The following is a 912,485-nucleotide window of genomic DNA, read 5'->3' on the forward strand; positions in this document are numbered from 1 at the left end:
GAGCCGCGCGTGCAAGCGCTGGTCGAGCTGGCGACCCAGAATAAAGTTGCCATCGGCCAGGCCGAGCGTCGTGAAATGGACGTGTGGGTAGAAGGCGTTCACCAGGGTGTGGTGGCGGATGTCAGTCCGAGCCAGGTTTGGGGCGAGGCGATGCTCGACGAGCTGCTCGACCGTACCGAAGGTGCGCCGCTGCTGCTGGTACTGGACGGCGTGACCGACCCGCACAACCTCGGCGCCTGCCTGCGTTCGGCGGATGCTGCCGGCGCGCTGGCAGTGATCGTGCCTAAAGACAAGTCGGCCACCCTGACGCCAGTTGTGCGTAAAGTGGCCTGCGGCGCGGCGGAAGTGATTCCGCTGGTGGCCGTGACCAACCTGGCGCGCACCCTGGAGAAACTCCAGCAGCGTGGCCTGTGGGTCGTGGGCACGGCAGGCGAGGCTGAGGTCAGCATTTACGACCAGGACCTCACCGGCCCGACCATCCTGATCATGGGTGCCGAAGGCAAAGGCATGCGTCGCCTGACCCGTGAGCATTGCGACTACCTGGTGCACTTGCCGATGGCCGGTAGCGTCAGCAGCCTCAACGTTTCAGTCGCAACGGGCGTCTGCCTGTTCGAAGCCCAGCGCCAGCGCGGCGCGAAGGCCAAAGCCAAGAAATAAGGCTTAAGAGCGACGCAAGACCCTGTGGGAGCCGGGCTTGCCCGCGATGGCGGTGTGTCAGTCAGCAGAGAGGTTGACTGTGCCATTGTCATCGCAGGCAAGCCAGCTCCCACTTTTGTTTTGGTGTATTGGAGATTGTTCAAATAATCACCAATCACCTTGCGCCGTTTCTCCCCCTTCTCTACAATTGCGCCCCTTGCCTTCCTGGCAGGCATTTATGTGCCTCCCTGCGGCAAGATCCATAAGTGTCATTCACTCCTTGTCTGACCGTTTTTGAGCGGCAGGCTACAACCCGTAAGGAGCATTCATGCGTCATTACGAAATCATCTTTTTGGTCCACCCGGATCAAAGCGAGCAAGTCGGCGGCATGGTTGAGCGTTACACCAAGCTGATCGAAGAAGACGGCGGCAAAATCCACCGTCTGGAAGATTGGGGCCGTCGTCAACTGGCCTACGCAATCAACAATGTTCACAAGGCTCACTACGTGATGCTGAACGTTGAGTGCACTGGCAAGGCCCTGGCCGAGCTGGAAGACAACTTCCGCTACAACGATGCAGTGATCCGTAACCTGGTCATCCGTCGCGAAGAAGCCGTTACCGGCCAATCCGAGATGCTCAAGGCTGAAGAAAACCGCAGTGAGCGCCGTGAGCGTCGCGACCGTCCTGAGCACGAAGGCGCCGAAAGCGCTGATAGTGATGACAGCGACAACAGCGATAACGCTGACGAGTAATCCACGGACCTTTTAAGGAGCCTATCAAATGGCACGTTTCTTCCGTCGTCGTAAATTCTGCCGCTTCACCGCTGAAGACGTGAAAGAGATCGATTACAAAGATCTCAACACTCTGAAAGCTTACGTATCCGAGACCGGCAAAATCGTTCCAAGCCGCATCACCGGTACCAAAGCACGTTATCAGCGTCAGCTGGCCACCGCTATCAAGCGCGCCCGCTTCCTGGCCCTGCTGGCCTACACCGACAGCCACGGCCGCTGAGACCGGGCAGTCGACAAGTAGTAAGGGATTGAATGCATGCGCGCCTTAGCTGAGTTCATCATGCGCGGTCGCGTGCAGGCCACTCTGGTAGTGGCTGGATGTGCGGCATTGCCGTTGCTTTATTGGTTGGGTGCTGCCGCAGGTTGCCTTGTGCTGCTGCGGCGCGGTTTGAAGGACGCCCTTGGCGTTCTTGCCCTGGGTTTGTTGCCGGCCTTGATCTGGTGGCTGCAAATGGGTGATCCACGGGTACTTCTGGTACTGCTGGGGTCATCGAGCCTTGCGTTGGTTTTACGCGCAAGTGAGTCCTGGGTCCGCACGCTGCTGGTCAGCGTGGCATTGGGGTTGGTGTACTCAGTGATGCTTGGCGCGGCTTTCCGCCCGCAAATCGAGGCGCTGTCGCAGGAAATCGTCAAGATCCTGCCGTTGGCCCTCGGGGATCTCTACCAGCATTTGTCGGTAGATGAGCGAGCGCGGTTTGTGTCACTGATTGCTCCGGTCTTGACCGGCCTGATTGCGGCATTGTTGCAGGTCGTCAGCGTGCTGAGCCTGATTCTTGGGCGTTATTGGCAGGCGTTGTTGTACAACCCGGGTGGTTTTGGTCGCGAGTTTCGCAGTATCAGAATTCCCGCGGGGCCGGCGATGTTGCTGCTGGCGTGCATGGTTGTCGGACCGAACTTCGGTCCACAGATGGCCTTGCTGGCGCCGATTTGCAGCGTACCGCTGGTGTTTGCCGGACTGGCCCTGATTCATGGGCTGGTTGCGCGAAAGCGCCTGGCCAAGTTTTGGCTGGTGGGGTTGTACGTGACGCTGTTGCTGTTCATGCAGCTGATCTATCCGTTACTCGTGGTTTTGGCCATTGTCGACGGCCTGATTGATTTTCGCGGTCGTCTGGCGTCGAAAGACGCTGATAACGCGAACGGTGAAGGTTAAAAGTTAGAGGATTTTCACATGCAACTGATCCTTCTGGAAAAAGTCGCCAACCTGGGCAACCTGGGCGACAAAGTGAACGTTAAGGCCGGCTACGGTCGTAACTACCTGCTGCCATACGGCAAAGCCACCGCTGCAACCGCTGCCAACCTGGCTGCGTTTGAAGAGCGTCGTGCTGAGCTGGAAAAAGCAGCAGCAGACAAAAAAGCTTCGGCCGAAACTCGCGCTGCCCAACTGGCTGAGCTGGAAGTGACTATCACTGCCACCGCCGGTGACGAAGGCAAGCTGTTCGGTTCGATCGGCACCCACGACATCGCTGATGCACTGACCGCCTCCGGCGTTGAAGTGCAGAAGAGCGAAGTTCGTCTGCCGAACGGCACCATCCGCAACGTAGGCGAATTCGACGTAGCCGTGCACCTGCACGCCGAAGTTGAAGCCACCGTACGCGTTGTCGTGGTAGCAGCTTAAAGCAAGCTAACTGACTGGCACCCCGTGTGCCAGGCGGTTAACATCGGGCACGATCCTGTTTACAGGTCGTGCCTTTTGTTTTTCTACAATCCCCTAATTCCAAGTGGCCATGAACGATATTTCAGCTCCTGAGCAATACGATCTGCAAACCGCTGCCCTGAAGGTGCCGCCGCATTCCATCGAGGCCGAACAGGCCGTGCTCGGTGGCTTGATGCTGGACAACAACGCCTGGGAACGCGTGCTGGATCAAGTCTCGGACGGTGATTTCTATCGCCATGACCACCGGCTGATCTTCCGCGCCATCGCCAAGCTGGCCGACCAGAACTCACCGATCGACGTGGTGACCCTGGCCGAGCAGTTGGACAAGGAAGGCCAGACCTCCCAAGTCGGCGGCCTGGGTTACCTGGGCGAACTGGCGAAAAACACGCCGTCCGTCGCCAACATCAAGGCGTATGCCCAGATCGTTCGCGAGCGCGCCACCCTGCGCCAGTTGATCGGCATCAGCACTGAAATCGCCGACAGCGCCTTCAACCCCGAAGGCCGCACCGCCGCCGAGATCCTCGACGAAGCCGAACGCCAGATCTTCCAGATCGCCGAGGCGCGGCCTAAAACCGGCGGCCCGGTCAGCGTCAACGACCTGCTGACCAAGGCCATCGACCGGATCGACACGCTGTTCAACACCGACAACGCCATCACCGGTATTTCCACCGGTTACACCGACCTCGACGAGAAGACCAGCGGCCTGCAGCCGTCCGACTTGATCATCGTCGCCGGCCGTCCATCCATGGGTAAAACCACCTTTGCGATGAACCTGGTGGAAAACGCCGTGTTGCGCAGCGACAAGACCGTGCTGGTGTACTCCCTCGAGATGCCAGGCGAATCGCTGATCATGCGTATGCTTTCCTCGCTCGGGCGGATCGACCAGACCAAAGTCCGTGCCGGTCGCCTGGAAGACGATGATTGGCCGCGCCTGACCTCGGCGGTCAACCTGCTCAATGACCGCAAGCTGTTCATCGATGACACTGCCGGCATCAGCCCCTCGGAGATGCGTGCGCGTACTCGCCGCCTGGTGCGTGAACACGGTGACATCGCCCTGATCATGATCGACTACCTGCAGTTGATGCAGATTCCGGGTTCCAGTGGCGACAACCGGACCAACGAGATTTCCGAAATCTCCCGGTCCCTCAAAGCCCTGGCCAAGGAATTCAACTGCCCGGTGGTGGCGCTGTCGCAGCTCAACCGTTCCTTGGAACAACGTCCCAACAAGCGCCCGGTGAACTCCGACTTGCGCGAATCCGGAGCGATCGAGCAGGATGCTGACGTGATCATGTTTGTGTATCGGGACGAGGTGTACCACCCCGAGACCGAGCACAAAGGCATTGCCGAGATCATCATCGGCAAGCAGCGGAACGGGCCGATCGGCTTTATCCGCCTGGCATTCATCGGTAAGTACACGCGCTTCGAGAACCTCGCGCCGGGCAGTTACAACTTCGACGACGACGAATAATTCTCCAGCGCCTGTAGAGGCCTCATCGCGGGCAAGCCCGCTCTCACACTTGAACGGTGAACACCTTCAAAAGGGGGAGCGGGCTTGCCCGCGGTAGCGTCACCACAATTCCGACCATTACCGTCGGAATTGGTCAAATTTTGTGCTATATTCCGCGCCCGCGATTTTTCATCTCAACACCGGTCACCGTCATGCAAACAGCCAAGCCGTTATTTGACTATCCCAAGTACTGGGCCGAATGTTTCGGTCCTGCGCCATTCCTGCCGATGAGCAGGGAGGAGATGGATCAGCTTGGCTGGGATTCCTGCGACATCATCATCGTCACCGGTGATGCGTACGTGGATCACCCGTCGTTCGGCATGGCCATCATCGGCCGGCTGCTGGAGTCCCAGGGCTTTCGCGTCGGGATCATCGCCCAGCCGAACTGGCAGTCCAAAGACGACTTCATGAAGCTCGGCGAGCCGAACCTGTTCTTCGGCGTCGCGGCCGGCAACATGGACTCGATGATCAACCGCTACACCGCCGACAAGAAAATCCGTTCCGACGACGCCTACACCCCAGGCGGCATGGCCGGCAAACGCCCGGACCGCGCAAGCCTGGTGTACAGCCAGCGCTGTAAGGAAGCCTACAAGAACGTGCCGATCGTGCTCGGCGGCATCGAGGCTTCCCTGCGCCGCATCGCCCACTACGACTACTGGCAGGACCGTGTGCGCAACTCGATCCTGATCGACGCCACTGCCGATATCCTGCTGTACGGCAACGCCGAGCGGGCCATCGTTGAAGTCGCCCAGCGGCTGTCGTGGGGCCACAAGATCGAAGACATCACCGACGTGCGCGGCACTGCGTTCATTCGCCGTGACACGCCGGCGGGCTGGTACGAAGTGGACTCCACGCGTATCGACCGTCCGGGCAAGATCGACAAGATCATCAACCCGTACGTGAACACCCAGGACACCCAGGCCTGCGCCATCGAGCAAGAGAAAGGCCCGGTGGATGACCCGGAAGAAGCCAAGGTCGTGCAGATCCTGGCCAGCCCGAAGATGACCCGCGACAAGACCGTCATCCGCCTGCCATCGGTGGAAAAAGTCCGCGGCGACGCGGTGCTCTATGCGCACGCCAACCGCGTGTTGCATCTGGAAACCAACCCAGGCAACGCCCGCGCCCTGGTGCAGAAGCACGGTGAAGTGGACGTGTGGTTCAACCCGCCGCCCATTCCGATGACCACCGAAGAAATGGACTACGTGTTTGGCATGCCTTACGCACGTGTTCCGCACCCTGTGTACGGCAAGGAAAAGATCCCGGCCTACGACATGATCCGCTTCTCGGTGAACATCATGCGTGGCTGCTTCGGCGGCTGCACCTTCTGCTCGATCACCGAGCACGAAGGCCGCATCATCCAGAACCGTTCCGAAGAGTCGATCATTCGCGAGATCGAAGAGATCCGCGACAAAGTGCCAGGCTTCACCGGGGTGATTTCCGACCTCGGCGGCCCGACCGCGAACATGTACCGCATCGCCTGCAAGAGCCCGGAAATCGAATCCGCGTGCCGCAAGCCGTCGTGCGTGTTCCCAGGCATCTGCCCGAACCTGAACACCGACCACTCGTCGTTGATCCAGCTGTACCGCAGCGCCCGTGCGTTGCCGGGTGTGAAGAAGATTCTGATTGCTTCCGGCCTGCGCTACGACCTCGCCGTCGAGTCGCCGGAATACGTCAAAGAGCTGGTGACCCACCACGTCGGTGGTTACCTGAAGATCGCCCCGGAACACACTGAGGAAGGTCCGCTCAACCAGATGATGAAACCGGGCATTGGCAGCTATGACAAGTTCAAGCGCATGTTCGAGAAGTACACCAAGGAAGCGGGCAAGGAGCAGTACCTGATTCCTTACTTCATCGCCGCCCACCCGGGCACCACCGATGAAGACATGATGAACCTGGCGCTGTGGCTCAAGGGCAACGGCTTCCGCGCCGACCAGGTGCAGGCGTTCTACCCGTCGCCAATGGCCACCGCCACCGCGATGTACCACTCGGGCAAGAACCCGCTACGCAAGGTCACCTACAAGAGCGACGCGGTGACCATCGTCAAGAGCGAGGAGCAGCGCCGTCTGCACAAGGCCTTCTTGCGCTACCATGACCCGAAAGGCTGGCCGATGCTGCGTGAAGCATTGACCCGCATGGGCCGTGCCGACCTGATCGGGCCGGGCAAGGACCAGTTGATTCCACTGCACCAGCCGGCCACCGACAGCTACCAGAGCGCGCGTCGCAAGAACTCGACGCCGGCCGGCAGCCACAAGGTCGCCAAGGAAACCACCACCAGGATCCTCACCCAGCACACCGGTTTGCCACCGCGTGGCAGCGACGGCAGCAACCCGTGGGACAAGCGCGAACAAGCCAAGGCTGCGGCCATGGCGCGCAACAAGCAGGCGGCCAAGGAACGCGCCGACGCGGCCAAGGGCAAGGGCGGCAAGCCTGCGCGCAAGCCGGTCGTGCCGCGTTGATCGCAGCCTGAATATGCAAAACGCCAGCCTCGTGCTGGCGTTTTGCTTTCTAGTCGGTGGGTAGTCTGTTTGTTAAGGTGGCGCGCATTGAATCGCCTTCGCGAGCAAGCCTGCTCCCACATTTGAACGCGCTCTCCATTTGGAATGCGGTCAAATGTGGGAGCCGGGCTTGCCCGCGAAAGCGCCAGTTCAGTCACCACCTATATCAAGGAAGATCACCCCATGAGCAACCCCTTGCTCAACATCGGCATGGACTCCAGCCGCTCCCAGTTCATGGCTCGCCAGCGCATCGAAAGCCAGATCAACCTGCCACGGCTGTTTGCGGCCATCGATGCAGACCCCGGCATTGTCGGCGCGGGCGTCGTGTACATCGACGCCGACTTCAATGTCGTCACACTGCGCGAATTCAAGCCCATCTGCGGCATCAAGCCCAAGCGCATCATTTTGCGTGAGGCGCAGAAGTACATCGCCCCCGCGCAGTTTGCCGATCAGGTGACCAACAATCCGCGTGAGTCTCGGCTCGTGGGGGAGGCCGTCAATACGACGTTGTCTTGTGCCGGCGCAATTCTGGGTTGGATTGTGGTGTTCAGCGGCACTGTCGCGGTACCGCTCACAGGTGGCGCGAGCCTGGTGGTGGCGGGCCTGGGCGCCACTGCGGCGGCGGCCAGTACCGCGCAGTGCGTGGTGGGAGGCATGAGAACGTTCAACGAACTCAACGACCCGACCGCCAACGACGATATGGACAACGAGGAATGGTATCGCTATGCAATGCCGGTCTTGGACGCGGCCTCGCTGTTGGGCGCCGGCGCCTCTACCCTGACGACTGTTCGACTGCTGCAGGCTCGAAAAGCAACGACCGGTAGAAGCTGGTACGAGTTGTCCAAGGGTTTGACCCGCCAGCAACGTAAGGCACTCACCAAAGAGTTGCTAAGCCTGAAAGACCCAAGCCTGAGCAATAAGCTGCTGAAGTTGCGCCAGCGCTCCGGTGAATTGGTGAAGCGCTATTCGGCGACCGAGATCAATCACGCTACCGTTACGCAGATCAGGGATTCCCTCGGTGCCGCCATTGGTTTCACCGGGAGTGCCTTGTCCGGCAACATTCGAACCATTGCAGTGGGGTTGTACGAGGAGCTTGAGTGATGGTGCGCCAAGTCTCGTTAAAAGCTTTTTTGGCTGAGTATTTCCCTGCGTTTATTTGTGCATTTTTCCTTGCCTGTTTTTCCCTGTCCGCTGCCATTTCATTGGCATCCAGTACCTTTTTTCGCGGTGAACCAGAGCGAGCGCGTTACTCCTTTGTAGCGGCGGTTGTCCTGGGGCTGCTCTTGGCAGTCAGCCACTTTGTCATGATCAGGGGCAGAACCTGGGGCGTTTGGGCCATCGTCGCCTTCTACGTGGTGTGCTTTTTGATCGTATTACCAACCTATGGCTATCGGCCCCATATGGCTGCCTATGCCATTGGGTTGCTGTTTCCAATGCTGGGACTGCTGTTGCTCAACAGTAAGCGTCATCGGGAAATGCGCCGTCAGCTCCTGGAAATCCGCCACCAGCGCGAAGCCATGAGCGCAAAGCACAAGGCCCGCTGACTGGGTAGGTGCGCCACCCAGCCTCGCACGCTCGCCATCAATTATGTGCAGCGCGTGCACCATTGGACTGACGACGGCGCCGTTTGGGACTCGACGCCGGCCCGCCGCCACGTGGCCGCGACGGCAGCAACCCGGTCGTGCCGCGTTGATCGCAGCCTGAATATGCAAAATGCCAGCCTCGTGCTGGCGTTTTGCTTTCTAGTCGGTGGGTAGTCTGTTTGTTAAGGTGGCGCGCATTGAATCGCCTTCGCGAGCAAGCCCGCTCCCACATTCGACCGCATTCTCATGCTGGAACTCGGAAAAATGTGGGAGCGGGCTTGCTCGCGAAGGCGTCAATTCAGTCATCACCCATTTCAAGGAAGATCACCCCCATGGGCAACCCCCTGGCCGGTATCGGCATGGACTCCAACCGCTCCCAATTCATGGCGCGCCAGCGCATCGAAAGCGAACTCAACCTGCCGCGGATATTTGCCGCCATCGACGCCGACCCCAACATCGTTGGTGCTGGCGTGGTGTATATCGACGCCGACTTCAATGTTGTCACCCTGCGTGAGTTCAAGCCCATCTGCAGCATTCAGCCCAAGCGCATCATTGTGCGTGAGGCGCAGAAATACGTCGCGCCAGCGCAGTTTGCTGACCAAGTGATGAATAACGCGCGCGAGTCGCGGTTGATCAGCGAAGCCTTCAACACCACCTTGTCCTGCGGCGGCGCGGTGCTGGGTTGGCTGGTGATGTTAAGTGGCACCATCGCGGTGCCGTTCAGCGGTGGCGCCAGCTCGGTCATCACCGTCATTGGCTACACCAGCGCAACCGCCAGTACGGCGTCCTGTTTGATGGGGGCCTTTCGCACCCGCAATGAGATCGTCAACCCTGGCATGAATGATTATCTGGATAACGAGGAGTGGTACCAGACCGCTACCAAGATCATGGATGGCGCCGCCTTGGTGGGCGTGGGCGCGTCTGCGCTGACCACGGTCAAATTGGTCAATGTGGCCCGTGCATCCACCGGCAAAACCCTGCGCCAAGTGCTCAAAGGCCTGAACGGTCAGGAGCGGGAAAAGCTGACAAAAGAGCTGCTGAAAATCGCCGACCCACAGATGTCGACCAAGATGCGCAAGCTGCTGCAATTGCGCGGCGATTTGCCCAAGCGCTTTACCCACACTCAGCTCAAGCACGCCACCATCGTCCAGCTCGGCGACGCTTTCAGTGCAGGGCTGAGCGTTTGGGGGCTGGTGCGCTCGGACAACCCCAAACAGCTCAAAACCTTGGCGATAGGGTTGTACGAGGAGCTTGAATAATGAATGGCGTCCCGTCATTGAAACCCTTTTTGCTAGAACATTTTCCCTCGTTCATCGGCGTGATTCTCGCCGGTTGCCTTGGCGGTTCCGGCGCAATTTCCCTGGCGGCCGCCACCTATTTTGCCGACGTGCCCATGGCCACCAATGCCACCGTGTCGTGGTTCGTGGTGATCTTCGCGGCCTTGTTTGTGGTCAACAGCAACTTCCTGGTCGTGCGCGGGCACGCTTGGGCGGTGCGGGGCATGGTCGGCTTTTTTGTGGTGTGCTTGCTGGTGGTGCTTCCGACGCTGCAGTTTCACCCTCACTGGTTTATCTACAGCGAAAGCCTGTTCTGGCCATTGCTCGGTTTGTTGCTGATCAACAGCAAGGGCTATCGGTCGATGGTCAGGAAATTGGTTGAGGTACGGCGCCTGCGCAACGCGTCCAAGGCTGCTTGACTGGGTAGATTCACCACCCCAACCGCGCACACACGCCACAAATATGTGCAGCACATGCACCAATGCACTGACGACGGCGCCGTTTTGGTGCTGTACTGCAGCGGGTCTTACGATAAAGCGCAATGACTGCCGCTCTGGCATAAGTCTTGCGCGCGTTGTGTCCATGCCCTGGCTCGCAGGAGGCCGCCGTGTCGATTCATGTCGCGTTGCACCACGTTACGCATTACCGCTACGACCGCGCTGTCGAACTCGGCCCACAGATCGTGCGTTTACGCCCGGCTGCCCATAGCCGCACGCGGATTTTGTCCTACGCACTCAAAGTGCTGCCCGAGCAGCACTTCATCAACTGGCAGCAGGACCCGCAGGGCAATTACCTGGCGCGCCTGGTGTTCCCGGAAAAGACTGACCAGCTGCGCATCGAAGTCGACCTGGTCGCCGAGATGGCGGTATTCAATCCGTTCGACTTTTTCCTTGAGCCCTACGCCGAAAAGATCCCTTTCAGCTACGCTGCCGATGAGCAGCGCGAGCTGGCGCCGTACCTGGAAACCCTGCCGCTGACGCCAAAGTTTGCCGCCTACCTGGCCGGCATCGACCGCACGCCCTTGCCGGCCGTGGACTTTCTGGTCGGCCTCAACCAACGCCTGGCGGCTGATATCGGCTACCTGATCCGCATGGAACCGGGTGTGCAAACCCCGGAGTTCACCCTGGAAAACGCTTCAGGCTCCTGCCGCGATTCGGCCTGGCTGTTGGTGCAGTTGCTGCGCAATTTGGGCCTGGCGGCGCGTTTTGTGTCGGGCTACCTGATCCAACTGACCGCCGACGTCAAAGCCCTCGACGGCCCGTCCGGCACCGACGTCGACTTCACCGACCTGCACGCCTGGTGCGAAGTGTATTTGCCCGGCGCTGGCTGGATCGGCCTGGATGCGACCTCCGGGCTGTTCGCCGGTGAAGGTCATATCCCGTTGGCCTGTAGTCCCGATCCATCGTCCGCCGCGCCGATCAGTGGGCTGGTGGAGCCTTGCGAGTGCGAATTTACCCACGAGATGTCGGTTGAACGCATCTGGGAAGCGCCTCGGGTTACCAAGCCCTACACCGAAGAGCAGTGGCTGGCGATCCAGGCACTGGGCCGGCAGATCGACGGCGACCTGCTCAAGGACGATGTACGCCTGACCATGGGCGGCGAGCCGACCTTCGTCTCGATCGACGACCCCGATGGCGCCGAGTGGAACACCGCTGCGCTGGGGCCGGACAAGCGTCGCCTGTCTGCCGAGTTGTTCCAGCGCATGCGCAAACACTACGCGCCCACGGGGCTGGTGCACTTCGGCCAGGGCAAGTGGTACCCCGGCGAGCAACTGCCGCGCTGGTCGCTCAATTGTTACTGGCGCCGCGACGGTGTGCCGATCTGGCACAACAGCGCGCTGATCGCCGATGAACAGGAAGATTACGGCGCCGACGGCGTGATGGCCGGGCGCTTCCTGGCCTGCGTCGCCGAGCGCCTGAAGTTGCCCGCGCGCTTTGTGTTTCCAGCCTTCGAAGACAACTTCTACTACCTGTGGCGCGAAGGTGCGTTGCCACAAAACGTCACCGCCCAGGACCCGCGTCTGAGCGACGACCTGGAGCGTGAACGCCTGCGCAAAGTCTTCAGCCAGGGCCTTGATAAGGTCATCGGCCAAGTGCTGCCGCTGGCGCGCACGGCCGCCAATGACCGCTGGCAGAGTGGGCGCTGGTACCTGCGCGACAACCACTGCCGCCTGGTGCCGGGCGATTCGCCGCTGGGTTATCGCCTGCCGTTGGCCTCGCAGCCTTGGGTGACCGCCGCGGAATACCCGTTCGTGCATCCGACCGACCCGAACCAGGATCAGCCGGCGCTGCCGACCACCGCGCAGTTGCAAAGCCACGGTGAACCCGCGACGAGCGATGAGCGCGTGCCGAAAGTCGACGAATCCGCCGACTGGCTGACCCGCACCGCCTTGTGCGCCGAAGCGCGGGAAGGGCGCCTCTACCTGTTCATGCCGCCGCTGGAGCGCGTCGAGGACTATCTTGAACTGGTGGCCGCCATTGAAGCCACCGCCGAAGAACTGCACTGCCCGGTGTTGCTGGAAGGCTACGAGCCGCCGTTCGACACGCGCTTGAGCAACTTCCGGGTCACGCCGGACCCAGGTGTGATCGAGGTCAACGTGCAGCCGTCCGCCACGTGGGACGAGTTGGTCGAGCGCACCGAATTTCTCTACGAAGAGGCGCGGCAAACCCGCCTCACCACCGAAAAATTCATGATCGACGGCCGCCACACCGGCACCGGCGGTGGGAACCACTTTGTGCTCGGCGGCGCGACGCCCAAGGATTCGCCGTTCCTGCGCCGCCCGGACTTGCTGCGCAGTTTGATCAGCTACTGGCACAACCACCCGTCGCTGTCGTACCTGTTTTCCGGGCTGTTTATCGGCCCGACCTCCCAGGCACCCCGGGTGGATGAGGCACGTAACGACGCGCTGTACGAGCTGGAAATCGCCTTCGCGCAGATGCCCGAGCCCGGCGAAGAATGCCCACCGTGGTTGGTCGACCGCCTGCTGCGCAACCTGCTGATCGACGTGACGGGCAACACCCACCGCGCCGAATTCTGCATCGACAAGCTCTACTCACCGGACGGCGCCACCGGCCGCCTGGGTTTGCTGGAACTGCGCGCGTTTGAAATGCCACCGCATGCGCGCATGAGCCTGACCCAGCAATTGCTGCTGCGCGCCTTGGTCGCGCGCTTCTGGCGTGAGCCGTACGCGCCGCCGAAACTGGCGCGCTGGGGCACCGAGCTGCATGACCGCTTCCTGTTGCCGCACTTCATCGAGCAGGATTTCGCCGACGTGATCGTCGAACTGAACGCCGTCGGTTACCCGCTGCGCGCCGAATGGTTTGCTGCGCACCTGGAATTCCGTTTCCCCAAGGTTGGCGACTACGCCGTCAGCGGCATCGAACTGGAGCTGCGCCAGGCTCTGGAGCCTTGGCACGTACTGGGCGAGGAGGGCGCGGTGGGCGGCACGGTGCGTTATGTGGATTCGTCGCTTGAGCGCTTGCAGGTGAAGCTGAGCGGGCTGCCACCACAACGCTATTTGCTGACGTGCAATGGCATTCCGGTGCCCCTGCAGCCCACCGGGCGTGTGGGTGAGTTTGTCGCCGGCGTGCGCTACCGCGCCTGGCAACCGGCCAACTGCCTGCAGCCGACCATCGCGGTGCACGCGCCGCTGGTGTTCGACCTGCTCGACACCTGGATGCAACGTTCGCTGGGCGGCTGCCAGTACCACGTCGCCCACCCGGGAGGGCGCAATTACGACAGCTTGCCGGTGAACGCCAATGAGGCAGAGAGCCGGCGCATGGCGCGGTTTTTCCGCTTGGGGCATAGCCCAGGCAAGTTGCCCGTGCCTCCTTTGGTTATCAATGATGAACTACCGATGACTTTGGATTTGCGGCGTTTCCCCAATAAAAATGACTGAATGCTGTTCAAATGTGGGAGCGGGCTTGCTCGCGAAAGCGGTGAATCAGCCGATATATGAGTTGATTGACCCGCCGTATTCGCGAGCAAGCCCGCTCCCACATTAGACTGTGGTGACTTTGACTTCCCTTGCCCCTGCCGAGCGTTCCATGTCCGACTTGCTCGACCGTTACCCGCTGACTGCGGGCACTTACCACGAACTGCTGGACGACAGCGGCGCGGTGCGTGCCCATTGGCAGCGCTTGCTTGATCACCTGCAACGCAGCGCGCCCGCGCAATTGGCCCAGCGCCAGGCGCTGCTGACCCGGCAGATCCAGGAAAACGGCGTGACCTACAACGTCTACGCTGACCCCAAGGGCGCCGATCGCCCGTGGGAGCTGGATTTACTCCCGCATGTGCTGGCCGCCGATGAGTGGCGGCACCTGTCGGCCGGTATCGCCCAGCGTGCGCGCCTGCTCAATGCCGTGTTGGCCGACCTGTATGGCCCGCAGCTTCTGATCAAAGAAGGCCTGCTGCCGGCTGAGCTGGTGTTCGGGCATAACAACTTCCTCTGGCCGTGCCAGGGCATCCAGCCGCCGGACGGTACGTTTCTGCACCTGTACGCCGTGGACCTGGCGCGCACCCCGGATGGTCGCTGGTGGGTCACCGCCGACCGTACCCAGGCGCCTTCGGGCGCGGGTTATGCGCTGGAAAACCGCACCATCGTGTCCCGCGCCTTTCCGGATTTGTACCGCGACCTGCAGGTTCAGCACCTCACCGGTTTCTTCCGCACGCTGCAGGAAACCCTGGCCCGCCAGGCTTCCTGCGACGACCAGTCGCCGCTGATCGTGTTGCTGACGCCGGGGCGTTTCAACGAGAGCTATTTCGAACACCTGTACCTGGCGCGACAGCTCGGCTACCCGTTGGTGGAAGGCGGCGACCTCACCGTGCGCGACAGCACCGTGTTCCTGAAAACCCTCAGCGGCCTGCGCCGGGTGCACGCGATCATGCGTCGCCTGGACGACGACTTCTGCGACCCGCTGGAACTGCGCACCGACTCTGCGCTGGGCGTGCCCGGCCTGCTGGATGCCGTGCGCCAAGGCAATGTGTTGGTGGCCAATGCCCTGGGCAGTGGCGTGCTGGAGTCGCCGGGCTTGCTCGGCTTTTTGCCGAAGATCAACCAGTTCCTGTTTGGTGAAGAATTGATCCTGCCGTCGATCGCCACCTGGTGGTGCGGTGAGGCGCCGGTGCTCGCCGAGGCCCTGGAGAAACTGCCCGAGCTGCTGATCAAACCGGCGTTTCCATCGCAAAGTTTCGCCCCGGTATTTGGCCGCGACTTGAGCGACGAACAACGCCAGGCGCTGGCCGAACGCATGCGTGCGCGGCCTTATGCGTATGTCGCCCAGGAGTTGGCGCAACTGTCCCAGGCGCCGGTGTGGCATACCGTGGATGACCATTTGCAACACCGCGCCATCGGCATGCGCGTGTACGCGGTGGCCAGCGACGAGGGCTACCGCGTGCTGCCCGGTGGCCTGACCCGTGTGGCGGCCGAGGCCGACGCCGATGTGGTATCGATGCAACGCGGCGGCGCGAGCAAAGACACGTGGGTGCTGGGCGAGCGTACGGCGGGTGGCGAACAGTGGCGCGCGCAGCGGCCAATTGGCGCCCACGATCTGGTGCGCCGCGACCCCTACCTGCCGTCACGCGTGGTGGAAAACCTGTTTTGGTTTGGCCGTTACTGCGAACGCTGTGATGACAGTGCGCGCTGGCTGCGGATTGTGCTGGCGCGGTATGTGGACGGTGACGACCCGCTGGCCTTGCAGGCGGCGGTCGAGCTGGGCGAGACCTTGCGCCTGCTGCCCGAAGAAGGGGAATTGCCCGAGCGGCTGCTTGCCGCCTTGCTTGGCGATGACTGGCCATCGAGCCTGCGCGCCAACCTGCAGCGTCTGCAGTGGGCGGCGTCCCAGGTGCGCGGCAAGCTGTCGCGGGAAAACTGGCAGGCCTTGGTCGAGCTGCAGCGCGAAGCCCTGGAGCTGGAAAGCGAGACCCCGGACTTCGGCGAACTGCTGGATTTCCTCAACCGCCTGGTGATGTCCCTGGCGGCGCTGTCCGGCTTTGCCCTGGATGACATGACCCGTGATGAAGGCTGGCGCTTCTTGATGATGGGCCGGCGCATCGAGCGTCTGCAGTTTCTGAGCAGCAGCCTGGCAGCGTTCCTGCGTGGCGTGGCGGTGTTTGATCAGGCCGGGCTTGAGTGGCTGCTGGAGTTGGGTAACAGCAGCATCACCTATCGCTCGCGCTACCTGGCGGTGCCGCAGTTGATCCCGGTACTTGACCTGTTGTTGCTGGATGAGCAGAACCCGCATGCGGTGCTGTTCCAGCTGAAACTGGTCAGCCGCACGTTACGTCGTCTCAACGATGACTTCGGTGTGCCTCGGGAAACCGGGCTGGCGCCGCTGGTGGAGCGCCTGGCACGTTTCGACCTCGGTTGCCTGGAGAACCCGCTGTTCGGCGAGTCCAGCGTGCGTGCCGCGTTGGGCGGCCTGGCTGACCTGCTGCAAGCGGTGGCCGATGAGAGTGGGCAAGTGTCGGATCGCCTGGCGTTGCGCCATTTTGCCCATGTGGATGATGTCAGCCAGCAGACGGTGTCGGTGTGATGAGTGCGCGCTACCAGATTTTTCACGATACCCACTATCACTACGACAGCCCGGTGTCGCTGGCGCAGCAGCTGGCGCACTTGTGGCCACGGCCGTGTGCGTGGCAGCGTTGCAGTTCGCAGCAACTGGAAATCAGCCCGGAGCCGACGGCGCGTCGCGATGAGCTGGACGTGTTCGGCAACCCGATCACTCGGCTGGCGTTCGAACGGCCCCATGATGAGTTGCTGGTGAATGCAGGGCTGACCGTCGAAGTGCTGGCGCGGCCTGCGCTGGATTTTCAGCAGTCGCCGGCCTGGGATCAAACCCGCGACAGCCTGACTTACAGCAGCCAGCCGCTGTCAGCCGAACTGATCGAAGCCTGCCGCTATCGCTTCGAATCGCCCTACGTGCACCTGAAAAAAACCTTTGTCGAGTTTTCCGAAAGCTGTTTTCCGCCCGGCGAGCCGTTGCTGCTCGGCGTGCGGGCGTTGATGGAGAAGATTTTCAGCGAGTTCACCTTCGATGCCGAAGCCACCCAGGTCGCCACGCCGCTGGTGGAAGTGCTGGAACGCCGACGCGGGGTGTGCCAGGACTTCGCGCACCTGATGCTCGCCTGCCTGCGCTCGCGTGGCCTGGCGGCGCGGTATATCAGTGGCTATCTGCTGACGCAGCCACCGCCCGGCCAGCCACGGCTGATCGGCGCCGATGCATCGCACGCGTGGGTTTCGGTGTATTGCCCGGTGTCGGGCTGGGTAGATTTTGATCCGACCAACAATGTTCAGCCGGCACTGGAGCACATCACCTTGGCCTGGGGCCGGGATTTCTCGGATGTGTCGCCGTTGCGGGGGGTGATTCTGGGAGGAGGGAACCATGACCCGGAGGTGCGGGTGACGGTGATGCCGCTGCAATAGCAGTGGATTGAGGCGAGCAGGGAAGGCCTGCTCACCTCAACAGAATTTATTCAGCCGGGTCTTTCGGTGTCTCGGTTTCGTCGGTTGCCACTTCACCTTCGGCATCCGGGTTCAGTGCACTTGCTTCTTCATCTGCAGCGGCTTTCTTGCGTTGCAGCTTTTCCTCTTTCTTCTGCTCCTTGGCCAAGTCTCTCTGACGTTTGGCGAAGGAGTAATTAGGTTTGGCCATGGGCGATCCTCTAGGGTCGAAGGTGAGGGTGGCGGCGCGCAGCTGCCTTGGGTCGCTATGGTAGCAGCTTAGCGGCGCGGTTGGCCTTCACTTACCGCAGGCATACGCGGCCAGCAGGCCGTTGAACAGTTGATTCAGATGCATGGCGCGGGCTCCAGGGGGATGAGCCGATCATAGGCAGGTGTTCGAACTTTGGCTGGTAGATTGTGTTGATCAGTCTGATAGCCTAAAGTTGTATACAATCTGTTGATTCAGATCATAAGAATTCAGGCCTGCTTGAGGCACCCTTGTCGCAATACGCGTTTTTTAAACCCTGCCATGGAGATTCACATGTTTGCCAAAATCGTTGCTGTTTCCCTGCTGACACTGGCGAGCGGCCAGTTGCTTGCTGCAGAGTGCGCGGTCACTGTTGATTCCACCGACCAGATGTCCTTCAACACCAAAGAAATCACCATCGACAAGAGCTGCAAGACGTTCACCGTAAACCTGGAACACTCCGGCAGCTTGCCGAAGAACGTCATGGGCCATAACTGGGTGCTGAGCTCCGCCGCCGACATGCCTGGCATCGCCAGCGACGGTATGGCTGCCGGCATCGAAAAGAATTACCTCAAAGACGGCGACACGCGCATCATCGCCCACACCAAGATCATTGGTGCTGGCGAGAAAGATGCCGTGACCTTCGATGTGTCGAAACTGGCCGCTGGTACGGATTACGCGTTCTTCTGCTCGTTCCCAGGCCACATCTCGATGATGAAAGGCACTGTGACCGTCAAGTAAGCCGACCCTGGTCGAAAAAAAGCGCCTTGCGGGGCGCTTTTTTGTGGGCGTTGAATACCTTGTGGCGAGCGGGCTTGCCCCGCGTTGGGCTGCGCAGCGGCCGCAAATACCTGCAACTCAGTGTCACTGAATTACCGCGGTTGGCTTACTGGGGCTGCTGCGCAGCCCAACGCGGGGCAAGCCCGCTCGCCACAACAAGCCCGCTCGCCACAACAGGCCTGCTCGCCAAAAAAAGCACTTATCACGGCGCGAAGGGCATGACCCGCTTGTGCTCGGTTTTGCGATACGTGTCGCAAATGATCTTGAACGCTTCTTCACGCACTGGCTCGCCGTGCAGGAAGGCATCAATCTCGGCGTACGTCACGCCGTGGGATGCTTCGTCCGGCTTGCCTGGCGACAAGTCTTCGAGGTCGGCCGTCGGGACCTTCTCCACCAGCGATTCCGGCGCGCCAAAGTGTCGAGCAATCGCACGTACCTGGTTTTTCACCAGCCCGCTCAGCGGCGCCAAATCGCAGGCACCATCACCAAACTTGGTGAAAAAACCCATGACCGCTTCCGCCGCATGGTCGGTGCCGATCACCAGGCCACCGGCCGCGCCAGCGATGGTGTACTGCGCCACCATGCGCATGCGCGCCTTGGTGTTGCCCAGTACAAAATCACGCGACACCGCCGCCTTGCCTTCAAAGGCCGCCACTTCATTGGCCAGGGATTTGACCGCCGGGCCGATGTTCACAGTGTGGCGCTCGTCCGGTTCGATGAAGTCCACCGAAGCCTGAGCGTCGATTTCGTCGAACTGGGTTTCGTAAGGCAGGCGCACGGCGATGAAACGGTAGGCCGCGTCGCCGCTGCTGGCACGCAGTTCGTGCATCGCACGTTGGGCCAGCAGGCCTGCGGTCAGGGAGTCGACGCCACCGCTGATGCCCAGCACCAAGGTCTTGAGCCCGGAATTGCGCAGGCAATCCTGGATAAAGGTCACGCGGCGGGCAACTTCGGCCTCCAGGGCGGCCTGGTCCTTGAACGGGGCTTGGACCTTGAGCTGCTGCGCAATCTCACGCTGTACGGCTTGCATGATTCACTCCTTGCTGGAAAGGGCAGGTACTTTGAAAACGTGACGCAAATAGGCGACGAAATTCGGATCGGTGCAGTGGGTCTTGCCCGCTTCATCAGAGATTTTCGCGACGGGCTGGCCATTGCAGGCCGTCATTTTAAGCACGATGCTCATCGGCTCAACCCCTGGAATGTCACAGGTCAGGTTGGTGCCGATGCCGAAGCTGACATTAATGCGACCGCGCAACGCGCGGAAAATCTCCAGGGCCTTGGGCAGCGACAGGCTGTCAGAGAACACCAGCGTCTTGCTCATCGGCTCGATGCCGAGCTTGTGGTAGTGGGCGATGGCCTTTTCTGCCCACTGCACCGGGTCACCGGAGTCGTGGCGCAGGCCGTCGAACAGCTTGGCGAAGTACAAGTCGAAGTCGCCGAGGAAGGCATCGGTGGTGATGCAATCGGTCAGCGCGATGCCCAGCAGGCCTCGGTATTCGCGGACCCAGCAGTCGAGCGCGGCGATCTGGCTGTCGATCAGGCGCGGGCCGAGTTGCTGGTGGGCCATGATCCATTCATGGGCCATGGTGCCGAGCGGCTTCATGTCGAATTCGCGGGCCAGGTGCACGTTGCTGGTGCCGACGAAGCGGCCTGGGAAGTCGTGCTTGAGCACGCTGACCACTTCTTCCTGCACCCGGTACGAGAAGCGCCGGCGCGTGCCGAAGTCGGCCACCTGCAGCTCCGACAGCTCGTCGCTGCTGGCGTTGGCGGTCAACCAGTCGAATTTGCGGTACAGCTGCTCGCGGGCCTGTTCGAGGATCACGGTCTGGTAGCGGTAGCGGTTACGCACTTCGCTGACGATGGCCAGCATCGGCACTTCAAACAGGATCACATGCAGCCACGGCCCGCGCAGGCGAATGAATAGCTCGCCGTTTTCGATGCCGGTTTGTACATAGCGCAGGTTGAAGCGGAACAGCCCCAGGAAGCGCAAAAAGTCCGGCTTCATGAAGCTGATGCGCTCCAGAAAGCCCAATTGATCCGGGCTCAGGCTCAGCTCGGCGAGGCGCTCGATCTGGTAGCGGATTTCCGCCAGGTATGGACGCAGGTCTTCGCTGTTGCGGCAACGGAACTCCCATTCAACTTCCACATTCGGGTAGTTGTGCAGCACCGCCTGCATCATGGTCAGCTTGTAGAAGTCGGTGTCGAGCAAGTTCTGCACGATGCGATCGGCAAACACACTCTCGCTCATAACGGGAATCTCCAGACGGGTCGACGATGGGCGCCGACCTTTACGCACTATTAAGGAATGGCGCTAGTGGCGCATAGACCCGTGGGGTTTTGCCAGTGATTTTTTCGGAATGGCCACTGGCCCTATCGCAGGCAAGCCAGCTCCCACACTTGAAATGCATTCCAAATGTGGGAGCTGGCTTGCCTGCGATGGCGGTGGTGCAGCCAAAAAAGCTCTAAACCTGTTCCATCATCCACTTCACAAAATCGCGCACCTTGGGCACCTCCGCCGAATGCTCCGGATACGCCAGGTAATACGCATCCTGGCTGGGCAACGCATGCTGCCAGGGAATCACCAGCTTGCCCTCGGCCAATTCTTCTTCCACCAGAAAGCGCGGCAGCAAGGCCACGCCGCAGCCCACTTGCGCCGCGCGAATGCACATATAGAAGGTGTCGAAGCGCGGGCCGTGGTAGCTGTGTTCGGTGTGGAAACCCTGGCTGGCGAACCAGTCATGCCAGCCTTGGGGCCGCGAGGCGTTCTGCAGCAGCACCAGGTCGCTGAGTTGCGTGGGGTCGGTGAACGGCTGCGCAGGGAGGCTTTCCGGCGCGCACACCGGTACCAGTTCTTCGCTGAACAATTTCAGGCTCTCGGTGCCGGGCCGTGAGCCCTGGCCGAAGTAGAAGGCCATGTCGGCCTTGCCTTGCAGCAATTCGTCCGGTTCCTGCTCGTTGCACAGGTCCAAATGGATGTGCGGATGGCGCAAACGCCAGCCCTTGAGGCGCGGCACCAGCCAGCGCGCGCCGAAGGTGTAGGGCGTGGACACCCGCAGCACTTCGGTCTCGCCGCCGTAGGAGCGCAGGTAATGGGTGGACATCTCCACCTGTGTGAGGATTTTTCGCACTTCCACCAAGTACAAATCGCCCGCCGGGGTCATCTGCAAGCGGCGGCGCACCCGGCGAAACAGCAGGTGTTGCAGCAACTCTTCCAACTGCGCGACCTGTTTGCTCACCGCGCTTTGCGTGAGGTTCAGTTCCTCGGCGGCGCGGGTGAAGCTCAGGTGGCGGGTGGCGGCTTCGAAACACTGCAGGGCGGTGATCGAGGGCAAATGTCTTTTGTTCAGCACGGCACGCCTCTTTTTATTCTTTGCATGAATAAACGGAATGATATCTCGCCTAATCGTCGTTTGTTGGCAAGTCTTGGGCCAGCTACAAATAAGGCCTGGATCGCCGTGTCTGTGGCGGCGCGAATTTTCTGTTTGAAATTGAAGGAGTGACCCATGGTTGCCGCATTGCTTGATCGTCTCGGGGTGAGCCCGGCGCTATACCAGTCGGGTAAACAACCCGTGCATTCGCCGATCGACGGCAGCCGTATCGGCAGCGTGCACTGGGAAGGCGCCGCCGAGGTGGAGCAACAGGTCAGTCGCGCCGAGCATGCATTCGAGGCTTGGCGCAAGGTGCCGGCACCGCGTCGTGGCGAGCTGGTGCGCCAGTTCGGCGACGTATTGCGCGAATACAAGGCAGACCTGGGCGAGCTGGTGTCCTGGGAAGCCGGCAAGATCACCCAGGAAGGCCTGGGTGAAGTGCAGGAAATGATCGACATCTGTGACTTCGCCGTCGGCCTGTCCCGCCAGTTGTACGGCTTGACCATCGCCTCCGAGCGCCCGGGCCACCACATGCGTGAAACCTGGCACCCGCTGGGCGTGGTCGGCGTGATCAGCGCCTTCAACTTCCCGGTGGCCGTGTGGGCGTGGAACACCACGCTGGCGCTGGTGTGCGGTAACGCCGTGATCTGGAAACCGTCGGAAAAGACCCCGCTCACCGCGCTGGCGTGCCAGGCGCTGTTCGAGCGTGTGCTGAAAACATTCACCGATGCGCCCGAGTACCTGAGCCAGGTGATCATCGGTGGCCGCGACGCTGGCGCCGCGCTGGTCGATGACCCGCGCGTGGCATTGATCAGCGCCACCGGCAGCACCCGCATGGGCCGCGAAGTGGCGCCCAAGGTCGCCGCGCGTTTTGCCCGCAGTATTCTCGAACTGGGCGGCAACAACGCAATGATCCTCGGCCCAAGCGCCGACCTGGACATGGCCGTACGCGCCATCCTGTTCAGCGCCGTCGGCACCGCCGGCCAGCGTTGCACCAGCCTGCGCCGCCTGATCGCGCATGAATCGGTCAAAGAAGAAATCGTCACCCGCCTCAAGGCGGCCTATTCCAAGGTGCGCATCGGCCACCCGCTGGAAGGCAACCTGATCGGTCCGCTGATCGACAAACACGGCTTCGAAAACATGCAGGACGCCCTGGAGCAGGCCTTGAGCGAAGGCGGCAAGGTGTTCGGCGGCAAGCGACAGCTGGAAGATAAATTCCCGAATGCCTACTACGTGTCGCCCGCGATTGTGGAAATGCCTGAGCAAAGCGACGTGGTGTGCACCGAAACCTTCGCACCGATTCTGTATGTGATCGGCTACAGCGACTTTGCCGAAGCCCTGCGTTTGAACAACGCCGTGCCGCAAGGCCTGTCGTCGTGCATCTTCACTACCGATGTGCGTGAAGCCGAACAGTTCATGTCGGCGGTGGGCAGCGACTGCGGCATCGCCAACGTCAACATCGGCCCCAGCGGTGCGGAGATTGGTGGCGCGTTTGGCGGTGAGAAAGAGACTGGCGGCGGGCGCGAGTCCGGTTCGGATGCGTGGCGCGGCTACATGCGTCGCCAGACCAATACCGTGAATTACTCGCTGGAGTTGCCGCTGGCGCAGGGCATTACCTTCGACTAAATCCCTGTCGAAACGCGGTTAAAAATGTGGGAGCGGGCTTGCTCGCGAATGCGGTGGATCAGCTGTATATCTGTTGACTGACACACCGCTTTCGCGAGCAAGCCCGCTCCCACATTTGACCTCATTTGCAGTTCGGAAAAGTGGTTTGTTAGGCCTCATCGGAGTCTGGCAATGGCATTACGCGAAGCATGTTTGTGGGAACACCTTACCCCTGGCCGCCCGGACCGGGCCGCGCTCAAGGGCGAGGTCAAGGTCGATGTGTGCGTGATCGGCGCCGGGATCACCGGGTTGTCGGCAGCCGTGCATTTGCTGGAGCAAGGTAAAAGCGTTGCCGTGCTGGAGGCCCATCGCACCGGCCATGGCGGTTCGGGGCGTAACGTCGGGCTGGTGAATGCCGGTATGTGGATTCCCCCGGACGAGATCGAAGCCGGTTTCGGCGAGGCGGTGGGCAGCCAGCTCAACCGCATGTTGGGCGCAGCACCGTCACTGGTGTTCAGCCTGATCGACAAGTACGGCATCGATTGCCAACTGCGCCGCGAGGGCACCTTGCACATGGCGCACAACGCCCGTGGCGAGGCGGATTTACGCAGTCGTGAAGCACAATGGAAGCGCCGTGGCGCGTCGGTTGAATTGCTGACCGGGCAAGCCTGCGAACACGCCACCGGCACCAAAAAGATCGCCGCCGCACTGCTGGATCGGCGTGCGGGCACCTTGAACCCGATGGCCTACACCAGTGGTTTGGCGAATGCGGCGGTTGGCCTGGGCGGGCAGCTTTTCGACCATTCCCCGGTCACCCGGCTGGAGCGCCAGGGCGCAACCTGGTCGGTGCAAGCCGCGCAGGGCTCGGTGCAGGCTGCACAAGTGGTGATCGCCTCCAATGCCTACACCGAAGGCGAATGGACTGAGCTGCGGCGCAATTTCTTCCCAGGCTATTACTACCAGGTCGCCTCGGCGCCGCTGACGGACGACGCTGCCCAACAGATCCTGCCTGGCGGGCAGGGCTCGTGGGACACACGCCAGGTGTTGAGCAGCATCCGCCGCGATGCGGACGGCCGCCTGTTGCTCGGCAGCCTGGGCAACGGGAATCAGAAACCCGCCTGGTTCCTCAAGGCGTGGGCCGATCGGGTGCAGCAGCATTACTTCCCGTACCTCAAATCGGTGCAGTGGGAATACACCTGGACCGGCTGCATCGCCTTCACCCCGGACCACCTGATGCGTCTGTTCGAACCCGCGCCGGGCCTGGTGGCGGTGACCGGCTATAACGGGCGCGGCGTGACCACCGGCAGCGTGGTGGGCAAGGCCTTTGCCGACTATTTGTGTCACCAGAATGCCCAAGCCTTGCCGATTCCCTTCGCACCGATGCAACCGCTGGCCGGGGTGGGCTTGCGCAGTTGCCTGTATGAAGCCGGATTTTCGCTGTATCACGCGGGCCAATGCCTGCGGATCGTGATCTGATCAGCGAAATACCTGTCAGAAGCCTGCATTTTCTTAGCAGGCTACTAATCTGTATTGGTGCAAGTCGTAGCAAACACGCACTGTAAATGTGCAGTTCCGTTACGCACATTGTTACAGGCGTAGGAACTGTCGTTTATCCGTCTGGTTGCAGGTGCGACCTGCCAGGGTTGTACTTTTTTGCTCCGTCGGTTGCACCTCTCGGTGCTAGACGGTTGCACGTGCTGGCAAAAGGAGTCGAAACGCCTGTAATAACAATGACACCGTGTCTTTTTGAAGAATAAAAAAGTAATGGCACGCGGCTTGCTCTGGGCTTTCCCTGAAAGTTTCAGTTGAAGGTTCGCAGTGAAATCGTAGTGCCAATAAACAAAAACCTCGGAGCACCACTCATGTCCCAGACGTTTTACAAGAAAGGTTTTCTGGCCCTCGCCGTTGCAGCGGCGCTGGGTGTTTCTGCGTTTGTTCAAGCTGATGTGAAGATTGGCGTAGCGGGGCCGATGACGGGCGCCAACGCAGCTTTCGGTGAGCAGTACATGAAGGGTGCCCAAGCGGCAGCCGATGTGATCAACAAGGCCGGCGGGATCAACGGCGAGCAACTCAAGCTGGTGGCCGGCGATGACGCCTGCGAGCCGAAGCAGGCGGTGGCCGTCGCCAACCGTCTGGCAGACCAGGACAAAGTGATCGGCGTGGTCGGGCACTTCTGCTCCTCCAACACCATCCCGGCCTCCGAGGTGTACGACGAAGCCGGCATCATCATGATCACCCCGGGTTCCACCAACCCACAGGTGACCGAACGTGGCCTGGGCGCGGTGTTCCGTATGTGCGGGCGTGACGACCAGCAAGGCATCGTCGCCGGCGACTACATTGTCGATGTGCTCAAGGGCAAGAAAGTCGCGGTGATCAACGACAAAGACACCTACGGCAAAGGTCTGGCTGACGCCACCGCTCAGCAGTTGACCAAACGTGGCGTCAAGCCGGTGCTGGAAGAAGGCCTGACCCGTGGCGAGAAAGACTTCAGCGCCCTGGTCACCAAAATCCGCTCCACAGGTGCTGATGTGGTGTACTTCGGCGGCCTGCACCCTGAAGCCGGTCCATTGGTGCGCCAGATCCGTGAAGCGGGCCTCAAGGACGTCAAGTTCATGTCCGATGACGGCATCGTGACCGACGAACTGGTCGCCACCGCGGGCGGCGCGCAATACGTAGACGGCGTTTACATGACCTTCGGCGCCGACCCGCGCCTGCTGCCAGACAGCAAGACCGTCGTGGAAGAGTTCCGCAAAAACGGCACCGAGCCTGAAGGCTACACCCTGTACGCCTATGCCTCGATCCAGGCCCTGGCCGCCGGTTTCAACGGCGCCAAGTCCAATAAAGGCGAAGACGCGGCCAAGTGGCTGAAATCGCACCCGGTCAAAACCGTGATGGGCGAGAAAAACTGGGACGCCAAGGGCGACCTGAAGATCTCCGACTACGTGGTTTACCAGTGGGATAAAGACGGCAAATACCACCAGCTGGAAAAGCAGAAGTAAGGCTGAGCACCACAGATCCAATGTGGGAGCGGGCTTGCTCGCGAAAGCGGTCTGTCAGTAGCAGGTGTGTGTACTGACCCAGCGCATTCGCGAGCAAGCCCGCTCCCACAGGGGAATGGTGTTGTGATGGACGTCTGTTTTTTCCTCCAAGAAGAGCCGCACACCGGCAACTGGCGGGTGTGCAGTCTCTCACCGCGTGAGATTGCGTTATGGATGGTATTTTCCTGCAGCAACTGGTCAATGGCCTGACCCTCGGGTCGGTCTATGGCCTGATCGCCATCGGCTACACAATGGTCTACGGCATCATTGGCATGATCAACTTCGCCCACGGCGAGGTTTATATGATTTCCGCTTACCTCGCGGCGATCAGTCTGGCACTGCTGGCTTACTTCGGCATCGAATCCTTCCCGCTGCTCATTCTCGGCACCCTGATATTCACCGTGGTCGTCACCGGCGTTTACGGTTGGGTCATCGAGCGTGTCGCCTACAAACCGCTGCGCAACTCCACCCGACTGGCACCGCTGATCAGCGCCATCGGCATCTCCCTGATCCTGCAAAACTATGCGCAGATCGCTCAGGGCGCGAAACAACAAGGCATTCCAACCCTGCTGGCCGGCGCCTGGCGCGTCGATATCGGCAGTGGGTTCGTGCAGTTGACCTACACCAAGGTGTTCATCCTGGTGGCCGCGTTTCTGGGCATGGGGCTGCTGACCTACATCATCAAATACACCAAGCTCGGCCGCATGTGCCGCGCGACTCAGCAAGACCGCAAGATGGCCTCGATCCTGGGCATCAACACCGACCGGGTGATTTCCTACGTATTCGTGATTGGTGCAGCGATGGCGGCCCTGGCCGGCGTGCTGATTACCCTCAACTACGGCACGTTCGACTTCTACGCCGGCTTCATCATCGGCATCAAGGCGTTTACCGCAGCGGTACTCGGCGGTATCGGCTCCCTGCCTGGGGCCATGCTCGGCGGGATCATCCTGGGCATCTCCGAGTCGCTGTTCTCGGGGTTGATCAACTCTGACTACAAAGACGTGTTCAGTTTCTCCCTGCTGGTGGTGATTCTGATTTTCCGTCCTCAGGGCCTGCTTGGTCGTCCGCTCGTGGCGAAGGTGTAAACATGTCTGCTGCCAAATCGATTGATATCAAAAAAAGTGTGGTCGATACGGTCCTCGCCGGGCTGATTTCGTTGATCGTGTTCGGTCCGATCGTCGGCGTGGTCCTCGACGGCTACAGCTTCAACCTGCAACCGGCGCGCGTGGCCGTATTGGTCGCCATTGTGATGGCCGGGCGTTTTGCCTTGAGCCTGTTCCTGCAAACCCCCAAGGGCCTGAAGATTCTGCAGGGTTTCGAGAGCAGTGGTTCTGGCGTGCACGTACTGCCGCCGGACTACAAGTCGCGGCTGCGCTGGATCATCCCGGCACTGATCGTGATCGCCATCGTGTTCCCGATCTTCGCCAACAAGTACCTGCTCACGGTGGTCATCCTCGGGTTGATCTATGTTTTGCTCGGCCTGGGCCTGAACATCGTGGTGGGCCTGGCCGGTCTGCTCGACCTGGGTTACGTGGCGTTCTACGCCATCGGTGCCTACGGCCTGGCGCTGGGTTATCAATACCTGGGCCTCGGCTTCTGGACGGTGCTGCCCTTGGCGGCCATCTGTGCGGCGCTGGCGGGGTGCATACTCGGGTTCCCGGTGCTGCGAATGCACGGTGACTACTTGGCCATCGTGACCTTGGGCTTCGGTGAAATCATTCGCCTGGTGCTCAATAACTGGCTGTCGTTCACTGGCGGCCCGAACGGCATGCCGGTGCCTTCGCCGACCTTCCTCGGCCTGGAATTCGGGCGCAAGGCGAAGGACGGTGGGATTCCGTTCCACGAGTTCTTTGGCATCGATTACAACCCCAACATCAAGTTCATGTTCATCTACATCGTGCTGTTCCTGGTGGTGCTGGCCGTGCTGTACATCAAGCATCGCCTGACCCGCATGCCGGTCGGCCGCGCCTGGGAAGCCTTGCGCGAAGATGAAATCGCCTGCCGCTCCATGGGCCTGAACCACGTGCTGGTCAAGCTCTCGGCGTTCACCATCGGCGCGTCCACGGCCGGTCTGGCCGGGGTGTTTTTCGCCAGCTACCAGGGCTTCGTCAACCCATCGTCGTTCACCTTCTTCGAGTCGGCACTGATCCTGGCCATCGTGGTGTTGGGCGGCATGGGCTCGACGGTCGGCGTGGTGATTGCGGCGTTCGTATTGACCGTCGCGCCCGAGTTGCTGCGCAGCTTCTCGGAGTACCGCGTGCTGCTGTTTGGCGTGTTGATGGTGGTGATGATGATCTGGCGGCCGCGCGGCCTGATTCGCATCAGCCGTACCGGTGTGACCCCACGTAAAGGAGTGGCGCCATGAGCAAGGAAGTCGTCCTGTCCGTGGAACATTTGATGATGCACTTCGGTGGCATCAAGGCCTTGAGCGATGTGAGCCTCAAGGTCGAACGCAACTCGATCTTCGCCCTGATCGGCCCCAACGGCGCCGGCAAGACCACGGTGTTCAACTGCCTGACCGGTTTTTACAAGGCCAGTGGCGGCAAGATCCAACTCAACATCCGCGGCAAGCAGACCAACGTGATCCAATTGTTGGGCGAGCGCTTCAAGGTCACCGACTTTGTGTCGCCGAAAAGCTTTTTCAGCCGCGTTTACTACAAGATGTTTGGCGGCACTCACCTGGTCAACCGTGCCGGGCTGGCGCGCACCTTCCAGAACATTCGCCTGTTCAAGGAAATGTCGGTGCTGGAGAACTTGCTGGTGGCTCAGCACATGTGGGTCAACCGCAACATGCTCGCCGGCATCCTCAACACCAAGGGCTACCGCAAGGCCGAAAGCGATGCGCTCGACCACGCCTTCTACTGGCTGGAAGTGGTCGACCTGGTGGACTGCGCCAACCGCCTGGCCGGCGAGCTTTCCTACGGCCAGCAGCGCCGCCTGGAAATCGCCCGTGCCATGTGCACCCGGCCGCAGATCATCTGCCTGGACGAACCGGCAGCCGGCCTTAACCCGCAGGAAACCGAAGCGCTCAGCGCGATGATTCGCCTGCTGCGCGACGAACACGACATCACGGTGGTGCTGATCGAACACGACATGGGCATGGTGATGAGTATTTCCGACCACATCGTGGTGCTCGACCACGGCAACGTGATCGCCGAAGGCGGCCCGGACGCGATCCGCAACGACCCGAAAGTGATTGCCGCCTACCTGGGCGCCGACGAAGAGGAGCTGGTATGAGTGCACCTATCCTCGAAATGAAGGAGCTGGACGTGTTTTACGGCCCGATCCAGGCCCTGAAAAAAGTCTCGCTGCACATCAACGAAGGCGAAACCGTCAGCCTGATCGGTTCCAACGGCGCGGGTAAATCCACGCTGCTGATGTCGATTTTCGGCCAACCGCGCGCCGAGTCCGGGCAGATCCTCTACAACGGCGTCGACATTACCCACAAGTCGTCCCACTACATCGCCTCCAACGGCATTGCGCAGTCGCCGGAAGGGCGGCGGGTGTTCCCCGACATGACCGTCGAGGAAAACCTGCTGATGGGCACCATCCCGATTGGCGACAAATACGCGCAGGAAGACATGCAGCGCATGTTCGAGTTGTTCCCGCGGCTCAAGGAGCGCCGCACCCAGCGCGCCATGACCATGTCCGGCGGCGAGCAGCAAATGCTCGCCATCGCCCGCGCGCTGATGAGCCGGCCCAAGCTGTTGCTGCTCGACGAACCGAGCCTGGGCCTGGCGCCGATTGTGGTGAAGCAGATCTTCGCGACCTTGCGTGAACTGGCGGCGACCGGGATGACCATCTTCCTGGTGGAGCAGAACGCCAACCATGCGTTGCGCTTGTCGGACCGGGCGTATGTGATGGTCAACGGCGAGATTCGCCTGACCGGCACTGGGAAGGAGTTGCTGGTGAACGAGGAAGTGCGCAACGCCTACCTCGGCGGGCACTGATCTGAAGGCTTGATGCAATCACCCATGTGGGAAGCGGCTTGAATGTGGGAGCTGGCTTGCCTGCGATACGAACACCTCGGTCTGTCAGGCAAACCGAGGTGATGTTATCGCGGGCAAGCCCGGCTCCTACATAAAGGCGGTTCCCACATTTGTTTTTGGGGGGCCACAGGCTTCCCGCCAAATTGTGGAAAACAAATCCAGCCACCCTCCAAAGCGCGACATATAGCCGCCGCAAATCCCTGTTTTGTCACAGTTTTGACTTGTCCCCATCCGCTGTGGAACCGGCTGTGGGTAACGTGGGAGTACCTGGCTGAACGCCTTTAAAACCGTGGCTTGCAGCGCGGTGGTTGTTTATTGATCAGCGGTTTTTTCGGGCCCTGTCGAGCGCTTTGTCAACCTGTTTAAAGACACAGGTATATGACCGATTTATGTTGCCTGGGCCTGTGGATAAGTCTGTGACTAAACTCTGGAAAGACGGCCGCAGAGGCCGGAATGACTGGCCTGGAGCCATCGTTCGAATTTGCATCTGTCAACCGGGCCTACATACGGCCCGTCCAAGGTCAAGCAAAAAACTTTCTAAAACTGCCTGCAGGCCTTGTACACAGCGGCTTTTGGCTTTTTGCACTTGCCCCCAAAGACTGTGGGCGCAGTTGTGGATAACCTGCGCGCATATGGCTGCAGACCACGGTTTATAAGGCCTCGCTCGAGATGGTTAAAAATTGACCAGCTGTACATGAAGGTGTGTGCACAGCGGTTGCCGCAATCGCGGCGTAAGGGCATTCTGCTGGCAACTTTTTTCCCAGATGCCCGCAAGGAGAACACCATGTCCGACACGCTGTTTATTACTGGCGCAACCTCAGGTTTCGGCGAAGCCTGCGCCCGCCGTTTTGCCGACGCCGGTTGGAAACTGGTGCTCACCGGCCGTCGTGCCGACCGTTTGAATGCACTGGTCGAAGAGCTTTCCAAGCAGACTGAAGTGCACGGGCTGGTCGTGGACGTACGTGACCGCAAGGGCATGGAAGACGCCATCGCCAACCTGCCGCCTTCGTTCGCCAAGCTGCGCGGGCTGATCAACAACGCCGGCCTGGCCGTGGGCACTGACCCTGCGCCCAAGTGCAGCCTCGACGATTGGGAAACCATGGTCGACACCAACATCAAAGGCTTGCTGACCACCACCAGCCTGCTGCTGCCGCGCCTGATCGCTCACGGCCGTGGCGCCGGGATCATCAACCTGGGCTCCATCGCCGGCAGCTACCCGTACCCGGGCAGCCACGTGTATGGCGGCTCCAAGGCGTTCGTGAAGCAGTTCTCGCTGAACCTGCGTTGCGACCTGCAAGGCACCGGCGTGCGCGTGACCAACATCGAACCAGGCCTGTGCGAGAGTGAATTCTCGCTGGTGCGCTTTGGCGGCGACCAGGCGCGTTACGACGCGACCTACGCCGGTGCTGAGCCGATCCAGCCGCAGGACATTGCCGACACCATCTTCTGGGTGCTGAACACCCCGGCGCACGTGAATATCAACCGCTTGGAGCTGATGCCGGTGAGCCAGACCTGGGCTGGGTTTGCGATTGAGCGTGGGGCCAAGTAAGGCTTAAGACCGAGTCGCTGCCATCGGGGGCAAGCCCCCTCCCACACTCAACCGAGTTTCAACTTTGAAATGCGGTCAAATGTGGGAGGGGGCTTGCCCCCGATGGCGTCAAATCGGCCAAAACACGGCATAAGGTACACTCCACCCCTGAAAACCCCTCCGCACTGTGCGGTTTAAAGGTTTTGACGGGAGGAAATGTGAGTAACCGAGGTGAGCAGGCACTGCTCAAACAATCGACCATCCTGATGTTCGCGGTAGCGATCGCCGGGATTGTCACGGGTGTGATATCTGGCGCCCAATCCATTCTGTTCGACGGCTTTTTCTCGCTGATCGCCACCGCCATCAAGGTGTTGATGCTGATCACGGCCAAGCTGATCGCCAAGAAAAGCAACGAGCGTTTCCAGTTCGGCTATTGGCACCTGGAGCCAATGGTATTGCTGATCGAAGGCAGCTTTTTGCTGCTGATCGCCATCTACGCGTTTCTCAACGGCGTGTTCGGCATTATCAATGGCGGGCGCGAGATCGAGTTGGGGCTGGTGATCGTTTATGCGGCGGTGTTTACCGTCGTCGAATTCGCCTACTTCTTCTACGTGCGCTACCGCAATCGCAAACTGAAATCTTCGCTGATCCAGTTCGACAACATCAGTTGGCTGGTGGACGCGATGCTCTCGGTGGGTTTGCTGATCAGCTTTCTCGCCGCGCTGTTGCTCAAGTCTCAGGGGTATGACGAGTGGGCGGTGTATGTGGACCCGCTGATCTTGATCCTGTTGGCCCTGAGCATGCTGGCGCCGGCGTTCAAGATCCTGCGTCCGGCCTTGCGCGAAGTGCTGGGGATTGCCCCGGATCACTTGGACGACAAGGTGCGCGAAGTGATGGAGGCGGCGCAAGCCAAGCATGGTTTCGACGACTACGAGTCCTACGTGCAAAAGCACGGGCGGGCGCGGTTTATCGAGATTCATGTGGTGCTGCCGGCGGATTACCCGGTGGGCAACGTCGCGACCCTCGACGCGCTGCGCGAAGAGATATCCACAGCGCTGGGCACGCCGGATGCGGCGCGCTGGCTGACAATCAGTTTTACCGGGGATCGCAAGTGGATTGCCTAACAGGCAGATAGACCGAGGTGAGGCATTCGCGAGCAAGCCCGCTCCCACATTTGACCGCGGCCAACCCTTGGAATGCGGCCGAATGTGGGAGCGGGCTTGCTCGCGAAGAGGCCCTGAAAGTCAGCCTAGATACTGGATCAAACCCTGATAGCAGGTCGCCAAGTGATACGGCGTGGTCGACGGCATGTCCCGTCGGCTCACTACGCCCTGGGCATCCAGACATTCATGCCAGCCCTTGTCATGCAAAAAGTGCTGTTGCAGCGCCAGCAATTGGCGTTGCAGCACTGCCTCGCTGGCGGGCCGCAAGGTCAGCGCGCGCAGGTATTCAGCCTGGGCCCAGATCCGTTGAGTGCCATCGCGCACCGTGCCGTCCAGAGCGAGCATGCCGCTGACCGCGCCGCTCGATTTATCCACACCCTTGAGCTCGGCGTAGGCAAACGCTCGCGTCAGCGAGGCGTGCAGTGGCGTGCCGCGCAACACGTCTGAGGACTCCAGCAAATAGAACCACTCGAACTGATGGCCGGGCTCAAACCAGTTATCCACAGCGCCCAGTGGTTTCTCCATCATTACGCCGTGCTCGCGGTCGATGAAGCGCTTCTGCATGGCCGTGGCAAGGTCCAGCAGTGCGTCCTGCGTGACGGCGTCTTCACGCACGGCCAGGGTGGCGAGAAAGCCTTCGGCCAAGTGCATCAGCGGGTTTTGCAGGGGGCCGGACTTGAGGGATGACCAGTTGCGTTCCAATACCGCTTCGTACAGGCCGTCGCCTGTGGCGAAGCGTTCGGCGACCACGGCCAGCGCCGCATTGAGCACCGATTCCACCAATGGCTCACGCACTTTGGCCCAGTAGTGGGCACAGGCAAAGATGATGAAGGCGTGGGTGTAGAGGTCTTTGCGCTTATCCAGCGGCTTGCCGTGCGCGTCGATGCTGTAGAACCAGCCGCCGTGCTCGGCGTCGTGAAAGTGCCGTTGCAGGGAGCGAAACAGCGCCGCCGCGCGCTCTTCGGCAAACGCCGCCCGCGGCTCGCCGATCAGGCTGGCGAACAGGTACAGCTGCCGCGCGCAGGCCATGGCCCGGTAGCGTTGCGGGGGCAAAGGCTGATGATTGGCGTCCAGCGCCTCATAGGGCAACGCCAGCTCGGCATTCCAGCCCGGGCCCTGCCACAGCGGCACGATCAGGTCATGGAAGTGCGTGAGCACGGCATTCAACGAAGGCTGGGAGGCGGAACTTGGAGCGGTGGGCATCGGCTGGCGTCGTCACGGCAGGGGTGTAGGCGCGCATGGTAGCAGGCTTGGGATGGATGGTGGTTTTGAGACCGCTTTCGCGGGCAAGCCCGCTCCCACATTTAACCGCGTCCTGGCGTTGGAATGCGGTCGAATGTGGGAGCGGGCCTGCTCGCGAAGAGGCCTTCAGCAGCGCCGCAAATCAGCCCGCCAGCAACCAAACCCCCGTGGCCGCCGAAGCCGCCCCGGCCACCCGCACCAACGGCGCAGCCGCCGCCGGCAGGAAACGCACCACCGCGTACCCGGCCGCGTGCAACACCGCCGTCGCGCCGACAAAACCGGCGGCATACGCCCAAGGGCTGGACATGTCCGGCAGCTCCAAGCCATGCGCCACGCCATGGAACAGTGCAAACAACGCCGTTGCAGCCACCGCGACGAACAGTGGCGGCCGCACCGCCAGCGCCACGGCCAGGCCCAGCGCCAGCACCGAAGCCGCGATCCCGCTTTCCAGCGCCGGCAGCTCCAGGCCTTCAAAGCCCAACAGGCCGCCAATCAACATGGTGCCGACGAAGGCGCAAGGCAGCGCCCAGCGTGCGTTGCCTTTTTGCTGCGCCGCCCATAGGCCGACGGCGACCATGGCCAGTAAGTGATCGATGCCGCCCAGTGGGTGGCTGATGCCGGCGACCAGCCCATTACCGCCATGCCCGGGGTGAGCGAAGGCGAGGGCCGGGGTGAGCAGCAAGGCTGCGGTGGCGAGAAGTTTGTTGAGACCCATGAACAGGCTCCTTTTCAGGGTGGTATCAGGCTGCGGTCAGCAAGCCCTGACGTTCGATAAAGGCGACGATTTCATCCAGGCCGACGCCGGTTTTCTGGTTGCTGAACACAAAGGGCTTACCGTTGCGCATACGTTGAGTGTCACTGTTCATCAATTCCAGCGAGGCGCCGACCAGCGGGGCCAGGTCGATCTTGTTGATCACCAGCAAGTCGGATTTGCAAATACCGGGCCCGCCTTTGCGTGGCAGCTTGTCGCCGGCCGACACATCGATCACGTAGATGGTCAGGTCTGACAGTTCAGGGCTGAAGGTGGCCGACAGGTTGTCGCCGCCGGACTCCACCAGAATCAGGTCCAGGCCGGGGAAGCGGCGGTTGAGCTGGTCCACCGCTTCGAGGTTGATCGAGGCGTCTTCACGAATCGCCGTGTGCGGGCAGCCGCCGGTTTCCACGCCGATGATGCGCTCCGGCGCCAGGGCCTGGTTGCGCACCAGGAAGTCGGCGTCTTCGCGGGTGTAGATGTCGTTGGTCACCACGGCCAGGTTGTAGCGATCGCGCAGCGCAAGGCACAGCGCGAGGGTCAGGGCCGTCTTGCCGGAGCCCACCGGGCCGCCGATGCCGACGCGCAAAGGTTGTGTGTTCATGTGCTTCTCCACAGAAGTAAAAGGGCTTAGGAACGGAACAGGCGGCTGTACTGGCGCTCGTGGGCCATGCACGCCAGAGACAGGCCGAACGCGGCGCTGCCAAAAGAGTTGAAGTCCAGGCGGCCGGCGTCCTGTTGGGCTTGCTGCAGCAACGGCAGCAGCTCACTGGTCAGGCGCTGGGCGGCCTGCTGGCCCAACGGCAACGTTTTCATCAGCACGGCGAGCTGGTTTTCCAGCCAGCTCCACAGCCAGGCGGCGAGGGCGTCATTCGGGCTGATCTGCCACGCGCGGGCCGCCAACGCCCAGCCCAGGGCCAGGTGCGGTTCGGCGCAGCTTTCTACAAATGCGCGTGCGGAGGCGTCCAGTTCCGGCAAACCATTGAGCAGTTGCTGCAGGGAGTAGCCCATTTGCCGGCTCTCCTGGTACAGCTCGCGGGTTTCGCGGCTGGCGCGGTGTTCTTCGCACAACTGTGTCAGGCGCGGCCAGTCCTGGTCCGCCGCCGCGCGGCAATGGGCGAGCAGCAAGGGCGCTTCGAAGCGCGCCAGGTTGAGCAGCAACTGGTCGCTAATCCAGCGCCGGGCACTGGCGGCATCATTGACGCGGCCATTTTCCACGGCCATTTCCAGGCCTTGGGAATAGCTGTAGCCGCCAATCGGCAATTGCGGACTGGCCAGACGCAACAGCGCCCAGGCTGGGTTCATGGACGTACGCCGAACTGGTGCAGCTTGGGCGGGTAGTTGAAGTCTTCGTCGCCATGGCGCGAATGGTGATGGCCGCCGCCGTAGGCGCCGTGTTCCGGTTGGAACGGCGCTTCGAGGGTTTCGGTCTGCGCGCCGAGCTGTTCGAGCATGGCCTTGAGCACGTAGTCATCCAGCAGGCGTAGCCAGCCGTCGCCGACTTGCAGGGCGACGTGGCGGTTGCCGAGGTGGTAAGCGGCGCGGGTCAATTCAAACGCACTGCTGCAGGTGACGTGCAGCAGTTGTTCAGGGCGCGCGACGACGCGTACGACGCGTCCGTCTTCAGCCTGTAGGCACTCACCATCATGCAACGGCGGCTGACCGCGCTCCAGAAACAGGCCGACGTCTTCGCCGTCGGCACTGAAACAGCGCAGCCGGCTTTTGCTGCGTGCTTCGAAATTCAGCAGCAGCTCAGCGGCCCAGAGAGGTTGAGGTGCGATTCGGCGGTGGATCACCAGCATCAGGAGGCTTCCAGCTATGAGCGATAAGAGTGCTAGAGCAAGGTGCTTGCCAATCACGCACGCGCGTGGGAAATCCTTGTAGGCAAGCACCGGCGTGCCACCGAATAGGGCGTCAGTCGATTCTGATAGTGCTTCTTGTTGGTGCGTGACAGGATTTATAGCACCGGATGTGGGCGTTTTGCGTTGAGATCCGCAGCGCGCCGCGTGAAATTTCCTTCATCTGATTCGCGCTGTATTTTTCCAGGAATTGACCTACACGAACGCCGGATAGGGCGTTCAAGAAGCTCGGCGCTGTTTCATTAGGATATTCGCCGTCCTTAATCCACCGCGGCGTCGATCATGTTCAAAGGCTTTACGTGTCTGGTCATTCTCGGTCTGTGGTGCGCCGCAGACACGGTTGCGGCCAATGCCCTGCCTGACGCGTCGATCACGCGTGTTATTGACCGCGCCCATGCGTTGCTCGGTACACCCTATAACGGCAGCGGCACCAGCGTCGGCCAGGGGTTCGATTGCAGCGGCTTGCTGGTCTATTTGTTCAAGACCCAGGCCAATATCCGCCTGTCGCGCACGACAACGCAGATGCACCGATCAAGCGCCGCGACGGTTCAGAGAGCCGCGCTCAAGCCGGGCGATGCGGTGTTTTTCAAGGGCAATGGCAGCGGGCAGGTCAGCCATGTCGGCCTGTATGTGGGCAAAGGCAAATTTATCCATTCGCCCAGCAGCGGCAAACGCGTGCGCATCGATTCGTTGAGCAGCTTCTATTGGAAAAAGCACTACACCACCGCCAAACGCTTTCACGCGGCGGGCTGATCGGCTTACTCGGTGCTGCCCAGGCCTTGCCAATGCTTGAGGCCGATGAAGATAAAGCGCAATTGCTGGGTGATTTTCGCCTGGGGCGTGAGGTGGGCGGGCAGGGCATGGGCCGGCGGGTCGATGATGTCGGGCAGGGTGGCGAATACACTTTTGACGATCAGGTCGGCCATCACGTGCAGGCCTTCGGCGTCCAGGTGCTGGAGCTTGGGCATCAGCGTGAGGTCAGCCGCCAGGTCACTGGTGATGTCTTCGCGCAAGGCGGCGATGGCTTGGCGCACGGCCAGACAGCCCCCGTATTGCTCGCGGGCCAGGAACAGGAATTGCGATCGGTTGGCCGACACCACATCCAGAAAAATCCGCACGGACGCGTCGATGATGCCGCCCATCACGAACTCGTTGTGGCGTACCAGGCGAATCGTGGCGCGGAAGGTTTGGCCGACTTCACTTACCAGCACCAGGCCCAGCTGATCCATGTCGTCAAAATGGCGATAGAAGCCGGTTGGCACAATGCCGGCGGTCTTGGCCACTTCGCGCAGGCTCAGGCTGCCGAACCCGCGGCCACACTCCATCAGATGGCGGGCTGCGTCCATCAAGGCGAGGCGGGTCTGTTGCTTCTGTTCAGCGCGGGGCAGCATCGGCGGGCGGACTTTGTCGGCAAGTACAGCGACGCACTCTAGCAAAACAGCTTCGTCGGCGTCGAACTTGGCGGGAGTGAGGTGTGAGGCAGTCTATAAAAAAGCAAAAGCCCGATCGGCTGATCGGGCTTTTTTCTCGGCCACCACGGGCTTAGCTCTGTGCTTGATGCAGTTCTTGCAGACGATCAGCACCGCCTTCGGCAACGCCATCGGTGTAGGCGCGTTTGTTGGCTTGTTCAGCACCGCCTTCTACCAGACCTTTCTGTTCAAGGCGATCACGGCCACCTTCAGCAACGCCTTCGGTGTAAGCACGTTTGTTGGCGTGTTCCGAACCATTTTCTGCAACGGCGCCTTTGGCGTAGTCACGGTTTTCGTCTTCTTGCGAACCGCTGCGAGCCAGGGTTTGGCTGGATTGAACGGCTTGAGCTTTGTTCTGTGGGGTTGCTTGTTCAGTGGCGGGCAGGGCAAAGGCGCTGGAAGCCAGGACAGACAGCAGAACGGTAGCGAGTATTTGACGTTTCATGAGGGTTGCTCCTTGGGAGGGCGATAAAGTGGGTACAGGGCTAATGCTACTCTCGATAAGTCGATATAAAAGTTCATAAACACAATGGTAATAATCAACAGAATTGATTGTTCCCATCAGAGGCTCTAGAACGCGCCTCTCAAGCCCGCGGTTTTGCACCATGGTGGGTATTTTCGACCCGTTCATGGGTAACACCGGTGCATTGTTGATGGTTTGGTCGATTCGAGCTGTAGGAGGAGTCGCTTTTTTTGCTAGGAATTCGTACTTGGGCTAAACCCCCACGCCATTTGTCAGTCGTAGCCTTATAAGCTGTAGTCAAAAGGTGCGTGGCAACGCGCACCCTCAGTCGTAACCAGGAGTCCTGTGCAATGACGCGCACTCGTAAAATCGTCGCTTGGAGCTGCGCCAGCTTCGTTCTGTTAATCGCCGTGGTGGTCTTGGTGCTGGTGTTCTTTGACTGGAACCGTCTAAAACCGCCGATCAATGCCAAGGTCTCCGAAGAGCTGCATCGCCCCTTTGCCATCAATGGCAACCTGGCGGTGGTGTGGGCGCGTGAGCCCGATGAAGGCGGCTGGCGAGCCTGGGTTCCATGGCCGCACGTGATTGCCGAAGACCTGACGTTGGGTAACCCGGACTGGTCGAAAAAGCCGCAGATGGTCACGCTCAAACGCGTGGAACTGCGCATTTCACCGCTGGCGCTGCTGGCGCAGCGTGTGGTGATTCCACGTATCGACCTCACCGAGCCGAGTGCAGACTTGCAGCGCCTGGCCGACGGTCGCGCCAACTGGACCTTCAAGTTCGATCCCAAAGACCCCAACGCCGAGCCGTCCAGCTGGGTGGTGGACATTGGTGCCATCGGCTTCGACAAGGGCCACGTGACCCTGGACGACCAGACACTCAAGAGTCAGTTGGACGTGATCATTGACCCGCTGGGCAAACCGATTCCCTTCGGCGAGATCGTCGGCGACGCCGATGCCAAGAAGGCCCTGGAAAAAGGCTCGGCGCCACAGGACTACGCGTTCGGCCTCAAGGTCAAAGGCCAGTACCACGGCCAGAAACTCGAGGGCACTGGCAAGATCGGCGGCCTGCTCGCCTTGCAGGACGCGGCCAAGCCGTTCCCGCTGCAGGCCCAGGTGAAAATCGCCGACACCAGCATTGCGCTGGCCGGCACCCTGACCGACCCGCTGAACCTTGGCGCCCTGGACCTGCGCCTGAAACTCGCCGGCAGCAGCCTGGGCAACCTGTACCCACTGACCGGCGTGACGCTGCCAGACTCGCCGGCTTATTCCACTGACGGCCACCTGATCGCCAAACTGCATGAAGCCAGCGGCGCGTCATTCCGCTACGAAAACTTCAACGGCAAGATCGGCGACAGCGACATCCATGGCAACCTGGCCTACGTCGCCAGCCAGCCACGGCCCAAGCTCAGTGGCGCGTTGGTTTCCAACCAATTGCTGATGGCGGACCTTGCGCCCTTGATCGGCGCCGACTCCAACGCCAAGCAAAAAGCCCGCGGTGGTGAAAGCAAGCAACCGGCCACCAAAGTGCTGCCGGTGGAAGAATTCCGCACCGAGCGCTGGCGCGAGATGGACGCTGACGTGGAGTTCACCGGCAAGCGCATCGTGCACAGCGCCGAATTGCCGTTCACCGATCTCTACACCCACTTGGTGCTCAATGACGGCGAACTCAGCCTGGAACCCCTGCGTTTCGGCGTCGCCGGCGGCAAGCTGGATGCGCAGATTCGCTTGAACGGCCGCACCGTGCCGATGGAAGGTCGCGCCAAACTCACCGCGCGTAACTTCAAGCTCAAGCAGTTGTTCCCAACCTTCGAACCGATGAAAACCAGCTTCGGTGAACTCAACGGCGACGCGGACATTTCCGGGCGCGGCAATTCCGTGGCGGCGCTGCTGGGCACGTCCAACGGCGACCTGAAAATGCTCATTAACGATGGCGCGATCAGCCGTGGGCTGATGGAAATTGCCGGGCTTAACGTGGGCAACTACGTGGTGGGCCGCCTGTTTGGCGACAAGGAAGTGAAGATCAATTGCGCGGCCGCAGACTTCGGCATCAAGACTGGCCTGGCCACGACTCGCTTGTTTGTATTCGATACTGAAAACGCGATCATCTACATCGACGGCACCGCGAACATGGCGACCGAGCAGCTGGATCTCACCATCACACCGGAGTCGAAGGGCTTTCGCCTGTTCTCCCTGCGTTCGCCGCTTTACGTCAACGGGCCGTTCATCAAGCCCAATGCGGGCGTGAAAGCCATTCCTCTGGCCCTGCGCGGCGCCGGCATGGTCGCACTGGGCGTCATCGCCGGCCCAGCCGCAGGGTTGCTGGCATTGGTAGCACCGAGCGGCGATGAGCCGAACCAGTGCGCACCGCTGCTGCAGCAGATGAAGGAAGGCAAAGCACCGAAAACCGTGAAGTAGCTGAGGAAACCCAAATGTGGGAGCGGGGTTGCAGGCGATGGCGATGGTTGAGTCGATATCTTTGTTGACTGGTCCACCGCTTTCGCGGGCAAGCCCGCTCCCACAGGGGTTCGGCGGTGTGGCGGGTTACAGGGCTGGCAAAAAACCGCCCAGCCTGGCGCCGAGGACACTGAAAAAGTAACTGCCAAAACCCAAAGCCAAATATGGGAGCTGGCTTGCCTGCGATAGCGGTGGCTCAGTCGACATCTTCATTGACTGATCCACCGCTATCGCGGGCAAGCCCGCTCCCACAGGTGGGCGGCGGTGTGGCGGGTTACAGGGCTGACAAAAAACCGCCCTGCCAGGCGCTGCAAACACTGAAAAAGTAACTGCCAAAACCCAAAACCAAATGTGGGAGCTGGCTTGCCTGCGATAGCGGTGCATCAGTCGATATCTTCATCAACTGACACAGCGCTTTCGCGGGCAAGCCCGCTCCCACAGGGGTTCGGCGGTGTGGCGGGTTACAGCGCTGACAAAAATCCGCCCCGTCAGGCGCTGAAAACAGTGAAAAAGTAACTGCCAAAACCCAAAACCAAATGTGGGAGCTGGCTCGCCTGCGGTAGCGGTAAGTCAGTCGACATCTTCATCAACTGACACAGCACTATCGCAAGCAAGCCCGCTCCCACAAGGGTTTAGCGGTATGGCGGGTTACAGGTCCTGCAGAATATCCGCCATGTCGTCGGCGTGTTCTTCTTCCTGGGCCAGGATTTCTTCAAAGATGCGACGCGTAGTCGGGTCTTTGTCGCCGATGTACTGGATGATTTCGCGGTAGCTATCCACCGCAATGCGCTCGGCTACCAGGTCTTCGTAAACCATTTCCTTCAGATTGTTGCCGGCCACGTATTGAGCGTGGGAGTTTTTCGACAGCAGGTCGGGGTTGAATTCCGGTTCGCCGCCCAGTTGCACGATGCGCTCGGCCAGTTTGTCGGCGTGCTCGGCTTCCTGGGTGGCGTGCTCCAGGAACTCATCGGCCGCGACGCTGGCTTTCAGGCCGGTGGCCATGAAGTAGTGGCGTTTGTAGCGCAGCACGCACACCAGCTCGGTGGCCAGCGACGCGTTGAGCAGGCGAATGATTTCTTCGCGGTCAGCGTCGTAGCCTTCGGTGACGGCGCCGTTTTCGACGTTCTGGCGGGCGCGTGAGCGCAGGGTCGCAACGTCAGTCAAATGTGCTTCAGTCATCTCAATCTCCTGGTGCTAATCCGGTTTTACGCCACGCTCTGCCGGCGTGATCGCTCCAAGTTGTGAGTGCTGCGCGACGCAAAAAGTTTTATCGGATTTTAAAGTGCCTGGCCGGACAGCTTCGCTTGCGCCTGCACCCACTGGAAAAACGCGCGCACCGGCGGATGCCGCTCACGGCCCGGCACGCAGAGCGCACTGTAACCGGCCCCTTGCACGCTGATCAGCGTCGGCACGTCGGCGCTGGCCCGCGCGACCACGTCAGGCGCGCCATACACCGCAAAGCACTCATCGAGCAGACACTGGCCGTAAAGGTCCGGGTAGTCGCCGAGGCTGTAGCGAATCACCAGATCGATACCCGCCGCGGCGGCAATGGGTTTGGCCCCGGTAGCGAAAACGAGGCGATGAACCATGCCGACCCGCACTTGCGCACGGCCTTGGGTTACATCGGCATCGATGACATTCGGGTGATCGCCGCCGAAGGTGAAGAGTCGGACAAAAGCGTGTTCCTGCGTGCTTGTGAGGAAGCCGAGCGCCAGCTGCGCGACCTGGCGGGGCATTTCTAAAGCGCCAGCGGTCATGGGGCGGTCATCTCGTGTGGTCTAGGATGACCGTATCGCCTCTCCGATCAGGATATCCGCTGCATGGACGAATCCCTCGCCACGCGTTACCCGCTTGTGTTGGTGCCCGGCATGCTGGGCTTTGTGCGCCTGGGGCTGTTCCCTTACTGGTATGGCATTGTTCCGGCGCTGCGGGCGGGCGGCGCGCAGGTGTTCCCGGTGCAGGTGGCGCCGCTGAACGCCAGTGAGGTGCGCGGTGAGCAATTGCTGGCCCAGATCGAGCGCATTCGCCGGGAAACAGGTGCCGAAAAGGTCAACCTGATCGGGCACAGCCAGGGCTCGCTGACGGCACGTTACGCGGCGGCCAGGCGCCCGGAATGGGTGGCGTCGGTGACATCGGTGGCCGGGCCTAACCATGGCTCGGAATTGGCAGACCACTTTCAGGTTCATTACCGCGCAGACCATTGGAAGGGCCGGCTCGTGAGCGCGGTGCTGCATGTGGCTGCCTGGGTGATGGGCGTGCTTGAAACCGGCTATCGCGGGCCGCGTTTCAAGGTGGATGTGCAGGCCTCGCACCAGTCCCTGACCTGCGAAGGTGTGGCGCTGTTCAACCGTCAGTTCCCCCAGGGTTTGCCGTCAACATGGGGCGGGCAGGGCGCCGAGGTGGTCAACGGCGTGCGTTATTACTCGTGGTCCGGCACCTTGCAGCCGGGCAAGACCGATCGCGGACGTAACCTGCTGGACGGCACGAACCGCAGTTGTCGGTTGTTTGCGCGCAGTTTTGTGCGCGAAAAGGGCCAGTGCGACGGCATGGTCGGGCGCTACAGCTCACACCTGGGGCTGGTGATTGGCGATGACTACCCGCTGGACCACTTTGACATCGTCAACCAGTCGATGGGGCTGGTGGGCAAGGGGGCGGAGCCGATTCGTTTGTTTGTGGAGCATGCGCAGCGGCTGAAGGCGGCGGGGGTTTAGCAGGCGGACAGCGTTATCGTTCATCGCAGGCAAGCCAGCTCCCACATTCGATCACATTCCAAATGTGCAACTCGGTCAACGGTGGGAGCCGGGCTTGCCCGCGATAGCGGTCTATCAGGCGACGCTGACCTCTTGGCGCACCGGCGTGGTCCAGCGCTCCGACAAAATCACCCCGCCCAACGTCAGCAATCCACCCACCACGTGGTACATCGCCAACTTTTCCTTGAGCACCACCGCCGCAATCAGCGCGGTAATCAACGGCAACAGGTTGAAAAACAGCGTGGTGCGGCTTGGCCCCAAGGTCTTCACCGAATGCATCCACGCCAACGGCGCGAGCATCGAGGCGAGCAGGCAGGCATACAGCACCAGCGGAATATTCGCCCAGCCCAGGCCAGCCTTGTTCGAGAACAGGAACAATGGAAACAGCACCACCACCGCCACCAGCACCTGCAAATACAGCAATACCAGGGGCGGCAGGCGCAACTGCCATTTTTTCAGCAGCGTGCTGTAGACCGCATAGGCCAGGGTGGCGATCAGCATCATCGCGTCGCCCAGGTTGAGCCCGTGTTGCAGCAACGCGTCCAGACTGCCGGCCGACACCACCACCACCACGCCGGCAAACGACAGGACCGCACCGGTCAGCGCGCCAAAGGTCAGGCGCTGGCCGAGACTGATAATGGCGGCGGTCAATGCCATCAACGGCATCAGCGAGAGGATGATGCCCATGTTGGTCGCCGAGGTCAGGGTCGCTGCGTAATAGGCCAGGCTTTGATACACCGCCATGCCCAACACGCCGAGGATGAAGATCTTGCCCAGGTTCGGGCGGATCAGCGCCCAGTTGGCGATCACCGGCTTGAGCATGAACGGGGTAAACAGCAGCGCCGCCAGCAACCAGCGGTAAAAGCCGATTTCTGCCGGAAAGAGGGTGCCCACGGCCAGTTTGTTGACCACGGTATTACCGGCCCAGATAAAGATGGCCAGCAGGGGATACGCGTATTGCATTGAAGGAAACCAGGTGTGTTGATGAGGCGGGATTATCCCCTGTCTGGATCGAAGCCTATACTGCGATCCAGACAACCGACCTTTGTATCCAGACAATATGCCCAGACACACCGTACGCCTGGCCGATTTCCCCAGCCTGCCAAGCCCCGTCTACTTCCGTTACTCCGATTTCGCCCCCGACACCGAGTGCACGCCGCACCGGCATGGCTGGGGGTCGCTGGACTATTCGGCGAGTGGTGTCATGCGCATGGAAGTGGCGGGCAGCCGTTTTATGTCGCCGCCGCAATACGCAGTATGGATCCCGCCAAATACCGAGCACAGTTCCTACAACGCCCAGGCGATTGTCTATCGCTCGGTGGGCCTGGCCCCGCAGCTGTGCGAGCAACTGCCGCAGGCGCCGTGCACCCTGGCGATCAGCGAGATTCTCAAGGCGATTCTCAGCGACTTTGCCCGGCGCGACGTCAATATTGCGCAGACCGAAGCGGATGTGCGCCTGGCGCAGGTGCTGGTGGACCAGCTCAAGCAAGCGCCGATTCACGATTGTTTCCTGCCCTATGCGCGCCACCCCGGCCTGCTCGGTGTGCTTGAGGGCATGCAGGCCGAACCCGGGGACAATCGCCCGTTGGCGCACTGGGCCGAGCACGTGCATGTGAGCGAACGCACCCTGGCGCGGCAATTTGTGCGGGAGTTGGGCATGAGCTTTGGCGAATGGCGCCAGCGCCTGCGCTACCTCGCTGCCATCGAAGCCCTCGACAGCCAGCGCAGCGTGCAACACGTGGCGTTTGACCTCGGTTACAGCACCGCCTCGGCGTTCATCGCGATGTTCCAGCGCCACGCCGGCTGTACGCCGGAGCAGTATCGTCGAACTAATATCCGTGGCCGATGAAGATGTAACGGGCTTTGACTACACTGCTGCGTAGGCCGTGCCCCCCGGCACGGCAACAGGGAGAAAACTCCATGAAGATGCTGCGTATTCCGCTGTTGATGATGGGCCTGCTGTTGTGTTCCCAAGGGTTTGCCGCCACCGCCGCACAGACCGCCCAGCAACAAAAAATGACCACCTGCAACGCCGAAGCCAAAGGCAAGACCGGCGACGAGCGCAAAACATTCATGAGCACTTGCCTCAAGGCCGCTCCCGCAGCCAACGACGCCAAGGCCCTGACGCCGCAGCAGCAGAAGATGAAAGACTGCAATGCCACGGCGAAAACCAAGGCGTTGACCGGCGATGCACGCAAGACCTTTATGAGCACTTGCCTCAAAGGCTGATCACGATTTCGCCAACGCTGGAGCTCAATGTGGGAGCTGGCTTGCCTGCGATAGCATCACCTCGGTAAGTTTGCTGCACCGAGGCGCCTGCATCGCGGGCAAGCCCGGCTCCCACAGTTGATCGCATTCACACCCTGGCCTCTCGCTTGATTCCCTCAAGGCTGGCAGACTGCCCATCCTTTAACGCCGTTCGTTTTGAGGCTGTATGCCAACGTTTTCTCAGCGTCACGTGTTGTTGCTGGTCAGTTGCATCATCATTTTCGGTGGATTATTGCTGGTCCTGCCGCTCAAGCTGCTGCCCAGCCTGCTGGCCGGCCTGTTGGTTTATGAACTGGTCAACATGCTCACCCCACAGTTGCAGCGGCTGATCGAAGGTCGGCGCGCGCGCTGGCTCGCTGTGGCGTTGCTCGGCACCTTGATCGTCAGCGTGCTGGCCCTGATCTTCGCCGGCGCCATCAGTTTCCTGCTCCACGAAGCGGAAAATCCCGGGGCCTCCCTCGACAAATTCATGGGCGTGGTCGATCGCGCGCGCGGCCAGCTGCCGCCGTTCCTCGACGCCTACCTGCCCGCCAGCGCCGCCGAGTTTCGCGTGGCCATCGGCGACTGGCTGAGCAAGCACCTGAGCGAACTGCAACTGGTCGGCAAAGACGCTGCCCACATGTTCGTCACCCTGCTCATCGGCATGGTGCTGGGCGCGATCATCGCCCTGCAGCGCGTGCCCGACCTGACCAAACGCAAACCCCTGGCCGCCGCCCTGTTCGACCGCCTGCACCTGCTGGTCCAGGCGTTTCGCAATATCGTCTTCGCCCAGATCAAGATCGCCGCGCTCAACACCGTGTTCACTGCGATCTTCCTCGGGATCGTGCTGCCGCTGTGCGGGATTCACCTGCCGCTGACCAAGACGCTGATCGTGCTGACCTTCCTGGTCGGCCTGCTGCCGGTGATCGGCAACCTGATCTCCAATACGCTGATCACCATCGTCGCGCTGTCGCTGTCGATTTGGGTCGCCGTGGCGGCGCTGGGGTACTTGATCGTGATCCACAAGGTCGAGTACTTCCTCAACGCGCGCATCGTTGGCGGGCAGATCAGTGCCAAGTCGTGGGAATTGTTGCTGGCGATGCTGGTGTTCGAAGCCGCGTTCGGCCTGCCGGGTGTGGTGGCGGGGCCGATCTACTATGCGTATTTGAAGAGTGAGCTGAAGCTGGCGGGCATGGTCTAGCGCTTGAGGGTGCCTGGGCTGGCCCTTCGCGAGCCCGCCCGCTGCCACATTCAAAGGTATCCCAAAGGAAAAACACGCATGAATGTGGGAGCCGGGCTTGCCCGCGATGGGCGCGACGCGGCGCGGGCAGAAACTCAGCTGCCGTAACGCTTGCTGGCCTCGATCGCCAAACCGCTGCCGATACTGCCGAAGATGTTGCCTTCCACGTGCCGTGCATTCGGCAACATCGCCGAAATGCTGTGGCGCAGTGCCGGAATGCCGCTGGAACCTCCGGTAAAGAACACCGTGTCCACCTGCGCGACACTGACCGACGCATCGGTCAGCAGCTGCGTGACGCTGTTGCGCACGCGCTCCAGCAAGCCATCGATGGCCGACTCGAACAGCGCGCGGCTCAGCTCCACGCTCAGGCCCGGCTCAACCCGGTCGAGCAGCACGTGGCGGCTGTCCTCGTGGGTCAGCTGGATCTTGGTTTCTTCCACTTCCATGGCCAGCCAGTGCCCGGCGCGCTGTTCGATCAGCTTGAACAGGCGGTCGATGCCGCCGGTGTCTTCGATGTCGTAGCGCATGCTGCCCAGGGCCAGTTGGGATTTTTGCGAGTACACCGAGTTGATGGTGTGCCAGGTGGCCAGGTTCATGTGGTGGCTGGTGGGCATGTAGGCGCCGCTTTTCATGCGGCTGCCATAGCCGAACAGCGGCATCATGCCTTGCAGGCTGAGCTGTTTGTCGAAGTCGGTACCGCCGATGTGCACGCCGCCGGTAGCAAGGATGTCGTCGTGACGGTTGTCATTGTGACGGCGATCCGGTGACAGGCGCACCAGCGAGAAGTCGGACGTACCACCGCCGATGTCGACGATCAGTACCAACTCTTCCTTCTCAATGGTGGACTCATAGTCGAACGCCGCTGCAATCGGTTCGTACTGGAAGGAGATATCCTTGAAACCGATTTTGCGGGCCACATCGACCAGGGTGTTTTCCGCTTCCTGGTCGGCCATCGGGTCGTCATCGACGAAGAACACCGGGCGGCCCAGGACCACTTCTTCGAATTCACGGCCGGCGTTGGCTTCGGCGCGGCTCTTGAGCTGGCCGATAAACAGCGCCAGCAGGTCGGTGAACGGCATCGCCGTGCCGAGTACGCTGGTGTCGTGCTTGATCAGCTTGGAACCCAGCAGGCTCTTGAGCGAGCGCATCAGCCGGCCTTCGTAGTTTTCCAGGTACTCGTGCAGGGCCAGGCGACCGTACACCGGGCGACGCTCCTCGAAGTTGAAGAACACCACCGACGGCAACGTGATCTTGTCGTCCTCCAGCGCAATAAGCGTTTCCATGCCGGGGCGGATCCAGCCGACGGTGGAGTTGGACGTGCCGAAGTCGATACCGCAGGCACGGGCTGGGGATGGGTTTTTCATGTCTATCGGGTTCCGGTTGAAAAACGGCCGCGCAGTGTATGCCAGTCGGGCACGGATGCGTAGGCCGACCATCCGTTAAATCGTGCTTGAAAGTGCGGGATTTGCCCCCACATCTGTTGCATACGGCTAGCGCCGATAACACTTTGACGCACCCCCAGGCCACATCACTCAACAGGTGCAATGCAGCGCACGTTGTGCCCCGGGCTGTGCGATCTCGATTAAGGATGGTGAACCGCCGATGGATTTCAAAGACTACTACAAGATTCTGGGTGTCGAGCCGAGCGCCGATGACAAGGAAATCAAGGCCGCCTATCGCAAGCTCGCACGCAAATATCACCCGGACGTGAGCAAGGAAAAAGACGCCGAAGAGAAATTCAAGGACGCGTCCGAAGCCTATGAGGCGCTTAAAAGCGCCGATAAGCGCGCGGAATACGACGAACTGCGCAAATACGGCCAACATGGCCAGCCGTTCCAGGGGCCACCGGGCTGGCAGAGCCGTGGCGGCTTTGGTGGCGGCCAGGACGCGGGCGACTTTTCGGACTTCTTCAGTTCGATCTTCGGCTCGCGCGGTGATGCGTTTGGCGGCGGTCAGCGCCGTCCAACCGGGCGCAAGGGCCAGGACGTGGAAATGCAGCTGTCGGTGTTCCTTGAAGAGACGCTGTCCACCGAGTCCAAGCAGATCAGCTTCCAGGTGCCGCAATACGACGCCTCGGGTCGTCACGTCAGCAACACCACCAAGAGCCTGAACGTGAAGATCCCCGCCGGCGTGGCCGACGGCGAGCGCATCCGCCTCAAGGGCCAGGGTGCGCCGGGCATTGGCGGCGGTGCCAATGGCGATCTGTACCTGATCATCAAGTTTGCGCCGCACCCACGCTTTGAAGTGGACGGCGAAAACCTGATCATCAACTTGCCCCTGGCGCCGTGGGAATTGGCGTTGGGCACGGAAGTGGCCGTGCCGACCCTCACCGGCAAGATCAACCTCAAGGTGCCGGCCGGCAGCCAGAACGGCCAACGCATGCGCGCCAAGGGCCATGGCCTGCTGAACAAGGCCGGGCAGCGCGGTTACCTGTTCGTGCAGCTCAAGGCAGTGATGCCGAAAACCAGCGACGATGAGGTCAAGGCGTTGTGGCAGGAGCTGGCGAAAAAGGCCGCGTTCGATCCGCGAGAAAACTGGAACAGCTGACGCCGGGCCGCTCGCGTTCAGGCGCCGAGCACTGCATGGCAGCACTGTATAGATAGGTCCGGCCAATGGCGGGTGGTGAAAAGCTCCAGCGCTTTATCACCGCCCAAGGGAACCCGCCATGGGCCTTCACATCACCCTGCTCCCCCGGCGCTCGCGCTGCCGGGGGGGGAAGGTGCAGCATTACGCGTTTCTGTCCTCTGTCATCCCGCCGTCTCTGGCAGACGTCCACGCAGAACCCCATGACTAGGCCGCCGAGGCGTCAGAACAGGAAGTAACGCTGCGCCATTGGCAGCACGTCGGCGGGCTCGCACCACAGCAGTACGCCGTCGGCCTTGACCTGATAGGTCTGTGGGTCCACTTCGATATCCGGCAGGTAGTCGTTGTGGATCAAGTCGGTTTTCTGCACGTCGCGACACCCCTTGACCACCGCAATCTGCTTTTTCAGGCCCAGGGCTTCGGGCAATCCGGCTGCCTGCGCGGCCTGGCTGATAAAGGTCAGGCTGGTGGCATGCAATGAACTGCCGAAGCTGGCGAACATGGGGCGGTAGTGCACCGGCTGCGGCGTGGGAATTGACGCATTGGCGTCGCCCATCAGGCTTGAGGCAATCGCGCCGCCTTTGAGAATCAGGGTCGGTTTGATGCCAAAAAATGCGGGGCGCCACAGCACCAGGTCGGCCCACTTGCCGACTTCGATAGAGCCGACAATATGGCTGATGCCGTGGGTGATCGCCGGGTTGATGGTGTACTTGGCGATGTAGCGCTTGGCGCGGAAGTTGTCGTTGCCTTCGCCGTCACCCGGCAACGGGCCGCGCTGTTTTTTCATTTTGTCGGCGGTCTGCCAGGTGCGCGTGATGACTTCACCGACGCGGCCCATGGCCTGGCTGTCCGAGCTGATCATCGAGAACGCGCCGAGGTCGTGCAGGATGTCTTCGGCGGCAATGGTCTCGCGGCGGATGCGGCTTTCGGCGAAGGCCACGTCTTCGGCAATGCTGGGGTCCAGGTGATGGCAGACCATCAGCATGTCCAGGTGCTCGTCGATGGTATTGCGGGTGAACGGCCGGGTCGGGTTGGTGGAACTGGGCAGCACATTCGGGAAGCCGCAGGCCTTGATGATGTCTGGCGCGTGGCCGCCTCCGGCCCCTTCGGTGTGGTAGGTGTGAATGGTGCGGCCCTTGAGCGCGGCGAGCGTGGTTTCGACGAAGCCGGATTCATTGAGCGTGTCGCTGTGGATGGCGACCTGCACGTCATACTCGTCGGCCACGCTCAGGCAGTTATCGATGCTCGCAGGCGTGGTGCCCCAGTCTTCGTGCAGCTTCAAACCGATAGCGCCGGCCTTGACCTGTTCGATCAAGGGCTGCGGCAAACTGGCGTTGCCCTTGCCGGTGAAACCAATGTTCATCGGGAACGAGTCGCTGGCCTGAAGCATGCGCGCCAGGTGCCACGGCCCTGACGTACAGGTGGTGGCGTTGGTGCCGGTGGCCGGGCCGGTGCCGCCGCCAATCATGGTGGTGACGCCGCTGGTCAGTGCTTCTTCGATCTGCTGCGGGCAGATGAAATGCACGTGGGAGTCGATGCCGCCGGCGGTGAGGATCATGCCTTCACCGGCGATCACTTCGGTGCTGGCGCCGATGGCCATGGTCACGCCCGGCTGGATATCCGGGTTGCCGGCTTTGCCGATCGCGTGGATGCGGCCATTCTTCAGGCCAACGTCGGCCTTGACGATGCCCCAGTGGTCGATGATCAGCGCGTTGGTGATCAGCGTGTCCACGACCTCATGGGCGAGCAACTGGCTCTGGCCCTGGCCGTCGCGGATGACTTTTCCGCCGCCGAACTTCACTTCCTCGCCATAAACAGTGAAGTCTTTTTCGACTTCGACGAACAGCTCGGTGTCCGCCAGGCGGACCTTGTCACCGACGGTGGGGCCGTACATGTCGGCGTAGGCTTGGCGGCTGATTTTCATGTGTGTGCCCTGAAATATTTGTGTTGAATGTGAAATTACTATCGGGGCAAGCCCCCTCCCACCCTTGATGCGTGAACGCATTCAAATGTGGGAGGGGGCTTGCCCCGATGAGGCCCTAAAGGTCGCCCATGATCCGTCCGGCAAACCCAAACACCCGCCGCCCGCCGCTCAAATCAACCAACTCGATGTCGCGACTCTGCCCGGCTCAAACCGCACCGCCGTCCCGGCCGGAATATTCAGACGCATGCCACGGCTCGCCGCGCGGTCAAACGTCAGCGCGTCATTGGTCTCGAAAAAATGGTAGTGCGAGCCGACCTGGATCGGCCGGTCGCCGCTGTTGGCCACGCTGAGGGTGACGGTACGCCGGCCGACATTCAGTTCGATATCGCCAGGCTGGATCTGATATTCACCAGGAATCATGCAGGTTGCCCCAGGGTCTTGAAGTAGATGGCGGTCGGGCTATAGCGCCCGTCCGGGCTTTGGCAGTAGTCGGGCAATTCACCGATTTTGGTGTAACGCAGCGACTGGTAGAAGGCTTCGGCACCGGAGCCGGCTTCGGTGTCCAGGTACAGCAGGCCGCGCTTGTGCTGGCGCGCGGCGAGTTCCAGGGTGTTCATCAATTGCTGGCCCAGGCCATGGCGGCGGGCGCTGCTGTGTACCAACAGTTTTTGCACTTCGGCGCGGTTGAGGCCATTGGCTTTCTGGCACAGCGCCAATTGCACGCTGGCGATCACCTGTTCATCGCGCACCACCACCCACAGCAGCAGGCTGGCGTCTTCGATACTGGCCTGTACGCCCTTCAGATAGTCGCGGGCCTGGGCTTCGTCGAAGTCCGCCATGAAGCCGACCGACGCACCATGCTTCACCGCGTCCAGCAACAGCTCGATCAAGCCCAGGCGGTAATGGGCAAAACTTTCAGCATTCACTCGACGCAGTTGAGCCGTGTTCATCGATCTCACTCCTTGGGCGGTTCGGCGCCCGGATTCAATGTCAGTTGCATAAAGGTCAGGTCCAGCCAGCGGCCGAACTTGATGCCCACTTGCGGCATTTGCCCAGTGATGATGAAACCCTGGCGCTCATGCAGGCGAACAGACGCCTGGTTGCCGCTTTCGATGGCCGCGACCATCACGTGTTTGCCAGCGCTGCGGGCACGCTCGATCAGCGCTTGCATCAGGCGCTGGCCGAGGCCTTTGCCGCGCTGGTCATTGCGCACATACACCGAGTGCTCGACGCTGTAGCGAAAGCCTTCGAAGGGTCGCCAGTCGCCGAACGAGGCGTAGCCGGTGACTTCATCGTTTTCTACCGCCACCAGAATCGGGTACGCCTGGGCCTGACGCGCCGTGAACCAGGCCTGACGGTTGGCCAGGTCGACGGGTTGTTCGTTCCAGATCGCGGTGGTGTTGAGCACCGCGTCGTTGTAGATGGCTCGAATGGCCGGCAGGTCTTGCTCGGTTGCATCACGAATCATGATCGGCCTCACGCGATAGGCTGGTGGACGGTGACCAGCTTGGTGCCGTCGGGAAAGGTGGCTTCCACCTGGATATCCGGGATCATTTCCGGGATGCCTTCCATCACTTGCTCACGGCTGAGCAGGGTGGTGCCGTAGTGCATCAAATCGGCGACGGTGCGGCCATCGCGTGCACCTTCCATCAAGGCGGCGGAAATGTAGGCGATGGTCTCCGGGTAGTTAAGCTTCACGCCACGTGCCAGGCGGCGTTCGGCGACCAGGCCTGCGGTGAAGATCAGCAGTTTGTCTTTTTCCCGTGGGGTCAAATCCATGGTTCAAGGTCCTTCATAAACAACATTCTTAAAAACACTGAAGATCAATGTGGGAAAGGGCTTGTGTGGGAGCTGGTTCCACTTCAGATCTTCATGTGCTCCAGATTCTCGGTGAAACAGCTTCTCGCCCCAGTACCGCCGGGCGCAACAGACGCCATAAATCAATCAACCAGCCCCGTGCCAGCAGCGCTTCACTGGCCAGGCAGCGGGCCACCAGCAGCCCGGGCAGTTGGGTCAGGTCGCCGCGCACCGCATGGGGCAGGGCGCGGCAGCTTTCCAGTAACTCAGGCTCGATATCGCCAGTGAGCAACAGCGTGGCGAACACCGGTTGCCCGTCCAGCCCGATGGGCGAGTCGAGCAACCCATCGGCGCCTACAATGCGCTGGCGCTCATGCCAGAGCAACTGACCGTCGCGGCGGATATCCAGGTGCGATTGAAAGTGCCCGAGGTCGAAGCGCTCGCCACTGGCGGGGCGGCCGAGGGCAACTACATCCCAGTAGAACAGCCGGGCATCGCCTTGCAGGTCAATGCGGGTGGTGAGTTCGGCCTGGGCGGCGCTGAACACGATGGTTTCCTGGGGCAGCCATTCCAGCGTGGCGCCCGCTTCCACGGTCAATTCAAGCTGTTGAAAGGCCGGGCCGCTGGCGCGGTACCACTTGGCTGCGCCGGGGCTGGTCAATTGCGCCCAGGCACCGGCGCCAACATGGGCGCGGATGTCCAGGCGATCACCGCCGGCAATCCCGCTGGGCGGGTGCACGATGATGTGCTGGCACACCTGGGGGCCTTCGGCGTACAGGTGCTTTTGCACGCGCAGCGGGCCGAGGTGGCGGCGCATCACCGGGCGCGTGGTGTCGCCGAAACGCGCGTAGCCGAGGTCCAGCTCGGCATGCCAGCTGGGGGTGAACAGGGCGGGGGAAACGGGCAGGTTCATGGTTGAGTGCTTATCGTCAGGACGCTACAGATTAGATGGTAACCAGCCCGCGTACACCTTCACTTTCCATATTTTCACCGCGGCCTTGCTGGACGATTTCGCCGCGTGACATCACCAGGTACTGATCCGCCAGCTCGGCGGCGAAGTCATAGAACTGCTCCACCAGCAGGATCGCCATATCGCCGCGGGCGGCGAGCTTCTTGATCACCATGCCGATTTCCTTGATCACCGACGGCTGGATGCCTTCGGTGGGTTCATCGAGGATCAACAAGCGTGGCCGGCTGGCCAGGGCGCGGCCGATTGCCAGCTGTTGCTGCTGGCCACCGGACAAATCGCCGCCACGCCGATGTTTCATTTGCAGCAAGACCGGGAACAATTCGTAGATAAATGCCGGCACCTCCTTGGCCTCGGAGCCGGGGAATCGCGACAGCCCCATCAGGAGGTTTTCTTCCACGGTGAGCCGCCCGAAAATCTCGCGGCCCTGAGGCACATAGGCGATACCTGCGTGCACGCGTTGGTGTGGCTTGAACCCGGTGATGGCCTTGCCTTCCCAGTTCACCGCGCCCTCTTTGGCCGGCAGCAAGCCCATCAGGCACTTGAGCAGCGTGGTCTTGCCCACACCGTTACGGCCGAGCAGGCAGGTGACTTCGCCGATCTTCACGTCAAAGGACAGCCCGCGCAGGATGTGGCTACCGCCGTAGTACTGATGCAGCGTGTCGACTTGCAGCATGTTCAAATTCTCCTCAATTCCCTTGTAGGCACCGGATCAACTGTGGGAGCTGGCTTGCCTGCGATGCAGGCAACTCGGTATGCCTGATGGACCCAGGTGATGCCATCGCAGGCAAGCCAGCTCCCACATTGATTCGGTTCCCACAGTAAGCGCTCTGTCTGGCTCAGCGACCGAGGTAAACCTCGATCACCCGCTCGTTTTCCTGCACCTGTGCCAGCGAGCCTTCAGCCAGCACGCTGCCCTGGTGCAGCACGGTGACGTGGTCGGCAATCGAGCCGACAAAGCCCATGTCGTGCTCCACCACCATCAGCGAATGTTTGCCCGCCAGGCGCTTGAACAGTTCGGCGGTGAATTCGGTTTCGGCATCGGTCATGCCCGCCACGGGTTCATCCAGCAGCAACAGCTGCGGGTCTTGCATGAGCAGCATGCCGATTTCCAGAAACTGCTTTTGCCCGTGTGACAGCAAGCCCGCCGGGCGCTGCGCCGAGGCGCTCAGGCGGAGGGTGTCGAGCACTTCATCGATGCGGTCTTTTTGCTCGCCGCTCAAGCGGGCGCGCAGGCTGGCCCACACCGATTTGTCGGTTTTCTGCGCCAGCTCCAGGTTTTCGAACACGCTGAGGGCTTCGAACACCGTGGGTTTCTGGAACTTGCGGCCGATGCCGGCCTGGGCGATCTGTACTTCGCTCATGCCTGTCAGGTCGAGGGTTTCGCCGAACCAGGCCTTGCCGTGGCTGGGGCGGGTCTTGCCGGTGATCACGTCCATCAGCGTGGTCTTGCCCGCGCCGTTGGGGCCGATGATGCAGCGCAATTCGCCGACGCCGATGTAGAGGTTCAAGTCGTTGAGCGCCTTGAAACCGTCGAAGCTGACGCTGATGTCTTCCAGGGTCAGGATGGTGCCGTGGCGGGTGTTCAGGCCCTTGCCGGCGGCCTGGCCGAGGCCGATTGCATCGCGGCTGCTGCCCGCGTCTTTGTTTGGCTCAAGAATGGGTTCGAGCATAAATTCCGCCGTCGCTGTGACTCTCATTGTTCACCCCGTTTCTTCAACAGGCCGATCACGCCCTTGGGCAAATACAAGGTGACGAGGATGAACAGCGCCCCCAGAAAGAACAGCCAGTATTCCGGAAAGGCCACCGTGAACCAGCTCTTCATGCCGTTCACCACACCGGCGCCGAGCAATGGCCCGATCAGCGTGCCGCGCCCACCCAAGGCCACCCACACGGCGGCTTCGATGGAGTTGGTCGGCGACATTTCACTGGGATTGATGATGCCCACTTGCGGCACATACAACGCGCCCGCCAGGCCGCACAACACCGCACTCAACACCCATACAAACAGCTTGAAGCCACGTGGGTCATAGCCGCAGAACATCAGGCGATTTTCGGCATCGCGCAGGGCGGTCAGCACCCGGCCAAACTTGCTCTGCGCCAAGCGCCAGCCGGTGTACAGGCTCGCGACCAGCAACACGACCGTGGCCAAAAATAGCACCGCCCGTGTGCCGGGCTCGGTAATCCCGAAGCCCAGAATGCTGCGGAAATTGGTGAAGCCGTTATTGCCACCAAACCCGGTCTCGTTGCGGAAAAACAGCAGCATCCCGGCGAAGGTCAGGGCCTGGGTCATGATCGAGAAATACACGCCCTTGATCCGCGAGCGGAAGGCGAAAAAGCCGAACACCAGCGCCAGCAACCCCGGCGCCAGCACCACCAGGCACATGGCCCAGAGGAAATGCTCGGTGCCGACCCAATACCAGGGCAGTTCGGTCCACGACAAAAAGGTCATGAACGCCGGCAGCTCATCGCCGGACGCCTGGCGCATCAGGTACATGCCCATCGCATAACCGCCGAGGGCAAAGAACAAACCGTGGCCGAGGGACAGCATGCCCGCATAGCCCCACACCAGGTCCAGGGCCAGGGCGACGATGGCGTAGCAGAGGATTTTGCCCACCAGCGTGAGGGTGTAGGCCGACACGTGCAGCGGGTTTTCCGGCGCCAGCAGCGAACACAAAGGCAACGCCAGCAGCAGGATCAGGATCACCGCGCCGACGGCTATCGTCAGCGTGGGGCCGGCCTTTTGCGTGGCCGTAAGCATCAATGGCTGGTTCATCAGTCGATCACCCGTCCTTTCAGTGCGAAGAGTCCTTGCGGGCGTTTCTGGATAAACAGAATGATCAGCGCGAGGATCAGGATCTTGCCGAGCACGGCGCCGATCTGCGGTTCGAGAATCTTGTTGGCGATGCCCAGCCCGAAAGCGGCCATCACGCTACCGGCCAATTGGCCGACACCGCCGAGCACCACCACCAGGAACGAGTCGATGATGTAGCTCTGGCCTAGGTCCGGGCCGACGTTGCCGATCTGGCTCAGGGCCACGCCACCCAGGCCGGCGATGCCGGAACCCAGGCCAAAGGCGAGCATGTCCACACGCCCGGTGGGCACGCCGCAGCAGGCGGCCATGTTGCGGTTCTGGGTGACGGCGCGCACGTTGAGGCCCAGGCGCGTCTTGTTCAGCAGCAGCCATGTCAGCACCACCACGCACAGCGCGAAGGCGATGATCACGATGCGGTTGTACGGCAGCACCAGGTTGGGCAGCACTTGAATGCCGCCCGACAGCCACTGCGGGTTGGAGACTTCGACGTTCTGCGCACCGAACACCAGGCGCACCAACTGGATCAGCATCAGGCTGATGCCCCAGGTGGCGAGCAGGGTTTCCAGCGGGCGGCCGTAGAGGTGACGAATCACTGTGCGTTCCAGGGCCATGCCGATGGCGGCGGTGACAAAAAACGCCACCGGCAGCGCGATCAACGGGTAGAACTCGATGGCCGCAGGCACGTAGCGCTGCATCATCAGTTGCACTACGTAAGTCGAATAGGCGCCGAGCATCAGCATTTCGCCGTGGGCCATGTTGATCACGCCGAGCAGGCCGAAGGTGATCGCCAGGCCCAGGGCCGCGAGCAGCAGGATCGAGCCCAGGGACATGCCGCTGAAGGCCTGGCCGAGGATCTCGCCGACCATCAATTTGCGTTTGACCTGCGCCAGGCTGGTCTCGGCGGCGGTGTGCACGGCGGCGTCGGTTTCGACGCCGGGCGCGAGCAGGGCTTCAAGGCGCGTGCGGGCCAACGGGTCGCCGGTGCTGCCGAGCAGACGCACGGCAGCAAGGCGCACCACGGGGTCGGTATCAACCAATTGCAGGTTGGCCAGGGCCAGGCTGAGGGCGGTGTGCACGTCCTCATTGGTTTCGGCGGCCACTTGCTGGTCGAGGAATTTGAGCTGCGCAGGCTGCGCGGTTTTTTGCAGGGTTTGCGCGGCGCCCAGGCGTACCTTGGGGTCGGCGGCGAGCAACTGCTGACTGGCCTGCACGTTGTCGAGCAGGCCGCGCAGGCGGTTGTTCAGGCGCACGGTTTTGGTTTCGCCGTTGAGCGTGAGTTGACCGTGTTGCAGGGCGTCCACCAGCTCGATGCGCGCCGGGTCAGGCTGGGCGGCCCAGTCCTGCAGCAGCTTGGCTTGTTGCATCGGGTTGGCGTTGAGGAAGTCTTCGGCGTCGCTGGCGTGTGCGGCAAAAGGCAGCAACAGCAGCAAGGCCAGGAAATAGCGGTAGAGGGCAGTGGGCATAAACAAATGTCCTGATCATGCATGGACAGTGTGGGCGCGGGCTTTGTGTGGGAGCTGGCTTGCCTGCGATGGCATCGCTGCGGTGTAACGGGTACACCGAGTTGTTGGCATCGCAGGCAAGCCAGCTCCCACACTGACCGCGCCCGACAGCTAATCTGTGGTGCGGCTTAGTTGCTCTTCACCGCGTAGTCCGGCTTCTTGTCATTGCCAGGGATGTACGGGCTCCACGGCTGCGCCCGAATCGGCTCTTCGGTCTGCCACACCACCGAGAACTGCCCGTCAGACTGAATCTCGCCGATCATCACCGGCTTGTGCAGGTGGTGGTTGGTTTTATCCATGGTCAGGGTGAAGCCCGACGGCGCGGCGAAGGTCTGGCCGGCCATGGCTTCGCGCACCTTGTCGACGTCGGTGGACTTGGCTTTCTCAACCGCCTGCGCCCACATATGGATACCGACGTAAGTGGCCTCCATCGGGTCGTTGGTCACCGCTTTATCCGCGCCCGGCAGGTTGTGGGCCTTGGCGTAAGCCTTCCAGTCCGCGACGAATTTCTTGTTCACCGGGTTCTCCACCGACTGGAAGTAGTTCCAGGCGGCGAGGTTGCCCACCAGTGGCTTGGTGTCGATGCCGCGCAGTTCTTCTTCACCCACGGAGAAGGCCACCACCGGTACGTCGGTGGCTTTCAAACCCTGGTTGGCCAGCTCTTTGTAGAACGGCACGTTGGAATCGCCATTCACGGTTGAGACCACCGCGGTCTTGCCGCCGGCGGAGAACTTCTTGATGTTGGCCACGATGGTCTGGTAATCGGCGTGGCCGAACGGGGTGTAGACCTCTTCGATATCTTTGTCGGCGACGCCTTTGGAATGCAGGAACGAGCGCAGGATTTTGTTGGTGGTGCGCGGGTACACGTAGTCGGTGCCGAGCAGGAAGAAGCGCTTGGCGCCGCCGCCTTCTTCGCTCATCAGGTATTCCACCGCCGGGATCGCCTGTTGGTTGGGCGCCGCACCGGTATAGAACACGTTCGGCGACATCTCTTCGCCTTCGTACTGCACGGGGTAGAACAGCAAACCGTTGAGTTCTTCGAACACCGGCAGCACGGATTTGCGCGACACCGAGGTCCAGCAGCCGAACACCACGGCGACTTTGTCCTGGGTCAGCAGCTGACGGCCTTTTTCAGCGAACAGCGGCCAGTTCGACGCAGGGTCGACCACCACCGGCTCGAGCATCTTGCCGTTCACACCGCCCTTGGCGTTGATCTCGTCAATGGTCATCAACGCCATGTCTTTTAGCGAGGTCTCGGAGATTGCCATGGTCCCGGACAGCGAGTGCAGGATGCCGACCTTGATGGTCTCGGCGGCCTGCACGGTCCAGGTCAGCCCCATGGCGGCAATGGAGGCGGACAGGGTGAAAGCCTTGATCAAGCTGCGACGCTTCATGGTGCGATCTCCAGGAACTCAAGTTGTTATGAGGGCATTGCACAGGCTTTTGCAAAGGCTGTGCCGAGGTGCATGCGGGCGCTTGTTTGTGCGGCAGACGGACGCTGCCGGGCCGGTCGTGCGCACCAGATCGGCGCGCTGGCGGGGTGTGGGTGCACGGGGTGCGCTGAAGTGGTGCTGTGGTCGACAACTATCTAGCGCCGCCTGGAATCTCGTTGATGCAACAGTGAGCGCTCCTCACTTTCCAAGGACTGAATGTATGCCACGTATCCCCCGAGTCGCTGCGCCGCAGCCGACCCTGCCGGTCTTGAGCCCGCCGTTTATCAGCGCGGACGATGCCGCGCGTTGGGCCTACGAACAGACCGATTACGCATCGGCCGACAAGGAGTTCGGTGGCGCGATCCTCAAGCAGGGCCACCACTGGTTTGCCACAACGCCCATGGCCGACCAGCACGTCACCTTCGATCATCGGATCGTGCTGGCCACCGACGCCGACGATAATTTCATCGCCCCTGAGGGCTATACCTGCGAGGCGCTCTATCACTCCCACCCGCCGGACATGGCGCAGGTCAAGCTGCACAACCCCGGCATGAGCGATGAGCAGGCCTCGGTGTTCGTCAGTTTTTTCTCGCCTGCCGATCTGCGTTTTATCATCGAACACCGGCGTTCAGTGGCGGCGCACTATCTGTGCGGCCCCGAAGGCTCATTGCTCAAATACGTGAGCAGTGGCTCGGCGGCCGAAGTGCTATTGAGAAAGCGCATTGTCGGTGAGGAGCCATTCGCGCCCTCTGCGGACTTCGAGTCGTTGATCTGGCAAGCCGCGCAAGCCGGCGATCTGCGCGTGGTGGTGGCCAATGCTCACTGGGGAGGCGTGCGCGGACGGGTCAAGCACGGCTGGCGGATCAACACGGCCGTCACCCAGGTGACAGAGGAACAGCCGTTCTGCACGCCGGTCTTCGAGCGCGCAGAACTGGCGCTGATGGCCGCGCGCGCGTTGTTCCCTGAAGGCTCAGCCCAGGGCTTTGTGCTTAAGCACACGCGCGGCGAAGCGTATGTTGCCACTTACCCCGAGGAACTTGGCACGCCGTTGTTCTCTCCTGCTGCACGGTTCCCGTTGCGCGCCGATGGCCAGTTACGCCTGCCCTCCAACTTTCGACTGGAGGCTATCTACTACCGCGCCACGCCTTTGGCCGCTGACATTCCCGCACGTGAACCCTGGCTGTATTCCACTTTCTTTACCCCGGCCGAAGTGGCTGCCGCCATCACCCAGTCACACGCGACCCTGGCGCTGCAGGACAAGACGCGTGGGCTGCATCTGTATCAGCAGGCGTCGGATGGCGCGCTGCTCAAGCTGCAAGTGCCCGGTTCTGCGACCGACTTGGCTGGCGCCGATGGTGACGACAACGGCGCCCAGGCCGCGCTGCTGGCCGGCACGCTGAGCCCGCGTGGCTATGTGCGCCGGGTGATTGCCTCAACGACGGTGTCGGTAGTGGCGGCGGGTTTGCTTTGGCGAACCCTCGGCCCGGTGGACAACCGGTCGGCGGTGCTGGACGGTTCATATCGGGCCGTGTTGAGCCGCGCCTTTATTTCGGCTCACGATGCAGCGGTGTATGCGCACGAGCAGATAGGGCGGCGACGCGAGCGTGCCTATGGCGGCTACGTGCTCAAAGACGATAAGGGACGTTTCTTTATCACCGAGCCTGAGGCAAGTGATGCCAACCCGTTTGCCCAGCTGCTGTTTTTTCCTGCGGATGGGCAAGGCCCGTTGATTGCGCCTGAGCCCTATCAGGTTTTTGGGCGTTACGGCTCGCACCCCGCGCTGTCGATGGTCGACCCCGGTTGGGTGGCGCAGCGGCGCTGGAGCCGTGAAGACGCGCTGATCAACCTGCAGGTTTTTTCCGCCGATGAGATCCACGATGTGATCAGTCACGGGCAGCCGGCCTATCTGTCGGCCGCCGAGGATTGTTTACTGGCGTACACGCCCAGTTCTTCCAGCGCCGAGCAACGGCTGCTGACCCATACTGCGCCGCAACCGGGTGGCAGTTCCGCTCAGCAACGGCTGGACAGCGGGCAGGTCAAGCCTGCGCAATGGGTCATCGTGCTGGCCGAAGCCGGTGATTTGCGGGTGATCCTGGGCAACGCGTTGTGGGGCCCGCGCTCACCGGTCTATGACGACTGGACGGCGTATTTTGACTATGCGCCAAGAGTCGGCGCGCCTGACTACGCGACCTACGGCGCGCTGTTTGACAGCGCTGATGCGGCCGCTCGCAACCTTCACGCACGGGTTCATGGGCGCAACCTCGCCGAGCAGGCCTACTTCGGTTTTATTCTCAAGCACAAGGACACCGAGCAGTACCTGGCGAGCGAGGTTGCAGGTGTCGGCGACCAGAGTGCCCTGTTCAAGCTCAACCGTGTGTTTACCCCGATCGCGGGCGGCGATTTCCAGTTTCCGGACGGGTTCGTTCTGTGCGCATTGTTTCGTTCGCAGCAGTGGCAACCGGCGGGCGTGCCGGCCTCGACAGCCTGGCTGACCCGCTACTTCGTGATGCCCAAGGTGCTGTACGTCGCCCTCTATGACACCAAGCGTGCAGGCGAGAAATACAACAATGGCACCACCCTGCCGGTGTACTTCTCGACCCAGGAGGGCGCCTTGCTGCGGTACGTGTCGCTGCCGTTCAACGTGGGAAGTGGCGGCCCGGTGGACAGGCTCCTTGAAGATGACGAACGCTTGTTGGCCTCGGGCCAGAAAACGACGCAAGCCTTTGTCCGGGACTGGGCCGACCGAGGTGAACTCAAGGTGATTCATACCAGCCAGTGCTGGGACACTCCGGGAGTGGTATCGCGTACCTGGGCCGGCTACGAGCACCTGGCTCGACGCCGATTGAGCCCGGCCTTCGCCGACGCGGATGATGCGGCGCGTTATGCCGCCGACATTATCGGCGAGGGACGCCGCCGCACCTATGGCGGAGTGCTGCTGCGGCAGGCAGATGGCATGTACGTGGCGACCGACCCATTGGCCGTGCCGCCCCAGGGTTTTGCGCTGAACTGGGTATACCCCGATGTCGCCGTCACTGGCGGGCTTTACCCCCATGGCAGCACCATCGTTGCGCGCTACCGCTCGGTGCTTGGCGAGGAGACGCAAATGCTGGTGGCCGCCGACCAAAAGGCTATCTACCAGAGCATGCTGCCCACCGCAGTGCTGTCGAACCTGTTGCACCGTGATCCTCGAATACAGCGCGAATACCTGTTCGGGCCCCAAGGCACGATCCTGCGTTACCAGTTGACCGGCTCGGTGGACGAAGCGGCGCTCAAAGCGCGTCTGGTGCCACTGAACCCACTGAACGGCAACCAAGTAGACACCGAGGTCGAACGCCAACTGCGGGCCGGTACCCTGCTGCCGGGTGACTTCGTCGGCCAGGTCGCCAAGGCCAGCGACCTGCGCGTCGTCAAGGGCAATGCGTTGTGGGGGTTTGCCCGGCGCTTGAGCGCGCCTTTCGTGGCGAATCTGGCGACACTGCCGGCCCTGGAGATCAAGCAGGTATTCGCCGATGCACCGTGCAGCCCGATCTTTGCCCGCGCCGACGACGCCGTACGTTATGCACAACGATTGGCATCGCCCCGGCCAGAGGTACAGTTCGGTTACGTGCTCAAGTCCGTCAATAAAAATGCCTACATGACTACTCTGCCGCTGGTACGCGGGAATTACACGCGGCTAGAACAGGTTTTTGCCGACGGCTTGCTGCCCCAGGGCTATGGCTTGGATGGCCTGTATTTGTGCTCCTCTACCGCTGCGATTGCGCCGTCCAGCGATGCCATGGCCACCAGTTTCTTCACTCCCCAGGCGTTGGCCGGTGGCGTCGGCTTCCTCGGCAGTCTGTCCAGAAGCCGAGGCTTGCCGCTTTACCTGCTGTGTGCCGACGGTGCGCTGCTCAGCTATGTGGTCGATAAAAACGGCCGGCAGTTGGCCTACGCAATGCTCAGCCAAGCGGGCGCCATCGGCCGGCGTCTGCTTGAGGGCGGCTCGACCGTCGCAAGTTTTGTCAAAGAACTGGCTGCCAAGGGCGCGCTGGAGGTGCGAGTGCGCAGCACCGTGTGGGGCAAGGAGCAGACCGTGACGGCGCAGTGGGAGCCCAATGCCGAACCCTGGCCGTTCGAACACAACCCTCACTTGCTGTCGTTTTGCGGGCCGCTGTTCAGCCATGCCGATGACGCGGCGCGCTGGGCTCGCAAACAGGTGGGCCCATTCAAGGGCGTCGAATACCTGGGCGCGGTGCTGACCTGTCCCGGGATTACCGGGTTTGTGCCACTTGAACCCGTAGAGGACCGCCACGCCTGGCTGCAGGACACGATTGTGAAACTGTTCCGGTTCGAGCGCGCCGGGCTTGAGGTCACGGTCGCGCACCCTCTGTTCGGCTACGCCGTTAACGCCGTGCAGGCCTTCTACAAAGGCATGGCTGCTGTGCCGGACCTGCAAGCTCAGGAAGTGAAGCTGCTGAACAATTTTGTCTCCGGCAACGAGCTGAGGTCGTACCTGGATATCGTCAAGATCAACCGCCCGGTCGCCGAGAGTGTGTACCTGACGTGCCGGGGCGGCGCACTGCTCAAGTATGTGCCCGGTTTCACGGCGGCCGAGACGCAATTGCTGAGTGCCGGTGCGTCGGTTTTGCCCAGCGCGCTGGTCAGCGGTTTGTGGGCGGCCGGCCAGCTGGCGGTGCTGGAAACCGACGCCTTCTGGACCCGCGCAGGGGTGTTGGGCAAGGCGTGGCAAGCCAACCTGCAGGCTGAACCTGATCCGCTGGACGTCGAGTACGGCCGGGACAAGGACGAACTCTGAGGTGTTATCAGCGCTTGCGCATCAGCCCGATAAAAAACAGCCCGCCAATCGCCGCCGTGGCCACGCAGATCGGCAAGTCCTCGGGGGCGATCAGCGTGCGTGCGGCCACGTCGACCCACACCAGGAACACACTGCCCAGCAGCACGCACACCGGCAATAGACGCCGATGCTCGGCGCCGACCAGACGCCGGGCAATGTGCGGCACCATCAGCCCGACAAAGCCGATGGAGCCGCTGATCGACACCAGCACTGCGGTCATCAACGAGGCGACCAGGAACACCTTCAACCGCACAGTGCGTGCGTTGAGGCCGAGGGTCACGGCGGTCTGTTCGCCGGCCATCAAGGCGTTGAGCGGGCGCGCCATGCTCAGCAGCAACAACAGCCCTTTGCACCTGGGCAACTTGCGCTTGCATCTGCGCGATCAACGCGTTGGTGCGTCCTGCACGTCGAAGATCCTGCCCAGGTTGCGCAGGTCGTTGTAGGTGTCGTCCAGGGTGGCGCATCTCGCCTGCCTCATGCAGAACCTGAGGTGGATTCACGTTGGTTGAAAACGCGCGCCAACACCAGCCGATCCAAGGCCCACACCGCGATCAATGAAGCGCCGACCAAGGGGAAAATGATCGCCAGCGCGAGCATGATCACCATCGCGGTTTTCCACTTCGGCACGTCATGGCGCAGCGGCGGCACACCCAGGCCACCGGCAGGCCGGCGTTTCCACCAGATCACCACGCCACTCACCGCGCTGAGCAAAATCATCAGGCAGATCAGCAGCACGATGAGTTGGTTGACCCAACCGAACATCTTGCCTTCGTGCAGCATCACACCCGTTTCGGTGGCGCGCGCCAGCGTGTTGTAGTGTTCCCAGCGCACATCGGCGAGCACCTTGCCGGTGTATTGGTCCACGTGCAGGGTGGCGTCGTTGCGTGGGTCGTTGGCGAACACCGCGACGGTGAACACGCCGTCGGCGGTGCTTGGAAAGGTGATGCTGTAACCGGGCTCAACCTTGCGTGAATTGGCCAGATCGACCACCTGCTGCAAGCGCACGGTCGGCGCGGCCGGGCCCGACTGCATGGCACCGTGGTTCATGTGTTCGGCGTGGTCGCCGGACATCGGCATCGGCGTGTTTTCCATCGCCCACGGCACGGTTTGCTGGCTGGCGGTATTGAGGCTGCGCGCCTGCTGATCCGACTGCGGCACGTTGTTCCACATTGCCGCCGGAAAGCGATTCCACAACGCGGCGTATTGCTTGCCCCAGAAGCCGGTCCAGGTCATGCCGCTGAGCAGCATCACCAGTAAAAACGCCGCCCCCCAGAAACCGGCGACGGCGTGCATGTCGCGCCAGAACACGCGCCCACGCGCGTTGAACCGTGGCCACAACACCCCGGCCGACGACTTGCCGCGCGGCCACCACAGGTACAGGCCGGACACCACCAGCATCACGCCCCAACCGGCGGCGAGTTCCACCAGGCGGTCACCGACGGTGCCGATCATCAGCTCACCGTGGAGTGCGCGGGCGATGGCTTGCAGGTTGTAGTTGGCATCCTGTTCGCCAAGCACAGTGCCGCGGTACGGGTCCACGAATACGGTCACTTCGCGGCCGTTGTCATGCATCACGAACTGGGCGCTGCTGGTGGCGTCGGCCGGTGGCAGGTATTTACTGATTTTGCCTTGGGGAAAGGCTGCCTGCGCTCGCTGTAATTGCTCGTCGGCACTCAGGGCGTGTTCGGCGCTTTGCACGGTGAGCAGCTCGCCGTACATCAGCGGGTCGAGCTGGGGTTTGAACAGGTAGATGATGCCGGTGAGGGCCAGCAGCACCATGAATGGCGCGACGAAAAGCCCGGCGTAAAAGTGCCAGCGCCAGGCCAGGTTGTAGAAGGAAATCTTTTGAGTGGTCATCGGGTGCTCCGCAAAGGCTTTAAAAATTTTTGTCGGTTATGCCGCCTTCGCGAGCAAGCCCGCTCCCACATTTGAAATGCATTCCAAGTGTGGGAGCGGGCTTGCTCGCGAAGCTCTTAGAAGCTCATGTCCACCTTGGTCCAGAGCGTGCGCCCCGGTTCCTTGATGGCTTGCGGGTCGCTGGCCGGGTAGCCGAACCCGGCGTTGCCGGCCAGGTTCAAGTGCTCGGCGTAGGCCTTGCCGAACAGGTTGTCGACGCCGGTGCTGACCTTGAAGTGCTTATTGATGCGGTACGCCGCGTTCAGCGAGAACACGCCAAAGCCGCCGCTTTTATCGAAGTCCTTGCCGACCACGTTGCCCTTGTTTTGGTCGATGCGGTTTTGCGCTGCAACCACGCGCCACAAGGCACCGGCGCTCCAGTCGTCTTGGCTGTAGGTCAGGCCGAAACGCGCGTCCAGCGGCGGCATTTGCGGCAGGGCCTTGCCGTCGCTGGTGTTCTTGCCCCAGGCATAGGCGAGGCTGGCATCGGCTTTCCAGTGGCGGGTCAACTTGTAGGCCGCGCCGAGTTCGCCGCCCATGATCCGTGCATCGACGTTACGCGCCTGGGAGGTGGTGCCCATCATGCCGGGCTTGTAGTCGAACAGGATGAAGTCGCGCACCTGGCCGACATAAGCCGAGGCCCAGGCTTCTACGTCAGCGGTTTTATACTGCGCACCGAAGTCGAGTTGGGTGGTCTTTTCCGGCTTCACACCCTCGAAGGCATTCACTGAACCGACCGCGCCGGTCTTAGGGGAAAACAGCTCCCAGTAATCCGGGAAACGTTCCGAATGGCCCAGCCCGGCGTAGACGGTGGTGGGGCTGTCGGCCAAGTCGTGCTCATAGCGCACAAAGCCCGACGGCAGCGTATCGGCGCGTGTGTCGTCGGCGGTCGGGTTGGGGCGGGACATCATTCCTGAACCGGTCCTCTGGCGAAAATCCTTGGCCGAGGCGCGGTCCAGGCGCGCGCCGGTGATCAGGCGATCACGGTCGGCGGCGTACCAGGTCAGTTCGCCGAACACGCCATAGTTGTGGAAGTTGGCGTCCTTGTTGCGCGGCAGATCCTTGTAGGTGTCGATGCCCATGCTGCTGCGCTGGCGGTGTTCGTTGGTTTGCGCGTCCAGGCCGCTGATCAGTTGCACGTCGGCCCAACGCCAGGTGGCCTTGATCCGCGCGCCGAGGGTGCGGCGGTCGACGTTGGAGGCCATGGGCCCGGCCATCATGCCGGTGCCGGACGGCGTGCGCAGGCTGTAGTTGTCCATCACATGATCGGCGTAGTTGTAGTAGACCTGGGCTTCGACCTTATCCAGCACCTCGCCGATGTTGGATTTTTCGAAGCGCAGGCCCAGGCTTTCGCGCAGGAACTGCGAGCCGTCCATGCCGCGCCCGGCGTAACGCGCTTCGCCATCGCCACGGCCGGCGGTAAGTTCCAGCAGGGTGTCGGCGTCGGGGGTAAAACCGACGGCGACGTCGCCGTTCCACTTGTCGTAGCGCGAGGCAACCGTGTCGTTGTTGCCGTCCTTGTAGTCATCGGCGTGTGCCTGGTTGCCGATCACGCGCACGTAGCCCAGCGGCCCGCCGGCGGCGGCATCGATGACTTTGTCGAAGCGCCCGTTGGAGCCGGCCAGCACGCTGGCGTTGACCCGCGTGCCCAGCTCGCCGAACTGCTCCGGCTCACGCTCGAACAGAATGGTGCCGGCCGAGGCGCCCGGGCCCCAGAGCACGGTTTGCGGGCCTTTGATCACGGTGAGCTTGTCGTAGGTTTCCGGCGAAATGTAGGAGGTCGGTGCGTCCATCCGGCCTGGGCAGGCGCCGAGCATCATGCCGCCGTTGGTGAGGATATTCAGGCGCGAACCGAACATGCCGCGCAGCACCGGGTCGCCGTTGGTGCCGCCGTTGCGCACCAGGGCGAAGCCTGGGATGGTCTTGAGGTAGTCGCCGCCATCGCTGGCCGGCACCGGCTGGCGTGGGTCTTTGGGGTTGGTGATCACCGTCAGCGGCGAGCTGGGAGCAATCGCGGTGATCACCGTGGGGCTCAACTCATGATCATCGGCGTGTACCTGTGGCACCAACAGTGCGCCACACAGAACAGCGAAAACGGGGGTACATCCCATACGGGTGTCAGCAGAAAACCTGGACATGAAAAATTCCATCAAACATTCGTAAACAACACGGCCAGCAGCCTGCGGCTGTCTGTCTAAAGTCGGCCGGTGTGAAGTAACGCGGTGAAATGCTTACGCGGTGATGGGGGGCGCGCGGCTGCGGGCGCCGGGGAAAATGCTCTGCCGGGCATGGCCCAGGCGTGGGGCGGGGGTGAGGGCGTTGGCGGGTGGCGCGGTGCCGAGGGTGATATAGGACACGCTGCCGGGCAGGGCCGGGCAACTGAAGAGCAGGCTGCAATAGCCGCACTTTTCCCAGAGCACGTGGTGCTTGTCAGGCGCTTTGCTGTGTTGCGGTGCATCGCCATGGCAGCTGGGCATGTCCATGGACATGTCCATCGACATACCGGCGTGATGATCCATCGGCATCGCTTGGGAAATCAGCGGACCGATAAAGATCATCAGCATGGCGAACAGGCTGATCCAGCTGGCGCGCATCAAACCCGGGGCTTATGGCGTTGCGCGGATAACCTGGCGCGAGGGGCGCCCATCGAGGTTGGCCTATTGCGCGTGCATAGACTCGTGGCCAGCCGCTGGCGGCGTTTTCTGCACCGAAACTTCCACTTCAACCTTGCCGGCTTTTTCGAACGTCAGGGTCAGTGGGAATTGCTTGCCGTCGGCCAGCCGGCTGCGGTCTTTGAGGCCCAGCAGCATCACGTGATAGGCCATTGGCGCGAAGGTCAGATCCCCTTTGGCCGGCACGGCAACGCTGGGCACTTGTTGCATCTTCATCAGGTCGCCCTGCATCACATGCTCGTGCAGCTCGGCCTTATCCGCTACCGGCGTCTCGACGCCAAGCAAGCGGTCCGGCGTTTCGCCGGTGTTATGAATCACGAAATACGCAGCGACGGTCGGCGCATTCGGTGGCAGCTCCTGTGACCAGGGATCGCTGACCAGCAGGTCGCCGGCCTTGTAGTCATCGGCATTCGCAGCAACACACACCGGCAGCAACAACGCAGCCAGAAGCAGGGAAGATTTGAGCATGGCAGTTCTCCAGAACGGTTCTAAACGCAGTTCACTTGCGAAGAAATCAGACCGTTGGAGACGCGCGCGGGTTGAGGCTCGGCCATTGCTGGCGCGGGGTAGGGGCTTGCAATGAAGGCGGCGGCAGGCTCTGCGCCGCCGCAAAACGCGTGAGATACAACTGCGGCACATGCCCCGGCAAGGCCACCAAAGGCGGTGAGCCCGAGCAACACCAGCAGTGCTGCATGGTGGAGTGGTCGTCCTGCTGCGGCGCCGGAATGTCCAGCTTGCCCAGGGCAATGGTCTTCAGGCTGGCGCCATTGGAGGAGCAAAAACTGCCCCACAGCAATTGCTGAACAGGGTCGCTGGACTGTTGCATCGCACTCGCCATCGGCATGGCAAAGGCGTTGAACAGCACTGCAAAGCAGGCGATCCACACAATTGCAAAGCGTTGACGGGCCATGGCGGACAATCCGTAGGGTTAAGCGATCAGGTGCGTATTTAGCCTGATCGGTGGGGATAAGTAAAAAAGGGCGGTGTGGTTTGGTGTCGCAGTGGTTGCCTTCATGATAGTCGGGAACCACAGATTGCCAATCTTAACCCTGTGGGAGCTGGCTTGCCTGCGATGGCATCACCTTGGCGTGGCTGGAAGACCGAGTCGCCCGCATCGCAGGCGAGCCAGCTCCCACACTTATTTGTGCCTGACCAAAATTTTGCGCCCGCCACAAACCAAATGTGGGAGCGGGCTTGCTCGCGAAGGCGGTGTATCAGTAACGGCCAGGCTCACTGACCCACCGCCATCGCAGGCAAGCCAGCTCCCACACTTATTTGTGCCTGACCAACATTTTGCGCCCGCCACACTCCAACTGTGGGAGCCGGGCTTGCCCGCGATAACGGTGGGTCAGCCAATGAATTATTGACTGACCCACCGCCTTCGCGAGCAAGCCCGCTCCCACATTGGAAAGGGGGTGTTTAGAGCGTGTTGACTGCCTGTAGCACCGCGGCCACGGTGGTGAATTCTCGATCTACCTCAGCCAACACGGGGCGCTTCAAGACAAGCACCGGTAGTCCCAGCTCCCGCGCCACTTCCAGCTTCGGCTCAGTGGCCGCACTGCCACTGTTCTTGCTGATCAACACATCAATCCCACGCCGCTCAAACAACGCACGCTCGTCCTCAATCAGAAACGGCCCACGTGCACCGATGACTTCACAGCGTGCATTGCCGGGATACGCATCCAGGGCGCGCAGCGTCCAGAACTGATCGGCGGGGATTTCATCGAGGTGCTGCAACGGCTCGCGCCCCAGCGTAAACAACGGGCGCTTGAAGGGTTTCAACGCTTCAATCAGCTCGGCCCAATCACTGACCTCACGCCAGTCATCCCCGGCTTGCGGCTGCCACGCGGGTCGCCGCAAGGCCCAGCAAGGAATGTCGCACAACTGCGCAGCCAGGGCGGCGTTGCCACTGATCTGAGCCGCATAGGGATGCGTGGCGTCGAGGAGCAAGCTGATATTTTCATCGCGAACAAACTGCGCCAGCCCTTCAGCCCCGCCATACCCACCGACGCGCACGCGGCAGGGGAGATCGGTAGGCACACGGCCCACACCGGCCAAACTGTAGATATGCTGAGGCCCCAGCGTGCGGGCGATGGCCAGCGCTTCGGTCACGCCACCCAACAACAGGATGCGTTTCATAGCGGCTTGACCACTTCCAACAGGGTTATCGGCAGCGCCTGGCGCCAGGTGTCGAACTCGCCCAGCGGCTGGGCCTGGGCCACGTGAATGCGGGTCAGCTCGCCGCCGTGCTCTGCGCGCCAGGCCATCAGGGTCATTTCGCTTTGCAGGGTCACGGCATTGGCGACCAAACGGCCGCCGGGGCGCAGGTGCTGCCAGCACATGTCGAGCACGCCATCACGGGTGACGCCGCCACCGATGAAGATCGCGTCCGGTGCTTCCAGTCCGTGCAGCACGTCCGGTGCCTTTCCACGAATCAATTGCAAACCGGGCACGCCAAGGGCGTCGCGGTTATGTTCGATCAGGCCTTGGCGGCCTGCGTCGGCTTCAATCGCCAGCGCGCGGCAGCTGGGATGGGCACGCATCCATTCGATGCCGATGGAGCCACTGCCCGCGCCTACGTCCCAGAGCAACTCGCCGGGCATCGGTGCGAGGCGGGCGAGCGTCATGGCGCGCACGTCACGCTTGGTCAGTTGGCCGTCGTGTTTGAAGGCTGAGTCCGGCAGGCCGGCGAGGCGCGACAGGCGCGGCGTGTTGGCGTCGGCCACGCAGTCAATGGCGACGAGATTCAAATCCGCAACCGAGGCGTGTGGCCAATCAACCGCCAGCCCGTCGATGCGCTGTTCATCCGCGCCGCCCACGTGTTCAAACACACTGACACGGCTGGCCCCAAACCCGGACTCAACCAACAGCGAAGCAATCGCCGCAGGGCTGCGGCCATCGTTGCTCAACACCAGCAACCGCACGCCGCTGGCCAGCTGCGCATGCAGCGCCGCCAGCGGCCGCGCAACCACTGACAACGTCACCACGTCCTGCAATGGCCAGCCCAACCGCGCCGCCGCCAGCGACACCGACGACGGCGCCGGTAAAATCAGCAACTCTTCAGCCGCCACCTGCCGCGCCAGACTGGCGCCCACGCCATAGAACATCGGGTCGCCGCTGGCCAGCACGCACACAGGCTCGCCGCGTCGCGCCAACACGGGCGCCAGGGAAAACGGGCTTGGCCACAACTGCCGCTCACCACGAATACACACCGGCAACAGGTCCAACTGACGCTGGCCGCCTATAATCCGGGAGGCGCGCAACAGGGCGTGCCGGGCGTTTCTGCCCAGCCCCTTGAAGCCGTCTTCACCGATGCCTACTACCGTCAGCCAGGGCGACATATCAATTCCTTGAACGACATCCGACGGGCAGGCTTTTCATGCCGCCGGACAAAGCAGGCATAATACCGCGCCTTTACCTGTCAACCGGTAGCCCCGTGAACCCAACACCTGTTCTGAACACCTTGCGCCCCTCGGCTTGTCCGGGGTTGCTGCGTATTGTCCAGGCGTTGGATGGCGGCATTTGTCGGATCAAACTGGCCGGTGGCGCCATCACTGCCGCCCAAGCGATGGCCGTGGCGGACGCGGCCCAGGCCTACGCCGGTGGAGTGATCGAGGCCACCAACCGCGCCAATCTGCAGATTCGCGGGATCGGTGCCGAGCAGCAGACCTTGATCGCCGCGCTGCTGGCCGCAGGCCTTGGCCCGAACAACGCGGCTGGCGATGATGTGCGCAACCTGATGCTCAGCCCCAGCGCCGGTATCGACACGCAGATGTTGTTCGACACCCGACCATTGGCCGGGCAGATCCTCGCCACCTTGCAAAACCATCCACGTTTCCATGAGTTGTCGGCCAAGTTCGCCGTGCAGCTCGATGGCGGTGAAGCCCTGGCGATGCTCGAGCATCACCACGACCTGTGGTTGTCGGCGTTTGAGCGCGATGGCGAAACATTATTGGCCTTCGGCCTGGCCGGTTGCCCTGGGTTGGATGCGCCATTGGCGGCCGTGCCCCTGGAGCAAGGTCATGCTCTGGTCGTTGCAGTGCTGGAGCTGTTTCTCGACGTGGCGACACCCACGCAAACCCGTATGCGTCATCTGGCTGTGGATAACTTACTGGCCCGTCTGAGCCTGCCGCTGCTGCCGGTGGAGGGCTTCAAGCGCCCGGCCAGTGGGGCTTTACTGCACTTGGGCAGTTATCCACAGCGGCAAAAAGATCAGTTCTACGTCGCCGCCGTTGCACCGCTGGGTCGCCTGGATTCATGCATGCTCAAAGGCGCCGCGCAGTTGGCCTTGGAGTTCGGCGACGGCACTTTACGTTTCACGCCATGGCAGGGCGTGCTGCTGCCCAACATTAAAAGCCACGGCGCAGTGACTGAACGTCTGGCGCACCTGGGTTTTCTCTGCTCAGTCGACCAACCCCTGGCGCGCCTGATTGCCTGCACCGGCTCAAGCGGTTGTGGCAAAGGCCTGGCCGAAACCAAGGCCGACGCCCTGCAATTGGCCGCGCTGCAACCTGGCGTTGAGGTGCACCTGTCCGGTTGCCCACGCTCCTGCGCGGCTGCGCACACCGCGCCGGTCACGTTGCTGGCAGTGAGCCCCGGCCACTACGACGTCTATTTTCGCGATGCAGCCCAGCCAGGTTTCGGCCGGCTGCACGCGCGCACTCTTTCCATTGAAGCGGCGGGCGCCCTGTTACGCGCACGCTCACGGAGCAACACCGATGATTGATTACATCCGCGACGGTCAGGAGATCTATCGCAACTCCTTCGCCATTATTCGCGCGGAAGCCAAGTTGGACCGCATCCCGGCTGATTTGGAAAAACTCGCGGTGCGGGTGATTCATGCCTGCGGCATGGTCGAGGCCATCGATGGCCTGCAGTTCTCCGAAGGCGCAGGCAAGGCCGGGCGCGATGCGCTGGCCGCCGGTGCGCCGATTCTGTGCGATGCGCGGATGGTCTCTGAAGGCGTAACCCGTGCGCGCCTGCCGGCCAACAATGAGGTGATCTGCACCCTGCGCGACGACAGCGTGCCGGACCTGGCGCGCGCGTTGGGCAACACCCGTTCCGCTGCCGCGCTGGAGCTGTGGCGCCCGCACCTGGAAGGCAGCGTGGTGGTGATCGGCAATGCGCCGACCGCGCTGTTCTACCTGCTGGAGATGCTCGATGCCGGCGCGCCAAAACCTGCATTGATCCTGGGCTTTCCGGTCGGGTTTGTCGGCGCTGCCGAGTCCAAGGCCATGCTGGCGGCCGACAGCCGTGGCGTGCCGTTCGTGATCATGCAAGGGCGTCTGGGCGGCAGTGCGATGGCGGCCGCTGCGGTCAACGCCTTGGCCACGGAGGTCGAGTAATGCAGGCACGTGGACGTTTGATCGGCCTGGGCGTGGGCCCCGGCGACCCGGAACTGATCACCCTCAAGGCCCTGCGCCTGCTGCGTGAATCGCCGGTGGTGGCGTACTTCGTGGCCAAGGGCAAGAAGGGCAATGCGTTCGGCATCATCGAAGACCACCTGGTTGCGCAGCAGACCTTGATGCCGCTGGTGTACCCGGTAACCACCGAAGTGCTGCCGGCGCCGCTGTCCTACGAGCAAGTCATCAGCGACTTCTACGACACGGCCAGCCTCGACGTGGCCGCGCACCTGGACGCCGGCCGCGACGTGGCGGTGATCTGCGAAGGTGATCCGTTCTTCTACGGGTCCTACATGTACCTGCATGATCGCCTGGCCGAGCGCTATGACGCCCAGGTGATTCCCGGCGTGTGTTCGATGCTCGGCGGCGCCTCGGTACTCGGCGCGCCGCTGGTGTATCGCAATCAGAGCCTGTCGGTGCTCTCGGGCGTGCTGCCCCATGACGACCTCAAGCGTCGCCTGGCGGATGCCGACGCGGCGGTGATCATGAAGCTGGGGCGTAACTTCCCCAAGGTGCGTCAGGTGCTGGAAGAACTCGGCCTGGCCGAGCGCGCGCTGTACGTAGAGCGCGCGACCATGGCCAACCAGAAAATCGTGCCACTGGATCAGGTCGACCCGGCGTCTTCGCCGTACTTCTCGCTGATCATCGTGCCCGGCGAAAGGTGGCAAGGTTGATGCGCCCGGCGATTGTCATTCTGGGCCAGGGCAGCCTGGCCACGGCGCGCAGGATTGCGCAGGTTTACCCCGGCGCGCTGATCCACGGCTTGGCCGGGCGCGTTGAAGGCGCCGACCAGACCTACAGCGAGTTCGGCGCGACCCTGCGCCAGCTGTATCAACAGGGCACGCCGCTGATTGCGCTGTGCGCTGCCGGCATCGTGATCCGCACCCTGGCGCCGCTGCTGCTGGAAAAGGGCGAGGAACCCGCCGTGCTGGCCGTGGCGGAAGACGGCAGCGCCGTGGTGCCGTTGCTCGGCGGTCTCGGTGGCGTGAACGTGATGGCGCGCGACATTGCCGCCGCGTTGGACGTGCCTGCCGCGATCACCACCAGTGGCGAGTTGCGGTTCGGCACCTGCCTGCTCAACCCGCCGGCCGGTTATCAGCTGGCGGATCTGGAGCTGGGCAAGCGTTTTGTCTCGGACCTGCTGGCCGGCGAAAGCGTGCGCATCGAAGGCGCGGCGCCCTGGCTGGCTCAGGCCAATCTGCCGCAGGATCAGCAGGCGCGCCTGGCGATTCATGTGGGCAGCGCCGAGCGCGTGCCTGCCGCCAACGAGTTGCTGATTTATCCACAGAACGTGTGCGTCACCTGCAAGCCCGGCGCGCACTTGGCTGAGCGTGTGCGGGCGGCATTGCACGACGCGGGTCTTGCCGTTCAATCCCTGGCCTGCGTGTTGGCCAGCGATACACAGATGGCCGAACCTTCGCTGCACGAGGCTGCGCTGGCGTTGAATGTGCCGCTGCTGTTTTCCAGCGTCACGCAAGAGGCGGAGATTGTCATCAGCGTCGCTGAGCAGCCCCTGGACCTGGCGCAAGTCGGGCGCCCGCGCGGCCGTCTGGCGGTGATTGGCCTGGGCCCAGGCGCCGCCGAGTTGATGGTGCCGGCGGTCAAGGCTGAACTGGCGCGCTGCACCGATGTGCTCGGTTACGAAACCTATGTGCGCATGGCCGGGCCATTTCGTGACGACCAAGTGCAGCACTGCACCGATAACCGCGAAGAAATGCAGCGTGCGCGCCATGCCTTCGAGCTGGCCGCGCAAGGGCGTTCAGTTGTGGTGGTATCGTCCGGAGACCCCGGCGTGTTCGCCATGGCGGCGGCCGTGATCGAGGCCTTGCATGAGTCGAGTGACCCGGCCTGGCATCAGGTTGACCTGCAGATTCTGCCAGGCGTCTCGGCGTCGCTTGCCACCGCTGCGCAGGCGGGTGCGCCGCTGGGGCATGACTTTTGTGTGATGTCGCTGTCGGACAACCTCAAGCCCTGGTCGATCATCGAAAAGCGCCTGGACCTCGCGTCCCAGGCCGACTTGGCGCTGGCGTTCTACAACCCGATCTCGCGTTCGCGGCCATGGCAATTGGGGCGCGCGCTGGAAATCGTTGCGCTGCACCGCACGCCTGAAACGCCGGTGGTGCTGGGGCGCGATATCGGTCGTCCAGGCCAGACACTGCGTGTCACCACGCTTGGGCAACTGAGGCCTGAACAGGTCGATATGCGCACCATGGTGCTGATCGGCTCGTCCACCACGTGCGTATTCCCGCGCGCCGGTGGCGGTGCGTGGGTGTACACGCCGCGCTGGTATGGCGAAAAACCCGCCTCCTGAAAACGGCCTGTCGCACGCCGGAAAGCTCCGAGTAACGCTGGGTTAACGCCCGCCGTTATTCGGGGTTTTTTCTTTTTTTATCGACGAAATCCGGAAGGGCCCAAGGGCCGCCCAGCAATCGTTGGGTGGCGTAGCTCGCCGCATGCCGGCAAGTGATGTTTGTGGTCTGGAAAGCGCGCTCGCGGCTGGACTAGTGTGAACACACGCCCCATGTGGGGTGCCTGTGGAGAACTGAAAATGGAGCGACAGCACCGAAGGATCAACAGCGTAAAGAGGCGCAAGTTGATTGCCGCCTACAAGTTGCCGGGAGCGCCGGGTGTACAGACCTCTGCGCCGATGGGCACGGACGATGACAGCAACGCGGCGGTGGTGAACAACGGCGTGATCTCGTTTATCGAGGGGATGTCCGCCCCGAATCGCGAATACGTTCGCAAGAGCTATTTGCTTGCGAGCAGCTACGTCAGCGATGTGTTGAAGGTTCAACGCGGCACCGAAGCCTGGTACGACGAATTTATCAAGGTGATGGTCAGTCTGGGCTGGCTGCCGGTGCGCAGCCGCTTCGAGCGGGTCACGCGCTCGGGCAAAGGCCTGACCGTGCAACTGGCGGCACTGAACATCATTGCGGCGATGCTGGCCTCGACGTCGCTGGCAGGACCTTTGCTCACCGCACTGCCCAAGCTGGCGGCGGATGCGTTAGAGGCGTTGAAGCAGCAACCCGCGACGTTCGACCTGTTCAAACGCAATAGCACGGTGCATCAGGGCGGTGATTTCGGCCTGGCCTCCTGCGCCGAAACCGAGGGAGAAGTGATGATGGTGCTGGTGACCTACAGCAGTCACGGCGTGAGCAAGCAGGTCGGCTTGCCCTTTCTGGAATGGGACAGCGCCTCGTTCGAGGCCTTCAGCGGGCAAACCTGCCTGGTGCTCAATACCGCGGTGGTCAACGAAACGACGCTCCAGCTGATGCGTGAGAGCGCCGGTGACAAGGTCCAGCTGGCCATCGCCAAGTACCGTATCTAGGGCACCAGATAACCGCGTACGCCGGTAAAGATGATCTGCGCGGCGAGGGCGCACACGAACAACCCCATCAACCGGCTGACAATCTGCAAGCCCTGGTCGCCCAGAATGCGTTCGATGCGGTTGGACAGGTACAGCACCACGCCCACTGTGAGGCTGGCCAGGGCAATGCTGAGGATGGCCATGATCTTGTCATCCCAGTGCGGCTGGCTCACGCCCATCACCAGCAGCGCACCGATGGTGCCCGGGCCGACGGTGAGCGGGATGGTCAGCGGCACAATGGTCACGTCCTGCTGCACGTTGTCGGTCTGTACCGCCGACTTGCCCTGGGCCATGCCCAGCGCCGAGATGAACAGCACGCTGCCGGCGCCGATGCGAAAAGCGTCCACGGTGATGCCGAACACGCTGAAAATCACCCGCCCGAACAGGTACAGCAACACGCTCGACACCAGCGTTGCCAGCGCTACTTTCCAGGCCAGTCGCCGCCGCTCCTTGCTGGAGTAACCACGGGTCAGGCTGATAAAACAGGACAGCACGAAGAACGGGCTGTAGAGCACCAGCATCTTCAGGTAAACGCTGAATAACACGTGGAGCATGAGGGCGGCTCGCGGGCGGGGAAAGTGGGCAGAGTCTATCAGGCGACACAGGTCAAATGTGGGAGCTGGCTTGCCGGCGATAGCGGTGGATCAGACAAAAAGTGTGTGATTGACACACCGCCATCGCCGGCAAGCCAGCTCCCACAGGAGACTGCATTTCACGGTCAGGACGGCGCGTGTTCAGGTCGTTGCTGACGCTGCGCCACCCAGAACTCCACCAGCTCGCGCAACTGCGACAACTCCACCGGTTTGGCCATATGCCCATCCATCCCGGCCTGGCGCGCGCGCTCTTTATGTTCCGAAAGGATATGCGCGGTCAGTGCGACCACCGGCGTTCGAATGCGTTGGTGGCTGACTTCCCACGCGCGCAATTGCTGGGTGGCGGAAAAACCATCGAGGATCGGCATTTCACAGTCCATCAGCACCAGGTCGTAACGCTGAGCCTTCATCGCCTCGAGGGCTTCTTCGCCATTGCTGGCGGTGTCCGGGTTGAGGTTGAGCTTGCCGAGCATGCCGCGGATCACTTTGGTGGAGATGCTGTTGTCTTCGGCCACCAGGATGCGGAAGTCGGCCGGCACGGTCACCGCTGCCGGCGCGCTGATGGCCGCGCGCGGCTGCACCACGCCTTTGCTGCGCTGAGTCAGTTCATCGGCCAGCGTGGTCTTGAGCGTGTAGCCGGCCACCGGCTTGGCGAGGATGCGCTTGATCCCGCAGTTGCGCGCGATGATCTTGCTCGGCGCGTTGCTGATACCGGTGAGCATGATCAGCAGGATGTCGTGGTTCAGGCTCGGGTCTTCCTTGATCTTGGCGGCCAGTTGCATACCGGTCATGCCGGGCATGTTCTGGTCCAGCAGGACCACGTCGAAGTAGTCGCGCAGGTGCGCCTTGGTGCGCAGCAACGCCAGGGCTTCTTTGCCGGACGGCACGGCGCTGACGTTCAAGCCCCAGGCCGTGCATTGCTGCACCAGCACTTTGCGGCAGGTGTCGTTGTCGTCGACCACCAGCACCCGTGCGCCTTTGAGCGGGCCGTCGAGGTCGGAGGTCGGGTGTTCCAGGCGTTCCGGGTCCAGCGGCAGGGTCAACCACAAGGTGCTGCCCTGATGGCTGCCGCTCTTGATGCCGAACTCGCCATTCATCAACAGGATCAGTTGTCGCGCGATCACCAGGCCCAGGTGGCCGCTCAAGCGCGTGGCCGAGAGGAAGTTCTTGCTGTGCAGTTCGCTGTGCAGCAACGCGTCGCGCTCGGCGGCTTCCATCGGCAGGCCGCTGTCTTGCACGGCAATGCGCAGGCGCGGCTTGGTGCTGCGTTCGTCGAGGGCAACGACGATCAGCACTTCACCTTCGTCGGTCTTTTGCAGGGCATTTTCCAGCAGGCTCAACAACGCCTGGCGCAGACGCGTCGGGTCACCGCTGATCACGCGTGGCACCTGAGGCTGGATAAAGCTGATCAGTTCGACGTTCTGTTGCTCGGCCTTGGCGCGGAAGATACTCAGGCAGTCTTCGATCAATGCGTTGAGGTCGAACTGCACGTCGTCCAGCTCGATCTGCCCGGACTCCAGCTTGGAGATGTCGAGGATCTCGTTGATCAACGTCAGCAGTTCGTTCCCGGCGCTGTGGATGGTCTGCACGTAGTCACGCTGCTTGACCGACAGCGGCGTGCCCAGCAGCAGCTCGGTCATGCCCAGCACGCCGTTCATGGGGGTGCGGATTTCGTGGCTGATCTTCGCCAGGAACTCGGCTTTGGCGGCGATCTCGGCATTGCTGGCCGCCAGGTCGCGGCTGAGGCTGAAGCGCGCTTCGACAATTGCGCGCTGGCGTTCGCCCAGGGCCAGGCTCATCAGCAGGCCGCTGAGGCAGATAAAACCGAGCAGCGTGACGATCAAGCCTTGCGGTGCCACCAGCGTCAGGCCGAGCAGGGCAGGCAGGATGATCAGTGTGCCGATGTTGAACACCACCATGCCCGCCACGAACAAACGTGCCGGCCGGTAGCCTTTCTGCCAGTGGTAGGCCGAGACAAATAGCATGCTCAGACCGGCCAGGGCCACCAGGGCGTAAGTGATGATGTTCAGCGGTAAGGTGTTGACGAACAACAGCAGCAGGCCGCACAGCACGATCAGCAGGATGTCGGCCATCAACAGTTTGTTCAGCAGGTGCGGGCCCAGCGGCATGAAGAACCGATAGGCGAACATCAGCCCGCACGGCGCGGTCAGCAGCAGGGCGAGGTAGGCGCCCGGGGTCTGGACAGCGTGCCAGTTCGGCAGCCACGGCCCCACCAGGTTGAGCAACAGTGCCAGGCTCAACATCAAGAGCAACTCGCAGGCCGCCAGCCACAGGCTGCTGCGCGAGCGGTGGTAGGCGAAGCGTGTGAGGTTGTGCAGGATCAGCATCAGCAGGCAGCCGAACAACAGGCCGTAGATCAGCGTCTGGTTCTGGTCGGCGGCAGCCAGTACGGCCGGTTCCAGGGTGATGTAGGGGCGCAGTTCGTGTTCCGACACCAGACGCAGGTACACCTCGAGGGGTTTCTGGCTCTGGGGCATCGGCAGCATGAAATCACTGCTGGGCAGCGGGCGTTCCGCCTGCGGCTGGCGGGTGCCGGTACTTTGTTGTTCCACCAGGGTGTCGCCGTCCAGTACATAGAGGCTCAGGTGGGACAGGTCGGGGGCAAATACCCGCAGCACTTGCTCGTGCTTGCCAGGTTGCAGCTTGAAACGTACCCACAACGCACCGTCCGGCTCGGCGGCGGTAATCCGGTCCAGTTCGATGGGGCTAAATTGATTGGTGTAACGGGCGGAGCGGATATCGCTCAGTTGCAGGTCGGCCTGTTCATCAAGCAATACTGCCCATCCACTGCCTTGCGCGGCGGCCTGGGCCGGGAACAAGCAGAGCAGGGTCAGCAGACTGACTGTGAAACCTATGGCGATCCTGAGCCAGCGCACGGCGAAATCCCTTCGTAGGTTGATTGCACGGGTTAACTATGCGCGGGGCGACGTGGGTACGGCAAGGGCCAAAGGCCCTTGCCTAACCGAACGGATAGCGACTGGAGGGCAGCTGCTTATTGGTTCTCGCCACGTTCACGGGCAATGGCGCGGTAGCCGATGTCCGTGCGGTAGAAGCAACCTTTCCAGTCGATTTTCGCGGCCAGCTTGTACGCCTGTTGCTGCGCGGCGTCGACACTGGCACCCATTGCGGTGGCGCACAATACACGGCCACCTGCGGTTACAACCTTGCCGTCCTTGAGCGCGGTGCCCGCATGGAACACCTTGCCTTCCAGCGTAGCAGCTGCGTCGAGGCCTTCAATCACGTCGCCCTTGGTGTAGTCGCCAGGGTAACCACCGGCCGCCAGCACAATGCCAACGCTCGGACGCGGATCCCATTGCGCTTCAACCTTGTCCAGCGCCTGGGCCAGGGCCGCTTCCACCAGCAGCACCAGGCTCGACTGCAGACGCAGCATCACCGGTTGGGTTTCCGGATCACCAAAGCGGCAGTTGAACTCGATGACTTTCGGGTTACCGGCTTTGTCGATCATCAGGCCGGCGTACAGGAAGCCGGTGTACACATTGCCTTCGTCGGCCATGCCGCGCACGGTCGGCCAGATCACCAGGTCCATCACGCGCTTGTGTACCTCGGCGGTGACCACTGGGGCAGGGGAGTAAGCACCCATGCCGCCGGTGTTCGGGCCGCTATCGCCGTCGCCGACGCGTTTGTGGTCCTGGCTGGTGGCCATCGGCAGTACGTTCTTGCCGTCGACCATCACGATAAAGCTGGCTTCTTCGCCGTCGAGGAACTCCTCGATGACCACGCGCGAACCGGCGTCACCAAATGCGTTGCCGGCGAGCATGTCGCGCACTGCATCTTCGGCTTCTTGCAGGGTCATCGCCACGATCACGCCTTTACCGGCGGCCAGGCCGTCGGCCTTGATGACGATCGGTGCACCTTTTTCACGCAGGTAAGCCAGGGCCGGCTCGATCTCGGTGAAGTTCTGGTAGTCGGCAGTCGGAATCTTGTGGCGTGCCAAAAAGTCCTTGGTGAAGGCTTTCGAGCCTTCCAGTTGGGCTGCGCCGGCGGTCGGGCCGAAGCAGTCCAGGCCGCGGCTGCGGAACAGGTCGACGACGCCGGCCACCAATGGCACTTCCGGACCGACGATGGTCAGGGACACGTTCTTCTCGGCGAAATCAGCCAGCTGCTCAAGGGCCAACACGTCGATGGCGACGTTTTCGCACTTGGCTTCAATGGCGGTGCCGGCGTTGCCGGGTGCGACGAATACTTTCTGGACGCGCGGGTCCTGGGCAACTTTCCAGGCCAGGGCGTGTTCACGGCCACCGCTGCCAATGATCAAAACATTCATTTCAAAACCTCAAATTCTGTAGGCGCTGCACGAGCGCTTAAATGTGTAGCCGAGCTGATGTGGCGAGCGGGCTTGTCCCGCGTTGGGCTGCAAAGCGGCCCCAAAACCAAACACCGCAGATTGCCTGATGCACCGTGTTCTTCTTGATGGGGCTGCTGCGCAGCCCAACGCGGGGCAAGCCCGCTCACCACAAAAGGCCCGCTCCCACATTTCGATCGAGTTGGATCAGTGGCGGAAGTGGCGCATGCCGGTGAAGACCATGGCGATGCCAGCCTCATCAGCGGCGGCGATCACTTCGGCGTCACGCATCGAGCCGCCCGGTTGGATCACCGCGGTAACGCCAGCCTTGGCCGCATTGTCCAGGCCGTCACGGAACGGGAAGAACGCGTCGGAAGCCATCACCGAACCGGCTACCTGCAAGCCGGCGTGCTCAGCCTTGATCGCAGCGATACGCGCCGAGTTCACGCGGCTCATCTGGCCGGCGCCGACACCGATGGTCTGGCGGTTCTTGGCGTAGACAATGGCGTTGGATTTAACGTACTTCGCGACTTTCCAGGCAAAGATCAGGTCGTTGATTTCCTGCTCGGTCGGGGCGCGCTTGGTCACCACTTTGAGGTCTTCGCTGCCGATCATGCCGATGTCGCGGCTCTGTACCAGCAAGCCGCCGTTGACGCGTTTGTAGTCCCAGGCCGCGGCGCGGTCAGCCGACCACTCGCCACAGGCCAGCAGGCGCACGTTGGCCTTGGCGGCAACGATGGCGCGGGCTTCTTCGCTCACGGACGGGGCAATGATCACTTCAACGAACTGACGCTCGACGATGGCTTTTGCGGTTTCAGCATCCAGCTCGCGGTTGAAGGCGATGATGCCGCCGAAGGCGGATTCGGTGTCGGTGGCGTAGGCCAGTTCGTACGCCTGGCGGATACCGCCTTCAGCGTCCGGGCTTACGGCCACGCCGCACGGGTTGGCGTGCTTGACGATCACGCAGGCCGGCTTGACGAAGCTCTTCACGCATTCCAGCGCGGCGTCGGTGTCGGCCACGTTGTTGTAGGACAGCTCTTTGCCTTGCAGTTGGGTCGCGGTGGCGATGCCGACTTCAGCAGGTTTGGCCTCAACGTAGAACGCCGCGCTCTGGTGCGGGTTCTCGCCGTAGCGCATTTCCTGGGCCTTGATGAACTGGCTGTTGAAGGTGCGCGGGAACTGGCTGCGGCCCTCTGTGCTCAGGGTCTCGGCGGCCTGGTTCACAGTGCCCATGTAGTTGGCGATCATGCCGTCGTAGGCGGCGGTGTGTTCGAACGCCTTGAGCATCAGGTCGAAACGCTGGGCGTAAGTCAGGCCGCCGGCTTTGAGGCTTTCCAGCACGTTGGCGTAGTCGCTGGCGTTAACCACGATGGCCACGTCTTTGTGGTTCTTGGCTGCCGAGCGAACCATGGTCGGGCCGCCGATATCGATGTTTTCGATGGCGGTCGGCAGGTCGCAACCTGGCTTGTTGATGGTGGCTTCGAACGGATAAAGGTTAACGGCCACCAGGTCGATCGGCTTGATGCCGTGCTCGGTCATGATGGCGTCGTCGATACCGCGACGACCGAGGATCCCGCCGTGGATTTTCGGGTGCAGGGTCTTGACCCGACCGTCCATCATTTCTGCGAAACCGGTGTAGTCCGCGACTTCTACTGCGGCCACGCCGTTGTCCTGCAGCAGTTTGAAGGTCCCGCCCGTGGAGAGGATTTCCACACCCAGGGCTTCCAGCTCCCGGGCAAATTCGAGGATCCCGGTCTTGTCGGAAACACTGATCAAGGCGCGGCGGATCGGCAGGCGGGTAGTCTGGTCGGTCATTTCAATTTCCATCAAAAGCAAAGGAGTCAGCAAAAAAGGCGACCGGTTTTACGCGGGCGCCTTTCTGGTTTGATTGAATGCTTACAGCAAATCGTACTGCTTGAGCTTTTTGCGCAAGGTGCCACGGTTGAGGCCCAGCAGCTCACTGGCTTTGGTCTGGTTGCCCTTGACGTAGTTCATCACGCTTTCGAGCAAGGGCGCCTCGACTTCGGAGAGCACCAGGTTGTACACGTCCGTGACGGAAGCGCCCTCTAGGTGGGCGAAATAATTGTGCAGCGCCTTCTCGACACTCCCGCGAAGGGTCTGGCCTTCTTCGCTCGGCGTGTTGAGGTGCTGTTTCAAATTGACGTTGTCGCTCACGGGTGTTGTTCCACTCACTAAAGTCTCGGTCATCATCGTCATGCGGCCACCCCCTCTCCGTCCCCTGTCCCCAGGCTCTTGTAACGCTCGCTGAAGAACTCACGAACGTTGGCGCACTGTGCTTCCGTATCATCCAAACGATTGAAGTGGGCGCGAAACTCCCTGGCGCCCGGCAAGGTTGCGAGATACCAGCCGACATGCTTGCGAGCAATGCGTACTCCCATCACGTCTCCATAGAAGGCGTGCAGGGCGGCCAGATGCTCTAGCAGAATACGTTCCACCTCGATCAGCTCCGGTGCCGGCATGACTTCGCCAGTACGCAGAAAGTGCTCGATCTCACGAAAAATCCATGGCCGCCCCTGGGCGGCCCGGCCAATCAACAAGCCATCGGCACCGGTTGCGTGCAGCACGCGCCGGGCTTTCTCGGCTGAGTCGATGTCGCCATTGGCAAAGACCGGGATCGACACCGCCTGCTTGATCGCGGCAATGGTGTCGTACTCGGCTTCACCGGTGTAAAGGTCGGCGCGGGTGCGGCCATGCACCGCCAGCGCTGTAATGCCTGCCTGTTCGGCGATCTTCGCCACCGTCAGGCCGTTCTTGTTGTCCCGGTCCCAGCCGGTACGAATCTTCAGGGTGACCGGCACATCCACTGCGGCGACAACGGCCTGCAGGATCTCGGCTACCAATTGCTCATCTTTCAACAGCGCGGAACCGGCGGCCTTGTTGCAGACCTTCTTGGCCGGGCAGCCCATGTTGATGTCGATGATCTGTGCGCCCAACTCCACGTTGGCCCGGGCCGCGTCCGCGAGCATCTGTGCATCGCCACCGGCGATCTGTACCGAGCGCGGCTCGGGATCACCTTCGTGGATCATGCGCATCCGCGATTTGCGGGTGTTCCACAAGCTCATGTCGCTGGTGACCATTTCAGAGACTACTAGACCCGCGCCCAAACGCTTGCACAGCTGACGAAAGGGCTGGTCGGTGACGCCCGCCATCGGGGCGAGGATCAAGCCGTTTTGCAATGTGTATGGGCCGATGCGTACCGCCGACATAGGACTTCCCTGTTGTGGGGCCGGATCATTAGAGTTCGAAAAAGGGTTGGCATGATACCCGCTCTCGATGACTGGATAAAGGCTGAATTGGATAAAATCTGAACAGTTATTTCTTTATCGCGGTCGGTTTGGTTGCGCAGCGCCCAGTCAATTATCTGCCGTCAAACCTCGGCGTGCGCGGCGCCTCACTCGGGCGAGTGGAAACTCAGGCTGTAATTCACGGCTTTATTGCCTGGATCGAGGATATCCAGGGAAATATGGATGGGTGTCTGCGAAGGCATTTCGCTCACCCCGGCCAGCTCACCACTGAGGTATTCAGCCGGTTTGAAGCGACGACTGGCAATCAGGCCGCCGTTCAAATCGGCAAAGCGCAGTTCCAGCAGCGGGAAGGGCTGCGAGAACGTGGCGCGGTTATAGATGATTGCGTCCACCACCAGCGCCCCGGCGAACTCGGGATTGCTGCGCACCACCAGGTTGCTGCTCTTGATGTGGGCAATATCGACCCGTGATGGCACGGTGCAACCGAGGGTTGGACACAGTTGCTGGAACCACGGGCGATAGGCGTCCTGGCGAGCCAGGTCGTCGAATTGATAGGCGATGTACTGGCCCGCCAGGCCCGCGGCGGCCAGCAGCACCAGGAGTATCCAGATGAGGCGACGGCCCCAGCTCGTCGGACGTTTCTGCGCATACAGGTGCAGCGGGTCGTCTTCCAGGTCCTGAAGTACATCGTCGTGAACGCTGGTTTCCGTGCGCGCACGCTTGCGCCGCGGTTGCGGGCGGTCTTCGGGTTCCGGCGCGTCCGCTGCCGCCGTCAGAGGCGTGAACGGCGGGTCGAGGTCGTCATCGTCGTCGTCAGGCGGAGAACGCAGCGGGGGCTCATCGTCGATATCGTCGATGTTGAACGACATCGATGGCTCGGTGCGCTGCTTGGTCGCAGGCGTCCTGGCCGGTTCAGGCGCGTCTTCGCTTGGTTGGGTGCGCTCTTCGGGCGGCTCGCTGAACAGGCTGGCGGCCCATTTTTCTTCTTCGGCCTTGACGGTGTCGCGACTGGCGCTGAGGGCATCTTCCTTTTGCCGGCGCTCGCTGCTCGCCTGGCGACGCTCCGCGCCGGGCGGTTGCGTGTGTTGAATCTCGCGGCGTTCAAGCTTGGCCAGTTCTTCGTCCAAGTCCAGGTTGTCCAGGTCCAGCTCTTCGGCGGTCCACTGTTTCTGGCTGATGGCCCGCGGTGCCTGGGGCACTGGCTCAACGGCGTGTTCGGCGACGCCTGGCTGCTCGGGTTCCGGCGCCGAGGTGCTGGCGCGCTGCTCCAGCAATTGGCGCGCGGCATTGAACACTTGCAGGCACGAGCCGCAGCGAACCACGCCACGGGCCACACTCAATTGAGCGTGGCTGACGCGAAAGCGCGCTTGGCAATGCGGGCACTGGGTGACGAAACTGTCGGTCATGCGGCCATCCGATTCAGGCAAGCGCTCATTCTAGCGCCGACGACCGCTGATGCGTACCCAGCCATCACGGTTGGCGATCGGATCCAGATCGAAATCCGCGGCATAGGCCGCAGCCACGTCTTCACCTTGTTCGGCAAGAATGCCCGACAGCGCCAGGCGCCCCCCTGGCTTGACCAGGCTCGACAGTTGCGGAGCCAGGGAAACCAAAGGGCCGGCGAGGATATTCGCCACCAGCACATCGGCCTGCACCTGGGGCAATTGCTCCGGCAGGTAGAGGGGGAATTTGCCTTCAGGGATGTTGTTGCGCCCGGCGTTATCGCGGGAGGCTTCCAGGGCTTGTACGTCGATGTCGGTGCCGACGGCTTCCTTGGCGCCCAGCAGCAGGGCGGCAATTGCCAGGATCCCCGAGCCGCAGCCGAAGTCCAGCACGTTGCAGTCGGTCAGGTCCTGGCCGTCCAGCCATTCCAGGCACAGGGCGGTGGTCGGGTGGGTGCCGGTGCCGAACGCCAGGCCCGGGTCGAGCAGCAGGTTGACGGCATCCGGCTCAGGTGCGGCGTGCCAGCTCGGTACGATCCACAGGCGTTGGCCAAAGCGCATCGGCTGGAAGTTGTCCATCCAGCTGCGTTCCCAGTCCTGGTCTTCGATCACTTCGCTGTGGTGCTCAGGCAGCGGGCTGCCGGTGAGCAACTCCATATGGGCCAGCACGGCGGCGGCATCGGTGCCGTCTTCGAACAGGGCCAGCAAGTGGGTGTGCGACCACAGCGGCGTGGTGTTGAGTTCGGGCTCGAAGATCGGTTGGTCTTCGGCGTCCATGAACGTCACCGAGACGGCGCCGACTTCAAGAAAAGCGTCTTCGTAGGTTTCGGCTTGTTCTGGGCTGATGGCGAGACGGACTTGCAGCCAAGGCATGGCGGGCACCTTTGAAAAAAATGAGTGTGCGACGGCGGGGTCGCGAAAGCGCGCAAGTTTACGCGAGCGAACAGCAGAAGACGACTGTGCTGAATGAGCACGGACCGAATGTGGGAGGGGGCTTGCCCCCGATTGCGGCGTGTCAGTCTCAGTATCTGTAACTGATCCACCGCTATCGGGGGCAAGCCCCCTCCCACATTTGAACGATGGACATCTTCAGAATAGAGGGCTCAGAAACAACAAAGCCGCCCGAAGGCGGCTTTGTTGGGTGGAGCACTTACTGGTTGGCCAGTTTGTGTTCCAGGTAGTGAATGTTCACACCACCTTCGCAGAAGCCTTCATCACGCACCAGGTCCCGATGCAGCGGGATGTTGGTCTTGATGCCGTCTACCACGATTTCGTCCAGGGCGTTACGCATGCGGGCCATGGCCTCGTCGCGAGTAGCGCCCCAGGTGATCAGCTTGCCGATCAGCGAGTCGTAGTTGGACGGAACCTTGTAGCCGCTGTACAGGTGCGAATCGACGCGAACGCCGTTGCCGCCCGGAGCATGGAAATGCTTGACCAGGCCTGGACTTGGGATAAAGGTTTTCGGGTCTTCGGCATTGATCCGGCACTCCAGGGAGTGGCCGTGGATCTTCACGTCGTCCTGGGTAAACGACAGCGTGTTGCCAGCGGCGATGCTCAGCATTTCCTTGACGATGTCGATACCGGTGACCATCTCCGACACTGGGTGCTCTACCTGCACACGAGTGTTCATCTCGATGAAGTAGAAGCGGCCGTTCTCGTAGAGGAACTCGAACGTACCGGCGCCACGGTAGTTGATGTCGATGCACGCCTTGACGCAACGAGCCAGTACTTCCTGGCGCGCGGTTTCATCCAGGCCGGGTGCCGGCGCTTCTTCCAGTACCTTCTGGTGACGGCGCTGCAGCGAGCAATCGCGGTCGCCCAGGTGGATGGCGTGGCCCTGGCCGTCGGACAGTACCTGCACTTCCACGTGACGTGGGTTGGTCAGGTACTTCTCCAGGTAGACCATCGGGTTGCCGAACCAGGCAGCCGCTTCGGAGCGGGTCTGCTTGGCGGCTTCGATCAGGTCTTCTTCCTTGTGCACCACGCGCATGCCGCGACCACCACCGCCACCGGCGGCCTTGATGATCACCGGGTAACCGACTTCGCGACCAATGCGCAGCGCGGTTGCCTCGTCTTCAGGCAGTGGGCCATCGGAGCCTGGAACGGTTGGCACGCCGGCAGCGATCATGGCGTCCTTGGCCGATACCTTGTCGCCCATCAGGCGAATGGTTTCGGCTTTCGGGCCAATGAAGGCAAACCCGGATTTTTCCACTTGTTCGGCGAAGTCGGCGTTTTCCGCAAGGAAGCCGTAGCCTGGGTGGATGCCATCAGCGCCGGTCACTTCAGCGGCCGCGATGATGTTGGAGACCTTCAGGTACGAGTTGGTCGCCAGTGGCGGGCCGATGCAGATGCTCTCGTCCGCCAGTTTCACGTGCATCAATTCGGTATCGGCCGTCGAGTAAACAGCGACGGTCTTGATGCCCTCTTCCTTACAGGCGCGCAGGATACGCAGCGCGATCTCGCCGCGGTTGGCGATCAGGACTTTTTGCAGTTTCTTCGCAGGTTTCAACATCGAAGGCGCTCCGCGGTTCAAACGATGGTGAACAGCGGCTGGTCGTACTCAACCGGCTGACCGTTTTCTACCAGGATGGATTCGATGACGCCGGCTTTTTCAGCGGTGATGTGGTTCATCATCTTCATCGCTTCAACGATGCAGATGGTGTCGCCCACTTTCACGGTTGCGCCGACTTCAACGAAGGCTGGCGAGGTCGGTGCCGGGGTGCGGTAGAACGTACCGACCATTGGCGACTTGACCACGAAGCCGTTCAGTACAGGCGCGGCAGGTGCGGCTGGAGCAGCGGCAGCAGGTGCGGCGGCTGGCGCAGCAGCGGCCGGAGCCGGTGCTTGCATCTGAGGTGCGTAGAACTGTTGAGCCGGGGTCTTGCTGTGACGGCTGATCCGTACGGACTCTTCGCCTTCCTTGATTTCCAGCTCGTCGATACCGGATTCTTCCAGCAGTTCGATCAGTTTCTTAACTTTACGGATATCCATGAATCATCAACTCCCAAGGGTCGGTCAGGGGCGCTTGGCCGGTTGTTCAATGTGTTCCAGGGCGGCCTCCAGGGCCAGTCGGTAACCGCTGGCGCCAAGGCCGCAGATCACGCCTACCGCTACGTCGGAGAAGTAGGAGTGATGGCGGAAAGCTTCGCGTTTGTGCACGTTGGACAAATGCACTTCGATGAATGGGATGCTCACCGCCAGCAGCGCGTCACGTAATGCAACACTCGTGTGCGTAAAAGCGGCGGGATTGATCAGGATAAAGTCCACGCCTTCGCCGCGCGCGGCATGGATGCGATCAATCAATTCGTACTCGGCATTGCTTTGCAGGTAGAGCAAATGGTGGCCGGCCTCACGCGCCCGTCGTTCAAGATCGAGGTTGATCTGATCGAGGGTGACTGCCCCGTAGACGCCCGGTTCGCGGGTGCCGAGCAGGTTCAGGTTGGGTCCGTGAAGAACCAGTAAGGTCGCCATCGGCTGTTCCTTGTTATTGATGTGGGTACGTCAGAACCCGGCGACTATGCCGCAAAGCCTTTGTGACTGTCCAGTTCTATGCAGTAGGCAGCACGATTAGCGATGATTGCGCAAAATTTGTGACTGGGGTGCAGTATCCAGTCATTGGCAACACTGTCTTGAATACTGTGGATGTCAAATGTGGGAGGGGGCTTGCCCCCGATGCGCTGCATCAGGCAACACATGCAGTGAGTGACACACTGTCATCGGGGGCAGCCCCCTCCCACTTTTTGCTCTCCATATGGCAGGAGATGGGCTCAAACCCGGAACGCCTGAACCGCCGTATTGAGCTGCCCACCCAGCACCAGCAGGTGTTCGCCCTGGCGGCGGCCCTGGCCGATGCGCAGCAAATTATCCTCACCCAACTGGTGAATCCGCTCGCTGTTGTCGCGAATCTCACTGACGGCGCCACTCTGCTGCGCGGTCACATCGGCGATGCGCACCGACGTGTCGGAAATGGTCTGGATTGCCCCGACGATTTCATCCAGCGCGCCATCCGCTGCCTGGGCTTGCTGGGCGGTGGCCTCGGCGTGCTCGACCTGAGTGCGCATGCCTTGCACCGATTGGTGGGCGGCGGTTTGCAGGCCGGCGATCAGGCTCTGGATTTCGGCCGTGGCGCCGGCGGTGCGTTGCGCCAGCGAGCGCACCTCATCGGCAACCACGGCAAACCCGCGTCCAGCCTCACCGGCCCGTGCAGCCTCGATGGCGGCATTGAGCGCGAGCAAGTTGGTCTGGTCGGCAATCGCGCGAATCACCGTCAGCACGCCGCCGATGGTGGCAGACTCTTCGGCGAGTTTTTCGATCATCTGCGCGTTTTGCTGCACCTCGCCCACCAGGGCATGCAGCCCGGTCAGGCTCAGGCCGATCACCCGCTGGCCCTGTTCCACGGCCTGGCCTGCACTGCGGCTGGCGCCGGCCGCCTGGCTGGCATCGCCGGCGACTTGCTGGATGGTCGCCTCCAGTTCACCCAGCGAATCACGGATCTGCGCCGTATCGCCGGCCTGGCGCTCGGCGCCGTCGTGCAGCCCGCTGCTCAGTTCGGCGAGGGCGCGGCTGCTGCCGGCGACTTCTTCGGCATTGCCGCGAATGGTGCCCACCAAGTCCACCAGGTAAGCGCGCAAGCGGTTAAGCGAGGCCTCGATGTCGTGCAGTTCGCGGTTGGTCTTGCCCAAGGCGATCGACTGGCTGAAGTCGCCTTCGGCCCAAGTGGACAAGGCCGGTGCGAGGTTGGTCAGTACCCTTGCCAGCCGTCGTTGCAGCGTGTCGATCAGCAGTGCGATGAGCAAAATCAGCCCGATCATCACACCTTGCATCAGGCGCACTTCGCCCTGGATTCTGGCGTGTTGCGCGCGAACAACAGGTTCCAGGCCGGCGATGGCTTGCTGCACGGCAGCAATTTTCAGATGCGTGCTGTCGGCCAGTGCAGTGCGCAGATGGATCTGATCGCGAGTGCGTTTGAGCTCGGCAGGGTAGCGGGTCAGCAGGCTGTTGAGTTCACGTTTGAGGTCCACGCCGGTGTCTTGCGCTTCGGCTTTTTCGCTGTTTTCCAGGCCCAGCATGGCGGAGAAATCATCCGCGCTGGAAGCGGCGCTGGCCTTTACGCCCAGCAGCGGTAACTGCGCCAACAGGTCGGCCTGCGTGCGGATGCTGGCAACTTCGCGCTCCACCTCATCGGCCAGCTCTGCGCGCCCGCTGCTCACCAGCTTGTCGCGGGCCAGAGACAGTTTGCCCAGGTGCTGGGACGCGGCCAGCAGCGGCGGCAAGTAGCGTGCAGCGTCGGGTGAAGTGACGCCCGTGGCGTACTGGCTCAATTGCTCCAGGTTCGCGCCCAGCTCACGTTCGGCTTGCAGCAGCAGGGCTTGCGGGTCGCCGGCCAGTTTGCCGGCAGCCAGCAGGTCGGTTTTGCTGAAGGTGTCCAGCTCGACCAGGCTGGGGCGCAGGTTCTGCGCGAGGTCCGCTGGCAGTTCGTCGAGGTGCTGCAGGAGGTTTTCCAGGCTCTGGCCGGCACTGCTCAAACGCAACGCGTCGCCGCTGGCCAGGTAGTCGTCGATATTGCGCGCGGCCTGATTCTGAAATGTCTGCGACAGGCCAAGGTAGCGCTCCATCAGCAAATAAGGCTGTTCCAGTGCCCGTTGCGACCACCATAGCGTCGCGCCAAGGGCCAGGCACACGGCCACCAGCAGAAGGGTATTCAAATTGGTCAGCAGCTTCAGGCGCATGCGTAGTTTCAACCGACAGCAAAAGATAAGTGCCTGAAGTTATTGCGTTTCTATTACAGAGTTATGACGGAATCGGTGGATTCCGGTGAAAAGATGGCACTTTGCTTTGATGTGCGCGCAGCGTGTACGCGGTTGCGTCCGGTGTCCTTGGCGCGGTACAGCGCCTCGTCTGCCTGAGCGGCCATCATCAAGCTGTCGGAACCGTCGCACAGCTCCACCAGCCCGGCGCTGAAGGTGCACCACAAATCCTGCGGCTGGGCCGGGTAGTGAATTTCGGCAAACCGCCCACGGATTTCATCCAGCACTTTGCGGGCCGATTCCAGGTCGGTGTCGGGCATCACGATGGCAAATTCTTCACCGCCGTAGCGGCCGATGTAGTCGGTCTTGCGCAAGCGCTGCTTGAGAAACAGCGCCAGGCTCTTGATCACGCGGTCGCCCATCGGGTGGCCGTGGCTGTCGTTGACCCGCTTGAAGTGGTCAATGTCGAGCATGGCAAAGCTCAGCGGCTTGTTCTCGCGGCGCGCGCGGAAGCTGCAGTCTTCCAGCAGTTGCAGAATATGGGTGTGGTTGTACAGCCCGGTCAGGCTGTCGCGCACCATCCGCGCCTTGAGGTTGCGCGCGCGGGCGGCGCGGTTGCGCACGGTGGTGATCAGGTGGCGCGGCTTGATCGGCTTGGTGAGGAAGTCGTCGCCGCCTTCGCTCATGGCGTCCAGTTGCTTGTCCAGGTCGTCTTCGGCCGACAGGTAGATGATCGGCACGCTGACGTAACGGTCATTGTGGCGGATCACCTTGGCCAGTTCGGTACCGGTACAGGCGGGCATGTACATGTCGAGGATGATCAAATCCGGCTGGAAGTCTGCCAGTTCGGCCATCGCCTGGATCGGCTCGATCAAGGTGCGCGTGACGATGCCGGCGCTGTTGAGCAGGCGCTCGGTGTGCAGCGCCTGAGCGCGTGAGTCGTCGATGATCAGCACCTTATAGGGCTCGTACTGCGCAACGCAGGTCAGCACCTCGATCTTTTCCAAAAGGCTTGAGGCCTCAAGCGTGCCAGTGAGAAATTCCTGGCCGCCGGCGCGCACGGCGGCCAGGCGCGTCGGGGTGTCGGTTTCGTGCAGGCTGAAAAACAGCAGCGGCAGCTTTTGCTCCAGGCCTTCCTGGGCTTCGGCGGCGAGCTTGAGGCCCAGGCCTGCGCCGCAGAAATCCACATCCATCACGATGGCCGACGGCAGGCGCTCGGCCAGCGACGCGCGAAAGGCTGCCACGCTGTCCAGCGACTGGGCGCTCATGCCAAAGAATTCAAGCTGCTTGGCCAGGCGCTCGGCGCGGTCGTGATCGGCCAGCATCACGTAGATCGGCTTGCGCATGGGGGGCAGGAAGGTTTGTTCCAGTTGGTCGCCCTGGCGCAGGCCGGTGCGGGACAGGCGCTGCATCAGGCGGTTGAGTTCGGTGATCACCTGGCTGCTCAGGCGGCCGCGATTTTCATCCACCGCCTTGAGGGACTCGCCAATGTGCCGCGCCAGCTGGCCATGTTCCGGCTGCTCGAAACGCTCGGCAAAGCGCAGCAGGCGCAGGTTGGCTTCGCTGAGTTCGGATAAATCGGTGTTCGACCATTCGCTGCGTTGCAGGCGTTGCCAGATCTCAAGAATTTGACGTGCCTGATGAATTACCCGCTGGGCAAAATGGTGCTTGAGACGCTCACGGCTGGGGTCTTCTGGCTCGGTCATATCCTGACTACTAGTTAGGGTGCATGCTGAGGTCGACTGATGGCTCTATGCTAGCACCTCTTTTCTCTCACATGAGTGTCTTGCGTCAATTAAGTAGCGGTCTGGGCCATTCAGTTTTTGACCTGATGGTCGCGCTGCGTAAAAAGCGTGCTTCATTTATAGTCGAACATCCCCTGCGCGCCACTTTCGGTTAAAAGCCCCGCGCCGATGGGCACGATGGGGTAGGGTTGTGGTCGGAGTGTTTGAACGCACCCGGACAAATGACGTGCATGAACTCAAGTGATTGAAAGGATATCGCCATGCTGGACTGGAAAAACCGCGCAGGCAGTGCCAAAGGCCCCGCCCCTGAGCCCAAGTCGGCCAACCGTAGTTACTTTCGCAACCTGCTGATGAGCAAAGCCTTGCTCAGCGTGCTGGGTTTGTACCTGTTGGTGACCGGCGCCCTGGGTTGGTACTGGAGCGAAGAGCCGGCGCTGTTCCCGGTCCAGCAAAATGCCCAGCTTGCCGCCGAGAAGGAAGGCAAGCAGATGGTGGTGGGCTACACCACCGTCGAAACCCTCAAGACCGTGGTCGGCACCTTGCTGAACAAGCCCGGTGGCTACATTTCCAACGACCGTTTCCCGCCGGGCCTGTGGATGGACAACATGCCGAGCTGGGAATATGGCGTGCTGGTGCAAGTGCGTGACCTGACCCGTGCCCTGCGTAAAGACTTCGCCCGCTCCCAGTCGCAGTCGGCCGAAGACGCTGACTTGGCCAAGGCCGAGCCGCGTTTCAACTTCGATAACAAGAGCTGGGTGCTGCCCTCCAGCGAGTCGGAGTACCAGGAAGGCATCAACTCCCTGAGCCGCTATGAAGCGCGCCTGTCGGACCCGAACCAGCGCGGCGCGCTGTTCTATGCGCGTGCCGACAACCTGAACAACTGGCTGGGTGACGTCGCGACCCGCTTGGGTTCGCTGTCGCAACGCCTGTCGGCCAGTGTTGGCCGGGTGAAACTGAACACCGCTCTGAAAACCGAAGCCCTTGCGCCGGGTGAAGTGCCGCAGGTCGACGAAGAAGTGGTGGAAACCCCATGGATGCAGATCGACAACGTGTTCTACGAGGCCCGCGGCCAGGCCTGGGCCTTGTCCCACCTGCTACGCGCCATTGAAGTCGACTTTGCCGACGTATTGGCCAAGAAAAACGCCACCGTCAGCGTGCGCCAGATCATTCGTGAGCTGGAGGCCTCGCAGGAGCCGGTGTGGAGCCCTATGATTCTGAACGGCAGTGGCTTTGGCGTCCTCGCCAACCACTCGCTGGTCATGGCCAACTATATTTCCCGGGCAAACGCTGCAGTTATAGATTTGCGTCAGCTCCTCAACCAGGGGTGATGATGGACGCTTCTCAAAAGGAGGCCGCGCATCGCGCGGCCTCCGACGCTGAACTGATCGACTGGGTCGACGAGCAGGACAACCTGCTCGGTACCCTGGTGCGATCCGACCTGCGCCAACGTGGCCTGATCGGCCGTTGCACCTTTATCTTCCTGTTCAATGCTGCCGGTGAGTTGTGTGTGCATCGGCGCACCCTGAGCAAAGCCATGTACCCGGGTTTCTGGGACACCGCGGCGGGCGGCATGGTGGCGGCCGGCGAGAGCTACGCCGATTCGGCGGCCCGAGAGCTGGAAGAAGAGCTTGGCGTTGCGGGCGTGGAGCTGGTCGAGCATGACCATTTCTACTTTGAAGATGGCGACAGCCGGCTGTGGTGCAAATCCTACTCCGCTGTCTGGGATGGCCCGTTGCGCCTGCAGCCGGAAGAGGTGATGGAAGCACGGTTTTTGCCCATTGAAATTGTCCTGCAGGAAGCCGAACAAAAGCCTTACTGCCCGGACGCTCAAGAGGGCTTGCGGCGCTATCTGGCCTTGCGTCGCTAAAGTTGCATAAATTGGCGCTATTTGGCTCTTAGCAAGTCGGCTTTTTGCCGTTACACTGCGCGACTTTTCACCCGAACCACCTTTGCGGTTCGGTAGCGCTGCCCCTGCCTGAGTGGGGCTTCGCGGTCGGTAATGCTCCTGGGGAGCGCCGATCAGTCTTTGTCCTCCCAAGAGGATTGCCGGTGGCCAAAAAAGCCGCATCCTTCGCCGCCCTTGGTGGCCTGGTATTTTCCACCGACGCAGGTCGACACTGCCCGGACTGTCGTCAGCCCGTGGATTCGTGCACCTGCAAACAGACCCTGATCCCTGAAGGCGACGGTATTGCGCGCGTGCGACGCGAGAGCAAAGGCCGTGGCGGCAAGACGGTGACCACCATCACCGGCGTGCCGCTGGCCGAAGATGCCCTGAAGGAACTGGCTACCACGCTGAAAAAGCGCTGTGGAACCGGTGGCGCGTTGAAAGACGGCGTTATCGAGATCCAGGGCGATCACGTCGAGTTGCTGTTGGCCGAGCTGATCAAGCTGGGTTACAAGGCGAAGAAGTCCGGCGGCTAGCAGCCTCTGTGAAACCCACCCCGATCGCCGGTTTGCTGAACGCGAACTGTCGTCTCCATGGTTTTCACAGAGCCTGTTCCTGACCGGTGTCTAAACTCTGTCCTGCGAGTGGGGTCTACCTTCCTTACAGGCAAATCGTCATTTTCATTCTTTAGACTTCGCCAGCCTTACAAGAAGGGTGTGGTGATCTTCGACTTTATATAGGGGACTTCGATGTCCGTACGACGCACACGCAAAGACGATGGCAGCCAATGGACAGTTGCGGACAGCCGCAGTGTTTACGGGATTCGCCATTGGGGGGCCGGGTATTTCGCGATCAATGAAGCCGGTCGCGTTGAAGTCCGTCCGAACGGCCCGAACAGCACGCCTGTCGATCTGTACGAACAAGTTGACGAGCTGCGCAAAAGCGGCCTGTCCTTGCCGCTGCTGGTGCGCTTCCCCGACATCCTGCAAGACCGCGTGCGCCAGCTGACCGGAGCGTTCGACGCGAACATCGAGCGCCTGGAATACCAGAGCAAGTACACCGCGCTGTACCCGATCAAGGTGAACCAGCAGGAAGCGGTGATCGAGAACATCATCGCCACCCAGAACGTTTCCATCGGCCTGGAAGCCGGCTCCAAGCCTGAGCTGCTGGCCGTGCTGGCCCTGGCACCGAAAGGCGGCACCATCGTCTGCAACGGTTACAAAGACCGTGAGTTCATCCGCCTCGCGCTGATGGGCCAGAAGCTGGGCCACAACGTGTTCATCGTGATCGAGAAAGAATCCGAAGTGGCGCTGGTGATCGAAGAGGCGGCCAACCTCAAGGTCAAGCCTCAGGTTGGCCTGCGCGTGCGGTTGTCGTCCCTGGCGTCGAGCAAATGGGCAGACACCGGTGGCGAAAAGTCCAAGTTCGGTTTGTCGGCCGCGCAATTGCTGTCGGTGGTCGAGCGCTTCCGCGCTGCCGGCCTGGATCAGGGCATCCGCCTGCTGCACTTTCACATGGGTTCGCAGATCGCCAACCTGGCCGACTACCAGCACGGGTTCAAGGAAGCCATTCGTTACTACGGCGAACTGCGCAACCTCGGTTTGCCGGTGGACCACATCGACGTCGGCGGCGGCCTGGGCGTGGACTACGACGGTACGCACTCGCGTAACGCCAGCTCGATCAACTACGACATGGACGACTACGCCGGCGTGGTCGTGGGCATGCTCAAGGAATTCTGCGACGCGCAGAGCCTGCCGCACCCGCATATCTTCTCCGAAAGCGGCCGTTCCCTGACTGCGCACCACGCCATGCTGGTGGTGCAGGTCACTGACGTTGAGAAACACAACGACGAAATCCCGCTGATCGAGAACAAGGAAAACCTGCCGGAAACCGTGCAGTGGCTGGTGGACCTGCTGGGCCCGACCGACATTGAGATGGTCACCGAAACTTACTGGCGCGCTACGCACTACATGAGCGACGTGGCCACCCAGTACGCCGACGGCAAACTGACCCTGGCCGAAAAAGCCCTGGCCGAGCAGTGCTACTTCGCCGTGTGCCGTCGCCTGCACAACTCTTTGAAAGCCCGCCAGCGCTCGCACCGCCAGGTGCTCGACGAACTCAACGACAAGCTCGCCGACAAGTACATCTGCAACTTCTCGGTGTTCCAGAGCCTGCCGGACACCTGGGCGATCGGCCAGGTCCTGCCGATTCTGCCGCTGCACCGTCTCGACGAAGAGCCGCTGCGCCGCGCCGTGCTGCAAGACCTGACCTGCGACTCCGACGGCAAGATCAAGCAATACGTCGACGAGCAGAGCATCGAAACCAGCCTGCCGGTGCACGCCTTGAACGAAGGTGAAGACTACTTGCTGGGCATTTTCCTGGTGGGCGCTTACCAGGAAATCCTGGGCGACATGCACAACCTGTTCGGCGACACCGACTCGGTGAACATCTACCAGCGTGAGGACGGTTCGGTGTACAGCGCCGGGATCGAGACCCACGACACCATCGAAGACATGCTGCGCTATGTGCACTTGTCGCCCGAGGAGTTGATGACGCACTACCGTGACAAGTGCGCGAGCGCGAAGATCAGTGCGTCGGAGCGTACGCAATTCCTCGACGCGTTGCGTCTTGGTTTGACGCGTTCTTCGTACCTGTCGTCGTGATCTAAGCTGATAGCAATCTAATGTGGGAGCGGGCTTGCTCGCGAAGGCGGTACATCAGTCACACATGTGTTAACTGACCCACCGCTTTCGCGAGCAAGCTGCTCCCACATTTGGATCTTCATTTGGCAGTGCCTTCCGTGTGGGGTCTGAACGATGTCGAGCAAATGGCTGCAAGCCTTCACCCTGGCATTCGCCGCATTCCTGGCGGCCTGCTCGCCGATCAAAGTGCTCAACGCACTCACGCCCTCCAGCACCTTCACCAAAACCTCCTCCATTGCCTACGGCGATGACCCGCGCCAAACACTCGATGTCTACCGTCCGATCAAGGCATTGCCCAATACCCCGGTCGTGGTGTTTTTCTATGGCGGCAGCTGGAAAAGCGGCGCCAAGGATGACTACGGTTTTGTGGGCGAAGCCCTGGCTTCGCGCGGCATCGTGGTGGTGATCGCCGACTACCGGCTCTACCCGCAAGTGCGCTACCCCTCGTTTTTGCAGGACAACGCCCAGGCCGTCGCCTGGACCTATCAACACATTGCCGACTACGGCGCCGACCCAAGGCAGCTGTACCTGATGGGGCACAGCTCCGGCGCCTACAACGCGTCGATGCTGGCGCTGGATCCGCGCTGGCTTAAAGAAGTGAACCTGTCGCCCACAATGCTGAAGGGCTGGATCGGCCTGGCCGGGCCGTACGACTTCCTGCCGATTGAAAACCCTGACGTGAAGCCGGTGTTTTTCTTTCCTGACTCGCCGCCGGATTCCCAGCCGATCAACCATGTCAGCCACGCTGCGCCGCCGAGTCTGTTGATCGCGTCGGTGAGCGACACGCTGGTCAACCCCACGCGCAATACCGGTGGGTTGGCGAAAAAACTGCGCGCAGCGGACGTACCGGTTGAAGCGTTTTACTTCACCAAGACCAGCCACGCGACACTGGTGGCGTCTATCGCTCGGCCCTTACGCTGGCTGGCGCCGGTACTGGACCGCGTCACGGCCTTTATCCAAGCCACTGATTCTGCCGATTCAAGCGCCAGGCAATCGCCCACAAAGTAAGGCTGCGCAGGGCCATGAACAGCAGGAAAGTAAGCCACAGGCCGTGGTTGCCGTACGGCTGCAGTGCCCAGGCGAAGGGCAGCAGCATCGCCACGGTGAGCAGCATGCCGTTGCGCATTTCCCGCGCGCGGGTGGCGCCGATAAACAGGCCGTCGAGCAAGTAGCTCCACACCGCAATCAACGGCAGCACCGCCAGATACGGCAAGTAGATGTCGGCGGTTTCGCGCACGCTGGGGATGTCGGTTTGCATGGCGATAAACAGATGGCCGGCAAAGGTGAACAGCAGCGCGAACCCGACACTGGCGATCAGTGACCAGCCGCAGGCAACCACCAGCGAACGGCGCAGCGCCTGCCGATCATGGGCGCCGATGGCATGCCCGCACAGGGCTTCGACCGCATGGGCCAGGCCGTCCAGGGCATGCGCCGTCAGCAGCAGGCCATTGAGCAGCAGCGCGTTGGCTGCCACGGTGGCGTCGCCCAATCGTGCGCCTTGCACCGTGATCATGAAAAACACCGATTGCAGGGCGAGGCTGCGGATGAAAATGTCGCGGTTCACCGCCAGCAACGGGCGCCAGCTTTGCCAGACCTTGAGCGCGGCCCAGGCGATATGCCCGGGATAGGCGCGCAAGGCGTTTTGCGTCAGGGCCAGGCCGAGCAGGGCGCCGGTCCATTCGGCGATGACCGAGGCACGTGCGGAGCCGACCACGCCCCACTCCAGGCCAAGGACGAACCACAGGTTCAAGGCGATGTTGACCAGGTTGGTGGTCAACAGAATCGCCAGCGGCGCGCGGGCGTTTTGCGTGCCCAGGAACCAGCCGACCAAGGCGTAGCTGGCCAGGGCGGCGGGCAGGCCGAACAGGCGCGTGTGGAAAAACTCGCGGGTCAGTTGATTGAGTTCGGGAGAGGGTTGCATCCACTCCAACGCCAAGTGGCTCAGCGGAATGCCGACGGTGCCCAGCAACATCGCCAACCCCAATGCCAGCAGCAGGCCTTGCAGCAGGATTTGCCGCAGCGCCGCGCCGTCATTGCGCCCGGCGGCTTGGGCGGCGAACCCGGTGGAGCCCATGCGCAGAAAACCCATGGCCCAGGCGAGGAAGGTGTACAGGCTGGCACCGACGGCCACGGCGCCTAACTGGTGGGCGTGGGGCAGGTGGCCGATGACCATGCTGTCGACCAGGGCCACCAGCGGCACCGAAATATTCGACAGGATCATCGGCGCGGCCAGAGCCCAGACGCGACGGTGGGTGGGGCGGTGGCGCCAGTCGGTGAGCAGGGAAGTCATGGAGGCTCCTTTGGGGGGACGGCATTGTAACTGGCCCCCAGCCGCACCATAGAACAATGTGGGAGCTGGCTTGCCAGCGATGGCGGACTGTCAGTCAAAATAGTGCTGGCTGACACACCGCTATCGCAGGCAAGCCAGCTCCCACATTTTGATCTCCAGTAGCTGTGGGATTTGGCTGGGATAAGCGAGGATCAAGAACCAAAGCACCCTCCGTCGGTCAATGTGACCAGCACCTCATCGGCCCCTCGCAGGCTGATATATAGTTCACCCCTCGGACCCCTCTCACGACGAGTGCCCCATGCTTAACAAAGGACTGTTCCTGGCCTGCGCGCTGGCCCTGCTGAGCGCCTGCGATTCCTCCGATAAACCGGCTGCCCCGACCGCTCCTGCGGCGGCGACGGTTGCACCCAAACCGGCGAAAGCGGCGGTGGATGTGGCAGCGCTGAAACAGCGCTATGCCGGCCGTGAGTTGAGCGTGGTGGATGTGTCCGAAGTCCAGTTGGACGGGGCCAGCACGCTGTCAGTGAGCTTTTCCATCCCGTTGGACCCCGAGCAGAAATTCGCCGACAAAGTCCACTTGGTGGACAGCAAGTCTGGCAAGGTCGATGGCGCCTGGGAGCTGTCCGACAACCTGATGGAACTGCGCCTGCGCCACCTCGAGCCGCAGCGCAAACTGGTGCTGACGGTTGACGCTGGCGTGAAGGCGGTCAACGACAACAAGCTCGCTGCCGAGTACAGCGCGCGCCTGGAAACCCGTGATCTGCAAGCCACGGTCGGCTTTGCCAGCCGCGGCACGTTGTTGCCGACGCGCTTGGCCGAAGGCCTGCCGGTGATTGCGCTGAACGTTGACAAGGTCGACGTCGAATTTTTCCGTATCAAGCCCGAATCGTTGCCCTCGTTCCTCGCGCAGTGGGGGCGTAACACCAGCCTGCAGAGTTATGAATCGCGCGAACTGCTGCCGATGGCCGACCTGGTCTACGGCGGCCGCTTCGACCTGAACCCGGCGCGCAATACGCGCGAAACCCTGTTGCTGCCGATCGCCGGCCTCAAGCAATTGCAGCAGCCGGGCGTGTACCTGGCGGTGATGCGCGCCTCGGGCACCTACAATTATTCGCAACCGGCCACGCTGTTCACCTTGAGTGATATCGGCCTGTCGGTGCACCGCTATGCCAATCGCCTGGATGTGTTTACCCAGGCGCTCGAAGGTGGCAAGGCGCTGGAGGGCGTGGACCTCGAAGTGCTGGATGCCGAAGGCCGTGTGCTGGGCCAGGGCAAGACCGAAAAGGGTGGCCATGCCGAGTTGCCGTTGCCGAAAAAAGCCCAGGTGTTGCTGGCCAAGCTTGGCGAACAAACCAGCCTGCTGCGCCTGGACAGCGCCGCGCTGGACCTGGCCGAGTTCGATATCGGCGGCCAGCCAGCGCATCCGCTGCAGTTTTTTGTGTTCGGCCCACGTGACCTGTATCGCCCCGGTGAAACCGTGCTGCTCAACGCCTTGTTGCGCGACAAGGATGGCAATGCCGTCAAGCCGCAACCGGTGAGCGTGGAGGTGCGCCGGCCGGATGAGCAGGTCAGCCGCAAGTTCGTGTGGGATGCCGATGCGTCGGGCCTCTATCAGTACCAGCTGCAATTGGCCGGTGAAGCGCCGACCGGGCGCTGGCAACTGGTGTTCGACCTCGGCGACGGCAAGCCGCAGCTGTATGAGTTTCTTGTCGAAGACTTCTTGCCCGAGCGCCTGGCGCTGGAACTCAAGGGCAGTGACACAGCCTTGAGCCCGGCGGATAACCCGGTGATTCACGTCAATGGTCGCTACCTCTACGGCGCACCGGCATCGGGCAACCGCGTCAGCGGGCAAGTGTATGTGCGCCCGTTGCGCGAGGCGGTCAAATCGCTGCCGGGCTACCAGTTCGGCTCGGTCACCGAAGAAGAACTGAGTCAGGATTTCGAGCTGGACGAAAGCGTGCTCGACGCCAAGGGTCAGGAAGACCTGACGCTGGAAAGCAAATGGGCCGAGGCCAAATCACCCCTGCAATTGATCGTGCAGGCCAGCCTGCAAGAGTCGGGTGGGCGCCCGATCACTCGGCGCCTGGTACAGCCGATCTGGCCGGCCGAGCAACTGCCGGGCCTGCGTGGCTTGTTCGACGGCAAGGAAACCAACGGCGATGGCCCAGCAGAATTCGAAGTGCTGCTGGCCAACCAGGACGGGCAGAAACTCGCCGCGCAAAACCTCAAGGTGCGCCTGGTGCGTGAGCGCCGCGACTACTACTGGAACTACTCGGAAAGCGACGGCTGGAGTTACCACTTCAACGAGAAATTCCTCAACCTCGACGAGCAGACCCTGAACATCAAGGCGGGCGACACCGCCAAAGTCAGCTTCCAGGTCGAGTGGGGCCCGTACCGTGTCGAGGTCGAAGACCCGCAAACCGGGCTGGTCAGCAGCCTGCGTTTTTGGGCCGGCTACCAGGCCCAGGACAACACCGAAGGCGGCGCCGTGCGCCCGGACCAAGTCAAATTGGCGCTGGATAAACCGGCGTATGGCGATGGCGATACCGCCAATGTCACCGTCACGCCACCGGCGGCCGGTAAAGGCTACCTGCTGGTGGAATCCAGTGAAGGGCCGCTGTGGTGGCAGGAAATCGATGTGCCGGCCGAAGGCAAAAGCTTCGCCGTGAAGCTTGACCCGAAATGGTCGCGCCATGACCTGTACGTCAGCGCGCTGGTAATTCGACCGGGTGAGCGCAAAGCCAATATCACGCCTAAACGGGCCGTGGGTTTGTTGCACCTGCCATTGGATCGCACCCAGCGCAAACTCGGCCTGACCCTTACCGCGCCGGAAAAAATGCGCCCCAAACAACCGCTGACGGTGAAGATCGCCGCCAAGAACGCCGACGGCAGCGTGCCCAAACAGGTGCATGTGCTGCTGGCGGCCGTGGACGTGGGTATCCTCAATATCACCGAATACCCGACGCCGGACCCGTACTCCAGCCTGTTTGGTCGCAAGGCTTATGGCGTGGACCAGTTCGACATCTACGGCCAGTTGATCGAGGCCGGTCAGGGTCGTTTGGCCAGCCTGGCGTTCGGTGGTGATGCGGCGCTGGCCAAGGGCGGCAAACGCCCGGACACCAGCGTGACCATTGTGGCGTTGCAGAGCGCGCCGGTGACCTTGAATGAACAGGGCGAGGGCGAAGTCAGCGTCAATATCCCCGACTTCAATGGCGAATTGCGCCTGATGGCCCAAGCCTGGAGCGATGATCGGTATGGCATGGCCGAAGGCAAGACGGTGATTGCCGCGCCGCTGATTGCCGAACTGTCGGCGCCGCGCTTTCTCGCCGGTGGTGACCAGACCACGTTAGCGCTGGACCTGTCCAACCTGTCGGGCAGCGCGCAGAAACTCGATGTGCAATTGAGCACCGAAGGCCAGCTGGAGTTGGTCAACAGCGGCGCGCAGTCTGTTGAACTCAAGCAAGGCCAGCGCACCACCTTGCGCATCCCGGTCAAAGCCTGGGGCGGGTTAGGGCAGGGCAAGGTCAAGGTCACGGTAAATGGCCTGGACCTGCCGGGGGAAAACCTGCCGCCGTTCAGCCGCGAGTGGACCCTGGGTGTGCGCCCGGCCTACCCGGCGCTGCTCAAGCATTACCGCGCAGTGCTCAAGGATCAGCCGTGGAGCTTGCCGGTCGGCAGTCTGGATCAGTTCGATGCCTCGGGGCGCGAAGCGCTGCTGAGCCTGTCGAGCCGGCCGCCGCTGAACCTCGGCGCGCAGATCAGTGCGCTCAAGGCGTACCCTTATGGCTGCCTGGAGCAGACCGCCAGCGGCCTGTATCCGTCGCTGTATGCCGACGCTGCCCTGCTCAAGCGCCTGGGCATCAAGGGCGAGTCGGACAGCGAACGCAAACGCAAGATCGAGCTCGGCATCGAGCGCCTGCTGGGCATGCAGCGCTACAACGGCAGCTTTGGTTTGTGGGGCGCCGATGGCGAAGAGGAATATTGGCTGACTGCTTACGTCACCGACTTCCTGCTGCGCGCCCGCGACCAGGGCTTTGCCGTGCCGCCTGAAGCGCTGAAGAAAGCCAGCGAGCGCCTGCTGCGTTATGTGCAGGAACGCAACCTGATCGAAGTGGATTACAGCGACAACGCCGACCACACCCGCTTTGCCGTGCAGGCCTACGCTGGCATGGTGCTGGCACGCAGTCAGCAAGCGCCGTTGGGCGCGTTGCGCAGTATCTTCGAGCGCCGCAGCGAGGCGCGCTCCGGGTTGCCGTTGGTGCAGTTGTCCATTGCCCTGCAAAAAATGGGCGACCAGCCACGTGCCGATCAAGCCTTGCTTGCCGGCCTGGCGGCGCAACGCAATGCCAACGAGTGGCTGGCCGACTACGGCAGCCCGCTGCGTGACCAGGCGATGATCCTGGCTTTGCTTGAAGAAAACGACTTGGCCAAGGGCAAACGCGAGGAGCGTTTGTTTACGCTCTCGGACCAGTTGGCCGCCAGCCCTTATCTCTCGACCCAGGAACGTAATGCACTGTTCCTGGCCGGGCGCCTCGGGTTCTCACAGCCTGAGTCGAACTGGCAGGTGTCGCTGACCGGCAGTGGCGGTGTGCAAACGTTGAACAACCAACAGTCGACGCTGGCGCTGGATGGCAAGCAGCTGTCCAGCGACCTGACCCTGAGCAATCAGGGCGAGGCGCCGGTTTACCAGCAACTGACGATCTCCGGTTACCCCCAAGTGCCACCGGCACCGGGCGGCGACAACCTGAGTATCCGTCGCGAATACCTGGGCATGAATGGCCAGCCGTTGAACCTGCATAACGTCAACAGTGGCGACCTGGTGCTGGTGCATGTGGCGGTCAGCGCCAAGCAGCGGGTGCCGGACGCGTTGGTGGTTGACCTGTTGCCGGCTGGGCTGGAGCTGGAAAACCAGAACCTGGCACAAAGTGCAGCCAGCCTGGAAAACGCCAGCAGCCAGGTGAAGGAGTGGCGCGAGTCGATGCAGAACGCGTCGCTTAAGCACCAGGAGTTCCGCGATGACCGCTATGTGGCGGCGATGAACCTGGAGGGTTATGGCGCCACCACGCACTTGTTGTACCTGGCGCGGGCGGTGACGCCGGGGACTTATCGTGTGCCGCCGCCGCAGGTGGAGTCGATGTATCGGCCGAACTGGCAGGCGGTGGGGGAGACGCCGGCGGATTTGGTGATCAAGGGGCGCTGATACCTGGCGGTAGGAATGGGGTTCAAATGTGGGGGCTGGCTTGCCTGCGATGGCGGTGGGTCAGCCGGCACGTTTGGTGGCTGATAGATCGCTATCGCAGGCAAGCCAGCTCCCACAGGGGAGTGGGGGGCCGTGGGGTTAGTGGACGACCCAGCTGAGTAGCCAGAGGCCGAGCATTAGCCAGATGACGCCCAGGATGATCGAGGCGCGCATGAAGGCGCGAACGGCCGAATACAGGAAGAGCAGGCCGATGATCAGGGTGATGATGCTGATGATCGAGGTGTCCATGCCCAGTGCGCGGGACATGCCATTGACGAAGTCGCCACCGGCATGGGTGAGCATATTGAACAGCCCACTGAAGAATTCGACGATGTAGTGGATGATCAGGCCAATCGTGTTACCCAACCATCCGAAAAAGTCTGCTTGCATAGGTGTGTCTCGATGAATAAGTGGACGAAATTGCCAGCACTGGGCCTTTGGTCGCGAAGGGTCGCGGCTAGTTCCGTGAAGCATAGAGGTTTGCGCGGTTGAATTTGCGATTTGTTGTGGGTGGGGTGGGGCCGTTGTGAGTGAGTTGACTGACAAATCGCTTTCGCGAGCAAGCCCGCTCCCACATTTACTGGGCTGGGCATTTGGATGTGTGTTGGCAGTCATTGCCCTGTTGTGGCTGGCGGATCGTATTTGGCCGTTGCCGCTGCCCAAGGATGATTTGGCGCGGGTGGTGCTGGCCGAGGATGGCACGCCGTTGTGGCGCTTTGCCGATGCCAATGGCGTGTGGCGGTATCCGGTGCAGACCCGTGAGGTGTCGCCGTATTACCTGGACGCGCTGCTCACCTACGAAGATCGCTGGTTTTACGAGCACCCCGGCGTGAACCCGCTGGCGCTGGTGCGGGCGACGTGGCAGAACCTGACCGGCGCGCGGGTGGTGTCGGGCGGCAGCACCTTGTCGATGCAGGTGGCGCGGTTGCTCGACCCGCATTCGCGCACTTTGCACGGCAAGCTGCGTCAGCTGTGGCGCACTGCGCAGTTGGAATGGCATTTGTCCAAGGACGAGATCCTCAATCTGTACCTGAACCGCGCGCCCTTTGGCGGTACGTTGCAGGGCGTGGCGGCGGCCAGTTGGGCGTATTTGGGCAAGTCCCCGGCGCAGCTGACCCATGCTGAAGCCGCGTTGCTCGCCGTATTGCCTCAGGCGCCGAGCCGTCTGCGCCCGGATCGCCACCCGCAACGCGCCCAGCAGGCCCGCGACAAAGTGCTGCGCCGCCTTGCCGAATTCCAGGTATGGCCGCAATCGGCCGTTGATGAAGCCCTGGAAGAGCCGCTGTTGCTCGCCCCTCGGCTCGAACCCAGCCTCGCGCCGTTGCTGGCCCGCCGCCTCAACCGTCCGGACAGCCCGCCGCTGATCCGCACCACCCTGGACGCCACGCTGCAACGCCGCCTCGAAGACCTGCTGCTGGGTTGGCGCGCGCGGCTGCCGGAACACACCTCCGCCGCCATTCTGGTGGTGGAAGAAGAAACCATGGCCGTGCGCGCCTACCTCGGTTCGGTGGATATCAATGACGCCAAGCGCTTTGGCCATGTGGACATGATCAGCGCGCTGCGCTCGCCCGGCTCCACCTTGAAACCCTTTCTGTATGGCATGGCACTGGACGAGGGGTTGATCCACTCCGAATCGCTGCTGCAGGACGTGCCCCGGCGCTATGGCGATTACCGGCCAGGCAACTTCTCCATGGGTTTCAGCGGCGCAGTGCCGGCGAGTACGGCGCTGTCCAGTTCATTGAATTTGCCAGCGGTGCAGCTGCTGGAGGCCTATGGGCCGAAACGGTTTGCTGCGCAGATGCGCATCGGCGGCGTGCCGCTGGCATTGCCGGCGTTGGCCGAACCGAACCTGGCGCTGATTCTGGGCGGGGCGGGCAGCCGTCTGGAAGACTTGGTCAGCGGTTACAGCGCCTTTGCCCGCGACGGCAGGAGTGCTGCTATCCGATTACAGCCGGACGATACGCTTAAAGAACGGCCTTTATTGTCGCCAGGGGCCGCCTGGATTGTGCGGCGCATCCTCAGCGGCCAGGCGCGGCCCGACCGAGACCCGCGTGCCGAGCTGGTGCAGCGCCCGGTGTTGGCCTGGAAAACCGGCACCAGCTATGGCTTTCGCGATGCCTGGGCGTTGGGTGTGGGGCCGCGCTACTTGATCGGCGTGTGGATCGGCCGACCTGACGGCACGCCCGTACCTGGGCAGTTTGGGCTGGCCTCGGCGGCGCCGTTGATGTTGCAGGTGCATGACGTGCTGACCAACCGCGACAGCCAGCGCGGGATCAGCGCGCCCGCCAAGCCGGTGCCTGCCAATGTTGGCGTGGCCGCGATCTGTTGGCCGCTGGGCCAGCCCATGAGCCGCCGCGACCCCAATTGCCGCCGCCAGCGCTTTGCCTGGACGCTGGACAACACCACGCCGCCGACTTTGCAGGCGTTGGACCAGCCGTTGAGCATGGGATTGATGGAAAGCGTGTGGGTCAATGCCAAAGGCTTGCGGGTGGACGCGCATTGCCCTGGCGCAGTGTCAAAAAATATCGCCTTGTGGCCGGCACCGCTGGAGCCTTGGCTGCCTAGGATGGAGCGCCGCGAGGCGCGCATCCCGGCCGCCGACCCCGACTGCCCGCCGCCAGCGCTGGCCCCCTCGTCGCCGCTGTCCATCGTCGGCGTACGCGAAGGCGACCAACTGCGCCTGCCTGCCGCCAGCCAGCAGGCCCTGCACTTGAAAATCTCTGCCCTGGGCGGCAGTGGCCGGCGCTGGTGGTTCCTCAACGGCGCGCCACTGGGCGACAGCGCCAACCAGGACAGCATCAACGCCAGCTTCGAACAACTGGGCCGCTACCAGCTCAGCGTCCTCGACGAAGCCGGCCAAACCGCCCGCCTCGAATTCAGCGTCGTCGATTAGCCATCCCCGCCCAACCCACCCCAACCCATTGTGGCGAGCGGGCTTGCCCCGCGTTGGGGCGCGAAGCGGCCCTGAAAATCTGACGACGCGATACATTTCTGGGGCTGCTGCGCAGCCCAACGCGGGGCAAGCCCGCTCACCACAACAAGCCGCTCGCCACAACAAGCCCGCGAACACCTATCAAATGCAGGCGCTGGCTTGCCTGCGATGGCGCCCTCAAGCACACCGCCGGGATTCACTTGCCTTCATCCCTGATCCCCCCGAAGCTATACACCTTCAGGAGCCCCCGCATGAACCTCGAACACCTCACCGAACGCCTGCACCGCATCCGCGATAACAACGACTGGAAGCAGTTCCACAGCCCGAAAAACCTGGCCATGGCCGCCAGTGTGGAAATGGCCGAGCTGGTGGAAATCTTCCAATGGCTGAGCGAAGACCAATCGCGCCAGCTACCCGCCGACACACTCGCCCACGCCGGGCAGGAAGTCGGCGATATCGTGCTGTACCTGCTGTTGCTGTGCAGCGAGTTGGGCCTGGACATGAACGAGGTGGTGCGCGCTAAACTGGCCGACAGCGAACGGCGGTTTGCCCATGAGTGATCGTCATTTCGACCAATTGGCCACGCGCTTTGCCGAGAAAATCTACGGCGGTGCCAAAGGCGCGATTCGCCTGGCGGTGCTCCAGGCCGACCTGATCGAAGCGCTGCCGGACCGTCCATTGCGTGTGCTGGATATCGGCGCGGGCCTTGGGCACATGTCGCTGTGGCTGGCCGAGCGCGGCCACCAAGTGACCTTGGCCGAGCCCGCCGAGCCGATGCTCGAAGGCGCACGCCAACGCTTTGCCGACGCCGGCCAGAGCGCAACCTTTATCCACGCGCCCTGGCAGGAACTGCTCGGCCAACTCACCCAACCTTACGACCTGGTGCTGTGCCACGCCGTGCTGGAATGGCTGGCCGAACCCCATGCGATCCTGCCGGTGCTGCACCAGCTCACCGTGCCGGGCGGCTGGCTGTCGCTGGCGTTCTATAACCGCGATGCGCTGATTTACCGCAACCTGCTCAAAGGTCACTTTCGCAAAATGCGCAAGAACGACATGGCCGGCGAGAAACAGAGCCTCACCCCGCAACAGCCGCTCGACCCACGTGAGTTGGCGGCGCAACTCGAGGGGCTCTGGCAGGTCGAAAGCCAAAGTGGCGTGCGGGTGTTCCACGACTATATGCCGGTGGAATTCCAGGCCCGCGCCGATTTACAGGATTTGTTGGAGATGGAACTCGCTCACCGTCGTCACCCAAGCTTTGCCGGACTTGGGCGTTATTTGCACTGGATGTGCCGTCCGGTTTAAGCGGCCCAGTCTGCGGAGGTCGAAATGCGTCGTCTCTGTTTGATCCTGTTGTCGGTAGGCTTGAGCGCCTGCTCCAGCCCCAATCCCTACGTGGCCGCTTCGGCGCCGATGCCGCCGGCACCGGCCCAGGCGGCTAACACCTTTGATGCCAGCGCCTACCCGGCGCCAGTGCGCGACTATGGCGCCTACCGCAGCTGGGGCTGGCTCAACGGCCAACTGCCGGCGGGCACGGCCTGGGCCGACTCGGCGCAGATTGCCGAGGCGGTCAGCGGCGCCCTCGACCAGCGTGGCCTGCGCCCCTTGCATGACAACCGTGCGCCCGACCTGCTGGTGAGCGCCGATGTGCGTCTGGAAAAACGCCTGCGCCAGGTCCAGGACGACTATGGCTACGGTTACGGCGGCTATAACCGCTATGGCAATGGCTACGGCATGTACAACACCGTACCGGTGGTGCGCACTTATGAAGTGACGGTCGCCGTGGCGCGCATCAGCCTGTTCGATGCCCGCACTCGCCAGCCGGTGTGGAGCACCAGCGCCGAAACCGCCAGCCAGGGCAGCCTGAGCCAACGGGCCGATGCCTTGCGTGAAGCGATGCAGAAGGCAATGAGCGCCTATCCACCCAGTTAGCAGCTATTCTCATTTCAGGCTGAAGCGTCTTTTGGAGATAAACCATGTTTCGTCGCATTGCTGCACTTGCTGTTGTCGTGGTGCTGGGCGGTTGCCAGTCCAACCAGGTCAACCACGACTTTGACGCCAGCCGCGACTTCGGCGCCTACCGCAACTGGGCCTGGAAAGACCCGGCGCTGCAATATCGCCCGGATGATCCGCGGATCAAGAGCGACCTCACCGAGCAGCGCATCCGCCAGGCCGTCGGCGAACAACTTGACCAACGCGGCCTGCGTCCCGCCGCAGCCGGCACCAAGGCCGACCTGAACGTGCAGGCTTACCTGATCGTCGAAGACCGCCAGCAGCAAGTCACCACCAATTACGGCGGCGCCTGGGGTGGCCCATGGAATGGCTATTGGGGCGCGCCGATGTACAACGAAACGCGCAGCATCACCTACAAAGTCGCGACCATCCAGATCGACTTGCTGGACGGCAAGGACGGCAAGCTGGTGTGGCGCGGCAGTGACGAGCAGATGATGGCCAGCAGTCCAAATCCACAGGATCGCAACAACGCCATCCGCACCACCGTCAGCAAAATCCTCTCCAACTACCCACCCCACTAAACCTTTCCCCATTTCCCTGTGGGAGGGGGCTTGCCCCCGATAGCGGAGTGTCAGCCAATAAAGCTGTGACTGACCCACCACTATCGCGGGCAAGCCCGCTCCCACATCGGATCTCCTGCAGCCTTGAGTCAGCGCAGCCCTCAGCCCTTGTCTACACTCAAAGACACCCCAGGAGAGTAAGCGCTCGGCGACTCGCCGGCACAGGAGTGCTCGATGTCTCCCCGATTTCATGGCAAGCAGCGCGGCGCCATTGGCTTGATGGCCGCCGGCGTATTGGCGGTGGTGTTGGCGTTTACCCTGCTGGTGATAGACAGCGGCCGTTTGTACCTGGAAAAGCGCAAGTTGCAAGGCGTGGCGGACACCGCAGCGCTGGAAGCCGTCAGCCGCAACGGCACCTGCCTGGCGGGGTTGAGTGCGGCGGCCTACGCCGGGCAAAGCGTGGCGCGCAATTATTTCGTGGTGGGCAACGGCAACACCCTGGTGACCAGCTGTGGCTCCGTCACCACTGGCGCCTCGGGCCAGCGCACGTTCAGCGCAAACCCCGCGTTGGCGTCAGCGATCCAGGTAGTGGCCAGCAAAACCGTCACGACCAGCGTGGCCGGCGGCGTGTGGGCACTGTTTTCCGGCAACCCGGTCAGCCTCAACACGGTCTTGTCGGCCACGGCGGTGGCGGCCAAGCCCACGCCATCCCTGGCCCAACTGACCATCAACAGCACGTTGGCCAGCGTCAATAGCGCCAGCGCAAGCCTGTTGAACCCCTTGTTCAGCGGCTTGCTCGGCGGCAACCTCAACCTGACGCTCGCCGGCTGGAATGGCTTGCTCAACACCAATATCAGCCTGCTCAGTTACCTCGACCAACTGGCGATCAACCTGGGCGTGACCGCAGGTAACTACACCCAACTGCTCAACACCAACGTCACCGCCTCGCAATTGATCCAGGCCGCGATCACGGTGCTCACCGCCAACGGCGCGACGGCGGATGTATTGACGGCCCTGGGCAGCTTGAAAATCGCCGCCATCAACCAGGCCCCGCTGACCCTCGGGCAGATCCTGCAGTTGCAGACGGGCATCACCGCCGCCGCGCTGAATGCCAACCTGCAGGTGTTCCAGCTGATTCAGGGCGTGGTGCAGTTGTCCAACAGCCAGAGTGCGGCTGCCGCGATCTTGCCCGTCAGCCTGCTGGGGCTGGCCAACATCACCACCCAGGTCAAAGTGATCGAGCCGCCGCAACTCTCGGCGATGGGTGACCCGGCGCTGGCCGCGGCCAATCCCCAGGGGCCGAATGCGATTTATGTGCGTACCGCCCAGGTGCGCACCGAGGTGACGGTCAGCCTGCCGGTGCTGAGCAGTTTGTCGGGGCTCACCACGGCCGTGAATAACCTGGTGGGGCCGCTGACGCCGGTGGTCAACAGCCTGTTGAGCCTGAACCTGGTGAGCACGATCAACTCGGCGCTGTGTTTGCTTGGGGCCGGCTGCCAACAACTGGACCTGCTGGCGTTGCCGGGCAACTTGCCGCTCAATATCGTGCTGGATGCCGGCGGCGCCAGCAGCTATGTCACCGCCTACAGTTGCCCGACAGGCAGCGCTGGCACCAAGAGCCTGACGGCTTACACCACCACCTCGCAGGCGTCGCTGAATGTGGGCGCCATCACCAATGCGTTTTCCAGCACGTTACCGATGACCGTGGCGCCTTTGGCACTGATCGACATCGGCACCAAGACCTGCCATGAAATCCTCGGAGTCGGCACCTGCGGGACGCGTGTACCGTTCGCCGCCGGTGGCGTCGCGATCAAGGTACTAAGCCCGATTGCGGCGAGCAATCAGACGCTGGTGTTCTCCAGTACTGCGCCATTCGCCACGCCGCCTAACGTGGGCCTCACCCCGACCTATCAGGCGGCCGCGCCGGCGACCAATGTGGTCAGCAGCCTGTCGACCACGCTTAATGGCGTAGGCATTACGGCGTACCAGCCGGTCGGCAGTAACCCGCTGGGCGCACTGGCGGCAAGCGTCGTGTCGCTGCTCGGTGGCGTCAGCGCCATCGTCACCCCGGTGGTGGATAGCCTGCTGGGCCCGCTGCTCAACCCGATCCTCAACAACCTGTTGAACATGTTGGGCATCAGCCTGACGAATGTGAACGTGGGCGCCAACCTCACCTGCGGCCAGACCGGTGAGGCCTACCTGGTGATCTAAGCGTCGGTGGCCCTGGGCAGTTCCACACAAAACCGTGCGCCCTGTTCGCCATTGCTGACGCTGAGGCGTCCGCCCATGTTCTCGACGATGCCGTAGCTCACCGACAGGCCCAGCCCGGTGCCCACGCCAATGGGCTTGGTGGTGAAGAACGGTTCGAAGATCCGCTCCAGCAAGCGTGGGTCAATGCCCCCGCCATTGTCCTCGACCCAGATGCGCACGTGACGGCTATCGTGTTCGGTGTGCACGGCGATCCACGGGCGCAACTCAGGGTTTTTTTCGCGCTGGCCCAGCAGGGCATCGCGGGCGTTGACCATCAGGTTGATCAGCACCTGTTCAAGCTGGTCGACGTAACCTTTGACCTGTACGGGAACGTCCGCCTGGGTCAGGCGGACTTCCACGCCTTTGCCGCGCAGGCCTTCGCTGAGCAACGACAGCGTGCCCTCAACTGCCTGCGCCGGGTCGAACGGTTGTTGCTCGACTTCCGAGCGGCGGCCGAACACGCGCATATGGTCCACCACCCGGGCTGCGCGTTGAACCTGGGCGTCGATGCGCTGGAGTTTTTCGGTGAGGTAGTCGACCTGCACGTTGCCACTGCCCAGGCGCTTGAGCACATTGACGATGGCCATGCGCATCACGTTCAGCGGCTGGTTGATCTCATGGGCAAGGCCCGTGGCCATTTCGCCGAGGGTGGCCATTTTTGCGCTTTGCGTCAGTTGCTGCTGCGAGCGACGCACTTCGGTGTTGTCGCGGCCCACGGCCTGCACCTCGACCAGGGCGCCGTGCTCATCGAACACGCCGCGGTCCGACCAGACCCACCAGGCGTGTTCGCGCCCAGGCAGTTGCAGGCTGATTTCGGCGGTGCTGACCGGGAACTCCGGAGTCAACTGCCGGATGCGCTGCACAAACGCCTCGCGCTGTTCGGCTGAGAGCCAGTCGCCCAGGTTCAGCCCGCGCAATTGTGCGGGACGGCATTCGAGGTAGTTGGCCAATGGCGTGTTGCCGAAGGTCAGGGTCAGGTCCGGGCGGTAGCGGCAGATCATCGCCGGGGAGTCTTCCACCAGAATTCGGTAACGCTCCTCGCTCGCTTTGACCTGTTGCGCAGCCACGGTCGCGTCGGTGACGTCCAGCCACAGGCCAATCGCTTCCACCGGCAGGCCCAGGTCGTCGCGCAGCAATTTGGCTTCGTCGAGCAGCCAGTGGTAATTGCCCTGTTTGTCCTGCACACGGTAACGACTGCGTACGCTGCCTTCGCGCAGCAGTTGGCGCGTGCGCTGGAAGTACAGGTCGCGGTCGTCGGGATGCACCCACTGCACCAGGCTGTCGTGGCTGCACTCGGCGAGGGTACGGCCCAGCAACGGCAGCAGGCTGTCACTGAAAAACACCGGCAGCAGCGCGCCGTTCACGTAGCGTTGCACGTAGATCACCGCCGGTGAGCTGGCAATCAGGTTATCCAGGCGAGCATGGGCGGCGTCGGCGTGCACCTGCTGGTTCTTGATGTCGCTGATGTCGAGCATGAACCCGACCCAGCGGCGTTGCTCACCCACGCCCAGCACTTGGCCCTGCAACCGATACCAGGTCGGCGGTTGGGCGCTGTCGCCACGGTTGAGGCGTACGCTGGCGAGCAAAGGCTTGCCCAGGGCTTGCAGGTCGCGCAGGCGGCTGTGCAGTTCCTCTCGGTCGGCGGGGTGGATGAGCGCCAGCCAGGTGTCGAGGGCTTGCCGGGTCGCGGCTTGCTCTGAGTCGATGTTGCGCATCAATTGCGGCGCAAGTTGGATCTCGGCGCTGGCGGGCAGCAACTCGAACCACCCGGTGCCCAACAGGCCTTGCAGGGCTTCGAGGCGCTCCAATTGTTGGTGGTGGCGTTGCTCGCGCAGGCGGCTGAGCAGCGGCGCGGCGATGGCGGCGGCGAGGTTCAGCCAGTCGCGGTCGCGCATGTGCAGCTGGCCGTTGTAGGCCCCGCACAGCAACCACGCGGCCACGCCCTGGCCATCGCGATACGGCACCAGAAACCCGTCGGCATTGCCGAATACGCTGTGCAAACGCGGGTGTTCTCCGCGTCCATAAGGCGCCTGCAAACTCAGTGGAGCAGTGCCGTTGAGGCTGTCCAGGCAGGTGCCGAGGCGCTGCCCGTTGTGCCAGAACAGCGGCGCATCATGGTTGGCGTACTGGCTGTAGATCACCCAGTCCTGGTCCTCCTGATCGAGCAGCGCGAGGGCCACACACGGGATGCGCCAGCGCTGCGCGACGCTGGCCAACTGTTCGTTGAACACGTCGGGCAGCCGGCTGAGGCTGCACACACGCAGGTGTTCACTCACAAGGCTGGCCAATTGCTGATCCTGTTCGCGCTGCTCGGCCAGGTGCCGGCCGTTGAGCAAATCGCCGATGTCCACGGCATGCAGCAGCCAGCCGTTATCCTGGGCTTCAATCGTGCCTCGCGTGTGCAGCACAAGCCCGGCGGCGCCACGGAAATCCAGGTCGAGGCTATGGCGCTGCCAATCGGCAGGCACGCCTTCAACCGCCATCGCGCTGTGGGCACACAGCAGGTCCTGGAGGGGCGGTGAGTCAGTGTATTGCGCCAGGTGTGAGCGCAGTGCACCGCTGATTTCGAGCACGCGGCCGTGCGCGTCCAACCACAGGTGCAGCCCGGCGACAGGCGACGCAGGCGTGTCCAGGGCCAACGCGCTGCTTCGGCCGAGCAGGCGCCCGAAGAGTTTTTCCCCCGAGGTCAAAACTGCAGGCTCGAGGTGGCCTGCAGCGTCGTCGGCAGCTGCGGTACGGTGCCGATGCCGGGCAGGACAATAAAGGGCATTACCGCCTGCAGATTGGCCGTGGGGTAGTTGATCTTCACTAACAACAAGCCGCTGTTGAAGGTGGTGGTGACTTGCGTGGCAGCGTCGAATTTGTAGGCGGGCGGGATCCACAGCAAACGGTTGGCGACTGCGGTTTTGGCGGTGCTTTGCACGGCGGCGGCGTAGCCCTGCATGTTGGGGTCCAGCGCCACGCTCAGACGCACGGCTTCTGCCGTCGCCTGGTTGAACGACTGCAACAACAGCAGCGGCAGGCTATAGCTGACCATGCCGTAGAACACGGCGAAAAAAATCACGAACACAGCAATGAATTCGATTGCTGCCGCGCCTTTTTGCTTATCCGGGAGGCTTGTTTTCATCACCGCGTCTACCCTGACGGCTACTACTTGATATCAGCATAGAATCAATCGGCAAAAAGGGATGTTTTTTACGTGATCCATGGCGCAGTGGTGATGGTGTGGTTGGTGCTGTGTGCAGTGCAGGATGCTCGGCAGCGGTTGCTCGCCAATCGTCTGACGCTGGGCGTTGCCTTGTTGGCGTTGATCTATCTGCTCTGGACGGGCACCACCTGGCTGGGGGCGTCGACCGGGCAGGGGCTGTTGGCGTTTTTTCTGGCGCTGCTGCTGACCTTGCCTGGCTACGCCTTCGGTCGTCTGGGGGCGGGCGACGTGAAGCTGCTCGCAGCGTTGGCGCTGGTGTCGGATGCGGAGTACTTGCTGTGGTCGTTTGTAGGGGCGGCAGTCGCCAATTTGCTCTGGCTGATCATTGCGCCAACGCTTTGGCCGCATATGAATCAATATCTTAAAAAGCATATGGGTTATCTCGCGCCCGGTGCGTCAAAAAAGCAGCCATTCGCCCCGTTTTTACTGGTGGGTTTTGCCGTTGCGTGGTTTTGGATCCATTAGTCGTCAGCGGGTATTAACGCTATGTACATAGTCAGAAAGTGCGTCTACGTTTAATGAGGAGATGTACCGGATATGTGTCGTAAAGGGATGGTCAATCTTTTGGCTTGAAATGCATGGAGTAGCGCGTGAACAAGCTTACCTCTGCGGTAAAAGTGCTCGTTGTCGACGATCAGCCGCTGATCGTGGAAGAACTCTGTGAATTTCTTGAAAGCAGCGGTTACCGCTGCGTCCCCTGTGAATCCAGCCAACAGGCTCTGAAGCGTTTCAGCGAAGATGCCGAGATCGGCCTGGTGCTGTGCGACCTGCATATGCCGGAAATGGATGGGATCGAGTTGGTGCAGGCCCTGCAAAAAATCGCCGGTAAGCAGCGCGCGTTCGAAGCCATTATGTTGACCGGTCGCGCCGACAAGCAGGACGTGATCAAGGCCCTGCGTGCCGGCATCGCGGACTACTACCAGAAGCCCATCAACCTGCACGAGTTGCTCGAAGGCTTGCAGCGCCAGGACGCCGCGCTGCAAGAGCGCAAAAAGGACCTGCAACTGGGTAACTTGAATCAAAAATTGCAGTTTCTTTCCGAGTCCATCAACGACCTGTATCAGGACCTCGATAAAGTGCGCAGCAGTGGGCCTGGACGGGAAAGCGACGAGGCTTCGGCCGAGGATGCCGGGCCAGTGGAAATCCCGGCGATCTTCAACCAGTTGTCGCCACGCCAATTGGATGTCGCACGGCTGGTGGGCAAGGGGCAGACCAACTATCAGATCGCCTGTGAGTTGGGCATCACTGAAAATACGGTGAAGCTGTACGTGTCCCAAGTGCTGCGCCTGACGCACATGCACAACCGCACGCAATTGGCATTGGCGTTATCGCCAAATAATTCATCGCTGCGCCAGCGAGTGACGGCGCACTGATCGGCCTGGTTGGATGCAGTCAAAAATGTGGGAGCGGGCTTGCTCGCGAATGCAGTGTGCCAGTCACCCATAGGTTGGCTGATACACCGCATTCGCGAGCAAGCCCGCTCCCACATTAGAACTGCTGTGTGTCAGTGATAGATCAATTGCTGCCTCCGGTTTTCCCCCTACCTTCTGCTCGAAATACTCCGGAATCGGATACTTGTAGCTGTCCAGCAAGCGCTGGTGCGCCTTGTCACGTTCGGCCGCCGAGGCCTTCTGAGGTGTTTGCGACGCGGCGCTGCCCGTGACCTGCAGCGTCAGCCATTGCTCGGTCAAGGCCTGCTGGGGCGACGAGGGGCCGGGCTCGATGGCCATGGCGCTGAAGGGCAACACGAGCATGGCCAGGCTGGCGAGATAAGGTGTTTTCATCATCAATTCCTCGGGGTGCTTGCGGCATCACTGACAGCGGCGACTTGATCTTTGGCTTTGGCGACGGGTGTGCTTGAGCCTTTGAGTTTCTCGGCGCGGGCCTGGGCTTCAGTGACTTGCTCGGGGCTCAGGCCCATCTGGCTGACCAGTTGCGCGGCCTGCTTCCAGTTGTCCTGATAAATCAACAGCGTCACCAGGTTGACCGCCGCCAGCGGGTCGCTCTGCTTGAGTTCCATGGCGGTCATGAATTCAAAGCGCGCGTCTTCCAGGCGCAGTTGGTTGAGGTACACCACGCCCAGGTCGTTGCGGATTTTTTCGTCGGTGGGCGCCAGCCGAGCGGCGCGTTGCAAGTGGGCCATCGCTTGCCCGTTATCACCCTTGGCCGAGGCGACCTGCCCCAGGCCGTGTTCGCCTTCGGCGGCCATGCAGGTGCCGATCAGGCTGCGGTACAACGGCTCGGCTTCGCTGCGCCCGAGCAGGCGATAGGCCTTGGCCTGGCGCAGGCGCACCTGGGGCAGATTGGCCGGCAAGCCTTGCAGGTTGGCGAGGCTGGCGTGCAGCTTGCCGTCGCCGGCCATTTCATCGGCCAGGTTCAGCGACAGCTCCTGATCGGAACTGGGCTTGGGGCAACTGCCGGTGCCGGTAAACGCGCCCCACGGGGTTTGGCCATTGGTGGCGCAGCCACTTAGCAGCAACAGGCTCAAACCGGCTATCAAGGCTTTCATCGGGCGCTCCTCATAAGTTACTCAAGGCCCGGGTGATGCCGATAAAGGCGGGTCCCCCGAGCACGATCAGCAAGGCGGGAAACAAAAACACCATCATCACCACGGACATTTTTGCCGACATCTTCGAGACGAATTCCTGGATCCGCGTGAGGCGTCGGTCGTCGAGCAATTGCTTGAGCGACAGCAGCGATTTCATCGCGCCGCCGCCTTGCTGAACCAGCTGCTGGAGGATGGTGCAGGTGTCGGTGAATTCATCCACGGCCAGCAGCCGAGCGGTCTTGCCCAGCTCCTCGCTCAGCTCAAGGCCCGAGTCGACCCGTGTCAGGATCAAGCGCAACTCATGGGTCAGCGCCGGCAACAGGCGTTGCGCTTCAATGCTCAGCACGCGCAGCGCTTGCTCAACCGCCATGCCGGATTCGAACAGAATGCGCAGCAGCGGAATGAAGGTCGATACCTCGCGGGAGATGCGCTGCTGGCGCGCCTTGGCGGCCCTGGCCAGGATGCGCTTGGGCAACAGATAACCGATGCCCAGGGCCAGCAACGGCGCCAGCCACGGCGAGCCGGTCGCGGGGTACATCACTTGCTGAACCACCAGGGTCATGATCAACAGCAGCAACGGCGTACCGACCTGGAAGGCGGCGAACATCGAGCGCTGGTTGGCTTTGCGCCAACCGACACGGTTGAGCAGGATCTGGGTTTCGTTGTCCAGGCTCACCGAGCGTTGCGCGAGCGGGCTGCTGCCCAGCTGGCGCATCAGTGTGCCGAACCTGTGTTCGCGCGCCATCTGGCCCTGCAACCGTTGGGCAACCAGGCGCTGGCCGCGCCGGTGTTTTATCAGGTTGGCCAGCACCAGCCCTAGGGCGGCAATAAACAGTACAGCGCTGATCAGCAGTGCAATCGCCATCTCATACGCTCCGCAACATGCGCCACAGGGTGAAGCAGCCCAACAACTGCATCACCAGCGCCACGAACAACAGAATGCGCCCGGTGCCGTCATTCCACATGGTCATCAGGTACGCGGGGTTCACCGCCAGGAAGTAGCCGATCATCGAGATCGGCAGGGCGGTGAGCACATAGGCCGTGACGCGCGTTTCGCCGGTCAAGGCGCGCAGCTGGCGGGCGGCTTGCTCACGTTCGCGGATCATCTTGATCAGGTTTTCCAACAGCTCGCTGGCGTTGCCGCCATAGCGGTGGTTGACCTTCAAACCCAGCGCGAACAGGCGAAACTCATCGCGCTCGTAAAATTCGGCAAAGTCGTGGGCAGATTCCGGCAGGCTCACGCCCAGCTGCACGTTGCGCCGGATACGGCCCATGGCGTGTTGCAGCGGGTCTTCGGTAATCTCGATGCCGCCCAGCACCGCGTCGGCCAGTGTACGCCCGGCCTTGAGGCTGCGCACGGTGTGGTCGAGCAATTGCGGCAGTTGTTCGATCATGCGCTTGATCCGCCGTTGATAGCGCCAGGCGATGTACAGGCGCAGTACCAGCAGCGGCAACACCACCATCACCAACAGACCGATCCAGCCGGCAACCAGCAGGCCCAGGACTGCGCCCAGCGCCCAGATCGCCAGCCACAGGCCGAGGTTGTCACTGGGTTTGCCCAGGCCTGCGCGCAGGAACATGCGCTCCACGCCGCTCCACTGGCCGTTCTCTTCAACGAGCTGCGGCTGGCCTTCGGCAAGGCGGCCGAGCACGCGCTCGGTCTGGGCGCGACGCAAACCGATCTGGAAGGAGCGAATCGACAGGCCGATCAGAATCAGGCAGATGAGCAGCAGGATGGCCCCGGTCATGCTTGCGTCCCCTTCAAGGCAGTAACGGTTCGCGGCGCAGTTTTTCACCGGCCGGGTTGACCGCCTCGCGCAGAAAGCCGAAGCCGGTGCGCCGGTCATGGCGGAACAGGGTGTTGGTCACGTACACGTCTTCACGGATGCCGACCACCTCGACCACTTCGCTGACGCAACGACGGCCGTCCGGCAGGCGGGTCAGTTGAATCACCACATCCAGCGCCGCACAGATCATTTGTCGCAGGGTTTTCTCCGCCACCACCCGGCCGGTCAAACCCACCAGAGTTTCCAGGCGCAGCAAGGCATCGGCCGCGTTGTTGGCGTGCACGGTACTCATGGAACCGTCGTGGCCGGTGTTCATGGCGGTCAGTACATCAAGCACTTCCACGCCGCGAATCTCACCCAGAATGATGCGGTCGGGGCGCATCCGCAGCGCGTTGCGGATCAGGTCGCTGGCTTTCACCTCACCATGGCCCTCGGCGTTCGGCGGGCGGGTTTCCAGGCGCACGACGTGAGGGTGACCCAGTTGCAGTTCGGCCACGTCTTCGATGGTGACGAGCCGCTCATGCGGGTTGATCAGCTGACTGAGAATATTCAGCAGCGTGGTTTTACCGGTGCCGGTGCCGCCGCTGATCAGGATGTTGCAGCGCTTGCCCACCGCCTCCTGGAAGAAGTCGAAGATGTTCTGGTCGATGGTCTGCATGGCCACCAAATCGCTGCTCTTGAGCATGTCCTTGCGAAACTTTCGAATCGACAGGCACGGCCCGTCCAGGGCAATCGGCGGGATGATCGCGTTGACCCGGCTGCCATCGGGCAGGCGCGCATCCACCATGGGCGACGACTCGTCCAGACGCCGGCCCAGAGGCGCGAGGATGCGCTGCATGACGCGCTCCACGTGGTGCGCGTCGATAAAGCGCAGGTCACTTTGATGCAGCACACCGTCACGCTCGATAAACACCCGGTGCGGGCCGTTGACCAGGATTTCCGTCACCGACGGGTCGCGCAGCAGCACTTCCAGTGGGCCGAAACCGGTCAGCTCATCGACGATTTCTTCGGCCAGGCGCTCCATTTCATAGCGCGAGATCGCCAGGTGCATGCGGTTGATGTATTCGGCCACTTTGTCGATGACAAATTGCGCCAGCAGCGGGCGTGAGCCTTCAAGCAGATTTTTGCCCGACTCTTCGATGGCATCGATGATGTACCGATGCAGCACCAGCTTGAGCCCATCGTGGTCGGTGTTGCCACCGATGCCGCGAGCGGGGGCGCCGAAGAGTTTTTCGCCGTTCATTTGCCGGTGCCCAGCAGGCGGTCAAGCCAGTTGTGAGAAGGTTTTTTCATGCCTTCCGAGCGTTTTGCCAGGCGTTCGCCCAGGGTTTTCAGGCCAAGGGTCAGCGGTTCTCGCGGGGCCAGGGCGAACAAGGTTTGCCCCTGGTTTTTTGCATTCAGGCGTACTTCAGGGCTCAGTGGCAACACGGCAATTACCTCCAGCCCAAAGCTCTTTCCCAGCGCCTCGGAATCGGGTGCGCAACTTTTGATATAGCGATCGACCAGCAGCTTGGCGTGCTCCAGTTTCATGCCTTTTTCGCGCCACTGGTTGAGTATCGCGAGGTTGCGACGGCAGTCGAGCACGCTTTGATCGGTGCACCACAACAGCTTGTCGCAGTGGCTGACAAAGGTGCGCAGCGCTTCGCTGTCCTGCTGGCCGGCGAGGTTGACCACGATGTGCTGGAAGTGCTGGCGCAGGGCGCTGAGCAGCATGTACAGCTCGGCGGCGCTGGTCTGTTCCAGCGGCTCATCGTTGGGGGCGTAGGCGAGGATGCGCAGGCCGTCCTCGGCAGAGGTGAAAGCGCTGTTGATCAAGGTCGCGTCCAGCCGCCGCAGGTGGCGCAGGGCATCGCCAAAATTGAACGAGCTTTCCAGCCCCAGCAGCGCCAGGCTGTCACCGCGTGGCAGGCCCAGGTCCAGCAGCAGGGTTTGCTGGCCACTCTTTTGTACAACCAGCGCCAAGTGACCTGCGAGCAGGGCGCCGTCGGCATTGCTTTGAGTGCCGTACAGCACCGTGAGGCCGCCCAGTTGGGTGTTGGTGGTCACGGGCGGCAGGCGTTTGCTCAGGCGGCGCACCAGCCCGGCCACTTCGCTTGAGCGTGAACCGTAGGCGACAAAATCCCGCGCCCCGGCGCGCATCGCATTGAGCACCAACTGGTTGTCCATGCCGTCACCGAGGGCGACGATGGCCAGCATCGGCTTGGCTTCCAGCGCGCCTTCGATCAGCGCGCTCTGGGCCACCACATGCTCGCGGTCGAGGCCGATAAACACCAGGTTGGCGAAGGTCACATCGACCAGCGCCAGTAACTCGTCCAGCGTGCCGCTGCCGGCACTGACCACTTGGCCAAGCGGTGCCAGCGCGCCCTGCAGCCACTCAAGGTCAGTGGTGTTGCGGGTGATTGCCAGGAAGGTCTGGCTCAGGCTATCGCTCATTGTGATAACCCATTGTTGCGGTCGAAATTGCCGTTTTCCAGGAAGTACAGGCGGTACCAGTTCGGGTCGTAGTTGCGCAGGTTCTCGCCAGGCAACGACGGCAGTTGGGCGTTGGCGGCCAGCGGCTGAACCAGGTGCGGCGTGACGATCATCAGCAGCTCTTTGTCCTGGCGGTTGACCGAGGAATCGCGAAAGAACGCGCCCAGGATCGGGATGTCACCCAGGCCCGGAAACTTGCTGATGTTGGTGGTGTTGTTGCTGCTGATCAGGCCGCTGATCACGAAACTCTCACCATCGGCCAGGGACACGCTGGTGTCGGTGCGGCGGATGGTCAGCGCCGGTACCTGGATGTTTTGAATGACCACGGCGTTGGTGTAGTCCAGCTCGCTGACTTCCGGTGCCACCTTGAGGGAAATCCGGTTGCGGTCGATGACGGTGGGGGTCAGGGTCAGGCGAATGCCGAACTCTTTGTACTCGATGGAGATGGTGTCACTGCCGCTGCTGGGCACCGGGATCGGGATCTCGCCACCGGCGAGGAAGGTCGCGCTTTGCCCGCTCATGGCCACCAGGCTTGGGCGTGCCAGGGTGTAGGCAAAGCCGCTGCTTTCCAGGGCGTTGATCATCGCCGAGACACGCCCGCCGCCAAAGCCGATGTTGAACTGGTCAGCGCTCACCGGCAGCTTGAAGGTGCTGGACGTGGGAAATAACAGGTTGGGGCTGCCGAGGAAAAAGTTTTTGCCCATGCCCAGGATCTTGGTGCTGGCTTCCTTGAGTTTGGTGCGGCTGACCTCGACAAAGCGGATGTCGGTCTGCACTTGGCTGGGCAGCGCGGGGTCGTCCGCTGGCGCCAGTGACAGGCTGGTCAGCGCCGCTGTGGCCTTGCCTTTGACAAACACCATGCTCTGGCGCGGCGTGTTGGAACAGGCGGTCCAGACCATCAGGCTGGTGGTGCCGGAGGCGATGCCGGTCAGCAGGAAGCCGCGATCGCCGTTGAGGTGCACGTCGGCGATTTTCGGGTCGCCGATGGCCAGACGCGTGATCGCCACCGGTGATTGCAGCTCCTGTTGCAGTCCTTCGCCCACCGAAAGGGCTGCGGGTAATTGGCCCAAGCTACTGCAGTTGCCGGTGGCGGCCACGGCCCCGCCCACCGACAGGTTCGACAGCAGCAGGGCACAGGCAATTTTCAGCGTGAACACCGGTGCGAAACGTCGGCTCATGCACAGCATCCTTGTTCAATCAGGCGTTTGTTGGGTGGCTTGGTTGCCGCGGATCACCTCCACACCTGTGCGGTGCGGAGCGCTCTGGGCGACTTTTTTCGGGGCTTGGGCAAAGGCCAGTTGCGTGAACTGGTAAAGGTCGCGATTAGCACTTTGCAGCTTGCCCGGTGCGTCGCTTTCGCCGGCCCAGTACTGGCTCAGCAAGCGTTCGTCGGCACTGCGCACGGCCAGGCGCAAAGTGCCGGCCTGGGAGGCAAGCATCAACCGGCTCAGCAGTTGCTCGGGCACCGCCAGCACAACCGTGCGCGAGGGTGCACGACGTTGGGCTTTTTCTTCGGCGGTCATCGCCGGCGGGGAGGCGGGAGTGCCGTCGTTGGTCAGGCCCATTTGGTCGCCGACGCTGAGCAAGCGCATGGCGGGGACGACTACTTGGGCCGATTGTTCGAGGTTGGCGGTGTCCTGGCGCAGGTAGAGCAACACGTCCACGTAGTCGCCGGGACTCAATTGGCCGGCTGCGCCGATCACTTCATCCACGGCCACCGCCAGGGCGCGTTCGTCAGGGCGGATCATGCGCGCCAGCGGCCCGCCGGGCGTGAAGCTTTCTTCGTTGAGCCAAGTGCCGGCCTGCAATGCGCGCCAGGGCGTGCGGCCAATGGCCTGGTCGACACTGGTCATGCTGCCAGCCGGCACGGTGCGCAGTTTTTCTACACTGAGGTCGGCGGCATTCAGGGCGACAAAGGGCGGTACATCGTGGGCCAGTACGACCACTGGCTGGCGGGTCTGGTCTTCCACCACGGCGACGGCTTTTTCGACCGGCGCGGTCTGTGGCGGCGGTGGCGGCGCCGGGGCAGGTTCACGACTGAGCACTAATCCCCAATAACCGGCAAACAGTGCACCGACCAAAAGCACGCCGGCCAGTATCATACTCAGACGTGTGTTCACGACGGCTCTCCCTTTCCTGTTGCACCACAGCCCGTCTATCCGAACAGGCTAATCACGCAACCGGCTGCTATGAACAGCGGACTAACTATTTCGCTATTTGAAGGTAGTTCAGCTAGGACGAAATGCCATTACTGACAGAAAGATTTCTTCGCCCCGCCATAACTAGCCTTTTAAATCACGGATTTAAGGCGTCAGTAAGGCGACCTCTACTTTGTAATTAATCAGTTCTTACAGTTGTGAGCGCGTGGTTTGTTGACAATGCTCAGGTGGCACATCGCAATTACTGTGCAGGACACCGTGATAGGGCGCCTGGTCGCCAAAGGAGCAGTACAAATGATCCTTGATCTGTTGATTAAACTTCACGTTCAACTCCAGCTGCTTTTTCATCGCAAGGAAGGCGCCACGGCGATTGAATACCTCATTCTCGTGGCAATTGTGGCGTTGGTGATACTGGCAGCCGGTACTACGCTAGGACCGAAGATCACGACGTTCTTTGGCAAAATCCAGACCGCCATTACCACAACGTAAATAATGATTGTGCAAACCCTTGATAGGGCGTTAAGTCGCCAGAGGAGAAGTACGATGGTCCTTGATCTGTTGATGAAACTGCATGTTCAGCTTCAGCTGCTCTTGCGCAATAAAGAGGGGGCGACGGCGATTGAATACCTCATCCTCGTGGCTATTGTGGCGTTGGTGGTACTCGCCGCAGGCACGACACTGGGGCCTCAGATCACGACCTTCTTCGGTAAAATTCAGAGCGCCATTACCACGACGTAAGTCGCAGGCAGCATCTTGTGAGTACGCTCGTTATTGATCGGCTATGCCAGGTAGTGCCCATGAATGCTGCATCTGGACCTTTACGCCAACAGATCCTGTTGGTGGATGACGAAGAAGATGCCCTCGTAGAACTGGCGGAGTCGCTGGAGAACGAGGGCTTCGTTTGTTTTACCGCCACCTCCGTGACCTTCGCGCTGCAGGAGCTGACCCTCAACCCTGACATCGCGCTGGTCATCACCGACCTGCGCATGCCTGAAGAAAGCGGGATCTCGCTGATCAGGCGCCTGCGCGAACATACCGATCGCCAACACCTGCCGGTCATCGTGATGTCGGGCCATGCCGAAATGGATGACGTCAGCGACATGCTGCGCCTGCAGGTGCTGGACCTGTTTCGCAAACCCATCTATCTGGTGCGGTTGATCGATACCCTCAACAGCCTGTTTCCGCTGATCAAACACAAGCTGTAGGCGCGGGCTTGCTGCGGCGAGAGGCCTGCCTGTGGCGAGCGTGCTTGTCTGTGGCGAGCGGGCTTGCCCCGCGTTGCGCTGCGAAGCAGCGCCAAAACCTGCCAACGCGGTTTTGACTGGGAAAATGCGGCGTCTGGGTCAGGGCCGCTTCGCGACCCAACGCGGGGCAAGCCCGCTCGCCACGGATAAGCCCCTGGCGACAGATCAGCCCACTGGCTAAGGACAAGCCACTGACTACAGATCAGTTCACTGGCCAAAGACAAGTCCATTGGCCAGGAACACGCGGGCTACCGCAAACACTCAAAGTTGATAGCTGAAACTCAGCGTATACCGCGGCCGCCGGTTGAAGCTGTCCAGGGCGATGTCCGACATCGGCTTGGCGGCTTCAAGGGCGATGTTGTAGTACTTGTTGTCGCCAAAGCGCAGTCCCACAGCCGCCGACGACATGTCGTTACCTTTGACCGGCAGCTCGTTGAACCAGGTTTTGGCGCGGTCGAGCACCACGTAGGGTTGCAGGACCTTTACCCAATCGCCGGCACGGTTGAAGCTGTAGTTGACCTCATAGGCCACGCCCCAACCCTTGTCGCCCGAGGCTTGGTCGTCGGGATAGCCGCGGCCGAAATTCTGCCCGCCGAAGGTGGCGCGTTCACTGTCGGGCAGGGTGTCGTCGCTCCAGTAGAACGCCCCCGACAGCACGCCTTGCCAGTTATCGAAAAACTTGTCGCTTTGCACGCCGGACAGGCGCAGGCGGAAGAAGTCCAGGTCAGGCTTGGTGACTTCCAGGTCGCTGCGGGTAGTGGCCCCCAGACCATTGATGCCTTGGTACAGGCCGGCGCTGAGGATGCGTAATTGGCGAGTGTCGGCTTTGCGCCAGTCGGCCTCGAACGCCAGCGCGCGCAGATTGGTTTCGATGTCGAATCGGTTGGGGTAGCCCACCAGTTGATAGCGCGTGGTCTGGTCAACGGCATACAGGCGTGTACCCAGGGTCAAGGATTCGGTGGGTGAAGCAATCAGCGGATGGCTGAGGCCAATGGTGTAGCGATCGATCGCCTGATGCGGCTTGAGTTCGAAGCCGCCGTCCAGCTGTATGTTGCTTTTGGGGTCGGCGCGGTAGCGCTCGGCGCCCAAGACCAACTGGCTGCCCTCGGCATTGATGAACTGGCTGTAGCCCACGCGGTAGTAATGTTCTTTATCGTCGCCCGGTGGGAACAGGCCGCTGACGTTGAGCTGTTCGCCCATGGACGTCTGGGAATTGCTGGTGGCGGTGAGCAGGGCTTGAGTGCCGCCACGGTTTTCGTCGACCAGGCTCATGCTGGTAGTAAACGGCTTGCGTGTGGCTTCGATTTTCATGTGCGTGGCGCCATCCGTGGTGCCCGGCGGTGGCACTTGCGCTTGCAGGGTTACGCCGGGGATACGGCCCATCAGGGTGGTATAGCGCTCGAACGTCTTGCGCGTGAGCGGCCGTTCAGCCAACAGTTTCTCTGTCAGCTTATCGACGTAGGCCGACACCGAGCCGATGTCGCCGCTTTGCTGATAATCCTTGATGTAACCCTCCACCAATACCACGCGCACCAGGCCGTTTTCGAAGGACTGTTGCGGCAGGAACGCGTAGGACAACAGGTAGCCGTCGTCCTGATAGCGACGGGTGATGCTGCGGGTGGCTTCGATCAGTTGCGCAAGGTTGGTCTCATGGCCAATCAGCGATGCGTAGGCCTTGGCCGTGTCCGTCAGCGGGTAGATCGTACCGCCCTCGATCTGCAGCTTGCGGATGGTGACTTTGGTGTCCATCTGCAACGGCTGGTTCTGGGTCGCAGGCGCTTGCGGCACCTGGGTTTGTGGTGTGACCGGTCGATAGGCATCGGCGGGAAGGTTGGGCACCGGCAGGGTGCGAATGGTGTCGTTGCTGTTAAGAAAGCTGGGAAGGGTCTCGGCCTGGACGTAGGCACTGAGGGTTAGCAATAACAACGGCGTCAACACGCGCATAGGACACTCCATGGTCAAACTGCAGCAGCGTTTCGGGCCCGCCGGTTTCTTGGACGCGGTGCGGGAGGGCGCGGCAGTCGTTAACGCCAGCCCATAAAAAAGACGAGAGACTGATAAGGGTCTCTCGTCTCAACCAAGCGTAGGCGCTGTAGGGGAGGCCGTCTAATCGGCCAGGTGCAATTCTATTTTTTGCCGGTCAGGCCGTTGAGCAAACCTCCCAGACCGCCGCTTGTGCCAGTGCTTGCACTGCCATTGGCCGAAGTGCTGGCGCCAGCGCCTACAGTCAGCCCACCGAGCAGACCGCCACCACTGCCACTTGCGCCACTGGTGCCACCGGTGACCAGGCCGCCCACTGCGCCTACGGTGTTGCCGACGGCCGTTACGGTGGTGCCTACAGCGTTAGTGATCGGGTTGGCATTGGCAGCGGTCAGGTTGGTGCCGATACCGCTGACTGCGCCGCCGACTTGAGTCACCAGGCCGTTGACGGGAGCGCCGACACCTGTGGTGGTGCCGATGTTTTGCGTCAAGGTGCTAACCCCGGTCGTCACAGGATTGAGCGCCGCGCCGACGTTAGTGGCCAAGCCAGCCACCGGTGCGGTGGCGGCGGTGTTGGCGACGCCGGTGCCGCCCAGCACGGTGCCGAGCGAGGCGACCGTGTTGCCCACTGCGCCACCGGTTACACCCGCTGCACTCACTGTGCCGTTGGTGTTGCCGGCATTCAGACCATTACCCACGTTGGCCACCAGGCCACCGACAAACTCCGGCAAGCCAGGCGCCGCAGCGCCACTGGCTGGGGCGACATAACCACCCGACTTGTCGAGCACGCCACCGACGCCGGTCAGCGCACCGCCGACGATCGTGGTGACCGGGTTGCCGGTGCCGCCGGCGCTGGCAACCTGGCCGCCCAGGCCGGTGACCGTGGCGCCAACTTTATCCAGCACACCATTGACCGGGTTGCCCAGGCCCGTTGCCTTGCCGAGGTTGCCGGTGGTGTTTTCCACCAGGGACACCACCGGCACCAGTACTTTGCCGCCAACGGTGTTAGTCAGCGAACCCAATGGGCCTGTGGTACTGGACGTGCTGAGGGTGTCGCCGAGCATCGTGACCGCTTGACCGACGTTATTCACCAGCCCCCCCGCCGCAGTGCCCACACCACCGGTCAGGCCGCCGACAACAGGGATGCCACCCAGTGTGGTGCCCAGGGATTTGCCAGCGCCTGAAACACCGGTGCCCAGGTCGGCAACGCCGTTGGCAACACCGGCAACCGTTTTGCCCAGGGAGTTGCTGTCAGTGCCCAATGAGCCCAGACCGGTCGTTACACCGCTGCCGATGCTGGTCACCGCAGTACCGGCGGAGGTCACCAGGCCGCCAGCGGTGACGCCGACGATAGGAACGCCGTTCAGGGTCGAGCCAATTTCACCGACCGCTGTACCGACATTGCCCACCGTGGTGCCCAAGGTGCCAGCAATCTGGCCTGTTACCAGTGGAGTTGTAATCGAGCCGGTGCCGCCACCAGTGCCACCGCCGGTGCCGCCGCCAGTACCACCACCCGTGCCACCGCCGGTGCCGCCACCAGTGCCACCGCCAGTTCCGCCGCCGGTGCCGCCACCAGTGCCACCGCCGGTTCCGCCATCAGTGCCACCGCCAGTTCCGCCGCCGGTGCCTCCACCAGTGCCTCCACCAGTGCCTCCACCAGTGCCTCCACCAGTGCCACCGCCGGTGCCGCCATCTGTGCCGCCACCAGTACCGCCGCCGGTGCCTCCACCAGTGCCACCATCAGTACCGCCGCCAGTTCCACCGCCAGTGCCGCCACCGGAGCCACCGCCTGTACCGCCTCCGGTACCTGTGCCGGCGCCTGCGTCAGGCGACGACGCGGCCACGCTGCTGTGATGTCCACCGCCACCGCTGCTGCAGCCACCGAGGCTCATTGCCATGATCAGGGCCAGCGCGGTACTTGCTTTCCATAGCACTACTTGAGTTTGAGTTTTCATGATTGAGTTCCCTTGCACCTGTACAACCGTGGTTGTTTCAAACGCTCGTTACTTCTAGGGATAGCGATACGTTTGTCCGTGGTGTTATCACAGACCCGGGCACTCTTTCTCGCAACGCTCAACTTGGTATTAACGATTTATATACGGGTCGCCCGACAGTGCTTAGCGACTAATGCCAAAGGTATAGAGAAGGGAGGTATATCGTTTATAAAACAAAGGCTTGAATAAAAAAGCGGACCTTTAAAGGTCCGCTATAACTTAAGGTGTATATATACAATTAATCAGCGTTATTCAGGCAATCGGTTGCCACTTTCCTACCATGTGTTCAATGTTACCCGCGCCGGTTAACAGCAACTCACCGCTGGAACCTGGCGCACTGGCCAGCAACGTTACTTCACTGGGCAGGCGGACCGGTTTCTTGAACTCGACCACGATTTCAATATTGGCCGCAGGCAAGTGTTCACCCAGTGCCGAGAGGGTGCGTGCCGTGTTCCATAGCCCATGCGCGATAGCCTGGGGAAAGCCGAATAACTTGGCGGTCAGGGCGCTCAAGTGGATCGGGTTGTAATCGCCTGACACCCGGGCATAGCGGCGGCCGATATCGGCGGGAGCTTTCCAGCGAGCCAGTTCGGTGACCTGCGTGGGGCTGGGCAACACGTCATTCACCGACTCGCCTTCGAGCTTCACGCCCCGGCAGAGCATCTGGCTTTCGGCTTCCCACAGCAGGCCAAGGGCGTCCTCGACGGTGGTGACCACTTCAAAGGTGGCACCCTTGGCGTGCGGCTTGAGGTTTTGCGCGTGCACGGCCACCGTCAGCTCGCTGACCGCGCCCAATGGGCGATGGATGCGAATACGGTTGCTCAGGTGAATCAACCCCAGCAAAGGGAACGGAAAGTTGTTTGCGGTGAGCAATTGCATCTGCAAACCGAACGCCAGGATGTGCGGGTAAGTGGCCGGCAGAATGGGGCTGTCGGCAAAGCCGCAGACCTTGCGATAGGCCGCCACGGCCTTGGGATTGACGCTTACCCGGCAGCGCAGCCCCTGTTCGGGCAAGGTGCTGCCGGTGATCTTGCGCTTGAGCGCTGCACGCCAGTACAGCGGCGGCAGAAACGGGGTGGTGCCTAGGGTCTGCCAATCCATGCTTATGCTCCCAGCAGGCTTTGCCCACACACCCGCAGCGCTTGGCCGCTGACCGCCCCGGAACCCGGTTGGCCGAGCCAGGCCACTGCCTCGGCCACGTCCTGCGGCAAGCCGCCCTGGCCCAGTGAACTCATGCGCCGCCCGGCTTCGCGCAGGGCGAAGGGAATGTGCGCGGTCATCTGGGTTTCGATGAAGCCAGGCGCCACGGCATTGATGCTGATCCCGCGTTCGCTCAACAAGGGTGCCCAGGCCTGGGCCAGGCCGATCAGCCCGGCCTTGCTCGCGGCGTAGTTGGTTTGCCCGCGGTTGCCGGCGATGCCGCTGATGGACGCCAGTAGCACCACGCGCCCGTTGTCGTGCAGGGTGCCGCTGTCGAGCAGGGCCTTGGTCAGCACCTGCGGCGCGTTGAGGTTGACCGCCAGCACCGCGTCCCAGTATTCCGGGGTCATATTGGCCAGGGTTTTGTCGCGGGTGATGCCGGCGTTATGCACCACGATGTCGATGCCGTCCGGCAGGTGTTCGATTAATTGCGTTGCCGCGTCTTCGGCGCAAATATCCAGCACCACGGTGCGGGCGCCCAGGCGTGCAGCGAGGGCGTCGAGATCGGCCTTGGCCTGCGGCACATCAAGCACGATCACCTCGGCGCCATCGCGCGCCAGGGTTTCGGCGATCGAGGCGCCAATCCCACGCGCGGCACCGGTGACCAGCGCCTTGCGCCCGGCCAACGGGCGAGTCCAATCCTCGACCGGCGTGGCGCAGGCTTGCAGGCGGATCACCTGGCCAGAGATGTAGGCGCTTTTGGGCGACAGGAAAAACCGCAACGCGCCTTCCAACTGGTCCTCGGCACCTTCGCCCACATACAACAATTGCAACACGCCGCCGCTGCGCAGTTCCTTGGCCAGCGAACGGCTGAAACCCTCCAGGGCACGCTGTGCACTGGCGGCAAACGGATCGCTGAGGCTTTCCGGCGCTCGGCCAAGAATCACCAGGTGCGCGCTGTGGTCGAGATTTTTCAGCAGCGGCTGAAAGAATTCGCGCAGTTGCTTGAGCTGATCGGTGTGCTGCAGGTCGCTGGCGTCGAACACCACGGCCTTGAGCTTGGGGCCGTGTCCGGGAATCCAGGCTGGCGCGGACAGCGGTGCGGCACCGTAACTGTAAATAGCGTCCGTGAGTTTATTGGCAAACGGCAGCACCTTGGCCGCCAGTGCGCCGCCGCCCAGCAGCAGCGCGCCTTCCACCGGACGCAGGCGCCCGGCCTGCCAGCGTTCCAGGCGTACCGGTGACGGCAGGCCAATGGCGGCGACCAGGCGATGGCCGAGGCTTGAGTTGGCGAAGTCGATATAACGGTCAGACATGGAACGCTCTCCGAAGACTGGGGTTCAAAGGGTTGACCACCCCGGTGCGGCAGTCGTTCGATCAGCCTAGGCTAGGCTGGATGATTCCACCCACAACCTTTAGGGAGCTTTCCATGACTCAATTGCGCCGTGTGGCGATCATTGGCGGTAATCGCATCCCCTTCGCCCGGTCCAACGGCCCGTATGCCACGGCGAGTAACCAGGCGATGTTGACCGCAGCCCTGGAAGGCCTGATCGAACGCTACAACCTGCACGGCCTGCGCATTGGCGAAGTGGCCGCGGGTGCGGTGCTCAAGCATTCCCGCGACTTCAACCTCACGCGCGAATGCGTGCTGGGTTCGCGCCTCTCGCCGCAAACCCCGGCCTACGATATTCAACAGGCCTGCGGCACCGGGCTTGAGGCGGCGTTGCTGGTGGCCAACAAGATCGCCCTGGGGCAGATAGAGTGCGGGATCGCTGGTGGCGTCGACACCACGTCCGACGCGCCGATCGGTGTCAATGAAGGCCTGCGCAAGATCCTGCTGCAGGCCAACCGCAGCAAGTCCATGGCGGACAAATTAAAAGTCTTGTTACAACTTCGTCCCCATCACCTCAAGCCGGAACTGCCGCGCAACGGCGAACCGCGCACGGGGCTGTCCATGGGCCAACACTGCGAGTTGATGGCGCAGACCTGGCAGATTCCCCGCGCCGAACAAGACCAGTTGGCCCTTGAAAGCCATCAGAAAATGGCCGCGTCCTACGCCGAAGGCTGGCACAACGATTTGCTCACGCCCTTTCTCGGTCTGACCCGCGACAACAACCTGCGCCCGGACCTGACCCTGGAAAAACTCGCCAGCCTCAAACCGGTGTTCGAGCGCAGCGAGAAGGGCACGCTCACGGCCGGCAATTCCACGCCGCTGACCGATGGCGCCTCGTTGGTGCTGCTGGGCAGTGAAGCCTGGGCCAGGGAGCGCGGCTTGCCGATCCTGGCGTACCTGCGCGATGGCGAAGCGGCGGCCGTGGATTTTGTCAACGGCGCCGAAGGCCTGCTGATGGCGCCGGTGTACGCCGTGCCCCGTTTGCTGGCGAGAAATGGCCTGACGCTGCAGGACTTTGATTACTACGAGATTCACGAAGCGTTCGCTGCCCAAGTGTTGTGCACGCTCAAAGCCTGGGAAGACCCGGAATATTGCAAAACCCGCCTGGGGCTGGACGCACCGCTGGGTGCCATCGACCGCAGCCGGCTCAACGTCAAGGGCAGTTCATTGGCTGCCGGGCACCCGTTTGCAGCCACCGGCGGGCGCATTGTCGCCAACCTGGCCAAGCTGCTGGACGCGGCGGGCAAGGGCCGTGGGCTGATTTCGATCTGCGCCGCGGGCGGGCAGGGCGTGACCGCGATTATCGAGCGCTGAATTGCGCAGAAAAATTGGCATATTGGATGCATTCTTAAGTGTCAAAGGTCGCTAGCCTCTCCCCGAGGCGAGCCGATTGCCGTATAACGAGTGCCATACGCGTGTTTGGTAATAAAGGACCCACAATAAAAGCTGATGAAGACTCCTAAACGCATTGAACCCCTGATCGAAGACGGTCTGGTCGACGAAGTGCTGCGCCCACTCATGAGTGGTAAAGAAGCAGCTGTTTATGTGGTGCGCTGCGGCAACGAATTGCGTTGCGCCAAGGTTTACAAGGAGGCGAACAAACGAAGTTTTCGTCAGGCGTCCGAATACCAGGAAGGCCGTAAGGTCCGTAACAGCCGCCAGGCCCGAGCCATGGCCAAAGGCTCCAAGTTCGGCAAGAAAGAAACCGAAGATGCCTGGCAGAACGCCGAAGTCGCGGCGCTGTTCCGCCTCGCCGGCGCGGGCGTTCGGGTGCCCAAGCCGTACGACTTCCTTGAAGGCGTGCTGTTGATGGAACTGGTGGCCGACGAGTACGGCGATGCGGCGCCACGTCTGAATGACGTGACGCTGGAGCCGGACCAGGCGCGCGAATACCACGCCTTCCTGATTTCCCAGATCGTGCTGATGCTGTGTACCGGTCTGGTGCACGGCGACTTGTCCGAGTTCAACGTGCTGCTCACGCCGACCGGCCCGGTGATCATCGACCTGCCTCAAGCGGTGGATGCGGCGGGCAACAACCACGCGTTCAACATGCTGGAGCGGGATGTGGGCAACATGGCTTCCTACTTCGGGCGCTTTGCCCCGGAGTTGAAGAAGACCAAGTACGCCAAGGAAATGTGGGCGTTGTACGAAGCCGGCACCTTGCACCCCGCCAGCGCATTGACCGGCGAGTTCGACGAACCGGAAGAGCTGGCGGACGTGGGCGGTGTGATTCGCGAGATTGAAGCGGCGCGGTTGGATGAAGAGCGCAAGCAAGCGATTCGCGCGGCGGATGATGCGCCACCGACCAAGACGACAGAAGAACCGCCGCCGCCTTGGATGCAGTGATTCGTTAACTCGAAACCGGCGCGATCCCCTGTGGGAGCTGGCTTGCCTGCGATAGCATCACTTCAGTGTTATTGATACACCGAGGTGTCTGCATCGCAGGCAAGCCAGCTCCCACAGTCGTTTTATGCAGGTCTTAGCCGGCGCAACAGCTACCCGACGCCAACTCCTTGAGAATCGGGCAATCGGGCCGGTGATCGCCCTGGCAGTGCTCCACCAGGTCCTGCAACGTATCGCGCAGTTGCCCAAGCTCCAGAATCTTCTGGTTCAGCGCCTCGATATGCTCGCGCGCCAAGGCTTTCACATCGGCGCTGGCGCGCTGCCGGTCTTGCCACAAGGTCAGCAGCTTGCCGACTTCCTCCAACGAAAACCCCAGGTCCCGCGAGCGTTTGATAAACGCCAGTGTGTGCAAGTCATCGCTGCCGTACACGCGGTAACCGCTGTCGGTGCGGTGGGCGGCTTTGAGCAGGCCGATGGATTCGTAGTAACGAATCATCTTTGCGCTCAGCCCGCTCTGACGGGCGGCTTGGCCGATGTTCATGGGCGTTGATCCTCCAAATCCTTGGGCTTCCAGGTTTTTAACAGTAACGCATTGCTCACCACACTGACGCTGGACAGGGCCATGGCCGCGCCCGCCAACACCGGGTTGAGCAAACCGAATGCCGCCAGTGGGATGCCGATCAAGTTATACACAAAGGCCCAGAACAGGTTCTGGCGGATTTTTGCGTAGGTCTTGCGGCTGATCTCCAGCGCGGCGGGCACCAGGCGCGGGTCGCCGCGCATCAAGGTAATGCCCGCCGCGTGCATCGCCACGTCGGTGCCGCCGCCCATGGCGATGCCGATATCGGCGGCCGCCAGGGCCGGGGCGTCGTTGATGCCGTCGCCGACCATCGCCACTGCGCCGGTTTTTTTCAGCTGCGCGACGATGGCGGCTTTGTCGGCCGGGAGTACTTCGGCGTGTACATCGTCGATGCCCAGTGCCTCGGCCACCACACGGGCGCTGCCGCGGTTGTCGCCGGTGAGCAAGTGGCTGCTGATGTGCTGGGCCCTGAGGTGTTCCACGGCCTCCAGTGCGCCGGGCTTGAGCGTATCGCCAAAGGCGAACAGGCCCAGTACGCGCGGTTGCGCGCCTTGTTCGATCAACCAGGACAACGTGCGCCCTTGGGCTTCCCACGCGCTGGCGGACGCTGCAAGGTCACCCGCGCTCAAGCCGTTTTCTTCCAGCATCCGGCGATTGCCCAACGCCAGTTGTCGGCCATCGAGAGTGCCCGCAATACCGCGCCCGCTCAGCGCCTGGCTGGCAGTCACATCTGGCACGTTCAAGCCTTGTGCGTTGCAGGCATCCAGCACGGCTTTGGCCAGCGGGTGCTCGCTGCCGCGCTGCAGTGCGCCGGCGTGTTGCAGCAGCAGCGACTCATTGCCATCCACCGCCGCCAAATGTGCAATTTTCGGCGCGCCGGAGGTGAGGGTGCCGGTCTTGTCAAACACCACGGCGCTGACTGCATGGGCGCGTTCCAGGGCCTCGGCGTCTTTGATCAGGATGCCATAGCGCGCGGCGACGCCGGTGCCGGCCATGATCGCGGTCGGCGTGGCCAGGCCCAGCGCACACGGGCACGCAATCACCAGCACCGCTACGGCATTGATGATCGCGGTTTCCAGCGGCGCGCCGTAGAGCCACCAGCCCACCAGGGTGATCAGCGCCAGTACCAGCACGGCGGGCACAAACACCTGGCTGACCTTATCCACCAGTTTCTGGATCGGTGCCTTCGCCGCCTGGGCGTCTTCCACCAGACGAATGATGCGTGCCAGCACGCTTTCGGCACCCAGCGCCTGGGTACGCACCAGCAACCGACCTTCACCGTTGATGGCGCCGCCGGTGACCTTATCGCCGGGCTGTTTCGGCACCGGCAGGCTCTCGCCGCTGATCAAGGCCTCGTCGGCATGGCTCTGGCCCTCCATCACTTCACCGTCCACCGGGAAGCGCTCGCCGGGTTTGACCAGCACCCGGTCGCCGAGCTTCAACGCGCTGATGGCGACGTCTTCTTCGCGGCCGTCCAGCACGCGAATCGCCCGCTCCGGGCGCAAGGCTTCGAGGGCGCGGATGGCGCTGGCGGTCTGGCGCTTGGCGCGGCTTTCCAGGTATTTACCGAGCAGCACCAGCGCGATTACCACGGCCGAGGCTTCGAAATACAGGTGCGGCATGTTGCCGGCGGGCGTGGTGAGCCATTCATAGATGCTCAGGCCATAGCCGGCGCTGGTGCCGATGGCCACCAGCAGGTCCATGTTGCCGGCGCCAGCACGCACGGCTTTCCATGCGGCGCTGTAGAAGCGCGCCCCCAAGATGAATTGCACCGGCGTAGCCAGGGCGAACTGCACCCAGGCGGGCAGCATCCAGTGCAGGCCGAAGGGCTGCACCAGCATCGGCAGCACCAGCGGCAGGGCCAGCACGATCGCCAACAGCAGCGACCAACGCTCGCGATGCAGGCGTTGGGCTTGATTGGCGTCGGTGGCGGTTTCGCTTTGCGCCAGGGTGGCGGTGTAGCCGGCCTTGTCGACGGCGGCGATCAGTACGCCGGGGGCCATTTGGCCCAGCACTTCGACGTGGGCGCGTTCGTTGGCCAGGTTGACGCTGACACGTTGCACGCCCGGCACCTTGCCCAGCGCGCGCTCGACACGGCCGGCACAGCTGGCACAGGTCATGCCGCTGATGGGCAGGTCAAACGTGGTGGATCCATTCATGGGGCAGTCCTCCAGAAGACGATGCCCCTAGGATCAACCTTGACCTGTGGGGAAGGTCAAGGGGCTATTTGCCTCAGGCGGTTGGCTGGCCGGCGATGACGGCCGCCATTCAGGCGCGCACGCAAGGACCTGAGGCCGGCAAGGCAGGTGTTCAGTATTCGAGGGCGGCGGGTTTCAGGTACATGCCGTCCGGGCCTTGGGCAATACGCAACTTGCGCACATCACCGGCCTTCAGCGTGATGTTCTGCGCGGGCGGCGCGAGCATGCCCGGCAAGCAGCCAGGGGCTTGGCCCGGCAGCAGTTTCAAGCGCAGCGACACGTTACCCGCCGGCAAGTTGAACGACGTGGCCTGTTCCTGAAACAGGCGCCCGGCCAACTGGTCCTGGATATACAGGCCGATCTCGCAGCTGGTCGGCACTTCCAGGCGCTCGCGGGAGATGATCAGCACCGCATAGTCTTCGTCGGCGAAGGCCATGGGCGCAGCGGCAGACAAGCTCAACAGGCCGATAAGGGCCAAAAACGACCAGCGCATGGCGAATGCTCCGTGGTTCAAATCCAAGATGGATGAAGCTTGGCCGAGGCGGCGGCTGAATACCAGCCCGGCGGATGTTTTTGAAACTTGACCTTGCCATCGTGGCAAGGTCGAGACTGGCGTCAACCTCATCAAAGGAGTCATGTCATGCAAGTATTCAACGTGGAAGGAATGACCTGCGGCCATTGCGTTCGGGCGGTGACCCAGGCGGTGCAGAGCCAGGATCCTGCGGCGAGCGTCAACGTCAACCTGGCGGCGAAGGAAGTCGGTGTGGAAAGTCGCTTGTCCGCCGAGCAGGTTATCGAGCTGATCACCGAAGAAGGCTACAGCGCCAAGCTCGCGTAATTTTTCTGATAGTTAGCGAGCTAACGTAATGTTCATGGCACCCAAGCGCGGCTAGACTGTCGGGCTGCCGACTCACTTGGGTGTCTGATGAACCTCCGCATAATCCTGATTCTGGGCGCCTTGAGCGCCTTCGCGCCGTTGGCGATCGACTTTTACTTGCCGGGCTTTCCGGCAATGGCCACGGCGTTCGCCACCGACGAAAAACATATCCAGCTGACGTTGGCGGTGTATTTCGCCGGTCTGGCCATCGGCCAATTGATCTACGGCCCTCTGGCCGACCGCTTTGGCCGGCGCGTGCCGCTGCTCAGTGGCGTGACGCTGTTTACCATCGCTTCCTTTGCCTGCGCGTATGCGCCGTCCCTGGACTGGCTGATCGGCGCACGCTTCGTGCAAGCCCTCGGCGGGTGTGCGGGCATGGTGATTTCCCGTGCGGTGGTCAGCGACAAATGTGATGCAGTGGGCTCAGCCAAGGTTTATTCGCAACTGATGCTGGTCACCGGCCTGGCGCCGATCCTTGCGCCGTTGGCGGGTGGCTTGATGGTCGGGTTGTGGGGCTGGCAGTCGATTTTCCTGGCGCTGTCGATATTCAGCGTGATGGCAGCCATCGCCGTGGCAGTCGGCTTGCCGGAAACCTTCCCGGCCCATCAGCCGCGCCAGCCGCTGTCCGGTTCGCTGCGCCGCTATGGCGCGCTGCTGTCGGACCGCGTGTACCTGGGCTACGCCCTGACCGGCGGCATCTCGATTGCCGGGATGTTTGCCTACATCGCCGGCTCACCCTTCGTGTTCATCAAACTCTACGGCGTGCCTGCCGAGCATTACGGTTGGCTGTTCGGCTCCAACGCGGCCGGCTTTATCCTGGTGGCGCAGCTCAATGCGCGGTTGCTGGCCAAGCGCGGCCCGGCGTTTTTGTTGTCGCGCACGGTATGGGTGTATGTGGCAGCGGCGTTGTCGCTGTTGGGCATTGCCGCCTTGCGCACCGAAGCGTTGTGGCCGTTGCTGGTGCCGCTGTTTATCTGCATCGCCAGCCTTGGCTGCATTTTGCCCAACACCTCGGCCTGCGCCATGAGCGGGCAGGGCGCACGGGCCGGCAGCGCGTCGGCGTTGCTGGGCTGCATTCAGTTTGGTGTGGCGGCGGGCGCGGCGTCGCTGGTCGGCGTGTTGCACGACGGCACGGCGATGCCGATGGCGATGGTCATCAGCTTGTGCGGTGTATTGGCCGTAACGATTGCAATGTCGACCCAGCGCCTGCAACGGGCGAGGGCCGCGCAAGCGCAGGTCTGAGGTGCGGATCAGCCAGCGGCGGAGCGTTGCTGGCTGAGGGGAATGCGGTGCGGCGCCTGGATGCGCGCTTGCAGGGTGTCGGCGAAGGCCCGGGCCTCGGCCTCACTGCGGAAGGTGAACGCGTCGCCGTCGAGGCTGACCTGCCATTTGTTACCTGGGGATTTTGCTAACGCTCTTATCAGGATCTTCATTGCTGACTTCCTCACGTAAAAGAATCGTGGCAAAGGCGGCCAATATAAACCCGAATGCGCTTACAAATATGACAAAGGTCAACTCTCTGACTAGCGGCGTCGTCCATTACTCACAGGAATAAAGGACGACGCTGACAGACCGTTTTAAAACCCTTCCAACACGATCTTGCCCTTGGCCTTCCCGCTTTCCAGCAGCGTGTGCGCACGGCGCAGGTTCTGGGCATTGATCACACCGAAGTGCTCGCCCACCGTGGTTTTCAAGGTGCCGGCGTCGATCAGTTCAGCCACGCGGTTGAGCAGGTTGTGCTGTTCGATCATGTCTGGCGTCTCGAACATCGAGCGCGTGTACATGAACTCCCAATGCAGCGACAGGCTCTTGCGCTTGAGCTTGCTGACATCCAGCGACTTCGGATCGTCGATCAACGCCAACTTGCCTTGTGGCTCCAGCGCTTCTACCAACTGGTCGAGGTGATGATCGGTCTGGGTCAGGCTGGCGACGTGGGTCACCTGTGGGTGGCCGGCGTTTTTCAGCGCTTCGCTCAGCGGTTGGCTGTGATCGATCACCAGGTCGGCGCCGAGCGCCTTGGCCCATTCCTGGGTTTGCGGACGCGAGGCGGTGCCGATGACTTTCAGTGCGGTGAGCTGGCTGGCCAACTGGGTCAGAATCGAACCCACACCCCCGGCGGCGCCGACGATCAGCAGGCTCTGGCCTTCATCTTCCTTGCCTTCACGCACTTGCAGGCGTTCGAACAGCAACTCCCAGGCCGTGATGGCGGTCAGCGGCAGCGCGGCGGCGTCGGCAAACCCCAGGCTCTTGGGCATATGACCGACGATGCGCTCATCCACGGTGTGCAGTTCGCTGTTGCCGCCCGGGCGTACCAGCGAGCCGGCGTAGAACACTTTGTCTCCGGCTTTGAACAGGGTTACTTCGCTGCCAACGGCCTTGACCACACCCGCCACGTCCCAGCCCAGCACCTTGGCGGCACCGTTTTCCGGGGCGACGTTCTGGCGCACCTTGGTGTCCACCGGGTTGACCGAGATGGCTTTGACTTCCACCAGCAGGTCGCGCGGGCCGGCAACCGGCTCCGGCAGCTCGATGTCTTGCAGGGAGTTTGGATCGGTGATTGGCAGTGCAGCGTAGTAGGCAATGGCTTTCATGGGGACTCCGGAAAAAGGGCAGTGATCAGGCAAGAAATTTCAGGCGCTTGAGTTCGAAGTGTTCGATCACGTCAGCGGCCTTGGCGCGGAAGTTCTGGATGTGCGCGCTCTGGTCGTGGTCGGCCAGTGCTGCGTCATCGCTCCAGCGTTCGAGCATGTAGAAGGTCTCGGGATGTTGCAGGTCCTGGTGCAGGTCGTATTGCTCGCAACCGGCTTCCAGGCGGGTCGGTTCCAGCAGACCGCGCAGCAGGGTTTCCAGGGTTGCCTGTTGGCCGGGTTTGGCGATCAGCGTGGCGATGACGTTAAAGGCAGTGGACATATTCAACTCCTGGCACGTGGTGAACGGGATGGGCAGATGATTGGCTATTTCCCGTGAAGATAAAACCCGCTAAAACAGCAGTCTGTTTCAATAGAATTTTGATAATTGGCGGTAATGCATGCTGCGTTTTGATGATTTGCAGTTGTTTGTACGCGCGGCCGACCTGGGCAGTCTGTCGGCTGCCGCGCGGGTCATGGACCTGTCGCCGGCCGTGGCCAGCGCGGCGCTCAAACGCATCGAACAGCAACTGGGCGCGCGGTTGCTGGCGCGCTCCACCCGCAGCCTGCGGTTGACCGCCGAAGGTGAAGGCTTTTTGGAATATGCCCGCGCAGCCTTGAGTTCGCTGGACGAAGGGCGGCGCTTGTTGGCCAGCGGCCAGGACCATGTCAGCGGCGTGCTGCAGCTGTCGGCGCCGTCGGATTTCGGGCGCAACCAACTGTTGCCATGGCTCGATGAGTTCCAGCGCGACTACCCGCAACTCACCGTGCGCCTGCTGTTGGGCGACCGGATCGCCGACCTGTTCCGCCAGCCGGTGGATATCGCCCTGCGTTACGGCGAGCCCGAAGACTCCAGCCTGATCGCGCTGCCCATCGCCCCGGACAACAGGCGTGTGCTGTGTGCCGCGCCCAGCTACCTCGCCCGCCATGGCGAGCCGCGGCATCTGGAGCAATTGGCGCAACACAATTGCCTGCTGTACATGCTCGGCAGCCGCGTACACGACCACTGGGGTTTTCACGACGGCAAGCGTGAAGTCAGCCTGACGGTGAGCGGCGACCGCTTCAGTGATGACGCCGATGTGGTGCGGCGCTGGGCGGTGGCGGGTGTCGGTATCGCCTACAAGTCGTGGCTGGATGTGAGCAGCGACGTGTTGGCCGGGCGTTTGCGCGTGATCCTGCCGGAGCTGCGCGGTGAGCGCACGCCGCTCAACCTGCTGTGCGCGCATCGCGCGCAATTGAGCAAGCCCATCAACCTGTTGCGGGAAATGCTCGTGGCCCGCTGTGCGACATTGACTGCGCAATGGCCGGAGCGATTGAGCACCGAGCAATAGCCTCCATCAAAGCAAGAAATTTCACTCAGATCCTGTCCCTATCCGCGCTGTCAGACGCCGCGGAACGGGCGGTTTGCGCCCCTATACTTTGGTTCCAACCGCAGCAGACAAATGGTTTAACAAGGAGTGAATACATGGAAGAAGCACCCTGCATCAGTCACATCGCCAGCTTGCTCTGCGAGCCCAAGCGCACCGCCATGCTCTGGGCCTTGATGGACGGATCGGCGAAATCGTCAGAGGAACTGGCGAGGCTTGCCGGGCTGTCGTCGGCTTCGGCGATCGCGCATTTGTCGCGCCTGACTGGAAGCGGTTTGCTGCGGGTTGAAGCCCAGCGTGGCAAGCGCGTGTTTCGTGTCGCCGCCGTCGACGTCAGCGTTGCCATCGACGCGTTGGCCAGTACCACCATGGCCAGCGCCGTGCGCAGTGCGCCGCAGGGTCTGCCGCCGACGCTGGTGGCGCCGGCGTCGTTGCGGCGAGCCCGGTTATGCCATGGCCACCTGGGCGGAGAACTGGGCGCGGGGCTTTACCAACGCATGTTTCAGGCCGGTTGGATCGACCGTCATGAACAGCGTACCGAGGTCACCATCAAGGGCGCGCAGTGCCTGGCAGGCCTGGGCATTTTTACCCACGCGTTGGCCTCGCCCCTGGCGTGCGATTGTTTTGACTGGAGTCAGCAGCAACCGCACTTGGGGGGCGCATTGGGGGCGGGGCTGTTGCAGCTGTTTTTGCAATCGGGCTGGGTCAGCGTGGTCAACGAGTCCCACGCCCTGCAGTTCTCCGACATAGGGCTTGGGGAAATCAACCGCCTGGCCGCGCCTCAGGAGGGCAATGGTCGCTCAGAGTTTCAGTCAGGTCGCATCCAGCAATAACCAGGCAAAACGATACCGCACACTCGCGTTGGGGATTTTTCATACAGGGGGTGCGGCATGGGCATGCAAGGCTATAGCGCAGCGGAACGGCTGGAACGGTTGCCCATCAGCGGCTACCACCGAATCATCTTCATCATCATCGCGCTGGCGTTTTTCTTCGACTCCATGGACCTGGCGATGATGACTTTCCTGTTGGGTTCGATCAAAACCGAGTTCGGCCTCAGTACGGCCCAGGCCGGGTTGCTGGCCAGTTCGAGTTTTTTCGGCATGGTGGTCGGTGCATCTTTATCGGGAATGTTGGCGGACCGGTTTGGACGCAAACCGGTGTTCCAGTGGAGCATCGTGTTGTGGGGCGTCGCCAGCTACCTGTGCTCCACGGCGCAGACGGTGGAAACGCTGACGCTGTTTCGCATTTTGCTGGGGATCGGCATGGGCATGGAGTTCCCGATTGCGCAGTCGATGCTTTCTGAGCTGATTCCTGCCAAGGGGCGCGGGCGCTACATCGCCCTGATGGATGGCTTCTGGCCCTTGGGTTTTGTGGCGGCGGGCGTGCTGTCTTATTTCTTGCTGCCGGTGATTGGTTGGCGTGACATTTTTTTGGTGTTGGCGGTGCCAGCGGTGTTTGTGCTGGCGATCCGGTTTTTTATCCCGGAGTCGCCGCGCTGGCTTGAGCAGGCCGGTCGGCACGCGGCGGCGGATAAGGTGTTGCAGGGTATCGAGCAAAAAGTGCGCGATTCGCTGGGGCGCGCCGACTTGCCGGCGCCGATTGCCCTGCCACGGGTTGAGAGCGTACCGGGGACGTTTTTCTCGGCGTTTCAGCAGCTGTGGTCGCCGCAGTATCGGCAACGCACGATGATGATCTGGAGCGTGTGGTTCTTTGCGTTGCTCGGCTTCTACGGGCTCACCTCCTGGTTGAGCGCGTTGTTGCAGCAGTCGGGGTTTGCGGTCACTCAGTCGGTGTACTACACGGTGATCATTTCCCTGGGCGGGATTCCCGGGTTTCTGATGGCCGCCTGGCTGGTGGAGCGCTGGGGGCGCAAGCCGGTGTGTGTCGTGACTTTGCTGGGCGGTGGCGTGATGGCGTTTGTGTATGGGCAAAGCGCAGTGTTTGGCGGCAACGTGGGGCTGCTGATTACGTCGGGTCTGTTGATGCAGTTCTTCCTGTTTGGCATGTGGGCGGTGCTGTACACCTACACGCCAGAGCTGTATCCCACTTCGGCGCGGGCAACCGGTTCCGGGTTTGCCTCGGCGATTGGTCGGGTGGGCTCGTTGCTCGGGCCGTTGGTAACGGGGCTGGTGTTTCCGATCACGGGGCAGGGCGGGGTGTTTGCCTTGGGCGCGCTGTGTTTTGCCGTGGCGGCGCTGGTGGTGTGGGTATTTGGGATGGAGACGAAGGGCAAGACGCTGGAAGAATTGACCGAAGTCTAAACGCCAGTGAGGTCAATGTGGGAGCGGGCTTGCCCGCGAAGACGGTGTTTCAGTCGACACAGGTAGTGACTGACACATCGCCTTCGCGGGCAAGCCCGCTCCCACCGTTAGTCCGTGTTCCTTCAGTGAGCGCGGATTATGGCTTCACGAGCCGCGCATCCAGGCTGTTCTGCGCCAGGCGTTTGGCCTGGTCCTGGGTCATGCCCAGCGAGGTATACAGCGCGTGGAAGTTCTCGGTGACATAGCCGCCGAAGTACGCCGGGTCATCCGAGTTCACTGTGACTTTCACGCCACGCTCGAGCATGTCGAGGATGTTGTGCTGGGCCATGTCGTCGAACACGCACAGCTTGGTATTGGACAGCGGGCACACGGTCAATGGGATTTGCTCGTCGATGATCCGCTGCATCAAACGTTCGTCTTCGATGGCGCGCACGCCATGGTCGATACGCTGGATTTTCAGCAGGTCGATGGCTTCCCAGATGTACTCGGGCGGGCCTTCTTCGCCGGCGTGGGCTACGGTGAGGAAGCCTTCGTGCCGGGCGCGGTCGAACACGCGCTGGAACTTGCTCGGCGGGTGGCCCATTTCCGAGCTGTCCAGGCCCACGGCCACAAATGCGTCGCGAAATGGCAGCGCCTGGTCGAGGGTTTTTTCAGCTTCGGCTTCACTCAGGTGGCGCAGGAAGCTGAGGATCAAACCGCTGGTGATGCCCAGTTGCTGCTCGCCATCTTTGAGCGCAGCGGCAATGCCGTTGAGCACGACTTCGAACGGTACGCCACGGTCGGTGTGGGTTTGCGGGTCGAAGAAGGGTTCGGTGTGGATCACGTTCTGTTCTTTGCAGCGCAGCAGGTAGGCCCAGGTCAGGTCGTAGAAATCCTGGGAGGTGCGCAGCACATCGGCGCCCTGGTAATACAGGTCGAGAAACTCTTGCAGATTGTTGAAGGCGTAAGCCTTGCGCAGGGTTTCGACGTCGTTCCAAGGCAGTGCAATCTTGTTGCGTTCGGCCAGTGCGAACAGCAATTCAGGCTCCAGCGAGCCTTCCAGGTGCAGGTGCAATTCAGCCTTGGGCAGGGCGTTGAGCCAATCGTACATTTTCTAAATTCTCATCAGGTGCAATGGCGGCATTCTACAGGCCATGGCCGAAATAATCGGCAAAACCTGACCAGCAGGAGAGTATTGGTTTTTTTCACGCAAGGGCCACGTGAACTAAGGTGTAACGAAACGTTAGCGGCGTGGTGCAGTCTGTACCCCATCAATGACTGATTTGCTGCATGAAAAGGCCCGGAATGCTCACATCCCTCAAGCAAGAAAAATACATGTTACTGGCGCTGATTGCCGCCATCGTCGCCTACCCGTTGGAGCACTGGATGCTGCACAGCGGGCAGATGGTGGCGTTACTCAGTGGCGTGGCGCTGATCGTCTTCATCGTCGTGGCTTCGATGCGCGTTGCCCACCACGCTGAACAACTGGCGGAAAAGGTCGGTGACCCTTACGGCACCATGATTCTGACCCTCGCCGCGGTGTTGGTGGAGGTGGTGATCCTGGCGATCATGATGAGCAACGAACCCTCACCGACGCTGGTGCGCGACACGATTTATTCGGCAGTGATGCTCGATATCAACGGCATCCTCGGCCTGGCTGCGCTGATGGGCGGCATCAAACATGGCGAACAGTCCTACAACGATGACTCGGCACGCAGCTACAGCGTGATGATCCTCACGGCCATGGGCGTGTCGATGGTGGTGCCGGAATTTATCCCCCAGGCTGACTGGAAAATTTACTCGGCGTTCACCATCGGCGCGATGGTGCTGCTTTACACCCTGTTTTTGCGCATGCAGGTGGGGCCACACAGTTATTTCTTCAGCTACAGCTACCCGGAAAAACGCCGCAAGAAACAGCCGGAAGAACAGCAGGAGCCGCCGATCAGTTTGGCTTTCTCCATTGGCACCTTGGTGTTTGGCGTGATTGTGATCGGCGCACTGGCCGAGGTGATGTCCAAGACCCTCGACCTGGGCCTGGAAGGCACGGGTGCACCGCCGGTGATCACGGCGATTGTGGTTGCGGCTATTTCGGCGGCGCCGGAAATTCTGACGGCCTTGCGCGCAGCCTTGGCCAACCGCATGCAGTCAGTGGTCAACATCGCACTCGGTGCGTCGTTGTCGACGGTGATTTTGACAGTGCCGGTGATGGAGGCCATGGCGCTCTACACCGGCCAGCCGTTCCAGATGGCGATGACGCCGGTGCAAACCGTGATGGTGTTGATCACGCTGGTTGTCAGTGCGATCAACCTCAACGATGGCGAAACGAATGCCATCGAAGGGATGACCCATTTTGTGTTGTTTGCGACGTTTATCATGCTGTCGTTGCTGGGGTTGTAACCAAACCAATGTGGGAGGGGGCTTGCCCCCTCCCACATTTTGGTCTGCGCCTGACTTAGGTTCCGGCGATCAACTGTCGCGCCGCCTGGCTGTGATCGGCAATCAAACCTTTCAGATCCAGCCCTTCAACCTGCCCGTCAATCACTCGCCATTTGCCCCCGATCATCACCCGATCCGCCCGGTCGGCGCCGCACAGCAGCAGCGCCGAAATCGGATCGTGGCTGCCGGAAAAACGCAGCTCATCGAGCTTGAACAGTGCCAGGTCAGCCTGTTTGCCCACGGCCAGTTCACCGATATCCGTACGCCCCAGTAATTGCGCCGATCCTTTGGTCGCCCAGCCCAGCACGCCTTCGGGGGTGATCTTTTCTGCGCCGTAACGCAGGCGCTGGATGTACAGGGCCTGGCGCGCTTCAAGGATCATGTTCGAGGCATCGTTGGACGCCGAGCCGTCCACGCCCAGGCCAATCGGCGCACCGGCGGCGAGCAGGTCCAGGGTCGGACAGATGCCGGAGGCCAGGCGCATGTTCGAGCTTGGGCAATGGCAGATACCGGTGCCGGCGGCGCCCAGGCGTGCGATTTCATCCGGGTTGAAGTGAATGCCATGGGCTAGCCAGGTGCGTGGGCCGAGCCAGCCGACGCTGTCGAGATAATCCACGGTGCGCAGGCCGAAGCGCTGCAGGCAGAAGTCTTCTTCGTCGAGGGTTTCCGCCAGGTGCGTGTGCAGGCGCACATCGAGGCTGTTGGCCAGTTCGGCGCTGGCTTGCATGATTTGCGGGGTGACCGAAAACGGCGAGCAGGGCGCCAGGGCAATCTGGATCTGTGCGCCGTCGCCGCGCTCATGGTATTCGCGGATCAGGCGTTGGCTGTCGTCGAGGATCACTTGGCCTTGTTGTACGGTCTGCTGCGGCGGCAGGCCGCCGTCGGCTTCGCCCAGGCTCATGGAACCGCGAGTGAGCATGGCGCGCATGCCCAGTTCGCGCACGCTTTGCACTTGCACGTCGATGGCGTTTTCCAGGCCGTCAGGGAACAGGTAGTGGTGATCGGCCGCGGTGGTGCAGCCCGAGAGCAGCAATTCCGCCAAGGCGACTTTGGACGCCAAAGCGAGTTTTTCCGGGGTCAGCCGGGCCCACACAGGGTAGAGGGTTTTGAGCCACGGGAACAACGGCTGGTTGACCACCGGTGCCCAGGCGCGGGTCAGGGTCTGATAGAAGTGATGGTGGGTGTTGATCAGCCCCGGCAGGATCACATGTTCGCGCGCGTCGAACACCTGTGCGCAGGGCACGGCAGGCTCTTGTCCCCAGCCCAGCAGTTCGGTGATCACACCGTCTTGCAGCACCAGGCCGCCACGGGCATCGAGGCCATTGGCAGTGAAAATCGCGAGGGGGTTTTTTAACCAGATACGGGTCGCAGGCATTGGCCGGCTCCTCTGAATGATGGGTTCAGGTTTGCCAGCTCAGTGTTGCCCTGTCTGCTGATCCAGGGTCGCCGGTTGAGGCGAGGTCGGTAGATTACGTGGAGTTCTGGATCCGGTCCAGCTGTAGGCGCGAGGTGCTCTTGAGTCACCAGTGCCGTTCAGTTAAGCGGGCCCCTGTGGGAGCGGGCTTGCCCGCGATAGCGGTGTGCCAGTCAACATTAAGGTTGGCTGGGCCGACGTCTTCGCGGGCAAGCCCGCTCCCACATTTTGATCCGTGGTATTACCAGGCGATGGTGTCGCCTTTGTAGTCCACGAAGTGATGGCCGCCCTTGCCCGTGTAGGCATTTACCTGATCGATCAGGCCGCGCACGCTGGTGTCGACATCAATGAGCGCGTTTTCACCGCCCATATCGGTCTTCACCCAGCCCGGGTGCAGCGACAGCACGGTGAGCTTTTGGTCACCGAGTTGGGTGATAAAGCTGTTGGTCATGGAGTTGAGTGCAGCCTTGCTGGCCTTGTACAGCGCCAGGTCCGCACCGTCGGGAATGGTCACGCTGCCGAGCACCGAGCTCATGAAGGCCAGCACGCCGCTGTCTTTGCGAATCTTCCCGACAAAACGCTGGGCCAGATTGATCGGTGCCACGGCGTTGGTGAAGAACAGCTGGCCGACTTCCGCCAGGGTGGCGTGGCCAGGCTCTTGATTGGCGGGGCCTTTGACGCCGGCGTTGACGAACAGCAGGTCGAAGGTGCGGTCCTTGAGGCGCTGGCTCAGGGCGATCACGGCTTGCTGATCATCCATGTCCAGCTTTTCGACGTGTACCGGGCCTGCGGCTTTGAGCGCATCGGCCTTGTTCGGATCGCGCACGGTGGCGGTCACATCCCAACCGTCCTGAAGCAATTGCTTGACCAGGCCAAGGCCCAGCCCGCGCGAGGCACCGATGATCAGTGCGGTTTTTGGCGTAGACATGCAAGGCTTCCTTTGGAATGAAGGTTCACGGATTCAGTGGACAACGTTGCCCCAGCCTTTGCTGCAACTCCTGGCGCAGGTGGCCGAGTTCGCTGATACGGGTTTCGATCAGGTTGAGCTTGTCTTGCAGCAATTGCGTGACAGCGCTGTCGGGGTCGGGCGCCTGCCACAGGGCGGCGACGCTGCTACCGATCTCGCCCAGGCTGAAGCCCAGGCGTTGCGCGGTCTTGATGTAGAGCACCAGTTGCACCATGTCTGGCGGGTAGTCGCGGTAACCGTTGGCGCTGCGTTGTGCTGCGATCAACCCGCGCTGCTCGTAGAAACGCAGGGTGTCGCGGCTGACCTGGCTGGCCTGGGCTAGTTCACCGATACGCATGGGCGGGCTCGAAAGGGCTTGACCCTGGAGCATACTCCAGGCTTTAGCCTGCTGGCTTCTTAATTCAAGGAGCTTGCCGATATGTGGACCGCTGCCCAATACCGAACACTGGTGCGCGCCAGCGCCTGGTATGACTTGATCGTGACCGCGGCGTTTGTCACACCGTGGAGCTTTGTGTTGGTGCACAGCGTGTTGCAGGGTTTGAACCTGCCGGGGACGTTGCCGGCGTTTGCACCGGCGCATGTGTTGATGGCCAATTTGCTTGGCTCGATTGTGTGCGTGTGGGCAGTGCTGCGAATTCGCGACCCGCAGCGCCAGTTTGGCCTCTATGACGCGGCCGGCCGCGCACTGTTCGCGACCTGGCAGCTCTACGCGCTGATGCAGGGCGCGACGGCGGTGCTGTGGGTCACTTTGCTGTTTGAGGGGGCGTGGGGCATCGCGCAGATGGTCCCCGTGGAGACTGATCAAAAAATGACCGGCGCCCGTAAGCCCTTATGACAGAAGGGTTACAGGCGGATGTGCTCAGGTTATCCACAGGCAGGTGCACAGTAGATGTGGGCAGTTTCAGCGCGCCAGCAGGATGCGCCCACGGCTCAGGTCGGCAAGTTGGGTTTGCAGCGTGTCGATAGCCGCCTCGCCCAGTGCCAGCTGCAGCTCCACGCCATTGGCGGTGAAGGTTTCCTCCAGCACCAGCCCGCCCAGTTCGGCGACCCGCAGTTTCACCAGGTTCAGCTCGGAAAAGCCGCAGGCGCAGCTCAGTGGCACGCGGCTGATCAGCTCGATGCGCTCGGCATTTTGCAGGCATTTGTTCGCGCCGCCGCCGTAGGCACGGGCGAGGCCACCGGTGCCCAGTTGTATGCCGCCGTACCAGCGAATCACCAGCACGGCGACCTGATCAAAGCCTTGGGCCTCGATGGCGGCCAGAATCGGCCGTCCCGCGGTACCGCCGGGTTCGCCGTCGTCGTTGCTGCGGTACTGGTCGGCGAGTTTCCAGGCCCAGCAGTTGTGCGTGGCGTTGAGGTCGCTGTATTGCTCGAAAAACGCTTGGGCGTCTTGCGCGCTGGTGATCGGCGCCGCGAGGGTAATAAAGCGGCTTTTGCGTATTTCTTCACGAAATTCGCAAAGGCCGGTAAGCGTGAAAGGCATAAGTCGCTTCGTTTAGAGGGCGGGCTGGATGCCACAGCCTTTGAGAATGATGTGGATCAGGTTGCTGCCGGCGTCTTCCATGTCTTGTTTGGTCAGCTTGGTGCGGCCGGTGACGCGGCAGATCTGGGTGGCAAAGTCGGCGTAGTGCTGGGTGCTGCCCCACAGCAGGAAGATCAGGTGCACGGGGTCGATGGGGTCCATCTTGCCGGCGTCGATCCAGGCCTGGAACACGGCGGCGCGACCACTGAACCAGGCGCGGTAATCCTGGCTGAAATATTCGGTGAGGCATTCGCCGCCACTGATGATTTCCATGGCGAAGATCCGCGAGGCCTGTGGGTGACGCCGGGAAAACTCCATCTTGGTGCGGATGTAGCGGGTGAGCGCCACGGCCGGGTCGTCCTCGGCGGTCAGCGCGTTGAAGGTGCTGTCCCACAGTTCGAGGATATTGCTGAGCACCGCGATATACAGGCCGAGCTTGTTGGTGAAGTAGTAATGCAGGTTGGCCTTGGGCAGCCCGGCACTCGAGGCAATGGTATTCATGCTGGTGCCTTTGTAGCCATGGCGCGCGAACTCGTCTTCAGCAGCCTGCAGAATCGCTTGTTCGTTCTTTTGCCGAATGCGGCTGGCGGGTTTACCGGCGTGGTTGCTGTGGGCAGGAACTTCGAGGCTCATGGAGGTTTCCGTGCTGATCGATAGAGACGACGTGTGCACAGATAACCCACCCTCAAGCCTCAGACAAGTCCCGATGCAATAAAACCGTCAAAGCGGTTCCAGCGTGTCGCTTTCCGGCGCGTGGTTTGCGCCAACGCAGGTCGCTTTGGTTTCCGGTAACAACAGGCACAACACGATGGCGGTCAGGCCGCCGCTGGTGATGGCTGAGTCGAACAGGTTTCGCACCAGGGACGGCATCAAGTGCAACAGGTCCGGTTGGGCGGCAATGCCCAGGCCGACGCCGAACGAGGTGGCGATGATCAGCATGCTGCGCCGGTCCAGTGGCGCCTGGGCAAGGATGCGCACACCGGCAGCGGCCACGCTGCCGAACATCACCAGGGTGGCGCCGCCCAATACCGGCTTGGGAATTTGCTGCAGCACGGCACCAATCAACGGAAACAAGCCGAGACAGAACAGCAGCACGCCGATGTACAAACCGACGTAACGGCTGGCGACGCCGGTGAGTTGGATCACGCCGTTGTTCTGCGCGAAGGTGGTGTTGGGAAAGGCGCTGAAGGTAGCGGCGATCATGCAACTCACACCATCGCCCAATACGCCGCCTTTGAGTCGGCTTATATAAGAAGGGCCGCTGATGGGTTGGCGCGCAATCATGCAATTGGCGGTGAGGTCACCGACGGTTTCGATGCTGCTGATCAGATAAATCAGCGCGATGGGCAAAAAAGCGCTCCAGTCAAAGTTGAAACCAAAGCGAAAGGGCATTGGCACGCTGATCAAGGGCAAGTCGGGCAGGGCTTGGGGCACCAGTTTGCCGCTGAACCAGGCGGCCAGGCTGCCCAGGGCCAAGCCGATGATGATCGCCGAAAGGCGTACCCACGGAGTGTTGGAGCGGTTGAGCAGAATGATGGTCAGCACCACGAACACGCCCAACGCCAGGTTCACCGGAGCGCCGAAGTCGGGCGCGTTAAAGCCGCCGCCGAGGTCGGTGATGCCCACCTTGATCAGGCTGATGCCGATCAGCGTAATCACAATCCCGGTGACCAGGGGCGTGATCACTCGGCGCAGTTGGCCGATAAAGCGGCTCAGCACGATCTGTACCGCCGCGCCGAAAAAGCACACGCCGAAGACCATCGCCATGATGTCTTCCGGGCTGCCACCGCGTTGCTTGACCAGAAAGCCTGCCGACAATACTGCGCCGAGAAACGCAAAGCTGGTGCCTTGCAGGCAGATCATCCCGGCACCGATGCCAAATGGCCTGCGTGCCTGAATGAAGGTGCCGACGCCGGAGACCATCAACGCCATGCTGATCAGGTAGGGCAAATGGGCGGTGAGGCCCAGCGTGGAGCCAATAATCAAAGGCGGCGTGATAATGCCGACGAACGCCGCCAGCACGTGTTGCGCGGCGGCCAGTATTGCCGGGATGGGTTTTGGGCGGTCGTTGAGGCCGTAGATCAGGTCGCTGGGGCTGGAGGTTTCTGGTGGCATGGCGGGCAAACTCAGGGCGGACGGTTCAAGGTCCTTGTGCCTTGCAAAAAGCTGTCCAGTTGCTCAGCTTTTGCCAAAAGGCCCGAGCTAGCGCGTTGCCGCAAGGCTCTCGAGAAAGCTTTCCAGCACCAAATGAGGGCGACGGCCCTTGCGCGTGACCGATGCGAGGCTCAAATCGTAAAAACGTGTAGTCGGTTTCAGCGCACGCAGTCGGCCTTGTTGCACCCACAGGCTGGCGTAGTGGTCAGGCAGGTAACCAATGTAGCGACCCGTGAGGATCAGGAACGCCATGCCTTCGCGGTCCGAGGCACTGGCGGTGCAGTTGAGTGCCTGGTAATGGGCCTGGATCTCGGCGGGCAAGCGGAAGGTGGGGGCGATGGCGTCCTGGCTGTCGAGGCGGGTGTCGTCCAGTTGTTTGTCGTCGGCATAAAACAGCGGGTGGCCCACCGCGCAATAGAGCAGCGAACGTTCGCTGTACAGCGGCTGGTATTCCAGGCCCGACAGCGCGCTGGCCTGGGGGACAACGCCGACATGCAGGCGGCCGTCGAGTACGCCTTGCTCGACTTCATTGGGGGCGATCATGCGGATTTGTATCTGCACGTCCGGGCCGCGTTCCTTCAACTGTGCCAACGCGTGAGTGATGCGCATGTGGGGCAGGGTGACGAGGTTGTCGGTGAGGCCGATGATCAGCTCGCCACGCAAATGCTGGTGCAGGCCGTTGACCTCAGTGCGAAAGCTTTCCAGGGCACTTAATAGCTGCAGGGCCGATTGGTAGACCTCGCGGCCTTCTTCGGTGAGTGAGAAACCGGCACGCCCGCGTTGGCACAGGCGCAATCCCAGGCGCTGTTCGAGGTCGCTCATCTGCTGGCTGATGGCCGAGCGGCCAATGCCGAGCACGGTTTCTGCTGCTGAGAAGCCGCCGCACTCCACCACGCTGCGAAAGATGCGCAACAGGCGGATATCGAAGTCACTGACTTGGGCCAGGGGGTCGGGTCGACGGCTGCTCATAGTTTAGTGAAGGCCTGACTGAAGGTTAGAAAAGTTGAATTTCACCGACTTTATCCCCGTGGCAATTTAGCTGCAAGAACGCTTTTCAATCCCGACGCTGCCTTTTGCCCTGCGAGGTTTTGCTGATGAACATGCCCGAAAACGCCCCTACGTCCCTGGCCAGCCAATTGAAGTTGGATGCGCACTGGATGCCCTACACCGCCAACCGTAACTTCCAGCGTGACCCGCGCCTGATCGTGGCCGCCGAAGGCAGCTGGTTGACCGATGACAAGGGCCGCAAGGTGTACGACTCGTTGTCGGGCCTGTGGACCTGCGGCGCCGGGCACACCCGCAAGGAAATCCAGGAAGCGGTCGCCAAGCAACTGGGCACCCTGGACTACTCCCCGGGCTTCCAATACGGCCATCCGCTGTCGTTCCAGCTGGCAGAAAAGATTACCGACCTGACGCCGGGCAATCTGAACCACGTGTTTTTCACGGACTCCGGCTCCGAGTGCGCCGATACCGCGGTGAAGATGGTGCGCGCCTACTGGCGCCTTAAGGGCCAGGCGACCAAGACCAAAATGATCGGCCGCGCCCGTGGCTATCACGGTGTCAACATCGCCGGCACCAGCCTTGGCGGCGTCAACGGTAACCGGAAGCTGTTTGGTCAGGGCTTGATGGATGTGGATCACCTGCCTCACACCTTGCTGGCGAGCAATGCGTTTTCTCGTGGCATGCCGGAGCAGGGCGGTATCGCCTTGGCCGATGAGCTGCTCAAGTTGATCGAACTGCACGACGCGTCGAACATCGCCGCCGTGTTTGTTGAGCCGATGGCCGGCTCCGCTGGCGTGCTGGTGCCGCCACAGGGTTACCTCAAGCGTCTGCGTGAGATATGCGATCAGCACAACATCCTGCTGGTGTTCGACGAGGTGATCACCGGTTTCGGCCGTACCGGCTCAATGTTCGGCGCCGACAGCTTCGGCGTGACCCCGGACCTGATGTGCATCGCCAAGCAAGTCACCAACGGCGCGATCCCGATGGGCGCGGTGATTGCCAGCAGCGAGATCTATCAGACCTTCATGAACCAGGCGACGCCGGAGTACGCCGTGGAATTCCCCCACGGCTATACCTACTCGGCGCACCCGGTGGCGTGCGCGGCTGGCCTGGCGGCATTGGACCTGCTGCAGAAGGAAAACCTGGTGCAGAGCGTGGCCGAAGTCGCGCCACACTTTGAGAATGCGCTGCACGGTTTGAAGGGCAGCAAGAACGTGATCGACATTCGTAACTACGGCCTGGCCGGCGCGATCCAGATTGCTCCGCGTGACGGTGATGCCATCGTGCGTCCATTCGAGGTCGGCATGGCCTTGTGGAAAGCCGGCTTCTACGTGCGCTTTGGCGGCGACACGCTGCAGTTTGGGCCAACCTTCAACAGCAAGCCGCAGGACCTGGATCGTCTGTTTGACGCGGTCGGCGAAGTGCTGAACAAGATCGACTGATTTCTCCTTCTATATAGAACACCTTTTCAGGAGCCCTGCATGAGCCTTATCCAGCATTTGATCAACGGTGAGTTGGTCAATGACAGCGGCCGGAGTGCCGACGTGTACAACCCCTCTACCGGCCAAGTGATTCACCAGGTGCCGCTGGCCAGTCGTGAAACCATTCAACAGGCGATCGACTCGGCCAAGGCCGCGTTCCCGGCCTGGCGCAATACCCCGCCGGCCAAACGTGCCCAGGTGATGTTTCGTTTCAAGCAATTGCTGGAGCAAAACGAAGCACGCATCTCGCAGTTGATCAGCGAAGAGCACGGCAAGACGCTGGAAGACGCGGCGGGTGAATTGAAGCGCGGGATCGAGAACGTCGAGTACGCGTGCTCGGCGCCGGAGATTCTCAAGGGCGAGTACAGCCGTAACGTGGGACCGAACATTGATGCCTGGTCGGATTTCCAGCCGTTGGGCGTGGTGGCTGGTATTACGCCGTTCAACTTCCCGGCGATGGTGCCGTTGTGGATGTACCCGCTGGCCATTGTCTGCGGCAACTGTTTCATCCTGAAGCCGTCGGAGCGTGATCCAAGTTCTACGCTGCTGATCGCGCAGTTGCTGCAGGAAGCCGGCTTGCCTAAAGGCGTGTTGAGCGTGGTACACGGTGACAAGGGCGCGGTGGATGCGCTGATCGAGGCGCCGGAAGTCAAGGCGCTGAGCTTTGTGGGTTCGACGCCCATTGCCGAATACATTTATTCCGAAGCGACCAAGCGCGGCAAGCGTGTGCAAGCGCTGGGCGGGGCGAAGAACCACGCGGTGCTGATGCCGGATGCGGACCTGGATAACGCCGTGAGTGCCTTGATGGGCGCGGCGTATGGTTCGTGCGGTGAGCGTTGCATGGCGATCTCGGTGGCGGTGTGTGTGGGTGATCAGGTGGCGGATGCGTTGATCGCCAAGCTGGTGCCGCAGGTCAAGGCGCTGAAGATTGGTGCGGGCACGTCCTGCGGCCTGGATATGGGGCCGTTGGTGACGGGCCAGGCGCGCGACAAGGTCAGCGGCTATATAGAAGACGGCGTGTCGGCGGGTGCCAAGCTGGTGGTCGACGGTCGTGGTTTGAGCGTTGCCGGGCATGAGGAAGGTTTCTTCCTGGGCGGCAGCCTGTTTGATCGTGTGACCCCTGAGATGCGCATCTATAAAGAAGAGATCTTCGGGCCGGTGCTGTGTGTGGTTCGGGTGGATAGCCTGGAAGCGGCGATGCAGCTGATCAATGATCACGAGTACGGTAATGGCACTTGCATCTTTACTCGTGACGGTGAGGCGGCGCGCCTGTTCTGTGACGAGATTGAAGTGGGCATGGTCGGGGTGAACGTCCCGCTGCCGGTGCCGGTGGCTTATCACAGCTTCGGCGGCTGGAAGCGCTCGCTGTTTGGCGACTTGCATGCCTATGGGCCGGATGGGGTGCGTTTCTATACCCGTCGCAAGGCGATCACCCAGCGTTGGCCGCAACGGGCCAGCCATGAAGCGTCGCAGTTTGCCTTTCCTAGCCTGTAAGGCGGAATAAAAGCCGGCCCCTTGGGGCCGGCTTTGTCGTTTTTGGGGCTTTATTGACCGATATGACAGAAATGTGAAAAAAGGTGTTGACGGCAGATTCTGGAAGTCTATAATTCGCCCCACTTCCGACGCAGTCGAAACGGAAAACTCCTTGGTAAACAAAGAGTTACGCGAGATTCGACAGCGAGTTGCTTCAGTTCATCGAAGCCCAGAAGGAGTTGGTAGAGCGGTGTTGTTTGGCTCTATTAACGTTTCGATCTTCTCGGTCGAAAGCGGAGAAAAAGAGGTGTTGACAGCAGCGTGTAACGCTGTAGAATTCGCCTCCCGCTAACGAGAGATCGGAAGCGCAAGTGGTTGAAGTTGTTGAAGAAATCTTCGAAAACTTCTGAAAATAATCACTTGACAGCAAATGAGGCTGCTGTAGAATGCGCGCCTCGGTTGAGACGAAAGATCTTAACCAACCGCTCTTTAACAACTGAATCAAGCAATTCGTGTGGGTGCTTGTGGAGTCAGACTGATAGTCAACAAGATTATCAGCATCACAAGTTACTCCGCGAGAAATCAAAGATGTAACCAACGATTGCTGAGCCAAGTTTAGGGTTTCTTAAAAACCCAAAGATGTTTGAACTGAAGAGTTTGATCATGGCTCAGATTGAACGCTGGCGGCAGGCCTAACACATGCAAGTCGAGCGGTAGAGAGAAGCTTGCTTCTCTTGAGAGCGGCGGACGGGTGAGTAATGCCTAGGAATCTGCCTGGTAGTGGGGGATAACGTTCGGAAACGGACGCTAATACCGCATACGTCCTACGGGAGAAAGCAGGGGACCTTCGGGCCTTGCGCTATCAGATGAGCCTAGGTCGGATTAGCTAGTTGGTGAGGTAATGGCTCACCAAGGCGACGATCCGTAACTGGTCTGAGAGGATGATCAGTCACACTGGAACTGAGACACGGTCCAGACTCCTACGGGAGGCAGCAGTGGGGAATATTGGACAATGGGCGAAAGCCTGATCCAGCCATGCCGCGTGTGTGAAGAAGGTCTTCGGATTGTAAAGCACTTTAAGTTGGGAGGAAGGGCATTAACCTAATACGTTAGTGTTTTGACGTTACCGACAGAATAAGCACCGGCTAACTCTGTGCCAGCAGCCGCGGTAATACAGAGGGTGCAAGCGTTAATCGGAATTACTGGGCGTAAAGCGCGCGTAGGTGGTTTGTTAAGTTGGATGTGAAATCCCCGGGCTCAACCTGGGAACTGCATTCAAAACTGACTGACTAGAGTATGGTAGAGGGTGGTGGAATTTCCTGTGTAGCGGTGAAATGCGTAGATATAGGAAGGAACACCAGTGGCGAAGGCGACCACCTGGACTAATACTGACACTGAGGTGCGAAAGCGTGGGGAGCAAACAGGATTAGATACCCTGGTAGTCCACGCCGTAAACGATGTCAACTAGCCGTTGGAAGCCTTGAGCTTTTAGTGGCGCAGCTAACGCATTAAGTTGACCGCCTGGGGAGTACGGCCGCAAGGTTAAAACTCAAATGAATTGACGGGGGCCCGCACAAGCGGTGGAGCATGTGGTTTAATTCGAAGCAACGCGAAGAACCTTACCAGGCCTTGACATCCAATGAACTTTCTAGAGATAGATTGGTGCCTTCGGGAACATTGAGACAGGTGCTGCATGGCTGTCGTCAGCTCGTGTCGTGAGATGTTGGGTTAAGTCCCGTAACGAGCGCAACCCTTGTCCTTAGTTACCAGCACGTAATGGTGGGCACTCTAAGGAGACTGCCGGTGACAAACCGGAGGAAGGTGGGGATGACGTCAAGTCATCATGGCCCTTACGGCCTGGGCTACACACGTGCTACAATGGTCGGTACAGAGGGTTGCCAAGCCGCGAGGTGGAGCTAATCCCATAAAACCGATCGTAGTCCGGATCGCAGTCTGCAACTCGACTGCGTGAAGTCGGAATCGCTAGTAATCGCGAATCAGAATGTCGCGGTGAATACGTTCCCGGGCCTTGTACACACCGCCCGTCACACCATGGGAGTGGGTTGCACCAGAAGTAGCTAGTCTAACCTTCGGGAGGACGGTTACCACGGTGTGATTCATGACTGGGGTGAAGTCGTAACAAGGTAGCCGTAGGGGAACCTGCGGCTGGATCACCTCCTTAATCGACGACATCAGCTGCTCCATAAGTTCCCACACGAATTGCTTGATTCATTGAAGAAGACGATAAGAAGCAGCCCGAAATTGGGTCTGTAGCTCAGTTGGTTAGAGCGCACCCCTGATAAGGGTGAGGTCGGCAGTTCGAATCTGCCCAGACCCACCAATTTTGTGTGGGAAACGCCTGTAGAAATACGGGGCCATAGCTCAGCTGGGAGAGCGCCTGCCTTGCACGCAGGAGGTCAACGGTTCGATCCCGTTTGGCTCCACCACTACTGCTTCTGAAAGTTTTGAAAGCTTAGAAATGAGCATTCCATCCAGGTGATGGTGAATGTTGATTTCTAGTCTTTGATTAGATCGTTCTTTAAAAATTTGGGTATGTGATAGAAAGATAGACTGAACGTTACTTTCACTGGTAACGGATCAGGCTAAGGTAAAATTTGTGAGTTACTCGTAATTGAGTATTATCGAATTTTCGGCGAATGTTGTCTTCACAGTATAACCAGATTGCTTGGGGTTATATGGTCAAGTGAAGAAGCGCATACGGTGGATGCCTTGGCAGTCAGAGGCGATGAAAGACGTGGTAGCCTGCGAAAAGCTTCGGGGAGTCGGCAAACAGACTTTGATCCGGAGATGTCTGAATGGGGGAACCCAGCCATCATAAGATGGTTACCTTACACTGAATACATAGGTGTAAGGGGCGAACCAGGGGAACTGAAACATCTAAGTACCCTGAGGAAAAGAAATCAACCGAGATTCCCTTAGTAGTGGCGAGCGAACGGGGACTAGCCCTTAAGTGGCTTTGAGATTAGCGGAACGCTCTGGAAAGTGCGGCCATAGTGGGTGATAGCCCTGTACGCGAAAATCTCTTAGTCATGAAATCGAGTAGGACGGAGCACGAGAAACTTTGTCTGAATATGGGGGGACCATCCTCCAAGGCTAAATACTACTGACTGACCGATAGTGAACTAGTACCGTGAGGGAAAGGCGAAAAGAACCCCGGAGAGGGGAGTGAAATAGATCCTGAAACCGTATGCGTACAAGCAGTGGGAGCAGACTTTGTTCTGTGACTGCGTACCTTTTGTATAATGGGTCAGCGACTTATTTTCAGTGGCGAGCTTAACCGAATAGGGGAGGCGTAGCGAAAGCGAGTCTTAATAGGGCGTCTAGTCGCTGGGAATAGACCCGAAACCGGGCGATCTATCCATGGGCAGGTTGAAGGTTGGGTAACACTAACTGGAGGACCGAACCGACTACCGTTGAAAAGTTAGCGGATGACCTGTGGATCGGAGTGAAAGGCTAATCAAGCTCGGAGATAGCTGGTTCTCCTCGAAAGCTATTTAGGTAGCGCCTCATGTATCACTGTAGGGGGTAGAGCACTGTTTCGGCTAGGGGGTCATCCCGACTTACCAAACCGATGCAAACTCCGAATACCTACAAGTGCCGAGCATGGGAGACACACGGCGGGTGCTAACGTCCGTCGTGAAAAGGGAAACAACCCAGACCGTCAGCTAAGGTCCCAAAGTTATGGTTAAGTGGGAAACGATGTGGGAAGGCTTAGACAGCTAGGAGGTTGGCTTAGAAGCAGCCACCCTTTAAAGAAAGCGTAATAGCTCACTAGTCGAGTCGGCCTGCGCGGAAGATGTAACGGGGCTCAAACCATACACCGAAGCTACGGGTATCACGTAAGTGATGCGGTAGAGGAGCGTTCTGTAAGCCTGTGAAGGTGAGTTGAGAAGCTTGCTGGAGGTATCAGAAGTGCGAATGCTGACATGAGTAACGACAATGGGTGTGAAAAACACCCACGCCGAAAGACCAAGGTTTCCTGCGCAACGTTAATCGACGCAGGGTTAGTCGGTCCCTAAGGCGAGGCTGAAAAGCGTAGTCGATGGAAAACAGGTTAATATTCCTGTACTTCTGGTTATTGCGATGGAGGGACGGAGAAGGCTAGGCCAGCTTGGCGTTGGTTGTCCAAGTTTAAGGTGGTAGGCTGAGATCTTAGGTAAATCCGGGATCTTAAGGCCGAGAGCTGATGACGAGTTAACTTTTAGTTAACGAAGTGGTTGATGCCATGCTTCCAAGAAAAGCTTCTAAGCTTCAGGTAACCAGGAACCGTACCCCAAACCGACACAGGTGGTTGGGTAGAGAATACCAAGGCGCTTGAGAGAACTCGGGTGAAGGAACTAGGCAAAATGGCACCGTAACTTCGGGAGAAGGTGCGCCGGTGAGGGTGAAGGACTTGCTCCGTAAGCTCATGCCGGTCGAAGATACCAGGCCGCTGCGACTGTTTATTAAAAACACAGCACTCTGCAAACACGAAAGTGGACGTATAGGGTGTGACGCCTGCCCGGTGCCGGAAGGTTAATTGATGGGGTTAGCTAACGCGAAGCTCTTGATCGAAGCCCGGTAAACGGCGGCCGTAACTATAACGGTCCTAAGGTAGCGAAATTCCTTGTCGGGTAAGTTCCGACCTGCACGAATGGCGTAACGATGGCGGCGCTGTCTCCACCCGAGACTCAGTGAAATTGAAATCGCTGTGAAGATGCAGTGTATCCGCGGCTAGACGGAAAGACCCCGTGAACCTTTACTATAGCTTTGCACTGGACTTTGAATTTGCTTGTGTAGGATAGGTGGGAGGCTTTGAAGCGTGGACGCCAGTCTGCGTGGAGCCAACCTTGAAATACCACCCTGGCAACTTTGAGGTTCTAACTCAGGTCCGTTATCCGGATCGAGGACAGTGTATGGTGGGTAGTTTGACTGGGGCGGTCTCCTCCTAAAGAGTAACGGAGGAGTACGAAGGTGCGCTCAGACCGGTCGGAAATCGGTCGTAGAGTATAAAGGCAAAAGCGCGCTTGACTGCGAGACAGACACGTCGAGCAGGTACGAAAGTAGGTCTTAGTGATCCGGTGGTTCTGTATGGAAGGGCCATCGCTCAACGGATAAAAGGTACTCCGGGGATAACAGGCTGATACCGCCCAAGAGTTCATATCGACGGCGGTGTTTGGCACCTCGATGTCGGCTCATCACATCCTGGGGCTGAAGCCGGTCCCAAGGGTATGGCTGTTCGCCATTTAAAGTGGTACGCGAGCTGGGTTTAGAACGTCGTGAGACAGTTCGGTCCCTATCTGCCGTGGACGTTTGAGATTTGAGAGGGGCTGCTCCTAGTACGAGAGGACCGGAGTGGACGAACCTCTGGTGTTCCGGTTGTCACGCCAGTGGCATTGCCGGGTAGCTATGTTCGGAATAGATAACCGCTGAAAGCATCTAAGCGGGAAACTAGCCTCAAGATGAGATCTCACTGGAACCTTGAGTTCCCTGAAGGGCCGTCGAAGACTACGACGTTGATAGGTTGGGTGTGTAAGCGCTGTGAGGCGTTGAGCTAACCAATACTAATTGCCCGTGAGGCTTGACCATATAACACCCAAGCAATTTGCTTGCTTCAAGCTGAAAAGCGAAAGAGCACCAGATTGCGGTGTGTGAAGACGAAATGAACCGAAAGTTCGAACCTCACAAAACACCGAAAGCTGTCACATACCCAATTTGCTGAAGCGAGACCGCATGGTCACGACTCAGTACCCGAATTTCTTGACGACCATAGAGCATTGGAACCACCTGATCCCATCCCGAACTCAGCAGTGAAACGATGCATCGCCGATGGTAGTGTGGGGTTTCCCCATGTGAGAGTAGGTCATCGTCAAGATTAAATTCCAAAGCCCCTGTTTGCTAACGCAAACAGGGGCTTTGTTTTGGGCGGTCGAAAAGCGCAGGTGCAAGCGTGCTGGCAACGAACGCCAGCAAAACGCGCATTCTCCGAATAACGCGAACGTTCTGATATCGAGCGAAAGCCCAACCTTCTCCCCGAGATCGCCAATATCAGCGGACGCTCCGTCATCCCATTATTCGCGCCGCTTGCCGCGACCGCCCCCTCGACCAGCGACTCAATCCCGGCCGACAAATTTGCACAGTTATTTCTGAACCAGACCATTAGAATAGGCACCTAACCTTTTTTAGAGTTCGAGCCCTAACTATGCCCGATCCGGTTGATACCCCAGCGGTGTCGGATTTACCCCTGGACGATCTGGTGGCATGCCATGAGTGCGACTTGCTGATGCGCAAGCCCACGCTCGCTCGAGGCGAAAAGGCTCAATGCCCACGCTGCGGTTACGAGCTCTATGCTCACCGCTACAATGTCGTTGAGCGAAGCCTCGCCTTGGTAATTGCCGCGTTATTGCTGTACATCCCCGCGAACTTTTTACCCATCATGCAGCTCAATCTACTCGGGCAGTCCTCAGAGGACACCGTTTGGAGCGGCGTTGTAGGTCTGTTCGATACCGGCATGCAAGGCGTCGCCGCAGTGGTGTTTCTGTGCAGCATGGGCATTCCATTGCTCAAATTGCTCTGCCAGTTGGCTGTGCTGCTGAGCATTCGCTGGAAGATCGGCCGCAGCTATGGGTTATTGCTCTACCGCATTTACCATCACTTGAAAGACTGGGGAATGTTGGAGGTCTACCTGATGGGCGTGCTGGTGGCGATCGTCAAACTCGCCGATATGGCCTCCATCACGGTCGGCCTGGGGCTTATCTGTTTCGTCAGTCTATTAATGGTTCAGGTGCTGCTTGAGGTGGTGATGTCGCCCCACCAGATCTGGCAAGCGTTGTCAGGAGAGGATGATCATGCGGGCGATTGATGCAGGCATTCTGATTTGTACCGAATGCCACGAGCTGAACAAGCAAGAGGCCGACACCGATGAGCAGCTCTGCACCCGTTGCGGTGCGCTGATCCACGCCCGTCGTCCCAACAGCCTTACGCGTACCTGGGCGTTACTGGTCACGGCGGCGATCCTGTATATCCCCGCCAACCTGTTACCAATCATGACCGTTAACTCCCTTGGCCAGGGCGATCCAAGTACCATCATGGCCGGCGTGATCCAGCTGGTGCAGCACGGCATGTTCCCCATTGCTGCTGTGGTGTTTATTGCCAGTATTCTTGTACCGACATTCAAGCTGGTGGGCATTGGCCTGCTGTTGTTCTCGGTGCAGCGTCGCCAGCCGCTGTCCGCACAACAACGGATTATCATGTACCGCTTTATCGAATTCATTGGCCGCTGGTCCATGCTGGATATCTTCGTGATCGCCATCCTGGTAGCGGTTGTTAACTTTGGGCGACTTGCCAGTGTCGAGGCTAATCTCGGTGCTGCAGCGTTCGCCAGTGTGGTGATCTTGACGATGCTTGCCGCAGTAACTTTTGATCCCCGACTGATTTGGGACAACACGGAGTCGGACGACGACCATGAGTGATTTGCCAAAAGCTAAAACCCGCCCGGCCTCCAACTGGTCGGCCATTTGGGTGTTGCCCCTGATAGCCCTGATCATCGGTGGTTGGCTGGGATGGCGTGCCTATTCCCAACAAGGCATCGAGATTCAGGTGCGCTTTGAAAGTGGCGAAGGCATCCAGGCCAACAAGACCGAAGTGGTCTACAAAGGCATGCCCGTGGGCAAGGTCAAGACCCTGGCCCTGGACGATGAGGGCAACAATCGCGGGGTGATCGCCACCATCGAGATGAACAAGGATGTGGAGCAATACCTCAAGACCAACACCCGTTTCTGGCTGGTCAAACCCAGTGTCAGCCTCGCCGGTATCACCGGCCTGGAAACCCTCGTCTCGGGTAACTACATTGCGGCCAGCCCTGGCGACGGCGAGCCGTCCCGCAAGTTCAAGGCCCTTTCCGAAGAGCCGCCTTTATCCGACGCCAAGCCCGGCTTGCACCTGACCATCAAGGCTGATCGCCTGGGCTCGCTCAACCGTGGCAGCCCGGTGTTCTACAAGCAGATTCAGGTTGGCCAGGTCAAAAGCTACTTGTTGTCCGAAGACCAGAGTACGGTCGAGATCAAGGTCTACATCGAGCCCACTTACGCCAGCCTGGTGCGCAAACATACGCGCTTTTGGAACGCCAGCGGCATCAGCATCGACGCCAACCTCTCCGGCGTGAAGGTGCGCAGCGAGTCTCTCTCGAGCATCGTTGCCGGCGGCATCGCTTTCGCCACACCCGAGAACCGCAAGGACAGCCCTCCCACCGATCCAAGCCTGCCGTTTCGCTTATACGAAGACTTCGACGCAGCGGCGGCCGGTCTCAAGGTCAAGGTCAAACTCACCGACTTCGAAGGTCTGCAGGCCGGGCGCACACCGGTCATGTACAAAGGTATTCAGGTCGGTAGCCTGAAAACCCTGAAGATTGACCCCGACCTGTCCAGCGCCAATGCCGAGCTCACCCTCGACCCGCTTGCCGAAGACTACCTGGTGCAAGACACCCAGTTCTGGGTGGTCAAACCGTCCATCTCGCTTGCCGGTATCACCGGCCTGGAAGCGCTGGTCAAAGGTAACTACATCGCTATTCGCCCTGGCGACAAAGGCAGTGCGCCGCAGCGCGAATTCGTCGCTCGGGCCAAGGCACCACCGTTGGACCTGCGTTCCCCCGGCCTGCACATGGTGTTGTTCACCGACAGCCTCGGCTCGCTGGATGTCGGCAGCCCGATCCTCTACAAACAGGTCAAGGTGGGTTCGGTACAGAGCTACCAGTTCTCGCGCAAGAACAAGCAATTGGTAATCGGTGTTCACATCGAAAAGGAATACGAAAACCTGGTTAACGGTTCGACGCGCTTCTGGAATGCCAGCGGCGTCACGCTGACGGGCGGGCTCACCGGTGGCATCCAGGTCAAAAGTGAATCCCTGGCCAGCTTGATGGCCGGCGGTATTGCCTTCGAGACCCCGGAACCGAACGTGCCGCTGAAAAAACGTATCCCGCGCTTCCGTCTGTTTGCCGATCGCGAAGCCGCCAATCAACACGGCACGCTGGTGACCATCAAGGTCGATCGCGCCGACGGCCTGCGCCCCGGCACCGCGGTACGCTTTAAAGGCCTGGACGTGGGCAAGATCGAGAGCGTCGACCTCAGTGCCGATATGCAGTCGGTGTTGCTCAGCGCGCGCATCACCCAAGTGGCCGATCGGATCGCCCGCGCCGGCAGCCAGTTCTGGGTGGTCAAACCTGAATTGGGCCTGATGAAAACCTCGAACCTGGAAACCCTGGTCACGGGCCAGTACATCGAGGTGCAGCCATCCGCGAAAAACGCCGGCCCACAAAAGAGTTTCGTCGCGTTGGACAAGCCACCGGAGGCGGCCCGTCAGGCGGAAGGCCTGAGCCTGGTACTCAGCGCGGCACGCCGTGGCTCGTTGAAGGAAGGCGTTCCGGTCACCTACCGTGAGGTCACCGTCGGCAAAGTCACCGGCTACGAGCTGGGGCAGACCGCCGACCGCGTGCTGATCCATATCTTGATCGAGCCCAAGTACGCGCCACTGGTGCGCAGCGGCAGCCGCTTCTGGAACACCAGCGGTTTCGGTCTCGACTTCGGCCTGTTCAAAGGCGCGACGGTGCGCACTGAATCCCTGGAGACGCTGGTCGCCGGCGGTATCGCTTTCGCCACGCCAGACGGCGAGCGTATGGGCAATGCTGCCCGGCCGCAGCAGACCTTCCCGCTGTTCGACAAGTTTGAAGATGAATGGCTGACCTGGGCGCCTAAGATTTCGCTCGGCAAATAAACCGAGGCGCGGCCATCGCGGGCAAGCCCGGCTCCCACATTCAAGCGCATTTATCCTGTAGAAATGCGTTCACCTGTGGGAGCGGGCTTGCCCGCGAAGAGGCCATCACAGGCGAAAAAAAGGCCCCTGGGTGCTCACCCAGGGGCCTTTTTGCATTTCAGCTCAGTGGATCAAACCTCATCCAGCTCCGGCTCATCCGCCTGCACATTCACGGTCGCCTTCACCGCATCGTGACGACGGATGTACTTCCAGTCCGCCTCGTCAATGTAGATGCCGTTCGGCCCACTGCCACCTTCCAGGTCGATCGCCACCTGGGCGGACACCTGCGGCTTCACACTGGCCAGAATCGGCACAAAACCCAGCTGCAAACTGGTTTCCAGCAGCGCCGCCTGGTTCTTCTCATCGATGTCCGCTGCCTCATCGAGGTAATACGGCAAACGCACACGCCCGGCCTGATCACGGTCCATCAAGTGCAGCAACAAGTACATGTTGGTCAGCGCCTTGATGGTCATGGTGGTGCCGTTGGATGCCGCGCCGTCGATGTCGGTGTGAATCACCGGCTGGCCATGCACCTTGGTGATCTCGAACGCCAGCTCGAACAGGTCCTTGAGGCCCAACTGGTTATGGTTGGCGGCTACCAGGCGCGCCAGGTACTCCTTGGCTTCCTCGTTCTTGTTGTCTTGCTCGGCGCTCTGGCTGAGGTCAAACACCGACAACGTCTCGCCTTCTTCATACTGACCGGCACTGTGGATGATCTGGTCGATATGCTTGAGGGCTTCCTTGTTCGGCGCCAGCACAATGCGGAAGCTTTGCAGGTTGGAAACCTGACGCTTGTTGATCTCGCGGTTGAACAAGGCCAACTGGTGTTCCAGGCTGTCGTAGTCGCTGCGGATATTGCGCAGGGTGCGCGCAATATCGGTGACGGCTGCACGGCGCGCCTTGCCCAAGGTCAGGGCTTCGTCAGTGCGGTGCGCATACGCGTTGATCAGCAGTTGCAGGCGACGTTCGACGTCATCCTCGCTGTCAAACTTGGCCACGCCTTTAAGGCGAACCTGCGCATACAAGGCTTCGATCTGGCCATCGGCGCGCAGTAAACCCTGCCAGCTGTCCTGATAGTCATTGAGCAGCGGCAGCAGGTTATCCATGGAGTCATCGACCGGGTCCATGAACGGCGTGCCGAACGGCAGGTCTGCCGGTAGCAGCTGGCGACGGCGCAACGCGTCATCCAGCGTGCGTTGCTTGGCCTCCATGTCGCCAATCTGGCGCCCAACCAGTTGCAGCTTGGCCGACAGTTGCTGCACACGTTCGGTGAAGGCGTCGCTGGAGCGCTTCAACTCATCCTGGGCGGCTTCCATTTGCGCCAGGTTTTCCAGCTTCTCGCCTTCTTCAGCGCTCAGGGTCTGGGCGCGACGGAAGTCTTCCAGTGCCTTCTGCGCATCCAGCACTTGCTGGTACAGCGCCTCAGTCTGGGTCTTGCTCGCTGCGCGGTCGGAGGCCACGGCTTGCTGGGTCTTGAGTTGCTTGAGTTCTTTTTCCAGGCGCTCTTTCTGGTCGCGCAATGCCGCGCGGTCCGCCAGGGCCTGCAACGCCGGTGGCTCGATGTGCGAGATGTCGATGGACAGCCCTGGCACTTCGAAGCGCTCGCCTTTGAAGCCGTCGAGGATCTGCTCCAGGGATTTGACCCACTGGCCGTCCTCATCCAGCGTAATGCCGTGCTCGCCCAATGGCAGGCTGAACAACGAGCTGTTGAACAGGCGCATCAGACGCTCGACATCCTGCTGCGAAAACTCTTCGCGCAGTTTGGCGTAGCTATTGTTGTCCGCGTGGTCGAGCTGCTGCTTGACCGACTTCAGCCGTTTTTCCAGATCGCGCAAGCGCTCGTCCAAATCCTCGGCGCTGAACTGCCGCGACTGCGCCAGGGCGCCCGCCAATTCATCGTGGGCATCCTTGGCCGCCAGCAGTTGCTGCTCCAGCACCTTGACGTCATCCACCAGGGCGAAGCGATGCTTGAGCACCGACAGCTCGCCCAGCCAACGCTGGATGCCGCTGATTTCGCGCTCCAGGCGCATCAGCTCCTGGGTGCCACCGCGCTGATCGTTTTGCAGCGCGTCCTGCTCATTGCGGTAATGCTCGGCCTGGATCGTCAGCTCTTCCTTGCGCGCACTGGCGTAGTCCGACCAGGTGCCCAGCAACGAATCCAGCAAGGGCGACAGGCGATGCAGTTTGCCGCGCAGAACATCGCGCTGCCGAACGCCATTGGCCAACGCCTCAACCAATGGGCCGGCCGCCACCAGCGAGTTGTAATCCTGCTCCATGCGTCGTACATCGCGGAAGGCTTCTTCGCACGCCGCGATGTAGTCCACGCTGCCGGAACGCAGGCTGTGTTCGAAGGCATCCAGGAACAATTGCTTGAGCTTGGCGGCGGTGATTTCGCGCATGTGCAGCAGGTTGATAAACAGTGCGCGGAAGGTCTTCAGGCTCTGCTCGCTGGTAGAGCGCAGTGGAATCAGGGTCAGGTCCAGCGGGATCGACGTGTGGCCGCCCACCAGCAAGCGGCGCAGTTCGTCCGGCTTGAGCTCGTAGGCTTTCAGGCCTTCGCGCTCGAGGTTGGTGAACAGCTCTTTCTGACGCAGGCAGGTGTCGTTTTTCTGGTAATGCGCCAGGTCCAGCTTGCCGGCATAGGCAAAGAACTGGTGCCCGAAACCACCGCCGGGGCCACGCCCGACCACGCCGATCACGTGCGGGCCGTGGGGCAGCGAGACTTCCACGAGGATGTAGCTGGTGTCGGTGGCAAAGTAGAAGCGCCGCGATTGCTCCAGGGTGTACTTGCCGAAACTCATGTCCGACATGCGCGCCAGAATCGGGAACTGCAGGGCGTTGATCGAGGCGGATTTACCCAGGTTGTTCGCGCCGTACACCGACAGCGGTTCTTCCAGCGGGAACAGGCCCAAACTGTAACCGGCGGTGTTCAATAGGGCGAAGCGGCGGATGCCGTAGCGTTCCTTGCTCATGCGTCGGTCTCCTGTTCTTCGGCAATGGCCCGGGCCAGGGCGTCTTCTTCGCTTTCTTCGTCAAAGTCGCTCAAGTCCAGCGGGTCGTCGGTCTTGAGCAGTTTTTCATCGCTGTCTTCGTCGATGATCACCGGCACCGGCAAAGGCAGCACGCTGTGCACACTGGCGGCGAGGTCGCGGTCCTGCTGCACCGACAGGCACACGTCGAGGAAACGGTGCATCGGCGGCAGGAAGCGATACACGCCGTTGTCTTCGCTGGCAAAACCCAATTGGGTCATACGGCGCATGATTTTTTCTTCAAGTTCTTCCTGGGTCTGCACTTCGGCCTGGATAAACAGGTCGCGGTACTTCTCCAGCAACGACGGCAATTCGTCACGACCCAGGCTGCCGCCGTCGAGCACGGCGATCGGGTCGCGGCCCTGGTCGGCCAGGTGCTCGACAAGGATGAAGGTGAACAGCGCCAGGCGTTGGGCGGTCTTGTTCACTTGCGCGCTGGCAATCGCCGAGTCCGGCACAAAGTAATAGAAGCCGCGTGTATCGCACACCAGTTCAAAACCCAGCGCCTTGAACAGCGTGCGGTACTGGTCCTGGAAGTTCGACAGTTGCGCGTACAGCTCCGGGTCGCGGCGACTGACGTGGTAACCCTTGAACAGCTCGCGAAAGATCGGCGCCAGCTGGGACAGTTCGGATAGATCAAGATGCATGAGGTGTACTCGCAGAATTCTCGGCCATATCAGCGCCGGCCGGGAGCAGGGCGAATGAGCGCAGGCTGACCTGGTGCTCGTGTGTGTGGTAGTCGCGGCGTTCCAGGCGTTCGCGCTTGAAGCGTTTTTCACGGGACAGGCGTGAGAACCAGTACAACAATTCGTCGGTGGCGCCGTCCGGTTCCTGCTCCAGCAGCCAGGTCATCAGGTCTGGCATCGGCAGCGCATCTTCGCAGCGCTCGAGCATTTCCTTGACCGTGCGCGGTGCACGCTGGGCGTCGCCCTTGTGGGATTTGTGCGCCTTGGGGAAACGCGCCGGTTTCGGCTCGAAATTCGCCAGCGCGTACACATACGCCTCGACCTGGCTGGCACTGCCGAGAAAGGTGCTTTGCGGCCGAGTGAACATCGGTATCGCCGCTTGCGGCACGGCGTCCAGGCCTTTACGGCGGATGGCCGACAAGGCCAGCGCGGCGCCACGGGTCACGGCGTTGTGCCGGCGCGCTTCTTCACGCAGCGGCAGCAGCAATTCGCGCGCATGACGCAAGGTCAGTTGGGCGCTGGTCTGCATTTCGAGGATGCGCGCGTGGGTGCGCAGCAGCATGTCGTCATCGACCAGGTGGCCGAGGCGTTGTTGCTCGGTGAGCATGCGCAACAGCACGTTTTCGACCTTGCGCACGCCTTGCTCGAAGGCGCCGTCGGCGTTCACCAGCTGGATCATCGGCTCGACGTATTCGTCCCAGGTCGCCAGCACTTCGGCGTAACGCTGGCGCAACGGGATCTGCCGGTCGCTGGTCTTGGCGCGGTCGGCCACGGCCGCGAGGGCTTGCTCATCGTTGGCGAGTTTTTTCAATACATCGCGTACGCGCATGTCCAGCAGGCGCAGCTGGCGGGCCAGGTCGTGGCCATCGCGGATGTCGAAAGCGTCCTGAATGTAGCCGGCCAGGCGCTCGAGGTGGCGCAGGTAGGCTTCGATTTCCAGGCACAGGCCAAGCCGGTGCTCCTTGCGAAGATAGGCCAGGAAGTCGTGGATCTGTGCGTTGAGCTCGAAACGGTTCGGGCTTTTGGCGACAGGCACCAGGATATCCAGGCGAATCCACACGTCCAGCAGGCTGGTGATGTCCTGGGGCGTGCTGTCCAGTTGTTGGGCGGCCAGTTGCGCGCGCAGTTCGCCAAGGCTCAAGGTGCCTTGGTCGAAGTGTTCGCACAGTGGCTCAAGTAAGGCCCAGTGTTCGGCGAGGGCGCGCAGGACGCGCTTGGGTTCGATCATGGGAATGGCCGGCTGGTTGGCGATTAAAAGTCGCGATTGTACTGCATCAGGCGCGGGATTTATCCACAGCCGGTCAGTGCGCAGTGGGCGATTGTTACCGAACAGCGGTAGAATCCCCGCTCTTTAGTTATCCACAAGTGGCCGAGCTGTGCTTATCGAGTCCCGACGTCGCGCTTACTTGACCGCCATGCAGGTGGTCAACTGGCTGCCCCGCACCGAACTGCCGTTTGCCGCCCCGTCGCGGCCCGAGCTGCTGCAGGCGCTTGAGCCTTATGAGGCGTTCGACGTGTCGGGGGAAGAGGCGGCTGCGCCGGTGGCCGTGGTCAAGCCAACGCCCGAACCGCGCCCTGTCGTCGAGCGGGCGAAGGTCGAAGTGCCGCGCCCGGCGCCAATGGCCAAGCCAGTGGTGGCCGAAACGGTTGCGCCGGTAGCCAAGGCGCCCGTGGTGCCGCCGCCGCGCTTTGCCCTGCAATTGCTGCGCGCCGGGCGTTGCCTGCTATTGGTGGAGTTACCCACAGGCGAGCGCTTCCAGACGCGCGACCCGGCCTACATGTTGCTCAAAGACATGCTGCGCGCTGCCGGCTTGCCCGACAGCCCGCAAATCGTCGGCGACCCGGTGCGCTGGCCGCTGCTGGTGCGTGGCAACATGGACCAGGGCCCGGAAGCCGCGCGGGATTTTGTGCAAGGTTTTGTTTCGGCGCGCCTCGAAGACGAGCCGTGCGTGTGCCTGTGGCTGATCGGCCTGCCCGCCGTGCGGTTTGCCGGCGAGGCGAATGCCGAGGCCTGGTACCGTGAACTGCAGGTCGAGGGCCTTGGGTCGGTGTGGGCCCTGCCGGGCCTGGAATTATTAATGGAAGAGCCACAGCGTAAGGCTGATGTATGGCAAGCCATGCGCCGGCTGATGGCGCGCTGGAAAAGTACCGATGAGTGAAGCCTTATCTTTCCGCCCAATGACCGAGGCGGACCTCGACGCTGTACTGAAGATTGAATATGCGGCGTTCAGCCATCCGTGGACCCGCGGGATTTTTCTCGACGGCTTGGGCAAGTACCAGATCTGGTTGATGTTTGAAGGTGAGCAGCAGGTAGGCCACGGTGTGGTACAGATCATCCTCGATGAAGCGCATCTGCTGAACATTACCGTCAAGCCGGAAAACCAGGGCCGTGGCTTGGGCCTGGCGTTGCTGGAACACTTGATGTCCCGCGCCTATGCCGCCAATGCCCGCGAGTGCTTCCTGGAAGTGCGTGACAGCAATACGGGGGCGTTCCGCCTGTATGAGCGTTACGGCTTCAATGAGATCGGCCGTCGGCGCGATTACTACCCTGCGGTAGGTGGCCGCGAAGATGCGGTCGTGATGGCCTGCACGTTAGTGGACTGAATACAGAAGCCAATGTGGGAGCGGGCTTGCTCGCGAATACGGTGTATCAGTCAAAGATTTACTGACTGAACGATCGCATTCGCGAGCAAGCCCGCTCCCACATTTTGAACCGCGCTGTATCAGCGGTTACCGTCGACCGGATCGATATCGGCTAACTCGGCTTCATCCAGCCCATTGCCACCGCCAATCTCATCTTCATCGACGATGCTCAGATCGTAATCCGCCGGATTATCCTCGCCTTCTTCCCGCGCATCCCGCGCACCGTCCTCATGGATAAGGGTTTCCGGGCTCATATCATCATCAGTCGGCTCATGGTCCGCCGTCGATGCGCCAGTCATGCCCGCTTCGCGTACCCGTTCGTCGGGCATCAATTGCTCGCGCTCTCCCGGCGGAATCTCATCGCCGATTTCCGCGGTCGGCTCTTCCTCGTCAAAATCCAGCTCGCGCATCGAGCCCATGCGGTCTTCGTTGTCGTCAATCGGTTCCGGCTGCGTAGCGCCGTAGGGACGTCGTGATTCAGTCATGGCTAATCCTCATACTGTGGGGCTTATAGTGTGTGGACAGGCACGGCGCCCTAAAGATTCAAGCTAATTACGGCTTGGCGTGACCCGGACGAGCGGTTGTCTGTCACACAGCTGCGCATCATTCCTGAGGCTTTCCCTGATGAACGAACTACAAGACCTGCTTGATAACAACGAACGCTGGGCGGACGCGATCAAACAGGAAGATCCCGAATTCTTCGCCAAGCTTGCCCGCCAGCAAACCCCGGAATACCTGTGGATCGGTTGCTCCGATGCCCGCGTACCGGCCAACGAGATCGTCGGCATGTTGCCGGGTGATCTGTTCGTGCACCGCAACGTCGCCAACGTGGTGCTGCACACCGACCTCAATTGCCTGTCGGTGATCCAGTACGCAGTCGACGTGCTCAAGGTCAAACACATCCTCGTCACCGGCCACTATGGCTGCGGCGGTGTGCGCGCGTCGATGCAGGACCGCCAGTTCGGCCTGATCGACGGCTGGCTGCGCACTATTCGTGATCTCTATTACGAAAACCGTGACCTGCTAGCGCAGCTGCCGACCGAAGAAGAGCGCGTCGATCGCCTTTGCGAGCTGAACGTGATTCAGCAAGTGGCCAACGTCGGCCACACCAGCATTGTGCAAAACGCCTGGCACCGTGGGCAGAGCCTGTCGATTCATGGCTGCATCTATGGCATCAAGGATGGCCGCTGGAAGAGCTTGAACACCACCATCAGTGGTTTTGAGCAGTTGCCGCCGCAATACCGCCTGCGCCCGTTGGGCGAAGCCTAAGGTCTTTTGCGTTCACGCCATCGGGCCATGAACGCCTGACCTTCGCTGTTTAACGGCTCCTGGCTGCCGGTGATCCAGCCCCGGCAGTTCAGCTCGCCGCACAGGCAAGCGAACTGCTGGGGCAGCGCGTCCTCGGTACTGGCGTAATCCAGCGTCAGCAAGGTGCCGGCGGCGATGGGCTGTACGGTCCAGAGCTCCAGGTCTGTGGTGTCGAAAAACACATTCGGGTCGCAGGAGTGCAACAACAGGCCGCAGAACCAGCAGTCATACAAGTGGATACGGGGCGACAGCTGCAGCGTATGCGGGCGCCGCTCACCCACGGCATAGCCGGAAACCTTGGCGATGCGCACACGGCTGTCAAAGGCGATGCGCGCCTTGACCCCGGCGGGTAATCCGTTAGCGTCCTGAATGGGCTGGAATTGCTCGGTCGACGGATAGCCCGGTTCAAAAAGCAGGGTTTTGAAGGGGTAAAGGCAGTCCTTTGTGCTGGTTTTAGCCTTATCCATGGCTTGAGTTTTCATAACTCTCCTGGCCTAGGCTGCATCGACCTACTGAGTTGTCTGACTGCCAGTCTTGCAGCGAATGTGTGCGGCCCCAGACTCGCCCAAGTTGAATTCGATTTCTACTGTCAAATCTGACAGTAGAAACCGTTCTGTTTGTGCGCTTTATAGCGCTGGCGCGGTAAGAGATGCTGCCGGCACGACGCCCTTCAACTGTTTCAACTGGGCCTTGATCGCAGGCGTGGCGCATTTGGCGTTGGCCTGTTCCGGGGTCAGGTTGCGTACCGAGGTGTAGAACAACTCACAGGTCTGCTCCTTGCGCGTGACCTGCCAGGTGTTCATGCACGCCTTTAGCAACACATTCGGATCGCTGGCGGGCTTCTGTCCCATGCCGGCTTGCCAGCAGGCAGCGCTCAAATCCTGGCCCATCACCTTCAAACCGGCTTCGTCGGCTTTTTGTTCATTGCCGTCGTAGGTGGCAGGGTCTGCCGCATACCAGATGTAGCTGGGGTGGTTGGCGCCCAGCACCGACACGGGTTTGCCCTCGGTGGGGCTGATCTGCGCCAGGCCCAACACCGCCACCGTCTGACCGTATTGTTGTTTGATCCAGCTGCGCACCGGCGCACCGAACGCCACCATCGGTAATGAGCCGTTGGCGTGCAGGCTCAGTTCCTTGACCATGCGGGTCTGATAGTCGGTGAAATAGCTGTAAACCGTTTCCAGGTCCTTGCCCGCGTTGGACGGCGCGGCGATGGGGGCGATATCGATGATGGTCTGGTAGGCCGGGGTTTCGGTGGCCGGGATGCCGTTGTCGGTGAGCAACGTGGCCCAGCGATCCGTGGTGGCCGATTCAAGGTAATCCTGGGCCTGGGTCAGCGAGTAATCCGGCGGGAAGTGCAGCAGCTCGATGCTTTTGCGGTTTTCCAGCGCCATGCCCAGCGGCAGGAACAGGTACCAGTTGTAGGCCCATTTGCCGTCGCTGTTGAGTTTGCTGGCGCCTTGGTAGGCCAGGTCAGCGGTGTTGAGCAGCGTGGTGAGGGGCTGGCCGTAGTGGTCGGGTACGCCGCTGAAGGTCGCCACGACCTCGCCGTCATGGGTTTTCACGCTGACCTTGGCGCGGCTGTACCCGTCGCGCTGCAAGCTCTGGTTCAGGTAGTGCTCGGCGGTCTGCTCCAGCGTCCATGGCCGAAAGCAGATCACGTTGCAGTTATTGGGAAACGCGAACACTTGGGTGACGCGTTGCGTGCTGCCCAGTGGTACTTCGATATCGGCGTGTACGAGCGCACTGGCCAGCAGTGCGACCAAGGTGAAGGACAGCCTGGTCGGTTTGAACATAGTTGGTTCCTTGTCAGCGAAAGCCCACCTGCACACAGTAGCGGCTGACCAGGAAAACCGCGTGCTAAATCGCCAGGCGTGTCGTTATTGGATAAGAAAACCTACAGTTTGAATTGCAATGCATTGCTCAAATCGCCCATGGGCGTCTGGCCGCGGGAAATCATCGCGTCATCGCGCTGCTTGAGGCCGTCCAGTTTCTCCAGCTGGAACACCCTGGTGATCAAACGCAGGATCGATGCCGTGTCGTAAACCGTGTGGTCCACGGTGCCTTTGCGCGCAAACGGCGACACCACCAGCGCCGGAACCCGCGTGCCCGGGCCCCAGCGGTCGCCCTTGGGCGGTGCCACGTGGTCCCACCAGCCGCCGTTCTCGTCGACGGTCACCACCACCACCATGTTTTTCCACTGAGGGCTTTCCTGCAGCACTTTCAAGGCGCGAACGATGTGGCGATCGCCCGAGGCTACGTCGGCGTAACCGGCGTGCATGTTCAGGTTGCCCTGAGGCTTGTAGAAGCTCACGGCCGGCAGCTTGCCGGCCTGGGCGTCGGCGAAGAATTTATTGGTGCTCGCCTCATCACCCAAGCCGCCATCGCGCAGGCGTTTATCACGCTCGGCACGGTTTTCTGGCCCTTGTTGCTTGAAGTAGTTGAACGGCTGGTGGTGATACTGAAAGTTGGGGATTTTCGGAATGCCGCCCGAATCCTTGAATTGGTCGAGGGTGGCTTGCCACGCACCGGCGTACCAGGCCCAGTCGATGTTCTTTTTCGACAGCTTGTCGCCGATGTGTTCGTGGGTCTGCGGCACCAGCACGTTGGGCAGGTCGGGTTTGGAGTAATCCGGGTTGTCCGGGTCGCGAATCCAGGTCGGCCAGTACGGCGGGGCGAGGGTGTTCACGCCGTAGCCGTCCGGTGTCAGTGCGCTGGGGCCAAACTGCGGTGGGCCGGTCATGGCGCTGGCGGGTGACTTGTCCAGCGGCTTGAGACGCGGGTCGGCTGGGTCATCGCTTTGCAGCGTGGCAATCTGCGCTTTGGCCACTGATTGTGCGGCGTTCGGATAAAACGGCGCCGTGGCGCTGATCAGGTATTGGTGGTTAAGAAACGAGCCACCAAATGCACCCTGAAAGAAGTTGTCGCACAGCACAAACTCCTTGGCCACATCCCACAGGCGCAAGGAATAACGGCTCTGGGCGTAATGGCCCATCACCAGGCCACCGGAGTCGCCCCAGGCCACAAAGTTGTCGTTCTTGCCGCCGTTGATCTGCATCTGGTTCTGGTAGAACACGTGCCACAAATCGCGCGTGACCAGGCTCAAAGGCAGGTCTTCGGCGTTCGGGCCTTTGAGGGCGAACGGTGCGTTGGGCAGGTTTTCCTGGAATTGCACTTCGCTGGGGTAGGTCACCCCGTCGACACTTTGCGGGCCGACTTGCAACACACCGCCCCAGGTTGGCGGCAGGCTGGTCAGCAGGCTGCCGTCGCGGTCGCGTTGCTGGGCATCGGCGCCGGAGAGCGCCGACAGTGGTTTTTCCACGCCAGGGAAATCAGCAAACAAATTGTTGAAGCTGCGGTTTTCGGCATAGATCACCACCACGGTTTTCACCTGGTCGTGCAAGGCCTTGTCCAGCTCTTGAGGTGTGAGCGGTCGCGTCACCGGCGCGGTCGGTGTTTCACCGGTGTTGCCGCAGGCACTCAAGGTCGCGCCGACCCCCAGCACTGCCGCGCCCCCCAGGAAACGCCGGCGGCTGGTGTCTACCGGCGGTTGGGCGATGGAATCGGGAGAAGGGCGGTCTTCGTGCTCGTCACTCATTGCTGGGAGTCCCTGCGCGGTGGTTGTTTCAAGATATTTCGCAGGACGGTAGCAATGCAATGTGACGAAAAGAAGACAGCCGGGTTAAAGCCGCAGATCGAAATAGGGCAGCGGGCTTGCTCGCGAAAGCGCTGTGTCAGTCAACCGTTTCCGTCACTGACCCGCGCGCATTTTCGCGAGCAAGCCCGCTTCCACCCTGACCGTGTTAGGGCATGACGGGCGGCAAATACTTCAACGTCGTCCCCAGCGCCCACAACAGGAACAACACCAGCGGCGTGTGCACCAGCAACTGCACAAACGAAAAGCCGATCAAATCCCGCGCCTTGAGCCCCAATACGCCCAGCAGCGGCAGCATATAAAACGGGTTGATCAGGTTCGGCAGCGCCTCGGCTGCGTTGTAGATCTGCACTGCCCAGCCCAGGTGGTATTGCAGGTCGTTGGCCACTTGCATCACGTAAGGCGCCTCGATGATCCACTTGCCGCCGCCCGACGGAATAAAGAAGCCCAGCACCGCCGAGTACACACCCATCAACAGCGCGTAGGTGTCGTGTGAAGCAATAGAGGTGAAAAAGGTTGAGATATGGTGCGCCAGGGTTTGGCCGTCGCCGCCCTTGACCACCGTCATCAGCGCCGCGATGGAGCCATACAGCGGAAACTGGATCAGCACGCCGGTGGTGGTCGGTACGGCGCGCGCCACCGCATCAAGGAAGCTGCGCGGGCGCCAGTGCAGCAGTGCGCCGACCATGATGAACAGGAAGTTGTAGGTGTTCAGCCCCGAAATCGCACTGATCGCCGGCTTGGTCGAAAACTCATGGAACAGCCAACCCGCCGCCAACAACGCCAGCAGAATAGTCAGCAGCGGGCTATGTTCCAGCCATTCGCCCGGGCGAGTGGGCGCTTGAAGCTTGGGCAGGTTGAACGCCGGGTCGACGCCACAGGCCTTTGCATCACGGGCGCTGTTCGGGCCGGGCGCGGTGGCGTAGGCGATGATCAGCGAGACCACGATCAGCGCCAGCAACATCACCCCGGATTGCCACAGGAAAATCGTGTCGGTGAACGGGATCACCCCCGTAATCGACAGGATCGATGGGGGCAAGCTGGCCGGGTTGGCCTGCAACTGCGCGGCCGACGACGACAGCCCCAGCGCCCATACCGCGCCCAGCCCCAGGTAGGCCGCAGCACCGGCTGCGCGGTAATCCATGCGTAAATCCGTGCGGCGGGCCAGTGCGCGCACCAGCAACCCGCCGAACACCAGCGACAAGCCCCAGTTGAGCAGGGACGCGACCATGGAAATCAATGCGACCCAGGCCACCGCCGAACGGCCGTTTTTGGGGATACGTGCCAGGCGGTCAATCAATCTCACCGCCGGTGGCGAACTGGCCACCACGTAACCGCCGATCACCACGAAGGCCATCTGCATGGTGAACGGGATCAGGCTCCAGAACCCGTCACCAAAGGCTTTGGCGGCTTCGGTGGGTGCGGCGCCCATGCCCAGGGTCGCCACGGCGACGATGATCACCGCGAGGGCGGCAAACACCCAGGAATCTGGAAACCAGCGCTCGGCGAAATTGGAGCAGCGCAGGGCAAATCGGGCATAGCGGCTTTCTTCGATAGCATCGGCCACGAGTCATTCCTCTTGTATTTATTATGGTGTTGGCAGTTTTACGGCATGTTCCGCTACGGCCATTGATATGGGAATGCAGTTATCTTCATCGATCCATGAGTAAAACAAATATATCTGCCGTGATTGCCATCACCGGACTCAACTCATAACCTGCACGCCATTTTGTTTGTCTGCCGAGCTTGCACATGACTGCCACCTTTTCCCCACGGGCGCAGCGTTTTTCCCGCTCCGACTACAAAACCCTGGGCCTGGCCGCCCTCGGCGGCGCCCTGGAAATCTACGATTTCATCATCTTCGTATTCTTTGCGCTGACCCTCAGCCAACTGTTTTTCCCGCCCGAAATGCCCGAGTGGCTGCGCCTGCTGCAAAGCTTCGGCATCTTCGTGACCGGCTACCTGGCGCGCCCGCTCGGCGGCATCCTGATGGCGCACTTCGCCGATCACCTGGGTCGCAAACGCGTGTTCAGCCTGAGCATCCTGATGATGGCGCTGCCGTGCCTGCTGATCGGGATCATGCCGACCTACGCGCAAATCGGCTATTTCGCGCCGCTGATCCTGCTGGTGCTGCGCGTGCTGCAAGGCGCCGCAGTGGGCGGCGAAGTGCCCAGCGCCTGGACCTTCGTCGCCGAGCACGCACCGCGTCATCACCGCGGTTACGCCCTGGGTTTCCTGCAAGCCGGTCTGACCTTCGGCTACCTGCTGGGCGCACTCACTGCCACGCTGCTGGCGCAAGTCTTCACCCCAGCCGAAATCCTCGATTACGCCTGGCGCTTCCCCTTCCTGCTCGGTGGAGTATTCGGCGTGATCGGCGTGTGGCTGCGCCGCTGGCTCAGTGAAACCCCGGTGTTCCTCGACATGCAGGCCCGCCGCCAGGCGGCCGCCGAACTGCCGCTGCGCACCGTGCTGCGCGACCATCGCGCCGTGTTGCTGCCGGCGATGATCCTCACCTGCGTACTCACCTCGGCCGTGGTGGTGCTGGTCGTCATCACCCCGACCCTGATGCAAAAAACCTTCGGCATGAGCCCCAGCCGCACCTTCGCCTTGAGCGCGCTGGGCATCGTCTTTCTGAATATCGGCTGCGTACTCGCCGGCCTGCTGGTGGACCGTATCGGCGCCTGGCGCGCGGTGCTGGTCTACAGCCTGTTGCTGCCAGTGGGGATTGCGCTGCTGTACGCGAGCCTTATCAACGGCGGCCTCTGGCTGGGCGCGGCGTACGCCGTGGCGGGCTTGAGTTGCGGCGTGGTGGGCGCGGTGCCGTCGGTGATGGTCGGCCTGTTTCCAGCGCACGTGCGAGTGTCGGGGATTTCCTTCACCTACAACATTGCCTACGCGTTGTGGGCGAGTACTACGCCATTACTGCTGATCGCGCTGATGCCCACGCGCCCGTGGATTTGCGTGGGCTATTGCGTGGTGATGGGCGCGGTGGGGGTGGCGAGTGTGGCGCTGTTTGGCAAGCGCCACCCAGTAAACGCTGTTACAAATGGCACTTAGGGCCATTAATTGACGGTTAGGAAGGTCGCTCCTATAGTCACGCCCAATCTTGACGAGCACACTTACCTCTATGTCTCAGGTCGCCTATGTCAACCCTGCAATCCTGTCCTGGTCTCGCCAGCGAGCAGGGCTATCTGAAGCGCAGGTTGCCAAAGGTCTCATGGTCAAATTGGACCGGCTGAAGGAGTGGGAAGGCGGCCAGAGTCTTCCTACCTTCAACCAGGCGCAAAAGTGGGCTGCGATTGTGCACGTGCCTTTCGGCTATCTCTTTCTCAGGGCTCCTCCACTAGAGCATTTGCCTCTTCCAGACCTGCGTACTGTGGGTGGCGTTTTTCCAGACGAGCCCAGCTTGAACCTGATGGACACAGTGAGAGACGTGCTCCGTAAGCAAGACTGGTACTTGGAGTACTTGCAGGATCACGAACGAGCCCCGTTGCCCTTTGTTGGACATTTCAATAGCCACTCGCCGATCAAAGACGTTGTTGCAGATATTCGTCGCGTACTTGGCGTGACGGATGCATTTGCTCGAATGGGTTACGAAGACTATGTGAGGGCTTTGGTGAGTGGTGCGGAAGAGGCCGGAATTCTCGTCATGCGAAGTGGTGTTGCCTTGGGCAACACCCACAGGAAACTCGATGTCAGTGAGTTTCGAGGTTTTGCGATCAGCAATCCGATGGCCCCGGTGGTTTTCATCAACAGTGCGGACGCGCCCACGGCGCGGCTTTTTACATTGATGCATGAACTGGCGCATATATGGATTGGTAGCACGGGCGTGTCTGATGGCAGCAGTCAAAGTGCCCGTCAGGAAGAGGCCTTCTGCAATGCGGTGGCGGGAGAGTTTCTAGCGCCGGAACTCATTTTTCGAGCGCATTGGGTTGCCGATGTTCACTGGGAAGAAAACCTGGGGCCTTTGGCCGGACGCTTTCGTGTCAGCGCATTGGTGATTGCACGGCGCGCCCGTGATCTTGGCTACATCAGTAATGATCAATACGGCGCTTACTACCGCCGGATCTTGCAGGAGTATCGAGATAAAGACGGCAGTGGAGGCGACTACTACCGCACAGCAGCTATCAGGAACAGCACTCGGTTTAGCAAGGCCGTTCTCGCAGAAGCACAGAGCGGGCGAATTTTGTTGCGGGACGCAGGAAAATTGCTGGGTGTGCAGCCAGCTAAGCTGAAGACTTATGGAATGAAACTATCGGCATGAAGCATCTATTGGATTCGAATACATTAATCGAGGCCAAGAACCGTTATTACGGGATGACGATCTGCCCAGGCTATTGGGCATGGATACTTCAGCAGCATCAGGCCTTGGAAATTGCCAGTATTGTTCCAGTCAGAGACGAACTAGCCAAAGGCAACGATGAATTGACGCTGTGGGTAAAGGGTAATGCTGGACTGTTTGAAGACTCGAGTGATCAACAGACCCAAGTGGCCTTTGGGAATATTGTCTCAAGAATTGCCGAGCAAGTACCGGTGATGAAGGCCGGAGCACTGGAAGAGTTTCTTGAAGGGGCAGATGCTTGGCTAATCGCCAAGGCGATGACGACGGGGGCCGTGGTTGTCACACATGAAGTCTACAACCCTGACATCAAGCGCAAATACACCATTCCCAACGTGTGTGCTTTGTTTGGCGTTCCGTATATGAACACCTTCGAGTTGCTCAGTAAGCTCGACGCTCGTTTCGTTTTACATCACTGACAAAGTGAAGGGGAGCGCGCCCCCCCCGTTACAAGATCTTCAGGTCAGAAAGTGCCAGAGCAACAGCGTACCGACCAGGCCGACCACGGAAACGATAGTTTGCAGCACCGACCACACCCAGATCGTCTGCTTCAACTGCAAGCCAAAGTACTCGCGCACCATCCAGAACCCGGCGTCGTTGACGTGGCAGAAGAACACCGAGCCAGCGCCAATCGCCAGCGCCACCAGTGAACTCTGCGTCGCCGCCAAACCCGCCATCATTGGCGCGAGAATGCCCGCCGTAGTTGTCGTGGCGACGGTCGCCGAACCGGTGGCCTGGCGCAGGGCCACGGCAATCAACCAGGCCAGCAGCAGATACGGCATGTGCGCGCCTTCGGCGACTTTACTGATGGTCTGGCTGACGCCGGCGTCCAGCAATGTTTGCTTGAGGCCGCCGCCGGCGCCGATGGTCAACAGCAACACGGCGATGGGCGCGAGGGCTTTGCGCAGCGTGTTGCCGACCTCGGCGCGTGGAATGCCGGCGGCCCAGCCCAGGCAGATCACGGCGGCGATGACAGCCAGGCCGAGGGCAATCAGCGGTTCACCGAGGAACTTCAAGGTCAGTGCCAGCGGGTTTTCCGGCGCCATCGCGACTTTGGCCAGGGTACTGCCGAGCATCAAAATCACCGGCAACAAAATGATCAGCAACGACACCCCGAAACTCGGCTGGCGCGGTGCCTTGGGCGGTGCGCTGAACAGCGCGTCGATGTCGGCCGGCTCATCCACCTGCATACGCTTGGACAGCCAGTTGCCATACAGCGGCCCCGCGAGAATCACCGCTGGCACCGCCAGGCAGAAGCCCAGCAACATGGTCAGGCCCAAGTCGGCGTGCAATGCGCTCACCGCAATCAGCGGCCCCGGGTGCGGTGGCATCAGCGCGTGCAGGGTAGTCATGCCCGCCAGCGCCGGAATGGCGATTTTCAGCAGCGGCTGATTCGAACGTTTGGCCATTACAAAGATGATCGGCACCATCATCACCAGCCCGACTTCAAAGAACAGCGGCAGGCCGATCACCATCGCCACCAGTGCCATCACCCAAGGCAACGACTTGCCTTTGCCCAGCCCGAGCAAGGTGGTGGCGATACGGTCGGCGGCGCCGGATTCGGCCATTAACGCACCGAGCATCGAGCCCAGAGCAATGATGATCCCGGCCTCACCGAGGATCGCCCCGGCGCCTTTGCTGAAGGCCTTGGCGACTTCTTCCGGCGGCAGCCCCGCGCCGACGCCGGCGATAAACGTACCGATCAGAATCGATAAAAATGGCGGCAGCTTGGTCGCGCTGATCAACACAATGATGCTAGCGATGGCCAGCAGAACGCAGAACATGAGACGGGTGTCGTGAACCATCCACGCGGCAGTCGATAACTCCAAAACGGAACTCCTTATCGAACAGGTTGGCTAATTTGTTTCTTTTTGTTTCCTGCTCGAAAAGCATACCTGATAGAACTGTTGCAGCGCGTCCATGGGCGATTTTGGTGCGCGCGATATAACGGCGAGCTGTCGCGCGGATGACAAATTTGCAACCCCTGCGCGGGGATCTGGCCTATAGCTCTATGATCAACGAACCCCACCTATTGAGGAGTTTTCATGAGCGCAGGACATAATCACGGTCAGGTACGCGCCGGTCACGAGCGTCTTCTATGGATCGCCCTGGGGCTGACCAGCAGCTTCATGATTGCTGAGGTGATCGGCGCGTTTATCACCGGCAGCCTGGCGCTGTTGTCCGATGCCGCGCACATGATGACCGACGCCCTGGCGCTGGCGATTTCTCTGGTGGCCATCCAGGTCGCCAAGCGCGCGGCCGACCGCAAACGCACCTTTGGCTACGCGCGTTTCGAGATCCTCGCGGCGGCGTTCAATGCGCTGCTGTTGTTTGGCGTGGCGTTTTACATTCTGTATGAGGCCTATCAACGGCTGCAGGCACCGGCTGAGATCCAGTCCACCGGCATGCTGGTGATTGCGTTTTTGGGGCTGATCGTCAACCTGATCTCGATGAAACTGCTCAGTGCCGCCAGCGGTGAAAGCCTGAATGTGAAGGGCGCTTATCTGGAGGTGTGGAGCGACATGCTCGGTTCCATCGGCGTGATGATCGCGGCGGTGGTGATCATGTTCACCGGGTGGGGCTGGGTCGATTCGGTGGTGGCGGCGGCGATTGGTTTCTGGGTGTTGCCGCGCACCTGGACCCTGCTCAAGGAAAGCATGAACGTGCTGCTGCAAGGCGTGCCGGACGGCATCGATATCGACCAGGTCGAGCAGGCCATTCGGGGTGTGCCGGGGGTCAAGGACGTGCACGACCTGCATATCTGGGCCCTGACCAGTGGCAAAAATGTGCTGAGCACGCACTTGGTGGCGGATGCTGCGCTGAACACGGAACAAAAAATCCTTAGCCAGGTGACGGAATTGCTGCACGAACAATTCGATATTTCCCACGCCACGATTCAGGTGGAAGGCGAGGGGTTTGTGCACGACGAACATGACGAGGTGCATGCCTGAGCCCGGCTAACGGATTTGTAATGTTGCGCCCACGGCCCTGATAAGTACCGAAAGCTACATTGCCCCCCGCTGGGAAATCTCAGCGACTTCATGGGCGTGGAACTTTCGTTATGGCACTTTCCGTTAGAACACTTTTGGGGGCAGCAGCGTTGTGGGTGGCCGCAGGTGCTGCCCAGGCGCAGACCCTCTCTCTGGATGCAGCCCTGCAAGCCGCCTTCGCCAACAACCCTGACCTGGCTGCTGCGCAATGGGACATCGACATTGCCCAGGGCGGTCGCCAGCAGGCCGGCTTGATCCCCAACCCGGTGGCGTCCTGGGATGCCGAAGACACCCGCCGCAACACGCGCACTACTACCCTAAAACTCAGCCAGACCCTGGAACTGGGCGGCAAACGTGGTGCACGCATTGACGTCGCGACGCGCGCCCAGGACGCCGCCGCGCTGACCCTGGAGCAGCGTCGCAATGGCCTGCGCGCCGACGTAATCGACAGTTACTACAGTGCTTTGCGTGCCCAGCAGCGCCTCGACTTGGCGCAACGCTCGATGGCCCTGGCCGAGCGTGGCCTGGTGGTCGCCAAAGGTCGCGTCACCGCCGGCAAGTCATCGCCGGTGGAAACCACGCGCGCGCAGGTGCAGGTGTCGCAGATCCGCCTGGAATTGAACCGCGCGCAAATCGGCCTCAGCGATGCCTATCGGCGCCTTGCCGCCAGCACCGGCAGCGCCACGCCTGACTTTGAGGACGTGGCCGCGCAAAGCCAATCCGCACCGCCTTTGCCGGCCGCCGCGCAATTGCTTGCGCGGCTTGAGCAAACCACCGAACTGCGCCTGGCCGACCTGCACATTATTCAAAGCGAAGCTGCCGTGGGCCTGGAAAAGGCCCAGCGGATTCCCGACCTCGATGTGTCCATCGGCAGCCAGTACGACGCCAGCGTGCGTGAACGCGTGAACCTGGTGGGCGTGTCGATGCCGATCCCGCTGTTCAACCGCAATCAGGGCAATGTGCTCGCCGCCAGCCGCCGTGCCGATCAGGCCCGCGACTTGCGCAACGCGGTCGAACTGCGCCTGCGCACCGAAACTCGCCAGGCCCTGGACGTGTGGCAAACCGCCGATACCGAAGTGCGCGCGTTCAACCAACACATCCTGCCCGCCGCCCAGAGCGCGGTGGACAGCGCCACCCGTGGCTTCGAGATGGGCAAGTTCAACTTCCTCGACGTGCTCGATGCCCAGCGCACCTTGATCGCAGCCCGCACCCAATACCTGGTGGCGACCGCCCAGGCGACCGACGCCTGGGTGCGCATCGAACGGATTTACGGCGACCTTGCCCGGTTTTGATTTTTTTCTGGAGTCTTTTATGAAGCATAAACACGGTGTGGCGCTCGCCGTCGCCCTGGGCCTGATGCTGTCTGGTTTTGCACGGGCCGAAGAGGAAGAAGAAGGCAAACTCGAACTCACCGAGCAGCAGATCCAGGCGGCCGGTATTCAGCTCGCCCAAGCCCAACCGCGCGCGATCAGCACGCTGCTGACGCTGCCGGGAGAAGTGCGTTTCGACGAGGACCGGACCTCACACATCGTGCCGCGTGCGGGCGGAGTGGTGGAGGCGGTGAAGGTCAACCTTGGCCAGTCGGTGAAAAAGGGCGAGTTGTTGGCCGTGATCGCCAGCCAGCAGATTTCCGACCAGCGCAGCGAGTTGGCCGCCAGCGAGCGACGCGTCGAGTTGGCGCGCACCACCTTTGAGCGCGAGCGCCAGCTGTGGAAGGACGAAATCTCCGCCGAGCAGGACTACCTGCTGGCGCGCCAGACCTTGCAGGAAGCGGAGATCGCGCTGACCAACGCGCGTCAGAAGATGACGGCACTCAGCGGCAGCGCCGTACTGTCCGGCGGTAATCGCTACGAGCTGCGCGCGCCATTCGCCGGTGTGGTGGTGGAAAAACACTTGGGCGTGGGCGAAGTGGTCGGCGAAACCAGCAACGCCTTCACGCTCTCGGATTTGTCCCAGGTGTGGGTCACCTTCGGCGTGTTTCCCAAGGACCTGAACAAGGTGCGCGTCGGTAAACCGGTGAAGGTCAGCTCCTCGGAAATGGGCACTGAAGTTCAAGGCACGGTGGCCTATGTCGGCAACCTGCTCGGCGAGCAGACGCGCACCGCTACCGTGCGCGTGACCGTGCCCAACCCCGACGATGCCTGGCGCCCAGGGTTGTTTGTGACTGTGCAACTGGCCACCGACACCTACCAGGCCAAGGTCACCGTGCCGCAAACCGCCATCCAGACCGTCGAGGACAAACCCTCGGTATTCGTGCGCACGGCGGACGGTTTCATCACCCGCCACCTCGAACTGGGCGTGAGTGAAAACGGCTACGTCGAAGTGCGCCAGGGCCTTGAAGCCGGGGCGCAAGTGGCCACCGAAGGCAGCTTCATCCTCAAGTCCGAACTGGGTAAAGGCTCGGCCGAGCACGCCCATTGATCCTGCGAGTGATTCCCCATGTTTGAGCGCCTTATCCAATTCGCCATCGAGCAGCGCATCATCGTGTTGCTGGCGGTGCTGTTGATGGCCGGTGTCGGCATCGCCAGTTATCAGAAGTTGCCCATCGACGCGGTGCCCGACATCACCAATGTGCAGGTGCAGATCAACTCGGCGGCGGCCGGCTTTTCGCCGTTGGAAACCGAGCAGCGCATTACCTTTCCCATCGAAACCGCCATGGCCGGCCTGCCGGGTTTGCAGCAGACGCGTTCGTTGTCGCGCTCCGGCCTGTCCCAGGTCACGGTGATCTTCAAAGACGGCACTGACCTGTTCTTCGCCCGCCAATTGGTCAACGAGCGCCTGCAGGTGGCCCGCGAGCAATTGCCCACTGGCATCGAAACCGCGATGGGGCCGATTTCCACTGGCCTCGGGGAAATTTTCCTGTGGACCGTCGAAGCCGAAGACGGCGCGCTCAAGGAAGACGGCACGCCTTACTCGCCGACCGACCTGCGCGTGATCCAGGACTGGATCATCAAGCCACAGCTGCGCAACGTGCCGGGCGTGGCCGAGATCAACACCATCGGCGGCTTTGCCAAGGAATACCAGATCGCCCCGGACCCAAAACGCTTGGCGGCCTACAACCTGACGCTGACCGATTTGGTCACCGCGCTTGAGCGCAACAACGCCAACGTCGGCGCCGGTTACATCGAGCGCAGCGGCGAGCAGCTGTTGATTCGCGCACCGGGGCAAGTGGCGTCGATCGATGACATTGCCAACATCGTGATCACCACGTCGGGCGGCACGCCGATCCGCGTGCGCAATGTGGCGCAAGTCGACATTGGCCGTGAGCTGCGCACTGGTGCCGCCACCGAAAATGGCCGTGAAGTGGTGCTGGGCACGGTGTTCATGCTGATCGGTGAAAACAGCCGCACCGTGTCCCAGGCGGTGGCGAAAAAACTCGAAGAGATCAACCGTTCGCTGCCCCAGGGCGTGGTTGCCGTTACCGTTTATGACCGCACCAACCTGGTCGAAAAAGCCATCGCCACCGTGAAGAAAAACCTCTTCGAGGGCGCGCTGCTGGTGGTCGCGGTGCTGTTTCTGTTCCTGGGTAATATTCGCGCGGCGTTGATCACCGCGATGGTGATTCCGCTGGCGATGCTGTTCACCTTTACCGGCATGTTTACCAACAAAGTCAGTGCCAACCTGATGAGCCTTGGCGCGCTGGACTTCGGGATTATTGTCGACGGCGCGGTGGTGATCGTCGAAAACGCCATTCGCCGTCTGGCCCATGCGCAGCAGCGCCATGGCCGCTTGCTCACCCGCAGCGAGCGCCTGCATGAGGTGTTCGCTGCGGCCAAGCAAGCGCGGCGCGCACTGATCTTCGGGCAACTGATCATCATGGTGGTGTACCTGCCGATCTTCGCCCTCACCGGAGTGGCCGGGAAGATGTTCCACCCCATGGCGTTCACCGTGGTCATCGCTTTGCTCGGCGCGATGATTCTGTCGGTGACCTTTGTGCCGGCCGCGATTGCGCTGTTTGTCACCGGCAAGGTCAAGGAAGAGGAAAACCTGGTGATGCGCACGGCGCGTCGGGCCTATGCGCCGGTGCTGGATTGGGTCATGACGCGCCGCCCGCTGGTGTTCGGCCTGGCGGTGCTGACCATCGTCGCTTCGGGCGTGGTGGCCAGCCGCATGGGCAGCGAATTTATCCCCAGCCTCAGTGAGGGCGACTTCGCTCAACAGGCTCTGCGTGTGCCTGGTACCAGCCTGACGCAATCGGTGCAGATGCAGCAGCAGCTGGAGAAAACCTTGATGGCCCAGGTGCCGGAAATCGAGCGAGTCTTTGCGCGCACCGGTACCGCGGAAATCGCTTCCGACCCGATGCCACCGAATATTTCCGACAGCTATGTGATGCTCAAGCCCAAGGACCAGTGGCCTGATCCAGCGAAATCCCGCGAGGCGCTGATCGAAGATATCCAGCGCGCCAGTGCGATTGTGCCGGGCAGTGCGTATGAACTGTCGCAGCCGATCCAGCTGCGCTTCAACGAGTTGATTTCCGGGGTGCGCAGTGACGTGGCGGTGAAGGTATTTGGCGACGACATGGCAGTGCTCAACAAGACCGCCGCAGAGATCGCCGAGACCTTGCAAACGCTTGATGGCGCCTCGGAAGTGAAGGTGGAGCAGACCTCTGGCCTGCCGGTGCTGACCATCAATATTGATCGCGACAAGGCCGCGCGGTTTGGCCTGAACGTGGGCGACGTGCAGGACACCATCGCCGTCGCCGTGGGTGGACGCCAAGCCGGCACGCTGTACGAAGGTGACCGCCGCTTCGACATGGTCGTGCGTTTATCCGATGCGCTGCGCACCGATATCGAGGGCTTGTCGCGGCTGTTGATCCCGGTGCCGGCGCTGGCCAGCAACGCCTCGGGCCAGTTGGGTTTTATTGCTTTGTCCCAGGTCGCCAGCCTGGACCTGGTACTGGGCCCGAACCAGATCAGCCGCGAGAACGGCAAGCGCCTGGTGATTGTCAGCGCCAACGTGCGCGGGCGTGATATCGGTTCGTTCGTCGAACAGGCCGAGTCTGCCATCAGCACTCAGGTGAAGGTCCCGGCGGGTTACTGGACCACCTGGGGCGGCCAGTTCGAACAGCTGAAGGAGGCCTCCGAGCGCTTGCGTATCGTGGTGCCGGTGGCGTTGCTGCTGGTGTTCGGGCTGTTGTTCATGATGTTCAACAACCTCAAGGATGGCTTGCTGGTGTTTACCGGGATTCCGTTCGCGTTGACCGGTGGGATCATGGCGCTGTGGCTGCGCGATATTCCGTTGTCGATCTCTGCGGGGGTGGGGTTTATTGCGTTGTCCGGTGTGGCAGTGCTTAACGGACTGGTGATGATTGCTTTCATCCGCAACCTGCGCGAGGAGGGGCGTTCACTGTCGGTGGCGATCCACGAAGGGGCGCTCACACGTTTACGCCCGGTGTTGATGACCGCGCTGGTGGCGTCCCTGGGGTTTATCCCCATGGCCTTGGCCACCGGCACCGGCGCCGAAGTACAGCGCCCGTTGGCGACGGTGGTGATCGGCGGGATTATTTCCTCTACGTTGCTGACCTTGCTGGTGCTGCCGGCGTTGTATCAGTGGGCGCACCGCAAGGAGGAATGACGCGGGTGGGGTGAGCAGGCTGTCTATGGCGAGCCCGCTTACTGTGGCGAGCGGGCTTGCCCCGCGTTGGGTGGCGAAGCCGCCCCAAATCTTTCGCCACGGTATATCGGGGATACCGAGGTGGCCTTGATGGGGCTGCTGCGCAGCCCAACGCGGGGCAAGCCCGCTCGCCACAACAGGCCCGCTGCCACAACAACGCCGCTGCCGCAACAAGTGCGCTTGGCACAACAAGCAGGCTCACCCTCAATGGGCTTACACCTGAGGAAACACCAGGCGAAACACGGTGAAAGCGCCGGGCGAACTGCGCACGTCGGTTTGCCCCTGGTGCAGGGTCATGATCGATCGCACGATGGCCAGTCCCAGGCCGGTGCCGCCCTCGGTGCGCGCGCGGCTGCTGTCGACACGGTAGAACCGCTCGAACAGGTGTGGCAGGTGGTGCACTTCAATCCCCGGGCCTGGGTTGCTGACAGACAACGACACGCTGTTGCCGTAAGCCTCCACCCGCAACGCGATATGCGCGCCCGCCGGGCTATGGCGGATTGCATTGGACAGCAGGTTGGAGAGGGCGCGTTGAATCATCAGGCGATCGCCCTGCACCTGGGCCTCGCCACTGAGGGTCAGGGTCAGTTGTTTGTCTTCGGCACTCAGGGCGAATAAATCCATGACCCGATGAGCTTCGTCCGCCAGCGATACTGCGGCAAACGAAGCTCGCGCTGCCGGGTGGCTGACCTGGGCCAGAAACAACATGTCGGAAACGATGCGTGCCAGGCGCTCCAGCTCTTCGGTGTTGGATTCCAGCACTGCTTTGTATTCGTCCGGTGGGCGTTGGCGCGACAATGTGAGCTGGGCTTTGCCCATCAGGTTGGTCAGCGGTGCACGCAATTCGTGAGCAAGGTCGTCAGAGAATTGCGAGAGTTGCTGCACCCCGGCGTCCAGGCGGTTGAGCATCACATTGAAGCCTTGCGCCAACTCGCCCAGCTCCTTGGGCAGGTTGTTGACGGACAGGCGATGAGTCAGGTCCTGAGTGGTGACTTTGGCCGCCACATGGCTGAACTGCTTAAGCGGCGCCAGCCCGCGCTGCACCAGCCACCAGGCCCCCATGCCGATCAGTATCAACAACATGGGCAAGGCGATCACGGTGGCGCGCAGGTAGGCACTGAGCAGCGCCTGATCGTCCCTGCGGTCCAGCGACAACAGCACGCGTACGCGCTCGCCACTGGCCAGACGCATCAGGCTGGAGGCGCTGAGCACCTGGTTGCCATTGCTGTCGGCCCAATTGAGGTAGCCGAGCGTTTCTCGCGGTGTGAAGTTTGTCAGCAGCGGCTCCTGAGGCTTGGCACCGATGCTCAGCAGCACCGTTTCATCGGGCGCGGTGCCGACGATAGTGAGGTAAAAATTGTCATGGCCGATCACCAGGTCCATCAGCGAATGCGGACGTGCCCGGATGGCGTGGGCGTCGAGGCCTTGAGACAGGCTGTGCTGGATCTGTTCCATCTTGCTTTCCAGGCCTTTGCGCGCCAGTTTTTCCAGTTCGTGGGTCAGGGCCAGGTACGCCAACGTCGCCAGCAATAGCACCAGGCCGGCGCCCATGAGGCTGACCGTCAACCCCAGACGCATCGACAGGCTGCCGGTTTTCATGGCCGTGCTTCCAGCACGTAACCCACGCCGCGAATGGTGTGGATCAGCTTGACCTCGCTCTGATCGTCCACCTTGGCCCGCAGGCGGCTGATGGAAACTTCCACGACGTTGGTGTCACAGTCGAAATTCATGTCCCACACCAGCGAAATGATCTGCGTGCGGGTCAGCACTTCACCGGTCTGGCGCATCAGCACCTGCAGCAGTGCGAACTCCTTGGTGGTCAAGTCAATGCGCCGTGTGCCGCGGTACGCGCGATGGCGGCGCGGGTCCAGTTCCAGGTCCGACACGCTGAACACTTCCGGCTGTGGGATGTGCTCGCTGCGCCGCAACAGGGTGCGCACCCGCGCCAGCAATTCGGGAAACTCGAAGGGTTTGACCAGGTAATCATCGGCGCCCATGTCCAGGCCCTTGATCTTGTCGGCCAGCCGGCCGCGGGCGGTCAGCATCATCACGCGCTGGGTGCCGTTGCGACGCAATTGCTCCAGCACTTCCCAGCCATCCTTGCCCGGCAGGTTGACGTCAAGAATCACCAACTCATAGGCGTGCTGCTCAGCCAGGTGCAGGCCATCAATGCCATTGGACGCGCAGTCCACGACGTAGCCACTTTCATTCAGGCCTTGCTGCAGGTAGTCAGCGGTTTTTTGCTCGTCCTCAACCACAAGGATACGCATGGGGATTTACCTTTTACTGAAAGAGAAGGGTTCCATTTCCCTATGGAATCAGGTGTGTTGTGAGTAGGAAAATTCTGAAGTGTGAAGCAGCTTCAGGGTCAACTGCGGCAATGGGTCGCGACTAAGCCTGCGCCCAAAAAAAACGCCCCAGAGGGGCGTTAAAAAAATCATCTCTTTCCAAAGGAGCTAAAAAAAGCTTCAGAGACGAATGTTGCTCGGTGCTGACAAGTTGAAGCGAGTATAGGAAGTTCAACTTAACGGGAAGCTGGGGCCAATGTTACAGTTTTGATAGATAGCAATTTGTGAGCAGATGTTAGTCAAGCGCGAACGAATGTAAGCACTCAACTGGGCAATTGTTCAAAGTGCGACCAATGGGTATTCCGCAATCAGGCGAACTTCTTCCAGGTCCGACTCAAACGCACTGGAGCGCACGGTGGCCTGGCGCAAGCGCAATGACAAATCCTTCAGGCTGCCACTTTGCACCACGTACTTGGCCTCGACATCCCGCTCCCAGCGGCGTTGATCGGTCAGCGGGTTGCCGGTTGCATCGCGGCGCATGTACACCGCGTTGGCGTGGCTGTAATCGGCGCCGGTGCCCTTGGCATAACGGGTCATGAACGACAGGCCAGGTATTCCGAACGCCTGCATGTCGAGGTCGTAACGGGCCATCCACGAACGCTCCTTGGGCGAATTGAAGTCGCTGTACTGGATCGAGTTATTGAGGAAAATCGAGTCCGATTGGCGCAGGTAATCGAAGTCGTCATCGCCGTTGTTGCGCTGGTGCGAGAGGGCCACGCTGTGGGCCCCGACCTTTACCCCGAGCCTGGCACTCCAGATGTTGTTGTCGAATTTGCCCAGCAGCTTTTTGCCTTCGTCCACGGCCTTGTAATAGTTGAAATCGCCGAATAACGACACGTCGTCGGTCAGTGGGTAACTGGCGGCACTGCCGACGTAGTACTGGTCCCAGGCGTCCTTCAGGCGGCTGCTGTAGAGGCTCACGTTCAGGTGTTTGTTGACGGCGTACTCTGCGCCGAAATAGCCGATCCAGGGTGAGTCGACCTTGCCCGCGTAAAAGGTCGCAAAGCCCTTGTTCATCCCGCTTTCGCTTGGCTGGCTCATGCCGCTCAGGCGTCCGCCTTGCAGGCTCAAGCCCTCAAGGCTGGTGTTCTGCGCGGTGACGCCGCGAAAGCTTTCCGGCAACAACCGCGAATCGCCGTAGGCCACCACCGGCGTGAGCGGGAACACATCGCCGGCCTTGATAACCGTGTCCAGCACGCGCAATTTCGCCGCGCCACCGACTTTGCTGTAGCTGCCTTCGGGGTGATTGTCGCTGTCCACCGGCAGCACGCCGAACGAACCCTTGCCGCCGCTGCGACCGCTGCCCGAGTCGAGTTTCAGGCCGTACATGGCAAACGCATCCAGGCCAAAGCCTACGGTGCCTTGAGTAAAACCGGATTCGAATTTGCCGATCAAACCCTGCGCCCAGGCTTCGGAATACCCATTGCCGGTCGGGCTGGACTGGCCCTTGCGGTCATCGCGATTGAAGTAAAAGTTGCGCGCCAGCACGGTTACGTTGCTGCCTTGGATAAAACCTTCGGGCGTGTCTTCCACCGCCACGGCTGCCAGAGGCAGTGCGGCAATCAATGAAAAGGGAAGGGTGTAGTAAGTAATGTTCATGTTTCGCTCCTGGGTGTTGGCAGTTTTCAGCTTCTTATAGGTAGGGGCGTTTTTATTGATCTGGCCCGGGCTGATAGTTGCAAACAGTGGATAACGGTCAGGTGGCGCGAACATTACAATTCTGGAAGCTCAAGGCGATCTAACAGATAAGTAATCTTTTGGTGAACATGGCGACAGGGTTGGTTGATTAGTCTCGTGACTGAACTTATCAACCGAGGAACCTGTAATGACATTTTATAAAATTGGCTTGGGTGTATTAGCTGCAGTCCTGTCACTGGGGGCGATGGCCGAAGGCGGAGGCGACCGCACGTTTGCGTTGATGATGGAACGTAATCAAAAAGCCATGGCGGCTTACGCGGAAAAAAACGGCCAGCCAGCACCCCAGGTACAGGCGTATCGCTATGGCATGGCGCTGGATATTGCCAAGGTCGTCAACGTTACGCCGCCGATCAGTTCGTGCAATGCCGTGCCTTCACGCATGACCTATGAAGACTCCAGCGGCAAGCTCAATACGGTGGAATACAAGGTGATGGGTGTTTGCCGAAACAACGGCAGTTAATGGATCCAAAAAACAGTTGGGCACGCCACAAAAAAGCGCTTCAGAAAACCTCGCCAGCGCCGATGCAGGTCAGATCCATCTCCCCCAAATGACCATCGGTGCCCCATGTTCAACACCCGTTTGAAGCAGGAGCTGTCGGCTCTTCGCGAAGAGTTGTCCAGCTTGCAACAGGTCAGGGAGAGCCTGGAAAGCGAAATGCTGTGCCTGACGCTGGACGCCAAAGGCCGGGTGGAGTGGGCGAATGCCAACTTCCTGCAAGAGCTGTCGTACCAGGCCTCCAACATCGTGGGGCGGCACATGGAAGAACTGGTGCCTGCGCACCTGCGCCAGGACGAATTCCAGCAGCGTTTTCACAATGCCCTGGTGCGCGGCGAACACTTCGCCGGCACCGTGCGCCTGATGCGTGGCAATGGCAAAGAGGCATGGTTGCGCTCGATCCTGCAGCCTGTGCGCAGTTCTGACGGGCGCATCAAGCATTTTTCGATTTACTCCAGCGACCTCACCCGCACCATCGAGGGGTCACGCGAGCATGAGAACCTGATCACCGCGCTGGTGCGTTCCACTGCGGTGATCGAGTTCGACCTCGGCGGCCATGTGCTGACCGCGAACGACCGGTTCCTCGGTGGCATGGGCTACAGCCTGGCGCAGATCCAGGGCAAACATCACCGTATGTTCTGCGAGCCGGAGGAATACAACAGCGCCGAGTACCAGCATTTCTGGAAACGTTTGAACGCCGGCGAGTTTGTTGCGGCGCGCTTCAAACGTGTCGACAGCCATGGCCGTGTGGTGTGGCTGGAGGCGACCTACAACCCGGTGCTGGACGCCAATGACCGCCTGTACAAAGTGGTCAAATTCGCCACGGTGATCACCGACCAGGTTAACCAGGAGCAGGCCGTGGCGGAGGCCGCAAACATTGCCTACAGCACCTCGCTGCAAACCGACCACAGTGCCCAGCGCGGCACCACTGTCGTGACGCAGGCGGTGGATGTCATGCGTGATCTGGCCAGGCACATGCAGCAGGCCGGTGATGGCATCGAGGCGCTGAACGCCCAGTCCCAAGTGATCGGCACCATCGTCAAGACCATCAGCGGCATCGCCGAGCAAACCAACTTGCTGGCGCTCAACGCGGCTATCGAAGCGGCGCGGGCCGGCGAGCAGGGCCGTGGCTTTGCGGTGGTGGCTGATGAAGTGCGGCAATTGGCCTCGCGTACCAGCAAGGCCACCGATGAAATTGTCGGCGTGGTGCGTCAGAACCAGGACATGGCCCGCGATGCGGTGTCCGTGATGAACGAGGGCCGTTTGCAGGCCGAGCAAGGCTTGGCCCTGGCGGCCGAGGCGGGCACGGTGATTGTGGAAATCCAGGACGGTGCACAAAAGGTGGTGAGCGCGGTCGGGCAGTTTGCCAATCAGCTGTCGAGCTGACCCGCAGGGCTTGTGCTTGAGGTATCGTAGGTTTTTTCTTGCTTGAAGAGCCGTTCCTCCATGAGCCCTACCCACCGTCGCCCCGTACCGTTGTCCAAGGCCTACCGTTTGCTCAATCACGGGCCGACCGTATTGGTGAGCGCGGCCCACGCTGGCAAGCGCAATATCATGGCCGCTGCCTGGGCCATGCCGCTTGATTTCGAACCGCCGAAGGTCGCCGTGGTGCTCGACAAGGCCACCTGGACCCGCCAACTGCTGGAAGCCGCCGGCACCTTTGTGCTGCAGGTGCCTTGTGTGGCCCAGGCCGATCTGGTGCAGACGGTCGGCAACACCACGGGCGCAGACACCGACAAATTCGCCACCTATGGCTTGCAGACATTCAACGGTGAACACACCGAAGCGCCGCTGCTGGACGGTTGCGTAGCGTGGCTGGAATGCCGCCTGTTGCCCGAGCCCCACAACCAACAGACCTACGATTTATTCCTCGGCGAAGTCGTCGCGGCCTATGCCGACGCGCGCGTGTTCAGCGATGGGCACTGGCACTTCGAAGGCCATGACGAATTGCGCACCTTGCACCATATCGCGGGTGGGAATTTCCTGAGCATCGGCGAGCCGGTGGTCGGGCGCCAGCTGTAGGCCTTACCAGCGGGCGTTTGCCAGTGCATCGGCAAACGCCATCAGCTTGGGCGAATACTGCCGGGACGGCGGATAGACCAGTGAGATCGCGCGACTGCGCCCGGCAACGTCTTCCAGCAACGGCACCAGGCGCCCGGCGGCCACGTCGTCGCGCACCGCAAAATCCATCACCTGGGCGATGCCGAAACCACCCACCGCGCCGTCTACCAGCGCATCGCCAATGTCGAAAATAAGCCGCCCTTCGACGCTCACGTCCTGCACTTTGCCCTCCTTCATGAATTGCCAATCGACCATGCGCCCGCTGCGCAAGTTACGCACAGTGAGGCAGCTGTGGTCCTTGAGTTCGTCCACCGTTTGCGGCGTGCCCCAACGCGCCAGATAAGCGGGCGAGGCCACCGTGACCCAGCGCAACGGCGGCAGGGCACGGGCGATCAGGCGTTGATCCTGGATTTCGCCCGTGCGCAGCAATGCGTCGAAACCTTCGTCGACGATATCCACCAGGCGGTCAGTCATCACCGCTTCGATGCGCAATTGGGGATAGCGCAATGTCAGTTCGCCGATCACCGGCATCACCACCTTGCGACCGAACAACGACGGTGTGCTGATTTTCAACAGGCCGGACGGGCTGCTGCGCCGGTCGAGCATCAGCTTTTCGGTTTCAGCCAGTTCTGCCAGTAACGGCGCGCTGCGCTCGTACAGCATCTGACCGTCGGGCGTGAGGCTCACGCTGCGCGTGTTGCGTTGCAGCAGGCGCACGCCCAGCTGGCTTTCCAGGCGCGAGATTGCGCGGGACAGCCCGGACTGCGTCAGCCCCAATTCACCGGCCGCGCGGGTAAAACTGCGCGTTTCGGCCACGCGGACCAAGAGTCGAACGGCGTTAAGATCCATGATTAAAGTCATTACTGAAAGAGTGATAGCGCTATTTATCATCTGTCAGGCATGAAAGAAACTGGCACCTCTTATTTTCGGACTGGACGCTGTGATGTCTTCCTCTCGACCCTCTGGCTGGATGCTTCTATTGCTGGCCACCGCACAACTGATCATCGCCCTGGATGCCACCATTGTGTTTGTCGCGCTGCCGCAGATTGGCGCGCACCTGGATTTTTCCGCGCAGCAATTGCAATGGGTGGTGAGCGCCTACAGCGTGGCGTTTGGTGGCTTTCTGTTACTGGGCGGCAGGGCGACGGACTTGCTTGGCAAGCGCCGTTTTTACCGGCTGGGCCAGTCGCTGTATGCGCTGGCTTCCCTGGCGGCGGTGCTCGGCGGCAGCGCGGTGTTGCTGGTGCTGGCGCGGGCGATACAAGGCGTGGGCGGGGCGTTGTTGTTCCCGGCCACGTTAGCGTTGATCAACACACACTATGCCGAAGGGCCTGCACGCAATCGAGCATTTGCGGTGTGGAGCGCAGCCTCGGCAGCGGGGTTGGCACTTGGCGCATTATTGGGCGGCGTGCTGACTCAGGTGTGGGGGTGGGAGGCGGTGTTTTTGGTGAATGTGCCGTTGGCGGGCGGCTGCGCGTGGGCGGCGCGTTACTGGATTCCAGCCGATGGCGAGCGTGTGCGTGGGCGCAAATTCGACATCGGCGGCGCTTTGACTGTGACCGTCGGCGGCACGCTGCTGGTGTTCGCGCTGGTGCAAGGCCCCGAGTGGGGCTGGTCGGCGCCGCAGACACTGGGCTGCATCGCCTCGGCGCTGGCGCTGCTTGGGGTGTTCGCCTGGATCGAGCATCGCGGCAGCGATCCACTGATGCCGCTGCGCTTGTTCGCCTACCGCGAACTGCGCATGGCGATGGTGCTCACGGCGGTGTTCATGAGCAGCTTTGGCGTGCAGTACTACTTCCTGGCGCTGTATTACCAGCAGGTCTATGGCTACAGCGTATTACAAGCCGGCTTGGCGTTTTTACCGGCGACCCTGGTGTGCACGTTTGGCATCTGGTTGGCAGAGCGTTCGCTGGCCAGGCTGGGGTTGCGCAACACCTTGGTTAGCGGGCAACTGGCGGGCGCGCTGGGCATTGCACTGGTGTGTTGGGCATTGCCGACGGGCGTGGGGTTTTGGTCGCTGTTGCCGGGAATCTTCATTTTGAGCATCGGACAGGGCATGACCTGGACAGCGATGTGGGTGGCGGCGGGGCTGGGTATTCGGCCTGGGGAGCAGGGCGTGGCGGCGGGGATGGCGTCTACCAGCCAGCAGATCGGTGGCGCGTTGGGCCTGGCGGTGCTGGTGTCGGTGGCGAATGCGGGCGGGATCGAGCTGGCGCTGTGGTGGAGCGCGGCAATTGCCTTGGTGGGCGCGGTGGTGGCGCTGCGGCTCAAAACGCAAGCGCCCGAGCCGAATGCGATAGTGGAAACAACATAGAACCAATGTGGGAGCGGGCTTGCTCGCGAAGGCGGTGGATCAGTCACTCATAAGTCGACTGACACTGCGCTTTCGCGAGCAAGCCCGCTCCCACATTTTGATTGCGTTTCACATCAGCGCCCGAGCATCTTCACCCAGCGCGATGGCGGCATGCCGTAGGTGCTGCGAAATTGCCGGGTCATATGGCTCTGGTCGGTGAAACCGGCGGTCAGCGCCGCGTCCACCAGCGATTGGCCCTGGGCCAGCAAGCCGCGCACCAGGTCCAACCGTCGCATGGTCAGGTACCGATAGGGACTGGTGCCGAACAACAAGCGAAAATCCCGCGACAGCGCCCACCGATCACGACCGCAATGGTCGGCCATTTCATCCAGGGTAATGCTGCGGCCCAAGGCGCTGTGGATAAATTCCCGCGCGCGCTCGGCGGCGACGTAATCGAAGGATTTACGGCTGATGATCACCCCCGAGGCAGCGCTCAGTGCTTGCGCCAGGTCGTACAGCGCGTCCTGTTCCTGCATCGGGTCAATCGGGCAGTCCAGGCTTTGCAGCAACACTTCGCTGGCGCGGAACAGCCGCGGGTCAGTCGACAGGCCGTTGTGGATAAACGGCAACGGCCGGCCGCCGAGAATCTGCTGGATCAGCGCCGGCTCCACATAAATCATGCGGTACTTGAAGCCTTCCACACTGCTGGCGCGGCCGTCATGGGATTCGTCAGGGTGAATCACCATGGTCGTACCCGGCAGGCTGTGCGTCATGCAGCCACGGTAGTGGTAGCTCTGCACGCCAAACAAGGTGCGCCCGATGGCGTAGGTGTCATGGCGATGCGGGTCGAATGCAAAGCCGGCGAAATACGCTTCGATGCGGTCCAGCCCGCTGGCGTGCGGGGCGCGGTGCAACCAATCGAGGGTGGAAGTGGGTTGGCCCATGGTGACTTGTCACAAATAGAGGTGGGAAACACGTTAACCCAGTCTGGCATGTCGTGTCTGTCGAGGTCTTGAACGATTGTGCGTGCTCGGACGAAGGCTTTCAGTAGCGTAAATGTTGAATTAGGTTAATAAATGATTGTTTTACGATAATTAATCTATTATTTTTGCGGCCTCACTTACTGATCGAGGTTACTTATGAATACCCAACGTCTGGCTCAGCTCAGCCAGCGCATGTCGCTGCTTACGCTCCTGCTGATGGTCGTCATGCTGGTGCTCAACACCGGCGTCTGGCTGTTTCCGGTGCTGGGTTCTTCCGCCGATGGCCTGGGCCTGAGCTTTTCCTTGAGTAACCGGATCCAGGACAGCGGCGTGCAAATTGCGCTGCTCCCTTGGTGGCAAAAACTCGGCGGGATCATTTTTTCCAGCATCCCGCTGGTGGCCTTGGTGTCGGGCTTGAACCATCTGCGTCAGCTGTTTCGCAACTACGCGCGGGGCGAGTATTTCTCCAGCGCGGCGGCGCAGCATCTGGGCAAAGTCGGCCGAGCTGTTGCATTGTGGGTACTGCTGGACTTTTTATGCGAGCCGTTGCTCGGCCTCTGGGTCTCGATGAACCAGCCGCTGGGCCAGCGATTTTTCACCTTGAGTCTGACCCCGCCGAGCTTCGTCGCGTTGTTTCTCGCTGCGTGCATTGCGGTAATCGCGCGTATCCTGTGGCAGGCCAGCGAAGTGGACTCTGAAAACCGCACTTTTGTTTGAGATCGAAATGCCCATTGTGATTGAACTGGACGTTATGCTTGCCCGGCGCAAGGTCAAATCCAAAGACCTGGCAGCCGCCATCGGGATTACCGAACAGAACCTGTCGTTGCTCAAGCAAGGCAAGGTCAAGGGCATACGGCTGGGTACGCTGGATGCGATCTGTACCTACCTGGACTGCCAGCCTGGCGACCTGTTGGTGCACACCCCTGAACCTGCGGGCGAATAGGTTTAACCACTTAAGAACAAGAGGGATCGTCCAATGCTGTTCTCCGACTTGCCGTACGTTGCGCCGCTGCTGTCGCTGGGGCTGCTTTGGACCGTCGCGGTGGTGACGCCGGGCCCGAACTTCTTCAATACCGCCCAACTGGCGGCAAGCTGTTCGCGTCGGCATGGCGTGGTGGCGTCTGCCGGAGTAGCCACGGGCACGGTGATCTGGGGGCTGGCGGGCGGTTTGGGCATCAAGTCGCTGTTCACTGCGGCGCCCATGCTCTATCTGGCATTCAAGATCATCGGTGGCTGCTACCTGATCTACCTGGGGCTGAAACTGTTCAAGCGTTCGGCGCCAACCGCGAGCCAGACCGTGTTGCCCGACGAACCCAAGCGCTCGCTGTTCTCCGCCTGGCGCTTCGGTCTGCTGGGCAACTTGTCCAACCCCAAGGCCGCGCTGTTCGTCGCCACGGCCTTCGCGTCGACCATGCCGCCTTCACCGTCGCCGACATTGCTGGCCCTGGCGGTGATTACCATGGCCACCTTGTCGTTCAGTTGGTACACGAGTGTGGCCCTGGTGTTTTCCAGTGAGCGCATGGCCAACCTCTACAGCCGTTCACGCAAGTGGCTCGATCGGTTTGCCGGTGGGTGCTACCTGTTGTTCGGCGCACATCTGGTAGCGAATCGCTGACCGCTCATGGTAAGAAGCCTTACTTTCAACAGTGAGGCCGAGTCATGAGCAAGGTGCGGGTAGGTATTATTTTTGGTGGCCGTTCGGCCGAGCACGAGGTCTCGCTGCAGTCGGCGCGCAACATCGTCGATGCACTGGACCGCTCGCGCTTCGAGCCGGTTCTGATCGGCATCGACAAGGCCGGCCACTGGCACCTGAACGAAACCTCGAACTTCCTGATCAACCAGGAAAACCCGGCCCTGATCGCCCTCAACCAGTCCAACCGCGAACTGGCGGTGGTGCCGGGCAAGGCCAGCCAGCAAGTGGTGGAAACCTCCGGGCAGAGCCTGCTGGAACACATCGATGTGATCTTCCCTATCGTCCATGGCACCCTTGGCGAAGACGGCTGCCTGCAAGGCCTGCTGCGCATGGCGGACCTGCCTTTCGTAGGCTCCGACGTGCTCGGCTCGGCGGTGTGCATGGACAAGGACATCAGCAAACGCCTGCTGCGCGATGCCGGTATTGCCGTTACCCCGTTCATCACCCTGACGCGTCGCAACGCGGCGCGCAGCGGTTTTGATACAGCAGTGAACAAGCTTGGCTTGCCGATGTTCGTCAAACCCGCCAACCAGGGTTCTTCGGTGGGTGTGAGTAAAGTCAGCAACGAGGCCGAGTACCATGCCGCGGTCGAACTGGCCTTGGGCTTTGATGAAAAAGTGCTGGTGGAGTCCGCTGTCCAGGGGCGTGAAATTGAATGCGCCGTGTTGGGCAACGATGACCCTGTCGCCAGCGGCTGCGGCGAGATCGTGGTGGGCAGCGGTTTCTATTCCTACGACAGCAAATACATCGACGCCCAGGCCGCTCAAGTGGTGGTGCCGGCTGATATCAGCCTTGAGGCCAGTGAGCGTATTCGCCAACTCGCCATTGAAGCGTTTGAGGTTTTGGGCTGCGCCGGGTTGGCGCGAGTCGACGTGTTCCTCACCGACGACGGCGAAGTGCTGATCAACGAAATCAACTCACTGCCCGGCTTCACCCGCATCAGCATGTACCCCAAGCTGTGGCAGGCGGCGGGCATGAGTTACAGCGAATTGGTAAGCCGCTTGATTGAGCTGGCGCTGGAGCGACATGCGGGGCGCAAGGGGCTGAAGATCAGCCGCTGATTGTTGTGGGGAGCTATCTTTTGTGGCGAGCGGGCTTGCCCCGCGTTGGGCTGCGAAGCAGCCCCGTCAGGCTCACCGCATTGTGTCAGACAGAAATGAGTTGGGTGGTTTTGGGGCTGCTGCGCAGCCCAACGCGGGGCAAGCCCGCTCGCCACGACAAGCTTGCTCCTCAGGTTTTGCGGGCGATCCACGAATAGATCAGCGTCTTTGGCTCTTCAGGGTGGTGGGTTCTTCTGCGGTAGCTGGCGAAGGTCGGTGATGTGCAATACGTGCACACCTCGCTGACGTCGATCTGCTCGCGCTTAAGGCCCGCCGCTTGCAACAGCATCACCCCGTAACCACTCAAGTCGAACCACGCACTTCCCGCTTGCCGCGCGTGGGGCGGTGCAATCTGCGGTGACAGCTGTGGCGTCGGTTGCTCGAAGTGCCATGGCGCCTGAGCGTCACGCCATACGTGCCCCTGGTCCGCCTGAAATTGCGCGATAAATTTGGCGCTCACTTCATAACAACACGGCTTGATCGACGGCCCGATAGCCACTCGCAACTGGTCAACGGCAATGCCCTCGGCAGCCAATTGTTTCACCGCATTGGCGATGATTCCCCCTTGCAGACCCTTCCAGCCGCCATGCACGGCGGCCACCCGTTCACCACTGTGTGCGGCGATCAGAATGGGCAGGCAGTCAGCGGTGATCACGGCGATTGGCTGAGGCGCGCGCGTGAACACGCCGTCTGCCTCAATGGTGTTGCTCACCTGCTGCGCCTGCCATTCAATCACCGAAGCACTGTGCACCTGCTTGCAGATGAACACCTCGTGCGGCCGCAATGGATCATTGATCGAACAAAAACCGTGGTCGACGCCGGGGATGGCGCCGAGATTGTTTGCCTGTTGCAAGGGGCTCTCTCCGCTCAATAAAGTCAGTCGCCGACCGCTTCGCCTTCGCGCCGAGGGTCGGCGCCGCCGCTCAGCGACGCTTTACCCTGGGCGTCTCGCGTGCGCACGATGGCCTGGATGCCGCTGGTCATATCAATCTCGCTCAGTGCATGGCCTTTGTCCCTCAGCGCCTGCTTCAACTCGGGGCTGAACATCCCAGCCTCAAGCTCGGTGGCGCCGTTACGGCTACCAAAGTTGGGCAAGCTGATGGCCGCTTGCGGGTCGAGGTTCCAGTCGAGCATCGCCACCAGGGATTTGCTCACGTACTCGATGATCTGCGAACCGCCTGGCGATCCGACGGTGGCCAGCAACTCGCCGCTCTTGCGGTCGAACACCAGTGTCGGCGCCATGGCCGAACGCGGGCGTTTGCCCGGCTCGACGCGGTTGGCCACCGGCTGGCCGTTTTCGGCGGGGATGAACGAGAAGTCAGTCATCTGGTTGTTCAGCAAAAAGCCCTGAACCATCACGTGCGAACCAAACGCCGCTTCCACTGTGGTGGTCATCGACACGGCGCCGCCCAGGTCATCTACCGCCACCACCTGCGAGGTCGAAATGCGCAACGGCGAGCGGTCCGGCGCGTACGCCACCTGGATGCCCGCAGGCGTGCCCGGCTTGGCGATGCCCATGCTGCGGTCGCCGATCAGTGTGGCGCGTTTGGCCAGGTAGTCCGGGGCGACCAGGCCTGCGGTCGGCACCGGCACGAAGTCGGCGTCGGCCACGTACAAACCACGGTCGGCGAAGGCCAGGCGACCGGCTTCGGCGAGCAGGTGCACGGCTTCAGGTGTGGGCTCAAGGCCGGCAGGCGATGTGCTTTTCACCGGCTTCATCGGGGCGATGGCCAAGCGCGGGTCGTGGGTTTCCAACGCCTGCAACGTACCGAGGATCTGCGCGACAGCAATCCCGCCCGATGACGGCGGTGGCATGCCGCACACCTTATAGCGCTTGTAGTCGGTGCACAGTGGCGTGCGCTCCTTGGCGGTGTAGCCCTTGAGGTCCGCCTGCGACAGGCTGCCCGCGTTGCGGTTGCCCTGGACCTTGCGCGCGATCTCATCGGCAATCGGCCCCTGGTACAACGCGTCCGGCCCTTCCTTGGCGATGCGCTTGAACACGCTGGCCAGCGCCGGGTTTTTCAACAGCGTGCCGGCAGCTTTAGGTGTGCCGTCGGCATTCAGAAAATACGCCGCCATCTCGGGCGATTGCGCGATGTAACGGTCGGCAGCGATCAGCGCGTGCAGGCGCGGGGAAATCGCGAAGCCTTGCTCGGACAGCCGAATCGCCGGTTCAAACAGCTTGGCCCATTGCAGGTGGCCGGTCTTTTTGTGTGCCATCTCCAGCGCGCGCAACACACCTGGCGTGCCAACCGAACGCCCACCAATCTGCGCCTCGGCAAAGGCCATCGGCGTGCCGTCCGCTTTAAGGAACAAGCGTTCGGTGGCGCCCGCGGGCGCCGTTTCTCGGCCGTCATATGCGTGCACGTTTTTGCCATCCCACAGCATGATGAACGCGCCGCCGCCGATGCCGGATGATTGCGGCTCCACCAGGGTCAACACCGCCTGCATCGCAATCGCGGCGTCAATGGCCGAGCCGCCCTGGCGCAGCATCTCGCGCCCGGCTTCGGCAGCCAGCGGGTTGGCGGCGGCGGCCATATGGCGCTCGGCGTGGCGGGTGGTGAGGTCGGTGCGATAACCCGAACCCAGCTCCGGCGCGGGCGGTTGTTCATTGACGGCGGTATGGCAGCCAGCCAGGGCGAGGGCGGCGGCAATCATTGACAGTTGACGGCGGGAAATCGAAAACACGCGCTGAACTCCGTTCATTTTGAGAATGATCTGTTGTCCTTGGGTTACGGCTTTTTACAGGTATATCGTGCCTTGCAGGTAAAGCACCGCGTGGCCGGAGATAATCACGCGGTCGTCCTTGAGCTCGCAACGCAGTTGCCCACGGCGCTTGCCGCCCTGTTCAGCAGTCAACTGCGACTTACCCAAACGCTCGGCCCAGAAGGGCGCCAGCGAGGTGTGTGCGGAACCGGTGACCGGGTCTTCATTGACGCCCACGTTGGGGCCGAACCAACGGGATACAAAATCAAACCGCGTGCTTTTGGCCGTCACCGCAATCCCGCGTTTGGGCAGGCCCTTGAGGCGCGCGAAGTCCGGCGTCAGGGCGGCGACTTGAGCTTCGTCGTCGACCAGCACGAGGTAGTCGTCGGTGGCAAACACCTGGGCATGCTCAATCCCCAATGCGCTCAACATGCCGCTTGGCGGCTCGCAGCGTTGGGGCTGTTTGGCCGGGAAATCCATCGCCAGTTCGTCGCCATTGCGCGTCACGCGAAGCTCGCCGCTGCGGGTGGCAAAACGCAATACGTCGGGTGCATCCGCCAATTGGTGAATCAACACCCAGGCTGCGGCCAGCGTGGCATGGCCACACAGGTCCACTTCGACCTCCGGGGTGAACCAGCGCAACTCGTAGAAATCGCCACGGGGTACGAAGTAGGCGGTTTCGGAGAGGTTGTTTTCAGCCGCGATGTTCTGCAGTTGTTCGTCGGGCAGCCACTCGGTGAGCGGACAGACTGCCGCCGGGTTGCCGCCAAAGGGGTGTTGGCTGAAAGCATCGACTTGATAGATATCCAGTTTCATCGAGGGCACTCCGAGTAGGGAGGCTGGACACTAACAGTGGGTCTTTAAGGCGTCAAAATACAGATACGGAGTTTTTTTGAGCGCATGCTTCTTGCTCATCCCAGGCGCAGCACCATCGCCCCGGCGGCAATCACACACGCGGCCACGATGCGCACGCGCGTCAGACGCTCTTTGAGCACCCAGGCCGAGATCACCACGCCAAACAGGATCGACGTTTCGCGCAGGGCCGAAACGGTCGCGATGGGGGCTGCGGTCATGGCCCACAGCGCCAGGCCATACGAGGCGATCGTGCCCACGCCGCCGACGACGCCCAAGCGCCAGTTACGCGCGAGGTAATCACAGAACAGCGTGCGCCGGGAAGCTAACGCCCACGTCGCCAGCGGGACGCCGGTCAGCAGGAAAATCCACAGCGTGTAGGCCACTGGCGCGCCGGATTTACGCACGCCCAGGCCATCGATAAGGGTGTAGCCGGCGATCACGCCGGCGTTGATCAGGGCCAGAATCAGGCCTTTTCTTTGCCCTGAAGAAGGCGCCAGGGCCATGCTCAAAATGCCCAGTGAGATCACCGCAATGCCAAGCCAGGCGGATGTCGACAGTGGCTCGGCCAACACAAACACGCTCACCGTCGCGACCAGCAGCGGCGCTGTGCCGCGCATGATCGGGTAGGTCTGGCTCATGTCGGCAATGCGGTAGGTCGAGGCCACCAGCACGAAATACAGCACTTGGAGAATCACCGACGCGCCGATGAACGGCCAGCTCTCTCTTGCCGGCAGCACCAGAAACGGGGTGGCGGCCAACGCGATCAACGAGGCGACGGAGGCGATCATGCAGGTGGTCAACAGCTTGTCGGCGCCGCCTTTGACCACGGCGTTCCAGGTGGCGTGGAGCGTGGCGCCCAAGAGGATGATAGCGAATACGCTGAGGCTCATCAGTTGCTCTGCGCATGGTTGATCAGCGACATCAGCACGTGGTCCGCCCACACGCCGTTAATCTTGAGATAAGCCCGCGCTTGACCCTCGCGCTCAAACCCCAGCCGTTCCAGCAGACGTGCACTGCGTGCATTTTCGGGGCGGTAGTTGGCCATGATTCGATGCAGTTTCATGGCATCGAACACATAGGCAATCGCAGCCTTCAGCGCTTCGTGCATCAGCCCCTGGCCCTGAGCCGATTCGTCCAGCGCGTAGCCCAGGTGGCAGGCTTGAAATGCACCGCGCACGATGTGGGTGAAATTGCACGCGCCGATGATCTGACCGTCGCGCCGTATCAGCAGGTGCAGCGCTTCGCCGCTGGCGGTTTTCTCGGCCATGGTTTCGAGGCGTTGGGTGATGGCATCGAGTGCAAAGAAGTCATCGTCGCGCGTGGGCTCCCAGGGTCGCAGGTAAGCGCGGTTTTGCAGCAGATAGGTGTGCAGGGCCTGAGCGTGAGACGGCTGGGCGGCTTGCAGTATCAGCCGTTCGGTGGCAATGCCGTGGGTGGGGAAGTGCGGGTTCACGAATCGCCTCCTTGTGGTTGGGGGCGAGTATGCCTGAGGGCTTTTATTCAGGCATAAAAAAACGGCCTACCTTTCGGTAAGCCGTTTTTAGTACTTGGTACACAGTCATTTGAACCTGATGTCTAATTAATTGATTATAAAGAGTTTTATTGTTTGTTTTTTTCTAGGCATACAGGCAGGCATACAAGCGTGCTGTTGCTGTGGTCGTTACTCTTGTGCACCTTGGATTTACTCCCAGTATTGCTTTGACATAAATTCACTAAATGTAGGAACTCTTCCTTTCGCTGACTGGGGACTGCGTTTTGACAATGGATGAAAAAGACGATCGTTCTGAAAGGTCTCGGCACGCGACCACACTAGACAGGGCAGACACGTTATCTGGAACCATGCCTGTGCTCGATTACCTGTCGGCATCAGAAAAAATGTTAGCGCCTATGCGCGAACTTCAGGAGAAGATTGATCGGATAATGGCTCCGTCCCGAAAGTATCAGGAGGCGATGGACGCAATGCTCTCGCCGTCGCGTAAGCTCCAGGCGGCGATGGAAGCCATGGACAAAATGCTAGCCCCCACGCGCAAGTATCAATCCACAATGGAGGCGATGGAAAAGTTGCTAGCTCCTTCGCGTAAGTTTCAGGCGACGATGGAGGCGATGGATAAGCTGCTTATCCCTACGCGTAAATACCAGATGGCGATGGATTCAATTGGTAAAGCGCTAGCCCCAACGCGTGAGTATCAGGCCGTGATGGAAGCGCTGGAGAAAAGATTAACAATTGCGCGGAGCCACGAAGTTTGGAATGGGGCACTGGGTGCAAGCCAAGCTCTGTCAAATACCTTTATGGCTTTGTCGTCCGTTGCGAATTTCAATCAAGCATCTCCGTCCTTAAAGTCAATATTGGCGGGATATGAGTCGCTTCAGTCGTCTCCGATTTTCAAGTTACTGGTATCGACAGAGCCTGAAAAAGTTGAGTCGTTGATTGGTACGATCGAGCGTACTCCTGTTGATCCTGAGCTGCGTATTACTGACGCTCACCCAAGTACCCAGGCCGTCGAGGACGAAATTGTCCAATCATTGCAGAGCGGCAACCGTGAGCAAACTCTCAGCCTGCCCGCGATTGCCTTCCTCATATTTTTCTTGAGCGCATTACACGCGTTCTATTCCGAAGTAGCAAAATGGAATGACTTCCGTGAGTCAGTTTGTGACATTGAGAGGCGCCTTCAGGGATTTGACTCACTCGCTCAGGCGCGAAAGCTGGTGCGTGTCGCGTTATGTGATGTGCCTACAGGTGTTAAGAAAAGTTACCGCCTGACGAAGTCCGAGGGTGTGAACATTCGCGTGGGGCCCGGAATCAAATCTGAGGTCATTATGACGCTTCCAAAATTTGCTGTTCTTGAAGTGATCGACTCGGAAGATCGAGATTGGCTACAGGTCACATACAAACACCAGGGGATAGAAATCGAAGGCTGGGTTTCAAGAAAGTTCGTCGGCCCGATCTCACGATCCTGATGCGCCCCGCCATAGAAGCGAGGGGCCTCTGGAAATTTACGCTCAACACGGGGCATGAAACCCGCGGGATCGTGGTAGCGGCAACCACACCAGCTTACTGAAATTTCAATGTTGAAATTGAAAAAGGATCTTGAAGAAAAAACGGCATCGTTACCGTATTGGTAACGGTACTCGCAGATGGCTGAAAGGGTAGGGTATATGCACTGGTGAACTGGAGTTCACCAGGTTCACCTGTTCACTAAGCTGGGTGCCCTTCCGCTAACACGATCCGGCGGGTTTCATGCCCCGTGCTGAGAGTAAATCTCCGGGGGCTCCGCGATGTTTTTCGTCATGGAAGCGACCGCGTTTTCTCGCTGGAGGAAAAGCCGTTGAGGGGCTAGGGGCGGACCTCGTCAAAAGCCATGTTACTGGTGTTACGCTTGTTACTGTTTATGTTAACTATTTGTTTTTAAATGATATTTTTTAGTTGCACGGCTTTGATCCGTTAGGCGGTAGACGTGCTACCCGCCTCGTGGTATCGCAAGGCTGCTGAGCAAGGTAACGCAAGGTGCCAGTTCAACCTGGGGCTGCTGTATGTGAAAGGTGGAGGTGTCGAAAAGGATTATTCCGCCGCTGCTAAATGGTTTCGTCTGTCTGCTGAGCAGGGCCAGGATGGAGGACAGGCAAGTTTGGGAAATCTTTACTTCATGGGTGAAGGAGTACGTAAAGATCGAGCCCAAGCCCTTTTCTGGTGGAAAAAGGCAGCGGATCAGGGGAACAAGGAGGCTCAGGCTAGCCTTGAAAGGTTTTGATGGGTAAGTGATGCGCCAGGCGACTCCGTGACGGAGAACCCGGTGGCAGATGGTAACCAATCGGGGTGATTGCTTTTGGTGGTTACTGGAGTGGTTACAACCTTGGTACCCGACCAGGAACAGCCTTATCGGTGGATACCAAGGTGTATACCATCAGCTAAACCACTTTTCTGGAATAGGCAGCGTCTGGGCACATCCAGCGGATGTTAATCGTCTAGGTTGCCCATAGCCGTCGTATTGAAGCCTCCGTCGACGTACATGATTTCCCCGCTTATTCCCGATGCCAAATCGGAGCAAAGGAAGGCGCCAGCGTTGCCGACTTCCTCGATTGTCACATTGCGACGTAGCGGAGTTTGTGCCTCGTTGGCTGCCAGCATCTTGCGGAAGTTCTTGATGCCGGAAGCGGCGAGGGTGCGAATTGGGCCTGCCGATACCGCATTCACTCGGGTGCCTTCTGGGCCAAGGCTGCCAGCCAGGTAACGCACACCAGCTTCCAGGCTAGCCTTGGCCATACCCATGACGTTGTAGTTCGGCATCGTACGCTCGGCGCCTAGATATGAGAGGGTCAGCAGGCTACCGTTACGACCTTTCATCATGGGGCGACCAGCTTTTGCCAAGGCGACGAAACTGTAGGCGCTGATGTCGTGGGCAATGCGGAAACCGTCACGGGTGGTGGCTTCAGTGAAGTCGCCGTCCAATTGGTCGCCTGGCGCGAAGCCCACAGAATGAACGATGCAATCTAGCGCGTCCCATTGCTGCCCCAGTTTTTCGAACACCAGACTGATGTCCTCATCGCTGGCCACGTCGCAGGGGAAGCACAGAGCTGGGCTGGAGCCCCATTCGGCCGCGAATTCTTCCACGCGTCCTCTGAGCTTTTCGTTTTGGTAGGTAAAGGCCAGTTCTGCGCCTTCGCGATGCATTGCCGCAGCAATACCCGAGGCTATCGATAGCTTACTGGCGACACCGACGATCAGAACGCGCTTACCTGTGAGAAATCCCATGTGCTGCTCCTTGATATCTGACAATCCATAACCGAGTCACGCGCCTCCTGAAAGGTCATTAACAGCGGCATATTTTCGAAAACGTGAAATCAGACCTATGTTTGCCTGTTAATTTCAGAAGGAGGAAAACCTGCTTCAACTTTGCTAAATCGACCTTCTGATGGGCCGAACACTCATGAGTGGCAATGCCTCAACGGTGATGTGACGCGGTAAATTCTCGCCAAGGTACACGCGCACGTCCTCAAACACTCTGAGGGGAGAGATTTGTTGGTAGTTCTTGTAGCCGATATCTACTGTTTGGTCAGCGCCGGCGACCTGTAAAAACCTGTCATCAAGCGCGCACCAGAACCTGACAAAACCTGACATTGGATCGAGTGCGAGGCCAGGCGCGATGTTGAAAAATGATGACATCAGGCCGGCCTGGAGCCGATGGCAACGCTCGCGTCCTGTTAGCAAAAGTTAGTCCCGTGAGGGGGGCGGAAATTTGGCGACTCTGTGACGGAGATCCCTTTGATGGTTGGTAACCAGGCGGCTATCGGAAGCATTGAGTCATGAATTGAACGGTGATACACCCTTTACACTCCATTCATCTAGCAATGCGGGCAACAATATCGCTGCGGATGAGGCCTTCCGCGGCCAAGCCCTGGAGCTTTTTCACCAACACTCCTCGCTCAATTCTCGACGTTACCGGGTCGACAATTTGATATTGACGATCGCACCACAGCTCAACTTGACGAAGCCAGAAGGCCTTCACAACGGGTTCTGTGTCCAGCCGCTCCAACAGATATGCCACCTGTTGCCATCCCGGCTTTAATTGAAGTATCGCTTGGCGGCGGGCTGTCGACAGTTCATGCCAGTCCAGATCTAACTTTTTGTCTAATCCCGCGCGCACGGAGTTCCATGGTTGTTTGTCTAGCGCCGTCACCGCAGCGCGAAACACTTTGTCCGACGGATCATCAAGCGCCTCAAACAGTTCGGGCAATTGGTCATCCCCGAGCAGGCGCACAGCCGCATGGCGTACGGTGGAATAACTAGAACGTAGCGCTTCTGTCAGCCATCGCTCATCGAGTTCGGCGTTAAGCTCTGCTGCCAGGCCAAGAACACCGAGCCAATCACGTTTCCCTTTGGGCACATCTTGGTTCACCCGTTCTGATAGCACCGCTAGTGTGTCGACGTTATTACGTGGTGCCTCAAAGCGTGCCAGGCTACGGATCGAGGGCGATGCATCCAGCAAGGCCTGGCGTAAAAGCTGCCTTGGATTGTCGAGCAATGGGAGCAGCGCTCGTAGTACGCAGACCCGCACTTTGGCTCCCGACTGTGACAGCGCTTCAAGCAGCAATGGCGAAGCTTGCGCAACTGGCAGCTCTTGGCATGCAGACACGGCTGCTAGCCTTACGGTCAGCTCACGATGAGCCAGGGCGCTACGGAGAAGGGTTTCTGGGGCGGTATTTTTTTCCAGCAAAAGCGCAAACAGATAGCGCGCAGCTTTTCCTTGCCGAGTAAGGAAATTTGCGTAGACCTCATCTTGGATTTCGGGCGACTGGAGTACATCGCATACGGATATTAACGTGGGGCCATGATCGGCTCTCTGCCGCGCAGCCAGCGCCATAAGAGGCTCCAGCGCAAATAACAACGCTTGAGTCTGCGAGGTCGACAGATAGTGATTCATGCCTACTAACGCCAAATCGCGAATCTGTGGAACCCAATCATTCAGCCGATTTATCAAAGCCACTAACGCTTCTGGGGAAGGGTGGCTGCACAATTCCCTGACTGCGACTTCTCGAATGAAACCGTTGTAGTGGGTGCTGAGTTCTACCCAGGTCTCTTTACTCTTGGCATTTTTGAGTAGTTCTAAGGCTTCGTTGCGTCGATGCTCAGACCATGAGGAAGCAGGTACTTGTTTGTTCCTAAGTCTATCTAGCCACTTCTCTATGGAGGTCATGCTTCAACCCTTTCTATACGCTTGTGCGGGCGTTTTGATAAATGCTAACCATACGAGGTGGTTACTTTTGGTGGTTACCAGCGGCACGGCAAAGCGGCCAGCGAGACAGACAATTTGGTCTGAGTGAGACCATATCGTCTGTTTCGATCAGTCAGTTAAATGGAGCTTGGGCGTATATCCGTTCCATTCTGAGTACCCGAAATCCTGAATTTTTGGGTTCCTCCTGAGCTGATCTCGGCTGCCGTTGCCTTCGTCATCGCCGGCAATGCCAAGCGCTATTGTGTGCGTGAACATCCCGCCAGTAGTGCGAAGGTGACGGTGGCGAGCAAAATCTTGGGGATATTTCTACCTCTGGGGTTGATGGGGGCAATTTACACCAGCACCCCCTACATCTGGTCTTTGGCGTAAATGGCAGAACTAATGATTGCTCCGCCTACCTGCCGGTTGCCGTGACAGAGAGGCACCGGGTTGCCAATGGCGGTGGTGTTCTAAAGGCTTACACAGGGAGTGTTCTCGAGCGCGGCGTTAGACTTCAAACCCTGGACTTGCGGGCTCAACGTCTGAATTACGCCGCCCGGGGGCCAAGGCGATACCCGGCGCAAGATTTGCCCCATTTGCGAGAGGCTCATAACCATCAGTACAGCCCCTATGATTGTCTGCAAGATAACCGCTAAGTCCAACTCATGACCACTTGCTGTATGGATTCTTGTATCGAAGCTGCCAGGACTTTTGGCCGTTCGGCTTCACGCGGAAATTAGGCCGCTCCCGTCCAGCTCGCGATACTCGTTGACATCAGGCTCCAGGCCGGCCAATGCCGTATCGGAAAGGGGGCGGCGTTTTATCTCGGCGCGCTTCATTTGGGCTTGTATCCCGGTTCAACTAGTTATCGAGGATATTCGGAGGGAAGGTATAACGGGATACGAGGAGAGATAGCCAGAAACAAGAAAGCCCGCACTAGGCGGGCTTCTTGAGGTGATTCATAGACTGCTGTAGACATCTATGGATCGGTACTTGGTGGCTACACAGGGACTTGAACCCCGGACCCCAGCATTATGAATGCTATGCTCTAACCAACTGAGCTATGTAGCCAAGTGGCGCGCATTATTCGCGTAGAACGGGAATGCGTCAAGCACTTTTATCGAAATTTTTTCTACGCTTTCAATTGTTTAACCGGAATCGTCAGTTCTGACGACGAGTGGCTTGTCATTCGTCCGCCTGTCGGGCCGTGTGTGGGAGCAGGCTTTCAATTAAGCGATCAATCACGGTCGTGGTGATTTTCTGCAGATGCCATCCGGCGTTGATCGTGACGCTGCAAGAGGGCGCCGCAGTCGAGAACGGTAGCGCAAGCGCTGAGCATCAGGTGGGAAAGGCAGGGCTGGGCGTCTTCGCCGCTGAGGTGGTTATTGGCGCTGAGGCAGTCGGTAGGGTATGGGGTGTTCGGGCGGTTGGTGAACGCGTCGCGGTGAATGAAAGGAGCAAAATTCGGTTGGGCAGATATCCCTGCCGCCCAACGATTACCCGCTAGAGGACCTTACGGTTGCGACGGGTTATGCGTGACGCGCTTGAGGTGTTCGCGCGCGCGTGACAAGCGCGAGCGAACGGTGCCGATGGGTATGTCCAACACGTCGGCGGTGTCCTGGTAGCTGCCGTCGGTCTCCAGTGAGGCGTACAACGTCTTGCGCATTTCTGTGGGCAGGTGGTCGATGGCGGTCAGGGTTTTCTCCAGTCGGCGGTTGATCTCGAACTGCCAATCCAGGTTCTTGGTTTCCTCCTGCCCATGCCACAGCGATTCATCGAATTCGCAGTGCACAGGCTTGGCGTACAGGCGGCGGAAGTGGTTGCGTACCAGGTTCTGAGCAATCCCGCACATCCAGGTACTGAGGCTCGCCTGACCACTGAAGCGCTCCCTGTTGCGCCAGGCTTCCAGGTAAGTCAGTTGCAGTATGTCGTCCGCATCTTCGGGGTTGAGTACGCGTTTATGAATAAAACGCCGGAGTTTTTTCTGTTGGTCGTCCGTCAGTTGGAGCATGAATTGAGGCGAGCTGCCAACCAGGTGCGCTAAAGCTTCAATTGGGATATTCACGTTTTTTTCCTCAGGGTAGACGCTATCGAAATAAGTTCGATGGAAACCCCTTTAGCACTGGGTGTGCCAAATGGAAAAGTCGCGTAACTAGCTGATTATTAAAGGTAAATATCTTGAAATGGAGAGGTATTGCGCAGTAGTTTGCAAAAAGCGCCGAGGCTTTGTGCCGGTCTTGTCAAACGTCTCGATAGTCGCGTTCTGATGGAACCGTATCGGCAGGCATTGCCACATAGGGACACACTCTTCCCGTCTTGGCATGCTTATGAAAGTCGAATCCCCTAAAGATGCGCCCTCTGCCCAGCGCCTGGATCAATCTGCCGTTGCGCCTGTTTCCACGCCCGCACCCGCGAAGGTTGATGAGCTTGCTTCGCTCTTCGACCAGGAAGTGATTGCCCAACAACCGCGCTCAGCGCTCGGTGTCGATTCGCGTGCCCCCCACCGAACAGCTTGCGCAACTTTATGAGCAGTTGGGCCATCCTGCTCAGGAGTCCCTGGCGACTATTTCGCGGCGGTTCAGGCAGCAATTGCAGCAGCATCCCAGTGTCGACAAGCTGGTAGAGCTTGCCGAGGGCGACCCCGCACGTGCCTACGTGGTGCTCAAACATCTGGAAGCCCAGGCGGACAATGATGTGCGCCCCACCGAAGCCGCCTTGGCGCGGGATGCTATTGGCATGCTGGCGGTGGGCTTTAAAGGGGAGATCCAGGCGGGCCTCAAATTCGCCACGGCGTTGATGGAGGCCGGTGGTGATCCGCAGGAGCGCCAGGCGTTGCGCGCGCTTTATTACGCCAGCGTGGCCACGCGCCAATCCCTGGCGACGATGATGCAGGCGCTGTTGGGCGTATACGGCGGCGATACGTTTTCCGTCAGGCTCATCAGCATGCGCAAAGCCTTGGCTGACGACATCGCGGTCCTGGTTTCGTCAATGACCACGCCGCGATTGCGCACGTTGTTGCTGGCCCTGCAAAGCTGTGGGCAACTGAGCACCGTGTTGGCCGGTTGCCACGCGTTGATCCAGCGCCTGGGCATCGGCTACGACGCCGTCAGTCTTTTGCAGCGCCTGCTGGGGTATGCCGGCAGCGGCATCGACGCGGGCGAAATCCTGCGACTTGGGCATGATCTGGGCAGTGGCCCGAGCCCCCGGCAAGTGATTGTTCTCAACGCGCTTTACCCTCTGGTCCGGCAGTTGCCTTTGGCCTTGTGGCCCGACAGTCGAACCCGCCAGGGCGCGCTGGACAGCTTTTTGGCCGTGATGGGGGAACTGGAGCGGATCGAGCGCGGCCCGATCAAGTTTGCCGGCGACCTGGGGGCGTCGGCGTGACTGCACTGTCAGCCATCAACGCTGTACTGCTCAAAATGGCACAACGTGCCGAAGTCCTGGGCGCAGTGGTGATCCTGGGCATCGTGTTTATTTTTATCGTGCCGTTGCCCACCTGGCTGGTGGACATTCTGATCGCACTCAACATTTGCATATCGTGTCTGTTGATCGTGCTCGCGCTGTATTTGCCAGGCCCCTTGGCGTTCTCGTCGTTTCCATCGATTTTGCTGCTGACCACCATGTTCCGTCTGGCGCTGTCGATCGCCACGACGCGCTTGATTCTGCTGGAACAGGACGCCGGCGACATCGTCGAGGCCTTCGGCAATTTCGTCGTGGGCGGCAATCTGGCGGTGGGGATGGTGATCTTTCTGATCCTGACCCTGGTCAACTTCCTGGTCATCACCAAGGGTTCGGAGCGGGTCGCCGAGGTGGCGGCGCGGTTCAGCCTGGATGCGATGCCGGGTAAACAGATGTCCATCGACAGTGACCTGCGTGCCGGGCTGATCGACGGCACGCAAGCGCGGGACAAACGTGAGCAACTGTCCCGCGAGAGCCAGTTGTTCGGTGCCATGGACGGTGCGATGAAATTCGTCAAGGGCGATGCCGTCGCCGGTTTGATCATCGTTGTGGTCAACCTGTTGGGTGGTTTCACCACGGGCATGTTTCAACACGACTTGAGCGCCGCCGAGTCGATACGGCTGTATTCGGTGCTGACCATCGGCGACGGCCTGATTGCACAGATTCCGGCGCTGCTGATTTCCCTGACCGCCGGCATGATCATCACCCGCGTGGCTCCGGATGGGCGCAAGGGGATCAGTAACATGGGCGCCGAAATTGCCCGGCAAATGACCAGCGAACCCAAGAGCTGGATGATTGCGTCGGTGGGGATGCTCGCGTTTGCAGCGGTGCCTGGCATGCCCACTCTGGTGTTTATCCTGATTTCGATGGTCACCGGCGGCCTGGGTTATTACTTGATGCGCCAGCGTCAACGACAAGAACAGCCGGCCGCCGAAGCCGCGGACGCCGTGCGCCCGGAGCAAAACGGTGATGAAGACTTGCGCGGATTTGATCCGTCGCGACCTTACTTGCTGCAGTTTTCCCCGGTTCTGCGCGGAACCCCCGAGGTCACCGAGCTTATCCACGGGATACGCCAGGCCCGAAACACACTGGTGGCCAATATCGGTTTGACCTTGCCGCCGTTTGAAGTCGAACTGGATGACGCCCTGGCCGCCGATGAAATGCGCTTTTGTGTGCATGAAGTGCCGATGGTCAAGGCCTCGGTCGTTAACCATTTGGCCGTGGACCGCAAGGCGCTGGCGGTTGAACCCGAGCACGCAATACCCGGCAAGGCCGACCGCGATGAACAGGATTGGGTGTGGTTGGCGCCTGATGATCCGCTGCTCGATGACCCGCAGCTGGAACGCTTTACCGCGACGAGCCTGATCATTGAGCGCATGAGGCAGGCGATGATGCTCAGCGGGCCGCAGTTCCTGGGGATCCAGGAGAGTAAATCGATCCTCAGTTGGCTTGAGCACAACCAGCCGGAACTGGTGCAGGAACTGCAACGCATCATGCCGCTCTCGCGGTTTTCGGCGGTCCTGCAACGCCTGGCCAGCGAAGGCGTTCCACTGCGTGCCGTGCGGCTGATTGTCGAGTCGCTGATCGAGTACGGCCAGCATGAGCGCGAGCCCGAAGCGCTGGCTGACTACGCGCGCATTGCCCTCAAGGCGCAGATTTTCCACCAGTACAGCGAGGAAGACGGCCTGCACGCCTGGCTGTTGTCGCCCCATACCGAAAACATCCTGCGCGAGGCGTTGCGTCAGACGCAGACCGGGGTTTTCTTTGCGCTTGATAACGAAAGCAGCGCCGCGTTGATCAACCTCCTCAACCAGGCCTTCACCTTACGCGCCAAAAGCAAAAGTGTGATGTTGGTGGCACAAGACCTGCGCAGTCCCTTGCGCACCCTGCTTCTGGAAGAGTTCAACCATGTGCCGGTGTTGTCCTTTGCCGAGTTGGGAAGCACCTCCAAGGTGAAAGTGCTGGGGCGTTTTGACCTGACCCAGGATGAGCTGGCGCGCGGTGCGCTGGCATGAATCGCCAGTCAGCTTCAACGCGCCGGAGCGCTCCATAATGTTTGAGTTACGGGTGCTCAATGGGCTGCGCCAGGGCGCTGCGTTGCCGCTTTTTGGCGAGCAGTGGAGCATCGGCGCTCACCCTGACGCTGACCTGATGCTGAACGATCCTGGCATCGCCCAGCAGCACGCGCGGTTGCGGCTGATCAACGCAAACTGGTCAGTGCAGGCCGAAGCCGGGCTGCTGCACGGTGATGAAGGGCAGGTGCTGGCCCAGATTGCGAGCCTGGCGCTGAACGTACCGTTTTCGGTTGGGGCTGTGCGGCTGTGTGTCACCTGGGCCGATCAGCCATGGCCCGAGGCGCCCGCCCCAGCGGCCCCGGCCCCTGAAGCGCCGCGGGCGCTGCAACTTTCGTCCATCTCGCACGCGCAGCGAAAGCGTCTGATCAGCGTGGCGCTGGTGGTTGCGATCATCGTCGTGGTGGTGGGCATCGCGTCCACGGGTGAGCGTGAGGCCCAGGCCTCATTGATGCCTGCTGTGGTGGTCAAACACGAGCTGGCCACGCCGTTTGAAGTGCGCCAGCAGTTGCTGAAGATGCTCAATGAACGCGAATTGAGCCAACGGGTCAGCCTGCAAGTGATCAATGGCCAGGTCGCGCTCAACGGCGACGTGTCGCAGGACGATGTGGAGCTGGTGTCGCGCATGCTCAGCCGTTTTGTCGAGCTGTTCGACAGCGCGGTGCCGGTGATCAGCCGTGTGCGTGTCAGCGACGGCGCGCTGCCATTCAAGATCGTGCAGATCGTCGGCGGCCCCAATGGCCATGTCGTCCTGGAAGAGGGTAGCCGGGTGTTTGTCGGCGATGAAGTGGACGGCCTGCGCCTGGTGCTGATCGACAACAGCAAAGTGGTGTTCGATGGCGCGCGGCGTTATGAGGTGCGCTGGTGAACGAAGAACTGAACGCACGTCTGGATGCCTGGCAGCAGCGTCAGGCCCAGGCGCTGGCCAACCTGATGCCGGTGACCCTGCGCGGTCGGGTTCAGCGCGTCAACGGCATGTTGTTGCAATGCCGGTTGCCGAGCGCGCGTATTGGCGACTTGTGCCAGGTCGAGAAATCTGCCGACGACTACATGCTGGCGGAAATCATCGGCTTCGATCAGCAGGATGCCGTGCTCAGTGCCTTGGGCAACCTTGAAGGGGTGCGCGTGGGCGCCAGTGTGCAGCGTCTGGGTGTCTCGCACCGAGTGCGCGTCAGTGATGCGTTGCTCGGCCAGGTGCTGGATGGGTTCGGCCGGCCGATTACGGGCGTTGGCCCCAATGCCTTCGCCGAGACCGACAGCCCGGATGCGAGCATGGTGCTGTGTGAGGCGCCGTTGCCGACCGAACGGCCGAGGATCCACCGGGCCCTGGCGACCGGGGTGCGCTCGATCGATGGTCTGTTGACGCTTGGCGAAGGCCAGCGCGTGGGCCTGTTTGCCGGTGCCGGCTGTGGCAAGACCACGTTGCTGGCTGAGATTGCCCGTAACGTCGAGTGCGATGTGATTGTGTTCGGCCTGATCGGTGAGCGCGGCCGGGAACTGCGCGAATTTCTCGACCATGAACTGGATGATCAGTTGCGCGCCAAGGCCGTGCTGGTGTGCGCGACATCCGACCGCTCAAGCATGGAGCGCGCCCGCGCAGCGTTCACCGCAACGGCGCTGGCTGAGGGCTATCGACGCCAAGGCAAGCGGGTGTTGCTGCTGATCGACTCCTTGACGCGTTTCGCCCGCGCGCAGCGAGAAATCGGCCTGGCCGCCGGCGAGCCCTTGGGGCGCGGGGGCTTGCCGCCTTCGGTGTACAGCTTGCTGCCGCGTTTGGTGGAACGCGCCGGGTTGACCCGCGACGGCGTCATCACCGCAATCTACACCGTGCTGATCGAACAGGACTCCATGAGTGACCCCGTGGCCGACGAGGTTCGCTCGCTGCTGGACGGCCATATTGTGCTGTCGCGCAAGCTGGCCGAGCGCGGTCACTACCCGGCGGTCGATGTGCTGGCCAGCCTGTCGCGAATTCTGAGCAATGTCGCCACGCCTGAGCACATCCAGGCGGGGACCGGGCTGCGCCGTTTGTTGTCGGCGTATCAGCAGATCGAACTGATGCTCAAGCTGGGTGAATACCAGGCCGGCAATGATGCCCTGACCGACCTGGCGGTGGACAGCCGTGCCGCGGTGGATGGCTTTTTGCGCCAGGACTTGCGTGAGCCTTCACCGATGGCGGCGACCCTGGATCAGCTGACGGAGCTGACCGCCTATGTTCCTTTCTGAATTGGAAACCCTGAGGCGTCTGCGCAAACACCGCGCGGACCGGGCCGAGCGCGCATTGGGTGAGGCTAAAAGGCATCAGCGTGCACTGCAGTTGCACGTTGAGCAGGCGCAGCAGCGCCTTGAGGACACTCGCCTGCAGGAGGCCGAGGAAGCGGCGCAGCTATTGAGTAAGCATCAAGGGCACGTGCTCTCGTTTCAGGAGCTCAAGTCGTGGAATACCCAGGAGCGCTCATTGTCCGCCAGTACGCAGCGTGAAGAGGCGCAGTTACAGGCGTTACAGGGGCAGCAGGCGCAGCAAGTGATGCATATCGACAGCATGCAAAAGCAGGCCAGCCAGTATTTGCGCGAGGTCGAAAAACTCTCGGAATTATCCCAGTTACTGGTGCAGGAGCGTCATGAAACGATTACCTGTGAGCAGGTCTGAGCGGCCGCGCATTCGCGAGCCCAGGGAAGACCGTGAGAGAGGCGTTGAGGCCGTGGTGCCGTGGGTTCATGTGCAGGTATTCGCGCAACTGTTTGCCAAGGACGATGGCCAGGGCGGTTACGTTTCCAGCCTGCCTGCGCAAAGTGTGGCGACGGATAAATTGATGATAGAGGCATTGGCGGGGCAGTTGGCGCTTCGCGTTCAAGGCGCCACGCAATGGCCGTTGCTGGCGGTGCTTTACCTGCCACGGCTGGGGCGAATCAACGCCAGTGTGCAGCGGCAGTCGGGCGCGTGGAACATCGAGTTGGACGCCGAAGAACCGCGCACGGCGCATTGGCTCGCCACGGTGCAAAAACGCTATCAGAACAGGCTGACCGAGGCGTTGGACCAGCCTGTCGATATCCACATCAACAGCACGGGGTCCGCATGATCATGTTGGCGGTGACACCGCCCCTGGTTGAGGCGGCAAGGGTTGCGGCGTTGCAGCGGCTGGGGCGCGGATTACGCATGCCGTTTCAGGTTGGTGATCAGCAGGGCGCGTTTGTGCTCGAGCCCGGCCGCGCGCCTGAAGGGCGAAGCCCGGTGTGTTTCGAGAGTGCCGTCGGTGTGCTGGGGTTCTCGGAACCCGAGGCGATGTTCAGCCTGATGGGCGAATGCCCGGTCACCCTGGCAGAAGCCGGCAATGACTCGACGTCGTGGTTCTGGGAATTGTTCCAGCATCACCTCAGCCCCCAAGTGGTGGCGTTGTTCGGTTATCTGCGCTTGCTGCCGTCACCCAAAACGCCGGGCTTTGGTTGCCGCTTCACCGTGCTGTTGGGGGCCTCCAAGGTCGATGGTTACCTGTGGCTGGCCCCGCAGAGCTTGCTGGAGATGTGTGCGGCGGGCGCTTGGCGGTCGACGGCCAGCTCATTACCCGCATCGTTTCCCTTGGCAATCGCCGTGACCGTGGGCCGTTTTAGCTTGCCTGTCGGGCAGTTGCGCAGCGTGCGTGCGGGTGACGTGCTGATGGTTGAACACGCCTTTTTTGATGTGCAGGGCCGTGGCCACTTGTCGATCGGGCGTCGCCGTCTGCAAGGGCGTATTGACGATGAATCCGGGCCGTTGTGCCTGAACCTTATTGCGATTGAGGAAGCGTCCATGGACGAGAACTTTGTAATAGAAGAATACCCGGGGCCTGAACAGGATCAGCCGGTGGAGGATATCTTTGGCCGTGAGCCCTTTGATGAATTGAGTATGGCGCTGACGGTGCGCTGTGGTGTCCTGAGCCTGACCCTGGGCGAACTGCGCAATCTTGCTCCCGGAGCGGTGCTGGGCATTACCGGGTACGCCCCGGGCATGGCCGGCCTGTATTACGGCGAGCGGCCCATTGGCCAGGGGCAACTGGTGGAAGTGGATGGGCGACTCGGCTTGCAAGTGTCTCGCGTGGTGTTTTCGCGATGATATTCCAGGGCGTCGACCCGGTTGTCCTGGCGCTGTTTTTCGGGGCGTTGTCGTTGCTGCCGATGCTGCTGATCATCTGCACCGCGTTCTTGAAGATCGTCATTGTGCTGATGATTACCCGCAACGCTATCGGCGTGCAGCAGGTGCCCCCGAGCATGGCGATCAATGGCATCGCGTTGGCCGCTACGCTGTTTATCATGGCCCCCGTGGGTTACCAGGTCGCCGAAAATCTCAAGGGCGCGCCCCTGGACATGAGCACGGTGCAGACCCTTCAACAGACGGGGCTTGTGGCCATACAGCCGCTGCGCGCGTTTATGAAACGCAACACCGATCCGGATGTGTTGACCCACATGCACGAAAACACCGCGCGCATGTGGCCGCCTGAAATGGCGCAAAGCACCCAGCGCGATGACCTGATCCTGTTGGTCCCCTCCTTTGTGCTGTCGCAGTTGCAGGCCGGGTTCGAGATCGGCTTCCTCATCTACATTCCGTTCATCGTCATCGATCTGATTGTGTCCAACCTGCTGTTGGCGCTGGGGATGCAGATGGTCTCGCCCATGACCATTTCCCTGCCGCTCAAACTGCTGTTGTTCGTCATGGTCTCCGGATGGTCGCGATTGCTCGACAGTCTTTTCCTTTCCTACCTTTGAGTGCCCCATGGAACCGATCGTACTGTTCAAGCAGGGCATGCTGCTGGTGGTGGTGTTGTCGGCACCGCCGTTGATTGTGGCGGTGATCGTCGGCGTGCTGACGTCGTTGGTGCAAGCGCTGATGCAGATACAGGATCAGACCCTGCCCTTTGGCATCAAGCTGGTTGCGGTGGGCATCACGCTGATATTGACGGGGCGCTGGATTGGCGTGGAGCTGATTCAACTGATCAACCTGATGTTCGACATGATCGCTCGCTCGGCACTGAACTGAGGGCATGCACGTGCTGCTTTATCTTGAATATCTACCCAGCCTGCTGGTGGCCATGGCGCGTATTTATCCGTGCGCGATCCTGGTGCCGGCGTTCTGTTTCCAGCATCTGCGCGGCATGCCCCGGCATGTGATCGTGATGGTCATGGCGTTCATTCCGGCTCCCGGCATCCATGCGGTACTGGCGGGCCAGGACTATTCGGCGCTGATGATCATCGGGCTGATGCTCAAGGAGGTCACCCTGGGCATTTTGCTCGGGGTTTTGCTGGCCATGCCTTTCTGGATGTTCGAGTCGGTTGGCGCGCTGCTGGATAACCAGCGTGGCGCCCTGGCAGGTGGCCAGCTCAACCCGTCATTGGGGCCGGATGCAACGCCCGTGGGGCATCTGTTCAAACAGCTGGTGATTTACTTGCTGATCGCCGTCCTGGGCTTGAGCGTGCTTACCCAAGTGATCTGGGACAGTTATCTGCTATGGCCGGCCACCGCTTGGGTGCCGCTGCCGGCAGTCAATGGTTTCAGTATTTTCCTGGGCCTGGTCGGCGATACCTTTACCCACATGATGCTCTACGCTGCGCCGTTCATTGCGGTGTTGATGTTTCTGGAGTTCGGCATCGCGCTGTTGGGGGTCTACAGCCAGCAGTTGCAGGTGAGCACGCTGGCGCCGCCGGTCAAATGCCTGGCGGGTATCGGGATTCTGTTGCTGTACTTTGCGTTGCTGCAGGACCTGATCGTCGGACGATTGAATGTGCTCGGCGATCTTAAACACTCGCTCGGGCTGATGTTTCAGGTCTCGACGCCATGAGTGACTCCGGTGAAAAGAAGCACCCGGCCTCAGCCAAGAAACTGCGCGATCAGCGCAAGAAGGGCCAGGTTTCCCAAAGCCAGGATGTCAGCAAGCTGCTGGCGCTGACGGCCATCAGCGAGGTGGCGTTATTCACCGCAGAAACCAGTTTGCAGCGCTTTCAGCAACTGATGGTGTTGCCAATGTCGAGTATGGCTCAGCCGTTCACGCGGGCGCTGGAGACGGTGCTGTTTGAAGGCGCGATGATGTTTTTCGCGTTCGCCCTGTTGATGGCCGGATTGGCCATTGCCGCGAAGCTGATCAGCAGTTGGATGCAGTTCGGGTTTCTGTTTGCTCCCGAGACCTTGAAGCTCGATTTCAATCGGCTCAACCCCCTCAAGCAGCTCAAACAGATGTTTTCGGCGCAATCGGTCATGAATCTGTTGATGAGCATCACCAAGGCAGTGCTACTGGGCGTGATTTTGTACGTGGTGATCAAGCCGTCTTTGGGCACGCTGATTAACCTGGCCAGCAGTGACCTGCAAACGTACATCCTGGCGCTGATCATGCTGTTCCGTCACTTGTTGCATGCCTGCCTGGGGCTGTTGCTGGTGCTGGCGCTGATCGACCTGGCGTTGCAAAAACACTTCTTCGCCAAGCGCATGCGCATGACCCAGGTCGAGGTCGTCAAAGAGTACAAAGACATGGAGGGTGACCCGCATGTGAAGGGGCAGCGCCGTTCGCTGGCCCAGCAGCTGGCCCAGGAGGAACCGAAGGTCAAGCTGCCCAAGCTGGAAGAGGCCGATATGCTGGTGGTCAACCCGACGCATTTTGCCGTGGCGCTGTATTACCGCCCGGGTGAGACGCCGCTGCCCATGCTGGTGTGCAAAGGCACGGATGACGCGGCGCGCGACTTGATCCAACAGGCCAAGGCCGCTGAGGTGCCGGTGATTCAGTGCGTGTGGCTGGCGCGCACGCTCTACACGAACAAACTGGGCGCGAGCATCCCCCGCGACACCCTGCAGGCCGTGGCGCTGATCTATCGCACGTTGCGTGAGCTGGATGATGAGGCCAAGCGCGAAACCCTGGAGTTGCCGGCGCTGGAGGTGCGCTGATCAGCGCACCGAACCTCCGCGAAGCCAGGGCCAGGTGAGCCGCCGCGCTGCTCACCTGACGGCCCGACAACAGCCGGCGTTGATCGCGGAACACTCAGCGTTCCAGCGAAATTGTCTGGTAATCCGCGCGCTCTCCGGAAGGGCCGGGCTCGACGCGCATCTGCGGTGGCCACCAGATTACCAAGGTGTCTTTGGTCGATTGCGGGCGTGAGCAGGAGTCGCCTTTGCACGTGGGAGCGCAGCCGGCGATGAGCAGCACGGTGCCGATCAGGGTGATGCACAACAGGTGGCGTTTCATGGGGCAACCTTCTTCTGAGTGGGCGTGATCAAGGAAGGGCGGGGCACGCCGATGTGTTCATCCTTCACCACCGGGCGCATGGCGATAAAGACCTCGGCTTCTTCACCCGGTTTGAGCCAGGCACGTGGCCATACCGTGACGGCCAGGGTCTGCGAATTGCTGCACTCCTTTTCGTCGATGCGCACATTGCGCTTGATCTGATTGCGCACCACCACCACCGCCACATTGAACTGCGGGCCGGCATACCACTGGCTGCGCTCGGTGTTCATGGCCAGTAGATCGCGGGTGTTGCACAGGGTGTCCAGGCCCAATGGCATCGGTGCTGCCTTGAAGGCCAGGGGCACTTGCCCGGTCACCAGATTGGCCAGAGTGCTGGTGATGTCACTGCGCTTGATGACCGGCGGGTGTTCGGCGTAACGCCTGGCCAGAGGCTTGAGCGCGGCCTGCAACTCCACTTGATCTTCCTGCGGCAAATACCGTGAAGGGTCCGCCTGATCGCCGATGACGCGTGGCGTCAGGATGAACAAGCGTTCGCGGCGATTATTCTGGCGTTCGCTGGAGGAAAACAGCGCCTTGCCCAGCAGCGGTATGTCGCCCAGCAGGGGAACCTTGTTGCGCTTGTCGGTGCTTTCGGTGACATGAAAACCACCGACCACCAGCGAGCGTTTTTCCGCCATCACCGCCTGGGTGCTGACATTGCCCCGGCGCACGTCGGGACCGATGCGATCCGGGTTGGATTCATCGAAGTTGCCGTCCTCGATATCCACCATGAGGTGCACCTGATGAGTGCCACGGGTGGTAATCACCCTGGGGATCACTTGCAGGCTGGTACCTACGGTAATCGGCAGGATCGTCGCGACCTCCGTGCCTGCGGTCAGGTATTGGGTGCGGTTGAAGTCAATCACCGAGGGCTGGTTTTCCAGGGTAAGCACCGAGGGGTTGGACACCATGGTTGCCAGGCCGCGCTGCTCCAGGGCGCGTATCTTGGCAAAGAAGCGATCACGGTTCTCGATCGACAGCTGCGATGAACTCCCAGGCGCCATTCTCATGTCGCTGCTGAAATGGCTGTTGCCCCAGTTGACCCCGAATTCGCGCAGTTGGGAGCGCTCTATGTCGAGGATGATTGCGTCGATCTCCACCATTTTGCGCGCCACATCGAGCTGGGTAATCAGCTCTCGGTACATGGCCTGCCGTTCCGGGAGGTCGTAGATCAGCACGGCGTTGTTGCGCACGTCGGCCTCTACGCGGATTTTGCCTGCCGACACCGGCGCGCGCGGGGTGAGCGTGGCGCCAGAGGCCAACTGGCCTGGGTCCGCTGTCTGGCCGAACATTTGCCCGAGCATGGGATTGCTCAACCGGGGAACGTTCGGCGTGATGGGCGAGGGCTGCGAGGAGGGGCGCGGGGAAAGCGTCGACAGGGATGACGTCGCCCGAGGCTCCAATAAGCCCCGCAGCATGCTGGCAACGCCAGGGATGACTATTTTTTCGCCGCGGTAGTCGATCTGGCGATCTCCCGCGTTGGCGAATTTCAGCGGGTAGCTGAGCACGCTTTGTTTTTCGTCGGGTGACTTACGCTGGCTGCTGAATTGCTTGATCTGTTCGATGTAGCGCTTGGGGCCAGAGACCAGCACCACGCCGTCATCGGGCAGCTCACCCCAGCCGAAACGACTGTCGAGCAAGCCGATATCGGTCAAGGCCCGTTTGAGGTCGGCGACGGTCTCGGAAGAAACCTCCAGGCGCGCGGACTCTTGCAGGTCCAGGGTGCTGATATAGAGGGTGTTGTTGTACAAGTACCATTGAAAACGGTGTTCAACGCCCAGCCTATCGAGTAACGACTGCGGGGTATTGGCGCGTATCTTGCCATTTACGATGCCCTCCAGCAGACCGTCGACTTGCAGTTGCGTGCCAAACGTTTGAGCAAAGTCCTCCAGCACATCCCGCAGGGGCTTATGCTCGGCTTCATAGGCGTAGGCGGTGTTTTTCCATTCGGAGGGAATGGCGGCGAGGGGGCTGTGCAACGGCGCCAACAACAAGGGCAGCGCAAGCAAACAACGCCAGTGGGCGCGTTTTGCCAGAGCCGCGGGCGAGTTTAAACGCAAGCCGGTGTGCTTGTTGATCTTGCTATACATGACAGGTTCTCTGTTTCAGTGCGAAAGCGTCGTAATGAAGTGGGCCGGATTTGCGCCCAGCCGTTGTCAGGCGCGCCGTTGCGCCGCGCCAGGTGTCACGTTGGTTGAGAGGGACTTCAAGGGTTTGCAATCAAGTGGCAGGCATTGCACCCACCAGAGATGGCGCGTGGCGCGAACCTGGGCAAGTGCTGACTTGCGGTTCGAGCCGCCTATTCTGTTCACGACCGCCCAAGCCAACAGTCAGCGTTTGCTGCCAGCCACTAAACGACATTGATGGCCGATTTAACCGTCTCATGTTTGTAGCTGAGGTAGGTCGAACTCACGGCAAAGTTGTTAACCAGGGCGGACTTTTCCTCAATGAGTTGTTCGAAGATCCGCGCGCTGTCTTCGCTTGCTTCGCTGTACGGAATGTCGGCGCTGATCTGGTCGAGGTTCTTTTCGGCTTGGGATTGCTGCCTGTAGAGACTGCTGAGTACGCGTGAGTCAGTATTCATGGCGTTATCTCCAGTGGGTGTGTATCCCTGTGTGGCGGCAGATTGCTCACCAGTTCCAACAACAGGCCTTGTGGTTAAAAAGAACAGCGTTTACCCAGCAAAGGTGTCACTTGATTTGGCCAAGGGTGGAATCGCCACCAGGTTGTCCAGGGCATGCGCCCAGTTGATATGAAACCCGCCATCTTCTGTCTCAAGCAGCAGCGACTGGGCGGCGATCCCGTCTTCGACCCGAAGCGTCCAGGGCACGCTGCTGTGAAGGTTTAGCCATAGCTCGACGTGTTCACGGTCCTGCGGGTTGCACACCAGGTGCGCCTCAACGGTGGGCAGTTGCGCCTCCAGCAGTTTGTTGAGCAGTGTCGTGAGGCGTTGAACGGGCACAGTCTCCTCCAGCAGGGTTTGAATGGCCGCGTTGATGACTGAGCTTGCGACCTGCTCCAGACTCGCCAGCATTGCCTGGCGCTCTGACTCCCAGCGGTGGAGCTGGGCATTGGCGCGTTGCCAGAACTCATCGCTGGCACGTTCGAGTATCTTTTCGCATTGGGCCTGGGCCTGGCTGATGCGCGTCTGCGCTTGAGTTTCTGCGTGTTCCAACAGCTGACGGGCCTGGGTGTAGTCAGACAGCATTTCCCTGGGGATCAGGGCCGTGGGCAGTGCGTGGGCGGGGGTGTTCAGCTCAATCGTGTGGGCGCAAAACATAGTCGGGTTTCTCGCGAGGGGCGGGCGGCGCGTCATCGACAGCGGTGGAGGTTGCGCGCCAGATCGTGGCTTTCCACAGGGTATCCAGCCGGCCGTGCGTGTCCGCCAGGCGAGGATGCTGCTCCAACGCCAGCACCCTTGGGCGGGCAAAATTCAGGCGTAGCCGCTGCCAGACATTGGGAGCGACCCACGCGCGCAGGTAGTGCAATGGGTCGTCGACGTTCACCGGTGCTGAGCCCGTGGGCAGTGCCTTGGCCAGGCGCTGGCACCACAGCAGCTGCTCTTGATTCAACCGGTTGTCGTGGGGCGCGTTGTACACCTCATTCACCAGTGTCAGTGCGAGGTCGCGTTGTTGTGCGCTGCTCAACACCCATTGCAGGAGGGCTGGAGACGCGGGAGGCGCGAGCTCGGGCGCGATGTCGAACAGGCTGCTCACGCGGCGATGATAGGCGCGTGAAAGCGCTGCGGTTTCCACAAAACCCGTTTGCGTGAGCCAGTCGATGTGGGCGTTTTTCCATGGGAAAGCCCACCATTTTACCCAGCTGAGGTCGTCACTCATGGGCGTGTGCCGGCGTGCTTTCGGGTGTGAGTGTGGAGACTTTCCTGCGGCGCCAGAACAGCCAGGCGATGCCTCCTGACAGAGCGATGATCAGCGGCGCAATCAGGCTGGCGCGCCAGAAACCAAGGTCTTGCTCGGGCACCAGAAAAGGGCCGAGGTAGGTCAGCTGTTGCTGCTCGGTGTAGGCGGTGGCCGGTACAAAAATGACGGTCAGTTTTGTCGTGTTGTCTATGGCCGAGGCCATGCCCGGGATGCTGCTGGCCACCAGTCTGCGCACGCGCGGATTGATATTGTCCGGGTCCAGCCGCGGGTCGTGCTTGATGAAGACCGAGGCGGAGGCTGGCTGTACCGGCTCGCCTGGCGCGACGCGCTCAGGCAGTACCACATGCACACGCGCGACGATCACCCCGTCTATGTTGGACAAGGTCGATTCCAGCTCCTGGGACAACGCGTAGATGTAGCGTGCGCGCTCTTCCAGCGGGGTGGAGATGACGCCTTCCTTGCGAAAGATATCCCCCAGCGTCGACCGGGCCGTTTTGGGCAGCCCCGCCGCGTCCAGGGTACGCACAGCTCGGCTGATGTCACTGGCCTTGACCCGAACAGCGACACCGTCTTTGCCTGGCACCTTCTGGGCCCGGATTTGCTTGTCTGCCAGCTCCGCGATGACTTCGTTGGCTTCCTGCTCAGAAATATTGCGATGCAGCTCTACGCTGTCACCACAACCGGACAGCATCAACGCTAATGACAACAAGAATGGGGCGGTTAGACGGCGGTACATGCAGCTATCCCATGCTTGAAATTTTGTCGACGCCTTTCGCGACGGCGCCGATGACCTTGACGCGTGACATCACGTCGATATGCGCTTCGGCGAGCGACTGGGGGAACTCGTTCGCGTCCTTGGTCTTTTTGTTCAGGCTCGCGTCACGAAAGCCTTTGGATACGCGTCTGGATAAAGCGTCCGACGCTGTCGCGCTCCACGCCTGAACGGGGGACGCCACCGCAGGCACGATGCCTTTCACGGGCGACTCGGTCTGGCTGAGTTGGGCGTTGAAAAAGTTGATGTCAGACGCCCGGTTGATCGCGCCAGGCGCCTCGGCTTGAGAGAGGATGCTGCTGTTTTCCGGTTGCCCTGGGGTGGTGATGTACATGTGAACCTCCATCGAACGTATCGAGTGTTACGTGCCTCGTGACGATGAAAAACCTCCTCGACCGGGGCAGAGGAGGTCGGTCTGACTTACGCGAATCGCAAAGACTTAATGCGGCCCGCTTTCGCGGTAGTCAGTTCTTGTTCAGCAGTCTTCTTGGCCTCTTCGACGACTTTCCTTTCTTTATCTGCGTTGATTGCGTCCAGTTGCGCCTGGTTACCCGCGCTGGAACCACCAATACCTGAGATTGAGGACATAGATCACCTTCTTGATTTCAAATGAAGTCTGATAGCGAGTGTTAGCTACCGTCACGTGTTGAGTGGCTGTGAAGTCACCCACTTATAAGTGGTGGAGGGAAATAAATCGTTCCAGTATTTATATGTTTAAAATTATTTCTAGTGCGGTTTTTTGTGAAGTCATTGTTGTAATGCTTAATTGTGCGCATGCGCTAAAGTGCCCAGGCGGGTGCGAATGGCTAAGTTCTGCCACAATGCGCCGAACTACACCATTCGGTTATAGGTCGAGTTGTTTAATTCGGTGGTAGAGCGTGCGTTTGGCGACGCCTAATTCAATTGCGGTGATATCCACGCAATGATCATTGCGGCGCAACGACTCTTCAATCAGTGCTTTTTCGATTTGTTGCAGGCGTTCCTTCAGGCTCAGTTCGCCATCGTGCGGGTTGCTCATGGGCGTGGAGAACGGTGGCAGGCCCAGCACGAACCGCTTGGCGGACGAACGTAATTCGCGAATATTGCCCAGCCAGGCGTGGCACAGCAGTTGTTGCAACAGCGGGCCGGGAACCGTCGGAGCGGGGCATTTGAAGTGCTCGGCTTCTTCCCGGACCATCTTCATGAACAGCGGAATGATGCGTTCCCGCTGGTGCCGCAAGGCCGGAAGTTCGAGGCTGACGACATTCAGGCGAAAGTACAGGTCACGCCTGAAGGTGCCTGATTCGACCATGTGGTGCAGTGACTGCTGGGCCGAGGCAATGACGCGCATGTCCACCGGGATGAAGCGGGTTGAACCCAGCCGCTCCACGCCCCGCGACTCCAGCACCCGCAGCAGTTTGGCCTGCAAGCTCAATGGCATGCTGTCGACCTCATCGAGGTACAAGGTGCCCAGGTGAGCCGCCTCGACAAAGCCGGCCCGCGATTGCATGGCCCCGGTAAAGGCGCCACTGTTGACCCCGAACAATTGGCTCTCCGCGAGGCTTTCCGGAATAGCGGCACAGTTCACGGCAATGAAGTTACCGCGCCGCCCCGACAAGCGATGGACCCGTTGGGCCAAGGTGTCTTTCCCTGTGCCGGTTTCCCCTAATAGCAGAATGTCGATATTGAGTGACGCTGTGCTGTTAAGGGTGTTTTCGATACCTGAGGTGTCACTGATTGAGATGTCTGTTTCAACTTCCCTATGGTAGGCATCCGACATCAAGTAAGTGCTCCATTATCACTGTGCATCATTCAGGCAACGGTCGACAGGCAAAGGCCAGCAGGGCGCAAATTATAGTTTTTTTATTGTTGTTCTGAAGTAGGAACTTACGCGCAAGGCGTAGGAGAAATGAGATAGGTTTGGGGGTTATTTTGCTTGGAGGTGCAGTCAGTAAAATATTGAGGGTTAATAGGAGGAATCTTAAGTTGCGGAATGTTCGGATGAACGTCGATAAGTAGTCGCCCACAAAAAAGCCGATGCGGTGCATCGGCTTTTTGTTTGCGGCAATGACCGCAAGGTTTACTTATACGTTGAAACGGAAGTGCATGACGTCGCCATCTTTGACGATGTATTCCTTGCCTTCAAGGCGCCACTTACCGGCTTCCTTGGTGCCGGCTTCACCCTTGTACTGGATGAAGTCGTTGTAGGCGATGACTTCGGCGCGGATGAAGCCTTTTTCGAAGTCGGTGTGGATCACGCCGGCAGCCTGTGGCGCGGTGGCGCCGACTTTGACGGTCCAGGCGCGGACTTCTTCGACACCGGCGGTGAAGTACGTCTGCAGGTGCAGCATTTCGTAGCCGGCGCGGATCACACGGTTCAAGCCAGGCTCTTCCAGGCCCAGCGCCTCGAGGAACATGTCTTTTTCTTCGCCGTCATCCAGCTCGGCGATTTCGGCTTCGATCTTGTTGCACACCGGCACCACGATCGCGCCTTCTTCCTCGGCGATGGCCTTGACCACGTCGAGCAACGGGTTGTTCTCAAAGCCGTCTTCAGCGACGTTGGCGATGTACATCACCGGCTTGGTGGTCAGCAGGTGGAAGCCTTTGATCACTGCTTTTTCATCGGCATTCATGCTCTTCATCAGGCTGCGCGCTGGCTTGCCCAGGGTGAAGTGAGCGATCAATTGCTCCAGCAGGCCTTTCTGGACCACGGCATCCTTGTCGCCGCCCTTGGCGTTACGCGCGACTTTCTGCAGTTGTTTCTCGCAGCTGTCGAGGTCGGCGAAGATCAGTTCCAGGTCGATGATCTCGATGTCGCGCTTCGGGTCGACGCTGTTGGAGACGTGAATCACGTTCTCGTCTTCAAAGCAGCGGACCACGTGGGCGATGGCATCGGTTTCACGGATGTTGGCCAAGAACTTGTTGCCCAGGCCTTCACCTTTCGACGCGCCGGCCACCAGGCCTGCGATGTCGACGAATTCCATGGTGGTCGGCAGGATGCGCTTTGGATTGACGATAGCCGCCAGCTCCTGCAAGCGCGGGTCCGGCATGGCCACGATACCGCTATTGGGTTCGATGGTGCAGAAGGGGAAGTTCTCCGCCGCAATACCGGACTTGGTCAAGGCGTTGAACAGGGTGGATTTGCCGACGTTGGGCAGGCCGACGATGCCGCAATTGAATCCCATGGTGTTTCCCCTCGGTAAGAGTCAGGCCTTCTGGCTGTGCAGGTTTTTCATCGCACGGTTCCATTCACCGGCGAAGATATCCGGCAGCACGCCGAGGGCAAAGTCGATGCTGGCATCGAGTTTTTCCTGTTCGGCGCGTGGCGCACGACCCAGGACGAAATTTGAAACCATACTGGCAACGCCTGGGTGGCCAATGCCGAGCCGCAGACGGTAAAAATTATTCTGATTGCCCAGCTGCGCGATGATGTCGCGCAGGCCATTGTGCCCGCCATGCCCGCCGCCCAACTTGAGTTTGGCAACGCCGGGTGGCAGGTCCAGTTCGTCATGGGCCACCAGGATTTCTTCGGGTTTGATCCGGAAGAAGCCCGCAAGCGCCGCGACGGCTTGGCCGCTGCGGTTCATGTAGGTGGTGGGAATCAGCAGACGAACATCCTGACCTTGATGCGAAAAGCGTCCGGTCAGGCCAAAATATTTGCGATCGGCCACAAGGTTTACGCCTTGGGCGTGGGCGATACGCTCAACAAAAAGGGCCCCCGCGTTATGCCGGGTCTGTTCGTATTCGGCGCCTGGATTTCCCAGGCCAACGATCAGTTTAATGGCAGTCACGACAGGGGCCCTTCCTTTGGAGTTGTGGATAACATCGCCGCAACCTGCGTGCGGCGAAAGTGGACGACAAGAGATCATTTACTCAAGAGTAAACGCCGCGTTATCGCCCGCTTTCTCGCTACGTTTCGGTCCGCGATGTTTCCTCAAGCTCCGGCAATACAGAGTGAATTACTCTGCAGCGCCTTCTTCTTCAGCTTCTGGAGCAACGCGTGGAGCGTGAACGTTGGCAACAGCTTTGTCATCACCGTGAGCCAGTGCGACAAACTCAACGCCTTTAGGGGCCTTGAGGTCGGACAGGTGAACGATGGCGCCGATTTCCAGAGCCGACAGGTCGACTTCGATGAACTCAGGCAGGTCTTTCGGCAGGCAGGTCACTTCGATTTCGTTCAGGACGTGCGAGATCTCGCCGCCTTTCTTGACCGGAGCTTCTTCGCCAACGAAGTGCACTGGAACGATAGCGGTCAGTTTCTGACCGGCTACAACGCGTACAAAGTCAGCGTGCAGCACGTGGCCTTTGGCCGGGTGACGTTGCAGAGCTTTGATGATCACGTTTTGCTTGGTGCCGCCAACGTTCAGTTCGATAACGTGGCTGTAAGCAGCATCGTTTTCGAGCAGTTTGGCGATTTCTTTAGCCAGCATGCTGATGGATTCAGGGGCTTTTTCGCCACCGTAAACTACAGCTGGAACCAGGCTTGCGAGACGACGCAGGCGGCGGCTCGCACCTTTCCCCAGGTCGGAACGCAGTTCAGCATTCAAAGTAAAATCGTTCATGTTGTATCTCCAAAATAACCACATTCGCCCCAGCGTTTGCGACCAGCGCTAAAGGCGATATGGGCAAAAAAGCCCCGCCCCAACAGTATGCTGGGGCGGGGCGCTTTTCGTCAGGTTGATGTCGCTAAGGTGTGAACCTTAACGGAACATCGCGCTGATCGATTCTTCGTTGCTGATGCGGCGAACCGCCTCGGCAACTACCGGTGCGATATCCAGTTGACGGATACGCGAACAGGCTTGAGCTGCTGCGGACAACGGGATGGTGTTAGTCACCACCAGTTCGTCCAGCATGGAGTTCTCGATGTTCTCGATCGCTCGGCCCGACAGCACAGGGTGTGTGCAGTAGGCGAAGACTTTTGCGGCACCGTGCTCTTTCAGGGCTTTCGCCGCGTGGCACAGTGTGCCGGCGGTGTCGACCATATCATCAACCAGAATACAGGTACGCCCTTCGACATCACCGATGATATGCATCACTTCAGAGTGATTGGCTTTTTCACGGCGTTTGTCGATGATCCCGAGGTCAACGCCCAGGGATTTGGCAACGGCCCGTGCACGCACGACGCCACCAATGTCCGGGGACACGATCATCAGGTTTTCAAAGCGCTGGTCTTCGATGTCATCCACCAATACTGGGGAGCCGTAGATGTTATCTACCGGGATATCGAAGAACCCCTGAATTTGGTCAGCGTGCAGGTCAACCGTGAGAACACGGTCGATGCCTACCACGGTCAGCATGTCAGCAACGACTTTCGCGCTGATAGCCACACGTGCGGAACGCGGACGGCGATCCTGACGGGCATAACCAAAGTAAGGGATTACAGCTGTGATTCGAGTCGCTGAGGAGCGGCGGAAGGCATCAGCCATCACGACGAGTTCCATCAGGTTATCGTTGGTCGGAGCGCAGGTCGGCTGAATAATGAAGACATCTTTACCGCGGACGTTTTCATTGATCTCGGCTGTAATTTCGCCGTCGGAGAACTTACCGACAGAGATGTCACCGAGAGGGATATGCAGCTGACGTACGACACGTCGAGCCAGATCGGGGTTGGCATTCCCCGTAAAGACCATCATCTTGGACACGCGCAGTACCTAGAGGCTGAGGGTAACCTGGATGAGTATTAGAAAATGGCAGGGGCGGCTGGATTCGAACCAACGCATGGCAGGATCAAAACCTGCTGCCTTACCGCTTGGCGACGCCCCTGTATCTGTTGCAACGAGTACCCAGTACTCGGTTCCTTTAGAGCAGACTTTGCAGCTTGCGATGCAACATCGAAACGTTGCTTCCCTTTGCTACAAACCCTGTAAGGGTCTCTGTAAGAAGGGCCGAGACTTTATCAGCTTCAGCTTTGCTTGGGAAGCCCCCAAACACACAACTTCCAGTTCCGGTTAATTTTGCTTCGGTAAATTTACCTAGCAAATTCAAAGCGTTACGTACCTCTGGATAACGCCTTGCTACAACCGGTAAGCAGTCATTTCGACTGTTTCCCTTGGGAACGGGGCGCACTTTAATGGGAGGAGAGTTACGTGTCAACAGTGGATCTGAAAAAATTTCTGCTGTACTTACAGATACTTGCGGAACAAGCACGACATACCACGGCTCTTCGGGGTATTCCGGGGTGAGTTTCTCCCCCACGCCCTCGGCAAAAGCGGCGTGCCCATGCACGAAAACCGGGACGTCAGCGCCCAGCGTCAGGCCCAGCGTAGCCAGGCGATCATGGTCCCAGCCCAGTTGCCACAAGTGATTGAGGCCGAGCAACGTCGTCGCAGCATTTGAGCTGCCACCACCAATGCCACCGCCCATAGGCAAAATTTTATCGATCCAGATGTCGATGCCCAGGGGGCAACCGGATTGTTCCTGAAGTTTTTTTGCGGCCTTCACAATCAGGTTGCTGTCGTGGGGCACGCCTTCGAATTCGGTGTGCAACTGAATCACGCCATCATCGCGCACGGCGAAGGTCAGTTCGTCGCCGTAGTCCAGAAATTGAAACAGCGTCTGCAGCTCGTGGTAGCCGTCTTCACGGCGACCCAGAATGTGCAGCATCAAATTGAGTTTGGCGGGGGAGGGCAGCGTCAGCGTTGTAACAGTCACGTTTATTGCCCCAGCTTGCGCGGTTGCCAGTCCTTGATCACCAGCGTGACGTCAAGGTCGGTGCCATGCAGCTTGATGCGCTCGGGCAGCCAGTAACCGCTTTGTTGCACGTAGCTGAGGTACTCCACCTGCCAGCCATCCTGTTCCAGCGTGGCCAGCCGACTGTCGCCATTGAGGCTCAGGCGACTTTTGCTGTCCGGCGCGGGCAAACCGCGAACCCACCACACCAGGTGCGAAACGGGCAGCTTCCAGCCCATTTGCTGCTCCAGCAATTCTTCTGGCGACGCCGCTTCATAGCGTCCCTGGTTGGCCACTTCCAGGCTGACTTGCCCCGGGCGTCCCGTCAGACGAGCCGCGCCGCGGCCCAGTGGGCCGGACAGGCGAATGTCGTAATAGTCCTGGCGCTGCAGCCAGAACAACGTGCCGCTGCCGGAATCTTTTGGCGCGCGAACCCCGACCTTGCCTTCGATCTGCCAGCCATCAATGCTGCTGAGCTGATCCTTGTGTTGTTTCCATTGCGCCGGGTTGCCCTGGCCTTCAACGGATTCGCGGGCGCCGAAACCCGCGCAACCGGCGAGCAGGGCGATGAAGCTGAAAACAATGACGTGGCGCAAGAACATAAGCTTAAAGGGTCTCGGATCCGGTCAGGCGCTTGATGGTGCCGCGCAGGATAGGGCTTTCGGGTTGTTCCTTGAGGAATTTTTCCCAGATTTGTCGCGCTTCGCGCTGCTTGCCATTGGCCCACAGCACTTCGCCTAGGTGGGCGGCCACTTCCTGGTCGGGGAAGCGTTCCAGTGCCTGACGCAGCAAGCGTTCGGCTTCGTCCAGGTTGCCCAGGCGGTAATTGACCCAGCCCAGGCTGTCGAGCACGGCCGGGTCTTCCGGGTTGAGCTTGTGGGCTTGCTCGATCAGCACCTTGGCTTCGGCGTAGCGCGTCGTACGGTCGGACAAGGTGTAACCCAGGGCGTTCAGCGCCATGGCGTTGTCCGGGTCACGCTTGATGATCAGGCGCAGGTCTTTTTCCATCTGCGCCAAGTCATTGCGTTTTTCCGCCTGCATGGCGCGGGTGTACAGCAGATTCAAATCGTCGGGGTATTGCAACAAGGCTTGTTGCAGCAATTTCCAGGCGCGTTCGCCCTGCTTGTTGGCCGACAAGGTTTCGGCCTGGATCAGGTACAGCTGGATCGCGTAGTCCGGTTCGGCATCGCGCGCTGCGGCCAGGCGTTTTTCCGCCTCGTCGGTGCGGCCGTTGCTCATCAGGATGTCAGCTTGGCGCAATTGGGCCGGCAGGTAGTCGTTGCCAGGGCCGACCTGAGCGTACTCGAGCAGGGCCGCCTGCGGGTCGTTGCGCTCTTCAGCGATACGGCCGAGGTTCAGGTGCGCCGAGTCCACATGGCTTTCGCGTTGGATCAGCTCTTCCAGATAGCCCTTGGCCTCGTCCCATGCCTTGGCTTCCAGGCATACCAGGGCCAGGGAGTAGCGCAATTCATCGTCGTCCGGGTATTGCTGGACCAGATTGGCGAACTGCACCTTGGCGTCTTCCATACGGTCCTGCTCAACCAGCGTGCGCGCATAGGTCAGGCGCAGGCGCTTGTCGTCCGGATACTTCTTGATGCTCTTTTCCAGCAGAGGAATCGCTTCCTTGCCGCGATTGAGGTTCTGCAGCAGGCGCGCACGCAGCAAAATCGGTGCGATCTCGCCGTCTTCCGGCGGGTTCTGCTCCAGCAGCTTGAGTGCGGCGTCGGCTTCATCATCCTGTTGCAGCAGTAACGCCTTGCCGAAAATCAGCTGGCTGTTCTTTGGGTGTTTTTGCAGCAGGCGGTCGAAACTCTTCATCAGGCCATTACGCGTGTCCTGGTCGGTGTCGGCAGCCGACAGCGCGAGGAAGTCGAAATGCGTGTCGCCCTTGCCCAGCAGGACTTTCTCCATATAGACCATGGAGTCGTCATAGCGCCCCGCGCGCGCCAGTTGAATGGCCGCGGCCCGCTGCGCTTCCAGGTCGTCCGGTGCGTTTCTCGCCCAGATCAGCGAGGTGTCCAGCGCAGCCTGGTCAGCGCCCAGGTATTCGGCGATGCGAAACGCGCGCTCCGAAATCCCCGGATCCTGGGTGTTGATGGCCTGGGTCACGTAGTTATCCAGGGCAATATCGAAACGATTGCGCTGGCCGGCGAGTTCCGCGGTCAGCAGGCTGTAGATCGTTTCTTCATTGAACGAGGAATAAACCTTGGGCTTTTCAGGGGCGGGGGTGCTGTCTTCAACCGGCGGCGTACCGTCCGGCGACACGGGTGCCAAGGCTTGGCAGCCGCTGAGGAAGACAAAAGCAAGGAGCAACGCGGAAGATCTATTCATATAGGAAGAGGACGACTAACCTGCGGTCGGATCATCATGACACAAGCCTTCGGCCAAACATAACCGAGTCTCAGTTGGCGCCTTTATAGGCATAAGCTACTAGGACAATAGACGACGGTGGTTGTTCTGGATCTTTCGAAGTAGGACAATTGTCGGCTTCCCGACATCATCAGCGATATTGAATGGCCTTCCTCGCACTCGGTATTAACCACAAGACTGCTTCCGTAGACGTGCGCGAGCGCGTGGCGTTTACGCCAGAGCAGTTGGTTGAGGCCTTGCAGCAGCTCTGCCGGCTCACCGACAGCCGCGAAGCTGCGATCCTTTCGACCTGCAATCGCAGTGAGCTTTATATAGAGCAGGAACATCTTTCAGCGGATGGGGTGCTGCGCTGGCTGGCCGATTATCACCATTTGAGCCTCGATGACCTGCGCGCCAGTGCGTATGTGCACGAAGAGGATGCGGCAGTTCGTCACATGATGCGCGTCGCCTCAGGGCTCGACTCGCTGGTGTTGGGCGAACCGCAGATCCTTGGCCAGATGAAATCCGCCTATGCCGTGGCCCGCGAGGCCGGCACCGTGGGGCCACTGCTGGGGCGGCTGTTCCAGGCCACTTTCAACTCGGCCAAGCAGGTGCGCACCGACACTGCCATCGGTGAAAACCCGGTGTCCGTAGCGTTTGCCGCCGTCAGCCTGGCCAAACAGATTTTCAGCGACTTGCAGCGCAGCCAGGCCTTGCTGATCGGCGCCGGTGAAACCATCACCCTGGTGGCACGCCATCTGCACGACCTGGGTGTGAAGCGCATTGTGGTCGCCAACCGAACCCTGGAACGCGCGAGCATTCTTGCCGAGCAGTTTGGCGCCCACGCCGTGCTGCTGTCGGATATCCCGGCTGAACTGGTGCGCAGCGATATCGTCATCAGCTCCACCGCCAGCCAGTTGCCGATTCTTGGCAAAGGCGCGGTCGAGAGCGCGCTGAAGCTGCGCAAGCACAAACCGATCTTCATGGTGGATATCGCCGTTCCCCGCGACATCGAGCCAGAAGTCGGCGAGTTGGACGACGTTTACCTCTACAGCGTCGACGATCTGCACGAAGTGGTTGCCGAAAACCTCAAGAGTCGCCAGGGCGCCGCCCAGGCCGCCGAGGAAATGGTCAGCACCGGCGCCGAAGACTTCATGGTGCGCCTGCGCGAACTGGCGGCGGTCGACGTGCTCAAGGCGTATCGTCAGCAGGGCGAACGCCTGCGTGACGAGGAATTGATCAAGGCCCAGCGTCTGCTGGCCAACGGCAGCAGCGCCGAAGAGGTGCTGATGCAACTGGCGCGTGGCCTGACCAACAAGTTGCTTCACGCCCCCAGCGTCCAGTTGAAAAAGCTTACTGCCGAAGGCCGCCTTGATGCGCTGGCCATGGCCCAGGAACTCTTTGCCCTCGGTGAGGGCGCGTCAGATAGCTCTTCGGATAAAAAACCGCAATGAAAGCGTCACTGCTCAATAAACTGGACGTGCTCCAGGACCGTTTCGAAGAACTGACCGCCTTGCTCGGCGATGGCGAGGTCATCTCCGATCAGACCAAGTTCCGCGCCTATTCCAAGGAATACGCCGAAGTTGAGCCGATTGTGGCCACCTACAAACACCTGATGAAAGTGCAGGCCGACCTCGAAGGCGCCCAGGCGCTGCTCAAGGACAGCGACCCGGACATGCGCGAAATGGCCGTGGAAGAAGTTCGCGAGGCCAAGGAAAAACTGGCCGAGCTGGAAGGCGACCTGCAGCGCATGCTGCTGCCCAAAGACCCCAACGACGGGCGCAACGTGTTCCTCGAAATCCGTGCCGGCACCGGTGGCGACGAGGCGGCGATCTTCTCTGGCGACCTGTTCCGCATGTACTCGCGCTACGCCGAGCGTCGTGGCTGGCGCGTCGAGATTCTGTCCGAGAACGAAGGCGAACACGGCGGCTATAAAGAAGTCATCGCCCGGGTTGAAGGCGACAACGTCTACGGCAAACTGAAATTCGAATCCGGCGCACACCGCGTGCAGCGGGTGCCGGCGACAGAATCCCAGGGCCGTATCCACACCTCGGCGTGCACCGTGGCCGTGTTGCCAGAGCCCGACGAGCAGGAAGCCATCGAGATCAATCCGGCGGACTTGCGTGTCGACACCTACCGCTCATCGGGCGCCGGTGGTCAGCACGTCAACAAGACCGACTCAGCGATCCGCATCACGCACTTGCCGTCGGGCATCGTGGTGGAGTGCCAGGAAGAACGCTCCCAGCACAAGAACCGTGCGCGGGCCATGTCCTGGCTGTCGGCCAAGCTCAACGACCAGCAGACCAGCGCCGCCGCTAACGCGATTGCCAGCGAGCGCAAGTTGCTGGTGGGTTCGGGCGACCGCTCCGAGCGCATCCGTACCTACAACTTTGCCCAGGGCCGGGTCACCGACCACCGGGTCAACCTCACGCTTTACTCCCTCGACGAGATTCTTGCCGGCGGTGTGGATGCAGTGATCGAACCGTTGCTCGCCGAATACCAGGCCGACCAATTGGCGGCGATAGGTGAATAAATGACCATCATTGCCAGCCTGCTGCGCGCCGCAGACCTGCCCGACTCGCCCACTGCGCGTCTGGATGTGGAGTTGTTGCTGGCCGCGGCCTTGGGTAAATCGCGCAGCTACCTGCACACCTGGCCGGAAAAAATCGTCAGCAGCGAACATGCGCTGACCTTTGCCGACTATTTGCAACGTCGTCGTGGCGGTGAGCCGGTGGCGTATATCCTCGGCCAGCAAGGCTTCTGGAAGCTGGACCTGGAGGTCGCGCCTCACACGCTGATCCCACGTCCGGAAACCGAGCTATTGGTGGAAGCCGCGCTGGAACTGTTGCCCGCCACGCCTGCCAAGGTTCTGGACCTGGGCACCGGCAGCGGCGCCATCGCCCTGGCCCTGGCCAGCGAACGTCCGGCCTGGCAGGTCACGGCGGTTGACCGCGTGCTCGAAGCCGTGGCCCTGGCTGAACGCAATCGCCAGCGCCTGCACCTGAAAAACGCCACGGTGTTGAACAGTCATTGGTTCAGCGCCCTGCAAGATCAAACCTTCGACCTGATCATCAGCAACCCGCCGTACATTGCCGATAACGATCCCCATCTGGTGGTCGGCGACGTGCGTTTTGAACCGGCCAGCGCGCTGGTGGCGGGGCATGATGGCCTGGATGACTTGCGGTTGATCATCGCCGAATCTCCCGCCCACTTGAATGCGGCTGGCTGGCTGTTACTCGAACATGGCTACGATCAGGCGGCGGCCGTGCGTGACCTGCTGCTTGGCGCAGGCTTTGAAGAGGTGCACAGCCGCCTTGACCTCGGTGGACACGAACGCATCACCCTGGGGCGCCGGCCGTGCTGACCGACCAGGAGCTGTTGCGCTATAGCCGACAGATTCTGTTGCAACATGTCGACATCGACGGCCAATTGCGCCTGAAAAACGCCCGCGCGTTGATCGTCGGCCTGGGCGGGCTGGGCGCGCCGGTGGCGCTGTACCTGGCGGCAGCCGGTGTAGGCGAGCTGCACCTGGCGGACTTTGACACCGTTGACCTGACCAACCTGCAACGCCAGATCATCCACGACACCGAGAGTGTCGGGCAGACCAAGGTCGATTCGGCCCTGCGTCGTCTCGCGGCGATCAACCCTGAAGTCAAACTGCTTGCTCACCGCGCAGCGCTGGATGCCGATTCACTGGCCGCGGCAGTAGCGGCGGTGGACGTGGTGCTCGATTGCAGCGACAACTTTTCCACCCGTGAAGCGGTGAACGCCGCCTGTGTTGCCGCCGCCAAGCCATTGATCAGCGGCGCGGCGATTCGCCTGGAAGGGCAATTGTCGGTGTTCGACCCACGTCGCGCCGACAGCCCGTGTTACCACTGTTTATATGGGCACGGCAGCGACACCGAACTGACCTGCAGCGAAGCCGGCGTCGTCGGTCCGTTGGTTGGCGTGGTCGGCAGCCTGCAAGCACTGGAAGCCCTGAAATTGCTGGCCGGTTTCGGTGAGCCGCTGGTAGGCCGCTTGTTGCTGATTGATGCGTTGACCACACGTTTTCGCGAACTGCGCGTCAAGCGCGACCCCGGTTGCAGCGTGTGCGGGACGCAGCATGGTTAAGAGCGCGCCCATCGGTGTGTTCGATTCCGGCATCGGCGGCTTGACCGTGCTGGACGAAATTCAGCAGTTATTGCCCCATGAGTCGCTGCTGTACGTGGCTGATTGCGGGCATATCCCCTACGGCGAGAAAACCCCGGCATTCATTCTTGAGCGCTCCCGGCGTGTCGCCGAATTTTTCCGCGAGCAAGGCGCCAAGGCGTTTGTGATTGCCTGCAACACGGCGACCGTCGCCGCCGTTGCCGATTTGCGCCAGGACTATCCCGATTGGCCCCTGGTAGGCATGGAGCCCGCCGTCAAACCCGCCGCCGCCGCCACTCGCAGCGGCGTGGTCGGTGTACTCGCCACCACTGGCACCCTGCAAAGCGCCAAGTTCGCTGCTTTGCTCGATCGCTTCGCCACCGACGTGCGTGTGATCACCCAGCCATGCCCGGGCCTGGTGGAGTTGATTGAAAGCGGCGACCTCGACAGCCCCGAACTGCGCCAGATGTTGCGCGGCTATGTCGAACCGCTGCTCAGCGCCGGCTGCGACACGATTATTCTCGGCTGCACCCACTATCCCTTCCTCAAGCCGCTTCTGGCGCAGATGCTTGCCCCGAGCATCATCCTGATCGATACCGGCGCTGCCGTGGCACGCCAGCTCAAGCGTTTGCTGGGCGAGCGTGACCTGCTGGCCAGCGGCAACCCTGAGCCGGCCCGGTTCTGGACGAGCGGTAACGTCGATCATTTAAGAAATATCCTACCTACACTATGGAAACATTCCGGAGTTGTGCGAAGCTTCGACGCGTGAAAAATTCGTGAAATACCGGGGTTAGACGCTGAACTTCTGGCTATGCGCGCGCTTCTATAGCGAGTTAGCTTGTACCAAACCATACAACTTCGTTCTCAAGGACTGTTTCTTATGAAGCGCTTGTTCTGTTTGGCTGCGATTGCGGCCGCCGTGGTAGGACACTCTGTTTCGGCCCAGGCCGCTGGCCTGGAATTTGGTGTGGGGAGCACCAGCGATTCGACCATGACCTATCGGTTGGGGCTGACATCGGATTGGGATAAAAGCTGGTGGCAGAGCGATACCGGCCGGTTGACCGGCTACTGGAGCGGCGCGTACACCTACTGGGAAGGCGACAAACGTGCGGGCGCCAGCAGCCTGTCGTTCTCGCCGGTATTTGTGTATGAGTTTGCCGGGGCATCGGTAAAACCTTACATCGAGGCCGGCATCGGCGTGGCCGCGTTCTCGCGCACACGCCTGGAAGACAACAACATCGGCCAGTCCTTCCAGTTTGAGGACCGCCTGGGCTTTGGTTTGCGTTTCACAGGTGGGCATGAGGTGGGCATTCGTGCCACGCACTATTCCAACGCGGGCATCAGCAGCAATAACGATGGGGTAGAGAGCTACTCGTTGCACTACACCTTGCCGTTGTAAATCATCAGGCACTTGCTGACTAATGTGGGAGCTGGCTTGCCTGCGATGCAGACACCTCGGTCTATCAGTTACACCGAAGTGATGCTATCGCAGGCAAGCCAGCTCCCACATTTTGATTTTCATCTACCTCAGGATCAGCGATACGCCGTCGCAATCCCTTCACGCTCGGTGAGGCATTCCGGCGCACCCATCTCGAACTCCCGGCAGATCAGCGGCCGTCGCTCGTAAATCGTGCACATCATCGTGTCCCGGTCCAGCGCCGCACACCAGCCATCATCCAGGCGCAGCATCACTTCGCCGCCCCAATCGTCCGTATCGATATAGCGCTCCGGCACGCCGGTGTCGGTGATCAGCATCACTTCCAATTGGCAACAGCAGGCCGCGCACGTCGAGCAAGTGACGGCGGGTTCGGTGATTTGAGTGTGGGGAATGTTGGTCATAGGCGCGCAGTGTAAGGCAAGCGTGTCAGGTAGGTGTGAAAGCTCTGACGGACGTCAGTGCCCCAGTTGTCGGGCGATCCAGTGCAGCATCGGGAACACCAGCGCCCAAAGCAGCGCCAGGCCAATCAGGGTTGGCGCCGTGCCGTAACCGAAACCCACGCCGGCCAATTGGCTGCCCGCGTAATAAGACAACGGCCCGCCGACCGCGCCCAACACGCTGGCGCGCCACCAGGGCTGGGCACTCCAGGCCAGGCAATGGCGTAGCGTGGTGGCGAGCAACGCCCACAGCAACACCAGCCAAAACGGGATCAGTGGCCCCGGAAAACTGAAATGAAAGACGCCAAAGGTGCGCAATGCGGTATCCACCACAGTGCCAAACAACGTGACGGCGAGGATCACCTGGCCTTCCCGCGACCATGAACTTATCCACAGCAGGTGGATGGCCAGTACTGCACCGACCACCAGCAACCATTCGCTGTCGCCCCCCAGCACACAGGCAAACCAGCCGCACTGGAACAGTACGGCGTTCGCCAGCGATTTAAGCACTGAAGCGCCCAAGCAAGGGTGGGTTGATTGCCGCCGGTTTGGCCAGCAGCAACTGCGCGGTGCCTATCGTTCGTTCCAAGAACCCACCTTCGCAGTAGCACAAATAGAATTCCCACAAGCGCAGGAAGTATTCGTCGTAGCCCAACTCGGCAAGGCGGCCATGGGCGCGGCGGAAGTTCTCATGCCACAGGCGCAGGGTTTTTGCGTAGTGCAGGCCGAAGTCTTCCATGTGCAGCAGGTTCATGTCGGTGTCGCGGCTGACGATGTGCAGCATGTTCTGCACGCAGGGCAGGGCGCCGCCGGGGAAAATATAGCGCTGGATGAAATCGACGCTGTTCTTGGCCTGCTCAAAACGCTGCTCGCGAATGGTGATGGCTTGCAGCAGCATCAGGCCGTCGCTCTTGAGCAAATGCGCGCACTGCTTGAAGTAGGTCGGCAGGAAGCGATGGCCCACCGCCTCGATCATCTCGATGGACACCAGCTTGTCGTATTGACCGGTCAGGTCGCGGTAGTCCTGCAACAGCAGGGTCACCTGGCCCTGCAGTCCCAGGGCATCGATGCGCTTTTGGGTGTAGGCAAACTGCTCTTTGGACAAGGTCGTGGTGGTGACTTTGCAGCCGTAATGCTGCGCTGCGTACAGCGCCATGCTGCCCCAGCCGGTGCCGATTTCGAGCAGATGGTCGGTGGGCTTGAGTGCGAGCTTTTGGCAGATGCGTTCCAGCTTGTTCAATTGCGCCTGTTCCAGGGTGTCATCGGGCGTCAGAAATTGCGCCGCCGAGTACATCATGGTCGGGTCGAGGAATTCTTCGAACAGGTCGTTGCCAAGGTCATAGTGGGCGGCGATGTTTTTCTGCGAGCCCTTGCGCGTATTGCGGTTGAGCCAGTGCAGGCCTTGAGTGAAGGGGCGTGCCAGGCGCGCCAGGCCACCTTCCATGGCGTCGAGCACCTCCAGGTTGCTGACCATCACGCGCACCACGGCGGTCAAGTCCGGGCTGGTCCAATAACCGTGGATAAACGCCTCGCCGGCGCCGATCGATCCGTTGGCCGCCACCAGGCCCCACACCGCCGAGTCGAGGATCTGGATTTCCCCCAGCAGGTGCGCTTCGCGGGCACCGAACACTTGGCGTTCGCCGTCCTCGATCACCACCAGCTGGCCGTGGCGCAGTTGGCTGAGTTGGCGCAGCACGGCCTTGCGCAGCAATGCGCTGGTCATGCCGTTGACGTTCAGGCGATTGGTCTTGACCGATAAGCTAGGGGATTTCATGGCGGCGATCCTTGGTATACCCGACTGCGGTGCGAGAGGCGCCATCGGCGGCCTGATGGGAAAAAATCGGTGTGCGTTTGAGCAACAGGCGCATGGCCTGCCAGTAAATGGCCAGGCACGTCTTGGCGGTCATCCACGGGAAGCGCCACAAGTAGCGATGCAGGCTGGCGCGGTTCAACGCTTCCTTGTGCAGGCTCAGCGTGGCGTCGAAAACCTTCAACTCACCTTGCCAGTCGGCCATGTGCACGCCGAGCTTGGCGGCGGGCGGGCTGAAACTCATGCGGTATTCCAGGTCGCGTGGCAAAAACGGCGACACATGGAAGGCCTTGGCCACGGCGAAGTGCTGATGCTCATCGGCGCCGAGCGCCTGGGCCGGCAGCACGTAGTGATAGCGCTCGCGCCATGGGGTGTTAGTCACTTCACACAGGATCGCGGCCAGTTGCCCATCGGCCTCGAAGCAGTAGAAGAAACTCACCGGGTTAAAAGCCAGGCCCCAACTGCGAGCCTGGGTCAGCAGGCAGATAACGCCCTGGGGCTCGCGTCCCAGCGCCTTGCCAACTTCCTGGCGCACGGCATCGCTCAAGCTCATGCCGTGGCGCGTGAATTCACGCAGGTAATCCTGCTGGCGAAAGCCAAAGGGCGCCAGGCGACCAGCGCCGGCCAGGGGCGACAGCCCGAGCACTTCGTCTTGTTCGCTCAAATCCAGGTACAGCAGGCCGATGCGGTAGCGAAAGGCGTGAGCCTTGGGCGCAAACCGGCGATGGGCGATCCAGCCGCTGTACAGGGCGCTGTTCACAGGGTTTCTCCAAAGGCTTGAGCCACGCGCAAAGCGCTGACCACGCCGTCTTCGTGGAAACCATTGGCCCAGTAGGCGCCGCAAAAAAAGGTGTTGCGCGTGCCTGCCAATTCTTCCCAGCGCGCTTGGGCAGCGACCGCCGCGAGGCTGTATTGCGGGTGCGCGTAGGTGTAGCGCGCGAGGATCTTCAGCGGGTTGATCATCGGCGTCTGGTTGAGGCTGACGCAAAAGGTGGTGGCGCTGTCGATGCCTTGCAGAATGTTCATGTCGTAAGTGACGGCGGCCTGGGTTTGGGTATCGCCGGTCAGCCGATAATTCCAGCTGGCCCAGGCGAGCTTGCGGTCCGGCAGCAGGCGCGTGTCGGTGTGCAGCACCACATCGTTGTCGGCGTAAGGCAGCGCGCCGAGGATTTCCTGTTCCGCCGTGCTGGGGTCGGCCAGCAAGGCCAGGGCCTGGTCGCTGTGGCAGGCCAACACGACCCGGTCAAACGTCTCGCTGCCGGCGGCGCTGTGGATCACAACGCCCTCGTCGGTACGCTCGACGTTATGCACCGGGCAATTGAGGCGCACCTGTTCGCGAAAGCTGCGCGTCAGCGGCTCGATGTAGCTGCTCGACCCGCCCTCGATCACGCACCACTGCGGCCGGTTGTTCACCGAGAGCAAACCGTGGTTCTTGAAAAAGCGCACAAAGAACTGCAACGGAAAGCCGAGCATGTCGGCCAGGGACATCGACCAGATCGCCGCGCCCATCGGCACGATGTAATGCCGGATAAAGCGTGGGCCGTAGCCGCCGGCTTCGAGGTAATCGCCCAGGGTCATCTCGGCGCTGATGCGTTGTTCCTGCAGGTCCAGCGGCGCCTGGCGATTGAAGCGCAGAATGTCGCGCAACATGCCCCAGAACCCAGGCGACAGGATATTGCGGCGTTGGGCAAACAGGCTGTTGAGGTTGTTGCCGTTGTACTCGAATCCGGCGCTTTGATCGCACACCGAAAAACTCATTTCGGTGGGTTTGAAGCTGACGCCAATTTGCCCCAGCAAGCGAATGAAGTTGGGGTAGGTCCAGTCGTTGAACACGATAAACCCGGTGTCCACCGCGTAGCTTTTGCCCTCAACCGTGACGTCGACCGTGTGGGTATGCCCGCCAATGCGCTCGCCCGCTTCGAACACAGTGATGTCGTGGCGACGGCTGAGCAGGTAAGCGCTGGTCAGCCCGGCGATGCCGCTGCCGATAATGGCGATCTTCACAGGTCGTCCTTCTTCGGTGGCGGGCTGCGCAACATGCGTTTGCCGATGATCAGTTGCGCACGGTTGGGCAGCTTCGACAGCGGCCACAAGGTGGCGATAAACATGGCGGGAAAGGCGATTTCCAGCGGACGTTTTGCCAGCTTGGCGAAGATATGCCGCGCGGCCTTGTCGGCGGACCAGCTCAGGGGCATCGGGAAGTCGTTGCGTTCGGTCAGCGGGGTGTCGACAAAGCCCGGGCTGATCACGGTGACGTCAATATTTTCGGGCGACAGGCTGATGCGCAGGGATTCGAACAGGTAGCGCAGCCCGGCCTTGGACGCACCATAGGCTTCGGCGCGGGGCATGGGCAGGTAGGTGACGGCGCTGGCTACGCCGACCAGGTGCGGGGAATGCCCGGCGCGCAACAGCGGCAGCGCAGCTTCGATGCAATAGCTGCTGGCCAACAAGTTGGTGCGCACCACGTACTCGACAATCGATGCATCAAATTGCTTGGCATCGACATATTCACAGGTGCCGGCGTTGAGAATGACCGTATCGACGGAGCCCCAGACCACGCCGATATGCTCGCCGATCTCACGCACGGTCTGGCTGTTGGTCAGGTCGCCGGCCACCACCAGCACTTGGCCCGGATAACGTTGGGCGAGGGCTTCCAGCGGGCCTTTCGTGCGTGAGCTGAGCGCCACGTGGGCGCCGCTGTTGAGCAGCTCCACGGCCAGCGACGCGCCGATGCCACTGCTGGCGCCGGTCAGCCAATATCGGCGGGGCGGTGTAAAGCTCATCCCATTCTCCTTTTCAGCCAACTGATGACGCGGCCGAGTACTGGCACGTGTTCGTAGAGCAGAGCGCCTGCATCGAAATAATCCCGGTGCCGGTACACCTTGTCGCGCCACATCAGGTGTGAGCAGCCTTCAACCCGGATCACCTTGCCGCTGTTCAGGCGCGGGTGGCAAAAACTCATCTTCCAGCGCAGGTAGCCTTCGCCTTCGGCCACCTGGTCGAAGCCGTGAAAGTCAAAACGCAGCTGGCTCACATTGCCATACAGCTCGGTGAAATAGCGGTGCAGCGCCGTCAGCCCGTGCACTTCATGCAGCGGGTCGGTGAAGGCGATGTCCTTGCTGTACAGGCTGTCGAGCAGGTGCAGGTTGTGCTTGTCCAGCGTCGCAAAGGCTTGGGCGAACCGGTGCAGGAAGTCACTCATGTTCGGCAACCCCCTGGCGCGAGGGCAGGCTGCGGAAGGCGGCCAGGGCGCGCGCGCGGGACTTTTTCAAGTCGACGATAGCGCGTGGGTAATCGGCCACGCCAAACAGGCCGCCAACCGCCTCGGGGTTGTGCACTTCCTTCTTGTTCAGCGCCGCCAGTTCCGGCAGCCAGTGCTTGATGAACACGCCTTCGCTGTCGAATTTTTCCGACTGGCTCAGCGGGCTGAAAATCCGGAAATACGGCGCCGAGTCGGTGCCGGTGGAGGAGCTCCACTGCCAGCCGCCGTTGTTGGCGGCCAGGTCGCCGTCGATCAGGTGGCGCATGAAGAAGCGCTCGCCTTCGCGCCAGTCGATCAGCAGGTTCTTGGTCAGGAACATCGCGACCACCATGCGCAGGCGATTGTGCATCCAGCCGGTTTCGAGCAACTGGCGCATGGCGGCGTCGATGATCGGCAAGCCGGTGCGCGCTTGCTGCCAGGCGGCGAGGTCCTTGGGCGCATCGCGCCAGGCCACTGCTTCGGTCTCGGGACGAAACGCACGGTGGCGCGACACCCGTGGATAGCCGACCAGAATGTGCTTGTAGAACTCGCGCCAGAGCAGTTCGTTGATCCACGTGATCGCGCCGATGTCGCCACTTTCAAACTCGCCCTGGTTGGTTTGCAAGGCGGCATGCAGGCACTGGCGGGGCGAAACTACGCCGGCGGCAAGGTAGGCGGACAGTTGGCTGGTGCCGGGTTTGGCCGGGAAGTCGCGCTCATCTTTGTAGTAGCTGATTTGTTGATCGGCGAAGGCGTCGAGACGGCGGCGTGCTTCGTCTTCACCGGCCGGCCAGAGCGCGCGCAAGGCTTCGCTGGGCGGCTCGAACCCGTCGACCTGTGCAGGTATCGGATCGCTTTTGAGCTTGATCGGCACCTGGACTTTAGGTGTTGCCACCAAACGGGGAAGGGCGCTGTGCAGGCGGCTGTAGCAGACCTTGCGGAACTGGCTGAAGACCTGGAAGTACGTGCCGCTTTTGGTCAGCACGCTACCGGGCTGGAAGAACAATTGGTCCAGGTAGCTGTGGAACGTCACGCCCTGGGCTTCCAGAGCCTGAGCCACGGCGGCATCGCGGCGGGTTTCGTGGATGCCGTATTCCTCGTTGACGTGGACCGACTCGACCGACAGCTCCCGACACAGCGTGCCGAGCACGGCGGGCGCCTGGTCCCAGGTCGCGGTGGTGCGGATCAGCAGGGGAATGTTCAGCTTGCCGAGCGCCTGGTTCAAGTGCTGCAGGTTGCGCAGCCAGAAGTCGACTTTGCACGGTGCGTCATCGTGGGCCAGCCACTGTTCGGGAGTGATCAGGTACACGGCCGCAACCGGGCCTCGCTGGCAGGCGGCGGCCAGGGCGGTGTTGTCGTGTAGGCGCAGGTCGGTGCGCAGCCAGATCAAATGCATTTAAAGAAGTCCACGCTGGATCAGAATCAAGTGGGCCGACAACGGGTCTTCGGCCACGAACAATTCAGGGGTTTCACGGGTTAATACGGCCAACTCGGCCTGGTGGATGCATACCGTTGGTCCGGCAATCAGCGTCGGGCAACCGACTCCGCCCAGCAGCTTGGTGAGTGTCGACACCTGCAGGGCCTTGCTCGAATACAGCAGCACGGCCCGCGGTTGCAGGTGCTCCACCGCTAACGCCAGCTCACCGACCGGCAACGGCCAATCGAAGACTTCCACTGGGCAATCGGCGCTGCTGGCCAGCCAGGCGCTGAGCCACAGATGCGGCTCCAGCGGCAGGTCCGAGTGGTTGACCAGCAGCAGCGGGGCGCCTTGCAGCTGGCGATTGTTGTGATAGATGCGTGCGCCGAACTTGCTGCGCAGCCAGGACAGGAAAAATACCCGCTCCATCTGCGCGCCGAACTGGCCTTGCCAGCGCTGCTCGAGTTCCTGGAGCAGCGGCAGCAGCAACTGTTCGCACAGGGTACGTGGCGGGTACAACGCCATGGCTTGGTTGAACGCGTCGTCGACCCGGCGTTCGGCCAACGCGCTGATGGCGCCCACCAGGTTCTGGCGCAGGGCGTGCCATTCGTTTTCGACGGTGTCGGGGCTGACCTGGGCAGAGTCGATCAAGCCTTTGACCTGACTGACCGGCACACCGCGGTTGAGCCAGGTCAGGATGGTGTGGATGCGTTGCACGTGTTCGGCGCTGAACAGCCGGTGGCCCTTGGGCGTGCGCTGGGGCACGATCAGGCCGTAGCGGCGTTCCCAGGCGCGCAGGGTCACGGCGTTGACGCCGGTCTGGCGCGCCACTTCGCGAATCGGCAGCCAGCCGTCTTGGAGGGCTTGGGCGATGTCTTCGCCGGGTTCGTCTTGCAGGGCAGCTTTCATAATGTACTTTTCATGGGTCAGATCGCATTACGCAGGCTGAGGTTTTCCGGGTGCGGTTGCAGGTAAGCCTGCTGCGCGATGTAACGGTCCGGGTGTTGGCGGAAGTGGTGTTTGAGCAGGGTCAGCGGCACCACCAGCGGCACGATGCCGGTGCGGTACTGGCCGATGACGGTTTGCATTTCCTGCTTGTCGTCGGCGCTGATCGCCTGCTTGAGGTAGCCGCTGATGTGTTGCAGCACATTGGTGTGAGTGCCGCGGGTGGCGCATTTTTTCAGGCCGGTCATCAGCTCGCTGAAATAGCCGGCGGCCAGTGCGTCGAGAGAGGTGTCCTTGCTCATGCTGCCCAGCAGGTGGCCGAGGCTTTTGTAATGCACCGGGCTGTGGGCCATCAGCAGGTATTTGTAGCGCGAGTGAAACGCCAGCAGGCGGTGGCGGGTCAGGCCCTCGGCCAGCAGTTGCTGCCAGCTGGCGTACACAAAGACGCGGGTCAGGAAGTTTTCCCGCAACACCGGGTCATTCAGCCGGCCGTCTTCTTCCACCGGCAGGTTGGGGTGGCCCGCGCAGAACGCCTGCGCGTAGATGCCGCGCCCGCCGCCGTCCACCGGTGTGCCGTTCTCACGGTAGACCTTGACCCGTTCCAGGCCACACGACGGGGACTTTTGCATGAAGATGTAGCCGCACAGATCGGTGTGTTCCAGGGCCATCTGCTGGCCGTATTCGTCCAGTGGCTGCGTAACGTTGAGTTCACGGCGCACCGTGCCGACGGCCTGCGGCTGGGCAGGGTCGCCCACCAGGCGGATCGGTTCGCGGGGGATGCCCAGGCCGATGGCGACTTCGGGGCACAGCGGCACGAAGTCGAAGTAGTCAGCGAGCGTCTGGCTGCACAGCAGGGATTGTTTGTGTCCGCCATTGAAGCGCACGTTCTCGCCTAACAGGCAGGCGCTGATAGCGATCTTCGGTTTTCCAGTGCTGGACATGTTCAAACCTCTCCGAGATTCCTGTACAAACTCTTAAGTCTGTACAACTAAATCTCATCATAGGTTTGATGCTGTACAAGTCAAATATTTTGTACAAGTATTTTCGGGCAACCTACTTCCAGCCGATTCGCCAGTCTTCGGCGTTCTGCAGGGTTTGCCAGGCCAGGCGTTCAGCACGGCGAGTCATGACGGCTTGCAGCTCGATTTCCAGCACAGTGCCTTCCTCGTCACGAAACAATTCGGTGACCAAGAAGTGTTTCTCCTTGTTGCGAGGACGCGCTGCTGTCCACTTCGACAGCAGCAGTTTGGCGGGATTGATGCGGTTCATTGCAGGTGCTCGATCAGGCGTCGCGCCGCTTCCTGGCCGCTGAGCCATGCGCCTTCGACCCGACCGGACAGGCACCAGTCGCCGCACACATACAAGCCCAGGTCAGCATCGGCCAGTACCCCGAATTCATGCGCGCTGGAGGGTCGCGCGTACAGCCAGCGATGCGCCAGGCTGAAAGAAGGCGCGGGCATGGCGCTGTGCAGCAGTTCTGCGAAGGCGCCGTGCAGGTGTTCGATGACGGCTTCTTTGGGCAAGTCCAGGTGCGCCTTGCTCCACGCGCTCGTGGCGTGCAGCACCCACGTGTCGAGGGTGGTATCGCGCCCGGGTTTGCTGCGGTTGCGTGCCAGCCAGTCAAGCGGGCTGTCCTGGACGAAACAGCCTTCCATCGGTGTATCCAAAGGTTTGTCGAAAGCCAGCGCGATGGCCCAGGTCGGGTCCATTTTCACCCCAGCAGCGGCACCCGCCAGCTTGGGCGCGGCGGCGAGCAGCGCGGTGGCCTGGGGCGCCGGCGTGGCAATCACGACGTGGCTGAACGGGCCGTGATTGCCGCCGTCGGCGTCCAGCAGGTTCCAATGCTGTTTGCCCTGGAACACTTCGGTGATGCGGCAACCGAATTCCACCGGCAAATCGTCCAGCAGCGCACGGGTGATAGCACTCATGCGCGGCGTACCGACCCAGCGAATTTGCTCGTCGGGAGAGGGCGTGAGCTGACCGGACTTGAAGTTGTACAGCTGGGGTTTCCACTGCTCGGCCCAGCCGTTGCTTTGCCAGCGTTGCACCTCGTTGACGAAGCGCCGGTCGCGGGCGGTGAAGTATTGCGCACCCATGTCCAACGCGCCGGCGTCGCTGCGCTTGCTGGACATGCGGCCGCCGCTGCCGCGGCTTTTATCGAAGAGTTGTACAGCGTGCCCCGCGTCTCGTAACGCTCGGGCGGCGGAGAGACCGGCGATGCCGGTGCCGATGATCGCGATGGGAACAGTCATGGGAGGCCTCGTTTTACCGTTGGGTACAGACTACGCCGACACCAATAGCTGTACAATATTGTTTTTTGGTATAAGTTTTGGCGTACCTGTTCTTACGGCGTGGCCTATGGTTAAAGCTGAGGCTTAACCAACAGCCGCGCCCGATTGCAATTGATCCCTGCTTATAAAATAGACCAGTGATCGGCGGCGAACGTTACATGAGGAGTGTCCCATGCATATTTTGCTGACCGGCGGTACCGGCTTGATCGGTCGCCAGCTTTGCCAACGCTGGCTTGCCCAAGGGCATCGCTTGACCGTCTGGAGCCGTGAACCGGACACCGTTGCCAAGTGGTGCGGTGCGCAAGTGTTGGGCGTTGGCCGCTTGCAAGACGTGATCGGCAGCGTGGATGCGGTGGTCAATCTGGCTGGCGCGCCCATTGCTGATCGGCCCTGGACCAAAAGGCGCAAGGCCCTGTTGTGGAGCAGCCGCATCAGCCTCACCGAAACGCTGTTGGCGTGGATGGAAGGCCAGGCGCAAAAACCGCAGGTGCTGATTTCCGGTTCGGCGGTCGGTTGGTACGGCGACGGCGGCGAGCGCGAATTGACCGAGGCCAGCGGCCCGGTGCAGGACGACTTCCCGAGCCAGCTGTGTATCGCCTGGGAAGAAACGGCCCTGCGCGCCGAAGCCATGGGCATCCGCGTGGTGCTGGTGCGCACCGGCCTTGTGCTGGCGGCGAAAGGCGGCTTTTTGTCGCGGTTGTTATTGCCGTTCAAGCTGGCGCTGGGCGGGCCGATCGGCGATGGTCGGCAGTGGATGCCGTGGGTTCATATCAAAGATCAAATCGCCCTGATTGATTTTCTTCTGCACAAGGCGGACGCCAGCGGTCCTTATAATGCCTGCGCGCCACACCCGGTGCGCAACCGCGAATTCGCCAAGACCCTGGGCCAGGTGCTGCACCGTCCCGCGTTCATGCCGATGCCGGCGTTTGCATTGAAGGTCGGGCTGGGTGAGTTGTCCGGGTTGTTGCTCGGCGGGCAAAAAGCCGTGCCCGAACGGCTGTCGGCGGCCGGTTTCACTTTTCAGTTCACTGAGTTGCACGCGGCCCTGGAAGACTTGTCCAGCCGCCTCTAGCCATAGGATGTTGCATGACGGATCACGCGTTGTTACTGGTCAACCTGGGTTCACCGGCCTCCACTTCGGTGGCCGATGTGCGCAGCTACCTCAATCAGTTCCTGATGGACCCTTACGTGATCGACCTGCCGTGGCCGGTGCGGCGGTTGCTGGTGTCGCTGATCCTGATCAAGCGCCCCGAGCAGTCGGCGCATGCCTACGCGTCGATCTGGTGGGACGAGGGTTCACCGCTTGTAGTCTTGAGTCGTCGTTTGCAGCAGCAAATGACCGCGCAGTGGACGCAGGGCCCGGTTGAGCTGGCGATGCGTTATGGCGAACCGTCGCTTGAAACGACGCTGACGCGCCTGGCCGCCCAGGGGATTAAGAAAGTCACCCTGGCGCCGTTGTACCCGCAGTTTGCCGACAGCACCGTGACCACCGTGATTGAAGAAGCCAAGCGTGTGGTGCGCGACAAAAAGCTCAACGTGCAATTTTCGATCCTGCAGCCCTTTTACGATCAGCCGGAATATCTCGAGGCACTGGTTGCGAGCGCCCGGCCGTATGTCGAGCAGGATTACGATCATTTACTCCTGAGTTTTCACGGCCTGCCCGAGCGTCATCTGAAAAAGCTCGACCCCACCGGCGGGCATTGTTTCAAGGATGCGAACTGCTGCCAGAACGCGTCGCCCGAGGTGCTTGCCACCTGCTATCGCGCGCAATGCTTCAGCGTTGCACGGGAATTTGCCGCGCGCATGGGCCTGCCGGATGGCAAGTGGTCGGTGGCATTCCAGTCGCGCCTGGGCCGGGCGAAATGGATCGAACCCTACACCGAAGCCCGCCTGGAAGCCCTGGCCCAGCAAGGCGTGAAAAAGCTGTTGGTGATGTGCCCGGCGTTTGTTGCCGATTGCATTGAGACGCTGGAAGAGATTGGTGATCGTGGGTTGGAGCAGTTCCGCGAAGCAGGGGGCGAGGAGTTGGTGTTGGTGCCGTGCCTCAATGATGATCCGCAGTGGGCTGCGGCGCTGAACACGTTGTGTGAAAGAGCGCCGCTGGCACTCTAGGCAGATTGTCGAAACGATAGAGCTCAACTGTGGGAGCGGGCTTGCCCGCGAATGCGAGGTGTCAGTCAACGAATGTATTGACTGATGCAGCGCCTTCGCGAGCAAGCCCGCTCCCACAGTGTTTTGTAGGGTTTATTCGTGATGCGGTTCACCCAGGAACGTCAGCGAACTGAACAGCCCGCGCGTCGCCACATCGGCATTGTCCTTGAGCGGGATCTCCACCTGCGCCGCGATCACATTCAACCCTTCGTTACGCACCAGCACCTGGGCGCGACCGTCTTTGTCGGTCTCGGTGCTCAAGGTGTTTGGTGCATTGCGATAGTCGCCCACCAGCTTGATCCCCGCCGCAGGCTTGCCATCCAATAGCACACGCACCGGCAGTGACCGGCCAGGTCCTACGGTCAGCGGATCCACTTCAGGCAGGATCAGCAGCTTGATCTGATCCAGCTTCGGCAACTTCGCCCCCGGCTGATAAATCGCCAGGCTGTACTTGAAGGTCTGGGTCGATGCAATCGCCCCCGGCACATGGCGGCGGCCCTGGTTGATCCACTTCTTGTCCGGCGTCTGCGACCACATGCCGTTATCCAGGGCGACCGCTAAAACGGCGGGCGATTTGAGCGGCTTGAGGCGTGCGTGGTCGGCAAGGCGTTCTACGCTGACCGGGATCATCCTGGCGCTGGCGTCATACGCCCAGGCGCCACTGATTTTCTCGGCCTTGAAGGCGTTGTCCTCGGCGCCGTGGCCGTAGATCACTTCGATATTGCCGCGCCGCTGTTCGGTCCACAGGCCGTGGGCAGAAACTTGGCTGGCAAACAGCAGGCCGAGCACGGCCAGGGATTTCAAGGCTTGCATGGGAGCGTCCTTTTACAGGTTGAGGGTCAGGCTGACGGTGACGTTGCGCGGCTCACCGGGCGTGACCCAGTAGTTGCTGTAGGAGCGCTCGTAGTACTTTTCGTCGAATACGTTGTTGAGATTCAGGCCCACGGTGACGTTGTCGCTGGCTTTGTAATGCGCCAGCAGGTCGACGGTGTGGTAGGCGGGCAGTTCGAAACGACTGCCGGCCTCGCCGGAGCGGTCACCGACGTAGGTGAACGCTGCGCCCAGGTCCGAGCCGCGCAACACGCCATTCTGGAATTCATACACGCTCAGCATGCTGGCGCTGCGCTTGGCCACGCCGAGAATTCGGCTGCCGGTGGGGATGGCTTTGTCGCCCTTGGTCACTTCGGCGTCGATGTAGGCGAAGGCGCCGATGACGCGTACGGCGTCGGTCACTTGCCCGCTCAGTTGCAGGTCTACACCCTGGCTGCGCGCCTTGCCCATGGCGCGCTGGGTGTCGGTGGCGGGATCGAGGGCGAGGACATTTTTCTTTTCGATGTGGAAGGCGGCGAGGGTGGTGCTCAGGCGATCGTCGAACAGCTCGCTCTTGAGCCCTATTTCATAACCGACGCCTTCTTCTGGCTCGAAGGATTTACCGCCGGCATCCAGGCCGTTGTTCGGTTTAAACGACGTTGACGCGTTGGCGAACACGCCGACCTGCGGCGTGAGCTGGTAGAGCAAGCCGGCGCGTTGGGTCAGGGCATCGTGGGTTTGCCGGCCCTTGGCGTGGTTGCGGGTGAAGTCATCGGTGCTTTGTTCGACGTGCTCGAAGCGCGCACCGAGCATGCCGCGCAGGCGGTCGGTGAAAACGATCTGGTCCTGCAGGTTCAGTGCCTGGCTCTTCACCTGTTCGAAAACGTCGGTGCCGGAGCGCGCGCCGTTGGGTTTGGTCTGGCCATAGATCGGTTTATAGATGTCGATGGGGTAGAGGCTGCCGGCAATCGCCGTCACGCGTTCTTTTTTGCGGTAGTCCTCGTACTCGCTGCCGATCAGCAGTTCATGCTGCCAACTGCCGATATCGAACAGGCCGCGCAGTTCGAGCTGGGTAATGCTGTCATGCCAGCCGGTGGAGCGTTGGCGGTAGCGGCGGTTGACGGTGTGGCCGTCGGCATTCAGCGCGCGGCTTTCCGAGGCGTCGCCCCACAGGCTGCCCTGTTTATAGTGGCTGGCGAGGCGCAGTTGCCAGGCGTCGTTGAGGTGGTGTTCCACGGCGGCCTGGAGGCGGTTGTTGTGGTTGCGGATGTTGCCGTCGTTGGGCTCGCCGAGGAAGGTGGAGCGGGACATGCCGTGCGGCGCGACGATGCCACGGTCGAAGGTTGAGCTGTGGCGCACGAACTCGCTTTCCACAAGCAGGTGGGTGTCCGGGTCCAATTGCCAGCTGAAAGACGGCGCGACGAATACGCGCTTGGCGTCAACGTGATCGCGAAAGCTGTGATTGTCTTCCACCGCCAGGTTCACGCGCGACAGCATGCGGCCGTCGCTGTCCAGTGGCGTGTTCACATCAAGGGCTGTGCGGTAGCGGTCCCAGCTGCCGGCACTGGTTTGCACGGTGGTGAAGGCTTGCGGCTGGGGTTTTTTGCTGACGATATTGACGGTGCCGCCGGGATCGCCACGCCCGTAGAGGCTGGCGGCGGGGCCTTTGAGCACTTCAATGCGCTCGATATTGGCCGCATCTGGCGTGCTCGGGTAGCCACGGTTGGCGCTGAAACCATCCTGGTAGAACTGCGAAGTGGTGAAGCCGCGCACGCTGTACTCATAAAGCGTCAGGCCGCCGAAGTTGTTTTGCTTGGACACGCCGCCGGCGAATTCCAGGGCGCGCTCGACATTGGTGCTGCCCAAGTCGTTGAGCACCGTGGCGGGAATCACGCTGATCGATTGTGGGATGTCACGCAGGGCCGTGTCAGTTTTGGTCGCGCTGGCAGAGCGGGTGGCGCGATAGCCTTTGACGGGGCCCGTGGCAGATTCATAGGTGTCGCCGGTGACGCTGATGGTGTCCAGTTCGACAGTGTTGTCTTTGGCGTAGCTGTTTTCGGCGTAGGCGGGGTCGAGCAACAATCCCAAGGCCAGACCAGCCAGTGGGGTAAATCTACGAGGCGGCATGATAGAGCGTTCCAATGTCTATATTGAAACAATATAACATGCCTAATGAGAATGGATTTCTTTTGAAATATTAGGTTACAGGAGCCCGCGAACGGGCTCCCAACCCCGTTATTCCTCTTCTTTCACCGGCGCCGGCGGTGGGCGCAGGCCGATTTCTGCCAGCAGTTTGAGCTCTTTGCCGTTGCGCATTACCTGGATTGCCACCTTATCGGTCGGCTTGATCCGCGCGACCTGGTTCATCGACTTACGGCCATCACCGGCCGGTTCACCATCGATGCTGAGGATCACATCGCCCAGTTGCAGGCCGGCTTTCTGCGCCGGGCCGTCGCGGAAGATCCCGGCGACCACGATGCCCGGGCGTCCGGTCAAACCGAACGACTCAGCCAATTCCTTGGTCAGCGGCTGTACTTCGATGCCCAGCCAGCCGCGAATTACCTGGCCGTGCTCGATGATCGACTTCATCACTTCCATGGCCAGCTTCACCGGGATCGCAAAACCGATGCCCTGGGAGCCGCCGGATTTGGAGAAAATCGCCGTATTGATACCGGTCAGGTTGCCATTGGCATCCACCAACGCGCCGCCGGAGTTGCCCGGGTTGATCGCCGCGTCGGTCTGGATAAAGTCTTCGTAGCTGTTGAGCCCCAGCTGATTACGCCCGGTGGCGCTGATGATGCCCATGGTCACCGTCTGGCCGACGCCAAACGGGTTGCCGATCGCCAGTGCCACGTCACCGACGCGCAGCCCTTCGGAGCGCCCGATGGTGATCGAGGGCAGGCTTTTCAAATCGATCTTCAACACCGCGAGGTCGGTTTCCGGGTCGCTGCCAACCACGCGGGCCAGGGTTTCGCGGCCGTCGCGCAGGGCCACGACAATCTGGTCGGCACCCGTGGTCACGTGGTTGTTGGTGAGGATGTAGCCTTCGGGGCTCATGATCACGCCGGAACCCAGGCTGGATTCCATGCGGCGCTGCTTGGGGCCGTTGTCGCCGAAATAGCGGCGAAATTGCGGGTCTTCAAACAGCGGATGCGCCGGTTTGTTGATGACCTTGGTGGTGTACAGGTTGACCACGGCGGGTGCGGCGATGACCACGGCGTCCGCATAAGTCACCGGACCTTGCACCACCGAACTGGTTTGCGGTGCCTGTTGCAGGTTCACATCAAGGCTGGGTAAGCCCACCCACTGGGGATAACGCTGAATAATCAGCATCGCGATCAGCACGCCAGCCAACAATGGCCATCCAAAAAAACGCAGTGCCTTAAGCATCAAGTAAGTCCTGACAGGTTGCAGGGGGCGGGAGAGCGCCCATAATGTCGCGCATTATACGAGGCTGCGAGCGCCTCGGAACGGGATATTTAGGAGTCTTTTATGGCCGTCCCCCTTACCACCCTCGTCGAGGAAGCGGACCGCTACCTTGGCAGCGCAAAAATTGCCGATTATTGCCCCAATGGCCTCCAGGTCGAGGGCCGTCCGCAGGTGATGCGCATCGTCAGCGGCGTGACCGCAAGCCAGGCGCTGCTGGATGCCGCGGTCGAAGCCCAGGCCGACCTGGTGCTGGTGCACCACGGTTATTTCTGGAAGGGCGAAAACCCGTGCATCACCGGCATGAAACAGCGCCGCCTGAAAACCCTGCTCAAGCACGACATCAGTCTGCTCGCCTACCACCTGCCGCTGGACCTGCACGCGGACGTGGGCAATAACGTGCAACTCGCCCGGCAGCTGGACATTACCGTCGAAGGCCCGCTGGACCCGAGCAACCCCAAAATCGTCGGCCTGGTCGGTTCCCTCGCCGAGCCCCTGTCGCCCCGCGACTTTGCCCGCCGTGTGCAGGACGTGATGGGCCGTGAGCCGCTGCTGATCGAAGGCAGCGAAATGATCCGCCGCGTTGGTTGGTGCACCGGCGGCGGTCAGGGTTACATCGACGACGCGATTGCGGCAGGCGTCGACTTGTACCTGAGCGGCGAAGCTTCCGAGCAAACCTTTCACAGCGCGCGGGAAAACGACATCAGCTTTATTGCCGCCGGGCACCACGCCACCGAGCGTTATGGCGTGCAGGCGTTGGGCGAGTACCTGGCGCGGCGTTTCGCGCTGGAGCATCTGTTCATCGATTGCCCGAACCCGATCTAAGCCTCGCCGCAGGCCCAATGTGGGAGCGGGCTTGCCTGCGATAGCATCACCTCAATTTACCTGACTGACCGAGGTGCCTGTATCGCAGGCAAGCCAGCTCCCACAAAAGCCAGCTCCCGCAGTTGACCGGGTTTCACGCCAAACCAGGTGGCATATTCATATACCGTTTCGATCTAGCCAGCTCCCTGAATAGAAGAAGGTGCTGTGCTAGCATGCCCCGCTCGAACACGGCCCGCTGGCCGTCCATAAGATCGTTTTTCCGTGAGTAGCCATGGTCGACAAACTGACGCATCTGAAACAGCTGGAGGCGGAAAGCATCCACATCATCCGCGAGGTCGCCGCCGAGTTCGACAACCCGGTGATGCTCTACTCGATCGGTAAAGACTCCGCCGTGATGCTTCACCTGGCGCGCAAGGCGTTCTTCCCGGGCAAGCTGCCGTTCCCGGTGATGCACGTCGACACCCGCTGGAAATTCCAGGAGATGTACAAGTTTCGCGACAAAATGGTCGAAGAGCTTGGCCTGGACCTGATCACCCACGTCAACCCGGACGGCGTGGCGCAGGGCATCAACCCGTTCACCCACGGCAGCGCCAAGCACACCGACATCATGAAAACCGAAGGCCTCAAGCAGGCATTGGACAAGCATGGTTTCGACGCAGCCTTCGGCGGTGCCCGTCGCGATGAGGAGAAATCCCGCGCCAAAGAGCGCGTGTACTCGTTCCGCGACAGCAAGCACCGTTGGGACCCGAAAAACCAGCGCCCGGAGCTGTGGAACGTCTACAACGGCAACGTCAACAAGGGCGAGTCGATCCGTGTGTTCCCGCTGTCCAACTGGACTGAGCTGGACATCTGGCAGTACATCTACCTGGAAGGCATTCCAATTGTGCCGCTGTACTTCGCCGCCGAACGCGACGTGATCGAGAAGAACGGCACGTTGATCATGATCGACGACGACCGCATCCTCGAGCACTTGTCCGACGAAGACAAAGCCCGAATCGTCAAAAAGAAAGTACGTTTCCGTACCCTGGGCTGCTACCCGTTGACGGGCGCGGTGGAGTCCGAAGCCGAGACGCTGACGGACATCATTCAGGAAATGCTCCTGACGCGAACTTCCGAGCGCCAGGGCCGTGTCATCGACCACGATGGCGCAGGCTCGATGGAAGATAAAAAACGTCAGGGTTATTTCTAAGGGGCTGTCACCAATGTCGCATCAATCTGATTTGATCAGCGAGGACATCCTCGCCTACCTGGGCCAGCACGAGCGCAAGGAAATGTTGCGCTTCCTGACCTGCGGCAACGTCGACGACGGCAAGAGCACCCTGATCGGGCGCCTGCTGCACGACTCCAAGATGATCTACGAAGATCACCTGGAAGCCATCACCCGCGATTCGAAGAAATCCGGCACCACCGGCGATGACATCGACCTGGCCTTGCTGGTCGACGGCCTGCAGGCCGAGCGCGAGCAGGGCATCACCATCGATGTGGCCTACCGCTACTTCTCCACCGCCAAGCGCAAATTCATCATTGCCGACACCCCCGGCCATGAGCAGTACACCCGCAACATGGCCACCGGCGCCTCCACCTGTGACCTGGCGATCATTCTGATCGACGCGCGTTATGGCGTGCAGACCCAGACCCGTCGCCACAGCTTTATCGCCTCGTTGCTGGGCATCAAACATATCGTGGTGGCCATCAACAAGATGGACATCAACGGCTTTGACCAAAGCGTATTCGAGCAGATCAAGGCCGATTACCTGAAGTTTGCCGACGGTATCGCGTTCAAGCCAAGCACCCTGGCCTTCGTGCCGATGTCGGCGCTCAAGGGCGACAACGTGGTGAACAAGAGCGAGCGTTCGCCCTGGTACACCGGCCAGTCGCTGATGGAAATTCTCGAAACCGTCGAGATCGCCAACGACCGCAACTACACCGACCTGCGTTTCCCGGTGCAGTACGTCAACCGTCCGAACCTGAACTTCCGTGGTTTCGCCGGCACCCTGGCCAGCGGCATTGTGCACAAGGGCGACGAAGTCGTGGTGCTGCCGTCGGGCAAGAGCAGCCGCGTCAAATCCATCGTCACCTTCGAAGGTGAGCTGGAGCACGCAGGCCCTGGCCAGGCCGTGACCCTGACCATGGAAGACGAGATCGACATCTCCCGTGGCGACCTGTTGGTGCATGCCGATAACGTGCCGCAAGTGACCGACGCCTTCGACGCCATGCTGGTGTGGATGGCCGAAGAGCCCATGCTGCCGGGCAAGAAATACGACATCAAACGCGCGACCAGCTACGTGCCGGGTTCCATCACCAGCATCGTGCACCGCGTGGACGTGAACACCCTGGCCGAAGGCCCGGCGAGTTCGCTGCAGTTGAACGAGATCGGCCGGGTCAAGGTCAGCCTCGACGCCGCCATCGCGCTGGACGGTTACGACAGTAACCGCACCACCGGTGCGTTTATCGTCATCGACCGTTTGACCAACGGCACGGTGGCCGCGGGCATGATCATCGCGCCGCCGGTCCAACATGGTGGTTCAGCACAACACGGCAGCCTTGCTCATGTCGCCACTGAAGAACGCGCTCTGCGCTTCGGCCAGCAGCCGGCCACCGTGTTGTTCAGCGGCCTGTCGGGCGCGGGCAAGAGCACCTTGGCCTACGCGGTTGAGCGCAAGCTGTTCGACATGGGCCGTGCGGTGTTCGTACTGGATGGCCAGAACCTGCGTCACGACCTGAACAAAGGGTTGCCGCAGGATCGAAGCGGCCGCACTGAAAACTGGCGTCGCGCTGCTCACGTGGCGCGCCAGTTCAACGAAGCCGGCCTGCTGACCCTGGCCGCGTTCGTTGCCCCGGACGCCGAGGGCCGCGAACAGGCCAAGGCGCTGATTGGCGCCGACCGCCTGCTCACCGTCTATGTGCAAGCGTCGCCGCTGGTGTGCGCCGAGCGTGATCCGCAAGGCCTGTACGCGGCGGGTGGGGATAACATCCCTGGCGAGTCTTTCCCGTACGACGTGCCGTTGAATGCCGACTTGGTGATCGACACCCAGGCCACGTCGCTGGAAGACAGCGTCAAGCAAGTGCTGGAGCTGTTGCGTCAGCGCGGCGCGATCTAAACCTCGCCGCCACAAAAAAAGCCCGCCACCGATGACTCGGTGGCGGGCTTTTTCATGGAGTCTTGAAGACAACTCGGCCAACTGTGGGAGGGGGGCAAGCCCCCTCCCACAGTTGATTATTGTTTGCCTGGGAAATCGGTGTGCAGCTTGTCCAGCAACGCATCCTTGTCTTCCCACAGCTGGTTGATCCAGCCCTGAAACGCCAACCGGTACTCGCCGTCCTGCTCATAATTCTTGCCGATAAACCCGGCCGGAATCTGCACTTCTTCAAAGTGCACCACCACATCCTTCACATTCCCACACAGCAAGTCCCAGTACCCAGGGCGCCCGGCAGGGTAGTGAATAGTCACGTTGACCAGGGACTTCAACTGCTCACCCATGGCGTCCAGCACAAACGCAATGCCGCCGGCTTTAGGTTTGAGCAAGTAGCGAAATGGGGATTTCTGCTGCGCATGCTTGCCCGGCGTAAAGCGTGTGCCTTCGGCAAAGTTGAAAATGCCCACCGGGTTGTCACGAAACTTCGCACAGGTCTTGCGGGTGGTTTCCAGGTCTTTGCCTTTCTTTTCCGGGTGTTTCTCGAGGTACGCCTTGGTGTAGCGCTTCATGAACGGGAAGCCCAGCGCCCACCACGCCAGGCCAATCACCGGCACCCAGATCAGCTCCTGCTTGAGGAAGAACTTCAGCGGGCGAATCCGTCGATTGAGCACGTACTGCAACACCATGATGTCCACCCAGCTCTGGTGGTTACTGGTCACCAGGTACGAGTGCTCGTAGTCCAGCCCTTCAAGGCCGGTCAGGTGCCAGCGCGTGCGCCGTACCAGGTTCATCCAGCCCTTGTTATTGGTGACCCAGGCTTCGTGGGTGTGGTTCATCAGCCATTCGCTGAAGCGCTTGGCAAATGGCAGCGCCTTGAACAGCGCGACGATAAACAGAAACGAGCACAACACAATCGTGTTCAGCGCCAACAACAAGGACGCGATCACCCCGCGCACGGCGGCAGGTAGAAAATCCAGCATTTAAATATCCATAGGTCGGTTGGCGGCTTGAATCGCAGTCAGGGCGATGGTGTACACGATGTCGTCGACCTGAGCGCCGCGCGGCAGGTCGTTCACCGGTTTGCGCAGGCCTTGCAGCATCGGCCCCAGGCTTACGCAATCGGCGCTGCGCTGCACGGCCTTGTGCGTGGTGTTGCCGGTGTTCAGGTCTGGGAACACAAACACCGTGGCTTTGCCGGCGACCAGGCTGTTGGGCGCCAGTTGCCGGGCCACGGTTTCGTTGGCGGCGGCGTCGTATTGCAACGGCCCGTCGATCAGCAGCGAGCTTTGCTGTTCGTGGGCGAGCAGGGTGGCTTCGCGGACTTTTTCCACTTCCTCGCCACTGGCCGAATCGCCGCTGGAATAGCTGATCATCGCCACGCGCGGGGTGATGCCGAACGCGGCGGCCGAGTCGGCGCTTTGCAGGGCGATTTCCGCCAGTTCCGCCGCGCTCGGGTGCGGGTTCATCACACAATCGCCGTAGACCAGCACCTGCTCCGGGAACAGCATGAAGAACACTGACGACACCAGGGTGCAGCCCGGCGCCGTTTTAATCAGCTGCAGGGCAGGGCGGATGGTGTTGGCGGTGGAGTGGATGACGCCGGAGACCAGGCCATCCACTTCATCCAGCGCGAGCATCATGGTGGCGATCACCACGGTGTCTTCCAGTTGCTGCTCGGCCATCGGTGCGTTGAGGCTCTTGCTCTTGCGCAGCGCGACCATCGGTTCGACATAACGCTGGCGAATCAGGTCCGGGTCGAGAATCTCCAGGCCTTCGGGCAGCTCGATGCCGTGGGCGCGGGCCACCGCTTCCACATCCGCCGGTTTGGCCAGCAACACGCAACGGGCAATGCCGCGCGCCTGGCAGATGGCGGCAGCTTGCACGGTCAACGGCTCGCTGCCTTCGGGCAACACGATGCGTTTGTTGGCGGCCTGGGCGCGTTGGATCAACTGGTAGCGGAACACGGCCGGCGACAGGCGCATCTCCCGTGGCGTGCCGCAACGTTGGTGCAGCCAGCGTGCGTCGAGGTGGCTGGCGACGAAATCGGTGATGATTTCTGCGCGCTCGCGGTCATCAATCGGGATTTCTTTGTTAAGGCTGTTGAGCTGGTTGGCGGTGTCGTAGGAGCCGGTGCTCACCGACAACACCGGCAGCCCGGCCTGGAACGCGCCCCGGCACAGATCCATGATGCGCGGGTCGGGCAGGGTGTCGCTGGTCAGCAGCAGGCCGGCCAGCGGCACGCCGTTGATCGCGGCCAGGCTGACGGCGAGGATGATGTCGTCGCGATCGCCAGGGGTAACCACCAGCACGCCGGGCTTGAGCAGCTCCACAGTGTTACGCATGGTGCGCGCGCAGATGATGATTTTGGTCATGCGCCGGGTTTCGTAGTCGCCGGCATTGAGGATCTGTGCGCCCATCAGGTCGGCCACGTCGCGGGTGCGCGGCGCGTTGAGTTCGGGCTGGTACGGGATGCAGCCAAGCAGGCGGAAGTCACCGCTGCGCAACAGTGGCGAATGCTCTTTGAGGCGCGCCGAGAACGCTTCCATGCTTTCGTCGGTGCGCACTTTGTTGAGAATCACGCCCAGCACTTTCGGGTCTTTGGGGCCGCCGAACAGTTGCGCCTGCAATTCCACGCGGCCAGAGAGCTCGGTGAGCACCTCGTTTTCCGGCGCCGAGACCAGGATCACTTCCGCATCCAGGCTCTTGGCCAGGTGCAGGTTGACCCGCGCCGCATAACTGGCGCTGCGGGTTGGCACCATGCCTTCGACGATCAGCACGTCCTTGCCCACGGCGGCTTGCTGGTAAAGGGTGATGATTTCTTCCAGCAGCTCGTCCAGCTGGCCGTCGCCGAGCATGCGCTCTACATGGGCCAGGCCCAAAGGCTGGGGCGGTTTCAGGCCGTGGGTGCGGGCCACCAGCTCGGTGGAGCGCTCGGGGCCGGTGTCGCCCGGGTGCGGCTGGGCAATGGGTTTGAAGAAACCGACTTTCAGCCCGGCCCGTTCAAGGGTACGCACCAGCCCAAGGCTGATGGAGGTCAGACCCACACCAAAATCGGTGGGCGCGATAAAAAAAGTCTGCATGCGAATTCTCTGGAGGTGCATGGCTTCGGTGGCGCTCTATGGTTGAGCGCCTACCGGGAATCAGACGCCAAGGTTATCGTTATTCGAGCGCTTGCGCACACCAGCCACACGCAAAGGGTTGGCCTATTTTTTCAAGGCGTTGCGCGGGGTCCAGTACCCAGGCGCGCGACTGCCATGGCGGTTGGTGGCGCAGGTGCTGGGTGTGGCCGCAGGACAGCTCGGCGACCCAGTGCCGGTCGTCATCCTGGTGGAATCCGAGGATGAAGGATGCCGTTGATCGGTCCCGTCTGTCCGGGTTGTGTTCGCTTTCGGGCAAATCCTTGTTTAGACTTGTCCGTTCTTCATTCTTATGCAAAAGGTCTCGCCCCATGACGATCGCCGCTAACAAGGCTGTCTCCATCGACTATACCCTGACCAACGACGCTGGTGAGGTCATCGACAGCTCCGCCGGCGGCGCGCCGCTGGTCTACCTGCAAGGCGCAGGTAACATCATCCCGGGCCTGGAAAAGGCTCTGGAAGGCAAGAGCGTCGGTGACGAACTGACCGTCGCCGTAGAACCTGAAGACGCTTACGGCGAATACTCCGCCGAACTGGTCAGCACCTTGAGCCGCAGCATGTTCGAAGGCGTTGACGAGCTGGAAGTGGGCATGCAGTTCCACGCTTCCGCGCCGGACGGCCAAATGCAGATCGTCACCATCCGCGATCTGGACGGCGATGACGTGACCGTTGACGGTAACCACCCTCTGGCTGGCCAGCGCCTGAACTTCCAAGTGAAGATCGTTGCCATCCGCGACGCTTCCCAGGAAGAAGTGGCCCACGGCCACGTTCACGGTGAAGGCGGTCATCACCATTGATTGTGGTTTGATCAATAGGTAGCAAAAACGCCCCGACTGGTTCGGGGCGTTTTTTTGTGCATTGAAAATGTCCCCCAGTCCAAATGTGGGAGCGGGCTTGCTCGCGATAGCGGTGTATCAGCCAAGTATTCGGTGACTGACACGCTGTAATCGCGGGCAAGCCCGCTCCCACATTGCACTGCGCACGCCCTATATGCGGCACAAACAAAAATGCCCCGCACCTTTCGGTGCGGGGCATTTCTTAACTGTTACGCGGCCTGGGCTACGTGGCAGTTTTTACCACTTAGGCTGCTGCAGCGACGTTCAGAGCCTTGATGTGGCCATTCAGGCGGCTCTTATGACGAGCGGCCTTGTTCTTGTGGATGATGCCTTTATCGGCCATACGGTCGATAACTGGCACGGCCAGAACGTAAGCAGCTTGGGCTTTTTCAGCGTCTTTGGTGTCGATGGCTTTAACTACATTCTTGATGTAGGTACGAACCATGGAACGCAGGCTGGCGTTGTGGCTGCGACGCTTCTCAGCCTGTTTTGCACGTTTTTTGGCGGAAGGTGTGTTGGCCACCGTCGAGCTCCTCGAAAGACTTTTTAGGAAATAGCAAACAAAATAGGCCGCGAATCATGCCGATGACTTGATGGGTTGTCAAGGGCGGCTGATGCGAACTGCTGAGTGGTCGATCTGAAGAGGCGGGTGATTTATTTCCGGCGCTTGACCTGTAAACTCGCGAGCTTTGGCTCTGTGCTGTTGCAGGCGCGCAGTATCGCATAAGTGGGCGCTTTGTTCGCCTGCTCTTTATCTATAGGCGCAAACTCTTTCAATGAATCTGCTCAAATCGTTGGCTGCCGTCAGCTCTATCACGATGATCTCCCGGGTTTTGGGGTTCGTGCGCGACACCCTGCTGGCGCGCATTTTTGGCGCCAGCATGGCCACGGATGCGTTCTTTATTGCCTTTAAACTGCCCAACCTGCTGCGACGCATCTTTGCCGAGGGGGCATTTTCCCAGGCCTTCGTGCCAATTCTGGCCGAGTACAAAAACCAGCAGGGCGAAGAAGCCACCCGCACCTTTATCGCGTACGTTTCGGGCCTGCTGACGCTGGTGCTGATGCTGATCACCATCGCCGGCATGCTCGCCGCGCCCTGGGTGATCTGGGCCACGGCGCCGGGTTTTGCCAATACCCCGGAAAAATTCGCGCTGACCACTGATCTGCTGCGCGTGACCTTTCCTTATATATTGCTGATTTCCCTGTCGTCCCTGGCTGGGGCGATCCTCAACACCTGGAACCGCTTCTCGGTGCCAGCCTTCGTGCCGACGCTGCTGAACGTCAGCATGATTATTTTTGCGCTGTTCCTCACGCCGTACTTCGATCCGCCGGTGATGGCCCTGGGTTGGGCGGTGCTGGCGGGTGGCCTGGCGCAATTGCTGTACCAGCTGCCGCACCTGAAAAAGATCGGCATGCTCGTGCTGCCGCGCCTGAACCTCAAGGACACTGGCGTCTGGCGCGTGATGCGCAATATGTTGCCGGCGATCCTCGGGGTCTCCGTCAGTCAAATTTCGCTGATCATCAACACCGCGTTCGCCTCGTTGCTGGTTTCAGGCTCAGTGTCCTGGATGTACTACGCCGACCGTCTGATGGAGCTGCCATCCGGCGTGCTCGGGGTGGCCCTGGGCACCATTTTGCTGCCAACCTTATCGCGCACTTATGCGAGCAAGGACCGCCAGGAGTATTCGCGGATCCTCGATTGGGGCCTGCGCCTGTGCTTTATGTTGGTACTGCCGTGTTCTCTGGCCTTGGGCATCCTGGCCGAACCGCTGACCGTGTCGCTGTTTCAATACGGCCAATTCAGCGCGTTTGACGCCTCGATGACCCAGCGTGCGCTGGTCGCCTACTCCGTCGGGCTGCTCGGCATTATTGTGATCAAGGTGCTGGCGCCGGGGTTTTACGCCCAGCAAAACATCCGCACACCGGTCAAGATCGCAATCTTCACTTTGATCGTCACTCAACTGCTTAACCTGGTGTTCATCGGTCCGCTGGCTCACGCCGGCCTGGCCCTGGCCATCAGCGCTGGTGCCTGCATCAATGCCGGCCTGTTGTTTTACCAACTGCGTAAACAACAGATGTATCAGCCGCAGCCGGGCTGGGGCATGTTCGCCCTCAAGCTGCTCGTGGCGGTGGCGACCATGTCGGCCGTGTTGCTGGGCCTGATGCACTTTATGCCCGCCTGGGACCAAGGCCATATGCTGGAGCGCTTCATGCGCCTGGGCATTTTGGTGGTTGCCGGCGTGGTGGTGTACTTCGGGATGTTGCTGCTGCAAGGCTTTCGTCTGCGTGATTTCAATCGCAAGTCCCTGGGATAGAGAGTTTGCCGCGATAAAACGATGGTTTTATCGATTCGATCCATTTGGCCTGCGCTGTTGCCTGTCGTCCGGGGCCGGGTGTGGTTATAATCGACCACTTTATGAGCAAGAAGCGCGTTATGCAGCTGGTTCGAGGTCTCCACAACCTGCGCCCCGAGCATCGGGGCTGCGTCGCCACTATTGGCAACTTTGACGGTGTTCACCGTGGCCACCAGGCTATCCTGGGCCGGCTGCGTGAACGTGCGGTCGAGTTGGGCGTGCCCAGCTGCGTGGTGATTTTTGAGCCGCAGCCACGGGAATTCTTTACCCCTGAAACGGCACCGGCACGGTTGGCACGTTTGCGCGACAAGCTGCAGCTGCTGGCCGAAGAGGGCGTGGACCGTGTTCTTTGCCTGGCCTTCAACCAGCGTCTGCAAAGCCTCAGCGCCGCCGAGTTCGTCGACCGTATTCTGGTAGATGGCCTGGGCGTACAGCACCTGGAGGTCGGCGACGACTTCCGTTTCGGTTGCGACCGCGTCGGGGATTTCGACTTCCTGCAACACGCCGGTGTGAATCAAGGTTTTACCGTCGAAGCCGCGCAAACCGTCGAACTGGACGGCCTGCGCGTGAGCAGTACCCAGGTGCGTAACGCCCTGGCCGCTGCCGACTTCGCCTTGGCCGAGCGTTTGCTCGGTCGCCCGTTCCGCATTGCCGGGCGGGTACTGCACGGCCAGAAGCTGGCGCGCCAACTGGGCACGCCAACCGCCAACGTGCAACTCAAGCGCCGTCGTGTGCCACTCACCGGGGTTTACCTGGTGAGCGTCGACATCGACGGCCAATCGTGGCCGGGAGTCGCCAACATAGGCGTCAGGCCCACGGTTGCAGGTGATGGCAAGGCCCACCTGGAAGTTCACCTTTTGGATTTTGCCGGTGATTTGTATGACCGGCGTTTGACGGTGGTTTTCCACCAGAAGCTGCGTGAAGAGCAGCGTTTCGCCTCGCTTGAGGCGTTGAAAACGGCGATCAATGCGGATGTCGCCGCCGCCCGTGCACTAGCCGCACCTAGCGCCCATCGCTAACCGAAGAGCCTTAAATGACCGACTATAAAGCCACGCTAAACCTTCCGGACACCGCCTTCCCAATGAAGGCCGGCCTGCCACAGCGCGAACCGCAGATCCTGCAGCGCTGGGACAGTATTGGCCTGTACGGAAAGTTGCGCGAAATTGGCAAGGATCGTCCGAAATTCGTCCTGCACGACGGCCCTCCTTATGCCAACGGCACGATTCACATCGGTCATGCGCTGAACAAAATTCTCAAGGACATGATCCTGCGCTCGAAAACCCTTTCGGGTTTCGACGCGCCTTATGTTCCGGGCTGGGACTGCCACGGCCTGCCGATCGAACACAAAGTCGAAGTGACCTACGGCAAAAATCTGGGCGCGGATAAAACCCGCGAACTGTGCCGTGCCTACGCCACCGAGCAGATCGAAGGGCAGAAGTCCGAATTCATCCGCCTGGGCGTGTTGGGCGAGTGGGACAACCCGTACAAAACCATGAACTTCAAGAACGAGGCAGGGGAAATCCGTGCCTTGGCTGAAATCGTCAAAGGCGGTTTCGTGTTCAAGGGCCTCAAGCCCGTGAACTGGTGCTTCGACTGCGGTTCGGCCCTGGCCGAGGCGGAAGTCGAGTACGAAGACAAGAAGTCCTCGACCATCGACGTGGCCTTCCCGATCGCCGACGACGCCAAGCTGGCCGAGGCCTTTGGCCTGGCAAGCCTGAGCAAACCGGCTGCCATCGTGATCTGGACCACCACCCCGTGGACCATTCCGGCCAACCAGGCGCTCAACGTGCACCCGGAATTCACCTACGCCCTGGTGGACGTCGGTGATCGCCTGCTGGTGCTCGCTGAAGAAATGGTCGAAGCCTGCCTGGCGCGTTACGAGCTGCAAGGTTCGGTGATCGCCACGACGACCGGTACCGCGCTGGAACTGATCAACTTCCGCCACCCGTTCTATGATCGTCTGTCGCCGGTGTACCTGGCTGACTACGTTGAGCTGGGTTCGGGCACGGGTGTGGTTCACTCCGCACCGGCCTACGGCGTTGACGACTTTGTGACCTGCAAAGCCTACGGCATGGTCAACGACGACATCCTCAACCCGGTGCAGAGCAATGGCGTTTACGCGCCGTCGCTGGAGTTCTTCGGCGGCCAGTTCATCTTCAAGGCTAACGAGCCAATCATCGATAAGCTGCGTGAAGTCGGTTCGCTGCTGCACACCGAAACCATCAAGCACAGCTACATGCACTGCTGGCGCCACAAGACCCCGTTGATCTACCGCGCCACTGCGCAGTGGTTTATCGGCATGGACAAAGAGCCGACCAGCGGCGACACCCTGCGTGTGCGCTCGCTCAAAGCCATCGAAGACACCAAGTTCGTCCCGGCCTGGGGCCAGGCGCGCCTGCACTCGATGATCGCCAACCGCCCGGATTGGTGCATCTCCCGTCAGCGTAACTGGGGCGTGCCAATCCCGTTCTTCCTCAACAAGGAAAGCGGCGAGCTGCACCCACGTACCGTCGAACTGATGGAAGAAGTCGCCCTGCGTGTTGAGCAGGAAGGCATCGAAGCCTGGTTCAAGCTGGACGCCGCCGAGCTGCTGGGCGACGAAGCGCCGCTGTACGACAAGATCAGCGACACCCTCGACGTGTGGTTCGACTCCGGCACCACTCACTGGCACGTGCTGCGCGGTTCGCACCCGATGGGCCACGAGACCGGCCCGCGTGCCGACCTGTACCTGGAAGGTTCGGACCAACACCGCGGCTGGTTCCATTCCTCCTTGCTGACCGGCTGCGCCATCGACAACCACGCGCCATACCGCGAACTGCTGACCCACGGTTTTACCGTCGACGAGACGGGCCGCAAGATGTCCAAGTCGCTGAAAAACGTGATCGAGCCGAAGAAGATCAATGAAACCCTGGGCGCCGACATCATGCGTCTGTGGGTAGCCTCGACCGATTATTCGGGCGAAATCGCCGTGTCGGACCAGATCCTGGCCCGTAGCGCTGATGCCTACCGCCGTATCCGTAATACCGCACGCTTCCTGCTGTCGAACCTGACCGGTTTCAACCCGGCCACCGACCTGCTGCCGGCCGAGGACATGCTCGCCCTCGACCGTTGGGCAGTGGACCGTACCCTGTTGCTGCAGCGCGAGTTGCAGGAACACTACGGCGAATACCGCTTCTGGAACGTGTACTCCAAGATCCACAACTTCTGCGTGCAGGAGCTGGGTGGTTTCTACCTCGACATCATCAAGGACCGCCAGTACACCACCGGCGCCAACAGCAAGGCACGCCGTTCGGCGCAGACCGCGCTGTACCACATCTCTGAAGCGCTGGTGCGCTGGATCGCTCCGATCCTGGCCTTCACCGCCGACGAGCTGTGGGAATACCTGCCGGGCGAGCGTAACGAATCGGTGATGCTCAACACTTGGTACGAAGGCCTGACCGAACTGCCGGCCGACTTCGAACTGGGCCGCGAGTACTGGGAAGGCGTGATGGCCGTCAAAGTGGCGGTGAACAAGGAGCTGGAAGTGCAGCGTGCGGCCAAGGCCGTCGGTGGCAACCTGCAAGCCGAAGTCACCCTGTTTGCCGAGGAAGGCCTGAGCGCCGACCTGGCCAAGCTGAGCAACGAACTGCGCTTCGTGCTGATCACCTCGACCGCCAGCCTGGCACCGTTTGCCCAGGCACCTGCGGACGCGGTGGCTACCGAAGTGCCGGGCCTCAAGCTTCAAGTGGTCAAGTCGGCCTTCCCTAAGTGCGCCCGTTGCTGGCACTGCCGTGAAGACGTTGGCGTGAACCCCGAGCATCCGGAAATCTGCGGTCGTTGCGTCGACAACATCAGCGGTGCTGGCGAGGTTCGCCACTATGCCTAACACCAGCCGTTTCGGACGTCTGGGCTGGCTCGTACTGAGCGTGCTGGTGCTGGTCATTGACCAGCTCAGCAAGGCTCACTTCGAAGGCGCCTTGCAGATGTACCAGCAGATCGTGGTCATCCCTGACTACTTCAGCTGGACCCTGGCCTACAACACCGGCGCTGCCTTCAGCTTCCTCGCTGATAGCTCCGGCTGGCAGCGCTGGCTGTTCGCGTTGATCGCGGTCGTGGTCAGTGCAGTCCTGGTGGTCTGGCTTAAGCGCCTGGGTCGCGATGACACCTGGCTCGCGATCGCCCTGGCCCTGGTGTTGGGCGGCGCGCTGGGCAACCTCTACGACCGCATTGCCCTGGGCCATGTGATCGACTTTATCCTGGTGCATTGGCAGAACCGCTGGTACTTCCCGGCGTTCAACTTTGCCGACAGCGCCATCACCGTCGGTGCAATCATGCTGGCGTTGGACATGTTTAAAAGCAAGAAAACCGGAGAGACCGTCAATGACTGATCAGGTATTGGCTGAGCAACGCATCGGCCAGAACACGGAAGTCACTTTGCATTTCGCACTGCGCCTGGAGAACGGCGACACGGTCGACAGCACGTTCGACAAAGCCCCGGCGACCTTCACGGTCGGCGACGGCAACCTGCTGCCGGGTTTTGAAGCGGCGCTGTTCGGTTTCAAGGCCGGCGACAAGCGTACCCTGCAGATCCTGCCGGAAAACGCCTTTGGCCAGCCCAACCCGCAAAACGTGCAGATCATCCCGCGTTCGCAGTTCCAGGACATGGACCTGTCGGAAGGCCTGTTGGTGATCTTCAATGATGCGGCGAATACCGAGCTGCCTGGTGTGGTGAAAACCTTCGATGACGCGCAAGTGACCATCGACTTCAACCACCCGTTGGCCGGTAAAACCTTGACGTTTGACGTTGAAATCATCGACGTTAAAGCGCTCTGATCAACGACGCTGGCTCCTGTGGGGGCTGGTTTATGTGGGAGCTGGCTTGCCTGCGATAGCATCACCTCGGTGTACCTGATACACCCAGTCGTCTGCATCGCGGGCAAGCCCAGCGCCCACTTGGGCTCACTCCTGTAGAGTTGAGTTGATCCAATTTCTTGCCCTGCAAGACACGAGGCACAGCATGCAAATCAAACTCGCCAACCCCCGTGGCTTCTGCGCCGGTGTGGACCGGGCGATCGAAATCGTCAATCGCGCCCTGGAAGTCTTCGGGCCGCCGATTTACGTGCGTCATGAAGTCGTCCACAACAAATTTGTGGTCGAAGACCTGCGCGCACGCGGTGCCATCTTTGTCGAAGAGCTCGATCAGGTGCCGGACGACGTTATCGTCATCTTCAGCGCGCACGGTGTTTCCCAGGCCGTGCGTACCGAGGCTGCCGGCCGCGGCCTCAAGGTATTCGACGCCACCTGCCCCCTGGTGACCAAGGTGCACATCGAAGTCGCGCGCTACAGCCGTGACGGCCGTGAATGCATCCTGATCGGCCATGCCGGCCACCCGGAAGTCGAAGGCACCATGGGCCAGTACGACGCCAGCAATGGCGGCGCGATTTACCTGGTGGAAGACGAAAAAGACGTTGCCAACTTGCAGGTGCAAAACCCCGAACGGCTGGCCTTTGTCACGCAGACCACCTTGTCGATGGACGATACCAGCCGTGTAATCGATGCCTTGCGCACGCGATTCCCGGCCATTGGTGGCCCGCGCAAAGACGACATCTGCTATGCCACACAAAACCGTCAAGACGCGGTCAAGCAATTGGCCGATGAGTGCGATGTCGTGCTGGTGGTCGGCAGCCCCAACAGCTCCAACTCCAACCGCTTACGCGAACTGGCCGAGCGCATGGCCACGCCGGCCTACCTGATCGACGGCGCTGAAGACATGCAGCGCAGCTGGTTCGACGGTGTCGAGCGTATCGGCATTACGGCGGGCGCGTCGGCGCCGGAAGTGCTGGTGCGCGGTGTGATCCAGCAGCTGCAGGCATGGGGTGCCACCGGTGCCGATGAATTGGCTGGCCGTGAAGAGAACATCACGTTCTCCATGCCCAAGGAACTGCGGGTTCGCTCGCTGCTCTGAGTGCCAAGGTGCCGGCGTCATTCCGGCATAACGCCTGCTCAGTGGTGTCACTGCGCAGGCTGATGCGCCCGCTGGGGGCAAGTACCACTTGAAACAGGCTTTGTGCCTGATCCGCGTCGCACACGTGCACAGTGCCTGCACGGAACCCTCCCGCTGAAAAAATCGGCTCGCCCAATCCGCTGAAGCGTACCTCGCTCTTAACGGGCCCATTGCCTACGATCGGTACCTGCCCGCTGTCCTGTCGTTCCAGCAGCACCGGATTGTTCTCGTCCAGGTGGCCGCGTCCGCTTTCGTCCAGTATCACTCGCCATCCTTGGCTCCAGTTTTCATCCCGCGCGTGAATGACCACCGCACGATTGCGCGCAATGGCCTCGGTGCGCGCATAGCGCATGCCGCTGGCCAAGGCCTGCGCAGCTGTTTGTCGTTGCTGTGACTCGAGCAAGCCTTTGAAACCGGGTACTGCGAGATTTGCCAGGATGCCGCTTAGCAACAGGGTCAGCAGAAGCTCGACCAGGGTGAATCCGCGTTGCTTCATGTGTCGTCCCTCCATGGACGGGTTCACTGTTTCAGGTGACAGGCATAGGTATAGCCGCCAGTTCCTAGCGTGGAGTGATGGCCTTTATGTCCAAAGTATTTCCCTTTGTTCCGGCAGCAGCGTCAGCCGAAAACCGGCGCTAGTCTTGGGCCGCACAGCAGGTTTTTCCTGCTTTTCTCCGGCCTTCGACAGGGATGACGACGGTGATGCTTGTTTGTCCGAACCTAAAATTTGCCTGCGTCTTACCTCGCCACCAATCCGGCATGACGCTGATCGAGGTGCTGGTGGCCGTGCTGATTCTTGCGGTCGGGTTGCTGGGCGCGGCGGTGATCCAGCTCAACGCACTCAAATACACCGACAGCTCAAGGATGATCAGCCAGGCCAGTTTCATTGCCTACGACATGCTGGACCGGGTTCGCGCCAACTCGAGCGTCGACTATTCATGGAGCCGAACCGAAGGCGCGCCGCTCGGTACGGCCAGCGACAGCGTGCGTGACCTGGACCTGCACGACTTCGAAGCAAATATCGTCGGGTTTGCCGGAGCGAGTGCAAAAGGCTCCGTCGTGGTCAGTGGCAGCGAGGTGACCGTCAGTATCAGCTGGGACGACGCCAGGGGCGCGAACCGCAGCGGCGCACGGGAAACCTTCACCCTCGCCAGTCGCATTGCCAGCGAGCCTGGGGTGGCGAAATGAATCGCTTTGCACGGGGATTCAGCCTGGTGGAGCTGTTGCTGGCGCTGTCTGTCGGGTTGGTGCTGATCCTCGGGGTCAGCCAAGTCGTCATCAGCGTTCGAGCCACCCACGCCAGCCAGCAGGCAGCCATGTTGCTGCAGGATGATGCGCGGTTTGTGCTGGGCAAGATGATTCAGGACATTCGCCAGGCGGGTGTGTTTGGCTGCCTGGCGACGGCCTCTATCGATAATGCGCCGGCGGCCTTTGATCGACCGGTCGGCTGGAGCACCTCGGGCAGCTCGAGGTCACTGACATTAGTCACCGCGGATGCAAGTGGAGAGGGTGGCAGGCCCGACTGGACGGTACTTTCCGACTGCGTGACCACGGCCCAGGCCTATGCGGGCAACTCGCCGACGCCCGCGCCTGGCCAGAGCCGGTTTGCGATACGCCAGCTCACCTACACCTTTGAAGCGGGCCAACTGAAAGTCAGTACACCGGCTGCGCCGGCCAAGGCGGTTCTGGTGGATAACGTACAGGCGTTCGACCTCAGTTTCGGTGTGGCAGCCAAGCCCGGCTCGGCTCGCGTTGCGCGCTATGACCCCACCCCGGCCGACGAATCACTGATACGCAGCGTGCGTATCCGAATGACGCTGCGAGACCCGACGGGGCGCGTTCAGGATCAGGCCTACAGCGTCGTGGCAGCGCTGCGCAACCGGTTGGAGTAGAGCGATCATGCGCAACTTTGACGGCTTCCATCCACGGCAGACGGGCATGGTCCTCTTGATCAGCCTGGTGTTTTTGCTGGTGTTGTCACTGATTGGCCTGGCCTCGATGCAAGGGGCCGTGTCCCAGCAAAGGATTGCCAGCGGCGTCTGGCATCGCAATCAATCATTTCAAAGTGCCGAAAGCGGCCTGAGGTTGGGGGAATCAATGGTCCGGCGCGCGGGGTCGGTGTTGCCGTTATGCCAGTCGATCAGCGCCTGCGCACCGTCACCGGAATCGTTTTCTGTGGTTGGCACCGGGCAGCGTTCTGTTTCAGCGGTCAGTTGGGTTGCCTTCAAGGGCGGCCTGTACGGCATTCAGGCGCTGGGGCAGGGCACAGGGCTGACGGGTTTACCTCTGCACACATCTGCCAGGTTATACCGCGTGACGGCGGTGGGCTTCAGCGGCCAATCGCGCACCGTTCTGGAGACGGTCTATGCGCAGGTCAACGAAGCAGCAGGGGCGAGATTTCGTCGGACTTTATGGCGGCAACTTCAATAAGGAGCGTATCAGTGGGCAAGGATTGCCGGGGTTTTACCTTGATCGAGTTATTGATCGCTGTCGCGATCATCGTGTTTCTGGCCGGGATCGCTTACCCGGCGTATACCGGGCATGTAAAAAAGGTCTATCGCGCAGAAATCGTTGCGTTGTTGTCCGAGCAAGTCCATTACCTGGAGCGCTTTTACACGCGCAACGGCACTTTTATTGATGCAAGCGGCGTCAGTGCGGGCAATGAACGCTATAGAATCGGCGCTGCATTGAACCCTCAGGACTTCACCCTGGTGGCCACGCCTGCCGTCGGCTCAGTCATGGCAGGCGACCCATGCGCTGAATTCAGCCTGAGCAGCTCCGGCGTGCGCAGCAACCCGGGCGCGGCACCTGGAATGTCGCGCAAGGCGTGCTGGGGGCAATGATGAGAGTGCTGGATGAGTGGGCGCCCGGTGCGCTTTTCCCTTTTTATCGGCTGGATCAAATGATGGCTAAGCAACAGCAAGTGGTGATTGTCGGTGGCGGAGTAATCGGGTTGTTGACGGCGTACAACCTGGCCACCCAAGGGCAGGCCGTCATACTGCTGGAGCGCTCCGGGCTTGGCCAGGAGTCCTCCTGGGCCGGCGGCGGGATCGTGTCGCCGCTGTACCCGTGGCGCTATAGCCCGGCGGTCACCGCGCTGGCGCATTGGTCCCAGGATTTTTATCCGCAATTGGCCGAACGTCTGTTCGCGGCCACGGGTGTTGATCCAGAGGTTCATACCACGGGCCTTTACTGGTTGGACCTGGAAGATGAGGCCCAGGCGTTGGCCTGGGCTGCCCGCGAGGGACGGCCGCTGAGCAAAGTGGATGTGTCGGCTGCGCACGATGCGGTGCCGGTACTGGGCGGCGGGTATTCCCAGGCGATTTACATGGCGGACGTGGCCAATGTGCGCAACCCGCGCCTGGTCAAATCCCTCAAGGCGGCGCTGTTGGCGCTGCCTGGTGTGACCCTTCATGAGCAGTGCGAAGTACAGGGTTTTGTACTTGAAGGCGAAGACGTAGTGGGCGTGAATACCGCTGCGGGACCGATTCTTGGCGACCAGATAGTGTTGGCTGCGGGTGCCTGGAGCGGTGAGTTACTTGGCAAGTTGGGCTTGGCGCTGCCGGTGGAACCGGTCAAAGGCCAAATGATTTTGTACAAATGCGCCTCGGATTTCCTCTCGAGCATGGTCCTGGCCAAGGGGCGTTATGCGATCCCACGGCGTGATGGGCACATTCTGATCGGCAGCACGCTTGAACACGAAGGGTTCGACAAGACCCCGACCGACTCAGCGCTGGAAAGCCTCAAGGCTTCGGCTGTGGAGTTGATTCCTGCCTTGGCGGACGCCGAGGTCGTGGGGCATTGGGCCGGTTTGCGGCCCGGCTCACCGGAAGGTATCCCTTATATCGGGGAAGTCCCGGGCTTCAAAGGGTTGTGGCTCAATTGCGGGCATTACCGCAATGGCTTGGTGCTTGCGCCGGCATCCTGCCAGTTGTTTGCCGACTTGTTGCTGGGGCGTACGCCGATCATTGACCCGGCGCGTTATGCGCCCGCAGGTCGAATCAACGCTGGATAGACTTCGGCCCCTGTTCCAGGTGTGCCTGAGTGCAATACCACTCCTGGCGTGAGCTCAGCGCGCGATCCTGCGGCAAGTGCACGCCGCAGTGGGCGCAGCGCACCATCATGGCTGCGTCAGGCTCGCTGGCGCGTTGCTGCCGGGCGGCCGGGCTTTTGAATTTGCGCCAGAACCATACCGCGGCAGCAATGACGGCAATCCAGAACAGTAGACGAAGCATGATGGGCAGTTTCTCGACAAGGAATGCGCCAGTTTAGCCAAGGTCGTGGCAGGCGCACAGCGCAATAACGCCGGGCAATAAAAAAGGAGCCTCGAAAGGCTCCTTCTTGATGACGCTGGGTGCAATCAGTCGAATACGCCGAACGTCATGTAGCTGAACCACGAACGATCTTCGTTGTTGCCAAGGGCCTGCGGCTCTTGCTCTTCGATCACATCGCCATTCTCGTCATGCGGCTTGAGCTCCGACGGAATTGCTTCCTTGGCGTCCTGGAACTGTTTGATCACGTCCTGGTTGGCGCGGGTTTCGCCCGGCGGCAAGGGTGGACGGGAACTGATCAGGCCCAGGGTGTACTTGCTCAGCCACGAACGGTTGTCTGTTTCGGCAACCCGAGGCACAAACTGGCCGTCTTTCAAGCTTGGCGAGTCTGGGTAGTTGAGCTTCAGGGTTTCCAGGCTGGTGGCTGCCAATGCATCCAGGTGCAACGCCTGGTAAGCCTCGGTCATCACCGCCAGGCCGTCACCCACGGAAGGGGTTTCCTGGAAGTTCTCCACTACATAGCGCCCACGGTTGGCGGCAGCCACGTATGCCTGACGGGTCAGGTAGTAGTCAGCCACATGAATCTCGTAGGAAGCCAGCAGGTTGCGCAGGTAGATCATGCGCTGCTTGGCGTCCGGCGCGTAGCGGCTGTTGGGGTAGCGGCTGGTCAGCTGGGCGAACTCGTTGTAGGAGTCGCGGGCAGCGCCGGGGTCACGCTTGGTCATGTCCAGCGGCAGGAAGCGCGCCAGTAGGCCCACGTCCTGGTCGAACGAGGTCAGGCCCTTCATGTAGTAGGCGTAGTCCACGTTCGGGTGCTGCGGGTGCAGGCGGATAAAACGCTCGGCGGCGGATTTGGCAGCTTCCGGCTCGGCGTTCTTGTAGTTGGCGTAGATCAGCTCGAGCTGTGCCTGGTCGGCGTAGCGACCGAACGGATAGCGTGACTCCAGGGCCTTCAGCTTGGCTGTGGCACTGGTGTAGCTATTATTGTCCAAGTCTTTTTGAGCTAATTGATACAGCTCGACTTCGCTCAGGTTTTCGTCGACGACTTCCTTTGTTGACGAGCAAGCAGCAGTCATGGCGAGGATGGCGATCAGCAGCAGGTGTTTCACTTGCATGGCGGCTTGCGTCCCTATGACGGCCGCTGTCTTGGGCGGGGCCGTCCTGTTATGATGAGCGCCCCGTTGAAAGCCTCGGGGCAAAAGACGCCGTATTTAACCACAAGCGCGCAGCCGAAACCAAAGGCTGTGCCACGCCTAGTCTGAGCATGTCCGATAAAATTGAACTTCGCGCAGAGGTGCCGTCCGAATTGGGCGGCCAACGCCTCGATCAAGTCGCCGCACAATTATTCGCTGAGCACTCGCGCTCGCGCCTTTCCGCCTGGATCAAAGACGGCCGCCTGACTGTGGATGGAGCGGTTATCCGCCCGCGAGACATAGTCCATGGCGGTGCGATTCTTGAGCTGACTGCCGAGCAGGAAGCCCAGGGAGAATGGGTCGCCCAGGACATCGAGCTGGACATCGTCTATGAAGACGATGACATCCTAGTCATCAATAAACCCGCAGGCCTGGTGGTTCACCCGGCCGCCGGGCACGCTGATGGCACCTTGCTCAATGCCTTGCTGCACCACGTGCCGGACATCATCAATGTCCCGCGCTGCGGCATCGTGCACCGCCTGGACAAGGACACCACCGGCTTGATGGTGGTGGCCAAGACCATCCAGGCCCAGACGCAACTGGTCACACAGTTGCAGAGCCGTAGCGTCAGCCGCATCTACGAGTGCATCGTGATCGGCGTGGTGGTGGCGGGTGGCAAGATCAACGCCCCTATCGGTCGCCACGGCCAGCAGCGTCAGCGTATGGCGGTGATGGAAGGCGGCAAGCAGGCCGTCAGCCACTACCGTGTGCTGGAGCGTTTCCGGTCCCACACTCACGTGCGGGTCAAGCTGGAAACCGGCCGTACGCACCAGATCCGCGTGCACATGGCGCACATTAACTTCCCGTTGGTCGGAGATCCGGCCTACGGCGGTCGCTTCCGTATTCCGCCGGCGGCGAGTCAGACCATGGTTGAATCGCTGAAATCTTTCCCGCGTCAGGCACTGCATGCACGTTTCCTGGAGCTGGATCATCCGACGAGCGGTAAGCGGATGAGCTGGGAATCGCCTCTTCCAGACGATCTGGTCTGGTTGCTGTCGCTGCTCAAGCAGGATCGCGAGGCGTTTATCGGATGAATGACTGGCTGATTCCTGACTGGCCTGCGCCGGCTCAGGTTAAAGCCTGCGTCACCACCCGTGCGGGCGGCGTCAGTCTGGCGCCGTTCGACAGCCTCAACCTGGGCGATCATGTTGAGGACAGCCTTGAAGCCGTCCTTGAGAATCGCCGTCGCCTGACCGATACCTTTGATATTCAGCCCGCGTGGCTGCGCCAAGTTCACGGGGTGACCGTGGTCGAGGCTGACCCCTCGCGCATCGCCGAAGCCGATGGCAGCTGGACCAGCACGCCTGGTATTGCCTGCACATCCATGACTGCCGATTGCCTGCCCGCGTTGTTCTGCAACCGCGCCGGTACTCGCGTGGCGGCAGCCCATGCCGGTTGGCGTGGGCTGGCAGCGGGTGTGCTCGAAGCGGCTTTCGAAAGCCTGGGCTGCGAACCTGCCGATGTATTGGTCTGGCTGGGCCCTGCCATTGGCCCGCAAGCCTTTGAAGTCGGCCCGGAGGTGCGTGAAGCTTTCATGCAGCAGCTGCCGACGACCGCCGAAGCCTTCGTGCCAAGCCACAATCCCGGCAAGTACATGGCCGACATCTACCAGTTGGCGCGCCTGCGGCTCGCCGCACGTGGAATCACCGCTGTCTATGGTGGCGGTTATTGCACCGTGACTGACCCGCGCTTCTTTTCTTACCGTCGCAGCCCTCGCACGGGTCGATTTGCCTCCCTTATCTGGCTTGAGCGCTAGACTCTCTTGACTTGGGTCAACGCTGATCCACATCCACGATAGCCCGCTTGAATCTTGCAGAATCCACCCCATCTATAGGGGTATCTGGCAGGTTTCTTCATTCAGGATGCGTTTTTCGCGAGCAAGCTCGCTCGCACATAGCTCCGGCCTGCTCAAAAGGAAGGTGACTAATGCGTATTGATCGTTTAACCAGCAAATTGCAGTTAGCTCTATCGGACTCCCAATCCCTGGCGGTCGGCCTCGACCATCCGGCCATTGAGCCTGCGCACTTGATGCAGGCGCTTCTGGAACAGCAAGGTGGTTCTATCAAGCCCTTGCTGATGCAGGTGGGCTTTGACGTCAACAGCCTGCGCAAAGAGTTGAGCAAAGAGCTCGACCAACTGCCAAAAATCCAAAACCCTACCGGCGACGTGAACATGTCGCAGGACCTGGCGCGCCTGCTTAACCAGGCAGATCGCCTGGCTCAGCAAAAAGGTGATCAGTTCATCTCCAGCGAACTGGTACTGCTCGCCGCGATGGACGACAACAGCAAGCTTGGCAAATTGCTGCTGGGCCAGGGCGTGAGCAAAAAGGCCCTGGAAAACGCCATCAACAACCTGCGTGGCGGCGAGGCGGTGAATGACCCCAACCACGAGGAGTCGCGCCAGGCCCTGGACAAATACACGGTCGACCTGACCAAGCGCGCCGAAGAGGGCAAGCTTGACCCGGTGATTGGCCGTGATGACGAAATTCGTCGCACCATCCAGGTGCTGCAACGCCGCACCAAGAACAACCCGGTGCTGATCGGTGAACCTGGCGTGGGTAAAACCGCGATTGCCGAAGGCCTGGCCCAGCGCATCATTAATGGTGAAGTGCCGGACGGTCTTAAAGGCAAGCGTCTGCTGTCTTTGGACATGGGCTCGCTGATCGCCGGCGCCAAGTTCCGTGGCGAGTTCGAAGAGCGCCTGAAATCCCTGCTTAATGAACTGTCGAAGCAGGAAGGGCAGATCATTCTGTTCATCGACGAACTGCACACCATGGTCGGCGCCGGTAAAGGCGAGGGCTCGATGGATGCCGGCAACATGCTCAAGCCAGCACTGGCGCGCGGTGAGCTGCATTGCGTTGGCGCCACCACGCTGAACGAGTATCGCCAGTACATCGAAAAAGACGCAGCCCTTGAGCGTCGTTTCCAGAAAGTGCTGGTGGAAGAACCCAGCGAAGAAGACACCATCGCGATCCTGCGTGGCCTGAAAGAACGCTATGAGGTCCACCACAAGGTGGCGATCACTGACGGCGCGATTATTGCGGCGGCCAAATTGAGCCATCGCTACATTACTGACCGCCAGTTGCCGGACAAGGCCATCGACCTGATCGACGAAGCGGCCAGCCGTATTCGCATGGAGATCGACTCCAAGCCGGAAGTGCTCGACCGTCTGGATCGACGCCTGATTCAACTGAAGGTTGAATCCCAGGCCTTGAAGAAAGAAGAAGACGAGGCCGCGAAGAAACGCCTGGAAAAACTCCAGGAAGAAATCGTGCGTCTGGAGCGTGAATATTCAGACCTCGAGGAAATCTGGACTTCGGAAAAAGCCGAGGTGCAGGGTTCTGCGCAGATCCAGCAAAAGATCGAGCAGTCCCGTCAGGAGCTGGAAGCCGCGCGCCGTAAAGGTGACCTGAACCGCATGGCCGAGTTGCAGTACGGGGTGATCCCGGACCTGGAGCGCAGCCTGCAAATGGTCGACCAGCATGGTAAGCCCGAGAACCAGTTGCTGCGCAGCAAGGTGACCGAGGAAGAAATCGCCGAAGTCGTTTCGAAGTGGACCGGTATTCCCGTGTCGAAAATGCTCGAAGGCGAGCGCGACAAGTTGCTGAAGATGGAAAGCCTGTTGCACCAGCGCGTCATTGGCCAGGAAGAGGCCGTGGTGGCTGTGTCCAACGCGGTACGGCGTTCCCGGGCCGGCTTGTCCGACCCGAACCGTCCGAGCGGCTCGTTCATGTTCCTCGGCCCAACCGGCGTGGGTAAGACCGAGCTGTGCAAGGCTTTGGCCGAGTTCCTGTTTGATACCGAAGAGGCCATGGTGCGGATCGATATGTCCGAATTCATGGAGAAACACTCGGTGGCTCGCTTGATCGGCGCCCCACCAGGCTACGTGGGCTACGAAGAGGGTGGTTACCTGACCGAAGCCGTGCGTCGCAAGCCTTACTCGGTGATCCTGCTGGACGAGGTCGAGAAGGCCCACCCGGATGTGTTCAACATCTTGCTGCAGGTGCTGGAAGATGGCCGTCTGACGGACAGCCACGGGCGTACCGTGGATTTCCGTAATACGGTGATCGTGATGACCTCCAACCTGGGCTCGGCCCAGATTCAGGAGTTGGTGGGGGATCGCGAGGGCCAGCGCGCTGCGGTAATGGATGCACTGACCACTCATTTCCGTCCGGAATTTATCAACCGGGTCGATGAAGTGGTGATCTTCGAGCCTCTGGCGCGGGATCAGATTGCGGGCATCACCGAGATCCAGTTGGGGCGCCTGCGCGGCCGCTTGGCCGAGCGCGAGCTCGACCTGGAGCTGAGCAGCGAGGCGTTGGACAAGCTGATCGCGGTGGGTTACGACCCGGTGTATGGCGCACGGCCACTGAAACGTGCGATCCAGCGCTGGATCGAGAACCCATTGGCGCAGTTGATCCTGTCGGGCAGCTTCATGCCGGGCACCAGCGTCACGGCGACTGTGGAAAACGACGAAATCGTCTTCCACTGAGTCCAGCCTGTATGGCTATAAGAGGAGGCCTCGCATTGCGGGGCCTTTTTTTTCGATAGGGCGTTGAACTGTAAGGCAAAGGCTTGTAAAGTGCGCCCCGCAGCAACGTCAGCCCACGGGTTTCTTCTCCCCAAGAAGAAATCAGAAAGAAGCGCAAATCATTGTCTTAAAAGCAATTTAAAGGGTTGACAGGGGTTTTTAAGATTGTAGAATAGCGCGCCTCAGAGACATGAACGTAGCGATACGGACAAGCCGAAGAGAACGTTTCAACGCAGTAAAGTTACACATTTGAAATATGCAGTTCCGTGATAGCTCAGTCGGTAGAGCAAATGACTGTTAATCATTGGGTCCCAGGTTCGAGTCCTGGTCACGGAGCCAATTTCAAAACCGGGGTATAGCGCAGTCCGGTAGCGCGCCTGCTTTGGGAGCAGGATGTCAGGAGTTCGAATCCCCTTACCCCGACCATTTTTGGGTCGTTAGCTCAGTTGGTAGAGCAGTTGGCTTTTAACCAATTGGTCGTAGGTTCGAATCCCACACGACCCACCATTTTTGAGACCAGTTAACGCTGGAATCAGATCTTAAGATCAGAGGTCAAAAGCCCTGGTCGCAGAAGGCGACTGAAAGGTCGCCTTTTTTTTACCGGGGTATAGCGCAGTCCGGTAGCGCGCCTGCTTTGGGAGCAGGATGTCAGGAGTTCGAATCCCCTTACCCCGACCATATTAAAAATCCTCGTATCGAAAGATACGGGGATTTTTTTTGCCTGTTGTTTGGCCTCACTTGTGCGAATTCCAAACAGATATTGTGCTGATGGGTGCGTTGGTGCACTGGTCGCGGCCTCCTAGACTGGGCCTCGTCCATTCACTCGCCTCAAGGAATCTGCATGATGACCCTCACCCCAGCCGCTCACCCTGTCCGTTCGCTATCTGCCGTACTCAAGTCCACGCTTGTTGGCTTCGGTATGATGGTGGGCCTCGGCCATTACGCTGTCGCCGCCGAAACAGCCACACACCCGCAGCCGACCATTCGCGCGATGTTGGGGGCGAAGCCGACCGACCGTCTTGACCCGAAAACCACCGCGTTGGTGGTCATCGACTTCCAGAATGAATACTTCACCGGCCGCATGCCGATCCCTGACGGCATGAAAGCCCTGGAAAACACCCAGCGTCTGATCAAGTTTGCCGACAAGGAAAACATCCGGGTCATTCACGTGCAGCACATCGCCCCGGACGACGCGGCGGTCTTCGCCAAGAATGGCAAAACCGTCGATTTTCACCCGCTGATGAAGCCACGTGCACAAGACACGCTTGTGCAGAAGACCACGGTCAGCGTGTTTGCCAGCACCGACCTGGATGCGCAATTGAAGAAGACCGGCGTCAAAACTCTGATTATCAGTGGCCTGATGACTCACGCCTGTGTCGCTGGTGCCGCCCGTGACGCCGCGCCGTTGGGCTATGACGTTGTGGTAGCATCCGATGCCAGTGCCACACGGGCTATTACCCGCGCCGATGGCCGTTCGGTAACCAAGGATGAGTTGCACAACTCGGCACTGGCTGAAATCGAAGACACCTTTGGTTCGGTGCTGACCACCTCGCAAATTATCGCTTTGCCGGTTAACTGATTCCCCTGACCACCTTGGGATCGCCTGCTTCATGAACCAGTTATCTGCCATGCGCGCCTTTCGGTGCATCGTCGAAGCCAAGGGTTTTTCTGCAGCCGCAGAGCGCCTGGAGACCACGCATTCGACGATATCCCGGCAATTGCAGCAATTGGAGATTGGGCTGGGCGCCCAACTGATCAACCGCAACACGCGACGCTTCAGCCTGACGGGTGCCGGGGAGCAGTACTACGCAGCGTGCGTGGATATCCTTGATCGTCTCGACGCCGCATCCCAGGCCATCGCCCACGGGCACCAACGCCCCGAAGGCCTGCTGAGAGTCAGTGTGCCGCTGGTGGTGGGCACACTGGATCTGCCGCACTGGCTACCGGGTTTTCAACGATGCTATCCGGATATTGAGCTGCAGCTGTGCTGTGATGATCAGTTCGTCGACCTGGTGGCCGACGGGTTTGATGTCGCGATACGCATTGCCAGCGCCCTGGCGGATACGTCATTGATTGCCCGCACGTTGACGATTTCCAGCCAGGTTCTGGTCGCGTCGCCGAGCTACATCGGCCGCCATGGGTTGCCCCGTTCGGCGCAGGAGCTCGACAACCATCACTTGCTGACTTTCATTGGTGCGTCGTCGGATTGGCAACTGAGCGCGGCGCGTGGCGCGGTGGTTACGGTCACCCCATCGGGGCGGTTCAGCACCAACACCATCAGCGCGTTGCACGCGGCCACGTTGGCGGGGGCGGGCATTGCGTGTTTCACCCAGGCCACAGTGCACAGCGACTTGGCGCACGGTCAGCTTGTGCGAATTCTGCCCAATTATTCATTGGGCGAGCGGCACTATTACGCCCTTTATCCACAGTCCCGGCACCTGGCGCCGAAGGTGCGGGCGTTTGTCGACTATATGGCTGAGTTCTACCAGCAGCTCTAGCCCAATAAAAAATCCCCCTATCGTGAGATAGGGGGATTTTTTTTTGCTGCCGTTCAGTCAATCAGTGCAGCTTGAGCCTCGGCTCGGTCCCGCGCCCGATCTTGCTGCCGAGCATCAGCATGGCCGTGCGGAAGAAACCGTACAACGCCATCTGGTGCATGCGGTACAGCGATACATAGAACATCCGCGCCAGCCAGCCTTCCAGCATCACGCTGCCGGTCAGGTTACCCATCAAGTTACCCACCGCCGAGAAACGTGACAGCGAGATCAGCGAGCCGTAGTCGGTGTACTTGTAGGACGGCAGGTCCTTGCCTTCAATCCGCAGTTTCAGCGACTTGGCCAGCAACGAAGCCTGCTGGTGAGCGGCCTGTGCGCGGGGCGGTACGTTGCGGTCGGTGCCTGGTTGCGGGCAGGCGGCGCAGTCGCCAAAGGCGAAGATATTTTCGTCGCGGGTAGTCTGCAGCGTCGGCAACACCTGCAATTGGTTGATGCGGTTGGTTTCCAGGCCATCGATGTCCTTGAGGAAGCCTGGCGCGCGAATCCCGGCGGCCCACACCTTCAAGCTGGCCGGAATGACCTGGCCGCTGCTGGTGATCAGGGCGTCGGCCGTCACTTCGCTGACCGCCGAATTGGTCAGCACCGTGACCCCGAGTTTCTCCAGGGTTTTATGCACCGGCCCGCCAATTCGTTCCGGCAGCGCAGGCAATACCCGTGGGCCGGCTTCGATAAGGGTGATGTGCATGTTTTCCGGTTTGATCTTGTCCAGGCCGTACGCTGCCAGCTCGTGGGCGGCGTTATGCAGCTCGGCGGCCAGCTCAACGCCGGTGGCGCCGGCGCCGACGATAGCGACGCTGATCTGTTCAATGGTATCGGTCTGTCCGGCATGGGCGCGCAGGTAGTGGTTGAGCAACTGCTGGTGGAAACGCTCGGCCTGTTTGCGTGTGTCGAGGAACAGGCAGTGTTGCGCTGCGCCCTCGGTGCCGAAGTCATTGGTGGTACTGCCGACTGCGATCACCAGGCTGTCATAGCCCAGCACGCGCGCAGGCACCAGTTCGCGGCCTTCTTCGTCAAGGGTGGCGGCCAGCTGAATCTTTTTCTGTTCACGGTCAAGCCCGCTCATGCGCCCCAGCTGAAACTCGAAGTGGTTCCATTTGGCTTGGGCGACGTAGTTGAGTTCGTCTTCCGAAGAGTTCAGCGAGCCGGCAGCCACTTCGTGCAGCAGTGGCTTCCAGATATGGGTCAGGTTGGTGTCCACCAGCGTGATGTTGGCGGTGCCGCGCTTGCCCAGAGTCTTACCCAGGCGGGTAGCCAACTCCAGGCCGCCGGCGCCGCCGCCGACGATAATAATACGATGGGTCATGGGGATATCTCGCAAGGCTAAAAGAAATCGGAGCAGTTACCCTCGCGAGCGCCAGGCAGCTCATAGCGTCAGGTAACTCAAAAGGCGGCTCAGCAGACCGAGCCCGATCACCGCCACCAGCACCACACCAAGGAGCAGCCACGGCCGGAAAGGCTTGCGCTCGACTCGGTTCTGGGAGAGTTGCAGGTACTCTTCGACATGCTGTTGGTCATCGGGGTTCAGGCGGCTGGTCATAAAGGCCTCGTCAGGTAGACGTTGCAAAAGGGCGCCACGTTACAGTCGGGAGATTGGCGGTATCGCCACAAGCGTAGCCTGTGCCTGCGTCACAGGCTGATGCCCACGTCGAATACTATGCTGCGGCCCAAGTTGTTGCGCAAGAAATCCGGGGCATCAGGATGGGCGAACAGCACGCGGGCAAAGGTCGGCCCGACCAGCGACAGCGAGCGCCAACCCTGGCGCAGGTATTCGGTGGGCGGCGGGAAATGGCTGTTGAGGTCCAGCACTTCGCGCTTGAGACTGGCGAAGCCGATGAGGTCCAGCTCACCCAGGTCAATGCCACGTTCTTTGTAGTTGTGCGCTTTTTTGCGCAGCGTCGGCGCCAGGCGCAACAGGAACTCATGGGCGGGGATACGCCGCGGCTTGGCTTCGCGCCGGACCAACTGGCTCAGGGAAAATGCGCTGCGTCGGCGCAGCAACTCATCGCGCCATTCGTCGTTCAGGCGTCGGCCTTCATCCAGTACAAAAAACACCTCGAAACTGGCGTCGCGAAACAACACATCCGGCGGTTCTTGACCGGCGGCATGAAACTCCTCGGCCCGGTAGGGCACATTCAAGCCTTGCAGCAGGCGCTGGCAGACCCAACGCTCACGCTCCCATTTGCGGGCATTGGACAGGAACGCATTGGCTTGTTCGGCCGCTACGGTGAGCAGGCGCAAGTAATCTGAGTCATCCATATTTGCAGCTTAGCGTCCAAATGATGACCGCAGGAAGTCTTGCTTTAAACGGCCGGTGTAGACTGGCTACTCGACCCTCATCCGAATCAAGGAGTCTGCGGTGAAGTTTTTCGTGGTGCTGTTGCTGAGCCTTTTACCGTTGTGGGCCCAAGCTGTTGAGGTGGGTGAGCGCGTGGCGCCATGGACCCTGCTCGACCAGTTCGACCAGGCCTACACCCTGGATGACCAGGCGCAGATTCTGCTGGTCGCCCGCAGCATGGACGCCGCCAAGCGGGTAGATGCCGCGCAGCAAGGCCAGCCCAAGGGCTACCTCGAAGCGCGCCACGCGGTGTTCATCGCCGATATCCAGCGCATGCCCCGGCTCATCGCCAAGCTGTTCGCCGTGCCGGCGATGCAGGCCTACAACTACCGGGTCATGCTGGACCGTGATGCGCGTATCGCCCCGCGTTACCCAGGGGCTGTGGATAAAGTGCTGTGGCTGCAACTCGATAGCGGCAAGGTGATTGCGCAGCACGAATACAGCTCCGCTGACGAGCTGCGCCAGGCACTGGAGCAGGTGAAGCCGTGATCAGTGCCGCCGTGCTGGCGCCGCAAACCCTCAGCATCGGCTGGCTGTTGTATGCGCCCGTGGTGATGTGGGCAATCCTGCGCTCGCCATGGGTCGAGCTGTTTGCCGACCGGCGGCGTCAGCATCTGCTGTTTGGTACGGTGTTCGCGCTGTTCATGTTGTGGCTGGTGCGGCGCGATTTCGATACTGGCGTTTCCTACCACTTTATCGGCATGACCGCCGTGACCCTGCTGCTCGACTGGCCTCTGGCAATCGTCGGCGGGTTGGCGGCGCAGTTCGGGTTGGTGCTGCTGGGGCGTCAGGACCTGGCCGCTGTCGGGGTCAATGGCCTGCTGCTGATTGTGTTGCCGGTACTGATCACGGAAGGCTGTGCAGTGCTGGTAGAGCGCGCCCAACCCCGCAATCCCTTTGTGTATATCTTCTGCTCGGGCTTCTTTGCCGCCGCGCTGTCGGCGCTGCTCTGCTTGCTGGCTGCGCTGGGGTTGCTGTGGTTAGACGGCCGTTTCGCGATGCCGGAGTGGCTGGAAGACTTCATCGGCTACCTGTGGCTGATCATCTTCCCAGAAGCCTTTATCAACGGCATGGTCATCAGCGCTCTGGTGGTGTTTTGCCCGGAGTGGCTTGAGACCTTCAACCGTACGCGCTACCTCTCTGCGCCATGGAAGGACGACGATTCGCGGCGTTGACCCAGATCAAATCCCGGCCGGTCACACAGGCCCATGCTCTGCGAAATTTATGAAGGAGCGTGGGGCATGAGTGTGTACGAATGGGCACGGCAGGAGTTGCGCAGAAGTCAGGACGCCGCACAGGAAATCGGTTTCGACCCGGGCTTGACCTTGCGCGCCATGCTCAGCGCCGTGGTGCAGCAGAGTAAAGGCGTACGCAGTTTCGAAGACCTGGCCGACGAGCTGCAATACCTTGCAGAGAACCTCGACGACCAGCAGGAATACGCCTTTATGCGGCCTTAGTGCTTAGGCTGAAAGTCTTCGGAGAACAGCTCGTCTTCGGCATCCGGGCTGACCGGAATCTTGTGCTCTTCCGACGCCCAGGCGCCCAGGTCGATGAGTTTGCAACGGTCCGAGCAAAACGGCCGATTGAGGTTGTCTGTTTTCCATTCCACGGGTGCACCGCAGGTTGGGCAGTCGACGGTCATAGGTTGGCTCATGATCGGCCTCCACGCAAAGTAAGGTAAAAGTGGTGCAGTCGCTCGACCTCGCTGTGCAGCCAGGCGAGGTCCTGGTCATTGACCAGTACGTCATCGGCATGGTTCAGGCGGTCTTCACGGCTGGACTGGGCCTTCAGAATCGCCTGCACTTGCTGTTCGCTGATGCCGTCGCGCTGCAGGGTACGCTGAATCTGCAGTGATTGCGGCACGTCAATCACCAGGATGCGCTGGGTCATGCTGTACTGGCCGGACTCGATCAGCAGCGGTGACACCAGGATTGCGTAAGGCGACCGCGCGCGCGCCAGATGGCTGCGAATCTCCTCGCCGATCAGCGGGTGCAGCAAGGCTTCCAGCCAGCGGCGTTCTTGCGGGACCTCAAAGATCAGTTTGCGCAATGCGGCGCGGTCCAGTTGGCCGTCGGGTAACAGCACGCCTGCACCGAAGTGCTCGGCGATTTGCGCCAGTGCCGGGCGGCCGGGCTCAACCACCCAGCGAGCGGCATGGTCGGCGTCGACCAGGTCGATGCCCAAATCCATGAAGTGCTGGGCGGCCGCGCTTTTGCCGCTGCCGATGCCGCCGGTGAGGCCAAGAATCCAGGGTGTTGCAACAGAAGTGGTCATTTGAAACCGACAGACTGCAAATAGAAGTCGGTTATTTGACCACCCCAGAGCAATGCAATCCAGCCGGCAATCGCCAAACACGGGCCAAACGGCATTGGGGCCGACGCCTGGGGCTTGCGCAAGCGCAGCAGGATCAGCCCGGCAAGCACCCCGAGCAACGAAGACATCAGCAGTGTCATCGGCAGAATCTGCCAGCCACCCCAGGCGCCGAGCAAGGCCAATAACTTGAAGTCGCCATAGCCCATGCCGTCCTTGCCGGTGATCACCTTGAACAGCCAGAACACCGTCCACAGGCTCATGTACCCAATGACCGCACCCCAGAGCGCATCCGGCAGCGTCACCAGCAAGCCAACACTGTTGAGGATCAGCCCCAGCCATAACAGCGGCAGCACCAGAACGTCGGGCAGCAGCTGATGATCCACATCGATCAGGCTCATCGCCAGCAACCCCCAGCTCAGCAGCATCACCGCGCCGGCTTGCCAGCCGAAGCCGAAATGCCAGGCCACCGCCGCCGAGACCAGCGCGCCGGCAAGTTCGGTGAACGGGTAGCGGGCACTGATAGGTTCTCGACAATGGGCACAACGGCCCTTGAGCAGCAGGTAGCTGAGCAGAGGAATATTTTCCCACGCGCGAATCGGATGATTGCATCCGGGGCAGCAGGAATGGGGGCGCATCAGGTTGTAAGCCGGGCCCGCAGGGTCAGCAGGCAAACCGAGCACCTCCTGGGCCTGGGCGCGCCATTCGCGCTCGAGCATTTTCGGCAGGCGCCACACCAGCACATTGAGGAAACTGCCGACAATCAGGCCCAGCACCAGCGCCATCCCGACAAAGAGCCACGGTTGTTCATTCAGCAACGGGTTCAAAATGCCGACCCCAGCTGGAAAACTGGCAGGTACATGGCGATCACCAGTGCGCCGACGATGCCGCCCAATACCACCATGATCAGGGGCTCCATCAGGCTGGTGAGGTTATCGACCAGGTTTTGCACATCGGCCTCGTAGTGATTGGCGACTTTTTCCAGCATGCGATCCAGGGTTCCCGATTCTTCCCCGATGGCCGTCATCTGGATTGCCATACTGGGAAACAGGCGGCTGTTGGCCATGGATTGGTGCAACTGCATGCCAGTGGATACATCGTGACGCATATGCTCTATCGCCTGTTTGAACAACCCATTTCCGACCGCCCCCGCCACGCAATCCAGCGCCTGCACCAACGGCACGCCCGCGGCGAAGGTCGTTGAGAGTGTGCGGGCGTAGCGGGCAACCGCGGTTTTTTTCAGCAGTGTGCCTGCCAGGGGCGCGTTCAACAAACCGAGGTCCAGCCAACGGCGAAAACCGGAAGATGCCCGATAGGCGTGGCGCAGCCCGATAATTGTCGCGGCCAAACCCAGTGCCACCATCCACCAGGCACGCTGCAGGAACTCGGACAAGGCAATGACACTCAGGGTGAAGCCCGGCAGTTTGCCATCGACGCCGGCGAACAGGTTCTGGAACTGCGGCACCACGTGGATCAGCAAGACCGTGCTGACCAGGCCTGCAACCACGATGACGGCGATGGGGTAGGTCATGGCTTTCTTGATGCGCGCCTTGAGCTGCTGGCTTTTCTCCAGATGGATGGCAACGCGCTCCAGCAGTGTTTCCAGGGCACCGGCGTGCTCGCCGGCGGCAATCAGGTGGCAATACAGGTCATCGAAATAGCGCGGTTGTTTTTTCAGCGCTGCCGCCAGGTTGTTGCCGGCAGCGATTTCCTGTTTCAAGTCCTTTATCAGCTCGCGCATCAGGCGGTTGTCGAAGCCTTCGCCAATAATGTCGAACGCTTGCAACAGCGGTATGCCAGCCTTCAGTAATGTCGCCAGCTGGCGGGTGAACAGGGCAATATCGGCGGGTTTTATCGGCGGGGCGAAGCTTGGCAGGCGTGGGGTTTTCTTGCGGATTCGGCCGGGGCAAATCCCTTGCTCACGCAGTTGTGCCTTGATCAGCGCCAGGTTCTGGCCTGTGGTTTGCCCGCAGACTCTGCGTCCTTTGCGGTTGATGCCTTCCCAGGCGTAGATCGTTGCAGCGTCATTCATGTCACGTTTCCGCACACAGGTCGTTGAAGATTTATAGCTTAGTCAGGTGAGGGATTCGGACAGGCTGGCGAGGAAGGATAAAATGTCAGATTGTGCGTCTTGCAGGCGATTGGTCGTGCGTGGATGAGTACACTGGCGCCGTTGCACAATGCGGGGCGCAGGACGCGCCTTGTGAGGGTTTCTATTCTGGAGAGTGAATGTGATGCGTCAGAAAGGCTTTACCTTGATCGAGCTGTTGATCGTCGTGGCAATCATCGGCATTTTGGCCACTATCGGTTTGCCCATGTATACCAAGCACCAGGCCAAGGCCAAGTTCACCGCGGGGTTGGCTGAAGTCTCCGCGCTGAAGGCAGGTTTCGAGGACACCCTCAACCAGGGCACCGTACCGACCCTGGCCTTGATCGGTGGCACCAGTCCCACCGCCAATTGCAAGATCGACGTGGCAGGCGACGTGGCCACCGGCGCGGGCTCCATCAGCTGTGAAATTCTTGATGCGCCTGCGCCCGTGCTGGGCAAGACCATCACGTTGACGCGCAGCGCCACCACGGGCTGGAAGTGCGCGACCACGGCTGAAGCGCAATACGTTGCCAAAGGCTGCGGCGCCGACGGGGCCTGACGGCCGTCGGGCGGTAGGCGAGTTAGTTGCCGCCTGCCCAATGCGGTGCTAGCTTTAGCCCACCGCCCGTGTAGCTCAGCCGGTAGAGCAGCGCACTCGTAACGCGAAGGTCGCAGGTTCGATTCCTGTCTCGGGCACAAGGCAACACTGTTGAAAAAACGCAACACTGTTTTAAAAGGCAGCACTGTTTTCAGATGATCCCAGAATGGTTCTGAAGGCCAGACGAGCCGGCATTCATGCTTGCTCTTTCGTATCTGCGCAACCTTGATGACCCAGATGCATCCCCCTTCCTCGATCTAAGAGAACAACATGACCACACCAGAAATGACCCAGGAAGCGCGGCACGAAGCAGCCCTCAAAAAGTACGTTGCGGAGTCGCCGGAACTGCTGGATGAGATCAAGGACCTGAGCGCCGATGATCAAAGGGACCAGATCCAATGGTCATTTGAGGATGAGGCCGAGGCCCAGGGCCTGCAGCCATGGGAATTGACCCTCAAGTACACGTCGACGCCGGAAGAGTTCGAGGCCGCACGTCTGGCCTTGCACAAGGAGGCTGCTGAGGTGCTGGGTGTCGACTGGAACGAGTATTGCGGGATGAACAACCTCGCGATCTGAAACACTGTGCAGGCGCCGGCTTGCCGGCGCTTACATTAAAACCTCAGATGCTCAGCCGCATCGACAAGTCCACCGCCTTCACATCCTTGGTCATCGCGCCGATGGAGATGTAGTCCACTCCGGTTTGGGCGATGGGCAGCAGCGTGGTTTCATTGATCCCGCCGCTGGCCTCCAGCTTGGCCTTGCCCGCATTCAGGCGCACGGCCTCGCGCATGTCATCCAGGCTCAATTCGTCGAGCATGATGATATCGGCGCCCGCCGCCAGCGCTTCGCGCAGTTCCTCCAGGCTTTCCACTTCGATTTCCACGGGCTTGCCCGGCGCGATCTTGTGCGCGGCGGTAATCGCCTGCGCAATCCCGCCGCACGCCGCGATATGGTTTTCCTTGATCAGGAAGGCGTCATACAACCCGATGCGGTGGTTATGACAACCGCCGCAGGTCACGGCGTATTTCTGCGCCAGGCGCAGGCCCGGCAGGGTTTTGCGGGTGTCCAGCAGCTTGACCTCGGTCGTGGCGACGAAATCCGCCAGGTACTGAGCGCGCGTGGCGACGCCTGACAGCATCTGCAGAAAATTCAGCGCGCAGCGTTCGCCGCTGAGCAGTGAGCGGGCAGGGCCCTCAAGGTGGAACAGCGCCTGGTTGGGGCTGACACACTCACCGTCGGCAACCTGCCAATGCACCGCGACCCGCGGATCGAGCTGGCGGAACACCGCATCGACCCAGGCCGTACCGGCGATGACGGCCGCATCGCGGGTGATGATCGTCGCCTTGGCCAGCCGTTCGGCCGGAATCAATTGCGCAGTGATGTCGCCGCTGCCGATGTCTTCCAGCAGTGCACGGCGCACGTTGGCTTCGATTTCGGCGGTGAGGTCGGCAAGACGGAGATTCGGCATAACAGGCTCCACAAACAAAGTGCCACGGATTATAGGGGCAGCGCGCCTGTGAACCCAGACTCAACACTCATTTACAGAGCAATGGCAGAGTTCACTGGCGCAACTACCCTTATTTGCAAGATAATCCTGCGCCTTGCAATTGGCGTCATAGCTTTGACGTCCTGGTGACAACCGGTTTTCGCAGCCCCCATCGGACCTGTAGCTGATCGCTCCCCACCCCAACACCGCCGTTTCAGGAGGCCAGGATGCACAATGACGGAAAGGTGGTGCCAATCAACAAGGCGCACCCCACGCCATCGCCGCTTGCGCGCCTGCCGGTGGTGTTGCTGCAGGTTCGCGACAAGGCTGCCCAACAGTTGCAGCAAGGTCTGCAGGAACTGTTCGATAACGCCGATGACACGCTGTTCGAAATGGCCGACAAGGCCCGCAGCAATGTTGACCATCACATCTTCTTTGAAGCGATGCGTGACTTGCGCCTCAAGCGCAAAAATTTTGAGCGCGTGTTCATGGCGCAGTTGTTCGCCGCTTTCGCCAGTCTGGGCCATGCAGAGCCAGGCGAGGCGCATTTGGTGCCGGTGGTGTCGTATGAGGCGGCGCCCGGCACGTCCAGCGACGAACTGGAAAAGGCCGTTGCGCTGGAGGCCATGCTCGGACGGGTGCGACATCGCGATGGTCTGGCGCTGGACCAACTGACCGCGCGCTTGAGTGCATTGCTTGGCAAGCCTCTGAGCGAGTGCGCCAACCCGTTGGGTCCGGCGCTGCTTTGCGAGTTCTTTTTGCGCGCGGGGCGCAGCCTGGGCGTAGAGATTCGCGTCAAGCTGATCATGCTCAAACTGTTTGAAAAGTACGTGCTCAGTGACGCCGACCAATTGTTCGGCGAAGCCAATCAGTTGCTGGTCGCCACCGGGGTTTTGCCCGAACTCAAGGCCGTGCCCTCGCGTCGCCCTGGCGGGCGTGCCGCCCGTGACCAGCAGCGAGAAGGCAACCCGCCAGCCATCGACCCGCCCCTGGATGAGAACGGCCAGCAAGCCTTCGCCGCCTTGCAGGTGTTGTTGGCGGCGGTGCGTGGCAGCGTGGCGCCGACCCTGGAAGCCTGCGCCGAACCGCAACCCATTGCCTCGCGCGACCTGCTGCGCCTGCTCTCGCACCTGCAACAATATGTGCCTGAACCTGAGGCCGAAGACGACTTCGACCTGCGTAACCAGCTTGAACAACTGTTGACCCGCGTCAGCGTCAAGAGCGGCAAGTCGCGTGTGGTGGAAGGCGCCGATGAAGACGTGATCAATCTGGTCGCCTTGCTGTTCGAGTTCATCCTCAATGATCGCACCGTGCCTGATGCGTTCAAGGGCTTGATCGCGCGCTTGCAGATTCCGATGTTGAAAGTGGCGGTGCTGGACAAGAGCCTCTTCAGCCGCGCCTGCCACCCGGCGCGTCGACTGCTCAATGAAATCGCCTCGGCTGCCATGGGCTGGAGCCCGCACGAGGGCTATCAGCGCGACAGCCTGTACCTGCATATTGAGCAAGTGGTGCAGTGTTTGTTGAATGATTTCGTCGAAGACCTGACGATTTTTTCCCAACTGCTGGCGCAGTTCACTGCGTTCACCTCGGATGAACAACGCCGTAGCGCGTTGCTTGAACAACACACCCGTGAGGCCGAAGAAGGGCGCATACGCACGCAAGCCGCACGTGACCGTGTGGCCGATCTGCTCAATCGGCGCTTGCTCGGCAAGGTCTTGCCGCAATCGGTGGTGCGGTTTCTTCAGCAGGCCTGGAGCCAGGTGCTGTTGTTGGCCTGCCTCAAGCACGGCGAACAGTCGGTGCAGTGGCAGGCGGGTGTGCGCACCATGGACGAGTTGATCTGGAGTGTGGGCCTGCAGACAGACACCGAGGCCGGCCGGCACCTGCTGGAGCAACTGCCCGGGCTGCTCACGGCTTTGCGCAACGGCTTGACCAGCGCAGCGTTCGACCCTTTCAGCACCCGTGAGTTTTTTGTTCAATTGCAGGCCATGCATGTTCAGTCGGCCGAAGGCGAGTGCATCGACGCGCTGATCAAGGTGCGTGAGCCGTTTTCGTTCAGTGTCGGGTTGCCTGATTCAATACAGCACTTGCCGAGCGATGACCCGGACCTGCTCAAGGCTCACCAGCTGCGTGTCGGTGGCTGGTTTGAGTTCCAGCAAGACGAAAACACAGCGTTGCGCTGTAAGTTGACGGCGATCATGGCCCCGGCCAATAGCTACATTTTTGTCAGCCGTACCGGCCTCAAAGTCCTTGAAAAAAGTGCCGACCAGCTGGCCATGGCATTCAAGCGCGGGGCCTTGCGTACCTTGGACGACGGGCTGCTGTTCGACCGCGCACTGGCGTGCGTGGTGGGCAACCTGCGTCAACTCAATCGCGGCAAGTGATCGCAACCGCAGGCCTGAACGCGGCATACTGGTAACACCTCGTCTCATTCAAGGAACCCGTATGCAGTTGGACCCCACCAGCGGTTGGTGCCAGGGCATTCGCCATTGCCCTTCGCCCAACTTCAACGAGCGCCCCGCCGGCGAGATCTCCCTGTTGGTGGTGCATAACATCAGCCTGCCACCGGCACAGTTTGCCACCGGCAAGGTGCATGAGTTTTTCCAGAATCGCCTGGATGTCACGCAACATCCTTACTTTGAAGGCATTGCCGACTTACGGGTGTCTGCGCATTTTCTGATTGAGCGCGACGGCAGCGTGACGCAATTTGTGTCGTGCCTGGACCGCGCCTGGCATGCCGGGGTATCGAGCTTCGAGGGGCGCGAGGTGTGTAATGACTTTTCTCTGGGAATCGAGCTGGAAGGAACGGACGAGCTACCGTTTACCGAGGCTCAATATGTTTCGCTGATTGACCTCACGCGACAGCTGCTGGCGGCTTATCCAGACATCACCCGACAGCGTATTTGTGGTCACAGTGATATCGCACCGGGTCGCAAGACCGACCCGGGCCCGGCTTTTGATTGGACGCGCTTTCGCAGCGCCCTGCAGGATGGAGGACACGCACGATGAGTTTCCTGGTGTTGGTGTTGGCGGTCTGGATCGAGAAATTCTCGGCCTTGCGTCAGCGGTTACAACGCGACGGTGGATGGCTGCGTGAGCTGGCCAAGCTGGAATCCAGCCCGCGCATGGGGAAGCGGCCCTGGCTGATTCTTGTCCTGTTGGTGTTACTGCCGGTGGCCTTGCTGGCGCTGTTGCTGTTGGTGCTGGAACCGGTGGCTTATGGCCTGCTGGCGCTGCCGGTGCATCTGCTGGTGGTGATTTACAGCCTCGGGCGCGGCGATCTGCTGGCTGGGCTTGGGCCGTTTCGCGATGCATGGCGACGCGGTGACCTGCAGGCCGCCGAGCATGTGGCCGAACGAGACCTGAAGGTGGTGGCTGACAATGGCGAGCAACTGCTGGAGCGCGTTCAAGGCCATTTGCTGTGGCAGGCCTATCAGAGCTTTTTTGCAGTGATTTTCTGGTACTTCCTGTTGGGGCCGGTGGCGGCGTTGGCATATCGCCTATTGGCATTGGCCAGCGAATACAGCCAGAACCCGCAGGTCGCCGAGCGTGCCGGACAATTGCGTCACGCGTTTGACTGGGTGCCGGTGCGCCTTCTGGCGGCAAGTTTTGCCTTGGTGGGTAACTTTGTCGCGGTTGGGCGGGTGATGTTGCATGAGTTGTTGAGCTGGGACATCAGCGCTGCACAACTGGTAGAAAAAGTCGGCCTGGCGGCGGCTGAAATCCCATCGCCCGTGGTGGGGCCCGAGGGTATCAACAGCCTGGATCGGCTGTGGGAACTGCTGCTGCGCGCGGCGGTGCTGTGGTATGCCGGGTTTGCGATCTGGACCGTACTGCCCTAGCTAGCCAGACGAGCGGGTTTTTGTGGCGAGGGACTTTGCGCCCCCGCCACAAAAAACCGCTCAGCGCAGGTCGTTAACCTTACGTTACAAAACTCCCTTTCAAATTGAGCTATACAGACAGAGCGCCAAATAGTGGCTATCTGCCGCTTCCCCCTGCGCCTCAATAAAAATAATAGAAAGGGAGTACACCTTTGAAGAGCTTGCTCTATCCCGCCATCGCGCTGATGAACCGTCTGAGTTTCGGCATGAAATTCAGCCTGATCAGCGTGCTGTTCCTGCTGCCGATGCTGGCCACCAATTATTTCCTGGTGCGTGATTCCTGGTCGCAATTGCAGGGCACTCGCATCGAACTGCAAAGCCTCGATCTGCTCGGCAGCAGCCTGGCGCTGCGCCGTGACCTGGAAACCCTGAATAACCAGGTGCAGATCAACGCGGTGCTGGGGCAGTCCGGCAAGGCCGGTGATCTGGAGGGCAAGATCAGTGCGTTGGAACAGAGCGTGTTGAGCCGCCTGCAAGGCCTCAACGCGATGACCGGCGACCCTGAACACACCCGTGTTTTTGATGGCAAGCGCGACGAAATGGTCGCCGCATTCAAGGCTCAGCAACAGGAAACCTCGCTGCTGAGCAAAAGCGCGCTGATTGGCAAATTGCTCAACAAGGCCCAGATGCTCAGCCAGATCATCGCCAGCCAGTCCGGCTTGAGCCGTGACCCTCAGGGCGATTTGCGCCAACTCAGCGAGCTGGTCACCAGCGTCACCCCGCAAGTCACCCAAACCCTGGGTGAAGGGCGGGCCATGGGCGCTTACTCCTTGGGCCAGGGTTTTCTCAATTCATCCTCCAGTACGCGCTTTGAGGAACTGCTGCAGCAATTGGAAAAACTCCAGGCCGAGTACGCCCTGAAGTTGCAGGACGCACTGGGCGCCAGCACCGCCGCGCATGCGGCGCTCGACCCTCTGGCCACGGCCAGCAGTGCGAGCCTCAAGCACGGCAGCGAGTTGTTTGAAGAGCAGGTGGTGATGGCCGAAACCCTCGATGCGCCGTGGCAGGGTTTTTATGAAAGCGTCAGCCAGTTGATGGCCCAAACCTACCAACTCAATGAAGCGACCCTGACGTTTCTTGAACAGCAACTTGAGCAGCGCCTGGCCCAAAAACGCACGCACATGATGGTGCTGGTCTCGGCGCTGGTGGCGGTGTTTGTGCTGATCTTTTATCTGTATGCCGGTTTCTACGCGTCGACCCGCACCACGTTGCGTCGCCTGGGGGCGATGATGAACCAGGTCGCGGGCGGCGACATGACCGTCAGCTTTGTTGCCCACAGCCGCGACGAACTCGGGGAGTTGGGCCAGGTATTCAACGGCACGGTGGCCAGGATTCATGACTTGATCGAGCGCGTCGGTCACACCGTCAGCCAGGTCGAGTTGCAAGCCGGGCAAGTGCAAGCCGTGTCGGCCCACAGCAACCAGACGGTTTCCGGGCAGCGCAGCCAGATCGAGCAGGTGGCGACGGCCATGAACCAGATGTCGTCCACCGCCCAGGAAGTGGCGCGCAGTGCGGCGGCGGCGGTCAGCAGTGCCCACAGCGTCAACGACGAAACCGTCAGCGGCCGAGGCCTGGTGCAATCCCAGCAGGGCAGCATCGCGAGCCTGGCGTCGGAGATAGAGGCGTCAGTGCAGGTCATCAACCAATTGGCCACCGACAGCCAGTCGATCAGTGGCGTGCTCGAGGTGATCAAGAGCATCGCCGAACAAACCAACCTGTTGGCGCTGAATGCCGCGATTGAGGCGGCGCGCGCCGGCGAGCAGGGCCGCGGTTTTGCTGTGGTGGCCGACGAGGTGCGCACCCTGGCCCGACGCACCCAGCAGTCCACTGAAGAAATCGAACAGATGATCAGCCGACTGCACAGCGGCGTCGGCGCGGCCGTGAAGGTCATGGGCACCAGCCATGCCATGGCCAATGGCACCGTGGGGCAGTCGGAAAAGGTCCAGCAAGCCCTGGAAAATATCCTGGGCGCCGTCGGAATGATCGTCGATCAAAACCAGCAGATTGCCGCGGCCGTGGAGCAGCAAACCGCCGTGGCCCACGATATCGACCAGAACATCGTTGCCATCAATCGTGCGGGCGAGCATGCCGCCGAGGGCGCGCATCAGACCGAAACGGCCAGTCGGCTGCTGTCGGTGCAAGTCGTCGAGTTGAAGCAATTGATCGGCGCGTTTCGTGTGTAGGGCCGGCGCGTAGGACTTGGTCTTCGTGGGCCGTGGTGCCCGTCCTGATTTCGCTGTGTGGCTTTTTTGAATGCCTGAATGGGTGAGAATTTGTTTCAACCCGTCACGGTTCAAGGGAGGCACAGCGATGGCCACTGCCATGGGGATCAAAGGGCATTGCGCCCATTGCGACATCACGTTTGAACTCAAGCCCTGGCAAGTGAATGCGATTGCCATCCACGAGCCCTTTGAATGCCCCTATTGCCAGCGCACCCTGCAGTTGATATGCCCCAGGCAGTTGCGCCAGTTCAAGGCGCTGGACCACTGGGCCATGGTGGCCCCGAGCATGGTGGTATTGACCTGCTCGGTGCTGATTGTGGCGCTGGTGGCGGAGTGGGTCGGGTTGCTCAGCGTGGTCGGGCAACTCAACGTTTCGCTGGTGGCGGTGCTGATGCACTTTCTAGTGCTGCGTTACGCCCGTCATCGGCAACGGCTGACGTTGAACTTGCAGGCGGTCAAACCGCTACCAGTTGAACAGCTCGCGCGCATTGCGTGTGCTCGTCTCGGCCAGCAATAAAGGGCTGATCGCCATGCGTTCGGCCAAGTCGGTGCAGATGTCCGGCAGGTGTTGCGGGCTGTTGCGCTGGCCCGGGTACATGGCGGGCGCCATGTCCGGTGAATCGGTTTCCAGCACCACCGCGTCAAGGGGCAGTCGCGCGAGTACTTTGTGCATGCGCAGCGCCTGCGGCCATGTGGCGGCGCCGCCCAGGCCGAGTTTGAAACCCAGCTTGATGTACTCGCGGGCTTCCTCAAAACTGCCGGCAAACGCATGGATGATGCCGCCGCGTGGCAGGCGAATGCGCTTGAGGGTGGCGATCACTGCTGCGTGGCTGCGGCGCACGTGCAGTAGGGCCGGGAGCTGGAAGTCCGCTGCCAGTTTCAGTTGCGCTTCAAACAGGCGCTGCTGGCGCTCGCGGTCCAGCTGTTCGAGAAAGTAATCCAGGCCGATTTCACCGACGGCGCACAGTTGCCGGTGGCCCTTCAAGCGCGTCAGCCAGTCGCCCAGCTCCGTCAGGTCGGCGGGGCGATGCTCATCGAGGTACACCGGGTGCAGGCCGAAGGCGGCGAACAAGCTTTCGTCTTCCTGCACCATATCCCACAGCCGTTGCCAGTTTTGCTGATACACGCCCAACACCACCATGCGCTGCACGCCGAGTTGGCGGCTGTGGGCGAGGACTTGCCGGCGATCAGGGTCGAAGTCCGGGAAGTCCAGGTGGGTATGGGTGTCGATCAGCTCCACGCTCAAGCCTCGTGAATACGCTGCTTGAAGGTCCGGCCGATGGCGTGCACGCCCGGTTGGTACTGTTCTTCTTCGATGGCGGCCAACGCCAGGCGCAGGGCGGTGTCGGCAATCAATTGGTGTTGCTGGGCCATGGCGTTGACCGGCAGCGGCAGGAAGTCCAGCAACTGGGTGTCACCAAAGGTGCCCAGGCGCAGCGGCCGGGATTTGAGCGGGAAGTCGTGCAGCGCGTCGAACACACCTTGCAGCAGTACGTACGAAGTGGTCACCAGCGCGTCAGGCAAATGCCCCAGTTGTTGCAGAAGTTGCTCCATCAGCTGTCGGCCGCAGTCTCGGCTGAAGGCTTCGCCCTGTTCGACGATGACCTCACCCGTGAAGCCTTTCAGCGCTTCATGAAAGCCGGCAGCGCGCTCCTGGCTGATGCCCAGCTCGGGACGCGCACCGATCAGCGCGATCTGCTTGGGCAACGGTTGCAGCAGGCTGCTGGTCAACTGCTGGCAGGCCTGGCGGTCATCGCTGACCACCGAGCAAAACTGCTCAGTTTCCATCACCCGGTCGATCGCAATCACTGGCAGGCCTTTGGCTTGCAGTTCGCGGTAGCTGTCATCGCTGGCCGGCAGGCAACTGGCCACAAACAGCGCATCGCAGCGCCGCGCGCGAAACAGCTGCAGTAATTGGCGCTCGCTGTCGGCCTCATCGTCGGAGCTGGCAATCAGCAACTGATAGCCGCGCGCCCGTGCGCCTTGTTCCAACAACTTGGCGATCCGTGCGTAACTGGGGTTTTCCAGGTCCGGCAGGATAAAGCCCAAGGTGCGCGTGTGCCGACTGCGCAGCCCGGCCGCCTGAGGGTTTGGGGTAAAGCCATGGGCTTCAACCACCGCGCGCACCCGCTCGACGGTTGCGCTGCTGATGCGTTGTTGCGCGGCCTTGCCATTGATGACGTAGCTTGCGGTGGTCACGGACACACCGGCCAGACGTGCGATATCACTGAGTTTCAAACCGGGATTTCCTTGTTTTTTAGAGCTTGCCCCGACATTTTGTCCAATCGTAACCGATTACTGCACACGACTATTGGCTGAGCTCAAGCGCCGAGTGGCGCTTCAAGCTTGCATAATTAGCGCGTAATCTGCCATAAATTCTAGATTAAACGTTTCAGCCAGCGTATTTTTACGACGTTCGCGACTGACTGGCTACTGCCAATTGACCACTCAGTCAGCTATTTTTGAACGCAGCCACGCTGATTTATTCAAAACAATACCTAGTGCGCCCACCGCACTAACTAGGAGAACGGCATGCTTGAGCTCACTGTAGAGCAGATATCCATGGGCCAGGTGGCTGTGGATAAATCTGCTGCCTTGCACCTGCTCGCTGACAAACTGGTGGCCGACGGCCTGGTCGCCGAGGGTTACCTCAGTGGCTTGCAAGCGCGTGAAGCCCAAGGTTCGACCTTTCTCGGCCAAGGCATTGCCATCCCTCACGGCACCCCGGAAACCCGCGACCAGGTTTTTTCCACCGGCGTACGCCTGCTGCAGTTCCCCGAAGGGGTGGACTGGGGCGATGGCCAGATCGTCTACCTGGCCATTGGCATTGCCGCCAAATCCGATGAACACCTGCGCCTGCTGCAATTGCTGACCCGCGCCCTCGGTGAAACCGATCTGGGCGAGGCGCTGCGCCGTGCCGGTTCGGCCGACGCCTTGCTGAAGCTGCTGCAAGGCGCGCCGCAGGAACTGGCGCTGGACGCGCAGATGATCAGCCTTGGCGTGTCCGCCGATGACTTCGAAGAGCTTGTCTGGCGAGGCGCACGCCTGTTGCGTCAGGCTGATTGCGTGAGCAATGGTTTTGCTGCCGTGTTGCAGCAAGTCGACGCGTTGCCGCTGGGCGATGGCCTGTGGTGGTTGCACAGCGAGCAGACAGTCAAGCGGCCGGGCCTTGCGTTCGTCACGCCGGACAAACCCATGCGCTACCTCGGCCAGCCGCTCAACGGTTTGTTTTGCCTGGCCAGCCTCGGCGAAGCGCACCAGAGTTTGCTCGAACGCCTGTGTGCGTTGCTCATTGAAGGACGCGGCCAGGAACTCGGCCGCGCCACCAGCAGCCGCGCGGTGCTCGAAGTGCTCGGCGGCGAACTGCCGCCTGACTGGCCCAGCGTGCGCGTCACCCTGGCCAACGCCCATGGTTTGCATGCGCGGCCGGCGAAGATCCTCGCGCAATTGGCGAAAAGTTTTGATGGCGATATCCGCGTGCGCCTGGTCGATGGCCCGGTGGGCGCCGTGTCGGTGAAAAGTTTGAGCAAGTTGCTGAGCCTTGGCGCCCGTCGCGGTCAGGTGTTGGAGTTTGTCGCTGAACCGACAATTGCCGGCGATGCATTGCCCGCGTTGCTCGCGGCGGTAGAAGAAGGTCTGGGCGAAGAAATCGAGCCGCTGCCGACCGTAAGTGCCCAGCCTGCCAGCGTCGAGATCGAACCGGCCATCAGCGCACCCGCAGCCGGCAGCCAGATCCAGGCCATCGCTGCCGCGCCGGGCATTGCCATCGGGCCTGCACATATCCAGGTGCAGCAAGTCTTCGATTACCCCCTTCGCGGCGAGTCCTCGGCCATTGAGCGCCAGCGCTTGCAGAGCGCCCTGGCCGATGTGCGCCGCGATATCCAGGGCCTGATCGAACGCAGCCAGGCCAAAGCCATCCGCGAGATCTTCATCACCCATCAGGAGATGCTCGACGACCCGGAACTGACCGACGAAGTCGACACCCGCCTCAAGCAGGGCGAGAGCGCCGAAGCGGCGTGGATGAGCGTGATCGAGGCCGCCGCCAAGCAGCAGGAGGCGCTGCAGGACGCCTTGCTCGCCGAGCGCGCCGCCGACCTGCGCGACATCGGCCGTCGGGTGCTGGCGCAATTGTGCGGCGTCGAAACCGCCCAGGAGCCGAGCGAACCCTACATTTTAGTGATGGACGAAGTCGGTCCCTCCGACGTCGCGCGTCTGGACCCGGCCCGTGTCGCCGGCATTCTCACCGCGCGTGGCGGCGCCACGGCGCACAGCGCCATCGTCGCGCGCGCCCTGGGCATTCCCGCCTTGGTAGGCGCAGGCGCGGCGGTGTTGCTGCTCGCGTCCGGCACGCCGTTGTTGCTCGATGGCCAGCGCGGTCGCCTGCATGTCGACCCCGACGCCACCACCTTGCAACGCGCCAGCGTCGAGCGCGACACCCGCGAACAGCGCCTGCAAGCGGCTTCGGCACAGCGCCACGAACCGGCGTTGACCCGTGACGGTCACGCCGTGGAAGTGTTCGCCAATATCGGCGAGAGCGCCGGTGTTGCCGGCGCGGTGGAGCAGGGCGCCGAAGGCATCGGCCTGCTGCGCACCGAGCTGATTTTCATGGCTCACCCACAAGCGCCGGATGAAGCCACTCAGGAAGCCGAATACCGCCGCGTACTCGACGGCCTTGGCGGTCGCCCGCTGGTGGTGCGCACCCTCGATGTGGGGGGTGATAAACCGCTGCCGTACTGGCCGATCGCCGAGGAAGAAAACCCCTTCCTCGGTGTGCGCGGTATTCGCCTGACCTTGCAACGCCCGCAGATCATGGAAGCGCAATTGCGTGCGCTGCTGCGCTCGGCGGACAACCGACCGCTGCGCATCATGTTTCCCATGGTCGGCAGCGTCGATGAATGGCGCGCGGCCCGGGACATGACCGAGCGACTGCGCCTGGAAATCCCGGTCGCCGACTTGCAGCTGGGCATCATGATCGAAGTGCCGTCTGCCGCCCTGCTCGCGCCGGTACTCGCCAAGGAGGTCGACTTTTTCAGCGTCGGCACCAACGACCTGACCCAGTACACCCTGGCCATCGACCGTGGCCACCCAACCTTGTCGGCCCAGGCCGACGGCCTGCACCCGGCGGTGCTGCAACTGATCGACATCACCGTGCGCGCTGCCCACGCCCATGGCAAGTGGGTGGGCGTGTGCGGCGAATTGGCGGCGGACCCGCTGGCGGTACCGGTGCTGATCGGGCTGGGGGTGGACGAGTTGAGCGTGTCGGCCCGCAGCATTCCCGAAGTGAAGGCGCGGGTACGCGAATTCAGTCTGAGCGAGGCCCAGGGCCTGGCGCAAAAAGCCCTTGCGGTGGGTTCGCCCGCGCAAGTGCGAGCCCTAGTGGAGGCCGTGTAAATGGCGAAGATTCTGACCCTGACGCTGAACCCGGCGTTGGACCTCACGGTACGCCTGGCACGCCTGGAGCCGGGTGCCGTCAACCGCAGCGAAACCCTGCTGACCCACGCTGCCGGCAAAGGTGTGAATGTCGCCCAAGTGTTGGCGGACCTTGGTCATCACGTCACCGTCGGCGGCTTTCTGGGTGAAGACAATCCGCAAGCCTTCGAGGCGTTGATTGCCCGGCGTGGTTTTGCCGATGCGTTTATTCGCGTACCGGGCGAAACCCGCAGCAACATCAAGATCGCCGAGCAGGACGGCCGGGTCACCGACGTTAATGCGCCGGGACCGCAGGTCAGTGAGCAGGCCCAGCAGGCGTTGCTCGATCAACTGACGCGGATTGCGCCAGGGCACGACGCGGTGGTGGTTGCCGGCAGTTTGCCGCGCGGCATCAGCGCACAGTGGTTCCAGGGCTTGCTGGAACACCTGAAAAGTCTCGGTTTGAAAGTCGCCCTCGACACCAGCGGCGAAGCCTTGCGCGCCGGTTTGCAGGCGGGCCCGTGGCTGATCAAACCCAATACTGAAGAGTTGGCCGAGGCCTTGGATTGCCCCACGGACTCCATCGCGCAACAGGCCCAGGCCGCCGAGCGTCTGCACGCCCAAGGCGTGGAACATGTGGTGGTGTCCCACGGTGCCGACGGCGTGAACTGGTTCAGCCCGGGCACCGCGCTGCACGCCACGCCGCCCAAGGTCAGCGTCGCCAGCACGGTGGGCGCCGGCGATTCGCTGCTGGCCGGGATGCTTCACGGTTTGCTCAAGGTTGACCTGCCGCAAACCACCTTGCGGCGCGCCACGGCAATTGCCGCGATGGCCGTCACACAGATCGGGTTTGGCATCAGCGATGACGCGCAGTTGGCGCGTCTCGAAAGCGGCGTCCATGTGCGCGCGCTGACAGAACAATAAGAGGGTTTGTGATGAAGTTAGCCATTGTTACCGCCTGCCCGAACGGCATGGTCACCAGTGTGCTGTGCGCCCGCTTGTTGGACGCCGCCGCGCAGCGCCAGGGCTTGCACACCAGCGTCGAAGTGGTGGACGTGCAGCACCCGGAACGCCAGTTGTCCCAGGCCACGCTCGATGACGCCGATTGGGTGTTGCTGGTCAGCAGCACGCCGGTGGAGATGCAGCGCTTTGTCGGCAAGCGCGTGTTCCAGAGCACGCCGGCCCAGGCGTTGGCGGATGTGGACGCAGTATTGCGTCGCGGCGCCGAAGAGGCTGAGGTCTATGTGGCGACGCAGCAGGCAGCCAAAACCGCGCCGCGTATCGTCGCGGTCACGGCCTGCCCAACCGGCGTAGCGCACACCTTTATGGCGGCTGAAGCCTTGCAGCAAACCGCCAAGCGCCTGGGCTACGACTTGCAGGTCGAGACCCAGGGCTCGGTGGGCGCGCGCACGCCTTTGAGCCCGGAGGCCATCGCCAATGCCGACGTGGTGTTGCTGGCGGCCGACATTGAAGTGGCCACCGAGCGCTTCGCCGGCAAGAAGATTTACCGCTGTGGCACCGGCATTGCCCTCAAGCAATCCGAAGCCACGCTCAACAAAGCCTTGGCCGAAGGCGCGGTGGAAAGCGCGGCCGGCAGCGCGGTGGCGAAAAAATCGGAAAAGACCGGCGTGTACAAACACCTGCTCACCGGTGTGTCGTTCATGTTGCCGATGGTGGTGGCCGGCGGGTTGCTGATCGCCTTGTCGTTTGTGTTCGGCATTCATGCCTTTGAAGAAAAGGGCACCTTGGCGGCGGCACTCAAAACCGTCGGCGACCAGGCCTTTATGCTGATGGTGCCGCTGCTGGCGGGCTATATCGCCTACTCGATTGCCGACCGCCCCGGCCTCGCGCCGGGCATGATTGGCGGCCTGCTCGCGGGCACGTTGGGCGCAGGGTTTATCGGCGGGATTTTCGCCGGTTTCCTCGCCGGTTATTGCGTCAAGTTGATCACCCGCGCGGTGAAGTTGCCGCAGAGCCTGGAGGCGCTCAAGCCGATCCTGATCATTCCATTGCTGGCGAGTTTGTTCACCGGCCTTGCGATGATTTATCTGGTCGGCCCGCCGGTTGCGCGGCTGCTCACCAGCCTGACCGACTTTCTCAGCACCATGGGCACCACCAACGCGGTGCTGCTGGGCATCCTCTTGGGCGGCATGATGTGCGTCGATTTGGGTGGGCCGATCAACAAGGCGGCGTATGCGTTTTCCGTCGGCTTGTTGGCCGCTTCCAGCGGCGCGCCGATGGCCGCGACCATGGCCGCTGGCATGGTGCCGCCGATTGGCATGGGCATCGCCACGTTCCTGGCGCGGCGCAAGTTCGCCCAGACCGAGCGCGAAGCCGGCAAGGCCGCGATGATTCTGGGCCTGTGCTTTATCTCCGAAGGCGCGATTCCGTTTGCGGCCAAAGACCCACTGCGCGTGATCCCGGCCAGCATCGCCGGTGGCGCCTTGACCGGCGCGCTGTCGATGTATTTCGGCTGCAAACTGGCGGCGCCTCATGGTGGCCTGTTTGTGCTGATCATTCCCAATGCGATGAACCATGCCCTGCTGTACTTGCTGGCGATTGTTGCCGGCAGCCTGTTGACGGGGTTGGTGTATGCGCTGATCAAGCGCCCTGAGGCGCTGGAACTCACAGTAGCTCCGGGAAAGGCCTGACACCGGCCAAAAATTTGGGAGCGGGCTTGCTCGCGAACGCAGTGTGCCAGTCAATGTATTCGTTGATTGACACTGCGCTTTCGCGGGCAAGTCCGCTCCCACATTTGGGGCTCCAGGGTTGCCGAGTCGGGTGTCACATCCGCTTCATCCCCGCGTGCTTTAGTTGACCTTTTGATACTCAAGAGGGCACCTGCATGAGCCACTTCGATCTCGGCCGTCGCCGCGTGATGCAAGCCGTCGGCGCCGGCCTGCTGCTGCCGGGCCTGGCGCCGGCGGTGATCGCGTCGGTCAAGGACCGGCCGCAACTCACCGATGGCGTGCAGTCCGGCGACCTGCTGGGCGACCGCGCGATGATCTGGAGCCGCAGCGACCGCCCGGCCAAGATGGTGGTGGAATGGGACACCCGCAGCGTGTTCAGCAACCCGCGAAAATTCATCTCGCCACTGGCCGACAGCCGCACCGACTTTACTGCCCGCGTCGAACTCACGGGGTTACCGGTCGACCAGGCGGTCTTTTACCGCGTGCATTTTCAAGACGCCCAGACCGGCGTCGCCAGCGAGCCGTGGTTCGGCCACCTGCGCAGCGTGCCGCAACAACGCCGTGACATCCGTTTTGTGTGGAGCGGCGACACCGTCGGCCAGGGCTTTGGTATCAACCCGGACATTGGCGGCATGCGCATCTACGAAGCGATGCGCTTGCGCCTGCCGGACTTTTTTATCCACAGCGGCGACACCATCTACGCCGACGGCCCGGTGCCGGCGCAACTGAGCGTTGAAGACGGACGCATCTGGCGCAACATCACCACCGAAGCCAAGAGCAAAGTCGCCGAAACCCTGGATGAATACCGCGGCAATTACCGCTACAACCTGCTCGACGAAAACGTGCGCCGCTTCAACGCCGAGGTGCCGCAGATCTGGCAGTGGGACGATCACGAGGTGGTGAATAACTGGTCGCCGAGCAAGCAACTCGATGAGCGCTATCAGACCAAGGACATCAACATGTTGGTCGGCCGCGCACGTCAGGCCTGGCTGGAGTATTCACCGATGCGTCGGCAAAGCGCCGATGGCGGCGGGCGGATTTATCGCAAGCTCAGCTACGGCCCGCTGCTGGATGTGTTCGTACTGGACATGCGCAGTTACCGCGGCCCCAACGACGACAACCTGGGTGGCGAAAAACCGTTCATGGGCCGTGAGCAACTGGACTGGCTCAAGCGCGAACTCAAGGCCTCAAAAGCGCAATGGAAGGTCATCGCCGCCGACATGCCCATCGGCCTTGGCGTACCGGATGGCGAGGTCAGCCCCGGCGTGCCGCGTTGGGAAGCGATTGCCAATGGCGACCCTGGCCCGGCCCAGGGCCGTGAGCTGGAGATTGCCGAACTGTTGGGGTTTTTGCGTGCCCAGCAGGTGCGTAACCACGTGTGGCTGACGGCGGATGTGCACTACTGCGCGGCGCACCATTACCACCCCGACCGGGCGGCGTTTCAGGATTTCGAACCGTTCTGGGAGTTTGTGGCCGGGCCTTTGAATGCAGGGAGTTTTGGGCCCAACCCGTTGGATAAAACCTTTGGCCCACAGGTGGTGTTCGAGAAGGCGCCGCCTGCGCAGAACACTTCGCCGCTGGCTGGGTTTCAGTTTTTTGGTGAGGTGCAGATTGACGGGCAAACGGCGGAGTTGACGGTGATCTTGCGCGACTTGGATGGGGTCTCGGTGTTCGAGCAAAAGCTGCAGCCTGCCTGACCTGCAATGCACTTAAACACTGTGGGAGCTGGCTTGCCTGCGATTGCATCACCCTGGTGTCACTGATACACCGAGGTGCCTGCATCGCAGGCAAGCCGGCTCCCACATTTGATCCTCGGTGTTTATGAGGGCTTAGTACACATCCCGGCGATAGCGCCCTTGCTCGATCAGGCGCTCGACTGCTTCGCTGCCCAGCACCTCATGCAGCACCTGGTCCACGCCCGTCGCCATGCCCTGCAAACTGCCGCAGACATAAATGGCCGCGCCGTCCGCCAGCCATCGACGCAGCACGTCCGCCGACTCGCGCAGGCGATCCTGTACGTAGATTTTTTCTTGCTGATCGCGGGAAAACGCCAGGTCCAGCAGGGCCAGATCGCCGCTGGCCAGCCAGCCTTGCAGCTCGTCCTGGCACAGGTAGTCGTGGGCGATATTGCGCTCGCCAAACAGCAGCCAGTTGCGCTGCTGGCCAGCGGCAATGCGCGCCTTGAGCAAGCTGCGCAGGCCGGCAAGGCCAGTGCCGTTGCCCAAAAGGATCAGCGGCACTGGCGCCTCAGGCAGATGGAAACCACTGTTGCGACGCAGGCGCAGGCTGATGCTTGAGCCGAGGGCGGCGTGTTCGGTGAGCCAGCCGGAACCCAGGCCCAGGCTGCCGTCGGGGTGACGTTCCTGGCGCACGATCAGCTCCAGCACGCCGTCGCTGGCAATCGAGGCGATGGAGTATTCGCGCATGCCCAGGGGCACCAGGGCGTTCACCAGTGCCTGGGCATGCAGGCCGACCAAGTGCGCGCGGTTGTCCGGCAGTTGGCGGGTTGCCAGGGCTTGGTTGAGGGTTTGCGCAAGGCCCTCGATCAACACGCCGTCGCTGCCGGCCAGGCCCAGGCCGGCGAGGAAGTGTTCAATGGCCCACGGGCAATTGCGCGGCAGTATTTCCACCAGATCGCCGGCCAGCCAAGTGTGTGGCGCAGGCGGTGTGAGGCCGAGCAAGTAGATGTCCGAGCCGACACTGTCGCGGTTGAGCAGGGTGCGTCGGGTCAGGGTCCAGTTTTCGTACTGGGCGGTTTGCCAGGCGGATGCCGGCGCATGGCCGGTGAGCTGGCCCAGTTGCTGTTGCCAGGTCAGCAGCGCGTCGGTGTCGCCGCTGTCGACTTCCACAGGCGCGAACAACGGGTTGCCGCCTTGATGGGTCAGCCAGAAATGCAGGCGCCGGGCAAAGCCGCAGAAGTGTTGGTACTGGCGGTCACCCAGGGCCAGCACCGAGTAGTTGAGGCCTTTGAGCGACAGGTCCTGGCCGAGCACGCTGCGTTCGAAACCGCGGGCGCTGTCGGGCGCTTCGCCGTCGCCGAAGGTGCTGACCACAAACAGTGCATGTTCTGACTCACACAGGTCTTGCTGGCTGACACTGCCCAACGGCTGCACCTTCACCGGCAGGCCGGCGGCCTGTAATTGCCCGGCCGTCTGCCACGCAAGCTGTTCGGCAAAGCCGCTCTGGCTGGCAAAGCCGATCAGCCACGCCGGGGTGTCGCTGTGGTTGGCGCCGAGGCCTTTGCGGGCATCGCGTACCTGGCGCTTTTTGCGGCGGCGGTCGAGGTACAGCAGCCAGCCGGTAATAAAGAACAGCGGCATGCACAGCGCACTGACGGTCAGGATGATGCGGCCTACCAGGCCGAAGTAGCTGCCGGTGTGCAGCGCGTAGACACTGGTGAGCAATTGCGACTTGAAGGTCTTGCTCGCGTAGCGGTCATGGGACTTGACCTCGCCGGTGGCCGGGTCGAGGTTGATCTGGTTCAGCGCGCGGTCATGCGGCGATGTGTTGAGCAGGTAATACACAATGGCCGGCTGCCCGGCGACGGCCGGCATGCGGATGTTGTAGGCGCTCAAGCCGGGGCCGGCGTTTGCGTAGATGCTGCTCCAGATCGCGTCGTAGTCGGCCACTGGCGCCGGGCCTTCGGGCGGCGGGCCGCGCTTGCGCATGCGTTCATTTTGCGGGGCGTCGGAGAGCAGTTTGGTCACGCCCTGGTTGTACCAGTCATACGACCAATACAGGCCGGTGAGCGCGGCCAATAGATAAAACAGCAGGCACCAGGTGCCGAACACCGAGTGCAGGTCCCAGTTGAAACTGCGGCCCTTTTTGCGCCAGTCCAGCGTCAGCCAGGCGCGCCAGCTTGCCACCTGGCGCGGCCAGCGCAGGTACAGGCCCGACAGGCAGAAGAACACCAGGATCAGCGTGCAGGCGCCAGTGATTTGCCGGCCGGTATCGCCAGCCGCCAGGAAGCGGTGCAGTTGCAAGATGAAACCGAACACGTCCTGGCCGACGGCGTCGCCCAGGTAGTTGCCGGTGTACGGGTCGAAGTAGCGCATCTGGCCACGCCGCTCGCCCGGCGGTGCGGTGAAGAACACGCGCGCAGCGTTGGCGCTGTCGCTTTCCACCCACAGCATCGACACGGTCTTGCCTTCGGTGGCCTCCAGCTTGTGCACCAGTTCGGCAGGCGGCAGCACGCCGGCTTCGCGTTTTTCGACGCTCAATACGGTCGGATTGAGCGCGCGCAGAATTTCATCCTGAAACGAGACCGCAGCCCCGGTAATCCCCATCAATGCCAGCACCAGCCCGGCGGTAATGCCGAAGAACCAGTGCAACTGGAACAGGGTTTTCTTCAACACGTCGGACCGCCTCGCTCATCTGGATATATAAGTCACGGCGCGCATTATGCCGTGGGCTAACGAGAAATCTTCTGTTTTACACGCAAAAGCCCCACGCATCCGATGCGTGGGGCTTTGGGCCTGAAGTTTGCCGCGTTTAGAAGTGGAAACTGGTGGTCAACAACGCCGTACGACCGGCCGCCTGGTTGGCGAAGTGCGCCGCGTAAGCTTTGTCGTAGTAGGTCTTGTCGGTCAGGTTTTGCACGTTCAATTGCAGGTCGACGTTCTTGGTCAGCTTGTAGCTGGCCATGGCGTCGTAGCGCGTGTAGGACGGCACGTAAACCGTGTTGGCCGCATCACCGTAAACCTGGTCGACGTAGAACGCGCCGCCGCCGATGGTCAGCTTTGGCGTGATGTCATAGGTGGTCCACAGGCTGAAGGTGTTTTTCGGCGTGTTGGGCATTTGGTTGCCCTGGTTGGAACCGGCAGTGACGACACCCTGGCGGTTGCCGTTTTTGCCGGGGTCAACCAGCTCGCTTTTCAGGTAGCTGTAGCCGGCGAACACTTGCCATTGTTCGGTGAGCTTGCCGCTGGCGGACAGTTCGATGCCGTCCACTCGCGATTCGCCCGCGGTCTCGTAGGTGTTGGAGTCCACCAGAATGCGCGTGTTTTTCTTCTCGGTACGGAAGATCGCGCCGGTCAGGGACAGGCGGTTGTGGAACAGGTCCCACTTGGTGCCCAGTTCGTAGTTGACGGTTTCTTCGGGTTTCAGGTCGCTGGTGTTGATGCCGGTGACGAAGCCGTTGGTTTCCTGGCCTTCACCGACCATGCCGCCGGCAGGCGATGCCGAGGTGGCGTAGGAGGTGTAGATGCTGCCGTTCTCCAGCGGCTTCCAGACCAGGCCCGCCTGCCAGTTGAAGAACTGGCTGTCGTCCTTGATTTTGCTGCGCCCCGCGGCGGCGTTGGTGTTGGCTTCGGTGTCGAAGGTGTCGTAGCGCAGGCCCAGGTTCAACAGCCATTTCGGGTCCAGCTCAATGGTATCGAACGCGTAGGCGGCGCGGCTGGTGGCCTTGGTGTTGGTGCCGTAGTAGTTGCGCGCGACGCTGCCGGTCCAGGCGTCGTCTGGCGTCGGGTTGCTCAGTGAGGTGCACTGCCCGCCCAGGCTGCCTTTGGCCACGGTGCAGGTCGGGTTGGCGTTCGGGCTGACCGTGTAGCCACTGACGCGGGTTTCTTCGCCGGTGAATTCCAGGCCGGTGGAGTACGAGTGCTTCATGCCCGCCAGCTGGAAATTGCCGAACAGGTCGGTCTGGTTGGTGGTGGTGTCGGTGGTCGACACTCGCGTGTTGGCACGGCGCCACACGGTGCCGAAACGGCTGACGTTGCGCTGGCTGTCGTCCGGTTGAGTGAGCACGTAGTCCTGGCCGGTGCTGCCATGGCGAAGGGTGTTTTTCAGCGTCATGTTGTCGTTCAGGTCGTGCTCGATGGAGAACGTGCTGATATCGGCGCGGGTCTTGCGGAAGTCGCGGTCTTTCAAACCATAGAAGTTGTTGCTGTCGCCGCCATCGGTGGGTTTGTCGTGCCCGTGGGCAGTGGCGGTCGGCGAGCTGTAGCCGTAGGGAATGCCCGAGTCCGGCAGGTCGTTGCTTTCCATGTGGTAGTAGCTGAAGTTGACGCGCGTCGGCGTGCCCAGGCCGAAGGTCAGCGACGGCGCAACACCCCAGCGGTCATAGTCGATGACATCGCGGCCAGCCACGTTCTGCTCGTGGCTCATCAGGTTCAAGCGAAACGCGGCGTTGTCGAGGAACTGGCGGTTCACGTCGAGCACGTAGCGGCGGGTCTGGTCGGAGCCGTAGGTGAAACCGCCGTTGGTGAAGTCGCGCGCCTGTGGCGTTTTGCTCACCAGGTTGATGCTGCCGCCCGCCGAGCCGCGACCGCCGAACGAGGAGTTCGGGCCTTTGCTGACTTCAATCGATTCGATGTCGAAGATCTCGCGGCTCTGGCCGCCAGTGTCGCGCACGCCGTCCAGATAAGTGTCGCCCTGGGCATCAAAGCCGCGAATGAACGGACGGTCGCCCTGAGGGTTACCGCCTTCACCGGCACCGAAAGTAATGCCCGGTACAGTGCGCAAGGCGTCCTGCAACGAGGTGGCGGCGGTGTCCTTGAGCACTTGTTGCGGCACCACGGTCACCGAGCGCGGGGTGTCTACCAATGGCGCGGTGTACTTTTGCGAAGCGGCTTTTTCCACCTGGTAGGACGTGTTGTCCTGCTCCTGGCCGGTAATGCTGGTGGCGCCCAGGGAGATGCTGTTGCGCTCGCCTTTCTGTTCGGTGCTCTCGGCCGCTTGTGCCAATTGGGCGGCAGAGCTGGCGCTGAGTGCGACGCCGATGGCCGAAGCCAGCATGCGTGGTGAACTGGCTGGTGTTTTTAGCAGTGTGCGCGACATTGACGTGTCCCTTCCCCAAGGTTGTAAGGCCGCGGAATATAGGGTCAACAAGAGTTTCTATCAATTGCGATACATTACTATTCGCACTGAATTTACATTCTTTACACTTTTTGCTTACGGTTTTTACCAACTCGTTCGTCACCCGCGTTTTACAGGGCGGATAAGAATCAATACCATTGGCGCCTCTCTGCCTTCAGGTACTGCCCCATGCTGCTGCACATTCCCGGCCTGTTCTCTCGCGAGGAGGTGCTGCGCATTCGCCAAGCCTTGGAAAGCACCGAGTGGGCCGACGGTAAAATCACCGCCGGGCATCAGTCCGCCAAAGCCAAACACAACCTGCAATTGCCCGAAGGCCACCCGCTGGCCAAGGAAATTGGCGCGGCGATGCTCGAGCGTTTGTGGAAAAACCCGCTGTTTATGTCAGCGGCGTTACCGCACAAGGTCTTCCCGCCTTTGCTCAATTGCTACACGGCCGGTGGCAGTTTCGACTTCCATATCGACAACGCCGTGCGCCAGGCGCGGGGCAGCCATGAACGGGTGCGCACGGACCTGTCGTCCACGCTGTTTTTCAGCGACCCCGAGGAATACGACGGCGGCGAGCTGGAGATCCAGGACACCTTCGGCCTGCAGCGGGTCAAACTGCCGGCCGGCGACATGGTGCTGTACCCGGGTTCGAGCCTGCACAAGGTCAACGCCGTAACCCGTGGCGCGCGTTACGCCTCGTTCTTCTGGACCCAAAGCCTGGTGCGTGAAGACAGCCAGCGCACCTTGCTGTTCGAGATGGACGGCGCCATCCAGCAACTGACCCGCGATGTTCCTGACCATCCAGCGCTGATCCAGCTCACCGGCACGTACCACAACCTGTTGCGCCGCTGGGTCGAGGTCTGACATGGGCTTTTTACTGCACCGTGAAGAAGTGCTCAACGTCGAGCAACTGCAAAGCATGCTCGACGATTCCCCGGTGCGCGCCGCCCAGGCGATTTTGATGGCCGCCAAGGAGGGCGTGGTAGACGCCCAGGCCTTGCTGGGGCAAATCCTGCTGGAAGGGCGCGGCATTGCGCGCGATGAAGCGCTGGCGCTGCGCTGGTTCCAGATCGCCGCCAACGGCGGGCAGTTGATGGCACGCAATATGGCCGGGCGTTGCCTGGAACATGGCTGGGGCTGCGCCGTCGATGAAGCGGCAGCTGCGCGGGAGTATCGCCTGGCGGCAGAGGCCGGGTTGGATTGGGGCCAGTACAACTATGCCAACCTGCTGGCCACCGGTCGTGGTGTCGACGAAGACCGACCGCAAGCGCTGGGGTTTTATCGGCTGGCTGCAGAGCAGGGCCATGCCAAGTCGATGAACCTGCTGGGGCGTTATTTGGAAGACGGCCACTCTTGCCCGAGGGATTTTGAGGCGGCTGTCGAGTGGTATCGGCGTTCAGCCGAAGGCGGGGATTTTCGCGGGCAGTTCAGCTATGCCGCGATATTGGCTGACCGAGGCCGAATAGACGAGGCATTGGCGTGGCTGCGCAAGGCGCTGGCGGGCGGCAATCTGAAGTTTTTGCGAACGGCTCACACCGCGTTGGCCGCAGCCAGTGACCCGCAGGTCCGGGCGATGGCCGAGGCCTACCAACAGCGCGCCGCGAGCCTGTCCTGACCAAAAAAAACCCATGACATGTCATGGGTTTTTTGTGTGCGAATTGCTTACACGTAGTAAGACTTCAACGGCGGGAAGCCATTGAATTCCACAGCGCTGTAGCTGGTGGTGTACGCACCGGTCGACAGCCAGTACAAACGGTCACCAATCGCCAGGTTCAGCGGCAGGCCGTACTTGTAGTTTTCGTACATGATGTCGGCGCTGTCGCAGGTAGGGCCGGCGATGACCACTTCTTCCATCTCGCCTTTTTTCTCGGTCCAGATCGGGAACTTGATGGCTTCGTCCATGGTTTCGATCAGGCCGGAGAATTTGCCCACGTCGGTGTACACCCAACGCTCGACGGCGGTGCGGGATTTACGCGCAACCAACACCACTTCGCTGACCAGGATGCCGGCGTTGGCGATCAACGAACGGCCTGGTTCCAGGATGATTTCCGGCAGGTCGTCGCCGAAATCTTCCTTGAGGAAACGGATGATTTCTTCGGCGTAGGTTTCCAGGCTGTTGGTGCGGGTGATGTAGTTGGCCGGGAAGCCACCGCCCATGTTGATCAGCTTCAGATGAATGCCGTCTTCTTCTTTCAGGCGTTCGAAGATCACTTTGACCTTGGCGATCGCCGCGTCCCACACGCTGATGTCGCGCTGCTGCGAGCCGACGTGGAAGGAGATGCCGTATGGCACCAGGCCCAGGTCACGGGCGAGGATCAGCAGGTCCATGGCCATGTCGGTCTGGCAGCCGAATTTGCGCGACAGCGGCCAGTCAGCCGTGGTCGAGCCTTCGGTGAGGATACGCACATAGACTTTCGAGCCCGGCGCGGCCTTGGCGATGTTGCGCAGGTCGGCTTCGGAGTCGGTGGAGAACAGACGCACGCCCTTCTCGTAGAAGTAGCGGATGTCCTTGGATTTTTTGATGGTGTTGCCGTAGCTGATACGGTCGGGGCTCACGCCACGGTCCATGACCTTGTCCAGCTCGTAGATCGAGGCGATGTCGAAGCTCGAACCCTTGTCTTTCAACAGGTCGATGATCTCGACGGCAGGGTTGGCCTTGACCGCGTAATAGACTTTGGCGAATTCGAAACCGGCGCGCAGGTCATCGTAGGCCTGGCTGATCATCGCGGTGTCGATCACCACGAACGGGGTTTCTTGCTTGTCGGCGAACGACTTCATTTTGTCAAACGTGGCGCGCGCGAAATAATCTTCGACGTTGATCGACATGCTGGGAACTCCTAAGGGCAAACTAATTTGATCAATGGGTGCAAATGAACGTCCTCCGTATCCCCACTTTGGTTCGCCTACTTCCCAAGGCATGTCGCCGAAAGCAAAAAGGCCATGGGATCACTTGCGTCCCTTGGCCTTGCTGTCTCGTCGTCAGTACTTGAGCCGGATGGATCGTTTCCAGCATGGACGTTCGGCGCGAACTTTAGGACGTGAGGGGCCATAGATCAACTAAAAATGTCGCGTTTTTGCACGCGTTCGTCGCAGGACCTCGTGCAGCTACTTATGTAACCGACAGGTGTGACGGATTGATGTTCCCCGGATGGGCTAAATCGGCGGGATTTCAGCGAGCAAATGTGGGAGGGGGCTTGCCCCCGATAGGGGTGGATCAGTGACTGATGAAGTGACTGACACACCGTCATCGGGGGCAAGCCCCCTCCCACAGGTTGACCTGGGTTGTTTCAGATCAGGCCAGGGCGGTCTCGGCAGGGGAGACAATACTGGTCTTGCCGCCACGCGACTTACCGGAACTCAGGTACTCGGCAATCGATTCCTGAGTCACTTCACCCAGGAACACACGCTCCGCGTCCATCACCGGCAACCACGAGCGGTTGAACTCGTACATGCGCGACAACAGGATGCGCAAGTGCTCGTCATACGCCGCCGTGGCGTTGAACTCGCGCAAGTACTGGCCGCAGGTACCGGTCTGACGGTGCAGATCGCGACGTCGTACATAACCCAGCGCCTTGTTCTCGGCACAGGTGACCACCACGTAGCGACGGTCCGTTTCGTCCATCAGCTCCAGGGCCTCGGCCACCGGGGTTTCGGGGCTCACCGACGGGGCGTTGTCCGCCGCGTCTTCGGCTTTCACCAGCAGCAGGCGCTTGAGGGTGCTGTCCTGGCCGACGAAATTGCTCACAAATTCATCCGCCGGATGCGCCAGCAGCGTGTCCGGGTGGTCAATCTGCAGCAGTTTGCCGGCACGGAAGATGGCGATTTTGTCGCCCAGCTTGATCGCTTCGTCGATGTCGTGGCTGACCATGATCACGGTCTTGTTCAGCGCGCGCTGCATCTCGAAGAATTCGTTCTGGATCATCTCGCGGTTGATCGGGTCAACCGCGCCGAACGGCTCGTCCATCAGCAGCAGCGGCGCATCGGCCGCCAATGCACGGATCACGCCGATGCGCTGTTGCTGGCCGCCCGACAGTTCACGCGGGTAGCGATGCAGATACTGCTTGGGCTCCAGCTTGATCATGCTCATCAACTCGCGGGCGCGGTCGTGGCATTTCTGCTTGTCCCAGCCGAGCAGCTTGGGCACGACCACGATGTTTTCCTCGATGGTCATGTTCGGGAACAGGCCGATCTGCTGGATCACATAACCGATGTTGCGACGCAGGGTCACCTCATCGAGGTCGGTGGTGTCTTCGCCGTTGATCAGAATCTTGCCCGAGGTGGGCTTGATCAGGCGGTTGATCATTTTCAGCGTGGTGCTTTTGCCGCAACCCGATGGGCCGAGGAACACGCAAATCTCGCCTTCATTGACGGTCAGGCTTACGTCGTTCACGGCAGATACGGTTTTGCCGTTGCTTTGAAAAGTCTTGGTCAGGTTTTGAAGTTCGATCATTTGAGCAGTCCTTTTGGAGTCAGCGAGCGTTGCAGCCATTGCAGAAGCAGGTCGGCGAAGATGGCCAGAAGACTGACCAGCACGGCGCCAACGATCAGCATCGACATGTCGCTGCGGCTGATGGAAGCCAGAATAAGTACACCCAGGCCACCGGCACCGATGGTGGCGGCGATGGTCATTACACCAATGTTCATCACCACGGCGGTGCGCACACCGGCAAGGATCACGGGCACGGCGATGGGCAGTTCAACCATGCGCAGGCGCTGGCCGAAGGTCATGCCGATGCCTTTGGCGGCTTCGCGGATGCCCGGTTCCACGCCCGTCAGGGCCAGGTAGGTGTTACGCATGATCGGCAGCAGCGAGTAGAGGAACACCGCGGTGATCGCCGGCATCGGCCCCAGGCCCTGGCCGAACTTGGAGTAGAACGGAAGCAGCAGGCCGAACAGCGCGATCGACGGCACGGTCAGCAGCACGGTGGCGCTGGCTTGCAGCGGGCCGGCCAGGGTCGGGAAGCGCGTCATCAGCACGCCCAGCGGCACGCCCACGACGATTGCCAGAATAACGGCGATGCCGACCAGGGTGATGTGCTGCCAGGTCAGGTGCAGGACCTGGGCCCAATCAAGATGGGAAAAGGCGTTCAGAAATTCCATGTCTTCTCCTCTTATTGGCTGATGGGATGTTGGCGCAGGAAGTCTGCGGCCACGGCGGAGGGGCTTTCATGGTCAACGTCGACCCGTGCGTTCAGCTGGCGCATGGTGGCGTCGTCGAACAGCGCGGCCAGCGGTTTCAGGTCGGCGGCCAATTGCGGGTGAGCGTCGAGATAAACCTGACGCACCACCGGCGCAGCGGTGTAGTCCGGGAAGTAGTGTTTGTCGTCTTCCAGCAGCTTCAATTTGAAGGCATTCAGGCGACCGTCGGTGGTGTAGACCAACCCGGCAAACACCTGGCCATTACGCAGCGCGGTGTAGACCAGGCCGGCGTCCATCTGCCGGGTGTTTTTGCGGGTCAGGTTCATGTCATACAGCTTGACCATGCCGGCCATGCCGTCGGAACGGTTGGCGAACTCGGTGTCCAGGGCCACCAGGCGCGTGCCTTTGGTTTTCTCGGCCAGGGCTTGGGTCAGGTCGCTGATGCTGTTGATCTGCGGGAACTCCTTGGCCACGTTTTCCGGCAACGCCAAGGCGTAGGTGTTGCTGAACTTCGACGGGGAGAGCCAGACCAGGCCTTTTTTCGCATCGAGTTCTTTGACTCGGGCGTAGGACTGTTCGCTGTCGAGCTTCTCGTCCACATGGTTGTAGGCCACCAGCGACACGCCGGTGTATTCCCAGATCAGGTCCAGTTGCCCGCTTTCCTGGGCACTGCGCGCCAGGTTGCTGCCCAGGCCGCCGGTCACGCGGGTGTCGTAACCCTTGGTGCGCAGGTACTGGGAGGTGATTTCGGCGAGCAGCGTCTGTTCGGTGAACACCCGTGCGCCGATGCGGATGACGGGTTTTTCAGCGGCTTGCGCAAAACCTGCGAACAGCAGGACGCAGCTCAATATCAATGTCAGTTTTTTCATGTGAATTCCTTTGCCAAGCCTTAAGACGGACGCAACCCGCGTTCCAGCCAGAGGCGGCTGGCCATGGTCACCAGACCGTCAAGCAGCAATGCCAGCAGCGCGGTGCACGCGGCGCCGAGCAGCAGTTGCGGCTGATTGTTCAGGGCGATGCCGGGGAAGATCAGGCTGCCCAGGCTGTTGGCACCAATCAGGAACGCCAGCGGTGCGGTGCCGACGTTGATCGCCAGGGCTACGCGCACACCGCCGATGATGATCGGCACGGCGTTGGGCAATTCCACGCGAAACAGCACCTGACGCGGCGTCATGCCGATGCCGGTGGCGGCTTCTTTCAGCGAGCCTTGAACGTTTTTGAGGCCTTCGTAGGTGTTGCGCACAATGGGCAGCAACGAGGCGAGGAACAACGCGAAGATGGCCGGGCCACTGCCGATGCCGAGGACGCCGAGGGCGATGGCCAGTACGGCCAGGGGAGGGACGGTGTTGCCGATGTTGAAGATCTGCATGAAACGTTCTGCACGCCCGACCATGTTCGGTCGGCTGAGCAGGATACCGGCGGGGATGCCTACAACGAGGGCAGCCAGCATGGAGACAAGAACGAGGATCAGGTGTGCTTGCAGGTAAAACAACAAATCGTCGCGGTACAGTTCGATCGTGTTGATGCCGATCCAGTGGACCAGCAGGGCCAGGAGAGCGACGACAACCGCTCCTCCTATCAGCCCTTTGCCATAGCGAATAGCCACAGGCGGACTCCTTTTTTTCTTTTGTCGGCGAACACATTTCCGAGCGGCAATGCCATTCCTGGCTGTCGGCGAATGAGTTCGCGAAAAGCAGCTCGCCGATACCGGCAACGCGGTATGCGATCAAGCCATGAGCGCAGCCTCGTCAGGCTAACTTGCTGATTTTTCAGCCCCTGGTACGAGTGCGGTAGCAGGGGAGTGGACGTCTCTACCTTTTAAAAGGTTCCACACTTGGCAGCATTTAGCCACCCCCAATCGGGTGAACGGTGGTCTGGCTCCCTGGGTTTGCGCTATACTCGCCGCCCTTTTTTGACTCACCTGCCAGGCGATTTCCCATGACCCACCAGGCCGCCGAAGTCGCGAAACGCCGCACTTTCGCCATTATTTCCCACCCCGATGCCGGTAAAACCACCATCACCGAGAAGCTCCTGCTGATGGGCAAGGCAATCGCAGTGGCCGGCACGGTGAAATCCCGCAAATCCGACCGCCATGCCACCTCCGACTGGATGGAAATGGAAAAACAACGGGGTATTTCCATTACCACGTCGGTCATGCAGTTCCCGTATCGCGACCACATGGTCAACCTGCTCGACACCCCGGGCCACGAAGACTTCTCCGAAGACACCTACCGCACCCTGACCGCGGTGGACTCGGCCTTGATGGTCCTCGACGGCGGTAAGGGCGTTGAGCCACGTACCATTGCGCTGATGGACGTGTGCCGCCTGCGTGACACGCCAATCGTCAGCTTCATCAACAAACTCGACCGCGATATTCGCGACCCGATCGAGTTGCTCGATGAAATCGAAGCGGTCCTGAAGATCAAGGCTGCGCCGATCACCTGGCCGATTGGTTGCTACCGCGACTTCAAGGGCGTGTACCACCTGGCCGACGACTACATCATCGTTTACACCGCTGGCCACGGCCACGAGCGCACCGATGTGAAAATCATCGAAAAGCTCGACTCCGACGAAGCCCGCGCCCACCTGGGTGACGAGTACGACCGCTTTGTCGATCAGTTGGAGCTGGTGCAGGGCGCCTGCCATGAGTTCAACCAGCAGGAATTCCTCGACGGCCAGCTGACCCCGGTGTTCTTCGGTACTGCGTTGGGCAACTTCGGTGTCGACCACGTACTCGACGCCGTCGTGAACTGGGCGCCGAAGCCTCTGGCCCGGGTTGCCAATGAGCGCACCGTAGAACCGGTCGAAGAGAAATTCACCGGCTTTGTGTTCAAGATCCAGGCGAACATGGACCCCAAGCACCGCGACCGTATCGCCTTCATGCGTATCTGCTCCGGCAAATACGAAAAAGGTATGAAGATGCGCCACGTGCGCACCGGCAAGGACCTGCGCATCGGCGATGCCCTGACGTTCTTCTCCTCCGAGCGTGAGCAGCTCGAAGAAGCCTACGCCGGCGACATCATCGGCTTGCACAACCACGGCACCATCCAGATCGGTGACACCTTCACCGAGGGCGAAGTGCTGGGCTTCACCGGTATCCCGCACTTCGCCCCGGAACTGTTCCGCCGCGTACGCCTGCGCGACCCGCTCAAATCCAAGCAACTGCGCCAGGGCCTGCAGCAATTGGCGGAAGAGGGCGCCACCCAGGTGTTCTTCCCCGAGCGCAGCAACGACATCATCCTCGGCGCCGTCGGCGTGCTGCAGTTCGATGTGGTCGCCAGCCGCCTCAAAGAGGAATACAAGGTCGAGTGCTCCTACGAGCCAATCACCGTGTACTCCGCGCGCTGGATCGATTGCAGCGATAAGAAGAAGCTGGAAGAGTTCTCCAACAAAGCCGTGGAAAACCTGGCAGTGGACGGCGGTGGTCACCTGACCTACCTGGCCCCGACCCGCGTGAACCTGGCATTGATGGAAGAGCGCTGGCCGGATGTGAAATTCCGCGCGACGCGTGAGCACCATTAAGGTCTGAGCGGTAAAAAAAGGGCGAAGCTGTCATGGCTTCGCCCTTTTTTGTGGGCGCGCCGCTGACTCAATGTGGCAAGCCAGCTCCCACATTTGATCCTCATCTGTCAGCGGCATTGGCGAGAAGTCCGCATCCGGTCTAGCGTTTCAAATAATTCACCCAATCAGCGACGGATCAGGAGGCGACCTTGCGTATAACTCAACGCGCCATTCATGTGGTGCTGCTGGGCGCCTTGGGGCTGTCCACTGCTTTGGCTCACACCGCGGCGCTGGCGGATGCCGGAACCCCCCAGTGGAAGGACACCGGCCCCGTCAGCAAAAAAAAGCAAAAGGAGGTCAACTCCGGCAGTTGGCAACCCCAAGCCCAACCCGCGCCGAAGGAAGACGCAGAAAACCCTTATAACGAAGGCGAGGACAGCGACACCTACGACGATGGCGACACCTGAAGCCTGGCGCAAACCCGGCATTGGGACTAGCTTCTAACCTGGCGACGGTAAAACGCTGTCGTGCAGGATTCATCTACTGACTGGACGGAAATCGACCATGAGTATTTTTCAACGTGTAGTGCTGTTGATAAAAGTGCTGGTGCTGTTGTCGTTGGGGATGTCGACGGCCTGGGCGCATAACCCGGTGCAGGGCAGTCAGACGGGCTTTTCGGCGGTGCAGACAGCGCAGGGCAAGGGCCTGCAGCTGGCCAAGTCGGAAGCCGAACCAGGCGATGAGGACCAAGGCGGTTCCAAGGATGATGACGACCAGCAAGCCCCGGATGACGATGATAGCGATCAAGGTGACAGCGATACCTGATTCGGCCTGAAGCACGGCCCCTCCCGTCAGGTATGCACCGCCTGACGGGAGGGCTGTATCCCCCTAAACCAGCTCCCTTTGAATCACGCGATATCGTTGAAGTATTCGCTGTCCACTATCTTGTCTATTGAAAGTCCCTGTCCTGGCAGGTAATCGGTGCCGCTCGCGGCGGTGAATTTAATATCGCTGCTGCCCTTGGTAATGCTGCGCTCACCTGCAGTCGACGTGCGGGTGGTGTAAACCGTATTACGCATCGCCACGTACCCGCTCAAATCATTATTCATTTTTGTAAGACGGTCATTTATCTGGCCGGGCGTGAGGTTGAGTTTCTTTTCCAGGCGCACACCCCATCGCGTCAGGCAAGTTTCTGCAAAGTGGCGAACAATCTCGCCGGGTTCGGCATACACCTTGGCACCCTGGTTTCCGTCGGGGCAGCATTACCCACCAAGGTCGCGTGGCGCCCGGGCATTGGATAGATATGAACATGGGTACTTTTATCAAAGGTGGGCACGACACATGCGAAGCCGGAAGATCGCTCGTCCCTTGCGTAAAAACCGACGTACTCTTTGACGTTGCTGCCGAGCGTTACTCGACTGCTCTGGAAGTTCAAGAGTCCCGGAACCGGGTCGACAGCGAAGATATTGACCGGCACATTCTTCAAGACGCTGTCGTTGAGCATGGCGTTGGCCAGCATGTGGCAGCTGATCCCGCCGCGGCTCCAGCCGACCAGGTTGACGCGCGTGGGAATGATGCCGTCTTTTCGGAAGGTCTTGATAATCTGCTCTTGCAACTGCTGCTGCGTTACTTTGCGCGTACCGTAATCGTAAGTGCGCCAATACCAACTACCGGTGACTTTGACGTCTTCAATCGGAATGCCAGCTTTCTGCAGTTGGGTGTAGTTTTCCTCCGTCAGTTTTTCGCGCTGCCAGCTAAACGTGCCCTTCATGATGTTAACCGCGTGAGCCACATTTTCTTCCCAGCCGGAGCCCAGGGCGGTGCCCTTTAACTGAAGATAATTGCCAGACTCGGAGAACATCTCATCGGCCTGCAAGTTGCCGCTGCCGGGGCCGTCGATAACAATCCATTCGGCAAACTCCTTACTGACGCTTTGAGTGTTTTGCGCCAGCGTGGAAATCAACTCACCGTTCCAATAACTTGCGTGAGTATCGTCAAACTTGGTTGAGCCAGTGCCGCAGAAAAAAACAGTGAAGGTTGTCATGAGCGATTACCCGTCCATTGGATAAAGGGGGTGAACTCATAACAATGCAAAAGGCCGTGGCTGGCTACTGTGAGAACTGACAGGCAGTTAGATTGGTTTCGAATACTGAAAGGGATTTGGTCATCAAAAGCGGGTGGTGATCAGCCAAAAAAAGCCCCTCCCAACAGGCTGATGCGCAACCTGATGGGAAGGGCTTGTAGAACACCTGTCATGCCCTGGCGCTATCGCCAGGGCATTTTTTGTTGCAGCAGGCTCAGGCCACGAACTGCTCCGCGTAGTGGCAAGCCACCTGGCGGTTGTCCAGCGGCCGCAACAACGGCTCCTCGCTGCTGCAACGCGCTGTCGCATACGGGCAGCGCTTGTGGAACGCGCAGCCAGATGGCGGGTTCAGCGGGTTGGGCAGTTCGCCGACGATCTTGATCTTCGGCTTGTTCGGGTCTGGGTGGATGGTCGGGGTGGCCGACAGCAGCGCCTGGGTGTACGGGTGCAGCGGACGGGCGTAGATGTCTTCCTTGGGGCCCACTTCCACCGGGCGGCCGAGGTACATCACCATCACGTCATCCGCGACGTGTTGCACCACTGCCAAGTTGTGGGAAATGAACACGTAGGCGGTGTTGAATTCCTGCTGCAGGTCCATGAACAGGTTAAGCACCTGGGCCTGGATCGACACGTCGAGTGCCGAGGTCGGTTCGTCCGCCACCAGCACTTTGGGTTGCAGCATCATCGCGCGGGCCAGTGCAATACGCTGGCGCTGACCGCCGGAAAACATGTGCGGGTAGCGCTGATAATGCTCAGGGCGCAGGCCCACTTGCTTCATCATCGCCTGCACTTTCTCGCGGCGCTCGGCGGCGGACAGGTTGGTGTTGATCAACAGCGGCTCGCCGAGTTGATCACCGACTTTCTGGCGTGGGTTCAGCGAGGCATACGGGCTCTGGAACACCATCTGCACGTCTTTGCGCAGTTGCTTGCGCTGGGCCTTGTCGGCACCGGCGACTTCCTGGCCGGCGATTTTCAACGAGCCCGACGACGGCTCTTCAATCAGCGTCAGCGCGCGGGCCAGGGTGGATTTGCCGCAACCCGACTCACCCACCACGGCGAGGGTCTTGCCGGCTTCCAGTTCAAACGACACACCATTAAGCGCGCGTACCAGCGCGTGGCCCTTGAACAAGCCACGGGAGACTTCGTAGTGACGGGTCAGGTCGCGGGCGGTAAGAACGACGGCCATTACGCCACCTCCTGGTTCAAGGGGTAGAAGCAGCGCGCGAGGCTGTTGGTTTTCGGGTCAAGGCCAGGCCGCTGGGCACGGCAGGATTCCTGCACATACGGGCAGCGTGGCGACAGCAGGCAACCCTGCGGGCGGTCATAACGACCGGGCACGATGCCCGGCAGCGTGGCCAGGCGCGTGGCGCCCAGGCTGTGCTCGGGGATCGCCTTGAGCAGCGCTTCGCTGTACGGGTGCGCCGGGATGTCGAACAGTTGCGGCACCTGGCCGACTTCCACGGCTTGGCCGGCGTACATCACGCACACGCGCTGGGCGGTTTCGGCCACCACGGCCAGGTCGTGGGTGATCAGCACCAGGCCCATGTTCTGCTCTTTCTGCAGGGCCAGCAGCAGCTCCATGATCTGCGCCTGAATGGTTACGTCCAAGGCCGTGGTCGGCTCATCCGCGATCAGCAGTTTCGGTTCGCCGGCAATCGCCATGGCGATTGCGACACGCTGGCTCATACCGCCGGACAGTTGGTGCGGGTAAGCATCCATACGGCTGGCGGCGCCCGGGATTTCCACTTTTTCGAGCAGTTCGATCGCACGTTTGCGCGCTTGCTTGCCGGACATTTTCAGGTGCAGGCGCAGCACTTCTTCGATCTGGAAACCCACGGTGTAGCTGGGGTTCAGCGCGGTCATCGGGTCCTGGAACACCATCGCCAGGTCTTTGCCGACGATTTGGCGGCGCTGACGGTTGCTCAGCTTGAGCATGTCCTTGCCATCGAAGTTCAGGGCGTCGGCGGTGACGATGCCGGGGTGCTCGATCAGGCCCATCAGCGCCATCATGGTCACGGATTTACCCGAGCCCGACTCGCCAACGATCGCCAGTACTTCGCCTTTGTCGACGGAAATGTCGAGGCCATCGACCACCGGCACGGCGGTCGCGTCGCCGAAGCGTACGTTGAGATTCTTGATTTCTAACAGTGACATGGGAATCTCCTCAGGCGGCGTTCTTGAGTTTCGGGTCCAGCGCATCGCGCAGGCCGTCACCCATCAAGTTGATTGCCAGCACGCTGAGCAAAATGGTCAAACCCGGCAAGCTCACGACCCACCAGGCGCGTTCGATGTAGTCACGGGCCGAAGCCAGCATGGTGCCCCACTCTGGGGTTGGCGGTTGTACGCCAAGGCCAAGGAAGCCCAGGGCCGCGGCATCGAGAATCGCCGAAGAGAAGCTCAAGGTGGCCTGTACGATCAGCGGCGCCATGCAGTTGGGCAGCACGGTGATGAACATCAGGCGTGGCAGGCCGGCGCCGGCGAGGCGGGCGGCCGTCACGTAGTCGCGGTTCAGTTCGCCCATCACCGCAGCACGGGTCAGACGCACATACGAGGGCAGCGACACGATCGCAATGGCGATCACGGTGTTGATCAGGCCAGGGCCGAGGATCGCGACAATGGCCACCGCCAGCAGCAGCGACGGCAGGGCCAGCATGATGTCCATCAAACGCATGATGGTTGGGCCAAGCAGGCGCGGGAAGAACCCGGCGAACAGGCCCAGCAGGATGCCCGGGATCAGCGACATCACGACCGACGACAAGCCGATCAGCAAGGACAGGCGCGAACCCTGGATCAGGCGCGAGAGCAGGTCACGGCCCAGTTCGTCGGTGCCGAGCAGGAACTGCATCTGCCCGCCTTCCAGCCAGGCTGGAGGGGTGAGCAGGAAGTCACGGTATTGCTCGCTCGGGTTATGCGGCGCAACCCAAGGGGCGAAGATCGCGCAAAACACCACCAGCAACATGAACAGCAGGCCGGCGACGGCGCCTTTGTTCTTGGAAAAGGCTTGCCAGAATTCTTTGTACGGGGACGGGTACAGCAGGCTTTGATCGACTGCTACCGCGGAAGTAGGTGTGGTCATGGTCATGATCTCAGCGCTGGTGACGGATGCGTGGGTTGGCGAAGCCGTAGAGGATATCCACCACGAAGTTCACCAGAATCACCAGGCAGGCGATTAACAGGATGCCGTTTTGCACCACGGGATAGTCCCGTGCGCCAATGGCTTCGATCAGCCATTTGCCGATGCCGGGCCACGAGAAGATGGTTTCGGTCAGAACCGCACCGGCCAGCAGAGTGCCCACTTGCAGGCCGACCACGGTGAGTACCGGGATCAGCGCGTTACGCAGGCCGTGGACGAATACCACGCGCGCCGGCGACAGGCCTTTGGCCTTGGCGGTACGGATATAGTCTTCGCGCAGGACTTCGAGCATCGACGAACGGGTCATCCGCGCGATAACCGCCAGCGGGATGGTGCCGAGCACGATGGCCGGCAGGATCAAGTGGTGCAGGGCGTCGAAGAACGCGTCCGGCTCGTCAGCCAGCAGCGTGTCGATCAGCATGAAGCCGGTGCGCGGCTCGATGTCGTAGAGCAGGTCGATACGCCCGGAAACCGGGGTCCAGCCCAGGCTTACCGAGAAGAACATGATCAGGATCAGGCCCCACCAGAAGATCGGCATCGAATATCCCGCCAGGGAGATGCCCATCACCCCATGGTCGAACAGGGATCCTCGTTTCAAGGCCGCGATCACCCCGGCCAACAGGCCCAGGATACCGGCGAACAACAGGGCGGCCATGGACAGTTCCAGGGTCGCAGGGAAGAGGGCGGTGAATTCGGTCCACACGCTGGTGCGCGTGCGCAGGGACTCACCGAGGTCGCCGTGGGCGAGTTTGCCTACGTAGTCCAGGTATTGCGCGTACAGCGGCTTGTTAAGGCCGAGGCGTTCCATTGCCTGTGCGTGCATCTCGGGGTCGACTCGTCGTTCGCCCATCATGACTTCGACAGGGTCGCCGGGGATCATGCGAATCAACGCAAACGTCAGCAACGTGATGCCGAAAAACGTGGGGATCAATAACCCCAATCGGCGGGCAATAAAACTAAACATCTTGTTGTGTACCTCAATCAGCCGGTTAGGCAGGTTCGGCACCGTCAATGGCGACGGTGCCGAGCGTCTTCTCTTATTACTTCACCTGGGTGGTGGCGAAGTTATTGGTCGTCAGAGGGCTTTGGGTATAACCCTCGACGTTTTTGCGCATGGCGGTGAACATTTTCGGGTAAGCCATGGGAATCCATGGTTGGTCCTTCTCGAAAACGTCCAGTGCTTGTTCATAGAGTGCAGCGCGCTGGGCCGGTTCAGCGATAGCGCGTGCCTTGTCGATCAAGTCTTGAAACTCTTTGTTACACCAGCGGGCGTAGTTTTCGCCGTTTTTGGCTGCATCGCAACTCAGGTTTGGTGTGAGGAAGTTATCCGGGTCCCCGTTATCCCCCGCCCAACCGGCGGACACCATGTCGTGCTCACCGTTTTTGGCACGCTTGAGCATTTCGCCCCATTCCATGACCTTGATGTTCACTTTCAGGCCGATCTGCGCCAGATCCGCCTGCATGCGCTGGGCGCCGAGCATCGGGTTGGGATTGGTCGGGCCGCCGCCGTTACGGGTGAACAGGGTGAACTCGGTGCCTTCCGGTACGCCGGCTTCCTTGAGCAGGGCGCGGGCCTTGTCCAGGTCACGCGGTGGGTTTTTGAGCTTGTCGCTAAAGCCCAGCAGGGTTGGCGGGTACGGGCCGGTGGCGTCGATTGCGTTGCCTTTGCCGTACAGGGACTCGTTGTAGCCTTTTTTGTCGAACGCGATGTTGATCGCGTGGCGCACGCGCGCGTCGCTCATGTACTTGTGGGTGGTGTTCAAGGCGGTGTAGCTGGTGGTCATCGCCGCCAGTTCCGCGACTTTCAGGTTGGGATCAGCCTTGGCGCTCGGCACATCATCGGGCTTGGGATACAGCGCGATCTGGCATTCGTTGGCCTTGAGCTTTTGCAGGCGCACGTTGCTGTCGGTAGTGATGGCCAGGATCAACGGGTCAGCCGGCGGCTTGCCACGGAAGTAGTCCGGGTTGGCCTTGAAGCGCACTTGGGCGTCTTTGGCGTAACGGTTGAAGATGAACGGGCCGGTGCCGATGGGCTTGGCGTTCAGGTCATCGGTCTTGCCGGACTTGAGCAACTGGTCGGCGTATTCGGCGGAGTGAATCGAGGAAAACGCCATGGCCAGATCGGACAGGAACGGTGCTTCAGGACGGGTCAGGGTGAAGACCACGGTGTGGTCGTCGGTCTTCTCTACGCTCTTGAGCAGTTCCTTGAAACCCATGCTTTCAAAGTACGGGTAGCCCACGTTGGACTTGTTGTGCCACGGGTGATTCGGGTCCAGCTGGCGCTGGAAGCTCCAAAGCACGTCGTCGGCATTCATGTTGCGCGTGGGTTTGAAGTAATCGGTGGTGTGGAACTTGATGTCGTCACGCAGGTGGAACGTGTAGGTCAGGCCATCGGCGCTGATTTCCGGCAGGTCTTTGGCCAGGGCAGGCACGACTTCGGTGGTGCCGGGCTTGAAGTCCACCAGGCGGTTGAACATGGTTTCTGCCGCGGCGTCAGCGGTGACGGCGGTGGTGTACAGGACCGGGTCAAAACCTTCCGGGCTGGCTTCGGTGCAGACCACCAACGGTTTGGCCGAAACGCCGATCGCAACGCTCAATAGCGCAGCGGCAATGGCAGCTTGTAACGGGAGCATTTTCATTCAGAGCCCTCTGCAATCGAGTGAACCAGACAAGCGTAGACCGCGGGCTCGTCCTGAGCCCGCCGTCTACCTGGCGCTAATTAAAGAATGTTGAACGGGATGGTGGTGACCAGGCGGAACTCACGCAGGTTGCCGTCAGCCTGGTTGGCGCTGGCACGGTGAGTCACGTAGGTACCACGAATGGTGGTGGCCTTGAGTGCGCCGCTTTGAATCGCGTAGGAAGTACCCACGCCGTATTCCTGGTGTTTCTCGCCGTCCTGGGTCTGGATACCGTTGTAAGCAAAGCCGGCACGGCCGCCGTCGCCGGTGTAGTGAGTGCCGTCGATGCCCAGCCGCGAGCCGAGTAGATGTTGAACTTCAGGCCTGGCACGCCGTATTCGGCCATGTTGATGCCGTAAGCGATCTGGAACGATTTCTCGTTCGGACCGTTGAAGTCGGACGTCAGGGAGTTGGCCAGGTAGATACCGTTGGTTTCGTGCAGGTAGTCGAAGTACTCGTTACCGTTCACTTCCTGGTACGAGAAGGTCAGGCTGTGAGCCTGGTGAGTCAGGCCGAGCGACAGCGAGTAAGTGTCGTTGTCGATCTTGCCCATCAACTTTTTGCCTTCGTCGACGGTTTTGTAGTAGTTCAGGCCGGTGGTCAGGCTCAGTTGCTGGCTGTCACCCAGTTCATGGGTTGCGCCGAAGTAGTACTGGTTCCAGAAGTCTTTGACTTGAGCGCCGAAGAAGCTGGTTTTCAGGCTCTTGAACGGCTGGTAGTTCACACCCGCGGTGTAGACGTGATCCGCTTCCTGGCCATTGCCGTATTCGCTGCGGAATTTCGACAGGCTCTGTTCGGTACGTGGCGACACGCGGTCGAAGTAAGCGCCCTGGAACGACAGGTTGCTGAACTCTTCGCTGTTGAGGGCAAAACCTTCAAAGCTCGACGGCAGTGCACGGTTGCCGATGGTGTCGACGATGCCGCTGCTGAAGTTCTGGCGACCGGCGGTCAAGGTGGTGTTGGACACACGGAACTTGACGTTGGCCAGACCCAGTTTGCTCCACTGGCCTACTGCATCGCCGTCGGAGTCGGCCAGGGTACGGTTGGAACCGCCCTTGATGTCACGCTTGCTCTGGTCGAGCGCGATGACGTTGTAACCCGCTACTTCGGTTGCTACCCCAACAGTGCCTTGGGTGAAGCCCGAGGAGTAGTTAAGGATGGTGCCTTGCAGCCAGTTGGTACGGTAGGCGTCGGTGCGAGCCTCGCCGTGCTTCTGGTAAGTGAACTTGCTACCACGGAAACGCTGCTCGTTGGAAAACCAGTTACGGGTGGTACCGCCCAGGCTTTGACCGTCGATAAAGCCTTTGGCCTCGCTTTGGGCGCTGGTGCCGGCCAACGTGGTAGGGACGAAGTCCTGGCTTTGGGTTTCAGCGAAGGCGGTTGCCGTGATGCTGCTGATGGCCAGGGCCAGAAGCGCTTTGCTGCTCAGTTTCATGGGTGAAGCTCCTTTGGTTCTCTTTTTAATGCCGGTCTTTTTAGGTGAACCGGCTATTGGGTGTGTAACTCGTTCAAGCCTTTGCAAACGTTTGCTGTAGGAAATTTCGCAACAAAAGGCTGCACGTTTGCCAGGGAGCCAACGTCGCTCCCTGCAATCCGGTTATTTTTTTATGGGTTGATACTGACGCCCGAGAACACGTTGCGGCCGAAGGGGCTGACTTTGAAACCTTCGACTTTGGCGCTTAACGGCTGGTTGACCGTCGAGTGGGCGACGGGCGTGATCGGCACCTGTGCTTTAAGCAGTTGCTGCGCCTGTTTGTACAGAACAGTCCTTTGTTCGCGGTCGGTGACGACCTTGGCTTGCTTGATCAGCTTGTCGTACGCCGGGTCACACCACATGGAGTAGTTGTTCCCGCCGATGGCGTCGCAGCTGTAAAGAGTGCCCAGCCAGTTGTCCGGGTCACCGTTGTCGCCGGTCCAGCCGATCAGGCTGACGTCGTGCTCACCGTTCTTGGTGCGCTTGATGTACTCGCCCCATTCGTAGCTGACGATCTTGACCTTGAGGCCGATCTTGGCCCAATCGCTTTGCAGCATTTCGGCCATCAGCTTGGCATTGGGGTTGTACGGACGTTGCACCGGCATCGCCCACAGGGTGATCTCGGTGCCTTCCTTGACACCGGCGGCCTTGAGCAATTCCTTGGCTTTTTCCGGGTTGTAGGCAGCGTCCTTGATGGTGTCGTCGTAGGACCACTGGGTCGGCGGCATGGCGTTGACCGCCAGTTGGCCGGCGCCCTGGTACACGGCGTTGAGGATGCTTTGCTTGTTCACCGCCATGTCCAGCGCCTGACGCACTTCGAGCTGGTCGAAGGGTTTGTGGCGCACGTTGTAGGCGATGTAACCCAGGTTGAAGCCGGGTTTGGTCAGCAGTTGCAGGTTCGGGTCGGCCTTGAGGGCGTCGACGTCGGCCGGGCGCGGGTGCAGCGTGATCTGGCATTCGCCGGCCTTGAGCTTCTGTACCCGTACCGACGCATCGGTGTTGATGGCGAAGATCAGTTGGTCCAGCTTGACCCGGCTTGGGTCCCAGTACTGTTTGTTAGCCACGTAACGGATCTGCGAGTCTTTCTGATAACGCTGGAACACAAACGGGCCAGTGCCGATCGGCTTCTGGTTGATGTCGCTGGGCTTGCCTTCCTTGAGCAACTGCTCGGCGTACTCGGCCGACAGAATCGAGGCAAAGCTCATGGCGATGTTTTGAACGAACGCGGCGTCAACCGTATTCAAGGTCATCACCACGGTGTGCGGGTCGGTTTTCTCGACCTTGGCAATGTTCTTGTTCAGGCTCATCCCGTTGAAGTATGGAAACTCGGTGGGGTAGGCCTTGCGAAACGGGTGGTCGGGGTCAAGCATGCGGTTGAAGGTGAACAGCACGTCGTCGGCGTTGAAGTCGCGCGTCGGCTTGAATTCCTTGTTGCTGTGGAATTTCACCCCTTCACGCAAATGAAAGGTGTAGGTCAGGCCGTCTTCGGAAATATCCCACTTGGTTGCCAACCCAGGTACCACATTGGTCGCGCCTTTTTCGAACTCAACCAAGCGGTTGTACAGCGGCTCGGCCGCATCGTTGTCGGTGGCGGTGGTGTACTGCGCGGTGTCAAACCCGGCCGGGCTGCCTTCAGAGCAGAACACCAGGCTCTTCTTGTCGGCGGCTTGGCCCATCGTGGCCACAGCCAGCAGGCTGGTGCCAAAAATTGCGGATAGAACAGTGGTATGGCGCATGACGATCCCGATCCTTGTTTGTAGTTGTCATCAGCGAGCAATCACCCAGGCTCGAAGCCTGGGAGACATCACTGATCCCACACACGGCAGGTGCCTTTCCGATATTGGTGCCTCTGCTGTCGTACGACGGTATGGGCCGTGGACTTCGCAGTAAATGCGCCAAAACGGATTGACCTTGTAGGCAACAGACGCACCTATCGCAGTTCGTTGCCGTAGGACGGTAACGGTTGCAAAGGTGGTCTGATTCCTACGGTCCAGGCGGATGCAATAACGGCGACGTTATGAAACGTCGCCGTTATTAATCCTTACTTGCCGCTTACGCTTACGCCGTAGAAAGAGTTCAAGCCAAACGGGCTGATCTTGAAGTCCTGCACGGTGTTGCGCATGGGTTGATACACCGTCGAGTGCGCGATAGGTGTGTAAGGCAATTCATGTTTCAGGAGTTGTTGCGCCTGCTTGTACAGTTCGGTGCGCTTGGCCACATCAGTGGTCGACTTGGCCTGACTGATCAGGTCGTCGTACTGCTTGTTGGTGAACTTGGAGAAGTTGTTACCGTTCAAGGCCGAGGAGGCAAAGAGGGTACCCAACCAGTTGTCCGGGTCACCATTGTCACCGCTCCAGCCGATGATCATCGCCTGGTTCTCGCCGCCTTTGGAGCGCTTGATGTACTCGCCCCATTCGTAGCTGACGATGTTGACCTTCAGGCCGATCTGTTTCCAGTCGCTCTGCAGCATCTCAGCCATCAGCTTGGCGTTCGGGTTGTACGGACGCTGAACCGGCATGGCCCACAAGGTGATCTCGGTGCCTTCCTTGATACCGGCTTCCTTGAGCAGTTCCTTGGCTTTGGCCGGGTCGTACTTGGCGTCTTTGATGGTGGTGTCATACGACCATTGGGTCGGCGGCATGGCGTTGACGGCCAGTTGGCCTGCGCCCTGATACACGGAGTCGATGATCTGCTGCTTGTTGACCGACATGTCCAGCGCCTGGCGAACCCGCAGGTCTGCCAATGGGTTTGGCGTGGTCTGGCCCTTAAGCACAGGCATGACGTTGTAAGCGATATAACCCAGGTTGAAGCCCGCCTGGTGCGGCATCTTCATGTCCTTGTCCGCTTCCAGTGGCTTGATGTCCGCTGGGCGAGGATAGGCCGTGATCTGGCACTCGTTCTTCTTGAGTTTTTGAATGCGTACCGAGGCGTCAGTGGAGATCGAGAAGATCAGGTTATCAACCTTGACGTCTTCAGGCTTCCAGTAGTCCTTGTTGCCGGTAAAGCGGATGTTGGAGTCTTTCTGGTAGCTCTTGAAGACGAACGGCCCGGTGCCGATTGGCTTCTGGTTGATGTCGCTGGCTTTGCCTTCCTTCAACAGCTGGGCAGCGTATTCGGCCGACTGGATCGACGCGAAACTCATTGCCAGGTTCTGGATGAAAGCCGCGTCCACGGTGCCAAGGGTGAACTTGACGGTATGGTCATCAACTTTTTCGATGTTCTTGATGTTCTTGTCCATCTCCATGTCCGAGAAGTACGGGAACTCGGTTGGATAGGCTTTGCGGAACGGATCGTCCTTGTTGATCATGCGATTGAACGTGAACAGCACGTCATCGGCATTGAATTCACGAGTCGGCTTGAAATACGGGGTGGTGTGGAACTTGACGCCTTCGCGAAGGTGGAAGGTATACGTCAGGCCATCCGGGGAAACGTCCCAACTGGTGGCCAGGCCTGGAACAACGGCGGTGCCGCCACGTTCAAATTGGCTCAGGCGGTTGAACACGGTTTCGGCCGAGGCATCGAAGTCTGTTCCGGTGGTGTACTGGCCTGGGTCAAAACCGGCCGGGCTCCCTTCGGAGCAGAACACCAGGTTAGTCGCCGCTTGGGCGAAAGGGGCTGCGGCCATAAGGCCAGCGCTAACTAAAAGCGGAAGGACTGCGTGTTTAAGCATGTTGGCCTCATGATTTGTTGTCATTTTTGGTGTTGAGGGCGACCTCGTGAGTCGGCCTGCGGATACTTATGCAGGGGCCATACCCATTGCAAGATGCTGAACCGTCGTGGAGGCCAAACAGTGGTACGAACGTACAGGAATGTCGCATTTATGAAAGTTTGTACATAAATGCATATATATAGAGGGTTTTTTCGGTGCATTTGACGCACCAAAAAAGCCCAACCGAGGCGTCTGGCGCACTCGGTTGGGGCGCGGCTGTTACTTATCTAGACTGACACCATAAAACGGCGTCAGGCCAAAAGGACTGATCTTGAAGTCCTGCACTTCTTTTCGAATAGGCTGGAAAACCGTCGAGTTTGCGATAGGCGTTATAGGTACTTGTTCCTTAAGGATTTTTTGTGCCTGCTGATACCACTTGATGCGCTGGTCGCGGTCATTGCTGACTTTGGCTTGCTGCACCAGCTTGTCGTAGGCCGGGTTACACCATTTGGCGTAGTTGCTGCCTTTGACCGCGGCACAACTGTAGAGCACGCCGAGCCAGTTATCCGGGTCGCCGTTGTCGCCGGTCCAGCCGTAAATCATCGCGTCATGTTCGCCATTTTTGGCGCGTTTGATGTATTCGCCCCATTCGTAGCTGACTATGTTGGCTTTGATACCCACCTTTTCCCAATCCTGCTGAATCATCTGCGCCGACATTCGCGCGTTGGGATTGGAGGCGCGCTGCACGGTCATCGCCCAAAGATTGATGGTGGTACCTGGTGCAACCCCTGCTTCTTTTAGTAGCGCCCGCGCCTTGGTCGGGTCGTAGGGCGCGTCCTTGATGGTGGGGTCATAAGACCACTGGGCAGGTGGCAATGCGTTCTGCGCCAATTGCCCGGCGCTCTGGTACACAGCCTTGATGATTGCCGGCTTGTCGATGGCCATATCCAGGGCCTGACGCACTTTGAGTTGGTCGAGCGGCGGGTGAGTCACGTTGTAAGCAAGAAAGCCCAGGTTGAAACCGGCCTGTTGCAGCACGCGCAGGTTTGGGTCCTGTTTCATCACCTCGATATCGGCCGGGCGTGGGTAACCGCTGACCTGGCATTCGCCGGCCTTGAGCTTCTGCAAGCGCGAAGCGGCGTCCGGAGTGATGGCAAACACCAGGTTGTCGAGCTTCACATCCTCGGGTTTCCAATACTGTTTATTGGCGACGTAACGGATCTGCGAGTCTTTCTGGTAGCGCTTGAACACAAACGGCCCGGTGCCGACGGGTTTCTGGTTAATGTCTTCAGCCTTGCCCTCTTTCAACAGCTGGGCGGCGTATTCGGCCGATTGCACCGAGGCAAAACTCATGGCCAGGTTTTGCACGAACGAGGCATCGACATTGTTCAGGTTGAAACGCACGGTGTGATCGTCGAGTTTTTCGACGTTTTTGATCGTGGTGTTCAACCCCATGTCGGTGAAGTACGGCGACTCGGACGGGTAAGCCTTGCGAAATGGGCTGTCGGCATCCAGCAGGCGGTTGAAGGTAAACAGCACGTCATCCGCGTTGAAGTTGCGGGTAGGGGTGAAGTAGTCGGTGGTGTGGAACTTGACGCCATCGCGCAGATGGAAGGTGTAGCTCAGGCCGTCATTGGATACCTCCCAGCTCGTGGCCAGGCCGGGTTCGACTTCGGTGCCGCCACGCTTGAACTGGGTCAAGCGGTTGAACACGGTTTCGGCGGAGGCATCAAAATCGGTGCCGCTGGTGTACTGACTGGGGTCGAAGCCGGCAGGGCTGGCTTCGGAGCAGTAGACCAGGGTGCTGGCCGCCTGGGCCATCGGCATGAACGCCAGCAGGCTTGCAGCCAGGAGTAGCGGTTTGAAAGCGGTTCTTTCCATGGAAACTCCTGAAGTGGCAGGCCTATACAGCCGCCCAAACAAAAACGGCGGCAACCGAGGTTACCGCCGTTCAGGTTTGTCAGGTAGAGGTCACTGCATCTGTACTTCGATCACGCCGTCGGCGCTCATGTTGACCTGGCTGGTACCCGCTTCTACTTCAGGCGTCGGTGCCGAATCCGCCATCGCCGCTTTCATCATCATGCCGGCGCCGCGCGCGTAAGGCATCGGGTAGCCATTGGTGTTGAAGTTCAGGTTGACGATCTTGTAGCCCTTGCCGCCCAGCGCATCGGTGGCCAGCTGCGCGCGCGCCTTGAAAGCGGCGACCGCGTCTTTAAGCAGGGCATCTTCGCTGGATTTGCGCGTGGCGTCGGCGATGGCGAAGTCCATGTTTTCCATTTTCAGGGTGTTCAGCAGATCGCCGGTGAGCTTGGACAGCGCCGGGAAATCCGCGCTTTCCAGGCGCAGTTCGGCACGCTCGCGCCAGCCGGTGATCTTCTGGTTCTTGTTGTCGTAGATCGGGTAGCTGTTACGGCTGCCCTGGCGCAGGGTCACGCCTTTGACTTCGCGCGCTTCGCCCAGGGCCTTGTTCAGGGTGGTGGTGATTTCGGCGGCGAGCTTGGCCGGGTCGGTGTTTTGTGACTCGGTATAAAGGGTGACGATCATCTTGTCGCGAGCCACTTCCTGGCTGACTTCGGCACGCAGGGAGATCTGGTTGTAATGCAGTTCATCGGCGGCCATGGCCGGCAGGCTGGCCAGGGCGCTGGCGCTGAGAGTGAGGACAGCTGCACTGCGAGTGAAACGAGACATGGAAGCTCCTTGGGATGGTCGTGTTGGTATAACCGTGTTCGGTAAGACTGTAGACGGTGCTATCGGGTTCTTCGGGTTTACACATTCGCTACAAGTGGCGCGGTGCCGACGAACGGTCATCTGCCCGGCCTGCGTCAAAGAGCCACACGCGCCGTGCCAGCGGGTCTGCTTCGTTTATACTCCTGCCGATCCGCCTGCAGCGCTCACCGGGAGAGCTCATGCTCGCCGCCGTAAAACTGACTTCCGCCACCCGCCAGAACCTCTGGCGCCTGACGTTCATTCGTACCTTGGTACTGGCCGCACAGGCCGGCTCCGTCGGGCTCGCGTATTGGTTCGACCTGCTGCCGCTGCCGTGGCTGCAGCTGGCCGTGACCCTCGGCTTTTCCATCGTGCTGTGTGTGTTCACCGCCATTCGGCTGCGCACCACGTGGCCGGTGACCGAGCTGGAATACGCGCTGCAATTGGCCTGCGACCTGTTTATCCACAGTGTGTTGCTTTATTTCTCCGGTGGTTCCACCAACCCGTTCGTGTCTTATTACCTGGTGCCGCTGACCATTGCCGCCGTGACGTTGCCATGGCGCTATTCGGTGGTGCTGTCGGGCATCGCGCTGACGCTGTACACCTTGCTGCTGGCGCAGTTTTACCCCCTGAAGACCTTCCCTATCGCCCGGGAAAATCTGCAGATCTACGGGATGTGGCTGAGCTTTGCGCTGTCTGCTGCGGTTATCACGTTTTTCGCCGCGCGCATGGCCGAAGAGCTGCGCCGCCAGGAAGAATTGCGCGCCATTCGCCGTGAAGAGGGCCTGCGTGACCAGCAGTTGCTCGCCGTCGCCACCCAGGCCGCCGGCGCCGCCCATGAACTGGGCACACCGCTGGCAACCATGAGCGTACTGCTCAAGGAAATGACCCAGGACCATCACGACCCGGCGCTGCAAGATGACCTGAGCGTGTTGCAGGAACAGGTCAAGCAGTGCAAGCAGACCTTGCAGCAACTGGTACGCGCCGCCGAGGCCAATCGCCGCCTGGCGGTGGAGATGCAGGACGTGACCCAGTGGCTCGACGAAGCCCTGAACCGCTGGCACCTGATGCGCCCCGAAGCCAGTTACCGTTTCAACCTGCTGGGCCAGGGCAGCGTGCCGCGCATGGCGCCACCACCAGACCTGACGCAGGCGTTGCTCAACCTGCTGAACAACGCCGCCGATGCCTGCCCTGAAGGGTTGGGCGTGCAGCTGGACTGGGACGCGGAAAACGTGACCATCAGCATTCGTGACCACGGCGCGGGCGTGCCGCTGGCCATTGCCGAGCAGATCGGCAAACCCTTCTTTACCACCAAGGGCAAAGGCTTCGGCCTCGGCCTGTTTTTGAGCAAGGCCAGCGTGACCCGCGCGGGCGGCTCAGTGAAGCTCTATAGTCATGAGGAAGGTGGCACGCTCACCGAGCTGCGCCTGCCCCGTGTCGCACGAGGAGATATCGATGAGTGACGAGATCCAAGTCGAAGGCGAAGAACTGCCGCACCTGCTGCTGGTAGATGACGACGCCACCTTTACCCGCGTGATGGCGCGCGCCATGAGCCGCCGTGGTTTTCGCGTGAGCACCGCAGGCTCGGCCGAAGAAGGCCTGACCATCGCCCAGGCCGATTTGCCGGACTACGCCGCGCTCGACCTGAAAATGGACGGCGACTCCGGCCTGGTGCTGCTGCCCAAGTTGCTGGAACTCGACCCCGAAATGCGCGTGGTGATCCTCACCGGTTACTCGAGCATCGCCACCGCCGTCGAGGCCATCAAGCGCGGCGCCTGCAATTATTTGTGCAAGCCGGCGGACGCCGACGACGTGCTGGCCGCGCTGCTCTCCGAGCATGCCGACCTCGACACCCTGGTGCCGGAAAACCCGATGTCGGTGGACCGTCTGCAGTGGGAGCATATTCAGCGCGTGTTGACTGAACACGAAGGCAATATCTCCGCTACCGCCCGTGCCCTGGGCATGCACCGGCGTACCCTGCAACGCAAGCTGCAGAAGCGTCCGGTACGGCGCTGAACAAAGTCTGAACAATCTGCTTCAGGCTGCACGGAGCCCTGAACCGATCGTCTATGATCGGTTCAAACGCCTGTCACTTTTTCCTACCGAGCCTGAACGATGAATCAGAACGCTGAGTACTCCGCGGTCAACGATGCGGTGCGTGGGCACTTCTTTCGCCGAACCTGGGCGATGATCACGCCCTATTGGCGCAGCGAAGAGAAGGGCAAGGCCTGGTTGTTGCTGGCTGCAGTGATTGGCCTGTCGCTGTTCAGCGTGGCGATCTCCGTGTGGATCAACCACTGGTATAAAGACTTTTACAACGCGCTGGAGAAGAAGGACACCGCCGCCTTCTGGCAGCTGATCGGCTATTTCGGCGGGATCGCCGCCGTAGCGATTCTCGGCGCGGTCTACCGCCTCTACCTGACTCAGATGCTGACGATCCGCTGGCGTGCCTGGCTCACCGAAAAGCATTTTGCACGTTGGCTTGCCCACAAGAATTACTACCAGCTGGAGCAGGGCGGTTACACCGATAACCCGGACCAGCGGATTTCCGAAGACCTCAACAACTTCACCTCCAGCACCTTGAGCCTTGGCCTGGGCCTGCTGCGTAACGTGGTCAGCCTGGTGTCGTTCTCGATCATCCTGTGGGGTGTGTCGGGCAGTATCGAAGTGTTTGGTTTCACCATCCCCGGTTATATGTTCTGGTGCGCATTGGTGTACGCGGGCGTCGGTAGCTGGCTGACCCACCTGATCGGCCGCCGTTTGATCGGCCTGAGCAACCAACAACAACGCTTTGAAGCAGACCTGCGTTTCTCCATGGTGCGTGTGCGTGAGAACGCCGAGAGCATCGCCTTGTACAACGGCGAGCCGAATGAAAACCAGCGCCTGAGCGCACGCTTTGGCAAGGTCTGGCACAACTTCTGGGACATCATGAAAGTGTCCAAGCGCCTGACCTTTTTCACCGCTGGCTACAGCCAGATTGCGATCATCTTCCCCTTCATTGTCGCCGCGCCACGCTACTTCACCGGCAAGATCGAGCTGGGCGAGCTGATGCAAATCAACTCGGCGTTCGGCAACGTGCAAGAGAACTTCAGCTGGTTTATCAACGCGTATTCGGAGCTGGCTTCATGGCGCGCGACCAGTGATCGTCTGCTCAGCTTCCATCAGGCCATGAGTGACAACGAGCAGCGTGTGCCCGCCATCGATGTGCACCCCGAGGGCGAGCGCCTGGTGGTGAAAAACCTGGGCATGGATTTGGCTGACGGTCGTCACTTGCTGACCGACGCCGACATGACCGTAGAGCCGGGCCAGCGCGTGATGCTCAGCGGGCGCTCAGGCAGCGGCAAGAGTACGCTGCTGCGCGCAATGGGCCACCTCTGGCCAGCGGGCCACGGCAGCATTCGTCTGCCGGCTGCGCGTTACCTGTTTCTGCCGCAAAAGCCTTACTTGCCCATTGGCACGCTGAAGGCTGTGTTGAGTTATCCACAAGACGACAGCGCGTACTCGGCCGAACGTTATGCACAGGTCCTGGAAACGTGCCGCCTGCCGCATCTGGTTGCGCGCCTGGACGAAGCCAATCACTGGCAACGCATGCTCTCGCCGGGTGAGCAGCAGCGGCTGGCTTTTGCTCGCGCGTTGTTGTTCGCGCCGCAATGGCTGTACATGGATGAAGCCACCTCGGCGATGGATGAGGAAGACGAGGCCACGTTGTATCAAGCATTGATTGACGAGCTGCCGGGACTGAGCATCGTCAGCGTCGGCCATCGCAGCAGCCTCAAGCGCTTCCATGGGCGGCATGTACGGATTGACGGTGGGTTGTTGCAGGAGCAGCAACCGGCTTAAGGTCGTATGCGGTCAATGTGGGGGCGGGCTTGCTCGCGAATACGGTCTGTCAGTTAGCGATGTGCTGACTGACCCAACGCGTTCGCGGGCAAGCCTGCTCCCACAGTGGATCTCCAGTGTTATGGAAAGTGAAGCCCAATAAAAAGCCCGGCTGATCATCGATCAGCCGGGCTTTTTGTTGCTTGCAGAAGACTTACTTCTTCAAGCCGTAATGCTCATCCAGCATGCCTGGGGCGTCCGGCGTTTTTGGCGCGTAGTCCCGTGGTGGCTCCTGGTTTTCCCGCGGAGGCGTCAGGCGCTCCCGTGGCGCGTGCGGTGCATCGGAATGCAGCGCGGCCAGCAGACGCTGGCGGGTGATGTCGTCGAGGGCCAGGCGGTTAGCGCCATCGGCGAGGTGATCCTGTACGTCCTGGTAGCTCTGGGTAAGCTTCTTGACCAGGGTCGCGGTGCTGTTGAAGTGGGTAACAACCTCGTTCTGATAACTGTCAAAACGTTCCTGAATGTCATCCAGCTGACGCTGCGTGCGGTTAGGCGCGGCATTTGGCAGCAGGCGGGCAACCAGGAATCCAATGGCGACACCGGCAACCAAGGCGAGAGTCGGCAACAACCAAACTAAGAGCGAGTGTTCCACGAGTCCTTCCTCTATAAACGGCTTTGCTTTACGTTAACGGCTCGGACCTGCGCTGTATACCGCGATTAAGCTCGCAATGATGCCATGCACAGACTTTTAGCTAGACGAGTCGACCCTTTGTGAGGTCACGGAGTTCATTCCTTGCTCATGCGTGAAACCCCCGTTTTGATCGATGGCCCGGTTGGCCAATTGGAAGCCCTGTACCTGGATCACCCCGAGCCACGTGGCCTGGCGCTGATCTGCCACCCTAATCCGGTGCAGGGCGGGACCATGCTCAATAAAGTTGTCTCGACCCTGCAACGCACCGCTCGCGATGCCGGTTTGATTACTTTACGTTTCAATTACCGTGGCGTCGGTGCCAGCGCCGGTACCCACGACATGGCCACCGGCGAAGTGGACGATGCCGAAGCGGCCGCCACCTGGCTGCGGGAAAAACACCCCGACCTGCCGATCACCCTGCTCGGGTTTTCCTTTGGTGGTTACGTGGCCGCCAGCCTCGGCGGCCGTCTGGAAGCCAAGGGTGAAAAGCTCGCGCACCTGTTCATGGTGGCCGCCGCCGTGATGCGCCTGCGTGATACCGACGTGCTGCCCCAAGGCTGCCCATTGACTTTGATCCAGCCGGAAACCGACGAAGTGGTCGACCCGCAGGTGGTCTACGATTGGTCCGCTGCCTTGAAACGCCCCCATGAGCTGCTGAAAGTGGCAGAATGCGGGCACTTTTTTCATGGCAAGCTCACCGATCTCAAGGATCTGGTGCTGCCGCGCCTCTCGAATTGATAGCAGTCTGATAAGCGATTACCCATGACGACTCGTACCCGTATTCTCACCGGCATCACCACCACCGGCACGCCGCACCTGGGCAACTACGCCGGTGCGATCCGCCCGGCGATCCTCGCCAGCCAGGACGCGAATGCCGACTCCTTCTACTTCCTGGCCGACTACCACGCCCTGATCAAATGCGATGACCCGCAGCGCATCCAGCGCTCGCGTATGGAAATTGCCGCGACCTGGCTGGCCGGTGGCCTGGATGTGAACCGGGTGACGTTCTATCGCCAGTCCGACATCCCGGAAATTCCTGAACTGACCTGGCTGCTGACCTGTGTTGCCGCCAAGGGCCTGCTCAACCGCGCCCACGCCTACAAGGCCTCGGTGGATAAAAACCTGGAAACCGGCGAAGACCCGGACGCGGGCATCACCATGGGCTTGTACAGCTACCCGGTGCTGATGGCGGCGGACATCCTGATGTTCAACGCGCACAAGGTGCCGGTCGGTCGCGACCAGATCCAGCACGTGGAAATGGCCCGCGACATTGGCCAGCGTTTCAACCACCTGTTTGGCAACGGTAAAGAATTCTTCACCATGCCTGAGGCGTTGATCGAAGAAAGCGTCGCCACCTTGCCGGGCCTGGATGGCCGCAAGATGTCCAAGAGCTACGACAACACCATCCCGTTGTTCACAAGCGCCAAGGACATGAAGGAGGCGATCTCGCGGATCGTCACCGACTCGCGTGCCCCAGGCGAAGCCAAAGACCCGGACAACTCCCACCTGTTCACCCTGTTCCAGGCGTTTGCAACCAAGGCCCAGGAAGAAGAATTCCGTGCCGAGCTGCTGCAAGGCCTGGGCTGGGGCGAGGCAAAGAGCCGTCTGTTCCAACTGCTCGACGGCCAACTGGGGGAGGCGCGCGAGCGTTATCACCAACTGATGTCGCGCCCCTCGGACATGGAAGACCTGTTGCTGATCGGTGCCCAGAAAGCCCGCGCCGTGGCGGCGCCGTTCCTGGCTGAGCTGCGTGAAGCGGTGGGCCTGCGCTCGTTCGTCAATCAGGCCGCCGCGCCGGTGGCAGCCAAGAAGAAAGCCGCCAAAGCTGCGCGCTTTGTGAGCTTTCGCGAAGACGACGGCAGCTTCCGCTTCCGCCTGCTGTCGGCCGACGGCGAGCAACTGCTGCTGTCGCGCAATTTCGCCGACGGCAAAGCGGCCGGTGCGGTGACCAAGCAACTGCAAAACGGCGACGCGCTGGATGTACGCACTGAGGCCCTGAGTTTCAGCGTATGGCTCGATGGCGCGGTGGTTGCCGACAGTGCTGCGTTCGCCGACGAAACGTCGCGCGATGCCGCCATCGCCGCGCTGCGCGTTGCGTTGACCCCAACCGAGGATTAACCCGACCAAGGGTTGATTGCCATTATCCAGGGCCGTCGTTACAGTGACGGCCCGTTTTTGTTGCCTTGCTAACGAAATTATGACGCCCCTAGAACGATATCAAGCTGATCTGAAGCGCCCTGAATTCTTCCATGACGCCGCGCAGGAAAATGCGGTGCGTCATTTGCAGCGCCTGTACGACGACCTGGTCGCGGCCTCGCAAAACAAGCCAGGGATGTTCAGCAAGCTGTTTGGCAAGAAAGACCATACGCCGGTCAAAGGCCTGTACTTCTGGGGTGGCGTGGGCCGCGGCAAGACTTACCTGGTCGACACCTTCTTCGAAGCGCTGCCGTTCAAGGAAAAGGTGCGTACGCACTTTCACCGCTTCATGAAGCGCGTGCACGAAGAAATGAAGACGCTGCCGGGCGAGAAAAACCCGCTGACCATCATTGCCAAGCGTTTCTCCGACGAGGCGCGGGTGATTTGTTTCGACGAATTCTTCGTCTCCGACATCACCGATGCCATGATCCTCGGCACCCTGATGGAAGAGCTGTTCAAGAACGGCGTGACCCTGGTTGCGACCTCGAACATCGTGCCCGATGGCTTGTACAAGGACGGCCTGCAACGCGCGCGCTTCCTGCCGGCCATCGCGCTGATCAAGCAGAACACCGAGATCGTCAACGTCGACAGCGGCGTCGACTATCGCCTGCGTCACCTTGAGCAAGCGGAGCTTTACCACTACCCGCTGAACGAGGCCGCGCTGGACAGCCTGAAAAAAAGCTTCCGCGCGCTCACGCCGGAATGCACCAAGGCGGTCGAAAACGACAAGCTGATGATCGAGAACCGCGAAATCATCGCGCTGCGCACCTGCGATGACGTGGCCTGGTTCGAGTTCCGCCAGCTGTGCGATGGCCCGCGCAGCCAGAACGACTACATCGAACTGGGCAAGATCTTCCACGCGGTGATCCTGAGCGGCGTGGAACAGATGAGCGTCACCACTGACGACATTGCGCGCCGGTTTATCAACATGGTGGACGAGTTCTACGACCGCAACGTCAAGCTGATCATCTCGGCGGAAGTCGAACTCAAGGACCTCTACACCGGCGGTCGCTTGAACTTCGAATTCCAGCGCACGCTGAGCCGCTTGCTGGAAATGCAGTCCCACGAGTTCCTGTCGCGCGGGCACAAACCCTAACAGCGACACGCATAAATGGTGGGAGGGGGCTTGCCCCGATAGCGGTGTGTCAGGCCAGGTGTACTGACTGACCGACTGCTATCGGGGGCAAGCCCCCTCCCACATTTTTTACGGTGTTTGACCCTGCTTAAGCGGCTTGCTGGAACTGCTGCCGGTATTGATTCGGCGACAGCTCGGTGTGCTGGCGGAACAGCCGCGCAAAGAAGCTCGCATCGTCGTAACCCACCTCATAGCTGATGGTCTTGATGCTTTTGCGGCTGCCCGAGAGCAAGCCTTTGGCGGTCTCGATGCGCAGGCGTTGCAGGTAGTGCAGCGGCTTGTCGCCGGTGGCGGTCTGGAAACGGCGCATGAAGTTGCGGATGCTCATGCCGTGTTCGCGGGCGACGTCTTCGAAGCGAAACTTGTCGGCAAAGTGCTCTTCGAGCCAGTGCTGGATCTGCAGGATGATCACGTCCTGGTGCAGCTTCTGCCCACCAAAACCAATGCGCCCCGGTGCGTAGCTGCGTTGCACTTCGTAGAGGATGTCGCGGGCCACGGCCTGGGCGATGTTGGCGCCGCAGAAGCGTTCGATCAGGTAGATATAAAGGTCGCACGCCGAGGTGGTGCCGCCGGCGCAATACAGGTTGTCGGCGTCGGTCAGGTGCTTGTCCTGGTTGAGCTGCACCTTGGGGAAGCGTTCGCTGAAAGCATTGAAGAAACGCCAGTAGGTGGTCGCCTCCTTGCCATCGAGCAATCCGGCCTCGGCCAGCCAGAACACCCCGGTGGCCTCGCCGCAGAGTACAGCGCCGCGTGCGTGTTGCTGGCGCAGCCAGGGCAGCACTTGCGGGTAGCGTGTGCATAACGCGTCGAAGTCGTCCCAGAAGGCCGGTAGCACGATGATGTCGGCGTCTTCCAGGCCGCCGTCCACCGGCATGATCACATCACTGAAGCTGCGCACCGATTGCCCGTCGGGGCTGACCAGACGCGTTTCAAACGCCGGGGTCAGGCCCAGGCCTTGTTGTTTGCCATAACGCAGACTGGCCAGATGGAAGAAATCCTTGGCTTGCATGAGGGTGGAAGCGAATACCCGATCAATGGCCAAAATGCTGACGCGCCGCAAGGGCGTGGAGATTTGGTTAGACATAATTTCATTTATTCTTATAGGGGAAAGTGGTCACCAGACGGCTGGATCGTCTTATTTTTTGTCGCATGTGTCCAGTGTCCCGTGACGGCTTCGCGGCATAGGCTCTGTGGTCTGGCCTTTGTCCGACAATCCACGCAGGTGACCCATGATCCCCAGAACCTTGTTCAGCTCGGAGCACGAACTCTTTCGCGAGAGCGTGCGCACCTTCCTTGAAAAACACGCCGCGCCGTTCCATGGGCAATGGGAGAAACAGGGCTATATCGACCGTGCGTTGTGGAGCAAGGCGGGGGAGGCGGGGATGCTTTGCTCCCACTTGCCGGAAGAGTATGGCGGCCTGGGCGCCGACTTTCTCTACAGCGCGGTGGTGATCGAAGAGGTCAGTCGCCTGGGTTTGACAGGCATCGGTTTCTCGCTGCATTCGGACATCGTCGCGCCGTACATCCTGCATTACGGCAGCGAGGCGCTGAAGCAGAAGTACCTGCCCAAATTGATTTCCGGTGAAATGGTGACGGCCATCGCCATGACCGAGCCAGGGGCGGGTTCCGACTTGCAGGGCGTGAAGACCACCGCGGTGCTGGACGGCGATGAGTACGTGATCAACGGCTCAAAAACCTTCATCACCAATGGCTTTCTCGCCGAGCTGGTGATCGTCGTGGCCAAGACCGATCCCAAGGCCGGCGCCAAGGGCACCAGCCTGTTTCTGGTGGAAGCCGACACGCCGGGCTTCGACAAGGGCAAGCGCCTGGAGAAGGTGGGCATGAAGGCCCAGGACACCTCGGAGCTGTTTTTCCAGGACGTGCGTGTGCCCAAGGGCAACCTGCTGGGGCAGGCGGGCATGGGCTTCGCCTATTTGATGCAGGAGTTGCCGCAGGAGCGTTTGACCGTGGCGATTGGTGCGCTCGCATCGGCGGAGGCGGCGCTGCAGTGGACCTTGGAATACACCCGTGAGCGCAGGGCGTTCGGCAAGGCGATTGCCGATTTCCAGAACACCCGGTTCAAGCTGGCGGAGATGGCCACGGAGATTCAGATCGGTCGCGTATTTGTCGACCAGTGCATGGCGTTGCACCTGGAAGGCAAGCTCGACGTGCCTACTGCCGCGATGGCCAAGTACTGGGCCACGGACCTGCAATGCAAGGTGCTCGACGAGTGTGTGCAGCTGCACGGCGGTTACGGTTTTATGTGGGAATACCCGATCGCGCGGGCCTGGGCGGATGCGCGGGTGCAGCGGATTTATGCGGGGACCAACGAAATCATGAAGGAGATTATTGCGCGAGCGCTTTGACTTTCGGTGGTGCTCAGGGCCTCATCGGGGGCAAGCCCACTCCCACATTTTGATGTGTGAATACAGTCAAATGTGGGAGCTGGCTTGCCTGCGATAACGCTTTGGGGATCAATCAAGGCGCTGGATTCGGATGATCCTTCTGAATCGCTTCAATCCCTTCCAGTACCTCTTTCGACAGCTTCAAGTCAGCGCTGGCGATGTTGCTATCCAGTTGCTCCAAAGACGTCGCACCAATGATGTTGCTGGTCACAAACGGCTGTTGCGTCACAAACGCCAAGGCCATCTGCGCCGGGTCCAGGCCGTGTTCACGCGCCAGCGCCACATAGCGGCTGCACGCCGCTTCGGACTGCGGGTTGAAATAGCGGCTGAAACGGCTGTATTCGGTCAGGCGTGCCTTGGCCGGGCGTGCGCCGTTCTCGTACTTGCCGCTGAGCATGCCGAACGCCAGGGGCGAATACGCCAGCAGGCCGCACTGTTCACGAATCGCCACTTCCGCCAGGCCCACCTCAAAGCTGCGGTTGAGCAGGTTGTAGGGGTTCTGGATCGACACCGCGCGGGGCCAGCCACGGGCTTCGGCCAGGGCGAGGAATTTCATGGTGCCCCACGGGGTTTCGTTGGACAGGCCGATGTGGCGGATCTTGCCGGCTTTTACCTGCTCGTCCAGCGCTTCGAGGGTTTCTTCCAGCGGGGTGAGGTCGTCTTCGTCCTTGTGCTTGTAGCTCAGTTGGCCGAAGAAGTTGGTGCTGCGTTCCGGCCAGTGCAACTGGTAGAGGTCGATCCAGTCGGTTTGCAGGCGCTCGAGGCTGGCATCCAGTGCTTCGACGATGTGCTTGCGGTTGTGGCGCAGGTGGCCGTCGCGGATGTAGTCGATGGTGTTGCCGGGGCCGGCGATCTTGCTGGCGAGGATCCAGTCGGCACGGTCGCCGCGGCTTTTGAAGTAATTACCGATGTAACGCTCGGTAGTGGCATAGGTATCGGCCTTGGGCGGCACCGGGTACATTTCCGCCGTGTCGAGGAAGTTGATCCCCGCGGCCTTGGCCCGTTCGATCTGCGCGAAGGCCTCTGCCTCGCTGTTCTGCTCACCCCAGGTCATGGTGCCCAAGGCTATCGCGCTTACGTTCAGATCGGTTCGGCCCAGCTGTCGATAATCCATCGGGTACTCCTTCAGGGAAAACAATCATAAAAGCAGGTTGAATTTTTTTTCGCAATCTGCATAATTGCCCACCTCTTTCTGCAGTGGAAGTGATGCGCCGCCTGCCGAAGAATCTTGCCGTTGAACGGACGCGCCGACCCGAGCCCCCGATAGCGTCTGTATCCGGCTGCCTTTGACTTGTCAAAGTACGCACTATTCAGTAAGATCCGCCGTCTAATTTACAGGGCGGCCCCTGAGGCTATTAAAGAATGACAACTTTTACTGCAAAACCGGAAACAGTTCAGCGCGACTGGTTTGTCGTCGACGCCGCTGGTCAGACCCTGGGTCGTCTGGCCACTGAAGTCGCCAGCCGTCTGCGTGGCAAGCACAAGCCTGAGTACACCCCTCACGTTGACACCGGTGACTACATCGTGATCATCAACGCTGAGCAGGTACGTGTTACCGGCAACAAAGCGCAAGACAAAATGTACTACCGTCACTCCGGTTTCCCAGGCGGTATCAAGTCTTCGAACTTTGAAGGCCTGATTTCCAAGAAGCCTGAAGCCCCGATCGAAATCGCGGTCAAAGGCATGCTGCCGAAGGGCCCACTGGGTCGCGATATGTTTCGCAAGCTGAAAGTCTATGCGGGCGCTGTACACCCTCATGCTGCTCAGCAGCCCCAAGAACTGAAGTTTTAACGGAATAGTTCATTATGTCGGCGACTCAAAATTACGGCACTGGCCGTCGCAAAACCGCAACCGCACGCGTTTTCCTGCGTCCGGGCACTGGTAACATCTCGATCAACAACCGCACTCTGGACAACTTCTTCGGTCGCGAAACTGCCCGCATGGTAGTTCGTCAGCCGCTGGAACTGACCGAGACTGTTGAAAAGTTCGACATCTACGTCACCGTTATCGGTGGCGGTGTAAGTGGTCAAGCTGGCGCAATCCGCCACGGTATCACTCGCGCTCTGATGCAGTACGACGAAACCCTGCGTGGCGCACTGCGCAAAGCTGGCTTCGTAACTCGCGATGCTCGTGAAGTTGAACGTAAGAAAGTCGGTCTGCGTAAAGCGCGTAAGCGTCCGCAGTACTCGAAGCGTTAATTCGCTTTACGTTCCACAAAAACGCCCAACTCCTCACGGAGCTGGGCGTTTTTTATTGCCTGCGATTTATGCACAAATTTCGCCGTGACAACTTGCCACATCCGTAGACCCCCTATACTACAAGGCCTGGAGAGGGAGCCCCGGGCAATTCCCTTGTCATACGTGGGGCTTTTCATTACCATTCGGCAAAATTTTTATAAGTAAAGATTCAACACTTAGTAGACGCCTGATTTAACAGGCCAAAAAGCTGATGGGAGAGGACTGAATGAGCAATGACGGCGTGAATGCAGGCCGGCGTCGCTTCTTGGTAGCAGCCACATCCGTGGTGGGTGCTGCAGGAGCGGTGGGGGCTGCGGTCCCGTTCGTGGGGTCATGGTTTCCCAGTGCCAAGGCGAAAGCCGCAGGTGCACCGGTGAAGGTGAATGTCAGCAAGATCGACCCAGGCCAGCAGATGATTGCTGAGTGGCGCGGTCAGCCGGTCTTCATCGTTCGTCGTACTGAGGAAATCCTGGGGAATCTGAAAAAAATCGAAGGTCAGCTGTCTGATCCCGACTCGAAGAATTCCGACCAACCCGCCTACGTCGATAAGGAAATCCGTTCGATCAAGCCAGAGATTCTGCTGCTGATCGGTATCTGCACCCACCTCGGCTGCTCGCCTACCTTCCGCCCTGAAGTTGCTCCTGCCGACCTGGGCAAAGACTGGGTGGGTGGTTACTTCTGCCCTTGCCATGGCTCTCATTACGACCTGGCCGGCCGCGTCTACAAGTCACAACCCGCACCACTGAACCTGCCAGTTCCGCCACATCACTACGAGACTGACAGTGTCATTGTCATTGGCGTCGACGAGGGGGAGAAAGCCTGATGAGCAAGTTCATGGATTGGGTGGATGCGCGCTTCCCCGCTACCAAAATGTGGGAAGACCATCTCAGCAAGTATTACGCACCAAAAAACTTCAACTTCTTCTACTTCTTCGGCTCCCTGGCGCTGTTGGTGCTGGTCAACCAACTCGTCACCGGCGTCTGGCTGACGATGAGCTACACACCTTCGGCTGAAGAGGCCTTTGCGTCCGTTGAAGGGATCATGCGCGACGTCGAGTACGGCTCGATTCTGCGTTTGCTTCACTCCACCGGCGCCTCGGCGTTCTTCATCGTGGTCTACATGCACATGTTCCGTGGCTTGCTCTACGGCTCATACCAAAAACCCCGCGAGCTGGTGTGGGTGTTTGGCATGCTGATCTATCTGGCGCTGATGGCAGAGGCCTTCATGGGTTACCTGCTGCCGTGGGGGCAGATGTCGTACTGGGGCGCTCAGGTGATCATCTCGCTGTTCGGCGCGATTCCGGTCATCGGCAACGACCTGACCCAATGGATTCGTGGTGACTACCTGATTTCCGGCATCACCTTGAACCGCTTCTTCGCCTTGCACGTTGTGGCCCTGCCGATCGTGATTCTCGGCCTGGTGGTGCTGCACATCCTGGCGCTGCACGAAGTGGGTTCGAACAACCCCGATGGCGTCGACATCAAGAAGCACAAAGACGAAAACGGCATCCCTCTGGACGGCATTCCGTTCCACCCGTACTACACCGTGAAAGACATTGTCGGCGTGGTGGTGTTCTTGTTCATCTTCTGCTCGATCGTGTTCTTTTTCCCGGAGATGGGCGGGTATTTCCTCGAGAAGCCTAACTTCGAACAGGCCAACGCCTTCAAAACGCCTGAGCACATTGCACCGGTCTGGTACTTCACGCCGTTCTACGCGATCTTGCGGGCGATTCCAGACAAGCTCATGGGCGTTGTTGCCATGGGCGCCTCGATTGCGCTGTTGTTTGTCCTGCCGTGGCTTGACCGCAGCCCGGTCAAATCGATGCGCTACAAGGGATGGTTGAGCCGAATCTGGCTGGTCGTGTTCTGCATCGCGTTCATGCTGCTGGGCTGGACCGGCGTCCAGGCACCGAAGCCTGCGCTGACGTTGCTGTCGCAGGTCTGCACCTTCCTGTACTTCGCCTACTTCATTCTGATGCCGTTCTACACCCGGCTCGAGAAGACCAAACCGGTTCCGGAAAGGGTGACTGGCTGATGAAAAAGTTATTCGTTGCTTTGATGCTTGCGGCACTGCCGCTACTGTCCTTCGCGGCCGAGCAGGGCCCGGAACTGGAAAAAGTCGATATCGACGTCTCTGACAAAGCTGCAATGCAAGATGGCGCGCGTACCTTCGCCAACTACTGCATGGGCTGCCACAGCGCCAAGTTCCAGCGCTATGAGCGGGTTGCCGATGACCTCGGTATCCCTCATGAGCTGATGCTGGAGAAACTGGTGTTCACCGGCGCCAAGATTGGCGACCACATGAACATCGGCATGCAGCCTGCCGACGCCAAAGCCTGGTTCGGTGCTGCCCCGCCTGACCTGACTCTGGTGGCGCGCGTGCGGGGTACCGACTGGCTGTATGGCTACCTTAAATCCTTCTACGAAGACCCGACGCGCCCTTGGGGTGTGAACAACAAAGTCTTCCCGAACGTCGGTATGCCTAACGTTCTGGTCGGCCTGCAGGGTCGCCAAGTGGTAGGATGCAAGCAGGTTCAGGTCGTTGAAGACGGCAAGAAGCAATATGATCCGTTGACCGGCACGCCTCTGACGCATGAAGCGTGTGATCAACTGACCATAGTGCCCAAGACCGGTACGCTGAACGAAGAGCAGTTCGACGAGAAGGTCAAGAATCTGGTGACCTTCCTGGCCTACTCGGCCAACCCGGTCAAACTGCAACATCAGCGCATCGGTACCTATGTATTGCTGTACCTGGCCTTCTTCTTCGTATTCGCCTATCTGCTCAAACGCGAATACTGGAAGGATGTGCATTGATCCAACCGTAAGCAATTGCTGTTAATCTTGCGCGCCCAGCGGCATCTCTGAACACGTAGCGGTCTGGTTGAACCAGGCACTGCAGAGATGCTCTCTGGGCGCGCTCGTTTTTGAGCTTTCGATAATTTCAACAAGCGAGGAGGACCGCCATGGGCGTGACCAATCGGTTGGCCTGTTACTCCGACCCCGCCGACCACTATTCCCACCGAGTACGCATCGTGCTCGCAGAGAAGGGTGTCAGCGCCGAGATCATCAGTGTGGAGGTGGGACGTCATCCGCCGAAACTGATCGAAGTGAACCCTTACGGCAGCTTGCCCACCCTGGTCGATCGTGACCTGGCGTTGTGGGAGTCAACCGTGGTGATGGAATACCTGGATGAGCGTTACCCGCATCCGCCTTTGTTGCCGGTGTACCCGGTGGCGCGTGCCAACAGCCGCCTGCTGATCCATCGGATCCAGCGTGACTGGTGCGGGCTGGTGGATGTGATTCTGGATTCACGCAGTAAAGAAGCCGTTCGGGTGCAGGCGCGCAAGGAATTGCGTGAGAGCCTGACCGGTGTTTCGCCGCTGTTCGCCGACAAACCTTTTTTCCTCAGCGAGGAACAAAGCTTGGTGGATTGCTGCCTATTACCCATACTCTGGCGCTTGCCGATCCTGGGCATTGAACTGCCACGGCCGGCCAAGCCGTTGCTTGATTACATGGAGCGCCAGTTTGCGCGTGAGGCTTTCCAGGCGAGTCTGTCTGGTGTCGAACGCGATATGCGCTAAGGCTTAAGGAGCCGCTGATGAACTCCAGTCGACCCTATTTGGTCCGCGCGCTCTATGAGTGGATTGTGGACAACGATTGCACCCCGCACATGCTGGTCAACTCCGAATTTCCCAAGGTTGACGTGCCTCAAGGCTTTGCCAGTGACGGGCAGATTGTGCTGAACGTATCACCCAGTGCCGTGCGCCACCTGCACATGGACAACGAGGCTGTCAGCTTCGAAGGGCGTTTCGGCGGCGTGCCCCATACGCTGTTCGTGCCGATTGGCGCGATTCTCGGGATCTATGCTCGCGAGAATGGCCAAGGCATGGTGTTCGATCTGGAGTCGCCTTTCGAGGACGACGAATCGATTGAAGGCGAAGACGGTGATGATGTACCACCACCGGAATCCGAGCCACCGCGTCCAAGCGGCCGGCCGAGCCTGAAAGTGGTGAAGTAAGCGGCTTTCACCCTCGGGTGAGCCTGAAAAATGCCTCGACATGCGTCGGGGCATTTTTTTGCGCGAAGGATGTGGATGAAAGTCGCGACACAACAGTGATCGTACAACCGCCATGGGCTATGATGCGGGCTCAAGTTCGCCGAGAAAGATGGTTCATCATGGAAAACGCCAACACCGCCCCTCGTCTTCCCCGCAAGCGCCGCAGCCTTGCCCAGGAATTGGTCACGGTGTTGTCTGAGCAGATCCGCGACGGTCAACTCAAACGTGGCGATAAGTTGCCCACCGAGTCGGCCATCATGGAAGCCCATGGCGTCAGCCGCACGGTCGTGCGTGAGGCCATCTCGCGCTTGCAGGCGGCGGGGCAGGTCGAAACCCGTCACGGCATCGGCACCTTTGTGTTGGACACGCCAAGCCCGAGCGGTTTCCGGATTGATCCGGCCACGGTGGTTACGCTGCGCGATGTGCTGGCGATTCTGGAGCTGCGGATCAGCCTGGAAGTGGAGTCCGCCGGCCTTGCCGCGCTACGTCGCAGCGACGAGCAACTGGCCGCCATGCGTGCGGCGCTCGATGCCCTGAATGAAAGCGCGGCCCACGCCGGCGATGCGGTGGCGTCAGACTTCGCGTTCCACCTGGAAATTGCGCTGTCCACCGGCAACCGCTACTTCACCGACATCATGACCCACCTGGGCACCAGCATCATTCCGCGTACGCGCCTGAATTCAGCACGCCTGGCTCACGACGATCAGCAGCACTACATGGGCCGCCTGAGCCGCGAGCACGAAGAGATTTATGAGGCAATTGCCCGCCAGGATTCGGACGCTGCACGCGCCGCCATGCGCTTGCATTTGACCAACAGCCGAGAGCGACTGCGCCATGCCCACGAAGAGGCAGAAGCGCAGCGCGTTTAACCGGGCAACCGAGTGGTGTCGGGAGTAAATCGATCCAAGTGTGGGAGCGGGCTTGCCCGCGAATGCGGTGTGTCAGTCTGCACATGCATCAACTGAAAAACGCCTTCGCGAGCAAGCCCGCTCCCACATTTTGATCTCCTTGGCCTGGAGTTTTGCGTCTACTTAATTAGCCGGCTGATTGGGCTTGTAGTCCTTGAGCAGCAGATACGTACTCCAACCCCACCAATCATTGGTCCAGTGTTTGTCGTTCAAGTCATTCACGTCCTTGCGGCGCAGCACCTTGTCGCCTTCCATCTTGAACAGCGGCGAAAAGTTATTCGCCGGGTTCTGCGCTGCGTTCAAATCCGGCACATACAGCGGCGCCTTGAAGTTGGCCGGGGAGGGCGCCACGCCGCTGATAAAGGTCTCGAAGACCTCATCGGCCGAGGCCTGTACCGCCCGTTTGACCATCGCCCGATTGTCCGCGTCGATGGCATCGAAGTAGCGTTTATCCCCATAGGCATGCCATTGATCGCCCTTGGCGTTGCGCACCTTGAGCCCGAACTTGCTGTCCTCATCGTGCATGAAGCGGCTGATCAGCGAGCCCAGTTCGCCAGGCGTCACCACCGCCGCCAATTGCTTGCGCGGCACGCGCAAGTGGCCGGCGGAAAACAGGTCGGTCAAAAAGTGATCAGCAAAGCTGTTCATGGCGTAGGCCAATTCCAGTGCCTGATCGGTGCCGGTTTGATGGGCCGCGACCGCCTGTTGCAGTGCCGCCGTATGGCCAGCCAGATACGCTGACAGCGCCCATTCGCCGAAGTGGTCAGCGTTATCTGCGGCCAATTTCAGGTAGCGCCCCAGCGGAATCAATGCCGAAACGGCACTGCCGCCGCCGGTGATGCGGTTCCATTCCTCGGACAACGTATCACCCAGCGCGTCATAGGCTTCGTGCGGTTGTTTGCCGTCCTTGATCGCCTGGTTCACGGCGTTGATCTCCTTTTGCATCACCGCGAGGATTTTCCCGGCCTCTTCCCGCGAGGCTGGCAGCACCGCCAGCGAATTGAACGCTGCAGTAAAGCGCTGCACGCGATCGGCGGCGGACGCGCCGTCGCTGATCGGCTGGCCAGGAATGCCATAGAAGTCGCCGCCCAGCGCGATCACCTGACCATAGGTGAGCGCCAGCCCGTTGGGCAGGTGCAACTCGACTTGGTGGGCGGGAATCGCCGGGGCGTCTTTGACGAAACGCAACAGCGTGTCATCACCGATGGCGGTGTGCTCACCGCCTTCGAAGCGCAGGGTGGGTGGGTTTTTCTCGGGTGCTGCGAGTTTAAGACCTGACATGTTAGCTCCTTGCTATGTCGTAGGAATCTTCCGCAATAACTGTATGTATATACAGTTAAGCGGAGCATAGAGGATTAATTTCCTACGTCAAGAAAGCGCGTTTAAACACAGGGCTGGATGAAGCCCGATGAATTGCAGTTGACGAATCTTTTTATAGTTGTACGATGACGTACGACATCAACAAACCAACAACAACCTTTCGACAGAAAGTCTTCGCCCAGGGTGTTCGAATAATGAATCCACAAGAACTGAAGTCCATCCTCTCCCACGGTCTGCTGTCTTTCCCCGTGACCGATTTCAATGCGCAGGGTGACTTCCACCAGGCCGGCTACATCAAGCGTCTGGAATGGCTCGCCCCCTACGGCGCCACCGCCTTGTTCGCCGCCGGTGGCACTGGTGAGTTTTTCTCCCTGGCTGCCAGCGAATATTCCCAAGTGGTGAAGACCGCTGTTGATACCTGCGCCACCAGCGTGCCGATTCTCGCCGGTGTGGGTGGTTCGACCCGCCAGGCCATCGAGTACGCCCAAGAGGCTGAACGCCTCGGTGCCAAAGGCTTGCTGTTGCTGCCGCACTACCTGACCGAAGCCAGCCAGGACGGCGTCGCCGCCCACGTGGAAGCGGTGTGCAAGTCGGTCAAAATCGGCGTGGTGGTCTACAACCGCAACGTTTGCCGCCTGACTGCGCCTCTGCTGGAACGCCTGGCCGAGCGCTGCCCGAACCTGATCGGCTACAAAGACGGCCTGGGTGACATCGAGTTGATGGTGTCGATCCGCCGTCGCCTGGGTGACCGTTTCAGCTACCTCGGCGGCCTGCCGACTGCAGAGGTTTACGCCGCTGCCTACAAGGCCCTGGGCGTGCCGGTGTACTCCTCGGCGGTATTCAACTTCATCCCGAAAACTGCGATGGACTTCTACCACGCGATTGCCAAGGACGATCACGCCACCGTCGGCAAGATCATCGACAACTTCTTCCTGCCTTACCTCGACATCCGCAACCGTAAGGCGGGCTATGCCGTGAGCATCGTCAAGGCCGGGGCAAAAATCGCCGGCTATGACGCAGGCCCTGTGCGCACGCCGCTGACCGACCTGCTGCCGGAAGAATACGAAGCCCTGGCCGCGCTGATCGACAAGCAAGGTCCGCAGTAACTTATCAACAAGGCCGCTGAGAGATCAGCGGCCTTTTGCGTCAGGAGAAGATTTGTGTCCCAAGCCAAACGTTTTGAGAACTACATCAACGGCGAGTGGGTGGCCGGTGCCGATTACTGCAACAACATCAATCCGTCGGAGTTGTCCGATGTCATCGGCGAATATGCCAAGGCTGACGTAGCTCAAGTCAACGCCGCCATCGATGCCGCGCGTGCCGCCTTCCCGGCCTGGTCCACCTCCGGCATCCAGGCTCGCCACGATGCGCTGGACAAAGTCGGCAGTGAAATCCTCGCCCGCCGTGAAGAACTCGGCACCCTGCTGGCCCGTGAAGAGGGCAAGACCCTGCCCGAAGCCATCGGCGAAGTGACCCGCGCCGGTAACATTTTCAAGTTCTTCGCCGGTGAATGCCTGCGCCTGTCCGGTGACTACGTGCCGTCCGTGCGCCCGGGCGTCAATGTGGAAGTCACCCGTGAAGCCCTGGGTGTGGTCGGCTTGATCACCCCGTGGAACTTCCCGATTGCGATCCCCGCCTGGAAAATTGCCCCGGCCCTGGCCTACGGCAACTGCGTGGTGATCAAACCCGCCGAACTGGTGCCGGGCTGCGCCTGGGCCCTGGCCGAGATCATCTCCCGCGCCGGCTTCCCCGCCGGTGTGTTCAACCTGGTGATGGGCAGCGGCCGCGTGGTTGGCGACGTATTGGTCAATAGCCCGAAAGTCGATGGCATCAGCTTTACCGGTTCGGTCGGCGTGGGCCGTCAGATCGCCGTCAGCTGTGTGTCGCGCCAGGCCAAAGTGCAGTTGGAAATGGGCGGCAAGAACCCGCAGATCATCCTCGACGACGCCGACCTCAAGCAGGCCGTCGAGCTGTCGGTACAGAGCGCGTTCTACTCCACCGGCCAGCGTTGCACCGCCTCCAGCCGCTTGATCGTCACCGCCGGTATCCACGACCAGTTCGTTGCGGCCATGGCTGAGCGCATGAAGTCGATCAAAGTCGGCCACGCGCTGAAAAGCGGCACCGACATCGGCCCGGTCGTTTCCCAGGCCCAGCTGGACCAGGACATGAAGTACATCGACATCGGCCAAAGCGAAGGTGCGCGGCTGGTCAGCGGTGGCGGCCTGGTGACCTGCGACACCGAAGGCTACTACCTGGCGCCGACGCTGTTTGCCGACAGCGAAGCCGCCATGCGCATCAGCCGTGAAGAGATCTTCGGCCCCGTGGCCAACGTGGTGCGCGTAGCGGATTACGAGGCGGCGCTGGCCATGGCCAACGACACCGAATTCGGCCTGTCGGCGGGCATTGCCACCACCTCGCTCAAGTACGCCAACCACTTCAAGCGCCACTCCCAGGCCGGGATGGTGATGGTCAACCTGCCGACTGCCGGTGTGGATTACCACGTGCCGTTCGGTGGCCGTAAGGGCTCCTCGTATGGTTCGCGCGAGCAAGGTCGCTACGCGCAAGAGTTCTACACCGTGGTGAAGACCAGCTACATCGGTTCGTAACTCGTAACACCCGTGGGAACCGGCTTGTGTGGGAGCTGGCTTGCCTGCGATAGCGTTGATACACCGCTATCGCAGGCAAGTCAGCTCCCACAGAAAGCGGTTCCTGCACTTAAAACAGAAATGCTTACCCGCAAAAAAAATAATTAGTGGGAGTACATCTTCATGCAAGCGACCAAGCCGACCCACGTCCGCTATTTGATCCTGCTCATGCTGTTTCTGGTGACCACGATCAACTACGCCGACCGGGCCACTATCGCCATCGCCGGCTCCAGCCTGCAAAAAGACCTCGGTATCAGCGCGGTCACCCTCGGTTATATCTTCTCCGCATTCGGTTGGGCCTACGTGGCCGGGCAAATCCCCGGTGGCTGGTTGCTGGACCGGTTCGGCTCGAAAAAAGTCTATGCCCTGAGCATCTTCACCTGGTCGCTGTTCACCATTCTGCAAGGCTATGTCGGCGAGTTTGGCGTTTCCACCGCGATCGTCGCGCTGTTTATGCTGCGCTTTCTGGTGGGCTTGGCGGAAGCGCCGTCGTTCCCCGGTAATGCGCGCATTGTGGCCGGCTGGTTCCCCACCGCCGAACGCGGTACGGCTTCGGCGATCTTCAACTCGGCGCAATACTTCGCCACGGTACTGTTCGCGCCGCTGATGGGCTGGATCGTCTACACCTTCGGCTGGCAGCACGTGTTTATCGTGATGGGCGGGATTGGCGTGCTGTTCTCGCTGATCTGGCTGAAAATTATCCACAGCCCGCGCCAGCACCCGATGATCAACGAGGCCGAACTCAAGTACATCTGCGAGAACGGTGCAATGGTCGACATGGATCAGGAGAAGACCAAGGGCCAGAAACCCGACGGTCCGAAGTGGGACTACATCCGCCAGCTGCTGACCAACCGCATGATGCTCGGTGTGTACCTGGGCCAGTACTGCATCAATGGCATCACCTATTTCTTCCTGACCTGGTTCCCGGTGTACCTGGTGCAGGAGCGTGGCATGACCATCCTCAAGGCGGGGTTCATTGCTTCTCTGCCGGCCATCTGCGGGTTTGTCGGCGGGGTGTTGGGTGGTTTGATTTCCGATTACCTGCTGCGCAAAGGCCATTCCCTGACGTTTGCGCGCAAGGCGCCGATCATTGGCGGGTTGCTGGTGTCGTGCAGCATCGTGGCGTGCAACTACGTGGATATCGAATGGATGGTGGTGGGCTTCATGGCGCTGGCCTTCTTCGGTAAAGGCGTTGGCGCACTGGGTTGGGCGGTGGTGTCTGACACCTCGCCGAAACAAATCGCCGGCCTCAGTGGCGGTCTGTTCAATATGTTTGGCAACCTGGCCTCCATCAGCACACCGATTGTGATCGGCTACATCATCGCCACCACCGGCTCGTTCAAGTGGGCCCTGGTGTTCGTCGGCGCCAACGCCTTGCTGGCGGTGTTCAGCTACTTGGTGATCGTCGGCCCGATCAAGCGTGTGGTGCTCAAAGAGCCGCCCAGCAGCAAAGGGCCTGAGCTGACCCAATTTATCCAAGCGCATTCCTGAGGGGCGATGTAATGCAGTTGATTGAACATGCCGACTCGCCGCGCTCGATCCGTTTGCACGAGCGCGACAACGTAGTGATCGTGGTCAACGATCAAGGCGTACCGGCCGGGACCGAGTTCCCGGACGGCCTGGTGACTGTGGACTTCATCCCGCAGAGCCACAAGGTGACCCTGGAAGATATCCCTGAAGGCGGTCAGATTATTCGCTACGGGCAGACCATTGGTTACGCCCTGGCGCCGATTCCACGTGGCAGTTGGGTGCAGGAAGACCAACTGCGCATGCCCACCGCACCACCGCTGGACAGCCTGCCGCTGTCTACCGAAGTGCCTGAAACCCAGGCGCCGCTGGAAGGTTTTACGTTTGAGGGTTACCGCAACGCCGACGGCACCGTGGGCACGCGCAATATTCTGGGCATCACCACCACGGTGCAGTGCGTCACCGGTGTGCTGGACCATGCGGTCAAGCGCATCAAGGATGAGTTGCTGCCCAAATACCCGAACGTCGATGACGTGGTGGCGCTGACCCACAGCTACGGCTGTGGCGTGGCGATCACGGCAACAGACGCGTACATCCCGATCCGCACCGTGCGCAACCTGGCGCGCAACCCGAACCTGGGTGGCGAAGCGCTGGTGATCAGCCTGGGCTGCGAGAAGCTGCAGGCCGGGCAGGTGATGCACGACAACGACAGTTCTGTCGACCTCAGCGAGCCGTGGCTGTATCGGCTGCAGGATTCCAGCCATGGGTTTACCGAGATGATCGAACAGATCATGGGCCTGGCCGAAATCCGCTTGAAAAAACTCGACCAGCGCCGTCGCGAAACCGTGCCGGCATCGGAGCTGATTCTGGGCATGCAGTGCGGCGGCAGTGATGCGTTTTCCGGCATTACCGCCAACCCGGCGCTGGGGTTTGCCTCGGATCTGCTGTTGCGGGCCGGGGCGACGGTGATGTTTTCCGAAGTGACTGAAGTGCGTGACGCCATTTACCTGCTGACCGCTCGTGCCCAGAGCAAAGACGTGGCCCAAGCGCTGGTCAGGGAAATGGACTGGTACGACCGCTACCTGGCCAAAGGCGAGGCGGACCGCAGCGCCAATACCACGCCGGGCAACAAGAAGGGTGGGTTGTCGAATATCGTCGAGAAGTCCCTGGGCTCCATCGTCAAGTCGGGCAGCAGCGCGATCACTGGCGTGCTTGGCCCGGGCGAGCGTTTCACGGGCAAAGGCCTGATCTTTTGCGCCACGCCAGCCAGTGATTTTGTCTGCGGCACCTTGCAACTGGCGGCCGGGATGAACCTGCATGTGTTCACCACCGGGCGTGGCACGCCGTATGGGCTGGCGATGGCGCCGGTGGTGAAGGTCTCGACGCGTACGGAATTGGCGCAGCGCTGGCCGGACCTGATCGATATCGACGCCGGACGCATCGCCACCGGGCGTGCGAGCATTGAGGAACTGGGCTGGGAGTTGTTCCACTTCTACTTGGATGTGGCCAGCGGCAAGAAGCAGACGTGGGCGGAGCAGCATAAGCTGCACAACGACATTACGTTGTTCAACCCGGCGCCCATCACCTGAGACCGACGCGGCCCCTGTGGGAGCAGGCAAGCCAGCTCCCACATTTGATTTGTGAATACCTTCAAATGTGGGAGGGGGCTTGCCCCCGAAGGCGGCCTACCAGACGCCGCACAGCCGCATGGCTTATCATTAGCCACCTGACGACACCCACCAAGGTTCTCCCCGGCATGCTGGCTATCTTCCTCACCACCCTCACCATCACCGCGCCGGTGTTTGCCATGCTGTTTCTGGGTGTGCTGCTCAAGCGCATCAACTGGATCAACGACAACTTTATCCACACCGCCTCCTCCCTTGTTTTCAACGTGACCATGCCGGCGCTGCTGTTCCTGGGCATCCTGCACGCCGACCTGCACGCGGCGCTCAAGCCGGGTCTGCTGATCTACTTTGCTGTCGCCACCTTGCTGAGCTTTGCATTGGCGTGGGGCTGGGCGATCTATCGTTGCCCGCGCGTAGACCGCGGTATCTACACTCAGGGTGCGTTTCGCGGTAACAACGGCGTGATCGGCCTGGCGCTGGCGGCCAGCATGTATGGCGACTACGGCATTTCCCTGGGCGCGATCCTCGCGGCGCTGGTGATTCTGTTCTACAACACCCTGTCGACCATCGTGCTGGCGGTGTACAGCCCGGTGATCAAGTCCGATCCGTGGAGCATCTTCAAAAGCGTGGTGGCCAACCCGCTGATCATCAGCGTGATTGCGGCCGCACCGTTCGCGATTTTCAAGATCGGCCTGCCGGGATGGCTGGAGTCGTCCGGGCAATACCTGGCGGACATGACCTTGCCGCTGGCATTGATCTGCATCGGCGGCACCTTGTCGCTGGCGGCCTTGCGCAAAAGCGGAAGCATGGCCCTGAGTGCCAGCCTGGTGAAGATGATCGGTTTGCCGCTAGTTGCGACGCTGGGCGCATGGCTGCTGGGCTTCAGGGGCCCGGAGCTGGGGATTCTGTTTTTGTACTTTGGCGCACCGACCGCGGCGGCGAGTTTTGTCATGGCCAGGGCGGCCGAGGGCAATCATGAGCTGGCGGCGGCGATTATTGTGATTACGACCTTGATGGCGGCGGTGACCACCAATATCGGGATATTTGTGTTGCAGGCGGGTGGCTGGATCTGAAGGTTGTGGTGGGGTTGAGGGCCAATCGCAGGCAAGCCAGCTCCCACCGTTTGATCTGTGAATACAGTCATAAGTGGGAGCTGGCTTGCCTGCGATGACTATCCAGCCGTCACGGCTTATCCGCCTGATACGCCTCAATCACTTCCTGCGCCGCCCGAAACGCATCAATCGCTGCCGGCACGCCGGCATACACCGCGCAATGCAGCAGTGCTTCGCGAATCTCTTCCACTGTGCAGCCATTGTTCAGCGCGCCGCGCACGTGGCCCTTGAGTTCCTGCGGGCACTTGAGGGCGGTGAGGGCGGCCAGTGTGATCAGGCTGCGCGTCTTCAACGGCAGGCCTTCGCGGTTCCACACGCTGCCCCATGCATGCTCATTGACGAAATCCTGCAGCGGTTGGGTGAACTCGGTGGCATTGCCCAGGGCGCGGTCGACGAACACATCGCCCATGACCTGGCGACGCATTTCAACCCCGGACTTTTTCTGTTCGGTCATTGCGATTCCCTCTTGTGTTGGCGGCGCCAGGCTTGCAGCGAGGTGAACAACACAAACGCGACCAGCGCTGGCAGGACGTAATACAGCATCAATTGTTCAAGCCGGGTGGCCAGCGGCATGCCGAAGGTGAACGACACCACATGCAGCCCGTACGCCAGATACAACCCCAGAAACACCAGGCCTTCAGCGCGCGTGACACGGTAGCCGCTGTAGAACACCGGCAGGCATAACACCACCACGCCGAGCATCACCGGCAAGTCGAAATCCAGTGCGTTGGGCGACACCGACAAAGGTGAGGGCGCCACCAGCGCGGTGAACCCCAGCACGCCGAGCAGGTTGAACAGGTTGCTGCCGATCACGTTGCCCACGGCAATTTCGCGCTCGCCGCGCAATGCGGCAATCAGCGAGGTAGCCAGGCACGGCAGCGAGGTGCCGACACCGATCAGCGTCAGGCCGATGATGCGTTCGGACAGGCCCAGGTCGCTTGCCACATCCACCGCTGCGCCCAGCAGCAAATGCCCGGCCAGCACCAGAATCAACAACCCGCCCAGCATCAACAACGCGCTGCTCAGCCAGGGCGCGCGGGCCACCGTGTCCAGCGTGCGCGGACGGCGAGAATGGCGGGTCTGGTAGTGCAACACACCGAGGTAGGCTATCAGCGCAACCACTAAAAAGAGGCCGTCGAGCGGTGTCAGTTCTTCATTGGCGGCCAGGGTAAACACCAAGAGGCCGGCGAAGATCATCACCGGAATGTCCAGACGCACCAGCTGCCGAGAGACGCGCAGCGGAATGATCAACGCCGCCAGGCCCAGGGTGACGAGGGTGTTGAAGATACTGCTGCCGATGACGCTGCCCACGGCGATATCGGTATTGCCGGCCAGGGTGGCCTGCAGGCTGACGGTCATCTGCGGCGCACTGCTGCCGAAAGCGACGATGCTCAAGCCGATAATCAGTGGCCGCACCTTGAGGCTGGCTGCCAGGCGCACGGCGGCACGCACCAGGATTTCGGCGCCGACGATCAGCAACACCAGGCCGCTGATCAGTTCGATCAGGCTCCAGGGCGAGAGGGCGGTTAATCCGAAAATGGCCAGGGCTCCTTTATCAGTTGCTCAGCGCCTGCACGCGAACCCGTGCAGTGCCGCTGCCCAGCATACCGAGTTGTTCGGCAGCCTTGCGTGAAACGTCGATCAGGCGCCCACGGGTATGCGGGCCGCGATCATTGATGCGCACGACCACGGATCTGTTGTTGTTGAGATTGGTCACCTTGACCTGAGTGCCGAAGGGCAGACGCCGATGGGCGGCGGTCAGGGTGTTCTGGTTGAAGGGTTCACCGCTGGCAGTCTTGTTGCCATGGTGCTTGGCGCCGTAATAGGAGGCGGTGCCGGTTTCGTCGTAGCCGTTGGGGTCGATGAGGCCGCTGGCGCAACCGGCCAGCGCAGAGAACAGGGCCAGGAGGCCGAGTAGACGCTTCACTTTAAGTAAGTCCCCATTATAAATGTGGGAGCTGGCTTGCCTGCGATGCAGGTACCTCGGTGTTTCAGTTGCACCGAGGCGATACTATCGCAGGCAAGCCAGCGCCCACATGGGTCCGAGTTGGGTAGGAAATCCCGCCCGGACCCTTTCACCGCGAATCAGCCTTCGAGCTTGCTTTTCAGCAATTCGTTCACCTGTTGCGGGTTGGCCTTGCCTTTGGAGGCTTTCATCGCCTGGCCGACAAAGAAGCCGAACATTTTGCCGCGCTTGGCTTCGTCTGCGGCGCGGTATTGCTCGACCTGTTCGGCGTTGGCCGCCAGCATTTCATCGAGCACGGCCGAGATCGCGCCGCTGTCGGTGACTTGCTTGAGGCCGCGCTTCTCGATGATCTCATCGGCGCTGCCTTCGCCTGCGGCCATGGCTTCAAACACGGTCTTGGCGATTTTGCCGGAGATGGTGTTGTCCTTGATGCGCAGCAGCATGCCGCCCAGTTGCTCGGCGGTGACAGGGGCTTCGTCGATTTCCAGGCCCTGTTTGTTCAACAGGCTGCCCAGCTCAACCATCACCCAGTTGGCCGCCAACTTGGCGTCGCCGGCAATGCTCACGACTTTTTCGAAGTAGTTGGCTTGCTCGCGGCTGGAGGCCAGCACGCTGGCGTCGTAGACCGACAGGCCGAACTGCGCCTGGAAGCGCTCGCGTTTGTGCTGCGGCAATTCCGGCAGGGTGGCGCGGATGTCATTGAGGAACGAATCCTCAAGCACCACCGGCAACAGGTCCGGATCGGGGAAGTAACGGTAGTCGTTGGCTTCCTCTTTGCTGCGCATGGCGCGGGTTTCGTCTTTGTTCGGGTCGTACAGGCGGGTTTGCTGGATGACCTTGCCGCCGTCTTCGATCAGGTCGATCTGGCGACGCACTTCGCTGTTGATCGCCTTTTCGATGAAGCGGAACGAGTTGACGTTCTTGATCTCGCAGCGGGTGCCGAACTCGACCTGGCCCTTGGGGCGGATCGACACGTTGCAGTCGCAACGCAGCGAGCCTTCGGCCATGTTGCCGTCGCAGATGCCCAGGTAACGCACCAGCGCGTGGATCGTCTTGACGTAGGCCACGGCTTCCTTGGCGCTGCGCATGTCCGGCTCGGACACGATTTCCAGCAACGGCGTGCCGGCACGGTTCAAGTCGATGCCGGTAGCGCCCGGGAATTCTTCATGCAGGCTCTTGCCGGCGTCTTCTTCCAAGTGCGCGCGGGTCACGCCGACACGTTTGATGGTGCCGTCTTCCAGTGGGATGTCCAGGTAGCCCTTGCCGACAATCGGCAGTTCCATCTGGCTGATCTGGTAGCCCTTGGGCAGGTCCGGGTAGAAGTAGTTCTTGCGCGCGAACACGTTGTGCTGGCCGATCTCGGCATCAATCGCCAGGCCAAACATCACCGCCATGCGCACCGCTTCCTGGTTCAGCACCGGCAGCACGCCGGGCATGCCCAGGTCTACCAGGCTGGCCTGGGTGTTGGGCCCTGCGCCGAACGTGGTGGCGCTACCGGAGAAAATCTTCGATTGGGTGGCGAGCTGGGTATGAATCTCCAGCCCGATCACAACTTCCCATTGCATAGTGTTCTCCTCAGAAGCCGGTAGGGGTGCGAGTGTGCCAGTCGGTGTTCAACTGGTACTGGTGCGCCACATTGAGCAGGCGGCCTTCCTGGAAATACGGGGCGAGCAATTGCACACCGACCGGCAGGCCATCGACGAAACCGGCGGGCATGGACAAGCCCGGCAAGCCCGCGAGGTTGGCGGTGATGGTGTACAGGTCTTCCAGGTACTCGGCGATCGGGTCGCCGGTCTTGGCGCCGATCTTCCAGGCCGGGTTCGGCGTGGTTGGGCCGAGGATCACGTCGACTTCTTCGAAGGCGGCCATGAAGTCGTTCTTGACCAGGCGACGGATTTTCTGCGCCTTGAGGTAGTACGCGTCGTAGTAGCCGGCGGACAGGGCGTAGGCACCGACCATGATCCGACGTTGGACTTCGGCGCCGAAGCCTTCGCCGCGCGAGCGTTTGTACAGGTCTTCGAGGCCTTTCGGGTTTTCACAGCGATAGCCGAAGCGCACGCCGTCGAAACGCGACAGGTTGGAAGAGGCTTCTGCCGGTGCGATCACGTAGTAGGCAGGAATCGCGTGCTGGTTGTTCGGCAGGCTGATTTCCTTGATCACGGCGCCGAGCTGTTCCAGCGTCTTGACGCTGTTGTGCACCAGTTCGGCAATACGCGGGTCGAGGCCGGCGCTGAAATACTCTTTCGGCACGCCGATACGCAGGCCTTTGAGCGAGGTATTGAGGCTGGCGCTGTAGTCCGGCACCGGTTCGTCAATGCTGGTGGAGTCCTGCTTATCAAACCCGGCCATACCTTGTAACAAAATTGCGCAGTCTTCAGCGGTGCGTGCCAGCGGGCCGCCCTGATCCAGGCTGGAGGCGTAGGCGATCATGCCCCAACGCGAAACACGACCGTAGGTCGGCTTCAAACCGGTGAGGTTGGTGAACGCGGCGGGCTGACGGATCGAGCCGCCGGTGTCGGTAGCGGTAGCCGCCGGCAGGAAGCGCGCGGCAACGGCGGCAGCCGAACCACCGGACGAACCGCCTGGCACGTGATCCAGGTTCCACGGGTTTTTCACGGCGCCGTAGTAGCTCGATTCGTTGGCAGAACCCATGGCGAATTCGTCCATGTTGGTCTTGCCCAGGGTCACTGCGCCCGCGGCGGCCAGCTTGGATACCACGGTGGCATCGTAGGGCGCTTTGAAGTTGTCGAGCATCTTCGAGCCGCAGCTGGTGCGAATGCCCTGGGTGCAGAACAGGTCTTTGTGGGCGATTGGTGCGCCCAGCAGTGCGCCATTCTCACCGTTGGCGCGACGTACGTCGGCGGCCTTGGCCTGGCTCAGGGCCAGCTCTTGGGTGAGGCTGATGAAGCTGTTGACCTTCGGATCAAGCTCGGCGATGCGCGCAAGCAGGGTCTTGGTCAGCTCTTCGGAAGAAAACTTTTTGTCGGCGAGACCGCGGGCGATCTCGGCCAGAGTCATGTGATGCATGAAAGGCTCTTTCCCTTTAGTCGATGACTTTCGGAACCAGGTACAGGCCGTTTTCGACCGCTGGCGCGATGGACTGGTAGGCCTCGCGATTATTTCGCTCGGTCACAACGTCTGCGCGCAGGCGCTGGCTGGCTTCCAGCGGGTGAGCCAGGGGCTCGATGCCGTCGGTATTGACGGCCTGCATTTGGTCAACCAGCCCGAGAATGCTGTTCAGGGCTGCGGTGGTCTGTGGAAGATCGGCTTCATTCAGGCCAAGCGAGGCCAGATGAGCGATTTTTTCCACGTCGGAGCGTTCAAGCGCCATGGGATTCTCCAGTGGAAAACAGAACGGAGGGCGTCCGTGTGTTAGATTGTCGGAACACTACCGCATTTCTACGGTCATATGGCCGCGATTGTGGGGGTTGGTGCACAGAAAGTCGGCCAATTTAGCACATTGGCGCCTTGCCCAAAATCCCTGTCGTTGTTAGAGTTTGCCGCACTTTTTTACCCACGCGTTGCCTAGGGTCCTTTCCCCATGTTCAAGAAACTGCGTGGCATGTTTTCCAGCGATCTTTCCATTGACCTGGGCACTGCCAACACCCTTATTTACGTGCGCGAGCGCGGTATCGTTCTGAATGAGCCATCGGTTGTGGCCATTCGGACCCATGGTAATCAGAAAAGTGTCGTTGCCGTTGGCACCGAGGCCAAGCGCATGCTCGGCCGAACACCAGGCAACATCGCTGCCATTCGTCCGATGAAGGACGGCGTGATCGCCGACTTCAGCGTCTGCGAGAAGATGCTGCAGTACTTCATCAACAAGGTTCACGAAAACAGTTTCCTGCAGCCCAGCCCTCGTGTGCTGATCTGCGTTCCGTGCAAGTCCACCCAGGTTGAGCGTCGTGCCATCCGTGAATCGGCCCTTGGCGCCGGTGCCCGCGAAGTATTCCTGATCGAAGAGCCTATGGCTGCCGCTATCGGCGCCGGCCTGCCGGTCGAAGAAGCGCGTGGTTCGATGGTGGTGGATATCGGTGGTGGTACCACTGAAATCGCCCTGATTTCCCTGAACGGTGTGGTGTACGCCGAATCCGTGCGCGTAGGCGGCGACCGTTTCGATGAAGCGATCATTACCTATGTGCGTCGTAACTACGGCAGCTTGATCGGCGAATCCACCGCCGAGCGCATCAAGCAAGAAATCGGCACCGCTTACCCGGGCGGCGAAGTTCGCGAAGTTGATGTTCGCGGTCGCAACCTGGCCGAAGGCGTTCCACGTGCTTTCACCCTGAACTCCAATGAAGTGCTGGAAGCTCTGCAAGAGTCCCTGGCCACCATCGTTCAGGCAGTGAAGAGCGCTCTGGAACAATCGCCTCCGGAGCTGGCTTCCGACATCGCCGAGCGTGGCCTGGTGCTGACCGGTGGTGGCGCCTTGCTGCGCGACCTCGACAAGCTGCTGGCCCAGGAAACAGGCCTGCCGGTGATCGTCGCCGAAGACCCGCTGACCTGCGTCGCCCGTGGTGGTGGCCGTGCACTGGAAATGATGGATAAACACACCATGGACCTGCTTTCCAGCGAATAAGATTGCCGGAATGGTTCATGCTTCGCCCGCAGGCAGCACTTTGCAGTGCTGCCTGTTGGCGTTTATCTTCTTCAATCTGCATCCAGGCCGGTTTGATGCCGTATGAATAAAGAGAACATTTGCCCGGGAGGAGCGGCTTATTAAACCGCTTTTCGCCAAAGGCCCCTCATTGGGCGTGCGCTTATTGGTGCTGGTCGTGCTTTCGGTCGCGCTGATGGTGGTCGATGCCCGCTTTGCACTGCTCAAGCCCGTGCGTAGCCAGATGTCGCTGGTGTTGATGCAGACTTACTGGATCACCGACCTGCCGCAACGGCTCTATCAGGGCGTGGCCAGCCAATTCGGCAGCCGCACCGAGCTTGTCGCCGAGAACGAAAAACTCAAGACTGAAAACCTGCTGTTGCAGGGGCGCATGCAAAAGCTGGCGGCCCTCACCGAGCAGAACGTTCGGCTGCGCGAGTTGCTTAACTCTTCGGCATTGGTCAACGAGAAGGTCGAAGTGGCCGAGTTGATCGGCATGGACCCCAACCCCTTTACCCATCGCATCATCATCAACAAGGGTGAGCGCGACGGTGTGGTCCTGGGTCAACCGGTGCTCGACGCCCGTGGCCTGATGGGCCAGGTGGTCGAGTTGATGCCCTACACTTCGCGCGTATTACTGCTGACGGACACCACCCACAGCATTCCGGTGCAGGTCAACCGCAACGGCTTGCGCGCGATTGCCAGCGGTACCGGTAACCCGGAGCGTCTTGAGTTGCGCCATGTGGCCGACACTGCCGACATCAAGGAAGGCGACCTGTTGGTCAGTTCCGGCCTGGGTCAGCGGTTCCCCGCGGGTTACCCGGTAGCGACGGTCAAGGAAGTCATCCACGATTCCGGCCAGCCGTTCGCCATTGTGCGTGCGGTACCGACGGCGGCCTTGAACCGTAGCCGTTACCTGTTGCTGGTGTTCAGCGACAACCGTACGCCGGAAGAGCGTGCCAACGACGCTGCCCAGGCGCAGGAAGCAGAAGACAAGCAGAACGGCACCGCGCCGGTCATTCCTGCTACGGTGCCAAAACCAGCTTTCGTGGGGCCGCCTGCACCTGCGGCGACCTCGGTCGCGCCAGTGGCGACGCCCGTCAAACCTGCGGCCCACAGCGCTCGCCCGGCCAAACCGGCTGCGGCCAAGCCATCGGTCACCACGCCGGCCGCCACCGCGCCAGCGGCTAAACCGCCTGCCACGTCGGCAACCCGACCAGCGGCCGCAGCGCCGGCAACCACGCGGCAGAGGGAGGAATAATGGCCGGTACGCATTCGCGCAATGGCTGGATCGTCTGGCTGACCTTCGCCATCGGCTTGCTGCTCAGCGTTTCGCCGTTGCCGCAGTTCATGGAAATCCTGCGACCGCTCTGGCTCGCCTTGCTCCTGGCGTTCTGGTCGCTGACCTTGCCGCACAAGGTAGGCATGGTCACGGCGATGTGCCTGGGCTTGGCGGAAGACGTGCTCTATGGCACCTTGCTGGGCCAGAACGCGCTGATCCTGACCCTGATTACTTTCCTGGTGCTGTCATTGCAGCAGCGGTTGCGCATGTTCCCGATGTGGCAGCAGTGCCTGGTGATCCTGGTGATCTTCGGCCTGGCGCAGTTGGTGCAACTGTGGCTCAGCGCCTTGACTGGTAACCGCCAGCCGACCCTGGCCCTGGTGTTGCCGGCCCTGGTCAGTGCGTTGCTGTGGCCTTGGGTCAGCTTCGGCCTGCGTGGTTTACGTCGCCGCTATAAAATCAATTGAATGGATTGCGAGGCTCTGCCTGGTTATCGAACCCTACAGGGAGAGTCTGCAATGAATTCGCTTTATCTGGCCTCGGGCTCCCCAAGGCGGCGTGAACTGCTGACGCAGATCGGTGTGCCTTTCACCGTGGTCAGCGCCGCCATTGATGAAACTCCTCTTACAAACGAATCCGCCGTTGCCTACGTCGAGCGCCTTGCGCACGGCAAGGCCACGGCGGGTTTTGCTGTGCTTGAAAAGACTGCCGGCGCCTGCGTGCTGGGCGCCGACACGGCCGTGATCGTTGATGGTCAGATCCTTGGCAAACCGGTTGACCAGGCCGACGCCCTGGCGATGTTGATGGCCCTGTCGGGACGCGAGCATGAAGTTCTCACCGCCATTGCCGTCACCGACGGCGAGCGCAGCGAAACTCGATGTGTGAGCAGCCGGGTACGTTTTCGCGCTATTTCTGTCGAGGAGGCTACAACCTACTGGCGCAGCGGCGAACCTCAGGACAAGGCGGGCGGCTATGCTATCCAGGGGCTTGGATCAGTGTTTGTCGCCGGGCTCAATGGCAGCTATTCCGCCGTGGTAGGCCTGCCTGTGTGCGAAACCGCGCAACTGCTTGGTCAATTCGGCATACCCTGTTGGCAAAACCTTACCGCGCGCTGAACGCCGTATTCCAGCGCCAAGCCTTAAGCGATCGGTCACTATTGTGAAAACGCCTGAACGAGACCCAGCCATGAGTGAAGAGATTCTGATCAATATCACGCCGATGGAATCGCGCGTGGCGGTGGTAGAGAACGGTGTTCTGCAAGAAGTGCACGTCGAGCGCACCCAGAAGCGCGGCATTGTCGGCAATATCTATAAAGGCAAAGTGGTGCGCGTGTTGCCGGGCATGCAGGCGGCATTCGTCGACATCGGCCTGGACCGCGCCGCGTTTATCCATGCATCGGAAATCTCCCTGCGCGAAGGCCCTGCGGTTGAAAGCATCAGCGCGCTGGTACACGAAGGGCAGAGCCTGGTGGTGCAAGTCACCAAGGACCCGATCGGTTCCAAGGGCGCGCGGCTGACCACTCAACTGTCGATTCCTTCGCGTTACCTCGTGTACATGCCGCGCACTGCGCATGTCGGTATTTCTTTGAAAATCGAAGACGAAGCCGAGCGTGAGCGCCTGAAAAAGGTGGTCAGCGACTGCGTGGCTGCCGAGGGCATTAAGGAAGCGGGTGGTTTTATCCTGCGCACGGCCGCAGAAGGCGCCGGCGCCGATGAAATCCTCATGGACATCAGGTACCTGCGGCGCTTGTGGGACCAGATCGGCGCACAGATCAAAACCATTGGCGCGCCGAGCGTGATCTATGAAGACCTTGGCCTCGCGCTGCGTACGTTGCGCGATTTGGTCAGCCCGAAAATCGAGAAAATTCGCATCGACTCGCGGGAAACCTTCCAGCGCACCACACAATTTGTCGCCGAATTGATGCCGGAAATAGCCGACCGCCTCGAGCATTACCCCGGCGAGCGGCCGATCTTCGATCTTTATGGCGTCGAAGACGAAATCCAGAAAGCCCTGGAGCGTAAAGTGCCGCTCAAATCCGGCGGCTATCTGGTCGTGGACCCGGCAGAGGCCATGACCACCATTGACGTCAATACCGGCGCGTTTGTCGGCCACCGCAATCTCGAAGAGACCATCTTCAAGACCAACCTCGAAGCCGCCACCGCGATTGCCCGCCAACTGCGCCTGCGCAACCTGGGTGGCATCATCATCATTGACTTCATCGACATGGAAGACGAAGAGCACCAGCGCCAGGTGCTGCGTACCCTCGAGAAGCAACTGGAGCGCGATCACGCCAAAACCAACATCATCGGCATCACCGAGCTGGGCCTGGTGCAGATGACCCGCAAGCGTACCCGCGAAAGCCTTGAGCAAGTGCTCTGCGAACCCTGCAGCAGCTGCCAGGGGCGCGGCAAGCTGAAGACCCCGGAAACGGTTTGCTACGAGATTTTCCGCGAAATCTTACGGGAGGCACGCGCCTATCAAGCCGAAGGTTATAGAGTGCTCGCCAACCAGAAAGTCGTCGATCGGTTACTGGATGAAGAGTCTGGTAACGTCGCTGAACTGGAGGGTTTTATCGGGCGCACGATTCGCTTCCAGGTCGAAACCATGTATTCCCAGGAACAATATGACGTGGTGCTGCTCTGATCCCCAATCGCTTAATTTCTTCGAGAACGGCAGACCTTGATCTGCCGTCCGTCCACTGCTTTGAGGGTCGCCTGACATGGAGCGTCTGATACGCTTTTTTGCCGCTTTGACCCGTTGGGGCCTGGGCTTGTGTGCCTTGCTGCTGGTGTTGGCTGCGGTGTACGTGAGCCTGGGTCGTGAATTGACCCCGCTGGTGGCTGAATACCGCGCCGAAATCGAAGCCAAGGCTCAGGCTGCGGTGGACATGCCCGTGCAAATCGGCAGCCTTGAAGGCCGCTGGAGTGGTTTCGCTCCTGTGTTGCTGGCCCACGACGTGATGGTCGGCGAGGGCAGCAGTGCCTTGCGCCTGGACCAGGTTGAAGTGGTGCCGGATATCTGGGCCAGCCTGATGGCCCGCGAAGTGCGCATAGCCCACCTGGAAGTCAGCGGGCTACAGTTGAGCGTCAAGGAAGACAAGGACGGCCACTGGGCGCTCCAAGGCCTGCCGGTGCAAGATGATCAGCCGTTGGACCCTGAGCAGTTGCTGACGCGCATGCAGATGGTCAAGCGCGTGTCCTTGCTCGATAGCCAGGTCACGCTGCAACCGTTCGGCCAGGCGCCGCTGACCCTGACTTACGTGGGCCTGAGCCTGCACACCGGCGCCAATCGCCAGCGCCTCGATGCGCGCCTGACCCTGCCGGATGGCCAGCCACTGGCTGTAAACCTGCGTACCCGTATTCGCGCCAGCGCTTGGAAAGACGGTGAAGTCCAGGCTTACCTGAGCCTGCCGCAAAGCGACTGGGCCAAATGGATACCCGGCAGGCTGACCCAGCAATGGAATGTCACGCAGTTCAAGGCCGGCGGCGAATTCTGGCTGACCTGGGCCAAAGGCACCGTGCAAAGTGCGGTGGCGCGTCTGAACTCACCCCAGCTCAAAGGCAGCTACGCCGACCGCAAGCCGGTCCATATCGAAAACCTTGCCCTTACGGCTTACCTGCAACGCAGTGAAAGCGGCCTCAACGTGCTGTTTGACTCGCTGGCGATGAACATTGGTGAAACGCGCTGGGAGTCGCGCCTGCAATTGCAGCAAAGCCTGGCTACCGACAAGGATCTGGAAGTCTGGAAACTGCAGGCCGACCGCCTTGACCTGACGCCGATCACGCCGCTGCTGAATGCCTTGGCGCCCCTGCCGGAAGGCTTTGCCAAAACCGTCGAACACCTCAAGGCCACTGGCATGCTACGCAACGTGCTGGTGGATTTCCGTCCCCAGGATACGAGCGATCAGAAGGTCAGTTTTGCCGCCAACCTCGAGCGCATCGGGTTTGATGCCTACTTCGGCGCACCGGCTGCGCGCAACGTATCCGGCAGTATCCGCGGCGACTTGGGGCACGGTGAGTTGCGCATGGACAGCAAGGACTTCTCCTTGCACCTGTACCCGATCTTTGCCAAACCGTGGCAGTACATCCAGGCCAATGCACGCCTGACCTGGAAGCTGGATAAAGAAGGTTTCACCCTGATCGCCCCCTACATCAAGGTGCTCGGCGAAGAAGGCAAGGTTGCGGCAGACTTCCTGATTCGTCTGCATTTCGACCATAGCCAGGAAGACTATATGGACCTGCGGGTCGGCATGGTCGATGGCGATGGCCGTTTTACACCCAAGTATTTGCCGGCGGTATTGAGCCCATCGCTGGATGAGTGGTTGCGCACAGCGATTCTCAAAGGCGCGGTTGACCAAGGTTTCTTCCAGTACCAAGGTTCGCTGAACCATGACGCGCTGCCGGCTGCACGCAATATCAGCCTGTTCTTCAAGGTGCACGATGCCGAACTGGCGTTCCAGCCAGGCTGGCCGCATGTGAGCAAGGTCAATGGTGAAGTGTTTGTCGAGGAGAGCGGCGTGCGCATCCTGGCGAGCAAGGGCCAATTGCTCGACACCAAGGTCAAGGACGTTTACGTCAATATTCCTCACGCGCCAGCCGGTAAAGACAGTCATCTGCTGATCACCGGTGGATTCGCAGGTGGCCTGGGGGATGGCTTGAAGATCCTTCAGGACGCGCCGATCGGCACTGGCTCGACGTTTGCCGGCTGGAAAGGCGAGGGCGACCTGCAAGGCAAGCTGGACCTGGATATTCCGCTGGTCAAAGGCACCGAACCCAAGATCGTGGTGGACTTCCAGACCGACAAGTCCCGCCTGCAATTGGCCGAGCCGACTCTGGACTTGAGCCAGCTCAAGGGCGATTTTCGCTTCGACAGCACCAAGGGGCTGAGTGGCCAGAACATCTCCGCCCAGGCGTTTGATCGTCCGATCACGGCGCAGATCGTTGCCGATGGCAAACCGGGCACTATCAGCACGCGTATCACCGCCAAGGGGCAGGTCACGGTCAAGCGCCTGACGGACTGGTTGAAAATTAGCCAGCCGCTGCCGGTGTCCGGCGATATCCCCTACCAATTGCAAGTGACACTGGACGGCGCCGACAGCCAACTGATGGTCAGTTCCAACATGAAAGGCGTAGCGGTCGATCTGCCCGCACCGTTTGGCATGCCCGCCAGCCAGGGGCGCGACAGCGTGTTCCGCATGACCTTGCAGGGGGCCGAGCGCCGCTACTGGTTCGATTATGGCGAGCTGGCGAGCTTCACCTTTGCGTCGCCTCCGGACAAATTCAATGAGGGTCGCGGGGAGTTGTTCCTGGGGGACGGTGATGCCGTGCTGCCAGCTGCCAAAGGCTTGCGCATTCGTGGCGTGCTGTCGGAGCTGGATATAGACCCGTGGAAAAAACTGGTCGACCGTTACGCCGGCAATGACCCGGGCGGCAATGCCAAGCAACTGCTCAGCGGTGCTGATTTCAAGGTGGGCAAGTTGAGCGGTTTTGGTACCCAATTTGACCAGGTCAACCTGCAACTTGACCGCAAACCGGCCGCATGGGGGTTGCAGTTCGACAGTCAGCAAGCCAAAGGTGCTGTGAACCTTCCGGATGCCAAGGGCGCGCCTATTGCAATCAACCTGCAGTACGTGAAATTGCCGGCGGTGGATCCGAAGGCACAGGCCGACGAAAACGCGCCAGACCCGTTGGCGGATGTCGACCCCAAGGACATTCCAGCACTGGATATCTCTATCAATCAACTGTTCCAGGGGCCGGACTTGGTGGGCGCCTGGTCACTGAAAGTACGGCCGACGGCCAAAGGCCTGGCCTTCAACAATCTGGACCTTGGCCTCAAAGGCATGCAGCTCAACGGCGCTGGTGGTTGGGAAGGCGCGCCGGGTGACAGCAGCAGTTGGTACAAAGGACGCCTGGATGGCAAGAACATCGCCGATGTGCTCAAAGGCTGGGGGTTCGCGCCGACGGTAACCAGTGAAGACTTCCATCTGGATGTGGACGGTCGCTGGCCGGGCTCGCCGGCTTGGGTCGGTCCCAAGCGTTTCTCCGGTAGCCTGGATGCAGCGTTCCGCAAAGGCCAGTTCGTTGAGGTCGAAGGTGGCGCGCAGGCTCTGCGGGTATTTGGCTTGCTGAATTTCAACTCCATCGGGCGCCGTTTGCGTCTGGACTTCTCGGACTTGCTTGGTAAAGGCTTGAGCTATGACCGGGTCAAAGGCTTGCTCGCGGCCAGCAATGGCGTGTTCGTGACGCGTGAACCCATCACCATGACCGGGCCTTCCACCAACCTGGAGCTCAACGGCACGCTGGACCTGGTAGCCGACCGCGTCGACGCCAAGCTGCTGGTCACGTTGCCGGTGACCAATAACCTGCCGATTGCCGCTTTGATTGTCGGTGCACCGGCCATTGGTGGCGCGCTATTTTTGATCGACAAGTTGATTGGCGATCGTGTTTCGCGTTTCGCCAGCGTGCAGTACAAGGTGCAAGGGCCATGGAAGGATCCAAAAATCACCTTCGACAAGCCATTTGAAAAACCAAACTGAGAGGCTGTGGAGTAGCATGGCCGCATGCCCTTTTCGGAGTGTCGGCCTATGTCCTTTGCGGTAATTCAGATGGTCAGCCAGAGCGATGTTCTGGCCAACCTGGCCCAGGCCAGGCGCTTGCTGGAGCAAGCGGCGGCGGGCGGCGCGAAGCTGGTGGTACTGCCGGAGAACTTCGCCGCCATGGGCCGTCGTGACGTAGCCGATCTCGGCCGCGCCGAAGCTTTGGGCGAAGGCCCGATCCTGCCGTGGTTGAAACAGACCGCTCGCGACCTCACCTTATGGATAGTGGCCGGTACTTTGCCGTTGCCGCCCAAGGACCAACCCAATGCCAAGTCCAACGCTTGCTCGCTGCTGATCGATGATCAGGGCGAAATCGTCGCCCGTTACGACAAGCTGCACTTGTTCGATGTGGATGTAGCGGATGCGCGGGGTCGTTATCGCGAATCTGACGACTATGCTTTCGGGAGCAATGTGGTGGTAGCGGACACGCCGGTGGGGCGATTGGGCCTGACGGTGTGCTACGACCTGCGGTTCCCCGAGCTGTACAGCGAATTGCGCGCGGCCGGGGCTGAATTGATTGCCGCGCCCTCGGCCTTTACCGCGGTGACGGGCGCTGCACATTGGGACGTACTGATTCGGGCGCGAGCCATTGAAACCCAGTGTTACTTGCTGGCAGCTGCCCAAGGCGGCGTACACCCAGGCCCACGGGAAACCTTTGGCCACGCAGCGATTGTCGACCCTTGGGGGCGCGTGCTGACACAACAGGATCAGGGCGAAGCGGTGTTGTTGGCCGAACGCGATAGCAATGAACAAGCGTCGATACGGGCGCGCATGCCGGTGGTCAACCATCGGCGCTTTTTCTCGCAGGGCGCGCAGCGGCCTGCTTCGGAACGATGAATTTAAGGCCAAACCTATGAGCGAGTTGTTGTCCTCAGTCAGTGAACACCTCCTGGCACCCGGTGGCGTGACCATCGAAAGCTTGCAAACCGTGCTCGGCGACCTAGCCGGGCCAGGCATCGACGCGGCGGACCTGTATTTCCAGGGGCAGATTTCCGAGTCATGGGCCCTCGAAGACGGCATCGTCAAGGAAGGCAGTTTCAACCTTGACCAGGGCGTGGGCGTGCGTGCGCAATCCGGTGAAAAGACCGGGTTTGCCTACAGTAATGCCATCACTCTTGAAGCGCTGGGTCTAGCGGCCCGCGCAGCGCGCTCGATTTCCCGCGCTGGCCAGAACGGCACGGTGCAGGCGTTCAGTACCCAGGATGTGGCGCAGTTGTACGCGCCGGATAACCCTCTGGAAGTGATCAGCCGTGCGGAAAAGGTCGATTTGCTCAAGCGTATCGACGCCGCTACCCGTGCCCTCGACCCACGCATACAGCAAGTGACCGTGAGCATGGCCGGTGTGTGGGAACGCATTCTGGTAGCGTCCACCGACGGCGGGCTGGCGGCGGATGTACGGCCGTTGGTACGGTTTAATGTCAGCGTGATCGTTGAGCAGAATGGTCGCCGCGAGCGCGGTGGCCATGGCGGCGGCGGGCGTACCGACTACCGATATTTCCTTTCTGACGACCGCGCCATGGGCTATGCCCGCGAGGCGCTGCGCCAGGCGCTGGTTAACCTGGAAGCCATCCCTGCACCCGCCGGTACCTTGCCGGTGGTGTTGGGTTCGGGCTGGTCGGGGGTTTTGCTGCACGAAGCGGTGGGCCACGGCCTGGAAGGCGACTTCAATCGCAAGGGCAGTTCGGCCTACAGCGGGCGCATGGGCGAGATGGTCGCGTCCAAACTGTGCACCATTGTCGACGACGGCACCTTGGCGGGTCGCCGTGGTTCGTTGAGCGTTGATGACGAAGGCACGCCGACCGAGTGCACCACGCTGATTGAAAACGGTGTGCTCAAGGGCTACATGCAAGACAAACTCAATGCTCGCCTGATGGGCGTGGCGCGCACCGGTAACGGCCGTCGTGAGTCCTACGCGCACTTGCCGATGCCACGTATGACCAATACCTACATGCTCGGTGGCCAAAGCGATCCGGCGGAAATCATCGCCTCGGTCAAACGCGGGATCTACTGCGCCAACCTCGGCGGCGGCCAGGTGGATATCACCAGCGGCAAGTTTGTGTTCTCCACCAGCGAGGCGTACCTGATCGAAGACGGCAAGATTACCGCGCCGGTCAAAGGGGCGACGTTGATTGGTAACGGGCCGGAAGCCATGAGCAAGGTGTCGATGGTCGGTAACGACCTGTCGCTGGACAGCGGCGTGGGCACATGCGGCAAGGATGGGCAGTCGGTGCCGGTCGGCGTTGGCCAGCCAACCTTGAAGATTGATGCGATCACCGTGGGTGGCACGGGGTCGTAAGCGGTGGAGCTTCGGGTGGCCCAGAACGCCACCCGGGGAAGAGGATCAGCGCAGGCCGCGTTGAGTCTCGTCCAGCTCACGGATGTACTTGAAAATTTTACGGCTGGTGGCCGGAGCCTTGTTTTGCGCCAGTTCGTGCTGGGCCTGACGGATCAGGGAGCGCAGTTGCTGGCGGTCCGCGTCCGGGTAGTCCACCACGAATTTCTCCAGTACAGCGTCATCGCCCGAAATCAGGCGGTCACGCCAACGTTCCAGGTTATGGAAACGTTCGTTGTACTGGCGAGTGGAGGCATCGAGTTGATCGAGCAACGTCAGAATGGCGTCAGTGTCCTGATCGCGCATCAATTTGCCGATAAACATGATGTGCCGTTTACGCGCGATATTCGCGGTGTGCTTGGGCGCATCCGCCAGGGCCCGGCGCATTTCGTCGGTCAGTGGCAGTTTTGCAACCAAATCCGGCTTGAGCGTTGTAAGGCGCTCGCCAAGGTCAACCAGAGCATGCAGCTCGCGTTTGACCTGGGTTTTGCTTTTCTCCCCATCGAGGGAGTCGTCGTAAGAATCAACCATGGTGGCAGTCCGCAAAGAAACGCCGCCATGATAACCAGTCGGGGGCCGCTTGTCCGGCCCGGTCGCTCGATGGCCTTAACCGAAAGCAGAATTTGAGTGGAGAAAACCATGAGTGCAGCCCAAAGCGTCGGTCCGCAAGCGTTACCGGCACTGCAGGAACAAGTCGAGCAGATCCTTGCCGAGGCCAAGCGTCAGGGTGCAAGTGCCTGTGAAGTGGCCGTATCGCTGGAGCAGGGGCTGTCGACGTCGGTGCGCCAGCGGGAAGTGGAAACTGTCGAATTCAATCGCGATCAGGGTTTTGGCATCACCTTGTATTCGGGGCAGCGCAAAGGCTCGGCGAGTACGTCGGCCAGCGGTCCGGAAGCGATTCGCGAAACTGTCGCTGCTGCATTGGCCATTGCCAAGCACACGTCCGAAGATGAAAGCTCGGGCTTGGCCGACAAAGCGCTTATGGCCAAGGACTTGAAGGATTTCGACCTCTTTCACGCCTGGGACATCACGCCTGAGCAGGCTATCGAGCAGGCGCTGATCTGCGAAGCTGCGGCGTTTGATGCCGATCCCCGCATCAAGAATGCTGATGGCACCACCTTGAGCACCCATCAGGGTTGCCGTGTTTACGGCAACAGTCACGGTTTTATCGGCGGTTACGCTTCTACTCGCCATAGCTTGAGCTGCGTGATGATCGCCGAAGCCGATGGCCAGATGCAGCGTGATTATTGGTATGACGTAAGCCGCCAGGGTGAATTGCTGGCGAACCCGGTCAGTATTGGTCAGCGCGCTGCGCAGCGCGCGGCGAGCCGTTTGGGCGCGCGTCCGGTGCCGACGTGTGAAGTGCCGGTGCTGTTCTCGGCCGAACTTGCCGGAGGCCTGTTTGGCAGCTTCCTGGGGGCGATTTCCGGTGGGAATCTGTACCGCAAGTCCTCGTTCCTTGAGGGCGCAATCGGCCAGAAGTTGTTCCCTGAGTGGCTGACCATTGATGAGCGTCCTCATCTGATGCGTGCCATGGGCAGTTCCGCCTTCGACGGTGATGGCCTGGCGACCTATGCCAAGCCGTTCGTCGAGAAGGGCGAGCTGGTCTCCTACGTGTTGGGCACTTACGCCGGTCGCAAGCTGGGGCTGCCGAGCACGGCCAACTCCGGTGGCGTGCATAACCTGTTCGTGACCCATGGCGACGAGGACCAGGCTGCGCTGCTGCGTCGCATGGGCCGCGGCCTGCTGGTGACCGAATTGATGGGCAGTGGCCTGAATATGGTCACGGGTGACTATTCCCGCGGCGCCGCCGGTTTCTGGGTGGAAAACGGCGAGATTCAGTTCGCCGTCCAGGAAGTGACTATCGCCGGCAACATGCGCGACATGTTCAAGCAAATCGTTGCCGTCGGTAACGATCTTGAGCTGCGCAGCAATATTCGCACGGGGTCGGTGTTGATCGAGCGAATGACCGTCGCCGGCAGCTAAACACTCAACGTCTCAAAAAGGCGCGCCATCTACAGATGGCGCGCCTTTTTTATGCCCGCGTCACGGGTGGATTCACGTGCCGCCCTTGTTTTGATTCTCAATATCATTTAATAATAAATATCATTACCGAATGAGTGTGGATCATGAGTTCTGTCCTGCATGAGGATCCGTACCTGGAAAGCTGGCGCTGGATGAGTCGTCAGATTCGCTGCGGCCTCGATCCCAATGAACCTCGCCTGATCGAACATTACCTCAATGAGGGTCGATACCTGGCGTGCTGCACCGCGACCCATCCGTGGACGATCGCTGAAACATCATTCCGTTTGTTGATCGACACCGCCAGCGATGTCGCCTTGCCCTGGCATTGGCGATCCATATGCCTGGACCAGGCGTGGCGCCCGCTGCGTGACCTGGAAAAACTCTCTCACTGTGCCTGCCGCCTCAAGCGCTGGCAGACCTTTGCCTGGCAATTGGCGACCTGCGAATTGCTGCCCTCCATTTCCGTTTCTGACCTGGTGCAAGGATCTTCCGATGAGTAACACCCGTATCGAACGCGACAGCATGGGCGAACTGCAAGTGCCTGCCGGGGCCTTGTATGGCGCGCAAACTCAGCGCGCGGTGAACAATTTCCCAATCAGCAACCAGCGTATGCCGGCGCAATTCATTCGCGCCCTGATTTTGGCCAAGGCCGCCGCCGCCAAGGTCAACGTCGACCTCAAGCAGATCAGCGAAGCGCAAGGCAAAGCCATTGTCGACGCCGCTCAGGGTTTGCTGGAAGGTGATTACATGCCGCACTTTCCGGTGGATATCTTCCAGACCGGTTCCGGCACCAGCTCCAACATGAACGCCAACGAAGTGATTGCGACCCTCGCCAGCCGTTTGTTGGGCGAAGCGGTCAACCCCAACGACCACGTGAACTGCGGCCAAAGCAGCAACGACATTATCCCGACCACCATTCACGTCAGCGCCGCATTGGTGTTGCACGAGCAAACGCTGCCGGCCTTGCTGCACCTGGTGCAGGTGATCGAACACAAGGCCGAGGAGGTCCATCCGTTTATCAAAACCGGCCGCACCCACTTGATGGACGCCATGCCGGTGCGCATGAGCCAAGTGCTCAACGGCTGGGCGCAACAACTCAAAGCCAATATCGGTCACTTGCAGGACTTGCTGCCGAGCTTGCAAGCCCTGGCCCAGGGCGGCACGGCGGTCGGCACCGGGATCAACGCACACCCGGAATTCGCCGCGCGTTTCAGCCAGCAACTGAGCACCCTGACCGGCGTGAAATTCACACCGGGCAAGAACCTGTTCGCGTTGATTGGCTCCCAGGACACCGCTGTGGCCGTCTCCGGCCAGCTGAAAGCCACCGCCGTCTCGCTGATGAAAATTGCCAACGATTTGCGCTGGATGAACTCCGGACCGCTCGCGGGCCTGGGTGAAATTGAACTGGAGGGCTTGCAGCCGGGCTCTTCGATCATGCCTGGCAAGGTCAATCCGGTGATCCCCGAAGCGACTGCGATGGTTGCTGCGCAAGTCATTGGCAATGACACCGTGATCACTGTTGCGGGTCAGTCCGGCAACTTTGAACTCAACGTGATGCTGCCGATCATTGCCCAAAACCTGCTCAGCAGCCTCGAACTGCTGGCTAATTCCAGCCGATTGCTGGCGGACAAGGCTATCGCCAGCTTCAAAGTCAACGAGGCCAAGCTCAAGGAAGCGCTGTCGCGCAACCCGATTCTGGTCACGGCCCTCAACCCGATCATTGGTTACCAAAAAGCCGCTGAAATTGCCAAGAAGGCCTACCAGCAAGGCCGTCCGGTAATTGATGTCGCCCTCGAGCACACCGACTTGTCACGTAGCCAACTCGAGATCCTGCTGGATCCGGAAAAGCTCACGGCCGGCGGCGTGTAATCACCGACTCTGCTTTGGAGGCTCACCATGGAGCACTGGAAACGCACGATCGAACGAGCCAATCGCTGTTTTATGCAGGGCGAATTGGTTGACGCTCGCGAGGCCTATTTGCAAGCCCTGGCCCTGGCTCAAGTGTTATTCGAGCGCTGGGCGGATGCCGACGAAGCAGTGGCGGCTTGCGTCATCTCCCATCACAACCTGGCGGACTTGCACCTGCGCCTGAACCAGCCTGAGGAAAGTGCGGAATACCTGTGCGCTATCCATCAACGCCTGTTGCAGACCATGCAGGACCCGCGCCTGAGCCCGCAATTGCGCGAGGCGGCGCTGCGCCAGAGCAGCAAGACCTACGTCGAACTGTTGAACTTCATCAGTGATCACGGCGAGTACCCGCGGACCCATCGCTTGCTGGGTGGCACTGCGGCGCAACCGCAAGCGTCGACCCGCAACAGTCCCTATTACGGAGCACATTGATATGTCCTACACCTTGCCTGCCTTGCCCTACGCCTATGATGCCCTGGAGCCGCATATCGATGCGCAGACCATGGAAATCCACTACACCAAGCATCACCAGACCTACATCAACAATCTGAATGCGGCGGTCGAGGGCACCGAGTTTGCGGGCTGGCCGGTTGAAAAGCTGGTCTCCAGCGTCCAACAACTGCCGGAAAAACTACGCGCAGCGGTGATTAACCAAGGTGGCGGTCACGCTAACCATTCGTTGTTCTGGGCGGTGATGTCTCCCAAAGGCGGTGGCAAACCTGAGGGCGCGCTAGGCACAGCGATCGAGACGCAACTGGGCGGTTTCGACAGTTTCAAGGACGCTTTCACCAAGGCGGCCTTGACCCGATTCGGCAGCGGCTGGGCCTGGTTGAGCGTCACGCCGCAAAAAACTCTGGTGGTCGAAAGCAGCGGCAACCAGGACAGCCCACTGATGAACGGCAACACGCCGATCCTCGGTCTGGACGTCTGGGAGCACGCTTACTACCTGCTCTACCAGAACCGCCGCCCGGAATACATCAACGCCTTCTACAGCGTCATCAACTGGCCGGAAGTCGCCGCACGCTACCAGGCCGCCGTGGCCTGATATTCATCCAATAACAAGATCTAAGGCCGACTATGGGCACTGAAACACTGGCGATCAGCAGCGGACGAATGTTTCGTTATGCGTTTGGTTCGCTGCTGCTATTGGCAGGTACTGCATTGCTGGTGGCCCACGGGCTGGCCTGGCTGGATCTTGAACCGCGCATCCTGCGCGCCTTACAGGGCGGGGCGATCTGCGCGCTTGGCACGGCACTGGGCGCAGTCCCGGTGCTGGTGATTCGCCGGATGCCGGTAGCGCTCAGCGATACCTTGCTGGGATTTGGCGCCGGTGTGATGTTGGCGGCGACGGCCTTTTCGCTGATCGTGCCTGGTATTGCGGCCGCTGAAGGCCTTGGGCTATCGCCTTGGGGAGCCAGTGGTTTGATCAGCTTCGGCATCATGCTCGGTGCGTTCGGGTTGTACCTGGTTGACCGCAAGGTGTCCGGCGCCAGCCCGGAAATGCTAGTGGGCACGCCGGACAAACCGGTGATTCCACCGCGCATTTGGTTGTTCGTGTTTGCCATCATTGCCCACAACATTCCGGAGGGCATGGCCGTAGGTGTCTCGGCGGGTGGCGGCATGCCGGATGCCGACAGCCTGGCCATGGGCATCGCCCTGCAGGATGTTCCGGAAGGTTTAGTGATTGCGCTGGTCTTGGCCGGGGCAGGGATGTCGCGGATCAAAGCGTTCCTGATCGGCGCTGCGTCAGGGTTGGTCGAACCCATATTTGCGGTGCTATGTGCCTGGCTGGTGAGCCTTGCGGAAATTTTGTTGCCGCTGGGGCTCGCACTCGCAGCTGGGGCGATGTTGCTGGTGGTGACGCACGAAGTGATTCCCGAATCGCGCCGCAATGGTCACGAAAAGCTTGCCAGCCTGGGACTGTGCATCGGGTTCTGCTTGATGATGGTGATGGATACTGCTCTGGGATAAACCTCGGCCCATTATTACAAGCCAGGCTTGGCAACGGTGGCGTCCGCCCGGTGACGGCAAGACTTGAGGGCGTCCCGCCAGCGAGCCGATGCCTGGACGTGGTTATTCGCCTTCGTCAAAGAAGTTATTGATCAGCTTTACCAGCGCGTCCATCGCTTCCTGTTCTTGCTCGCCTTCAGTCTTCAAGTGAATCTTGGTGCCCTTGCCGGCAGCCAGCATCATCATGGCCATGATGCTCTTGCCGTCGACCATGGATTCAGGAGTGCGCCCGGCCCGGATCTGGCAAGGGAACTGCCCGGCCACACCGACGAATTTGGCGGAAGCGCGAGCGTGCAGGCCCAGCTTGTTGATGATTTCAATTTCCAGAGCGGGCATCGAACAGGTGTTCCTTTCAGCTAAGGTCGCGGTGGCGAACCTGGACGTTCTTGAGGGTTTGTTGCAGCACCTGGCCCAGGCGTTCAGTCAGGTAGACAGAACGGTGATGGCCGCCGGTGCAGCCGATGGCGATGGTGACATAGGCACGATTACTCGCGGCAAAACGTGGTAACCATTTGAGCAGGTAGCTGGAAATGTCCTGGAACATCTCTTCGACATCCGGTTGCGCAGCCAGGTACTCGGCCACCGGCTGATCCAGCCCCGACTGATCACGCAGCTCCGGCTTCCAGTAAGGGTTGGGCAGGCAGCGAACATCGAACACCAGGTCGGCATCGACCGGCATGCCTCGTTTAAAGCCAAACGACTCGACGAGAAATGCCGTGCCAGGCTCTGGTTGATTCAGCAGGCGTAGTTTGATGGCGTCGCGCAACTGATACAAGTTCAGGCCGGTGGTGTTGATCTTGAGATCGGCGAGGTCGATGATCGGCCCCAGCAGCGTGGTCTCGTCCTCAATGGCCTCGGCCAGCGAGCGGTGAGGGCTGCTCAGAGGGTGACGTCGACGGGTTTCAGAGAAGCGCTTGAGCAGCGTCTCTTCGTCGGCATCCAGGTACAGCACGTCGCAATGGATGTGCTTGGCCCGCACTTCTTCGAGCAATTCAGGAAATCGCGAGAGGTGGCTGGGGAGATTACGTGCATCAATTGAAACGGCAACCAGCGGCTGCGCCAACTCAGTGTGAATCAGCGCACGCTCGGCCAGCTCCGGCAGCAGGCCGGCGGGCAGGTTGTCGATGCAATAGAAGCCATTGTCTTCAAGGACATTGAGTGCGGTGCTTTTACCCGAGCCGGAACGGCCGCTGACGATGATCAAACGCATGATTACTGCCTGTTTTGTTCATCCAGGACAACCTGATAGAGCGCCTCGTTGCTGCTGGCACTGCGCAGTTTGTCGCGTACTTCCTTGCGGTCGAGCATGCTGGCGATCTGCCGGAGCAATTCCAGGTGTGCATCGGTAGCAGCTTGTGGGACCAGCAGAACGAACAGCAGGTCGACCGGGGCGCCGTCGATGGCATCAAAATCGATTTTTTCTTGCAGGTGTAAAAGTGCACTTACGGGAGAAGTACAGCCTTCAAGGCGGCAGTGAGGAATGGCGATGCCGTTACCAAAACCGGTCGAACCCAGCTTTTCACGGTCAATCAGGGCCTTGAACACAACTTGCTCATCCAGCTCAGGCACTTCACGGCTGATCAGGTTGGCGATGTGTTCGAGGGCTTTCTTCTTGCTGCCGCCCGGCGCGTTCACGAGTGAACGGCCGGGGGTCAGGATGGTTTCAAGTTGGATCATGGGGGAGAGTTAACGACCTGTACCTTGCATCAGGTGCAGATACTTTTCCTTATGCTTTATGAGTTGGCGGTCCAGCTTGTCGTAGAGCGAGTCAATCGCTGCGTACATGTCTTCATGCTCCGCATTGGCGACGAGCTTCGCATTCGGTACGTGCAGGGTGGCCTCGATTTTTTGCTTGAGCTTGTCGACCTCCATGATGACCTGCACGTTGGTGATCTTGTCAAAATGCCCCGCAAGCTTGTTCAGCTTGCTCTCGGTGTACTCACGCAGGGGCTTGGTAACTTCCAGTTGGTGTCCACTGATGTTGACTTGCATACAGCTTCTCCTTCGTTGCCAGTGCATAAAGCGGCAGGCAAAACGCCTGCCACTGGAACGCTATGGCCCGCCCGTCACATCAAACGCTTACGCTCGCTGGAAGGCGCGATCCCGAGGGACTCGCGGTACTTGGCGACGGTTCGACGGGCGACCTGAATGCCTTGTGCCTCCAGTAAACCAGCGATCTTGCTGTCACTCAACGGCTTTTTCTGATTTTCCGCAGCAACCAGTTTTTTGATGATCGCGCGGATCGCCGTGGACGAGCATTCGCCGCCTTCGGAGGTGCTGACATGGCTGGAGAAAAAGTATTTCAACTCATAAATACCCCGTGGGGTATGCATGAACTTCTGCGTGGTCACCCGGGAGATCGTTGATTCGTGCATGCCCACCGCCTCGGCGATGTCATGCAGCACCAACGGTTTCATTGCCTCGTCGCCATATTCCAGGAAGCCGCGCTGGTGCTCGACGATTTGGGTGGCCACTTTCATCAGGGTTTCATTGCGGCTTTGCAGGCTCTTGATGAACCAGCGCGCTTCCTGCAACTGGTTGCGCATGAAAGTGTTATCGGCACTGGTGTCGGCGCGGCGCACAAAGCCTGCGTATTGCGGGTTGACGCGCAAGCGTGGCACTGATTCCTGGTTAAGCTCCACCAGCCAGCGCTCGTTGTCCTTGCGCACGATCACGTCGGGAACGACGTATTCGGCTTCGCTGGACTCGATTTGCGAGCCGGGGCGCGGATTGAGGCTCTGTACCAGCTCGATGACCTGGCGCAGGTCGTCTTCCTTGAGCTTCATGCGGCGCATCAGTTGGCTGTAGTCGCGGCTGCCCAGCAGGTCGATGTAGTCGGTGACCAGGCGCTGGGCCTCTGCGAGCCAAAGCGTCTTGGCGGGCAGTTGACGCAATTGCAGCAGCAGGCACTCGCTGAGGGTGCGAGCGCCGATGCCGGCGGGCTCAAACTGTTGAATGCGGTGAAGGACGGCTTCGATTTCGTCCAGCTCGATGTCCAGCTCCGGGTCGAAGGCCTCGAGGATTTCATCAAGGGTTTCGTCCAGGTAGCCCTGGTTATTGATGCAGTCGATCAGAGTGACAGCGATCAGGCGATCGGTGTCGGACATCGGCGCGAGGTTAAGTTGCCACAACAAATGGCTTTGCAGGCTTTCGCCAGCGGACGTGCGGGTGGTGAAATCCCATTCGTCATCATCATTGCTGGGCAGGCTGCTGGCGCTGGTCTGGTAAACGTCTTCCCACGCGGTATCCACGGGAAGATCGTTGGGGATGCGTTCGTTCCATTCGCCTTCCTCAAGGTTATCCACCGTTGGGGCGGTTTCCTGGTAGGAGGGTTCCTGCACGTCGGAGTTGGGTTTTTGCTCGATGTTGTCGGCCAGCGGGTCTGCATTATCGAAGTCGTCGCCTTCTTCCTGGCGTTCGAGCATCGGATTGGACTCCAGGGCCTCCTGGATTTCCTGTTGCAGGTCCAGGGTCGACAATTGGAGCAGGCGGATGGCCTGTTGCAGCTGAGGTGTCATCGTCAGCTGCTGGCCCATTCTCAGGACTAGCGATGGTTTCATGGCAGGGGCTTAACACCTTATTCGCCGGCGCAATGCGCCATCCACGACAGGGCGCGTGAGCGCCAAACATAAGCAAATTATATGCCTGATGTCGGGGGCTTTGCCTAGAGCGCGGTAACAATAAAAAAAAGAGGTTTTTATTGACTCCCGCGCGCCTTGGCGAACAGCCGTGACACCACGGTGCTTACAGGCGGAACTCGTGGCCCAGATACACTTCCTTGACCAGTTCGTTAGCCAGGATTGTGGCTGAATCGCCCTCGGCGATCAGCTGGCCATCGTTGACGATATAAGCCGTTTCACAGATATCGAGGGTTTCACGGACGTTGTGGTCAGTGATCAACACGCCGATTCCCTTGGCTTTGAGGTGGTGGATGATCTGTTTGATGTCGCCGACCGAGATCGGGTCAACGCCGGCAAACGGTTCGTCCAGCAGGATGAACTTCGGTGCGGTTGCCAGTGCACGTGCGATTTCCACGCGACGGCGCTCACCACCGGACAGGCTCATGCCGAGGTTGTCGCGAATGTGGTTGATGTGGAATTCCTGAAGCAGGCTTTCCAGCTCCTTGCGGCGGCCGTCACGGTCGAGTTCCTTGCGGGTCTCGAGGATCGCCATGATGTTGTCCGACACCGACAGTTTGCGAAAGATCGACGCTTCCTGTGGGAGATAGCCGATACCTGCGCGTGCGCGGCCATGCATCGGCTGGTGGCTCACGTCGAGGTCGTCGATCAATACACGGCCCTGATCCGCCTGGACCAGTCCGACGATCATATAGAAACACGTGGTTTTGCCGGCACCGTTAGGGCCGAGCAGGCCGACGATCTGGCCACTGTCGATCGACAGGCTGACGTCGCGCACGACCTGACGGCTTTTGTAAGCCTTGGCCAGATGCTGGGCTTTGAGGGTTGCCATTAGTTCGCCTTCTTCGCAGCGGGTTTAGGCGCAGGCTGAGCGGCAGCGTCTTTCTGCTTGGGCTGGATAACCATGTCGATACGCGGCTTCGGCGTGCCGATCTTCGCGCCGGTGGCGCGACCCGCCTGAGCGATCTGCTTCACGGTGTCATAGGTGATTTTCTCACCGTCCGTGGTGTTGCCATCGCTGCTCACAACCCTGGCCTGATCGATCAGGATGATACGGTTTTGCTGGGCGTGATACTGGATGGTCTTGCCGTAGCCCTTCATCGGAGCAGGGTCTGCAGCAGCCTGCTTCTGTTCGAAATAGGCCAGGTTACCCACCGAAGTCACCACGTCGATGTCACCCGCAGGCGTACGCGTGAGCGTCACCGTGTTGCCGGTAATTTTCATCGAACCTTGGGTGATGATCACGGCACCGGTATAGGTTGCAACGCCTTGCTTGTCATCCAGCTGCGCATCGTCAGCCTGAATGTGGATCGGTTGCTGGCTATCGTTCGGCAGAGCCCAGGCGCTCACGCTTCCCAGTGCTGCGCCCAGACCGAGCAAAATAGGGAGGGTTTTAACGAGCCTCATACTGTCCTCTTACGTTCGATAGCAGGTGTATCCTGCTTTCTTTCAAATACGCTTTCATTCCCTTGCCAGTCGATACACCGCCAGCGCCGTCGATTCTAACGTCTTGCTCGGTCTGCGCATATTGCTGTTGTGGGAAAACGGTCATGCGACTGCTGGTAATAATAGTGTCGCGGTTCTTATCGTCAGTACGTGCAACACGTACCGAGTCGATCAGTTCTACCTGAGTGCCGTCCGGGTTGACCTCGCCGTGCTTGCTGGTGACATGCCAAGGAAACTCAGTGCCGCGGTACAGGTTCATGTCCGGGTTGGTCAGCAACGTGACTTCGGACGACTTCAAGTGCTCGACTTTGTCCGAGTTCATCTCGTACTGAAGCTTGCCATCCGGCAGGAACTGCACGCTGTAGGCATTGATGGCGTAATAGTCGATAGCACCTTCGTCAACCTGCGCGCCAGATCTGTCGAGAAAGCGTTCGGGGCTGATATTCCAGTAGCCTACCGCCAGAAACAGTGCGGCGATGACCCCGAACAGCAGGAAATTGCGAATCTTTTTGCTCAGCATAAAACGCTCTATAAGTAGGCGGCGTGTGCCGCTTCAAGGCTGCCCTGGGCACGCAGGATCAATTCGCAGAACTCGCGGGCGGCACCTTCGCCGCCACGGGCTGTGGTGATGCCATGGGCGTGCTCGCGAACAAAAGTCGCCGCATTGGCGACGGCCATACCCAGGCCTACGCGGCGGATAACCGGGAGGTCAGGCAGGTCATCGCCCAAATAGGCGACCTGCTCATAGCTTAGGTTGAGTTGGCCAAGAAGCTCGTCCAGAACCACCAGTTTATCCTCACGGCCCTGATACAGGTGAGGAATACCCAGGTTTTGTGCACGGCGTTCCACAACCGGTGTTTTTCGACCGCTGATAATCGCAGTTTGCACGCCCGCGGCCATCAACATTTTGATGCCTTGGCCATCGAGGGTGTTGAACGTCTTGAATTCACTGCCATCTTCGAGGAAGTACAGGCGGCCGTCGGTCAGCACGCCATCGACGTCGAAAATTGCCAGTTTGATGTTTTTACCGCGTTGCAGCAGGTCGCTGGTCATTTACATCACTCCCGCACGCAGCAAGTCGTGCATGTTCAGGGCGCCAACCGGGTGATCGTCGCCGTCGACGACTACCAGCGCAAGAATCTTGTGGTCTTCCATGATCTTCAACGCTTCGGCCGCGAGCATTTCCGGGCGTGCGGTCTTGCCGTGAGGGGTCATGACTTCATCGATCGTAGCCGTTTGAATGTCGAGATTGCGGTCCAGCGTGCGGCGCAGGTCACCGTCAGTGAAAACGCCGGCCAGACGCCCGTCGGACTCCAGAATGACAGTCATGCCCAGGCGCTTGAGGGTCATTTCCATCAGCGCGTCCTTTAAAAGGGTGCCGCGCTGGACGTGGGGCAGTTCATCCCCCGAATGCATGACATTTTCCACTTTCAGCAGCAGGCGACGGCCGAGAGCGCCGCCTGGATGCGAAAACGCGAAATCTTCAGCTGTAAAACCGCGAGCTTCCAAGAGCGCCACGGCCAAGGCATCGCCCATGACCAGTGCGGCGGTGGTCGAGGAAGTCGGCGCCAGGTTCAGCGGGCAGGCTTCGTGGGCTACGTGAACATTCAAGTTCACTTCCGCGGCCTTGGCCAGCGTCGAATCCGGGTTGCCGGTAATGCTGACCATCTTGATGCCCAGGCGCTTGATCAGCGGCAGCAGGGTCACGATTTCGTTGGTGGTGCCGGAGTTCGACAAGGCCAGGATGATGTCATCCTTGGTGATCATGCCCATGTCGCCGTGGCTGGCTTCGGCCGGGTGTACGAAAAAAGCCGTGGTTCCGGTGCTGGCCAACGTGGCGGCAATCTTGTTACCAACGTGGCCTGACTTGCCCATGCCAACCACGACAACGCGGCCTTTGCTGGCCAGAATCATCTCGCAGGCACGTACGAAATCCGCGTCGATATGGGCCAGCAAGCCCTCTACGGCTTCTAGCTCGAGGCGGATGGTGCGTTGTGCGGATTGAATAAGGTCGCTGGATTGGCTCATGTCTGAAATCGTATAGCCTGACGAAAAGTCGGCGATTATAGCGGTAATGATCAATTCCCTCACGCAAGTTCGTCAGGGTTTATTCTGCTAGTGCACGAGAATCATGCCCAGCAAGGTTTTTTGCCTGTCCCGAATCTGAACGAGCGCTGTTCCGGCCTTGGGGGCTCTGTACCACCAGTGATATAGTTCGCCGCCAGTTCGGTCCGCCCAACCCATGTGACTAATGAATGCGCACCTGTTGCAAACTATTGCGCACCCATTGCAAACGAATGTCGCAAACATGGTGTCTGAGTGAAAGGCTGCATCCCAAGGAGATTAGATGAGTGCCGATAACGCCTACGCGGTCGAGCTGAAGGGCCTTACCTTCAAGCGCGGGACGCGCAGCATCTTCAATAACATCGATATTCGCATTCCCCGCGGTAAAGTCACGGGCATCATGGGGCCTTCCGGTTGCGGCAAGACCACCCTGTTGCGCCTGATGGGCATGCAATTGCGCCCTAGCGCCGGCGAAGTGTGGGTCAACGGCCAGAACCTGCCGACACTGTCGCGCAGCGATCTGTTCGATGCCCGCAAGCATATGGGCGTGCTGTTCCAGAGCGGCGCCTTGTTCACCGACCTCGATGTTTTCGAAAACGTGGCGTTTCCGCTGCGGGTGCATACCCAGCTGTCCGATGAAATGATTCGTGACATCGTGTTGCTGAAACTGCAGGCCGTGGGCCTTCGCGGTGCCATCGACCTGATGCCTGACGAATTGTCCGGCGGCATGAAGCGCCGTGTCGCGTTGGCGCGTGCCATTGCTCTCGATCCGCAGATCCTCATGTATGACGAGCCCTTCGTCGGTCAGGACCCCATTGCCATGGGTGTGCTGGTGCGGCTGATCCGCCTGCTCAACGATGCGCTCGGCATCACCAGTATCGTGGTGTCCCACGACCTGGCTGAAACCGCGAGCATCGCCGACTACCTCTATGTGGTAGGCGATGGCCAGGTGTTGGGGCAGGGCACGCCTGAAGAGCTGATGAATGCTGACAACCCGCGCATTCGCCAATTCATGACCGGCGATCCCGATGGCCCGGTGCCTTTTCATTTTCCGGCAGCGGACTACCGCTCAGATCTTCTGGGGAAGCGCTGATGCGCAAGACATCTCTCATCGAAAAGGTTCGCCTTTTCGGTCGCTCGGGCATCGACATGGTCGAAGTGCTTGGGCGTTCGACGATTTTCCTGTTTCACGCGTTGCTCGGTCGCGGCGGCATAGGGGGCGGCTTTGGCCTGCTGCTAAAGCAACTGCACTCAGTAGGCGTGATGTCCCTGGTGATCATCGTGGTTTCCGGGATTTTCATCGGCATGGTGCTGGCGTTGCAGGGGTTCAATATCCTCTCCAGCTACGGCTCGGAGCAGGCAGTGGGGCAGATGGTCGCCCTGACGCTGTTGCGTGAGCTGGGCCCGGTGGTCACCGCCTTGCTGTTTGCCGGGCGCGCAGGTTCTGCGCTGACTGCCGAGATCGGCAACATGAAGTCCACCGAGCAGTTGTCCAGCCTGGAAATGATCGGCGTGGACCCACTCAAGTACATTGTTGCCCCGCGCCTGTGGGCCGGCTTCATTTCCCTGCCACTGCTGGCGATGATTTTCAGCGTGGTGGGCATCTGGGGCGGTTCGTGGGTGGCGGTCGACTGGTTGGGCGTCTATGACGGCTCGTACTGGGGCAACATGCAAAACAGCGTGACCTTCAGCGGCGACGTGCTCAATGGCATCATCAAAAGCATCGTTTTCGCCTTTGTAGTGACCTGGATCGCCGTATTCCAAGGCTATGACTGTGAGCCCACTTCAGAAGGGATCAGTCGCGCCACCACCAAGACCGTTGTGTACGCCTCGCTGGCGGTACTGGGCCTTGACTTCATTTTGACCGCCTTGATGTTTGGAGATTTCTGATGCAAAACCGCACTGTGGAAATCGGTGTCGGCCTTTTCTTGCTGGCTGGCATCCTGGCTTTACTGTTGCTGGCCCTGCGAGTCAGTGGCCTTTCGGCCAGCCCGACCGCCGATACTTATAAACTTTACGCTTACTTCGACAATATCGCCGGTTTGACTGTCAGAGCTAAAGTGACCATGGCCGGTGTAACCATCGGCAAGGTCACGGCAATCGATCTGGATCGCGACAGCTTCACCGGGCGAGTGACCATGCAGGTAGACAAGAAGGTAGATAATCTGCCGACTGACTCCACTGCATCTATTCTCACTGCGGGTCTGCTGGGCGAGAAGTACATCGGCGTCAGCGTGGGCGGGGAAACAGCCCTGCTCAAGGATGGTTCGACAATCCACGACACACAGTCGTCGCTGGTGCTTGAAGACTTGATCGGTAAATTCCTGCTCAATACGGTCAATAAAGACGCCAAATGAGGAATCTGTTCATGATCTCTACCTTGCGACGTGGCCTGCTGGTGCTGCTTGCAGCGCTGCCCCTGATGGCCAACGCGGCGGGTTCTGCGCACGATCTGGTGCAGGACACGACCAACAAAATGTTGGCTGACCTGACCGCCAACAAAGAGCAGTACAAGCAAGACCCAAGCAAGTTCTACGATGCGCTCAACACCATTGTTGGGCCAGTGGTTGATGCCGAAGGCATTTCCCGCAGCATCATGACGGTCAAGTATTCGCGCAAGGCAACGCCTGCGCAGATGCAGACCTTCCAGGAAAACTTCAAAAAGGGCCTGTTCCAGTTCTACGGTAATGCCCTGCTGGAATACAACAACCAGGGGATCACCGTTGCTCCGGCCGGGGATGAGTCAGGTGATCGCACCAGCGTCAACATGACCGTCAAGGGCACCAACGGCGCCGTCTACCCTGTGCAGTACACGCTGGAGAAGGTCAAAGGCGAGTGGAAACTGCGCAACGTGATCATCAATGGCATCAACATTGGCAAGCTGTTCCGCGATCAGTTCGCTGACGCCATGCAGCGCAATGGCAACGACCTGGATAAGACCATCAATGGTTGGGCCGGTGAAGTCGCCAAGGCCAAGGAAGAAACCGACAAACAAGCTGCCGGGAAGCCTGCGCAATGACCGAGTCGGCTGTTCGGCTTGGTGACGCCGGCGAATTATTCCTGAGCGGCGTGCTTGATTACCGCTCCGGGCCTGACCTGCGCAAGCAGGGCCAGGCGCTGATCAACAGCAGCAACGCGCCTGCGCTGGTGCTGGATTGCTCGGCAGTGACCAAGTCCAGCAGCGTCGGTTTGTCATTGTTGCTGTGCTTCATGAGGGATGCCGAGGCGGTCAAGAAACCGGTCAGCATCCGTGCGTTGCCTGAGGATATGCGCGAAATTGCCGAGGTTTCCGGTCTGACCGAGCTTCTGGCGCATCCTTAATAGCCAATATCAAGGAAGCCCCCCGTCAGAGTCCTGCTATGCGGGGTTCGCAGGCGCGGGGCTTTTTTGTATGATGTGCGACCCGTGCGCACTGGGCGCCGATAGAGGTTGAGCATGCAGGCCCTAGAAGTTAAAAGCTTCCTTGAAGGAAAGCTGCCCGAAACGAACGTAGAAGTTGAAGGCGAAGGCTGCAATTTCCAGCTGAACGTGATTAGCGATGAACTGGCGGCACTGAGCCCGGTCAAGCGTCAACAGCAGATCTATGCCCATTTAAACCCGTGGATCACCGATGGCAGCATCCACGCGGTCACTATGAAATTTTTCAGCCGCGCGGCCTGGGCCGAGCGCACCTGAGCCCCCAAGGCGTCGAGATTCTTATGGATAAATTGATTATTACCGGCGGTGCCCGCCTTGATGGCGAGATCCGCATTTCCGGTGCGAAAAACTCCGCCTTGCCGATTCTGGCAGCGACCCTGCTGTGCGATGGCCCGGTAACTGTGGCCAACCTGCCGCACTTGCACGACATCACCACCATGATCGAACTGTTCGGTCGCATGGGCATTGAGCCTGTGATCGACGAAAAACTGTCCGTCGAAATCGACCCGCGCACCATCAAGACCCTGATCGCTCCGTACGAGCTGGTGAAAACCATGCGCGCGTCGATCCTGGTGCTGGGCCCGATGGTTGCCCGTTTCGGTGAGGCCGAAGTGGCACTGCCTGGCGGTTGCGCCATCGGTTCGCGTCCGGTCGATTTGCACATCCGTGGCCTTGAAGCCATGGGCGCAACCATCGACGTCGAAGGCGGCTACATCAAGGCCAAGGCGCCGGAAGGCGGCCTGCGTGGTGCCAACTTCTTCTTTGATACCGTCAGCGTGACCGGTACCGAGAACATCATGATGGCCGCCGCTCTGGCCAACGGTCGCAGCGTCCTGCAAAACGCCGCGCGCGAGCCGGAAGTCGTCGACCTGGCCAACTTCCTGATCGCCATGGGTGCCAACATCACCGGCGCCGGCACTGACACCATCACCATCGACGGTGTTAAGCGTCTGCACTCGGCCACTTACAAAGTGATGCCGGACCGTATCGAGACCGGCACCTACCTGGTGGCTGCTGCCGTTACGGGTGGCCGCGTCAAGGTCAAGGATACCGATCCGACCATCCTTGAAGCCGTCCTGGAAAAACTCAAGGAAGCCGGTGCTGAAATCACCACCGGTGCCGACTGGATCGAGCTGAACATGCACGGTAAGCGGCCTAAAGCCGTCAACGTGCGGACCGCTCCTTACCCGGCGTTCCCGACCGACATGCAAGCGCAGTTCATTTCCTTGAACGCGATTGCCGAAGGCACCGGTGCCGTGATCGAAACCATCTTCGAAAACCGCTTCATGCACGTGTATGAACTGCACCGCATGGGCGCCAAGATCCAGGTCGAAGGCAACACGGCCATCGTCACCGGTATCGACAAGCTCAAGGGCGCGCCAGTGATGGCCACCGACCTGCGTGCGTCGGCCAGCCTGGTCATCTCGGCGCTGTGCGCTGACGGCGACACTTTGATCGACCGCATCTACCACATAGACCGTGGTTACGAGTGCATCGAAGAAAAACTGCAGATGCTCGGCGCCAAGATCCGCCGCGTACCGGGCTAGGTCCAGTAGCTGTAAACACCGTCACTGTGGCGGGCGGGCTTGTCGAGTCGTCGTACCGCCCGCGTAGCGACCCCCAAAACGGGACGCTATGCAGTCCAGCGCTGGGCAAGCCCGCTCGCCACGGGATGGTGTTTTGCTGTTAACTGAGCGTGTCCCTGCTGAACTTGTTTCAAATCGAGGCTGTAATGGCCTCGATCTGTGTCTGGCGCCGTTTGCGACCGGACAGCAATAGCCTGATGAAGGACTGACGTTTCCCATGTTGACCATCGCACTGTCCAAGGGCCGCATCCTTGACGACACTTTGCCGCTTCTGGCTGAAGCGGGCATCGTGCCGACCGAGAATCCGGACAAGAGCCGCAAGCTGATCATCCCCACGACCCAGGACGACGTTCGCCTGCTGATCGTGCGTGCCACTGACGTGCCGACTTACGTTGAACATGGCGCGGCCGACCTCGGTGTCGCGGGCAAAGACGTGTTGATGGAATACGGCGGCCAGGGCCTGTACGAGCCGCTGGACCTGCGCATCGCCCTGTGCAAGCTGATGACCGCCGGCCGTGTCGGTGACGTCGAGCCCAAAGGCCGCCTGCGCGTGGCGACCAAGTTCGTCAACGTTGCCAAGCGTTACTATGCCGAGCAAGGTCGCCAGGTCGACATCATCAAGCTTTACGGCTCGATGGAGCTGGCACCGCTGATCGGCCTGGCCGACAAGATCATCGACGTAGTCGACACCGGCAACACGCTGCGTGCCAACGGTCTTGAGCCTCAGGATTTCATTGCCGACATCAGCTCGCGACTGATCGTCAACAAAGCTTCGATGAAAATGCAACACGCCCGAATCCAGGCGTTGATCGACACCCTGCGCAAGGCAGTGGAGTCTCGACACCGCGGTTGACTCACCTGCGCGGCCGTAGGTCGCGCCCGTCTATCCGCCTCATAGCCAGAATTCTCAGGTGCCCAAGCGGAAACGACTGCTAGTTTAGGGCGCCTGAGTTTTTGCCAATTCTATTGAGGCCCTCGCTATGACCACGTCCACTGCAATTGCCCGACTCAACGCTGCCGACCCGGATTTCGCCCATCATCTGGATCATCTGCTGAGCTGGGAAAGCGTGTCCGACGACTCGGTCAACCAGCGGGTGCTCGACATCATCAAGGCGGTGCGCGAGCGCGGTGATGCGGCGCTGGTGGACTTCACCCGCCAGTTCGACGGCCTCGACGTCGCGTCGATGTCCGATCTGATCCTGCCGCGCGAACGCCTTGAGCTGGCGCTGACGCGCATCACCGCGCCGCAGCGTGAAGCCCTGGAAGTCGCAGCGGCACGCGTACGCAGCTACCACGAAAAACAGAAACAGGATTCCTGGAGCTACACCGAGGCCGACGGCACCGTGCTGGGCCAGAAGGTCACGCCGCTGGACCGCGCTGGGCTGTACGTGCCGGGCGGTAAAGCCTCGTACCCGTCGTCGGTGTTGATGAACGCTATCCCGGCCAAAGTGGCGGGCGTGACCGAAGTGGTCATGGTCGTGCCAACGCCGCGCGGCGAAATCAACGAGCTGGTGCTGGCTGCCGCGTGCATCGCCGGGGTTGACCGCGTGTTCACCATCGGCGGCGCTCAAGCTGTCGCGGCCCTGGCCTATGGCACCGAAAGCGTGCCGAAGGTCGACAAAGTGGTCGGCCCAGGCAACATCTATGTCGCCACTGCCAAGCGGCACGTGTTCGGCCAGGTCGGTATCGACATGATTGCCGGCCCTTCGGAAATCCTGGTGGTGTGTGACGGCCAGACCGACCCGGACTGGATCGCCATGGACCTGTTCTCCCAGGCCGAGCATGACGAGGACGCCCAGGCGATCCTCGTCAGCCCCGATGCCGAGTTCCTCGACAAGGTCGCCGCCAGCATCGACAAGCTGCTGCCCACCATGGAGCGCGCCGAGATCATCGAGAAGTCGATCAATGGCCGTGGCGCGCTGATCCTCGTACGCGACATGGAGCAGGCCATTGAGGTGGCCAACCGCATCGCGCCGGAGCACCTGGAGTTGTCCGTGGCCGACCCACAAGCCTGGCTGCCGTCGATTCGCCACGCTGGCGCGATCTTCATGGGCCGCCACACCAGTGAAGCCCTGGGCGACTACTGCGCCGGCCCGAACCACGTGCTGCCGACCTCCGGCACCGCGCGTTTCTCGTCGCCGCTCGGCGTGTATGACTTCCAGAAGCGCTCCTCGATCATCTTCTGCTCGCCACAAGGCGCTTCCGAGCTGGGCAAGACCGCCTCGGTACTGGCCCGCGGTGAATCGCTGAGCGCGCACGCTCGCAGCGCCGAATATCGCATCCTTGAAGACAAGAAGGGGAACTGAGACATGAGCAAATTCTGGAGCCCCTTCGTCAAGAACCTGGTGCCGTACGTGCCCGGCGAGCAACCCAAGCTGACCAAGCTGGTCAAGCTCAACACCAACGAGAACCCCTACGGCCCATCGTCCAAGGCGCTCGCCGCGATGCAGGCCGAGTTGAACGACAACTTGCGCCTGTACCCGGACCCCAACAGCGACCTGCTCAAGCAGGCGGTGGCCAGGTATTACGGAATCGACGCCGGCAAGGTCTTTCTCGGCAACGGTTCCGATGAAGTCCTGGCGCACATCTTCCACGGCCTGTTCCAGCACGATTTGCCGCTGCTGTTTCCGGACATCAGCTACAGCTTCTATCCGGTTTACTGTGGCCTGTATGGCATCAAGTCCGACCCGCTGCCGCTGGACGAGCAGTTCCAGATTCGTGTGGCCGACTACGCCAAGCCCAACGGCGGGATCATCTTCCCCAACCCGAACGCGCCCACCGGCTGCGTACTGGCGCTGGACGCGGTGGAGCAAATCGTCAAGGCCAGCCCGGATTCGGTAGTGGTCGTCGATGAAGCCTATATCGACTTTGGCGGCGAAACCGCTATCAGCCTGGTGGACCGTTACCCGAACCTGCTGGTGACTCAGACCCTGTCCAAGTCGCGCTCACTGGCCGGTTTGCGTGTGGGCCTGGCCGTGGGCCACCCGGACCTGATCGAGGCGCTGGAGCGGGTCAAGAACAGCTTCAACTCCTACCCGCTGGATCGCCTGGCGATTGTCGGCGCGGCGGCGGCGTTCGACGACCGTGAATATTTCGAGAAAACCTGCAAACAGGTGATCGACAGCCGCGACAAGGTGGTCGCGCAGTTGCAAGCCAAGGGCTTTGAAGTGTTGCCATCGGCGGCCAACTTCATCTTTGCTCGTCACCCACGGCACGACGCTGCCGGCCTGGCAGCCAAGTTGCGTGAGCAAGGGGTGATTGTGCGGCACTTCAAACAGGAGCGGATTGCCCAGTTCCTGCGGATCAGCATCGGTACGCCAGAGCAGAACCAGGCGCTGATTGATGGGCTCGGCGAGCTCTAAGCCACACTGAAGATAAAAAAATGTGGGAGCTGGCTTGCCTGCGATAGCGGTGTAGCAGTCGACATATCCGTCGTTTGATACACCGCCATCGCAGGCAAGCCAGCTCCCACACTGCTTTGCGTTGGGTCAGTTAGAGCAACGGCTCATCCGGCTTCTTGTTCTTCCAGCCATCATTGCCCGGCAGCAGCAGGTTCAAACTAATCGCTACCACCGCGCACAGGGCAATGCCCTTGAGGCCGAAATCATCCGGACCGGTGCCGGTGCCGACCAGCACACCGCCAATCCCGAACACCAGGGTCACCGACACAATCACCAGATTGCGCGCCTCGCCGAGGTCGATCTTGTGGCGGATCAGCGTGTTCATGCCCACCGCCGCAATCGAGCCGAACAGCAGGCACAGAATGCCGCCCATCACCGGCACCGGGATGCTCTGCAGCAGTGCGCCGAACTTACCGATAAACGCCAGGCTGATGGCAAATACCGCCGCCCAGGTCATGATTTTCGGGTTGTAGTTCTTGGTCAGCATCACCGCGCCGGTCACTTCGGCGTAGGTGGTGTTCGGCGGGCCGCCAAACAGGCCGGCGGCCGTGGTGGCAATGCCGTCACCCAACAGCGTGCGATGCAGGCCAGGTTTCTTCAGGTAGTCGCGACCGGTCACGCTGCCCACCGCGATCACACCGCCGATATGCTCGATCGCCGGGGCCAGGGCCACCGGGACAATGAACAGAATCGCCTGCCAGTTGAACTCCGGCGCGGTGAAGTGGGGCAGGGCGAACCAGGGTGCAGCGGCGATCTTCGCCGTGTCGACCACACCAAAGTAGAACGACATGGCAAAGCCCACCAGCACACCGGAAATGATCGGCACCAGGCGGAATATGCCTTTGCCGAACACCGCCACGATCAACGTGGTCAGCAGCGCTGGCATCGAGATCAGCATCGCCGTCTGGTAATGGATCAGCTCGCTGCCATCCCCGGCTTTGCCCATCGCCATGTTGGCGGCAATCGGCGCCATGGCTAGGCCGATGGAAATGATCACCGGGCCGATGACCACGGGCGGCAGCAGCCGGTCGATAAAGCCGGTGCCTTTGACCTTCACCGCCAGGCCGAGGAAGGTATAAACGAAACCGGCCGCCATCACCCCACCCATGGTCGCCGCGAGGCCGAACTGGCCCTTGGCGAGAATGATCGGGGTGATAAACGCAAAACTCGATGCCAGGAATACCGGCACCTGCCGCCCTGTCACCACCTGGAACAGCAACGTGCCCAGGCCAGCGGTAAACAGTGCGACGTTTGGATCAAGACCTGTGATCAGCGGCATCAACACCAACGCGCCAAATGCTACGAAGAGCATCTGTGCGCCAGACAGGATCTGGCGCCAAAGCGGGTCGTTGAAATCATCCTGCATGCTCACGCGTCCTTCTGCTTGGTGCCGAAGATCTTGTCACCGGCATCGCCCAGGCCTGGAATGATGTAGCCGTGTTCGTTCAGGCGCTCATCGATGGACGCGGTGTAGATCTGCACGTCCGGATGGGCCTTCTCGACGGCAGCAATGCCTTCGGGCGCAGCCACCAGCACCATGGCGCGGATGTCTTTGCAGCCGGCTTTTTTCAGCAGGTCGATGGTGGCGACCATGGAACTGCCGGTGGCGAGCATCGGGTCGATGATCATCGCCAGGCGCTCGTTGATTTCCGGAACGAGTTTTTCCAGGTAGGTGTGGGCCTGCAAGGTTTCCTCATTGCGGGCCACGCCAACGGCGCTGACTTTGGCGCCCGGGATCAGGCTGAGGACGCCTTCAAGCATGCCGATACCGGCGCGCAGGATCGGCACCACGGTGATTTTCTTACCGGCGATTTTCTCGACCTGGACGGGGCCGGCCCAACCAGGAATCTCGTAGGTTTCCAGGGGCAAATCTTTGGTTGCTTCGTAAGTGAGCAGCGCTCCGACTTCCTGAGCAAGCTCACGGAAGTTCTTCGTGCTAATGTCGGCACGGCGCATAAGGCCGAGTTTGTGTCTGATCAGCGGGTGGCGGATCTCGCGAGTGGGCATGGGAAAAGCTCCGGCGGCGGGCAAAAAAACCGGCCTAGATTAATCTATCCGAGGGTGTTGTCCTATAGACATCTAGTACGTTAGTCCATTAAGGCTTGAACGTTGCGCCTCACATGCGTACCTTTGCCCGCTTTTCTTGCCACAGCACCCCCTTGGAGAGCGACATGTCCGCTGATCTCGAGCATATCCGTCAAATCATGCGCGAGGCTGACTGCCTGTACACCGAAGCGCAAGTCGAAGAGGCGATCGCCAAGGTCGGCGCGCACATCACCCGCGAAATGGCTGACACCAACCCGGTGGTCTTCTGCGTGATGAACGGTGGCCTGATCTTCGCCGGCAAATTGCTGACTCACCTGCAATTCCCGCTGGAAGCCTCCTACCTGCACGCCACCCGTTATCGCAACGAAACCAGCGGCGGCGACCTGTTCTGGAAAGCCAAGCCGGAAGTCTCGTTCATCGACCGGGACGTGCTGATCATCGACGACATCCTCGATGAAGGGCACACCCTGGGCGCGATCATCGACTTCTGCAAACACGCCGGCGCGCGCAAAGTGCACACCGCCGTGCTGATCGACAAAGACCATGACCGCAAGGCACGCCCGGACCTGAAAGCCGATTACGTCGGTCTGCCATGCATCGACCGCTACATTTTCGGTTACGGCATGGACTACAAAGGCTACTGGCGTAATGCCAATGGGATCTTCGCCGTCAAAGGGATGTAAGCCATGGTCCGCTTTCTTGATCAAACACTGTTCACCGAACTGGCCGAGAAAGCGGCCGCCAGCCCCCGTGGCCGGCACCATCATAACTTTCATCAGATGGAAGAGCCTTGCCATCGCCTGGCCGTTGGCATGCAACCCGACACCTATGTGCCGCCGCATCGGCACCTGAGTGCGGACAAGGCAGAGACCCTGATGGTGCTCAAGGGCACCCTGGGCCTGCTGGTTTTCAGCGAAACCGGTGAGGTGATCGCCAAGCGCGTCCTGCAGGCGGGCGGCGAGTGTGCCGGTGTCGACCTGCCGCCCGGTGTATTTCACGGCCTGGTGGTGCTGGAGCCCGACAGCGTGTTGTTTGAATGCAAGGCCGGGCCGTATCGACCCGTAGGTGAGGGCGAGTTGGCTGACTGGGCGCCACACGAAGGCGATGCCGGCGTTGCCGAGTATCGACGCTGGATGCTCGCCCAGTTCGATTGAGCTACAGTGCTCGGCCATCTCTCTCGGAGCGGCCCATGAGCCTGTTGAAACGCACCTGCGCCGCCTTGGCGTTGACCCTCAGCTTGCCGCTGGCTGCGGCGCCTGCGCCGATGCACAGCCAGTTCCTGCCACCCGACGACCTCACCTTGCGTGCCGCCACGCCCGACCAGCAGCAACTGCTGCAAATCACCGAGTATGCGGTGGTGGTCGGCAATCAGCGTCAATCGACCCAGCAGCCGATCCCGGTGACGTCGCCGCTGATGATTCGCCTCAAGGGCAAACCCTTGAACAAAGGCGCGACCATCGCCCAGGTGGTGCTCAATTTTGATGCCGAAAGCAAAAGCCTGAAAAAGCCGGTATTCGATGAAAGCAGTAAGACCCTGACCTTGTCTTACCCGGTGGCCCAGTACCGCGTGATCGTTGACCTGCTGCGCAACGACACGGTGTATGTGCAGTTCCTCAGCTATGCCAACGGGCACATTTGGGCGGACCTGCACACCGGCGCCGTTCGCGCTAAATAGTGAGACCGCAGGTATCTACACAACTGCTGGCGAACACAAAATCTGTAGCAGGCGAGCTTTTGTGGTGAGTGGGGCAAGCCCGCTTACCACAGGGGATGTGGCGGCCTTTTATGCTGCGATGGTGGCGGGTCAGTGGGCCCAACTGTCACTGATGCACCGCCATCGCAGGCAAGCCAGCTCCCACATAGGTTCTTGGTCGCTTCCGAAGCGTGTGTGCCGCAGGTAAACTGCGTTTCCCGTGTAAATGTCTGCAGGCTGGAGTCGGTAATGCGTAAAGATAAGAAACAGGTGATTGGTGACGAGATTGGCGACGACCAGATCAAGTTGTTCCTGGACTTCGAGCCGGTTGACGCGACTTCACCGTCCCTGCACAAACTGATCAAAGCCTACCGTGGCTTGCGTATCGACGACTTCGCGCGGTTCCTGGGCTTTTTCAAGGAAGCCGGCCTGGATCTGGATGGCAAGGACGAGCATGGCCAGACCTTCGTTGACCTGATCAAGGATCAGCGCAACGCCGATGAGTACATTGAGTTGATCAACGCTGCCCGCAACTGAGTGCCCGAGACCTAAAAAAACGCCCCGTTCTCATGCCGAGAGCGGGGCGTTTTTATTGCGTCAAAGCCTTATGCGTAGCTTTCGGCTTCGTTGCTTTGCTCAACCAGTTCCAGGCTGATGTTGTTCTGCGTATTGATCTTGCGATACAGCTCGGCATCGGTCTCCAGGACTTTCTCGCGCGCCGGGAAGATCTCGTGCAGTTTGGCCGCCCACTCGCCCGCAGCCTTTTGCGGGAAGCAGCGCTCGATCAGTTCCAGCATGATCGACACGGTCACCGAAGCACCTGGAGACGCGCCCAGCAGGGCGGCCAGCGAGCCGTCTTTGGCCGCAACCAGCTCGGTGCCAAATTGCAGCACGCCGCCTTTTTTCGGGTCTTTCTTGATGATCTGCACCCGCTGGCCGGCGACTTCCAGGCGCCAGTCTTCGGCTTTCGCCTCAGGGTAGAAGCGGCGCAGGGATTCCAGGCGTTGCTCCATGGATTGGCGCACTTCGCTGACCAGGTACTTGGTCAGGTCCATGTTGTCGCGAGCCACGGCCAGCATCGGGCCGATGTTGCCGGCGCGAATCGACATTGGCAGGTCCAGGAACGAGCCGTGCTTGAGGAACTTGGTGGTAAAGCCGGCGTAGGGCCCGAACAGCAGGGATTTCTTGCCATCGACCACACGGGTGTCCAGGTGCGGCACGGACATCGGCGGCGAACCCACGGCGGCCTGGCTGTAGACCTTGGCCTGGTGGTGCTTGACCACCTCCGGGTTGTCGCAACGCAGCCACTGGCCGCTGACCGGGAAGCCGCCGAAGCCTTTGCTTTCTTCGATGCCCGAGGCTTGCAGCAGCGGCAGGGCCGCGCCACCGGCGCCGAGGAACACGAACTTGGCGTCGACTTCGCGGCTGTTGCCGCTGTTGACGTCCTTGATGCTCACGGTCCAGCCCGCGCCGTTGCGCTTGAGGCCAGTGACGCGCTTGCAGTACTTGACCTGAGCATCCGGTGCGCTGGTCAGGTGCGACAGCAGTTGATTGGTCAGGGCGCCGAAGTTGACGTCGGTGCCATTCATTACGCGGGTGGCAGCGATTTTTTCGTCGAGCGGGCGGCCCGGCATCATCAGCGGCATCCACTCGGCCATCTCGCTGCGGTCTTCGGTGTAGTGCATGTCCGAGAACGCGTGGTGCTGGCTGAGGGTTTCAAAGCGCTTTTTGAGGAAGGACACGCCTTTGTCGCCCTGCACGAAGCTCAGGTGTGGCACCGGGCTGATAAAGGATTTGGACGAGCCAAAGGTGCCTTTTTTGGTCAGGTACGCCCAGAACTGCTTCGACACCTCGAACTGGGTGTTGATGTGCACGGCTTTCTTGATGTCGATGGAGCCATCGGCGGCCTGCGGCGTGTAGTTCAGCTCACACAGCCCGGCGTGACCGGTACCGGCGTTGTTCCACGGGTTGGAACTTTCCGCGGCACCCGAATCCATCAGCTCAACGACTTCCAGCTTGAGGCCGGGGTCGAGCTCTTTGAGCAGTACGGCCAGGGTGGCACTCATGATGCCGGCCCCTACCAGTACTACGTCGACTGCTTCGTTATGCGCCATTTAACGCGTCTCCAAAATCTGCAGCACCAAATTGACGGCATGGCTGCCAGGAGTGACGGGGCGGTTCACGTGTTGCCCCAGGTTACCCATGGCCAGGATCGCCATGTCCGATTCGCAATTCTTTGCAACTTCAGCACACGCTTCCTGCCGGGCTAATCTGCCTATGAACGCATTCATAGGCGCCTGTGGCAATTCGACTTATGGTCAAAGCGTGCGATTTGTGCAACCAATCCGTAGCGGACAGGCTCAAGCTCCGGTGTTTGAGGAGTGCTCGGTCCTGTGTGGTTGGGCTGTTCCAGACGCTGATGGTGCTTGTACAAACGCCAAACTATTCATTTGCTCGCCACACTCTTGTGAAGTTGTGAAAACCCGTTTTTTCACGCTCTTTTGAAGACGTGAACCTCAAAAAAGGGCTGCCCCAGCCTGGCACCTGGCCCGCAAACCTCTGCCGACACGCGGCAAAACGGGCAAACAACTCAAGTGGCCGAGCGCAATGGCAGCTCTGGCAGATTCGGTAAGGCGGGTGGGTTGCAAAGAAAACAGCAAGCGCGCCAGCTTCACTCGATCTGTGTGGGCGGCTCTCTGTGGGCGATTGTTGGGTTAATACCGAGGCATTAACGATGCTGCGAGGCCCGATCAGGAGACGTCCTTATAATCGGGGGGAGATTGTAGCGAAGAACGCCGGGGAAATGGGCGTGTTTTATGACTTTTATTCGTGTCTTGGTCAGGAGGCCAACGCATGCCGCGGTTGTGCGTGCGTAACCTTCGGGCTGACCCGCGCGCTTGCCGGCAGCGGGCGGTGCATCCAGCCCAGGTGAGTCTCCGACACTTCTACCCAACCTTCGCCGACAGGCGGCAGGCTGCACTGCTTGAACGCCAGGCAATGGCCGTGCGCATCAAGCAGCGCATAGTGGCGATGACGGGCGTGTTGCATGAACAATGACTTGAGAAGGCGCATGGCTTTGTACCTGTTGCGTTACATGCTTGAAGGTTGCCAGTGTGGCATGACATTGGAATGACGGATTTATGCGAAATTGTAATTTGAGCATGCCTTCAGCTGCCGTTCAGGATGGCTGGTGAGTGGCGCGCATGCACCGTTATACTGGCGCCCTGTTTGCATCTAGTCCTGGAGAAATGAGTATGTTGCAACGCCTGTTGTTCGGTTTGATCACTGTGACCAGTTTGACCCTGGTTGGCTGCGCCAACAGCCCGCAACAACTCAGCCCGCAACCTAAAGTCACCGCGCAGCTGGCGCCTGTCGGTCACGGCCAGCCGGTATCGGTGCGTGTGGTGGACGGTCGTCCGTCGCCGACGCTGGGTTCGCGTGGCGGGCTGTACCCTGAGACCGCGCTTATCTCGGTCACCGGTCAAGACGTGCTGCCCAAGCTGCAGGCCCAGGCCGAAGCCGCCGTGCGCCTGTTGGGCTTCACACCTGCCAACTCGCCGGGCGCGCCTCAGCTGACCATCACCCTGGCCGAACTGAAATACCAGTCGCCCAAAGAAGGCTTGTACGTGACTGAAGCTTCCATTGGCGCGACGTTCAAGTCCGACGTCAGTGCTGGCACCCGTCGCTACAGTGGCCGCTACGGCGCATCGCTGAATCAGCGTTTCGGCATGTCGCCCAACCAGGAGACCAACACGAAGCTGGTCAGCGACGTCCTCAGCGACGCCCTGACTCGCCTGTTCAAAGACCCAAGCATCGGCCAGCTGCTCAGCGCGCAGTAACCCTGCATAAAAAAACCGGGCTCAGCGATGAGCCCGGTTTTTTTACGCCTGTCGCTTTCACGCCGCGGTTTCGACATAAAAGTCCAGCACACTCACACCGGTGAGCAGGTCCAGCTCCGGCAGGTCGGCGTGCTGGTGCCCGCCCAGCGCGCAATACACCAGCCAGTGGCGATCCTGGACATTGAAGGCCAGTGCGCCAACCAGCGCCTCTTGCTCATCGTTTGGGGCGATCAAATACAGCCGATCCTGGTTTTGCGCATGCAGCATGACAAGCTCCCGGGTGTTCGAAGGGCAACAGAGTGGCTTGTTAAGGTGACGTTCAGGTGACGCTGTAAATTAATGGATACATTAATCGTACTTGGGGGACGGAACGTTTCAGCGGCAGGAGGCCGATATCACTCAGGTTTGTATCTGAATTGATACCAGCACACTGTACGACTGAGGTTTGCGATGGCGCTGCCTGCACTGCTGATCAATGTTGTGGCTCTACTGGTGGCCTGCCCGGGCGCAGCGCTGCTGTTCATTACCCGTTTGCGCGAGCAGCGCGCACTGGCCGATCTGACCGCGCAAAGCGAAGATCGCGCGATTGACCAGCCGATGTTGTTTCTGGATGTGCGCACCGAACGGGCGCATCGTCTGGCTTACCGCGTCGGGTTTGCCTGCCTTGGGCTGGCGCTGGCCACGTCCTGGCTCAGTACTCACCTCTAAAAAACACCACAAAACAAATGTGGGAGCGGGCTTGCCCGCGAATGCAGGGGCTCAGTCGATACATCCTTGACTGAACCACCGCTTTCGCGAGCAAGCCCGCTCCCACATTTTGCTTCGGTGTTTACAGTGGAATCCCGGCTTTAACCCGATATTGATTCCTCACCGGCGTCGCGTACTGCACCACCAGGTACGGTCGATGCTCGGCCGGGCACTCACTCAAGCGCCGCTCCCACTCCGCTTGCGCCTTGGCCAGCTCATCGGCCGGGAACACCTCGGCCGCCGTCGGCACCTGCAATTGCGGGTCGGCGTCGCTCCACTGCGCGTACGCCAGGTAATGCACCGGGAACAGGCGATAGCCGCCGAGAATCTGCCGGTCCATTTCCACCGCCAGCAGCTTGGTGTCCTCGAAACGCTCGGTGATCGGCGGCGCAAAGTTCACATGCACACGGCCCTTGTAGCCGGTGATGCCCAGAGCGATGCTCACATCATCCTCGCCCGGCGCTTTGCTGTAGGTGCCAGTGGTGGCGCGGATATACAGTTCACGGGCCTTGGCCGTGTCGCAGGGGTCGTATTCGTAGCTGATCGACACCGGCGTCAGGTTCAGCGACTGGATCACCTCGGCAAACGGCTCATCCTTGCGGCTGACGTGAAACATCTTGAGGATCGCCGATTCGGTGCGATCATCGCCATCCTTGGCCCGGCCTTCGGCCTGGGCGATCCAGATCGACTGACAGTCGTTGCGGATCGAATGGTTGATGTAGGCCGACAGCAGGTTATACGCCGCCATCTTTTCCTTTCGCCCGGTGATCGAGCGGTGCACGATGAAGCTCTTGTTCAGGCGCATCAGGTCGCTGACAAACGGCTTTTGCAGCAGGTTGTCGCCAATGGCAATGCGCGGCGTCGGCAGGCCGGCGTGGTACACGGCGTAGTTGACGAAGGCGGGGTCCATCACGATGTCGCGGTGGTTGGCCAGAAACAGGTAGGCAGTGCCCGACTTAAGCTGTTCGACGCCGGTATAGGTAACGCCATCGGTTGCGCGGTCAATGGTGTGGTCGACGTAATATTCGACTTTGTCCTGCAGCGTGGCCACGGTGGTGACACCGGCGAACTCGCGGCGCAGCTTGCGGGCGATCATCGGCTTGAGCAGCCAGCCCAGGGCGCCGGCAAAGCGCGGGAAGCGGAAGTGGGTCAGGATGTCCAGAAAGGCCTTGTCACTGAACAGACGCGCCAGCACTGCCGGGACTTCGCTGTCGTTGTAAGGTCGGATGGTATCGAATTCGCCCATCATGCTCTCTTGTTAGAAACGGCTAGTGTAAGTAAAGGAAATATCAGGGTGCGGCCGCAATATTGGCTCTGCCGTGAATAGCCCTGTAAATAGACCGGCGATTATACGCACAAGTCACCTGGGAGACCGCGATGCTGGAAACCGAGTCGTACGATTGTCCTTATTGTGGTGAGCCGGCTGAGGCCGTGCTGGACCTTTCCGGCGGCGATCAGTCATACATTGAAGACTGCCCGGTGTGTTGCCGGCCGATAATCTTTGATCTGCAGGTACACGGTGACGAATGGATGCTCACGGTCCGCAGCGAAAACGAGTAACAGGTACGCCCATGCAGCGAATCTATGAACCGGAAAACCTGATGGAAGGCGAGTTGCTGCAACAAATGCTCGCCAGCGAGGGCATCGAGGCGCACCTGGTGGGGCGCCATTTACTCGGTGGTACCGGCGAATTGCCGATTTTCGGCCTGCTGGGCCTGGAGGTAGACAACGACCAGGCCGTTTACGCCCGTGAGCTGATTACGGCCTACATCGGCGCGCAACCGCTGCCCGGCGATGAACCAGACAGCTTTCCCGACGTATTGGTCTGTTAGGCTGTCGGTCGGTTTACCCAAGAGTCGTGTTGCCCCATGTGTGGACGTTATGCCCTGTTTCGCTGGAACCCTACGTTTGCTGCCTTGCCGGGCTTCCCGGCCGACCAGCAGGCGCAGTGGAACATCTCCCCGAATGATTCGGTGCTGATTCAGCGCTTGAGCGAAGGCCAGCACACCCTGGCGCGCGCGCGCTGGGGCCTGACGCCGCCCTGGCTGACTGACCTTTCCCGCACCCCCGCCCACGCCCGCGCCGAAACCCTGGCCGAACAACCGATGTTCCGTGAAGCCTTCCGCCAGCGCCGCTGCCTGCTGCCCGCCAACGGGTTTTACGAATGGCGCGGCACCCAGCGCAAGCGCCCGTACTGGCTGACGCCGGGCGAGGGCTCGACCCTGTTTTTTGCGGCGATCTGGGAAGCGTATCCGGTGCAGGAGCAGGTGTGGCTGAGCACCGCGGTGGTGACGCAGGCGGCGCAGAGTCAGCGGCGGCCGTTGATTCTGGATGCGGCGGGGCAGGAGGCGTGGCTGGATCCACAAACGCCGTTGCCTGTGTTGCAGGGTTTGCTGGCCAGTGAGCCGGCTGCGTTGCGCGAGCGGGTCTTGGCCAATATGGTCAATGACCCAAAACTGAATGGGCCGGAGTGCCTGACCCCTGGCTGAGGTTGGAGCCACTGGCCCCTTCGCAGGCAAGCCAGCTCCCACATTTGACGGTATTCACCCATCCAAATGTGGGAGCTGGCTTGCCTGCGATGGCGGCCTCAAACCCGCCACAAATCCCTAAACCTTGAACTGATTGATCAACCGCCGCTGCTGCTCCGCCAGCTTGGTCAGCTCCGCACTGGCTGCGCTCGATTCATCCGCGCCGCCCGCCACTTCATTGGCCACCTGGCCGATATTGATCACATTGCGATTGATGTCCTCGGCCACCGCGCTCTGCTCCTCGGCGGCGCTGGCGATCTGGGTGTTCATGTCGTTGATCACCGACACCGCCTGAGTAATTGTCTCCAGCGCCTCGGCCGCCTTCGCCGCATGCTGCACGCTTTCATCGGTGCGGTTCTGGCTGTCTTCCATCACCTTAACCACATCGCGCGTGCCTTGTTGCAACTGCTGGATCATGGTCTGGATTTCTTCGGTGGCCTTCTGCGTCTTCTGCGCCAGGTTACGCACTTCATCGGCCACCACCGCGAAACCACGGCCTTGCTCGCCGGCCCGCGCTGCCTCGATGGCGGCGTTGAGGGCCAGCAGGTTGGTCTGCTCGGCAATCCCGCGAATGGCTGTGAGGATCGCGTTGATGTTCTCACTGTCCTTGGCCAGGGTTTGCACCACGCCCACCGCTTTACCGATTTCCTGCGCCAATGCGCCGATAGACGTAGAGGTGTCGCGCACGATGAGCATGCCCTGGCTTGCGGCCTGGTCAGCGTGGCTGGCGGCTTGCGCGGCCTGGGTGGCGTTGCGCGCCACGTCCTGGGCGGTGGCCGTCATCTCATGCACGGCGGTGGCCACCTGGTCGATCTCGACCATCTGTTTGTGCACGCCCTGGTTGGTGCGAATGGCGATGTCGGCGGTGTGCTCCGACGAATCGCTGACCTTCTGCACCGAACTCACCACTTGGGTGATCATGCCCTGCAGCTTGATCAGGAAAGTGTTGAAACCGGTGGCAATCGCGCCCAGTTCATCGGCGCGGTCACTGGTCAGGCGGCGCGTCAGGTCGCCTTCGCCCTGAGCGATGTCATTAAGCATGGCCACCATTTGCTTGAGTGGGCGGGCGATGCCGTGGCCCACCAGCCAGATCACCAGCAAGCCGATGCCGGCAATCAACAGGCCCACCATGGCCATGCCGAAGGTGTCGGTCTTGCGCTGGGCTTGCAGGTCGCTTTGCAGTTTTTGCGAATCGGCCATCACCGCGCTCAGTGGCAGCTGCATCATCAAGGTCCAGCGTGCTTCGGCCTGGCCGATGTTGAAGGGCAGGAACAGCTCGATGTGCCCGTGTTCCTTGTCGATGTCGTAGCGCACTTCGCCGACTTTCAACTGGCCGAGATTGGCCAGCTCGTTGCTGTCGAGCAAGTCAGTGGCTTTTTCGCCCAGCTTGCTCGCGTCCTTGGTGTAGGCCACCAGGCGACCATTGTTGGAAATCAGCGCCAGTTCGCCAGCGCCGTTGTAGAGGTTCTGGTCGGCGCGGGTGAGCATGTCCTGGATGAAGTTCACCGACAGATCGGCGCCGACGATGCCCTGGAAGGTGCCGTCGATCATGATCGGTTCGATAAACGAGGCCAGCATCACCATCGCATTGCCGACCTTGTAAGGCGCAGGGTCGATGGCGCAGGGCTTTTTGCTTTCTTTGGAGCACAGGTAGTACTCACTGGCGCGCACGCCGGTGGCGAGGATGTTCTGGTCGTTGACGTCGGCGAGTTTATCCAGGCCCAGGCTGCCATCGGCGTTGCGGTACCACCACGGCAGGAAGCGCCCGTCGGCGGCCATGCCGACGATCGGCGTGTTCACGTAGGCGGCGTCATTGTGGTCGATCGCATTGGGCTCCCAGCCGATATAGGCGCCGAGGATTTTCGGGTTGCGCACCACGGTTTCGTGCAGCAGGTTGATCAGTTGTTCGCGGCCCACCTGCAAGGCCGGTTCGCCCTTGGCGTCTTTCATGCCGAGCAGGGCGTTGGCTGTGGCCAGGCCTTTGGCGGTCACCAATGGCGCTTCCAATTCACGCTGGATCAACGTGGCCTGGGTTTGCGCCAGGGCGGTGAGCCGTTGCTCGATGATCTGCTCGAACTGCGCCTGGGTGCGTTGCTGCACCAGTTCCTGGGTGCGCGCGCCGGCGAACACCGCGTAGAGCACCAGGACAGCGACCACACTCAGCACAATGGCGCCGGTCAGTGCTGCGACAGAAAACTGAATCGACTTGAATTTCATGAACGCTCCGGGCGCAAGGGCAGGTGGGCTGCCTTTGTGTATCGGCCACGGGCTCGGGAGGCTTAAGGCTTGGCGGGCGAAATAGTGCCGAATGTCGCAAATGGACTGGTGGCCGCCGCTGTGGGCATGTGGGATGTATCTGAAAGTTAGCGGTTACACGTCTGTTGTATCTGGCGCCGATACACATGAGCGCCTAGGATACGCGCCATGTTTTCAGGGAGCGTGTTCATGAAGAAGTCATTGGCGGTAAGTGGTTTGTTTGCGGCAATGCTGCTGGCGGGTTGCCAGTCGGTAAACACCACCAGCGGCGGCGCCGTCGGGGTAGAGCGCAAGCAGTACATGTTCAGCATGTTGTCGAGTCAGGAAGTCGACCAGATGTATGCCCAGTCCTACCAGCAGACGCTGGGTGAGGCGAGCGGCAAAGGCATGCTCGACAAGACCAGTGCCAACGCCAAGCGCGTGCAGGCCATTGCCAATCGACTGATCGCCCAGGCGCCGACCTTTCGCCCGGATGCGGCGCAGTGGAAGTGGGAAGTGAACCTGATCAAAAGCGATGAGATGAACGCCAACTGCGGGCCTGGCGGCAAGATCTTCGTGTACAGCGCGTTGATCGACAACCTCAAGCTCACCGATGACGAACTGGCCGCGGTGATGGGCCATGAAATCGCTCACGCCTTGCGCGAACACGGCCGTGAAGCCATGTCCAAGGCCTACGGCATCGAGATGGCCAAGCAGGGCGCCGGTGCCTTGTTCGGTCTGGGCCAGGACAGCCTGGCGCTGGCCGATACGGTGGCCAACTACGGCATGACGCTGCCCAACAGCCGCGCCAATGAAAACGAAGCCGACCTGATCGGCCTGGAGCTCTCGGCCCGGGCCGGCTACAACCCGAACGCGGCCATCACGTTGTGGAACAAGATGGCCAAGGCTTCGGAAGGTGCGCCGCCGGAGTTCATGAGCACACACCCGGCCTCCGACAGCCGAATCGCCTCGTTGCAGGCGGCGATTCCGAAAGTAATGCCGCTTTACCAGCAGGCCAAAAAATCCTGAGTTAACGCGGACCCATGTGGGAGCTGGCTTGCCCGCGATGCAGACGACTCGGTCCTTCAGACATACCGAGTTGATGCTATCGCAGGCAAGTCAGCGCTCACATCGGATTGGGGTTACAGGTCTAGATCCAGCCGCTGCTTTGCATGGCCTTGTACACCGCCACCACCGCCAGAACGAAGAACGCCGTAGCCGCCAGTCGACGAATCAGGGTCAATGGCAGTTTCTCCGCCGCAAAATTCCCCGCCAGAACCACCGGCACGTTGGCAATCAGCATGCCCAGGGTGGTGCCGATAATCACCAGCCACAGCTCAGGGTATTGCGCGGCCAGCATCACCGTGGCGATCTGCGTCTTGTCACCGATTTCGGCGAGGAAGAACGCAATCAGCGTGGTCAGGAACGGCCCGAATTTGCGCGTGGTACTGGCTTCGTCGTCGTCAAGTTTGTCCGGCACCAGGGTCCACAGCGCCGTGGCGCAGAAGCTCGCCGCGAGGATCCAGTGCAACACCGCATCCGAGAAGAAGCTGCCGAACCAGGCCCCCACGGCACCGGCGGCTGCATGGTTGGCCAGGGTCGCGGCGACGATGCCGGCGATGATGGGCCAGGGCTTGCGGAAGCGAGCAGCAAGGATGAGCGCGAGCAGTTGCGTCTTGTCGCCGATTTCGGCCAGGGCAACGATTGCGGTAGGAACGAGTAATGAATCCAGCATCAGGTAAGTTTCCAGGGGCGGGTCGACACGGCTATGACACGTACAGCCTTCCCGCCCCGGGTAAGGTGTGCGTGTCATAGGTCTTGTCAAACCCCGGTCCGTCTGTGCGGACTCCTGGGTCGCATACGCCATGGTCTGCTGACCAAGTATGTTGACGTATGCCGGACGAGCATGGCGCTCGTGGGAGACTACTCCCCTAGGACGGAGCGGATTCTGCCTAGGCAAAACCCATTCGGCAAGCCTTCTTTTTCAAAAAGCCATCAGCCGCGTTTGGCACGATAAATGCGAAAACCATTGCCTTCGGCCTTGATTGCACACACGCCCAAGTGCTCTTCGATCAGCGGTTGGTACTTGAGGAAACTGTTGGCCACCAAGCGCAGTTCGCCGCCTTTTGCCAGGTGTTTCGCCGCTTTTCGCAGCAAGTTTTCCGTGGCGAAATAGTCGGTGTGCACGCCGACATGGAACGGCGGGTTGCTCAAAATCGCGTTCAAACCCATCGGCGCAGCGTCGATGCCGTCACCGGTCAACACCTCGGCTTCCAGGCCATTGGCCGCCAAGGTCAGGCTGCTGCTGGCGGCGGCGAACGCATCCACGTCAAGCATCGTCACCGTGTTGTGCGGGTAGCGACGCTTGACCGCAGCGCCCAGCACGCCGGCGCCGCAGCCAAAGTCGAGCAAGTGCCCGCTGGGCAACTTGTCCAGGTGTGCAAGCAACAGCTCGGTGCCGCGATCCAGGCGACCGTGGCTGAACACGCCCGGCAGGCTCACAACCTTGAGCGGCCCTTCGGCCAGCGGCACGTCAAACACCTGCGCCAGGCTTTCCAGTTCGACTGCTTGCGGGGCATTGGCCACGGTGACCTGCCACAGCTGGCAGTGCCGCGCGTTGTCGAGCTTGCGGGGCTTGCCGAACGGAATCATCTGCTTGGCGGCGCTTTCGATACCGCCTTTTTTCTCGCCCACCAGAAACAGCTCAGCGCCGGGCAGGCGTGCGGCCACGGCGTTGAGCAGGTAGTCGGTGAGGTCCTTGGACTTGGGCAGGAAAATCACCGCCGCATCAAAATCGCGCTCGGGCGCGTTCACGCCGAAATGGCTGCGCTCGGGGAAGCGCGCATCGAGCGCCGCCTGGTCGCCGGCATGCCAGCTCCAGCCGTGGGCATTGGGCAGGCGGCCGAGCAAATCGTCGGCGGGCAAACCTACCAGCAGCAGGTTGCCTTGAAAAAGTTCGGCCTGACGAAGCAGTACTTCACTGCGCGGATCCATGGTCTGCTCCTTGAAAAGGGGCGCAGTTTATCAACTGACGACGCGCAGCGGGGTGCCGTTGAAAAAGCCGCGGGCGTTTTCCGCCAGTTGACCAACGATGCGCTGCCGCGCTTCGCGACTGCCCCAGGCGTTGTGGGGCGTCACGATCAAGCGAGGAATATCGCCGGCCAGCAGCGGGTTGCCATTGACCGGTGGCTCCACGCTCAGCACATCGGTGGCCGCACCGCCCAGATGGCCGCTGCGCAACGCGTCTGCCAGGGCTTGTTCGTTGATCAAGCCACCGCGCGCGGTGTTGACGATAAACGCGCCGGGCTTGAGCAGTGCCAATTCGCGGGCGCCGATAAAGTCGCGGGTGTGTTCATTGAGCGGGCAGTGCAGGGTCAGCGCGTCGACTTGCGCGAGCAGTTCATCCAGGGGCACGCGGTCAGCGCGGGCAGGGCGGCCCGGAATCGCGCCGAGCACCACGCGCATGCCGAAGGCTTCGGCCAGGCGCGCGACGGCGCTGCCCAGTTCGCCATGGCCGAGCAGGCCGAGGGTTTTGCCCTCCAGCTCGACAATCGGGTAGTCCAGCAGGCAGAACTGCTTGGCTTGTTGCCATTTGCCCGCGCTGACGTCGCGTTGGTAGTCGTTCAGGCGTGTCGCCAGATTCAGCAACAGCATGATCGTGTGCTGCGCCACCGACGGCGTACCGTAGCCCTGGCAGTTGCTCACCGTAATGCCATGGGCACGGGCGGCGGCGAGGTCGACGTTGTTGGTGCCGGTGGCCGAGACCAGGATCAGCTTGAGTTCGGGGCAGGCTTGCAGCGTTTCGGTATTCAGCGCGATTTTGTTGCTGATGACCACTTGGGCGCCTTGCAGGCGTTCGACCACATTCTGCGGCGTGGTGTGCGCGTAAAGTTGCAGGTCGCTGAAGCTGTTGCGCAATTCGCTGAGGTCCAGGTCCCCAAGGTCCAGGGACGGGTGATCAAGGAAGACGGCGCGGCGATTGTTCGTCATCAACTGTACCTTTTGCGACAGGGTTCGAAGGCGTAATCTGCCGAGCCTATCAGATGAAATAATCAGTTACTTAATGGAGTGAGTATGTACGCCGCCGAGTTTTTGACCGTAGCCCTGATTCACTTATTGGCGGTGGCCAGCCCCGGCCCGGATTTCGCTGTTGTGGTGCGCGAGAGTGTGACCCATGGGCGTCGCGCCGGCACCTGGACCGCGCTGGGGGTGGGCTCGGCGATTTTCCTGCACGTGGGCTACTCGCTGCTGGGGATTGGTTTGATCGTGTCGCAGTCCATCGTGCTGTTTAACGCGCTGAAGTGGGCGGCGGCGGCGTACTTGTTGTACATCGGTTTCAAAGCGTTGCGCGCGCAGCCGGCCAAGCCGGTTGCCGAGGGTGAGTTGCAGCCTGAAGTGGGTGAGCGCACTCCGCGCGCGGCATTTACCGCGGGGTTTGTGACCAATGGTTTGAACCCCAAGGCCACGCTGTTTTTTCTGTCGCTGTTTACGGTGGTGATCAACCCGCACACGCCGCTGGCGATCCAGGCTGGATACGGTGTGTACCTGGCGGTGGCGACGGCGTTGTGGTTTTGCCTGGTGGCTATGTTGTTCAGTCAGCAGCGGGTACGCGCGGGATTTGCGAGGATGGGGCATTGGTTTGATCGGACCATGGGGGCGGTTTTGATTGCGATTGGTGTGAAGCTTGCGTTTACGAGTATGAAGTGAGGGGTGGGGTTTGGTTTGTGCTGTGGGAGGGGGGGACATATCCGTTGCTGCGGTAACGGCGGCTGGTGGTTCCGCTCTTACAGCGGGTCACTTTTGGCAAACGCCCCAAAAGTAACCAAAAGGTCTTTGCCCCACCACTCGGCACCTCGCCTAGGCTCGGCATTCCCTCACTCCGGCTTGAATCCGTGGGCCGCCGCGACGGGCCTTCCATGGCCCAACGCGGCTAACCCGGCGTCCTGCCGGGTTACCCACGGATTCAAGCCTGCGTTCGGCCAGCGTGGTTGACGGGGCCTGTCAGATCACAAGCAAGATCAAAAGCAAAAGCACGGCGGCCTGGTAGCCGACCTGAGTGGTAGAAGCAAAAGCGGATCAAAAGCACAGCAACACATTTCTATCTGAAGCACAGAGATCCAAATGTGGGAGCGGGCTTGCCCGCGAATGCGGTGTGTCAGTCAGCTCATGTATAACTGACCCACCGCCTTCGCGAGCAAGCCCGCTCCCACAATTTCACCGAGTTCAGCCTCCACCACCGCACTGCTTTGCTTTTCTGTGGGAGCTGGCTTGCCTGCGATGCAGACACCTCGGTGTGTCAGGCATAACCAGTTGATGCCATCGCAGGCAAGCCAGCTCCCACATTTGATTGAGTTCAGGTTCCAGAATCAGGTCGGCTGTCAGGCCGCCTCGCTTTTGCTTTTGATCTAACCACTCAGGTCGGCTACTAGGCCGCCGTGCTCTGCTTTTGATCTTGATCTGCTTTTGACTTTGATCTTAGGCGCCCCGTTAAACCACGCTGGCCGAACGCAGGTTTTGGAGCGTGGGTAAACCGGCAGGACGCCGGTTTAGCCGTGTTGGGCCATGGATGGCCCGTCGCGGCGGCCCACGCTTCAAAGCCTGCGTGAGGGCACACCGAAGCGTGAGCGAGGTGCCGAGTGGTGGGGCAAGAGCCTTTTGGTAACTTTTGGGCTCTTTTCAAAAGTGACCCGCCGTAAGGGCGGAACCCCAAGCGGCCATCACCCAAATAACGGATATGCCCCCAGCCGGCAGCACCTGGATGATGGCGCAAAGCTAGTATTCATCGGCCTCTGCAAATCATTCCTTTGGCTGATTTAGCTGACACATAAGCTCTCTAAAGTGCAGGTCTTCAAGCCAAGACCGTGCAGTCAGATAAGGGATTCGTATGTTGCAGACCCGTGTTATCCCACCCGCCGAAGGCGCTTACCAATACCCACTGTTGATCAAACGCCTGCTGATGTCCGGGACCCGCTACGAAAAAACCCGGGAAATCATCTACCGCGACAAACTGCGTTACACCTACCCCACCCTCATCGAGCGCGTCGCGCGCCTGGCCAACGTGCTGACCGAGGCCGGGGTCAAGGCCGGTGACACCGTCGCCGTGATGGACTGGGACAGCCACCGTTACCTCGAATGCATGTTCGCCATCCCGATGATCGGCGCGGTAATCCACACCATCAACGTGCGCCTGTCGCCCGAACAAATTCTCTACACCATGAACCACGCCGAGGACCGCTTCGTGCTGGTCAACAGCGAGTTCGTGGGGCTTTACCAGGCCATCGCCGGCCACCTGACCACGGTCGACAAAACGCTGCTGCTCACCGACGGCGACGAAAAAACTGCCGAGCTGCCCAACCTGGTCGGCGAGTACGAAACACTGCTGGCGGCCGCCAGCTCCACGTACGACTTCCAGGACTTCGACGAAAACTCCGTCGCCACCACTTTCTACACCACCGGCACCACCGGCAACCCCAAAGGCGTGTACTTCACCCACCGCCAACTGGTGCTGCACACCATGGGCGTTGCGACGATCATGGGCAGCGTCGACAGCGTGCGCCTGCTGGGCACCAACGACGTGTACATGCCGATCACGCCGATGTTCCACGTGCACGCCTGGGGCTTGCCGTACGTGGCAACCATGCTTGGTTTGAAGCAGGTCTATCCGGGCCGCTACGACCCGGAATACCTGGTGGAGTTGTGGCGCAAGGAAAAGGTCACCTTCTCCCACTGCGTGCCGACCATCCTGCAAATGGTGCTCAACGCCAAGGCGGCGCAAGGCGTGGATTTTGGCGGCTGGAAAATCGTCATCGGCGGCAGCGCGCTTAATCGCACGCTGTATGAAGCCGCCAAGGCGCGCGGTATTCAACTGACTGCCGCGTACGGCATGTCCGAGACCGGGCCGCTGGTGTCGTGTGCCCACCTCAACGAAGAACTGATGGCCGGCACCGAGGACGAGCGCACCACCTACCGCATCAAGGCCGGCGTGCCCGGGCCGTTGGTGGAAGCGGCGATTGTCGACAGCGAAGGCAACTTCTTGCCCGCTGACGGCGAGTCCCAGGGTGAGCTGGTGCTGCGCGCACCGTGGCTGACCGAGGGCTATTACAACGAGCCGCAAAAGGGCGCCGAGCTGTGGGAGGGCGGTTGGATGCACACCGGCGATGTGGCCACGCTGGACGCATTTGGCGTGATCGACATTCGCGACCGCATCAAGGATGTGATCAAGACCGGCGGCGAGTGGATCTCCTCCCTGGCCCTCGAAGACCTGGTCAGCCGTCACCCGGCGGTACGCGAAGTAGCGGTGGTGGGCATCGCCGACCCGCAGTGGGGCGAGCGCCCGTTTGCGTTGCTGGTGGTCCGTGATGGCCATGTGATAGGTGCTCGCGAGCTCAAGGAACACCTCAAGCCTTTTGTCGAACTGGGCCATTTGAGCAAGTGGGCGATTCCAAGCCAGATTGCCGTTGTTACGGAAATTCCCAAGACCAGTGTCGGCAAGCTCGACAAAAAACGTATCCGTATCGACATCATTGAATGGCAGGCCAATAACAGCACGTTCCTGTCCACCCTCTGATGCCCCTCGCCGCGCCCGATCGGGCGCGGCAATGCTCTATCTCAAGCCTTCACTTGTGATTTGCCAATTTTCAGCCATCCTTGCCGCGCCGGCCTTCGTCGGCGTGGCGAAAGGACTGTGGCAGACGGGTTGGTGATGCAAATCACACTTTAGAGGGATCAAGCGGTACCCCCTGCTGGCTATAGTCCATCTCAGAGTTTTTCAAGGATGTTGCGCTTCGGGCCATGGGGGCTCGGTTGCCGTTCGGCATTGGAATCGTTGTATTCCGGCCGTTACACGCATCCAGAAGAAAGAACTCACTGCCATAACAATAATGCACATGGAGTAGCGTCGATGACCTCAGTAAACCAGTTCTGGCGCCGGGCAAGACTGCCCCTGGCCGTCAGTCTCGCTTCTACGCTCGCCGGGCCCGCATTCGGCGTCAGTTTCAACATCGGTGAAATCGAAGGCAGCTTTGACTCATCCCTGTCGGTGGGGGCGAGCTGGTCGACTGCGGGTCGCAATAAAGACCTGATTGGTGTCAACAACGGCGGCAAGGGGCTTTCACAGACCTCCGATGACGGCCACCTGAACTTCAACAAGGGTGATTCCTTCTCGAAGATCTTCAAGGGTATCCATGACCTTGAATTGAAATACGGCGACACCGGCATCTTTGTACGTGGCAAGTACTGGTACGACTTCGCGCTGCAAAACGAAGACCTAGACTTCAAGAACGTCAGCAACAACAACCGCAAAGAGGGCGCCAAGTCCTCGGGCGGGCAGATTCTCGATGCGTTCATTTATCACAACTACACCGTTGCCGATGAGCCAGGCAGCGTGCGCTTCGGCAAGCAGGTAGTGAGCTGGGGCGAAAGTACGTTCATTGGTGGCGGTATCAACTCGATCAACCCGATCGACGTGTCTGCATTCCGTCGTCCGGGCGCCGAGATCAAGGAAGGCTTGATTCCGGTCAATATGTTCTACGTGTCCCAGACCCTCACCGACAACCTTTCCGCAGAGGCGTTCTACCAGTTGGAGTGGGACCAGACCGTGGTGGATAACTGCGGCACGTTCTTCTCCCAGCCAGACGTGATTGCCGACGGTTGCAGCAATAACCTGCGGGTCTTGAACAAGCGTTCCACCATCCCTGGCGCGGCCTTGCCGACATTGAACGCGCTGGGTGTGGACGTGAACAATGAGGGCGTGCTGGTAAAACGTGGCGGTGACCGTGATGCACGGGACAGCGGCCAGTTCGGCGTGGCCATGCACTACAACTTCGAGCCACTGGACACGGAGTTCGGTGCGTACTTCATGAACTACCACAGCCGTGCGCCAATCTTCAGCGCCACCGGCGCGCCAAACTCGGCCTACACCCGTCCGCTGGGGCAACTGGCGGCTTTGCGTCCGTTGATCGTGGCCGGCAGTTCCCAGTACTTTGTCGAGTACCCGGAAGATATCCGCCTCTACGGCCTGAGCTTCTCCACCACGCTGCCTACCGGCACCGCCTGGAGTGGTGAATTGAGCTACCGGCCAAACGCGCCGGTACAACTGAGCACCACCGATATTCTGTATGCGGGCGTTACGCCGATTCGGGGCTATGAAAATGCATCGGTGCTCAAGGGCACACCGGGCCAAGACCTGCACGGCTACAACCGCAAGGAAGTGACCCAGTTCCAGACCACCTTCACGCACTTCTTCGACCAGGTGATGGGCGCGACCCGCCTGACCACCGTGGGCGAAATCGGCGTAACCCATGTGGGCGGCTTGGAAAGCAAAAACACTGCGCGTTATGGCCGTGATCCAGTGTTCGGCCCTGGCACGCTGCCGGGTGGTTTCTGCAACGCGCTGAACAATTCGACCGCTCAAGGTGCGGGCCTGCCGAATGCATCCGGCTTGAACACCAACTGCAACAACGACGGCTACACCACCGCGACGTCCTGGGGTTATCGCGCCCGGGCGATCTGGGAATATCCGGATGTGTTTGCCGGTGTGAACCTCAAGCCCAACGTGGCCTGGTCTCATGACGTCAAAGGGTATTCGCCAGGCCCTGGCGGCAACTTTGAAGAGGGTCGCAAGGCCGTCAGCCTGGGCGTCGATGCCGAGTACCAGAACACCTACACCGTCGGCCTGAACTACACCAACTTCTTTGGTGGCCGGTTCACCACGGTGGACGATCGCGACTTTATCGCCTTGAGCGCCGGCGTGAACTTCTAAGACTTTCTTTTTCAGATGCATGCATTTCAGGAAGAGCCAGAACATGAAAATAACTAAAAGTCTGTTGCACGTGGGTGTGCTTGGGCTGTCGATCATGGCGGGTAGCGTCATGGCGGCAGTCTCGGCCGATGAAGCCGCCAAGTTGGGCACGACCCTAACCCCGATGGGCGCCGAAATGGCGGGCAACGCGGCCGGCACCATCCCCAAATGGTCGCCGCTGCCCACCAATGCCGGCGCCGTGGATGCCCGTGGTTTCCTCGCCAACCCGTATGCCAGCGAGCAGCCGCAATTCACGATCACCGCGCAGAACGTCGAGCAGTACAAAGACAAGCTGGCGCCGGGGCAGTACGCGATGTTCAAGCGTTACCCGGACACCTTCAAGATGCCGGTTTACCCGACCCATCGCGGCGCCACCGTGCCGGCTGATGTGTTCGCGGCCATCAAGAAGAACGCCACCAACACCAACCTCGTGTCTGGCGGCAACGGCCTGGAGAATTTCGAAACCGCGGTGCCGTTTCCGATCCCGAAAAGCGGCGTGGAAGTGATCTGGAACCACATCACCCGCTATCGCGGCGGCAGCGTGACGCGTCTGGTCACCCAGGCCACGCCGCAAACCAACGGTTCGTTCAGCCTGGTGTACTTTCGCGATCAGTTTGTGTTCCGCGACAAGATGAAGGACTACGACCCAAAAAACCCGGGCAACGTGCTGTTCTACTTCAAGCAGCAAGTGACCGCTCCGGCACGTCTGGCCGGTGGTGTGCTGCTGGTGCACGAAACTCTCGACCAGGTGAAGGAGCCGCGTTCGGCGTGGGTCTACAACGCCGGCCAACGCCGTGTTCGCCGGGCGCCGCAAGTGTCCTATGACGGGCCGGGCACCGCTGCCGATGGCCTGCGTACCTCCGACAACCTCGACATGTACAACGGCGCACCGGACCGCTACGACTGGAAGCTGGAAGGCAAAAAAGAAATCTACATCGCCTCCAACAGCTACAAGATCGACGACCCGAAGCTCAAGTACGTCGACATCATCAAGGCCGGCCACATCAACCAGGACCTGGCACGTTATGAGCTGCGCCGCGTCTGGCACGTGGTCGCAACCTTGAAGGAAGGCCAGCGCCACATCTATGCCAAGCGTGACTTCTTCATCGACGAAGACACCTGGCAAGCCGCGGTGATCGACCATTACGACGGCCGTGGCCAACTGTGGCGCGTGGCTGAAGCTCACGCCGAGAACTACTACGACAAACAAGTGCCGTGGTATGCCCTCGAAACCCTCTACGACCTGCAGTCCGGCCGCTACCTGGCCCTGGGCATGAAGAACGAAGAGAAGCAGGCGTATGACTTCGGCTTCACCGCCACCACCAGCGACTTCACCCCGGCGGCCCTGCGCCAGGATGGTGTGCGCTAAGCAACACTCACTCGACAATGTGGGAGCTGGCTTGTGTAAAGCTGGCTTGTGTGGGAGTCGGGCTTGCCCGCGATGCAGGCGCCTCGGTCTATCAGTTACACCGAGTTGATGCTATCGCAGGCAAGCCAGTCCCACACAAGCCAGCCTTGCACTAGGCAGCTCCCACATTTTTTGTCGTAGTTCTTTTTCAGGTAAATGTTGCAAAGATCTACAAACCCGCCGCTTTTACCGCTAGTCTGCGGACATCTGCAATGCCGACAACAGCCTTCTACAAGAGCCCGGCGATGACTGATCTGTCCCGAATCCAAGGGCCTGCAAGCGCAGTAATTCCGACGCTGGAAGCGCGCTTCTACAGGCCACCTTTGCCTGACGGCTATGTGCTGCGCCCGCGCCTGTGCGAGCGGCTGAGTGCTGGTCTGGAGGGGCGACTGCTACTGGTCAGCGCTCCGGCGGGGTTCGGCAAGAGTTCGCTGGCGGTGGAGTTCTGCCAGGGGTTGCCGGCGCATTGGCAAAGCCTGTGGCTGGGCCTGAGCCCACGCGATAACGACCCGGGCCGTTTCCTCGAGCGCCTGCTCGACGGTTTGCAACAGTACTTCCCGCAACTCGGCGCCCAATCCCTGGGCCTGCTGAAGATGCGCCAGCGTCACCAACCCTTTGCCTTTGAAGAATGGCTCGACGGCCTGCTCGATGAGCTGACGTTGCACTTGTCCACGCGCGCGCCCTTGTTGCTGGTACTGGATGACTACCATCTGGCCCAGGGCCCGGTGCTGGATCGCTGCCTGCAGTTTTTCCTGAATCATTTACCCGATGGGCTGGTGGTCATGGTCACCAGCCGCCAACGTCCCGACTGGCACCTGGCGCGCCTGCGGCTGTCCCGGCACCTGCTGGAGCTGCATGAACAAGACCTGCGCCTGACCCACGACGAATCGCTGGCCGTGCTGGCTCGGCACAGCAGCTCGTTGCGCGGCGAGGCGCTGGACAACCTGATCCGGCGCAGTGAAGGGTGGGTCGCCGGCCTGCGTTTCTGGCTGTTGGCCATCGCCGAAGCGGGCAATGAAAGCGCGTTGCCGCACAGCTTGCACGGTGGCGAAGGGCTGATTCGCGATTACCTGCTCGAAGAGGTCATCGACTGCCTGCCGGTTGAAGTGCAGGCGTTCCTGTACGACACGGCGCCTCAGGATCGTTTCTGCAGCGAGCTGTGCGACGCCGTGCGCGAGGCCCATGACAGCGCGGAAATCCTGCGCTATCTGCAGGCCCATCAGGTGTTTTTGGTGCCGCTGGACGAACAGGGCCATTGGTACCGTTACCACCATTTGTTTTCCGATTTGCTGCGCACGCGCCGCGCGAGCAATGCCACCTTGCCGATTGCCAGCCTGCACTTGCGGGCCTGTCGTTGGTTCAACGCCCAGGGTTTTATCGACGAAGCCGTGGAGCAGGCGTTGCGCGCCGGCCACCTCGATGTGGCGGCAAACCTGGTGCAGAACCTGTCAGAGGAGCAACTGCTGGCCGAGCAGAATGTGGGCATGCTGCTGCGCTGGAAGATGGACTTGCCCGACAGCCTGCTGATCAGCACGCCGCGCTTGATCGTGCTCTACAGTTGGGCGCTGGGGTTGGCGTGCCAGTTGGATGCGGCGGAAGAATTGTCAGGCTACCTCAGTCGCTTCCTGCCGGCGCCGTCGGCCACTGCGCAAAAGTCGATGCTGGCCCAATGGCTGGCGCTGAGCGGGATCATCGCCCGCGGGCGAGGGGATCGTGAGTTGACCCAGCGTTACTGCAGCGAGGCGTTGGAAAGCCTGCCGCACAAACGCTATGGCCAGCGCCTGATGTGCCTGTCGACCCTGTCCAATTTGGCTATTGTGGATGCCGACCTGTGGCGCGCGCGTGGCCTGAATCGCGAATCCCTGGAGCTGGCGCAGCGCGTCGGCAACCCGCTGTTCGAGGCCCTGGCCCATTACGACCGCGCGCGCGTATTGCAGGCGCGCGGCGAAATTCTGCGTTCTCTGGACGAAGTGCGCCAGGGGTTGCAACGCCTGCAAGGCCTTGCGCCCCAACGGCTGTACGCCGTACGCGCGCGGTTATCGCTCTACGAAGGTTATTTGCTGCTGGTGCGTTATCAGTCTGACGCTGGCCTTGCCCGTTTGCGTGCCGGCCTGAGCGAAGCCCGTGCCTGCCGCGATATCAGCGTACTCATCGGGCATTGTGTGATTGCCAATTTCGAAGGGCGGCGCGGTGATTTCGCCAAGGCCTTCGCCGAACTCGCCGAAGCCGAGCGCCTGATGCATATCTGGGACGTGCCGCCGATCTATTACCTGGCGATGATCACCCTGATCAAATGCGAATTATGGCTGGCCCAAGGCCGCACCGACCTTGCCGACGCCTGGCTGACCCGCCTGGGGCAGACCTATAACGGTGAGCACGCCGCCGCCGCACCGGAGTTTCATCCACACCTGGCGCAACACATCGGGCTGCAGCAGGCCGCACTCGATGCGATCCGCCATCAACCGGCTGCGGCCCTGCAGCGCCTCGAAGAGCTGGCACAGCAGGCGCAAAGCAGCGGGCGCCAGATGATTGCCCTGATGGCCCTGACCCAGCAGGCGCATGTATTGCTGGAGTGCGGCCAGGAAGCCAAGGCGCGGCCAATCGTGGCCCAGGCGCTTGAGACGGGCGCTGGTGGCGCACTGCAACCGTTCCAGCGGCTGCTGGAGCGTTACCCTGACTGGATGCGCGAACAACTCGGCAAGACCCCGCATGCGTTATTGAACCAAAACCTGTTGGCGCTGCTGCCGGTGGTTGCCGCCGCCGAGGCCTTGCCCACCCACGAAACCCTCAGCACCCGCGAACTGGCAGTGCTGCAACTGATCGCCCAAGGCTGCTCAAACCAGGAGATCAGCAACCAGTTGTTTATCTCTCTGCACACGGTGAAAACCCACGCCAGCCATATCAACAGCAAGCTGGGCGTGGAGCGCCGAACCCAGGCGGTAGCACGGGCGCAGGAGATGGGGTTGTTGGGGTAGGGAGCAACGCATTTGTGCCAAAATCGCTGACTTACAAATGATCGAGTTCGCTCTGATGTCTCAGCTACCAGCCCTGATTCGCGAAACCTTCCCCGTCGGCCCGTTGCAGTGCAACTGCACCATCATCGGTGACCCGATCACCAAAAACGCCATCGTGGTCGACCCCGGCGGCAATCATGAGCTGATCCTGGCTCGCCTGGAGGCGTTGGGCCTCAAGGTGGTGAGCATCATCCATACCCATGCGCACCTCGATCACTTCCTGGCCTCCGGCCAATTGAAAGAGAAAACCGGCGCCACCTTGCATCTGCACAAGGACGATAAATTCCTGTGGGATAACCTGGAAATGCAATGCCAGATGTTTCGCGTGCCTTATACGCCGGTGCCGTCACCGGATCGCTGGCTGGAAGATGATGAGGCGTTGGCCTGCGGTTGCGGCGTGGCCTTGCACACGCCAGGGCATACACCGGGTTCGATGAGCTTCTGGTTTGCCGATGCCAAGTTGTTGATTGCCGGCGACACATTGTTCAAGCGCGGCGTGGGGCGCACCGACCTGTGGGGCGGGGACCAGGCGACCATCGTGCGTTCGATCAAGCAGCGTTTGTACACCCTGGATGAGGGCGCAACGGTGGTTACCGGGCACGGGCCGGACACCCGGTTGGGCGATGAGATGCGTGAGAATCCGTTTGTGCGGGCGTAGGGAATAACCACGGGGCTGGGGCTGTTCTATACAAAGAATCGTCGTCGCAGCTTGCGTTCAGCCTGGGTCTGCTACGGTTTGCTTAGCGGTGAAACTGGCCCGCCTTTGTCACAGCAGGGGCGATGGCCACGGAATTTTTACCGTTTGTCGCGTTCAAAACCCGGCACAGGTCCATTGCCAATGTCCTTTGCACCACAGAATGCAAAAGTAGGAGCTCCCTTCATGTTTACTCCGCGTCGTCTTCTTGTTGTTGCCACCGCCGTAGCCCTGTTGTCCGGTTGCGCCTCGCCTAATCCTTACGACGGCAGCCAGGGGCAGGCAAATGATGGTTCGCAAGGCGGTATCAGCAAAACCGCCAAGTACGGCGGCCTGGGTGCGCTGGCTGGCGCATTGGCCGGTGCTGCCATCGACCATAACAACCGTGGCAAGGGTGCACTGATCGGTGGTGCAATCGCCGGTATCGGCGCCGCCGGTTACGGTTATTACGCCGACCAGCAGGAAAAGAAACTGCGTGAAAGCATGGCCAACACCGGTGTTGAAGTGCAGCGCCAGGGCGACCAGATCAAGCTGATCATGCCGGGTAACATTACCTTTGCCACCAACTCGGACGCGATCGCCAGCAGCTTCTATACGCCGCTGAACAACCTGGCGAACTCGCTGAAGCAGTTCAACCAGAACACCATCCAGATTGTTGGGTACACCGACAGTACCGGCAGCCGCCAGTTGAACATGGACTTGTCTCAGCGTCGTGCGCAGAGCGTAGCCAACTACCTGACCTCCCAAGGCGTGAGCCCGACCAACCTGAGTGCACGCGGTGCCGGCCCGGATAACCCGATTGCCAGCAACGCCGACGTGAATGGCCGTGCCCAGAACCGTCGCGTAGAGGTCAACCTCGGCCCGATCCCTGGCCAGCAATACGGCCAGCCGGGTCAGCAGCAACAACAGCAACAGGCGCCGCAGCAGAACAACCAGTTCCAGGGCAACCCGTACCAGCAGTACCAATAAACGCAGGCCACTAAAAAGGGCGCCGTGCAGTCAATGCACGGCGCCCTTTTTTGTGGCTGCGAATGACATCAGTCGATGTATTCGAACACCTTTACGATCTTCTGTACGCCGGACACACCCTGAACCAGGTTGGACGCGCGGGTGGCTTCCGCCTGGGTCAGCAGGCCCATCAGGTAAACGATGCCGTTATCGGTGACGACTTTGATGCGCGAGCCCGGTACGGCGCTGTCGGTAAGCATCTGCGCCTTGATTTTGGTGGTCAGCAACGCATCGTTACTGATGGCCAGCAGGGTAATAGGGTCCATGACCTGCAGTTCATTGTGGACCTTCTTGACCCGCTGAACCGACGAGGCGGCTTGTTCTGCCTGGGCCTTGAGCTCCGCACGCGGCGTCTGGCCGGCCAGCAGTACCACGCCGTTGAAGCTGGTTACCACAATGCGCGAGGCGCCATTGCCCAAGTCTGTAGCGGCCTTGGCGACGTTGACCTTGACCTTGGTTTCGATGAGCGAGTCATCGATTGTGCTGCCGAAAGTACGCGTGCCCCGGTCATCCTGAATGGGTGTGTCACGTGTCGCGGTGATTGCCGTGCTGCAGCCGCTGATGGCAAGGCACAGCGTGATGGCCAAAAGGCTGAGGCGGTTAACGGTCATTCTTCACTCCCGAACAGTTGGCTGTCGATCAGATCGCACAGGCAGTGGATCGCCAGCAGGTGGACTTCTTGAATGCGTGCAGTGACATTGGCCGGGACGCGAATTTCAACGTCCTCCGGCAACAGCAGCGAGGCCATGCCGCCGCCGTCACGGCCGGTCAATGCTACGACAATCATTTCGCGATCATGTGCGGCCTGGATCGCTTGAATAATGTTCGCCGAGTTGCCGCTGGTGGAGATCGCCAGCAGCACGTCGCCGGGTTGGCCCAGGGCGCGAATCTGTTTGGAGAAGATTTCGTTGTAGCTGTAGTCGTTGGCGATCGAGGTGATCGTCGACGTGTCGGTGGTCAAGGCAATGGCCGGCAGGCTCGGGCGTTCGCGCTCGAAGCGGTTGAGCAGCTCGGAGGAAAAGTGCTGGGCATCACCGGCCGAACCGCCGTTGCCGCACGAAAGCATTTTGCCCTCGTTGAGCAAGGCATTGACCATGACCTGACTGGCTTGCTCGATGTGCGGTGCAAGTACGTCCATCGCCTGTTGCTTGGTGTCGATGCTGGCCTGGAAAAGCTGGCGAATTCGGGATTGCATGTCCATCTGTGTGACCTTAAGTAGCGCGGCTGTTTGGCACAGGAATGTGCAGCCCGCAAAGCAAAGAGCAAAAGTGTGTGGTGAAGATGTCCGGTGAATCAGCTGTCGAAGGCATTTTTAAGCCAATTCAGATCAGCGGGGCCAGACGGTGTGCTTTCTATGGCAACCACATCGAAACGGCAGGGGGAGTCAGCCCAGCGATGCTCTTTTTGCAGGAAAAACTGCGCGGCGAGTATCAGCTTCTGACGCTTGCGCCCGTCGATACTGGCGAGCGCGCCACCCCATTGTGCGTGTTTTCTGTAGCGGACTTCGACGAATACTACTGTATCGCCGTCAAGCATGACCAGATCAAGCTCACCGCGTTTACACAACCAGTTCTGCGCCAGAAGGCGCAGACCCTGTTGTTGCAGATACTGGAGGGCTTGAAGTTCGGCATCCTTGCCGCTTTGTGCGCTGGACCGCTCGGGCATCAGCGCGAGGTGTCCGGCAGGCGCTGGATGTCGCCGCCAACGAATTTCGCCCACGGCATCTGGCGGTCAACACGTTGGTTGGCGCTGATGCCCAAGCTGCCGGAGAGACCGTCAACGCGCGTATCCGGCAGCGCCTTGAGCTGGCCCAGGCGCGGAGCCAGACGGTAGGCGTCGGCGCCCATCGCGTACAGGCGGCCCAGGCTGCCATTGGCTTGTGGCCATTGCGCGGCAACCTGGTTGCGCAGCGGGTCGGTGGTGTTGAGCAGCCAAGGGGTTTCACAGAACATGACGTTGGTCATGTCCAGGTACTGGTTTTTGTCGCCGCTGGCGCTGAACACGTGGGACGTCGCATACACAGGCACGTCGCCGGCGTACTGGAAGTTCAGGGTTGGCTTGATCTGCTGGGCCAATTGTGGCGTCACAGCCAGGAAGATGAACTCGATGTCCTGGCGTCGCGACGGTTGTGCAGCTACATCAGTGCCAACGGCGCTTTGCAGGCTCTTGGCGCGACCTTCGCTTTTGCGCAGCTGGAACAGGTCGGCAATCTGCTGGGCGAGGGCGACCGGCTGGTCAACGTACTCGACGCCGACGACGGTGCCGCCATTGGCTTCCCAATCCTGGCGGAAGGCTTTGTAGACACGCTCACCCCATTCGCCACGCGGCACCATGGCGGCGGCGCGGTGCAGGCCGTCGGCGCGGGCACGGCGCGAGACTTCGCGGGCTTCGTCTTCAGCGGCCAGGCCGAACTGGAACAGTTGCGGCGGGTTTTCATTCAGTTCGCTGTAGTTCAGCGCCAGCGTCGTGATCGGCAGTTGCGGGCGAGCAGCGAGTTGTTTGACCAGCGGTTTTTCCAGCGGGCCGACAACCAGTTGTACGCCGGCGGCCTGGGCCTTGGCATAGAAGTCGTCGAGGGAGGTCAGGCGCGAGCTGTCATAAAACTCGATGACCGGCGGTTTCTGCCCGGCTTGTTCGGCCTGGTAGTGAGCCGCCATGAAGCCTTCGCGCAGTGCCTTGCCGACCGCAGCCAGCGGACCGTCCTGCGGCAGTAGCAGGGCGATCTTGTTCAGCGGCTGGCTGGCCAGTTCCTTAAGCTTGGTCAGCGGCGTCGGCAGTTGCACTGCGGCCGGGTGCCCAGGGTTCTGCGCGCGCCAGGTGTCGATCGCGGCTTGTTGTTGCTCCAGAGTGCCGGCGCCTTTGACGGCTTTGGCCAGGCTGATCCAGCCATCAAGCGTCGGGTTGCCGCTGGCTTGCAACTGGTCAGCCGGCAGCGCGGCAATCAGCGCCCAGATGGCTTCGTGGTTGCTGTTGGCAGCGTCGCCCGTCAGCAGCGGAGCCATGGCGACACGCTCACGCGCGGCGGCCAGGGTCTGGCCATCGGCTTCATAGGCGCGGGCATGCACGGTGCCGGTACGGATCTGCTGGTCTGTCGGCAGCTCCTTCAGGCTTTGCAGGCTAGGATGGTTCAGGGCTGCCAATGCAGCCTTGGGCTGATTGCGCGCCATGGCCAGTTCGGCGGCCAGGGTGCTGGCAAAAACTTGCGCGGCCGGCTTCAGGACATCCAGGGGCACCTGCGCGAGAATCTGCGACGAACGCCCAGGGTTGTTCTGGTGGTAGGCCAGGTCAGCCGCACTCAGGCGCAGCATTGCGGCCTTTTCTGGCGTGTTGGCGGAGGTAGCCTGTTCGAGCAGTTGCTCGATACTGGCATCCGGGGTCCGGGGGAGGTCGCCAAGGCTGGACGAGGGCGAGCTGGCACAGGCAGCCAATAAGGCAGCGAGGCAGAGGGCGGAGAGCAGCCGCAGGCAAGCGATCATGTAAGTGTTCCTGATACCGATCAAATTAGCGTGGAAGTGTACCCAAGCACTGGCCCAGGCGCGATGTTACTGGCGTGAAACCGTCGATTTAGGTCGTGCAAATGCTGCCAACAGCCATCGACGGCCGACCTTGAGGGCATATTATCGAGGCGCCTACGCGCTACAATGCGACTTTTCCCAACCATCGAGGTGTGCGTTTTGACTGCTCCAGGTCCTTTGAATTCCACTGCAGGCTCGCTTTTTGTCGTGGCGACGCCCATTGGCAACCTGGACGACATCAGTGCCCGGGCGCTGAAAGTGTTGCGCGACGTAAAATTGATCGCGGCGGAAGACACGCGGCATTCCCAGCGGTTGATGCAGCATTTTGGTATCAGCACGCCCCTGGCCGCTTGCCACGAACATAACGAACGCGAAGAAGGCAGCCGTTTTATCACGCGCCTGCTGGCCGGTGACGATGTGGCGCTGATCTCCGATGCCGGTACGCCGTTGATTTCCGATCCCGGCTACCACTTGGTCCGCCAGGCGCGAGCCGCTGGTATCAATGTAGTGCCTGTTCCGGGAGCGTGCGCGCTGATTGCTGCATTATCGGCTGCCGGGTTGCCGTCGGATCGTTTTATCTTTGAGGGCTTCCTGCCAGCCAAGACCGTTGGGCGCCGCGCGCGTCTTCAGGCGCTCAAGGAAGAACCGCGTACGTTGATCTTCTATGAAGCCCCGCACCGCATCCTTGAATGCCTGCAAGACATGGAGCTGGTGTTTGGCGGCGAGCGCCTCGCGCTGCTGGCGCGCGAGCTGACCAAGACGTTCGAAACCCTCAAGGGCCTGCCGTTGGAAGCGTTGCGTGCCTTCGTCGAAGGCGACAGCAATCAACAGCGTGGCGAGTGTGTGGTGCTGGTGGCCGGTTGGGCAGCGCCGGAGGATGAGGATGCTGTGGGCAGCGAGGCCATGCGCGTACTCGATCTGCTGCTCAAGGAAATGCCCCTCAAGCGGGCTGCGGCGCTGGCCGCCGAAATTACCGGCGTGCGCAAGAATGTGCTGTATCAGGTTGCGCTGGATAAACAGAAAGCCGAATAGTTCCGGGGGCGAACCGGCATTCCGTCCGAACGTGATGGCATTGCTGCACTTTTAATACTTGTCCTCAGCCCGCCGTGCCGTTAACCTGCGCGGCGGAGAGTCGATTGGACAGTCGCTGCCTTCTATGAAAATTAGGGGGGGAGGAAAGTCCGGGCTCCATAGGGCGAAGTGCCAGGTAATGCCTGGGAGGCGTGAGCCTACGGAAAGTGCCACAGAAAATAACCGCCTAAGCACTTCGGTGCCGGTAAGGGTGAAAAGGTGCGGTAAGAGCGCACCGCACGACTGGCAACAGTTCGTGGCTAGGTAAACCCCACTTGGAGCAAGACCAAATAGGGTCCCAAGGCGTGGCCCGCGCTGGGACCGGGTAGGTTGCTAAAGATGTCCAGTGATGGCCATCGTAGACGAATGACTGTTCAAGACAGAACCCGGCTTACAGATCGACTCTCCACCTTTTTTCCTTCTGTCCGAATCTCGTGCAGAAACCCGGTAGTAACGCAAGAATCCCTCCCTGCCAAATCATTGGCAGATGCATCTTCGTAATACCAAAAAAATCTTACTCTTAATAAATCACTTTAACTTTAAGCCATAGCTCCATGAGCTATTTGCGGTTGTTGAGTCAAAAACATCGCCGAACTCGCGTTTCTCCTCCTTTTACACTCCTAAATCTCCGTTCTGTAAGGCTTTTCCTTGAATCCGCGCCTTGACGGTGTGGTGGGCGCATTCCTATAGTGTGCGCAAGTGGCGGAAAGTGGCACAAAGTGGGTTTTTTGAACGTAAAACGCTAAAATTTGGAGAAACGCATCTGTGTTTCGCGGAGCTAACGCTATCAGTCTCGATGCAAAAGGCCGTCTCGCCATGCCGAGCCGGTATCGTGACGAGCTCATTTCGCGAAGTTCAGGCCAATTAATCATCACGATTGATGCCGTTGACCCTTGTTTGTGTGTTTACCCGCTCGATGAGTGGGAGTTGATCGAAACCAAGTTGCGCGCTCTGCCTTCATTGCGTGAAGAAAACCGCCGCCTGCAGCGTTTGCTGATTGGTAATGCCGTCGACCTTGAACTCGATGGCAGTGGGCGTTTTCTGGTGCCGCCGCGTTTGCGCGAGTACGCCAAGCTGGATAAGCGCGCAATGCTGGTGGGCCAACTGAACAAGTTCCAATTGTGGGACGAAGATGCCTGGGATGCTGTTTCTGCAGCGGACCTGGCTGCTATTCAACAACCGGGCGCGATGCCTGATGAACTGCGTGATTTGATCCTGTGACTATTGATAGCGGCTTTAACCACATCACCGTACTGCTTGACGAAGCCGTTGAGGCTCTCGCCGTACGCGCGGATGGCTGCTATTTGGATGGCACCTTCGGCCGGGGCGGGCACAGTCGGTTGATACTCAGCCAGCTCGGGTCCGACGGTAAGCTCCTCGGGTTCGACAAAGACCCTCAAGCGATTGCCACCGGGCAAGCGCTAGCGGCCGAAGACGGCCGCTTTGTCGTTGTACAGCGCAGCTTTGCCGAGCTGGGTGCCGAAGTCGCCGAGCGCGGCATGGCAGGCAAGGTGGCCGGGGTTTTGCTCGATCTGGGCGTGTCCTCGCCGCAGCTCGATGACCCGGAACGTGGCTTCAGTTTCATGAACGACGGCCCGCTCGACATGCGCATGGACCCTACCCGTGGTGTCAGTGCCGCACAGTTCATCGCCACCGCGCCGGTGGAAGAAATTGCCCGCGTGTTCAAGGAATACGGTGAAGAACGCTTCGCCGGCCGCATGGCCCGTGCCGTGGTCGAACGCCGTGAAATCCAGCCGTTCGAACGCACCGCTGACCTGGCCGAAGTGCTGAAAGTCGCCAACCCTGCCTGGGAAAAGGGCAAGAACCCTGCGACCCGTGCGTTCCAGGGCCTGCGCATTCACGTCAACAACGAATTGGGCGATCTGGAAGCCGGCCTCGAAGCCGCACTGGAAGCCCTGGAAGTGGGCGGTCGCCTGGTGGTGATCAGCTTCCACTCCCTGGAAGACCGCATCGTCAAACTGTTCATGCGTCGTCTGGTCAAGGGCGAGTCCGATAACCTGCCGCGCAACCTGCCGGTGCGTTTCGAAGCCTTTGTGCCGAAAATCAAAATCCATGGCAAAGCGCAGTTCGCTTCCGAAGCCGAACTCAAGGCCAACCCACGTTCCCGTAGCGCCGTCATGCGCGTTGCGGAGAAGTTGCGGTGAGCAAGCTTTTCGCCAAGCCCCTTCCGGGCGGCAGCTTCTTTATGTTGCTGCTCTTTATCGGCGTGCTGGTGTCCGCGATTGCGGTGTCCTACAGCGCCCACTACAACCGCCAATTGCTCAATACCCTGTACGGGGAATTGAGCGTGCGTGATAAAGCGCAGGCGGAGTGGGGCCGGTTGATCCTCGAGCAAAGCACCTGGACCGCCCATAGCCGCATCGAAGTGCTGGCGACCGAGCAGTTGAAGATGCACATTCCGGGCGCGGCCGAAGTTCGGATGGTGGCGCCATGATGAAACTTGAAGGCGCACTCTACCCTTGGCGTTTCCGCCTGATGCTGGGTTTGCTGGCATTGATGGTGGGCGCGATTGCCTGGCGGATCATCGACCTGCAAGTGGTTGACCGTGACTTCCTGATCGGCCAGGGCGACGCCCGGAGCCTGCGGCATATCCCGATTCCTGCGCACCGCGGTCTGATCACCGACCGTAATGGCGAGCCTCTGGCCGTCAGTACCCCGGTAACCACACTGTGGGCCAACGCCAAGGAATTGCAGGTTGCCAAGGACAAGTGGCCGGAACTGGCCGCCGCCCTGGGCCAGGACCCAAAAGCCTTGTCCGAGCGCCTGGAAGCCCAGGCCAATAAAGAATTCATCTACCTGGTTCGCGGCCTGACTCCTGAACAGGGCCAGCAGGTGCTCGACCTTAAAGTCCCCGGTGTCTATGGCATCGAGGAGTTTCGTCGTTTCTACCCGGCCGGTGAAACCACCGCGCACATGGTTGGCTTTACCGACATCGATGACCACGGCCGTGAAGGTGTGGAACTGGCCTACGACGAATGGCTGGCCGGGGTTCCCGGCAAACGGCAGGTCATCAAGGATCGACGCGGCAGACTGATCAAGGATGTCCAGGTCACCAAAAACGCCAAGGCCGGTAAGCCCTTGGCGTTGTCGATTGACCTGCGCCTGCAATACCTGGCCAACCGCGAGCTGCGTAACGCGATCATCGAGAACGGCGCCAAGGCTGGCAGCCTGGTAATCATGGACGTGAAGACCGGCGAGATCCTCGCCATGGTCAACCAGCCGACCTACAACCCGAACAACCGTCGCAACCTGCAACCGGCGATGATGCGTAACCGCGCAATGATCGACGTGTTCGAGCCGGGTTCGACCATGAAAGCCATCTCCATGAGTGCGGCCCTGGAAACCGGGCGCTGGAAGCCGAGCGACAAAGTCGAGGTTTACCCAGGCACCTTGCAGCTGGGCAAATACACCATTCGTGACGTGTCCCGCACTGAAGGTCCGGTGCTGGATTTGACAGGTATTCTGATCAACTCCAGTAACGTCGGCATGAGTAAAGTGGCCTTCGATATCGGCGGCGAAACCATCTATCACCTGGCGCAAAAAATCGGCTTGGGTCAACCCACCGGCCTGGACTTCCCAGGCGAGCGCGTGGGCAACCTGCCGAACTACCGCGACTGGAAAAAGGCCGAGACGGCGACACTTTCCTATGGCTACGGCCTGTCGGTGACCGCGATCCAGCTGGCTCACGCTTTCTCTGTATTGGCCAACAATGGTCGCATGGTTCCACTGAGCCTGATCCACGTCGACGAAGCACCGAAAGCCACCCAGGTGATCCCGGAAAACGTCGCCAAGACCATGCAAGGCATGCTGCAACAAGTGATCGAAGCGCCGCGTGGCGTGTTCCGTGCCCAGGTGCCGGCGTATCACGTGGCAGGCAAGTCCGGTACTGCACGTAAAACGTCGGTCGGCACCAAAGGCTACGCCGAGAACTCGTACCGCTCGCTGTTCGCCGGCTTCGGCCCGATGAGTGATCCGCGCTACGCCATCGTTGTTGTGATCGATGAGCCAAGCAAGGCCGGCTACTTTGGTGGCCTGGTATCGGCACCGGTGTTCAGCAAAGTGATGTCCGGCACCCTGCGCCTGATGAACATTACGCCGGACAACCTGCCGCCGACTCAACAAGCGAACGCCGGTCCACCGGCCGCTGCTGCCAAAGCCAATGGAGGGCGCGGCTGATGTCTCTTAGCTTGAACAAGATTTTTGCCCACGCCGGACGCGATCTGCTGATCCGCGAGTTGAGCCTGGACAGCCGTAACGTACGCGCCGGTGACCTGTTCCTGGCCGTGCCTGGCGGCAAGTTCGATGGTCGTGCGCACATCGCCGATGCCCTGCAACGTGGTGCGGCAGCCGTGGCGTACGAAGTGGACGGTGCCACGGTGCTGCCGATCACCGACGTGCCATTGATTCCGGTCAAAGGCCTGGCTGCGCAGCTCTCGGACATCGCCGGGCGCTTTTATGGCGACCCAAGCCGTCAACTGAACCTGATCGGCGTGACCGGCACCAACGGCAAGACCAGCGTGACCCAGTTGGTCGCCCAGGCGCTTGACCTGCTGGGTCAGCACTGCGGCATTGTAGGCACGTTGGGCACCGGTTTTTATGGCGCGCTGCAAAGCGGCCTGCACACCACGCCAAACCCGATTGCCGTACAAGCGACCCTGGCTGACCTGAAAAAGGCCGGTGCCAAGGCGGTTGCCATGGAAGTCTCCTCACACGGTCTGGACCAGGGCCGTGTTACCGCGCTGGCCTTCGACGTGGCGGTGATGACCAACCTGTCCCGCGATCACCTTGATTACCACGGCACCATGGAGGCGTACGCCGCCGCCAAGGCCAAGCTGTTCGCCTGGAATGACCTGAAATGCCGGGTGGTGAATCTCGATGACGCTTTTGGCCGCCAGCTGGCTGCCGAGGACAGCGAATCGCGCCTGATCACCTACAGCCTGGAAGACTCCAGCGCCTACCTGTATTGCCGCGAAGCCCAATTCAATGACGAAGGCGTGCTCGCCACGTTGGTCACGCCGCAGGGCGAGCACCACTTGCGCAGCACCTTGCTCGGCCGTTTCAACCTGAGCAACGTGCTGGCTGCCATCGGCGCGCTGCTTGGCCTGGATTACGCGCTGGATGAAATCCTGCGCGTGCTGCCCAAACTCGAAGGCCCGGCCGGTCGCATGCAGCGTTTGGGCGGTGGCTCGCAGCCGCTGGTGGTGGTCGATTACGCCCACACCCCGGACGCTTTGGAAAAAGTCCTCGAAGCCCTGCGCCCACATGCCAAGGGCAAGTTGCTGTGCCTGTTCGGCTGCGGCGGTGACCGTGACCGCGGCAAACGTCCGTTGATGGCCGAGATCGTCGAGCGTCTGGCCGACGGCGTGCTGGTTACCGACGACAACCCGCGCAGCGAAGACCCAAGCCAGATTTTCGACGACATCCGTGTCGGCTTTAAAGACGCGTCCAAGGCTACTTTCGTGGCCGGTCGCGGCGCCGCCATTGCCCAATTGATTGCCAGCGCCAGTGCTGACGACGTGGTGGTGTTGGCCGGCAAAGGCCACGAGGACTACCAGGAAATCAACGGCGAGCGCCATGCCTTCTCCGATCTGGTCGAGGCCGACCATGCCTTGACCGCCTGGGAGGTTGCCCATGCTTAAAGCGATGACGTTCAGCGAACTGACCCAGGCCCTGTCGGCCCGCGTAGTGTCGAGCGATTGCAGCTTCGACGGCGTCAGTATCGACAGCCGTAACATCAAGCCTGGGCAATTGTTTGTGGCCTTGGCCGGCCCGCGTTTTGATGGTCACGACTACCTGAACGACGTCGTTGCCAAAGGTGCCGTGGGTGCATTGGTGCAGCGTGAAGTGACCGATTCCACCTTGGCGCAACTGCTGGTTGCAGATACCCGTTTGGCCTTGGGCCAGTTGGGTGCATTGAACCGCGCCGCCTTCGATAAGCCGGTTGCAGCCATCACCGGCTCCAGCGGCAAAACCACGGTCAAGGAATTGCTCGCCGGTGTCCTGCGTACGCGCGGGCCGGTGCTCGCCACCCGTGGCAACTTGAATAATGATTTCGGCGCGCCGCTGACCCTGCTCGAGCTGGCCCCGGAACACACGGCGGCGGTGATCGAGCTGGGTGCTTCGCGCATCGGCGAAATCGCCTACACCGTGGCGCTGACCAAGCCTCACGTGGCGATTATCAACAACGCCGGCACCGCCCATGTTGGCGAGTTCGGTGGCCCGGAAAAAATCGTCGAAGCCAAGGGCGAAATCCTTGAAGGCCTCGATGCATCCGGCACCGCTGTATTGAACCTCGATGACAAGGCCTTCGAGACCTGGCGTGTACGTGCCGCCGGACGCAAGGTGCTGACGTTTGCCGTGGCCAATGCCGCCGCTGATTTTCACGCCTCCAACATCACCGTTGACGCCCGAGGCTGCCCGTCCTTCACCTTGCACACCCCGCAAGGCGACGAGCACGTGCAATTGAATCTGCTCGGCAACCACAACGTTGCCAACGCCTTGGCCGCCGCCGCCGCCGCGCATGCCCTGGGTGTGTCGCTGTTCGGTATCGCTACCGGCCTGGGCGCAGTGCAGTCGGTCAAGGGCCGTACCGTCGCGCAGCTGGCGACCAACGGCATGCGCGTGATCGACGACACCTACAACGCCAACCCGTCCTCCATTAATGCCGCTGTTGACCTGTTGAAGGGCTTTGCCGGGCGCAAGGTTCTGGTGCTGGGTGATATCGGCGAATTGGGCGACTGGGCAGAGCAAGGTCACCGCGAAGTCGGTGCCTACGCCAGCGGAAAAGTCGACGCGCTCTACGCCGTCGGCCCAAACATGGCGCACGCCGTCGATGCCTTCGGCCTCGGCGCGCGGCATTTCGCAACCCAGGCCGAGCTGATCCAGGCGCTGGGCGTGGCTGAACAAGACAAACACACAACCATTTTGATCAAGGGATCGCGCAGCGCGGTGATGGAAAACGTCGTCGCGGCCTTGTGTGGCTCAAGTACGGAGAAACATTAATGCTGCTGCTGCTGGCTGAGTATCTGCAACAGTTCCACAAAGGCTTCGCGGTCTTTCAGTACCTGACCCTGCGCGGGATTCTGGGTGTGCTGACCGCGCTGTCTCTGTCGCTGTTCCTGGGGCCGTGGATGATCCGCACCCTGCAGAACCTGCAAATTGGTCAATCGGTTCGCAATGACGGCCCGCAGTCGCACCTGTCCAAATCCGGCACCCCGACCATGGGCGGTGCGCTGATCCTCTCGTCCATCGGCATCAGCACCTTGCTCTGGGCCGACCTGCATAACCGCTACGTGTGGGTGGTGCTGTTGGTGACCCTGTTGTTCGGCGCCATCGGCTGGGTCGATGACTACCGCAAAGTGATCGAGAAAAACTCCAAGGGGCTGCCAAGCCGCTGGAAGTATTTCTGGCAGTCGGTATTCGGTCTTGCCGCCGCGATCTTCCTGTACACCACTGCGCCAAGCGCAGTTGAAACCACCTTGATCATTCCGATGCTCAAGGACGCCAGCATTCCACTGGGCATCGGCTTCGTGGTGCTGACCTACTTTGTGATCGTCGGCTCCAGCAACGCGGTGAACCTGACCGACGGCCTCGACGGCCTGGCGATCATGCCGACGGTGATGGTCGGCGGTGCGCTCGGCATCTTCTGCTACCTGTCGGGTAACGTGAAATTCGCTGAATACCTGCTGATCCCGTATGTACCGGGCGCGGGCGAACTGATTGTGTTCTGCGGTGCGCTGATCGGCGCCGGCCTGGGCTTCTTGTGGTTCAACACCTATCCCGCACAAGTCTTCATGGGCGACGTCGGCGCACTGGCGCTGGGCGCAGCTCTGGGCACCATCGCGGTGATCGTTCGCCAGGAAATCGTGCTGTTCATCATGGGCGGTGTGTTCGTGATGGAAACCCTGTCGGTGGTCATCCAGGTGGCTTCCTTCAAATTGACCGGGCGCCGCGTGTTCCGCATGGCGCCGATTCACCACCACTTTGAACTCAAGGGCTGGCCCGAGCCACGCGTGATTGTCCGTTTCTGGATCATCACCGTGATTCTGGTACTGGTCGGCCTTGCCACCCTGAAACTGAGGTAGAAACGAGTGTCCCTGATCGCTTCAGACCACTTCCGCATCGTTGTCGGCCTCGGCAAGAGCGGCATGTCCCTGGTTCGCTTCCTGGCGAACCGGGGCACGTCGTTTGCCGTCGCCGATACGCGGGAAAATCCACCGGAGCTGGTCACGCTGCGCCGTGACTACCCGCACGTGGAAGTGCGTTGTGGCGAGTTGGATGTCGAGTTTCTGTGCCGCGCCGATGAGCTCTACGTGAGCCCCGGCCTGGCCCTGGCGACACCGGCTTTGCAAGCCGCCGCCGCACGTGGCGTGAAGCTCTCCGGCGATATCGACCTGTTCGCGCGTAACGCGAAAGCGCCGATTGTGGCCATCAGCGGCTCCAACGCGAAAAGCACCGTGACCACCCTGGTCGGCGAGATGGCGGTTGCGGCCGGCAAGCGCGTGGCCGTGGGCGGTAACCTCGGCACGCCGGCGTTGGACCTGCTCAGCGACGACGTCGAGCTGTACGTGATGGAACTGTCGAGCTTCCAGCTCGAAACCACCCACGACCTCGGCGCAGAAGTCGCCACCGTGTTGAATGTGAGCGAAGACCACATGGACCGTTACAGCGGCCTGCCGGCCTATCACCTGGCCAAGCACCGGATTTTCCGCGGTGCCCGGCAAGTGGTGGTCAACCGCCAGGACGCCCTGAGCCGTCCGCTGATGGGCGAAGGCCTGCCGTGCTGGACCTTCGGCCTCGGCAAGCCCGACTTCAAAGCCTTCGGCATCCGCGAAGAGAACGGCGAGAAATACCTGGCCTTCGAATTCCAGAACCTGATGCCGGTGCGCGAGTTGAAAATCCGTGGCGCGCATAACCAGTCCAATGCCCTGGCGGCGCTGGCACTCGGTCACGCTGTTGGCCTGCCGTTCGATGCCATGCTCGCAAGCCTGCGCACATTCGCCGGGCTTGAGCACCGCTGCCAGTGGGTCCGCGACCTCAACGGCGTCAGCTATTACAACGATTCCAAGGCCACCAACGTCGGTGCCGCCTTGGCTGCCATCGAAGGCCTTGGCGACGATATCGAAGGCAAGCTGGTGCTGATCGCCGGTGGCGATGGCAAAGGCGCCGACTTCAAGGACCTTAAAGGCCCGGTGGCTGCCCATTGCCGCGCCGTGGTGCTGATGGGCCGTGATGCTGATTTGATCGCCACTGCCCTCGGTGACGCCGTGCCGCAAGTGCGCGCGACGTCCCTGGACGACGCCATCGCTCAGTGCAAAGCCTTGGCCCAGCCGGGTGATGCCGTGCTGCTGTCGCCAGCGTGCGCCAGTTTCGACATGTTCAAGAACTACGAAGAGCGCGGCCAGCTGTTCGCTCGCGCCGTGGAGGCCTTGGCATGAATTTCAGAAATATCATCAAACCTTACCCGTCGCCGATCATTACCGGGCGTGGCGTCGACCTTGATTTCCCGATGCTCGCCGGTTGCCTGGCGCTGCTGGGCCTGGGCCTGGTGATGATCACCTCGGCGTCCTCCGAAGTGGCCGCCGTGCAGTCGGGCAACACTCTTTACATGATGATTCGTCACTTGGTGTACCTGGTAATCGGCCTTGGTGCGTGCATCGTCACCATGATGATCCCGATCGCCACCTGGCAGCGCCTGGGCTGGATGATGCTGATCGGTGCGTTCGGCTTGCTGATCATGGTGATCCTGCCCGGCATCGGCCGCGAAGTGAACGGTTCGATGCGCTGGATCGGCTTCGGTGCGTTCAACGTGCAGCCGTCGGAAATCGCCAAGGTGTTCGTGGTGATCTACCTGGCCGGTTACTTGGTACGCCGTCAGAAGGAAGTGCGCGAAAGCTGGATGGGCTTCTTCAAGCCATTCATCGTGCTGCTGCCAATGGCCGGCCTGTTGCTGATGGAGCCCGACTTCGGTGCCACCGTCGTGATGATGGGCGCGGCCGCCGCGATGCTGTTCCTCGGTGGCGTCGGCCTGTTCCGCTTCACCTTGATGGTGGTGCTGGCCGTGGCCGCCGTGACGGTGCTGGTGCAGGCGCAACCCTACCGGATGGCCCGTCTGATTACCTTTACCGACCCGTGGTCCGACCAGTTCGGTTCCGGCTACCAGCTGACCCAGGCGTTGATCGCCTTTGGTCGCGGCGAGTGGCTGGGCGTGGGCCTGGGCAACAGCGTGCAGAAGCAGTTCTACCTGCCCGAAGCGCACACCGACTTCGTGTTCTCGGTACTTGCCGAAGAGCTTGGCGTGGTGGGTTCGCTGTGCACCGTCGCGCTGTTCGTGTTCGTGTGTGTACGCGGCATGTACATCGGCTTGTGGGCCGAGAAGGCCAAACAGTATTTCGCCGCGTATGTGGCGTACGGCTTGTCGTTCCTGTGGATCGGCCAGTTCCTGATCAACATCGGTGTGAACGTCGGCCTGCTGCCGACCAAGGGCTTGACCTTGCCGTTCCTCAGTTACGGCGGCAGTTCGTTGGTGATTTGCTGCGCGTGCCTGGGGTTGCTGCTGCGCATCGAGTGGGAGAGTCGAACCCACTTGGGCAGCGAAGAGATGGAATTCAGCGAAAGCGATTTTGCCGAGGAGCCGAACCATGGGCGCTAACGTGCTGATCATGGCGGGCGGCACCGGGGGCCACGTGTTCCCGGCCCTGGCGTGCGCGCGTGAATTCCAGAACCGCGGCTACACCGTGCATTGGCTCGGCACGCCGCGCGGCATCGAAAATGAATTGGTCCCGAACGCTGGCTTGCCACTGCATTTGATCAACGTCGCCGGCTTGCGCGGCAAGAGCAAGTTGTCCCTGCTCAAGGCGCCGTTCGTGTTGCTCAAGGCAGTGTGGCAGGCGCGCAAAGTCATGCGTGCAGTGAAGCCGGTATGCGTGCTGGGTTTTGGCGGTTATGTGACCGGCCCTGGCGGCGTTGCCGCCAAGCTGGCTGGTGTACCGGTGATCGTGCACGAGCAGAACGCCGTCGCCGGTACCGCGAACCGCTTGCTGGTGCCGTTGGCCTCGCGTGTGTGTGAAGCGTTCCCGAAAACCTTTGCGGCCTCGGACAAGTTGCGCACCACCGGCAACCCGGTGCGCACCGAACTGTTCATGGCCATTGCCCGTGAGGCATTGGCCGGGCGCAAGGCGCATCTGCTGATCCTGGGCGGAAGCCTGGGTGCCGAGCCACTGAACAAATTGCTGCCCGAAGCGTTGGCTCAACTCCCCGTGGAGTTGCGCCCGGAGATCTTCCATCAGGCCGGCAAGAATCACGATGAAATCACCGCTGCCCGCTACCGCGAGGCCGGTGTCGAGGCGAATGTGCAGCCATTCATCAAAGACATGGCCCACGCCTATGGCTGGGCCGACCTGGTGGTTTGTCGCGCTGGTGCGCTGACCGTCAGTGAACTGGCCGCCGCCGGTCTGCCGTCCTTGCTGGTGCCTTTGCCCCACGCGATTGACGATCACCAGACCCGCAACGCCGAATATTTGGCCGGGGAGGGCGCTGCCTTCCTGCTGCCGCAAAGAACGACTGGCGCCGCCGATTTGGCCGCACGCCTGACCGAGGTTTTGATGCAACCGGAACGACTCAACAGCATGGCGAGCACCGCAAGCCGCCTGGCCAAACCTGACGCAACCCGCACCGTGGTCGACATCTGCCTGGAGGTGGCCCATGGTTGAGAATCAGAAAGCCATGCCACAACCCGAGATGCGCCGCATCCGTCGCATCCACTTCGTCGGCATCGGCGGCGTGGGCATGTGCGGGATTGCCGAAGTGCTGCTGAACCTGGGCTACCAAGTGTCCGGCTCTGACTTGAAAGAGTCGCCGGTCACCGAGCGCCTGAAGTCGTTCGGTGCGCAGATCTTTATCGGCCACCGCGCCGAAAACGCTGCCGAGGCTGACGTACTGGTGGTTTCCAGTGCCGTGAACACCTCCAACCCGGAAGTGGCCACCGCCCTTGAGCGCCGTATTCCGGTGGTGCCGCGCGCCGAGATGCTCGCCGAACTGATGCGCTACCGCCACGGCATTGCCGTTGCCGGTACGCACGGCAAAACCACCACCACCAGCCTGATCGCTTCGGTGTTCGCGGCCGGTGGCCTGGACCCGACGTTCGTGATCGGTGGCCGTTTGAATGCAGCTGGCACCAATGCCCAGCTCGGCACCAGCCGCTACCTGATCGCCGAAGCCGATGAAAGTGACGCGAGCTTCCTGCACCTGCAGCCGCTGGTCGCGGTGGTTACCAACATCGACGAAGACCACATGGCAACCTACGACGGTGACTTCAACAAGTTGAAGAAAACCTTCGTCGAGTTCCTGCACAACCTGCCGTTCTACGGTCTGGCGGTGGTGTGCCTGGACGATCCGGTGGTGCGTGAAATCCTGCCGCAGGTCAAGCGTCCGACCGTGACCTACGGCTTCAGCGAAGACGCTGACGTGCGCGCGATCAATGTGCGCCAGGAAGGCATGCAAACTTTCTTCACCGTGCTGCGCCCTGACCGCGAGCCGCTGGATGTCTCGGTGAACATGCCGGGCAACCATAACGTGCTCAACTCCCTGGCGACCATCTGCATCGCCTCCGACGAGGGCGTCAGCGATGAAGCCATCGTTGAAGGCCTGTCGCGTTTTGCCGGTGTTGGTCGTCGCTTCCAGGTCTACGGCCAACTGCCGGTAGACGGCGGCGACGTGATGTTGGTCGACGACTACGGTCACCACCCGACCGAAGTGGCCGCCGTGATCAAGGCCGTGCGCGGTGGCTGGCCGGAGCGCCGCCTGGTGATGGTGTACCAGCCGCACCGCTACAGCCGTACCCGCGATCTGTACGACGATTTCGTCAATGTATTGGCCGATGCCAACGTGCTGCTGCTGATGGAAGTCTACCCGGCCGGTGAAGAGCCGATCCCCGGCGCCGACAGCCGCAAGCTGTGCAACAGCATCCGCCAGCGTGGCCAGTTGGACCCGATCTACATCGAGCGCGGTGTGGACCTGGCGCCCATCGTCAAGCCGCTGCTGCGTGCCGGCGACATCCTGCTGTGCCAGGGCGCCGGTGATATCGGTGGCCTCGCGCCTAAATTGCTCGCGAGCCCCTTGTTTGCAGCCGTGCAGGGGAAGTCGAAATGACCACGAACTACGACGCCCTGTTTTCCACGATCACGCCTGCCGACTTCGGACGCGTAGCGGTGCTGTTTGGCGGCAAGAGTGCAGAGCGTGAAGTCTCGCTCAAGTCCGGCAATGCCGTGCTTGAGGCACTGCAAAGCGCCGGCGTGAATGCGTTCGGTATCGACGTGGGCGATGATTTCCTCGCCCGCCTGCAGGCCGAGAAGATCGACCGTGCCTTTATCATCCTGCACGGTCGCGGCGGTGAAGACGGCAGCATGCAAGGCTTGCTCGAGTGCGCTGGCATCCCTTACACCGGCAGCGGCATTCTTGCCTCGGCACTGGCGATGGACAAGTTGCGCACCAAGCAGGTGTGGCACAGCCTGGGTATTCCAACCCCACGTCACAGCGTGCTGTGCAGCGAAGACGATTGTATTTCTGCAGCCAAGGAACTGGGCCTGCCTTTGATCGTCAAACCAGCCCATGAAGGCTCCAGTATCGGCATGGCCAAAGTGAACTCGGCCGCCGAATTGATCGACGCATGGAAAGCGGCAAGTACCTACGATTCGCAAGTGTTGGTGGAACAGTGGATTTCCGGTCCCGAGTACACCATCGCCACCCTGCGTGGCCAGGTATTGCCGCCTATCGCATTGGGCACGCCCCACACCTTTTACGATTACGACGCCAAGTACGTGGCTTCCGATACTCAGTACCGGATCCCGTGTGGCCTTGACGCAACCAAGGAACAGGAATTGATGGACCTCACGGCGAAAGCCTGTGAGGCGCTGGGTATCGCCGGTTGGGCGCGGGCAGACGTGATGCAGGATGACCAGGGGAATTTCTGGTTCCTTGAAGTCAACACTGCGCCGGGTATGACCGATCACAGCCTGGTACCTATGGCAGCCCGTGCAGCCGGTCTGGATTTCCAGCAGTTGGTGCTGGCGATCCTCGCTGACAGCATTGAGCCAAGAGGCTAAACACATGAACGGCGCATCGCTTCGTCATCAGCCCCCACCAGCACCCGGCCGCAAGCCGGTGCCACGGGGTGCCAGCCGGATGGTGGCTAAAGAGCCGATGTCGGCGCGCCTGCCGAAAGCCAACTTTGGTTTCCTCAAGGCGCTGTTCTGGCCGGTGCTGCTGGTGGCGTTGGGCTTCGGCACATACGAGGGTGCGCAGCGCCTGTTGCCGTATGCCGACCGGCCGATCACCAAGATCAGTGTGCAGGGCGACTTGAGCTACATCAGCCAGCAAGCGGTACAGCAGCGCATCGGCCCGTACCTGGCGGCGAGCTTCTTTACCATCGACCTGGCCGGAATGCGCTCGGAGCTGGAGCAGATGCCGTGGATCGCCCATGCCGAAGTGCGCCGCGTGTGGCCGGACCAGGTGACGATCCGCCTGGAAGAACAACTGCCCGTGGCCCGTTGGGGCGATGAAGCGCTGTTGAACAACCAGGGCCAGGCGTTCACCCCGCGTGAGCTGGCCAACTACGAGCACCTGCCGCAGCTGTTCGGGCCGCAGCGGGCGCAACAGCAAGTGATGCAGCAGTACCAGGCCTTGAGCCAGATGCTGCGGCCACTGGGCTTCTCCATCGCACGCCTGGAATTGCGTGAGCGGGGCAGCTGGTTTTTGACCACCGGGGCAGGCAGTTCCGGCCCGGGCATCGAGTTGTTGCTGGGACGCGACCGCTTGGTGGAAAAGATGCGCCGCTTTATTGCCATCTATGACAAGACCTTGAAAGAACAGATTACGAACATTGCGAGCGTCGACCTGCGTTACGCCAACGGCCTGGCCGTCGGCTGGCGTGAACCAGCTGCGCCGACGACAGCCAAACCCGCTGTCGCGAAGAATTAAGAAGAGGCAGGACCCATGGCAAACGTGCAAAGCGGAAAAATGATCGTCGGTCTCGATATCGGCACCTCCAAGGTGGTGGCGCTGGTCGGCGAGGTCGGGGAAGACGGTGTTATCGAAATCGTCGGTATCGGCACGCATCCGTCCCGGGGCCTGAAGAAGGGCGTGGTGGTGAACATCGAGTCCACCGTGCAATCGATCCAGCGCGCCATTGAAGAAGCGCAGCTGATGGCCGGCTGCCGGATTCACTCGGCGTTTGTCGGCGTGGCCGGCAACCATATCCGCAGCCTGAATTCCCACGGCATCGTGGCCATCCGCGACCGTGAAGTCAGCTCGGCGGACCTTGAGCGTGTACTCGACGCGGCCCAGGCCGTGGCGATCCCGGCTGACCAGCGCGTGCTGCACACCCTGCCGCAGGACTATGTGATCGACAACCAGGAAGGCGTTCGCGAGCCGCTGGGCATGTCGGGCGTACGTCTGGAAGCCAAGGTTCACGTGGTGACCTGCGCCGTCAACGCTGCACAGAACATTGAAAAATGCGTGCGCCGCTGCGGTCTGGAAATCGACGACATCATTCTCGAGCAGCTGGCTTCGGCCTATTCGGTACTGACCGACGACGAAAAAGAGCTGGGCGTGTGCCTGGTCGACATCGGCGGCGGCACCACCGACATCGCGATCTTCACCGAGGGTGCGATCCGTCACACCGCCGTGATCCCGATTGCTGGCGACCAGGTCACCAACGACATCGCCATGGCGCTGCGTACACCGACCCAGTACGCCGAAGAAATCAAGATTCGCTATGCCTGCGCCCTGGCCAAACTGGCCGGTGCCGGTGAAACCATCAAGGTGCCAAGTGTCGGCGACCGCCCACCGCGTGAGCTGTCGCGCCAGGCCCTGGCCGAAGTAGTCGAGCCACGCTACGACGAGCTGTTCACCCTGATCCAGGCTGAGCTGCGCCGCAGCGGTTACGAAGATTTGATCCCGGCCGGCATCGTGCTGACCGGTGGCACCTCGAAGATGGAAGGCGCGGTCGAACTGGCCGAGGAAATCTTCCACATGCCCGTCCGCCTGGGCGTGCCCCATGGCGTCAAAGGCCTGGGCGACGTAGTGCGCAACCCGATTTATTCCACCGGTGTGGGCTTGCTGTTGTACGGGCTGCAAAAGCAGACCGACGGCATTTCCCTGTCGGGCCCAAGCATCCGTGACAGCTACCGCGGTGGCGACGACGAAGCCAAAGCGCCGTTGTTCGAGCGCTTGCAGGCTTGGGTGAAAGGCAATTTCTAAAGATTTACCGCAACACCGTAATAAGCAGTAGGCGAAAAAACTAGAGAAAACGAAAGGAGAGGGAACATGTTCGAACTCGTAGACAACATCCCCGCAAGCCCGGTTATCAAAGTAATCGGTGTCGGCGGTGGCGGCGGCAACGCTGTCAACCACATGGTCAAGAGCAACATTGAAGGCGTTGAATTCATCTGCGCCAACACTGATGCCCAGGCGCTGAAAAGCATCGGCGCGCGGACCATCCTGCAATTGGGCACAGCTGTGACCAAGGGCCTCGGCGCTGGCGCCAACCCGGAAGTCGGCCGTCAAGCCGCGCTGGAAGACCGCGAGCGTATTGCTGAAGTGCTGCAAGGCACCAACATGGTGTTCATCACCACCGGCATGGGCGGCGGTACCGGTACCGGTGCGGCCCCGATCATTGCCGAAGTGGCCAAGGAAATGGGGATTCTGACCGTTGCTGTCGTAACGCGTCCGTTCCCGTTCGAAGGTCGCAAGCGCATGCAGATCGCCGACGAAGGTATCCGTCTGCTGTCTGAAAGCGTTGACTCGTTGATCACCATTCCCAACGAGAAGCTGCTGACCATCCTGGGCAAGGACGCAAGCCTGCTGTCCGCATTTGCCAAGGCTGACGATGTTCTGGCCGGTGCCGTTCGCGGTATCTCCGACATCATCAAGCGCCCAGGCATGATCAACGTCGACTTTGCCGACGTACGTACCGTGATGAGCGAAATGGGCATGGCGATGATGGGCACTGGCTGCGCCAGCGGTCCGAACCGTGCACGTGAAGCTACTGAAGCGGCGATCCGCAACCCATTGCTCGAAGACGTGAACCTGCAAGGCGCACGCGGCATCCTGGTGAACATCACCGCCGGTCCTGACCTGTCCCTGGGTGAGTACTCCGACGTGGGTAGCATCATCGAAGCCTTCGCTTCCGAGCACGCGATGGTCAAAGTCGGTACCGTTATCGATCCGGACATGCGTGATGAACTGCACGTGACCGTGGTTGCTACCGGCCTGGGCGCAAAAATCGAGAAGCCTGTAAAGGTCATCGACAATACCGTTCACACCGGCCACAACAGTCACGCCAGCCAGCAAGCTGCCGCTCCAGCGCCTGCGCGCCAGGAACTGCCGTCGGTGAACTACCGTGATCTGGACCGTCCGACCGTGATGCGCAACCAGGCTCAGGCCGGTGCTGCGGCGTCCCGTAGCCCGAATCCGCAAGATGATCTGGACTACCTGGACATCCCGGCATTCCTGCGTCGTCAGGCCGATTAATGGAATGTATCAGGGCTATGAAGGTGATTGGTGTTCAGCAAAGGTCTGGTCTGTTATTATCGCCAGCCTTTGTTGATACCAGTTCGCAATTTGCGCTGAAGCGGTCCAAGCCATGATTAAACAACGCACCCTGAAGAATATTATCCGTGCCACAGGTGTAGGTCTGCACTCCGGGGAGAAGGTATACCTGACCCTCAAGCCCGCACCTGTCGACACCGGCATCGTGTTTGTTCGTGCCGACCTGGACCCTGTGGTGCAGATTCCTGCTCGCGCGGAAAACGTTGGCGAAACCACTATGTCGACCACACTGGTCAACGGTGACGTCAAAGTGGACACGGTGGAGCACTTGCTCTCGGCCATGGCTGGCCTGGGCATCGATAACGCCTACGTCGAGCTCTCCGCGTCCGAAGTCCCTATCATGGATGGCAGCGCTGGACCCTTCGTATTCTTGATTCAATCTGCCGGCCTGGAAGAACAGGACGCAGCCAAGAAGTTCATACGCATTCTGCGGGAAGTGACAGTAGAAGACGGCGACAAGCGCGCCACCTTCGTCCCGTTCGAAGGCTTTAAAGTGAGCTTTGAGATCGATTTCGATCACCCGGTATTCCGTGACCGCACACAAAGTGCAAGCGTGGATTTTTCCAGCACTTCGTTCGTAAAAGAAGTCAGCCGCGCCCGTACCTTTGGTTTCATGAGTGACATCGAGTACCTGCGCAAGCACAACCTCGCACTCGGCGGCAGCGTTGAAAACGCCATCGTGGTCGACGCGGATGGTGTACTGAACGAAGACGGCCTTCGCTATGAAGACGAATTCGTGAAGCACAAGATCCTCGATGCAATCGGTGACCTCTACCTGCTGGGCAATAGCCTGATAGGCGAGTTCAAAGGCTTCAAGTCGGGCCACGCCCTTAACAACCAGCTTCTGCGCAAGTTGATTGCACAGACAGACGCTTGGGAAGTCGTGACCTTCGAAGATGCCAGCACCGCACCGATCTCTTACATGCGTCCCGTTGCGGCGGTGTAAGTAACAACTCTCTTCTTTAGTTTTGAAAGGCCACCTTCGGGTGGCCTTTTTTTATGCTTAAAAAATAGCAAGTTGCGCGGTAATGACATTGTCGTGAAACGTGTTGCAACTTTCGACGGTGTTTTTGTAGGAACTGATACTTTTTCGTGTACCACACAGTCTTCGTGAGGCCGTTGAATAAAGTACCAATAGCTAAACGAGTTTTGAATTAACGCGAGATCAGTGAATACATACCTATTACTGTTGAAGGAATACCGATCATGAACGCTATCGCTCCAGCCGCTGTATATCGCAGCCCTGACCCTCAGCAACAAAACGTCAACAATAACCCACCCGAGCGCTCTTTTGCCGCGCCCTATACCGCGAATGTGTTCGGCGGTGAAGCGAAGTTTCAGCCGATCCCCACGGTGTCTTTTTTTCCGCGAACCTATGCCACCATCGCCGCCAGGGTCACCCCGATAGCTGGCGGCCCGAGCGCGGGCGTGAGCGCAACGGCACGGTTTGATCCCGTCATCAGCTTACGGCCCAATGACAGCGGCGGCCTCACCGTCAGCTTCGCACCCAAGATGCAGCTGGAAGTCGGCGGCAGTCTGAGGGCCGGCATTCCCAATATTTTAGGCACGGGCGTGGGTTTTAATGTGGGGGGCAGCCTTTCACAGCGATTTACGTTTGGCGCACCGGAATTCAGCGCCACTGTCCATCCAAGTGGAGAGTTCAACTTTAACGCTAATTTGAAGCCTTCAATTGTCAGCCAGCAATCACTGAGTGTGAATGGCGGTCTTGAGGGCAGCCTTGCCAGTTCTGGCGTTAGTGTGGGCGGTGGCGTGAACCAAAGTGTTACGCATATGACCGGGCAACATATAAACGTCGGCGGGGCGGGTCTTCAATTCACACTGTCTCCCACTGGTAAACCGACTATCACGCAAAACGCCGACAACACATTATCCATCGCCAATAGTTATACCTTTTTCCCCCGGACAAGTATTAACGCGAATATTCGAGCAGGGCAGGTGGGCGCCAATGGCGGAGCAGGCGTGTCACCGTCATTTACCCTTCAACACAAAGTTACTTTCAGTACCGACCTGACCAGCAAGTCCCCGCCAAAACACGAGTTTTCCGCAACATCGGGCGTTTCGGTCGATGGCTCCTTCGGTTTAAGCGTGTCTCTATTGCCACCGCAGTTTCCATTGAGTGTTACAGCGCAAGTGGGCGCTGACCCGAGAGTCTCGGTGTCAGGAGGTGGCAGCTACACGCTGTAAAGGCCGCCCCTGTGAAAAATGTACTGACTCACTGTCATCAGCAGGAGGCACCGTCAGCGTCGGGATCAAACCCAAGCTGACGGTGCGGCGAGCGGTGACTGAGTGGCCCAGGTGGCAGACTCTTCAGGGAAGGGCTGCGGCATCCACGATGCGGTTGCGCCCGCTGTGTTTGGCCTCATACAGCGCCTGATCCGCGCTCAGCAACAATGCCTCCAGCGATACGCGGCTGCGTTTGTCCCAGGTACTCATGCCGATACTCACCGTAATCGGCCGTTCGGCGCCGGCATACCGTGGCAAGTGCTCGACGCTGCTGCGGATATGCTCGGCGATCACCCAGGCGCCCTTGGCGTCGGTGTGCGGCAGCACCACGGCAAACTCCTCCCCGCCATAACGCGCCGCCAGATCAGCCGGGCGGCGGATGTTGTCTTCGATGACCCTGGCCACCGTGCGCAGAGCCTCGTCACCGCCGTGGTGACCATGGCGGTCGTTGAAGGCCTTGAAGTGATCCACGTCGATCATCAGCAGCGTCAGCGGTTCGGTTGAGCGTTGCGCGCGTTCCCATTCCAGGCGCAGGCGCTGATCGAGGATGCGACGGTTTGCCAAGCCGGTCAGCGCATCGGTGGCTGCCAGTTCTGACAGCACTTGCTCGGCGCGGTGGCGGCGACGCAGCTCGTTGCTGAGCATCCAACTCAGCCACAGCAGACCGATGCACAGCACGCCCGTCGCCAGGCTGATCAGCAAGGCTGCGCGTTTCCATTGGGCAAATACCTCATCGGTGGACAGTGCCACCGCGACGATCAGCGGCAAACTGCCGACCGTTGAAAAGCTGTAGAGCCGCTCTCGGTGGTCAACACTGGAGACGCCGCGAAAGCTGCCATCGCGCTCCTTGAGCATGCGCCCGACATTTGGCTGCTGGCTCAGGTCCTTGTCGATCATGTCCAGTTCGAGCATGGGATGCTGCGCCAGCAGAATGCCCTGCTGGTTGATCAGGTTGATGGTGCTGTTGCTGCCGATATTCAGGCTGCTGAACAGCTGGTGAAAATAAGACAAGCGCATGGAGGCCACCGCCACCCCCTGAAAGCGCCCGTCCGGCCCGGAAACGCGGCGGCTGAACGCAATGCGCCATTGGTCGTCGCACACGCAGCGCGCCATGAACGGGCGGCTGATGTACAGCCCGATGTCGGGGTCTTTGCGCTGGACCTGGAAATAATCGCGATCAGCGAAGTTGCCGGACTTGGGCGTGAGTAAGGACGAGTCGGCGATCACCTCGCCATTGGCGTCCAGCAGCAGGATGTCGCCCTTGTAGGGCGCGGCCGCGGAGCGGTCGAACTGCACCAGATGGCGGATATCGGCGGAGACGCTTTGCAGGTCGTTGCGCTCGGTGGCGGCGATCAGGCCCTTGAGGGCCATGTCATAGAGCTCGACGTTGCGCAGTACATCGGCGTCAATCAGTTGGGTGATGTTGTTCGCGGTGCGCGTGGCGGTCTGCAGGGTATTGGCGTGTTCGCGAATCAGCAGCACCGCCACGATCGCCACGATCAGCAGGGCCGTGAGGACACTGCCAAGGATCAGCAGGCGTTCCGGGCGACGTGTAGAGCGAGAAAGGCTCGGGCTCATCGGGCGTACTTTTGCGTCGAGGATGCCATTAGCGTAGTCCGTGTACGGCGTTGCAGCAGGTCAGGGCCCGGTGGCCTCCACAATCCGGTTTCGCCCAGTGTGCTTGGCCTCATACAGTGCCTGATCCGCGTGCAACAGCAGCGTCTCGAGTGACAGGTGACTGCGTTTATCCCAGGTACTCATGCCGATACTCACGGTGATCGGCTGTTCAGCGCCGGCGACGCGCGGCAGGTGCTCGACGCCGCTGCGGATATGCTCGGCGATCACCCAGGCGCCCTTGGCGTCGGTGTCCGGCAGCACCACCGCAAACTCTTCCCCGCCATACCGCGCAGCCAGGTCCGCGGGACGACGGATGTTGTTGGCGATCACCTGGGCGACCGTGCGCAGTGCCTCATCACCGCCGTGGTGGCCGTGGCGGTCGTTGAAAGCCTTGAAGTGGTCCACGTCGATCATCAACAGCGTCAGCGGCTCGGTGGAGCGCTGCGCGCGGTCCCATTCCAGGCGCAGGCGCTGGTCCAGGGTGCGACGGTTGGCCAGGCCGGTCAGGTCATCGGTGGCGGCCAGCTCCGACAGCACTTGCTCGGCGCGATAGCGACGGCGCAGTTCGCGGCGCAGCATCCAGGTCAGCCATAACAGGCCAATGCAGAGCACGCCGGTGGCGCCGCTGGTGAGCAGCGCGGCGCGTTTCCACGGGGCGAACACGTCTTCGCTGGCCAGCGCCACCACCACAATCAGCGGTAATTCACCGACATTGGTGAAGGTGTACAAACGCTCGGTGCCAGTGATGGCCGAGATCGCCCGAAAGCTGCCTTCGCCTTCGCGCAGTATGCGTTTGAAGTTGGGCCGATCGCTGAGGTCCTTGTCGATCATGTCGCGCTCCAGCAACGGCTGCTGGGCGAGAAGAATCCCCTGGTTGTTCAGCAGGTTCACCGAACTGCCATTGCCGATGGTGAGGCGGTTGAACAATTGATCGAAATACGCCAGGCGCATCGTTGCCACGGCGACACCGGCAAACTCGCCGTCCGGCCCCGTGACGCGACGACTGAATGCGATGCGCCAGACTTGATCGCAGTTGCAGCGAATCCTGAATGGGCGGCTGATAAACAGGCCGGCCTGGGCATTCTGTCGATGCGCCTGGAAGTAATCGCGGTTAGCGAAATTGCGTGGCGTTGGCCACAGCGTCGAGGAGTCGGCAATCACTGCACCTTTGGCATCCAGCAACAGCACTTCGCCTTTGAAGGGCGCCGCGGTGGACTGGTCAAACTGCACCATGTGCCGGATGTCCGGTGACGCCTGCGCCAGGTCCTTGCGGGTGGTGGCCTTGATCAGACCCTCCAGCGCCAGGTCATAGAGCTCGACGTTACGCAGCACATCGGCATTGATCAGTTGGGTGATGTTGGTGGTCGCGCGCTGGGCGGCCTGGACGGTGCTGGCGTGTTCGCGGTTCAGCAGCGCCGCGACGATAATCACAATCAGGGTGACGGTCAGGCTACTGCCCAGAATCAGCAAAAGCTCCGAGCGTGCAGGTAAAGAAGGAGGGCGGAGTTGACTCATCGCGCAGACTTCAACAGATAAGATACTGGCAGTTTAGTTCTACGCGATGAAAATTAGGGCATGGGCTAAAAAAGAAAGATTGGCGGGTTAGAACACATTGATCGGGTAGTCCACGATCACCCGGTATTCGTCCACATCCCGATCCACTGCCGCGTAGCCATTTCCGCCGCGGTTGGTCGCCCATTGCAGGCGCACGGCCAGGTCCTTGGCTTTGCCGCCTTGCACCACGTACTTCAAATCGATGTCGCGCTCCCAGTGTTTGGCGTCCTTGCCATCGGCGCTGTACCAGGCGCTGTAGCCACGGCTGTTGGGGTCGACCTTGGTCAGGTCGGTCTTGCCGCTGATGTAGGAAACGGCAGACGTCAGCCCTGGCATGCCCAGGCCTGCGAAGTCGTAGGCGTACTTGAGTTTCCACGAGCGTTCGTTGGGGCCGTTGAAGTCCGAGTATTGCTGGGAGTTGTCCAGGTAGACGCTGTCGCCCTGGCTGATGTAGTCGAACGGCGTGTTGCCGTTGACCCGCTGGTAGGCGGCGGTGAGGCTGTGGTTGCCCACGCTTACGGTGAAATGCAGGCTGTAGGTGTTGTTGTCGATGCTGCCCAGCAACGACCGGCCGGTGTCCTGGGTGTGGTAGTAGTGCAGGCCGGGGTTGAGGCTGACCAGGTCGTTCAGCGCGTAGGTGTAATCCAGGTCGTAGTAGTACTGGTGCCACACGTCCTTGAGTTCGGAAGCGTACAGGTTGCTGGTGACGCCCGGGATGGCGCTGAACGACACACCGGCCCAGTTCAGGTGCTGGCTGTCGGCGTGGTCTGGCAGCGCGCCGTAGCTGGTGCCGATGCGCCGGTGGCCGCTCTGGTTGTAGAGCTTGGTGAAGCTGGCCTGGCCGCCTTCAAGCATCCAGCCGTCGAAGCTGTGGTTGGTCAGGCTTACGCCGCGGAAATCCTGCGGCAGCATGCGGGTCATGCCGCCGGCGATTACCGGGTTGTTGAGGAACAGGTCGCCGGCTTTCAGCTCGGTGTCGAAGGCGCGCATTTTCAAGGTGCCGCCTGCGGTGGAGAACGAGCCGGGCGCTTTGCCGTTGCCGCTGCCATACGGCAGGATACTGGAGCCGTCGGTGCCGCCACCGCCGTCGAGCTTGAGGCCGAGCATGGCGTTAAGGTCCAGGCCGAAGCCGACGGTGCCTTGGGTGTAGCCGGATTCGAAGGTGCCGATGAAGCCTTGGCCCCATTCCTTGCTGTCATCGGTGTGGATGTCGCGACGGTCGCGGTTCATGTAGTAATTGCGGGTGTTGATCTTGAGGCTTGCGCCGTCGACGAAACCGTCGGCGGGGGTGGTATCTGCCGCTTGGGCCAGGGGGGCGATCGTTGTTGCAATCGCTAGGAATAGCGGGGTGAACGTCAGCGAGTTCTTCACCGGTGGAGCTCCTTTGGTCAATCGTAAGCGGCCAATGTCGTGGGGGTGTGCCTGGCCTTTTTTTACCGCAAAAAAAAGCCGCTGAAGTCAGCGGCTTTGAACAGATTCCCAGTGTAGAGCCCTGGAAATAAGTCGAGGGAAATTTGGGTGAGCGGGAAGCTGTGTTGGCCGTCGCGCTCATCGGTGCGTCAAATTAGCGCAGGTGAGCGGTGCGGTACAGAGTGTAACAAGATAATGACTGTTGCCCAAATTGCAACAGTCGCGGGGGGCTTTTGTAGGGGGAGTGAGTACATATCCGTTGCTGCGGTAACGGCGGCTGGCGGTTCCGCTCTTACAGCGGGTCACTTTTGGCAAACGCCCCAAAAGTAACCAAAAGGTCTTTGCCCCACCACTCGGTGCCTCGCTTAGGCTCGGCATGCCCTCACTCCGGCTTGAATCCGTGGGCCGCCGCGACGGGCCATCCATGGCCCAACACGGCTAACCCGGCGTCCTGCCGGGTTACCCACGGATTCAAGCCTGCGTTCGGCCAGCGTGGTTGACGGGGCCTGTCAGATCAAAAGCAGAGCACGGCGGCCTAGTAGCCGACCTGAGTGGTAGAAGCAAAAGCAGGGCAACAGCAGATCAACACACCTCTATCTGATGTACTGAGCTCCAAATGTGGGAGCGAGTGCAGTCGCCACCACCGCACTGCTTTGCTTTTCTGTGGGAGCTGGCTTGCCTGCGATGCAGACAACTCGGTGTGTCAGGCATAACCAGTTGATGCCATCGCAGGCAAGCCAGCTCCCACCTTTGATTGAGTTCAGCTTCCAAAATCAGGTCGGCTGTCAGGCCGCCTCGGTTTTGCTTCTACCACTCAGGTCGGCTACTAGGCCGCCGTGCTCTGCTTTTGATCTTGATCTGCTTTTGACTTTGATCTTAGGCGCCCCGTTAAACCACGCTGGCCGAACGCAGGTTTTGGAGCGTGGGTAAACCGGCAGGACGCCGGTTTAGCCGTGTTGGGCCATGGATGGCCCATCGCGGCGGCCCACGCTCCAAAGCCTGCGTGAGGGCACACCGAGCCTAGGCGAGGTGCCGAGTGGTGGGGCAAGAGCCTTTTGGTTACTTTTGGGCTCTTTTCAAAAGTGACCCGCCGTAAGGGCGGAACCCCAAAGCGGCCATCACCCAAATAACGGATATACCCCCCAGCAAACCACCCCCTACACCGGCAGGGTTATGCCAAACGTATTCCCCCCACCCTCACTGCGCACAAACACATCCCCGCCGTGCATCAAAGCGATCGCCTTCACAATCGCCAACCCCAGCCCATGATTCGCCCCGCTGTTGCTGCGCGACGCATCCACCCGATAAAACCGCTCGAACAGCCGTGGCAAATGCTCACTGGCAATCGCATCCCCAGGGTTGGTCACCCCAATCGCCACCTGATGCTCCTGCACCTGAATATCCACCTCGATAACCTGCCCCGCCGCGGTGTGCTGCACGGCATTACTGAGCAGATTAATCAACGCGCGGCGCAAGTGAGCTTTCTCGATCTGCACCAACGCATCGCCACGCACCCGCACTTGAACCTGGGCGTCTTCGAGGATGAAATCCAGGTAGTCGAGCGTGGTCGCCACCTCATCCGCCAGGGAGCTTTCGATCAGCCTGGTGGCCTTGCTGCCCTGGTCAGCACTGGCGAGAAACAGCATGTCATTGATGATCGAACGCAGCCGCTCCAACTCTTCAAGATTGGATTGCAGCACCTCGAAATAATGCTCGGCCGAACGCCCGCGCGTCAGTGCCACCTGCGTTTGGCCGATCAGGTTGGTCAGCGGCGAGCGCAGCTCATGGGCCACATCGGCATTAAACGATTCCAGGCGCGAATAAGCCTGTTCCACCCGATCCAGCGTGGAGTTGAATGAATTGACGAACTGGCTCAGCTCCGGCGGCAACGGCGACAGTTGCAAGCGCCCGAGAGCTTGGGCGGCGCAAGCTTCTGCGCTTCATCCGAGAGTTTGCCCAACGGCTTGAGGCCGATGCGCGACACCCAGAACCCCAACAGCGCCGCCAGCACCACGCCGACAAACGCCAGGCCGATCAACGCCACCAGCAACTGGTGCTGAGTCGCGCGGAAGTTTTCAGTGTCGATGGCGATCATAAAGCGCAGCGGCGGGCGCTGTTCTTTCGCCGCGAACTGGCTCACCAACACCTTGAACGGGTACTCGCGCCCCGGCAGGCGCAAGTCGCGCTTACCGGTCGGCCCTGCGGCGAACGCGCGGATCTGCGCATCCGGGTTGCCGTACTCGTAGTTCGGATCGCTGCTCACCACCCAGAAGCGGATGCGCTTGTCTTCCTCGCCGAGCAATTTCAGTTTGGCGGTGATTTTCGCCCAGTGGTCCGGCGTGCCAAAGCGGTTCACCGAGGATTCGAGCACGCTGTAGCGCGCATCCAGCTCGGCGCCCGGCAACAACCCAAGGCCGTGGTCCACTTGCTGGTACAGCGCGCCGCCGATCAACACGAAGATCAGCAGCGCCACCAGCGTGAACATGCCGCTCAGGCGCAAGGCGATGGAGTTAGCCGACACTGCGGTTCTCCAGCACATACCCCATGCCACGAATGGTGTGCAGCAGTTTGTGCTCGAACGGCCCGTCGAGCTTGGCGCGCAGGCGCTTGATCGCCACTTCGACAACGTTGGCATCGCTGTCGAAATTGATGTCCCAGACCATCTCGGCAATTGCCGTTTTCGAGAGGATTTCACCCTGGCGCCGCGCCAATACGCTGAGCAGCGAGAACTCCTTGGCGGTCAAGTCCAGGCGCAGGCCGTTGCGGCTGGCCTTGCGGCTGATCAAATCGATCCACAAGTCAGCGACGGTGACCTGCACCGGCTCATGCCCGCCGCTGCGGCGGGTCAGCGCCTGCAGGCGCGCCACCAGTTCGAGGAACGAAAACGGCTTGCCCAAGTAATCGTCGGCGCCTTCGCGCAAGCCGCGAATGCGGTCTTCCACGCGCTCGCGTGCGGTGAGCATGATCACCGGTGTTTGCTTGCGCGCCCGCAGCGCGCGCAACACGCCGAAGCCGTCGAGGCCGGGCAGCATCACGTCGAGCACGATCACCGCGTAATCGTTTTCCAGCGCCAGGTGCAAGCCCTCGACACCTTCACGCGCCACATCGACGGTGTAGCCTTGTTCCGTCAGGCCGCGGTGCAAGTAGTCCGCCGTTTTTTCTTCATCTTCAATAATCAGGACGCGCATGACCCCGCCTTCAGTGTGTGGTCGCCAGCGCCAGCGCTGGTTTGGGCCTGTGGAAAAACTTCTCAAGGTACAAGTATATGACCGGCGTGGTGAACAGCGTCAGCGCCTGGCTCACCAGCAAGCCGCCGACCACCGCAATCCCCAGCGGCTGGCGCAACTCCGCGCCCGGGCCGGAGCCGAGCATCAGCGGCACCGCGCCGAGCAAGGCGGCGAGGGTGGTCATGATGATCGGCCGGAACCGCGTGACGCAGGCTTCATAAATCGCCTCCTCGGGCGGCAGCCCGCGCACGCGCTGGGCGTCCAGGGCAAAGTCGATCATCAGGATGCCATTCTTCTTCACGATACCGATCAGCAACACCAGGCCGATCAGGGCCATGATCGAAAAGTCCTGGCCCAGCAGCCACAGCATGATCAGCGCGCCCAAGCCCGCTGAAGGCAAGGTCGAGATGATCGTCAGCGGGTGCACGAAACTCTCGTACAACACACCCAGAATAATGTAGACCGCCACCAGCGCCGCGAGGATCAGCCAGGGCTGGCTGGCCAGCGAACTCTGGAACGCCTGGGCCGCGCCCTGGAATGTGCCGATCATGGTGGACGGCATGCCGATTTCGTTCTTGGCCTGGTTAAGCATGATCACCGCATCGCCCAACGCCACGCCTGGCGCGAGGTTGAACGACAGGTTGGCGGCCGGGAACATGCCGTCATGGCTGATCGACAAGGGCCCCACGGTGGGCGGGTCGACCTTGGCCAGCGCTGACAGAGGCACCATCTCGTTGGTCAGCGGCGAGCGCAGGTAGAAGTAGTTCAGGCTCTCGGCCTTGCCGCGTTGCTGGGTGTCGAGTTCCAGCACCACCTGGTACTGGTTGATTTCGGTCTGGAACTCGTTGATCTGGCGCTGACCGAAGGCGTCATACAGCGCCTGGTCGACATCGGTGGCGGTCAGGCCGAAGCGCGCGGCGGCCTGGCGGTCGATGCTGATGTGGGTGATGCTGCCGCCCAGTTGCAGGTCGTTGGACAGGTCGCGAAAGGCCGGGTTGGCGCGCAGTTTTTCAGTCAGGCGCTGGGTCCAGGTGTTCAGCGTCGGGCCGTCGTTGCTCTTGAGCACGTATTGGTACTGGGCGCGGCTCGGGCCGGAGCTTAAGTTGATGTCCTGACCGGCGCGCAGGTACAGCACAATGCCCGGCACCTTGGCCAGTTTGGGGCGGATGCGGTCGATGAACTGGCTGGCGGACACATCGCGGTCACCGCGGTCTTTCAAGGCGATCCAGAAGCGGCCGTTGGCGATGGTCTGGTTGCTGCCGGTCACGCCCACCGAGTGGGAAAACGCTTCCACCGCCGGGTCGGCCTTGACGATCTCGGCCAGGGCTTTGTGCTTGGCGACCATGTCCGGGTACGACACGTCGGCCGCGGCCTCGCTGGTGCCGAGCACGAAGCCGGTGTCCTGCACCGGGAAGAAACCCTTGGGGATAAAGATGTAGCCGACCACGGCCAGGGCCAGGGTCACCATGAAGATCGCCGCCATCGTGCGTTGATGGGCCAACGCGCGACGCAGGTTGCGCGCGTAGCCGGCCAGCAGGCGTTCGCTGAAACCGGGTTTGTCGTGGGCGTGATGAGTGGGCGCGCGCATGAACAGCGCGGCCAGCGTCGGCGCCAGCGTCAGTGACACCACCACCGAAATCAGGATGGTCGAGGTGGCCGTCAGCGCAAACTCCTTGAACAGCCGTCCGACCACGCCGCCCATGAACAGCAGCGGAATAAACGCCGCCACCAGCGAGAAGCTGATGGACACCACCGTAAAGCCAATCTCGCCGGAACCCTTGATCGCCGCTTCGCGTTTATCGAGGCCCGCCTCCAGGTGGCGGTGAATGTTCTCCACCACCACGATGGCGTCGTCCACCACAAAGCCCACGGCGATTACGATCGCCACCAGCGTGAGGTTGTTCAGGCTGAAACCCAGTACATACATCAGCGCAAAACTGGCGATCAGCGACACGCCGAGCACGCTGGACACAATCATCGTCGCCGACAATTGACGCAGGAACAGCGCCATCACCGCCACCACCAGCAAGATGGCAATCAGCAACGTCACTTCCACTTCATGCAACGAGGCGCGAATCGTCTTGGTGCGGTCGGTCAACACGCTGACCTGCACCGAGGCCGGCAACATGCCTTCCAGGCGCGGCAGCTCGGCTTGAATGCGGTCCACGGTTTCGACAATGTTGGCGCCGGGCTGGCGCGAAATCACCAGGTTCACGCCGGGCGTGTCGCCCGACCAGGCCTGTACGTAGGCGTTTTCCGAACCGTTGATGACTTTGGCGATATCACGCAGTTGAACCGGTGCGCCGTTCTTGTAGGAAACAATCAACTGGCCGTATTCATCCGGGTGAAACAGCTGGTCGTTGGTCGACAGGGTCGACACGCTGTTCTCCCCGTAAATCGCGCCCTTGGCCAGGTTCAAACTCGATTGCTGAATGGCCAGACGCACGTCGGCGAGGGTCAGGCCAATCGCCGCGAGTTTGTCGGGCGAAGCCTGTACGCGAATCGCCGGGCGCTGCTGGCCGGTGATGTTGATCTGGCCGACGCCGTCGATCTGGCTGATCTGACGGGCCAGCAAGGTCTCTACGTAATCGCTGAGTTCGGTGCTGGGCATGCTGTCGGAACTGACGCTGAGGATCAGCACGGGGCTGTCCGCCGGGTTGACCTTCTTCCAGGTCGGCAGGCTAGGCATATCGCTGGGCAGCTTGCCGGAGGCGGTGTTGATCGCCGCTTGCACTTCCTGCGCAGCGGTATCGATGCTTTTGTTCAGGGTGAATTGCAGCGTCAGCAGGCTGGAGCCCAAGGCGCTGCTGGAGGTCATTTGCGTCATGCCGGGGATGGCGCTGAATTGCACCTCCAGCGGGGTGGCCACCGACGATGCCATGGTGTCCGGGCTGGCGCCGGGCAGCTGCGCGGTGACCTGGATCGTCGGAAATTCCGCTTCTGGCAGTGGGGCGACGGCCAAGCGCGGGAAGGCAATTAACCCCAGCAGCACCAAGGCGAAGGTCAGCAGCAGGGTGGCGACCGGGTGGTCGACGCACCAGGCCGACGGCGAACGGCTGCCGCTCATGGCTGCACCTTGGCGTCTACCGTCTGGATGGCTTGTGGCGGCTCTTTGAGCACCTCGACCTGGGCGCCGGCCTTGAGCCGCGACTGGCCGTCGCTGACCAATACATCCCCGGCCTGCACGCCCTTGATGATGTTCACGTCGCTGTCCTGATAGGCGATTTGCACCGGCACAATCTCGACCTTGTCACCGTTGACCCGGTACACGAAATGCGCATCCAGGCCGCGCTGCACCACGGTCGGCGGTACCACCAGGGCGTTCTTGTCGAGGGCGGTCTGGATCTTGATGGTCACCAGTTGCCCCGGCCACAGGCGCTGCGAAGCATTCTTGAACTCGGCCTTGGCGCGCAGCGTGCCGGTGGTGGAACTGATCTGGTTGTCGATCAGGCTCAGGTGGCCTTCACCGAGCAAGTCGCCGGTCTGGCCGTCGGTGTCGGCGCCCATGTAGGCATCGACGCTGGCTTGAGTCGGCGATGCGATCAGGCCTTGCAGGGTCGGCAGCATTTGTTGCGGCAGTGAGAACTCCACCGCAATCGGGTCGATTTGCGTCACGGAGAACAAGCCCTGGGTATCGCTCATGCGCAGGAAGTTGCCTTCATCCACCGTGCGAATGCCGACGCGACCTGTCACCGGAGAGCGAATCTGGGTGTAGGAAAGCTGTACCTGAGCGGAGTCGATGGCAGCCTGGTTGCCTTGCGCCGTGGCTTTGAGCTGGTTGACCAAGGCTTGTTGCTGGTCGTAGGTCTGCTTCGACACGCCGTCGTCGATGCTCAGTTCCTTGTAGCGCTTGAGGTTGACCAATGCCACTTGCAGTTGCGCCTGACTTTCCCCCAGTTGCGCCTTGGCCTGGTCGAGGCTCGCGCGGATCGAGCGGTCATCGATGGTGGCGAGCAGGTCGCCGGTTTTGACCAGTTGGCCTTCCTTGACCAGCAACTTGGTGAGGATGCCGTCGATTTGCGGGCGGATCACCACGCTGTGCAACGAAAGCACCGAGCCGATGCCGCTGACAAAACGGGGAATGTCCTGTTGCACGACGCTCACCACCCGCACCGGGATTGCGCTCGGCGCCGCCAGTTTGGTCTTGGCGGGCCGGGTCACGGCCCAGGCTGCAATCGCCACTACCACGAGGACACCCACGGTCAGGGCGGTTTTTCGTTGAATGTGCATGGGGTGAGGCGCCGGGGCAAAGGGGTGGGAAAATTAAGATGCTTTCTTTATAGCCCGCCGACCCGGTCAGCACGGTGACTGCTAACTGACAGCGCTGTCAGTAAAGGCAGACCATTCGTACAGGCGGTGGTTAAAGATCCGGGGCGCGCAGGTATACTGCGCGCCAGCGCGGCCCGCAAGCCGGCCGCCGCCTCATTTTCTGCATGCCCCGGAGCTTCCATGACTTCCCCGACACAATCCCCTGTTGAAGCGACCGATCTCGTCGATCCGGCCAGCGCTGAAAGCGTTGAAAAAGCCGAGATCCCGGCGTTCAAGTTTCCGTTCAAGCCGGGTGAACTGGCCGGGGCCAAGAATGCGGCCCAGCCTTGGTACAAAAATGGCGCCAAAAACGGCCATACCAAGTCGCCAGGTATGGCACCGCCGGGCACTCGTCGTTCGATGGGTAAACGCTGAGAGTAATCGGTCACGTATTTGTCGGCATTGCCTTACATCGCTCGCTGACGTTTCTGATTGCAGGTGCACGACCGTTTCTTGAAAGCTTGCACAGCATTTGCTTCGCCCAGGTGGATGGCGCCGGGGCGTGGTGAGGCTGGACTTTCCGGAAAAGGACGCACCTTGTGGTTTCGATACGTGTCTGTGTTGCGCCTGCCTTATCCCTGCTGGTCGCTGTTTTCTGCACACCTGCAACAGCTGACGAACCACGGCGCGAGATCCGTTTCGCGGTCGCCGCGCAATTCCCGCCGTTCCAAAGCCGCAACCAGCACGACCAACTGGTGGGGCTCAATATCGACCTGGGAAACGCGTTGTGCCAGCAACTCGGTGTGCGTTGTACCTGGGTTGATCAGGTGCTGATGGAGAGTTTTCCTGCGCTTGAGGGCCGACGGTTCGACGCGATCATGGGCATGGCGCCCACCTCCAGGCGGCGCCAATGGGTGAACTTCACGGATACGCTGTACCCGTTCACCACCCGGCTGGTAGGACGCAAGACCTCCGGCCTGATGCCGACGCTGCAGTCGCTCAGGGGCAAGCGGGTCGGCGTGCTGCTGGGGAGCAACCGCGAAGCCTTTGCTCGAATCAAGTGGGCGCCAGCGGGCGTCATCATCAAGAGTTTCTGGCTCAATGACGAATTGACGCGCAGCCTGGTGGCCGGCCATATCGATGCGACGCTGCAAGGCACGGTGGAAATCCGCACGGCACTGCTCGACACCGCGCAGGGGCAGGATTTCGACTTCCTGGGTCCCGTTGTGTCGGCCGAACTGCTGGGTGACGGCGCGGCCATCGCGGTGCGCAAACCGGACACCGCCTTGCGCCAGGACCTCAACCGTGCGCTTGAACAACTGCGCCAGAGCGGTGAATACCAGCGCATCGTGCAGCCCTACAATCTGAGCGAGCCGCCTTCCGACCAGTGATGGCTAATTAATTGCGCGGAACATGAGCGGGATCAGTGTTCGCCCCATGGGCGCGCTTAGCGTCGACGACCTGCCGACTCCTCCAATAATTACGAGCGCGCTTATGCCACGCCGGTGACCCGGGAAGGGGCGACGGTGGAGTATCAGTCACTGCGCACCAAGCCGGACCCGCGCGCGATTGATCGCTGACACAGCGCACCCAGCAATCGACCAATGAAATCCAGCGCATGATCAACACCCTGCAAGGCGCAGCCCGCGATGCGGTGCAAGCCATGGCACACAGCAGAGCCAGTGCAGCTCAGGCGACGTGGCGGCGCTGGCGCAAGATTTACGTCTGCTTGCGCAGGCGTTCTGGGGCCAACGGCGCTGACGTCAAAAAGCGTCTAGGCTGAATTTGGGAATTCTCCTATGAAACAAACAGGCGTGTCGTAGTTAAAGACCAGTCAGTGCTTGTTAGAACGTCGGGTGCGTTCGGGCCGTGAGTGATAGAGCACGGACGTCTCACACCACTTTTGAACAGGACAGGTCTATGACTACGGCAAAAAGAATATTGGCGCTGGCGCTGATAATGTTGGCCGGGAGCGGATGCGCGGTGGCTCCCCCTCCCGTAAACCCGTGGAGCGAAATTCGCTTCGGGGTCGAGGCGGATGTACCGCCGTTTGAATATCGCAATGAGCAAGGCGAACTCGTCGGATTGGATATCGAGCTGGGCAACGCCTTGTGTGCTGAACTCAACGCGCGCTGCGTGTGGGTCGATCAGCCTTATGCAACCAACCTTGCGGCGCTCCAGGCCGGGCGTTTTGACGCCATCATGCCGATGACCGCGACGCCGCCACGGCGCGAAACAGTCGACTTCACCCATCCGCTCTATGCCCTTGAAAGCCGATTGGTCGCGCCCACAGGTTCCAGCCTTTTGCCAACCCCCGGTTCGCTCAGAGGCAAACGCGTGGGCGTACTGACGGGCACCAGTCGAGCCGCTTTTGCGCTGGCACGGTGGGCGCCTCAAGGCGTGCAGGTACGTCAATTCAACCTCAATGCCGAGCTGATCAAGGCCTTGAAGGCCGGTGAGTTGGACGCGACCTTGCAAGACACGGTTGAAATCACCCAGGCGTTGCTGAACACCCCTCAAGGCAAAGGGTTTGCCTTCGCGGGGCCGGTGATCAATGACGAGTTGTTGGGCAGCGGCCCGGCCATAGCGGTGCGCAAAACCGACCCGCAATTGACTGCGGCGCTGAACACGGCGCTGCAGCGCTTGAAGGACAGTGGCAAATACGCGGCCATTACCCAGCCTTATCTGGCACCGGCTCCGGCTGAATCCGCAGCGGCCCGGATGATTTACACACCGGCGCAAGGTGGTTTTCCTTACTCGGAGGTGGTGCAGGTTGGGCACACTCTGTATCTCGCCGGCGTGTTGGGCCTGGATGAAAAGGGCAAGCTGGTGCGCGGAGGCATTCGCGCAGAAACCGCCCAGGCCCTGGAAAACTTGCGTGGCACGCTCAAGACAAAAGGCTTGGCGATGGACAGGGTAGCCAAATGCACGGTGATTCTTGCCGATGTCAAAGATTTCGCGGCAATGAACGAGGTGTACGCCAGTTATTTCCCCGCAGGCCGGCTTCCTGCCCGAACCACCTTTGCGGCCGGCAAGCTGCTGTTGAATGCGCGGATCGAAATCGAGTGTATCGCCAGCCTGTAAGCCCTCGCAGGCTGCGGGCCCAAGACGCCCGCAAGGAAATAAACGCGTAGTTGGCCGGCACCTGGGTGGCGATCCTGGTGCCGGCATCCAGTAGATGTTGCAGCGGTTGTCTTCGTCAAGGTTCCGGCAGCGCCCGGCGTCGTAGGCGGCAAAGGTGATCGCCACAAACGCTTCGGTATTGCCTCTATGCACTGTTCTGGCTCTGCGAAGCAAGTCATGCGCCAGTGCCTGTCAGTCCTCGGGTACCCGGTCGCGCAGCACAAAAACCATGCCCGCGCTTTCATACAGTTGTCGGGCACGCAGGTTGCTTTCGCGCACCTTGAGGTCGACGTAGGGTTCGCCGCGTTGCTTGAACACCTGAAAGCTGTGCAGCAATAACGCGCGGCCCAGCCCCTGGCCTTGGGCGCAGGGATGCACGGAAAGGTTCTTGATAAACGCGCTGGTCCAGCACTGGGCTACACCAAGGATGCCCTCGGCGTTACTGGCGACCAGGCACAGCGTCGGGTCGAACTCGGCATCGGTGACGAACTGCTGGCGCCATTGCTCCAGACCGGCGACGCGGCCGCCGCCCTGGTCCTGGGTCATGCGCAGCACCGCATGAATCGCCGGGGCCAGTTCATCACGGTAATGGCCCAGCCGAGTATCGGCCGGCCACTGCGGGGCGGGCAGGCTGCCGGTCAGGTCGCGGCGCAACAGGTGGAAGTATTGCGTCACCGGTTACAAGCCCTTTTGCGCCACGGTCTGGGCGGCAACCACCAGGCACTTGGTCAGTTCGGGCGAAGAGAACTTGGTCAGCACCGCGTCGGCACCGGCCAGGCGGGCCTTTTCGCTGTTCATCGCGCTGTCCAAAGAAGTGTGCAGCAGCACGTAAAGCTCCTGGAAATCCGGGGTTTCGCGCAGCGTACGGGTGAGGGCGTAGCCGTCCATTTCGGACATTTCGATGTCCGAGACCACCACGTTGATCTGCTCGGCCGTGCCTTGCAGCTCCAGCAGCACGTCGATGGCCTCCTTGGCGCTGCGTGCGGTGTGGCAGGTCAACCCGAGATTGCGCAGGGTGTGCACCGATTGCTGCAGGGCGACCTGGCTGTCGTCCACCACCAGAATCCGCGCATTGCCGAGTACTTCGGCCTCTTCCATGGTCAGGTCGGTGGGCGCCGCTTCAACCGGTGCCGGGGCGATGCCGTGGATGACCTTTTCGATATCCAGCACCTGCACCAGCCCGCCTTCGACCTGGGTGACCCCGGTGATAAACGAGCGGTTGCCACCGGAGCCATACGGCGGCGGACGAATGTCGGTGGTCAGGCAATGCACGATCTTGCTCACCGCCTGCACATGCAAGCCCTGCTTGGAACGGCTGACGTCAGTGACGATCAGGCAGCCGCCGTTCGGGTCTTGCAGGGGCATTTCGCCCAGCGCGCGGCTCAGGTCGATCACCGACAGCGACGCACCGCGCAGCGTGGCGATGCCTTTGACGTGAGGGTGAGACTCCGGCAGCTTGGTCAGCGGCGGGCAGGGGATGATTTCGCTGACTTTCAGCAGGTTGATCGCCATCAGCTTGCCGCTGCGCAAGGTAAAGAGCAGAAGCGAGAGTGAATCTGCGCGGGCTTTGGTGGTGGACATAAAAACCTTCTGTGGATCAGGAATGACGATCTATAGAGGGTTATCGACTCGGGCGCGCCAGGCTTTAACCGGATTTATGCAGGGCTGGCGTGTGTGGGAGCGAGCAAGCCCGCTCCCACAGGGGGGGATGTGTCAGCCCTTCCAGACCTGTGGGTTCACCAGGTCCTGTGGGCGCTGGCCCAGCAGGGCGCTGCGCAGGTTGTCCAGGGCGCGGTTGGCCATGGCTTCGCGGGTTTCGTGGGTGGCCGAGCCGATGTGCGGCAGGGTTACGGCGTTGCTCAGTTGGAACAGCGGCGACTCGGCCAGCGGCTCCTGCTCATACACATCCAGGCCGGCACCCCGAATCTTCTGGGTTTGCAGGGCGTCGATCAGCGCCGGCTCGTCGACCACCGGGCCACGGGAAATATTGATCAGGATCGCGCTGGATTTCATCAGGCCCAACTCGCGGGTGCTGATCAGGTGGCGGGTCTTGTCGCTCAATGGCACCACCAGGCAGACGAAGTCCGACTCGGCCAGCAATTGGTCGAGGCTGCGGAACTGGGCGCCCAATTCCTGTTCCAGCGCGGTCTTGCGGCTGTTGCCGCTGTACAGGATCGGCATATTGAAGCCCAGGCGTCCACGCCGGGCCACGGCGGCGCCGATGTTGCCCATGCCGACGATGCCGAGGGTTTTGCCGTGTACATCGCAACCGAACAGTGGCGCGCCGACGCTGGCTTTCCACTGGCCGGCCTTGGTCCAGGCGTCCAGTTCGGCCACGCGGCGTGCGCTGCTCATCAGCAGGGCGAAGGCCAGGTCGGCGGTGCTTTCGGTGAGTACGTCGGGGGTGTTGGTGAGCATGATTCCGCGCTCGTTGAAGTAGGGCACGTCGTAGTTGTCGTAGCCTACTGACACGCTGGAGACCACCTCCAGTTTGCTTGCGCCTTCGAGCTGTGCGCGGCCGAGCTTGCGGCCTACGCCGACCAAACCGTGGGCGTGGGGCAGGGCCTCGTTGAATTGAGCGTTGATGTCGCCCAGCTTGGGGTTGGGGGCGATGACCTCGAAATCCTGTTGCAGGCGTTCGATCATTTCCGGGGTGACACGGCTGAAGGCGAGGACGGTCTTTTTCATTGCAGGCGGGCTCATCGACTACGGAAGAATGCCAAGCACGCTAACATTCTTGGGGGGGATTGGGGGGAGCTTTTTGGTGTTGTTTGGTGGGTGAGTGAGTACATATCCGTTGCTACGGTAACGGCGGCTGGCGGTTCCGCTCTTACAGCGGGTCACTTTTGGCAAACGCCCGGAATGCCGGCCCAGCCAAAAGTAACCAAAAGGTCTTTGCCCCACCACTAGGTGCCTCGCTTAGGCTCGGCATGCCCTCACTTCGGCCAGCGTGGTTGACGGGGCCTGTCAGATCAAAATCAAGATCAAAAGCAGAGCACGGCGGCCTGGTAGCCGACCTGAGTGGTAGAAGCAAAAGCGGATCAAAAGCACAGCAACACATTTCTATCTGATGCACAGAGATCCAAATGTGGGAGCGGGCTTGCTCGCGAAGGCGGTGGTTCAGTCAGCTCATGTGTCACTGGCCCACCGCCTTCGCGAGCAAGCCCGCTCCCACAAGTTGACCGAGTTCAGCTGCCAGCACCGCAGTGCTTTGCTTTTCTGTGGGAGCTGGCTTGCCTGCGATGCAGGCACCTCGGTCTATCAGTGACACCCAGTTGATGCCATCGCAGGCAAGCCAGCTCCCACCTTTGATTGAGTTCAGGTTCCAGAATCAGGTCGGCTGTCAGGCCGCCTCGGTTTTGCTTCTACCACTCAGGTCGGCTACTAGGCCGCCGTGCTCTGCTTTTGATCTTGATCTGCTTTTGATTTTGATCTTAGGCGCCCCGTTAAACCACGCTGGCCGAACGCAGGCTTGAATCCGTGGGTAACCCGGCAGGACGCCGGGTTAGCCGTGTTGGGCCATGGATGGCCCGTCACGGCGGCCCACGGATTCAAGCCGGAGTGAGGGCACACCGAGCCTAAGCGAGGTGCCGAGTGGTGGGGCAAGAGCCTTTTGGTTACTTTTGGGCTCTTTTCAAAAGTGACCCGCTGTAAGAGCGGAACCCATACCCGCCATCACCCAAATAACGGATATGCCCCCAAAGCCCAAAGCCCAACCCCAAAGCCCAGTCAGTTAGCCAACCGCGCCCCGCTAAGGCTCCCACTCAACTCATACGCCACCAATTCCGCCTGATGCGCCGCCAGAATCTCGGGCAACGACCCGCGCAGATATTCAACCCACGTCTTGATCTTCGCATCCAGGTACTGGCGCGACGGATAGATGGCATACAAGTTCAGCTCTTGCGAACGGTAGTTAGGCATCACCCGCACCAGCGTGCCGTTACGCAACCCCTCAATAGCCGCATACACCGGCAACAGACCCACGCCCATGCCACTGGTGATCGCCGTTTTCATCGCATCCGCCGAATTGACCAGAAACGGCGACGTATTGATCGCCACACTTTCCTGGCCTTCCGGCCCGTTGAAGGTCCATTTATCCAGCTGGATCACCGGGCTCACCAACCGCAGGCACGCATGGTTGAGCAAATCCTGCGGCCGTTGCGCGCAGCCCTTGGTCTTGACGTAATCCGGCGACGCACACGCGATGCTGTAGGTAATGCCCAGCCGCTGGGACACAAACCCCGAATCCGGCAATTCACTGGCCAGCACGATCGACACGTCGTAACCCTCATCGAGCAAGTCCGGCACGCGGTTGGCCAGGGTCAGGTCGAAGGTCACGTCGGGATGCGTACGGCGGTAGCGGGCAATCGCGTCAATCACGAAATGCTGGCCGATACCGGTCATGGTGTGCACTTTCAACTGCCCGGCCGGCCGCGCGTGCGCGTCGCTGGCTTCGGCTTCGGCTTCTTCCACGTAGGCGAGGATCTGCTCGCAACGCAGCAAATAGCGTTTACCGGCTTCGGTCAGTGCGATGCGGCGGGTGGTGCGGTTGAGCAAGCGGGTTTGCAGATGGGCTTCCAGGTTGGAGACCGCGCGCGAGACGTTGGCCGTGGTGGTGTCCAGTTGCACGGCGGCGGCGGTGAAGCTGCCAGCTTCGGCCACGCAACTGAACGCGCGCATGTTTTGCAAAGTGTCCATGGAGTGTTCTCAGGGGAGATAGCAAATTGTGACAGAAAGTTACGCCGTCCAGTGATCCCTACCAACGGATTATCGCTTGAACGGTAACAAAGATTCACAGGAATGCCAGCTTATCGTTCCCCATGGCGCCCCCTAGAATTGCGCCACCTCTTGCGCAACACCACCTCAGGAATACGCTTGCCGTGCCGCGTCGCATCATCAGAGAGCTGAAGACTCTCAGTGTTTGGGCCTTATCGTTAGCAATCAGCGGCTGCATCGGAACCGGAGGAATCGCCCCCCAAGGCCAGGCCCTCAACGCCAATAACCTGGCGACCGACGAAGCCATCCAGAGCGCCGCCCACGACGCTCACTGGCCCACCACGCAATGGTGGCAAGCCTATGGCGATCCGCAACTCAATCAGTGGGTGCAACTTGCCACGCAAAACAGCCCGAGCCTGGCTATGGCCGCCGCGCGGGTGCATGAGGCGCGGGCCATGGCCGGCATCGCCGAGTCGGCTGAGTCGTTGCAGATCAACAGTGACACCACCCTCAAACGCCACAACTGGCCGAAGGATCAGTTCTACGGCCCCGGCGAGTTGAGTGGAACAACCACCTGGGACAACAATTCGTCCCTGGGCCTGAGCTATGCCCTCGACCTGTGGGGCCGCGAAAGCAACGCCAGCGAACGCGCTGTCGACCTGGCGCATATGAGCGCCGCCGAAGCGCGCCAGGCCCAGCTCGAATTGCAGAACAACGTGGTGCGCGCCTACATCCAGTTGTCGTTGCAGTACGCCAACCGCGACATCGTCGCCGCCACCCTGGCCCAGCAGCAGCAGATTCTCGACTTGGCCAATAAACGCCTGAACGCCGGGATCGGCACGCACTTGGACGTCAGCCAGGCCGAAACGCCGTTGCCGGAGACCCATCGCCAGCTCGACGTGCTCGACGAGGACATCGCCCTGAGCCGCAACCAACTGGCTGCTTTAGCGGGCAAAGGTCCGGGCGAGGGTGCACAACTGCAACGCCCGAGTTTGTCCCTCGCCGCGCCGCTGAAATTGCCGTCGAGCCTGCCGGCGCAATTGCTTGGCCAGCGCCCGGACGTGGTCGCCGGGCGGTGGCAGGTCGCCGCGCAAGCTCGTGGCATTGACGTCGCGCACGCCGGCTTCTACCCCAACGTTGACCTGGTCGGCAGCCTCGGCTACATGGCCACCGGCGGCGGCCTGCTGGAGTTTCTGGCGGGCAAGAAATTCAACTACAGCGTCGGCCCGGCGATCACCTTGCCGATCTTCGACGGCGGTCGTTTGCGTGGGCAACTGGGCGAAGCCAGCGCCGGTTATGACCTGGCCGTGGCCAAGTACAACCAGACGCTGGTCAACGCGCTCAAGGGCATCAGCGACCAGTTGATCCGCCGCGAATCGATGGACAAGCAGGCGTCCTTCGCCGCGCAGTCCGTGGCCTCTGCGCAGAAAACCTACGACATCGCGATGATCGCCTACCAGCGCGGCCTCACCGATTACCTCAACGTGCTGAACGCCCAGACCTTGCTGTTCCACCAGCAGCAAATCGAACAACAGGTGCAAGCCGCACGCCTGAGTGCCCACGCCGAACTGGTCACCGCCCTGGGCGGCGGGCTCGGCGCCGGCAACGATGCGCCGCCAGACACCAAGACCCTTCCGAGCAAGACCCCGGCGGCGCTTGCCGTGTTTGATCACTGAGTAGGATTTGATGACGCCCTTGCCTGCACCGCTGCGCTGGTTGCACTCCCTGGAGTGGCGCCGTGGTTTTTTCGACTGGGCACGCAGCGATGGCGTGACCTGGGTCTATATCTTCAAGGTGCTGATCGCCGCGTTCCTCACGCTGTGGCTGGCGATGCGCCTGGAACTGCCGCAACCGCGCACCGCGATGATCACCGTGTTTATCGTGATGCAACCGCAGAGCGGTCAGGTCTTCGCCAAGAGTTTTTACCGCTTCCTCGGCACCCTGACGGGGTCGGCGGTGATGGTCTTGTTGATCGCCTTGTTTGCGCAGAACACCGAATTGTTCCTCGGCGCGTTGGCGATCTGGGTGGGCATTTGCACGGCCGGTGCGACGCGTAATCGCAACTTTCGCGCCTATGGGTTTGTGCTGGCAGGCTACACCGCGGCGATGGTGGGTTTGCCCGCGCTGGCCCACCCGGACGGGGCCTTTATGGCGGCGGTGTGGCGGGTGCTGGAAATCTCTTTGGGGATACTGTGCTCGACGTTGGTCAGCGCCGCGATCCTGCCGCAAACCAGCAGCGCCGCGATGCGCAACGCCTTGTACCAGCGCTTTGGCGTGTTCGCGCTGTTTGTCACCGACGGCCTGCGTGGGCGCAGTCAGCGTGAAGGGTTCGAGGCTAGCAATGTGCGCTTTATCGCCGAGGCCGTGGGCCTGGAAGGGCTGCGCAGCGTCACCGTATTTGAAGACCCGCACATGCGGCGGCGCAATGGCCGGCTGAGTCGCCTCAACAGCGAATTCATGAGCATCACCACGCGCTTCAACGCCTTGCACCAGTTGCTTGAGCGGCTGCGCACGGATGCAGCCGACCACGTCGCCGCGGCAATCAAGCCCGGCCTGCAAGACCTGGCCGAAGTCCTTGACGGTTTCTCCGGCCGTGCGCTCACCAGTCCCGACGCGGCGCGCCTGGTCAATCAATTGAGCGCCTACAAGGATGGACTGCCCGCCAAGGTGCGCAGCCTGCGTGCGAATTTTCAGCAAGGCAATCCGAGTGAAGCCGAGCAGCTGGATTTTCATACCGCCTACGAGCTGCTATACCGCTTTGTCGATGACCTGCACAACTACGCGCAGACCCACGCATCACTGGCCGATCACAGCCATGAGCGCGAGCAGTGGAGCGAAGCCTACACGCCGAAAACCAACTGGCTGGCCTGCGCCGCTTCGGGGATTCGCGCGTCCTTTATCCTAGTCGTGCTGGGCAGTTACTGGGTGGCCACCGCCTGGCCCAGCGGCGCGACCATGACCCTGATCGCCGCCGCCACCGTCGGCCTGTCCGCCGCCACGCCCAACCCGAAACGCATGGCCTTTCAGATGGCTTGCGGCACCTTGATCGGCGCGTTGGTGGGCTTCGTCGAAATGTTCTTTGTGTTCCCGTGGATCGACGGCTTCCCACTGCTGTGCGAGATGCTTGCGCCGGTGATTATCTTTGGCTCGTTCCTCGCCTCCCGCCCGCGATACGCCGGCGTCGGCGTGGGCTTGCTGATCTTTTTCAGCACCGGCTCGGTGCCGGACAACCTGACGGTCTACAACCCTTACAGCTTTATCAATGACTACATCGCCATGGTCATTGGCATGCTGGTGTGCGCGGCGGCTGGCGCGATTATCCTGCCGCCGAACAGCCGCTGGTTGTGGCGCCGTCTGGAGCAGGACCTGCGCGAGCAGGTGGTGTACGCGATCAGCGGCAAGCTCAAGGGCCTGGCGTCGAGTTTTGAAAGCCGCACCCGCGACCTGCTGCACCAGGCCTACGGCCTCGCCGTCGGCCAGCCGCACGTGCAACGCGACTTGCTGCGCTGGATGTTCGTGGTGCTGGAAGTCGGCCACGCGATCATCGAGTTGCGCAAGGAGCAGGCGATATTGCCGGTGCACCCGGCGTATGCCGAGTCGCAACCCTGGCGCCAGGCGATCCGCGTGATGGGCCGCTCGCTGGTGCGGCTGTTCCTGCAACCGAGCGCCAGCAACCTGGAGCGCGGGTTGATTGCCGTCGACCATGCGATCAGCCGCGTGCAGGCCACCGATGAACCCTTCGCCCCGCACTTCGACACCTCGGCGTTGCGCCGGGTGAAAAGCTACCTGCACTTTATCCGCACGTCGTTGCTGGACCCGCAATCGCCCCTGGCTGCCCTCAAAGGATCCCCGAATGCCTCGTGAAATCGCATTCCACGGCGTCTATATGCCGACCATGACCCTGATGTTTTTTATCGCCGCAGGGCTGGCCTGGGCCTTGGACCGCTTCCTGGCCGGGTTCGACCTGTACCGTTTTTTCTGGCACCCGGCGTTGCTGCGCCTGAGCCTGTTCGTTTGCTTGTTCGGCGCCCTGGCGCTGACCGTCTACCGTTGAGAATGCCCCGATGAAAAAGTTTTTCAGCCTGCTCGCGACCTTGCTGGTACTGGCTTTGGCGATCTGGATTGGCCGCACGTTGTGGGTGCACTACATGGAGACACCGTGGACCCGCGATGGCCGCGTGCGCGCCGACATCATCAACGTGGCGGCCGACGTCACCGGCGAAGTGGTAGACGTACCGGTGCGTGACAACCAGTTGGTGAAAAAGGGCGACCTGCTGATGCAGATCGACCCCGAGCACTACCGCATCGCGGTCAAGCAGGCACAATCGCTGGTGGCTTCGCGCAAGGCCACTTGGGAGATGCGCAAGGTCAACGCCCACCGCCGCGCCGACCTCGACGCCCTGGTGATCTCCAAGGAAAACCGCGACGACGCGAGCAACATCGCCGACTCGGCGTTGGCCGATTACCAACACGCGCTGGCGCAGTTGGAAGCGGCTGAGCTGAATTTGAAACGCACTCAAGTGGTGGCGGCGGTGGACGGTTACGTCACCAACCTCAACGTGCACCGGGGCGACTACGCGCGCATCGGCGAGGCAAAAATGGCGGTGGTCGATATGAATTCGTTCTGGGTGTATGGCTTCTTTGAAGAAACCAAGCTGCCCCACGTCAAAGTCGGTGACGAGGCCGATATGCAATTGATGAGTGGCGAGACGCTCAAGGGCCATGTGGAAAGCATCTCGCGCGGCATCTACGACCGTGACAACCCCGAGAGCCGCGAACTGATCGCCGATGTGAACCCGACCTTCAACTGGGTGCGCCTGGCCCAGCGCGTGCCGGTGCGCATTCACATTGATGAAGTGCCGGAGGGCGTGTTGTTGGCGGCGGGCATTACTTGCACGGTGATCGTCAACCCAACACAACACTAAACTGTGGCAACTGGCTTGTGTGGGAGCTGGCTTGCCTGCGATGCCGTACTGTCAGTTGAAGTATGTATGGCTGACCCACCGCTATCGCAGGCAAGCCAGCGCCCACAGTTTGGACGGTGTTAAGCCTTGATAAAGGTTTCGTGCAGATGGCGCCACAGCAACGCCCCGCTGGCCTGCTTCTCGAACACCACGGTGGCGCGTCGATCAGTCTGTGTGCCGCTGTCATCAACCTGATGTTCGCGGTAAGTCACCGTGGCGCCGCGTGCATGGCGGTCGATCCCGGTCATCTCGCTCAAGGTGATTTTCAAGCCCGGGCGCATACCGCCAAGGCGCGTGAACAGTGCTTTCACCCCGGCCGCATTTACCCGCGTGCCGGTGGCGGGTGCGACCATGCTGAACTCGGGTGAGAAGCGCGCCAGCAAGGTTTCCAGTGTGCCTTCAGGCGCAACGCCGGCAAACCATTGCTCGATCTCGACGTGGGTCTGGATCACTTCCTCAAAAAAATCGCTGTAATCAATCATGGCTGGGCTCGTTGGCTGGGTGAAGCAGTGTCCGTACTCTGGAAGCGTCCAGGCGCAGCACTGCAAAAAGGGGCAGCAGTGTCAGGGCTGCCGCTATCGTGAAGGTTATGGCGAAGGAATCCAAGGCCGACAACAACGCACTGAGTGCCGCCGCGCCGAGGCAAAAACTCACTTGTCGATTGATATTCCACAACGCGCTGGCGTCGCCCATGTGCTCGGCGGGAATGTCGAGAAACGCCAGGGTCTGCGCGGTGCTGCTGCACAGGCTGCCGCCCAGGCCCATCAAAGCGTAGGCAAGAATTACTGAGGCCGGCTGGTTCAGCAGCAGGATGCCGATGCATTGCAGGGCCATGCCCGCCAGCAACAGCGGTTTTGGGCCGCAACGGTTAAACAGTTTTTTGCTGAGGTAAATCGCCATTGCTGATGCCAGTGCCCACGGCAACATCAATGCGCCGGTGCGTGTGGCGTCGTAGCCCAGGCCGCGCAAGTAAAGGATGGCGATCAGGCTGGTGCCGATAAAGACGCCGGGGATGAACAGATAGACCAACATCGCCAGGCGCAGCATCGGGCTACGGATCTGCGTGAAGATGCTGCCCACGTCCAGGGCCGGGCGCACCGTGGCAGGCGCGTCAGGTTTTATCCACAGCAGTGCCAGCAGCAACGTGAGCAACGCCAGCGGCAGGTTGGCATAGAAGATCCAGCGCCACGACAGGCTGTCGACGATCAACCCGCCCAGGGCCGGCGACAGCGCCGGCACCAGCAGCGCCACCGACATCACCCGCGCCGTCAACTGGCTGCGTTCTGCCGCTGGAAAATACCGGTAGGCCATGGCCTGGCCCACGGGAATCAGCAGTCCGCCGCCCAAGCCTTGCAGCGCCCGCCAGCCAATCAGGGTTTCGATAGAACTCGCCTGGCCGACCATCAGCGAAGCCCCCGCAAATAACAGCAGGCTCGCCGCGATCAGCGTTCGCTCGCCCATCAGTGCCGCCAGCCACACGCTCAGGGGAATGATCACGGTCAGCCCAAGCATGTAGGCATTGCTGATCCAGGCCAATTGTGTGACCGAGGCGTGCAACTCGCGGGCGATGTCCGGGTAAGCGACCGTGGCGACAAACATGTTCACCAGGTCCAGGGCAAAGCCGAATAAAAAGATCCAGGCGACTTTCGAGCGGTAGGTCATGGACGCGATCCTGCGAATGAAGCGCGCAGGGTAGGCCGCCAGCAGGGTTTGGGCTACGCCGGTTTGCCTGTTAGTTTGTCAAAAATATTTTGACAAAGGAGGGCGCGGCCGATGGTCAGCCTGGACCGATTCGACACCTTCAAGGCTGTGGTAGAAGCCGGTTCGCTTACCGCAGCGGCTGATTTGCTGGGCCAGACCCGCGCCGTGGTCAGCTTCAACCTCAAGCGCCTGGAAGCAGAGCTGGGCGTAACCCTGCTGACGCGCAACACCCGCCAACTGGCGCTGACCGATGCCGGCGAGCGTTTTTACCTGCGCTGCACACGCATGCTTGAAGAAGCGCGCCTGGCGGTGGAAGAGGCGCGCTCCGAACATGCCCAGCTCAAAGGCACGTTGCGCATCACCACCACGGTGGAATACGCGCTGGCGGTGGTTGCTCCTGCAATCGAGGCCTTTCGGCGCTTGCACCCGGACCTGAACATTCACTTATCCACCTCCTCGACCCACGCCGATTTGATCTCGGAACGCTTTGATGTGGCGATTCGACTGGGACGTCTGCTCGACTCCAATCACCGTGCGGTGCAGTTGTCGACCTTCGAGGTGTTTGCAGTGGCAGCACCCGAGTTTGCCGAGGTTCAAACGCTGGATGCGTTGGAACAGGTGCCCAAGCTGGGCCATGGCCGTTTGACGGAACTGAGCCTGACCGACCCGGCCGGTGGTGAGCATCAATACCGTGCCGGCCCGACTGCGCTGGTGGCCGACAGTGCGGCCGTGCTTCAGGCGTTTGCCGTGCGCGGCCTCGGCGTGGCGGTGCTGCCGCAATGGTTGGTGCAGGATGACCTGGCGGCGGGGCGCTTGGTGCGCTTGTTGGCGGACCATCGTTTTGCGCCACAGGGGATTTATGCGATGTACCCGGACACGCGGCATTTGCCGCTGAAGGTGCGCGCGTTTATTGATTTCATGAAAGGCTAGAGCGAGCCCGACAGGCCGAAGCGCTTCTTCAAGACTTTTTCCAACAGGGCCTTGGGCACCAAGGCCGCCATCAGTGGCAGCGCCCGGCAGCCATTGCCCGCGCGCAGCAGCCGTGGCGGCGTTGGCTGTTGCACCGCCTTTAACACCTGCGCCGCGAATTGCTCGGCTGAGGTCGGGTTGTTCTGCGAGGCCTGGGAGCGCGCACGAATGCCTTCGCGCAACGGCCACCACGGTGACTTTTCGTTGATCAACAGCTCGGCTTGGGCGCCGGCGTTTTTCGCAAAATGCGTGTCGATAGCGCCTGGCTGCACTTCCATCACGCGCACACCAAATGGCGCCAGCTCCATGCGCAGTGCGTCGCTCAACGCGTGCACTGCCGCTTTCGAGGCGCAGTAGGCGCCGGCAAACGGTGTCACCAATACGCCGGAGACGCTGCCGATGTTCACCACCAGGCCTTTGGCTCGACGCAGGGCAGGAAACAGCGCCTGGGTCACGCCGACGATGGAAAACACATTGGTTTCGAACTGGCGTTGCATGGCCTCGGTGCCGCCGTCGAGCAGCGGGCCCATGGCGCCATAACCGGCATTGTTGATCAGCACGTCCAGCCCGCCGATCTGTTCGGCGAGCGCCTTGAGCGCCATGGCGTCGTTGACGTCCAGTTGCACGGCCTTGAAACCGGCGGCAGCCAGGGCGCTCACATCATCAGGCTGGCGGGCGCTGGCCCACACTTCATGGCCTGCGGTTTTGAAGGCATCGGCCAGGGCGCGGCCGATGCCGCTGGAGCAGCCGGTGATCAGTACAGTGGGCATGAATCAATCCTTTGTCAGTCCGAGAAACTGCCTTGCAGGTGCTCGGCGCGAAATTCCAGGGTTTGCGGGCGGTAGCCGGGGCGCAGCGGTGGTGTGGGGAGGCAGTCGTCCCAGGTGGCGCCGGCCTGCAACTCGCCGGGGCCGCGATAGCGTGGAGCGGCGTAGACATTGTCGGCCAGGTTGACGGAGTCGCCCGGTGCATAAGCTGCAACGCGCCAGCGCAGTTCGGTCAGCGGTACGTCGTTGCCGTTGCTCAGGACCAGTTTCAGCGGCCGGTCTGGCGGGCATTCCTGCGGCGCATAGCTGATGCGCAGTTCCAGGCGCGACAGTTGCGAGGCTTCGCGGCTGTCCAGCCACACCACCCAAATCGCCACGCAGCCCAGGCCGACAGCGGCGGCCAGCGACACCGGCAACGCCTTGGCCGGGTAGCGCAGCAGCAGGATCAGCCAGGTGATGATCAGGAGAACGCCGAAGAACATGGAGACCACCTCGAATAGGGAACGAGCATCCTAACTTAAGCGTAGGTGGGATTGGCGAGCTTGAGATAAGTGTTGATTGGGCGGCCGCCATCGCAGGCAAGCCAGCTCCCACCTTCGACGGCATTCACAAGTCAAAAGGTGGGAGGGGGCTTGCCCCCCGATGACTGACTTACTGAGCAGAAGAATCCGCCTGCAACCCTCCGATGCAAGCCTCTCGACCAAGACCAAACTGGTCTCGGCCCATTGCAGGCAAGCCAGCTCCCACAGTTGACCGGGTACGTCCGTTGGAATGCGGTCAACTGTGGGAGCTGGCTTGCCTGCGAAGAGGCCTTCAGCAACACCCCAAGGCCCCACAAAAAAAGCCCCCACCCAACCCACTGCGGATAGGGGACGCAATGGGCTGGGTGAGGGCTTCTTTCTACGACTGTATTACTGCGCGATAGTTTTCACCGACACGCCACGTTCAACCGGCGTGGAGCGTCCGTAGATATCTTCGAAACGCTCGATATCGTCTTCGCCCAGGTAGCTGCCCGATTGCACTTCGATGATTTCCAACGGGATCTTGCCCGGGTTGCGCAGGCGGTGCACCGAGGCGATCGGGATGTAGGTGGACTGGTTCTCGCAGAGCAGGAACACGTTCTCGTCACAGGTGACTTCGGCCGTGCCGCTGACCACGATCCAGTGCTCGGCGCGGTGGTGGTGCATTTGCAGGGACAGGCACGCGCCCGGCTTGACCGAGATGTGCTTGACCTGGAAGCGACCGCCCATGTCCACCGAGTCGTAAGAGCCCCACGGACGATAGACTTCGCAGTGGTTCTGGGTTTCGCTGCGGCCCTGGTCGTTGAGGGTGCTGACCATCTGCTTGACGCCCTGGACCTTGTCCTTGTGGGCAATCATCATCGCGTCCTTGGTTTCCACCACCACGATGTTGTCCAGGCCGATCACCGACACCAGCTTGCCGTTGCCGTGAATCATGCAGTTGCGGCTGTCCTGGATCACCACGTCGCCTTTGCTGACGTTACCGTGGATGTCTTTGTCGTTGACCGCCCACAGCGAGGCCCAGCAACCCACGTCGCTCCAGCCGGCACTCAGCGGTACCACGCAGGCGCGCTGGGTTTTTTCCATCACGGCGTAGTCGATGGAATTGTCCGGGCAGCAGGCGAAGGTGGCTTCGTCGAAGGTCACGGTGTCGGCGGTCTGCTCGCTGCGTTCCAGGGTCAACAGGCAGGTGTCGTAGATGTCCGGATCGTGTTTTTTCAGCTCTTCGAGGAAGCGGCTGGCGCGGAACAGGAACATGCCGCTGTTCCAGAAGTAACCGCCGCTTTTGACGAACTCGACGGCGCGTTTTTCATTGGGTTTTTCGACGAACTGTTCAACGCGGCTTACGCCTTCGGGCAGCAGCGAATCGTTGGTGGACTTGATGTAGCCATAACCGGTTTCCGGACGGGTGGCCGGTACGCCGAACAGCACCATCTCGCCACGCTCGGCCGCCACGGTGGCCAGGGCCAGGGCGCGTTGCAGGGCTTTCTGGTCGTCGATCACGTGGTCGGCGGGTAGCACCAGCATCAGCTCGTCGCGGCCTTCATTGACCAGCATCATCGCTGTCAGGGCCACAGCCGGCGCAGTGTTGCGACCGAACGGCTCCATCAGGATGCGCTGGCATTCGAGTTTACGCGTGCTCAGTTGCTCGTTGACGATGAAACGGTGGTCTTTGTTGCAGACCACGATCGGTGAGTCCATGCCTTCGAACACCAGACGCTCCAGGGTTTGCTGGAACAGCGTGTGCTCGCCGGTCAGGGCCAGGAATTGTTTCGGGAACTGTTTACGGGAAAGCGGCCAAAGACGTGAGCCGCTACCACCGGAAAGGATTACTGGGATCATGTGTTTCTCCTTGAATCAATTTGGGTCAGAGCTACGAAGGTTTGTCGTTTCACTCTTGTTTTTGTCTCGGTCTGAACTGACACCCTGGTCCTTGTGGGAGCTGGCTTGCCTGCGATGCAGACGACTCGGTGTTTCAGTTACACCGCAGTGATGCCATCGCGGGCAAGCCCGGCTCCCACAGGGAGCATGGGTCAGTTCAAGAATCTAATCAGCGGGTCGATACCGGGCGTTTTACCCAGACTGGCGAGAGGCTCGAACCGGAACCGGTCACATACAGCACCGCCGCTTCACCGCGCTCCAGGGCCACTGGCTTCACGTCGCCGACCTTTTTGTCGCCGTCATACAGGGCCAGGCTTACCTTCACCGGGTTGATTTCACGCTCGCCACGGCCTTTGGCGGCCACCGACTTGACCACGTCGGTCTTGCCGTCGGCGGTTTTCAGGGTCAGGGCCTTGTCGCTGAGGTTCTGCACGCGCACCAGGGATTTCTGCTTGTTCTTGAACGGCGGTTCTTCGATCAGCTGAGGCTGGCCGCTGCCGCTGTTGACCAGGGTGTAGTAGTGGTCGGCGGCGAGTTTGACCGGCACGGTCTGGCTGCCGACTTTAGCGCTGTAGTCGCCGCCCGGCATGAAGCTGAAGTCACTGCTGGCCAGTGGCGCAACGTCGCTCAGGTTGGTGGCGCCGACGGTGGCGCTGACTTCCTGGTTGCTGGCGTTGTACACACGTACAAAGCTTGAGCCTTTCGGCGCGGTTGGGCCGTAAAGGGCGGCGTCGCCCCCGGCGAAGGCGGACATCGATACGAAGCTCAAGCCGGCAGCAATGGCCAGGGTCTTGGCGAGACGACGCGGAGTAGTAGTGAAAGTCATGTGAGTTACCTCTCTTTCAGTTTTGCGCCCGGTCGGGCGTCTCGGATTTTTGGGTTTTAGCTGGGGTGTTCAGTGCCATGTTCTGTTGGCGCGAACCGGCTTGTTTAAGCTGCGCAACCCACTGCGGGTCGGCATCACCGATTTCGTTGTTGACGGGCAGATAACGTTCAGGGAACTCCCAGATCAGCACCTGTGGCGGGCTGTTCTTGAAGTCGTCGCTTTTGAGGTAGCTGAGCATCGGCAGAATCGGGCCGTGGCCGTCTTCGGAGTAGTTGATGACGTCGCTGTGCAAGGCTTGCTTGAGGGCGCCGACGAAGTTCCAGTTCGGGTTGGCGCTGTAGCTGGTGCCGACCAGTGCCACTGGGGTTTCGCTGTCGCTGAACAGGCCGTCGTCACCTTTGTTTTCAGCCAGGTGCGTGACGCGTTTTTGCAGCGGCTCTTTGGGCGGCATCAGGTTTTCGAACAGCGGGTCCAGCGGCAGGAACAGACGCAGGTCGCCTTTATGCGGCTCGGTTTTTTCCGCTTCGGTGACAAAGCGCTGCGGCTCACCGCTGAGCGGGGCCTTTTCGCTGATCACCTTGGCCAGTTGCTTGGCGGCAATTTCGGCGCCGTCCGGGGTCCAGTGGGTGTCGGTGCGCAGGAACACTTGCGTGCCGCCCAGCTTGGCCTGTTGCAGCGGGCCTAGCAGGTCGGGCGCGATGATCTTGTCGGCGGCGACACGGGCGTGGAAGTCCTGATACAGGTTGGCGTGGATGCTCGCCGGTTTCACTTCGCCCAGGTGTTCCGGGTACAGGCGCACCTTGGCCGGCACAATCGCCATGACCAATTGAATGCCCTGAGCCTTGAGCTTCTGGCGCACGCCTTCGACCAGCGCGTAGTTGCCCTCAAGGTTCTGGTCTTCGTTGACGATGGGGTTGAACTCCTCGTCGCTGTACAACCAGTGATCACGGCCCAGCACCACGCCAGGGCGGCCTTCGTTGAACAGCTTGTAGTCCAGCGCGGCCCATAGGTTGGTGCCGATGCGCTTGATCGGGAACTGGTCGTCGTAGTGCGTTTCGACGGCCTTGGTCCAGCGACCGTTGAGCACGGTCGCGTCGGCGTTGGTGCTGAAGCCGAAGAAGCTGCGCATCGACCAGGCGCCCAGGGCCAGCAGCACCAGCAGGAACAGCGCGATGTAGAGGACGCGAAATGAACGGGTCATGGTCGGCTCCCCTCAGAATTGGAAGTAAAGGAACGGCGAGAAACTCTGCGCCGACAGTTTCAGGATTGACGCCACGAACAGCAGCAGTACAGCGCCGCGCATGGCGTAGCGTGGCCAGTCAGCGGTCCAGTAGGCCGGCTGCACGGCGGCGTCCTGGCCGACGGTGAAACCTGGCTGGTGGATGCTGCCCGGGTTGTCGCCCGGCACGGCCTTGATCAGGCTCGGGTCGGCCGGCTTGGCTTTCTCGGCAGGGCGGTTGGTGTAGAAATCGCGCAGGCCGAAGAACGCCAACGTTGCGTACGCCACCACCAGGGTTGCCACTTGCAGGCCGGTGAGGCTGGCGCGGTTGAGTTCCGACAGCGACCATTCGCCAAAGCTGAACATTGCGCCGTACATACGGCCGGCGACGTGCAGGTTCTCTGAGCGGAAGATCACCCAGCCCATCACCACCAGCAGGAAGGTGAAGGCCCAGCGCACCACGTTGAAGCTGCGCGGCGCGGTGTTGAGGCCGATGGCTTTTTCAATCGCCAGCCACATGCCGTGCCAGGCACCCCACACGATGTAGGTGATGTTCGCGCCGTGCCACAGACCACCGAGCAGCATGGTCAGGAACAGGTTGCGGTAGGTGATCAGCGTGCCTTTACGGTTGCCGCCCAGGGTGATGTACAGGTAGTCACGCAGCCAGGTGGACAGGCTGATGTGCCAGCGACGCCAGAACTCGGTGATCGACTGGCTGATGTACGGCTGCTTGAAGTTTTCCATGAAGCGAAAACCCATCATCAAGCCCAGGCCGATGGCCATGTCGCTGTAGCCGGAGAAGTCGAAGTACAGCTGCGCGGTGTACGCCAGCGCACCCAGCCAGGCGTCGCCCGTGGTGGGGTTTTGCAGGGCGAAGCAATGGTCGGCGACCACCGCCAGGGTGTCAGCGATAAAGACCTTCTTGATGAAACCCTGCATGAACCGCGTGCAGCCCTCGGAGAACTTGTCGAGGGTGTGCGTGCGGTTGTTGAACTGGTCGGCCAGGTCGCGAAAGCGCAACACCGGGCCGGCAATCAGGTGCGGGAAGATCGCCACGAACGCCGCAAAGTCGATGAGGTTGCGGGTGGCCGGGGTGTCGCCGCGGTACACGTCGATGATGTAGCTGATGGACTCGAAGATGTAGAACGAGATGCCGATCGGCAACAACACGTGGGTAAGGATGAACGGCTCCAGACCCACCGACTTCATCATCACGTTGATGCTGTCGACACCGAAGTTGGCGTACTTGAAGTAGCCGAGGATGCACAGGTCGACCGCCACGCCCAACAGCAGCCAGCGCTGGGCCGGCTTGGTGCGTACGCCTGCCGCACCGACCTTGAGGCCGATCCAGTAATTCCACAGCGTTACAGCGGCGAACAGCGCCAGGAAGTCCACTCGCCACCAGGCGTAGAACACGTAGCTGGCAATCAGCAGCAGCAGGTTGCGATAGCGTTGCCCGCTCAAGTAGTACAAGCCGAGAAAGATCGGCAAGAACAGAAACAGGAACACATTGGACGAGAAAACCATCCCGATCTCTCCATGTTTAACAGACAGTCAAGGGCCAGAGCCCCCCAAACCCCCCCCACGATTTCGGGGGGAGGCCGTACAACATTCCTACTGATGAAACCGGCTCAAACTGTGGGAGGGGGCTTGCCCCTCCCACCTTTCCAACCGCGTTGCGTCAGATTCCTTTGTTGCCCTTTTCATGCGTCGGGTCGTAGACCTTGGTCAGGTCACCGCCGAGCCGGAAGGTCTTGAACGGCTGCATGCCATGCTTGCGTTCGAGCACATCCGGCGCGCAGGTGTAGAGGGTGCAGAAAGGTTCAAGCCAGGCAAATTTCATGTCTTCCTTGAGGTCCTTCATGTCCTGCTCTTTGCCGTTCTTCTTCTCGAAGATCTCCGGGTCTTTGACCCCGGCCAGCACTTTGTCGCCCAGGCGTTTGAGCGCGCCGTTGTTTTCCTGGCGCAGATCCACGCCGTTGACCAGGGCAAAGCTGGCGATCATCGACAGCGGCGGCAACGCGTAGTTGTGGTACGACAGAGCCCGCTGCTGACGCTTCAATTCGTTGGGCAAAAAGCCCTGGTCATCGACCTGGTTGGCGCCGACTTTGTATTCCTTCACGGCCCAATCAAACAGGTCGCGGCGGTTGGTGGCGACGGAGGTTGCCATCACCGACCAGGCGGCCCAGTAGGAGTGGTTGTTAGTTTTTTCCAGCGGCAGGTTGTCCCAATCGCTCACCACCTGATCGGCCAGCTTGTTGAACCAGGCTTCGATCACCTGCGACTCCTGCTGGTGGTTGGCCAACGGGTGGGAGTCGGAGAACTTCAGGCGCACATAGGCCGAGGCCATGCTGCCCAGCGCCCATTTGCGCATGGACTTGCCGGTGTGGTTGAAGTCCTTGGACATCAACGCATCCGCCTTGGCCCAGCTGGTCAGCCAATTGAGCGTGCATTCGAGCTGCTGCGGACGGCCGTCGCGCATGAACTGCATCACGCGCTTGCTGGTGTCTTTTTCCAGCTTGGTGATGTCGGCCGTGCTGTCGCGAAAGGCTTTTTCGGATTGCACATTCAGGGTGGAACGGGCTTTGTCCGAACCTTCGTACTTGCTACGAAATTGCAGCGAGCCGGTGTACGGCGCCGGCATGGCGTCGCAGTCATTCTTGAAGTCGCCGGTCTTGAACGCTTCCACCGGGGCGAAATAGCCCTGAGGTGGACGCAGTGGCGCGGCGGCGTTGACTGAACCGGCGAACATCGCCAGGCCAAGCAGCGTTGGAATCAATAACTTCTGCATAGGTAACCTCATTGCCCGGCCAAAGCAGTCTGTTGACCACCGGCGGGGAATACGTTGCGTGTGCAAATTTTCGCTTCGACTTTCTGCGCAGCAGCGCCCGCTTCGGGACCCTGCACTTCCACGGCCAGCAAGTTCTGCGAGGCCCAGTCTTCGTCGGTGCGCAGTTCAAAGGCGAAACGCCCGTCTGTATCGGATGTTTCGGGTTTCTCGATCTTGATGTCCTCGTGGCGCCCGTTCATGTACCAGAGGGTGGCTTGCAGGGTTTTCACCGACGGGTCGGCGAAGCGGATGTCGACCTGGTGACTGCTGTTACGCAGGTCTTTGTTCGAACTGTTGACCAGCAATTCGTTCTTGCCGGGTTTGAGCGTGGTGCTGGCGCTCATCTGCGCGGTCTTGCCTTCACAGCCGTTGTCGAGCAGCGACATCATCTGGCGGTAGATGGTCTCCTGGTCGAGGCGGTACAGCGGCGAGAATTCCCAGATCAGAATTTTCGGCGGGGTTTTCTGGAATTCATCGCTGCCCAGGTACTGGATCATCGAGCCTTCGAGGCCACCGCCGGGGAAGGCGACGTTGAGGATGTCGGCGCCGATTTCCTGCTCGAGGAAGCCGGCGAAGTTGTAGTTCTTGCCGCTGTGGCTGGTACCGACCAGAGTGATCTGCGGGTTGCCCGAATCGCCGAACAGGTCGCCGTCACCGGCTTCGCCTTTGGGCTCGGTGGTGAACTGGTCCATGTACTGGATCGCGTAGCTGGTGCCGCACAGTTGCCCGGCCATGTTGTGCAGGGTGCCGGTCTTGCCCATGCGCCCGGAGCGCTTGGTTTCGAATTCGCGCTTGGGAATATCCGCAAACTCAGGCATCGCACGCACTTTGGCACCGACGATTTTCGCGGTGCGCTGGGCGCCGTATGGGGTCCAGTGTTGGTCGCCGCGAAAGTAGAAATCGTGGGCCGGCAGTTCATCCGGCAGTTGCTCGTTGGTCAGCGGCGACAAGTCCGGCACCACGTAGCCCATCTTGGCAAAACGGCCGAGCATGGTTTTGTAGTTGCCCAGTGCCTTGTCGAAATCGAACTTGGCTTTCTCTTCGGGGTTGAGCTTGTTGCGGTTCACCAGGCCACGGGTCGGCTGGTAGACCACCACCAACTCCACACCCTTGGCCTTGAACGCATCGTGCAGCTGTTGCATGCGTTTGTAGCCGGCGGGGCTGGTGTCAAATTCGGTGCGCAGGTCTTCCTGGGTACGGAACAGCCAGTCGCCCTGGGCTTGTACCAGGGTGGTGAAATTCTGCTGATAACGCGTGGTGTAGTTCTTCGCGTCATGGGCCGCGGGGCACAGGCTGCAGCACGGTTCGGCGGTAAAGGTCGGCGCCTTGACGTCATCGGCGCGTACGCCTTGGCTGGCCGCCAGCAGGCCGAGGGTCAGACCCGAGAGGCTCAGCAGTTTGATCATGTGTGGGTGCATAAGGGTCATCCTCAGTCCTGCATTTCGGTCTGGCGTTCGACAGGGTCGATCAGCACGGCTTTCTGTTGGCGCACCAACAGGTCGAGAATTTCTTCCTGCCGATCACCCAGCACGCCGTTGAAGCTGATGCCGCTGGATTTGGTCGGCGCCAGCATCGACACGCGGTACAGCTCGACACTCAAGGGCGAGTCAATGGACAGCGGCCCGCTGCCGTTACCCGCCAGTTCACCGCCGACCACGATCAGCGAGACCTTGGCGTCGAACGGGTCGAGGGCGATGTCGCGGTCGGTGTCGGTCAAATCCTTGATGTGGCCGTACACGCCGGTCAGGCCGTTGGCCATCGAGGTGTTCTCGTACAGGCGGATGTTCACGCTGTTACGGATGCGAATGCCGTGGCGACGGTTGCTGATCACCTTGTTGCCCCACAGCAGGTTGTCAGCGCTCTCATAGAGCGTGATGCCGTCGGTGTGGTTGCGGTAGATCTCGTTGTCGGCGATCAGGTTGTTGACGCTGTTACGGTCGATCACCAGGCCCGACAGCTTGTTGTCGTAGCTGCGGTTGTTGAAGATGAAGCTGTCGTTCACTTCCCGGGAAATGATGATGCCGTGCTTCTTCTTGGTGCCGTAGACGGTGTTGTCCGCAATGATCAGGCCGTGGGAACGGTCGTGCGGGTCAATGCCGTAGACGATGTTGTCTTTGTAGGTATTGCCCTTGAGCACAAAGCCGGTGGTTTCGTAGCAGTAGAAGCCGTACCACATGTCCGAGAACTCGGAATCGACGATCCAGCCGGTCGGCTCAGGGCGCTTGAGCACCTTGGCCATGTTCGGCGTGTACTGGGAAATACTCACCCCGTACGACTTACTGTTGGCGTAGCCGAAGCTGGCCATCTTGCTGTTGGCGACGTAAGTCTCGGTGCCGCCCCAGGCCAGCAGGAACGGGCGGAACTCCTTGGGCGACTGAAACAGCGCCGGGCCATTGGTCTTTTCATTCCAGCCGGTGATCTTTGTGTCACGCACAAACAACTGACCGTCGTTGATCAGGAACGAACCGGCTTGTTGGGACAGGCGCAGCTCCTGGGTCTTCTTGTCGATTTCCAGAATGCCCTTGCGCCCGACCACTATTGGCAGCTTGGCCAAAAACACGCCCGGCGAGGTTTCGCTCAGGTACTGCTTGGGCACTTTGCCGAGCAGGTCCTTGAGGTTCAGGTAGCCGTCGTCGACAAAGATCGCCTGGGGAATGCCGTGCTGGCGCACCACCCATTCGGCCATCTTGTTATCGCCGCCGATAAAGTCCTTGAGCGCGTCTTCCTGCATCATGCGGCGGATGCTGATTTTGCCGGGCTTGCTTCTGACGATCTTCTTTTCCATCGCCGCGGCGGTGTAGCCCGACAGGTCCGGCAGGGCAGGCTTGGCCATTTCCAGCGGCGCGGTCGGCGGGCTGGAGATGGTGTAGGTCTTGGCCTGTTGCAGTTCTTTGGCGATGGTCGGCGCCTTGCCCTGCTGCGGGGTGTCGGCGAAGGCTGTGGCACTGGCCATCAGCATCGCGGCAACCAGCAATTTTTGAGGAATCATTGCGCAGGCTCCCATCAGAACTTCCAGATCACGTCGACAAAGGCGCGATGCATGTACGAGTCGACCTGGCTGCCATAGGCATCACCCGGCTTGAACACGCCGGCACGCAAGCGCACCAGCGCCGACGGTTCGTCGATCGACTGGCTGAGCGCGGCCGGCAGCAGGCCTTTCTTGAAGTACTTGGTGACCACCAGGTCCATCTCCTGGCCCAGGTCTTTCTTGCCGTCTTCAAGCGGCAGGGAAGTGCTGGACAGGATCGCGCCGGTCACGTCATCGGTGTTGTTCTGCACGGCATCGATGCCGTTGCTGCCCACCGGCTTGTTACCGTCCACGCGCCAGAATTTGTGATAGACCAGGCTGGCGTCATAGTCCTCGCGCAGCTGCCAGGAACCGAACAGGCTCATGGACTGCATGTTGTTCATCTCGCCACGAAACGCTTCGCCGAAGCGGTGCACGCGGGACTGGGTGCCGGTCCAGTTCGAACGGTTGCTTTGCAGGCCGTTCTGTTCGTAGTTGGCACTCGCGCGGGAGTAGGCCGCGCCGACTTGCCATTGCGGGTCCAGACGCAGGCGCACACCCAGGTCGGTGGCCCAGCCACTCACGTCATCGCTGCGCTTGGCTTCGGTTGGGCGGGTGCCGTCTTTGTTCAGGGCGTTGACCGTGTCGCGGTCGCCTTTCATGCCGGTGACGCTGGCCCAGTAGTTGACGGTGTTGGTGTTGCGCCAGTTGTAGGCGTCGCTGTTGGCTTCGATGCCGAGCCAGGTCAGGTCGCCATTCTCGCGTTTGTCCAACGGGTCGGTGGCCACGCCCGGTTCGGCGTAGTCGAGCTTGCCGTCGTCATGGGTGTGGTGACCGCGCAGGCCGATCCACTGCCCCGGCGTCCACTGGTAGGCGGCGTCAGCGTAGAAGTGCTGGCGGTCCTTGTCCTTGGGCGACAGTTCCTTGAGGTCGGTGCGGTATTCGCTGAAGCGTTCGGCAGCGCCGACGTTGGCCTTGAGCAACGTGGTGTCGAAGGTCCAGTTCAGCGCTTCGATGTTGGTGTCGCGCCATTGGCCGTCGTCATTGCGCAGGCGCTGGCGGCCGAACTTGAGGATCTCGCCAGGGTAGGGCGTAAAGCCGCTGTAGCCGACCCAGAACTCGCGCAGGGCCAGGTAGTTCTTCTTGGCTTTGCGGTCGTCGTTGCTCGATTGTTCGGTCGTGTCATCGGAGGACTGTTGCAGCGTGTCGGTCTCGATGATGTCGCTCGACACGACGGCTTGGCCCATGGCGTAGGCGCTCCACGCGCCGCTTTCGCCGTAGATCCACGGGCGCAGGTCAAGGCCGATGCCATTGACGTCGCCGCCTTTCTGCGTGCCGAGGTCGCGGTCATCTTCCGATTGCGCGGTGGCTTTGACTTCCAGGCCGAAGTTCTTGGCTTCGGTCAGCGCGGCCAGGGTCGGGCAAGACCACAGCAGGGCGAAGGTCAGACCGATGCCGGCCTTGACGAATGGGTTGAGCTTCATAGGGATTCCTCGCCGTCTTCTTCTTGCAGGGCGTGCAGTTGCAGCGTGCTCTGGGCCAGGGTGCCGCGCGCGGCCAGTTCCTGTTGCACCAGGCGTTGGCCTTCGGCGCGTTGCTCTGGCGTGAGCGGGGCTTCGAGCTGCGTGGCCAAGTCATTGGCCTCTGGCGTGTCCTGGGCTTTAGCCAACTGGCTGAAGACGTAGGCGTTCAATGGGTCGGGCTTGGTGCCCTTGCCTTGGGAAAACAATTGCGCGATGGCGAAGTCGGCGCTGTTCTGGCCGTTGCGCGCAGCCGTCAGCAAATGGTCGAGGGCTTTTTGCGAATAGACCTTGCCCAGGTAGCCACGGCGGTAGATCTGGCCGAGGTAGTAATCGGCGGCCACTTCCTTGCCCACGGCTTTTTCGAAATGCGCTTCGGCGGCCTTGGCATCTGCCGGGACCCACTTGCCTTCGTAATAGAGCTTGCCCAGCAACAGCTCGGCGCGCGGCTGGTCGGCGGCGCGGCCGTTGTCCAGGTACTTCATCATCTGATCGACGTCGCCCAGTTCGGGGAAGTCGTAGAGCAGTTGCGCCAGGCTGACCCAGGACGCCGGGTAGCCGGGGGCGATTTTTTCCAGCAGGGCCTGCGCGGTTTTCTCGTCGGTCTTGCCCAGGGTCGCATCGCCCAGCACGCGGGCCACGCTGTCGACACGCTGCGCGGTGACGGTGCCACGGCTGTAGCCGGCTTCCATCTGCTTGAGCAGTTCGGCCTGTTTTTCCGGCTCGGCTTTTTTCTGGTAGACCGTGGCCAGCTCGACGTAGCAGATGTCGGTGGTATTCAGCGCGGCTTTGCAGATGCGCTCCACGTCATCCAGATGCTGGTCGTAGGTGTCCTGGGTGCGATACAGCAGCACTTGGGCCAGACCTGCTTCCGGGTAACCCGCGGCCTGCCATTTGCTGATCTGCTGTTGGGCATTCACGTTGGGGAAACTGTGCGGGTACTGCAGGTACAGCATCGCCAGCGGAATCAGGGTATTGCCTTCGCCATTGGCAAAGGCTTTTTTCAGCAGGCCTTCGGCCTCGTGTTGCTCGGCCTCTGTGGCACCGGGCTTGGCCACCAGCAGGCGACCCAGGCGGGCCTGGGCGCGTGGCGAGGTATCGGCCGCCGCGCGGTAGGTGGCTTCGGCCTGGCGGATTTGCTCGGGGTCACGGGTGGTCACCTGGATATCGGCCAGGCCCACTTGGGCCTCGCTGTAACCCAGGTCTGCCAGCTGCTGATAGTTCTGCTGGGCGGTCACCGTGTCGCCACGTTTCAAGGCTTCGTTGGCCAGGCGCTGGTCGGGCAGGCCGGCGCAACCGGCCAGGCTCACCGCCAATGCCAGCGCGCAGAACGCAGAGGCTGAGTGAAATCGGCTCTGTGTGGGAGCTGGCTTGCCTGCGATGGCGTCGCCTCGGTGCATCTGAAAAACCGAGTCGCCTGCATCGCGGGCAAGCCCGGCTCCCACATGGGTCAATGCTGTTTTTGAAATAGGGTTCACAGGCATGTCCTCGCTTACAGACCGTGAGCCATGGCTTTGTCGATCAGCCAGTTCAGCGATGGGCCACGGTCGCTGGTCACTTCTACCGGGCGACCGGCGTAGGTGCTGTCCAGCGGCGCATCCGGCTTGATCTGCACGCGGATGTCGGAGGACAAGTCGGCGCTGTTCAGGCTGGTGCTGCTGACGATGGTGCCGGTGCGGATCTGTTCTTCGTCGGCAACCTGGAAGCTTACTGGTGTGCCTGGGCGAACGTCGGCGAACTGGCGGTAGGTGAAGCGCGCTTCCACATTGGCCAGGCTGCCGCGTGGCACCAGTTGGAAGATCACATCGCCTTTGCTGGCGTACTGACCGTCGGCGACCAGTTGCTGGGCCACCACGCAATCGCAAGGCGAGGTCAGGGTGCCGGTCATTTGCTTGCCGAACAGCTCTTCGACCTTGGCCGGTTGCAGTTGGTCTTCGTCCAGATGGCCCTTGAGCACATCGAGCATGCTGGTGCTGAAGGTCGCCAGTGGCGCGCCTTTGGCGGCAACCGCGTCACCTTTGAGCAGGCTTTGCACGGTGCCGTCGCGCGGCATGGTCACGTTCATGCCTGGCACGCTGACGAGGCCAGCCTGAGCGTGGCTGACGAAGTACATGCCGTAAATGGATTTGAGGACGAAACCGAACGCTGCCAGGCCGACGATGAAGATACCTGCGCTGAACACCACGGCGCGCAGGCGGCCCGCGGCGCTCATGTTGCTGCCGCCGTCCTTGACCTTGCGCGCCTTGGTGAAGTTGTCGCGCTGCAGGGTCGCCAGCACGTCGCCCATGGTCACGATGTCGCCGGACAAGTGCGAGGTGATCAGGTGGCGCAGGGTGGAAATATCCTGGGCGTCCAGGTTCTGGAACTGGCAACCGGTGCGGCCGGTCTGGCGGTCGTAGGAGCGAATCTGCAGCTCTACGTCCATCGCCAGGCCGAGGTTATCGATGACAAATTGCAGGCGGCCCTTGTGCACTTCACCGACGGTCAAAGGCTGGGTAGCGGTGAACGCCAGGCCGCCGGCGGACAGGTCGATCACCCGTGCTTCGGTCTGGGTGCGGTCGGTGTTGAAGAAGCGCAGCTTGGCCGGGATTTTCACCCGGGCATGTTGGCGCTGGGCTTCGGATTCGTGGACAACGTTGGCGTTTACTTGGCTATTCATGGTGTGTAGTTCCTAGTTAATTCAGGCTTGGCAGGGTCAGACCATCATCAGCAACACGGCGACGAAAATGCTGCCGGCGGAGAAGGTCATGGTCCGAGACGACCAGGTGTTGAACCAACGTTGAAAGCTGGCCAAATCGCGGGTCAGTTTGGTGTCCTGGCGGGTCCAGGACTGTTGATCAAGGCGGAAGAACACGTAGATCTTCACCAGCGCGCCCATGATCTGGTTGTAATAGAGAATCACCGGGTAGGCCGGGCCGATCTTGTGGCCGGAGCACGACAGCAGCAGGGTCAGAATCAGGCGGGTGATACCGATCCACAGCAGGTACGCGAGGATGAATGCGCCGCCGTACTTGAAGGTGGCGATGATTGCCACGGTCAGGCCGAGCAGGGAGGTCCACATCGACACACGCTGGTCGAACAGCACCACGCTGGTGAACAGGCCGAGCCGGCGTACGCCCAGGCCCAGGGCACGCGAGTTCTGGCGCAGGTTGTTGCCGTACCAGCGGAACATCAGTTTGCGGCTGGCTTTGATAAAGCTCTTTTCCGGCGGGTGTTCCACGGTGTTGATCGCAGCGTCCGGCACGTAGAACGTGTCGTAGCCCAGGCGCATCAGGCTGAACCAGCTGGATTTGTCATCGCCGGTCAAAAACTTGAAGCGGCCCAGGCGCCAGTGTTGCAGCGAGTCGCTTTCCACGTCGGCGATAAAGCCCGGGTCGGTGACCACGCTGGCACGGAACACCGACATGCGCCCGGTCATGGTCAGCACGCGCTTGGACAGGGCCATGGAGCACATGTTGATGTGGCGTTGGGCGAAGCGCAGCTTGTGCCATTCGCTCATGATGTAGCCGCCGCGCACTTCGCAGAACTCGTTGGTGGTCAGGCCGCCGACATTGCCGAACAGCTGGAACCACGGCACGGTCTTGCGAACCACGCCTTCGGCGAGCACGGTGTCGCCATCGATCACCGCAACCACGGCACGGTCATCCGGCAGGTGGCGGGAGATGGCGCGAAAGCCGAAGGCCAGACCGTCGCGCTTGCCGGTGCCGGCGATGCGCACAAAATCAAGCTTCACATGGTCCGGCGGGTTCATGCGTTCCCACAGGCTTTTCACCAGCAGCTCATCACTCATTTCCACCAGCGAGCAGACCACGGTGGTCGGGAAGCCGCATTCGATGGCCTCGCGAATCACCGAGCTGTACACCTGGGCGGTGGTCAGCGCGTCGATACGAAAGCTTGTGACCATCAGGAATACATGGGATGGGTCGGCGGCTTTGCCCAGCTTGCGCACTTTGCGGCGCAGGTGTGGGTAGACCACGTACAGGAACAGCATGCCGCGAAAGAAATGCGTAGCACCCATCGAGTAGCGCCAGATACCGACGGCGCCAATCAGGAAAATAAAATTCTTCGACTCGGAGTCGAACGTACTCGCCGGTAACAGCAGGGCGAGTCCCATCAGCAGGCTCAAAAACAACAGCCAGCCGGCGGATTGGAGCAGTACGTGTTTTAACTTGGACATAAGCGTCATCCGAAGGTGAAGAAGGCTCCAGGCTGCAAGCGCTGGGGATTGGTACGCTTGCAGTCCGGAACTTGCTGTTGCTGTTACCAGCAAATGCCTTCGGTGCGGCCGCTCACGCTGGTGGCCTTGGACATGAAGCCCACCAGGTCGACCACTTGCTTGCCGTGTGGTGCGTTATGCGCCAGGGCACGGAATTTCTCGTCACGGTTGCCGAGGATGATCACGTCGGAGTTGTTGATCACCGCGTCGAAGTCCGAGTTGAGCAGGGACGACACGTGCGGGATCTTGCCTTCGATGTAGTCTTTGTTCGCACCGTGAACACGGGCGTATTCGACGTTGCTGTCGTAGATGCTCAGGTCGTAGCCCTTGCCGATCAGCATTTCCGCCAGTTCCACCAGCGGGCTTTCACGCAGGTCATCGGTGCCGGCCTTGAAGCTCAGGCCCAGCAGGGCGACCTTGCGCTTGTCGTGGCTTTCGACGATGTCAAAGGCGTTCTGCACTTGGGATTCGTTGCTGCGCATCAGCGAGTTGAGCAGCGGCGCTTCCACGTCCAGGGAGCCTGCGCGGTAGGTCAGGGCGCGCACGTCTTTGGGCAGGCACGAACCGCCGAAGGCGAAGCCTGGGCGCATGTAGTACTGGGACAGGTTGAGGGTTTTGTCCTGGCAGACCACTTCCATCACTTCGCGACCATCGACGCCGACCGCTTTGGCGATGTTGCCGATTTCGTTGGCGAAGGTGACTTTGGTGGCGTGCCACACGTTGCAGGTGTACTTGATCATTTCGGCAACGGCGATGTCCTTGCGGATGATCGGCGCGTCGAGTTCTTCGTACAGCGACTGCAGGACATCGCCGGAGGCTTTGTCGAACTCGCCGATGACGGTCATCGGTGGCAGGTCGTAGTCGGCGATGGCGGTGGATTCACGCAGGAATTCCGGGTTGACCGCGACACCGAAGTCGACGCCGGCCTTCTTGCCGGAGCAGTCTTCGAGGATCGGGATCACCACATTGGCCACGGTGCCCGGCAATACGGTGCTGCGTACCACGATGGTGTGGCGGGTGGTTTTGTCACGCAGGACAAAACCGATCTCGCGGCATACCGATTCGATGTAGTTGAGTTCCAGGTCGCCGTTTTTCTTGCTGGGCGTGCCCACGCAGATCATCGACAAGTCGGTATCGCGGATGGCCTCGGCGAAATTGGTCGTGCCGCGCAGCCGCCCGGTCTCGATACCCTGGCTCAGCAGTTCGCCCAGACCCGGTTCAACGATTGGCGATTTGCCCGCATTGATCAGGTCAATCTTTTCCTTGGAGATGTCCACGCCGACCACTTCGTGGCCACGGGCAGACAGGCAACCGGCACACACTGCGCCAACGTAACCCAAACCAAATATGCTGATGCGCATCGCATTTACCTCTTTGTCATTGAAGACGATATTAATCATGCCAATTAGATGGCCGGAGTTCATGTTTGCAAGCGTCACTGATGCCGCGAAAGTTAGGCGAATAGACGCCGACTTGCCGCGTGCAGGCATGTTGAATAACGAGTGACTAACTATTGCACTCAAGTTGTGCGAAACGTGGCCTTGTTATTGGTGCTTGCCCTGTAATGCAGCCGGCCTTCCTGGGAGAAGGGCCTGGCGCCAGTGCCGCAGAGCCTTGATAGAGGCTTTAAGCCTTTAAATATCAATGCCTTGGGTTATCTCACTGACCCATTAAGGGAAGCTGAGCCTTGGCCTTATAGTGGGTGGCAATGCATCCTTATCGCCGCTCTCAACTAATCGGTTTGTAATATGACCCCTGAGTCAAAGTTAAATGTGACAACTTTGCTACTTCCGTTGGTCGCCATGTAAGTCATCTCTTACAGCAACAGAGAATTTCGTTACCGGTGGTATGAGCGGTGCTTTAGGGTGAAGTTCCTGGCCACTCATCCTGTTTTCGGAAATTTCTTGAAATATTAGAAAAGATGGCACTGGTACTATATTGATAGCACTTGCTATTTGGGCCAGTAGTTACAGGTAGTTGGCGCGAAGGGATAGTTTTGTGCCACTAGTGTTTTAAAAAAGTGGTGCCACTACGAAAAAAATTCAGAAATGTCGAGTGAAAGATTCGTTAGGAATGCGACAGGATGTTTTTTGGCGCCAGATTAATGACGATCGTCAGCCTCAAATGCGCACAAAAAATGTGGGAGCGGGCTTGCTCGCGAAGGCGGTCTGTCAGTAACAGATGGTCTGACTCAAACACCGCCTTCGCGAGCAAGCCCGCTCCCACAGTTGGATTTCAGTGTTTTTTAGACCGGGTACGGCCTTATTCCGGTGCGTGATCGCGCAGGAACACCAGGTTGTCCGGCTTGGACTGCTCTGCATTGAAGCGATAGCCCTGCAGATCGAACTGCTTGAGCTTGGCCGGATCGTTGATGCGCTCTTGGATCACAAAGCGGCTCATCAGGCCCCGGGCTTTTTTGGCATAGAAGCTGATGATCTTGTACTGGCCGTTTTTCAGGTCCTTGAACTCGGTGTTGATGATCCGCGCGTTCAGGGCCGTGCGCTTGACCGCCGAGAAGTACTCGTTAGAGGCGAGGTTGAGCAGCACGTCATCGCCTTGTTCGGCAAGGGCTTCGTTGAGCCACTCGCTGATGCGGGTGCCCCAGAAGGCGTAGAGGTCCTTGCCGCGGGCGTTGGCCAGTTTGGTGCCCATCTCGAGGCGGTACGGCATCATCAGGTCCAGCGGGCGCAGCAGGCCATACAGGCCCGAGAGCATGCGCAGGTGGTCCTGGGCGTAGCTGAAGTCGGCGTCGCTGAAGGTTTCGGCGTTGAGGCCGGTGTAAACGTCGCCCTTGAAGGCCAGCAGGGCCTGCTTGGCGTTTTCCGGCGTGAAGGCTGGGGTCCAGCTGCCGAAGCGCGCGGCGTTGAGGCCGCCGATCTTGTCGGAGACGTGCATCAGGTCGCTGATTTGGGCAGGGCTCAGTTCACGCAGTTGTTCGATCAGCGCCTGGGAGTGGTCCAGGTATTGCGGCTGGGTGAAGCGTGGGGTGACCGGCTTGGACTCGAAGTCGAGGGTTTTGGCGGGGGAAATCACCATCAGCATGAAGTTGGCTCCTGTAATCGTGGGGGGATTCTAGGGGGTCGCGGGGTTTGACTCCACCTATGATGGTGATAGAGGGCTGCTGTGGGTGTGTATCCGTTGCTGCGGTAACGGCGGCTGGCGGTTGCGCTCTTACAGCGGGACACTTTTGGCAATCGCCCGGAATGCCGGCTCAGCCAAAAGTAACCAAAAGGTCTGTGCCCCACCACTCGGCACCTCGGCCAGCAGATCTACACACCTCTGACTGATGCACAGAGATCCAAATGTGGGAGCGGGCTTGCCCGTGAAGGCGGTGGTTCAGTCAGCTCATGTGTCACTGACCCACCGCCTTCGCGAGCAAGCCAGCCCCCACATTTGATTGAGTTCAGCTTCCATCTCAGCCATCACTCAAATAATGGATATCCCCACCAACCCGATAACCCAGCCCGGACGATCGGCTATAGTGCCCGACAACTCTGGAAAGGGAGACCCCGTGTGCGAATTGCGTTTTTACTGTCAGCTTGTTTGCTGTGCCTGGGCGCCCAGGCGGCGCCGGTTGACGTAGCCAGCCTGGACCGCACCACCTGGCCCGAAAAACTCAGCAGCCCCGCGCTGTTCGATGTCGCCTCACGCGCCGAAATCCTGATGTTCGCCCACAGCTTAATCGCCAGCGAAGCCCAGGACGAAGCCGCGCTCAAACAACGCCTGGGCCTGAAGATCATCAACCTGGCCGCCATCGACGACCTGCGCCGCCAGCTCTGGCAGCGCCTGCTGGAAAACTACACCTTCGCCCAACAAAGCTGCGAAGAAGACGCCTCATTCTGCTACCTGGTCGAAAGCATGGACGACCTGCGCGAGCAAGCCGGCAAATTCCAGGTCAGCGACAACTCCTTCTATATAGGCTGGGCCAACCCCAGCCACAATTTCCACGAACGCTACCTCGACGAACTGTTGCGCAAAGCCGCACTGTTCCCACAAATCAGCAGTGAAGTCCTGCGTTTCGGCGACCACGAACGCAATGGCGATGAACTCAACGACCGCCTGTTCCTGCTGACCTTCGACGGCGGCCCTGCGCCGGTCAGCGGCAATACCGACTGGCTCACCGACTACCTGCGCAAGCAAAAGATGAACGCCACCTTCTTCGCCCTCGGCAGTAGCCTGCAAACCCGCGTGGAGCGCAGTTCCGCCGCCGATGTGCAGGCGCTGTACCAAGGCCAGTGCGTAGGTACTCAGGGTTGGCAGTACCGGTCCCACAGCCATTGGGTCGACTGGCAAAGCTCGATCACCCGCAGTGCCGCGTTGGCGCAGAACCTGATGCCGGAAAACTACGTGCCGCTGTTTCGCCCGCCCTATGGCCAGCGTCGCGCCGACAGCCAGGGCTTCTTCCAGGCGCAAGGTTTACAGGTGGCGTTGTGGGACATCGATTCCCAGGACGAACCGGGCAAGCTCAAGGCTGACGAGTCCGCGCAGCGAGTGCTGACATTGATGTTGCTGTGGCGCAAAGGCGTGATTGTGTTTCATGACACCCAGGACAAGGCACGGGTCGCCTTGCCGATGTTGCTGCAGGCAACGGCGCAAAGTGGGCTGGGTTGGCAGGACTGCCGGGAGGCGTTTCGCTGAAAAAGCGCAAGTGCCCGGCCCTGTTGGGGATGAGGCATTTTTGGGGTGATTTTGTGCGACATTTCGATGCAGGCGGACTTCCGACTTTAACGGGGTGGCTGGCACTCGGCTAGTGCTATTCGTCATCCTGAAAAATAAACTTCAAAAAAGCGTCAAAGTGCTTTTTCCTGTCATCGTTTTTGCGGTATTACGAAGTCAGATCGCCGAAACCTGCAACACAGGTGGCGTCTTCCAAGACTCCTCATGTGGGCACTGCACTTGACGTCACTGCGGTGCAGTCGGTGGTCGAATCGAGGCGCAGCACTGTTGTGGTATTGCGTCGACTGGCTCCCACAAAGGTGACCGAGTATGGATGATCATGGACGTAACCCTTCTTCCGACCAGCCAATCCTTTATGTGCTTGATACCAACGTATTGATTCACGATCCAAACGCACTGCTCAACTTCGAAGAACACCACGTCGCCATTCCCATGATCGTGCTTGAGGAGCTCGACAAACTCAAAAGTGGCCACCACAGCGTTGCCGCTGAATGCCGCCAGGCCATTCGCCTGATCGACAAAACCCTGGGTGAAGCCTCGCCTGAGGACGTTGAAGTCGGCGTGCCGATCCAGCGTGGCAAAAGCGGGCCCAAGGGCTTGTTGTCGATTCTGATGAACAAGCGCAGCGAGCCCAACAGCCTGCTGCCGGAAAACCTGAACGACAATAAAATCATCAACCAATTGATCGACCTGCATGCGCGTGACAAGGACTTGCGCCTGGTGCTGGTGACCAAAGACATCAATATGCGCCTCAAGGCACGAGCGTGTGGGATCGCTGCCGAGGACTACAGTACCGACCAGCTCGTCGACGACGTGTCGATGCTGTCGCGCGGTTATCACACCATGACCGGCTCGTTCTGGGACCGCGTCAGCAAGGTTGAAACCCGTCAGGACCACGGCCGCACCTGGCACCAGGTACAGCTGACCGATAACCTGCCGGCCGTGCATATCAATGAATTCATCATCGACGAACAGGGGTTTGTGGGCTGGATCAAAGAAATCCAGGTCGACAAACTGCTGATCCTCGACCTGCATCAGGAACCCCTGTTGCACCAGGAAGCCTGGGGCCTGAAACCGCGTGACATCTACCAGAGCCTGGCGCTGTATGCGCTGCTCGACCCGGACATCCACCTGGTCAACCTGACCGGCGCCGCAGGTTCGGGGAAAACCATCCTCGCCCTGGCCGCCGCCATCGAGCAGACCATGGTGACCAAGCGCTATCGCCGTATCATCGCCACCCGCAGTGTGCAGGGCCTGGACCAGGAAATTGGCTTCCTGCCCGGCACCGAAGCAGAAAAAATGGAGCCGTGGCTGGGCGCGATCACCGACAACCTCGAAGCCTTGCACATGGATGACGAAAACACCCATGGCAGCGTCGATTACATCCTCAGCAAAGTGCCGTTGCAGTTCAAATCCCTCAACTACATCCGAGGTCGCAGCTTCCAGCAAAGCCTGATTTTGATCGATGAATGCCAGAACCTCACGCCGCACCAGATGAAAACCATCATCACCCGTGCCGGCGCCGGTTCCAAAGTGGTGTGCCTGGGCAACCTGGCACAGATCGACACCCCTTACCTGTCCGCGACCAGCTCCGGGCTGACTTACCTGACGGAACGCTTCAAGGACTTCCCGAACGGCGTGCATATCGCGCTGCAAGGGGTGCCTCGTTCGATCCTGGCCGAGTACGCCGAGTCCCACCTGTAAAAACATAACCCTGTCGTAGTTGGTGGCTAAATGCCACGAACCACCCCGGATTTCTCACGAAGTCCGGGGTTTTTGTTATGTGCGACATTTGCCTGCGATTTAGCGCCGTGGGTGCTTGTGGACTTTGTAATTATTTTGTTACATTTTTTCTCGCCGCAAAAACCATAAGAACACTGCGTGACCCCCGTCGGAAATCCACCTCATTGATTCGACGACGTTTTGAAGACCCGTGTGGGTTTTCTGCGTGACCCTGCCTATTACAAAAAGCCCGATACATCGCTCATTGACGACGCACATATCCAAAGGGAAAGGAACATGGAAGTAGCAGGTAATGGCTCCACTTTGTCTCAACGTAAACGCGCCTCAGGTTTCAGGTCGATACCTCTCACGCCCATCGCACTCGGCCTGGCCTTATGGCTGGGTCAGGGTCCAATGGCCTGGGCAGATGACAGCAACCCTTACACCGCCCAGGTGTTGGAGTCGGCCTTCAGGAAAGCCGTGGCATCGTTTGGCCCCAACACCGATGTCTACAAGAACCTGCGCTTTGCTTACGCCGACATCGTCGATCTGGCCGCCAAGGACTTCGCCGCACAGTCCGGCAAGTTCGATTCAGCCCTCAAGCAAAACTACGAACTGCAACCCGAAAACCTGACCATTGGCGCCATGCTCGGCGACACCAAGCGCCCGCTGGATTACGCCTCGCGGTTGGATTACTACCGCAGCCGGCTCTTCAGCAACAGCGGACGTTACACCACCAATATTCTCGATTTTTCCAGGGCCATCCTCGCCAACCTGCCGGCTGCCAAGCCCTACACCTACGTAGAGCCGGGCGTCAGCAGCAACCTCAACGCGCAACTGAACGCCGGCCAGTCCTGGGCCGCCGCTACCCGTGACTGGAGCGCCAACGCGCAAACCTGGAAAACCCCCGAAGCCCAGGTCAACTCCGGCCTGGACCGCACCAACGCGTACTACGCCTATGCCTTGGGCATGACCGGCAAAGGCGTGAATGTGGGCGTGCTGGACTCGGGCATTCTCACCGAGCACTTCGAGTTCCAGGGCAAGAATGCCCAGGGCCAGGATCGCGTGCAGGCGGTGACGTCCACCGGCGAGTACTACGCCACGCACCCGCGCTACCTCCACGACACCCCGGACGGCGAGTTTCAAAAAGGCGAACACTTCAGTATTTCCGGTGAGTACGACCCGACCATCAACGACGGCCACGGTACGGAAATGTCCGGTGTACTCGGCGCCAGCCGCAATGGCACCGGCATGCATGGCATCGCGTTTGACGCGAACATTTTTGTCGCCAATACCGGCGGCACCGACGACAACCGCTTCCAGGGCTCCAACGATCTGGACTACAACGCGTTCATGGCCAGCTACAACGCGCTGGCCGCGAAGAATGTGTCGATCGTCAACCAGAGCTGGGGGCAAAACTCGCGCAACGACGTTGAAAACCACTTCGGCAATGTCGGCGACAGTGCGGCGGACAACTTGCGCGACATGAAGGCGGCCTATCGCCCGTTCTGGGACAAGGCCCTCGCCGGGCAGAAAACCTGGATGGACGCCATGGCCGACGCGGCGCGGCAAAACACCTTTATCCAGATCATCTCGGCAGGTAACGACAGCCACGGCGCCAACCCGGACACCAACGCCAATCTGCCGTTTTTCAAGCCGGACATCGAAGGCAAATTCCTCTCGATCACCGGTTACGACGAGACCAGCGCGCAGGTCTACAACCGTTGCGGCACCTCCAAGTGGTGGTGCGTGATGGGCGTCTCGGGGATTCCGTCCACCGGGCCAGAAGGGGAAATCATCCCGAATGCCAACGGCACCTCGGCCGCTGCGCCGAGCGTGTCCGGGGCCTTGGCGTTGGTGATTCAGCGCTTTCCCTACATGACCGCCAGCCAGGCCCGCGATGTGCTGCTGACCACCTCCAGCCTGCAAGCGCCGGACGGCCCGGACACCCCGGTGGGTGACCTGACGGGTGGCCGCACCTACGACAACCTGCAACCGGTGCACGATGCCGCGCCAGGCACCCCGCAAGTACCGGGCGTAGTCAGCGGTTGGGGCTTGCCCAACCTGCAAAAGGCCATGCAAGGGCCGGGGCAGTTCCTTGGTTCGGTGGCGGTGGCATTGCCCACCGGTACTCGCGACATCTGGGCCAACCCGATTTCCGATGAAGCCATTCGTGCCCGCCGTGTGGAAGACGCCACCGAGCAGGCGACCTGGGCGGCCACCCAGCAACAAAAGGGTTGGCTCAACGGTCTGCCGGCGAATGCCTCTGACGATGATCAGTTTGAATACGAAATCGGCCATGCGCGCGAACAGGCAACGCTGGCACGCGGCAAAGACTTGCTCACCGGCAATACCTATGTCGGCAGTCTGGCCAAGTCCGGCGATGGCGAACTGGTGCTGGAAGGCCAGAACACCTACTCCGGCAGCACTTGGGTGCGCGGCGGCAAGCTGTCGGTGGACGGCGCGTTGACCTCGGCCGTGACGGTGGATGGTAGCGCCGTGGGCACAGTCAACGCCGATAACGGCGTGATGACCACGCTTGGCGGCACACTGGCCGGCAACGGCACGGTGGGTGCCTTGACCGTCAACAGCGGTGGCCGTGTGGCACCGGGTCACTCGATTGGCACGCTGCACACGGGCGACGTAACCTTCAACCCGGGCTCGGTGTATGCCGTCGAAGTCGGCCCTAACGGGCGAAGCGACCAGATCCAGAGCAGCGGCGTCGCCACCCTCAATGGCGGTGTGGTGACCGTGTCTCTGGAGAACAGCCCTAACCTGTTGTCCGCCACCGAGGCGCGCAGCCTGTTGGGCCAGCCGTTCAACATCCTCACCGCCACCCAGGGTATCAACGGACAGTTTGCGGCGATCTCGCCTAATTATCTGTTCATCGGGACTCAGCTGAATTACCAGCCTAACGCGCTGACCCTGGCCGTAGACCGCAACCAGACGACCTTTGCCAGCGTTGCGCAAACCCGTAACGAGCGCGCCGTGGCGACGGCGGCCGAGGCATTGGGCGCGGGTAGCCCAGTGTATGAAAGCCTGCTCGCTTCAGACTCGGCCGCCCAGGCGCAGGCTGCGTTCAAGCAACTGTCGGGGCAACTGCACTCGGATGTGGCGGCAGCGCACATGGCTGACAGCCGCTACCTTCGTGAGGCGGTCAACGGCCGTCTGCAACAGGCTCAGTCACTCGACTCCAGCGCGCAGATCGACGCCCGCGACAACGGCGGCTGGGTGCAACTGCTGGGCGGTCGCAATAACGTCAGCGGCGACAACAATGCCAGTGGCTACTCTTCGTCCACCAGCGGCGTGCTGCTTGGGCTGGACACCGAGGCCGGCGACGGCTGGCGTGTGGGCGCAGCGACCGGCTACACCCAGAGCCACCTCAATGGCGAGTCGGCTTCGGCGGACAGCGACAACTATCACCTGTCGGTGTACGGCGGCAAACGCTTCGACGCGATAGCGTTACGCTTGGGCGGCGCCACCACCTGGCATCGTCTGGACACTTCGCGCCGCGTGGCTTACGCCAACCAGTCGGACTACGACAAGGCCGACTACAACGCGCGGACCGACCAGGTGTTTGCCGAGATCGGCTACACCCAATGGAACCTGTTCGAACCCTTCGCCAACCTGACGTACCTGAACTACCAGAGTGATTCGTTCAAGGAGAAGGGCGGCGCCGCCGCTTTGCATGCCAGCAAGCAAAGCCAGGACGCCACGCTGTCCACCCTGGGCCTGCGCGCGCATACCCAATTGCCGATCAGCTCGACCTCGGCCGTCACCTTGCGCGGCGAGCTGGGTTGGGAGCATCAGTTTGGCGATACCGATCGTGACGCCTCGCTGAAGTTTGCCGGCAGCGACACCGCCTTCGCCGTCAACAGCGTGCCCGTGGCGCGTGATGGCGCGGTGATCAAGGCCAGCGCGGAAATGGCCTTGACCAAGGACACGCTGGTGTCCTTGAACTACAGCGGTTTGCTGTCCAACCGCGGTAACAACAACGGGATCAATGCCGGATTCACCTTCCGCTTCTAACCTGGTGTTGTCATGCATAGAGGGGCGCACTGCGCCCCTTTATTCATGGGATAAACAGCCCTGCGCAAATTTGACTCACGGGTTTACAATTGCCGCTCCTGATCAGGAGTATCCCTGTGCTGACTCATCTCGATTCCCAAGGTCGCGCCCATATGGTCGACGTCACCGACAAAGCCGTGACGTTCCGCGAGGCCGTGGCCGAAGCGCGGGTGCGCATGCTGCCCGACACCCTGAAAATGATTGTCGACGGCGCCCACCCCAAGGGCGACGTGTTTGCCGTGGCCCGTATTGCCGGGATCCAGGCGGCGAAAAAAACCAGTGATCTGATTCCGCTGTGCCACCCGCTGATGCTGACCGGTGTAAAGGTTGAGCTGCGCGCCGACGGCGTGGACGCCGTGCATATCCTTGCGCGCTGCAAGCTCAGCGGCCAGACCGGCGTAGAGATGGAGGCGCTGACCGCCGCCAGCGTCGCGGCGCTGACGATCTACGACATGTGCAAGGCAGTGGACCGCGGCATGACCATCGAAAGTATTCGCCTGCTGGAAAAGCTTGGCGGCAAAAGCGGGCATTTCAAGGCGGACCAGGCATGAGCATCAACGTATTGTTTTTTGCCCGCTACGCCGAGGTGGTGGGCTTTGATTCGCTGGAGATGGAGGGCGATTTCGCCACCGTCGATGCCGTGCGCCTCGCGTTGGCCAATGACCCGGCGTTTGCCGTGCTCAATGAGTCCAGCCTGATGTGTGCGCGTAACGAAGAGCTGTGTTCGCTGGATGAGCCGCTCGTCGAGGGTGACGAAGTGGCGTTTTTCCCGCCCGTGACCGGAGGCTGAGCATGGCCATTCGCGTACAGGCCGAGCCGTTTGATCCGGGCTTGGAAGTCAATGCGATGCACGCGGCCAATGTCGGCGTCGGCGCGGTGGTGAGTTTTGTCGGCTATGTGCGCGACTTCAATGAGGGTCGCGAGGTGTCGGGGATGTTCCTTGAGCACTATCCGGGCATGACCGAAAAAGCCTTGGCCAAGATCGCGGTCGAAGCCGAACAGCGCTGGCCGTTGCTCAAACTTGAGATATTGCACCGGATTGGCGCACTTGAACCGGGCGAGCCGATTGTGTTCGTGGCAGCCGCCAGCGCGCATCGCCAGGCCGCGTTTGATGCCTGTGCGTTTGTGATGGACTACCTGAAGACCCGAGCGCCGTTCTGGAAGAAGGAAAACACGCCCGAAGGGCCGCGCTGGGTGGAAGGGCGGGGCAGCGATCACGCGGCGGCGGATCGCTGGAAGTAAGGTTGATGCAAAACCCAATGTGGGAGCGGGCTTGTGTGGGAGCTGGCTTGCCTGCGAAAGCATCACCGCGGTGGGACTGACTCACCGAGGTGTCTGCATCGCAGGCAAGCCAGCTCCCACATTGCCCGCGCCCACATTTTTTATCGCATTCGGCTTATGGGCGTTTGCGTTCTACAGCGCGCAGCAAATGCGTCGGCGGCGTCTCGCAGCTGATCTTGCGGCCCAGCAACGTCTCGATCGAAGGCAGCTGATACGAGTCATCCTCGCCCGCAAAACTGATCGACACACCCGCAGCGCCGGCACGCCCGGTACGGCCGATACGGTGCACGTAGTCGTCCGGCACTTCCGGCAGGGTGAAGTTGATCACATGGCTGATGCCGTCGATGTGAATCCCGCGCCCGGCCACGTCGGTGGCCACCAGCACGCGAATCTTGCCTTCGCGAAAGCCTTCCAGGGTCTTGATGCGCTTGTGCTGCGGCACGTCGCCCGACAGTTGCGCGGCGTTGACGCCATCGCGTACCAGGCGTTCTTCGATGCGGCGCACTTCGTCCTTGCGGTTGGCAAACACCATCACGCGCTCCCAACCGTTGTCATTGATCAGGTTGTAAAGCAGTTTGTACTTGTCGGCGCCGGCCACGGCGTAGATGTGCTGTTCGACGTTTTCGCTGGCAACGTTCAGCGCCTCGATCTCGACGATGGACGGATCGGTGGTCCACTGCTTGGCGAGGTTCATCACGTCTTCGGTGAAGGTCGCGGAGAACAGCAGCGTCTGGCGCTCGTTTTTCGGCGGGGTCTGACGAATGATCTGACGCACTTGCGGGATGAAGCCCATGTCGAGCATGCGGTCGGCTTCGTCCAGCACCATCACTTCGACCATGTCCAGGTGCACATCGCCACGCTGGTTGAAGTCGAGCAGGCGGCCCGGGGTGGCAACCAGGATGTCGCAATGGCGGGCTTCGAGGTGCTTGAGCTGCTTGTCGAAGTCCATGCCGCCCACGAACGTCATGACGTTGAGGCCGGTGTACTTGGTCAGGTCGGCGGCGTCCTTGGCGATCTGTACCACCAGCTCGCGGGTCGGCGCGATGATGAGTGCGCGCGGTTCACCCATGTAGCGCTCTTTGGGCGGCGGCGTCTGCAGCAGCTGGGTGATGATCGAGATCAGGAACGCGGCGGTCTTGCCGGTGCCGGTCTGTGCACGGCCGATGGCGTCTTTGCCGGCGAGGGTGAAACCCAGCACTTGGGCCTGGATCGGCGTGCAGTACGGGAAACCCAGGTCCTGGATGGCGTGCATCAGTTCCGGAGCCAGTTTGAAATCGTGGAAGCGGGTTTTGCCTTCCTGCGGCTCGACGACGAAGTCTTCAAGTTTCCACGGGATCACGGGCGCTTTGGGCGCGCGTTCGCGGCGGGGTGCCTTGGGCGCAGGTGCAGGCTTGGCCTCGGCGGATTTTGCCGGTTCAGGCGCGATCACCGGGGGCTTCTTCGGTGAGGCAACAGGTGCGGTCCGGTCTGGCTGTTTACCGTCATTGCGGCTGCCGGATGAGGGGACAGGAGCACTGGGAACAGGCGCGAGCGGCTCAGCCTCGCTTTTGCCGAACATCTTCTTAAGTGCTTTGAGCACGGTCATCTCATTAATTGGTTAAGGAATGTACGCCGGCCAGTGTAATGCAAGAATCGGGCGCGGCGTAGTGCGTTGGTCACACGGCTACATAATGTGCAGTTTTCAGCCCAGGCGAGCGGTCAGCCAGGTTCCGATGTCGTGTATCTCCTGGGGTAACACTTCGTGCCCCATTGGGTATTCCTGCCATGTCACGGTGACACCACGGCTCTTCAGATGCTCGTAGGCGCTGCGGCCCATGGCGTTCTGCACCACATCATCGTACTGGCCGTGCAGGCACAGCGCGGGAATGCGTTGTTGGCTGGCGGATAATTGCAGCTCATCGCCAAAGGTGGGGGCGTAAGTGGAGAGGGCAATGACGCCGCCCAGCGGGCCCTGCCATCTAAGGAAGGCGGTGTGGAATACCACGGCGCCACCCTGGGAAAACCCGGCAAGGAAAATACGCGAGGCGTCTATTCCGGTTCTCTTCTGCTCCTCGATCAGGTCCGTGACCATGGTGGTGGATGCTTCCAGCTCTTGCAGACTGATCGAACGGGCCGGGCTCATGGCCTTGATGTCGTACCAACTGGGCATCTCGTAGCCGCCATTGATGGTCACCGCACGCGTCGGCGCCTGAGGCAATACAAAGCGCGTGGTCAACAATGTTTCCTGCAGCGCCTCGGCCACCGGCAGGAAGTCGTAGCGATCGGCACCCAGGCCATGCAACCAGATTACGCAGGCGTCTGCGGGCTTGGCGGGCTGAAGAATCAAGGGTTCGGTCATGTCTGCTCCATTAATGTGCGTGCGCTCCGATTGGGTGCGTCGGAACGGTGCGTGATGGGTTGATCTGTTAAGAGAATGTCGCAAGGTTGAATCTTTTCCTATTGACCATGGGCTGAAACGACTCAGCCATCACTCTGGTACGGGCCTTGCTATGTGTAGGTCGATGTCAGGACTAACTCACGACGGTAACACTATCAGTGACTGCCGCTTGTGGGATAGCAACTGGAATTACTGCGACAACTTCATGCCGCTTGACCCTAAAAAAAGCCAACACGGGTCGATATCGCCTCATAAGGGTGCGCTGAGGTTCGAGCTCCGACACAACAAGAGCAAAACTGGAGGTTTGAATGAAGGTATTGAAATCCACCCTGGCCATCGTGTGCGCGGCCGCCGTATTGGGTGTCAGTGGTTTCGCCCAAGCCGGCGCAACCCTGGACGCTGTGCAGAAGAAAGGCTTCGTGCAATGTGGCGTGAGTGACGGCCTGCCGGGTTTCTCGGTGCCGGATGCCAGCGGCAAGATCCTGGGGATCGACGCTGACGTGTGCCGCGCTGTGGCAGCTGCCGTTTTCGGTGATGCGACCAAGGTCAAATTCAGCCAGTTGAACGCCAAGGAGCGTTTCACCGCGCTTCAATCCGGCGAAGTCGACATCCTGTCGCGCAACACCACCATGACCAGCTCTCGCGATGCCGGCATGGGCCTGAAATTCCCGGGCTTCATCACCTACTACGACGGTGTTGGCTTCCTGGTTAACAACAAGCTCGGCGTGAAAAGTGCCAAGGAACTGGACGGTGCAACCATCTGCATCCAGGCCGGTACCACCACTGAGCTGAACGTGTCCGACTACTTCCGCGCCAACAACCTCAAATACACCCCGATCACCTTCGACACCTCCGATGAAAGCGCCAAGTCGCTGGAATCCGGTCGTTGCGACGTGCTGACCTCCGACAAATCCCAGCTCTACGCACAGCGCAGCAAGCTGGCTTCGCCGAAAGACTACGTGGTGCTGCCGGAAACCATTTCCAAAGAACCACTGGGCCCGGTCGTACGTAACGGCGACGACGAGTGGCTGGCCATCGTGCGCTGGGTTGGCTACGCCATGCTCAACGCTGAAGAAGCCGGTATCACCTCGAAAAACGTCGAAGCTGAAGCCAAGTCCACCAAGAACCCGGACGTTGCCCGTCTGCTGGGTGCTGACGGCGAATACGGCAAAGACCTGAAAGTGAAGAAAGATTGGGTTGTACAGATCGTCAAGCAAGTCGGTAACTACGGTGAAGTGTTCGAGAAAAACCTCGGCAAAAGCACACCACTGGAAATCGACCGTGGCTTGAACGCACTGTGGACCAACGGTGGCATTCAATACGCACCCCCTGTGCGCTGATCGTTGATGGTTCTATCACCCGGTGGGCCAACCACCGGGTGATGTTCTGTTCCATTATTTGCGGGGCACTTCATGCAAAATCAAATCGGCGCACCCAAGCAGAAGCTCAGCTTCAGCGACCCTAAAGTGCGTGCGTGGCTCTTCCAGATCATCACGATTGTGGCGGTCGTCGCGCTGGGCTGGTACCTCTTCAACAATACGCAGACCAACCTTCAACACCGGGGCATTACCTCGGGGTTCGACTTTCTTGAGCGCAGTGCCGGCTTCGGCATCGCTCAGCACTTGATCGACTACACCGAATCGGACAGCTATGCCCGCGTCTTTGTGATCGGCCTGCTCAACACCTTGCTGGTGACCGTGATCGGTGTGGTCCTGGCGACCCTGCTCGGCTTTATCATCGGCGTGGCGCGTTTGTCGCCCAACTGGATGATCAACAAACTGGCGACGGTGTATGTGGAAGTATTCCGCAACATCCCACCGCTGCTGCAGATCCTGTTCTGGTACTTCGCGGTGTTCCTGACCATGCCGGGGCCGCGCAACAGCCATAACTTTGGTGACACGTTCTTTGTCAGCAGCCGTGGCCTGAACATGCCGGCAGCGATTGCCGCCGACGGTTTCTGGCCGTTTGTGGTCAGCGTCGTTGTCGCCATTGTGGCAATCGTGCTGATGGCTCGCTGGGCCAACAAGCGCTTTGAAGCCACCGGCGTACCCTTCCATAAGTTCTGGGCGGGTCTGGCGTTGTTCATTCTGATCCCGACGCTGTGCGCCCTGATCTTCGGCGCGCCACTGCACTGGGAAATGCCCACGCTGCAAGGCTTCAACTTCGTGGGCGGCTGGGTACTGATCCCCGAACTGCTGGCATTGACCCTGGCGCTTACCGTCTACACGGCCGCGTTTATTGCCGAGATCGTGCGTTCGGGCATCAAGTCCGTCAGCCACGGCCAGACCGAAGCCGCGCGCTCCCTGGGCCTGCGCCCTGGGCCGACGCTGCGCAAGGTCATCATCCCGCAAGCCCTGCGGGTGATCATTCCGCCGCTGACCAGCCAATACCTGAACCTGGCGAAAAACTCGTCGTTGGCCGCCGGTATCGGCTACCCGGAAATGGTGTCGCTGTTTGCCGGTACGGTGCTCAACCAGACCGGCCAGGCCATCGAGGTTATTGCCATCACCATGAGCGTGTACCTGGCGATCAGCATCAGCATTTCCTTGCTGATGAACTGGTACAACAAGCGCATTGCGCTGATCGAGCGGTGAGGAAACGCACATGACTTCGCATACTTTCAAACCTGATATGCCGCCGCCGAACAAAGTCTTCGGGCCGATGGCATGGATGCGCGCCAACCTGTTTTCCAGCTGGCTGAACACCTTGCTGACCTTGTTGGCGTTTTACCTGATCTACCTGATCGTGCCGCCGATCCTGCACTGGGCCATTCTTGACGCGAACTGGGTCGGGACCACGCGCGCAGACTGCACCAAAGAGGGCGCCTGCTGGGTGTTTATCCAACAGCGCTTCGGGCAGTTCATGTACGGCTACTACCCCGGCGACCTGCGCTGGCGCGTGGACCTGACCGTGTGGCTGGCCATCGTTGGCGTGGCGCCGTTGTTCATCTCGCGTTTTCAACGCAAGGCGGTCTACGGCCTGAGCTTTCTGGTGCTGTACCCGATCATTGCGTACTTCCTGCTGCACGGCGGCGTCTTCGGCCTGACCAACGTAGCCACCAGCCAGTGGGGCGGCCTGATGCTGACCCTGGTCATCGCCACGGTCGGTATTGCCGGCGCCTTGCCGCTGGGCATTGTGCTGGCGTTGGGGCGGCGTTCGAACATGCCGGCGATTCGAGTGGTCTGCGTGACCTTCATCGAGTTCTGGCGCGGCGTGCCGTTGATCACCGTGCTGTTCATGTCCTCGGTGATGCTGCCGTTGTTCCTGCCCGAAGGCATGGGCATCGACAAACTGCTGCGGGCGCTGATCGGCGTGATCCTGTTCCAGTCGGCCTACGTGGCGGAAGTGGTGCGGGGTGGTTTGCAGGCGATTCCCAAGGGGCAGTACGAAGCCGCTGCGGCGATGGGCCTGGGTTACTGGCGCAGCATGGGCCTGGTGATTTTGCCGCAGGCCTTGAAGCTGGTGATTCCCGGCATCGTCAACACGTTTATTGCGCTGTTCAAGGACACCAGCCTTGTGATCATCATCGGCCTGTTCGACCTGCTCAACAGCGTCAAGCAAGCTGCCGCCGACCCGAAATGGTTGGGCATGGCCACTGAAGGCTACGTGTTCGCCGCCCTGGTGTTCTGGATTTTCTGTTTTGGTATGTCGCGCTATTCCATTCATTTGGAACACAAGCTCGACACAGGCCACAAGCGTTAGGAGTTGTTGTTATGAGCGAAGCGATCAAACAGCCTGTGAGCCCTGAAGGCATTATCCAGATGCAGGGCGTCAACAAGTGGTACGGCCAGTTCCATGTGTTGAAAGACATCAACCTCAACGTCAAGCAGGGCGAGCGTATCGTGCTGTGCGGCCCGTCGGGTTCGGGCAAGTCCACCACCATCCGCTGCCTCAACCGTCTGGAAGAGCATCAGCAAGGGCGCATCGTGGTCGATGGCGTGGAACTGACCAACGACCTCAAGCAGATCGAAGCGATCCGCCGCGAAGTCGGCATGGTGTTCCAGCACTTCAACCTGTTCCCGCACCTGACCATCCTGCAGAACTGCACGCTGGCGCCGATGTGGGTGCGCAAGATGCCCAAGCGCAAGGCCGAAGAAATTGCCATGCACTACCTGGAGCGCGTGCGCATTCCGGAGCAGGCCCACAAGTTTCCGGGGCAACTGTCCGGCGGCCAGCAACAGCGCGTGGCGATTGCCCGTGCGCTGTGCATGAAGCCGAAAATCATGCTGTTCGATGAGCCAACGTCGGCACTCGATCCGGAAATGGTGAAAGAGGTGCTGGACACCATGATCGGCCTGGCCGAAGACGGCATGACCATGTTGTGCGTGACCCACGAAATGGGTTTTGCGCGCACCGTGGCCAATCGCGTGATCTTCATGGACAAGGGCGAGATCGTCGAACAGGCGGCGCCGAATGACTTCTTCGACAACCCGCAGAATGATCGGACCAAGTTGTTCTTGAGCCAGATTTTGCATTGATCGATGTTTGAAACGATAAACCCGGCCTGGTGCCGGGTTTATTTTTGCCTGTCTAGGAGGCCTTGAGGGCTTGCCGCGTTTCGTTGTTGAGGCTGTAAGTGAAGGCGTTGCGCAGGTCTGCGCCTTCGGCCAGTTCGGTGGCGTCGGTGAGCAAGTGGGGGTAACGATCCAGCAGGCGCATCAGCACCATCAACGGTTTTGGCGGCGTAATTTCGCCGCGTTCGTAGCGTGAGAGTGCGTTGTGCCCGCCACCGGAAAGCACCGCTACGGTTTGTTTTTGCGTGAGGTGCAGCTTGCGGCGGATACGCTTCAATTCGGCGCCCATCATGCGCCGGGCGGCGTGGAGCAGATCATCACCGGCCTTGGCATGGCGTTCGCAGCTATCGGGGTCGTACATGCCGTCTTCGCACACCTGGCATTCCCAGCCCGAGAGATCATCAATGCGCCGCTCCATACCTTTTACGCACAGGGTTTCGCTGCGGCCTTCAAAGCGTGTCATGGCGTCGGGGGCGCCACAGATATAGCAATGTTGGGTGTTCATGGGTTCATCCCTTTGAAGGAGATCACCGGTGGGTTACTGCCGGAGCAGTAAGTGACCTTGATGTAAATCTCCAGACCATGTGAATGGATGTGGTAGACGTCATGCCAGACGCGGTGATCGGCATAGGTGGTCATCGATTTGTACAACATCCTGTTGTGCAGTTTGAAAACGATCGCTTGCATCTCAGTGAGATCAAGGTCGAGAGCCTCTGCGGTTCTCTTTGCCGCCCGTGTGAAAGCCTTGGCACCAAGCCGCCTCACATCCGCCTTTATCACCGCCAGATCGTAATGAGGTGTGTACTTTTCCATAAGACACCTGAGTCCAATAATTACCCTATAAGGGTAATTTTACTAATCGAAAATTCAGTTCTTTTTGCCGCCTACGAACCCTAGTGCGTTGCCTTTGTAGGCAAGTCTGAATAGGCTGTAGGAAAATTCATCCTATGATTGGACGAAAGCGCAAAATCCATGACAGACATCGCCCCTCTGATCAAACGTTCCCTGGTTGACCAAGCCCTGGAGCAACTGCGTCGACGTATCACTGAAGGCAAATGGGCCATCGGCGAGCGCCTGCCCACCGAGCCTGAGCTTTCCGCCGAGCTGGGCATCAGCCGCAATACCGTGCGCGAGGCCATGCGTGTATTGGCGTTTTGCGGCTTGATCGAAATTCGCCAGGGCGACGGCAGTTATTTGCGCTCGATGACCGACCCGCTGGGCGCAATGCGGGCGTTGTCCCATTGCACCCTGGAGCAGGCGCAGGAGACCCGGCAGATTCTCGAAGTGGAGGCCATCGGGCTTGCGGCGTTGCGCCGTACTGAGGCCGATCTGAGTGTGTTGCGCGACGCACTCAAGGCCAGCGCCGAGCTGTACCACGGCGACCTGGAGGCTTATATCAGCGCCGACCTGGTGTTCCATAAACACTTGGTGGACGCGGCGCACAACCCGGCATTGAGCGAGCTGTACCAGTACTTCTCTGCCATCGTCGCCGCCCAGTTGCGCCAGACCCTGAACATCTCACCGCGTCGCCAGGCCGTGTTTGACCTGCATATCGCCTTGCTCGACGCCGTGGAACAGCAAGATCCGGAACGCGCCAAATCCCTCTGCCGGCAGTTGATCAATGAACCTTGAAACCAAACGCCCGACTGAACTCGAAGAATTATTAATCGACGCCGAAGCCGATGACGACGTGGTGCAGCACACCCCGCCGGTCGTCGCGCGGCCGTGGCTGTTACTGCTGGGCCTGATTCTGGTGGCACTGAACCTGCGCCCGGCATTGTCGAGCATGTCGCCGCTGCTGGCTGAAGTCTCCCGGAGCCTGGGGTTGTCGGCAGCCAAGGCGGGTTTGCTGACCACCTTGCCGGTGCTGTGCCTGGGCCTGTTCGCACCAATGGCGCCGATCCTGGCGCGGCGCTTCGGTGCTGAGCGCGTGGTGCTGGGGATTCTGTTGACGTTGGCTGCCGGGATCATTTTGCGCAGTGCCTTCGGCGAGGTCGGGCTGTTCGCCGGTAGCCTGATTGCCGGTGCAAGTATTGGCATCATCGGCGTGCTGCTGCCGGGCATCGTCAAGCGTGATTTCGCCAAACAGGCCGGCACCATGACCGGCGTGTACACCATGGCGCTGTGCCTGGGCGCCGCGTTGGCTGCCGGCTCGACGGTGCCGCTGAGCAAGCATTTCGGTGACAGCTGGAGCATCGGCCTGGGCTTCTGGATTCTGCCAGCGTTGGTGGCGGCGGCGTTCTGGTTGCCACAGGTCGGGCAAAAACACGGTGCCCATCAAGTTGCGTATCGCGTGAAGGGGCTGCTGCGTGATCCGCTGGCCTGGCAGGTAACGGTGTACATGGGCCTGCAATCGTCGCTGGCCTATATCGTGTTCGGTTGGTTGCCATCGATTCTGATCGGCCGCGGCCTTAGCGCGACCCAGGCGGGCCTGGTGCTGTCCGGCTCGGTCATCGTGCAGTTGGCCAGTTCCCTCGCCGCACCTTGGCTGGCCACCCGCGGCAAGGACCAGCGGCTGGCGATTGTGGTGGTGATGCTGTTGACCCTCGGCGGCTTGTTCGGCTGCCTGTACGCGCCCCTTGATGGCCTGTGGGGCTGGGCGATCCTGTTGGGCCTCGGCCAGGGAGGCACTTTCAGCCTGGCGTTGACCTTGATCGTGCTGCGCTCGCGCGACTCACATGTCGCGGCCAACCTGTCGAGCATGGCCCAGGGTTTTGGCTACACCCTGGCATCCCTCGGGCCGTTCGCGGTCGGGCTGGTGCATGACTGGACGGGCGGCTGGACGGCCGTAGGCTGGATCTTTGCCGTGATCGGCGTGGGCGCCATCGTCGCCGGGTTGGGCGCGGGCCGTGCGGTGTACGTGGGCGTGCGCAGCGAGAAGGTATAGCGAGATAGCCTGTGAGGAGCAGTAAACCTGCTCCCGTGCCAGGCAAGCTTGGGCGCTACCCCAAGCGCTGCGCTTTTCAGGCGTTACAGGTACCGCATTTCCAGGGTGGCCGAACCGTCGATGGGCGCTTCGTTACTCAGGTCCATCCCGTCGGTGCGGTTGATGAGGGTTTGCACCTCCAGGTCGGCGACCAGGTCTTTGGTCGGCAGCGGTTGGCTGGCGTCGTTCATGGCGGCGATGGACATGTACAGGCCCGGATCGAGGAACCTTTCCTTGTTCCACGAACTTCCCTGGTCAGTGGAGCCAATGGTCTGCACCGGCACATTGTCGGCGAGCGGGTTACTCAGCATCAAAATGTAATGCCCAAGCTTCTGATCGCCATTGATCAAGCCCAGGCCGTAGTCGCTGGGGTTGTCGGTTGAGCCGACGCGGTTATCCACGCCATACAGGGCGAACGCCGTTGCGGCCTCACAGGTGACGGTCAGGCTCAGCGTATGGTTGCCGATGATGGTGTATTTGGCCGGGTTCAGGTCCTTGGCGGAAATCTTGCCGTGGTCGATCACCCCACCATTGGACAGGCTCGGCGTGCACGCGCTGGGCGTGATCAGGCCCTTGACGGTCAGCTCGGCAGTGGATGCCGCCGAAGCGCCTGTGGAAGTGGCCAGTAATAGCGCAGTGGTCAAGACAGGGAAAAGCTTGTTCATTTAGCGGGTACTCCTAGGGTTGGAAAAGGTGGTGTTACAGATAAGTCACTTCCAGGGTGGCGGAGCCATCCATGGGAATGTCGGTGCTCAAGTCCAGGTTCTGCTTGGCGTTGATCACTGCTTCCAGGGTCAGTGTGCTGTTCAGGGTCTGGATGCCGGAGGGGCCTGCGGTGCTGCCTTCCAGATCGGTAAAACCCAGCAGGCTTTTGGCGCCGATGTCGATTGGGTTGCGGTTGGAGGTGCGCCAGGCCACGCCGCCGGTGGTGGACTCGGTGCCGTAGATGTACGGCACGGCATCGGCCACGGTCTGCTTGGGGTCGAACTTGAGCGAGTACACACCGACCTTGTTGCCGCTGCCGTCCAGGCCCAACCCGTAGTAAATCTCGCTGTTGACGTGCGCCGTGCCGTCGCGGTTGTCGCGCATGCGCAAGGCGTAGCGGGCGGCGCCGTTGCACGTGACGGTCAGGTTCAGGGACTTGAGCGGCAGCCGTGTGCCGGTTGTGAGGTTAAGGTCTTGCTGGGAGATTTTGCCGAAGTCGACCAACCCTGCGGCTGACAGGGTTGGCGTGCAGGCCATCGGCGTAATCAGCCCATCGACCCTCAGTTCTACGCTGGAGGCGGCGAGGCTCAGCGGGTTGAAGAAGATGAAGGGCGCGAGAATCAGATATCGAAGGGTCATGAGGGCTCCGGGAGCGCTTACAGGTAGGTGATTTCGAGCGTGGCCGAACCGTCGAGCCGAACCTCAGTGCTCAGGTCCAGGCTGTCGAGTGGTGCAACAAATGCCTGCAGGCTCAGTAAAGCGCTCAGGTTTTGCAGGGCCTCGGGGCCCTGAGTGCTGCCGGCCGCCGGGGTAAACCCCAGAAGGCTGCGTGCGCCAACGTCGATGGGACTGCTGTTGGCAATGCTCCAGGCCGAGCCGCCCGTGGTGGAGTCGGTGCGATACACCTGGGAGAAGCTGTCGGCGCTGACCTGGGCAGGGTCGACCGTCAGGTAGTAGCGCCCGATTTTCTGCCCGCGTGTATCCACGCCCAAGCCATAGGCGGTTTCATCCAGGCCGCCGGTGGCGGAGCCGTCGCGGTTGTCTTTCATGACCAGGGCAAACGGGGTCGGCCCGTCACAGGCCACCGTGAGCGTCAGCGGCCGGGCCGGCAGGCGTGTGTCCTGATCGTGGCTCAAGTCGTTGATCGACAGCTTGCCAAAGCTCACCGTCCCCCCGTTGGACAGCCCGGGCGTGCAGGCCGCCGGCGCAAAGTGCGCTTGCAGGCGCAGCGCCCGCGAGCGCCCGGAGCCGGTAGCCTCAATCCGCCCGGTGGTGTCCCAGGTGACGGCATCGCGCACAGGCGTCGCACGCTCCTCGGCATAGGCACTGACTGCCAGTTGCAGGGAGAAACTGCGGCCATGCGCGGGCAGGCCGTTGAGCATTGGTACGATGCCATGCTCGGGGCGCCAGTCCAGGGACTGGGCGCTGGCAATCGGCGGCTGGCCGCTGGCCGCCAGCAAACCCAGCGCTACAGCGCGGCCGTCCAGCAGGCCACCGTGTACGTGCACGCGGTAGCTGCCGCCCTGGGTGAAGCGCAAACGCTCGGCGCTGGCGGCCAGGCCGCGGTAGAACACGCTGAGGTCGCTGGTCTGCGGGCAGTCCAGGGTCATGCTCAGGCGCCGTTCACCCAGCAGTCGTTCTGGGCCGTGTGCCGGGTCAATGGTGCGACGAATCGAGCCAAAATCCAGCAGCGACTCACTCACGTCCAGTCGGCAATCGTTCTGGGCCTGGGCGGTGCCCGTCAGTAGCAGGGTGGCGAGGCAGTAATGACGTTTCAAGAGAGTCCTCACAGGGGCAGGCAGCGGGCGGTGGCGGTTTCGAAATACACGTCGGGGTCGGCCTTTTGCGGCAGCTCAAAACGCAGGGCGCAACGCGGCTGCCCAGGGCCCTTGATCCATAGCGGCCGAGGGTCGAGCACATTGGGCAGGAATACCTGGTTGCCCTCCTGCACCAGCGTGACGAACTCGCCGCCGTCGGTGGTGACCGTCGCGCCACGCGGCACCGGCCGGTCAAGGGTCAGCAAGGCCCGACGTGTGAGGGCGACGCCGAACTCAAGCCGGTCGACGGCGCCGCGCCCTGCCGACACCACGGCCAGGCCATTGCTGATGTCGGCATTGCGCGGCAACGAGCGCGTCTGCACTTCCACCGGGCTACGGTCATAGGCGCTGATCTGCGGCACCACGGCCTGGCCTTGCCAGTCGGTCCACACCGGGCCGCTAGGCGTACTGACTTTGACGCCGGACATCTGGCCCACCGACAGCAGCGCAAACGTGTCGCGCACCGGGTAGGGCGACAAGGTCACGCCGTCGCCATGCACCACCACACCGCCGCGCGCGCCGCCCTGGTAGCTGGAACGCGCGTCGCTGGAGCGGCTGTAGTTGAAGTCCAGCTGACTGTAGAACGGCAGGGCGGAAACCCCGAGGGACGACTCGACCTCGCGGTCGCGGCTGTCATGTTCAACGCCCACCCGATAGGCCAGTTGGTCGTTGAGCGGTTCGTTGAGGCCGACGCCGATGCGGTGCTCGCCCCCGGAGTTACGCACCCAGGTGCGGCCTCGACGGTTCTCGCCCAGGGGCAGGCTGAGGTTCAGGTACAGGCTGTCATCGTTGTAACGGCGGCCGCCCATCTGCCATTCGGCGGTGGCGGACAGCGATACGCCGCCCACTTGCGTGCCCCACGACGCCAGTGCCCGGCTGCTGCTGTCGCCGGCAAACGAGGCGGCGCGCGACACGCCGAGGCTGAATGCTCCCAGCCATGGATGCGCCCAGGAGACCGTGGCGCTTTGCTGATCGCGGTAGCGTGAGCGCTGCTGCTCGCGGGTATGGGCGGCGTAGGTCGATTCGCTGAGGTCGCGATAGCCCTCGCTGCGCCAGGCATTGGCGGCGCTGATGGCCCAGCGTTCACCCACTTGCTGAGACCACGAGAGGTCCACCTGCACGCCGCGCGCTTGCGTCTGGCGAGTTGCCTCGGCGACCACCACAGCCCCTTGCAACTGGCTGTTCTGCCAGGGCAGCACACCCAGGTTGGCCCCGGCCGAGCGATAGTTTTCGGCCGCCAGCAGGCCGCTGCCCAGAGTGATCAGTGGGTGGACCGCAGCCGTCCACCCGGCGCTGACCACCCAGGGTTCGGCGCCATTGCTGTCGCCGAGGTTGCGCACCGTGCCTGCGGCCACGGCGTAACCCGGTGCCGGCAGACCCAGTCCCAGCATCGCCGCCGGCACGCTGAAGCGCCGTTCTTCGCCGGAGGCTTCCTTGACCGTCACTTCCACATCGGAGCGCCCGTTCAGGCGCGGCACATGGCTCAGGGAAAACGGCCCCGCGGGAACCACTGTGGAGTGAACCAACGCACCGTTTTGCCGCACCTCTACCTGGGCCGGGCCGTTGGCGATGCCATCGATCGTCGCGCCCTGATCCTGGTCTTGCAGCGCCTGCTCGGTGAGCACTTGCACGCCGGTGATCGGGGCTCCCGCCAGCACCGGGTTGTAGAGGTTGATCTGCCCGGCCTGCAACACCGCCTGCTGGCGGGCAAAGGTCCGCTGGGCGTAGGCGTCCAAGTGGTTGCTGCGCGAGGCGCCATCCTGCCAGGTCTGTACCTGGCGGCTGCGCACGATCCAGTCGCCGGCGTTAAAGCCGACTTCGGTGTTGGCCGAGCCGAACCGGCTGCTGCTGTCGCCGAACTCGTTGTGCAGGCCGGTCACATCGTAGTTGAGCAAGGCTGCGAAACCGCCGGTGCTGTAGCCGGAAACGTCCTGTGGCGCAACGCGCAACGCCTGCGTGGGCACTACCAGCGACAGAGCCAGGCTGGCCGGGTCGGATTCGATCACCGTCTGGGGGTAGTGCTCGACAAAGGCGTGGCAGGCGTCAACGCGGCGTGGCGGCGCGACCAACTGACCGGCTTGCAACAAGGCGGCGTCAAAGCACAATGCGCCGTGGTCATCGAAGCTGACGTCGACCCGACCGCGCCGTTGGCCGTTGACCTGCAGGTTGACGGCGTGGCGGCCGCGGGTAAAGCGCGGCGTGTCCAGCAGCAGGCTGGCCAGTTGCGGGTCGATGCCACGCTGGTGCAGGGTCTGGTGGTCGAACGAACCGGTTGACGGCGCGTCGTCTGCCCAGGCCTGTTCGGCCAGCAGCAGATGGCTGAGCGCCCATGCGATGCCGCCCAGTTGCACGAGTGACGGGCGCGGCATAACGCCGGACAGGGCTTCGCCGTCACGGTAATTCATGACTGTGTTCACACAATTACACTCGTTTGATGGAAGCCCGAGGCGAGGGTTTCGGACGCGCCAGGCGGTCTTCCCGGTGACCTTCGCAGGAGGTCACTTCGTTTTATAGAGGCGTCGCCGCGGGTCGACGCGGTGGGATCAAGGCGTGATGGGGGCCTCGTAGGGCGCGACAGCAAAGCCATACACCGTGGCCGGCTGCAGGCGTACTGACGTCGCCCCCGTACCCTGGGCCGCGACCGTCAGGGTTTCTCCCGGCAGCACGTACGTGCGCGGCAGCAAGGTCGAGCCGTTGCCGGGCAACAGCCGCACCGCCTGCGCAAGGCGCACCACGTACGGTGTGGGGTTGCGCACGCTGAGTCGGTCGCCGTCCAGGTGCCAGGTCAGGCCCAGCCACGGCTCACGGTTGGGTGCCAGCCCCTTGGGATGCAGGATCACCGGCAGGTTCTGGCGCACCGTGACGCCCACTTGGGCGCGCGCGGCCTCGGCGCCGGCACGTTGCTGGGGCATGCCTTCGAACACCACCCGTTTGAGCCGTTGGGTTTTAAGCGGCTCGTCCGCTTGCAGGATGAACCGCACCAGCTGACGCTTGCCGGGCTCCACCCGCGACAGCGGCGGAGTGACGAACAGCAAGGTGGCCTGGTCTTCGGGGATGTCTTCGAGGGTCACGTGCAACAGGGCCAGTTTGCTGTCGGTATTGGTCACGGACACGGCCGCTTCGCCGTCCGCCTCGTGCACGATGACCACCGAGGTGTCCGGCACCATACCGTCGGCCAGCGCCGCGGCAGAGCACCATAAAGCGAGGCCGGCACAACCGGCGCGTATCCAGGAAACATGCATCGTCATCTGAGGACTCATTCACTAAGGGTTACAGGTACTTGAGGTCCAGGGTGATCGAACCTTGCAAAGGCACTTCTTGCTTCAGCGTCAGGCTATTGGCCGGGCTGATGGCGGTGTCCACCCGCAGGCTGGCGACCAGTTGCCTGATGGGGATGGGCACCAGCGTGTCGAAGTGGGCAAAACCCATGGCGTGCCTGGGATGTGCATTGGGCTCGGGGTACCAGGTGCTCCCGCCGTCCGCGGAGCTGATCACCTGCAGGGCGCCGCCGTCGCCCACCGGCCCGCGCAATGACAAACCCACCGACCCCAGGCGTTCGCTCGGCGCATGAACGTTCATGCCCAAGCCGTACAGAACGTCGGGCTTCACAGAGGAGTCCGGCTGATTGTCGATACCCACCAGTGCAAACAGCGTCGGCCCTTCACAGTTGATGCTCAGGCCCATTTGCCGGCTGGGCAGTGAGGTGAATTCACTCGGTCTCAAGGTGCGCGCCGGGATCTTGCCGTAATCGATCAGGCCGCTGTCGGACAGCGACACGGTGCAGGCCTGGGGTGTGATCCGGCCGGTAACGCTCAGGTCCACGGTTGAGGCGGCGAAGGCCGGCGTCAGGTGCAAGGCGAACAGCGTGAGCGCCCGGGTGATGATCGATGGGTTCATTGCGTCGTTATCACAGTGGGGGGTGGGTGCCGCCAGTTACAGGTACAGCACTTCAACGGTGGCATCGCCATCGATGGCCACTTCGTGGGTAACGTCATCCTGCTGGTGTGGGCGATGACGCCGCCCACGCAAGGGCGGGCTTACCAGTACTTCACTTGCAGCGTGGCATGACCATCGATGGGCATTTCATCCACCAGGTTCAGGTCGGTGCCTTTTACCAGGGTGGTGAAGGCGCTGAGTCGGGCGGTCAACACCTTCACGGCGATCGGGGCGTTGAGGTTGTCGGCGGCGGCGAAAGCGGTCAGCCCGGCATGGCCCAGGTACGTCGAAGGACGCCAGTCGGCACCGCCGTTGCTGGATAAGAGGGTGCGCACCGGCACGTTGTCGGCGACCGCATCCAGTACGCTGAACGCCACGCTGCCCAGCATCTGGTCGTCATTGACGCTGCCCAGGCCATGGCTCGCCGGGTGGATGGCCGATGTGCCGGAGCGGTTGTCGACGGTGGTCAGGGTGAACAGGGTTTCTGCCTCGCAGGTGACCTCCAATTGCAGGTTGACGGTCTCCAGGCGGGTAGGCAGTTGGGGATCGAGGTCCTTCACCGTCAACCTGCCATGATCGACGACGCCACCACTGGACAGGTTGGGCAAGCAGGCGCTGGGCGTGATCAGGCCGGTGATCCTAAGGTCAGTGGCGCTGGAGGCAAATGCCTGGGGAATGACGGCCATCAGCGCCGTGAACACTGGGGCGAGGGTGCGATGGTTCATGTAAAACCTCCAAGTAGGGCGATGCGCGCGAGGCTGATCCGATGCGTCATGGCATCGGGTCAGCGAGCCTTGTTTACAGGTACTTCACTTCGATCGTGGCGGAGCCGTCGAGGGGCACTTCATTGCTAAGGTTCAGGTCTTGCGCAGGCACAATCTGGGTCATGACGGCCAAGTCAGTGATCAGGTCCTGAATAGGCACGGGGACATACAGGCCACCGGAAACACCGCCGAAACCGGCCAGGTTGCCGCTGTACCAATATTCACCATCAATCGCGCTCCAGGTTTGCCCGCCGTTGTTGGACTCAAGGGGTATGACGCCGACGTTGTCCGCAACCGGGTTCACCAGCTCAAGGTGGTAGGTGCCGATTTTCTGCGTGTTATCGATCAAGCCCAGCCCATAGCCCGTCGCAACGACGGCTGAGGACGCTCGGTTGTCGTTGCCGTTCAAGCCAAACAAGGTCTGTGCATCGCAGTTCACACGCATCTGCAAGGTCACGGCTGGCAGATCAGTGGGGGTGCCTTGATTGAGGTCCTTGGCGGAAATCTTGCCGTGATCGACGATGCCGTTGGCGGACAAGGTTGGTGTGCAGGCACTCGGGGTGATCAGGCCTTTGACGATCAACTCCACCGAGCTTGCGGCAACAGCCGGGCCTTGATGAGCGGCCACTAAAAAGAGGGCGAGTGCTGCTAGGGACTTATTCATGTCGTGAGGTTCCGGTGCAAGGATTGCTGACTGTGCCTCAGGGCAAACAGCCATGTGTGTTGCGACCGTGGGGAGGACAGGCCGCGCCCCTTGTTGGGGTGCGGCGAATTTATAGAGGGGGGCGAGGCGGGGAAATACAACAAATACGAGAGTAGGCGGATAGCGCAAAGGCGCATTCGCTTATGTCAGAACCGGCTGTTGTTTACGTAGGAATTGTGAAGTTTCGTAGTTTTTGTATCGTCCAGGCGCAGTCATTCGAATACGTTTTGCGCCGCTGAGCCGTCATAAAAAAATCAAAAAGATGGTTCAGAATGCCGCGCCCGATCGGCCAGAGCGCGGCCGTTTCCTGCACGCATGGCGTGCCATCATCGTCCGTCGATACGGTAAGTTGAGGTAGTCATGTCATCAGGCATTCCCCCAGGCAGCAGGGGTGGGGATGACTCGCGGGCGTTGACCACCGCGCCTGCCTGTTGGCAACGGCTCAAGGTGTTGGTTGTTGACGACCATCCAGCCTACTGCCTGCTGATGAGCGGAACCCTTGACCGCCTCGGCCTGGGTCACCAAGCGTGCAGGGACGGGCGAGCTGCGCTGGCCGCCCTGGACGTGCAGCACTTTGATCTGATTCTGACCGACTGCCAGATGCCGCTCATGGACGGCTATGCCATGACGCGCGAAATCCGCCGCCGCGAACGTGAGGCGCTGTCGACGCGACTGCCCATCATCGGCCTGACCTCAAACCTGGGCCCTGACGAAGTCCGCCTGTGCCTGGAAGCCGGCATGGACGCGTGGCTGATCAAACCGCTGACTTTTTTGCAGCTGCACCACGTCTTGGTCTATTGGCTGGACCAAGCCCACGTGGGCGCATTCGAGCAGGGCACAAAGGCACAGGCATTGGTCGGGCAAAAAGGCTGGCCAACCCGTACGACGCTGGTGCAAATGTTTGGCCGCAGCGAAGTGGTGGACAGCATGCTTGGCAGCCTGATCCATGAAGCTCGCCAAGACCTGCGCGCGCTGTCGGGCGCGGTGATGCGCCTTGATGGCGCCGAAACCGTTCAACACCTGCACCGCTTGATTGGCAGCGTGGCCTTTCTGGGCGTCACCTCGCTGGAAAAACGCGGCCTGCAACTGATGACGCGGGTAAGTGGCGACGGTGTGGCCACGCATGCCCGCGACTTGATCCGGTTGCGCCAGGACCTGGTGCGTTACCTGGCGTACTTGTCCGCGCTTTGATGACGCAGGCTTTCATCGGGTGTGAAGGAAGATTTCGCCCTGAGCTGTAGCTTCTTTCTGACGGCCTGCTCTGTTTGTTTTGTAGGTATAACTCTCGACAGCCACGAATGCTGCACGGGCTGCCCTGGCTGGTTTTCTTGGCGGTTGTTGCCGGCCACATCCGGCGCTATTTTGCGTAGGTCAAGTTGCCATCATGGTGGGTCTCATGCTTCGCGTAATAATTGCTGACGATCATCCGATTGTGCGTATCGGCCAAAAAGTCGTGATCGAGGCCAGTGGAAAGTGCAAGGTGGTCGGCGAGGCCGACGGCCCCGATCAACTGCTGGCGGTGCTCGACAGCACGCCTTGTGACCTGCTGGTGACCGACTTTGCCATGCCGGGCAATCAGCAGGCTGATGGGTACGGCCTGTTGAGCCTGATGCAACGCCAATACCCGCGATTGCCAGTGATTCTGGTGACCATGTTCGCCAACATCGCCACGCTGCGCGCTTCCTTCGCACAAGGCGCGCGGGCCATCGTGGCCAAGAGTGCCTCAGCCAGGGAGTTGCCGCAGGCCATCAAGGCCGTGAGCGAAGGCCATACCTTCGTCAGCGAAAGCCTGCGGGTGCAGTTGGTGGAAGCTGGCACCGGCGACCAGCAAGCCGTGCCGCAGTTGTCCGGCAAAGAGCGTGAAGTGGTGCGCATGCTCGCCAGCGGTATGACCGTCAGCCAGATTGCCGCCCGGGTCAATCGCAGCATCTCGACCATCAGCAAGCAAAAAAGCACGGCCATGAGCCGGTTGTGCATCTCCACCGACGTGGATTTGTTCGCCTACGCTCGCAGCAGTGGCATGGTGCCGTAAGCGTGGTCATTTGCGCGGCGAATGTCGGTAGCCTTACCGGCGCTGGCGGCTTATCGTGCGCCTACCTTTTCGATGCCTGCGGAGCCTGCCCATGAGTGATGCCCACAACGCCCTGATCACCGAGTTCTACAGTGCCTTCCAGCGCCTGGATGCCGAAGCCATGGCCGCCTGCTACACCGACGATGTGGTGTTCAGCGACCCCGCGTTCGGCGAGCTGCGTGGCCGTGACGCAGGTGACATGTGGCGCATGCTCACCACCCGCGCCAAGGATTTTTCCCTGACCTTCGACCACGTGCGCAGCGATGAGGCCACCGGCAGCGCGCATTGGGTGGCGACGTACCTGTTCAGCGCCACCGGCAACACGGTGGTCAACGATATCGGCGCGCGGTTTGTGTTTCGCGATGGCAAGATCTGCGAGCACCACGATCACTTCGACCTGTGGCGCTGGTCGCGCCAGGCACTGGGCCTCAAGGGGTTGTTGCTGGGTTGGTCGCCTGCGTTGAAAAACGCCGTGCGCGCCCAGGCGCTTAAAGGCCTGAAGGCATTTCAGGCCGGTCGTTGATAAGATTGGCGCTCCTCTGGTTTGCCGAAACGACCTGTGACTGATCTTCCTGAACCCAAACCCTGGTTTGTCTACCTGGTGCGCGCGGCCAATGGCTCGCTGTATTGCGGCATCAGCAATGACCCGGTGCGCCGCTTTGCTTCTCACCAAAGCGGCAAGGGCGCGCGGTTCTTTTTGTCCAGCCCCGCGGTGGCATTGGTGTACACCGAGCAATGCGCGAGCAAGGGCGAGGCGCTGCGCCAGGAGCGGCTGATCAAAAAGCTCAAGAAGAGCGCCAAGGAGTGCCTGGCGGCGAGCGGTTCATTGATTTGACTGATGGGTTCCCATCGCCCGCATGTGGGGCGTTGCAGGCTAAGCTAGCGGCTCACTTACTTGAGCTGAGCCTGGCATGTCTGAGTTGATCCTGCACCACTACCCGCAATCCCCCTTTGCTGAAAAAGCCCGCCTGATGCTGGGCTTCAAGGGCTTGTCCTGGCGCTCGGTGTTTATCTCGCCGGTGATGCCCAAGCCTGACCTCACGGCCCTCACCGGCGGTTATCGCAAGACGCCGGTGCTGCAAGTCGGCGCCGATATCTACTGCGACACCGCCTTGATCGCCCACCGCCTCGAGCAGGAAAAGTCCGCGCCAGCGCTGTTTCCCCAAGGCCTGGAGCTGGTCACGCAAAGCTTCGCCGCGTGGGCCGATTCGTTGGTGTTCTCGCATGCCGTTGCGCTGGTGTTCCAGCCCGAATCCCTGGCCGTCAAGTTCGCCAAGGTGCCGCCGCAGATGCTTGACGTGCTGGTGGCGGACCGCGCCAAACTGTTCAGCGGCGGCACTGCCACCCGCGTGCAATTGGACCGGGCCAAGCACCAATGGCCGACGATCATCAGCCGCATCGATCAGCAATTGCAGCACCAGGCAGGTGACTTCCTGTTCGGCGAGCCGTCGATTGCCGACTTTGCCCTGGCGCATCCGTTGTGGTTCCTCAAAGGCTCGTCAGTGACGGCGCCGCTGGTGGATGCCTATCCCGCTGTCGCTGCCTGGCTGGACCGTGTGTTGAGCTTCGGCCATGGCACTGCCAGTGAGATGAGCGCCGAACAGGCCTTGGAAGTGGCGCGTAACGCGACGCCTGCGGCCTTGCCGGATGAACTGTTCGAGGACTTGAACGGCTTCAAGCCGGGCCAGCAGGTGAGCATTTGCGCTACCGACTACGGCACCGATCTGGTGGCCGGCGAGTTGCTGTTCGCCGGGCGTGAGGAGTTGATCCTGCGGCGTACCGATGAACGCGGCGGCACCGTGCATGTGCATTTCCCACGGTTGGGGTTCCGCATTCAGGCGCAGTAAATAAAATTATTTTCAAAACAATGTGAGGTAAATCCACCGCCCATCCGTGTAGTGCTTGAAACTGCGATCTATTCGCATTAACAGCGTTTTCTACACGGGTTCTCACAGCATGAAATCGACGGCGGGCGGTTGGGTAAAACAGTGGCTGGGAGCCTCGGTACTGGCGGTGTCGGGGCTGGCGTTGCTGCCCCTGGCCGTGGCGCAGGCGCAGGAGCAGCAAAGCGCCCAGTTCAACTTTGCGCTGGCAGCCAAGCCGCTGCCCCAGGCCCTGAGTGATTTCAGCCGCGTCACCGGGATCAGCGTGATCTATACCGATGAAGCGCCCTACGGTCTCAGTGCTCCTGCCGTCAGCGGGCAAATGAGCGCGACCCAGGCCCTGCAACGCCTGCTCGGCCATTCAGGCTTTACCTTCCGCCAGATCGACGCCCACACCTTGGCCCTTGAACCTGTGCCCACCGACGGCGCGGTCAACCTCGGCGCCACCACCATCAGCGGCACCGGCCAGGCCCAGGACAGCACCAGTTACCAGCCACCGCCCACCAGCTCGGTGATGCGCTCCCATGGCCTGTTGCTGGAAACCCCGCAAACCGTCAACGTGGTGCCCGCCCAAGTGCTGCGCGACCAGACCCCGCGTAACCTGGATGACGCCCTCGCCAATATCAGCGGCATCACCCAGGCCAACACCTTGGCCAGTACCCAGGATGCGGTGATGCTGCGCGGGTTTGGCGATAACCGTAATGGCTCGATCATGCAAGACGGCATGCCCGTGGTGCAGGGGCGTGCGTTGAACTCCACCGCCGAGCGCGTTGAAGTGCTCAAGGGCCCGTCGTCATTGTTGTACGGTATTCAAGACCCGGGTGGCGTGGTCAATATCGTCAGCAAAAAGCCGGAACTGACCCAATCCACCTCCCTGACCGCACGTGGCTCGACCTTCGGCGATGGCAAGAACGGCAGTGGCGGTAACCTCGATACCACCGGCCCGATTGGCGACAGCGGCCTGGCGTACCGGCTGATCGTCGACCATGAAGACGAAGATTACTGGCGCAATTTCGGCACCCACCGCGAGACGCTGGTGGCGCCGTCCCTGGCCTGGTACGGCGACACCACCAAAGTGGTCTTCGCTTACGAGCACCGCGAATTCCTCTCGCCGTTCGACCGTGGCACCGCCATCGACCCCAAGACCAATCACCCGCTGAACATCCCCGCGACCCGGCGCCTGGATGAGCCGTTCAACAACATGGAAGGCCGCTCCGACCTGTATCGCCTGGAAGTCGACCACGACTTGAACGACGATTGGAAGGCGCACTTGGGCTACAGCTGGAACCGCGAGACCTATGATGCCAGCCAGGTGCGCACGGTTTCGGTCAATTCCAACGGCACCCTGACCCGCAGCATGGACGGCACGCGGGGTGCGCTGACCACCGATCGTTTTGCCACGATGAGCCTGGAAGGCAGCGTCAACGTCGGTGGCATGCAGCATGACCTGGTGTTTGGCCTGGACGATGAGTACCGCAAGATCTACCGCGCCGACTTGATCCGCCAGGCGCAACGCAGCGCCTTCAGCTACCTCGATCCGGTCTATGGCAGGGACGTGCAAGGCACCACCGTCAGTGCCAAGGACAGCGCCCAGACGGACCTGCTGCGCAGCGACTCACTGTTTTTCCAGGACGCCATTCACCTGACCGATCAGTGGATCCTGGTGGGCGGTGTGCGCTATCAGATGTATGACCAGTACGCCGGCAAGGGTGTGCCGTTCACGGCCAACACCAACGGCAATGGCCAGGCGTGGGTGCCGCGCGCCGGCCTGGTGTACCGCTACACGGATGAGTTGTCGTTCTACGGCAGCTACACCGAATCGTTCAAACCCAACTCCACCATCGCCGCCTTGGCTGACGGCAGCACCTTGACCGGCGACCTCACGCCTGAGGAGTCCAAGTCGTGGGAGCTGGGCGCCAAGCTCGACATCCCGGGGCGTATTACCGCCAGCGCGGCGTTGTTCAATATCGATAAGCGCAACGTGCTGGTCTCGGTGGGATCAGGGGCCAACACCGTTTACAGCATTGCCGGCCAGGTGCGCTCCCGTGGCCTGGAACTGGACGCCACCGGCCAGTTGACCGACCAATGGAGCGTGATCGGCAGCTACGCCTACACCGATGCGCTCGACACCAAGGACAAAGACCCGACGCTTGAGGGCAACCGCCTGCAAAACGTGGCCAAGCACACGGGCTCGCTGTCGGCGGTCTATGATTTCGGCACTATTTTCGGTGGCGACCAACTGCGGTTGGGCGCAGGCGCCCGTTATGTGGGCGAGCGCGCAGGCGATGCCGCCAACGATTTCAACCTGCCGGGCTACACCGTCGCCGACGCGTTTGCCACCTATGACACCAAGATCGAAGGGCAGAAGGTCAAGTTCCAGCTCAACGTGAAGAACCTGTTCGACCGCACGTACTACACCTCGGCCGCGAGCCGGGTGTTTGTGTCGCTGGGCGATGCGCGGCAGGTGTCGGTGTCCAGTACGCTTCAGTTTTAATCTGTCAGACGGGCTGCTGTGGTGGCGAGCCCGCTCGCCACAACGGCATTGAGCTGGTAGCGTTGCCGCCACTGAAGACTTCGCGGGAAAACGCTACTGATGCACTTGGGCAGATGGATACACACCAGCGCGATGCTGGTCGGCTTGAGCTTTTTACTGGGCGGCTGCGCGAGTGTTTCGCAGACTTCCAACTCCCTTGATCAACTGCTGGCCGACCCGACGCTGCACGGCGCCACGGTTTCGCTGACGGTGCGTGACGCGCGCAGTGGCGCCACGCTTTATCAGCACAATCCGCGCACGCGTCTGGTCCCCGCGTCCAATCTCAAGCTGCTGACCACGGCAGCGGCGATGGACGTGCTGGGCCCGCAATACCGGTTCTCCACGCAACTGCTGAGCAATGGCATACGCCAGGGCGATCGCCTGACTGGCAACTTGTACCTGCGAGGCCTCGGCGACCCGACGATTCAGTTCGCCGACTACCAGGCGCTGGCCGCGCAACTGGCCAGCCAGGGCGTGCGCCAAGTGCAGGGCGACATCGTGTTCGACGACACCTGGTTTGACGCCGAGCGGCTCGGTGTCGATTGGTCCCACGATGATGAAACCACCTACTATGGCGCGCAGGTTTCGGCGCTGACCGTGTCACCCAATGCGGATTTTGATGCGGGCAGCGTGCTGGTCACGGCCAAGGCCCCAGCGCGTGTCGGCCAGCCAGTGAGCGTCGAGATCTTCCCGCCCACCGATTACCTGCAATTGAGCAACCGCGCGGTCAGTGGGCCGGGCAACACCTACGGGATCAACCGCCGCCATGGCACCAACCTGTTGCAGCTCAGCGGTGCGGTGGCGCCGGGCAGGCAGAGCCCGCAACTGATCAGCGTGTGGGAGCCGACGCAACTGGTGGCCAATCTGTTTGAACAGGCCCTCAAACAGCAGGGCATTACCGTGCTTGGGCGTCGAGTGGTGGGGGCTGCAACCCCTGCCGGCGTGACCGTGCTGGCCGAGCATCAATCGGCGCCGTTGCAGGAGTTGATCACGCCGCTGCTCAAACTTTCGAACAACAACATGTCTGAAGCCTTGCTCAAGGCCATGGGCCGTCAGACCGCCAATAGCGGCACGGCGGCGGCGGGTGTGGTGGCAGTCGCCGATTTCCTCAAGCGTCAGGGCCTGGATACCGCGGCGCTGCACCAAGTCGACGGCTCCGGGCTGTCGCGGCAGAACCTGGTGTCGTCGCAAACCCTCACCGACCTGCTGCTGGCCGCGCGCAAACAGCCGTGGTTCAACGCCTGGTACAACGCGCTGCCGATTGCCGGCAACACTGACCGCATGACCGGCGGCAGCCTGAGCTATCGCTTGCGCGGCACGCCGGCTGAAAACAACCTGCATGCCAAAACCGGCTCCATGGGCGGCGTCTCGTCATTAAGCGGCTACATCACCGACGCCCATGGGCGCACGTTGGTGTTCTCGATGTTGAGCAATAACTACGTGGTGGCCGGCGCGCAGGTCAAGGCGCTGGAGAACCGCGTGGCCGTGGCCCTGTCACGCTGGGACGATTGATTCAGGGCTGATAGCCCATCCGCCAACTCACGGCCCGGGTCGCCGCCAGCAAGCGCTGCGCCGCCGGGCCATCTTCATCGGCGTGGAACAGTGAGGTCGGGCCGACCACGGTCATCACGGCCGCCACCTGGCCGACCGCGTTGAATACCGGCGCCGACAACGCGTCGACGCCGGGCATCAGCAAGCCGTGCACAAAGTGCAGGCCACGGCTGCGGATCTGCTCGCAGGCGGTGGCGTAAGCCTGATCGTCCGCCAAGGCATGGGCGACACCGGCCTGAATCTCGCGCTCGCGCAATTCCACGGTTTCCCGCGACGGCAGGTAAGCGCTGAACACCAGCCCGGTGGACGAGCTGAGCAGCGGCAACACCGAACCCAGCTGCGTCACCACCGTGATCGCGCGCACTGCCGGCTCGATGTGCACCACGGTCGCGCCCTGGTTGCCCCACACCGCCAGAAAGCAGGTTTCATTCAACTCATCGCGCAGTTCCGCCAGGGGCAGGGCGCCGACTTTCAGCACATCCATGCTGCCCAGCGCGGCCAGCCCCACGCGCAACGCCTCGCGACCCAGGCCGTAGTGGTTGGTGGCGGTGTTCTGTTCAGCAAAGCCCGAGGCGATCAACGCCTGTAAATAGCGGTGGACCTTGCTCGCCGGCATCTGCACATGCTCGGCCAGTCGCGACAGCGACGTGGCCGGCGACAGTTCGGCGAGGGCCTTGAGAATATCGGTGCCCACTTCGGCCGAGCGGACTTTCTGTTTACCGGTGTCGCGGGGCTTTTCCATGGAGGAGCGAGAATCCGAAAGGGGGAATGGGCGTCTTTATAGCTTGACGGTCGACAGTGATCAAATTACGTTATGCGTAACTGGATTACGATAAAAACAACTTCCGCTCAGAGGATGCTCCATGAACCTCGAATACCAATCGGGCTTTGGCAATCAATTCGCCAGTGAAGCCCTGCCTGGCGCGCTGCCCGTCGGCCAGAACTCCCCGCAAAAAGCCCCGTACGGCCTGTACACCGAACTGTTCTCCGGCACAGCCTTTACCATGGCGCGCAGCGAAGCCCGTCGCACCTGGCTGTACCGCATTCAGCCGTCGGCCAATCACCCGGCGTTCGTCAAGCTTGAGCGACAACTGGCCGGTGGGCCGTTGGGCGCAGTGACGCCCAACCGCTTGCGCTGGAACCCTCTGGATATTCCGAGTGAGCCCACCGATTTCATCGACGGCCTGGTGGGCATGGTTGCCAACGCCGGGTCGCAACAGCCGTCTGGCATCAGCATCTACACCTACCGCGCCAATCGCTCGATGGAGCGCGTGTTCTTCAACGCCGACGGTGAACTGTTGATCGTCCCCGAGCAGGGACGCCTGCGCATCGCCAGCGAATTGGGCGTGCTGGACGTGGAGCCGCTGGAAATTGTCGTACTGCCGCGTGGCCTGAAATTTCGCGTCGAACTGCTGGACGCGCACGCACGCGGCTACATCGCAGAAAACCACGGCGCGCCGCTGCGCCTGCCGGACCTTGGCCCGATCGGCAGCAACGGCCTGGCCAACCCGCGTGACTTCCTCGCGCCGGTTGCCCACTACGAAGACCTCAAAAAGCCGACAACGCTGGTGCAGAAATTTCTCGGCGAACTGTGGGCCTGCGAACTCGATCACTCACCGCTCAACGTGGTCGCCTGGCACGGCAATAACGTGCCGTACAAATACGACCTGCGCCGTTTCAACACCATGGGTACCGTGAGCTTCGATCATCCGGACCCGTCGATTTTCACCGTATTGACCTCGCCCACCAGCGTGCACGGCCTGGCCAACCTCGACTTCGTTATCTTCCCGCCGCGCTGGATGGTGGCCGAGAACACCTTCCGGCCGCCGTGGTTCCACCGCAACCTGATGAACGAATACATGGGCCTGATCCAGGGCGCCTACGACGCCAAGGCCGAAGGCTTCCTGCCCGGCGGTGCCTCGCTGCACAGCTGCATGAGCGCCCACGGCCCGGACGGTGAAACCTGCACCAGGGCGATCAATGTCGAGCTGGCGCCGCACAAGATCGATAACACCATGGCCTTCATGTTCGAGACCAGCCAAGTGCTGCGCCCCACACAGTTCGCCCTGGAATGCTCGCAACTGCAACCCGCTTACGACGCGTGCTGGGCCTCACTGCCTGCCACCTTCAACCCGAACCGGAGATAACCCATGACTCAACCAACGCTAGCCCGCAGCTGGGTGGCCTCCGCCAACGGTCACCAGGACTTTCCCCTGCAGAACCTGCCGCTGGGCGTGTTCAGTATCAACGGCTCGGCACCGCGCAGCGGCGTGGCGATTGGCGACTGCATTCTCGACCTGCACGCGGCCCTGGATGAGTTTGACGGCGAAGCCCGCCGCGCGGTGGAGGCGACTGTCGGCGGCCAGTTGAATGCGTTTTTCGAGCTTGGCCGTGGCCCGCGTTTGGCCTTGCGCGAACGCCTGCTGGAACTGCTTGCCGAAGGCAGCAAACTGCAAACCCGTGAGGCGCAAGTGCTGCACTTGGCCGCTGATTGCCAGATGCACTTGCCGGCAAAAATCAGTGACTACACCGACTTCTACGTCGGCATCGAACACGCGCAGAACGTCGGCAAGCTGTTCCGTCCCGACAATCCTCTGCTGCCCAACTACAAATACGTGCCGATCGGTTATCACGGCCGTGCCTCGACCATTCGCCCGTCCGGCACCGAGGTGCGCCGCCCTAAAGGCCAGACGCTGCCGGCCGGCCAGACCGAGCCAACGTTTGGCCCTTGCGCGCGCCTGGATTACGAACTGGAACTGGGCATCTGGATCGGCCAGGGCAATGCCATGGGCGACGCGATCGCGATTGGCGATGCGGCCGAGCATATCGCCGGTTTCTGCCTGCTCAATGACTGGTCGGCGCGCGACATCCAGGCCTGGGAATACCAGCCACTGGGCCCGTTCCTGTCGAAAAGTTTCATCACCAGCATTTCGCCCTGGGTGGTGACGGCCGAAGCATTGGAGCCGTTCCGCAAAGCCCAGCCGGCACGCCCCGAGGGCGATCCGCAACCGCTGCCGTACCTGCTGGATAAGCGTGACCAGGCCGCAGGCGGTTTCGACATTGAGTTGGAAGTGCTGCTGACCACCGCCGCGATGCGCGAGCAAAACCTGCCGGCCCATCGCCTGACCCTGAGCAACACCCAGCACATGTACTGGACCGTGGCGCAGATGGTTGCGCACCACAGCGTCAACGGTTGCCAATTGCAGGCCGGTGATCTGTTTGGTTCGGGCACCTTGTCTGGCCCGCAGCCGGGGCAGTTCGGCAGCCTGCTGGAGATTACCGAAGGCGGTAAAAAGCCGATTGAACTGGCCTCGGGCGAGGTCCGTAAGTTCCTCGAAGACGGCGACGAAATCATCCTGCGCGCGCGTTGCAGCCGCGAAGGGTTTGCCTCCATCGGGTTCGGCGAATGCCGTGGCACCGTCGTCGCGGCGCGTTAAGAGGGCAGGGCGATGGAACTCTACACTTACTACCGCTCCACCTCGTCATACCGCGTGCGTATCGCCCTGGCGCTCAAGGGGCTGGACGTCACCGCGGTGCCGGTCAACTTGCTGGTACCGCCGGGCGGTGCCAATCGCCAGCCGGACTACCTGGCGATCAACCCGCAGGGCCGCGTGCCGGCGTTGCGTACGGACGAAGGTGATCTGTTGATTCAGTCGCCGGCAATCATCGAGTACCTGGAGGAGCGTTATCCACAGGCGCCGCTGCTTTCCAAAGACCTGGCCACGCGCGCCCATGAGCGCGCAGTGGCGTCCATCATCGGCTGCGATATTCACCCGCTGCACAACTCCAGTACCCAGAACCTGTTGCGCAAGTGGGGGCACGACGAGGCGCAATTGCTGGAGTGGATCGGGCATTGGATCAGCCAGGGCCTGGGCGCGGTGGAGCAGCTGATTGGCGATAAAGGCTTTTGCTTTGGCGAACAGCCGGGGATGGCGGATGCGTTTCTGATTCCGCAGTTGTATGCGGCGGAGCGTTTCAAAGTGCCGCTGGCGGCGTACCCGCGCATTGCGCGCGTGGCGGCGTTGGCGGCGCAGCATCCGGCATTTGTGCAGGCGCACCCGGCTAACCAACCCGACACCCCGGACACACCCTAAATCAATGTGGGAGCGGGCTTGCCTGCGATAGCGCAGTGTCAGCCAGTGATGGCGCACATGACAGGCCGTCATCGCAGGCAAGCCAGCTCCCACAGTTGATCAGCGTTACCCTTATAAAAATAATAGGTACCTTGCGATGCACAATCAGATTGCCAGCTTTCGTGCGGCACTCGACGCCCGTCCGGTGTCGCGCTATCAGTGGTTGATCCTCGTGTTGCTGGCGTTGCTGCTGGTCACCGATGGCTACGATGCCCAGGTACTGGGTTATGTGGTGCCGGCATTGGCCAAGGATTGGGGCCTGGAAAAAGCCGCGTTCGGCCCGGTGTTCAGCGCCAACCTGCTGGGCCTGACGCTCGGCTCGCTGTTGGTGACGCCATTGGCCGACCGCTTCGGCGTGCGCCGCATCCTGCTCGGCTGTGTGCTGATCTACGCCAGTCTCACGGTGCTGATGGTGTTTGCCAATTCCCTGACCACGTTGATGGCCGCGCGGTTTATCTGCGGCATCGGCATGGGCGGCGCGATGCCGAGTGCCATGGCGCTGATGTCGGACTATTCGCCCCCGCGTATGCGCACCTTGATGGTGACGCTGGCCGCGTGTGGCTTTTCGTTTGGCGGCGCAGCCGGTGGTTTTGTCGCCGCCGGGTTTATCGAAGGCTACGGCTGGCAGGCGGTGTTCCTGGCGGGCGGCGTGACGCCGTTGCTGCTGTTTCCTTTCCTGATGTGGCTGTTGCCGGAATCCCTGCCGCGTCTGTTACGCGATGCACCGCCGTATGCGCGCTTGCGTAAAGTCACCGCGCGCATGCTGCCGGGGTGGCAACCGCCGCTGGCGAGTGAAGCGCAGAACCTTCAGGATCAGGGCAGCAAGCTGACGGTGGTGGAGCTGTTTCGCAACGGTTACGCGCGCCCGACGGTGCTGATCTGGGCAACCTTTTTCGTCAGCCTGATCCTGCTGTATTTCATGATCAGCTGGTTGCCGTCGTTGCTGCTGGAAAGCGGCCTGCAATTGAAGCAAGCCAATCTGGTGACCTCGATGTTCCTGTTTGCCGGCACCTTGGGCGCCATCGGCATGGCTTGGTTTGCCGATCGCTTGAAGAGCAAAGTGCGGCTGTTGTCCGGCGTGTTGGCCGCCGCTGCGGTGTGCACCATCCTGCTCGGCCTGAATCACGATAACCCGCGTTATCTGGTGGCCTGTGTGTTTGCGGCCGGGTTCTGCATCATCGGTGGGCAACTGACCCTCAATGCCTTCGCCAGCAATTTCTACCCGGCACACGTGCGCGCCACGGGCACCGGCTGGGCATTGGGCGTGGGGCGATTCGGGTCAATTCTGGGGCCGCTGTTTGGCAGCATGCTGTTGGCCATGCATATTCCGGTGCAGCAGATTTTCTTCTTCTGCGCGATTCCGGCGGTGATTGCAGCGCTGTTGATCATTCAGGTGCGTTCGCCTGGATCAGCTGCGGCGAAGGGGCCACTCCACAGCGATATTCTCAAAGCACCGGCCAAGCACTGATGGTGTTGGCTTGGCAGACTTTGTAGCGAGCTGGCGTGTTGTGCCGAGCGGGTTTGGCGTGGCGAGCGGGCTTGCCCCGCGTTGGGCTGCGAAGCGGCCCCAAAAACCTGCCACTGCGGTTTGTCTGGAGAAATGCGGTGACTGTATTGGGGCTGCTGCGCAGCCCAACGCGGGGCAAGCCCGCTCGCCACGATAAGCCATACAGCCCGGAATAACCCGTTCAATGCACCACTGAATTGGGCGGCAAGTGCCCCAGCCGCTCTGTCAGGCGCAGGCGCTGGATCGGGTCTTCGCTGAGCAACAACGCGTGCTCCAGGTCGAAGCGTTCGGCGCTGGGGCAATCCAGGCGCTGGTACAGGCTGGCCCGGGCCAGGTAATCGGCGGCACTGGCATTGCCCAATTCCAGCACGCGCTCGGCGTCGATCAACGCGGCCAGCGGGTTGTCGTTGGAGAGATGCAGTTGGCGCAGGTTGCGTGACAGCCGTTGCAGGATCGAGCGCGGCTCGGCGGTGAGCAAGTGGTCGGCCTGTAACTTGAGGTTCGGGCCGTACTGGCGGTGCAGCAACTCACGGCAATCATTGGGGTACAGACGCCGCCCGCCGCATGGGTCCAGCAGGTGATCGGCACCGGGCACGCGCAGCAGGAAATGCCCCGGGAAATTCACACCGACCATCGGAATGTCCAGGCGCCGAGCCATCTCCAGTGCGATCAAGCCCATCGCCAACGGCTGCCCGCGTTTACGCTGCAGCACCTTGTCGAGAAGGGCCGCGGCGGGGCGCAGTGGGGTGAAGTCATCCTGAGCGAAGCCCAGGTCATTCATGCGCCGCAGCAGCGGCTGGCCGAGTTCATCCGCCGGCAACAAGGGCATGCCCACGCTGACCTGTTGTTGCAGCAGCATCAGCGCTTGCAGGATCAGCAGCGGCTGTACGGCCGGGTCGTGTTCGGCAGCAATCCACAGCGCGGCTTCAAACAGCGCTGGGGGTGAACGGTCCAGGCAGGCGAAAAAGGCTGTGCGGGGATTCATTGCGTTCTCCGGCGGATGCCCCCGTTTTAGCCTTGCTGCGAATTTTCGTCCAGTGACTTAAGAAATATCCGGCCTGCTTATGTCGCGGGATCTGTGAATTGAGTCGGCTTATTCCAGCGCACTTCGGCAGTTTCCTACCGTCAGCCTATACTTGGGCCTCTACCAGAAGTGATCCGGGAGCTTGACGATGTTTGCTCTCATGCACAGCACCCGCCTTGAATCGCTGCACCTGAGCGTCGATCCGGTGACCGGGCTGAAGGCGATCATAGCCATTCACAACAGCCGCCTGGGCCCTGCCTTGGGCGGTTGTCGCTACCTGTCTTACCCCGACGATGAAAGTGCCGTGGCCGATGCCGCGCGCTTGGCCCAAGGCATGAGCTACAAGGCCGCCCTGGCCGGTTTGCCGGTGGGCGGCGGCACGGCAGTCATCATCCGCCCCGTACATGTGGAAAGCCGCGCAGCGTTGTTCGAAGCGTTTGGCCGCTGCATCGAAAAGCTCGACGGCCGCTTCATCACCTCCATCGACAGCGGCACTTCGGTGGCGGACATGGATTGCATCGCCCAGCACACCCGCTTCGTCACCAGCACCACTGCCGCGGGCGACCCGGCGCCGCATGCGGCCATGGGCGTGTTCACCGGCATCCGCGCCGCCGCCATGGCCCGGCTGGGCAGCGACAACCTGGAAGGTTTGCGCGTGGCCGTCCAGGGCCTGGGCAATGTCGGTTACGCCCTGGCCGAGCAACTGCACGCGGCCGGCGCCGAACTGCTGGTCAGCGATATCGATAACGGCAAGGTGCAACTGGCGATGGAGCAGCTCGGCGCGCACCCCATCGCCAATGACGCCTTGCTCAGCACGCCGTGCGACATTCTCGCGCCTTGCGGCGTCGGCGCCGTGTTCAATCGACACAGCGTCGGCCAGCTTCGCTGCGCCGCCGTGGCGGGTTCGGCCAGCGCGCAGCTGACCACCTTGGACATCGCCGATCAGTTGGAAGGGCGCGGCATCCTATACGCGCCGGACTACGTGATCAATTCCGGCGGCCTGATCTATGTTGCCCTCAAACATAGTGGTGCCGAGTTGCCGGGCATCACCGCGCACCTGGCGAACATCGGCACGCGCCTGACGGAAATCTTCGCCCACGCCCAAGCCGAAAAACGCTCGCCTGCCCGGGTGGCAGATGAGCTGGCCGAACGCTTGCTGTACCCATAATCGGGCATTAAAAAGGCCCTGAATCAATGATTCAGGGCCTGTTCAATTCGGGCTTTATTCTGCCGTTGGGTTCAGCAACTCGGACAATGCGTCCGGTTGGCTCTTGAACGCCTTGGCAAATACATCGCGGTTCTTCGCCATGTAGATCCCGGCTTCTTCCACCTGCTGCTCGCTCAGGGACGGCACGGCTTTTTGCAACACTTCTGCCAGCAACTCAGCGAGTTCAAGCATTTTGTCATGACGGTCAGCTTCGGCTTTATCCATGAACAAACGCTCCAGATCTCGGCTGCTGCGGTATACCACTTCGACGGCCATTCACCACCTCACATGCCTTCACGATAGTTGTCTTTTGCGACTACTGTATTTATATACAGCGAAAAGGGTAAGCCAAACCGCGGGGTTTGGGTAGCAGTTTTTTAATGTAGTCGGGAAATAGGCATTGAGCACTGCAGGAAGGCGCACGGATTTGAGGTTAGCGACTTACCTGTGACGACCTTGTGCCTCATATCACGCGGCCACCATCTCAACCCTTAGTGTCTGGCCTTTTTTCTGCATGCAGAACAACCGTCACGTCCAACCCGCATTATCCGGTCGAGCCGACCTAAGGAAGCATCATCGTGAAAATCAACTGGGCCGAAAAACTGCGCCAGAACGTCCATGGGCTGGCTGAGTCGTTGGGTAATTTGTTTGTCGAGACATTCCACTACCTGGCGCTGTTCGCCATTGGTGCGGTGACCGCGTGGGCGGCGGTGATGGAATTTCTGGGGATGCTGGAAACCGGGCACATCAAGATCGATGACATTTTGCTGCTGTTCATCTACCTGGAATTGGGTGCGATGGTCGGGATTTATTTCAAGACCAACCACATGCCGGTGCGCTTTTTGATCTACGTGGCAATCACCGCGCTGACGCGCCTGCTGATCTCCAACGTCTCCCACCACAACCCGCCGGACATCGGCATCATCTACCTGTGCGGCGGGATTCTGCTGCTGGCGTTCTCGATCCTGGTGGTGCGCTACGCCTCGTCGGCGTTTCCTTCGGTGAAGGTTGAAGGCCCGCGTCGCAAAGGCGAGGCGAGCCTGGAAACCGAGAAGGGCGAGCTTTAAAGCCCGACGCTGAAGGGCAGGGCGCGAGCGGGCGGTTGCTGCAGTACTTTATGGTCGCCGTCCGTCATCACCGTCAGAATCTCCATGGCGCTGTGGCCCTGCTCGATGGCGATGCCGAACTGAATGCTTTGCACCAGCCGTTTGAGCCGTTGCGGGTCGTTGCGCTGTTCGGCGCTGATCATGCGTTTGGCGACCACGCCATCCTCGTTCGAGAGGGTGAGCATGATGCTGCCATCCAGCCGTTGGATGCTCAGGTTGACGCGGTATTTGGGCGTAAAGGTGTCGGTGATGATCTGAAAAGGATTGTCCATGGTGCGTTACCGCCTGATAAGAACATGCAGTCATTGACGACCGGCGTCTGGATTAGTTCGCGTTGCCTGACTACCGGCCACTCCGTCGCTGAGGTTTTCACAAGGTCCGTTTTCCTCAAGAGCTGTACAGCAAGGGGCGTGCCGTACAGCGATCTTCGCGCCAGTGAAGTCTGAATGTGCGAGCGGGCTTGCTCGCGAAAGCGGTGTATCAGCCAATAGATACTCGGCTGAAAGACTGCATTCGCGGGCAAGCCCGCTCCCACATTTGTTTTGTGCTGTGCTTGAGGTCAGTGGGCTATTTCAGGGCAATACCGAGAAAACGATCGCAGACAGCGCAATCAGACCGATCACCACCACAAACACATTCGACAGCTGGCCCGAATACTGGCGCAGAGACGGCACGCGTCGGATCGCGTACATCGGCATCAGGAACAGCAGGCACGCGATGATTGGCCCGCCCAGGGTTTCGATCATGCCCAAAATGCTTGGGTTGAACGTGGCCACGGCCAGCAGGTGAGCACCATGAACAGCGCGGTGCAGCGTTCCAGCCCTTTGGACGACATCGCGCGGTTACGCCCGCGCAGGGATTTGACGATCAAGCCCTGGAAACCTTCGCTGGCACCGATGTAATGGCCCAGGAAAGATTTGGTAATAGCCACCAACGCGATCAACGGCGCGGCGTAGGCGATTACCGGGGTCTGGAAGTGGTTGGCCAGGTACGACAGGATCGAAATGTTCTGCGCCTTGGCAGCCGCCAAGTCAGCCGGCGACAGGGCCAGCACGCAACTGAAGCAGAAGAACATTACGGTCAGCACCATCATGCCGTGCGCAGTGGCGAGTATGCCGCTGCTCTTGCGCTCGGCCTGGGCGCCGTACACGCGCTTTTGGTCGACGGCGAACGCGGAGATGATCGGCGAGTGGTTGAAGGAAAACACCATCACCGGGATTGCCAGCCACAGCGTTTTGAAGAAAACCGGCAGCGGCATGCCTTCGCTGGCGGAGGCGAAGAACGCGCCGTTCCAGTTGGGGATCAGGCTCACGGCCAGCAACAGCAGGGCAGCGACGAAGGGGTACACCAGCACGCTCATGGCCTTGACGATCACGCCCTGGCCGCAGCGCACGATGGCCATCAGGCCGAGGATCAGCACCAGCGAGAGGATCGCCCGAGGCGGCGGGGCCATGTGCAGTTGGTGTTCCATGAAGCTGCTCAGGGTGTTGGTCAGCGCCACGCTGTACACCAGCAAAATCGGGAAGATGGCGAAGAAGTAAAGCAAGGTGATCAGCTTGCCGGCACCGACGCCGAAGTGTTCTTCGACCACGTCAGTGATGTCGCCGGATTTGCCTGACAGCACAAAGCGCGTCAGCCCACGGTGAGCGAAGAAGGTCATCGGAAAAGCCAGCAGCGCCAGCACGATCAGCGGCCAGAAGCCGCCGACGCCTGCATTGATCGGCAGAAACAAGGTGCCCGCGCCGATGGCCGTGCCGTAGAGGCCGAGCATCCAGGTGGTGTCGTGTTTGGTCCAGCCGGTGGTCACGGTTTTTTCTGAAACAGGGTTTTCAGCAGCAGGTGTACGTACATCGGTCATCGATATTGCCTCGTTATTATTTTTGCGCGGGCTCACGTTCAGGACGGGTTGCAGTGCTCCGGTCAGCACTCCACCCAGCTGACCGCCAGGCCGCCCCGTGAAGTTTCTTTGTATTTGTCATGCATGTCGGCGCCGGTGTCGCGCATGGTGCGGATCACCCGGTCGAGGGAAATGAAGTGTTTGCCGTCACCGCGCAGGGCCATTTGCGTGGCGTTGATCGCCTTGACCGCGGCGATGGCATTGCGCTCGATGCACGGCACTTGCACCAGGCCGCCGACCGGGTCGCAGGTCAGGCCGAGGTTGTGTTCCAGGCCGATTTCGGCGGCGTTTTCCAACTGCTCCGGGGTGGCGCCGAGGATATCGGCCAGGCCTGCAGCGGCCATTGCGCAGGCGGAACCCACTTCGCCCTGGCAGCCGACTTCGGCACCGGAGATCGAGGCGTTTTTCTTGCAGAGGATGCCGACGGCAGCGGCAGCCAGGAAGAAATTGACTACATCGTCATCAGACGCGTCGGCGTTGAACTTCATGTAGTAATGCAGCACCGCCGGGATGATCCCCGCCGCGCCATTGGTTGGCGCAGTGACCATGCGCCCGCCGGCGGCGTTTTCTTCGTTGACGGCGAGGGCAAACAGGTTGACCCATTCCATCGCCGACAATGTTGAGGTGATGACATTCGGCTTGCCGATTTCCAGCAGGCTGCGGTGCAATTTCGCCGCGCGGCGTGGCACGTCCAGGCCACCCGGCAAGATGCCTTCATCGCGCAGGCCTTGCTCCACGCATTCGCGCATGACTGACCAGATGTGCAGCAGGCCGCTGCGGATGTCTTCATCGCTGCGCCACGCGCGTTCGTTGGCCATCATCAGCTCGGAAACCCGCAGACCGTGCTTGTTGCACAAGGCCAGTAGTTCGACGGCGCTGGAAAAGTCGTAGGGCAATTCAACATTGCTGGTCGGCGCTATGCCGGAAGCGGCTTCGGCCGCTTCGATGATGAAACCACCGCCGACCGAGTAATAGGTCTGTTCGCTCAGTAGGCCGTTGTCGCCATAGGCGTGCAGGGACATGGCATTGGGGTGGTAGGGCAGGCTTTCGTCCAGGAGCAGGAGGTCGGTGTGCCAGTTGAAGGCAATTTCCTGCGTGCCTGCGAGCAACAGTTGGCCGCTTTCGCGCAATTGCTGGATACGCGCGTTGATCGACGTCGGGTCGACTTTGTCTGGCCATTCGCCCATCAAGCCCATCACGCAGGCGCGGTCGGTGGCGTGGCCGACACCGGTGGCAGACAGCGAACCATACAGGCGCACCTCGACACGGCGCGTTTCGCTCAGCAATTGTTGGTCGGTGAGGGTCTGGGCAAAGGTCGCCGCCGCCCGCATCGGGCCCACGGTATGGGAGCTGGAAGGGCCGATGCCCACCTTGAATAGATCGAAAACGCTGATAGCCATGCTAAAGCCTTACAAGTAATGGAGTAGGAATCGCTGCCATGTTTTGTAGGACAAGCGGAATTGGCGCGATACTGAGCCTCTGGAACGGCAGTGACCAACGAATTATCCTAAGACACCCTTTAGCAGGACTAAACCCTATGACCCGGCCCCTTCATGGCCAGACCTATGTCTGGTTGCACGTTTTTTCCTGTGCTGCGCGGCATTTGTCGTTCACCCGTTGCGCCGAAGAACTGCACATCACACCGGGGGCGGTGAGTCAGCAAATCCGCCAGCTGGAGGAGCGTTTGGGGTTTCGCCTGTTTCATCGACGCGCGCGCGGCGTAGAACTGAGCGCCGAGGGGCAGCGGCTGGCGGCGACGGTGGGCGAGGCCTACGGCAGCATCGATGCCGAGTTGCAGCGGCTGGACGCGGGAATGATCAGCGGCACCTTGCGCTTGCGCTCCATTCCGTCCTTTCTCGGTAAGTGGCTGACCCCGCGTTTGCCGCGTCTGCAGCAACGGTTTCCGGATATTCAGCTGCGCTTGGTCGCGGAAGACAGCAGCGTCGCCCTGCATGAGGGCGATTTCGACTTGGCCATCGACTTGAACGACGGCAGCTATCCCGGGCTGTTATCCACAGCCTTGCTCGATGAGCAGATTTTCCCGGTGTGCGCACCCAGCTTGTTGCGCGGGCGTCCGCCGTTGCATGGCCCGGCCGACCTTGTGCATTTTCCGCTGTTGCACGACATCACCGCCTGGCGTGGGAGTTATGAATACGCTGAGTGGGAGTTTTACCTGAATGCCATCGGCTACCACCACGCCGACGTACGGCGCGGGCACACCTTCAACCGCAATCACCTGACCATCGAGGCCGCCATTGCCGGCATGGGCGTGGCGATTGCGCGGCGCACCTTGCTCAACGACGAGCTGGAACGTGGCACCTTGATCGTGCCGTTCGGTCTCGCGGTGCCGAACCACAAACGCTACGTGCTGCTGTATGCGCCGGGCGCGCTGAGCCATCCGGGCGTACGCGCGGTGCATGACTGGCTGGTGGAGGAAGCGGGGATTTTTCGCGGATTGCACCCGTTGGGAGAGGGGCAATTGTAGGGTTGGCTAAGCGTAAGAAGATGTAACTAACTTCCCACCCTAACAGCGTTTTTGCTTGTCGTCAGGCTTAATTTGTAATGTGGAATTTATCTTTGCAAAGGGGTTGAATTGTTCTTCTGAGTGCTCAATTGTGTAAACAAGAGGTCATGGTTTCACCACCCCGGTGTTGCAGTTTGTGACCTCCTGCGAGCTAGCTGAAATAAGGGAAGAACTATGCAAATCCAAGTCAATAGCGATAACCATATTGAAAGCAGCATCCGACTGGAGGAGTGGGTACGTACTACCATTGAGAGCACGCTCGAACGTTACGAAGAAGACCTGACCCGCGTCGAGGTCTACCTCAAAGACGAAAATGGCGACAAGCCCGGTCCCCACGATTTGAGTTGCCGCCTGGAAGCACGGCCAAAGGGCCATCAACCACTGTCGGTATTGCACAAGGCCGACACCCTGGAACAGGCAATCGATGGCGCAGCTACCAAGCTTGAGCACGCGCTGGAGCATCTGTACGGAAAATTACGCGGCAAACCACGCGCCGCCGGGCAAGCTCTGCCTGATACCAAGGCCGATGAGGCCGAACTCGAAGAGGAATTTCTGGAAAACGAACAGGCTGCGCTTAACGGCTGATAGCTGAGTGTTTTTTCAATCCAATCAAACGGGCCTGCATCTGCAGGCCCGTTTTCGTTTAGCTGCCGCGTCGAAAGAAATACCTGCTTAGCATTGCCAACCCGCCAGCGCCAAGGCCTGCAAAGAGCATCGCCCAACCGGCGCCGTGGCGCAGGGCCGCCTGGGCATCTGCGGGTGCGAGCATCGGCGTGTCCAACTTGCCTGCGGCGATGTTCTGGCTGATCGCGGGCCAATCCAGGACCGTGGTATCGGGCAACAGGCCAGAGAGGTGATGACCGATGCCGAGCAACAGCACCAGGCCCATCAGTGCGATGTTAAGTGCCAGCGTGATCAGTCGCGCGCTCAGGTCAATGCCCGAGGCCATGCCCGCGCGGTCGGCCGAGACGGAGCCGGTGGTGGTGTTGGTGGTTGGTGAGTTGGTCAGTGCCAGCCCCATGCCGGCCGTCACGCAGCTGAAAAGCACGAGTACGACGCTCGGATGTTCGGCTCCATTGGCCGCCGCCATCCCCATAAAGCCTGCACCCATCAGGCCCAGGCCCAACGGAATGATGCGGTCGGCGCCATAGCGCAGGGCCAGGCGTTCAGCCAGCGGCGGCACCAGCAAGGTGGGCAAGGTGTAGGCGAGCAGGGCGCCGCCGGTGGTCATGGTGTCGTAGCCCAGGCCCGCCTGGAAGTAGAGCGGCAGGTAGATCATGAACGGCCAGAAGCTGAAGTTCATGCCAATCGAACCCATCAAGGCGCCGTTGAAACGCTGAATACGAAACACCGAGAAATCGAACATCGGGTGAGCGCTGCGGCGCTCGACAGCGATGAACAGCAGCAGCGCCATCAGCGACAAGCCCGCCCAGCCCAGCATGGCCGCTGAGCCGAAGCCGTGCTCGCTGCCCTGAGTGATGAAGTAGACCAGGGCGAACACCGACAGTGTCAGGGTCAGCATGCCCGCAATATCCAGACGATGGCCGGCCGGGTCGCGCGACTCCTGCACGCTGATGCGCAGCAGCACCAAGGTCAACAAGGTCAGTGGCGCATGGACCAGGAACACCCAGCGCCAGTCCGCGACTGCCAGAATCAACGCCCCCACCATCGGCCCGAAGCCAAGGCCCACGCCCGCGATCACGCCCCAAATCGCGAAGGCACGCGCCCGCGTCGTTGGTTCACGGAACTGGTGCGAAAGAATCGCGAACTGGCAGATCATCATCGCGCCCGCGCCCACGCCCTGAACAAAACGCGCTGCGATCAGCGTAGGCGCATCGTTCGCCAGGCCACATGCCAGCGAGGCCAAGCCAAACAGCCATAAGCACAGCACCAGCATGCGCCGCCGGCCAAAGCGATCAGCCAGTGTGCCGGCTGCCATCAACACGCTGGTACAGGCCAGGGTGTAAGCATTCATGATCCACTGGGCATCCTGAAAACCTGTGCCCAGCTGCTGTTCCAGGGTCGGGAGGATCACCGGCACGCTGGAGATTTCCAGGCCGAACATCAGGGCGACGAGGCAGACGGCGGTGAGGGCAAGGCTATCTCTGGCGGTGCGCGGGGCGCTGACGGCCGATACAGCGGCGGCGGGCGGCATGGGGTGTTCCTTACGGTTGAGTGGAAACGCTATTCTCGCGGGAACAGATTTCCTTATTCGTGATAATTTTTCCTTTGATAAGGGAATCAAGAGCGACAATAGAATCATGGCCACTCCGCGTTTTGATGGCGTTGAACTCTTTCTGCAAATCGTCGAAAGCGGCAACCTGACCGAGGCCGCCGAGCGGCTCAACCTCACGCGCTCTGCGGTGGGTAAAGGTTTGGCGCGACTGGAAGCTCGCCTGGGCACCTGCCTGTTGCAGCGTTCCACCCGCCGCCAGCGTCTGACCGAGGACGGGCAGGCGTACTACGAGCATTGCTTGCGCGCACTGGCCGAATTGGAGGCCGCCGAGTCGGTGTTGGAGAGTGGCCGGCAGCAGCCGCGCGGGCGGTTAAGGGCGAGCCTGCCGCTGGCGTTCGGTCACCACTACGCGGCGCCTGCTTTGTGGGGCTTGATGGACCGTTATCCGCAATTGGAGATCGAGATCTCCTTCTCTGACCGGCTGATAGACTTGGCACAGGAAGGCTTCGACGTGGCCGTGCGCATTGGCCCGCTGCCGGACACCGACCGCCTGAGCGCACGCCGTTTGGGCGAGCAGTCCGTGGGGTTGGCCGCGTCACCTGCGTACTTGCAACGTGTCGGGCCAATTGAGTGTATTGATGACCTCGCCAGCCACCGAGGCATTGCCTACCGTTGCAACAATTCGTATCGCTCGGGGATGACCTCGCCTTTGGTGCTGGACGACCTCCAGGCCGTGGCCGATGCCGCCATTGCGGGCGTGGGCCTGGCGTGGTTGCCGAGCTGGTTGATTGCGCACTATGTGCTGCGCGGCCAACTGGAAGCGGTACTGCCGAGCTACCGCGACCAGCCTGCGCCGATCCATGTGATTTGGCCCACGGCCGCACACATGCCGGCCAAGACACGCTGCGCAATCGATGCCTTGGTCGCCGGCACCCCAAGTTGCCTGGCGGGTAGCTGACCCTGACCAACAAAGCCGATCCCCCTGTGGGAGCTGTCGAGCTTCAGCGAGGCTGCGAAAGCGGCAGGTCAGGCAACTTGGACAGCGCCTGTGCCGCCGCCTTCGCAGCCTCGCCGGGGCTCGACAGCTCCCACAGTTGATCTTCATAGCGGGTGAGATTTGTGCATCGTCGCGATGCTTTTGCGAGCCGCGATCTGACCGAGAAAAGCCGATCCCCTGTGGGAGCTGTCGAGCTTTAGCGAGGCTGCGAAAGCGGTGGGTCAGGCACCTTGGATAGCGCCTGTGCCGCCGCCTTCGCAGCCTCGCTGGGGCTCGACAGCTCCCACAGTTGATCTTCATAGCGGGTGAGATTTGTGCTCGTCCCGATGCTTTTGCGAACCGTGATCTGACTGACAAACCCGATCCCTTGTAGGAGCTGTCGAGCTTTAGCGAGGCTGCGAAAGCGGTGGGCCAGGCAACTTGGACAGCGCCTGTGCCGCCGCCTCCGCCTTCGCAGCCTCGCCGGGGCTCGACAGCTCCCACAGGGTTTTGCATCGTTTGTAAGACCCCAGTTCTTGGCTGGAGCTTTTATGACTCAGGCAATCAGAACGCGATGGACGTCTGCACATACACCGTGCGTGGCTCACCGACGTATTTGCCTTTGTTGTTATCGTCGAACGAGCGGGTGTAGTACTGCTTGTTGAGGATATTTTTCACACCGACTGCCACGTTCAAATCCGACAGTTGTGGGCCGAAGTCATACGCCGCGCGGCTGCTGAACAGCATGTAGCCTGGGATGCGTCCGGTACTGCCGTCGACACTTTCCGCCTGGGTGTTGGCGTTGTCGGCGAACTGGCTGCTCTGGTAGCTGCTGTCCAGGTTGAGCTTCCAGCGGCCTTCGGTGTAACCGACGCCCACGGTGCCTTTGTGCTTGGAGGAGAAGGGCACGCGATTACCCTTGTTCGGGCCGTCTTCGCGGATGGTCGCGTCGACGTAGGCGTAGGTGGCGTACACATCAAAACCGGCCAGCGCCGGGCTCAGCCCGTCGAGGGCGTAGTTGAGGCTCGACTCGATGCCTTGATGGCGCGTTTCGCCGCGGGCGATCACCGAGTCGTTGGTCTGGTTGCTGTCGTACTGGTTGTCGAAATTGATCAGGAACGCGCCGATTTCCGCACGCAAGGTGCCGTTGTCATACCGCGTGCCGAGTTCCCAGGTGCGGGCTTTTTCCGGCTTCACTTCGCCGCTGGTCACGCGGTTGGGCATCTGGCTGTACTGCACGCTGCCGAACGAGCCTTCGGTGTTGGCGTAAAGATTCCAGTCTTCGGTCAGGTGGTAAAGCACGTTCAACGCCGGCAGCGCGGTGTTGTAGTCGCCCTTGTATTTGACGTTGGTCAGGTTGTTGGTCTGCTGGGACTCGATCATCTCGTAGCGGATCCCTGGGGTGATGGTCCACTTGCCGATATCGATGCGGTCATCGACAAAAAACGCGTTGGCCTCGGTGGCGCCACGCGTGTCGCGGTCGTTGCGGCTGTTGGTGTCGGGCAGTTGCTGGTTGGCGCTGATCGGCGTGCGGTAGCGCAACTCGTGCCCGGCTTCGTTGATGTAGCGGTAGCCGACGCCCACTTCGTGGCTGGTGGGGCCAAGGTCGAAGCCCTGGGCGAAGCGGGTTTCGAGGCCGCGTACCCAATACTCGCGCGGCGACAGCGAAAGGAAGTTGCCCTGATCCAGGTAGCCATTACGCAACGTGGTGGTGAAGAAGGTGTTGGCGGTGAATTCGCGGCGGTCTTCCTGGTAGCGGTAACCGGCGTTGAACATCGTACGGCGACCCCAGAATTTGTCGTAGGGGCGGGTGGACTGATACGGATCAGCCTTGTAGTCCTTGACGTTCAAGCCACCGGGCATATCGGCCTGACCTTCGTAGTACTGCGCCATGGCGTTGAAGCTGTTGGCGTCGTCCAACTGGTATTTGCCTTTGAGGATCAAGTCGTCAATGCGCGTGTTGCTGTTTTCGCGCCAGTCGCCGCCACGGGTTCCGGAGTACAAGATTGCGCCGCCCAGGCCGTTATCGGCCGTGCCGCCCGCCAACAGGTTGCCGGTGGTCTTGAAGCCGTCATGGCTGGAGGACGGGCTGGTCTCGGTCTGCAAGCCGCCTTTGACGGTGGGGGCGTCCGGGATTGCGCGGGTCACGAAGTTGACGATGCCACCGACGTTTTGCGGGCCGTAACGCACCGCGCCGCCGCCGCGTACCACGTCCACGGCGTCCATGTTGCCCATGCTGATCGGGGCGAAGGACAGCTGCGGTTGGCCATACGGCGCGAAGGGCACCGGGATGCCATCCATCAAGACGGTGGAGCGCGAGGCGAGGCGTGGGTTGAGCCCACGAATGCCGAAGTTCAGCGCCATGTCGTGGCTGCCGGTGCCGTTGTTTTCCGGGGCGTTGACGCCGGGAATGCGGTTGAGCACGTCACGCGCCTGGGTCGCGCCCTGGCGCTCGAACTCGTCGCGGCGGATCACATCACGCGCGCCGGGGTGTTCGAACACATTGGTTTGCGCCGCGTCGCCGAGCCAGTCGCCGACCACGTTTGACGTTTGCAATTGGAGAGTGGCCGGGGCGCTGGCCGGTTGCAGGCTGTAGGCGTTATCGCCCTCGGCGCGGGCTTGCAGGCCAGTGCCTTCCAGGAGTTTTTGCAAGCCTTCGTCGGCGCTGTAGTTGCCCGACAAACCCCGACTCTGCATACCCGCTGTGACCTCGGAGCCGAACGAAATCAGCACGCCGGCCTCGCGACCAAATTGGTTCAGCGCGGCTTCCAAGGTGGCCGGGGCGATGTGATAGGGCTTGGCGTCTGCCGCCAACACATGCGGGAGCACGGTAAGACTCAGGCTGGCGCCCAGTAGGAATTGGCGCAAGGTGCGGGCAAGTAGCGTCGGTTGCTGGGGCATGAAGGGCGGTCCTGAGAAGGTAGGATCAAGGTGGCTTTCCTTCTCTGTCACGCGAGGTGTGGAAAACGGCTCATGTTTTTTAAAAATAATTTACGCGCGTGCCTGGACGGTCACCCAGTAGCGGGTAAAACGCCGCACTTTCACCGGCAGGCTGACTTCCAACAGGTCGAGAATGCGTTCGCTGTCGTCCAGCGGGTAGCTGCCGGACAGCAGCAGGTTGGCCACTTGCGGGTCGCAATTGACCTGGCCTCGGCGATAGCGGCCCAACTCGGCGAGGAAATCGCCCAGGCGCATGTGGGCGGCCACCAGCATGCCGTCGGCCCAGGCGCCGCTGTTGGCGTCGGTCGGGCGCGGGGTGTCCCAGCCTTTGCGGGTGAAATTGACTTGGCGCGAGGCCTCGACGGTCAGCGGCAGGCCGCTGTAGTGGTTGGGCATTACCTCGACATGGCCATCGAAAACTGCCAGTTGCGTGTGGTCGTTGAACTGACGCACGTTCAGCCGCGCCGCCTGGCTGCTGAGCAGGCCTTGGCCGGTCAGCACGTGCAGCGGCGTATCGCCGGGGCGGGCAGTCAGCAAGATCTCGCCTTCGAACAAGCGGACCAAGCGTTGGCTGCCGTCAAAGTGCACATCCACTGCGCTGCCGGTGTTGAGCTGCAACTGGCTGCCATCGACCAGCTGCACCTTGCGTCGTTGGCCCACGGGGCTGCGGTAGTCGGCGCTCAGCGGCGGCAGAATATGTTGCTGGCGCAGGCTCCAGGCCGCGGCCGAACCGGCGCCGAGAATCAGCAGTAGCTTGAGGGCCTGGCGCCGGCTGCTGGATTTGGGCGCGTTCAAGGCGGCGTGCGCCAAGGGCGAGGGCATGCCGCGCAGGCGTTGGTTGACGCGCTGGATATGGTCCCACGCGCGCTGATGTTCGCTGTGGGCGTCCAGCCATTGCTGCCAGGCCGCTTGCTGGCGCGGGTTGAGTGCGCCTTGCTGCATTTCCATCAGCCAGTGCACGGCTTGTTCGGCGACTTGCGTGGAGAAGTTCATAGGGCGAAGTAGCAGCGCATGGCGGCTTTATTCAAATGGCGTTTGACGGTGGCGATGGAGATACCCAGCTCGGCGCCGATTTGCGCGTAGGTCAGGCCGTCGAGCTGGGCCAGCAGGAAGGCGCGTTTGACCTGAACGGGCAGGCCGTCGAGCAGTTGGTCGAGCTCCAGCAAGGTCTGCAGGATGATTGCGCGTTCTTCTTCCGACGGCGCCACGTGTTCGGGCATTTGCGCCAGTGCGTCGAGGTAGGCGCGCTCCAGGTCCTGACGACGGTAGAAGTTGAACAGCACGCGCTTGGCCACGGTGGTGAGGAAGGCGCGGGGTTCGATCAGCGTTGGCGCTTCCCGCGCGGTGAGCACACGGATGAAGGTGTCCTGGGCCAGGTCGGCCGCGCTCTCCGGGCAGCCGAGCTTGCGTCGCAACCAGCCGGTGAGCCAGTGGTGATGGTCGTTGTACAGAACTTCAACGGTGGTGGACGGCTGCAACGCGATCACTCCATAAGCATCGGCATGCTTTAGAGAACAAGAATTGTTCGCATTGTAGGGCGCGTGACGGGGTTCGGCAATCCGCCAGGACCGGTGATTCATCCGTTCTCTTTTGCTTATGAGAATATTTATCATTAATATTGCGCGCTGATGACCCTGGCGCCTCCCGTATGAAAAGCAAACCCTCACTCCCCGTTGCCTATCGCCTCGCCGTAACCTCGCGCGTGCTGGCTGCCGTGGTCGGCGGTTACCTGATGGCGTCCCTGGCGGCCGTCTGCCTGGCGTTGTGGATGCCCGTGTCCCGGGCCGACGCGGTGATCACCGGGATGATGAGTTCGTTTGTGTTCTACCTGTTGGCGGTAATCTGGTGCTTTGCCTGCCGCACGGCAGGGCGAGCCTGGTTTGGCGTGATGCTGCCGAGTGCGATGTTTGCCACGCTGGCGGGCATCGGTTTGTGGATGACGCGCACATGAAAGAGGGCTTTCGCCAGGCGATGGCCTGGTTGCACACCTGGGCTGGACTGATCTTTGGCTGGCTGCTGTTTGCGATTTTCCTGACAGGGACCTTGTCCTATTTCAAGGACGAAATCACCCACTGGATGCAGCCCGAAGTGCAGGCTTATCCATTGGATGACGCGCGTAGCCTCGCCGCCGCCCAAACCTATCTGCAGCAACAGGCGCCCAACGCCGCGCGCTGGTTTATCACCCTGCCGGACAGCCGCGATCCCGGCCTGTCGGTGATGTGGCAAGACAAAGTCGACCCCGGCAAACGCGGCAACTTCATCCAGAAAGTCCTCGATCCCGTCACCCGCCAGCCCGTGCAGGCGCGTGAAAGCATGGGCGGCGAGTTCTTCTATCGCTTCCACTTTCAGCTGCAGATGCCTTACCCGTGGGGGCGCTGGCTGTCGACCATCGCCGCGATGGTGATGTTTGTGGCACTGATCACCGGCATCATCACCCACAAGAAAATCTTCAAGGACTTCTTCACCTTCCGCCCACGCAAAGGCCAGCGCTCCTGGCTCGACGGGCATAACGCGGTGGGCGTGCTGGTGCTGCCGTTTCACTTGATGATCACCTACAGCAGTCTGGTGATCTTCATGAGCATGGTGATGCCCGCGCCGATCGTGGCTTCCTACGGCGACGACAGCCGTGCGTTTTTCAATGAAGTGTTCCCCAATACCAATAACGCGCCGGCGCTCGGCCAGCCGGGTGCATTGCTGCCGTTAGGGCCGATGTACGAGCAAGCGCGCCAGCAATGGGCGGGTGGGCATGTTGGCCGTCTGGTGGTCAACAACCCTGGCGATGTGAACGCCTCGGTCAATGTGGTCCGCGCAGGTGCCGACCGCGTGGTGCACGATTTCGGCAGCAGTGTGTCGTTCAACGGCACCACCGGCGAGTTGTTGCGGGTCAGCGGTGAACAGTCGTTGCCGGCGGCGATTGGCGGCAGTTTCTACGGCTTGCACATGGGCCATTTCGCCGGCCCGGTGCTGCGGTGGTTGTACTTTATCTGCGGCCTGGCGGGCACGGCGATGATCGGCACGGGCCTTGTGATTTGGCTCGGCAAGCGCCAGCTCAAGCACGCCAAAACCGCTGTGATGCCGTTTGAATTGCGGCTGGTTGAAGTGCTGAACATGGCCAGTATGGCCGGGCTGATGATCGCCATCGCGGCGTTTTTCTGGGCCAACCGGTTGTTGCCGGTGAGCTTCGCCGAGCGGTCCGACTGGGAAGTGCAGGCCTTCTTCATTGCCTGGGGCCTGAGCCTGTTGCATGCCGTGCTGCGTCGAGGCCGCCAGGGCTGGGTTGAGCAACTGAGCCTCGGCGCCTTGCTGTTTGTGGCCATTCCACTGCTCAACGCATTGACTACCTCGCAGCACTTGGGCGTGTCACTGGCCAGCGGTGATTGGGCCATGGCCGGTTTTGATCTGACGTGCCTGGCCAGCGGCCTGTTCCTGACCTGGGCGGCCTGGAAGATGCAGCGCCGCGCGGCGCCGCAGCCCAAGTCCGAACGCGCACGTGGACTGACGCTCAAGCAGGAGGCGAACTGAATGCTGCTCGCCCTGTTGATGTGCTACGCCGGGTTTACCGCGCTGTGCCTTTCCACCGACCGCCATCACGGTGAACTGCTGCACAGCAAACCCTCACCACCGCGACGCCTCACATTGCGTGTGGTCGGTTGGCTGCTGCTGGTGCTGTCGATATGGCCGGCCGTGGCGGCCTCGAATTGGGCGCAGGGGTTGGTGGAGTGGTGCGCCGTATTGATGCTCAGCGCACTGCTGCTGGTGTTGCTGTTGCCGTATCGGCCAAGGCTGGCCTTGATTCTGGCGGGCGTCGGCCTGCTGGCCAGCCCTGTTGCGGCGTTCGCCTTACTCTGAGCTTCCCATGATGATCAGCACCCCACCCGAACCCCAGGACAGCCAGCACGCCGATGCGGCCGGTGGGCGTGCGCATTTCCTGCAGGTGTTTTTGTCGCAGCGCTCGCAGATGGAAGCGCTGGTCAGCCGACGCGTAGGCTGCCGGGCGACGGCGGCCGACCTGGTGCAGGACCTGTTCCTGCGCTTCTGGCGGCGGCCGCTGGTGCAGGTCGAAGAACTCAGCACCTACTTGTTGCGCTGCGCCGGCAATATCGCCATTGATCACTTGCGCAGCGAAGGCGCCCGGGTGCGCAGCAGTGAGGGCTGGTTGCCGGAGCAGCAAGACAACCAGGGTTCCGAGCCCCAGGCGGCGTTTGAAGCAGGCAATGACCTGCGCCATGTCGAAGCCGCCCTGCGTAGCCTGCCGGAGCGCACTCGGCAGATTTTCCTGCTCAACCGCATCCACGGCCGCAAATATGCGCAAATTGCCCAGGCCATGGGGCTGTCCCAAAGTGCCGTGGAAAAACATATGATGCGTGCCCTCGAAGCCTGCAAAGCCAGCCTTCGTGAACCCTCGTCCCCACGCACGCCAGGGAAAGCACCGTGAACGTCACCCCCACGCCCGCCCAGGAGCAGGCCGCACTCGAATGGTTGAGCTTGTTGCATGACCAGCCCAGCAGCGGTGACCAGGCCACGTTCAGCCGTTGGTTGCGTGCCGACCCCGCGCACGTCGAGGCCTATGCTCAGGCCCAGGTGTTGTGGGAATTGAGTGAGGTGCCGGCACGCAAACTGGCGGACGAAGACGCCTTGGCCTTGCAGGGCTACCTCAACGCGATGAGTACCTCGAAGCGCTCGCGTGCGGTGCGTTGGTCCGGCGCCCTGGCCGTGGCCGCGTGCCTGCTGGTGATGGTGTCGATGGGCGCCGGCTGGCAGCCATCGCGCTGGGTCGATGACTTCGGTGCTGATTACGTGACGGCGCCGGGGCAGGTGCAGACCGTGACCCTGGCCGATCAATCCCAAGTCACGCTGGATGCCGACAGCGCCATTGCCGTGGACTTCAGCCACGGCGAGCGCCACATTCAGTTGCGCCGCGGGGCGGGGTTTTTCAGCGTGACCCACACCGGCCAGCCCTTTGTGGTGGAGGCTGGCAGTGGCGAAGCGCGAGTGCTCGGCACGCAGTTTGAAGTGCGCCTGCAACCGGCCGGCGCTCAGGTGACGGTGCTGTCCGGCCGCGTGGGTGTCACGCCGTCACGCCAGGGCCAACAGCAAATTCTTACGGCAGGCCAGCAAGTGGCCTACGCCGACGGTGTGGCCGACACCCTGCACGCGGTCGACAGCGAATCACGTCTGGCATGGCGCGATGGCTGGCTCAACTACTACAAGGTGCCGTTAGCGGATGTGGTCAAGGACCTTGGCCGTTACTACCCGGGCCGGATCTTGCTGATCAACGACGAGATGGGCGCCAAGCGCGTCAGTGGCAGTTTTCCAAGCAAGGATCCCTTGGCAGTTTTGAGCGCCTTGCAGGCCGTTCTGGGTTTTGAACAACATGCTGTGCTGGGTCGCATGATTGTATTGCGCTAGACACGAATGCTTCGATCGCTACCCTCCGCGTGGCGACTTTTTCAAAAAAATCCCCTTGCCGGTTTTTTACATGGCGCTATAGGCCAGGTATCCCGGTGCCTGTAGAGCGTTCATTTAACCTTCATCCCAATTGCCAAAACCTGTCACCAAACCGTTACACGGGCCAAGGATGATCCCCGGATTCCTGAGCAGGTGGTCAGGAAGATTGGCGTCGCCGTTCACCCGGTTCTGACAGCCAGTACCTCCCTCCATAACAACAGATAGATGCACGTAAGGGATCTACTTGTGAAGATCAACACACTCTCTGCCCTGCTTTTAGCATCGGGCCTAGGTAGCTTTGCGCCGCTGGTTTTGGCAGACACCACCCAGGATGTCGGTTCGGTGAATGTTGCCGGCAAACAAACCCTGGGCAATGGGCACATGATTCGCGAAGAAAGTGCCAAGGCGCGGTCGACGGTAACCAAGGAAGCCATGGACGAAATGTCCGCGACCGCCAACGCCATCGACAAGCTTAAATACACGCCGGGCATCAACGTATCCAGCGACGACGCCAGCGGCACCAGCGGCACCAACTTCACCATGCGGGGCATGAGTTCGGACCAGGTCGGGGTGTCTGTCGACGGCGTGCCGATCAACGACTCGGGCAACTACAGCGTGTATTCAAACCAGCTCGGCGACCCGGAAAACCTCGCCGAAGTGTTTGCCACCCAGGGCTCCTCCGAGGCGGACGGCCCGCATATCGGTTCCAGTGGCGGCAACATCGGCATGATCACGATTCGCCCGACCAAAGAGTCCGGGCTGTTCGCCAAACAGATCGTCGGCGCCAATGACCTGCGCAAGACGTTCGTGCGGGTGAACACGGGCGATTTTGGCGGCCTCAAGAGCTGGGTGTCGGCCTCTCACCTTGAGGGTGACAAATGGCGCGGCAAAGGCACGCTGCGCAGTGACAAAGTCGAGTGGAGCAGCCTGTTCGAAGACGGCAATGGCAACTCGACCCTGGCGACAGTGAAATACAACAACCAGGAAAACTACAACTACAACACCCTGAGCAAGTCGCAGTTCGAGACCGAGGGGCGCCGCAAGGACTACTCGGAAACGCCGGTGTACAAGTCGGGTTTGCTGTCGTCGTCCTACAAGCTCAATCGCAACCCGTTCGAAAGCGTCAACGCCACGCTCACCCAGCGCTGGCAGTTGCAGGACAACCTGGCGCTGACGGTCACGCCCTATTACTACTGGGCCAACGGTGGCAGCTTCAGCGGCCAGACCGCATCGAACCTGGGGCCAAAGTCTGATAAAGCCGGCAACTACAACCTGAGCAACCTGCAATCGGCCAACTATTACCGGCCATCATGGACCGAGACCTGGCGCCCTGGCGTCACCGCGAAAATGAAATGGGACATCAACGAAGAACACAGCCTGGACTACGGCTACTGGTATGAACGCGCGCGCCAGCGCCAGACCCAGCCGTTTATCGGCATCAACGGCGAAGGCGCGCCCGATGATGTGTGGGGCGATTACAACAGCGGCGGGCAGGTCGTCGACAAGAACGGCGCGACTGTCCAGGGCCGCCACTACTACACCGTTACCCCGTCGCAGAAACTCTGGGTGCAGGACAGCTGGCAGGCCACACCGGACCTGAGTTTTGTCGGCGGCGTGGCGTACCAATACGTCGAGCGTGACGGCAACAACCTGGGCAGCCTGTACGACAAACCAGAAAAACGTAACACCCGTTATCACCAGTTCCTGCCGAGTTTCAGCGCCAAGTACCAGGTCGACGAAAGCAACCAGACCTTCTACAACGTCACACGTAACATGCGCACGCCGCCCAACTATGTGCTGTATAACAAGGGCGACTCGGTCAGCCTGAAGTCTGAGTTGAGCTGGAACCAGGAGCTGGGCTGGCGCTACACCGAAGACGACATGGCGTTGAGCGCGACCCTGTTCTACATCAGCTTCAAGGATCGCCAGGTGTCGACCACCGACGCTGCCGGCGACTACATGGTGCTCAACGTCGGCAGCGTGGATAACAAGGGCCTGGAACTGGAGTGGAGCGGTTTGTTGCCGCATCACTTCAACTACTACGCCTCGTACACCTACACAAAGTCCGAGCAGCAAGACGATTTGCTCAGCAAGAATGTGCTGTTGCCGACGGCGGGCAAGCAACTGGCCAACGTGCCGGAAAACATGTTCAACCTGGTGTTCGGGTATGACGACGCGCGTTTCTACGGCAACATCGCGGGCAAGTACGTCGGCAGCTTCTATGGCGATTTGACCAACAAGGAAAAAATCGAAGGCCGCACGGTGTTCGACCTGAACGCTGGTATTTACTTGCCGGTGGACAAGAAAGTCATCAAATCGGCGACCCTGCGGTTTTCGATGCTCAACGTATTCGACAAGGAATACCTGAGCTCGGCGCGCACTGTGGCGTTCAACTCGGCACCGGTGAATGGCCTGGCGCCGAGTACGGCGTATTACAACGTGGGGGAAGAGCGCACGGCGATGGTGTCGTTGGAAGCCAACTTCTAACTAAGGCTGGCGCAGAGCAAAATGTGGGAGCGGGCTTGCTGGCGAAGGCGGTGGATCAGTCAATACCTGTAGCAACTGACACTGCGCTTTCGCGAGCAAGCCCGCCCCCACATTAGTTCTGCAGTGTTTTGCAGATTAGCTATTTCAACGCGGCCATGATCGCATCCGGGTTGAACTCGCGAATCAGCGTGCCGTTCACGTCCACAAACGGAATCCCGCCGCCGCCCAATGCCTCATAGGCTTTGCGCGCCTGGGCATCCTTCTCAATGTCCAGCGCCTGGTACGGAATGCCTTTCTGGTCCAGAAAACGTCGGATCTGCTTGCAGTAGCCACACCACTCGGTGGCATAGAGCACCACACGCGCCGATGTGCGTATCTGCTCCGAAACCACCTGCGAGGGGTTGAACAGCCGCTCGATCTTGCCCCAGTTCTGGATCACCACCACGACCAGCAACACCAACAGGACTTTCTTGAAGACCCCGCCGAGCATCAGTTGCGGCGCTTGAGCTGGTCAGTCAGTTGGGTCGGCAGGCCTTTGATGATCAAAGTGCCGGCGGCTTCGTCGTATTCGATCTTGTCGCCCAACAGGTGCGCTTCAAAACTGATGGACAAGCCTTCGGCGCGACCGGTGAAGCGGCGGAACTGGTTGAGGGTGCGTTTGTCGGCCGGGATTTCCGGCGACAGGCCGTAATCCTTGTTGCGGATATGGTCGTAGAACGCTTTTGGCCGGTCTTCATCGATCAACCCCGACAACTCCTCCAGGCCCATGGGCTCGCCGAGTTTGGCCTGGCTGCTGGCGTAGTCCACCAGGGTTTTGGTTTTTTCGCGGGCAGATTCGTCGGGCAGGTCTTCGCTCTCGACAAAGTCGCTGAACGCCTTGAGCAGGGTACGGGTTTCGCCCGGGCCGTCGACGCCTTCCTGGCAGCCGATAAAGTCGCGGAAGTATTCCGAGACCTTCTTGCCGTTCTTGCCTTTGATAAACGAGATGTACTGCTTGGATTGCTTGTTGTTCTGCCACTCGGACACGTTGATCCGCGCCGCCAGGTGCAGTTGGCCCAGGTCCAGATGGCGCGAGGGCGTCACGTCCAGCTCATCGGTCACTGCCACGCCTTCGCTGTGGTGCAGCAGGGCGATCGCCAGGTAGTCGGTCATGCCTTGCTGGTAGTGGGCAAACAACACGTGGCCGCCGGTGGACAGGTTGGACTCCTCCATCAGCTTTTGCAGGTGCTCGACCGCCGTGCGGCTGAAGCGGGTGAAATCCTGACTGCCGTCGAAATATTCCTTCAACCAGCCGCTGAACGGGTGCGCGCCGGACTCGGCGTGGAAGAAACCCCAGGCCTTGCCTTGTTTGGCGTTGTAGCTCTCGTTGAGGTCGGCAAGCATGTTCTCGATGGCGGCCGACTCGGCAAGCTCCGAATCGCGGGCATGTAGAACTGCGGGTGTGCCGTCGGGTTTTTTGTCGATCAGGTGGACGATGCAGTGACGGATCGGCATAGGCTTCTCGGCTGGTTGAAGGGGAGTGGTAAGCCTCCCCAAAAAGTCGCCAGTGTACCGCACCCATTGGCCATGACGCGCTTGGAAGGCTGTTTTGGGCGACCTCCCACGGGCTATATGCCTTTTTTTCACGGTTTAGAGCGATAAAGCTGACCAAATGGGTATGTTGAGGCGGATATTTCCCCGTCTCTGTGCTAGTTTTGCCCCGTCTTACGCCAAGACTCGGCGTTAAGCGTGCATTCAGCATCTGTCAGGTCGAACCAATCCCCGTTTCAAGCATCTATAACCCCGATCCCGTGGTTATGGCCGGGGGTGCCAGGCCTTGACGGTCAGGCTCGACGGCTGACACTGCACTCTGCAATCCATATGAATTTGATAGGGAAGGAACACCACAATGGCTATTACTAAAGACCAACTGATCGCTGACCTGGCTGAAGCAGTAGACGCACCGAAAACTACCGTGCGCGCTCTGCTGGACCAACTGAGCCAAGTTGTTGCTGATCAGCTGGAAAACGGCGGCGAAATCACTCTGCCAGGCGTTGGCAAACTGAAAGTGACTGAGCGTCCAGCCCGTACTGGCCGTAACCCTTCGACTGGCGCTGCCATCGAAATCGCTGCCAAGAAAGTTATCAAGCTGGTTGTGGCCAAAGGCCTGACCGACGCTGTTAACAAGTAAGACGCAGCAAAAAAAACCGTGCTCCGGAGCAATCCGGGCACGGTTTTTTGTTGCCTGCGATTTGACTGCAGTGGCGGCTCAACCGTGGCGAGGGAGCAAACGCCCTCGCCACCGTTTCAGTCGCGCACCCAGCGCTGACGCCAGATCTGCTGCTCGTTCTTGGTCTGGAAGGTCCAGGCCACGAAGCGGCTTTGCTTCTGCCCTTGGGACATTTCCACCACCTGGCTCTCAAGTACGCCGGCTTTTTTGAGGGCTGTCTGGATCGCGGGCAAGTTCGACGCTTTTGACACCAGGGTGCTGAACCACAGCACCTTGTGGGCAAAGTGCGCACTCTCGGCGATAAGCTGCGTGACGAAGCGCGCTTCACCACCCTCACACCACAGCTCCGCCGACTGGCCACCGAAGTTCAGGACCGGCAACTTGCGCTTGGGATCGGCCTTGCCCAGGGCGCGCCACTTACGCTCGCTGCCCTTGGTGGCTTCTTCCATGGACGCGTGGAACGGCGGGTTGCACATGGTCAGGTCAAAGCGTTCGCCCGGCTCCAGCAGGCCCAGCAGGATCTGCTTGGGGTTGGGTTGCTGACGCAGTTGGATAACTTTGCTCAGGTCGTTGGACTGTACGATGGCCTTGGCGGCGGACACCGCGATAGGGTCGACCTCCGAGCCGAGGAAGTTCCAGCGGTACTCCATGTAGCCAATCAGCGGGTAGACGCAGTTGGCGCCCATGCCGATGTCCAGCACCTTGACGATTGAACCGCGCGGGATCTTGCCGTCGTTGACGCTGGCCAGCAGGTCGGCAAGAAAATGCACGTAATCGGCACGCCCCGGCACTGGCGGGCACAGGTAGTCCGCCGGAATGTCCCAATGCTGGATGCCATAGAACGCCTTCAACAGCGCCCGGTTGAACACCCGCACTGCGTCCGGGCTGGCAAAGTCGATGCTCTCTTTGCCGTACGGGTTGATGATCACAAATTGCGCCAGTTCCGGCGTGGTCTTGATCAGCGCCGGGAAGTCGTAACGGCCTGTGTGGCGGTTGCGCGGGTGCAGGGTTGCCTCTTTGCGCGGTGCCACGGGCTTGGCCGGGGCGGCGGATTTAGGCTTCTTGCGCGGAGGTTTAGGTGTGCTGGGGGCGGTCATGTTGATTCTGGTGTTGGCTCAAAGTGGTGGGCATTGTCACACATCCTGAGACCCTCTCGGGCAAATGTGGGAGGGGGCTTGCCCCCGATTGCGGTGTGAGAGGTAAAAATATTCAGACTGATACACCGCCATCGGGGGCAAGCCCCCTCCCACATTGACTGGATTGCCAGCAAGGATTGGAAAATTCCAGGGCAAAAAAAAGAGGCCCGAAGGCCTCTTTCTTACACGGGGGTCACCTTACAGACTGGAAATCCGTGCATGTTGCTCCGCCAGCTTGCCCAAGGCCTGTTCAGCCTCGGCCAGCTTGGCGCGTTCTTTGTCGATCACCTCAGCCGGCGCCTTGTCGACGAATGCCGCGTTGGACAGCTTGCCGCCCACTCGCTGCACTTCGCCTTGCAGGCGGGCAATTTCCTTGTCGAGACGGGCCAGTTCCGCGCCCTTGTCGATCAGGCCAGCCATCGGCACCAGCACTTCCATGTCGCCGACCAACGCAGTCGCGGACAGCGGTGCTTCGGCGCCGTCAGCCAACACGGTGATCGACTCCAGTTTTGCCAGCTTCTTGAGCAGGGCGTCGTTCTCGGTGAGGCGACGCTGATCTTCGGCGCTGGCATTCTTCACGAACACCGCCAATGGCTTGCCCGGCCCGATGTTCATTTCGGCGCGGATGTTGCGCGTGCCGAGCATCAAGGTCTTGAGCCATTCGATATCGCTTTCGGCTGCTTCATCAATGCGCGCTTCGTTGGCCACCGGCCAAGGCTGCAGCATGATGGTCTTGCCTTCGATACCGGCCAGCGGCGCGAGGCGCTGCCAGATTTCTTCGGTGATGAACGGCATGAACGGGTGCGCCAGGCGCAGGGCCACTTCCAGCACGCGCACCAGGGTGCGACGGGTGCCACGCTGACGTTCGACCGGCGCGTTTTCGTCCCACAGCACAGGCTTGGACAGTTCCAGGTACCAGTCGCAATACTGGTTCCAGATGAACTCGTACAAGGCTTGTGCGGCCAGGTCGAAACGGAACTGGTCGAGTTGGCGGGTCACTTCGGCTTCAGTGCGCTGCAGCTGCGAGATGATCCAGCGATCAGCCAGGCTCAGCTCATAGGCTTCGCCGTTCTGGCCGCAGTCTTCGCCTTTATCCAGCACGTAGCGCGCAGCGTTCCAGATCTTGTTGCAGAAGTTGCGATAGCCTTCGACGCGGCCCATGTCGAACTTGATGTCGCGACCGGTGGACGCCAGCGAGCAGAAGGTGAAACGCAGGGCGTCAGTGCCATAGCTGGCAATGCCGTCGGCGAACTCGTCGCGGGTCTGCTTCTCGATCTTCTTCGCGAGTTTCGGCTGCATCAGGCCCGAGGTGCGTTTTTGCACCAGGGTTTCCAGGTCGATGCCGTCGATGATATCCAGCGGGTCCAGGACGTTGCCCTTGGACTTGGACATTTTCTGGCCCTGGCCATCACGCACCAGGCCGTGCACGTACACGGTCTTGAACGGCACTTGCGGCGTTCCGTCTTCGTTCTTCACCAAATGCATGGTGAGCATGATCATCCGGGCAACCCAGAAGAAAATGATGTCGAAGCCGGTGACCAGCACGTCGGTGGAGTGGAATTTTTTCAGGAACTCGGTCTGTTGCGGCCAGCCGAGCGTGGAGAATGTCCACAGGCCCGAGCTGAACCAGGTGTCCAGTACGTCGTTGTCCTGTTGCAGCGCCACGTCCGGGCCGAGGTTGTGCTTGGCGCGTACTTCGGCTTCATCGCGGCCAACGTAGACTTTGCCCGACTCGTCGTACCAGGCCGGAATCCGGTGGCCCCACCACAGCTGACGGCTGATGCACCAATCCTGGATGTCACGCATCCACGAGAAGTACATGTTTTCGTACTGCTTTGGCACGAACTGGATACGGCCGTCTTCCACGGCGGCAATCGCAGGTTCAGCCAACGGCTTGGTGGACACGTACCACTGGTCGGTCAGCCACGGCTCGATGACGGTGCCGGAGCGGTCGCCTTTCGGCACTTTCAGTGCGTGGTCGTCAACGCTCACCAGCAAACCGGCAGCGTCGAACGCCGCCACGATCTGCTTGCGCGCTTCAAAACGGTCGAGACCGGCGTATTCGGCCGGGATCTTGCCGTCGATGCTTTCGTTCAGCGTACCGTCGAGGTTGAACACCTGGCACGCCGGCAGCACGGCGGCGTTCTTGTCGAAGATGTTCAGCAGCGGCAGATTGTGGCGCTTGCCGACTTCGTAGTCGTTGAAATCGTGAGCCGGGGTGATTTTCACGCAGCCGGTGCCGAATTCAGGGTCGCAGTAGTCGTCAGCGATGATCGGAATACGACGGCCAACCAGCGGCAGCTCAACGAACTTGCCGATCAGCGCCTGGTAGCGTTCATCGTTCGGGTTAACGGCCACGGCGGCATCGCCGAGCATGGTTTCCGGACGTGTCGTGGCGACGATCAGGTAGTCGTTGCCCTCGGCGGTCTTGGCGCCGTCGGCCAGCGGGTACTTGAGGTTCCACAGGAAGCCTTTCTCGTCGTGGTTTTCCACTTCGAGGTCGGAAATCGCCGTGTGCAGCTTGGTATCCCAGTTGACCAGACGCTTGCCGCGGTAGATCAGGCCGTCTTCGTGCAGGCGCACGAAGGCTTCTTTCACGGCTTCCGACAGGCCGTCGTCCATGGTGAAGCGCTCACGGCTCCAGTCTACGGACGAGCCCAGGCGACGGATCTGACGGCTGATGTTGCCGCCGGACTGGTCTTTCCATTCCCAGATCTTCTCCAGGAATTTCTCGCGACCCAGGTCATGACGGTTCTGGCCGGTGGCTTCGAGTTGGCGTTCCACCAGCATCTGGGTGGCGATACCGGCGTGGTCGGTGCCCGGTTGCCACAGGGTGTTGCGGCCCTGCATGCGGCGGAAACGGATCAACGCATCCATGATCGCATTGTTGAAGCCATGGCCCATGTGCAGGCTGCCAGTGACGTTCGGTGGCGGAATCATGATGGTGTAGGCATCACCCGCGCCTTGCGGAGCGAAATAATTCTCGGACTCCCAGGTCTCGTACCAGGAAGTTTCAATAGCGTGCGGCTGGTAGGTCTTATCCATGCGCGGCGGGACCCTAGTTGGCATTAATTCAGGAAAGCCGGCAAGTATAACGGGGGATAGGGCGCAGGGCGAGGCGAAGACAGGCTAGAGACGTACGCAGTGCAAATGTGGGAGGGGGCTTGCCCCCGATAGCAGTAGGTCAGTGACTGATAAGCTGGCTGACCCAGCGCTATCGGGGGCAAGCCCCCTCCCACAGTAGATCCAGGTGTGGCTCAGGACTGATATTGGCTGAGCAACCGCTCCATGCGCGCATCCATTCGCCGTTTGATTTCGGCTTCGATATGCGGAGCAAAGTCGTCGATCACATCCTGCATGATCAACTGCGCAGCGGCGCGCAACTCATTGTCCAGATGCAGCAGCAGGGCGTCGGGCGCTTTTTCTGCGGCGGGTGCGGGTTGTGCCACGGGAGCGGCAGCGACAGGCTCGGGTGCAACAGGCTTGCCACTGACCATGTCGAACAGCAGCGGAATCTGTACCTCGGCGTCGACCGTTTCGGTCAGCAGCGGCGGTTGCAAGCCATCATCACCGAGCAACTGACGGATCGACTCGAGGTCCTCCAGCAGGTGGTCGTCTTTTTTTATAGGGTTTGGCGTGTCCATCATGTACTCAAAGTCGTTGTAGCCGGTGATCCTGCAGAGAATAGCCCTGTTCGCGGTAGAAACGGAAACTCTCCCGCGCGGCCTGACGAATAGCCGGATCTTCCACCACCACTTCTGCCACACGGGCAAATGCCTTGGCGAAGGCGGGTACTTTCAGGTCCAGGTTGACCAACAGGTCGTTGTGATCGCCGCAGCTGTCACCCAGGCCCAGCACAACCAGGCCTTCGGGTTCGGACTCGGCAGGGCCGTGCGGCACGAAGCTTTCGCCCTTGAAGCGCCATAAGCGCGCGTTGAGGTCATCACGTTGGGCAGCATCGCTGCAATGCAGGTAGATGCGGTGGCCCATGCGCCAGGCTTTTTCGGTGAGCTTGCAGGCAAAGTCCAGGCGCGCGGAAGGATCGGCGCTGGGCAATATATAGAAGTCGACTTGGGTCATTGCGGTTCCTGAGACCAGGGCGGCAAGAGGGCCGCCCCGGAATCTTCAGTTTCAGGCTTTGGCGCGATCCAGCAGGTACTGGGTCAGCAGTGGCACCGGACGGCCAGTGGCGCCCTTGTCCTTGCCGCCGCTGGTCCAGGCCGTGCCGGCGATGTCCAGGTGAGCCCAGTTGAGGTTCTTGGCAAAGCGCGACAGGAAGCAGGCTGCGGTAATGGTGCCGGCTTTCGGGCCGCCGATATTGGCGATGTCGGCGAACGGGCTGTCCAGCTGCTCTTGATATTCATCGAACAGCGGCAGTTGCCAGGCGCGGTCGTCGGCAGCCTTGCCGGCGCTGAGCAGTTGCTCGATCAACTCGTCGTTGTTGCCCAGCAGGCCCGACGTGTGGGCGCCCAGGGCAACCACACAGGCACCGGTCAGGGTGGCGATGTCGATCACGGCCTGTGGCTTGAAGCGTTCGGCGTAGGTCAGCGCATCGCACAGCACCAGACGGCCTTCGGCGTCGGTGTTGAGGATTTCGACGGTCTGGCCGCTCAGGGTAGTGACGATATCGCCCGGACGGGTCGCGCCGCCGCTCGGCATGTTCTCGGCACACGCCAGGATGCACACCAGGTTGATCGGCAGCTTGAGTTCCAGCACGGCACGCAGGGTGCCGAACACGCTGGCGGCGCCGCCCATGTCGTACTTCATCTCATCCATGCCTGCGCCCGGCTTGAGGCTGATGCCGCCGGTGTCGAAGGTGATGCCTTTGCCGACCAGCGCGTAAGGCTTCTCGGACTTCTTGCCGCCGTTGTATTGCATCACGATCAGGCGTGGCGGCTGGTCGCTGCCCTGGCCCACGGCATAGAAGGAGCCCATGCCCAGGTCCTTGATCTTTTTCTCGTCCAGCACCTCAACCTTCAGGCCCTTGAATTCTTTGCCCAGCGCCTTGGCTTGTTCGCCCAGGTAAGTCGGGTGGCAGATGTTCGGCGGCAGGTTGCCCAGGTCGCGGGTGAACGACATGCCGGCGGCGATGGCCTGGGCGTGGGTCACGGCGCGCTCGACTTCAGCCTGGGCGGCCTTGATGGTCAGCAGGGTGATTTTTTTCAGGGCGCGCGGTTCGGCTTTCTGGCTCTTGAACTGGTCGAAGACGTAGGTGCCATCCACCAGGCTTTCGGCCAGCAGGCGGGTCTTGCCGTAGCTGTCACGGCCTTTTACGACGATTTCATCCAGGGCCAGTGCTGCATCGCTGCCGCCCAGGCCCTTGAGGGTGTTGAGAATGCCGCTGATGATCTTGCGGAACGGACGGTCGCCCAGTTCGGCGTCCTTGCCCACGCCCACCAGCAATACGCGGTCGGCTTTAAGGTTGGGCAGGCTCTGCAGCAGCAGGCTTTGGCCGACTTTGCCGGCCAGGTCGCCGCGCTTGAGCACGGCGCTGATGGCACCACCGCTGAGTTCATCCAGTTGCTTGGCGGCGACGCCGAGCTTGCGGCCTTCGCCGACAGCGACCACGAGGGTGGCGGTTTTCAACGTTTCGGGGCTAACGCTTTTTACAACCAATTCCATTTTCGGGTCCCTTATAAAGGTCTGTGAGCCTGAGTCTGTACCCAGGCTTTAAAGCGTGGCAGCTCTGTAAACCGCCAGCGACAAAGGCCGCAGTTTGAACCTCGCCAGCGGAGCCTGACAACCCTTGCCGCGTGCTTTGTGCACGCGTATGAGCAAGCACCGTGACAGGCGCGGTCAATCACAGGATAATGCGCCATCTTTTTAGCCGGCCCGTGCAAACGGGTCGACTCGGTATGCTTGCTTGTTTGGCCGCCTTAGCCTGACAACCCTGGAGTGTCTGGTTTGATCGTCTTCCGTTATCTGTCCCGCGAAGTCCTGTTGACCCTGAGTGCCGTGAGTGCGGTATTGCTGGTCATCACCATGAGTGGTCGTTTCGTCAAATTCCTGGCTCAGGCCGCTTCGGGCGCTCTGGATCCGGGCTCGCTGTTCCTGATCATGGGCTTTCGCCTGCCAGGCTTTTTGCAACTGATCCTGCCACTTGGCCTGTTTCTCGGCATTTTGCTGGCCTATGGCCGGCTGTACCTCGAAAGTGAAATGACCGTGCTGTCGGCCACCGGCATGAGCCAGCAGCGTCTGCTGGCCATGACCATGGTGCCGGCCACCGGCGTTGCCCTGGTGGTGGCATGGCTGAGCATGAGCCTGGCGCCTCAGGGCGCCATGCAGTTCCAGCTGCTGCTGAACAAGCAGGATGCGATGACTGAGTTCGACACCCTTGAGCCTGGGCGCTTTCAAGCGCTGAACGATGGCACGCGGGTGACTTACACCGAGACCATGACGGATGACCGTGCCAACCTGGGCGGCGTGTTTATTTCGCAGAAAAATCTCGGGCAGAACCAGAAAGACCGTGGCATCTCGATTCTGGTGGCCAACAGTGGTCGCCAGGAAGTGCGTCCGGATGGCAGCCGTTACCTGATCCTGGAAAATGGCTACCGTTACGACGGCAGCCCTGGCCTCGCCGATTATCGGGCGATCAAGTACGACACTTATGGCGTAATGCTGGCCAAGCCGGACATCAGCGAAGAGGTCACTGACCGCGATGCGCTGCCGACATCGTCGCTGTTCAACAATAAGGAACTGCGCTCCGTCGCCGAGCTGCAATGGCGGCTGTCGCTGCCGCTGCTGGTATTTATCGTGACGTTGATGGCCGTGCCGCTGTCGCGCGTCAACCCGCGTCAGGGTCGCTTCCTCAAGCTGTTGCCGGCAATTCTGTTGTACATGGCCTACCTGACCCTGCTGATTTCCGCCCGTGGTTCCATGGAGAAAGGCAAGTTGTCGCCGGTCCTCGGCCTGTGGGGCGTGCACGGGATCTTCCTGTTGATCGGCCTGGGGCTGCTCTACTGGGAACCTATCCGTTTGAAAATGAAGAGCCGTCGTGGCCTGAAGGAGTTGGCTCGTGGCTAAGCTCGATCGCTACATTGGTAGCAGCGTACTGATCGCCATTCTGGCGGTATTGGGCATTATTCTCGGCCTGGCCTCGTTGTTCGCCTTTATTGACGAAGTGGGCAACGTCACCGACACCTACACCGTCATGGATGTGTTGAGTTACGTGGCGCTGACCGCACCGCGCCGGCTCTACGACATGATGCCGATGGCCGCGCTGATCGGTTGCCTGATCGGGCTGGGCAGCCTGGCCAGCAGCAGCGAACTGACCATCATGCGCGCCGCCGGTGTATCCATCGGGCGCATTGTCTGGGCGGTAATGAAACCCATGCTCCTGCTGATGGCCTGCAGCGTGCTGATTGGCGAGTACGTGGCGCCACCGGCCGAGGCCACCGCTCAGGCCAATCGCGCCCTGGCCCAGGGCTCGGGGGATGCACAAAGCGCCAAGCACGGCCTGTGGCACCGTCAGGGTGATGAGTTCATCCACATCAACGCCGTGCAGCCGGGCGGTTTGTTGGTGGGTGTGACGCGTTATACGTTCGACAAGGAACGGCATATGCTGACCTCCAGTTTCGCCAGGCGCGCGCAATACGATGCCGAGAAATGGACGCTGAGTGACGTCACCACTACGTACTTCCGCAATGTCGGGCAGGGCACCAAGGCCAGCACCGAAGTGATCAATGTGCCGAGCGAGCAATGGGATATCGCCCTGAAGCCGGAACTGCTCAACACGGTGGTGATGATCCCGGAGAGCCTGCCGATTACCGGTTTGTGGAGCTATATCCACTACCTCAAGGATCAGGGCCTGAATAATGGCCGCTACTGGCTGGCGTTCTGGGTCAAGGTGCTGCAGCCGGTGGTCACCGCCGCGCTGGTATTGATGGCGATCTCGTTCATCTTCGGCCCGTTGCGTTCCGTGACCCTCGGTCAGCGGGTGTTCACCGGCGTACTGGTGGGCTTTACCTTCCGTATCGCCCAGGACTTGCTCGGTCCGTCGAGCCTGGTGTTCGGTTTCTCGCCGCTGTTTGCGGTGCTGGTGCCGACAGCTATCTGCGCCCTGGCCGGGTTCTGGCTGTTGCGCCGCGCGGGTTGATACTGCGCTTATGAACAAAAAATGCCCCGTTCGAGAGATCGGGGTATTTTTGTTCTGGTCAGCAAAGATGACGTCTGGCCTGAGCATCAGGTACAATTCCCGGCTATTTTTCAGCGGGCAATCTGCCTGCAGCCTTTTTGAGTGTTGATCCGTGAGTGATTTGAGTCATATCCGCAATTTCTCCATCATCGCCCACATTGACCATGGTAAGTCGACGCTGGCCGATCGATTCATCCAGATGTGCGGCGGCCTTGCCGAGCGTGAAATGGAGGCCCAGGTACTGGACTCCATGGACCTCGAGCGCGAGCGCGGGATCACCATCAAGGCCCACAGCGTTACCCTGTACTACACCGCCAAAGACGGTATCAAGTACCAGCTCAACTTCATTGACACCCCGGGCCACGTTGACTTCACCTATGAAGTCAGCCGTTCCCTGGCGGCCTGTGAAGGTGCGTTGCTGGTCGTGGACGCGGGCCAGGGCGTCGAAGCCCAGTCCGTGGCCAACTGCTATACCGCCATCGAGCAAGGCCTTGAGGTCATGCCGGTGCTGAACAAGATCGACCTGCCTCAGGCCGATCCGGACCGTGTCAAAGAAGAGATCGAGAAGATCATCGGCATTGACGCCACCGACGCCGTCGAGTGCAGCGCCAAGACCGGCCTGGGCGTCGACGAAGTGCTCGAGCGCCTGGTCAAGACCATCCCCGCACCTACCGGCAACTACGAAGATCCGCTGCAAGCGTTGATCATCGACTCCTGGTTCGACAACTACCTGGGCGTTGTTTCCCTGGTACGTGTACGCCACGGCCGTGTGAAGAAGGGCGACAAGATCCTGGTCAAGTCCACCGGCAAGATCCACCTGGTGGACAGCGTCGGCGTGTTCAACCCGAAACACACCGCCACCACCGACCTGAAAGCCGGTGAAGTGGGCTTCATCATCGCCGGCATCAAAGACATTCACGGTGCACCGGTCGGTGACACCCTGACCTTGAGCTCCACCCCTGATGTAGACGTGCTGCCGGGTTTCAAACGCATCCAGCCGCAGGTTTACGCCGGCCTGTTCCCGGTCAGCTCCGACGACTTCGAAGACTTCCGCGAAGCCTTGCAGAAGCTGACCCTCAACGACTCGTCGTTGCAGTACACCCCGGAAAGCTCCGACGCGCTGGGCTTCGGCTTCCGCTGCGGGTTCCTGGGCATGCTGCACATGGAGATCATCCAGGAGCGCCTTGAGCGCGAATACGACCTGGACCTGATCACCACCGCGCCAACGGTTATTTTTGAGCTGGCGCTGAAAACCGGTGAAACGATTTACGTCGACAACCCGTCCAAGCTTCCGGATCTGTCCTCCATCGAGGACATGCGCGAGCCGATCGTGCGGGCCAATATTCTTGTGCCGCAGGAACACCTGGGCAACGTCATTACCCTGTGTATCGAAAAACGTGGCGTACAACACGACATGCTGTTCCTTGGTACCCAGGTGCAAGTGACCTACGATTTGCCGATGAACGAAGTGGTCCTGGACTTCTTCGACCGTCTCAAATCCACCAGCCGCGGCTATGCTTCGCTGGATTACCATTTCGATCGTTACCAATCGGCTAATCTGGTGAAACTGGATGTGCTGATCAACGGCGACAAGGTAGATGCACTGGCGCTGATCGTGCACAAGGACAACGCGCACTACAAAGGTCGGCAGTTGACCGAAAAGATGAAAGAACTGATTCCGCGTCAGATGTTCGACGTCGCGATCCAGGCCGCCATTGGCGGGCAGATCATTGCACGGACCTCCGTCAAGGCTCTCAGAAAGAACGTACTGGCCAAATGCTACGGCGGTGACGTAAGCCGTAAGCGCAAGCTGCTTGAGAAGCAAAAGGCCGGTAAAAAACGCATGAAGCAAGTGGGCAACGTGGAAATTCCACAAGAAGCCTTCCTTGCGGTGCTCAGGTTGGATAGTTAGGTCCTATGTCACTAAATTTCCCGCTGTTGCTGGTCATCGCCGTTGCCGTTTGCGGTCTCCTGGCGTTGCTCGATCTGGTGTTCTTCGCCCCGCGTCGGCGGGCGGCTATCGCTTCCTATCAGGGCAGCGTCAGCCAGCCCGATGCGGTGGTGGTCGAGAAGCTGAACAAAGAGCCTCTGCTGGTTGAATACGGCAAGTCGTTCTTCCCGGTGTTGTTCATCGTGCTGGTGCTGCGTTCGTTCCTGGTGGAGCCGTTTCAGATCCCTTCGGGGTCGATGAAACCGACCCTGGACGTGGGCGACTTCATCCTGGTGAACAAGTTTTCCTACGGGATCCGCCTGCCGGTGCTCGACAAGAAAGTCATCCCGGTCGGTGACCCGCAGCGCGGCGATGTGATGGTGTTTCGCTACCCAAGCGACCCGAACGTCAACTACATCAAGCGCGTAGTCGGGCTGCCGGGCGACGTGATTCGCTACACCAGCGACAAGCGTCTGTTCATCAATGGTGAGTCGGTGGCCGAGAAACTGATCGGCGCCGAACCGAACACCTTGGGCAGCGCCGAGCTGTACCAGGAAAAACTCGGCGCGGTAGAGCACGAAATCCGTAAGGAAATGAGCCGCTACCGTGCGATGCCTGATGGCGAGTGGAAAGTGCCTGCCGGGCACTACTTCATGATGGGCGACAACCGCGACAACTCCAACGACAGCCGTTACTGGGATGACCCCAATATTCCCAAGGACCTGCTGGGCATGGTTCCCGACGAGAACATTGTCGGCAAGGCCTTTGCGGTCTGGATGAGTTGGCCGGAACCCAAACTCAGCCACCTGCCGAACTTCTCGCGGGTCGGGCTGATCAAGTAATACAGGCGGCGCTGTGAACACAGCGCCGAATGCTTTTCTGGGGTTCGGACAATGCGTCGTCCGGCCTCATGCGGCACCAACCAGGATTTGAATTTGAACACTGCGTCAATCGTCGATGGCCGCCGGTGCCACCAACTAGATATGGATAAACCGTGACCGTTTCTCTAAGTCGTCTCGAGCGTCAGCTCGGCTACACCTTCAAGGACCAGGAATTGATGGTCCTTGCACTCACACACCGCAGTTTTGCAGGGCGTAATAACGAACGCCTGGAATTTCTCGGTGACGCCATCCTCAACTTTGCCGCCGGTGAGGCGCTGTTCGAGCGTTTCCCGCAAGCGCGCGAAGGCCAGCTGTCACGCCTGCGTGCACGGCTGGTGAAAGGCGAGACCCTGGCCGTGCTGGCCCGCGGTTTCGGCCTGGGCGAATACTTGCGCCTGGGGTCCGGTGAACTGAAAAGCGGTGGCTTTCGTCGTGAGTCGATCCTGGCTGATGCCCTCGAAGCGTTGATCGGTGCGATCTACCTGGATGCAGGCATGGAGACGGCCAAGGAGCGCGTGGTGGCCTGGCTGGCTTCGGAGATCGAGAGCCTGACGCTGGTCGACACCAACAAAGATCCCAAGACCCGCTTGCAGGAATTCCTGCAGTCGCGCGGTTGTGAACTGCCACGCTACGAAGTGGTGGATATCCAGGGTGAGCCGCATTGCCGCGTGTTCTTCGTGGAATGTGAAATCACCTTATTGAATGAAAAAAGCCGAGGTCAGGGTGTGAGCCGTCGTATTGCCGAACAGGTAGCGGCCGCTGCAGCACTGATTGCCCTGGGCGTGGAGAATGGCCATGACTGATTCAACCGCAACACGCTGTGGCTATGTTGCCATCGTCGGCCGCCCGAACGTGGGCAAGTCCACGCTGCTCAACCACATCCTGGGCCAGAAGCTCGCGATCACCTCGCGCAAGCCGCAGACCACCCGCCACAACATGCTGGGCATCAAGACCGAAGGCAGCGTCCAAGCCGTCTACGTCGACACCCCGGGCATGCACAAAGGTGGCGAAAAGGCACTTAACCGCTACATGAACAAAACCGCTTCGGCGGCGTTGAAAGACGTCGACGTGGTGATCTTCGTGGTTGACCGCACCAAGTGGACCGACGAAGACCAGATGGTTCTCGAGCGCGTGCAGTACGTCACCGGCCCGTTGATCGTCGCGCTGAACAAGACCGATCGCATCGAAGACAAAGCCGAGCTGATGCCGCACCTGACCTGGCTGCAGGAGCAACTGCCGAACGCCCAGATCATGCCGATCTCGGCCCAGCACGGTCACAACCTTGAGGCCCTGGAGCGCGTGATCGCGGGTTACTTGCCCGAGAACGAGCACTTCTTCCCGGAAGATCAGATCACCGACCGCAGCAGCCGCTTCCTCGCCGCTGAACTGGTGCGCGAGAAAATCATGCGCCAGATGGGCGCCGAGCTGCCCTACCAGATCACCGTCGAAATCGAAGAGTTCAAGCAGCAGGGCAAAACCCTGCATATTCATGCGCTGATCCTCGTCGAGCGTGACGGCCAGAAGAAAATCATCATTGGCGACAAGGGCGAGCGCATCAAGCGCATCGGCACCGAAGCGCGCAAGGACATGGAATTGCTGTTTGATTCCAAGATCATGCTCAACCTGTGGGTGAAGGTTAAGGGTGGTTGGTCCGATGACGAGCGCGCACTGCGCTCCCTGGGCTACGGCGACCTGTAGGGTCTTGAATACACCACAGGGCTGAAAATGTGGAAGGGGGCTCGCCCCCGATAGCGGTGGGTCAGTTAACAGATAAGTGACTGACACACTGCCATCGGGGGCCAGCCCCCTCCCACGTTAGATTTGTGCAGTTTTCAAAAATGCATTCCAGCAGTGAGCATCCATGTCCCAACCCACCAGCCAACTCGCCTACGTCCTGCACAGCCGCGCTTACCGCGAGACCAGCGCCCTGGTGGACTTCCTCACGCCCCAAGGCCGCCTGCGCGCAGTCTTGCGCAGCGCCCGAGGCAAGGCCGGCACGCTGGCCCGGCCGTTCGTGGCCCTGGACGTGGAGTTTCGTGGCAAGGGCGAGCTGAAAAACGTCGGCCGTCTGGAAAGCGTCGGCAATTCCGCCTGGCTCAACGGTGAAGCCCTGTTCAGCGGCCTGTACCTCAACGAGCTGCTGATCCGCCTGCTGCCTGCCGAAGACCCGCACCCTGCGGTCTTCGATCACTACGCCGCGACGCTCATTGCACTGGCCGAAGGCCGCCCGCTGGAACCGCTGCTGCGCGCCTTTGAATGGCGACTGCTCGACGACCTGGGCTACGGCTTCGAACTGAGCAACGACCTGCACGGCGACCCTATCGCCGCAGACGGCATGTACCGCCTGCAAGTCGACGCCGGCCTGGAACGCGTTTACCTGCTGCAACCCGGCCTGTTCCAGGGCACCGAGTTGCTGGCCATGAGCGAAGCCGACTGGACTGCCCCAGGCGCCTTGTCCGCGGCCAAGCGCTTGATGCGCCAGGCGCTCGCCGTGCACTTGGGCGGGCGGCCGCTGGTCAGTCGCGAGTTGTTTCGAAAGCCCTGACAACCCCGTGTATGCTGTGCGGCGTTTCTTTCCCTTTTCAGGAGCGCTTCCGTGAGCACCAGCAATCGCATTCTTCTTGGCGTCAACATCGACCACGTCGCTACCCTGCGCCAGGCCCGGGGCACCCGTTACCCTGATCCGGTCAAGGCCGCGCTGGACGCCGAAGAAGCGGGCGCCGACGGCATCACCGTGCACCTGCGCGAAGACCGCCGCCACATCCAGGAGCGCGACGTGTTGCTGCTCAAGGACGTGCTGCAAACCCGCATGAACTTCGAAATGGGCGTCACCGAAGAAATGATGGCGTTCGCCGAACGCATTCGCCCGGCGCACATCTGCCTGGTGCCGGAAACGCGCCAGGAGCTCACCACCGAAGGCGGCCTCGATGTTGCTGGCCAGGAAGCGCGGATCAAAGCCGCGGTGGAACGCCTGTCGAAGATCGGCAGTGAAGTCTCACTGTTCATCGACGCCGACGAGCGTCAGATCGAAGCCTCGCGCCGTGTTGGCGCGCCGGCCATCGAACTGCACACTGGCCGCTATGCCGATGCCACCACGCCCACCGAAGTCGCTGACGAACTGCAGCGTATTATCGACGGCGTACAGTGCGGCCTCAGTGAAGGCCTGATCGTCAACGCCGGCCATGGTTTGCACTACCACAACGTCGAAGCCGTGGCTGCGATCAAGGGCATCAACGAACTCAACATCGGCCACGCGCTGGTGGCGCACGCGCTGTTCGTCGGTTTCAAAGGCGCAGTGGCCGAGATGAAAGCCCTGATCCTGGCGGCTGCCAGCTCCAAGTGAGCACAGTCTAAAAATCACTGAAGATCAAAATGTGGGAGGGGGTTTGCCCCCGATAGCGGTGTGTCAGTCAGCCTATCTGTAGCTGACCCACTGCAATCGGGGGCAAGCCCCCTCCCACAGTGATTTTCGGTGTATCCAGAGTTGTAGTTACCCAGCCAAACCCATTGAATTGAGCCATGCGGCAATGCGAAGCCTTACTGTTTAGCCGGGTCAGGTGTATCGTATCTGCCCTTTGCGGGCCTCTGGCCTGTGGCAGATACGTGAGGTTGTTGTGTCCCGATCCTTTTCCCGTCGACAAATCCTGGGGGGTCTCGCAGGCCTGGCCGTAGTGGGCGTCGGTGCCGGTGGCGGCTATCGCTACTGGCTGGGGAAAGTTGCCGAGGCTGAAGCCGGGCACGATTACCAACTGATCGCCGCGCCGCTGGACGTGGAACTGGTGCCGGGCCACAAAACCGAAGCCTGGGCATTTGGCCCCTCGGCGCCGGGCACCGAGTTGCGTGTGCGCCAGGGTGAGTGGCTGCGGGTGCGCTTTATCAACCACTTGCCGGTCGCCACCACCATTCATTGGCACGGCATCCGCCTGCCGCTGGAAATGGACGGCGTCCCTTACGTCTCGCAGTTGCCGGTATTGCCCGGCGAATACTTCGATTACAAATTCCGCGTGCCGGACGCCGGCAGCTACTGGTATCACCCGCACGTGAACAGCAGCGAAGAACTCGGCCGTGGCCTGGTGGGCCCGCTGATCATCGAAGAGCGCGAGCCCACCGGTTTCAAACACGAGCGCACCCTGAGCCTGAAAAGCTGGCACGTGGACGAAGAGGGCGCCTTCGTGGCCTTCAGCGTACCCCGTGAAGCCGCGCGTGGCGGCACGGCCGGGCGGTTGTCGACGATCAATGGCGTGTCCCAGGCGGTGATCGATTTGCCCGCCGGGCAAATCACCCGCGTGCGCTTGCTGAACCTCGACAACACGCTGACCTATCGCATCAACATCCCCGACGTCGACGCGCAAATCTACGCGCTGGACGGCAACCCCGTGGAGCCGCGCCCCTTGGGCAAGGAATACTGGCTGGGCCCGGGCATGCGTATTTGTCTGGCGATCAAGGCACCGCCTGCCGGTGAAGAACTCTCCATCCGCAACGGTCCGGTGCGCCTGGGCACCTTCCGTTCCGTCGCCAATACCGATGCGCCCACCGAATGGCCACCGGCGCTGCCCGCCAACCCGATCGCCGAGCCGGACCTGGCGAATGCCGAGAAACTCAACTTCAATTTCGAATGGGTCGGTACCGTGTCGGTCGATGACGGCAAACCGCCGAGCCTGTGGCAAATCAACGGCAAGGCCTGGGACATCACCGACAAGACCTGTGCTGACCGCCCGATTGCCAAGCTTGAGAAAGGCAAAAGCTACATTTTCGAATTGAAGAACATGACCCAGTACCAGCACCCTATCCACCTGCACGGCATGAGTTTCAAGGTGATCGCCTCGAACCGCCACAAGGTGATCCCGTACTTCACCGACACTTACTTGCTGGGCAAGAACGAGCGCGCGCGCGTGGCGTTGGTGGCGGATAACCCGGGGGTGTGGATGTTCCATTGCCACGTGATCGATCACATGGAAACCGGCCTGATGGCCGCCATCGAGGTGGCGTGATGCGCCAGATTCGCCCCACGGCGATTATCGACCGCAGCCGCGACCAGGACTTCATGCGTGAAGCCCTGGCCCTCGCCGCCCAAGGCGCCGCCCTTGGCGAAGTGCCCGTTGGCGCGGTGCTGGTGCAGGACGGTGAAATCATCGGTCGGGGTTTCAATTGCCCGATCAGCGGCAACGACCCCAGCGCCCATGCCGAAATGGTCGCCATCCGCGCCGCCGCGCAGGCGATCAGCAACTATCGCCTGGTCGGCAGCACGCTGTATGTAACGCTGGAACCGTGCAGCATGTGCGCGGGCCTGATTGTGCATTCGCGCATCGCGCGGGTGGTGTACGGCGCGCTGGAGCCCAAGGCGGGGATCGTGCAAAGCCAGGGGCAGTTTTTTACCCAAGGGTTTCTCAACCATCGGGTGCTGTTTGAAGGCGGGGTGTTGGCTGAGGAATGCGGGACAGTGTTGAGTGAGTTCTTTAAGGCCAGAAGAGCCAAGCCCACACTCTAAAGAACACTGAAAACCAATGTGGGAGCTGGCTTGCCTGCGATAGCGGTGCATCAGTCACTGATCAATTGACTGACAGATCGCTATCGCAGGCAAGCCAGCTCCCACAGTTTGATCTCCATTTATTCAGGGAGATTGCAGGTTATTTCTTGGCGATGATCACCGCGCGCATCGGCGCCGGCAGCCCTTCAACGGTCTTGCTGTGATCATCCGGGTCCAGGAAGTCGCTCAGCGACTGGTACTTCATCCACTCCGTGCCGCGCTGTTCCTCGACCGTGGTCACGCTCACATCCACGCAGCGCACGTCGCTGAACCCGGCGCGCCGTAGCCACAGCATCAAGGCCGGTACCGAAGGCAGGAACCACACATTGCGCATCTGCGCATAGCGGTCTTCCGGCACTAGCACTTGCTGCTGATCGCCTTCGACCACCAGCGTTTCCAGCACCAACTCGCCGCCTTTGACCAGGCAGTCTTTCAGTGCCAGCAAGTGCTCGATCGGCGAACGGCGGTGATAGAACACGCCCATGGAAAACACCGTGTCGAAGCCTTCCAGGTTCGGCGGCAGGTCTTCAAACGGGAACGGCAAGTGCCAGGCCTTCGGCTCGTTCAGGTAGCGCTGTACGGCCTGAAACTGGCAGAAAAACAGCCAGTTCGGGTCCACGCCAATCACGCTGTCGGCACCCGCGCCGAGCATGCGCCACATGTAGTAGCCGTTGCCGCAACCCACGTCGAGGATGCGCTTGCCGTTCAAATTCAGGTGCGGGGCAACGCGTGACCACTTCCAGTCCGAACGCCATTCGGTGTCCACATGCACGCCAAACAGGTTGAACGGGCCTTTGCGCCACGGGCTCAGGCCCATCAGCGCGGTGCGCATCTGTGCGCGGGTGGCGTCGTCGCAATCGGTATCAAGGGTCAGGCCATTGAGCAAATCGACTTCGCTGGGCTGGATCTGCGGCAGCGCATCCAGCGCACTCTGCCAACGCTCCAGGTCGCCATGACCCTTTTCCATCTTGCTGTCGAGTTGCGCTTGCAGGCCTTGGGCCCATACGGCCAACGGAGTACCGACCAAGTGGCGGGCGAGGGGAGAGAGATCAATCATGGCAAGGCAATCAACGAGGCAAAGTTAAGACACTGGAACCACGGCACGACTTTCGAGAACCCGGCCGCCAACAGGCGTTCGCGGTGTTCTTCGAGGCTGTCGGGCTTCATGACGTTTTCGATGGCGCTGCGCTTCTGGGCGATTTCCAGTTCGCTGTAGCCGTTGGCGCGTTTGAACGCGATGTGCAGGTCGGTGAGCAATGCGTGTTCTTCAGGGTCGTTGAACCGCAGCTTTTCCGAGAGGATCAACGCGCCGCCCGGCAGCAGCGACTGGCGGATACGCGCGAGCAATGCCAGGCGTTGATCGGGGGCGATAAATTGCAGGGTGAAATTCAGCGCCACCACCGAGGCCGGTTGGAACTGCAGCGCGAGGATATCGCCCTCGATCACCTCAACCGGCAGTGCGAGTCCTGGCCATTGAGGTATTCGCGGCAGCGCTCGACCATCGCCGCCGAGTTATCCACGGCGATTACCCGGCATCCGTCGGTGCGCACATGGCGGCGCAGCGCCTGGGTGACCGCGCCGAGGGACGAGCCCAGGTCGTAGAGCACGCTGTTGGGTTGCGCAAACTGCGCGGCCAGCACGCCGAGGTTCTCGACGATGGTCGGGTAACCGGGCACCGAGCGCTTGATCATGTCCGGGAACACCCGCACCACGTCCTCGTTAAAGGCGAAGTCCGGCACCTGGGGCAGGGGCTGGGCGAATAGGCGATCGGGTTCTTTGCTCACGGTTGTTCCGGCGACGAGGGGGGAAAGGCCGGCATTTTAGCCAAATTGGCCCTCGTGTGCGCGGGTAGTCTGATGGAAAGCCGAGGCGGTGATGCCCCACTGACCCAGCCAATACGTGCTGATCAATAAATACGGCGCCGCCTCAAAGGCGACCACGAACCGATTGATACCAATCAGCGTGTCGGAAAACACAAACGACACCGCGCCCGCCGCCGCCAGCAGGGCCGAGCGCTTGGGCACCTCACTGCCCAGTCGCGCCAATGCACGCCAGAGCATGGCGCTGATCACCAGCGCATACACCACCACCGGAATCAGCAACTCGCCCAGGCCATGGGCAATCAGAATGCTCAGCAGAATCGCGCCCACGCCCAGTGCCAATACCAGCGGCAACAACGCCAGGCGCCGGCAATCGCTGAAATAGGCTTTCAGATACGCCAAATGCGCAAACAGGAAGGCGCCCAGGCCGAAGATAAACAGGTCGCCTGGCCACGCGAGCAAGACGTCGCCCACTAGGGAAAAAATCAGCCCCAGGCTGATCCAGCGTCGATAGTCGGTGGGCGGCGCGTCATGCAGCCAGCCCAGCAACGCCAGCACCGGCAACGGTTTGACCAACAGGCACAGTAACGCCGCGTGGGTGCTCAAACCGTAGACAAAGGTGCCGGCGCCCATCAACGCAAGAATCAGCCAAGGCATATCAGTTCACCGTGATGGCGCAGTCGAAGGTTTCGGCAGGCTCGGCTTCCGGTTCCCAAGGTTGCTGGGAGGTCAGGCGCAAACGGCCCTGGCCGGCCGCGAAGGCCTGGAAGCGCCAAGTGGATTGGCCGCCACCGCCGATCACACCGGACTCGGTGCTGCTGTAAACCTCAGGGCTGAGTGCACGCAGCACGCCGCCGGCAGAATCCTGGATGGCCCAGCGATAGCCGGTGGTGGGGTTGCTCGGCAAGGTGAGGATCAGGTTTTGCCCTGTTTTAAGCTGGAGCGGGCAGGCGCTCTGGTTTTCCACGGTGACGTTTTGCTTGGGGGCACTGGCGCAGGCGGCCAGCAGGGCAAGGCTCAAGGGGAGAAGCAGGCGGGCAGCGGTCATGGGGGCTCCGTTGTTTGACGACGAAGGGCGAGCATAACCGAAGATGAGACAAGGTGTGACAAGGCGGGCTTTTGTGTTGGCAGGTCTGGCCTGATCGGGGGCAAGCCCCCTCCTACAGTTGACCGAGTACATCCTTTGGAATGCAGTCAAATGGTGGGAGGGGGCCTGCCCCGATGAGGCCAGTTCAGGCACTACACAATGGTCAGAACAGCACCTTCGCCACATCGGCAAAGCGCTTGGCAAAGTGCACCGTCATGCCTTCTTTCAGGTACTCCGGCAGCTCTTCAAAGCTGCCACGGTTGGGCTCTGGCAAAATCAGCTCATGAATCTTCTGGCGCCGCGCCGCAATCACTTTCTCACGCACCCCGCCAATCGGCAGTACATGCCCGGTCAGCGTCAGCTCGCCGGTCATCGCCACGCCTTTTTTCGGTGGCTGGTTGCGCGCCAGCGACAGCAACGCACTGGCCATGGTCACGCCGGCACTCGGGCCATCTTTGGGCGTAGCACCTTCCGGCACGTGCAAGTGCACGAAGGCTTCGTCGAAGAACTTCGGATCGCCGCCAAATGACTTGAGATTAGAGCTGATGTAGCTGTAGGCAATCTCGGCGGACTCTTTCATCACCTCACCCAACTGCCCGGTGAGCTTGAAGCCACGATTGAGCGTGTGGATGCGCGTCGCCTCGATTGGCAGGGTCGCGCCGCCCATGCTGGTCCAGGCCAGGCCTGTGATCACGCCGGTACCGGACAGCACTTGCTCATTGCGAAACACCGGCATGCCCAAGGAGCTTTCCAAATCCTTGTTGCCGATCTTGATCACCGAGTCCGGCTCGTCCAGCAGCTTGACCACGGCCTTGCGCACCAGTTTGCCCAGCTGTTTTTCTAACTGGCGCACCCCGGCTTCGCGTGCGTAGCCGTCGATCAGCGCGCGCAGGGCGCCGTCACTGATGGTCAGGGTGTTTTTCGACACACCGGCCTTTTCCAACTGTTTTGGCCACAGGTGGCGCTTGGCGATGGCAACCTTTTCTTCGGTGATATAGCCCGACAGGCGAATCACTTCCATCCGGTCCAGCAATGGGCCCGGGATCGAATCAAGCGTGTTCGCCGTGCAGACGAACAACACCTTGGACAGGTCCAGGCGCAGGTCCAGGTAGTGATCGAGGAATTCGACGTTCTGTTCCGGGTCGAGGGTTTCCAGCAAGGCCGACGCCGGGTCGCCCTGGAAGCTCTGGCCCATCTTGTCGATCTCATCGAGCATGATCACCGGGTTCATCACCTCCACATCTTTGAGCGCCTGCACCAGCTTGCCCGGCAGGGCGCCGATGTAGGTACGGCGATGGCCCTTGATCTCGGCCTCGTCGCGCATGCCGCCGACACTGAAGCGATAGAACGGCCGGCCCAGGGACTCGGCGATGGATTTACCCACGCTGGTCTTGCCCACGCCCGGCGGGCCGACCAGCAGCACGATGGAACCGGCGACTTCACCTTTATAGGCGCCCACCGCGAGAAACTCGAGGATGCGGCTCTTGATGTCATCCAGGCCCGCATGGTGCTTGTCCAGCACCTTGCGGGCGTGTTTCAGGTCGAGCTTGTCTTCGCCGTACACGCCCCACGGCACTGAGGTGGCCCAGTCCAGGTAATTGCGCGTAACGGCGTATTCCGGCGAACCCGTTTCCAGGATCGACAGTTTGTTCATTTCTTCGCTGATGCGTTTTTGCGCCTGGGTCGGCAGTACTTTGCCCACCAGGCGTTGTTCGAACTGCTCGACATCCGCGCTGCGGTCGTCCTTGGTCAGACCCAGCTCCTGCTGGATGACCTTGAGCTGTTCCTTGAGGAAGAACTCACGCTGGTGCTCGCCGATCTTGCGGTTCACCTCGGCGGAGATTTCCTTTTGCAGGCGCGCGACTTCAACTTCCTTGCGCAGCATCGGCAGGACTTTTTCCATGCGCTTGAGCATGGGCACACAGTCCAGCACTTCCTGCAGCTCGTTGCCGGTGGCCGAGGTCAACGCAGCGGCGAAGTCGGTGAGCGGCGACGGGTCGTTGGGGCTGAAGCGGTTGAGGTAGTTCTTCAACTCTTCGCTGTACAGCGGGTTGAGCGGCAGCAGTTCCTTGATCGCATTGATCAGCGCCATGCCGTAGGCCTTAACCTCGTCGGTCGGCTCGGTCGGCTGGTGCGGGTATTCGACTTCCACCAGGTACGGCGGGCGGTGGTGCTTGAGCCAGGTTTTGATGCGCACGCGGGTCAGGCCCTGGGCGACAAATTGCAGCTTGCCGTTTTCGCGGCTGGCGTGGTGCACCTTCACCAGCGTGCCGTACAGCGGCAGGCTAGAGGTATCGAAATGGCGCGGATCTTCTGGCGGGGTGTCCATGAAAAACAGCGCAAGGGAGTGGTGGTCGGATTTGCTCACCAGCTCCAGTGTCTCGGCCCACGGTTCTTCATTGACGATGACCGGCAGCACTTGCGCCGGGAAGAACGGCCGATTGTGGATCGGGATGATGTAGACCTTGTCCGGCAGGTTTTGCCCAGGCAGGGCCAGGCCGGTGTTGGACGAAGCTTGGTGTTCAGCGTTTTCGGGGTCGGCGTAATCGTTCAGGTCGATGTCCGGGAATTCTTGCTGGTCGCTCATGGGGCACCTGCATAAGGAAGTATGCAGCTTAGATGGGGCGGGGCAGCGGTGGTTTCAATGGCGGGGCGCAGTTAGCAACAAATTGCATAATATTTTCGAAACACCGCTTTCCCCCTGTGGGAGCAGGCAAGCCAGCATTGTGTACCGAGCGCCGTCAGCTGATTTTGTGAAGATAAGCCGGCAATGGCTGTTCTGGCAGCACCGACAACACCTTCAAGCGCTGCAGCATTCGCTGGCGTGCCCGCTGCAAATGCTCACGCAAATTCAGCGCCGCCGCGTCATATGCACCGTGCAGCAGCAGCTCCAGAATCAAGCGGTGTTCGGCGAGCATGGCGGGATCGGCGCCGATCCCCAGTAAACGGTAGAAAATCCGGCTGATGATCATCGGGCTCTGGCCCTGGCGAATCAGCGCGGCGATCTTGCGGTTTTGCAGGCCGGCGAGGCAGCGCTGGTGCAAGTCCTCTTCGATCTGCTCAATGGCTTGCAGGCTGCACTGTGGGCTTTCTTGAGCCGCCAGCACGCGCTGCAACATGGCTTCGAGCATGTCGCGGTCGAGGTTCGGCGCGCTCTGGCGCAGGGCTTCTGGTTCCAGGCAGGCCCGCAGTTCGTAGTCTTCGGTCACCTCGCGCGCGGTCAGCGGCCCGGCCAGCCATTGGGAGTAGGGCTCTTTTTCCACCAGGCCACGGTCGCGCAAGCGCATCAGTGCTTCACGCACCACGGCGCGGCTGACGCCGTAATGGTCGGCGGCGGCTTGCTCATCCAGGCGGTAATGGCCGAAGGCAATGCAGGTGGACAACGCCGCGCCGATTTCCTCGACGATCCGTTCGCCGAGCGGCCGGGTGTCTACCAACTCGTCATCGCCGTTGAGGCCCAGGTGCGCAGGGCTCAAGGGCAGGCGCAGCGGCTCCATGGCCAGGCCTTCGGGGTTGATCAGGTACCCGCGGCCATTGAAGCGGCAGATCAGGCCTTCGTCGTGCAGCAGGTCCAGCGCCTTGCGCACCGGCACGCGGCTGGTGCCGAACAACTCGGCCAGCGGCGCTTCCAGCAAGACCAGCCCATGGCGGGCGGTGCCGTTGACGATCGCATCACGCAACAGCGTGTGAATCATCGCGTAACGGGAGGCCGAGGCGGACACTGCTTTCATCTGCTTCTCTAGGTAAAGAGTTGAAGGGCTTGTAGGAAAGTGGTCGGGGATTCTCTCATAGTTACCCTGTCACTCTGCGCCACGCTGCTGGCACTTTTTTGGGGCCTTGGCCGTCACCCTGTTACTTTTCTGCACCAAAATGTACTTATTAATAAAAGATACATTATTTCATTCAAGGCCCGTGCCCACGCCTTTGCCAATCTTTTTGTTTCCTAAAAAACCATCTAGCCCGTAGCTCAAGGGCAGAAACGCGCTCGTGCAAAAATGGCGATACCAGAGACTGGCACGAAAGCTGCCTTTGTAAAATGTACATTTTATTAATATGTACGTTTTATGAGGTGCATCTTGATGTCAGACGCCACATCAATGGCCGAAGCGTTCGCCAGCGGTCGCAGCGACCCGGTGCAAGTCCTCGAACAGGCGCTGCTGCACGCGAGCATGGCGCCCACCGTGTTTATTTCCCTGACGGCCGAGCGCGCCCGTCGCGAAGCCGAAGCCGCCGCAGCCCGTTGGCGTGCCGGGCAACCGTTGAGCGTGTTCGATGGTGTGCCGCTAGCCTGGAAGGACCTGTTTGATGTCGCCGGCAGCATCACGACCGCCGGCGCCGCTTACCGTCGCGAGGCGCCAGCGGCGTTGCTCGATGCGCCTAGCGTGGGCCTGTTGTGTCGCGCCGGGATGGTCAGTCTCGGCAAGACCAACCTCAGCGAACTGGCTTATTCCGGCTTGGGCCTGAACCCGCATTTCGGCACGCCGTATAACCCGAACGGCAGCGATCAACCGCGTATTCCCGGTGGCTCGTCATCCGGCTCGGCCGTCGCCGTGGCCGGCGGCATTGTGCCAATCGCCATGGGCACCGACACCGCCGGCTCGATCCGCATTCCGGCCGCGCTCAACGGTGTGGTGGGCTACCGCAGCAGCAGCCGACGCTACAGCCGCGACGGGGTATTCCCGCTGGCGCACACCCTCGACAGCCTCGGCCCGCTGACCCGCAGCGTGCGCGATGCCCTGGTGATCGACGACCTGCTCAATGGCCGCACGCAAACCCATGTTGCCCGCAGCCTCAAGGGGCAACGCTTTGTGCTCGAGCAAGGCGCGCTGGAAGACATCGAACCGGCCGTACGCAATAACCTGCTACGCGCCATGGACCTCATCAAGGCCGCAGGCGCGCTGATCGAGGTGCGCCCGTCTGCCACCTTCCAGGCCACGCTCAACCTGATCAAGCAGGACGGCTGGCTCGGCTCATTCGAAGCCTTCGCGCTGCACGAGGCCTTGCTCGACAGCCGCGACGCCGACCTGCTCGACCCGCGCGTACGCCGCCGCCTGGAAGCTGCACGTTCGTTGCCCGCCAGTCAGTTGCTGCACCTGATCGACGAACGCCGTCGCCTGCAGTGCCAACTGGTCGACGAGCTCGACGGCGCCGTGCTGATTACCCCAACCGTTGCCCATGTCGCACCCCCGTTGGCCCCGCTGGAAGCCGACGACGAGCTGTTCGTGAAAACCAACCTCGCCACCCTGCGCCTGACCATGCCCGGCAGTCTGCTCGACATGCCAGGCGTCAGCCTGCCCAGCGGCCGCGATGCCCTAGGCCTGCCCACCGGGCTGCTGCTCAGCGCCCCGTCGGGGGAAGACGCACGCCTGTTGCGCGTGGCGTTGTCCGTCGAATCCGTAATGACTATTTAAGGAGACACATCATGGCTAAAGACATTCTCTGTGCATTTGGCGTCGACGTTGACGCCGTCGCCGGCTGGCTCGGCTCCTACGGCGGTGAAGACTCGCCGGACGACATCTCGCGCGGCCTGTTCGCCGGTGAAATCGGCGCGCCGCGCTTGCTCAAATTGTTCGAACGCTATGGCCTGCGCACCACCTGGTTTATTCCCGGCCACTCGATGGAAACCTTCCCCGAGCAGATGAAGGCGGTGGCCGACGCCGGTCACGAAATTGGCGTGCACGGCTACAGCCATGAAAACCCGATTGCGATGACGGCCGAACAGGAAGAAATCGTCCTGGATAAATCCATCGAGCTGATCACCCAGGTCACCGGAAAACGTCCGACCGGCTACGTCGCGCCGTGGTGGGAATTCAGCAAGGTCACCAACGAGCTGCTGCTGAAAAAAGGCATCAAGTATGACCACAGCCTGATGCACAACGACTTCCACCCCTACTACGTGCGCAAGGGCGACAGCTGGACCAAGATCGACTACAGCCAGCACCCCGACACCTGGATGAAACCGCTGGTGCGCGGCGAAGAAACCGACCTGGTGGAGATCCCGGCCAACTGGTACCTCGACGACCTGCCGCCAATGATGTTCATCAAAAAAGCCCCCAACAGCCACGGCTTCGTCAACCCGCGCCACCTGGAAGAAATGTGGCGCGATCAGTTCGACTGGGTTTACCGCGAACACGAACACGCGGTGTTCACCATGACCATTCACCCCGACGTGTCCGGTCGCCCGCAAGTGCTGCTGATGCTTGAGCGCCTGATCGAACACATCCAGAGCCATGCGGGCGTGCGCTTCGTCACCTTCGACGAAATCGCCGACGACTTTATCCGCCGCCAACCGCGTTCCTGACCCTTAGCCCACCCCCCCGAGGCGCGATTTATGTCCATCTACAACAAGCTTGACCTGACTGGCTGGAAACCCCGGCAACTGACGTCCCAGGAAGTGCGCTTCGCCACCTGGATCGCGTTTTTCGCCTGGGTGTTTGCGGTGTATGACTTCATCCTCTTTGGCACCTTGCTGCCGGAGATCGGCCGGCACTTTGGCTGGGGAGAAGTGGAGCAAGCTGAAATCGCGACCTGGGTGGCGGTGGGCACGGCAGTGGTTGCCTTTGCCATTGGCCCGGTCGTGGATAAGTTGGGGCGGCGCAAAGGCATTATTTTTACCGTGGCCGGCTCCGCGCTGTGCTCGGCACTCACCGCGATTGGCGGGGCGTGGGGCAAGTCGCCGCTGATTCTGATCCGCTCGTTGGGTGGCCTGGGCTATGCCGAGGAAACCGTCAACGCCACGTATCTGAGCGAGCTGTATGGCGCCTCTGAAGACCCGCGCCTGACCAAGCGGCGCGGGTTTATCTACAGCCTGGTGCAGGGCGGCTGGCCGGTCGGTGCGTTGATCGCCGCCGGGTTGACCGCGCTGCTGTTGCCGGTCATCGGCTGGCAGGGTTGCTTCATCTTTGCCGCGATCCCGGCCATCGTGATTGCGATCATGGCGCGCAAGCTCAAGGAGAGCCCGCAGTTCCAGATTCACCAGCGCATCAGCGAACTGCGTAAAAGTGGCGCGGTGAAAGAGGCGCAGAACGTCGCTGTGACCTACGGCGTCGACTATGACGAACACAGCAAGGCCGGCCTCAAAGCCGCCTTCCGTGGCCCTGCCCGCCGCGCCACGCTGGTGATCGGCGCCGCGCTGTTGCTCAACTGGGCGGCCATCCAGGTGTTCAGCGTGCTGGGGACTTCGGTGATCGTCAGCGTGCACCATATCTCGTTCGAGAATTCGCTGATCATCCTCGTGCTGTCGAACCTGGTGGGGTACTGCGGTTACCTGACTCATGGCTGGATGGGCGACAAAATCGGCCGTCGCAATGTCATCGGTCTGGGCTGGATGCTCGGCGGCCTGGCGTTTGCCGGGATGCTGTTTGGGCCAAGCAATATGGCGATGGTGGTGGGGCTCTACAGCCTGGGCCTGTTCTTCCTGATCGGGCCGTACTCGGCGGCGCTGTTTTTTATCAGCGAGAGTTTCCCCACCAGCATCCGCGCCACCGGTGGCGCGATCATTCATGCCATGGGCCCGATTGGGGCGGTGGTGGCCGGTTTTGGCGCCACCCAAGTGTTGTCCGCCGGCAGCGACTGGCAGACCGCCGCGCTGTGGTTCGGCGCGCTGCCATGCTTTTTATCCGGTGCGCTGATGTTTGCCGCTCGCCATGTGCGCCCGGAAACCGTTCAGTGAGGAGTGTGAGATGAGCCGTAAAGTTGCCCTGATTACCGGTGCCGCCAGCGGCATCGGCCAAGCCCTGGCCGTGGCCTATGCGCGCAATGGCGTGGCGGTGGTGGGCGGGTATTACCCGGCCGATCCGCACGACCCGCACACCACCGTGGCGCTGGTGGAAGAAGCCGGTGGTGAGTGCCTGATGCTACCGCTGGACGTGGGCGACACCGCCTCGGTGGACGCGCTGGCCGCGCAGGCCGTGCAGCATTTCGGCCGCCTGGATTACGCAGTAGCCAATGCCGGTTTGCTGCGTCGCGCACCGTTGTTGGACATGACCGATGCGTTGTGGAACGAGATGCTCAATGTCGACCTGACGGGGGTGATGCGCACCTTCCGCGCGGCCACCCGGCATATGGGCGAGGGCGGCGCGCTGGTAGCGATTTCGTCGATTGCCGGCGGCGTGTATGGCTGGCAGGAGCACAGCCATTACGCGGCGGCCAAGGCCGGCGTGCCGGGGTTGTGCCGGTCGCTGGCGGTGGAGTTGGCGCCCTTGGGCATCCGTTGCAACGCAGTGATTCCGGGCTTGATCGAGACGCCGCAGTCGCTGGATGCGAAGAACTCGTTGGGGCCTGAAGGGTTGGCGAAGGCGGCGCGGGCGATTCCGCTGGGCCGGGTAGGGCGGGCGGATGAGGTGGCCTCGTTGGTGCAGTTTTTGACCAGTGAGGCATCCAGTTATCTGACTGGGCAGAGCATCGTCATCGACGGCGGCTTGACCGTGCGCTGGCCTGACTGACCGCACGCGGTGCAAAAAATGGGGACCGTGTTTGTTTAAGGAGATTTTGTATGCCTCAACTGAATAACCGCCGCGCCGTCATCACCGGCGCTGGCAGCGGCATCGGTGCCGCCATTGCCCGCGCCTACGCCGCCGAGGGCGCTCGGCTGCTGCTGGCCGACCGTAACGCCGCCAGCCTTGCCGAAACCGCCATCACCTGCCGCAACCTCGGCGCCGAAGTGTTTGAATGCCTGGCTGACGTCGGCACTGTCGAAGGTGCCCAGGCCAGCGTCGACCGCTGCGTCGAGCACTTCGGCGGCATCGACATTCTGGTCAACAATGCCGGCATGCTCACCCAGGCCCGCTGCGTCGACCTCTCCATCGACATGTGGAACGACATGTTGCGCGTCGACCTCACCAGCGTGTTTGTCGCCAGCCAGCGCGCCTTGCCGCACATGCTGGCGCAGCGTTGGGGGCGCATCATCAATGTGGCCTCGCAATTGGGCATCAAGGGCGGCGCCGAGCTGACCCATTACGCCGCCGCCAAGGCTGGCGTGATCGGTTTCACCAAATCCCTGGCGCTGGAAGTGGCCAAGGACAATGTGCTGGTCAACGCTATCGCGCCGGGCCCTATCGAAACGCCGCTGGTGGGCGGCATCAGCGACGACTGGAAGCGCGCCAAGGCCGCCGAATTGCCCCTGGGCCGTTTCGGCCTGGCCGATGAAGTCGCGCCCACCGCCGTGCTGCTGGCCAGTGAGCCGGGTGGCAACCTGTTTGTCGGCCAGACGCTGGGCCCGAACTCCGGCGATGTCATGCCATGAGTGAGGTGTAACCATGTGCGGACTCTGCGGATTACTCGGCGAAGACCTGCACTGGAGCGACCCCTTGGGCGATGAACTGCCCCGGCGCCGCGAACGCCTGCGCCGGATCGCCGCGATCAACCAGGTGCTGGCGGTGTTCCGGCTCAAGGTCGAAGACTTCCAGGGCGCGTCCTACCTGTTGTTGGGCGCCACCGGCAAGCAGGCATTGGCCAGTGGCCTGGATCAACTCTGGCAAGCGGCTGAAAACATGCTCGGTCGCCCGCTGGATCCGCTGGACCCCCGCTTGCTTGATCACCTGGAGTCATCATGAGCATTGCCCTCAACGTCATCACCGGTTTCCTCGGCAGCGGCAAGACCACCTTGCTCAAGCGCCTGCTGCAAGGTGAAAGCCTGGGTGACACGGCGTTGCTGATCAATGAGTTCGGCGATGTCGGCATCGATCATCTGCTGGTCGAAGAAGTTGCGCCGGACACCGTGCTGCTGCCCAGCGGTTGCGTGTGCTGTTCGATTCGCGGCGAGCTCAAGGAGGCGTTGCTCGGCCTGTTGCAACGGCGCGAGCGCGGTGAAGTTCCGGCGTTCAAACGGGTGATCCTGGAGACCACCGGGTTGGCCGATCCGGCGCCGATCCTGGCCACGCTGAACAACGATGTGCAACTGCGCGGGCGTTTTCATATCGGCCTGGTGATCACGCTGGTCGATGCCAGTCACGCCACGTTGCAAGAGCGCCTGCACCCGGAATGGCTGGCCCAGGTTGCGGCGGCCGACCGCTTGCTGCTGAGCAAGACCGACTTGGCCGGCGACTGTGAAGCGTTGCGCGCGCACTTGCGGGCACTCAATGCGGGGACGCCGATTCTCGATACCCATGAGGTTCACAGCGGCGATCAGTTGCTGCTTGGCGAAGGCTTGCGCAGCGCCGAACCGGCTGTTGAAGTCAGCCGCTGGCAACTGCATCAGACCACCACTGCGACCCACGGCGCCGCGCAAGTGTGCTGCCTGAGCTTCGACCAACCGCTGGACTGGGTCGGCTTCGGGGTCTGGTTGTCGATGCTGTTAAGATGCCACGGCGAACGAATCCTTCGCGTCAAAGGACTGCTCAACGTGAACGCAAGCTCGGCCCCCATCGTCATTCATGGCGTGCAGCACTGCCTGCACGCCCCGGTGCATTTGCCCGCGTGGCCCGGCACCGACCGCCAGTCGCGCCTGGTGTTTATCCTGCGCGGCCTCGACCCGGCGCTGTTGCGGCGCTCCTTCGAGGTGTTCTCACGGCGCTTCGCAGCATGATCACATTACGTGTGCTCGGTACGTCCGTGACCCTGCTGGAATGCTTGCGCGTTCGCGCCGAAAAAGAGCTGGGTATTCGCCTGGTCTATCAGGTGCACGACGTGGCGCAGGCCCAGCGCATCGCCGTGATGCAGCCCGACAGCTACGACCTCTACGACCAATGGTTTCACAACGTTGATTTCGTCTGGCCGGCGCGGGCGATCCAGCCCATCGACACACGGCGCATCGCCTTGTGGCACGAGATCAATGATTTGCCCAAGCGTGGTCGCTTATCGGCCAACGACCGGTTGGGTGGCGGCAGCGTGCCCAGTGAGCGGCTGTTCGTGCAGCACGACGGCAGCCTTGGCAGCAGCGTCACCGAGCGCATTAGCATGCTGCCGTTGACCCATAACGCCGACAGTTTTGCCTACCGCCCGGAGCGTTTGCCCGAAGGCTTCAGCCACGGCAATGAAAGCTGGGGCTGGCTGCTCGACCCGGCCTGGAGCGCGCGCACTGCGCTGCAAAGCGATGCCGCGATAGGTGCGCTGGATGCCGCGTTGGCGGTGCAGGGCGCGGGGCTGGCGCAGTTCAAAGACATCGGCAATATGAGCATCGAAGAGATCGATGTACTGGCTGACATTCTGGTGCGCAAGCAGAAGGAGGGGCACTTTGCGGCGTTCTGGTCGGATGATGAAGAGGCCGCGCAGTTGATGCTGAGCCCCAGCATCGATATCCAGAGTCTGTGGTCGCCGACCCTGATGCGCTTGCACCGGGCAGGCGTGAAGTATCGGCTGGCGGTGCCCCGTGAAGGGTACCGCGGATGGTTTGGTGGGTTGTCGCTGTCGCGCCATGCCCAGGGGCCGGTGCTGGATGCGGCTTATGCTTATCTGAATTGGTGGTTATCCGGCTGGCCGGGGGCGGTGATGGCGCGTCAGGGCTATTACATCGGTAACCCGGCGCGCACCCGCGATCATTTGAGCAGCGCCGAGTGGGATTACTGGTATGCCGGCAAACCCGCCCGTGAAGAGCTGCTCGGCAGTGATGGCTTGCCGTTGATCGACGTCGGCGAGGTGCGTGATGGTGGCTCCTATGAGCAGCGCATGGGCCACATTGCGGTGTGGAACTCGGTGATGGATGAGCACAATTACCTGGTGCGGCGGTGGGGGGATTTCATGCGCGCGCGCGTGTGATTGCGTACGTCCCCGTTACCCAGCTTGGGGCTATGCCCCACCAGCCCTCCGAGCCAAGCGTTTGCCGCCAATAAACTGACAGACACATCCCCGTCCCTATTGGGTGTACATATTCCAGCCCCCAGCTAATCTGGTTGAACCAACCATTCGTTAAAAACGAATGTTTTTTTGACGCCAGGTCAGCAGCCGCCAGGAATGCGTATGACAGAGGGACGGATCGGCACAGAGAGGCGCGTGCTGCCAGAGGCCACGGCAATGAAGTGGCGCCACACATTTCAGACCCGCATTGCCGGGGTGTTGGCGCTATTGCTGCTGGTGGTGGTGGCTGCGACTTACTTCGCCGTCAAGGCCGCCACCACCCGCGCCGTGGAGAAACAGGCCCAGGTTCAGCTCAGCACCGGCAGCCAAGTGTTCGAACGTTTGCTCGACCTGCGCGGGCGTCGGCTGCAATACGGGTTGGATTGGCTCACCGCCGACGGCCCCTTCAAACAGGCGGTGGCCGAGGGCAACCCCGAAACGGTAATGGCCGCGCTGCGACGGCATGGCACCGGCCTGCGTTCCAGTGAAGTGTTCGTGCTGGGCCTGGATGGCAAGGTGATGGTCAGTACCTTGCCGGTACTGACACACGGCCAGCCCTTCCCGTACGACGAGGCCTTGCGGCATGCGCGACGCAGCGGGCTGCAGATGCTTATCGTCGCGATGGACAGCCTGCCCTATCTGCTTGTGCAGGATGTCGTCCTCGACCCGCAGCCCATTGCCCGCGTGGTGATGGGCTTCCCCATGGACAGGCAGTTCGCCAACGAACTGCGTTCCATGAGCAACCTTGAAGTGTCGTTCCTCAGCGTGCAGAACGGCCAGGTCGGCGAGTTGTTCAGCACCCAGCCTGAGGCCTACCGGGCCACCATCATCGATACGCTGCACCAGGCGCAACTCAACCCTGATGCGCAGATCAACCTGTTCTACGGGCAACGCGTGCTCAGCCAGGTGCTGCCGCTGGCCAACACCGGCGAGGGTAATGAAGTGCGCGTGTTGCTGCAAAGCCCGCTGGACCATGCGCTTGAGTCTTTTGCGCCGCTGGACCGGCAGTTTCTCGGGATCGCCCTGGCGGTGTTGTTGGTGTCGCTGGCCGCCGCGTTGTTGCTGGCGCGCCGCGTGTCACGCCCACTCAACGCCCTGGTGGAGGCGGCCGAGCGGATCGGGGCCGGTGATTATCGAACCCCGGTGCGGGTGCGCAGCCACGATGAATTCGGCTTGCTGGCCCAGGCCTTTAATGCAATGCAAAGCGGCATCGCCGTGCGCGAGCGGCAGTTGGCCCATAACGCGTTGCATGATCCGCTCACCGGCTTGCCCAATCGCGCGTTGGCCATGGAACGCCTGGGCAGTGCGATCAGTGCGCAGCGCCCGGTGGTGTTGCTGTACCTGGGGATCGAAAACTACCGGGTGATCAACGAAGGCTTCGGGCCACAGGGCGTCGAAGAAATGTTGCGTGAAGCCAGCCGGTGCCTGTCCATGTGCCTGTTGGCCAGTGACACCGCTGCGCGTATCGCCGGCAGCGAGTTTTTGCTGTTGCTGGAAAACACCGAGATCGACCGCGCGGTAGCCCGCGCCGACCGCCTGTATGGGCTGCTCACCGAGCCCCAGCGCATTGGCAACGACGAAGTGCGGCATGAAGTCAGCATCGGCATTGCCGCCTACCCGGCCGACGGCCAGCAGGTCGAAGAACTGATCAGCCGCGCCGCCATCGCCCGGCATGATGCGGCGAGCCTGCCCGGGCACCTGCAGATCTACCAGCAAGACCGCGACCTGGCGCACCAGCGCCAGATCACGTTGATCCGCGACCTGCGCCGCGCGGTCGTCGAAGGCGAATTGTTCCTGTGCTACCAGCCCAAACTCGACCTCATGCATGGTCACGTACGCCAGGCGGAAGCCTTGCTGCGCTGGCAGCATCCGACGCTGGGCCAGGTGTCGCCCGCCGAATTCATTCCCTTGGCCGAACGCACCGGCAGCATGCGCAGCATGACGTTGTGGGTGATCGAGGAGGCGATCCGGCAGATCGCCGAGTGGGCAGGGCGCGGTTTGCACATTCAACTGTCGGTCAACATTTCGGTGGACGACCTGGCCGATGACGACCTGGCCATTCGCGTCACCGCCTTGCTGATGCAATACGCTGTCGCGGCGCAGCAACTGACCTTCGAGATCACCGAGAGCGCGATCATGCACAACCCGCAACAGGCGCTCAGCGTGCTGGAGCAATTGCGCGGCTGTGGCATCAGCCTGTCGGTGGACGACTTCGGCACCGGCTATTCATCCCTGGCGCAGTTGCAGCGTTTGCCGGTACAGGAATTGAAGATCGACCAGTCGTTCATCCGCAACCTCGACAGCGCCAGTGGAGACGGCGTGATTGTGCGTTCGACCATCGAAATGAGCCACAACCTGGGGCTCAAGGTGGTGGCTGAGGGTGTGGAGTTCGAGCCCAGCCTGAAGTTGCTCAGGCAATGGAAGTGCGACACGGCGCAGGGTCACCTGATCAGCCGGCCGTTGAACGCCATGGCGTTTGAGATGTGGATGCGCCGCGCGCGGGTTGCCCTGTAAATCCACTCGCCTGAACACCGCTAAACCCTGTGGGAGCGGGCTTGCCCGCGATGGCCGTGTGGCCGTCAAAGAATCTGTTTCTGTTGCACCGCCCTCGCAGGCAAGCCAGCTCCCACATTGAGTGAACACGGGCACAAAAAAGGCGGCTACCCATCAGGTAGCCGCCTTTGTTTTACCGCCGGTTAACACTTAGTCCGGCAGTTTGAACGCCATCACATAGTCACCCTGCTTGGTGCCCAGCGAGCCGTGACCGCCAGCCATGACCAGCACGTACTGCTTGCCGTCCTTGCCGGTGTAGGTCATCGGTGTGGTTTGCGCGCCTGCTGGCAGGCGGCCTTCCCACAGCTGCTTGCCGTTTTTCACGTCATAGGCACGCAGGTACTGGTCGAGGGTGCCGCTGAGGAAGGACACGCCACCGGCGGTGGTGAATGTCCCGCCCAGGCTAGGTACGCCCATGGTCAGCGGGACCGGAACGGGCGAGCTGTCGCGCACGGTGCCGTTCTTGTGCATCCAGATGGTCTGGTGGTTGGTCAGGTCGACCGCCGCCACATAACCCCACGCCGGCGCCTGGCACGGCAGGCCCAGAGGCGACAGCAGCGCTTCGAGGATCACGCCGTACGGCGCGCCTTTGTTCGGCTGTACGCCTTCAGTTTCGCTGACGCGCGGACCTTGCTTGGCAATGTCGGCCGCCGGGATCAGTTTCGATTTGAACGCCATGTAGCTCGGGTTCACGAAGGCAATCTGGCGAACCGGGTCGACGGAAATGCCACCCCAGTCGAACACGCCGAAGTTACCTGGGTAAACGATCGAACCTTGCAGCGATGGCGGGGTGAACGGGCCGTCGTAGCGCATGGATTTGAAATCGATCCGGCACAGCATCTGGTCAAACGGTGTCACGCCCCACATGTCGCGTTCTTTCAACGGCGGCGGCATGAAGTTCAGGTCGGATTTGGGTTGGGTCGGGGAGGTGTGATCACCGGCCACTGCGCCTTGCGGTACAGGGATTTCGTTGATCGGCACCACAGGCTGACCGTTGGTGCGGTCCAGCACGTAGATGCTGCCTTGCTTGGTCGAAGCCATCACCGCTTGCTTGACGCCCTGTGCGGTCTTGATGTCGATCAGGCTAGGCTGGCCGCCCACGTCCATGTCCCACAGGTCGTGGTGAGTGAACTGGAAGGTCCACTTCACGTGGCCGCTGTCGATGTCCAGAGCAGTCAGGCCGGCGCTGTATTTTTCCGAATCTTCGGTACGGTCGCCGCCGTATTGGTCAGGCATCTGGTTGCCCATCGGCAGGTAGAGCATGCCGAGTTTTTCATCGACGCTGAACATGGACCACATGTTCGGCGAGTTGCGGGTGTAGGTCTTGCCCTCGGCCAACGGGGTGGTGTCGTCCGGGTTGCCGCTGTCCCAGTTCCATACCAGCTTGCCGGTGTGCACGTCGAACGCGCGGATCACGCCGCTAGGCTCGTCGGTGGAAACGTTGTCGGTCACGTGACCGCCGATCACGACCAGGTTCTTGGTCACGGCCGGTGGCGAGGTGGAGTAGTAACCGCCTGGGGCGAAGCTGCCGATATTGGCACGCAGGTCGACCTGGCCTTTGTCACCGAAGTCTTCACACATTTTGCCGGTGTCGGCATCCAGGGCGATCAGACGGGTGTCGGCAGTCGGCACGAAAATGCGTTTCGGGCAGACGGCGCTGACCGGAGCAGCGCTGGCGCTGCCGGTAGGGCTTTGTTCGGAAGCGTATACGGCGTCATCGTGATACGACACGCCACGGCAGGTCATGTGCGCCCAACCTTTGAAGTTCGCCGCACCTTCGGTGCTGATCTTCGGGTCGAAACGCCAGATTTCCTTGCCGGTGTCCGGGTCCAGGGCAATTACTTGGCTGTGCGGGGTGCACACGTAGAGCATGCCGTTGACTTTCAGCGGGGTATTTTCCGCGGTGGTTTCACCGGGATCGCCTGGGCCAGGAATGTCGCCGGTGCGGAACGTCCACGCCGGCACCAGCTTGTGGGCGTTTTCCGGAGTGATCTGCGCCAGTGGCGAGTAACGATCACCGAAGGCCGAACGACCGTAGGAGTTCCAGTCGCCATCGGCCTGGGCCGGTGCAGCGCTGGCCATGCCAGGCACGGCGTCGCGGTCGAGCTGACCGGTCTTGACCATTTCACCTGGGTTGGTGAATTGGCTGGCCAGGGCGGCAGCGCCCGCCAGCACCACGGCCACGCTCAGCGCGCCAGTGCCCAGCGGCGCAGGCTGGCCGCGCAATAACGGACGGCGAAACCACGGCAGCAGCAAGACGATGCCCAAGGCGAACAGCAGGGCCAGGCGCGGCACCAGCTGCCACCAATCCAGGCCGACTTCCCACAGTGCCCACACGGTGCTGGCGAACAGCACCAGTGCGTACAGACCCAGCGCGGCGCGGCGGGTGGCCAGCAGCAAAACGCCGGTGAGGGCGATGCCAATACCGGCCAGCAGGTAGTACAGCGACCCGCCGAGCATGCTCAGCTTGACGCCGCCGGCCAGCAAGGCCAGCCCCATGATCAGCAGCAAGATCCCCAGCAACCTGGGCAGCAGGCGGCTTGGGCTTGAAGCACCATCAGTGCTCATAGTGTGTTTCTCCGTGACGTTGGAATTATGTAACCCCGTGCTTCACTGTAGATGACGATTCGGCGCGGGCTTGGTTCAGCGTTAATTCGGTTTTTCTGGGGATAAGAGGGTTATCCACAGGCGGGCGATTTACTCCCGTGCGCAGGTCGGTAGAAGACAGCGCTGTCTCTGAAGAGGGGTAAGTTTGGCAAGGTGGGATCGACCGCAGGCATGAAACGTTTCAGTTTGTTGCGGCAAGGATAAAGCGCCTGCTCGTATTGAGAAAGACTAAATCGAGAGATGCATCATTTCAGTTCTGGTAACAGTGACAGAACGTCGCTGCAAAAATGTCTGTGGAAACCCAATTCCAGGTTGGATTGAGGGTGTGGTGGCGAGCTGGTTTGTTGAGGTGAGCGGGCTTGCCCCGCGTTGGGGCGCGAAGCGGCCCTGATCAATGAGAAATGCGGTGTATCAGGTACAGCTCATTGACTGATTTCAGGGCCGCTTCGCGGCCCAACGCGGGGCAAGCCCGCTCGCCACAGGAAGTACTTTTGCTACAAAAAACTGATTCCAAAGGCGGGCGTTAGAAAGTGGTACGCACACCCAATTGCACACTGCGCCCCGGCGCCGGCGCAATATCGCGCAGGATCGAGCTGGCATACCGCACGGTCTGGTTGGTCAGGTTTTCGCCATTGACGAACGCCAGCCACTGGCTGGCGCCAACGTTGAAGTGATAACCCGCACTCGCGCCCAGGGTGGTGTAGCCATCGGTGCCGCTCTCGTTACTCGGCACACGCCCCTGGCCCGCCGCATGTTCGACGTCGATCCGCGCCTGCCAGCGGTCCAGTTCCCACAGCAAACCGCTGTTCACGCGCAGCGGTGCGATGCGCGGCAAGGCCTCGCCGGTGTCCAGGTTGGTTGCGCGGGTGTAATCGCCCGACAGCTCCAGCGCAAACTTGCCGTAGGCACCTTCGCCGAGTTTCCAGTGATCCTGGGCTTCGAAGCCGGCGAAACGTGCACGCACGCCCGAGTACCTGTACTCAGGGATGCCGCCCGCGTCCTCTTCGCCGTCATCGTTCAGCGTATGCCCGGTGTCCAGCAGCCCGATGTAATTGGAGAAGCGGCTGTAGAACACCCCGAAGCTGCCCTTGTGGGTGCCATTGTCGAAACGCAGCGCCAAGTCGCTGGACACGGCTTTTTCTTTTTTCAGGTTGGCATCGCCCAACTCATAAGTGCCGGTGGCGACGTGGGCACCGTTGGCGTACAGCTCGTAGAAGGTCGGCGCGCGCTCGGTGTAGCCCAAGGTCGCGGCCAGGGACCAGACCGGCGTGAGGCTGTACACCGCGCCGGACGAAAGGCTGCCGGCGGTGAAGTCATTGGTTTGGTCGGCATTGGCGAAGCGCGCATTGCCCTTGGCGTCCGGGTCGACGCTGGTGTGTTCCAGGCGAGCGCCGAGGCTGAGTTTGAGGCGCTCGGTGGCCTGCATTTCTTCGAGGATAAACAGGGCGCCGGCGTTGGTGTCGGTCTGCGGCACGAAGGCTTCTTCGCCCAGGGCCGAGAATTCGTTGCGGGTCACCTGCGCGCCGACCACGCCATCGAATGGGCCAATCGGCTGATGGCGAGCTTCTACGCGCGCCTCGTAACCCTTGTTCTTGAACACCGTGCCGGTTTCGCCGCCTTCGATTTCGCGGTGTTGGTAGTCGGTGTAGCCCGCGTCGAGTTTTACCGAGGTGAACGGGCCCTGCAGGTTGCGGATCTCGGAGGCAAAGGCGTAGTGATCCTGCTTCATGCGGATGCGCACGTCCTGCTCGGCAGGTGAGCCGTAGTTTGCATCGTAGTTGCTGTAGGACAGGCCGGCGTAACCATCGTCCCAGGTGTAGGAGCCGCCCACCGCGCCGCCGTCCTGGCGCCCGTCGCTGTTGCCCAGGCGGCCGTTTTTGCCGGGGCCATCTTCGGTGTCCGGGGCGTGGCGGCTGCGCGCAAAACCGGGGATTTTCAGGTCGTTGAACTCCCGCGCGTTCGCGTCCAGGTGCAAGGCGAAGGTGCCGTTGCCGGCCTCCAGTTTGCCGGCGCTGCTGCGGGTGGTGTCGGCGCCGCCGTAGCGCAATTCACCGGCACCGTGGATGCCTTCGATGGCTTCGGTGGGGATGCGGTTGTCGAAGGTGTTGACCACGCCGCCAATGGCGCTGCCGCCGTACAGCAAGGCGGCCGGGCCGCGTACGATTTCAATGCGCTCGACGTTGACCGGGTCCAGCGGCACGGCGTGGTCGTAGGACAGTGACGAGGCATCCAGCGCGCCCACGCCGTTGCGCAGGAGGCGAATGCGGTCGCCATCCTGGCCACGAATGATCGGCCGGCTCGCACCCGGACCGAAGTAGGACGAGGACACGCCCGGCTGCTTGTTCAGGGTTTCGCCGAGGCTGCCTTTTTGTTGCAGGGTCAGATCATCACCTTCCAGCACGGTGGTCGGTGAGGCGAGCTGTTCGCTGCCCAGTGGATTGCCGGTGATGACTTGGGGTTGCAGTTCCAGGGCGTGGGCTTCGGAGCAGATCAGCAAAGCGGCGGCAAGCGGGGTCAAGCGCCAGAGAGAAGAGAGGGACATCGAACATTCCTTGGCAAAACGGCACAAAAAAGAGAAGGCTGAAACGGTATCGGGTCAGTTACTTTTGATATTTATCGTTACAATATAACATCTCTTTTTTCGCTGAAAAGGGGAACTTTTCTCCGACGTCTATATTCAATGCAGTGCTTCCACCTGTACGCCCCGTCGGCTAAGGTGCGCGGCTGTGTTTCCTCTTATTGCAAAAGGCCCGGCATGACCGCGACAAGCAACGACCCGCTCCACGGTGTGACCCTGCAACACGTCCTCACCACCCTGGTGGAACACTACGAATGGGCAGGCCTGGCCGAACGCATTGATGTGCGCTGCTTCAAGAGCGATCCGAGCATCAAGTCGAGTCTGACGTTCCTGCGCAAAACCCCATGGGCGCGGGAAAAAGTCGAAGGGTTGTACGTGAAACTGATGCGTACCAAACGCCCACTGGACTGAGCCCATGAAGCGTTTCATCGCGGCTGCGGCACTGGCCGGCTGGGCAGGGTTGGCGATTCAGCAATACCTGATTTTCGATTCGCGCTGGACGGCGGGCGCCAGCCTGCTGGGCGGGTTGATCAACTTTTTCAGTTTCTTCACGGTGCTGACCAACACGTTGGTGGTGGTGGTGCTCAGCTACGCGCTGGTCAGTCGGGATTCAGCCGCCAAGCGGTTTTTCCTGGCGCCCAGGGTCAGTAGCGCGATCGCTGCGAGCATCGTCGTGGTGAGCCTGGCGTACAACCTGCTGTTGCGGCATTTGTGGAGCCCCACAGGCTTTCAGTTCGTCGCCGATGAATTGCTGCACGACGTCATGCCGGTGCTGTTTGTGATTTATTGGTGGCGGTGTGTGCCCAAGGGCACGTTGCGTTTCAACCACATCGGCGCCTGGGTGATCTACCCGTTGGTGTACTTCGGCTATGTGCTGCTGCGCGGGCATTTGCTCGGGCAGTATCAGTACCCGTTCATTGATGTGGACACGCTCGGTTATCCACAAGTGTTTGTGAATGCCGGGGGAATTCTGGCGGGGTTTATCGGGATTGCGTTGGCAGTGGTGGGCCTGGATAAGTGCTTAAAGCCACCGCGAAACTAAATGTGGCAGCGGCGAGCCCGCTGCCACATTGTCGACCTCGATCGGCTTACTCTTCTTCGCTGCCTTCTGCACGCCAGTAACCCACAGCCTTGAGGAACGCTTCATTGACCTGATGGGTGTCCAGCAGCACGCGGCGCACTTGGCGCGACAGCTTGGTTTCTGTCGCCACGAAGCAGTACAGCGAGCCGCTCGGCAGCGTCAGTGTGCGAACAGTCTCAAGCAGGTCGTCCTGGCCGCGTATCACCCAGATCACCTGCACATCCGCGGCACTGTTCAGCGTCTGCTGTTCTGCGGCATTGGCGATTTCAATCACCGCCAGCACCTTGCGACCCGCCGGTAATTCTTCCAGGCGCCGGCCAATGGCGGGCAGGGCGGTTTCATCGCCGATCAGCAGGTAACTGTCGAACATATCCGGCACGATCATCGAACCGCGTGGCCCACCGATATACAGGTGCTGGCCGACCTGCACCTGCTCGGCCCACGTGGAGGCAGGGCCATCGCCGTGCAGCACGAAGTCGATGTCCAGTTCACCGGTGTTCAGGTCGAACCGCCGTGGCGTGTAGTCGCGCATGGCCGGCTGTGGGCCCTCGCCCTTGATGCTGAAGTTCGGGCTTTCCAGCGCGGCCTGTTCGGCGGCGTTCTGCGGGAACAGCAGCTTGATGTGGTCGTCGCTGCCCAGGCTGATAAAACCTGCCAGCTCGGGCCCACCCAGGGTGATGCGGCGCATGCGCGGGGTGATGTCGGTCACGCGCAGCACTTCCAGGCGGCGGCGCTTGATCTCGTGGGTGACGCGGTGGATGGCTTGCGTATTCATTGAGCTTTCCCCTGGACTGGTAGAACGGCCGGGCCGTCGACAATGGCTTGGGCGGTGCTGTTGAGCAGGGCCGCGACACGCGCGATTTCTTCCGGGCTCCAGCGCCCGTGGTGCAGCTGCAAGGCATGGCGCAGGTTGTGCACCGCCTCATGGATTTCGGGCGGGCGATCATGGCCGCGCAGCGAGCGTTTGCTGACGTCGATGCGCATGCGCACGCCTTCCAGGGCAATCGCCTGCTCGCTTAAGGAAAGACGACCGGCGTCGGTGATTGTGTAGCGTTTTTTTCCGCCTTCGGTATCGCCGGTCACCAGTTCGCTTTCTTCCAGAAAGGTCAGGGTCGGGTAGATCACCCCGGGGCTGGGGCTGTAGGCGCCGTCGAACAGGCCTTCGATCTGGCGGATAAGGTCGTAGCCGTGGCAGGGCTGTTCGCCGATCAACGCCAGCAGCAGTAATTTCAGGTCGCCGGGGGCAAACACGCGTGGACCACGGCCGCCGCGTTCACGGCCGGGGCGTTTTTCAAAACCATCACGGCCATCACCGTGGTTGCGTTGGTGGGGATGCTCTCTCATTTTCGCTTTCTCCGTTTGGGTTAAGATAGAACTTAAGATATATCTTTAGACGGCGAAAGGCCGAGGCGACCAACGGTCGGTGAACAGCCGTTTGGTCTTTTCAAGAAAGCGTTCAGATGTGTGAATTATATTTAGAGTTGATGCTCAACTTTTTTTGCGCCGATGTTTATCCGGAAAGTTACTGTTGTGGTACTGTTCTGACGGACTTTATTCCACAGCAAAGTTTCGAATGTAGATGTGTAGTCCTGTTCTTACAGATCAATTAAAAGTTTTGGCAATGTGCCATCTTTTTCCCTCAAGCCATACTAATTAAAGCCACAGCTCTATAAGAAATAGCGGGCATCCTGGTTATTTGAATTGCTTGATCATTACCGTGCTTTTCAAACATTGATGAGCGCGTAATGCCCTTCGCACGTTGTGCAGTGTCTTGTGTTCAACGTTCAGCGATATAACTCAATGCAAATAACAGGTGTCGACTATGTTCAAGAAGTTCGCAATTGCTGCCCCTTTGGCTGCCATGGCGCTGTCCTCCATGGCGTTCGCGGCCGGTGAGGCCAATCACACTGTCAATATCAAGGCGAGCATCCCGACCACCGTGTTCCACGTGCAGCCGCGCGACCCTAACTGGGGCCGTGACGAGGCCATGTCGTATAACCTGGCCAATGGTGAGTTGGCGTCGTTGTCCGCGGTCTACGACATGCGCAACACCAACGGGTCTATTCACGCCTATATCGACGGCGGCCCGGCAGTGCTGTTCAACGGTGATGCCACGCAAAACATTCCGCTGACCGCCACCTTGAATGGTGTAGTGCTCAGTGGCACGCCTCAGGAAGTTGTCAACGAAGCTGATTCCACACCGGGCCTGGGCGCCGTACTGCGTATCGACGCCGCCAAACCTTCGGCGAATCAGCGTGGCAATTACACCAGCGTTATGCCGCTGGTATTTGACGCGGTGCTGCCAGCTCTTTGACGTCAATGAGTGCCCCTTGAGCCTCGCGCTCGTGGGCATCGCGTCAGCAGGCCGGCCGGTTGTTCAGGGGCCGCCGGCCTGATTTTCATTCTTGTCATTTGGCATTCAGAGTATGTGTTCATGTTCCCGATGACTCCCATCGCGGCGGCGCTTGCGCTTTTTTTTTGTATGGGTGCCCTGGCGGCGCCGAATTCCGGTGTTGAAAATCCTGGCAGTCTGATCGCTCAGGCCCAAGGCTTGCCCACCGGGTTCAGTGATCACTTCTTCGATGTACCGCTGGCCGTGCGGGTCGACCTTGACCAGCAGTTACTCGGCGAGGCGTTAATCGTGTTGTCCCGGGATGACCGCGTAACCCTGCTCGAATTTACCGACGTGGGTGATAGCAAAGTCCCACTGGCGACCCGCGACACCTGGCAGGCCATCCTTGAAAAGGGTGTGGCGCTGGGCGCGTGCAGCCAGGCGTGCCCCGCGCAGATGCTGTCTACCCACTACAGCCTCGAGAGCTCGCAGCTTTCGATCATCACGCAAAACGTCGAACGCGCCGATGACGCCCCGCGCTACTACGCGCAGCCGGAAGGCGGCAGCCGTGGCTTGATCGTCAACAATCAACTGAACCTCAACGGCGGCCAGGACGAAGACCTGGGCGGGCGTTACGGTTTGCAGGCGAGCGCCAGCCTGGGCAATTGGAGCCAGGTGTTCAACCTGCAGCTGGCCCGCCAGAGCGGCGACGAAGAGCACCTGCGCCACGCGATCCACGAGCTGTATACCCAGCGCGAGCTTGAAGGGCGTTTTCTGCGCCTGGGCCATTTCACGCCCAACTCCGATGGCCTGACCCGACAGCTGCGCAGTTTTGGCGCCAGCCCCGACACGGCCCTGGGCGTGATGTACGGCAGCTCCGACACGTTGGCGATCAACAACGCCAAGGCCAGCGTCTATCCGATCTACGTCACGGCCAACCGTCAGGCGTCCGTGGAGATCTACCGCAATGGCTTGCTGCTCAATAGCCAGTCAGTGGCGGCCGGCCTGCAGACGCTCGACACCCGCCCACTGCCCGGCGGTATCTATGAGGTGGAAGTGCGCCTGGTGGAAGACGGCGTGACGGTCAGTACCTCCCAGGAGCTGGTGTACAAACCGAGCAACTGGCGCAATGCCGACGACCGCTGGCGCTACAACGTGTTTGCCGGCAGGGAAACCAAATTATTCAGCAACTGGGACGACCAGGCCTCAGGCGCCATCACCACCGGCGCTTCCGTCAACTACCTGTTGCACCCGCGGGTGATTCTCGGGTTGTCGGCACGTGAAGTGCGTGAGCAATTGCAATACGGCGGTTCGGTGGACTGGACCGTCGCCAACAACACCAGCGTCTACGCCAACGTGTATGAGACCCAGGAACACGGCACCGGGATGGACCTGCAGGCGCTTTATACGCTGGGCACCACCAACCTGGTGTTCAGCCACAACCGCAGCTGGCTCGACACCCGCGACACCTATGACACGCTGCCCGACGGCACGCGGTTGCGGCGCAATACCTTTGTCGGCGAAACCAGCAACACCGCGTTGTCGGTCAACCACCGTGTCGATGCGCTCAACTCCTGGAACGTGCGCCTGTCCCACAGCCAGGGCAATGTCGTGGGCGCCGGCCTGGACCTGGGCTGGAACCGGCGCAGTACCTTGATGGGCAGCGACGCCAACTGGCGCTTCTCGGCGTTCGACCGGCCGGGCACCAACGGCACTGACGATCAGCGCAACCGTGGCATCGACGTCACCTTGAGCCTGGCGCTGGGCACCGACGGCCGCCAAGTGTCCGGCAGTGTCGGCACTCGCACGGCGCGTGATGGCGGCCGTGACAACAATGCCTCGGTCACCTTTCGCCAGGACCTCACCGACCACCTGCTGCAAAGCGTTTCGGCCACTGCCATCACCGACACTTATGGCGTTGGCCTGTCGAGCACGGCCAGCTTCAGTACCGACACGGTCAGCGGCGACGGCTTCCTGCAGCGCAGCTCGTTCAACAACAAATTCACTGGCGGCCTGAACCTCAACAGCACGTTCGTGGCCGGCGCCGACAAGGCGTTGCTCACCAGCCAGTACCACGGCACGGGCGCGGGCATGATCATCGATGTCGAGACTGACCTCGAGGCCATCACCCTGCGCGCCGATGACTTCAGTGGCGGTGGCGCGGTCTTGCGCCCCGGTCGCAATTTTGTGCCGCTGGCCGCCTACAAAAGCAGCAGCGTCAACTTCGATTTCGACGGCAATCACCCGCCCGCCGCCAACATCCAGCCGGCGCGCACTACCTATCACTTGAACAAGGGCGGGGTGGACTACCGCAAGGTCACCGTGCTGAAAACCGTGTCGGTGCTGGGGCGTCTGCTCGATGCCCAGGGTCGGCCGCTCAAGGGGCATCACGTGATCAACCACGCCAGCCGTGGGGTCAGCGAGGTAGACGGGTTCTTCTCGATGGAAATGAGCGCCAGCTCACCCACCCTGCAAGTGCGCTACCAGAACCAGTTGCTTTGCCAGTTCCGCCTCGACCCGGCCAACGCCCCGAATGAAAACGACGTGCTGATGATCGGCGACCTGCGTTGCACCCCCGACACGCTGGCCGAAGCCAACTTCAACGTGGAAACCGCCGGCTGATGGCTGCCCGCACTTTTGAACCGGAGAATGTATGAAGTCAGTCGCTGCAACCAGAAGCGCCTTGGGGCCGTGCCGTGCGCTGGCCCTGATCATGGGTTTGTTCAGCACACCGGCGCAGGCGTTTGTCGAGGAAATTACCGCCGTGTTCCGTCCCGACCCGGGCAACCCGATGGTCAACAAATTCGAGAACACCACGCCGGAAAGCGGGATTTGCCCCGGGCATATTCCCGCGCGGTGCAAGGAGATGAATATTTTCACCATTCGCAGGCCCTTCTCGGCGGCGTCAAGCGGGCCCGTCCTGGCTTATGCCGAGCCGCGCAAAGGCGCTTATTTCAAAGTGCCCTCGGCCTGGCGAGACCTGCAGGTCACCCACCAGGCGACTGGTGAAACCGAGACGGTCCAGATGCGTATTGCCGGTGTGGGCGCGCGCTGGGATGTCACCTACCCACCGGGAGTCAGTGGCTGGGCGACGACAGACATGCCTCAGTGGTCTTACTACTGGCAGCATGCGCCAGCGCCTTGCCAGGGCGTAAATTACCTGGCGGCCTCGCCGTCCTTTGCGTTGTTTTTCTGGATCGTTCCCGAGAATGCCGGTGCCTGCAGTGTGACGGCCGGCACTGACATACCCTGGATGTACTACAGCAATTTTGAATACGCCTACGAGCTCAGGACCCCGAACCCGCTCAACATGAGGTCCGGTGATTACGCCGGCAGCCTCACCTACACCTTCGGGCCAGGCGGGGATTTCGACATCGGCGATGTGATGCAAACCAGCGAAACCGTCGCCACCTTCAATTTTCGGCTGAGCGTGGAACACGCGCTCAAGGTCGATATCCCGCCCGGTGGCAACCGTGTCGAATTGATCCCCCAGGGCGGCTGGCAAGCCTGGCTCAACCAGGGGCGGGCGCCGGCGCGTTTGTACCGCGACCAGACGTTCCGCATCGCCAGCAGCTCGCGTTTCAAGATGCAGCTCGAATGCTCGATCGTCATGGGCAACACCTGCGGGCTGCGCAATGCCGAGGGTGATGAAGTGCCGCTGCAGGTCGCGGTGACCTTGCCCAGCGGCCTGGTCGATCAGTACGCCCAAACCGTGAACAAACTCGCGCTGCGCCTGGATGGCGTGGGCAGCGAGCTGTTTCAGCCGTTGCATTACATCAATGACCGGCCCGGCACCCTGCACTTCGAAGTGCAGCGAGACGACATGAGCGAAATGCTCAAACGGCCCGGGAGTACCTATTCGGGCGTGGTAACCGTGGTCTGGGATTCGCAGGTCTAGACGGCCATCCGCATTCCCGGCTCGTGGGTATCGCGCGGGCCGTGTTCAATTAACGAGGCGTAATCAAACATGAAACAGGCAGTGTTATCGATCGGGTTGTTGCTTTGTGCTCTCGGCGCCCAGGCGGCCCCGGCGATCAACGTCGGGGTGGTGTATGACTACCTCGAGCAGGATCGCAGTTCCTATCTCAAGCGCGTGTCCAACACCGGCACGAGCACGGCGTTCATCCGCGTCGATGTGCTGGAGATCGTCTACAACGCCGATGGCACCCATCGCGAGGTGCCGGTTGCATCGCTCACCGACAGCGATGGCAATACCACCCGGCGCGACGGCCTGATGGCGAGCCCGGCGCGGCTGATCGTGCCGGCCAACGGGCGCCAGGGCACGCGCCTGTTGTACATGGGGCCGAGGGACAAGGAGCGTTATTTCCGCGTGCGCTTTATTCCCGTAGTGCCGGAGAAGGACGATAACTTCGCGATCACCGACGAAGAACGGGCCGACTACAAGGACAGCCTCGCGGCCGGAATCAACGTCATGGCGGGTTACGGCACGGTGTTTTTCGTGCGGCCCAAGGCCACGCGTTTCGATACGCAGATCAACCAGACAGGCAACCAATACCAGCTGCGTAACAACGGCAACAGCGTGGTGGTGCTGGATGAGTTTCGTGACTGTTCGCTCACCGCAAAAAGCGACTGCCTGCCGACCACCAAGCATCACATCCTGCCCGGGCGCCAGTTGGTGTTCGAGAAAAAAACCGACCGCACCTACGGCTTTCAGCTGATTGAAGGGCAGAACAAAAAACCGGTCACGGTCAACAGCAACGGGTGATGACGATGTTCAAGCAACTCACAAGGCTGACGCTGTTTGCAGTGCTGCTATTGGTGGCCGCCCAGGCCTGGGCGATTGAGTCCCGTCACGCGTTCGATGTCTCGGTGACGATTCCTGTGCACGAGGCCTACGTGCTGCCTTCCGAGCCCGATTGGATGGGGCATGATCAAGTGCTTGCCTGGAACCTGGTGACCTCTGAGCTGAGCCGCCTGCGCAAGAATTTTGATGTTAAAAACCTCACCGGCGCGGTTGCCGCGCGGCTGGGGGCCGAGCCCTATCTGCAAAGCGGCCACCAGCGGATTGATCTGCAGGTGCTGTTCAACCAGGTGCCGCTGACCCTTGAGAGTACCGAAGTCGTCAACGCCGCCGAGGCGCGCGTGGGCCGGCGCGCGGAGTTGGAAATCGCCGCGATAAAGCCCGTCGGCGGTTACGTGGCCGGGGAGTATTACGGCACGGTGCACATCGTGTTCGACTTCCTTGCACCTTGAGTTGACCTTGCACCGGTAACGGTTGACCGCCACTTGCCCAGAGGCACGCATTCGCTGGCTGGTTTTATCGAGTCACCGACCCGTTTCAAGCGTCGAGACGGTGGACGGAAAAACCTCCCCGCGCCACCGTCACCTTCTTCAACGGGAACGGTTGCTGCGCCCCGTCGCGTCGTTGAGCGCCCGGCGGGTCAGACGGCGCATCCATTCCTGTTCGTTGTAGCCCAGGTCATTGAGCAACCGGTTGTACTGCGCGTCGTCCATCGGCTCGGCGGTGAACACCACGCTTTCGGGCACTTGCACCGCCTCGGCCAAGTGCTTGAGCGCTGCGCGAAGGCGCTCGCGTTCGGGCTCCGGCAACGCCTGGGCATTGGCCCATTGCGCCTGCGCCGTTTGCAGATCATCCAGCGCCAGGAAGCGCTCGCCGAACTCACGCTCGTTGTCACGGTACTGGCTGTCGTAAGTGTCACGCAGGTGCTGTTCCCACCAGGGTTCGAGCAGTATCTGGTTGACCAGGCCGTCGCCCTCATCCAGCTCCAGCACCACGCTGTAGGCTTGCTCGATCTGGGCAGCGCTGACAGCCGCGTTGACCCGGTAAAGCATGTGATCACTCAGCCAGGGCAGGTCGAGACGGCGGGCGAGCGCGGTTTGATAGGCCAGGTGAATATCCACCTCATCAACCTCGCCGGGCACCCCGTCGCGCACTTGCGATCTGAAGCGCTGCCCAAGGCCCCCTTCGGCCACCGGGCGCAGGCGCCGGGCGATTTCCTGGCCCACGGCCTTCGCCAGTTGTTTGAGGTGGGCGCTGCCTTTGGCCAGCGTGACGAGGCGGCTTTCCAGCTCAGCAGCGGTTGCGGTATCACGGCGGATCTCGCTGACCATGACCTCGATCCCCATTTCATTGAAAATCTGCGCCCCGGCATCCGGGCACAGGCCGGGAAAGCTCGCCATCTTGAACAGGCGCTCACGCAGTTCGGTGTCTTCATGGGCTGCCCACAGCAGGCGCCATACCTGCTGGGTCAGCAGTGGGCGGTTGACGGCGTAGCGTTGGCGGTCGGCGTCAGTCTCAAAAACGCCCTCAATCTCCAGCGCTTCAATGACTTCGAAAAAGCCCTGGGAACCCTGTTCCTGCTCCACTGCCTGCCACAGGGCTTGAGCGTCCTGAAGATCGGCGTCTTGCAGGCCCTGCGTCCAGAATGCGTTGTGACCGAGCGGCTCATACGTGCGGTTGGGATCAAGGCCTGCGGCCACGCGCAAAGCTTCATAGCGCAGGCGTTGCTCGTCCGGCAGGGTGCGCCGATCCAGGCGTGCGCGGGCCACCACTCTGCCTTGCGCGGAACCGGCTGCGACCTCGGGCAGGCGGTTGATCCGGGTGCCGCGCAGGTCGAGCACAAAGGCGTCATTGCGCGGGTGTGCGAACAACCCTTGGGGCCAGGTAGCCAGGCGCGTGCCGCTGAGGTAAAGCAGGTGCAACCCACGCATATGGCTGATGTCGGGCGCCAGGGTCAAAGGGTTGTTGCTCAGGTCTAGGCTCTTCAGGCGCCGCAGTTTTTTTAACCGCGTCACGTCCTCCGCCGTCAGTGCAAGTCTGTTGCCTGCCAGTTTCAACGCCTTGAGAAAACGCATCTGTTCCAGCGCCTTGGGCACCTGCGTGAGGCGATTGTCAGCCAGGTTGAGGCCGCGCAAGGAGGGGAAGTGCTTGAGGAAATCACTGTGGCGTTCGCCGAAGCCGCACTGGCTGGCGTCCAGAAATGTCACGTGCTCGAAACTGGCGCTCAGCGTAGGGAGCCTGGGCGGCAGGCGCAGGCCTTTGAAGTTGAGTGTGGCACCTTGCTGGACGGCACCGCGGCCGTCCGTGAATTCAGCAAACCGGTCACCCCAGCAACGCATGATCCGATGGGCCAGGTGCTTTCTGGACACCCTCGCTTCGTAGTCATCGGCGGCGTCCGCGACGCCGAGGATGAGCGAGTTCTGCCAGTTCATCAGGTCCACATGCAGTTGCTGTTTTTCCACCACCAGCGTGTTCAGGGTATGGCGCAGTTGTGCCTGGGGAATGTCCTCCAGAAATCGGTTCAAGCGTGCTTCGCTCAAGTGCGGAAACAACAGTTGCAGGGTTTGCCGGGCGTGCTCGGTATGGGTTTGGGCGGGTAACGCCGAGCAGCGGCTGGCCGCCGGGCCACCCAGCAGGCGGCTGGTTTCGCGGCCTTGGACCATCGGCACGGGCGGTTGCGCGAGGACTTTGCGGCGCTCGGCCAGGGACGCCATGCGCTGTTTGAGCCATTGCTTGAGCGCTTGACCTTCGCCCGTTTGCATACCCAATGCGTCGCGCCGGTCAGCGGGCAGGGCTTGCAGGATCGCCTCGTAAAGGTCGATGAGCGCTGACGGCCGTGAAGTCAAAGGGTCGAGCACTTCATAGCCGCGCGCCTTGCGAATCAGCACGCGTGTGGTGTCGGCAGTCGCCGGCCCGGCTTCACACAGCACGCGACCTGTCACCGCCTGTTCGCGGATTTCAATGCGCAACCGAGCAAAGGTGTCGCTGTGAAACTTTAAGGTGTTGAGCACCAGTCTTTCGGTCGGGGTCGGCAACGGCGAAGGCCAGTCAAACCCCTGGAAGGCCAGCACCGACTGGTTGGCAAAGCCCAATTCACGCGCCTGGTTATGCAGGCGCAGCGGCAGTTGTCGTTGCGCGAGCGCCTGGCGTTCCTCGCTGGTGGCGCTGCCGAGCAAGGCAAGGGCTGCGTTGGAGTCCAAGTACTCGAAGGGCTTGCGCAGGGTCGCAAGGCTGGGCTTGTCGGTGATTTCGCGGGTTTTGTAGACCTTGTCGGCAATCTCGGGGGCGTAGCTGAGCACCCGGTCGGCCAATTGATCGCGCAGGGCGGTGAGCCGAAGGTCCTTGGGGACATCGCCGTTGAGCAAGTTGCGTATTGCGGCGTCGTCGAGAAAAGCCAGTACTCGTTCAGGCAGGGTCCCGGACAACGTCTGAGACAGGCTGAGGGTCAGGGTGCCGGCCTGGGTTGCGTTGACGTTGCCGAAGGTGAGGGCCGGTCCCGACAGATCATCATTGAGGCAGACCTTCAGGGCGTTGTCCTGCGGCCAGCCGGGCAACTCGGTGATGAGCTGCGGGAACCAATCCGATGATGGTCCGTTTGGCAGTGGCGTGCCGGCACGAACCTTGCGGCTGATGGCTTCGGGATAGCGCTGGGCTTCAAGGCGGCCAAGGCTGGCGGCGAGCAAGGGGGGCAGGGGCTCGTTGTAGAGGTGCATCGCGCGCAGCACGCCTTCATCGGTGCCACTGGCAATGCGCAAGTCGGCCAGTTGCTGGTCGCTGAAGTCTTTTACACGCGGGCCAATACGGCGCATCAGGGTCTGGCTGTCCCAGCGTTGCGGCTGTTCGCCTTCGTGCAAAAACGCGCCGTCGGCATTGAACCTTACCCAGGGCTGATACGCCTGTTCACGTGTCGGGTGCACCACGCGATGCTCGTCGGCCTGGGCATCGTGGCGCACGTGATAGTGCCGGTCCTTCAGCGGCAACAGGGTTTTGTCCGTGGGCCCCTGCGGGCTGGATTGAGCGTAGGGCGCAAGGTCCGGGTTCCACAATTTGAGCGTGCCGTCGGCCTGTTGCACCGGATGCAGGTCTTCGACAAACGCCGACAGTTTAAGGCGCGCGACCTCGCCGATTTTTCCCGCACCGGCAAACAAGGCGAGCTGAATCAGGTTTTCAGCTACGCCCAATACATGCTCGCCAGCTTCCTGCACATTGCCCTGGGCCCAATCGAGGAGGCCTTCGAAAACGTCGTCGCACAGTTGATAGGCGCTGTAGGCCAGCATCAATTGGCCCACCACCGGCACGAACGGTGTGACCACCAGCAAGGCCGCATTGAGGACGTCCGAGAGTATCTGCTCGAGGTTGTCCCACCAGGCCCAGCGTGCCAGCCGGTCGACGTAGGCAGTGGATACCGCCAGCTCCCGGGCGTCGTTGACGACCTTGTTGAGCTTGACCCGGTGCAGGTAGTTCCACGGGTCGTCTCGCGCCGGGTTAGCGGCGCGGTTGGGGTGATCCCGGTCAATGTCCACCAGGCGCAATGGCAGATGTGCACGCGACTGCAACCGCGAGAAAAACACGCCGCGCTCGGCGTGCGCCACAAATTGACTGAAAAACGCCTGATACGCCGGGCCGCTGTGCAACTGACGCGTCAGCTCCTCCACGAAGGCAATCGGCGACGGGTACTGCTTGAGCGGATGCTCGGGGTCCTGGGGCACCCAGGCAATCAGCCGCCCACGGGCGGAGCCGTGCTCTGCAGGCGTGGCGAACAGCATAATCCCGCTCAGTTCGCACTCAGCCAGGCTCAGCGTATGACACCTCAGGGTGTGGCCATCGAGTGACAGGCCCAGTGGTGTGTCGATGAACTTCAGCAACGCGTGATGGGCGTCGTTTGCCAGATGACCGCTGTGCAGGCCCAGGTGCGCACTGCTGCGCAAATCCGCCTTGAGCTGGCTGACCACTTCGTCGCGCACGGTGCGGGCCAGCGCCGGCTGATCGAACCCCAGCGCGCTTTGGAGCCGGGCCTGGTAAAGGCCGCCGATGTCCAGGGATCGACACACGGCCTTGAAGCGCTGCGCCGTCAGTATCGGCCCACCGGGCCGGCCACGTATCGTCAGGCTGTCGCGCTGACCACGGGCGTCTTCCGGGCCCAGGAAGGCGTGGTCGACGAAAGTGTCGCCGGCGGCGAAGTTATGCAGGGCCATGTCCAGCAACGACAGGGTTTTGCTTTGTACGCCTCGTTTGACGTTGATCACCCACCAGGCATTGGACGCGTCTACGTACACCCGCAGCCAGGTGTTGCGTACATCGACCTCGCCGTAGTGCGTGAACAGCGCTCGCTTGAGCAGCGGCTCGGCAAAGGCGCGCAAGTCGTTGAGCGGGCCGAGGCGTTTGTCCAGCGGTGCCTGGGCGTGCCAATGGTCAGCGACGGCGCGCTTGAGTGACACGTGCTGCGCCGGCGAGGTCTCGAGGTAAGGCGCCGCAGATGGAAGACCCTGGCGTTTGAGCGCGCCAATTCGCGCTGCTGTGGTGCCCTTTACCCAGTCGGGCAACGCGTTCTGGATCAACTCGAAATGACGGCCCTGGAACGGCAGGGCGGAGGAATCGGTAGGCATGGTGTGAACCTGAACAGAGAGTGGAGACTCCCTGAGTCTATTCACGCGTCGAGGCTAAAATAAGCTTTAAAAATAGCGGCTTACGCGGGGTTTAAAGCGCGTAACAGTCAACAATTCGAGGGTGAAAAATACATAACTGACACCCTGGATTCAGCGCGCCACACACAGCGTCTGCGTGCCCGGCTGCAGGTACGGCGTCAGGATCGGCGCCATGCCTTTGAGCACTTGCACCGGCAATGCCGACGTGAAGGTGAAATGCTCGGCCGAGGCCCGGGGACGAAGGCGGTCAGCGTGCCGAAGTGATGCTCGCCGATGTAGAACACAAACGTTGCAGTACGGTTGATCGATTTGGAACTGAGGATGCGCCCACCCGCGCCCATGGCTTCGATGCGGTTGTCGCCGGTGCCGGTCTTGCCGCCCATGGCCAGCGGCGCGCCATCGGCCAGTTTGAAACTGCCGGCCACGCGTTTCGCCGTGCCTGCGTCCACTACCTGCGACAGCGCACCGCGCAGCGCCGTGGCGACTTCGCTGGGCATCACGCGCTTGCCACGGTTGGGGTCGTTGATCACGAGCGTTTCATACGGCGTGCCGGCGGCAAAATGCAGGCTGTCGATGCGCAGCACCGGAATGCGCACGCCATCGTTGAGGATGATCCCCATCAGTTCGGCGAGGGCGGCGGGGCGGTCGCCGGAGCTGCCGATGGCGGTCGCCAGCGACGGTACCAGGTGGTCGAACGGGTAGCCGACAGCCTGCCAGCGTTGATGGATTTCCAGGAACGCTTCGATCTCCAGCATGGTGCGGATACGGCTGTCGCGCGCGCTCTGGTGCCGGCTCTTGAACAGCCAGCTGTAGACTTCCTGGCGTTCGAATTCGCTGGCCTTGACGATCTCGCCGAAGGTCGCGTCGGGGTGGTTGAGCAGATAGCCCAGCAGCCACAGGTCGAGTGGGTGCACCTTGGCGATGTAGCCTTGGTCCGGCAGGTCGTAGGCGCCGGGGCCGTAGCTTTGGTAGAGCTTTTCGAGGCGCTCGTCCGTGAGCTTTTCGGGGGTCCTGGGGGTCTTCAGATGCGAGCGCACAAAACGGTTGAAGCTCTCCTGGCTGGCCTGGGGCAGCAGGTAGCGGTGCACGGCAGCCAGGCGAATCGCGGTGGGGTGCAGGCCGTCCATGAAGGTGTCGAGGCGTGTCTGAGTGTCTTTGTTGCGGTACTTTTTCCAGAACTTGAGCAGGAACGCAGTGCCTTCGTGGTCGGCGAACTTGGCCAGGTATTCCTGACGGCGCGGATCGTTGTCATCTTTGAGCAAGCGCGCGCTGTTGTCTTCGCCGGAGTAGGTGGTGTAGCGCACCAGGTCGCGCATCAGGCGAATGAACGGCAGGTTGATCGACTCGCGCAGCGCATCGCGCAGGGTCGGGCTGCGGCCATTGTCTTCATTGCGAAAATTGTGGAAGTGATGCAAGCCGCCGCCGGTGAAAAACGCTTCGCCGGGGCTGGCCGAATAGGTGCGGTTGAGGGCCGCGTCGAGCATCTTCGACAGGTCGCGGTCGGGGGTCTGGATCAGGTAATCCAGCGCCCAGCGTGACAGTGGGTCCTGTTCGGGGACCTCGACTTTTTTCAACTCGGCGGGTGTTTGCGCGCGGTAGCGATCATGCAACTCGGTGATGATTTGCAGGTAGGTGGTCAGCACCCGCAACTTGGCGGTGGAGCCCAGTTCCAGCTTGCTGCCTTCGTTGATATCAAAAGGTTGGTCGGTGTTGTCGGTTTGCACCCGTACCCGTGCGCCATCCGGCGTCAGTTCGAACAGGGTAAAGCTGTAACGCACTTGAGGTGTGCTTTGCGGGGTGAGCAAGCGCGGGCCGAGCAGGCCCATTTGCCCTGCGAAGGCGGGGTCGGCCAGGTGCTTGAGATACTCGGTGGCCTGGGTTTGCAGGTCGTATTGCAGCGTGCTCGTGGCTGACAGGTCGAGGCGATCAAGGTCATACAGCGGGCGATTGAGCAGGCTGGCAAGGCGACTGCGCGCAACGTTGATCGCCTTGTTGGTTTCCACCGGCTGGAGCGTCGGTTGTTGCTGCCAGTCGCGGTAGGTGACATGGCTGGCGAGGGCGGCCTTGGCCAGCGCCGGATCGATCACGTTGTTCTGTGCCAGCAGGCGGATATGGCTGTCGGTCAATTGCGCCAGCTCATCGCGGCCCTTGGTCAGGTAATGCGAAGGGCGGCGCTGGGCGATCATCAGCGACAGCACTTCGCGCAGCGCCAGGCCTTTTGCTGGAAGGTCCTTGGGCGTGTTGCCGCTCAACAGCGCATTGCTCTGGTTGAAGTCGGCGCCGTACCACACGCGTAAACCTTCGGCCATGCCGTGCACTTCACCATGGCCCGGTACCGCCGACAGCGGCACGCTGTTGAGGTAGTCGCGCACGATGTTCTGCCGGCTGTCCAGGGTCTGCGGTCCCGGTTGGTAGGCGCGGACGCTGGCAGACATCATCTGGCGGATTTTTTCGCCACCGGACAGCGTCAGGCCGTCGGGCGAATGGCGATACTTTTCAAGCTGGGTGGCCAGGGTGCTGCCGCCGGCGGTTTGCCCTGGCAGATGCAGCAGTTTGGCCACCTGCGACCAGGCGGCCTTGGCAAAGCGCGGCCAATCCACTGCCGGGTTGGCCATTGGACGCTTGGGGTCCAGCAGGTCGCGGTCTTCAATAAACAACAGACTGTGTACCACCAACGGTGGAATGGCAGCAAAGCTTGCATAGAGTTGCTGTGGGTAACTGAAAGCGTACAGCGGCGCCGCGCGGCAGTCGGTGATGGTCAGGCCGGCCTGGACTTTCTCGGCGTAGGGCACGAACAGGCCGTGCTCGGCGTAGCTCATCAGCGCCGGGGAAAACCGCGACTGTGCCTGGATCACGTAATTGCGTTTGAGCAGGCGTGGCAAAAATTCATTCAGCGCGCTGTAGCCCAGGCGCCGGTCAAAAGGACCCTCGCCGGGATACACCATCGCATCACTCGCGCCAGGTTCCACCCGGTAGCTCAGTGACGCGGCAAAAGGGCTCAGGTGTTCAGCCTGCAGGCGCGAGGTGCGTATCTCCCGGCTGGCGGCCCACCCCAGGGCCACCAACGCGAGCACCAGCACCAGCCCGATCAGCCGCCACCACAGGCGTCGAGAGCGGGGGCTTTGTGGCAATGGCGGTGGATCCGCACTGTCGGTCTGGACCACAGCGGGTTTCGAATCGGTCTGCCATAAAGCGCCCATAGTCGATTGATCCATTCACGCAGATTGATCGGACTTGGTTCAAGCTTAGTCGCTGGTGATGCGCCGTGAAGATTTTGTGTGCGGGCTTGCTAGCTCCATGAAAGTTTCAGGCCGCGGTTCCAGTCCGCCAGCCAGCTGGAGTTTTCGATTCGCTCCCACTGGCCCTTGTAGTAAACCGACATGTGCTGGCCGGACCAGTCACGCACCCGTTCGTTGAACGCGTTCGGGTACTGATTGGCCGGGCAGGCAATTCGGGCCCAGGGGTCGCAGATCCACAGGCCTTGCCAGTCGTCCTCCTTGAAGTCCTGGGTCTCGACCAGGCTTGACGGCGTTTTGCCGACCACCACAAAGGCATGGGTAGGCGGACGCGAGCCCCATATCTGCGAGACACCGCCGTTGGTGCGGATCAGTTCATGGGCAACATGGGCCATCTGGTCGCAATTGCCGGCGCCGGTCTTGAGGATGATCTCGGTGTAGTCGGGCTGCCCGACCAGGGAGTATTGCCACAGCACCACGGGGGCCGCGATCCGCAACCGCGCCAGGTCGTCAACGGCATCGGTAACGAGGTTGGCGGCGCCGACTCCGGTTCTTTCGACCAGTGCCAGCGTGCTGGCGTGGGCTTTCTGCGCGAGGTACTCGTTGATCTGCGCGGCGCTGGGGCCGCCGGCTACTAGCGGGCGTGGCGGCCATATATCCAGCTGCAAGGGTTTGGCGGCGACATGCACATCCAGACGCTGTCCCTGGCTGGACGCGTTCAACAATAATTCCCGTTGTTTAAGGGGGGTCAGGGTACTGGCGGTATGGCGCAACCTTGCCAAGGTGCCGTCAGAAAAACCGCGGGCCGCCAGTTGCCGGTACAGCACCTCCAGCGTCGGCAGCGCCACCAGTGGTTGCGTGGGCATGAGTTCGGCGATGTCCAGGTAATCGCGCTTGTAATCGCAGAAGGCGTGGATCAGCCGCGCGTGCTCGCCGCCCTGGCTGAAGTCCAGGTAATCGAAGACCAGTTCTGGCGGGTTGGCGGTCTGGATCACTTCATAGAACACACCGGTGTCGGCCTCGACAACCCAGCGTGGGCCGGGGATCGGTCCAGGTCGGGAGAGTTCGAACACCATGGCCCGCAGGATGCGCGTGTCATCAATGCCTTCGGCGATGCCTTGCAGTTCCACCACCCGGGTTTCATGGCCCAGCAGGTTGTCCAGTTGGTCGTCGGGCAGCCCGAATTGCGGTTCATCGACAAGCGTGCCCAGCGTGCGGCGGCGATAGATCAACGGCGGTGCCGCGACCTGGGTCAGCTCAAAGGCGACGTCGTCACGGCTGACTTCGTAAACGGTGTGGTGATACGCCAGTCGCTGTTTTGCACCGCCCTGGCCGGGCGCGGGAATGATCCGGATATGTTCCAGCGCTTGCACGCGGCGTTGATGAATGGAGTTGGCAAACGCAGACAGCCGTTTGGTGAAGCATATGAAGGGGGGCGCATTGCGTTTTCTTCGGGTGGGCGTGCAGCGGGTGTCGAAATGGTGCTCTACGCGAAAATGGGCGGGCGATGCCAGGTCGTCCAAGTGGGTCGGGGCACTGTGTTCAAGGCGCATGACCTTGCCGTCAACCAGTAAATCCGTGGCGGTGGCGCGGGGAATCAGCAATGGCGGAGTGTCAAACAGGCGCTCGGTGACGCGCGCCTGGTAACCGTTGACGCAGTGCACCGGTGTCACGCTCAGGGCGCTGTCCAGACGAAAGCTCGCCAGCGGTGGCCCATAGGGCCTCGCGCTGAAAGGGTCGAAGGCGTACCACTGCTTTTCGCGCATCACCGCGACAATGCGCGAAAAATCGCTCCCGCCCAGCACGGCACCGATGCCGATGTCGGCCCTGGACAGCCAGCGCACGTACTCGCGCAGCGACGTGTTGGCGGTCCAGCGTTGGGTTTGCTCGATGGCTTGCCTCAGGGTGTGCCACGCGTCCATGCCCAGCCTGACCAGGCCGCTGCGGGCCACTCTGGCAAGTCGGGGAATGTGGTCGAGGGGGTTGAGGGTTGCGTGCAGCAGGTGCGTACTCGCTTTGCCCAGTTGCAGCAGTTTTATTGGCAGCGGGGCAGTGCTTTTCAATACCGCCAGGCCGGCCGACGAGTAGGCGCGGGCGGGCATCAGCAGGCTGAACAGGTCGAGCAGGCACTGGTAGCTGCCATAGGTCATGCGGTGTGGATCGCCCGAAGCGATGTCCTGGCCGCACGACCACAACGGCACGAGGATTTTGAGACGCTGCGTCAACGCTTCGTGGTGGCGTTCAAACTCCTCTTCGGCGGACGCGCCATGCGCCTGTTGTCGTGCGGCTTCGACGTCGAGAAAAAAATGCCGCTCGACAATGGCCTGGGTGATGCTGCGCAGGACCGCCGAACCGAACCGCGGGGCGCCGCTTTCATCGGGTGTGGGGCCCTGCTGCCATAGCTGCTCGACGACCACGGTGGAGAACACGTTCGGCCGCGGTGCGCTGCCGGTTTCGTAGGCTTGCCAGTCGACGGCCAGTTGATTGCCGGTGTGCAAGCGGCTGACGGGTTGAACCGAGCCTGGTCGGCCGGTGGTGACCGACAGGGGCTTGCCGCCCAGGTCAAACACCAGGGCGGGCCCGCTGCGTTTATGCAGGCGGTTGAGCAGTGGGAACAACTCGTAATCGTGGGTCGCGTGGGGCAGGGTGCAGCGCAGCAGGATGCCGAAGCGCCCGACGCGGGCACTTTTTTCCTCGCGGGTTTCCAGGGCTTCTGGCTTGGTGGCCGCCTTGCTCAGCACCAGCAGTTGCAGCTCGCCGATGGGCAGCCGGGCACGCTCGGCCAGCGGTAATTGTGCCAACAGGTCCTGGAGGGTGGTGGCATACGCCTGTTTAAGGCGACCAATGTGGGCGTCGAAGGCGGCCTCGAACAGCGTATTCACATGCCCCAGACGGCTGAACGCGCTGCGCATCAGGTTCAGGTTCAGGTGTGGGTGAACCGATGCCCAGTGGCGCGAAAAAGGCTGCAGCCAGCCCTGGCTGTGCAAGTCCACCAGGGAGTGCTCGCTGAGGTAAGGCACGTTATGCCAACGGGGTGGGCCGTTGGACGCCAGGCCGAGGTTCAGTTGCAAGCGCGACCCCAACGCCCAGCGCAGGTCGGGCGTATTGATGCGGGGGTGGCCCGGGAAGACTTTTCGCAGGTCGTCGAGCGCCACCGACCGGCGCGTCGGAAGGTCGCTGGCGAACGTCATGAACGCGCTTTTCAGTGCCTCCAGGCGCGCTTGCAGTCGGGCTTTCGCCGCGTCGATCTCGCTGATCGGGTAGCGGCCGTCGGCCTGTTGCGTCAGCTCACCCTGGGCGACAGCCCAATCGAGCAGGCCTTGGGTTGCGGTGTATTCGCGCCATTGTTGCTGCTCGGGCGAGGTGTCCTCCCGTGACGCCAGGGCGATGACATCGTTGTAGCTCAGCTGCTGCGGTGAGCCCGGCGCGACCCTGTGCGCCATCGCCACGCCTTGGCTGAACACCAGCCAGTGGGTGGAGGTCATGAAGCGCAACGTGGCCGGCAGTTCCCGCACCAAAAACTCCGGCGCAGCCCCCGCGAGCAGCAGGTGGGCGGCCAGCGGCGTGGCCTCAGCCGAGACGGCGCCGCTGCGTATCAGGTGCAGTTCCAGGTCTTCACGCAGGGCCGCATGGGAGCGGCCCCATTGGCTGCTTTCGGCGAGGTCGAACCCCGCGACGACGTAACGCTGTTCATCCTGCCGCGGGTCGAGTTCGATCATCAGCGCGGCCAGCACCAGGTTTTCAAGGCTGGCGCTATTGGTGTGTTCGTGCGGATGTTGACCGTACCCGCCCAGTGCTTCCAGCAACCGTCGGCCCAGTTGCCGGGCAGGAGGGCGCCTGAGCATGAGCTTGAGCAACCGGTCGGCCTGGGTGCGAATCGCGCTTCGCGACAGCTCGGCCAACAAGGGCCCCGCCAGATATTCCAACAGCCTGCTGCTCGTGCGCGGCAGCCAGGCGTTGACCGCATTTCGCACGGTCTCGCGCTGGCCTGGCGTTAAGGGCAGGCCCTGTCGATAGTCAGCGTGTTCAGTGCTGCGCGGCAGGGTCATTTCGAGGATTTGCAGCGTACCGAGGGCGTCGCCAGCGGTACGTGGAACGGCAAGACCGTGCCCTTGCAGAAGCTGGGCGAGGCTGCGCGCTTCGGTGCGCGGCGCAGGTGCGAGTGCCGGATGCAAATGGGCGTCGCCGGCCGAGGCCTGCAGCAATGGCGCGTGCGTGGCAATCACGGCGTCAGCGGCTTTGCCCTCGAGCAGCGTGCGCAAAGCCGCCGCGGCATGGTCGCGGTCATGGTCCAGGCGCTGCCAGTGCCGTTGCTGCATCAGCGCAATATCGGCACCGGCGAAGTCGCAGACAGGCAGCACGTGCAGGGACTGCGACGCGCGCAGGCGCAGGCTCAGCGCCCTGGCCGCGTCTGGCGTGGCGGGCACTGCCAGGTTATGGCACTGCAGCAACTGCGCCACGCTGAACTGGCCGCTCTGGTGAATAGAGGTGCCGAGCTGTTGCGCCACACTGACCAGTTGTTCGAGACGGCCTGCCAGTGGCAGCGGCAACAGCCATTCGATGCCGAGTGCTACCTGTGTGCCATTGGCGCGCTGGCCGGTGAGCTGGCGGGTATCGGGATCGAATGTGTAATGGCCGGGCTGCAGGCCGTGAACCGGCTCCAGCGCCAGGAAGTCCTGATGACGGGTGATGTAATCCAGCAGCGCTGCGCCGGTTTGTTGGGCGTTGGCTGCAAAAGAGCCGGAGTCGAGGGTCAGCCTGTGGCGGTGAGCGGTTTGCGGGTTGAAACCCGCCTCGCTCGCAGCAGCCTCCAGGCTGTCGGCCAGCTGCAGCAGGTCTTGGTTCAGCCGCTCGAAATCATCCGCCAGCGTTGGGCTGGCGCTGGCGAAAGGGTTGAGCTGATCGAGGGCCTGGATGACGATCATTCGCTGCCCCCGGGTCTGCGGCTGAGGGTAACCGTAGAACCGCAGCACCTGGCTGGCGGGCAATTGCAGCGTGTTCTCGCCGGCAGTCATCGGCCCGTACGGCAGGCCGGTGGCCGCGGGGTCGAGTATGTCGGCGATGGTCAGCAGGGGAAGGGCCAGGGCGCGCCCTGGCGCGTCGTCCCACAGGGTCCAGGTGTGTCGCGTCCGGTCTGTCAGGGTGCCATTGGCCAGGGTCAGGCTGGCGAGGTCGATGTTCCGTTGCCGGGCCCAGGCGATGAAGCGCGGGCGGTTAATGGCCTGGCGCCAGAGTTGCAGCCAGCAACCTGGCGACGAATGGGGCGGTATCAGCAGCGGCTCGGCGCTGGTGGAATTCAAATGATTGATCAGGATAGTGACCATGTGCTGGTCACCCTCCTGGCGTCGGGTGCGGCCCTGCTCGAGGCGCTCGGTAGGCGTGTCCATTGATTTTCCCTGTGCATGGATGCAATTGCATCATCCTGAGGGAGTGCCGTTGGCGGGGGGATCATGACGTTTCCGATTTGCCTGTGGCCGAGCTCGAAGCCTTGGGCCAGAGCCTTCGTTGATGGCCAGACGGCGTCGGCCCAGGCATGACGCTGCACCATCACTGTGCAATACTCGCGGCCCTCGCGATGACCTGATAAATGCGTAAAGGCAGGTAATGCTTCCTTGTAAAAGGCGTATTTACCAAGATTTATCGCTGAATTTAGTCATTTTTAGAGTGAAAGACCCTAGTGTCGGCTTTTTATACTGCACCCCCGCCGATCCCGCAGGCTGTGCGCTGCCGGACGTGCCTGTCCACGAAACAGGCCTGGTTGAAGTTCGCCCCCGGCTTACCGGCCTGGCGTGCGCAACGCTCGGTGGTTCATATCCAATAACAAGACGAGGTTGTACCCCTATGCCAGTTGGCAATCAGCTGCCCCATGGCGAGACCGCTCAGGGCGGCCCGCTGAAACGTGAACTGGGCGAACGGCATATTCGCCTGATGGCCCTCGGCGCCTGTATCGGTGTCGGCCTGTTCCTGGGTTCCGCCAAGGCCATCGAAATGGCCGGCCCGGCGATCATGCTCTCCTACATCATTGGCGGCCTGGCGATCCTGGTGATCATGCGCGCGCTCGGCGAAATGGCGGTGCATAACCCCGTCGCCGGTTCGTTCAGCCGTTATGCCCAGGACTACCTCGGCCCGCTGGCGGGCTTTCTGACCGGCTGGAACTACTGGTTCCTGTGGCTGGTGACCTGCGTGGCAGAAATCACCGCCGTTGCCGTCTACATGGGCGTCTGGTTTCCCGATGTGCCGCGCTGGATCTGGGCGCTGGCGGCGCTGGTCAGCATGGGCACGATCAACCTGATTGCGGTCAAGGCATTCGGTGAGTTCGAGTTCTGGTTCGCGCTGATCAAGATCGTCACGATCATTGCCATGGTGATCGGCGGCGTCGGCATCATCGCGTTCGGCTTCGGCAACGACGGTGTGGCGCTGGGGATTTCCAACCTGTGGGCCCACGGCGGCTTTATGCCCAATGGTGTGACCGGTGTGTTGATGTCCCTGCAAATGGTGATGTTCGCGTACCTGGGCGTCGAGATGATCGGCCTTACTGCCGGTGAAGCGAAGAACCCGCAGAAGACTATCCCGAGCGCCATCGGCTCGGTGTTCTGGCGCATCCTGCTGTTCTACGTGGGGGCGTTGTTCGTGATTCTGTCGATCTACCCATGGAATGAAATCGGCACCCAGGGCAGCCCGTTCGTGATGACCTTCGAGCGACTGGGCATCAAGACCGCCGCCGGCATCATCAACTTTGTGGTGATCACGGCTGCGTTGTCCTCCTGCAACGGCGGCATCTTCAGCACCGGCCGTATGCTCTACAGCCTGGCGCAGAACGGTCAGGCCCCGGCCGCCTTCGGCACCACCTCAAGCAACGGCGTACCGCGCAAGGCGTTGCTGCTGTCGATTTTCGTGCTGCTGCTGGGCGTGTTGCTCAACTACATGGTCCCCGAGAAAGTCTTCGTCTGGGTGACGTCCATCGCCACCTTCGGCGCGATCTGGACCTGGCTGATGATTCTGCTGGCTCAGCTTAAATTCCGCAAAAGCCTGAGCCCGGCCGAGGCAGCCGGCCTCAAGTACCGCATGTGGCTGTACCCGGTCAGTTCGTACCTGGCGCTGGCGTTCCTGGTGCTGGTGGTTGGGCTGATGGCGTACTTCCCGGACACGCGCGTGGCGCTGTATGTCGGCCCGGTGTTCCTGGTGCTGCTGACCGTGCTGTTCTACGTGTTCAAGTTGCAGCCCATCAATGCTGCGGCGCGTGCTCAAGCCTGACGTTCAGGCGCACAACAAAAAGCCCCGGGATCGGGGCTTTTTGTTGTTCAGGCGGTGGCCACGCGCTGCGATTGGCTCAGGCGTTGGTTGAATTCCAGCCAGGCCCCCAGCGCGGCCATCAGGGCGGCGCCAACCAGTGCGGTGACGATTTGCATAGTGAAGGCATCGCCAGCCAGGGCGTTGAGCATATCCGCCAGCGGCGCCAGTAAGACGCCCAGGCAAAATACTTCCAACGAATAACGCCCCATCCGGCAGGTCTGTTGGGCCAGCCAATTTTGTGTCCAGGCACGCCCGGGCAACAGTTTGGCGGTGACGTAGGCCAGCGCCAGGAAGTGCAGCAGTCGCACCGGTGACAGGTCGGTCTTGCTGATTGGGTAGAGCAGTTCGCTCAAGGCCGCTGGTATCAACGCGTCGTGCACCTCAGGCCAACGCCAGGCGAGGGTGAGCACACCCGCCGCCAGTGCGTAGACCGCCGCCGTGACGAACAACGGCTGGCGCAGCAGTGGCCGATTATCCTGCGCGCGGGGTTGTTGCCCGTGAATGGCCGCTGCGCCACCCAGGATAAACAGAAACTGCCAGGTGACCGGGTTGAAATACCACACGCCGTCAGCGATGGCGGCCAGGTTCCAGCCCAGGTGCGGCGCCAGCAGGTACACCGCCATCGACACCGCGACCACCGCCCAGGTCTTGCGCAGCAGCAGCGGCAGTACCAGCGGCAAGCCCGCCAGCAGCACGATATACAGGGGCAACGGGTCCATCAGGTTCGGCTTGAAGCGCAACAGCAATTCATCCACCAGCGCTTGCTGCGGGTGGGTAACGAAATGCGTCAGGCCCATCTCTTCGACCAGGTCGCGGGTTTCCACATGGCTGTTGGCGAAAAACACGATGCCCATCAGCATTGCCAGCAGGAAGATGTGCACCACGTACAACACCCAGGTACGCCGCAGGATCTTCAAGCAGGCCATCCAGTAGCCTTCGCGCTGCAGGACCTTGCCGTAGGCCAGCACCGAGGCGTAGCCGGCAAGGAACACGAAGACTTCAGCCGCGTCGCTGAACCCGATATTGCGCAGGGTGATCTGGCCGAGGGGGTTGTGGGGGACGTGATCCCAGAAAATGAAGATCAACGCCAGGCCCCGAAAAAAATCGATGCGCGGGTCGCGTCCGTTCAGCATGGCAGCGGGCTCTTGAACAAATAGTTTAGTAATGACAGGTGCACGGCGGCGTTGTCGCACGCCGCACGTCGGGCGGGCGCAGGTTGGCGGTATTTGTAAGCAATTGCAAAGGCTGGGTATTACTGAATGTCTCTAGACATCAATGATCACCAAGGTGCCTTGGCTACCGGCAAGGACGGCGTGGGCGATACCGGCTTCGACGAGGTACATCTGGCCGGCTTGCACGCGGATTTCCTCGTCGCCGATGCTCAGGCGCAACTGGCCGCTGATCACCAGCAGGCCTTCGTTGTAAGCGTGGGTTTCTTCTTCGTAGGCCTGCTCATCCATGCGCAACACCTTGATCCGCGCCGGGCCTACCTGGCCCAGGCGCGTGGATTTCCAGCTGTCGGGCAGTTTCCCGGCGAGGGCGGCGAAGTCGAGTAACGGCATGTGAATCTCCTGGTTTCAACGATGCCGTCGGTGGTCCGGTTCAGCAGCAATAAGGAATTTAGAACGCATCCATCAACACGAACCGGCAGGGCTTGGCCTGATGTGCATTGATCTGCGGCACCAGCCGGGTGAAGTGTTCGGTCTGGCAGTGAGCATCCAGCGCGGCCTGATCGGGCCATAGCTCGATGAACACGAAGTGCCCGGGGTCTTTCTGATCGACAAACAGCTCGTAGGCAATACACAGCGGTTCCAGGCGGGTTTTTTCCACCAGTTCGGCATACCACGGGCGCACGGTTTCCACGTGTTCGGGCTTGATGAAATCTTCAGCGATGACTTTGAGCATGGCCGGTCTCCTCACGCAGCTTCGACGTCATTCGGCTCAAAACTGTCCGCGCGTGCCATCTGCCACATGCGCGAATAGAACTGGCCATTTACTTCACCGGTGAGCAATTCACCGGGCTTGAGGAACACATGCAGTTGCGAGAACAGTTTGATTTCAGTCGCCGACATGCGTCGTACCAGGTGCTTGGCCGACAGCTGCGAGGGATGATCCAGACCGGCTGCGGCGAGCATTTCCGCCAGGGCCTTGAGGGTGTTGCGGTGAAAGTTGAACACGCGCTGGGCTTTGTCCGGGACCACCAGCGCACGTTGGCGCAGCGGGTCCTGGGTGGCGACGCCGGTCGGGCACTTGTTGGTGTGGCAGCTCTGCGACTGGATGCAGCCGATGGCAAACATGAAGCCGCGCGCGGCGTTGGCCCAGTCGGCGCCGATGGCCAGGACGCTGGCGATATCGAACGCGCTGACGATCTTGCCGCTGGCGCCGAGCTTGATCTTGTCACGCAGGTTCAGGCCCACCAGCGTGTTGTGCACAAACAGCAGACCTTCACGCAACGGCACACCGATGTGGTCGGTGAACTCCACCGGCGCGGCGCCGGTGCCGCCTTCCTTGCCGTCGACCACGATAAAGTCCGGGAGGATGCCGGTTTCGAGCATGGCCTTGGCAATGCCCATGAACTCCCACGGGTGGCCCAGGCAAAACTTGAAGCCCACCGGTTTGCCGCCGGACAGTTCGCGCAGTTGGGCGATGAACTGCATCATTTCAATCGGCGTGGAAAACGCGCTGTGGCGCGACGGCGAGATGCAGTCTTCGCCCATCATGATGCCGCGGGTCTCGGCAATTTCCTGGGTGACCTTGTGCTTGGGCAGGATCCCGCCATGGCCGGGTTTTGCGCCCTGGCTCATCTTGATTTCGATCATGCGCACTTGCGGGTTCTGCGCCTGCGCGGCGAAGCGTTCCGGGTCGAAGCGGCCATCGCTGGTGCGGCAGCCGAAGTAGCCGCTGCCCAGTTCCCAGGTCAGGTCGCCGCCGTTTTCGCGGTGGTACGGGCTGATGCTGCCTTCGCCGGTGTCGTGGGCAAAGTTGCCGAGCTTGGCGCCCTGGTTCAACGCGCGAATGGCGTTGGCGCTCAACGAGCCGAAACTCATGGCCGAGATATTGAACACCGACGCCGAGTACGGCTGCTTGCACTGCGGGCCGCCGACCATCACGCGGAACGCGCTCGGGTCACTCAACGGCGCTGGGCGCATGGAGTGGCTGATGAATTCGAAGCCGGATTGATACACGTCGATCAGGGTGCCGAAGGGTTTGTCGGCGGTTTCGTTCTTGGCGCGCGAATAAACCAGTGAGCGTTGTGCGCGTGAGAAGGGCAGCGCATCGCTGTCGGATTCAAGCAGGTACTGGCGGATTTCCGGGCGGATGGCCTCCACCAGGTAACGGATATTGCCCAGTATCGGGTAGTTGCGGCGCACCGCGTGGGGGCTTTGCAGCAGGTCGAGCAGACCGATCAGGCTGAGCACGCCGGTGACCACGGTGATCGGCCACAGCCATTCATGTTCGATAAAGGGGAGGCTGGCGAGGGTGAAAATGACGCACACGGCAAAGAAGGCGTAACGGCTTAGTAACGACAGGCTCATACGGTTTTCCTTGGGTTCACTCATCGGCTAGGCGTTTTGCGCCTGTAGAAAGATCGAGAACAGCTCCGACTGGGATTTGATCCCTAGCTTGCTGTACATGTGTTTCTTATGGACTTTCACGGTTTCAACAGAGATTTCCAGCTTACGAGCGATTTCCTTGCTGGAGCAACCGCTGAGCATCAAGCGGCCCACATCCAGCTCGCGGGCGGTGAGTTGCGCGCCCCAGTCATCCGTTTGCACCGGCGGCTGCGGGGCGCTGACCTGATTGAGTTCATAGGGCAGGCGCTGGCGCAGCAAACTCAAGACCCAGGGCTGGATCAGCGACAGCAGGGCGATCTGCTGCGGGTCAAACCGCTGTTTGGAGCCCAGGGACAGGCACAGGGTACGCCCATCCGGCAGGTGGCAATTGAATTGGATTTCATCGGCCACCACGTTCAGGCGGAAGTAGCGCTGGTAGTACTCGGTGAGTTCAAAGTGCTCCGGCGCGACTTCGGCCAGGCGAAACAGCCCGGTGCGTGAGTGTTCGCGGCTGGCGATGTAGAAGGGGTCGAGCAGGTACAGGCCGTTGAGGTAGTCCTGGAACAACTGGTCCGGCGTGCCGTCGGCGCCCGGGCATTCGGCGAATACCAGCGGGCGGTGCGCGTTGCTGAACAGCAATACCACCCAGCTGTCGAACGGCACGTAGTTGTCCAGCAAGCGCACGAGCTGGGTCCAGAAGTTGGCCTGGTCGAGGGCGTCTATCATTTGCCCCACCGAACGGTGCCAGGCGATGTCTTGCAGCGAGACTGTCATTCGTCTACCCCCATAGGGTTACCCCGGCGGCGTGATTTCCCCGACGGGTGTGGCTGCGCATACTGCGCCACAGATAAAACAACAGGACTTCCCATGAAGGTCGAATTTGCCCAGTTGGCAGGTCGTGATAACGGCACAGCTTACAACCTTGAGCGCGCCTTGGCGGCAATTGCTGCCTGCGCCGCCGACACGCAACTGATCGTATTTCCGGAAACCCACCTGATGGGCTTCCCGTCAGCCGAGACCGTCGCCGACATCGCCGAGCCGGTGGATGGCCTGACCGTGCAGGCCGTTATCGAGGCGGCCCGCGCACGTAATATCGCCGTGGTGATCGGCATGGCCGAGAGCGACGCCGGCCAATTCTATAACACCACGTTGCTGATCACCCCCGAAGGCATTGCCCTGCGGTATCGCAAGACCCACCTGTGGGCCTCGGATCGCGGCGTGTTCACGCCGGGTGACCGCTATGCCACTTGCCTGTGGAACGGCGTGCGCGTCGGCCTGTTGATCTGCTACGACATCGAGTTCCCGGAAACCGCCCGCGCCAACGCGCAACTGGGCGCCGAACTGCTGATTGTCACCAACGGCAACATGGACCCCTACGGCCCCACGCATCGCACCGCAATCATGGCGCGCGCCCAGGAAAACCAGGCGTTTGCGCTGATGGTCAATCGGGTGGAAGAGGGTGATGGCGGCCTGTTGTTCGCCGGCGGCAGTGCCCTGGTCGATCCGATTGGCACGCTGTTGTTCGAAGCCGGGCGCGAGGAAGGGCAATTTACCGTCGAGCTGGATCTTGACCAACTGGTGGCGGCTCGCAAGGACTACCGCTACCTCGACGACCAGCGCTTGAAATTGCCGGGTGAGGTGATCGAGCGCACGGACGGGACGCGTGAACTGCTGATTCCACACAATTAAGGCTGACCCTTTTTGTGGCGAGCGGGCTTGCCCCGCGTTGGGGCGCGAAGCGGCCCTAAAACCTGCAACCGCGGTTTGCCTGGAGAAATGCAGTGAATGTAATGGGGCCGCTTCGCAGCCCAACGCGGGGCAAGCCCGCTCGCCACATCAAGCCCGCTTGATCATAAGAAAAATGACATCTGCTTCACCGACTTCAGTTCTGCCATAAATCTAATAAATCAGCGGAGAATCGCTCATGGCTCGTTTGCAACGCACCCTGTCGTTAGGGTCGGTGGTGCTGTTTGGCATCGCCTATATGACGCCGATCATTGTGCTCGGCACCTTCGGCATCCTCGCGCAATCCACCGGCGGCATGGTACCGGCCGCTTACCTGGCCGCCCTGGTGGCGATGTTCTTTACCGCCATGAGTTACGGGCGCATGGCATCAGCCTTTCCGGTGGCCGGTTCCGCCTACAGCTATGTGCGCAAGGCCATCAGCCCGAAACTGGGCTTTATCGCCGGTTGGGCGGTGTTGCTCGACTACCTGTTCTTGCCCATGGCCATCTGGTTGATCGGGGCGGCGTACCTGCATTCGGCATTCCCTGCGGTGCCGCAATGGATCTGGGTGCTGGCGTTTATCGGCGTCACCACGGCGATCAATATCATCGGTCTGAAACTGGCCAATGGCATTAATGCGCTGCTGATGTTGGTGCAGTTCCTGGTGCTGATCGCGTTTGTCGCGCTGTGCATCCATTACATCGGGGGCGATGCGAGCAAGCCGCTGTGGACCGTCGCGCCGTTCTTCAACGGCCAGATGCACATGCCGCTGATCATGAGCGGGGCGGCGATTGCCTGCTATTCGTTCCTGGGCTTTGACGCGGTCAGCACGCTGACCGAAGAAACCCGCGACCCACGCCGTACCATTCCACGTGCGATCATGCTGATCACCTTGATCGGCGGGTTGATCTTTGTTGGCGTGTCGTATTTCGTGCAGATCGCGCATCCGTCGTTCGAGTTTGCCGATGTGGATTCGGCGGCCTATGAAATTGCGCGCAATGTTGGCGGTGACCTGTTTGTGTCGATCTTCCTGATTGGCTTGATCGTCGGCCAGTTCGCCTCGGGGCTGTCGGCCCAGGCCAGTGGTTCGCGTTTGTTGTTCGCGATGGGGCGCGACGGCGTGTTGCCCAAGTCGTTTTTTGGCACCTTGCATGCGCGCTTCGGCACGCCGGTCAACAGCATCCTGTTGTGTGGGGTTGTGGCGTTACTGGCATTGAAGCTGGATGTGACCACCTCCACCTCATTCATCAACTTTGGGGCGTTCCTGGCGTTCAGCCTGGTGAACCTGTCGGTGATCTTTCACTACTGGATCGGCGCGAAAGCGCGTGGCGTGCGTGAGTTGATGCTGTTCCTGCTGTTCCCGGCCATCGGCCTCGCGGCGGACTTGTGGCTGATGGTCAGCCTCGATCATCTGGCGATTTACCTGGGCGTGGTGTGGTTGGCGATCGGCCTGGTTTACCTGGGTTTCCTGACGCGCGGCTTCTCGCAACAGCCGCCGGAAATGGACTTCCAGGAAGCTGCATAGAAGCGACAGGTCTATTCTTATTGCAATCGGTTCTCGTTTGGGTGCATGATTTTGTGTTACTGTGTAACACATTAATTGCACTCAAACGCCCCGGAGGCACTATGAAAACTGGTATCCATCCCGACTACCGCACCGTGCTGTTCCACGACACCGCCGCCGACGTGTTCTTCCTGATCGGCTCCACGGCCGACAGTGAGCGCACCCACACACACAGCGACGGCAACACGTACCCTTACATCCCGCTGGACGTCTCCAGCGCCTCGCACCCGATCTACACCGGCCAGCAGCGCAAGACTCAGGCCGAAGGCCGGATTGCCGGGTTCAACAAGCGTTTTGCTTCGTTTGGCACCAGCCCGAAAAACGCCGAGGCGTGAGGGATTCACGTTTCACCTCAAAGGCCGCTCCAGCATTGGGAGCGGCTTTTTTTATGCGTTGATATCGCAAGGCCATCACCTTGTAAAAACCAACTAAACTACCTGGTAATCGCCAGGAGGCATTGTCCCAGACCGTAAGGAACGCAGATCGACGATCCGAGGTGTCCCATGGGAGAGTCAGTGACCTTTATCGATGCCAACCGTCCAGTGCTGCTGTTGATCGACGCCCACCCGGATGTTTTGCACAGCCTCAAGCGATTGCTCAGCCTGGAGCCCTTCGAACTGCACAGCGCCACCTGCGCCGCTGATGCCCTGGGCATTCTCGCCACTCAACCCATTGACCTGGTGATGAGCGCCGCGCGTCTGCCGGACATGGATGGTGCCTCGTTGCTGGCGCACATCCACCAACACCACCCGCACACGGTGCGCATCCTGCTGACCGGCGAGACCGACCTGACGCTGATCGTCAAAGCCATTAACGAAGGCCAGATCTATCGTTACCTGAGCAAACCCTGGAACGATGAAGAGCTGCTGCTGGCCCTGCGTCAATCCTTGGCCCATCAGCATTCGGAGCGCGAACGTGGGCGCCTGGAGCTGCTGATCCAGGCGCAGAACGATGAACTCAAGCAGCTCAACGCCACCCTGGAAAAACGTGTTGCCTCTCGCACCAGTGAATTGCAGCAAACCGCCGATATGCTCGACCTGGCCTACGAAGAGCTCAAACACAGCTATGCCACGGGCACTGAGGTGTTCTCGTTGCTGGCCAACCTGCGCTTACCGCGGGCCAAGCAAACCAACCGGCAAATCATCGAATTGGTGCGCACCTGGTGTGTGGCCCATGGCGTAGATGAGGCCAGTAACCGCGACCTGACCATGGCTGCCGCGCTCTACAACATTGGCAAGTTGAGCTGGAGCGACAGCATGATGGCCTCGCCTTCAGACCTGTTGCACAGCAGCGACCGTGAGCGTTATCGCGCTTACGCCACCCAGAGCGAATCGTTGCTGATGACCCTGGAACCGATGAAAGACGCAGCGCGGCTTATCCGCCATCATCAGGAACGCTGGGACGGCAGCGGTTTTCCCGATCACCTCAAGGGTGACGCGATTCCCGCAGGTTCGCGCCTGTTGAAACTGGCGGTGGACTTTATCGAGCTGCAAAAAGGCCTGATCCTTGAACGCCAGATGAACAGCGACGAAGCGCTGCTCTACATCCGCAAATACGCCGGTCGCCTTTACGACCCTGACATGGTCGAAGATTTTGTTTCAGTCTGCGCCACGTACCTCAATGATGTGACCCTGGGCGACCCCAGCGTCAGGGTGCTGGGCACCCGCGAGCTGGAGGAGGGCATGGTGCTGGCGCGCAACCTCAACGCCGATAACGGCATGCTGTTGCTCAACGCCGGCAAGGTGCTGAACCTGCCGCTGGTGGACAAGTTGATTGCCTTTGAGACGATGGAAGGCGCCAGGTACAGCGTGTTTATCAAAGCAGGGCATGAAGGATTGCTTTGCGAATAACGCGCTTTCTGTGATCCTTGCACCTTTGCATTCAAGGCGGTTTTTACATGACATCCACTATCCGCATCGCCGCCGCGCTGTTGATTGGCAGCGACGGCCAAACCCTGCTGGTGCGCAAGCGCGGCACCCAGGCGTTCATGCAACCGGGCGGCAAGATTGACGCCGGCGAACAACCGGCCCAAGCCTTGGCCCGTGAGCTGTTTGAGGAACTCAACCTGCGCATCGAGCCAAGCCAAGCCGTCTACCTTGGTCACTTCTCGGCCCCTGCCGCCAATGAGCCTGGGTTCACCGTGAACGCCGAGCTGTTCCAGGTGCACATCGATGTAGCGGTGACGCCCGCGGCCGAAATCGAAGAAGTGCGCTGGATCGACCCAGCCGGTGACGGCGGTTTGCAACTGGCGCCGTTGACGCGCGACGTGATCCTGCCGTTTTACCGCGCGTCGCTGACCTGCGACGCATGATGGTACGCACGCTTGGCGCCAACGACGCCGAGGCTTATCGGGCGTTGATGCTTGAGGCGTATGGCGCTTATCCGCAGGCGTTCACCTCCAGCGTGGCGGAGCGCGCGCTGATGCCCTTGAGCTGGTGGGAAAAGCGCGTCGACAGCCCGCTGGATCGGCTGCTCGGGGCTTTTGAGGGGGACGCATTGGTCGGCATTGTCGGCCTGGCGTTCGAGCCCCGTGAGAAAGCGCGGCACAAGGTGACCTTGTTCGGCATGTACGTGAACGAGGCTTATCAGCAGAAGGGCGTGGGCCGCCAGCTGGTAGAAGCAGCGCTCAGCGAGGCGCGCCGCCACTCACGCCTCAAGTTGATTCAGCTGACGGTGACCGCTGGCAACGACGCCGCCTTCGCGTTGTACCAGCGCTGCGGCTTCATCCAGTACGGCCTGGAGCCACTGGCGGTGCGCGTGGGCGAGGATTATTTCGACAAGATCCACATGTGGCGTGAACTGAACGACGGATGATGGCCAATGTGGGAGCGGGCTTGCCCGCGAAGGCGGCGGACCCGTTAAAGATAAGTTGACTGACACACCGCTTTCGCGGGCAAGCCCGCTCCCACATTTTTAATCTGTGTCGGCTAGCGCACTGCGCTGACGCCATCGAGGGTGGAAAACGACGTGTCCTTGGCCGTCAGCAAAAAGTCGCGCATGTACGGCGCGTCCAGCATGTCTGCACGAATTCCCGCATACAACGTCGCAAACAAACCTTTCTCGCCCAACCGCTTGGCCTTCACGTAACCGCGCGAGCTGTACTCATGCAGCGCCCAATGCGGCATGCCGCACACACCACGGCCGCTGGCCACCAGCTGCATCATCATGACGGTGAGTTCCGAGGTGCGCACCTGGGCCGGTTCCACGTCGGCCGGCTCTAAAAAGCGCGTGAAGATGTCCAGCCGATCACGTTCCACCGGGTAGGTGATCAAGGTCTCGGTGAGCAAATCTTCGGGCACGATGTACGATTTGTTCGCCAGTGCGTGCTGGTTGGCCACGGCCAGCATGGCTTCGTAAGTGAACAGCGGCACGTAGGTGATGCCCGGCAATTCCAGCGGGTCGGAAGTCACCACCAGGTCCAGGTCGCCCCGCGCCAGCGCCGGCAGTGGCGCGAAGGCGAAGCCGGACGCCAGGTCCAGCTCGACTTCTGGCCAGGCATCGCGGAACTGGTCGATAGTCGGCATCAGCCACTGGAAGCAGCTGTGGCACTCGATGGCCATGTGCAAACGCCCGGCGGTGCCGCCGGCGAGCCGCGCAATATCGCGCTCGGCGCCGCGCAGCAAGGGCAGGGTGGCGTCGGCCAGTTGCAGCAGGCGCAGGCCGGCGCTGGTAAAGCGCAGTGGCTTGGTCTTGCGCACGAACAGCTGCATGCCCAGGCGCTCTTCCAGCTCCTTGAACTGATGGGACAGCGCCGACTGCGTCAGGTGCAGGCGCTCGGCGGCTTCGACCAGGCTGTCGGCTTCGCGCAAGGCGTGCAGGGTCTTGAGGTGACGGATTTCGAGCACGGGCTCTCCATGAAGACGATTTGTGAAAAACAGCAATGGCGTGAGTTTGTCTCATGTTGCAAGGCGTGTCGATCATGACCGCTGGGCGCCGTTCATCAAACTGTCACGCAACTGTGGCAGCGCGCTTGAACAAACTTCATCAGACTCGCGCTCTACTGGGGTTCTGTGTTTCGGTGTTTTTCATGCGCGTGTTGTGTTTACTGGCCGCTCTATTGTTCGGCCTGCCGTCTTTTGCGGCTTCTCGATGTGACGTCAACGTCCCGACGCAAACGGTCGACCTGGCTCAGGTGAGCATCGCCTACCAGAGCATCGGCCGTGCGTCCGACCCTGCATTGCTGCTGGTGATGGGCCTGGGCGGGCAGTTGATCCACTGGCCGGACGAAGTCGTCGTGGCGCTGTGCGAACAAGGGTTTCGGGTGATTCGCTACGACAACCGTGACGTCGGCCTGTCCACGTGGCGCCAGGCGCCGGCCAGTGCCAACCTGACCTTCGAAGTGCTGCGCTACAAACTCGGCCTGCCGGTGGCGGCGCCCTACACCCTGACCGACATGGCCGACGACGCCCTGGGCTTGATGGACGCTTTGCAGATCCGCCAATTCCACGTGCTGGGTGCGAGCATGGGCGGCATGATCGCCCAGCACCTGGCGGGCATGGCGCCGCAACGGGTCGAGAGCCTGACGCTGATCATGACCAGCTCCGGCGCCGAAGGCCTGCCGGCGCCGAGTGCGGCGTTGGTGCAGTTGCTGTCGCGGCGCAGCGCGCCCAACCGTGAAGTGGCGCTGGAGCAACAGGCCGACTTGCTGGCGGCGTTGGGCAGCCCGCTGGTGAAGGACGATCGCCAGGTGTTGCTGCATCAGGCCGCGCTGTCCTACGACCGCGCCTTCAACCCGGACGGGGTCAAGCGCCAGATCATGGCGATCCTCGCCGAGCCCAGTCGTGTGCCGCTGCTCAATCAATTGCGTGTGCCAACGCTGGTGGTGCATGGCACTGCCGACCCGTTGCTGCCGGTGATGCACGGTGTGCATTTGGCCGCGCATATCCAGGGCAGCCAATTGAAGTTGATTCCCGGCCTGGCGCATCGTTTTCAGGAGGCGTTCAAGGCGCCGTTGCTGGCGGCGGTGTTGCCGTACCTGCAAGCCCATCGCGAAGATGCCGCGCATTGGGCGCAGATTGATGTGGGGCAGCCTTCGAAGGTGTTGTGAAGTTGGTGTATCGTGCAACGTTTACGGCGCATCAATGCCAGCGAGGTTGCCCACCATGAGTACTCCCCTGAAAATCGATTTCGTCAGCGACGTGTCTTGCCCCTGGTGCATTATCGGCCTGCGCGGGCTGACTGAGGCGTTGGACCAGCTGGGCGCTGAGGTGCAGGCCGAGATTCATTTTCAGCCGTTTGAGCTGAACCCGAATATGCCGGCTATCGGGCAGAACATCGTTGAGCACATCACTGAAAAATACGGCTCCACCGCAGAGGAATCGCAGGCTAACCGTGCGCGTATTCGTGACTTGGGTGCGGCGTTGGGCTTTGCGTTTCGCACTGACGGGCAGAGTCGTATCTACAACACGTTTGATGCGCATCGCTTGCTGCATTGGGCCGGGTTGGAAGGGTTGCAGTACAACCTGAAGGAAGCGCTGTTCAAGGCTTATTTCAGCGATGGGCAAGACCCGTCCGACCCTGCGACCTTGGCGATTATTGCTGAAAGTGTTGGGTTGGATGTCACCCGTGCTGCGCAGATTCTGGCCTCCGATGAGTACGCCGCAGAGGTGCGCGAGCAAGAGCAGCTGTGGATTTCCCGAGGGGTGACTTCGGTGCCGACGATCGTGTTCAACGATCAGTATGCGGTCAGTGGGGGGCAGCCGGCTGAGGCCTTTGTTGGGGCGATTCGTCAGATCATCAGTGAGGCCAAGGGCTGATGGGGCTTCGGGGCCTTGTGTACCTGTCCTGAGTGATTGAAGCAAAAGCAGATCTGCTTTTCTGTAGGAGCTGGCTTGCCTGCGATAGCATCAACTCGGTGTGCCTGATGTACCGAGGTGCCTGCATCGCAGGCAAGCCAGCTCCCACATTTGACCGAGTACACCTGATGCACTGAGCTTCAAGTGTGGGAGCGGGCCTGCTCGCGAAGGCGGTGGGCCGGCCGCCAGCCACCCACATCCAGCCCATCACTCAAACTTGTAACTGATCGCCGTCTGCACCTGCCCCTGGTTCACATCACCCGTCTGCTTGACGATGGTGCTGTTGGCCGCCGACCCCACCAGGTGCGTCCAACTGGCGCTGGTCAACAATGACCAGTGCGTATCCAGCGGGAATTCAAAACTCTGGGTCAACGTCAGGTTCTGGAAACCCGCACTGGCGTTATAGGCCCGAATGCCCGAAGCCGCAGACTCCTTGTCATCCACACCAAAAAAGGTCTGCGTCTGGCGCGCATCGGCAAAGTGCGCCATCAGGCCCGTGCTGCCGATGATGCCGCCACCCAACGGGTAACCCAGCTCGCCGCCGAGTTTGCCCAGCACGCCACTCTGATCACGCCCGCCGCCCACGGCCTGGCCGACCTGCGCGTACACGCGCCAGAACTCGGCCGGGGCGTATTGGATGAAGCCGCCGATTTCCGCCATGTCCGACACATCGCGCAAGCCGCGCAGCGAACCATTGGCCGTTCGGCCCGGCAGGTAATTGATGTAAGGGCCGGCAGTAATGCCGTTGGTGTTCAGCGCGCTCCAGGTCAGGCCGTCGTCGGTGCCTAGGCTGACACTGCCCCAGTCCAGATCGAAGTAGGGAATCGGCCGGGTTTCGTAGCGGCTGCCGGTAGGGTCGTGGGGTTGATAGCTGACACCCGCGCCCACTTCGCCGGTAATGCCGTCGGCCAATACCGTGCTGGAAAAACCCCACAGCCCGAGCAAACCGGCGAATACAGCAGAAGTAACCTTGAACATGGAGCCATTTCCTTATCTGAACATGCGCGCATTCACGCGCGAAGGGCGTCCCTGACGCAAGCACTCATCTTGTTTGTAGCAAGCTACAAAAATTGTAGCTCCTGCGACACAAAACACTCGGGCCATCGGCCAAAACCCCGGCCCTGCGGGCTTTTAGCCAGTTGGCACAATCCCTGCTCTACCCCTCCTGCAAGCGCAAAGAGCGCGATTTTCTTCAAGCCCTCCAACTCAAGGAAAGGCAATGATCCACTGGCATATCGTGTGTGACTTCGACGGGACCATCACCCCAACCGACGTCATCGACAACGTCCTCCAACGCTTCGCCGGCCCCGAGTGGGAAACCATCGAACAGGAATGGCTGGATGGGCATATCGGTTCCCGCGAATGCCTGAGCCGCCAACTGGCGCTGATCAAAGCAACCCCTGCGGAACTGCTGGCGTACTTCGACAGCGTCGAGATCGACCCGGACTTCCCGGACTTCGTCGATCACGTCATGGGCCTGGGCGCGACCATCGAAGTGGTCAGCGACGGCATCGAACAAGGCATCGCGCGCATCCTGTCGCGCAACTACGTGACCTTGCTGCCGATCCTCGCCAACCGCCTGCGCCAGGTCGACCAGAACAGCTGGCGCATCGACTTCCCGTACTCCAGCGATGCCTGCCGTGCCGCCTCCGGCAACTGCAAGTGCAAATCCACCCCGCGCAACAAGCGCGTGCTGGTGATCGGCGACGGCAAGTCCGACATGTGCGTGGCCTCCACCGCCGACTTCGTCTTTGCCAAAGGCAGCCTGGCCGACTATTGCCAAGCCAACAACATTCCTCACGCGCGCTTCGACACCTTCGCCGAAGTGACCGCATTGCTGGCCAAGCTGCCTCAGGGCATCGCGGCCAACGCCACCACCTTTACTGCTGACAACCAGGAACTCTTCCACCATGTCTGATATCCGTATCGCCACTGCCGAAGACCAGATCCTTCTGGATAAAGAAGCCAAGTACTGCTCCTACGGCGACACTGTTCACTACATCGAGCCGCCGCGTATTTTCAGTCGTTGCGAAGGCTCCTACGTGTGGGACACCGAAGACCAGGCCTACCTCGACCTGCAAATGTGGTACTCGGCCGTCAACTTCGGCTACGCCAACCCGCGCCTGAACAACGCGCTGAAACAGCAGATCGACACCCTGCCGCAAATCGCCAGCCAGTACCTGCACAAAGGCAAGATCGAGCTGTCGGAAATGATCGCGGTCGACGCCAAGAAGAAGTTCGGCCTCGACGGTCGCGTGCACTTCAACGTCGGCGGTTCGCAGTCCATCGAAGACTCCCTGAAGGTTGTGCGTAACGCCACCAACGGCAAGAGCCTGATGTTCGCCTTCGAGGGCGGCTACCACGGCCGTACTCTCGGCGCGTCGTCGATCACCTCCAGCTACCGCTACCGTCGCCGCTACGGCCACTTCGGCGAGCGCGCGCAGTTCATCCCGTTCCCGTATCACTTCCGCGGCCCCAAAGGCATGACCAAGGAAGAATACGGCAGCCACTGCGTGCAGCAATTCGCCCGTCTGTTCGAGACCGAATACAACGGCGTGTGGGACCCGAAAGTCGGCCAGAGCGAATACGCAGCGTTTTACGTCGAGCCGATCCAGGGCACCGGCGGCTACGTGATCCCGCCGATGAACTTCTACCGCGAACTCAAGCATGTACTGGACCAGCACGGCATCCTGATGGTGTCCGACGAAATCCAGATGGGCTTCTACCGTACCGGCAAACTGTGGTCGATCGAGCACTTCGACGTGCAGCCGGACGTGATCGTCTTCGGCAAGGCGCTGACCAACGGCCTGAACCCGCTGGGCGGCATCTGGGCCCGTGAAGAGTTGATCAACCCGAAGATCTTCCCACCAGGTTCGACCCACTCCACCTTCGCCTCCAACCCACTGGGCACGGCGGTAGGTTTGGAAATGTTCAAGATGACCAGCGAAGTCGACTACGGCGCGATGGTCATGGCCAAGGGCAAATACTTCCTGGAAGGCCTGCAAGACCTGCAGAAACGTTTCCCTATCATCGGCGACGTCGATGGCCTGGGCCTGGCCCTGCGCTGCGAAATCTGTGGCCCGGATGGCTTCACGCCAGACAAGGCGACCCTGGACTACATGGTTGAAGAAGGCATGAAGGGCGACATGGTCGTCGATGGCCAGAAACTCGGCTTGATCCTCGACGTGGGCGGCTACTACAAAAACGTGATCACCCTGGCGCCGTCGCTGGAAATCAGCTACCCGGAAATCGACCTGGGCTTGAAGCTGCTCGAGCAACTGCTGGTACGGGCGACCAAACGGTGAATGCCTCCGGGATCGACCTCGGTGAAGGTGATGCCGGCTTCGTTCTCGGTGAAGGTCCGGTCGGGATCCTGTTGATCCACGGCCTGACCGGCACCCCGACGGAATTGCGTCAGGTCGCCAAAGGCTTGGCCAAGGCGGGTAACTGCACGGTGTACGTGCCCACCCTGGCCGGGCATTGCGGCGACAACAGCGACCTGCAAGCTACCGGCTGGCTGGACTGGTACGAAGGCGTGCGCAACACCTTCGTGCAGGTCAAGCAACGCCACGAGCAAGTGTTTGTCGGTGGCTTGTCCATGGGCGCGGTGATGTCGATGTACGTGGCCGCCGAACACCCTGGGCAAGTCGCCGGGCTGTTGATGTATTCCACCACCTTGAAGTACGACGGCTGGAGCATTAACAAACTGGCATTCCTGACGCCGTTGTTAATGAAGATTCCATTCGGCGTACACATCTGTCGCTTCGAAGAGAAGCCGCCTTACGGCATCAAGAACGAGCGCCTGCGGGCCATCGTCGAGCGCCAGATGAAGGAAGGGGAGAGCAGTGAAGCCGGTTTGCTGACCATGGAAGGCATTACGGTGCGCGAGTTGCACCGCATGAACGCCGTGGTCAAGAAACGCATGCCCGAGGTCAAGGTACCGGCGCTGGTTTTGCACTCCATTGAGGACGACATCACCAGCCGCTGGAACGCCGACTACGTGGAGCGCCATTTGGGCGGCCCCGTGACCAAGATTCTGTTGGACAACTGCTACCACATGATCACCGTCGACCTGCAATACCGACGCGTGATCGAGTTGAGCGCCGAGTTTGTCGAGCAACATGCCGAGGCTATCCAGGCGCCCGTAGACTATCGACAGCGGGCTTAAGCCTAAGGACGCGACGTGATCACCGCTCAAGCCTTCTCGACTATCCGGGCCATCCAGCGCAGTGCCTGGAACGACTGTTTTCCCGGTGCTCTGGAGGATTGGGATTTTTACGTCGCCGTGGAAAACGCGGCCATTGATGACTTCAAATGGCGCTACCTGGCGGTTTACGAAGATGAAACGCTGGTGGCAGTGGCCGCCGCGTTCATCACGCATTATCGCCTCGACACCACGGTGTCGGGCGCCGGCAAGCGTTTTACCGAACGCCTGGAGCGACTGTGGCCGGGTGTTTTACGCTTGCCGCTGTATGCCATTGGCTCGCCGATAGCCGAGCGTTGCGATGCAGGTATTGCAAGCGGCATACCCCAGACGCGACGCCCTGTGTTGCTCAAGCAGTTGCTGAAAGCCGCGCGACAGGATGCCAGTGCCTTCGGGATTGGCCTGGTGGCGGTCAAAGATGTACCGACCGACGACTCGCACTGGGCGACCAGTTGCCGCAGCGCAGGTTTCCAGAGCATGCCGAGCTTGCCCAGCGGTCTGCTCTCGGTGCCCTACGGTTCGGTAGACGCCTACCTTGGCTCGTTGTGCAAATCGACGCGCAAGGACCTGCGCCGTAAACTGCGTGCGCCGGGCCCGCGCGTAGAGTGGCGGCGCAATATTGATGATGTGTTGCCGGATGTCATGCGCTTGTACGAGGCCACGCTCGAACGCTCGCAGCTGCAGTTCGAACGTTTGCCGGCGCGTTACTTCACCGGCATCCTCGAACGGCTTGAAGGGCGTGCGGTCTGTGTTCTTTATTGGGTGGACGAGCACCTGGTGGCGTTCAATCTGATCCTGCTGGACCAGCACCGCCTGATCGACAAGTTTTTTGGGCATGACATGGCATTCAGCCGCGAATACAACCTGTACTTTCGCAGTTGGCTGACCAACGTCGACTACTGTATTCAGCACAATATCCCTGTGTACGAGTGCGGTCAGGAAGGGTATGCCAGTAAGCTGCGCCTGGGGTGCGAGTTCCAAGGCAACAGCATGTTCTTCCGTCACCGTAACCGGCTGGTCAACAGCCTGCTCAAGCTCGTGAAAATGTACCTGAGACCGGACCGTTCCGACCCTGCCATGGCTGCTGCGATAAGCGAAACCTGATGATCACCAAAACCCGCCAGAAAGCCCGCCCCTTTGCCATTTCGCGCTGGAGCGTCCAGCGCAAGCTGGTGCTGGCGTTCTGGCTGGTCAGCGTTATTCCCACCATGATCGCCGCCGAGCTGGCGGCGACCACGCTGTCGCAGATTTTCGACAGTAACGTGCGTATCTGGCTGCAAGAGTCGACCAAGATCGTCAAGGACGAAATCGGCGACATCCTTCATGACAACGCGCGCATGGCCAAGTTGTTCCTGCGCTACACCAGCCCGCCTTCGAACAAGCAGGCCGCCAAGCACGACCGGCTGACCGCCGACATTGCCGACGCCACGGACATCGACGTGGTCGCGCTGATTCGCGTGAGTGATCACAAGGTCGTGTTCAGCACGGCCTCCGACGATGTGGTCAAGCAGATCGACCTGACCAGCAACGCGGTGCTGCAAACCGTGCAGGTGGCGGGCGTGAGTACGGGCCTGGTGGTCTCGACCTTCGAAACCACCCAGGAAGGCGTCGACTACCTGCTGTTGGTGGCGACGTACCTGGACAGCAGTTTCCTCACCAGCGTGGCCGATGTGCATTCCCTCGACCTGCGCCTGTACCTGGCCAACCCGTCGGGATTTAACGAAATCTTCTCGACCCAGCGTTTCGAAAACCACCCCTCGCGCATTCCCAAGGACGTCGAAACGGCCATGCGCGCCACCAAGCAGCCGAGCGAGCAGTTCACCAACAACTACAGCGGTCTGTATTGGCCCATCTTCAATGATGCCGGCGACCTGCAAGGGGTGATCTTCAGCGGCCTGCTACGCCATACCAGCCTGGTCGGGCTGGTGAATCAGAGCAACCTGTTCGTGCTGATTTTCCTGCTCAGCTCGGCGTTGTCCCTGGGCGCCGGCGTGCTGGTGTCGCGGCGCCTGACCAAACCGCTGCGTGATTTGTCCCAAGGCGTGGACGCGGTGATCTCGGGGCATTACGAACACCGCGTATTGGTGAGTGGCGGCGATGAGCTGGCGCAGTTGAGCAGCACCTTCAACCACATGACCGAGCGCCTGGGCGAACTGCATCACCTTGAAGCCCAGTTGCGCCGTCGCGATCGGCTGCACGCCCTGGGCGAAGTCGCCATGGGCCTGGCTCACGAGATCCGCAACCCGCTGGGCATCATCAAGACCGCGACCCAACTGTTGCACCGTCGCGCCGACCTGGCGGAAACCGACAAGCGCCACCTGGAATACGTGATCAGCGAGGTCAGCCGCATCAACGACCTGATCACCGAATTCCTCGATTTCGCCAAACCCAACCCGCCGCTGCGTGTGCTGCAGCCGGCGCGGGCGCTGGTCGAAGAGATTCTCGGTTTCTGCAGCCCGGAACTGTCCACGCATAACATTGACGCGCAGATTGACGACCAGGCACCCGGTGCGACGATCTATGCCGATGCCAAACAGCTCAAGCAGGCGTGCCTCAACCTGATTCTCAACGCCATCGACGCGATGCCCGAAGGCGGACGCCTGACCCTGGGCATTCGCAGTGTCGACGGCAACACGGTGATCAGCATCGCCGACACCGGCCAGGGCATTCCGGCGGATATGATCGAGCGGATCTTCACACCGTTCGTCACCACCAAGGCCTCGGGCACGGGCCTGGGCCTGGCAAAAGTCTATTCGATCATGGAGAGTCACGACGGCAGCATTGAATGTGCCAGTGAGAAAGATGCCGGCGCCACCTTCAGCCTGTACATTCCGGCCCAGGGTGATGACGACGGCGATGATGAGGATGGTCATGACGCATAACGTATTGGTAGTCGACGACGAGCCCAAGCTCTGCGACTTGCTGTCGTCGGCCTTGAGCCAGAACGGCATTCAGGTATTCACCGCAAGCAACGGCCTGCACGCGCTCAAGGTGCTGGAGCAGGAAGACATCGACCTGGTGATCAGTGACTGGCGCATGCCAGGCATGGACGGCCCGGCGCTGCTGGCCGAGATCAAGGTGCGTTTCCCGGATTTGCCGGTGATCGTGATGACCGCCTACAGCACGGTGAAAAACGCCGTGCAATCGATGCGCAACGGCGCTTATGACTACATTGCCAAGCCGTTCGACATCGACGAACTGGACATCACCGTCGCCAAGGCGTTGCAGTTTCGCGACATCATGCGCGACAACGCGCGGCTGCGCGCCGAACTCGATCACCATGCGCAGTTCGACAGCCTGGTGGGTGACAGCCCGGCGTTTCGCCAAGTGCTGCATGCAATCGATTCGGTGCGTGACAGCAACGCCACCATCCTGCTGACTGGCGAAAGCGGCACCGGCAAGGAAATGGTCGCGCGCGCGATCCACAAACACGGCAGCCGTGCCGACAAGCCATTTGTAGCGGTCAACTGCGCGGCGATTCCGGAAGGCTTGCTGGAAAGTGAAATGTTTGGCCATCGCAAGGGCGCCTTCACCGGCGCCGTGGCGGATCGGGTCGGGCGCTTTATGCAGGCCGACAAGGGCACGCTGTTTCTGGATGAGGTGGGCGACATGCCCCTGGCGTTGCAGGCCAAGATTCTGCGCGCGTTGCAGGAGCGGGTGATCGAGCCGGTGGGCGACCCGCGCGAGCGCAAGGTGGACGTGCGGGTGATCGCCGCCACCAACAAGAACCTGCTGGACGCGGTGGCCAATAAAGAGTTTCGCGAAGACCTGTATTACCGCCTGAATGTGTTTCCGATCCCGCTGCCGGCCCTGCGCGAACGCGCCGAGGACATCGTGCCCCTGGCCCGGCACTTCGCCCAGACCCTGAGCGCCACCGCTGGCAAACGCATCACTGGGTTCAGCCCGGAGGCCTTGCAGGCCATGGCGGCTTACAACTGGCCGGGGAATATCCGCGAGCTGCAAAACTGCGTGGAGCGCGCAACCATCGTCGCCGCCAAACCGGTGATCGAAGACATCGACCTGCCGGCGTACCTGTTTGCTTCAAAACCGGCAGAGGACGGCGTTACGGCGCTGCTCGGTGACAACCCTGGCGTGCCTGCGGACCTGGACGCGGCGCTGGCGGACGTCGAGAAAACCTACATCCTGGCGGCGTTGCACGAGAGCAACGGCGTGCAGGCTGCGGCGGCGGCGAAGATCGGGATTTCCGAGAGAAGCTTCTGGTATCGGTTGAAGAAGCTGGGGATTCAAGTGGACAAGATCGTGCGTTGATCTATCAGGCTCACCACTGATCCAAATGTGGGAGCTGGCTTGCCTGCGATAGCGGTGTATCAGCCAACTCAGCTGGCACAGACAGACCGCTATCGCAGGCAAGCCAGCTCCCACATTTTTTACCCCGGTGTGTCAGGTATGGAGGCGAACCCACACACTCACCAACACCGTCGCCGCCATCAGCCACGCCACCGCCGCCACGGCGAGTGACGCCTCCAGGCGCAGGCGGTCGACCATCACATACAGCGTCGCCAAATACACAAAATACGGAATGATCGACCACATCCCAAACACGATGGTGGTCTTCAGGTCCTCCACCGAGCGGCCCTTGCCGACGATGTAGTGCGCAATCAACGCAAAGGTCGGAAACAGCGGCACCAGCCCCGCGATGTAATAGTTTTTGGTCTTGGCCAGCGCCGCCAGGATCAACACCACCGCCGCGCCAATGGCGGCCTTCAAGAGTAGATCCATCAGTGGCTCAACCCGTATTTCTTGACCTTGTCGAACAGGGTGGTCTTGGCCATCCCCAGTTCCAGGCTGGCCTGGGTCAGGTTGCCGCCGCTGCGCTGCAGGGCATCGTTGAGCAGGTTGCGCTCGAAGGCTTCCACCGCTTCGGTGAAGGCCAGGCCGTGGTTGCTGTTGCCGCTGCCGCTTTTCTTGAAGGCGGGCAAGCCCAGGGCAAAGCGCTCGGCGACGTTGCGCAGTTCGCGCACGTTGCCTGGCCAGTCGTGGCTCATCAGCGTCGACACGGTCTGGTTGTCCAGCTCCGGCGCGGTGCGATCAAAGCGCAAGGAGGATTGCTGCAGGAAGTGCTCGAACAACTGCAGGATGTCTTCGCGACGTTCGCGCAACGGCGGCAGTTCCAGGGTCACCACGTTGAGGCGGTAGTAAAGGTCGCTGCGAAATTGGCTGGCGCGGCTCAGCTCATCGAGGTCGGATTTGGTGGCGGCGATCACCCGGCAATCCACGGCCACGCTCTGGTTCGAACCCAGCCGTTCAAGGGTGCGTTCCTGCAGCACCCGCAGCAGTTTGATCTGCAGGTTGATCGGCATGCTTTCCACTTCATCGAGAAACAGCGTGCCTTCGTGGGCGTGCTCGATCTTGCCGATGCGCCGTTTGCCGGCGCCGGTAAAGGCGTTGGCTTCGTGGCCGAAAATCTCGCTTTCGAACAGGTTTTCCGGCAGGCCGCCGCAGTTCAAGGCAACGAACTGGTGGGCATGGCGCCGGCTGAAATCATGCAGGCAGCGCGCGACCAGTTCCTTGCCGGTGCCGGTCTCGCCTTCGATCAGCACGTTGGCCGAGGTGTCGGCGACGTTGGCGATCAGTTCGCGCAGGTTCTGCATCGCCGGCGAGCGGCCGATGATGCGGCCCTCCAGCGAGTCACGCTCGGCCAGTTGGCGGCGCAGCGACCACACTTCTCGCGCCAGCCCGCGTTGCTCCAGGGCGCGGCGCGCCACGTCGACCAGGCGTTCGGGGGAGAAGGGTTTTTCCATGAAGTCGTAGGCGCCATTGCGCATGGCCCCGACGGCCATCGAAATATCACCGTGCCCGGTAATCAGCACCACCGGCAGGCTTTTATCCAGCGCTTTGAGGCGGGTCAGCAGCTCGATGCCGTCGATGCCCGGCAGGCGAATGTCGCTGATGACGATGCCGGCAAAGTTCTCGCCAATGCGCTTGAGGGCTTCTTCAGCACTGCCCACGCCCACGCTGGGAATGTCTTCCAGCGCCAGGGCCTGTTGGCAGCCGAGCAGCACATGGGGATCGTCCTCGACGATCAGAACGGTGAGGTCGTCTTTTGCGGCTGGGGTGTCTGTATTCATGTCGACTCAGCTTTTTGAGTGCCCACCAGCGGCAGGCACAAGACAAAGGCAGTACCACCGCTGGCCGGGTGTTCCACGGCAAGGTTGCCGCCAGTGGCCGCCGCGAGGCTGGCGGAAAGGGTCAGGCCCAGGCCCAGGCCTTGTTCGCCGGGTTTGGTGGTGAAGAACGGTTCGAATAAATGCTTGCGCGTTTCGGGGTCGATGCCATGCCCGTTGTCGCGTACGTGCAGGCGGTACCTGCCCTCAAGCACGTGGCCATCCAACCACAGTTCGGGCGCAGGTTGCGCCTGCATCGCGTCCAGGGCGTTGCCGATCAGGTTGACCAGGATCTGCTCCAGGCGTGTCTGGTCGATCTGCAATTGAGCGTTGGCGAAGTCGCGGTGCACGGTCAGCGGCAGGCCGTCGAGACGAGCGCCGAGCACCTGGAACGCGGCGTCCACAGCCTTGCCAAGGTTGGCTTCGCCCTGGTCATCACCGCGCCGTGCAAACGAGCGCAGGCTGGCCGTGATGCGGCCCATGCGGTCGATCAGTTCATTGATGGTCTTGAGGTTGGCACTGGCGGTGTCGAGCGCGCCACGTTCGAGGAAGCGCACGGTATTGCCCGACAGTGTGCGCAGCGCCGCCAGCGGCTGGTTCAACTCATGGGCGATGCTGGTGGACATCTGGCCGATGGCGGCGAGTTTGCCGGCCTGCACCAGTTCGTCCTGGGCGCGGCGCAAGGTTTCTTCAGCCTGGCGCCGTTCGCGAATCTGGCCCTTGAGCCGTTCGTTGCTGGCACGCAGGTCGGCGGTGCGTTCGGCAATCCGCCGCTCCAGCTGGCTGTTGGCTTCCTGCAAGGCTTCCCGCGCGGCGAGGCGGGTGGCGATCACCTTGCGGCGTTCGTTCCAGGCGATCAGCAAAAACGCCACCAGGCCGAATGCGACAGCGACCAGAATGCCCTGATTGATCGCCGCGCGGCGCAGCTCATTGAGCGGCGTCAGCAGGGTGAAATTCCACGGCGTGTCGTTGAGCGGGCGGGTTTGCGCGAGGTAGCTGACTTCGTGCTCGTCGTTGACCACTTCGCTGTTGGCCGGGAAGGTCAGCTTTTCGGTGCCCTCATTGAGTCGCTCACGGGCCAGCGGCTCCAGCTCGTTAAGCGTCGCCCAGTAATATTGCAGGCTGTGGGCCAGGCGTTCTTTGGTGTCGTCGCTCAGCGGGCGCACGGCCTTGAGCCGGCGGGCCGGGTCGCTGGAGAGGATGATGATGCCGTTCTCGTCGCTCACGAACGCTTCGAGGCGCGCACGCTGCCAGCGCTCTTCGAGGGCTTCGAGGCGCACTTTGACCACGGCGACGCCGATGATCTTGCCGTGTTCTTCCAGGCCGTGAGCCAGGTAGTAGCCAGGCTCGCCGTTGGTGCTGCCGATGCCATAGAAGCGGCCCGGCTGGCCGCGTACGGCATTCTGGAAATAGGCGCGAAAGGACAGGTCTTCACCCTGGTAACTGTCGGCATCGCGCCAGTTACTGGTGGCCAGCACCCGGCCGGTGGTGTCCATCACGTAGATGGCCCGACTGCGACTGCGTCGGTTCAGGCCTTCGAGGTAATCATTGACCGTCTGCCGGGTTTCCTGGTTCGGGTCGGCCAGCAGCGTGGAGACGCTGGATTCGAGCTCCAGCAGACTGGGCAGGTAGGTGTATTTGCTCAGTTCGCTTTCGACGGTGCGCGCGTGCAGCTCCAACTGGCGTTCGCCGTTGTCGCTGAGGGTGCTGATGCCGTAATACTCACTGACCCAGAAGCCGATATAACCCAAGCCGATCATCAGGGCGATGATCAACGGCGGCAGGAACAGTTGGCGAATCAGACGAGGTTTCACGGCAAGTGATGGCGGTGCGGCGCGAAATTGGTTGGGGTCGCATTTCATCACAGTTGCCTTGGGTCAACCAGAGCTGTCAGCCCTGCCGCGAACCGGTTCATGTGGGAGCTGGCTTGCCTGCGACAGGATCTCCTCGGTGTCACTGATAGACCGAGGTGTCTGCATCGCAGGCAAGCCAGCTCCCACACAAAACGGTTCCCACAGAGAAAACGAAGCCGGTTTTAGTGCTGCAGGATTTTCTCAAGGAAGTGCTGCGCGCGTTCGGAGCGGGCGCTGATGTCGCCGAAGAACTCCTCCTTCGGGCAGTCTTCGATGATCTTGCCGGCGTCCATGAAGATCACGCGGTCGGCCACTTTGCGCGCAAACCCCATTTCGTGGGTGACGCACATCATGGTCATGCCTTCGTGGGCCAGTTGCACCATCACGTCGAGCACTTCGTTGACCATTTCAGGGTCCAGTGCCGAGGTCGGTTCGTCGAACAGCATGACGATCGGGTCCATGGCCAGGGCGCGGGCAATCGCCACACGTTGTTGCTGGCCGCCGGAAAGCTGGCCCGGGTGCTTGTGGGCGTGTGCCGAAAGGCCGACGCGCTCAAGCAGTTGCAGGCCCTTTTTGGTGGCTTCTTCCTTGCTGCGGCCGAGCACCTTGATCTGCGCGATGGTCAGGTTTTCGGTGATGGTCAGGTGCGGGAACAGTTCGAAGTGCTGGAACACCATGCCCACGCGCGAGCGCAGTTGCGGCAGGTTGGTCTTCGGGTCGGCGATGGAGGTGCCATCCACCACCACGTCGCCTTTCTGGAACGGTTCCAGTGCGTTGACGCACTTGATCAGGGTGGATTTACCCGAGCCGGACGGCCCGCACACCACGATCACTTCGCCTTTTTTAACCTCGGTGCTGCAATCGGTCAGCACCTGGAAGTCGCCATACCACTTGTTGATGTTCTTGATAGAGATCATACGGCAAACCTTTTTTGCAGACGCTTGACCAGCAGCGAGGCGGAAAAGCTGATGATGAAGTAGACGACACCGGCGAAGATCAGGAACTCATTGGAGCGGCCAATGATGTCGCCGTTGGAGCGGGCGGAGTTGAGGAAGTCCACCAGGCCCACGGTGTAAACCAGCGAGGTGTCCTGGAACAGGATGATCGACTGTTGCAGCAGCAACGGGGTCATCTTGCGGAACGCCTGGGGCAGGATGATCAGACGCATGGTCTGGCCATAGGTCATGCCCATCGCCTGTGCGGCGGCCATCTGGCCCTTGGGGATCGACTGCACGCCGGCCCGCACGATTTCACAGAAGTACGCGGCTTCGAACATCATGAAGGCCACGACGCAGGAGGTGAACGCACCGATCGGGGTGTCTTCGCCTGTGATCCAGCGCAACACGAACGGCACCGCCAGGTAGAACCAGGTGATCACCAACAGCAGCGGGATCGAGCGGAAGTAGTTCACGTAGGCGCCGGCCAGACGCGACAGCAGTTTGCTGGACGACAGGCGCATCAGCGCCAGCATCGTCCCCAGCGCGATACCGCCGATCACACCCATGACCATCAACTGCAAGGTCATGACCATGCCGTTCCACAGGCCGGGAATGGCGGGGATGATGCCGCTGAAATCGAAGTCCATTATTTACCCCCCACGGAGATCAGGCCGGGCACCGCGACTTTCTTCTCGACCACGCGCATCAGCAACATCAGGCTCATGTTCAGGGTGAAGTAGATCAGCGTGGCCAGGGTGAAGGCTTCAAACAGGTTGGCCGAGAACTCGGCAGTCTGTTTGGTTTGCGCCAGCAGCTCCATCAAACCGATCAAGGACGCCACGGAGGAGTTCTTGAACACGTTGAGGAATTCCGAGGTAAGCGGCGGAATGATGATGCGGTACGCCTGAGGCAGCAGCACGTTCCAGTAGATCTGCGGCAGCTTGAAGCCCATGGCGCGTGCGGCAGATTCCTGGCCGCGTGGCAGCGCCTGGATGCCGGTACGCACTTGTTCACACACACGGGCGGCGGTGAACAGGCCCAGGCACACGACGACGCTCAGGTAGGCCGAGGTAGTCGGGTTGAGGTCTTGTTTGTACCAGTCCTGCAGGTTTTGCGGCAGCAGATCGGGTATCAGGAAGTACCAGATAAACAGCTGAACCAGCAGCGGCACGTTACGAAACAGTTCCACGTAGCAGGTTGCGATGCCCGATACGATGCGGTTTGGCACGGTGCGCATGACGCCCAGAATGGACCCCAGCAACAAGGCGATAATCCATGCCACGACAGCGATGGCGATGGTCCAGCCCAAGCCGGCGATGTACCAGTCGAGATAAGTCTCGCTGCCCACGCCAGTGGACTTGAAGAACACGCCCCAGTCCCAGTTGTAATTCATTAGGGTCTCCCCTCGAGATCGATCGATGTACAAGCACCCGCTTGGGGAAGATCCTTTCCCGCCCGACGTTGAACGCCAGGCACACGCGATCGGCTCGAAAACCGCCAGGTCGAGTGTTCCAAATTAAAGCCAGCAGGTAGTAACAGACGCCTGAGGGAGGGTTGGCTCCCTCAGGAGATAAGCTTAGTCAGGTATCAGATTTTTACGTCAGGGGCTGGTTTGTCGCTTGGGTTAGCGATCAGCTCCTTAACCTTGTCGCTCATCGGGAAGTTCAGGTTCAGGCCTTTTGGAGGAATCGGGCTCTCGAACCACTTGCTGTAGATCTTGTTGATTTCGCCGGATTTGTACAGACCGACGATGGCGTCATCGACAGCCTTTTTGAAGGCTGGATCGTCTTTACGCACCATGCACGCATAGGCTTCGAAGGACTGTGGCGTACCGGTGATGACCCAATCGTCCGGCTTCTTGGCCTTGGCTTCTTCGCCTGCGAGCAGGGCGTCGTCCATCATGAAGGCGACGGCGCGGCCGCTTTCCAGCATCTGGAAGGATTCGCCGTGGTCTTTGGCGGAGATGACGTTCATGCCCATTTGCTTGTCGGCGTTCATCGCTTTGATGATGCGCTCGGACGTGGTGCCGGCGGTGGTCACGACGTTTTTGCCTTTCAGGTCGGCAAAGTCAGCGTAGGACGGCTTGCCATCCTTGTCTTTCTTGACCAGCAGGCGGGTGCCGATTTCGAACATGTTGACGGTGAAATCAACTTGTTGAGCGCGTTCGGCGTTGTTGGTGGTGGAGCCGCACTCGATATCCGCGGTGCCGTTCTGGATCAGCGGGATACGGGTTTGCGAGGTGACCAGGTTGTACTTGACCTTCAGATCGGGTTTGTTCAGGTCTTTTTTCAGGGCTTCAACGATGGCCAGTTGAATGTCGTGGGAGTAGCCCACGGGTTTGCCCGAGCCATCCGCGATGTAGGAAAACGGAATGGAGCTGTCGCGGTGAGCGAGAGTAATAGTGCCGGAGTCGTTGATTTTCTTCAGTGTGCCGGTGAGTTCGGCGGCGAAAACTGGAGTGCTGATCAGAGCAGCAGCGATAGCTGCGCCCAGGATATGGGGAACGATGCGCATCAATACTTCCTCGACATTTGTTTTTTTTATGAAGCCGGCTAAACGGCTCTCTTTTGTACAGCGAATGCCCGTGACGGCTCCTGAAGCGTCGCAGGCAATCGTCAGGGAGTGTAGAGCATGAGTCGTGCCATACCAGGGATAAAAGGTTATCTGGTTGATTTATATGGGGATTAAGTTTGCGTGACGGGAGGGGTTTGGTGGTTTGGTCCGGCAAACCGAATGGTTCGGGGTGTGGTGTTCGGAAAACCGAATGGCTGTGGTGGGGAGGGTGTATATCCATTGCTGCGGTAACGGGGGCTGGCGGTTGCGCTCTCACAGCGGGTCACTTTTGGCAAACGCAGAACACGGCGGCGTGGTAGCCGACCTGAGTGGTAGAAGCAGCACAGCAACACACTTCTGTCTGAAGCACAGAGCTCCAAATGTGGGAGCGGGCTTGCCCGCGAATGCGGTTTGTCAGTCAGCTCATGTGTCGCTGACCCACCGCCTTCGCGAGCAAGCCCGCTCCCACAAGTTGACCGAGTTCAGCCTCCACCACCGCACTGCTTGGCTTTTCTGTGGGAGCTGGCTTGCCTGCGATGCAGACAACTCGGTGTATCAGGCATAACCAGTTGATGCCATCGCAGGCAAGCCAGCTCCCACATTTGATTGATTTCAGGTTCCAGAATCAGGTCGGCTGTCAGGCCGCCGTGCTTTGCTTTTGATTTTGATCTTAGGCACACCGAGCCTAAGCGAGGTGCCGAGTGGTGGGGCAAGAGCCTTTTGGTTACTTTTGGGCTCTTTTCAAAAGTGGCCCGCCGTAAGGGCGGAACCCATATCAGCCATCACCCAAACAACGGATATACCCCCCAAAACAACCCCCCAATCAGAACGTATAGTCAGCCGAAACAACCGCCGCACGCCCATCACCCGGCACCGCCCAGCCATTGTTACGGATGCGCGTCAGGTATTCCTTGTCGAACAGGTTGTTGACGTTCAACTGCAGGTTCAGCTGTTTGTTGACCTTGTAGCCAAGCATCGCGCGCTGCACGGCGTAGCCCGGCGCAGTCGGTGCCCCGGCGGCGCTGGCCAGGTACTGCTTGGATTGCGCCGTGATGCCGTAGCCCACCTGAAAGTCGTAGGGCAGGTCGTACACCGTCCAAAGACTGGCCGCATGTTTGGGCGTGAACGGCAGCGGTTCGCCTTTCTGCGCGTCGAAACCGGTGGTGGCCAGGGTGAAGTCGCTGACGCTGCGCAATACGCGGGTATCCAGGTAGGTGTAGTTGGCGAAGACCTTCCACTTGTCCGTGATCGCACCGCTCAGGCCGAGCGCCACGCCGTCTGCACGTGCTTTCCCGTCGAGCGACTGCGTGCCGCTCAGGTTAGTCGGGTCGGGATCGGCGACTTTATAGTTGGTGCGGTCATTGCGAAAGATCGCGCCGGTGACCGACAAGGCATTGTCGAGGAAGTCCCATTTGGTGCCGATCTCATAGCTGACGGCGGTTTCCGGGGCGACGTTGCAGTTGTTGGTGGGCGCGCTGGACGTTTTGGCCGGGGTGAAGCAGCCACCATTGACGCTGGCTTGCGACGGCGTCTTGCTGTTGCCATAGGCGATATAGAAACTGCCGTTTTCCACCGGTTTGTACACCAGTGCCAGGCGATAGGACGTCAGGTCGTCCGCTTGGCCGTAGCGAACGCCGGGCGTTTCCACGCCGGTGCTGGAGTAGGCATTGGTGACCGAGCTGCCGGCGTTGTGCTCGTAACGCAAACCGCCGTTGATTTCCCATTGCGGGTTGAGTTTGAGCGTGTCGAAGGCGTAGGCGGCGCGGTTGTTCAGCGCACCGTCGACGTGGGCCGCACGGGTGAAGTTGACGGGGCCGGTCCAGTCCGAGTTGGGGTCGCTGAAGCTGACCGGCGGCGGAACGATCGTGCTGCCGTTGCTGTTGGTCAGCCATTTGCCGGTATCCGCCTCGTATTCCTCGCGGCTGATGGCGATGCCGGTCACCAGTGTGTGGTCGATGAAGCCCGTGCTGAAGTGACTGGTTACGTCAGTCTGGTTGGTGAACATTTTGTTCTGAGTGTTGCGCTCGTTGCCCAGCGAACCGCCGCTTGGCTGGAAATAGCCAGGCTTGAGGCCGGCGGCGCAGGGCGCGCCCGTTATCTGGGTGCCGCTGGCCAGGCAGCCGGCCTGGGCACCTTCGGGGCCGGAGGCGCGCAAGTCCTGGCGCACGCGCTCGACGCGGGTGAAGTTGCGGACTGACACGGCGTCGTTGAAGTCGTGTTCGAGCTTCAGGCTGAACGCGTCCGAGGTGATCTGCTGGTCATTGATGTTGTGATAACCGTAATAGTCGCTCCAGCCCACACCCGGCATCGGTTTGCCGTTGTAGATGGGGATGCCGTACTGCGGCGTGTTGTCATCTTTCTGGTGTTCATAACTGACGGTAACGCGCGTCGGCGTGCCCAGGCCAAAGGCGATGGAGGGCGCAATGCCCCAGCGCGAGTAATCTTCATAATCGCGGCCCGGCACATCGTTACCATGCGCCATCAGGTTGAGCCGGAACGCCGTGGTGTCGTTGAGTTGCTGATTGGTGTCCAGCGTGGTGCGCTTGTAGTTATCGGTGCCGATGCCGGCGCTGATCGTGGTTTTGTCGCGTAATTCCGGCTGCTTGGACACCAGGTTGATGGTGCCGCCGACTGCGCCGGAACCTGAATACACCGAACTTGCGCCGCTGACGACTTCGACCTGTTCCAGGTTGAACGGGTCGGTGCGGCTGTATTGCGCGCTGTCGCGCACGCCGTCGACGTAGATGTCGCCGCTGGCCGAGAAGCCGCGCAGGTTGATGCTGTCGCCGTAACCGCTGCCGCCTTCGCCGGCGCCGAAGGTAATGCCCGGCACGGTGCTGAGCACGTCGCGCAGGGTCAGCAGGTTTTGATCATGAATGACTTCCTTGGGCACCACGGTAATCGTCTGCGGTGTATCACGCAGCGCCTCGGTGTACTTGGGGGAGGAAGGCGCTACGGGGTTGTAAGCGCTCTGGCTTGGGGCCTGACCTTCGATACTGGTCGCGCCGAGCTCAATTACACCTGTGCCGTCATCTGCAGTCTGCGCTGCATAGCTGAATCCTCCTTGCGCAGCCACTGCCAAGCCCACCGCCGACGCGAGCAAATGCCGCGATGAATGAGGGGCAGAAGTGATCCCGGTAGCCATTGAATAGTCTCGTATTGTTGGAATTGAGAGGTGATCGTAATTGATAAACGATCTCAAATGTAATACTTTGTAACAGGATGATTCATGAAATTTTTGTCAGTTTGAGAGAGTGCAGACGAGCATGCAGAGCACGCAGCCAGGCAATGAATCGGGTGAGATCGGTGATAACCCGCGCGCGTATGCGCGTTGGGTGATGCAGGCTGCGCAACTGGGTGATGCCGATGCGCAGGCGACCTTGGGTCAGTTGTTGCTGGATGGTCGGGGCATACAAAAGGACGAAGCGTTGGCGCTGAGCTGGTTTCGCATCGGCGCACGTCAGGGCCACCCGATGGCGATCAACATGATCGGGCGCTGCCTGGAAAATGGCTGGGGCTGCGAAATCGACCTGCCGGACGCCGCCGTGCATTACCGCAAAGCTGGCGACCTTGGGCTGGATTGGGGGCTGTATAACTACGGCCAGTTGCTGACGCGCGGTCGCGGTGTCGAGCGCGACCTTGTCGCAGCGTATGAGTTGTTCGGGCAGGCGGCCGCTAAAGGGCACGCCAAATCGATGAACCTGCTGGGGCGGTTCCACCATGAGGGCGTCGTGGTGCCCAGGGATGTGCAACTGGCGCGGCAGTGGTATCAGCGCTCAGCCGAGGCGGGAGATTTTCGCGGGCAATACAACCACGCTGCCGAGCTGGCCGAAACCGGCGATGAGCGCCAGGCCTGCCTGTGGCTGGAGCGCGCGCTGGCAACGGCAACACCGGGTTTTTTGCAGGCGGCTTATCCGGTGTTGCTGGGCTCCACTCTCGGCGGGATTCGTGACATGGGCCTGCGGTATCAGCGCCAGGCGCTGCAGGCATAAAAAAAGCCCCTGGACCTTTCGGCGCAGGGGCTTTTCACAACGGACTGATCAGGCCGCTTCGATCTTCGCGCGGTTCTGCTCGACCTTGGACAGGTAACGCTGCACGTTGGCCTGTTCCTCTGGGGTGGTGAACAGCCCGAGCTTGGTGCGGCGCCACAGCACGTCCTGCGCTTGCGTGGCCCATTCCTCGGCGCACAGGTAATCGACTTCGCGGGTGTACAGGCCGCCACCCAGGTGATCGCCCAGGTCAGCCAGCGACTGCACACCTTCGAGCAAGCGCCAGGTGCGGCTGCCATAAGTGGTGGACCAACGACGCGCGATCTCGGCCGGCACCCAGTTGAACTTGGCGCGAATGGCCTCGGCCAGCGCTTCTGGCGTGGTCATGTTCTCGCCACCCGGCAGGCTGGCCGTGGCCGTCCAGCTCGGACGCATCTGTGTGAAGAACGGCGCCAGCTGCGCCATCGCCGACTCGGCGAGTTTGCGGTAGGTGGTCAGCTTGCCGCCGAACACCGACAGGATTGGCGCCTCGCCAGTGCCGCCAGACAGCGACAAGGTGTAATCGCGGGTAATGGCCGACGGGTTATCCGACTCGTCGTTGCACAGCGGGCGCACGCCGGAGTAGGTGTGGACGATGTCGTCGCGGCTCAACTGCTTCTTGAAGTGGGCATTCACCACCTTAAGCATGTAGTCGGTTTCACCCTCGGTAATCGCTACTTTCGCCGGGTCGCCGGTGTATTCGCGGTCGGTGGTGCCGATGATGGTCAGGTGGTTGAGGTACGGAATGGTGAAGACAATGCGCTGGTCCTCGTTCTGCAGAATGTGCGCGTGGGCGCCTTCGTACAGTTTCGGCACGATCAGGTGACTGCCCTGGATCAAGCGGATGCCGTAAGGCGAATCCAGCTTCAGGTCTTCCTTGATGAACTTGGCGACCCATGGGCCGGCGGCGTTCACGAGGGCGCGGGCACGGATCGAGAACAGGCTGCCATCGGCGCGTTCCATGTTCATTTCCCACATGCCGTTGTTGCGGTGCGCGCTGATGCAACGGGTCTGGGTGTGGATATGCGCGCCTTTTTCGCGGGCGGCCATGGCGTTCAACACCACCAGGCGGGCGTCATCGACCCAGCAGTCGGAGTATTCGAAGCCTTTGGTGATTTCGCTTTTCAGCGGGCTGTCAGGGCCGAACTTGAGGCTCTTGGAACCGGCGAGTTTTTCACGCTTGCCCAAGTGGTCATACAGGAACAGGCCAGCACGGATCATCCACGCCGGGCGCAGGTGCGGGCGGTGCGGCAACACGAAACGCATTTGCTTGACGATATGCGGGGCCTTGGCCAGCAGCACTTCGCGTTCGGCCAGTGCTTCGCGCACCAGGCGGAATTCGTAATGTTCGAGATAACGCAGGCCACCGTGGATCAGCTTGCTGCTGGCCGATGACGTGTGGCTGGCCAAGTCGTCTTTTTCGCAAAGGAATACCGACAAACCGCGACCGGCTGCGTCTGCTGCGATGCCGACGCCATTGATCCCGCCACCAATTACGGCAACGTCATAGACTTCGGCAAGCGGTGGAGCAGGCAAGGTGGAAGGGTTCATCGGCTAGCCTCGCGATCTTTTCGTCTTGGAATTCGAACATTAATGTTCATTTGCGAAAATGGTAGCTGATAAACGCGCGCACAGCCAGCCGACTTCGATTGAAAAAACTCATCGAAGGGCTGGAAAAGGAAAATTTGTAAACATGAGGGTGTTAGATAGATCGCCTTCGGGGGCACGCCTCCTCCCACAGGTTGATCGCATTCCAATGTGGGAGGGGGCTTGCCCCCGATGGCGCCGGTAACGGCGCTAAACGACTTCCAGCCGAACCTTGTGCTGGTTCAACAACTGCACCAACGCTGGCACCGGCTGTTGATCGGTCACCAAACAGTCCACCAGGCTGATCGGCCCCAAACGAATCATGGCATTGCGCCCGAACTTGCTGGAGTCGGCGGCCAAAATCACCTGGCGTGCATTGGCAATGATCGCCTGGGAAACCCGCACTTCCTGATAATCAAAGTCGAGCAAGCTGCCGTCTTCATCGATGCCGCTGATGCCTACCAGTGCAAAGTCGACCTTGAACTGGTTGATGAAATCGACGCTCGCCTGACCGACCACGCCGCCGTCACGGCGCACATTGCCGCCGGTCAACAACACATCGAAGTCGTCCTTGGCACTGAGCATGGTGGCGACGTTGAGGTTGTTGGTGATGATTTTCAGGTGATTGTGATTGAGCAGCGCACGCGCGATCGATTCGGTGGTGGTGCCGATATTGATGAACAGCGAGGCATGATCAGGAATTTGTGCGGCAATGGCTTCGCCGATGCGTTGTTTCTCATCGCGCATCTGGTCGGCACGCATGGCGTACGCGGTGTTCTCGACACTGGAGTCATAGGCCGCGCCGCCGTGGTAGCGGCGCAGCAGATTGGCGTCCGCCAGTTGGTTGATATCGCGGCGGATGGTTTGCGGGGTGACAACGAATAGCTGCGCCATCTCCTCGATACTGACATAGCCGCGTTCGCGGACCAGTTCGAGGATTTGTTGCTGGCGGGGAGGCAGATTCATGGGGCGTCCTTTGGGCTGCCATACAAAAGTGGCCCATGATGACGCAGCACGCCGCTCCCCGCCAGTTACAACCCTATGTGGGTCCGGCGCTTGGCTTATTCAGCGCCTTCGTGCGGTTCCCAATCGCGGGTACGGCTCACCGCTTTCTGCCAGCCGGCGTAGAGTTTCTCTTTGGCGGCTTCGTCCAGCGTGGGTTCGAACTCGCGCTCGATCACGGCCTTGCCGCGCAACTCATCCAGGCTGCCCCAGAAACCACAGGCCAGGCCGGCCAGGTAAGCGGCGCCGAGGGCGGTGGTCTCGCGCATTTGCGGGCGCTCGACCCGAGTGCCGAGAATGTCGGCCTGGAACTGCATCAGGAAGTTGTTGGCGACTGCGCCGCCGTCCACACGCAGGGCTTTGAGGCGTTCGCCGGAGTCCTGTTGCATGGCGTCCAATACGTCGCGGGTCTGGTAGGCAATCGACTCCAGGGCTGCACGAATAATGTGATCAACCCGTACGCCACGGGTCAGGCCGAACAGCGCGCCACGCGCATACGGGTCCCAGTACGGAGCGCCCAGGCCGGTGAAGGCCGGGACCAGGTACACGCCGTTGCTGTCTTTGACCTTGCCGGCGAAGTATTCGGTGTCGGTAGCATCGGCGATGATTTTCAGCTCGTCACGCAGCCACTGTACGGTGGAACCGCCGTTGAATACCGCGCCCTCCAGGGCGTAGGCCACTTCGCCGCGGGGGCCGCAGGCGATGGTGGTGAGCATGCCGTGCTGGGATTTGACGGCCTTGTCGCCGGTGTTCATCAGCAGGAAGCAGCCGGTGCCGTAGGTGTTCTTGGCCTGACCCGCTTCTACGCACATTTGGCCGAACAGGGCCGCTTGCTGGTCACCGGCGATGCCGCCGATGGCGATGCCGCTTTTGGTGCGGCCGTAGATTTCCGAAGACGATTTGACTTCCGGCAGCATTTCGCGCGGCACGTCGAGAATCTCCAGCATCTTCGCATCCCACTCCAGGGTGTGGATGTTGAAGAGCATGGTGCGCGAGGCGTTGGTGTAATCGGTAACGTGGGTTTTGCCGCCGGTAAATTTCCAGATCAGCCAGCTGTCGATGGTGCCGAACAGCAGCTCGCCATTGCGCGCACGCTCACGGCTGCCTTCGACGTTGTCGAGGATCCACTTGAGCTTGGTACCGGAGAAGTACGGGTCGGTGACCAGGCCGGTGGTGTCGTTGATGTATTGCTCGTGGCCATCACGCTTGAGCTGCTGGCAGATCTCGGTGCTGCGCCGGCATTGCCAGACGATCGCGTTGTAGATCGGGCGGCCGGTGATCTTGTCCCAGACCACGGTGGTTTCACGCTGGTTGGTGATACCGATGGCAGCGACCTGGTCATGGTGCAGGCCGGCTTGTGCCAGGGCCTCGACCATCACCGCGCTTTGGGTGGCGAAAATTTCCATCGGGTCATGTTCGACCCAGCCGGCTTGCGGGTAATGCTGAGTGAATTCGCGCTGGGCGGTGCAGACCACGTTGGCGTCACGGTCAAAGATGATCGCCCGTGAACTGGTGGTGCCCTGATCAAGGGCAATGATGTAGTTCTTATTCTGAATGTCGGTCATGTCGATTGCCTTGGACGGAAAATAAGAGAGTAAGGAATCAGCCTGGGCCGCAAAGGGGCAGTGGGACCAGGCTGGCGCTATCAGGAAATACGCGTCTTGCCGTTGACAGCCGTGTCAGGTGTTTCATCTATAGCAGGTGCGGCGCTCGGCAGATGGCGGGCAATCAGCCCGCGATAGGCCGCAGCACCGAGGCAGGCGCCGACAATCGGCGCGAAAATCGGAACCAGGAAGTAAGGGATATCGCGGCCCCGGTAAAGGCGATTTCACCCCAGCCGGCGAAAAAGGTCATCAGCTTGGGCCCGAAATCCCGCGCCGGGTTCATCGCAAAGCCGGTCAGTGGGCCCATGGCACTGCCAATCACGGCGATCAGCAGACCGATCAGCAGCGGGGCCAACGGGCCGCGTGGCAGGCCGTTGTTGTCGTCGGTAAGGGCCATGATCACGCCCATCAGGATGGCGGTGATGACCATTTCCACCAGAAATGCCTGGGCTGTGCTCAGCAGGGCATGCGGGTAGGTGGAGAACACCGACGCCAGCTCCAGGCTGGCCTGGGAGCCGCGAACCATGTGGTGGGTTTGTTCGTAATCGAAAAAGAGATTGCTGTACAGCGTGTACACCAGCGCGGCGGAGCAAAAGGCGCCGGCGACCTGGGCGAGGATATAGAAGGGCAGTTTGCGCTTTTCGAAATCGGCAAAAATGCACAGGGCGATACTCACCGCCGGATTGAGGTGAGCCCCGGAAATACCGGCGCTCAGGTAGATCGCCATGCTGACGCCGACCCCCCAGATGATACTGATTTCCCACAACCCAAAGCTGGCACCCGCGACCTTGAGCGCAGCGACACATCCTGTACCGAAGAAGATCAGAAGCGCAGTCCCCAGGAATTCGGCCATGCATTGGCTCGAAAGTGAAGGCTGTTGAAGAGCAGTTGTCATGGCAAACCTCGATTGTTGTTCTTGTTTGGCGCGCGGCCTCAACGGGCTGTTGCGCGATTTTCACCGTGGCGAGGATCCCCATCCAGGCCATGGCTTGTTGCTGGAGTACCGCAGGTGCTATTCCTACAGTATTCGGAAACGAAAAAATATAGACAAGAATGACGGCTGTCAAAGGTCGAAAGTGAACCATCGGTCATTTTCGAACTATTGGTCTGATGAATGATCACGCTTGCGTCTACCAGACGCCTCGCGGGAGTGGCGCACTAGAGCGTTTTGCTCAGGCTTGGCCTAGAATTGGCCCTCTGTTTTCCACGCCCGGAGTAGCCATGACCCCCGCACTGGACCTGTTGAAAAAAGTTCGTGCCGAACATCATATCCACAGTTACGAACATGATCCCAAGGCAGCCTCCTATGGGCTGGAGGCTGCGGAAAAGTTGGGGCTCGACCCCGCGCAGGTGTTCAAGACCTTGCTGGCCAGCAGTGAGAAAGGGGAATTGTTGGTGGCGGTAGTGCCGGTCGTCGGAAGTCTGGATTTAAAGGCGCTTGCCCATGCGGCTGGGGTGAAAAAGGTCGAAATGGCCGACCCTGCAGCGGCGCAACGCTCCACCGGTTACCTGTTGGGCGGCATCAGCCCGTTGGGACAGAAAAAGCGTTTGCGCACATTTATCGACGTGACGGCGCAGCCGTTCGCAACGATTTTTGTCAGTGCCGGGAGGCGGGGATTGGAAGTTGAACTGCCGGCGACGGTGTTGGCTGAGCATACCCAGGCCGCATTTGCGCCGATTGGCCGGGCCTGAATTTCACTGTTGAAGATCATGACGCCACTGTGGGCGTCGGGCTTGCCCGCGATGCAAGCGCCTCGGTCTTTCAGTCAGACCGAGGTGATGCTGTCGCAGGCAAGCCAGCTCCCACAGAAGCCAGCTTCTACATGTTGAGTCGGTTTCGTCAGTTAACGGGGCTGTAACGCCTTACCCCGGACTCGGACTGCGCAACCTGCGCCGCAACGCTGCCTGACGCCTGGAACAACACCAGATGTTCAGCCGCCACACGAATTCCTACATCCGCACCCACTTGATGGTCCGCATGGCTAGGGAAAATCGACTCCAACTGTGCACCGGTCGGCAATTGCAGGCGGTACAAGGTCGAGGCGCCGAGGAACGTCTTGCCGACAATCCGCGCTTTCAACGCGCTGTCCGGTGCATAAACGATGTCATCCGGGCGCAGCAATACATCCACCGCGCCGCCCGTGGGCCATGTGTAAGCACGGTTACCGCGCAGGTCGCCGAGTTCGGTGCTGACCGATTCCGGCGAGCTCAACTGGCCACGGATGAAATAACCCTGGCCGATAAAGCTCGCGACATAGGGCGTCTGCGGTTCGTGATAGAGGTTGTAGGGCGTGTCCCACTGCTCAAGGCGGCCTTCTTTGAACACGCCGACCTGATCGCTCACGGCGAAGGCTTCTTCCTGATCATGGGTGACCAGAATCGCACTGGTGCCGCGCGTCTTGAGAATGTCGCGCACCTCGTGGCTGAGCTTGCGCCGCAGTTCGCCGTCGAGGTTGGAGAACGGCTCATCGAGCAGCAACAGTTGCGGCTCCGGCGCCAGGGCGCGGGCGAGGGCGACGCGTTGTTGCTGACCGCCGGAAAGCTCGTGGGGAAAACGCTTGCCCAAGTTCTTCAGGTTGACCAGTTCGAGCAACTCAGCAACCACGCGATCTTTTTGTGGGTGCTTGCGAATGCCGAAGGCGATGTTGTCGGCCACGCTCAAGTGCGGGAACAGTGCGTAGTCCTGGAACACCATGCCGATCCGGCGTTTCTCCGGCGCGAGGGTGAAGCCGGCACTGGAGATCACGTCGCCGGCCAGGCTGATTTCACCTTCGTGCACCGGTTCAAACCCGGCAATCGCGCGCAAGGTCGTGGTTTTGCCGCAACCGGATGAGCCGAGCAGGCAGCCGATGTCGCCGGCGTTGAGGTGCAGGTTGAGGTTCTGCACCACGCGTTGGTCTTGATAGCCGCATGCCAGATTGCGCAGGTTCAGCAGTAATGGCTGGCTCATGCGTGGTGGTACGACGGCGGGACGAGAAATTCAAGCAACGCTTTCTGGGCGTGCAAGCGGTTTTCGGCCTGGTCCCACGCGACCGAACGCTCATCGTCGAGCAGGTCAAGGCTGATTTCTTCGCCACGGTGGGCGGGCAGGCAGTGCATGAACAGCACGTCCGGTGCGGCCAGGTCGAGCAGGGCGCGGGTCACTTGGTACGGTGCGAACAGGGCCAGGCGCTTGGCGGTTTCTTCTTCCTGCCCCATGGAGGTCCACACGTCGGTGCTCACCAGGTGCGCGCCGATCACCGCGTCACGCGGGTCGCGCACGACGGTGACACGGTCGCCGGCTTGAGCCAGGAAACGTGCATCAGGCTCGTAGCCTTCCGGGCAGGCAACACGCAGTTGGAAGTCGAACTGGATCGCCGCTTCTATATAGCTGTTGCACATGTTGTTGCCGTCGCCGATCCAGGCCACGGTCTTGCCCTGGATCGAACCGCGGTGCTCAAGGAAGGTTTGCATGTCGGCCAGCAACTGGCAGGGGTGCAGGTCATCGGACAGGCCGTTGATCACCGGCACCCGGGAGTTGGCGGAAAATTCGGTCACGGTGCTGTGCGCGAAGGTACGGATCATCACCGCATCGAGCATGCGCGACATTACGCGGGCAGCGTCGGCAATCGGCTCGCCGCGGCCCAGTTGGGTATCGCGCGAAGACAGAAAGATGGCTTGGCCACCCAGCTGGATCATGCCGGCTTCGAACGACACGCGGGTGCGGGTCGACGACTTCTCGAAAATCATCCCGAGCACACGGTTTTTCAAAGGCTCGAACAGTACGCCGCGGTTACGCAGGTCTTTAAGCTCAATGCCTCGACGGATCACGCTGACCAGCTCTTCGGGCGTGCAATCCATCAGGGAGAGAAAGTGCCTTGCGCTCATCATTAACTACCTTTTTGCAACAGACCGCAGATACTCAAAGCCTTGTTTATTGTGACAACGGGCGAGACCTGCGGCGAAAGCCGCACGGGGCGACGAAATGGGGGAAGGCGCGATCTTATAATTAAATGTCGCGTCTTACCAATAGGGCTACGGTTTTTAAGGGTGTTCAAGAAGGGCGCTGAAGCGCTTTTGAAGACTGATTCCTGACAGCAGCGGGCCATTTGTACACTGGCGCTGAGACCTTTTGCAATGCGTGGGGGCGGGCTCAGGCCAGGCTGCGTCGGTTTCGGTGGCTCTTCGCAAGGTTTTGAAACATTTGCTCATGGTCTGGCCTGATGCCTGTCGATTCACGGGGCGAACCTTACTGGTGCGCGCTCAGGTGAGGGGCCATAGTTGGGCCAAAGCCCAATAAAGAGACTGGCCATGACCAAGACTCTCCACCACCGTGCCTGCCATCTGTGTGAAGCCATCTGCGGCCTGACCCTGGAAACCACCCAGGCCGACGACGGCAGCCTGGCGATTACCTCGATCAAGGGTGACCCGCTGGACACCTTCAGCCGTGGGCACATCTGCCCCAAGGCCGTGGCGTTGCAGGACATCCAGAACGACCCGGACCGCCTGCGCCAGCCCATGTTACGTGTGGGCAGCGAATGGCGGCCGATCCCATGGGACGAGGCGTTCACGCTGGTCGCTGAGCGCCTGGCGGGCATCCAGGCCCGGCACGGGCAGAATGCAGTGGCGGTGTATCAGGGCAACCCCAGCGTGCACAACTATGGGTTGATGACCCACAGCAACTACTTCCTTGGGCAGCTCAAGACGCGCAATCGGTTTTCCGCGACCTCGGTGGACCAGCTGCCACATCACCTCACCAGTCATCTCATGTACGGCCACGGCCTGCTGCTGCCGATTCCGGATATCGATCACACCGATTTCATGCTGATCCTGGGCGGCAACCCGCTGGCGTCCAACGGCAGCATCATGACCGTGCCTGACGTAGAGAAGCGCCTCAAGGCCATTCAGGCGCGGGGCGGCAGTGTGGTGGTGGTTGATCCACGCCGCAGCGAGACGGCGGCGATCGCCGATCAGCATCTGTTCGTGCGCCCTGGTGGCGATGCGGCGCTGTTGTTCGGCTTGCTCAACACCTTGTTTACCGAGAACCTGACGCGTGAAAGCCACTTGCCGGTCGAAGGCCTTGAAGACGTGCGCCGCGCGATTGCCGGGTTCACCGCTGAAGCCATGAGCCGCCAATGCGCAGTGCCTGCCGAACAGATCCGCCAGCTGGCGCGGGACTTTGCCGCAGCGGACAAGGCGGTGTGTTACGGGCGCATGGGCGTGTCCACCCAGGCCTTCGGTACGCTGTGCCATTGGCTGGTGCAATTGATCAATCTGGTGACCGGCAATCTGGACCGTGTCGGCGGCGCCTTGTGCACCTCGCCGGCCGTGGACCTGGTGGCGTCAACCGGTGGCGGGCATTTCAATCGCTGGCAGAGTCGCGTGTCCGGACGCCCGGAATATGGCGGTGAGTTGCCGGTGTCCGCCTTGGCAGAAGAAATGCTCACCGAAGGCGAAGGCCAGATCCGCGCCTTGGTGACCGTGGCCGGCAACCCGGTGTTGTCGACGCCAAACGGTCGCCAGTTGGAGCAGGCGCTGGACGGGCTTGAGTTTATGGTCAGCATCGACCTCTATATCAACGAGACCACGCGATACGCCGACCTGATCCTGCCGTCCACGTCGGCGCTGGAAAACGATCACTACGACACCACCTTCAACATGTTCGCCGTGCGCAACGTCACTCGGTTCAACCGCGCGATCCTGCCCAAGCCCGCAGGCGCGCTGCACGACTGGGAAATCTTTGTCGGCCTGGCCAAGGCCTTTGCGGCGCAGACAGGCGTGGCGCTCAAACCGACCATGGCGCCGGCGCAGATGATTGACTTTGGTTTGCGTGCCGGGGCTTACGGTGACGCCTCTGATCACAAACTATCGGTGTCGATGCTGGCGGACCATCCGCACGGCGTGGATCTGGGGCCGCTCAAGCCCAATCTCGCCACGCGCTTGAAGACTGCCAACGGCCAGGTGCAGGCGGCGCCGGCGGTGATCCTTGCTGATTTGGTGCGGTTCGCGGCGCACCCTGTGCCGGTGGTGGACGAACTCCTGCTGATTGGCCGTCGTCACGTGCGCAGCAATAACTCGTGGATGCATAACTATCACCGTCTGGTGAAGGGCAAGCCTCGGCACCAGTTGCATATGCACCCTGATGACTTGGCCAGTCGGCAATTGCGCGATGGTCAGCGGGTGCGCGTCAGTTCGCGCATCGGCATGATCGAAGTGGAGGTGGTGGCCAGCCTGGACATGATGCCCGGCGTGGTCAGCCTGCCTCATGGCTGGGGGCATGGACGCCCAGGCGTGCAGATGAGCATCGCCAGCGGGCAGCCGGGGGCGAGTGCGAATGACCTCACCGACGAGCGGCAGTTGGACGAGTTATCCGGCAACGCCGCGCTCAACGGTGTGCCGGTGCAGGTAGCGGCTGCCTGAGGCGCCCGACCACCGGGCTGGAATTTTGCGTTACAATGCGCCACCGTGCCGACCTGTGAGTCGCAAAGTTCCAGCCGAGGTGTTCCATGGATATCATCGAAACGATCAAAGAGCAGATTGCCAACAACACCATTCTGCTTTACATGAAGGGCGCGCCAAACGCTCCTCAGTGCGGTTTCTCCGCGAAGGCTTCCCAGGCCATCATGCAGTGCGGCGAGAAATTCGCCTACGTGGATATCCTGCAAAACCCTGAAATCCGCGCCAACCTGCCGAAGTACGCCAACTGGCCAACGTTCCCACAACTGTGGGTAGCCGGTGAGCTGGTCGGCGGCAGCGACATCATCACTGAGATGGCTGCGGATGGTTCTCTGCAAGCGCTGATCAAAGAAGCAGCGGCAAACGCCGCCGCCAAGACCGACGCGTAATCCTGCAGACGCCGGCGAGCCGGCGTCTGCAATGCGTCAGTCAATAAAAAGCCCCGCTTCTCGAAAGAGAGCGGGGCTTTTTATGGCCTGTTGGCTACGGGTTATTCACCCATCTGCGATTGCAGGTAGTTTTCCAGACTGACTTTGTCGATCAGGCCCAGCTGGGTTTCCAGCCAGTCGATGTGTTCTTCCTGGTCTTCCAGAATGTCTTCGAGCAGTTCACGGCTGCCGAAATCGCCCTTGGTTTCGCAGTGTGCAATGGCGGCCTTGAGGTCGCTGTGGCTTTTCTGTTCGAACTTCAGGTCGCTGATGATCATTTCCTGGGTGTGCTCGCCGATGTTCAGCTTGCCCAGGTCCTGCACGTTCGGCAGGCCTTCCAGGAACAGGATGCGCTTGATCAGCGCGTCCGCGTCTTTCATGGCCTTGATGGATTCTTTGTATTCACGCTTGCCGAGCTTTTCCAGGCCCCAATCGTCATACATGCGTGCATGCAGAAAGTACTGATTGATCGCGACCAGTTCATTGGCAAGGATTTTATTGAGTTGCTGGATGACTGAGATGTCGCCTTTCATGACTGGGGTCCTGCCCTGTAATAGCTGTATATAAGGCGGAGTTTGAGCGGCGAAATCCCTAGTGTCAAACCTAAGTTATTGAATAATAAATGAAAATTAATCGGAATAAGAATGTTTGTGTTCCGCGTCTTGACGCTAACTAATTGAATTACGGGCATAAAAAAACCGGACACTAAGTCCGGTTCTTCAAAACACGCTATTTAAGCGTGTGTAAATTCTGCTGAGTAGGGCAGCGCCGACTGAGCGGTTTGCAGCTGCGTCAGGGTTTCCCGTACCACTTGCTTGGCGAGGCAAGCACATTTACCGCACTGGCTGGCAACGCCGGTGGTTTCGCGTACTTCCTTGTAGCTGCAGCAACCTTCGTAGATTGCTTCGCGGATTTGTCCGTCGGTGACGCCAGTGCAGAGGCAGACATACATAAGGGAGAACCATCGCGGGTTTAAGGCTTAAGTGCGATGGATCTTAATGTTAACGAGAATGATTGTCAAAGTAGATTCGTAGGGTATTGCCCTGGCCTGGCCGCCCACTGACGAACGGTTTTTTCAGTGTATGATGGTCGGTCTTCACGAAGCGTGACTGCGTCACAGGGCTGTCGCTTATCTGCGCCAGACTTGGGCCGGTCCTTTTACTTCAATCGTCACCCCTGCATCAGGAGATAACCAATGAGCGTACTCGTCGGCAAACAAGCCCCGGATTTCGACGTACCTGCCGTCCTCGGCAATGGCGAAATCGTAGACAGCTTCAAACTGTCTGAAGCCATCAAAGGCAAATACGGCCTGGTGTTCTTCTACCCGCTGGACTTCACCTTCGTCTGCCCGTCGGAGCTGATCGCTCTGGACCACCGCATGGACGATTTCAAGGCGCGCAACGTTGAAGTGGTAGCCGTTTCCATCGACTCCCATTTCACTCACAACGCCTGGCGCAACACCGCCATCAATGATGGCGGCATCGGCAAAGTCAAATACACCATGGCTGCCGACATGAAGCACGACATCGCCAAGGCCTACGACGTTGAATCCGAAGGCGGCGTGGCTTTCCGTGGCGCGTTCCTGATCGACGACAAGGGCGTTGTGCGCTCGCAGATCATCAACGACCTGCCGCTGGGCCGTAACATGGAAGAGCTGATCCGTCTGGTCGACGCGCTGCAATTCCACGAAGAGCACGGCGAAGTTTGCCCTGCCAACTGGAAAAAAGGCGACAAAGGCATGACCGCTTCCACCGAAGGTGTTGCGGCTTACCTGACCGAGAACGCCGGCAAGCTGTAAGCCACGTTCGAAGCAAAAAAACCGGCCTGAGAAGGCCGGTTTTTTTATGCGCGGGAAATGACCCTGTGGCCACTGGTGTTCAGTGGCTGGAGGGCTGTTGTGGCGAGTGGGTATGTTGTGGTGAGTGAGTATGTTGTAGCGAGCAGGCTTGTGGTGGCGAGCGGGCTTGCCCCGCGTTGGGCTGCGCAGCGGCCCCAATTAGACCACCGCGATTCATCTGGCGAACCGCGTTGCCTGGTTCTGGGGCCGCTGCGCAGCCCAACGCGGGGCGAGCCCGCTCGCCACAGTAAGCCGGCTCGCCACGACGAGCCAGCTCGCCACAACAGCGCTCGGGCAAACCTCAGTCGTTGAAGTCTTCCCAGCCGCCCATCTGCTTCCAGCGGTTGACGATGCCGCAGAACAACTCGGCCGTCTTCTCGGTGTCGTAGCGAGCCGAGTGAGCCTCACGACCGTCAAAGTCGATGCCGGCTGCCTGACAGGCTTTCGCCAGTACAGTCTGGCCATACGCCAGGCCCGCGAGGGTAGCAGTGTCGAAGCTGGAGAACGGGTGAAACGGGTTGCGCTTCATGTCCAACCGCGTCACGGCGGCATTCAGGAAGCCCAAGTCGAAGCTGCTGTTATGGCCGACCAGGATCGCGCGTTTGCAGCCATTGGCCTTCAACGCCTTGCGCACACCACGGAAGATATCGGTCAGCGCCGCTTCTTCACTCACCGCCATGCGCAGCGGGTGGTCGAGCTTGATCCCGGTGAACTCCAAAGCGGCTGCTTCAATGTTCGCGCCTTCGAACGGCTCGACACGAAAGAAGTGGGTGTGCTCCGGAAACACGAAACCCTGCTCGTCCATGCCGATGGTGGTCGCGGCAATTTCCAGCAAGGCGTCGGTGGCGCAGTTGAAGCCGCCGGTTTCAACATCGATGACCACTGGCAGATAGCCGCGAAACCGCTCGGCCATCGGGTGACGGGAACCGCCACCACTGTGCTCGTGTTCGTCATCGTAATGGTCTTCACTCACTTGCTTTCCTCCAGCAGGCGCCAGCGCAGTGTTTCACCGGCGCGCAGCGGGATAACAGTCAGCTCGCCAAACGGCAGGCTGGCAGGGGCGGTCCAGTCTTCACGAACCAGGGTAATGCGGTCGGTATTCGCCGGCAGGCCGTAGAAACGCGGGCCATTGAGGCTGGCGAAGCCTTCAAGCTTGTCCAGGGCATTGCGCTGTTCGAACGCTTCGGCGTACAGCTCGATCGCCGCATACGCGGTGTAGCAACCGGCACAGCCACACGCGGCTTCTTTGGCGTGTTGGGCATGCGGCGCGGAGTCGGTGCCGAGGAAGAACTTCGGGCTGCCGCTGGTGGCGGCGTCCAGCAAGGCCACTTGGTGAGTGTTGCGCTTGAGGATCGGCAGGCAATAGAAGTGCGGCCGAATCCCGCCCACCAGCATGTGGTTGCGGTTGTAGAGCAGGTGATGCGCGGTGATGGTCGCACCGACATTGGCCGAAGCCTCGGTCACAAACTGCACGGCGTCGGCGGTGGTGATGTGTTCAAACACCACTTTCAGCGTCGGGAACAGTTCGACCACACGGCGCATATGCTCGTTGATGAAGATCTTCTCGCGATCAAACACGTCGACATCGCCACGGGTGACTTCACCGTGAATCAGCAGCGGCATACCGACTTCAGCCATGGCTTCGATGGCCGGCAGGATCTTGTCGATACTGGTCACGCCGGAGTCGGAGTTGGTGGTTGCGCCGGCTGGGTACAGCTTGGCGGCGTGCACGAAACCAGTCGCTTTGGCGGCGCGAATTTCGTCAGGCTGGGTGCGATCAGTGAGGTAGAGCACCATCAGCGGTTCGAAGCGGCTGCCGGCCGGCCGTGCAGCGAGGATGCGCTGGCGATAGGCGTCGGCTTCAGCGGCATTACGCACCGGAGGTACCAGGTTAGGCATGATGATGGCGCGGCCAAACGTGCGCGCTACATCGGCCACAGTTTGGGGTAACGCAGCACCATCGCGAAGATGAATATGCCAGTCGTCGGGACGCAGCAGGGTCAGGCGGTCGGACATTGGGGATTCCAGGCGGGTCAATCTGGTGGGAATGCTACCGGAAAAGACTCTTGCAGGCACTCGCTATCAAGTTTTGCAGGACGCTACCGATATCCCTGGGTATGCCTTAACGACGTATGACGCTTTGAAGTGTTGTAGAAACCAGTGGAGCCTCCCGTGCGCCAGCATTATCTAGCCCTGCTCAGTGTGTTCGCCAGCCTGCCTGCGATGGCCCTCACGTTCCAGACACGTCTGGAGAATATTGAGTGGAAGGTGGAAGGCGATCAGTTCGAGTGCCGACTCACCCAACCGATCACCGATTTCGGCTCGGGTGAGTTCGTGCGCCGGGCCGGCGAGCAAGCGACGTTTCGCCTGAAAGCCTACAACGGCGCGCTGGGTGCGGGCTCGGCGACCTTGTTGGCCGCCGCTGCGCCCTGGCAGCCGGGCCGTGGTGACATCAACCTTGGTGCCGTGCGTGTCGGCAGTGGCGACGTATTGTTCAACAGCTCCCAGGCCCAGGCCGGGCGGCTGTTCACCGGTTTGCTGGAAGGGCGTAGCCCGACCGTGCGGCATTACGGGCGCGAGGGCGGCTACTCGGAAATTCGTCTGTTGCCGGTCAAGTTCAACAAGGCCTTCAACGACTATCAACTGTGCACCACCAAGCTGCTGCCGATGAATTACGACCAGGTCAAACAGACCGAAGTCGGCTTCCCAGGGGGCGGCATCGAGCTGGACGCAGCGGCGAAGAAGAAGCTGGACGTGATTCTGGCGTTCATGAAAGCTGACCCTACCGTCAACCATATCGAGTTGAATGGCCATTCGGACAACAGCGGCAATCGCCTGACCAACCGTGACGTCTCGCGCCGTCGAGCCCTGGCAGTCACAGACTACTTCAAGGCCAATGGCATCCCGGAATCACAGATCACCATGCGTTTTCACGGCGAGAGCTACCCACTGGCGCCCAACACGAATGCCGCCAACCGGGCGCGCAATCGCCGCGTGAATATCCAGCTGGAACGCGTGGCAGCCCCCGAGAAACCGGCACCGCAGGCCACTGCACCGAGCAACCCGGCACACACGTCTTAAGGTGCGACCCTTGGTCGCCCGTTCGACATAATCTGTCGCTTTATCTTCATTTGCTGTCGCGCCTCTGTAAATTCACGGTTTTGGTCGGTAGAATCGACGCCTTTCCGTACAACCCCGTGGAGTGATGGCATGGCCGACGTAAACAAGGTCGTTCTCGCGTATTCCGGCGGCCTGGACACTTCGGTGATCCTCAAGTGGCTGCAGGATACTTATAACTGTGAAGTGGTGACCTTCACCGCTGACCTGGGTCAGGGCGAAGAGGTCGAACCTGCACGTGCCAAGGCGCAAGCCATGGGCGTGAAAGAGATCTACATTGACGACCTGCGCGAAGAATTCGTCCGCGATTTCGTCTTCCCGATGTTTCGCGCCAACACTGTCTACGAAGGCGAGTACCTGCTGGGTACTTCCATCGCACGTCCGCTGATCGCCAAACGCCTGATCGAAATTGCCAACGAAACCGGCGCCGACGCCATTTCCCATGGCGCGACCGGCAAGGGCAACGATCAGGTGCGCTTCGAACTGGGCGCCTACGCGCTCAAACCAGGCGTGAAAGTGATTGCTCCGTGGCGTGAGTGGGACCTTTTGTCCCGTGAAAAGCTGATGGATTACGCTGAAAAGCACGCGATCCCGATCGAGCGTCATGGCAAGAAGAAGTCCCCGTACTCGATGGACGCCAACCTGCTGCACATCTCCTATGAAGGCGGCGTGCTGGAAGACACCTGGACCGAGCACGAAGAAGACATGTGGAAATGGACCGTCTCCCCGGAGAACGCTCCTGACAAGCCGCAATACCTGGAACTGACCTACCGCAACGGCGACATCGTCGCGCTGGACGGCGTCGAAATGACCCCGGCCACCGTGCTGGCGACTCTGAACCGTATCGGTGGCGAACACGGTATCGGCCGTCTCGACATCGTCGAGAACCGTTACGTGGGCATGAAGTCCCGTGGCTGCTACGAAACCCCAGGCGGCACCATCATGCTGCGCGCTCACCGCGCCATCGAGTCCATCACCCTGGACCGTGAAGTGGCTCACCTCAAAGACGAGCTGATGCCCAAGTACGCCAGCCTGATCTACACCGGCTACTGGTGGAGCCCTGAGCGTCTGATGCTGCAACAGATGATCGACGCCTCCCAGGCCCACGTGAATGGCGTTGTGCGCCTGAAGCTGTACAAGGGCAATGTGATCGTCACCGGCCGCAAGTCCGATGAATCGCTGTTCGACGCCAACATTGCTACCTTCGAAGAAGACGGCGGCGCCTACAACCAGGCGGATGCTGCGGGCTTCATCAAGTTGAACGCACTGCGCATGCGCATTGCTGCCAACAAGGGTCGCAAGCTGTTCTGAGTGATCTGCGCTGTTAAAAATGGCCCCTGTTAAGGGGCCATTTTTTTTGCCTGCCCATTAAGTCGCGAGCCTTGAACCGAACACAATGTTTAAAAACACAGGGGAATGTTTAAGTTTTGTCGGATATGAAAGTTGATGGGTTTATTTTTTTAGGTTGAATTTAACTTTTGCGTTGTTGAATGAATTTTTAACACCTGCCTAGGAACTATGTCTTACAGAAAATTCACTACACAAGTAAGAAAAGTATGTAAGACGCGGAAAGTTCTGTAGGAAACAGGGGGTGTAAATGAATATGTTCAAAGGAACTAATGCAGGCGGTTTTTTTGCGTCTGCTCATTCGCTTGTGGGTGATGAGCAATGGGTATTTCCTGAAAGTCCTGTGCGGCACGTTTACCTTGAAGCCCTTGTGCGGCGGTTATTTCACTCAAAACATGTCAGCCCCGGAAAGGTCTGAAAGGCTCCATAAAGCCCAAACTGTCCGAGTTAATGTTTTTTTGTAGGTTAATTCCTATATCGCTGTGGGGTGGGTCTCTGCTTGCTGTTGCTTGGGGGGTAATGCTATGCCAACTAGGAAACGACTACGCTATTGTGCTTGCTCTAAATAATTCGAACAGCGAAATTGGACTTTCTCATGAATAAAGTGCTGATCGTGGATGATCATCCCGTCATTCGTCTTGCTGTGCGCATGCTAATGGAGCGTCATGGTTATGAAGTCGTTGCCGAGACTGATAACGGTGTCGATGCGTTGCAACTTGCACGGGAACATGTACCGGACATTGTCATACTGGATATCGGGATTCCCAAACTCGATGGGCTGGAAGTTATTTGCCGTCTGGCGTCTGCCAAGCAGCCCGCGCCTTTCAAGGTGTTGGTGCTGACGTCCCAGGCGCCCGGGCATTTTTCCATGCGCTGCATGCAGGCGGGAGCGGCGGGCTATGTGTGCAAGCAGCAGGACCTGACCGAGTTGCTGAGCGCGATAAAGGCCGTGCTCTCCGGCTACAGCTATTTCCCCAACCAGGCGCTCAACTCCGTGCGTTCAACCATGGGCAACGCCAGCGAAGCGGACATGGTGGAGCGCTTGTCGGGGCGCGAAATGATGGTGCTGCAGCAGTTGGCCCGTGGCAAAACCAACAAGGAAATCGCCGACGGCATGTTCCTGAGCAACAAGACCGTCAGTACCTACAAGACTCGCCTGTTGCTCAAGCTCAATGCCCGGTCCCTGGTGGACCTGATCGAGTTGGCTCAACGCAACGGCCTGGTCTAGCGCGGGGCGCAGAAATAGTCGGCAAAAAAAAGCCTCCATCAGGGAGGCTTCCGGTCGTGAACGGGCTGATCAGAGGTCGAAATCGTAATCGGCCAGTTGTTTTTGCAAGCGTCGCTCTTCCAGAAGGTTATCGATAGTGCGGCGTTTGCTCAAATTGGTCTTGGCCACCTCTACAACAGGTGCGTCCCCATCGTCATCCGACTCTGCAACAAGGTCGTCTTCTACATCCAGTTGTTCTTTGCCAGTGCTCATAAGGTTCACTCCAGGCTAAGACTGCCATTGGCGCTCCTTATAACGATAATCCATGAACGGGTAAAAAAGATTTTTTCAATCGACTGATCGAGAAAACCAATGATCGCTCAATCGTCGGACGTCTTGTCCTTGTATTCGCACAGGTCTTCGATACGGCAGCTCCCGCAGCGAGGCTTGCGGGCCTGGCAGACGTAACGTCCATGAAGGATCAACCAGTGGTGGGAATCGAGAAGGTAGGGCTTGGGCACGAACTTCATCAGCTGTTTTTCCACCTCAACGACGTTTTTGCCGCGAGCGATACCGGTTCGGTTGCTGACACGAAAAATATGCGTGTCCACCGCCATGGTCAGTTGTCGGAACGCCGTGTTGAGCACCACGTTGGCCGTCTTGCGACCCACGCCCGGCAGCGCTTCCAGGGCTTCGCGAGTCTGCGGCACTTCGCTGCCATGCAGCTCGACGAGCAGGCGGCAGGTCTCGATGACATTCTTGGCCTTGCTGTTGTACAAGCCGATGGTCTTGATGTACTCCGACAACCCGTCCACACCCAGTGCGTAAATAGCCTCCGGCGTATTGGCCACCGGGTACAGCTTGGCTGTGGCCTTGTTGACGCCAACGTCCGTGGATTGGGCCGACAGAATCACCGCAATCAGCAACTCGAATGGCGACGAGTAGGCCAGTTCGGTTTTGGGCTCAGGATTGTCTTCGTGAAACCTGCGGAAAATTTCCAGGCGTTTTGCGGCGTTCATGGGGCGGGTGTTTCCTTGCAGGCTGTCGTCGTAGTTTCAAAAGTGCAGGCGTTGCAGGATAAACCATCGCCACCTTGCCCGGCAGCGCCTGTCGCGGATCAATCGCCGGTATGCGCGTCCACTTGGCGCTGCGCTTGCTCCAGCGTGTGTTGTGCGGCTTTCAGCTCATCCGCGGTGGTATGCGGTTGGCGTTGTAACCTGCTGACGTCTGCGCGCGCGTAAGCCAAGGCGGTTTTCAGCTGGCGCAGTTGAGTGTCGATGGGGCGTTTTTCCACACGCTGCAACTCAGGTCTTGGCTGTTCACTGACAGCCTCGGCGTCATGCAGGGTTTGCTCTGCGGTGGCCAGCGCGGCACTCAAGGTTGCCAATTGCTGCTCGTCAGCATTGCGGTCCTGGGCCTTCTTCAATTCGGCGCGGCGCATCGCCAGCTGGATTTTTGCGCGCTTGAGTTCAGGGTCTTTGGCGGTCGGCGGTGGAGGTGGACTGTTCGCCTCCAGTGCGCTGAGCGCCTGCTCTGCCGCTTCGAACTGCTGCTGCAGGACGATCAGTTGCGACTGTTGCTCAAACGTCGGCGGATGACCAAATGCCTTCAAGGATTTATGCAACTGGGCGCGACTCATCGCCACGGTGATTTTGGCTTTCTTGACCGCTGCATCCTGGGCTGCCTGAGCACTGTCGGTGTGCGCAGGCACACTCGGCGTCGGGCGTTTGGCTCGCGCCAGGCGTTCGGCGAGTTTATGTGCATCCTCGCGTTGCAGCCGCGCGTTGCGTTGCTCATAGCGCCGCCGCGCCCGGTCGCGCTTGAGGGCACGCGCATGGCGCTGCTGATCATTGGCAGCCAGGCCGCCAACAATCGGCAGCACGCTCGTGGCTGGACGCATCTCAATGCAATCGACAGGGCAGGGCGCCACACACAGGTCGCACCCGGTGCACTCATCAATGATCACGGTGTGCATCAACTTGGCGGCGCCGACAATCGCATCCACCGGGCACGCCTGGATGCATTTGGTGCAGCCGATGCACTCGGCCTCGCGAATATAGGCGACCTGGGCGGGAGCCTCGCCTCGGCTGGTGTCCAGTTCCAGCACCGGCACGTGCAGCAACTGCGCAAGGCCGGCGATGGTTTCCTGCCCACCGGGCGGGCACTTGTTGATTGCCTCGCCCTGAGCGATGCCCTCGGCGTAAGGCTTGCAGCCCGGGTGCCCGCATTTGCCGCATTGGGTCTGCGGCAGCAGCGCGTCGATACGTTGGATCAGGGTCATGGGGTGATCATTGGCATGCCGGTTAGACAAACAGGGCGTGTAGGGGTGAGCCCGCTGGTTGTGGGTGGCGGCTTTTTTGTGGCGAGCCGGGCTGTCGTGGCCAGCGGTCTTGTTGTGGCGAGCGGGCTTGCCCCGCGTTGGGCTGCGAAGCGGCCCCACCAAGGCCACCGGGTTTCCACAGGTAGAACCGGGTGTTTGGTTTAGGGGCCGCTACGCGCCCCAACGCGGGGCAAGCCCGCTCGCCACAATAAGCCTGCTTGCCACAACAAGGCTGCGCGCCACATCGTTTTACTTGATCCGTTGACCCGGTTTGGCACCGCTATCAGGGCTCAACAGGTAGATCTCTTCACCGCCAGGGCCCGCCGCCATCACCATGCCTTCGGAAATACCGAACTTCATTTTCCGTGGCTTGAGGTTGGCAATCATCATGGTCAGGCGACCATCGAGCTTGGACGGGTCCGGGTAAGCGCTCTTGATCCCGGAGAATACGTTGCGTTGCTCATCACCGATGTCCAGGGTCAAGCGCAGCAGCTTGTCGGCACCTTCCACGGCTTCGGCCTTGATGATCAGCGCAACGCGCAGGTCAACGGCGGCAAAAGCATCGAAGTCGATTTCCGGGGAGAGCGGGTCTTTAGCCAACTCGCCATTGCCGGCCGGTGCCGATTCGCCGGTGTCGGTCTGGCTGGCGACCAGGTCTTCTTTCGAAGCATCGGTCATCGCCTGCACCTTGACAGGGTCGATACGGGTCATCAGCGGCTTAAACTCGTTCAATTGATGGTTGCTGAGCAAGGTAGCGTGGTCATTCCAGGTCAGCGGCGCGACATTCAGGAACGCCTCGGCGTCAGCGGCCAGCAATGGCAACACCGGCTTGAGGAAGATCACCAACTGGCGGAACAGGTTGACGCCCGTGGCGCAGATCGCCTGCACTTCAGCTTGCTTGCCTTCCTGCTTGTTCAGCGACCACGGCGCCTTGTCGGCGATCCAGGCATTGGCACGGTCGGCCAGGCCCATGATTTCGCGCATGGCGCGGGCGAAGTCGCGCGCTTCATAGGCGTCGGCAATGCTTGGCGCGGCGGCCAGGAAGGCCTCGGTCAGTTCCGGTGCGGCGTTCTCGGCCACCAACAAACCGCCATTACCCTTATGGATAAACCCGGCGCAACGGCTGGCGATGTTGACGACTTTGCCCACCAGGTCCGAGTTGACCTTCTGTACGAAGTCTTCCAGGTTCAGGTCGAGGTCGTCGACGCCACGGCCCAGCTTGGAGGCGTAGTAGTAGCGCAGGTATTCCGGCGACAGGTGGTCCAGGTAGGTGCGCGCCTTGATAAAGGTGCCACGGGACTTGGACATTTTCTGGCCGTTGACCGTCAGGTAACCGTGCACGGCGATGCCGGTTGGTTTGCGGTAGCCCGACCCTTCAAGCATCGCCGGCCAGAACAGGGCGTGGAAGTTGACGATGTCCTTGCCGATGAAGTGGTACAGCTCGGCGGTGGAATCCTTGGCCCAGAACGCATCGAAGTCCAACTCCGGCGTGCGGTCGCACAGGTTCTTGAAACTGGCCATGTAACCGATCGGCGCGTCCAGCCACACGTAGAAATACTTGCCCGGCTCGTCCGGAATCTCGAAGCCGAAGTACGGCGCATCGCGGGAGATGTCCCACTGCTGCAGGCCGGCATCCAGCCATTCGGCGATCTTGTTGGCCACGGCGTCTTGCAGGGTGCCGCTGCGCGTCCAGGTTTGCAGCATCTGCTGGAAGTCCGGGAGCTTGAAGAAGAAGTGCTGGGAATCCTTGAGCACCGGAATGGCGCCAGAGATGGCCGAGCGCGGGTTCTTCAGGTCAGTCGGTGCATAAGTGGCACCGCACTTCTCGCAGTTGTCGCCGTACTGGTCCTCAGTGCCGCATTTCGGGCAGGTGCCCTTGATGAAGCGGTCGGCCAGGAACATTTTCTTTTCCGGGTCGAAATATTGCGTGATCGATCGCGTGGCAATGTGCCCGGCGTCGCGCAAGCGCGTGTAGATCAGGCTCGACAGCTCGCGGTTTTCGTCGGAGTGGGTCGAGTGGAAATTGTCGAAATCAACCAGGAACTCGGCAAAGTCGGCGCTGTGTTCAGCCTGCACATTGGCGATCAGTTGTTCCGGGGTGATCCCTTCCTTTTCGGCGCGCAACATGATGGCCGATCCGTGGGCGTCGTCTGCGCAGACATAAATGCATTGATTGCCGCGATGCTTCTGGAAGCGCACCCACATATCGGTCTGGATGTACTCAAGCATATGGCCAAGATGGATAGAACCATTGGCATAGGGCAGGGCGCTGGTGACGAGGATCTTGCGTGGCTCGGACATGGGGCTCGGCTACTTGATGAAACGGAGGTCGGCCACTATAAAGCGCCGGGAAATATATTTCACCCCGTGGCGCTGTTTCTGAATCTTCCCGGGGCGCGAAAGCATGCCGCTTGGCGGCTGGAACGGTTAGGATAGCCGCCTGTTTCAGTCAGTCTTTTTTCGGGAGTAGCCCATGAGCGCCGTCAATCGCGCAGCGGTGGAAGCCGTTCTTCGCCAATACACCGACCCCTATTTGAACCAGGACCCGGTCAGCGCCGGCTGTGTACGCGCCATCGATGTGCTGGGCGAACAGGTCTCGGTCCAGATGGAGCTGGGTTATGCCGCCGGCCTGTTCAAGAGCGGTTGGGCGCAGATGCTGCAAATGGCCATCGAAGGTCTCGACGGTGTGCGTTCGGCCAAGGTCGACATTCAGTGCGTGATCGCCGCGCACAAGGCCCAGGCGCAGGTTCCAGGCTTGGCCAACGTCAAGAACGTGGTCGCCGTGGCATCCGGCAAGGGCGGCGTGGGCAAATCCACCACGGCCGCCAACCTCGCACTGGCGCTGGCCCGCGAGGGGGCCCGCGTTGGCATTCTCGACGCCGACATTTATGGCCCAAGCCAAGGCGTGATGTTCGGTATCGCCGAAGGCACCCGGCCCAAGGTCAAGGATCAGAAGTGGTTCGTGCCGATTGAATCGATGGGCGTCGAGGTCATGTCCATGGCCTTCCTCACCGATGACAACACGCCGATGGTGTGGCGCGGGCCGATGGTGTCCGGCGCCTTGCTGCAATTGGTCACCCAGACCGCCTGGGGCGACCTGGATTACCTGGTGATCGACATGCCGCCAGGCACCGGCGACATTCAACTGACCCTGGCGCAGAAAGTCCCGGTGGCCGGCTCGGTGATCGTGACCACGCCGCAGGATCTGGCGCTGCTGGATGCGAGAAAAGGCGTCGAGATGTTCCGCAAGGTCAACATCCCGGTGCTGGGCGTCGTGGAAAACATGGCGGTGCACATCTGCTCCAATTGCGGGCATGCCGAGCACCTGTTTGGCGAAGGCGGCGGCGAGAAGCTGGCGACCCAGTATGGTGTTGAGCTGTTGGCGTCGTTGCCGCTGGCGATGGAGATTCGTGAACAGGCTGATGGCGGCAAGCCTACCGTGGCGGCTGAGCCCGATGGGCAGATCGCTATGATCTATCAGGAGTTGGCCCGTCATGTAGGCGCGCGCATCGTCCTGCAGGAAGCGGCTGCGCCGGCAATGCCGACGATTACGGTCAGCGACGACTGATCAGCCTGAAGGAAAAGAAGCCTCGACAGTGTCGGGGCTTTTTCTTGTCCGCAGGAAGGTCAACCGGGTGCTGTTGCGCTTTTACGCATTTGCGCGTGTAAGCATTCGCTTACTTTTTCGTAAGTGTTTGGGTTTTTTACCGGGCGTGGACATCTCGAAATGGCGAGAGACTTTTCTATCTTGTTGAAATATAACAATTATTTATTTTCGTTTTAGCGATGAAGCTCTTCAACCCAACCGTTGGATCCCGTTGAACTTCCCTTGGAACTCTCTAACATCAGCCCTGTGTCCACGGATTGACACAGCCATCAAGGAACGATGGTTGAAGGAACGTCGCAGGATGCGATTCATCAGGATGATGAAAAAGGAATACAGGGACTAGGGAAAAAATGTGGGCGGGTCATACCGCCCCTTTTTTTGCCTGTAGAAAAGTAAAACCCGCCCCGCAGAAACGCAAAAAGGCCCGCAAGGGGCCTTTTTTATTGGGCGACGGCGCTTCAGCGCTCGAGGTCTGCAATCTTGCCCTTTTTGCCATCCCACTCCGCTGCATCCGGCATCGGATCCTTGCGTTCGGTGATATTCGGCCAGATTTCCGCCAATTCGACGTTCAACTGAATGAATTCCTGCATCTCTGCCGGGACTTCGTCCTCGGAGAAAATAGCGACGGCCGGGCATTCTGGTTCACACAGGGCGCAGTCGATGCACTCATCCGGATGGATAACCAGGAAGTTCGGGCCTTCGTAGAAGCAGTCCACCGGACACACTTCGACGCAGTCGGTGTACTTGCACTTGATGCAGTTGTCGGTAACGACGAAGGTCATTTCTAATTCTCTCCTCAGGCGGCGGCAGCGAAACCCCTTGTGGTGGGGCTCGCGAGGTTCGGGAGCGATAGTCTGCAGGCCAGGCTAAAAGCCCGCAGCATCCCAAACCGCGCGAGATTCTATCAGCTTGCAAGCGTCTGCGTTATATCCGAACTTGCAGTGCATATAACATTTCTAGCGCTTTACGCGGGGTCAGGCCGTCCAGGTCAAGCTTGGCCAGTTCATCCAGCACCGGGTGAGGCAGGCTGGCGAACATATCACTCTGGTGCGGCGCGGCCGGTTTGCTGCTGGCTTTTTTCGGGCTTGCCACCACGGTTTCATGGGGCAAGGCCGTGGTTTCCAGGCGGCTGAGGTGCTCGCGAGCGCGGGTGATCACATCGCCTGGTACACCGGCCAACTGCGCCACGGCCAGGCCGTAACTCTGGCTTGCCGGCCCTGGCAGCACGTGGTGCAGAAACACGATACGTTCGTTGTGCTCAGTGGCATTGAGATGCACGTTGGCCACCAGCGGCTCGCTTTCCGGCAGCACGGTCAGCTCGAAATAGTGCGTGGCGAACAATGTATAGGCGCGCAAATGCGCCAATCGCTCGGCCGCCGCCCAGGCCAGCGACAGCCCGTCGAAGGTGCTGGTGCCGCGGCCGACTTCGTCCATCAGCACCAGGCTGCGTTCGGTCGCGTTGTGGAGGATGTTGGCGGTTTCGCTCATTTCCACCATAAAGGTCGAACGGCCACCGGCCAGGTCATCGCTGGAACCGATCCGCGTGAAAATGCGGTCGACCAGCGACAGCTCGCAACTGGCCGCTGGCACAAAGCTGCCGATATGCGCCAGCAGTACGATCAACGCGGTCTGGCGCATGTAGGTGGATTTACCGCCCATGTTCGGACCGGTGATCACCAGCATGCGGGTGTCGTCATCCAGCGACAGGTCGTTGGCGACGAACGGCGTGGTCAACACCTGCTCCACCACCGGGTGACGCCCCTGCACAATGCGCATGCACGGCTCGCTGACAAACCGCGGGCAGTTCAGGTCAAGGTTCAGCGCGCGCTCGGCCAGGTTGCTCAACACATCCAGTTCCGCCAGGGCCGCGGCGGTGTCCTGCAGCGGCGCCAGACGGCTGATCAAGTCTTCGAGCAGGGCTTCATAGAGCATTTTCTCGCGCGCCAGGGCGCGGCTCTTGGCCGACAGCGCCTTGTCTTCAAATTCTTTGAGCTCCGGCGTGATGAAACGCTCGGCACCTTTGAGCGTTTGGCGACGCTGATAGTCGATTGGTGCCGACTCGGCCTGCTTGCTCGGCAACTCAATAAAGTAGCCATGCACGCGGTTGTAACCGACCTTCAAATTGGTCAGGCCAGTGCGGGCCTTTTCGCGAGCTTCCAGGTCGATCAGGAATTGCCCGGCGTTTTCGCTCAGCGATTGCAGTTCATCCAGCTCGGTGTCGTAACCGGTTTTCAGCACGCCGCCGTCACGGATGATGGCCGGCGGGTTGTCGATAATGGCTTTTTCCAACAGCGCCGCGAGGTCCGGGTAAGTGCCGGCGGTCACGGCCAGTTGTTGCAGGTGCGGCGTGTCGAGGTGGGCCATCGCCGCTTGCAACTGCGGCAGCGCGCTCAAGGCATCGCGCAGACGCGCCAGGTCGCGCGGCCGCGCATTGCGTAGGCCGATCCGCGCCAGGATGCGCTCGATATCGCCGATTTCCTTCAACTGCGGCTGCAGCGTTTCAAAGCGATAGCCATCCAGCAGGCAGGTAATAGAGGTTTGGCGCGCTTGCAGCACGGTCAAATCCCGCAGCGGCCGGTTCAGCCAGCGGGTCAGCAAGCGGCTGCCCATGGCGGTCTGGCAACGGTCCACCACCGATTGCAGCGTGTTGTCGCGGCCACCGGCCAGGTTGGTGTCCAACTCGAGGTTGCGACGGCTGGCGCCATCAAGCACCACGGTGTCGTCCAGGCGCTCATGGCGCAGGCTGCGCAAATGCGGCAGGGCGGTGCGCTGGGTTTCCTTGGCATAACCAAGCAGGCAACCGGCGGCGCCGATGGCCAGGGTCAGGGTTTCGCAGCCGAAACCTTTAAGGTCTTGCACCGAGAACTGCTGGCACAGACTTTTCAGCGCTGAATCACGCTCAAAGTCCCACGGCGCACGACGCTTGGTCCCACGACGCTTTTCTGCCGGCAAGTCCTTCGGCCAATCATCCGGAATCAACAACTCCACCGGGTTGATGCGCTCAAGCTCCGCCAGCAGGTTCTCCCAGCCCTTGATCTCCAGCACGCTGAAATTGCCGCTGGTGATGTCCAGCACCGACAGGCCGAACAAACGCTCATCGCCCAGCACCGCCGCGATCAGGTTGTCACGGCGCTCGTCCAGCAACGCCTCATCACTCACCGTGCCCGGCGTAATAATGCGCACCACCTGACGTTCCACCGGCCCTTTGCTGGTCGCCGGGTCGCCGATCTGCTCACAGATCACCACCGACTCGCCCAGCTTCACCAGCTTGACCAAGTAGCCTTCCAACGAGTGGTAAGGAATCCCACACATCGGAATCGACTGCCCCGCCGACTGCCCGCGCGCGGTCAAGGTGATGTCCAGCAACTTGGCAGCCTTCTTCGCGTCTTCGTAGAAGATCTCGTAGAAGTCGCCCATGCGATAGAACATCAACTGATCAGGGTGCTGGTTTTTCAGACGCCAGTACTGCTGCATCATCGGCGTGTGGGAGGACAGATCGGAGGTGTTTTTACTCATTGGATAGTAGGCAAATTCGTTGAAAGTGATGGGGCAAAGGGGGCGCGTGGTCCAGTGTCGATCAGTTAAAAGTGCGGACGTCCAAACACAGCAGGTCAAAGGTGGGAGCTGTAGCTCGACAGCTCCCACATTTATCTTCGGTGTCTGCCCAATCGTGGTCGCACAACTGATCGGCATCGGGCGCTTGGCCCAGCATTTGTTGCGATGGGCGCAAGGTTAACACGTGAAGTCGGCCCTTCGCAGGTCGCAAACGGCCAGGTAAAACACAAAAAAGGGCGGCGCCTTTATATAAGCGCCGCCCTTTTTTACGGTTGCCCGATTTACTGAATGTTACCGGGCGAATCCAACACCTTCACCACATCATCCACCACCGCTTTCGCCATCTCCTGCAAGTAATGCGACGCCCAGGCGTAACGGTCCGTCTCCTTGGTCATCGCCGCATCTTCTGCAAGCTGCTTGGCAACGTGGAGGAGGTCGGAGGCGTGGTTCAAGGCTTCGTGCAGGGCAACACCGCTGTTGACGCGCAATAGAGGTTGGTCGGAGTGGAAGGAGAAGGGGGTGACGCCCAGGGTGGTTAATGCAGACGGATTTGTAGCGGTCATCGGTAAAACTCCCATATCAATTGAGAGCTACCACGTTCGTTATCAGGCGAATTGGGTGGCAGCTGTGCGCAGGCTGATAAACCGGAGATACAGGAACCCGGCAGACCCGAAGGTCTCCCACGCACAGCCGCCATTGCACGAATTGTGAGGCGAAAAAAAGCGCCTGCAAATCGGGTTTGGGGGCGCTTGGTGCGCCTGCATCTTGCCGGGTTATCAGGCCCGATCGCTGAATTGGCAGCGACGGAGGGGAGGGTAGCGTGGTGGTGGGGTGGGTGCAACTGGGAAAAAGGGGAGCCTCTTTGCTTTGCCAGTTGCCAGCGGACCCATGCGGGAGGATACGCCCCGCAAATGATCACCTAACGATAAGAGCCCTGACCTGTGGCCACTTGAAAAGGTTTGGCTGCGCTACTCAATCACCGCGCTCGAAAAAGCGGAGACCCAATTATTGGATCTAACGCAGTTGCTGCCAAAAGTGCCTGGCCAAAAAGCTGTCCAGCATGGCAGCAAAAAAGCATACGTTTCGTCGATTAAGTATCACCGCCGCAAGGTTACACATGCTGAGAGTCTTTGGTCTGAGCATTTGCCCCGTGTAAGGCTATGACCAAATACGGGGCTCGGTCTTCCAACATGGCTGCTCAGCCTGAAGCCGATCTAAACGCTAACGGTCCGACTAAGCACTCAGGCGTGCCGTCACTTCGTTCAACTGCCCTGACAACCCGTGAAGGTTGCGGCTTGCCGCTTCGGTGCGCTGCATGTTGTCTAGGTTGGTACTGGCAATCGTGGTGATTTCGGTGAGGTTGCGCGAGATGTCTTCCGCCACCGAGGTTTGCTCTTCGGCGGCGGTGGCAATCTGGCGGTTCATGTCGCGAATGGCTTCTACGGCATGGGTGATGCGCTCCAGCATGGCGCCGGCCTCATTCACTTGCGCGACACTTTCTTCACTGCGCGACTGGCCACTTTCAATCGCCTGAGCCGCGTCCACCGCGCCGGTTTGCACCGTTTGGATGATCTGGTTGATTTCGATGATCGACGCCGCCGTACGCTGGGCCAGGCTTCGTACTTCGTCGGCCACGACCGCAAAACCGCGTCCGGCTTCACCGGCACGGGCCGCTTCGATCGCCGCGTTCAGCGCCAGCAAATTAGTCTGTTCGGCGATGCCGCGAATCACTTCCAGCACCTTGCCGATGCGGCCACTGTCGGTTTCCAGGCGACGGATGACCGTCGCTGTGTTGGCGATCTCGCCACGCATTTGGGTGATGGTGTGAATGGTGCACCGCATGACTTTTTCGCCCTGCTGTGCGGATTGGTCGGCATCATCGGCTGCGCGTGCGGCATCGGCTGCGTGACGGGCCACTTCCTGGGCGGTGGCGGACATTTCGTTCATCGCCGTGGCCACCTGATCGGTACGGTCGAACTGCTCGTTGGTGCCGCTGGCCATGAGACCCGCGATGGTACTTAACTCGCTACTTGCGCTGTCCAGATCCTTGGCGCTGCGCTGCAAGCGGTTGAAAGTTTCGGCTAGAAAGTCGCGCAAAGTGTTGGCGGCCATGGCCAGTTTGCCCAACTCGTCTTCACGGCTACTGGCCACGCGTTCGGCAAATTTGCCTTGGCTCAGTTGCGCCACGTAGTCGATCAGCTTGCGGATGGGGTCAACCAAGTTACGGTTGATGAGCCACAGGCTCAACAGGCCGATCAACAGACCCGAGGCGAGCATTACGATAATCCCCAACATCACCGTGCGCTTTGCACCCGCGCTGATCAGCGTCGATTGCTCGGTACCCTGCTTGCGCAGTTCGCCGACAAGTTCGCTCATCTGGTCGCTGGTAGCACGGTCGACGCCTTTAACGGCGGCGTCGCCTGCGCTGGGGTCTGCACCCGCGGCGATATAGGCATCGCGACCTTTCTGGTAAGCGCTGCCCAGCTGACGGTGTTCGTCACGCAGGCGTTCGATGCGGGCCTTGAGTTGGCCGTCCAGGCCTTTCTGGTTAGCCAGTTCGCCGAGAATCCCTTGTACATCGCGCTGACGTTCTTCGAATTGCTTCCAATATTTATCCAGGTCTGCCGGCTGCTTGCCCCTTAGTAATACGTTTTTCCATTCCTGCACCTGCACCTTGAATTGCAGGTTGGCCTCGTCGATCAATTGCGAAGTGTGCAGCGGACCTTCGATTAGGTTGGCGTAGTTTTGCACGCCGTTAGACAGGAAATGAAAGCATGCCAAAGCAATCAGCAACATCGCCAACAGGCTGCCGCTCAGCAGCGCGAGGATTTGGGTTCTTAGGGATCTTTGCAGCATCGGATGATACTCATGACAGGAATTAGGTACGCCTGGTTGGGCGTAAAAGACGTCCAAACATCCCTGTCTGCGGTTCCGGTTTGTAGCCGGAGCCGCGCAAACTAACACCTGTGGTATCGGCCTTCCAGAGCGGTGCTTGAGACGAGTCCGACCGTCGGTGCCTCATGAATTCTCGGTTATCGTCCTCCCTATAAACATCCTCTTGTTTGAACGTGAGATGAATGACTGCTTTTGGCTGATAGCAGCCTCTCAGACTTTGAAAATGACGAGTGCTTAGGCCCCATTACTTACCGACGTGTTGGATTACGTTTTCTGATTTTGCATAAGTTATGCAAATTAGCATTTGCCAACCCCCAAAACACCCGGCACTATCCGCGTTATGCAAAAACGCAACGTTTCTACCGTCTTAAGAGAACTGCTGGACCGCGACCGGATCTCCCCCACGGAGCTTCACCGGCGTACCGGCGTGCCTCAATCCACACTCTCGCGGATCCTCAGCGGCAAGATCGTTGATCCGTCGGACAAGCACATCTCGCGCATCGCCGAGTACTTTCGCGTCAGCACCGACCACTTGCGCGGGCGCGCGGCGGCGGGGGTTTTGCGCGATGACGGGCGCGACCCGATGCATTCGGAACTCAAGGACATAAGCCTGTGGGATGACGACACGCCCGTTAATGATGACGAGGTGTCGATCCCCTTTCTGCGCGAGGTTGAATTGGCTGCTGGATCAGGAAGATTCGTCATCGAGGAAAGCGAGAAGGCCAGCTTGCGGTTCGGCAAGCGCAGCCTGCGGCATAACGGTGTGCAGTTCGACCAGGCCAAGTGTGTGACGGTGCGCGGCAACAGTATGTTGCCGGTGCTGCGCGACGGCGCCACGGTCGGGGTGAACGCAGGCAAGAGTGGCATTGGCGACATCGTCGATGGCGACTTGTATGCCATCAACCATAATGGCCAGTTGCGGGTGAAACAGCTCTACCGCCTGCCTTCCGGGATTCGTCTGCGCAGTTTCAATCGCGATGAGCACCCGGATGAGGACTACAGTTTCCAGGATATCCAGGATGAGCAGATCAGTATCCTCGGCCATGTATTCTGGTGGGGCATGTACGCCCGTTAACCTCCTTACGTAAGACAAAGCCCGCCAGTGCGCGGGCTTTTTTTCGTCTGCAAAAAACCGGCAAACCCTTCACCCGCAAGGCTGAAAATGCATCCGTGCATTTCGCGCAGAAAAATAAATGCATTTGTGCATTGACTGTATATGCATACATGCATATTCTTCATCTCAAGCCAGCCAACAAGGTGGTGGAGGCGGCAAGGATGCTGCCAAGGAAGACAAGGAAGGCACGCAACATCGGCAAGGACGCCATCGAAGCGATGGCAGGGATGCCAGGCAACACCGGCAAGGATGCCGACGCTCTTTAGTTTCAACGCTTCAAAAACAGGCAGCGATGAACCGGCCTAATAACGGTTCAGAGGGTTGGCAACTGACCCGGGTGTGCAGCGTAAAGCACCAGAAGCAGTTATCCGGCAGACAGGGATCGTGGTCGGAAAAACATCTTAGGAAAGGTCCGTACCGCGCCAGTAGCGCCGAAAGACCGAATCTGGACCGCATTACTGAAAAGCCCGGGCGACCGGGCTTTTTGGAATGCCTACCTATCGAAGCATTTGTAAATGAAAAACGGACTATCTATTGCTCAGCCAGGAGGCGTGACATGACAAATGAACAGCAAGCGTTAGCGGAAATGCCTATCTGGCTGGTCATCGTATTGGCAGTGATCGGCGGGGTATCCGGCGAAATGTGGCGCGCCGACAAAGAGGGCGCACGGGGTTGGTCGCTGATCCGCCGTCTGGCCCTGCGCTCCGGAGCCTGCATGGTGTGCGGCGTTTCAGCGCTGATGCTGTGCTACGCCGCCGGCATGTCGATCTGGACGGCCGGCGCCATCGGTTGCCTGACTGCCATGGCCGGTGCCGATGTAGCCATCGGTCTGTATGAGCGGTGGGCGGCCAAGCGCATCGGGATCAACGAAAACTCCCGTCAGGACCCGCAGTAACTGTTGCAAGGACGCTACTTAAAATGACGCTCATCGAAAAGCCCTCTCAACTGCCCCTCGCCATTGGCGAAGCGCTAAAAGCGGCCTTCCCGGACTTGAAGGTCGGCAATCACCAAGACTTTAACGGCGCCGGGGACAAAACCGGCGTACTGATTACTGTCGAGGGCAATGGCCCCGGCATTCGCTCTCGCGAAGGGCGCAAGGCTCACGCGTTGACCCTTTCGCTCAAGGCCATGGTTGCGCCCGGGGCATTGCCATTTGATGCCTGCGACCTGGCCAGCCAGCTTATGGACCTGGTGCTGGATAACCGCTGGAAGCTGCCGCAGGCACAGTGTGATTTGCCGATGAATATCGTCGCCGCGCCGTCTGTGCGCACCACGGCGGAAACGGACTACGACACCTGGACCGTTTCCTTCACCCAAACCCTTTACTTGGGACCTGTATTACTCACCGATCCCACAGGCCAACCGCTGTTCGCCCGCACCTGGGAAGTCTCGAACATCAACGACCCCGATCAATACAAACCACTGGCGGAGTAGCCCATGTTCGACGCGCTGTTACGCATGCAACTGGGGCCGATCGTCGAGCGCCTGGTGGAAATGGAAACCCAGCTTGAAGACCTTTACCGACGTGCCGAAAGCTTCTGCCGCATTGGCGTGTGTCAGGAGGTCGACGCCGCCAACAGTACCTGCAAGGTCAGCCACGGTGAGTTGCTCACGCCGGCCATCCGCTTTTTCAACCCCAGCGCCGGTGCACAGACTGAAACGCGCATTCCGTCCGTGGGCGAACAATGCCTGTTGCTCAACTACGGCGGCGGCGAAGGCGGCGGCCAGTCTGTGGCCTTGTTCGGCCTGAACAGTAGCCAGTTTCCGCCGGTCTCCAGCGTTGCCAGCTTGACCCGGCGCCGCCATCAGGACGGCACTCAAAGCGACTACGACGACGCCAGCCACACGTTCAACTGGGTCAACGGCCCCACCACATTTACCGGCTCCCGCGAACAGGTAGACATCAAGGTCGGCGCCGCCAGCCTGACCATGAGCGCCCAGGGCATCACTCTGCAAATCGGCGGCACCCGCCTGTTGCTCGATGCTGGCGGCGCACACTTCAGCGGCCCCGTGGTGGACCACCAAGGACGCGTCATCAGCCCCCGATAAGGACACCGCATGATCGGAATCGACAGGAACACCGGGGCAGCCGTCGATGACTGGCTGCAATTCGTGCAGCGCGCCACCCGAGCGCTGACCACCCCCGTGGGCACTCGCCAAAAACGCCCGCTGTACGGCTCGCAGATCCCGCAACTGCTCGGCCAGAACCTCGGCGACGACCTGCTGATCCTCGCTCAAAGCCACGCCGCCCAAGCGTTCTATAACGCGCAGAACGGCATCGGCGACTTCCAACCCCAGGTCATCGTCGCAACCCGCCAAGGCGCGGGCCTGCTGCTGCGCTTTGCCGGCACCTGGAAAAACCGCCAACAATCCTTTGAGGTCGTGACATGAGCATGCTGATCCCCGGCCAGAACCAACTGGCGGAACCGGCCATCATCGCGGTGGATGAGTTCGAACCGTTGCTGGCCGAATTCAAGGCGTTTGTTGTCGATTACGTCGCCACCCGAGCGCCGCAAAGTGCGGCCAAACTCAAGGCCAGCCTCGACAATGAAAGCGAGCTGCTGACCTTGGCGCTGGAAGCGTTTTGTGTGCGGCTGCAAACCCACGAGCGCAAATACAACGCGCGCATCAAACAGATGCTGGCGTGGTGGGCCACCGACAGCAATTTGGATGCGCGCCTGGCCGATATGGGCTTGGAGCGCCAAGTGCTCGATCCCGGCGACCCGGCCGCGTTCCCGCCGGAGCCGCCGATCTTGGAGAGCGACGACGACGCTCGCCTGCGCTATTACCTGGCGCCACATGCCCCGGCGGCGGGCTCGCGCATGCAATATCGTCGCGAGGTGTTCACCCTTGGCGAGCGGCCGTCGGTCAAGGTGCAAAGCGCCACGCCGGGCGTGGTGACTGTCAGCTATACCTTTGATCCGGACGGCTATGCGGCTCAGGTCAAGGACGGTAACGGCCGACGTACCGCCCCCGGCGAAGTGATGGTCACTGTGCTTTCAAGGGAGCGCGATGGCACCGCGTCTGCCGATTTGCTGGACGGCGTACGGCGACATTTCGCACGACCAGATGTAAGGCCGGAAACGGACCTAGTCACTGTTCAAGGGGCGCAGGTTCAGCACTACAAGATTCGCGTAGTGGCCTGGATCAACGCCGGCCCGGATTCGGGGTTGACCCAGGTTGCCGCGCAGCAGCTGCTGCAGACCTACGCCGACTCCTGTCATCGTCTGGAAGGGCGAGTCGACCCAAGTTGGATCGACTACGCCATCCACAGCGCCGGCGCCGCCCAACTGCAGATCCTCGAACCGCTGGAGCCGATTGTCAGCACTGCGTTCCAGGCCCCGTACTGTACGGGCGTCGAGGTGGAGGTGCGCACGCTATGAGTGAACCCAAAGCGAGCCTCTTGCCGGCTAACAGCTCACCGTTGGAGAAGGCACTGGACCTGGGCTTCGGGCAGTTGCTGGAGCGGGTTGTACCGCCGTTTCCGGCCTTGATGAACCCGCTGCAGACGCCAGCCGAATTTCTTCCTTACCTAGCCGCCGACCGTGGTGTCAGTGAGTGGGATGCGCACGCCAGCGAGACCGAAAAGCGCCTCACCACAGCCTTGTCCTGGCAGATCCAGCGCCAGGCGGGTACGCCCAAGGCGTTGAGCTACGCAGTGGAGTCGCTGGGGTTCACCCCCAACATCAGCGCCTGGTATCAGCAGCGGCCATTGGGTGTCCCCTACACCTTTGATGTGCAGGCGATCATCGGGCGCAGTTGGTCCAGCGGCGATCATAACCGGCTTATTCGCCGGATCAATGCGGCGCAGAGTGAGCGGGACCTGGCGACGATCACCATCGTGCATGAAACCTCCCAGGGTCTGCGGCTCACCGGTGCCGTTGACCCCGGTTTGAGCATCGGCGAGGACAACCCTCCTGGCGCACTGCCCGAAGCGAAGCTTCACGGTGCCGTCTCCTTCAACAGCGCAGCCCACACCCCATTGAGCGATGGCGAGTTGCAGCTTGAAGGTGCGTTACCTGAATTCGGGCTTGCCGCCCGGCTAACCAGTGCCGGGCTGGCCCGGCACTACACCATTAACGACTACGACCTCAGGGCGCAGCCATGACAGATGACATTACGCGCCTGGTGCGCTTCACCTCCAAGGGTTTGGATGAAGTGCTGCAGGCAAAGAACCAGGGCCTGAAAGGCGAAATCACGCACATCGGCGCCGGCACCGGTCGCTACAACCCGGACGGCACGGAGGTGGCGCTGCGCGATGAGCGCCAACGGGTCGCGATTGTGGATTACGAGGACCTGGGCGACCGGCAACTCAGGATGGCCGCGCTGTTTGATGGCGAGGCCGAATATGAAATTGGCGAGTTCGGGTTTTATCTCGCCAGCGGGACTTTGCTAGCGGTGTATTCCGTGGCAGGGAAGTTGTTGACGTACAAAGCGGCAGCGGCGCGAGTACTGCAAAAATTCACGCTGGATATTTCGCCGTTGCCGGCGGATAGCGTGACGATTGTGGTGGGGAGTGAAAACCTTAATGTGTTGCTGGTCGATGAGTTGGCGAGTCTCTCGGCTGCCACTGTTGACAATATGGCCAGAGGTGTCGGGCTCTTGTTTCGAGTAATGCAACTTGAAAGTAAGGGGGGTGTTTGACGGTGAGTTTTTTTAGTGTCGGCCATTGAGTTTCACTCAGTCATCAAAACAGATAAGGAGTTTATATTTTGAGTACAGAACAGCAATTGGCTTCGGTCGTTAGCGCGGCGAATAGTCTTACCAGTGTCGTCACTGACAAAGTCGGTGAGATAGATAAGGCGATTGCGGACGCTCGTCGTGCCTACGATGCACAACTTTTAGATCTGAAAAGCCGTTTGCCAAGGCTTGCAGTGACTAAAAACTTTAACTTGTATCCTAGTGCCGACGGGAAGCTGATCGACAACTGGGGGGTTCACAGCGAGGTTACCAGCAATAAGCTTCGTTCAATCACCACTGCCTCTCAAGCCACAGGGCGCCCGCAAGCAGACGTGGACTTTTTGCTTCAAGTCCAGGCAGATGTGCGCGAGCAATTTCCTCGCTTTGATATCAGGGCCAGTGAGTATTGGCGCACTACTGTCAATGTGTGGCAATTGAAGTGGGCAATCGCAGATGTCAGTCCTTGGCTCGCGTTTCCTTATACGGTTGATACTGCGCTTGCTGATAGAACGGGCGCGGTTCCGCTCAATTCCTATATCACGGTGGGTGCTTTTGTCCGGGTAGTGGAGGGTTCCATTACTGGTGCCTGGAGCACTGGGGCAGAAAAAGGTAAATGGCGCTGGTGCTCTACGGTTGTTGCCCCGAGTGACCTGTTTGGCGCCTATTACCACCTTCATCCAGTGCGGACGTCTGCTTCCGGTATTGTTGAAGTCATGTTGGCAGGCGCGTGCACGGGTGTTGTTACCAGTCCAGGCGACTGGGGAACTATGTTGGCTTTGAGCTAAGGAGAAACCATGAAACCAATTTTTGTGCCTGCAGAACTTCACCCACTTATTAAGTGGCAGGTCATTCGTAGTGCTCGTGATCAGGATTTATCTACCAGTGATTATGCGGCGATGCCCGACTATCCAATGTTGGATGAAAATAAAGCTGCGTTTGCGGTTTATCGTCAGGGGCTTCGTGATATCCCTGATCAAGGCGCTGACCCTGATGCGGTGATTTGGCCGGAAAAGCCCGACTTCCTGAAATAACCCACCGCGAAAGCGGTTTTTTTTCGCCCCCCCAAAGCCCCTGCCCGCAGGGGCTCTGGCGTTTTCCACCCGGAGAATCCCACTCATGGCCAACCGCCAAACCTACACCGTCCTCATCCCATTCCCCACCGGAGGTGGCCACTGGTCCACCGCCGGCGAAGAACTGGAATTGCTCGACGTCGAAGCATCCGCCCTGCGCACCGCCGGCCGCCTGGAACTGACCAGCGTCCTCAACTCCACCCCCAAGAAGGCTGACTAACCATGGCTGAGGTTCTTAACTTCGAGCACAACGGCATCACCGTGAATGCCACCGAATCCCCCGAGGCCATGGGTGGCCTTGGCGATAACGTCATCGGCCTGGTCGGCACTGCGCCGAACGCCCACGCGTCGATCCCGAAAAACGCGCCGTTTCGCATCAACAGCTTTACTACCCAAGCGCTGCTGGACCCCACCGGCGCTGAGTCGGGCACGCTGTTCCAGGCCGTCTACCAGATCCTCAAAGTGGTGAAGGTGCCGGTCTACGTGGTGATCGTGGAGGAGGGCGCAACCCCGGCCGACACCCTCAACAATGTGATCGGCGGCAATGAGCCGACCACTGGCCGCAAACTGGGCCTGGCTGCCCTGAGCAGCGTCCCCGAAGACCTGACCATCATCGGCGCCCCTGGCTTCACCGGCACCAAAGCCGTGGCCGGTGAGTTCGCCGCCTTCGGCAAGCGCATCAAGGCCCGTGTGGTACTGGATGGCAAGGATGCTTCGGTTGCTGACCAAGTGACCTACAGCGGCGAGCTGGGCGGGGCCGACCTCGGTTTCGACCGTTGCCTGCTGGTGCACAACATGCCGTCGGTGTACTCCAAGGCGGCGAAAAAGAACGTGTTTCTGTCGCCATCGTCGCTGGCCATCGCTGCACTGGCCAAGGTCAAGCAGTGGGAAAGCCCAGGCAACCAGGTGACGTTCGCCGAGGACGTTTCCCGCGTGGTCGAGTACAACATCCTCGACACCTCCACCGAAGGCGACCTGCTCAACCGCTACGGCGTGAGCTACTACGCGCGCACCATCCTTGGCGGTTTTTCGCTGCTGGGTAACCGCTCTATCACCGGCAAGTTCATCAGCTACGTCGGCCTGGAAGATGCGATCAGCCGCAAGCTGGTCAAGGCCGGCCAGAAAGCCATGGCCAAGAACCTCACCAAGTCCTTCATGGACCAGGAGGTCAAGCGCATCAACGACTGGCTGCAAACCCTGGTCGCCGACGAAACCATCCCAGGCGGCAGCGTGTACCTGCACCCGGAACTCAACAGTGTCGAGAAGTACAAGAACGGCACCTGGTTCATCGTCATCGACTACGGCCGCTATGCGCCGAATGAACACATGATTTATCAACTCAATGCCCGCGATGAAATCATCGAGCAGTTCCTGGAGGACGTTCTCTAATGTTTACCAACCGTGTAAGACAGGCCATTGCGGCCACCCTTCAAGGCCTGCCGTTGTCCGCGACGGTAGAAGAGTTCACCCCGCCGAAGATCGAATTCGACATGGAATCCATGTCCGGCGGGCGCTTCATCGCCGAAGAAATGGCCAAGAGCGGCAAGGTGCTCAATGCCAAGTTGGTTCTGCAAGGTGCCGGGCCGGAAATCATGCTGGCCCTGGGCGTGCGTCAGGGCGACGATATTCTGCTGAACGTGCGTGAAGCCGGTCAGGACCAGGATGGCAAGACCTATTTCACCTACCACACCGTCGGCGGCAAACTTAAATCCCTGGAGGAGGCGAAGCTGAAGATGGGCGACAAGGCCACTACCACCCTGGAGTTGTCGTGCCGTACCTACAACCGTCTGGAAAACGGCATTCCGGTGATCGACATCGACGTGCGTACCCAGAAGTTCATGCTCAACGGTGTCGACATTCTCGGCGATGCCCGCCGCGCTGTGCTGATGCCTTAAGGGCTACCGTGACCTGAAGTGAGCACAGTCAATGTGGGAGCCGGGCTTGCCCGCGATGCAGGCGACTCGGTGTGCCTGGTGTACCGAGCTGATGCCATCGCAGGCAAGCCAGCTCCCACATCGACCGCGCTCAGCTTTAGATTTGCGCTGCTTTCAACAACGCTTAAACAAGGAATTGCCCCATGGCCTGGATGCCACCGCTGCACATTCTGCTGTCTCCGATCACCGCCGACACTGGCGCGACGATCCAGCAGATTCAACTCAAGCCGCTGTTCTACGCCGCGCAAAAGGCTGCGCTGGCCCGGGCCGGTGATGACGAGGACGACCAGTTTTTTGAACTGGCGAAACTCGCCACCGGCCTGTCGGAAAAAGAACTCGATCAGCTCAAGCGCCCGGACTACGTGAGTATTGCTCAGTACGTGCACGAAATGTCGACGCGCCCAGCGTCGTTCTTCCTCGGCGAACGCGATGAACCGTCGCAGCATGAACAGGTGCACCTGCTGCTGCCCCTCGACGCCGCCGGCCGCAACCTGACCGCACTGAGCCTGGAAATGCCTGCCCTGCGCGCTACCAAGGCCATGAAGAAACTCGCCACCAACAAAGAACGCGCCGAATTCATCACCGCTCACTGCACCGGCCTGATGATTCCGGACCTGGCCGGGCTGACCGTTCCCGACTGGACGGAACTGCAGGAGCGCATCGACGATTTTTTAAACAAACCGGCGGACTTCTTTCGGAGCGCGACATCGAAGTGATCCTCGATGTGGTGCCACTGATTTACTCGGTCAATGAGGCGGAGATCCTCGACTGGGACGCCGGAAAAGCATTGCGCCGCTACGACATCGCGATCACTCGCCTTGGCGTCAAACAGGAGTAGAGCGGTATGGCAGGCAATAACCATGCAAGCCCGTCAGCCATCGCCACGGAAGGCGAGCTGACGCTGGGCTCACGTGACACCGCAGTGGCGCAGGCCAGTATCAAACCCATTGCGTCAACACTCGCCGGGTCCTCGGGCATGATGCCGGTAGAGGCCGCGAGCCTGGGGTTGGCCCTGGCGACTGCCAGCCTTGAGATCAATCTCCTGGCGGCGGGGCAGGATCGGCTGGTGAATACCCTCGAGCTGTTCAACGCCTCACTGCTCAAGATGATGGACGCCCGGCAAGTTGAAGCTGGCGAAGGCGCGGGAGCAGCAAAAGCTGCAGCCCCCGCTGAGGCGCGCAAACCCTCGCAGGCACTGGATGCCGCGATGACTGACCTGGATCAGTTGTTGATGTTTGTCGGCCGCCAGCGCAAACAACTGCGCGAAACCAACTTGGCCATGGCGTCGGAACCGATGGTAGCGGCGAGCGGTGCAAGCGCCGTGGAGCTGGCACAGGTCGAGTATGTGGCCGCCCGGTCCGGCATCGGCAGCGACCGCAAGGATGCCTCGGGCAATATCGACCGCGCGGCTCGTCAGGACGACCTGACACAGTTCGCCCGCGACGCAGCCATCATGGCGACGGCCTTCAAGGTCGACGTCAAAAATGCCGGCGACATGATGGGCGGCTGGCGCGAGTCGATGAAAATCGACCGCGAGCAAACCCGGGACCTGGCTGACGCGACCAATGTGTTGGGCACCCACGTTTCGCTCAAGGCAGAAGCGGCGGATATCGGCGCTATTGTGCAGCGCGCAGGGGGGACGGCCACCGCCGCTGGCATGAGCCCCGAGCAGGCAGCGGCGCTTTCGGCGGCGTTGCTCAGTGCCGGCAACAGCAAGAGTGCAGCCGGTGTCGGGCTGGAGAAAATCAGCAGCACCCTGGCCAAAGGCGACGGCGCTTCTGAAAGCCAGCGCAACGCGTGGGCGGCGCTCAAGCTTGATCCCACGTTGCTCGCTGGCGGGATGCAGCAGGATGCGCCCCAGACCCTGCTCACGGTGCTCGAAGCGCTCAAGGCGCAACCGGCTGAGAAACAAGCGGCGTTGGCCACTCAATTGTTCGATGGCAACCAGTCGATTCTGAGCCTGGTGCCCGCCATCGATACGGTAAAGCAGGCGTTTACGCTGGTGGCCGACAAGTCGGTGTACGCGACGTCGGCACTTGGCGAACAAGGCTCGGTCCTGCGTTCGGCAGCGGTTCGCGCAGACTCCACACAAGCACGTCGTCAAGCCTTCGAGGCCAGCACCACGCGTCTGGATACCGCCAAGGATGCCGCGCTGGCGCCGATCGTGGACACCTCGCTAAGCGCGATGACCGGGCTGGTGACGGGCGTGGGCTGGTTAGCCGAGGCGCTGCCCAAGACCACGGCCGCTGTAACGCTGGCTGGCGCGGCGCTGGGGCCGGTGTTTTCTGGTGTGTTCGATGCGGTGAAGGACAAGGTGTTCGAGAAGGTCGCCGGCAAGATTCTCGGAGGCGGCGATCCCACACCAGGCAAGGTGAGCGCGCCAGCCAGCCAGAACACACCCAAAGGCAACGAAACGCCGCGCGGTGATCGCTCCGCAGACAAGCCTTCACGAACTGCGAGAGCCAGTAAGGTCGCGCGAAGAGGCTCCCTTGGCGTGGTGCTGGCGGGTGCTGGCATTGACCTTGTCCAGGGCGCGATGTCGGGGAACCTGGGTAAAGCCGTCGGCACCACGGTAGGGTCAGTCGGCGGCGGCGTTGCCGGTGGCGTTGCTGGCGAATTTGCGGGCATGGCCGTTGGCCGCGCGCTCGGCACGCTCGCCGGGGCGGCGATCGGTTCGGTGGTGCCGGGGGCTGGCACAGTGCTGGGCGGGGTCATGGGCGGTGTCGCTGGCGGTGCCATCGGCAAAGTGGTCGGGGGTGCGCTGGGTACGTTTGCCGGCAGTGATATCGGCGCCTGGCTGAGTGAAAAACTGATGGGCTCCGATGACCGTCTGCCATCACCCGGCGAGACCAGCAAAAACCTCAGTAGCGCTCAAGCCGACAACCGCCAAGTCAACTTCGCGCCGCAAATCACCATCAACGCACCCGAGCAGGCCAACCCACAACAACTGGCCGCGATCGTGGTGCAACAGATCGAAGCGCAATTCTCGCCGCTGTCGATGGACAGCCTGCTGGCGACGCGACGTGACTCGGCCCTGACCGATACAGGAGTGGTGTGATGCGACAACAAATGGCGTTGGGCCCGTTTATTTTCGGGCTGTCCCGTGGGTTCGCCTACGACACCCTGGACCGTTTGAGCAGTGGGGGTTGGGGCAGCCTGGATATCGTTTCCGGCAAGCCCAAATCCACCCAAGTTGGCCAGGCGCTCGAAACGCTGTCATTCGGCGGCAAGGCTGCACGCGCGCTGGGCATGTCGCGGATGGACGAATTGCGTGCGCTGCAAGCCCAGCGTGTGCCGTTGCCGCTGGTCGATGGCGTAGGCCTGAACTGGGGGCTGTGGACCATCAAATCGGTGGACGAAAAACAGTCCTGTGTGATCGATGACGGCACGGCCATGGTGGTCAATTGGGTGTTGGTACTGGAGGAGTTCGTCAATGCGTAAGGTTCGAAGTATTGCCGGTGACTCGGTCAACCTGTTGCTCTATCGCGAGCTCGGTCGCTGTGATGATGCCGCCGAAGAGGTGCTGTGGCGCTTGAACCCGCAGTTGGCCGAACAGGGCGCGGTATTGCCGGCAGGCGTCAATGTGATTGTGCCTGAGCTGGATACCCAGCCCGTGGCCAGGCAGCCGGTTACGGCCTGGGATTAAGGAGCAACCATGACACTTGGATTTACACCCGTGGTGGAGATTTACGGTGCCAATGCCGCGCTCCTCAATGAGCGGCTATTGGAGTGGGAGCATACCGACATGGCCGGGTTTACGTCCGACCAGCTCAAGCTGACACTCGACATCGAGGGCCTTGAAGGGCTGCCCAGCCTGGGCGGGCGTATCGGCCTGCGCATCGGGTATCGGGAGTCGGGCCTGGTGGACAAGGGCCGCTTCAAAATCACCCAGCGCACACCGTCACTGTTCCCGCTGCGTCTGGTGCTGGTGGCGACGGCGGCGCCCTTTGATGAGCCCGAATTCAAGAAGCGGCGCACCGCCAGTCACGGGCCGATCAGCCTGGGTGCGCTGTTTCGCCAATTGACCACGCGCTACGGTTTTTCACCGCGCGTGGCGCCTGATCTGGAAGGCGAGCATATCCCGCACATCGACCAGACCAATGAAAGTGACATGGCGTTTCTCACGCGTCTGGCCAATCGCTTCGATGCCGTGGCCAAGCCTGTCGACGAGCTGTATGTGCTGGGCCGCAAAGGGCAGACAAAATCGCTGTCGGGCAAGGTCTTGCCGGTCGTGCCGTTGTCGATCACCCGCGACAATCGTCCGGGTGATCGCGCGTTTATCACCGCCAGCTTTACCCAAACCAGCCGTGCTACTTACCTGGGCGCACAAACGTCCTGGTGGGACGCGGCAGCCGGTAAACAACGGGTGGTGCAGGTGGGCATCGCGCCGTTCAAGGTGGTGACGCAGCGTTACCAGAACGAGGCTGAAGCCAGAACCGCTGCCGAGGGCGAGATGCGCCGAGTGGGGCGCGAAGGGATGCAGGTCAATGTGATCTGCCCCGGAAACCCCTTGTTCGGCGCTGAAGGCCTGTTGCTGCTGGACGAGTCGTGGCCCGACTTCATGCGCGGCCGTTGGTCGATCAAGACGGTGACCTCCAGTGGCAAGCGCAGCGAGAGTTATCGATGCACGATTATGGCCAACGGTTTATCCGCGGCCGAGTGAGGACCCATGGCTATAACGCTTTCTCAACTGGTTCAAATCCTGCCCGGAGCCCGCCCTGTTGCGGGCCTTTTTTTGTCCGCATTGAACACTGCAATGTCCAGGTTCGAGATCGGCCAAACCAAGCGCATCGCTGCGTTCCTCGCGCAAGTCGGCCACGAATCTGGTGAGCTGCGCTACGTGCGCGAGTTGGGCAGCGACCAATACCTCAGCAAATACGACACCGGCATCTTGGCCGCACGCCTGGGCAACACCCCCGAAGCGGACGGCGATGGCCAGAAGTATCGGGGCAGGGGACTGATCCAGATTACGGGTCGGCGCAATTACCTGGCGTGCAGCCAGGCGCTGTTTGGCGACGATCGCCTGCTGCGCCAGCCCGAGTTGCTGGAGCAGCCGCAGTGGGCGTGTGAATCGGCGGCGTGGTTCTGGCAAAGCAACGGTTTGAATGAGCTGGCCGACAAGGACCAGTTCACCACCATCACCCGACGCATCAACGGTGGGGTGAACGGGCTGGAGCACCGTCTGCAATTGTGGGCCCGGGCGAAGGCGGTGTTGTGCGCTTCTTAGGCGGGTTACGGCTGATCGGCGTGTGCTTGCTGGTGGTTGCGGTTTGGCAGGTGCAGGCGTGGCGATATGGTACGCAGCTTGAGCAGCAGGCGGATCTAAACGCTCAGGCGGCCTCGCTTCGACAGCAGGCAGAGCAGAAAAAACGGCTGGCGCTGGAGCAGCAACTCAGTGCCAGCGACCGACAACATGCCCAGGAATTGATTGATGCCCAGCGTAATCAAGCTGCTCTGCGCGACCGCCTGGCCACTGCTGATGTGCGGTTGTCAGTCCTTCTTGACGCCACCGACCGTACCCTCGGCTGCCCAATGCCAGCCGCCGCCACCTCCGGCGGCGTGGTTCATGCAGCCCCGCGAGCCCGACTTGACCCGGCGCATGCTCAACGAATTATCGCCATCACCGACGACGGCGATAACGCCCTGATCGCCTTACGTGCCTGCCAAGCGTACGTGCGCGCCGTCGGGCGTTAGCATCTTGATCCAGTCTGTCGCTTGCGCGTGCGATTTGCTCCTGTAGGGTAGGCAAATCCCCCGCCTACTTCTGGAGTCGACCGTGAAGGAAATCACTCAACTGGCCGCTGAACTGGGTCGCCGTTTGCAGGTGCTCAATGCCCACGTCACTACCGCCGAGTCGTGCACCGGCGGCGGTATTGCCGAAGCGATCACGCGGATTCCGGGCAGTTCGGCCTGGTTCGAGGCGGGATATGTCACCTATTCCAACCGGCAGAAGACCCGGCAGTTGGGCGTACCGGAGAAGCTGTTCGGCAAAGTCGGCGCTGTCAGCCAGGAAGTGGTGGAGGCGATGGTCCGTGGTGCACAGGAAAAAAGCCTGTCGCGCTTTGCCGTGGCGGTCAGTGGTGTGGCAGGGCCGGATGGTGGTTCGCCGGACAAACCGGTCGGCACCGTCTGGTTGGCGTTTGGGGTTGGCGAAGAGGTGACGGCCGAGCTTGCGCACTTCCCCGGCAACCGCGACGAGGTCCGCCGACAAACGGTAAAAGCCGCGCTTGAGGGCTTGTTGCGACGAGCTGCACTAGAAATAGAAAAACAGGGGTAGGCGATCTTCGATCTTTGTGGAACAATACTGTCTACTTATACAGGTGTTGGCCGTCAGGCCTTATTGATTACGTGAGGACTTTAATGGACGACAACAAGAAGAAAGCCTTGGCTGCGGCCCTGGGTCAGATCGAACGTCAATTCGGCAAGGGTGCCGTAATGCGTATGGGCGATCACGACCGTCAGGCGATCCGGCTATTTCCACTGGCTCTCTGGGTCTGGACATCGCGCTCGGCATTGGCGGCCTGCCAAAAGGCCGTATCGTCGAAATCTACGGTCCTGAATCTTCCGGTAAAACCACTCTGACTCTGTCGGTGATTGCCCAGGCGCAAAAAATGGGCGCCACCTGCGCGTTCGTCGACGCCGAGCACGCCCTCGATCCTGAATACGCCGGCAAACTGGGCGTCAACGTAGATGATCTGCTGGTTTCCCAGCCGGACACCGGTGAGCAAGCCCTGGAAATCACCGACATGCTGGTGCGCTCCAACGCCATCGACGTGATCGTGGTCGACTCCGTGGCAGCCCTGGTACCGAAAGCTGAAATCGAAGGCGAAATGGGCGACATGCACGTGGGCCTGCAAGCCCGCCTGATGTCCCAGGCGCTGCGTAAAATCACCGGTAACATCAAGAACGCCAACTGCCTGGTGATCTTCATCAACCAGATCCGTATGAAGATCGGCGTGATGTTCGGCAGCCCGGAAACCACCACTGGTGGTAACGCGTTGAAGTTCTACGCTTCGGTCCGTCTGGATATCCGCCGTACCGGCGCGGTGAAGGAAGGTGACGAGGTTGTCGGCAGCGAAACCCGCGTTAAAGTCGTGAAGAACAAAGTGGCTCCGCCTTTCCGTCAGGCTGAGTTCCAGATTCTCTACGGCAAGGGTATCTACCTGAACGGCGAGATGATCGACCTGGGCGTGTTGCACGGTTTCGTCGAGAAGTCCGGCGCCTGGTATGCCTACAACGGCAGCAAGATCGGTCAGGGCAAGGCCAACTCGGCCAAGTTCCTGGCGGACAACCCGGATATCGCCGCCACGCTCGAGAAGCAGATTCGCGACAAGCTGCTGACCGCAGCGCCAGACGTGAAAGCTGCTGCCAATCGTGAGCCGGTTGAAGAAGTCGAAGAAGCTGACACTGACATCTGAAGCAAACGATGACTGTTGTACTGGATACACTCGTCGCCGTTCGGCGCACTGCGATGGACCTGCTCGCTCGACGCGAGCATGGTCGAGTCGAGCTGACGCGTAAATTGCGTCAGCGCGGTGCAGAGTCCGAGATGATCGAAACTGCCCTCGACCGCTTAACGGAAGAAGGGCTTCTGTCGGAAGCGCGTTACCTGGAAAGCTTTGTCTCCTACCGCGCGCGCTCCGGCTATGGCCCGGCGCGAATTCGCGAAGAGCTGAGCCAGCGCGGTCTGCAACGCGCTGATATCGACCTCGCCCTGCGTGAGTGCGGTATCAGTTGGCAGTCGCAGTTGGAAGATACCTGGCGCCGCAAGTTTGCCGGCCATCTTCCGATTGATGCCAGGGAGCGTGCTAAGCAAGGTCGCTTCCTGAGTTATCGCGGGTTTTCGATGGACATGATCAGCCGCCTGTTAAGCGGCCGAGACATGGAAGACTGAGTTTTCTAGCTGCTGAAATTTAGAATCCGGGCGCTGGCTTGACTGCGATGTGGACACTTCGGTTTCCCAGTAGGATCGCGATGATGCCATCGCAGGCAAGCCAGCTCCCACATCGAATCTGCTGCATCTGATCGAACTCGGTAAATTAAAAAGGCCCACTATGAAAATAGTGGGTCTTTTTTTTTGCCTTCAAAAAATCATGCTGGCTCGGGCGTTACTCGCTGCTGCGCTTTCCCCTGAGCCTGTGCCCAGTTTTCCGGCAGATTGATGTAATCCACCAACTCTCGCAGTCGGCCTTGATCGCGGCCATTGAAGTTGAACACCAAGCGCGTCAAATGGCTGAACCTCGGCTCATCGTGTTCCTCGCCGGTATAGGCAAGCTGCTGGAACTCACCACTCAGCCGCAGGCTGGCAAACTCGCTTTGCAAATGAACCAGCGCCCGTTCACTGAGCGGATGGTTCATGCGCACCACAAACTCACGCTTCAACCAGCGCGTGGAGTGAAAGTTGGCATAGAACTGGTTGATTTCGTCCACGGCTTCTTCAGCACTGTGTACCAGTCGGACCAGCTTGAGGTCGGTGGGCAGGATATAGCGATTGGCTTCCAGCTGGCTGCGGATAAAGTCCAGAGCGCCTTGCCAAAAGCCGCCGCCCGGAGCATCCAGCAGTACCACTGGCACCAGTGGGCTTTTGCCGGTCTGGATCAGGGTGAGCACTTCAAGCGCTTCATCCAGGGTGCCGAACCCGCCCGGGCACAACACCAGCGCATCGGCTTCCTTGACGAAAAACAGCTTGCGGGTAAAGAAGAAGTGGAAGGACAGCAGGTTCTCAGTGCCGTCGATGGTCGGGTTGGCGTGCTGCTCAAACGGCAGGGTAATGTTGAACCCCAGGCTGTGTTCCAGGCCGGCGCCTTCGTGGGCTGCCGCCATGATGCCGCCGCCACCGCCGGTGATCACCATCAGGTCCGATTGCGCTAGCTGGGCGCCGACTTCCCGGCCAGGGCGTACAACGGGCTTTCAACCGGTGTGCGTGCCGAGCCGAACACGGTCACCTTGCGGCGGTCCTTGAACTGTTCGAGCACGCGGAAGGCATTGTCCAGTTCGCGGATCGCCTGCAAGGTGATTTTGGCGTTCCAACGGTTGCGATCGTCCTGGGCCATGCGCAGAACGGTGAGGATCATGTCGCGATAAAGGGGAATGTTCGGGCTGCTGGGCGCGACCAGCTGGAGTTGCGCGTCGACCTGCTGAGTGAGGTCGGTCCCGTGTTCTTCAAAATGACGGAGCAGACGGTCATTCGATTCGTAAGGCATTCAACTTCTCCTTCTTCACAGAACCTGGGCCCTCGGCGAGGTATTCGTCCGCGGCCACGACACTGCATGTGTCGCTGCACGCCAGGGGCATTGCACGGTATGCACCGAGCGGCGAAGCGGGCTCTGTATGTTCCTTGTGATTTGGAAACCTTTGCACTGCAAGTCGCAGGAGGGCAACCCTCTTTTGCCCTGAAAATGTTACAGAACGGCGTGGAAAATGCGCGGGGCAGGCGGTCGGGATGACTTGATCATGAGCCGAAAAACCCTTGGCTGGCAACCGGTTATTGGCCGCACATCAAGCAGTTTAGTCGTCGGCAAGCATAGGCAGCGAGGGAAGTGCGCGCCACAGGACAGCAGCGCGCGATGGTCGAGCAATCGTTACTTTTTCTTCTTCGCTGCGGCAGGTGCCGGGCAATCGGCTTCGACAAACTTGACCGACGCCACCGGGCGGTTGGTCTTGTTCTCGGAGATGTCATAGCGCATCACGGCGCCCTTGGCCATCAACTCGCGGTAACCCTTGTTCAGGCACACGCTTTGACCCAGCTGGAAATACACGGCCTTGGGGTTGGCGCGCATCTGTTCGGCACGGTCAGGCTGCACGCTGAGGTGATCGATCAGCTGCATGCCTTCAACGGTGTAGGCCACTTCCAGGGTTTTTTCATCGATTTCCCGGGGCAGGTCCTTGTTGCTTTCGGCCGCGACGCTTTGCAGCTTCCTGTTCATTTGGGCCTCCAGCAGCGAGGCCGCGTGGGCGCCCATGGGCAATACCAGCGCGAGGGCGACGGATGGGGCAACAAGGCGCAGCATGGAACGCAGCATGAAAATCTCCTGATTCGGTTACTGGTGCATAGACCAGCCACTGCGCTGTGCGTTCAGTGGCGCGCAATTATAGGTGAGCGCCTGCCACTACAGCCAGGCGTATCGCTCAGAAGTGCCGGCGGCTCTGGTAAACTGCCGCCACTTAAGCCTGTCTCGAGTTCCCCCAGTGTCGATTTTGCCTTCTACGGGGTGCACCCGATGAGCCATGCCGTTTCCCGCTTGCGTACCCAGCGGCTGGCGCGGGCCGTGCGCCCGTTCCTCAACCGAGGTTCGCGCGCCGAACGTTGCCCCGGCTGCCGGGTGATTCCCGAATATTGCCTGTGTGCCTGGCGGCCGCAGGTAGAAGCGCGTTCGGCGATGTGCCTGCTGATGCACGATGTTGAACCGATGAAGCCGAGCAACACAGGCTGGCTGATTGCCGATGTGATTGACGACACCACCGCGTTCGCCTGGTCGCGCACCGAGGTTGATCCTGCGTTCCTGACCCTGCTGGCCGACCCGCAGTGGCAACCCTACATCGTGTTTCCCGGCGAATTCGTCGCGCCAGAGCGGGTTGTCAGTGAGGTGAAGGTGGAGGAGGGCAAGCGCCCGTTGTTCATCCTGCTGGATGGCACCTGGAGCGAAGCGCGCAAGATGTTCCGCAAGAGCCCCTACCTTGAGCACTTGCCCGTGTTGAGCCTGGCGCCTGAACAGCTGTCGCGCTACAAGCTGCGCCGCTCCAAGCGGGATGATCATTTTTGCACCGCCGAAGTCGCGGCGCTGTGCCTGGAGCTGGCCAGCGATCAGGCGGCCAGTGAAGTGCTGGATGCTTACCTTGACGTATTCAGCACCCATTACCTGGCGGCCAAGTTCCTGTTGCCGCTGGACCCGTCGGACAGCGTTCATGCGCGCCTCTCGCCCCACATCCCGGCGGTATGACCAGACGACGTTTGCATGATGGCACTGTAAACCTGCAACTCGCTAAAATGCCCACGGGCGTAGTGCTTGACCCCCCAGGCTACGCTGGGCATGCTGGGCGCCGATTGGGGCGTAACCGTGAATTTTCAGCGTCGTTGCAGGTGTTTTTGACGCTGAGCCTGCCCCGTGGCGGTGGCTGCCTGGCCGTTGCCTTGTGTACTGGCGAACCCTGAACCCGTCAGGGCTGCCATAAAAAACAGGATCATTTAATCAATGGCCACATACGAAATCCTGATAGCCGATGACCACCCGCTGTTTCGCAGTGCGCTGCATCAGGCGGTAACCCTGGGCCTTGGGCCGGACGTGCGACTGGTTGAAGTGGCCAGCATTGCCGAGCTGGAAGCACGACTCACCGAAAAATCCGACTGGGACCTGGTGCTGCTCGACCTGAACATGCCCGGCGCCTACGGTTTTTCCGGGCTGGTGCTGTTACGCGGGCAATACCCGCAGATCCCGGTGGTGATGGTTTCGGCCCAGGAAGAAGCTGACGTGGTGGTGCGCTCCAAGGAGTTTGGCGCCAGCGGTTTCATTCCCAAGTCCAGTTCAATGGAAGCGATCCAGAAAGCCGTGAGCACCGTGCTTGACGGCGATGTGTCCTGGCCGCCGCAAGCGTTTGACGAAATCAACGTGTCCGACGAAGCCAAGGCTGCCCGTGATGGCCTCGCCAGCCTGACGCCCCAGCAATTTCGGGTGTTGACCATGGTCTGCGAAGGTTTGCTGAACAAGCAGATTGCTTACGAATTGAGCGTGTCGGAAGCGACCATCAAGGCCCATGTGACGGCAATTTTTCGCAAGCTGGGCGTGCGCACGCGCACTCAGGCGGCGCTGCTCTTGCAACAACTTGAGTCAATTTCGCAGCACTAAGACATTGCCGATTCACGCTTTTTTGACTTTGCGTGATCTAGTTTCCCCACTTCTTTGGTTCAGTTGCCTACATCTATGTCGCCTTTCAAGGGTCAAACCGGTATCAAACGTATCTTCAACGCAGGGGGCTATTCCCTGGATGGCCTGCGTGCGGCTTTCACTGGCGAGGCGGCATTCCGTCAGTTGGTGTTGCTCAACGTGATCCTGATTCCGCTGAGCTTTTTCCTGCACGTCAGCCGCGTTGAGCGCGCCTTGCTCATCGCGGTGTGCCTGCTGGCCCTGATTGTCGAACTGCTCAACTCCGCGGTGGAAGCGGCCATCGACCGGATTTCCCTCGACCTGCACCCGCTGTCGAAAAACGCCAAGGACATGGGCAGCGCTGCGCAATTCGTGGCGCTGACCATGATCACCCTGGTGTGGGCCGTGATTCTGATCTAAAGCATCAGGCGATGCTCGGCAGCACGATTTCGTCGCTGCGCTGAACCCCGGCTGTAAAGGCGCGGCACAGTTCCAGAAACTCGCGCATTGCCGAGGTCTGGTACTTCTGTTTATGCCAGATGAAGTAAAACTGCCGGGCCAGATCCAGGTCCGGGGTTTCCACCGGCACCAGGCTGCCACGGCGGAACGCATCGCGCAGCGCCAGCCGGGAAATGCAGCCAATCCCCAAGCCCGATTCCACCGCACGTTTGATCGCCTCGGTGTGTTCCAGCTCCAGGCGGATATTCAGCGCGCTGCGATGATGTCGCATCGCCTGGTCAAAGGTCAGCCGCGTGCCGGAGCCTTGTTCGCGCAGGATCCAGGCTTCATGGGTCAACTCTTCCATGGTCGCCACGCCGCGTTTGGCCAAGTGATGCTGCGGCGCACAAAACACCACCAGCTCATCTTCCACCCAGGTTTGCACTTCGATGTCCGGGTGGCTGCAGTCGCCTTCGATTAGACCCAGGTCAATTTCGTAGTGCGCTACCTGATGCACGATATGTGCAGTGTTCTGCACATGCAGCTTCACCTGGCTTTCGGGATGTTGCTGCATGAAGCTGCCGATCAACAGCGTGGCCAGGTAATTGCCGATGGTCAGGGTGGCGCCAACCGCCAAGGAGCCAAAGCCCGACTTGCCGTTGAGCAGGTCTTCGATCTCCTTGGCCTGGTCCAGCAGTGCCACCGCCTGCGGCAACAACTGATGGCCGAGGGCGTTGAGGCTCAGGCGTTTGCCCGCGCGGTCGAATAATTGGCAGCTGGATTGGCGCTCCAGCTCGGTGATCGAGGTGCTGGCGGCAGATTGAGATAAGGCCAGAAGGCCAGCAGCGCGTGAGACGCTTTCCTGCTGGGCGACGGCGACGAAGACTTGCAGTTGACGGAGAGTAAATCGCATATCGATATAACCGATAACCCTTATCTTAATAATCCAGTTAACAGATATTGTCGCCGCCATTAGAATGCTGTGCAATTGCGCACCTCAATCTTGGCGCAGACCCATTTCCAGGAGTCCCCCGTACATGAGCAACATGAACCACGAGCGTGTCCTCAGTGTTCATCACTGGAACGACACTCTGTTCAGCTTCAAGTGCACCCGCGATCCGGGCCTGCGCTTCGAGAACGGTCAGTTCGTGATGATCGGCCTGCAACAGCCAAATGGCCGCCCGCTCATGCGCGCATACTCCATTGCCAGCCCGAACTGGGAAGAGCATCTGGAGTTCTTCAGCATCAAGGTGCCCGATGGCCCGCTGACTTCCCAATTGCAGCACTTGAAGGAAGGCGACGAGATCATCATCAGCAAAAAACCGACGGGCACCCTGGTGCTTGACGATTTGAAGCCGGGCAAACACCTGTACCTGCTCAGCACCGGTACTGGCCTCGCGCCGTTCATGAGCGTGATCCAGGACCCGGAAACCTACGAGCGTTTCGAAAAGGTGATCCTGTGCCACGGTGTGCGTTACGTCAACGAAGTCGCCTACCGCGAATTCATCACCGAGCACCTGCCGCAGAACGAATTCTTCGGCGAGGCCCTGCGTGACAAGTTGATCTACTACCCGACCGTGACCCGTGAGCCATTCGAAAACGAAGGCCGCCTGACCGACCTGATGCGCAGCGGCAAGCTGTTCAGCGACATCGGCCTGCCACCAATCAACCCCGAAGACGACCGCGCCATGCTGTGCGGCAGCCCAAGCATGTTGGACGAAACCAGCGAAGTGTTGAACAGCTTCGGCCTGAAAGTTTCGCCACGTATGCGTGAGCCGGGTGATTACTTGATCGAGCGTGCGTTCGTCGAGAAGTAAAACAGTCAGGGCAACAAAGAAGATCTAAATGTGGGAGGGGGCTTGCCCCCGATGGCGCCAAGTCAGTCAACAGAGATGTTGAATGTACCACCGCTATCGGGGGCAAGCCCCCTCCCACATTTTTTCCGGTTTATCCAGCCGCAAGAACTTCCAGCACACAGATCAAGCCTGCCTCGGGATAGTGCCAGCGCACATCCACATCCCAGAACTGCGCACCGTATTCGCGCTCCGGCCCCGGCGTTTGATATGCCGGTCGTGGATCCTGCGCCAAACACTGCTCGATCAACGCCACCAAGGGCTCGTCAAGGCGCTCAGCATGGCCTTGTGCCTGGAACAGGGCAGTCTTCAGCCACTGCACCGGAATCAGCGGCGGTGCGCTGCTGGCGATGCTGTTGGTGGCGCCCTCGATAATGTCGGCATACGGCACATACGGCTTGATATCCAGCACCGGCGTGCCATCGAGCAAATCAATCCCGGAAATCCACAACCGCCCCGGCTCCACCTTGTCCAGCTTGACCACTGACTGACCAATGCCGTTCGGGCGATGGGTGGCGCGGGTGGCGAACACGCCCATGGACGTGTTGCCGCCCAGGCGCGGCGGGCGCACTTTGAGGCGCGGCTTGTCTTCCAGGGCCTGGTGGAACAGAAACAGCAACCAGACATGGCTGACCTGCTCCAGGCCCTGCACGGCCTCACCCCCGTCGAACGGCGTCACCAGTTCCAGCACGCCGCGGGCGGCAGGCGCCAGTTGCGGTTGACGTGGGATGGCGAACTTCTCCTTGAAGCAGGAGCGCACGAAGCCGACGGGGGAGACGTTGTAGCTCATGGTTTACGCACGAACCCGCAGCGTCAGGCCCTTGAGGAAGTTACGCAGCAACTGGTCGCCACACGTGCGGTAGTTGGTGTGGCCAAACTTGCGGAACAGCGCGCTCAGCTCAGGCTTGGACACCGGGAACTCGGCGGCCTTGAGGATCGCGTGCATGTCGTCTTCCTTCAGTTCGAAGGCCACGCGCAGCTTCTTGAGGATGATGTTGTTGGTTACCGGGGTTTCGATCGGCTGCGGCGGACGGCTTTCGTCCTTGCCGCGCTTGAAAATCACCAGGCCGTCAAGGAAGTGCGCCATGACGTCGTCCGGGCAGAACACAAAACCTTCTTCCTCATCTTTCTTGAGGTAGGTCAGCAGGTCTTCCTTGGTCACGTCCATGCCGCCGAGCTTGATGATCTCGACCATCTTGTTGTCGCTGATGTCGAGCATGTAGCGCACGCTGCGCAGTACGTCGTTGTGAATCATGGTGGGCAATCCTGGTATTCAACTGAGGACACCGCCCACTCAGGCGGCGTCGAGAAAGGGGCAGCGGCTTAGAACTTCTCTTTGCCGGACAGGTAACGCCATTGGCCGACCGGCACTTTGCCGATGGACACGCCGCCAATGCGGATGCGGCGGATGGCGATGACTTTCAAGCCAACGGCTTCGCAGAACAGCGCGATCACGCCCGGCTGCGGGTTTTTCATCGCAAAGCGCAGGCGGTTTTCGTTCTGCCAGCTGGCTTTCACGGCGGGCAGCTCTTTGCCTTTGTAAGTCAGGCCGTGGTTCAGGCGATTGAGGCCGTGGGCGACCATGTCGCCTTCAACCTCCACCACGTATTCCTGCTCGATCTTGGCGGCATCGGCGGTCAACTTGCGCAGAATCTTCCAGTCCTGGGTGAATACCAGCAGGCCGCTGGCCTTGGCTTGCAGGTCGGCACTGGCGGTCAGGCGCAGGAAGTGGCCCTTGAGCGGGCGTTTGCTGAAGCGGTGTTCTTCGGACAGGGTTTCGGCGCTGATCGAGGCCATCGCCGTTTCCGCGTCCACGCCAGCCGGCGCGTGCAGCAGAATGGTCACCGGCTCCGGTGCAGTGGCTTTGGCCTCTGGGTCCAGCTCGACCTTCTGGGTGGTGACCTTGAACTGCGGTTCGTCGATCACTTCGCCGTCCACCGAGACCCAGCCGCCTTCGATAAACAGCTCAGCCTCCCGACGGGAGCAACCGACCAGTTCGATAAGGCGTTTGGAGAGGCGTATGGGGTCAGTCATGACAAGGGCCGTAGCAAAATGGGGGAGCTATTGTACCTGCCTGGCGCGGGTTAATCCCGGCTCCATTTCAGCGCAGGAGCTTTATTGGTCAATACACGGTTCAAAATGTGGGAGCGGGCTTGCTCGCGAAGGCGGTGTATCAGCCAAGGTGTGCTGATGGGGCCACCGCGTTCGCAGGCAAGCCGGCTCCCGCATTTTATTCTGTGTTGCGTCAGCCTCTGCGCAGTTGCTGCTGGCGCAAACGCATGTGCAGCAACGGATACGGCTGGCCCAGCCCGTCATGCTCCGCCCGTCCGATCACCTCAAAGCCCTGCTTGAAGTAAAAGCCCAGGGCCTGCGGGTTCTGTTCGTTGACGTCCAGTGTGTCGGCGTTCATGTGCTCGATCGCATAACGCAGCAGTTGCCGGCCAAGGCCCTGGCCACGGTGCTGCGGGTCGATAAACAGCATCTCGACCTTGCCTGACGCCACGCCGGCAAACCCGGTGATGCGTTGGCGCGCGTCCTTGGTGCAGATCAGCATCACCGAGTCGAGGTAGCGCGTCAGCACCAGCTCCTTGAGCAACACGATGTAGCTGTCCGGCAAAAAGTCGTGGGTCGCCCGCACCGAGTCTTCCCACAGTTGCGCCAGGTGCGCGAAGTCGCTGAGTTTGGGTGTATGAATTGCCGAAAGCTGACGCATGCCCGCTGCCCCTCGCCTGTTTCTACGCCAATGGGCAAACGATAGACCTAAAAAAGCCCCGCATCTTGTCCAGATGCGGGGCTTTTAAGGTTTTTTTGATCAGTCGCGCTTGACGGCCCACAGGTCGTATTCGTCGGCGTCGGTCACGGTGCACCAGACCTTGTCGCCCGGCTTCAAACCGCTGGCATCGTCGATAAACACGTTACCGTCGATTTCCGGCGCATCGAAGAAGCAACGGCCTACGGCGCCTTGCTCGTCGACTTCGTCGATCAGCACTTCGATTTCCCGGCCGATGCGCAGTTGCAGACGTGCCGAGCTGATGGCCTGCTGGTGCGCCATGAAGCGCTCCCAACGGTCTTGCTTGACCTCATCCGGCACGATGGCTGCGTCCAGCAGGTTGGCGGGTGCGCCTTCGACCGGCGAGTACTGGAAGCAACCAACGCGGTCCAGCTGCGCTTCGGTCAGCCAGTCCAGCAGGTACTGGAAGTCTTCTTCGGTTTCGCCGGGGAAGCCGACGATGAAGGTCGAGCGGATGATCAGCTCCGGGCAGATCTCGCGCCAGTTCTTGATGCGCGCCAGGGTCTTGTCTTCGAAGGCCGGGCGTTTCATGGCCTTGAGGATTTTCGGGCTGGCGTGCTGGAACGGGATGTCCAGGTACGGCAGGATCTTGCCGGCGGCCATCAACGGGATCAGTTCGTCCACGTGCGGGTACGGGTAAACGTAGTGCAGGCGCACCCATACGCCCAAGCTGCTCAAGGCTTCGCAGAGTTCGGTCATGCGGGTTTTCACCGGCGCGCCGTTCCAGAAACCGGTGCGGTACTTTACGTCGACGCCGTAGGCGCTGGTGTCCTGGGAAATCACCAACAGCTCTTTGACGCCGGATTTGACCAGGCGCTGAGCCTCGTCCAGCACATCACCGACCGGGCGGCTGACCAGCTTGCCGCGCATCGACGGGATGATGCAGAAGCTGCAGCTGTGGTTGCAGCCTTCGGAAATCTTCAGGTAGGCGTAGTGGCGCGGGGTCAGCTTGATGCCTTGCGGCGGCACCAGGTCGATCAGCGGGTTGTGGTCCTGACGCGGCGGCACCACGTCGTGCACGGCGTTGACCACCTGCTCGTACTGCTGCGGGCCGGTCACGGCCAGCACGCTTGGGTGCACGTTGCGGATAGCGCCTTCTTCCACGCCCATGCAGCCGGTGACGATGACCTTGCCGTTTTCCTTGATGGCTTCGCCGATCACTTCCAGCGACTCAGCCTTGGCCGAGTCGATGAAGCCGCAGGTGTTGACCACCACCACGTCGGCGTCCTGATACGTGGACACGACGTCATAGCCTTCCATGCGCAGTTGCGTAAGGATGCGCTCGGAGTCGACCAGAGCCTTCGGGCAACCCAGGGATACAAAGCCGACCTTGGGGTTGGCTTTTGCGATGGTGGTGGACATGTCTAACCTCGGTATTGAATGGCGCCGCCAGTCGGGCACGACACGGCGGTAGACGGGCGCTTGGTGCGCCTCTGATCAAAAAGTGCGCAATTCTAGCGACGGGCAACGCACTTGACCAGCTTTATGCGGGGAAATGCGACGAGTGCTGCAGTGGCGGATTCGCACAATCCTTACCAGGCTCTTAAGCCCGGACGTCTTGCTCTGCGCGGTGCGCTACAACTTTAGACATGCCCACACCTAACGCCTGAAGCACTTTCAAGAGAGTCGAGAGCTTCGGGTCGCCGCCGACGGCGATGGACCGGTAGAGATTCGCCCTATTAAGCCCTGTGTTTTTCGACAAGCTGAGCATTCCGCCACGAGCCTCCGCCACTCGACGGATAGCAACAAGGAAGGCGTCTTCACCACCCGCTTCATCGATTTCTTCAAGCGCGACAGACAGATATTCGAGGGCGAACGCTTCGTCGTCTCGAAGCATTTCAAGAACGCTGTCTTCATGAGAACGAGTACGAATGGTCATTTTTGCTGCACCTTATAAGATTTCCAGAGCGCCTTAGCCTGATCGATATCGTTCTGCTGCCTGGCTTTTGATCCACCACCCAACAGAAAAACAATTTGCCGATCGTGGATTGCGTAATACACGCGAAACCCAGGTCCGAAATCGAGTTTCATCTCAAAGACCCCACCACCCACTGGCTCGGTAGCGCCAAAGTGACCAAGGGACGCGCGGTCCACTCTGGTGGTGATTCTTGCTTTTGAGCGCGTGTCCTGCACGGTGTCCAGCCAGGCCTGGTAGATATCCACGCCATTGACTGACAGTACGTGTTTCACTTCGTACATGAGAAATGTACCTTAAAAGAGACAGGCCGATCATTGAGTTTCTATATCGGCTGCGCGCGCCATGTAGGGGCATGGTTTATTGATCGGGTAAGCCGGTCAGGAATCTTTCGCTTACACCGCGAAGGCGGCACTACTGGGCCGGGCCAAAAATATACGGGTGGCCGTAAATGTGATCAATGCAGGCAAAAAGGCTGCAAATTGCCGCTTCCTCTCTGACTGACTGCATTCCCTGAATCACTTGAGCAGCGAAATGCGACGAGTGCTGCGCTATGCTTCGCGCCGTTGCGCATGGGTAAAACCCTTGGGTCAATAAAACGTCTGTTACGAGAAGTAAAACAGCGCATGCTACGGTCAGCTTAGGCGCGTTGTTTATAAAAGACCTTGGGTCAAAGGGCAGGAGTGGTTGATGGGTCAGGCAAATAGTCAGGCGGCAGGTGCCGAGCATTCCAATGCAAAGCCGATTGGCATGCTGGTGGCGGCAGTCGGGGTGGTTTACGGCGATATCGGTACCAGCCCGCTCTATACCCTTAAAGAAGTGTTTACCGGTGGTTACGGTGTTCAGGTCAACCATGATGGTGTGCTGGGGATCCTGGCGCTGATCTTCTGGTCGCTGATCTGGGTGGTGTCGATCAAATACATGCTGTTCGTGTTGCGCGCCGACAACCAAGGCGAAGGCGGCATCATGGCGCTGACGGCGTTGGCGCGACGAGCGGCAGGGGAGCGCAAGAAGTTGCGCAGTTTCCTGGTGGTGTGTGGCTTGTGCGGCGCGGCACTGTTCTACGGCGACAGCATGATCACCCCGGCGATTTCGGTGTTGTCGGCTATTGAAGGCCTGGAGTTGGCGTTCGATGGCCTCGACAAATGGGTCGTACCAATCGCACTGGTGGTGCTGGTGGCGCTGTTCCTGATCCAGAAACACGGCACCGACCGCATCGGCAAGCTGTTCGGGCCAGTGATGGTGACGTGGTTTCTGGTGCTCGGCGGCCTCGGTGTGTATGGCATCACCCTGCACCCTGAAGTGCTCAACGCATTGAATCCGATGTGGGGCGTGCGTTTCTTCGAGGCTCACCCTGGTATTGGTGTGGCAATCCTCGGTGCGGTGGTGCTGGCATTGACGGGCGCCGAGGCGTTGTACGCCGACATGGGCCACTTCGGCCGCAAACCCATCGCTCGCGCCTGGTTCATTCTGGTGCTGCCGGCGCTGGTGCTTAACTATTTCGGTCAGGGCGCCATGCTGTTGGGCGATCCGGAAGCCGCGCGTAACCCGTTCTACCTGCTGGCGCCGAGCTGGGCGCTGATCCCGCTGGTGGTGTTGTCCACCCTGGCCACGGTGATTGCCTCCCAGGCGGTGATTTCGGGTGCGTTCTCGTTGACGCGCCAGGCGATCCAGCTGGGTTATATCCCGCGCATGCACATTCAACACACCTCCAGCGCCGAACAGGGCCAGATCTACATCGGCGCGGTGAATTGGTCGCTGATGGTCGGCGTGATCCTGCTGGTGATCGGCTTCGAGTCCTCCAATGCGCTGGCGTCCGCGTACGGCGTAGCGGTGACCGGCACCATGCTGATGACCACCATCCTGGTGTCGGCGGTGATGCTGCTGTTGTGGAAATGGCCGCCGATACTCGCCGTGCCGGTCTTGGTTTGCTGCCTGTTGGTGGACGGCCTGTACTTTGCGGCCAACGTGCCGAAGATCATCCAGGGCGGCGCCTTTCCGGTGTTGGCGGGGATCGTGCTGTTTGTGCTGATGACCACCTGGAAGCGCGGCAAGCAATTGTTGGTGGACCGCCTCGACGAGGGCGGCCTGCCGTTGCCGATCTTCATCAGCAGTATTCGCGTGCAGCCGCCTCATCGCGTGCAGGGCACGGCGGTGTTCCTTACCGCGCGCCCAGACGCCGTGCCCCACGCGCTGTTGCACAACCTGCTGCACAACCAGGTGCTGCATGAGCAGGTGGTGATGCTGACGGTGGTCTACGAGGACATCCCGCGTGTGCCGGCCTCGCGGCGCTTTGAGGTGGACGCCTATGGGGAAGGGTTCTTCCGGGTGATCCTGCACTTCGGGTTTACCGATGAGCCGGACGTGCCGGAGGCACTCAAGCTGTGCCATCTGGACGATCTGGATTTCAGCCCGATGCGCACCACCTACTTCCTCAGCCGCGAAACGGTGATTGCCTCGCGCATCAAGGGCATGGCCCGTTGGCGTGAAAGCCTGTTTGCCTTCATGTTGAAAAATGCCAACGGCAACCTGCGCTTCTTCAAACTCCCGGTCAACCGGGTGATCGAGCTGGGCACCCAGGTCGAAATGTAAGCCGCTGCTGCACGGGAGCCGGCAATCGGCTCCCGTTTTCCATCTGAACCCTATGCAAGCCACCGTTGTCGACTAGGCTCTAAGCACTGTTTGAATAGTGCCCACAGAACCCAGAAGAGGTGCGCCATGAGTCAGCTGCTCGAACCCTACACCCTCCGTCAATTGACCCTGCTCAACCGGATTGCCGTCTCGCCGATGTGCCAGTACTCATCCGACGATGGCCTGGCCAATGACTGGCACCTGGTGCACCTTGGCAGCCGCGCCGTGGGCGGCGCCGGGCTGATTTTCACCGAAGCCACCGCCGTGACCGCCGATGGCCGCATCACTGCCCAGGACCTGGGCCTGTGGAACGACGCACAAATCGAACCGTTGCAACGCATCACGCGTTTCATTGCTGCCCAAGGCGCAGTGGCGGGCATTCAACTGGCGCACGCTGGGCGCAAGGCCAGCACGCACCGGCCGTGGATCGGCAAGCACGGCAGCGTCAAGCCGGAAGAGGGCGGTTGGGTGCCGGTTGGGCCTTCGCCGATTGCCTTTGATCCCAACCACACCCAGCCCAAGCCATTGGATGATGCGCAGATCCAGCAAGTGATCGCCGACTTTGTCGCCGCTGCCAAACGCGCGCTTACGGCTGGTTTTGAAGTGGTGGAAATCCATGCGGCCCACGGTTACCTGCTGCATCAATTCCTGTCGCCCATCAGCAATCAGCGCCAGGACCACTACGGTGGCTCGTTTGAAAACCGCATACGCCTGGTGCTGGAAGTGACCCAGGCTGTGCGCGAGGTCTGGCCACAGGAATTGCCGCTGTTTGTGCGCGTGTCGGCCACCGACTGGGTCGAAGACGGCTGGAACCCGGATGAAACCGTGGAGCTGGCGCGCCGCCTCAAAGACTTGGGCGTAGACCTGATCGACGTGTCGTCCGGTGGCACCGCCGCCAACGCCGAGATCCCCACCGGCCCCGGCTACCAGACGCGCTTTGCCGAGCGTGTGCGCAAAGAGTCGGGCATCGCCACCGGCACGGTCGGCATGATCACCGAGCCGGCCCAGGCCGAGCACATTCTGCGCACGTGCCAGGCCGATATCATCTTCCTGGCCCGTGAGCTGTTGCGTGACCCGTACTGGCCGTTGCATGCCGACGATGACTTGGGCGGCCGCCAGGCCACCTGGCCGGCGCAGTACCAACGGGCGACCCATCGTGATCAGCCGATTCATGAGTCTGATCTGCGGGACTGACCAGCGCCTGATTCACCGAAACCCACCCTGACCCGGTGGGTTTTTTCTTGCGCGCGTTTCTGACGACTTCCAGCGCTGGCGGTTGCCGCGTGCGAAAGGGCTGTAGGTCTTTGTTACCTAAGCGAATTATTTAAGTTAATACTCTAAAAAAATCCCACACGTGCCGAGATTGTTTCTACGCTTAAGGTAAGTCTGATTTCTGGCCCAGGGAGTCAGTCGGTGTGTCCGCGAAGGCATTGCGCCTCAGGGAAGGTGGGTGATGGGCGACAGGAGTCTTAGATCGATATCAGGAGAAACAGTCCATGGCCAAGTCCTATGGTGTAGCGGGTGTGGTGGCGTCTTTTCTAACCCGCAGGATGTTCTTGCGTGGCCGCAGGTTGAGTTCGGATGAAGCCGAATTGCTGGCGCAATATCGCGCCCTGACCGAAAACGATCAGGTCGCGATGCGGTATCTGATAGGGGCGATGAAGAGTGTGTCGCGGTTTTAGACAGCGCGCTGACCGTGTGGGCGCAGGCTAGTCAGCGCCCACTTTGTGGGTCAGGTGTACTTGCGCTTGTCCGGTGCAGGCGGGAAGTACTGGTACAGCCAGGTTTCACTCAAGGTGCGGTCCTGGGTGCGGATAAACAGCCGCAATTCCACCGGCTCCACGCTGTCGCTGGTCGGGTACCAATCGAACAAAATGCGATAGCCCTTGATGTTGTCGAGCACCAGCACGCTGAAGTCTTTCACTTCACCGTGAGAGCAAGTCACCACAGGCTCGATGCCGGTGCCAGCCGGCAGACGGTCCAGGCCGCCGCCCTTGAAGTCCACGGCAAAGCGGCGCGCCCACACATCGGGGTAGTGCTCGCCCGGTGCCCAACCTTCGGTAAAGCCGCCCATGCCTGAACGGGTGGCATCGACTTGGGCCAGCGGTGTGCTCACGGGTGGCAATGCGCTCCAGTACAGCTTGTAGCCATAGTTGAGTGAGTCGCCGGCGGCCACGGGCTTTTTCGGGGTCCAGAAGGCCACGATGTTGTCCAGGGTTTCGCCGGTGGTGGGGATTTCCAACAGGTCGATCGAGCCTTCGCCCCATGCGGTCGTCGGTTCAACCCACAGGCTTGGGCGCTTGCTGTACCAGTCGACGGTGTCCTGGTAGCTGGCGAACTCATGGTCGGTCTGCACCAGGCCGAAGCCTTTCGGGTCGGTGTCGGCGAACGCGTTGAATTGCAGTGTGGCCGGGTTGTTCAGCGGGCGGCAGATCCATTCGCCGTTGCCGCGCCACATCGCCAGGCGGTCAGAATCGTGGATCTGCGGGTGGATGGTGTCGCACATGCGGCGCTCAACGGTGCCGCAACTGAACATGCTGGTCATCGCCGCGATGCCCAATTGTTCGATGGCGGTGCGCGCATTGATGTTCGCGTCGATGGCCATCACCACCTGAGTGGCCTGGCAATCAATGTCGAAGCGGTAGGCACCGGTGGCGCTCGGCGAGTCGAGCAGGGCATAGACCACAAAACGCGTGGCGTCCTTGGCCGGGGTTTCGAACCAGAACTGCGTAAAGTCGGGGAATTCTTCGCGTTTTTTCGCGTAGGTATCAATCGCCAGGCCGCGTGCGGAAAGGCCGTACTGGCCGGTGGAATCCACCGCACGGAAGTAGCTGGCGCCAAGGAACGACAGCACGTCATGGCGATCCAGCTCCGGCGCCTTGAACAGCTTGAAGCCGGAGAAACCCAAGTCGCCGGTCAGTTGCTTGGTGTCCACCGTGGTCTTTTCATAGTTGAACAACGACGGGCGGAAATGCACCTCGCGGGCTTCACGGGTCTTGGGGTCGACGCTGTGCATGCGCACCGGCGTCTTGAAACCCATGCCGACGTGGAAGAACTGCACGTCGAGTTGGCCGTTCAACTCCTTCCACAGCGAATGGTTGCCGTCGTAGCCGATGGCATTGAAATTCTGCGGCGTCATGTTTGCCAGGGTCGGCGGCAGCACCTGCCTGGTGTCTTTATACGCGGTGCCGGCGAGCTGTTTGGCCTGGGCTTTGAGTGTTTCAAAGTCAAACGCCACGGCCTTGCCATCGGCGGCACGGTTACCGGCCCAGGCCTGCGCGGCCAGCAGGCCACTGGCCGATAAACCGGTGTAAGCCGCAATGGCCATGGACGCTTTAAGCAAATTCCTGCGGTGCATAGAGACAACCTGTCGTGAGCAAATCCCGCGCCGTTCCTGGCACGTGCTGGATCAGAAATAACGGTTCGGACATGCCTTCGGCCAAACGCAACGGACTATAAACAGACGCCGGATAGCTTAAGCGGTTCGGCGACGCAGGAAAATTGATTGATGGCGGCGTGATGGCCTTGCATGTGAAACAAGTTATGTATCAGTCAGCTTATCGCTAGCTGACTCACCGCCATCGGGGGAAAGCCCCTCCCACATTTATTTGCATTCTGTGCACGCTACATCAAATCCCATTGATAAATGAGGCCATCCGCTCAGCTATACTCCCCTCCATTTGAATGGCCCTTCGAGGAATTACTGTGAAGAACTGGACCTTGCGCCAACGGATTTTGGCGAGCTTTGCGGTCATTATCGCGATCATGCTGTTAATGGTCGTGGTCTCTTATTCACGGTTGCTGAAGATTGAGGTCAGCGAGACGGCTGTCCGCGATGACGCGGTGCCGGGGGTTTATCTGAGTTCGATGATCCGCAGTGCCTGGGTCGACAGCTACCTGCAAACCCTGGAATTGCTCGGTCTGCGTGACGACAAGGGCCTGACTGACGCCGACAAGGCCGATTTCAAATCCTTCGAAGGGCGCATCCTGACGCAGATGGCCAACTACCAGGCAACCATCAATGGACGCGAAGACCAAGCCGAATTCGACAAATTCGAAGGCCTGCACCAGGCCTATAACAAGAGCCTGGCCACCGTGCTCGACGCCCTGCAGCGCAATGACCTGGTCGCCGCGCGCAAAGAGTTCAACGCCAACCTGACGCCCGCCTGGACGGCAGGACGCATGAAGCTCAACGACATCATTACCGAGAACAAAGACGTCGCCGACCGTGCAACCACGGCGATTGATGACGCGGTGTCGGCTGCCAAAGTCAGCATGTTCGTATCGCTGACCCTGGCCATTCTCGCCGCCGGCCTGTGTGGCCTGCTGCTGATGCGCGCGATCATGGCGCCGATGCAGCGCATCGTGGCGATCCTCGGCACCATGCGTGACGGCGATTTGAGCAAGCGCCTGAACCTGGAGCGCAAGGACGAATTCGGCGCCGTCGAAACCGGCTTCAACGACATGATGACCGAGCTGACGGCCCTGGTGTCCCAGGCCCAGCGCTCGTCGGTGCAGGTGACCACTTCGGTCACCGAAATTGCCGCCACCTCCAAACAGCAACAGGCCACCGCCACCGAAACCGCGGCAACGACCACCGAGATCGGCGCAACGTCGCGGGAGATCGCTGCCACGTCCAAAGACCTGGTGCGTACCATGACCGAAGTGTCCACTGCTGCCGACCAGGCCTCGGTCGCTGCCGGTTCTGGCCAACAGGGCCTGGCGCGCATGGAAGAAACCATGCACTCGGTGATGGGCGCCGCCGACCTGGTCAATGCCAAATTGGCGATCCTCAATGAGAAGGCCGGCAACATCAACCAAGTGGTGGTGACCATCGTCAAGGTCGCCGACCAGACCAACCTGTTGTCGCTCAACGCTGCCATCGAGGCCGAAAAGGCCGGTGAATACGGCCGCGGTTTTGCCGTGGTTGCCACCGAAGTGCGCCGCTTGGCCGACCAGACCGCCGTGGCCACCTACGACATCGAGCAAATGGTGCGCGAGATTCAGTCGGCGGTGTCGGCCGGTGTGATGGGCATGGACAAATTCTCTGAGGAAGTGCGCCGCGGCATGTTCGAAGTGCAGCAAGTCGGCGAGCAGCTGTCGCAGATCATTCATCAGGTGCAGGCGTTGGCGCCACGCGTGTTGATGGTCAACGAAGGCATGCAGGCCCAGGCCACCGGTGCCGAGCAGATCAACCACGCACTGGTGCAACTGGGCGATGCCAGCAGCCAGACCGTCGAATCCCTGCGCCAGGCCAGCTTTGCCATTGATGAATTGAGCCAGGTTGCGGTCGGTCTGCGCAGCGGCGTGTCGCGTTTCAAAGTCTGATGAGCGACCTCGCGGCTAAACGCGGCGCCGTCCCGGCAGCGAAAAAGGCGTTGTTTCTGGTGTTTCACATCGGCGGCGAACGTTATGCCCTCAAAGCCACGGAAGTGGCCGAGGTGCTGCCGCGCCTGCCGCTCAAACCCATCGCGCATGCGCCGGTCTGGGTGGCGGGGATTTTTGCCCACCGTGGCGCGCTGGTGCCGGTGATCGACCTGTGTGCGCTGACCTTCGGCACGCCGGCCCAAGCCCGCACCAGTACGCGGTTGGTGCTGGTCAACTACCAGCCGCAACCGTGGGTTGAAGCGCGCTGGCTGGGGCTGATCCTGGAACAGGCCACCGACACCCTGCGCTGCGGCCTTGGGGAGTTCAAGCCGTATGGCCTGGACAATCGCGAGGCACCCTACCTGGGGCTGGTGCGTGAGGACGCCTTGGGCTTGATGCAATGGATTGGTGTCAACGAATTGCTCACCGAGCCCGTGCGCACCTTGCTGTTTTCTGCCGAGCTGAGTCTATGAGCAACGACCCGCGCTTCTTTGCCTTCTTGAAGGAACGCATCGGCTTGGACGTCGCGTCTGTGGGCGAGGCGATCATCGAGCGCGCGGTACGCCAGCGCAGCCAGATTGTGCAGGCGCAGACGCCAGAGGCTTACTGGAGGCATCTGCAGAGCTCGCACGATGAGCAGCAGGCGCTGATCGAAGCCGTGATCGTGCCCGAGACCTGGTTTTTCCGTTACCCCGAATCCTTTGCCACCCTGGCGCGGCTGGCCAAGGCGCGGCTGGCCGAGATCAAGCAGATGCGCGCGCTGCGTATTCTGAGCTTGCCGTGTTCCACCGGCGAAGAGCCGTATTCGATTGCCATGGCCCTGCTCGATGCGGGCCTGGCGCCGCATCAATTCAAGGTGCTGGGCCTGGATGTCAGCCCATTGTCGGTGGAGCGCGCCAAGCGTGGCGTGTATGGCAAGAATTCGTTTCGCGGCAGCGACATCGACTTTCGCGAGCGCCATTTCACCGAGGAGGCCGATGGTTTTCGCATCGCCGACCGGGTGCGCGAACAAGTGCGCCTGCAAGTCGGCAACCTGCTCGATCCGGGCCTGCTGGCCAATGAGCCGAGCTACGACTTCGTGTTTTGCCGCAACTTGCTGATCTACTTTGACCAGCCGACCCAAAAGCAAGTCTTTGATGTGCTCAAGGGCCTGACTCATCAGGACGGCGTGCTGTTTATCGGCCCGGCCGAAGGCAGCCTGTTGGGGCGCCATGGCATGCGCTCGATTGGCATACCGCAATCTTTTGCCTTCAGTCGGCATGTCGAGCCGATCAAGCCTGAGCCGGTATTCGTGCCCGTGCCTGCGCCGGTTCCGCAGCGCAGTGCCGCACCGATTCCGGTCAAGCCGCGGCCGTTCAGCACGGTCAGCGCGCAGGTGGTGCCGATCAAGGCGCCGCAGACGGATGCCGGCGACTTGCTCGGCCGTATCGCCACGCTGGCCAATGAAGGCAAGAGCGCCGAAGCCCGCGCCGCCTGTGAGCAGTATTTGAGTAACCATCCGCCGGCCGCCCAGGTGTTTTATTGGCTGGGGCTGCTCAGCGATGTGGCCGGCAGCGCCCTGGAAGCCCAGGGCTATTATCGAAAAGCCTTGTACCTGGAACCGCAGCACCCGCAGGCCTTGATGCACCTGGCGGCGTTGCTTGAGTCCCAGGGCGACAGTGCGGGGGCGCGCCGTTTGCAGGCGCGGGCCGCGCGTAGTGAGCGAGCTGACAGTGAGTCCAAACGATGAGTAGCACCGACGCGCTCAACACCGCAAGCCTGGACCTGACCCTGGCCGACACCCAAGCCATTGACGACTGCTGGAACCGCATCGGCATCCATGGCGACAAGTCCTGCCCGCTGTTGGCGGAGCATATTCACTGCCGCAACTGCTCGGTGTATTCCGCTGCCGCCACCCGTTTGCTCGACCGTTACGCCCTGCAGCAGGGCGATGAGCGCGCTTATGCCGTGGCCGAACTCGACGAAGACATCGTTACCCGTTCCCTGTTGATGTTCCGTCTTGGCGAGGAATGGCTGGGCATCGCCACCCGGTGCCTGGTCGAAGTGGCGCCGCTGCAACCGATTCATTCGCTGCCGCACCAGCGTTCCCGGGCGCTGCTCGGCGTGGCCAATGTGCGAGGCGCCTTGGTGGCATGCCTGTCGTTGGTGGAACTGCTGGGGTTGGACGCGACCAGCAACGGTGCCAGCGGCGGGCGCATCATGCCGCGCATGTTGATCATCGCCGCGCAGGACGGCCCGGTCGTGGTGCCGGTCGATGAAGTCGACGGCATCCACGCCATCGACGAGCGTACCTTGAAGGCCGCATCGGCCTCTGGCACCCAGGCGAGTGCGCGCTTCACCCAGGGCGTGTTGCAGTGGAAAGGCCGCAGCCTGCGTTGGCTGGACGAGGCGCAATTGTTGTCCGCCGTGACCCGGAGCCTCTCATGACCCCCGAGCAGATGCGCGATGCCTCGCTTCTGGAGCTGTTTAGCCTGGAAGCCGATGCGCAAACCCAGGTGCTGAGCGCCGGCCTGCTGGCGCTTGAGCGCAACCCGACCCAGGCCGACCAGTTGGAGGCGTGCATGCGCGCCGCGCATTCGCTCAAGGGCGCGGCGCGGATTGTCGGGGTGGACGCTGGGGTCAGCGTGGCCCACGTCATGGAGGATTGCCTGGTCAGCGCCCAGGAAAGCCGCCTGTACTTGCAACCCGAACATATCGACGCGCTGCTGCAAGGCACCGACCTGCTGATGCGCATCGCCACGCCCGGCAACGACGTTGGCCCGGCGGATATCGAGGCTTATGTGGCGTTGATGGAGCGCTTGCTCGATCCGTCGCAGCCGACCGCCAACATCGCGCCACCGCCGCCTGCGCAATCTGCACCGGCGCCGATTATCGAAGAGCCGCCGCCGGAACCCGAGCCTGCGCCGCCCGTGACCAGCGAGCCGCCACGCCAGAACAAACGCATGACCGAAGGCGGCGAGCGTGTGCTGCGGGTCACCGCCGAGCGCTTGAACAGCCTGCTCGACCTGTCGAGTAAATCCCTGGTCGAAACCCAGCGGCTCAAGCCTTACCTGGCGAGCATGCAGCGCCTCAAACGCATTCAAAGCAACAGCGCCCGCGCCCTGGACACATTGGACGGCCAGCTCAAGGCCCTGGATTTGAACCTCGAAGCCCAGGAAGCGCTGGCCGACACCCGGCGTCTGTTAAGCGAAGCCCAGGCCTTGCTGGCGGAAAAAACCGCCGAGCTGGACGAGTTCGGCTGGCAGGCCGGGCAGCGTGCCCAAGTGCTTTACGACACCGCGCTGGCCTGCCGCATGCGCCCGTTTGCCGATGTACTGGCTGGGCAAGTGCGTATGGTCCGCGACCTGGGGCGCAGCCTTGGCAAGCAAGTGCGCCTGGAAATCGAAGGCGAAAAAACCCAGGTTGACCGCGACGTACTGGAAAAGCTCGAAGCCCCGCTCACGCACCTCTTACGCAATGCCGTCGATCACGGTATCGAAATGCCCGAGCAGCGCATGCTGGCCGGTAAGCCGGCCGAGGGCCTGATCCGCCTGCGCGCCTCGCACCAGGCAGGTTTGCTGGTGCTGGAATTGAGCGACGACGGCAACGGCGTCGATCTTGAGCGCCTGCGCGGCACCATCGTCGACCGGCACCTGTCGCCACTGGAAACCGCTCAGCGCCTGAGTGAGGAAGAATTGCTGACGTTCCTGTTCCTGCCGGGGTTCAGCCTGCGCGACAAGGTCACCGAAGTGTCCGGGCGCGGCGTCGGCCTGGATGCGGTGCAGCATATGGTGCGCCAACTGCGCGGCGCGGTGGTGCTGGAGCAGGCGGCGGGGCGCGGCAGCCGCTTCCACCTTGAGGTGCCGCTGACCCTGTCGGTGGTGCGCAGTCTGGTGGTGGAAGTCGGCGAGGAAGCCTATGCGTTCCCGCTGGCGCACATCGAACGCATGTGCGACCTGGCCCCCGATGACATCGTGCAACTGGAAGGCCGCCAGCATTTCTGGCACGAGGGCCGCCACGTCGGCCTGGTCGCCGCCAGCCAGTTGCTGCAGCGCCCGCCGGGGCAGAGCAATGAGGAGACGCTTAAAGTCGTGGTGATTCGCGAGCGCGATGCGGTGTATGGCATCGCGGTGGAGCGCTTTATCGGCGAGCGCACGCTGGTGGTGTTGCCGCTGGATGATCGCCTCGGCAAGGTTCAGGATATTTCTGCCGGCGCCTTGCTGGACGACGGCTCAGTGGTGTTGATCGTCGACGTTGAGGACATGCTGCGTTCGGTGGACAAGCTGCTCAATACCGGCCGCCTGGAACGCATCGCCCGGCGTAGCCAGCAGGCCACCGAGGCGCCGCGTAAACGCGTGCTGGTGGTGGACGACTCGCTCACCGTGCGTGAGCTGCAACGCAAATTGTTACTTAATCGCGGTTATGAAGTGGCTGTCGCGGTCGATGGCATGGATGGCTGGAACGCGTTGCGTTCCGAAGACTTCGACCTGCTCATCACTGACATTGATATGCCTCGCATGGACGGTATTGAATTGGTCACACTCTTGCGCCGTGACAGTCGCCTGCAATCGTTGCCGGTGATGGTGGTGTCGTACAAGGATCGCGAAGAAGACCGGCGTCGTGGACTGGATGCCGGCGCCGACTATTATTTAGCTAAAGCCAGTTTCCATGACGATGCCTTGCTGGACGCCGTGATGGAACTGATCGGAGGCGCACGGGCATGAGGATTGCGATCGTCAATGACATGCCCATGGCGGTGGAGGCCTTGCGCCGCGCCTTGAGTTTCGAACCTGCGCACCAGGTGGTGTGGGTGGCCAGCAACGGTCTGGAAGCCGTGCAGCACTGCGCCGAGGTGGTCCCGGACCTGATCCTGATGGACCTGATCATGCCGGTGATGGATGGCGTGGAGGCCACTCGGCGGATCATGGCCGAGACTCCGTGCCCGATCGTGATTGTCACCGTGGACCGCCAGGCCAATGTCAGCCGCGTGTTCGAAGCCATGGGCCATGGCGCCCTGGATGTGGTGGATACGCCGGCGCTGGGCGTTGGCAATGCCAAGGATGCGGCGGCGCCATTGCTGCGCAAAATCCTCAATATTGGCTGGCTGGCTGGTCGGTCAGCGCGGCAGCCGGGTGCGCACCGAGACGGCGCCCCAGCGCGGCACCGGCAAACGTCAAAGCCTGGTGGCGATTGGTTCGTCGGCCGGCGGGCCGGCTGCCCTGGAAATCCTGCTCAAGGGTTTGCCACGGGACTTTTCGGCGGCCATCGTGCTGGTGCAGCATGTGGATCAGGTGTTCGCCGCGGGCATGGCCGAGTGGCTGAGCAGCGCGTCCGGCCTGCCGGTGCGCCTGGCGCGTGAGGGCGAGCCGCCACAAAGCGGTGTGGTCCTGCTGGCCGGCACCAACCACCACATCCGCCTGTTGAAAAACGGCACGCTGGCCTATACCGCAGAGCCGGTTAACGAGATTTACCGGCCTTCCATCGACGTGTTTTTTGAAAGCGTCGCCAGCCATTGGAACGGCGACGCCGTCGGCGTATTGCTGACCGGCATGGGTCGCGACGGCGCCCAGGGGCTCAAATTGCTGCGTGAACAAGGATATTTGACCATCGCCCAGGATCAACAGAGCTCGGCGGTGTATGGCATGCCCAAAGCGGCGGCGGCCATTGATGCCGCTGTTGAAATTCGCCCACTGGACAGAATTGCGCCCCGATTGCTGGAGGTCTTTGCAAAATGATCAAACCCTCCGCGGTGCCGGCATGCAGGAAAGTAATTCAGGTGACTGCACATGAATGATTTACAGATCGACGACATCAAGACCGACGAAAATGCCGCCATGGTGTTGCTGGTCGACGACCAGGCCATGATCGGCGAAGCGGTGCGGCGCGGCCTGGCCCATGAGGAAAACATCGACTTCCACTTTTGCGCCGACCCGCATCAGGCGATTGCCCAGGCAATTCGCATCAAGCCCACGGTGATCCTGCAGGATCTGGTCATGCCGGGCCTTGATGGCCTGACGCTGGTGCGTGAATACCGCAACCATCCGGCCACCGCGAATATCCCGATCATCGTGCTGTCGACCAAGGAAGACCCGCTGATCAAGAGCGCGGCGTTCGCGGCCGGCGCCAACGACTATTTGGTCAAGCTGCCGGACAACATCGAGCTGGTGGCGCGCATCCGCTATCACTCGCGTTCGTACATGACGCTGTTGCAGCGGGATGCGGCGTATCGGGCGCTGCGGGTCAGCCAGCAGCAGTTGCTGGACACCAATCTGGTGCTGCAACGGTTGATGAACTCCGACGGTCTTACCGGGCTGTCCAATCGCCGGCATTTCGATGAGTACCTTGAGCTGGAATGGCGTCGCGCCATGCGTGACCAGACTCAGTTGTCGTTGTTGATGATCGATGTGGATTTCTTCAAGACCTACAACGACAGCTTTGGCCATGTCGAAGGTGACGAAGCGTTGCGCAAAGTCGCTGCGACGATCCGCGAAGCCAGCAGTCGTCCCTCCGATCTGCCGGCACGTTATGGAGGTGAAGAGTTTGCGCTGGTGCTGCCAAACACCTCGCCGGGCGGCGCACGCCTGGTGGCCGAAAAGCTGCGCATGGCCGTGGCGGCGCTGAAAATCCCGCACATTGCCCCGGCCGAAGGCGCCAGCCTGACCATCAGCATTGGCCTGTCGACCCTGACGCCGGTGCAGGGCACGGATTGCCGGCAGCTGATCATGGCGGCGGATAAAGGCTTGTATACGGCCAAGCACAATGGGCGCAATCAGGTCGGTATCGAGTGACCTGAGCTCGTGCCCCATTCAATGTGGGAGGGGGCTTGCCCCCGATAGCGGTGGGTCAGTCACAACATCATTGACTGACAGGCTGCCAGCGGGGGCAAGCCCCTCCCACATTTGGATCTTCATGGGGCTTGGATTGTGTACAAATCCGGCCTTTTCGCCAAGCGGGCTGCCGTTCCCGCTGGTTTGTCGTTATACTCGTCGGCTTTCAAAAGTTCGCCAACGAGTGCTGCCCGCCATGGAAATCAACCCGATCCTTAACACCATCAAGGACCTGTCCGAGCGCTCCGAAACTATTCGGGGGTATCTTTGACTACGATCAAAAGCATGAGCGTCTGACCGAAGTCAATCGTGAGCTTGAAGATCCGGCTGTCTGGAACAAACCTGAATACGCCCAGGAACTGGGCCGCGAGCGCGCTGCGCTGGCACAGATCGTCGACACGCTCGACGAACTGAACACCGGTCTGGGCGATTGCCGCGACCTGCTGGACATGGCCGTCGAAGAAAACGACGAAGGCGCAGTGGGCGATGTCGTCGCCGAGCTGGCCCGTCTCGAGGAAAACCTCGCCAAGCTTGAATTCCGCCGCATGTTCAGCCACGAAATGGACCCGAACAACGCCTACCTGGACATCCAGGCCGGTTCCGGCGGCACCGAGGCCCAGGACTGGGCCAACATCCTGTTGCGCATGTACCTGCGCTGGGCTGACAAACGCGGTTTCGACGCGACCATCATGGAGCTGTCGGCCGGTGAAGTCGCTGGCATCAAAGGCGCGACCGTGCACATCAAGGGTGAATACGCCTTTGGCTGGCTACGCACCGAGATCGGCGTGCACCGCCTGGTGCGCAAGAGCCCGTTCGACTCCGGCAACCGTCGCCATACCTCGTTCTCGGCGGTGTTCGTCTCGCCAGAGATCGACGACAAGGTCGAAATCGAGATCAACCCGGCCGACCTGCGGATCGACACCTATCGCTCCTCCGGTGCCGGTGGTCAGCACGTAAACACCACCGACTCGGCCGTACGTATTACCCACGTACCGACCAACACCGTGGTCAGCTGCCAGAACGAACGTTCCCAGCACGCGAACAAGGACACCGCCATGAAAATGCTGCGGGCCAAGTTGTACGAGCAGGAAATGCAGAAGCGCAACGCCGCGTCCCAGGCGCTGGAAGACACCAAGTCGGATATCGGCTGGGGTCACCAGATCCGTTCGTATGTGCTTGATGCGTCGCGGATCAAGGATCTGCGCACTAACATCGAACGCAGTGACTGCGACAAGGTGCTCGACGGCGACATTGACGAATACCTGGAAGCCAGCCTGAAATCTGGCTTGTAACACATGCAATGCGGGATTGGCTGACACCCCTCGATCCCTGTGGGAGCGGGCTTGCCCGCGATCCCCAGCCACAGGCTGGGGCAACGAACCTGATGGAAAATTTAAAGACATGAGCGACCAACAACTCGACCCGCAAGCCCTGCAACAGGAAGAAAACTCCCTGATCGCCCTGCGCAAGGAAAAGCTTGCTGCCGAGCGCGCCAAGGGCAATGCCTTCCCCAACGACTTCCGCCGCGAAAACTACTGCGATGCCTTGCAGAAGCAATACGCGGACAAGACCAAGGAAGAGCTGGCAGAGGCTGCAATCCCGGTCAAGGTTGCCGGTCGCATCATGCTCAACCGTGGCTCGTTCATGGTGATCCAGGACATGACCGGTCGCATCCAGGTCTACGTCAACCGTAAAACCCTGCCGGAAGAAACCCTGGCCTCGGTGAAAACCTGGGACATGGGCGACATCATCGCCGCTGAAGGCACCCTGGCCCGTTCCGGCAAGGGCGACCTGTACGTCGAAATGACCAGCGTGCGCCTGCTGACCAAATCCCTGCGCCCGCTGCCGGACAAGCACCACGGCCTGACCGACACCGAACAGCGCTACCGCCAGCGCTACGTTGACCTGATCGTCAACGAAGACGTGCGCCAGACCTTCCGCGTGCGTTCGCAAGTCATCGCCCACATCCGCAGCTTCCTGATGAAGCGTGACTTCCTGGAAGTGGAAACGCCGATGCTGCAAACCATCCCCGGTGGTGCCGCAGCCAAGCCGTTCGAAACCCACCACAATGCGTTGGACATGGAAATGTTCCTGCGTATCGCGCCGGAGCTGTACCTCAAGCGTCTCGTGGTTGGCGGCTTCGAAAAAGTCTTCGAGATCAACCGCAACTTCCGTAACGAAGGCGTCTCGACCCGTCACAACCCAGAATTCACCATGTTGGAGTTCTACCAGGCTTACGCCGACTACGAAGACAACATGGACCTGACCGAAGAGTTGTTCCGCGAGCTGGCGCAGCTGGTTCTGGGCAGCACCGACGTGCCGTACGGCGACAAGGTGTTCCACTTCGGCGAGCCGTTCGTGCGCCTGTCGGTGTTCGATTCGATCCTCAAGTACAACCCTGAGCTGACCGCCGATGACCTGAACGACATCGACAAGGCCCGCGCCATCGCCAAGAAAGCCGGCGCCAAGGTGCTGGGTTTTGAAGGCCTGGGCAAACTGCAGGTGATGATTTTCGAAGAGCTGGTCGAGCACAAGCTGGAGCAGCCGCACTTCATTACCCAGTACCCGTTCGAAGTGTCGCCGCTGGCCCGTCGCAACGATGAGAACCCGAACGTCACCGACCGTTTCGAGCTGTTCATCGGCGGGCGCGAAATCGCCAACGCTTATTCCGAGCTTAACGATGCTGAAGACCAGGCCGAGCGCTTCATGGCCCAGGTGGCCGACAAGGACGCTGGCGACGACGAGGCGATGCACTACGACGCCGACTTCGTCCGCGCCCTGGAATACGGCATGCCGCCAACCGCCGGTGAAGGTATCGGCATCGACCGGTTGGTGATGTTGTTGACCAACTCGCCGTCGATCCGCGATGTGATCTTGTTCCCGCACATGCGGCCACAAGCGTAACCGTAGTGAAATCCGAAGCCGCCTTTTATAAGGCGGCTTTTTTATGTGGCGTATTCAGCCGTCAAGAGAACGGCGCCAGGTGATCGTTCCCACACTGTGCGTAGGAACGCAGCCCGTGACGCTCCGCGTCACCCTTTAAAGGAAGATCTGTCGTGAACCGCGTAATGGCTCAAGAAGGTGCCGCCGGCATTGCTGCTGCCGTGGCTGAAAGTGTTCAGTACCAGGGCCGCAAGGCCAGTCGGCGGGGCAGCGAGCAGCGCAGGCAGGATATTCTCGATGCGGCCATGCGCATCGTCGTGCGCGATGGGGTACGTGGCGTTCGCCACCGCGCCGTGGCGGCAGAGGCGGGCGTGCCGTTGTCGGCCACCACCTATTATTTCAAGGACATCGATGACCTGCTCACCGATACCTTCGCCCAATACGTAGAACGCAGCGCCGCCTTCATGGGCAAGCTGTGGGTGCGCAACGAAGGCCTGCTGCGCGAGATGGTCGCCTATGGCGATGGCAGCCCGCAGTCGCGCTCGCAATTGGCCGATGACATTGCGCGGCTCACCGCCGACTACGTGATGCGCCAACTGACCAACCGCCGTGAACACCTGATGGCCGAGCAGGCCTTTCGCCAGGAAGCCTTGCTCAACCCGCGTCTGGCGCAACTGGTGCGCTCCCATCAGCAGATTCTGTTGCAGGGCACCGGGCAGTTTTTCCAGGTCTTGGGTTCTCGCGAGCCGCAACAGGATGCCAAAGTGTTGACGGCGATAATCGGTCGGATGGAATATCAGGGCCTGCTTGGCGGCCCAGAGCCTCTGACCGGTGAAGAGATGCTTGAGATCCTCAAGCGTTATATGCATTTGGTGCTGGCTTCGGTCTAGCACACCCTGTGCGCTATCCGCTTTATGTGGGGGCTGGCTTGCCTGCGATAGCATCGCCTTGGATTACCTGATGCACTGAGGCGCCTGTATCGCAGGCCAGCCAGCTCCGACACTTGATGGAGTACGCAATGAAAGCCTGGCATGTCGCGTTGATCGCCTTGTCGTTCCTGTTGCTCAGCGGTTGCCTGGTGACCTTCAAGGACCCGCTGCCGGCGCGCGACGCTGCGCCGGCCGCCTTGCTTGGCCATTGGTCGAGCAAGAATGCCTGGGGCGAGCCGCTTAACCTGCAGATCACGCGCGTCGGTGAGCACCGCTATAAAGCCGTGAGCTACCCTAAAGCCAAGCCGGCTCAGCGCGATGAGTACCTGTTTACCGTGGTGCGCCATGGCAACCGCTGGTATTTGTCGGCGCCGTTGCCGGACAAGCTGGGTGGGCATTTCATCCTCGCCGGCTTTGACTTTGAAAGCGAAGGCGACAAAAAGCCTGAATTGGTGGTCTACAACCTCGACCTTGAGCAGATCCACCAAGCCATCGGCCAACACGTGTTGCACGGCAGCACCGTCGACACGGTCGAAGGCGCCGGCGTGCTGGTGGACAGCTCCATGGACCAGGTGTTTGCCTACCTGGATGACCCGGCCAATGCCGATGTGTTCGTTGAAGCCGTGCGCTACCAGCGCGCGGGCAAATAACGTTTAAAGAGGAAGCACCGGGTGGACGATTACCAGCAGACGATACGCACCTTGTCTGATCGCATTGTGCTGGCGCAAACACCGATTCGCGTCCTCGACGCCGTGAAGTGGGACGAGAACATTCGTCAGGGTTTCCTCAAGGCCAAGGGCAAGGCGATGCCGGCCGTGGACCGCGACTACTACCTGAATCGGCCACTGTCGTTCGATTCCAGCGCAGTCAAGCTGGAGTTCCAGAACATCGAGCGCGACATCACCCGCCGCCTCGGCCAGTTCAGCCCGGTGGGGCAGATCATGCGGCGCATGTGCCGTGAATACCGCATGGTGGTGCGCATGCTCGAAGCGCGCGGCACCGAGGATTTCGGTCTGATCTCCCAGGAGCTGTATGGCGCCGCCTCCGATGCGTTCCACGCCGGCGACCCGACCCTGGCCGACTTGGGCCTGATGCTGTCTGACTACCTGAACAACATCGACGGCCGTGGTGACCTCAAGGACGAAGCCAAGACCCTCACCGCCAAGGATGCAGTGGCGTTGCTGCAAACCCGCCTGAACAAGGTGTTTGGCGAAGCCGAAGAAACCATCCGCGTGTTTGAGTCCGACGGGATTGTCGCGGACGCGGCGGCTGGCGCCGACTACATCAAGATTCGCGCCGATGCGATGTTCAACGACCGCGATGTGCGCGCCCTGGAAGTGCATGAAGGCCTGGTGCACGTCGGCACCACGCTTAACGGCCAGAACCAGCCGATCTGCACCTTCCTGTCCAAGGGCCCACCGTCGTCCACGGTGACCCAGGAAGGCTTGGCGATACTGATGGAGATCATCACCTTCGCCTCCTACCCGAGCCGCTTGCGCAAGTTGACCAACCGCACCCGCGCGATCCATATGGTCGAGGAGGGCGCCGATTTCCTGCAGGTGTTCGAATTCTTCCGTGAGCAAGGCTTTGAGATGGCCGAAAGCTACGGCAATGCCAGCCGGGTTTTCCGCGGCTCGACGCCGACCGGTCTGCCGTTTACCAAGGATTTGTCCTACCTCAAGGGCTTTATCATGGTCTACAACTACATCCAGCTGGCCGTGCGCAAAGGCAAACTGGAACAAGTGCCGCTGCTGTTCTGCGGCAAGACCACGCTGGAAGACATGCGCACCCTGCGCCAATTGGTCGATGAAGGCCTGGTGGTGCCGCCCAAGTACCTGCCCGAGCAGTTTCGCGACATGAACGCGCTGGCGGCGTGGATGTGCTTCTCCAACTTCCTAAACCACTTGAGCCTGGACCGGATCGAGGCGGATTACTCGAATATCCTGTAGGCGATAGTCCTGAAAAAACCGGATCAAAAGGTGGGAGCAGGCAAGGCAGCTCCCACCTTTGATCTCTATTGATCTTAAGACTGACTTCCAACCCACTTACGAGGCTTCAACGGATGAGAATCCTCGGCATTCTTTGCCTGCTACTCACATTGAATGGCTGCAGCTCGCTGCTGTTCTACCCTGAACCCGGCCTGCCGTTCACGCCGGAAAAAGCCCATCTGCAGTACCGCGATGTCACCCTGACCACCGCCGACGGGGTAAAGCTTCACGCCTGGTGGCTGCCGGCCAAATCCGGCGTGCCAGTCAAAGGCACGGTGCTGCACTTGCATGGCAATGGCGGCAACCTGGCGTGGCACCTGGGGGCAGTTGGTGGTTGCCGGAACAGGGCTATCAAGTGCTGCTGCTGGACTACCGCGGGTACGGTTTGTCGGAAGGCAAGCCGTCGTTGCCGGCGATCTACCAGGACATTGATGCGGCGTTCAACTGGATCGACAAGGCGCCCGAAACCCAGGGTCAACCGTTGATTGTGTTGGGTCAAAGCCTGGGTGGCGCGCTCGCCGTGCATTACCTGGCGGCGCACCCGCAGCGCCAGCCGCAGCTCAAGGCGCTGGTATTGGACGGGGTGCCCGCCAGTTATCGTGACGTAGGACAATTCGCCCTGAGTACGTCCTGGATAACATGGCCGTTTCAAGTGCCCCTGTCCTGGCTGGTGCCCGATGCTGACAGTGCGATCAACGCCATGCCGCAACTGACCGGCGTACCCAAGCTGCTGTTTCATAGCCTGGATGATCCGATCGTGCCGCTGGCCAATGGCATTCGCCTGTATCAGGCCGCGCCGCCGCCCAGGGTGTTGCAGTTGACGCGTGGCGGCCATGTGCAGACGTTTGCCGACAAGACCTGGCAAACCGTGATGCTGCGTTATCTGGACGACCCGCAGCACTTCAATGGCCTGCGCCGCCTGGGGGAAATCCCCAACTACCCGAACCCTAACGTTGACACGTCAGAGAGCCCGCAATGAGCGAAGAACGCAACATGATCCCGCTGATCCTCACCGGCGTCGGCACCATCATCGGCACCGTCGGGTGCCTGTGGTACTACGGCTACCTGCACTTCGCCAAGCCGGAAGATGCGTTGCTGCTCAGCGACTTCACCCTGCTCAAGACGGTGCCGGGCGAGGACTACAAAATCTCCCTCACGCCAGCGGCGCAAGTGGCGCAGTGCGTCGACGGTGTGTTGGTGATGTTTGATACCGAACAAAAAGGCTTGAGCGGCGTGCTGGTGAACAACAAGAAGCAGGCCGTGCGTTGCATGGGCCAGGAGACGCCGCAACTGCAGGAGTGACCTGCGCTTCATCGCAGCCACATGATCACGGAAATATCTGGAACCGTATCGCGTAAGAAGCCACTGAATGACGTGTCAGTGTTGCTGATAGTTAACTTGCGTATATCGAATTCGGGAGAGTGATCATGGTTGGTGGAATTGGCGCGATCAGTAAGATGTTGGAAATGGCCCAGGGTGCAGCAAAGCTGGGGCAGGGCGGCGAGGACGGCGCTCAAGACGCCCAGAAGCAAGAGAAGCAAGACCCGATGAAGATGCTCATGGACATGCTGTCGAAGGCGGCGGGCGGGTCTCAGGGCGGCAGCGCCGAGGACCAGAAGGGCCCGCAGGAACTGGAGAAACTGATGGCGGGCCGACAAGGTATGGAGGCCATGATGCCCGCCGATGACAGCAGCCGTAAAATCGAAGTCTGAGGCATAAAAAAACCCACCGAAAGGTGGGTTTTTTTTACCGCTTCAATCGATCAATTAGCAACGGAAGAACGTGGCTTGACCGGCTGGTTGTCGTTGGAGATGGTCACTTCAACGCGACGGTTCATGGCACGGCCCGAGGCGCTGCCGTTGTCGGCAACCGGGTATTCCTTGCCGTAACCCTGGGTCACGATGCGCGAGATATCCACGCCTTGTTGAGCCAGTGCGCGCTGCACGGAAGCGGCGCGACGCTCGGACAGGCTCTGGTTGTACGAGTCGGAGCCGGTGCTGTCGGTGTAGCCTTCGACAATCACTTTACGGTCCGGGTTGTCACGCAGGAACTGCGCCAGCTTGGTGATGTTGACCAGGCCGCTGGATTTCAGATCGGACTTGTTGGTGGCGAACAGCACATCACCGAAAGTCACCAGGGTGCCGCGATCAGTTTGCTTGGCGTTCAAGCTGTCTTGCAGTTGCTTGATCTGGGCATCACGGGCTTGCAGCAGGGCACGAGCACGTTCGTCGCCAGCGTTTTTCAGCTTGGCTTCGGATTCACGCAGCACGATGGTGTCTTTGGCCACTTCAACGCGCTGATTTGTCAGGTAGGCCAGTTGGTCGACCTTCTTCTCGTCTTCCTTGTCGCGGTAGGCCTTGTCAGCCTTGTCCAGCCAGTCGCTGGCGTCCTTGGTTTCCAGCGCCGCAAGCTTGGTGGCTTGTGGGTTGGTCTGCAGGGCCGAGAAGTTGGTCCGTGCGTTTTCCAGGTTCGCGTTCGGCGGGGTGGAGCAGGCCGCCAGGGCAACGCTCATCGCCAGCAGAGCAGGGATCATCAATTGTTTACGCATAGTCGTGTCGTCCTTTCAATTCGATTTCGGGTGCAATGCAATCAGGGGCGTTGGCTTATTGCTGTTGGATAACAGCCGGGCGCATGCCTTCCTGACGCAGCTCCTGAACAGCTTTCTGGGAGTCCTTCACAGCCTGTTGGGCTTTGGCGGCCTGAGCTTTGCGCTCTGCAACGCGAGCGTCCCACTCGGCTTGTTCGGCCAGCTGACGAGCCTTGTCGTAGTTCTTGTCATGCATGGCGATTTCGGCTTCTTTGAGCTTGTCCTGAGCCGACTTCATTTCCACAGCTGCGTACTCGGTGCCGCCGGCGCTTACAGCGCTGTTGACCGCAGATTGGGTCACGGCGTATTGCTCGGTCGGTGGGTTGCCGGCGCAGCCCGCCAGAACGAAGCTGGTGCCGATTGCCAGCGCGGCCAATTTAAGCCCGCGCAGGTGGTTAAACGAGGTTTTGGCAGTGCTGGTCTTCATCGTCTTCAACTCCATTGGGTAACTCCTGAAAAACATCAAAATCCATGGCACTGGTCGGCGGTTCGGGTCTCGGCGGCAAGGCTCGAAACACTTATTCAAACGGCCGTTCCAAGTGATGGCTTACTGGTTGTGACCGGAGGCTTTTTTCAAAAGTTCAGAGAAGATGGCGAATTGCCTAAAAAAATATCTGACTGAATGGTCAGCGTTTAACAGTTGGAACTTTCGACGCGCGCAGAGGTACCCAGGGCCCGTGAAAGGCCCGGAATACTTGGGTCAAAAGAGGTTTTGCAGGTGTGTATCAGTGCTGCTGTTCGTCAGCACTGTCTGACAAATCATGCAGATAGCGCCGGGACAAGGTGAGAAAGCGTGGCGTCGGGCCCACGTCTTCGTACAGGGGATCACCCTCTTCATCGGTGGCAATCACGTGCTGGCCCTTGACGTAGGGAAAGCTCGCTTCCAGCTCTTCAAGGGCGGCGCCGATCAGCTCGCCGAGCAGTTCTTCGGTGTGGCGCTTGGGGTACATCTCGGCAATGGCGGCCAGCCGTGCAGCAGACTCCACATCCAGATGAATCGCGTACTCGGTCTTGGTCAGGCGACCCGTGGCGTTCTCTTCCCAATGCTGGGCCAGTTCTCGAATCTTCATGGCAACCTCAATGAGCCCGCAGTAGCAGGCGGTGATGAGTGTCCGGCCGCCGGCGCGGTTAACGCGGCGACTCACGGTTGAGACTAGCTGCAACTCACAAGGTTTAAAGTGTCTTGTCAGAAACCGACGCGGGCGGCACTCTGGAACCCCTGCGCGTCCCGGATTTTTGGCTGGAGATTGGCTGATGAGTGATATCGATGCACGCTTGCGTGAGGATGTTCACCTGCTGGGTGAGCTGTTGGGCAACACCATTCGAGAGCAGTACGGCGACGAGTTTCTCGACAAGATCGAGCAGATCCGCAAAGGCGCCAAGGCCGACCGCCGTGGAGCCGTAGCCGAGCAAGCCGCCGGCGAGGAGCTCAGCGCCAGCTTGAACCAATTGCAGGAAAACGAACTGCTGCCCGTGGCGCGGGCCTTCAACCAGTTCCTCAACCTGGCCAACATTGCCGAGCAATACCAATTGATCCACCGGCGCGATGAGTCGCAACCGGCACCGTTCGAATCCCGTGTGTTGCCCGAGTTGCTGGCCCGCCTGCAAAGCGAAGGGCACAGCAACGAGTCGCTGGCCCGCCAGTTGGCGCGACTGGAGATTGAACTGGTCCTCACTGCCCACCCCACCGAAGTGGCGCGGCGCACCCTCATTCAGAAATACGATGCGATTGCCGCGCAACTGGCGCTGCAGGACCACCGCGACCTCACCAGTGCCGAGCGCGAACAGATCCGTGAACGCCTGCAACGACTGATCGCCGAAGCCTGGCACACCGAAGAAATCCGCCGCGTGCGCCCGACGCCTGTCGACGAAGCAAAATGGGGCTTTGCGGTGATCGAGCATTCGCTGTGGCACGCCATCCCCAACTACTTGCGCAAAGCCGACCATGCCCTGCACGCCGCTACCGGCCTGCACTTGCCGCTGGAGGCAGCGCCGATCCGCTTTGCTTCGTGGATGGGCGGCGACCGTGACGGCAACCCGAATGTCACCGCACCGGTGACCCGTGAAGTGCTGTTGCTCGCACGTTGGATGGCGGCGGATTTGTACCTGCGCGACGTCGATCACCTGGCGTCCGAGCTGTCGATGCAACAGGCCAGCCCGGCGTTGCAGGCCAAGGTGGGCGACAGCGTGGAGCCTTATCGCGCCTTGCTCAAGCAACTGCGCGAACGTCTGCGCGCCACGCGCCAATGGGCGCACACCTCGCTGACCGCCAACACCCCTGCGCCGGCCGAAGTGTTGCAGAACAACCGTGACCTGCTGGACCCGCTGGAGTTGTGTTATCAGTCGCTGCACGCGTGCGGCATGGGCGTGATCGCTGATGGCCCGTTGCTCGACTGCCTGCGGCGTGCGGTGACCTTTGGCCTGTTCCTGGTACGCCTGGACGTGCGCCAGGATTCCAGCCGGCATTCGTCGGCCATGACCGAAATCACCGATTACCTGGGCTTGGGTCGTTATGAAGACTGGGACGAAGAGGCACGCATCAGTTTCCTGACCCAGGAGCTGACCAATCGCCGACCGCTGCTGCCGGGCTACTTCAAACCGTCGGCGGACACTGCCGAGGTGTTGAACACCTGCAAGGAAATCGCCGCCGCGCCCGCTGCGTCGCTCGGCTCGTATGTCATCTCGATGGCAGGTGCCGCCTCCGATGTGCTGGCAGTGCAGCTGCTGCTTAAAGAGTCGGGCGTGCAACGGCCGATGCGGGTGGTGCCGTTGTTCGAAACCCTGGCCGACCTGGATGACGCCGGGCCGGTCATGGAAACCCTGCTGCAATTGCCGGGCTATCGCGCGCGGTTGCAAGGCCCGCAGGAAGTCATGATTGGCTACTCTGACTCAGCCAAGGATGCCGGCACTACTGCCGCCGCCTGGGCACAGTACCGGGCACAGGAACGCTTGGTGGATATCTGCCGCGAACAACAGGTGGAATTGTTGTTGTTCCACGGTCGCGGCGGCACCGTCGGCCGTGGCGGCGGCCCGGCGCACGCGGCGATCCTGTCGCAGCCGCCGGGCTCGGTGGCGGGGCGTTTCCGTACCACCGAGCAAGGCGAAATGATCCGCTTCAAATTCGGCTTGCCGGACATCGCTGAGCAGAACCTCAACCTGTACCTGGCCGCCGTATTGGAAGCCACGCTGTTGCCACCGCCACCACCGGAGCCTGCCTGGCGCCATTTGATGGATGAATTGGCAGCAGACGGTGTCAGCGCCTACCGCGCCGTGGTGCGGGAAAATCCGCAGTTCGTCGAGTATTTTCGCCAGTCCACGCCAGAGCAGGAGCTCGGCCGCTTGCCGCTCGGCAGTCGCCCGGCCAAGCGCCGCGCGGGCGGGATCGAAAGCCTGCGGGCCATTCCATGGATCTTCGGTTGGACCCAAACCCGCCTGATGCTGCCTGCGTGGCTCGGCTGGGAAGCAGCACTCAGCAAGGCCCTGGAGCGGGGTGAAGGCGAGTTGCTGGGGCAGATGCGCGAGCAGTGGCCGTTCTTCCGCACGCGCATCGACATGCTGGAAATGGTGCTGGCCAAGGCCGATGCCGATATTGCCCGCCTGTATGACGAGCGTCTGGTGCAACCGGACCTGCTGCCATTGGGTGCGCACTTACGCGACCTATTGTCGCAGGCGTGCAGCGTGGTGCTTGGCCTGACTGGCCAGTCGCAACTGCTGGCCCATAGCCCAGACACCCTTGAGTTCATCCGTCTGCGCAACACCTACCTCGACCCGTTGCACTTGCTGCAGGCCGAGTTGCTGGCGCGCTCGCGTGAGCAGGAAGCCGCACAGGACAGCCCTCTGGAACAGGCGCTGCTGGTGTCTGTGGCCGGTATTGCCGCCGGTTTGCGCAACACCGGTTAAAGTTTTCTGCGTGTTCTCAACGGCTTGCACATAAACCATGACGACCGCCCCGAAAAGGGCGGTCGGCGTTTGTGGGGCAAGGTTGCACTCAGGCACACCCGAGCTGTGACGCATGCCGGGCGTGGGTTCCTGCGACTTTCGGCGGCTTGTATGGATAGAGCCCGCTGTGTATCTTGATCAGCCTTTGGCCGTTTGATCGGCCTGGACCCATATTTTTACGAGATTGGCCCCACGCGGCGAATCCGAGCGTCATCTCTATAAAAAATTGAGGAGCACATCGATGCGCGTCATTCTGCTGGGAGCTCCCGGGCCGGTAAAGGTACTCAGGCAAAGTTCATCACTGAAAAATTCGGCATTCCACAAATCTCCACCGGCGACATGCTGCGCGCGGCCGTCAAGGCCGGCACCGAGCTGGGCCTGATCGCAAAAAGCGTGATGGACAGCGGCGGCCTGGTTTCCGATGACCTGATCATCAACCTGGTCAAGGAACGCATCAGCCAGGAAGACTGCAAGAACGGCTTCCTGTTCGACGGTTTCCCACGCACCATTCCCCAGGCTGAAGCCTTGGTGAAAGCCGGCGTCGAGCTGGATGCCGTGGTTGAAATCGCAGTTGAAGACGAAGAAATCGTTCAGCGCATCGCCGGTCGTCGTGTTCACGAAGCCTCGGGCCGCGTTTACCACATCGTCTACAACCCGCCTAAAGTGGCTGGCAAGGACGATGTCACCGGCGACGACCTGGTGCAGCGTAAAGACGACACTGAAGAAACCGTGCGTCATCGCCTGTCGGTCTACCATTCGCAGACCAAGCCGCTGGTGGATTTCTACCAGAAGTTGTCTGCTGCCAACGGCAAGCCGAAGTACAGCCACATCCCTGGCGTCGGCTCCGTAGAAGCCATCACCGCCAAGGTGCTGCAAGCGTTGAGCTGATCCATCGATCGGCTTCACTGACAACGGCCCGCTTGCGGGCCGTTGTTGTTTATACTGGCGCACTTTTTTTCGACTTGGACACCGACACCCATGAGCACCCTGCTGGCCCTGGACACCGCGACTGAAGCTTGCTCCGTTGCCTTGCTGCACGATGGCAAGGTAACGAGCCACTACGAGGTGATCCCACGCCTGCATGCGCAGAAGCTGTTGCCGATGATCAAGCAACTGCTTGAGGACGCGGGCACCACGCTCGCGGCCGTCGACGCCATTGCCTTTGGCCGTGGCCCGGGTGCGTTCACCGGTGTGCGGATTGCCATCGGTGTGGTCCAGGGCCTGGCCTTTGCGTTGGAGCGTCCGGTATTGCCGGTCTCCAACCTGGCAGTGCTGGCCCAGCGTGCCTTGCGTGAACACGGCGCTTCGCAAGTCGCCGCGGCCATCGACGCGCGCATGGACGAAGTCTATTGGGGTTGCTACCGCGAGCACGCTGGCGAAATGCGCCTGGTGGGCGTCGAAGCAGTGCAATCGCCGCAGTCCTCTGTGTTGCCGGCGGATGCCAGCGGTGACTGGTTCGGTGCCGGCACTGGCTGGGGTTATGGCGAGCGTATCGGCGTAAAGGTGGTGGGCCAGGACGCTGCGATGTTGCCTCATGCCCAGGACTTGCTGACGCTGGCACGCTTCGCTTTCGAGCGTGGCGAAGCGATTCCGGCCGATCAGGCGTCGCCAGTTTATCTGCGCGATAAAGTCGCGCAGACCAAGGCTGAACGCGGGATTATTTGACGTCAAAAATGATGGCAATTTGGGGCAAAGTTCGCCAATCGTCAGAATTTGGCCCCGTTTTTAAACCTTTTACAAATTATGTGTTCTAGTTATCACCAGAGCATTTGCGCACCACGGAAAGTGCCGCTAAATTGCCATCATTGATACCGAGTCTGCATGTATGCGTATAGACGGCTTCTCCTCACAGTCCTACCCCCTCAAACGTAAGCTGCGCAAGGCGAACGTGACGGTAGACGATTCCGTCGAGGATTCGCCGGACTTCATCGAGGTCCAATCCGAGTCGCATGCCAGTTCTCATTCCAGCGCCCAAGGTTCAGCCGGCGCGCGTATCAGCGGTCTTCCCGCGCGTCAGCAGGACATGGTCTTCCCTCGCTCCATGAGCAAAAGCGTTGCTACCGCCCTGGCCAGCTACCTGACCACTGCCGGCTTTGTCGAATGGGATATGGAAGTGCTGGGTCTCGACATCCATATCTGATGCGTCTGCCTTACTTTATCGGTTGCCCGTCCTGGAGTGAAAACGCCTGGCGCGAGTACCTGTACCCAGCCGATGCACGCGCCAGCGACTACCTTTCGCTGTATGCCCAAGTCTTCAACGCCGTTGAAGGCAACACCACGTTTTATGCCCGACCCTCGGCCGCCACCGTGCAGCGCTGGGCTGAAATCATGCCCGCGGATTTTCGCTTCACCGCCAAATTCCCCGGCGACATCAGCCACAGTGGCGACCTGCGTGAGCAGTTGCCGGCAGCGGAAAGTTTTGTCGGCTTGATGAGCCCATTGGGTGAGCGTGTCGCGCCGCTGTGGCTGCAACTGCCGGCGAGCTTTTCGCCCCAACGCCTCGGTGAACTGGCCGGTTTTATTGATGGACTGGAGCGCCCGTTGGCGGTGGAAGTGCGCCATCAGGCGTTCTTCGCCAAGGGCGACGACGAGCGCAGCCTCAACCGTCTGCTGCGTGACCGTGGCGTTGAGCGAATCTGCCTCGACCCGCGCGCGCTGTTCAGTTGCACCTCTACCTCAGCCGCCGTGCTGCACGCCCAGTCGAAGAAACCCAAGGTGCCGCCGCGCCCGGCCGCGCTGACGCTGTTTCCCCAAGTGCGTTTCATTGGTCATCCGGAGCTGGAAGCCAACGACCCGTTCCTGGTGCCGTGGGTGGAAAAAGTCGCCGGTTGGATCGAGGAGGGCCGCACGCCGTATGTGTTCCTGCACACCTCGGATAACCGCCTTGCCGCGCAACTGGCGCTGCGTTTTCATCAACAACTGATGGCGCGTTTGCCGGGCCTGCCACCGCTGCCGACCTTGCATCGAGAACCCGCAGCGGAGCAACTGGGGTTACTCTAAGGCTCCTTTTTCCGCCAGGAGTCAGACATGGATGCCCAAACCCTTCGCGCCGAAACCTTCAAAGCCTTGCACGAGCGTGATCGCGCGTTCGTGATGCCCAACCCGTGGGACGCCGGCTCGGCCATCATGCTCGCCAGCCTGGGTTTTGAAGCCCTGGCCACCACCAGCGCAGGTTATGCATTCAGCCTGGGGCGGCCGGATGCGGAAGGTGCGTTGTCGCTGGAGGACACGCTGGGCAATGCGTCAGCCATCGTTCGGGCGACCGCACTGCCGGTGGCGGCCGATCTGGAAAACGGTTTCAGCGATACCCCCGAAGGCTGCGCCCAGACCATCCTGCGCGCGGCCGCCACGGGCATCGTCGGTGGCTCCATCGAAGACGCCACAGGCATTGCCGTCGACCCGATCTATCCGTTTGATTTGTCTGTTGAGCGCGTCGAAGCGGCGGTTGCGGCGGCCCGCAGTCTGCCATTTGCGTTCACCCTGACGGCCCGCGCAGAAAACCTCCTGCATGGTCGCCTGGATTTGCCTGACACCATTCGCCGCCTGCAGGCCTACGCCGAGGCGGGTGCCGACGTGCTCTATGCGCCGGCGTTGCGCAGTGCCGAAGACGTGTTGGCGGTGGTCAGGGCGGTCGCGCCCAAACCGGTGAATGTGTTGATGTCCGGTGGCTTGAACCTCAGCGTCGCGCAGTTGAGCGAGATGGGCGTGCGCCGCATCAGTGTCGGCTCGGCCATGGCACTGGCGGCGTATGGCGAGTTCTACCGCGCCGCGCAGGAGGTCTACCAGTTGGGCACCTTTACCTTCACCGAGCGCAAGATGCCATTCAGCCAGGCCAACCAATTCTTCAAGGGCTGAGCCGTGCGTTTTCTCAACGTGAGCGGTGCGTTGCTGTTGCTGGCGGGTGTGTTCGCAGTGGGCGTGTGGCGTGGCTGGGTGCCGTTGCCTGCCGAGTGGAACCCCTGGGCGCCGCTGGATGTGCGTGCCAAGCCGAACCTGCTCACGCGCTTCAAGCTCGGTCGCCTGCAGGATGATCCAGCGCTGTGCGATGAGGTGCTGAAAACCTCGGGCTTGCGCGTCAGCCATCAGGCTGACAGCCCGGCTGATGCCGCGTGCCCATTGCGCAATGTCTTGCGCGTACAAGGCGCTGACGTAGCCTTGAGCAGCAGCTTTCTCGCCAGTTGCCCGCTGGCCGTCGCCTTTGCCCTGTTCGAACGCCACCGCCTGCGACCTGCGGCGCAGGCGGTGTTTGGCCAGGCGGTGACGCGGGTCGATCACCTGGGCAGCTTCGCCTGTCGCAATATGTATAACCGTGCAGACGGGCGGCTCAGTCAGCACGCCTCGGCCAATGCGCTGGATATCGCCGGCTTCCGCTTGGCGGATGGGCGCAGCATCAGTGTGCTCAAGGATTGGCCGGGGACGGGCGACAGCGCGCGGTTTCTGCGCCAGGTGCGCGATGGCGCCTGCGATGATTTCAACGTGGTGTTGAGCCCGGACTACAACGCTGCTCATCGCAACCACTTCCATCTGGACATGGGGCGTTGGGGAGTGTGTCGTTGAGCCTCAGGCGGCCAGGCGCAGGTTGTTGAGGATCAGTGGGCGCGCCCAGTGGTAGTCGAAGTCGAGCGCTTTCTGTTGCGCCACCAGCTCTTCCTTTGGATAAGGCACGGCGGGCGGCGGCAGCAAGTCCAGTTCGAACTCGGCGATGGGCAGGTGCAGCGGCTGCGGTTCCGGCGCCGGCCCAGGCTCAGGCAGCGGCTGGCCGGCATTCAGCACCAGCGGGCGTACCCAGCCACTTTCGAAGTTCTGCTGGCGCTGTTGGGCAACGATTTCTTGCGCCGGGAATGGCGTAGCGGGTGGCGGCAGCAACTCGGTTTCGAATTCGGCGATCGGCAGGAACAGCGGTTCTGGCGGGGCGATCTCGGTGTCTTTCACGTCGCATTCACGCTGGGTGAGGATCTGCGACAGCAGGTCGGCGCCTTCGCTGGGTTCTACCGCCGGGTCTCTGGGGGCCGGTGCTTTGGCGGCGCGCGCGTCCGGCGTGTCGCCGAGCTGCTCGGCCAACGCCCGGGCGAAGAAGTCCTGCCACACATGACTCACCCCGGCCAGCGCTTGAGTATTGCGCAGGCCGTAGTGGTTGTGGGTCGGCAGTACACCGATGGTTAGGGGAAGAATGTCTGACATTTTTCTCGGTCGACGCTCAGCTCTGGCAAAATACCTGACTGTTGTTTTTATCGGCCGCTGTTTGCCGATCCTTAATATTTTTGAGCGTAGCGATTGATGAGCGAACAACCAGCGGCCAGCCGCATTCGGGTCGAGGCTTTGGCCGAAGGTTTTCAGGCGCGTGCCGAGCAGTGGGCGTCGCAGCTCGGCCTGCCTGTGCAACTGGAGGAGGCGGACTTTTCCCTGCAAGTGGGCGAGCACGGCCTGCAACTGCAGCAGCTCGGGCCCGATGCACCGGGGCCGGTGCGCGTGGATTTTGTCGAAGGTGGCGCGGCGCACCGGCGTCTATACGGCGGTGGCAGCGGGCAGATGATCGCCAAGGCGGTGGGCATTGCCCAAGGCGTGCGCCCACGCGTGCTGGACGCCACGGCGGGGCTGGGCAAGGACGCGTTCGTGCTGGCCAGCCTTGGCTGCGAGATGAGCCTGATCGAGCGCCAACCACTGATCGGCGCCTTGCTCGAAGACGGCCTGGCGCGTGGCGCGGATGACTTCGAAGTGGCGTCGATTGTGGCGCGCATGAAGTTGCTCAAGGGCAACTCCATCGACGTGATGCGCAATTGGGAAGGTGAGCCGCCGCAGGTGATCTACCTGGACCCGATGTTCCCTCATCGTGAGAAAACTGCGCTGGTGAAGAAGGAAATGCGCCTGTTCCGGCCACTGGTGGGCGATGACCCGGACGCACCGGCGTTGCTCGCCGCGGCCTTGGCCTTGGCCAGTCACCGCGTGGTGGTCAAGCGTCCACGCAAGGCGCCGTGCATTGAAGGGCCAAAGCCGAGCCATGCGCTGGATGGCAAGTCGAGCCGGTATGACATTTATCCGAAGAAAGCGCTCAAGCCTTGAGGGCCCCATCGCAGGCAAGCCAGCTCCCACAGTTGACCGTGTTCTCATGCTGGAATGCATTCTCCTGTGGGAGCTGGCTTGCCTGCGATTGCGCCAGTCCAGACACCACCCAGCGTCAGGGCTTGTAAGCCCGCATAAACAACCCCACCACCTCCTGCACATGCGCCTCGGCGGCTTCTTCGCTCAGTTGCCCGCCGCAGCCATACAGCAAGCAGAAATTCGCCGTGCCCTTGAGCAGGCAAAAGAAGTGCTCGGCTGCCGTAAACGGTTTGTCGATGCTCAGCGCGCCGCTCTGGTGGATGCGGCTGAGCAGGCGCTCCATACCCTGCAGCATGCGCATCGGCCCGGCTTCAAAGAAGATCTGTGAGAGTTTCACGTCCTGATTGCCGGTGGTCATCATCAGGCGATGCAGGTTCACCGACTCCTCGCTGTTGATCAGCCGATGAAAGCCCCGTGCGATGTTCAGCAGCACGGTTTCCACCGGCATGCCGGCGGGCAGCTCGAAATACATCACCGGCAACTGTTCTTCGCATGTGGCCACGACGGCGGCGGTGAACAGCGTCTCTTTGTCGGTGAAGTGGCTGTAGACGGTCAGTTTCGACACGCCGGCCTCCATTGCCACGGCATCCATGCTGGTGCTGGCGTAGCCATTGCTCAAAAACAGATTTTTCGCGGCTTCGAGGATTGCCTGGCGTTTTGCCATGTCCTTGGGACGCCCGGGGCTATTGGTGTTTACAGGATTGTCGGACATTTTCACCTTTAATACTGGACTGGTGAGTTTGGTATTAATAACATACCGGCCAGTATAATTATTCCTAGCTCCATTTGCGAAAGGTCCTACAGCATGAGCAGCACTTTCCTGCCCCTTGCGTTGCCTGTCAGCCTGATCTTCCTGTTGGCCGCCTGCGGCCATGAAGAAGCGGCCCAAACCACCCTCCGTCCAGCCATGGTGGTGCAACCGCAGCCCTCGGCGCAGGCGATGGACAGCTTTCCAGGCGAGGTGCGTGCCCGTTATGAGCCGGACCTGGCCTTTCGCATTGGCGGCAAAGTCAGTAAGCGCCTGGTGGAGGAGGGCGAGCGGGTCAAGGCCAACCAACCGCTGGCCGAACTCGATCCGCAGGATGTGCGGCTGCAACTGGAAGCCACCCGCGCCCAAGTGGCCGCCGCCGAAGCCAACCTGAGCCTGGTGCGCGCCGAGCGTGATCGCTACAAGACCCTGATGGACCGTCAGATGGTCAGCCGTTCTCAGTACGACAATTCCGAAAACCTCTACCGATCCGGTGAAGCACGCCTCAAGCAGATCAAGGCCGAGTTCGACGTGTCCAGCAACCAGGCCGGTTACGCCGTGCTGCGCGCGCCCCAGGACGGTGTGGTCGCCAAGCGCGCGGTGGAAGTTGGCCAAGTGGTGTCGGCCGGCCAAACCGTCTTCACCCTGGCCACCGATGGCGAGCGCGAAGTGCTGATCAGCCTGCCGGAGCAAGGTTTCGGCCGGTTCAAGATCGGCCAGCCTGTGTCGGTTGAATTGTGGAGCCAGCCCGACCAACGTTTTGCCGGGCGTATCCGTGAACTGTCGCCCGCTGCTGATCCAAAATCGCGCACCTTTGCCGCCCGCGTTGCCTTCACCGGCGGCAAAGTCCCGGCCGAGCTGGGCCAGAGCGCCCGCGTATTCATACAGGCTGACGGCGTGATTGCGCTGGCGGTGCCGCTGTCAGCGCTGAGTGCAGAGAATGGCGCGTCCTACGTCTGGGTGGTGCAGCCAGACAACACGCTCAAGCGCACGCCGGTGCGGATCGGCGCCTTTGGTGAAAAAACCGTGCCGGTACTGGAAGGCCTAGCCCCCACCGATTGGGTGATTGCGGCCGGTGTACATGTGCTCCATGAGGGCCAGCAGGTGCGCCCGGTGGATCGCTCCAACCGCGTGGTGAATCTGGCGGCCAACAAGGAGTAGTCCCCGATGGGTTTCAATCTTTCCGAATGGGCGTTGCGTAATCGCCAGATCGTACTGTTCCTGATGATCCTGCTGGCGGTCGTCGGTACGCTGTCCTACACCAAGCTGGGGCAAAGCGAGGACCCGCCGTTTACCTTCAAGGCCATGGTGATCAAGACCAACTGGCCCGGGCCACGGCCCAGGAAGTCTCGCGCCAAGTCACCGAGCGTATCGAGAAAAAGCTCATGGAGACCGGCGACTACGAGCGCATTGTTTCCTTCTCGCGCCCCGGTGAATCCCAAGTCACTTTCATAGCGCGCGACGCGATGCACTCGGCGCAGATTCCGGACTTGTGGTACCAGGTGCGCAAGAAGATCAGCGACATCCGCCAGACCTTGCCGCCGGACATCCAGGGGCCGTTTTTCAACGATGAATTCGGCACCACCTTCGGCAATATCTACGCGTTGACCGGTGACGGTTTCGACTACGCGGTGCTCAAGGACTACGCCGACCGCATCCAGATTCAACTGCAACGTGTGCCGGATGTGGGCAAGGTCGAGCTGCTTGGCCTGCAGGACGAAAAAATCTGGATCGAATTATCCAACCTCAAGCTCGCCACCCTCGGCCTGCCATTGGCCGCCGTGCAGCAGGCGTTGCAGGAGCAGAACGCCGTCTCTACCGCCGGTTTCTTCGAAACTCCGACCGAGCGCGTGCAGTTGCGCGTGTCCGGCAACTTCAAGACGGTGGAGGAGATCCGCAATTTCCCGATTCGCGTCGGTGACCGCACCTTTCGCATTGGCGACGTGGCCGACATCCACCGGGGTTTCAACGACCCACCGGCACCGCGCATGCGCTACATGGGCGCGGACGCCATCGGGCTGGCCGTGGCCATGCGTGACGGCGGCGACATTCTGGTATTGGGCAAGGCCCTCGAAGGTGAATTCGCACGCCTGCAGAAGAACCTTCCGGCAGGCATGGAGCTGCGCAAGGTGTCGGACCAACCGGCCGCGGTGAAAACCAGCGTCGGCGAATTCGTCCAGGTACTCGCCGAAGCACTGGCGATCGTGTTGTTGGTGAGCTTCTTTTCCCTCGGTGTGCGCACCGGCATGGTGGTGGCCCTGGCGATTCCGCTGGTGTTGGCGATGACCTTCGCCACCATGTATTACCTGGGCATCGGCTTGCACAAGATCTCCCTCGGCGCATTGGTCCTGGCCCTGGGCCTGCTGGTCGACGACGCGATCATCGCCGTGGAAATGATGGCGATCAAAATGGAGCAAGGCTACGACCGGCTCAAGGCCGCCAGCTTTGCCTGGACCAGCACTGCGTTCCCGATGCTCACCGGTACGTTGATCACCGCTGCAGGGTTTCTGCCGATAGCCACTGCGCAATCGAGCACCGGTGAATACACCCGCTCGATTTTCCAGGTCGTGACCATCGCGCTGCTGGCCTCATGGGTGGCCGCCGTGGTGTTTGTGCCGTACCTGGGGGAAAAACTCCTGCCGGACCTGGCGAAAATTCATGCCGCCAAGCACGGCACCGATGGACCAGATCCCTACGGCACGCCGTTCTATCAGCGTGTGCGACGTTTGGTTGAATGGTGTGTGCGTCGGCGCAAAACGGTGATCGTGCTGACGTTGCTGTTGTTTATCGGCTCGGTCGCGCTGTTCCGCTTTGTGCCGCAACAGTTCTTCCCGGCCTCCGGCCGCCTGGAGTTGATGGTCGATCTCAAGCTGGCTGAAGGGGCGTCCCTGAGCAACACCGCCGAGCAGGTCAAACGCCTGGAAGCGCTGCTCAAGGAACACGCCGGCATCGACAACTATGTGGCGTATGTCGGCACCGGTTCGCCGCGCTTCTACCTGCCGCTGGACCAGCAATTGCCGGCCGCGAGCTTCGCGCAATTTGTAGTGCTGGCCAAGACCATCGAAGAGCGTGAAAGCCTGCGCACCTGGCTGATCGAAACCCTTGACGAGCAATTCCCCGAACTGCGTTCGCGGGTCACGCGCCTGGAGAACGGTCCGCCGGTGGGTTACCCGGTGCAGTTTCGCGTGACCGGCGAACACATCGAAGAGGTCCGTGCCCTGGCCCGCAAAGTGGCGGCCAAGGTTCGTGAAAATATCCACGTGGTCAATGTGCACCTGGACTGGGAAGAGCCGAGCAAAATCGTTTACCTCAATATTGATCAGGACCGCGCCCGCGCCCTGGGTGTAAGCACCGCCAACGTGTCGAAGTTCCTGCAGAGTTCGCTGACTGGTGCAAGCGTCAGCCAGTACCGCGAGGACAACGAGTTGATCGAAATCCTCCTGCGCGGCACCGTGCACGAGCGCACCGAGTTGTCGTTGTTGCCAAGCCTGGCCGTGCCGACCGACAACGGCAAAAGCGTTGCGTTGTCGCAGATTGCCACCCTCGAGTACGGCTTCGAAGAGGGCATTATCTGGCACCGCAACCGCCTGCCGACGGTGACAGTGCGCGCCGACATCTATGGCAAGGAACAACCGGCGACCCTGGTCCAGCAGATCCTGCCGACCCTTGAAGGCGTGCGCGCCGAACTGCCGGAAGGTTACTTGCTGGAGGTCGGCGGCACCGTTGAAGACTCTGCGCGTGGCCAGAATTCGGTCAAGGCCGGTGTGCCGCTGTTTATCGTGGTTGTCCTGACCTTGCTGATGCTGCAACTGCGCAGCTTCTCACGCACTGCGATGGTGTTTCTGACGGCTCCGCTGGGCCTTATCGGCGTGACTTTGTTTCTGCTGGTGTTCCGTCAGCCCTTCGGGTTTGTCGCCATGCTCGGGACTATCGCCTTGTCGGGCATGATCATGCGCAACTCGGTCATCCTGGTCGATCAGATCGAGCAAGACATCAAGGCCGGCCTGACACCCTGGCAAGCGATCATTGAAGCGACCGTGCGACGCTTCCGCCCGATTGTGCTGACGGCGCTCGCGGCGGTGTTGGCCATGATTCCACTGTCACGCAGCGTGTTCTTCGGGCCGATGGCCGTGGCGATCATGGGCGGGTTGATTGTGGCGACGGCGTTGACCCTGTTGTTCCTGCCGGCCCTGTATGCTGCGTGGTTCCGAGTGAGGAAGGACGTCGCGTAATCATGCTGGCCACTGTTTCAGCCTTACTGTTGTTGCTGCTTGCCCCTGGCCCGACCAACACCCTGTTGTTTCGTGCCGGGGTGTTGTTCGGCTATCGGGCGTCGTGGACGCTGGCGCTGGTCGAGTGCCTGGCGTACCTGTTGCAGGTCTCGGTGTGGGGCGTGGCGTGGCTGTATCTGGCGGCGCATTCGCCGTGGGCGTTGAAAACCACGCAACTGGCGGCGGGCTGCTACCTGCTGTATGTCTCGTTCAAGCTGTGGCAACGCAAACACAGCGCTATCGATTCGACCCGTGACCGCTTCTCTGGCGTGTATTTTTTCTGGCTCACTGTGATGAATCCCAAGGGCCTGTTGATCGTTTCGTTCATCGCCCCGCTCAGCGCATTTGCATCGTTGCAAGGCTATGCCGGGTTCATGGCCACGCTGGCGTTGGTGGTGGTGCCGGTTGGGTCTGCCTGGATCGTGCTGGGCAGCCGCTTTGAAGGGATTCAGAAGACGTGGCTCACGCCCCTGAAGATCAACCGCGCGGCATCCGTGGCGATTTGTTGTTTTGCCACGCTCATGCTTGGGCGGTTGGCGCAGGCGGTTATCCAGGGCTGAAACAACTGCGCCAAGGCCCGTGAACAGCGGCCTTGGCGCAGTGATTGAAGGTTTACTGTCAGCGTTTACAGGGCGCCGAACACCTTCTTCGCCAGGCTGGTGGCAGCCGCGGCCGGGTTCTTGCGGATGGTTTCTTCCTGCTGCGCGATCATCTTGAACAGACCGTCCAGCGCCTGTTCGGTCACGTAGCTTTCGACGTTGGCACTTTTGGCATCAACCGCGCCAAACGCTGCGGCCTTGCCGGCCAGGGCGTTGTATTGCTGGGCGACGCCGACCTTGTCGGTGGCGGCCTTGACGATCGGCAGGAACTTGGCACGAATCTCTTCGCGGCTGCTTTTGTTCAGGTATTGAGTGGCCGAGTCCTGGCCACCGGTGAGGATGCCCTTGGCGTCGGTCACGCTCATGTTCTTCACCGCATTGACCAGGATCGGCTGAGCCTGGGTCACGGCGGTTTCTGCCGCTTTGTTCATGCTGGTTTCGAGCTGCGTGACCTGATCACCCATGCCGAACATTTTCAGCTTGTCGGCGACTTTGCCGAGTTTGCCGGGCAGGCCGATTTTCACTTGCGGGTTGTTGCTGAAGCCACCGGGCGCGCCCAGTTGTTTCACGGCGATTTGTGCGCCTTGGGTCAGTGCATCCTTGAGGCCGCCGCTGGCGTCGCCCTGGGACAGGCTGCCAAGCGACACCGCCATGGCGTTGGCGCCAAGCAGCAGGCCGGCGCACAGGGCGGTGAGGCGAAGAGAATTACGGAGCATGGGCGCTTCCTTTTTCAAGCTGGGAATAATCAGTGTGAGACCGCATCAACCCGCAGACGCATTGGTTGTGGGTCTTGGCCGTTGAGTTGCACGGCGTGCCGCTCGGTGGTGATAAACAGTAGCTTGCCATCGAGCTCGATGCGAGCGCTGACCGAGTACGTGTGGCCCGGTTTGATCTGGGCCGGGTCGTAGCTCAGGTGAAATGGCAGCGGCACCTGGCCTTTGACCGGGCCTTTCTGTTCGGCGAGGGTCACGGCCGGAGCGTCCATCAAGGACACGTCCTGCAGGCTGACGCTCAAGGTGGCGGCGGGCGGCAGCGCGATGCGTTGCAGGTAGAACACTTCGCCGTCGAGGCTGGCCTTGGGGGTCATGGATTGGCAGGCTCCGAGCAGGGCGGTCAGGCCCAGGAGGATGATCTTTTTCATGGTACAGCTCCTTTTCAACGGCGCCGGAAACCGCCCGGCGCCTCGTTCAATCTAGCGGCGTTCTTCAGCGTTTACCGGCTCGGGTTCGGCCGGCGTTTCGGCTGCGCCATCGACGCGGTGCAACGCCACTTGGCGAATCGACAAACGAATGTCGGCGGGCAGCACGCGCTTGGCTGCACCTTCGGCCAACTCACCGAGCAGGTCGTGATAACTCAACTTGCCGGCTTCATCGCGACGCAGCACATCTTGCTCCAGCAACGTCTGGATAAAATGTCGGAAAAGGCTCTTGTCGAAGAACTCCGGGGCATTGAGGCCATGCAGGATCGACAGGCGCTGAGCCATGATCGTGCACAGGTCTTCCAGCTCTTCGGCGCTGATGGTGTTCTGGCCGCTGTTGAGCAGCAGCGAGATCGCCATGTAAAAGCGTTGCAGAGTCTGGGCGATGCTCTTGGACAGCAGCGTCAGCAGCACAAAATGCCGCGAGCTCGGTGCCGGGCGCAGGTACACCTCATTCTCGAAGCGCAGCAGGCCTTGTTCGACAAACGCCTCCAGCCAGTGGTCGACCACCGCGTCCAGCTCATCCAGCGACCAGCGGATAAACAGCTCCGATTGCAGGTACGGGTACAGCGCACGGGTGTAGCGCAGGATTTGTTCGCGGCTCATGCGCGAGCTGCTCTGGAAGAAACTCGCCAGCAACGCCGGCAGGGCGAAGATGTGCAGCACGTTGTTGCGGTAGTAGGTCATCAGGACGGCATGTTGCTCGTCCAGGTACAAAATCTTACCCAGGGCGTCGCTCTGCTCCGACAGCAGGTGCATGTCCTTGACGTGCTTGATCAGCGCCAGGCCATCGCCTTCCGGCAAGGTGGTGTGCGGTGAGTAGGGCACGCGGCGCAGCAGCGCCAGGTACAGGTCCAATTGGCGCGCCATGGCCTGTTCATCCAGCGCCAGGCGTGTGGTGGACAGCAACGCCAGGGCCACCAGGTTTACCGGGTTGACCGCGGCGGCTTCGTTCAAGTGGCGCGCCACCAGCTCGCCAAGGCGGTTGGTGGTTTCATTGAGCCACGCCGGTTTGTAGTTCGGGCCCAGCTCCTGGGCGCGCCAGTCGGGTTGCTCGGCGTCGAGGAACTCGGCCAGTTTGATCGGCTCGCCAAAGTTGACCGCGACCTGGCCAAAGCGCTGCTTGAGCGCGCCAACCACTTTGAAAATATCGAAGATCGACTCTTTTTTCTTGCTCGCGCCGCGCAGCTCGCCGAGGTAGGTGCGGCCTTCCAGCACGCGTTCATAGCCGATGTACACCGGCACGAAGACGATCGGCATGCGTGAGGAGCGCAAAAAGCTGCGCAGGGTAATCGCCAGCATCCCGGTCTTGGGTTGCAGCATGCGCCCGGTGCGCGAGCGTCCGCCTTCGACGAAGTACTCCACCGGAAAGCCCTTGGTGAACAAGGTGTGCAGGTATTCGTTGAACACCGAGGTGTACAGCGGGTTGCCCTTGAAGGTGCGGCGCATGAAAAACGCACCGCCCCGGCGCAGCAGGCTGCCGATCACCGGCATGTTCAGGTTGATACCGGCGGCGATGTGCGGCGGGGTCAGGCCGTTTTTGAACAGCAGGTAGGACAGCAGCAAGTAGTCGATATGGCTGCGGTGACACGGTACGTAGATCACCTCGTAACCCTGGGCAACCTTTTGCACGCCTTCGATGTTATTGACCTTGATGCCGTCGTAGATCTTGTTCCAGAACCAGCTGAGCACCACTTCCAGGAAGCGAATCGCGGTGTAGGTGTAGTCCGAAGCGATCTCGTTGCCGTAGCGCAAAGCCTGGGCCTTGGCTTTTTCCGGGGAGATTTTCTCGCGTTCGGCCTCTTCGCTGATGGCTTGGCGCACCAACGGCATGTTCACCAGGCCTTTGACCAGGTTGCGCCGGTGCGACAGGTCGGGGCCGATCACGGCGGTCTTCAGGTTGCGAAAGTGCACCCGCAGGATGCGCTGAGCCATACGTACGGTGCGTTCGTGACCTTTATTGTGCTCGATCAATTCACGCAGGTTGATAGGCGCGGAGAATTGCACGCGGGTCTTGCGACCCAGGATCAGGATGCTCAGCAAACGGCGCAGACGCCCGGTGACGGCCCAGCTGTCGGCAAACAGCAGTTTCCACGGGCTGGACTCGCTCTCGGGCGACTGGCCCCAGAACACGCTGACCGGAATGATTTGTGCATTCTCTTCGGCGTGTTCGGTCAGGGTGTTGACCAGCCGGGTCAGGGTCGGCGGTGCGCCGCGCTTGTCCTGGCGGCCGAGCCAATCCGGCTCGGGCGTGAGGTAGAAGAACGCGGCGGGTTCGATCTGCGGGCCTACCGAGACCGGCAGCACCGGGCGCGGCAAGCCGGCCTTGGTGCACTCGGTATCGACCACGGCCAGTTCGGTAAGGGAGGGCGATTGCAGGACGTAAAACACCGGCCGGCTGCGGTCGAGGTTAAGGGTTAGGGACGACTGGTTGATCGTCTCCGAGCGAACCCAGAGGTACAACAGTCGGCGCAAGGTGCCAAACACCAGACGGCGGAACGGAGAGCGGGTCATAGGCGTGCTGCTTCAAGTGGAAAAAACCGAGCAGGCGCTCGGGCGGGTAGTGTGCCGTATTCGCCGAAAATCGGCAAAAAAGCGGCGATGTAAACTTGAGTTGATCGTTTTTGAGCCTGTCTTATACTCGGCAGTTCAATGCGACTGACTCAACAATAAAAAGCATGTGGGAGCAAAACAGATGGCAACGCGCGAAACCGGCAATGTGAAGTGGTTCAACGATGCAAAGGGCTATGGCTTTATTCAACGCGAGGACGGCAAGGATGTGTTTGTGCACTACCGCGCCATTCGCGGTGATGGTCACCGCTCACTGGCCGAGGGCCAGCAGGTGGAATACGCCGTGGTGACCGGCGAGAAGGGGTTGCAGGCGGAGGATGTGGTGGGGTTGTAACCTGATTTTGCTACACAGCTGAACCCCTGTGGGAGCGGGCTTGCTCGCGAAGGCGGTGTGTCAGTCACAATAAAGGCGACTGACCCACTGCTTTCGCGAGCAAGCCCGCTCCCACATTTTGATTGGGTTCACACTTCAGGTTCAGGCCGTTTTCCAGGTGATTTGTTCTTCACCGTCCACGCTGATGCGAATCCAGGTGTCGGCGCTTTCCTCACCTTCTTCCTCCACCCAGGTACCCGGCGCACAGCGCACTTCAACGTTGAGTGCGGCGAAGGCTGCGCGGGCGCAGGCGATGTCGTCGTCCCACGGGGTCTGGTCGCTTTCCAGATACAGGCTGTTCCATTTGCCTACGGCCTTGGGCAGCCAGGTGACGGGCACATTGCCGGCCTTGCACTTGTAGGTCTGGCCCTTCTGGACCCAGTCGGTGCACGGGCCCAGCGCGGCGCCCAGCCAGGCGGCGATGGCTTTGTGGTCGACGTCGGCGTCCTTCAGGTAAATCTCGATATCAGGTTGGCGCATGGATGTTCCTCGTTGCGGGATTCGAAAATCCATTCGCGGATGCTTAAAAGTCGGTTATTGAAGCACGAAATAATCGTAGCGCATCGACACCGTGACCTGCAGCGGCTCGGCGGCCTCGATCACCTCGGCGCGGCGTTCGGCACTCGCGCGCCAGCCGTGCGGCGTCATCGCCAGCAGGTTGGCGCGGTCATTGGGCTCGGCCAGGCTCAAGGTGAATTCCAGGGTTTCGCTGTGTGCCAGGCTCATGCCATCCGGCACCAGGGCCAGATGTTTGTCGTCGGTGTACTCGCGCACTTCGTCGTACAGGCGTTCGCGCAGTTCCATCAGGTGGCCGGCCGTCGGGCCGACTTTCATCAGACCGCCGCCGGGGCTGAGCAGACGCTTGGCCTCTTGCCAATCCAATGGGCTGAAAACGCTGGCGAGAAATTGGCAACTGCCCGAGGCCAGCGGTACGCGCGCCATGCTGGCAATCAACCAGGTCAGCGCCGGGTTGCGCTTGCACGCACGTTTGACCGCTTCCTTGGAGATGTCCAGCGCATAGCCGTCGGCGTGGGGCAGGGCCTCGGCGATTTGCGCGGTGTAGTAACCCTCGCCACAACCGATGTCCACCCAACGCTGCGGTGCGCGGTCAGCGGCCAGTTCAGCCAGGCGCTTGGCCACCGGCGCGTAATGCCCGGCGTTAAGGAAGTCGCGGCGCGCCTCGACCATGGCCAGGTTATCGCCCGGGTCGCGGCTGTTTTTGTGCTGCACCGGCAGCAGGTTCAGGTAACCCTGGCGCGCGCGGTCGAAACGGTGCCCGACCGGGCACGCCACGCCATTGTCCACCGCGTGGAGCGGTGCGCTGCAAATGGGGCAAGCGAGCATCAGGCGAGCAACTTGATCAGGGTCTGGTAATAGATTTCGGTCAGCACATCGAGGTCGCTGGCCAGAATGCGCTCGTTGACCTGATGGATCGTCGCGTTGACCGGGCCCAGTTCCACGACCTGAGTGCCGAGGGTGGCAATGAAGCGCCCATCGGAGGTGCCGCCGCTGGTGGAGGCTTTGGTTTCGCGCCCGGTGATCGCCTTGATGCTGGCCGACACCGCATCCAGCAACGCGCCGGGTTCGGTGAGGAACGGCAGGCCCGACAGCGCCCACTCCACGTGCCAGTCCAGGCCATGTTTGTCGAGAATTGCCGCAACGCGCTGTTGCAGGCCTTCGACGGTGGACTCGGTGGAGAAGCGGAAGTTGAATACCGCCGTCAGGTCACCGGGGATCACGTTGGTGGCGCCGGTGCCGGAATTGAGGTTGGAAATCTGGAAGCTGGTCGGCGGGAAGAAGGTGTTGCCGTCGTCCCAGTGCTCGGCGGCCAATTCGGCCAAGGCCGGGGCGGCGAGGTGGATCGGGTTCTTCGCCAAGTGCGGGTACGCCACGTGGCCTTGCACGCCGCGCACGGTCAGGGTGGCGCCGAGGGAGCCACGGCGGCCGTTCTTGACCACATCGCCCACCAGCGTGGTGCTCGACGGTTCGCCGACGATGCACCAGTCCAGGCGTTCCTTGCGGGCTGCCAGGCGTTCGATCACGGCTTTGGTGCCGTGGTGCGCCGGGCCTTCTTCATCGCTGGTGATCAGGAAGGCGACCGAGCCTTTGTGGTCCGGGTAGTCACTGACGAAACGCTCGGAGGCCACCAGCATGGCTGCCAGGCTGCCTTTCATGTCTGCCGCGCCACGGCCGCAGAGCATGCCGTTTTCGTCGATCAGCGCGTCGAACGGGTCGTTCTGCCAGGCGCCCACCGGGCCGGTCGGTACCACGTCGGTGTGGCCGGCAAAGCACAGCACCGGGCCGTCGTGCTTGCCGTGGGTGGCCCAGAAGTTGTCCACATCTTCGATACGCATCGGCTCCAGCGCAAAGCCGGCGTCGCCCAGGCGCTGCATCATCAGCTTCTGGCAATCGGCGTCGATCGGCGTCACGGAGGGGCGACGGATCAGGTCGATAGCGAGTTGAAGGGTCGGCGAAAGGTCGGCATGGGCCGTCATGGGGGAACTCCGGAAGCGTGTTATGGGCGCAGGACGAATGTGGAATACACAACCTGAATGGGCGCAGATTCAATGTGGGAGCTGGCTTGCCGGCGATGCAGACGCCGCGGTCTGGCAGGTACGCCGCGGCGATGCCATCGCAGGCAAGCCAGCTCCCACAGAAAGCAGGGCTAGGCCAAGTCTCACAAAACGGCCGTTATCTTATAGCAAAACGGCGGCCAAGGGCCGCCGTTTAGTGCATTGCGCAAGTTTTTACTCGGCCGTTACCGGCTCAACCTTCGGCGCAGGTTTTGGCAGCGACGAGAGGAACGCCATGATCAACGCCGCCACGTACGGCAGCGATTGCACCAGCAGCATCACCACCCAGAAGCGCATGTCATTGCTCGGCAGGCCCTGCACCAGGTAGATCCCCAGCGCCGCGCCCCACAACAGCAGCATGATGAACATTTCTTCGCGGGCTTCGGAGATCGCTACCCAGAAGCCGTGGTTATCCGCGTTTTTCGGGGTTCGAAAAAACGGAATACTGGTGGTGAAGAAGCCGTAAAGCACCGCCTTGGCGATGGTGTGCGACAACGCCAGGCCGGCCAGCGCCGCGCAGAACGCATCTTTCAAGTTCACACCCACCGCACGGCGGTAGAGGAAAATGATCTTGCCCACTTTGAACACGAACAGCGCCAACGGCGGAATCGCGAAAATCAGCAGCGGCGGATCAACCCGCGTTGGCACGATGATCATCGCCGCCGACCACAACAGGGCGCCGACGGTGAAGAAGATGTTCATGCCGTCCGCCACCCACGGCAACCAGCCTGCGAGGAAGTGGTAGCGCTGGCCACGGGTCAGCTCAGTGCCCTTGCCGCGCAGCAGGCTGGCGGTGTGGCGCTTGATGATCTGAATCGCGCCGTAGGCCCAGCGGAAACGCTGCTTCTTGAAGTCGATAAAGGTATCGGGCATCAAGCCTTTGCCGTAGCTGTCGTGGTAATACGCCGCCGACAGGCCTTTCTCGAATACGCGCAGGCCCAGTTCGGCGTCTTCGCAGATGCACCAGTCAGCCCAGCCAAGTTCTTCGAGCACCGAGCGACGGGTCATGGTCATGGTGCCGTGCTGGATGATCGCGTCGCGGTCGTTACGGGTGACCATGCCGATATGGAAGAAGCCTTTGTATTCCGCATAGCAGAGCTTCTTGAAGGTGCTTTCGTTCTGGTCGCGGTAATCCTGCGGCGACTGCACCACGGCGATTTTCGGGTCGGCGAAGTGCGGCACCATGTGCTTGAGCCAGTTGGGCGATACGCAGTAGTCCGAGTCGATCACCGCGATCACTTCGGCGTCCTTGGCGGTGTGCGGGATCAGGTAGTTCAGCGCGCCGCCCTTGAAACCGGCCAGGGGCGAGACGTGGAAGAACTTGAAGCGCGGGCCGAGGGTTTCGCAGTAGTCGCGCACCGGTTCCCATACCGCCGGGTCCTTGGTGTTGTTGTCGATGATCAGGACTTCATAGTCCGGGTAATCGAGGGCGGCGAGGGCGTCGAGGGTCTGTTTGACCATCTCTGGCGGCTCGTTGTAGCACGGCACATGGATCGACACTTTCGGGCGGTAGTCCGAATCGCCTTCCACCGGCAGGAATTCACGCCGGCGCTTGTGGGTCCACACCGCTTCCGCCAGTTCGTGGGCTTCGGTCAGCAACACGATAAACACGCCGAGGGCGCCGAGTGCCAACAAGATCCCCACGGTCACGCTGAACCAGGTGCTGTATTGCTGGCTATAGTCGTAGCCGATCCACACCAGCACCGAACCGCACAGGAACGCGATAAAGGTCAGGAACGTACGGCCACGCTGGCGCAGGGCCGAGCCGTCGATCATCAGCAAGGTCAGCGACAGCAGCGCCAGCACCACCGAGCCGATGGCCAGCACGCGCCATTGCGGGATCGCGACCACCGGGCCTTCAAAGTTGAATTTCTGCTGGCGCGCGGCGTTGTACACGCCCCAATAGGCGCCGGCCGAGCCTTCGTCACTGACTTTCCACGGCTGGTCGAACGCCTCGATCACGAAGTAGTTGTAGCCCTGGCGGTTGAGCTTATTGACCAGCGTACGCAGGTAAATCGCCTGGTCGGCGGGCGAGGTTTCATTGCCCCCGCGCATACGGCCGTTACTCGGCCAGCCAACCTCCGACAGCAGCAGCGGCTTTTTCGGGAACAGTTTCTTCAGATCCCGGGCGCGGTCGAGTACGTATTGGCCGGCCTTGTCCATCGGAATAAATTCCCAGAACGGCAGGATGTGCGCGGCGATCAGGTCGACGTGCTTGGCCAGTTGCGGGTTCTTTTCCCAAATGTGCCATTGCTCGGACGTCGTCACCGGCACTTTCACGGCGGCGCGCACGCGGTCGAGCAGCGCAATCAGCGCCTCTGGGGTGATTTCTTCACGGAACAACGCTTCGTTACCGACCACCACGCGCACGACGCTGCGTGAGCTGTTGGCCAGTTCGATGGCCCGCTGGATCTCGCGTTCGTTACGCGCAAGGTCCGGGCTGATCCAGATGCCCAGCGTCACGCGCAGGCCGAACTCTTCCGCCAGCTTGGGGATGTCGCCCAGGGTGCCGTCGACCGAGTAGGTACGGATGTTGTCCGTCAGCTTGCTCATGATCTCGAGGTCACGACGCATTTCTTCGTCGCTTGGGTACTGGTCTTTCTGCGGGAACTGGCCTTGCTGGAACGGCGAGTAGGAGAACCCGGAGATCTGTTCAGGCCAGTTGGGTGTGGTGACCGGGCGGTTGATCAGCGCCCAGAAACCGGTGAACAGCGCGGCAATTGCCAGCACCACCACCAGGTTGAGTCCAAATTTACGCGATGACATGGCTATTTCGGGTTCCAAAGGGTGTGGAACGAAAAGAGGTGTCGGCTTACGCCGAACGGCGCGCATCCTACACTGGCCTTTCCCCGAGCGTACAGCAGACAGAGAAAAGCCGGACGTTAGTCCGCGAATGTTCACCTAAGTTCTTTACTTGTAGCTGGAAGCTTCGAACTTGTCGCCGCGTAGTCCATAATGCGCGCCGGTTTTTGGGGTAATGGTCATGAGCACAGAAGATCCGCGGTTTGCAGGCGTCGCCCGCTTGTATGGCATTGAAGGCCTGGAACGCTTGAAAGCGGCCCATGTGGCGATCGTCGGCGTCGGCGGCGTAGGCTCGTGGGCGGCTGAAGCCATGGCCCGTTGCGGGGTGGGCGAGATTTCGCTGTTTGACCTGGACGACGTCTGCGTCAGCAACAGCAACCGCCAGTTGCACGCGTTGGACAGCACCGTGGGCAAGCCCAAGGTCGACGTCATGGCCGAGCGCCTGCGCGCTATCAACCCCGATTGCACCGTGCATGCGGTGGCGGACTTCGTGACCCGCGACACCATGGCCGAGTACATCACGCCGAATATCGATTGCGTGATCGACTGCATCGACGCCGTCAACGCCAAGGCTGCGCTGATTGCCTGGTGCAAGCGCCGCAAGATCCAGATCATCACCACCGGCGGCGCCGGCGGGCAGATCGACCCGACGCTGATCCAGGTGTGCGACCTGAACCGCACCTTTAATGACCCACTGGCCTCGAAGGTGCGCTCCACGTTGCGCCGCGATTACGGTTTCTCCCGCACCGTGACCCGCCATTACAGCGTGCCGTGCGTGTTTTCCACCGAGCAGCTGCGCTATCCCAAGCCGGACGGCAGCATTTGTCTGCAAAAAAGTTTCGTTGGGGATGGGGTGAAGCTGGACTGCGCCGGCGGGTTTGGCGCGGTGATGATGGTGACCGCGACCTTTGGCATGGTCGCGGCCACCAAGGCGGTGGACAAGATCGTGGCTGGGGTGCGCAGGCCGTCGGAGCGGGTCAAAGCCAGCTAAAAATCTTACAGACGAACAGAGATCGAAATGTGGGAGCGGGCTTGCTCGCGAATGCGGTGGTTCAGTCAATGATGTATTGACTGACACTCTGCCTTCGCGAGCAAGCCCGCTCCCACATTTAGTTTCGCGTATGGCTTAGTTCGCGCATGCGCTGCAGGACGGCATTCAAGCCATTACTGCGCGAAGGTGACAGCTGCCGTGACAGGCCAAGCTGGGCAAACCAATCGGGCAGGTCAACGGCCTGCAATTGCGCCGCCGACAGCCCATTGACCCGCGCCAGCAGCAACGCCACCAACCCGCGAATCATCCGCGCATCGCTGCTCGCGGCGAACTGCCAATGGCCGTTCTCAAGACGCCCCACCAACCACACCAGGCTCTCGCAGCCCTGCACCAGGTTGGCGTCGACTTTGTCCTCATCGGCCAAGGCTGGCAGGCGTTCGCCCCATTGCATCAGCATCCGCGCGCGCTGCTCCCAACTGCCGACCGCCTGAAAGGCGTGCAGGGCAGCGGCGGCTTCGGCCGGCAAGCTCATCGCAACATATCCAGCGCCTGGTCGAGGGCTTCAAAGAAGCGCTCCAGGTCATCGGAGTCGTTGTACAGCGCCAGGGACACGCGGATCGCCCCGGACAAGTGCATCGCCTTGAGCAACGGCATCGCGCAATGGTGGCCGGCGCGCACGGCGATGCCCTGTTCGGTCAGCAGGTGGGCGAGGTCGGCGTTGTGTATGCCTTCCACCACAAAGCTGGCCAAGGCTACTTGGGGCGATCCCAACACGCGGATGCCATTGCGTGCTTTGAGGCCGCGCAGCAGATAGTCGTGCAGCGCCGCTTCATGGGCGACCACGGCGGGCGGGTCCAGTGAGCTCAGGTAATCCAGGCTGGCCCCCAGGCCGATCACGCTGGCGATTGGTGGCGTACCCGCTTCAAAACCCAGCGGGGCAGGGCGGAAACTGGCGCTGTGGTAGTCCGCCTGTTGCACCATCTCGCCGCCAAACTGCCAGTGGCGCAGGTGATGCAGGGCTTCGTTGCGGCCAAACAGCACGCCGACGCCGTCCGGGCCGTACAGTTTGTGGCTGGAAAACACGTAGAAGTCGCACCCCAGCGCCTGCACGTCATGGCGGCCATGCACGATGCCCTGGGCACCGTCGACCACGGTCAGTGCGCCGTGTGCCCGCGCCATCGCCAGCAAGGCGTCCAAGGGCTGCCAGGTGCCAAGCACATTGGAAAGCTGGCTCACCGCCAGCACCCGCGTGCGCGGGCCGATCAATTCGCCAGCGGCGTGCAGGTCAATCACGCCGTCGTCACCCAGTGGCAACACCACCAGCGTGAGCGCGCGACGTTTGGCCAGTTGCTGCCAGGGCAGCAGGTTGGCGTGGTGTTCCAGGGCGCTGATAACAATTTCATCGCCCGCATTGAATAAGTGCTCAAGGCCATAGGCCAGGAGGTTCAGCGCAGAGGTTGCGCCGTGGGTAAAGATGATTTGCCCGCTGTCACCTGCGTTAAGCCACTGCGCGACCTTGCTGCGACTGTCTTCAAACGCCTGGGTCGCATGGGCGCCCGGCAAATGTTGGGCACGGTGCACATTGGCTGCGCCATTGGCGTAGTAATGGCTGATGGCATCCAACAGGGCCTGGGGTTTTTGCGTGGTGGCGGCGTTGTCCAGGTAAGTCTGGTCTTGCCGTTGCAGGGTGGCGATGGCCGGAAAGTCGGCGCGCCAGGGAGAGGGCACAAGCATGGTGTTCAAGACTCGTATAAGCGGGCCGACCCGAAGGCGCGACCCGCTAGTGGCATCGAGTGGCTGCTTAGTTGTGAGCGTGCAGCGCTTCGTTCAGTTCGATGGCCGATTTGTGGGTTTTGCACTCCACGGCACCGGTCTCGGAGTTACGGCGGAACAGCAGGTCCGGTTGGCCGGCCAACTCGCGCGCCTTGACCACTTTGACCAGTTGGTTCTGCTCATCCAGCAGCGCGACCTTGGTGCCGGCGGTGACGTACAGGCCCGACTCCACGGTGTTACGGTCGCCCAACGGGATACCGATACCGGCGTTGGCGCCGATCAGGCAGCCTTCGCCCACCTTGATCACGATGTTGCCGCCGCCCGACAGGGTGCCCATGGTGGAGCAACCGCCGCCCAGGTCCGAACCCTTGCCGACGAACACGCCAGCGGAGACGCGGCCTTCGATCATGCCCGGGCCTTCGGTGCCAGCGTTGAAGTTGACGAAGCCTTCGTGCATCACGGTGGTGCCTTCGCCCACATAGGCGCCTAGGCGGATACGCGCGGCATCAGCGATACGCACGCCGGCCGGGACCACGTAGTCGGTCATTTTCGGGAACTTGTCCACCGAGAACACTTCCAGCAGCTCGCCACGCAGACGCGCTTCCAGCTGGCGTTCGGCCAGCTCATTGATGTCGATCGCGCCCTGGCTGGTCCACGCCACGTTCGGCAGTTGCGGGAACACGCCGGCCAGGCTCAGGCCGTGCGGCTTGACCAGGCGATGGGACAGCAGGTGCAGCTTGAGGTAAGCCTCAGGCGTGGAGGTCAGTGCAGCGTCTTCGGCCAGCAGGGTGGCGACCAGCGGGGTATGGCTTTCAGCCAGGCGGCTCAGCAGGGCAGCTTGGGCAGCGTCGACGCCTTTGAGCGCGTCAGCCATTTGCAGCGCCTGGGAGACGGTGAAGGTGATGGCCTGGTTGCCTTCGGTGTAGCCCAGGATCGGCGCAATGGCTGCGACGATGTCGGCCGACGGGTTGAGCAACGGTTGTGCGTAAAACACTTCCAGCCAAGCACCTTGGCGGTTCTGAGTGCCGACGCCGAAGCCCAGGCTGAACAGGGAATTGGACATGCTGTTACCTCTACAAAAATGGAAGGCTGGCCTACTTGAGGGCCGCCGAATAACTATCTGGCTTGAAGCCAATCAGGGTTCTGTCTCCGAGATCGAGCACCGGGCGCTTGATCATCGAGGGTTGTGCGAGCATCAATTCAATGGCCTTCGACTGATCGAGATCGGCTTTGCGTTCGTCTTCGAGTTTGCGAAAGGTGGTGCCCGCACGGTTCAAAACCACCTGCCAACCGTGCTCGTTGCACCATTGGGTCAAGTGTTCGCGGTCGATACCGGCCGTTTTGTAGTCGTGAAACTCATAGCTCACAGCGTGCTCATCGAGCCAGGTGCGCGCTTTTTTCATGGTGTCGCAGGCTTTGATGCCGAAAAGGTGCAACGTTTTGCTTGAAGCGGTCAAGGAATTGCCCCCCTTTGGACCAAGTAGAAACGAAAGGTCACGGATTATGCCATGACCAGCAGGTTTGGGTGCCGCTCGTCATGCTTGCTGATGGCGCAGTGCGACTTTTGTGCAAACGCCACGGCGCGCCATGGCCGCGTAACATGGCTGGCTAACATAGCCGAGTAATATGGCACTTCAACGGCCAGCTGTTGCCTGATGGGTGTCGTTGCAAGTCGATTGTCCGGGAAACCCGCTTTATGCAAACCGCCTACACCGTTCTTATCCTGCTGATGCTGGTCAGCGTTTCGCGCCTGGTCGGGCGCATCATTCCTCTGCCGTTACCCCTGGTGCAGATCGCCGCCGGCGCCTTGCTGGCTTGGCCCACCCTGGGGCTGCATGTGGCGTTGGACCCTGAGTTGTTTCTGTTTCTGTTCCTGCCGCCGCTGTTGTTCTCCGATGGCTGGCGCATGCCCAAGCGCGAGCTCTGGCGATTGCGCGGCCCGATTCTGACGTTGGCGGTGGGGCTGGTGCTGTTCACCGTGGTGGGTGCTGGCTATTTCATTCATTGGATATTGCCTACGATTCCGTTGCCGGTGGCCTTCGCCCTGGCGGCGGTTTTATCGCCGACGGATGCCGTGGCGGTGTCGGCCATTGCCCAGAATCGTCTGCCCAAGCCGTTGATGCACATGCTTCAGGGCGAAGCGTTGATGAATGATGCCTCGGGCCTGGTGACCTTCAAGTTCGCTTTGGCGGCGGCGCTGACCGGCGTGTTCTCCCTGGCGGATGCCAGCCTGACCTTTGTGCTGGTCGCCGTGGGTGGTCTGGCGGTTGGCGTGGCGCTGAGCTGGCTGGTCGGCCGCTTACGCGCCTGGATGATCGCGCGCGGTTGGGATGACCCGGCCACGCATGTGGTGTTCATGTTGCTGTTGCCGTTTGCGGCCTATGTATTGGCGGAGCGCCTGGGCGCATCGGGCATTCTCTCGGCGGTGGCGGCGGGCATGATGCAAAGCTGGCTCGACCTGTTGCCGCGCCAGACCAGCACGCGCTTGCTTAACCGCAGTGTCTGGTCGCTGCTGGAGTTTGCCTTCAATGGCCTGATCTTCCTGCTGTTGGGCCTGCAACTGCCGGACATCATCAAGGCTGTGGTCAGCCACGAGACAACGTTGTGGCCCACCCTGCTGTATCGCTGCCTGGACGTGATTGCGATCTTTGTGGTGCTGGTGGTGTTGCGCTTTATCTGGGTGCAGAGCATCTGGCGCCTGTCGGGTTTACTGCGCCGCCTGCGTGGCAAAAGCGAACTGACCCTGGTGCCGACCGCGCGCTCCTGCTGGCTATTGACGGTCGGCGGCGTACGCGGTGCGGTGACCCTGGCCGGTGTGATGTCGGTGCCCCTGCTGCTGGCGCCGGGCGCGGCCTTCCCTGAGCGCGACCTGCTGATCTTCATCGCTGCCGGGGTGATTCTGCTATCGCTGATCGCCGCTTGCATCGCGCTGCCGTTGCTGTTGCGCGGCATCGAGCAAAGTCCCGACGAAAAGCGTCATAACGAAGTGCGCGAGGCGTGGAAAAAGACCGCCGTGGCGGCGATCCATGCCCTTGAAACGGAAGAACCCGCCGAAACCGAAACCTCGGACGCCGCCCAGGCCGCACTGGCCACTGAGCTCAAGGCGCGGCTGATGTCGGAATATCGCCATCAGTTGGAAGTGTTCAATGACTCCGCCGACGCCCAGGCGCTGGCGCTGCAGATGGACCAGCTGGAGCGCAAATTACGCCTCAAGGCCCTGCGAGCGCAGCGGTTGGAGTTGTACAGCTTGAGCCGTCATCACCAGATTGGTGATGACGTTTTGCGTGAAGTGCTGGCGGATCTGGACATGAGCGAGGCGAATCTGGGTCATGTGAAATGACCCATAAGTGTCAGCGGCGGCGCTGAATGAAGTCGCGAATGCGCTGGGCCGCTTCAACGCATTCCGCCAACGGTGCAACCAGCGCCATGCGCACGCGCCCGGCGCCTGGGTTGACGCCGTCCACGTCCCGGGACAGGTACGAACCTGGCACCACGGTCACGTGTTCTTCCACGAACAGGTCACGGCAGAACGCGGCGTCGTCGCCATTCACGTTCGGCCACAGGTAAAACCCGCCGTCCGGGCTTTGTACGTCCAGCACTGGCTTGAGAATGGCCAGCACGGCGTCAAACTTCTCGCGGTACAGGTCACGGTTGGCCAGCACGTGGGCTTCATCCTGCCAGGCCGCGATGCTCGCCCGTTGGGTTTGCACCGGCATCGCGCAGCCATGGTAGGTGCGGTACAGCAAAAAGGCCTTGAGGATGTCGGCATCGCCGGCCACAAAGCCCGAGCGCAGGCCCGGCAGGTTGGAGCGCTTGGACAGGCTGTGGAAGACCACGCAGCGTTTGAAATCCTGACGGCCAAGCTCGACGCAGGCACTGAGTAGGCCGGGCGGCGGGGTTTGTTCGTCGAAATACAACTCGCTGTAGCACTCGTCGGCGGCGATGACGAAGTCGTACTCGTCGGCCAGGGCGATGAGCTTTTTCAGGGTGTCGACCGGAATCAGGGCGCCGGTGGGGTTGCCCGGCGAGCACAGGAACAGGATCTGGCAGCGTTTCCAGATGTCCGGCGACACGGCGTCAAAATCCGGGTTGAAACCGTTGGCGTCCAGGCACGGCAGGTAATGCGGCTTGGCGCCGGCCAGGAACGCGGCGCCTTCGTAGATCTGGTAGAACGGGTTCGGGCTCACTACCAGCGCGTCGTCAGCGCGGTTGACCACGGTCTGGGTGAAGGCAAACAGCGCTTCACGGGTGCCGTTGACCGGCAGAATATTGCGCGCCGGGTCCAGCCAACCCTTGGGCACGTTGAAGCGGCGTTCGCACCAGGCGCCGATGGCCTCGCGCAATGCCGGAATGCCCAGCGTGGTCGGGTACACGGCCATCTGGTCGAGGTTGTCAGCCAGCGCCTTGGCAACGAATTCCGGCGATGTGTGCTTGGGCTCACCGATGGACAGCGCAATCGGGCGTTTGTCCGGGTTTGGCGTAACGCTGCCGAGCAGGGCGCGCAGTTTCTCGAACGGGTAGGGCTGCAGCTGGTTCAGGGCGTTGTTCATGTAAGCCTCTATTGCAATGGGCACGAACCCTGTGGGAGCTGGCTTGCCTGCGCTGGCATCGCTGCGGTGTACCAGACACACCGCAGCGTGCGCATCGCAGGCAAGCCAGCTCCCACATGAATCGCGTTCACACAGTTAAGAAATCAAATCGTCAGCCGCGTCAGCTCGACGCCGGGTTCCTGGGTCACGCTCAGTTGCTGGACGATTGCGTCCTGCAAACGTCGGCACAGTTCAGGGTCGGACAGCGGCTGGTTGTCGGCGTCGGTAATGAAGAACACGTCCTCCACGCGCTCGCCGAGGGTCGCAATCTTGGCGTTCTGCAACGACAGGTCGAACTCCAGGAAAATCCCGCCGATGCGCGCCAGCAAGCCGGGGCGGTCCGGCGCGCTGAGCTCCAGCACGGTCACCGGGCGCTGGGCGTCGTTGGAAATGGTCACCTGAGGCGCAAAGGCAAAGTGCTTGAGCTGACGCGGTACCCGACGCTGGATGATCGTCGGGTAATCGTCCGGGTTGCGCAGCGCTTCGGTCAGGCCTTCGCGGATCTTTTTCACGCGCACCGGGTTATCGCCGATGGAGTCGCCGTCGGTGTCGAGCACGATGTAGGTGTCGAGGGTGAACTGGCTGCTCGAGGTGATGACCCGCGCGTCATGGATGTTCAGGTTGAGCTGGTCCATGGCCGCCACGGTCACGGCGAAGAAGTCGTGCTGGTCGGGCGCATAGATGAAGATCTGCGTGCCACCCTCGAATTCACGCTGGGTGGTTTCCTTGATCAGTACCAGCGGGCCACCATCGGCGGGCTGCTGCAGGATCGCGTCACTGTGCCAGGCCACGTCGCCGGCAGTGTGGCGCAGGAAGTAATCGTCGCCCAGCTGCGACCACAACTGCTCAACGTCGTCCGGGTCATTGCCGCCGCGCACTAGGATATCCAGGGCCGCGCTTTGGGTGCGGCGGATCTGCTCCTCGCGGTCTACCGGGTTTTCCAGGCCGCGGCGCAGCGCGCGCTTGGTCTCGGTGTAGAGCTGGCGCAGCAGGCTGGCGCGCCAGGAGTTCCACAATGTCGGGTTGGTGGCATTGATGTCGGAGACGGTCAGCACATAGAGATAGTCGAGGCGGGTTTCATCACCGACGATGCCGGCGAAGTCGTGGATCACCTGCGGGTCGGACAAGTCCTTGCGCTGGGCGGTGGTCGACATCCCCAGGTGGTTCTGTACCAGCCAGACGATCAGGCGGCTGTCCCACAGCGGCAGTTGATGGCGCTGGCAGAACGCCTCGGCATCGACTGCGCCGATTTCCGAGTGGTCGCCGTGCCGGCCCTTGCCGATGTCGTGGTACAGGCCGGCCAGGTAGATCAGTTCCGGTTTGGGCAGCTTGGCCATGAGCTTGCTGGCCAGCGGGAATTTCTCTGACACCTGGGTGTACTGCAACTTACGCAGGTGCTTGATCAGGTTCAGCGTGTGGGCGTCTACGGTGTAGATGTGGAACAGGTCGTGCTGCATCTGCCCGACGATGAAGCCGAACTCCGGCAGGTATCGCCCGAGGATGCCGTATCGGTTCATACGCCGCAGGTTGCGGTGGATGCCGATTTTGCATTTGAACAGCTCGATAAACAGGCTGGTGTTGCGGATGTCATTGCGAAAATCATCATCGATCAGATGACGGTTTTCTCGCAGCAGGCGGATGGTGTCGGCGCGCACGCCTTTGATTTCCGGCTGCTGGGCCATCAGCACGAAGATTTCCAGCATGGCGAACGGGGTGCGGCGGAACACGTTGTCGTTGCGCGCCTCGATGTAGCCGTCGTGCAGTTGGAAGCGCGAGTTGATCGGCTGCGGCGGTGCTTCGTCTTCGGGGGCCAGGATCACTTCTTCGAAGTGCTGGATGATCAGGTCGCTGAGCTGGGCGATGCTCATGACCACCCGGTAGTACTGCTGCATGAAGCTTTCGATGCTGGTCTTCGCGTCCTCGCCCTCAAACCCCAGGAGGGTGGCGATGGAGCGCTGGTGGTCGAACAGCAGGCGGTCTTCGGAGCGCCCGGCGAGCATGTGCAGCGCATAGCGCACTTTCCACAGGAACTCCTGGGACGAGGCCAGCAGGGCGTTTTCGCTCTCTACCAGAAAGCCTTCGCCGGCCAGGGCGCGCAGGTTCAGGGTGCCGTATTGGCGACGCGCGACCCACAAAATGGTCTGGATATCGCGCAGTCCGCCCGGTGAGCCTTTGACGTTGGGTTCCAGGTTGTATTCGGTGTCGTTGTACTTGTGGTGCCGGGCCTTCTGCTCGGCACGCTTGGCCAGGAAGAACTCCTTGCTCGGCCACATATGCGCGGTGCTGGTGACTTCCAGCATGCGCTTGCGCAGGCGCTCGGGGCCGGCAATGGTGCGGCTTTCCATCAAGTTGGTGATGACGGTGAGGTCGGCGCGCGCCTCTTCGGCGCATTCGTCTACCGAACGAACGCTCTGGCCGACTTCCAGGCCGATGTCCCACAACAGCGTCAGAAAGCGCTCGATGGAATCGCGAAAGATCTCATGATCGGCGCTGTCCAGCAGGATCAGCAGGTCGATGTCGGAGTAGGGGTGCAGCTCACCGCGACCGTAGCCGCCGACGGCCACCAGGGCGATATCGGCGTCTTCACTCCAGTTGAACTGTTCCCAGGCCTTTTGCAGGATGCTGTCGACGAACCAGGCACGGTCCTCGATCAGCCGACGAATGTCCCGGCCACTGCGAAAGCGCGCATCGAGCACTTCGCGGGCCTGGCGAATAGCCTTCTTGAAGGCGAAGATCGGGCTTGCCTTCAAGGCCAGTTCAGCCTGGAACTGGCCACGGTCGAAGAGTTCGGGATCCACCTGGGGCATCGATCGGCTTTCCTTTCTATCTATCAGTCAGTCACAACACCGTTGGGGGAAAACCCAAGCAACCTTTACGCTGAAACGCGTGGAATCGTGTCGTCTGCGCGCAAGGTGAAGATCTCGTAGCCGGTTTCGGTGACCAGCAGGGTGTGTTCCCACTGTGCCGAGAGCTTGCGGTCCTTGGTGATGGCGGTCCAGCCGTCGCCCAGCACTTTGGTGTCGGCCTTGCCCTGGTTGATCATCGGCTCGATGGTGAAGGTCATGCCCGCCTTGAGTTCCATGCCGGTGCCGGCGCGACCGTAATGCAGGATCTGCGGTTCTTCGTGGAATACTTTGCCGATGCCATGGCCACAGAATTCGCGGACCACCGAGAAGCCGTTCTTTTCAGCGTGCTTCTGGATCACTTCACCGATATCGCCCAGGCGGCAGCCGGGCTTGACGATTTCGATGGCCTTGTACATGCATTCCTGGGTGACCTGCGACAGGCGTTCTGCCCAGACCGGCACGGTGCCGACGTGGAACATGCGGCTGGTGTCGCCGTGGTAGCCGTCTTTGATCACGGTCACGTCGATGTTCAGGGTGTCGCCGTCTTTCAACGGCTTGTCGCCCGGAATCCCGTGGCAGACCACGTGGTTGATCGAGGTGCAGATGGACTTGGGGAAGCCCTTGTAGTTCAGCGGCGCAGGAATGGCTTTTTGCACGTCGACAATATAGTCGTGGCAGATGCGGTCCAGGGCTTCGGTGGTCACGCCTGGCTTGACGTGTTCGGCAATCATTTCCAGCACGTCGGCAGCCAGTTTGCCGGCAACGCGCATGCCTGCGATGTCTTCGGCGGTTTTCAAGGTAACGGTCATACAGGCTCTCTCTAGCGCGACGCGCTGAAATCAATACGGTTTACGGGCGTGCGACAAAAGGTTGCAGAATTCGCACAAGCCCCAAAAAACGCGATTCTACCAGACGCGGGCGGCAAACCATGAGCGTCTGACGATCGCTTCTCTCTATAAGGTAGGGGTATGTTGGCTCTATTCAAAGGCTTACGCAAAAGCCGATCACGGCAAATGTGATTGCGGGTTTCGTTTTTGTCCTTCGTGTGGTATAAAATGCGCCGCTTTCCGGGGATACCCCGCAAAGCTTAAATCCACACACGTGTCGACACGATGACCTGGGTGCCGGAGGCGAATGCCGCTGGTTGGTCATTGGGATACGTGGAGGCCAAACCCGACTTATTAAGGAACTATCATGTCCCAAGTCAACATGCGCGATATGCTGAAGGCCGGTGTGCACTTCGGTCACCAGACCCGTTACTGGAACCCGAAAATGGGTAAATACATTTTCGGCGCGCGTAACAAGATCCACATTATCAACCTTGAAAAAACCCTGCCAATGTTCAACGAAGCGCTGACTTTCGTAGAGCGTCTGGCCCAGGGCAAAAACAAGATTCTGTTCGTCGGCACCAAGCGTTCCGCTGGCAAGATCGTTGCTGAAGAAGCAGCACGTTGCGGTTCGCCGTACGTCGATCACCGCTGGTTGGGCGGCATGCTGACCAACTTCAAAACCATCCGTGCTTCCATCAAGCGTCTGCGTGACCTTGAAGTGCAAGCCGAAGACGGTACTTTCGCCAAGCTGACCAAGAAAGAGGCGCTGATGCGCACTCGCGACCTGGAAAAGCTCGATCGTTCCCTGGGTGGTATCAAGGACATGGGCGGTCTGCCTGACGCACTGTTCGTTATCGACGTTGATCACGAGCGCATCGCGATCACCGAAGCCAACAAGCTGGGCATCCCTGTTATCGGCGTAGTCGATACCAACAGCAGCCCGGAAGGCGTTGACTACATCATCCCAGGCAACGATGACGCAATCCGCGCTATCCAGCTGTACATGGGTTCGATGGCTGACGCTGTAATCCGTGGTCGCAACCACGTTGCTGGCGGTACCGAGCAGTTCGTTGAAGAAGCTCCGGTAGCTGCCGCTGAGTAACTGACGCCCTGGCGTTGACTCAGTAAGCAAAAAGGGGGCTTGGCCCCCTTTTTGCCACCTCGAAAACCATTTGTCGGCAGCGCAGCTACATCTTCTGTAACGTGCAGCGGCCTACAAGGGTGATTCGGGAAGAATTGATCGCCCGTTTGATCGGGTGGAATGGTTGAAAACCTATCCAAGAGGATTTTGAAATGGCAGAGATTACTGCAGCGTTGGTTAAAGAACTGCGTGAGCGTACCGGCGAAGGCATGATGGATTGCAAAAAGGCCTTGACCAAGGCCGGCGGCGACATCGAAAAAGCCATTGATGACATGCGTGCTTCCGGCGCCATCAAGGCTGCCAAGAAAGCAGGCAACGTAGCTGCTGAAGGCGCTATCGCTCTGAAAGAAGACGGTAAGTCCGCTGTTCTGCTGGAAGTGAACTCGCAGACCGACTTCCTGGCTCTGCAAGACGACTTCAAGGCATTTGTTGCTGCTAGCGTTGAAAAAGCGTTCGCCGACAAACTGACCACTGTTGAGCCGTTGATCGAAGCTCAAGAAGCTGCTCGCCTGGTACTGGTCGGCAAGGTTGGCGAAAACGTCAACATCCGTCGTCTGGCGCGCATCGAAGGTGATGTGGTTGGCGGTTACCTGCACGGTAACAAAATCGGCGTTGTGGTTGCCCTCAAAGGCGGCGACGTTGAGCTGGCCAAAGACATCGCTATGCACGTAGCGGCCAGCAACCCAGAGTTCCTGCTGCCGTCGGAAGTGTCTGCTGACGCAATCGAGCGCGAAAAAGCTGTGTTCCTGAGCCTGAACGCTGACAAGATCGCCGGCAAGCCAGAAAACATCGTTGAAAACATGATCAAAGGCCGTATCAGCAAGTTCCTGGCTGAAGCGAGCCTGGTTGAGCAAGCGTTCGTGAAGAACCCTGAAATCAAGGTTGGCGAACTGGCCAAGAAAGCCGGTGCTGAAATCGTTTCCTTCACTTACTACAAAGTAGGCGAAGGCATCGAGAAGCCGGTCGACAACTTCGCTGAAGAAGTTGCTGCCCAGCTGGCTGCCGCCAAGCAATAAGACAGTTTTCAACTGTCGCCCGAAAGAGGCTGCCCGCTCACGCGCGCAGCCTCTTTTCAAATGGGAAGACCAATTTTTATTTGGTTTCCTCTCGGAACTGGCTTACAAAGCCGTGTTCCGATGGCGCTGAGACAGCGTCCAGCTAGAGTGAACGCAAGCCGTAAACGGCTCGCCAAGAATTTTTAAAAAATACGCCGCAGGAGAGATTCGCAATGGCTCAGCAGGGCAGTGGTTATCAGGCTCGCTATAAACGCATTCTACTCAAGCTTAGCGGCGAGGCCCTGATGGGCTCGGAAGAGTTCGGGATCGATCCCAAGGTGCTCGACCGCATGGCGCTGGAAGTCGGCCAATTGGTCGGCATCGGTGTTCAGGTCGGCCTGGTGATTGGCGGTGGTAACCTGTTCCGTGGTGCGGCGCTGAGTGCGGCCGGCATGGATCGGGTGACTGGCGATCACATGGGCATGCTGGCCACTGTGATGAACGCCCTGGCAATGCGTGACGCCCTGGAGCGTGCCAATATCTCGGCGATCGTGATGTCGGCTATTTCCATGGTTGGCGTGACCGATCACTATGATCGTCGCAAAGCCATGCGTCACCTGAACGCCAAAGAAGTAGTGATCTTTGCTGCCGGTACCGGCAACCCGTTCTTCACCACGGACTCGGCTGCCTGCCTGCGCGCCATCGAAATCGATGCCGACGTCGTGCTCAAGGCCACCAAGGTGGACGGTGTCTACACCGCAGACCCATTCAAAGACCCGCATGCCGAGAAGTTCGATCATCTGACCTACGATGAAGTACTGGATCGCAAGCTGGGCGTGATGGACCTGACGGCTATTTGCCTGTGCCGTGACCACAAGATGCCACTGCGCGTATTTAACATGAACAAGCCCGGCGCCCTGCTGAACATCGTACACGGCGGCGCGGAAGGGACTCTGATCGAGGAAGGCCAACAATGATCAACGAAATCAAGAAAGACGCTCAAGAGCGTATGCACAAATCCCTGGAGTCTCTGGCCCATGCTTTTGGCCAGATTCGTACCGGTAAGGCTCACCCAAGCATCCTGGGCAGCGTAATGGTGCCGTACTACGGCACTGACACCTCCATTACCCAGGTCGCCAACATCACCGTAAAAGACTCGCGCACCCTGCAAGTCGTGGCCTTCGAGCGCAACATGCTCGCAGCCGTCGACAAAGCCATCCAGAGCGCCGGCCTGAACCTCAACCCGACCAACCTGGGCGAGTTGTTGCTGATCTCCATGCCTGCCCTGACTGAAGAAACCCGCAAGGGCTTCACCAAGCAGGCGCGCAGCGCTGCTGAAGATGCGCGAGTTGCCGTGCGCAACATTCGTCGTGATGCGTTGGGTGACCTCAAAAAACTGGTCAAGGACAAAGAAATCAGCGAAGACGAAGAGCGTCGCGCCGTAGCTGATATCGACAAACTGACCAAAGACGCCGAGGCCCAGATCACCAAGGCCACGGAAGAGAAAGAAAAGGACCTGATGGCCGTATAAGGGGTCAGGACGCCTTCATGGAAAAGACCAAGCAGACTGTGCCCTCCGTGGTGCCGCGCCATGTCGCGATCATCATGGATGGGAATAATCGCTGGGCGAAAAAACGCTTTATGCCGGGTGTCGCCGGGCATAAGGCGGGTGTCGATGCGGTGCGCGCTGTTATTGAGGTGTGTGCCGAGGCCAAGGTTGAGGTGTTGACTCTGTTTGCCTTCTCCAGCGAGAACTGGCAACGGCCCGCCGAAGAAGTCAGCGCCTTGATGGACCTGTTCTTCAAGGCGTTGCGTCGTGAGGCCAAGCGCCTCAACGACAACAACATCAGCCTGCGCATCATTGGTGATCGCTCGCGGTTCCATCCGGAACTGCAAGCGGCCATGCGCGAAGCCGAGGCTATCACCGCCGGCTCCAACCGTTTTGTGCTGCAGATTGCAGCCAACTACGGTGGTCAGTGGGATATCGCCCAGGCTGCACAGCGGCTTGCCCGCGAAGTGCAGGCCGGGCATTTGCGACCCGACGACATTACGCCCGAATTGTTGCAAACCTGCCTGGTAACCGGTGATCTGCCGTTGCCGGACTTGTGCATCCGTACCGGTGGTGAGCACCGCATCAGCAATTTCCTGCTGTGGCAGCTGGCCTACACCGAACTGTACTTCTCCGACCTGTTCTGGCCGGACTTCAAACACGATGCCATGCGCAATGCGCTGGCCGATTTCGCTTCCCGTCAGCGTCGCTTTGGTAAAACGAGCGAGCAGATCGAAGCTGGAGCCCGGGTTTAAATGCTTAAACAACGAATCATCACAGCACTGATCCTGCTGCCGATTGCCTTGTGTGGTTTTTTTCTGCTCGACGGTTCCGGCTTTGCGCTGTTTATCGGCCTGGTCGTTACCCTGGGTGCTTGGGAGTGGGCGCGCCTGGCCGGTTTCAACGAGCAGTTGCCGCGCGTGGTTTACGCCGCTGTGGTGGCCCTGTTGCTGTTTCTCATGCATACGCTTTCGAGCATTGTCGTGCCTTGGGTGTTGGGAGCGGCGGTACTGTGGTGGGCGCTTGCGACCTTCCTGGTGCTGACCTACCCGCGCACCAGCGCCCAATGGTCCAGCGTGGCCAGCAAGTTGGTGATTGGTCTTCTGATTTTGCTGCCGGCCTGGCAAGGGCTGGTGGAAATCAAGAATTCGCCGATGGGCAACTGGCTGATCATGGCGGTGATGGTGCTGGTGTGGGGCGCTGACATCGGTGCCTACTTCTCCGGCCGGGCGTTCGGCAAGCGCAAGTTGGCGCCAGCCGTCAGCCCGGGCAAGAGCTGGGAAGGCGTTTACGGTGGCTTGGCATTGACGTTGTTGATCACGCTGGTGGTCGGTGTAGTGCGCGACTGGTCGGTGAAGGAAATCCTCTTGGCCTTGTTGGGCACCGCCGTTGTGGTGTTTATCTCCGTGGTGGGTGACCTCACCGAAAGCATGTTCAAGCGCCAGGCCGGGATCAAGGACAGCAGCAACCTGCTGCCGGGTCATGGCGGCGTGCTGGACCGAATCGACAGCCTTACCGCTGCCATTCCCATCTTCGCCGTGCTGTTGTGGATGGCGGCTTCGTGAGCCGCCTGCAACAGGTGACCGTGCTGGGTGCAACCGGCTCGGTCGGGCTCAGCACGCTGGATGTGATTGCTCGCCATCCAGATCGCTACCAGGTGTTTGCGCTGACCGGCTTCTCTCGCTTGAACGAGTTGCTGGCCTTGTGCGTGCGTCATACGCCTAGATTCGCCGTTGTGCCAGAGGTGTCGGTAGCGCGCGGCTTGCAGGACCAGTTGAGGTCTGCAGGCCTTGCGACGCACGTGTTGGTGGGCGAGGAGGGCTTGTGCCAGGTCTCGGCAGATCCTGACGTCGACACTGTAGTGGCAGCCATTGTCGGAGCGGCAGGGTTGCGCCCGACGCTGGCCGCCGTCGATGCCGGTAAAAAGATCCTGCTGGCCAATAAAGAGGCGCTGGTGATGTCCGGCACGCTCTTTATGCAGGCTGTGCGCAAGAGTGGTGCCGTGCTGCTGCCTCTGGACAGCGAACACAATGCGATCTTCCAGTGCATGCCCGGTGATTTTGCCCGAGGCTTGAGCCAGGTTGGCGTGCGGCGGATTCTCCTGACGGCTTCCGGTGGCCCTTTCCGGCAAACTCCGCTGGCTGATCTTGAGCATGTCTCGCCTGATCAGGCGTGTGCACACCCAAACTGGTCGATGGGGCGAAAAATCTCCGTGGATTCGGCGAGCATGATGAACAAAGGCCTGGAGTTGATCGAGGCGTGCTGGTTGTTCGATGCGCGGCCTGATCAGGTCGAGGTGGTGATTCACCCGCAAAGTGTGATTCATTCTCTGGTCGACTATGTCGATGGTTCGGTCCTGGCGCAGCTGGGCAACCCCGATATGCGCACGCCGATTGCCAATGCACTGGCCTGGCCGGAGCGGATTGATTCCGGCGTTGCACCGTTGGACCTGTTTGCCATTGCGCGCCTGGATTTCGAAGCGCCGGACGAGCAGCGCTTCCCGTGCCTGCGTCTGGCCCGGCAAGCGGCGGAGGCGGGCAACAGTGCGCCGGCCGTGCTCAATGCGGCCAACGAGGTGGCGGTGGCGGCGTTTCTTGATGGGCGTATTCGCTTTCCGCAGATCGCGAGTATCATCGAGGACGTTTTGAGCCTTGAGCCCGTTGTGGCAGTGGATGATTTGGGTGCAGTTTTCGAGGCCGATACAAAGGCCCGAGCCCTGGCCCAACAGTGGTTGAACCGCAACGCGCGTTAGTCTGTGGGCAGGTTTGAGCCCTCAGGCACTGGATTGGAATGCGGAGAAATTAGATGAGTGCGCTCTACATGATTGTCGGCACCCTGGTTGCTCTGGGTGTGCTGGTAACCTTTCACGAATTCGGCCACTTTTGGGTCGCGCGTCGTTGCGGCGTCAAGGTGCTGCGCTTTTCCGTCGGTTTCGGCATGCCGCTGCTGCGTTGGCACGACCGTCGGGGCACTGAATTCGTGATTGCGGCCATTCCGCTGGGCGGCTACGTCAAGATGCTCGACGAGCGTGAAGGCGAGGTGCCTGTCGATCAGTTGGACCAATCCTTCAACCGTAAGACCGTTCGTCAGCGTATCGCTATTGTCGCAGCCGGCCCGATCGCCAATTTCCTCTTGGCAATCGTGTTCTTCTGGGTCTTGGCCATGATGGGCAGCCAACAGGTGCGCCCGGTTATCGGCGCAGTTGAAGCGGACAGCATGGCGGCCAAGGCCGGGCTGATCGCCGGTCAGGAAATTGTTTCCATTGATGGCGAGCCCACCACCGGCTGGGGCGCTGTCAATTTGCAGTTGGTTCGCCGCATGGGCGAGAGCGGCACTATTAATGTGGTGGTGCGCGAGCAGGATTCCACCGCTGAGACGCCGCGTGAATTGTCCCTGGACCATTGGCTCAAAGGCGCAGAAGAGCCTGATCCGATCAAGTCCCTGGGCATTCGTCCGTGGCGTCCGGCCCTGCCGCCGGTGCTCGCCGAGCTGGACCCGAAAGGCCCGGCGCAGGCCGCAGGTCTGAAAACGGGCGATCGCCTGTTGGCGCTGGATGGTCAGGCGCTGGGCGACTGGCAGCAAGTGGTGGATCTGGTGCGTGTACGGCCTGATACCAAAATTGTGCTGAAAGTTGAGCGCGATGGTGCTCAAATCGACGTCCCAGTGACCCTGGCTGTTCGCGGGAAGCCAAGGCGGCCGGGGGTTACCTCGGTGCCGGGGTAAAAGGTGTCGAGTGGCCGCCATCGATGGTGCGCGAGGTCAGCTTCGGGCCTTTGGCGGCAATTGGCGAGGGTGCAAAACGCACTTGGACCATGAGTGTGCTGACGCTCGAATCGCTCAAGAAAATGTTGTTCGGCGAGCTCTCGGTAAAAAACTTGAGTGGACCGATAACCATTGCTAAAGTGGCGGGCGCTTCTGCCCAGTCGGGTGTCGCGGATTTCCTGAATTTCCTGGCTTATCTGAGTATTAGCCTTGGAGTTCTGAATTTGCTGCCCATTCCAGTATTGGACGGGGGGCATCTGTTGTTTTATCTGGTCGAGTGGGTGCGTGGTCGCCCCTTGTCGGATCGGGTGCAGGGTTGGGGGATACAGATCGGTATCAGTTTGGTGGTCGGAGTGATGTTGTTAGCTCTGGTCAACGATCTGGGACGACTGTAACGCTTCGCTGAATTGCGAATCTGCCGCATTTTGCGGCAGTTTGTTTATTGCCAGTTGGAATAAGAAAGGACTTCATGAAACGTCTGCTGCTAACTGCGGTTCTCACCGTATTGATGATCGCCGAAGTTCACGCCGAGTCCTTCACTATCTCCGATATTCGCGTCAACGGCCTCCAGCGGGTTTCCGCGGGTAGCGTCTTTGGTGCCTTGCCGTTGAACGTCGGGGAACAGGCGGATGATCGTCGCCTGGTGGAATCCACTCGTGCGCTGTTCAAAACCGGGTTCTTTCAAGATATCCAACTGGGTCGCGAAGGCAACGTCCTGGTCATCACTGTCGTCGAGCGACCTTCTGTCGCCAGTATCGAGATCGAAGGTAACAAGGCGATCTCCACTGAAGACTTGATGAAGGGGCTCAAGCAATCCGGCCTTGCCGAGGGCGAGATCTTCCAGCGCGCCACCCTTGAAGGTGTGCGTAACGAATTGCAACGTCAGTACGTTGCCCAGGGCCGCTACTCCGCGACCGTGGAAACGGAAGTGATCCCGCAGCCTCGTAACCGTGTTGGCCTCAAGGTCAAGATCAACGAAGGCACCGTGGCGGCCATTCAGCACATCAACGTGGTGGGTAACACCAAGTTTGCTGATGACGACCTGATCGACCTGTTCGAACTCAAGACCACCAACTGGTTGTCGTTCTTCAAGAACGATGACAAGTACGCCCGTGAAAAACTCTCGGGTGACCTGGAACGTCTGCGCTCCTACTACCTGGACCGTGGCTATATCAACATGGATATCGCTTCGACCCAGGTGTCCATCACCCCGGACAAGAAGCACGTCTACATTACTGTCAACGTCAACGAAGGCGAGAAGTACACCGTTCGTGACGTGAAACTCAGCGGCGACCTGAAAGTGCCTGAAGACCAGGTCAAGGCGCTGCTGCTGGTACAGAAAAACCAGGTGTTCTCGCGCAAGCTGATGACCACCACGTCCGAGCTGATCACCCGTCGTCTGGGTAACGAAGGCTATACCTTCGCCAACGTCAACGGCGTTCCGACTCCGCACGATGATGACCACACTGTGGACATCACCTTTGTCGTTGATCCGGGCAAGCGCGCCTACGTGAACCGCATCAACTTCCGTGGCAACACCAAGTCTGCGGACGAAGTGCTGCGTCGTGAGATGCGTCAAATGGAAGGTGGCTGGGCGTCGACTTACCTGATCGACCAGTCCAAGACCCGTCTTGAGCGCCTGGGCTTCTTCAAAGAAGTCAACGTCGAAACCCCGGCCGTACCGGGCGTGGATGACCAGGTTGATGTGAACTACGCCGTCGAAGAACAAGCGTCGGGCTCGATCACCGCCAGCGTCGGTTTTGCACAGAGCGCCGGTCTGATCCTCGGTGGTTCGATCACCCAGAACAACTTCCTGGGTACCGGTAACAAGGTTTCCATCGGCCTGACCCGAAGCGAATACCAGAGCCGCTATAACTTCGGTTATGTCGACCCCTACTGGACGGCTGACGGTGTGAGCCTGGGCTACAACGCCTTCTATCGCACCACCGACTACAAAGACCTCGACGTTGACGTTGCAAGCTATGCGATCGACAGCCTCGGCGCCGGTGTGAACATCGGTTACCCGATCAGCGAGACTTCGCGCCTGACCTTCGGCCTGACCGCGCAACAAGACAAGATCAAGACCGGTGTGTACACCGTGGACGAAATCTTCGACTTCGTGCGCAAAGAGGGTGACCAGTTCCTGAACTTCAAGGCTTCGGCTGGTTGGTCGGAATCGACCCTGAACAAAGGCGTACTGGCGACCCGTGGTCACTCCCAGAGCCTCACGGCAGAAGTGACTACGCCGGGCAGCGACCTGTCGTTCTTCAAGCTCGACTACCGTGGTCAGTTGTTCCAGCCGTTGAGCGATAACTACACCATGCGCCTGCACACTGAGCTGGGTTATGGCGACGGTTATGGTTCGACCAGTGGCCTGCCGTTCTACGAGAACTACTATGCCGGTGGTTTCAACTCGGTACGTGGCTTCAAGGACAGCACCTTGGGTCCGCGTGGTACGCCGAGCCGTGGCGCCAGCGTGACGGGTAACCAGGGCACTCTGGCTGACTCGGACAACGATCCGCTGCCATTCGGTGGTAACGTTCTGATTCAAGGTGGTGCGGAGATTCTGTTCCCGCTGCCGTTCGTCAAGGATCAGCGTTCCCTGCGTACTTCGGTCTTCTGGGATGTGGGTAACGTGTTCGACTCCAAGTGCGAACAGGTTAAAAACCCGGCACCTGGTTCCGTGTCCAACACCCAGTGCAACGACGTGAGCCTCAGCAACCTGGCGAGCTCCGTGGGCGTTGGTGTGACTTGGGTGACCGCGCTTGGCCCATTGAGCTTTGCTCTGGCCATGCCGATCAAGAAACCGGATAACGCTGAAACCCAGATTTTCCAATTCTCCCTCGGCCAGACGTTCTAAGCGTCTGACCCAAGATAACGACAACGGATTCTGTAGGAGTACATCGTGCGCAAGTTGACTCAATTGGTTCTGCTGGCCACCGTGCTGGTGACCACCCCGGCCTTCGCCGAAATGAAAATCGCCGTCCTGAACTATCAGATGGCTCTGCTGGAATCCGATGCGGCCAAGCGTTACGCAGTGGATGCCGAGAAAAAATTCGGTCCGCAACTGACCAAGCTGAAAACGCTGGAAAGCAGTGCCAAAGGCATCCAGGATCGTCTGGTAGCCGGTGGCGACAAAATGCAGCAAGGCGAGCGTGAGCGTCTGGAGCTTGAGTTCAAGCAAAAGGCCCGTGACTACCAGTTCCAGTCCAAGGAACTGAACGAAGCCAAAGCTGTTGCCGACCGTGAAATGCTCAAGCAGCTCAAGCCGAAACTCGACAGCGCTGTGGAAGAAGTCATCAAGAAAGGTGCCTTTGACCTGGTGTTCGAGCGCGGCGCCGTGATCGACGTCAAGCCTCAATACGACATCACCCGCCAGGTGATCGAGCGCATGAACCAGCTGAAGTAAGCCATGACCGCGACTATCAAACTCGGCGAGTTGGCCGAGTTCCTTGGAGCCACCTTGCGTGGTTCCAAGGAGAAAGAAATCACTGGGCTAGCCACCTTGCAGGAGGCTGGCCCAGCTCAGTTGAGCTTCCTCGCAAATCCCCAATACCGTAAATACCTGGTCGACAGCCAAGCCGCAGCCGTGTTGCTGAAGGCCGCTGATGCCGAAGGGTTTGCCGGGGATGCGCTGGTGGTGGCCGATCCTTACCTGGCTTATGCCCGGGCGTCGCACCTGTTCGATCCAAAGCCAAAGGCTGCTGGCGGTATTCATCCGTCTGCGGTCATTGCTGATGATGCCTGGGTTGACCCTGCGGCAAGCATTGGCGCGTTTGCCGTGATCGAGAGCGGCGCGCGCATTGCCGCCGGCGTCACAGTAGGTGCGCATTGCTTTATCGGCGCACGCTGCGAGATCGGTGCCGATGGCTGGCTGGCTCCGCGTGTCACCCTGTACCACGACGTGCGTATCGGTGAACGTGTGGTCATTCAGTCAGGTGCTGTGATTGGTGGCGAAGGTTTTGGCTTTGCCAATGCCAAAGGCATCTGGCACAAGATTGCCCAGGTCGGCGGCGTGCTGATCGGCGATGACGTGGAAATCGGCGTCAATACCGCAGTGGACCGTGGCGCCTTGGCCGATACCGTCATCGGTAACGGTGTGAAGCTCGACAACCAGATCCAGATTGCCCACAACGTACAGATTGGCGATCACACCGCCATGGCCGCGTGCGTGGGGATTTCCGGCAGCACCAAAATCGGCAAGCATTGCATGCTCGCCGGTGGCGTCGGGTTGGTGGGGCACATCGAGATTTGCGACAACGTCTTCATTACCGGCATGACCATGGTGACGCACTCGATTACCGAGCCCGGTGCCTATTCTTCCGGTACCGCCATGCAGCCCGCGGCTGAATGGCGCAAGAGTGCAGCACGTTTGAGGCAGCTCGACGACATGGCTCGACGCCTCAAACAGCTGGAAAAGCGTGTTGGGGACGTGACCCCTGGCGGTAATGCTTCATCAGAAGGCTGATACCATTTCCATATCAAGTGTGCACAGCCGCTAGACTGCCTCCTTGATTTGCTAGCGGGGCGTGCGTTTTGTCCGCCCGCCCCCAATCTTTATTACAGGCTTCCCCCCGAAATGATGGACATCAACGAGATTCGCGAATACCTGCCTCACCGTTACCCGTTCCTGCTGGTGGACCGTGTAGTGGACCTCAACATTGAGGAAAAGCGCATTCGTGCCTACAAGAATGTCAGCATCAACGAACCGTTCTTCAATGGTCACTTTCCGGCGCATCCAATCATGCCGGGCGTATTGATCATCGAAGCGATGGCCCAGGCTGCCGGTATCCTTGGTTTCAAAATGCTCGACCTCAAGCCTGCCGATGGCACGCTTTACTATTTCGTGGGCTCCGACAAGCTGCGTTTTCGCAACCCGGTCACACCGGGTGACCAGTTGATCCTGGAAGCCAAGTTCATCAGCTGCAAGCGCCAGATCTGGAAGTTCGAATGCCAGGCCTCGGTGGACGGCAAGCCGGTGTGCTCTGCTGAGATCATCTGCGCGGAACGCAAACTATGAGTTTGATTGACCCTCGCGCAATCATCGATCCGTCGGCCGTTCTGGCCGCCGACGTTGAGGTCGGCCCTTGGTCGATCGTCGGCGCAGGTGTTGAAATCGGCGAGGGGACTGTCATCGGGCCACACGTGATCCTTAAAGGTCCGACCCGCATTGGCAAACACAATCGTATCTACCAGTTTTCCTCGGTAGGCGAAGACACCCCGGACATGAAGTACAAGGGTGAAGAAACGCGCCTGGTAATCGGTGATCACAACATCATCCGTGAAGGCGTGACGATTCACCGCGGCACCGTGCAGGATCGTGCCGAGACCACGCTGGGGGATCACAACCTGATCATGGCCTATGCCCACATCGGCCACGACAGCGTCATCGGCAACCATTGCATCCTGGTCAACAACACTGCGTTGGCGGGCCATGTGCATGTTGATGACTGGGCGATCCTGTCTGGCTTTACCCTGGTGCATCAGTATTGCCATATCGGCGCCCACAGCTTTTCCGGCATGGGCACTGCGATCGGCAAGGACGTTCCGGCATTCGTCACGGTATTCGGCAACCCGGCTGAAGCGCGCAGCATGAACTTCGAAGGCATGCGCCGTCGCGGGTTCAGTGAAGACGCGATTCACGCCCTGCGCCGTGCCTATAAGGTGGTTTACCGCCAGGGTCTGACGGTTGACCAGGCCTTGGCCGAACTGACCGAGCCGGCAGCGTTGTACCCGGAAGTTGCGGTGTTCCGTGACTCTATCCAGGCATCGACTCGCGGCATCACCCGCTGATCATGGCTAATCTGCGTATCGCGTTGGTGGCCGGAGAAGCTTCCGGCGATATTCTCGGCGCAGGCTTGATGCGGGCCCTCAAAGCCCAGCATCCCGCGGTGGAATTTATCGGTGTGGGCGGCCCGCTCATGCAGGCCGAAGGGCTGACGTCCTACTTCCCCATGGAGCGTCTTTCCGTCATGGGGCTGGTGGAAGTGCTGGGTCGTCTGCGCGAGCTGCTGGCTCGCCGCAAGCTGCTGATTCAAACCTTGATCCAAGAAAAGCCTGACGTCTTTATCGGAATCGACGCGCCGGACTTCACCCTCAATATCGAACTCAAGTTGCGCCAGGCCGGGATCAAGACCGTGCACTACGTCAGCCCTTCGGTATGGGCGTGGCGGCAGAAGCGCGTGCTCAAGATCCGTGAAGGCTGCGACTTGATGCTGACACTGCTGCCGTTCGAAGCCCGGTTCTACGAAGAGAAGGGCGTGCCGGTGCGGTTTGTCGGGCACACCCTGGCCGATACCATTCCATTGCAAGCTGATCGCGCGGCTGCGCGTGCCGAACTGGGCCTGCCCGCCGGCCCGCTGGTAGCCTTGATGCCAGGCAGTCGCGGCGGGGAAGTCGGTCGTCTGGGGGCGCTGTTTTTTGACGCCGCCGAACGTCTGCAGGCGTTGAAGCCCGGCATTCGTTTTGTGTTGCCATGTGCCAGCCCGCAACGTCGTGCACAAATCGAAACGCTGCTGGAAGGGCGCACGCTGCCGGTCACCTTGCTGGACGGTCAGTCGCACCTGGCCCTGGCAGCATGTGATGCGGTACTGATCGCCTCAGGCACCGCCACCCTGGAAGCGTTGTTGTACAAGCGTCCGATGGTCGTGGCCTATCGCCTGGCGCCGCTGACGTTCTGGATTCTCAAGCGCATGGTCAAAAGTCCTTACATCTCCTTGCCCAACCTGTTGGCCCAGCGTCTGCTGGTCCCGGAATTGTTGCAGGACGATGCAACGCCCCAGGCACTGGCGCAAACGCTACTACCCTTGATCGACGGCGGCGAAGAACAGACCCGTGGTTTCGACGACATCCACCGGACCTTGCGCCGTGATGCGTCGAACCAGGCGGCAGACGCCGTGCTGACCTTGATTGGCCACAAACAGGAAGCCCTATGACGACGCAAATGGGCCTGGACTTCAGCCTCGTCGCGCAAGTGCACGAGCTGGTCGCCGGGGTTGACGAGGTGGGGCGCGGCCCGCTGTGTGGCGCCGTCGTCACGGCGGCGGTGATTCTCGATCCAAACCGCCCGATCCTGGGCCTCAACGATTCGAAAAAACTCACCGAAGCGCGTCGCGAAAAGCTTTATGACGAGATCTGCGAAAAAGCCCTGAGCTGGCATATTGCCCGGGCTGAAGTCGAAGAAATCGACGAGCTGAACATCCTTCACGCAACCATGCTGGCCATGCAGCGTGCGGTGGAAGGCCTGCATATCACGCCCAAAATGGCGATGATCGACGGTAACCGTTGTCCAAAACTGGCGATGCCTGCAGAAGCGGTGGTCAAGGGTGACAGCAAGGTTCCGGCTATTGCTGCCGCCTCGATCCTGGCCAAAGTCAGTCGTGACCGTGAAATGGCCGCGTTTGAGTTGATCTACCCCGGCTACGGCATGGGTGGCCATAAAGGCTATCCGACGCCCGTTCATCTGGAAGCCCTCGCTCGCCTCGGCCCCACGCCGATCCATCGCCGCTCGTTCGCCCCGGTCCGCCAGGCTTACGAGCTGCGCGAGCGCCTCATCGAGGTTTAGTCGCGAGGCTGATGTTTTGCTCAAGGCCCGGTACAATCCGGGCCTTGTTGTCTCCACGTATTAGAACAGGATCACTATGCCGGCTTCATTCGTTCACCTGCGCCTGCACACTGAATACTCCCTGGTCGACGGCCTGGTACGGATCAAACCGCTGGTCAAAACCCTGGTGGGCATGAACATGCCTGCGGTAGCGGTGACCGATCAGAACAACATGTGTTCCCTGGTCAAGTTCTACAAAAACGCCATGGGCGCCGGTATCAAGCCGATTTGCGGTGCCGACCTGTGGCTGTCCAACAAAGACCCGGATAACCCCCTGAGCCGCATCAGCCTGTTGGCGATGAACGGCGTCGGTTATCGCAACCTCACCGAATTGATTTCCCGTGGCTTTATCGACGGTCAGCGCAACGGTTCGATCATCATCGAGCGCGAGTGGGTGGCCGAGGCAAGCGAGGGCGTGATCATGCTCTCGGCCGCCAAAGAGGGTGAGATTGGTATTGCGCTGCTCGGCGGCAACCCGCAGGAAGCCGAAGTGCTGGCCCGCGAGTGGATGCAGGTCTTCCCTGACCGTTTCTACCTGGAAGTCCAGCGCACCAATCGCCCCAATGATGAAGAGCATCTGCACGCCGCCGTGGCCCTGGCCGACAAGCTGGGCGCGCCGCTGGTTGCAACCAACGATGTGCGCTTTATCAAAAAGGAAGATTTCGAAGCCCACGAAACCCGCGTGTGCATCGGCGAAGGCCGGGCTCTGGACGACCCGCGTCGTTCCAAGAACTACAGCGAAGAGCAGTACCTCAAAAGCGCCGACGAGATGGCGGAGCTGTTCAGCGACCTGCCCGAGGCCCTGGAAAACTCCGTCGAGATCGCCAAGCGCTGCAATATCGAAGTGAAGCTGGGCAAGCACTTCCTGCCCAACTTCCCGATTCCCGATGGCATGACCATCGATGAGTATTTTCGCAAAGTGTCCTTCGATGGCCTAGAAGAGCGCCTCAGCGTGCTACTGCCCAAGGACACCACCGAGGACTACGAGGCCAAGCGCCAGGTCTACGTTGACCGACTGAATTTCGAGCTGGATATCATCATCCAGATGGGGTTCCCCGGTTACTTCCTGATCGTGATGGACTTTATCCAGTGGGCCAAGAACAACGGCGTACCGGTAGGTCCTGGCCGGGGGTCAGGTGCCGGTTCGCTGGTGGCTTACGTTCAGAAGATTACCGACCTTGACCCGCTGGAATATGACCTGCTGTTCGAGCGGTTCCTGAACCCGGAACGGGTCTCCATGCCCGACTTCGACGTCGACTTCTGCATGGACGGCCGCGACCGCGTGATCGAGTACGTGGCCGAGAAATACGGCCGCAATGCGGTAAGCCAGATCATCACGTTCGGTTCCATGGCGGCCAAGGCTGTAATCCGTGACGTGGCGCGGGTGCAGGGCAAGTCCTACGGCCTGGCGGACCGCCTGTCGAAGATGATCCCGTTCGAAGTCGGCATGACCCTGGAAAAAGCCTACGAGCAGGAAGAAATCCTGCGCGACTTCATCAAGGTCGATGAAGAGGCCGCCGAAATCTGGGACATGGCGCGCAAGCTCGAAGGTGTGGTGCGTAACGTCGGTAAACACGCCGGTGGCGTGGTGATCGCACCGACCAAGCTGACCGACTTTTCGCCGATCTATTGCGATGAAGAAGGCGACGGCCTGGTAACCCAGTTCGACAAGGACGACGTTGAAGCCGCCGGCCTGGTGAAGTTTGACTTCCTGGGTCTGCGGACCCTGACGATCATCGACTGGGCACTGAAGACGATCAACCGCGACCGCGCCAAGGTCAACGAAGCGCCGCTGGATATCGCCTTTATCCCGCTGGACGACAAACCGACTTATACCTTGCTGCAAAAAGCCGAAACCACGGCGGTGTTCCAGCTTGAGTCGCGCGGCATGAAAGAGCTGATCAAAAAGCTCAAGCCCGACTGCCTGGAAGACTTGATCGCACTGGTGGCACTGTTCCGTCCCGGCCCGCTGCAGTCGGGCATGGTGGATGACTTCATCAACCGTAAGCACGGCCGCGCCGAGCTGGCGTACCCGCATTCGGATTATCAGTACGAAGGCCTCAAGCCGGTACTGGCGCCAACCTACGGCATCATCCTGTATCAAGAACAGGTGATGCAGATTGCCCAGGTGATGGCCGGTTACACCCTCGGCGGCGCGGACATGCTGCGTCGCGCCATGGGTAAGAAAAAGCCCGAAGAAATGGCCAAGCAGCGCGGCGGTTTCATTGAGGGTTGTGCCACCAACAACATCGACGCCGACCTCGCCGGTAACATCTTCGACCTGGTAGAAAAGTTCGCCGGTTACGGCTTCAACAAATCCCACTCCGCCGCCTACGGCCTGGTGTCGTACCAGACTGCCTGGCTGAAAGCCCATTACCCGGCGCCGTTCATGGCCGCGGTACTCTCGGCGGATATGCACAACACCGACAAGGTCGTGACCTTGATCGAGGAAGTGCGCACCATGAAGCTGCGGCTCGACGCGCCGGACGTGAACGCCTCCGAGTTCAAGTTCACGGTGAACGACGAAGGCCGCATTATCTATGGCCTGGGCGCGATCAAAGGCGTGGGCGAAGGCCCGGTCGAGGCCATCACCGAAGCGCGCCAGGACGGGCCGTTCAAGGACTTGTTCGACTTCTGCGCGCGGGTTGACCTCAAACGCATCAACAAACGCACCCTCGATGGCTTGATCCGCAGCGGTGCGCTCGATCGCCTTGGCCCGTATTTCCATGATGAGCCCAAGGCTTATCAGGCCAATATCGACCGCAACCGCGCGGTGCTGCTGACCGCCATGGAAGAAGCGATCAAGGCGGCCGAACAGACCGCCCGCACCCACGACAGCGGCCACGCCGACCTGTTTGGCGGCTTGTTCGTCGAAGAAGACGCGGACGTTTACGCCAACCACCGCAAGGCCAAGGAGTTGACCCTCAAGGAACGGCTCAAGGGCGAAAAGGACACCCTGGGCCTGTACCTCACCGGTCACCCGATTGACGAATACGAAGGCGAAATCCGCCGTTTCGCTCGTCAGCGCATCATCGACCTGAAACCGGCGCGCGACACTCAGACGGTCGCCGGCATGATCATCGCCCTGCGCGTGATGAAAAATAAGAAGGGCGACAAGATGGGCTTTATCACCCTCGACGACCGCTCGGGGCGGATCGAAGCGTCGCTGTTTGCCGACGCTTTCCACTCTGCCCAGTCGTTGCTGCAGACCGATGCCATGGTGGTCGTCGAAGGGGAGGTCAGCAACGACGACTTCTCCGGCGGCCTGCGCCTGCGGATCAAGCGGGTGATGAGCATGGAAGACGCGCGCACCAACCTCGCCGAAAGCCTGCGCTTGAAGGTCAAGACCGAAGCTCTCAAAGGCGATCAGCTACGCTGGTTGGGTGACCTGCTCAAGCGTCACCGTGGCGCGTGCCCGGTGACCATGGAGTACACCGGCAATGACGCCAAGGCGATGTTGCAGTTTGGTGAGACGTGGCGAATTGATCCCGCCGATGGCTTGATTCAAGCTTTGCGTGACCAGTTCGGGCGAGACAACGTCTTCCTCCAATACCGTTGACGGTCAGATACGTCTGATCTCGACTGAACATTTAATCTCGACCTAAACGCGCCTCTCCCTTAAGGTAGGGCGCGAATAGACAACCGGCTGGCCAGGCACTCCTTGGCCGTCGACCCAAGACGGACGCTTATGAACCCGAATTTTCTTGATTTCGAACAGCCGATCGCTGACCTGCAAGCCAAGATTGAAGAATTGCGCCTGGTCGGCAATGACAACTCGCTGAATATCGGCGATGAGATCGCTCGCCTGCAAGACAAGAGCAGCACGCTCACCGAGGACATCTTCGGCAAGCTGACCAGCTGGCAGATCGCGCGTCTGGCACGCCACCCGCGCCGTCCGTACACCCTGGATTACATTCAGCACATCTTTACCGAGTTCGACGAGCTGCACGGCGACCGCCACTTCTCCGACGACGCGGCCATCGTGGGCGGTATCGCTCGCCTGGACGACCAGCCGGTCATGGTGATCGGTCACCAGAAAGGCCGTGAAGTGCGTGAAAAAGTCCGCCGCAACTTCGGCATGCCGCGCCCCGAAGGCTACCGCAAGGCTTGCCGCCTGATGGAAATGGCCGAGCGCTTCAAGATGCCGATCCTGACCTTCATCGACACGCCGGGTGCCTACCCGGGCATCGACGCCGAAGAGCGCAACCAGAGCGAAGCAATCGCCTGGAACCTGCGTGTGATGGCGCGCCTGAAAACCCCGATCATCGCCACCGTGATTGGCGAAGGTGGTTCCGGCGGGGCACTGGCCATTGGCGTGTGCGACCAGCTGAACATGCTGCAATATTCGACCTACGCGGTGATCTCGCCGGAAGGTTGCGCTTCGATTCTGTGGAAAACCGCCGAAAAGGCGCCGGACGCTGCTGAGGCCATGGGCATCACCGCTGATCGCCTCAAAGGCCTGGGCATCGTGGACAAAGTGATCGCCGAGCCATTGGGCGGCGCCCACCGTGACCCGGCTGCGGCTGCTGCCACCCTGCGCGCTGAGCTGGGTTCGCAACTGGCGATGCTCAAGAAGTTCGATAACGAGGCGCTGCTGGCCCGTCGTTACGAGCGCCTGATGAGCTACGGTCTCTGATCAAACACTGATCGTGAAGACAATGCAGTACTAATGTGGGAGCAGGCTTGTGTGGGCGCTGGCTTGCCTGCGATAGCATCAACTCGGTGTAACAGATAACCCGAGTTGCCTGCATCGCGGGCGAGCGCGGCGCCCACACAGGCCCGCTCCCACATTTGCTTTGTGTATGCTGGGTTATCGCGTTCCAGATCGATGGCGGTACTGTGTTATGAAGCCGGCTCTACCCGCCAACCTCCTGCAAACCCTGGCACCCTGGCGCAATGCCCCGGCCTGGCACATCGCATTCTCGGGTGGTCTGGACTCCACCGTCCTGCTGCACCTGTTGGCCACCCTTGCAACCACCGAAAGCCTTCCACCGCTCAGTGCTGTCCACGTCCACCATGGCCTGCAAGCTGCCGCCGACGCCTGGCCCAGCCATTGCCAGGCGGTGTGTGACGGCTTGGGCGTGCCCTTGCAGGTGATGCGCGTGCAAGTGCAGTCGGGCGCCAGCCTTGAGCGTGCAGCGCGTGACGCGCGTTATCAGGCGTTTATCGAGGCCACCGGGGCAGGGGAGGTGTTGCTCACCGGGCAGCATCGCGACGATCAGGCTGAAACCCTGTTGTTTCGGCTGATGCGCGGTGCAGGGGTGCGCGGGCTGGCGGCAATGCCTGTGCATCGCCAGCTCGCGAATGGTCACGTGGTGCGGCCGTTGCTGGAGGCCTCGCGTGCTGAATTGGAAGCCTACGCCCACGAGCACCAGTTGACGTGGATCGAAGACCCTTCTAACGCCGACCCACGTTTCTCGCGCAATTACTTGCGCCATCGTGTGCTTCCCGTGTTGACGCAGCGATGGCCTCAGGCCGTTTCCAGCCTGGCACGCACCGCCGATCACCTGGGTGAAGCCCAGGGCCTGCTCGACGAGTTGGCGAGGATGGACTTGCAAGCCGCCGATCAGCCATCGCCATTTCCCTGGTTGCCTCTGCCCTCGTTGGTTCTGGCTCCACTAAGCGAACTTTCCGACGCTCGCCAACGTAATGCCTTGCGCCACTGGCTGGCGCCTCTGACCCGTTTACCCGACAGCGACCACTGGGCCAGCTGGCATTCCCTGCGCGACGCCAAAGCTGACGCACAACCGCTGTGGCGCCTTGCCGACGGCCAGTTGCATCGTTGCGGCGAGCGCATCTGGTGGCTGCCCGCAGCATGGTTGGAGTTTTCCGACGCCGCGGTGAGCTGGCCGCATCCGCAGAACCCACTTGCGTTACCCGGCAATGGCCAGCTGAAATTTATCGGCGAGGCTCCCCAAGGTCCGCTTGAGGTGCGTTACCGTCAGGGCGGCGAAATTATCGAAGTGCCCGCTCGAGGCCGGCGCGACTTGAAGCGCTTGCTTAACGAATGCGGGCTGCCGGGCTTTGTCCGTGGCAGATTGCCGCTGGTGTATCAGGGTGAGCAATTGCTGGCTGTGCCAAGCCTTGCAGGGCTGTGGGCCAGGCTGCCGGGTGACGGACAATTGGATTGGATGCCACAGACTTGCGATCAAGGTTTGAGCTGATAGAGCCTTTCCGGTAGACTACGCTCCCTTCTTGATACAACTTCTGTGGATTCGACTGAATCGCAGCAGTTGCCGATTACCAAGCAGTCTTTGCTGGGCGATTCCAAAAAATGTGTAGCGATCAACGTACCGGTGTTTCATTGCTGGTCTGTCACAACGCGGCGGTTTTTTTGAAAGGTGCACTGTGATTAATGCAGGTGATCGGGGGCTTCGGCCTTCCTTCGCTTTCCCCGGCGGCTCGGACCGCTTTAACGCAGACTTCTAGGGTTTTTCATGACGCGCTACATATTCGTCACGGGCGGTGTTGTTTCTTCATTGGGGAAAGGCATTGCCTCCGCTTCATTGGCGGCCATCCTGGAGGCGCGGGGACTTAAGGTCACCATGCTCAAGCTGGACCCGTACATCAACGTTGACCCGGGCACCATGAGCCCGTTCCAGCACGGTGAAGTGTTCGTCACACACGACGGCGCCGAGACCGACCTGGACCTGGGCCACTACGAGCGGTTCATCCGCACGACCATGACCCAGAACAACAACTTCACCACCGGTCGTGTCTACGAGCACGTGCTGCGCAAGGAGCGCCGTGGTGACTACCTGGGTGCAACCATCCAGGTGATCCCGCACATCACCGACGAAATCAAGCGCCGCATCATCAAGGGTGCAGGCGATGCCGACGTGGCGATGGTCGAGATCGGTGGCACCGTGGGTGACATCGAATCCCAACCGTTCCTCGAAGCCATCCGCCAGCTGCGTTTCGAAGTCGGCGCCAAGCGCGCGATGCTGATGCACCTGACGCTGGTGCCCTACATCGCCACCGCCGGCGAAACCAAAACCAAGCCTACCCAGCACTCGGTCAAGGAACTGCGTTCCATCGGCTTGCAGCCGGACGTGCTGGTATGCCGCTCCGATCACCCGATCGACATTTCCTCGCGTCGCAAGATTGCGCAGTTCACCAACGTTGAAGAGCGTGCGGTGATTGCCCTGGAAGACGCCGACACCATCTACAAGATCCCGGGCATCCTGCACTCCCAGGGCCTGGATGATTTTGTGGTCGAGCGTTTCGGCCTGCAGTGCAACGGCGCGGACCTGTCCGAGTGGGAAGCTGTGGTGGATGCCAAGCTCAACCCTGAGCATGAAGTCACCATCGCCATGGTCGGTAAGTACATGGAGCTGCTGGACGCGTACAAGTCGCTGATCGAAGCGATGAGCCACGCCGGTATCAGCAACCGTACCAAGGTCAACCTGCGCTACATCGATTCCGAAGACATCGAGAACCAGGGCACCGCGCTGCTCGAAGGTGTTGACGCGATCCTCGTACCCGGCGGTTTCGGCCTGCGTGGCGTGGAAGGCAAGATCACTGCGGTCCAGTACGCTCGCGAAAACAAAGTACCGTACCTGGGCATCTGCCTGGGCATGCAAGTGGCAGTCATCGAGTTCGCGCGTAACGTGCTGGGCTGGAAAGACGCCAACTCCACCGAGTTTGATCACACCAGCGGCCACCCGGTCGTGGGCCTGATCACCGAGTGGGAAGATGCCACCGGCGCCGTTGAAACCCGTACCGAAAGCTCCGACCTGGGCGGCACCATGCGCCTTGGCGCGCAAGACTGCCTGCTGGAGCCGGGCTCGCTGGTTCACGATTGCTATGGCAAGGACGTGATCGTCGAGCGTCACCGTCATCGCTACGAAGTGAACAACAACCTGCTGCCGCAGATCAAAGAAGCCGGCCTGAAAATCTCCGGTCGCTCCGGCGATGGCAAGTTGGTTGAAGTGGTTGAAGCACCGGATCATCCGTGGTTCGTGGCTTGCCAGTTCCACCCGGAGTTCACCTCGACCCCGCGCGACGGCCACCCGTTGTTCAGCGGTTTCGTTAAAGCAGCACTGACGCAACATCAGAAGAAGGCGTAAACCTGATGGCCCAGAAGATCATTCGCGTTGGCGACATCGAGATTGCCAACGACAAGCCCATGGTGCTGTTCGGCGGCATGAACGTGCTGGAAAGCCGCGACATGGCGATGCAGGTCTGTGAAGAGTACGTGAAGGTCACCGAGAAACTCGGTATCCCTTACGTGTTCAAGGCCAGCTTCGACAAGGCAAACCGTTCGTCCGTGACTTCCTATCGCGGCCCGGGCCTTGAAGAAGGCATGCGGATCTTCCAGGACATCAAGCAAGCCTTCGGCGTGCCGATCATCACCGACGTCCACGAGCCGGAACAAGCGGCCGTGGTCGCCGAGGTGTGCGACATCATCCAGTTGCCGGCCTTCCTGTCGCGCCAGACCGACCTCGTGGTCGCCATGGCCAAGACCGGCGCTGTGATCAATATCAAGAAGGCCCAGTTCCTCGCGCCCCAGGAAATGAAACACATCCTGAACAAGTGCGTGGAGGCGGGTAACGACCAGTTGATTCTCTGCGAGCGTGGTTCGAGCTTCGGCTACAACAACCTCGTGGTGGACATGCTCGGTTTCGGCATCATGAAACAGTTCGAATACCCGGTGTTCTTCGACGTAACCCACTCGCTGCAAATGCCCGGTGGTCGCGCCGATTCCGCCGGTGGGCGCCGTGCCCAGGTGCTGGACCTGGCCAAGGCGGGCATCAGCCAGTCGCTGGCGGGCCTGTTCCTGGAAGCCCACCCGGACCCGGACAACGCCAAATGCGACGGCCCATGCGCCTTGCGCCTGGACAAGCTGGAGCCATTCCTGGCCCAGCTCAAGCAGTTGGACGAACTGGTCAAGAGTTTTCCGACGGTAGAGACCGCGTAAGCGCCATTTCTCCGGTAGACTTTCCCTCGCTTTACGCTCAGGCCTGCGGGCCTGAGCCTTGTCGCCTGCAAGCCTGCCCCGTTGTTCCACCCTTGCGGTCGGTCAAAAGATTTCCTTCAGCTGCGTCGTTTTCGTCAACTTTGGAGTGTTTACAACAATGGCAAAAATCGTCGACATCAAAGGTCGTGAAGTTCTCGACTCCCGTGGCAACCCTACCGTCGAAGCCGACGTGCTCCTCGATAATGGCATCATCGGCAGCGCCTGCGCGCCGTCCGGTGCTTCCACAGGTTCCCGCGAAGCACTGGAACTGCGTGATGGCGACAAGAGCCGTTACCTGGGCAAGGGTGTACTCAAGGCTGTAGCCAACATCAACGGCCCGATCCGTGACCTGTTGCTGGGCAAGGACCCGCTGGACCAGAAAGCCCTGGACCACGCAATGATCAAGCTCGACGGCACCGAAAACAAAGGCAGCCTGGGCGCCAACGCGATCCTCGCCGTGTCCCTGGCAGCTGCCAAGGCCGCCGCACAGGACCAGGACCTGCCGCTGTACGCACACATCGCCAACCTGAACGGCACCCCGGGTGTTTACTCGATGCCGGTGCCGATGATGAACATCATCAACGGTGGCGAGCACGCTGATAACAACGTCGACATCCAGGAATTCATGGTGCAGCCGGTTGGCGCCAAGACCTTCTCCGAAGGCCTGCGCATGGGCACCGAGATTTTCCACCACCTCAAAGCTGTCCTGAAGGCCCGTGGCCTGAGCACTGCCGTGGGTGACGAAGGTGGTTTCGCACCGAACCTGGCGTCCAACGAAGATGCACTCAAAGTGATCTCCGAAGCCGTGGCCAATGCGGGCTACAAGCTGGGCACCGACGTGACCCTGGCCCTGGACTGCGCCGCCAGCGAGTTCTACGAAGACGGCAAGTACAACCTGTCCGGTGAAGGCCACGTGTTCACCTCCGAAGGTTTTGCCGACTACCTCAAAGGCCTGACCGAACGCTACCCGATCATCTCCATCGAAGACGGCCTGGACGAGTCCGACTGGGCTGGCTGGAAAGTCCTCACCGACAAGATCGGCGAAAAAATTCAACTGGTCGGCGACGACCTGTTCGTGACCAACACCAAGATCCTGAAAGAAGGCATCGACAAAAAGATCGCCAACTCGATCCTGATCAAGTTCAACCAGATCGGCACCCTGACCGAAACCCTGGAAGCCATCCAGATGGCCAAGGCTGCGGGCTACACCGCCGTGATCTCTCACCGCTCCGGCGAAACCGAAGACTCGACCATTGCCGACCTGGCCGTGGGCACCTCGGCTGGGCAGATCAAGACCGGTTCCCTGTGCCGTTCGGACCGCGTTTCCAAGTACAACCAATTGCTGCGTATCGAAGAGCAATTGGCAGGTAAAGCCAAGTACAACGGTCGCAGCGAGTTTCGCGGCTGATTGTTAAATGGTAAAAGGTCAGCGGATTACGTCGGAAAAATCACGGCAGCGTGAATTTCGACGCTAATCTCATGGCTAACAAGCACAAGCCTGGTTCATCCAGGCTTCGTGCTATCAGTTGCTTCAAAAGTTTTGCATGGCTGTCTTTTTTTACTGGATACCCGGATTTCGATGCGCAGTCCCAATTGGTTGTTCCTCGTCTTGCTCTTGTTGCTGGCTGGCCTGCAGTACCGCCTATGGGTGGGTAATGGCAGCTTTGCGCAGGTGAAAGAGTTGACCCAGCAAATTGCCGACCAGCACGCCGAGAACGAACGCCTGCTGGAGCGCAACCGCGTCCTCGATGCCGAAGTGCTTGAGTTGAAAAAAGGCACAGAGACCGTTGAAGAACGGGCGCGTCATGAGCTGGGCATGGTGAAAGAGGGCGAAACCCTCTACCAGTTGGCCCAATGAGTAGTGTGTTACCGGCCTTCTGGGCCGTGATTCCTGCCGCGGGCGTTGGTGCCCGTATGGCTGCGGACCGTCCCAAGCAATACTTGCAATTGGGCGGGCGCACAATTCTCGAACACAGCCTCGGCTGTTTTCTCGACCATCCAGGCCTCAAAGGGCTGGTAGTCAGTTTGGCTGTCGATGACCCTTATTGGCCGAACCTGCCTTGCGCCAACGACCCACGCATCGTGCGTGCGGACGGCGGTGATGAGCGCTCGGGCTCGGTACTCAACGCGCTGCTGCAACTCAATGCGCTGGGTGCCAGCGATGATGATTGGGTGCTGGTGCATGACGCCGCGCGGCCTAACCTCAGCCGTGATGACCTCGATAACCTGTTATCAGAACTGTCGGATGATCCCGTCGGCGGGCTGCTGGCCGTGCCCGCTCGCGACACGCTCAAGCGCGTCGACAAGCACGCACGTGTGGTCGAAACCGTTGACCGCAGCCTGATCTGGCAAGCCTATACGCCGCAGATGTTTCGCCTCGGCGCTTTGCATCGAGCGTTGGCTGATAGCTTGGTGGCGGACGCCGTCATCACCGACGAAGCCTCGGCAATGGAATGGTCCGGCCAGGCGCCGCGCCTGATTGAAGGGCGTTCGGACAATATCAAGGTGACCCGTCCCGAAGACCTGGAGTGGTTACGGTTGCGGTGGGCGAACCGCAGGTAGTCAGTTAAACCGCGTCGACTTCATCGCAGGCACGCCAACGTCCACAGTTGAAACGCGATTAGCTGTGGGAGCCGGGCTTGCCCGCGATGAGGCCCAGGCAGGCGCTCCAAATTATTCGCTGTACTCCGGCCGCTCAGCCAACCCCTCCTTCAAGAAATCCACCAGCTTTCTAACCTTCGGCGATAAATGCCGCTGCTGTGGATACAGCGCCCACACCGCCGTGTTTGGTGGCTGATGCGCCTCCAGCAACGACACCAGCGCGCCAGTGTGCAAATGCTCCAGCACGTAATAGTCCGGCAACTGGCACAGCCCAACCCCTTGCAACGCCGCATCCAGCACCGCCTGCCCACTGTTGCAGCGCCAGTTTCCCTGCACCCGCTGGGAAAATTCGCGCCCGTCCTGGGCCAGTTGCCAGATATCCGAGCTGCCGATCAGGCAGTTATGCCGAGTTAATTCCGACAGACTGTGTGGCCGACCATACCGCGCCAGGTAGGAAGGTGACGCGCACAGGTACATGCGCCGCGGGGCCAGGCGACTGGCGACCATGCGCGAGTCTTGCAGGCGGCCCAGGCGGATCGCCAGGTCGAGGCCTTCATGCACCAGATCCAGCTGGCGATTGCTCAACTCGATATCCACGCGCAATTGCGGGTAGAGGCCCATGAATCGTGTGACCAGCGGCACGATAAAGCGCTCGCCGTAAGCCACCGCGCAGGTCATGCGCAACATGCCCTTGGGTTCACTGGCGAGGTCGCCGACGGCGCGCAATGCTTCTTCGCGACCGTCCTGCAAGCGTTGGCAGTGTTGCAGGAAGGTCTGGCCGGCTTCGGTCAGCGTCACCTTGCGCGTGCTGCGATAGAGCAGCCGGGTTTGCAGCCGTTCTTCCAGGCGCGCCACCTGCCGGCTGATGTGCGACGAAGACACGCCAAGTCGCTCGGCCGCCGCGGTGAATTGGCTGCACTCGGCCACCGCAACAAACTCGTCGATGCCTTCCCAGCGGTTCTCCAACATGGTGATTATCCCTGTACAGCAATAAAGTTTTGCTTTCGCTCGGATTATTAATCAATGGGCCATGTTTTACACTCAGCGCTTCAGTTTTTAATTTCCTGGAGAAACCCGGATGATCAAGTCCCGCGCCGCTGTAGCCTTCGAAGCGAAAAAGCCCCTTGAGATCGTCGAAGTCGATGTCGCCATGCCCAAGGCCGGCGAGGTGCTGCTGCGGGTGGTCGCGTCCGGCGTGTGCCATACCGACGCGTACACGTTGTCGGGCGCCGACCCGGAAGGCATCTTTCCGTCGATCCTCGGCCATGAAGGTGGCGCGGTGGTTGAAGCAATCGGCGAGGGCGTGACTTCGGTGGCCGTCGGCGACCACGTGATCCCGCTGTACACGCCGGAATGCGGCAAGTGCAAATTCTGCCTGTCGGGCAAGACCAACCTGTGCCAGGCCATTCGGTCCACTCAGGGCAAAGGCCTGATGCCGGATGGCACCACACGTTTTTCCTACAAGGGCCAGCCGATTTTCCACTACATGGGTACCTCGACCTTCTCCGAGTACACCGTGCTGCCGGAAATCTCCGTGGCAAAAATCCCTAAAGACGCGCCGTTGGAAAAGGTCTGCCTGCTCGGTTGCGGCGTCACCACCGGCATCGGTGCGGTGATCAATACGGCCAAGGTCAAGCCAGGCGATACCGTGGCGATCTTCGGCCTCGGCGGTATCGGCCTGTCGGCCGTGATCGGCGCGGTGAAGGCCAAGGCGGGTCGCATCATTGCCATCGACATCAACCCGGCCAAGTTCGAAATCGCCAAGCAACTGGGCGCCACCGACTGCATCAACCCGAAAGACTACGACCGCCCCATCCAGGACGTGATCGTCGACTTGACCGATGGCGGCGTGGACTTTTCCTTCGAGTGCATCGGCAATGTGCAACTGATGCGCGCGGCACTCGAGTGCTGCCACAAGGGTTGGGGCGAGTCGGTGATCATTGGTGTGGCCGGCGCTGGCCAGGAAATCGCCACCCGTCCATTCCAGCTGGTGACCGGGCGCGTCTGGCGCGGTTCGGCGTTCGGCGGCGTGCGTGGCCGTACCGAATTGCCAAGCTACGTGGAAATGGCCCAGACCGGCGAGATCCCGCTGGACACGTTTATCACCCACACCATGGGCCTGGAAGACATCAACAAAGCGTTTGACCTGATGCATGAAGGCAAGAGCATTCGTACCGTCATTCACTTTTGAAGCAGCTGCAAGTTGCACGCTATAGGCTGCAAAAAGGTGAACGCCCGCCTGCAGCCTGAAGTTTGCCGCTTGCCGCTGGGAGCATTCCCATGACCCTGGAAAATATCTCCTGCCAAAAGAGTTTTGGCGGCTGGCATAAACGCTACAAACACAGCTCCCACGTGCTCGGTTGCGACATGACCTTTGCTGTCTACCTGCCGCCGCAAGCGGAGCAGGGCGGCAAGCTGCCGGTGGTGTACTGGCTGTCCGGCTTGACCTGCACCGACGAAAACTTCATGCAAAAAGCCGGTGCCCAGCGTGTGGCCGCCGAGCTGGGGTTGATCATCGTTGCTCCGGACACCAGCCCGCGTGGGCCCGGTGTGCCGGGCGACCCTGACAATGCCTGGGATTTTGGCCTGGGGGCCGGCTTCTACCTGAATGCCACGCAGGAACCTTGGGCCAAGCACTATCGGATGCATGACTACGTGGTGCAGGAATTGCCTGCGTTGGTTGAAGCGCATTTCCCTGCATCGGCAAAGCGCGGCATCAGCGGCCACTCCATGGGCGGCCACGGTGCGTTGGTGTGTGCCTTGCGCAACCCCGGGCGCTATCTATCAGTGTCGGCGTTTTCGCCGATCAACAACCCGATGGATTGCCCGTGGGGCCAGAAGGCCTTCTCGCGTTATTTGGGCGAAGAACGCTCGAAATGGCGTGAATGGGACGCCTGCGCGCTGATCAGCGAGGCCTCGCAAAAGTTGCCATTGCTGGTGGATCAGGGCGACCGCGACGATTTCCTCGCCGTGCAGCTCAAGCCCGAGGCCCTGCAGCAAGCGGCCAAGGCGGCCAACCATCCGCTCGAACTGCGCCTGCAACCCGGCTATGACCACAGCTACTTCTTTATCGCCAGCTTCATCGAAGATCATTTGCGACATCATGGGCGTGCTTTGCTCGGTTAATGTGAGGCAAAAGTAGGTAGAATCACGCCCTGAATTAAATCGGGGCGTTTTTTTATGCGTATTGGCCACGGCTACGATGTGCACCGTTTCGCTGAAGGCGATTTCATCACCTTGGGCGGCGTGCGCATTGCACACCACCATGGGTTGCTCGCTCATTCCGACGGCGACGTTGTATTGCACGCCTTGAGCGATGCCTTGCTCGGCGCAGCGGCGTTGGGCGATATCGGCAAGCACTTTCCAGACACCGACCCTACCTTCAAGGGGGCGGACAGCCGCGTCCTGCTGCGCCATGTGATCGGCCTGATCCACGCCAAGGGCTGGAAGGTCGGGAATGTCGACAACACCATCGTGGCCCAGGCACCGAAAATGGCCCCGCATATCGAATCGATGCGCGCACTGATTGCCGCGGATCTGCAAATTGAATTGGATCAAGTCAACGTGAAAGCCACCACCACCGAAAAACTCGGGTTTACCGGACGGGAAGAGGGCATCGCGGTGCACTCCGTTGCCTTGTTGCTGCGCGCATGAATGACTTGCAACTGTTGGGCCCGCGGGCCTACGGCGAGGCTTTGGGCAGCGCGGTATTAAAAGCGACGGCTGAAGATTTCCAGGTAGACGAAGTGCTGGATATTCCGCTGACCGGCGACGGCGAGCACCTGTGGCTGTGGGTCGAAAAGCGCGGCTTGAATACCGAAGAAGCCGCGCGGCGCATCGCCAAGGCCGCCGGCGTGCCGCTGCGCACCGTCAGCTATGCCGGGCTCAAGGATCGCCAGGCGTTGACGCGCCAGTGGTTCAGCGTGCAACTGCCGGGCAAGGCCGACCCGGACATGAGCGTTGCGCAGAACGACACCCTCAAAATCCTCAAGATGGCCCGTCACAAACGCAAGCTGCAGCGTGGCGCGCATTCGGCCAACGGCTTTACTCTGCGCCTGACCCAATTGGCTGGCGACACCGCCGCCATCGACGCGCGTTTGCAGCAGATTGCCCAGCACGGCATCCCCAACTACTTCGGCGCCCAGCGCTTCGGCCACAACGGCGGCAACGTGGCGGACGCGCGTGAATGGGCGGCCCGCAAGGCCTTGCCGGAGCAGCGCAATGTGCGCTCGCGGCTGCTGTCTACCGCGCGTAGTTTTCTCTTCAATAAAGTCCTGGCGGCACGTGTTGCAGACGGGTCCTGGCAGCGCGCCCAGGTCGGCGACTTGCTGGCGTTTACTGACAGCCGCAGTTTTTTCCCGGCGGGGGAGGCTGAATGCAGCGACCCGCGCCTGGCGATTCTGGACCTGCACCCGACAGGGCCTCAGTGGGGCGAAGGCGATTCGCCGGCGTCGGGGGCAATCTTCGCGCTGGAACAGGCAATCGCCGACGGTGAAGCCGACCTGCGCGATTGGCTGGTGAATGCCGGCATGAGCCAGGAACGTCGCATTCTGCGACTGCCCATTGGCGGGTTGACGTGGCATTATCCCTCGCTGGACATTCTGCAACTGGAATTCGTCCTGCCGGCCGGATGCTTCGCCACTGTCTTGGTGCGCGAGCTTGTTGATCTGGTGCCGGTGGGGCAGACGGACAGCCCATGCGTATTCTGATATCAAACGATGACGGTGCCACCGCACCCGGCCTTGCCGCGCTTTATGCTGCGCTGGAAGATTACGCCGAGTGTGTGGTGGTTGCCCCGGACCAGGACAAGAGCGGCGCCAGCAGTTCGCTGACGCTCGACCGTCCGTTGCACCCGCAGGTTCTGGCCAATGGCTTTATCAGCGTGAACGGTACGCCCACCGATTGCGTGCACCTGGCGATCAACAGCTTGTTGGAGCAGGAGCCGGACCTGGTGGTGTCGGGCATCAACCTCGGCGCCAACCTGGGCGATGACGTGCTGTATTCCGGTACGGTGGCGGCAGCGCTTGAAGGGCGTTTCCTGGGCCGCACCTCGTTCGCCTTTTCCTTTGCCTCGCGGCAGCTGGACAACCTGGCGACGGCGGCGTATTTCGCCCGCAAGCTGGTGGAGGCCCACGGGTCCCTGGACCTGCCGCCGCGCACAGTGCTCAACGTCAACATCCCTAACTTGCCCCTCGACCATATTCGCGGCATCCAACTGACGCGCCTGGGCCATCGCGCCCGTGCGGCGGCGCCCCTGAAAGTGGTCGATCCGCGCGGCAAGGAAGGTTATTGGATTGCGGCAGCCGGCGACGCCGAGGACGGTGGCCCGGGCACAGACTTTCATGCGGTGATGCAAGGTTATGTATCGATTACCCCGTTGCAGCTTGATCGCACTTTCAGTGATGCCTTCAGTAGTCTCGATGGCTGGCTCGAGGGGCTGCGTTGATGGCGCGTGAACAAGACGACCTGCTGCGCCGTGGCATCGGGATGACCTCGCAGCGTACCCGCGAGCGTTTGATCCAGCGCCTGTACGAAGAAGGGCTGTCGAACGCCCAGGTGCTGGAAGTCATCCGGCGCACACCACGCCACCTGTTTGTCGACGAAGCCCTGGCGCATCGGGCCTATGAAGACACCGCATTGCCCATCGGCCACAACCAGACCATTTCGCAGCCTTATATGGTCGCGCGCATGAGTGAGCTGTTGCTGGCGGCGGGGCCGTTGGACAAGGTGCTGGAGATCGGCACCGGTTCGGGTTACCAGACTGCCGTGCTGTCGCAACTGGTGGAGCGGGTGTTCTCAGTGGAGCGCATCAAGGTCCTGCAGGACCGCGCCAAGGAGCGCCTGGTGGAGCTCAACCTGCGTAACGTGGTGTTTCGCTGGGGCGATGGCTGGGAAGGCTGGCCGGCGCTGGCGCCGTATAACGGCATCATCGTTACCGCCGTTGCTACCGATGTACCGCAGGCGTTGCTGGATCAACTGGCACCTGGCGGGCGGTTGGTTATCCCGGTGGGCTCCGGCGAAGTGCAACAATTGATGCTCATTATTCGGGAAGACGAGGGCTTTTCCCGGCACGTACTGGGCGCCGTGCGCTTTGTACCGTTGCTCAATGGCCCGCTGGCCTGATCATTTATTCGCAAACAGTGAATTCTGTGGGTGGGGATGTGTCTTACAGCGGGGCTTATAGAGTCAACATGATGGGAAACCGGGTTTAAACATGATGAATTTTTCGTTTCAGTCGTGTGCCGGTAAAAATCCAATGCCCAGTTATACTTGCGTCATATTTCAAGCCTGATACAGGCGTTCATGTTCAGCCACCACAAAGGGAGCGGCGGGTGAGTCTCACAGGTCCTGCGCAGCGTATGAGTAAAACAAGCTTTCAGCGACTGGTGCTTGGCCTTGTCTTGAGTTCCTTATTGGCGGCCTGTTCGAGCACGCCATCGAGCGGTGCGCGGGTGGTTGACCGCAATAAAGCAGCGCCGCAAAAACCGACGGTCACCACCGGGCAGTATGTAGTGCGAAAGGGGGACACGATGTTCTCGATCGCCTTCCGTTACGGCTGGGATTACAAGGCGCTCGCAGCTCGTAACAATATTCCTGTGCCCTATACGATACATCCAGGTCAGACCATTCGTTTCGATGGGCGCACCGGTTCAACGCCTACGACAGTTGTGACAAATTCCGGATCTTCGCCGTCGTCTTCGAGCAAAACCACGATCATTACCCGGCCTGCAGGCACCGCCGCGCCTACTGTTGCGAGCAAACCGGCGCCTGCGCCGTTGCCGCCTGCAGGGCCTGCCCCGACCGGTTGGGGATGGCCTTCAAACGGGGTGTTAATTGGAAAATTCTCTTCAAACGGTAGTTTGAATAAAGGCATTGATATCGCCGGGGATTTGGGACAGCCTGTTTTAGCTGCGTCTGATGGGACAGTGGTGTACGCCGGGAGTGGTTTGCGGGGCTACGGCGAACTGGTCATCATCAAACACAGCGATACCTACGTCAGTGCTTACGGTCACAACCGCAGGCTGTTGGTTCGGGAGGGGCAGCAAGTCAAAGTCGGACAGACAATTGCCGAAATGGGGTCAACTGGTACAGACCGGGTGAAACTGCACTTTGAGATTCGCCGCCAAGGGAAACCTGTAGATCCGCTGCAATTCCTTCCCCGTCGTTGATGTGTTGCACAGCCTGTTCCCTCACGTAGAAGGAACAGGCTCCAGCGTTGCCAAGGATAGAGGCGTCGCTTGAGCTTGAGGTCGAACTCACCAAAGGACTATAACAATGGCTCTCAGTAAAGAAGCGCCGGAGTTTGACATCGACGATGAGGTTCTCCTTGAAATGGAGATACTCACCGAAAAGGAATCGATGTCGAATGATGAAGGGTCTGCTACACCTTCAGTTCGCACCAAATCCAAGAACTCCACCGCGTTAAAGCAACACAAGTACATTGACTACACGCGGGCGCTCGACGCAACGCAGCTGTACCTCAATGAAATCGGCTTTTCCCCTCTGCTCACTCCCGAAGAAGAAGTCCATTTTGCGCGCTTGTCGCAAAAAGGCGATCCGGCTGGGCGCAAACGCATGATTGAAAGTAACTTGCGCCTGGTGGTGAAAATCGCCCGACGCTACGTCAATCGTGGGCTGTCGCTGTTGGACCTGATCGAGGAGGGTAACCTGGGCTTGATCCGGGCGGTGGAGAAGTTCGACCCTGAGCGGGGCTTCCGCTTTTCGACCTATGCCACTTGGTGGATTCGTCAGACCATCGAACGGGCGATCATGAATCAGACCCGCACGATCCGGTTGCCGATCCATGTGGTCAAGGAGCTCAACGTCTACCTGCGGGCGGCGCGTGAGCTGACACAAAAACTCGATCATGAACCTTCGCCTGAAGAGATCGCCAACCTGCTGGAAAAGCCGGTAGGCGAGGTTAAGCGCATGCTCGGCCTGAACGAGCGCGTGTCTTCGGTCGATGTCTCGCTGGGTCCGGATTCGGATAAAACCCTGCTGGACACCCTGACGGATGATCGTCCGACGGATCCTTGCGAACTGTTGCAGGACGATGATCTTTCCCAAAGCATTGACCAGTGGCTGTCTGAGCTCACGGACAAGCAGCGTGAAGTGGTGATTCGCCGCTTCGGCCTGCGCGGCCATGAGAGCAGTACCCTGGAGGACGTAGGTCTGGAGATCGGTCTGACTCGTGAGCGGGTGCGGCAGATCCAGGTAGAGGGCCTCAAGCGCTTGCGTGAGATCCTGGAGAAGAATGGCTTGTCGAGTGAGTCGTTGTTCCAATAAACGACGCGGGACTAAGTGTGGGAGCGGGCTTGCTCGCGAATGCGGAGTGTCAGTCGACAGATGTGCCGACTTATCCATCGCATTCGCGAGCAAGCCCGCTCCCACATTTTTTTGTGTCCGGGATTGCGTGAGTGTTGCGCCAAATCCCAGGCATAAAAAAACCCCGCTTTTGAGGGCGGGGTTTTTTCGACTAAGTCAGTACAAGTTAGATAACTTGAACTTCTTCAGCTTGCATGCCTTTCTGACCGCGGGTAGCGATGAAAGAAACCTGTTGGCCTTCTTTCAGGCTTTTGAAGCCGTCGGATTGGATAGCTTTGAAGTGAACGAACAGGTCGTCACCGGATTGTGGAGTGATGAAGCCGAAGCCTTTTTCATCGTTGAACCACTTAACGGTACCAGTTTGGCGATTAGACATGGTGTATCTCCTTGGACAAAGTTAACTGCGACTCAGGAAAAGCCCTGGCCGAGACTGAGTGCAAAGAGCAGGAAAAATTCTTGGAGATGGTTGGATCGAAATTCAACATATCGTGTAGAGATTCTCAGTGACACAAGCAGCACAGTGGCGCCACCTTAACCCTTTTTCCGGAACGTGCCAATGGTATTTCCGAAGGTTTCTCTATTTTCGTGACTGGCGGTGGTATTTACAGTCACAGGGGACCGCACTATAAGCCCCGGCCCTGTTGGCTGCGACTTGCAGCAGCCGGTGCATTCATCAAGAAAAGCCCCGCGCCCTTTGAACCCCGCAGCCGGCCCCGGTAAGATGCCCAACAGAATTTTTCCACCTCGCTATTCAGGACACCCGCCATGAGCATCAAATCGGACAAGTGGATTCGCCGCATGGCGCAAGAGCACGGCATGATCGAACCGTTCGTTGAACGCCAGATCCGTGGCGCCGGCGACGCTCCGGTGATTTCGTACGGTGTTTCCAGCTATGGCTACGACGTGCGTTGCGCCGATGAATTCAAGGTGTTCACCAATATCAACTCGGCGATCGTCGACCCGAAGAACTTCGACGAGAAGAGCTTCGTCGACGTCAAGAGCGACGTGTGCATCATCCCGCCAAACTCCTTCGCCCTGGCGCGCACTGTGGAGTTTTTCCGCATCCCGCGTGACGTGCTGACCATCTGCTTGGGTAAAAGCACCTACGCGCGCTGCGGCATTATCGTCAACGTGACGCCGCTTGAGCCCGAGTGGGAAGGTCACGTGACCCTGGAGTTCTCCAACACCACCACGTTGCCGGCCAAGATCTACGCCAATGAAGGCGTGGCACAGATGCTGTTCCTGCAGTCCGACGAGGCTTGTGAAGTCTCCTACAAGGACCGTGCAGGCAAGTATCAGGGCCAGCGTGGCGTCACACTCCCACGCGCTTGATCGAAAGGTCTTACACGTTAAGGGAATTAGTCTGCGGGAAGTGACTCTATTGGGTGTACTGCCTCGGTGCGTGCAAAACGCGCCGAGCCACGCTTGAGGAGTACTTTATGAAGATCGACCCGCGAATCAGCGCCGAACTCGCCCGGCTTGAACCCAACCAGATTGGTGTTCTGGCCTGGTCCCTGATGGCCGACCCTGCGTATGCAGGCGGCATCCCCGGTCAACCTGATCAAGATTGGCCGCAACCGCCCACCGAGCCTGGTGAACCGACGCTCCCCGATGAGCCGCCACCCGCGCCTGTCGCCTGATCGTTCAGGGCAGGAGACATGGCCGGTTCTTCAGCACGCCGGCCATACGTCCTCATCGCCGATCACAAAGATCTGCCGATCGTCGCGCTGTTCCACTGAATAACCCCCGGTAAAGGCGCCAAACGCCGGCAGCAGGCTGATCTGCGACCCGAGCTGAAAGCACGGCAGGCGCAAGCTCTGACGGCCCCTGCCGCGCAATCGATAAACTGGGTGCACATGCCCCGCCAGTACATGGTGGCTGGCATGCGCGTCCGGTTCGTGTTGCAGGGCGAACGGCCCCATCAGCAAAGGCTCCTGCACCACCTCAATGCCCAAGTCGGCCGGTGGGTCACCTGCGCGTTTATCGTGATTGCCGCGAATCAGCGTCAGGCTCAGGTCGCGATTGCGCTCACGCCAGGCTCTCAAGGCGCTCAGCGTGCCGCTGGCGTGAGAGCCGGGGCCGTGCAGGAAGTCACCGAGAAAGATCACCTGCTCGCACGGCAAGGCCGATAACAGCCGGTCCAGGCGTTGCAGGTTTTCAGTCGTGGTGCCTTGGGGCACCGGTTGCCCAAGGCTGCGGTAGGCGGAGGCCTTGCCAAAATGCACGTCGGCAATCAGCAGGCACCGACGTGATGGCCAGTACACGGCCTTTTCCGGCAGCAGCCACAGCTCTTCCCCCTCAAGCATTACCGAACAGTGCATCAGCGTTTCCCGTTATCTGCGACTTTTTCCAGGTCCTTGACCATCCGTGCAATGCGCTCCGAGAGTTTCTCCGAACTCATGCTCTCGCGCATCCGCTCAACCAGCAGTGGGAAGGCCAGCGGTGTAGGCCGTTCGATCAGGTGCAGGTCCAGTTTCAGCGCGGCCAGATGGCGCAATGTCTGTTCCAGCCGACGAATATCCAACTCATCACGCAGGACTTCTTCCCCCGCCTGGGTCAGCAGCAGGTTCTGCGGGTCATATTGCTTGAACACTTCAAAAAACAACCCGCTGGAGGCCTGAACCTGCCGCGTGCTTTTTGGCGCCCCGGGGTAACCCGCGAACACCAGCCCGGCGATGCGCGCGATCTCGCGAAAGCGCCTGAGGGCCAGTTCCCCGGCATTCAGGCTGGCTATGACGTCGGTCAGCAAATTTTGCGGACTCAACAACGCTTCGTTCAGCAGCAATGGCCAATCCACCGGCGTGGCGCTCAACAGCTCCAGCCCGTAATCATTCACCGCAATCGAAAAGGTCACCGGCTGCTGTTGGCTGACCCGCCACGCCAGCAGGCTGGCCAGGCCCAGATGCACTTGGCGTCCGGCGAAGGGGTAAAGAAACACGTGCCATCCCTCCCGCGACTTCAGGGCTTCGGCCAGCAAATGCGTGCGCGTCGGCAGGCCCGACCAGCGCAACTGGGTTTGCAGCAAAGGCTGCACTGCCTGCATTTCCGGGCCGTCAAAATGCCCGTGCGCCGCCGCATCAAAACGCTCGACCACCGCCTGCGCCAGCTCGTTGGAAAGCGGCATGCGCCCGCCATTCCAACGCGGCACGGCGGCTCTTTTCGCGGTGCTGCGACGCACGTAAGCAGTCATGTTTTCCACGCGCACCAGTTCCAGCAAACGCCCGGCAAACAGGAAACCATCACCGGGTTTGAGCCGTGCGATAAAGCCTTCCTCGACACTGCCCAGGTTCTTGCCACCGCCGCCCTTGCTCCAGAATTTCAGCTGGATACTCGCATCACTGACGATGGTGCCTACGCTCATGCGATGGCGCCGCGCCAGGCGTGCATCCGGCACGCGCCACACGCCGTGCTCATCGGGCTCCACGCGGCGGTAATCCGGGTAAGCCGTCAGCGACAATCCGCCATGGCGCACAAAACCCAACGCCCAGGCCCAGTCGGCTTGCGTGAGGTCACGGTAAGCCCAGGCCCCGCGCACTTCCGCCAGCAGCGCGTCCGGCGTAAAGCCTCCGCCCAGCGCCATGCTCACCAAATGCTGTACGAGCACGTCCAGCGGCTTGTAAGGCGATTCACGCGCTTCGATGCGCCGCTGGGCGATTGCGTCCTGGGCGGCGGCTGCTTCCACCAGCTCCAGGCTGTGGGTCGGCACCAGCGTCACCCGGGACGGCCGCCCTGGCGCGTGGCCGGAGCGTCCGGCGCGCTGCATCAAGCGCGCCACGCCTTTGGCCGAGCCGATTTGCAGCACGCGCTCCACCGGCAGAAAATCCACGCCCAAATCCAGGCTGGAGGTGCACACCACCGCTTTGAGCTGGCCGTCTTTCAAGGCTCGCTCCACCCAGTCGCGCGTTTCGCGCGAGAGTGAGCCGTGGTGCAGCGCGATCACGCCCGCCCAATCCGGGCGCGCCTCGAGCAACGCCTGGTACCAGATCTCCGACTGCGCCCGCGTATTGGTGAACACCAGGCAACTGCTGCTGGAGTCAACTTCGGCGACGACTTGCGGCAACATCTTCAAACCAATATGCCCGGCCCAGGGAAAACGCTCGGTGGTAGGCGGTAACAAGGTATCGACCTGCAGCGTTTTGGCCGTTTGCCCCTGCACGTTGATCCCGCCACCTTGTGGGACCAAAACCTCCAGTGCGTGAGCCTGATTACCCAGCGTCGCCGAAATTCCCCACACCATCAGTTCCGGATGCCAACGCCGCAAGCGCGCCAGCGCCAGTTGCAGCTGCACGCCACGCTTGTTTCCGATCAGTTCATGCCATTCATCCACGATGACCATGCGCAAGTGCGCCAGGCTCGATTCACTGTCGGCACGCGCCAGCATCAACGTAAGACTTTCCGGCGTGGTAACCAGCGCGGTGGGCTGGCGGCGGGTTTGACGTGCGCGTTCGCTGCTGCTGGTATCGCCGGTGCGCAGGCCGACGCTCCAGGGAATCTGCAGGGCCGCCAGCGGCGCTTCAAGGGCGCGTGCAGTGTCGGCGGCCAGCGCGCGCATGGGTGTAATCCACAGCACCGTCAGCGGCTCAGCCGGCGGTTTGCGTTTGCCGGTGGCGGGCGGGCGAGTGATGGCGAAACGGTTGAGGGCGGCAAACCACAGTGCATAGGTTTTACCCGCGCCGGTGCTGGCATGCAGCAAGCCTGACTGACCCTGCTTGACCGCCGCCCATACCGCTTTCTGAAAGGCGAACGGTTTCCAGCCCTTGGCGGCAAACCAGTTTTTTGCGAAGTCGAGGGGTTTTGCCATGGATGGGCTGACGCTCTGGAGGCTCTCATTCAGAGACCCTCCAGGCGCCGCAAAGGTTTACTTCAAATTGCCGCTCAAAAACTGCTGCAGGCGCTCGCTCTTCGGATTGCCCAGCACATCCGCAGGCGCACCTTGCTCTTCCACCAGGCCCTTGTGCAGGAACAGCACCTGGCTCGACACCTTGCGCGCAAAGCTCATTTCGTGGGTGACCATGATCATGGTGCGGCCTTCCTCGGCCAGCCCCTGGATCACCTTCAATACTTCACCGACCAGCTCCGGGTCGAGGGCCGAGGTCGGCTCGTCGAACAGCATCACCTCCGGCTCCATGGCCAGGGCGCGGGCGATGGCCACCCGTTGCTGTTGGCCACCAGACAAAAACGCCGGGTATTGATCGGCCACGCGCGCCGGCAAGCCGACTTTGTCGAGGTAGCGACGGGCGCGGTCTTCGGCGTCCTTCTTGCTGCAACCCAGCACCCGACGCGGCGCCATGGTGATGTTTTCCAGCACGCTCATGTGGCTCCACAGGTTGAAATGCTGGAACACCATCGCCAGCCGTGTGCGCAGGCGTTGCAGCTCGGCGTCGTCGGCCACGCGCATGCCGTGGCGGTCGCTGACCATGCGGATTTGCTGGCCGTCGAGGGTCATCGCGCCGTCGTTGGGGGTTTCCAGAAAGTTGATGCAGCGCAAAAAGGTGCTTTTGCCCGAACCGCTGGCGCCGATCAAACTGATCACATCACCGGTCTTGGCCTTGAGCGAGACACCTTTGAGCACTTCATTGTCGCCATAGCTTTTATGCAGGCCTTCAACGGTCAATTTGTACATGGGGCGTGCATCCTCAAGGCGAAAGTAGGTAGCCGCTGCGGTAGGCTTCATGGCCTGCGACATGGCTGATCACCATGCCGGCCGTGGCCATGCGCCGCAGCGAACGGGCGTAAAGCAGGCCGGCGCTTTTACAGTGCACGGGCGTTACGCGGTCAGTAAGGGGGTCGATGATTTCGGCGATCAATTGCCCGGCTTCCAGGTATTCACCGGGCAAGGCGCTGAAGACCAGCAAACCGCCAACGGGCGTGGTCACAGGCTCGACGCCCGCCAGTGGGGTGGCCGGGTAGGGCAATGGGGGCAGTGGCGCCGCGGTGCCGTCAATCGCGCCGAAGTGGATCAGGTAGTCGATGATCGCCTGGCAGTCGAGGCGGGCCAGGCCGTGGTTGACGTCGCCCTGGCCGCGCAGTTCGACGGTCACCGAAAAGCTGCCCATGGGAATCGGGAAGCGCTCGCCAAAGCGTTGCTGCAACTGCCACCACACCAGGGTGAAACATTCATCGAAGGACTGCCCGCCGGAATCGGTGGCAAGCAAGTTGGCTTCCGAGCCGATGTAGCGTGCCAGCGGCTCCACCTGCGGCCAGGCTTCGGGCGTGGTGTACAGGTGCGCCACGGCTTCGAAGTCGCAATGCAGGTCAAGCACCATGTCGGCATCGCAGGCCAGGCGTTGCAGCACCAGGCGTTGGGATTGCAACTGGGTGTCGGCCGCTTGCCGGGCGAGGGCATTGGACAGCGCGGCACGGATCAAACGGGCGTTGTGCTGCGCGTCATCCCCCAGCAAATACTCGACCTGGTTACCCACCTCTTCACTGAGGTCGACAAACCGGCGGTTGAAATTCTGTCCGCTTTCCAGCTCGTAGCGGCCCAGCGGAATATCCATCAACACTTGCTCCAGGCCCACCGGGTTGGCAATTGGCACCAACACGATTTCGCTGCGCAGCCTGCCGGCCGCCGCCAACTCGGCGAGGCGGGCCTTGAGGTGCCAGGCCACCAGCATGCCCGGCAGTTCGTCGGCATGCAGCGATGACTGGATGTAGACCTTGCCTTCAGCCTGTTCCGGGCCGAAGTGGAAACTGTGAATCTGCCGCGCCGTGCCTGGCACCGGCGCGATCAGATCATGTACCTGATGACGCATGACGACTCCTTAATGGCTCGGCCCGAGAAAGGCCAGCCAACGGCGCTCCGCCAGACGAAACAGCCCGACCAGCGCAAAGGTCACGGTCAGGTAGATCAGCGCAGCGATGCCGAATGATTGAAAGGTCATGTACGTGGCCGAGTTGGCGTCCCGGGCCACCTTGAGAATGTCCGGCACCGTCGCGGTGAATGCCACGGTGGTCGAGTGCAGCATCAGGATCACTTCATTGCTGTAGTACGGCAACGAGCGGCGCAGCGCCGACGGCATGATCACATAGGCATAGAGCTTCCAGCCGCTCAGGCCGTAAGCCTTGGCTGCCTCGACTTCGCCATGCGCCATGCTGCGGATCGCCCCGGCGAAAATCTCGGTGGTGTAGGCGCAGGTGTTCAGGGCGAAGGCCAGGATGGTGCAGTTCATCGCATCCCGAAAGAACGCGTCCAGCACCGGTTGCGCCCGCACGGCCGCAATGCTGTAGATCCCGGTGTAGCAGATCAGCAGCTGGATATAGAGCGGCGTGCCACGAAACAGGTAGGTGTAAAACTGCACCGGCCAACGGATGTAGCGTTTGCGCGACACGCGGGCGATGGACAGCGGGATTGACACCACAAAGCCAATCACCAGCGCTGCGCTGAGCAGCCACAGGGTCATTGCCAGCCCGGTGATGTGCTGGCCGTCGCTATAAAGGAAGGGGCGCCAGTATTGCTGCAGAAGTTCGATCATCGCACGGCCTCCCGGGACCCAGCGGAGTAGCGGCGCTCAAGCCAGCGCAGGACGACATTGGACGCGCTGGTGATCAGCAGGTAGATCAACGCGGCGATGACCAGGAAGTAAAACAGTTGGTAGGTGCTCTTGCCGGCGTCTTGAGCGGCCTTGACCAGGTCCGCCAGGCCGATGATCGACACCAGCGCCGTGGCCTTGAGCATCACCATCCAGTTGTTGCCGATGCCCGGCAGGGCAAAGCGCATCATCTGCGGGAAGGTCACGAAGCGAAACCGCTGCCCGCGCGTGAGCCCGTAGGCGGTCGCCGCTTCCAGCTGGCCCCGCGGCACGGCGAGGATCGCACCGCGAAAGGTCTCGGTGAAGTAGGCACCGTAGATGAAGCCCAGGGTGATAACCCCAGCGCTGAATGGGTCGATCTCGATGTAGTCCCATTCCATGAAGTCGGTAAAACCGGTCAGCCAGATTTGCAGGCTGTAGAAAATCAGCAACATCAGCACCAGGTCGGGCACGCCGCGAATCAAGGTGGTGTAGAGCTGGGCGGGGACGCGGATCAGGCTGACGCTGGACAGTTTCGCGCTGGCGCCGAGCAAGCCGAGCAGGACGCTGACGGCCAGGGAGGCGACCGACAGTTTCACGGTCATCCACGTACCTTGCAGCAACAGCGGGCCGAACCCCTTCAAACTGAAGGCACTCAGCCCCAGGGTTTGCAAAAGATCTTCAAACATGAATTCAGGACCTATGGCGATAAAAAAGCGCCCACCTCAAACAGGTGGGCGCCAGGGTGTTATTTACCGCTGTACAGGTTCAGATCGCCGAAGTGTTTCTTCTGGATGGTGGCGTAGGTGCCATCATCGTGTAACGCTTTGATACCTTTATCGAGCAAGGCCTTGAGGTCTTTGTTACCTTTTTTGATACCGACCGCCGTTTTGGATGGCAGCAATGGGTCGTCGATGGCCTTGCTGACTTCGTAGTCAGCGCCTGCCGGCGACTTCAAAAAGCCCAGCTCGGCTTGCAGCATGTCTTGCACCGAAGCGTCGAGACGACCGGACGTCAGGTCGGCATACACCTGGTCCTGGTTGGCGTAGGCCTTGGTGGTCACACCGGCTTTGTCCAGCACCGCCTTGGCGTAGGCTTCCTGGATGGTGCCTTGCTCGTAGCCCACGGTTTTGCCCTTGAGGGACTCAGGCGTGGAGAAGTTCGCGCCTTTTTTGAACACCAGGGACGTCGGGCCGGAGAACAGCTCGTTGGAGAAGTCGATCGCCTTTTCACGGGCTTCGGTCACGGTCATCGACGAAATCACGCCGTCGAACTTGTTGGCGTTCAGGCCTGGAATCATGCCGTCGAAGTCACTTTCAACCCACTTGCACTTGACCTTCAGCTCGGCGCAGATCGCATTGCCCAGGTCGATATCGAAGCCTACCAGGCTGCCGTCAGCGGCCTTGGATTCGAACGGCGCGTAGGAAGGATCGACACCAAAACGCAATTCCTTGTATTCCTTGGCTGTGGCAACACCAGCAGCCATGCACAGAGCCAGTGCAGAAAGGGTCAGCAATGCTTTTTTCATTATGTAATCCCTGGAAACCAAGATAAGCGCTTGTGGCGCGTTTAGGACTGTTACTGAACGGTGTCAGACGGATCACGAGTAGCAATTTCTGCACCATAGTTCCGAATGACTGTTTTAAAAGGTGGGATAAGGGAGATGAGAGTGTAGGAGATGCCCGAAAATGGGCATTGATTTTTCAGTGCACCATTTTGGATCTTGACGCGAATCAGACGTGGGAGCGGGCGTGCTCGCGAATGCGGCGGGTCAGTCAATTCATCTGTCACTGGCCCACCGTATTCGCGAGCAAGCCCGCTCCCACATGAGGATGTATTTCAGGTCAGGAGGTCCTGCAGCGTGGCCAGGTTGTCCGCCTCATCCACCGCCTTATCCTGGCGCCACCGCAGCATTCTGGGAAATCGCACCGCTATCCCGCTCTTGTGGCGCTTGGACAGGGCAATGCCCTCAAAGCCCAGCTCAAACACCATGCTTGGCGTCACGCTGCTGACCGGCCCGAATTTCTCCACCGTAGTTTTGCGCACAATCGCGTCGACCTTGCGCATTTCCTCGTCGGTCAGGCCTGAATAGGCCTTCGCAAACGGCACCAGCGTGCGTTCGGTGCCGGGCGGGCCGTCCCACACCGCAAAGGTGTAGTCGCTATACAGGCTGGCGCGGCGCCCATGGCCACGTTGGGCGTAGATCAACACCGCGTCGACGCTGAACGGGTCGACTTTCCATTTCCACCACACGCCCATGTCCTTGGTGCGGCCCACGCCGTACAGGCCGTCCTTGGCTTTGAGCATCATGCCTTCCACGCCCAACTGGCGAGAGGCCTCGCGTTGCTGCGCGAGGTCTGCCCAAGAGGTCCCCGTCAGCGAAGGAGATGGCAGCAGCACAGGCTGGTTGCACTGGGCAATCACCTGCTCGAGCTGGGTGCGGCGTTCGGCCTGGGTGTGGTTGCGCCAATCGTCGCCCTCGAACTCCAGCAGGTCGTAGGCGAGGACGGCGACCGGTGCATCTTCAAGCACCTTTTTGCTCAAGGTCTTGCGGCCGATACGCTGTTGCAGCAGCGCGAAGGGTTGCACCGCGTCCTTCCACACCACGATTTCGCCGTCGATCACCGTGCCATCCGGCAGGCCGCTGACCAGGCTGTGCAGTTCGGGAAAACGCTCGGTGACCAGCTCTTCGCCCCGCGACCAGACCCACAGCCGGCCTTCACGCTTGACCAGCTGCGCGCGAATGCCGTCCCACTTCCATTCCACCTGCCAGTCGGCGGGAGAGCCGAGCAGGGCGTCGAATTGCTCCACCGGCTGCGACAACCCATGGGCCAGAAAAAACGGATAAGGCTGCCCGCCGCGTTGCGCATGTTCGTCGGACGATTCGGCAGCGATCAGCTTGAGGTAGCCTTCAGGCGTAGGGCGATTGGACAGGTCGGTGTAGCCCACCAGGCGTTGCGCCACGCGCTTGCTGTCGAGGTCGGCCATTGCGGCGAGGGCGCGGGTGACCAGCAGTTTGGACACGCCGACGCGAAAGCTGCCGGTGATCAATTTGATACAGACCATCAGGCTCGGCTGATCCAACTGGGCCCACAGCGCGGGCAAGCGTTCGGCGAGTTCCAGAGGCGGCAAACCCCGCAGGGGCAGCAGCTTTTCTTCGAGCCACACCGCCAGGCCATCTTCCGAGGTATAGGCGGATTCGGGTAACAGCAGGGAAATGGTCTCGGCCAAATCGCCGACCGACTGGTAGCTCTCTTCGAACAGCCATGGCTCGATGCCCGAGGCTTCGGTGGCCATGTCGCGCAGTAAACGGGTGGGCACCAGTTGCCGAGGCCGCCCGCCGGACAGGAAATACACGGCCCACGCTGCATCGTCGGGCGGGGCTTGGCGAAAGTACGCCTGCAACGCGGCGAGCTTGGCATTGCTGGACGTGGTGGCGTCGAGGTTGGCGTACAACTCGGCGAAGGCTTTCATGCGCTGGCCTCCTCTTCGTCATCGCCGTATTCGGTGGTGAAACCCTGGGCATCCAGGCCTTTTTCCCGCAGGTGACGCACCAGAACGCCGACAGAACCGTGGGTGACCATCACCCGCTCGGCGCCGGTCTGCTCGATGGCCCACAACAGCCCCGGCCAATCGGCGTGGTCCGAGAGCACAAAGCCACGGTCCACACCGCGGCGCCGCCGCGTGCCGCGCAGGCGCATCCAGCCGCTGGCGAACGCGTCGCTGTAGTCGCCGAAACGCTTGATCCAACTGCTTCCGCCTGCGGACGGCGGGGCGATGATCAGCGCCTGGCGCAGCAACGGGTCGGTCTTTTTGAAGTCGCCGGCGTAGAGGGTTTCGGGGATGTAGATGCCGGCTTCGCGGTACACGCGGTTCAAGGGTTCGACCGCGCCATGGCTGAGGATCGGGCCAATGCTGGCGTCGATGCCATGCAGGATGCGCTGGGCCTTGCCGAACGAATAACAGAACAACACGCTGGCCTTGCCGGCGGCGATGTTGGCCTGCCACCAGTCATTGATCCCGGCAAAGATCTGCGCCTGGGGCTGCCAGCGGTAGATCGGCAGGCCGAACGTGGATTCGGTAATAAAGGTGTGGCAGCGCACCGGTTCGAAGGGTGCGCAGGTGCCGTCGGGCTCGACTTTGTAGTCGCCGGAGGCGACCCAGACTTCGCCCTGGTACTCCAGCCGCACCTGGGCTGAACCCAGCACGTGCCCGGCAGGGTGAAAACTCAGGGTCACGCCGTGGTGCACGAGTTTTTCGCCATAGGCCAGGGTTTGCAGATTGATGTCCTGGCCCAGGCGCGAGCGCAAGATGCCTTCACCGGGCGCAGCGGCCAGGTAGTGCTCGTTGCCGGTGCGGGCGTGGTCGCCGTGTGCGTGGGTGATGACCGAGCGTTCCACCGGCCGCCATGGGTCGATGTAAAAATCTCCGGCGGGGCAGTAGAGGCCTTCGGGCCGGGCGATGACAAGGTCCATGGGCGTGCCGGGGGCGATGGGCTTATCAGGTATGAGGGGACGGTGGGGCGAGAAGTTCTATCGGAATGCATAAGGTCAATGTGGGAGCGGGCTTGCTCGCGAAGGCGGTGGTTCAGCCAACTATTCAGTGACTAATCGACCGCCTTCGCGAGCAAGCCCGCTCCCACATTTTTGATCCGGTTTCTTCAGTGAAAAACCGGGTTACTTGCCGGGTGTGAGGGTCAAGCGGGTTTTCCCATACACCTTGTCAAAGTTCTGCGGCTGCATCGGGAAGCTCAGGTATTGCGCCTTGAGCGAGGGGTCGATGCCGTTCGCATAATTCGGGCTGGCCGGGTTGCCGGACTGGCCAATGCCGCCCTGGCCCATCATCGGTTCAATCTGGCCGAAGTCGACAATCATGCGCAGCGCCGGCACCTGGGTGGTGGTGAAGTCCTGGCCCCAGCGGTAGGGCGCCGGATTCAGGGTGTTGTGGTCGCCGCCGCTGGCGAACGGGCCGCGAATCACCTGGCCGTTGGTGTTTTTCCACGTGGTGGTGTGCAGCTTGCCCCACTGCCAGGCCTTGTGGTCAGCGCCCAATTGGCTGTCGCCGGCCGTGATCGCGGCGGCCAGGCTGCGGGCCAGGATCGCCGGTTTGTCTTCTTTTTGCGCCGTGCGCGCGTCGTCCCAGAACGGGCTGTCTTCGCGGCCCAGCAGGTGGTCGGCGTTGGCGGAGTAGGACAGGTTGGCGTTGCTGATAAAGGCTTTCCAGCTGGCGCTGTTTTCCGGGCCGAGTTCGTCGAGGAAGATCTGCTTGGTGCTTTCCTGCAGGAACAGCTCGTAGATCGCCGCGTCGGCAGACGTTGGCGCCAGTCGGCCATCAAACGCCATCAGGCGATTCAGCGCCTCGCGGGCCTTGGTCGCGTCGGCCGCCGGTAATGCATCAATCGCCTGTTTCAGCGGCTGGGCCATGCCCGGCGCCTGGAACATGGTCTTGAGTTTGCCGGCAAAGAGGGTGGTCTGGTCGTACTGCATGGCGATCATGCTGCGGCTGTCATGCTTGCCGGCGTTGGCCAACTGCGCCAGGCGTTCGCTGCGCTCCGGTGCGTCCCAGGAGTTGGACAGCTGCATGCCATAGCCGCGTGGCGCGGTGCGCTGGTTGGCGGTGCCGATCCAGCCTTGGGCCGGGTCCTGATCGTACGGGTGCAGCATCGCGTCGGCATAGCCGTCCCAGTCAAAGCGCGCGTCCCAGCCCGGCGACGGCAGCAGGCCTTGGCCTTCGCGGCGGTTGGGAAAGCGGCCGGTGACTTGCCAGCCGATGTTGCTGGCGTCGGCGAAGATCATGTTCAGGGCGATGGCGCGGATTTCCCGGGTCGCGTCCGACGCCTTGCCGGCGTTTTGCGCACGGGACAGGTCGAAAAACGCGTCCAGGCTCTTGTCGTCCTTGAAGTCGGCGGTTTGCAGGGCCAGGCCGAAACCGCTGGTCAGCGCCTGACTGCTGTTGAGCAGGGCGCCGTGGCGAGTTTCGTAGACCACTTCACGCAGTGGCCGCTGGCCTTTGGCGAAGTAGGTTTCGTTACGCACGGTGGCCGGCAGCCATTTGCCGTTGTTCTCGTAGTACAACGCGTTGCCTTGGCGTTTGACCTTTTCCAGGAACAGGTCCTGGGTGTCGCCCTTGACCGCGCTCATGCTCCACGCGACTTTGCCGTTGAAGCCGGACAACAGGGTCGGCAGACCGGCAATCGAGGCGCCGACTGCCTGGTATTTGGGCGCACGGATCTGCACGTAATTCCACGGCGACGGCGCTTGCGGCTGGGCGGCAAGGTCGCTGGCCAGCAGGCTTTTGCCGCTGCGGCTGCGTTGCGGGCCGATGGCCCAGTTGTTGGAGGTGGTGACCGCCAAGGCGTTGAGGCTGTTCAACTGCTGGCCGACGCTTTCCAGGCCCGCAAGGCCGGTGATCTGGCCCAGGTTCACGCCCTTGAGCTTGTCGGCCTCGTCCGCCGGGATTGGCTCATCCGGCGCGCTTGGCGTGAGCCAGGCGAGCTTGTCGACGCCGACTTTCTGCGCCAGCACCAACGAGGAGAGTTCTTCTTGCAGGTTGCTCGATTCGCTGAAGTTCAACAGGCAGAACAACAGCGCCGAATCTTCCGGTTTCCAGTACTCGGGCTTGTAGCCGGTCTGGGCCAGGTCCGGCGGCAGCTTGTCGCGGTAGCGGAACAGGTAGGCGTTGACGCCGCGGGCATACACTTCAAAGAAGCGCTTGAGGCGCGGCGACGACGCGTTGTACAGCTCGCCGGCGCTTTTTTTCAGGTTGACCGCGCGCATGAAGCGGTCGACATCCAGCACCTCCGGCCCGGACATTTCCGCCAGACGGCCCTGGGCCAGCAGGCGCAAGGTGACCATCTGGGTGATGCGGTCGCTGGCGTGCACATAACCGAGGCTGAACAGCGCGTCATGGAAGGTGTTGCTTTCGATCAGCGGCATGCCCTGGGCATTGCGGCGTACCGACACGTTCTGGGCCAGGCCTTTGATCGGCTGCACGCCGGCAACGGGCGGCAGGGTGTCCTGGGTGCTCTGGAGCTGGCAACCGGCCAGGCTTAATGCACTGGCCACTGCCGCGGCAACGCCGAACCGGGGAAGAAAATGTGAGAGGGCTGGCGAGGCCATGGCAAAGCTCCTGCGGGGGGTAGCGTCATTAAAGGCGCTACGTTAGTGAGCGCGGCGAAACGACGCAAGCAGGAGTTTGAGTCTTGCGCAAATCAACTGTGGGAGCGGGCTTGCTCGCGAATGCGGTGTGTCAGTCAACGAAGGTCTGACTGAACCACCGCATTCGCGAGCAAGCCCGCTCCCACATTTTGACCGAGTAAGACTTCAGATCAGGCTTTGGGTGGATTCACTTTCTGCACCAGCTCATACGCCCGAACCGTCGCCGGCCGTTCCTTGATGCTGTTGAACCAACGCTGCACATGAGGGAAGTCCTCCAGGCGCTGGCTCTGCCACTTGTGGGAAACAATCCACGGGTAGATCGCCATGTCGGCAATGCTGTAGTCCTCGCCCGCCACGAAGGCGCGGTCCGCCAGGCGCCGGTCCAGCACCCCATACAGGCGCGCGGTTTCATCGACGTAGCGCTTGATCGCGTAGGGGATTTTTTCCGGTGCGAACTGGCTGAAATGATGATTCTGCCCGGCCATTGGCCCCAGCCCGCCCATTTGCCAGAACAGCCACTGCAATGCCTCTTGGCGACCGCGCAGGTCTTTGGGGAGGAACTGGCCGGTTTTTTCCGCGAGGTACAGCAAGATGGCGCCGGATTCAAACAGTGAAATCGGCGCGCCGCCGTCGCTCGGGCTTTGGTCGACGATGGCCGGGATACGGTTGTTGGGAGCAATCTTCAGGAAGTCTGGTTTGAACTGGTCGCCCTGGCCGATGTTGATCGGGTGCACCTTGTAGGGCAAACCGGCTTCTTCCAGGAACAGTGAAACTTTGTGACCGTTGGGGGTAGTCCAGTAATACAGGTCGATCATGAAGCTCTCCAAATGAGCGAATGCCTGCAGGTATAGGTGATGATCCAAGGGCAATAATTCAATCAAACATTTGCGTCTAACCTTAGAAGCGTTTTACACAGCCCCATCGACCAGCACCTGCAACGACTGCTGTGAGCACCGTTCAATGCGCACTCGCACGCCGTAAACGTCGGCAAACAGCGCCGGGTCAAGCACCTCATCCGCCACGCCACTGGCGTACAAGCGGCCCTGGCGCAGCACGGCAATGTGGTCGGCAAACCGCGCGGCGAGGTTGATGTCGTGCAGCACCACCACGGCGATCAGGTTGTGTTCGCGCACCAGCCCACGCACGCAGTCCATGACCTTCAACTGGTAATTGAGGTCGAGGGCGCTGGTGGGTTCGTCGAGCAACATCACCTGTGGGCGGCGCGCGATGAGTTGGGCGAGGCTGACCAGCTGGCGTTGGCCACCGGACAAGGTGCTTAACAGTTGATCGGCCAGGTGTGCGATGCCGATGCGTTGCAACGCCTCAAACGCTTCACGCAGACAGGCCTCGCTGGACAAGGGAATGCCTTCGACATGGGCCACGCGCAATGCGGCGATCACGCTTTCCATCACGCTGAGGCTCAGGCCCGGCGGCAGGTTTTGCGGCATGTACGTGACGCGGCGCGCCCGCTCGGCCACGGACATGGCCGAAAGGTCCAGCTCACCCAGCCTTACCACGCCTTGCATCTTTTCCAGCCCGGCCACGGCGCGCAGCAAGGTCGACTTACCGGCGCCATTGGGGCCGATCAGCGCGGTCAGGCTGCCGTGGGGCAGGGTAGGCAAGTTCAGGTCATGCACGATTTGCCGCCGGCCATAACTGACGTTGGCGTTGTGCACCGATAAGCCCTGGTTCATAGCTGCCTCCCGCGCTTGAACACCAGCACCACGAAAATCGGCACGCCCACCAACGCGGTGACGATGCCGACCGGCACGATCACGCCCGGCATGATCAGCTTGCTGGCAATCGACGACAGCGCCAGCAGCAATGCGCCGGTCAAGGCGCTGGCGGGCAGCAGGAAGCGTTGGTCTTCACCCACCAGAATCCGCGCGATATGCGGACCGACCAGACCGATAAAACCGATCGTGCCTACAAACGCCACGGCGGTGGCCGACAACAAGCTGATGCGCAGCAACGAGAAAAACCGCAGGCGCTTCACGTCCACGCCAAAGCTTTGCGCGCGGTCTTCGCCCATGCGCAGCAGGGTCAGGCGCGGTGCGGCGGCGAAAGAAAACGGCATCACCACCGCCACGACCAGGGCGAGGATGCCGAGTTTGTCCCAGTTGGCCCGGGTCACGCTGCCCAAGGTCCAGAACACCAGTTGTTGCAAGACATCTTCAGTGGCAACCAGTTGCAGCAGGGCCACGACCGCATTGCAACTGAACACCAGCGCGATGCCGAACAACACCAGGCTTTCCACGCCCGCGCCGCGCAGGCGCGACATGGCTTGCAGCAAAAATACCGAGGCCGCCGCGAAGATAAAGGCCGAGATGGAAATCGCCGTGTTGGCCGACACCCACAACGTGGTCACCGGAAACACGATGACCAGCGATGCGCCCAATGCGGCGGCCGACGACACGCCGAGGGTAAACGGGCTGGCCAGTGGGTTATTCAGGATCGCCTGCATCTCAGCCCCGGCCAGCGACAACGCGCAGCCCACCAGCACGGCCATCAGCGCGTAGGGCAAGCGCACATTCCAGATGATGACGTGGTCGGTGGCGCTGAGGTGCGAGGGGTGCAGGATGCCGTCGAGCAAAGCCGGCAGGCCCATGCCCGACGGGCCACTGGCCAGGTCCACCAGCATCGCGCAGACCAGCGCCGTGCCCAGCAGTGCCAGCAGCCAGGCGCGGCGTGCCAGCAAGCGGCGGTAGCCGTGAGTGGCAGTTGCGAGGTCGAGGGTTTGAGTGGTCATTTGGCTCACACACATTTAACAAACGATGAACATCCAGGTGTGGGAGCTGGCTTGCCGGCGATAGCGGTGTATCAGTCGACTGATTCAGTGGCTGACACTCTGCTATCGCCGGCAAGCCAGCTCCCACTGACTGCGTTCCAACAGGGCGATAAGTGTTACTGGGTTTTTGCGTCAATCCAGTAAGCACCCTGCAACGGCATGCCCAGGAACTGCTGGTTGATTTGCTCCATGGTCGCCTGCGGGTCAAGCGTGGCGAACAGCTGCGGGTGCACCCACTTGGCCAGCGCTTCGATCGCCAGCAGGTTGTACGGCGAGTTGTAGAAGTCATGCCACAGGCCGTGGGCATTGCCTTCGCGGATGGCCCGAAGATTGGCGAATTCCGGCCGCGCCAACACCCGATCAAACGCCTCACGTGCTTCGTCAGTGCTTACGCCAGCGCCCAGGATCAGCCCAGGCTTGTGGTTGCCGGTGGCCACGTACACGTCCGGATCGGCTTTCAGCGCGTACTCGACGCTGATATCGCCCAGCGCACCCGGCACCACATCGGCGGCGATATTGCGCCCGCCGACCAGCTTGATCACTTCACCCATGCCGCTTTTGCCGGTGGTGTGCCCAGGTGCCTGCCAGGCACCGGCCAGCAGTTCCAGAAACACGCTCGGGCGCGGCCCCGCCGGCAGCGTGGCGACGGCGTCGGTGATGACTTTGATGTGCTGGTTATAGAAGGCCAGGAAGGCTTTAGCCTGGGCTTCACGCCCCAGCGCCTGGCCCAGCGCGATCATGCTGGTGTGGGTGCCTTGCACCGGGTTGATACGGAAATCGACGAACAACACCGGGATGCCCGCCTTGGCCAGCACGTCAGCCACTGCGCTGTGTTCGGTCGGCCCGTGGCCAGAGATGCTGAACACCGCCAGGTCAGGTTTGAGCGAGAGAATTTCCTCGGCGCTGACGCTTTGCTCGGAGGCTTGCCCGATCAACGGGATGTCTTTGACTGTCGCAAACTTCGCCACATAGGCGTTGTAGGTGTGCGGGTCCAGCAGCTTCAAGTCGTTCTGCCAGCCAACGATGCGCTGGAACGGCGCGTCCTTGTCGAGCAAGGCAAATGCCGAAATCAAGCGACCTTCGCCGAGCACCACGCGTTTGACATCATCCTTTACCTCGACCTTGCGGCCCAGCACGTCGGTGACTTCATGGGCGGCGGCGGTTTCGGCATGGCCGAGCACCAGCGCGGCGAACAGCACGCCGAGCTTGAGCACGTTTCGGGGTTTGAACATGGCGGAGGCTCCTGATGCGGGAAAGTTAGAACTCATAATCGACACTGGCGGTGAGGGTGCGGCCGGCGCCCGGGATGCGCGCATCGGCCCAGACAGTCGGTGCGACACTGCCGGCAGCGAGAAAGCCGAACATCGGTGCCAGGGTGGTGTGCAGCGTGTGACGGTGCGGAGTGGGCAGTGACATGGGCAGTGATCCGAGTCTAAATTACAATTACTCTCATTTAGCTTCGGTAGTCTAAAGAGCGATTCGGCCCGCCATGCCCCGGGTTTGTATCGCTGATGCGTGATTATGGTTTCCCACAACATTCCATTACATTTGCGCTTACCACTGGCTGAGCTTTCGGCTATCTCCTGCGTTTTGAGTTTTCGGATTGACTGCCCATGGCAAAGCTTGACCACCTGTTGATCGTTGATGACGACCCGCAAATCCGCCAACTGCTCTGCGACTATTTGAGTGACGCGGGCTTTCAGGTGTCCACCGCCGCCGACGGCAAGGAAATGCGCCGCCGCCTGGCGCTGAACGTGATCGACCTGATCGTGCTCGACCTGATGCTGCCCGGCGAAGACGGCCTGAGCCTGTGCCGCGAGCTGCGGGTCAGCTCCAACACGCCGGTGGTGATGCTCACGGCCAAGGGCTCGTTGATCGACCGCATCGTCGGCCTGGAAATCGGTGCCGACGACTACCTGCCCAAACCCTTCGACCCGCGTGAATTGCTGGTGCGCATCAAGGTGGTGTTGCGCCGGGTACAGAGTTTTCCGGACCGTGCGCGCCTGGATGAAGCGCCGAGCATTCGGTTCGCGGGCTGGCAACTCGACACCCGGGCCCGGCAACTGCTCAGCCCCGAAGGCGTGGTGGTCAGCCTGGGCAATTCGGATTACCGCGTGTTGCGCCTGTTGTTGCAGCACCCGAACCGCCCGTTGAGCCGCGACTTTCTGCTCAACCATGTGTTCGACAAGGACAGCACGCCGTTCGACCGCTCCATCGACGTGTGCGTCAGCCGCCTGCGCTCGCAGCTGCCGGCGGGGCTGATCAAGACCGTGCGCAACGAGGGTTACATGCTCACCGCCGATGACGTGGTGCTGGGCGCGTGAGGCTGCTGCCGCGTTCGCTGTTCGGGCGCCTGGTGCTGATTTTGGTCAGCGGCATGCTCGCGGCCCAGGCGCTGACCAGCAGCATCTGGTACGACCGGCGTCATGGCCAGGTGCTGGAAATCCCCGCACGGCTGATCGCCACGCGTTTGGCGGACGTGGTGCGCGTGATGCACAGCGACCCGCAGCAGGCCGAGCAGTTGATCCAGCTGCTTGATGCGCCGCACTTTCGGCTGACCTTGAGCGACCAGGCCAGCAACACGCCCAGCACGCTCAACGACAGCGACCGGCCTACCGAACGCCTGATCAAGCAGGTGTTGGCGCAGAAAACCGGCTACGCGCAAACCTTGAGCCTTTTACGCCTGTCGCTGGTCGACGGCGAAGGGCAGACCGCCGGGCTCTCGACCTTACTCAGCTCCAAGCCGGTGGTTGGGCAGTTCCTGATCGACCTGCGCCTGCCCGATGGGCGCTGGTTGCACGTGGACGCCAGTGAAGAGCAGGGCTGGACCAGCACCTCGCCGCTGGACCTGTTGTTCGATTACGTGATGCGCATCTATTTGCTGCGGGTGCTGGTGCTGGTGGTCATCGCCCTGGTGGCGGTGCGCCTGGCTATCCGCCCGCTGAATGCCCTGGCCAAGGCCGCCGAGGCGCTGGGTCGGGACATCCAGCGCCCACCGTTACCGGTGGATGGCCCGACTGAAGTGCGCCGCGCCGCCCAGGCGTTTAATGCGATGCAGCAGCGGCTGATCGCCAACATCGCCGAGCGCACGCGGTTTCTTGCGGCCATTTCCCACGACCTGCGCTCGCCGATCACACGCCTGCGTTTGCGCACGGAAATGCTCGAAGACACGCGCACCCAGGAGCGTTTTCGCAGCGACCTGGAAGAAATGGAACACATGGTGGCCAGCACCCTGGACTTTGTCAGCAGCGGTGAGATCAACGAAACGCGACAGAACATCGACATCAATGCCTTGCTGCAAAGCCTGCAGGCGGACCTGGAGGACGTGGGCGAAAGCGTGACCATCATTGGCCGGGCGAAGCAGCCGCTGCCGGGGTATGCGCGCAGTCTCAAGCGCTGCGTGCAGAACTTGCTGGAAAACGCGGTGCGCTATGGCAGCGAGGTGGTGGTGCGGGTCGAGGATCAGGCGGACAGCTTGCAGATCGTCATCAGCGACCGCGGACCGGGGATTCCCCAGGAGCAGTTGGAGCAGGTGATGGAACCGTTTTACCGGGTGGAAGGTTCACGCAATGCCGAGACGGGCGGGTATGGGTTGGGGTTGAGCATTGCGCATACGATTGCGCGGGCGCATGAGGGGCGGTTGAGTTTGAGTAATCGGGAAGGCGGCGGGTTGGAAGTGGTGCTGCTGTTGTGGCGAGCGGGCTTGCCCCGCGTTGGGGTGCGAAGCAGCCCCAAAACCTGACATTGCGTTTTGTCTGAGCGAACGCGTTGATCTTATTGGGGCTGCTGCGCAGCCCAACGCGGGGCAAGCCCGCTCGCCACACCAAGCCAGCTCGCCACACCAAGCCAGCTTGCCATAGCAAGCCGGCTTCTGCGGGGGCAGGGCATCAGGCCCCGTGGCACTTCTTGAATTTTTTCTCGCTGCCGCATGGGCAAGGATCGTTGCGGCCGACGTCTTTCAGGGCGTTGCGCACCGGCTCCTGGTGAGCGTGGCCGCAGTTCGGGCCGTGGACATGGCCGTGGTCATGATCATGATCATGATGATCATGGTGGTCGTGATCGTGGTTGCAGTCAGGACCATGGACATGGGGTTGCTGAGTCATCGATGTCGCTCCGGAATAAAATCGCCGGGGATTATCTCGCCATTGTGGTTCACCTGCACGTCATTACCGATGAATAATCCGGTTTTCAGCTCGCCTTCCAGGCGATAGGGCACGGGTTTGCTCGGGTTTTTAAGCATCTGTACCACATCGCGTATCTGCGGCCAGAGGTTGGTCCGCACCTTCACCCGAAAAAAAGCATGGCCGCGCGGTGGTACGGTCAGCCATTCGTTGGACTCGCCCTCGGTCAGCACAAAATCGCCCAGGCTGACTTTGTAGATCAGGCCGCGCACCGTGAGGTCGGCGTCGTCGCGGTTATCCACGCGAAAGTACAGCTTGAAGCGCTGCTCGAGCAATTTGGCGCGCACCACTTCAACCTTCACCAGGGAGACATGAGGCGGGGGCGCGCTGTCCTCGAACCAGGACGCGCACCCGGTGAGGCCCAGGGTCAACGCCAGCATCAAGCTGTACATCCGGAGCATGGCGTTTTCCCTGTCAGTTGATTAGAGGTAGCTGGAGCAACACTTCTTGAATTTCTGCCCACTGCCGCACAAACATACATCATTGCGCCCGGCCTTCACCTCCACTGTCGGGTCGATGAAGTACCAGCGCCCCTCATTCTGTACGAAAGAGGACTGCTCGCGGTGGCTGTGTTCCCCGGTGCTGTCATGCCAGCGAGCGGTGAACGTCACGAACGCATGCTCCGGCTGGCCGCCAAACACTTCGGAGCTTTCCACTTCAAGGCCGAGCCAGGTGCTCTGCGCACTCCAGGCGCCGATGGCGGCGCGGTCCAGTCCGGCTTGTTGCGCGGGCAAAGTAGTGGCTACCAGGTAGTCCACCAACCCCAGCACGTAGGCGCTATAGCGCGAACGCATCAACGCGGTGGCGCAGGGCGCCGGGTGGCCGGCGTGATAATGGCCGCAGCACGCATCCAGCAGATTGCCGCTGCCGCACGGGCAAATGGGTGTACTCATGGTTACCACCAATACTTTCCGAAGTTTTCCGGGTTGGCCCAGAAGCGGGCGTTGAGCCAGTCCGGCACTTGTTTATAGTCAAGCAGATCATAGGTAAACAGCGTCAGAACCTGATCATCACGCTGGAAACGCTCACCGGCTTGCAGCGCCAGAGAGAAAAAATCGGTTTCCTTCCAGCCGCAGGCGTTCAGGTCTGCCAGCACCGCAATGCGACTGGCATTGAGGTTGCGAATGCCGCCGAGCAGCGTCAGGCCTTGCGGTTTTGACAGGTGCTCCAGGCAATCGACCACCAGCGCCAGGTCAAAACGCTGCGCCGCAAGTTCTGCCGGTAACGGCCCGGGCGCGGCAATCGCTACCTGGGTGTCCGGGTGCTCGGCCTCGAAGGCCTCCAGCGCCGGGAACTGGCTGGCACCCAACAACAACAGGCGTTTGGGCTGGTGCAAATCCAGCAAGGCGGCCAGCGCTTGCTGTGGCGTACGGGAAGAAATACCAGCGGTCATCAGAGATCCTCACATCAGGACCCTAGAGACTAGCGCGGCTGAGCGTGCGGGCCTAGAGCGGGCGGCGTGCAAAAGTCCTGCACACAGGGCGATCTCCAATAAACACGGGGGTGCGGCGCAGTGGCGCAGATGAAAAGAGCGGTCTTTACTCCACCCGTCGGCCCCCGCCGATCCCCTCAGGAGAAATCAGATGAGCATCATGCGGACAGCTCTACCCTTGGTTCTGCTAACCGGAGTATTGACAGGTTGCGCAGGTTTGCAAAAAACCGATTGGCCCACCTGTGCAGCCGTCGGTGGTGTGACCGGCGCAGCGATTGGCGCCACTCAAAGTTCGGCATACGCGGGTTATGGCGCGCTGCTGGTCGGCGGCATGGCTGGCGCCTATTGCTGGGTGCACGGTGATGGCGACGAAGATGGCGATGGCGTGCCGGACAGCCGCGACAAGTGCCCGGGCACGCCCAAGGGCGTGCAGGTTGATGTCAACGGCTGCCCACCTGTGCCGGTGGCGGCCGTGGTGGAAGAGGTGGTCGTGGTCAAGGAAGAAACCATCGTGATCCGCGATGTGCACTTTGAGTTCGACTCGGCCAGGCTGACGGCGGCGGATAAAACCAAGCTCGACACCATCGCCACGCGCCTCAAACGTGAAGCCCCGAGCGCGCAGCTGCGGGTCAGCGGGCATACCGACAGCGTCGGCAAAGACGCCTACAACCAGAAACTCTCGGAAAAACGCGCGCACTCGGTCACCGATTACCTGGTGAGCGCGGGCGTGCCGCGCAGCAACTTTGTATCGGTGGTGGGCGCGGGCGAAAGTCAGCCGGTGGCCGATAACAAAACCGCTGACGGTCGAGCCTTGAACCGTCGTGTGGAAATCAAAATCAACCGCTGACGGCCTTTGCTCCTGTGGGAGCCACAGGGGCATTGCTGGCGATCCTCGCCGAAACCGCAAGCAAACCGTGCCTTTATCAAGTTTTTTCATCCTTCACTGGCAAATCGCCTGCAGAAGTCGGTACTGTGCGCCCAAAGAATAATAGGCAGGGGCATGCAGGATGAAGGTGTTTTGGGGGCTGGGAAAGTTTTTGACGTTGCTGTTCTGGGTTGTGGTGGTGGTCAATTTATTCCGGCCGCTCGCCAATCCGTTTCACCTGTTGGTCAGTCTGGCCGGCAGTCTGCTGTTGCTTACTCATCTGTTGGAATTGCTGTTGTTCAACAGCAGCCTGAAACACCGTGCCCACCCCTGGCGTGACCGCCTGCAGATTCTGCTGGTGGGGATGTTCCATGTGCGGGGCCTGTCGGCACCTGCCGTTATTGATGAAGCAAACAAGGAGGCCAATCATGCGTAAGGTTTTTCTGTTGGCCCTGTTGGTCAGCCCCATTGCCCTGGCGCAGAGCGTCAGTGTTGAAACCAACTCGCTGATGCGCCTGCCCAGCAGCACCAACGTTTTGCAGCTCGAGCGCCTGGATGTGGCGGATTACGGCACGTTGCTGGTTCCGGCGACCATCAGCCAAGTGACGGTGGATGAGCTGCATTTGGGCCGTGAAGCGCGGATCGCCATCGCCCCCGGCAATACCGCGCTGCAGTTGCAAGTGCGTAATGCGCAACTGGAACATGGCAGCCAGATCACTTCGCGCGGTGCTCCCGGCACCCACGAAAGACCCGCCAAGGCGGGGCGTGACTTGGTCCTGCGCATCAACGTGCTGACCGCTGATGAACTGTCGGTGGACGCCCGTGGCGGCGCCGGGGCCCAAGGCTATGCCGGCCTGGATGGCGCCAATGGCGTGGACCCGGGCTGCACCTGGGGTTCAGCCGGGCGCGGCGCCAATGGCGACAATGGCGGTGATGGCCTGCCAGGCGCAGCGGGCGCGACCGTACGCGTCGAGCTGCCGCAGAGCTTCCCGGCCGAGCAGATCAAGGTCTGGGTGGATGGCGGTGCGGGCGGTTTGGCAGGCACGGCCGGTAAACCGGGCAAAGGTGGGCAATCCAAGGGCTGCCTGGTGTACCGCGCCGATGGTGGCCAGAAGGGCCGGCCAGGGCTGGAAGGGCAACCGGGGCCGGCTGGGCCTGCGGGTGCTGTGACTATTCAAAGGCTCTAACGCCTCATTGTGGCGAGCGGGCTTGCCCCGCGTTGTGCTGCGAAGCAGCCCCAATAAGGCCACCGCGTTTTTACAGATGTTACGCGCCGTCTGGTTTCAGGGCTGCTTCGCAGCCCAACGCGGGGCAAGCCCGCTCGCCACCGTAGTCGGCAGCTTCAGAACACCGACCGAGCCGAAGCAATCGCCACCACCACCAGCCCGATAATCAGGTTAATCCCCACCAGCTTGCGAATCTGCCCCAGCGCAGCCGCACCCGCCGGCCAGTCCTCGGCCGCTACCGCTGTGCGCAGTTCCGGAAATTTCAACGCCTGGATACGGATAAACAGCGCGGTCATCACCAGATACAAGCCCATCATCACCTGCACATAGCGCGGTGCGGTCTCAAAACCACTGAAGCGCAGTTGCAGCAGGCCGATGCCGCTGATCGGCAAAACCAGCACCGCCACCCAGACCCACACGAAAAAACGTTGAAACACATTCGCCCACAGCTTGAGCCGGGCAGGGCCCTCAAGTGCCGCCATGGCGGCGGGGCGCAGGATCATCCAGGCGAAAAACATACCGCCGACCCACACCAGGGCGGCCAATACATGCAGGGTGTAAGCGAGGCTAAACGCGGTCATTGTGGTACTCCGTTCTGCGCGGGATTAATTAGCGGGGTATGATAGCGGCCGATCCGAACCACTGAAAATTTATCCAGCGTTTTTTGCGCCCGACTATCCATGATCAGCACTGAACTCAAAACCACGATCCAGGGCGCCTATTCGCGTTTTCTCGAAGCCAAGAGCTTGAAACCGCGCTACGGCCAACGCCTGATGATCGCCGAAGTGGCCAAAGTCCTCGGGGATATCGACACCGACGACGAAGGTCGGCGCAGTGGCGACCCCGCGGTCGTGGCCGTCGAGGCCGGCACCGGTACCGGCAAAACCGTGGCCTACAGCCTGGCCGCGATTCCTACCGCCAAGGCCGCCGGCAAGCGCCTGGTGATTGCCACCGCCACCGTCGCCCTGCAGGAGCAGATCGTCTACAAAGACCTGCCCGACCTGATGCGCAACAGCGGCCTGAATTTCACCTTCGCGCTGGCCAAGGGCCGTGGCCGCTACATGTGCCTGTCCAAGCTCGACGTATTGCTGCAGGAAGGTCACGCCCAGACCGCCACGGCATCGCTGTTCGAAGAGGAAGGCTTCAAGATCGAGGTTGATGAAGTCAGCCAGAAGCTGTTTACCAGCATGATCGAGAAACTTGCCGGCAACAAATGGGATGGCGACCGCGACAGCTGGCCCACCGCCCTGGAAGACGCCGATTGGGCGCGCCTGACCACTGACCACAGCCAGTGCACCAACCGGCATTGCCCCAACTTCGGCCAGTGCGCCTTCTACAAGGCCCGCGAGGGCATGGGCAAGGTCGACGTGATTGTCACCAACCACGACATGGTCCTGGCTGACCTGGCCCTGGGCGGCGGCGCTGTGTTGCCGGACCCGCGCGACACCCTTTACGTATTCGACGAAGGGCACCACTTGCCCGATAAGGCCATCGGCCATTTCGCTCACTACACCCGTTTGCGTTCCACCGCCGACTGGCTCGAAACCACCGCCAAGAACCTGACCAAATTGCTCGCCCAGCACCCGTTGCCCGGCGATCTGGGCAAGCTGATCGAGCAGGTGCCGGAGCTGGCGCGCGAGATCAAGACTCAGCAGCAATTCATGTTCAGCGCCTGCGAGCAGGTCGCCGACTTCAAACCCGGCGAAGACGTCGAAGGCCGCGAACGGCCGCGTCATCGCTTCGTCGGCGGTTTGATCCCCGAGCACATGCGTGAAATGGGTATCGAGCTGAAGAAAGGCTTCTCACGGCTGACCGACCTGTTCACCCGCCTTACCGACCTGCTCAAGGAAGGCATGGACGGCGAGGTCAACATCGGTATCGCCAGCAACCAGGCCGAGGAATGGTACCCCCTGTTCGGCAGCCTGCTGTCGCGCGCCCAGGGCAATTGGGAGCTGTGGACCGCCTTTACGGTCGAAGACCCGGAAGACAACCCGCCCATGGCGCGCTGGCTGACCTTGTCCGAAAGCGGTGCGCTGTTTGATATCGAGGTCAACGCCAGCCCGATCCTCGCCGCCGAAATGCTGCGCCGCAACCTGTGGAACGTGGCCTACGGCTGCCTGGTAACCTCGGCCACGCTGACCGCGCTGGGCACTTTCGACCGCTTCCGCATGCGTGCCGGCCTGCCGAAAAAGGCCGTCACCGCCGTGGTGCCGAGCCCGTTTCACCATGCCGATGCCGGTGTGCTGCGAGTGCCGGACCTCAAGGCCGACCCTCGCGACGCGGCCGCGCACACCGCCGCGATCATCCGCGACTTGCCGGACCTGGTGGAAGGTTCACGCGGCACCCTGGTGCTGTTCTCCTCGCGTAAACAGATGCAGGACGTGTTCGACGGCCTTGACCGCGACTGGCGCAAGCAGGTGTTCATCCAGGGCAACCTGTCCAAGCAGGAAACCTTGAACAAGCACAAAGCGCGTGTTGATGGCGGTGATTCCAGCGTGTTGTTCGGCCTGGCCAGTTTCGCCGAAGGCGTGGACTTGCCCGGTGCCTACTGTGAACACGTGGTGATCGCCAAGATCCCGTTCTCGGTACCGGATGACCCGGTCGAGGCGGCCTTGGCCGAATGGATCGAAGCCCGTGGCGGTAACCCGTTCATGGAAATCTCGGTGCCGGATGCTTCCCTGAAGCTGGTCCAGGCCTGCGGGCGCTTGCTGCGTACCGAGGAAGACCGGGGCACCATCACCTTGCTCGACCGCCGTTTGGTCACGCAACGCTATGGCAAGGCTATCCTCAATGCTTTGCCGCCTTTCAGGCGCGAAATTTCTTAAACCACTGTGGGCGAATTCGCCCACTTCGTGGTCTATCTCACTGCCAACGCTTTACGTCATCAGGCCATTCACCGGCCGTTTGGGAGAACCTTGTTCGTATGATTCGCACGCTGCCCGCTCTGTTTGCCTTGTTGTTCGCCGCGCCCTTGATGGCCGCGCCTGCCGGGCAACAAACGCTGTTCAATTTCGTCCGGCCTGCCGATGTGGTCAAGGTCGCGACCCAGGACGCGAGCCTGCCGCAATACAACGCCGAACAAACCGCTGAGGGCGAGGTGCTGCGCCGCATTACCTTCAACCCGGCGGCCGAACCGAGCCTGGTGCTCAGCCCGCAGACCGGCGTGTGGGACTGGTCGCAGTCCGGCGCCATGAGCCTGCGTATCCAAAGTGCCATGGACTGGGCGCTGACCCTCTACGTCAAGGTGCAGAGCACCGACGGCCAGACGCTGGTCAGCCGCATCGACCTGCCGGCCGGCCCCGCCCAAACCCTGCTGATTCCGCTGCAGGCCAACTCGCCACTGAGCCAGGGCATGAAGGCCGGGCCGCCGATGCCGATTACTGTGGAGGGCCAGCGTGTGCTGTTGGCCAGCAGCGCCGGGGCAATCGATCGTAGCCAGGTGGCGTCGGTCACCCTGTCGATGATCAAGCCCAATGCGGCCCAAAGCATCCTGCTGGAACGCTTTGGCGTGCAGGAAAGCGAGTCGGTGCTGAAGGCTGCCTACAGCGCACTGGTAGATGCGTATGGTCAGTCCACGCGCGCGCGTTGGCCGGAAAAAGTCAGCAGCGATGAACAACTCAAAGCCGCTGCGGCCAAGGAGCAGCAACAGCTCAAGGGCTGGCTGGCTGAGCGCGACAAGTCTGCCCTGGACCAATATGGCGGCTGGAACAAAGGCCCCGCGTTCGAAGCAAGCGGCTTTTTCCGCACCGAGAAGCGCGACGGGCGCTGGTACCTGGTGACGCCGGAAGGCCATCCGTTCTACTCCCTGGGCGTCAATACGGTTGCTCCGGACGATAACCAAACCTACGTGGCCGGCCGCGAATGGATGTTTGCCGCGCTGCCCAAGTCCGGTGAGCCGTTCGACAAGTATTACGGCAGTGCGGATAACCGTGGCGGCAACGGCGCTGACCAGGGCCGGGGCTTTAATGTGGGGCGTTGGTACGACTTCTATGGCGCCAACCTGCAGCGCACCTATGACACGCAGGGTTTTGATCACAAGCGCTGGGTCACGCACACGCTGGACCGCCTGCAAGCCTGGGGTTTCAACACCGTGGGCAACTGGAGCGACGAGGATTTGGCCAGCGCCGACCGCGTGCCGTACACCTTGCCGCTGTCGATTGTCGGTGACTACGCCAGCATCAGCACCGGCACTGACTGGTGGGGCGGCATGCCCGACCCGTTCGACCCGCGTTTCGCCATGGCCACCGAGCGCGCGGTGGCGATCGCGGCCCGCGATCACCGCGACGACCCGTGGCTGATCGGCTTTTTTGCCGACAACGAGCTGGCCTGGGCCGGCCCTGGCGACGATCCAAAATCGCGTTACGCCCTGGCCTACGGGACCTTGCGCATGACCACCGACGTGCCGGCCAAACGTGCGTTCCTTAAACAACTGCGTGACAAATACCGTAACGAAGAAGGACTCTCCAAAGCCTGGGGCATTCACCTGTCGGGCTGGGAGCTGATGGAAGACCCGGGCTTCGAGCCGCCGATGCCGAGCCCTGAGCACCCGGAAATCGAAGCGGACTTCAAATACTTCCAGAAGACCTTCGCCGATGCCTATTTCAAGACCATCTCCGATTCGTTGAAGTGGCACGCGCCCAACCAGCTCCTGCTGGGTGGCCGCTACGCCGTCAGCACCCCGGAAGCCGTGGCGTCGTGCGCCCAGTATTGCGATGTGCTGAGCTTCAACATGTACACCCTCAAGCCTCAGGACGGTTACGACTTCGCCGCCCTGCGCGCGTTGGATAAGCCGGTACTGATCACCGAGTTCAACTTCGGCTCGGCGGATCGCGGTCCGTTCTGGGGCGGCGTGACTCAGTTGGCCAAGGAAGAAGACCGTGGCGTGGCGTACAGCAACTTCCTCAAGCAAGCCATGGCTGAGCCGTCGATCGTCGGCGTGCATTGGTTCCAATACCTGGACCAACCGGTGACGGGGCGTCTGCTGGACGGTGAAAACGGCCACTTTGGCCTTGTAGGCATCACGGATGTGCCGTTCCAGGGCTTTGTCGACAGCGTGCGCAAGAGCAACCTGGCGGCCGTCGACCAACTGGGCAAGGAAGCCGAAAAAGCCAAGGCCGCCAGCGGGGTGCGTGAGAGCGAAGCCGGCAAGTCGGGGCACGACGGCAGAGGCGCGGGGCAGGGCGCCGGGCATGCTGGCGGTCACTCTGGAAATGGCCATTGATTCATATTTGACGGGTTCACAAAACCGCCAATGACTGGAACAATGTCGGCCACTTATTACGGTGTTTTCCGAGGCGGCTTAGGTGCAGATTCAGGGTCATTACGAGCTCCAGTTCGAAGCGGTACGTGAGGCATTCGCCGCGTTGTTCGATGACCCGCAGGAGCGTGGTGCCGGGCTGTGTATCCAGATCGGCGGCGAAACCGTTGTCGACCTGTGGGCCGGCACCGCCGACAAGGACGGTGCCGAGGCCTGGCACAGCGACACCATCGTCAATCTGTTTTCCTGCACCAAGACCTTCACCGCCGTGACGGCCCTGCAATTGGTGGCCGAGGGCAAGTTGCAACTCGACGCCCCTGTCGCCAACTACTGGCCCGAGTTTGCCGCAGCCGGTAAGGAAGCCATCACCCTGCGCCAGCTGCTCTGCCACCAGGCCGGGTTGCCGGCGATTCGCGAAATGCTCCCCGCCGAAGCCCTCTATGACTGGCAACTGATGGTCGACACCCTGGCGGCCGAAGCCCCATGGTGGACGCCCGGCCAAGGCCACGGTTACGAGGCCATCACATATGGGTGGCTGGTCGGTGAATTGTTGCGTCGCGCCGACGGGCGTGGGCCCGGTGAATCAATTGTTGCGCGGGTTGCGCGGCCATTGGGGCTGGACTTTCATGTTGGCCTGGCGGACGAAGAGTTTTATCGCGTTGCGCATATAGCGCGCGGCAAAGGCAATATGGGCGATGAAGCCGCTCAACGATTATTGCAAGTTATGATGCGCGAACCTGCGGCCATGACTACGCGTGCATTTGCCAACCCACCGTCTATTCTGACAAGCACTAATAAGCCCGAATGGCGGCGCATGCAGCAGCCGGCGGCAAATGGTCACGGTAATGCGCGTAGCCTGGCGGGCTTTTATAGCGGATTGTTGGACGGTAGTTTGCTCGAAGCGGACATGCTCGAACAATTGACCCGCGAACACAGTATCGGGCCGGATAAAACTTTATTGACACAAACCCGTTTCGGCTTGGGCTGCATGTTGGATCAACCGCACTTGCCCAATGCGACGTTCGGCCTTGGCCCACGTGCGTTTGGGCATCCGGGGGCGGGTGGTTCGGTCGGTTTTGCCGATCCGGAACATGATGTAGCATTTGGTTTCGTGACTAATACACTGGGGCCTTATGTACTTATGGACCCGCGTGCACAGAAGTTGGTCGGAATATTGGCCGGTTGTCTGTAAAGAGCTTGCTGTTTCACGTTTTTTTGTTACAAAGGCAACTATAAGAAGGCGCTGAACGAAATTTTGTAACTTTAATGTTCTGTAAGCGTCTGTTTAACGGGTCAATCAGACCCTCCGGTTTTTTCTCATTTTGTGGATATCTCATGTTATCGAACAAGTCCTTGGCACTGGCGCTGTGCCTCACAATTACGGGTTGCGCACAAACTCCACAAAATGATGCCGAAGGTGGGCATTGGTGGTCATTTGGATCAGACAAGGCTGCTACCAAGGACGCAGTAACCAAAACCGACGCCATGCCGGATGCAAAACCAGCCGCTGGCGCCAAGCCTGCAGCCCCGGTTGCCGCCGCCGCTGCTCCAGCGCCTGCCGCTGCTGCCGCCCCTGCGCCCGTAGCCAAGGCCGAGACCGGCTCCAGCTGGTGGCCGTTCGCTTCTAAAAGCGCCGATGAAAAAGCAGCTGATGCCAAAGCCGATCTGAAAGCCGACCTCAAGGCTGCAGACCCGACGACCCCGGCCGTCGCCAAGACCGACACCGACACCAAGTGGTGGTGGCCTTTCGAAAGCAAGCCAAAACCATTGGCCAAGGTCGACGTGACCAACGTGCCGATGCCTGACCCGAAAATCACTCAAGCCTGGCTGGACGACTATGAGCCGCGCCTGCGTGCGGCCATCAAGGACAGCAACCTGCAATTGGAGCGTCGCGAGAACGTATTGGTCGTGATCGCCCCGGTTGATGGCTCTTACAACCCGAAACGCCCGGCAATGCTGCTGCCGGTTACGTTGGGCCCGTTCACTCGCGTGGCCAAGGCGGTTGAAGGCGATCCGAAGACCGCTGTGTTGGTCTTAGGCCACGTCGACACCAATGGTGCCGAGCCCGCGAGCCAGGCGTTGACCCGCGAGCGCGCGCAGTCCATCGCTTCGATTTTCAGCCTCAGCGGCTTGAAGCAGGATCGCCTGATGATGCGTGGCATGGGCGACCTTATGCCGCGGGCTGCCAACGATAGCAATCAGGGGCGTGCGCTGAACCGTCGCATGGAAATCATGTTCACTCAGCGTACAACGATGTTGGCGTTGTTGAGCAAGTACAACTCGGGCAAGCCACCGGTTGCGGAAATGGTTGCCGTGCAGACCGCACCCGCTCCCGTACCGGCGCCTGCTGCGAAAAAAGCCGCCCCGGCGAAAAAGGCTCCGGTCAAGAAAGCCGCTGCCAAGCCCGTTGCGAAAAAAGCGGCCGCCAAGCCGGCCGCGAAAAAAGCCGCACCCAAGGCCGACGCTCCAGCGACAAACGACCAGGCGAAAAACTGATCTGCTGAACCAGAAGGATAAAGCCGCATGACCCAGGCACTGGCCGATATGCGCCGTGACTACACACGGGACGGTTTGAGCGAGGCCCAGGCCCCGGGCGAGCCGTTTGCATTGTTCCACCAGTGGTTTGCCGATGCGGTGAAAACCGAGCAGCCACCGGTGGAAGCCAATGCCATGACTCTGGCCACGGTCGACCAGGACGGTCGTCCGCACTGTCGTATCCTGCTGCTCAAGGGCCTGGATACACAGGGTTTTACCTTCTTCACCAATTATCAGAGTGCCAAAGGCGAACAGCTTGCGGCACAGCCGTTTGCAGCCATGACCTTCTTTTGGCCCACCCTGGAGCGCCAGGTGCGCATCGAAGGGCGGGTGGTCAAGGTCACGCCCGAAGAGTCGGATGCTTATTTTCAGGTCCGCCCGTTGGGCAGCCGTCTTGGGGCTTGGGCGTCGCCGCAGAGCCGGGTCATCCGTGATCGCGAAGAGCTGCAAGACTTGCTCAAGGCTACAGAGCAGCGTTTCAGCGACATCCAACCCGATTGCCCTGAGCATTGGGGCGGGTATCGCCTGCTGCCCGAGCGCATCGAGTTCTGGCAGGGTCGCGCCAGTCGCCTGCATGATCGCCTCAACTACCGCCTGCAAGCCGGCGAGTGGACTCGTGAGCGCCTCGCGCCCTGAGTTTCACCTTTCGTCACCTCGTTCGAATGTTGCCCGCCACGGCGAAGTCTTTATCCATAAGTCTTCGGCGTGTGCTGCTGCGCGACTACAATAATGATGAACGCGTCCATGACATTCTTCGGAACAGTTGAGTGCAACCGTTCGTCTATTTTTCTGGTGCTGGCAGTCTGTACTAAGGCTGAATGAAAGCAATTTTCTGCGGTGCTCGCCGTGACAGGCGCCAAGCCGCAGCGTCTAATGAATACCTGTCCTTTGGAGTTGATGCTATGCGTAAGTCCGTTTTACTAGTTGCCTGCTTTACCACCCTGTCGTTGCTGTTGGGTGGCTGCGCCTCGAGTCTGACCGGCGACTCGTACTCCCGTGACGAGGCGCGTCGTGTACAGACCGTTCGCATGGGCACCATTGAATCCCTGCGTCCAGTGAAAATCGAAGGCACCAAGACCCCAATTGGCGGCGCTGCTGGCGCAGTCATCGGCGGCGTTGGCGGCAGCGCCATCGGCGGCGGCCGTGGCAGCATTGTTACCGCCGTGATCGGCGCCGTAGCCGGCGGCCTGCTGGGCTCGGCCACCGAAGAAGGCCTGACCCGCACCCAAGGTGTGGAAATCACCGTTCGCGAAGACGACGGCAGCATGCGTGCCTACGTACAAGCCGTGCAGGAAAATGAAATCTTCCGCATCGGCGACCGTGTACGCATCATGACCGTTGACGGTACCAGCCGCGTTACTCGCTAAACGCCGGCCCTGAAATACAAAACCCCAACCGAGTGATCGGTTGGGGTTTTTTATTGCAGGCGCGGCGTGCCGCGCACGCTGCGTGACGTCAAACCTGGAAGTGCTTGACCATCGTGTTCAACTCATGCGCCAGGCTGGCGAGGGATTGCGAGGCTGCAGTCGTTTGAGTCGAGCCCTCTGCCGACTGAATCGACAGCTGCTGAATGTTCAGCAAGTTGCGATCGACTGCTCGAGCAACGTCGGCTTGTTCCGCCGCCGCCGTGGTAATCACCAGGTTGCGGTCATTGATCTCATCGTTGGCAGCCAGAATGTCAGCCAGCGCTTGTTGCGCCAGCTCGGCCAGCCCCAAGGTTTGCTGAGTCATGGCGCTGCTGTCGAGCATGGTGTTGACGGTGCTGGCCGTGTTGGCCTGAATGCTGCCGATCATCTGCTCGATTTCCTGGGTCGATTGGGCGGTGCGATGGGCCAGTGCACGAACCTCGTCAGCGACCACGGCGAAACCACGTCCGGCCTCACCGGCACGCGCAGCTTCGATGGCGGCGTTAAGCGCCAGCAGGTTGGTTTGCTCGGCAATGGTGCGGATCACATCGAGTACTTTGCCGATGCCTTTAGCCTGTTCGGCGAGGCCGCCAACTTGCCCTGAGCTGACCTCGACCCCACGGGTCAGCGCCTGGATCGAATTCAATGCCTCGCCCATGCGCTGTTGGCCCTTCAACGCAATGCTGCGCGATTCCTGGGACAGGTCGGAGGTCGATGCCGCGTTTCGCGCAACCTCCTCAATCGCGGTGGTCATCTGAGTGACAGCCGTGGCTGCCTGCTCGATTTCGCCATGTTGCTGTTGCAGGTCGCGGCTACCCTCGGCGGTGACGGCATTCAACTCTTCGGCCGCAGCGGCTAGCTGGCTGGATGAGCCGGTGATTTGCCGCAAGGTCTGCACCAGGTTGTTTCGCATGGTTTCTTGCGCCCGCAGCAGGCGGGTGGCTTCGTCATTGCCCGTAGGGTTTATGGGATGGGTGAGGTCGCCCTTGGCGATGGTTTCGGCCACCTGCACCGCTTCAATGATGGGGCCGGTAATGCTGCGGGTCAGTAACCAGGCCACCAGCACTGTGCCGGCACTGACCAGCAAGATGACGATGGTGATGCCGCTCACCGCATGTTGGTAAGAGCCTACGGAGGTTTGGCCGGCCTGTTCGGCGCCTTTGTTGGCGAGGTCGATCAACTGGTCGAAGTTCTTGGTCATCTGCTCGTAGCTTTCTCGAATGCTGTTGAGAAAGTCGCGGGCGCCGGCTTTGTCGCCCGAGCGCGAGCGCTTGAGCATTTCGGTATGGTTCTTCGCGTAGGCATCCAGGCTTTGGTTGAACACATCCAGTCGCGATTTTTCCTCGGATGTGCGTAGCAGCGCGGCATATTGGGTCAGCTGTTCCTTGACGCTTTTCAGGCGGCCAGCGGATTTGTCTTCATAGGTCTGCATCTCCGCATCGCTTGCCGACAGGATGTGCGCCATTTCGCCCAAGCGAAAACGGTCGAGCGACGCGTTGGCCAGGGCCAGAATCCTGACACGCTGCATCCAGTTGTTCTGGATGTCGGCAGCCTGGGACTGGACTTCGCCAATCTGCTTGAGGGCGAACAGACCGAGAAACACACTCAGCGACGCAATAGCTGCGAAGCCAATGAAGGCTCTGGCAGCGATTCTTATATTTCTCAGGAACATGGGATTTTCGCTCGGGCTGGATACGCGTTGGAGAGCTGTGTCGGCGGGTGTCCCTGGCAGGAACAGTGCTAGCGACACAATCACTAGTCGGCGGCGCGCGCAAAGTCTTTAGGCGTTTGAGGCAAGTGTCCTCTTCAGAAAGAGAAAAACCCCAATCGGGCTCACCGATTGGGGCTTTTGGGTGCCTTCAGAACCCTTAGGCTTTCTTGCGACTCGCCATCGCGGTCACGGCATAACCCATACACGCGGCCAGGATCGACCCGGTCAGAATGCCCATTCGATCCTCCCCGGCGAATTCGCTGGCACCCGGCACGAACGCCAGTGAGCCGACAAACAGGCTCATGGTAAAGCCGATACCGCACAGGATCGCCACCCCGAACACCTGGCCCCAGTTCGCGCCGCTGGGCAGCGCGGCAAGGCCGGTCTTGATGGCGAGCCAGGTGAGGCCGAACACGCCGATGGTCTTGCCGATCAACAGGCCGGCGGCGATGCCCATTGGCACATGGTGAGTGAAGCTTTCCAGGCTCACGCCGGCCAGGGAAACGCCCGCGTTGGCGAAGGCAAACAGCGGCAGGATGGCGTAGGCCACCCACGGGTGCAGGGCGTGTTCCAGTGTCTTCAGGGACGAGGGCTCGGCATTTTTGGTGCGCAGCGGGATGCAGAAGGCCAGGGTCACGCCGGCCAGCGTGGCGTGCACGCCACTTTTGAGCACACACACCCACAGGATCAGACCAATGATCAGGTAGGGCCCGAGTTTGATCACGCCCAGGCGGTTCATTGCGATCAAGGCAATCAGGCATGCGCCTGCACCCGCCAGAGCAGCGCCGGACAGGTCCGCAGAGTAGAACACGGCGATGACGATGATTGCGCCGAGGTCATCAATGATAGCCAGGGTCATCAGGAACAGTTTCAGCGACACCGGCACACGCTTGCCCAGCAGGGCCAGCACGCCCAGTGCAAAAGCGATGTCGGTGGCCATGGGGATCGCCCAGCCGGAGAGTGCGGCAGGGTAGTCCTTGTTGATCGCCCAGTAGATCAGCGCCGGCACCACCATGCCGCCAATGGCTGCGGCGCCCGGCAGTACCACTTGCGAGGGTTTGGACAGGTGACCATCGAGCAGCTCGCGCTTTACCTCCAGGCCGATCAGCAGGAAGAACAAGGCCATCAGGCCGTCGTTGATCCACAGCAGGGCAGGCTTGGCGATTTTCAGCGCGCCAATCTGTGCCACCACTGGTACGTCGAGAAAGGCGTTGTAGAGGTGCGACAACGGTGAATTGTTGATGATCAGCGCCAAGGCCGCAGCGGCGATCAACAACAGACCGCTGGCGGCTTCCAGCTGGAAGAAACGGGTGAAAGTGCTACGCAGAGGCAAGGGATGCTCTCCAATCCAGGTTCAATAGGTGGGTACCCTAACCCGTACCGTTAGTTGTTAAAACAAAAGTTATATTCTTATTTGTTATAAGGGGCGGGCAGAGTCGGCGTTGCGCCAGAGCCTAGCAATTGTGTGTCTATTTGAGTCGCCACTGTATCTGTGTGCAGTGTAGGAAACTCCCTAAAATTGGCGCTGAAATCTTTAGAGACGCACCTTATGAGCGACCACCGTACCTGGGCCCGCGAAGCCATTCGCATCATTGAAGCGGACTTCCAGCGCAGCGCCGACACGCACCTGATCCCTTTGCCGTTGCCGGGGTTGCCGGGTATCGAGTTGTACTTCAAGGACGAGTCCAGCCACCCCACCGGCAGCTTGAAGCATCGGCTGGCCCGTTCATTGTTTCTGTACGCGCTGTGTAATGGCTGGCTCAAGCCTGGCGCGCCGGTGATTGAGGCCTCCAGTGGGTCGACGGCCATTTCGGAAGCGTATTTCGCGCGCCTGCTTGGCCTGCCGTTCATTGCGGTGATGCCGGCCACCACGTCACAGGAGAAGATTGCCCAGATCGCCTTCTACGGCGGCAAGAGCCATCTGGTGAAGGATCCGACGCAGATTTACGCCGAGTCCGAGCGGTTGGCGCAGGAAAGTGGCGGTCACTTCATGGACCAATTCACCTATGCCGAGCGCGCGACGGACTGGCGGGCGAACAACAATATCGCCGAGTCGATCTTTCAACAGATGCGCTTTGAGCATTACCCCGAGCCGAGCTGGTTGATTTCCAGCCCTGGCACCGGCGGCACCACCGCGACCCTGGGGCGTTACGTACGCTATCGCCAGCATTGCACCCGCGTGCTGTGCGCCGACGCCGAACGCTCGGTGTTCTTTGACTATTACCAGACGGGCGACGCCAGCTTGCGCCTGGATTGCGGATCGCGGATCGAAGGGATCGGTCGTCCACGCGTCGAGGCGTCGTTTTTGCCCAAGGTGATTGATGCGATGGTCAAGGTGCCGGATGCGCTGTCACTGGCAGCCATGCATTACCTGGCCGAGCGTCTGGGGCGGCGGGTCGGTGGTTCCAGCGGGACTAACCTGATCGGTGCCTTGGTGGCGGCCCAGCACATGCAAGCGGCGGGGGAATCAGGCTCGATCGTGGCGATTTTGTGTGACGGGGGAGAGCGGTATGCCACTACTTACTACGATCAGGCGTGGCTCGCCGGGCAAGGGTATGCGTTGAGCGGGCTGATTGCGGCCGTTGCGGCCAGTGTTGAACGCGGTGAGCCGTTGCCGCAGACAATCCTGCGCGCAAACATCTGAACACCGGCAAAAACCAATGTGGGAGCTGGCTTGCCTGCGATGGCAGAGTCTCAGTCGCCGAACTTATCGACTGAACCACCGCCATCGCAGGCAAGCCAGCTCCCACCTTTGATCGGGGTTGGCTGTAACAGCGTGCTTAGGCCTCGATGCCGAGCATATCCCGCGCCAGCGCCTCGGCAATCCGAATTCCGTCAACGCCCGCTGACAGAATCCCACCGGCATAACCCGCGCCTTCACCGGCTGGGAACAAACCTTTCACGTTCAAGCTCTGCATCGACTCGTTACGGGTAATCCGCAGCGGCGAGGATGTGCGCGTCTCGATCCCGGTCAGCACCGCATCGTGCAACGAGTAGCCTTTGATCTGCTTCTCGAACGCCGGCAAGGCTTCACGAATTGCTTCGATGGCAAAGTCCGGCAAGGCCAGGGCCAAGTCACCCAGCGACACGCCTGGCTTGTAGGACGGTTCCACGCTGCCGATGGCCGTGGACGGCTTGCCCGCGATGAAATCCCCCACCAGTTGCGCCGGGGCCTCGTAGTTGCTGCCGCCGAGGATGTAGGCGTGGGACTCCAGGCGCTCCTGCAACTCGATACCCGCCAGCGGGCCACCCGGGTAATCCACCTCCGGCGTGATGCCGACGACGATGCCGGAGTTGGCATTGCGTTCGTTACGCGAGTACTGGCTCATGCCGTTGGTTACCACGCGGTTCGGCTCGGATGTGGCCGCCACCACCGTGCCGCCCGGGCACATGCAGAAGCTGTAGACCGAGCGGCCGTTCTTGGCGTGGTGCACCAGCTTGTAGTCGGCCGCGCCGAGTTTCGGATGCCCGGCGTATTTGCCCAGGCGCGCCGCGTCGATCAGCGATTGCGGATGTTCAATCCTGAAGCCCACCGAGAACGGCTTGGCCTCCATGTACACGCCACGCCCGTGCAGCATGCGGAAGGTGTCGCGGGCGCTGTGGCCCAAGGCCAGGATCACGTGCTTGGAGAGCAGTTGCTCGCCACCGTCGATAACCACGCCGTTCAGCTGGCCGTCTTCGATCAGCACATCGGTAACGCGCTGTTCGAAACGCACTTCACCGCCCAGGGCGATGATCTGCTGGCGCATGTTTTCGACCACGCCGGTCAGGCGGAACGTGCCGATGTGCGGCTTGCTGACGTAGAGGATCTCTTCCGGCGCACCGGCCTTGACGAACTCGTGCAGGACCTTGCGACCGTGGAATTTCGGGTCCTTGATCTGGCTGTAGAGTTTGCCGTCGGAGAAGGTCCCGGCGCCGCCTTCACCAAACTGCACGTTGGACTCGGGGTTGAGCACGTTTTTGCGCCACAGGCCCCAGGTGTCTTTGGTGCGCTGGCGCACTTCCTTGCCGCGCTCGAGGATGATCGGCTTGAAGCCCATCTGCGCGAGCAGCAGCCCGGCGAAAATCCCGCACGGACCAAACCCCACCACGATTGGCCGTTCGACCAGGCCTTCCGGCGCCTGACCCACCACCTTGTAGCTGACATCCGGCGCCGGGTTGACGTTGCGGTCATCGGCGAACTTGAGCAACAGGGCGGCTTCGCCTTTCACATTCAGGTCGATGGTGTAGATGAAGCACAGCTCCGACGACTTTTTGCGGGCGTCATAGCTGCGTTTGAACAGGGTGAAATCGAGCAGGTCATCACTGGCGATGCCCAGGCGCTGCACGATGGCAGGCCGCAGGTCTTCTTCGGGATGGTCGATGGGCAGCTTGAGTTCGGTGATTCGTAACATGACGGGATCCGGTAGGCGGCAGACAAAAAGGCCGGCTGTTTTGCAAACCGGCGATTATAAGCCCCAAAGGCGGTTTTCCGACACGTTAAAACAGTGTTGGGCCGAATCAGTCGTCGCGAGAACCGCCAAATGCCGCACAACCACGCTGCACTTGGCCGTTGACGCGCAACTCGGCGGTCATGTGTTGCAGGCTGCCGCTGACGCTGTCGATGCAACGCTGCGGCGCGACCCAGAGTTCGATGTGCTGGTTATTGGCTTCGGTCATCAGGTTGAAACGGCCGTCGCCCAGTTGCTCTTCCACAAAAGGCACCGCCAAGGGTGGCTGACCTTCGCGCTCCAGCACCATGCCCTTGGCGGTCACATTCATCGCCCAGGCGGGTTTATGGCCATTGGCGCGCAGCACCATGCGCTTGAAGTCCGGGTCGTTGCACGCCGAAGTCGAACGCTCCATGCGATAAAGCTGTTGCAGCTCTACCGACCCCTGGGTGCCAGTGGCAACCCCGGAGAACTTGCCGCGCAAGTCGGCAAACAGTGCGCCCTGTTGGCCAGCCAGTGAGGCGGCTTCCTGCAGGATGCTGGTGCCGCCGGCATCGTTGACCACGTAGTTGCGTTTGTCACCGCAAGGCTGGAACAACAGCTTGCCGTCAACGGCCGTCAATTCACCCTGCATGCGGGTCAACCCGGCGGTAGACGGCTTTGCCGGCTCGCTCTCGAACATCTGGCAAGCGGTGAACAGAGGCAGCAGGGCAAACAGAACTAGGGTACGGGCGGCGCGCATTTATCGGGTCTCCAAACAAGTGCCGCCACGTTACGCAGGCTGACGCCGCACCACAACCCCAGCGCCCTGCTTCAGGCAAATCTGACAGACGCCGGATTCAGCCGACGATAAACGTCTGACCGGTCTGCAAGCCTTCTACGCTTTTGGCGTAGGCCAGTGCCACGTCGGCACCCGGAGCCGGTTTGTAACCGCGGAAATACGGGGCATAGCTGCCCATGGCTTCCAGCAGAACGGTCGGGCTCACGGCGTTGACGCGCAGGCCGCGTGGCAATTCGATCGCCGCGGCTTTGACGAAGGCGTCAATTGCGCCATTGACCAATGCGGCCGAGGCGCCGGTACGGATCGGGTCACGGTTGAGGATGCCGCTGGTGAAAGTGAACGAGGCGCCATCGTTGGCATATTCGCGGCCGATCAGCAGCAGGTTGACCTGGCCCATCAGCTTGTCGCGCAGGCCCAGTTCAAAATCGCTTTCGCTCATTTCACCCAGCGCCACGAAATTCACGCTACCGGCCGCGCAGATCAGGGCATCGAACTTGCCGGTCTGTTCAAACAGCTTGCGGATCGACGCGCTGTCGCTGATATCCACCTGAAAGTCGCCGCGTGTGCGACCGATGCTGATCACGTCGTGACGCTGAGCCAGTTCTGCCTTGACTGCCGAGCCGACCGTGCCGCTGGCGCCAATCAATAGAATTTTCATCGTGCTGTTCCTCCACGGGTAAGTGAAGGTTCAGTCTAGTGTGGCTTTTCAGGTGGATAAACGTGCTAATAGGCAACCTTTGGTTTTCAAATGGAAACAATCCATGAGCGAGATGGATGACCTGGCGGCCTTTGCCGTTCTGATCGAAGCCGGCAGTTTCACCCTGGCGGCCGAGCAACTGGGGTGCAGCAAGGGCCAGTTGTCCAAGCGTATCAGCCAGTTGGAGGCGCAGTTTTGCGTGGTGTTGCTGCACCGCACCACCCGCAAGCTCAGCCTGACCGCAGCCGGTGCAGCGCTGTTGCCCCAGGCTCAGGCGCTGGTGGTCCAAGTGGAACGCGCCCGTCAGGCATTGGCGCGGCTCAAGGACGATTTGGCCGGGCCTGTGCGTATGACGGTTCCGGTGTCATTGGGAGAAACCTTCTTCGATGGCTTGCTGCTGGAGTTCTCCAAACATTACCCCCAGGTGCAGATCGAACTGGAATTGAACAACCGGTATCGAGACCTGGCGCGGGATGGGTTTGACTTGGGCGTGCGTTCCGGCGCCAACGAAAACGAGCGCCTGGTGGCCAAACCGCTGCTGGCCTGGCATGAAATGACCTGCGCCAGCCCGGCCTACCTGGAGCAACACGGCGAGCCGCTGACCCCGGCAGACCTGGCAACGCACACCTGCCTGCTCAACAGCCACTACAGCGGGCGTGAAGAATGGCTGTATCACCAGCAGCACGAACTGCTGCGAGTACGGGTCAGTGGCACCTTTGCCTCCAACCATTACAACCTGTTGAAAAAGGCCGCACTGGTGGGCGCCGGGATCGCCCGCCTGCCGTCCTACGTGTTACCCGCGGAACTGGCTGACGGGAGATTGCGCTGGCTCCTGCGCGATTATCAGACGCGGAGCATGCCGATGTACCTGGTTCACCCGTATCAGGGTGGTTTGCCGCGTCGCACCCAGGTGCTGGCCGATTACCTGGTGGATTGGTTCAAGCGCGGCGGCGAGGCCCTGGACCGTCTTCAGCGGTAGCGGCGTGCAATCAAATGGTCGATGGACAGGCAGCCCGGGCCCTTGGCGACCAACAGCAGCAGCACTGTGATCCAGGTGCCGTGGGTCGGGTAGGCGTCCGGATAAACGAAGAGTTGAATGGTCAAGGTCATGCCGATCAGGGCCAGGGCCGAGAACCGCGTGGCAAAGCCCACCAGGATCAGCACCGGGATGAAATGCTCGGCAAACGCCGCCATGTGCGCGGCGACTTCCGGTGACAGCAAGGGCACGTGGTATTCACTGCGAAACAGCGGCAGTGTGGACGCCGCAAGACGCGGCTCGCCGAATTGGAACGTGCCGCTGATCAAGTCGATGGCAAAGCCCTCGACCTTGGTCTGCCCGGATTTCCAGAACACCGCGGCAATGGAAAATCGTGCGAGAAAGGCGATCAGGCTGTAGGGGATTTTCTCGAACAGTGCGATGACCCGATTGACCAGACTCGAAGGGAATGTGTTCATGGCAATACCTTTTGTTCCAGGTGCAAATGAGTGATGGCGTCGTGGCTGATCAACAGGGCCAGGCATTGGTTCAGGTCGAACTGCGCCGACGCTTCAAGCGCGTGCTGCACCGCCGTCTCCAGTGCCGCGCCGTGATTCAGGCTGTCGATGAACGCGACCGAGCCGCTGTCGATGGCGAATACCTTGACCGCCAAGCCTTGGCGTAACACCAGCGCGCTTTGGGCGTGCCAGGGATTCAGAGTGGCCAGGCCACTTTCGGTCTGGTGCGCAGCCCAAACGGCCACCACCGCATAAGCGCTATTCAGGGTGGCCAGGGATGGATGCAGGTGCAGGCGCAGGTTGCCCAGGACTGTCTGGCCTTGCAGCGTTTGGAGAATGGCTTGCTGGTCCAGCGGCTGGGTGTCTGCCGCGTGGTAGGCGCAAACCCGCAAGCGCTCGAGCCTTGCGACGTCAGCCAGGTAAGGCACGCTGGCCGCTGGTTCAAAGGCCTGAATAAACCCTGCGAACGCGCTGCCGTACTCGCTCATCAGTGGGCTGGTGGGCGGGTTCGCCTGAACAAAAAGGCCAGCCATGGCGCGAAAAAACTCATCGCCGACCAACTGCAAGGTCACCGGGTAAGCGGTCGCCAATGCGTTGATCAATGCGCTGTGGACATTGTTGCGATACACCGCAAAACGGCTGGCCGGGTCGGCGCCATTGCGGCTGAACAGGCCGTCGGGGCACGCCAGGTCGGGATCGATCAAGGCGTCGGCAAACGCAGCGTGATGGCTCATACGTTCACCTGCGACAGATGCCAGTCGGCGTGTTGAGCTTCGGCATGCAGCACACTGAACGCAGGCACCTGGTTATCCCGCTCGATCAGCGTGGCCATTGGGCCCGTGCGCGTGAGTACCTGTTCGTATAACTGCCATACCGCGTTATCGATGGGCGCGCCATGGTCGTCGATCAACAGGCGATCGCCCAGGCTGTCAGTGTCTTCGGCAAAACCCGCCAGATGTATCTCCCCAACGGCGTGTAATGGCAGCGCGTCGATGTAGGAAAGCGGCTCGCGCTGATGATTAATGCACGACACATAAACGTTGTTGACGTCCAGCAGCAGGCCGCAGCCCGTGCGGCGGATGACTTCGCTGATGAAGTCCGTTTCGTCCAGGGTGGAGCGCTCGAATTGCAGATAGGTCGATGGATTTTCCAGCAGCATCGGCCGCTTGAGCGTGCTTTGCACCTGGTCGATGTGCTGGCACACCCGGTTCAGTGTGGCGGCGTCGTAGGCCAGGGGCAGCAAGTCATTGAGAAACACCGGGCCGTGGCTCGACCAGGCCAGGTGTTCGGAAAACGAGTGGGGTTGATAGCGTTCGATCAGCAAGGCCAACCGTGCCAGGTGCTCACGGTTGAGCGGGCCTTCACCGCCGATGGACAGGCCCACGCCGTGCAGTGACAGCGGGTACTGCTCGCGGATCAACCCCAGGTAGTGATGGAACGGCCCGCCGGCCACCATGTAGTTTTCGGCGTGCACTTCAAAAAAACCGATATCGGGCGAGGTCTCGAGCACTTCAACAAAGTGCTCGGTCTTCAGCCCCAGCCCGGCCCGATAGGGGAGGCCGGGCACCTGAGCCGGTGAGACGGTGTGCTGGGGAAAAAGCGTCATCATCAGTACTCAGGCTGCGGGCTGTTTCAGGACTTGGCGGTGAAGGCGGCTGCCTGGCCGAAACCGGTCGGCGAGGTGGAGCTTGGGGTTTTAGCGCAAGTGCCGGCCGGGACCAGTTTCCAGGCATTGGCCTGGTCTTTGACTTTCGAGGTGCCGGCGCAGGAAGTGCCGGCGCCCGCAGCGCAATCGTTCTTGCCGGCTTCAGCGACGCCGAAGCATTTGTCCATCTTGGCGTCGTCGGCGTGGGCCATGTTGGACATTGCGGACAGGCTCAGAGCAGAGCCGAGGGCCAGGATCAGGGTAGTGGCGGACAGTTTAGTGGTCATGGTGTAACTCCTGCGGTGGGTTGAGGTAGCGAGCTTGATTGCCTGCTTACTCCACTAGAGGCGGCAGGGCGAATTTCGTTACAAGTCCGACGACAATAATTTCAAGAAACGCAAAATTTAAGCGTCACACAAAGCAAATGTGGGAGCGGGCTTGCTCGCGAATGCAGTGTGTCAGTCGATAGAAACTTGACTGAGACACCGCATTCGCGAGCAAGCCCGCTCCCACATTTAGATCCAGTTCATACAGCAACCGGATGGTATTAGCCCCCGAGGTAAGCCTCCCGTACTTTCGGATCCGTGAGCAACTGCTCCCCGGTGCCCTGCATCACCACCCGGCCGTTTTCCAGCACGTAGGCGCGGTCGGCGATTTTCAGCGCCTGGTTGGCGTTTTGCTCGACCAGGAACACCGTTACACCGTCCTTGCGCAGCTGTTCGATGATGTCGAAGATCTGCTGGATGATGATCGGGGCCAAGCCCAGGGACGGTTCGTCCAACAGCAGCAGCTTGGGCTTGCTCATCAGCGCACGGCCGATGGCGAGCATTTGCTGCTCGCCGCCGGACATGGTGCCGCCGCGCTGGCTGAAGCGTTCCTTGAGCCTGGGGAACAGGTGCAACACCTTGTCCATCTGCTCCTGGTAGTCGCCCTTGTCGGTGAAGAACCCGCCCATGGCCAGGTTCTCCTCGACGGTCAGGCGCGAGAACACGCGGCGGCCTTCGGGCACCACCGCAATGCTCTTGCGCATGATCTGCGAGGACTGTTGCCCCACCAGCTCTTCACCCATGTAGCGGATGCTGCCGCTGTGGGCCTGCGGCGAACCGCACAAAGTCATCAGCAAGGTCGATTTGCCGGCGCCGTTGGCACCGATCAGCGTGACGATTTCACCTTGGCGCACTTCCACGTTGACGCTGTGCAGGGCCTGGATCTTGCCGTAGAAAGTGGAAACGTTTTCGAATTGCAGCATTTTACGCTTCCCCCAAATAGGCTTTGATCACTTCAGGATTGTCGCGGATCTGTTCCGGTGTCCCGTCGGCCAGCGGCGTGCCCTGGTTGATCACCACGATGTGGTCGGAAATGCTCATGACCAGTTTCATGTCGTGTTCGATCAACAGCACCGTGGCGTTGTTTTCCTCACGCAACACGCTGATCAGCGCCTTGAGGTCCTCGGTTTCCTTGGGGTTCAGGCCGGCAGCCGGTTCGTCGAGCATGAGGATCCGCGGGCGGGTCATCATGCAGCGGGCGATTTCCAGGCGACGTTGCTGACCGTAGGCCAGGGTGCCGGCAGGACGGTTGGCGAACTCGGTGAGGTTGACCTTGTCCAGCCAGTACTCGGCGTATTCCATGGCCTCGCGCTCGCTCTTGCGAAACGCCGGGGTCTTGAACAGGCCAGCAAAGAAGTTGGTGTTCAGGTGACGGTGCTGGGCAATCAACAGGTTCTCGACCGCCGTCATGTCCTTGAACAGCCGCACGTTCTGGAAGGTGCGTACCACGCCCTTGCGAGCGATCTCGTGGCCGGCCAGGCCCTGGATCGGCTGGCCGTCCAGCAGGATGCTGCCACCGCTCGGTTTGTAAAAGCCGGTGAGGCAGTTGAACACCGTGGTTTTGCCGGCGCCGTTGGGGCCGATCAGCGCCACCACCTGTTTTTCTTTCACGGTCAGGGCCACGCCGTTGACCGCCAGCAAACCGCCGAAGCGCATGCTCAAGTTTTCGACTTTCAGGATCTCGCGGCTCATTTGCGCAGCTCCATGTGTGGGCGTTGCATCGGCAGCAGACCTTGGGGACGCCAAATCATCATCAGCACCATCATGGCGCCGAACATCAACATGCGGTATTCGCTGAACTCTCGCATCATCTCCGGCAGCAGGATCATTACGATGGCCGCCAGGATCACGCCCAGCTGCGAGCCCATGCCACCCAATACGACGATGGCGAGGATGATCGCCGACTCGATAAAGGTGAACGACTCCGGGGTCACCAGGCCTTGGCGCGCCGCGAAGAAGCTGCCGGCGAAACCGGCGAATGTTGCCCCGAGGGTGAAGGCCGAAAGTTTGATGACGGTCGGGTTCATGCCTAACGCTCGGCAGGCGATCTCATCTTCGCGCAACGCTTCCCACGCCCGCCCGATCGGCATGCGCAGCAGACGGTTGATCACGAACAGTGCCGCCAGCGCCAGCAACAAAGCCACCAGGTACAGGAACACCACTTTGCTCACCGGGTTGTAGTCGATCCCGAAGTACTCGTGGAAAGTCTGCATGCCCTCGGCGGCGGTGCGGTCGAACGACAGCCCGAAGAACGTCGGCTTGGGGATGCTGCTGATGCCGTTGGGGCCGCCGGTGATATCGGTGAGGTTACGCAGGAACAGTCGGATGATTTCACCGAAGCCCAGGGTCACGATCGCCAAATAGTCACCGCGCAGGCGCAGCACCGGGAAGCCCAGCAGGAAGCCGAACGTGGCCGCCGCCATACCTGCCAGCGGCAGGCAGATCCAGAAGCCCCAGCCCAGGTAATGCGAGAGCAACGCGTAGGTGTAGGCACCCACGGCGTAGAAGCCCACATACCCCAGGTCGAGCAGGCCGGCCAGGCCCACCACGATGTTCAGGCCCAGGCCCAGCAACACGTAGATCAGGATCAGTGTCGCGATATCCACCGCGCCGCGTGAGCCGAAGAACGGCCAGATCAACGCGGCCACGATCAGGCCGATGATGATGTAGCGCTGGGTGCGCGGCAGGGTCAGGAACTGGCTGACCTTGGGTGATACCAATGGCCCACGGTTGCCCTTGAACAACGCACCGACCTGCTGGGTGAACAGCACGCGCAGGAACATCAGCACCGAGCACAGGGCGATGATGGTCAGGGTGACGGGACCGGTGCCATGCACTTCCAGGTTGATGCCGACAATGCTCAGCTTGAGGCCGAGTACCGGAAAGGCCACGGCCCATACCAGCAAGGCGCTGAAAAACGCCGATTTAAGATATCTGCTCATACTTTCTCAACCTCCGGACGGCCCAGAATGCCGGTCGGACGGAACAACAGCACCAGAACCAACAGGCCGAACGCCACCACATCCTTGTATTGGTCGCCGAAAATATCGGCACCGAAGGCTTCAGCCACGCCCAGCACCAGACCGCCGAGCATGGCGCCCGGAATACTGCCGATGCCGCCCAATACCGCCGCGGTAAAGGCCTTGAGGCCTACCAGGAAACCGGCGTTGGGGTTGATCACGCCGTACTGCATGCTCAGCAGCACCGCCGCGACGGCCGCCAGCGCAGCACCGATGACGAAGGTCAAGGCAATGATGTTGTTGGTGTTGATGCCCAGCAGGTTGGCCATCTTGATGTCTTCGGCGCAGGCCCGGCAGGCGCGCCCCAGACGGGAGCGGGAAATGAACAGCGTCAGACCCAGCATCGCCACCAGCGTGACGACGAACACCAGGATCTGCATGTAGGAAATCAGCACTTCTTGTGCGCCACCTGGGCCGAAGGAGATGCTCCCCGGAATCAGGTTGGGAATGGACTTGTCCTTGGAGTCCTGGGACAGCAATACCGTGTTCTGCAGGAATATCGACATGCCGATGGCGGAAATCAGCGGGATCAAACGGTTGCTGCCACGCAAGGGACGATAGGCAACCCGCTCGATGCTGTAGCCGTAGGCACTGGTTACAACAATCGACGCGATAAACGCGGCGGTCATCAACAGCGGCAGGGAGTGGATACCCATCATGGCCAGCCCGGCAAGGGCGATGAAGGCCACGTAGGAACCAATCATGTACACCTCGCCATGGGCGAAGTTGATCATTCCAATGATGCCGTAAACCATTGTGTAGCCAATGGCTATCAAGGCATAGGTGCTGCCAATGGTCAGGCCATTAACCAGCTGTTGGAAAAAATGATAGATCTCAGGCATTACAGCGCTCCTAAAAACCCGATACGCATTTCACTGGTGGAGTCATGTTCCGGCCCTGCGCTGTGTTCTATGAGCACATTTGCACAAAGCGTTTGCCAGCGAACCGCTGGTGACGGTTTTAAGATTTTCAGGTGAGCCAGCGCCCGGATCGCGGGTGACAGGCCCATAAACCTCGTAAAACAAAGCCCACTGCTCTCACAGTGGGCTTGTTGACCAGTAACGCCTGGCTTACTGAGGGGAAACTTCGGTTTTTGGTTTACCGAAGTGCCATTGGTAGACCACGAACTTGAAGTCCTTCAGGTCGCCCTTGGCGTCAAAGCTCAGGTCGCCAGTAGGGGTCTTGAAAGTGCCTGCGTGGATGGCAGCTGCCACCTTGGCGGTGTCTTCGCTCTTCGCGGCAGCGATACCGCCGGCGATGACTTCAACCGCAGAGTAAGCCGGGAACACGAACGGACCGGTTGGGTCCTGTTTGTTCTTGGCGAACTCTTCAACAATGGCTTTGTTGGCAGGGTCGGTGTCGAAGGATTTAGGCAGGGTTACCAGCAGGCCTTCGGAAGCGTCCTGGGCAATTTGCGAGATGGAGTCGTTGCCGACGCCTTCCGGGCCCATGAACTTGGCGTTCAGGCCTTTTTCCTTGGCTTGGCGCAGGATCAGGCCCAGCTCTGGGTGGTAGCCGCCGTAGTAGACGAAGTCGACGTTGGCTTGCTTGAGCTTCTGGATGATCGAGGAGAAGTCTTTATCGCCGGCGTTCAGGCCTTCGAAGACAGCGACTTTCACGCCTTTCTTCTCAAGGGTCTGTTTAACGGCAGTCGCGATGCCTTCACCGTATTGCTGTTTGTCGTGCAGTACGGCAACCACCTTTGGCTTCACGAAGTCGGCGATGTAGTTGCCGGCTGCCGGGCCCTGGGCGCTGTCCAGGCCGATGGTACGGAATACCAGTTTATAACCACGGGCGGTGATTTCCGGGCTGGTAGCTGCCGGAGTGATCATGATCACGCCTTCGTCTTCGTAGATGTCGGTTGCTGGCTGAGTGGAGCTGGAGCAAAGGTGACCGACTACGAACTTGACGCCGTCGTTGACCACTTTGTTGGCTACGGCAACGGCTTGTTTTGGATCGCAAGCGTCGTCGTATTCTTTGGCTTCAAGCATTTTGCCGTCGACGCCGCCCTTGGCGTTGATGTCGGCGATTGCCTGCTTGGCACCCATGAATTGCATGTCGCCGTATTGCGTCACAGGGCCGGTTTTTGGACCTGCGATACCGATCTTGATGGTGTCGGCTGCGAACGAATGGCCGGCAACCCCAGCCAGGACCATAGCGGCAAACAGTTTGGAAATCTGCTTAGTAGCCTTATTCATAGTGCTCCACTCTTACTGTTGTATTTTTTATAGTTCTAGCGGCCTTGTGAGCTGCAGAACCGGATTAGATATCTCGGATATCCCCCCGGCATTGCCCTGGCAACTGTACCGGTACAGTGTAGAGCGCCGGTTGATCGCTTGAAAAGCTGGCTGCTGGGGGCAAACGCCGGGGGTGTCGCTTTAATGAAAGAAAAAGACAGAATTGCGGCGGGGTGCTGCCGGAGTTTCGGGCAATCCTTGGCTTTCCTGACACTTTCGTTCGGTGCCTCATTTGCAACTGGGTTTTTCTGCCTGACGCCTGACGCTATGATTGCGCCGATTTTTTATTCAGGTGAATTCCCATGACGCAAGAACCTAGCACCCTCTATGCCAAGCTGCTCGGTGAAACCGCCGAAATTTCCTGGAAGGAGCTCGAGCCGTTCTTTGCCAAGGGTGCCCTATTGTGGGTCGACGCCGGCCTGGATTTGATCGAAGCCGCCAAGGGGATGGCCGAGGATAAGCGTGACAAAGTCGCTGCCTGGCTGGCTGCAGGGAGCCTTGGCGAGGTGTCTGCGACGCGGGCATTGGACCTGGTCGAGAGGGATCCAAGCCTGTGGGCGGTGGTGGTTTCGCCGTGGATTCTGATCCAGGAAAGGGCGGCGTAAGAAACGTGCGCACTAAAAAGGTGCGCTGCTCGGGCCCTTGGAAGTGTGTAGCGGAGTAACCGCCGGCGCCGTGATGGCACCTTGCCGTAGAGAAAGGTCACAGGTGAGGGTGACGTGCGCGTCACGGGAACAGTTGTGCGCGGGGCCGAAGGCTCAAGGAATTGTTTCTGGGTGTGGAAAAGATGACGGTCTGACGTGACTGGCAGACCGCTATCGCAGGCAAGCCAGCTCCCACATTTGACATGCATTCCAAGTGTGGGAGCTGGCTTGCCTGCGATGGCCGCGACTCGGTCTATGCAGTCTTGCCAGTATGGTTATTCAACGAAATAACCTTGGTCTTCCCCATCCGATGAGCAACGCCACGTGGACGTTGATGAACCGCTCGTTCGTCGGCCTTCTTCAGGCAAATGATGGCTAAATGCCAAATATTCGGCGTTAACGAATTGGCCTGACGATCGAAGGTGGGCCGATACGGCCTGTGACAAGGTCTTTGGGCGGCGTGGCGTCTTTGCTGCCTTCCACGCTGAAAGGGTAGAGCGGGTTACGCATCTGGATGCCCTGGATCACGCCGACCACATCGCTCAAAGGCACCGCTGGGCTCAGCAGGTAGCCCTGAATGAAGTCACAGCCATGGTTGAGCAGCAGTTCGAATTGCGCCTGGGTTTCCACGCCTTCGGTGACAACGTGCAGGTGCAGCGTGTGGGCCATGCCGATAATCGCCTGGACGATTTCGATATCGGCAGTCGATTTGGGAATGTCCTGGATAAAGGAGCGGTCGATCTTCAGCGTGTTGAGCGGCAGGCGCTTGAGATAAGCCAGTGACGAGTAGCCAGTGCCGAAGTCATCAATCGCCAGCGACACGCCCAGTGCCCGGATTTGCCGCAACAGCGCGAGCGTGCTGCTGATGTTGCCCATCAGGGCGTTTTCGGTGACTTCCAACTCCAGGCGCCCGGCGGCGATGCCGGCGAAACGCAGGGCGTCTTCGATTTCATCCGCCAGTTCGTCACGCGCCAGGTTGAGGGCCGAGCAGTTCACGGCCATGGTCAGCTCGGTATAGCCGCGGTCAGACAGCAGGCTCAAATCGTGGCACGCCTGGCGTAATACCCAGTGGTCCAGTTCGGCAATCAGCCCGTTGCTTTCGGCAATGGCGATAAACCGGTCCGGCGCCAGCAGACCGTGTTGCGGGTGTTGCCAGCGCACCAGGGCTTCCAGGCGGGTAACCTTGCCGAGTTTCATGTCGAAGATCGGCTGATAAAACAGGACCAGCTGGTTGCGCGTGCGCAGGGCGGCGCGCAGCTCTTCTTCCAGTTGCAGTTCCAGAAACGCGCGGGTTTTGAGGTTGGAACTGAAAAAGTTCAGGCTGTTGCGCCCGGTGTCTTTGGACTGGTAAAGCGCCAGGTCGGCGGTTTTCAGCAGCTCCTCACAGGTCAGGCCGTCATCGGGAAACAGGCTGATGCCGATGCTGGTGGTCATCACCATGCGCCGGCCGGCCAGCTCGATCGGCTCTTTCATCTTCTGCATGATGCGCTGCGCCATATGCCGCGCTTCGTCGCGATGGTGAATGCTGATCAGGATGCAGAATTCATCGCCGCCAAAGCGCGCAACCACATCGTCATGGCTGCGCACCGACCCTTTGATATGCCCGGCCAACACGGTGAGTAACTGGTCGCCGGCATCATGCCCAAGGCTGTCGTTGATGCGCTTGAAGTGGTCGATATCGAGGAAGATCACCGCCATCATGCCGTGGCTTGCAGTTTTTTCGGCGACTTTCTCCGCGAAAATCTGATTGAAACCGCGACGGTTGAGCAGGGTGGTCAGCGCATCAAAATGCGCGACCTGTTGCAGCGAGGCGCGGGCCTGGTCCAGTTCGCTGAGCAGCGCGTTGACCCGGCGCAGGTCGCGTTCCTTGTGCTGCAGTTTTTTGTCGGCCAGTGCTGCACTGACGCTGCTGCCAATCACCAACAGGGTGATCACGGCCACGGATAAGCCAAGCTGAATGGGGTTGTTGTCCAGTGGCAACGCGAGGTCCGCACCGTTGGGCACCATCATTTGCATGGCAGCCATGCCGGTGAAGTGCATGCTCAGGATGCCGGCGCCCAGCACCAGGCTGGCGGCGTATTTGAGCAATTGATGGAACACCCCGGTGCCGTTGCGCAGGTAGCACGACAGCAGCAACGCGGCCAGGCTGGCGCCAATGGCGATGCCCACCGACGCCAAAAACAGCCCCGAGTCGAAGTACACCTGGGCCTGGGAGCGCATGGCCGACATGCCGACGTAGTGCATCAAGGCAATGCCCAGCCCCATCCATACCGATGCCAGCAGGTATTGATGAAAGCGCAAATGAGCGTGACTGAGGGTTTGCATGGCAAACAACGAGGCAATCAGGGCGATCACCAGCGAGGCGAACGTCATGAGCAGTTCGTAATGAATGGCAATAGGTGCCTGGAAGGCCAGCATGCTGATGAAGTGAGTCGACCAGATGCCGCCTGCCAGGCATCCCGCCCCCAGCCAGCGCCAGTGGCGGCGGGCAGTAGGGTCTTCCACGTGGCCGACGCGCTCGGCCATGTCCAATGTTCCGAACCCTGCTGCACACGCGACCAAGTACGCCAGCAGCACCAGAAAGGGGTTATGACTGCAATTGAGTAATAAATGCCCGTTATCTGGAAGCTCGGTAAAAAAATACATACCTCGCCATTCCATAGCATGTCCCGTCAAAGTCAGTACGTCATTGCCTACAGCAATGGCTTATGACCTCGAGTATAGAAGCCTTGCGGGATTTGCCAGGAATAATGGCACTTTGCTCTGAATGATTTTGGCATGCTCGCCATAGCGTTTGCTGCTAAGCGCTGATCGGCAGGTCGAACTCGAAAGGCGCCTCGAGGGGCGGCAAGCCAAAGGCGGCGCGTGCCGTGTCGCAATCGACGTTCTGTTCGCCCTGGCTCCACGACGCGTCGAACTCGCGACACGGGCTCGAACGCTGCTCATAGATCGTGCAACGGGTGCCTTTGCCGACTTCACCCTCAAGGCTGCAGCAACGCGCGGGTTTCTGGTCGGTGCCGATCATCGCCACGCGCGTGGGATTGATCTGCACCACCAGGTCATCGGGCACGGTGCCCCCCGATGAGGCGCACTCACCCCAGAAGAAAGACACACGAAAGTGTGAACAGCAGGCACCGCAACTCAGACACGGACTGGCTTCGGACATGGGCGTCATCGATAAGAAAAGTAGGATGTGGGTGTTACGGAAGGCTCGCCATTCTATCCTTGGCGTTGCCGTTGGGAAGGGGGGCGTGAACTTATATTTTTGTAGGCGAAGTCCCGTGATACCGGGCGAAATCATGCCCTATCAGCTTTACGAATCATTACAGACAACCGGCACCTGCCTGACTATGTTGCAGGTACCGGGCAGGATGCATCGGGCATCGCAGCTCTCATAACAATAAAAGAGACGGACCCATGCAGAACTCGACCCAAGCGGCGAATGCCTGGCGCATTCTGTTCCTGCTGTTCCTGGCCAACCTGTTCAATTTCTTCGACCGCACCATCCCCGCGATCATCATCGAACCCATTCGTATGGAATGGCACCTGAGCGACTTTCAGCTCGGCATCATCGGCACCGCCTTTACCATCGTCTACGCCATTGCCGGTTTGCCGCTGGGGCGCATGGCCGACACCGGTTCGCGCAGCAAACTGATGGGCTGGGGCTTGTTTGCCTGGAGCGGGCTGACCGCACTCAACGGCCTGGTCGGCAGTTTCTGGACCTTCCTGCTGGTGCGCATGGGCATCGGCATTGGCGAAGCCAGCTATGCGCCGGCGGCCAACTCACTGATCGGCGACCTGTTTCCCGCCCACCGCCGCGCCCGCGCCATGGGTATTTTCATGCTCGGCCTGCCGTTGGGCCTGCTGCTGGCGTTCTTCACCATCGGCGCGATGGTCAAGGCGTTCGACAGCTGGCGCGCACCGTTCTTTATCGCCGCCGTACCGGGGCTGATCCTCGCCGTGTTCATGTTCTATATCAAGGAGCCCAAGCGCGGCGCGGCCGAAACCGTGCAGGTCTCGCAGGAACGCGCCGATCGCCCGATCCGCCGCGTGCTGGCGGTGCCGACCTTCCTGTGGCTGGTGCTGGCCGGGCTGTGCTTCAACTTTGCCACCTATGCGTGCAACTCGTTTCTGGTGCCGATGTTGCAGCGCTATTTCCTGATGCCGTTGCAGGAGGCGGCGGTTGCCACTGGCGTAATCGTTGGCATCACCGGCCTGGTGGGCCTGACATTGGGCGGCTGGATTGCCGACAAGATCCATCAGCGAATCGCCAATGGCCGACTGTTGTTCGCCGCCTGCAGCTTGATCATCTCCACCGTCACCACCGCGTGGGCGTTGCACGCCGGACGCATCGAGATTGGTGTGTTTGTGGCGCTGTTCAGTGTGGGCTGGTTGTTCGCCTATAACTTCTATACCTGCGTGTACACCGCCATTCAGGACGTGGTTGAGCCGCGTCTGCGGGCCACGGCGATGGCGCTGTTCTTCGCCGGGTTGTACCTGTTGGGCGGCGGCATGGGACCGATTGTGGTGGGTGGGCTGTCTGATCACTTTGCCCATTCGGCGATGTATGCCGATGGGGCGGCGCAGATGACTGAAGCCTATAAAGCGGTGGGGCTGCACGACGCCATGTACCTGATTCCGGTGGCGCTGTTTTTGACCCTGCTGTTTCTGCTTCAGGCGTCGCGCAGTTTTGTGCGCGATGCCAAGCGCATGAAGGATGGGTTGGGGGCGGTGGAGGTGCCGGCTGCGGCGGCTACCGCTTGAGACCGAGTTGACCCTATCGCAGGCAAGCCAGCTCCCACATTTGAAGGTATTCACACATCAAAATGTGGGAGCGGGCTTGCCCGCGATGAGGCCCCCAAGCCAAACAAAAAAAGGCCCGCATTGCGCGGGCCTTTTTTTAGCAGGACAGGGCGGCAATCAACCCGCCACCAGCACCCGAATCGCTTCCAGTCGCAGCGCCGCTTTGTCGAGCATGGCCAAACCTTGCTCGCGTTGCTGACGCAGGGCCACCAGCTCGCTGTCACGCACGGTCGGGTTGACCGCTTGCAACGCGGTCAGGCGCGCCAGCTCTTCGTCGGTGTCCGCCGCCAGGCGGCGCTTGGCCTCGGCCACACGCTCGGCGTGGCGCGGGGTGATCTTCTCTTCACCGGCATTGATGCGCGGCGTGAGTTGGTCACGCTGAGCCTGCACGAACTTGTTGGCGCTGGCGCGTGGCACGCTTTCGAGCTGGTCGTTCAGGGTTTCAAACGACACGCGACCGGACAGGTCATTGCCATTGGCGTCCAGCAGGCAGCGCAAGGCCGCCGGTGGCAAGTAGCGGCCCAGTTGCAAGGAGCGCGGCGCAACCACTTCACTCACGTACAGCAATTCGAGCAACACGGTGCCCGGCTTGAGCGCCTTGTTCTTGATCAGCGCCACGGCGGTGTTGCCCATCGAGCCGGACAGCACCAGGTCCATGCCGCCCTGCACCATCGGGTGTTCCCAGGTGATGAACTGCATGTCTTCGCGCGACAGCGCCTGGTTACGGTCGTAGGTGATGGTCACACCTTCGTCGTCGCCCAGCGGGAAGCTGGCGTCGAGCATTTTTTCGCTGGGCTTGAGGATCAGCGCGTTTTCCGAATGGTCTTCGCTGTCGATGCCAAAGGCGTCGAACAGGGTTTCCATGTAGATCGGCAGGGCGAACTGGTCGTCTTGCTCCAGGATGGCCTCTACCAGCGCATCGCCTTCACCCGCGCCGCCGGAGTTGAGCTCCAGCAAGCGGTCGCGACCGGTGTGCAGCTCTTGCTCCAGACGCTCGCGCTCGGCGCGGGCCTCGTCGATCAGGGCTTGCCATTCGCCATCGTCGGCGTTTTCCAGCAACGGCAGCAGACGCGGGCCGAACTGATGTTGCAGGGCGTTGCCGGTCGGGCAGGTGTTGAGGAACGCGTTCAGCGCCTCGTGGTACCACTGGAACAGGCGCTCTTGCGGGCTGGTCTCCAGGTACGGCACGTGCAATTCGATCACGTGCTTCTGACCGATCCGGTCCAGACGCCCGATCCGCTGTTCCAGCAGGTCAGGGTGGGACGGCAGGTCGAACAGCACCAAGTGGTGAGAGAACTGGAAGTTGCGGCCTTCACTGCCGATTTCCGAGCAGATCAGCACCTGGGCGCCGAACTCTTCGTCGGCGAAGTAAGCGGCGGCGCGGTCACGCTCGAGGATGTTCATGCCCTCGTGGAACACCGTGGCCGGAATGCCGGAACGCACGCGCAGGGCGTCTTCCAGGTCCATGGCGGTTTCGGCGTGGGCGCAGATCACCAGCACTTTGGTGCGCTTGAGCATTTTCAGCTGGTCGATCAGCCACTCCACGCGTGGATCGAAGCGCCACCAGCGGTTTTCTTCATCCACGTCCGGCTGCGACTGGAAGCTGACTTCCGGGTACAGCTCGGCGTGTTCGCCCAGCGGCAACTCGAGGTATTCGTCCGGGTTCGGCAGCGGGTAGGCGTGCAGTTTGCGCTCCGGGAAACCTTGCACGGCAGCCCGGGTGTTACGGAACAGCACGCGGCCGGTGCCGTGGCGGTCAAGCAGCTCACGCACCAGGCGCGCACTGGCTTCGGTGTCGCCATCGTTGACGGCGGTGAGCAGCGCTTCACCTTCGTCGCCGAGGAAACCCTGGATGGTCTTGTGTGCGGTCGGCGACAGGCGGCCTTTGTCCAGCAGCTCCTGCACGGCTTCGGCCACCGGGCGATAGTTTTCGCTTTCGGCGCGGAAGGCGTGCAGGTCGTGGAAGCGGTTCGGGTCCAGCAGGCGCAGGCGCGCAAAGTGGCTGTCCTGGCCCAGCTGTTCCGGGGTGGCGGTCAGCAGCAGCACGCCAGGAATCACCTCGGCGAGTTGCTCGACCAGCGAATACTCCGGGCTGGCCTTGTCTTCATGCCAGACCAGGTGGTGGGCTTCGTCGACCACCAGCAAGTCCCAGCCGGCCGCGAACAGCGCGTCCTGGGCCTTCTCGTCGTCCACCAGCCATTCCAGGGCCACGAGGGCCAACTGGGTGTCTTCGAACGGGTTGGTGGCATCGCTTTCGATGAAGCGTTCTTCGTCGAACAGCGCAACCTGCAGGTTGAAGCGGCGGCGCATTTCCACCAGCCACTGGTGCTGCAGGTTTTCCGGCACCAGGATCAGTACGCGGCTGGCGCGGCCGGAAAGCAGCTGGCGATGGATCACCAGGCCAGCTTCGATGGTCTTGCCCAGGCCCACTTCGTCAGCCAGCAATACCCGCGGCGCGATACGGTCAGCGACTTCACGGGCGATGTGCAGTTGGTGAGCAATAGGTTGCGCACGCACGCCACCCAAGCCCCACAGCGAGGACTGCAGTTGGCGGCTGGTGTGTTCCAGGGTGTGGTAACGCAGCGAGAACCAGGCCAGCGGATCGATCTGGCCGGCGAACAGACGGTCGCTGGCCAGGCGGAACTGGATGAAGTTGGACAGTTGGGTTTCCGGCAGGGTGACCTGCTCGTTCTGCCCATTGAGGCCGTGGTAAACCAGCAGGCCATCGACGTCGTCGACTTCCTGTACGGTCATTTTCCAGCCTTCGAAATGGGTGATGGAATCACCCGGCGAAAACCTCACGCGAGTGAGGGGCGCATTCCGTAGCGCATACTGACGAGTGTCGCCAGTGGCCGGATAGAGCACGGTCAACAAGCGGCCGTCCTGTGCCAGAACGGTGCCTAACCCCAGCTCTGCTTCGCTGTCACTAATCCAGCGTTGCCCCGGTTGATACTGCTGCGCCATGCTGCCTGACTCCCGCCGTGAAAAAGCCGACTATCTTAACGGAACAAGGCCCTCAGCCAAAGGACTCTGACAAAAACTACTCCGTTAACGCGCGGGTTCGAAAGCTGGATCGACGGGTGGCGGGCACTTGCGAGTGTCGACTGGGTCACAGCTTGGCGAGCTTGAGCTCAAGTCGCCCTGCAACCCGCCGACAGCCTGTTGATCAGGAGAATAATTATTATGCTGCCACCCATGCTGCCCGTCAGCGTTGTGCCGGTCACGTCACAACTTGACCCGGTGCGTCAGAAGCCGGATATCCCGCCCGTGGTGCCAGTGCAAGCGGGCTCCAACGAAAGCACGATCGACCTGAAAAAGGGCGATGCCGAGCAGTCAACCTTGCTGCTGCGCGAGGAACAACGCCGTCAGCAGGAACAGCAGAAGCGCCGGCGTGAAGCCGACGAAGACCCCGAAGCGCACCTGGCGATCCCCGGCGATGTGCTCAACGCCGACAACACCGTGCCAGTGGTGCCGCTGATCGAAGATGCGCCGCGCCAGGGCCTGTGGGTGGACGTCGAGGTTTAGTCACGCAATTCGCGTAGCGCGGTGATCAGCCGTTCAATGTCATGTTCGGTGTTGAGCGGGCTGACCGACACCCGCGCAACGCTCGTCAGCCCTCGCGCCTGCATGTCCAGCGGCGTGTAGGCCACACCATTTGCGCCGATGTTGATTCGTTTCAACCCCAGGCGGCGTTTGAGCTCGAAGGCGTCCCAGCCTGCGAGGTTGAAGGCGATCAGTCCTGAGTGCGCCGTGCCCAGGTCGTGCAGGGAGACCCCCGGCAGCTGACGCAATGCTTCACGGATTCGCTCACTGAGTTGTAAGACCCTTTCCCACGTGTGCTTCACGCCCAGTCGATTCACCTCCTGCAACGCATTGCCCAAGCCAGCCAACAAGGCAAAAGATACCTCGCTGGTTTCAAAACGCCGGGCGTCATCGCGCAGGTCGAAGCCTTCGGCGGTCCAGGGTGCGGAAAACACATCGCGCTGGGCGGGATTGAGCTGCGAGAGAAAATCCGGTCGCACATACAGTAACGCCGTGCCGCGGGGCCCACGCAGGTGTTTGCGGCCGGCCGACTTGAGCACATCGCAGTGCAGCGCCTGCACATCCACCGGCAGTTGGCCGACCGCTTGGCCGGCATCGATGAAATAGGGAATGGCGTGGCGCCTGGCCACTGCGCCGATCGCCTGGGCTGGGTTGATCAGGCCGCCGTTGGCCGGCAACCAGGTCAAGTCGATCAGCTTGACCCAGGTATCAATCATCGACTCCAGCGCCACCGGGCAGACTGCGCCGGTTTCATCGCTGGGAATGACTTCTATCCGTGCGCCGGCTTGCACCGCCTGTTGCATGCTCGCCAGGTTGCCGCCCCATTCGTGGCGACCGACCAGAATGCGCTCCCCAGGTTGCCATGGGCCCAGGGCCTGGAAGGCCATGCTCCAGGCGCTTGAGCCGCTGCTGGCAAATGCGATCGACGAGGTCGGCGCATTGAGCAATTGCGCGGCTGCGCGCCGGGCTTTTTCTACCAGCACTTCACCCTGCTCGCCGGCCTCCATCGGGCCGTCGCGGGCTTCGCGTTGCAACTGGTCGATGATTGCGTCCAGCGTGGCCTGGCTGGGCAGCGAGGCACCCGCGTGGTTAAAGTGCACGATGCCCGACTGGCAGCCGGGTGTTGCGTCGCGCAGCTGCTGAACTTCGAGCGGGCTCACGGCTGCAACTCGAAAATCGCATCAACCTCCACCGCCACGCCGGCCGGCAAGCTGGAAACCCCGACGGCAGTCCGCACATGCCGGCCTTTGTCACCCAGGGCGTTGACCACCAGGTTCGATGCGCCGTTGGCGACCACGCTTTGGCGCTGGAAGTCGCCGCTGCTGGCAATGAATACACCCAGGCGCAGAATGCGCACCACGCGCGACAGGTCATCACCGACGGCATCGCTCAATTGCCCCAACAGGCCCAGCGCCGCCAACTCTGCCGCCTGGGCGCCTTCTTCATCGCTGAGGGTTTCGCCTAACCGGCCGATGTAGGCGGGTTTGCCATCGATCATGGGAATTTGCCCAGAGATAAACAGCTGGTTCTGGCTGATCACATGGCTGATGTAGTTGGCCGCCGGCTGGCTGGGCGTTGGCAGCGTCAGGCCAAGGGCTTGCACGCGTTGGCGAAGGGAGTCGCGCATGTTGAATCCTCTAAGGGCAAGAAGGTTTCAGCATGTTGGCTGGGCCGTCGGGCGACAAACGGATAGATCTCACCTGACGTATCGAAAAAACTCACGCGTCGCGGCAGGCGTTCTTCAACCACTGGCTGAAGCATTCGGCCGCGTCGCTGGCGGGGCCTTGGGGCGCGATCAGCCAGTAGCCGATTTCGCTGTGATAGGGCGGCCAGTCGAAGGCTTCCACCAGGCTGCCGTCCTGCAGCTTGCGCTCGATCAAGCGGTGCCGGCCCATGGCGATGCCCTGGCCGGCCACAGCCGCTTCGACCACGATGTTGTAGTCGTGCAGCATCACGCGGGGGTGGTGCTCGAGGTCGACGTGATAATGCGCGGACCAATCCGTCCATTCGAAGGGCCGGTGCGAGGTGGCCATCAATAACGCGCCGTTGTGCAGTGGGCCGGCCTTGAAGGCCGGGCTGCACACCGGCGAGATCACTTCGGGCATCAGGCGGGTGGCTTGTACGTCCGGCCAATCGCCTTTGCCATAGCGGATGGCCAGATCCACTTCGGCCGCAGCGACGTTGGCCAATTGAATCGCCGGCAGCAACTCGACCTGGATATGCGGGTAACGGTTGAGAAAACCAGCCAGGCGTGGGGCCAGCCACAGGGTGGCGAAGGATGCCAGCAGGCCGACGCGTAGCACCGTGGTAGTGGGCACTGTTTTTTGGCTGCGCGTGGCGGCGGCGATGGCGTCGAGGGCGGGGCGGATTTCGGCGTAGTAACGTTGGCCGTCGGCGGTCAGGTCAATCGCGCGGGTGCGTCGGATAAACAGCGGTTTGCCCAAATGCTGTTCGAGTTTGTGCACCTGGTGGCTCAAGGCACTTTGGGTGACCGACAGCTCGTTCGCCGCCTTGATGAAACTCAAGTTCCGCGCGACGGCTTCGAAGGCGCGCAGGGCCAGCAGCGGCGGAAGGTCCTTGTGCAGTGCCACCTGAGTGCGCCTCCGGGGTCGAGTGGAAAGGGCCGATTTTGAGCGATGCCCTGCATTTTGTCGCCCGCTGATTTGCCGTTGGGCGGGGGAGGCCGCATTATTGAGCCATTCCCGCCACGACGTAAGCCAAGCCATGAGTGATGACGACAAGCTGATTGACCTGAATGCCGAACGCGCCAAACGCGTGCATGACCTTAACGACAAGCGCCTGAATGAAGTGCGCCAGGCGTTTGAGCAAGCGATGCCACTTGGCAAAGTTAAGAAAAAGTCGAAGAACAAGCCGAAAAAACGTTGAAACAACCTGCATCTGTTGATGCAGGTCAGTTATTACCCTTCTTTACGCCCCGTTGCGGGCGACATTGATCTCCGTCAATTTTCCCATCCGCCTTCTCCATTAACTTAGTCCTATCGCAACAGGGCACGTGCAGGAGGCCGGTCATGTTTTTCGATAATGTGGTGTTTGCCGGAGTGTTGACTGTCAGCCTCATGGTGTTGTTTTTTGTAGGATTTGGAATTTTTATCTGGAAGGACGCTAATAAGCGTAAAGAACCGTAAGTTCTTCTGGGTTATATGAGCACGCAAGGCATTTTGGGCGACTTCGGTCGCCCTTTTTTTTGGCTGCGGTTTTAGGGTGTATATCCGTTGCTGCGGTCAACCCTGCGTTCTGCCAGCGTGGTTAACGGGGCCTGTCAGATCAAGATCAAAAGCAGAGCGCGGCGGCCTAGTAGCCGACCTGAGTGGTATAGGCAAAAGCGGATCAAAAGCACAGCAACACATTTCTGTCTGAAGCACAGAGAGCCAAATGTGGGAGCGGGCTTGCTCGCGAATGCGGTGTGTCAGTCAGCTCATATGTCACTGGCACACCGCCTTCGCGAGCAAGCCCGCTCCCACAAGTTGACCGAGTTCAGCTGCCAGCATCGCACTGCTTTTGCTTTTCTGTGGGAGCTGGCTTGCCTGCGATGCAGGCACCTCGGTCTATCAGTGACACCCAGTTGATGCCATCGCAGGCAAGCCAGCTCCCACATTTGATTGAGTTCAGGTTCCAGAATCAGGTCGGCTGTCAGGCACACCGAAGCGTGAGCGAGGTGCCGAGTGGTGGGGCAAGAGCCTTTTGGTTACTTTTGGGCTCTTTTCAAAAGTGACCCGCCGTAAGGGCGGAACCCATTGCAGCCATCACCGCAGCAACGGATATACACACTAAACCCCAGCCCAAAAAAAAGGCGCGACCCCCATCAGAGATCGCGCCTTCTTTATATCAGCCGCAGCCTAGTAGCCTATCAACTACCCAACGCCTTGGACGCCAACCAGAACAACCCGGCCGACAAGCCCACCGTCGCTGGCAAGGTCAACACCCAAGCCATCAGAATGGTCTTCACCGTACCACCCTGCAGGCCGCTTTTATTGGCGACCATGGTCCCGGCGACACCGGACGACAACACGTGGGTAGTCGAAACCGGCAGGCTAAAGATGTTGGCCAGGCCAATCATGCTCGCCGTGGTGATCTGCGCCGACATGCCCTGGGCATACGTCATGCCCTGCTTGCCGATCTTCTCACCGATGGTCAGCACCACACGCTTCCAACCCACCATAGTGCCCAGGCCCAAAGCCAGTGCCACTGCCAGGATCACCCAGAACGGCGCGTACTCGGTCGTGGCCGTCAGGTCTTTACGCAGCTTGTCCAGGTCGGACTTCTCACGCGCATCCAGGCCCGGCAGCTTGCCGACTTTCTTCGCGGTGTCGTCCAGGCACAGCAGGTAGCGGCGCACTTCGATACGGTGCTCGGAGGTCAGCGAGTGGTAGTCCGAGACACCCTTCAAGGTGTCCATCAGCGCGCTGATGGTGGGCTCGGTCTGCTGCGGGTTGCACTGGAACTTGCCCGGCAGGTCATCCTTCACGCTTTTGCCCAGCGCCAGAAACTCGCCGAGGGTGGCGTTGTTACGCTGGTAGAACTGGCTCAAGTGCACGGTGGCGTCACGGGTGCGCTCGATCTGGTAGGTGGTGCTGCCCAGGTCGAGTACGAACTGCGCCGGCACGATACCGATCAGCACCAGCATGATCAGGCCGATACCTTTCTGACCATCGTTGGAGCCGTGCACGAAGCTTACGGCCATCGCGGAAATCACCAGCACCAGGCGGTTCCAGAACGGCGGGTGTTTCTTGTCGTCAAGCTTGCGGCGCTGGTCCGGGGTCTTGTGCATCTTCGACAGCGGGCGCCACCATTTCAGGCCGAGCAGCACCAGGGCTGCGACCAGGAAACCGGCCATCGGCGAGAACACCAGAGACGCGCCGATATCGATCGCTTTCTGCCAGTTCACACCATCAGCCAACGGGATATCGTTGATCAGGGCATTGGCCAGGCCGACACCCAGGATCGAGCCGATCAGGGTGTGGGAACTGGAGGCCGGAATACCGAAGTACCAGGTGCCCAGGTTCCAGGTGATCGCCGCTGCCAGCAAGGAGAAGACCATAGCCAGACCATGGCCGGTGTTCACATTGATCAGCAACTCCACCGGCAGCAAATGCACGATGGCGTACGCGACACCGACACCACCGAGCAACACGCCGAGGAAGTTGAACACCCCGGAGAAGAACACGGCCAGGTGCGGCGGCATGGCTTTGGTATAGATGACTGTGGCCACCGCGTTAGCAGTGTCATGAAAGCCATTGATGAACTCGAAGGCGAGGACAAAGGCCAGGGCGAGCAATAGGCTCACTAGAACCCACGCATCCAGTCCGCTGAATAAATCGATCATGAAGGTTTTCTGACCCGGTCGTAAGGGGGCGCGATTATGCCAGAAAACCTCAGTAATCGATGCACTAGCTGCTCATCGGTAACAATCTTCATTGAAAAAAAACCGGGCAGAGGTGCGCATCCCAAGGTTTTCGGGGCTTTGGCAAGTCTTTGATTTATAAAGCTGGGGGCGAAAACGCGGGGTTTTTTTGACCGAATTGTCACATTTGAAACATTTGTACGAAATTTCGTTCAAGGCTGTAGGAGCCTGATTAAATCAGGTTGCCCGCCGCTGGCAATGCGCCAGCGGCGGTGGCAAAACCTTGAAGCTCAAATCCAAGTGCTTATGGCTCTTCGGTTTTGAGTTCCTGTTCAATCTTTTGGATTTCCTGGGCAAATGCCTGATCGAGCAAACTGGCGCGTTTGCGCCAGGGCTTGCGCTCGGGCTCAGGCTGGGCGGCGTAAGTGGTGATTTCCCCGCCGTAAACGTCCTTGTAACGTTGCTCCTGGCGCTCAAGTTCCGCGCGCAGTTCGTCTTTCGTCACAGTCTTACCTAAATGAGTTGAGTGTATTGAATGTGCAGCGCCGCGCTTGAAAGTCGTTCTCGGGCTGTTTCAAGTTGAACAGGCGAACTGTTCAAGTTTGAAAGAAGCACAAGGGGCAAACGTTTAAGCGGATACGTGTGACCGGCGATGCTCGAACGCTGCAAAGCCTGGCGAGCTCCAATCCCGATTATTGTTACCGGGCCGACCTCTGCACAGGTTGCATTATAGCGACGTATTTGAATAACACTATCGTCGTGAAGTTAAAAAGCGTCAACGTTGCGTGAGGGTTTTGTTACATACAGGTGTCAGTCTTTTCGAAAAAACGTGTCGACGTTCTGCACTTTTATAAATGGCGGATGGTTGCTCAAACTTAAGCGATTCCTTCGGCACTTCCGTGAAGTGTGCTGGTTCGTTGAGCGCCATTGCGCGGCCGGAAAATTGCGATAATCGCATGATCGTCCGATAATCGCCCAAAGTTACTGACCCCGCCTTGTGCATACTGGCCAGCGCGGCTTGTAATAGCGGCCAACCCTCCCAGCGGTTGAAAATAAGAGAAAGGACCCTGAAATGAACGATCAATTGCGCAACTCCTTCGCGTCAGTGGCGCCGCCGATCGTGGCGTCCCCGGCCAAGCGCATCCAGGCGTTTACCGGTGATCCGGACTTCATGACTTCCCTGGCCCGTGGCCTGGCCGTGGTGCAAGCCTTCCAGGAGCGCAAGCGCCACCTGACCATCGCCCAGATCAGCCACCGCACCGAAATCCCCCGCGCCGCCGTGCGCCGTTGCCTGCACACGTTGATCAAGCTCGGCTACGCCACCACCGACGGGCGTACCTATTCACTGTTGCCCAAAGTCCTGACCCTGGGGCACGCCTATTTATCCTCTACGCCACTGGCGGTGTCGGCTCAGCCTTACCTCGATCGCATGAGCGAGCAACTGCATGAAGCCTGCAACATGGCGACGCTGGAGGGCGACGACATCCTCTATATCGCCCGTTCCGCCACCACCCAGCGCCTGATTTCCGTGGACTTATCGGTGGGCGGGCGCTTGCCGGCGTACTGCACGTCCATGGGCCGCATCCTGCTCGCGGCACTCGACGATGCTTCGCTGCAGGACTACCTCGACCACGCCGACCTGCAAACCAAGACCAGCCGCACCCTGACCACGCCCGACGCCTTGTTCGAATGTCTGCAGCAAGTACGCCAGCAGGGCTGGTGCATTGTCGACCAGGAGTTGGAGCAGGGCCTGCGTTCCATCGCCGTGCCGGTGTACGACGCGTCCGGCCAAGTGCTGGCCGCGCTCAACGTGAGTACCCACGCCGGTCGGGTCAGCCGCAGCGAGCTGGAGCAGCGTTTCCTGCCCAGCATGCTCAGCGCCAGCCGTGAGCTGAGTGCGCAACTGTTTGCCTAAGTGTTCGATGACCGCACAGATCCCGGCTTGATCAATTGACGGTGTTTCCCCTGGCTTATTAATGTGCGGCAGCGCTGTCAGCGCCGCCCAATAATAATGACGACCTCAGGTCGTTCGCCCGCCCATCGGTGTGGAAATAACAATAATGAATCAGCCCTCTGTCGGTACTAACCTGGACGTGCAGTCCTTTATCAATGCCCAGCCGTTGTCACGCTATCAATGGCGCGTGGTGATCCTGTGCTTCTTGATTGTCTTCCTCGACGGGCTCGACACCGCCGCCATGGGCTTTATCGCGCCCGCACTCTCGCAGGACTGGGGCATCGACCGCGCCAGCCTCGGCCCGGTGATGAGCGCCGCGTTGATCGGCATGGTGTTCGGCGCGCTGGGCTCCGGCCCGTTGGCCGACCGCTTCGGGCGCAAAGTGGTGTTGGTGAGTGCGGTGCTGGTGTTTGGCGCGTTCAGCCTGGCCTCGGCCTACAGCACTAACGTTGACCAATTGCTGGTGTTGCGTTTCCTCACCGGGTTGGGCCTGGGCGCGGGGATGCCGAATGCCACCACGCTGCTCTCCGAATACACGCCCGAGCGTCACAAGTCGCTGCTGGTCACCAGCATGTTCTGTGGGTTCAACCTGGGCATGGCCGGTGGCGGATTTATCTCGGCCAAGCTGATTCCAGCGTTCGGCTGGCACAGCTTGCTGATGATTGGCGGCATCCTGCCGTTGATCCTGGCGGTGGTGCTGTTGGTGTGGCTGCCGGAATCGGCGCGCTACCTCGTGGTGCGCAATCGCGGCACCGACAAGGTGCGCAAGACCTTGTCACCCATCGAGCCCAACCTCGTCGCCCACGCCACCAGCTTCAGCGTGCCCGAACAAAAAACCGTCAAGGCGCGCAACGTGTTCGCGGTGATCTTCTCTGGCACTTACAGCGCCGGCACCTTGTTGCTGTGGCTCACCTACTTTATGGGCCTGGTGATCGTGTACCTGCTGACCAGTTGGCTGCCGACCCTGATGCGCGACAGCGGCGCCAGCATGGAACAGGCGGCGTTTATCGGCGCGCTCTTCCAGTTTGGTGGCGTGTTGAGTGCGGTCGGCGTGGGCTGGGCGATGGACCGGTTCAATCCGCACAAGGTCATCGGCACTTTCTACCTGCTGGCAGGGGTGTTCGCCTACGCGGTGGGGCAGAGCCTGGGCAATATCACGTTGCTGGCCACCTTGGTGCTGGTTGCCGGGATGTGCGTCAACGGTGCGCAATCGGCGATGCCGTCACTGGCCGCACGCTTCTACCCGACCCAAGGCCGCGCTACCGGCGTGTCGTGGATGCTCGGCATCGGCCGCTTCGGCGCGATCCTCGGTGCGTGGATGGGCGCAACCTTGCTGGGGTTGGGCTGGAACTTCGAGCAGGTGCTGACGGCGCTGGTGATTCCGGCGGCATTGGCCACGGCCGCTGTGGTCATCAAGGGCATGGTCAGCCATGCGGACGCGACCTGAGGTCTGACACGATTTTGTAGCAGCCACGAGGCGATGTGGGAGCTGGCTTGCCTGCGATGCAGACGACTCGGTCCAGCAGGCAAATCGAGCTGATGCAATCGCAGGCAAGCCAGCTCCCACATTGACAGTTGGGCAGCTGAACTGGCTGCTTTGCACGAAAGATTAGCTAGACAACAATCCGTTCGATAATCGAACGCTGAGTCGATTATCGGATTGTTCGACCCCTTTGCCCGGCTTAATCTTCAGGCACTTGGGCGCCACCTCAGCGCCTTTTTCGATCAACACCGGGAGCCCGAACCCCATGGCTGAAATCCTTGCGCTGCGCGACGCGGTGAAGCAATTCGTGAATGACGGCGATACCGTCGCACTGGAAGGCTTCACCCACCTGATCCCTACGGCAGCAGGTCATGAAATCATTCGTCAGGGCAAGAAAGACCTGACGCTGGTGCGTATGACGCCTGACCTGATCTACGACCAGTTGATCGGTGCCGGCTGCGTCCGCAAGTTGATTTTCTCCTGGGGCGGCAACCCCGGCGTAGGCTCCTTGCATCGCCTGCGCGACGCGGTCGAGAAGCAATGGCCGCAACCTCTGGAGATCGAAGAACACAGTCACGCCGACCTGGCCAATGCCTACGTCGCCGGTGCATCCGGCCTGCCGTTTGCGGTGCTGCGCGCCTACGCCGGTTCTGACTTGCCCAAGGTCAACCCGCTGATCAAAACCGTGACCTGCCCGTTCACCGGCGAAGTGCTGGCGGCGGTGCCGTCGGTTCGCCCGGATGTCACCGTGATCCATGCACAGAAGGCTGACCGCAAGGGCAACGTGTTGCTCTGGGGCATTCTCGGTGTGCAGAAAGAAGCGGCCCTGGCGGCCAAGCGCTGCATCGTCACCGTCGAAGAGATCGTGGACGACCTGAACGCGCCGATGAACAGCTGCGTGCTGCCGACCTGGGCGCTGACAGCGGTGTGTCACGTACCGGGGGGCGCGCATCCGTCCTACGCCCACGGCTACAACGAGCGTGATAACCGCTTCTATCAGGCGTGGGATCCGATCGCTCGCGATCGTGGGACCTTTACCGCCTGGATCGACGAATACATCCACGGCACTGCCGACTTCCGTGAATTCCAGGCCAAGCTGGCCACCGCGCAGGAGGCCAAGTGATGGCTTACTCGACCAACGAAATGATGACCGTCGCCGCCGCGCGTCGCCTCAAGAACGGCTCGGTGTGCTTCGTCGGCATCGGCTTGCCTTCCAAGGCTGCCAACCTGGCGCGCCTGACCTCGTCGCCCGACGTGGTGCTGATCTACGAATCGGGCCCGATTGGCGCCAAGCCCAGCGTTTTGCCGCTGTCCATCGGCGACGGCGAACTGGCAGAAACCGCTGACACCGTGGTGCCGACCGGCGAGATTTTCCGCTACTGGCTGCAAGGCGGGCGCATCGACGTCGGTTTTCTCGGCGCGGCCCAGGTCGACCGATTCGGCAATATCAACACCACCGTGGTCGGCGATTACCACCAGCCCAAAGTGCGCCTGCCGGGTGCTGGTGGCGCGCCGGAGATTGCCGGCTCGGCCAAGAGCGTGCTGATCATCCTCAAGCAGTCGGCGCGGTCGTTTGTCGACAAGCTGGACTTCATCACCTCCGTCGGCCACGGCGAAGGCGGCGACTCACGTAAACGCCTGGGTCTGCCAGGCGCCGGCCCTGTAGGGATTATTACCGACCTGTGCATCATGGAGCCGGAAGAGGGCAGCCATGAATTTGTGGTCACCGCGCTGCACCCCGGCGTCACCCGCGAACAAGTGGTCGCGGCCACCGGTTGGGCGATTCGGTTTGCCGATCAGGTGAGCACCACCGACGCACCGACTGACATCGAACTGAAGGCCCTGCGTGATCTCGAAGCCCGCACTGCCGCCGCCCATGGCCAAGCGCCAGGAGAAGCCTGATGCGTGACGTGTTTATCTGTGATGCCATTCGTACGCCCATCGGCCGCTTTGGCGGTGGTTTGTCCACGGTGCGTGCCGATGACTTGGCGGCCTTGCCGATCAAGGCGCTGATCGAGCGCAACCCTCAGGTTGAGTGGGCGGCGGTGGATGAAGTGTTTCTCGGTTGTGCCAACCAGGCCGGCGAGGACAACCGCAACGTCGCGCGCATGGCCCTGCTGTTGGCGGGCCTGCCGCAGAGCATTCCCGGCGTGACCCTCAACCGTTTGTGCGCCTCGGGCATGGACGCGATTGGCACGGCATTCCGTGCCATCGCCAGCGGCGAAATGGAGCTGGCGATTGCCGGCGGCGTTGAGTCGATGTCCCGTGCACCCTTCGTGATGGGCAAGGCTGATGCGGCGTTTTCACGCAACATGAAGCTTGAAGACACCACCATCGGCTGGCGTTTTATCAACCCGTTGATGAAGGCCCAGTACGGTGTGGACGCGATGCCGCAGACCGCCGATAACGTCGCCGACGACTACAACGTGTCCCGCGCCGATCAGGACGCTTTTGCCCTGCGCAGCCAGCAACGTACCGCCGCTGCGCAAGCCGCCGGGTTTTTCGCTGAAGAAATCGTGCCGGTGCGCGTCGCGCATAAAAAGGGCGAGACCGTGGTCGAGCAGGATGAGCATCCACGGGACACAACCCTGGAAGCCCTGGCCAAACTCAAGCCAGTCAATGGCCCGGACAAGACCGTCACCGCCGGCAACGCCTCGGGTGTGAATGACGGCGCAGCGGCGCTGATTCTGGCCTCGGCCGAGGCCGTGAAAAAACATGGCCTCACCGCCCGCGCCCGTGTGTTGGGCATGGCCAGTGCCGGTGTCGCACCGCGTGTGATGGGCATCGGCCCGGTGCCGGCGGTGCGCAAACTGGTGGAGCGCCTGGGCCTTGCGGTCACCGACTTTGACGTCATCGAACTCAACGAAGCCTTCGCCAGCCAAGGCCTGGCGGTGCTGCGTGAGTTGGGCATCGCCGACGACGCCCCGCAGGTGAACCCGAACGGCGGCGCCATTGCCCTCGGCCACCCGCTGGGCATGAGCGGCGCGCGGTTGGTGTTGACGGCGTTGCACCAGTTGGAAAAAACCGGCGGCCGCAAAGGCCTGGCCACTATGTGTGTGGGCGTCGGCCAGGGTTTGGCCCTGGCGATTGAACGCGTTTAATAAGAGAGGATGGCTCCATGAGTGACAAGCCCGGATACCGGCGCCCGCAAGCGGGCACTCAACCCGATTACCTGCACCCGGCCTACCAGTCGACGAACTTGCGTTCGCCGTCTCAGCCGTTGGTGTTTCTGCCGCATTCCTTGTCAGAGATCACCGGCCCCAGCATCGGTGCCGAACGCGTCAATGAGAAGGACAACGACCTGACTGCCCAGCACGAGGGCGAGCCTCAGGGCGAGCGCATCATCATTCATGGCCGCGTGCTGGATGAAAACGGCCTGCCGGTGCCGGGCATTCTGGTGGAGATCTGGCAAGCCAACGCCGCCGGTCGCTACAACCACAAGCGCGACCTGCATGACGCGCCACTGGACCCGAACTTCACCGGCACCGGCCGCACCGTCACCGACGCGGATGGCTGGTACCAGTTCCAGACCATCAAGCCCGGCGCCTACCCGTGGGGCAACCACCACAACGCGTGGCGCCCGGCGCATATCCACTTTTCGCTGTTTGGTCCCAGCGTGCTGACGCGGCTGGTCACGCAGATGTACTTCCCCGGCGACCCATTGCTGGAGTACGACCCGATCTACAACTGCGTGCCGGACACCTCGGCCAAGCAGCGCCTGATCGCCAGCTTCGACCTGGAAAAAACCATTCCTTCCTATGCCCTCGGCTACCGCTGGGACATTGTCCTGCGCGGCCGCGACGCCACGCCGATGGAGAAATGAGATGAGCCTTTACGCAACCACGTCCCACACCGTCGGGCCGTATTACCACATTGGCCTGACCTGGCTGAACCGCGAAGACCTGACCGTGCCGGCCACCCTTGGCGAACGCGTGGCGATCAGCGGGCAAGTGGTGGACGGCAACGGTGATGTCGTCAACGACGCCATGCTTGAAGTCTGGCAAGCCAATGCTGCGGGCAAATACGACCACCCGGAAGATGACCAGGCCAAAGCCGTCGATCCCAACTTCGAAGGCTTTGGGCGAGTGCCGGTGGATGCCGAAGGGCGCTTTCGCTTTACCACGATCAAGCCGGGCAGCGTGCCAGGGCTTGCGGGTACGACCCAGGCGCCGCACTTGGTGGTGCTGGTGTTTGCGCGTGGGCTGGTAAAGCACTTGCTGACCCGGATTTATTTTGACGGTGAAGCGTTGAATGGCGATGACCCGTTGCTGGCGTGTGTGCCGGCTGAGCGTCGCGGCACCTTGATTGCCAAAGCGGATGCGGGTGGTGTGCACCAGTGGAATGTGATTTTGCAGGGCACAGATAAGGAAACGGTGTTCTTCGATTACTGAGATGGCTTAAAACCTGTCGCAGGCAAGCCTGCTCCCACATTTAAAGGTGTCCCCAATCAAAATGTGCGAGCGGGCTTGCCCGCGATGAGACCCTTCGAGGCGACAAGTATCCAAAAGTCTGCTTGCGGAACATGGTTGTTGCAAAGTATGTCTAGGCTATAACCGTTCCCACTGAGTGAAAAACACATGACAACAAAAACGATTCACTACACCGGAGAAGAACGCAGCAAGCGGATTTTTGCAATTGTCGGGGCCTCGTCCGGCAACCTTGTCGAATGGTTCGACTTCTACGTTTATGCCTTCTGCGCCATCTATTTTGCCCCGGCATTTTTTCCGTCGGAGAGCCCCACCGTACAACTGCTCAGCACCGCCGGCGTGTTCGCTGCCGGCTTCTTGATGCGCCCTATTGGCAGCTGGGTGTTCGGCAGTCTGGCCGACAAGCACGGCCGCAAGAATTCGATGATGATCGCGGTGCTGATGATGTGCGCCGGCTCGCTGGTTATTGCGTTTTTGCCGACCTACAAGGACATCGGCATCTGGGCGCCGATCCTGTTGTTGGTGGCGCGCCTGTTTCAAGGCTTATCGGTGGGCGGCGAGTACGGCACCACCGCCACCTACATGAGTGAGGTCGCCCTCAAGGGCCAGCGCGGGTTCTTTGCCTCCTTCCAGTACGTGACCTTGATCGGCGGGCAATTGCTCGCGGTACTGGTGGTGGTGATCCTGCAGCAATTTCTCAGCGAAGACGAACTGCGCGCCTGGGGCTGGCGGATTCCATTTGTGGTCGGTGCCGTCGCGGCGGTCATCTCCTTACTGCTGCGCCGTACCTTGAAAGAGACCACCACCAAGGAAATGCGCGAACACAAGGACGCCGGCAGCATCACCGCGCTGCTGCGCAATCACACCGCGGCCTTTATCACGGTGCTGGGTTACACCGCCGGCGGCTCGCTGATTTTCTACACGTTCACCACGTACATGCAGAAGTACCTGGTGAACACGGCCGGGATGCATGCCAAGACCGCCAGTTACATCATGACCGGCGCGCTGTTCCTCTACATGTGCATGCAGCCGTTGTTCGGGATGCTGGCGGACAAGATCGGCCGACGCAATTCCATGCTGTGGTTCGGCGCCTTGGGCACGCTGTGCACCGTGCCGATCCTGCTGACCCTGAAAACCGTCAGCAGTCCGTTCCTGGCCTTTGTGCTGATCACCCTGGCCCTGGCGATTGTCAGCTTCTATACCTCCATCAGCGGCCTGGTCAAAGCCGAAATGTTCCCGCCCCAGGTACGTGCATTGGGCGTGGGCCTGGCGTACGCGGTGGCCAACGCGATTTTCGGCGGCTCGGCTGAAGTGGTCGCGCTGGGCCTGAAATCCATGGGCATGGAGAACGGCTTCTATTGGTACGTCACCGTGATGATGGCGATTGCTTTCCTGTTCAGCCTGCGCCTGCCCAAGCAGGCGGCGTATCTGCACCACGATCTGTAAGGAAGAGTTATGACACTGCGCACGAGCAATCAACTGTTCGACGCCTACTTCAGCGCTGACAGCATGGCCGATGTGTTCTGTGACCAGGGGCGTTTGCAGGGCATGCTGGACTTTGAAGCCGCACTGGCCCGCGCCGAGGCCCAGGTCGGCTTGATTCCCCAGGCCGCCGTCGCGCCGATTGCCCAGGCGTGTCTGGCGTCTTTGTACGACGTGGATGCGCTCGGCGTGGCGATTGCCACGGCGGGCAATTCGGCGATTCCTTTGGTGAAAGCGCTGGGCAAATTGATCGCCAGTGAAGACGCTGGCGCCGAACGTTATGTGCATCTGGGCGCGACCAGCCAGGATGTGATGGACACCGGCCTGGTCCTGCAACTGCGGCGCGCGCTGGCGTTGATCGACGCTGACCTGGCGCAATTGGGTGAGACGCTTGCCGTGCAGGCCCAGCGTTATGCGCGCGTGCCATTGGCCGGGCGCACCTGGTTGCAGCATGCGACACCGGTGACCCTGGGCATGAAAATCGCCGGGTGGCTGGGGGCGGTGACGCGCAATCGTCAGCGTCTTGCCGAGCTCAAACCGCGCCTGCTGGTGCTGCAGTTTGGCGGCGCGTCCGGAACGCTGGCGGCGCTGGGTGAGCAGGCAATGCCGGTGGCCGAAGCCCTGGCTGCGCAGTTGCAATTGAATTTACCCGAGCAACCCTGGCACACCCACCGTGACCGGCTGGTGGAGTTCGCCAGTGTGCTCGGCCTGATCGCCGGCAGCCTGGGCAAAATGGGGCGTGATATCAGCCTGTTGATGCAGACCGAAGCGGCGGAAGTGTTCGAGCCCTCGGCGCCCGGCAAAGGTGGTTCATCGACCATGCCGCACAAGCGCAACCCCGTGGGCGCCGCCGTACTGATCAGCACGGCGACCCGCGTGCCGGGCCTGGTGGCGACGATGTTGAGCGCCATGCCTCAGGAACATGAGCGCAGCCTTGGCCTGTGGCATGCCGAATGGGAAACCCTGCCGGACATTTGCCGGTTGGTGTCCGGCGCATTGCAGCAGGCGCTGCTGGTGGCCGACGGGCTGGAGGTCGACCCTGAGCGCATGGCGCGCAACCTTGAGTTGACCCAGGGCCTGGTGCTGGCCGAAGCCGTCAGCAGCGTGCTTGCCCAGCGCCTGGGCCGGGAAACCGCGCACCATCTGTTGGAGCAATGCTGCAAACGCGCCGTTGCCGACGGGCGCCATCTGCGTGCAGTGCTGGCCGACGAACCGCAGGTCACCGCCGAGTTGTCAGCCGCTGAACTGGACCGCCTGCTCGACCCGGCCCACTACCTCGGCCAGGCGCACACGTGGGTCACCCGCGCGGTGGCCGATCATTTTTCCTTGACCGCGTAAGGAGACCGCTGTGCCATTTGTACAACTCGCCGAGGGCGAACTGCATTACCAACTGGACGGCCCGCTCGACGCGCCGGTGCTGGTGCTGTCCAACTCCCTGGGCACCGACCTGCATATGTGGGACATCCAGATCCCGGCCTTCACCGAGCATTTTCGCGTGGTGCGTTTCGACACCCGTGGCCACGGCAAGTCCTTGGTCACCGAGGGGCCGTACAGCATTGAGCAACTGGGCCACGACGTGATCGCGCTGTTGGATGCGCTGCAGATCCAGCGTGCGCATTTTTGCGGGCTGTCCATGGGCGGCCTGATCGGTCAGTGGCTGGGCATCCATGCCGGTGACCGTTTGCAGCGGCTGGTGGTGTGTAACACCGCGGCCAGGATCGGCACGCCGGAGGTGTGGAACCCGCGTATCGAGATGGTCCTGCGCGATGGCCCGGCCGCCATGGTGGCGCTGCGTGATGCGTCTATCGCCCGCTGGTTCACCGCCGATTTCGCCGCCGCCAACCCGCACCAGGCCAGGCAGATTACCGACATGCTCGCCGCTACGTCGCCCGAGGGTTACGCCGCCAATTGCGCCGCCGTGCGCGATGCGGATTTTCGCGAGCAGCTGGCATCGATCAAGGTGCCGACCCTGGTGATTGCCGGGACCGAGGACGCAGTGACACCGCCGGCCGGCAGCCACTTTATCCAGAACCACGTGAAGGGCGCCGAGTACGCCGAGTTCTATGCGGCCCACCTGTCCAACGTCCAGGCCGGGGCTGATTTCAGTCACCGGGTGCTGAGGTTCTTGCTGGCTGAATAAACCGTGTGACGAGCGCGCTTGCCACCACCACCGGTGATCGAGCCGAGATCCAATTGAACCAGGAGCTTTTTTGTGGACGAGAAACACCGTTACGCCGCCGGCCTGCAAGTGCGCCGCGAAGTACTGGGCGACGCACATGTCGACCGCAGCCTGAATGCCCTGACCGAATTCAACAGCGAGTTCCAGGAAATGATCACCCGCCACGCCTGGGGTGATATCTGGACCCGCCCCGGCCTGCCGCGGCACACCCGCAGCCTGATCACCATCGCCATGCTGATCGGCATGAACCGCAGTGAAGAACTGAAACTGCACCTGCGCGCCGCTGCCAGCAACGGCGTGACCCGCGCCGAGATCAAGGAAGTGCTGATGCAAAGCGCGATCTATTGTGGGATTCCGGCGGCGAATGCGACCTTCCACCTCGCCGAGTCGGTATGGGATGAGCTCGGCGTGGAGTCGCGCCAACAGGATTGATTTGAAAGGCACTCAAGTGTGGGAGCGGGCTTGCCCGCGAATGCGGTGGATCAGTTAAAGATAAATTGACTGACCCACCGCATTCGCGAGCAAGCCCGCTCCCACATGGGTTTCAGTGGGAATCCGCATCCCATACCCAGTTCCACACCCCCGGCAGGTGCACCACTTCATTCACATCCTTGACCGTGCGCGCCAGCGCCGCGCGTTCCAGCACGGCGCGGTCGGTGTAGAACGGCTCGGCCGCAGTCTTCATGCCGTTGATCCGAGCGCTGTCCATCAGGATCTGCAAGTACTCCTGCAGGTGCCGCGCGGTGTAGCGGTTGATGTCATGGAAGGTCACCACCACCGGTATTACGCCGTCCACTGTCGGTAACTCGCCCAGCGCGATGCGCTCGCGTACCACCGAAAGCTGCCGATACAAATTCGCCCGGCGCCGTGGGCTGCCGTTGAAGCCCCAGATCTTGCCGTCATTGGCACTCAGGTCGGTCAGCAATACGTGCATGCCGTGGCGCTGGTAGGCGGCGAAGGTGCGCTTGTCGTAGTTCCAGAAGGGCGGACGTACCAGCGCGGGTGAGGCGCCGGTGATGGCGGCGATATCGGCCGCGCCCTGGCTGAGGGTGCTTTCAAGCTCGGCGTCGCTCAACCAGCGGTGGTTGGTGTGAAACCCGGTGGCGGTGTGGAAGGCCAGCACGTGACCCGCCGCGTATTCACGCACCATGGTCTTGCGGCCCCGCGGGCTGCCGCCTGAGCGGGAGGCTTCGGTCTGCAGGAAGAACACCGCCTTGATGCCCGGCAATACCGGGTTATTCGCCAGGTCAGCCACCACCGAGCGGCTCGGGTTGTTGTAGCCCGAGGCGCTGGGGCCGTCATCAAAGGTCAGCAGAAAACGGATCGGCGCCTGGGCTTGCAGGCGTTGTTCGGTCTGCGGCGTCAGCGCGATAGGCGCGCCGATGCAGCCGGTGAGCAGAATCGACAGAATGACAATCAGGTATTTCATGGCGGCCTGGGTTCAGAGCTGGTCATCCGTGTCGTTGAGTCCCTGTGCCGGGTGATGGGCGCGTGCACGATACAGCATGAGCGCGGCTGTCATCAGCGGTAAATCGTGCCGCCTGTCTTGAAGGGGCGGGCTGGCTTCACGCGTAAGGGGTTCGGGTCGTCGCCGCCATTGCCTTGTGCATGACCCACGCCGCTGCCAAGACGGATATGGTCATTGCCGTGCGCGCGTGAGTTTTGAGGTATTGGCGGGGAACGTTCCCGCTCCCATTGAGGCAACTTGCTAGAAAACAGCCGCGACCAATCAAGTCGCGGCTGCCATTCGCACTGACGGACGCCTACAGCAGGCTGATCGGGTAACTGACGATCAGGCGGTTCTCGTCGAACTCATTGTTGCTGTAGTCGCGGCGCATGCTGGAGTTGCGCCAACGCACGTTCAAATCCTTGAGGGCGCCGCTTTGCACGGTGTAGCCCAGTTCGCTCTCACGGCCCCACTCCTTGCCGTCGGTGATGGCCCCGGTGTGCACGTTGCTGCCGCTGATATAGCGGTTCATCAGGGTCAGGCCCGGGAGGCCGAGGACGACAAAGTTGAAATCGTGGCGCACCTGCCAGGATTTTTCCTGGGCGTTATCGTAGCTGGCGTTGTAGCTGTCGTTGGCAAGGGTGCCGCCGCTGGTACCGTTGACGCGCATCCACGCGCTGTTGCCGGTGAGTTTTTGCAGGCCGACGTAGAAGGTGTTGCCACCGTAACGCGCAGAAAACAGGCCGGACCAGGTCTTGTTGTCCAGCTCACCCGCGCGGGCGCTGCCGTCATCCTTGCCGTAGAAGAACCCGAGGTTGGCGCCCAGGGTCCAGTCACCCACGGGCTGGCTGTGGATCAGGTTGACGTACTGCTGGCGGTAGATGTCCTTGAGCTGGGCATTCCATATGCCGATCTGGGTGCGTTTGTCGTTGAACGCATATTCGCCGCCCTGGAAGTTGAAGCGGTCGGAGGTGAAGGCGGTTTTACCGGACATCGACATGTCCGTCATGCTGCTGTCATCGCGCGGGCTGTTGGCGCGGAACTGACCGCCGTAGAGCGTGAGGCCGTCGATTTCCTTGGAGGTGATCTGCCCGCCGCGCAGGGTTTGCGGCAGGGAACGGCCGTCGTCGGCGCGCAGGATCGGCAGCACCGGCATCCACTCGCCGACCTTCAGTTCGGTCTTGGAAAGCCGCGCCTTGAACGCCACTCCCAGGCGCCCGAAGTTATCGGCCGGGCGGCCGTCGTGGTCCAGCGGCAGCAGCTGGGTGCCACCGGTGCCGCGCCCGCCATCAAGCTTTTGTGAGTACAACCCCAGCACATCCATACCCAAACCCAGCGTGCCCTGGGTGAAGCCGGAACGGGCGTCGAGAATGAAACTTTGCGTCCATTCCTGCGCGCCGCCCTGGGCTTTGGTCGGGTTGGTGTAATTGCGGTTGAAGAAGAAATTGCGCAGGTTGAGGTTGGCGCTGGCGTCTTCGAGAAAGCCGTGTTCTTCGGCGACGACAGGGAGTGCAAGACTGGCGACAGCGGTCGCCAGCCACAGCTGGCGCGGTTGGAAAATGCTCATGGTGTTGGACCTGTTGTTATTGGGGTTATGCAGGTGCCGGCCATGGTGCTTGGCGGTATGGATGTGATGAAAGTGGGGCAGGGCGGTTTGTGGGCGATGATCGAACGCAAGTTGGCGGGCATGCCTGCATCGGCTGCCCGCCCTTGGGAAAGTTACAGTCGAGATTCAACCAGGCGGGTCAACGGAAAGGCAGGCAGGTACAGCTGGAACGCGAGCGTCAGTACCACCATGACCACCAGAAACACCAGTTGCCAGGGGCTCCAGTAACTCCAATGCAGGCCGCTGATCCACGGCCATTTGGCATTGAAGGATTCGTCGACCGTGCCCATGCGCCGGTGGCTGAACAAGTGGATCAGGATCATGCCCAGGTACGTCACTATGCCCATCACGCCGAGCAAAAAGCCGAACATCACCAGCATCCCCACTTGCGGAATACCGTGGCGCAGGACCAACCAGTATTGGCGTGGGTTGAAGCGTTGGGGCAACAGCCTCTCGCTCAGCCATAGGTCGGCAACGAGGAATCGCGAGGTGATGGCGGCCCAGCCCTGAGTGAGGCGTATGGCGACGACGGTCGGCAGGAAGGTCATCAACATGAAGATGAAGAGTTCGAGCGGCACCGGGCCTTTTTTCAGGTGAATGGAGGCCACGCACGTGGCAATGGCCAGCCCGCCCCACACCCTGCCCCAGGTTTGTCCGGAGACCGGGCGCGGCAAAAATGTTCGCCAAAAAAATACATCGGGTTGCGGCAGGCGCTCCAGTAACGACGGATAGCGCCAGGCAAACTTTTGCGACAGTTGCTGGCACGCGTTCCACTGATCATCACCAAACTGGGACACCAAACGGAGCTGTTCGGCAGTCGGCATCCGCGTCAGCAGCAAGCGTGCGGGCAAGGTGTCGGGTGCGTTGCGCGGGCCGTTGTGGGCTTTTTCCAACAGGGTGTCGTAGAAACTCTCCTGTTCGCAGCGTTCAACCAGGCCCCGCCACATCCACTCGGGCTCGGGGTGCAGGCCTTTCTGGTCATCCCAGCCAAAGACCTGGCAGACGCGCTCAAACAACGGCACGCTCCACGTGGTGTCGTGGAGCAATTGCAGGACGATGCGCTGCCATTGTTGTTGCAGGTCGAACACGCGCAGCCAGGGTTGCTGGTTGTAGGCTTTAAGCAGGTTGACGAACTCGCGCTCGGCCTTTTGCTCCAGCTGTTCCTGCAGCGCCTGGCGATACGCCTGCAGCTGCTCGCCGCTTAGCGCCTCATGTTGCCAGGGGCTCATCGCCACACGTTGCCAAGGCGTCAGCCATTCCAAGTGCTGCACCGCCCAGGCGGCAATTGCCGCACGCTCACCGGGGGCATCGAAACAGTGGCGCAGCAGAGCTGCCTGGAACGCATCGGCGCAGAGTTGATGCTGGGCCTGTTCCCAGCGCTTGTCGAGGGTGTGAGCGCCCAGCCCGTTGATCAGCGCTTGCGCGCGCGTTTGCTCGGGCGGCAGGTCGAACAGGGCAGGGCTGACGAGGCGAGTATCGTCAAACTGCGCGTATTCATGCGGGTTGCCGTCGGCCAGTTCGGCCACTGGCGCGTCGATGACTTCGACCTCTTCGTCCTCATGCTCGGCCCGCCAGCGCGCGATATGCAGCGCTTGTTCGTAAGCCTCACGCAGGCGCTGGAAACCCTCGGCGTCGTCGTCCGGGCGGCAGCTTTTCAGCAGTCGCGCGTAAGCACGCTTGATGGTGCGCTCGTCGGCATCGTCCGCCAGTTGCAACACTGTCCAACAGTCCATGTCGTTCTCTCTCAGCGCCAGAACCCGTTGTCGAGTTGCTCAAGTTGGCGGGTAAGTTCGCTGCGGGCCTCACGGATGCGGCGTTCGTCCTGGGTGTCGAGCACTTGCTGGAACTGCGCGGCCCAGTGCCCGAGTTGTTCGCGCAACTCGCCGAGGTTTTCCTGGTAGAGCCGTTCGAGGCGGGCGGTCAGTACGGTGTTGACCTGCTGGTCGCGCGGGTGGATTTTCAACAGCGCCAGGGCTTGCAGGCGTTGCTGGATCTCCTGCGGGCTGAGCACGCCGGGGTTGTTCTCGATCACCAGTGAATGCTGCTCGCCGGTCAGCGGAATGTTCACCTGGGCCTCGAGCAAGCCGTTGTTGTCGTAGGTGAAGCGCACGTCCAGCGAGACCTCGCCGGCCTTGCGCTTGGGCACGGGAATTTCCAACTGGCCCAGTTCGATGTTGTCTTTCACCAGACGGCTTTCGCCTTGGTAGATTTTCAACAGCACGCGGGTCTGTTCGTCGTGGAGGGTGACCACACTCTTGACCCGGCTGACCGGCACGCTGCTGTTGCGCTCGATCAGCGGCAGGTAATGCCCGCTTTCGATATGGCCGCCATATTGGTTCGAGGTTTCGATGCCCAGGGTGTACGGGCAGACGTCGGTCAGCACAATCTCTTCCAGCGCTGCCGAACGGGCCTTCAGCGCTGCCTGAATCGCCGCGCCGTGGGCGACCACTTGGTCTGGATCGAGGCTGATGGACGGGAAGCGCCCGAACAAGCCAGCGGCCAGTTTGCGCACCAGCGGCATGCGCGTGGTGCCGCCGACCAGCAGGATTTCATCCAGATCGCCGACCCGAATCCGCGCATCGCGCAGGGCGCGCTCAATCGGCGCGCGCAGGCGTTCCAGCAAGGGCGTGTAGAGCTTGGCGAGTTCAGCCTGGGTGAGGGTTGTGGCCCATTGCTGGCCGTCAACGCGCAGGGCGAACTCGGCGCTGTCGTCCTGGCCCAAGGCTTTGCGCACCCGCTCGGCTTCGCGGCGCAGGGCTTGCAGCACGGTGCTGGTGGGCGGGAAGCCCTGGGCATTGCGCTGGCTGTCGACGAAGTGTTCGAGCAATAAGGTGTCGAAATCTTCGCCGCCCAGGAAGTTGTCGCCGGCGCTGGCGCGCACTTCCATCACGCCGTCGAACAGCTCGATGATCGACACGTCAAAGGTGCCGCCGCCGAGGTCGAACACCAGGAACGAGGTTTCCTTGTCACGCTGGTGCAGGCCGTAAGCCAGCGCAGCGGCGGTGGGTTCGTTGATGAGTTTTTCAACGTTGAGCCCGGCCAGTTCACCGGCGATGCGCGTGGCCTTGCGTTGGCCGTCGCTGAAGTAGGCGGGCACGCTGATCACGGCTTCGGTGACGGTTTGGCCGTAGGTGCGCTCGATGTCTTCTTTCAGGCTTTTGAGCACCAGCGCCGAGAGTTCTTCGGGGCGGAACGAGCGGTCGCCCAGGCGCACTTCGGTGGCACTGCCCATGTAGCGCTTGAACAGCGAGGTGGTCAGGTGCGGGTGGGTGTGCAGGCGTTCCTTGGCGGCTTGGCCCACCAGGATGCGGCCTTGGTCATCCAGGCCGACCACACTCGGGGTCAGCAACTGGCCAAGGGCATTGGGCACCATTTCGGCAGCGTCACCGCGCCAGACGGCGGCCAGGCTGTTGGTTGTGCCCAGGTCGATTCCTACGATCATTACGACAAGCTCCCTTTGTGGTCTGTAAGAATCTGTAACCAATTTTACCCTGAAAGGTTCCGCAGAAAGCAAGGCAAGCCCGCTTCCTGTAGTGAGCGGGCAGGTTGTGGCGAGCGGGCTTGCCCCGCGTTGGGTGGCGAAGCCGCCCCAATTCAGGCGCCGCGTAGTGCCAGATGGAAATTGGGCGCCTGGTTTGGGGGCCGCTTCGCGCCCCAACGCGGGGCAAGCCCGCTCGCCACGAAAATAGGAGGCTGATCGCCAGGCATAAAAAAACCGCTTCCGGTGAGGGAAGCGGTTTTCTCTACAACAGCACGATTAGAACAACTTCAGTGCCGGTGCTTCTTCTTTCACAGGCTCGTTCTTCGCGGTCTGCTCGTTCCAGCCACCACCGAGGGCCTTGTACAGGTTGACCTCGCTGTTGAGCTGCGCCAGACGGTCGGTGATCAGCGATTGCTGGGCACTGAACAGCTGGCGCTGGGCGTCGAGGAACGTCAGGTTGCTGTCGACACCAATGCGGTAGCGACGCTCGGCCAGGCGGTAGTAATCCTGGTTGGCCGCGACGAAGCCACGCTGGGCGTCCAGTTGCTGCTTGTAGGTCGCACGCGCGGCGAGACCGTCGGAGACTTCCTGGAAACCGGTCTGGATGGCCTTCTCGTAGTTGGCCACGTTGATCTCTTTCTGGATCTTCGAGTAGTCCAGGCTTGCGCGCAGGCTACCGGCGTTGAAGATCGGGATGTTGATCTGTGGCGCAAACGACCAGGTGCCCGAACCGCCTTTGAACAGGCCGCCCAGGGTTGGGCTGGCAGTACCGGCACTGGCGGTGAGGCTGATGCTTGGGAAGAACGCTGCACGCGCCGCGCCGATGTTGGCGTTGGCGGCCTTGAGGTTGTACTCGGCCTGCACAATGTCTGGACGACGTTGCAGCAGGTCCGATGGCAACCCGGCTGGCACTTCGCTGAGCAGGTCATCCGACAGCGGCTTGCTGGCGATATTGGCCGGCAAACCGGTGCCGAGCAGCAGGGTCAGGCTGTTTTCGTCCTGGGCCACCTGGCGTGTATAGCGCGCCAGTTGCACACGGGCGTTTTCCACCGAGGTGCGCGCCTGGCTGAGGTCGAGGGCCGAGGCCACGCCGACTTCGTTGCTGCGCGAGGTCAGCTTGTAGCTCTGCTCGAATGCACCGAGGGTGTCCTGGGTCAGCTTGAGCAGTTCCTTGTCGGCCTGCCAGGTCAGGTAGGCGTTGGCCACACTGGCCACCAGGCTGATCTGGGTGCTGCGCCGCGCTTCTTCAGTGGCGAAGTACTTTTGCAGTGCTTCTTCGCTGAGGCTGCGCACGCGGCCGAACAGGTCCAGCTCATAGGAGCTGATCCCCAGGCCCGCCGAGTACTGGCTGGTGATGCCCGCTTCGCCGGTCTGCGACAGCTTGGCCGGCGTACGCGTGCGGCTGCCGCTGCCAGTGGCCGAGATGGCCGGGAACAGGTCGGCACGCTGGATCTGGTACTGCGCCGCATAGGCGTCGATGTTCAGGGCCGCGACACGCAGGTCACGGTTGTTGACCAGCGCGGTCTGGATCAGCTGCTGCAGGGCAGGGTCATGGAAAAACTGCTTCCAGCCTTGCTCGGCAGCGGCCTGGCCCGGCGCCTGGGCCGACGAATACGCCGGCCCCTGCGGGTACTGCGCTGCCACCGGCGCTTCGGGGCGCTGGTAGTCAGGTATCAGCGAGCAGCCACTGAGCACGAATGCCGTGACGGCTAGGGAAAGTAGCGACTTGCTCATTGGCCAGCCTCTTTAGGAGTTTCAGTAGTGTCCGTCTTTTTGTTGCGCTCGCCAGCAGACGACACGGTTGCAAAGAACAGTGGCACCCAGAAGATCGCCAGGACGGTGGCGGTGATCATACCGCCAATTACGCCGGTACCGATCGCGTGCTGGCTGCCTGAGCCTGCGCCCGAGGAGATGGCCAGCGGCAATACGCCGAGCATGAACGCCATGGACGTCATGATGATCGGACGCAGACGCATACGAGAGGCTTCGATGGCCGACTCGACGATGCCTTTGCCCTGTTCGTGAAGCTCTTTGGCGAACTCCACGATCAAGATGGCGTTTTTCGCCGCCAG

At 60.8% G+C, this 912,485-nt stretch carries 805 protein-coding genes, 9 tRNA genes, 3 rRNA genes, 1 other RNA gene, 27 pseudogenes and 1 riboswitch (2 of these 846 only partly in view); of the genes and pseudogenes, 454 read left to right on the top strand and 391 right to left on the bottom strand.

Features of this window, described 5'->3' with window-relative positions; genetic code table 11:
- The 14 genes from rlmB to AB5I78_RS03210 all read left to right on the top strand — a co-directional run.
- Positions 1-657, top strand: partial view of a 23S rRNA (guanosine(2251)-2'-O)-methyltransferase RlmB gene (rlmB, locus tag AB5I78_RS03145; protein ID WP_010213600.1) — the 3' portion only. Its footprint begins 99 nt before the window's first position; the window shows 657 of its 756 coding nt (coding positions 100-756); the start codon falls outside the window, past its left edge; its stop codon occupies positions 655-657.
- 307 nt (positions 658-964) lie between these two features.
- Positions 965-1,387 (top strand): 30S ribosomal protein S6, encoded by a 423-nt coding sequence (gene rpsF, locus AB5I78_RS03150; RefSeq protein ID WP_003217491.1) that lies wholly within the window; start codon positions 965-967, stop codon positions 1,385-1,387.
- A 28-nt stretch (positions 1,388-1,415) separates the two neighbouring features.
- On the top strand, positions 1,416-1,646 hold the full coding sequence (gene rpsR / locus AB5I78_RS03155; protein WP_002551829.1) for a 30S ribosomal protein S18: 231 nt from the start codon (positions 1,416-1,418) through the stop codon (positions 1,644-1,646).
- A 36-nt stretch (positions 1,647-1,682) separates the two neighbouring features.
- Positions 1,683-2,576: a hypothetical protein gene (locus tag AB5I78_RS03160; protein WP_145160173.1), complete on the top strand. Its 894-nt coding sequence runs from the start codon at positions 1,683-1,685 to the stop codon at positions 2,574-2,576.
- 18 nt (positions 2,577-2,594) lie between these two features.
- Positions 2,595-3,041, top strand: a complete 447-nt coding sequence (gene rplI, locus AB5I78_RS03165; protein ID WP_003171376.1) for a 50S ribosomal protein L9 — start codon at positions 2,595-2,597, stop codon at positions 3,039-3,041.
- Positions 3,042-3,150: 109 nt separating this feature from the next.
- A complete protein-coding gene (gene dnaB / locus AB5I78_RS03170; protein WP_017526410.1) occupies positions 3,151-4,548 on the top strand; it encodes a replicative DNA helicase in 1,398 nt (465 codons plus the stop codon).
- A 191-nt stretch (positions 4,549-4,739) separates the two neighbouring features.
- Complete coding sequence (locus AB5I78_RS03175) at positions 4,740-7,043, top strand: YgiQ family radical SAM protein (RefSeq protein ID WP_197625740.1); 2,304 nt, start codon at positions 4,740-4,742, stop codon at positions 7,041-7,043.
- A gap of 222 nt (positions 7,044-7,265) precedes the next feature.
- Positions 7,266-8,183, top strand: coding sequence for an NAD synthetase (locus AB5I78_RS03180; RefSeq protein WP_369301563.1), 918 nt, complete (start codon positions 7,266-7,268; stop codon positions 8,181-8,183).
- Positions 8,183-8,626 carry a hypothetical protein gene (locus AB5I78_RS03185; RefSeq protein ID WP_369301562.1) on the top strand — a complete coding sequence of 148 codons (444 nt, stop codon included), beginning with the start codon at positions 8,183-8,185 and terminating at the stop codon, positions 8,624-8,626. Before AB5I78_RS03180 ends, AB5I78_RS03185 begins: the two co-directional genes overlap by 1 nt.
- A 371-nt stretch (positions 8,627-8,997) precedes the next feature.
- Positions 8,998-9,924 (top strand): NAD synthetase, encoded by a 927-nt coding sequence (locus tag AB5I78_RS03190; RefSeq protein WP_119737905.1) that lies wholly within the window; start codon positions 8,998-9,000, stop codon positions 9,922-9,924.
- Positions 9,924-10,361, top strand: a complete 438-nt coding sequence (locus tag AB5I78_RS03195; RefSeq protein ID WP_369301561.1) for a hypothetical protein — start codon at positions 9,924-9,926, stop codon at positions 10,359-10,361. Before AB5I78_RS03190 ends, AB5I78_RS03195 begins: the two co-directional genes overlap by 1 nt.
- A 188-nt stretch (positions 10,362-10,549) precedes the next feature.
- Complete coding sequence (locus AB5I78_RS03200; RefSeq protein ID WP_369301560.1) at positions 10,550-13,840, top strand: DUF2126 domain-containing protein; 3,291 nt, start codon at positions 10,550-10,552, stop codon at positions 13,838-13,840.
- A 148-nt stretch (positions 13,841-13,988) separates the two neighbouring features.
- Positions 13,989-16,475, top strand: coding sequence for a circularly permuted type 2 ATP-grasp protein (locus AB5I78_RS03205; protein WP_262208773.1), 2,487 nt, complete (start codon positions 13,989-13,991; stop codon positions 16,473-16,475).
- Positions 16,475-17,365 carry a transglutaminase N-terminal domain-containing protein gene (locus tag AB5I78_RS03210; RefSeq protein ID WP_369301559.1) on the top strand — a complete coding sequence of 297 codons (891 nt, stop codon included), beginning with the start codon at positions 16,475-16,477 and terminating at the stop codon, positions 17,363-17,365. Before AB5I78_RS03205 ends, AB5I78_RS03210 begins: the two co-directional genes overlap by 1 nt.
- A 46-nt stretch (positions 17,366-17,411) precedes the next feature.
- Here AB5I78_RS03210 and AB5I78_RS03215 read toward each other — a convergent pair whose 3' ends face one another.
- Entirely contained in the window at positions 17,412-17,594 is a 183-nt protein-coding gene (locus AB5I78_RS03215; protein ID WP_106577640.1) for a hypothetical protein, read from the bottom strand.
- Positions 17,595-17,924: 330 nt separating this feature from the next.
- Here AB5I78_RS03215 and azu point away from each other — a divergent pair, with 330 nt between their 5' ends.
- Positions 17,925-18,371, top strand: coding sequence for an azurin (gene azu, locus AB5I78_RS03220; protein ID WP_119737895.1), 447 nt, complete (start codon positions 17,925-17,927; stop codon positions 18,369-18,371).
- Positions 18,372-18,612: 241 nt separating this feature from the next.
- Here azu and nadE read toward each other — a convergent pair whose 3' ends face one another.
- The 3 genes from nadE to AB5I78_RS03235 all read right to left on the bottom strand — a co-directional run bounded on the left by nadE (position 18,613) and on the right by AB5I78_RS03235 (position 21,760).
- Entirely contained in the window at positions 18,613-19,440 is an 828-nt protein-coding gene (nadE, locus tag AB5I78_RS03225) for an ammonia-dependent NAD(+) synthetase (RefSeq protein ID WP_145160191.1), read from the bottom strand.
- Positions 19,441-19,443: 3 nt separating this feature from the next.
- Complete coding sequence (pncB, locus tag AB5I78_RS03230) at positions 19,444-20,658, bottom strand: nicotinate phosphoribosyltransferase (RefSeq protein WP_065900159.1); 1,215 nt, start codon at positions 20,656-20,658, stop codon at positions 19,444-19,446.
- A 214-nt stretch (positions 20,659-20,872) separates the two neighbouring features.
- Positions 20,873-21,760, bottom strand: a complete 888-nt coding sequence (locus AB5I78_RS03235; protein WP_242198992.1) for a LysR family transcriptional regulator — start codon at positions 21,758-21,760, stop codon at positions 20,873-20,875.
- A gap of 153 nt (positions 21,761-21,913) precedes the next feature.
- Here AB5I78_RS03235 and AB5I78_RS03240 point away from each other — a divergent pair, with 153 nt between their 5' ends.
- From AB5I78_RS03240 to AB5I78_RS03280, 9 genes are all read left to right on the top strand, one after another.
- On the top strand, positions 21,914-23,404 hold the full coding sequence (locus AB5I78_RS03240) for an aldehyde dehydrogenase family protein (RefSeq protein WP_242198994.1): 1,491 nt from the start codon (positions 21,914-21,916) through the stop codon (positions 23,402-23,404).
- Between the two features lie 171 nt (positions 23,405-23,575).
- The gene (locus AB5I78_RS03245) at positions 23,576-24,859 is read left to right on the top strand and encodes an NAD(P)/FAD-dependent oxidoreductase (RefSeq protein ID WP_369301557.1); all 1,284 of its coding nucleotides are present in this window, start codon (positions 23,576-23,578) and stop codon (positions 24,857-24,859) included.
- 386 nt (positions 24,860-25,245) lie between these two features.
- Positions 25,246-26,382, top strand: coding sequence for a branched-chain amino acid ABC transporter substrate-binding protein (locus AB5I78_RS03250; RefSeq protein WP_145160199.1), 1,137 nt, complete (start codon positions 25,246-25,248; stop codon positions 26,380-26,382).
- 209 nt (positions 26,383-26,591) lie between these two features.
- Entirely contained in the window at positions 26,592-27,506 is a 915-nt protein-coding gene (locus tag AB5I78_RS03255) for a branched-chain amino acid ABC transporter permease (RefSeq protein WP_053254074.1), read from the top strand.
- Positions 27,507-27,508: 2 nt separating this feature from the next.
- Entirely contained in the window at positions 27,509-28,786 is a 1,278-nt protein-coding gene (gene livM, locus AB5I78_RS03260) for a high-affinity branched-chain amino acid ABC transporter permease LivM (protein WP_145160201.1), read from the top strand.
- On the top strand, positions 28,783-29,658 hold the full coding sequence (locus AB5I78_RS03265) for an ABC transporter ATP-binding protein (RefSeq protein ID WP_369301553.1): 876 nt from the start codon (positions 28,783-28,785) through the stop codon (positions 29,656-29,658). The genes livM and AB5I78_RS03265 overlap by 4 nt, the downstream gene beginning before the upstream one ends.
- Complete coding sequence (locus tag AB5I78_RS03270) at positions 29,655-30,371, top strand: ABC transporter ATP-binding protein (RefSeq protein ID WP_145160205.1); 717 nt, start codon at positions 29,655-29,657, stop codon at positions 30,369-30,371. The genes AB5I78_RS03265 and AB5I78_RS03270 overlap by 4 nt, the downstream gene beginning before the upstream one ends.
- 823 nt (positions 30,372-31,194) lie before the next feature.
- Positions 31,195-31,959: an SDR family oxidoreductase gene (locus AB5I78_RS03275; RefSeq protein WP_064450434.1), complete on the top strand. Its 765-nt coding sequence runs from the start codon at positions 31,195-31,197 to the stop codon at positions 31,957-31,959.
- Between the two features lie 197 nt (positions 31,960-32,156).
- Positions 32,157-33,062 carry a cation diffusion facilitator family transporter gene (locus tag AB5I78_RS03280; RefSeq protein WP_369301552.1) on the top strand — a complete coding sequence of 302 codons (906 nt, stop codon included), beginning with the start codon at positions 32,157-32,159 and terminating at the stop codon, positions 33,060-33,062.
- A gap of 120 nt (positions 33,063-33,182) precedes the next feature.
- On the opposite strand, the gene AB5I78_RS03285 is transcribed toward AB5I78_RS03280, so the two are convergent.
- The 5 genes from AB5I78_RS03285 to ureE form a co-directional block, all read right to left on the bottom strand.
- Positions 33,183-34,304 carry an AGE family epimerase/isomerase gene (locus AB5I78_RS03285; RefSeq protein ID WP_369301550.1) on the bottom strand — a complete coding sequence of 374 codons (1,122 nt, stop codon included), beginning with the start codon at positions 34,302-34,304 and terminating at the stop codon, positions 33,183-33,185.
- A gap of 181 nt (positions 34,305-34,485) precedes the next feature.
- On the bottom strand, positions 34,486-35,058 hold the full coding sequence (locus AB5I78_RS03290) for a HupE/UreJ family protein (RefSeq protein WP_369301549.1): 573 nt from the start codon (positions 35,056-35,058) through the stop codon (positions 34,486-34,488).
- 25 nt (positions 35,059-35,083) lie between these two features.
- Entirely contained in the window at positions 35,084-35,698 is a 615-nt protein-coding gene (ureG, locus tag AB5I78_RS03295) for an urease accessory protein UreG (protein ID WP_017849719.1), read from the bottom strand.
- A gap of 26 nt (positions 35,699-35,724) precedes the next feature.
- The gene (locus AB5I78_RS03300; RefSeq protein ID WP_369301547.1) at positions 35,725-36,399 is read right to left on the bottom strand and encodes an urease accessory protein UreF; all 675 of its coding nucleotides are present in this window, start codon (positions 36,397-36,399) and stop codon (positions 35,725-35,727) included.
- Positions 36,396-36,896, bottom strand: coding sequence for an urease accessory protein UreE (ureE, locus tag AB5I78_RS03305; RefSeq protein WP_145160215.1), 501 nt, complete (start codon positions 36,894-36,896; stop codon positions 36,396-36,398). Before ureE ends, AB5I78_RS03300 begins: the two co-directional genes overlap by 4 nt.
- A 339-nt stretch (positions 36,897-37,235) precedes the next feature.
- Here ureE and AB5I78_RS03310 point away from each other — a divergent pair, with 339 nt between their 5' ends.
- On the top strand, positions 37,236-37,706 hold the full coding sequence (locus tag AB5I78_RS03310; RefSeq protein WP_369301545.1) for a C40 family peptidase: 471 nt from the start codon (positions 37,236-37,238) through the stop codon (positions 37,704-37,706).
- A 5-nt stretch (positions 37,707-37,711) separates the two neighbouring features.
- On the opposite strand, the gene AB5I78_RS03315 is transcribed toward AB5I78_RS03310, so the two are convergent.
- Both AB5I78_RS03315 and AB5I78_RS03320 read right to left on the bottom strand, forming a co-directional pair.
- On the bottom strand, positions 37,712-38,344 hold the full coding sequence (locus AB5I78_RS03315; protein WP_145160221.1) for a TetR family transcriptional regulator: 633 nt from the start codon (positions 38,342-38,344) through the stop codon (positions 37,712-37,714).
- A gap of 151 nt (positions 38,345-38,495) precedes the next feature.
- On the bottom strand, positions 38,496-38,867 hold the full coding sequence (locus tag AB5I78_RS03320; protein WP_106577655.1) for a hypothetical protein: 372 nt from the start codon (positions 38,865-38,867) through the stop codon (positions 38,496-38,498).
- Positions 38,868-39,235: 368 nt separating this feature from the next.
- Between AB5I78_RS03320 and AB5I78_RS03325 the strand changes: the two genes are divergently transcribed.
- Complete coding sequence (locus tag AB5I78_RS03325; protein WP_262210658.1) at positions 39,236-41,302, top strand: AsmA family protein; 2,067 nt, start codon at positions 39,236-39,238, stop codon at positions 41,300-41,302.
- Positions 41,303-41,989: 687 nt separating this feature from the next.
- Here AB5I78_RS03325 and AB5I78_RS03330 read toward each other — a convergent pair.
- Both AB5I78_RS03330 and AB5I78_RS03335 read right to left on the bottom strand, forming a co-directional pair.
- A complete protein-coding gene (locus AB5I78_RS03330; protein WP_106577657.1) occupies positions 41,990-42,520 on the bottom strand; it encodes a bacterioferritin in 531 nt (176 codons plus the stop codon).
- A gap of 98 nt (positions 42,521-42,618) precedes the next feature.
- A pseudogene (locus tag AB5I78_RS03335) lies at positions 42,619-42,879 on the bottom strand (LysR family transcriptional regulator); the annotation flags it as partial.
- On the opposite strand from AB5I78_RS03335, the pseudogene AB5I78_RS03340 reads away from it, so the two are divergent.
- Together AB5I78_RS03340 and AB5I78_RS03345 are read left to right on the top strand one after the other, a co-directional pair.
- Positions 42,868-43,083 (top strand): annotated as a pseudogene (locus AB5I78_RS03340) (NAD(P)H-dependent oxidoreductase); the annotation flags it as partial. The pseudogenes AB5I78_RS03335 and AB5I78_RS03340 overlap by 12 nt on opposite strands.
- 78 nt (positions 43,084-43,161) lie before the next feature.
- Entirely contained in the window at positions 43,162-44,052 is an 891-nt protein-coding gene (locus tag AB5I78_RS03345; RefSeq protein ID WP_369301543.1) for an esterase/lipase family protein, read from the top strand.
- Between the two features lie 114 nt (positions 44,053-44,166).
- On the opposite strand, the gene AB5I78_RS03350 is transcribed toward AB5I78_RS03345, so the two are convergent.
- A complete protein-coding gene (locus tag AB5I78_RS03350; protein ID WP_369301542.1) occupies positions 44,167-45,054 on the bottom strand; it encodes a DMT family transporter in 888 nt (295 codons plus the stop codon).
- Positions 45,055-45,151: 97 nt separating this feature from the next.
- Here AB5I78_RS03350 and AB5I78_RS03355 point away from each other — a divergent pair, with 97 nt between their 5' ends.
- The 3 genes from AB5I78_RS03355 to AB5I78_RS03365 all read left to right on the top strand — a co-directional run bounded on the left by AB5I78_RS03355 (position 45,152) and on the right by AB5I78_RS03365 (position 47,539).
- The gene (locus AB5I78_RS03355; RefSeq protein WP_369301540.1) at positions 45,152-45,940 is read left to right on the top strand and encodes a helix-turn-helix transcriptional regulator; all 789 of its coding nucleotides are present in this window, start codon (positions 45,152-45,154) and stop codon (positions 45,938-45,940) included.
- Between the two features lie 71 nt (positions 45,941-46,011).
- Positions 46,012-46,320 carry a PsiF family protein gene (locus tag AB5I78_RS03360; protein WP_369301538.1) on the top strand — a complete coding sequence of 103 codons (309 nt, stop codon included), beginning with the start codon at positions 46,012-46,014 and terminating at the stop codon, positions 46,318-46,320.
- Positions 46,321-46,525: 205 nt separating this feature from the next.
- Positions 46,526-47,539 carry an AI-2E family transporter gene (locus AB5I78_RS03365; protein ID WP_145160234.1) on the top strand — a complete coding sequence of 338 codons (1,014 nt, stop codon included), beginning with the start codon at positions 46,526-46,528 and terminating at the stop codon, positions 47,537-47,539.
- 134 nt (positions 47,540-47,673) lie between these two features.
- Here AB5I78_RS03365 and AB5I78_RS03370 read toward each other — a convergent pair whose 3' ends face one another.
- On the bottom strand, positions 47,674-48,942 hold the full coding sequence (locus AB5I78_RS03370) for an Hsp70 family protein (protein WP_012721959.1): 1,269 nt from the start codon (positions 48,940-48,942) through the stop codon (positions 47,674-47,676).
- A gap of 238 nt (positions 48,943-49,180) precedes the next feature.
- On the opposite strand from AB5I78_RS03370, the gene AB5I78_RS03375 reads away from it, so the two are divergent.
- Entirely contained in the window at positions 49,181-50,125 is a 945-nt protein-coding gene (locus AB5I78_RS03375; protein ID WP_145160238.1) for a DnaJ C-terminal domain-containing protein, read from the top strand.
- Between the two features lie 259 nt (positions 50,126-50,384).
- Here the strand turns inward: AB5I78_RS03375 and ureC are convergent, their stop codons facing one another.
- The 11 genes and pseudogenes from ureC to urtA all read right to left on the bottom strand — a co-directional run bounded on the left by ureC (position 50,385) and on the right by urtA (position 60,560).
- The gene (ureC, locus tag AB5I78_RS03380; protein WP_145160240.1) at positions 50,385-52,085 is read right to left on the bottom strand and encodes an urease subunit alpha; all 1,701 of its coding nucleotides are present in this window, start codon (positions 52,083-52,085) and stop codon (positions 50,385-50,387) included.
- A 115-nt stretch (positions 52,086-52,200) separates the two neighbouring features.
- Positions 52,201-52,505 (bottom strand): annotated as a pseudogene (locus tag AB5I78_RS03385) (urease subunit beta).
- Positions 52,502-53,035 carry a GNAT family N-acetyltransferase gene (locus AB5I78_RS03390; RefSeq protein WP_145160245.1) on the bottom strand — a complete coding sequence of 178 codons (534 nt, stop codon included), beginning with the start codon at positions 53,033-53,035 and terminating at the stop codon, positions 52,502-52,504. The pseudogene AB5I78_RS03385 and the gene AB5I78_RS03390 overlap by 4 nt, the downstream one beginning before the upstream one ends.
- A 5-nt stretch (positions 53,036-53,040) precedes the next feature.
- Positions 53,041-53,553 (bottom strand): GNAT family N-acetyltransferase, encoded by a 513-nt coding sequence (locus tag AB5I78_RS03395; RefSeq protein WP_145160247.1) that lies wholly within the window; start codon positions 53,551-53,553, stop codon positions 53,041-53,043.
- A gap of 8 nt (positions 53,554-53,561) precedes the next feature.
- The gene (gene ureA / locus AB5I78_RS03400; protein ID WP_003171437.1) at positions 53,562-53,864 is read right to left on the bottom strand and encodes an urease subunit gamma; all 303 of its coding nucleotides are present in this window, start codon (positions 53,862-53,864) and stop codon (positions 53,562-53,564) included.
- A 91-nt stretch (positions 53,865-53,955) separates the two neighbouring features.
- Complete coding sequence (locus tag AB5I78_RS03405) at positions 53,956-54,795, bottom strand: urease accessory protein UreD (protein ID WP_369301537.1); 840 nt, start codon at positions 54,793-54,795, stop codon at positions 53,956-53,958.
- Positions 54,796-54,826: 31 nt separating this feature from the next.
- The gene (gene urtE, locus AB5I78_RS03410; RefSeq protein ID WP_145160251.1) at positions 54,827-55,525 is read right to left on the bottom strand and encodes an urea ABC transporter ATP-binding subunit UrtE; all 699 of its coding nucleotides are present in this window, start codon (positions 55,523-55,525) and stop codon (positions 54,827-54,829) included.
- A gap of 163 nt (positions 55,526-55,688) precedes the next feature.
- Positions 55,689-56,549 carry an urea ABC transporter ATP-binding protein UrtD gene (gene urtD, locus AB5I78_RS03415; RefSeq protein WP_145160253.1) on the bottom strand — a complete coding sequence of 287 codons (861 nt, stop codon included), beginning with the start codon at positions 56,547-56,549 and terminating at the stop codon, positions 55,689-55,691.
- Positions 56,546-57,625 carry an urea ABC transporter permease subunit UrtC gene (gene urtC, locus AB5I78_RS03420; protein ID WP_145160255.1) on the bottom strand — a complete coding sequence of 360 codons (1,080 nt, stop codon included), beginning with the start codon at positions 57,623-57,625 and terminating at the stop codon, positions 56,546-56,548. Before urtC ends, urtD begins: the two co-directional genes overlap by 4 nt.
- On the bottom strand, positions 57,625-59,127 hold the full coding sequence (urtB, locus tag AB5I78_RS03425; protein ID WP_369301535.1) for an urea ABC transporter permease subunit UrtB: 1,503 nt from the start codon (positions 59,125-59,127) through the stop codon (positions 57,625-57,627). The genes urtC and urtB overlap by 1 nt, the downstream gene beginning before the upstream one ends.
- Before the next feature lie 167 nt (positions 59,128-59,294).
- Entirely contained in the window at positions 59,295-60,560 is a 1,266-nt protein-coding gene (gene urtA / locus AB5I78_RS03430) for an urea ABC transporter substrate-binding protein (protein ID WP_145160259.1), read from the bottom strand.
- Positions 60,561-60,819: 259 nt separating this feature from the next.
- Between urtA and AB5I78_RS03435 the strand changes: the two genes are divergently transcribed.
- Positions 60,820-65,394 carry a hypothetical protein gene (locus tag AB5I78_RS03435; protein ID WP_369301533.1) on the top strand — a complete coding sequence of 1,525 codons (4,575 nt, stop codon included), beginning with the start codon at positions 60,820-60,822 and terminating at the stop codon, positions 65,392-65,394.
- A 7-nt stretch (positions 65,395-65,401) separates the two neighbouring features.
- Here AB5I78_RS03435 and AB5I78_RS03440 read toward each other — a convergent pair.
- The 9 genes and pseudogenes from AB5I78_RS03440 to cbiE form a co-directional block, all read right to left on the bottom strand.
- Positions 65,402-65,779 (bottom strand): annotated as a pseudogene (locus AB5I78_RS03440) (FecCD family ABC transporter permease); the annotation flags it as partial.
- Positions 65,766-65,893 (bottom strand): annotated as a pseudogene (locus tag AB5I78_RS03445) (iron ABC transporter substrate-binding protein); the annotation flags it as partial. The pseudogenes AB5I78_RS03440 and AB5I78_RS03445, both read right to left, overlap by 14 nt.
- Positions 65,894-65,907: 14 nt before the next feature.
- The gene (locus tag AB5I78_RS03450; RefSeq protein ID WP_262210641.1) at positions 65,908-67,290 is read right to left on the bottom strand and encodes a PepSY domain-containing protein; all 1,383 of its coding nucleotides are present in this window, start codon (positions 67,288-67,290) and stop codon (positions 65,908-65,910) included.
- A 116-nt stretch (positions 67,291-67,406) separates the two neighbouring features.
- A complete protein-coding gene (locus AB5I78_RS03455) occupies positions 67,407-69,467 on the bottom strand; it encodes a TonB-dependent copper receptor (RefSeq protein ID WP_369301532.1) in 2,061 nt (686 codons plus the stop codon).
- Positions 69,468-69,560: 93 nt separating this feature from the next.
- Positions 69,561-69,923, bottom strand: coding sequence for a DUF2946 domain-containing protein (locus AB5I78_RS03460; RefSeq protein ID WP_262210670.1), 363 nt, complete (start codon positions 69,921-69,923; stop codon positions 69,561-69,563).
- A gap of 63 nt (positions 69,924-69,986) precedes the next feature.
- Positions 69,987-70,469: a copper chaperone PCu(A)C gene (locus tag AB5I78_RS03465; RefSeq protein ID WP_369301531.1), complete on the bottom strand. Its 483-nt coding sequence runs from the start codon at positions 70,467-70,469 to the stop codon at positions 69,987-69,989.
- A 46-nt stretch (positions 70,470-70,515) separates the two neighbouring features.
- A complete protein-coding gene (locus AB5I78_RS03470) occupies positions 70,516-70,911 on the bottom strand; it encodes a DUF2946 domain-containing protein (RefSeq protein WP_106577683.1) in 396 nt (131 codons plus the stop codon).
- A gap of 509 nt (positions 70,912-71,420) precedes the next feature.
- Positions 71,421-72,140, bottom strand: coding sequence for a cobalt-precorrin-6A reductase (locus tag AB5I78_RS03475; protein ID WP_369301530.1), 720 nt, complete (start codon positions 72,138-72,140; stop codon positions 71,421-71,423).
- The gene (cbiE, locus tag AB5I78_RS03480) at positions 72,137-73,342 is read right to left on the bottom strand and encodes a precorrin-6y C5,15-methyltransferase (decarboxylating) subunit CbiE (RefSeq protein ID WP_369301528.1); all 1,206 of its coding nucleotides are present in this window, start codon (positions 73,340-73,342) and stop codon (positions 72,137-72,139) included. The genes AB5I78_RS03475 and cbiE overlap by 4 nt, the downstream gene beginning before the upstream one ends.
- A gap of 38 nt (positions 73,343-73,380) precedes the next feature.
- On the opposite strand from cbiE, the gene cobG reads away from it, so the two are divergent.
- The 5 genes from cobG to AB5I78_RS03505 all read left to right on the top strand — a co-directional run bounded on the left by cobG (position 73,381) and on the right by AB5I78_RS03505 (position 78,731).
- The gene (cobG, locus tag AB5I78_RS03485) at positions 73,381-74,727 is read left to right on the top strand and encodes a precorrin-3B synthase (protein WP_369301526.1); all 1,347 of its coding nucleotides are present in this window, start codon (positions 73,381-73,383) and stop codon (positions 74,725-74,727) included.
- Positions 74,720-75,346 (top strand): precorrin-8X methylmutase, encoded by a 627-nt coding sequence (locus tag AB5I78_RS03490; protein WP_145160276.1) that lies wholly within the window; start codon positions 74,720-74,722, stop codon positions 75,344-75,346. The genes cobG and AB5I78_RS03490 overlap by 8 nt, the downstream gene beginning before the upstream one ends.
- On the top strand, positions 75,346-76,077 hold the full coding sequence (locus AB5I78_RS03495) for a precorrin-2 C(20)-methyltransferase (protein ID WP_145160278.1): 732 nt from the start codon (positions 75,346-75,348) through the stop codon (positions 76,075-76,077). Before AB5I78_RS03490 ends, AB5I78_RS03495 begins: the two co-directional genes overlap by 1 nt.
- Positions 76,077-77,714, top strand: a complete 1,638-nt coding sequence (cobJ, locus tag AB5I78_RS03500) for a precorrin-3B C(17)-methyltransferase (RefSeq protein WP_369301525.1) — start codon at positions 76,077-76,079, stop codon at positions 77,712-77,714. The genes AB5I78_RS03495 and cobJ overlap by 1 nt, the downstream gene beginning before the upstream one ends.
- Positions 77,715-77,951: 237 nt before the next feature.
- Positions 77,952-78,731, top strand: a complete 780-nt coding sequence (locus tag AB5I78_RS03505) for a hypothetical protein (RefSeq protein ID WP_145160283.1) — start codon at positions 77,952-77,954, stop codon at positions 78,729-78,731.
- On the opposite strand, the gene AB5I78_RS03510 is transcribed toward AB5I78_RS03505, so the two are convergent.
- From AB5I78_RS03510 to AB5I78_RS03570, 13 genes are all read right to left on the bottom strand, one after another.
- Positions 78,728-79,324 carry a MarC family protein gene (locus AB5I78_RS03510; RefSeq protein ID WP_017253590.1) on the bottom strand — a complete coding sequence of 199 codons (597 nt, stop codon included), beginning with the start codon at positions 79,322-79,324 and terminating at the stop codon, positions 78,728-78,730. The two genes, AB5I78_RS03505 and AB5I78_RS03510, sit on opposite strands and share 4 nt — an antisense overlap.
- A gap of 164 nt (positions 79,325-79,488) precedes the next feature.
- Complete coding sequence (locus AB5I78_RS03515) at positions 79,489-82,260, bottom strand: hybrid sensor histidine kinase/response regulator (RefSeq protein WP_145160286.1); 2,772 nt, start codon at positions 82,258-82,260, stop codon at positions 79,489-79,491.
- A 116-nt stretch (positions 82,261-82,376) separates the two neighbouring features.
- Positions 82,377-83,669, bottom strand: coding sequence for a phosphoribosylamine--glycine ligase (gene purD / locus AB5I78_RS03520; protein WP_145160288.1), 1,293 nt, complete (start codon positions 83,667-83,669; stop codon positions 82,377-82,379).
- A 225-nt stretch (positions 83,670-83,894) separates the two neighbouring features.
- The gene (gene purH / locus AB5I78_RS03525; RefSeq protein ID WP_145160291.1) at positions 83,895-85,502 is read right to left on the bottom strand and encodes a bifunctional phosphoribosylaminoimidazolecarboxamide formyltransferase/IMP cyclohydrolase; all 1,608 of its coding nucleotides are present in this window, start codon (positions 85,500-85,502) and stop codon (positions 83,895-83,897) included.
- 81 nt (positions 85,503-85,583) lie between these two features.
- The gene (gene fis, locus AB5I78_RS03530; protein ID WP_002555375.1) at positions 85,584-85,904 is read right to left on the bottom strand and encodes a DNA-binding transcriptional regulator Fis; all 321 of its coding nucleotides are present in this window, start codon (positions 85,902-85,904) and stop codon (positions 85,584-85,586) included.
- On the bottom strand, positions 85,901-86,914 hold the full coding sequence (gene dusB / locus AB5I78_RS03535; protein ID WP_119737806.1) for a tRNA dihydrouridine synthase DusB: 1,014 nt from the start codon (positions 86,912-86,914) through the stop codon (positions 85,901-85,903). The genes fis and dusB overlap by 4 nt, the downstream gene beginning before the upstream one ends.
- Before the next feature lie 185 nt (positions 86,915-87,099).
- Positions 87,100-88,359 carry a DUF3426 domain-containing protein gene (locus AB5I78_RS03540; protein ID WP_145160293.1) on the bottom strand — a complete coding sequence of 420 codons (1,260 nt, stop codon included), beginning with the start codon at positions 88,357-88,359 and terminating at the stop codon, positions 87,100-87,102.
- Between the two features lie 30 nt (positions 88,360-88,389).
- Positions 88,390-89,268, bottom strand: a complete 879-nt coding sequence (gene prmA, locus AB5I78_RS03545; RefSeq protein ID WP_145160295.1) for a 50S ribosomal protein L11 methyltransferase — start codon at positions 89,266-89,268, stop codon at positions 88,390-88,392.
- A 277-nt stretch (positions 89,269-89,545) separates the two neighbouring features.
- Entirely contained in the window at positions 89,546-90,907 is a 1,362-nt protein-coding gene (gene accC, locus AB5I78_RS03550) for an acetyl-CoA carboxylase biotin carboxylase subunit (RefSeq protein WP_145160297.1), read from the bottom strand.
- A 17-nt stretch (positions 90,908-90,924) separates the two neighbouring features.
- A complete protein-coding gene (accB, locus tag AB5I78_RS03555) occupies positions 90,925-91,386 on the bottom strand; it encodes an acetyl-CoA carboxylase biotin carboxyl carrier protein (protein ID WP_017738537.1) in 462 nt (153 codons plus the stop codon).
- 24 nt (positions 91,387-91,410) lie between these two features.
- Positions 91,411-91,866 carry a type II 3-dehydroquinate dehydratase gene (gene aroQ, locus AB5I78_RS03560; RefSeq protein WP_016972516.1) on the bottom strand — a complete coding sequence of 152 codons (456 nt, stop codon included), beginning with the start codon at positions 91,864-91,866 and terminating at the stop codon, positions 91,411-91,413.
- Between the two features lie 296 nt (positions 91,867-92,162).
- Positions 92,163-92,711, bottom strand: a complete 549-nt coding sequence (locus AB5I78_RS03565) for a methyl-accepting chemotaxis protein (RefSeq protein WP_370004716.1) — start codon at positions 92,709-92,711, stop codon at positions 92,163-92,165.
- A 1,466-nt stretch (positions 92,712-94,177) separates the two neighbouring features.
- On the bottom strand, positions 94,178-95,848 hold the full coding sequence (locus tag AB5I78_RS03570; RefSeq protein ID WP_145160301.1) for a PleD family two-component system response regulator: 1,671 nt from the start codon (positions 95,846-95,848) through the stop codon (positions 94,178-94,180).
- 299 nt (positions 95,849-96,147) lie between these two features.
- Here AB5I78_RS03570 and AB5I78_RS03575 point away from each other — a divergent pair, with 299 nt between their 5' ends.
- The 5 genes from AB5I78_RS03575 (at position 96,148) to AB5I78_RS03595 (ending at position 101,482) form a co-directional block, all read left to right on the top strand.
- Positions 96,148-97,215: a DUF2333 family protein gene (locus AB5I78_RS03575; RefSeq protein WP_145160303.1), complete on the top strand. Its 1,068-nt coding sequence runs from the start codon at positions 96,148-96,150 to the stop codon at positions 97,213-97,215.
- Positions 97,216-97,217: 2 nt separating this feature from the next.
- A complete protein-coding gene (locus AB5I78_RS03580; protein ID WP_145160305.1) occupies positions 97,218-97,754 on the top strand; it encodes an NUDIX hydrolase in 537 nt (178 codons plus the stop codon).
- Between the two features lie 182 nt (positions 97,755-97,936).
- Entirely contained in the window at positions 97,937-98,308 is a 372-nt protein-coding gene (locus AB5I78_RS03585) for a translation initiation factor Sui1 (RefSeq protein ID WP_005784408.1), read from the top strand.
- A 213-nt stretch (positions 98,309-98,521) separates the two neighbouring features.
- Positions 98,522-100,435, top strand: a complete 1,914-nt coding sequence (gene speA, locus AB5I78_RS03590; protein WP_145160307.1) for an arginine decarboxylase — start codon at positions 98,522-98,524, stop codon at positions 100,433-100,435.
- A gap of 153 nt (positions 100,436-100,588) precedes the next feature.
- Positions 100,589-101,482 carry an alpha/beta hydrolase gene (locus AB5I78_RS03595; protein WP_369301521.1) on the top strand — a complete coding sequence of 298 codons (894 nt, stop codon included), beginning with the start codon at positions 100,589-100,591 and terminating at the stop codon, positions 101,480-101,482.
- On the opposite strand, the gene AB5I78_RS03600 is transcribed toward AB5I78_RS03595, so the two are convergent.
- Complete coding sequence (locus AB5I78_RS03600) at positions 101,427-102,764, bottom strand: MATE family efflux transporter (protein WP_369301519.1); 1,338 nt, start codon at positions 102,762-102,764, stop codon at positions 101,427-101,429. The genes AB5I78_RS03595 and AB5I78_RS03600 overlap by 56 nt on opposite strands.
- 298 nt (positions 102,765-103,062) lie before the next feature.
- Here AB5I78_RS03600 and AB5I78_RS03605 point away from each other — a divergent pair, with 298 nt between their 5' ends.
- Entirely contained in the window at positions 103,063-107,964 is a 4,902-nt protein-coding gene (locus AB5I78_RS03605) for an alpha-2-macroglobulin (RefSeq protein ID WP_369301518.1), read from the top strand.
- A 138-nt stretch (positions 107,965-108,102) separates the two neighbouring features.
- On the opposite strand, the gene AB5I78_RS03610 is transcribed toward AB5I78_RS03605, so the two are convergent.
- On the bottom strand, positions 108,103-108,393 hold the full coding sequence (locus AB5I78_RS03610) for a hypothetical protein (RefSeq protein WP_145160315.1): 291 nt from the start codon (positions 108,391-108,393) through the stop codon (positions 108,103-108,105).
- 190 nt (positions 108,394-108,583) lie between these two features.
- Here AB5I78_RS03610 and pbpC point away from each other — a divergent pair, with 190 nt between their 5' ends.
- The 6 genes from pbpC to AB5I78_RS03640 all read left to right on the top strand — a co-directional run bounded on the left by pbpC (position 108,584) and on the right by AB5I78_RS03640 (position 115,656).
- Positions 108,584-110,896 carry a peptidoglycan glycosyltransferase PbpC gene (gene pbpC / locus AB5I78_RS03615; RefSeq protein ID WP_369301555.1) on the top strand — a complete coding sequence of 771 codons (2,313 nt, stop codon included), beginning with the start codon at positions 108,584-108,586 and terminating at the stop codon, positions 110,894-110,896.
- 290 nt (positions 110,897-111,186) lie between these two features.
- Positions 111,187-111,495 carry a MazG-like family protein gene (locus tag AB5I78_RS03620; RefSeq protein WP_119737788.1) on the top strand — a complete coding sequence of 103 codons (309 nt, stop codon included), beginning with the start codon at positions 111,187-111,189 and terminating at the stop codon, positions 111,493-111,495.
- Positions 111,488-112,237: a methyltransferase gene (locus tag AB5I78_RS03625; protein WP_145160319.1), complete on the top strand. Its 750-nt coding sequence runs from the start codon at positions 111,488-111,490 to the stop codon at positions 112,235-112,237. The genes AB5I78_RS03620 and AB5I78_RS03625 overlap by 8 nt, the downstream gene beginning before the upstream one ends.
- 24 nt (positions 112,238-112,261) lie before the next feature.
- On the top strand, positions 112,262-112,864 hold the full coding sequence (locus AB5I78_RS03630) for a DUF4136 domain-containing protein (RefSeq protein ID WP_106577710.1): 603 nt from the start codon (positions 112,262-112,264) through the stop codon (positions 112,862-112,864).
- A gap of 44 nt (positions 112,865-112,908) precedes the next feature.
- Positions 112,909-113,466 carry a DUF4136 domain-containing protein gene (locus tag AB5I78_RS03635; protein ID WP_369301516.1) on the top strand — a complete coding sequence of 186 codons (558 nt, stop codon included), beginning with the start codon at positions 112,909-112,911 and terminating at the stop codon, positions 113,464-113,466.
- 213 nt (positions 113,467-113,679) lie between these two features.
- Entirely contained in the window at positions 113,680-115,656 is a 1,977-nt protein-coding gene (locus AB5I78_RS03640; protein ID WP_369301515.1) for a pilus assembly protein TadG-related protein, read from the top strand.
- Here AB5I78_RS03640 and AB5I78_RS03645 read toward each other — a convergent pair.
- Together AB5I78_RS03645 and AB5I78_RS03650 are read right to left on the bottom strand one after the other, a co-directional pair.
- Complete coding sequence (locus tag AB5I78_RS03645) at positions 115,653-118,385, bottom strand: ATP-binding protein (protein ID WP_369301514.1); 2,733 nt, start codon at positions 118,383-118,385, stop codon at positions 115,653-115,655. The genes AB5I78_RS03640 and AB5I78_RS03645 overlap by 4 nt on opposite strands.
- Positions 118,382-118,822 (bottom strand): TadE/TadG family type IV pilus assembly protein, encoded by a 441-nt coding sequence (locus AB5I78_RS03650; protein WP_145160327.1) that lies wholly within the window; start codon positions 118,820-118,822, stop codon positions 118,382-118,384. Before AB5I78_RS03650 ends, AB5I78_RS03645 begins: the two co-directional genes overlap by 4 nt.
- A gap of 93 nt (positions 118,823-118,915) precedes the next feature.
- On the opposite strand from AB5I78_RS03650, the gene AB5I78_RS03655 reads away from it, so the two are divergent.
- Together AB5I78_RS03655 and AB5I78_RS03660 are read left to right on the top strand one after the other, a co-directional pair.
- Positions 118,916-119,368: a prepilin peptidase gene (locus AB5I78_RS03655; protein WP_369301513.1), complete on the top strand. Its 453-nt coding sequence runs from the start codon at positions 118,916-118,918 to the stop codon at positions 119,366-119,368.
- A 125-nt stretch (positions 119,369-119,493) separates the two neighbouring features.
- Complete coding sequence (locus AB5I78_RS03660) at positions 119,494-120,276, top strand: response regulator transcription factor (RefSeq protein WP_369301512.1); 783 nt, start codon at positions 119,494-119,496, stop codon at positions 120,274-120,276.
- A 162-nt stretch (positions 120,277-120,438) separates the two neighbouring features.
- Here the strand turns inward: AB5I78_RS03660 and AB5I78_RS03665 are convergent.
- The 8 genes and pseudogenes from AB5I78_RS03665 to cpaB all read right to left on the bottom strand — a co-directional run.
- Positions 120,439-120,687, bottom strand: a pseudogene (locus AB5I78_RS03665) (DUF3613 domain-containing protein); the annotation flags it as partial.
- A 2-nt stretch (positions 120,688-120,689) separates the two neighbouring features.
- Entirely contained in the window at positions 120,690-121,412 is a 723-nt protein-coding gene (locus AB5I78_RS03670; RefSeq protein WP_369301510.1) for a tetratricopeptide repeat protein, read from the bottom strand.
- A gap of 10 nt (positions 121,413-121,422) precedes the next feature.
- The gene (locus tag AB5I78_RS03675; protein ID WP_145160337.1) at positions 121,423-122,316 is read right to left on the bottom strand and encodes a type II secretion system F family protein; all 894 of its coding nucleotides are present in this window, start codon (positions 122,314-122,316) and stop codon (positions 121,423-121,425) included.
- 1 nt (position 122,317) lies between these two features.
- A complete protein-coding gene (locus tag AB5I78_RS03680) occupies positions 122,318-123,199 on the bottom strand; it encodes a type II secretion system F family protein (RefSeq protein WP_369301509.1) in 882 nt (293 codons plus the stop codon).
- A gap of 13 nt (positions 123,200-123,212) precedes the next feature.
- Positions 123,213-124,481, bottom strand: a complete 1,269-nt coding sequence (locus tag AB5I78_RS03685; RefSeq protein ID WP_145160341.1) for a CpaF family protein — start codon at positions 124,479-124,481, stop codon at positions 123,213-123,215.
- Complete coding sequence (locus tag AB5I78_RS03690) at positions 124,478-125,671, bottom strand: pilus assembly protein (RefSeq protein ID WP_145160343.1); 1,194 nt, start codon at positions 125,669-125,671, stop codon at positions 124,478-124,480. Before AB5I78_RS03690 ends, AB5I78_RS03685 begins: the two co-directional genes overlap by 4 nt.
- Positions 125,668-126,888 carry a type II and III secretion system protein family protein gene (locus tag AB5I78_RS03695; protein ID WP_145160345.1) on the bottom strand — a complete coding sequence of 407 codons (1,221 nt, stop codon included), beginning with the start codon at positions 126,886-126,888 and terminating at the stop codon, positions 125,668-125,670. The genes AB5I78_RS03690 and AB5I78_RS03695 overlap by 4 nt, the downstream gene beginning before the upstream one ends.
- A 15-nt stretch (positions 126,889-126,903) precedes the next feature.
- Positions 126,904-127,830, bottom strand: coding sequence for a Flp pilus assembly protein CpaB (cpaB, locus tag AB5I78_RS03700; RefSeq protein WP_106577724.1), 927 nt, complete (start codon positions 127,828-127,830; stop codon positions 126,904-126,906).
- Positions 127,831-128,163: 333 nt separating this feature from the next.
- On the opposite strand from cpaB, the gene AB5I78_RS03705 reads away from it, so the two are divergent.
- The 3 genes from AB5I78_RS03705 to AB5I78_RS03715 are packed head-to-tail and all read left to right on the top strand — an operon-like array spanning position 128,164 to position 129,074.
- Complete coding sequence (locus AB5I78_RS03705) at positions 128,164-128,358, top strand: Flp family type IVb pilin (RefSeq protein ID WP_119737765.1); 195 nt, start codon at positions 128,164-128,166, stop codon at positions 128,356-128,358.
- Between the two features lie 54 nt (positions 128,359-128,412).
- The gene (locus AB5I78_RS03710) at positions 128,413-128,607 is read left to right on the top strand and encodes a Flp family type IVb pilin (RefSeq protein ID WP_145160347.1); all 195 of its coding nucleotides are present in this window, start codon (positions 128,413-128,415) and stop codon (positions 128,605-128,607) included.
- Positions 128,608-128,666: 59 nt separating this feature from the next.
- Positions 128,667-129,074, top strand: a complete 408-nt coding sequence (locus AB5I78_RS03715; protein ID WP_369301507.1) for a response regulator — start codon at positions 128,667-128,669, stop codon at positions 129,072-129,074.
- Positions 129,075-129,374: 300 nt separating this feature from the next.
- Here AB5I78_RS03715 and AB5I78_RS03720 read toward each other — a convergent pair whose 3' ends face one another.
- The 4 genes from AB5I78_RS03720 to AB5I78_RS03735 all read right to left on the bottom strand — a co-directional run bounded on the left by AB5I78_RS03720 (position 129,375) and on the right by AB5I78_RS03735 (position 135,543).
- Positions 129,375-131,057, bottom strand: a complete 1,683-nt coding sequence (locus AB5I78_RS03720) for a ShlB/FhaC/HecB family hemolysin secretion/activation protein (protein WP_369301506.1) — start codon at positions 131,055-131,057, stop codon at positions 129,375-129,377.
- A gap of 182 nt (positions 131,058-131,239) precedes the next feature.
- Complete coding sequence (locus AB5I78_RS03725; protein WP_370004334.1) at positions 131,240-133,048, bottom strand: collagen-like triple helix repeat-containing protein; 1,809 nt, start codon at positions 133,046-133,048, stop codon at positions 131,240-131,242.
- Positions 133,049-133,339: 291 nt separating this feature from the next.
- Positions 133,340-134,188 (bottom strand): MaoC family dehydratase, encoded by an 849-nt coding sequence (locus tag AB5I78_RS03730; protein ID WP_369301502.1) that lies wholly within the window; start codon positions 134,186-134,188, stop codon positions 133,340-133,342.
- Between the two features lie 2 nt (positions 134,189-134,190).
- On the bottom strand, positions 134,191-135,543 hold the full coding sequence (locus AB5I78_RS03735) for a 3-oxoacyl-ACP reductase (protein ID WP_262208970.1): 1,353 nt from the start codon (positions 135,541-135,543) through the stop codon (positions 134,191-134,193).
- Positions 135,544-135,656: 113 nt separating this feature from the next.
- Between AB5I78_RS03735 and AB5I78_RS03740 the strand changes: the two genes are divergently transcribed.
- Both AB5I78_RS03740 and AB5I78_RS03745 read left to right on the top strand, forming a co-directional pair.
- On the top strand, positions 135,657-136,934 hold the full coding sequence (locus AB5I78_RS03740) for an acetyl-CoA C-acetyltransferase (RefSeq protein WP_145160356.1): 1,278 nt from the start codon (positions 135,657-135,659) through the stop codon (positions 136,932-136,934).
- A 135-nt stretch (positions 136,935-137,069) separates the two neighbouring features.
- Positions 137,070-137,966: a PA4780 family RIO1-like protein kinase gene (locus tag AB5I78_RS03745; protein WP_369301501.1), complete on the top strand. Its 897-nt coding sequence runs from the start codon at positions 137,070-137,072 to the stop codon at positions 137,964-137,966.
- A gap of 133 nt (positions 137,967-138,099) precedes the next feature.
- Here AB5I78_RS03745 and cueR read toward each other — a convergent pair whose 3' ends face one another.
- The 3 genes from cueR to AB5I78_RS03760 form a co-directional block, all read right to left on the bottom strand.
- Positions 138,100-138,504, bottom strand: coding sequence for a Cu(I)-responsive transcriptional regulator (gene cueR, locus AB5I78_RS03750; protein WP_262208973.1), 405 nt, complete (start codon positions 138,502-138,504; stop codon positions 138,100-138,102).
- Positions 138,501-140,702, bottom strand: coding sequence for a heavy metal translocating P-type ATPase (locus AB5I78_RS03755; RefSeq protein WP_369301500.1), 2,202 nt, complete (start codon positions 140,700-140,702; stop codon positions 138,501-138,503). Before AB5I78_RS03755 ends, cueR begins: the two co-directional genes overlap by 4 nt.
- A 151-nt stretch (positions 140,703-140,853) precedes the next feature.
- The gene (locus AB5I78_RS03760) at positions 140,854-141,234 is read right to left on the bottom strand and encodes a hypothetical protein (protein WP_106577735.1); all 381 of its coding nucleotides are present in this window, start codon (positions 141,232-141,234) and stop codon (positions 140,854-140,856) included.
- A gap of 147 nt (positions 141,235-141,381) precedes the next feature.
- On the opposite strand from AB5I78_RS03760, the gene AB5I78_RS03765 reads away from it, so the two are divergent.
- Positions 141,382-141,579: a heavy-metal-associated domain-containing protein gene (locus tag AB5I78_RS03765; protein ID WP_369301499.1), complete on the top strand. Its 198-nt coding sequence runs from the start codon at positions 141,382-141,384 to the stop codon at positions 141,577-141,579.
- Between the two features lie 87 nt (positions 141,580-141,666).
- A complete protein-coding gene (locus AB5I78_RS03770; protein WP_369301498.1) occupies positions 141,667-142,860 on the top strand; it encodes a multidrug effflux MFS transporter in 1,194 nt (397 codons plus the stop codon).
- 8 nt (positions 142,861-142,868) lie between these two features.
- Here the strand turns inward: AB5I78_RS03770 and AB5I78_RS03775 are convergent, their stop codons facing one another.
- The 3 genes from AB5I78_RS03775 to AB5I78_RS03785 all read right to left on the bottom strand — a co-directional run bounded on the left by AB5I78_RS03775 (position 142,869) and on the right by AB5I78_RS03785 (position 144,528).
- A complete protein-coding gene (locus tag AB5I78_RS03775) occupies positions 142,869-143,051 on the bottom strand; it encodes a hypothetical protein (protein WP_017134711.1) in 183 nt (60 codons plus the stop codon).
- Positions 143,052-143,195: 144 nt separating this feature from the next.
- Complete coding sequence (locus AB5I78_RS03780) at positions 143,196-144,209, bottom strand: zinc-binding alcohol dehydrogenase family protein (protein WP_145160365.1); 1,014 nt, start codon at positions 144,207-144,209, stop codon at positions 143,196-143,198.
- 25 nt (positions 144,210-144,234) lie between these two features.
- A complete protein-coding gene (locus AB5I78_RS03785) occupies positions 144,235-144,528 on the bottom strand; it encodes a putative quinol monooxygenase (RefSeq protein WP_242199116.1) in 294 nt (97 codons plus the stop codon).
- A gap of 118 nt (positions 144,529-144,646) precedes the next feature.
- On the opposite strand from AB5I78_RS03785, the gene AB5I78_RS03790 reads away from it, so the two are divergent.
- The 3 genes from AB5I78_RS03790 to AB5I78_RS03800 all read left to right on the top strand — a co-directional run bounded on the left by AB5I78_RS03790 (position 144,647) and on the right by AB5I78_RS03800 (position 147,873).
- Positions 144,647-145,576 (top strand): LysR family transcriptional regulator, encoded by a 930-nt coding sequence (locus tag AB5I78_RS03790; protein ID WP_262208981.1) that lies wholly within the window; start codon positions 144,647-144,649, stop codon positions 145,574-145,576.
- A gap of 134 nt (positions 145,577-145,710) precedes the next feature.
- Complete coding sequence (locus AB5I78_RS03795; protein ID WP_369301497.1) at positions 145,711-146,445, top strand: ArsR/SmtB family transcription factor; 735 nt, start codon at positions 145,711-145,713, stop codon at positions 146,443-146,445.
- Positions 146,446-146,502: 57 nt separating this feature from the next.
- Entirely contained in the window at positions 146,503-147,873 is a 1,371-nt protein-coding gene (locus tag AB5I78_RS03800; protein ID WP_369301496.1) for an MFS transporter, read from the top strand.
- Between the two features lie 136 nt (positions 147,874-148,009).
- Here AB5I78_RS03800 and AB5I78_RS03805 read toward each other — a convergent pair whose 3' ends face one another.
- Positions 148,010-148,963, bottom strand: a complete 954-nt coding sequence (locus AB5I78_RS03805) for an adenosine deaminase (protein WP_119737737.1) — start codon at positions 148,961-148,963, stop codon at positions 148,010-148,012.
- A 194-nt stretch (positions 148,964-149,157) separates the two neighbouring features.
- Here AB5I78_RS03805 and AB5I78_RS03810 point away from each other — a divergent pair, with 194 nt between their 5' ends.
- A complete protein-coding gene (locus tag AB5I78_RS03810) occupies positions 149,158-150,249 on the top strand; it encodes a calcium:proton antiporter (RefSeq protein WP_145160376.1) in 1,092 nt (363 codons plus the stop codon).
- A 55-nt stretch (positions 150,250-150,304) separates the two neighbouring features.
- On the opposite strand, the gene AB5I78_RS03815 is transcribed toward AB5I78_RS03810, so the two are convergent.
- From AB5I78_RS03815 to AB5I78_RS03825, 3 genes are all read right to left on the bottom strand, one after another.
- A complete protein-coding gene (locus AB5I78_RS03815) occupies positions 150,305-151,663 on the bottom strand; it encodes an 8-oxoguanine deaminase (RefSeq protein ID WP_145160377.1) in 1,359 nt (452 codons plus the stop codon).
- A gap of 280 nt (positions 151,664-151,943) precedes the next feature.
- The gene (locus AB5I78_RS03820) at positions 151,944-152,630 is read right to left on the bottom strand and encodes an SDR family oxidoreductase (protein WP_145160379.1); all 687 of its coding nucleotides are present in this window, start codon (positions 152,628-152,630) and stop codon (positions 151,944-151,946) included.
- 25 nt (positions 152,631-152,655) lie between these two features.
- Positions 152,656-153,006 (bottom strand): MerR family transcriptional regulator, encoded by a 351-nt coding sequence (locus tag AB5I78_RS03825; protein ID WP_106577748.1) that lies wholly within the window; start codon positions 153,004-153,006, stop codon positions 152,656-152,658.
- A gap of 81 nt (positions 153,007-153,087) precedes the next feature.
- On the opposite strand from AB5I78_RS03825, the gene AB5I78_RS03830 reads away from it, so the two are divergent.
- Complete coding sequence (locus AB5I78_RS03830; RefSeq protein WP_145160383.1) at positions 153,088-153,504, top strand: hypothetical protein; 417 nt, start codon at positions 153,088-153,090, stop codon at positions 153,502-153,504.
- 66 nt (positions 153,505-153,570) lie between these two features.
- Here AB5I78_RS03830 and AB5I78_RS03835 read toward each other — a convergent pair whose 3' ends face one another.
- The 4 genes from AB5I78_RS03835 to AB5I78_RS03850 all read right to left on the bottom strand — a co-directional run bounded on the left by AB5I78_RS03835 (position 153,571) and on the right by AB5I78_RS03850 (position 157,314).
- Positions 153,571-154,152, bottom strand: coding sequence for a YigZ family protein (locus AB5I78_RS03835; RefSeq protein ID WP_369301494.1), 582 nt, complete (start codon positions 154,150-154,152; stop codon positions 153,571-153,573).
- A gap of 12 nt (positions 154,153-154,164) precedes the next feature.
- Positions 154,165-154,824, bottom strand: a complete 660-nt coding sequence (locus tag AB5I78_RS03840) for a TetR/AcrR family transcriptional regulator (protein ID WP_262208895.1) — start codon at positions 154,822-154,824, stop codon at positions 154,165-154,167.
- 87 nt (positions 154,825-154,911) lie between these two features.
- A complete protein-coding gene (locus tag AB5I78_RS03845; RefSeq protein WP_369301493.1) occupies positions 154,912-156,306 on the bottom strand; it encodes a uracil-xanthine permease family protein in 1,395 nt (464 codons plus the stop codon).
- Positions 156,307-156,393: 87 nt separating this feature from the next.
- Entirely contained in the window at positions 156,394-157,314 is a 921-nt protein-coding gene (locus tag AB5I78_RS03850) for a LysR family transcriptional regulator (protein WP_145160389.1), read from the bottom strand.
- Between the two features lie 125 nt (positions 157,315-157,439).
- Between AB5I78_RS03850 and AB5I78_RS03855 the strand changes: the two genes are divergently transcribed.
- The 10 genes from AB5I78_RS03855 to AB5I78_RS03900 all read left to right on the top strand — a co-directional run bounded on the left by AB5I78_RS03855 (position 157,440) and on the right by AB5I78_RS03900 (position 170,069).
- Positions 157,440-158,789 carry an aspartate aminotransferase family protein gene (locus AB5I78_RS03855; RefSeq protein WP_369301491.1) on the top strand — a complete coding sequence of 450 codons (1,350 nt, stop codon included), beginning with the start codon at positions 157,440-157,442 and terminating at the stop codon, positions 158,787-158,789.
- A gap of 39 nt (positions 158,790-158,828) precedes the next feature.
- The gene (locus tag AB5I78_RS03860) at positions 158,829-160,322 is read left to right on the top strand and encodes a CoA-acylating methylmalonate-semialdehyde dehydrogenase (protein ID WP_124416352.1); all 1,494 of its coding nucleotides are present in this window, start codon (positions 158,829-158,831) and stop codon (positions 160,320-160,322) included.
- A gap of 624 nt (positions 160,323-160,946) precedes the next feature.
- Positions 160,947-162,483: ribosomal RNA gene (locus tag AB5I78_RS03865) — 16S ribosomal RNA — on the top strand.
- An 82-nt stretch (positions 162,484-162,565) separates the two neighbouring features.
- A tRNA-Ile gene (locus AB5I78_RS03870) sits at positions 162,566-162,642 on the top strand.
- 30 nt (positions 162,643-162,672) lie between these two features.
- A tRNA-Ala gene (locus AB5I78_RS03875) sits at positions 162,673-162,748 on the top strand.
- Between the two features lie 251 nt (positions 162,749-162,999).
- Positions 163,000-165,890: ribosomal RNA gene (locus tag AB5I78_RS03880) — 23S ribosomal RNA — on the top strand.
- Positions 165,891-166,060: 170 nt separating this feature from the next.
- Positions 166,061-166,176 (top strand): 5S ribosomal RNA (rrf, locus tag AB5I78_RS03885).
- The 16S, 23S and 5S rRNA genes sit together here with 2 tRNA genes alongside, the layout of an rRNA operon.
- Positions 166,177-166,503: 327 nt before the next feature.
- A complete protein-coding gene (locus AB5I78_RS03890; protein ID WP_145165466.1) occupies positions 166,504-167,163 on the top strand; it encodes a paraquat-inducible protein A in 660 nt (219 codons plus the stop codon).
- Positions 167,150-167,773 carry a paraquat-inducible protein A gene (locus AB5I78_RS03895; RefSeq protein ID WP_242195008.1) on the top strand — a complete coding sequence of 208 codons (624 nt, stop codon included), beginning with the start codon at positions 167,150-167,152 and terminating at the stop codon, positions 167,771-167,773. Before AB5I78_RS03890 ends, AB5I78_RS03895 begins: the two co-directional genes overlap by 14 nt.
- Complete coding sequence (locus AB5I78_RS03900; RefSeq protein WP_369302511.1) at positions 167,766-170,069, top strand: MlaD family protein; 2,304 nt, start codon at positions 167,766-167,768, stop codon at positions 170,067-170,069. The genes AB5I78_RS03895 and AB5I78_RS03900 overlap by 8 nt, the downstream gene beginning before the upstream one ends.
- A 170-nt stretch (positions 170,070-170,239) precedes the next feature.
- On the opposite strand, the gene mksF is transcribed toward AB5I78_RS03900, so the two are convergent.
- From mksF to mksB, 3 genes are read right to left on the bottom strand one after another with little or no spacing between them, the layout of a single operon-like run.
- On the bottom strand, positions 170,240-173,080 hold the full coding sequence (gene mksF, locus AB5I78_RS03905; protein WP_106578505.1) for an Mks condensin complex protein MksF: 2,841 nt from the start codon (positions 173,078-173,080) through the stop codon (positions 170,240-170,242).
- Complete coding sequence (gene mksE / locus AB5I78_RS03910; RefSeq protein WP_145165472.1) at positions 173,077-173,784, bottom strand: Mks condensin complex protein MksE; 708 nt, start codon at positions 173,782-173,784, stop codon at positions 173,077-173,079. Before mksE ends, mksF begins: the two co-directional genes overlap by 4 nt.
- Positions 173,774-175,051 (bottom strand): Mks condensin complex protein MksB, encoded by a 1,278-nt coding sequence (mksB, locus tag AB5I78_RS03915; protein WP_369302512.1) that lies wholly within the window; start codon positions 175,049-175,051, stop codon positions 173,774-173,776. The genes mksE and mksB overlap by 11 nt, the downstream gene beginning before the upstream one ends.
- 187 nt (positions 175,052-175,238) lie before the next feature.
- Between mksB and AB5I78_RS03920 the strand changes: the two genes are divergently transcribed.
- Entirely contained in the window at positions 175,239-175,982 is a 744-nt protein-coding gene (locus AB5I78_RS03920) for an energy transducer TonB (protein WP_369302526.1), read from the top strand.
- Positions 175,975-176,427 carry a ribosomal protein S18-alanine N-acetyltransferase gene (gene rimI / locus AB5I78_RS03925; RefSeq protein ID WP_003188286.1) on the top strand — a complete coding sequence of 151 codons (453 nt, stop codon included), beginning with the start codon at positions 175,975-175,977 and terminating at the stop codon, positions 176,425-176,427. The genes AB5I78_RS03920 and rimI overlap by 8 nt, the downstream gene beginning before the upstream one ends.
- A gap of 119 nt (positions 176,428-176,546) precedes the next feature.
- Here the strand turns inward: rimI and AB5I78_RS03930 are convergent, their stop codons facing one another.
- The gene (locus AB5I78_RS03930) at positions 176,547-176,951 is read right to left on the bottom strand and encodes a serine kinase/phosphatase (protein WP_369302513.1); all 405 of its coding nucleotides are present in this window, start codon (positions 176,949-176,951) and stop codon (positions 176,547-176,549) included.
- Between the two features lie 139 nt (positions 176,952-177,090).
- Here AB5I78_RS03930 and can point away from each other — a divergent pair, with 139 nt between their 5' ends.
- Positions 177,091-177,735: a carbonate dehydratase gene (can, locus tag AB5I78_RS03935; RefSeq protein ID WP_010213394.1), complete on the top strand. Its 645-nt coding sequence runs from the start codon at positions 177,091-177,093 to the stop codon at positions 177,733-177,735.
- Here can and AB5I78_RS03940 read toward each other — a convergent pair.
- The 4 genes from AB5I78_RS03940 to AB5I78_RS03955 all read right to left on the bottom strand — a co-directional run bounded on the left by AB5I78_RS03940 (position 177,732) and on the right by AB5I78_RS03955 (position 182,996).
- On the bottom strand, positions 177,732-178,256 hold the full coding sequence (locus tag AB5I78_RS03940) for an SET domain-containing protein-lysine N-methyltransferase (RefSeq protein ID WP_145165478.1): 525 nt from the start codon (positions 178,254-178,256) through the stop codon (positions 177,732-177,734). The two genes, can and AB5I78_RS03940, sit on opposite strands and share 4 nt — an antisense overlap.
- A 144-nt stretch (positions 178,257-178,400) precedes the next feature.
- Positions 178,401-179,570, bottom strand: coding sequence for a hypothetical protein (locus tag AB5I78_RS03945; RefSeq protein ID WP_145165480.1), 1,170 nt, complete (start codon positions 179,568-179,570; stop codon positions 178,401-178,403).
- A 101-nt stretch (positions 179,571-179,671) separates the two neighbouring features.
- Positions 179,672-181,372, bottom strand: coding sequence for an acid phosphatase (acpA, locus tag AB5I78_RS03950; RefSeq protein WP_369302514.1), 1,701 nt, complete (start codon positions 181,370-181,372; stop codon positions 179,672-179,674).
- A 205-nt stretch (positions 181,373-181,577) separates the two neighbouring features.
- Entirely contained in the window at positions 181,578-182,996 is a 1,419-nt protein-coding gene (locus AB5I78_RS03955) for a short-chain fatty acid transporter (protein WP_145165484.1), read from the bottom strand.
- A gap of 185 nt (positions 182,997-183,181) precedes the next feature.
- Here AB5I78_RS03955 and AB5I78_RS03960 point away from each other — a divergent pair, with 185 nt between their 5' ends.
- The 3 genes from AB5I78_RS03960 (at position 183,182) to AB5I78_RS03970 (ending at position 186,187) form a co-directional block, all read left to right on the top strand.
- Complete coding sequence (locus tag AB5I78_RS03960; RefSeq protein ID WP_369302515.1) at positions 183,182-184,486, top strand: MFS transporter; 1,305 nt, start codon at positions 183,182-183,184, stop codon at positions 184,484-184,486.
- Positions 184,487-184,556: 70 nt separating this feature from the next.
- Positions 184,557-185,693: an XRE family transcriptional regulator gene (locus AB5I78_RS03965; RefSeq protein WP_369302516.1), complete on the top strand. Its 1,137-nt coding sequence runs from the start codon at positions 184,557-184,559 to the stop codon at positions 185,691-185,693.
- Positions 185,690-186,187, top strand: coding sequence for a DUF4411 family protein (locus AB5I78_RS03970; RefSeq protein WP_145165490.1), 498 nt, complete (start codon positions 185,690-185,692; stop codon positions 186,185-186,187). The genes AB5I78_RS03965 and AB5I78_RS03970 overlap by 4 nt, the downstream gene beginning before the upstream one ends.
- A 39-nt stretch (positions 186,188-186,226) precedes the next feature.
- Here the strand turns inward: AB5I78_RS03970 and AB5I78_RS03975 are convergent, their stop codons facing one another.
- Entirely contained in the window at positions 186,227-187,597 is a 1,371-nt protein-coding gene (locus AB5I78_RS03975) for a gluconate:H+ symporter (protein ID WP_369302517.1), read from the bottom strand.
- Positions 187,598-187,813: 216 nt separating this feature from the next.
- Here AB5I78_RS03975 and AB5I78_RS03980 point away from each other — a divergent pair, with 216 nt between their 5' ends.
- The 4 genes from AB5I78_RS03980 (at position 187,814) to AB5I78_RS03995 (ending at position 194,332) form a co-directional block, all read left to right on the top strand.
- Positions 187,814-188,719, top strand: coding sequence for a cation diffusion facilitator family transporter (locus AB5I78_RS03980; protein WP_106578516.1), 906 nt, complete (start codon positions 187,814-187,816; stop codon positions 188,717-188,719).
- 110 nt (positions 188,720-188,829) lie between these two features.
- Complete coding sequence (locus AB5I78_RS03985; RefSeq protein WP_369302518.1) at positions 188,830-190,050, top strand: TolC family protein; 1,221 nt, start codon at positions 188,830-188,832, stop codon at positions 190,048-190,050.
- 19 nt (positions 190,051-190,069) lie between these two features.
- Positions 190,070-191,179, top strand: coding sequence for an efflux RND transporter periplasmic adaptor subunit (locus AB5I78_RS03990; RefSeq protein ID WP_369302519.1), 1,110 nt, complete (start codon positions 190,070-190,072; stop codon positions 191,177-191,179).
- Positions 191,180-191,197: 18 nt separating this feature from the next.
- Complete coding sequence (locus AB5I78_RS03995) at positions 191,198-194,332, top strand: CusA/CzcA family heavy metal efflux RND transporter (protein ID WP_369302520.1); 3,135 nt, start codon at positions 191,198-191,200, stop codon at positions 194,330-194,332.
- A 252-nt stretch (positions 194,333-194,584) separates the two neighbouring features.
- Here AB5I78_RS03995 and AB5I78_RS04000 read toward each other — a convergent pair whose 3' ends face one another.
- The 3 genes from AB5I78_RS04000 to AB5I78_RS04010 all read right to left on the bottom strand — a co-directional run bounded on the left by AB5I78_RS04000 (position 194,585) and on the right by AB5I78_RS04010 (position 198,318).
- Positions 194,585-195,970, bottom strand: coding sequence for a heavy metal sensor histidine kinase (locus AB5I78_RS04000; protein WP_369302521.1), 1,386 nt, complete (start codon positions 195,968-195,970; stop codon positions 194,585-194,587).
- Positions 195,967-196,641, bottom strand: a complete 675-nt coding sequence (locus tag AB5I78_RS04005) for a response regulator transcription factor PcoR (RefSeq protein ID WP_119736387.1) — start codon at positions 196,639-196,641, stop codon at positions 195,967-195,969. The genes AB5I78_RS04000 and AB5I78_RS04005 overlap by 4 nt, the downstream gene beginning before the upstream one ends.
- Before the next feature lie 357 nt (positions 196,642-196,998).
- Positions 196,999-198,318 carry an OprD family porin gene (locus AB5I78_RS04010; RefSeq protein WP_369302522.1) on the bottom strand — a complete coding sequence of 440 codons (1,320 nt, stop codon included), beginning with the start codon at positions 198,316-198,318 and terminating at the stop codon, positions 196,999-197,001.
- A 226-nt stretch (positions 198,319-198,544) separates the two neighbouring features.
- Between AB5I78_RS04010 and AB5I78_RS04015 the strand changes: the two genes are divergently transcribed.
- From AB5I78_RS04015 to AB5I78_RS04030, 4 genes and pseudogenes are all read left to right on the top strand, one after another.
- Positions 198,545-198,877, top strand: a complete 333-nt coding sequence (locus AB5I78_RS04015; RefSeq protein WP_145165503.1) for a DUF2790 domain-containing protein — start codon at positions 198,545-198,547, stop codon at positions 198,875-198,877.
- A gap of 195 nt (positions 198,878-199,072) precedes the next feature.
- Positions 199,073-199,759, top strand: a pseudogene (locus AB5I78_RS04020) (PAS domain-containing protein); the annotation flags it as partial.
- Positions 199,760-199,867: 108 nt separating this feature from the next.
- A pseudogene (locus AB5I78_RS04025) lies at positions 199,868-200,299 on the top strand (methyl-accepting chemotaxis protein); the annotation flags it as partial.
- Positions 200,300-200,359: 60 nt separating this feature from the next.
- Complete coding sequence (locus AB5I78_RS04030) at positions 200,360-200,935, top strand: flavin reductase family protein (RefSeq protein WP_145165507.1); 576 nt, start codon at positions 200,360-200,362, stop codon at positions 200,933-200,935.
- A 3-nt stretch (positions 200,936-200,938) separates the two neighbouring features.
- Here AB5I78_RS04030 and AB5I78_RS04035 read toward each other — a convergent pair whose 3' ends face one another.
- Entirely contained in the window at positions 200,939-201,823 is an 885-nt protein-coding gene (locus AB5I78_RS04035; protein ID WP_369302524.1) for a LysR family transcriptional regulator, read from the bottom strand.
- Between the two features lie 121 nt (positions 201,824-201,944).
- On the opposite strand from AB5I78_RS04035, the gene AB5I78_RS04040 reads away from it, so the two are divergent.
- Positions 201,945-203,288, top strand: coding sequence for an MFS transporter (locus tag AB5I78_RS04040; protein WP_370004718.1), 1,344 nt, complete (start codon positions 201,945-201,947; stop codon positions 203,286-203,288).
- Positions 203,289-203,401: 113 nt separating this feature from the next.
- On the opposite strand, the gene AB5I78_RS04045 is transcribed toward AB5I78_RS04040, so the two are convergent.
- The gene (locus tag AB5I78_RS04045; protein WP_106578527.1) at positions 203,402-204,211 is read right to left on the bottom strand and encodes an AraC family transcriptional regulator; all 810 of its coding nucleotides are present in this window, start codon (positions 204,209-204,211) and stop codon (positions 203,402-203,404) included.
- A 195-nt stretch (positions 204,212-204,406) separates the two neighbouring features.
- Here AB5I78_RS04045 and AB5I78_RS04050 point away from each other — a divergent pair, with 195 nt between their 5' ends.
- Genes AB5I78_RS04050 through ddlA form a run of 4 tightly spaced genes read left to right on the top strand, consistent with a single transcriptional unit; the run spans position 204,407 to position 207,004 of the window.
- Complete coding sequence (locus AB5I78_RS04050) at positions 204,407-204,967, top strand: DUF2975 domain-containing protein (RefSeq protein WP_145165513.1); 561 nt, start codon at positions 204,407-204,409, stop codon at positions 204,965-204,967.
- Positions 204,968-204,974: 7 nt separating this feature from the next.
- Positions 204,975-205,193 (top strand): helix-turn-helix transcriptional regulator, encoded by a 219-nt coding sequence (locus tag AB5I78_RS04055; RefSeq protein WP_145165515.1) that lies wholly within the window; start codon positions 204,975-204,977, stop codon positions 205,191-205,193.
- A 33-nt stretch (positions 205,194-205,226) separates the two neighbouring features.
- A complete protein-coding gene (locus AB5I78_RS04060) occupies positions 205,227-205,865 on the top strand; it encodes a LysE family transporter (protein ID WP_242194952.1) in 639 nt (212 codons plus the stop codon).
- A gap of 44 nt (positions 205,866-205,909) precedes the next feature.
- On the top strand, positions 205,910-207,004 hold the full coding sequence (gene ddlA / locus AB5I78_RS04065) for a D-alanine--D-alanine ligase (RefSeq protein WP_369302527.1): 1,095 nt from the start codon (positions 205,910-205,912) through the stop codon (positions 207,002-207,004).
- 169 nt (positions 207,005-207,173) lie between these two features.
- Here the strand turns inward: ddlA and pgeF (AB5I78_RS04070) are convergent, their stop codons facing one another.
- The 5 genes from pgeF (AB5I78_RS04070) to AB5I78_RS04090 form a co-directional block, all read right to left on the bottom strand.
- Positions 207,174-207,896 carry a peptidoglycan editing factor PgeF gene (gene pgeF / locus AB5I78_RS04070; protein ID WP_369302528.1) on the bottom strand — a complete coding sequence of 241 codons (723 nt, stop codon included), beginning with the start codon at positions 207,894-207,896 and terminating at the stop codon, positions 207,174-207,176.
- Positions 207,897-207,919: 23 nt separating this feature from the next.
- Positions 207,920-209,749 carry a gamma-glutamyltransferase gene (gene ggt, locus AB5I78_RS04075; protein ID WP_369302529.1) on the bottom strand — a complete coding sequence of 610 codons (1,830 nt, stop codon included), beginning with the start codon at positions 209,747-209,749 and terminating at the stop codon, positions 207,920-207,922.
- A gap of 36 nt (positions 209,750-209,785) precedes the next feature.
- A complete protein-coding gene (locus AB5I78_RS04080; RefSeq protein ID WP_145165525.1) occupies positions 209,786-210,565 on the bottom strand; it encodes a PhzF family phenazine biosynthesis protein in 780 nt (259 codons plus the stop codon).
- 95 nt (positions 210,566-210,660) lie between these two features.
- A complete protein-coding gene (locus AB5I78_RS04085) occupies positions 210,661-211,494 on the bottom strand; it encodes an EamA family transporter (protein WP_369302530.1) in 834 nt (277 codons plus the stop codon).
- A complete protein-coding gene (locus tag AB5I78_RS04090) occupies positions 211,494-212,057 on the bottom strand; it encodes a GNAT family N-acetyltransferase (RefSeq protein ID WP_369302531.1) in 564 nt (187 codons plus the stop codon). The genes AB5I78_RS04085 and AB5I78_RS04090 overlap by 1 nt, the downstream gene beginning before the upstream one ends.
- Positions 212,058-212,449: 392 nt before the next feature.
- Here AB5I78_RS04090 and AB5I78_RS04095 point away from each other — a divergent pair, with 392 nt between their 5' ends.
- Positions 212,450-213,562 carry an SH3 domain-containing protein gene (locus AB5I78_RS04095; protein ID WP_369302532.1) on the top strand — a complete coding sequence of 371 codons (1,113 nt, stop codon included), beginning with the start codon at positions 212,450-212,452 and terminating at the stop codon, positions 213,560-213,562.
- Positions 213,563-214,059: 497 nt separating this feature from the next.
- Entirely contained in the window at positions 214,060-214,353 is a 294-nt protein-coding gene (locus AB5I78_RS04100) for a tetratricopeptide repeat protein (RefSeq protein ID WP_369302533.1), read from the top strand.
- 206 nt (positions 214,354-214,559) lie between these two features.
- On the opposite strand, the gene fabI is transcribed toward AB5I78_RS04100, so the two are convergent.
- From fabI to AB5I78_RS04130, 6 genes and pseudogenes are all read right to left on the bottom strand, one after another.
- A complete protein-coding gene (gene fabI, locus AB5I78_RS04105) occupies positions 214,560-215,354 on the bottom strand; it encodes an enoyl-ACP reductase FabI (RefSeq protein WP_369302534.1) in 795 nt (264 codons plus the stop codon).
- Between the two features lie 586 nt (positions 215,355-215,940).
- Positions 215,941-217,296, bottom strand: coding sequence for a PBS lyase (locus AB5I78_RS04110; RefSeq protein ID WP_369302535.1), 1,356 nt, complete (start codon positions 217,294-217,296; stop codon positions 215,941-215,943).
- 386 nt (positions 217,297-217,682) lie between these two features.
- A pseudogene (locus AB5I78_RS04115) lies at positions 217,683-217,874 on the bottom strand (tail assembly protein); the annotation flags it as partial.
- A 106-nt stretch (positions 217,875-217,980) separates the two neighbouring features.
- Positions 217,981-218,153: pseudogene (locus AB5I78_RS04120) on the bottom strand (integrase); the annotation flags it as partial.
- A gap of 155 nt (positions 218,154-218,308) precedes the next feature.
- Positions 218,309-218,385: transfer RNA gene (locus AB5I78_RS04125), tRNA-Met, on the bottom strand.
- A gap of 442 nt (positions 218,386-218,827) precedes the next feature.
- Entirely contained in the window at positions 218,828-219,379 is a 552-nt protein-coding gene (locus tag AB5I78_RS04130; protein ID WP_106578536.1) for an RNA polymerase sigma factor, read from the bottom strand.
- Positions 219,380-219,641: 262 nt separating this feature from the next.
- Between AB5I78_RS04130 and AB5I78_RS04135 the strand changes: the two are divergent.
- From AB5I78_RS04135 to sctU, 11 genes and pseudogenes are all read left to right on the top strand, one after another.
- Positions 219,642-220,698: pseudogene (locus tag AB5I78_RS04135) on the top strand (TyeA family type III secretion system gatekeeper subunit).
- A complete protein-coding gene (sctV, locus tag AB5I78_RS04140; protein ID WP_145165533.1) occupies positions 220,695-222,788 on the top strand; it encodes a type III secretion system export apparatus subunit SctV in 2,094 nt (697 codons plus the stop codon). The pseudogene AB5I78_RS04135 and the gene sctV overlap by 4 nt, the downstream one beginning before the upstream one ends.
- A 37-nt stretch (positions 222,789-222,825) precedes the next feature.
- Entirely contained in the window at positions 222,826-223,713 is an 888-nt protein-coding gene (locus tag AB5I78_RS04145) for an FHA domain-containing protein (RefSeq protein WP_369302537.1), read from the top strand.
- Complete coding sequence (locus AB5I78_RS04150; RefSeq protein ID WP_315975618.1) at positions 223,710-225,068, top strand: FliI/YscN family ATPase; 1,359 nt, start codon at positions 223,710-223,712, stop codon at positions 225,066-225,068. The genes AB5I78_RS04145 and AB5I78_RS04150 overlap by 4 nt, the downstream gene beginning before the upstream one ends.
- Complete coding sequence (locus AB5I78_RS04155; RefSeq protein WP_369302538.1) at positions 225,055-225,492, top strand: YscO family type III secretion system apparatus protein; 438 nt, start codon at positions 225,055-225,057, stop codon at positions 225,490-225,492. Before AB5I78_RS04150 ends, AB5I78_RS04155 begins: the two co-directional genes overlap by 14 nt.
- The gene (locus tag AB5I78_RS04160) at positions 225,464-225,922 is read left to right on the top strand and encodes a type III secretion system HrpP C-terminal domain-containing protein (protein WP_369302539.1); all 459 of its coding nucleotides are present in this window, start codon (positions 225,464-225,466) and stop codon (positions 225,920-225,922) included. Before AB5I78_RS04155 ends, AB5I78_RS04160 begins: the two co-directional genes overlap by 29 nt.
- Complete coding sequence (locus AB5I78_RS04165) at positions 225,919-226,932, top strand: FliM/FliN family flagellar motor switch protein (protein ID WP_369302540.1); 1,014 nt, start codon at positions 225,919-225,921, stop codon at positions 226,930-226,932. The genes AB5I78_RS04160 and AB5I78_RS04165 overlap by 4 nt, the downstream gene beginning before the upstream one ends.
- The gene (gene sctR, locus AB5I78_RS04170; protein ID WP_145165544.1) at positions 226,929-227,582 is read left to right on the top strand and encodes a type III secretion system export apparatus subunit SctR; all 654 of its coding nucleotides are present in this window, start codon (positions 226,929-226,931) and stop codon (positions 227,580-227,582) included. The genes AB5I78_RS04165 and sctR overlap by 4 nt, the downstream gene beginning before the upstream one ends.
- 7 nt (positions 227,583-227,589) lie before the next feature.
- The gene (sctS, locus tag AB5I78_RS04175; RefSeq protein WP_058411467.1) at positions 227,590-227,853 is read left to right on the top strand and encodes a type III secretion system export apparatus subunit SctS; all 264 of its coding nucleotides are present in this window, start codon (positions 227,590-227,592) and stop codon (positions 227,851-227,853) included.
- Between the two features lie 10 nt (positions 227,854-227,863).
- Positions 227,864-228,652, top strand: coding sequence for a type III secretion system export apparatus subunit SctT (sctT, locus tag AB5I78_RS04180; protein ID WP_145165604.1), 789 nt, complete (start codon positions 227,864-227,866; stop codon positions 228,650-228,652).
- Positions 228,649-229,746 carry a type III secretion system export apparatus subunit SctU gene (gene sctU, locus AB5I78_RS04185; protein WP_369302541.1) on the top strand — a complete coding sequence of 366 codons (1,098 nt, stop codon included), beginning with the start codon at positions 228,649-228,651 and terminating at the stop codon, positions 229,744-229,746. The genes sctT and sctU overlap by 4 nt, the downstream gene beginning before the upstream one ends.
- A 94-nt stretch (positions 229,747-229,840) precedes the next feature.
- On the opposite strand, the gene hrpT is transcribed toward sctU, so the two are convergent.
- From hrpT to AB5I78_RS04270, 17 genes are all read right to left on the bottom strand, one after another.
- Entirely contained in the window at positions 229,841-230,044 is a 204-nt protein-coding gene (hrpT, locus tag AB5I78_RS04190; RefSeq protein ID WP_119736448.1) for an HrpT family type III secretion system protein, read from the bottom strand.
- Positions 230,041-232,173: a type III secretion system outer membrane ring subunit SctC gene (sctC, locus tag AB5I78_RS04195; RefSeq protein ID WP_369302542.1), complete on the bottom strand. Its 2,133-nt coding sequence runs from the start codon at positions 232,171-232,173 to the stop codon at positions 230,041-230,043. Before sctC ends, hrpT begins: the two co-directional genes overlap by 4 nt.
- A gap of 260 nt (positions 232,174-232,433) precedes the next feature.
- Entirely contained in the window at positions 232,434-232,667 is a 234-nt protein-coding gene (locus AB5I78_RS04200) for a hypothetical protein (protein ID WP_369302543.1), read from the bottom strand.
- Positions 232,668-232,757: 90 nt separating this feature from the next.
- On the bottom strand, positions 232,758-233,363 hold the full coding sequence (gene sctL / locus AB5I78_RS04205) for a type III secretion system stator protein SctL (protein WP_145165554.1): 606 nt from the start codon (positions 233,361-233,363) through the stop codon (positions 232,758-232,760).
- Positions 233,341-233,922, bottom strand: a complete 582-nt coding sequence (locus AB5I78_RS04210) for a type III secretion protein (RefSeq protein ID WP_369302544.1) — start codon at positions 233,920-233,922, stop codon at positions 233,341-233,343. The genes sctL and AB5I78_RS04210 overlap by 23 nt, the downstream gene beginning before the upstream one ends.
- On the bottom strand, positions 233,915-234,700 hold the full coding sequence (sctJ, locus tag AB5I78_RS04215) for a type III secretion system inner membrane ring lipoprotein SctJ (RefSeq protein WP_369302545.1): 786 nt from the start codon (positions 234,698-234,700) through the stop codon (positions 233,915-233,917). Before sctJ ends, AB5I78_RS04210 begins: the two co-directional genes overlap by 8 nt.
- Positions 234,701-234,704: 4 nt before the next feature.
- Positions 234,705-235,070: a hypothetical protein gene (locus tag AB5I78_RS04220; RefSeq protein WP_369302546.1), complete on the bottom strand. Its 366-nt coding sequence runs from the start codon at positions 235,068-235,070 to the stop codon at positions 234,705-234,707.
- A gap of 86 nt (positions 235,071-235,156) precedes the next feature.
- Complete coding sequence (locus AB5I78_RS04225) at positions 235,157-235,324, bottom strand: hypothetical protein (protein WP_157986803.1); 168 nt, start codon at positions 235,322-235,324, stop codon at positions 235,157-235,159.
- 256 nt (positions 235,325-235,580) lie between these two features.
- Positions 235,581-236,495, bottom strand: a complete 915-nt coding sequence (locus tag AB5I78_RS04230; RefSeq protein ID WP_262210145.1) for a sigma 54-interacting transcriptional regulator — start codon at positions 236,493-236,495, stop codon at positions 235,581-235,583.
- Between the two features lie 304 nt (positions 236,496-236,799).
- Entirely contained in the window at positions 236,800-237,900 is a 1,101-nt protein-coding gene (ychF, locus tag AB5I78_RS04235; protein WP_101266309.1) for a redox-regulated ATPase YchF, read from the bottom strand.
- Positions 237,901-237,921: 21 nt separating this feature from the next.
- Positions 237,922-238,506 carry an aminoacyl-tRNA hydrolase gene (gene pth / locus AB5I78_RS04240; protein WP_010213318.1) on the bottom strand — a complete coding sequence of 195 codons (585 nt, stop codon included), beginning with the start codon at positions 238,504-238,506 and terminating at the stop codon, positions 237,922-237,924.
- 168 nt (positions 238,507-238,674) lie between these two features.
- Complete coding sequence (locus AB5I78_RS04245; protein ID WP_106578554.1) at positions 238,675-239,277, bottom strand: 50S ribosomal protein L25/general stress protein Ctc; 603 nt, start codon at positions 239,275-239,277, stop codon at positions 238,675-238,677.
- Positions 239,278-239,415: 138 nt separating this feature from the next.
- Positions 239,416-240,357 (bottom strand): ribose-phosphate pyrophosphokinase, encoded by a 942-nt coding sequence (locus AB5I78_RS04250; protein WP_003208392.1) that lies wholly within the window; start codon positions 240,355-240,357, stop codon positions 239,416-239,418.
- A 46-nt stretch (positions 240,358-240,403) separates the two neighbouring features.
- Positions 240,404-240,478, bottom strand: a tRNA-Gln gene (locus tag AB5I78_RS04255).
- Positions 240,479-240,514: 36 nt separating this feature from the next.
- A complete protein-coding gene (gene ispE / locus AB5I78_RS04260; RefSeq protein ID WP_369302606.1) occupies positions 240,515-241,318 on the bottom strand; it encodes a 4-(cytidine 5'-diphospho)-2-C-methyl-D-erythritol kinase in 804 nt (267 codons plus the stop codon).
- Positions 241,319-241,368: 50 nt separating this feature from the next.
- Positions 241,369-241,986 carry a lipoprotein insertase outer membrane protein LolB gene (gene lolB, locus AB5I78_RS04265; protein ID WP_177016585.1) on the bottom strand — a complete coding sequence of 206 codons (618 nt, stop codon included), beginning with the start codon at positions 241,984-241,986 and terminating at the stop codon, positions 241,369-241,371.
- A gap of 4 nt (positions 241,987-241,990) precedes the next feature.
- A complete protein-coding gene (locus AB5I78_RS04270; protein ID WP_106578557.1) occupies positions 241,991-243,715 on the bottom strand; it encodes a tetratricopeptide repeat protein in 1,725 nt (574 codons plus the stop codon).
- Between the two features lie 182 nt (positions 243,716-243,897).
- Between AB5I78_RS04270 and hemA the strand changes: the two genes are divergently transcribed.
- The 6 genes from hemA (at position 243,898) to AB5I78_RS04300 (ending at position 249,263) form a co-directional block, all read left to right on the top strand.
- The gene (gene hemA / locus AB5I78_RS04275; RefSeq protein ID WP_106578558.1) at positions 243,898-245,187 is read left to right on the top strand and encodes a glutamyl-tRNA reductase; all 1,290 of its coding nucleotides are present in this window, start codon (positions 243,898-243,900) and stop codon (positions 245,185-245,187) included.
- Positions 245,184-246,266 carry a peptide chain release factor 1 gene (prfA, locus tag AB5I78_RS04280; protein ID WP_119736461.1) on the top strand — a complete coding sequence of 361 codons (1,083 nt, stop codon included), beginning with the start codon at positions 245,184-245,186 and terminating at the stop codon, positions 246,264-246,266. The genes hemA and prfA overlap by 4 nt, the downstream gene beginning before the upstream one ends.
- Positions 246,267-247,097: a peptide chain release factor N(5)-glutamine methyltransferase gene (gene prmC, locus AB5I78_RS04285; RefSeq protein ID WP_369302547.1), complete on the top strand. Its 831-nt coding sequence runs from the start codon at positions 246,267-246,269 to the stop codon at positions 247,095-247,097.
- The gene (gene moeB, locus AB5I78_RS04290; protein ID WP_145165572.1) at positions 247,091-247,846 is read left to right on the top strand and encodes a molybdopterin-synthase adenylyltransferase MoeB; all 756 of its coding nucleotides are present in this window, start codon (positions 247,091-247,093) and stop codon (positions 247,844-247,846) included. Before prmC ends, moeB begins: the two co-directional genes overlap by 7 nt.
- Complete coding sequence (gene murI, locus AB5I78_RS04295; RefSeq protein WP_242194843.1) at positions 247,839-248,633, top strand: glutamate racemase; 795 nt, start codon at positions 247,839-247,841, stop codon at positions 248,631-248,633. Before moeB ends, murI begins: the two co-directional genes overlap by 8 nt.
- 111 nt (positions 248,634-248,744) lie before the next feature.
- On the top strand, positions 248,745-249,263 hold the full coding sequence (locus AB5I78_RS04300; RefSeq protein WP_145165577.1) for an acyloxyacyl hydrolase: 519 nt from the start codon (positions 248,745-248,747) through the stop codon (positions 249,261-249,263).
- A gap of 134 nt (positions 249,264-249,397) precedes the next feature.
- Here AB5I78_RS04300 and AB5I78_RS04305 read toward each other — a convergent pair whose 3' ends face one another.
- The 12 genes from AB5I78_RS04305 to AB5I78_RS04360 form a co-directional block, all read right to left on the bottom strand.
- Positions 249,398-249,703, bottom strand: a complete 306-nt coding sequence (locus AB5I78_RS04305; protein WP_016977069.1) for a YkgJ family cysteine cluster protein — start codon at positions 249,701-249,703, stop codon at positions 249,398-249,400.
- Between the two features lie 54 nt (positions 249,704-249,757).
- The gene (locus tag AB5I78_RS04310) at positions 249,758-250,249 is read right to left on the bottom strand and encodes a DUF2878 domain-containing protein (protein ID WP_369302548.1); all 492 of its coding nucleotides are present in this window, start codon (positions 250,247-250,249) and stop codon (positions 249,758-249,760) included.
- Positions 250,242-251,513 (bottom strand): class I SAM-dependent methyltransferase, encoded by a 1,272-nt coding sequence (locus AB5I78_RS04315; protein ID WP_369302549.1) that lies wholly within the window; start codon positions 251,511-251,513, stop codon positions 250,242-250,244. Before AB5I78_RS04315 ends, AB5I78_RS04310 begins: the two co-directional genes overlap by 8 nt.
- Positions 251,500-252,309, bottom strand: coding sequence for a DUF1365 domain-containing protein (locus AB5I78_RS04320; protein ID WP_124416390.1), 810 nt, complete (start codon positions 252,307-252,309; stop codon positions 251,500-251,502). Before AB5I78_RS04320 ends, AB5I78_RS04315 begins: the two co-directional genes overlap by 14 nt.
- Positions 252,306-253,553: an NAD(P)/FAD-dependent oxidoreductase gene (locus tag AB5I78_RS04325; protein WP_369302550.1), complete on the bottom strand. Its 1,248-nt coding sequence runs from the start codon at positions 253,551-253,553 to the stop codon at positions 252,306-252,308. The genes AB5I78_RS04320 and AB5I78_RS04325 overlap by 4 nt, the downstream gene beginning before the upstream one ends.
- Positions 253,550-254,332 (bottom strand): SDR family NAD(P)-dependent oxidoreductase, encoded by a 783-nt coding sequence (locus tag AB5I78_RS04330; protein ID WP_369302551.1) that lies wholly within the window; start codon positions 254,330-254,332, stop codon positions 253,550-253,552. Before AB5I78_RS04330 ends, AB5I78_RS04325 begins: the two co-directional genes overlap by 4 nt.
- Positions 254,329-254,751: a nuclear transport factor 2 family protein gene (locus AB5I78_RS04335; protein WP_369302552.1), complete on the bottom strand. Its 423-nt coding sequence runs from the start codon at positions 254,749-254,751 to the stop codon at positions 254,329-254,331. The genes AB5I78_RS04330 and AB5I78_RS04335 overlap by 4 nt, the downstream gene beginning before the upstream one ends.
- On the bottom strand, positions 254,744-256,186 hold the full coding sequence (gene phrB / locus AB5I78_RS04340; protein ID WP_369302553.1) for a deoxyribodipyrimidine photo-lyase: 1,443 nt from the start codon (positions 256,184-256,186) through the stop codon (positions 254,744-254,746). Before phrB ends, AB5I78_RS04335 begins: the two co-directional genes overlap by 8 nt.
- Positions 256,187-257,116 carry a MerR family transcriptional regulator gene (locus tag AB5I78_RS04345; protein WP_262210063.1) on the bottom strand — a complete coding sequence of 310 codons (930 nt, stop codon included), beginning with the start codon at positions 257,114-257,116 and terminating at the stop codon, positions 256,187-256,189.
- 17 nt (positions 257,117-257,133) lie between these two features.
- Positions 257,134-258,093, bottom strand: coding sequence for a YbgA family protein (locus tag AB5I78_RS04350; protein WP_369302554.1), 960 nt, complete (start codon positions 258,091-258,093; stop codon positions 257,134-257,136).
- Positions 258,094-258,205: 112 nt separating this feature from the next.
- Positions 258,206-258,421 (bottom strand): TIGR02450 family Trp-rich protein, encoded by a 216-nt coding sequence (locus tag AB5I78_RS04355; RefSeq protein ID WP_106578573.1) that lies wholly within the window; start codon positions 258,419-258,421, stop codon positions 258,206-258,208.
- Positions 258,418-259,404, bottom strand: coding sequence for an NAD(P)/FAD-dependent oxidoreductase (locus tag AB5I78_RS04360; protein WP_106578574.1), 987 nt, complete (start codon positions 259,402-259,404; stop codon positions 258,418-258,420). The genes AB5I78_RS04355 and AB5I78_RS04360 overlap by 4 nt, the downstream gene beginning before the upstream one ends.
- A 211-nt stretch (positions 259,405-259,615) precedes the next feature.
- Between AB5I78_RS04360 and AB5I78_RS04365 the strand changes: the two genes are divergently transcribed.
- Positions 259,616-260,515, top strand: coding sequence for a TIGR01777 family oxidoreductase (locus AB5I78_RS04365; RefSeq protein WP_369302555.1), 900 nt, complete (start codon positions 259,616-259,618; stop codon positions 260,513-260,515).
- Between the two features lie 14 nt (positions 260,516-260,529).
- Entirely contained in the window at positions 260,530-261,555 is a 1,026-nt protein-coding gene (gene hemH / locus AB5I78_RS04370; protein ID WP_106578576.1) for a ferrochelatase, read from the top strand.
- 132 nt (positions 261,556-261,687) lie between these two features.
- Here the strand turns inward: hemH and AB5I78_RS04375 are convergent, their stop codons facing one another.
- The 3 genes from AB5I78_RS04375 to algW form a co-directional block, all read right to left on the bottom strand.
- Positions 261,688-262,407 (bottom strand): DUF4198 domain-containing protein, encoded by a 720-nt coding sequence (locus AB5I78_RS04375; RefSeq protein WP_145165587.1) that lies wholly within the window; start codon positions 262,405-262,407, stop codon positions 261,688-261,690.
- A gap of 12 nt (positions 262,408-262,419) precedes the next feature.
- The gene (locus AB5I78_RS04380; RefSeq protein ID WP_369302556.1) at positions 262,420-264,531 is read right to left on the bottom strand and encodes a TonB-dependent siderophore receptor; all 2,112 of its coding nucleotides are present in this window, start codon (positions 264,529-264,531) and stop codon (positions 262,420-262,422) included.
- A gap of 108 nt (positions 264,532-264,639) precedes the next feature.
- Positions 264,640-265,794, bottom strand: coding sequence for a Do family serine endopeptidase AlgW (algW, locus tag AB5I78_RS04385; protein WP_369302557.1), 1,155 nt, complete (start codon positions 265,792-265,794; stop codon positions 264,640-264,642).
- 102 nt (positions 265,795-265,896) lie between these two features.
- Here algW and AB5I78_RS04390 point away from each other — a divergent pair, with 102 nt between their 5' ends.
- From AB5I78_RS04390 to cysN, 3 genes are all read left to right on the top strand, one after another.
- Complete coding sequence (locus tag AB5I78_RS04390; RefSeq protein WP_145165589.1) at positions 265,897-266,655, top strand: Nif3-like dinuclear metal center hexameric protein; 759 nt, start codon at positions 265,897-265,899, stop codon at positions 266,653-266,655.
- Between the two features lie 271 nt (positions 266,656-266,926).
- Positions 266,927-267,844, top strand: a complete 918-nt coding sequence (gene cysD / locus AB5I78_RS04395; RefSeq protein ID WP_017137614.1) for a sulfate adenylyltransferase subunit CysD — start codon at positions 266,927-266,929, stop codon at positions 267,842-267,844.
- A 13-nt stretch (positions 267,845-267,857) separates the two neighbouring features.
- Positions 267,858-269,756 (top strand): sulfate adenylyltransferase subunit CysN, encoded by a 1,899-nt coding sequence (gene cysN / locus AB5I78_RS04400; RefSeq protein WP_369302558.1) that lies wholly within the window; start codon positions 267,858-267,860, stop codon positions 269,754-269,756.
- Positions 269,757-269,872: 116 nt separating this feature from the next.
- On the opposite strand, the gene AB5I78_RS04405 is transcribed toward cysN, so the two are convergent.
- The 3 genes from AB5I78_RS04405 to AB5I78_RS04415 all read right to left on the bottom strand — a co-directional run bounded on the left by AB5I78_RS04405 (position 269,873) and on the right by AB5I78_RS04415 (position 273,242).
- Complete coding sequence (locus tag AB5I78_RS04405) at positions 269,873-270,772, bottom strand: acyltransferase (RefSeq protein WP_369302559.1); 900 nt, start codon at positions 270,770-270,772, stop codon at positions 269,873-269,875.
- Positions 270,773-272,872: a phosphate acetyltransferase gene (gene pta / locus AB5I78_RS04410; protein ID WP_106578583.1), complete on the bottom strand. Its 2,100-nt coding sequence runs from the start codon at positions 272,870-272,872 to the stop codon at positions 270,773-270,775.
- Positions 272,873-272,951: 79 nt separating this feature from the next.
- Positions 272,952-273,242 (bottom strand): DUF3565 domain-containing protein, encoded by a 291-nt coding sequence (locus tag AB5I78_RS04415; RefSeq protein ID WP_242195076.1) that lies wholly within the window; start codon positions 273,240-273,242, stop codon positions 272,952-272,954.
- On the opposite strand from AB5I78_RS04415, the gene AB5I78_RS04420 reads away from it, so the two are divergent.
- On the top strand, positions 273,241-273,726 hold the full coding sequence (locus AB5I78_RS04420) for a peptidylprolyl isomerase (protein WP_027606858.1): 486 nt from the start codon (positions 273,241-273,243) through the stop codon (positions 273,724-273,726). The genes AB5I78_RS04415 and AB5I78_RS04420 overlap by 2 nt on opposite strands.
- 283 nt (positions 273,727-274,009) lie before the next feature.
- On the opposite strand, the gene rpsT is transcribed toward AB5I78_RS04420, so the two are convergent.
- On the bottom strand, positions 274,010-274,288 hold the full coding sequence (gene rpsT, locus AB5I78_RS04425; RefSeq protein WP_003171647.1) for a 30S ribosomal protein S20: 279 nt from the start codon (positions 274,286-274,288) through the stop codon (positions 274,010-274,012).
- Between the two features lie 253 nt (positions 274,289-274,541).
- Here rpsT and murJ point away from each other — a divergent pair, with 253 nt between their 5' ends.
- The 6 genes from murJ to ispH all read left to right on the top strand — a co-directional run bounded on the left by murJ (position 274,542) and on the right by ispH (position 282,063).
- On the top strand, positions 274,542-276,080 hold the full coding sequence (gene murJ, locus AB5I78_RS04430) for a murein biosynthesis integral membrane protein MurJ (RefSeq protein ID WP_369302560.1): 1,539 nt from the start codon (positions 274,542-274,544) through the stop codon (positions 276,078-276,080).
- 119 nt (positions 276,081-276,199) lie between these two features.
- The gene (ribF, locus tag AB5I78_RS04435; protein WP_064450635.1) at positions 276,200-277,138 is read left to right on the top strand and encodes a bifunctional riboflavin kinase/FAD synthetase; all 939 of its coding nucleotides are present in this window, start codon (positions 276,200-276,202) and stop codon (positions 277,136-277,138) included.
- A 14-nt stretch (positions 277,139-277,152) separates the two neighbouring features.
- Positions 277,153-279,984 (top strand): isoleucine--tRNA ligase, encoded by a 2,832-nt coding sequence (ileS, locus tag AB5I78_RS04440; RefSeq protein ID WP_369302561.1) that lies wholly within the window; start codon positions 277,153-277,155, stop codon positions 279,982-279,984.
- Positions 279,977-280,486 (top strand): signal peptidase II, encoded by a 510-nt coding sequence (lspA, locus tag AB5I78_RS04445; protein ID WP_106578588.1) that lies wholly within the window; start codon positions 279,977-279,979, stop codon positions 280,484-280,486. Before ileS ends, lspA begins: the two co-directional genes overlap by 8 nt.
- Positions 280,487-280,493: 7 nt before the next feature.
- Complete coding sequence (gene fkpB / locus AB5I78_RS04450; protein ID WP_369302607.1) at positions 280,494-280,931, top strand: FKBP-type peptidyl-prolyl cis-trans isomerase; 438 nt, start codon at positions 280,494-280,496, stop codon at positions 280,929-280,931.
- 184 nt (positions 280,932-281,115) lie between these two features.
- Complete coding sequence (ispH, locus tag AB5I78_RS04455) at positions 281,116-282,063, top strand: 4-hydroxy-3-methylbut-2-enyl diphosphate reductase (protein ID WP_083360219.1); 948 nt, start codon at positions 281,116-281,118, stop codon at positions 282,061-282,063.
- On the opposite strand, the gene AB5I78_RS04460 is transcribed toward ispH, so the two are convergent.
- Complete coding sequence (locus AB5I78_RS04460; RefSeq protein WP_369302562.1) at positions 282,017-282,598, bottom strand: GspH/FimT family pseudopilin; 582 nt, start codon at positions 282,596-282,598, stop codon at positions 282,017-282,019. The two genes, ispH and AB5I78_RS04460, sit on opposite strands and share 47 nt — an antisense overlap.
- A 206-nt stretch (positions 282,599-282,804) precedes the next feature.
- Between AB5I78_RS04460 and pilV the strand changes: the two genes are divergently transcribed.
- The 5 genes from pilV to thiO all read left to right on the top strand — a co-directional run bounded on the left by pilV (position 282,805) and on the right by thiO (position 286,117).
- Positions 282,805-283,290 (top strand): type IV pilus modification protein PilV, encoded by a 486-nt coding sequence (gene pilV / locus AB5I78_RS04465; RefSeq protein WP_369302608.1) that lies wholly within the window; start codon positions 282,805-282,807, stop codon positions 283,288-283,290.
- Entirely contained in the window at positions 283,287-283,994 is a 708-nt protein-coding gene (locus tag AB5I78_RS04470) for a PilW family protein (RefSeq protein ID WP_369302563.1), read from the top strand. The genes pilV and AB5I78_RS04470 overlap by 4 nt, the downstream gene beginning before the upstream one ends.
- Positions 283,995-284,001: 7 nt before the next feature.
- Positions 284,002-284,532 (top strand): PilX N-terminal domain-containing pilus assembly protein, encoded by a 531-nt coding sequence (locus AB5I78_RS04475; RefSeq protein WP_369302564.1) that lies wholly within the window; start codon positions 284,002-284,004, stop codon positions 284,530-284,532.
- Positions 284,533-284,543: 11 nt separating this feature from the next.
- Positions 284,544-284,945 carry a type IV pilin protein gene (locus tag AB5I78_RS04480; protein WP_369302565.1) on the top strand — a complete coding sequence of 134 codons (402 nt, stop codon included), beginning with the start codon at positions 284,544-284,546 and terminating at the stop codon, positions 284,943-284,945.
- A 62-nt stretch (positions 284,946-285,007) separates the two neighbouring features.
- On the top strand, positions 285,008-286,117 hold the full coding sequence (gene thiO, locus AB5I78_RS04485) for a glycine oxidase ThiO (protein ID WP_369302566.1): 1,110 nt from the start codon (positions 285,008-285,010) through the stop codon (positions 286,115-286,117).
- Here thiO and AB5I78_RS04490 read toward each other — a convergent pair.
- Both AB5I78_RS04490 and AB5I78_RS04495 read right to left on the bottom strand, forming a co-directional pair.
- Positions 286,104-286,337 carry a PP0621 family protein gene (locus tag AB5I78_RS04490; RefSeq protein WP_145165600.1) on the bottom strand — a complete coding sequence of 78 codons (234 nt, stop codon included), beginning with the start codon at positions 286,335-286,337 and terminating at the stop codon, positions 286,104-286,106. The genes thiO and AB5I78_RS04490 overlap by 14 nt on opposite strands.
- Positions 286,338-286,462: 125 nt before the next feature.
- Entirely contained in the window at positions 286,463-287,488 is a 1,026-nt protein-coding gene (locus AB5I78_RS04495; RefSeq protein WP_106578596.1) for an outer membrane protein assembly factor BamD, read from the bottom strand.
- Positions 287,489-287,637: 149 nt separating this feature from the next.
- On the opposite strand from AB5I78_RS04495, the gene rluD reads away from it, so the two are divergent.
- From rluD to AB5I78_RS04540, 9 genes are all read left to right on the top strand, one after another.
- Complete coding sequence (gene rluD, locus AB5I78_RS04500) at positions 287,638-288,600, top strand: 23S rRNA pseudouridine(1911/1915/1917) synthase RluD (RefSeq protein ID WP_005784662.1); 963 nt, start codon at positions 287,638-287,640, stop codon at positions 288,598-288,600.
- Positions 288,597-289,322, top strand: a complete 726-nt coding sequence (gene pgeF / locus AB5I78_RS04505; protein WP_369302567.1) for a peptidoglycan editing factor PgeF — start codon at positions 288,597-288,599, stop codon at positions 289,320-289,322. The genes rluD and pgeF (AB5I78_RS04505) overlap by 4 nt, the downstream gene beginning before the upstream one ends.
- 170 nt (positions 289,323-289,492) lie before the next feature.
- Positions 289,493-292,057, top strand: coding sequence for an ATP-dependent chaperone ClpB (gene clpB, locus AB5I78_RS04510; protein ID WP_242194788.1), 2,565 nt, complete (start codon positions 289,493-289,495; stop codon positions 292,055-292,057).
- 302 nt (positions 292,058-292,359) lie between these two features.
- A tRNA-Asn gene (locus AB5I78_RS04515) sits at positions 292,360-292,435 on the top strand.
- Between the two features lie 10 nt (positions 292,436-292,445).
- Positions 292,446-292,522, top strand: a tRNA-Pro gene (locus tag AB5I78_RS04520).
- Positions 292,523-292,527: 5 nt separating this feature from the next.
- Positions 292,528-292,603 (top strand) — tRNA-Lys (locus tag AB5I78_RS04525).
- A 94-nt stretch (positions 292,604-292,697) separates the two neighbouring features.
- Positions 292,698-292,774 (top strand) — tRNA-Pro (locus tag AB5I78_RS04530).
- A 166-nt stretch (positions 292,775-292,940) separates the two neighbouring features.
- Positions 292,941-293,675: a cysteine hydrolase family protein gene (locus AB5I78_RS04535; RefSeq protein WP_369302609.1), complete on the top strand. Its 735-nt coding sequence runs from the start codon at positions 292,941-292,943 to the stop codon at positions 293,673-293,675.
- A 31-nt stretch (positions 293,676-293,706) separates the two neighbouring features.
- Positions 293,707-294,594 (top strand): LysR family transcriptional regulator, encoded by an 888-nt coding sequence (locus AB5I78_RS04540; RefSeq protein WP_369302568.1) that lies wholly within the window; start codon positions 293,707-293,709, stop codon positions 294,592-294,594.
- A 61-nt stretch (positions 294,595-294,655) separates the two neighbouring features.
- On the opposite strand, the gene AB5I78_RS04545 is transcribed toward AB5I78_RS04540, so the two are convergent.
- The 3 genes from AB5I78_RS04545 to AB5I78_RS04555 form a co-directional block, all read right to left on the bottom strand.
- On the bottom strand, positions 294,656-295,954 hold the full coding sequence (locus tag AB5I78_RS04545) for an NAD(P)/FAD-dependent oxidoreductase (protein WP_145165303.1): 1,299 nt from the start codon (positions 295,952-295,954) through the stop codon (positions 294,656-294,658).
- 60 nt (positions 295,955-296,014) lie between these two features.
- Positions 296,015-296,188 (bottom strand): DUF3094 family protein, encoded by a 174-nt coding sequence (locus AB5I78_RS04550; protein ID WP_064450648.1) that lies wholly within the window; start codon positions 296,186-296,188, stop codon positions 296,015-296,017.
- An 89-nt stretch (positions 296,189-296,277) separates the two neighbouring features.
- A complete protein-coding gene (locus tag AB5I78_RS04555; RefSeq protein ID WP_369302569.1) occupies positions 296,278-296,907 on the bottom strand; it encodes a DUF1780 domain-containing protein in 630 nt (209 codons plus the stop codon).
- Positions 296,908-297,007: 100 nt separating this feature from the next.
- On the opposite strand from AB5I78_RS04555, the gene AB5I78_RS04560 reads away from it, so the two are divergent.
- The 3 genes from AB5I78_RS04560 (at position 297,008) to AB5I78_RS04570 (ending at position 298,443) form a co-directional block, all read left to right on the top strand.
- The gene (locus AB5I78_RS04560) at positions 297,008-297,475 is read left to right on the top strand and encodes an FAD/FMN-containing dehydrogenase (RefSeq protein ID WP_369302570.1); all 468 of its coding nucleotides are present in this window, start codon (positions 297,008-297,010) and stop codon (positions 297,473-297,475) included.
- Positions 297,472-298,161, top strand: a complete 690-nt coding sequence (locus AB5I78_RS04565; protein WP_242194780.1) for an energy-coupling factor ABC transporter permease — start codon at positions 297,472-297,474, stop codon at positions 298,159-298,161. The genes AB5I78_RS04560 and AB5I78_RS04565 overlap by 4 nt, the downstream gene beginning before the upstream one ends.
- Positions 298,162-298,227: 66 nt before the next feature.
- Positions 298,228-298,443 carry a hypothetical protein gene (locus AB5I78_RS04570; protein WP_003171680.1) on the top strand — a complete coding sequence of 72 codons (216 nt, stop codon included), beginning with the start codon at positions 298,228-298,230 and terminating at the stop codon, positions 298,441-298,443.
- On the opposite strand, the gene yacG is transcribed toward AB5I78_RS04570, so the two are convergent.
- The 4 genes from yacG to AB5I78_RS04590 are packed head-to-tail and all read right to left on the bottom strand — an operon-like array spanning position 298,440 to position 301,328.
- Positions 298,440-298,640 (bottom strand): DNA gyrase inhibitor YacG, encoded by a 201-nt coding sequence (gene yacG / locus AB5I78_RS04575; protein ID WP_145165296.1) that lies wholly within the window; start codon positions 298,638-298,640, stop codon positions 298,440-298,442. The two genes, AB5I78_RS04570 and yacG, sit on opposite strands and share 4 nt — an antisense overlap.
- Positions 298,637-299,260, bottom strand: a complete 624-nt coding sequence (gene coaE / locus AB5I78_RS04580) for a dephospho-CoA kinase (RefSeq protein WP_262210097.1) — start codon at positions 299,258-299,260, stop codon at positions 298,637-298,639. Before coaE ends, yacG begins: the two co-directional genes overlap by 4 nt.
- Positions 299,257-300,123 (bottom strand): A24 family peptidase, encoded by an 867-nt coding sequence (locus AB5I78_RS04585; RefSeq protein WP_369302571.1) that lies wholly within the window; start codon positions 300,121-300,123, stop codon positions 299,257-299,259. The genes coaE and AB5I78_RS04585 overlap by 4 nt, the downstream gene beginning before the upstream one ends.
- Complete coding sequence (locus AB5I78_RS04590) at positions 300,120-301,328, bottom strand: type II secretion system F family protein (RefSeq protein WP_369302572.1); 1,209 nt, start codon at positions 301,326-301,328, stop codon at positions 300,120-300,122. Before AB5I78_RS04590 ends, AB5I78_RS04585 begins: the two co-directional genes overlap by 4 nt.
- Positions 301,329-301,530: 202 nt before the next feature.
- Between AB5I78_RS04590 and AB5I78_RS04595 the strand changes: the two genes are divergently transcribed.
- From AB5I78_RS04595 to AB5I78_RS04605, 3 genes are all read left to right on the top strand, one after another.
- Positions 301,531-301,944, top strand: coding sequence for a pilin (locus tag AB5I78_RS04595; protein ID WP_262210148.1), 414 nt, complete (start codon positions 301,531-301,533; stop codon positions 301,942-301,944).
- Between the two features lie 64 nt (positions 301,945-302,008).
- Positions 302,009-302,081 (top strand) — tRNA-Thr (locus AB5I78_RS04600).
- Positions 302,082-302,253: 172 nt separating this feature from the next.
- A complete protein-coding gene (locus AB5I78_RS04605; protein ID WP_106578609.1) occupies positions 302,254-302,559 on the top strand; it encodes a DUF6388 family protein in 306 nt (101 codons plus the stop codon).
- A gap of 43 nt (positions 302,560-302,602) precedes the next feature.
- Here the strand turns inward: AB5I78_RS04605 and nadC are convergent, their stop codons facing one another.
- Positions 302,603-303,451, bottom strand: a complete 849-nt coding sequence (nadC, locus tag AB5I78_RS04610; RefSeq protein ID WP_369302573.1) for a carboxylating nicotinate-nucleotide diphosphorylase — start codon at positions 303,449-303,451, stop codon at positions 302,603-302,605.
- 245 nt (positions 303,452-303,696) lie between these two features.
- Between nadC and AB5I78_RS04615 the strand changes: the two genes are divergently transcribed.
- The 5 genes from AB5I78_RS04615 (at position 303,697) to AB5I78_RS04635 (ending at position 310,089) form a co-directional block, all read left to right on the top strand.
- The gene (locus AB5I78_RS04615) at positions 303,697-305,853 is read left to right on the top strand and encodes a DUF1631 domain-containing protein (protein WP_369302574.1); all 2,157 of its coding nucleotides are present in this window, start codon (positions 303,697-303,699) and stop codon (positions 305,851-305,853) included.
- Positions 305,854-305,914: 61 nt separating this feature from the next.
- Positions 305,915-306,478: a 1,6-anhydro-N-acetylmuramyl-L-alanine amidase AmpD gene (ampD, locus tag AB5I78_RS04620; protein WP_145165284.1), complete on the top strand. Its 564-nt coding sequence runs from the start codon at positions 305,915-305,917 to the stop codon at positions 306,476-306,478.
- A complete protein-coding gene (gene ampE / locus AB5I78_RS04625; RefSeq protein WP_369302575.1) occupies positions 306,475-307,311 on the top strand; it encodes a regulatory signaling modulator protein AmpE in 837 nt (278 codons plus the stop codon). The genes ampD and ampE overlap by 4 nt, the downstream gene beginning before the upstream one ends.
- 1,517 nt (positions 307,312-308,828) lie before the next feature.
- The gene (locus AB5I78_RS04630; protein ID WP_370004722.1) at positions 308,829-309,533 is read left to right on the top strand and encodes a methyl-accepting chemotaxis protein; all 705 of its coding nucleotides are present in this window, start codon (positions 308,829-308,831) and stop codon (positions 309,531-309,533) included.
- Positions 309,534-309,660: 127 nt separating this feature from the next.
- Positions 309,661-310,089 (top strand): hypothetical protein, encoded by a 429-nt coding sequence (locus AB5I78_RS04635; protein WP_124416411.1) that lies wholly within the window; start codon positions 309,661-309,663, stop codon positions 310,087-310,089.
- Here AB5I78_RS04635 and AB5I78_RS04640 read toward each other — a convergent pair.
- Positions 310,036-310,812, bottom strand: coding sequence for a TatD family hydrolase (locus AB5I78_RS04640; RefSeq protein WP_369302577.1), 777 nt, complete (start codon positions 310,810-310,812; stop codon positions 310,036-310,038). The two genes, AB5I78_RS04635 and AB5I78_RS04640, sit on opposite strands and share 54 nt — an antisense overlap.
- 2 nt (positions 310,813-310,814) lie before the next feature.
- Positions 310,815-311,810 carry a catabolite repressor/activator gene (gene cra / locus AB5I78_RS04645; RefSeq protein ID WP_145165276.1) on the bottom strand — a complete coding sequence of 332 codons (996 nt, stop codon included), beginning with the start codon at positions 311,808-311,810 and terminating at the stop codon, positions 310,815-310,817.
- A gap of 294 nt (positions 311,811-312,104) precedes the next feature.
- Between cra and ptsP the strand changes: the two genes are divergently transcribed.
- The 4 genes from ptsP (at position 312,105) to AB5I78_RS04665 (ending at position 319,368) form a co-directional block, all read left to right on the top strand.
- Positions 312,105-314,963 carry a phosphoenolpyruvate--protein phosphotransferase gene (gene ptsP, locus AB5I78_RS04650; RefSeq protein WP_242194759.1) on the top strand — a complete coding sequence of 953 codons (2,859 nt, stop codon included), beginning with the start codon at positions 312,105-312,107 and terminating at the stop codon, positions 314,961-314,963.
- Positions 314,964-315,905 (top strand): 1-phosphofructokinase, encoded by a 942-nt coding sequence (gene pfkB, locus AB5I78_RS04655; RefSeq protein WP_145165273.1) that lies wholly within the window; start codon positions 314,964-314,966, stop codon positions 315,903-315,905.
- A gap of 11 nt (positions 315,906-315,916) precedes the next feature.
- On the top strand, positions 315,917-317,632 hold the full coding sequence (locus AB5I78_RS04660) for a PTS fructose-like transporter subunit IIB (protein WP_262210110.1): 1,716 nt from the start codon (positions 315,917-315,919) through the stop codon (positions 317,630-317,632).
- Positions 317,633-317,826: 194 nt separating this feature from the next.
- Positions 317,827-319,368 (top strand): alkaline phosphatase, encoded by a 1,542-nt coding sequence (locus AB5I78_RS04665; protein WP_369302578.1) that lies wholly within the window; start codon positions 317,827-317,829, stop codon positions 319,366-319,368.
- A gap of 132 nt (positions 319,369-319,500) precedes the next feature.
- Here the strand turns inward: AB5I78_RS04665 and AB5I78_RS04670 are convergent, their stop codons facing one another.
- Both AB5I78_RS04670 and AB5I78_RS04675 read right to left on the bottom strand, forming a co-directional pair.
- The gene (locus AB5I78_RS04670) at positions 319,501-322,026 is read right to left on the bottom strand and encodes a PepSY domain-containing protein (protein ID WP_369302579.1); all 2,526 of its coding nucleotides are present in this window, start codon (positions 322,024-322,026) and stop codon (positions 319,501-319,503) included.
- A 136-nt stretch (positions 322,027-322,162) separates the two neighbouring features.
- On the bottom strand, positions 322,163-324,448 hold the full coding sequence (locus AB5I78_RS04675; RefSeq protein ID WP_369302580.1) for a TonB-dependent receptor: 2,286 nt from the start codon (positions 324,446-324,448) through the stop codon (positions 322,163-322,165).
- A 207-nt stretch (positions 324,449-324,655) separates the two neighbouring features.
- On the opposite strand from AB5I78_RS04675, the gene AB5I78_RS04680 reads away from it, so the two are divergent.
- Both AB5I78_RS04680 and AB5I78_RS04685 read left to right on the top strand, forming a co-directional pair.
- A complete protein-coding gene (locus AB5I78_RS04680; protein ID WP_369302581.1) occupies positions 324,656-325,336 on the top strand; it encodes a Fe2+-dependent dioxygenase in 681 nt (226 codons plus the stop codon).
- Position 325,337: 1 nt separating this feature from the next.
- Positions 325,338-326,087, top strand: coding sequence for a tetratricopeptide repeat protein (locus AB5I78_RS04685; RefSeq protein ID WP_369302582.1), 750 nt, complete (start codon positions 325,338-325,340; stop codon positions 326,085-326,087).
- 47 nt (positions 326,088-326,134) lie between these two features.
- On the opposite strand, the gene AB5I78_RS04690 is transcribed toward AB5I78_RS04685, so the two are convergent.
- The 5 genes from AB5I78_RS04690 to AB5I78_RS04710 form a co-directional block, all read right to left on the bottom strand.
- Complete coding sequence (locus AB5I78_RS04690) at positions 326,135-327,298, bottom strand: type III PLP-dependent enzyme (protein WP_369302583.1); 1,164 nt, start codon at positions 327,296-327,298, stop codon at positions 326,135-326,137.
- 466 nt (positions 327,299-327,764) lie between these two features.
- The gene (locus tag AB5I78_RS04695) at positions 327,765-328,922 is read right to left on the bottom strand and encodes a betaine/proline/choline family ABC transporter ATP-binding protein (protein ID WP_053131666.1); all 1,158 of its coding nucleotides are present in this window, start codon (positions 328,920-328,922) and stop codon (positions 327,765-327,767) included.
- On the bottom strand, positions 328,919-329,572 hold the full coding sequence (locus tag AB5I78_RS04700) for an ABC transporter permease (RefSeq protein WP_027604864.1): 654 nt from the start codon (positions 329,570-329,572) through the stop codon (positions 328,919-328,921). Before AB5I78_RS04700 ends, AB5I78_RS04695 begins: the two co-directional genes overlap by 4 nt.
- An 11-nt stretch (positions 329,573-329,583) precedes the next feature.
- The gene (locus tag AB5I78_RS04705) at positions 329,584-330,480 is read right to left on the bottom strand and encodes a glycine betaine ABC transporter substrate-binding protein (RefSeq protein WP_242194740.1); all 897 of its coding nucleotides are present in this window, start codon (positions 330,478-330,480) and stop codon (positions 329,584-329,586) included.
- Between the two features lie 20 nt (positions 330,481-330,500).
- Positions 330,501-331,217 carry an ABC transporter permease gene (locus AB5I78_RS04710; RefSeq protein WP_025856261.1) on the bottom strand — a complete coding sequence of 239 codons (717 nt, stop codon included), beginning with the start codon at positions 331,215-331,217 and terminating at the stop codon, positions 330,501-330,503.
- A 332-nt stretch (positions 331,218-331,549) separates the two neighbouring features.
- Here AB5I78_RS04710 and AB5I78_RS04715 point away from each other — a divergent pair, with 332 nt between their 5' ends.
- From AB5I78_RS04715 to AB5I78_RS04725, 3 genes are all read left to right on the top strand, one after another.
- The gene (locus AB5I78_RS04715) at positions 331,550-333,133 is read left to right on the top strand and encodes a peptide chain release factor 3 (RefSeq protein WP_145165255.1); all 1,584 of its coding nucleotides are present in this window, start codon (positions 331,550-331,552) and stop codon (positions 333,131-333,133) included.
- Between the two features lie 188 nt (positions 333,134-333,321).
- Complete coding sequence (locus tag AB5I78_RS04720; RefSeq protein ID WP_145165253.1) at positions 333,322-333,579, top strand: hypothetical protein; 258 nt, start codon at positions 333,322-333,324, stop codon at positions 333,577-333,579.
- Positions 333,580-333,676: 97 nt separating this feature from the next.
- The gene (locus AB5I78_RS04725) at positions 333,677-333,937 is read left to right on the top strand and encodes a hypothetical protein (protein WP_106578629.1); all 261 of its coding nucleotides are present in this window, start codon (positions 333,677-333,679) and stop codon (positions 333,935-333,937) included.
- A gap of 83 nt (positions 333,938-334,020) precedes the next feature.
- On the opposite strand, the pseudogene AB5I78_RS04730 reads toward AB5I78_RS04725, so the two are convergent.
- The 11 genes and pseudogenes from AB5I78_RS04730 to AB5I78_RS04780 form a co-directional block, all read right to left on the bottom strand.
- Positions 334,021-335,156, bottom strand: a pseudogene (locus AB5I78_RS04730) (hypothetical protein).
- 253 nt (positions 335,157-335,409) lie between these two features.
- Complete coding sequence (locus tag AB5I78_RS04735) at positions 335,410-336,381, bottom strand: peptide ABC transporter ATP-binding protein (RefSeq protein ID WP_106578631.1); 972 nt, start codon at positions 336,379-336,381, stop codon at positions 335,410-335,412.
- Positions 336,381-337,349, bottom strand: a complete 969-nt coding sequence (locus tag AB5I78_RS04740) for an ABC transporter ATP-binding protein (protein WP_145165249.1) — start codon at positions 337,347-337,349, stop codon at positions 336,381-336,383. Before AB5I78_RS04740 ends, AB5I78_RS04735 begins: the two co-directional genes overlap by 1 nt.
- Positions 337,350-337,359: 10 nt before the next feature.
- Positions 337,360-338,271, bottom strand: a complete 912-nt coding sequence (locus tag AB5I78_RS04745) for an ABC transporter permease subunit (RefSeq protein ID WP_145165247.1) — start codon at positions 338,269-338,271, stop codon at positions 337,360-337,362.
- 10 nt (positions 338,272-338,281) lie between these two features.
- Positions 338,282-339,292, bottom strand: a complete 1,011-nt coding sequence (locus AB5I78_RS04750) for an ABC transporter permease subunit (protein WP_010565541.1) — start codon at positions 339,290-339,292, stop codon at positions 338,282-338,284.
- Positions 339,293-339,368: 76 nt separating this feature from the next.
- Positions 339,369-340,967 (bottom strand): ABC transporter substrate-binding protein, encoded by a 1,599-nt coding sequence (locus tag AB5I78_RS04755; protein WP_145165245.1) that lies wholly within the window; start codon positions 340,965-340,967, stop codon positions 339,369-339,371.
- Positions 340,968-341,047: 80 nt separating this feature from the next.
- Positions 341,048-342,441, bottom strand: a pseudogene (locus AB5I78_RS04760) (OprD family porin).
- Positions 342,442-342,611: 170 nt separating this feature from the next.
- Complete coding sequence (locus tag AB5I78_RS04765) at positions 342,612-344,156, bottom strand: ABC transporter substrate-binding protein (protein ID WP_370004724.1); 1,545 nt, start codon at positions 344,154-344,156, stop codon at positions 342,612-342,614.
- A 365-nt stretch (positions 344,157-344,521) separates the two neighbouring features.
- Positions 344,522-346,150, bottom strand: coding sequence for an ABC transporter substrate-binding protein (locus tag AB5I78_RS04770; protein WP_106578637.1), 1,629 nt, complete (start codon positions 346,148-346,150; stop codon positions 344,522-344,524).
- 258 nt (positions 346,151-346,408) lie between these two features.
- Positions 346,409-348,010, bottom strand: coding sequence for an ABC transporter substrate-binding protein (locus AB5I78_RS04775; protein ID WP_369302585.1), 1,602 nt, complete (start codon positions 348,008-348,010; stop codon positions 346,409-346,411).
- 90 nt (positions 348,011-348,100) lie between these two features.
- Positions 348,101-348,817: an SIMPL domain-containing protein gene (locus tag AB5I78_RS04780; protein ID WP_145165237.1), complete on the bottom strand. Its 717-nt coding sequence runs from the start codon at positions 348,815-348,817 to the stop codon at positions 348,101-348,103.
- A 218-nt stretch (positions 348,818-349,035) separates the two neighbouring features.
- On the opposite strand from AB5I78_RS04780, the gene AB5I78_RS04785 reads away from it, so the two are divergent.
- The 3 genes from AB5I78_RS04785 to AB5I78_RS04795 all read left to right on the top strand — a co-directional run bounded on the left by AB5I78_RS04785 (position 349,036) and on the right by AB5I78_RS04795 (position 352,675).
- Entirely contained in the window at positions 349,036-350,298 is a 1,263-nt protein-coding gene (locus AB5I78_RS04785) for an ATP-binding protein (protein WP_106578640.1), read from the top strand.
- A complete protein-coding gene (locus AB5I78_RS04790; protein ID WP_003171731.1) occupies positions 350,291-350,851 on the top strand; it encodes a response regulator transcription factor in 561 nt (186 codons plus the stop codon). Before AB5I78_RS04785 ends, AB5I78_RS04790 begins: the two co-directional genes overlap by 8 nt.
- A 99-nt stretch (positions 350,852-350,950) precedes the next feature.
- Positions 350,951-352,675 (top strand): ABC transporter ATP-binding protein/permease, encoded by a 1,725-nt coding sequence (locus AB5I78_RS04795; protein ID WP_369302586.1) that lies wholly within the window; start codon positions 350,951-350,953, stop codon positions 352,673-352,675.
- A 193-nt stretch (positions 352,676-352,868) separates the two neighbouring features.
- Here the strand turns inward: AB5I78_RS04795 and AB5I78_RS04800 are convergent, their stop codons facing one another.
- A complete protein-coding gene (locus AB5I78_RS04800; RefSeq protein ID WP_145165233.1) occupies positions 352,869-353,306 on the bottom strand; it encodes a YhcB family protein in 438 nt (145 codons plus the stop codon).
- 147 nt (positions 353,307-353,453) lie between these two features.
- On the opposite strand from AB5I78_RS04800, the gene AB5I78_RS04805 reads away from it, so the two are divergent.
- From AB5I78_RS04805 to zapE, 3 genes are all read left to right on the top strand, one after another.
- Complete coding sequence (locus tag AB5I78_RS04805) at positions 353,454-354,083, top strand: alpha/beta hydrolase (RefSeq protein ID WP_065900651.1); 630 nt, start codon at positions 353,454-353,456, stop codon at positions 354,081-354,083.
- 24 nt (positions 354,084-354,107) lie between these two features.
- On the top strand, positions 354,108-355,463 hold the full coding sequence (locus tag AB5I78_RS04810; protein WP_262210131.1) for a tryptophan--tRNA ligase: 1,356 nt from the start codon (positions 354,108-354,110) through the stop codon (positions 355,461-355,463).
- A gap of 79 nt (positions 355,464-355,542) precedes the next feature.
- The gene (zapE, locus tag AB5I78_RS04815; protein ID WP_145165227.1) at positions 355,543-356,637 is read left to right on the top strand and encodes a cell division protein ZapE; all 1,095 of its coding nucleotides are present in this window, start codon (positions 355,543-355,545) and stop codon (positions 356,635-356,637) included.
- 127 nt (positions 356,638-356,764) lie between these two features.
- Here zapE and AB5I78_RS04820 read toward each other — a convergent pair whose 3' ends face one another.
- A complete protein-coding gene (locus AB5I78_RS04820) occupies positions 356,765-357,661 on the bottom strand; it encodes a GlxA family transcriptional regulator (protein WP_369302610.1) in 897 nt (298 codons plus the stop codon).
- A 244-nt stretch (positions 357,662-357,905) separates the two neighbouring features.
- On the opposite strand from AB5I78_RS04820, the gene AB5I78_RS04825 reads away from it, so the two are divergent.
- Positions 357,906-359,042 (top strand): acyl-CoA dehydrogenase family protein, encoded by a 1,137-nt coding sequence (locus AB5I78_RS04825; protein ID WP_369302587.1) that lies wholly within the window; start codon positions 357,906-357,908, stop codon positions 359,040-359,042.
- Positions 359,043-359,154: 112 nt separating this feature from the next.
- On the opposite strand, the gene AB5I78_RS04830 is transcribed toward AB5I78_RS04825, so the two are convergent.
- On the bottom strand, positions 359,155-360,195 hold the full coding sequence (locus AB5I78_RS04830) for an NADP(H)-dependent aldo-keto reductase (RefSeq protein ID WP_369302588.1): 1,041 nt from the start codon (positions 360,193-360,195) through the stop codon (positions 359,155-359,157).
- A gap of 248 nt (positions 360,196-360,443) precedes the next feature.
- On the opposite strand from AB5I78_RS04830, the gene rplM reads away from it, so the two are divergent.
- The 8 genes from rplM to AB5I78_RS04870 all read left to right on the top strand — a co-directional run bounded on the left by rplM (position 360,444) and on the right by AB5I78_RS04870 (position 366,243).
- Positions 360,444-360,872: a 50S ribosomal protein L13 gene (gene rplM / locus AB5I78_RS04835; protein WP_003171742.1), complete on the top strand. Its 429-nt coding sequence runs from the start codon at positions 360,444-360,446 to the stop codon at positions 360,870-360,872.
- A 14-nt stretch (positions 360,873-360,886) separates the two neighbouring features.
- Entirely contained in the window at positions 360,887-361,279 is a 393-nt protein-coding gene (gene rpsI, locus AB5I78_RS04840; protein ID WP_003171743.1) for a 30S ribosomal protein S9, read from the top strand.
- Between the two features lie 265 nt (positions 361,280-361,544).
- Positions 361,545-362,141, top strand: a complete 597-nt coding sequence (petA, locus tag AB5I78_RS04845; protein WP_003216040.1) for a ubiquinol-cytochrome c reductase iron-sulfur subunit — start codon at positions 361,545-361,547, stop codon at positions 362,139-362,141.
- A complete protein-coding gene (locus tag AB5I78_RS04850) occupies positions 362,141-363,352 on the top strand; it encodes a cytochrome bc complex cytochrome b subunit (protein ID WP_145165219.1) in 1,212 nt (403 codons plus the stop codon). Before petA ends, AB5I78_RS04850 begins: the two co-directional genes overlap by 1 nt.
- Positions 363,352-364,131 (top strand): cytochrome c1, encoded by a 780-nt coding sequence (locus tag AB5I78_RS04855; protein WP_369302589.1) that lies wholly within the window; start codon positions 363,352-363,354, stop codon positions 364,129-364,131. The genes AB5I78_RS04850 and AB5I78_RS04855 overlap by 1 nt, the downstream gene beginning before the upstream one ends.
- Before the next feature lie 149 nt (positions 364,132-364,280).
- On the top strand, positions 364,281-364,898 hold the full coding sequence (locus AB5I78_RS04860) for a glutathione S-transferase N-terminal domain-containing protein (protein ID WP_106578651.1): 618 nt from the start codon (positions 364,281-364,283) through the stop codon (positions 364,896-364,898).
- Between the two features lie 17 nt (positions 364,899-364,915).
- The gene (locus AB5I78_RS04865) at positions 364,916-365,335 is read left to right on the top strand and encodes a ClpXP protease specificity-enhancing factor (RefSeq protein ID WP_369302590.1); all 420 of its coding nucleotides are present in this window, start codon (positions 364,916-364,918) and stop codon (positions 365,333-365,335) included.
- A gap of 158 nt (positions 365,336-365,493) precedes the next feature.
- Positions 365,494-366,243 (top strand): FadR/GntR family transcriptional regulator, encoded by a 750-nt coding sequence (locus tag AB5I78_RS04870; RefSeq protein WP_159954236.1) that lies wholly within the window; start codon positions 365,494-365,496, stop codon positions 366,241-366,243.
- Between the two features lie 162 nt (positions 366,244-366,405).
- Here the strand turns inward: AB5I78_RS04870 and AB5I78_RS04875 are convergent, their stop codons facing one another.
- On the bottom strand, positions 366,406-367,563 hold the full coding sequence (locus AB5I78_RS04875) for a phospholipase (RefSeq protein WP_369302591.1): 1,158 nt from the start codon (positions 367,561-367,563) through the stop codon (positions 366,406-366,408).
- Positions 367,564-367,796: 233 nt separating this feature from the next.
- Between AB5I78_RS04875 and kdgD the strand changes: the two genes are divergently transcribed.
- From kdgD to AB5I78_RS04900, 5 genes are all read left to right on the top strand, one after another.
- Positions 367,797-368,708, top strand: a complete 912-nt coding sequence (gene kdgD / locus AB5I78_RS04880) for a 5-dehydro-4-deoxyglucarate dehydratase (RefSeq protein ID WP_064450699.1) — start codon at positions 367,797-367,799, stop codon at positions 368,706-368,708.
- Positions 368,709-368,762: 54 nt separating this feature from the next.
- Complete coding sequence (locus tag AB5I78_RS04885) at positions 368,763-370,208, top strand: aldehyde dehydrogenase family protein (RefSeq protein ID WP_017138260.1); 1,446 nt, start codon at positions 368,763-368,765, stop codon at positions 370,206-370,208.
- Between the two features lie 162 nt (positions 370,209-370,370).
- Positions 370,371-371,738 (top strand): MFS transporter, encoded by a 1,368-nt coding sequence (locus AB5I78_RS04890; protein ID WP_369302592.1) that lies wholly within the window; start codon positions 370,371-370,373, stop codon positions 371,736-371,738.
- Between the two features lie 11 nt (positions 371,739-371,749).
- Positions 371,750-373,303, top strand: coding sequence for a galactarate dehydratase (gene garD, locus AB5I78_RS04895; protein WP_369302593.1), 1,554 nt, complete (start codon positions 371,750-371,752; stop codon positions 373,301-373,303).
- 167 nt (positions 373,304-373,470) lie between these two features.
- Entirely contained in the window at positions 373,471-374,412 is a 942-nt protein-coding gene (locus AB5I78_RS04900; protein WP_145165207.1) for an AEC family transporter, read from the top strand.
- Positions 374,413-374,521: 109 nt separating this feature from the next.
- Here AB5I78_RS04900 and AB5I78_RS04905 read toward each other — a convergent pair whose 3' ends face one another.
- From AB5I78_RS04905 to gatC, 6 genes are all read right to left on the bottom strand, one after another.
- The gene (locus AB5I78_RS04905) at positions 374,522-374,905 is read right to left on the bottom strand and encodes a carboxymuconolactone decarboxylase family protein (protein WP_106578660.1); all 384 of its coding nucleotides are present in this window, start codon (positions 374,903-374,905) and stop codon (positions 374,522-374,524) included.
- Positions 374,902-375,948, bottom strand: a complete 1,047-nt coding sequence (locus tag AB5I78_RS04910; RefSeq protein WP_145165304.1) for a calcium/sodium antiporter — start codon at positions 375,946-375,948, stop codon at positions 374,902-374,904. Before AB5I78_RS04910 ends, AB5I78_RS04905 begins: the two co-directional genes overlap by 4 nt.
- A 58-nt stretch (positions 375,949-376,006) precedes the next feature.
- Positions 376,007-376,378, bottom strand: a complete 372-nt coding sequence (locus AB5I78_RS04915) for a septal ring lytic transglycosylase RlpA family protein (RefSeq protein WP_145165205.1) — start codon at positions 376,376-376,378, stop codon at positions 376,007-376,009.
- A 158-nt stretch (positions 376,379-376,536) separates the two neighbouring features.
- Entirely contained in the window at positions 376,537-377,982 is a 1,446-nt protein-coding gene (gene gatB, locus AB5I78_RS04920) for an Asp-tRNA(Asn)/Glu-tRNA(Gln) amidotransferase subunit GatB (RefSeq protein ID WP_369302594.1), read from the bottom strand.
- Between the two features lie 10 nt (positions 377,983-377,992).
- A complete protein-coding gene (gatA, locus tag AB5I78_RS04925; RefSeq protein WP_242194709.1) occupies positions 377,993-379,444 on the bottom strand; it encodes an Asp-tRNA(Asn)/Glu-tRNA(Gln) amidotransferase subunit GatA in 1,452 nt (483 codons plus the stop codon).
- Positions 379,445-379,460: 16 nt separating this feature from the next.
- Positions 379,461-379,748 carry an Asp-tRNA(Asn)/Glu-tRNA(Gln) amidotransferase subunit GatC gene (gene gatC, locus AB5I78_RS04930; protein WP_003171764.1) on the bottom strand — a complete coding sequence of 96 codons (288 nt, stop codon included), beginning with the start codon at positions 379,746-379,748 and terminating at the stop codon, positions 379,461-379,463.
- 210 nt (positions 379,749-379,958) lie between these two features.
- On the opposite strand from gatC, the gene mreB reads away from it, so the two are divergent.
- The 8 genes from mreB (at position 379,959) to tldD (ending at position 391,187) form a co-directional block, all read left to right on the top strand.
- On the top strand, positions 379,959-380,996 hold the full coding sequence (gene mreB, locus AB5I78_RS04935; RefSeq protein ID WP_002555108.1) for a rod shape-determining protein MreB: 1,038 nt from the start codon (positions 379,959-379,961) through the stop codon (positions 380,994-380,996).
- Between the two features lie 139 nt (positions 380,997-381,135).
- The gene (mreC, locus tag AB5I78_RS04940) at positions 381,136-382,275 is read left to right on the top strand and encodes a rod shape-determining protein MreC (RefSeq protein ID WP_369302611.1); all 1,140 of its coding nucleotides are present in this window, start codon (positions 381,136-381,138) and stop codon (positions 382,273-382,275) included.
- Positions 382,275-382,763 (top strand): rod shape-determining protein MreD, encoded by a 489-nt coding sequence (gene mreD, locus AB5I78_RS04945; protein ID WP_017138250.1) that lies wholly within the window; start codon positions 382,275-382,277, stop codon positions 382,761-382,763. Before mreC ends, mreD begins: the two co-directional genes overlap by 1 nt.
- A 51-nt stretch (positions 382,764-382,814) precedes the next feature.
- Positions 382,815-383,411, top strand: coding sequence for a nucleoside triphosphate pyrophosphatase (locus tag AB5I78_RS04950; protein ID WP_242194705.1), 597 nt, complete (start codon positions 382,815-382,817; stop codon positions 383,409-383,411).
- Between the two features lie 70 nt (positions 383,412-383,481).
- A complete protein-coding gene (gene rng / locus AB5I78_RS04955) occupies positions 383,482-384,939 on the top strand; it encodes a ribonuclease G (RefSeq protein WP_010213134.1) in 1,458 nt (485 codons plus the stop codon).
- Positions 384,940-385,015: 76 nt separating this feature from the next.
- Positions 385,016-388,831, top strand: coding sequence for a YhdP family protein (locus AB5I78_RS04960; RefSeq protein ID WP_369302595.1), 3,816 nt, complete (start codon positions 385,016-385,018; stop codon positions 388,829-388,831).
- A gap of 48 nt (positions 388,832-388,879) precedes the next feature.
- Positions 388,880-389,728, top strand: a complete 849-nt coding sequence (locus tag AB5I78_RS04965; protein WP_369302596.1) for a carbon-nitrogen hydrolase family protein — start codon at positions 388,880-388,882, stop codon at positions 389,726-389,728.
- Positions 389,729-389,744: 16 nt separating this feature from the next.
- On the top strand, positions 389,745-391,187 hold the full coding sequence (gene tldD / locus AB5I78_RS04970; protein WP_145165191.1) for a metalloprotease TldD: 1,443 nt from the start codon (positions 389,745-389,747) through the stop codon (positions 391,185-391,187).
- A 45-nt stretch (positions 391,188-391,232) separates the two neighbouring features.
- On the opposite strand, the gene yjgA is transcribed toward tldD, so the two are convergent.
- Entirely contained in the window at positions 391,233-391,754 is a 522-nt protein-coding gene (gene yjgA / locus AB5I78_RS04975; RefSeq protein ID WP_083360139.1) for a ribosome biogenesis factor YjgA, read from the bottom strand.
- A gap of 108 nt (positions 391,755-391,862) precedes the next feature.
- On the opposite strand from yjgA, the gene pmbA reads away from it, so the two are divergent.
- The 6 genes from pmbA (at position 391,863) to AB5I78_RS05005 (ending at position 397,127) form a co-directional block, all read left to right on the top strand.
- Positions 391,863-393,209 carry a metalloprotease PmbA gene (gene pmbA, locus AB5I78_RS04980; RefSeq protein ID WP_124416442.1) on the top strand — a complete coding sequence of 449 codons (1,347 nt, stop codon included), beginning with the start codon at positions 391,863-391,865 and terminating at the stop codon, positions 393,207-393,209.
- Between the two features lie 143 nt (positions 393,210-393,352).
- Positions 393,353-393,748, top strand: coding sequence for a FagA protein (locus AB5I78_RS04985; protein WP_369302597.1), 396 nt, complete (start codon positions 393,353-393,355; stop codon positions 393,746-393,748).
- The gene (locus AB5I78_RS04990; protein WP_145165187.1) at positions 393,741-395,117 is read left to right on the top strand and encodes a lyase family protein; all 1,377 of its coding nucleotides are present in this window, start codon (positions 393,741-393,743) and stop codon (positions 395,115-395,117) included. The genes AB5I78_RS04985 and AB5I78_RS04990 overlap by 8 nt, the downstream gene beginning before the upstream one ends.
- A 27-nt stretch (positions 395,118-395,144) precedes the next feature.
- Positions 395,145-395,588 carry a hypothetical protein gene (locus AB5I78_RS04995; protein ID WP_119736611.1) on the top strand — a complete coding sequence of 148 codons (444 nt, stop codon included), beginning with the start codon at positions 395,145-395,147 and terminating at the stop codon, positions 395,586-395,588.
- 1 nt (position 395,589) lies between these two features.
- Positions 395,590-396,201 carry a superoxide dismutase gene (locus tag AB5I78_RS05000; RefSeq protein ID WP_242194692.1) on the top strand — a complete coding sequence of 204 codons (612 nt, stop codon included), beginning with the start codon at positions 395,590-395,592 and terminating at the stop codon, positions 396,199-396,201.
- Positions 396,202-396,233: 32 nt separating this feature from the next.
- Positions 396,234-397,127 carry a ZIP family metal transporter gene (locus AB5I78_RS05005; protein WP_145165181.1) on the top strand — a complete coding sequence of 298 codons (894 nt, stop codon included), beginning with the start codon at positions 396,234-396,236 and terminating at the stop codon, positions 397,125-397,127.
- Between the two features lie 102 nt (positions 397,128-397,229).
- Here the strand turns inward: AB5I78_RS05005 and AB5I78_RS05010 are convergent, their stop codons facing one another.
- From AB5I78_RS05010 to AB5I78_RS05055, 10 genes are all read right to left on the bottom strand, one after another.
- On the bottom strand, positions 397,230-397,502 hold the full coding sequence (locus tag AB5I78_RS05010) for an HPr family phosphocarrier protein (RefSeq protein WP_049709983.1): 273 nt from the start codon (positions 397,500-397,502) through the stop codon (positions 397,230-397,232).
- Between the two features lie 16 nt (positions 397,503-397,518).
- Positions 397,519-398,376 carry an RNase adapter RapZ gene (gene rapZ / locus AB5I78_RS05015; protein ID WP_145165179.1) on the bottom strand — a complete coding sequence of 286 codons (858 nt, stop codon included), beginning with the start codon at positions 398,374-398,376 and terminating at the stop codon, positions 397,519-397,521.
- A 2-nt stretch (positions 398,377-398,378) separates the two neighbouring features.
- Positions 398,379-398,843, bottom strand: a complete 465-nt coding sequence (gene ptsN, locus AB5I78_RS05020; RefSeq protein ID WP_058419319.1) for a PTS IIA-like nitrogen regulatory protein PtsN — start codon at positions 398,841-398,843, stop codon at positions 398,379-398,381.
- A 9-nt stretch (positions 398,844-398,852) separates the two neighbouring features.
- A complete protein-coding gene (hpf, locus tag AB5I78_RS05025; RefSeq protein ID WP_106578678.1) occupies positions 398,853-399,158 on the bottom strand; it encodes a ribosome hibernation-promoting factor, HPF/YfiA family in 306 nt (101 codons plus the stop codon).
- A gap of 74 nt (positions 399,159-399,232) precedes the next feature.
- Positions 399,233-400,726, bottom strand: coding sequence for an RNA polymerase factor sigma-54 (locus AB5I78_RS05030; RefSeq protein WP_145165177.1), 1,494 nt, complete (start codon positions 400,724-400,726; stop codon positions 399,233-399,235).
- 184 nt (positions 400,727-400,910) lie between these two features.
- Positions 400,911-401,636, bottom strand: a complete 726-nt coding sequence (gene lptB, locus AB5I78_RS05035) for an LPS export ABC transporter ATP-binding protein (protein ID WP_016974288.1) — start codon at positions 401,634-401,636, stop codon at positions 400,911-400,913.
- Positions 401,636-402,211 (bottom strand): lipopolysaccharide transport periplasmic protein LptA, encoded by a 576-nt coding sequence (gene lptA, locus AB5I78_RS05040; protein WP_145165175.1) that lies wholly within the window; start codon positions 402,209-402,211, stop codon positions 401,636-401,638. Before lptA ends, lptB begins: the two co-directional genes overlap by 1 nt.
- Complete coding sequence (lptC, locus tag AB5I78_RS05045; protein WP_242194688.1) at positions 402,198-402,770, bottom strand: LPS export ABC transporter periplasmic protein LptC; 573 nt, start codon at positions 402,768-402,770, stop codon at positions 402,198-402,200. The genes lptA and lptC overlap by 14 nt, the downstream gene beginning before the upstream one ends.
- Before the next feature lie 8 nt (positions 402,771-402,778).
- On the bottom strand, positions 402,779-403,303 hold the full coding sequence (locus AB5I78_RS05050) for an HAD family hydrolase (RefSeq protein ID WP_145165171.1): 525 nt from the start codon (positions 403,301-403,303) through the stop codon (positions 402,779-402,781).
- Complete coding sequence (locus tag AB5I78_RS05055; protein WP_106578683.1) at positions 403,304-404,278, bottom strand: KpsF/GutQ family sugar-phosphate isomerase; 975 nt, start codon at positions 404,276-404,278, stop codon at positions 403,304-403,306.
- 319 nt (positions 404,279-404,597) lie between these two features.
- On the opposite strand from AB5I78_RS05055, the gene AB5I78_RS05060 reads away from it, so the two are divergent.
- From AB5I78_RS05060 to hisC, 10 genes are all read left to right on the top strand, one after another.
- On the top strand, positions 404,598-405,407 hold the full coding sequence (locus tag AB5I78_RS05060; protein ID WP_262207110.1) for an ATP-binding cassette domain-containing protein: 810 nt from the start codon (positions 404,598-404,600) through the stop codon (positions 405,405-405,407).
- The gene (mlaE, locus tag AB5I78_RS05065; protein ID WP_106578684.1) at positions 405,407-406,204 is read left to right on the top strand and encodes a lipid asymmetry maintenance ABC transporter permease subunit MlaE; all 798 of its coding nucleotides are present in this window, start codon (positions 405,407-405,409) and stop codon (positions 406,202-406,204) included. The genes AB5I78_RS05060 and mlaE overlap by 1 nt, the downstream gene beginning before the upstream one ends.
- Positions 406,204-406,671, top strand: a complete 468-nt coding sequence (gene mlaD, locus AB5I78_RS05070; RefSeq protein WP_005784855.1) for an outer membrane lipid asymmetry maintenance protein MlaD — start codon at positions 406,204-406,206, stop codon at positions 406,669-406,671. Before mlaE ends, mlaD begins: the two co-directional genes overlap by 1 nt.
- An 11-nt stretch (positions 406,672-406,682) precedes the next feature.
- Positions 406,683-407,333: a phospholipid-binding protein MlaC gene (locus AB5I78_RS05075; protein WP_119736621.1), complete on the top strand. Its 651-nt coding sequence runs from the start codon at positions 406,683-406,685 to the stop codon at positions 407,331-407,333.
- Positions 407,330-407,635, top strand: a complete 306-nt coding sequence (locus AB5I78_RS05080; RefSeq protein ID WP_106578686.1) for a lipid asymmetry maintenance protein MlaB — start codon at positions 407,330-407,332, stop codon at positions 407,633-407,635. The genes AB5I78_RS05075 and AB5I78_RS05080 overlap by 4 nt, the downstream gene beginning before the upstream one ends.
- Before the next feature lie 114 nt (positions 407,636-407,749).
- The gene (locus AB5I78_RS05085; RefSeq protein WP_008434291.1) at positions 407,750-407,989 is read left to right on the top strand and encodes a BolA family protein; all 240 of its coding nucleotides are present in this window, start codon (positions 407,750-407,752) and stop codon (positions 407,987-407,989) included.
- Between the two features lie 23 nt (positions 407,990-408,012).
- The gene (murA, locus tag AB5I78_RS05090) at positions 408,013-409,278 is read left to right on the top strand and encodes a UDP-N-acetylglucosamine 1-carboxyvinyltransferase (RefSeq protein ID WP_106578687.1); all 1,266 of its coding nucleotides are present in this window, start codon (positions 408,013-408,015) and stop codon (positions 409,276-409,278) included.
- Between the two features lie 256 nt (positions 409,279-409,534).
- Positions 409,535-410,170 carry an ATP phosphoribosyltransferase gene (hisG, locus tag AB5I78_RS05095; protein WP_003188599.1) on the top strand — a complete coding sequence of 212 codons (636 nt, stop codon included), beginning with the start codon at positions 409,535-409,537 and terminating at the stop codon, positions 410,168-410,170.
- Between the two features lie 127 nt (positions 410,171-410,297).
- Positions 410,298-411,623 carry a histidinol dehydrogenase gene (hisD, locus tag AB5I78_RS05100; RefSeq protein WP_369302598.1) on the top strand — a complete coding sequence of 442 codons (1,326 nt, stop codon included), beginning with the start codon at positions 410,298-410,300 and terminating at the stop codon, positions 411,621-411,623.
- A 3-nt stretch (positions 411,624-411,626) separates the two neighbouring features.
- A complete protein-coding gene (gene hisC / locus AB5I78_RS05105; protein ID WP_369302599.1) occupies positions 411,627-412,679 on the top strand; it encodes a histidinol-phosphate transaminase in 1,053 nt (350 codons plus the stop codon).
- A gap of 130 nt (positions 412,680-412,809) precedes the next feature.
- Here the strand turns inward: hisC and AB5I78_RS05110 are convergent, their stop codons facing one another.
- The gene (locus AB5I78_RS05110) at positions 412,810-414,084 is read right to left on the bottom strand and encodes a uracil-xanthine permease family protein (protein WP_369302600.1); all 1,275 of its coding nucleotides are present in this window, start codon (positions 414,082-414,084) and stop codon (positions 412,810-412,812) included.
- A 2-nt stretch (positions 414,085-414,086) separates the two neighbouring features.
- Positions 414,087-414,725, bottom strand: coding sequence for a uracil phosphoribosyltransferase (gene upp, locus AB5I78_RS05115; RefSeq protein WP_017138223.1), 639 nt, complete (start codon positions 414,723-414,725; stop codon positions 414,087-414,089).
- Between the two features lie 164 nt (positions 414,726-414,889).
- Here upp and AB5I78_RS05120 point away from each other — a divergent pair, with 164 nt between their 5' ends.
- From AB5I78_RS05120 to AB5I78_RS05135, 4 genes are all read left to right on the top strand, one after another.
- On the top strand, positions 414,890-415,447 hold the full coding sequence (locus tag AB5I78_RS05120) for a hypoxanthine-guanine phosphoribosyltransferase (protein WP_025856323.1): 558 nt from the start codon (positions 414,890-414,892) through the stop codon (positions 415,445-415,447).
- Positions 415,448-415,450: 3 nt separating this feature from the next.
- Complete coding sequence (locus tag AB5I78_RS05125; protein ID WP_242194683.1) at positions 415,451-415,918, top strand: WbuC family cupin fold metalloprotein; 468 nt, start codon at positions 415,451-415,453, stop codon at positions 415,916-415,918.
- A gap of 35 nt (positions 415,919-415,953) precedes the next feature.
- Positions 415,954-416,439 carry a hypothetical protein gene (locus AB5I78_RS05130; RefSeq protein WP_119736630.1) on the top strand — a complete coding sequence of 162 codons (486 nt, stop codon included), beginning with the start codon at positions 415,954-415,956 and terminating at the stop codon, positions 416,437-416,439.
- Positions 416,440-416,706: 267 nt separating this feature from the next.
- Entirely contained in the window at positions 416,707-416,994 is a 288-nt protein-coding gene (locus AB5I78_RS05135) for a PA4642 family protein (protein WP_369302601.1), read from the top strand.
- 68 nt (positions 416,995-417,062) lie between these two features.
- Here AB5I78_RS05135 and mqo read toward each other — a convergent pair whose 3' ends face one another.
- Complete coding sequence (gene mqo / locus AB5I78_RS05140; RefSeq protein WP_106578695.1) at positions 417,063-418,571, bottom strand: malate dehydrogenase (quinone); 1,509 nt, start codon at positions 418,569-418,571, stop codon at positions 417,063-417,065.
- A gap of 724 nt (positions 418,572-419,295) precedes the next feature.
- Positions 419,296-419,529 carry a hypothetical protein gene (locus tag AB5I78_RS05145; RefSeq protein WP_145165156.1) on the bottom strand — a complete coding sequence of 78 codons (234 nt, stop codon included), beginning with the start codon at positions 419,527-419,529 and terminating at the stop codon, positions 419,296-419,298.
- A 182-nt stretch (positions 419,530-419,711) separates the two neighbouring features.
- Here AB5I78_RS05145 and AB5I78_RS05150 point away from each other — a divergent pair, with 182 nt between their 5' ends.
- Positions 419,712-420,296 (top strand): YajG family lipoprotein, encoded by a 585-nt coding sequence (locus AB5I78_RS05150; protein ID WP_064450736.1) that lies wholly within the window; start codon positions 419,712-419,714, stop codon positions 420,294-420,296.
- 57 nt (positions 420,297-420,353) lie between these two features.
- Here AB5I78_RS05150 and AB5I78_RS05155 read toward each other — a convergent pair whose 3' ends face one another.
- Positions 420,354-420,563 (bottom strand): hypothetical protein, encoded by a 210-nt coding sequence (locus tag AB5I78_RS05155; RefSeq protein ID WP_106578697.1) that lies wholly within the window; start codon positions 420,561-420,563, stop codon positions 420,354-420,356.
- Between the two features lie 183 nt (positions 420,564-420,746).
- Here AB5I78_RS05155 and AB5I78_RS05160 point away from each other — a divergent pair, with 183 nt between their 5' ends.
- Positions 420,747-421,004 carry a hypothetical protein gene (locus AB5I78_RS05160; RefSeq protein WP_145165154.1) on the top strand — a complete coding sequence of 86 codons (258 nt, stop codon included), beginning with the start codon at positions 420,747-420,749 and terminating at the stop codon, positions 421,002-421,004.
- A 121-nt stretch (positions 421,005-421,125) separates the two neighbouring features.
- Here AB5I78_RS05160 and AB5I78_RS05165 read toward each other — a convergent pair whose 3' ends face one another.
- Positions 421,126-422,289, bottom strand: coding sequence for a 1-acyl-sn-glycerol-3-phosphate acyltransferase (locus AB5I78_RS05165; RefSeq protein WP_178119739.1), 1,164 nt, complete (start codon positions 422,287-422,289; stop codon positions 421,126-421,128).
- Between the two features lie 131 nt (positions 422,290-422,420).
- Here AB5I78_RS05165 and AB5I78_RS05170 point away from each other — a divergent pair, with 131 nt between their 5' ends.
- From AB5I78_RS05170 to AB5I78_RS05180, 3 genes are read left to right on the top strand one after another with little or no spacing between them, the layout of a single operon-like run.
- Complete coding sequence (locus AB5I78_RS05170) at positions 422,421-422,603, top strand: CPXCG motif-containing cysteine-rich protein (RefSeq protein ID WP_145165150.1); 183 nt, start codon at positions 422,421-422,423, stop codon at positions 422,601-422,603.
- 11 nt (positions 422,604-422,614) lie between these two features.
- A complete protein-coding gene (locus tag AB5I78_RS05175; protein WP_106578701.1) occupies positions 422,615-422,875 on the top strand; it encodes a putative signal transducing protein in 261 nt (86 codons plus the stop codon).
- A 36-nt stretch (positions 422,876-422,911) separates the two neighbouring features.
- A complete protein-coding gene (locus tag AB5I78_RS05180) occupies positions 422,912-423,532 on the top strand; it encodes an SOS response-associated peptidase (RefSeq protein WP_369302602.1) in 621 nt (206 codons plus the stop codon).
- Positions 423,533-423,649: 117 nt separating this feature from the next.
- Here AB5I78_RS05180 and AB5I78_RS05185 read toward each other — a convergent pair whose 3' ends face one another.
- Both AB5I78_RS05185 and AB5I78_RS05190 read right to left on the bottom strand, forming a co-directional pair.
- Complete coding sequence (locus tag AB5I78_RS05185) at positions 423,650-424,492, bottom strand: methyl-accepting chemotaxis protein (RefSeq protein ID WP_370004727.1); 843 nt, start codon at positions 424,490-424,492, stop codon at positions 423,650-423,652.
- Between the two features lie 15 nt (positions 424,493-424,507).
- Positions 424,508-425,788, bottom strand: a pseudogene (locus AB5I78_RS05190) (HAMP domain-containing protein); the annotation flags it as partial.
- Positions 425,789-426,016: 228 nt separating this feature from the next.
- Between AB5I78_RS05190 and AB5I78_RS05195 the strand changes: the two are divergent.
- Positions 426,017-426,835, top strand: a complete 819-nt coding sequence (locus AB5I78_RS05195; protein ID WP_369302604.1) for a M48 family metalloprotease — start codon at positions 426,017-426,019, stop codon at positions 426,833-426,835.
- A 121-nt stretch (positions 426,836-426,956) separates the two neighbouring features.
- Here the strand turns inward: AB5I78_RS05195 and AB5I78_RS05200 are convergent, their stop codons facing one another.
- The 3 genes from AB5I78_RS05200 to AB5I78_RS05210 form a co-directional block, all read right to left on the bottom strand.
- A complete protein-coding gene (locus tag AB5I78_RS05200; RefSeq protein WP_016974259.1) occupies positions 426,957-427,541 on the bottom strand; it encodes a TMEM165/GDT1 family protein in 585 nt (194 codons plus the stop codon).
- An 89-nt stretch (positions 427,542-427,630) separates the two neighbouring features.
- Positions 427,631-427,750, bottom strand: a riboswitch (yybP-ykoY riboswitch).
- Positions 427,751-427,801: 51 nt separating this feature from the next.
- Complete coding sequence (locus AB5I78_RS05205) at positions 427,802-428,800, bottom strand: methyltransferase (protein WP_369302605.1); 999 nt, start codon at positions 428,798-428,800, stop codon at positions 427,802-427,804.
- A 30-nt stretch (positions 428,801-428,830) separates the two neighbouring features.
- Complete coding sequence (locus tag AB5I78_RS05210; RefSeq protein WP_124416452.1) at positions 428,831-429,796, bottom strand: 2-hydroxyacid dehydrogenase; 966 nt, start codon at positions 429,794-429,796, stop codon at positions 428,831-428,833.
- Between the two features lie 84 nt (positions 429,797-429,880).
- On the opposite strand from AB5I78_RS05210, the gene AB5I78_RS05215 reads away from it, so the two are divergent.
- The 7 genes from AB5I78_RS05215 to AB5I78_RS05245 all read left to right on the top strand — a co-directional run bounded on the left by AB5I78_RS05215 (position 429,881) and on the right by AB5I78_RS05245 (position 441,690).
- The gene (locus AB5I78_RS05215) at positions 429,881-430,513 is read left to right on the top strand and encodes a LysE family translocator (protein WP_145165138.1); all 633 of its coding nucleotides are present in this window, start codon (positions 429,881-429,883) and stop codon (positions 430,511-430,513) included.
- Between the two features lie 1,177 nt (positions 430,514-431,690).
- On the top strand, positions 431,691-433,373 hold the full coding sequence (locus AB5I78_RS05220) for a fatty acid--CoA ligase (protein ID WP_145166207.1): 1,683 nt from the start codon (positions 431,691-431,693) through the stop codon (positions 433,371-433,373).
- 333 nt (positions 433,374-433,706) lie between these two features.
- Positions 433,707-435,566, top strand: a complete 1,860-nt coding sequence (locus AB5I78_RS05225) for a DUF1302 domain-containing protein (RefSeq protein WP_106579576.1) — start codon at positions 433,707-433,709, stop codon at positions 435,564-435,566.
- A 43-nt stretch (positions 435,567-435,609) separates the two neighbouring features.
- Entirely contained in the window at positions 435,610-436,974 is a 1,365-nt protein-coding gene (locus AB5I78_RS05230) for a DUF1329 domain-containing protein (RefSeq protein WP_106579575.1), read from the top strand.
- Positions 436,975-437,258: 284 nt separating this feature from the next.
- Complete coding sequence (locus AB5I78_RS05235) at positions 437,259-439,988, top strand: LuxR C-terminal-related transcriptional regulator (RefSeq protein ID WP_369303436.1); 2,730 nt, start codon at positions 437,259-437,261, stop codon at positions 439,986-439,988.
- 55 nt (positions 439,989-440,043) lie between these two features.
- Entirely contained in the window at positions 440,044-440,685 is a 642-nt protein-coding gene (locus AB5I78_RS05240) for an MBL fold metallo-hydrolase (protein WP_262210211.1), read from the top strand.
- 222 nt (positions 440,686-440,907) lie between these two features.
- Positions 440,908-441,690, top strand: coding sequence for an OmpA family protein (locus tag AB5I78_RS05245; RefSeq protein WP_106579573.1), 783 nt, complete (start codon positions 440,908-440,910; stop codon positions 441,688-441,690).
- A gap of 68 nt (positions 441,691-441,758) precedes the next feature.
- Here the strand turns inward: AB5I78_RS05245 and AB5I78_RS05250 are convergent, their stop codons facing one another.
- The 4 genes from AB5I78_RS05250 to AB5I78_RS05265 form a co-directional block, all read right to left on the bottom strand.
- A complete protein-coding gene (locus AB5I78_RS05250) occupies positions 441,759-442,340 on the bottom strand; it encodes a BON domain-containing protein (RefSeq protein ID WP_106579572.1) in 582 nt (193 codons plus the stop codon).
- Entirely contained in the window at positions 442,337-442,930 is a 594-nt protein-coding gene (locus AB5I78_RS05255; protein WP_003216190.1) for a phosphoheptose isomerase, read from the bottom strand. Before AB5I78_RS05255 ends, AB5I78_RS05250 begins: the two co-directional genes overlap by 4 nt.
- Positions 442,931-443,022: 92 nt before the next feature.
- Positions 443,023-443,394: a YraN family protein gene (locus AB5I78_RS05260; RefSeq protein WP_145166209.1), complete on the bottom strand. Its 372-nt coding sequence runs from the start codon at positions 443,392-443,394 to the stop codon at positions 443,023-443,025.
- Complete coding sequence (locus tag AB5I78_RS05265) at positions 443,394-445,205, bottom strand: penicillin-binding protein activator (protein ID WP_145166210.1); 1,812 nt, start codon at positions 445,203-445,205, stop codon at positions 443,394-443,396. Before AB5I78_RS05265 ends, AB5I78_RS05260 begins: the two co-directional genes overlap by 1 nt.
- Positions 445,206-445,370: 165 nt before the next feature.
- Here AB5I78_RS05265 and rsmI point away from each other — a divergent pair, with 165 nt between their 5' ends.
- The 19 genes from rsmI to AB5I78_RS05360 all read left to right on the top strand — a co-directional run bounded on the left by rsmI (position 445,371) and on the right by AB5I78_RS05360 (position 466,148).
- Positions 445,371-446,276, top strand: a complete 906-nt coding sequence (gene rsmI / locus AB5I78_RS05270; protein ID WP_178119770.1) for a 16S rRNA (cytidine(1402)-2'-O)-methyltransferase — start codon at positions 445,371-445,373, stop codon at positions 446,274-446,276.
- Between the two features lie 96 nt (positions 446,277-446,372).
- Positions 446,373-446,725: RNase P RNA component class A (gene rnpB, locus AB5I78_RS05275), an RNA gene on the top strand.
- A 355-nt stretch (positions 446,726-447,080) separates the two neighbouring features.
- Positions 447,081-447,536, top strand: coding sequence for a division/cell wall cluster transcriptional repressor MraZ (mraZ, locus tag AB5I78_RS05280; RefSeq protein ID WP_003171868.1), 456 nt, complete (start codon positions 447,081-447,083; stop codon positions 447,534-447,536).
- On the top strand, positions 447,533-448,480 hold the full coding sequence (rsmH, locus tag AB5I78_RS05285) for a 16S rRNA (cytosine(1402)-N(4))-methyltransferase RsmH (RefSeq protein WP_012722289.1): 948 nt from the start codon (positions 447,533-447,535) through the stop codon (positions 448,478-448,480). Before mraZ ends, rsmH begins: the two co-directional genes overlap by 4 nt.
- On the top strand, positions 448,477-448,770 hold the full coding sequence (ftsL, locus tag AB5I78_RS05290) for a cell division protein FtsL (RefSeq protein ID WP_016974244.1): 294 nt from the start codon (positions 448,477-448,479) through the stop codon (positions 448,768-448,770). Before rsmH ends, ftsL begins: the two co-directional genes overlap by 4 nt.
- On the top strand, positions 448,770-450,512 hold the full coding sequence (locus AB5I78_RS05295) for a penicillin-binding protein 2 (RefSeq protein ID WP_164487968.1): 1,743 nt from the start codon (positions 448,770-448,772) through the stop codon (positions 450,510-450,512). Before ftsL ends, AB5I78_RS05295 begins: the two co-directional genes overlap by 1 nt.
- Positions 450,512-451,975: a UDP-N-acetylmuramoyl-L-alanyl-D-glutamate--2,6-diaminopimelate ligase gene (locus AB5I78_RS05300; protein WP_369303435.1), complete on the top strand. Its 1,464-nt coding sequence runs from the start codon at positions 450,512-450,514 to the stop codon at positions 451,973-451,975. Before AB5I78_RS05295 ends, AB5I78_RS05300 begins: the two co-directional genes overlap by 1 nt.
- Positions 451,968-453,338, top strand: a complete 1,371-nt coding sequence (gene murF, locus AB5I78_RS05305; protein WP_369303434.1) for a UDP-N-acetylmuramoyl-tripeptide--D-alanyl-D-alanine ligase — start codon at positions 451,968-451,970, stop codon at positions 453,336-453,338. The genes AB5I78_RS05300 and murF overlap by 8 nt, the downstream gene beginning before the upstream one ends.
- Positions 453,338-454,420, top strand: coding sequence for a phospho-N-acetylmuramoyl-pentapeptide-transferase (mraY, locus tag AB5I78_RS05310; RefSeq protein ID WP_003171875.1), 1,083 nt, complete (start codon positions 453,338-453,340; stop codon positions 454,418-454,420). Before murF ends, mraY begins: the two co-directional genes overlap by 1 nt.
- A gap of 6 nt (positions 454,421-454,426) precedes the next feature.
- On the top strand, positions 454,427-455,773 hold the full coding sequence (gene murD, locus AB5I78_RS05315; protein WP_369303433.1) for a UDP-N-acetylmuramoyl-L-alanine--D-glutamate ligase: 1,347 nt from the start codon (positions 454,427-454,429) through the stop codon (positions 455,771-455,773).
- Positions 455,770-456,987, top strand: a complete 1,218-nt coding sequence (ftsW, locus tag AB5I78_RS05320; RefSeq protein ID WP_106579565.1) for a putative lipid II flippase FtsW — start codon at positions 455,770-455,772, stop codon at positions 456,985-456,987. The genes murD and ftsW overlap by 4 nt, the downstream gene beginning before the upstream one ends.
- Entirely contained in the window at positions 456,977-458,047 is a 1,071-nt protein-coding gene (gene murG / locus AB5I78_RS05325; RefSeq protein WP_145166179.1) for an undecaprenyldiphospho-muramoylpentapeptide beta-N-acetylglucosaminyltransferase, read from the top strand. Before ftsW ends, murG begins: the two co-directional genes overlap by 11 nt.
- Positions 458,040-459,485, top strand: coding sequence for a UDP-N-acetylmuramate--L-alanine ligase (gene murC, locus AB5I78_RS05330; protein ID WP_242194648.1), 1,446 nt, complete (start codon positions 458,040-458,042; stop codon positions 459,483-459,485). Before murG ends, murC begins: the two co-directional genes overlap by 8 nt.
- The gene (locus AB5I78_RS05335) at positions 459,482-460,438 is read left to right on the top strand and encodes a D-alanine--D-alanine ligase (protein WP_369303432.1); all 957 of its coding nucleotides are present in this window, start codon (positions 459,482-459,484) and stop codon (positions 460,436-460,438) included. The genes murC and AB5I78_RS05335 overlap by 4 nt, the downstream gene beginning before the upstream one ends.
- Positions 460,439-460,442: 4 nt before the next feature.
- Positions 460,443-461,312, top strand: coding sequence for a cell division protein FtsQ/DivIB (locus AB5I78_RS05340; protein WP_106579561.1), 870 nt, complete (start codon positions 460,443-460,445; stop codon positions 461,310-461,312).
- 15 nt (positions 461,313-461,327) lie between these two features.
- Entirely contained in the window at positions 461,328-462,593 is a 1,266-nt protein-coding gene (gene ftsA / locus AB5I78_RS05345) for a cell division protein FtsA (protein ID WP_017138181.1), read from the top strand.
- A gap of 66 nt (positions 462,594-462,659) precedes the next feature.
- On the top strand, positions 462,660-463,865 hold the full coding sequence (gene ftsZ / locus AB5I78_RS05350) for a cell division protein FtsZ (RefSeq protein WP_017138180.1): 1,206 nt from the start codon (positions 462,660-462,662) through the stop codon (positions 463,863-463,865).
- Positions 463,866-463,977: 112 nt separating this feature from the next.
- Positions 463,978-464,889 (top strand): UDP-3-O-acyl-N-acetylglucosamine deacetylase, encoded by a 912-nt coding sequence (lpxC, locus tag AB5I78_RS05355; RefSeq protein ID WP_003216227.1) that lies wholly within the window; start codon positions 463,978-463,980, stop codon positions 464,887-464,889.
- Positions 464,890-465,149: 260 nt separating this feature from the next.
- The gene (locus AB5I78_RS05360; RefSeq protein ID WP_369303431.1) at positions 465,150-466,148 is read left to right on the top strand and encodes a hypothetical protein; all 999 of its coding nucleotides are present in this window, start codon (positions 465,150-465,152) and stop codon (positions 466,146-466,148) included.
- A gap of 123 nt (positions 466,149-466,271) precedes the next feature.
- Here AB5I78_RS05360 and AB5I78_RS05365 read toward each other — a convergent pair whose 3' ends face one another.
- The 7 genes and pseudogenes from AB5I78_RS05365 to AB5I78_RS05395 all read right to left on the bottom strand — a co-directional run bounded on the left by AB5I78_RS05365 (position 466,272) and on the right by AB5I78_RS05395 (position 478,225).
- On the bottom strand, positions 466,272-467,765 hold the full coding sequence (locus AB5I78_RS05365) for a diguanylate cyclase (protein ID WP_369303430.1): 1,494 nt from the start codon (positions 467,763-467,765) through the stop codon (positions 466,272-466,274).
- A gap of 60 nt (positions 467,766-467,825) precedes the next feature.
- A complete protein-coding gene (locus tag AB5I78_RS05370) occupies positions 467,826-469,319 on the bottom strand; it encodes a sensor domain-containing diguanylate cyclase (RefSeq protein ID WP_369303429.1) in 1,494 nt (497 codons plus the stop codon).
- 87 nt (positions 469,320-469,406) lie between these two features.
- Positions 469,407-470,729 (bottom strand): OprD family porin, encoded by a 1,323-nt coding sequence (locus tag AB5I78_RS05375; RefSeq protein WP_369303428.1) that lies wholly within the window; start codon positions 470,727-470,729, stop codon positions 469,407-469,409.
- Between the two features lie 1,196 nt (positions 470,730-471,925).
- Positions 471,926-473,289, bottom strand: a pseudogene (locus AB5I78_RS05380) (heavy metal sensor histidine kinase).
- A complete protein-coding gene (locus tag AB5I78_RS05385) occupies positions 473,279-473,956 on the bottom strand; it encodes a heavy metal response regulator transcription factor (RefSeq protein WP_053254480.1) in 678 nt (225 codons plus the stop codon). The pseudogene AB5I78_RS05380 and the gene AB5I78_RS05385 overlap by 11 nt, the downstream one beginning before the upstream one ends.
- 10 nt (positions 473,957-473,966) lie before the next feature.
- Positions 473,967-477,062, bottom strand: coding sequence for a multidrug efflux RND transporter permease subunit (locus AB5I78_RS05390; RefSeq protein ID WP_106579554.1), 3,096 nt, complete (start codon positions 477,060-477,062; stop codon positions 473,967-473,969).
- Complete coding sequence (locus tag AB5I78_RS05395; protein ID WP_145166229.1) at positions 477,059-478,225, bottom strand: efflux RND transporter periplasmic adaptor subunit; 1,167 nt, start codon at positions 478,223-478,225, stop codon at positions 477,059-477,061. The genes AB5I78_RS05390 and AB5I78_RS05395 overlap by 4 nt, the downstream gene beginning before the upstream one ends.
- Positions 478,226-478,444: 219 nt before the next feature.
- Here AB5I78_RS05395 and AB5I78_RS05400 point away from each other — a divergent pair, with 219 nt between their 5' ends.
- The 3 genes from AB5I78_RS05400 (at position 478,445) to AB5I78_RS05410 (ending at position 481,327) form a co-directional block, all read left to right on the top strand.
- Positions 478,445-478,678 (top strand): hypothetical protein, encoded by a 234-nt coding sequence (locus AB5I78_RS05400; RefSeq protein WP_242194632.1) that lies wholly within the window; start codon positions 478,445-478,447, stop codon positions 478,676-478,678.
- A 164-nt stretch (positions 478,679-478,842) separates the two neighbouring features.
- Positions 478,843-479,634: a transporter substrate-binding domain-containing protein gene (locus AB5I78_RS05405; protein ID WP_369303479.1), complete on the top strand. Its 792-nt coding sequence runs from the start codon at positions 478,843-478,845 to the stop codon at positions 479,632-479,634.
- A 529-nt stretch (positions 479,635-480,163) separates the two neighbouring features.
- On the top strand, positions 480,164-481,327 hold the full coding sequence (locus AB5I78_RS05410; protein WP_369303478.1) for a transporter substrate-binding domain-containing protein: 1,164 nt from the start codon (positions 480,164-480,166) through the stop codon (positions 481,325-481,327).
- A 90-nt stretch (positions 481,328-481,417) separates the two neighbouring features.
- Here the strand turns inward: AB5I78_RS05410 and AB5I78_RS05415 are convergent.
- From AB5I78_RS05415 to AB5I78_RS05435, 5 genes and pseudogenes are all read right to left on the bottom strand, one after another.
- Positions 481,418-481,513: pseudogene (locus tag AB5I78_RS05415) on the bottom strand (YkgJ family cysteine cluster protein); the annotation flags it as partial.
- Between the two features lie 45 nt (positions 481,514-481,558).
- The gene (locus AB5I78_RS05420; protein WP_145166226.1) at positions 481,559-482,041 is read right to left on the bottom strand and encodes an N-acetyltransferase; all 483 of its coding nucleotides are present in this window, start codon (positions 482,039-482,041) and stop codon (positions 481,559-481,561) included.
- A 3-nt stretch (positions 482,042-482,044) separates the two neighbouring features.
- Positions 482,045-482,947, bottom strand: coding sequence for a chemotaxis protein CheV (locus AB5I78_RS05425; RefSeq protein ID WP_145166225.1), 903 nt, complete (start codon positions 482,945-482,947; stop codon positions 482,045-482,047).
- 132 nt (positions 482,948-483,079) lie between these two features.
- The gene (locus AB5I78_RS05430; RefSeq protein ID WP_369303477.1) at positions 483,080-484,054 is read right to left on the bottom strand and encodes a 2-hydroxyacid dehydrogenase; all 975 of its coding nucleotides are present in this window, start codon (positions 484,052-484,054) and stop codon (positions 483,080-483,082) included.
- A gap of 1,041 nt (positions 484,055-485,095) precedes the next feature.
- Positions 485,096-486,064: a LysR family transcriptional regulator gene (locus tag AB5I78_RS05435; RefSeq protein ID WP_122719937.1), complete on the bottom strand. Its 969-nt coding sequence runs from the start codon at positions 486,062-486,064 to the stop codon at positions 485,096-485,098.
- 182 nt (positions 486,065-486,246) lie between these two features.
- On the opposite strand from AB5I78_RS05435, the gene AB5I78_RS05440 reads away from it, so the two are divergent.
- From AB5I78_RS05440 to AB5I78_RS05455, 4 genes are read left to right on the top strand one after another with little or no spacing between them, the layout of a single operon-like run.
- Positions 486,247-487,758 (top strand): efflux transporter outer membrane subunit, encoded by a 1,512-nt coding sequence (locus AB5I78_RS05440; protein ID WP_369300959.1) that lies wholly within the window; start codon positions 486,247-486,249, stop codon positions 487,756-487,758.
- Positions 487,759-487,768: 10 nt separating this feature from the next.
- Positions 487,769-489,946 carry an FUSC family protein gene (locus AB5I78_RS05445; protein ID WP_369300958.1) on the top strand — a complete coding sequence of 726 codons (2,178 nt, stop codon included), beginning with the start codon at positions 487,769-487,771 and terminating at the stop codon, positions 489,944-489,946.
- Positions 489,936-490,136 carry a DUF1656 domain-containing protein gene (locus AB5I78_RS05450; RefSeq protein ID WP_119738415.1) on the top strand — a complete coding sequence of 67 codons (201 nt, stop codon included), beginning with the start codon at positions 489,936-489,938 and terminating at the stop codon, positions 490,134-490,136. Before AB5I78_RS05445 ends, AB5I78_RS05450 begins: the two co-directional genes overlap by 11 nt.
- Before the next feature lie 10 nt (positions 490,137-490,146).
- Positions 490,147-491,007: an HlyD family secretion protein gene (locus tag AB5I78_RS05455; RefSeq protein WP_145161251.1), complete on the top strand. Its 861-nt coding sequence runs from the start codon at positions 490,147-490,149 to the stop codon at positions 491,005-491,007.
- 119 nt (positions 491,008-491,126) lie between these two features.
- Here AB5I78_RS05455 and AB5I78_RS05460 read toward each other — a convergent pair whose 3' ends face one another.
- On the bottom strand, positions 491,127-491,528 hold the full coding sequence (locus tag AB5I78_RS05460) for a DUF4440 domain-containing protein (protein ID WP_145161253.1): 402 nt from the start codon (positions 491,526-491,528) through the stop codon (positions 491,127-491,129).
- Positions 491,521-492,708: an MFS transporter gene (locus tag AB5I78_RS05465; protein WP_369300956.1), complete on the bottom strand. Its 1,188-nt coding sequence runs from the start codon at positions 492,706-492,708 to the stop codon at positions 491,521-491,523. Before AB5I78_RS05465 ends, AB5I78_RS05460 begins: the two co-directional genes overlap by 8 nt.
- A gap of 111 nt (positions 492,709-492,819) precedes the next feature.
- On the opposite strand from AB5I78_RS05465, the gene AB5I78_RS05470 reads away from it, so the two are divergent.
- Positions 492,820-493,677 (top strand): LysR family transcriptional regulator, encoded by an 858-nt coding sequence (locus AB5I78_RS05470; protein WP_145161257.1) that lies wholly within the window; start codon positions 492,820-492,822, stop codon positions 493,675-493,677.
- Here AB5I78_RS05470 and AB5I78_RS05475 read toward each other — a convergent pair.
- The 15 genes from AB5I78_RS05475 to yaaA all read right to left on the bottom strand — a co-directional run bounded on the left by AB5I78_RS05475 (position 493,674) and on the right by yaaA (position 513,545).
- The gene (locus tag AB5I78_RS05475) at positions 493,674-494,486 is read right to left on the bottom strand and encodes an SDR family oxidoreductase (RefSeq protein WP_145161259.1); all 813 of its coding nucleotides are present in this window, start codon (positions 494,484-494,486) and stop codon (positions 493,674-493,676) included. The two genes, AB5I78_RS05470 and AB5I78_RS05475, sit on opposite strands and share 4 nt — an antisense overlap.
- Before the next feature lie 14 nt (positions 494,487-494,500).
- On the bottom strand, positions 494,501-494,965 hold the full coding sequence (locus AB5I78_RS05480; RefSeq protein WP_106579538.1) for a multidrug transporter: 465 nt from the start codon (positions 494,963-494,965) through the stop codon (positions 494,501-494,503).
- 429 nt (positions 494,966-495,394) lie between these two features.
- Positions 495,395-496,846: a mannose-1-phosphate guanylyltransferase/mannose-6-phosphate isomerase gene (locus tag AB5I78_RS05485; protein WP_119738428.1), complete on the bottom strand. Its 1,452-nt coding sequence runs from the start codon at positions 496,844-496,846 to the stop codon at positions 495,395-495,397.
- A gap of 208 nt (positions 496,847-497,054) precedes the next feature.
- Positions 497,055-497,711: an alginate O-acetyltransferase AlgF gene (locus AB5I78_RS05490; RefSeq protein WP_169368263.1), complete on the bottom strand. Its 657-nt coding sequence runs from the start codon at positions 497,709-497,711 to the stop codon at positions 497,055-497,057.
- Between the two features lie 16 nt (positions 497,712-497,727).
- On the bottom strand, positions 497,728-498,912 hold the full coding sequence (locus AB5I78_RS05495; RefSeq protein WP_262206499.1) for an alginate O-acetyltransferase: 1,185 nt from the start codon (positions 498,910-498,912) through the stop codon (positions 497,728-497,730).
- A 12-nt stretch (positions 498,913-498,924) separates the two neighbouring features.
- The gene (locus AB5I78_RS05500; protein WP_262206501.1) at positions 498,925-500,457 is read right to left on the bottom strand and encodes an MBOAT family protein; all 1,533 of its coding nucleotides are present in this window, start codon (positions 500,455-500,457) and stop codon (positions 498,925-498,927) included.
- Between the two features lie 154 nt (positions 500,458-500,611).
- Positions 500,612-501,721 (bottom strand): mannuronate-specific alginate lyase, encoded by a 1,110-nt coding sequence (locus AB5I78_RS05505; RefSeq protein WP_262206502.1) that lies wholly within the window; start codon positions 501,719-501,721, stop codon positions 500,612-500,614.
- 8 nt (positions 501,722-501,729) lie between these two features.
- Positions 501,730-503,178: an alginate O-acetyltransferase gene (locus AB5I78_RS05510; protein ID WP_369300960.1), complete on the bottom strand. Its 1,449-nt coding sequence runs from the start codon at positions 503,176-503,178 to the stop codon at positions 501,730-501,732.
- An 11-nt stretch (positions 503,179-503,189) separates the two neighbouring features.
- Positions 503,190-504,764: a mannuronan 5-epimerase AlgG gene (algG, locus tag AB5I78_RS05515; protein ID WP_145161266.1), complete on the bottom strand. Its 1,575-nt coding sequence runs from the start codon at positions 504,762-504,764 to the stop codon at positions 503,190-503,192.
- The gene (locus AB5I78_RS05520) at positions 504,764-506,251 is read right to left on the bottom strand and encodes an alginate export family protein (RefSeq protein ID WP_145161268.1); all 1,488 of its coding nucleotides are present in this window, start codon (positions 506,249-506,251) and stop codon (positions 504,764-504,766) included. Before AB5I78_RS05520 ends, algG begins: the two co-directional genes overlap by 1 nt.
- Positions 506,248-507,687, bottom strand: a complete 1,440-nt coding sequence (gene algK / locus AB5I78_RS05525) for an alginate biosynthesis TPR repeat lipoprotein AlgK (RefSeq protein ID WP_369300953.1) — start codon at positions 507,685-507,687, stop codon at positions 506,248-506,250. Before algK ends, AB5I78_RS05520 begins: the two co-directional genes overlap by 4 nt.
- A 92-nt stretch (positions 507,688-507,779) precedes the next feature.
- A complete protein-coding gene (locus AB5I78_RS05530; RefSeq protein WP_145161270.1) occupies positions 507,780-508,946 on the bottom strand; it encodes an alginate biosynthesis protein Alg44 in 1,167 nt (388 codons plus the stop codon).
- Between the two features lie 36 nt (positions 508,947-508,982).
- Positions 508,983-510,464 carry a mannuronan synthase gene (gene alg8, locus AB5I78_RS05535; protein WP_178119688.1) on the bottom strand — a complete coding sequence of 494 codons (1,482 nt, stop codon included), beginning with the start codon at positions 510,462-510,464 and terminating at the stop codon, positions 508,983-508,985.
- An 83-nt stretch (positions 510,465-510,547) separates the two neighbouring features.
- The gene (locus tag AB5I78_RS05540) at positions 510,548-511,864 is read right to left on the bottom strand and encodes a nucleotide sugar dehydrogenase (protein WP_106579580.1); all 1,317 of its coding nucleotides are present in this window, start codon (positions 511,862-511,864) and stop codon (positions 510,548-510,550) included.
- Positions 511,865-512,765: 901 nt separating this feature from the next.
- Positions 512,766-513,545 (bottom strand): peroxide stress protein YaaA, encoded by a 780-nt coding sequence (yaaA, locus tag AB5I78_RS05545; RefSeq protein WP_145161274.1) that lies wholly within the window; start codon positions 513,543-513,545, stop codon positions 512,766-512,768.
- A gap of 471 nt (positions 513,546-514,016) precedes the next feature.
- Here yaaA and AB5I78_RS05550 point away from each other — a divergent pair, with 471 nt between their 5' ends.
- The 6 genes from AB5I78_RS05550 (at position 514,017) to moaE (ending at position 522,212) form a co-directional block, all read left to right on the top strand.
- Positions 514,017-515,141: a polysaccharide deacetylase family protein gene (locus tag AB5I78_RS05550; protein ID WP_124416481.1), complete on the top strand. Its 1,125-nt coding sequence runs from the start codon at positions 514,017-514,019 to the stop codon at positions 515,139-515,141.
- 348 nt (positions 515,142-515,489) lie between these two features.
- On the top strand, positions 515,490-516,884 hold the full coding sequence (locus AB5I78_RS05555; RefSeq protein ID WP_053254513.1) for a PhoH family protein: 1,395 nt from the start codon (positions 515,490-515,492) through the stop codon (positions 516,882-516,884).
- A 315-nt stretch (positions 516,885-517,199) separates the two neighbouring features.
- Positions 517,200-520,931 carry an autotransporter domain-containing protein gene (locus AB5I78_RS05560; protein ID WP_369300950.1) on the top strand — a complete coding sequence of 1,244 codons (3,732 nt, stop codon included), beginning with the start codon at positions 517,200-517,202 and terminating at the stop codon, positions 520,929-520,931.
- Between the two features lie 116 nt (positions 520,932-521,047).
- Positions 521,048-521,521 (top strand): cyclic pyranopterin monophosphate synthase MoaC, encoded by a 474-nt coding sequence (moaC, locus tag AB5I78_RS05565; protein ID WP_056858942.1) that lies wholly within the window; start codon positions 521,048-521,050, stop codon positions 521,519-521,521.
- Complete coding sequence (gene moaD / locus AB5I78_RS05570; protein WP_242194594.1) at positions 521,518-521,760, top strand: molybdopterin converting factor subunit 1; 243 nt, start codon at positions 521,518-521,520, stop codon at positions 521,758-521,760. The genes moaC and moaD overlap by 4 nt, the downstream gene beginning before the upstream one ends.
- A 2-nt stretch (positions 521,761-521,762) precedes the next feature.
- A complete protein-coding gene (moaE, locus tag AB5I78_RS05575; RefSeq protein WP_369300948.1) occupies positions 521,763-522,212 on the top strand; it encodes a molybdopterin synthase catalytic subunit MoaE in 450 nt (149 codons plus the stop codon).
- 154 nt (positions 522,213-522,366) lie between these two features.
- On the opposite strand, the gene rhlB is transcribed toward moaE, so the two are convergent.
- On the bottom strand, positions 522,367-523,836 hold the full coding sequence (rhlB, locus tag AB5I78_RS05580) for an ATP-dependent RNA helicase RhlB (RefSeq protein WP_369300946.1): 1,470 nt from the start codon (positions 523,834-523,836) through the stop codon (positions 522,367-522,369).
- 96 nt (positions 523,837-523,932) lie between these two features.
- Positions 523,933-524,589 (bottom strand): alpha/beta hydrolase, encoded by a 657-nt coding sequence (locus AB5I78_RS05585; protein ID WP_145161287.1) that lies wholly within the window; start codon positions 524,587-524,589, stop codon positions 523,933-523,935.
- 347 nt (positions 524,590-524,936) lie between these two features.
- Between AB5I78_RS05585 and AB5I78_RS05590 the strand changes: the two genes are divergently transcribed.
- The 4 genes from AB5I78_RS05590 (at position 524,937) to AB5I78_RS05605 (ending at position 529,106) form a co-directional block, all read left to right on the top strand.
- A complete protein-coding gene (locus AB5I78_RS05590; RefSeq protein ID WP_106579519.1) occupies positions 524,937-525,968 on the top strand; it encodes an amino acid ABC transporter substrate-binding protein in 1,032 nt (343 codons plus the stop codon).
- A gap of 72 nt (positions 525,969-526,040) precedes the next feature.
- Entirely contained in the window at positions 526,041-527,222 is a 1,182-nt protein-coding gene (locus tag AB5I78_RS05595) for an amino acid ABC transporter permease (RefSeq protein ID WP_369300945.1), read from the top strand.
- A gap of 10 nt (positions 527,223-527,232) precedes the next feature.
- The gene (locus AB5I78_RS05600) at positions 527,233-528,330 is read left to right on the top strand and encodes an amino acid ABC transporter permease (RefSeq protein WP_145161290.1); all 1,098 of its coding nucleotides are present in this window, start codon (positions 527,233-527,235) and stop codon (positions 528,328-528,330) included.
- Positions 528,331-528,341: 11 nt separating this feature from the next.
- Positions 528,342-529,106 carry an amino acid ABC transporter ATP-binding protein gene (locus tag AB5I78_RS05605; RefSeq protein WP_003171943.1) on the top strand — a complete coding sequence of 255 codons (765 nt, stop codon included), beginning with the start codon at positions 528,342-528,344 and terminating at the stop codon, positions 529,104-529,106.
- 52 nt (positions 529,107-529,158) lie between these two features.
- Here the strand turns inward: AB5I78_RS05605 and AB5I78_RS05610 are convergent, their stop codons facing one another.
- Both AB5I78_RS05610 and AB5I78_RS05615 read right to left on the bottom strand, forming a co-directional pair.
- Positions 529,159-529,647 carry a type II toxin-antitoxin system MqsA family antitoxin gene (locus AB5I78_RS05610; protein ID WP_369300943.1) on the bottom strand — a complete coding sequence of 163 codons (489 nt, stop codon included), beginning with the start codon at positions 529,645-529,647 and terminating at the stop codon, positions 529,159-529,161.
- Entirely contained in the window at positions 529,644-529,955 is a 312-nt protein-coding gene (locus tag AB5I78_RS05615; RefSeq protein ID WP_145161294.1) for a type II toxin-antitoxin system MqsR family toxin, read from the bottom strand. Before AB5I78_RS05615 ends, AB5I78_RS05610 begins: the two co-directional genes overlap by 4 nt.
- A 159-nt stretch (positions 529,956-530,114) precedes the next feature.
- Here AB5I78_RS05615 and AB5I78_RS05620 point away from each other — a divergent pair, with 159 nt between their 5' ends.
- Both AB5I78_RS05620 and AB5I78_RS05625 read left to right on the top strand, forming a co-directional pair.
- Positions 530,115-530,774, top strand: coding sequence for a FadR/GntR family transcriptional regulator (locus AB5I78_RS05620; protein ID WP_369300941.1), 660 nt, complete (start codon positions 530,115-530,117; stop codon positions 530,772-530,774).
- A complete protein-coding gene (locus AB5I78_RS05625) occupies positions 530,764-532,029 on the top strand; it encodes a CynX/NimT family MFS transporter (RefSeq protein WP_369300940.1) in 1,266 nt (421 codons plus the stop codon). Before AB5I78_RS05620 ends, AB5I78_RS05625 begins: the two co-directional genes overlap by 11 nt.
- Positions 532,030-532,112: 83 nt before the next feature.
- On the opposite strand, the gene AB5I78_RS05630 is transcribed toward AB5I78_RS05625, so the two are convergent.
- From AB5I78_RS05630 to AB5I78_RS05665, 8 genes are all read right to left on the bottom strand, one after another.
- Positions 532,113-532,733 (bottom strand): DUF1120 domain-containing protein, encoded by a 621-nt coding sequence (locus tag AB5I78_RS05630; RefSeq protein ID WP_369300939.1) that lies wholly within the window; start codon positions 532,731-532,733, stop codon positions 532,113-532,115.
- A 34-nt stretch (positions 532,734-532,767) separates the two neighbouring features.
- A complete protein-coding gene (locus AB5I78_RS05635) occupies positions 532,768-533,412 on the bottom strand; it encodes a DUF1120 domain-containing protein (RefSeq protein WP_369300938.1) in 645 nt (214 codons plus the stop codon).
- A gap of 17 nt (positions 533,413-533,429) precedes the next feature.
- On the bottom strand, positions 533,430-534,551 hold the full coding sequence (locus AB5I78_RS05640) for a DUF1120 domain-containing protein (protein ID WP_369300937.1): 1,122 nt from the start codon (positions 534,549-534,551) through the stop codon (positions 533,430-533,432).
- Between the two features lie 8 nt (positions 534,552-534,559).
- Entirely contained in the window at positions 534,560-537,007 is a 2,448-nt protein-coding gene (locus AB5I78_RS05645; protein WP_370004335.1) for a fimbria/pilus outer membrane usher protein, read from the bottom strand.
- Between the two features lie 126 nt (positions 537,008-537,133).
- Positions 537,134-537,832, bottom strand: a complete 699-nt coding sequence (locus AB5I78_RS05650; RefSeq protein ID WP_370004730.1) for a fimbria/pilus chaperone family protein — start codon at positions 537,830-537,832, stop codon at positions 537,134-537,136.
- Between the two features lie 28 nt (positions 537,833-537,860).
- Positions 537,861-538,487, bottom strand: a complete 627-nt coding sequence (locus AB5I78_RS05655) for a DUF1120 domain-containing protein (protein WP_369300934.1) — start codon at positions 538,485-538,487, stop codon at positions 537,861-537,863.
- A 140-nt stretch (positions 538,488-538,627) separates the two neighbouring features.
- Complete coding sequence (locus AB5I78_RS05660; RefSeq protein ID WP_369300933.1) at positions 538,628-539,251, bottom strand: DUF1120 domain-containing protein; 624 nt, start codon at positions 539,249-539,251, stop codon at positions 538,628-538,630.
- A gap of 73 nt (positions 539,252-539,324) precedes the next feature.
- A complete protein-coding gene (locus AB5I78_RS05665; RefSeq protein ID WP_145161312.1) occupies positions 539,325-539,954 on the bottom strand; it encodes a DUF1120 domain-containing protein in 630 nt (209 codons plus the stop codon).
- A 399-nt stretch (positions 539,955-540,353) separates the two neighbouring features.
- On the opposite strand from AB5I78_RS05665, the gene AB5I78_RS05670 reads away from it, so the two are divergent.
- From AB5I78_RS05670 to dacB, 7 genes are all read left to right on the top strand, one after another.
- On the top strand, positions 540,354-541,184 hold the full coding sequence (locus AB5I78_RS05670) for a response regulator (protein ID WP_369300931.1): 831 nt from the start codon (positions 540,354-540,356) through the stop codon (positions 541,182-541,184).
- Between the two features lie 205 nt (positions 541,185-541,389).
- A complete protein-coding gene (locus AB5I78_RS05675; RefSeq protein ID WP_145161315.1) occupies positions 541,390-542,025 on the top strand; it encodes a response regulator transcription factor in 636 nt (211 codons plus the stop codon).
- Positions 542,026-542,116: 91 nt separating this feature from the next.
- Entirely contained in the window at positions 542,117-542,587 is a 471-nt protein-coding gene (locus tag AB5I78_RS05680; protein WP_242194563.1) for a nuclear transport factor 2 family protein, read from the top strand.
- 36 nt (positions 542,588-542,623) lie between these two features.
- Complete coding sequence (locus tag AB5I78_RS05685; RefSeq protein ID WP_025855645.1) at positions 542,624-542,899, top strand: GIY-YIG nuclease family protein; 276 nt, start codon at positions 542,624-542,626, stop codon at positions 542,897-542,899.
- Between the two features lie 76 nt (positions 542,900-542,975).
- Positions 542,976-543,911 carry a glutathione S-transferase family protein gene (locus AB5I78_RS05690; RefSeq protein WP_145161319.1) on the top strand — a complete coding sequence of 312 codons (936 nt, stop codon included), beginning with the start codon at positions 542,976-542,978 and terminating at the stop codon, positions 543,909-543,911.
- A gap of 109 nt (positions 543,912-544,020) precedes the next feature.
- Positions 544,021-546,441, top strand: a complete 2,421-nt coding sequence (locus AB5I78_RS05695; protein WP_369300930.1) for a TonB-dependent siderophore receptor — start codon at positions 544,021-544,023, stop codon at positions 546,439-546,441.
- A gap of 99 nt (positions 546,442-546,540) precedes the next feature.
- Positions 546,541-547,992, top strand: a complete 1,452-nt coding sequence (gene dacB, locus AB5I78_RS05700) for a D-alanyl-D-alanine carboxypeptidase/D-alanyl-D-alanine-endopeptidase (RefSeq protein ID WP_369300929.1) — start codon at positions 546,541-546,543, stop codon at positions 547,990-547,992.
- Position 547,993: 1 nt separating this feature from the next.
- Here the strand turns inward: dacB and AB5I78_RS05705 are convergent, their stop codons facing one another.
- A complete protein-coding gene (locus AB5I78_RS05705) occupies positions 547,994-548,773 on the bottom strand; it encodes an IclR family transcriptional regulator (RefSeq protein WP_242194558.1) in 780 nt (259 codons plus the stop codon).
- A gap of 121 nt (positions 548,774-548,894) precedes the next feature.
- On the opposite strand from AB5I78_RS05705, the gene hmgA reads away from it, so the two are divergent.
- The 4 genes from hmgA to AB5I78_RS05725 all read left to right on the top strand — a co-directional run bounded on the left by hmgA (position 548,895) and on the right by AB5I78_RS05725 (position 553,632).
- Positions 548,895-550,178, top strand: a complete 1,284-nt coding sequence (gene hmgA / locus AB5I78_RS05710) for a homogentisate 1,2-dioxygenase (protein WP_369300928.1) — start codon at positions 548,895-548,897, stop codon at positions 550,176-550,178.
- A 3-nt stretch (positions 550,179-550,181) separates the two neighbouring features.
- Entirely contained in the window at positions 550,182-551,468 is a 1,287-nt protein-coding gene (fahA, locus tag AB5I78_RS05715; RefSeq protein ID WP_369300926.1) for a fumarylacetoacetase, read from the top strand.
- 12 nt (positions 551,469-551,480) lie between these two features.
- Positions 551,481-552,125 (top strand): maleylacetoacetate isomerase, encoded by a 645-nt coding sequence (gene maiA / locus AB5I78_RS05720; RefSeq protein ID WP_242194552.1) that lies wholly within the window; start codon positions 551,481-551,483, stop codon positions 552,123-552,125.
- Between the two features lie 136 nt (positions 552,126-552,261).
- Positions 552,262-553,632, top strand: a complete 1,371-nt coding sequence (locus AB5I78_RS05725) for an MFS transporter (protein ID WP_369300924.1) — start codon at positions 552,262-552,264, stop codon at positions 553,630-553,632.
- Positions 553,633-553,852: 220 nt separating this feature from the next.
- Here the strand turns inward: AB5I78_RS05725 and AB5I78_RS05730 are convergent, their stop codons facing one another.
- Complete coding sequence (locus AB5I78_RS05730) at positions 553,853-554,656, bottom strand: SirB1 family protein (RefSeq protein ID WP_369300922.1); 804 nt, start codon at positions 554,654-554,656, stop codon at positions 553,853-553,855.
- A gap of 187 nt (positions 554,657-554,843) precedes the next feature.
- Here AB5I78_RS05730 and AB5I78_RS05735 point away from each other — a divergent pair, with 187 nt between their 5' ends.
- Positions 554,844-555,863 (top strand): Glu/Leu/Phe/Val dehydrogenase dimerization domain-containing protein, encoded by a 1,020-nt coding sequence (locus AB5I78_RS05735; protein WP_145161336.1) that lies wholly within the window; start codon positions 554,844-554,846, stop codon positions 555,861-555,863.
- A gap of 54 nt (positions 555,864-555,917) precedes the next feature.
- On the opposite strand, the gene AB5I78_RS05740 is transcribed toward AB5I78_RS05735, so the two are convergent.
- Positions 555,918-556,178 (bottom strand): YebG family protein, encoded by a 261-nt coding sequence (locus tag AB5I78_RS05740; protein ID WP_016974596.1) that lies wholly within the window; start codon positions 556,176-556,178, stop codon positions 555,918-555,920.
- 302 nt (positions 556,179-556,480) lie between these two features.
- On the opposite strand from AB5I78_RS05740, the gene AB5I78_RS05745 reads away from it, so the two are divergent.
- The gene (locus AB5I78_RS05745) at positions 556,481-556,969 is read left to right on the top strand and encodes a phosphate-starvation-inducible protein PsiE (protein ID WP_106579492.1); all 489 of its coding nucleotides are present in this window, start codon (positions 556,481-556,483) and stop codon (positions 556,967-556,969) included.
- Here the strand turns inward: AB5I78_RS05745 and AB5I78_RS05750 are convergent.
- The 3 genes and pseudogenes from AB5I78_RS05750 to AB5I78_RS05760 form a co-directional block, all read right to left on the bottom strand.
- Positions 556,966-557,280: a DUF3509 domain-containing protein gene (locus AB5I78_RS05750; RefSeq protein WP_242194545.1), complete on the bottom strand. Its 315-nt coding sequence runs from the start codon at positions 557,278-557,280 to the stop codon at positions 556,966-556,968. The genes AB5I78_RS05745 and AB5I78_RS05750 overlap by 4 nt on opposite strands.
- A 300-nt stretch (positions 557,281-557,580) precedes the next feature.
- Positions 557,581-558,866, bottom strand: a pseudogene (locus tag AB5I78_RS05755) (serine/threonine transporter).
- A 62-nt stretch (positions 558,867-558,928) separates the two neighbouring features.
- Positions 558,929-560,305, bottom strand: coding sequence for an L-serine ammonia-lyase (locus AB5I78_RS05760; protein WP_145161343.1), 1,377 nt, complete (start codon positions 560,303-560,305; stop codon positions 558,929-558,931).
- Positions 560,306-560,442: 137 nt separating this feature from the next.
- On the opposite strand from AB5I78_RS05760, the gene AB5I78_RS05765 reads away from it, so the two are divergent.
- Together AB5I78_RS05765 and AB5I78_RS05770 are read left to right on the top strand one after the other, a co-directional pair.
- Entirely contained in the window at positions 560,443-561,390 is a 948-nt protein-coding gene (locus tag AB5I78_RS05765) for a LysR substrate-binding domain-containing protein (protein WP_145161345.1), read from the top strand.
- Between the two features lie 213 nt (positions 561,391-561,603).
- Positions 561,604-562,014: an HPF/RaiA family ribosome-associated protein gene (locus tag AB5I78_RS05770; protein WP_106579487.1), complete on the top strand. Its 411-nt coding sequence runs from the start codon at positions 561,604-561,606 to the stop codon at positions 562,012-562,014.
- 58 nt (positions 562,015-562,072) lie between these two features.
- Here AB5I78_RS05770 and AB5I78_RS05775 read toward each other — a convergent pair whose 3' ends face one another.
- The gene (locus AB5I78_RS05775; protein WP_369300918.1) at positions 562,073-563,584 is read right to left on the bottom strand and encodes an MFS transporter; all 1,512 of its coding nucleotides are present in this window, start codon (positions 563,582-563,584) and stop codon (positions 562,073-562,075) included.
- Positions 563,585-563,690: 106 nt separating this feature from the next.
- Between AB5I78_RS05775 and AB5I78_RS05780 the strand changes: the two genes are divergently transcribed.
- Positions 563,691-564,563 carry a LysR family transcriptional regulator gene (locus tag AB5I78_RS05780; protein ID WP_369300917.1) on the top strand — a complete coding sequence of 291 codons (873 nt, stop codon included), beginning with the start codon at positions 563,691-563,693 and terminating at the stop codon, positions 564,561-564,563.
- 582 nt (positions 564,564-565,145) lie between these two features.
- Here AB5I78_RS05780 and fecA read toward each other — a convergent pair.
- The 3 genes from fecA to AB5I78_RS05795 all read right to left on the bottom strand — a co-directional run bounded on the left by fecA (position 565,146) and on the right by AB5I78_RS05795 (position 568,999).
- Positions 565,146-567,482 carry a TonB-dependent Fe(3+) dicitrate receptor FecA gene (gene fecA, locus AB5I78_RS05785; protein WP_369300915.1) on the bottom strand — a complete coding sequence of 779 codons (2,337 nt, stop codon included), beginning with the start codon at positions 567,480-567,482 and terminating at the stop codon, positions 565,146-565,148.
- Between the two features lie 90 nt (positions 567,483-567,572).
- Positions 567,573-568,514 carry a FecR domain-containing protein gene (locus tag AB5I78_RS05790; RefSeq protein WP_369300913.1) on the bottom strand — a complete coding sequence of 314 codons (942 nt, stop codon included), beginning with the start codon at positions 568,512-568,514 and terminating at the stop codon, positions 567,573-567,575.
- Entirely contained in the window at positions 568,511-568,999 is a 489-nt protein-coding gene (locus tag AB5I78_RS05795) for a sigma-70 family RNA polymerase sigma factor (RefSeq protein WP_369300911.1), read from the bottom strand. The genes AB5I78_RS05790 and AB5I78_RS05795 overlap by 4 nt, the downstream gene beginning before the upstream one ends.
- Before the next feature lie 170 nt (positions 569,000-569,169).
- On the opposite strand from AB5I78_RS05795, the gene AB5I78_RS05800 reads away from it, so the two are divergent.
- The 6 genes from AB5I78_RS05800 (at position 569,170) to AB5I78_RS05825 (ending at position 575,456) form a co-directional block, all read left to right on the top strand.
- Positions 569,170-569,472 (top strand): DUF3649 domain-containing protein, encoded by a 303-nt coding sequence (locus AB5I78_RS05800; protein ID WP_145161357.1) that lies wholly within the window; start codon positions 569,170-569,172, stop codon positions 569,470-569,472.
- Positions 569,469-571,043: a PepSY-associated TM helix domain-containing protein gene (locus AB5I78_RS05805; RefSeq protein ID WP_369300910.1), complete on the top strand. Its 1,575-nt coding sequence runs from the start codon at positions 569,469-569,471 to the stop codon at positions 571,041-571,043. Before AB5I78_RS05800 ends, AB5I78_RS05805 begins: the two co-directional genes overlap by 4 nt.
- The gene (locus tag AB5I78_RS05810) at positions 571,044-571,370 is read left to right on the top strand and encodes a DUF3325 domain-containing protein (RefSeq protein WP_145161361.1); all 327 of its coding nucleotides are present in this window, start codon (positions 571,044-571,046) and stop codon (positions 571,368-571,370) included.
- 7 nt (positions 571,371-571,377) lie between these two features.
- Positions 571,378-571,956, top strand: a complete 579-nt coding sequence (locus AB5I78_RS05815) for an RNA polymerase sigma factor (protein WP_369300908.1) — start codon at positions 571,378-571,380, stop codon at positions 571,954-571,956.
- Positions 571,953-572,930 (top strand): FecR domain-containing protein, encoded by a 978-nt coding sequence (locus AB5I78_RS05820; protein ID WP_369300906.1) that lies wholly within the window; start codon positions 571,953-571,955, stop codon positions 572,928-572,930. The genes AB5I78_RS05815 and AB5I78_RS05820 overlap by 4 nt, the downstream gene beginning before the upstream one ends.
- A 285-nt stretch (positions 572,931-573,215) precedes the next feature.
- Complete coding sequence (locus tag AB5I78_RS05825; RefSeq protein ID WP_369300905.1) at positions 573,216-575,456, top strand: TonB-dependent receptor; 2,241 nt, start codon at positions 573,216-573,218, stop codon at positions 575,454-575,456.
- 139 nt (positions 575,457-575,595) lie between these two features.
- On the opposite strand, the gene AB5I78_RS05830 is transcribed toward AB5I78_RS05825, so the two are convergent.
- Together AB5I78_RS05830 and yejK are read right to left on the bottom strand one after the other, a co-directional pair.
- Positions 575,596-575,946, bottom strand: coding sequence for a glutaredoxin family protein (locus AB5I78_RS05830; protein WP_369300904.1), 351 nt, complete (start codon positions 575,944-575,946; stop codon positions 575,596-575,598).
- Positions 575,946-576,950, bottom strand: coding sequence for a nucleoid-associated protein YejK (yejK, locus tag AB5I78_RS05835; RefSeq protein WP_106579474.1), 1,005 nt, complete (start codon positions 576,948-576,950; stop codon positions 575,946-575,948). The genes AB5I78_RS05830 and yejK overlap by 1 nt, the downstream gene beginning before the upstream one ends.
- A 394-nt stretch (positions 576,951-577,344) precedes the next feature.
- Between yejK and AB5I78_RS05840 the strand changes: the two genes are divergently transcribed.
- Positions 577,345-577,626 carry an HU family DNA-binding protein gene (locus AB5I78_RS05840; protein ID WP_003188840.1) on the top strand — a complete coding sequence of 94 codons (282 nt, stop codon included), beginning with the start codon at positions 577,345-577,347 and terminating at the stop codon, positions 577,624-577,626.
- A gap of 116 nt (positions 577,627-577,742) precedes the next feature.
- On the opposite strand, the gene rlmF is transcribed toward AB5I78_RS05840, so the two are convergent.
- From rlmF to AB5I78_RS05865, 5 genes are all read right to left on the bottom strand, one after another.
- Entirely contained in the window at positions 577,743-578,762 is a 1,020-nt protein-coding gene (gene rlmF / locus AB5I78_RS05845; protein ID WP_169368288.1) for a 23S rRNA (adenine(1618)-N(6))-methyltransferase RlmF, read from the bottom strand.
- A 237-nt stretch (positions 578,763-578,999) separates the two neighbouring features.
- Positions 579,000-581,846: a valine--tRNA ligase gene (locus AB5I78_RS05850; protein ID WP_145161373.1), complete on the bottom strand. Its 2,847-nt coding sequence runs from the start codon at positions 581,844-581,846 to the stop codon at positions 579,000-579,002.
- Between the two features lie 212 nt (positions 581,847-582,058).
- A complete protein-coding gene (locus AB5I78_RS05855) occupies positions 582,059-582,445 on the bottom strand; it encodes a DNA polymerase III subunit chi (protein ID WP_369300903.1) in 387 nt (128 codons plus the stop codon).
- 7 nt (positions 582,446-582,452) lie between these two features.
- On the bottom strand, positions 582,453-582,881 hold the full coding sequence (locus AB5I78_RS05860) for a DNA polymerase III subunit chi (protein WP_369300902.1): 429 nt from the start codon (positions 582,879-582,881) through the stop codon (positions 582,453-582,455).
- A 51-nt stretch (positions 582,882-582,932) separates the two neighbouring features.
- Positions 582,933-584,423, bottom strand: coding sequence for a leucyl aminopeptidase (locus tag AB5I78_RS05865; RefSeq protein ID WP_145161381.1), 1,491 nt, complete (start codon positions 584,421-584,423; stop codon positions 582,933-582,935).
- Between the two features lie 282 nt (positions 584,424-584,705).
- On the opposite strand from AB5I78_RS05865, the gene lptF reads away from it, so the two are divergent.
- The 10 genes from lptF to tadA all read left to right on the top strand — a co-directional run bounded on the left by lptF (position 584,706) and on the right by tadA (position 595,234).
- On the top strand, positions 584,706-585,824 hold the full coding sequence (lptF, locus tag AB5I78_RS05870; RefSeq protein WP_145161384.1) for an LPS export ABC transporter permease LptF: 1,119 nt from the start codon (positions 584,706-584,708) through the stop codon (positions 585,822-585,824).
- On the top strand, positions 585,817-586,896 hold the full coding sequence (gene lptG / locus AB5I78_RS05875) for an LPS export ABC transporter permease LptG (RefSeq protein WP_106579467.1): 1,080 nt from the start codon (positions 585,817-585,819) through the stop codon (positions 586,894-586,896). The genes lptF and lptG overlap by 8 nt, the downstream gene beginning before the upstream one ends.
- Before the next feature lie 151 nt (positions 586,897-587,047).
- Positions 587,048-588,847 (top strand): translation elongation factor 4, encoded by a 1,800-nt coding sequence (lepA, locus tag AB5I78_RS05880; RefSeq protein WP_003210439.1) that lies wholly within the window; start codon positions 587,048-587,050, stop codon positions 588,845-588,847.
- Positions 588,848-588,852: 5 nt separating this feature from the next.
- The gene (gene lepB / locus AB5I78_RS05885) at positions 588,853-589,707 is read left to right on the top strand and encodes a signal peptidase I (RefSeq protein WP_106579465.1); all 855 of its coding nucleotides are present in this window, start codon (positions 588,853-588,855) and stop codon (positions 589,705-589,707) included.
- Positions 589,708-589,859: 152 nt separating this feature from the next.
- Positions 589,860-590,549, top strand: a complete 690-nt coding sequence (gene rnc, locus AB5I78_RS05890) for a ribonuclease III (protein ID WP_094951369.1) — start codon at positions 589,860-589,862, stop codon at positions 590,547-590,549.
- On the top strand, positions 590,542-591,444 hold the full coding sequence (gene era / locus AB5I78_RS05895; protein WP_003234112.1) for a GTPase Era: 903 nt from the start codon (positions 590,542-590,544) through the stop codon (positions 591,442-591,444). Before rnc ends, era begins: the two co-directional genes overlap by 8 nt.
- A 163-nt stretch (positions 591,445-591,607) precedes the next feature.
- Entirely contained in the window at positions 591,608-592,291 is a 684-nt protein-coding gene (recO, locus tag AB5I78_RS05900) for a DNA repair protein RecO (protein ID WP_242194512.1), read from the top strand.
- A 51-nt stretch (positions 592,292-592,342) separates the two neighbouring features.
- Entirely contained in the window at positions 592,343-593,089 is a 747-nt protein-coding gene (gene pdxJ / locus AB5I78_RS05905; protein WP_242194509.1) for a pyridoxine 5'-phosphate synthase, read from the top strand.
- Between the two features lie 271 nt (positions 593,090-593,360).
- Positions 593,361-594,737: a multicopper oxidase family protein gene (locus AB5I78_RS05910; RefSeq protein WP_145161395.1), complete on the top strand. Its 1,377-nt coding sequence runs from the start codon at positions 593,361-593,363 to the stop codon at positions 594,735-594,737.
- Positions 594,737-595,234, top strand: coding sequence for a tRNA adenosine(34) deaminase TadA (gene tadA / locus AB5I78_RS05915; protein ID WP_145161398.1), 498 nt, complete (start codon positions 594,737-594,739; stop codon positions 595,232-595,234). Before AB5I78_RS05910 ends, tadA begins: the two co-directional genes overlap by 1 nt.
- Positions 595,235-595,373: 139 nt before the next feature.
- On the opposite strand, the gene cmoB is transcribed toward tadA, so the two are convergent.
- The 6 genes and pseudogenes from cmoB to AB5I78_RS05945 all read right to left on the bottom strand — a co-directional run bounded on the left by cmoB (position 595,374) and on the right by AB5I78_RS05945 (position 601,911).
- On the bottom strand, positions 595,374-596,330 hold the full coding sequence (gene cmoB, locus AB5I78_RS05920) for a tRNA 5-methoxyuridine(34)/uridine 5-oxyacetic acid(34) synthase CmoB (protein ID WP_369300900.1): 957 nt from the start codon (positions 596,328-596,330) through the stop codon (positions 595,374-595,376).
- A pseudogene (gene cmoA / locus AB5I78_RS05925) lies at positions 596,327-597,057 on the bottom strand (carboxy-S-adenosyl-L-methionine synthase CmoA). The gene cmoB and the pseudogene cmoA overlap by 4 nt, the downstream one beginning before the upstream one ends.
- 36 nt (positions 597,058-597,093) lie before the next feature.
- A complete protein-coding gene (locus tag AB5I78_RS05930; protein ID WP_262210568.1) occupies positions 597,094-597,750 on the bottom strand; it encodes a lysoplasmalogenase in 657 nt (218 codons plus the stop codon).
- Between the two features lies 1 nt (position 597,751).
- On the bottom strand, positions 597,752-598,141 hold the full coding sequence (locus AB5I78_RS05935; RefSeq protein ID WP_106579457.1) for a protease inhibitor I42 family protein: 390 nt from the start codon (positions 598,139-598,141) through the stop codon (positions 597,752-597,754).
- A 202-nt stretch (positions 598,142-598,343) separates the two neighbouring features.
- Positions 598,344-600,767, bottom strand: coding sequence for an endopeptidase La (gene lon, locus AB5I78_RS05940; protein ID WP_145161411.1), 2,424 nt, complete (start codon positions 600,765-600,767; stop codon positions 598,344-598,346).
- Between the two features lie 154 nt (positions 600,768-600,921).
- On the bottom strand, positions 600,922-601,911 hold the full coding sequence (locus tag AB5I78_RS05945) for a GntR family transcriptional regulator (RefSeq protein WP_145161414.1): 990 nt from the start codon (positions 601,909-601,911) through the stop codon (positions 600,922-600,924).
- A 348-nt stretch (positions 601,912-602,259) separates the two neighbouring features.
- Between AB5I78_RS05945 and AB5I78_RS05950 the strand changes: the two genes are divergently transcribed.
- The 9 genes from AB5I78_RS05950 (at position 602,260) to AB5I78_RS05990 (ending at position 612,466) form a co-directional block, all read left to right on the top strand.
- The gene (locus AB5I78_RS05950; protein WP_369300899.1) at positions 602,260-603,591 is read left to right on the top strand and encodes an amidase; all 1,332 of its coding nucleotides are present in this window, start codon (positions 602,260-602,262) and stop codon (positions 603,589-603,591) included.
- A gap of 11 nt (positions 603,592-603,602) precedes the next feature.
- Complete coding sequence (locus AB5I78_RS05955) at positions 603,603-604,481, top strand: polysaccharide deacetylase (protein WP_053254585.1); 879 nt, start codon at positions 603,603-603,605, stop codon at positions 604,479-604,481.
- A 30-nt stretch (positions 604,482-604,511) separates the two neighbouring features.
- A complete protein-coding gene (locus tag AB5I78_RS05960; RefSeq protein ID WP_145161421.1) occupies positions 604,512-605,852 on the top strand; it encodes an MFS transporter in 1,341 nt (446 codons plus the stop codon).
- Positions 605,853-605,862: 10 nt separating this feature from the next.
- Complete coding sequence (locus AB5I78_RS05965) at positions 605,863-606,624, top strand: SDR family NAD(P)-dependent oxidoreductase (RefSeq protein WP_145161424.1); 762 nt, start codon at positions 605,863-605,865, stop codon at positions 606,622-606,624.
- 50 nt (positions 606,625-606,674) lie between these two features.
- Entirely contained in the window at positions 606,675-607,424 is a 750-nt protein-coding gene (locus tag AB5I78_RS05970) for an SDR family NAD(P)-dependent oxidoreductase (protein WP_242194485.1), read from the top strand.
- A 13-nt stretch (positions 607,425-607,437) separates the two neighbouring features.
- A complete protein-coding gene (locus AB5I78_RS05975; protein ID WP_145161429.1) occupies positions 607,438-607,734 on the top strand; it encodes a hypothetical protein in 297 nt (98 codons plus the stop codon).
- Positions 607,731-608,705, top strand: coding sequence for a GTP-binding protein (locus AB5I78_RS05980; RefSeq protein ID WP_369300897.1), 975 nt, complete (start codon positions 607,731-607,733; stop codon positions 608,703-608,705). Before AB5I78_RS05975 ends, AB5I78_RS05980 begins: the two co-directional genes overlap by 4 nt.
- On the top strand, positions 608,702-609,874 hold the full coding sequence (locus tag AB5I78_RS05985; protein WP_145161435.1) for a PotD/PotF family extracellular solute-binding protein: 1,173 nt from the start codon (positions 608,702-608,704) through the stop codon (positions 609,872-609,874). Before AB5I78_RS05980 ends, AB5I78_RS05985 begins: the two co-directional genes overlap by 4 nt.
- Before the next feature lie 255 nt (positions 609,875-610,129).
- Entirely contained in the window at positions 610,130-612,466 is a 2,337-nt protein-coding gene (locus AB5I78_RS05990) for a putative bifunctional diguanylate cyclase/phosphodiesterase (RefSeq protein WP_369300896.1), read from the top strand.
- Positions 612,467-612,655: 189 nt separating this feature from the next.
- Here AB5I78_RS05990 and AB5I78_RS05995 read toward each other — a convergent pair whose 3' ends face one another.
- Together AB5I78_RS05995 and AB5I78_RS06000 are read right to left on the bottom strand one after the other, a co-directional pair.
- The gene (locus tag AB5I78_RS05995) at positions 612,656-615,073 is read right to left on the bottom strand and encodes a glucose/quinate/shikimate family membrane-bound PQQ-dependent dehydrogenase (RefSeq protein ID WP_145161441.1); all 2,418 of its coding nucleotides are present in this window, start codon (positions 615,071-615,073) and stop codon (positions 612,656-612,658) included.
- Between the two features lie 562 nt (positions 615,074-615,635).
- Positions 615,636-617,654 (bottom strand): TonB-dependent receptor, encoded by a 2,019-nt coding sequence (locus AB5I78_RS06000; RefSeq protein WP_369300894.1) that lies wholly within the window; start codon positions 617,652-617,654, stop codon positions 615,636-615,638.
- 213 nt (positions 617,655-617,867) lie between these two features.
- Here AB5I78_RS06000 and AB5I78_RS06005 point away from each other — a divergent pair, with 213 nt between their 5' ends.
- Together AB5I78_RS06005 and AB5I78_RS06010 are read left to right on the top strand one after the other, a co-directional pair.
- Positions 617,868-618,101 carry a VF530 family DNA-binding protein gene (locus tag AB5I78_RS06005; RefSeq protein WP_048720273.1) on the top strand — a complete coding sequence of 78 codons (234 nt, stop codon included), beginning with the start codon at positions 617,868-617,870 and terminating at the stop codon, positions 618,099-618,101.
- Between the two features lie 4 nt (positions 618,102-618,105).
- On the top strand, positions 618,106-618,732 hold the full coding sequence (locus AB5I78_RS06010) for a Pr6Pr family membrane protein (protein WP_369300893.1): 627 nt from the start codon (positions 618,106-618,108) through the stop codon (positions 618,730-618,732).
- Positions 618,733-618,778: 46 nt separating this feature from the next.
- On the opposite strand, the gene AB5I78_RS06015 is transcribed toward AB5I78_RS06010, so the two are convergent.
- Both AB5I78_RS06015 and AB5I78_RS06020 read right to left on the bottom strand, forming a co-directional pair.
- Positions 618,779-619,546 carry a siderophore-interacting protein gene (locus AB5I78_RS06015; RefSeq protein ID WP_369300892.1) on the bottom strand — a complete coding sequence of 256 codons (768 nt, stop codon included), beginning with the start codon at positions 619,544-619,546 and terminating at the stop codon, positions 618,779-618,781.
- Positions 619,543-620,115, bottom strand: a complete 573-nt coding sequence (locus tag AB5I78_RS06020) for a PadR family transcriptional regulator (protein ID WP_369300891.1) — start codon at positions 620,113-620,115, stop codon at positions 619,543-619,545. The genes AB5I78_RS06015 and AB5I78_RS06020 overlap by 4 nt, the downstream gene beginning before the upstream one ends.
- 478 nt (positions 620,116-620,593) lie before the next feature.
- Between AB5I78_RS06020 and AB5I78_RS06025 the strand changes: the two genes are divergently transcribed.
- The 5 genes from AB5I78_RS06025 to AB5I78_RS06045 all read left to right on the top strand — a co-directional run bounded on the left by AB5I78_RS06025 (position 620,594) and on the right by AB5I78_RS06045 (position 626,317).
- Positions 620,594-621,085, top strand: a complete 492-nt coding sequence (locus AB5I78_RS06025) for a CS1 type fimbrial major subunit (protein WP_106579440.1) — start codon at positions 620,594-620,596, stop codon at positions 621,083-621,085.
- 120 nt (positions 621,086-621,205) lie between these two features.
- Positions 621,206-623,725 (top strand): TcfC E-set like domain-containing protein, encoded by a 2,520-nt coding sequence (locus AB5I78_RS06030; RefSeq protein ID WP_369300890.1) that lies wholly within the window; start codon positions 621,206-621,208, stop codon positions 623,723-623,725.
- A gap of 31 nt (positions 623,726-623,756) precedes the next feature.
- Positions 623,757-625,001 carry a hypothetical protein gene (locus AB5I78_RS06035; RefSeq protein ID WP_369300889.1) on the top strand — a complete coding sequence of 415 codons (1,245 nt, stop codon included), beginning with the start codon at positions 623,757-623,759 and terminating at the stop codon, positions 624,999-625,001.
- Between the two features lie 69 nt (positions 625,002-625,070).
- A complete protein-coding gene (locus AB5I78_RS06040; RefSeq protein ID WP_242194465.1) occupies positions 625,071-625,829 on the top strand; it encodes a molecular chaperone in 759 nt (252 codons plus the stop codon).
- A gap of 5 nt (positions 625,830-625,834) precedes the next feature.
- Positions 625,835-626,317, top strand: coding sequence for a CS1 type fimbrial major subunit (locus tag AB5I78_RS06045; protein WP_369300888.1), 483 nt, complete (start codon positions 625,835-625,837; stop codon positions 626,315-626,317).
- 138 nt (positions 626,318-626,455) lie between these two features.
- Here the strand turns inward: AB5I78_RS06045 and AB5I78_RS06050 are convergent, their stop codons facing one another.
- The 3 genes and pseudogenes from AB5I78_RS06050 to AB5I78_RS06060 all read right to left on the bottom strand — a co-directional run bounded on the left by AB5I78_RS06050 (position 626,456) and on the right by AB5I78_RS06060 (position 640,133).
- Positions 626,456-631,471, bottom strand: coding sequence for a dermonecrotic toxin domain-containing protein (locus AB5I78_RS06050; protein WP_369300887.1), 5,016 nt, complete (start codon positions 631,469-631,471; stop codon positions 626,456-626,458).
- Positions 631,472-631,621: 150 nt separating this feature from the next.
- Positions 631,622-634,710, bottom strand: a pseudogene (locus AB5I78_RS06055) (transglycosylase domain-containing protein).
- An 89-nt stretch (positions 634,711-634,799) separates the two neighbouring features.
- Positions 634,800-640,133, bottom strand: a complete 5,334-nt coding sequence (locus tag AB5I78_RS06060; RefSeq protein WP_369300885.1) for a hypothetical protein — start codon at positions 640,131-640,133, stop codon at positions 634,800-634,802.
- A gap of 454 nt (positions 640,134-640,587) precedes the next feature.
- Between AB5I78_RS06060 and AB5I78_RS06065 the strand changes: the two genes are divergently transcribed.
- Positions 640,588-642,000, top strand: a complete 1,413-nt coding sequence (locus tag AB5I78_RS06065; RefSeq protein ID WP_145161475.1) for an amino acid permease — start codon at positions 640,588-640,590, stop codon at positions 641,998-642,000.
- Between the two features lie 47 nt (positions 642,001-642,047).
- On the opposite strand, the gene opgC is transcribed toward AB5I78_RS06065, so the two are convergent.
- From opgC to AB5I78_RS06090, 5 genes are all read right to left on the bottom strand, one after another.
- On the bottom strand, positions 642,048-643,172 hold the full coding sequence (gene opgC / locus AB5I78_RS06070; RefSeq protein ID WP_369300884.1) for an OpgC domain-containing protein: 1,125 nt from the start codon (positions 643,170-643,172) through the stop codon (positions 642,048-642,050).
- Between the two features lie 132 nt (positions 643,173-643,304).
- Positions 643,305-643,601, bottom strand: a complete 297-nt coding sequence (locus AB5I78_RS06075) for a cupin domain-containing protein (protein WP_369300882.1) — start codon at positions 643,599-643,601, stop codon at positions 643,305-643,307.
- A 58-nt stretch (positions 643,602-643,659) separates the two neighbouring features.
- Positions 643,660-643,944: a putative quinol monooxygenase gene (locus AB5I78_RS06080; protein WP_145161484.1), complete on the bottom strand. Its 285-nt coding sequence runs from the start codon at positions 643,942-643,944 to the stop codon at positions 643,660-643,662.
- A gap of 11 nt (positions 643,945-643,955) precedes the next feature.
- Positions 643,956-645,575, bottom strand: coding sequence for an FMN-binding glutamate synthase family protein (locus AB5I78_RS06085; RefSeq protein ID WP_262210537.1), 1,620 nt, complete (start codon positions 645,573-645,575; stop codon positions 643,956-643,958).
- Positions 645,576-645,602: 27 nt separating this feature from the next.
- A complete protein-coding gene (locus tag AB5I78_RS06090) occupies positions 645,603-646,367 on the bottom strand; it encodes a LuxR C-terminal-related transcriptional regulator (RefSeq protein ID WP_242194448.1) in 765 nt (254 codons plus the stop codon).
- A gap of 93 nt (positions 646,368-646,460) precedes the next feature.
- Between AB5I78_RS06090 and AB5I78_RS06095 the strand changes: the two genes are divergently transcribed.
- The 6 genes from AB5I78_RS06095 to AB5I78_RS06120 all read left to right on the top strand — a co-directional run bounded on the left by AB5I78_RS06095 (position 646,461) and on the right by AB5I78_RS06120 (position 651,696).
- Entirely contained in the window at positions 646,461-647,282 is an 822-nt protein-coding gene (locus AB5I78_RS06095; protein ID WP_369300879.1) for a carbon-nitrogen hydrolase family protein, read from the top strand.
- 235 nt (positions 647,283-647,517) lie between these two features.
- A complete protein-coding gene (locus AB5I78_RS06100) occupies positions 647,518-648,843 on the top strand; it encodes an APC family permease (RefSeq protein WP_145161495.1) in 1,326 nt (441 codons plus the stop codon).
- Positions 648,844-648,944: 101 nt separating this feature from the next.
- Complete coding sequence (locus AB5I78_RS06105) at positions 648,945-649,217, top strand: type B 50S ribosomal protein L31 (protein WP_145161497.1); 273 nt, start codon at positions 648,945-648,947, stop codon at positions 649,215-649,217.
- A gap of 168 nt (positions 649,218-649,385) precedes the next feature.
- A complete protein-coding gene (locus AB5I78_RS06110) occupies positions 649,386-650,732 on the top strand; it encodes an HD domain-containing phosphohydrolase (RefSeq protein ID WP_145161500.1) in 1,347 nt (448 codons plus the stop codon).
- 47 nt (positions 650,733-650,779) lie between these two features.
- On the top strand, positions 650,780-651,193 hold the full coding sequence (locus AB5I78_RS06115) for an NUDIX domain-containing protein (RefSeq protein ID WP_242194438.1): 414 nt from the start codon (positions 650,780-650,782) through the stop codon (positions 651,191-651,193).
- A complete protein-coding gene (locus AB5I78_RS06120) occupies positions 651,190-651,696 on the top strand; it encodes an N-acetyltransferase family protein (RefSeq protein WP_369300878.1) in 507 nt (168 codons plus the stop codon). The genes AB5I78_RS06115 and AB5I78_RS06120 overlap by 4 nt, the downstream gene beginning before the upstream one ends.
- A gap of 113 nt (positions 651,697-651,809) precedes the next feature.
- Here AB5I78_RS06120 and metR read toward each other — a convergent pair whose 3' ends face one another.
- Complete coding sequence (gene metR, locus AB5I78_RS06125; protein ID WP_057012200.1) at positions 651,810-652,727, bottom strand: transcriptional regulator MetR; 918 nt, start codon at positions 652,725-652,727, stop codon at positions 651,810-651,812.
- A 182-nt stretch (positions 652,728-652,909) separates the two neighbouring features.
- Here metR and AB5I78_RS06130 point away from each other — a divergent pair, with 182 nt between their 5' ends.
- Together AB5I78_RS06130 and AB5I78_RS06135 are read left to right on the top strand one after the other, a co-directional pair.
- Complete coding sequence (locus AB5I78_RS06130; RefSeq protein WP_262210529.1) at positions 652,910-653,929, top strand: alpha/beta fold hydrolase; 1,020 nt, start codon at positions 652,910-652,912, stop codon at positions 653,927-653,929.
- A gap of 55 nt (positions 653,930-653,984) precedes the next feature.
- Entirely contained in the window at positions 653,985-654,638 is a 654-nt protein-coding gene (locus AB5I78_RS06135; RefSeq protein ID WP_106579421.1) for a DsbA family oxidoreductase, read from the top strand.
- Between the two features lie 246 nt (positions 654,639-654,884).
- Here the strand turns inward: AB5I78_RS06135 and AB5I78_RS06140 are convergent, their stop codons facing one another.
- Entirely contained in the window at positions 654,885-655,655 is a 771-nt protein-coding gene (locus tag AB5I78_RS06140; RefSeq protein ID WP_369300874.1) for a MipA/OmpV family protein, read from the bottom strand.
- A 241-nt stretch (positions 655,656-655,896) separates the two neighbouring features.
- Between AB5I78_RS06140 and AB5I78_RS06145 the strand changes: the two genes are divergently transcribed.
- From AB5I78_RS06145 to AB5I78_RS06170, 6 genes are read left to right on the top strand one after another with little or no spacing between them, the layout of a single operon-like run.
- Positions 655,897-656,595 (top strand): MtnX-like HAD-IB family phosphatase, encoded by a 699-nt coding sequence (locus tag AB5I78_RS06145; protein ID WP_262210525.1) that lies wholly within the window; start codon positions 655,897-655,899, stop codon positions 656,593-656,595.
- Complete coding sequence (locus tag AB5I78_RS06150; protein ID WP_106579418.1) at positions 656,588-657,982, top strand: aspartate aminotransferase family protein; 1,395 nt, start codon at positions 656,588-656,590, stop codon at positions 657,980-657,982. The genes AB5I78_RS06145 and AB5I78_RS06150 overlap by 8 nt, the downstream gene beginning before the upstream one ends.
- Positions 657,979-658,845 (top strand): carboxylesterase, encoded by an 867-nt coding sequence (locus tag AB5I78_RS06155; RefSeq protein ID WP_145161515.1) that lies wholly within the window; start codon positions 657,979-657,981, stop codon positions 658,843-658,845. The genes AB5I78_RS06150 and AB5I78_RS06155 overlap by 4 nt, the downstream gene beginning before the upstream one ends.
- A 15-nt stretch (positions 658,846-658,860) precedes the next feature.
- Positions 658,861-659,985 carry a GNAT family N-acetyltransferase gene (locus AB5I78_RS06160; protein WP_262210522.1) on the top strand — a complete coding sequence of 375 codons (1,125 nt, stop codon included), beginning with the start codon at positions 658,861-658,863 and terminating at the stop codon, positions 659,983-659,985.
- On the top strand, positions 659,985-661,763 hold the full coding sequence (locus AB5I78_RS06165) for a HAMP domain-containing sensor histidine kinase (protein ID WP_145161518.1): 1,779 nt from the start codon (positions 659,985-659,987) through the stop codon (positions 661,761-661,763). The genes AB5I78_RS06160 and AB5I78_RS06165 overlap by 1 nt, the downstream gene beginning before the upstream one ends.
- Positions 661,753-663,150 carry a sigma-54 dependent transcriptional regulator gene (locus AB5I78_RS06170; protein WP_145161521.1) on the top strand — a complete coding sequence of 466 codons (1,398 nt, stop codon included), beginning with the start codon at positions 661,753-661,755 and terminating at the stop codon, positions 663,148-663,150. Before AB5I78_RS06165 ends, AB5I78_RS06170 begins: the two co-directional genes overlap by 11 nt.
- 132 nt (positions 663,151-663,282) lie before the next feature.
- On the opposite strand, the gene AB5I78_RS06175 is transcribed toward AB5I78_RS06170, so the two are convergent.
- The 8 genes from AB5I78_RS06175 to AB5I78_RS06210 form a co-directional block, all read right to left on the bottom strand.
- The gene (locus AB5I78_RS06175) at positions 663,283-663,621 is read right to left on the bottom strand and encodes a GlpM family protein (protein ID WP_145161524.1); all 339 of its coding nucleotides are present in this window, start codon (positions 663,619-663,621) and stop codon (positions 663,283-663,285) included.
- Complete coding sequence (locus AB5I78_RS06180; protein WP_369300871.1) at positions 663,621-664,970, bottom strand: sigma-54-dependent transcriptional regulator; 1,350 nt, start codon at positions 664,968-664,970, stop codon at positions 663,621-663,623. Before AB5I78_RS06180 ends, AB5I78_RS06175 begins: the two co-directional genes overlap by 1 nt.
- Complete coding sequence (locus AB5I78_RS06185; protein ID WP_145161530.1) at positions 664,967-666,868, bottom strand: sensor histidine kinase; 1,902 nt, start codon at positions 666,866-666,868, stop codon at positions 664,967-664,969. The genes AB5I78_RS06180 and AB5I78_RS06185 overlap by 4 nt, the downstream gene beginning before the upstream one ends.
- Positions 666,869-667,041: 173 nt before the next feature.
- Positions 667,042-667,776: an amino acid ABC transporter ATP-binding protein gene (locus tag AB5I78_RS06190; protein WP_012722475.1), complete on the bottom strand. Its 735-nt coding sequence runs from the start codon at positions 667,774-667,776 to the stop codon at positions 667,042-667,044.
- Positions 667,773-668,444 (bottom strand): amino acid ABC transporter permease, encoded by a 672-nt coding sequence (locus AB5I78_RS06195; protein ID WP_106579410.1) that lies wholly within the window; start codon positions 668,442-668,444, stop codon positions 667,773-667,775. Before AB5I78_RS06195 ends, AB5I78_RS06190 begins: the two co-directional genes overlap by 4 nt.
- Positions 668,444-669,190, bottom strand: a complete 747-nt coding sequence (locus tag AB5I78_RS06200) for an amino acid ABC transporter permease (RefSeq protein ID WP_003208731.1) — start codon at positions 669,188-669,190, stop codon at positions 668,444-668,446. Before AB5I78_RS06200 ends, AB5I78_RS06195 begins: the two co-directional genes overlap by 1 nt.
- A gap of 194 nt (positions 669,191-669,384) precedes the next feature.
- Positions 669,385-670,311, bottom strand: coding sequence for a glutamate/aspartate ABC transporter substrate-binding protein (locus AB5I78_RS06205; RefSeq protein ID WP_145161533.1), 927 nt, complete (start codon positions 670,309-670,311; stop codon positions 669,385-669,387).
- Positions 670,312-671,173: 862 nt separating this feature from the next.
- Positions 671,174-673,495, bottom strand: coding sequence for a TonB-dependent receptor (locus AB5I78_RS06210; protein WP_369300870.1), 2,322 nt, complete (start codon positions 673,493-673,495; stop codon positions 671,174-671,176).
- A 121-nt stretch (positions 673,496-673,616) separates the two neighbouring features.
- Between AB5I78_RS06210 and AB5I78_RS06215 the strand changes: the two genes are divergently transcribed.
- Positions 673,617-674,342, top strand: coding sequence for a tetratricopeptide repeat protein (locus AB5I78_RS06215; RefSeq protein WP_369300869.1), 726 nt, complete (start codon positions 673,617-673,619; stop codon positions 674,340-674,342).
- Between the two features lie 48 nt (positions 674,343-674,390).
- On the opposite strand, the gene glpD is transcribed toward AB5I78_RS06215, so the two are convergent.
- From glpD to AB5I78_RS06235, 4 genes and pseudogenes are all read right to left on the bottom strand, one after another.
- Entirely contained in the window at positions 674,391-675,929 is a 1,539-nt protein-coding gene (gene glpD / locus AB5I78_RS06220; protein WP_262210516.1) for a glycerol-3-phosphate dehydrogenase, read from the bottom strand.
- A gap of 246 nt (positions 675,930-676,175) precedes the next feature.
- Complete coding sequence (locus AB5I78_RS06225; protein WP_010212755.1) at positions 676,176-676,931, bottom strand: DeoR/GlpR family transcriptional regulator; 756 nt, start codon at positions 676,929-676,931, stop codon at positions 676,176-676,178.
- A 95-nt stretch (positions 676,932-677,026) separates the two neighbouring features.
- Positions 677,027-678,532, bottom strand: coding sequence for a glycerol kinase GlpK (gene glpK / locus AB5I78_RS06230; RefSeq protein ID WP_242194415.1), 1,506 nt, complete (start codon positions 678,530-678,532; stop codon positions 677,027-677,029).
- An 80-nt stretch (positions 678,533-678,612) separates the two neighbouring features.
- Positions 678,613-679,466 (bottom strand): annotated as a pseudogene (locus AB5I78_RS06235) (MIP/aquaporin family protein).
- 326 nt (positions 679,467-679,792) lie between these two features.
- On the opposite strand from AB5I78_RS06235, the gene ybaK reads away from it, so the two are divergent.
- Positions 679,793-680,263, top strand: a complete 471-nt coding sequence (gene ybaK, locus AB5I78_RS06240; protein ID WP_262210515.1) for a Cys-tRNA(Pro) deacylase — start codon at positions 679,793-679,795, stop codon at positions 680,261-680,263.
- A gap of 148 nt (positions 680,264-680,411) precedes the next feature.
- On the opposite strand, the gene AB5I78_RS06245 is transcribed toward ybaK, so the two are convergent.
- Positions 680,412-681,521: an ABC transporter ATP-binding protein gene (locus AB5I78_RS06245; protein ID WP_242194413.1), complete on the bottom strand. Its 1,110-nt coding sequence runs from the start codon at positions 681,519-681,521 to the stop codon at positions 680,412-680,414.
- Positions 681,518-682,438 (bottom strand): ornithine carbamoyltransferase, encoded by a 921-nt coding sequence (gene argF / locus AB5I78_RS06250; RefSeq protein WP_145161561.1) that lies wholly within the window; start codon positions 682,436-682,438, stop codon positions 681,518-681,520. The genes AB5I78_RS06245 and argF overlap by 4 nt, the downstream gene beginning before the upstream one ends.
- 423 nt (positions 682,439-682,861) lie before the next feature.
- Between argF and AB5I78_RS06255 the strand changes: the two genes are divergently transcribed.
- Positions 682,862-684,970: a molybdopterin oxidoreductase family protein gene (locus AB5I78_RS06255; RefSeq protein ID WP_369300868.1), complete on the top strand. Its 2,109-nt coding sequence runs from the start codon at positions 682,862-682,864 to the stop codon at positions 684,968-684,970.
- Between the two features lie 86 nt (positions 684,971-685,056).
- The gene (grxD, locus tag AB5I78_RS06260; RefSeq protein ID WP_106577269.1) at positions 685,057-685,395 is read left to right on the top strand and encodes a Grx4 family monothiol glutaredoxin; all 339 of its coding nucleotides are present in this window, start codon (positions 685,057-685,059) and stop codon (positions 685,393-685,395) included.
- A gap of 101 nt (positions 685,396-685,496) precedes the next feature.
- Here the strand turns inward: grxD and bfr are convergent, their stop codons facing one another.
- Together bfr and AB5I78_RS06270 are read right to left on the bottom strand one after the other, a co-directional pair.
- Entirely contained in the window at positions 685,497-685,967 is a 471-nt protein-coding gene (bfr, locus tag AB5I78_RS06265) for a bacterioferritin (RefSeq protein ID WP_106577268.1), read from the bottom strand.
- A 200-nt stretch (positions 685,968-686,167) separates the two neighbouring features.
- Positions 686,168-686,386, bottom strand: a complete 219-nt coding sequence (locus AB5I78_RS06270; protein WP_078047118.1) for a bacterioferritin-associated ferredoxin — start codon at positions 686,384-686,386, stop codon at positions 686,168-686,170.
- Positions 686,387-686,629: 243 nt separating this feature from the next.
- On the opposite strand from AB5I78_RS06270, the gene AB5I78_RS06275 reads away from it, so the two are divergent.
- On the top strand, positions 686,630-687,232 hold the full coding sequence (locus AB5I78_RS06275) for a peroxiredoxin (protein WP_057724790.1): 603 nt from the start codon (positions 686,630-686,632) through the stop codon (positions 687,230-687,232).
- A gap of 340 nt (positions 687,233-687,572) precedes the next feature.
- Here the strand turns inward: AB5I78_RS06275 and rnt are convergent, their stop codons facing one another.
- Positions 687,573-688,244, bottom strand: coding sequence for a ribonuclease T (gene rnt, locus AB5I78_RS06280; protein ID WP_017137041.1), 672 nt, complete (start codon positions 688,242-688,244; stop codon positions 687,573-687,575).
- The gene (gene pyrC / locus AB5I78_RS06285; protein WP_369300867.1) at positions 688,241-689,287 is read right to left on the bottom strand and encodes a dihydroorotase; all 1,047 of its coding nucleotides are present in this window, start codon (positions 689,285-689,287) and stop codon (positions 688,241-688,243) included. Before pyrC ends, rnt begins: the two co-directional genes overlap by 4 nt.
- A gap of 156 nt (positions 689,288-689,443) precedes the next feature.
- On the opposite strand from pyrC, the gene AB5I78_RS06290 reads away from it, so the two are divergent.
- The 3 genes from AB5I78_RS06290 (at position 689,444) to AB5I78_RS06300 (ending at position 692,963) form a co-directional block, all read left to right on the top strand.
- Positions 689,444-690,352 (top strand): OmpA family protein, encoded by a 909-nt coding sequence (locus AB5I78_RS06290; protein ID WP_262210508.1) that lies wholly within the window; start codon positions 689,444-689,446, stop codon positions 690,350-690,352.
- Between the two features lie 129 nt (positions 690,353-690,481).
- The gene (locus AB5I78_RS06295) at positions 690,482-691,699 is read left to right on the top strand and encodes an argininosuccinate synthase (RefSeq protein ID WP_017738284.1); all 1,218 of its coding nucleotides are present in this window, start codon (positions 690,482-690,484) and stop codon (positions 691,697-691,699) included.
- 631 nt (positions 691,700-692,330) lie between these two features.
- Positions 692,331-692,963, top strand: a complete 633-nt coding sequence (locus tag AB5I78_RS06300; RefSeq protein WP_106577265.1) for a response regulator transcription factor — start codon at positions 692,331-692,333, stop codon at positions 692,961-692,963.
- 69 nt (positions 692,964-693,032) lie between these two features.
- Here the strand turns inward: AB5I78_RS06300 and AB5I78_RS06305 are convergent, their stop codons facing one another.
- The 4 genes from AB5I78_RS06305 to metG all read right to left on the bottom strand — a co-directional run bounded on the left by AB5I78_RS06305 (position 693,033) and on the right by metG (position 697,563).
- Positions 693,033-693,215: a PA3496 family putative envelope integrity protein gene (locus AB5I78_RS06305; protein ID WP_145161575.1), complete on the bottom strand. Its 183-nt coding sequence runs from the start codon at positions 693,213-693,215 to the stop codon at positions 693,033-693,035.
- A gap of 107 nt (positions 693,216-693,322) precedes the next feature.
- Complete coding sequence (gene nth / locus AB5I78_RS06310) at positions 693,323-693,961, bottom strand: endonuclease III (RefSeq protein WP_106577263.1); 639 nt, start codon at positions 693,959-693,961, stop codon at positions 693,323-693,325.
- Between the two features lie 98 nt (positions 693,962-694,059).
- On the bottom strand, positions 694,060-695,223 hold the full coding sequence (gene rsxB, locus AB5I78_RS06315) for an electron transport complex subunit RsxB (RefSeq protein WP_369300862.1): 1,164 nt from the start codon (positions 695,221-695,223) through the stop codon (positions 694,060-694,062).
- Between the two features lie 288 nt (positions 695,224-695,511).
- Positions 695,512-697,563: a methionine--tRNA ligase gene (gene metG / locus AB5I78_RS06320; protein WP_145161581.1), complete on the bottom strand. Its 2,052-nt coding sequence runs from the start codon at positions 697,561-697,563 to the stop codon at positions 695,512-695,514.
- Between the two features lie 172 nt (positions 697,564-697,735).
- Here metG and apbC point away from each other — a divergent pair, with 172 nt between their 5' ends.
- Positions 697,736-698,830 (top strand): iron-sulfur cluster carrier protein ApbC, encoded by a 1,095-nt coding sequence (gene apbC, locus AB5I78_RS06325; protein ID WP_369300861.1) that lies wholly within the window; start codon positions 697,736-697,738, stop codon positions 698,828-698,830.
- 497 nt (positions 698,831-699,327) lie between these two features.
- Here apbC and fdxA read toward each other — a convergent pair whose 3' ends face one another.
- From fdxA to AB5I78_RS06345, 4 genes are all read right to left on the bottom strand, one after another.
- Complete coding sequence (gene fdxA, locus AB5I78_RS06330; protein WP_003208688.1) at positions 699,328-699,651, bottom strand: ferredoxin FdxA; 324 nt, start codon at positions 699,649-699,651, stop codon at positions 699,328-699,330.
- A 142-nt stretch (positions 699,652-699,793) separates the two neighbouring features.
- On the bottom strand, positions 699,794-702,385 hold the full coding sequence (mutS, locus tag AB5I78_RS06335) for a DNA mismatch repair protein MutS (RefSeq protein WP_369300858.1): 2,592 nt from the start codon (positions 702,383-702,385) through the stop codon (positions 699,794-699,796).
- A 320-nt stretch (positions 702,386-702,705) separates the two neighbouring features.
- Positions 702,706-702,987, bottom strand: a complete 282-nt coding sequence (locus tag AB5I78_RS06340; protein ID WP_369300857.1) for a DUF3077 domain-containing protein — start codon at positions 702,985-702,987, stop codon at positions 702,706-702,708.
- A gap of 670 nt (positions 702,988-703,657) precedes the next feature.
- On the bottom strand, positions 703,658-705,280 hold the full coding sequence (locus AB5I78_RS06345) for a methyl-accepting chemotaxis protein (protein ID WP_369300856.1): 1,623 nt from the start codon (positions 705,278-705,280) through the stop codon (positions 703,658-703,660).
- Positions 705,281-705,659: 379 nt separating this feature from the next.
- On the opposite strand from AB5I78_RS06345, the gene AB5I78_RS06350 reads away from it, so the two are divergent.
- From AB5I78_RS06350 to recX, 25 genes and pseudogenes are all read left to right on the top strand, one after another.
- Positions 705,660-706,394 carry an XRE family transcriptional regulator gene (locus AB5I78_RS06350; protein WP_106577253.1) on the top strand — a complete coding sequence of 245 codons (735 nt, stop codon included), beginning with the start codon at positions 705,660-705,662 and terminating at the stop codon, positions 706,392-706,394.
- On the top strand, positions 706,373-706,699 hold the full coding sequence (locus AB5I78_RS06355; protein WP_370004831.1) for a hypothetical protein: 327 nt from the start codon (positions 706,373-706,375) through the stop codon (positions 706,697-706,699). Before AB5I78_RS06350 ends, AB5I78_RS06355 begins: the two co-directional genes overlap by 22 nt.
- Before the next feature lie 290 nt (positions 706,700-706,989).
- Positions 706,990-707,328: a phage holin family protein gene (locus tag AB5I78_RS06360; protein ID WP_106577252.1), complete on the top strand. Its 339-nt coding sequence runs from the start codon at positions 706,990-706,992 to the stop codon at positions 707,326-707,328.
- Positions 707,329-707,351: 23 nt separating this feature from the next.
- On the top strand, positions 707,352-707,867 hold the full coding sequence (locus AB5I78_RS06365; RefSeq protein ID WP_106577251.1) for a hypothetical protein: 516 nt from the start codon (positions 707,352-707,354) through the stop codon (positions 707,865-707,867).
- Positions 707,868-707,870: 3 nt separating this feature from the next.
- Positions 707,871-708,482 (top strand): phage baseplate assembly protein V, encoded by a 612-nt coding sequence (locus tag AB5I78_RS06370; RefSeq protein WP_369300854.1) that lies wholly within the window; start codon positions 707,871-707,873, stop codon positions 708,480-708,482.
- A 9-nt stretch (positions 708,483-708,491) separates the two neighbouring features.
- Positions 708,492-708,824 carry a phage baseplate protein gene (locus AB5I78_RS06375; protein ID WP_106577249.1) on the top strand — a complete coding sequence of 111 codons (333 nt, stop codon included), beginning with the start codon at positions 708,492-708,494 and terminating at the stop codon, positions 708,822-708,824.
- Positions 708,821-709,816, top strand: a complete 996-nt coding sequence (locus AB5I78_RS06380; protein ID WP_369300853.1) for a baseplate J/gp47 family protein — start codon at positions 708,821-708,823, stop codon at positions 709,814-709,816. Before AB5I78_RS06375 ends, AB5I78_RS06380 begins: the two co-directional genes overlap by 4 nt.
- Positions 709,813-710,541, top strand: coding sequence for a phage tail protein I (locus tag AB5I78_RS06385; protein ID WP_369300852.1), 729 nt, complete (start codon positions 709,813-709,815; stop codon positions 710,539-710,541). Before AB5I78_RS06380 ends, AB5I78_RS06385 begins: the two co-directional genes overlap by 4 nt.
- Positions 710,538-711,077: a hypothetical protein gene (locus tag AB5I78_RS06390; protein WP_369300851.1), complete on the top strand. Its 540-nt coding sequence runs from the start codon at positions 710,538-710,540 to the stop codon at positions 711,075-711,077. Before AB5I78_RS06385 ends, AB5I78_RS06390 begins: the two co-directional genes overlap by 4 nt.
- 68 nt (positions 711,078-711,145) lie before the next feature.
- Positions 711,146-711,898 (top strand): hypothetical protein, encoded by a 753-nt coding sequence (locus tag AB5I78_RS06395; RefSeq protein ID WP_369300850.1) that lies wholly within the window; start codon positions 711,146-711,148, stop codon positions 711,896-711,898.
- Between the two features lie 9 nt (positions 711,899-711,907).
- The gene (locus tag AB5I78_RS06400) at positions 711,908-712,144 is read left to right on the top strand and encodes a tail fiber assembly protein (RefSeq protein ID WP_369300849.1); all 237 of its coding nucleotides are present in this window, start codon (positions 711,908-711,910) and stop codon (positions 712,142-712,144) included.
- An 85-nt stretch (positions 712,145-712,229) separates the two neighbouring features.
- On the top strand, positions 712,230-712,403 hold the full coding sequence (locus AB5I78_RS06405) for a hypothetical protein (RefSeq protein WP_163005422.1): 174 nt from the start codon (positions 712,230-712,232) through the stop codon (positions 712,401-712,403).
- A gap of 2 nt (positions 712,404-712,405) precedes the next feature.
- Entirely contained in the window at positions 712,406-713,572 is a 1,167-nt protein-coding gene (locus tag AB5I78_RS06410) for a phage tail protein (protein WP_110624383.1), read from the top strand.
- Positions 713,572-714,078 carry a phage major tail tube protein gene (locus AB5I78_RS06415; protein ID WP_106577243.1) on the top strand — a complete coding sequence of 169 codons (507 nt, stop codon included), beginning with the start codon at positions 713,572-713,574 and terminating at the stop codon, positions 714,076-714,078. The genes AB5I78_RS06410 and AB5I78_RS06415 overlap by 1 nt, the downstream gene beginning before the upstream one ends.
- A 182-nt stretch (positions 714,079-714,260) precedes the next feature.
- The gene (locus tag AB5I78_RS06420; protein ID WP_262210484.1) at positions 714,261-714,833 is read left to right on the top strand and encodes a phage tail assembly protein; all 573 of its coding nucleotides are present in this window, start codon (positions 714,261-714,263) and stop codon (positions 714,831-714,833) included.
- On the top strand, positions 714,830-714,955 hold the full coding sequence (locus tag AB5I78_RS06425; protein ID WP_017844653.1) for a hypothetical protein: 126 nt from the start codon (positions 714,830-714,832) through the stop codon (positions 714,953-714,955). Before AB5I78_RS06420 ends, AB5I78_RS06425 begins: the two co-directional genes overlap by 4 nt.
- Positions 714,956-714,961: 6 nt before the next feature.
- Positions 714,962-717,175, top strand: coding sequence for a phage tail tape measure protein (locus AB5I78_RS06430; protein ID WP_369300848.1), 2,214 nt, complete (start codon positions 714,962-714,964; stop codon positions 717,173-717,175).
- The gene (locus tag AB5I78_RS06435; RefSeq protein ID WP_106577240.1) at positions 717,175-717,558 is read left to right on the top strand and encodes a phage tail protein; all 384 of its coding nucleotides are present in this window, start codon (positions 717,175-717,177) and stop codon (positions 717,556-717,558) included. The genes AB5I78_RS06430 and AB5I78_RS06435 overlap by 1 nt, the downstream gene beginning before the upstream one ends.
- Complete coding sequence (locus AB5I78_RS06440; protein WP_106577239.1) at positions 717,551-717,763, top strand: tail protein X; 213 nt, start codon at positions 717,551-717,553, stop codon at positions 717,761-717,763. Before AB5I78_RS06435 ends, AB5I78_RS06440 begins: the two co-directional genes overlap by 8 nt.
- A gap of 9 nt (positions 717,764-717,772) precedes the next feature.
- Positions 717,773-718,780, top strand: coding sequence for a contractile injection system protein, VgrG/Pvc8 family (locus tag AB5I78_RS06445; RefSeq protein ID WP_106577238.1), 1,008 nt, complete (start codon positions 717,773-717,775; stop codon positions 718,778-718,780).
- Between the two features lie 6 nt (positions 718,781-718,786).
- Positions 718,787-719,344 (top strand): glycoside hydrolase family 19 protein, encoded by a 558-nt coding sequence (locus tag AB5I78_RS06450; protein WP_369300847.1) that lies wholly within the window; start codon positions 718,787-718,789, stop codon positions 719,342-719,344.
- Positions 719,332-719,811, top strand: a complete 480-nt coding sequence (locus AB5I78_RS06455) for a lysis system i-spanin subunit Rz (protein WP_369300846.1) — start codon at positions 719,332-719,334, stop codon at positions 719,809-719,811. Before AB5I78_RS06450 ends, AB5I78_RS06455 begins: the two co-directional genes overlap by 13 nt.
- Before the next feature lie 82 nt (positions 719,812-719,893).
- Positions 719,894-720,394, top strand: a complete 501-nt coding sequence (locus AB5I78_RS06460; protein WP_106577235.1) for a CinA family protein — start codon at positions 719,894-719,896, stop codon at positions 720,392-720,394.
- A gap of 83 nt (positions 720,395-720,477) precedes the next feature.
- A pseudogene (gene recA, locus AB5I78_RS06465) lies at positions 720,478-721,535 on the top strand (recombinase RecA).
- Between the two features lie 8 nt (positions 721,536-721,543).
- Positions 721,544-722,011, top strand: a complete 468-nt coding sequence (gene recX, locus AB5I78_RS06470) for a recombination regulator RecX (protein ID WP_369300845.1) — start codon at positions 721,544-721,546, stop codon at positions 722,009-722,011.
- A 197-nt stretch (positions 722,012-722,208) separates the two neighbouring features.
- Here the strand turns inward: recX and AB5I78_RS06475 are convergent.
- Together AB5I78_RS06475 and AB5I78_RS06480 are read right to left on the bottom strand one after the other, a co-directional pair.
- A pseudogene (locus AB5I78_RS06475) lies at positions 722,209-723,320 on the bottom strand (TIGR00730 family Rossman fold protein).
- Positions 723,321-723,698: 378 nt separating this feature from the next.
- Positions 723,699-724,139, bottom strand: a complete 441-nt coding sequence (locus AB5I78_RS06480; protein WP_106577233.1) for a PA3611 family quorum-sensing-regulated virulence factor — start codon at positions 724,137-724,139, stop codon at positions 723,699-723,701.
- 198 nt (positions 724,140-724,337) lie between these two features.
- Between AB5I78_RS06480 and AB5I78_RS06485 the strand changes: the two genes are divergently transcribed.
- From AB5I78_RS06485 to AB5I78_RS06495, 3 genes are all read left to right on the top strand, one after another.
- Positions 724,338-725,057, top strand: coding sequence for a tRNA-uridine aminocarboxypropyltransferase (locus AB5I78_RS06485; RefSeq protein ID WP_369300843.1), 720 nt, complete (start codon positions 724,338-724,340; stop codon positions 725,055-725,057).
- Between the two features lie 252 nt (positions 725,058-725,309).
- Complete coding sequence (gene erdR / locus AB5I78_RS06490; RefSeq protein ID WP_369300842.1) at positions 725,310-725,960, top strand: response regulator transcription factor ErdR; 651 nt, start codon at positions 725,310-725,312, stop codon at positions 725,958-725,960.
- Positions 725,961-726,035: 75 nt separating this feature from the next.
- Entirely contained in the window at positions 726,036-726,398 is a 363-nt protein-coding gene (locus tag AB5I78_RS06495; RefSeq protein ID WP_094949927.1) for a diacylglycerol kinase, read from the top strand.
- Positions 726,399-726,402: 4 nt separating this feature from the next.
- On the opposite strand, the gene AB5I78_RS06500 is transcribed toward AB5I78_RS06495, so the two are convergent.
- Positions 726,403-727,329 carry a LysR family transcriptional regulator gene (locus AB5I78_RS06500; protein ID WP_169368331.1) on the bottom strand — a complete coding sequence of 309 codons (927 nt, stop codon included), beginning with the start codon at positions 727,327-727,329 and terminating at the stop codon, positions 726,403-726,405.
- A gap of 124 nt (positions 727,330-727,453) precedes the next feature.
- Between AB5I78_RS06500 and fpr the strand changes: the two genes are divergently transcribed.
- Entirely contained in the window at positions 727,454-728,233 is a 780-nt protein-coding gene (gene fpr / locus AB5I78_RS06505) for a ferredoxin-NADP reductase (protein ID WP_003189055.1), read from the top strand.
- Positions 728,234-728,363: 130 nt separating this feature from the next.
- Here the strand turns inward: fpr and tsaA are convergent, their stop codons facing one another.
- From tsaA to AB5I78_RS06540, 7 genes are all read right to left on the bottom strand, one after another.
- Complete coding sequence (tsaA, locus tag AB5I78_RS06510) at positions 728,364-729,059, bottom strand: tRNA (N6-threonylcarbamoyladenosine(37)-N6)-methyltransferase TrmO (protein ID WP_369300840.1); 696 nt, start codon at positions 729,057-729,059, stop codon at positions 728,364-728,366.
- 3 nt (positions 729,060-729,062) lie between these two features.
- A complete protein-coding gene (locus AB5I78_RS06515) occupies positions 729,063-729,524 on the bottom strand; it encodes a DUF1456 family protein (RefSeq protein ID WP_003189058.1) in 462 nt (153 codons plus the stop codon).
- A gap of 68 nt (positions 729,525-729,592) precedes the next feature.
- A complete protein-coding gene (locus AB5I78_RS06520; RefSeq protein WP_242194352.1) occupies positions 729,593-730,303 on the bottom strand; it encodes an rRNA pseudouridine synthase in 711 nt (236 codons plus the stop codon).
- 211 nt (positions 730,304-730,514) lie between these two features.
- Positions 730,515-730,982, bottom strand: coding sequence for a GNAT family N-acetyltransferase (locus tag AB5I78_RS06525; protein ID WP_106577228.1), 468 nt, complete (start codon positions 730,980-730,982; stop codon positions 730,515-730,517).
- Between the two features lie 99 nt (positions 730,983-731,081).
- A complete protein-coding gene (gene rimO, locus AB5I78_RS06530) occupies positions 731,082-732,422 on the bottom strand; it encodes a 30S ribosomal protein S12 methylthiotransferase RimO (protein ID WP_106577227.1) in 1,341 nt (446 codons plus the stop codon).
- A 181-nt stretch (positions 732,423-732,603) separates the two neighbouring features.
- Complete coding sequence (locus AB5I78_RS06535) at positions 732,604-732,939, bottom strand: addiction module antidote protein (RefSeq protein ID WP_145161736.1); 336 nt, start codon at positions 732,937-732,939, stop codon at positions 732,604-732,606.
- Positions 732,936-733,259, bottom strand: a complete 324-nt coding sequence (locus AB5I78_RS06540) for a type II toxin-antitoxin system RelE/ParE family toxin (protein ID WP_145161739.1) — start codon at positions 733,257-733,259, stop codon at positions 732,936-732,938. The genes AB5I78_RS06535 and AB5I78_RS06540 overlap by 4 nt, the downstream gene beginning before the upstream one ends.
- A 406-nt stretch (positions 733,260-733,665) precedes the next feature.
- Here AB5I78_RS06540 and AB5I78_RS06545 point away from each other — a divergent pair, with 406 nt between their 5' ends.
- The 3 genes from AB5I78_RS06545 to AB5I78_RS06555 all read left to right on the top strand — a co-directional run bounded on the left by AB5I78_RS06545 (position 733,666) and on the right by AB5I78_RS06555 (position 737,288).
- Positions 733,666-735,567 carry a potassium transporter Kup gene (locus AB5I78_RS06545; protein ID WP_145161742.1) on the top strand — a complete coding sequence of 634 codons (1,902 nt, stop codon included), beginning with the start codon at positions 733,666-733,668 and terminating at the stop codon, positions 735,565-735,567.
- Positions 735,568-735,693: 126 nt separating this feature from the next.
- Positions 735,694-736,800, top strand: coding sequence for an NADH:flavin oxidoreductase/NADH oxidase (locus AB5I78_RS06550; protein WP_106577225.1), 1,107 nt, complete (start codon positions 735,694-735,696; stop codon positions 736,798-736,800).
- A 302-nt stretch (positions 736,801-737,102) separates the two neighbouring features.
- Positions 737,103-737,288 (top strand): hypothetical protein, encoded by a 186-nt coding sequence (locus tag AB5I78_RS06555; RefSeq protein WP_106577224.1) that lies wholly within the window; start codon positions 737,103-737,105, stop codon positions 737,286-737,288.
- Positions 737,289-737,338: 50 nt separating this feature from the next.
- Here AB5I78_RS06555 and AB5I78_RS06560 read toward each other — a convergent pair whose 3' ends face one another.
- Entirely contained in the window at positions 737,339-738,964 is a 1,626-nt protein-coding gene (locus AB5I78_RS06560; RefSeq protein ID WP_369300839.1) for a glucan biosynthesis protein D, read from the bottom strand.
- 347 nt (positions 738,965-739,311) lie between these two features.
- On the opposite strand from AB5I78_RS06560, the gene AB5I78_RS06565 reads away from it, so the two are divergent.
- From AB5I78_RS06565 to AB5I78_RS06635, 15 genes and pseudogenes are all read left to right on the top strand, one after another.
- Positions 739,312-740,934 (top strand): methyl-accepting chemotaxis protein, encoded by a 1,623-nt coding sequence (locus AB5I78_RS06565; RefSeq protein ID WP_369300838.1) that lies wholly within the window; start codon positions 739,312-739,314, stop codon positions 740,932-740,934.
- Positions 740,934-741,446 carry a chemotaxis protein CheW gene (locus AB5I78_RS06570; protein ID WP_145161752.1) on the top strand — a complete coding sequence of 171 codons (513 nt, stop codon included), beginning with the start codon at positions 740,934-740,936 and terminating at the stop codon, positions 741,444-741,446. The genes AB5I78_RS06565 and AB5I78_RS06570 overlap by 1 nt, the downstream gene beginning before the upstream one ends.
- Positions 741,443-742,702 carry a CheR family methyltransferase gene (locus AB5I78_RS06575; protein WP_369300836.1) on the top strand — a complete coding sequence of 420 codons (1,260 nt, stop codon included), beginning with the start codon at positions 741,443-741,445 and terminating at the stop codon, positions 742,700-742,702. The genes AB5I78_RS06570 and AB5I78_RS06575 overlap by 4 nt, the downstream gene beginning before the upstream one ends.
- Positions 742,699-743,400, top strand: a complete 702-nt coding sequence (locus AB5I78_RS06580; protein ID WP_369300835.1) for a chemotaxis protein CheW — start codon at positions 742,699-742,701, stop codon at positions 743,398-743,400. The genes AB5I78_RS06575 and AB5I78_RS06580 overlap by 4 nt, the downstream gene beginning before the upstream one ends.
- A complete protein-coding gene (locus AB5I78_RS06585) occupies positions 743,397-745,676 on the top strand; it encodes a hybrid sensor histidine kinase/response regulator (RefSeq protein WP_369300834.1) in 2,280 nt (759 codons plus the stop codon). The genes AB5I78_RS06580 and AB5I78_RS06585 overlap by 4 nt, the downstream gene beginning before the upstream one ends.
- A pseudogene (locus tag AB5I78_RS06590) lies at positions 745,673-746,687 on the top strand (chemotaxis response regulator protein-glutamate methylesterase). The gene AB5I78_RS06585 and the pseudogene AB5I78_RS06590 overlap by 4 nt, the downstream one beginning before the upstream one ends.
- A 51-nt stretch (positions 746,688-746,738) precedes the next feature.
- Complete coding sequence (locus tag AB5I78_RS06595; protein WP_145161774.1) at positions 746,739-747,740, top strand: PleD family two-component system response regulator; 1,002 nt, start codon at positions 746,739-746,741, stop codon at positions 747,738-747,740.
- Between the two features lie 235 nt (positions 747,741-747,975).
- A protein-coding gene (gene prfB / locus AB5I78_RS06600) for a peptide chain release factor 2 (protein ID WP_096236834.1) occupies positions 747,976-749,071 on the top strand; the annotation gives its coding sequence in 2 pieces (ribosomal slippage) (positions 747,976-748,047 and positions 748,049-749,071; 1,095 coding nt in all).
- 109 nt (positions 749,072-749,180) lie between these two features.
- A complete protein-coding gene (gene lysS / locus AB5I78_RS06605) occupies positions 749,181-750,683 on the top strand; it encodes a lysine--tRNA ligase (protein WP_369300832.1) in 1,503 nt (500 codons plus the stop codon).
- A 152-nt stretch (positions 750,684-750,835) separates the two neighbouring features.
- A complete protein-coding gene (locus tag AB5I78_RS06610; protein ID WP_145161779.1) occupies positions 750,836-751,552 on the top strand; it encodes a TetR/AcrR family transcriptional regulator in 717 nt (238 codons plus the stop codon).
- A 128-nt stretch (positions 751,553-751,680) separates the two neighbouring features.
- On the top strand, positions 751,681-752,241 hold the full coding sequence (locus tag AB5I78_RS06615) for a hypothetical protein (protein WP_145161782.1): 561 nt from the start codon (positions 751,681-751,683) through the stop codon (positions 752,239-752,241).
- 21 nt (positions 752,242-752,262) lie between these two features.
- Positions 752,263-753,540, top strand: a complete 1,278-nt coding sequence (locus AB5I78_RS06620; protein WP_106577204.1) for a flavohemoglobin expression-modulating QEGLA motif protein — start codon at positions 752,263-752,265, stop codon at positions 753,538-753,540.
- Between the two features lie 113 nt (positions 753,541-753,653).
- Positions 753,654-754,558, top strand: a pseudogene (locus AB5I78_RS06625) (alpha/beta hydrolase).
- Positions 754,555-754,881 (top strand): hypothetical protein, encoded by a 327-nt coding sequence (locus AB5I78_RS06630; protein WP_106577202.1) that lies wholly within the window; start codon positions 754,555-754,557, stop codon positions 754,879-754,881. Before AB5I78_RS06625 ends, AB5I78_RS06630 begins: the two are co-directional and overlap by 4 nt.
- A 125-nt stretch (positions 754,882-755,006) precedes the next feature.
- Complete coding sequence (locus AB5I78_RS06635) at positions 755,007-755,291, top strand: hypothetical protein (RefSeq protein WP_242194332.1); 285 nt, start codon at positions 755,007-755,009, stop codon at positions 755,289-755,291.
- A gap of 50 nt (positions 755,292-755,341) precedes the next feature.
- Here AB5I78_RS06635 and AB5I78_RS06640 read toward each other — a convergent pair whose 3' ends face one another.
- From AB5I78_RS06640 to AB5I78_RS06650, 3 genes are all read right to left on the bottom strand, one after another.
- Entirely contained in the window at positions 755,342-756,127 is a 786-nt protein-coding gene (locus AB5I78_RS06640) for an OmpA family protein (RefSeq protein WP_106577200.1), read from the bottom strand.
- Positions 756,128-756,182: 55 nt separating this feature from the next.
- Positions 756,183-756,608 carry a DUF4398 domain-containing protein gene (locus AB5I78_RS06645; protein WP_145161788.1) on the bottom strand — a complete coding sequence of 142 codons (426 nt, stop codon included), beginning with the start codon at positions 756,606-756,608 and terminating at the stop codon, positions 756,183-756,185.
- A 283-nt stretch (positions 756,609-756,891) separates the two neighbouring features.
- Complete coding sequence (locus AB5I78_RS06650; RefSeq protein ID WP_145161793.1) at positions 756,892-757,236, bottom strand: pilin assembly protein; 345 nt, start codon at positions 757,234-757,236, stop codon at positions 756,892-756,894.
- Positions 757,237-757,420: 184 nt separating this feature from the next.
- Between AB5I78_RS06650 and ppc the strand changes: the two genes are divergently transcribed.
- The 7 genes and pseudogenes from ppc (at position 757,421) to AB5I78_RS06685 (ending at position 764,662) form a co-directional block, all read left to right on the top strand.
- Positions 757,421-760,066: a phosphoenolpyruvate carboxylase gene (gene ppc, locus AB5I78_RS06655; RefSeq protein ID WP_369300829.1), complete on the top strand. Its 2,646-nt coding sequence runs from the start codon at positions 757,421-757,423 to the stop codon at positions 760,064-760,066.
- Positions 760,067-760,346: 280 nt separating this feature from the next.
- Positions 760,347-760,993 (top strand): annotated as a pseudogene (gene adk / locus AB5I78_RS06660) (adenylate kinase).
- A 90-nt stretch (positions 760,994-761,083) separates the two neighbouring features.
- Entirely contained in the window at positions 761,084-761,770 is a 687-nt protein-coding gene (gene tsaB, locus AB5I78_RS06665) for a tRNA (adenosine(37)-N6)-threonylcarbamoyltransferase complex dimerization subunit type 1 TsaB (protein WP_369300828.1), read from the top strand.
- 160 nt (positions 761,771-761,930) lie between these two features.
- A complete protein-coding gene (locus AB5I78_RS06670) occupies positions 761,931-762,245 on the top strand; it encodes a hypothetical protein (protein WP_262210451.1) in 315 nt (104 codons plus the stop codon).
- The gene (locus tag AB5I78_RS06675; RefSeq protein ID WP_369300826.1) at positions 762,245-763,105 is read left to right on the top strand and encodes a DUF72 domain-containing protein; all 861 of its coding nucleotides are present in this window, start codon (positions 762,245-762,247) and stop codon (positions 763,103-763,105) included. Before AB5I78_RS06670 ends, AB5I78_RS06675 begins: the two co-directional genes overlap by 1 nt.
- A 27-nt stretch (positions 763,106-763,132) precedes the next feature.
- Positions 763,133-763,960 (top strand): isocitrate lyase/phosphoenolpyruvate mutase family protein, encoded by an 828-nt coding sequence (locus tag AB5I78_RS06680; RefSeq protein WP_106577192.1) that lies wholly within the window; start codon positions 763,133-763,135, stop codon positions 763,958-763,960.
- A 3-nt stretch (positions 763,961-763,963) separates the two neighbouring features.
- Positions 763,964-764,662: an extensin family protein gene (locus AB5I78_RS06685; protein ID WP_369300825.1), complete on the top strand. Its 699-nt coding sequence runs from the start codon at positions 763,964-763,966 to the stop codon at positions 764,660-764,662.
- 3 nt (positions 764,663-764,665) lie between these two features.
- Here AB5I78_RS06685 and AB5I78_RS06690 read toward each other — a convergent pair whose 3' ends face one another.
- The gene (locus AB5I78_RS06690; RefSeq protein WP_145161814.1) at positions 764,666-765,286 is read right to left on the bottom strand and encodes an energy transducer TonB; all 621 of its coding nucleotides are present in this window, start codon (positions 765,284-765,286) and stop codon (positions 764,666-764,668) included.
- A 96-nt stretch (positions 765,287-765,382) separates the two neighbouring features.
- Here AB5I78_RS06690 and AB5I78_RS06695 point away from each other — a divergent pair, with 96 nt between their 5' ends.
- Positions 765,383-766,165 carry a class I SAM-dependent methyltransferase gene (locus AB5I78_RS06695; RefSeq protein ID WP_369300824.1) on the top strand — a complete coding sequence of 261 codons (783 nt, stop codon included), beginning with the start codon at positions 765,383-765,385 and terminating at the stop codon, positions 766,163-766,165.
- A gap of 115 nt (positions 766,166-766,280) precedes the next feature.
- Here the strand turns inward: AB5I78_RS06695 and AB5I78_RS06700 are convergent, their stop codons facing one another.
- Positions 766,281-766,916 carry a TetR/AcrR family transcriptional regulator gene (locus AB5I78_RS06700; RefSeq protein ID WP_242194319.1) on the bottom strand — a complete coding sequence of 212 codons (636 nt, stop codon included), beginning with the start codon at positions 766,914-766,916 and terminating at the stop codon, positions 766,281-766,283.
- A gap of 93 nt (positions 766,917-767,009) precedes the next feature.
- Here AB5I78_RS06700 and AB5I78_RS06705 point away from each other — a divergent pair, with 93 nt between their 5' ends.
- The 3 genes and pseudogenes from AB5I78_RS06705 to AB5I78_RS06715 all read left to right on the top strand — a co-directional run bounded on the left by AB5I78_RS06705 (position 767,010) and on the right by AB5I78_RS06715 (position 771,783).
- Positions 767,010-768,113: an efflux RND transporter periplasmic adaptor subunit gene (locus AB5I78_RS06705; RefSeq protein WP_369300822.1), complete on the top strand. Its 1,104-nt coding sequence runs from the start codon at positions 767,010-767,012 to the stop codon at positions 768,111-768,113.
- Between the two features lie 6 nt (positions 768,114-768,119).
- Positions 768,120-771,184, top strand: a pseudogene (locus AB5I78_RS06710) (efflux RND transporter permease subunit).
- A gap of 2 nt (positions 771,185-771,186) precedes the next feature.
- Positions 771,187-771,783 carry a LysE family translocator gene (locus tag AB5I78_RS06715; protein ID WP_145161828.1) on the top strand — a complete coding sequence of 199 codons (597 nt, stop codon included), beginning with the start codon at positions 771,187-771,189 and terminating at the stop codon, positions 771,781-771,783.
- Between the two features lie 65 nt (positions 771,784-771,848).
- On the opposite strand, the gene AB5I78_RS06720 is transcribed toward AB5I78_RS06715, so the two are convergent.
- Genes AB5I78_RS06720 through plsB form a run of 3 tightly spaced genes read right to left on the bottom strand, consistent with a single transcriptional unit; the run spans position 771,849 to position 775,534 of the window.
- Positions 771,849-772,538 carry a DUF4197 domain-containing protein gene (locus tag AB5I78_RS06720; RefSeq protein ID WP_119738730.1) on the bottom strand — a complete coding sequence of 230 codons (690 nt, stop codon included), beginning with the start codon at positions 772,536-772,538 and terminating at the stop codon, positions 771,849-771,851.
- Positions 772,539-772,567: 29 nt separating this feature from the next.
- Entirely contained in the window at positions 772,568-772,963 is a 396-nt protein-coding gene (locus tag AB5I78_RS06725) for a YbaY family lipoprotein (protein ID WP_145161833.1), read from the bottom strand.
- Positions 772,964-773,014: 51 nt separating this feature from the next.
- Entirely contained in the window at positions 773,015-775,534 is a 2,520-nt protein-coding gene (gene plsB / locus AB5I78_RS06730; RefSeq protein WP_369300820.1) for a glycerol-3-phosphate 1-O-acyltransferase PlsB, read from the bottom strand.
- Between the two features lie 181 nt (positions 775,535-775,715).
- Between plsB and AB5I78_RS06735 the strand changes: the two genes are divergently transcribed.
- On the top strand, positions 775,716-775,925 hold the full coding sequence (locus AB5I78_RS06735) for a cold-shock protein (RefSeq protein ID WP_032891681.1): 210 nt from the start codon (positions 775,716-775,718) through the stop codon (positions 775,923-775,925).
- Positions 775,926-776,066: 141 nt separating this feature from the next.
- On the opposite strand, the gene AB5I78_RS06740 is transcribed toward AB5I78_RS06735, so the two are convergent.
- The 4 genes from AB5I78_RS06740 to AB5I78_RS06755 all read right to left on the bottom strand — a co-directional run bounded on the left by AB5I78_RS06740 (position 776,067) and on the right by AB5I78_RS06755 (position 781,303).
- Complete coding sequence (locus AB5I78_RS06740; RefSeq protein ID WP_058425300.1) at positions 776,067-776,444, bottom strand: hypothetical protein; 378 nt, start codon at positions 776,442-776,444, stop codon at positions 776,067-776,069.
- 54 nt (positions 776,445-776,498) lie between these two features.
- Positions 776,499-777,308, bottom strand: coding sequence for a putative RNA methyltransferase (locus AB5I78_RS06745; RefSeq protein ID WP_369300819.1), 810 nt, complete (start codon positions 777,306-777,308; stop codon positions 776,499-776,501).
- The gene (gene dapE, locus AB5I78_RS06750) at positions 777,308-778,459 is read right to left on the bottom strand and encodes a succinyl-diaminopimelate desuccinylase (protein ID WP_145161842.1); all 1,152 of its coding nucleotides are present in this window, start codon (positions 778,457-778,459) and stop codon (positions 777,308-777,310) included. The genes AB5I78_RS06745 and dapE overlap by 1 nt, the downstream gene beginning before the upstream one ends.
- A 252-nt stretch (positions 778,460-778,711) precedes the next feature.
- On the bottom strand, positions 778,712-781,303 hold the full coding sequence (locus tag AB5I78_RS06755; protein ID WP_145161845.1) for a glycosyltransferase: 2,592 nt from the start codon (positions 781,301-781,303) through the stop codon (positions 778,712-778,714).
- A gap of 217 nt (positions 781,304-781,520) precedes the next feature.
- Here AB5I78_RS06755 and tcdA point away from each other — a divergent pair, with 217 nt between their 5' ends.
- Positions 781,521-782,330, top strand: coding sequence for a tRNA cyclic N6-threonylcarbamoyladenosine(37) synthase TcdA (gene tcdA, locus AB5I78_RS06760; protein ID WP_370004336.1), 810 nt, complete (start codon positions 781,521-781,523; stop codon positions 782,328-782,330).
- A gap of 118 nt (positions 782,331-782,448) precedes the next feature.
- On the opposite strand, the gene AB5I78_RS06765 is transcribed toward tcdA, so the two are convergent.
- The 4 genes from AB5I78_RS06765 to AB5I78_RS06780 all read right to left on the bottom strand — a co-directional run bounded on the left by AB5I78_RS06765 (position 782,449) and on the right by AB5I78_RS06780 (position 785,506).
- A complete protein-coding gene (locus AB5I78_RS06765; RefSeq protein ID WP_369300815.1) occupies positions 782,449-782,862 on the bottom strand; it encodes a SufE family protein in 414 nt (137 codons plus the stop codon).
- Positions 782,859-784,064: an aminotransferase class V-fold PLP-dependent enzyme gene (locus tag AB5I78_RS06770; protein ID WP_369300813.1), complete on the bottom strand. Its 1,206-nt coding sequence runs from the start codon at positions 784,062-784,064 to the stop codon at positions 782,859-782,861. The genes AB5I78_RS06765 and AB5I78_RS06770 overlap by 4 nt, the downstream gene beginning before the upstream one ends.
- 67 nt (positions 784,065-784,131) lie before the next feature.
- Positions 784,132-785,166 (bottom strand): 2,3,4,5-tetrahydropyridine-2,6-dicarboxylate N-succinyltransferase, encoded by a 1,035-nt coding sequence (gene dapD / locus AB5I78_RS06775; protein ID WP_145161856.1) that lies wholly within the window; start codon positions 785,164-785,166, stop codon positions 784,132-784,134.
- A gap of 31 nt (positions 785,167-785,197) precedes the next feature.
- The gene (locus AB5I78_RS06780; protein WP_231982825.1) at positions 785,198-785,506 is read right to left on the bottom strand and encodes an arsenate reductase; all 309 of its coding nucleotides are present in this window, start codon (positions 785,504-785,506) and stop codon (positions 785,198-785,200) included.
- A 293-nt stretch (positions 785,507-785,799) separates the two neighbouring features.
- Here AB5I78_RS06780 and AB5I78_RS06785 point away from each other — a divergent pair, with 293 nt between their 5' ends.
- Positions 785,800-787,443 carry a Na+/H+ antiporter gene (locus AB5I78_RS06785; RefSeq protein ID WP_369300811.1) on the top strand — a complete coding sequence of 548 codons (1,644 nt, stop codon included), beginning with the start codon at positions 785,800-785,802 and terminating at the stop codon, positions 787,441-787,443.
- A 10-nt stretch (positions 787,444-787,453) separates the two neighbouring features.
- On the opposite strand, the gene dapC is transcribed toward AB5I78_RS06785, so the two are convergent.
- The 3 genes from dapC to map all read right to left on the bottom strand — a co-directional run bounded on the left by dapC (position 787,454) and on the right by map (position 792,347).
- On the bottom strand, positions 787,454-788,653 hold the full coding sequence (dapC, locus tag AB5I78_RS06790) for a succinyldiaminopimelate transaminase (protein WP_145161862.1): 1,200 nt from the start codon (positions 788,651-788,653) through the stop codon (positions 787,454-787,456).
- Between the two features lie 143 nt (positions 788,654-788,796).
- On the bottom strand, positions 788,797-791,499 hold the full coding sequence (locus tag AB5I78_RS06795) for a [protein-PII] uridylyltransferase (protein ID WP_369300810.1): 2,703 nt from the start codon (positions 791,497-791,499) through the stop codon (positions 788,797-788,799).
- 65 nt (positions 791,500-791,564) lie between these two features.
- Positions 791,565-792,347, bottom strand: a complete 783-nt coding sequence (map, locus tag AB5I78_RS06800) for a type I methionyl aminopeptidase (RefSeq protein ID WP_073522657.1) — start codon at positions 792,345-792,347, stop codon at positions 791,565-791,567.
- 385 nt (positions 792,348-792,732) lie between these two features.
- Here map and rpsB point away from each other — a divergent pair, with 385 nt between their 5' ends.
- The 23 genes and pseudogenes from rpsB to ispD all read left to right on the top strand — a co-directional run bounded on the left by rpsB (position 792,733) and on the right by ispD (position 818,939).
- Positions 792,733-793,470 (top strand): 30S ribosomal protein S2, encoded by a 738-nt coding sequence (gene rpsB, locus AB5I78_RS06805; RefSeq protein WP_003219330.1) that lies wholly within the window; start codon positions 792,733-792,735, stop codon positions 793,468-793,470.
- Between the two features lie 191 nt (positions 793,471-793,661).
- Entirely contained in the window at positions 793,662-794,525 is an 864-nt protein-coding gene (gene tsf, locus AB5I78_RS06810; RefSeq protein WP_083359812.1) for a translation elongation factor Ts, read from the top strand.
- Between the two features lie 212 nt (positions 794,526-794,737).
- Positions 794,738-795,481, top strand: coding sequence for a UMP kinase (gene pyrH / locus AB5I78_RS06815; RefSeq protein ID WP_003172271.1), 744 nt, complete (start codon positions 794,738-794,740; stop codon positions 795,479-795,481).
- A complete protein-coding gene (frr, locus tag AB5I78_RS06820; protein WP_106577169.1) occupies positions 795,478-796,035 on the top strand; it encodes a ribosome recycling factor in 558 nt (185 codons plus the stop codon). The genes pyrH and frr overlap by 4 nt, the downstream gene beginning before the upstream one ends.
- A 17-nt stretch (positions 796,036-796,052) precedes the next feature.
- A complete protein-coding gene (gene uppS, locus AB5I78_RS06825) occupies positions 796,053-796,808 on the top strand; it encodes a polyprenyl diphosphate synthase (protein WP_017137143.1) in 756 nt (251 codons plus the stop codon).
- The gene (locus AB5I78_RS06830; protein WP_145161870.1) at positions 796,809-797,618 is read left to right on the top strand and encodes a phosphatidate cytidylyltransferase; all 810 of its coding nucleotides are present in this window, start codon (positions 796,809-796,811) and stop codon (positions 797,616-797,618) included. It abuts the gene before it with no gap.
- Complete coding sequence (gene ispC, locus AB5I78_RS06835; RefSeq protein ID WP_145161873.1) at positions 797,615-798,805, top strand: 1-deoxy-D-xylulose-5-phosphate reductoisomerase; 1,191 nt, start codon at positions 797,615-797,617, stop codon at positions 798,803-798,805. The genes AB5I78_RS06830 and ispC overlap by 4 nt, the downstream gene beginning before the upstream one ends.
- Positions 798,806-798,858: 53 nt before the next feature.
- Positions 798,859-800,210: pseudogene (gene rseP / locus AB5I78_RS06840) on the top strand (sigma E protease regulator RseP).
- A gap of 74 nt (positions 800,211-800,284) precedes the next feature.
- A complete protein-coding gene (bamA, locus tag AB5I78_RS06845; RefSeq protein ID WP_145161876.1) occupies positions 800,285-802,675 on the top strand; it encodes an outer membrane protein assembly factor BamA in 2,391 nt (796 codons plus the stop codon).
- Positions 802,676-802,720: 45 nt separating this feature from the next.
- Positions 802,721-803,224 (top strand): OmpH family outer membrane protein, encoded by a 504-nt coding sequence (locus AB5I78_RS06850; protein ID WP_003189173.1) that lies wholly within the window; start codon positions 802,721-802,723, stop codon positions 803,222-803,224.
- 3 nt (positions 803,225-803,227) lie between these two features.
- A complete protein-coding gene (gene lpxD / locus AB5I78_RS06855; RefSeq protein ID WP_262207035.1) occupies positions 803,228-804,283 on the top strand; it encodes a UDP-3-O-(3-hydroxymyristoyl)glucosamine N-acyltransferase in 1,056 nt (351 codons plus the stop codon).
- Between the two features lie 111 nt (positions 804,284-804,394).
- A complete protein-coding gene (fabZ, locus tag AB5I78_RS06860) occupies positions 804,395-804,835 on the top strand; it encodes a 3-hydroxyacyl-ACP dehydratase FabZ (protein WP_016976866.1) in 441 nt (146 codons plus the stop codon).
- A complete protein-coding gene (lpxA, locus tag AB5I78_RS06865; RefSeq protein WP_242194287.1) occupies positions 804,832-805,608 on the top strand; it encodes an acyl-ACP--UDP-N-acetylglucosamine O-acyltransferase in 777 nt (258 codons plus the stop codon). Before fabZ ends, lpxA begins: the two co-directional genes overlap by 4 nt.
- Positions 805,609-805,610: 2 nt before the next feature.
- The gene (gene lpxB, locus AB5I78_RS06870; RefSeq protein WP_369300808.1) at positions 805,611-806,750 is read left to right on the top strand and encodes a lipid-A-disaccharide synthase; all 1,140 of its coding nucleotides are present in this window, start codon (positions 805,611-805,613) and stop codon (positions 806,748-806,750) included.
- Positions 806,747-807,379: a ribonuclease HII gene (gene rnhB, locus AB5I78_RS06875; RefSeq protein WP_145161887.1), complete on the top strand. Its 633-nt coding sequence runs from the start codon at positions 806,747-806,749 to the stop codon at positions 807,377-807,379. The genes lpxB and rnhB overlap by 4 nt, the downstream gene beginning before the upstream one ends.
- 76 nt (positions 807,380-807,455) lie before the next feature.
- A complete protein-coding gene (gene dnaE / locus AB5I78_RS06880; protein WP_124416617.1) occupies positions 807,456-810,977 on the top strand; it encodes a DNA polymerase III subunit alpha in 3,522 nt (1,173 codons plus the stop codon).
- A 129-nt stretch (positions 810,978-811,106) separates the two neighbouring features.
- Positions 811,107-812,054 (top strand): acetyl-CoA carboxylase carboxyltransferase subunit alpha, encoded by a 948-nt coding sequence (locus tag AB5I78_RS06885; protein ID WP_106577159.1) that lies wholly within the window; start codon positions 811,107-811,109, stop codon positions 812,052-812,054.
- Positions 812,055-812,262: 208 nt separating this feature from the next.
- Positions 812,263-813,582: a tRNA lysidine(34) synthetase TilS gene (tilS, locus tag AB5I78_RS06890; protein WP_369300807.1), complete on the top strand. Its 1,320-nt coding sequence runs from the start codon at positions 812,263-812,265 to the stop codon at positions 813,580-813,582.
- Positions 813,583-813,855: 273 nt separating this feature from the next.
- Positions 813,856-815,487, top strand: a complete 1,632-nt coding sequence (locus tag AB5I78_RS06895) for a CTP synthase (RefSeq protein ID WP_106577157.1) — start codon at positions 813,856-813,858, stop codon at positions 815,485-815,487.
- Positions 815,488-815,492: 5 nt separating this feature from the next.
- Complete coding sequence (gene kdsA / locus AB5I78_RS06900) at positions 815,493-816,338, top strand: 3-deoxy-8-phosphooctulonate synthase (protein ID WP_369300805.1); 846 nt, start codon at positions 815,493-815,495, stop codon at positions 816,336-816,338.
- A 157-nt stretch (positions 816,339-816,495) separates the two neighbouring features.
- On the top strand, positions 816,496-817,785 hold the full coding sequence (eno, locus tag AB5I78_RS06905; protein ID WP_106577156.1) for a phosphopyruvate hydratase: 1,290 nt from the start codon (positions 816,496-816,498) through the stop codon (positions 817,783-817,785).
- 171 nt (positions 817,786-817,956) lie between these two features.
- Positions 817,957-818,235: a cell division protein FtsB gene (gene ftsB / locus AB5I78_RS06910; protein WP_017137157.1), complete on the top strand. Its 279-nt coding sequence runs from the start codon at positions 817,957-817,959 to the stop codon at positions 818,233-818,235.
- Positions 818,232-818,939, top strand: a complete 708-nt coding sequence (gene ispD / locus AB5I78_RS06915; protein WP_242194279.1) for a 2-C-methyl-D-erythritol 4-phosphate cytidylyltransferase — start codon at positions 818,232-818,234, stop codon at positions 818,937-818,939. The genes ftsB and ispD overlap by 4 nt, the downstream gene beginning before the upstream one ends.
- Positions 818,940-819,050: 111 nt before the next feature.
- Here ispD and AB5I78_RS06920 read toward each other — a convergent pair whose 3' ends face one another.
- On the bottom strand, positions 819,051-819,947 hold the full coding sequence (locus AB5I78_RS06920; RefSeq protein ID WP_242194277.1) for a LysR substrate-binding domain-containing protein: 897 nt from the start codon (positions 819,945-819,947) through the stop codon (positions 819,051-819,053).
- A 109-nt stretch (positions 819,948-820,056) separates the two neighbouring features.
- Between AB5I78_RS06920 and AB5I78_RS06925 the strand changes: the two genes are divergently transcribed.
- The 8 genes from AB5I78_RS06925 to rpoS all read left to right on the top strand — a co-directional run bounded on the left by AB5I78_RS06925 (position 820,057) and on the right by rpoS (position 827,264).
- Complete coding sequence (locus tag AB5I78_RS06925; protein ID WP_078741110.1) at positions 820,057-821,169, top strand: S-(hydroxymethyl)glutathione dehydrogenase/class III alcohol dehydrogenase; 1,113 nt, start codon at positions 820,057-820,059, stop codon at positions 821,167-821,169.
- Positions 821,170-821,258: 89 nt separating this feature from the next.
- Complete coding sequence (gene fghA, locus AB5I78_RS06930) at positions 821,259-822,104, top strand: S-formylglutathione hydrolase (RefSeq protein WP_370004337.1); 846 nt, start codon at positions 821,259-821,261, stop codon at positions 822,102-822,104.
- 54 nt (positions 822,105-822,158) lie between these two features.
- Positions 822,159-822,632 (top strand): 2-C-methyl-D-erythritol 2,4-cyclodiphosphate synthase, encoded by a 474-nt coding sequence (gene ispF, locus AB5I78_RS06935; protein WP_369300804.1) that lies wholly within the window; start codon positions 822,159-822,161, stop codon positions 822,630-822,632.
- Positions 822,629-823,687 carry a tRNA pseudouridine(13) synthase TruD gene (truD, locus tag AB5I78_RS06940; RefSeq protein ID WP_369300803.1) on the top strand — a complete coding sequence of 353 codons (1,059 nt, stop codon included), beginning with the start codon at positions 822,629-822,631 and terminating at the stop codon, positions 823,685-823,687. The genes ispF and truD overlap by 4 nt, the downstream gene beginning before the upstream one ends.
- Positions 823,675-824,424, top strand: a complete 750-nt coding sequence (gene surE / locus AB5I78_RS06945; RefSeq protein WP_119738771.1) for a 5'/3'-nucleotidase SurE — start codon at positions 823,675-823,677, stop codon at positions 824,422-824,424. The genes truD and surE overlap by 13 nt, the downstream gene beginning before the upstream one ends.
- A 41-nt stretch (positions 824,425-824,465) precedes the next feature.
- Positions 824,466-825,101 (top strand): protein-L-isoaspartate(D-aspartate) O-methyltransferase, encoded by a 636-nt coding sequence (locus AB5I78_RS06950; protein ID WP_169850588.1) that lies wholly within the window; start codon positions 824,466-824,468, stop codon positions 825,099-825,101.
- Positions 825,102-825,310: 209 nt separating this feature from the next.
- On the top strand, positions 825,311-826,147 hold the full coding sequence (locus AB5I78_RS06955) for a peptidoglycan DD-metalloendopeptidase family protein (protein ID WP_353188763.1): 837 nt from the start codon (positions 825,311-825,313) through the stop codon (positions 826,145-826,147).
- 106 nt (positions 826,148-826,253) lie between these two features.
- Positions 826,254-827,264 (top strand): RNA polymerase sigma factor RpoS, encoded by a 1,011-nt coding sequence (rpoS, locus tag AB5I78_RS06960; RefSeq protein WP_016974430.1) that lies wholly within the window; start codon positions 826,254-826,256, stop codon positions 827,262-827,264.
- A 205-nt stretch (positions 827,265-827,469) separates the two neighbouring features.
- Here rpoS and AB5I78_RS06965 read toward each other — a convergent pair whose 3' ends face one another.
- A complete protein-coding gene (locus AB5I78_RS06965; RefSeq protein WP_002554837.1) occupies positions 827,470-827,679 on the bottom strand; it encodes a cold-shock protein in 210 nt (69 codons plus the stop codon).
- A gap of 389 nt (positions 827,680-828,068) precedes the next feature.
- Between AB5I78_RS06965 and dcd the strand changes: the two genes are divergently transcribed.
- The gene (gene dcd, locus AB5I78_RS06970; RefSeq protein ID WP_106577147.1) at positions 828,069-828,635 is read left to right on the top strand and encodes a dCTP deaminase; all 567 of its coding nucleotides are present in this window, start codon (positions 828,069-828,071) and stop codon (positions 828,633-828,635) included.
- Between the two features lie 107 nt (positions 828,636-828,742).
- A complete protein-coding gene (locus tag AB5I78_RS06975) occupies positions 828,743-828,943 on the top strand; it encodes a hypothetical protein (RefSeq protein ID WP_106577146.1) in 201 nt (66 codons plus the stop codon).
- Between the two features lie 30 nt (positions 828,944-828,973).
- Here the strand turns inward: AB5I78_RS06975 and pdeM are convergent, their stop codons facing one another.
- From pdeM to AB5I78_RS07050, 15 genes are all read right to left on the bottom strand, one after another.
- Entirely contained in the window at positions 828,974-829,624 is a 651-nt protein-coding gene (gene pdeM, locus AB5I78_RS06980; protein ID WP_369300800.1) for a ligase-associated DNA damage response endonuclease PdeM, read from the bottom strand.
- On the bottom strand, positions 829,624-832,104 hold the full coding sequence (locus AB5I78_RS06985) for a ligase-associated DNA damage response DEXH box helicase (RefSeq protein WP_369300799.1): 2,481 nt from the start codon (positions 832,102-832,104) through the stop codon (positions 829,624-829,626). Before AB5I78_RS06985 ends, pdeM begins: the two co-directional genes overlap by 1 nt.
- 57 nt (positions 832,105-832,161) lie before the next feature.
- Entirely contained in the window at positions 832,162-832,926 is a 765-nt protein-coding gene (locus AB5I78_RS06990) for an ABC transporter ATP-binding protein (protein WP_106577143.1), read from the bottom strand.
- A gap of 13 nt (positions 832,927-832,939) precedes the next feature.
- Positions 832,940-834,058 (bottom strand): succinylglutamate desuccinylase/aspartoacylase family protein, encoded by a 1,119-nt coding sequence (locus tag AB5I78_RS06995; RefSeq protein ID WP_369300798.1) that lies wholly within the window; start codon positions 834,056-834,058, stop codon positions 832,940-832,942.
- 9 nt (positions 834,059-834,067) lie between these two features.
- A complete protein-coding gene (locus AB5I78_RS07000) occupies positions 834,068-834,778 on the bottom strand; it encodes an ABC transporter permease (protein ID WP_145161917.1) in 711 nt (236 codons plus the stop codon).
- Positions 834,775-835,503 (bottom strand): ABC transporter permease, encoded by a 729-nt coding sequence (locus AB5I78_RS07005; protein WP_106577140.1) that lies wholly within the window; start codon positions 835,501-835,503, stop codon positions 834,775-834,777. Before AB5I78_RS07005 ends, AB5I78_RS07000 begins: the two co-directional genes overlap by 4 nt.
- Positions 835,504-835,562: 59 nt before the next feature.
- Positions 835,563-836,342 carry a transporter substrate-binding domain-containing protein gene (locus AB5I78_RS07010; protein WP_106577139.1) on the bottom strand — a complete coding sequence of 260 codons (780 nt, stop codon included), beginning with the start codon at positions 836,340-836,342 and terminating at the stop codon, positions 835,563-835,565.
- 311 nt (positions 836,343-836,653) lie between these two features.
- Positions 836,654-838,288, bottom strand: a complete 1,635-nt coding sequence (locus AB5I78_RS07015; protein WP_369300797.1) for an ATP-dependent DNA ligase — start codon at positions 838,286-838,288, stop codon at positions 836,654-836,656.
- A complete protein-coding gene (locus AB5I78_RS07020; RefSeq protein WP_145161921.1) occupies positions 838,285-839,289 on the bottom strand; it encodes a ligase-associated DNA damage response exonuclease in 1,005 nt (334 codons plus the stop codon). The genes AB5I78_RS07015 and AB5I78_RS07020 overlap by 4 nt, the downstream gene beginning before the upstream one ends.
- A gap of 201 nt (positions 839,290-839,490) precedes the next feature.
- The gene (locus AB5I78_RS07025) at positions 839,491-841,932 is read right to left on the bottom strand and encodes a penicillin acylase family protein (RefSeq protein WP_369300795.1); all 2,442 of its coding nucleotides are present in this window, start codon (positions 841,930-841,932) and stop codon (positions 839,491-839,493) included.
- 209 nt (positions 841,933-842,141) lie between these two features.
- Complete coding sequence (locus AB5I78_RS07030; protein ID WP_145161927.1) at positions 842,142-842,786, bottom strand: glutathione S-transferase N-terminal domain-containing protein; 645 nt, start codon at positions 842,784-842,786, stop codon at positions 842,142-842,144.
- Positions 842,787-842,879: 93 nt separating this feature from the next.
- The gene (locus AB5I78_RS07035) at positions 842,880-843,665 is read right to left on the bottom strand and encodes an ABC transporter ATP-binding protein (protein ID WP_369300788.1); all 786 of its coding nucleotides are present in this window, start codon (positions 843,663-843,665) and stop codon (positions 842,880-842,882) included.
- The gene (locus AB5I78_RS07040; RefSeq protein WP_369300786.1) at positions 843,662-844,720 is read right to left on the bottom strand and encodes a FecCD family ABC transporter permease; all 1,059 of its coding nucleotides are present in this window, start codon (positions 844,718-844,720) and stop codon (positions 843,662-843,664) included. The genes AB5I78_RS07035 and AB5I78_RS07040 overlap by 4 nt, the downstream gene beginning before the upstream one ends.
- A gap of 155 nt (positions 844,721-844,875) precedes the next feature.
- Positions 844,876-845,991 (bottom strand): ABC transporter substrate-binding protein, encoded by a 1,116-nt coding sequence (locus AB5I78_RS07045; RefSeq protein ID WP_369300785.1) that lies wholly within the window; start codon positions 845,989-845,991, stop codon positions 844,876-844,878.
- A gap of 25 nt (positions 845,992-846,016) precedes the next feature.
- Complete coding sequence (locus AB5I78_RS07050) at positions 846,017-846,175, bottom strand: hypothetical protein (protein ID WP_369300784.1); 159 nt, start codon at positions 846,173-846,175, stop codon at positions 846,017-846,019.
- A 197-nt stretch (positions 846,176-846,372) separates the two neighbouring features.
- Between AB5I78_RS07050 and AB5I78_RS07055 the strand changes: the two genes are divergently transcribed.
- Positions 846,373-847,083, top strand: coding sequence for a response regulator (locus AB5I78_RS07055; RefSeq protein WP_145161938.1), 711 nt, complete (start codon positions 846,373-846,375; stop codon positions 847,081-847,083).
- Positions 847,080-848,501, top strand: coding sequence for an ATP-binding protein (locus tag AB5I78_RS07060; protein ID WP_369300781.1), 1,422 nt, complete (start codon positions 847,080-847,082; stop codon positions 848,499-848,501). Before AB5I78_RS07055 ends, AB5I78_RS07060 begins: the two co-directional genes overlap by 4 nt.
- Before the next feature lie 145 nt (positions 848,502-848,646).
- Here AB5I78_RS07060 and AB5I78_RS07065 read toward each other — a convergent pair whose 3' ends face one another.
- Genes AB5I78_RS07065 through AB5I78_RS07080 form a run of 4 tightly spaced genes read right to left on the bottom strand, consistent with a single transcriptional unit; the run spans position 848,647 to position 850,333 of the window.
- Positions 848,647-848,862, bottom strand: coding sequence for an SEC-C metal-binding domain-containing protein (locus tag AB5I78_RS07065; RefSeq protein WP_369300780.1), 216 nt, complete (start codon positions 848,860-848,862; stop codon positions 848,647-848,649).
- Positions 848,859-849,341 carry an LEA type 2 family protein gene (locus AB5I78_RS07070; RefSeq protein ID WP_145161943.1) on the bottom strand — a complete coding sequence of 161 codons (483 nt, stop codon included), beginning with the start codon at positions 849,339-849,341 and terminating at the stop codon, positions 848,859-848,861. The genes AB5I78_RS07065 and AB5I78_RS07070 overlap by 4 nt, the downstream gene beginning before the upstream one ends.
- A 21-nt stretch (positions 849,342-849,362) precedes the next feature.
- A complete protein-coding gene (locus tag AB5I78_RS07075; RefSeq protein ID WP_145161945.1) occupies positions 849,363-849,833 on the bottom strand; it encodes a YchJ family protein in 471 nt (156 codons plus the stop codon).
- A gap of 2 nt (positions 849,834-849,835) precedes the next feature.
- Positions 849,836-850,333, bottom strand: coding sequence for a DUF6231 family protein (locus tag AB5I78_RS07080; protein WP_145161948.1), 498 nt, complete (start codon positions 850,331-850,333; stop codon positions 849,836-849,838).
- A gap of 190 nt (positions 850,334-850,523) precedes the next feature.
- Between AB5I78_RS07080 and AB5I78_RS07085 the strand changes: the two genes are divergently transcribed.
- From AB5I78_RS07085 to AB5I78_RS07095, 3 genes are all read left to right on the top strand, one after another.
- Entirely contained in the window at positions 850,524-851,219 is a 696-nt protein-coding gene (locus AB5I78_RS07085; protein ID WP_369300778.1) for an OmpA family protein, read from the top strand.
- Between the two features lie 160 nt (positions 851,220-851,379).
- Positions 851,380-851,673, top strand: a complete 294-nt coding sequence (locus AB5I78_RS07090; RefSeq protein ID WP_145161953.1) for a DUF1145 domain-containing protein — start codon at positions 851,380-851,382, stop codon at positions 851,671-851,673.
- A complete protein-coding gene (locus tag AB5I78_RS07095) occupies positions 851,666-852,424 on the top strand; it encodes a collagen-like protein (RefSeq protein WP_242194253.1) in 759 nt (252 codons plus the stop codon). The genes AB5I78_RS07090 and AB5I78_RS07095 overlap by 8 nt, the downstream gene beginning before the upstream one ends.
- 155 nt (positions 852,425-852,579) lie before the next feature.
- Here AB5I78_RS07095 and AB5I78_RS07100 read toward each other — a convergent pair whose 3' ends face one another.
- Positions 852,580-853,044 carry a CopD family protein gene (locus AB5I78_RS07100; protein ID WP_369300776.1) on the bottom strand — a complete coding sequence of 155 codons (465 nt, stop codon included), beginning with the start codon at positions 853,042-853,044 and terminating at the stop codon, positions 852,580-852,582.
- 99 nt (positions 853,045-853,143) lie between these two features.
- Between AB5I78_RS07100 and dinG the strand changes: the two genes are divergently transcribed.
- The 6 genes from dinG (at position 853,144) to AB5I78_RS07130 (ending at position 861,622) form a co-directional block, all read left to right on the top strand.
- Positions 853,144-855,288: an ATP-dependent DNA helicase DinG gene (dinG, locus tag AB5I78_RS07105; protein ID WP_119738807.1), complete on the top strand. Its 2,145-nt coding sequence runs from the start codon at positions 853,144-853,146 to the stop codon at positions 855,286-855,288.
- Positions 855,289-855,386: 98 nt separating this feature from the next.
- Entirely contained in the window at positions 855,387-857,684 is a 2,298-nt protein-coding gene (locus tag AB5I78_RS07110; RefSeq protein WP_369300775.1) for a beta-galactosidase, read from the top strand.
- Between the two features lie 82 nt (positions 857,685-857,766).
- Entirely contained in the window at positions 857,767-858,912 is a 1,146-nt protein-coding gene (locus AB5I78_RS07115) for a serine hydrolase domain-containing protein (RefSeq protein ID WP_369300773.1), read from the top strand.
- 143 nt (positions 858,913-859,055) lie between these two features.
- The gene (locus AB5I78_RS07120) at positions 859,056-860,216 is read left to right on the top strand and encodes an OmpA family protein (RefSeq protein WP_242194247.1); all 1,161 of its coding nucleotides are present in this window, start codon (positions 859,056-859,058) and stop codon (positions 860,214-860,216) included.
- Positions 860,217-860,243: 27 nt separating this feature from the next.
- Positions 860,244-860,891, top strand: a complete 648-nt coding sequence (pdxH, locus tag AB5I78_RS07125; protein WP_106577117.1) for a pyridoxamine 5'-phosphate oxidase — start codon at positions 860,244-860,246, stop codon at positions 860,889-860,891.
- A gap of 266 nt (positions 860,892-861,157) precedes the next feature.
- Positions 861,158-861,622: a glycine zipper 2TM domain-containing protein gene (locus AB5I78_RS07130; protein WP_003189251.1), complete on the top strand. Its 465-nt coding sequence runs from the start codon at positions 861,158-861,160 to the stop codon at positions 861,620-861,622.
- 88 nt (positions 861,623-861,710) lie between these two features.
- On the opposite strand, the gene AB5I78_RS07135 is transcribed toward AB5I78_RS07130, so the two are convergent.
- Both AB5I78_RS07135 and nhaA read right to left on the bottom strand, forming a co-directional pair.
- The gene (locus AB5I78_RS07135) at positions 861,711-863,333 is read right to left on the bottom strand and encodes a methyl-accepting chemotaxis protein (protein WP_369300772.1); all 1,623 of its coding nucleotides are present in this window, start codon (positions 863,331-863,333) and stop codon (positions 861,711-861,713) included.
- Between the two features lie 196 nt (positions 863,334-863,529).
- Positions 863,530-864,705: a Na+/H+ antiporter NhaA gene (gene nhaA / locus AB5I78_RS07140; protein ID WP_369300771.1), complete on the bottom strand. Its 1,176-nt coding sequence runs from the start codon at positions 864,703-864,705 to the stop codon at positions 863,530-863,532.
- A gap of 216 nt (positions 864,706-864,921) precedes the next feature.
- Here nhaA and AB5I78_RS07145 point away from each other — a divergent pair, with 216 nt between their 5' ends.
- Complete coding sequence (locus AB5I78_RS07145; RefSeq protein ID WP_369300770.1) at positions 864,922-866,016, top strand: PLP-dependent cysteine synthase family protein; 1,095 nt, start codon at positions 864,922-864,924, stop codon at positions 866,014-866,016.
- A 136-nt stretch (positions 866,017-866,152) separates the two neighbouring features.
- Here AB5I78_RS07145 and AB5I78_RS07150 read toward each other — a convergent pair whose 3' ends face one another.
- The 3 genes from AB5I78_RS07150 to AB5I78_RS07160 all read right to left on the bottom strand — a co-directional run bounded on the left by AB5I78_RS07150 (position 866,153) and on the right by AB5I78_RS07160 (position 869,241).
- Positions 866,153-867,766: an NAD(P)/FAD-dependent oxidoreductase gene (locus AB5I78_RS07150; protein WP_179606714.1), complete on the bottom strand. Its 1,614-nt coding sequence runs from the start codon at positions 867,764-867,766 to the stop codon at positions 866,153-866,155.
- A 106-nt stretch (positions 867,767-867,872) separates the two neighbouring features.
- Positions 867,873-868,544, bottom strand: coding sequence for a COG3650 family protein (locus AB5I78_RS07155; protein ID WP_106577112.1), 672 nt, complete (start codon positions 868,542-868,544; stop codon positions 867,873-867,875).
- A 97-nt stretch (positions 868,545-868,641) separates the two neighbouring features.
- The gene (locus AB5I78_RS07160) at positions 868,642-869,241 is read right to left on the bottom strand and encodes a short chain dehydrogenase (protein ID WP_262209249.1); all 600 of its coding nucleotides are present in this window, start codon (positions 869,239-869,241) and stop codon (positions 868,642-868,644) included.
- A 103-nt stretch (positions 869,242-869,344) separates the two neighbouring features.
- Between AB5I78_RS07160 and AB5I78_RS07165 the strand changes: the two genes are divergently transcribed.
- On the top strand, positions 869,345-870,259 hold the full coding sequence (locus tag AB5I78_RS07165) for a LysR family transcriptional regulator (RefSeq protein WP_369300769.1): 915 nt from the start codon (positions 869,345-869,347) through the stop codon (positions 870,257-870,259).
- Here the strand turns inward: AB5I78_RS07165 and AB5I78_RS07170 are convergent.
- The 9 genes from AB5I78_RS07170 to AB5I78_RS07210 all read right to left on the bottom strand — a co-directional run bounded on the left by AB5I78_RS07170 (position 870,250) and on the right by AB5I78_RS07210 (position 877,963).
- Entirely contained in the window at positions 870,250-870,735 is a 486-nt protein-coding gene (locus tag AB5I78_RS07170) for a DoxX family protein (RefSeq protein WP_369300768.1), read from the bottom strand. The two genes, AB5I78_RS07165 and AB5I78_RS07170, sit on opposite strands and share 10 nt — an antisense overlap.
- Positions 870,732-871,508, bottom strand: coding sequence for a putative DNA-binding domain-containing protein (locus AB5I78_RS07175; protein ID WP_369300767.1), 777 nt, complete (start codon positions 871,506-871,508; stop codon positions 870,732-870,734). The genes AB5I78_RS07170 and AB5I78_RS07175 overlap by 4 nt, the downstream gene beginning before the upstream one ends.
- Positions 871,505-872,383 (bottom strand): DUF692 domain-containing protein, encoded by an 879-nt coding sequence (locus AB5I78_RS07180; RefSeq protein ID WP_369300765.1) that lies wholly within the window; start codon positions 872,381-872,383, stop codon positions 871,505-871,507. Before AB5I78_RS07180 ends, AB5I78_RS07175 begins: the two co-directional genes overlap by 4 nt.
- Positions 872,384-872,406: 23 nt before the next feature.
- The gene (locus AB5I78_RS07185; protein WP_369300764.1) at positions 872,407-872,706 is read right to left on the bottom strand and encodes a DUF2282 domain-containing protein; all 300 of its coding nucleotides are present in this window, start codon (positions 872,704-872,706) and stop codon (positions 872,407-872,409) included.
- A 260-nt stretch (positions 872,707-872,966) separates the two neighbouring features.
- On the bottom strand, positions 872,967-873,668 hold the full coding sequence (locus tag AB5I78_RS07190) for an ABC transporter ATP-binding protein (RefSeq protein WP_010212366.1): 702 nt from the start codon (positions 873,666-873,668) through the stop codon (positions 872,967-872,969).
- Between the two features lies 1 nt (position 873,669).
- Positions 873,670-874,437, bottom strand: a complete 768-nt coding sequence (gene livG / locus AB5I78_RS07195) for a high-affinity branched-chain amino acid ABC transporter ATP-binding protein LivG (protein WP_016975067.1) — start codon at positions 874,435-874,437, stop codon at positions 873,670-873,672.
- The gene (locus tag AB5I78_RS07200; RefSeq protein WP_064451210.1) at positions 874,434-875,687 is read right to left on the bottom strand and encodes a high-affinity branched-chain amino acid ABC transporter permease LivM; all 1,254 of its coding nucleotides are present in this window, start codon (positions 875,685-875,687) and stop codon (positions 874,434-874,436) included. Before AB5I78_RS07200 ends, livG begins: the two co-directional genes overlap by 4 nt.
- Positions 875,684-876,607, bottom strand: coding sequence for a high-affinity branched-chain amino acid ABC transporter permease LivH (gene livH / locus AB5I78_RS07205; RefSeq protein ID WP_106577104.1), 924 nt, complete (start codon positions 876,605-876,607; stop codon positions 875,684-875,686). Before livH ends, AB5I78_RS07200 begins: the two co-directional genes overlap by 4 nt.
- Positions 876,608-876,835: 228 nt before the next feature.
- On the bottom strand, positions 876,836-877,963 hold the full coding sequence (locus AB5I78_RS07210; RefSeq protein ID WP_145162009.1) for a branched-chain amino acid ABC transporter substrate-binding protein: 1,128 nt from the start codon (positions 877,961-877,963) through the stop codon (positions 876,836-876,838).
- Positions 877,964-878,304: 341 nt separating this feature from the next.
- Here AB5I78_RS07210 and AB5I78_RS07215 point away from each other — a divergent pair, with 341 nt between their 5' ends.
- Entirely contained in the window at positions 878,305-878,607 is a 303-nt protein-coding gene (locus AB5I78_RS07215; RefSeq protein WP_369300763.1) for a DUF2288 domain-containing protein, read from the top strand.
- A 435-nt stretch (positions 878,608-879,042) separates the two neighbouring features.
- On the opposite strand, the gene AB5I78_RS07220 is transcribed toward AB5I78_RS07215, so the two are convergent.
- Positions 879,043-881,307, bottom strand: coding sequence for a putative bifunctional diguanylate cyclase/phosphodiesterase (locus AB5I78_RS07220; RefSeq protein WP_369300761.1), 2,265 nt, complete (start codon positions 881,305-881,307; stop codon positions 879,043-879,045).
- A gap of 139 nt (positions 881,308-881,446) precedes the next feature.
- Complete coding sequence (locus AB5I78_RS07225; protein WP_242194219.1) at positions 881,447-881,812, bottom strand: YkgJ family cysteine cluster protein; 366 nt, start codon at positions 881,810-881,812, stop codon at positions 881,447-881,449.
- Between the two features lie 251 nt (positions 881,813-882,063).
- Between AB5I78_RS07225 and AB5I78_RS07230 the strand changes: the two genes are divergently transcribed.
- Complete coding sequence (locus AB5I78_RS07230; protein ID WP_369300760.1) at positions 882,064-883,410, top strand: spinster family MFS transporter; 1,347 nt, start codon at positions 882,064-882,066, stop codon at positions 883,408-883,410.
- 156 nt (positions 883,411-883,566) lie between these two features.
- On the opposite strand, the gene rapA is transcribed toward AB5I78_RS07230, so the two are convergent.
- Entirely contained in the window at positions 883,567-886,413 is a 2,847-nt protein-coding gene (gene rapA / locus AB5I78_RS07235; protein WP_106577097.1) for an RNA polymerase-associated protein RapA, read from the bottom strand.
- Between the two features lie 219 nt (positions 886,414-886,632).
- Between rapA and AB5I78_RS07240 the strand changes: the two genes are divergently transcribed.
- Positions 886,633-886,974 (top strand): aspartate-semialdehyde dehydrogenase, encoded by a 342-nt coding sequence (locus AB5I78_RS07240; RefSeq protein WP_145162025.1) that lies wholly within the window; start codon positions 886,633-886,635, stop codon positions 886,972-886,974.
- On the opposite strand, the gene AB5I78_RS07245 is transcribed toward AB5I78_RS07240, so the two are convergent.
- The 3 genes from AB5I78_RS07245 to AB5I78_RS07255 form a co-directional block, all read right to left on the bottom strand.
- Positions 886,971-888,152: an aminotransferase class V-fold PLP-dependent enzyme gene (locus tag AB5I78_RS07245; protein WP_369300759.1), complete on the bottom strand. Its 1,182-nt coding sequence runs from the start codon at positions 888,150-888,152 to the stop codon at positions 886,971-886,973. The two genes, AB5I78_RS07240 and AB5I78_RS07245, sit on opposite strands and share 4 nt — an antisense overlap.
- Positions 888,149-888,619, bottom strand: a complete 471-nt coding sequence (locus AB5I78_RS07250) for a RidA family protein (protein WP_145162032.1) — start codon at positions 888,617-888,619, stop codon at positions 888,149-888,151. The genes AB5I78_RS07245 and AB5I78_RS07250 overlap by 4 nt, the downstream gene beginning before the upstream one ends.
- Before the next feature lie 91 nt (positions 888,620-888,710).
- Positions 888,711-889,583, bottom strand: coding sequence for a LysR substrate-binding domain-containing protein (locus tag AB5I78_RS07255; protein WP_369300757.1), 873 nt, complete (start codon positions 889,581-889,583; stop codon positions 888,711-888,713).
- A 100-nt stretch (positions 889,584-889,683) separates the two neighbouring features.
- On the opposite strand from AB5I78_RS07255, the gene AB5I78_RS07260 reads away from it, so the two are divergent.
- Positions 889,684-889,878 (top strand): hypothetical protein, encoded by a 195-nt coding sequence (locus AB5I78_RS07260; RefSeq protein WP_145162038.1) that lies wholly within the window; start codon positions 889,684-889,686, stop codon positions 889,876-889,878.
- Positions 889,879-890,021: 143 nt separating this feature from the next.
- Positions 890,022-890,138 carry a cytochrome c oxidase subunit CcoM gene (gene ccoM, locus AB5I78_RS07265; RefSeq protein WP_017137226.1) on the top strand — a complete coding sequence of 39 codons (117 nt, stop codon included), beginning with the start codon at positions 890,022-890,024 and terminating at the stop codon, positions 890,136-890,138.
- Positions 890,139-890,860: 722 nt separating this feature from the next.
- Here ccoM and AB5I78_RS07270 read toward each other — a convergent pair.
- The 3 genes from AB5I78_RS07270 to AB5I78_RS07280 form a co-directional block, all read right to left on the bottom strand.
- Complete coding sequence (locus tag AB5I78_RS07270) at positions 890,861-892,336, bottom strand: inorganic phosphate transporter (RefSeq protein ID WP_200623568.1); 1,476 nt, start codon at positions 892,334-892,336, stop codon at positions 890,861-890,863.
- 322 nt (positions 892,337-892,658) lie between these two features.
- Positions 892,659-892,859, bottom strand: a complete 201-nt coding sequence (locus AB5I78_RS07275; protein ID WP_057701255.1) for a hypothetical protein — start codon at positions 892,857-892,859, stop codon at positions 892,659-892,661.
- Positions 892,860-893,129: 270 nt separating this feature from the next.
- The gene (locus AB5I78_RS07280; RefSeq protein ID WP_369300756.1) at positions 893,130-893,438 is read right to left on the bottom strand and encodes a hypothetical protein; all 309 of its coding nucleotides are present in this window, start codon (positions 893,436-893,438) and stop codon (positions 893,130-893,132) included.
- Between AB5I78_RS07280 and pcaR the strand changes: the two genes are divergently transcribed.
- From pcaR to pcaC, 11 genes are all read left to right on the top strand, one after another.
- The gene (gene pcaR / locus AB5I78_RS07285) at positions 893,427-894,269 is read left to right on the top strand and encodes a pca regulon transcriptional regulator PcaR (RefSeq protein ID WP_145162733.1); all 843 of its coding nucleotides are present in this window, start codon (positions 893,427-893,429) and stop codon (positions 894,267-894,269) included. The two genes, AB5I78_RS07280 and pcaR, sit on opposite strands and share 12 nt — an antisense overlap.
- A 145-nt stretch (positions 894,270-894,414) precedes the next feature.
- On the top strand, positions 894,415-895,755 hold the full coding sequence (locus AB5I78_RS07290; protein WP_242194206.1) for an MFS transporter: 1,341 nt from the start codon (positions 894,415-894,417) through the stop codon (positions 895,753-895,755).
- 301 nt (positions 895,756-896,056) lie between these two features.
- Positions 896,057-896,914 (top strand): CoA transferase subunit A, encoded by an 858-nt coding sequence (locus AB5I78_RS07295; protein ID WP_242194203.1) that lies wholly within the window; start codon positions 896,057-896,059, stop codon positions 896,912-896,914.
- Positions 896,911-897,693, top strand: coding sequence for a CoA-transferase subunit beta (locus AB5I78_RS07300; RefSeq protein ID WP_242194199.1), 783 nt, complete (start codon positions 896,911-896,913; stop codon positions 897,691-897,693). Before AB5I78_RS07295 ends, AB5I78_RS07300 begins: the two co-directional genes overlap by 4 nt.
- The gene (pcaF, locus tag AB5I78_RS07305) at positions 897,690-898,892 is read left to right on the top strand and encodes a 3-oxoadipyl-CoA thiolase (RefSeq protein ID WP_262209292.1); all 1,203 of its coding nucleotides are present in this window, start codon (positions 897,690-897,692) and stop codon (positions 898,890-898,892) included. The genes AB5I78_RS07300 and pcaF overlap by 4 nt, the downstream gene beginning before the upstream one ends.
- Before the next feature lie 17 nt (positions 898,893-898,909).
- Positions 898,910-899,614: a protocatechuate 3,4-dioxygenase subunit beta gene (pcaH, locus tag AB5I78_RS07310; RefSeq protein WP_145162748.1), complete on the top strand. Its 705-nt coding sequence runs from the start codon at positions 898,910-898,912 to the stop codon at positions 899,612-899,614.
- A 1-nt stretch (position 899,615) separates the two neighbouring features.
- The gene (pcaG, locus tag AB5I78_RS07315) at positions 899,616-900,182 is read left to right on the top strand and encodes a protocatechuate 3,4-dioxygenase subunit alpha (protein WP_145162751.1); all 567 of its coding nucleotides are present in this window, start codon (positions 899,616-899,618) and stop codon (positions 900,180-900,182) included.
- A gap of 186 nt (positions 900,183-900,368) precedes the next feature.
- Entirely contained in the window at positions 900,369-901,664 is a 1,296-nt protein-coding gene (locus AB5I78_RS07320; protein ID WP_145162753.1) for an MFS family transporter, read from the top strand.
- 9 nt (positions 901,665-901,673) lie between these two features.
- A complete protein-coding gene (locus tag AB5I78_RS07325) occupies positions 901,674-903,038 on the top strand; it encodes a 3-carboxy-cis,cis-muconate cycloisomerase (protein ID WP_369300754.1) in 1,365 nt (454 codons plus the stop codon).
- Positions 903,039-903,048: 10 nt separating this feature from the next.
- Entirely contained in the window at positions 903,049-903,840 is a 792-nt protein-coding gene (pcaD, locus tag AB5I78_RS07330; RefSeq protein WP_262209268.1) for a 3-oxoadipate enol-lactonase, read from the top strand.
- Positions 903,841-903,912: 72 nt separating this feature from the next.
- Positions 903,913-904,311 (top strand): 4-carboxymuconolactone decarboxylase, encoded by a 399-nt coding sequence (gene pcaC / locus AB5I78_RS07335; RefSeq protein ID WP_145162760.1) that lies wholly within the window; start codon positions 903,913-903,915, stop codon positions 904,309-904,311.
- Between the two features lie 112 nt (positions 904,312-904,423).
- Here the strand turns inward: pcaC and AB5I78_RS07340 are convergent, their stop codons facing one another.
- The 6 genes from AB5I78_RS07340 to AB5I78_RS07365 form a co-directional block, all read right to left on the bottom strand.
- Positions 904,424-905,308, bottom strand: a complete 885-nt coding sequence (locus AB5I78_RS07340) for a polysaccharide deacetylase family protein (protein ID WP_262209272.1) — start codon at positions 905,306-905,308, stop codon at positions 904,424-904,426.
- Positions 905,309-905,642: 334 nt separating this feature from the next.
- Positions 905,643-906,893: an OprD family porin gene (locus tag AB5I78_RS07345; RefSeq protein ID WP_242194192.1), complete on the bottom strand. Its 1,251-nt coding sequence runs from the start codon at positions 906,891-906,893 to the stop codon at positions 905,643-905,645.
- A 152-nt stretch (positions 906,894-907,045) separates the two neighbouring features.
- Entirely contained in the window at positions 907,046-908,665 is a 1,620-nt protein-coding gene (locus AB5I78_RS07350) for a J domain-containing protein (protein WP_369300753.1), read from the bottom strand.
- Positions 908,666-908,676: 11 nt separating this feature from the next.
- Positions 908,677-910,374, bottom strand: a complete 1,698-nt coding sequence (locus AB5I78_RS07355) for a molecular chaperone HscC (protein WP_369300752.1) — start codon at positions 910,372-910,374, stop codon at positions 908,677-908,679.
- Positions 910,375-910,689: 315 nt separating this feature from the next.
- Positions 910,690-912,147, bottom strand: a complete 1,458-nt coding sequence (adeC, locus tag AB5I78_RS07360; RefSeq protein WP_119738870.1) for an AdeC/AdeK/OprM family multidrug efflux complex outer membrane factor — start codon at positions 912,145-912,147, stop codon at positions 910,690-910,692.
- Positions 912,144-912,485, bottom strand: the 3' end of a protein-coding gene (locus AB5I78_RS07365; protein WP_242194184.1) for an efflux RND transporter permease subunit. It continues 2,823 nt past the right edge of the window; 342 of the gene's 3,165 nt are visible here — the last part of the coding sequence; its start codon lies off the right edge, out of view; its stop codon occupies positions 912,144-912,146. Before AB5I78_RS07365 ends, adeC begins: the two co-directional genes overlap by 4 nt.

The organism is Pseudomonas sp. N2-3-1-14, assembly GCF_041228395.1.
Taxonomy (GTDB): domain Bacteria; phylum Pseudomonadota; class Gammaproteobacteria; order Pseudomonadales; family Pseudomonadaceae; genus Aquipseudomonas.

Excerpts from the sequence above, each read along its gene's own strand:
- AB5I78_RS05865 (WP_145161381.1), bottom strand. The coding sequence starts at position 584,423 with ATGGAATTGGTTGTAAAAAGCGTTAGCCCCGAAACGTTGAAAACCGCC.
- pncB (WP_065900159.1), bottom strand. The coding sequence starts at position 20,658 with ATGAGCGAGAGTGTGTTTGCCGATCGCATCGTGCAGAACTTGCTCGAC.
- AB5I78_RS03325 (WP_262210658.1), top strand. The coding sequence starts at position 39,236 with ATGACGCGCACTCGTAAAATCGTCGCTTGGAGCTGCGCCAGCTTCGTT.
- pcaH (WP_145162748.1), top strand. The coding sequence starts at position 898,910 with ATGAGTGACAAGCCCGGATACCGGCGCCCGCAAGCGGGCACTCAACCC.
- urtC (WP_145160255.1), bottom strand. The coding sequence starts at position 57,625 with ATGAACCAGCCATTGATGCTTACGGCCACGCAAAAGGCCGGCCCCACG.
- AB5I78_RS05970 (WP_242194485.1), top strand. The coding sequence starts at position 606,675 with ATGCCTCAACTGAATAACCGCCGCGCCGTCATCACCGGCGCTGGCAGC.
- AB5I78_RS06295 (WP_017738284.1), top strand. The coding sequence starts at position 690,482 with ATGGCCGACGTAAACAAGGTCGTTCTCGCGTATTCCGGCGGCCTGGAC.
- AB5I78_RS05480 (WP_106579538.1), bottom strand. The coding sequence starts at position 494,965 with ATGTTCTTCGGCGTTCTCCTGATCATCACCTGGCTGATCCTGCTGCTG.
- AB5I78_RS03360 (WP_369301538.1), top strand. The coding sequence starts at position 46,012 with ATGAAGATGCTGCGTATTCCGCTGTTGATGATGGGCCTGCTGTTGTGT.
- AB5I78_RS05195 (WP_369302604.1), top strand. The coding sequence starts at position 426,017 with ATGAAGAAGTCATTGGCGGTAAGTGGTTTGTTTGCGGCAATGCTGCTG.
- AB5I78_RS03965 (WP_369302516.1), top strand. The coding sequence starts at position 184,557 with ATGTCTCAGGTCGCCTATGTCAACCCTGCAATCCTGTCCTGGTCTCGC.
- AB5I78_RS07000 (WP_145161917.1), bottom strand. The coding sequence starts at position 834,778 with ATGATCGAACTTCTGCAGCAATACTGGCGCCCCTTCCTTTATAGCGAC.
- AB5I78_RS03730 (WP_369301502.1), bottom strand. The coding sequence starts at position 134,188 with ATGGATTGGCAGACCCTAGGCACCACCCCGTTTCTGCCGCCGCTGTAC.
- AB5I78_RS07100 (WP_369300776.1), bottom strand. The coding sequence starts at position 853,044 with ATGACCGCGTTTAGCCTCGCTTACACCCTGCATGTATTGGCCGCCCTG.
- AB5I78_RS04200 (WP_369302543.1), bottom strand. The coding sequence starts at position 232,667 with ATGAATACTGACTCACGCGTACTCAGCAGTCTCTACAGGCAGCAATCC.
- tldD (WP_145165191.1), top strand. The coding sequence starts at position 389,745 with ATGAGCGAGTTGTTGTCCTCAGTCAGTGAACACCTCCTGGCACCCGGT.
- AB5I78_RS06975 (WP_106577146.1), top strand. The coding sequence starts at position 828,743 with ATGAAGATCGACCCGCGAATCAGCGCCGAACTCGCCCGGCTTGAACCC.
- AB5I78_RS06375 (WP_106577249.1), top strand. The coding sequence starts at position 708,492 with ATGATCGGAATCGACAGGAACACCGGGGCAGCCGTCGATGACTGGCTG.
- AB5I78_RS04865 (WP_369302590.1), top strand. The coding sequence starts at position 364,916 with ATGAACTCCAGTCGACCCTATTTGGTCCGCGCGCTCTATGAGTGGATT.
- dcd (WP_106577147.1), top strand. The coding sequence starts at position 828,069 with ATGAGCATCAAATCGGACAAGTGGATTCGCCGCATGGCGCAAGAGCAC.
- AB5I78_RS05430 (WP_369303477.1), bottom strand. The coding sequence starts at position 484,054 with ATGAAAAAGACCGTCCTCGCCTTCAGCCGTGTCACCCCGGAAATGATC.
- ddlA (WP_369302527.1), top strand. The coding sequence starts at position 205,910 with ATGAGCAAGGTGCGGGTAGGTATTATTTTTGGTGGCCGTTCGGCCGAG.
- pyrC (WP_369300867.1), bottom strand. The coding sequence starts at position 689,287 with ATGTCCGACCGCCTGACCCTGCTGCGTCCCGACGACTGGCATATTCAT.
- AB5I78_RS07135 (WP_369300772.1), bottom strand. The coding sequence starts at position 863,333 with ATGTTCCTGAGAAATATAAGAATCGCTGCCAGAGCCTTCATTGGCTTC.
- AB5I78_RS06735 (WP_032891681.1), top strand. The coding sequence starts at position 775,716 with ATGGCAACGCGCGAAACCGGCAATGTGAAGTGGTTCAACGATGCAAAG.
- AB5I78_RS06700 (WP_242194319.1), bottom strand. The coding sequence starts at position 766,916 with ATGTCCGACAATCCTGTAAACACCAATAGCCCCGGGCGTCCCAAGGAC.
- AB5I78_RS06675 (WP_369300826.1), top strand. The coding sequence starts at position 762,245 with ATGCGTCTGCCTTACTTTATCGGTTGCCCGTCCTGGAGTGAAAACGCC.
- AB5I78_RS05260 (WP_145166209.1), bottom strand. The coding sequence starts at position 443,394 with ATGCCCGAGCGGTCCAGCGCACAAAGCGGCAAGGATGCCGAACTTCAA.
- AB5I78_RS06525 (WP_106577228.1), bottom strand. The coding sequence starts at position 730,982 with ATGCGTCAGCTTTCGGCAATTCATACACCCAAACTCAGCGACTTCGCG.
- AB5I78_RS06720 (WP_119738730.1), bottom strand. The coding sequence starts at position 772,538 with ATGCTCCGTAATTCTCTTCGCCTCACCGCCCTGTGCGCCGGCCTGCTG.
- rlmF (WP_169368288.1), bottom strand. The coding sequence starts at position 578,762 with ATGACCGCCCCCAGCACACCTAAACCTCCGCGCAAGAAGCCTAAATCC.
- fis (WP_002555375.1), bottom strand. The coding sequence starts at position 85,904 with ATGACGATGATGACCGAGACTTTAGTGAGTGGAACAACACCCGTGAGC.
- eno (WP_106577156.1), top strand. The coding sequence starts at position 816,496 with ATGGCAAAAATCGTCGACATCAAAGGTCGTGAAGTTCTCGACTCCCGT.
- AB5I78_RS05635 (WP_369300938.1), bottom strand. The coding sequence starts at position 533,412 with ATGACCCTTCGATATCTGATTCTCGCGCCCTTCATCTTCTTCAACCCG.
- AB5I78_RS04890 (WP_369302592.1), top strand. The coding sequence starts at position 370,371 with ATGCAAGCGACCAAGCCGACCCACGTCCGCTATTTGATCCTGCTCATG.
- AB5I78_RS06340 (WP_369300857.1), bottom strand. The coding sequence starts at position 702,987 with ATGACCGCTACAAATCCGTCTGCATTAACCACCCTGGGCGTCACCCCC.
- bamA (WP_145161876.1), top strand. The coding sequence starts at position 800,285 with ATGAAACGTCTGCTGCTAACTGCGGTTCTCACCGTATTGATGATCGCC.
- AB5I78_RS04665 (WP_369302578.1), top strand. The coding sequence starts at position 317,827 with ATGAGCCACTTCGATCTCGGCCGTCGCCGCGTGATGCAAGCCGTCGGC.
- AB5I78_RS04330 (WP_369302551.1), bottom strand. The coding sequence starts at position 254,332 with ATGAGCTTTACACCGCCCCGCCGATATTGGCTGACCGGCGCCAGCAGT.
- AB5I78_RS07200 (WP_064451210.1), bottom strand. The coding sequence starts at position 875,687 with ATGAGCAGATATCTTAAATCGGCGTTTTTCAGCGCCTTGCTGGTATGG.
- AB5I78_RS04870 (WP_159954236.1), top strand. The coding sequence starts at position 365,494 with ATGGAAAACGCCAACACCGCCCCTCGTCTTCCCCGCAAGCGCCGCAGC.
- urtD (WP_145160253.1), bottom strand. The coding sequence starts at position 56,549 with ATGAGAGTCACAGCGACGGCGGAATTTATGCTCGAACCCATTCTTGAG.
- AB5I78_RS03470 (WP_106577683.1), bottom strand. The coding sequence starts at position 70,911 with ATGGCCCGTCAACGCTTTGCAATTGTGTGGATCGCCTGCTTTGCAGTG.
- AB5I78_RS06570 (WP_145161752.1), top strand. The coding sequence starts at position 740,934 with ATGAGCGACCTCGCGGCTAAACGCGGCGCCGTCCCGGCAGCGAAAAAG.
- AB5I78_RS06100 (WP_145161495.1), top strand. The coding sequence starts at position 647,518 with ATGGCTCGTTTGCAACGCACCCTGTCGTTAGGGTCGGTGGTGCTGTTT.
- AB5I78_RS05200 (WP_016974259.1), bottom strand. The coding sequence starts at position 427,541 with ATGCTGGATTCATTACTCGTTCCTACCGCAATCGTTGCCCTGGCCGAA.
- AB5I78_RS06005 (WP_048720273.1), top strand. The coding sequence starts at position 617,868 with ATGACCGCGACAAGCAACGACCCGCTCCACGGTGTGACCCTGCAACAC.
- AB5I78_RS05445 (WP_369300958.1), top strand. The coding sequence starts at position 487,769 with ATGACGCCCTTGCCTGCACCGCTGCGCTGGTTGCACTCCCTGGAGTGG.
- dnaB (WP_017526410.1), top strand. The coding sequence starts at position 3,151 with ATGAACGATATTTCAGCTCCTGAGCAATACGATCTGCAAACCGCTGCC.
- livG (WP_016975067.1), bottom strand. The coding sequence starts at position 874,437 with ATGAGCCGCGAGATCCTGAAAGTCGAAAACTTGAGCATGCGCTTCGGC.
- rpsF (WP_003217491.1), top strand. The coding sequence starts at position 965 with ATGCGTCATTACGAAATCATCTTTTTGGTCCACCCGGATCAAAGCGAG.
- AB5I78_RS05800 (WP_145161357.1), top strand. The coding sequence starts at position 569,170 with ATGAAAAGCAAACCCTCACTCCCCGTTGCCTATCGCCTCGCCGTAACC.
- AB5I78_RS07325 (WP_369300754.1), top strand. The coding sequence starts at position 901,674 with ATGACACTGCGCACGAGCAATCAACTGTTCGACGCCTACTTCAGCGCT.
- speA (WP_145160307.1), top strand. The coding sequence starts at position 98,522 with ATGTCCGTACGACGCACACGCAAAGACGATGGCAGCCAATGGACAGTT.
- AB5I78_RS06765 (WP_369300815.1), bottom strand. The coding sequence starts at position 782,862 with ATGAGCTTGCCGGCCGAAGCCGCCGCTGCCCTGCACGCCTTTCAGGCG.
- AB5I78_RS05505 (WP_262206502.1), bottom strand. The coding sequence starts at position 501,721 with ATGCAGAAGTTATTGATTCCAACGCTGCTTGGCCTGGCGATGTTCGCC.
- AB5I78_RS06305 (WP_145161575.1), bottom strand. The coding sequence starts at position 693,215 with ATGAGCACTGGCAAAGAACAACTGGATGTAGAAGACGACCTTGTTGCA.
- AB5I78_RS07085 (WP_369300778.1), top strand. The coding sequence starts at position 850,524 with ATGAGCATCATGCGGACAGCTCTACCCTTGGTTCTGCTAACCGGAGTA.
- AB5I78_RS05555 (WP_053254513.1), top strand. The coding sequence starts at position 515,490 with ATGGATGATCATGGACGTAACCCTTCTTCCGACCAGCCAATCCTTTAT.
- AB5I78_RS06695 (WP_369300824.1), top strand. The coding sequence starts at position 765,383 with ATGAGCGAACAACCAGCGGCCAGCCGCATTCGGGTCGAGGCTTTGGCC.
- AB5I78_RS06995 (WP_369300798.1), bottom strand. The coding sequence starts at position 834,058 with ATGCGTCATCAGGTACATGATCTGATCGCGCCGGTGCCAGGCACGGCG.
- AB5I78_RS04855 (WP_369302589.1), top strand. The coding sequence starts at position 363,352 with ATGAAAAAGTTATTCGTTGCTTTGATGCTTGCGGCACTGCCGCTACTG.
- AB5I78_RS07045 (WP_369300785.1), bottom strand. The coding sequence starts at position 845,991 with ATGTTCAAACCCCGAAACGTGCTCAAGCTCGGCGTGCTGTTCGCCGCG.
- rpoS (WP_016974430.1), top strand. The coding sequence starts at position 826,254 with ATGGCTCTCAGTAAAGAAGCGCCGGAGTTTGACATCGACGATGAGGTT.
- AB5I78_RS06390 (WP_369300851.1), top strand. The coding sequence starts at position 710,538 with ATGACAGATGACATTACGCGCCTGGTGCGCTTCACCTCCAAGGGTTTG.
- AB5I78_RS07350 (WP_369300753.1), bottom strand. The coding sequence starts at position 908,665 with ATGGACTGTTGGACAGTGTTGCAACTGGCGGACGATGCCGACGAGCGC.
- AB5I78_RS06170 (WP_145161521.1), top strand. The coding sequence starts at position 661,753 with ATGACGCATAACGTATTGGTAGTCGACGACGAGCCCAAGCTCTGCGAC.
- cueR (WP_262208973.1), bottom strand. The coding sequence starts at position 138,504 with ATGAACATCGGCCAAGCCGCCCGTCAGAGCGGGCTGAGCGCAAAGATG.
- ribF (WP_064450635.1), top strand. The coding sequence starts at position 276,200 with ATGCAGCTGGTTCGAGGTCTCCACAACCTGCGCCCCGAGCATCGGGGC.
- AB5I78_RS06420 (WP_262210484.1), top strand. The coding sequence starts at position 714,261 with ATGGCCTGGATGCCACCGCTGCACATTCTGCTGTCTCCGATCACCGCC.
- AB5I78_RS04950 (WP_242194705.1), top strand. The coding sequence starts at position 382,815 with ATGAATTCGCTTTATCTGGCCTCGGGCTCCCCAAGGCGGCGTGAACTG.
- AB5I78_RS05790 (WP_369300913.1), bottom strand. The coding sequence starts at position 568,514 with ATGAACTTCTCCACGCAAGTCGCCGAACAAGCCGTGCACTGGCTGATG.
- AB5I78_RS05175 (WP_106578701.1), top strand. The coding sequence starts at position 422,615 with ATGCAGCGAATCTATGAACCGGAAAACCTGATGGAAGGCGAGTTGCTG.
- AB5I78_RS03540 (WP_145160293.1), bottom strand. The coding sequence starts at position 88,359 with ATGACCGACAGTTTCGTCACCCAGTGCCCGCATTGCCAAGCGCGCTTT.
- AB5I78_RS05610 (WP_369300943.1), bottom strand. The coding sequence starts at position 529,647 with ATGAACACCCAACATTGCTATATCTGTGGCGCCCCCGACGCCATGACA.
- AB5I78_RS07155 (WP_106577112.1), bottom strand. The coding sequence starts at position 868,544 with ATGCGCGCCGCCCGTACCCTAGTTCTGTTTGCCCTGCTGCCTCTGTTC.
- AB5I78_RS05080 (WP_106578686.1), top strand. The coding sequence starts at position 407,330 with ATGACCGAGTCGGCTGTTCGGCTTGGTGACGCCGGCGAATTATTCCTG.
- AB5I78_RS06630 (WP_106577202.1), top strand. The coding sequence starts at position 754,555 with ATGAGCGAAGAACGCAACATGATCCCGCTGATCCTCACCGGCGTCGGC.
- AB5I78_RS06950 (WP_169850588.1), top strand. The coding sequence starts at position 824,466 with ATGACCTCGCAGCGTACCCGCGAGCGTTTGATCCAGCGCCTGTACGAA.
- AB5I78_RS07040 (WP_369300786.1), bottom strand. The coding sequence starts at position 844,720 with ATGACCACTCAAACCCTCGACCTCGCAACTGCCACTCACGGCTACCGC.
- AB5I78_RS03350 (WP_369301542.1), bottom strand. The coding sequence starts at position 45,054 with ATGCAATACGCGTATCCCCTGCTGGCCATCTTTATCTGGGCCGGTAAT.
- AB5I78_RS05660 (WP_369300933.1), bottom strand. The coding sequence starts at position 539,251 with ATGAACCATCGCACCCTCGCCCCAGTGTTCACGGCGCTGATGGCCGTC.
- lysS (WP_369300832.1), top strand. The coding sequence starts at position 749,181 with ATGAGCGACCAACAACTCGACCCGCAAGCCCTGCAACAGGAAGAAAAC.
- hemH (WP_106578576.1), top strand. The coding sequence starts at position 260,530 with ATGACGGATCACGCGTTGTTACTGGTCAACCTGGGTTCACCGGCCTCC.
- AB5I78_RS05735 (WP_145161336.1), top strand. The coding sequence starts at position 554,844 with ATGTTTGCTCTCATGCACAGCACCCGCCTTGAATCGCTGCACCTGAGC.
- AB5I78_RS05400 (WP_242194632.1), top strand. The coding sequence starts at position 478,445 with ATGACTTCCCCGACACAATCCCCTGTTGAAGCGACCGATCTCGTCGAT.
- metG (WP_145161581.1), bottom strand. The coding sequence starts at position 697,563 with ATGTCCGAGCCACGCAAGATCCTCGTCACCAGCGCCCTGCCCTATGCC.
- AB5I78_RS04765 (WP_370004724.1), bottom strand. The coding sequence starts at position 344,156 with ATGGGCCAAGCCGCCGACAAGAAGAGCCTGGTGTTCTGCTCTGAAGGC.
- AB5I78_RS04810 (WP_262210131.1), top strand. The coding sequence starts at position 354,108 with ATGACGACTCGTACCCGTATTCTCACCGGCATCACCACCACCGGCACG.
- AB5I78_RS05335 (WP_369303432.1), top strand. The coding sequence starts at position 459,482 with ATGACCACGAACTACGACGCCCTGTTTTCCACGATCACGCCTGCCGAC.
- AB5I78_RS05180 (WP_369302602.1), top strand. The coding sequence starts at position 422,912 with ATGTGTGGACGTTATGCCCTGTTTCGCTGGAACCCTACGTTTGCTGCC.
- AB5I78_RS05155 (WP_106578697.1), bottom strand. The coding sequence starts at position 420,563 with ATGCTGCATGCGCAAAACCAGGATCGGCTGTATTTGATCGCCCCAAAC.
- AB5I78_RS04595 (WP_262210148.1), top strand. The coding sequence starts at position 301,531 with ATGCGTCAGAAAGGCTTTACCTTGATCGAGCTGTTGATCGTCGTGGCA.
- AB5I78_RS04085 (WP_369302530.1), bottom strand. The coding sequence starts at position 211,494 with ATGAGCCTCAGCGTATTCGCTATCATCCTCTTGGGCGCCACGCTCCAC.
- fghA (WP_370004337.1), top strand. The coding sequence starts at position 821,259 with ATGACCCTGGAAAATATCTCCTGCCAAAAGAGTTTTGGCGGCTGGCAT.
- AB5I78_RS05670 (WP_369300931.1), top strand. The coding sequence starts at position 540,354 with ATGTCATCAGGCATTCCCCCAGGCAGCAGGGGTGGGGATGACTCGCGG.
- AB5I78_RS04405 (WP_369302559.1), bottom strand. The coding sequence starts at position 270,772 with ATGCTGGATTTTCTACCTGCCGCCGTGCGCGGGGTGATCGCGTCCTTG.
- AB5I78_RS05340 (WP_106579561.1), top strand. The coding sequence starts at position 460,443 with ATGAACGGCGCATCGCTTCGTCATCAGCCCCCACCAGCACCCGGCCGC.
- AB5I78_RS03320 (WP_106577655.1), bottom strand. The coding sequence starts at position 38,867 with ATGAAACGTCAAATACTCGCTACCGTTCTGCTGTCTGTCCTGGCTTCC.
- AB5I78_RS04495 (WP_106578596.1), bottom strand. The coding sequence starts at position 287,488 with ATGCAAGTGAAACACCTGCTGCTGATCGCCATCCTCGCCATGACTGCT.
- fahA (WP_369300926.1), top strand. The coding sequence starts at position 550,182 with ATGACTCAACCAACGCTAGCCCGCAGCTGGGTGGCCTCCGCCAACGGT.
- AB5I78_RS07220 (WP_369300761.1), bottom strand. The coding sequence starts at position 881,307 with ATGGAATGGCGAGGTATGTATTTTTTTACCGAGCTTCCAGATAACGGG.
- AB5I78_RS03790 (WP_262208981.1), top strand. The coding sequence starts at position 144,647 with ATGCTGCGTTTTGATGATTTGCAGTTGTTTGTACGCGCGGCCGACCTG.
- AB5I78_RS04375 (WP_145165587.1), bottom strand. The coding sequence starts at position 262,407 with ATGCAAGCCTTGAAATCCCTGGCCGTGCTCGGCCTGCTGTTTGCCAGC.
- AB5I78_RS06990 (WP_106577143.1), bottom strand. The coding sequence starts at position 832,926 with ATGTACAAATTGACCGTTGAAGGCCTGCATAAAAGCTATGGCGACAAT.
- AB5I78_RS04225 (WP_157986803.1), bottom strand. The coding sequence starts at position 235,324 with ATGTCCTCAATCTCAGGTATTGGTGGTTCCAGCGCGGGTAACCAGGCG.
- AB5I78_RS06410 (WP_110624383.1), top strand. The coding sequence starts at position 712,406 with ATGGCTGAGGTTCTTAACTTCGAGCACAACGGCATCACCGTGAATGCC.
- AB5I78_RS05455 (WP_145161251.1), top strand. The coding sequence starts at position 490,147 with ATGAAAAAGTTTTTCAGCCTGCTCGCGACCTTGCTGGTACTGGCTTTG.
- AB5I78_RS05945 (WP_145161414.1), bottom strand. The coding sequence starts at position 601,911 with ATGAAAGCAGTGTCCGCCTCGGCCTCCCGTTACGCGATGATTCACACG.
- AB5I78_RS05220 (WP_145166207.1), top strand. The coding sequence starts at position 431,691 with ATGTTGCAGACCCGTGTTATCCCACCCGCCGAAGGCGCTTACCAATAC.
- AB5I78_RS03900 (WP_369302511.1), top strand. The coding sequence starts at position 167,766 with ATGAGTGATTTGCCAAAAGCTAAAACCCGCCCGGCCTCCAACTGGTCG.
- AB5I78_RS05245 (WP_106579573.1), top strand. The coding sequence starts at position 440,908 with ATGTTTACTCCGCGTCGTCTTCTTGTTGTTGCCACCGCCGTAGCCCTG.
- AB5I78_RS06480 (WP_106577233.1), bottom strand. The coding sequence starts at position 724,139 with ATGCTGCGTTCCATGCTGCGCCTTGTTGCCCCATCCGTCGCCCTCGCG.
- AB5I78_RS04550 (WP_064450648.1), bottom strand. The coding sequence starts at position 296,188 with ATGACCAGCCGCCTGAACCCCGATGACCAACAGCATGTCGAAGAGTAC.
- AB5I78_RS06215 (WP_369300869.1), top strand. The coding sequence starts at position 673,617 with ATGCAGAGCACGCAGCCAGGCAATGAATCGGGTGAGATCGGTGATAAC.
- AB5I78_RS03745 (WP_369301501.1), top strand. The coding sequence starts at position 137,070 with ATGAAGACTCCTAAACGCATTGAACCCCTGATCGAAGACGGTCTGGTC.
- AB5I78_RS04335 (WP_369302552.1), bottom strand. The coding sequence starts at position 254,751 with ATGAGTGACTTCCTGCACCGGTTCGCCCAAGCCTTTGCGACGCTGGAC.
- AB5I78_RS03775 (WP_017134711.1), bottom strand. The coding sequence starts at position 143,051 with ATGAAGATCCTGATAAGAGCGTTAGCAAAATCCCCAGGTAACAAATGG.
- AB5I78_RS03800 (WP_369301496.1), top strand. The coding sequence starts at position 146,503 with ATGGGCATGCAAGGCTATAGCGCAGCGGAACGGCTGGAACGGTTGCCC.
- AB5I78_RS04805 (WP_065900651.1), top strand. The coding sequence starts at position 353,454 with ATGCGTGAAACCCCCGTTTTGATCGATGGCCCGGTTGGCCAATTGGAA.
- AB5I78_RS03310 (WP_369301545.1), top strand. The coding sequence starts at position 37,236 with ATGTTCAAAGGCTTTACGTGTCTGGTCATTCTCGGTCTGTGGTGCGCC.
- AB5I78_RS06405 (WP_163005422.1), top strand. The coding sequence starts at position 712,230 with ATGGCCAACCGCCAAACCTACACCGTCCTCATCCCATTCCCCACCGGA.
- AB5I78_RS05170 (WP_145165150.1), top strand. The coding sequence starts at position 422,421 with ATGCTGGAAACCGAGTCGTACGATTGTCCTTATTGTGGTGAGCCGGCT.
- accC (WP_145160297.1), bottom strand. The coding sequence starts at position 90,907 with ATGTTGAAACCTGCGAAGAAACTGCAAAAAGTCCTGATCGCCAACCGC.
- AB5I78_RS04715 (WP_145165255.1), top strand. The coding sequence starts at position 331,550 with ATGACCCACCAGGCCGCCGAAGTCGCGAAACGCCGCACTTTCGCCATT.
- AB5I78_RS05485 (WP_119738428.1), bottom strand. The coding sequence starts at position 496,846 with ATGATCCCAGTAATCCTTTCCGGTGGTAGCGGCTCACGTCTTTGGCCG.
- rimI (WP_003188286.1), top strand. The coding sequence starts at position 175,975 with ATGAGTGAAGCCTTATCTTTCCGCCCAATGACCGAGGCGGACCTCGAC.
- AB5I78_RS04685 (WP_369302582.1), top strand. The coding sequence starts at position 325,338 with ATGGGCTTTTTACTGCACCGTGAAGAAGTGCTCAACGTCGAGCAACTG.
- prmC (WP_369302547.1), top strand. The coding sequence starts at position 246,267 with ATGACCATCATTGCCAGCCTGCTGCGCGCCGCAGACCTGCCCGACTCG.
- yaaA (WP_145161274.1), bottom strand. The coding sequence starts at position 513,545 with ATGCTGATGGTGATTTCCCCCGCCAAAACCCTCGACTTCGAGTCCAAG.
- AB5I78_RS03195 (WP_369301561.1), top strand. The coding sequence starts at position 9,924 with ATGAATGGCGTCCCGTCATTGAAACCCTTTTTGCTAGAACATTTTCCC.
- algK (WP_369300953.1), bottom strand. The coding sequence starts at position 507,687 with ATGCACCGAGGCGACGCCATCGCAGGCAAGCCAGCTCCCACACAGAGC.
- AB5I78_RS03630 (WP_106577710.1), top strand. The coding sequence starts at position 112,262 with ATGCGTCGTCTCTGTTTGATCCTGTTGTCGGTAGGCTTGAGCGCCTGC.
- hmgA (WP_369300928.1), top strand. The coding sequence starts at position 548,895 with ATGAACCTCGAATACCAATCGGGCTTTGGCAATCAATTCGCCAGTGAA.
- AB5I78_RS03635 (WP_369301516.1), top strand. The coding sequence starts at position 112,909 with ATGTTTCGTCGCATTGCTGCACTTGCTGTTGTCGTGGTGCTGGGCGGT.
- AB5I78_RS04570 (WP_003171680.1), top strand. The coding sequence starts at position 298,228 with ATGAGTGTGTACGAATGGGCACGGCAGGAGTTGCGCAGAAGTCAGGAC.
- AB5I78_RS07230 (WP_369300760.1), top strand. The coding sequence starts at position 882,064 with ATGCAGAACTCGACCCAAGCGGCGAATGCCTGGCGCATTCTGTTCCTG.
- AB5I78_RS03655 (WP_369301513.1), top strand. The coding sequence starts at position 118,916 with ATGGTGTGGTTGGTGCTGTGTGCAGTGCAGGATGCTCGGCAGCGGTTG.
- yacG (WP_145165296.1), bottom strand. The coding sequence starts at position 298,640 with ATGAGCCAACCTATGACCGTCGACTGCCCAACCTGCGGTGCACCCGTG.
- AB5I78_RS06705 (WP_369300822.1), top strand. The coding sequence starts at position 767,010 with ATGAGCAGCACTTTCCTGCCCCTTGCGTTGCCTGTCAGCCTGATCTTC.
- AB5I78_RS05975 (WP_145161429.1), top strand. The coding sequence starts at position 607,438 with ATGTGCGGACTCTGCGGATTACTCGGCGAAGACCTGCACTGGAGCGAC.
- AB5I78_RS05060 (WP_262207110.1), top strand. The coding sequence starts at position 404,598 with ATGAGTGCCGATAACGCCTACGCGGTCGAGCTGAAGGGCCTTACCTTC.
- cobG (WP_369301526.1), top strand. The coding sequence starts at position 73,381 with ATGCCGCCGGACAAAGCAGGCATAATACCGCGCCTTTACCTGTCAACC.
- AB5I78_RS03805 (WP_119737737.1), bottom strand. The coding sequence starts at position 148,963 with ATGTACGATTGGCTCAACGCCCTGCCCAAGGCTGAATTGCACCTGCAC.
- ccoM (WP_017137226.1), top strand. The coding sequence starts at position 890,022 with ATGTTTTTCGATAATGTGGTGTTTGCCGGAGTGTTGACTGTCAGCCTC.
- livM (WP_145160201.1), top strand. The coding sequence starts at position 27,509 with ATGTCTGCTGCCAAATCGATTGATATCAAAAAAAGTGTGGTCGATACG.
- AB5I78_RS04345 (WP_262210063.1), bottom strand. The coding sequence starts at position 257,116 with ATGAAAGCTGCCCTGCAAGACGAACCCGGCGAAGACATCGCCCAAGCC.
- lolB (WP_177016585.1), bottom strand. The coding sequence starts at position 241,986 with ATGTTCTTGCGCCACGTCATTGTTTTCAGCTTCATCGCCCTGCTCGCC.
- urtA (WP_145160259.1), bottom strand. The coding sequence starts at position 60,560 with ATGAAGCGTCGCAGCTTGATCAAGGCTTTCACCCTGTCCGCCTCCATT.
- AB5I78_RS05500 (WP_262206501.1), bottom strand. The coding sequence starts at position 500,457 with ATGGTTTTCTCGTCCAATGTGTTCCTGTTTCTGTTCTTGCCGATCTTT.
- dusB (WP_119737806.1), bottom strand. The coding sequence starts at position 86,914 with ATGTCGGCGGTACGCATCGGCCCATACACATTGCAAAACGGCTTGATC.
- AB5I78_RS07270 (WP_200623568.1), bottom strand. The coding sequence starts at position 892,336 with ATGATCGATTTATTCAGCGGACTGGATGCGTGGGTTCTAGTGAGCCTA.
- AB5I78_RS05560 (WP_369300950.1), top strand. The coding sequence starts at position 517,200 with ATGGAAGTAGCAGGTAATGGCTCCACTTTGTCTCAACGTAAACGCGCC.
- AB5I78_RS03495 (WP_145160278.1), top strand. The coding sequence starts at position 75,346 with ATGCAGGCACGTGGACGTTTGATCGGCCTGGGCGTGGGCCCCGGCGAC.
- AB5I78_RS05695 (WP_369300930.1), top strand. The coding sequence starts at position 544,021 with ATGAAATCGACGGCGGGCGGTTGGGTAAAACAGTGGCTGGGAGCCTCG.
- AB5I78_RS05740 (WP_016974596.1), bottom strand. The coding sequence starts at position 556,178 with ATGGCCGTCGAAGTGGTATACCGCAGCAGCCGAGATCTGGAGCGTTTG.
- AB5I78_RS03475 (WP_369301530.1), bottom strand. The coding sequence starts at position 72,140 with ATGAAACGCATCCTGTTGTTGGGTGGCGTGACCGAAGCGCTGGCCATC.
- apbC (WP_369300861.1), top strand. The coding sequence starts at position 697,736 with ATGAGCGCCGTCAATCGCGCAGCGGTGGAAGCCGTTCTTCGCCAATAC.
- AB5I78_RS03670 (WP_369301510.1), bottom strand. The coding sequence starts at position 121,412 with ATGAAAGCCTTGATAGCCGGTTTGAGCCTGTTGCTGCTAAGTGGCTGC.
- AB5I78_RS03810 (WP_145160376.1), top strand. The coding sequence starts at position 149,158 with ATGCTCACATCCCTCAAGCAAGAAAAATACATGTTACTGGCGCTGATT.
- AB5I78_RS05750 (WP_242194545.1), bottom strand. The coding sequence starts at position 557,280 with ATGGACAATCCTTTTCAGATCATCACCGACACCTTTACGCCCAAATAC.
- mksB (WP_369302512.1), bottom strand. The coding sequence starts at position 175,051 with ATGATCGAACCCAAGCGCGTCCTGCGCGCCCTCGCCGAACACTGGGCC.
- AB5I78_RS07090 (WP_145161953.1), top strand. The coding sequence starts at position 851,380 with ATGAAGGTGTTTTGGGGGCTGGGAAAGTTTTTGACGTTGCTGTTCTGG.
- pmbA (WP_124416442.1), top strand. The coding sequence starts at position 391,863 with ATGAGTGCAGCCCAAAGCGTCGGTCCGCAAGCGTTACCGGCACTGCAG.
- AB5I78_RS07080 (WP_145161948.1), bottom strand. The coding sequence starts at position 850,333 with ATGACCGCTGGTATTTCTTCCCGTACGCCACAGCAAGCGCTGGCCGCC.
- AB5I78_RS07025 (WP_369300795.1), bottom strand. The coding sequence starts at position 841,932 with ATGGCCTCGCCAGCCCTCTCACATTTTCTTCCCCGGTTCGGCGTTGCC.
- AB5I78_RS06415 (WP_106577243.1), top strand. The coding sequence starts at position 713,572 with ATGTTTACCAACCGTGTAAGACAGGCCATTGCGGCCACCCTTCAAGGC.
- AB5I78_RS06345 (WP_369300856.1), bottom strand. The coding sequence starts at position 705,280 with ATGCTGCAAAGATCCCTAAGAACCCAAATCCTCGCGCTGCTGAGCGGC.
- AB5I78_RS06615 (WP_145161782.1), top strand. The coding sequence starts at position 751,681 with ATGAAAGCCTGGCATGTCGCGTTGATCGCCTTGTCGTTCCTGTTGCTC.
- AB5I78_RS07175 (WP_369300767.1), bottom strand. The coding sequence starts at position 871,508 with ATGAGCCATCACGCTGCGTTTGCCGACGCCTTGATCGATCCCGACCTG.
- zapE (WP_145165227.1), top strand. The coding sequence starts at position 355,543 with ATGACGCCCCTAGAACGATATCAAGCTGATCTGAAGCGCCCTGAATTC.
- AB5I78_RS06520 (WP_242194352.1), bottom strand. The coding sequence starts at position 730,303 with ATGACTGACCCCATACGCCTCTCCAAACGCCTTATCGAACTGGTCGGT.
- AB5I78_RS06195 (WP_106579410.1), bottom strand. The coding sequence starts at position 668,444 with ATGGACTTCGATTTCAGCGGCATCATCCCCGCCATTCCCGGCCTGTGG.
- grxD (WP_106577269.1), top strand. The coding sequence starts at position 685,057 with ATGGATATCATCGAAACGATCAAAGAGCAGATTGCCAACAACACCATT.
- sctS (WP_058411467.1), top strand. The coding sequence starts at position 227,590 with ATGGAACCGATCGTACTGTTCAAGCAGGGCATGCTGCTGGTGGTGGTG.
- adeC (WP_119738870.1), bottom strand. The coding sequence starts at position 912,147 with ATGAGCAAGTCGCTACTTTCCCTAGCCGTCACGGCATTCGTGCTCAGT.
- AB5I78_RS07160 (WP_262209249.1), bottom strand. The coding sequence starts at position 869,241 with ATGAAAATTCTATTGATTGGCGCCAGCGGCACGGTCGGCTCGGCAGTC.
- AB5I78_RS03945 (WP_145165480.1), bottom strand. The coding sequence starts at position 179,570 with ATGTTCAAACCGACCAGGCTGTCCTTCACCTTGGTCGCACTGCTGGCC.
- AB5I78_RS03855 (WP_369301491.1), top strand. The coding sequence starts at position 157,440 with ATGAACATGCCCGAAAACGCCCCTACGTCCCTGGCCAGCCAATTGAAG.
- AB5I78_RS04875 (WP_369302591.1), bottom strand. The coding sequence starts at position 367,563 with ATGTCAGGTCTTAAACTCGCAGCACCCGAGAAAAACCCACCCACCCTG.
- AB5I78_RS04960 (WP_369302595.1), top strand. The coding sequence starts at position 385,016 with ATGGAGCGTCTGATACGCTTTTTTGCCGCTTTGACCCGTTGGGGCCTG.
- AB5I78_RS06635 (WP_242194332.1), top strand. The coding sequence starts at position 755,007 with ATGGTTGGTGGAATTGGCGCGATCAGTAAGATGTTGGAAATGGCCCAG.
- AB5I78_RS05205 (WP_369302605.1), bottom strand. The coding sequence starts at position 428,800 with ATGGATCCGCGCAGTGAAGTACTGCTTCGTCAGGCCGAACTTTTTCAA.
- mlaE (WP_106578684.1), top strand. The coding sequence starts at position 405,407 with ATGCGCAAGACATCTCTCATCGAAAAGGTTCGCCTTTTCGGTCGCTCG.
- AB5I78_RS07050 (WP_369300784.1), bottom strand. The coding sequence starts at position 846,175 with ATGTCACTGCCCACTCCGCACCGTCACACGCTGCACACCACCCTGGCA.
- AB5I78_RS06925 (WP_078741110.1), top strand. The coding sequence starts at position 820,057 with ATGATCAAGTCCCGCGCCGCTGTAGCCTTCGAAGCGAAAAAGCCCCTT.
- AB5I78_RS06785 (WP_369300811.1), top strand. The coding sequence starts at position 785,800 with ATGCAAACCGCCTACACCGTTCTTATCCTGCTGATGCTGGTCAGCGTT.
- AB5I78_RS05725 (WP_369300924.1), top strand. The coding sequence starts at position 552,262 with ATGCACAATCAGATTGCCAGCTTTCGTGCGGCACTCGACGCCCGTCCG.
- AB5I78_RS05265 (WP_145166210.1), bottom strand. The coding sequence starts at position 445,205 with ATGATCGCTTGCCTGCGGCTGCTCTCCGCCCTCTGCCTCGCTGCCTTA.
- AB5I78_RS06165 (WP_145161518.1), top strand. The coding sequence starts at position 659,985 with ATGATCACCAAAACCCGCCAGAAAGCCCGCCCCTTTGCCATTTCGCGC.
- AB5I78_RS04545 (WP_145165303.1), bottom strand. The coding sequence starts at position 295,954 with ATGACCCATCGTATTATTATCGTCGGCGGCGGCGCCGGCGGCCTGGAG.
- ybaK (WP_262210515.1), top strand. The coding sequence starts at position 679,793 with ATGACCCCCGCACTGGACCTGTTGAAAAAAGTTCGTGCCGAACATCAT.
- pilV (WP_369302608.1), top strand. The coding sequence starts at position 282,805 with ATGCTTGTTTGTCCGAACCTAAAATTTGCCTGCGTCTTACCTCGCCAC.
- AB5I78_RS05110 (WP_369302600.1), bottom strand. The coding sequence starts at position 414,084 with ATGCAGGATGATTTCAACGACCCGCTTTGGCGCCAGATCCTGTCTGGC.
- AB5I78_RS06025 (WP_106579440.1), top strand. The coding sequence starts at position 620,594 with ATGTTCAAGAAGTTCGCAATTGCTGCCCCTTTGGCTGCCATGGCGCTG.
- AB5I78_RS04300 (WP_145165577.1), top strand. The coding sequence starts at position 248,745 with ATGAAGCGCTTGTTCTGTTTGGCTGCGATTGCGGCCGCCGTGGTAGGA.
- AB5I78_RS04080 (WP_145165525.1), bottom strand. The coding sequence starts at position 210,565 with ATGAAACTGGATATCTATCAAGTCGATGCTTTCAGCCAACACCCCTTT.
- ispF (WP_369300804.1), top strand. The coding sequence starts at position 822,159 with ATGCGTATTGGCCACGGCTACGATGTGCACCGTTTCGCTGAAGGCGAT.
- AB5I78_RS04775 (WP_369302585.1), bottom strand. The coding sequence starts at position 348,010 with ATGGAAAGAACCGCTTTCAAACCGCTACTCCTGGCTGCAAGCCTGCTG.
- AB5I78_RS05520 (WP_145161268.1), bottom strand. The coding sequence starts at position 506,251 with ATGAAGCTCAACCCATTCGTCAAGGCCGGCATCGGTCTGACCTTCGCC.
- AB5I78_RS05135 (WP_369302601.1), top strand. The coding sequence starts at position 416,707 with ATGCGTAAAGATAAGAAACAGGTGATTGGTGACGAGATTGGCGACGAC.
- AB5I78_RS06015 (WP_369300892.1), bottom strand. The coding sequence starts at position 619,546 with ATGAATACGCAAGCCATCCACCGCGTCACCCACGAGATCAAGCGCCGC.
- murC (WP_242194648.1), top strand. The coding sequence starts at position 458,040 with ATGGTTGAGAATCAGAAAGCCATGCCACAACCCGAGATGCGCCGCATC.
- AB5I78_RS04460 (WP_369302562.1), bottom strand. The coding sequence starts at position 282,598 with ATGAAGCAACGCGGATTCACCCTGGTCGAGCTTCTGCTGACCCTGTTG.
- AB5I78_RS04825 (WP_369302587.1), top strand. The coding sequence starts at position 357,906 with ATGATCCCCAGAACCTTGTTCAGCTCGGAGCACGAACTCTTTCGCGAG.
- AB5I78_RS04695 (WP_053131666.1), bottom strand. The coding sequence starts at position 328,922 with ATGATCGAACTTCAAAACCTGACCAAGACTTTTCAAAGCAACGGCAAA.
- AB5I78_RS04745 (WP_145165247.1), bottom strand. The coding sequence starts at position 338,271 with ATGACCACACCTACTTCCGCGGTAGCAGTCGATCAAAGCCTGCTGTAC.
- sctU (WP_369302541.1), top strand. The coding sequence starts at position 228,649 with ATGAGTGACTCCGGTGAAAAGAAGCACCCGGCCTCAGCCAAGAAACTG.
- cysN (WP_369302558.1), top strand. The coding sequence starts at position 267,858 with ATGTCGCATCAATCTGATTTGATCAGCGAGGACATCCTCGCCTACCTG.
- ispE (WP_369302606.1), bottom strand. The coding sequence starts at position 241,318 with ATGCTGCACATTCTGGGTCGCCGTGAAGACGGCTACCACGAGCTGCAG.
- ispD (WP_242194279.1), top strand. The coding sequence starts at position 818,232 with ATGAGTAGTGTGTTACCGGCCTTCTGGGCCGTGATTCCTGCCGCGGGC.
- AB5I78_RS06045 (WP_369300888.1), top strand. The coding sequence starts at position 625,835 with ATGTTCAAGCAACTCACAAGGCTGACGCTGTTTGCAGTGCTGCTATTG.
- murI (WP_242194843.1), top strand. The coding sequence starts at position 247,839 with ATGGTTAAGAGCGCGCCCATCGGTGTGTTCGATTCCGGCATCGGCGGC.
- AB5I78_RS07345 (WP_242194192.1), bottom strand. The coding sequence starts at position 906,893 with ATGAGCATTTTCCAACCGCGCCAGCTGTGGCTGGCGACCGCTGTCGCC.
- AB5I78_RS06115 (WP_242194438.1), top strand. The coding sequence starts at position 650,780 with ATGACATCCACTATCCGCATCGCCGCCGCGCTGTTGATTGGCAGCGAC.
- lpxA (WP_242194287.1), top strand. The coding sequence starts at position 804,832 with ATGAGTTTGATTGACCCTCGCGCAATCATCGATCCGTCGGCCGTTCTG.
- mraY (WP_003171875.1), top strand. The coding sequence starts at position 453,338 with ATGCTGCTGCTGCTGGCTGAGTATCTGCAACAGTTCCACAAAGGCTTC.
- rapA (WP_106577097.1), bottom strand. The coding sequence starts at position 886,413 with ATGGCGCAGCAGTATCAACCGGGGCAACGCTGGATTAGTGACAGCGAA.
- AB5I78_RS07170 (WP_369300768.1), bottom strand. The coding sequence starts at position 870,735 with ATGAACACATTCCCTTCGAGTCTGGTCAATCGGGTCATCGCACTGTTC.
- AB5I78_RS06885 (WP_106577159.1), top strand. The coding sequence starts at position 811,107 with ATGAACCCGAATTTTCTTGATTTCGAACAGCCGATCGCTGACCTGCAA.
- ptsP (WP_242194759.1), top strand. The coding sequence starts at position 312,105 with ATGCTTGAGCTCACTGTAGAGCAGATATCCATGGGCCAGGTGGCTGTG.
- tsaA (WP_369300840.1), bottom strand. The coding sequence starts at position 729,059 with ATGAGCTACAACGTCTCCCCCGTCGGCTTCGTGCGCTCCTGCTTCAAG.
- AB5I78_RS03960 (WP_369302515.1), top strand. The coding sequence starts at position 183,182 with ATGACTGCCACCTTTTCCCCACGGGCGCAGCGTTTTTCCCGCTCCGAC.
- AB5I78_RS05630 (WP_369300939.1), bottom strand. The coding sequence starts at position 532,733 with ATGAACAAGCTTTTCCCTGTCTTGACCACTGCGCTATTACTGGCCACT.
- AB5I78_RS05770 (WP_106579487.1), top strand. The coding sequence starts at position 561,604 with ATGCAAATCCAAGTCAATAGCGATAACCATATTGAAAGCAGCATCCGA.
- petA (WP_003216040.1), top strand. The coding sequence starts at position 361,545 with ATGAGCAATGACGGCGTGAATGCAGGCCGGCGTCGCTTCTTGGTAGCA.
- AB5I78_RS06255 (WP_369300868.1), top strand. The coding sequence starts at position 682,862 with ATGACCAAGACTCTCCACCACCGTGCCTGCCATCTGTGTGAAGCCATC.
- AB5I78_RS05990 (WP_369300896.1), top strand. The coding sequence starts at position 610,130 with ATGAAGTGGCGCCACACATTTCAGACCCGCATTGCCGGGGTGTTGGCG.
- maiA (WP_242194552.1), top strand. The coding sequence starts at position 551,481 with ATGGAACTCTACACTTACTACCGCTCCACCTCGTCATACCGCGTGCGT.
- AB5I78_RS06830 (WP_145161870.1), top strand. The coding sequence starts at position 796,809 with ATGCTTAAACAACGAATCATCACAGCACTGATCCTGCTGCCGATTGCC.
- AB5I78_RS05300 (WP_369303435.1), top strand. The coding sequence starts at position 450,512 with ATGTCTCTTAGCTTGAACAAGATTTTTGCCCACGCCGGACGCGATCTG.
- AB5I78_RS04355 (WP_106578573.1), bottom strand. The coding sequence starts at position 258,421 with ATGAACCGCATCAATCCCGCCAAACTGCTGCTGTCGAAGTGGACAGCA.
- moaD (WP_242194594.1), top strand. The coding sequence starts at position 521,518 with ATGAGCATCAACGTATTGTTTTTTGCCCGCTACGCCGAGGTGGTGGGC.
- rplI (WP_003171376.1), top strand. The coding sequence starts at position 2,595 with ATGCAACTGATCCTTCTGGAAAAAGTCGCCAACCTGGGCAACCTGGGC.
- frr (WP_106577169.1), top strand. The coding sequence starts at position 795,478 with ATGATCAACGAAATCAAGAAAGACGCTCAAGAGCGTATGCACAAATCC.
- AB5I78_RS04030 (WP_145165507.1), top strand. The coding sequence starts at position 200,360 with ATGAGCCCTACCCACCGTCGCCCCGTACCGTTGTCCAAGGCCTACCGT.
- AB5I78_RS03785 (WP_242199116.1), bottom strand. The coding sequence starts at position 144,528 with ATGTCCACTGCCTTTAACGTCATCGCCACGCTGATCGCCAAACCCGGC.
- AB5I78_RS06095 (WP_369300879.1), top strand. The coding sequence starts at position 646,461 with ATGAAGGTCGAATTTGCCCAGTTGGCAGGTCGTGATAACGGCACAGCT.
- AB5I78_RS03920 (WP_369302526.1), top strand. The coding sequence starts at position 175,239 with ATGCAGGTGGTCAACTGGCTGCCCCGCACCGAACTGCCGTTTGCCGCC.
- AB5I78_RS04420 (WP_027606858.1), top strand. The coding sequence starts at position 273,241 with ATGACGATCGCCGCTAACAAGGCTGTCTCCATCGACTATACCCTGACC.
- AB5I78_RS03570 (WP_145160301.1), bottom strand. The coding sequence starts at position 95,848 with ATGACCGAGCCAGAAGACCCCAGCCGTGAGCGTCTCAAGCACCATTTT.
- tcdA (WP_370004336.1), top strand. The coding sequence starts at position 781,521 with ATGAGCACAGAAGATCCGCGGTTTGCAGGCGTCGCCCGCTTGTATGGC.
- AB5I78_RS05600 (WP_145161290.1), top strand. The coding sequence starts at position 527,233 with ATGACTTCGCATACTTTCAAACCTGATATGCCGCCGCCGAACAAAGTC.
- AB5I78_RS06580 (WP_369300835.1), top strand. The coding sequence starts at position 742,699 with ATGAGTAGCACCGACGCGCTCAACACCGCAAGCCTGGACCTGACCCTG.
- AB5I78_RS06060 (WP_369300885.1), bottom strand. The coding sequence starts at position 640,133 with ATGGACACGCCTACCGAGCGCCTCGAGCAGGGCCGCACCCGACGCCAG.
- AB5I78_RS06745 (WP_369300819.1), bottom strand. The coding sequence starts at position 777,308 with ATGCTCGCTTGCCCCATTTGCAGCGCACCGCTCCACGCGGTGGACAAT.
- cmoB (WP_369300900.1), bottom strand. The coding sequence starts at position 596,330 with ATGATTGATCTCTCTCCCCTCGCCCGCCACTTGGTCGGTACTCCGTTG.
- AB5I78_RS05930 (WP_262210568.1), bottom strand. The coding sequence starts at position 597,750 with ATGCCTTGGCTGATTCTTGCGTTGATGGGCGCCGGCACCTTTGTCTAC.
- AB5I78_RS04780 (WP_145165237.1), bottom strand. The coding sequence starts at position 348,817 with ATGTCTCGTTTCACTCGCAGTGCAGCTGTCCTCACTCTCAGCGCCAGC.
- AB5I78_RS06985 (WP_369300799.1), bottom strand. The coding sequence starts at position 832,104 with ATGGCAAAACCCCTCGACTTCGCAAAAAACTGGTTTGCCGCCAAGGGC.
- AB5I78_RS03650 (WP_145160327.1), bottom strand. The coding sequence starts at position 118,822 with ATGAAAACAAGCCTCCCGGATAAGCAAAAAGGCGCGGCAGCAATCGAA.
- AB5I78_RS06150 (WP_106579418.1), top strand. The coding sequence starts at position 656,588 with ATGTCTGATATCCGTATCGCCACTGCCGAAGACCAGATCCTTCTGGAT.
- ampD (WP_145165284.1), top strand. The coding sequence starts at position 305,915 with ATGCAGTTGGACCCCACCAGCGGTTGGTGCCAGGGCATTCGCCATTGC.
- AB5I78_RS05935 (WP_106579457.1), bottom strand. The coding sequence starts at position 598,141 with ATGACCGCTGCCCGCCTGCTTCTCCCCTTGAGCCTTGCCCTGCTGGCC.
- fpr (WP_003189055.1), top strand. The coding sequence starts at position 727,454 with ATGAGCAACATGAACCACGAGCGTGTCCTCAGTGTTCATCACTGGAAC.
- AB5I78_RS05605 (WP_003171943.1), top strand. The coding sequence starts at position 528,342 with ATGAGCGAAGCGATCAAACAGCCTGTGAGCCCTGAAGGCATTATCCAG.
- AB5I78_RS03205 (WP_262208773.1), top strand. The coding sequence starts at position 13,989 with ATGTCCGACTTGCTCGACCGTTACCCGCTGACTGCGGGCACTTACCAC.
- AB5I78_RS06545 (WP_145161742.1), top strand. The coding sequence starts at position 733,666 with ATGGGTCAGGCAAATAGTCAGGCGGCAGGTGCCGAGCATTCCAATGCA.
- AB5I78_RS05230 (WP_106579575.1), top strand. The coding sequence starts at position 435,610 with ATGAAAATAACTAAAAGTCTGTTGCACGTGGGTGTGCTTGGGCTGTCG.
- nth (WP_106577263.1), bottom strand. The coding sequence starts at position 693,961 with ATGAACGCCGCAAAACGCCTGGAAATTTTCCGCAGGTTTCACGAAGAC.
- AB5I78_RS04380 (WP_369302556.1), bottom strand. The coding sequence starts at position 264,531 with ATGCCGCCTCGTAGATTTACCCCACTGGCTGGTCTGGCCTTGGGATTG.
- AB5I78_RS04230 (WP_262210145.1), bottom strand. The coding sequence starts at position 236,495 with ATGTCGGATGCCTACCATAGGGAAGTTGAAACAGACATCTCAATCAGT.
- AB5I78_RS03215 (WP_106577640.1), bottom strand. The coding sequence starts at position 17,594 with ATGGCCAAACCTAATTACTCCTTCGCCAAACGTCAGAGAGACTTGGCC.
- AB5I78_RS03835 (WP_369301494.1), bottom strand. The coding sequence starts at position 154,152 with ATGCCTTTCACGCTTACCGGCCTTTGCGAATTTCGTGAAGAAATACGC.
- AB5I78_RS03270 (WP_145160205.1), top strand. The coding sequence starts at position 29,655 with ATGAGTGCACCTATCCTCGAAATGAAGGAGCTGGACGTGTTTTACGGC.
- AB5I78_RS03275 (WP_064450434.1), top strand. The coding sequence starts at position 31,195 with ATGTCCGACACGCTGTTTATTACTGGCGCAACCTCAGGTTTCGGCGAA.
- ureG (WP_017849719.1), bottom strand. The coding sequence starts at position 35,698 with ATGAACACACAACCTTTGCGCGTCGGCATCGGCGGCCCGGTGGGCTCC.
- AB5I78_RS06185 (WP_145161530.1), bottom strand. The coding sequence starts at position 666,868 with ATGAAATGCGACCCCAACCAATTTCGCGCCGCACCGCCATCACTTGCC.
- cysD (WP_017137614.1), top strand. The coding sequence starts at position 266,927 with ATGGTCGACAAACTGACGCATCTGAAACAGCTGGAGGCGGAAAGCATC.
- AB5I78_RS03850 (WP_145160389.1), bottom strand. The coding sequence starts at position 157,314 with ATGAGCAGCCGTCGACCCGACCCCCTGGCCCAAGTCAGTGACTTCGAT.
- AB5I78_RS06540 (WP_145161739.1), bottom strand. The coding sequence starts at position 733,259 with ATGTACGAAGTGAAACACGTACTGTCAGTCAATGGCGTGGATATCTAC.
- gatA (WP_242194709.1), bottom strand. The coding sequence starts at position 379,444 with ATGCATCACATGACTCTGGCCGAGATCGCCCGCGGTCTCGCCGACAAA.
- AB5I78_RS03575 (WP_145160303.1), top strand. The coding sequence starts at position 96,148 with ATGCTGGACTGGAAAAACCGCGCAGGCAGTGCCAAAGGCCCCGCCCCT.
- ftsZ (WP_017138180.1), top strand. The coding sequence starts at position 462,660 with ATGTTCGAACTCGTAGACAACATCCCCGCAAGCCCGGTTATCAAAGTA.
- AB5I78_RS05815 (WP_369300908.1), top strand. The coding sequence starts at position 571,378 with ATGATGATCAGCACCCCACCCGAACCCCAGGACAGCCAGCACGCCGAT.
- mreD (WP_017138250.1), top strand. The coding sequence starts at position 382,275 with ATGGCCGGTACGCATTCGCGCAATGGCTGGATCGTCTGGCTGACCTTC.
- AB5I78_RS03735 (WP_262208970.1), bottom strand. The coding sequence starts at position 135,543 with ATGTCTGACCGTTATATCGACTTCGCCAACTCAAGCCTCGGCCATCGC.
- AB5I78_RS05530 (WP_145161270.1), bottom strand. The coding sequence starts at position 508,946 with ATGAATAGCCAAGTAAACGCCAACGTTGTCCACGAATCCGAAGCCCAG.
- can (WP_010213394.1), top strand. The coding sequence starts at position 177,091 with ATGAACGAACTACAAGACCTGCTTGATAACAACGAACGCTGGGCGGAC.
- AB5I78_RS07150 (WP_179606714.1), bottom strand. The coding sequence starts at position 867,766 with ATGTTACGAATCACCGAACTCAAGCTGCCCATCGACCATCCCGAAGAA.
- AB5I78_RS05855 (WP_369300903.1), bottom strand. The coding sequence starts at position 582,445 with ATGGACACGCCAAACCCTATAAAAAAAGACGACCACCTGCTGGAGGAC.
- AB5I78_RS05540 (WP_106579580.1), bottom strand. The coding sequence starts at position 511,864 with ATGCGCATCAGCATATTTGGTTTGGGTTACGTTGGCGCAGTGTGTGCC.
- rhlB (WP_369300946.1), bottom strand. The coding sequence starts at position 523,836 with ATGACCGTGCTCAAAGCACTTAAGAAGATGTTCGGCAAAAGCGAGGCT.
- AB5I78_RS05495 (WP_262206499.1), bottom strand. The coding sequence starts at position 498,912 with ATGACCCGTTCATTTCGCGTCCTCTACATCGCGCTGTTCCTGCTGGTG.
- glpK (WP_242194415.1), bottom strand. The coding sequence starts at position 678,532 with ATGACCGACATTCAGAATAAGAACTACATCATTGCCCTTGATCAGGGC.
- ureA (WP_003171437.1), bottom strand. The coding sequence starts at position 53,864 with ATGGATTTGACCCCACGGGAAAAAGACAAACTGCTGATCTTCACCGCA.
- ureC (WP_145160240.1), bottom strand. The coding sequence starts at position 52,085 with ATGAAAATCAGCCGCCAAGCCTACGCCGACATGTACGGCCCCACCGTC.
- AB5I78_RS04145 (WP_369302537.1), top strand. The coding sequence starts at position 222,826 with ATGTTTGAGTTACGGGTGCTCAATGGGCTGCGCCAGGGCGCTGCGTTG.
- tsf (WP_083359812.1), top strand. The coding sequence starts at position 793,662 with ATGGCAGAGATTACTGCAGCGTTGGTTAAAGAACTGCGTGAGCGTACC.
- AB5I78_RS05215 (WP_145165138.1), top strand. The coding sequence starts at position 429,881 with ATGTACGCCGCCGAGTTTTTGACCGTAGCCCTGATTCACTTATTGGCG.
- map (WP_073522657.1), bottom strand. The coding sequence starts at position 792,347 with ATGACCGTTACCTTGAAAACCGCCGAAGACATCGCAGGCATGCGCGTT.
- AB5I78_RS05390 (WP_106579554.1), bottom strand. The coding sequence starts at position 477,062 with ATGAGCGGCAGCCGTTCGCCGTCGGCCTGGTGCGTCGACCACCCGGTC.
- AB5I78_RS05120 (WP_025856323.1), top strand. The coding sequence starts at position 414,890 with ATGTCCGCTGATCTCGAGCATATCCGTCAAATCATGCGCGAGGCTGAC.
- AB5I78_RS03290 (WP_369301549.1), bottom strand. The coding sequence starts at position 35,058 with ATGGGTCTCAACAAACTTCTCGCCACCGCAGCCTTGCTGCTCACCCCG.
- purH (WP_145160291.1), bottom strand. The coding sequence starts at position 85,502 with ATGACCGACCAGACTACCCGCCTGCCGATCCGCCGCGCCTTGATCAGT.
- pcaR (WP_145162733.1), top strand. The coding sequence starts at position 893,427 with ATGAACGATCAATTGCGCAACTCCTTCGCGTCAGTGGCGCCGCCGATC.
- prfA (WP_119736461.1), top strand. The coding sequence starts at position 245,184 with ATGAAAGCGTCACTGCTCAATAAACTGGACGTGCTCCAGGACCGTTTC.
- AB5I78_RS04555 (WP_369302569.1), bottom strand. The coding sequence starts at position 296,907 with ATGGATGACTCAGATTACTTGCGCCTGCTCACCGTAGCGGCCGAACAA.
- AB5I78_RS06595 (WP_145161774.1), top strand. The coding sequence starts at position 746,739 with ATGAATGATTTACAGATCGACGACATCAAGACCGACGAAAATGCCGCC.
- AB5I78_RS05860 (WP_369300902.1), bottom strand. The coding sequence starts at position 582,881 with ATGACCCAAGTCGACTTCTATATATTGCCCAGCGCCGATCCTTCCGCG.
- AB5I78_RS03285 (WP_369301550.1), bottom strand. The coding sequence starts at position 34,304 with ATGCCCACCGCTCCAAGTTCCGCCTCCCAGCCTTCGTTGAATGCCGTG.
- lptA (WP_145165175.1), bottom strand. The coding sequence starts at position 402,211 with ATGAGGCTCGTTAAAACCCTCCCTATTTTGCTCGGTCTGGGCGCAGCA.
- AB5I78_RS03760 (WP_106577735.1), bottom strand. The coding sequence starts at position 141,234 with ATGCGCTGGTCGTTTTTGGCCCTTATCGGCCTGTTGAGCTTGTCTGCC.
- AB5I78_RS03185 (WP_369301562.1), top strand. The coding sequence starts at position 8,183 with ATGGTGCGCCAAGTCTCGTTAAAAGCTTTTTTGGCTGAGTATTTCCCT.
- AB5I78_RS03490 (WP_145160276.1), top strand. The coding sequence starts at position 74,720 with ATGATTGATTACATCCGCGACGGTCAGGAGATCTATCGCAACTCCTTC.
- acpA (WP_369302514.1), bottom strand. The coding sequence starts at position 181,372 with ATGAGTGACGAGCACGAAGACCGCCCTTCTCCCGATTCCATCGCCCAA.
- tadA (WP_145161398.1), top strand. The coding sequence starts at position 594,737 with ATGCGCCAGATTCGCCCCACGGCGATTATCGACCGCAGCCGCGACCAG.
- yjgA (WP_083360139.1), bottom strand. The coding sequence starts at position 391,754 with ATGGTTGATTCTTACGACGACTCCCTCGATGGGGAGAAAAGCAAAACC.
- AB5I78_RS06645 (WP_145161788.1), bottom strand. The coding sequence starts at position 756,608 with ATGGAGTTGAAGACGATGAAGACCAGCACTGCCAAAACCTCGTTTAAC.
- AB5I78_RS04270 (WP_106578557.1), bottom strand. The coding sequence starts at position 243,715 with ATGAATAGATCTTCCGCGTTGCTCCTTGCTTTTGTCTTCCTCAGCGGC.
- mlaD (WP_005784855.1), top strand. The coding sequence starts at position 406,204 with ATGCAAAACCGCACTGTGGAAATCGGTGTCGGCCTTTTCTTGCTGGCT.
- AB5I78_RS03895 (WP_242195008.1), top strand. The coding sequence starts at position 167,150 with ATGCGGGCGATTGATGCAGGCATTCTGATTTGTACCGAATGCCACGAG.
- ggt (WP_369302529.1), bottom strand. The coding sequence starts at position 209,749 with ATGAACGGAGTTCAGCGCGTGTTTTCGATTTCCCGCCGTCAACTGTCA.
- sctR (WP_145165544.1), top strand. The coding sequence starts at position 226,929 with ATGATATTCCAGGGCGTCGACCCGGTTGTCCTGGCGCTGTTTTTCGGG.
- AB5I78_RS05730 (WP_369300922.1), bottom strand. The coding sequence starts at position 554,656 with ATGAATCCCCGCACAGCCTTTTTCGCCTGCCTGGACCGTTCACCCCCA.
- pdxH (WP_106577117.1), top strand. The coding sequence starts at position 860,244 with ATGACCCAGGCACTGGCCGATATGCGCCGTGACTACACACGGGACGGT.
- AB5I78_RS03780 (WP_145160365.1), bottom strand. The coding sequence starts at position 144,209 with ATGAAAGCCATTGCCTACTACGCTGCACTGCCAATCACCGATCCAAAC.
- AB5I78_RS03315 (WP_145160221.1), bottom strand. The coding sequence starts at position 38,344 with ATGCTGCCCCGCGCTGAACAGAAGCAACAGACCCGCCTCGCCTTGATG.
- AB5I78_RS03300 (WP_369301547.1), bottom strand. The coding sequence starts at position 36,399 with ATGAACCCAGCCTGGGCGCTGTTGCGTCTGGCCAGTCCGCAATTGCCG.
- AB5I78_RS06135 (WP_106579421.1), top strand. The coding sequence starts at position 653,985 with ATGAGTACTCCCCTGAAAATCGATTTCGTCAGCGACGTGTCTTGCCCC.
- AB5I78_RS05595 (WP_369300945.1), top strand. The coding sequence starts at position 526,041 with ATGCAAAATCAAATCGGCGCACCCAAGCAGAAGCTCAGCTTCAGCGAC.
- AB5I78_RS03970 (WP_145165490.1), top strand. The coding sequence starts at position 185,690 with ATGAAGCATCTATTGGATTCGAATACATTAATCGAGGCCAAGAACCGT.
- AB5I78_RS03815 (WP_145160377.1), bottom strand. The coding sequence starts at position 151,663 with ATGCCTGCGACCCGTATCTGGTTAAAAAACCCCCTCGCGATTTTCACT.
- AB5I78_RS04015 (WP_145165503.1), top strand. The coding sequence starts at position 198,545 with ATGACATTTTATAAAATTGGCTTGGGTGTATTAGCTGCAGTCCTGTCA.
- yejK (WP_106579474.1), bottom strand. The coding sequence starts at position 576,950 with ATGCCGATCCGTCACTGCATCGTCCACCTGATCGACAAAAAACCCGAC.
- AB5I78_RS03640 (WP_369301515.1), top strand. The coding sequence starts at position 113,680 with ATGTCTCCCCGATTTCATGGCAAGCAGCGCGGCGCCATTGGCTTGATG.
- AB5I78_RS04860 (WP_106578651.1), top strand. The coding sequence starts at position 364,281 with ATGGGCGTGACCAATCGGTTGGCCTGTTACTCCGACCCCGCCGACCAC.
- AB5I78_RS05125 (WP_242194683.1), top strand. The coding sequence starts at position 415,451 with ATGGTCCGCTTTCTTGATCAAACACTGTTCACCGAACTGGCCGAGAAA.
- AB5I78_RS06585 (WP_369300834.1), top strand. The coding sequence starts at position 743,397 with ATGACCCCCGAGCAGATGCGCGATGCCTCGCTTCTGGAGCTGTTTAGC.
- AB5I78_RS06105 (WP_145161497.1), top strand. The coding sequence starts at position 648,945 with ATGAAAACTGGTATCCATCCCGACTACCGCACCGTGCTGTTCCACGAC.
- AB5I78_RS06200 (WP_003208731.1), bottom strand. The coding sequence starts at position 669,190 with ATGAATTACAACTGGGACTGGGGCGTGTTCTTCAAGTCCACTGGCGTG.
- AB5I78_RS05425 (WP_145166225.1), bottom strand. The coding sequence starts at position 482,947 with ATGTCCACCACCAAAGCCCGCGCAGATTCACTCTCGCTTCTGCTCTTT.
- kdgD (WP_064450699.1), top strand. The coding sequence starts at position 367,797 with ATGAATCCACAAGAACTGAAGTCCATCCTCTCCCACGGTCTGCTGTCT.
- lon (WP_145161411.1), bottom strand. The coding sequence starts at position 600,767 with ATGAGCGACCAGCAAGAATTCCCGGACATCGACCTGAACGATTACGCC.
- AB5I78_RS03985 (WP_369302518.1), top strand. The coding sequence starts at position 188,830 with ATGGCACTTTCCGTTAGAACACTTTTGGGGGCAGCAGCGTTGTGGGTG.
- AB5I78_RS06795 (WP_369300810.1), bottom strand. The coding sequence starts at position 791,499 with ATGCCCCAGGTGGATCCCGAACTCTTCGACCGTGGCCAGTTCCAGGCT.
- ureE (WP_145160215.1), bottom strand. The coding sequence starts at position 36,896 with ATGCTGGTGATCCACCGCCGAATCGCACCTCAACCTCTCTGGGCCGCT.
- AB5I78_RS07295 (WP_242194203.1), top strand. The coding sequence starts at position 896,057 with ATGGCTGAAATCCTTGCGCTGCGCGACGCGGTGAAGCAATTCGTGAAT.
- AB5I78_RS07320 (WP_145162753.1), top strand. The coding sequence starts at position 900,369 with ATGACAACAAAAACGATTCACTACACCGGAGAAGAACGCAGCAAGCGG.
- AB5I78_RS06680 (WP_106577192.1), top strand. The coding sequence starts at position 763,133 with ATGGATGCCCAAACCCTTCGCGCCGAAACCTTCAAAGCCTTGCACGAG.
- AB5I78_RS06120 (WP_369300878.1), top strand. The coding sequence starts at position 651,190 with ATGATGGTACGCACGCTTGGCGCCAACGACGCCGAGGCTTATCGGGCG.
- AB5I78_RS05235 (WP_369303436.1), top strand. The coding sequence starts at position 437,259 with ATGACTGATCTGTCCCGAATCCAAGGGCCTGCAAGCGCAGTAATTCCG.
- AB5I78_RS04990 (WP_145165187.1), top strand. The coding sequence starts at position 393,741 with ATGAGTAACACCCGTATCGAACGCGACAGCATGGGCGAACTGCAAGTG.
- AB5I78_RS03690 (WP_145160343.1), bottom strand. The coding sequence starts at position 125,671 with ATGAGCGATAGCCTGAGCCAGACCTTCCTGGCAATCACCCGCAACACC.
- AB5I78_RS06010 (WP_369300893.1), top strand. The coding sequence starts at position 618,106 with ATGAAGCGTTTCATCGCGGCTGCGGCACTGGCCGGCTGGGCAGGGTTG.
- AB5I78_RS06270 (WP_078047118.1), bottom strand. The coding sequence starts at position 686,386 with ATGTATGTCTGCCTCTGCACTGGCGTCACCGACGGACAAATCCGCGAA.
- AB5I78_RS04740 (WP_145165249.1), bottom strand. The coding sequence starts at position 337,349 with ATGTCACTGTTAGAAATCAAGAATCTCAACGTACGCTTCGGCGACGCG.
- AB5I78_RS06560 (WP_369300839.1), bottom strand. The coding sequence starts at position 738,964 with ATGCACCGCAGGAATTTGCTTAAAGCGTCCATGGCCATTGCGGCTTAC.
- AB5I78_RS06180 (WP_369300871.1), bottom strand. The coding sequence starts at position 664,970 with ATGAATACAGACACCCCAGCCGCAAAAGACGACCTCACCGTTCTGATC.
- AB5I78_RS06300 (WP_106577265.1), top strand. The coding sequence starts at position 692,331 with ATGAATAAAGTGCTGATCGTGGATGATCATCCCGTCATTCGTCTTGCT.
- AB5I78_RS06380 (WP_369300853.1), top strand. The coding sequence starts at position 708,821 with ATGAGCATGCTGATCCCCGGCCAGAACCAACTGGCGGAACCGGCCATC.
- cbiE (WP_369301528.1), bottom strand. The coding sequence starts at position 73,342 with ATGTCGCCCTGGCTGACGGTAGTAGGCATCGGTGAAGACGGCTTCAAG.
- AB5I78_RS07120 (WP_242194247.1), top strand. The coding sequence starts at position 859,056 with ATGTTATCGAACAAGTCCTTGGCACTGGCGCTGTGCCTCACAATTACG.
- AB5I78_RS04060 (WP_242194952.1), top strand. The coding sequence starts at position 205,227 with ATGCTGTTCTCCGACTTGCCGTACGTTGCGCCGCTGCTGTCGCTGGGG.
- uppS (WP_017137143.1), top strand. The coding sequence starts at position 796,053 with ATGGAAAAGACCAAGCAGACTGTGCCCTCCGTGGTGCCGCGCCATGTC.
- azu (WP_119737895.1), top strand. The coding sequence starts at position 17,925 with ATGTTTGCCAAAATCGTTGCTGTTTCCCTGCTGACACTGGCGAGCGGC.
- aroQ (WP_016972516.1), bottom strand. The coding sequence starts at position 91,866 with ATGGCGACCTTACTGGTTCTTCACGGACCCAACCTGAACCTGCTCGGC.
- accB (WP_017738537.1), bottom strand. The coding sequence starts at position 91,386 with ATGGATATCCGTAAAGTTAAGAAACTGATCGAACTGCTGGAAGAATCC.
- AB5I78_RS05130 (WP_119736630.1), top strand. The coding sequence starts at position 415,954 with ATGAGCCTGTTGAAACGCACCTGCGCCGCCTTGGCGTTGACCCTCAGC.
- AB5I78_RS05675 (WP_145161315.1), top strand. The coding sequence starts at position 541,390 with ATGCTTCGCGTAATAATTGCTGACGATCATCCGATTGTGCGTATCGGC.
- AB5I78_RS06085 (WP_262210537.1), bottom strand. The coding sequence starts at position 645,575 with ATGAGCCTGTCGTTACTAAGCCGTTACGCCTTCTTTGCCGTGTGCGTC.
- AB5I78_RS04790 (WP_003171731.1), top strand. The coding sequence starts at position 350,291 with ATGAGTGACGAGATCCAAGTCGAAGGCGAAGAACTGCCGCACCTGCTG.
- recO (WP_242194512.1), top strand. The coding sequence starts at position 591,608 with ATGTCCCAACCCACCAGCCAACTCGCCTACGTCCTGCACAGCCGCGCT.
- dapC (WP_145161862.1), bottom strand. The coding sequence starts at position 788,653 with ATGAACAACGCCCTGAACCAGCTGCAGCCCTACCCGTTCGAGAAACTG.
- AB5I78_RS03695 (WP_145160345.1), bottom strand. The coding sequence starts at position 126,888 with ATGAGCCGACGTTTCGCACCGGTGTTCACGCTGAAAATTGCCTGTGCC.
- AB5I78_RS05830 (WP_369300904.1), bottom strand. The coding sequence starts at position 575,946 with ATGCTCGGCGGGGTCTTCAAGAAAGTCCTGTTGGTGTTGCTGGTCGTG.
- algG (WP_145161266.1), bottom strand. The coding sequence starts at position 504,764 with ATGGGAGCCTGCGCAATGATTCCTCAAAAATTGCTGGTTGCCGCGATG.
- AB5I78_RS06500 (WP_169368331.1), bottom strand. The coding sequence starts at position 727,329 with ATGCGATTTACTCTCCGTCAACTGCAAGTCTTCGTCGCCGTCGCCCAG.
- pta (WP_106578583.1), bottom strand. The coding sequence starts at position 272,872 with ATGCAGACTTTTTTTATCGCGCCCACCGATTTTGGTGTGGGTCTGACC.
- AB5I78_RS03605 (WP_369301518.1), top strand. The coding sequence starts at position 103,063 with ATGCTTAACAAAGGACTGTTCCTGGCCTGCGCGCTGGCCCTGCTGAGC.
- AB5I78_RS06205 (WP_145161533.1), bottom strand. The coding sequence starts at position 670,311 with ATGCGCATCGTTCCCCATATCCTGGGCGCAGCTATCGCTGCTGCTCTG.
- fdxA (WP_003208688.1), bottom strand. The coding sequence starts at position 699,651 with ATGACCTTCGTCGTTACCGACAACTGCATCAAGTGCAAGTACACCGAC.
- AB5I78_RS04350 (WP_369302554.1), bottom strand. The coding sequence starts at position 258,093 with ATGTCCAGCACTGGAAAACCGAAGATCGCTATCAGCGCCTGCCTGTTA.
- AB5I78_RS05960 (WP_145161421.1), top strand. The coding sequence starts at position 604,512 with ATGTCCATCTACAACAAGCTTGACCTGACTGGCTGGAAACCCCGGCAA.
- lspA (WP_106578588.1), top strand. The coding sequence starts at position 279,977 with ATGCCTAACACCAGCCGTTTCGGACGTCTGGGCTGGCTCGTACTGAGC.
- AB5I78_RS06650 (WP_145161793.1), bottom strand. The coding sequence starts at position 757,236 with ATGAAGATTCGAGAACTGGCCCAGCATTGGGAAGAGAACGCCACGGGT.
- fabZ (WP_016976866.1), top strand. The coding sequence starts at position 804,395 with ATGATGGACATCAACGAGATTCGCGAATACCTGCCTCACCGTTACCCG.
- livH (WP_106577104.1), bottom strand. The coding sequence starts at position 876,607 with ATGCCTGAGATCTATCATTTTTTCCAACAGCTGGTTAATGGCCTGACC.
- AB5I78_RS03940 (WP_145165478.1), bottom strand. The coding sequence starts at position 178,256 with ATGAAAACTCAAGCCATGGATAAGGCTAAAACCAGCACAAAGGACTGC.
- AB5I78_RS05585 (WP_145161287.1), bottom strand. The coding sequence starts at position 524,589 with ATGACCGAACCCTTGATTCTTCAGCCCGCCAAGCCCGCAGACGCCTGC.
- AB5I78_RS05780 (WP_369300917.1), top strand. The coding sequence starts at position 563,691 with ATGGCCACTCCGCGTTTTGATGGCGTTGAACTCTTTCTGCAAATCGTC.
- AB5I78_RS07030 (WP_145161927.1), bottom strand. The coding sequence starts at position 842,786 with ATGATCGACCTGTATTACTGGACTACCCCCAACGGTCACAAAGTTTCA.
- dinG (WP_119738807.1), top strand. The coding sequence starts at position 853,144 with ATGATCAGCACTGAACTCAAAACCACGATCCAGGGCGCCTATTCGCGT.
- AB5I78_RS05465 (WP_369300956.1), bottom strand. The coding sequence starts at position 492,708 with ATGACCTACCGCTCGAAAGTCGCCTGGATCTTTTTATTCGGCTTTGCC.
- AB5I78_RS03180 (WP_369301563.1), top strand. The coding sequence starts at position 7,266 with ATGAGCAACCCCTTGCTCAACATCGGCATGGACTCCAGCCGCTCCCAG.
- AB5I78_RS06020 (WP_369300891.1), bottom strand. The coding sequence starts at position 620,115 with ATGAGAGAGCATCCCCACCAACGCAACCACGGTGATGGCCGTGATGGT.
- AB5I78_RS05165 (WP_178119739.1), bottom strand. The coding sequence starts at position 422,289 with ATGGGCGAATTCGATACCATCCGACCTTACAACGACAGCGAAGTCCCG.
- AB5I78_RS05980 (WP_369300897.1), top strand. The coding sequence starts at position 607,731 with ATGAGCATTGCCCTCAACGTCATCACCGGTTTCCTCGGCAGCGGCAAG.
- AB5I78_RS05680 (WP_242194563.1), top strand. The coding sequence starts at position 542,117 with ATGAGTGATGCCCACAACGCCCTGATCACCGAGTTCTACAGTGCCTTC.
- AB5I78_RS07130 (WP_003189251.1), top strand. The coding sequence starts at position 861,158 with ATGCGTAAGTCCGTTTTACTAGTTGCCTGCTTTACCACCCTGTCGTTG.
- AB5I78_RS05760 (WP_145161343.1), bottom strand. The coding sequence starts at position 560,305 with ATGGCTATCAGCGTTTTCGATCTATTCAAGGTGGGCATCGGCCCTTCC.
- AB5I78_RS04220 (WP_369302546.1), bottom strand. The coding sequence starts at position 235,070 with ATGTACATCACCACCCCAGGGCAACCGGAAAACAGCAGCATCCTCTCT.
- alg8 (WP_178119688.1), bottom strand. The coding sequence starts at position 510,464 with ATGTCCAAGTTAAAACACGTACTGCTCCAATCCGCCGGCTGGCTGTTG.
- AB5I78_RS03995 (WP_369302520.1), top strand. The coding sequence starts at position 191,198 with ATGTTTGAGCGCCTTATCCAATTCGCCATCGAGCAGCGCATCATCGTG.
- AB5I78_RS06450 (WP_369300847.1), top strand. The coding sequence starts at position 718,787 with ATGGCTATAACGCTTTCTCAACTGGTTCAAATCCTGCCCGGAGCCCGC.
- AB5I78_RS03930 (WP_369302513.1), bottom strand. The coding sequence starts at position 176,951 with ATGACTGAATCACGACGTCCCTACGGCGCTACGCAGCCGGAACCGATT.
- AB5I78_RS03240 (WP_242198994.1), top strand. The coding sequence starts at position 21,914 with ATGGTTGCCGCATTGCTTGATCGTCTCGGGGTGAGCCCGGCGCTATAC.
- AB5I78_RS03820 (WP_145160379.1), bottom strand. The coding sequence starts at position 152,630 with ATGTCTACGCCAAAAACCGCACTGATCATCGGTGCCTCGCGCGGGCTG.
- AB5I78_RS05665 (WP_145161312.1), bottom strand. The coding sequence starts at position 539,954 with ATGAATAAGTCCCTAGCAGCACTCGCCCTCTTTTTAGTGGCCGCTCAT.
- AB5I78_RS05705 (WP_242194558.1), bottom strand. The coding sequence starts at position 548,773 with ATGGAAAAGCCCCGCGACACCGGTAAACAGAAAGTCCGCTCGGCCGAA.
- moaE (WP_369300948.1), top strand. The coding sequence starts at position 521,763 with ATGGCCATTCGCGTACAGGCCGAGCCGTTTGATCCGGGCTTGGAAGTC.
- AB5I78_RS04160 (WP_369302539.1), top strand. The coding sequence starts at position 225,464 with ATGAAACGATTACCTGTGAGCAGGTCTGAGCGGCCGCGCATTCGCGAG.
- AB5I78_RS04040 (WP_370004718.1), top strand. The coding sequence starts at position 201,945 with ATGCTTCTATTGCTGGCCACCGCACAACTGATCATCGCCCTGGATGCC.
- AB5I78_RS06360 (WP_106577252.1), top strand. The coding sequence starts at position 706,990 with ATGACAAATGAACAGCAAGCGTTAGCGGAAATGCCTATCTGGCTGGTC.
- AB5I78_RS04000 (WP_369302521.1), bottom strand. The coding sequence starts at position 195,970 with ATGAAAACCGGCAGCCTGTCGATGCGTCTGGGGTTGACGGTCAGCCTC.
- clpB (WP_242194788.1), top strand. The coding sequence starts at position 289,493 with ATGCGTATTGATCGTTTAACCAGCAAATTGCAGTTAGCTCTATCGGAC.
- AB5I78_RS03715 (WP_369301507.1), top strand. The coding sequence starts at position 128,667 with ATGAATGCTGCATCTGGACCTTTACGCCAACAGATCCTGTTGGTGGAT.
- sctC (WP_369302542.1), bottom strand. The coding sequence starts at position 232,173 with ATGTATAGCAAGATCAACAAGCACACCGGCTTGCGTTTAAACTCGCCC.
- AB5I78_RS03825 (WP_106577748.1), bottom strand. The coding sequence starts at position 153,006 with ATGCGTATCGGTGAACTAGCCCAGGCCAGCCAGGTCAGCCGCGACACC.
- gatB (WP_369302594.1), bottom strand. The coding sequence starts at position 377,982 with ATGCAATGGGAAGTTGTGATCGGGCTGGAGATTCATACCCAGCTCGCC.
- lepB (WP_106579465.1), top strand. The coding sequence starts at position 588,853 with ATGTCACTAAATTTCCCGCTGTTGCTGGTCATCGCCGTTGCCGTTTGC.
- pfkB (WP_145165273.1), top strand. The coding sequence starts at position 314,964 with ATGGCGAAGATTCTGACCCTGACGCTGAACCCGGCGTTGGACCTCACG.
- plsB (WP_369300820.1), bottom strand. The coding sequence starts at position 775,534 with ATGACCCGCTCTCCGTTCCGCCGTCTGGTGTTTGGCACCTTGCGCCGA.
- pyrH (WP_003172271.1), top strand. The coding sequence starts at position 794,738 with ATGGCTCAGCAGGGCAGTGGTTATCAGGCTCGCTATAAACGCATTCTA.
- AB5I78_RS06275 (WP_057724790.1), top strand. The coding sequence starts at position 686,630 with ATGAGCGTACTCGTCGGCAAACAAGCCCCGGATTTCGACGTACCTGCC.
- AB5I78_RS06740 (WP_058425300.1), bottom strand. The coding sequence starts at position 776,444 with ATGCGCCAACCTGATATCGAGATTTACCTGAAGGACGCCGACGTCGAC.
- AB5I78_RS06555 (WP_106577224.1), top strand. The coding sequence starts at position 737,103 with ATGGCCAAGTCCTATGGTGTAGCGGGTGTGGTGGCGTCTTTTCTAACC.
- AB5I78_RS04305 (WP_016977069.1), bottom strand. The coding sequence starts at position 249,703 with ATGACCAACATTCCCCACACTCAAATCACCGAACCCGCCGTCACTTGC.
- rpsB (WP_003219330.1), top strand. The coding sequence starts at position 792,733 with ATGTCCCAAGTCAACATGCGCGATATGCTGAAGGCCGGTGTGCACTTC.
- AB5I78_RS05295 (WP_164487968.1), top strand. The coding sequence starts at position 448,770 with ATGAAACTTGAAGGCGCACTCTACCCTTGGCGTTTCCGCCTGATGCTG.
- urtE (WP_145160251.1), bottom strand. The coding sequence starts at position 55,525 with ATGCTGCAAGTCGACACGCTGCATCAGTACTACGGCGGTAGCCACATC.
- AB5I78_RS07010 (WP_106577139.1), bottom strand. The coding sequence starts at position 836,342 with ATGAAAAAAGCATTGCTGACCCTTTCTGCACTGGCTCTGTGCATGGCT.
- AB5I78_RS06485 (WP_369300843.1), top strand. The coding sequence starts at position 724,338 with ATGAGCCATGCCGTTTCCCGCTTGCGTACCCAGCGGCTGGCGCGGGCC.
- AB5I78_RS05085 (WP_008434291.1), top strand. The coding sequence starts at position 407,750 with ATGCAGGCCCTAGAAGTTAAAAGCTTCCTTGAAGGAAAGCTGCCCGAA.
- AB5I78_RS07110 (WP_369300775.1), top strand. The coding sequence starts at position 855,387 with ATGATTCGCACGCTGCCCGCTCTGTTTGCCTTGTTGTTCGCCGCGCCC.
- AB5I78_RS07190 (WP_010212366.1), bottom strand. The coding sequence starts at position 873,668 with ATGCTGCAATTCGAAAACGTTTCCACTTTCTACGGCAAGATCCAGGCC.
- pcaG (WP_145162751.1), top strand. The coding sequence starts at position 899,616 with ATGAGCCTTTACGCAACCACGTCCCACACCGTCGGGCCGTATTACCAC.
- recX (WP_369300845.1), top strand. The coding sequence starts at position 721,544 with ATGACTGTTGTACTGGATACACTCGTCGCCGTTCGGCGCACTGCGATG.
- AB5I78_RS06575 (WP_369300836.1), top strand. The coding sequence starts at position 741,443 with ATGAGCAACGACCCGCGCTTCTTTGCCTTCTTGAAGGAACGCATCGGC.
- upp (WP_017138223.1), bottom strand. The coding sequence starts at position 414,725 with ATGCCCACTCGCGAGATCCGCCACCCGCTGATCAGACACAAACTCGGC.
- lpxB (WP_369300808.1), top strand. The coding sequence starts at position 805,611 with ATGGCTAATCTGCGTATCGCGTTGGTGGCCGGAGAAGCTTCCGGCGAT.
- AB5I78_RS03710 (WP_145160347.1), top strand. The coding sequence starts at position 128,413 with ATGGTCCTTGATCTGTTGATGAAACTGCATGTTCAGCTTCAGCTGCTC.
- AB5I78_RS06035 (WP_369300889.1), top strand. The coding sequence starts at position 623,757 with ATGAAGTCAGTCGCTGCAACCAGAAGCGCCTTGGGGCCGTGCCGTGCG.
- AB5I78_RS07180 (WP_369300765.1), bottom strand. The coding sequence starts at position 872,383 with ATGATGACGCTTTTTCCCCAGCACACCGTCTCACCGGCTCAGGTGCCC.
- AB5I78_RS06080 (WP_145161484.1), bottom strand. The coding sequence starts at position 643,944 with ATGCTCAAAGTCATCGCTGAAGATTTCATCAAGCCCGAACACGTGGAA.
- ampE (WP_369302575.1), top strand. The coding sequence starts at position 306,475 with ATGAGTTTCCTGGTGTTGGTGTTGGCGGTCTGGATCGAGAAATTCTCG.
- AB5I78_RS03680 (WP_369301509.1), bottom strand. The coding sequence starts at position 123,199 with ATGACCGGGGCCATCCTGCTGCTCATCTGCCTGATTCTGATCGGCCTG.
- fecA (WP_369300915.1), bottom strand. The coding sequence starts at position 567,482 with ATGCCCCAGCAACCGACGCTACTTGCCCGCACCTTGCGCCAATTCCTA.
- cobJ (WP_369301525.1), top strand. The coding sequence starts at position 76,077 with ATGCGCCCGGCGATTGTCATTCTGGGCCAGGGCAGCCTGGCCACGGCG.
- surE (WP_119738771.1), top strand. The coding sequence starts at position 823,675 with ATGCGTATTCTGATATCAAACGATGACGGTGCCACCGCACCCGGCCTT.
- AB5I78_RS04735 (WP_106578631.1), bottom strand. The coding sequence starts at position 336,381 with ATGGCCGTCGTTCTTACCGCCCGCGACCTGACCCGTCACTACGAAGTC.
- dnaE (WP_124416617.1), top strand. The coding sequence starts at position 807,456 with ATGCCGGCTTCATTCGTTCACCTGCGCCTGCACACTGAATACTCCCTG.
- AB5I78_RS03720 (WP_369301506.1), bottom strand. The coding sequence starts at position 131,057 with ATGCGCGTGTTGACGCCGTTGTTATTGCTAACCCTCAGTGCCTACGTC.
- purD (WP_145160288.1), bottom strand. The coding sequence starts at position 83,669 with ATGAATGTTTTGATCATTGGCAGCGGTGGCCGTGAACACGCCCTGGCC.
- AB5I78_RS04605 (WP_106578609.1), top strand. The coding sequence starts at position 302,254 with ATGACCACACCAGAAATGACCCAGGAAGCGCGGCACGAAGCAGCCCTC.
- AB5I78_RS06075 (WP_369300882.1), bottom strand. The coding sequence starts at position 643,601 with ATGCCGTTACTCGACTTCGCCGCCCTCGCCGGGAAACTGCCCGACAGC.
- argF (WP_145161561.1), bottom strand. The coding sequence starts at position 682,438 with ATGAGCGCAAGGCACTTTCTCTCCCTGATGGATTGCACGCCCGAAGAG.
- AB5I78_RS04475 (WP_369302564.1), top strand. The coding sequence starts at position 284,002 with ATGCGCAACTTTGACGGCTTCCATCCACGGCAGACGGGCATGGTCCTC.
- tilS (WP_369300807.1), top strand. The coding sequence starts at position 812,263 with ATGAAGCCGGCTCTACCCGCCAACCTCCTGCAAACCCTGGCACCCTGG.
- AB5I78_RS03250 (WP_145160199.1), top strand. The coding sequence starts at position 25,246 with ATGTCCCAGACGTTTTACAAGAAAGGTTTTCTGGCCCTCGCCGTTGCA.
- algW (WP_369302557.1), bottom strand. The coding sequence starts at position 265,794 with ATGCTTAAGGCACTGCGTTTTTTTGGATGGCCATTGTTGGCTGGCGTG.
- AB5I78_RS05010 (WP_049709983.1), bottom strand. The coding sequence starts at position 397,502 with ATGCCCGCTCTGGAAATTGAAATCATCAACAAGCTGGGCCTGCACGCT.
- AB5I78_RS07095 (WP_242194253.1), top strand. The coding sequence starts at position 851,666 with ATGCGTAAGGTTTTTCTGTTGGCCCTGTTGGTCAGCCCCATTGCCCTG.
- AB5I78_RS05655 (WP_369300934.1), bottom strand. The coding sequence starts at position 538,487 with ATGAACCCATCGATCATCACCCGGGCGCTCACGCTGTTCGCCTTGCAC.
- AB5I78_RS03595 (WP_369301521.1), top strand. The coding sequence starts at position 100,589 with ATGTCGAGCAAATGGCTGCAAGCCTTCACCCTGGCATTCGCCGCATTC.
- AB5I78_RS06225 (WP_010212755.1), bottom strand. The coding sequence starts at position 676,931 with ATGAATCTGCCTCCCCGCCAGCAACAAATCCTCGAACTGGTCCGCGAA.
- AB5I78_RS07355 (WP_369300752.1), bottom strand. The coding sequence starts at position 910,374 with ATGATCGTAGGAATCGACCTGGGCACAACCAACAGCCTGGCCGCCGTC.
- AB5I78_RS05475 (WP_145161259.1), bottom strand. The coding sequence starts at position 494,486 with ATGCCCACTGTACTGATCACCGGCTGCTCCAGCGGCATCGGCCGCGCC.
- AB5I78_RS06430 (WP_369300848.1), top strand. The coding sequence starts at position 714,962 with ATGGCAGGCAATAACCATGCAAGCCCGTCAGCCATCGCCACGGAAGGC.
- AB5I78_RS07165 (WP_369300769.1), top strand. The coding sequence starts at position 869,345 with ATGAGCGAGATGGATGACCTGGCGGCCTTTGCCGTTCTGATCGAAGCC.
- AB5I78_RS06040 (WP_242194465.1), top strand. The coding sequence starts at position 625,071 with ATGAAACAGGCAGTGTTATCGATCGGGTTGTTGCTTTGTGCTCTCGGC.
- AB5I78_RS05450 (WP_119738415.1), top strand. The coding sequence starts at position 489,936 with ATGCCTCGTGAAATCGCATTCCACGGCGTCTATATGCCGACCATGACC.
- hpf (WP_106578678.1), bottom strand. The coding sequence starts at position 399,158 with ATGCAAGTCAACATCAGTGGACACCAACTGGAAGTTACCAAGCCCCTG.
- AB5I78_RS07070 (WP_145161943.1), bottom strand. The coding sequence starts at position 849,341 with ATGCTCCGGATGTACAGCTTGATGCTGGCGTTGACCCTGGGCCTCACC.
- hisG (WP_003188599.1), top strand. The coding sequence starts at position 409,535 with ATGTTGACCATCGCACTGTCCAAGGGCCGCATCCTTGACGACACTTTG.
- AB5I78_RS07020 (WP_145161921.1), bottom strand. The coding sequence starts at position 839,289 with ATGGACCTTGTCATCGCCCGGCCCGAAGGCCTCTACTGCCCCGCCGGA.
- AB5I78_RS03740 (WP_145160356.1), top strand. The coding sequence starts at position 135,657 with ATGACTCAATTGCGCCGTGTGGCGATCATTGGCGGTAATCGCATCCCC.
- AB5I78_RS04590 (WP_369302572.1), bottom strand. The coding sequence starts at position 301,328 with ATGAATGACGCTGCAACGATCTACGCCTGGGAAGGCATCAACCGCAAA.
- erdR (WP_369300842.1), top strand. The coding sequence starts at position 725,310 with ATGGCCACATACGAAATCCTGATAGCCGATGACCACCCGCTGTTTCGC.
- AB5I78_RS05965 (WP_145161424.1), top strand. The coding sequence starts at position 605,863 with ATGAGCCGTAAAGTTGCCCTGATTACCGGTGCCGCCAGCGGCATCGGC.
- hrpT (WP_119736448.1), bottom strand. The coding sequence starts at position 230,044 with ATGAAACGCCACCTGTTGTGCATCACCCTGATCGGCACCGTGCTGCTC.
- AB5I78_RS05000 (WP_242194692.1), top strand. The coding sequence starts at position 395,590 with ATGTCCTACACCTTGCCTGCCTTGCCCTACGCCTATGATGCCCTGGAG.
- AB5I78_RS03190 (WP_119737905.1), top strand. The coding sequence starts at position 8,998 with ATGGGCAACCCCCTGGCCGGTATCGGCATGGACTCCAACCGCTCCCAA.
- AB5I78_RS04965 (WP_369302596.1), top strand. The coding sequence starts at position 388,880 with ATGTCCTTTGCGGTAATTCAGATGGTCAGCCAGAGCGATGTTCTGGCC.
- tsaB (WP_369300828.1), top strand. The coding sequence starts at position 761,084 with ATGAGCACCCTGCTGGCCCTGGACACCGCGACTGAAGCTTGCTCCGTT.
- AB5I78_RS05615 (WP_145161294.1), bottom strand. The coding sequence starts at position 529,955 with ATGGAAAAGTACACACCTCATTACGATCTGGCGGTGATAAAGGCGGAT.
- AB5I78_RS04985 (WP_369302597.1), top strand. The coding sequence starts at position 393,353 with ATGAGTTCTGTCCTGCATGAGGATCCGTACCTGGAAAGCTGGCGCTGG.
- mutS (WP_369300858.1), bottom strand. The coding sequence starts at position 702,385 with ATGAGTAAAAACACCTCCGATCTGTCCTCCCACACGCCGATGATGCAG.
- AB5I78_RS06365 (WP_106577251.1), top strand. The coding sequence starts at position 707,352 with ATGACGCTCATCGAAAAGCCCTCTCAACTGCCCCTCGCCATTGGCGAA.
- rsxB (WP_369300862.1), bottom strand. The coding sequence starts at position 695,223 with ATGACCCTGATCCAACGTATCGACGCGCTGCTGCCGCAGACCCAATGC.
- AB5I78_RS06515 (WP_003189058.1), bottom strand. The coding sequence starts at position 729,524 with ATGATTCACAACGACGTACTGCGCAGCGTGCGCTACATGCTCGACATC.
- AB5I78_RS05590 (WP_106579519.1), top strand. The coding sequence starts at position 524,937 with ATGAAGGTATTGAAATCCACCCTGGCCATCGTGTGCGCGGCCGCCGTA.
- AB5I78_RS03755 (WP_369301500.1), bottom strand. The coding sequence starts at position 140,702 with ATGAATGGATCCACCACGTTTGACCTGCCCATCAGCGGCATGACCTGT.
- era (WP_003234112.1), top strand. The coding sequence starts at position 590,542 with ATGACTGATTCAACCGCAACACGCTGTGGCTATGTTGCCATCGTCGGC.
- AB5I78_RS04995 (WP_119736611.1), top strand. The coding sequence starts at position 395,145 with ATGGAGCACTGGAAACGCACGATCGAACGAGCCAATCGCTGTTTTATG.
- AB5I78_RS06400 (WP_369300849.1), top strand. The coding sequence starts at position 711,908 with ATGAAACCAATTTTTGTGCCTGCAGAACTTCACCCACTTATTAAGTGG.
- opgC (WP_369300884.1), bottom strand. The coding sequence starts at position 643,172 with ATGCTGAACGGACGCGACCCGCGCATCGATTTTTTTCGGGGCCTGGCG.
- hisD (WP_369302598.1), top strand. The coding sequence starts at position 410,298 with ATGACCACGTCCACTGCAATTGCCCGACTCAACGCTGCCGACCCGGAT.
- AB5I78_RS04360 (WP_106578574.1), bottom strand. The coding sequence starts at position 259,404 with ATGACTGTTCCCATCGCGATCATCGGCACCGGCATCGCCGGTCTCTCC.
- AB5I78_RS03370 (WP_012721959.1), bottom strand. The coding sequence starts at position 48,942 with ATGAAAAACCCATCCCCAGCCCGTGCCTGCGGTATCGACTTCGGCACG.
- AB5I78_RS04615 (WP_369302574.1), top strand. The coding sequence starts at position 303,697 with ATGCACAATGACGGAAAGGTGGTGCCAATCAACAAGGCGCACCCCACG.
- AB5I78_RS06440 (WP_106577239.1), top strand. The coding sequence starts at position 717,551 with ATGCGTAAGGTTCGAAGTATTGCCGGTGACTCGGTCAACCTGTTGCTC.
- rpsR (WP_002551829.1), top strand. The coding sequence starts at position 1,416 with ATGGCACGTTTCTTCCGTCGTCGTAAATTCTGCCGCTTCACCGCTGAA.
- AB5I78_RS06920 (WP_242194277.1), bottom strand. The coding sequence starts at position 819,947 with ATGTTGGAGAACCGCTGGGAAGGCATCGACGAGTTTGTTGCGGTGGCC.
- AB5I78_RS04210 (WP_369302544.1), bottom strand. The coding sequence starts at position 233,922 with ATGAGTGACGACCTCAGCTGGGTAAAATGGTGGGCTTTCCCATGGAAA.
- AB5I78_RS03625 (WP_145160319.1), top strand. The coding sequence starts at position 111,488 with ATGAGTGATCGTCATTTCGACCAATTGGCCACGCGCTTTGCCGAGAAA.
- AB5I78_RS05005 (WP_145165181.1), top strand. The coding sequence starts at position 396,234 with ATGGGCACTGAAACACTGGCGATCAGCAGCGGACGAATGTTTCGTTAT.
- AB5I78_RS05240 (WP_262210211.1), top strand. The coding sequence starts at position 440,044 with ATGTCTCAGCTACCAGCCCTGATTCGCGAAACCTTCCCCGTCGGCCCG.
- AB5I78_RS03175 (WP_197625740.1), top strand. The coding sequence starts at position 4,740 with ATGCAAACAGCCAAGCCGTTATTTGACTATCCCAAGTACTGGGCCGAA.
- pdeM (WP_369300800.1), bottom strand. The coding sequence starts at position 829,624 with ATGCACTGTTCGGTAATGCTTGAGGGGGAAGAGCTGTGGCTGCTGCCG.
- mqo (WP_106578695.1), bottom strand. The coding sequence starts at position 418,571 with ATGGCGCATAACGAAGCAGTCGACGTAGTACTGGTAGGGGCCGGCATC.
- AB5I78_RS05850 (WP_145161373.1), bottom strand. The coding sequence starts at position 581,846 with ATGGATAAGACCTACCAGCCGCACGCTATTGAAACTTCCTGGTACGAG.
- AB5I78_RS07210 (WP_145162009.1), bottom strand. The coding sequence starts at position 877,963 with ATGAATAAGGCTACTAAGCAGATTTCCAAACTGTTTGCCGCTATGGTC.
- coaE (WP_262210097.1), bottom strand. The coding sequence starts at position 299,260 with ATGACCACTTCTGTTGCAACACCCTGGATTCTTGGCCTCACCGGCGGC.
- AB5I78_RS03705 (WP_119737765.1), top strand. The coding sequence starts at position 128,164 with ATGATCCTTGATCTGTTGATTAAACTTCACGTTCAACTCCAGCTGCTT.
- AB5I78_RS03770 (WP_369301498.1), top strand. The coding sequence starts at position 141,667 with ATGAACCTCCGCATAATCCTGATTCTGGGCGCCTTGAGCGCCTTCGCG.
- AB5I78_RS04750 (WP_010565541.1), bottom strand. The coding sequence starts at position 339,292 with ATGTTTAGTTTTATTGCCCGCCGATTGGGGTTATTGATCCCCACGTTT.
- AB5I78_RS04680 (WP_369302581.1), top strand. The coding sequence starts at position 324,656 with ATGCTGCTGCACATTCCCGGCCTGTTCTCTCGCGAGGAGGTGCTGCGC.
- AB5I78_RS05510 (WP_369300960.1), bottom strand. The coding sequence starts at position 503,178 with ATGCACCCACACATGATCAAACTGCTGAGCCTCTCGGGTCTGACCCTC.
- gatC (WP_003171764.1), bottom strand. The coding sequence starts at position 379,748 with ATGGCGCTTGAACGCTCCGACGTGGAAAAAATCGCTCATCTGGCCTCG.
- AB5I78_RS06715 (WP_145161828.1), top strand. The coding sequence starts at position 771,187 with ATGCTGGCCACTGTTTCAGCCTTACTGTTGTTGCTGCTTGCCCCTGGC.
- murG (WP_145166179.1), top strand. The coding sequence starts at position 456,977 with ATGGGCGCTAACGTGCTGATCATGGCGGGCGGCACCGGGGGCCACGTG.
- AB5I78_RS05160 (WP_145165154.1), top strand. The coding sequence starts at position 420,747 with ATGGCGCTGCCTGCACTGCTGATCAATGTTGTGGCTCTACTGGTGGCC.
- AB5I78_RS03465 (WP_369301531.1), bottom strand. The coding sequence starts at position 70,469 with ATGCTCAAATCTTCCCTGCTTCTGGCTGCGTTGTTGCTGCCGGTGTGT.
- lptB (WP_016974288.1), bottom strand. The coding sequence starts at position 401,636 with ATGGCAACCCTCAAAGCCCAGCATCTGGCCAAGGCTTACAAAAGCCGT.
- ppc (WP_369300829.1), top strand. The coding sequence starts at position 757,421 with ATGAGTGATATCGATGCACGCTTGCGTGAGGATGTTCACCTGCTGGGT.
- urtB (WP_369301535.1), bottom strand. The coding sequence starts at position 59,127 with ATGCCCACTGCCCTCTACCGCTATTTCCTGGCCTTGCTGCTGTTGCTG.
- AB5I78_RS03210 (WP_369301559.1), top strand. The coding sequence starts at position 16,475 with ATGAGTGCGCGCTACCAGATTTTTCACGATACCCACTATCACTACGAC.
- AB5I78_RS07075 (WP_145161945.1), bottom strand. The coding sequence starts at position 849,833 with ATGAGTACACCCATTTGCCCGTGCGGCAGCGGCAATCTGCTGGATGCG.
- AB5I78_RS05075 (WP_119736621.1), top strand. The coding sequence starts at position 406,683 with ATGATCTCTACCTTGCGACGTGGCCTGCTGGTGCTGCTTGCAGCGCTG.
- AB5I78_RS05470 (WP_145161257.1), top strand. The coding sequence starts at position 492,820 with ATGGTCAGCCTGGACCGATTCGACACCTTCAAGGCTGTGGTAGAAGCC.
- AB5I78_RS06175 (WP_145161524.1), bottom strand. The coding sequence starts at position 663,621 with ATGGATCTACTCTTGAAGGCCGCCATTGGCGCGGCGGTGGTGTTGATC.
- AB5I78_RS03505 (WP_145160283.1), top strand. The coding sequence starts at position 77,952 with ATGGAGCGACAGCACCGAAGGATCAACAGCGTAAAGAGGCGCAAGTTG.
- AB5I78_RS03845 (WP_369301493.1), bottom strand. The coding sequence starts at position 156,306 with ATGCCACCAGAAACCTCCAGCCCCAGCGACCTGATCTACGGCCTCAAC.
- AB5I78_RS04045 (WP_106578527.1), bottom strand. The coding sequence starts at position 204,211 with ATGGGCCAACCCACTTCCACCCTCGATTGGTTGCACCGCGCCCCGCAC.
- AB5I78_RS05225 (WP_106579576.1), top strand. The coding sequence starts at position 433,707 with ATGACCTCAGTAAACCAGTTCTGGCGCCGGGCAAGACTGCCCCTGGCC.
- AB5I78_RS03685 (WP_145160341.1), bottom strand. The coding sequence starts at position 124,481 with ATGAACGGCGAAAAACTCTTCGGCGCCCCCGCTCGCGGCATCGGTGGC.
- AB5I78_RS04830 (WP_369302588.1), bottom strand. The coding sequence starts at position 360,195 with ATGGATTATCGACAGCTGGGCCGAACCGATCTGAACGTAAGCGCGATA.
- AB5I78_RS04700 (WP_027604864.1), bottom strand. The coding sequence starts at position 329,572 with ATGGAATTTCTGAACGCCTTTTCCCATCTTGATTGGGCCCAGGTCCTG.
- AB5I78_RS05395 (WP_145166229.1), bottom strand. The coding sequence starts at position 478,225 with ATGCACATTCAACGAAAAACCGCCCTGACCGTGGGTGTCCTCGTGGTA.
- ftsW (WP_106579565.1), top strand. The coding sequence starts at position 455,770 with ATGAATTTCAGAAATATCATCAAACCTTACCCGTCGCCGATCATTACC.
- AB5I78_RS05255 (WP_003216190.1), bottom strand. The coding sequence starts at position 442,930 with ATGGACATGCAATCCCGAATTCGCCAGCTTTTCCAGGCCAGCATCGAC.
- AB5I78_RS05775 (WP_369300918.1), bottom strand. The coding sequence starts at position 563,584 with ATGCCGCCCGCCGCCGCTGTATCGGCCGTCAGCGCCCCGCGCACCGCC.
- AB5I78_RS03390 (WP_145160245.1), bottom strand. The coding sequence starts at position 53,035 with ATGAACACGGCTCAACTGCGTCGAGTGAATGCTGAAAGTTTTGCCCAT.
- garD (WP_369302593.1), top strand. The coding sequence starts at position 371,750 with ATGCAGTTGATTGAACATGCCGACTCGCCGCGCTCGATCCGTTTGCAC.
- AB5I78_RS05955 (WP_053254585.1), top strand. The coding sequence starts at position 603,603 with ATGGCTAAAGACATTCTCTGTGCATTTGGCGTCGACGTTGACGCCGTC.
- AB5I78_RS05030 (WP_145165177.1), bottom strand. The coding sequence starts at position 400,726 with ATGAAACCATCGCTAGTCCTGAGAATGGGCCAGCAGCTGACGATGACA.
- murA (WP_106578687.1), top strand. The coding sequence starts at position 408,013 with ATGGATAAATTGATTATTACCGGCGGTGCCCGCCTTGATGGCGAGATC.
- AB5I78_RS03510 (WP_017253590.1), bottom strand. The coding sequence starts at position 79,324 with ATGCTCCACGTGTTATTCAGCGTTTACCTGAAGATGCTGGTGCTCTAC.
- ptsN (WP_058419319.1), bottom strand. The coding sequence starts at position 398,843 with ATGATCCAACTTGAAACCATCCTGACCCCCGGCCGTTCACTCGTGAAC.
- AB5I78_RS06445 (WP_106577238.1), top strand. The coding sequence starts at position 717,773 with ATGACACTTGGATTTACACCCGTGGTGGAGATTTACGGTGCCAATGCC.
- AB5I78_RS05050 (WP_145165171.1), bottom strand. The coding sequence starts at position 403,303 with ATGACCAGCGACCTGCTGCAACGCGGTAAAAACATCAAACTGGCAATT.
- AB5I78_RS06090 (WP_242194448.1), bottom strand. The coding sequence starts at position 646,367 with ATGACAGTCTCGCTGCAAGACATCGCCTGGCACCGTTCGGTGGGGCAA.
- AB5I78_RS07250 (WP_145162032.1), bottom strand. The coding sequence starts at position 888,619 with ATGCGCGACTCCCTTCGCCAACGCGTGCAAGCCCTTGGCCTGACGCTG.
- AB5I78_RS05765 (WP_145161345.1), top strand. The coding sequence starts at position 560,443 with ATGACCCGGCCCCTTCATGGCCAGACCTATGTCTGGTTGCACGTTTTT.
- AB5I78_RS03435 (WP_369301533.1), top strand. The coding sequence starts at position 60,820 with ATGCCACGTATCCCCCGAGTCGCTGCGCCGCAGCCGACCCTGCCGGTC.
- AB5I78_RS07145 (WP_369300770.1), top strand. The coding sequence starts at position 864,922 with ATGAGCGACCACCGTACCTGGGCCCGCGAAGCCATTCGCATCATTGAA.
- AB5I78_RS06350 (WP_106577253.1), top strand. The coding sequence starts at position 705,660 with ATGCAAAAACGCAACGTTTCTACCGTCTTAAGAGAACTGCTGGACCGC.
- sctL (WP_145165554.1), bottom strand. The coding sequence starts at position 233,363 with ATGTTTTGCGCCCACACGATTGAGCTGAACACCCCCGCCCACGCACTG.
- AB5I78_RS07215 (WP_369300763.1), top strand. The coding sequence starts at position 878,305 with ATGACGCAAGAACCTAGCACCCTCTATGCCAAGCTGCTCGGTGAAACC.
- glpD (WP_262210516.1), bottom strand. The coding sequence starts at position 675,929 with ATGAACCCTTCCACCTTGCCTGCTCCACCGCTTGCCGAAGTCTATGAC.
- AB5I78_RS03890 (WP_145165466.1), top strand. The coding sequence starts at position 166,504 with ATGCCCGATCCGGTTGATACCCCAGCGGTGTCGGATTTACCCCTGGAC.
- rplM (WP_003171742.1), top strand. The coding sequence starts at position 360,444 with ATGACAACTTTTACTGCAAAACCGGAAACAGTTCAGCGCGACTGGTTT.
- AB5I78_RS07340 (WP_262209272.1), bottom strand. The coding sequence starts at position 905,308 with ATGAAATACCTGATTGTCATTCTGTCGATTCTGCTCACCGGCTGCATC.
- AB5I78_RS04490 (WP_145165600.1), bottom strand. The coding sequence starts at position 286,337 with ATGCTTCGTCTACTGTTCTGGATTGCCGTCATTGCTGCCGCGGTATGG.
- AB5I78_RS04635 (WP_124416411.1), top strand. The coding sequence starts at position 309,661 with ATGGCCACTGCCATGGGGATCAAAGGGCATTGCGCCCATTGCGACATC.
- AB5I78_RS05370 (WP_369303429.1), bottom strand. The coding sequence starts at position 469,319 with ATGAGTCAACTCCGCCCTCCTTCTTTACCTGCACGCTCGGAGCTTTTG.
- AB5I78_RS06670 (WP_262210451.1), top strand. The coding sequence starts at position 761,931 with ATGCGTATAGACGGCTTCTCCTCACAGTCCTACCCCCTCAAACGTAAG.
- AB5I78_RS06000 (WP_369300894.1), bottom strand. The coding sequence starts at position 617,654 with ATGTCCCTCTCTTCTCTCTGGCGCTTGACCCCGCTTGCCGCCGCTTTG.
- AB5I78_RS03990 (WP_369302519.1), top strand. The coding sequence starts at position 190,070 with ATGAAGCATAAACACGGTGTGGCGCTCGCCGTCGCCCTGGGCCTGATG.
- AB5I78_RS06385 (WP_369300852.1), top strand. The coding sequence starts at position 709,813 with ATGAGTGAACCCAAAGCGAGCCTCTTGCCGGCTAACAGCTCACCGTTG.
- hisC (WP_369302599.1), top strand. The coding sequence starts at position 411,627 with ATGAGCAAATTCTGGAGCCCCTTCGTCAAGAACCTGGTGCCGTACGTG.
- AB5I78_RS04675 (WP_369302580.1), bottom strand. The coding sequence starts at position 324,448 with ATGTCGCGCACACTGCTAAAAACACCAGCCAGTTCACCACGCATGCTG.
- AB5I78_RS05150 (WP_064450736.1), top strand. The coding sequence starts at position 419,712 with ATGTTGCAACGCCTGTTGTTCGGTTTGATCACTGTGACCAGTTTGACC.
- mksF (WP_106578505.1), bottom strand. The coding sequence starts at position 173,080 with ATGAGCAAGGAACGCTACGGCATCCGCCGCTTCGCCCTATTGAACACC.
- AB5I78_RS04165 (WP_369302540.1), top strand. The coding sequence starts at position 225,919 with ATGATCATGTTGGCGGTGACACCGCCCCTGGTTGAGGCGGCAAGGGTT.
- AB5I78_RS04055 (WP_145165515.1), top strand. The coding sequence starts at position 204,975 with ATGCCCATTGTGATTGAACTGGACGTTATGCTTGCCCGGCGCAAGGTC.
- AB5I78_RS03600 (WP_369301519.1), bottom strand. The coding sequence starts at position 102,764 with ATGACTTCCCTGCTCACCGACTGGCGCCACCGCCCCACCCACCGTCGC.
- ychF (WP_101266309.1), bottom strand. The coding sequence starts at position 237,900 with ATGGGATTCAATTGCGGCATCGTCGGCCTGCCCAACGTCGGCAAATCC.
- AB5I78_RS06130 (WP_262210529.1), top strand. The coding sequence starts at position 652,910 with ATGCGCGTGTTGTGTTTACTGGCCGCTCTATTGTTCGGCCTGCCGTCT.
- AB5I78_RS06690 (WP_145161814.1), bottom strand. The coding sequence starts at position 765,286 with ATGTCAGACATTCTTCCCCTAACCATCGGTGTACTGCCGACCCACAAC.
- hemA (WP_106578558.1), top strand. The coding sequence starts at position 243,898 with ATGGCCTTCCTCGCACTCGGTATTAACCACAAGACTGCTTCCGTAGAC.
- AB5I78_RS04050 (WP_145165513.1), top strand. The coding sequence starts at position 204,407 with ATGAATACCCAACGTCTGGCTCAGCTCAGCCAGCGCATGTCGCTGCTT.
- AB5I78_RS07225 (WP_242194219.1), bottom strand. The coding sequence starts at position 881,812 with ATGTCCGAAGCCAGTCCGTGTCTGAGTTGCGGTGCCTGCTGTTCACAC.
- AB5I78_RS03395 (WP_145160247.1), bottom strand. The coding sequence starts at position 53,553 with ATGATTCGTGATGCAACCGAGCAAGACCTGCCGGCCATTCGAGCCATC.
- AB5I78_RS05365 (WP_369303430.1), bottom strand. The coding sequence starts at position 467,765 with ATGAGCCCGAGCCTTTCTCGCTCTACACGTCGCCCGGAACGCCTGCTG.
- AB5I78_RS06770 (WP_369300813.1), bottom strand. The coding sequence starts at position 784,064 with ATGCTTGTGCCCTCTCCCTGGCGCGCCGACTTTCCGGCCATCGCCACC.
- AB5I78_RS07035 (WP_369300788.1), bottom strand. The coding sequence starts at position 843,665 with ATGAACCAGGGCTTATCGGTGCACAACGCCAACGTCAGTTATGGCCGG.
- AB5I78_RS07290 (WP_242194206.1), top strand. The coding sequence starts at position 894,415 with ATGAATCAGCCCTCTGTCGGTACTAACCTGGACGTGCAGTCCTTTATC.
- murF (WP_369303434.1), top strand. The coding sequence starts at position 451,968 with ATGCTTAAAGCGATGACGTTCAGCGAACTGACCCAGGCCCTGTCGGCC.
- AB5I78_RS03725 (WP_370004334.1), bottom strand. The coding sequence starts at position 133,048 with ATGAAAACTCAAACTCAAGTAGTGCTATGGAAAGCAAGTACCGCGCTG.
- pgeF (WP_369302567.1), top strand. The coding sequence starts at position 288,597 with ATGAATGACTGGCTGATTCCTGACTGGCCTGCGCCGGCTCAGGTTAAA.
- AB5I78_RS06780 (WP_231982825.1), bottom strand. The coding sequence starts at position 785,506 with ATGAAAAAAGCGCGCACCTGGCTCGATGAGCACGCTGTGAGCTATGAG.
- lptC (WP_242194688.1), bottom strand. The coding sequence starts at position 402,770 with ATGCTGAGCAAAAAGATTCGCAATTTCCTGCTGTTCGGGGTCATCGCC.
- AB5I78_RS05055 (WP_106578683.1), bottom strand. The coding sequence starts at position 404,278 with ATGAGCCAATCCAGCGACCTTATTCAATCCGCACAACGCACCATCCGC.
- AB5I78_RS03245 (WP_369301557.1), top strand. The coding sequence starts at position 23,576 with ATGGCATTACGCGAAGCATGTTTGTGGGAACACCTTACCCCTGGCCGC.
- AB5I78_RS03160 (WP_145160173.1), top strand. The coding sequence starts at position 1,683 with ATGCGCGCCTTAGCTGAGTTCATCATGCGCGGTCGCGTGCAGGCCACT.
- AB5I78_RS03405 (WP_369301537.1), bottom strand. The coding sequence starts at position 54,795 with ATGAACCTGCCCGTTTCCCCCGCCCTGTTCACCCCCAGCTGGCATGCC.
- AB5I78_RS05210 (WP_124416452.1), bottom strand. The coding sequence starts at position 429,796 with ATGACGAACAATCGCCGCGCCGTCTTCCTTGATCACCCGTCCCTGGAC.
- AB5I78_RS06140 (WP_369300874.1), bottom strand. The coding sequence starts at position 655,655 with ATGTTCAAGGTTACTTCTGCTGTATTCGCCGGTTTGCTCGGGCTGTGG.
- AB5I78_RS04725 (WP_106578629.1), top strand. The coding sequence starts at position 333,677 with ATGAGTATTTTTCAACGTGTAGTGCTGTTGATAAAAGTGCTGGTGCTG.
- rluD (WP_005784662.1), top strand. The coding sequence starts at position 287,638 with ATGTCCGATAAAATTGAACTTCGCGCAGAGGTGCCGTCCGAATTGGGC.
- truD (WP_369300803.1), top strand. The coding sequence starts at position 822,629 with ATGAATGACTTGCAACTGTTGGGCCCGCGGGCCTACGGCGAGGCTTTG.
- AB5I78_RS03840 (WP_262208895.1), bottom strand. The coding sequence starts at position 154,824 with ATGAGCCTCGAAGTTCCTGCCCACAGCAACCACGCCGGTAAACCCGCC.
- AB5I78_RS07005 (WP_106577140.1), bottom strand. The coding sequence starts at position 835,503 with ATGTTTGAAGATCTTTTGCAAACCCTGGGGCTGAGTGCCTTCAGTTTG.
- dacB (WP_369300929.1), top strand. The coding sequence starts at position 546,541 with ATGCACTTGGGCAGATGGATACACACCAGCGCGATGCTGGTCGGCTTG.
- rsmI (WP_178119770.1), top strand. The coding sequence starts at position 445,371 with ATGCGACTTTTCCCAACCATCGAGGTGTGCGTTTTGACTGCTCCAGGT.
- AB5I78_RS04540 (WP_369302568.1), top strand. The coding sequence starts at position 293,707 with ATGAACCAGTTATCTGCCATGCGCGCCTTTCGGTGCATCGTCGAAGCC.
- nadC (WP_369302573.1), bottom strand. The coding sequence starts at position 303,451 with ATGCCGAATCTCCGTCTTGCCGACCTCACCGCCGAAATCGAAGCCAAC.
- AB5I78_RS05490 (WP_169368263.1), bottom strand. The coding sequence starts at position 497,711 with ATGACTTTCACTACTACTCCGCGTCGTCTCGCCAAGACCCTGGCCATT.
- prmA (WP_145160295.1), bottom strand. The coding sequence starts at position 89,268 with ATGCCTTGGCTGCAAGTCCGTCTCGCCATCAGCCCAGAACAAGCCGAA.
- rimO (WP_106577227.1), bottom strand. The coding sequence starts at position 732,422 with ATGTCCACCACCATCGCAAAAGCCAACCCCAAGGTCGGCTTTGTATCC.
- AB5I78_RS04035 (WP_369302524.1), bottom strand. The coding sequence starts at position 201,823 with ATGGATCTTAACGCCGTTCGACTCTTGGTCCGCGTGGCCGAAACGCGC.
- AB5I78_RS06245 (WP_242194413.1), bottom strand. The coding sequence starts at position 681,521 with ATGAGCCAGCCATTACTGCTGAACCTGCGCAATCTGGCATGCGGCTAT.
- AB5I78_RS03375 (WP_145160238.1), top strand. The coding sequence starts at position 49,181 with ATGGATTTCAAAGACTACTACAAGATTCTGGGTGTCGAGCCGAGCGCC.
- AB5I78_RS04245 (WP_106578554.1), bottom strand. The coding sequence starts at position 239,277 with ATGAACGATTTTACTTTGAATGCTGAACTGCGTTCCGACCTGGGGAAA.
- AB5I78_RS03830 (WP_145160383.1), top strand. The coding sequence starts at position 153,088 with ATGTGGACCGCTGCCCAATACCGAACACTGGTGCGCGCCAGCGCCTGG.
- AB5I78_RS04110 (WP_369302535.1), bottom strand. The coding sequence starts at position 217,296 with ATGACCTCCATAGAGAAGTGGCTAGATAGACTTAGGAACAAACAAGTA.
- AB5I78_RS03620 (WP_119737788.1), top strand. The coding sequence starts at position 111,187 with ATGAACCTCGAACACCTCACCGAACGCCTGCACCGCATCCGCGATAAC.
- AB5I78_RS05460 (WP_145161253.1), bottom strand. The coding sequence starts at position 491,528 with ATGATTGATTACAGCGATTTTTTTGAGGAAGTGATCCAGACCCACGTC.
- thiO (WP_369302566.1), top strand. The coding sequence starts at position 285,008 with ATGGCTAAGCAACAGCAAGTGGTGATTGTCGGTGGCGGAGTAATCGGG.
- AB5I78_RS04905 (WP_106578660.1), bottom strand. The coding sequence starts at position 374,905 with ATGACCGAACAGAAAAAGTCCGGGGTTGAAATGCGTCGCCAGGTCATG.
- AB5I78_RS05690 (WP_145161319.1), top strand. The coding sequence starts at position 542,976 with ATGTCTGAGTTGATCCTGCACCACTACCCGCAATCCCCCTTTGCTGAA.
- AB5I78_RS03255 (WP_053254074.1), top strand. The coding sequence starts at position 26,592 with ATGGATGGTATTTTCCTGCAGCAACTGGTCAATGGCCTGACCCTCGGG.
- AB5I78_RS07055 (WP_145161938.1), top strand. The coding sequence starts at position 846,373 with ATGGCAAAGCTTGACCACCTGTTGATCGTTGATGACGACCCGCAAATC.
- AB5I78_RS05810 (WP_145161361.1), top strand. The coding sequence starts at position 571,044 with ATGCTGCTCGCCCTGTTGATGTGCTACGCCGGGTTTACCGCGCTGTGC.
- AB5I78_RS04795 (WP_369302586.1), top strand. The coding sequence starts at position 350,951 with ATGAATCAGAACGCTGAGTACTCCGCGGTCAACGATGCGGTGCGTGGG.
- AB5I78_RS05950 (WP_369300899.1), top strand. The coding sequence starts at position 602,260 with ATGTCAGACGCCACATCAATGGCCGAAGCGTTCGCCAGCGGTCGCAGC.
- ileS (WP_369302561.1), top strand. The coding sequence starts at position 277,153 with ATGACCGACTATAAAGCCACGCTAAACCTTCCGGACACCGCCTTCCCA.
- AB5I78_RS05145 (WP_145165156.1), bottom strand. The coding sequence starts at position 419,529 with ATGCGCCTTCTCAAGTCATTGTTCATGCAACACGCCCGTCATCGCCAC.
- ftsB (WP_017137157.1), top strand. The coding sequence starts at position 817,957 with ATGCGCAGTCCCAATTGGTTGTTCCTCGTCTTGCTCTTGTTGCTGGCT.
- ispH (WP_083360219.1), top strand. The coding sequence starts at position 281,116 with ATGCAAATCAAACTCGCCAACCCCCGTGGCTTCTGCGCCGGTGTGGAC.
- phrB (WP_369302553.1), bottom strand. The coding sequence starts at position 256,186 with ATGCATTTGATCTGGCTGCGCACCGACCTGCGCCTACACGACAACACC.
- nadE (WP_145160191.1), bottom strand. The coding sequence starts at position 19,440 with ATGCAAGCCGTACAGCGTGAGATTGCGCAGCAGCTCAAGGTCCAAGCC.
- AB5I78_RS06895 (WP_106577157.1), top strand. The coding sequence starts at position 813,856 with ATGACGCGCTACATATTCGTCACGGGCGGTGTTGTTTCTTCATTGGGG.
- rapZ (WP_145165179.1), bottom strand. The coding sequence starts at position 398,376 with ATGCGTTTGATCATCGTCAGCGGCCGTTCCGGCTCGGGTAAAAGCACC.
- AB5I78_RS05650 (WP_370004730.1), bottom strand. The coding sequence starts at position 537,832 with ATGCATGTTTCCTGGATACGCGCCGGTTGTGCCGGCCTCGCTTTATGG.
- AB5I78_RS04315 (WP_369302549.1), bottom strand. The coding sequence starts at position 251,513 with ATGAAATCCCCTAGCTTATCGGTCAAGACCAATCGCCTGAACGTCAAC.
- AB5I78_RS06640 (WP_106577200.1), bottom strand. The coding sequence starts at position 756,127 with ATGCGTAAACAATTGATGATCCCTGCTCTGCTGGCGATGAGCGTTGCC.
- lpxD (WP_262207035.1), top strand. The coding sequence starts at position 803,228 with ATGACCGCGACTATCAAACTCGGCGAGTTGGCCGAGTTCCTTGGAGCC.
- AB5I78_RS05360 (WP_369303431.1), top strand. The coding sequence starts at position 465,150 with ATGAACGCTATCGCTCCAGCCGCTGTATATCGCAGCCCTGACCCTCAG.
- AB5I78_RS03265 (WP_369301553.1), top strand. The coding sequence starts at position 28,783 with ATGAGCAAGGAAGTCGTCCTGTCCGTGGAACATTTGATGATGCACTTC.
- AB5I78_RS03345 (WP_369301543.1), top strand. The coding sequence starts at position 43,162 with ATGGACGAATCCCTCGCCACGCGTTACCCGCTTGTGTTGGTGCCCGGC.
- AB5I78_RS04390 (WP_145165589.1), top strand. The coding sequence starts at position 265,897 with ATGGCCGTCCCCCTTACCACCCTCGTCGAGGAAGCGGACCGCTACCTT.
- AB5I78_RS04155 (WP_369302538.1), top strand. The coding sequence starts at position 225,055 with ATGTTCCTTTCTGAATTGGAAACCCTGAGGCGTCTGCGCAAACACCGC.
- AB5I78_RS04755 (WP_145165245.1), bottom strand. The coding sequence starts at position 340,967 with ATGAAAATGCTCCCGTTACAAGCTGCCATTGCCGCTGCGCTATTGAGC.
- AB5I78_RS06435 (WP_106577240.1), top strand. The coding sequence starts at position 717,175 with ATGCGACAACAAATGGCGTTGGGCCCGTTTATTTTCGGGCTGTCCCGT.
- AB5I78_RS03355 (WP_369301540.1), top strand. The coding sequence starts at position 45,152 with ATGCCCAGACACACCGTACGCCTGGCCGATTTCCCCAGCCTGCCAAGC.
- AB5I78_RS03860 (WP_124416352.1), top strand. The coding sequence starts at position 158,829 with ATGAGCCTTATCCAGCATTTGATCAACGGTGAGTTGGTCAATGACAGC.
- AB5I78_RS06065 (WP_145161475.1), top strand. The coding sequence starts at position 640,588 with ATGCCAGTTGGCAATCAGCTGCCCCATGGCGAGACCGCTCAGGGCGGC.
- AB5I78_RS04660 (WP_262210110.1), top strand. The coding sequence starts at position 315,917 with ATGAAGTTAGCCATTGTTACCGCCTGCCCGAACGGCATGGTCACCAGT.
- AB5I78_RS04850 (WP_145165219.1), top strand. The coding sequence starts at position 362,141 with ATGAGCAAGTTCATGGATTGGGTGGATGCGCGCTTCCCCGCTACCAAA.
- AB5I78_RS06550 (WP_106577225.1), top strand. The coding sequence starts at position 735,694 with ATGAGTCAGCTGCTCGAACCCTACACCCTCCGTCAATTGACCCTGCTC.
- AB5I78_RS03450 (WP_262210641.1), bottom strand. The coding sequence starts at position 67,290 with ATGACCACTCAAAAGATTTCCTTCTACAACCTGGCCTGGCGCTGGCAC.
- rng (WP_010213134.1), top strand. The coding sequence starts at position 383,482 with ATGAGTGAAGAGATTCTGATCAATATCACGCCGATGGAATCGCGCGTG.
- AB5I78_RS03675 (WP_145160337.1), bottom strand. The coding sequence starts at position 122,316 with ATGGCGATTGCACTGCTGATCAGCGCTGTACTGTTTATTGCCGCCCTA.
- rpsI (WP_003171743.1), top strand. The coding sequence starts at position 360,887 with ATGTCGGCGACTCAAAATTACGGCACTGGCCGTCGCAAAACCGCAACC.
- AB5I78_RS04785 (WP_106578640.1), top strand. The coding sequence starts at position 349,036 with ATGCTCGCCGCCGTAAAACTGACTTCCGCCACCCGCCAGAACCTCTGG.
- dapD (WP_145161856.1), bottom strand. The coding sequence starts at position 785,166 with ATGTCCAATTCCCTGTTCAGCCTGGGCTTCGGCGTCGGCACTCAGAAC.
- AB5I78_RS05620 (WP_369300941.1), top strand. The coding sequence starts at position 530,115 with ATGACAGACATCGCCCCTCTGATCAAACGTTCCCTGGTTGACCAAGCC.
- murJ (WP_369302560.1), top strand. The coding sequence starts at position 274,542 with ATGAATCTGCTCAAATCGTTGGCTGCCGTCAGCTCTATCACGATGATC.
- AB5I78_RS06190 (WP_012722475.1), bottom strand. The coding sequence starts at position 667,776 with ATGATCTCTATCAAGAACATCAACAAGTGGTATGGCGACTTCCAGGTG.
- AB5I78_RS05435 (WP_122719937.1), bottom strand. The coding sequence starts at position 486,064 with ATGGACACTTTGCAAAACATGCGCGCGTTCAGTTGCGTGGCCGAAGCT.
- AB5I78_RS04470 (WP_369302563.1), top strand. The coding sequence starts at position 283,287 with ATGAATCGCTTTGCACGGGGATTCAGCCTGGTGGAGCTGTTGCTGGCG.
- AB5I78_RS06535 (WP_145161736.1), bottom strand. The coding sequence starts at position 732,939 with ATGACCATTCGTACTCGTTCTCATGAAGACAGCGTTCTTGAAATGCTT.
- AB5I78_RS05805 (WP_369300910.1), top strand. The coding sequence starts at position 569,469 with ATGAAAGAGGGCTTTCGCCAGGCGATGGCCTGGTTGCACACCTGGGCT.
- ftsA (WP_017138181.1), top strand. The coding sequence starts at position 461,328 with ATGGCAAACGTGCAAAGCGGAAAAATGATCGTCGGTCTCGATATCGGC.
- kdsA (WP_369300805.1), top strand. The coding sequence starts at position 815,493 with ATGGCCCAGAAGATCATTCGCGTTGGCGACATCGAGATTGCCAACGAC.
- AB5I78_RS03580 (WP_145160305.1), top strand. The coding sequence starts at position 97,218 with ATGGACGCTTCTCAAAAGGAGGCCGCGCATCGCGCGGCCTCCGACGCT.
- AB5I78_RS06210 (WP_369300870.1), bottom strand. The coding sequence starts at position 673,495 with ATGGCTACCGGGATCACTTCTGCCCCTCATTCATCGCGGCATTTGCTC.
- AB5I78_RS06725 (WP_145161833.1), bottom strand. The coding sequence starts at position 772,963 with ATGAAAAAGATCATCCTCCTGGGCCTGACCGCCCTGCTCGGAGCCTGC.
- AB5I78_RS04010 (WP_369302522.1), bottom strand. The coding sequence starts at position 198,318 with ATGAACATTACTTACTACACCCTTCCCTTTTCATTGATTGCCGCACTG.
- AB5I78_RS05985 (WP_145161435.1), top strand. The coding sequence starts at position 608,702 with ATGATCACATTACGTGTGCTCGGTACGTCCGTGACCCTGCTGGAATGC.
- AB5I78_RS06495 (WP_094949927.1), top strand. The coding sequence starts at position 726,036 with ATGTCGCCTTTCAAGGGTCAAACCGGTATCAAACGTATCTTCAACGCA.
- AB5I78_RS04535 (WP_369302609.1), top strand. The coding sequence starts at position 292,941 with ATGACCCTCACCCCAGCCGCTCACCCTGTCCGTTCGCTATCTGCCGTA.
- AB5I78_RS05410 (WP_369303478.1), top strand. The coding sequence starts at position 480,164 with ATGACTACGGCAAAAAGAATATTGGCGCTGGCGCTGATAATGTTGGCC.
- AB5I78_RS03455 (WP_369301532.1), bottom strand. The coding sequence starts at position 69,467 with ATGTCCAGGTTTTCTGCTGACACCCGTATGGGATGTACCCCCGTTTTC.
- AB5I78_RS05385 (WP_053254480.1), bottom strand. The coding sequence starts at position 473,956 with ATGCGCGTCCTGATTATTGAAGATGAAGAAAAAACGGCGGACTACTTG.
- AB5I78_RS06110 (WP_145161500.1), top strand. The coding sequence starts at position 649,386 with ATGGGAGAGTCAGTGACCTTTATCGATGCCAACCGTCCAGTGCTGCTG.
- AB5I78_RS04365 (WP_369302555.1), top strand. The coding sequence starts at position 259,616 with ATGCATATTTTGCTGACCGGCGGTACCGGCTTGATCGGTCGCCAGCTT.
- AB5I78_RS03365 (WP_145160234.1), top strand. The coding sequence starts at position 46,526 with ATGCCAACGTTTTCTCAGCGTCACGTGTTGTTGCTGGTCAGTTGCATC.
- AB5I78_RS04630 (WP_370004722.1), top strand. The coding sequence starts at position 308,829 with ATGTCGTCCACCGCCCAGGAAGTGGCGCGCAGTGCGGCGGCGGCGGTC.
- AB5I78_RS03610 (WP_145160315.1), bottom strand. The coding sequence starts at position 108,393 with ATGCAAGCAGACTTTTTCGGATGGTTGGGTAACACGATTGGCCTGATC.
- dapE (WP_145161842.1), bottom strand. The coding sequence starts at position 778,459 with ATGACGGCCCATGCCGACCTTTCGCCGACCCTTCAACTCGCTATCGAC.
- AB5I78_RS03765 (WP_369301499.1), top strand. The coding sequence starts at position 141,382 with ATGCAAGTATTCAACGTGGAAGGAATGACCTGCGGCCATTGCGTTCGG.
- AB5I78_RS04900 (WP_145165207.1), top strand. The coding sequence starts at position 373,471 with ATGCTGGCTATCTTCCTCACCACCCTCACCATCACCGCGCCGGTGTTT.
- bfr (WP_106577268.1), bottom strand. The coding sequence starts at position 685,967 with ATGAAAGGCGACATCTCAGTCATCCAGCAACTCAATAAAATCCTTGCC.
- AB5I78_RS06965 (WP_002554837.1), bottom strand. The coding sequence starts at position 827,679 with ATGTCTAATCGCCAAACTGGTACCGTTAAGTGGTTCAACGATGAAAAA.
- AB5I78_RS07240 (WP_145162025.1), top strand. The coding sequence starts at position 886,633 with ATGCTGCCACCCATGCTGCCCGTCAGCGTTGTGCCGGTCACGTCACAA.
- mksE (WP_145165472.1), bottom strand. The coding sequence starts at position 173,784 with ATGCATCTTGATCTATCCGAACTGTCCCAGCTGGCGCCGATCTTTCGC.
- AB5I78_RS05250 (WP_106579572.1), bottom strand. The coding sequence starts at position 442,340 with ATGACCGTTAACCGCCTCAGCCTTTTGGCCATCACGCTGTGCCTTGCC.
- AB5I78_RS04690 (WP_369302583.1), bottom strand. The coding sequence starts at position 327,298 with ATGTCGATCAACGTCGAAGATTATTTCGCGCGCGCCACGTTTGACAAA.
- AB5I78_RS03330 (WP_106577657.1), bottom strand. The coding sequence starts at position 42,520 with ATGACTGAAGCACATTTGACTGACGTTGCGACCCTGCGCTCACGCGCC.
- AB5I78_RS05185 (WP_370004727.1), bottom strand. The coding sequence starts at position 424,492 with ATGATCACCCAAGTGGTGAGTTCGGTGCAGAAGGTCAGCGATTCGTCG.
- rnhB (WP_145161887.1), top strand. The coding sequence starts at position 806,747 with ATGACGACGCAAATGGGCCTGGACTTCAGCCTCGTCGCGCAAGTGCAC.
- sctJ (WP_369302545.1), bottom strand. The coding sequence starts at position 234,700 with ATGTACCGCCGTCTAACCGCCCCATTCTTGTTGTCATTAGCGTTGATG.
- AB5I78_RS03565 (WP_370004716.1), bottom strand. The coding sequence starts at position 92,711 with ATGATCGAAAAACTCGCCGAAGAGTCTGCCACCATCGGCGGCGTGCTG.
- AB5I78_RS04415 (WP_242195076.1), bottom strand. The coding sequence starts at position 273,242 with ATGGGGCGAGACCTTTTGCATAAGAATGAAGAACGGACAAGTCTAAAC.
- fabI (WP_369302534.1), bottom strand. The coding sequence starts at position 215,354 with ATGGGATTTCTCACAGGTAAGCGCGTTCTGATCGTCGGTGTCGCCAGT.
- AB5I78_RS03795 (WP_369301497.1), top strand. The coding sequence starts at position 145,711 with ATGGAAGAAGCACCCTGCATCAGTCACATCGCCAGCTTGCTCTGCGAG.
- AB5I78_RS04770 (WP_106578637.1), bottom strand. The coding sequence starts at position 346,150 with ATGCTTAAACACGCAGTCCTTCCGCTTTTAGTTAGCGCTGGCCTTATG.
- AB5I78_RS07185 (WP_369300764.1), bottom strand. The coding sequence starts at position 872,706 with ATGACCACTAAACTGTCCGCCACTACCCTGATCCTGGCCCTCGGCTCT.
- AB5I78_RS03460 (WP_262210670.1), bottom strand. The coding sequence starts at position 69,923 with ATGCGCGCCAGCTGGATCAGCCTGTTCGCCATGCTGATGATCTTTATC.
- AB5I78_RS04005 (WP_119736387.1), bottom strand. The coding sequence starts at position 196,641 with ATGCGTATCCTTGTGGTTGAGGACGAGCAAAAAACCGCTGACTACCTG.
- AB5I78_RS04705 (WP_242194740.1), bottom strand. The coding sequence starts at position 330,480 with ATGAAAAAACTGACATTGATATTGAGCTGCGTCCTGCTGTTCGCAGGT.
- AB5I78_RS06050 (WP_369300887.1), bottom strand. The coding sequence starts at position 631,471 with ATGCCTACCGATTCCTCCGCCCTGCCGTTCCAGGGCCGTCATTTCGAG.
- mreB (WP_002555108.1), top strand. The coding sequence starts at position 379,959 with ATGTTCAAGAAACTGCGTGGCATGTTTTCCAGCGATCTTTCCATTGAC.
- AB5I78_RS06755 (WP_145161845.1), bottom strand. The coding sequence starts at position 781,303 with ATGTCATCGCGTAAATTTGGACTCAACCTGGTGGTGGTGCTGGCAATT.
- AB5I78_RS05840 (WP_003188840.1), top strand. The coding sequence starts at position 577,345 with ATGGCTATTACTAAAGACCAACTGATCGCTGACCTGGCTGAAGCAGTA.
- AB5I78_RS03980 (WP_106578516.1), top strand. The coding sequence starts at position 187,814 with ATGAGCGCAGGACATAATCACGGTCAGGTACGCGCCGGTCACGAGCGT.
- AB5I78_RS07065 (WP_369300780.1), bottom strand. The coding sequence starts at position 848,862 with ATGACTCAGCAACCCCATGTCCATGGTCCTGACTGCAACCACGATCAC.
- lpxC (WP_003216227.1), top strand. The coding sequence starts at position 463,978 with ATGATTAAACAACGCACCCTGAAGAATATTATCCGTGCCACAGGTGTA.
- AB5I78_RS06030 (WP_369300890.1), top strand. The coding sequence starts at position 621,206 with ATGTTCCCGATGACTCCCATCGCGGCGGCGCTTGCGCTTTTTTTTTGT.
- AB5I78_RS05625 (WP_369300940.1), top strand. The coding sequence starts at position 530,764 with ATGAACCTTGAAACCAAACGCCCGACTGAACTCGAAGAATTATTAATC.
- AB5I78_RS06145 (WP_262210525.1), top strand. The coding sequence starts at position 655,897 with ATGATCCACTGGCATATCGTGTGTGACTTCGACGGGACCATCACCCCA.
- AB5I78_RS06370 (WP_369300854.1), top strand. The coding sequence starts at position 707,871 with ATGTTCGACGCGCTGTTACGCATGCAACTGGGGCCGATCGTCGAGCGC.
- AB5I78_RS07015 (WP_369300797.1), bottom strand. The coding sequence starts at position 838,288 with ATGAAAGCCTTCGCCGAGTTGTACGCCAACCTCGACGCCACCACGTCC.
- AB5I78_RS05995 (WP_145161441.1), bottom strand. The coding sequence starts at position 615,073 with ATGAGCACTGATGGTGCTTCAAGCCCAAGCCGCCTGCTGCCCAGGTTG.